Origin of the sequence: Metallumcola ferriviriculae, assembly GCF_035573695.1 — a bacterium.
Taxonomy (GTDB): domain Bacteria; phylum Bacillota; class JADQBR01; order JADQBR01; family JADQBR01; genus Metallumcola; species Metallumcola ferriviriculae.
On the sequence record NZ_CP121694.1, the window covers coordinates 1,719,630 to 2,642,375 of the forward strand.

Below are 922,746 nucleotides of genomic sequence, written 5' to 3' on the forward strand. Positions count from 1 at the left end.
CAGATACCCTTTCACAAACAGATCAGGTAGAAATTGCCTTCCCGCCCATAACTTCACTTATGCTATAATGTACTAGTGTGACTAGAGAGGATGATAGCAATGGATCCCATTACTCATGCGATTGCCGGTTTGGCGGTGGCCACATTAAGCGGTGACCCGCTAACATTGACCGGCCCTGTTTATTTAAGTTCTATGTTGGGCGCTATGGCACCGGATCTAGATATAGTTTTTCAATTTAAGGGAGACATGGCCTATCTCAAACAACATCGGGGCAGCAGCCACGGGTTGTTGGGACTGGCTTTTTTCAGTGTGGGGATAGCCATTCTATTGCATTTGCTATTTCCTGCAGCTGCTTTTGCTCAATTGTTATTATGGAGTTTCCTGGGAGGGGTTTCGCATACACTTTTGGATGTGTTAAATTCGTACGGAGCGCGCTTTCTAGAGCCATTTTCTAAGGGCAACTTTTCTCTAAATTTGTTAACAATATTTGATCCGATAGTAGTACTCTTGTTGGGAGCGATAGTTTTCGGCATCGGCCTTCCGGGCTGGTTGGGTATTTTTGTCTACTTGCTGCTGCGCCTGGCGTCAAAGAAGCTTGTTCACGCCTATTTACAAAAAGAGTTTCCTACTAATGACCATATTATAATTATGCCGGCTATGACTCGGAATTTTGCTTGGAGTTTTCTGGTGGATACTGGCGATTTGATGTTTACCGGGGAGATCCCCTTTTTCCAGTCTGAATATACTATTCGCCGGCAGTTGAAGAAACATCGTGATAGTCAACTGATTAAGTTAGCGTTACAAACGCCTCTTGGTAGATTGTTTAGTAGTTTTACGCCCTATTTTTATGTAGATCTTCAGTATCATCAAGGGAATCATGTTGTTCGTTTTTTCGATTTGCGTTACTATACTAGGAAAAAGTTCTTACATTCTGCTACCGCTGTGTTTGACCAAAACATGCAGCTATTAGACTCGGTTTTCCAACCGTACAATGAGAAACGGCGTATTTCCGTAGGTTAATCTATGGTTTAATGCAATCATACAGGGGAGGCATCAAATATGAAGGGTAACAGGAGAGTTCTCTGGGCAGCGATTTTTCTATTTGCAATTGTAATATTTATTTCCGGCGGGCTGACGCTGACAAAAAAAGCCCTGGCTATGAACGAAAAGGCAGTAGACTGGAAGCGGCAGGTCAGCGAATTAGAGCAGCAACTTGCAGATAAGACTGATGAAATTAGCAGGATAAATGCTGATTTAAGTGAGCTTCGTGGGGAAATAACCTCTTCGGTTGATGCCAAACTGGACCTTGATGAAAAGATCTACAATTGGAAGGATAAGGCCTCTGAGTATCAGCGACAGCTTTCTGTCTGGAAGGGGAAAGCCCAAGAGTATGCCAATCAGATTGAGGAGTGGCAGCAGCAATCAGACAAGCTGCAGCAGGAGGCCGCCAATGGTGAGGAAAGTGTCGGTAGATTACAGGCAGAGCTTGCCGAATGGCAGCGGTTAGCTCAACAGTATCTTGATGATTTGGAAAATTGGAAGGATAAAGCTAATCGGTATTTGGAAGAGGCAAACCAATGGGAGGATAAAGCCGTGGCTGCGCAAAAACAGGTAGACCATTATAAGCAAGAAGCTTCTGATTGGGAGCATAAAGCGCAGCAGTATCAACAGGAAGCAGAATACTGGAAAAGCAAAGCTTCCCAACAACCCAGCGGTACCCAGCCCTAGAAGTAATGCAGACTTTCAAAAAACCATTTTTCAAAACGTACCCAGCCGTCTTCGGTTGGGTACGTTTTGCTTTTGCCCACCATGCCTGCCGGGCCGATGGGGATGTCTGTCTTTGCGCAGCGGGATTTGGCGGCAGCCATCCCTCTTACGCCTGTAAAAAATGGAAGATACTCTCGTGGAACATCGTAAGAGCATTAGCGTCTAACAGAGTAAACAAGCCCAAAGGAGGTAGCAGATTTGAAAAAAACATTTGTACTTATGTTGACGGTAATGTTTCTTGTAGCAGCGTTTAGTGGCAGCGCTTTGGCCATGGCGGAGGTAGCACCGCTGCCCGAGGGGGATGGTGCAGATGCATATACTTCCGGTTTTGCACCGGAGCCGCAGACGGAATTTGAACATGAAAAAGAATATCATCAAAGGGCGGTTGAGTTCCTGGCGGAAAAATATCAAATGGCGCCGGAAGACATTCAATTGTTACCGGGGAGAGTAGAAAAGTTAGAACATATGGGACGTAGTTTCTGGGGAACAAACTTCCATTTTGGCACCAAGGATAAAAGTGAATTTGGCGGTGTTTACATTGACCTGGATAGTGAGAAAATCTACCTAAGAGATGAAGTGGATAGTTTATTTAAGCAGGAACAGGAGAAAATCAGGGAAGAATATGAACAGCTGCAGAAAGAAGCTGGCAAAATAGAAGTTGAACTTTATCGCCAGATGCAAAAGATGCCTGATGATGAAAAACTTTTAACCAGTACTATCCCCACTTACCAGCCCGATGAAGAACTATTGGCAGAGATAGAGCAGCTGCAGCAGGAATACGCGGATGTGGCGGAACTTGTGGATGATGAAAATAACGTCATTGCTTCCAACCGCAAGGATGATGTGCCGTTTGACCAGGAAAGAATGCGGCAGTATTTAGAGAAACTGATTGAACTGAAGCAAAAAGGCTATCAGCAGGCATTAGAAAATGTTAGCCAGTTCATGGAAGATAACGCTATTGAATACGAGGCCAAGGAAGGTTACCGTGAACCGCGGGTAGAGGCTAAGCTGGGCAAAGGTGAGATTGAAGCATTGGCGGACAAGGACTTCGTCGGCTCCATTCGCCGGGAAGTGATTTATACAATCATGGAGACCGGTGCAGCGGCGGATAGCGCCGCCGGTGGTGTGGATGTGGCACAGGGCCAGCCGGAAATTGATAAGAGTACCGCGACGGAGAATGATGCAGGTCAAACCACTGCCAGGGAGGACGAAAGTGCAGACGCTGACAGCAGTGATAACCAAGATGCTTCCAAGGGCAGCGGTAGCATGCCGTTTATCGCCGGCGGTGTAGTATTGTTGGGTGGACTTGCCTTCTTTTTGAAAAAGAAATAAATTGAAAAACCCATCGATAATCTATGCGCTTAGTATCAAGTATGCTTCCATCCATGTACGGAACGGTTAAATGGCGTATGTTGGATGCAACGTGTAGATAAGAAGTAGAAAAAGAAAAGCCTTAGAAATAGGGTAAATTGCCACCTGCTACAGAACTGTGAGCGGGTGGTTTTTTGTTTTTTTGAGCGAGTCAAGTACGTTGTAAAGTGACATGGGGGGAGGAGTCAAGCAGATTAGTATTAAGGGAAAAAGGTATTTTTACTTTGAGGAAACAGGGCTACTGTACGAAATATAGAAGTGCCAAAGTTTCTTTTTCCTCAAATTAGTGCATAATATAGAGTGTATTGAATTTGCTAAACGGAGGTGGTACAATATGGGTAAGGGAGAAAAGGCTTGCAAAAATAAGGGGGAGAAAAATATGCAAGCATTAGCAAAAAAAACGAGAGATTCTTTTACAGATTTTCTAGCTAAAAACAGAGCCAAAATAATTCGTACAACTGAAGCAAATTCAGCTAAAACTAAAAAGGGTATCATCACTCTGTCTAAAGAAGACTCTTGGAGAAATGAGAATGAATGGGACGAGATTTATAAAGATTCTCGTAAATAAATTATGATAATTGCTCCAGGTGAAGTATGGTTCGCAAAATTTCCTCTTGAAGAAGATACTACGCAATTTCTTCCTAGACCAGTAGTTGTATTAGATGTTGAAACCTTAGAGGTTCTCTCAGTAAAGGTGACTAAAGCTGACCCAAGGGATAACGATGATTACGATACCCCCATAGTTTTTTGGCAACAAGCCCATCTTCGATATAAATCTACAGCAAGGGTGTCAAAAACCATGCTGCTAGACAAAACTCAATTTGACTTTAAAATAGGAAGCTTACATCCTGACGATTTCGTTGAAATACAGAATAAGTTCATGAAATTCATTAGTGATACAGAATAATGATGTGCTCCTTAGATGAAGGAGCTAAAGTTTATAGAAAAATTTATGAGAGCAAAGGAAATCGGAGAGTTTTGAACCAGAATTCCTTAACGGCCTTTTTAAACCTAATTTAATAAACAACTTTTAATTTTCCAAGCGCCCTTCTATTTAAAAAATGCAGAAGATCGTAATAGACCAGTGCACCCTGTTTAGGGTGCTTCATTATTTTCATGTATATTAAAAGTTTAGTATTGACATACTAAAAATAAAGAAAGTATAATTAAACTGTCCAATAAGTACAGGAAGGGGGCCTAAAATGTACAAGAATATTGATCTAGCTTTAAATGTCCTATATCAAAGGCAGCTATCTTCCAGAGAGCAGTTACTGAAAGAAATGCTTCGTGTAAAAATGACGTTGCTGGAGCTTGAAAAAGAATCGAAAATTATGGGCGACAAAGACAAGCTTTTTCAGCTCATGAAGAAAACTACCGAAGATGAATTAGGCTTCTTCCCGGCAGATAGAGATGATTTTTGGGTTATCTTTGAAGCGTTAAAAGACATAGATCTCGTTGATTTTACCCTTGAGATTTATAGGAATGACCGAATGGGTACAGTCATTTCACCAATATACTTAAGCTCATATATTACTGATAGAATAGAGAGCCTGCAGCCGAAGAAAATTCTTATAACCGAAGCAGAAAAACATTTATCTGGTCTTAAAGAAATGATCAGGCGCTTGCAAGATTCCGAGATATCATTAACAACTCAGCTAAAACCAATGCACATCTTGCTGCAGTTGGCTTTTGGTAAGTATAAGAATGTCAAAATCCGATTTGAGTCTATCTATACAGGATCTCTGAAGGATGAAAAATATGATTATATATACTCGCTGCCGACCTTTGGACATAAACCGGATGAGGTAGGCAAAACGTTTTTGACAAGGGAAAGCGATGGTATCGCTGTAGAAAATATGCTGGGACACCTTGATGATAAAGCCACCCTGGATATCATCCTTCCAGCCAAAATCACCTTTGCCGGTTTGGGCTATGAGAAACTAAGGTCATATATCACAGAACACTTTCAAGTGGAGAGTATTTATATTTTACCTGATGTAACATTTAGACCGGCAACGGCTATTAAAACCTATTTGTTCGCAATTACAGCAAAAAGCAAGGCAAATATTGAAATCGGAACATTGAAACTTAATAAAAAAGATTTTGAGATAAGAGATAAAAGGGAAATATCTACAAAAGAGTTTCTGTCTTATAAGGATTGGCGTATTGAGCTATTATTGGCAGATGACGATGAGAACATTCAAAGGTTCAAAAGTTCTAATGTCCAAAAAGTGAAGCTGAAAGATGTGGCCGAGGTGTTCAGAGGAAAGTCCATCCTGAAAAAGGACACTTCTCTTGGCAGCATATCTATCCTCAATATCTCCAATATCGAGGAGGGTGAGATTAACTATTCAGGCATGGACACCATTGATGAAGAAGAGCGAAAAGTTAAGCGGTATGAGCTGTATACCGGCGATGTGGTCCTCTCATGCAGAGGAACTGCCATAAAATCTGCCGTATTTGAAGCCCGGGATAAAACGATCATTGTATCGGCAAATCTGATTGTGATCCGGCCAAAGGAAAAGGTCAAAGGGGAGTATATCAAGATCTTTTTTGAAAGTCCCATAGGAGTGGCCATCATTAAAAGCTTGCAGAGGGGCACCACCATTATGAATATCAACCACGCTGATATCATGGAAATGGAGATTCCATTACTACCTATTAGCAAACAGCAGGAAATGATGGATAGATATCACGAAGAACTAAGTATATACAAAGATACCATCAAAACAGCAGAAAAACGATGGATGCAAATAAAGGACAGTATTTATAAAGATCTAATATAGGGGGGGCATAACTATGGCTATAAATTTAGAGTTTGAAAACAAATTATGGGAAATGGCAGATAAATTGAGAGGTAACATTCAGCCTTCGGATTATAAGGACGTGGTCCTTGGTCTCATTTTTTTAAAATATATCTCCGACAGCTTTGAAGAAAAATACAACGAATTGGTGGCAGAGGGCGATGGTTTTGAAGAAGACAGAGATGCTTATGTAGAGGATAATGTTTTCTTTGTGCCACCTAGTGCCAGATGGGACTTTATCAAAAAAAGCGCCAAACAAAATACCATCGGACAAATTATCGATGAAGCGATGATTGTCATTGAGCGAGAGAATAAAAGCTTAAAAGGGGTACTGCCCAAAAATTATGCCAGACCGGAACTGGATAAAACGAAACTCGGTGAACTTATTGATTTATTCTCATTTAACCTTGGCAATAAAGAGGCTAAGGCACAGGATATTTTGGGCAGGGTTTACGAATACTTTTTGGGTAAGTTTGGTTCCAGTGAAGGGGAATTCTATACCCCGCCTACTATCGTTAAGCTCCTGGTCGGCATGATTGAGCCTTATAAAGGCAGAGTATACGACCCCTGCTGCGGATCCGGCGGCATGTTTGTACAGTCAGCAAGATTTGTTGAAGAACACCAAGGAAGGAAAGACGATATTTATATCTACGGTCAGGAATATACTTCTAACACTTGGAGACTTTGCAAAATGAATCTTGCCATTCGGGGGATTGACGGAAACCTGGGTGGAAGAGATGCGGATACCTTTGGTAACGACCTACATAAAAACCTTAGGGCCGATTATATTTTAGCCAATCCACCGTTTAACGTGAGTGATTATACTTTGATACAAGACGACTCCCGTTGGAAGTACGGAATACCACCAAAAAATAATGCCAACTACGCTTGGATAGAGCATATTATCAGTAAGCTTTCACCTAAGGGTGTAGCAGGTTTTGTACTGGCCAATGGTTCCATGAGTACAGCCACCAAGGCGGAAGCTGAGATTAGAAAAAACATTATCGAAGCAGGGCTGGTGGACTGTATTATCACCATGCCGCCTAATCTTTTTTATAATGTAACCATTCCCGTTTGCCTTTGGTTTATTTCTAAAAATAGAGATAACAGAAAAGATAAAATCCTCTTTATTGATGCCCGTAAAATGGGAACCATGGTAACCCGTAAACACCGAGAGCTTTCCGATGAGGAAATTAAGCAAATTTATGATACATACCATAATTGGAGAGATATGAATTCTGTAAACAGTCAACTATTAGCTGCTGAAAAAGCGGATTTGTATGAAGTGAAAAAGTCAAAGGAGAAAAAAATTAGTGATTATAAAGATATCCAAGGTTTTTGTAAATCTGCAAGTATTGAAGAAGCCAGAGGCCATGACTACATCCTAACCCCTGGTAGATATGTAGGAATAGAAGAAGCGGAAGACGACGGTGAGCCCTTTGATAAAAAGATGATAAGGCTGACAGAAGAGCTTTCTGAAATGTTTGCCAAATCCCATAAGCTGGAGGAAGAAATCAAGCAGCGATTGGGGGCGATTGGCTATGAGATCTGAAAACAAATCTGAAATCTTGATGTATCAAACGGAAGATGGGTCGACTAAAATTAGCGTAACCATAGAACAAGAAACGGTTTGGCTATCATTAAATGATATGGCTGAACTTTTTCAGAGAGATAAGTCCGGTATTTCACGTCATATAAAAAACATCTATGATGAAGGTGAGCTGCAAGAGAAAGGAACTATTGCATATTTTGCAACAGTTCAAAATGAAGGTAGTAGAAGCGTCGAAAGGAATGTCGCTTATTATAATCTGGATGTTATTATCTCTGTCGGTTATCGAGTGAAGTCTCATAGAGGTACTCAGTTTAGGATTTGGGCTCTGCAGATATTAAAGGAATACATTATTAAAGGTTTTGCAATGAATGATGACCTGCTAAAAAAAGCAGGCGGCGGCAATTATTTCAAAGAATTGCTGGAACGTATTAGAGATATTCGTTCCAGTGAAAAAGTATTTTACAGACAAGTGCTAGATATTTATGCCACAAGTATAGATTATGATCCAAATGATGAAAGTTCAAAACTTTTCTTTAAAACTGTACAGAATAAGATGCATTATGCAGCCCATGGACATACAGCAGCAGAAATAATCTATCTGAGAGCAACTGCTGAGGAGACTTTCATGGGTATGACTGCATTTGAGGGGGAAAAGCCGAAGAAATCAGATGCATCTATCGCCAAAAATTATTTAAAAGAAGAGGAAATTAATATTTTAAACAGGCTTGTTACAGCCTATCTAGAATTCGCAGAGCTGCAGGCAATCCGACAAAAACCCATGTATATGAAAGACTGGATTACAAGGTTAGATGATTTTATCAGAATGAGTGGCAGCGAATTATTACAAAATGCGGGTAGAATCAGTCATGAACAGGCTAAAATAAAAGCCGAACTGGAATATGAAAAATATTGGGAGCAAACCAAAGATGAGCTGTCAAAAGTAGAAAAAGATTTCCTCAAAGGTATAAAAGAAGCTCAGAAAAAGCTGGAAAAAAAGCGGTGAGGGGTATGGTTAATAGAGAGTGTTCCGAGATGTTTGCCAAATCCCAAAAACTAGAGGAGGAAATCACGCGGAGATGGGGGGCGATTGGGTATGAGGTCTAGTGAATGGAGAGAGGTTAAGCTCGGAGAAGCAGCAATTGAAATAATAGATGGTGATAGAGGAAAAAATTATCCAAATGGTTCTGATTTTAGTAATAAAGGATATTGTCTTTTTCTAAACGCTAAAAATGTAACATCAGCTGGATTTGCTTTTGATGAAACACAGTTTATCACAAAAGAAAAAGATGAACTGTTGCGAAAAGGTAAGTTAATAAGAAAAGATATAGTTATGACAACAAGGGGCACGGTCGGGAATGTTGCTTATTATAAACATGATATTCCTTATGAATACATGCGAATTAATTCCGGAATGGTTATATTGAGATGTGATGAAAGTAAGATTTATCCAAAGTATGGATATTGGTTACTTAAATCACCAATTATCCAAGATCAGATTTTGGCAATTAGAACAGGAAGTGCACAACCCCAATTACCAATATCTATTATGCGTAATTTGGAGTTTTTGCTTCCTTCAATTAAGGAACAAAAAGCCATCGCAGACACCCTCTCCTGCCTTGACGACAAAATTGAACTCAACAATAAGATTAACAAAACCCTTGAGGAAGTGGCACAGGCGATATTCAAAAGCTGGTTTGTGGATTTTGAGCCGTTTAAGGATGGAGAGTTTGAAGATAGTGAGTTAGGCAGGATTCCTAAGGGGTGGAGAGTCGGAACTTTGGGTGATATTGCAAGTATCACAATGGGACAATCCCCAAAGGGTAGCAGTTATAATGAAAACAATGATGGTACAGTATTTTATCAAGGTAGGACAGATTTTGGTAAAAGGTTTCCAACAATTCGGTTGTATACAACAGAAGCGAAAAGAATGGCTCACAGAGGGGATATTTTATTAAGTGTAAGAGCTCCTGTTGGAGATATTAATGTTGCAATCGAGGATTGTTGTATAGGTCGTGGCTTGGCATCATTAAGAAGCAAGAACGAATGCAACTCCTATTTGTTGTATCAATTAATAAATCTAAAGGATGGCTTTAATGTCTATAATGGTGAAGGAACAGTATTTGGTTCGATTAATAAGGATACTTTGAATGATATTCGAGTAATAATTCCACCAAATGATATTATCCAAAAATTTCAAAATAGCTATGGAAGATTTGATGTTATGTTTGAGAATAATTCAATACAGATAAGAACACTTACTGCAATCCGTGATTCTCTATTGCCAGAACTCATGTCCGGTAAAATCCGAGTTCCAATTGAGGAGGTGGAGTGAGTGCCTAAGGATAAAATTTTCAAGGCCACTATTAATGCGAAAGGCAAGGAAATTGCTATTTTCTCAACAGGTAATGATGATGATTATATCAGCCTGACTGATATAGCAAAATATAAGAGTAATGAGCCTAATGATGTTATTCGCAACTGGATTAGGAGTAAGGATACTATTGAATTTTTAGGTTTATGGGAGCAAATAAATAATCCAAATTTTAAACCCATCGAATTCGACGGGTTTAAAAATGAAGCAGGTAGAAACTCCTTTGTCTTGTCTCCGCAAAAATGGATAGAAACAACAAATGCCAGTGGTATAATCTCAAAATCAGGTCGTTATGGTGGTACTTATGCCCATAAAGATATAGCTTTTGAATTTGCATCATGGGTATCTCCGGAATTTAAGCTATATATCATTAAAGACTACCAACGTTTAAAGACTGATGAAAATAGTAAATTATCCCTTGAATGGAATGTTAATCGGGTCCTTGCCAAGATTAATTATAAAATACATACCGATGCTATAAAGGAAACTTTAGTTTCAAATAATTTGACAGCTCAACAGATAGGAATAACCTATGCTAGTGAAGCAGATGTTTTAAATGTTGCTTTGTTTGGAAAGACAGCTAAAGAATGGCGAGATGAAAATTCAGAATTGAAAGGCAATATCAGAGATTATGCCACAATAGAACAGCTAATTGTAATGGTCAATTTAGAAAATATGAATGCTAATTTTATTCGACAAGGTTTAGCACAACATGAGAGGTTACTTGAACTTAATAAAATAGCAAGAACACAGCTAAAGTCATTGTTAAATAATAAGACTGTTAAAAAACTAGGCGATTTAAAACCTAAAATTACAGGTGGTGCAATAAATGGCAAGGAGTAATTTTTATGAATCCCACTTAGAAGAAGCGACCTTGGAGTGGTTTGAAGAACTGGGCTATGAAGTGGTTTTTGCCCCGGATCTTGCACCGGATGGAGAGTATCCGGAGCGTGAAGACTACGGAGATGTTATCTTGGCTGAGCGCCTAAAAGAAGCCCTTGCCCGGATCAACCCAAAGTTTCCAATCGATGCAATAGAAGATGCCTTCAGGCAGATTATGATCCCTCAAAGTCCGAGCCTTATCATGAACAATAAAGCATTTCAAAAGATGATCACCGATGGAATTGATGTTCAGGTGAAACAGGCCGATGGTGGCTATCGCACAGAAAAGGCCTATGTATTCGACTTTGAAAAACCGCTGAACAATGAATTTATGGTAGCCAACCAGTTTACAATTGTTGAGCATGGCGTGGAAAAGCGCCCGGATGTGGTGGCCTTTGTTAATGGGATTCCTTTGGTGGTCATTGAACTGAAAAGTGCCAGTGATGAAAATGTTGATATAACCGATGCCTATAATCAGCTTCAAACTTACAAAATGACTATTCCTTCCCTATTTACTTATAACTCCTTTATGGTCACCAGTGATGGTATCAATGCCAGAGCGGGCACCCTGACCTCCGATGAAGATCGCTTTATGGCTTGGCGTAGCATTGATGGAGATGATGTAGCTTCCGTGTCTATTCCGCAACTTGAAGTGCTGATTAAGGGAATGTTTCAGCGCGACCGCTTGCTGGATATTATTAAACATTTTCTTCTCTTCCAAAGTGATGGCAAGGATACGATAAAAATACTGGCAGGATATCATCAATATAATGCAGTTAATAAAGCAGTAGAAAGCACTGAACGGGCCACCATGGAACATGGTGACAGGCGGATTGGTGTGATTTGGCATACCCAAGGCAGTGGGAAGAGCCTGTCCATGGTATTCTATGCCGGCAAACTGGTCATAAGTGAAGAACTGGAGAATCCAACCATTGTCGTCATTACAGACAGAAACGATCTGGACGACCAGCTTTTTAGTACTTTTCTTAAAAGCAAGGATTTATTAAGAAGCACACCGGTACAGTCAGAAGACAGAGCGCATTTGAGAGAGCTGCTGAATAACCGTACCAGTGGCGGTATTATCTTTACAACAATTCATAAGTTTGCTCCTTTTACCAATGAAATTAAAGAAGGCAATCCGTCTTATAAAAGTTTGGAGCAGGCAGCTGAAAGCTATGCTGATTATGCAGGCGACATGGTCCTCACGGACAGAAAAAATGTCATTGTCATTGCAGACGAAGCTCACCGCAGCCAGTACGGTTTTGGAGCGGACGTTGTGAAGGGTAAAAATGAAGTAGATGTGAAATATGGCTATGCCAAGTATATGCGTGATAGCCTTCCCAATGCATCTTACATAGGCTTTACAGGAACGCCGGTTGAACTTACTGATAAAAATACAAGAGCAGTATTTGGTGATTATATCGATGTTTATGATATGACTAGAGCTGTGGAAGACGGCACAACCGTGAAGATTTTTTATGAAAGCAGAATTGCTAAGCTTGAGCTGCCGGAAGAAATGAAACCAAAGGTCGATACCGAGTATAATGAAATCACCGAGCACCAGGAATATAGTCAAAAAGAAAAACTTAAGAGCAAATGGGCCAGACTTGAAGCCATAGTGGGTGCCAAGCAGAGAGTAGTACAAATTGCCAAAGATATTGTAGCACATTTTGAAAAGCGTGAGCAGGCGCAGGAGAACGAAGGCGGTAAGGCCATGATCGTCGCCATGAGCCGGAGGATTGCCATCGATATTTACAGGGAAATTGTTGTACTTCGACCGGAATGGCACAGTGACGAATTAATGGCTGGAAAGATTAAGGTTGTTATGACCGGCAGCTCATCTGATCCGGCAGACTGGCAGCCGTTTATCGGGACCAAGGCCAACCGGGAAACACTGGCTAAACGAATGAAAGATAGAAATGATGAACTGAAGATTGTGATTGTGCGTGATATGTGGCTTACCGGATTTGATGTGCCAAGTATGCATACAATGTATATCGATAAGCCAATGAGCGGCCATAACTTGATGCAGGCTATTGCAAGGGTTAATCGAGTATTTAAAGATAAGCAAGGCGGACTTGTTGTTGACTATATCGGTATCGCGGAAAACCTGAAAGAAGCCTTAGCGAAATACACAGAGAGTGACAAGAAGACTACCGGTGTAGACACCGAAGTGGCATCCCAGGTTCTCTTAGAAAAGTATGACCTGATTAAAGAACTGCTTCATGGCCATGACTATAGTAAATTCTTTACTGGCAAGCCAAGCGAGAAAATGCAGGCCATTGTAGAAACCATGGATTATATTATCGGACTTCGTGAGGAAAGAAAGAACGATTATATTAAGCTGGTAACCGAATTGGCTCGGGCTTATTCCCTGTGTGCGACAACCGATATTGCTGAAAGCCTCAATATAGAAGTGGGCTTTCATAAGGCAGTCAAAGCAAGCCTTGTTAAAATGATCAGCGATGAAAATAAAAAGAAGACTACATCCCAGCTTGACAGTGAGCTCAACCAATTACTTTCCAAAGCCATATCCTCCAATGAAGTGGTAGATATTTTAGATTCCGTAGGTCTTTCCAAACCGAATATTGCAATTCTCTCAGATGAATTTCTTGAAGAAGTGAGAGGTATGAAGCAGAAAAACTTAGCTGTTGAGCTGTTAAACCGATTGCTCAAAGGGAATATCAAGACATTCTCAAGGCGTAACTTAGTTCAGTCGAAGAAGTTTTCCGAGCTTTTGGAGGCCTCCATCAGGAAGTATCAGAATAGAGCCATTGAAACCACTCAGGTTATTATGGAACTGATAGAGCTTGCCAAACAGATCAGTGAGGCGGAAAAACGCGGTGAAAGTACAGGATTAACAGCGGATGAATTAGCTTTTTACGACGCTATGGCTGAAAATGAATCAGCCAGGGAAGTGATGGGTGATGAAATCTTGGTGCAGATTGCAAAAGACCTGACGACATCTATTAAGAACAATATCAGCGTAGACTGGGCAATCCGTGAAAGTGTTCAGGCCAAAATGAAAATGACCATAAAAAGGCTGCTAAAGAAATACGGTTACCCACCAGATAAGACGGCTAAAGCAGTGGATATTGTAATGGAGCAGACAAAGCTGATGTGCCAGAATGAGAGTAGGTAGGTTTACTGATATAAACCTAATTCTTAGCTAATGGTGCTGCATGCTGTAAAATCAGACAGTTATCCGACCATGTGCCGGTGACTGTCAATACCGGGTGGGATTGACCAAAAATCAGCTGGCCGAATCGCTGGTACTGTCTTTCGAACATAGTTACATCTAGCAGGCCGAATTCATCCTCCAAAGAGAAGAACACCGTGATTTTCCCGCTTCTAGTCGGGGGCCGGTGGGGATTTATCACTTTGCCGGCCACGGTCAGCGATGCCTGAGGGGAGTCTTTTGCTGCTGCGGTGGACATAATTCTTTTTTTACTGAGCATAGTCCGGCGGAGTGACAAGGGGACGGGGTTATTGACACAAACCACCCCTAAGCTATAATTTTCCAGAGGGTGGTTTTCGTGCCTAGAGCAGCAAGGATAAAAAGTGAAAGTGAAATATAGTATATCGTCATGAGAGGAATAAATCGTTAAACTCTGTTTGACGATGAGGAAGATATGCGGCAGCTATGTTTTATGGTATAACAAAAAATATGACAGGGTAGGGTATTTGTTTCAGGATCGGTTTAAAAGCGACCTGTAGACAGATTAAAAGATTAACAGGAATTAGTGAACTGCCGGTGCCTGACACCAACTTATTATTTGTTTAAAACAAACTGAGACAAAAGCCTTGATGCAATTGACCCGCTGCCCGCAGGGATAAAAAATGACAGGGAAGCGGCAGCAGAGACTATTGAAATAATGTCAGAAGATTAATTACTAATGAGACTCCTACTATGATAATTTAGAACAAGATGAAAGTCTGGTGCTTTCAATCGATGAAGAAAAGTTGGAAGAGATTTTTGAAACGTGAAGAATCAAGGTGAATATTAGAATGAATAGTATAATGATAAGCAATATAGCTATTGAGGTAATCAGGAAAAAAATAAAAAATATTAATCTTTCAGTCCATCCACCTGATGGTCGAGTTAGGCTGGCAGTGCCTGAAAAAATGGACGAAGAAGCAATAAAGCTTTTTGCTATATCTAAACTGTCATGGATCAAAAAACAAAGAGGAAAGTTTGATTTGCAGGATAGGCAATCTATCAGAAAATTTTTATCCGGGGAAAGCCATTACTTTTTTGGGACCAGGTATTTGTTAAATGTCGTGGAGACTTCCGGCAAGCAACACGTGGAGTTAAGAAATAAAAAGTACATCGATTTATATATAAGGCCAAACAGTACAAAAGAAAAACGCGAAAAAGTGATGACAGCATGGTACCGGGAACAGCTTAAAAGCATAATTCCGGAATACATAATTAAATGGGAAGAAGTCATTGGCGTATCTGTTAAAGATTGGGGCGTTAAGCTGATGAAGACCAGATGGGGCACATGCAATACAAGGGCTCAAAGGATTTGGTTAAACTTAGAACTCGCTAAGAAGAATCCTCGGTGCCTAGAGTTTATTATGGTTCATGAAATGGTCCATTTATTAGAAAGAAGTCATAATGATCGGTTCAAAGCGTATATGGATAAATTTCTTCCAAATTGGAGGAGCATTCGAGATGAGCTGAATGGTTTGATATATGAAAACAGTAAGTGGTCTTAGTAAATTTGAGTAAGGAGACGATTTTAATGGCAGCAGTTAAATACGAAATCAAAGAGACGCTTGGTATCTTATCAGAGTCGTCTAAAGGTTGGTCAAAGGAATTGAACCTAATCAGCTGGAATGACCGGGATCCCAAGTACGACCTGCGTGACTGGGCACCGGAACATGCCAAAATGGGTAAAGGGGTTACCCTGTCAGTGGAAGAGCTGAAGAAACTGCGGGAGCTGCTGAATGAGATTGATTTATAATAACTGCATCGGTGTTGATATGTAGTGATCCGATGCGGCTATCGATGCTTGATAATGAATAAATAGCTTGGTAATAAAGAGAAAAGTCAAACCTATCACCCAACTACAAAGAGGTGCTTCACCAATGACTAAGATACCCTTCAAAGGAATATTAAAATCAGTCCAACCGAGAATTAGGCTGCTTCGGTCATTTGATGAGCGGTCGCATAATTACCTTGGTTATTCGCTTTTTATAATAGGTACGATTGATGACGTTGAGCGGGAGTTCTCTGTTGGTATCGGTAAAGCCGCCCAGGCAAAACATCAGTTTAGGGTTGGCGATGAGATTGCTGGCGAGTGTCTTCCTGTTGCAGATGATAGGCTGGAGCCGGTTGAATTTTATAAAGCTTCTAAGCTGAAGAAGACTGGTCAAGTTGACAAATCTAATATTCCTCCACCGTGGGAAGATATACTGCCGGAACTTGAAGTTTACCGGGCAAGAGGACATCGGCGGTTAGCTACCAGGACTTATGACAGTAAATGTACCACCTGCATATGGGGCTGTCGGATGCCTGTAGAGATTACTATTGACCACTGGAATCCGGGCAGGAAAAAGTACCGGTTTGAGACTTTTTGCTATGGGCCATTACGTTGTAAATTTTATAAGTCAGGGCCGACACGGAAAGTTCCGGGCAGAAACGGCATGGTATATGAAGAAGAAGACTGGGTGGATGAGGAAGAGACTGGGCACAGGGAGATGGATGAGTGAAAAAGGATGAAAAATTGGCCGCTTTTGAAGGAATTGAAACAGATATTAATAATTAATTGATGAAGAAAAAGGAGAAAGGTGATGGGATAAGATAAATGATAATGAGAGTTGATGTCACTAGGGAAGCCTGTTGATCTAAGAGAAACCTTCTAATGCAAGAAGAATATGAAAATAAGATTAACCAACTCTCAAAAGGAAAGATTATTACAAAGAAAATAGGCAACCATGAATATTATTACTTAAAATACCGGGATGGGGAAAAGACTGTTACCGATTATATTGGGCGAGATGAGAAGAAAATTGAAGAGGTGAAGAATGAGGTTAATAAGAGAAAGCATTTTGAAAAGATGCTTGCCGAATTGAAGAAAGAAAGTAAATTGATAAAGAAAGTGGCAGGAGGAAACTTATGATTGTCTACCATGGAAGTGATGTGATTGTCGAAAAACCCGTTTTACTAGCACCAAAACGTACATTGGACTTTGGTGCAGGCTTTTATACAACAACAAATAAAAAACAGGCAGTTGGTTTTGCGCATAAGGTGATGCTAAGAAATGACAGCCAAACTAGAGCTGTCAGTGTGTATGAAGTAGATTTTTACAAGATAGAAAATTCTCTAGAAGTGTTAAAATTCGATGCGCCGGATGCAGGATGGCTGGATTTTGTTTTTGCCAACAGGCAGGGAATTTATAAAAGAAAACAGTATGATGTCGTTATTGGAGCAGTTGCTGATGATACTATATATCGGGTTATCAGTTTATATGAAGCTGGTATTTTAACCCTGGATTCCCGCCAAACTCATAACGAGGGCTAACAAAAAAACACTGCAAACCATTGAAAAACCTGGGCTTAATGCCATTTTTTACTTGTAGCCAACCTCGTATGTGTTATAATATACATAACGAGGAGGTGCAACTGAATGGCAGCCATCGTCTATCAGACAGATAAGCGATCAGGGATTACATACGCCTATGAATCCGTTTCTTACTGGGATAAGGACAAGCAGCAATCCCGGGCAAAAAGGACGCTCATCGGCCGGGTAGACAATGAAACCAAAGAGATAGTCCCGACAGACGGCAGAGGCCGGAAAAAGAAAGAAGTGCCTGCGCCTCTCCAAAGAGGCCCTGTCCCATCTATTCAAACATCAAGGTCCTTCTACGGAGCAACGTATCTGCTGGACGCTATTGGTGAAAAGCTCAGCATTACCGAGGATTTGAAACACTGTTTTCCAAGTATTTATTGGCAAATTCTTTCGATTGTGTATTACCTGATTCTTGAGGATAAAAACCCCCTCTATCGTTTTGAAAAATGGAGCAGCTTACATAAGCATCCTTACGGTAAGAACATAACCTCCCAGCGAAGCAGCGAACTCTTCACATCCATCACCGAAGAAGCAAAGAACAAATTCTTTCAGCTGCAAGGGAAACGGCGGACAGAAAAGGAGTTCTGGGCATATGACATTACTTCCATCTCCAGCTATTCTGAACATCTACGCCAAGTGCAATACGGCAAGAATAAAGAGAGCGATCCACTGGCTCAACTGAACCTGGCGTTAGTGTTCGGTGAAAGGTCCAACCTTCCTTTTTATTACCGCAAACTGGCTGGAAACATTCCTGATTCCAAAACAATTAAGAATTTACTTGCTGATTTGGATGTCCTTGGTTTTTCCAAAGTGAAGCTGGTTATGGACAGAGGCTTCTATAGTCAAGATAATATCAATGCCCTCTTTAAAGAACACTTGAAATTCCTGATCTCCGTAAAAATATCCCTCGCTTTTATCAGGAAAGAATTGGACCTCATCTACGATAAGTTTCGTATATTTGAACACTATAGCGAGAAATACGAGCTGTATTGCCATACAGTACAGACTAATTGGCTTTATACACAGTACCGTCCGTATAAAGGGGACACCCTCTCAGAACCCAGGCGCATCTACATTCACTATTATTACAACATTGATAAAGCAGCTGAAGACGAAAAAGCCTTTGACCGAAAGTTAATCGCACTGCGCCATGAACTGGAGTCAGGTAAGAGGGTTCCTGAACATGAAAACCTCTATAAAAAGTATTTCGAGACGAAAACTACGCCAAAACGAGGGACAAAGGTCACCGCCAATGAACATGCCGTTACTAAAGCAAAACGGTATTATGGATTCTTTGCCCTTTTGACTAATGAAAAAATGGATGCCATTACCGCGCTGGAGCTCTACCGCAATAAGGATGTGGTTGAAAAAGCATTTGGCAACCTTAAGGAACGACTGAACATGCGCCGCACATTGGTTTCCTCGGAGCAAAGCCTTGACGGTAAACTTTTTGTAGAGTTTGTGGCTCTCATCTATCTTTCTTACATCAAAAAGCAGATGCAGGAGACGGATTTATTCAAAAGTTATACCTTGCAGAGTGCCCTAGATAAACTTGACGTCATCGAATGTTTTGAAGCGCCAGGGCAAAAACTGCGTGTTGGTGAGCTTCTTGAGAAACAGAAGGAGATCTATATAGGCTTGGGCGTTGCTCCACCCTCCTCGTTATGAGTAGGCGGGAATCCAGGTTTAACACGGGAAGAAACGATAAAGAGGTTAAAGATTCGTAAATTATATAATCAAGTGACTTTTTGCACCGAAAAAGCATTATCCTATTTACGTTATATTGGTCAGTTAGATATTGAGAAGGAGGATGTTATTTGATGAGTGAAACGAAAGAATTTCAAGCCGTTTTACAGGTGATTGTTTCCCGCCTAGCACAACTGATAGCTAAAGAGATAAATATATCTCATAAAGATGCATTAGAACGCCTTTATTCATCTAAACTATATGAAAAGTTGGAGCAAGAGGAAACGAAGGTTTGGCATTTAAGTGTACCGACTCTTTATAGTTTGTATGTTGAAGAACAAGAGACAGGGAAAATTAAATTTCCGGAGGAGGCATAATGATGGAGGGCAAATTAGATTTTTTGGTATATTGCATTGAAAGCTATAAAAATGCCCAAGGTCTTAAAGGCAAAGAAGCTATAGAGCTTTTTAAAAAATACCGTGTTTTTGATTATATTAATGCTAGTTATGAGGCTCTCCATACCACTGGAAAAGAATATATTATAGAAGATCTTAATATTTATATCAAGGCGAGAGAGAAAGTTGACTCAGGAGTTGTGCAATAATTACTAAGAAAGTCGAAAAAAAGAATACGGATTAAGGAAAAGAAGGAGAAATTAGAAAAGTAATGAATTTATTAAAGTTGTGGCAGATAATTACTAGATAGACATTGGTGCCATTATATGATTGGCAGGTAGAAGGAGCACTTAACTTTACAATAACTTTGAAATGAAAGAGGAATTTACAAATGGCAAAGTGTGTATTTTGTAGTAAAAAAGCAAAGAGATCATGCCCTGCATTACAGCAGGAAATTTGCCCGTTTTGTTGCGGAAGCAAGAGAGGTAATGAAATTGAATGCACTTTAGATTGCAGCATATACAAGAAAGGTATACTAAAAGATAATGAGAAAGCAGTAATGAAGCGTGCTAGGGCATCATTTAATAATGAATATGATGATTTGTTCAAACGACAAGGGATTCCAGAAACGGCAGGACCGTTAGAAGAATTTATATTCATAAACTATTACCGGGATTTTAGAGTCGATGATAATGATATTCTCAATTGCTATATAAAGATATACTATATACTGCAAGGACAAGATCATCTTTATACCCTTGATGATTATGAAGTGGATATTTTTAAAAAGTTTCTTGATGTAGCTAGAGAAAATGATATATCTCCTAAATTGCAGAAAGTAATGATCCTTAGATTAATAAAATCAATTGAGCAGGTATCAGGTGGGAGATTTGGCCGTCGTAATTACTTGGAAATGTTAAGAGGAATGTTAACACAAACTGGTAGAATGGGAGAACTTTTTAAAGATTGAAGGGGATTATTGCCAAGAAGTGCCGCGCCTAACACCAACTTATCAACCACCATGACTGGTGACACAAAGGGGAATGAATTCCCATGGTAGATAGGGAAGTGATTTATACAATCATGGAGACCGGTGCAGCGGCGGATAGCGCTGCCGGTGGTGTGGCGGTGGCACAGGGCCAACCGGGAATTGATAAGAGTACCGCGACGGAGAATGATGCAGGTCAAACCACTGCCAGGGAGGACGAAAGTGCAGACGCTGACAGCAGTGATAACCAAGATGCTTCCAAGGGCAGCGGCAGCATGCCGTTTATCGCCGGCGGTGTAGTATTGTTGGGTGGACTTGCCTTCTTTTTGAAAAAGAAATAAATTGAAAAACCCATCGATAATCTATGCGCTTAGTATCAAGTATGCTTCCATCCATGTACGGAACGTTAAATGGCGTATGTTGGATGCAACGTGTAGATAAGAAGTAGAAAAAGGAAAGCATTAGAAATAGGGTAAATTGCCACCTGCTACAGAACTGTGAGCGGGTGGTTTTTTGTTTTTTTGAGCGAGTCAAGTACGTTGTAAAGTGACATGGGGGGAGGAGTCAAGCAGATTAGTATTTAGGAAAAATGGGTATTTTTTCTTTGAGGAAACAGGGCTACTGTACGAAATATAGAAGTGCACAATTAGTAGATAAATATGAAGGAAATTATCTACTGATTAAAGTAAATTAAAAAAGCTCAAGCGAGTAATGGAAGCATAATAATCTTTTGCTTAAGAATTAATCGCAAATATCTATATTTTTTTGCTAGAATATGGGAATTGTTGTGATATACTATTTTATGAGTAATCCTATCTAAATAATCGAGGTGTTCCCGATGAATGTATCCTATAACAAGTTATTTAAACTGCTTATTGACAAAGGTATGAAGAAAACTGAATTGCGCAAGGTTACTGGGATTAGTCCTAACACCTTGACTAAGCTGTCGAATAACGAGTACGTGTCTATGGAAGTGCTGGTGAAGATTTGCCGGGCTCTAAATTGTAATGTTGGAGATATTGTTGAAGTCATTCACAGTCCTGATAATGGGACCGTTAATACTATAAAATAGAATTGGAAGATTATAAGATTTATAGGAGGAAAAAACAGATATGAAACGCAAAGAATATAGCGCAGGAATGGTCAAGCTTTCGTTCTGGTTTTCCGAATTCCGCAAGGTAATTCAGCTGCTGAACAATGGAAAGACCTTACCTGAACTCAAGAAGATGAATTTAGAAGAAAATATCTTTTCTGCACCAACGAAGGCAAGGGCAATCCAGATTTTCAATACGGTATCTACTCGTGTGAAGTGCTTGGATCACTCTTTTTTTATATTGTTTGAACAAAGCGATATCCTAAATCAGAAAATAATCGCACTCGCTGCAGTGATGGAAAGCGACAGTTTGTTCTTTGATTTTGTTTATGAAGTTTATCGCGAAAAGCTGATCATCGGAGTTGATGAATTGGCAGATAGTGATTTTGGTATCTTCTTTAAAAATAAGCAATTGCAAAGTGAAAAAGTTGCGAAATGGACTGATTACACATTGAAGCGATTGGGTAACTGCTATAAGACGATGCTTATGGAAGCCGGTGTGTTGGAGAGAGCGACTGGAACCCGAAAGATCTTAAAACCAATTTTAGATAAAACTCTGGAAGATTGTCTTAAGGCAAACGGTATGGAAATAACACTCAATGCGTTGACGGGGGTGAGATAGATGGACAGTTTGGAAGAACGGCTCGATACTGCGGAGCGCATGATAAAAGCCGAAAGTTTCAGGCAGAATAAAGGGCTTGGAAATGAAGTCGGGTATTATGTCTTTGATTACCCAGCGGAGAAAGAACTGGTCGTTCGAGAACGCATTGAATATATGAAGGGCAAAAACTCTAGAGGTACCGATGGGTTTGAACTTGTTGTCTTTGATCTGTACGATATCATTATTGATATTTTGGAAGAGGAAGATTTTATGGATCAGTGCTTCAAGTTCGAAAAGAAAAACGGCATGGAACGGATCATCAAGGCCGTTGGAAACCTCCTGCAAATCAATGATGAAGGCAGTATGATTGTAAAATATGTTCAAGAACGTACACCAATAGATGCAGTTGTGTTTCTGGTGGGTATCGGCAAATGTTATCCAATACTCCGCTCCCATAAGGTTTTAAATAATATGCATCAAGTCATTGACAGCGTTCCTGTGGTGCTGTTTTATCCCGGAAAGTATGATGGTCAGGAATTGGTGCTGTTTTCAACAATAAAAGACGACAATTATTACAGAGCATTCAAGCTCGTAGATTAAGGGGGGGAGATATGTTAATTAAAGGTATGTTTGCAAAGCCGATTGACAGAGATATTAAAGGTGTCATCAAAGTTGGCCAGGCAGATGATGAAAACATTCGACAGGAACTGGAAGAATATGTTGTGACACGAGAATTGCAAAAACACTTTGCAGATTTTTTTGGAAGTTATAAAAAAGGGATTAACGGTCGTACTGATAAAATGGGCGTTTGGATTTCAGGCTTCTTTGGAAGTGGTAAATCGCATTTCTTAAAGATCCTGTCTTATCTACTGGAGAACAAAGAGGTGAATGGCAAGAAGGCCATTGATTATTTTGTGGATGATCAAAAAATTGCCGATCCGATGGTTCTTGCAGACATGAAATTGGCTGCCAGTATTCCAACAGATGTGATCCTGTTTAACATTGATTCAAAGAGCGAAATGTCTGGCAAACAATCCAAAGACGCAATTGTTTCCGTTTTTCTGAAAGTCTTTAATGAAATGCAAGGATTCTGTGGCTCCATACCTTTTCTTGCTGATTTGGAAAGACAGCTAACTGAACGAGGGCGATATGAAGAATTCAAAAAGTTGTTTGAAGAAGAATTCGGTAAAACTTGGGTAGAATCCAGAAATAAGTTTGACTTTATTCAGGATACCATCGTTGATGTGCTTGAAAAAATGAGATTTATGAGTGAAACAGCAGCGAGGAATTGGTGCGAGAAAGCAACCGAAACCTATAACATCAGCATCGAAAACTTCGCCAAGCTTGTGAAGGAGTATATTGACCGCAAAGGCGGCAACCATCATGTGGTTTTCTTAGTCGATGAAATTGGCCAGTACATAGGCGATGACTCAAAACTGATGCTGAATCTTCAAACTGTGACGGAGGACTTAGGGACTGCCTGTCATGGCAAGGCTTGGGTGGTCGTGACGAGTCAGCAAGATATTGATGCAATCGCAAAGGATATGGGACTTCGCAGCAACGATTTTTCCAAGATCCAAGGACGTTTTGATACTAGGCTTTCGTTGTCATCAGCTAATGTGGATGAAGTTATTAAGAAAAGAATTTTAGCTAAAACAACCACTGCAGAGCAAACACTGAGACTGCTCTATGAGCAAAAATTAACCATCATCAAGAACTTGATTGTTTTCAACGATGGCGTTGAAAAAAAACTTTATGCAAATGATCAGGATTTTGCTTTGGTTTATCCTTTTGTGCCTTATCAGTTCAACCTACTTGCTAGTGTACTAACTTCCATAAGAACCCATGGAGCATCCGGAAAGCATTTATCTGAAGGGGAGCGTTCCATGCTTGCCTTGTTCAAAGAATCTGCCATGAAACTGATGGATAAAGAGCATGGGGCAATGATACCTTTCAATGTATTTTACGATGCTCTTCACCAGTTCTTAGATCATAGCCACAAGGGGGTTATTACAAGAGCTGCAGATAATAGCCACATCAATCCTGATCACGAAGAGGATTGTTTTAATGTCAATGTCTTAAAAACCCTCTTTATGATCAAATACGTCAAAGAGATTACAGCTAACATTGATAATATCACCAGCCTGATGATCTCTGATATTGACACCGATCGGATTGCCTTGAAAAAGCAGGTTGAAGGAGCTCTTGAAGTTCTTGTCAATCAGAGACTGGTCCAGAAGAATGGTGACATTTATGTCTTCCTAACTGATGAAGAGCAGGAAATTAATCGCGAAATTGAAAGTCAGAATGTTGAAATGGCTGAGGTTATAAGCAAGGTTTCCGAGCTAATTTTTGAAGACATTTTCAGAGATAAAAAATACCGCTATCCTGCCTTTAATGGACGCTACAGTTGTGCCTTTAACCAGCTAGTAGACGATAGACCATATAAGGCCAACCAGAACAATGATATTGGTGTGCGTATACTTACGCCAAGCTCTGATTACGGCGAGGATGAGATCACTCTTCGTATGATGTCGGGACAGGGCAAGGAAGTTCTTGTTGTACTGCCCAATGACTCGGCGTTTTTGAGCGAGCTTAGGAGCGCATTGAAAATAGAAAAATACTTGCGACTTACCACTTCGAATAAACTGGCAAAGTTTGAGCAAATCAAAGAATCAAAGAAGGTAGAAATGCGGGAAAGAAACGGAAATGCCAAGCTTTTTCTTGCGGAGTCCATGAAGAATGCGGATATCTATGTGAATGGCGATAAAGCGCAGATTGGTTCAAAGGAAGTGTCGTCACGCATTAACGATGCTCTCGGACGATTAGTATCCACTGTTTATCATAAACTTGCCTATATTGATACTGCGATGGATGAAGCTAATATTCGGGCATTGTTTAAGACTTCAAACCAGCAGTCATTAACCCTTGAAGGTGGAAAAGAAGCTAATGTTCATGCTCTGCATGACGTACTTAGCTATATTGCCAGTAATTCATCCATGCATACGAAGACTTCCATGAAAAGCATTATGGATCGCTTCATGAAAGCACCTTATGGTTTTGTTGAAGATGACGTGGAATGGATGGTTGCTAAGCTATTTAAAAATGGCGATATTTCTTTTACCATTAATGGTGGCAGCGTTACATTACTCAATAAGACCGAAGAAGAAATCATTCGTTATATTACAAAAAAAGAATACGTTGAAAAGCTCCTTACTGAACGTCGGGTAAGTGCAGATCCTATACAGAAAAAGTCTGTTCGAGAAGTAATGAAAGAATTATTTGGTGTGTCCAGTGTGAATGACGACGATGATTCCATGATGCAATCCTTCCAGAGTTACAGCAAGAATATCATCAATGAGCTGGAGAAATTTGAAATTATCTATAACAGTCAGATGCTGCCGGGCAAGAAAACAGTGGCAACGGGTAAGGGGTTACTACGGGCTATTGTTCAGATTCAATCACCTACTGAATTCTTCAAGAAAATTCACTCTGATCAGGATGATTTTCTTGATTTTGCCGAAGATTATGAGCCTGTAAAAGCTTTCTTTGCCGGTGAACAGAAAAAGATCTTTGAACGTGCTTTAAGGTTGGTAAAAATCTACGATGAAAGTAAGACCTTTATTGTTGATGAAAAGGTTGAAGAGTATGTTGGTGCGGTGAAGGCCATTCTTAAAAAGGATGCCCCATACAGCGATATCCCAAAACTTCCTGAGCTGTTGGATCAATTCTCCGATGCCTATATGCATGTTTTATCAACTATGGAGGTTCCGATACTTGAAGCCATAGCTGATGCTAAAAAGAGAGTGTTTGAAGTCCTTGACACCAAGTCCTATAAGGCAGAGTTCGGTGAACGTTATATCAAGCTGTTTAAGGAGATTCATGACAAAGCTACTCATTGCAACAATGTGGCAACGCTGCAGAACATTAAAGTAGAAGCGGATGCATTAAAAGTTAGGTTGCTCAACGAAATGACCAAAATGGATGAGAAAGTAGCTGAAGAACAAACCCCATACGGCGGTGGTACTCCGGGCTCCAAACCTCAGCCTAAGCCAAAGAAGAGAAAGAGCATTAGCATTAAGACCGTCAGCCTCACTTCAACCTGGCAGATAGAGACAGCACAAGATGTAGATAAGTATATGGCTGTATTAAAAGACCAGATATTAAAAGAGCTGGATGAGGATACCGTTATAAATATTGAGTTCTAAAGGAGAAGCTGACAATGAATAAAACAGCGATAAAAAGTTTTGCCATATGGGCAAGAAATAAGCTCATTGCAGATATAACTTATAAAGCTGGTCTGCTTGGAATTACAGAGAAAGAAATTAAGAATTCTCTCCCACAGTCCACTGAAACAGTCCAGTTTTTTGATATTGGAACAAAGGAGCCCTACTCTATTTCAGGTGTAGAAATAGAGCAGCGCAAAAAGCTGATTGAGGAAGTTCAACGTAAAGCCAATCAATCCGATTATAAGACAGCCTATAAAAGCGTGGTTGAAGAAGTGGCCTACACTTGGTTTAATCGGTTGATTGCTATACGCTTTATGGAAGTGAATAATTACCTTCCCACGCGTATGCGTGTATTGTCTTCAGAAAGCAGCAACAAAGCTGAACCGGATTTGGTTACCCATCCAATGGATGTAGATTTCGATTATACTCCTTATGAGAAAGACCGCATTATGCAGTTGAAACATGATAACAAGTTGGATGAGCTTTTTCGTATGCTATTCATCAAGCAGTGCAATGCTCTAAATGCCATTTTGCCGGAACTTTTTGAGAAAACCAGTGACTATACCGAGCTGCTATTAAATGTTTCTTTTACAGATCAGGATGGAGTGGTTTATCATTTGGTTAATGACATTCTGGAGGATGATTTCAATGTGTCAAAAAAAGGTCAGGTTGAGATTATTGGCTGGATGTATCAGTATTACAATACTGAACCAAAGGATGAGACCTTTGCCTTATTAAAAAAGAATGTAAAGATTACGAAGGAACGTATTCCTGCTGCTACCCAGCTATTTACTCCAGACTGGATTGTCCGCTATATGGTTGAGAATAGCCTAGGCCGTTTATGGCTGGAAGGCCATCCAAATGACACTTTGAAATCGGAATGGAAGTATTATCTGGATGAGGCAGAACAGGAAGCTGATGTTCAAAAACAGCTGGATGAGATTCGAGAAGAATATAAAAAAATTAAGCCAGAGGATATCACGGTCATTGATCCCTGCATGGGTAGTGGACATATTTTGGTATATGCATTTGATGTATTGATAAAGATTTATGAAAGTTATGGGTATAGCCAACGAGACGCTGCTAAGAGTATTATAGAAAACAACTTATTTGGTTTGGATATCGATAATCGAGCATATCAACTTGCCTATTTTGCTGTGATGATGAAGGCAAGGCAGTATAACCGTCGTATTTTAAACGGTAAAACTACCTGTTACGTTTATTCCATACAGGAGAGCAATAGTATTAACCGTAGCCAGTTGAATTACTTTGGATCTGGTATAAGCGAGATGAAAAAAAATACAGCCATGCTTCAGATGCATGGTTTGCTGGATAATTTTATTGATGCCAAGGAATATGGATCCATTCTCAACGTGGATAACTACGATTGGCAGCTGCTTCATCAGTTTATTGAAAATATAGATGCGAGCGGGCAGATGACAATGGATAACATTGGTATAGATATTACCAAGGAACGATTACGGCTCTTAGTTGAAATTGGTGAAGTAATGGATCAGAAATATGATGTGGTTGTGACGAATCCGCCATACATGGGAAGCAAGGGATTGAATGGTAAACTTACTTCTTATATTCAGGATCATTTTGCGGTGGGAAAAGGCGACATTTATGCAGCTTTTTTGCTTAAATGCATTAAATGGGCAAAACCAGCCGCCTTGCTTGCATTTATAACGCCGTATGTATGGCTTTATTTATCAAGTTTCATGGGTTTGAGACGTAATTTGATTTCAGATTCGAGTCTAATGTCTTTAGTCCAATTGGAGTACAATGCTTTTGAAGTTGCTTGTGTTCCAGTTTGCACTTTTACAATGCGTAAGACTAAATTAGATTATACCGGCAGATATATTCAGCTTGCACAGTTTAAAGGTTGGGAAAATCAAGAAATTCAAACACTAAAAGCTATTAATGATTTTTCCCTAGATTACTGTTATGAGACACGTCAATCAAATTTTGAAAAAATAGCGGGATCTCCGATTGCATATTGGCTCAGTAAAAGCATGTATGCTGTTTTCGAGAATGCGAGACCACTAAAGGATTTTGGATATCCACGTCAAGGCATGGCAACAGCTGATAATGGTCGTTTTATGCGTAAATGGTATGAAGTTGCTGTAACGAACATTGATTTTAATTGCAGAGGAAATGAGTATACCTATAAAAAATGGTATCCTCATAGTAAAGGAGGCTCAGTAAGGCGTTGGTATGGTAACAATGAATATATTATAAATTGGAAGAATAATGGTATGGAGATTAGAGATTATAGAAAAGCAGTGGTTAGAAACCCAGATTATTATTTTCGTCAAGGAATAACATGGTCAGATTTAACGATTAGTTGGTTTAGTGCAAGGTATGTACCAGATGGATTTACCTTTGATAGCGCTGGGCCTACGTTTTTTCCTCATTTTGAAGAAGATATAAAATACATTTGTGGATACTTTAACAGTTGGGTTTTTCAAGAGTTTTTAAATATTAGTTGCCAAGGTATGCATTACAGCAATGGTATTATAGCTGAACTTCCTATTATTGTCTGTGATAATAACTATGATAAACAGCAAATTGAAACCATAGTTGATAAATGTATTGAAATATCAAAAAAAGATTGGGATGAAGATGAAAAAAGTTGGGACTTTAAAAAAGATGTATTGATTAGTAACGACAGAGATAATAATGTGTTTATTTCCAAATTACTTTTGAAATATAAAAAAGAAAAATTAAAGCTTATCCATGTAATTTCAGCTAACGAAAATAAAATTAATGAGCTATTTGCTGGTATCTTCAAGATGGATGATATAACACCATCCAAAGGAATTTGTTCAACAGCAATTCAATTGAAAAATGAAAAAAGCCTTATAGTTAATCTTATTTCCTATGCAGTAGGCTGTATGTTTGGTCGGTACAGCCTTGATGTCGATGGTTTAATCTATGCTGGCGGCAAATGGGACGGTAGCAAATACAACACCTTTATCCCGGACAAGGACAATATTATACCTATCACCGATGAGGAATACTTCGAGGATGATGTGGTGGGTTTATTCTGTGCTTTCTTGAAGAAGACTTTTGGTACAGATACACTAGAAGAAAATCTAGATTTCATCGCAAAAGCTCTGGGTAATAAAGGCAATAGTTCACGCGAAATCATCCGGAATTACTTTTTGAAGGGCTTTTTCAAAGACCATTGCAAAATTTATCAGAAAAGACCTATTTATTGGATGTTTGACAGCGGAAAAGCAGACGGCTTTAAGGCGCTTGTCTATATGCACCGATATAATGAAAACACCATTGGTAATCTACGTATCGACTACTTACACCGGATGCAGCGCAGCTATGATAACGAAATCTCCAGAATGCAGGAGACCATAGAAAACAGCAAAGATGCCCGTGAAGCTACCGCTGCTTCAAAACGAAAAGAAAAGCTTTTAAAGCAGCTTAAGGAAACTAAGGAATATGATGAGAAAATTGCTCATCTTGCACTTGCCCGTATTGCCATTGATTTGGATGATGGCGTGAAGGTTAACTATGAAAAAGTTCAGACTGATACGGATGGCAAGAAACTAGAAGTTCTGGCGAAGATCTAGGGGGAATTCTTAATGGAATACGATGTGAAATTTCCTGATATGGCAAATTACGATATTAAAAAACCTGGTGAAATGGCTCTCTACCATGCGCATTGTGATTTTATGCCTTTTAGAAGTGTTATTGAAACAACACAGGTGTCATTATCTGCAATGAGGGAGTATTATCATGAACATACCGAAAAAGCACGAGAAGTGGGCGACTATGTCACCGAAGAATGGGCTATGACAAGTGGGATGTTGTATACTGCTCGAGCGATCCCGCTATCATATTATTCTCTTGTGCTTGTTATGGTTTCGCTACTTGAAGAAGCATTTAATACCTTATGTCGTGCGTATTGCATAATTAATAAATATCAAATTGTGCAAAAAGATATGGCGGGACAAGGTTTAGAAAGGGCAGTAAACTATCTTGAAAAGGTTGCCAGTGTAAGAGGAATTAAATCAGATACGCAATGGGAGTATGTCAAAACCATTAGGGATGCTCGTAATATGGTTGTTCATAATGGCGGTCGTGTTACTGGAAAAAAAGATGCGTACAAAAAGTTCGGTTTCTATTTGCATGAAGAAGATAGTCGGCTTGACTTTGAACATGATGATATTGTTCGCATGTATGAAGCAATTATGGAGTTTATTGATCGGGTTTTTAGAATGGAACCTTCCAATGAAATGATAGGAGCAATATCGGAGTAGCGGTTAGTACAAGAGAGGGGAAATTATGGCTGAATTAAACCTCAAACAAATAACAGATAAGCTAAATGCCGAATATACAGGAGAATCCAGAAAACTCGTGTTCTGGTATGATGACAAAGCAGAGTTTGGTGAAGATATTGATACACTGGAACTGGCAAATGCCAAGGTACATCACTTGGAGAAGGATAACCAGTTCTATACAAAATGCCTTCTGGAGCGGAAAGATAAAACAACAAATTATTTGATTTATGCACCATTCCCACGTCCGCATGTAAGGGATAACCATCTGGAGGATACGTTGCTTTATTCCAAGCAATTTTTTGCAGATCGCGCATCCTTGCTTGCGGTGGACCTTGGAATTGATTCTAAGTACAAACCGGTCATTCAGAAATATATTAAGTTCTTTAGAGCCAAAGATCGTACCCAGAGATTCTACGATTTGGAGCTTGAGAATTTCACCAGAGAAAGCATTGAAGTGGCCCTGATGAGTGTTCTTTGTAAAACTAGGACAGCCTTTTTTGATGAGGTTGTTCGCGTTGTCTTAACAGATGATGGCCTTGAAGAGAATAAGTTCCTTGCTGAGTTTGAAAAATACGATCTGCTATCTGCCTTTTGGAGACTATGTGAGGAGCAATTTGGGTATGCAGACGTGAAGCCGACCCTTGAGAAGCTTGTAGTTACTATGTTTGTGACTTACACAGAACGATATGTTCATGGTGAGCTGCCTCAGGCATGGAAAAGTTTTGTATCTTATAAGTCAGGCAACATTATTGCATTTCTTGATAACCTCATGAACAATGTTTTGTATCGGGGGAAATATGATAAACTCTCAGCCTACGTAGCTAATGGGCTAAATGCTGACTCTGCTTTTGAAAATTATAGCCCGGAAGATTTGATAGCCTGTGATACTTTTGAGATTATAGATAAGTTTATTATCAGCTGGGTGAATGAAAGACTTTTGAATGAGGATATTGGTGCGAAACTGAATGACCTCTCAATACCTGCTGTTTGTCAGGAACGTTGCAAAAAGCATTTTGGAGAAAGCTTTAAAGTTCAGTATCTGTTATTGGAAAATGCCTATTATGTGATTTTGGCAGCTAAGTATCATGGTAGAGAAAGCTTAAAAGAAACCGTAAATCAGTACCTTGCTTCCGACTGCATGATCGATAGCCAGTATCGAAATTTCTATTACAACTATGATCAGTTAAACGAAAACTTATCTTTTGAAAAACTTCGAGAACTGGTTGAGAATATCTATTCCAATGAATATCTGTCCAAGATGATTTACAATTGGAATGCTTCTATGGAGGCAGGAAATATGCTTTCGGTTCTTCCATTACAGAGAAACTTCTATAATAAATTTATTCGTTCAAGCAAAGATCGGGTCGTTGTCATTATATCTGATGCCATGCGATACGAAGTGGGGCGAGCACTTTATATGAAATTGCAGAACGATGAAAAATGCACCGCTAAGCTGGATGCTATGATGGGAGTGCTACCTTCTTATACTAGGCTTGGAATGGGGGCTTTGCTCCCTCATAAGACATTGGAATTAACAGATGACAACAAGGTTATGGTTGACGGAATGCCTTGTGACTCTTTGAAGCAGCGTGAAACAATTCTTAATACTTATGAATCTAACAGCCGTTGCATTCAATTTGATGATGTAAAAACCATGAAAAAAGCCGCACTGAGGGAAATCTTTACCGGTATGGATATTGTCTACATTTATCACAACCAAATCGATGCCCGTGGAGATAAACTTAATACGGAAAATGAAATATTCATTGCCTGCCAAGAGGCCATTGAAGAAATATTTGCATTGGTCAAGCGTCTTGCTGTTAGCGCAAATACCTATCATTTTATCGTAACAGCAGACCATGGCTTTATCTATAAGCGCGACAAATTGCAAGAAAGCGATAAGATTATCAATGCAGCGGATAAGGATGCCTATGTTAATCGACGCTTCGTTGTTTCGGGAAATGCACTTCAGGGAGCTGGAATTGTCTCTATCCCTATGGGTAAAATTCTCGATAACTCTGACCATAAAGTGGTTTCAGTCCCTGTTAGCTCAAACGTGTTCAAGGTAGCAGGAGGCGGCCAGAATTTTGTTCATGGCGGTTCTTCACCACAGGAACTGATTCTACCGGTGATAGATGTGAAGATTGAAAAAGGCCATATGGATACCCGTCCAGCCCAAATCATGCTGGTAAGCATGGTGCAGAAAATTACGAACCTGATTTCATCTTTGGATTTCATTCAATCAGAACCTATCAGCGATGTGGTCAAGGAGACCAGCTATAAAGTTTTCTTTATCTCTGAAAACAATGAGAAAATATCCAATGAGTGTATCTATGTTGCAGACAAAAAGGATGTTGATCCCGCAAAGAGAATCTTTAGGTTGAAATTTAACTTTAAGAATAAGCCGTATGATAAGGCCAAAAGATACTATCTCGTGGCTTACGATGAAAAAAATGATTTTGAGATCCTTCGCCATGACATAGTAATGGATATTGCTTTTGCCGATGATTTTGGATTCGGTATAAGGAGGGGTGGATAGATGGATGAAAGGGAAATTAACGATAAAGAAATTGAAATAGAAGAATTTCAGGATGACTTCGATGAAATAGAGTTTAGTGACGAGACGTCTGTAGAATCAATACTGTCGGACAATTATCTTAATGATAAGCTGAATGAAGTATTTGCTGGGAAGATTGTGCGAAAAGATCTGACAAAGAAGATCAAAGAAGGGGCTAATGTACCTGTATATGTTCTTGAGTATCTTCTGGGAATGTACTGCGCAACAACGGATGAAGAATCAATTGCTGACGGTGTAAAAACCGTAAAAAGTATTCTAACCGAGAATTTTGTGCGCCCGGATGAAGCACAAAAAATTATATCCAAGCTGAGGGAAAGAGGGAGCTATACTGTCATCGATAAAGTAGCGGTAAAGCTTAATTTCAAGCAGGATATTTATGAGGCTGAGTTCTCCAATTTGGGGATAAAGAATGTGCCGATTTCGGAAAAATACGCCTCGGACTTTGAACGATTGCTCTGTGGAGGCATATGGTGCATTGTTCAATTGGAATATTTCTATGATGAGGCTGATAAAAATAGATGCCCTTTTATTATAAGAAAGCTCACCCCTGTTCAAATGCCCAATCTCGACTTAAGTGAAGTCTTAAAGGGTCGAGAGCAGTTTACAAAAGATGAGTGGATTGATGTAATCCTTCGCTCTGTGGGGATGGAGCCATCAAAGTTTTCAAAGAGAGTGAAATTGCTACTCCTTGCTAGAATGATCCCTCTTGTAGAAAATAACTTCAATTTATGTGAGCTTGGCCCTCGAGGTACTGGAAAGTCACATGTTTATAAAGAAATTTCCCCAAACAGCATTTTGGTTTCAGGCGGGCAGACAACGGTAGCGAATTTATTTTATAACATGTCCAACAAGACAGTGGGACTTGTTGGCATGTGGGATTGTGTAGCTTTTGATGAAGTTGCAGGTATTACCTTCAAGGATAAAGACGGCATTCAAATCATGAAGGACTATATGGCTTCAGGTTCTTTTTCAAGAGGGAAAGAAGAAAAAAATGCGTCTGCATCTATGGTGTTTGTCGGAAATATAAACCAAAATGTGGATGTTCTTTTGAAAACATCACATTTGTTTGATCCGTTCCCTGAAGCAATGGCCTATGACAGCGCATTTTTTGATAGAATGCATTGTTATATACCAGGCTGGGAAGTGCCAAAATATAGGCCTGAATTTTTTACGAATGATTATGGGTTTATAACCGACTACCTATCGGAATTCTTACGTGAACTGAGGAAGTCGTCTTATGCTGATGCTTTTGATAGGTTCTTTAAGCTTGGTAACAATTTAAACCAGCGTGATGTCATCGCAGTAAGAAAAATGGTTTCCGGCCTCATTAAATTGATTTATCCAAATGGCAAATATGAAAAGGCTGAGGTTGAAGAAATCCTTAGGTTTTCACTAGAAAGCCGAAGGCGAGTTAAAGAGCAGCTTAAAAAAATTGGTGGAATGGAATTCTACGACGTTAACTTCTCATACATAGATAATGAGAGCTTTGGGGAAGAGTTCGTGCCAGTTCCTGAGCAAGGAGGTGGGAAACTGATCCCTGAAGGACTACACAAGCCTGGTCAAGTCTATACAGTAAGTCGAGGCAAGTCGGGTATGATAGGCGTATTCAAGTTGGAAATAGAAATGGTAACAGGCTCAGGGAAATTTGAGCGTACCGGGATTGGTTCTGATAGAGAAGCGAAAGAGTCTATTGATACTGCTTATAGATATCTGAAAGCGAACAGTAAAAATATAAGCGGTACAATCAGTACAGCAACAAAAGATTATTTAATGCATTTTCAGGATCTGAACGGCATTGGTATTACAAATCAATTGGCCTTGTCTGCCTTAGTGGCTTTATGTTCGGCTGCTTTGCACAAACCAGTCATAAGCAGCCTGGCGATTATTGGAAGTATAAGCATTGGTGGTTCGATTATCAAAGTTGAAGAACTGGCTAATGTATTGCAAGTTTGTCTAGATAGCGGAGCAAAAAAAGTACTACTGCCAATTACATCTACTGTGGACATGATTACTGTGCCACCTGAGCTGATGGGAAAATTCAGCCTTATATTCTATCAGTCCCCGGAAGATGCAGTATTTAAGGCATTGGGCGTGGAGTAAAAGAGCAATTTTGCGAGTATTAAAAATTAAAAAGCTTATCGTGGATAATGAGAATTTACTAAGTGGCTAGTTAGTATCTAGTTACTTAGTATTTTTTATGTTGGAGCGTAATTGTTCATTTGAATGAATACCGAATGAAAATAACGATAAATGGAATATAAATAACGAATAGTGGCATAATCATAACAAAAAATGCAATATATATAACAAAACATTGACATAAATAACATATTAGGATAAGATATTAGTGTCTGGAGGAATGATGAAATGTACACAGAAATCGTTAAGATAATAGAAGGCGGAATAATTGGAGATAAGGAGAAGGTTTATAACTACGCGCAAGTTTTAGCGGACAATCTGGAAAACTCGGGGGATGTTTCCTTATCAAAAAAAATACGGTCCCTGTTGGTGAATAAAAAAACAAGAATGGCTTCTTTAGATGAGTTTTCTACCAAGCCCGTAGATACGGAAAGTCGTATGGATATAGTGGACATATTTATTCCAGATAAAACATTTGAGGAACCCATCTTGAAACAATATATTCATGATGAGATTGAAGAGTTTATCCATAGCTATGAACAAAGAGATGAAATTTTAAGAGCTGGGATTGAAATGGTCAGCTCGCTTCTTTTATATGGCCCCCCAGGCTGCGGAAAAACAACAGTTGCAAAGTTTGTTTCCTATAAAACGGGGTTGCCCCTTGTAACGGTGAGGTTAGATGGACTAGTTTCATCACTTCTCGGAAGTACGGCAAAGAATATTAGGAAGATATTTGATTATGCTTCCAAGAGAGATTGTATTTTATTTTTAGATGAATTTGATGTAGTTGCAAAGCTTAGAGATGATAAACATGAGCTGGGAGAATTGAAGAGAGTGGTAAATAGCCTGCTACAAAACATCGATGATTTCAGTCAGAATAGCATTCTAATAGCTGCAACAAATCATCATGAACTGTTGGATCCGGCTGTGTGGCGAAGATTCTCCAAAATAATAACTTTAGAGAAGCCAAATAAAGATGAAATCATGCTGCTGGTAAAATCTTTTATTAAAAACTCTAATAGTAATGTCATAGAAAACGAGAAAAAACTAGGTCTGCTAGCATCGGCTTTTGACGGTATTAGCCATGCGGATGTGAAGACTGTTGTTAACAATGCCATTAAGAAAGCGATTATCAATAAAAAAATAGTGACCCACAATTGGGATTTGCTCAATGAAGTATATTTATATAGGAATCATAAAATCATAAGTGACAGCGACTTCATAAAGTTTTTACTACAGTATGGCGTGACACAAAAGGAAGCAAGTGATAACTTTAATTACTCAATAAGAAAGGTGCGAGATGTAGCAAAATTAACTGATTGAATATGAGGGGTGGTGTGTTAAATGGCAAATGAAAGATTACCGATTAAGTTTTTTGCAAAAAGAGAAGTTGATAATATGCGAGTGGAGGCCGGTGGCGGCGGTGAGCCTCCAAAGTTTATTCTTGGCGAAGAAGACCTCTATATAAAAGCAAGGGCTTTCGTGAGCGTTGTTGAAACATTCAAGGAAGAAGTCGCTAAGAAAGAAAGATCTAATTCTTTGATTCCTGTTGTCTTTAAGACAAAAATCATCGATGATGCAGCAGCTAAAACACATAGGCGCGAAGTAAGTAATTTATTTAGAGTTGGAGCAGATAACAATATTCTAGGTTTGGCTGAAGCGGATGAAATCATTATTAAGCTAGACGACTCAAGAGAAACAGAGAAGATCATTGATAGGCTTAAAAACACACAGAGATACGCTCACGCACTTTCATGCATTGATAGCATTTCAGACTTTAAGCCGATTGTTTATAAGAGTGAAAGCCAAGAACCCGTGGATTACAAAGTCATACTGATCAACTTTCAAAACTATGAGCAAAATACTGCCATTAGAAATTACTTCGAAAGATCTATGGTTCAATTGGGACTTGATGTGAAAAAGACAAATTACACCGCTGATCATGTGATTTATAACATTCAATCAGTCAAGTTAGATGAATTTCAAACAATCATGAGAAACGAAGCTTTTGAAGCAATTTTTTCTATACAACCAATGCCAAAGTATACAGTATCTTTAGATATGGAAGATGATGAAGCTACGATTAATATCACCGCTCCAAAAGAGGGGAAAAAGTATACGACTGTTGGTATTTTGGATAACGGCATAGCAGATATTCCACACCTGAAACCTTGGTTGGCAGAAGAGCGATATACGGCATATCCGGAACCGTATGTAAAGAAAAATCATGGTACATTTGTATCGGGTGTTGTCGTTTACGGTGATCATCTTGAAGATGAAGAGTGGGTTGGTACAGAGGGTGTTAAAATTCTAGATGCTTGTGTTTATCCAGATACAGATAAAGAGGGCATTGAAGAGGATGAGCTGATTAGAAACATTCAGGAAGCGGTCAAAGCCCACCATGAAGAGGTTAAAGTTTGGAATTTATCAATAAGCATTGTTGCTGAGGTTGATGAATTTAGCTTTTCTGATTTTGCTATTGCATTGGATGCTTTACAGGACGAATATGGCGTTTTGATTTGTAAGTCAGCAGGAAATTGTAAAAATTTTAAGACAGGCCATCCAAAGGGCAAGGTTCATCAAGGGGCAGATAGTGTAAGATCAATTGTCGTTGGTTCTATCGCTCATAAGAAAGCAGCTACAGATATCGCTGATGTAGATAACCCGTCTCCATTTACCCGTGTAGGAAGAGGGCCATCTTATATTATAAAACCAGAGATTGTACATTATGGCGGAAATGCTGGTGTAGATTCTCATGGGAATATATTGACAACGGGAATAAAATCCTTTGGTTTGGATGGTGCAATATGTCAATCCGCTGGGACAAGCTATTCAACACCTCGTGTGGCAGCACTTGCTGCAGGTCTATATCAAGAAATGGAAGAAGAATTTGATCCACTTCTCTTAAAAGCTTTAATGGTTCATTCTGCCAGCTATTCCGAGAACTTGAGTGTCCCAATTACTGAAAGAGTTAATCAGGTAGGTTTTGGAAAACCTCAAACTGTAAGGGAGATTCTATTTAATTCACCGAATGAAGTGACACTTATACTTCGAGATGAGATAGCCAAGGGGGAGTATATCGATATGATGGATTTCCCTATGCCTGACTGCCTTGTGGATGGAGATTACTTTACTGGACAGATTGTTGTAACACTTGTATATAATCCAATTTTAGATTCAACTCAAAGAGCTGAGTATTGTCAGTCTAACGTGGATATTAAGATGGGTACTTTTGATGCCAAAAAGGATCGTGATACGACAAAAAGAAATATCCTCAATCCGGTGGGGAGAGACGGTTCTCAGAATGTACTTCTTGAAGATTATTACAGTAAACGGAAAATGAGAAGCAACACTGATGAGTTTGCGCTGAAAGAGAGACTCCTGATAAAATATGGGGACAAGTATTATCCGGTCAAAAAATATGCTGTGAATTTATCTGAAATGACTGATTCCAACCAATTGAAGTATCTAACCAAAGATAAGAATTGGTATTTGTATATCAAAGGGTTATTCAGAGACCATATTGAAATCAAATCACAGCAAGAAGGGACAACTCCGAGCCAAGAGTTTTGCTTGATAGTAACCATAAAAGATCCAACAGGAACTAAACCTGTATATGATGAAGTAAATCAAAAGCTAAATGAATATAACTTCTGGCATAATAATATTAAACTTCATACAGATGTTACAGTTCGCATCTAATGTAAAAAATCCATCAAAAGTAAAAATAGCTTGATGTTTTTTGTCTCCATAGGCATATATAAAGGGATAACTGCTTTGGCGGCAGCACTGCAACAAATGCTGCGGTGGAAATTGATGCGGGTCAAACCACTGTAGGGAGGACAAAAGTGCCGCTGCTGACGTAATGTGCACAAATTCAGATAAACCTGTTGCGTTTTGTAGCTTGGATGATCATATGCCACAAGTATAGATTATGATCCAAATACTGAAACCTCAACACTATTCTTTAAAACTGTACAGAATAAGATGCATTATCCAGCCCATGGACATACAGCAGCAGAAATAATCTATCGTAGAGCAAATGCTGAGGAGACTTTCATGGGCATGACTGCATTTGAGGGGAAAAAGCCGAAAAAAATCAGATGCCTCTATCGTCAAGAATTATTTAAAAGAAGAGGCCCAGACAAAGCTGATGTGCCAGAATGAGAGTAGGTAGGTTTACTGATATAAACCTAATTCTTAGCTAATGGTGCTGCATGCTGTAAAATCAGACAGTTATCCGACCAGGTGCCGGTGACTGTCAATACCGGGTGGGATTGACCAAAAATCAGCTGGCCGAATCGTTGGTACTGTCTTTCGAACATAGTTACATCCAGCAGGCCGAATTCATCTTCCAAAGAGAAGAACACCGTAATTCTCCCACTTCTAGTCGGGGGCCGGTGGGGATTTATCACTTTGCCGGCCACGGTCAACGATGCCTGAGGGGAGTCTTTTGCTGCTGCGGTGGACATAATTCTTTTTTTATTGAGCATTGTCCGAAAACGTGCCATGTAATGCTGCCTGACATCCATGCCCAAGATATCTCTTTCCCAATCCAATTTTTCTGTAAAGCTAAAATCAGGGATGTTCTGATCAAACTGAGTAGCAGTAAATAAGCCGTCTTGTCGGACCAATTCTGCCAACTGCCAGAGGAGCTGCCGGCGGTTGGGGTAGAGAGCGTCAAAGGCGCCGCAGAGTATTAGATTTTCCGTCACCGGCCGGGACGCTTTTGCTCGGTGGCAGAAATCTGCCGGCGAAGAAAAGGCTTTTTCCTGACGGGCGGTGAGGATGTTAGCAAGGCTCTTTTTATCCATTTGATGTACCTTTGCCAATGAGATACGGATGCTGGTATCTTCCACGGTAAATTTATCCGTACTGATGTTTATATCCGGCAGCTTCAAGCCGATGCCTCGCCGACGGACTTCTTGGGCAATAGTGTCCGGGCTATAATAGCCCATAGGATAGTTGCTTAATACGGCGGCAAAAAATTCTGCCGGGTGGTGTCGTGTGAGGTAGGCAGTCTTATAAGCGGTGTTGGCAAAAGCTGCCGCATGAGCTTCGCAAAAACCGTAGCTTGCATAACCCATGATGTAGGAATAGATTGTTTCTGCCGTAGTACGGTCAATACCTTTGTCAACTGCTTTATCAATAAATTCTTGGCCTATTGCTGCCATTTCCTCATGGGAGCGGGCATGGCTCATAACTCTTCTGAGACGGTCTGCGTCACCGGGAGTAAAGCCGGCAATAGCGGTAGCAATTTCTATTACCTGCTCCTGGAAGAGTACTACACCATAAGTTTTTTCCAGAATTGGTTTTAGCTTTGGATGGAGATAAGATACTGACTCCTGCCCCAAACGTCGGCGGATAAAAGGGTCCACCATATTACCTTTGATGGGTCCTGGGCGAATTAGCGCTAAACTGGCTACGATATCCTCCATATTTTCAGCCCCTAATTTTCGCTGTAGGGAACGTTGGGCCGGGCTTTCCAATTGGAATATACCGATAGTGTTACCGGAATTCAACAGGGAAAATGTTTCCTTGTCGTTTAATGGGATAGTTTCGTAATCAAAATGCTGATTTTTTTGACGGATATTTACTGCTGCGTCTTCCACGGCAGACATGGTTCTTAAAGAAAGTAAATCAAGCTTAAGTAGCCCCAGGCTCTCAACACCATCTTTATCAAATTGGGTAATAATCGCACCCTTGGCGGACTGCTGCAGGGGGGTAATGTTAGTTAATGGCTCGCTGCTCACCACCAGGCCGCCTAGATGGGTACCCGGAAAACGGGGAAAGCCTGCTGCTTCGCCGCAGTAGTGCAGTAATTGCCGGTATGGTCTAGGGTCTAATTCGCGTAATTCCGGCAGGTTCTGCCATACTGAGTTGATTTGGTCAGCGTGAACGTGTGGTAATCTTTTGGCTAAAGTGTCAATCATTGTTTCGGGTATCTCCAATGCTTTACCCAAATCCCTGACCGCCGAGCGAGCATGATAGGTATTAAAGGTACAAACACTGGCAACATTGTCCTCGCCGTAAGTATCAAATACATAAGCAGCCACCTTATCTCGGTAGCGGGCATCAATGTCCAGGTCAATGTCCGGTTGTTCTGCTCGTTCCATACTTAAAAATCGTTCGAATAGGAGATTACGGTTAAAAGCGTCTACTTCTGTCAGCCCTAGGCAGTAAGCAACCACGGAATCTGCTGCCGAGCCACGCCCCGCAAAACGAATATTTTCCTTCCGGGCATAGCGAGTCACATCCCATACCAGCAGGAAGTACTCGCAAAAGCCGAGAGCGGAAATTATCTTTAACTCATGGTTTAGCCGCTGAATTAATTTTTGGCTGACTTGGCCATAACGCCGCTGCGCACCGGAGAAAGTCAACTGCCGTAAAGTCTTAATAGGACTGCTTCCTGCTAAAGAGGGGACCTGGGGGATTTTTGCTTTTTGCCCGCTAAAAACCGGCTGGCAGCGGTGGGCGATTTCCACCGTGTTAGCTGCGGCTTGGGGGTAGTCATGAAAAAGTTCAACCATGGCAGTAGCATTTTTTAAATAATACTCACCATGAAGGTGCCGCTCAGGGTGAACTGAGTTAAGGGTAGTCAGGGTGCGCACACAGGTTAATAGGTCCTGGAGTTGAAAACGCTGCTTTCTGTGGTAGTGCACATTATTGCTGGCCGTCATTTTAATGTCTAATTCTGCTGCCAGTTGGGCTAAATGCCGGTTTAATGATATGCTGCCCGGTAGCAGCGGGGCCTCTAATTCCAGATAAAAACTGTCCCGGCCAAAGATACGGCAGTAGCGTTGGGCAGCTAGCTTTGCTTCCTGAAAGCGTCCTTTGAGAATAAACTTAGGGATTTCCCCCTGACGGCAAGCGGAAAGGGCAATAACATCATTACATTCAGTTAAACTATCCCAAGAAGCGATGGGGTTACCCCGGGGCGAATTTAGATAAGCCTTGGTAAGCAGTGCACAAAGATTGGCATAGCCATTGGGGTTTTTGGCCAGTAATACCAGGTGGTATCCACCGGGGGTGCTGATTTCTACTCCCTGGATAGGCTTAATACCGGCAGCGCGCGCCTCCTTAAAGAAAAAGGCCGCTGCCGACACATTGTTATGGTCTGTAATGGCCAGAGCGGGCATATCGAAAGAAGCAGCAGTACTTACAAGTTCCTTAATACTGCTGGCGCCGTCCAAGAATGAAAAGTTACTGTGGCAATGCAAATGGATAAAAGACATGGTACCCTCCGTTAATCATAAATTTTATAAAGCATCCACTTGTCCTTTTGCTGGTAAAGCTCTACGACGCTGTTATCACTGGTGGCGGCCCTAATAAAAAACTTTTCCGGTTCATTCTGCCACCAACGGCCCGTATCCCACCATTGGTCCGTTATTTCGATAATATTGTATCGGTGCCCCCGCCAGAAAAAAACCATTGGCATGTGGTCGTCTTCTATAATTACCGGCAAGTCCAGCAGCTTAGACATTTCATTTTTCTCCCCTTTCTTTAACACGTAAAGGGTCCCAGAAAGACAGTAATTGTTCGCGGCGAGTGGGCAGCAGGTCTTTCCCCAAGTTTACTGAGGTGGTATTATATTTGACAGCTAGGTGCTCACAGACTTCTTGTAAGCGCTGCTGTTTTTCAGCCGGTTGCAAACTATAATTTATGGTATTAAAAAGATTCAGCTGCTCCCACTGGGGCGGCAGTAAATCACTGGCTGCCAGGGTCAGCAATTCTGCTTTGACAATGGCAGGTTTTAATTTTTCTAACAGGACAGCTGCCGCTAAAGCTACGCTTTGCCTGCTTTGAGTTGGTCGATTAAACTGCCGCGAAACAGTGTATGGCTTTCCCGGGGTTAAAGCCCTTAGTGATAACTTTCTGCATGAGAAGCCATGGATTTCCAGTAAATCGGTTAGCTTTAGTGCACCAGTCTTGATTAATTCCGGCAGCTTTTGCTGCGGTATGTCCTGTATTCCTTGTTCCCAAATCAAATAGGGCGGGGGGTATAAAGTCTGTATCTTTTCTCGGTCCTGCCCTCTGATGCATTGGTACAGGAGGTGGCCTAAGTAACCAAATTTTGCAATAAGGGTATCCAGGGAAAGAGCCGCTGTCTCTCCCAAAGTATGAATGCCTAACATCTGTAGTCTATCCATAACAACAGGGGGGAGGGTCCAAAGAACCGATACCGGTAAAGGAGCGGCAGCGGTTTGCTCAAGGCCTTTTGGGATAAAAAGGGCCAAGGGTGAAGTATGTAGTTTTTTTACTGGTGACGATTGGCTAAGATTATGGGGGGCAAGGCAAAGGGCTTTAGCGAGAAATTTGCTTTGGGATATTCCGAGACATTGTATTGATTGGCCGAATTTCAGACAAATAGCTGCTATACTAGCAAAAGGTTTCTCCACACCCAAATCCAAAAAAAATTCCGTCTCTCCCAATGGCTGTACAATAGGGGTAAGGGAATAGCAAAAAGCGGAAAAATTAGTAATTCTTTTTTTATTTTTTATGTAGCAGCACCAAGACATGATCCTACCCCTCCAAACAAGTGTTCGATATAAATTATACTTGTCGCTGATGAGTAAGTCAAGGGGCTAACCCAGGCAAAAAAAGGAAAGTGTACAGATCTTTAAGTTATTGACGATAAATGCCATATGCTGTCTTGAAGCAGTATGTTATAATTTATGTTAAGCATTTTATTCGGGGAGGTCAGCAATGCTGGGGCTAAAGAAGACTCTTAATATATTACTTTTAATCGGAATAATAATATTTCAACTAATGCCACCTGCTTGGGGAGCGGAAATTGATATTAATGGGAAGACCGCGATCTTGATTGACCAAGAGACGGGTAGAGTTTTATATGAAAAAGATGCTCACTTAAAGCGGGAACCGGCCAGCACGACCAAGATTTTAACTGCACTTATTGCTTTGGAAAAAGGAAATTTGAGTGATATGGTTAGCGTTTCGGAGAAGGCTACAAAGGCGGAGGGCACTGAAGTTTGGCTGGTGGAAGGTGAAGAACATACGCTGGAGGACTTTATCTATGCGATGATGCTTAATTCTGCTAACGATGCTGCCGTAGCTGTGGCTGAACATGTGGGCGGTTCGGTTGAAGGGTTCGCACGTTTGATGAATGAAAGAGCAGCCCAACTGGGGTTGAAGGGGTCTCATTTTACTAACCCCCACGGTCTAACTGCACCGGATCATTATACCACCGTTTATGATATGGCAATAATTGCTCGGGAAGCAATGAAGATACCAAAATTTAGGGATATTATAATTACCCAGACCAGGCCTTGGCATGGCGAAGATTGGGACAGTAAATTACGCAACATAAACCCGATGCTTAGTTATTATCCTGGTAGTACCGGCATTAAGACCGGTTATACATCTCAGGCAGGTTACTGCATAGTGGCATCTGCCACACGAAACGGTAAAAGCTTTATCGCGGTGGTTTATGGCAGCGACAATAAAGCTATCTGGCGGGATGCCCAAAAACTATTGGACTACGGCTTTAACAATTATGATCATGTTTCGTTGGTTAAAAAGGGTGAAGAAATTGCCACGCTGGATTTGGCTGTAGGGGATAAAGGAGAGACAAAGGGACTAAAGTTGATATCCCAGGAAGGTTTTTCCTACCTAGTTGGTGGCGACGAAAATCTGCTTCCCGAACGCAAGCTGTTTCTGGAGAATTTACAGCTGCCTATCGAAAAGGACGGCAGTATGGGGCATATTTCTTTTATGTTGGATGGCAAGGAAGTAGCTAGAGTGCCGGTGGTAGCAGGGGGAAGTATCAAAAAGCCTGTTACCTGGATGGAATGGTGGGTCAGAATCAGCTGGGTATTGGTGGGCTTTTTATTTCTCCGCATCTTTATCCGTTACATGCAGAAAAGACGTAAACGCAGAAAAATATATACCAGTTACAGGAGGCGGGGCAGCCGCCGCGTCGGCAGGTATTAAATAGGAAATGAAAGTGTGTAAGAGCTTCTGGTTTTTAGAAGCTCTTACTTTTTGCTTATGGTTGGAACAATTAGGATATTAAGTCGTCTAAATAAAAGTAAAAACTATTAAAGGAGGGCTTTTTTTGCGAAAAATTTTTCTGTTAGTTCTAGTGTTTGGGCTGCTGCTAAGCAGTATGCCGGTAATGGGGGCGTCAGTACCTTCGACCATTATTACCAAGGAAGAAGCAGTGAACACTGTCAGGCAGCAACTGGATGTTAGTGATGATTATAAGTTGGAAAATGTTTCCTTTGAAGAACGTCAAGAAATGGAAGAGCAAGTATGGTATCTCTATTTTCGTAAAGATGATGCCGAGAATTTCGGCAGTGTTTCTGTAAGGATTGATGCGGTCAGTGAGGAAATTTTAAGCTTTGACCGGTATGAAAGGCAGGAGGGGGAAGGTCCGGCGATTATCACCCGCGATGAAGCCCAGCAATTGGCTGAAACTGTGATTAAAAATTATCAGCCGGATAAATTTAAATCGCTCAAACTTATGGAGAATGAACGGGATAATAGTAATACCGGCTCTACCCGTATCAGTTTCCAATTTAATCGGATGATTGACGGTTATCTTTTTCCGGCGAACGGTTTCAGTGTCACAGTAGATACCAGCCAAAAAGAAGTAACCGCATATCGCTATCAATGGAGCAAAGATTTGGTTTATGCGGATGAATCTTCAATAATTACTAAAGAAGAAGCGGTAAATAAATTTAAAGACGTGGATAAGACCAGGCTGATTTATATCATGACCCGGGATAAGGATAATAAAGAACAGGGATTGAAACTGGTATATACTTCGGAGCTTCCGAATTCGGGATTAATTGATGCCATTACCGGAGAATTGGTACCTAGGGAAAAAATATATCAGCCTTATATTTATCAGCAAAAAGTAGATGGTGCAGGTATGAAAGAGCTTGCCAATGATGAAAGCGGCAGAGCAGCCCCTCAAACCATTCCGGATGAGGGTGTCATCAGCAAAGAAAAAGCAGCGGCCATTGCTGCCAAGACGTTGGCGCCAATTGCTGATTTTAAAGAAATGGAACTGAGTTCCGCATCATATTACCAGTATACCAATACCGATAAAAAGGAATGGCAGCTCAACTGGCGTACTCCATTTGTGGAAGAAGAAAAGCCCGGCAGGACTCAGAATGTGCGAGCCGTACTGAATGCAGAGGATGGCAGCATTACTAGAATCAGTTACTATAAATCGCCAGCACTTCAGTCCTCGGATGAGAAAGCCAAAGGATTTAGTTTTAAAGAGCTGAAAGGTCTGGCCGGTGCAGTGGTAAATAAGGTATTTCCCGAAAAAATAACTCAAATACAATTTGTCGAACAAGAAGATGGGTATGGATTACCGCGGCCGGTTTTACAGGCGGAAAAGCTGACCACCGCCATTAATGCTGAGCGGCTAATCAACGATATCCCCTTTCCGGAAAATAATATTAGTTTCCGGTTTGACCCGGAAACCAGTGAATTACTTAGTTTTAACTATCAATGGCAGGGAATAGAAGTACCTGCCGGAGCGGAAACGATTTCGCTTGAAGGTGCCGAAGATATCTATTATCAGCAGGCAGGCTTGAAGATCCAGTACGTACGATTACAGGAAGATGCTAAACCGTTAAAGGATGTTTTGTTAACATACGGTGTAAAACAACATGATTTTAGCTATCTTGATGCAGTCAGCGGCGAGCTATTGGACTACCGTGGCAGTAAGATGCCGGAAGAGAAAAATGCAGCTCCCCTGACAGATATCAGCGGGCATTGGGCTGAGCGAGAATTAAATATTATGTTTGATCAGGGTATCATTGAAAGCAGCGACGGCCATTTTTACCCTGAACGGCAAATCAAACGCCAAGAGGCAGTAAAAATGCTTGTGCTGGCCCGTGGACGTACAGGCGAGTATGATACGGTGACATTTAAAGATGTTCCCAAAGACCACCCTTATCACAAATATGTGGAAGCGGCAGTGCGGATGGGTATTATTGAAAAGGGTGATGGTTACTTTCATCCTGAAAACAATATTAGTCGACAGGACTTTGCCGTGGCTTTGGTCCGGTTTGCCGGTTTTGATAAGGTAGCCGAACTGGAGGGTATTTTTAAAGTCCCATTTAAGGATGCAGGCCAAATTGCCCCAGAAAAAGTTGGCTATGTAGCTTTGACCAATGGCTTTAAAATAATGAACGGTGCCGGTGGCTATTTTAGGCCGCAGAAATTAATTACCCGGGCAGAAACAGCAATATCGCTTTACCGAGCCATTGGCATTGGCAAATAAATCATTTTTAAAATGCTAAACAACTTAGTTTAGGGAAGCCGGATGGCTTCCCTTTTTTGAACCCATGAAAAGTATTATTTTTTAAAGTTTGATGAAAATGAGATATGTTTATTCGCAGGAAATTATACTACATGGCAAGTTGGCCTTGACTGCTTGAGAAAATTTGAAAAATTGTTTCTTCATGGCCGGTAACTGCATTTATATAAATGTAGAATGTATCTTGATGAAATTTACCGCGAAATTCCCAAGCCAGCACCTCTTTGCTTGAAGCCGAAGGTATTAAAGCCAGTCTGCTTCCCGTAACTTCAAAGCTGTTCATCAGCTTTGAACGGGCCCCTTCTTTGGAAATTAATGCTTTAGGGAAGTTGCGGCGGTGATGAGCCATCAGATAACCTAATGCGTCATATCCCGTGACTTGACCATTATCTAGTGCTATCTCCAGTTTAATTTGGTCTGGGTAGATGAGAATGTCCTGTTCTATTGGAACTAAAACGACAGTTGCCGTATCTCTAGAAAGTTTCATGAAGGATGTGGTAAGTTTATTAAAACCTCGTTCTTTCATGAAAGAGAGTGCAGCTTTTTTTACTTGTTCTGGTGTTAGGGTGGGTTTGGCAAAACTTCTTGATACGGTCATCCAGATTACATGACCGCCTGTCTTGGAAATATCAGCCGCTGCATTTATATTTCCGTTGGTTAAGGCGAATGAATAGGCAGGAATTTTCCCGCCGGGGTTGGATCTTGTTTTAATTCTCCATCCGTCATTATTTACAGGTAAATCGGTAAAACTTGTCAGCACTTGTTTTGCTTCGCTTACGCTGATATTTTTGCCTGTTAAGCCTTTGGGTTGGGTCATTTCCAAATGATCGGAAAAAGGCCCGTCATATATTAGTACTGGCTGGTTTTGCATTATCTCTTGATTTATAGTGCGGAAACTTTCTTCACCGGGAGGAGTTTCACCTTCAGGTAGTTTTTCTTGGGCTTCTTTTTTTAGATTTTGCCAGGTCACATTACCTTCGGCAAGGGAACGGTGCATTTTTTGCAATTCTAGCGATAGATTGCCCATATTGTTGTGAAATGCCGTTAATGTATCCAATTGTTCCGGGGTTAATGGATTGCCTAAGGTGACGCGGCCAAGCAAAGTTTGGCTGTATGCACCCACCTGGGTCAGGAATTTTGCCGTTTGATCCATAAACGGTTGGGATACAGGCAGCTGTCCCAGGCTGGACTGGGCGGAATTTGATTCATACCAAATATCGCTTAACAGTGTCACCTGATTATCTGGTGAATTGGTAAGTAGGTTTTTGGCTAACAGTACTTGACTTTGCTCTACATGTTCCAAGAGATTAAAAAAGGCTTGTTGGTATTTTGCATTAAGTACTTGCTCAATTTGGCGACGGCTTCGATATTGGTGTAAGCCCCACCCCAACAGACTGATTACCAAGACTGAGGTTAAAACAAGGGAAAGTTTTTTATACATTTGATTTGCACTCCTAACGGGCAAAGACATGCTTACCAATAGTAGTTACCGGCGTTCTGCTCCAAATCCACCGGCTGGTGGCAGTATTAGGGTTCCAAAAATAAAGGGCACCGTAAGTGGGGTCCCAACCATTTAGGGCTAATTGGGCCGCCCGCACTGATTCTTGTACTGGAGAGCGATAGATGGTTCCGTTACTTACCGGCTCAAATGCCAGGGGTTGGAAAACCACACCTGCCAGTGTATTAGGAAAAGCGGCACTTTGGATCCGGTTTAAAATAACAGCACCAACCGCAACTTGTCCTTCTAACGGTTCTGCCCGAGCTTCGGCACTGATTAGCTGGGACAGCAGGTAAATGTCGTCATTTTGTGAAATGCCACTGGTTTTTGTATAAATCACCGGTTTTACTGCTTCGCCCAATGCCTGCCAGGTGCTTTCACCTACCACTCCATCAATGCGCAGCCCGTTTTTTTGTTGGAATAAACGCACCGCTTCATATGTACTACCGCCATAATACCCATCAATCGGTCCGTCATAATAACCCCAATCGCGTAATTTCTGCTGAACTAAAGAGACGTCCTCCCCGGTTGAGCCGTAATAAAGGCTGGGTCTATATTGGGCTTGGGCATATATCGTATAAAAACAAAGGCTTGCGAAAATAATAAATATAACCAAAAGAAATTGGCGGCGCATAGGTTCAACCTCCTTTTTTACTAGTTTTTGCAAAAGGGAAAGTATTTATTACAGAAAAAGTTCCGGAGAGTGAACCCCGGAACTCAAATAAAGTGTGTAGCGTTTATTGGTTCGAATTTTGGATCATGGCCTGTTCCGCTTTTTGAATGGCCAGCTTCACTAAGTTACCGCATTGACGTGACGGTACGCCTCCCCACCCCTCAGTAGCGACGATATCGTTCACGCCAAGTTCCTTAGCTAGTTCCCATTTCAATGCGTCTGACATCAGGCTTTGTTTGTTAGCCATTATTAGAACCTCCTTTTACAGTTCAAAGAGAAATAATCACTACACACTATTTGTAGTATTTGCTTAGGGTCGAAAAGAATGTTATTTAATCAGTGTTAATAAAGCAAGATCTTAACAATAATTTACCAAGGAGTGGTAATTAAAATGCGTTCAATGTGGAAAGGTGCTGTTTCGTTCGGTTTAGTGAATATACCTGTTAAGATGTATACGGCCACAGAAATCAAGAATATTAAATTCAACCTTTTGCATAAAGAATGTAAAACCCCCATCCAATACCATAAGGTTTGTCCAGTTTGTGAAAAGGAACTAAGCCAGGATGAAATAGTAAAAGGATTTGAATATGAAAAGGGCAAGTATGTGATTCTTGAAGACGAAGACTTTGAAAATTTGCCCCTTAATACGCTTAAGAGCATCGATATTTTGGACTTTGTTAATCTCAATGAAATTGACCCGGTTTATTTTATGAAATCGTACTTTCTTGCGCCGGGGGATTACGGTGAGAAAGCGTATCAACTGCTTTACACTGCCTTGGAAAAAACTGATAAAATTGCAGTGGCCAAAGTTTTTCTGCGATCCAAAGAAAGTTTGGCTGCGCTGAGAATCTACCAGGAAGCTATTATGCTTCATACCATGTTTTTTCCAAAAGAAATAAGGAGTGTAGAAAGTCTCACGGAACTCCAGCAAAATATAGAAGTGCACGAAAATGAGATAAAAATGGCAGTAAATTTAGTTAATAATTTGTCTGCTTCATTTAATCCGGAGAAATATACCAGTGACTATAGAGAAGCTATGATGGAATTAATCAGGTCCAAAATCGATAAAGAAGAAATCGCCACTCCTGCCCGTCCCCAGGCTCCTCAGGTTGTTGACTTGATGCAAGCCTTAAAGCAAAGTGTCAAGGCAGCTAAGGAAGAAAATAAAAAGCAGGTAAAGACAAAACAAAAGAAACGCGCCTGAATGTCCGTCATACAAGGATTTTAATGATTAAAAATCGAATATAGTTCTGGGGATATTTTGGAGGCGGTAAGTAGTGAAACAAGAATACGATATTATTAGAATTCATGGCGAGGAAAAGAAGAATGTAGCGGATCAAGTGGCAGTTGAAGCACCGATCACTATATTTTTGAACGGTAGAGAAGTGGTTACTTTTTTGTGTACACCACAATTTCTAGCAGATTTAGCTGTCGGTTTTCTTATCGGCGAAGGTCTTATTAAGGATACTGCCGATATAATCCGGATTGGGGTAAAAAAAGATCAAGGATTGGTAGAGGTTGAAGCTAAAAAGGAAAATATGATAGCTGGTAAAACCTTTGGCAAGCGTTACTTGACCAGCGGTTGTGGTAAAGGGACCAGTTTCTACGGTTTAATGGACAGCAGACAAGTACATCCCATAACGGTAAAGAATCAATTTAAGTTAGAACAAATCCGACGAGGTATTAGGGTTTTACAGACGGATACGGCTTTATTTAAAGATACGGGTGGAGTTCATGCTTGTGCGCTTATGGGTGAAGACGGGCTGTTAGTACTGCGAGAAGATATTGGTCGTCATAATGCTGCTGATAAGGTTTTGGGCTGGTTGTATCATCAAAAGTTAGATATAGAAAAGGTTTTTTTTATAACCACCGGTCGAATTTCTTCTGAGATATTGTTAAAAGTTGCCAAAACAGGTATTTCCCTGTTGGTTTCTCGTTCTGCACCTACTTCCTTAGCTGTAGAGATATCCAGAGAGATAAATATGAGCATGATTGGATTTATGAGAGGGACAAGGGCTAATATTTATGTCGGTGAGGAAAGAGTAATACTATGATTAACCTTTTAATATTATAAAGCAGCCAGGGAAAATCCCCCTGGCTGCTTTTTTAGTGAACTTTGATGTTTTCGCCTTTAAACTGACGCAGCAAGTTAACTGCTTCGTCTTTCTTACGGTCGTTCGCTTCTACGGCGACCAAAGTTTTACCTTGGCGAACATCTTCTTCCAATTGTTGACCTTCTTCTTCAGGAATTCCCCAATCCACCAGGCCGCCGGCTACGCCGCCGGTAGCGGCTCCGGAAAGCAGACCGGCAATGGGACCTGCTGCGATTAGTGGGCCAAGACCGGGGATTACCAGTGCACCGGCACCAACTGCTAGTCCGGTCAGTCCGCCTAATACACCTCCGGTAGTAACACCGTCACCAACAGCACCGCTGTCCATACCCATAGCAGTGTCGTTATTTTCGTTTTTGTTACCCTGTTGGTTTTCGTCTTTGCTCAGCACTGAGATTTCTCGGTCAAACCCGGCGTTTCGCAAAGCTTTTACCGCCTCGTTTGCAGAACCTTGATCTTTGAAAACAGCTAAAACTTTTGGCATTTAGTCAATTACCTCCTTTCTCTAATTATTATTAGGTATTTTCGCATAATTTATTAAAGTTAAAGGTTTTCAAAGAAGACACTTTTTGCATGCATTGGCACCAATTATATAGTGTAAGTTGAATCTTTGAGGGAAAATTAAAAATAACACAAAAAAAATAACCAGCTTCCTAAGGAAGCTTTTAAAATAGATGGGGCCCATAAGGGCCCCAATTTGTGTTTATGTATAAGTGTCACTTATTGGTGCCTGACACTTATTGGTGCCTGACACCAATAAGTGACAATAACTTGACAAAATGGTGCCTGGCACCATTTTGTCTTTATCAGGCAAGATTAATAGTTAATTTGTTTTTAATAAACTGCTTCAAGAGGTTATTATACTGTTCTCCACCATATACGATTTCCACTAACATTTTAGCCAGCTCGCGATCTCTTTTAAGCAAGCTATGAACTGTACCGGGGATGGTATAGATAAGACGCGCTACTTTTTTTGCTTGCATTAATTCCGGAAGAATGCAGCGGCTTACCTTATCCGAGTAAGAAGCCGGGTTTTCCTCAAGCAGGCTTTCACTCGCTAATATTGCACTGCGCAGCGCATAATAGATGCCTTCCCCGGACAGTGGGTCGGCAAGAGCGGCCGCGTCGCCGATTAAGAGCGAATTATTTTTACCCAAGGTTATTTTTTTGTGTGTTGGGGTAGGAATTAAGTGTCCCTTAATCAAATTAATCTTTGGGTTTAATTCCAAGGCTTCTAAAAAGTTATCTAAGATACGACGATAATTTTTTGTTTTTTGTGAAAAAGAACCTATGCCTACTGATAGATGTGCTTGTTTTTTGGGAAAAACCCAGCCATAACCGTCATCGATGTGACCGTGGTCCAGTTGTACTTTTCCTTGGTAGTGTGGGAAACATTTGTCTTCTAATTCGCACTCCACGGCAAATCCCAAACGTGCTTTGACCTTGTAATTAAGACGTTTACTTACAAGACTATTCGCTCCGTCTGCACCAATCAGGTAGCGGGTGTTAAAGGTACCATTGGAAGTTTTCACCAGCATTTTCCCATGCTGCTGCTCCATGTCCAGGACCTTGCATGGGGTAAAAACCTCGGCACCTGATTGAACCGCTTGCTGCATCAGCAGGTGGTCCAGTTCTTCGCGCATGACCATGTCGATAATGGCATCGTCAAATTTAACTTCTATCGGGTCTTGGCACCGATTAGTAAAAACTACAGTGTTAACCCGGTCTTGAATTAAATGACTATAATCTGCCCCGTTGTCTAAAAGCAATTTTCTTGCCTTTGCAGAGACGCCGCCGCCGCAGGGTTTATACCTAGGAAACTGACGCTTATCCAATAGGGCCACTGGCCTGTTTTCCTGTGCTAATAATCTAGCCAGAAAAGAACCAGCAGGGCCGGCACCAGCAATGACCGCAAAATAATTTTTTTCCATTTAACTCCACCTCGCTTCTATAGCTTAATTAAACGAACTTTGTCTGTCAATAGGAGGAAGTTTACTTAAAAAGGAAGCAAATAACCGGGTGAAGGGAAGGGCGGCCACAGAGCAGATGACATTATAAAGGGTATGACCAGCTGCGATTTGTTTACCTGGGTCCGACGTAAGCGTGGTCAACAACGGATAAAGCGCTGGCAGTAAGGGTAAAAATGCAAAAATACCCAGCAAATTTAGCAGCAGGTGGCTGTAAAAGATTTTCCTTGACCCGGGGCTGCCGCCAATGCTGGCCAATCCGGCAGTGACGCATGTGCCTAAATTACTTCCTAGTATTAACGGAAAGGCTTGCTCTAACCCTATCACCCCATTAACGCCTAAAGCTATTATCATGACCATGAAAGCACTGCTGCTTTGGATAATAGCGGTAATTACCAGTCCCCATAAAACTCCCTCTAAGATGCTGATTGACTGATTTAGACGCCAAAGATGCTGCAGGTATTGTACCGACCAAGTCATGATACTCATACTTCCTAAGACAATACCTAAGCCGATTAGAGGAAAGCCATAGCTCTTCCAAGAATACTTAAGCGAAATTAAAAGACCGGACAAAGATATCAGCCACCAATAACTTTCTAGGTGTATGGATAAAAACTGGGCCGTGGTGCAAGTGCCGATATTGGTACCGAGAATAATCCCAAGTCCTGAGGCCCAGGGAAGTAGTTTACCATCAATCATCCCCATGGTTATTACAGTTACGGCACTGCTGGATTGCATCACTGCCGTGGCCCCTGCACCTAATAGCAGGCCCCGTAATGGGGTCGCCGTGACGCGGTACAAAAAATGTTTAATAGATTGTTCCCAAATTGATGAAAGGCCCTGACGCATTAAATACATGCCGATAAAGAATACGAGCAGACCAAAAGGAAACAATACCAGTCGCATTATTAACTCCTCCTTATTGTTACCATACAGTATGGATTTATCAATGCTTTTAGTACGAAAAGAGTATTAATTAGGAAACTCGGTCATTTGATGGACGCCAAATACATAAATAACATGTGGGGGGTTGTTTACCGTACTGGAAATGTTAGACTTTTCTGCCGGGGATTGATAAGAATTTCTAAAGAATTTTGCAGGATTTTTACGCCCTACCGCGAATTACACTCGTAATATGGGTTTATGGGCCTATTTGGGTATGACTTTGTGCCAAATAGTGCATTTTATTTTTGTTTTTAAGAGGGGGGATAGTATGGAACGGATAAATCTTAGTACCACTGCGGCAGAAAGCCGTACGCTCAGGGAACAAATCAAAGCTCACAGCGGGGTTGATGTAAAGGATTGCTATCAATGCGGCAAGTGTACTGCAGGGTGCCCGGTAGCATTTGCCATGGATTATACTCCGCGGCAGGTTATTAGATTGGTGCAGCTAGGCTTAAAAGATGAGGCATTGAAGTGTCACAGTATTTGGCTATGCGCTTGTTGCGAGACATGTTATGCCCGGTGCCCGCGTCAAGTAGACTTGGCTAAATTAATGGAAGCGCTGCGAATTGAAGCAAAAGGGATGGGATATATTCCTGAAAAGAATGTTGACCTTTTCAATGATCTTTTCCTTAAGTCCGTTGAAAAAAACGGCAGAGTACATGAAATGGGCCTGATCTTGCAATACAATCTTCAAAGCAGACAGTTTCTCAAGGATGCTACTTTAGCTCCCAAACTGTTTACAGACGGTAAAATCCATATCGCTGCAGAAAAAATTGCGGATAACGGTGCAGTGAAAAGAATCTTTGATAAGGTAAGAAATATGGGAGAGGAGGTTAAATAAATGAAGTATGCTTATTATCCTGGCTGCTCCCTTAATTCCACAGGCATAGAGTATAATGTTTCTGCAAAGGCGGTGGCCAAGCACCTGGGTCTGGAGCTGTGGGAGATTCCCGAATGGAACTGCTGCGGTGCTTCCGCGGCACATAATACAGACCATCTGCTTTCACTGGCTCTTCCGGCACGGAATCTGGCCATAGCAGAAAAAGAGGGGCTTGATGTGGCGGTGCCATGTGCAGCTTGTTTCAATCGGCTTAAAGCTACGCAGCAGGCAGTAAGGCAATCTTCGGCCACCAAAGAGACTATCAACAGTGTTATTGAGATGGAATACCAGGGGACAAACGATGTGCTGGCTTTATCTGAAGCTTTGGTCAGAGCTTTTAGTTTGGAAAGCATTAAAGAAAAAGTTGTTCGCCCGTTAACGGATTTAAAGGCGGCGGTTTATTATGGTTGTTTATTGGTTAGGCCGCCTGAACTGACACAGTTTGACGATGCAGAGGACCCACAAAGCGTGGATAATATCATCACTGCTTTGGGAGCCGACCCTGTCAACTGGGCCTTCAAGGTAGAGTGTTGTGGCGCGGGCCATTCCACCACCAGACCCGATGTAGGACTGCCTATGATAGATAAGATTCTGGCAGATGCCAAGGCTAATGGTGCTGATTGTGTGGTAACCGCATGCCCGCTTTGTTTCTTGAATTTAGATATGCGTCAGAAGGAAATTGAGCAGAAATATGACCGCTCTTATCAATTACCAATTTTCTACTTTACTGAATTGATGGGATTAGCTTTTGGCTATTCAACCAAGGATATGGGGGTCAACAAGCACTTTGTTAACCCTATGCCTTTATTAGAAGGAAAAGATCTATTGAGACATCCGGCCACAAGGAGGGATGAAGCATGAATAGAATTGGAGTTTTTGTTTGCCATTGCGGTACTAATATTGCCGCTACAGTTGACGTAGCACATGTAGCAGAAGCTGCACGTACCATGCCCAATGTGGTGTTTGCCACAGATTACAAGTATATGTGTTCTGAGCCCGGGCAGGAGGAAATCCGCAAGGCGATCAAGGAGCATAACCTCAATAGGGTAGTGGTAGCCAGTTGCACACCGCGGCTGCATGAAACAACTTTCCGTAAGACTTTAGAAAATTCTGGGTTAAACCCCTATCTGTTAGAGATATCCAATATCCGTGAACAGTGTGCCTGGGTACATTCCAAGGAAAAAGATGCGGCCACTACAAAAGCCGTCGAATTGGTAAGAATGGCCGTGGCTAAATCTTCTAAAAATGAGGAATTGCATAGCACGAACATTCCAGTTACGAAAAAGGCATTGGTAATCGGTGCCGGGATTGCCGGTATGCAGACCGCGATAGATATAGCTGATGCCGGCCATCAAGTAGTACTAGTAGAGAGGGAGACCACCATTGGCGGTAAAATGGCCATGTTGGATAAGACTTTCCCCACTCTGGATTGCTCCGCCTGAATAAGCACACCGAAAATGGTTGCTGCGGCGCAGCACCCTAATATTACTTTGTTAACTTATTCAGAGGTAGAAAAAGTAGATGGCTATATCGGTAACTTCGATGTTACCATTCGTAAAAAGGCAAAATATGTAGATTATGATAAGTGTAATGGTTGTGGGCTCTGTACAACCAAGTGTCCCAAAAAGAAAATACCCAGCGAGTACAATCTGGGTTTAGGTACACGTACTGCTATTTATTTACCGTTTCCCCAAGCGGTGCCCGCTAAGCCAACTATCGATGCTGAGAACTGCCGCAAGCTTAATGAAGATAAATGCGGGGTTTGTGCAAAGGTTTGCCCGGTGGGGGCGATTAATTTTGAAGATCAGGATGAACTGGTTACCGATAGATTTGGTGCTATCATTATGGCTACCGGTTTTGACCTGTTCGAATGGGATAAGGCATATGGCGAGTATGGTTATGGTAAATACCCGGATGTTATTACCGGCTTGCAGTTTGAAAGGATGTCAAATGCCGCGGGCCCTACTGACGGAAAGATTTTACGACCTTCTGACGGTAAGGAGCCCAAAAATGTAGTGTTTATTAAATGCGTTGGTTCCAGAGATGATGCCAAGGGTAAAAGCTATTGCTCAAGGGCCTGCTGTATGTATACAGCTAAACACGCCCATCAAGTATTGGAAAAAATCCCGGATTCAAACGCTTACGTATTCTATATGGATGTACGTACAGCGGGTAAAGCTTACGAAGAGTTTTATCAGAAGACTTTGGATGACGGAGCAGTTTATTTACGGGGCAGAGTATCAAAGATTTATCAGCGTGGCGATAAACTGATTGTTCTTGGTGAAGACTCCCTAATCGGCAAGCAGGTAGAAGTTGAAGCTGATATGGTGGTATTAGCTACGGCAATGGTACCCAGCATTGGGTCAGGAAAAATGGCCAATATTGTTGGTTTCCAGGTTGATAAAGACGGTCTCTATCAAGAAGCGCATCCAAAATTGCGTCCTGTGGAAACACATACCGGTGGAGTATTCTTAGCCGGTGCCTGTCAGGGACCCAAAGATATTCCGGACACGGTAGCCCAAGCCAGTGCGGCTGCGGTTAAAATTGCGGCGCTATTTTCTAAGGACGAAATGGCTACCGATCCCATGATTAGCAATGTCAATGAAAATATCTGCTCCGGGTGTGCACTTTGTAATCCCGTTTGCCCTTACGGAGCAATAGAAATGAAGATAATTGAAGAAAGAGTCCCCGGCGGAACTGTGGAGCGTCAGGTTGCTTCGGTTAATAAAGGACTTTGTCAAGGTTGTGGCGCCTGTACGGTAGCCTGTCGTTCCGGGGCAATTAATTTAAAAGGATTTACTAATGAACAAATCCTAGCGGAGGTGGATGCAGTATGTCTGTAGAACAAGCAGCTCAAGCCACCCAGCAGGAGTGGGCGCCTAAAGTTGTGGCGTTTTGCTGCAACTGGTGTGCGTATGCTGGAGCGGATTTAGCCGGTCTTAATCGCCTGCAGTATCCCCCGAATGTACGGGTGATACGAGTACCGTGCTCCGGGCGGGTAAACCCGCAGTTTGTTATTCGTGCATTTCAACGTGGAGCTGACGCTGTTTTGGTAGCTGGTTGACACCCTGGTGACTGCCACTATGTTAGTGGCAATTATTTCACCCGGCGGCGCTATCTTTTAATGCAGCGTATGTTGGAATTTATCGGAATTGACCCCCAGCGGTTTCAGGCACGCTGGATTTCCGGTTCTGAAGCGGTAAAGTTTGCTGATACTATCGCCAAACTGACAGAACAAATAAAACCCTTGGGACCAAATAGGAAGTTGAGGGATGAAGTATGATTAACGTTCAGCAGTTACGCGACAGAGCGAAGGAATTGTTGGAGAGCGGGGAAGTAAAGTACGTATTCGGGTGGAGAAAGGGTACTTTCTGGTACCAATCCCCTCCGGTAATCATCAGTAAAGCTGAAGATGCCGATAAGTTGATATGGGACGAGTTTTGTCTTAATAATCTCAGTAAATACCTGCTTGATTACAAAAATTTGGATGGTAAAATAGCCATATTTGTAAAAGGATGTGATTCCCGGGGGGTTAACCGTTTAATTCAGGATCAGCAGGTTAAGCGTGAAAGTGTCGTCTTAATAGGTTTGCCCTGCCCCGGCATGAAGGATCCACAGCTAGCTAGGGAAATGGGAGAGAGCAAACTCAATGAAGTTCCTAAAATAGAAAAGTGTGCCCAGTGCTTGACCCCTAATCCCGTAGAGTATGATGAACTAATGGGCGATGAAGTAGCTGCGGGACTAGCTGTGGAAGAACGTTTTGTGAGAGTGCAAGATTTGGAAAGCAAATCTGCTGATGAAAAATATGAATTTTGGCAGCAACAGTATGATAAGTGCATTCGTTGTTTTGCCTGTCGTAATGTTTGTCCCGCCTGCAACTGCCGTGAATGCTGCTTTGACCAGAGTGAACCCGAATGGTTGGGTAAACGTGTGGTCACGGCAGAAAACCAATTTTTTGCTTTGACCCGGGCGATGCATGTTGCCGGTCGCTGCATTGAATGTGGTGAATGTGAACGGGTGTGTCCCATGGATATTCCTATCATGAGTTTAAATAAAAAGATTATCAAGGATATCAATGGGCTTTTTGGTGAGTATGATGCGGGTGTAAATGTGGAGGATAAGCCTCCTCTTGGTCGCTTTGACGAGAATGACCCTGAAGAGTTCATGTAGGGAGAAAGGAGGAGGTGTGAAAAATGAAGATTATCAAGAGAGATAAGTTAAAAGACCTGTTGAACAGTTTTGCCAAGAATGCGCAAACCCTTGCTCCCGTTAAAGAAAACGATACAATAAAATTTCTTCCCTGGAAAGGGCAAGGAGAGATAGATTTAAGTCAAAACGCACTGCTGCCTCCCAAGGACTTGCTTTTTCCACAAACTGAGGTAATGTATCGCTATACAGACGGTGGTGTGCAGGGAGAAATTACCGATGTGGCTGCAGCTGCGGAAAGACAGGTGATATTTGGTATTCGCCCTTGCGACGTCCGGAGTCTGACCATGATGGATGATGTGTTTATGACTAAAGGATACGAAGATGACTATTATAAAAGTAAGCGGGAAAATACTATTTTGATATCGCTTGGCTGTAATGAGCCCCAACCTACCTGCTTTTGTACTTCTATGGGCATTGACATGATGGAAGCTGACGGCGCGGATATTGTGATGTACGATTTAGGTGAAAAATTGGCTTTAGAACCTAAAACTGACGCCGGCGAACAACTGCTAAACGATGTCGATGTATTGGAAGACGGTGCTGCCGAAAAGCCTGTGGCAAAGGAATGTCAACTGAAAGCAGACGCTGAAGGGTTGGCTGAGAAGCTGGCGCAAATGTTCCACCATTCCTATTGGGAGGATCTTAGTCGTACTTGCATTGGCTGTGGTACCTGCACTTATCTTTGTCCTACATGTCATTGCTTTGATATTAGAAGAAAAAATATAGGTGAAGAAGGCTTCCAATTTCGCTGTTGGGACTCCTGCATGTTTTCCGAATACACACGGATGGCAGGTGGTCATAATCCCAGGCCCTCAAAAAAAGAGCGGGTACGCAACAGATTTTTACACAAACTGCAGTATTTCCCTGAGCGTTACGGCAAAGTGGCCTGCGTGGGCTGTGGCAGATGTGTCGGTAAGTGTCCGGTAAATATTGACATTACCCGTATCATTGGGGAACTGAGGGAGGTGTCTGTCGATGAGTAATAGTGTCGCAAAGCAATTAGAAGAACACCCATTGGTTCCTATGGTGGGAGAAGTTAGCAAAATTGTTGACGAGACTCCCGATGTAAAGACGTTCCATATCTATTATGAACAGGGAAAACCGTTTACGCCAATGCCTGGGCAGGTTGCGATGCTGTCTTTATTATCAGTTGGAGAAGCAATGTTTTCCGTCAGAGGTGTGGATGAAAATCATTTGGAATTCAGTCTTAAGAAAACCGGTATTCTCACTGATGCCCTGCACGAAATCGAAGAAGGTCAAAAGGTGGGCGTTCGCGGTCCTTATGGGAATGGTTTCCCGATAGATTTTTGTAAAGGTAAGGATATGCTCTTCATTGGTATGGGTATCGGCCTTGCTCCGGTGCGTACAATGATTTATCATTGTATAAATAACCGAGAAGACTATGGCAAAATGCAGATTATTTACGGTGCACGTTCACCACAGGATTTAGTGTTTAAGGAAGATTTGTTTGAAAACTGGCATAAGGTTCCCAATTGTGGTGTAGATGTTACGGTGGATAGAGGCGATGATGACTGGGACGGGAACGTTGGTTTTGTTCCCCCATTTGTTGAAGGACTGGCGCCAAACCCGGAAAATACTGTGGCAATCATTTGTGGACCGCCAATAGGTATCAAATTCACACTGCCTGTATTAGAAAAATTAGGTTTTACTAATGACCAGATTATTACGACGTTGGAAATGCGGATGAAATGCGGTATAGGTAAATGCGGCCGTTGTAACATAGGCAGCTGCTATGTCTGCCTGGATGGCCCGGTATTTAGCTTAGAACAGCTCAAGGTAATGCCTGATGAATATTAAAGTATTTTTTTGCACCCCGGCTAAGCCGGGGATTTTTCTTTAACAGTTGTATTAAAGGAGCCACGATTTGTCCTCACATTCGAAAGAATAAAATCTTTTGCGAATGATACAATAATGACGTAACCAAAAAGCGGGGTGTAAAATATGCTGGAAATTGGATTGCTCCTTCTCAGTTTAGGGATAATTTTGCTTGGTGCAGAAGTCTTCACCAATGGTGTAGAATGGCTAGGAAAAAAATTAAACCTCTCTGAGGGCGCGGTGGGAAGTATCCTAGCTGCTGTGGGCACGGCGCTTCCAGAGACGATGATTCCGGTGATCGCCATATTGTTTGGACCGGGAGAAGAGGGGCATGACATTGGTATTGGTGCCATCCTTGGTGCTCCTTTTATGCTTGGAACACTGGCTTTTTTCCTAGTAGGTGTTGCCGCAATAGTCTTCAAAGGACGACGCAAGAATACCGATTTCATGAAGGTGGATATCTCCACCATGTCTAGAGATCTAAGCTTTTTCTTAATCGTCTACAGTTTAGCAGTGCTAGCGGCCTTCCTACCCACGCACAATATGAAGCTTCTGGTGATTATTTTTCTGGTCGGTGCTTACGGTTTCTATGTTTGGCAGACGCTTACCAGGGAAGATGATTTGGGTGAAGATCATGACTTAAGTCCACTGTTTTTTAGCAGGAAAAGTCCGGACCCTTCGCTGAACAAAGTGTTGCTTCAGGTATTCACGGCCTTAGTTCTAATAATTATCGGTGCTAAAGTGTTTGTTGGCAGCATTGAACATCTGGCAGGAATTATCGGTATACCTCAATTTGTATTAGCATTAATTATTGCCCCGGTTGCCACAGAGTTACCGGAAAAGTTTAACAGTATTATCTGGGTTAGCAAAGGAAAAGATACGTTAGCATTGGGTAATATTACCGGAGCGATGGTTTTTCAAAGCTCGTTAATTCCGGCATTGGGTATTGCCCTAACTGATTGGAATTTAACTTTTGCTGCCATTATGAGCGTAATTTTGGCATTGGCTTCAGCACTGGTTGTTTATCTACAGTTAAAAATAAGGAAAGTAATTACGCCTTATTCTCTAATGACCGGCGGTGTTTTTTATTTAATATTTGTTGTGCTGGTCGTGACAGGCGTAATACAGTAAAAAGAGCACTTTAATATGCTTATAATTTTTAAACACTTGCCTTCAGGTAAGTGTTTTTCTTTTACTTAAGGAATTTTGTTACATAAACATCCCGACAAAAAATCATACTACTAAATAAGGAAGGAGGCGATTTATGATAATCATCGATCCTTACAAGGCGGGGATGTTTGAAAAAAACCCTTATGCAAAAAAACGCGACATTCTTGGTTCGCTGATAGTGGTATTGGATGGAAGACTTGATGAGCGGGGTTTACAGCTGATTGCGCCAATATCGAGAGCGCTGTTAGCAGGCGAAATCCATGAACTGATTTTAACTGACGAAGAGGGCGCGGGGCCCAACAAAAAGGTAAATAAAATCGCTTATCTAGGTTTTTTCGAAGTCAGCCAAAGCGGAGTAATGGTTACCGGTGATGATATATATGTTGCCCGTCAAAAAATTGGCCGGGTGGCCGGTTTTGATATTACGCACATGCCTAACCATCTGAACATTGTGATATACAGCGATGAGAGAACCAGCGGCCTGGAAAAAGGCCTTGAGCTGGGAACAGAATTTAAATGCAGTAAACCGAACTCTTAGTTCGGTTCTGATAACACTAAGCAGTAAAATTGAAAGGAGGATGAGTCAAGTGTCATATGAAGAGAAAATCAAAGAATTGGGACTGACAATTCCCGAGGCGCCTAAACCGGTGGCCGCTTACGTACCCGCGGTTAAGGTGGATAGCTATGTCTATACTTCAGGACAGATTCCTTTTGTGAATGGCGAATTGAAATTCAAAGGCAAAGTAGGAAGAGACATTAAGCTTGAACAGGGCTATGAGGCCGCCAAAACCTGCGCCTTAAATTGTTTGGCAGTGATTAAAGGGCAGATTGGTTCTTTAGACAATATCGACCGTATTGTGAAGGTGACTGGATTTGTCAATAGTGCCCCTAACTTCACCGACCAACCAAAGGTGATAAACGGTGCCTCCGAGCTGCTGGGAGATATTTTCGGTGATAAAGGGCAGCATGCTCGGGCTGCAGTGGGAGTAAATGAATTGCCGGTGGATGCAGCAGTAGAAGTAGAAATGGTGGTCAAAATTAAATAAACTATATTAGGAGGTAATACAAATGGCGCACAAATATAAATTTCAACTGTATAAAGATTTACTTGCAAACGTTGCTAACATTTACGGGGATGCAAAAAAGGCTGCTGATGAAATCGGTATTCCGAAAGAGATTAGAGGGAAATTCGGTATGACTGGGGCTATATCCGGATGTCCTGCCCCCTTACGTAAGGACATTTTGGAAGCCAGCGAAAAAGGAGCCAAGGAAGTCATTCCCTTAGCGAAGTTGATGGAAGAAATTCGTGAACTTGTGAAAGATGTTTACGGAGATGAATATGATGCGGCAGCTGTAAGCACCTGCGAGGCTGGAATTTGGGCCAGCTTTGACACATTATTCACGCCGCCGATGCAGGGGCGAGGTGATAACTATCGGGCTCGTTACATTGCACCGTATGAGAAGCACTTGCACCACCAAGGCAGTTATGGCCGCCCATTTCCTGGACGCTTTAAAGATATTTTTGCCGACAGAGGCTCAACGCCGGGTGAACTCGGATTTTACGGTAAAAGGCAGAATAACACAGATACGGTAATTGTACCGTTGGAAGGCGCTGATTACAGCGTTCACGGTATCAAATACCATCCGGTACCACTATTAACAGGAGTGGACCCGGAAGCATCGATAGAAAAATTGGCACTCCATGCAGAAATACATGAAAATATGCTCACCGGCTTTACTTCTCTTGGCTATGAAACACCGGGTTATGGTTACGGAGCCAAGGATGAAGACGGTACTCCGCTTCTGCAAAAATATATAGCCGATTTGGCTCACTCCTATGATATTCCTTATGTGGTAGATAACGCTTGGGGACTACCTTTCGTCGGGCATGACCCCAGAAAAAGCGGTGCTGATGTGGTTATTTACAGCATGGATAAAGCAACAGGAGCTGCAACGAGCGGTTTGATAATTGGTAAAGAAGAATATATGGTACCAATTAGGCGCGCGTTGGGATTGCATGGCGATCGCTGGGGTACTACCGCTTCTTACGGTAAGGCAGCATATGTAGCCTTTGACGCGGGTAAAGAGGCTCTACTTACCCAGGTCCAAGCCCTTAAGGTTCTCAAAGACAATCCGGAAGTGCTGACTAAACCCGTGGACGACCTTGAACGCATCGTGAAAGAAGAATTCGATAAGATAAACCCCAAACTTAGAGATGGTATCTTAATTTCTAAGTCCTATAATTCTACGGCGGTGGAGGTAAATTACGAGGGTACATGGAAGAATGGTCAAATGGGAATTCCCATTTTCTCTATAGAAGATATGTACTCAGGTACTAACCTGATGCAAACAGGTATGGGTCAGTTGGGCGTTATTCCCACTGTGGCGTACGATGGTAACATCTATATTTCCACAGGCCTCGGTACTACTGACGAAGATGGTAATCTGATTGAAGATGTAGCCCGCTATGGCGTCAAGGCCCAGGTAAAGCTGATAGAAATTATTTGCCATTACGCTGGATTACTGTAGGAAAATAGTAAAGGGGGACTTAAACGAAATGAGCAAAATTATAATAGTTGGGGGTGGATGGGCCGGCTCTGCTGCCGGCCTGGCCGCCCAAAAAGCTGGTGCTCAGGATGTAACCGTTTTAGAACGGACAGATATGCTGCTGGGAACCGGTTTAGTAGGCGGCATAATGAGAAACAACGGTCGCTTTACGGCCACTGAAGAGATGCTGGAAATGGATGGCGGAGACCTGTTTCAAGTTACTGATGAGAATTCTCGTCATAAAAACATTGATTTTCCGGGTCATAAACATGCAAACCTATATGATGTGGCCAAGATTGAACCGGCGGTTAAAAAACGGCTGGAAAAGGCTGGCATAAATGTGAAAACCAACACCCGTATTAAAGGGGTAGAGACCGACGGCAAGAAAATTGTCGCGGTTGTTGCGGAAAATGGTGACAGATATGAAGCGGATGTCTTCGTGGAAGCTACCGGAACCTCGGGCCCCCCCGGAAACTGCTCAAAATATGGTAATGGCTGCGCCATGTGTATCTATCGCTGTCCTACCTTCGGGCCGCGTATCAGTGTTGCGGCGAAAGCCGGGGCAGAAGAATTTATGGGTAAAAAAGCAGACGGATCTATTGGTGCCATGAGCGGTTCTTGCAAACTTCATAAAGAATCCCTCAGCGAGGATATTGTCCATCAATTGAATGAAACAGGAGTGGCGGTAATTCCAATTCCAAAGGAGTTACAAAAAGGAGAAGGTATGCTGGCTACAAAGGCCTGCCAGCAGTATGCATTGAAAGAATTTGCGGAAAACATCATCCTCTTGGATACCGGACACGCTAAATTAATGTCTCCATTCTATCCACTTGATATGCTGCGCAGGATACCCGGATTTGAAAATGCAAGGTACGAAGATCCATATGCAGGTGGTATCGGTAATTCCATGCGCTACCTAGCAATTTCTTATAGGGACAATGCACTGAAAGTGGAAGGACTGGATAATCTGTTTTGCGGCGGGGAAAAGGCTGGTCTGTTAGTAGGACATACAGAGGCTATCGTCACCGGAACTTTGGCGGGCCATAATGCTGTGCGCCACGCTGTTGGTAAAGAGCTGCTTTCTCTTCCTGACAGCTTAGCTGTTGGTGACGCAATTAATTATGTAGGCCGGCAGATGCGCTCCGAAGAGGGTATAACTAAAAAGTATACTTTTTCCGGTGCAGTCTACTTTAATCGCATGAAAGAACAAAATCTTTACACTACCGATAAGGCCGAGATTAAGAAAAGAGTTAGTGACGCCGGAATGACCAACGTGTTCAGCCAAAAGGTGATGTAATTTTAAAGGAGGTTTCTGAATGCCTCAATTAGGTATTCTTCACTGGATATATGTATTTGTAGTACTAGTAGTATTGGTGGTAATGGTAATGCGCCGGGACACGGTACTTCCTTGCCTGCTGGGACTATTTTTGTTCGGCTGGGTTGCCAAAGGCGGTCTGGTAGGTGCAATATCCACGGTGTTTAATGCATTGATTGCTTCAGGCGGTCAATTTTGGAGCATTATTGTGGTTATTTCCTTGGTTGTAGCTATGTCCAAAGCCCTTTCGGATGTGGGTTCGGATTATCTGATCATGCAGCCTGCGGCCAAATTAATGGTCAATGCCGATGTAGCTTTTTGGGTATTGGGAGTGGGAATGCTGGTGGTTTCCTGGTTTGTTTGGCCAACCCCGGCGGTGGCGCTCATTGGTGCCATTATTTTGCCGGTGGCCATTCGGGCCGGTTTGCCCAGTATAGGGGCAGCTATTTCCATGAATATTTTCGGGCATGGGTTAGCCCTGTCCACGGATTATATTATCCAAGGTGCACCAGGATTAACTGCTGCCTCAGCCGGTTTTCCCAGTGATGTAGGTGCTTTGGGAGTAATAAGACCCAGTATTCCGCTTTTCATCACCATGGCTTTGGTTACCACCACGTTAGCTTACCTAACCACCAAAAAGAGCATTCGGGAGGAACACGAAAAGCATGAGGAAGAACGGCAGCGCTTTGCCGAAGAAGAGGCAAAAAAAGAGAGTCAGACTTTTACCTTATCCGCTTACCTGACGGCGATACTGGTTCCTATTGCTTTCGGTCTGGATGTAGTCGCCTTACTTGTGTTTGATTTAAAAGGCGGCGATGCTACTGCCTTGGTTGGCGGTACAGCAGCACTTGTGATGACTGTCGGTGCTATGTCCCAGTTTGGGGTGGATTCCTTAGAAAAGATAACTGATTATATCCGGGATGGATTTATGTTTGGTATCAAAATTTTTGCCCCGGTTATAGTCATTGGTGGTTTCTTTTTCCTGGGGTCTGAAGAGATTGCCCCACAAATTTTAGGTGTGGAGAAGTTTCCAGGATTACTTACGGATTTGGGTAATGCTCTAGCTAGTGTGGTTCCTTTATCAAAAATACCTATTGCTTTTATTCAATTGACCATTGGCGCCATTACGGGTCTGGATGGTTCCGGTTTTTCGGGACTGCCATTGGTGGGATCGCTGTCGCAGACTTTTAGTACTGCGGCAGGGGTGGATAAAGGTACTTTAGCGGCCTTAGGTCAATTTTCCTCAGTTTGGATTGGCGGTGGTACCGTAGTACCTTGGGGCTTGATACCTGTAGCTGCTATTTGTGGAGTCGAACCCATGGAATTGGCTCGGAAAAATTTCTGGCCGGTAATAATAGGTTTGATAGTCACAACCATCGTAGCGATAGTTATCATGTAATAAAGAATGGTCCGTCCAACCAATTTGGACGGACCATTCTTTTAATATATTTTTTAATATGTTCTTGTTCAAATAAATAAATTATTGTTTAAAAGAGAAATTTTTAAAGATGGGTGAAGTTTGATGCTTTTTATACGTTTTTTCTGTCTATGATAGTTTTCCAGAATTATCAACTGATTATAGGAAGTAAGTGTGGTGTTATTTCTGGGGACTGTTTCCAGCTGTTTGTCGAGCAATGGAGGTAGAGTATCCTCTACCTGGATGGCAGCATGTTTAAAATTAGAAACAAGTGCTTTAATCAATAATGTACCGTAACCTGAAGCGATAATGAGTGTAGAATCCTGATAACTTAATCTGTCCAGCCCCAGTATAGCTGGCTGGCTGGAATAACTGATCTGCATGGATGGATAATTCTGCAGGTAATATTTCTCCCGTATTGATGTGACATTAAGTGCTACTGTAATTAAATTAAGCTCTTTGTTTATATTCACAATCACACCGGGTATTTTTAAATATACCGGTGGGTCCTGATGTATCACGTGTACTGAAGAAAATAAGCTTAGATCTGCTATTGTTTCCGAGTGTGTGAACGCAAAATAAAGCACACCGTTTGCCGGTAAATAAAAATTTTGGGCGTGCTGCAGATAACCTTTAGCAACTATCGGTGCTTCTATGGGATCACGTTTTTCCAAAAAGATGCACCTTCCCGGCCAATGACAGTCACAGGTGTCCACTTCCCCTAATTGACCGCAAAGCGGACATTGAGAAACTTCCGTAAGAATGCACGGGCAATAGGTTTTATAATGCGGGCAAAGGTCAGAAGGTGATATATTTTCAATTTGCATAAAATGGATCCTCCCTATTGTTTTTTATCAATTTATGCACTTAATAAACAGGATGTGAAACTTAACGCATAATTGACCTGTCTCAATTTCATAATAAAAATGCGATAACAGAAAGGAGAGAGCTTAATTTGGAAATTCTTGACCATGTAATGGATGCATTAGATGTAGAAACCTTTCTAATTTGTGATTCTGAAGAAGAAGGCAGGGCTTTAGCATTAGAGCTGATAAAGGAAATGGGGTTTAAGGATTTTGATATAGTAAATTTGGATTATCAGGGCGTTGGTGCCCGGGTGCGAGTACGGGCTTATATTCATAGGTCCGGTGATAAATATGGCTGGCTGCAGCTGCCGAAAGAGGTGAACTGAAATGTCTAAAAAAAAGCAAGTACTGTTGGCACCGCTGGACCCTGTTCATGATATAGGTCTAAAAATGATTCGCCGCGGTTTGGAACACGGCGGGCATAAGACCCATCTGTTACCGCCTGATTTACCTGCGGAAGAAATTATTCAAGAAATCATTAATCGTGATGCGGAGACCGTCTTGATTAGCCGTACCCTGGGATATGGCGTTGCGGAATTGTTAGCTCGTTTTGTAGATTTGGTAGATGCCGCAGGCCTTCGAGATAAAGTAACTTTGGGTATCGGCGGCATGGCAATCCGCCCGGAACTAGCTGCCGAATTAGGGTTTGATGCAGGTTTTGGACCCGGAACTACGGTAGAAGAGGCAGTTGCTTTTGTAGAAGGCAAAGAATTTAAGGCAGCGAAGCAAGGCGTTGAAAAGAAAAAAGTGGATATAACCAGCGGTTATTCCTATCAATTCATTAATGAGGGACTTGGCCGAAAAATCGAACAAGTAGCGGAACTCATTATACAATGGGCGGAAAATAAAACTAGCCCCGGGGTGCGCCGAGCGGTTGTTAGAGATGAACTGTGGGACGTAGAGCGGTGGCGGAATCGTCAGGGTAACTCTGAATTTGATAAAGAATACCCGCAACTGTGTGGTGAACAACCTAGGAATTATTATTTTAAAGGCGAGCTGCATCCTAAAACCAGGAGATTTACCAGGGAAGAAGTTATTGCTTTGGAAAAATTTATACACGAAACGAAGCCTCGTGTTATGCTCAACCGCTTGCAGCATACTAAGTCGCGTCCTGTAGTTTTTAATCAGTATGGTACTGGTTGCCCATTTATGGATATTGGCCATATTAAGGTTAGCGAGGCATGGGGTGCCGACGGGGTGGTTCACTTTGATCCTTCGTGGGGGGCAAGAACAGAGGGATTTTTTGATGGTTTTTTAACCCACCAAGAGGATGGCACGGTAATTACCCCGGCCAATTTAAACCGAATACATGGAGGGTTAGAACCATCGACGCTTTGGCAGGTGAGGGCACATCGGGGGTTAAATACCCCGGAAACCGTTGTGCTGGGCGCAAAAATCGGTGCGGATTTAACCAAGATTAATATTTGTTATGGTTCTTTGGGGGCCGGGACAGACCCGGAACGTTTGACAGTGGATGGCTATCATGCCATTCGTTACGCAGCCAAATATAAAATGCCTTTTGATGTGGTTACCAACGAAGAACTGGCTGGTGTACCGGCACACAAGGCCTTTGCCGGCATGTTAATTGTAAGTGCTTTGGCGGTTAAACTGGGAGGCAGGCCTATGCTTCAGCCCCTCTTTGCTTATTCGCCGGAAGCAATGATTAGTGAACAGATGGAGGATAACTATGTAGATTTTAATGCGGCAAAGATTTACGCTTTAAAGAGCATAATTGATGCGCCTATTTGGCCGGGTGCGCCTATCGGGTTTTTAACTCAAACAGAAGATAGGGTACAATCGTCCACTACTACAGCCCTGCACGCTTGTTTGGCCTCTTCCTTAGGGGTAGATGCCATCTCTATCGCTTCTTCGGATGAAGCGTATTCAGGTGGGCCCATTGCAGTGCCATCCCGAACCGATACACTAAAAGCGGTTGGTGAAGGGTTTAGGTTTTTTGGCGGTACCGGAATCAGCCCTTCGGAAAGGGCGAAAATCTGGGCGGAGGAATTGACAGAGAGTATCGAAGCGGTAGTGGACCAAGTAATTGATACAGGTGATTTTGTAGAGGCGCTCTATCAAGGGGTTTTGGGCAATCGGGAAGAGGGGGCTTATCCTGGTCGTGCCGGCAAAGGCACAGTCCGGCAAGTGGAGAGTTAGAATGTCCTTTTCATCCAGAGTCATAGGTATTGCAGGGACCGCAAAAAACACGGGTAAAACTACTGCCACTAACTTTATTTTAAAAGAAATGCATAAAAGAAAACTAACCCCTGCTTTGACAAGTATTGGCTATGACGGGGAACGGCTGGATAATGTGACCGGACTTCCTAAACCCAGGGTACCCGTTGTGCCGGGAACCCTGGTAGCGGTTGCCCATCGTTGCCTGCCTGTCAGTACGGCCCAGGTAGAAGTGATAGAAGAGACTGGGATTAGTACTCCGCTGGGTCCGGTGGTTTTGGGTATTATAAAGAAAGCCGGACAGATGGTCGTGGCGGGACCCAATAAAAGCAGCAGCTTACGAGTTATTTTGGATAAACTGACCGTATATAAGCCCCATCTGATATTGGTGGATGGGGCATTAAATCGAATAGCGCCCATGGTAGAGACCCAGGGATTTATTTTGGCAACTGGGGCATCGCGCAGTTCAGACATTACCCGCCTGGCTTATGAGGCGCACAGTCTAGACTACTTGTTTCGATTGCCGCTTTATCAAGGTGATTGGTATAATTACATTACCTTGGTAGGTGGTGATCAGATAAGTTTTGATTTTAGTTCAGTGTTTACTCGCAGTCAGGTAGATAGAATCATTGCAAAATTCAGCCCTGCCGTAGAGAAAATTATTATTCCGGGTGTTGTCAGGGAGGAATTATGGAAGGAACTAGCTGGTGTTATATCTGCCCAAGGAGCCGGCGTTACAATTGCCGTGGCTGACCCGATAAAACTGGCCTTAGGGGGGAGTGTGGGAAACCTTCATCGTCTTTTTGAGGGATTGGGGGAGCGGGGAGTAGCAATTAAAGTTAAACGCCCATTGCCATTGTTGGCGATTTCCGTGAACCCATTTTATCCTAAGTATCGTTTTGAGGCTAATGACTATCATCCTGCGTACGTTGATGCAGAGCGGTTACATAAAGCGGTGGCGCGGGCGGTAACGGTGCCCGTAGCCGATGTGATGAGAAATGGCGGGTTGTTGTTAGAAGCCTTGGGGATAAAGGAATAGGCAGTATTAAGAAAAGCCCGGTGTTTTAACGCACCGGGTAATAAATAGTGTTTAAAATAATTTATCAAAATCTTTTTTATTGACATGGGGGTCATCATCAGGAGGCTCATCTTGCTCTTTCTCATCTTTAATTTCAAATTGTGATAATTCTTCTTTGCTGGCATCTAAAGGCGTGGCAAACTCATAGCTGGGGTCAAAAGATTCATTTCTAATCCAGGGAATTTTTTCAGCCAACTTTAATTCCTCCCTATCTCCATAATTATTTATATTTTGTACCCTTCAGAAAAAATTATGTAAATGCGCTTCGTGGGTGACGCCTAGTTTTCTTGCAGGACTTTTATTGGTAAACTAGAATGTCATGATAATGACTCTACCTAAAGGGGCGTTGGCTATTGTCTCTATCAGCTATTTTAATTGCGGCATTTTTCGTAGGTCTTTCCGGCGCAATGGTACCTGGACCGCTTCTTACTGTAGCCATTGTTCAATCAGCGCAAAAGGGATGGATTGCCGGCCCGCTGTTAATGATTGGTCATAGTTTACTTGAGCTGCTGGTGATTGCAGGTCTTTTTCTTGGTTTAGACCAATTGGTTTCGGGCAGGATATTTGGGTCTGTTCTCAGTTTGGCCGGTGGCGGGGTACTGTTTTGGATGGGATATGTCATTATTAAAGATGCTATGGCCGGTAAGTTTTCATTAAGGGTAGACAATGTTTCACCGGTGATACGACAGCGGGGCTCCGGAGCATTGATTACTTTAGGAATTGTTGTCACTGCCGCCAATCCCTACTGGATGTTGTGGTGGGTAACATTTGGCGCTAGTTTCCTACAGAAGTCATTGATTCATGGCAATGCCGGGGTCCTCGCCTTTTTTTCTGGGCATATTTTGGCTGATTTCGGGTGGTACACGCTGGTTTCTGTCATGGTTGTTATGGGGCAAAAATTCTTGGATAGTAAGGTATATCAATACATATTAATTTTGTCAGGCGTCTTTTTGATATTCATGGCATTGTACTTTATTTATAGTGGCATATATAATATGAATTGGTAAGGGGGACTTAAGATGGATTCTTATGATAAAGCGCAGCAACTGGCCAAGGCACTAGCCAATAGTGAGGAGTATCAACAATTTACTAGGGCTAAAGAGAAGGTGGAGGAAGACGAAAGTAATATGTCCTTACTGCAGGAATTCCGCCGGCGGCAGTTAGAATTGCAAATGTCTCAGATCACCGGTGAGGAAGTGGACGAGGAACAAGTGGAACAAGTGGAGCAGATGTACCAAATGCTTTCACTAAATAAAAACATTAATGAATACCTAAATGCCGAGTATAGGTTATCTAGATTGATGTCTGATATTCAAAAGATTATTGGTGATGCAGTGAAGGACTGGTTTGAATTTGGGGAACGAGAAAGTAGTCTAAATTAATTAATTTGCCTTTACCCTAACGGTTCGTTATAATAATGGTAATAGTTATTAATAAGGAGCAATAATTATGGCAAGGCTGACAAAGCAGCGTATGACTAAACAAAAAAAATTAATATTGGATATCGTTAAAGGCACAACATCACATCCTACTGCAGATTGGGTCTACCAGAAGGCTAGAGAAGTGATGCCTAATATTAGTTTGGGAACAGTTTATCGCAACCTGCGGTTTTTAGTAGAAATGGGAGAAATAATGGAGTTAAATTATACTAATTCTTACAGCCGATTTGATGGCAATCCAAGTAATCATTATCATTTTGTCTGCCAAACTTGTGGCGAAGTTTCTGATTTGGAATTAACTTCTCACCCGGATATAGATGTTCTTATAAAGGATAAAGATTTGGTGGTGTTTTCGCATCGTTTGGAATTCTACGGATTATGCAGCAAATGTCAGTCTGACTGAACCGGGGGCTTCCTCGGTTTTTCTGTTAACGGGTATCAGTTAGGGATAATAATGAACTTAGAGGAGATATGTTAGATGCAGGTGTTACATAGGAAACCTTTGGTTAGTGGTGAAATAGCAAAAGATTATTATTACAATTACAATCACCTGGCTTCCCGCTTTGAGGTTGCTCCTGATGATTATATGCAATATGCAAAAAGAGTTACTAACAATTTGCCACACCGAAGGGAATTATCGGAATGCTTACAGGTTTACAATGAAAAATTAGGAGCGGGTAAAAAATCAATTGCCAATGCCGGTAATTTGGCAAGGGAAGATTGTCTAGTGGTAGTGGCAGGACAGCAGACTGGATTTCTAACAGGACCGGCTTTAACGATATATAAGGCGATGACAGCCGTACGCATGGCCGACAAATTAAGCTCACAGCTTCAGCGGCCGGTAGTGCCCATATTTTGGATGGCAGGGGAGGATCATGACTACGCTGAAGTTAATCGCCTACAGATTATAGATGTTAAAAATCGCAGAAAGCTGATAGAGTCACGAACAAAACCTTTGGGGCGGCCTTCAGCCGGCAGTACTACGATCTTTAAAGAAGATGAGTTTTTTCATCGATTGGCTGCAGCTTTGCCGGACACGGACTGGGGTCAAAAATTAGTGACAGAAATTAAACAGGCAGCAGAAGAAGCCACTGACCTGAATCATTGGTTTGGTTTTCTAATGCTTAAATTAATGGGGAAATATGGTTTAGTAATGATGAACCCGATGCTGCCGGAAATTCGGAAAATTTCTCAGCCTATTTTTCAGCGCGCTATTATTGAAAGTGCTGAATTACAGCATCAACTTTTAACAGGAGAACGCGCCTTGAGAGAATTGGGCTATACCCCGGAAATTACCAAAAAGCCTGGTCACATGAATCTCTTTTATTATGACGACGATGGTAATAGAATGCCGCTGTACCTGCACCAGGACCAGGTATGTACCAGGGGAGAGTTAGCTGACTGGCAAATGCCATTGGCAGATTTAATAGCTATCTGTCAGTCCGACCCGGCTAAGTTTAGTCCCGGCGTTGCGTTAAGACCGGTTTTGCAGGATTATTTACTGCCCACCGCTTTGTTTGTTGCAGGTCCCGGTGAAATTAATTATCTCGCTCAGCTTAAAGAAGTTTACCGTGGTTTTGGTATCTCTATGCCGCCCATATATCCTAGGGCCCAAATTACGGTAGTTGGTTTAAAGGAAAATAATATTCTTAGAGAGCTGGCAGTAGGAGACGACTGGTTGGAGACAGGATTCAAACAGTACATTGAAAAATATCTGGCTAAAAGGGACCCGGTAAATATTTCGGAAACGATTAATGAAAAGAAGAGAATTATAAAAGAACAGCACCAGCAGTTGGTGGAGCAGTTTGAGCAGTTGGACAATAAGTTCTCAACAATAGGTGAGGAAAATTGGCAAAAAATTGACGGCCATCTAAGTTACATGGCGAAAAAAGCTGTTCAGAGTCTTCGCAAGAAACACCGTGAATTCTTAAAAAGGGTCGATACAGTGGAGGACGTGCTTTCACCCGGTGGTAATTGTCAGGAAAATATCTATAGTTTTTATTCACTGTTAATATATTTCGGCGAAACCTTACTGCCAATCTTAGACCAGGTGGATTTTACTGATGTATGGCATCATCAGTTGGTTTATTTATCTAAACAAATACATGAGGTGGAGTAAGTACTTTTATGAATGGAGGTAAGCTTATGTCTCTTGATGAACCCATGGGGGTAGACTTAATGTTCTTTGGTGCCCACCCGGATGATATCGAAATTGGTGCCGGAGGCCTAGTTGCACAGCAGACTGCTAAAGGAAGAAAGGTGGTGCTGGTTGATTTAACGGCGGGGGAGATGGCTTCAAACGGTACTGTAGAGCAAAGGGCAGAAGAAGCCCAAAAAGCTGCAGAAATACTTGGTGTTTATCAGCGGGTAAATCTAGGATTGCCTGATAGCAGGCTCGCGGTAACTGAGGAATATCTGGAGGCAGTCGTGCGGGTTTTGCGTCGATTTAAACCCCAATTGGTATTCGCGCCATACCGGGAGGACCGTCATCCTGACCATATTGCCGCTGCTAACCTGGTTACCCAAGCGCTATTTTTGGCAGGACTTTGGAAAAAGTTCCCTGATCAACAACCGCATCGAACTATGAAATTGTTTCATTATTTTCTACACTATACGGAAAAGCCCTCGTTTATTGTGGATATTACTAAGGTTTATAATCAAAAGCTGGAATCGATAATGGCGCATACTTCCCAATTTGGCGTAAACCTCGAAGAGAAACCCACGGAACTGCCTCGATTGTTTAAAAGGCTTGAAGCGAGAAACACATTTTTTGGCAGTCTGGCTGCAGTGCAGTATGGTGAGGGTTTCTACGCTGCGGAACCAATCAGGGTTGATGATGTGATGCGGCTTTCCGGCAGCTGAAAGGGGGAAAGTTAGTGTCGCAGTACCTGTGGCCTAATGAACTGGTTAGGGCTAGATTTCTTGAAAGACGTAATCGTTTTGTTGCCTGCGTAGACATAAATGAACGCAAGGAATTAGCACATGTACCTAACTCTGGTCGTATGAAGGAACTATTGGTTCCCGGAAATGAAGTGTTTTTGCTGCCTACCCCTGGCGAGAACAGGGTGACCCAATATCAATTATGCCTAGCTCGTTATGGGCAAGAACTGGTGTCTTTAAATTCTCTGCTACCAAACAAGTTATTGGAAAGGAAGCTGCAGGAAAATGCTTTCCCATGGCTTTTCGGGACAGGATGTCAACGGGAAGTTACTTATAAGAATAGCAGATTCGATTTTTTTGTGAGTACTGAAGGGGTCGGCGGTTGTTATGTGGAGGCCAAGTCAGTGACCTTGGTTGAATCTGATACCGCTTTTTTTCCTGACGCACCTACTGCCAGAGGTAAAAAGCATTTAGAGCACCTAATTGATGCCAGGTCTCAAGGGTACAGCGGTGCAGTGGTTTTTGTGGTACAGCGGTGTGATGCTAAGTCATTTCGTCCCAATGAGGCTAGGGATCCGGAATTTGCCAGGACTTTATTGGCCGCAGTGCAGCGGGGAATCACCATCAAAGCCTATAATTGTAGGGTAAACCATCAAGGTATCTACTGGCAAAGAGAAATACTGGTGCAATTATAACTTAGTTTGCTGCGGTTTATCCCAACCAACACCGCGGATATTAAAATCCTGCGAGGCTTAACCCTCGTACCGGTTCGATTTCGGTCCCCGGCACCACTTGAAATGTAACGAGGTATATCGCCTCGTTTCATTGATTCTTCCAGGCCCTTTGAATAGAACACAATATTAAGTTTCTTAGTTTCTGGATAAATTCGATCCTGCGAATGAAAGTTCTAAGCATCATGCGCTTTTGTTCGTTGCTTCCAGTTTCAAATAATTCGCGGAAGTGAGAAATTAAATGATAGGCTTGACCAACATCAATCTCACTGCTTGAGGTTGGCGTTTTTTAATATCTTCTAGTTTTTGGTGAAGCTCATCTTTTTGTTCCTTAAGTTTAGATAAACGTTCTTTGGGGTATGTAAATAACTTTGTGTAAACGGAAAAGTTAATCTAAGTTCGGTTTATGTAGGTTTCATGCATTATCCTTCCAAAACTTGGAGATAATATACATGGCTCTTATCTATCAGGAGGATAGGGCATATTCCGACTTTTGATATATTCCGATGATTTTTCAAAACATGCTGGGAACGTAAGACAACTCATTACGTCCCCAGCAATTATCGGAATATTATTTTAACCCAATCCAAGCAGACGACTAATCATTACCTCGTTGCCTACCCAAGTAGCTTTTTCAACTTCCGGACTAACTGATCCGGTCACAGCCGATGCATTTTCAATGGCTTTGCGTTTCATCTCTTTGTCTGCGCGAGCATAAATTAATGTGGTCGTTGGATCATTATGCCCCAGAAATTGAGCGAGTAATTCTAGTGGCATTCCTGCCTGATACAGAAGCATAGCACGCGTTTTCCTGATTAGGTGAGGGTGGACACGGTCAGGGACTTCTAAGCACTCAGTTTTTGCAGAATTTCCGTATTTGCTGACAAATCTGGCCACGTTGTCGTCAGACATCTGCCCCTTGTTGCCATGCCGAATCGTATAAAACATGGGAACAAATCCGTCTTTTTGGGGATGAAAGATTTTCGCATATATGTGAAAATGCTGAATGGTATCATCGCTAATCGGAACACTTCTCGGCTTGTTCCCTTTCCCTAACAAATAGACAACTTTTCCTACCGGGTCAAAATCACAAAAACGCATGGATAGCATTTCGCAGTCACGGGCAGCTGAGTCATACATTAACACCAGAAAGAACAAATCGCGAATCCCCATTTTCTTGGATGGGTCAGGTTGGCGAAGAACAGTAGTTATTGCATCCTTGGACATATACTCCAGCATGAAGGACTTGTTCACATCTTTTTGCATCGGAATACCTCGCAGATCTTCCAGATAAAAAACAAGCGTCGGTTCTATGCTAGCTACATAACGAAAAAATGCGCGGATGCGTGCCAACCTGTGATTTCGTGTAGACGGGGTCCATCCTTTTGTTTGCTGCATTTTATCCAGAAAGTTTATCACGTTTTCGCGGGAAAGATCCGCAAAGGTGAGGCTCTCAACACGCTTACCGGTTGCGTCACACACGAAGGAAAGCAGCATATTCCACACCTGTTTTGTGGCTAGGATTGTATGCGGGCTGCGCTGAGCCTGCTTAGTTAAGAAGATGGTAAAAAACTCTCGCAGATGTGAGAACAGGTTATCTTTAATCTTCTTCATAATCATAAGCCTCCGGTATGATACCATTTGAGCGAGTGAAGTCCATAAGAGCTAACCGCTCTGGCAGTAAATGAATGTAGTAGTATGTGGCAGAAAAGCTTTCGTGCCCCATATATGCACTGAGGTATGGGATCATCGCGTCTAAATCCCTTCCCTCTTCAATCCAGCGCATGAGTATTTGTGTAGCGAAATTGTGTCGGAGAGCATAGGGAGTACAGGAACCACGACTGGTTACATTCCCGCTCATCTCCCAACATATACGGAAAGCATCGCAGAGCCAGTCGGTTGTGTAGGCCTTTCCCAATTGAGTTTGAAAGAAATATGTTCTTTGGGGGGTAATTTTTTCCGCTATTTGGTTGTACCTCTTGCACATCTCCATAACGTCTGCGTTAGTAGGCAAGCACCGATCCTTGTGGCGCTTTCCATCGGCGATATAAATAGTATTATCAGTGAAGTTGAAATCCGTACACCGTAGACACCGCACCTCTTGTGGACGCATTCCGCATGCATACTGTAAACGGAAAATGACTGGCACTGTAAAATCATGCAGAACGTTTCTTTCACCGCTGGGGTAGCAATCCGTAGCCTCAAAAAAGTTCGTTAGTTCAACATGATTCATGATGATAGGTTGCTTGGCCTTTGGCATAGGAAAGAAAGATGATGGCATGACATATGCTTCTTTGCCTGCAAGGGAGATATAGCGAGCAAATCCGCGAAGCGCACTTGCTCTATTAAAGGCACCTTTACCATTGCCTTTGGCATCGTTGCACCAAGCGAACGCAATTTCTTTCGTAAGAATGGTTTCGTTTGGGAAATGATTCATACAAAACCGATCAAAGTTCGCAAAGAGCTTATTGTAATTTTTCACAGAATATCTCATTGTAGCTCTATGTTCCAGCATTTCTTGGATTTGCCCGGCAAATCCGCTTTTAAATTCATATGTCATAATAGACCAACTTTCTTGGTTCTGAACATGGATATGTCTAGACAGCATATGCGAAGGCCTTCTGTGTCTAAGGCAACATAACGTTTGGCGGAGTTTGGATTCGCATGCCCAAGCATCTCACCAACGGATCGAATGGGCACTCCAGCCCGAACCAGTCTTGTGCCAAAAGTTCTCCTTAATGCGTGGAATGACTTGCCATCCCAAGCTTCATGAGAAATGCCTGCTTTGCAAAGAGATCTAACCATAATGTCCCTACCTGCGGTATCACTTAACCTATCATAAGGCCTTCTATGACGGACAAATATGTATGGAGAATCCGTTTCGGGGCGACCGTTTAGAATATAGTCTGCTATAGCGTTGCCTACTCCCGACGATAATTCCGTTTGAATACCCACAACGGTTTTGCCTTGGACCACATCAATGACCTTGCGATTCCAATCGATGTCCGATCTCTTTAGGTCTAAAACGTCCACGCCTCGAAGCCCTGTCCAAAGTGCGAGCATTATGATAGCATAATCTCGTTTCCCGATAGGAGTAGTCCTGTCCACACTGTCAAGAATAGCATCCGCCTCTTTGTCGGAAAAGCAAGGTAGCAATTTTCGATACCTGGGTGCCGGGTTGATAAGATTCCATTCAGCGTTGATAGATGCAAGCCCGGTATCAGCTAGGTGTGAAAGAAATTTTCTTGTTGCACCCGTGAACTTTGACATACTGGCTTTGTTGTTTGGAGCTGCGTTCGCAATAAAATCCTTCACATTATTGGACCTTAATTTGTTGAAATTCTGCATGCCGTTTTGCTCAATGAAAACAAGAAACTGCCGTATAATGCCTATGTGCGTCCGAATAGTTCTAGGAGCTAAGGATTGAGAGAGGTGGGTGGAATAGTCAGCCAGAATCTCTTCAAAGTACTCGCACAGCTTTTGCTGTTTGAAATTCTTGTGCTCCCATACAAGCTCCCTGCCTTGCATGCAGTCTGTCAGTAGTGCAGCCGCTTTCCTGCGGTGTATCGCAGTAGATTTGCTAAACTCACCGTTCTTAGCCTTTGACATCTGTTCCTCTGCATAGGCATGCATTTCGTCATCAGAAAAGATTCTAATACAGTTGACCTCGCAGTAAGGAACAATGTTACTTAACAAATAAATCTTATACTGCCTAATGCTGCTACTACTGAGGGGGATATTTCTGAGAAATGCCAAAACACACTCAATTGCTTCCATGATCTTTTGCATAAAAAAACCTCCTTATTAGATTAGTCTTGGCTGATCGCCAGACATCTCTATTATAGAGGTGTAAACAAAAACAGTAGAATATAATATTCCGATTCTTTCAGCCAATAGGATAGTGACGGTGTTGCATATACAAAATACTAAGCATGTTTTGAAAAATCATCGGAATATATCAAAAGTCGGAATATGCCCTAAAATTCCGATATCGGAATCTTAGGGCAACGCTGGAGAGCGACCCGAGCGCCTGGTTTGGCTTCTGCCGAGGACACGAGGGGTAGCGATAACCCCTCCTTTTTTGTGTCCTTGGGAGAATTTAAAGCGATAAACTCAAACTACAGAGCCAGCTCGTCCTCAAGTCTTTCAAATATATCCCAAATTGCGAGATACAGTTCCTCCAGCTTCTCACCGGCTGCGTCCACTTTCTGGATAGATCCATTGTTGCCAGATAAATTATCTTGGTTAAAGCATCGTCATTCGGATATGCAGTTTTGGTCTTGGTTACTTTCCGCAGCTGGCGGTGGTAACCTTCGATGATGTTCGTGGTGTAAATCATCTTTCTGATTTCCTGGGGATAGTTGAAATAGGCGGTAAGCTCGACCCAATTATTCTCCCAAGACCTGATGATTAACGGGTGTTTTTTGCCCCATATTTCCTTAAATTCCTCGAAAGCAAGTTCTGCTTCTTCAATGGTCAAAGCTTGGTAAACTTTCTTTAAATCTACCATTACTTTTTTCTTCTCTTTATGCGGCACATATTTCATTGAATTCCTAATTTGGTGTATGATACATGTTGATGGCTTCAGAGAAGCCAGAAAGCCCGCCCTTACAGGCGATAAGGATGTCTTCAAGGCCTCGGTTTTTGAGGTCATTACATACTCCAAGCCAGAACTTTGCACTTTCATTTTCACCTATCCAAATACCGAGAATATCTTTATGTCCTTCTAGGTTGATACCTAAAACGCTATAGGCAGCCTTATTAACTATCTTGCCTTCCTTACGCACTTTGAAGTGAATGGCATCTAGAAAAACTATGGGGTAAACTCTTTCCAATGGTCGGGACTGCCATTCTGTTATCATGGGCATAATTTTGTCGGTAATTTTACTGACCATGGTGGGCGACACATCAATGTCGTAGATATCCTGCATATGATCTTCAATATCACGGGTAGACATTCCCTTGGCATACATGGTGACAACTAGGTCCTCAAGCTGGTTTGCAGTTCTACCCCATTTAGGAACGACCTTCGGTTCAAATTCACTGTTTCGGTCTCTAGGGATATCTAATTCGGTTTCCCCAAACTGGTTTTAACAGTTTTCTGACTGTAGCCATTGCGGCTGTTTCCAGAACCATTACCTGATGGAGAATGTTTTTCATAGCCTAAATGTTCGTCCATTTCTGCTTCAAACATTTCTTGCATTAGGTCTCCGAACAATTCTTTCATCTTCTCCTGAGCATCTTCAATGCTGCGGCAGCCCTTTGCTAACTCTTTAGCAAAGCTTCTTTGGTTTTGCATAAACGGTCAACTCCTTTATATTGGTAAGTTTAACCATTTACACAAGTTATCTAAGATATGCTTAACTACTTAGATGGATATCCGCTTGAATTGCCATGCAGATATGCTAATAAAATAGCTTGCTTTACCAAAGTTTACATTATCTCTAATATTGATCTGTCAGAACAGTATCGAACTGTTTAAGAGGAACACCCAGAGACTTGGAATGCTTTCTTACGTCGGATAAAAACAGTAAAAATATATGATAAGAAATCCAACGTTCCAAAGGAGTATAATCTTACCAAACTCAGTTATCAGCTTATTTGGAATATATTTATGAATTGATAGCATATAATATCACTAAAGAGGGAATGATATCATATACTATCAATAAAGGTTGCGTAAAGCGAAGTTTTTAGCTATAATGGAGGTGATAAAAGGTTAAGGAGTTGAAAAATTTGCCTTACCAATACGTCGAAGACTTTTTGGATGAGTGTGGCAAACTAATCGATGCTCGACAGGTGGACCCATTTACAAATAACCCAGAGACAAAAGCAACATTAAATATATTAGGCTATAATCCGCGAGTCATGCTTCAAGAGATCAAAGAATTAGAGCCAGATACTTTGTATAAAGGTCCGGTTCCTGACATTGACTCTAAATACCTTGGTAATGTATGGATATTTAAGAAAGATATTCAGGGTTACGTTATTTACATAAAGCTTAAAATAAGGATATATAGGCATTATAGAGAGTTGTTCGTAATGTCCTTTCATATTGATAGACCTAGAAAAAATTAGAAAGAGAAAAGGGGGAGAATATGGTTGCAGGTAAAATTTTATTTTGCCCGGCATGTGACGAGCCGCGTAGTTATGAAAAAAGAGAGACAACTGTTATTCATTCAATTAAAGGTGAAGATATTCAAGTCAAGGCAAAAATTCCTTTTTGCACAGAATGTGGGGCTCAGCTTTCAGACTTAGACGTTGAAGAGAAACATTTTAATTCTGCCCTGCAAGAATATTGCGAAAGACATAACTTGTTATTGCCATATCAAATTAAGAAGATTAGAAAACAGTATGGATTATCACAAAGAGCCTTCGCAAGAGCACTGGGTTTTGCTGAGTCTACTATCAATAGATATGAGCTTGGTGCTTTGCCTGATGCTGTTCATAACGCTATAATTAGTCTAGTTATGCAGCCAGAAAATATGATCAGGATGGCAGAGCAAAATCGTGATAACATTAGTGACAAAGAGTTTGGAGCAATTAAGGATAAAGTGTCAGAGTCCCAAAAAAGTTCTAGCCAAATTACTGTAAGCAAAAGCTCCATTTCTACATTGATTGAAAGGGTAGAGGAGTTGAGTAAAAAGATAGATAAGATGGAAAGGGAAATAGAAAAAATGTCTTCAATAGATTTTTATTCTGAAGCAGATACTTATTCTCACTATATTAATAAAAAAACATGTTTTCCTCCTATAGCTATTAAACAGGGGTGGGGTTTGTATGAAAACTAACGGTTTGGAAAATGTTGTAGAATGGTTTTACAACCTCAGCGAGAATAAACGGGATGATATCTTAGATGTATTGAACCATGGATCAATAATATCTTTGGATAGTGAAACACAAAAGATGCTTAAGAAATTAAGGGATAAGGTTATTCATCAAATAAGGGAGCTGGAAGAGAAGAAAAAGGTTCTAAAATACTTAACGGGTTCAGGCGTAAAGAAGGACGAGGCCAAAGTAATTTATAAATATTGTCGGTCGGTAAAACCTCAATTAGAAGATTCCATAGCCATCAAGAAAATGAATTCTGATGCATTTTACGATGTAGTAGAATTTATTATTAATAAAGTGTTTGTATATAAGGAATATAAATACTATCCATTTAATGAATTAGTACGCTTGGGAGATTTTCAAAAGACCGATGAAGCTGGGCAAAGTTTAAGGTTTCTTTTTAATATGATTTCTTTAGTGTGCAAAAGGGAAGTAAGACCTTCAACTCTTGAACAAATACTTATAAAAGACTTTGATCTTTCTCAAGAACTTGCGGATATTGTTACTGAAAGCGTACAGGTTAATTTGGATGAAATTCAAAAGACCTATTTAGTATCTACAATTGATGAACTTAATCAAAAGGTAGAGTGTATAGAAAGTATGTTAGATGATCTAGACGACAGAGTGGACGATATTGAAGACTCTGTTTCTGATTTAGAGAGTTTGATGGACGATATCGATGATAAGATTGATGACATAGATGACAAGATTGACGATATACAGAACTGAACATTGGGACGGGATTGGTATAAGCTCTTTAGTTTTGTGGTAGAGGGCTTTAAGATTTTATAATTGGATTGTTAACTGTTGAGGGAAATACAAATGTACATTTCAGACCAATCCCGGTACCCGGCACCAATACTTTGCACTAAGTTATCAGGGTAAAATCCTACCCTGATTTCTTCATTTTCGGGGATTAATTCAATGTGGCGGATGAAGGTCCCACATTAGTTCGCGTTTTCCCTTAATTGTGGCATTTTCATAAGCAGTCTTGAAGTTGGTGAAGAAAATACGAAGCGCATCAGCATCTATTTTGGTTTAATGGGCATAGGCTTTTCTAAAGAGGCAATTTGGTCTTCCAGATGGTCTCTTTTTTCTTTAAGCTGTTTATCTCATCATAAATGAGGGAAGGGTCTATACCTGATTTGACAGCATCTAGGCGTCTAATTTCGATATCAGTAGTTTTAATTTGTTTCCTATGTTGATTGATGGCAGCATCCAATTCTTGGTTCTTGGTTGAAGCCATAGAAGAAATATCGCTAACTAATTTATCCGCCACATCGGGGGTATTATACGTTTTTCAATTTCCTTAACTAAAGCTTGCTCTAGCCATTTCTGGTCAATCATCCACTTGCTGTTGCAGGCCACCAGTCCTCTCATGCGGTTAACACCACAAATATATTTGTGCCAATTATGGCTCGAATTACCTAGCCAATAACATTATCTCCGCAATTAGCATAAGTAAACATGGTGAGTTGCGAAGAAGGGTAAAGGCGCTAGAAGAAAGGAGTAAAGGCCAGTAGCAACCGGCGAAGCAGGTGTACCTTTACATGGAGATGGGCTAGTGTGCTAGCCTGGTTACCAAGGCAGCACCCAAGAGCGAAACGTAGGGGCATGTCGGCAAGTTGCCTTACAGCACACGCCCAAAGGCTCCATGTCAAGGTTTGCGGATGGCCTTCTTTACATTATGGGAGTAATTTGACCGCATAAAAAAGGAAGGATTGTAAAACTCAGGAGGAAAATTATGTTATTTTGGAGAAGTAATTTTGAAAAAGTATATTTTTGTAAAAAGGATAAGCTTTGTTAGAGTTTTAGATGTTGTAGGTGAAGTGTTTAGGGGGGGATTTGGACGTGATAAGTGATACTGATATTGAGAGCTTGCATTTTGATACAAGAAAGTATAACCATATAGTATGGAAAAACGAAAAGGATTTTTATAGAAGTTAAGGAAAAGGATTGAAGCAAGAGGTAGTAGATAAAAAAGGAAAGATATTTATTAGAAGAAATTTTGAAGATGGAGTTTTATTAAAGGATTATTCTTTGATAAATGAGACGGAAGATATTTTGATAAATCATAAAACCATTGCATTAGTCAAAGCAATGGTGAAAAGGTTACCTAATATTTTGTATTTCGATGATTTTAGCGATAGGGTTCCTGAATTAGTTACCTTTCCAGCTAATTATGTAAGTGAGAGGAAGTATAGCCGTGGAAAGGACCGCGAATGGCAAGAAATCATTGTTGAAATTTTTTCAAGGGCGTTACATGAGGAATTTTCACTTACAAAATTTCTACAGCTTGAGGATGAAGATGACCAAGACAACTATTTAAGCGATGTTACAAAAACACTTAACAATGAAATAATCGATGAGTGGCGAAAGCTAAAAAGCGCTTTTTCTGCGATATCCGATGAAGGGGATAAGTTAGAATTAGAAATTAAACATTCATTGGTTGAAGATAAACCTACATTTAAATTTAAAGTAATTGATAGTGAAAGCAGTGGAAATGATCGTAAATTTGATATTGGGCAAAGAAGCAAAGGCTTTCAGTGGTTCTTTAATTTTATAATGAAGTTAAAGTTCAATCCGAAATACAAATTGAATCCTGAAAATGCAATTTATCTGTTGGATGAACCTGGGTCGTATTTACACTCATCTGCGCAAACTGAATTACTTAGAAAGCTTTGTGATATTGGCCAAAACAACACGATAATATATTGTACACATTCTCAGTATTTGCTTGATCCGGACATAATTAATATTGCAGGGATAAAAATAGTGTCAAAATCTGAAGGTGATATTGAACTGGTGGATTATGGTAACAGCAGCCATGTAAAAACTCTTGGTGCATTTTCAGCATTAAATGATGCATTGCATTTAAAATTTGGTTTTCATGAAAGCATGCTTAAGCGTTGCGTTTTGACCGAAGGAATAGTGGATTACTACTTTTATAATATGTTTTTCGATTTTGACGGAATTAATATAATACCTGGGGCGGGCTGCGGACATTTACGTGAATTAATATCGATCATGATTTCTTGCAGCGAACAATTCGTGTTAGTGTTGGATTATGATGAGGAGGGTAGGACTAATTATAGTCGTTATTCTCATTACTTTGGAGATAGTTTTACAAGTAGAACGTATCAATACGAAGGAGTATGCAAAGGTAAAGATTTTATGCTGGAGAATATATTATCATTGGAAGACGTAGAAAGGATCAAAGTAGCTATGGAATGCGACGACATTAAGAAAGCAATTGTAGCATTATATTTTAAGGATGAAGTGACTAAGGTGGATATAGTTAACGGAATTAACAAGGAGACAAGGCAAAACATTGATATTATTCAAATGAGGATTAAATCAATTTTTAATATCTGAAATTGTTGTGTACTAGCGTTAAAGTGGGGCCATTATAAGTGCAAACTATACAATCCCGGCACCATCACATTTTATAAAAGTTTCTGTGTTAATACATTGTTTCCTTAGGTTCAGAACCTACATTATTAAAGCAGGTGTTATTGCGGTTCACCCCTAAACAAACACCGTTGGGACGTTGATTTTGTTATTTCGACGGGACTTCGTTTACCAAAGCATTGACTTTATAGTAAAATTGAGTTGATAATATACGAGGTAGGTGTTTTTCGTGTTGGATGGGGTTGGAACTGCTCAAAAAAGTGCTCAATCGGACAGCTTTTCTGTGGATGAGGTGCATCGTTGGGTGGATTACTTGCGCTGGCTTGGTGTCAAGGTAGAAGAACCGACAACAGAAAAATTCGAAGAATAGGCCTCTGGAAAGGGGCTTTTTTTTTGCCTATTTCCTTTTTCCCGTGACTATTTTGCTATAACAATGTGAGGTGTAACACACTCTTTCGGTGAAAACTGGGTTATAATTGTAATAGCAAAAGAGGAAGAGGAGGGAGAGAGATGAATTTAAGCAATTTGGTAATATTTGAAGCATGTAGGGCGAGTAAGGGATGCCCCAATGCTTGCTTATCGGTCGAAGAATCAGTTGCTGCATTGGAGAAGTTAGCGGTGGATGAAATGCTTAACAAAAGGTTGAGAGACCGAGTTGTTGGGCCGGTATTATACCATCATACTTTTCGCATTGCACTGTCTGGATGTCCTAATAGTTGTTCTCAGCCTCAAATAAAGGATATCTCTATCCAAGGGCAAATTATTCCTCAAATTGATGAAGATAACTGTAACGGTTGTGGTAGTTGCAGCGAGGTATGTCCGGATAAAGCCATAGATGTTTCAACAGGAACAGCAGTTATTGACAGAAAGAATTGTCTTAACTGCGGTCTTTGTATCAAAGAATGCCAGGTCAATGGGATGACAGCGGGTGAAGTCGGATTTAAGGTATCTATTGGGGGAAAGCTAGGCAGGAGGCCTCAGTTTGCCCAAGAATTTGATCCTCTGGTGGATAAGAATGAAATAGTAACCACAGTGGCGAATATTATCACTAAGTACCTGGATCGAGCAGGTGCTGAGGAAAGAATGGCAGATTTGGTAAACCGCATCGATGCTAAACAATTATTCATTCCAGGAGGGAATTCGAACTGATGGTTGAGAAAGAGACACTTTGGAAGCACTTTACTGAAGAAGGGTATATTTGTGACCGACGGTTGATAACTACTGTTTATCTTGCTTTACGATTGGAGAAGCCATTGTTAATTACCGGGGCACCGGGGGTTGGTAAGACGGAAATCGCTAAGGTGCTCAGTCAAGTGTTTGACACAGAACTAATACGGCTACAGTGCTATGAGGGGCTGGACGAAACAAAAGCACTTTACGAGTGGAATTACCAAAAACAGCTGCTACGCATCCAACTCAGCAAAGCAGATGGGAGTGATAAACTGGCGGAAGACCAACTTTTTTCCGCTGAGTACCTGCTGGAGAGGCCTTTGCTTAAGGCTATTCGCATGGAGACTAAACCGGTGTTACTAATAGATGAGATTGATAAAACAGATGAAGAGTTTGAGGCCTTTTTGTTCGAAATGCTGTCAGATTTCCAGGTCTCAATTCCTGAAATGGGTACTATAACCGCGAGACAGATACCGATGGTGGTCTTGACCAGTAATGCGGCTCGGGAACTTTCCGATGCGTTAAAACGACGCTGCATTTTTTTATACATCGATTATCCGTCTGTGGAAAAGGAATTACAAATTATCAATAGCCGTGTGCCTGATGTACCAAAGAAGCTGGCGGAAGAAGTGGCCATGGCTATTTCCTTTATTCGCAGAGAACTTGAGTTGAAAAAACCGCCCGCTATAGCGGAGACATTGGATTGGGTACGGTCATTAATGGCTTTAGATGCGGATCGCCTCTCTCCTGAATTAATTGAAGATACACAGACGGTAATATTTAAGAACCAAGAGGATGTCCTTAACTTTGAGAAACATACCGGGACGGAGGCGCTATATCGTTATGTGCGCCAGTCTTAACACCAACATGGAGCACTCTGAAAATTTAATTGAGGTCAGTCTGCTGAGATTTATCAACCTTTTACGTCTTAGAGGCATTCGTATCAGCTCTGCAGAGACGCTGGATGCTCTTTCCGCGCTTACTCATGTCGATATCAGGGACCGTGATGAGGTTAAGGCAGGTTTGTCGGGCACTCTGGTCAAAGATGCTGACCAGATGGAAGTTTTTGAACTAGCGTTTAATAATTTTTTTATACCTCAGTCAGAAAGAAAAGAGCTGACAGAGAAACACCAGCAGCAAGTGGAACAGCAGGCTGAACAAATAGAGAAAGCCCAAACGGACTTGCAATTTCAAGATGAAGGGTTGGAACTGAACAAAGAAGACAACTTGGCCTACAATGAAATGTCTTCGGAGGAGCAGGCACGATTACAGGAGTTTTTGAAGCAGACGAGTCAAGGGAAAAAAGTAGATAATAAATTTAAGCCCATTGTGGAATCGTTGGTAAAAGGACATATTGAGAGATGGAAAAACAACAGCGGATTTAAATCAATAGAGATAGAAACCAGCGGAGACCAATATTTGGATGCGTTGATGTCTGAACTGATGGAGAAGCACCCACCCGAAGCCAGTTTGATTCACCAGGACATGGGAAACATTAAAGATGAAGACCTCCCTCAGATGAACCAGGTTATTCGTCGGTTATCTAAAAAATTGGCCACCAAAATTTCCCGACGTTATGAAAGTGCTAAGCGCTCTCGGCATGTAGATATTCGCAAAACAATTCGGGCAAACCTACGCTATGGCGGTATACCGATTGATTTGAAATATCGCCAGAAAAAAATTAAGAAACCGGAATTATTGCTGCTTTGTGATGTGTCCGGATCCATGGCTAGATATTCTACTTTTTCCATACTGTTTATTGCCGGGCTATGGTCGGTGGTTAGAAGGGTACAGCTCTTTTTATTTTCTGAGGATTTGGAAAGGGTGGACTTGACTCATACGGCAGAGGGAATGGAAAAATTTGCACAACAGTTGCAGCAGGGGAGTATGGTTTGGGGGAAAGGAACGAATTTAAATCGTGCTTTGAGCCAGCTGAATAACAAATTTCCTACGGCTGTCGGAGGTAACACTGTGGTAATAATTATTAGTGATACCAGGACCTTACAACCAGGCAGCGCTGCCAATAAACTAAAAAAAATTAGCCAGCAGGTCAAAGAGGTAATATGGCTAAATCCGCTGCCCGGCGAACAATGGCCAAAAAATAAAACCGTTAGTTTATTCAAGAGGCACAGCCAAATGCATCTTTGCAATACTCTTGCCCAACTAGAAGCAGTATTTAAAAATAAACTTTTTTCATAACGGGTAGGCGAAGGATACATGACATAATGGCCATGTTCTAGCAGTACCACAGGCAATACTAGCAGCCCCCAATAATATTGACAAGCTTGTGCTTTTGTTGTAACATGATACCGTATATACACCCTATGGGTATAATTGGAGGGGTAGGCAGCATGGTTATTCTAGGTGAGAAAATTCGTGAACTACGAGAAGAACGCGACTATACACTAAGTGACTTGGCTGAACGGGCAGGTTTATCTATTTCTTATTTGAGCGAAATAGAACGAGGGGCTAAGCGACCTTCCTTAAAAACTCTTGACAAGATAGCTGCCGCATTGAATGTATCGCGTAATGTTTTGGTGGATATAGGCGGGGAAAAGCTAAAGATTTCTATGGGCGATAAAATTCGTATGCTTAGAGAAGAAGATAAGCTCACATTAGGTGATTTGGCGAAGAATGTTGGAATTTCTCCTAGCTATCTGAGCGAAATCGAAAGGGAAAGCGTTCACCCATCGGTATCCACTATCAAGTCCATTAGCAGGGCATTAGAAGTTCCTATTACCACCATTATGCACAGCCATGAAAGTACCATTGGGTTAAAACTGCGTGCGAGCCGAGAAGAGCAGGGAATGACCCAGGCTGATTTAGCGGATAAAGCCGGAGTATCTGCCGGCCTTATCGGTCAGATTGAAAATGGTCGTGTCCAACCGTCCCTAAAGACGTTGGAAAACGTTGCAGATGTTTTAGGGGTTTCACCCTGTTATTTTGTTTTGGATAACGACAGCATTGAGCAAATGCTGCCGAGTTTTTCGCCAGAATTGCGAAAAATGTTGGCTGATGATAATGTTCAAGCAGTCCTTAGGTTAATTTGTAATTTAAGTGAGGATGAGTTAAAGTTTATCCTGAACTTTATTCAGCTCTTTAAAAAATCAAAAATTACCAACTTTTAGGATCAAAGAGGATGGTTGCCGCCATCCTCTTTCAAGATGTATAGGAAATTATGGGTTGTGGATAATTTTCTATACATGGGGGTTGTTAAGGGGGCAAGGCCCCCTTATGTTGATTCAGGAGGGTCATAGCGAAGCGACCTAGGGAACCAGGGGTTCCCTGGGTAAGAACAAAAGCATACCTTAAATGCCGAATGGCATGAAATGCTTTTGTTCTTAGCGAGGAGGGTGGATAATTATGGCTGTAAGAATTCTATTTGCAGATGATGAAGAGAAGATGCGTAATCTGGTACGAATGTTTTTAGAAAAAGAAGGATATCAAGTTGAAGTGACAACTGATGGTAATCAGGCAGTGCGCCGAGCAGCAGAAGGCAAATTCAACCTGATAATTTTGGATGTAATGATGCCCGGCCAGGACGGATTGAGCGTATGCCGGGAAATACGTAAATTTTCTTCAGTGCCTATTATCATGCTCACTGCTCGCGGCGATGAAATAGACCGAGTGTTGGGATTTGAACTCGGAGCAGATGACTATGTGGTAAAGCCTTTCAGTCCTAGAGAATTGGTGGCACGAGTAAAGGCCCTACTCCGGCGTGCCGGAACATATAGTAATGATGAGTCAAAAGAAGTCCTGATAGAATTTGACGGACTGTCTATAGATGTGGGTGCACGCAAGATAATGAGCGGTGACCATGAAATAACACTGACACCCAAGGAATTTGACCTACTTTTATTTTTGGCTGAAAACCCCAGTAAGGTTTTTACCCGCGAAAATATTTTGGCGCGAGTTTGGGGTTATGATTATTTTGGTGATTTGCGAACGGTGGATACTCATATTAAGAAGCTGCGGGAAAAACTTAGCCAATCCGGAAACAAATTTGTTCACACTGTATGGGGTGTGGGTTATAAATTTGAGGTGAGCAGGGAATGAACCTTAGACGCAGTATGGTGGGTAAGATGTGGCTGGGGACCGTAATATTGGTGATCGTAATTCTATTGCTCTTGGGAGTTCTGCTGACGCATCTGCTGGAAAACTTTTATTATGATCAGAAAGAGGCGGAACTGGTGCGGCAGGGCTCTTTGCTTGCCCACTCCCTGGCAGAGGGAGACGAAACCACTATGAATAACCTGGATTCCCTTGAAGAGTATCTCAATGCTACTGTGATGGTGGTCAACCGTTCCGGTTTAGTGCGGGCCTGTGGCGGCATGATGGGTATGCGTCCTGGTATGCGGATGCAAAGTGGAGAAGTGGACAGGGTTTTAAGCGGGGAGATTATTACCAACAGAGGGTTTGATCCTCGTTTTGATAGGGCAGTTTTGTCCGCGGCAGTACCCATCGAAAAAGGCGATAAGGTGATCGGTGCAGCAATGCTCTATACACCTGTAGAGCCGATTAGTGAGACCATTGCGCATATGCGCCGAATAGTCTTGTTAAGCGGTGCAGTAGCAATACTTTTAGTAACTGTGCTGGGTTTTTTTATGACCAGGAAGTTATCGTTACCGTTGCTTCAGATGAAGGAACAGGCACATCGTATGGCCAGTGGTGACTTTAAGGGTAGAGTACCGGCGGAAAGTGACGATGAGATTGGTCTATTGGGTAGATCATTTAATTACATGGCAGAGCAGTTAAACAGTTCAGTGATGGCCCTGTCTCAGGAAAAAGAGAAACTGTCAAACATTGTGACCAGCATGTCTGACGGCGTTGTTACCTTTTCTTCTTCTGGTGAAATTATGTTTCTCAATCAGCAGGCAAAAGCATTGCTGAAAGCTGCCGGTTTTGCCGGGGAAGAAGAAATAGTTAATTTGTTTTCCCAGTGGATTAAGCAGGTTTTGATTTCCGGAAACCAATTAAATGAAGAAATGCCGGCCCGAGAAAGTATTTTGGCCGTACGCATATCTCCGTTGTGGGAGGATAAAAGTCCTGCGGGGGTGGTTGTCCTCCTACAGGACGTGACCAAGGAAAGGGAGCTTGAGAGACTGCGCCGAGAATTTCTGGCCAGCGTTTCCCACGAGCTGCGTACACCACTCACTTACCTTCAGGGATATGCTGAAGCGATGCAGGACGGACTGGCAGAAAGCCCGGGCGAAAGAGAGCAGATAATTAATATTTTTCTGGAGGAAACTCTTCGCCTCCGCCGCTTGGTAAACGATTTACTTGACCTTAACCAACTGGAAAACGGACAGTTGGTAATGAACTTCGGTGTAGTAGATTTAAACATGTTGGTAAAACGGGTAACTGATAAGATGCAGCCCCTCGCTCAAGGACATGAAATTAGCTTGGACAAGCAGCTGTATCCTGAAAAAGTTGCTGTTCGGGGAGACTTTGATAGACTTCAGCAGGTGTTGGTAAACTTGTTGGATAATGCACTCCAGCATACTCCTGCTCATGGCCGTATTGTAGTGTCGGTAGATAAAGTTGAAAGTGGAATAATCAGGGTGAAAGATTCCGGTGCAGGTATTCATGAAGCTGAGGTCGACCATATTTGGGAACGATTTTATAAAGTTGATAAGGCACGAACCAGAACTCAAGCGGGCACTGGGTTAGGATTGGCAATAGTTAAAAATATTATTAAAGCCCATAGCGGAGAAGTAGCCGTGATTAGTAAACCTGGTATAGGAGCGGAATTCTCTGTTGCCATTCCTTTGAGTGAACCATCTGAAGAGAAAAAAGCAGTACAGAATGCGTAAAACAAAACTTTAAACGGCCATCCCCATTGACAGCGAAAATAAGGAAAAGTATAATAAAGCTAGCTTTTGTTGGGGGGAGCGAGTGGATTGAAAGAAAAATTAGCTAGTATCGGAGCAGTAATCGCAGCATTTTTTTCATGTCTTACCTGACTAGGCCCATTGGTATTTGCGGCGCTCGGTCTGAGCGGCGTCAGTATGGGAGCTATGGCGGTTTCCTTTAGTAGATATAAAAATGTATTTTTGCTGTTTACAGCAGCCATGTTAGCATTATCATACTACCTGGTTTATCATAAATCCAACGGCAGCAGGCTAAATAAGGTGATTTTTTGGTTTTCTGCAACATTGGTAGCAGCCATGTTGATATACACTAACCGTTTTCTTTTGATGCCGTGGCTATTGTTATAGTCCTTTAATTTTGGGGAGGTTTTTATTGTGCGAAATTTAAAAAAGAATGTTATTTTATTAACAGTAATTGTCTTAACATTGTTTACTCTTACGGCATGTACAGCTAATGGCTATCGCAATGTCAGCGCAGAAGAGGCCAAACAATTAATCGATGCGGGTGGAATAACGGTAGTTGACGTTCGCACGCCGCATGAGTTTAACCAGGGCCATATCAAGAACTCACAGTTGGTGTCAATTGAACAAGTGGCGGAAACAGCTAAACAGTGGCCAAAAGACACCAAGCTTCTTATGGTATGTGCCTCTGGTTCACGAAGCGGTGCTGCAGCAGAGATGCTGGCGGAGAAGGGATATACTGAAGTTTACAATTTGGCCGGCGGTGTTTACCAATGGCCATATGGTTTAGTGAACTAACGGGAGGTGAAGCTGATGCCAAATTATGACTTCAAATGCAAAGAGTGTGGAGAACTTTTTAGTAAGAGGGTACCGATGAATGATAGAGGAAAAGTTATCTGCCCAAAGTGTTCTGGTAAAACGGAGCAGCGTCTTACGGGCTTTGGTCTAGTTAAAGGCGGCAGCAGTAGTAGCAGTGCAGGAAGTTGCGGTCCAAGCGGCAGCCGTTTTACTTGAGGGTAAAAATGAGGGAAGCAGTTTGCTTTCCTGATATGCGCAATAAATCAATTTTGATGTTTTCAGATATAAAAACATGGGTGTGGTGGCGTAAGCCACCTTGTTTTTTGCATTCGTTTCCAGAATAAACAAGGGTGACTGCTGTTGACATTTCGGGTCAACTTGTACTATTATTTACTTTGTGAGATGATGTACAATTTGTTGACAGGCTTATTAAGTTTTGCCGAAAAGAGAGGGGAATCCGCAATGCTTAAATTTTTTAGGAAAAACAACAAAATCATTTTTATAATACTTACACCGTTGCTGGCTGTAGGTTTGGTTTTGTCCTTTACCATCTGGTCTGCACCATCCATTACCAATTCCAATGGAAATCACCAGGTGAAACAAGGTGGGCCCCCTGTTCAACAGGATGATGCCTTGGTAGAAGAGCTGACTAATATTCGTCGTTACGAACAAGCATTGAAAGCTAATCCCGATAACCATACCATGCTGATAGACCTTGGTAACGCCGCCTATGATGTTGGGCTTAAATATTTTGAGACTCAGCAGGTGGAAAATGGCATTAAATATTTTAATAAAGCGGTGGAGGCGTATCAGAATTCCTTAGAGATTGGCGAAGCCGACCCAAATGTGATGACTGATCTTGCAACCGCGGCTATGTACAGCGGACAGGATCAGGTTGCTGAAGAATACTTCAAAAAAGCGATTGAAATGGATGATAGTCATATTTATGCAAAGATGAACTATGGTGTGTTTTTGGCAAATGTTAAGCAGGACTATGCCAAGGCAGTTGAGCAGTGGCAAAAAGTAGTGGCCGAGAGTACTGACCCTGACTTGAAGAGTAGGGCGCAAACTCTAATCAGCAATGCCCAAGCAAATAGCGGGCAATAATCCTGTTCAAAATTAAGCCCGCATTAGGGCTTAATTTTTTTGTGCACGGCAGGGATTTAATTATGTATAGCGAAATATAATAATATTAGACGTTAACATAGGAAGGGGTGTGGGGGATGAATAAGTTTACTACTTTGATGCTGATTTTGATGATGTCTCTTGGTTTATTGGTGCCAGTTGCTTTTGCAGCAGAGATAGATGCCCAGGCAATGATAAGTTGTTTTATGGCACCTGATTTTTGTGGCAAGACGCTTTCCGCTTGTGAGGGTGGTATATCTGAGAATATGCGGCAGGAAGTCGCGGCTATGGTGGATTCGGGTAAAACTAAGGACGAAATCATACAGCACTATGTAGGGATATACGGTATGCAAATACTGTCCGCCCCTCCCAAAGAGGGCTTTTATTTGACCGCTTGGTTTATGCCGGTTATTGGTCTGGCAGCGGGTGTGGCAATTATGTTTGGCTATATGCAGCGCACTAAAATCAAAGGTTCCAAACAGAGTAATGCCAACTCACAAGCCGATAACGGTGCCTACGATGAAGAAGTTGAAGAGGAATTAAAGAAATACATTTAGAACTTATTGTTTTCAAAAAACCGCAGTTTAACTCTAACTGCGGTTTTAAAACATCCATTGACAGCGAAATAAAATATAAGTATAATAGTAAATAACAAATAGGGTATAGCGGAGGTGAGAGAGTGAATCTAGAAGAAAAAATCAAGTCCGTTACTGACCAGCTTAATGATTTAATAAAACGCCTTCCGGCTCATTCTCTTAAACCTAGCATGTGGGCTCAGGTTGAGGAGTTAGAAGAAGAACTGCAGCACCTTAAGAAATTGGCAGCCGAAAAGGAGGATGGCTAGTGCCGGGATCACGCGCAATAATTGATGGGGATAAGTGCCGGCAGGAGGCAGATTGCCCGCCTATGGAAAATTGCCCTGCCAATGCGATAATTAACGACGAAGGATTTCGTTATGTAGATAACAGCTGCCGCGGTTGTAAAAAATGTGTTATTCTTTGCCCTTATCGGGCTATAATTATGGTGAAATAAAGATAAATATTTAACTAGGGGGTAAAAAAATGTCTAAAATTAAACAGCTCAACGACAAGAACTTTAACGAAGAAGTGAAGCAGGGGAAGGTTTTAGTTGATTTTTGGGCACCTTGGTGCGGACCGTGCAAGATGATGGCACCGGTATTGGAAGAGGTTTCCCAAGAGGTGGAACAGGTCACCATTGCCAAAGTAAATGTGGATGAGAACCCCACAGTTGCGGCCCGTTTTGGTGTGATGAGCATTCCCACATTGGCGCTGCTTGCAGATGGCGAAGAAATTGATAGAATTGTCGGGTTTGTGGACAAAGCAACTTTAAAGGCAAAACTCTAAAAGTTATTTTCCATGTAATGTATCCAGGAATTGCTCATAGCAGCTTTGACACATGGGCAGCTGGTACCAGCCAAAGTTTCGCAGGGATTTTTTACTGATTGGCTGTTGGCAGTAACAACAGAGTTGCATTTTGATTAATTGTCCCATAATATCACCCTAAAGTTGGTTTTATTTTAATGCTTGTTCGTATGGTCTCCCTCAAGACCACCTATTATAGCTCCGGGTAATTATTTCCGGAGCTATATTTTTTGCGCTGTTTTCTATTTATTATTTTGTATCAGCAGTGGCGTTAATATCCCATCGGTTTTTTTGATAGAATAAAGATATAGAATAAATATGGCGGTGATTTAATTGGGGATTATAGCGGCTATTGATTTGGGCGGTACTGCGATTAAGGGAGCTTTATTTGATGGGACAGGTCCGTTGACAAAAAAGAACCACCCAACAGAGGCGAAAAAAGGTTATGGACATGTACTGCAAAACATTGATCAATTAATCCAGCGAATGGCCGATAACAAGGGGATAAAGGTCGACGAGATAAGGTCGGTGGGCGTGGGGGTACCGGCCTTTATGGCCGAGCAAGGAAGACGTGTGGTATTGGCGCCAAACTTGGGCTGGAGTGACGTTGATTTTGCCAGCGACCTAGCTGAACAGATGCAAAAACCGGTATTCTGCAACAATGATGCTAATTTAGCTGCTTTGGGTGAACACTGGCAGGGAAACGGTAAGGACATCGAGAATTTGTTAATGGTTACCATTGGCACGGGCATTGGGTCGGGATTAATACTGAACGGAGAATTGTATCAGGGTAAAAGCGGTATGGCTGTGGAAGTGGGTCACATGGTGATAATGGCTGAAGGGAGCCACCGGTGCAGCTGCGGTCGCCAGGGCTGTGTTGAGGCGCTGACCGCTGCACCTGCAATTGTGCGTGAAGCAAAAAAATTAATGGACGTACCTACTGATTGCTTGCCCGATGTGAATATTACTGAAGCCAAGCAGGTTTATCAGGCGGCAGCCAGTGGGGATAAGCGGGCCCTTCAGGTAGTGGAAAAAGCGGCTTATTTTCTAGGAGTAGCTTTAGCTAATATACTGAACTTTTACGAATTAGATGTAATTATCATCGGCGGCGGGGTTGCCCAGGCTGGCGATATTCTGTTAAACCCATTAAGGCGGACAGTCGCACGGGAGACGGTGTTTTTCCAGCGGAGACCGACAGAAATACTGCCGGGAATGCTTGGTAATGATGCCGGGGTTTTTGGTGCCGCGCGGTGGGCTGCGCTGGGTGAGGCGAAAAAAAGAGGGTGACACCATGGAAGTAACCATAAAACTATTTGCCAATTTACGGGAAAAGGCACCGGAATGTGCCCGTAATGGGCAGTGGGTAATGGAAATTGGTGGTCAGGACAGGGTCGTGGATATACTGCAAAAGTATGATTTGGTGTTAGCTACCGATAAGATGCTGGTTACGGTTAACGGTCAGGTGCTAAAGGAAAACTATCAACTGCAGGAGGGTGACGAAATCTGCGTCTTTCCTCCGTTGATAGGCGGCTAGGGGGATAATTATGCTTAAGATATTTCAGCAGCTTGGTAGAGATTTGTTTATTTCAGGTTTGATTTCTTCCCATGGTGGTAATATGAGTATTATTGACGGAGAGAGGGTACATATTACCCGGTCAGGATCAATGCTGGGTCGGCTTATTGATGGCGATGTAGTGGTTACCGGATTGAATGTTGATGATGGTGATTTTAAGCTTGCTTCTTCTGAATTAGTGGTTCATCGGGCTGTTTATCGGCACACTGATGCCCGGGCGATACTTCATGCCCATCCCCCCTACGCAGTGGCGCTATCGCTGCTGACCGATGAAGACATTGTACCGGTGGATTCTGAGGGCGCTTATTTGTTGAAAAGAGTACCAGTGATATCAGCCAAAGAAACCATCGGCTCACAGGAAGTAGCCGAAAAATTGCCTCAGGCTTTATCACGAGCGCCAATCAGTGTATTGAAGGGGCATGGCAGCTTTGCAGTGGGCAGTACTTTGGCAGAGGCACTTCAGTATACTACTGCGTTAGAATTGGCGGCTAAAATAATTTGGTTGAGCAGCAGGCATGGCGGTCGGAGGTAAAGTTTAGATAAATAATGGTTGCTGCCCATTGCATAAAATACTATTGATGGGGATTAACTATGGATAGTCGGTTAACGGCTAAGTTCTTAAGGAGATGGTAACAGTGTTTGATATGATCGTATTGGGCGGTGGTCCCGGCGGATATACGGCTGCTATCAGGGCGGCGCACCAAGGGGGTAAGGTGGCGCTCATTGAAAGAGATGCTTTGGGAGGTACATGTCTTAATTGGGGCTGCATTCCCACTAAGGCTCTTGTGAAATCCGCTGAGGTTTATCGGTCTGTTCGTGATGCTGAGCAGTTTGGCGTGAATGTAGAAAACTCCAACCTGAATTTTAGTGGGGTTACCATGCATAAAACAAAAGTCGTCAACGATCTTCGTAAAGGGTTGGACCAGTTGATGAAGGCCAATAAGATTGAGGTATTTAGCGGCAGTGGCGAGGTGCAGGATTTGCACACCATTTTAGTTGACCAAGGTAATGGGGAAAAGACTGCCGTAAAAGGCAAAAATATAGTGATTGCAACTGGTTCGGTTCCCATACGCATACCAATACCGGGTGCTGATGCCGAAGGTGTAATAACTTCAGACCAGGCTTTGTCACTAACTTCACTGCCAGACAGTATGGTGGTAATTGGCGGCGGTGTAGTGGGATTGGAGTTAGCAAGTGTCTTTAACAGTTTTGGCTGTAAAATAACGGTGGTAGAAATGGCACCGTTTATTTTACCGCCCATGGATCAGGAAATATCGAGGCGTTTGACCCCGATGTTAAAAAAACAGGGCATGAACATTTTTACCGGTACAGTAGTAAAAGAGATAAAAAGGCAGGATAAACTAGTGGTCACTTTGGAAGGGAAACAGGACCGGCAGATAACTGCGGATATGGTATTATTGGCTACTGGCAGGGTACCCAATTTAGCGGGGGTTTCAATAGATAAATTAGGGATACATCATCAAGGCCAAAGAATAGCCGCCAACGAACGCATGGAGACAAATCTCCCTGGTATCTATGCTGTGGGCGATGTTACCGGTGGCACAATGCTGGCGCATGTAGCGGCTGCTGAGGGGATGGTGGCAGCGGATAACTGTATGGGCCAACAAAGGGAGTTTGATTTTCGTGCAGTACCGGCATGTATATTTACTTATCCGGAAGTAGCTGCAGTGGGTATGACTGAACAGCAGGCAAAGGACGCATACACAAATATTACAGTCAGTAAATTTCCCTTTTCGGCAAGCGGTAAGGCATTGACTTTAGGAGAAGGCGCGGGTATCACTAAAATGATTGCCCATGCCGAAACCGGGCAGATACTTGGCGTACATATTTTGGGTGCCCAAGCAACAGAACTGATTGCCGAGGCGGCACTCGCAATTGATGCCCGTCTTACCGCCCAGGAAGTAGCAGATACCATTCACGCTCATCCCACCTTAGCAGAGACTATTGCGGAAGCTGCGCACGGCATAGTGGGAAAATCTATTCATACTGTTCGCTAAGATAGAACATCTTTTGATAACTGTTTCAGAGGGAACGTGAAAGTAAATCGATTTGTTTTGGGAGGGGGAAAGATATGAAATTACAGTCGTACAGTGCCATGGCCATAGGCAGTTTGCCCTTCAAGGAACCTGAGAAGGCCCTGGACCTCATATGGAAGTATATTCCGGATTACCCGCACTGGCCGCAGCTGCCCCAGCGCGGTCCAAGAGAACATTTCGTATATCAGTATTTATACCCGCTGGTTCAGCTGGGTATTTTAGAGGAGCAGTCTAACGGTAAAATGCGAGTGGCGGGGAACTCTGATGGGTGGGAAGAAAAGCTAACCACCTTTTACACCTGGTTTTTAGATGGCAGCGAAAAGGGCAATTTAAATAACTTTAGGGCTACCCGGGAATCGGCTGCTGGGTTTTATAGCTTCCTAGAAGATATAGAGCTTTTTGGCACTAGAAGAGCAAAGGCCCTCAAAGGTCAGATAAGTGGCCCACTGAGTGTATCCTTATATCTATACGATCAAGAAGGTAAATCTGCTTATTATAATGCGGAAGTAAGGGATGTCCTTATTAAGGCACTGAGCTTACAAGCGCGCTGGCAGGCTAAGGAAATGGCTAAGCATGGGCTGCCGGCAATAATTTTTATTGATGATCCTGCGGTTGCCGCGGTGGGTTCCTCGACCTTTGTTTCCATCCAGAGAGAGGCAGTGGTGGAGATATTCAAAGAAATGCTGGCAGAAATCAGGAAGGATGCGGCTCTCATCGGGGTGCACTCTTGTGCCGGGGTTGATTGGTCTATTTTTGTGGATGCCGGAATTGACATAATTAGTTTTGATGCCGACCAATATTTTGAGTCTTTACTGGTGTACTCCAAAAGTATTAAAGAATTTCTTGCAAGGGGCGGCACATTGGCATGGGGAGGTATTCCCACCACCGAAGCCATATTTAATACCGATAAGAAAGGCCTGGTTACAGCGTGGAAAAGGCAGCGGGAACGTTTGGTAAAGGCAGGCATAGCCGAGCAGCTGCTCAACCAGATGGTCATTACCCCTAGCTGCGGGGCGGGAACTCTAACGTCCCAAGCGGCTGAAAAAATATATTCCTTAAACTATGATTTTGCTTCATATCTGCAGGAAATAGGCTAACGGGGGGCTGACAATTGTCTGAGCTTATTATTGAAGGTGTACGGGGGATACCTCTAGAATGGCAGGTCTTTTTACTGTCCATGCTGCCGGTGACAGAACTGAGGGCGGCAATACCAATCGGTTTGGCCAGAGGCCTTAATATTTCCCAGGCGTTGTTTTTTGGTATAATGGGAAATTTAATTCCGGTAGTGCCCTTGCTGCTGCTGCTGGACCCCGTCAGTACCTTTTTGAGTCGTTTCCCGTTCTTTCAACGAATTTTTAATTGGATATTTGAACGGACTAGAACAAAAAGTGACAAAGTAGAAAAGCTAGGCGCCTGGGGTTTACTTTTGTTTGTAGGAATTCCGGCACCTGGAACTGGAGTGTGGACCGGGAGTCTGATAGCATTTTTACTGGGGATAAAGTTCTGGCGTGCATTATGGCCAATCTGCATCGGTACAGTGCTTGCTGGTATCCTGGTTTCTATGGCCACTCTGGGGGTTTTGAAGTTATTCACTGGTGAATTGGGCTTATTACTGTTATTGGTTATTATCGTACTGGTGTTTTGGAAGTACCGAAGAAGTTAGGTGGTGGCAACTTTGTCAGTTTATGAATATACAGGTAATCTGCATGTGCACTCCACTTATTCAGATGGGTCCGGGGATATTCCCGAAATAGCTGCAGCGGCTGGGAAAGCCGGAATAGATTTTGTCGGAATCAACGACCATCACACTTTGGCAGGTATGAAAGACGGACTGGAGGGCTGGCGCGACGGCGTCTTAATATTGGTGGGCATGGAAAATAACCATAATAACCATCATTATTTATCCTACGGCGCCTCAACGGAAGTCCCGGATAATACCGATAATCCTCAGAAGGTAATTGATGCTGTCAATGCTCAGCATGGCATTGGTTTTATCGCTCACCCCTTTGAAAAAGGGAGTCGAATGGTATTTGGAGGACACGCATACACGTGGGATGATTGGTCTGTTAAAGGATATACGGGTATTTCAATTTGGAATTACAGTTCACAATGGCGTGACGGAGCTACCGGTTTGGTGCAGGCATTGTATAATCTTTACCTGAAACCACACCGCCCTATTACCGGACCATGTTCGGAGGCATTGGCAAAATTGGATGAGGTTGCCCAGCAGCGAAGAATTACTGCCATAGGCGGGTCCGATGCTCATGCTGTGAAGATAAAGTATGGGCCCTTGTCGCCCTGCATTTTCCCGTATCAGTTTTTGTTTCGCACGGTAAATACCCATGTTTTATTAGACAGCCCATTAACAGGGGACGTAGAAATCGATAAGGTTAAAATTTACCGTGCGTTAGCAGAAGGTAAGTGTTTTGTCGCCTTTGATTTTTATAAACCGACCAAGGGTTTTCGTTATTGGGCGGTCAACGGGGAGAGACTTCTGAGTATGGGTCAGGCGGTAGACTTTTCCGGTGGGTGGGAAATGAAGGCAGAGTTACCGGATAAGGGCGATATCAGCATTATTAGAAACGGGCATGTAGTAATACAGGAGACCGGTCGGAGTGTAAAGATGTTAGTAGAAAAACCCGGAGCATATCGACTGGCTGTTCGGCAGCGTCGAGGTTTAGGGAGTTTACCGTGGATATATAGCAATTATCTATATTTTCGCTAGTTCTTAAGAAGATGGTATAGTTAGTGGATCAGTGTTCCAACAAGAAAGAAATTGTTTCCCCCTGGGCATACTAATGCCAAAGGGGGTGAATGGATGCTTAATCAGCGTGCGGTAAAAATTAATCGACGCGAACCCGGTGGTGATAAAATTTCCCGGGTGGCACAAAGCAAGAAGGCCAATATGGAAATGGCCCATGCCATAACAACTGACCTGCGTAAAGTAAATCGCCCGGACTTCCACTTTGATGAAAGTGGTGGTGCAGATTATTTTGGCGGCGTATAAGAAAATTAGTCTTTTTCATGAACCTTGCAATAAGGTTCATTTTCTTTTGCCCTTCTTTCTTTTTCCCTTTCACTACTATTTGATACTTCTGTCAGTATTTCCGCTTCAGTTTCGTCTCTGGCGTCAAACATGTTTGGCTTTGTGGCTTTGGGGTTCTTGGCCCAAAAATACAAACCGCCTAAAAAGATAAAAGCCAATGTACCGACTACCCACAGCAGTATCTCGGATATTGGATTCATGGAAATGCCTCCTTTAATGGTTTAATCCTAGAATGGTGTTTTTCCGGATATTTATCCCTTGAAAAAAAATTTTAAAAAATTTTCCAGCTAAGCAGGAAAATAAAGGGGGTAGAGAGAATAGAAAGTGGTAGTAAGTGGAGGAAAGTGGTAGATTATACCCACAAAGTGGAGTGACGCCTATGTTTATGGGGGAATATTTTCATACAGTTGACGGTAAAGGGCGTCTGATTATCCCGGCCAAGTTTAGAGAAGGCCTGGAAGATACTTTCGTGGTTACTAAAGGGTTAGATAATTGCCTTTTCGTTTATCCGCCGGATGAATGGAAGACATTGGAGCAAAAACTAAAAGCACTTCCTTTTACTAAAAAGGATGCGAGAGCCTTCGTTCGGTTTTTCTTTTCCGGGGCCACGGAATGTGAACTGGACAAACAGGGAAGGATTTTATTGCCGGCCAGCTTGCGAAATTATGGTCAATTGGAAAAAGATGTAGTAATTATCGGTGTTTCATCCAGGGTTGAGATTTGGAGTAGGGAGAGTTGGGAAAAATACAGTACTGAAGCAGAAATGGATTATGAGGAGATTGCGGAGAAGATTGTTGACTTTGATATCGACTTGTAACGTTCGGTTAAATGTAAATAAAGGAGTAGTGGCCCGATGGAATTTTATCACCGATCGGTGATGCTGCAGGAATGTATGGAATTATTAAAAATAAAGCCGAATGGCATCTATTTTGACTGCACCTTGGGCGGTGGCGGACACGGTGAAGCCATAGCCGAAAAACTCAATGATCAGGGCTTATTGGTTGGCCTTGACCAAGATGAAGACGCTTTAGAGGCTGCAGAAGGAAGATTGCAGCAGTATTCTGATAAAGTTAAGATTGTGCGTAGTAATTTCCGTTACCTAGGTCAAGTAGCTGCTGATCTTGGCATAACACAAATAGATGGCTTCTTGTTTGATTTGGGCATATCGTCTTATCAGGTTGACCAAGCAGATAGAGGATTTAGTTACCAGCAGGAAGCGCCGTTAGATATGCGTATGGATAAGCAGCAGGTAACTAATGCCGGCACGCTGGTGAATGAATTAAGTGAAGCGCACTTAGCAGAAATTATTAAAAACTATGGCGAAGAGCGTTGGGCTGCCCGAATTGCCAGCTTTATTGTCAATTTTAGGGCAAACCAACATATAGAAACCACCACTCAGTTGGTGGATATAATTAAAAAGGCAATACCCGCTGGGGCAAGGAAAGCCGGTCCCCATCCCGCCAAACGGACTTTCCAAGCCCTGCGGATTGCTGTAAACAGTGAATTGGATGTTATATCTGAAGCATTAAAGCAGGGAGTCGGCCTTTTGTCACCCCGCGGTAGAATAGTAGTTATTTCCTTCCATTCGTTGGAGGATAGAATTGTGAAGCAAACTTTTCGGGACATGGCCCAAAGTTGTAAATGCCCACCCGGGTTTCCTGTTTGCACATGCGGTGTCCAGAAACAGGTACGTATAGTTACCTCTAAGCCAGTCATTCCGTCTGAAGAAGAAGTAAATGCTAATCCCCGGGCGCGCAGCGCCAAGGTAAGGGCGGCGGAAAAGCTGTAAAGTTCTAAAGCTGAAAGAGGGTGAATAAGCTTGTTATTAGCACAAAAACAGGAAGATTATAATAATTACTATGATACAGTACCAACCATCAAACCGAAGCCGGCACCACAAGCCAAGACTTGGCCAAAGCCATTGATGGTGGCCATTGTACTGGTTGCATTTCTTTCGGGCTTATTCATGATTTCAAAATATGTCCAGCTTTCTATGTTAGGCACCGAAATAAATCAGGTAAAAAAACAAATTGATACTTTAAAAAATGATAATGAAAGATTACAATTAGAAATTGCCAAGCTTAATTCACCGGAGCGGGTAGCGGTTATTGCCAGTACAAGATTAGGAATGCGTGAACCCAATCTAAAACAGTTCAAACTGGTTACACCTTTGCCGGAACAACCCACCGCTGCTATCAAACTGGTCAATCAACCGACGCCGGAGGGTAGTGAGAATTTAAGTGAGGAAATGGGTTTTGTTCGGGCTATCACCCACTGGGTCTCCCATTGGGTTGGTGGTGTTTCTGAAGTTGAGGCGTCTCCGTTATAAGAGGGTTAAATGACAATCGCCTCCGGTTAGCTAAAAAATATTTTATTTCCTGAGGTGAGATTATGAACACAAGGTTAGTAATTCGAAAGCGCACAACGTGGCTTTTTGTTGCCTTTACCTGTGTTCTTTTTTTGTTGGTAGGCAGACTTATTTGGGTTCAATTTGTACGTGGGGATGAATACCAGCAGATAGCGTTGGAGGCCCGACTGCGGGAAGTGCCGGTGGAGGCAAAGCGCGGCACGATTTTTGATCGTAATGGTAATAAATTGGCTATCAGTGTATCTGCTGATTCAGTTTACGCTCTACCCGCCGAGGTGCGGCGCTCAGAAAAATCGCAGGAAATAGCAGCAACATTAGCTGACATCCTTGAGTTATCGGCAAAGGATGTTCATGAGAAAATTACCAAAGATAGTTCATTTATGTGGATAAAACGGAAGGTGTCTATTGAACAGGCAGCCCAAATCAAGAAGGCTAACCTTGCTGGGATAAAAATTGTGGAAGAAAGTCAACGTTTTTACCCTAAAGCAACCTTGGCATCCCATTTGTTGGGGTTTGCCGGGGTGGATAACCAAGGCCTTGAAGGGTTGGAAGTTATGTATGATAAAACGCTGCGGGGAAGTCCCGGTAGAATAGTAATTGAATATGATGCAGGAGGGAGACAGATTCCTCAAGCTCTGCATCAGTATTACCCGCCCGAGGACGGTATGAATATACGTTTGACTATAGACCAGACCATTCAGTACATAGCCGAACGGGAATTAGATGCATTGGTGGCCAGCCCTACAAATCCAAAAAGTGCTACTATTATTGTAATGGAACCTAAAACCGGTCGTATTTTAGCGCTGGCCAGCAGGCCCAATTATGATCCAAATACATTTCGGGAATTTTCGCCGAAAGTATGGAGAAACATTGCCGTTTCCAATGCATACGAGCCAGGGTCCACTTTTAAAATTATTACTACGGCTACGGCGCTGGAGGAGGGTGTAGTAAAGCCCGATGAGCGCTTATATTCGCCGGGTTACATCAAAGTGGGGTCAGAGCGGATTAAATGCTGGCGGTCTTATAATCCCCATGGCAGTCAAAGTTTTGTCGAAGGGGTGCAAAATTCCTGCAATCCAATTTTTGTGGAAGTAGGGTTGCGTGTTGAAGAAAAACAGAAAGGTTTATTCTACCAATACATTAAAGGATTCGGTTTTGGCACCCAGACGGGGATAGACCTACCCGGTGAAGCAAAGGGTATTATGATTCCCGAGGATAAATTAAAAAAGATTAATACCGCTACTATCTCCATCGGGCAATCTATCGCTGTGACGCCGATTCAGTTAATTACGGCAGTATCGGCAGTTGCCAACGGCGGGAATTTGATGAAACCGCAGTTGGTTGAAGCGGTGCTGGATAAGGATGGAAATATAGTACAAGAATTTGGGCCGCAAAAAGTAAGAACGGTAATATCCCAAGAAACTTCGCGGGAAGTGGCTATGATATTGGAAAGTGTTGTTAGTGAAGGTACCGGTTTGAATGCATATATCGATGGATACAGGGTGGCAGGTAAGACAGGTACTGCGCAAAAGGCAGGACCAGGCGGTTACCAAGACGGAAAGTATGTGGCTTCCTTTATTGGCTTTGCACCGGCGAATGACCCTCGTTTGGCGATTTTGGTAGTAGCGGATGAACCTCAAGGATACCCTTATTATGGTGGTACCGTGGCGGCACCAATATTAAAGCGAGTAATGGAAGACGGTTTGCGCTATTTGGGAGTCCCCCGGCAATTTTCAGAGAAGGAAGGAAGCAAGACCGAGGACGAGAAGAAGAAAGAGGTACTGGTGCCGGATGTGATTTCCTTACCTCTTGATAAGGCCAGCCATGCTATTCGAGCGGTTGGGTTAACCCCGAAGGTGGCAGGTGAAGGGCATACTGTGATTGAACAAATTCCGGCTGCGGATACAAGGATTATTACGGGCAGCCAGGTACTATTGAAGTTAAGTGAAGGAATTAGTAATGATTCGGAAGTGACTGTTCCCGACGTTACTGGAAAAAGGGTGCCTAGGGCTGCCACACTATTGGAAGCGATGGGCTTGGTTCTGAAGCCTCAGGGCGCGGGTACAGCGGTGGAACAAAGACCCGTCCCGGGAACTAAGGTTAGCCCAGGTACTGAAATTTATGTGATATTCAAGGAAGTTCCTGAGCAAACCACCACGGCTCCGTGATGGATGCTGAATATATTTTCCAATACAGGAAATAATATCTGGATAGGTTAAGGAGGGGGTCCTGTGCATTTTGTCAATTTGGTTGGGGGCCTGAAAGCAGAAATAGTCGGTAAGACTAACATAGATATCAGTGGAATTGCCTACGATTCCCGGCAGGTTAATCCAGGAGATTTGTTTGTAGCCATCCCGGGATTTAAAACGGACGGGCATCAATTCATTAATCAGGCAGTAAGCAGCGGTGCTGCTGCTTTGGTGGTAACTGACAGAAACGTTCGCGCCGATGTGCCTGTCGTTTATGTCGATAACAGCCGTAAGGCGCTGGCGTTTTTGGCGGCGAATTTTTATGGACACCCTTCCCATGCATTAAAGGTTTTTGGTGTTACCGGCACCAATGGTAAGACCACAACTTGCCATCTGCTTCGAGAAGTTTTTAGTCAGCAGGGTTACAAGGTGGGAGTAATGGGTACAATCGGGAACTGGCTTGGTACACAACGGATGAATACGGCCAGGACCACCCCGGAATCATTGGAAATTCAGAAAATGTTTCGTGATATGGTTGACAGCGGCGTCAGCCACGTGGTTATGGAGGTATCATCCCATGCCCTTGAACTGCACCGGGTGGACCAGGTAAACTTTCGCAGTGCGGTCTTCACTAATTTAAGTCAGGATCATTTGGATTTTCATGAAAATTTAGAGGAGTACCTTCAGGCGAAAGGAAAACTCTTCAAAGGATTAACCGGCGATGCACTAGCCATCATCAACATGGACGATATGGGTAGCTTTCGACACTTACAGGAGGTAACCCAGGTTCCTATTATTACTTATGGCAGACACAAAGATGCTATATTTAAAGCAGAAAACATCGTTTTAAGCAGGGATGGCGTTACATTTGATATTTCTTACCGGGAGCAAAAGTTACCTGTGGCCTTACATACGCCCGGTTTATTTAGTGTTTATAATGCTTTGGCAGCGGCAACTGTTGCTTTAGAGGAAGGTGTAGAACCTGGTGCGGTAAGTAGTGCACTAGCCGATGTGCTTGGCGTATCCGGGCGGTTTCAGCGGGTTGATTGTGGTCAAGAGTTCACTGTAATAGTTGACTATGCGCATACTCCGGATAGCTTGAAAAATATTTTGGTTACAGCAGAAGAGTTCGTTTCCGGGCGGTTAATTACTGTATTCGGTTGCGGTGGCGACAGGGACAAAGCTAAAAGACCACTCATGGGTGAAGTTGCCGCTAAGAATAGTGACCTCACTGTCGTGACATCAGATAACCCACGCAGTGAGGAACCTGAAGATATCATTTCGGATATACTTCCCGGGGTAAAGGCATATACGGAGAATTATCGTGTAATTGAAGATAGAAGGCAGGCCATCCACTATGCTGTCAGCCAGGCGAAAGCCGGAGACATGGTAGTTATTGCTGGAAAGGGCCATGAAACATATCAAGAAATAAAAGGACAGGTTTTTCCTTTTGATGACCGAGAAGTGGTTAAAGATGTGCTGCGGGGGCAAATATCATGTTAAGCACTCTTGGTTCTATTTCCAACGCAGTCCACGGGCAATTGCAAGGTGACGGAAACCAAACAGTAACCGGAATTTCCATTGATACCCGTACCTTGGAAAGCGGTGAGTTATTTTTTGCTCTCAGAGGGGAAAGAGATGGTCACCAATTTTTAGAGGCTGCCCAGTATAGGGGTGCCGCTGGAGCAGTGGTCAATATATACCAGGAGAATTTATCGCTGCCTCAAATTGTTGTCAAAGACAGTCTGCAAGCACTGCAGAGTCTTGCCCAAAAGAAATTGGCAATGCTTAAGGTACATGTGGTGGCGGTCACCGGCAGCAACGGTAAAACTACAACCAAGGATATTATTGCTTCGGTGCTGGGCACCAAATATCGTACATTAAAGACGCAGGGTAACTTTAACAACGAAATTGGGCTGCCTCTTACATTACTTCAACTGGATGAAAGATACCAGGCAGCAGTTGTTGAAATGGCTATGCGTGGTCGAGACCAAATAAGGCGATTGACAGAAATCGCCCCGCCCAATGTTGGTGTGATTACAAATATCAGCAGTACCCACATGGAACTTCTGGGATCCATGAAGAATATTGCCGCAGCCAAGGGGGAACTGCTTGAAGGCCTTGCCTCAGGCGGAACTGCAATATTAAACGGTGATGACCACCGGTGCCGTGACTTGGGCAGGAATTTCAAGGGCAAGAAAATTTATTTCGGTTTAAACGAGGGTAATGAGCTTAGGGCAGTGAATATTAAGCAGCAGGGGTGGCGCACATATTTTTCCGTGCCGGCATTGGGGGCAGGGGAATTTCACCTGCCATTGCCAGGGCTTCATAATATTCGTAATGCGATGTCTGCGTTAGCAGTTGCCAGCTCAATGAATATACCCGTACCGCTGATGCAGGAGGGCTTAGAGAATGTGTCTCTTTCCTCTATGCGCCTCGAAACACTAAGAGGTGTTGATAGCAGCTTAATTATCAACGACGCTTATAATGCCAATCCTGCATCTACCATGGCTTCACTTCAGATATTGAAGGAATTTGCTAGGAAAAGAAGCATTGCGGTGCTAGGTGATATGTTTGAGCTGGGGGAATATTCAGAGGAGGGGCATAGAGAAGTCGGGCGAAAGACGGTAGAATTAGGAATTGATTATTTATTTACTGTAGGCAACATGGCTGAATCTATCGGTAAGGAAGCTATTAAACAGGGTATGGAGACTGACCGCGTCTATCATTTCCCCAAGAGAGAAGAGGCCCTTACGGCAGTACAAAGTATTATCCGGAAAGGCGATACTGTCTTGGTAAAAGGATCGCGGGGAATGCAGATGGAATCCATTGCTCAGGGATTGACGGCGAGGGATTAAAATGTACAATTTTTCTTGGGCTATCGGTATGGCATTTGTTATGACAGTTATTTCCGGGCCAATACTGATACCTTTTCTCAAAAAATTAAAGTTTGGACAGTATATCAGGCAGGATGGACCTGCCGCTCATTTTCGCAAAGCAGGCACTCCAACCATGGGCGGTATAATGTTTTTAATCGGCATTGTTGTTGCACTATTCTTTGCCGTTGAGTCAAAGTTGTCCGCAACATCTGTCACGTTGCTGGTAGTCACTCTTGGTCACGGTATCATTGGGTTTGCAGACGACTTTATTAAGATTGTTCGGGGCCGCTCGCTGGGGCTGCGGGCTAGGGACAAAATTCTGGCTCAGCTATTATTAGGTATTTTTTTAGCATTTATGGCCACAAATTATATTGGCTTGGGTACATTTGTAAAGATTCCCTTAATTCACGTAACTTGGGAAATGGGCTTCTGGTATTACCCCTTTGTGCTGCTTGTGTTGATAGGCACTACAAATGCTGTTAATTTAACCGATGGGCTGGATGGTTTAGCGGCAGGGTCAATGTTATTCGCCAGTCTTGGTTATGCATTAATTGCTTTGATGACGGAAGCACCGGAAATTGCGTTATTTGGTTTGGCAGTGGCAGGTGGATGTGCCGGCTTTTTGGTATATAATAAACACCCGGCCAGGATATTTATGGGGGATACCGGGTCGTTGGCCTTGGGAGCGGCACTGGCTAGTATGGCTGTGTTTTCTAAGACGGAGCTAATTTTACCATTGGTGGGCGGAATATTTGTGATTGAAACCCTGTCTGTTATTATCCAGGTAATTTCTTTTAGGCTTACCGGTAGAAGGGTGTTTAGAATGAGCCCGCTGCACCATCATTTTGAACTTGCCGGTTGGTCCGAGCGCCGGGTTGTAAGAGTGTTCTGGCTGGTGTCATTTGTATTTTCATTAGTAGGAATAGCAGCACTATATAATTTTGCCTGAAAGCACATCTAAAGAGGTGATAATTTATGGAGCTAAAAAAAAGTAAGGTATTAGTGGTAGGTATGGCGCGAAGTGGTGTGGCTGCCGCGACGATGTTGGCCCGAGAAGCAGCGATAGTAACAATTTGTGATATTAAACAGGCGGATGCGTTGCAAGAGCCGATTAACAACTTAAGTAGAGCGGATATCGAAATTGTTACCGGAGGGTATCCACCGGTAGAGGGGAACTTTGACCTGGTAATTGCCAGTCCCGGAGTTCCTGCAGATGTTCAGCCATTTATCCAGGCGGCGAATGTGGGTATCCCTGTTTGGAGCGAGCTAGAATTGGCTGCCCTGTTTATCCAGGGTCCGATAGTGGCGGTAACCGGGACAAATGGTAAAACAACCACTACGGCACTGATTGGTGAAATGTTTATTCAAGCCGGTGTACCAACGGTGGTGGGCGGCAACATAGGTACGCCGCTGGTCGGGGAAGTGCAGAAAACCACAGATAAGCATGTAACTGTAGCAGAGGTGAGTAGTTTCCAACTTGAATGGGTAGAAAAATTTCACCCTCGGGTTGCAGTGATTTTGAATATTACTCCGGACCACCTAGACCGTCATGGTACCATGGAAAATTATATTGCAACCAAAGCTAGAATTTTTAAGGCGCAGAATTTGGCCGACTATACAGTTCTTAATTATGATGATCCAAAAGTAAGAAAATTAGCGGCAGAAGCATCGGGACAGGTGATATTTTTCAGCAGCAAACATACCTTAAAAACAGGAGTTTCTGTGGACAATGGTTTTATTACTATTAAACAGGAAGAAGACTTACAAGTAATCTCTGTGGAGGAAGTTGGCATCAAGGGTGCCCATAATATCGACAATGCTTTGGCTGCCGTTGCTGCCGGATGGGCATTGGGACTGACTGCAGCACAGTTAAAAGAGACGCTTGCGGCATTTCCTGGGGTAGAACATCGTTTGGAATTTGTCCGTGAGATTAATCAAGTGAGATACATAAATGATTCCAAAGGCACTAATCCTGATGCGTCAATTAAGGCATTAGAGGCTTTTCCAAATCCGATTATACTTATTGCAGGCGGCAAGAATAAAGGCAGTGATTTTAGTGAGTTTGCTCAGTTAATCAAAGCCCGGGCCAAGGATGTAATCCTGCTAGGCGAGGCCGCGGATGAAATTCAGCACGCATTAAGTAACATTGGCTTCACCAGGGTTCATCAGGTGTCTGATTATCAGCGTGCAGTTCCTTTGGCTGAGGAATTGGCTGAACCAGGAGATATTGTACTTTTATCTCCTGCCTGTGCCAGTTGGGATATGTTTGGCAGCTATGAGGAACGGGGAAAATTGTTTAAAGAGTTGGTAAATAGCTTGAGGGGGTAGAGCTTTGCCAGGTAAGCGCAAATCTCCGGATTTTTTAATATTTTTTGTCACCCTGCTTCTACTGAGCGTGGGAATTGTAATGGTGTTCAGTGCCAGCGCCTATTCGTCGTATATGACGTATGGGGATGCTTATTATTACTTAAAAAAGCAGCTTTTGTGGGCGTTGTTGGGTGTGGCAGCCATGGTTTTTACCATGAATATTGACTACCGCCAGGTTAAAAAATATGTACGGCCCATATTTACTGTTTCCGTTGTTCTCTTAATAACAGTTCTGGCAGTGGGAGTGGCTAAAAACGGTTCCACCCGTTGGTTGGGGATTGGTCCCATTGGTTTTCAACCTTCTGAAATAATGAAACTGGCTATGGTCATGTATATGGCCAAACGCTTGTCTGAGCGCGGCGAGCGTCTCACGGAATTTAGCAAGGGATTAATGCCGCATCTAGGTATCTTAAGCGGAGTTTGTCTATTGATACTTGCCCAGCCGGATTTGGGCACTGCAGTGGCCATTGCCGGTACGACATATTTACTATTTTTGATAGCCGGTGCAAAAAAGAGTCATTTAAGTTTTTTAGCTGTTGCAGGTGTGGGCTTGGTTATCCTGGCAATTATTCTCGAGCCTTATCGCATGGAAAGGTTTGTGGCCTTTTGGGATCCTTGGAAAAATCCCAGCGATACCGGTTGGCAAACCATTCAGTCATTGCTGGCCCTGGGCTCGGGCGGGTTCTTTGGCGTGGGTCTGGGTCAGAGCAAGCAGAAACTTTTTTATCTCCCTGAGCGACATACGGACTTTATTTACGCAATTTTAGGTGAAGAACTGGGATTTATCGGTGCTGTTATCGTCCTAATCTTATTTTTCATCTTTATCTGGCGTGGCTTTCGCGTTGCGGTGACCATCAGAGACAATTATGGCAGTCTCCTTGCTGCGGGGATAACCTTAATGGTGACCATTCAGGCATTAATTAATATTGCTGTGGTGACAGGGTCCATGCCCGTTACTGGAATAACCCTGCCCTTTATCAGTTATGGTGGTTCTTCCTTGACTCTTAGTTTGGTAGGGGTAGGAATGCTGCTGAACATATCACGGTATACCTAAATTCAGCAGCTACATTTTTTCAATGTATAGGAAATTATGGGTTGTGGATAATTTCCTATACATGGGGGTTGTTAAGGGGGCTTGCCCCCTTATGTTAAATGCAGGAGGGTCACAGCGAAGCGACCTAGGGAACCAGGGGTTCCCTGGGTAAGAACAAAAGCATTACCTTTAAGTGCCGGAAGGCATGAAATGCTTTTGTTCTTTAAACGGGACAAGTTGTAACAAAGTGTGGTGATTTTATGCGAGTCTTATTTTCCGGTGGGGGAACCGGGGGGCACATTTACCCAGCACTAGCGGTTAGTGGTGCGCTGACAAAGGATTATCCCGGGGTTGAGTTACTTTATGTTGGTACGCCTTACGGGTTAGAGTCAAAATTAGTTCCCAGGGAGGGTATTCGCTTCAAGACTGTCAACGTTAGCGGTTTGAAGCGCAAGCTTTCGCTGGATACTATTGTTTGGGCGGGGCAAACCACCGGGGCAGCAGCTCAGGCGGTAAAACTGTTAAAAGAATTTAGGCCTGACGTTGTGGTGGGGACCGGTGGATATGTCTGTGCCCCGGTTATTTTGGCGGCGGCCGTGCTGCGTGTACCCAGTATACTACATGAACAAAATGCCTTTCCGGGAAAAACCAATCGATGGTTAGCTCCTTTTGCACAGAAGATTTTAGTCAATTTTGCTGAATCGAAACAGTATTTTGGTCGCCAACGCGGAAAGGTGATTACTACCGGTCTGCCTGTGCGTCGGGAAATTATTGATATTTCCCGGAAAAAGGGGGCAGAAATACTTGGTGTTTCGCCGGACAGGCTCACCTTGATGGTGGTGGGCGGCAGTCAGGGAGCAAAAAGCATTAACCAGGCGGTTTTGCCGTTGGCAGCAAAAGTTGCGGCCAACCCCAGGCTCCAGTTGATTTGGGCCACCGGCGAAAGCCAATATGATTGGGTTATTGAACGGCTGCAGCAGGATGGAATAAAATCGGGCCAGGTGGGCAATATTACCATAAAACCCTATTTGCACCAGGTTGCGGCAGCATTGGCGACAGCGGATTTGATTATTTCCCGGGCAGGCGCTACGTTTCTGGCCGAAATTACTGCGCGGGGTATTGCTTCAATCTTGGTACCATACCCTTATGCTACGGATAACCATCAGGAATATAACGCTAGGTCATTGGTTAAAAAGGGTGCAGCACTAATGGTGGCTGACGAAGAGCTATCTAAAGGTATATTAGTGGACAAGGTAGAAGACCTGCTATCAAAGAGAAAAGTACTTGAAACAATGTCCCAATCGTCCCAAAAGTGTGGTAAACCCGAGGCGCTTGAACAAATTGTCAAAGAGATTGTTAGTTGTATCTCAGTCTAGTCACACCACGAAGATAACTGCATAATATGAGTGTATCAATAACAATGTCATAAATGGATGGCCGAAAGTCCGCCGTAGGCATAGGAGACTTGTCAGCGTGCTGGCTTAGTCGTACTTGTGCTCTTGAGTATAAAAAAGACTTTTCAACTTGGTGTTTAAGGCACAATTGGGAAACCGCTGAAAGAGGCGAGGATTTTCGAATATGTCATAAATGGAGTGAGGTGGCAGCTATGTCAGCAGAATTTGGTCTAACACATTTCATTGGGATAGGTGGAGCAGGGATGAGTGCTATTGCTACTGTTTTGCTCCAATCTGGTTGCCCGGTATCCGGTTCTGATTTAAATGATTCACCCGTTGTTTCACGGCTTAGAGAAATGGGTGCTCAAATATTAATCGGTCACAATGCAAGTAATTTGCCTGCTAACGCGGAAAGAGTAGTATTTTCTACGGCTATATCCCTGGAAAACTCGGAGGTTCAGGCGGCAAAACAGCGTGGGATACCGATCATACATCGGGCGGATATGCTTAGTAAGATGATGAACAAACAGAAAGGCATTGCCATTTCTGGAGCCCATGGGAAAACTACCACCAGTGCAATGATAGGAATGATATTATTGGAAAATGGTCTTGACCCCACGGTGGTTGTCGGGGGGTATGTTACGGCGTTTAACGGTAATTCTCGCCGGGGAAAAGGGGACTATTTAGTAGCAGAGGCCGATGAAAGTGACGGTTCTTTTTTAAAGCTTTATCCTCATGTGGCAATTGTTACCAATGTTGAAGATGACCATATGGACTATTACCAATCTTTAGAAAATATTCAAACTGCCTTTAAGCAATTTGTGAGTAAGGTTCCTGAAGATGGGTTAGTAGTTCTATGTACGGATGACCTGTTTTTAAGAAGGATGGCTAGAGAGGTAAAGGTACCTTTACTAACCTACGGTACTAATGAATATGCTGATTTTACCGCCCGTAACATTGAGGTGAATGGTGGTACAACTGCTGATATCTGGTATGGAGATAGCTGTCTCGGAAAATTAAACCTCGCAGTACCCGGAAGACACAATCTACTAAATGCTCTTGCCGGTATTGCCGTAGCTTTTCAATTGGGTCTTTCTTTTGAACAAATAGCAAATTCCTTGAGTAATTTCAAGGGGGTGGGGCGGCGCTTTCAGACCATTGGCCGGGGAGGCGGTATTTGGGTAGTGGACGATTATGCACATCACCCTACGGAAATAAAAGCTACCGTTAATGCGGCAAAGGATACCGATGTGCAAAGAATAATAGCAGTATTTCAACCGCATCGATACACGCGCACCAAGCAGTTATACCGTGAATTTGGGCAGGCTTTTCAACAAGCGGATTTGGTAATCTTAGATGATGTATATAGTGCGGGAGAAGGGCCCGTAGAAGGAGTGTCCAGTAAGTTAATCTATCAGGAACTAAGCCACCGGCAGCAAGCAGAAATGGTATCGGGAAAAGAAAACATTGTTTCACTTCTGGAAAAGACTGTTCGCCCGGGTGACCTGATACTTACTCTAGGTGCCGGGGATGTCTGGAAGGTGGCGGAGATGATAGTAGAGCGCCTGGGAATTAATGGGGGGGCAAAATGAGTGCGGATCTGTTTCGACAATTGAAATTCGGTCTTTCCGGCAAGTGCCTGCAAAATGAACCGCTAGCAAAATATACTACTTGGCGGGTTGGAGGGGCCGCAGATTTTTATGCAGAAGCTGAAAATGAAGACGATGTTTTATTCTGTTTGGACTTTGTAGAAAGGCATCATCTGCCCCTGACCCTGATAGGAAATGGGTCAAATTTACTGGTATTGGACGGCGGTGTTCGCGGGGTAGTGATGCGTCTTGGCGGAGAATTTAACAAGGTGTCTATTCAAGGTACTGAAGTTATAGCGGGTGCTGCGACAATCTTACCTAGATTGAGTCGGGAAGCGGCTTCTCATCAGCTCAGCGGTCTGGAGTTTGCGGTTGGAATACCGGCCAGTTTGGGGGGCGCGGTGGTGATGAATGCGGGTATCCCCGGCAATGCTTTAGAGGATATAATCAAAGCCGTTAGAGTGATTAACAAAGATGGGCAAAAGACATCTCTTTCTAGGGAAGAATTAGGATTTGGCTATCGGTCTTCTAAGTTATATTCCCCGTATAATATTGTTCTTCAGGCAACATTACAGCTCAAACGGGGGCGGGGACTTGATATTTGGCAGAAGATGGAACGGTTATTGGAACAACGAAAAGACCGCCAACCGATTAGCAGCCCAAACGCCGGCAGTGTGTTTAAAAATCCGCCAGACTATACAGCGGGCTATCTTATTGAAAAAGCGGGGTTAAAGGAGGCAGAGTGTGGCGATGCAAAGGTTTCCTTAAAGCATGCCAATTTTATCGTGAATGAAGGAAAAGCATCGGCACAGGAAATCTTGTCTTTAATTAAAACCATACAAGAGGAGGTTGAACAGAAATTTAACATTTGTTTGGAACCGGAAGTCCACGTAATCGGCGATGAGAAATGACGCAGCGGGAGGTGGAGCTTCATGGAGAAGTTAATTATCATGGGGGGAACAAAGCTTAAGGGAACTGTGAAAGTAAGCGGTTCGAAGAATGCAGTTTTGCCGATTATGGCTGCATCGCTATTATGTGATGGTCAGACTGTAATACACAATGTCCCTAGGTTAAGGGATGTACTGGTTATGGAACAAGTATTACAATTTCTCGGTGCTAAGACGAGCAAAGAGGGTTCCGCGTTAACAATAGATACCCGGGGCGTAAACCCTCAAAGAATTACTGAAGTTTTAATGAGAAAGCTGCGCGCCTCAAATCTAGTTATGGGCCCATTAATTGCTCGCTATGGCGAAGTGCAGGCGGCCTATCCGGGAGGATGTGCCATAGGATCACGGCCGATGGATTTGCATACCAAGGGTTTTCAGAATTTAGGCGTACAGGTATCAGAAAAGTTTGGCTATATTTACGCCAAGGGGAATAAATTGGCCGGTGCCGATATTCACCTAGATGTTCCCAGCGTTGGCGCCACTGAGAACATAATGATGGCTGCCAGTTTGATACATGGTGAAACTATATTGCATAACGCGGCTAGAGAACCGGAGATTGTGGATCTTCAGAACTTTTTGAATTTGATGGGGGCAAAGGTTACCGGTGCGGGTATGGATGTTATTCGCATTCTAGGGGTAAACAGATTAAGGCCTGTTGAACATGAAGTAATTCCTGATAGAATAGAAGCTGGCACCCATATGTTGGCAGCAGCGGTTACCGGCGGTAAGATGAAACTAATTGATGTTATTCCTGAACACGTAGAGCCAGTCATCGCTAAATTGAGGGAGGCGGGTATTGAAGTACAGGAAAAGGATAACAGTATTGAAATCATATCAAGGCAAAGGCCGGGTCCAATTGACATCAAGACTATGCCTTACCCGGGATTTCCCACTGATATGCAGCCGCAGATGATGGTGCTGATGAGTATCTCCCAAGGAACAGGTATTGTGTCCGAAAGCATTTTCGAAAATCGCTTCAGGCATGTAGACGAATTGAGACGAATGGGGGCGCACATAAAATTAGAAGGAAACCTCGGCATTATTAAGGGGGTACCGAAGCTCAGTGGCGCTTTGGTGGAGGCGCCGGATCTGCGAGCAGGGGCAGCATTGGTGCTGGCGGGAATGGCTGCTAATGATATCACTGTTGTTGAAAATGTACATCATATCGACCGGGGTTATGAAAATTTAGAACAAAAATATACGGATTTAGGCGCACGAATAGTTCGCGTCAACAATGGGTTTCGCAGCTGACAGAGGAGCTGCTTTTTTTAATGTTTTTTTGGACAGGTTTTACCAGCGCTGGTATAATAAAACTGGAGGGGTGAATATGACAAGGGTTGTAACTAGAAAAGAAAATGAAAGCCATAAGCGGTCGAAACTGCTCCAGGCATTACTGTTTGTCATGTTGCTATTGGTGGCAGTTTATTTTTTTCTTAATTCAGCGTTTTTTACAGTAGATCAAATAATAGTAAACGGCATTGACCAAATGGCACCGCAAACGGTGCTTGATTTATCCGGCATTACCAAAGGAATGAATCCCTTTAAAATAGACATCAACCAGGTTGAAAAGAAGATAGAATTAAGTGCTATGGTGGCCAAGGTTGAGGTCAGATTGATGTAAAAAGTGCGTACTTTTTTTATTTTTTTGTGTCTTTAAAAATTGTTTTCATATTTTGTGTAGAAACAATCTGATAATCAGTTCGGAATCCAAAAGCTTCATGTAAGGCATCGGTAAAATTAGTTCTAGTGTAGGTTGGAACATAGCCCTCGCCTTTAATTTCAAAGAATTCCATATCCCTTAGCCCAGAGACAATCTCACTACAGGTGAATTCCTCGTTAAGTCGCTTTTCAAGTAGCCTATAAATAATTAACGATATAAAGCATGTGATGAAATGTGCTTCAATTCTGTCGTCTTTTTTTAAGAATACAGGTCTTGCTTTGAATTCACTTTTCATAATCCTAAAACATTCCTCAATCTCCCATCTCCTATGATTTACCTTAATGATTTCAGATACATCATCCTCAAGGTTTGTACAAACACCATAAAAACCATCAAAGGCTTCCTCTTTCTCGATGAGAGTAGAATCAATGCTGTAGATCTCTTTTTCTGCGACTTCTCCATCAGGAGTACAGCTTGTTTTGTTAATAAACCTTTTGTAATCGTTAGCATTGCATTTCTTGATTTTTGTCGGATTGTTTTCTATTAACTTTTGAGCCCTTTCTATTTGGGAATTGCGGATTTTACGCTGGTAATCCCGGTATTTGATTGAATAGGTTACAATAAGCCGTTGTTCAAAGTCGTTTTCTTTAATCCAACGCTCCTTGTAAAATACTTTTGATATGATTTTTGCTTTTTCTTCAGGAGTAGCTTTATCCATCATTTCATCAAGCTTAGAAATGTCATAGGTTTTATCACTACCCGAAAGTTTCCAGCCTTCAGCATCAAGAGCCCATTTTTTTAGGTGCGCTTTTAATTTTTTTATTGACTGTGTTGTAATAAAAGCTCGACCATCTTTGTCGTTAAACTTTCGATTATCTTCAGAAGCCAGCCCTGCATCAGTGCAGACGATGAATTTAGAAAGCTCAAAATCAGAAATAATTTTCTTTTCCAATGGCTTTAACGTGAGCTGCTCATTCATATTTCCTCTGTTGATGCTGAAAGCAAGCGGAATACCGTCTCCGTCCATAAAAAGGCCCATTTGAACTATTGGATTTGGCTTGTGGTCTTTTGATGGACCATATTGTTTATTGCCATCTTCCTGTTCAATTTCGAAAAAGTAATTGGTGCAATCATAGTAAAGAACGCCGGTATTTCTTTTAGAAACCTTCAAGCTGTTTTCGTACAAGGAAGACTGGATAAAACCTGTTTCCTTAGCGAGAACTTCGAGGGCTCTGTATATTTGATGTAAATCAAAATTAGGTTGCTCTATAAGTTTTTTAGAAAGCTCATATGTAGCAAGTTTTGAGGAAGGGAAGATCACTCTACCATAAATCAATCTTGATAGAATGGAATTCAAGTCAAAATCAAATTTATACTTTTGGGAAATATCCTTACAAATTTTATCCAGCTTAAGCTCATGATATATTTTTTGAAGGAATAGGTACCCACCGTTAAAAGAACGTTTTTCACCTTTATCAATAAGCTTTGACTGTTTAAACGGTACAAGTATTTCCCGTGTTTGTTCCTTTTCTTTTTCATTAAGCTTTTTAATATATTCTTTAGCCCATTTATATGGATCTGCCCCATTAAGTTTTTCACGGAGTTCAATTTCTGTTCCGAGCTTTTCAACGATCTTAGAGGAATTTGATTGAGTTTTACTGTTGTAAACGGATTTTATTACATATAGTGAAGCTGCATTTTTGGATTTGGTCACCTTAAGTCTCATTTATTAACATCGCCTCCTTACCCTTATATTATAACACAGTGCGATAAAGTGCGATATACTTAAATGATAAATTTGACAAAAAAATAAGCCTATATCAAGGCTTTCGAGGATTTTTTCTCTATTTAACTGTCAAAGATCCGGATTTAGGCGCACGAATAGTTCGCGTCAACAATGGGTTTCGCAGCTGACAGAGGAGCTGCTTTTTTTAATGTTTTTTTGGACAGGTTTTACCAGCGCTGGTATAATAAAACTGGAGGGGTGAATATGACAAGGGTTGTAACTAGAAAAGAAAATGAAAGCCATAAGCGGTCGAAACTGCTCCAGGCATTACTGTTTGTCATGTTGCTATTGGTGGCAGTTTATTTTTTTCTTAATTCAGCGTTTTTTACAGTAGATCAAATAATAGTAAACGGCATTGACCAAATGGCACCGCAAACGGTGCTTGATTTATCCGGCATTACCAAAGGAATGAATCCCTTTAAAATAGACATCAACCAGGTTGAAAAGAAGATAGAATTAAGTGCTATGGTGGCCAAGGTTGAGGTCAGGGTGAAATTTCCGGACAGCGTGACCATTAATGTTAAGGAGAGGAAACCTGCAGCGTTATTAAGTTCACGTGGTGGTTTCATGCTGTTGGATAATGAAGGTTATTACATAAGTCTTGCAGAGAAAATTACTGATTATTCTTTTCCCTTGATAAGTGGTGTTGAGGTACCGCCTTCATTGGCGCCGGGTGAAAAATTATCAGGGAAGGGAGTGTCCGAGGCATTGGCGGTTGTGGGCAGTTTAGCCGGGGATGACAATGCTTTATTTTCAGAAATTGTTGTCACATCTGGGTATTCCATAATTATGTACACAATAGATGGAGTCAAAGTAGTAATGGGGGAGGGTTCAGATGTGGGAAGGAAACTGCAATGGTTCAAGCAGATTCGCCAACAAGCAATAAATGACGGTAAAACTTTAAAGTATGTGGATGTTAGTTTTCAAGGTAACCCTGTGGTGAAATATAACTGAGACTGAAAGAATAAGCATCCAAAACTGCTTACAAAATTGGAGAATATACGTGAAAAAATGCTTAAAAAAAAGCGATTTAAAAAAAGGAAATCCTTGGAGTCTTGTTGAATTCCATGAGGTGTAAGAATTATCCACTGAAAGAAACGGACGTCCCGTCTGGAGGTGCGTTACTTGGCTCGGGAGAACGTGGTGGTAGGCCTTGATATAGGAACATCAAAAGTGGTAATAACGGTCAGTGAAGTTGATGAGTATGGAAAAATTAATTTAGTGGGTATGGGAGAAACAAAGGCCACCGGCTTGCGAAAAGGTACTATCGTGGATATTGACAGTACTGTGCGCGACATAAGAAAAGCCGTGGAGACAGCTGAACGAATGAGTGGTGTTCAGATTTCCGGCGTATGTGTTGGTATTGGTGGTCAGCATATCAAGTCTCTTAACAGTAAAGGTGTCATAGCCATATCAAATCCGGACAGGGAAGTTTCCGTAGAGGATGTGGACAGGGTACTTCAAGCGGCTAAAGTGGTCACATTACCTTCGGACCAACGGATAATTCACTGTCTAGCCCGGCAGTATATTGTCGATGGTAATGATGGGATAGTTGACCCGGTGGGTATGTCTGGTGAACGGCTAGAGGTAGAAACCCAAATTGTTACCGGAATTGCCACCGCTATTCAAAATATCCTTAAAAGTGTAACAAGGGCAGGTTTACAAGTGGTGGACTTGGTACTAAACCCGTTGGCTTCCGCTCATGCTGTTTTGATGCCCGCTGAAAAGGATTTAGGCTGTGTGTTAGTGGATATTGGTGGCGGAACTACCGAAATGGCTATTTTTGAACAAGGAAGCCTATGGTGGTCTGGTATTATTCCAGTGGGCGGTGACCATGTAACAAGTGATTTAGCTGTGGGGTTACGGGCACCAATTGACGTGGCAGAGAAGGTAAAGATTGAACACGGGTGCGTGTTGACCCAGCTTATGCCTGATGATGAATATATTGCAGTAACTAGTGTGGGTAGCATAGAAACTCGGCAGGTATCCAAGAAGTTTTTGGCATCAATAATAGAACCAAGAATAACTGAAATTTTGACAATGGTAAAAGACAAGCTCAATCGCTCAGGTTATCAGGGAATGCTGCCCGGCGGTATGATCATTACAGGCGGTGTAGCTGGGCTTGAGGGATTGGTGCAGCTTGCTGCTGAAGAACTGGATTTACCTGTTCGTATTGGTAGCCCAGAAGGTGTAGGGGGGCTTTCTGATATAGCAAGCAGCCCAACCTATGCTACTGCTATTGGATTGGTGAAATACGGAGCTTATAGGCTTGCCTATGTTGATGCCGCTGCAGGGGATGAAGAATTTTTCAGCGGTTTATGGGGCAAGTTTTCAGCTTGGTTTAAAGAATTTTTTGGATTTTAGGCGACTGAGAAGGAGGTTCTGCCATGCTTGAATTTGAAGAGGTGGAAAACACTCAACTGGCAAAAATTAAAGTTATTGGTGTGGGTGGCGGTGGTAATAATGCAGTAAACCGGATGATATTAGCCGGTTTGCAGGGTGTGGAGTTTATTAGTCTGAATACGGATTTTCAGGCTTTAAAGCTATCTAAAGCCGACCATAAGATGCAGATTGGTACAAAGCTTACCAAAGGGTTAGGTGCCGGCGCGGACCCGGAAGTTGGCAAAAAAGCTGCAGAAGAAAGCAAGGACGAAATTACTAAGAGTGTGGAAGGGGCAGATATGGTATTTGTCACTGCCGGTATGGGCGGTGGAACAGGAACCGGTGCTGCTCCGGTTGTTGCTGAAGTAGCGCGGCAGGCCGGCGCTTTGACAGTGGGTGTGGTCACCAGGCCGTTTACCTTTGAAGGCCGCAAAAGGCATAAGCAGGCGGATTCAGGTATTGAAGACCTACGTAATCAGGTGGATACCTTGATTACCATTCCCAATGACAAATTGCTTCAGGTTGTGGATAAGAAGACATCCATTAGTGAGGCATTTCGTATTGCAGATGATGTTCTCCGTCAGGGTGTTCAAGGTATCTCTGACTTGATTGCCGTACCCGGTTTGATAAACTTAGACTTTGCAGATGTTAAAACTATTATGGTGGGTACCGGGTCAGCTTTGATGGGTATCGGCCGTGCCGCAGGGGACAAAAGAGCGGTTGAGGCAGCGAAAATGGCCATCTCTAGTCCATTATTAGAGACATCAATCGAAGGAGCTAAGGGAGTGCTGCTTAACATTACGGGCGGCAGTAATTTAGGTCTCTTTGAGGTGAATGAAGCGGCGGAGATTATTGCCAATGCTGCAGATCCCGAGGCAAATATCATCTTTGGTGCCGTGATTGACGAGTCTTTGGAAGATGAAATTCATATTACGGTAATAGCCACTGGTTTTCAAGCGGATTCAAACGCTGAAACGGTGAAGGTAGATGACCTGACAACAGTTAAGCCATTCAGTGACGACGATTTGGAAATACCGGCATTTTTACGGCGTCGATAATTTTTTATAATTGCAGCATAATGTTCATGAATTATAATAATATATAAAGAGTAATTTAAGGTAATGTGTCCTGAGACGGTAGTCCGGAGGCCAAGCAATTTGCTTGGCCTCTTTTAATTTTTATTTACTTCGTGGAAATAATTATGCTGATACCATTGGAGGGAGGGTTTCTATGACCTGGCTAGTCGGTATTGGTTTAGTTTTGGTTCTTACCTTTAGCGTTAGTATTAGCCTTTACTTGGTTAATTACAAGTTGCCCTTGGGAAATATTGTGACCAAAACCCTGGCGTTTCTCCTTATCGGCGCGTTAACTTTTAGTGTTGTCTGCTCGTTGTTAATCTTTATGGTTTGGCCGCCACATATATGGGATATATTTTCATTCTAAATGATTCGGGCATTTTGCCCGTTTTTTTTATGTCCTTGTAGGTTGTTTCTACAAAAACGGGTGTTTTATAGCCTGATTTAAGACTTTTAGACCAATAGACTTAAACTTCAACAAAGATAGACAGTAATTTACAAGGATATTCTTCATTAACATTAGAATGTAATTTTTACTTAAATTTTTAATTTTTAGGGAGGCCGGTTTGTGATTAGCAGAAATAACATTTCAAAAGAATTTGAAGATAAAGGTAGTAGTGCCTTCAAGTACTCAACGGCTGAGGTAGAAAGGGCACTGCAGGAAAGCGAAACCAAATTCAAGGAGATTTTTAATAAAGCAAATGACGCTATCAGTCTTTGGGAGCTCCCGGAAAGCGGAACACCGATATGTACTGCTGTCAATGACAGCGGATGTGCTACCTACGGATACAGTCGAGAAGAGTTTGCTAAAATATTGCCGGCTGATATGGTATCTGATAAAGACATTGGTATAATGCACGACGCTTTATATGAATTGAAAGCCCATGGTGACTCAAGTTGTGAAGTGAACTGTATTAGCAAAAGCGGTAAGCTGTTTCCTGTAGAAATCAATAGCCATTTGTTCAAAATGAATAATAAAAACATGATAGTGTCGGTGGCTCGTGACCTTAGTGAGCGGAAGGATAAGGAAAAAGCAGTCAACAGGGCTTATACTGAGTTAAATCAGATATTTGAATGCGCTGCTGACGGTATGCGGGTAATTGATATGGAAGGTAATATTATCAGGGTAAATAAAAGGTTCTTGGATTTGTTAGATTTAGATAAAAATGAAGTATTGGGCAACAAGTGCTACGATGTTTTCCCCGGGCGCGCTTGCCGTACTGACTACTGTACGCTGCGGCAAATAGCCGCTGGCACAGAAACGGTAGAATGTGAAACTGAAAAAATGTTAAATGATGGGACCAAATTATCTTTTTTAATTACTGCAGCACCGTTACGAGGGAGCGATGGTGAACTACTTGGTATTGTGGAAAACTTTAAGGATATTGTCGCGCGTAAACAAATTGAGGAAGCTTTGCGCGAAAATGAAGAGCGCTATCGGCAGCTTGTTGAGCTATCCCCTGATGCCATTGTAGTGCATCAGGACGGTGGAGTAGTGTTTGCCAATACCGCGGCAGCAGCTTTATTTGGTGTACACCATACAGAGGAAATAATCGGGAAAACAGTTATCGACTACATTCACCCCGACCATAGGGCAATTGCCGGTAAGCGTATTGCAAAAGTTCTTCAGGGTAAAACAGTTCCGTTTAACAGTTACAAGGCCATTAAAGATGACGGCAGTTTACTGGATGTTGAAGTTAAGGCGGTACCTTTTATTTATCGGGGTGAGCAAGCTGTTCAGACAGTTATCAGAGATATTTCGATGCGTAAAAGGTTAGAGGAAGAGAGGCTGAGGGCTGGAAAGCTTGAATCATTGGGATTTCTTGCTGGTGGCATTGCCCACGATTTCAATAATATATTAACAGTTATGCTGGGTAACCTATCTTTGGCTAGGGCAGAAGTTGATGACAAAAGTGATTTGCTTGAGCGCCTGATAGAAGCGGAAAAAGCAGCATTACAGGCAAAGGACCTGACTCAACAACTGCTTACTTTCGCTAAGGGCGGCAGCCCGTTAAAAAGTACAGTATCAGTTGGCAAATTAATTGAGGAAAGTATTTCGTTGGCTCTATCAGGAGCCAGAGTACGCCCTGACTACCATATTTCCGCTGATCTTTGGCCTGTAGAGATTGATGCAGGACAGACTACTCGAGTTATTAATAACATAGTCATCAACGCTGTTCAAGCAATGCCCGAAGGGGGGGGAATAGAGGTCACTGCGGAAAATGTGGAACTTGGCCAAGACCAAGATAATATCCTGCCTGTTAAAGCCGGGAAATATATTAAAATTTCCATTAGCGACCAGGGGGTAGGAATACCGGATTCCCATATTTGTAAGGTGTTTGACCCTTATTTTACTACAAAGCAAACCGGGAGTGGATTGGGACTGGCTACCTGTTATTCCATTATTAAGAATCATGGAGGATATATTACCCTAGAATCTCAGATAGGGGCTGGCACTACCGTCTATGTTTACCTGCCTGCGTCATTAAAAGTAATGTCAGAGATGGAGCCGAAGCGCGAACAACTTAAAGAAGGGCAGGGCAAAATCCTTGTGATGGATGATGAGGTATCTGTTCGTAATGTAGTTCAGGATATGTTGACTTTTCTTGGCTATCAAGTTATTCATGCCACGGAAGGGAAGGAAGCAGTAGCGCTTTACGAGCAGGCCATGGCTGTGGGTGAGACTTTTGAGGTGGTGCTGCTAGATCTAACTATTGCCGGCGGCATGGGCGGGAGACAGACTGTTGAAAATTTGCGGGTCATCGACCCATTGGTTAAGGCAATTGTGTCCAGCGGCTATTCCAATGACCCCGTAATGGCTGATTATCAAAAATATGGCTTCAGTGGAATAGTCACGAAGCCATACAAAGTTGAAGAACTAAGTGACGTAATCAACCAAGTTATCAGTAAGCCTGTTAATTTATAGGGATGTAGGGCGGCATAGTTGATTTAAAGTTATGGCCGGAAATAGTTTATTAATATTCAAATACCCGTGAAATGCGGGTTTTTCTTTATTGGGTACACAAAATGACAAGTTTTTGGAAGAGCAAGAGCTATAATTATGTTTGTAACTTGTCATCACAAAGAAGGTTGTTTCATATAATTTTTAAGAGGAACTAGGACAATGGCGACAAGATGGGAGGGAACCAGGTGGTCCAGGGAGATGTTGTTTATCTAGACATAGTTTTTATGATTAATCTCGTGATGGATTATGTAATCCTGTGGACTACTGCAAAATTTGCCCATGTACGATCTTCTGCTGCCAGATTGTTTGCCGGCGCGGTAATTGGCGCTCTAGCGTCACTTCTGCTTTTTTATTTGCTTTATATGGTCCCCGGAGTGGTAGTGAGTACCTTTAAACTATTTTTGCTAAAAATGCTTATTTCTCTAGTGATGGCAGCAACAGCTTTTCCTTTTCGGGATATGAGAAAATTCTTCGGTGTGATTTTAAATCTATACTTAGTGGCATTTGCCATGGGTGGTGCCATGATCGGTTCTATTTACTTGTTTCAAAATAATCCCGCGGCATATAGTACTATGAACGGGTTAATTGTCTTTCTTGTAAATGTGCATTTTAGCTGGCTGGCCGCTGCGATAGCCGTGGCCATCTTATTAGCAAGATGGGGAAGGAATTTTGTTAGAAAAAATCTCCTTCGGGCTATGCTCCAGGTTCCGGTAGTGGTGCGGTTTGGTGATAAACGTCTGGCATTGAAGGCTTTAGTGGATACGGGCAACAGTTTGAAAGATCCTTTGACTCAAAAGCCTGTTATGATAGCGGAATATGGTGCTCTAAAGGAATTACTTCCGGAAAGTTTTAAAGTGGCATTTGAAAAAGGCCCGGAAAACTTGGAGGAAATGATAAAGGGACTGCAAACTGATGTGAATTGGGGTTTCCGTGTCAGGATGATTCCCTTCTCCTCTATTGGTCAACAAAAGGGCATGCTCTTAGGCCTGCGACCGGATGATTTGGTGATAGTCACTGATGATAGTTACATTAAGGTTAGAGATGTAGTGGTGGCGGTTTATCGTCACCGGTTATCTTCCAAGGGAGAGTACCGGGCATTATTACACCCGGACTTGTTGGATGCTGCATAAAATTTATTATCAAACGGGGTGGTAATGTGTTAGTAAACCTAAAGAAAATGAAGGTCGGGCTGATGATTATCAAGCGGAAAATAATTCTGCTGGTTAGAAGGCCTGAAAGTATTCATTATGTTGGCAGCAGTGAAGCTCTGCCACCGCCACTTTCCGTTGATGAGGAAAAAATTTTATTGGAGAAGCTGGAAAAAGGGGATAACGCGGTAAAAAGTATCTTAATCGAACGGAATCTTCGGTTGGTAGTCTACATTGCTCGGAAATTTGAAAACACCGGTGTGGGTATTGAGGATCTGGTATCCATTGGTTCTATTGGCTTAATTAAGGCGGTAAATACATTTGACCCTCAAAAGAAAATAAAATTAGCCACTTATGCAAGCCGCTGTATTGAAAACGAAATTCTAATGCATTTGCGACGGAATAGTAAAACTCGGATAGAAGTCTCGTTTGATGAGCCTTTGAATGTTGATTGGGACGGAAATGAATTACTACTTTCCGATGTGTTAGGAACAGAGAACGATATTATTTACAAAGAAATTGAAGAGGAAGTAGATAAGAAGTTACTGCGAAGCGCGATTAAGAAACTAAATGTTCGCGAAAAAAGGATTATGGAGTCCCGCTTTGGTCTAAGTAAAGGGGGAACAGAAAAAACCCAAAAAGAAGTTGCTGACCTTTTGGGGATATCTCAGTCCTACATTTCCCGTCTGGAGAAAAGAATCATTAAGCGTTTACGTAAAGAAATTAGTAGAATGGAATAATAATTATTATACAAAAAAATATTTGGTTAATTATAACTAACCCTTGCTAAGTCCAGGGGTTAGTTTTTTTTGACGAAGTTTTTTTCATATCTTAAGTACTCAGTATAAAAGCCCCTGTGCTTGGTAATACTTTGAAATGAAATAAAGAGCCTTTTAACCAAAAGGAGGGTCTCTTCATTGATGACCAACAAGGTGGAAATATGCGGTGTTAATACTTCTAAGCTGCCCGTGTTGAAGAATGAAGAAATGCGCAAACTGTTTAGGCAGATGCATCAGGGGGAAGAAAAGGCTCGAGAGAAATTGGTTAACGGCAATCTGCGTCTGGTACTCAGTGTAATTCAGCGATTTACCAATAGAGGGGAATACGTGGACGATTTGTTTCAGGTGGGTTGTATCGGCCTTTTAAAGGCAATTGATAATTTTGATTTGGAACAAAACGTTAAATTCTCGACATATGCTGTTCCCATGATTATCGGCGAAATACGTCGCTACCTGCGGGATAATAATCCCATTCGCGTTAGCCGTTCTTTAAGAGACATTGCTTACAAAGCCTTACAGGTAAGGGATTCGCTGGTCAATAAGCATTCGCGGGAACCGGCCATATCAGAAATTGCCAATGTATTGAAAATTCCTCAGGAGGATATAATCTTTGCCCTAGATGCAATCCAAGAACCCATATCTTTGTTTGAGCCCATTTATCACGATGGTGGTGACCCCATTTTTGTGATGGACCAGATAGGCGATGATAAACATGTTGATACTAGTTGGCTGGAGGATATTTCCGTTAGGGAAGCTCTGCGCAGGTTAAACTATCGTGAGAAGTTAATTTTAACGCTGCGCTTTTTCGAAGGAAAAACTCAGATGGAGGTGGCTGATGAGATAGGCATATCTCAAGCCCAAGTCTCTCGCTTAGAAAAGGCGGCGTTAGTACATATGCAAAAGTATGTTTAAAGTAACGGGGAGGATTGTATTAAATGGGACGGAGAATATTACTATTATTGGGGATAGCAGCTTTAACCAGCCTGCTGGTGTTGGCTTTACAGCCGGAAAATGTTACTGCAACTCATGACCAATTAGTCAGGTTTCACGTCATTGCCAACAGTGATACTGAGGCAGACCAGCAGTTAAAAAGGGATGTCCGGGATGAAATTTTGAAAAGATTTGGCGGTCTGTTATCAGAAGCAATAAGTGTGGAACAGGTCCAGTCCTTAATTCTGAATAACTTAAGTGAGATTGAGAGTGTGGCTCAGCAGGAAGTTAGGCGTCAAGGTTATTCTTACTCTGTTGAAGCACTATTAGGAGAATTTGATTTTCCTGTCAAATCTTACGGGTCCATTACTTTGCCAGCGGGACGATATCAAGCGCTAAGGGTAGTAATTGGTGAGGGTTCAGGGGAAAACTGGTGGTGTATTCTTTTTCCGCCCCTATGTTTTGTGGACATATCCAATAGTCTGGCTAAAGATGTTTCGCAGGATGTATTACCTGCCTTTACCGGAGGAAAAAATCAAAAGAATATTAAGGTCAGATTCAAAGTGCTGGAATTATTAAAAGGAAATGGGCAGCATCGTCTGAGCAGGAAAGAAGTGAAAACGAAATAGGAAGATTGAATAGGCATGGCGGAAGCCATGTTTTTTTTATGCACTATTTTTACTTTTTTGCATATAAATATAATTAAAGGACATGGGGGTGACTACTAGTATGGTGAAAATTTCCGAATTACGCAGCCGCACAGTCATCAATGTGGCAGATGGTCGCAGTTTAGGTTATATCAAGGATATAGAATTAGATTTGGATGCGGGTAGAATAAAATCATTAATCTTGCCGGGGGAAAATCGGTTTCTATCGTTTTTGCGAAGAAATGAAGACATTGCTATTGAGTGGAAGCACATTTTTAAAGTTGGGGTGGATGTAATATTAGTAGAAATGCAAAATTTCGTAGACCCCAAACATGACCGGGAGGAATAATGGAGCAGATAAAAAATCTAAGCACCTAAAAGGTGCTATTTTTGTTTTTGATAATTTTTCAGGCATCTTGACACCCTATATTTAGTGGAATATAATAGATTACAACACAATATTTTGTATTGCAAGGATGATTTCCCATTTAGTCTATTGTTGTCAACAATAAAATAGCTTCGCGGCGTGGGATTAATATCCTTTTTTTATTGGCTCATGTTTGTCGTATTTCAAGTTATTTAAGGGAGGTTTGGCGATGCAGTGTCCTTTTTGTGGTTTTGCAGACTCTAAAGTTGTTGACTCTCGTCCAGCTGAAGAGGGATGTGCCATACGCAGACGCAGGGAATGCCTGGAATGTGAGAGACGTTTTACTACCTACGAACGGGTGGAAGCGGTTCCGTTGGTTGTGGTAAAAAAGGACGGGCGCAGAGAAATGTTTGACCGGAGTAAACTTCTGGGGGGAATTATAAAGGCTTGCGAAAAGCGGGCCATTCCAACCAAACAGTTGGAAAAGGCAGTAGACGAAATCGATCGGGAGTTGCTTAATTCCATGGAGCGAGAAGTATCCAGCGAAGTTGTGGGTGAATTAGTAATGGACAGACTTAAGCAATTGGATGAAGTTGCCTATGTGCGATTTGCTTCGGTTTATCGGCAGTTTAAAGATTTAAATACGTTTAGGCAGGAATTGGAAGCTTTATTAAAAAACGATAAATAATTTTCCAGGGAGGGGCTATTAATGTTTGAAAGGGTTATGAAAAGAGATGGCAGAGTGGTAGATTTTAATGAAGCGAAGATTACTAACGCCATCTTTTCCGCTGCTGAAGCACAAGGGGGCGAGGACCGGCAAACTGCTATGGAGATAACTATAGAGGTACTGAAGCATTTAAAATCTAGTTTTAACGGGGACATATTTTCGGTTGAGGATGTACAGGATGCTGTGGAGAAGATTTTAATTGAAGAGGGACATGCCCGTACCGCCAAAGCATATATACTATATCGGGACAAGCGTACCCGTATTCGTGATGCCAGAACAGATTTAATGGATGCAGTGGAATCCATCTTAGTGGAAACAAACCGTGAAAATGCCAATGTCAGCAATTCACCTTCGGCTAAGATGCTGCAGATTGCCAGTGCTGCCAGTAAATCTTATTATCTCTCTCGTTTAATACCGGAAGAGTTTTCACGTGCCCACAGTACGGGTGATATACATATGCATGACTTAGATTTTTATGGAAAGACCCTCACATGTGTCCAAATTCCCTTGGGGGAATTACTGAGCAAAGGGTTTAATAACGGCCATGGTTTTATCCGCCCTCCCAAAAGGGCTGCATCTGCAACAGCTTTGGCAGCCATAATACTTCAGAGCTCCCAGAATGATATGCACGGCGGACAATCTTTCCCCTTTTTCGATCGGGATATTGCACCTTTTGTAGCCGATGCAACGGATGAAGAGATCTATCAGGCCATGGAGGCATTAATATATAATTTAAACTCGATGCATAGCAGGGCGGGAGCCCAAGTGCCTTTTAGTAGTCTTAATGTTGGCACTGACCAAACTGAAGCAGGCAGAAAGGTAACCCGAAGCTTGCTGCTTGCTTATGAAAAAGGTCTTGGGCATGGGGAGAACCCAATATTTCCCAATATAATTTTTCGGTTAAAAAAGGGTATAAACTTTGAAAAGGGAGACCCCAACTTTGATTTGTTTCAATTAGCGATAAGGGTGGCGGCAAAACGGATGAATCCAACATTTAGCTTTATGGATTCTTCATTCAACAGTACTTATGGTGATCAAGTAAGCTATATGGGCTGTCGTACCCGGGTGATGTCCAACAAAGTGGGATCGGAAATAACGGAGAAAAGAGGAAATCTTTCCTTCACTACTATCAACCTGCCCAGACTGGCCATCAAAGCCAAAGGTAATTTAGACAAGTTTTACGAGAGTCTAGATAAAGCCATTGATCTGGTTGCACGTCAGCTTTATCATCGTTACCGCATCCAGGCAAATTTGAAGGTGAAAGATATGCCATTTTTAATGGGGCAGCACCTTTACCTGGATTCGGATAAATTAAAGATGGAGGACAGGATAGAAGAGGCTATCAAACACGGTACTCTTTCGATTGGCTTTATCGGCCTTGCGGAAACCTTGATCGGTCTCATTGGGGAACACCACGGTCAGTCCAATCAAGCCCAGGAACTGGGGTTGGAAATTGTTGCCCACATGAGTCAAAAGGTAGATGCTGCTGCTGATGCTTATGGCTTGAATTACAGCCTGCTGGCAACACCGGCAGAGGGTCTTTCAGGACGCTTTGTGGACATTGACCGGGAACAGTTTGGTATTATAGAGGGAATTACTGACAAAGAATACTATACTAACTCCTTCCATGTACCGGTATCTTATGCTATCAACATGTTTGATAAGGTGGCCAAGGAGGGACCTTATCATAAGTTCACCAGCGCGGGGCATATAAGCTATGTTGAGTTAGAGGCACCGCCGGTGCATAACCCTGAATCTATTGAGACCATCATCAGACATATGGCTGCCAATGATATGGGTTATGCGGGTATTAATTTCCCCATTGACTTTTGTCTTAGCTGCAGCCACTTGGGAGTAATTGACCAAGATGAGTGTCCGGTTTGCGGTTCCCAGGCAATCAAAAGGGTCAGGCGCATCACGGGTTATTTTAGCACGGTTGATAGATTTAATGATGCCAAACGAGCTGAACTTGAAGACCGCGTTTCTCATTTGTAGGCGGCCGATGATACAGCATTCCACATAAAGCAAGGGAGCGTTTTTAATGCGAATTAGAGTGGCCGGGGTTGTGCGGGAAAGTGTAGTGGATGGGCCTGGTATACGCCTGGTTATTTTTTCCCAAGGCTGCCCACATGGATGCCCTGAATGTCATAATCCCGATACCCATGACCCCAACGGGGGTAAGGTGGAGACGGTTGAAAACTTAATAAAAATGGTTAAAGCAGCACCGTTGATACGAGGAGTAACCTTTTCTGGTGGGGAGCCTTTTTATCAGGCAGGGGCATTGGCCGAACTGGGGGAACAACTAAAAAATTTAGGAAAAGGTCATGATATCTTTACTTATACTGGCTTTCTTTTTGAGGAATTGGTTGCTCTAAGTAAAATTAACGATGATTACCGACGGCTGCTGGCTGTAAGTGATTTTTTGGTGGACGGCCCTTACCTTAAAGACCAAAAAGATCTGGGTTTGCCCTTTCGTGGCTCAAGAAACCAACGGATAATTGAAGTTAAACATTCGTTAGAGTTAGGTGAAGCGGTACTTGTTTCGTGAGTACCGCTTTTTGCTGCCTTTTCTTGCACCGTGGCGAATGAGTTAACCATTAAAGGTGTCAACAGTCCCTGTAATTTGGGACATTTGTCCTGTTTAATTATTCTGAATACTTTCGTATAATTATATCAAGGAACCTTCCCAAAGGCACAGCCTAAAAGGCGGCAGCCCTGGAGAGGGAGCTTGAGGACTTAAACCCATTAGAGGTAGATCCCAAAGCCATTAATCCTGTGGTAGCCTAGAGGTGGAGTCCTGAGAGACCCAAGGAGGTGTATAAAATGGACGTTCTAGCAATCATGTTTGGAATGGCCGCCGGCGCAGAGAAATTTGGGGAGAAAACAGTAGGGTACTTTGGATTAGCAGTGGCTTCTCTATTTTATCTGGCCGTAATAACAACCTTTGCTACCGCAATGATTTTCTATTGGTAACTAATCCTTCATTTGCTTGGCGAAAAGTGCCGCTTCAGCACGATTTTTAAGATTTAACTTACGAAAGATATTGCTGACGTAATTGCGTACGGTTTTTTCACTTAAATACAATGAATGGGCTATTTCACGATTGGTTTTGGCTTCCGCTAAAAGAGCTAAAACCTTTTTTTCTTGTTTAGTCAGTTGGGCAATTGTTTCTTCATTTGCTTCATCGTTATTTGCTGCCATATTTTTAAACTGCTGCAGTACTCGGGCAGTCACTTGCGGGTCCAATAAGGATTCCCCCCCTGCCACTTTGCGCACCGCATCTACCAGTTGTCCGCTCCAAATCTTCTTAAGAACATACCCTTCAGCCCCCGCCATAATGGAGCCAAACAATGCTTCGTCATCGGCAAAAGATGTAAGCATGATTACTTTGGCTTCAGGGTTAGCTTGACGAATTTCTCTACACGCATCAACTCCTGTTCCATCCGGCAGTCGCACATCCATAATGATTACATCGGGATTAATCTGCGCAGCCTTTATTATCGCCTCCATTACTGAACTTGCTTCACCCACAACCTGCATATCTACGCAGGCCTCGAAAAGAGACTTCAATCCCAGACGAACTACTTGATGGTCGTCAACCAGTAGTAGCCTGATTTTGTGCATATTGTTTACCCTCCCAAGGAACTATTATTGTTAAAGTGGTACCTTGATTATTTTTGCTGGATAAAGCTATATTTCCACCTAAAAGGGACGCTCTTTCCTGAATATTCCTCAGACCCCGTTGAGATGCCGTGAGCTTTCGGTGGGATAAGCCCACCCCGTTGTCAAAGAGTGAAATGGTCAGATGCTTGTGGTCCGTGCTAAAGTCTAACTTCAGGGTAGTGGCTTTAGCATGTTTTGCTGCATTGTATAATGCCTCTTGAACAATGTGAAAGATATGATTCACTTGGCTAGTAGTTAGTTGATACTCGCTGCCTCCCGCCCAATTAACCTGGATTTGCAGGTTAGTCTGTTGGGATAATTCGCGGGTCAAGGCACTGACTGCTTCCTGAAGAGTGAAGGTATGCTTTTCCACCGGGCTTAGCCCTTGAATATATTGACGAATTGATTGCGTAGTTTCATCCAGCTTATCTAATATATATTTTAATTGACCGGCGGCCTCGGTATTTGACGGATCTGTCTTGTTAAAAATTAACTCCAGACTAAGTCCTACCCCATAAAGAGATTGAATGACTCCATCGTGTAAATCCCTGCTGATACGGTCGCGTTCTTCGAGAATAGCTTGTGAGATATTTGCCAACTCCAACTTCTTACTTCCCTCTAGATTAAAGGTACGCATAATTTTTAAGATGAAATAGGCCATGCCTATCCCGCACACTGCGCGTAATAACTGCATATACGGGCTGGGCTCCGGAAAGATGGTCATTGCGGTCTTGGCTGTCATGAAAAAACTCTGCCAACGGGGGAAAACTGCTCCGGTAGAGACAGCGTATAATGTGAAAGAAACAGTGGCACCGTAGACAGCATTGGAAAGTTTCGGGATGTTTAACCTGGTGAAATCTTTGATCTGGGTTATTAAAGCTAAAGAGACTAGTATCGCCCCGGGAAAAGCTAACAAGAAATAGGACCAGGCGGTACTTTGCTTTAACCAAACTGGGTTTTCCTGATGGTAAGAAACTAGAAAGATTGATGCCCATAGAAAGGTGGCAATCAACGCAGTAAATCTAAGATAATGAAAACGTTTAAAGGTATGCACCAAAAGCTCAACGCCAAATAAATAAAGGAATATAAAGGATAAAGCTGTGATAACGACGGTAATGGTTTGCCATGTATGAAAACTGTTGGCGGTAATATCAAAAAAGATGAAGGTTAAAAAGAAATTAAGCCATTTTGCCAAGCCGTGCAGCAAGCCAAAGACAGCTAGCAGCCAGACAGTACTGATAAGCTTTAAGTTGCTTCGCTTATTATATTGAAAGAATTGCAGCAAAATAACAAACCCCATCAGGAAGAAAACTAAGCCGGTGAGGAAATCAGAAAGGGCCAGATTGTGTGTCCATAAGTTATCAGGCATAAGTCATCACCTTAAATAAGGAAAGGTAAAAGTGCTTGGTACCTAACCAGATTTACGAACGTACTCTGACCCTCCGGCTTGAAGACCTTGTGGGGTGCTGGTATTTTTAGTTATTTTGCTTTAATATTATATTGTAGTGAAAAATTCGTCAAGGTTTACCAGAAAGGAATGGTGTAAATTTGTTAGGGCACATGCTCTGTGAAACTGATGGTATTCAATACATAAAGTATACCGGCATAAATAATATTCTTACTTGCTTTTCTTGTCGTACCGGCGGAGTAAGCCAGCCGCCTTATCAGAGTTTGAATTTAGGTTTGCACACCGGTGACGATACCTATAATGTGGTGAGAAATAGAGAGCAACTTGGCCGGGCGGTTAATATGCCTCTTAGCAAATGGGTAACAGCCCAGCAAACTCATGGCAGCAATCTGGTGGACGTGGGAAAATGCCACGCCGGCCAAGGCAGTGATGACTACAGTTACGCGTTAACGGATACCGACGGTATGTTGACTCGGGAAGTTGGGCTACCCCTTGTTACATTTTATGCTGATTGTGTCCCAATCTTTCTGCTGGATGAGACTAATGGCATTGTGGGCGTAGTCCATGCGGGTTGGAAAGGTACGGTGCTAAAGATTGCCGCGGCGGCAGTCAATCGGATGCGGCAAGCATACAATTGCCAGTTAAAGAATATAAGAGCAATTATCGGACCCTCCATCGGACCGTGTTGTTATCAGGTTGACCAACCGGTGGTGAAAGCTTTTCATAGGGCATTTTCCGAAGTTGATGATATCTTTAAGACCGAGGACGAGGAGCATTCTCTGCTCAACTTGTGGTCTGCCAATAGCAAAGTTTTGCAGGAAGTTGGCCTATCAAAGGATAATATTTACATTACGGGATTATGTACTTCCTGCCGGGAAGAATTATTCTTTTCTTATCGACGGGATAAAGGAAAAACGGGACGCATGGCAGCTATGATCATGCGTGAAAGATAATTTTACTTTGGTATTGCCGCTAATGTGTTGTAGAGAGTCAAGCAAAGAGAAAATACACACTTATAAAAACCGGGAGAGACATAGATGAAAAGAGGAAAAAGAAACCAAGAACAAAAGCGCAGAAGAAAATTCGCTTGGGCAGTGATTTTTATTGTTATAGCGGTATTCACTCTGTTTCATGCCACAGAAATAGTTGAGCGTTATATGATTGACCTGAAACCCGTGCAAAATGGAGCGCTGGAAGAAAGTATTCAAGTGGAGGCACTGGTATTTGCCGAAGGAGAAAACCTTCCCAGCCCTGCATCGGGACAAGTTAATTACTTGGTCAAGGACGGGATGCGGATACCGGTTGGAACAGCAGTAGCTGAAGTACAGGCGGCAGGTTTTGATGTCAATGGTATGAGCAAAGTTTTTACAGTGAAAACGCCCATCGCTGGTGTTATAAACCTTTCTACCGATATATCCGCCGTCCCTGCAAACACCAAACTAATAAATCAGATGGACTTAGAAAAATTAATGACACTGCGTACTGCAGGAACAAGAGATAACGATAGAGTAAGCCGCGGTGAGGTAATTGCCAGGGTTGTAAATAACCTGCGCCCCGTGTTTTTGGCTATTGAATTAACATCGGGATTTTACCCAACACTAAAGGTAGGGGATAGTTTAGCCGTTAAAGGTACGGGCTTAGTGCAAAGTGCGGTGATAAAGCGCTTGGAAAATAGCAATGGGCGCCGACTTGCTCTGTTGGAAGCTCCTGCCGGTGTTGCTGACGGTAAAACTCGTTTGAATGTAATAGTTCAAGGAAGGAAATATACCGGTATCATTCTGCCGGAAGCGGCTTTAGTTATTAAGGGTGGCAAGACCGGCGTTTTTCAAGCAAGGGACGGAAACTTACAATGGGTCCCGGTAGAAGTGATTGGACGATTAAATGAACAGGTTGCAGTCAAAGGTCTTCAACCCAATATGCGCGTAGCTTCAAATGCGGGAAAAATCCTGCAGAAGAAATAGCAGGAAATATTTTCATTGTAGAGAACCTTTAATGTAGGAGGCCGGAGTATGTCATCAATGGAAGAAGCGTTAAATGGCGTAAAGGGAAATATTGCCTGGGCTGTGACCAGTTCAGGCCGCCGTTCTCAGGATGTAGAACTAATCGCCGTTACCAAGACACTGCCCGTGGAAACCATAAATGAGGCAGTTGGCTTAGGTATGAGGCATTTCGGAGAAAATAAGGTGCAGGAAATCAGGGAAAAATATGAACGGGTTTCCACGCCGGTATCATGGCACATGATAGGCCATCTGCAATCCAATAAGGTGAAGTACATAATTGACAAGGTCTGCTTAATACATTCTTTGGACAGGATGTCCTTGGCAAAGGAGTTGGAGAAAAGGGCTGCTGCGCAAAAATTATGCATTTCCGTGTTAATTCAAGTTAATGTAGCTCAAGAAGAGAGTAAACATGGAATGGCGGTTGAAGAAGTATTGCCTTTTATACGGCGGGTTCAGAAGTTTAAGCAGATACATGTGCGGGGCTTGATGACTATGGCTCCCCATAATGATGATGCCGAAGCAGCGCGCCCGATATTTCGACGCCTAAGCGAGCTCAAGGAAGAGATTTCCCAACTAGAACTTGCGGGTGTTGATATGGATATATTGTCAATGGGAATGAGTAACGATTACATGGTAGCTATAGAGGAAGGAGCTACCATGGTACGTGTTGGTAGTGCCATATTTGGCAGTCGTACAGATACATAAGGAGGGGGCCATATGGGTAATAAAGTACTTGACAAGGTTTTGTCCTTTATAGGTTTTGAGAAGGATGACGTGGATGACTACTATGACAGCGAACCGGAAGAACACACTTCGGATTGGCAGGAAATGAAGCGGAATCGTAAAGCTAATGTAGTGAGCTTACAAAGTGCTCAGCAGCCAGTGAAGATGGTGTTTCTTAAGCCGCGAACTTTTGACGAGGTGCAAGATATTGCTAATAATTTGAAAAACCGTAGGCCGGTAATATTGAATTTAGAAAGCACCGATAAAGAAGTGGCGCAGCGGATAGTAGATTTCCTTAGCGGTTCTACCTATGCATTGGGAGGGAGTATGCAAAAATTGTCAGCAGCTATATTCTTGTTTATGCCACAGAATATAGATATCAGTGGACATTTTGATGAAGAAACAAGTGAAAAGAATATTTTTTCATTTATGAATAATTTTTCTGGATAAGGAGGTTAGCTCGTGGATTATTCCATCGGTTTTATCGGTGGCGGTAAAATGGCGGAAGCCATTATCAGCGGTATCGTGACAAGTAATCTGATTTCCCAGCAAAATGTGTTTGTTGGAGAAATAAATGAAGCTAGACAGAAGTATTTACAGGAAGTTTACGGGGTAAATGTTTCCTCTGATAATAAGTGGGTAATTTCTCAAGCAGACTTGGTAATCCTAGCAGTAAAACCTCAATTGATGCAGCGGGTAGTAGGCCCTCTGCGGGAGATCTTTTCTCATCGGTTGGTGGTTTCTATTGCGGCAGGTATTACAATTAATAAGTTATCTGAAATGCTGCCCGACAAACAACCTATTATTCGCGTTATGCCAAATACACCGTGCCTTATTGGCCAGGGTATTTCCGCAATGGCACCAGGCGAAACCGTAACGGAAGAGCACTCAGCCAAAGCCAAAACTATTTTGTCGTCGGTGGGACAGGTCGTTATTACTGAAGAAAAGTATCTAAATGCGGTAACTGGATTAAGTGGCAGCGGCCCTGCGTATGTTTATTTAATAATAGAAGCATTAGCGGACGCCGGTGTCTTGGCCGGGTTGGATAGGCACATGGCCCTACAACTTGCCACACAGACTGTAATTGGCTCTGCCGCTATGGTCAAAGAAACCGGGAGTCATCCGGCACAGTTGAAAGATGCAGTGACCTCACCGGGCGGTACTACCATTTCAGCATTGTATTCGTTGGAAAAAAATGGTGTGCGCGCGGCACTGATTGAAGCTGTCATCACAGCCATGAACCGAGCAGCCGAATTAAATGGGGAGTGAAGCAAATGCCTTTTGATTTAAGATTAATTATTGACATAGCTTTTGAAGTGGTGTACTGGCTGATAATAGCGAGGGTGTTTCTTTCTTTTATTCGTCCCGATCCTTATCATCCGGTAGTCCGTTTTATTAACGAAACTACTGAACCAATTTTAGCGCCCTTCAGGCGGCTCATGCCTAGAGGTACTTTGCCAGTGGATTTTTCTCCGTTTATTGCGATTATGGTGCTATATTTTGTTAGGTATTTATTACTAAGGTTATTTTAAGAAATGACAAAAGTTTGAGGTGTTGAAACGAATGTTGGACAGGCAACAGCTTTTATCACATATTAACGATAGAGAAGCACGCGAAACATTGATACGCTTACTTGACCTGGTGGATAATGCTATTGAGCGAAATAAGGAGCAGATTTCAAACTTTCTTGACCCCTATCACGCTGAGTTGGCTGTAGGGGTTTTAAAAAATATTGCGGATATTAGTTTTGACTTTTTGGGGGGCTATGCTGCTGCAGAACGTAAGCGACTGGTGGTAGCACCTCAATTTATTGCTAAGGAGCAGCTATCTTCTAATATAGTCTGCCTGTGGATAGAAGGGAATTTTAGTTTTATTCACGTCAGCCATCGGGATTTCTTAGGGGCGATATTATCCATGGGGATCAAGCGGGAAATGGTGGGAGACCTGCTTGTGATGTCACAAGGGTGTCAAGTATTGATGGATAGGGAGGTTGCTCAGTACGCGGATATAAATTTGACAAGTATTCATCAGGTGCCGGTGACTACAGAAATTCGCAGCGTTAATAATCTGGAATTTGCTGAGACCAAAAGTAAAACTATCACGGCGACTGTAGCATCTATGAGGCTAGATACTGTAGCGGCAGCGGGATTTGGAGTTTCTCGCAGCAAAATGAGTAGCGAAATCAAGGCGCAGCGAGTGCGATTGAATTGGAAACCTGAGACTAACTCAGCGGCGGATGTTGAAGTGGGGGATCTTATATCCTGTCGCAACAGAGGCAGGGTAATGGTGAAAGAAATAAAAGGAAAGAGTAAGAAAGGTCGCCAGCACTTGGTGCTGGAACGCTGGATTTAGTTATTTTAGGTTGAACCAGAATACCATAAGCAGGTATCGGGGGTTTGACTGTCGAAAATAGAGGGGAAAAAGGGAGGGAACCACGATGCTTACTCCATTGGACATTGGTGAAAAGGAATTCCGCCGCTCCATTCGCGGTTATAATGAAGAGGAAGTTGATAACTTCTTGGATAAAGTACTTAAGGATTATGAGCAGCTATATAAGGAAAACCTTAGACTCAAACAGGAATTTGCTGAAATGGAGGAGAGTCTCTCTCATTACCGTGATCTTGAAGGGACACTTAATAAGACTTTGGTATTAGCTCAAGAAACTGCCGACGAATTGCGCAAAAATGCCGAAAAGGAAGCGGAAATGCTCTATAATGAGGCAAGATTTAAGGGAGAAAAAATTGTATCAGCGGCAGAAGCACAAACGGCAAAAATAAATGAAGAGCAGCGAAGGTTAATACAGCAGACCAAAGTGTTTAAAGCTCAATTCAAAGCGGCGCTGCTCAGTCAAATTGAGCTGTTGGAGGAAGCTGCCTCGGGTCAAAGCCTTAGTGTGGAGGAATAGACCGTGCTTAATATTGAGCATACTGACGATGTGGTACGCTTTAGGATTAGGGTTCAGCCCAGAGCATCGAAGAACGAAGTTTCTGGTGTCTACCAGGATATGTTAAAGCTAAGACTTACTGCGCCGCCGGTGGACGGTGAGGCGAATAAAGCCTGTGTGGAATTTTTCGCGAATAGGCTTTCTGTACCGAAGAAGAACGTTAAATTGGTGGCTGGATTTAAGGGAAGAACAAAAACCTTGGAGATTAAGGGTGTGTCTGCTGCAGATATACGTGGTTTAACTGAGTGAATTTGACTTATGTTTTTCTTATCGGTATAATAATAGCTAATTTTATAGACAAAAGTGATGAAGGAGACTAGTTGTCAAATACCTCTGTTTGCAGCGAACTCGGAAAGGTGGAAGCCGGGTACATGCATTGGACAATATCACTCCTGAACTAAAACCCCGAAAAGATTTAACAAGTAGGGTTTTTCGGTGTGCGCCGTTAATGCATGGTAAGAGACAGGTTAGCTAATACCTGTAATTAAGGTGGTACCGCGGGTTACCTCTCGTCCTTAAAGGATGAGGGGTTTTATTTATTTAATAAAAAACAAACGAAAGTCTGAAGAGGTGACGAAAAATGGAATACAATGAGACACTAAATTTACCTAAGACCGACTTCCCCATGCGGGCTAAATTACCCCAGCGTGAACCAGAGGTTCTGGCAATGTGGGAAAGGGAAGATATCTACCAGAAGGTGCAGGAGCAATCACAGGGAAAACCCAAATTCATTCTTCATGATGGCCCCCCTTATGCGAACGGCAACATACATTTGGGTCATACGTTAAATAAGGTCCTTAAGGATATGGTGGTAAAGTACCGTTCTATGGCCGGTTATGATGCACCATATGTTCCGGGATGGGATACCCACGGCCTGCCAATTGAGCAGCAGGCGATTAAGAACTTAGGGTTAGATAGGGACAAGACCAGCATTGTAGAGTTTAGGAATGAGTGCACGGAATATGCATTGAAATTTGTTGAAATTCAAAAAGAACAATTTAAGCGCTTAGGAATACGTGGTGACTGGGACAGGCCTTACATTACTTTAGCTCCGGAATTTGAAGCGGCCCAAATTGGTGTTTTTGGCGAGATGGCCAAAAAAGGATTTATTTATAAAGGGTTAAAACCGGTTTACTGGTGCGCAGATTGCCAGACTGCACTAGCAGAGGCAGAAATTGACTATCAAGACAAAAAATCTCCGTCTATTTTTGTTAAGTTTGCGGTTAAGGACGGACTAGACGTTCTCCCTGAAGATAATACTTTTGTAGTTATCTGGACGACCACGCCCTGGACTATCCCTGCTAATTTGGCGATAGCTGTTCAACCACAGTTTGAATATGTGTTGTTGGAAACACCCCAAGGAAAGCTTTTGGTAGCCAAGGAATTGTCTCAGCAGGTGATGGAACAGTGCGGCATTGAAGATTATTCTGTTGTAGGCAATTTCCAGGGGTCTGATCTGGAACGAATCGTATGTCGACATCCCCTCTTTGAACGGGATTCCTTGGTTATTCTCGGTGACCATGTTACCCTTGAACAAGGGACCGGCTGCGTACACACTGCTCCCGGCCATGGTCTTGAGGATTATGAAGTAGGTAAAGCATATAACCTGCAAATATTATCTCCAATTGATGATAATGGCCGATTTACCGATGAAGTCGGACAATTCAGCGGACTTAAATATGATGAAGGCAATAAGGCTGTTACTGAAGCGTTGGATCAGGCAGGAGCTTTATTAAACCTGTCTTTTATCAAGCACCAATATCCCCATTGTTGGCGCTGCAAACATCCGGTCATATTTCGGGCAACCGAACAGTGGTTTGCCTCAATTGACGGTTTTCGTCAAAATGCGTTAGATGAAATTGACCAGGTACAATGGATACCTGCATGGGGTAAAGACCGTATTCATAATATGGTTGCAGAACGCGGTGATTGGTGTATTTCTCGTCAACGCACTTGGGGCGTGCCCATTCCTATTTTCTATTGTGATAAATGTAATAAGGAAATTATCAATGATGAGACCATCAATCATGTTCAGGATTTGTTCCGCGAACACGGTTCTAATATTTGGTTTGCCAAGGAAGCCAACGAATTGGTACCCGAAGGGTTAAAGTGTGATAAATGCGGCCACGGCGAATTCCATAAGGAAACAGACATTATGGACGTATGGTTTGATTCTGGTTCCAGCCATGCAGCGGTACTAGAGCAGCGTCCTGAGTTGGCATGGCCGGCTGACCTTTATCTAGAAGGAAGTGACCAACATCGGGGCTGGTTTAACTCTTCCTTATCAACAGCAGTAGCCACTCGGGGTAAGGCGCCATATAAGGCAGTTTTAACCCATGGTTTTTTGGTGGATGAGAAGGGTAGAAAAATGTCTAAATCGCTGGGGAATGGTATTGACCCCATGGAAGTAAGCGACAAAATGGGCGCCGACATCTTGAGGCTTTGGGTAAGTTCTGCTGATTACAAGCGGGATGTGGCTGCATCACCCAATATCATGAAGCAGATGACAGAAGCATACCGCAAAATCAGAAATACCTCCCGATTTATCATAAGTAATCTTTATGACTTCGACCCGAGTAAAGATATGGTATCCGATGATAAACTGTCGGAGTTGGACCGTTGGGCACTGATGCGTCTTAACAAGCTGGTAGCTAAAGTAACTAATGCTTATGAAACTTATGAGTTTCATGTGGTTTATCATGCCGTGCACAATTTTTGTGTGGTGGATATGAGTTCATTTTACCTCGATATTATCAAAGATAGGTTATATTGTTCAGAACCGGACAGTGATATGCGAAGAGCGATACAAACCACTATTTACAAAATTATTGATACTTTGGTACGTCTTCTGGCACCGGTGTTGGCTTTTACCAGTGAGGAAATCTGGCAGCATCTGCCAAAAGAAGAAGATTTGTTTAGTGTTCAACTGGCAGCATGGCCCCAAGTCGAAGAAAAGTATTTTGACGTCCAATTGGAAGAAAAATGGGCTAAGATTATCAGTATTAGGGAAGAAGTTGCCAAGGTATTGGAAAAAGCCCGGCAACAGAAAGTTATTGGCCATTCGTTGAATGCGCAGGTAAATCTTTATGCCGGCGGCAAATTATACGAATTCCTGGAGCCGCTCCGTGATCGGCTTTCCGAAATTTTTATTGTCTCCGATGTAAGGCTCTTACAACTGGATAAGGCACCGGCTGATGCAGTTACCAGCCAGGAAGTTCCTGATTTAACTATTCAGGCAGGACAGGCGCCGGGCGAAAAGTGCGAACGTTGTTGGCAGTTCAGTGATTATGTGGGTCAGGACCCCGACCACACGACTGTTTGCAAACGCTGCGCTACGGTTGTAAAAAATTTATAAGGGAACTTCGGCAAAACTTTAGCAACTCCGTCCTCTTTTGGATGGAGTTTTTTTTGTGTACCTTTATGCATAAAATATAAAAAAGATTAGGTTGAGTTGTTGTCCAAAAAATTGTTTAAAATATGGCTTTACAGGCAAAATAATAAAAAATCCAGTTTTGTATAAGTTACTATCAAGGTAGGGGATGATGCTAAGTGACTAAATTAAAAAGAACCCCACTTTATCAAAGACATATGGCATTAGGCGCAAAGATGGTGCCCTTTGGCGGATGGGAAATGCCGGTGCAGTACAGTGGCATTATTGAGGAACATCGCCAAGTAAGGGAAAACGCCGGGCTTTTTGACGTATCCCATATGGGGGAAATAGTTGTTGAAGGCCAGACTGCTCTGGACACAGTGCAGCAAATTATTACCAACAATGCCGAAAGACTATCGCCGGGAGAAATACTTTATTCACCTATGTGTCAGGAGGATGGAGGCATTATCGATGATTTGTTGGTATATCGTCTGGAGCCTGATAAATTTTTATTAGTAGTCAATGCAGGCAATAAGGATAAAGATTATCAATGGATAAAAGATAATGCAGTGATTGACACTAACGTGATAGAGCGGTCTGATACATATGCTTTATTGGCTTTGCAAGGTCCTAAAGCAGTGGAAGTAATGGAGCAGGTTAGCGGTGACACTGCAGTACGATTAAAACCATTTACATTCGCTAGGATGAGTATCAAGAGTGTTGATTGCCTTGTTTCAAGAACCGGCTATACCGGTGAGGATGGTTTTGAAATTTACTGTCCTCCCGATGGGAGTGGCGAGTTATGGGACGAAATTTTAAGGAGCGATATGGTAAAACCATGTGGTCTTGGGGCCAGGGATACGCTGCGTCTGGAAGCATCCTTGCCGCTTTATGGACATGAGTTAACTGAAAAGACTACACCTCTTGAAGCACGACTAAAATGGACAGTCAGCTGGGATAAGCAATTTATTGGCAAGGAAATCTTGGAGAAACAACGGCGGAATGGATTGGAACGAAAATTGGTGGGTTTGATGATGGAAGAGAGGGGAATACCACGAGAGGGGTATGAAATTCTAGTCGGTGAAGAAAGAGTTGGAGAAGTTACATCCGGTTCTTTAGCCCCTTACCTGGATAAATACGTAGCCATGGGCTATGTAGACAAAAGCAATGCAGTTGAGGGTCGCCCGCTGGCAGTCAGCATCCGCGGTCGTCAAAAGAAGGCCATTCTGGTGAAATTACCATTTTATAAAAGGGAGGAATAAAAAAATGTATCCTCAAGAGTTAAAGTATTCAAAGGAACATGAATGGGCTAAAATCGAGGATAACCAAGTAACGTTAGGGATAACATATTTTGCTCAGCACCAGTTAGGGGATGTGGTGTTTGTGGAACTGCCTATGGAAGGAGACAGCTTTAAGAAGGGGGAAGGATTCGGCGTGGTGGAATCTGTCAAAGCGGTCTCTGACTTGTATGCGCCGGTTAGCGGCGAAGTGGTGAAGGTTAATGAGAAGCTGTTGGAGGCTCCGGAGTTGGTTAATGAAGACCCCTACGGTGATGGGTGGATGATAGTACTTAAGGTTAATGATACTGGTGAATTAGATGCTATGATGGATGCAGCCGCTTATGAGACATTTGTCAAGGAGGAGGAATAAATGCACTTTCTCCCGCATACTGATGCCGACCGCAGTGAAATGTTTGCGGCGTTGGGTATAGAAGATTGGGATGGACTTTTTCAGGACATACCGGCAGCTTTACGTATCAAGGGCAAATTAAATCTTCCTGGTCCGATGTGGGAGGGTGAACTAAAAGCACATTTAGTATCACTGGCTGAAATGAACCAGACGATAGAGCAGTACACATCATTTCTTGGCGGGGGTACATATCGCCACGCTATTCCGTCGGTCGTTCCCGCACTACTGCAGCGTTCAGAATTTTACACGGCATATACGCCTTATCAACCAGAAATAAGTCAGGGTACGCTCCAGGCCATCTTTGAGTTTCAGACCATGATATGTCAATTGACTGGTCTGGATGCTGCTAATGCGTCTATGTATGATGGCGCCACTGCTTTGGCTGAAGCAGTAATAATGTCCCTGCAGGTTAATCGTGCTAAACGAATTCTAGTGTCCGGGGCCTTACATCCCGAATATCGGCAGGTGCTGGATACCTATTTACAGGGTCTTGGTGTCAAGGTGGAGGAAGTACCCCTTTTTGACGGCCGAACACAACCAGAAAAGTTACAGGAAATGTTGGATGATGATGTGGCAGCGGTGGTTGTGCAAAACCCTAACTTTTTTGGTACCGTGGAATCCGGTGGAGAGATCGGTAAAATTGTCAAGAACAGCAAAGCTCTGCTAATTGTAGCGGTTACTGACCCATCATCTCTTGCACTGTTATCAGCGCCGGGAGACTATGGGGCCGATATTGTGGTTGGTGAAGGCCAGGCATTTGGCAACCCTTTAAATTTCGGCGGCCCTTTACTAGGTTTTTTTGCTGTTGGTAATAAATTTATCCGGCGCATGCCCGGTAGAATTGTCGGCCAAACCGAAGATGAAAGTGGTAAACGCGGATTCGTACTAACCCTTCAGGCGCGGGAGCAGCATATAAGAAGAGAAAAAGCATCATCGAATATTTGTACCAACGAGGCATCTTGTGCGCTTGCTGCTACGATTTATTTAAGCTATATGGGCAAGCACGGAATGGCAGGGTTAGCCCGACTACTTTATCAAAGGGCGCATTATTTCCAGACAAAGATTACCCAAATTAACGGTGTAGAAGCAGCATTTAACAGTCCTTATTACCGGGAATTTGTGGTTAAGGTTCCCGATTTGGAGGATGTTCTTGACAGATTGGCACACCAGGGAGTGTTAGCTGGAATCAATCTAGAAAAGTTCCATTCTCCATTAAAAGACCATTTGTTGGTTTGTGTTGATGAGTTGACGACTCCTGAGCAGTTGGACCAGGCAATATCACGATGGGAGGGTCTAGCATGACAGAACCGGTAATTTTTGAACTCAGTCGCCCGGAGCGGAAGGCTTATTCATTGCCGGATGTTGGTGTGCCCGATCAAGCGGTACAGCTACCGGATGGGATGCTGCGGGAAAGTGCGGCGGTGTTACCGGAAATTAGTAAGCAGGAGCTTGTGAGGCACTTTAACCACTTGTCCCGGTTGAATTACGGTGTAGATACCGGATTCTATCCGCTGGGTTCCTGTACTATGAAATATAATCCCAAGGTTAACGAATGGGGTGCTGCTTTGTCCGGTTTCACACAAGTGCATCCGTATCAGCGAGAAGAAGACTGTCAGGGAGCTTTAGCACTGCTTCATTTCATGGAAAATTATTTGGCCGAGATTGGTGGAATGGATAGAGTGACGCTGCAGCCGGCCGCAGGTGCCCAAGGTGAACTCACCGGTATGAAGATTATCAGTGCTTACCACCATCACCGGGGTGAAGGAAAGCGCCGACAGGTGATTGTACCGGATTCCGCTCATGGTACAAACCCGGCTACTGCAGCAATGTGCGGCTTTACAACGGTGGAAGTGGCTTCAAATGATCGGGGTGAAGTGGACTTGCATGGATTGGAAAAACTTTTGAGCGACGAAACAGCGGCATTAATGTTAACTAACCCCAATACATTAGGATTGTTTGAAACCCAAATTGAAAAAATTTCTGAGATGGTTCATGATGCCGGCGGCCTCTTATATTATGACGGTGCTAATATGAATGCAATTATGGGCATCTGTAAACCCGGGGATATGGGTTTCGATGTAGTCCATTTTAATCTGCATAAGACTTTTAGTGCTCCTCACGGCGGCGGCGGTCCGGGTTCTGGCCCGGTGGGTGTAAAACATTTTTTAGCTCCATTTTTGCCAGTTCCTACCGTAGAATATGAAGAAGAAGGCAGTACTTTTTATTGGGACTATGCCCGGGATTTAAGTATTGGCAAAATAAAATCATTCTATGGAAACTTCAATGTAATTGTTAAAGCATACACATATATTCGAGCGCTGGGTGCCGATGGTCTGACAGATGTGAGCAGACACGCAGTACTAAATGCAAACTATTTAAAACAATTACTGCATGAACGATATGGGATTCCCTTCGACCGGGTATGTAAGCACGAGTTTATCATGCAGCCTAAACAAAAAGATGTGCATACTTTGGACATTGCCAAGCGATTAATAGATTACGGTTATCATCCGCCAACAATCTATTTTCCGTTGGTCGTCTCAGAAGCGATGATGGTTGAACCCACTGAAACCGAAAGCAAAGAAACATTGGAAAAGTTTGCTGAAGTAATGAAACTAATCATTACAGAAGCAGTTAAAGATCCCAAGCTTTTAACTGAAGCACCCCATCACGCACCAGTTGGTCGTTTGGACGAAGTAGCCGCAGCGCGCAAACCGAAATTAAAATGGCTGTAAGTATAAATTCTAGTCCTACAGGAGGAATAGTTATGCCCGAATTAGGCCCTCAGCATATGGAAAGTATCGGAACTAAAGAACATCATTTTGTTGATTTACCGATTCCGGTAGGAGTTTCCAATCGCCATATACATTTAACAAAAGAAGATTTGGAAATGTTGTTTGGCGTAGGCTATGGGTTAAATAAATTAAAAGAACTTGGGCAGCCAGGGGAATATGCTTCTAAAGAGGTGCTAACGGTGGTTGGGCCTAGAGGAGTTATTGAGGGAGTACGCATTCTTGGCCCACCGCGGAAATTTACCCAAATAGAGATATCAATGACTGATGCCTACCGCTTGGGGTTAAAACCACCAGTGAGGGATTCGGGACATGTGCAAGGTACTCCTGGTGTCGCAGTGGTTGGACCACAGGGTGTTGTGGCTTTGGATCAAGGAGTAATTTTGGCTGCCCGCCATATCCACATGCACCCAGATGATGCAGCAGAAATTGGGGTTAAGGACCAAAGCAAAGTCAAGGTACATGTTCCGGGTGAAAGGGCACAGGTAATGGAAAATGTACTGGTAAGGGTCAGTCAAGAATACAAGTTAGAGATGCATGTAGATACAGATGAGGCTAACGCCGCTCTACTTCAAACGGGCAATGAGGTCAAGATAATTCATTAGTACATTTTAAGTATGTTTAAATTCCATAATATTGTTGCTGTAAGAGCTCATAAACCTTGTGAGCTCATTTATTTTAGCCAAATGTTGATTCTACGGTATAAAGGATATTGAGGATAGGGTAGGAGCAAAATATTTTTACTAACAAATTGTTTGATTAATCCGAATTTAATTTCCAGGCAGGATTTACTGACTTCTTTACGAATACTACTACAAATATTTAGCTTCATAAGCACCTGCGCAAAGGAGAGATAGCTATGGGTAAAGATAATAGAATTATTGTGACTGTAGTCGGGACAGATAGAACCGGTATCATAGCCGGAGTAACCACTGTACTGGCCGAGGCAAATGCAAATATTCTAGATATTAGCCAAACGGTTCTGCAGGAATTTCTAACGATGATACTAGTAGTGGACCTTGATAACTGCAATCTTGATTTCGAGGAACTTAAGCAAAAACTCACTGAAGTCGGTGACCGTATCGGAGTTCAGATTACAGCCCAGCATGAATCGGTATTTAAATATATGCATCGGATTTAGGAGGAGAATGTATGCCAATTACTATTCATCCCAATGAAATATTGGAAACTATTCGTATGGTTCAGGCGGAAAATCTAGATATTCGTACCATTACTATGGGAATCAGTTTGCGCAATTGTGCCGCGGAAAGCGGAAAAAGAGTGGCTGATAAGGTCTATGAGAGGATTGTTTCAAAGGCCGAAAGGCTGGTTGCGGTCGGGGAGGAAATTCAACAGCAGTTTGGTGTTCCCATTATAAATAAGCGCATTTCGGTCACACCAGTATCTCTGGTTGGCGGGATAAATACCCATAAGGATTTCCTGTTGGTTGCTCGTGCCATGGATAAAGCAGCGGCGGAAGTTGGGGTCAATTTTATTGGCGGTTTTTCTGCACTGGTACATAAGGGGGCTACTCCTGAAGAAGAAGTTCTAATGCGGTCTATCCCTGAAGCATTAGCGGAAACAGAGAGGGTATGTTCTTCGGTAAACATCGCAAGCACCAAGGCAGGAATTAATATGGATGCGGTAGCCTTCATGGGTAAAGTCATTAAGGATGCGGCTTATATGACCCGGGACAGAGACAGCATCGGCTGTGCCAAGTTGGTGGTATTTTGCAATGTCCCTGAAGATAATCCTTTTATGGCTGGTGCCTTTCACGGGGTGGGTGAACCGGATGTAGTCATAAATGTAGGCGTAAGCGGCCCGGGGGTGGTACTGCGGGCGGTGGAAAAATTACCGAATGTGGATTTTGGCACGTTAGCGGAAACTGTTAAAAAGACTGCTTTCAAAATAACCAGAATGGGTGAACTGGTAGGGAGAACAGCTTCGGAAAAACTAAATGTTCCCTTCGGCATTGTAGACTTATCCCTGGCACCCACCCCGGCACCGGGAGATAGCGTGGCACAAATATTAGAAGCATTTGGCCTGGAACGGTGCGGTACCCATGGCACTACGGCAGCATTGGCTATGCTGAACGATGCTGTAAAAAAAGGCGGTTCAATGGCTTCGTCTTATGTAGGTGGGTTGAGTGGGGCTTTTATTCCGGTTAGTGAGGATGCAGGAATGATCCGGTCTGTGGAAGATGGTGCTTTGAGTATCGATAAGCTTGAAGCGATGACCTGCGTCTGCTCGGTAGGTTTGGATATGATTGCGGTTCCCGGCGATACTCCCGTGGAGACCCTAAGTGCAATCATAGCCGACGAAGCGGCCATTGGGATGATAAATGGCAAAACCACAGCGGTAAGGGTAATACCTGCTTGGGGTAAAACCACCGGTGACCATGTTAATTTTGGTGGCCTTCTGGGCAGTGCGCCGGTAATGAAACTAAATCAATACGGGAGCACCGCTTTTGTTAAGCGTGGCGGCCGAATTCCGGCGCCGATTCAAGCTTTAACTAATTAAAAACGGCATCAAGCGGCCAGACGGTGAATAGCACTTCAGATGGAAGTGCTATTTTACTAATAACTTGACAAAATGGTGCCTGGCACCATTTTGTCAAGTTATTGATAAGCCCCAAAAATTTGGGCAGATTAAATAATGCCATGGGAGGAAGAAAAAATGTCCGAAAAAGACGAATTGCTTGCTGAGCAGCTTGAAAAACTGGTATTGTATTTCGAAAAGATGCGTTTGGCTCAATATGTGGAGCTGCTGCAAAATCCATGGCGGCTAGCTTATGTGAATTTCTTGGCGGGCTTGGCTAGAGGATTGGGATATGGTTTGGGTATTACGGTATTACTTGGTCTGGTAGTCTTCCTTCTTAGGCAGGTAGTAATGTTGAATCTGCCCATTATCAGTGATTTTATTGCCCAAATTGTTCGGATGGTTATCCAACGTTATTAAACGAAATCTAATCATTTTCATTATTCAGCATGGTATCTAAGGTATCATCCGCCTTTTCGTAAGAGAAAACTATAGTGGTTTCATCCTCAGTTAAATCCCGGTCAAAATCGCCGCAATGTGTATCAACACCCCGCTGGGTGATGGTGATTTCATCAAGTTCACAGATTCCGTCATCATTGTGAGTACAGTTGTACGCCTCACAGTTTACTACTTCCATAACGTTCAACCCCTTTTAAAGGTAAGTAATTTACTAAACAAATACATAATGGTATGATAGTGGAGGCACTTACATCATATTTATTCCCCTACTGGAGGTAAAAAATGCAACTTCTTGTAATTGTACTGCTAGTGTTGGCGTTGGATCAGGGAACCAAATATTTGGTTGTATCTATCTTTACGCAAGGCCAGTCCATCCCCCTGATAACGAATATATTTCACCTTACATATGTTAAAAACCCTGGAGCAGCTTTTGGTTTATTGGCTCATAAAACATCATTTTTCATCGGCATTACAGTATTGGTAACCTTAGTAATTCTTTTTATTTATCGGAAAGTTTCACCGGAGCAAAAGCTGCTGCGTTACGGCTTGGCCCTGCAGCTGGGCGGGGCATTAGGTAATTTGATTGACCGGGTGCGCACAGGATTGGTAGTTGATTTTTTCGATTTTAGGATATGGCCGGTATTTAATTTTGCCGATGTGGCCATTGTGGTGGGAGTAGCGCTTTTAGCATTCGAACTGCTAATAGATTCTGAGGATGGAAAGGAAGTTTAGTGTGACGGAGCATCTGGAAAGATTTACGGTCAGGGATAAAAACGTTGGTGAAAGGTTAGATGTATTTTTAAATGCTCGTGTCGACGCGTTATCGCGTAGTCGTGTTCAGGGGCTGATTAAGGAAGGGTCCGTCAAGGTTAACGGCAGCGTCAGCAAAGCAAACTACCGTTTACAGGCGGATGATGAAATTCAATTAATGGTCCCGCCGCCAACAATGTTATCTGTAAAGCCGGAAAATATCCCACTTGATATTGTCTATGAAGACCAGCACCTGCTGGTGGTGAATAAACCTCAAGGCATGGTAGTGCATCCCGCCGCCGGAAATTTCAGTGGTACTATGGTAAACGCACTATTATATCATTGTCAGGACCTTTCAGGAATAAATGGTGTACTTCGGCCGGGGATAGTACACCGCATTGATAAGGATACGTCTGGGTTGTTGCTGGTGGCTAAGAATGATACTGCTCATCGAGGCTTGGCGGCTCAAATTAAAGAACATACTGTCAAAAGGGCATACTTGGCATTGCTTCATGGCAATATGCCCGAACCTAGAGGAATAGTAAAAGCAGCCATTGGCAGGGACCCTGGCCATCGAAAACGTATGGCGGTTGTGGCTGCAGGGAAAAGTGCCGTTACTCATTATCAGGTAATAGAACGGTTTAGTCAATTTACATTGGTTGAGGCTCGGTTAGAGACAGGACGTACTCACCAAATACGGGTACACATGGCGTACCTCAACCATCCTGTGGTAGGTGACCCAAAGTACGGTCCGCAGCGCAACCCTTTTGGCTTAAAAGGGCAGGCTCTCCATGCAGTATTGTTGGGCTTTGAACATCCGGTTACCAAGAATTATTTAGAATTTAAAGCGCCTTTACCAAACTATTTCGAGGAAATTCTTCACCAATTATGAAGAGATAAAGGAGAAGTTGAAGATGTCTGTAAAAGACGGCCAAATTAAGTGGAAAAAATTATGCCGCGTAGCCGACATCATGGAGAGGGAAATCATCCTTGGTATACTACGCAGCGAAGGAATTAAATTCAGACAGCAGGGAGAGGCACTGGGACAGGTCTACGGCTTAAACGCCGGTCCTTTGGCTCAGGTCACGGTATTTGTACCGGAGGATCGCTGGGAGGAAGCCAGGGAGATCCTCAACTCCGCGCTAGAACTTAACGAGGGGGAATAATGTTTTGGAAATTCAGGTAGGCGTTTCAGCAAGACACATCCATTTGAGTGAGGAACATTTGCAAAAACTATTTGGAGCAGGTTATCAATTAACCCCTGAGCGTTATTTATCTATAGCGACCCAATATATTTCTAAAGAAAGGCTGACTGTACGCGGCCCCAAGGGTGAATTAAGCAAAGTTGCCATCATTGGTCCGGCTCGCCCTAAAACTCAAGTCGAGATATCGAAAACTGATGGCTTTACTATTGGAATCAATGTACCAGTACGCCTATCCGGTGATCTTGAGGGTTCGGAAAGCGTAACCCTAGTTGGCCCTGCCGGGGAATTGCTAATTTCCGAAGGGCTAATAGTTGCTATGCGCCACATACATATGACCGTTGATGATGCTGAAGAATTTGGTTTTCAGCATAAGGATTTTGCCATGGTTGTAGTAAAAGGTGCTCGAAGCTTGGTTTTTGATTTTGTGGTGGTAAGAGTGGCCGCAGAGAATACACATACGGAAATACATCTTGATACCGACGAAGCAAATACTTCTAATCTTCGTACCGGCGACGGTGCTGAATTACTTCATGTTAATGATAAAAAACTACGTTTAGAACAAATTATTAATATGTTTGACGAAAGACAGTTAAGAATATTAGAGCAATCGGTAGACGAAATTCTAGTAGATGAAAAAAAACGTCTAGCCATGATGGAAGATATACTGTCCAATTTGCGCAGGAAGTAGTCGGATAGCATAAGTAATTGGAGTGATAATTATGAGTAATAACGATTACATTATTCGGGCTACTGCAGCAGGGCAAGTAAGAGCCTTTGCCGCAGTAACCACAGACACCGTACAGGAAGCCCAGCGGCGGCACGAAACATTGCCCACCGCTACGGCAGCCATGGGCAGAGTAATTACTGCGGCGGTAATGATGGGTAACACCCTAAAAGGTCATGAGACAGTAACCTTACGTGTCTTGGGGGACGGTCCGCTTGGAGCAGTGGTGGCCGTAGCCGATGCCCAAGGAGCCGTGCGCGGTTATGTCCAACAGCCACAGGTTCACTTACCCATTCGTCAGCCGGACCATAAATTGGATGTTGGTAGAGCAGTGGGACCAAATGGCATGCTCCATGTGACGAAGAATCTTGCTATGAGAGAACCTTATACGGGCAGTGTACCGCTGGTAAGCGGTGAAATCGGTGAGGATTTGGCTAAGTACTATCTTGATTCAGAACAAACCCCATCGGCGGTATCTTTGGGAGTTCTGGTGGATACCGATAATACCGTTAGGGCCGCGGGTGGTTATATTGTCCAGCTTTTGCCCGATGCCGCTGAAGGAGTGGTAGCCAAGTTAGAACAAAACATAGATAACATGGGGGCAGTCAGCAGGTCCATTGACGGGGGCATGAGTGCGGTAGAAATGCTGGAAAAAGTATTGGCCGGGTTCGACCTAAAGATAAATGAACCGCAGCCGGTGGAATTTGCCTGTGCATGCTCAAAAGGAAAGCTGGAAGGCATTCTAATATCACTAGGCGCAAGTGAAATAGAAGAGATGATTAAAGAAGAAAAGGGTGCTGAAGTTCGCTGTCATTTTTGTAACGAACAATATTACTTCACAGATAGGGAATTAGAAAGCCTACTGCAGCAATCTAGAGAAGAATAAGACTCTACTGTTTATTATCTTTATGCGCTTCCATGCGTAAACGAGTATACATGCCGCTGACGGAGAATAGGATTACTACGACAAAATCACCGCTTAACTGTATTGTGGAAGGAATGGGTGCGCCCAAACCGATGCTCAATAAGTAGGTGACCAGGTTAAAGGATAGGGTAGCTGCCAAAACCGTGGCAATCAGATGTTGGCGGCTTTTTAGTATTGTTGTAATGACCCAACCGCCAATGAAAAAAGTTAAAAAATTCATTAAAAGATTGGCTGCCACGCCTTGAGCACCGCCAACCAGATAAATACTGACGGCAAAAAGGCCAAATAATAATGCTTGAATTACTAAGAATTGACTTACCGGCATGGTAAAACTCCTTTCGTATCAAACTAACAATTATTGTAGCGCATCGGCTGACCGTTGTCCAACGGGAATATTGCCAACCTGCATTTGGTAGGATATAATACTTGGCGTACGACATTAGGAAAGGGTGACAAAGAATGGCTTTATCTTGTGGACTGATTGGTATGCCTGCGGTGGGTAAGTCTACTTTTTTCAAACTACTTACCGGGGCTGACATTAGCATAGGCACCTATGCCGACCATGCCAATATTAAAATCGCTAATATTCCTGATAAAAGGATAGATTGGCTGACCAAACTCTTTGAGCCAAAGAAAACTACTTTTGCTCAATTGGAGATTATAGATATTCCCGGTCTCCAAGGGTCGGGTAATAGCAGAGAATTTTTATCCCGGGTAGATCAGGTCGATGCCTTGGTTCATGTGGTACGCGCTTTTCGTGAAGACCAGGTCTTTCATATTGACGGTAGTGTCAACCCTATGCGAGATTTGGATACCGTGAATTCGGAGCTTTTATTGGCCGACCTGCAGTTAGTAGAGACCAGGATAGAGCGTATCAATGCTGCAAAAAAACGTACTGCCGAACAGGAAAAAGAATTAAAAGTAATGGAAAGACTTCAGGAAACTCTGGAAAATGAGCAGCGGGTGGCCACTGTGGAATTGAACGCAGATGAACAGGAACTGCTGCAGCATGTGCATTTTCTTACTGATAAACCAATGATAGTAGTGATTAATTTAGACGAGGAGCAGCTGTCTCAGGGTTATGCTAAGGAAACAGAAATAAAAAAATACTGTGGTGACATGGGACTGCGAGTGTTAGAAATATGTGCGAAAGTAGAAATGGAAATCAACGAACTGCCTGCAGAAGAGAGAGTCGAATTCTTGCAGGATATGGGAATTGAAGAGACGGGCATTGTCCGGTTGGCAGAGGTTATTTATGATACGTTAGGTTTAATTTCTTTTCTTACCGTTGGTACGGATGAAGTAAGGGCATGGCCCATTGATAAAGGATTAACAGCCAGACAGGCTGCCGGGAAAATTCATTCAGACATTGCTCGGGGATTTATCCGAGCTGAGGTGGTTAGTTTTCAGGATTTCCATCAAGCGGGATCTATGGATGCAGTAAAGGAAAAAGGTCAATTCCGATTGGAAGATAAAGATTATATTGTTCATGACGGTGATATTGTTAGCTTTAGATTCAATATTTAGCCGGCCCATACAATTGAAAATTTCGTTGACTTAACCCTGAACGATGTCGGGGTTATTTTTTTATAAGCAGCTGCACGTTTGACAGAACGATTAGTTTTGGCAGGATAAAGGGGCGGTTTTGAAGAATAGTACAGCCGAGAGATAAGAGGCATAATACAGCTAAGAAAGTTTTTCCAGAGGTGAATTGAAAGTGCAGGAAATTTTATGGGCATTGAGTAAAACGAGAAACCTTGCTGATATGATGAATTTAGAGGTGTTCCTGGTAGGCGGGTTTGTCAGGGACATTTTCTTGGGTGAACAAAATAAGGATGTTGATTTATTGGTTAACGGGCCATGTCTCGAGTTTGCCCAAAAGTTGGCCGGGGAAGTTGATGGAAGTTTTATTTCACTATCGACAGAACACGAAATTTATCGGGTGGTCATTAAACGCCTGCGACTGCAGTTGGACATTACCCGCCCTGCCGGTGGTCAATTTCTTAAAGATTTGTGCCGTAGGGATTTTACTTGTAATGCAATTGCTTTAAATGTAAAGGATTACTTGGAAAACAATTCATGGTGGGAAAAAGCAGTGGACCCGACATTTGGCTTGGAGGATTTGGCACGGCGGCAATTAAGGCCTGTGGGTACGGACAGTTTTAGCAACGACCCGGTGCGGATCATTCGTGGACTGAGGTTGGCCGTGGTTCTGGGACTTCAATTGGACAAAAAGTACCATGATTATGCATACCAGGCAGCGCCGCTGCTAAGTAAAGTTGCCGGCGAAAGAATTAAACAGGAGTTGTGGCTGCTGTTGGGTCAGTTTAAAGCCTATCAGCACCTTCAAATATTGGATAGTTGGCAGGTTTTAGAAACGATTTTCCCTCAAGTTGTTCAGTTAAAGAAAACCGAGCAAAATTGCCACCACGCTGAAAATGCATGGGCGCACTCGCTGCGAACGCTGAAGGCCCTGGAAGAGGCAAGGACTTATTACCTGCCCGAACCATTTAAAACGATAGCATCAGATTATTTGGCAGAACAGCTTACCGTAGGGGGTACGCGGCTGCAGTTATTGAAACTGGCAACACTGTTTCACGACGTGGGAAAGATTGATACTGCTGTACGGAGACCCGATGGCAGGATTACCTTTCATAATCACCAAAGGTTGGGGGTAAAGTACATAGAGCAATTTGCTGATAGACTGGCCTTGGGTAAGAGAGAACGGCAGTGTTGGAGTAAAGTTACTGCACTACATATGCGGCCGCTGTCATTGTTTGTGCAGTCAAAAGTGACGGATAAGGCCTATTTGCGCTTTTTTCAGGAAGCAGGGGCGGACACGGCAATGGTACTGTTGTTATCTTATGCGGATGTGAAAGCAACCAGGCAAGCCAAAGCATTAGATATTGAGCCGGAATTTGAAAAATTTATCCTGGAAATGTGGGAGAAGTATCTACGCTTTCATCGGCTGGCTGAAGAAAACTTGGTCACTGGTATGGAATTGAAAGAATGCCTTAAACTTGACCAAGGTACTTTGGTGGGCAAACTACAGGAGGAAATCAAGCAGGCTAGGTGGGAAGGAAAGATTAGTAATAAGCAGGAGGCGTTAACTTACGCCAGCAGGTTATTGGAAGGGGAGAGAGGAACTTGGAAAGATTAAGGCCGTTTAGTTTAGAACGCTGGTTCGCCCAATACGAATTTACTGTAGATATTAATCTATGTGCCAGTTGCGCCAGCACGATTAATACCGGATATCTACTGAATTTTGGTGGCGATAAGGCCAAAGAGGCGTATCTATCGTTATCATTAGATTATATCGAGAGTAATGGCGGGGAAGAATTACGGTGCGACATTGCATCCCAGTACTGCAGTGTTGCATCGGAAGACGTATTTGTGACCACTGGCGCTTCAGAAGCTATTACCATTTTAATGCTCTCGGAGGTAAACAGCGGCGAAGAAATTGTGGTACAGTGGCCGATATATCAGTCGCTCTACGCCATTGCTGAATCTCTAGGAGCAAATATAAAGAGATGGTGTCCCAGCAGCCAGTGGCAGTGGGATCTAAAGGAATTGGAAAGAGTACTGTCGGCGAAAGTATCTATGCTGATAATAAATTCACCGCACAGTCCTACAGGCCATTGTTTTATGCCGGAAGAAATGCAGGAAATTGCTAATTTAGCAGCAAAGTATAATACCAGGCTGGTTATTGACGAAGTATATCGAGGGATAAGCTATGATACTGATAACAATAAACCCGGTGCAGACTTATCTCCAGGTACTGTAAGCATTGGTGACCTGACAAAGCCCTATGGTTTAGGGGGGCTGCGGGTAGGCTGGATTGCGTCTACCGAACGTGATTTGCTGCGAAGATGTGCCCAAATACGTGATTATACTACTATGTGCTGCGCGGCCCCTAGCGAATTTTTAGCGGGCATTGCATTGCGCAACCGAGAAAGAATTCTTTTTGAAAAAATCATGGTTTCAAAAAGAAACATTCAAGCTTTTGCTGAGATGGTGGAACGTCATTCGGATATAATTACCTGGAAAAGGCCTCTGGGTGGTTTTACTGCCTTTCCTTTTCTTAAGATTGATATGGATTCCGAAGATTTTTGTCGCTTATTAGTGGAGCGAGAAGATGTGTTACTTTTACCCGGTAATGTTTTTGGTTACCCCAAGAACTTTCGGATAGGGTTTGGCATGGACGAAGAGACATTTAATGAAGGGTTAAAGCGGCTGGAAGTTTTCCTCAGTTTTATACGGGAGGGTCAGATTTGAAAAAAGAAACGACAAAAGAAAAGCGCTGTGCCAATTGTTTTGTTTGTGTAGCGAACACTGAACTCTGCCCTTTAAATGATAACTATCGAGAATTGTCATTGGATGAGTGGTTAAAACGACTGGAAGGCATAAAAAAGAAAGATAAGGAGTAGGGCCTGCCATTCATTCAGCATTGAGTTAAGGTAAATGTAATTCTTTCTTCACCTTAGCTAACCTTCGGCGGTGGTTCTCCTTGGTAATAGGGTGTCCATGCAGGTAGCAGTCCACGATATCACTATCCTTGACTATTTCTTCGACTGCGGTGCCCACTTCCTCTTTGCTGCTATGATTCTTACTTGCCCGGGCGATTATTTCAATTTCTTTTTCATTGAAGATACCGGTTTGATGCAGCCATTCTTTTAGGGGAATATATCCAGCTTCAGCATGGTTTTCTTGTATGCCGGTTACAACTCGACCAAAGTCATGAACAGCAGTGGCAATGGCAGCCAGCTCCGGGTCGGACCCTCTTTTTTCCGCTAGGAGTTGAGCAAATTGGGGCGCACTGGCTATATGTACGATTTCCCAACTAAGCGGGTATGACCTCTCTATACCGCTTTCTGTTTGCTCATAAATATATTTTAGAAGTAAATCCTGAATTTTAGACAATCTATTCATATTAAATTACCTCCTCCTTATTTAACTATATCGCGGCACTTTTACATTGTCAAATCCTTGATACAGCAGAAAAATGCTATGGTTTTCATTAATCATATCCGAACCCTAACGTATAGTGCTATGAAAAGTGTATCGTAATGTATACACCATATTTGGTTGTACAGATCTATTTACATTATTAATATCTAAAAGCAGGAATTTTAGCAAATTGGCCGAATTCTGACTAGTAGGACTTTTGCAAAAATAATATTTAGGATAGTGAAATTTTTAACATTTAAGGATAAAACTTCTTCCTTATGTTTTTCAACTCGCCCATTTATGCAGCAGTCCATTAATTTATTGGCATGGTTCTTAGGAGTTGTCCAGAGATGGCATTAAAATTGCATTAATTTTATTTTGGCCAGAGCAAGGGTTGTTGGCAAGAATTTGATGCAATTGAATATCAATTGAATAGGTCCGTAGAAGCCCAGAGTTTTAAAACAGTGGTAAACTGGAGAGGTGGAGCTATGAATAAACCAACCAATCGAACCAGCAGACAAGAGGCTAAAGCATTTGTTAAATGGCCCCGACCCCTATCAGCACAGTCAGCCAGTGAGTCCTATCGTAAGAAGTTAGTTTCTCCAGAAGAGGCCGTTACAGTGATCAAATCGGCTGATCGAGTTGCCTTAGCTATGGGTTGTGGAGAACCGCCGGCTTTGCTAACCGCTTTGTACCAGCGGCATAATCAAGTTGAAGATGTCATACTTGACCAAATGCTGCCATTTAGAAAGGCCGAGTATTTGAATGCGGAATGTGCACCACATATACGGCATAATTCTTGGTTCACCAGCGGTCATAACCGACAAGGGATTAATGAAGGTTGGTCGGACTATACACCTGGCTATTTTCATGAGTATCCTAAGTACTTCGAAAAATATGTCGCCGTAGATGTTTTTATGGGTACAGTATCACCTATGGATGATCAAGGTTATTTCAGCTTTGGGGTATCGGTGGATTATACCAGTACTGCAGCTGCCGAGGCAAAAATTGTTATTCTTGAAGTAAATGAGACAATGCCTCGGACCCACGGCAACAGTCTTATTCACATTTCGGAAGTGGACTTTGTTATTGAACATAATTACCCTATTCCGGAATTGCCCAATGCGCCTCTAACGGAAAAAGATATTAAAATAGGCCAGCTCGTTGCTGAAAGAATTGAGGATGCTTCCACTATTCAGTTGGGTATTGGTGCCATGCCCAATGCAGTGGGTAAGGCATTGGTAGTGAAAAAGAATTTGGGTATTCATTCAGAGATGCTAACGGATGGAATGGTGTATCTGGTGGAAAGCGGGGCGGTTACTAACCGCAAGAAAACTATTCATCAGGGTAAAATCATCGGCACCTTTGCTGGAGGGTCTAGGCGACTTTACGATTTTCTTGACCATAACCCTGATGTAGAAATGCATCCGGTATCCTATGTTAATGACCCCTATGTTATCGGTCAAAATTATAAGATGGTATCTATTAATGCAACCATCGAGGTGGACTTATTTGGTCAATGTGCATCAGAAAGCATCGGTACTTACCACTTTAGCGGTACCGGTGGACAGACGGACTTTGCCAGGGGTTGTGTCCGCTCGCCGGGAGGCAAGGGATTTATCGTTTTGCATTCAACCGCTAAAGGCGGAGCTGTTTCCAAGATTGTCTCCACATTAAAACCGGGAGCTATTGTCACTACTACTAAGAATGATGTGGACCATGTGGTAACTGAATATGGGGTAGCCGCACTTCGGGGCAAATCGGCCCAGCAGCGTGCTGTGGCCTTGATAAACATTGCTCATCCCGATTATCGCGAAGAATTAACATTTCAAGCTAAGAAAATAAATTTAATATAAAATACTAAATAACCAAAGGAGGTCAAAACAATGAACATCATAGTGTGTCTTAAGCAAACCTTCGACACCGAAGCAAAGATCGAACTAAAAGACGGTGAAATCGCAACCCAGGGGATCAAGCATATCATCAATCCCTACGACGAATTTGCCGTGGAAGAAGCCCTAAAGATCAAGGAAGCCCAGGGAGGAGAAGTAACAGTAATCAGCGTAGGAGATGACCAAGCCCAGGAAGCGCTGCGTCAAGCATTAGCGATGGGTGCAGACAAAGCCGTGCTGGTGAAAAACCCCCAGGGAGACGAATACGCCGTAGCGAAAGTACTGGCCGAAGCAGTGGCAGGGATGGAATACGACCTAATATTAGGCGGTCATGTAGCCATCGATGACGGTTCAGGCCAGGTAGCAACCCGACTGGCACAGGAATTAGACCTGCCCCAGGTAAACGTAGTAACCAAATTAGAGCTAAAAGACGGTCAAGCCGAATGTACTCGAGAAATCGAAGGAGGCAGTGAAATAGTAGAAACACCACTGCCCGCAGTAGTCACCTGTCAAAAAGGATTAAACGAACCCCGCTACCCCAGCCTGAAAGGCATTATGCAGGCCAAGAAAAAAGAACTAAAGCAGGTAACACCCGAAGAGCTGGGAGTCGAAGTAGAAAAGCAAGTAGAAATATTAGAAATATTCCTGCCGCCCAAGAAAGAAGCAGGGAAAATCATCGAAGGCGAAGCCGAAGAAGCCGGGAAAGAATTAGTGCGGCTGTTAAAAGAAGAAGCCAAAGTAATCTAAGATAAAGAAAGATAAAAAAAGCAACAGAAGACCAAATCAAAACAAAAGTGGAGGGAGAAACATGGCTATATGGGTAATCGCCGAGCAGCGTGACGGCGAATTAAAGAAAGTAAGCTTAGAAATGTTGAGTAAGGGACAAGAATTAGCCGAAGAATTGGGAACAGAATTAGAAGCAGTACTGATAGGTGACGAAATAGAAGGACTGGCAGATAGCCTGGCAGCCTACGGAGCAGCAAAAGTATACGTAGCAGAAGACGAAGAGCTAGGCACCTATTCAAGCGAGGGATACAGTCAAGTAATCAGTGAGCTGATAGAAGAAAATGAACCCGATGCAGTATTTTTTGGGCACACCGCATTTGGTAAAGACCTAGCACCGCGGGTAGCCCAAAAAGCAGGAGCCGGCATGGTCAGCGACATAACCGCCGTAGAAGTAGAAGCGGACCAGTTAGTATTTACCCGCCCCATTTACGCCGGCAAAGCATTCACTAAGAGCAAAGTATTATCCAAACCGGTAGTAGCAACCTTCCGGCCCAACGTCCAAGACCTCGGCGAAGCAGCTGAAACAAGCGCCAACATAGAAACAGTAGATGTGGACCTAGCAGACATCCGCGCCAAAGTAAAAGAAGTAAAGCAGCAAAGCGGCGGCAGAGTACTGCTGACCGAGGCAGACATCATCGTCAGCGGCGGTCGGGGCATGAAAGGACCGGAGAACTTTGATATTTTGGAACAGATGGCAGACGTACTCGGAGCAGCAGTAGGTGCATCCCGGGCAGCAGTAGACGCCGGATGGCGTGAGCATCAGTATCAGGTGGGACAGACAGGAAAGACCGTATCACCAACACTTTATATTGCCTGCGGTATCAGCGGTGCTATCCAGCACCTAGCAGGCATGAGTTCTTCAAAATACATTGCCGCCATTAACAAGGATGAAGAAGCAAACATCTTTAATATGGCAGATTACGGCATTGTAAATGATTTGTTTAAGGTTGTACCGGTACTTACCGAGGAGTTTAAAAAGGTTGTTTAATCAATGTGGGTGCGGATATTTTTATCCGTACCCTTGGTTGATTTTTATACATTGACTTATCTATGGTTCTTAAATCCTAGATGTATAATGATGAAATAGCTTTTCTTGTTGGCACGAGATTTAGCTTTAATTACGGAATATTTTTGTTAGAGGGGGAGGAACAGTAATGACTGCTAGTCGTCAGCTTTACTGGAATATCCATGGACACGGTTTTATGTATCTCTTATTTTTGGTGGCACTGGTAATATTCGGATATGGTATTTACCGTCAATACAAGCTTTGGCGGAGGGGACTTCCGGAAAATAGAACAGATGATATACCGACACGCATTTATAATGTCTTGGTTCATACTTTCAGTCATCGGCGTATTTTACGGGAGGGTTATGCCGGCAGCATGCATGGCATGATTTTTTACGGCTTTATTTTATTCGTTCTGGGTACCACTGTCGTAGCTCTGCAGGCAGACTTTGGTTTAGAAATCTATCACGGCAGCTTATATTTATGGCTTTCCTTATTATTGGATTTGGGAGGCCTAGCTGCAATTGTCGGTATTTTGTTAGCATATTACCGCCGCTATGTGCTAAAACCGGACCGTTTGGACAACAAACCGGATGATGGTTATAGCTTGCATTTGCTGTTACTAATAATTGTCACCGGCTTTATCCTAGAAGGGTTCCGTATTACGGCAACTCAAGACCCATGGGCCGCTTGGTCACCGGTGGGAATGGTAATCGGAAAGGTATTTGGTGTTATGTCAGCCGGCGCTTTAAGTGGGGCTCATGTGTTCTTTTGGTGGTTGCACCTTCTTTTGGCTTTCGGCTTTATTGCATACCTGCCTTATTCCAAATTGCTGCATATTGTTACAACCCCATTAAATCAATTTTTCAGTACATTGAGGCCCAAAGGGGCATTAGCTGGTATTGATTTTGAGAATGAAGACCTGGAAAACTATGGTGTTTCTCAGCTTGAGCACTTTACGTGGAAACAGCTTTTTGATACCGCAGCCTGTACTCGCTGCGGCAGATGCCAGGATAACTGTCCCGCTTACCTGACAAAGAAGCCGTTGTCTCCAAAAGAAATGACTCAAGATTTGAAGGCTTATCTAGAAGATTGCGGCAGTGCTAAGCAGTCGATAGGTACCGGTGAAGAAGTGACTGCGGAAACGGCGGCAGCCGAAGAAAAATCTTTGGTCGGAGATGTGTTCAGCGAAGACACAATTTGGAGCTGTACCACTTGTCGAGCTTGTCAGGAGCAATGCCCGTCTTTGGTTGAGCATATAGATAAAACTATTGGTATGCGGCGGCATTTAGTATTGGAAGAAAGCAACTTCCCGGCAGAAGTTCAAACTGTATTCCGCAATTTAGAGAATAACTCTAATCCGTGGGGTGTGGGCTTTGCCGAGCGAGCAAAGTGGGCTGAGGGATTAGATGTGAAAATCCTAGAAGAAGACAGCGATGTGGATATACTTTACTGGCCCGGTTGCGCAGGTGCTTTTGATGACCGTAATAAAAAGGTTGCTGCTGCAGTGGTAAAAGTGCTGCAGGCCGCTGGAATTAATTTCGGGATTCTGGGCACGGAAGAAAAATGCTGCGGCGATTCTGCAAGACGCATTGGTAATGAATATTTGTTCCAGATGACTGCAGAAGAAAACATCGAAACCATTAAGTCATACGGCATCAAAAAGATAGTTACCCACTGCCCGCATTGCTTTAATACCTTAAAAAATGAATACCCAGAGTTTGGCGCTGATTTCGAAGTGGTCCACCATACTCAATATATTCGTGAACTTATTGACACCGGTGCACTGCCGCTTTGCAAATCTACGGATCTTGAAGTTACCTACCACGATTCCTGTTACTTGGGTCGCTACAATGACGAATATCAAGCACCGCGTCAGGTCATTGACCGGTTAGGCGGCACTATCAAGGAGATGGAAAAGAACAATAATCAAAGCTTCTGCTGCGGCGCAGGCGGTGGACGCATGTGGATGGAAGAAACATTGGGCAGCAGAATTAATGAGGAAAGAACGAAACAGGCTGTGGCGACCGGTGCCGGTACTGTAGTGACCAACTGTCCCTTCTGTCTCACCATGATTGAGGATGGTTTGAAGAACTATGAAGACACGGAAATGAACACTTTTGACATTGCTGAATTGGTAGAAAAAGCATTACATTAGTTTAATTGGGTTTATATACCTGAGGAAGGAGTGAAAGTTCTTGAAGGAAGTAGTGATAGTTAGTGCCGTCCGTACAGCAGTGGGTAGTTTCGGCAAGTCATTGAATAACTCCCCTGCCGTAGACTTAGGTGCTCTTGTTATTAAAGAAGCGCTAAAGCGAGTTAATCTAGACCCGGCGGAAGTTGATGAAGTTATTTTCGGAAATGTTCTCCAAGCGGGTTTAGGGCAAAACCCAGCCCGACAGGCATCTGTCAAAGCGGGGGTCCCGGTAGAAGTGCCGGCGTACACTTTAAACATCGTGTGTGGTTCAGGATTGAAGACAGTAGGGGAGGCAGCTCAGGCGATTAAGGCCGGTGAAGCAGATGTAGTGATGGCCGGGGGTATGGAAAGTATGAGTATGGCCCCTTATCTGTTGGAACAGTCTCGTTGGGGTCAACGTATGGGTGATGGTAAAGTTGCTGACGAGATGATTAAAGACGGCCTTTGGTGCGCATTTAATGATATTCATATGGGAATTACCGCAGAAAATGTTGCGGAAAAGTTTAATGTATCTCGGGAAGAACAGGATGCCTTCGCGTTTGAAAGTCAGCAGAGGGCAATTAAAGCGATTTCAGAGGGTAAGTTTAAGGATGAGATCGTACCTGTTTCAATACCGCAGCGCAAAGGCGAGCCCGTTATATTTGACACTGACGAGCATCCCCGGGCTACTACTTTGGAGAAATTGGCATCACTTAGGCCGGCATTTAAAAAAGGCGGTACTGTTACCGCAGGTAATGCATCAGGTATTAACGATGGTGCGGCAGCAGTATTGGTTATGTCCAAGGACAAAGCAGATAGTTTGGGTTTGAAGCCAATGGCCTACATTAGAAGTTCAGCAACAGCAGGTGTGGACCCGGCAATTATGGGAGTGGGACCTATTCCCGCATCCCAAAAGGCTTTAAAGCGTGCGGGTATAACTGTCAAGGATTTGGACTTGGTGGAAGCCAACGAAGCTTTTGCTTCTCAGGCTATTGCTGTTTGTCGCGAACTGGAACTGAAACAAGAAATAGTCAATGTTAATGGCGGTGCCATTGCCATTGGTCATCCTATCGGTGCAAGTGGCGCCAGAATTATGATTACTCTGCTTTATGAGATGATAAAGCGAGAAAGCGGATTGGGTCTGGCTACTCTGTGTATTGGCGGTGGCCAAGGCGCGGCGCTGGTCCTGGAGCGGAAATAGAAATTATCGGGAGATACTCTTTTGGGTATCTCTTTTTTCTATGTATAGGAAATTATGGGTTGTGGATAATTTCCTATACATGGGGGTTGTTAAGGGGGCATGCCCCCTTATGTTAAATGCAGGAGGGTCACAGCGAAGCGACCTAGGGCGAGTGGCGTCACGAATAAGTGACGCCAAGGTACGAGCGCCGCCGAGTCGGTGAGGCGGCCGGGTGCGCAGCACCCAGGGGTTCCCTGGGTAAGAATATAGAGAGACTTGGCAACTTGTTGCCTAGTCGATCTTAATGCCCTTGGGTGCAAAAGCATTACCTTTTGAGGCCGAAGGCATGAAATGCTTTTGTTCTGCCAGAAAGGTTTTTGCTATTCCAGTTGTCATTACTTGTTTAATTTAGGGAAATGCTGGGCATAGGAATGGTGAGGGGAAATAAAAAAAGGAATTTAATCTCCATTGTCGAAATCTATGTGAGATTACAGTGATTGTACTTAATGTCACAAACTGCCCGGTAGGGGCATGAAGGAGGAAGAATATGAAAAACGATCTTTTTTTACGGGCCTGTAGGCGAGAAAAGGTGGAATACACGCCGGTATGGTTGATGCGTCAGGCTGGCAGGTACATGGAAGAATACATGAAAATCCGCAGAAAACATACTTTCCTAGAGATGTGTAAAACCCCTGAACTGGCTGCGGAAGTAACATTGCAGCCTGTTAACCGCATCGGTGTGGATGCCGCGATACTTTTTGCAGACATTCTACTGCCTTTGGAAGGTATGGGCATGGATTTGGAGTTTGCCAAAGGGGAGGGACCGGTGTTACACAATCCCGTACGCAATGAACAGGATGTAAATAATCTAAGACTGATCGAACCAGAAGAAGATGTGCCCTATGTTTTGGAGGCCATTAAATTAGTGCGCAAAGAATTGGATGGAAGGGTTCCACTAATCGGCTTTTCTGGTGCACCCTTTACTCTGGCCAGTTATATGATTGAAGGCGGCGGGTCAAAAACGTATTTAAACTGCAAAAGTTTGATGTGGCAGGCACCGAATGTTTGGCACGAACTAATGGATAAGATTGCTAAAGTAGTGGTTAGCTATTTGAAGGCTCAAGTAGAGGCCGGTGCTCAAGCGGTACAAGTTTTTGATTCTTGGGTGGGTACTCTTTCGCCTAAGGATTATCAGGAATATGTGATGCCCCATTCCCGTTTTGTCATGGAGCAGTTAAAGGAAACCAGCGTGCCGGTTATCCATTTTGCCAATAATGCTTCTACCATGCTGGAGAAAGTTACCGAAGCAGGCGGGGATGTAATCGGTGTTGATTGGCGGATAAACTTGGACCAAGCATGGCAGCGGATTGGCTATGATAAGGCCATACAAGGGAATTTAGACCCTGTTACTTTAATGGCACCGCCAAAGGTAATTGAACAGAAGGTAAAGGATATTCTTGAACAGGCGGATAACCGTCCGGGGCATATTTTTAATCTCGGTCATGGCATTAATAAGGAAACGCCGGTAGAGAATGTGATTGCTATGGTGGAAGCGGTACAGAAGCACAGTAAACGTAGTTAACTTTTGGCGTTGCTGAAACGGTAGTCAAGGAGGTTGCTAGATGCAGAACAAATTTGGCGTACTGCTGATGGCTTTTGGCGGGCCGGATAAACCGGAAGCAATAGAACCTTTCGTTTCTAGCTTGCTTGGAGGTAAAAAACTTCCCCCTGCGGCAATGGAGAAAATTAAAGAAAGATATCGTTTAATCGGTGGTAGTTCACCGTTGGTGAAAATAACTAAAAACCAGGCGCAGGTATTACAAAAGGTATTGAATATTCCTGTGGAAGTGGGTTTATGTTACGCTCGACCCGATATTAAAAAGGGAATTTCCGCCCTGATTGATTTGGGTGTGGAAAAAATTATTGCAGTCAGTCTCTCGCCTCATTATTCTCGGGTAAGCACCGGCGCTTACCGTAATGAAGTTCAGCGTGTGATGGAAGAAATGAAACCGCCGGCAGAGGTTGTTTTTGCCCGGGGATGGTATGACCACCCGGAAGCAATAAAAGCATATTACGAAAGAATTAAGCAAGCATTGCTGCAATTTCCGAAAAAAGACCGCAACGATGTAGAAATAATTTTCAGTGCCCATAGTTTGCCTACTGCGTACATGGCAGAGGGTGAACCATATGTAGATGAGTTAGATGCTACAGTAAGGTCTTTGGTGCAGTTACTGCCGGGACATCAGTGGCACCTTGCCTACCAGAGCAAGGGCGGCGGTAAAGGTGACTGGCTGGGTCCGGAAGTTGAGACAGTTTTGGATAGTTTGGTGCAAAGTGGTCAAGCCAACGTGTTATTGGTGCCGCTAAGTTTTGCCTCTGACCATGTTGAAACTCTCTACGATATTGATATTATAATAAAAAATCATGCAAAAGAACTGGGCCTAAATATGCAGCGTTCAGAAGCGTTAAATGATGAGCCCCAGTTTATTACTGCCTTGGCAGACATTGTTCAAGATATTATTCAGGGCTAGTTAGAGGTGTTATAAATGAAAAAGGTAACCGTGATTGGCGGTGGCATATCAGGTTTGGCCGCTGCCTATACACTGGAGCAGAAAGGCCGGGATAATTACTCGGTAACACTGGTTGAAGCAGGGTCTGAATTGGGCGGAAAGATGCAAAGTGTAACTGTAGATGGTTTTACGGTAGAGGGTGGGCCGGACTGTTTTTTGGCGCAAAAACCTGCGGTGGATAGATTAAGCAGGGAAATTGGTGCGGATGGTGATATCATTGGCACAAGTGAAGAAAATAAAGGAACATTTATTCTTTCTGGCAGCAAGCTGCACGTACTGCCGGAAGGACTGATGTTGATGGTACCTACAAAAATTATACCCTTCGCGCTGAGCCCGTTGATTTCTTGGCCGGGTAAGATTAGGATGGGGATGGATATGTTTCTTCCCAGGCGAAAAGGAAACGGTGACGAAAGCTTGGGTTCTTTTGTAACTCGCCGGCTAGGACGCGAAGCGCTGGATAAGATTGCTGAACCCCTCATTGGTGGCATTCATGCCGGTGATCCGGAAAACATGAGTCTTAAAGCCAGTTTTCCCCGGTTCTTGGAGATGGAGCGTAAGCACCGTAGTTTAATCAAGGCGATGTTAGCGTCAAAACGTCAGGCACCACCTCAAAAGGATAAAAAGGCAACGTATTTCATGTCTTTTAAACATGGAATGGGCGAACTGCCTCAAGCTGTAGCTGAAAAACTTGAAAACGTAGATATTAAACTAAATACTAAAGTTAAAGATTTGCAGTATGACGGTAAATTTACTGTAACTACCAGCAAGGGAGAACAGTGGCAGACTGATGCAGTGGTTCTTGCAGTTCCGGCGTATGCCGGTGCTGACATCATTGAAGGACTTGAACCACAACTCGCCCAAACTTTAAGAGGAATTAATTTCGTAAATTCCGCTACCGTATCGCTGGCATTTCGAAAGAAAGACCTGGGACGAACATTACCAGGGTTTGGCTTTGTTATTCCTTCGGGTGAAAAACGGGATATTATGGCGGTAACCTATAGTTCGCAAAAATTTAAGCACCGTTCGCCTGATGAGGATCATCTGCTTGTCCGCTGTTTTGTGGGCGGCCCGAAAAATCAAGAACTAGTACTCCTAAATGACAGTGAAATGTTAGCTAAGGTTCAGGCGGAACTTAAAAGTATTTTAGAAATTACAGCCGAACCCGTTATGACTAAGATTTTTCGTTGGAATCAGGGAATGCCCCAGTATTCCATGGGGCATTTGGAGAGAGTGGCCAGTATTGAACAACGTTTGAGCAAGTTTCCCGGGTTGACCATAGCAGGAAATTCTTATCGCGGCATCGGGGTACCAGATTGCATTGAATCAGGTATCAGAGCAGCAAAAAATGTTATGGGAGAAAAAGAGGAACATTAAATAAAAAAACGGTACCTTCGAGTACCGTTTTCATCTGTCTGGGTTTTTCATAGCCTAGTTACAGCAATGCGGGACATCCATCCCCAATGGTGTCTGGCACAGCTCTTAAGATGTAGGATAGGAACTACATAGCCGACAAATATTTTGTAATTATTCGCCCAAAAGTTTTTTTAGCCGCTTTATTCGGTCTGTCACACCGGCAAGCTGTTGCTCATACTTGGCCCGGGTGTTACCGGGTAGGTGACAGGACGAATGTTTCAGGACAAAATCCATTTCCTCCTCGATCTCTTCGCACAGCTCCTGATGCTCCTTTAGGAGTGCCACTAATTCTTCTTTAGTCAAATCATCCCATGGTTTGGCCGGTTTCATTACCCCACCTCCAAAAAAAAATATGACATTGGCTTACCGTTTTACGCCAATACATGGGTATTATATCACAGGTAATTTTATTGGCGAAAGAGGATTTTCGAAAAACCAGGCAGATTCCCGTACAACTCCACAATTTGGTGGTGATATGTTACAATTTATTTTATATAATTATCCTAGAAGATTTGAAGCAGGAGGAGGAATTCGGTGAAGATTGGTGTGGATATAGACGGTGTTATCAATGACATTCTAACTATCTGTGTCGAAAAACTTAATCAGCATCTGGACAAAGAATTAAGCGTTCATGATATAAGTGATTATGATCTTTCCAAGTGCTACCAAGTGACTTATCAGGAAATGCAGGATTTTTTTGTGAAGGAGGAAGAGAGCATCTTGGAAAGTGTGGTTCCCCAACCTACAGCGGCTGCCATACTTAAAGAGTTGATTGATTGCCACAGAGTAACATTAATCACTGCACGTCCAGCCAGTCAGCGGCAGGTTACAGCAGGATGGTTGAAAAAGCATGGTATACCCTATGATAAACTGATAACCATTGGGTCCCATGACAAACGTGAAGCTTGTCTTGAGGAGCAGGTAGATATTTTTATAGAGGACCGATTGGAAAACGCGTTGATGATTAACGGAATGGGCATTCCGGTACTGCTAATGGATGCGCCCCATAACAAAGGGAAACTGCCTGACGGTATTAAAAGGGTATTTAGTTGGCAAGATATTCGTGCAGAGCTTTCTGCTGATACGATAGGAAAATTTAAGTTAGGGAAAAATATCGCAAAAATTGCCGAAAAGGATTGACATGCTGACACCGTTTGGGTAAACTGTCCATAGTATAAAAATTCCTTTAAGATTGGTCCGTGAGGCTAGCAAGGAAGTTAGATTCTCTTACGATACAGGGAGTTGTGTAACTGCTTGCCGGACCAAACGGTAAAGCAGTTTTTTATTGGGAAAGGCGGGGTTAAAATGCAGTTGAAAGAAAAAGTACAGCTGATGGATGAAGAAAAGATAAGGCGTACGCTAACCCGAATTGCCCATGAAATAATCGAAAAGAATAAAGGAACAGACGATTTGGTCTTAGTTGGTATTCGCCGTAGGGGAGTGCCGCTGGCTGAAAGATTGGCTGATAATATCAAGGAAATTGAAGGAAAAGCAGTAAGTATCGGTGTACTGGACATCACTCTTTATCGCGATGACTTATCTACACTGGCTCAGCAGCCGGTAGTACACAAAACTGAAATTCCTTTTTCGGTTCAAGGAAAAAGGTTGGTGCTGGTGGATGATGTTTTATTCACCGGTCGGACAGTGCGGGCCGCCTTAGATGCCATTATTGATTTAGGCAGACCTGCTTCCATTCAACTGGCGGTACTGGTTGACCGGGGACATCGAGAACTTCCCATTAGGGCGGACTACGTGGGCAAGAATGTTCCCACTTCCCGTAAAGAAGTTGTTTCAGTACAATTGAAAGAGTTTGACTCAGAAGATGGAGTAGTAATACATGAGTTTGTAGACTGACCGGATGGTCCTTTAAATTGGTCCCGTGAGGCTGATAAGGACGGTAACAGGCAGTTTATTTTTATGCTGTCTAGTGACCTCCAGCCTTAAAGGGCTTGGAGGTTTTTTTAGTTTTGAAGCAAACCGACAGCGTTAGTTAAGCTTTATGCCCAATAAAAGTTCTTGAAAGGAGTGAACCGGGGGGAAGTTTCAAAATTAGGGATTTTTGGCGGGTATTTTTGAAATTATATCACTGAGGGGGAATAATTCATGCGTAATTTTATCCTAGCTTTTCAACACGTTTTAGCCATGTTTGGGGCCACGGTACTGGTGCCGCTGCTAACAGGGTTAAACCCTGGGGTAGCATTATTTACTGCCGGGGTAGGCACTTTGATATTTCACCTGATTACTGGTGGTAAGGTGCCGGTATTCTTAGGTTCATCCTTCGCATTCATCGCAGGAATATTGGCCGTCAAGGCTATCCCGGGCTTAGGAATAGCTCATGCTACCGGTGCTTTCATGGGCGTAGGTGTTGTGTACATCCTTATGGCAGCGTTAGTTTATTTTGTCGGTCCCGATAAGGTAAAGAAAGTCTTTCCGCCTATTGTTACCGGACCAATTATTATTGTAATCGGCTTAATCCTGGCCCCGGTTGCCGTGGGTATGGCAGCGGATCATTGGGCAGTGGCAATTATTACCATGGCAGCAGTTATTCTTACCGGTATTGTGGCTAAGGGTTTCTTCCGTTTCATTCCCATTATCACTGGTGTGATTGTTGGCTATCTAGCAGCTATGGCTTTTGGCTTGGTTGATATGACGCTGGTAGCTGAAGCAGCTTGGCTGCGACTGCCGGAATTTATGGCTCCAAAATTTTCCCTGCAGGCTTTTAGCATTATCGTTCCCATTGCTTTGGTAACCATGATTGAGCACATTGGCGATATAACTACCAATGGTGCCGTAGTGGGTAAAAATTTCTTCGATGAACCTGGCTTACACCGTACTTTGTTGGGTGACGGTATAGCTACCGCTTTTGCCGGTATTCTCGGTGGTCCCGCTAACACTACCTATGGTGAAAACACCGGTGTTTTGGCTGTGACCAAAAACTACAATCCACATATTTTGGAATTGGCGGCAGTCATCGCCTTACTATTAAGTTTTGTCGGTAAGTTTGGTGCCCTCATTCAGACCATTCCCCCTGCAGTTATGGGTGGCGTTAGTTTTATCCTTTTTGGTATGATCGCCAGTATCGGCGTCAAGACATTGGTAGATAGCGGCCCGGATTTGTCTAACCTGCGTAATTCTAGCGTGGTATTTATTATCTTGATTACTGGTATCATGGGTATTCTTGGAGAAAATAATCCGCTAATAATTAATATTACTACCCAGGCAAGCTTTTCTGGATTAAGTCTGGCTGCGGCCTTGGGGATTGTCCTAAACTTGGTTATAGGTTTACTTCCCATCCGGGAAGCGGAAGCTGATCCGATACATGAAACAGCGGGAACGCAGGTTCCCGTACCAGCCAAGAAAATTAATGAAAATTAAGCTCCTTCTTTGACCAGTGCGGCAAAAAAGGAGCGGGGTAAAAAAACCTCCCTGGTCCTGTAGGGAGGTTTTTTTAAAAAATTATCTAAAATCGTTTTGAAGCTGGAGGGATGAAACGTGAGATGGCAGCGTAAAGACCTGTTGGCATTAGAGCCATTAACTAGAGATGAGATTAATCTTATTCTCGACACCGCCGTACCGATGAAGGATATCATCCGGCGAGATATTAAGAAGGTGCCAACATTGCGTGGGCGTACTGTTATCAATCTATTTTACGAACCTAGCACCAGAACACGTACATCTTTTGAATTGGCAGGAAAATATATGGGGGCTGATACCGTCAACATTGCCGCTTCAGGCAGCAGCGTTGTCAAGGGAGAAACTCTTAAGGACACTGCCAAAACTATCCAAGTGATGGGTGCCGATGTGGTAATTCTTCGTCATGGTATGGCCGGAGCCCCGAAAATCTTGGCAGAAACAGTAACCAGCCGAGTCATTAATGCCGGGGATGGTACCCATGAACATCCAACCCAAGCCTTATTAGATTTGTTTACCATTCGGGAGAGTAAAGGAAGTATCGCGGGATTAACAGTGACAATTGTGGGAGATATCCTGCATAGCAGAGTTGCCCGCTCAAATATATGGGGTCTTACTAAACTGGGTGCAAAAGTTCGACTGGTAGCTCCGCCGACCTTGATGCCTCCCGGTATAGAACAATTGGGTGCGGAAGTTTTTTACCGCCCGGAGGAGGCCTTGGCAGGCAGCGATGTGGTGATGGCCCTGCGTATTCAGAAAGAGCGGCAACAAAAGGGCTTGTTTCCAAGTCTACGAGAATATGCCAAGATTTATGGTATTAATCAAGAACGATTGGCACTGGCGAAAGATGGTTGTCTCCTTTTGCATCCCGGACCTATTAACAGGGGTATTGAATTAAGTAATACGGTGGCGGATTCAATTCAGTCCCGCATCAATGAGCAAGTCACTAATGGTGTCGCTGTTCGTATGGCCATACTGTTTTTGTTAATGGGAGGTGGAAAAGGTGAAACTATTAATTAGGGGCGGTAGGATTATAGACCCTGCCCAAGCGATGGATAAAGTGACCGATATATTAGTTATAAACGGTAAAGTGGAGACAGTGGCCAATAACATTGAAGCGCGTGAAGGCATGAAAGAGATTGATGCTGAGGGATTGATTGTTTGTCCCGGCTTAATCGATGTCCATACTCACCTACGTGAACCGGGCCAAGAGCATAAAGAAACAGTATTTACCGGCGCTGCCGCCGCTGCTGCAGGAGGGTATACAGCTGTTTGCGCCATGCCTAACACTGACCCGGTAGCCGATAATCAGACAGTGGTATCCTTTGTGAAGCAAAGGGGAATTAATGCGCAATTGTCAAGGGTTTATCCCATTGCAGCCATTACCAAAGGCTCCCAGGGGCAGGAATTGACAGAGGTGGGTGACCTGGTTGGTGCCGGCGCAGTTGCTTTGTCTGATGATGGACAACCGGTGATGAACGCTGCGGTGATGCGGAGGGCACTTGAATATACTAAATTATTTAGTCTGCCTATTGTTTCCCATGCAGAAGACAAGACGTTATCTGCGGGTGGTGTGATGCATGAGGGAGAAGTTTCCACCCGGTTGGGGTTATCAGGCATTCCGGCGTTAGCTGAAGAAGTGGCAGTAATGCGTGACATCCTCTTAGCCGAGGCTACCGGCGGGCAGCTGCACTTGGCGCATATTAGTACTGTCGGTGCGGTAAATTTGGTGCGTCAAGCCAAACTTAGGGGGGCGAATATTACTGCCGAAGCGGCACCGCATCATTTCTCGCTTACTCACCAAGCAGTAGACGGGTATCATACCGATACTAAGGTCAATCCGCCGCTGCGTACCGAAGCGGATGTGGAAGCAGTTATTAAGGGATTGAGTGAAGGAACTTTGGATGTTATTGCCACGGACCATGCACCGCATTCAATGGAAGAAAAAGATGTAGAATTCGACTTGGCACCTTTTGGCCTGGTGGGCTTGGAAACCGCTTTGGCATTAGTGGTCTCTAAGTTGATTAGACCCGGTCACTTGAATTGGACTCAGGCAGTAACCCTCTTGAGCACTAATCCGGCGCGAATTTTCAAACTGCCGGGAGGGACACTAACGCCTGGCAGTGAGGCGGATATAACCATTATTAATCCTGATTTGGAACGCACCGTCACTAAGGAGCTGTTTAAATCTAAGGGGCGTAATACACCTTTTGACGGTTGGAAACTTCAGGGTTGGGCCGAATATACCATTGTCAGCGGCAAAATTATCTTTCAACGAAACTCAAAGGAGGGCTAATATGGACGCATATTTGGTGCTGGAAGACGGTGCCGTTTTTAAGGGTCGGGGATTTGGTGCTGCAGGTAAACGACATGGTGAAGTAGTTTTTAACACCAGCATGACCGGATACCAGGAAATTCTTACCGACCCATCTTATTGTGGGCAGATTGTTACCATGACTTACCCGCTAATTGGCAATTATGGTTTAAATGAAGAAGACTTTGAGTCAGTACGTCCCTATGTGACAGGGTACGTCGTCAGGGAACGTTGTCAGGTGCCCAGCAATTGGCGTTCGCTCGAAAACTTGGACGAGTTTCTAAAAAAGCACCAAATTGGTGGTATTGAGGGGATTGATACTCGAGCGCTGACCAGACGCCTGCGTACCAACGGCACAATGCGCGGGGTATTGGCAGTTGGCGATTGGGATGTGGCGGAATTGCTTAAAAGTGCCGGCCAACATGCACAATTGTCCGGCGAGAAGTTGGTGCCTCATGTGACAACTGATAAACCATATATCATCAAAGGGGATAAATTTAATGTTGTTTTGGTGGATTTTGGTGTCAAGCATAACATTATTCGCTGGTTGAGCCGAATCGGCTGTTCGGTGCAGGTGGTGCCTGCCACCACTTCGACCGCAGAGATTTTAGCTTTAGCACCGGACGGCGTAATGCTTTCAAACGGCCCCGGCGACCCGAAAGATGTGCCATATGGCGTGGAAACGGTAAAAGGGCTGTTGGGACACGTGCCGATATTCGGCATTTGTTTAGGTCATCAACTGTTAGGCATGGCCTTAGGAGCAACTACCTTCAAGCTGCCCTTTGGGCACCGCGGGGCCAACCATCCGGTAAAGGAATTTGCTTCCGGCAGGGTTTATATAACTTCTCAGAACCATGGCTATGCTATTGACCCTGACAGCGTCAAAGCAGAACGGGCTGAAGTAACTCATATCAATTTAAATGATAATACTGTTGAAGGGCTAAAGGCAGTGGGCCTGTCTGCCTTTAGCGTACAGTATCACCCCGAATCTTCCCCGGGGCCTACGGATAGTGAATACTTGTTTTATCAATTTTTCGATATGATTGAGCGGTTTCGCGGGAAGGGGGAACAATATGAAGCTTAAAGGATTACGAAAAGTTTTGGTTATTGGTTCCGGCCCAATAATAATCGGGCAGGCGGCAGAATTTGACTATGCCGGCACTCAGGCCTGCCATGCCTTGAGGGAAGAAGGTCTTGAGGTGGTGCTGGTAAACTCTAACCCTGCCACCATCATGACTGATAATAATGTGGCAGACCGGGTCTATATTGAACCCCTGACTCCGGAATTTGTTGCTAAGATAATTAAAAAAGAAAAACCTCAAGGGCTGCTGCCCACGTTAGGCGGTCAGGTGGGTTTGAATATCGCCCTGGAGTTAGCGCGTATGGGTGTTTTGGAAGAGGCAGGAGTTAAGCTTTTAGGTACTCCTTTAGAAGCTATAGAGAAGGCAGAGGATAGGGAAAAGTTTAAGAACATGATGCAGGAGATTGATGAACCCATCGCTGAAAGCAGCATTGTATCGTCAGTAGCTGACGCAGTTTCTTTCGCAGAGGAAATCGGTTACCCGGTAATCGTACGACCGGCGTATACCCTAGGCGGTACCGGCGGCGGGGTTGCCCAGAGCCGCAGCGAGTTAGAGGAAATTGCAGGACGAGGACTGAAGCACAGTCCAATTAAACAAATTCTAGTAGAGTTCTCTGTCGCCGGTTGGAAGGAGATAGAATACGAGGTAGTCAGAGATGCCAACAATAACTGTATTACCGTCTGCAACATGGAAAATATTGACCCGGTTGGTATTCATACGGGTGATAGTATTGTAGTTGCGCCGTCCCAGACTCTAGCGGACAGAGAATATCAACTGCTGCGGCGGGCATCGCTGAAGATTATTCGTGCCTTGGGTATTGAAGGTGGATGTAATATTCAATTCGCCTTAGATCCCTGTAGTTTTCAATACTATGTAATTGAAGTAAACCCTAGGGTAAGCCGATCCAGTGCCTTGGCGTCTAAGGCCACTGGTTATCCCATTGCCAAGGTTGCGGCAAAAATTGCCGCTGGTTTGACTTTGGACGAAATTCGTAATGCAGTGACAGGTAAAACCTATGCTTGTTTTGAGCCGGCATTGGATTATGTTGTGGTCAAAATCCCCCGTTTTCCCTTTGATAAATTTGCTTTTGCTGACCGCATTCTTAATACCCAGATGAAAGCGACCGGTGAAGTGATGGCCATTGACCGAACAATTGAGGGAGCGCTGCTTAAGGCGGTGCGCTCTTTAGAAATAGATACTACCGGATTTTGGAATGAGGGGTTGACCCAGGTAGGTGATGAAGAACTCAGGCTAGCATTGGCTAAGCAGGACGACCAACGGTTGTTTGTAGTGGCTGAGGCATTGCGCCGGGGTATAGACTCAGAAGAAATACATGGGGTTACCGGCATTGATATATTTTTCTTGGAAAAAATCAGGCACGTCATGTCAGAAGTTACTGCAGTTCAGGGGCTAAATATGGATCAATTAAGCCCCGACCAGTGGCGCAGTTTAAAACGATTAGGCGTGGCTGATGAGGATTTGGCAGTTTTTTTTAACACAACAGAGGAGTTAATTAGAAATCAACGTCTGGAAATGGGAATAAAGCCTGTCTATAAGATGGTAGATACTTGTGCGGCCGAATTTGAAGCAGAAACACCATATTTTTATTCTTGCTATGACAGCGAAGACGAAGCACTGCCGGAACAGCGTCAGAAAATTGTGGTGTTGGGGTCGGGACCGATTCGGATCGGTCAGGGGATTGAGTTTGATTATTGTTCTGTTCACTCGGTTTGGGCACTGCGTGATGCAGGAGTGCAGACCATAATTATCAATAATAATCCGGAAACTGTCAGTACGGATTTTGATACGGCGGACCGACTATATTTTGAGCCGCTGCGGCCGGAAGAAGTGTTGAATATTCTTGAACACGAACGACCGGATGGAGTTATTGTGCAGTTCGGCGGGCAAACTGCCATTAATTTGGCGGAACCTTTGGCCCGAGCGGGGTGGCAGATTTTAGGTACATCCTTGGAAGACATTGACCGAGCTGAGGACCGGGATAAATTTGAGCAGTTGTTAAACCGTTTAGAAATTCCCCGACCTTCGGGTAAAACCGCTATTTCCGTGTCTCAGGCGCAGACCATCGCGCAGGATATTGGTTTTCCGGTTCTGGTCCGCCCATCCTACGTACTGGGAGGGCGCGCTATGGAAATAGTTTATAATGAGGAAGAATTACTGCAGTATATGCATCACGCGGTGGAAGTATCGCCCCGTCACCCGGTGCTGGTAGACCAGTACCTTATGGGTACGGAAATGGAGGTAGATGCCGTTTCTGATGGTGATGAAGTATTAATACCCGGAATTATGGAGCATGTGGAGCGTGCGGGTGTTCATTCGGGAGATAGTATCGCCGTTTATCCGGCGCATAATATCAAGGACATTGTTCGGGAGCAGATCTTGGATTATACCCAAAAGCTGGCTAGAGGCCTTAGAATAAAAGGGTTATTAAACATTCAATATGTCGTTGACGAAGATAATAAGGTATTCGTCTTGGAAGTAAATCCCCGTTCCAGTCGTACTGTACCGTACTTAAGTAAGGTAACCGGTATTCCTATGATGAAGTTGGCAACGAAGGTGATATTAGGGGAAAATGTAAAAGAGCAGGGCTATGGCACAGGATTACTCAAACCACCAGAGCATGTAGCGGTAAAGGTGCCGGTATTTTCTTTTGCCAAGCTGTTGCAGGTGGACACTACTTTAGGACCGGAGATGAAGTCAACCGGGGAAGTAATGGGGATTGATTCCACCTTTGCCCGAGCCTTATATAAAGGATTGGTGGCAGCGGGCTGTGAGGTGCCGCAGCAGGGCAGCATCTTAGCTACAGTAGCTGATAAGGATAAGCAGGAAGCTCTGCCCCTTCTTGAAATTCTTGCTTCCATGGGTTACGAACTGGTAGCCACCAAAGGAACAGCGGAATTCCTGGCTGAGCAGGGGTTGAATGTGCAGACAGTAAATAAAATCCATCAGGGGTCGCCTAACATTGTAGATCTGATTAGGCGAGGGGATATCCATTTTGTGATTAACACCTTGACTAAGGGTAAGAAACCGGAAAGAGATGGGTTTAAAATTCGCCGGGCTGCAGTAGAGCATGGAATTCCTTGCCTGACTTCTTTAGATACGGTAAAAGTACTGCTGCATGTTCTCACTGCTATGCAGCGGGGTGAGGACTTAACGGTACAAGCAATGCAAGATTATATTCCATGGGAGGGAAATCACTGTGGAGTGTAATAAGGTAGAAATCTTGGCTGTGAAAGCGGTTTCTCAGCATTATTATCTGCTGACATTAATGGCCCCCCGCTTAGCCCGGTCAGTGAGGCCGGGGCAATTTGTGCAGGTGCGGGTGGCAGACGGGCTAGACCCACTGCTGAGAAGACCTTTTAGTGTTCATGATTGGGATGCTAAGCAGGGGACGGTAGCGCTGCTGGTGCAAGTCAGGGGCAAAGGTTCCAAAATGCTGGCAGATAAGCGACCCGGGGAACGATTGGATGTATTAGGGCCGTTGGGGCGAGGGTTTGAAATCAGTGAAACCAAGGGCAGGGCGTTGTTGGTGGGGGGAGGCATCGGTGCTGCACCATTATGGTCATTGGCGCGGCAATTAAAAGATAAAACTTGGGACTTGACAGTGCTGCTGGGAGCGTCAGCAGACAGTTTGCTGGTAAAGGCCGTCGATTTTTCCCACCTAGCTAATACGATAATCGCCACTGACGATGGTTCCGCCGGCATTAAGGGTAAAATAACGAAGCTGCTGCCGTTGGCGGCATCTGATTATAATCAGGTCTATGCCTGCGGACCAAAACCGATGCTCGCTGCATTAGCTGTCTGGACGAAAGCGGCAGGATTTCCGCTCCAAGTATCTTTAGACGAAGTAATGGCCTGCGGCATGGGGGTTTGTCTCGGCTGTGCACAGCCGGTAAAGCACAATAAATCTGTCAATTATGCAAAGGTATGCACCCAAGGGCCGGTGTTTGATGCAGATGAGGTGGTGTGGAATGAATAGTATTAACCTGACAACAAAGCTGGGAGCGCTGACACTGAAAAATCCGGTGGTTACGGCTTCCGGTACCTTTGGTTTTGGGTTAGAATACGCTCAACTTTTTGATATCGGTATGTTGGGCGGGGTAGTGGTAAAAGGATTGACCCTCAATCCGCGCCCGGGTAATCCACCGCCCCGTATAGTAGAAACGCCTGCAGGTTTATTAAATGCAATTGGTCTTGAAAACCCGGGGTTAGAGTCATTTTTGAGAGATACATTACCCTGTTTGAAGGAATATAACGTACCGGTAATAGTGAATATATCCGGCAATACCATTGATGAATACGCAGCCATGGCGGCGGGATTAAACGAAAGTGGTGTGCAGGCTGTGGAAGTGAATATCTCTTGTCCTAACGTTAAACAGGGCGGCATGGTATTTGGTACCAGTCCTGAGCAGGCTGCCCAGGTAACTGCTGCGGTACGGGCAAATACCGCCCTGCCTTTGATAGTGAAGCTGTCCCCAAATGTAACTGATATTGTAACCATTGCCCAGGGTGTTGCTGCAGCTGGCGCAGATGCAATTTCGCTGATCAACACTCTGCTGGGCATGGCAATCGATGTGCAGCGGAAACGGCCGGCGCTGGGGAATGTTTTTGGCGGATTGTCCGGGCCCGCTGTTAAGCCTGTGGCTTTAAGAATGGTATGGCAGGTGTCTCAGGCGGTTGAGCTGCCGATAATTGGTATGGGTGGTATTGCTTCAAGCCAAGATGCCTTGGAATTTATCTTAGCCGGCGCGAGTGCGGTGTCAGTAGGTACTGGAAACTTTATCAATCCCAAACTCACGGTGGAGATTATCGAAGGTTTGGCAGAATACTGTCGCGAAGAAGGTATTAACGATATCAGCGACCTGATAGGCGCAGCATGGAGGAGGCAGTGATGAAAAGAAAAGAGAGAAAACTGATACTGGCATTGGATACGGGCGATAGGCAGCGAGTAAATGACTTGGTTAAGCTGCTATATCCTAGGGTAGATTACTTCAAAGTGGGGCTTGAATTATTCACATCCTTCGGGCCGGAAATTGTCAGCCAGTTAAAACATCAAGGATGTAAAGTTTTTGTAGACTTAAAACTGCATGACATTCCAAATACAGTGGGTAGAGCGGCGGTCTCTTTAGCTAAAATGGGCGTTGATATGCTTAATATTCATTTATCAGGGGGAATAGGGATGAGCAGGGCTGCAGTAGAGGAAGTCCGGCATTATGCGGCGGAACAAGGGGTAGCAGCGCCTTTAATAATCGGTGTTACGGTACTTACCAGCACCGGAATGACGGACTACTCCTCTATGGGCTATACCGATACGCTGGAACGGCGGGTGGTTCGCCTAGCCCAGATGGGCAAGGAAGCTGGTTTGGATGGGGTTGTAGCCTCACCCCGCGAAGCACAATCGATTAGGGCAGCCTGCGGCCCCGATTTTGTTCTTGTTACACCAGGCATCAGACCACTATGGGCAGCAAAGAATGATCAGCAAAGAATTACGACACCGAAGGAAGCTCTAGATTTAGGTGCTGACTATCTAGTGGTGGGGAGGCCCATTACAGCGGCTCAAGACCCGCTCTCGGCGGCGGAAAAGATTTTGGCGGAAATGGAGGGAGAATAATGGAACGGATGTTGGATATTTTTAGACAGAGTGAGGCTTTGCTTGAAGGACACTTTATTTTGACTTCCGGTAAGCATTCTAACCGATATATTCAATGTGCCAAAGTACTTCAGTATCCTCATTATGCAGAAATTCTCGCGACAGAGTTAGCAGAACAGGTAAGAGGATATAATGCTTCGGTAGTAATCGGACCAGCCATGGGCGGCGTGGTATTAGCCCAAGAAGTGGGTGGGCAGTTAGGGGTACGCGCTATTTTTAGCGAGCGGGAGCAGGGTAATATGACCTTGCGCCGGGGTTTTGTAATTAATCCCGGTGAAAGAGTTTTAGTGGTGGAAGATGTAATAACCACCGGCGGTTCAGTAAAGGAAGTTGTCCAACTGGTTAAGGATGCCGGCGGTATTCCGGTAGCAGTGGCAGTATTGGTTAATAGAAGCGGAGGTAAGGGGAACTTTGGTATTCCATTACATCAGTTGATAAGCCTGGAGGCAGTTGCATACATGCCTGAACAATGTCCTCTTTGCGAAGGGGGCACTCCGGCGGTAAAACCGGGCAGCAGGAACATTGGTTCTTAATTGAGAGATACTTCCAAACTGTTGCCGAAAAACCCAAACATGTATAGAATGGTAATAGGTGATTTAAATGGAAAAGAAAGTGGTTTTATGTGTAATAGATTCCTTTAACCCTATAGTTTTGGAGGATTGTTTTCGCCGGGATTGGGTACCGGCGTTACAATTTTTGCGTAATAATGGTTTCTATCATAAGGACTGTGTGTCAGTTTTTCCTACCATGACGCCTACAGCGGCGGCATCCATTGCCACCGGGCACCACCCCGACCGTCATGGTATTGGCGGCTTTATTTGGTATCATCCCACTGAGAAACGGATTGTTAACTATGGTGCCACCCCGATGGCGATAAAGCAAATCGGCGCAAAACAGGTAATCAAAGAGTTAATATATAATCTCAATACCAGACATTTAAGTCCATCAATACCTACACTCTACGAAGCTTTGAATTCACAGGGTGTCTCCTCAGGCTGTATTAACTTCTTTGTGAACAGGGGTTATCACTCTTATGACGCCGTGATTCCTTTCAGCCTTCGTCTGCTGACGCGTTTTCAATTAAAGACCCAATCCATAAAGGGGCCGGATGAACTGATATTAGGAAAGGTAGTATGTCCTAAGTGGCTTAACCCGAAAGGTGCGCCGGCTGCACCATGGAATAAGTTTGGGGTTAATGACCTTTTTTCCGGATATGCTTTGAAAGAAATGATCAAAAAAGACAGACTTCCTTCGTTTACCTTAGCATATTTTCCTGATACTGACGCAATGGCTCACGACCATGGTCCGATGCGCACCCATAAGAGTATTCGGCGGGTGGATAGACAGCTGGCCGGGGTGCTTAATTTATTCGGCAGCTGGGATAAGGCATTGGAGGAGATTGCTTTTATAGTGGTGGGCGACCATTCCCAGACGCTAATTGGTAAAAGTCGGCGCCATTTGATTGATTTGGTTGAGAAGTTTGATAAGCTTGACCAATTGCGGTTGGGCAGCCGGCATCAAAATGAAACTCTGGCAATCAGTCCGAACGAACGTATGGCTATCGTAAATTTTCCCACGGGAGATACGGTCATTCGGGAAACGGTGATTAGAATTCTTGCCCGGGATTATCGTATTAGTCAGGTAATGTGGAAACAGGGTGACGAATATCGGGTGGTTCAGGGAGGAAGTGGTCGAAAATTAGCTTTCAAACCTGGCGGGAACTATTGGGATCGTTATAATCAGGATTGGTCCTGGCATGGGGACCTGAAGGTACTTGATATGAGGTTACAAGATTGTCAGCTGGTGGATGGAGATTACCCCAATGCATTTTATCGTGTCAAAGCGGCTTTGGAAAGCAGCCCCGGAGCGGTATTTTTATCGGCGTTACCCGGCTATGAGTTTAAAGGTGAACATGCTCCCCTTCATCCTGGCGGCGGTAGTCATGGTTCTCTGCATAAGGAGGATTCGTTAGTGCCCCTTATTATTGCCGGCTTGGAAAAGGATATTTCCAATCCCAGGATTACTTCCTTTATGTCCTATCTGACTGACCATTTTGCAGTAAAGCTTGAGCATCCGCAGAAACTAAAAACGGTAACATAACGCCCGACCGGGTTTTAGGGTCGGGTTTTGTTTTTTATCTTATTTATGAGATAGTGATTGAACCAAGGATAGGTCCGGCGTGGCATAAACTGTTTTTTGGTGGTCGTAGATGACCATACCCGGCTTAGCTCCCCGGGGTTTGCGTACATGTTTTACCAGTGTATAATCTACAGGCACATTGGCAGAGTCCTGTGCTTTGCTAAAATATGCCGCTAATAAAGCAGCCTCTTCCAAGGTGCTTTGGGGTACATCGTCTGATAAAACAATAACATGAGAGCCTGGTATATCTTTCACATGCAGCCATAAATGTTCCGGTTTAGCGGTTTTCAAAGTGATTAAATCGTTTTGCCGGTTGTTTTTACCCACCATAATGGGTATTTCGTCACTGGACAGGTATTGGCGAGGTTGAGAGTAAGGAATGTCGGCTTTTTTCTTTTGTTTCTTATTTTTAGTGTTTTTCTCTTCTATCAAAGCTAATTCAAGTAATTCCTGATAGATTTCCCTCAGGTCCGCTAAACTGTCGCTGGTGCTAATGGCCTGGTGGATGCTGCCCAGATAATCCAATTCGTTAGTTGCTTTTTTCAGGAAGTTGGCCGCAATTTTTCCACCTTGTTTAGCCTTGGCATATCGCTTAAAATACCGTTGGGCGTTTTCTGAAGGACTGAAATTAACCTTTAACGGTACTGTAACAGATTCCCCGGTATAAAAGTTTTCTGCCGTAAGCTCTTGTTGGCCCCGATGCATTTGGTAAATATTAGCGGTGATAATCTCGCCGAATAGACGCATTTGTTCTGCATCTGAAGCATCTTGCAACTTTTGCTTATTAATAGCAATTTTTTTGGAAGTATGAGACATTGCTTTTTCCGTTTGAACTTGAAGCAAATGCCTTAATTCTTTGAATTGCTGTTCCTGGCGTTTGGCTTGGAAATACCTGTCCAAAGCCTGGTTAGCGGAGGGCAGTTGTTCCTTTTCTCCGTTAAGGTGCTGCAGATTGAAGATGCTGTACGCCGTATAACCGTCTTTATTCCTTATCAAGGTCGGCTGATATGAATTGTTTTTGGCTTCCTGCAGCAATTCTTGGAGTGACTGCCACAGGCGGCTGAATTCATATTGGCCGCATTGATCAACTGTTATCGTTGAAGATAGATCTGCCCGGTCAACTGCCTCTTTACAACTTTGAGGGCTGAAACCGGCCAAAATAATCAGCAGGGCGCGGTGAAGCTGTTTGTCCAGGCCCACTCGGAATAACATCTCGACCATCATATCCTCAGTGAGACTGAAGGGGTCAAGTTTTTCCTGGGCCGGCGGCGGGATATAGGGAAGCCCGGGAAGCACCTCGCGATAATGGTTAGTAGCACCGGAAAAACGTTTCGCAGAATCCATTATCTGCATAGTTTCATTCAGAAGCAGGATGTTGCTATGTTTACCCATCAGCTCACATTGAAGTATGCGGGTGGTGGGTTCGCCGAACTCGTCAAAGGCAGCAATTTTCAAGCTAACCATTCGTTCTAAGCCATGTTGTTCAAAGTTTACTATTCTACCGCCTTCTAAATGTTTACGGAGCAGCATACAAAACGCCGGCGGCTGCAGTGGATTAGTAAAATGATCTTCTGTGATGTGCAGACGTGCTCCGTCCGACGCAGCTGATATCAATAAACGGCGGTTTTCCCGCCCAGAGCGGATGTGCATGAGCAGCATTTGTTTGGTGGGTTGATAGATTTTATCTATCCGACCGTTAACAAGTTCCTTATTTAGTTCCTTTGTTACCACATGAAGCATTAAACCATCAAATGCCATTATCTTACCTCGCAGTATCTATTGGTCTCTTTGTCAGTATATCTTGTTTAATGAAACAGTGCAATTCAACCAGTTGCTAAGAAAATCTCAAAAATGAGAGTTTTTAATTGGGGATCCAATCGTGGAATTTTAGCAAAAAACAAAAAAATTGTTATTTGTAAAGGAAAGTGGTATCTTTTAAAGAACTAATAAATTATATATGTCTATTATCAAAGTTTGTTATGCTGTATGCAGAAACCGGGCTGTGGGGCACTGCGGCCTGAGTATACTGATAAAACCTATAGAAAAAGAAAAGGGAGTGATGCTAAGTGGGAAAAACTATTAAGACGATGGATGGTAATACTGCTGCTGCTCATGTGGCGTATGCCTTTACTGATGTAGCAAGTATTTACCCAATCACACCGTCTTCGCCTATGGCTGAGGTGATTGACGAGTGGAGCGCCCACGGAAGAAAGAATATTTTCGGCCAAGAAGTCAGTGTGGTGGAACTGCAATCTGAGGCTGGAGCAGCCGGGGCGGTACATGGCTCATTAAGTGCCGGAGCATTGACCACAACCTTCACAGCTTCTCAGGGGTTATTGTTGATGGTGCCAAACATGTATAAGATTGCGGGTGAAATGCTTCCAGGGGTATTTCATGTAAGTGCTCGCGCTTTGGCTTCTCACGCTCTGTCCATCTTTGGCGACCATTCTGATGTAATGGCCTGCCGGCAGACCGGTTTTGCCATGCTGGCCTCAGGCAGCGTTCAGGAAGTTGCGGACCTTGCTGGAGTAGCACATTTGGCCTCCATCAAGTCAAGACTACCATTTATGCACTTTTTTGATGGTTTCCGTACCTCTCATGAGGTACAAAAGGTTGAAGTGCTTGATTACGAAGATCTTGCCAAATTGACGGATATGGACGCCGTCAAGCGGTTTAGACAAGATGCTTTAAACCCTGCACACCCGGTTACCAAGGGTACGGCTCAAAACCCGGATATTTTCTTCCAGGCCAGAGAAGCATCTAATAAGTTTTATGATGAACTGCCTGACATAGTCAATGAATACTTACAGGAAATCAGCAAGTTGACCGGTCGGGAGTATCGACCGTTTAACTACTATGGTGCTCCTGACGCGGACCGAGTGATTATCGCTATGGGCTCTGTTTGTGATACCATCGAAGAAACTGTTGACTACCTGTTGGCTAAAGGAGAAAAAATTGGTGTAATTAAAATCCATTTATACCGGCCCTTCTCCGAGAAATACCTGCTGCAGGTAATGCCTGAAACGGTAGAAAAAATCGCGGTGATGGACAGGACTAAAGAACCGGGTGCCGGTGGAGAACCTCTTTATCAAGATATCCGGTCACTGTTCTATCGAAAGGAAAAGGCACCATTAGTAGTGGGGGGGCGTTATGGTCTTGGTTCAAAGGATACCACTCCTGCCCAAATCAAAGCAGTATTTGACAATTTAAAACAGGATCAGCCTAAGGACGACTTTACAGTAGGCATTGTCGATGATGTAACGTATACATCTTTGCCGGTGGGTGAAAAGATTAATACTATCCCCGCGGGAACAATCAGCTGCAAATTTTGGGGTTTAGGTTCTGATGGTACTGTTGGTGCTAATAAAGAAGCGATCAAAATCATCGGTGATAATACTGACATGTATGCTCAAGGATATTTTGCCTATGACTCGAAAAAGTCCGGCGGTGTGACAATCTCCCACTTGAGATTTGGCAAAAATGCCATCAAATCCACTTATTTGATAGAGCAGGCGGACTTCGTGGCTTGTCATAATCAATCCTATGTTTACAAATATGATGTGGTGGACGGACTGAAGTCCGGCGGCACATTCCTTTTGAACTGCCAGTGGACTGCTGATGAGCTAGAAGAAAATCTTCCCGCATCCTTAAAAAAATACTTGGCGGAAAACGATATCAACTTTTACATTATTAATGCCGTAGACATTGCTAGGAATGTTGGCCTTGGTGGTCGAATCAACATGATCATGCAGTCTTCATTTTTTAAGTTGACTGAAGTAATTCCTTTGGATGATGCAGCGAAGTATTTGAAGGATGCAATTAAAAAAGCCTATGGTAAAAAGGGTGACCAAATTGTCCAAATGAATTGGCAGGCGGTTGACCAAGGCATCGAGGCAGCACAAAAGATTGATATTCCTCAATCCTGGGCGGACGCTGAGGACGCGGCTGCGGCCACGGCTGAAGAAGAAGTGCCTGAGTTTGTTAAAAATGTTATGGTACCTATGAACCGCTTAGAGGGGGACAAACTTGCGGTAAGCACCTTTGTCGGTCGGGAAGACGGTTCTTTCCCTCAAGGTACAGCAGCATACGAGAAACGAGGCATTGCAGTACAAGTACCCCGGTGGACTGGAGAAGGATGCATCCAGTGTAACGATTGCTCATTGGTATGTCCTCATGCGGCGATCAGACCGGTACTGTTAACGAAGGAAGAGGCGGACAAAGCACCGGCAGGTTTTGACACAGCAGATGCTATCGGTAAGAAGTTTGCCGCTCATCAGTTCCGGGTGCAGGTAAGTCCTTTAGATTGTTCCGGTTGTGAAAACTGCGTAAATGCTTGCCCGGTAGAGAATGCTTTAGAACTAGAAGATCTAAATAGTGCAGCGGCAGCACAGAATAGCAATTGGAAATTTGCTCAGACTGTCAGCAGTAAGGCTGACTTAGCCGGAAATAATACCACTAAGGGAACTCAATTTTCCCAACCGCTCTTGGAATTTTCCGGTGCTTGTGCCGGTTGTGGGGAGACTCCTTATGCCAAACTATTAACGCAGCTCTTCGGTGACCGGATGATGATCGCTAATGCTACCGGTTGTTCCTCCATCTGGGGAGGTTCGGCTCCGGCAACGCCATATTGCACTAATGCAGAAGGGAAAGGTCCAGCTTGGGCTAATTCACTCTTTGAGGATAACGCGGAATACGGCTTTGGTATGTTCCTTGGTGCCAAGCAAATTAGGCACAGACTGACTGACTTAGTAAAACAGGCCGTAGAGCAAGATATTTCTTCTGAATTAAAGACTGGTTTTCAAGAGTGGCTTGAGGGCAAAGATAATGCCGATGCATCTAAAGCTGCGGCTAAAAAGATTGTTTCCCAGTTGAAAGCTGACAGCGACAGTGCCGTATTGGCAGAAATATTTGAGAAGCAAGATTATCTGATTAAACAATCTCAATGGATTTTTGGTGGTGACGGCTGGGCTTACGATATTGGCTACGGCGGTTTAGACCATGTATTGGCATCCGGTGAAAATGTAAATGTATTCGTATTTGATACCGAGGTTTATTCTAATACCGGTGGTCAGGCGTCCAAAGCATCACCTACTGCAGCAGTGGCTAAATTTGCTGCAGCCGGTAAGAGAACAAAGAAAAAGGATTTAGGTATGATGGCCATGAGTTACGGTTATGTCTACGTTGCTCAGGTAGCTATGGGCAGCAGCAAGTCGCAACTGTTAAAAGCAGTTAAAGAAGCTGAAAGCTATGACGGGCCTTCTTTGATTATCGCCTATGCACCATGTATTAATCACGGTATTAAGGGTGGTTTGACCAATACCCAGCTGCAGGAGAAAAAAGCTGTGGAAGCCGGCTATTGGCATTTATATCGCTTCAACCCGTTATTGAAAGAAGAAGGTAAAAATCCCTTTAGTCTGGACTCTAAGGAGCCCAAGGGTTCCTTCCGTGACTTCCTGCTTAGCGAAGTACGCTATTCCTCGCTGGTAAAGACCTTCCCCGAAGCTGCGGAAGCCTTATTTGAAAAAGCAGAGCGGGATGCGAAAGAGCGTTACAAAAACTATAAGCAGTTAGATGCTTAAGACTAGGCAGTAGGACACATTAGTTTCAAAACAACCGCCCTTTTCTCTAGAGAAAAGGGCGGTTCTTTCTACGAGGAGGTTTAAAATGAAATACCAGGAGGCAGGTATCGGCCGTACATTTGTATTGCGTTTAGAACACGAAGATCGACTGCCGGACACGTTGGAGCTCTTTGCACAAAAGAAAGGAATTCAATCGGGATTGGTCTTTTTCTTGGGCGGGGCCGCAGGAGATAGTAAGGTGGTAGTTGGTCCTGAAGATGGCTTAGCCGACCGAATTGTACCTATGATTACCTCACTTGCCGGCACCAGTGAGGCGCTGGGAGTGGGCACGATTTTTCAAAATACAGCAGGAACAGCTAAGCTGCATCTGCATTCCGCCTTTGGGCGGGGAGAAGAGACGGTTACCGGTTGCACCAGGGAAGGGGTAGACATCTGGCATATTGGCGAAGTGGTAATCCTGGAACTAGTGGGAATTAACGCTGAGAGACAAATTGACCGGGAAACCGGCTTTGAACTGTTGGAATTAAAGGAATAAAACATGCCTGTCATTTTTTCGCTAAGCCCCGAATATCAATGATTAAAGACTAGCTATTTGTGACGGGGGGAAAGGTATGGGAGAAAATTGGTACAATCTTGAAGTGGAAGAAAGTATGAAGAAGTTGAAGACCTCAGCAAAAGGACTAAAAGAAAAGGAAGCGAAAAAACGGCTGGAACAGTATGGGCCTAATCGGATAAAGGAACAAAAGGGCAAGTCGCCGGTATTGATGTTTTTAGGTCAGTTTACTGACTTTATGGTACTGGTGTTAATTGCTGCCACTGTGATTTCGGTAATGCTGGGTGAGATAGCCGATGCAGTGACCATCTTGGCAATCATTATTTTAAATGCCGTATTGGGTTTCATCCAGGAGTTCAGAGCGGAAAAATCCATGGAAGCGTTGAAACAACTTACTGCACCCGAGGCTAAGGTGATGCGAAACGGCGAGGAAACAAAAATACCGGCCGCCAAATTAGTCCCCGGCGATATTATAATACTGGACACCGGTGATAGAATTCCGGCGGACTGCCGTCTTTTAGAAGGAAGTAACCTTCAGTTGGAGGAATCTGCTCTCACAGGCGAATCAGTACCGGTGAAAAAAGTCAACAGTGTCATCACCGACAATCGGGTGGCATTAGGTGACCAGGAGAATATGCTATTTATGGGTACCAGTATAACTCGGGGCAGGGGGCACGCCCTGGTAGTGGGAACGGGAATGAATACAGAGATGGGTAATATCGCAGGCATGATGCAGGAAGTGGGAGACAGCGAAACCCCGCTGCAGCGCAGGTTAGCGGGGTTGGGCCGATGGCTGGTATTTTTCTGTATTTTGGTGTGCGTGGTGGTGGTAGTAACCGGTATACTCCGCGGAGAGCCTGTTTATCGTATGTTTCTGGCCGGGGTAAGTCTGGCAGTGGCAGCTATTCCTGAAGGGCTTCCCGCCATAGTTACCGTAGCACTGGCTATCGGTGTACAAAAGATGATTCGCCGCAATGCAGTTGTTCGGCGGCTGCCGGCGGTAGAGACTCTGGGTTGTGCTACTGTAATATGTTCCGATAAAACTGGCACGCTGACCCAAAACCAGATGACGGTACGCCGCTTATGGCTGGGCAAAGAACATGAAGTCAGCGGTGACGGATACGAACCCAAGGGTGAATTTTCTATCTTGGGGAAGAGGGTAAAGCCTAAAGGACAGTTGGAAACAGCATTAAAAATTGCTGCGGTATGTAATAATTCTAATTTAACTAAAAACGGGATTAAGGTTGGCGGCTTGTTTCGTAAAAAAGAGTCCACTTGGCATATTAACGGTGACCCTACTGAAGGAGCACTATTGGTAATGGCAGCCAAAGGAGGAATTTGGAGGGAAAGTGTAGAAAAGAAAGAACAGCGTATTTATGAATTGCCCTTTGATTCCGACAGAAAACGTATGACTGTTGTTATGGAAGATGGCAAAGGAAATAGGACTGCTTATACCAAAGGCGCTCCGGATGTGATATTAAAGCGATGCAGCCATTTCCTGCAAGATGGAGAAGTTCGGGTAATGGACAGCAAAATGCGAGATGTTATTAGCGATGAGAACACGCTGCTGGCAGGCCAGGCACTCCGTGTGCTTGCTCTAGCCTATCGACCTGCTGACCGGTTGGACGAAGAGGAACTTGAGTCGGAAATGGTCTTTGTGGGGCTCGCAGGAATGATAGACCCACCTAGGCCCGCGGCGGTAAAAGCAATCGACACCTGTAAACAGGCCGGGATTATGCCGGTGATGATTACAGGTGACCATCAAGCCACTGCTTGGGCCATTGCTCGGGAGATGGGTCTGCTTACCGGGGATAAAAAGGTACTTACCGGCAACCAGCTGGACCTTTTATCTGACCAGGACTTAGCCGGAGAAGTAGAACAGGTGGCGGTATATGCCAGGGTATCGCCTCAGCATAAACTACGAATTGTGCGGGCATTAAAGGACAAGGGTCATGTAGTAGCTATGACTGGTGACGGTGTTAATGATGCGCCAGCGGTGAAGGAAGCAGACATCGGTGTCGCCATGGGTAAGACAGGTACCGACGTTACCCGGGAAGCATCAGACATGGTGCTCACCGATGATAATTTTGCTACTATTGTGGCGGCCATTGAAGAAGGCCGCGCCATTTATGATAATATCCGCAAGTTTATCCGTTACCTCCTATCATGTAATGTAGGTGAAGTACTGACCATGTTTTTTGCAGCTTTGGCGGGACTGCCCCTTCCACTGCTGCCCATTCAGATATTATGGGTGAATCTGGTCACTGACGGATTACCTGCTATGGCGTTAGGGGTAGATAATGCGGATAAGGATGTTATGCTGAGGTCGCCTAGACATCCTAAGGAAAGTATTTTTTCCCGGGGTTTGGCTTCGAAGATTATGTCTAGAGGTTTTCAGATTGGGTTAGGCACACTGTTGGTGTTTACCCTGGGCGTGTGGTTGGGTGACGGTGAACTGGCTGCTGCAAGAACCATGGCTTTTGCCACCCTGGTTTTCTCTCAGCTGTTTCATGTCTTCGATTGCAAGTCGGAACGGTACTCGCTTTTTCAGGTAGGTGTTTTTTCCAATTCCTTTTTGGTAATTGCAGTGACCTGTTCTGTGATAATGCAGCTAAGTGTAATTTATCTGCCATTTTTCCAGCCAATCTTTAAGACTGTGCCCTTAAATTTGTTTCATTGGTGCGTAATTTTACTGGCTGCAGGATGGCGTACCTTTGGGTTGGCCATATACCATTATGCTTGGCGCCCGCTGGCTCGAAGGTTGGTATTTTTAAAGGCATAAAATTACCTGTGGCGGTAATAATGACAATGACCGATATGTTTCGGGAGGTAAGCAATGATGGACTTTATCAAAATGCACGGTTTGGGAAATGACTTTATCATGGTAAATGATATGGACGAAAATATTGCGGAAGGGCGTTTGCCGGAGCTAGCGACAAAATTATGTGATCGTAAGTTCGGTATCGGTGCTGACGGTTTGGTGTTGATGCTGCCGTCCACGCAGGCGGATGTACGCATGCGAATTTTTAATCCAGATGGCTCAGAGCCGGAAATGTGCGGCAATGCCATTCGTTGTTTCGCCAAACTGGCCTGGGAAGAAGGAACGGTAAAAAAAGAGGCTCTAACCGTAGAAACTTTAGCCGGTATTATTAAACCCCGACTGCTGCTAAAGGGTAGTGACATAGAAGCAGTACGTGTGGATATGGGAGAGCCCCGCCTAGAGCGCGGGGAAATCCCCATGTCCGGGACCGGGACAAGTCCTGTAGCAGGAGAAACCATCAATCTGGCTGATGGTAAGAATTTCCAGTTTACTGCTGTATCAATGGGCAATCCCCACTGTATAATTTTTGTGGACGATATGAATACAGTACAGTTAAAAAATTGGGGAGCCGAACTGGAAAAACACCCGCTCTTTCCTAAAAAGACAAATGTGGAATTTGTGGAGGTTGTCAACGATAGTCATGTTAAAATGCGGGTCTGGGAGCGGGGTGCAGGCGAGACACTAGCCTGTGGTACCGGCGCCTGTGCCACAGGTGTGGCAGCGGCACTGAATAAACACACCGGCCGCAAGGTAACTGTCTCCTTAACAGGAGGAGATTTAGTAATTGAATGGGATGACAAGACTAACCACGTGTACATGACCGGGCCGGCAGCCAAAGTATTTACCGGCCGGGTAGAAATAAAGGAGGAGATTTAAATCAACATGAAAGAAGCCAAGAGATTGCAAAAATTGCCACCCTATCTTTTTGCCAGAATTGAAAAGAAGATTCAAGAAAAAAAGGCCCAAGGGGTAGATATCATCAGTTTGGGAATTGGTGATCCGGACCGTCCGACACCGGAACACGTCATCGACAAATTAGTGGAACAAGCACATAATCCCGAAAACCATGGTTACCCCAGTTCGGTAGGGATGCTTGAATACCGGGAGGCAGTTGCTGATTGGTATAAGAAGCGATTTGATGTGGAATTAGACCCAAAAGAAGAAATAGTTAGCTTAATTGGTTCTAAGGAAGGTATCGGGCACATTTCTTTCTGTTATGTAGATCCGGGCGATATCAATTTGGTACCTGACCCGGGCTATCCTGTTTACGGCATAGGGACCCTGCTTGCGGGGGGCGAGCCATATTATCTGCCACTCAAAGAAGAAAACGGTTTCCTGCCGGACTTAGCTGCGGTACCCGGTGATGTGGCGGACAAGGCAAAGATTCTTTTTATCAATTACCCAAATAATCCAACCGGTGCTTTAGCTGACCTGGATTTTTACAATAAAGTGGTGGCTTTTGCTAAAAAGCACGATTTGATTATCTGCCATGATGCTGCCTACAGCGAAATTGCTTTTGATGGCTACGAGCCGCCAAGTTTTCTTCAAGCGGAAGGTGCCAAAGATGTAGGTATAGAATTTAACTCTCTATCCAAGCCCTATAATATGACCGGTTGGCGGATAGGCTGGGCTGCCGGAAACAAAGAGGTTGTAGAAGCTTTGGGACGAATTAAATCAAATCTTGATTCCGGAGCCTTCCAAGCGATTCAGCATGCTGCTATTGCTGGACTGTCGGGGTCCCAGGACCCGGTAAAGGAAATGCAAAAGGTTTATCAAGAACGCCGGGATGCCGCAATAGATGGTTTAAATAAAATGGGCTGGACTATGGATAAACCCCAAGCTACCTTTTATGTATGGGCCCCGGTACCGAAAAAATACAACTCCAGTGAATTTGCAGAACTAGTACTTGAAAAAGCCGGTGTCATTATTACGCCCGGAATTGGCTACGGTGAAAATGGTGAAGGATATTTCCGTATTGCCCTTACCGTGGAGAAAAATCGTATCGAAGAAGCTTTGCAGCGTATGCAGGAAGCTATCGGTAAGGTGGAATTTTAGGAATAATTAGCTGAATATTGAAAGCAAGAGCATCTATCGTGGTGTATCTTGCTTTTTTCTCTGTTTTTCTTAAAGTTAGGAAGGATTTTACCCAAATAGGTAGAAGTTATTTTTGTTGTCGAAGATGTCAATAATATAAGCAAATGGTTCCTTAAGAGGGTATTTTGAAAGACGATGGAGGAAATCGAATGATTAAGAGTATGACAGGCTATGGACAGGGTGCAGCTATCGGTGGCGGCAAAGCGATAGCCGTAGAGATGAAATCGGTCAATCATCGGTTTTTGGATGTTTCCGTACGTATGCCCCGGCAGTATTCGCTGCTGGAGGAGCGTTTCCGCGGTGTCATCAAGGATAGACTGAACCGTGGAAGGGTAGACATATATGTGAAGATTGAAAATGTTGCCGAAGCGGAGCGAACACTGACCGTTGACAAGGCATTGGCGCAGGCATATTATAATTCAATAATGGAACTAAACCAACTGCTTGGTGTAGATGCCAGTGTATCAGCTTACGATATAGCTCAACTGCCCGATGTTATTCAGCTGGAGAATGACGATGACCTAGATAAGATATGGCCGCCGATGGAGGACGCCTTAAGGCAGGCTCTTGAGCAGATGGTAACTATGCGTGAAAGTGAAGGTGAAAAGCTGCAGGATGATCTGAATGAAAAAAAGGCAACCATTGAAAAATTATTGCAGGATGTGGAACAACGGGCGGGCACTGTAGTAGAAGACTATCGGGGAAGGTTGAAACAGCGCATAAGTGAATTAATGGCAGAAACCCCGGTAAATGAAGAACGTTTGGCTGCAGAAGTGGCTATAATGGCAGATAAGAGTAATGTCAATGAAGAGATTGTCCGCTTAAAAAGTCATTTGGAACAATTGCAACAAACTTTAGAGATAGTTAAACCGGTAGGTCGCAAACTGGACTTTTTGGTACAGGAAATGCACAGGGAAATCAACACCATCGGCTCCAAGAATTACGATCTTAGTCTAGGACGCCTGGTAATTGACATAAAAAGCGAAATAGAAAAAATTCGTGAACAGGTGCAAAACATCGAGTAGGGGGTGCAAAACCTCCTAATTTCATAGATGAGTTTGCTAATTATAGGTGTAATTTTCATTAAAGTTAATAATTAGGTTGGGAGGAAGGGACTATGAGTATTAAATTAATCAATATTGGCTTTGGAAACATTGTTTCCGCTAACCGCATTGTGGCTATCGTCAGCCCAGAATCAGCACCCATTAAGAGAATTATCCAAGAAACCAGGGACAAGGGTATGTTGATTGATGCTACATACGGAAGGCGAACTCGGGCCGTTATCATTACCGACAGTGACCATATCATTCTTTCCGCCGTTCAGCCGGAAACTGTGGCACATCGTCTAACCAGCAAGGAAGCGGCTCAACAAGGTGAAGATAAAGACGAGTAACTTGGGGGAGAAGAAACTTGGCAGAGCAAGGTTTGTTAATTGTTATATCCGGCCCCTCGGGTGCCGGAAAAGGAACTATTTGTTCGAGGATGATGGAAAGTGAACCCGAACTTCGTTATTCCATTTCCGCAACTACCAGACCGCCGCGAAAAGGAGAAGTAGACGGAGAGAATTACTTTTTTCTGGAGCGGGAAGAGTTTGTATCCATGCGTGAAACGGGAGGATTTTTAGAGTGGGCCGAAGTTTACGGTAATTTTTACGGCACACCTCGAAAAAATGTGGAATTAATGCTTAATCAGGGTTATGATATAATTCTTGAGATAGATATCCAAGGAGCCCTGCAAATTAAAGAAAAATTTCCTGAAGGAGTATTTATCTTTATAGAGCCGCCCTCTTTAAAAGAATTAGAAACCAGAATTACCAAAAGAGGTACCGATAGTAAGGATGTAATTGCTCGGCGGATGCAAGAAGCCTCCAAGGAACTTAAATATGTTACCGAGTATGATTATGTCGTAGTGAATGACTGCTTAGAGGTAGCCGTAACTCGTGTTAAATCAATTATTGTTGCGGAGAAGTGCCGCCCTCAGCGAAAAAGATTAACATTGACTAATGAGGTGATGGGAAAATGAATCAACCGCCAATTGATATTCTGCTTAAACGGGTGGACAGTAAATACGCCTTGGTGGTGATGGCCGCTAAACGGGCCAGAATCCTTACAGATGAAAATTTACTGGAACAAGAAAAAACAGTAAAACCCGTAACCCGTGCTCTGCATGAGATTGGGGAAGGAAAATTTACATATGTTCGAACAAAAGACGGTATCAAATAACCAGGTGCTGAGTGGCAAAAGCGCAGTGGTCGCGGTAACCGGCGGTATAGCCGCATATAAAGCGGCGGATATGGTAAGCAAACTTAAAAAACTGGGCGCAAGGGTGCAGGTGATCATGACCGCAGCCTCAAAAGAGTTTATCACCGCGACAACTTTAAGTACCCTATCCGGTAATCCCGTGCTGGATGATTTATTCGGCAGCCCGGGAGAGGTCAGTCACATAGATGTGGCTACCACTGCCGATATAGTGGTGATTGCGCCCGCTACTGCAAATATTATCGGTAAACTTGCCCATGGTATTGCTGACGATTTTGTCAGCACAGTAATGCTTGCGGTACAATGTCCGGTAATAATTGCTCCGGCTATGAACAATGCGATGTTTTTAAACCCGGTTGTTCAGGATAACCTTGATGCCCTACAGACAAGAGGCTATCAGGTGGTACAGCCTGATAGCGGCAGGCTTGCCTGTGGTACTGACGGGCCCGGCCGTCTTGCGCCGGTGGAAACGATTTTGGAATTAGTGCAGAAGAATTTCGCACAGCGGCGGGATTTAACAGGAAAGAAGATACTGGTTACCGCAGGGGGTACGCAGGAACCTATCGACCCGGTGCGATATGTAGGTAACCGCAGTTCAGGAAAGATGGGTTTTGCCGTAGCCGCTGCCGCTGCTTTAAGGGGCGCTGAAGTGGTGCTGATTCATGCAAATACCCACCTCCCCATACCTACGGGGGTTACCGCCGTGGCGGTAAGCACTGCTGATGAGATGCTCCGGGCAGTTTTAGATTATTGTTCCCATAGCGACGTGGTTATTAAGGCGGCAGCGGTGGCCGATTACAAGCCGGCACGGCAGGCAGATTCAAAGATGAAAAAGGAAATTAACAATTTGGCGTTAACGTTGGTGCCGACGACTGACATTTTGGCGGAATTGGGAAAAAGAAAAGGCAAGCAGATATTAGTGGGCTTTGCCGCTGAAACTGATGACCTTTTGGCAAATGCCAAGAAGAAAATACAGCGGAAAAATCTTGATTTGATTGTGGCTAATGATGTAAGTCGTACAGATATTGGTTTTGCAACTAACGAAAACCAGGTAACTTTTCTTTACGCCGATGGCAGGCAGGAAACATTGGCCAAAATGAATAAGAATTTGGTGGCCCAGGAAATTATGGACCGCGTTATTGATATTATCGCAGCAAGATACCCAGCGGGGAAAGAGGAGTGATTAATGGTGAGAAAATTATTCACATCAGAGTCCGTAACCGAAGGGCATCCGGATAAAATTGCTGATCAAATATCCGATGCCGTATTAGATGCAATTTACGCCCAGGATCCAATGGCCAGAGTTGCCTGTGAGACGGCAATCACCACTGGTCTGGTACTAGTCACCGGTGAGATTACTACTAATTGTTATGTTGATATTCCCAAAGTGGTTCGGGAAACCATCAGAGAAATCGGCTACACCCGAGCAAAATTTGGCTTCGACTGCGATACCTGTGCTGTACTGACAGCAATAGATGAGCAGTCAACGGATATTGCCATGGGCGTGGACCGGGCGTTGGAAGAGAAAGAAGGCAGCCTGTCTGAAAAAGAAATTGGTGCCATTGGCGCCGGTGACCAGGGTATGATGTTTGGTTATGCCAGCAATGAAACGCCGGAATTGATGCCGCTGCCCATTTCATTGGCCCATCAACTGACGCGCAAACTTGCAGAAGTACGTAAAAGTAGAGTAATTCCTTATCTTCGCCCTGATGCAAAATCCCAGGTAACAGTGGAATACGAGGGTGATTTACCGTCAAGAGTGGATACAGTGGTAATATCCTCCCAGCATCGTCCCGATTTGGCGATGGAAACCTTAAAAGAAGATATTATGAAATACGTTATAAAACCGGTTGTGCCCGAGGAATTATTGGATGAAGACACTAAATTTTTTATTAATCCTACCGGTCGTTTTGTTATTGGTGGTCCCCAGGGTGATTCAGGTCTTACCGGCAGAAAGATTATTGTAGATACCTATGGCGGTATGGCCCGGCACGGCGGCGGCGCCTTCAGCGGCAAGGATCCCACAAAGGTAGACCGTTCCGCAACGTATGCTGCGCGGTATGTGGCTAAGAATATTGTGGCTGCCAGGCTGGCTGACCGCTGCGAAGTACAGCTGGCCTATGCCATCGGCGTCGCTAAACCCGTCTCAGTCCGGGTAGATACTTTTGGCACAGGTAAGGTAGATGATGAAACTTTAGTTAAATTAGTAGAGAAACACTTTGACCTGCGTCCTGCAGGTATTATCAAAGAACTGGATTTGAGAAGACCTATCTATAAACAGACTGCTGCGTACGGACATTTTGGTCGTAATGACCTGGATCTGCCTTGGGAACGCACTGATAAGGCAGAAATACTTAGTCGAGAAGCAGGTTTGTAAGACATTCGGGCGCCTGAAAGCAGGTGCCCGTTATTTTTTCTGATTAATTGCCGGTCAGTGCGATAATTTACAATCTTTTGGAATAAAATTTTGGCAAGGAGGGAGAAAGAATGACTAAAGTTACCATAGATACTGCCTTGGAGCAGCATCACCTGCAAAAACTAATAAAGCAATTTCCTCAGGCTGAGTTTTGCCTATGTGAGGAACTAGCAGAGGAAAAGGAGCTTTTACTTGAAACTGAAGTGTTGGTTACATACGGTTGGAAGTTAACAGCAGAACTGGTGCGGCGGATGCCGAAATTAAAGTGGATTCAGGCACTCCGGGCTGGAGTTGATAACTTTCCTGATGGAGAAATAACTAAGCAGGGAATTGTGGTTACCACGGTCAGGGGAATTCACGGTATACCGATGGCAGAGCATGCTTTTGGCATGATGTTGTCCTTTAGCAGAGAGTTATTGGCTTTTAGGGGTGCCCAAAGCCAGAAGCAATGGAGACGGGATATGTCGCCGAACGAAATATACGGGATGACCTTAGGGGTGGTGGGTACGGGAAGTATCGGTCGGGAAGTAGCTAGGCGAGGCACAGCATTCGGTATGATGGTTTTAGGGGTTAATACCAGCGGAAATCCGGTTGATGGAATTGAAAAGATGTTTAGCGCGAAGAAGCTGGAAGTGCTTCTTAAACAATGCGATTACGTAGTAGTAACTCTGCCGCTAACCGACGCGACATACCATATGTTTGGCGAACAAGAGTTTAGCCAGATGAAATCAACCGCCTACTTTATAAACCTGGCCCGGGGACAGGTAGTGGAGGAGCCTGCTATGGTAAAGGCATTGCAGGAAAAAGAAATTGCCGGGGCAGGCCTGGATGTCTTTGAAGAGGAACCACTTTCACCTAACAGCCCTTTATGGGAAATGGAGAATGTCCTAATAACTCCCCACCTGGCTGCTTTATCTCCGCGCTATACCACTCGGGCAGTGGATGTATTTGCGACAAATTTAGCTGCATATCTAGCAGCCGAATCCCTGCATAATGTAATGAACTGGAAAAGGGGATATTGAAGCCAAATCTAGAGCATGCAACTTGACAGCGAAAATGCAATATAGTAGAATTGAAAGTGACAATTTTACTTGAGGAGGCATTTCAAAATGGATAAGAAGGTACAGATTCAGGTGTTTGGTTCACGTTCTTGGGACGCATGCAATAGCGGCGGTTGAGGCCCCAAACAGACTCAGGAAGAACTCACCGGTCTGGTGAGAAAGATGGTAATGGACCAATATGGTGACACTGTGGAAATGACTTACATTGATGTTAGCGATGACGCAGTAAATGATTATCCCGAGGTTAAGCCTCATTTGGATCATCCCGGGACACCACTGCCAATTGTTGCTTTAGACGGTGAACCTAAATGGGCAGGAGCAATTTCCTACCACCATATCGTTAAAGAACTGCAAAGCCTAGGAGTTGCATAACAGGAACAGGTCTTTTTTAAGGCCTGTTTTTTTTGTCAGTACAAGAAAAGGTATTTTTTAATGCACCGAAGGGATGAAAACGTTTCCTTGTTGAAGGTTAAAAAGCAAGTTTTGTCGAAATATAACAGTGAAAGTTAATAAAGATAAAAACAAAAGAAAGGTCTGAAGCCAGTTGGTAGAAGCGATTATCGAGATGCAGGGAGTTTCCTGGATACGGGACGGTATAAAAATTCTAAAAGGCATTGAGTGGCAGGTACGCCCAGGGGAGAACTGGGCAGTGATGGGTCTAAATGGTTCAGGGAAGACAACTTTGTTGGATATTATTAATGGCTATATATACCCATCCCTTGGCCGGGTTACTGTCTTGGGTCATACATTCGGTGCCAGTGATTTGCGGGAAATGCGCAAATCTATCGGATTGGTCAGTTCATCACTGCAGGAAAAGCTTTACCTCAATGAGACGGCAGCAGAAATAATCTTATCAGGATGTTTTGCCACCATCGGCCTTTATCAGCTTCCTGGAGACAAGGAAAAACATCGAGCCGAAGAAATCATGGCAGAACTCGAGTGCAGTCATTTTGCCCATCGTCGTTACAAGACCCTGTCTCAAGGGGAAAGGCAAAAGGTAATGATTGGACGGGCGCTGGCTTCTTCACCAGATCTACTGATACTGGATGAACCCTGCTCCGGCTTGGATTTATTTGCGCGGGAGCAGCTGCTGGATACCGTGGAGCGCATTTCAAGGATTGAGAACCCGCCCACCTTAATTTATGTCACTCATCACGCTGAAGAAATTTTACCGGCCTTCAGTCATACATTATTGATGCGTCGGGGTGAAACATTCGCAGCCGGTGAGACCGGTGCGATACTGACCGGGGATAGCCTTTCTGAATTTTTCGAACGTCCGGTTGCCGTTAAGTGGCGGGATGGCAGGGCATGGATTGATATTGACAGGTGTTAATTTTTTTAAAGGGGAAAGTTTGTATGTTACAGAAAGGCTTGATGAAAAAAATTAAGGTATTGGCTCTGCTTGCCGTGTTAGGTGTGGTGGGGGTTCTCTCTATAAATTTTATGATTAAATTTGGTGGGGAGAAGCATATCTTTCCCGCGCAGCGAATTGAGCCGGTGCAGGCAGCTATTGTCCTTGGCGCCAGGGTCTATTCGGATGGAAGGGTGTCCCCGATGCTGGCGGACCGATTGAACAAGGCAATTGACTTATATCAATCCGGAAAGGCAGAAAAACTACTTCTTAGCGGTGATCATGGGCAAAAATCATACGATGAAGTAAATACCATGCGCCAATTTGTCTTAGAAAAAGGGGTGCCCTCGGAGGATATCTTTATGGATCATGCCGGTTTTAGTACTTATGATTCCATGTATAGAGCTAGGGATATTTTTAATATAGACAGAGCAGCGGTAATAACCCAGGAATTTCATCTGCCCAGAGCAGTATTTACAGCCCGAAGCTTAGGCATTGATGCAGTGGGACTTAAGGCTGACCAGCATACTTATTACGCCGAGAATTATTACGAATTCCGAGAGATTTTAGCACGCAACAAGGCATTTCTACAGTTATTTATCCTGCATTCAACCCCCAAATACCTGGGTGATGCAATACCCATTACCGGCGATGGCAGAGTTACTTGGGATAAATTGTAATGTCATATGCATCTTAGTTGATCATCTAGTTGTCCTCCTCTATGGTCAATGCCTGATCTAGGTCATTGATAAGATCTCCCACGTGCTCGATACCCACCGATAATCTAAGCAGGCAATCTGTGATACCGAGCTCATCGCGTATTTCTTTTGGAATATCGGCATGGGTCTGCTGGCAGGGAAATGTAATTAAGCTTTCTACTCCGCCTAAGCTTTCAGCAAAGGAAATCAGCTTTAACCGGTTTAAAACCGTCCCAATAAGTGCTGGCTGGGCTACCTCAAAAGAAATCATAGCACCAAAACCTGTACAGTTTTTTGTCATGATTTGATAGCCGGGATGTTCCTTTAAGCCCGGGTAATACACACTTTTTACTTGAGGATGTTTCTTTAACCAATGTACCAGTTCAAAGGCATTTTTCTGGCTTTGCTCTAACCGTACTGCCAGTGTTTTAAGCCCTCGAAGCAGCAGCCAAGAATCCTGTGGTCCCAAAATTGAACCGATGGAATTCTGAATGAAGCCCAGCTTTTCTCCTAAGCCCGGGTCTTTTACTGCAATTAAGCCGGCGACAAGGTCGTTATGACCACCCAGGTACTTACTCGCACTGTGAATCACAATATCTGCTCCCAGAGACAGTGGCTGCTGCCAGTAAGGAGTCATAAAGGTATTATCTACGGCTAACAATAAACCGTGGCGCCGGGCAAAATCAGCAATTAAACTGATATCAGCAATTTTCATCATCGGGTTAGACGGGCTTTCAATTAAAATGCCTTTGGTTATGCCCTTAACAGCCTTTTCCATTTGAGCCAAATCACTGGTATTGACGTAGGTCACTTTTAAACCAAGGGAGGCATAGATTTGCTCCAATAGGCGGTAAGTACCCCCATAAAGGTCATTGGACACAATGATATGATCACCGCTTTTAAAAAGGTGGATAAAAGCAGAGATTGCTGCCATGCCTGAAGAAAAGGCCAGCCCGCGGGTTCCCGATTCCAATTCAGCGATACTTTTCTCTACGGCTTCTCGGGTGGGGTTACCAGTTCGGGAATAGTCGTAACCGGTGCTTTCTGTAAGGCCTGGATGTTTAAATGTAGCAGTCTGGTAAATGGGCATGCTGATGCTTCCGGTCTTCTCATTTTTTGACACCCCGGCCCAGACACATTTGGTTTCAATCTTCAATTTGGTTACCTCCTTATGTAGGCAAATAAACCCAACAAAAAAACTCCTCAGATGAGGAGTTTACCGATTCTCATCTGGCAGGAATTGGCACCTTGCAGTCAGCAGGTTGCCGTGGCGTCATGGGGCCTGTCCCTCAACCACTCTTGATAAGAGTTTATTTACATTTGGTGATGTGCATACAATTGTAATATGTAATTCCAAGCATGTCAAATATGAGCAGTACCTAATACCTCCCAGCCTTTTACATCAGAAAAGAGTCTTATCAAATTCGAAGACTTGACTATCAGGGTTTAGAAGAGTAAAATATTTAATGCTGATAAAAAAATATATATTATGTTATGCTGATGTGGCTCAGAGGTAGAGCAGCGCACTCGTAATGCGCAGGTCGTCGGTTCAAATCCGACCATCAGCTCCAGAAAAACGTCGGCCCCGCAAGGGTTTCAGGGTTTGGTGGATATTGGTTCGGGTGAGGCAAAAGTGCTTTATCAAACCGATATCAAACCAAACCCTATTTTTTAGCTTCTTGCAGGTATATCAGTAATGCTAGCAGCTTCTTGTTGTAGTGATGGTGCGACGTGGGAATATATGTTGATTGTAACATCAATTGATGAATGACCTAAACGCTCTTGGACAACTTTTGGATGTACATTATTCAGCAAAAGAGAAGTCGCATGCGAATGCCGCAAATTATGAGGTGTAAGGCCAGGAATCCCTAGTTTCGCAACCATTTTGCGCATGTGTTTTGAGCTTCACGTTTTGAGTATACAGTGCGTGAGATATTTGCCCTTCTGCCAGTTTTAAGGTCAGTATAAGACACCATTACATCATAAACAGTTCCTCTTGTCTTCGTCTCTCGCTCTTCAATATGTCCTCTTGACATCACTCGAACCTCCTTTGGCTTTACCCAGAGGACATCTATTGTATATCACTATTTACTTGAATTTGCAACCACTTCTTTAATGAAACCAAAGGTACACGGATGTGTTTGCCAAGCCGTATAGAAGGTATAATATCGTCGCGTACTAACTCGTAGGCTTTTGTTCTTCCTATTCTTAAGATCTTAGCAACTTCAGGAACTGTAAGTAATACTTTATCTTCAAATAAAGCAAGCAAGGTTTCGTTAGAATTCTTTTCCTCAGTGGATGTAATTTTCCTGTCAGCAATCACCAGTTACTCACCTCCTCGTATACAGACATTAAACAATAGGCGTTTGCAAAACGCCGCAACCCTTGCAAATTCTATCTTTTTTCTTGCTTAGTTATATAGAACTCCTCACTTGTCTTGTGTAAAATATAGTTAACAGGCAATATCTACATTCAACAAGAAAGGAGATCTATTCTGTGAAATTTAAACAATTATCCCTATCTGATATTTATGACGGTTGTCTTGATTTCGTTGATAAGGATAAACCTCGGTTTCTAGCGCTTCTTGAAGAGCATATTCAACTTTCAGAGTATATTTCGCTGAGTTTCTATCAGGCTTTTTACAAGCACTTTGGTCGCAAACGAAAATTTAAGCTTGAGTCTTTTCTTTATGCACTCATCATTCAGAGAATCTTTTCTATTCCTACAGATGCGCTTCTGATTATTTTTTTGAATTTTTCCAAGGAAATCCGTGAATTCTGTGGTTTTTCTAAAGTACCTGATGCATCAAAATTTACACGATTTAAGCAAGATTTTTCTAAACATCTTCAAACACTTTTTGATAACCTTGTTGATCAAACTGAACCTATTTGTGAGCAAATTAACTCAGAACTTGCTTCATATCTCGTCTTTGATACCTCTGGCGTTGAAGCTTACGTTACTGAGAATAATCCTAAGTTTATCAATCGCTTAATCAAGCAGCTTAAGTCTCAATACAAAGGCAACTCTTCTGTTGACCCATACAAAATGGCATACGGCATTATGCCTTCCTGCGCATCATCAAATCCAAATGTCAAACAGCTTTACATCAATGGCCATTTTTGCTATGTCTATAAATTTGGTATGCTCACAAATGGCCTTGGTATAGTCAGAAATATTTCCTTTTTTGATGAAGACTTTATAAATGCACACCCTGAAATCCCAATAGAGAAAAAGTCTGATTCCCCTGATGAAGATAAATCCTTATCCGATTCTAAAGCACTTAAACCTGTTCTGCGCGACTTTTTTAAAACACATACTCATTTTAAACCCAGCACGTTTATTGGCGATGCTGCTTTTGATACAAACGATTCCTATAACTTTTTATTGAAGGATTGTCACTTTTTAAAAACAGTCATTCCTCTGAACGAACGAGGTTCTAAGAACCTCCCTGAACCCGGGTTCAACGAATCTGGACAACCTCTGTGTCCGTTAGATTCTTCTTTACCCATGAAATATGAAGGTAAAGCGCCCTTAAGGAGTGGCGTTGTTAGAGATAAATGGGTTTGCCCAAAAATGAAGTGGAAAGGTTCTAAACGCATTACTTTATGTGAACATCCTTGCTCCGACTCTCCTTCTGGTAGAATGTTTTATACCTATCCTGAAAAAGACTTAAGACTTTATCCTGGCATTATTAGAGACACCCCTGAATGGATTGATATCTACAAAAATCGTTGCGTTATTGAGCAAACCATTCAACACTTTAAATCCAATTTTGGCGTCGCCAACAGAAAAACTACAAATGCTTTAACCATTAAGGCTGACTTACTCCTTGCAGGAATTACTCAACTGCTTACCGTTATTCTTGCAGACAAACTCCATAAACACGAACTCATCAGAAGCCTTAAACCTCTTTTGGCTTAGCAAATCCTTTATACTTGCTCTTTCAACCCGCAAAATACTTGCGGTTATTTGTGCCGAATTTTTTCTGTCCAACCTCTGCTTAAAATTTTCTGTCCTCTTTATTAAACTTTCTGATTAGCTGCCTACGTTAAATTTTGAATTTCGCAATTACCTAAGACATTAAACAATCTATCCTGATGTTCTGCATTCTGGTTCCTTACTACATAAAGGACCAGTTGGTAATTTTAGTATAAGTGTAAAAAGGTAGATACAAATTTGCCAGTAAACGGTTCGTTCGCTCGTGCGTCCTTTTCCTGCCCATCAGGGGGTAGATAATACCTGCGGTGCCTGCGTTAAAACCAGGGGCCGCAGGGCCCCAAAAAGTGCAGGCGGAGAAAATAAGTAACCAACTTAAACAGACTATCGGCTCCTTAAAGAAAACCCTGTTAGGCTCTAATGAAATATCTGCTGGCCAAGTCAACAGGGCGCTTGATGAAGGGAAGTACGTTGTGGAGAACTTTGTCCAGTATCAGCAGACGCTGGGTACAGATCTCGATGATATGAGAGAGCTGACATCCCTTCTTAAAAGGCAGATGCGAAAATTTTAGTCGAAAAAGAATAATCCTGGCGCTGACGGGGGAAAGAGGGGTTTTGTTAGTACCTTTTCTCTCGGTAATACTCCGATTTCCGGAATGCATTCCCAGGAAGACAATTAGCGGCAAAGTAGATGTAAACAGACTGTTAGCATGTACTACGCCTTATTCTAAAATCCCCGACTGCAAAAGAAACTGTTGTAGTCGGGGTTTCTTAATTTTCTAAAGACGGAAGGAGAGGTGCCTTATGGCGCAACAAAAATTCAAGGACATTCAGACCAATTAGTTCAGGCGGCAACGTTGTTTGACAGCCAAGCTACAGACGCTATATTTTCAGTCTAAAAACAAATTGAACCCCCTGTGCTAAAGGGGTTTAATTTTAGAGTTGAAAATATGTTTTCATAGTAAGCGTCCCAAAAAGGTCGTATATCACATCACACAAGAAAGGCCCTCAATCAGTATGGTTGAGGGCCTTACAAATTGATAGGGTAAAGCACTGTAGTTATGTCTCTCTCAGTTTAAATAACGGCGCAAACCACTTTCCTCAGAAATGTCGTTTAAATAACAAAGAGCGCATTAACTCAAGTTAGCTTTCCGTTTGTTTCAGCGAAACAAACAGTTTAAAATACGCTTGCGAAAATTTTTCTTGGTTCTACACATTGCTTAGCTAATAGCTGCAAAATTGTTCTATTTGAATATAGGAATGGAAAAGGAAAAATAAAAGAGCGCCTAAAATTATAACCCCTGCGAATCCTAGTACCAATAACTGAGGCGGCCCCAGTTTATTTAGAATAGTGCTCATTAAAAATCCTTCGATTGCTATTTATGTGTGGTTGAGATCTCTATTTAAGCATTGCCCGGATTTTCCTGGACAGATTTCCTTATCCCTAATACTTTAGCCAAAAGGAACGCTATAAGCCCGGCACCGGCACTAAAAAGCGCCCCCATCTTTGCCGCGCCTTGCACATCAGCACGTACAAAGGCTGCGCCCGCCATAAACAAAGCTACGGTTAGACCCGTTGCTGCTACAACAGCGGCTACCAAAAGTTCTTTTTGCCCCATACCATCAGGTAGTGGAAACCCAATCAGCCTAGCAATGTTAGCCAGAAGAGAAACCCCAATGGTTTTGCCCAGCAGCAGCCCGGCGAAGACAAGCCACGTTGCCGTACCGATGCTAGAAAACTGCACACCGGCATTTGTTAAGCCAAAGAAGAAAAGGCCAAAGTCCACTATTATCTTCCAATCGTGTTCGAAATGCGCCAAAGTGGAAATTTCGTCTTCACATTCATCGGAATCGAAAAGATGGCCGACCGGCCTCACCGGGTGCGGCAAAAACGGGATAACGAATATTAATGCTAAAGCCGGATGCAGGTGGGCGTTATGCAGTCCTGTCCAGCTTAGTACCCCCGGAATTAATAGATAGGGCCAATAGTTTCTGACATTGATTTTTCTCAATGTATATGCCACGAGCATAGCAGCTAAAGTCAACAGTAACCAAATCGGTTCTGTGGGATGCAGCGGATCCGGGTAAAACACCGCAATAATGATTAGACCAATTGCATCGTCTGCTATAGCCAGCAGCAGCAGAAACTTTACTGCGGGATGGCTTGCACCGAAGACAAATCGCGCTATTAGCCAAGCCAGGGCAATGTCTGTAGCCGTGGGAACGCCCCAACCCCTGATTAAATTTGGAGAACCAATTACAGAGTTTAAAATTAAGTACACTGCCACCGGTCCCAAAACTCCGCCCAAAGTGGCAAACAGAGGATTGATGGCTTTTTTTATGGGGTTCAAATCCCCGCCGGGCATGAGACTTTGGACAATTTCGACGCCGGCGATGGCAAAGAAAAAGACCATAAACACGTCGTTAATAAGAAAGTGAAAGTTTACCCCGGAGAATAATTCTTTTTCCATTAGCTCGTGATAACCGTCAGGGGCGATGTTTGCCCAAATTAAGGCTACTATTACACCCGCGATTAAGGGGATGGAAAATTCCCGGAGAAGTTCTACGGTTTTATTTTTCATATTTTCAGATCCTCTCTAGATTACAAAAGTTCCGATCTTTTGTATTTTTTCTTATGGTTATAAAGCAATTCTTAAAAATAAAAATGGTTGAAAAACAAAAAATCATGGAGAAGAACCATGATTCATAAAGATCATCTCCTTTTCCAACGCCTACGAGGTTAGCTGTCGGGTTCGGGTTGGGAAAAGTAACCCTACCTCTACATAGAGGACTCACCCCAGAAAATTGGGTCCCCCGTTCCTAAAGGATTCGGCGATTGCGTTATTAACTTTAGTTTCTACATTAATTCTACGCTTATGATTTATGTAGTCAAATTAATTTAAACTTTAAATAGCGCCAAAATGGTCTATGGTAATATCTGTACCAGCGACGTCTTGACAGATTCCTTGTTTCTTTCTAATTAGACACATTATGCTAAGGAATGCTCGTTAATTTATAATGCTAATGTGAGATAGAAATGTTGCCTCAGAACTTGTAGAGGCAACATTTCTTGATAATCTTTACAATTTTAGAACTTGGCTCACAGTATTTCAACTTCTCAGCGATTGCCAACAATCCTTAACTAGTTTACTGATTGCTACTATTATAGCGGTGAACTCCAATCTACCCAGCCACATACCCAGTATCTCCGCCACTTTTGCCGCTGCCGGCATGTCTGGCCCGGTTATACCCACTGAAAGTCCGACTGTACCCAATGAAGAAGCAAATTCAAATAATGAATCTCTTAAACTGAAGCCGCTAAACATGAGCACCAACACACCTGCCAAGTAAGTCATGAGGTAAATAAAGATATAAAAGGCAACCTCTAGCAAGTGTTCATGGCTGATAACCACCTCTTCACCCTGCTTATTGAGGGTGTGGCGTATTATGGCGGTTCTGGGGAATAATTTACTTTTTATTGACCAGTACACAGTTTTAAAAGCAAGGGAGATCCGATAGAGCTTTAGACCCCCGGCGGTAGCTCCCGTACCCCCGCCGATAATCATTAAAATGATAATTAATAATACTGCTGTTTCGGTCCAATGGGTAAAAGGAACTGTTTGAAAACCCGTTGTGGAGAGGGCTGAAATCGCCTGAAACAAAGCAATTCGAAATGTATGCCCCACGCCCTGGTATACTGTATTTACAAGGGCATACAGGATCAAAGGTACGGTAATCCCCATCAGTACAAAAAATGCGACCACTTCATTATCCATTAGCGTCTTAATGCGTCTTTGTGTTAATAATACATAATGGGTGGAAAAGTTGGTGGTACCTAGAATCATTAACACTAAAGTTACCGTCTCTACGGAAATGCTGTTCCAATAGCCTATACTTTCCCCTCGGGTGGAAAAGCCTCCCGTGGATAAAACAGCCATTGAATGGTTGATGGCATCAAACCATGTCATTCCGGACAGCATATATAAAACAGCACCCACTCCAAAATACGTCAAATAAAGTTTTAGCAATATCCGACTGGTATCAATAACATTGGGTACAAATCTATCACTGCGTGCCTCTGCTTCATAAAGACCGTTGGCTTCCGGGCCGACTACTGCCGAAAGCATCAAGACAGCTAATCCGGCCCCGCCCACAAATTGCATTAGACTGCGCCAAAACAAAAATACCGGGGAAGTTTGGGACACATCAACCATGGATAAACCGGTTGTTGTCCAGCCGCTCATGGCTTCAAAGATAGCATCCAGCCATGTTAACTGGCCGGTAACTACAAAAGGTATCGCACCTAATATAACGGCAACGACCCAGGTGAGAGTTACCACCACTGCCCCGGATTTCATGGAAAAAGCAGTTGCTCCGTTTATAGTATACTTTACTATTGCATAGCCCCCTATGATAGCTAAGGCTGCCGGTGCAATAAAGGCGATGAAATCTAAGAAGGTACTTGTTTGGAACATCAGCATAGGAATAGGAATTAACTGTACCACGCCGATGCCGATAATTAGTTTTCCGAAATAATATGCGATTGTCCGGTATTCCCTTAAAATTTTTTCTCGATAGGTCAACAAAAATCACACCCTTCTTTTCGCTGCCCCCATTAGGACGATTTCCAGGGCATCTTGATTATCCAAGGTAGTTACGGCTATTAAGGCATCCCCCTTGCGAAGCACTGTATCTCCCCGGGGAAATATCACTTGATGTTCCCGCAGAACCGTGACCAGCACGCAATTCTGAGGCAGTTTTGAAGCTATCTGCAGTACACTTTTATCAACTACGGGGGAATCCGCCCTAATAGTTGCTTCAACTATGGTCATGGAGCCCCTTTCAAATGTCAGTAAGGTCTTAATTTCATCGGTAACCGCCTCTTTTTCAATTAACCCGGCAATTGTGCCGGTACTGCTCACGGTGGTTTCAATTCCCAAACGCTGGAAAACTTCTTCGTTCTTAGGATTATTTACCCGTACAATTATCCGGGGAATGGAGAAGTTCTCGCTGGCCACCTGAACAGCAATCAAATTATCTTCATCTTTACCGGTAACCACTACCAAAACTTTAGCCAAATCAACTTCCGCTTCCTTCAGGGTATTTAAGTCCGAGCCATCACCCTTTATTACTAAAACCCCAAGTTCGTCGGCAATTTTTTGAGCCCGGTCCGGATCCTTTTCTATCAAAGTCACCTTATGCTTGTGGTCCAACAACGTCTTCACCAGGTAATAACCGACCTTACCGCCGCCAATTACGGTGATTCTCATGATATTACCTCCATTATCTGCCGTATTTGCAGCGTCACAGGATAAATTATTTCAATATTATGCCGTGCTGATATCATTTGCGCATGTGTGCCGCTGGCACGGGCTGTTACTTGCCTAACAGAAAAAATCTTTTTGGCCATTTGGGCAGCCATTAAATTGGCATTATCATTTTGGGTCACGGCAATAAACACGTCGGCTTTGTCCATGCCGGCTTTCCTCTGTACCTCCAGGTCAATGGTATTGCCCTGCACTGTCCTGCCGTTAAACCCCGGTTCCAGTTTTTCAAAAGACTTGTTATCCTCATCAATAACTACGATATTATGCATGGCCTTGGCCAGGGTATTGGCCAGTTGTGACCCAACTGCACCGCAGCCCGCAATTATCACATACACTGGAAATCACCCCTTTTTCAACTTCAGTTTTATGGTTATGGTCAATAAAACAATTTGGTACGCCGGCGAAAACCGGACTGGTTTCACCTATTTCGTAATTATCAACTCCCTGCCAGTCTTTGGCAGGTAAAAGGGCATCGTTTATTCCATCAAAACCAGGAGCAAAGAACTTACGCCCCAGGGCAAAGTGCCTGTCTAAAGAAGGGTCTAATTTTAGCCACCTGTCGGCCAGCCACATACTGGTGATACCATGCCATTTTTCAGTTGCTTGTTTTGAACTGGTTAATACTTTGTGGTCTTTAAGCAATTGAAAACTAATTCCCGCAGGAATTCCCTCTGCTCTACATAACGCAGCGAGCAGACATGCTTTACCCAGCGCACTACCCTTGCCAAATACTAGAACCGCTGAAGCCCGTACGGGGATTTCTTCTTCAACCGGGTCAAAAGGTATCCGGTCCCTGACAAAATAGAAAAACCTTTTTACTACACCGGAAGGGTCAGTTTCAGATTTGGCCAACTTTTGTGCTTTATCAATGATCCTGGTATCAAGAGAATTGATATATTCGCTTTGCTTCAAGAACTCTTTCAGAGTTTGCATAATGGTCATCCTTTCATATAGTATAGTGGTAAAAAGACAAAGACCAGCCATTTTCCCTAAGGGATAACAGCTGGTCTATCACCGGCAAAACCAAACATGGCCCTGCGGTCATTTCCCAGAAACTATTCGGTTATTCTTTGTCAATTTAATTTCTCTTCTAAATTTTCTCCCAACATAAATACTTCAAGCCTTTCACCGGTTTTAGTGCTGATATCTCCGTGTACGCTAATAACTTTAACTCCTGTAATATCGTAAATTATTTTTTCCATCTGCGGCCTAGTCATATGCTCAAGGTGAAATCGCAGATCTTTTATCAATCTGCACCCCTCACTGTCATGGGTTAACTTGCTTTCAGCGGGCGTCAGCACACCCCTTAAGCGAACGGCAATCATATCTTGAATTATATAACTTTTACCTGATGTGGCTCCCCTTCCGGTTTGTTCTTTCTGAATCTTTATCATAGCATTAGTTACTTTCTCTTCCATAAGACCTTTTTTGCTCATATTCGACCATCCTTTGAAGAAGTATTTAGAACACCGCATTCTTCGAGGTCGGCAATCGGCTGATTTTAAAACCCTCCGAAATACATCCCCAAACTTACTGGGAAAAGCAAAAAAATCATGGAGAAGAACCATGATTCATAAGATATCATCTCCTTTTCCAACGCCTACGAGGTTAGCTGTCGGGTTCGGGTTGGGAAAAGTAACCCTACTTCTGTAAAGCAGAAGATTCACCCCAAAAAATTGGGTCCCCCGTTCCTAAAAGGATTCGGCGATTACGCTATTAACTTTGTTCTTGACTACTATTTTACGCTTCTTGTTGACATATTCAACTGGGAAAAAGCCTTGCATTTCATCGAAATCGGCCAAAAATAACTTCTACAATGCATTGACCTTGGAAAAGAGTATTATTTCAAGGAAGGACAAACTATTTACTGGACCGTGCTATGTTTTACTTAAGTCACTATAATGAACCAAACTCTTTCTGTTGTTCTTAGGGAGAACGACAAACATCTACCATCACGTGCTTTGTCAGTCCGAGGATGACCTTGTATTCTTAGACAAAAATGCCCTATTGGGCAGGCGTTGGAAGAAATGAAAAGTGTTATGGATATTCAGCAGTTCCTTTATAGTGGGAAGTTGAAGAAATTACAAATAAAGCCTTTGCTTAGTAAAATATTTTACAGATTTATTGAACAGTCAAGGTTTATAATTAACTAAAATCATAGAAAGGAGGGTTTTATTTTGGTTATTACAAATGACGTTAAAGCGGTCATTGAACAAGCACCCTTTGTTCCCATTACCACAGTGTCTGCCGATGGTCAGCCACATCTTATAGTGGTGGGCAAAGTAAAAGAAGTAAGGGATGACGATATTCTGGTCTTTGGCATCTACAAGATGGAGACTACGCAGCAGAATATAACGGATAACGGCCTGATGCAGGTTGGTATTGCCGCTACCGATGATGGTCCCAAAGGCTTCCGTCTATCCGGAAAAGCTTGCGTAGAAGGAAAAGAAGTTTTGTTTAAAACGGAAAAAGTTGAAAGCTTGCTGTAATGAAGTGTATGAAGGTCAAATAAACCCATATTGCCATTTTTTCGGCCCTCTACGGGCCGTTTTTGGCATGTGAGAATTTGCATCTGTAAAACCTGGGAGGGAGATTTTTATTATACTGGGAATTAGTGCCAGTGGGAGAAAAAACGGTAGAACTAGTCACGCAGTCAAAGCTTTAGAAGCCAGCAATTAGGAGGTGAAGTTTTTTATACTGCAGTGGTTGCCGCAAGGGGTCTTTGGTGTTATGATTTAGAAAATACCTTTTAGCCAAGGAGAATTTACAATGTCTAAATGTATCCTCTGTCTGCGCAGTCTGCCTATTTTTGACGGGCTGGCCATGGAAGATTTTAAAAATGTCTGCCTAAATGCATCAAAAATAACACTTAAAAAAGGTGATTTCCTATTTTGCCGAGAACAAGCTGCGGATACAATCTATCTAATTAAAGAAGGCATAATCAAACTCGCTCAGTGCACAGAAGAAGGAAAAGAAATAATACTGGACATCGTGGGTAGAGGCAATGTTTTGGGGGAAATGGCTCTGTTTAAAAAACAGAAACATCTGAGTGATGCGGTAGCCTTAGAAGAAGTACATGTCTGTGCGTTTTCCTTATCACAATTCGAAACATTAATCAAAAATAAACCCAATATTGCACTAAGTGTTATTGCCAATCTGGGGCAAAAGCTTTATTCAGCGATGCAGCAGTTGAGTGACACCGCCAATTACTCGGTAGAGGATAAACTGTTAGCATTGTTTTTCCGACTCGCTAAGGAATACGGCAAAGAAACATCCTCGGGGCAGTTAATTGAGCTGAACCTTACTCAGCAGGACATGGCCAACATGATTGGGGCTTCTCGAGTGATGGTAGCCCAGGTGATTAAAAAGTTCAAAGAAGCTGGTTTCCTGACTAAACAAGGTCGATATTATGTACTAAAAGACCAATGTTTAAATACTAAATTTATAAACACCGAAGCCCTGTAGGTCAATAACCCGCAGGGCGTTAGTGTAGGATTGGTTAAGCACCCTTTCCAGAAAGAAACGCTGCTATATTTTCACCTAACTTCCTGGCATGCTCTGTTACTTCATTCTGTTCGCAGATGGATGAATATTTATCTTTACTGGGGTGAGCTCCTTCGCCAAAAATATGCGGTAATGTACTCATGTCGCAATCATCACTTTCATGCATGAGAGACAGGTGGTATTTCCCGTGCCGCTAATGCCAACAACAATTTTTCCCATAGTTACCTCCTATTTTTTCTGTCGGAAAGCATTTGCAGTAAATTCTGTTTGAAAAACTGTAGCGACAAAGCAACACGTTCTATCGGCACCTGGCAATAATCGTAAAATCCCAGAATTTCTAGGTCATCTATTGGCCGTACGTCAGTATCCAACAGCACCATCCGGTCATAAAACCCTAAATTCTGCCTGGCATCAATGCTATCCCAGCCTAATCCATGTTTAAATATTTCATCGGCGTGTTCAAGCCAACCAGGAGTAAGGTAGAAATCATTACTGCCTTGGCTGATTTCCTGAAGAAATTCTTTGCCGGCAAGCACCTGAGCACAATCCACCCCTTGGGGCAATAAGCAGTTAGCCTCCCGGCAAATTTCCTTCAATTCCGGGTGGCAGTTACAACCATAAAGCAGTGCCGGTTGTGGCTCTATTTCCAGGCGACTTGTTACTTCCTTTTCTAATGCTGCCAAACTAACATGTAGTGCCGGAGTGAGAAATTCGGTTTCTATGCCGGCAAATATATCAGGGGCCTCGGATTGTACCTTTTCCAATTCTCTTTTAAAGATGCCGCATGCAATTAGTTTCATATTTATACTCCTTTACAGGCCGGCGCGGCCAACAATGGTTACCGCTACGTGTTCCGCACTGGTGAAGGGGAAATCCTGCGTAGTTAACAGTTTGCCTGCTTCACCGGCAGTTACTTTGATATCGCCGGCTTCGCAAGTGGTATCAGTTCCCTGGGGAAAGGCCTGCAGCAATTCCTCGGGACTGTTAATAGGGAATTTTGCAGCGGCTAGAGCGCCGACAATTTGTTTCTTAATAATTTCCGCAGTATTCATTGTATCACCTCCTGAAATAATGGTAACACTTTTTGGAATCTAAAGCTGTAAACCACTTTACAAAAAATTCGGGAGAATTACTTTCTTGACTAGGCACTCTCTAGTGAAATAAAATCAATGTATATGGGGGTGAGCAATGAAAAAGAAAAAGATGAGATCGGTAAATTTTCAAAGGAATTGAGAAAATTCATTTTTGAGCTAAAATTCACTAGCGTTGCATAAACAATAACCAGATTTGTCAACCATTAACAACGGCAGAAAAACTGCAGAAAATCACCGAAAAAGCCTGATTTAACAAGAAAAACCCCTTATAATAGAGATACAGGGTAGTCCTTGCCCAAATCTCTAAATAAGAGAGACAAAAATGCAAGGCAAGGATACCAAAAAATCCACATTTTATCAACTGTTCAAACCCATCTTAAATGGGCAGTTTTTCAAGCAAATAAAAGATTTAGGGGTTGATAAATACGTAAAAAAGCTTTTTACGCCACAATTCATCATTTTTATGATTTATGCTCAACTTGAACAACTAAAGGGTTTACGAGCTATCAGTAACAGTCTTAATAATCAAGATTTCAGCCAGGAAATTAACCTTAAATCCATCAGCTTTTCGCAAATATCACGGCGGCTAAACAATTTGCCCACAGAGGTTTTCCAAACGCTTTTTAAAGACCTAACCTTTAAGGTTTTGAAAGAGGCCGGCGACGACAACCGGACCATGAAGCAATCTACCAAGAAATACTAAGGCAGGTGATAACAGACAAAGCAGATCACTTGAGTGATCTGGACTATGACCCGGTAATTCCGTAAAAGTATATTCTCTGTCAAAATGTGGATGAGGAATACCCTTAGGTGGTTGCTCCTCTTTCACCAAACCAAAGAAACCCATTGTAAATATTATACATATATGCAAAATACAGTAATGCTGCGGCTTTTGAAATTTCCGCTTGCTATTTGTCAAAAGTTTTTATGCAACGCTAGTGATTCTTTCTAAAAAGTTGATAGCTCGCATCTTTTTCCGTTTAAGCTTCTTAAATTTACCCTTAGTCCAAAGGACCAGATGTAAGTTGATGTACTCTAGGACTTTCCGTAATATTTTGCGACCGTTTTTCCCATAATAATTCAACCACCCTTGAATAATGGGATTGTATTCTTTTGCAATTTCCTCTAGTCCAATGTGGTGTAATTTCAATTTCCACTTCCTTATTTCTTGTCTAATACGTTTTTGCGCCTCTTGGCTAATTGCTGGCAGAAAACTTGTGAATTCTGCTCCCTTCCACCCTTTGGCTTTTCTGGGATGAAAGGTATAACCTAGAAAAGTGAAGTTTGTCACATCTTCTTTCTCTTTTCTGTTACTGTCCTTACAGTACACCACTTTTGTTTTCGTAGGATGTAATTCTAGGCCACAGGACTCAAATCGCCTACTTAGTGCTTGCCGCTTCTGCCTTACTTTTACAATGCACAATACCATCATCAGCGAATCGACAGATGGGGTTGTTTGGGAAATGTGACGCCATCCACTTGTCAAATGCATAGGCATGAAGAGATTCTATAGTACAGGACTTATTACGCCAGCATGGCTTTTCCTCCTCCGAGTCTTTATATTAACTATACTTTACTCGGAGCCCTACGACAACTATCCTAACATAGGGGGGGGGATACTAGGGACCCTTAATATAAAGCTGGGATTTAACAATGGTGATCTTCTACTTTATTTTCTCTTGCCATAATTGTATTTTAGGTTAAAATAAAACTGTAGTTTAATTCTGACGGTCCGCATTAGGCGAGCAGCCAAGAGGTGCACGAGTGAAACTTGCTAGCGTTCACGTCTCGCCACAATAGGTGAGCAGACGAAGCACGCACGAGCATGGACAATTTAGGCCATGTAAAATAACAAAATACTAAAAATGTTACCACCCCTTTCTATTTCTAGAAGGGGGTTTCTACGATTATTAACCGTCTTATCCCGAGGCACTTTCGGGATAGGGCGGTTTTTTTATAAGCTCTTCTAGGCGGCGCTCTGTTTCTTTGACGATAGACTCTCGAGTGAGACGTTGTTTTTTATTCTTTGGGGTGTTTGACGACAGCATAACGTTTTCTGGCTTCGCAATCATAATTGATGAACCGACTAGTGTGGAACCGCTTGCATGATGGAGTAGGAGGGTCGCGGATAATCACCGCCCATTATCTCTGATTTTCTTAGGAAGAGAGATAGCCGATGCGCTAATGAGGCCCAATAAAATTGTAGACATGTGGAACTAAAGAAAATTATAATCCAGATGTCGTAATAATTTAATATACCGAAACTATAAATAAAAATATCTCTAGTTATTTTATTTATTAATATTTTACGTTATATATACAAATACTTGCTTGACATTCTCATATATAATCGCTAGAGTTATTATATAGGAACATAGCTAGAGTGAAATATGGGATAAACCAATGAACGCACATCATTTTCATTACTATTTGTGCCGCTGGTGGTAGCGGCGGAATGGAGGTTATTATGACTGATTCATCATTGAAGAAAAAACTCATGACTGCGGACGAAGTCGTCAAGCTGATACCTGACGGTGCTACCGTGCGGATTTCTGGCGCAGCCTTGGTGTGCTCGTCCGCTATAATCTTTAAAAACATTAGGCAATCGTTCCTAAAGACCGGGCATCCGAGAGATCTTTGCATCGTCTCGGAGGGTTCTCCTGGGAGCAATGTGCCGGGCTACAATTACTTTGAGTACCTAGCCCACAAGGGCCTTGTCAGGCGGGTGGTTGGCGGACATATGGGATTTCATCACGCGCTATTTCCATTGATCAGGAACAACGAGATAGAGGCATACAATATCTCTCAGGGTGTGCTGTCGATCTTAACGAGCGAAAGGGCCGCTGGTAAGAATGGCTACCTGACAAAGGTCGGACTGGGCACTCAGCAGGATCCCCGCCATGAGGGCTGTAAACTCAACGAGGGACTAGAGATGGAAGACTTGGTTGAACTCAGGGAAGTGGATGGAGAACAATACCTCTGGTTTAAAGCAATAAGGGAGGACATCGCCGTACTGAAGTCAAGCTATGCCGACCTAAACGGCAATATCACCCTCAAAGCCGAGCCATCCAACAATGATGCCCTCGGGGTAGCCATGGCGGTCAAAAACGAGGGGGGCAAGGTCTTCGTATATGTCAAGGAACTGAAGGAAGAGTATTTCAACCCGCGTCTCGTGCACATTCCGCACTTCCTGGTGGACGGGATCATCCTCGATCCCAGTATAGTACAGGCGGCTCCGCACCTTGAATATAGCCCGTACTTCTCCAATGAAGAGCGGTGCAGTGAGGAACAAATACATAAGATCATAGAAGAAGATACCAACAACAGTGCCCGGAAAAGAAAGATCAAGCACAAAGTCATAGCCAGAAGGGCGGCAATGGAGCTGTACCCAGAGGTTGTCGTGAATATCGGGTTCGGCATCCCGCAGATGATTAGCGGCGAGGCCATAGATCTCGGAATCGATATGGATTCCGTCGTGATGACCACCGAGACTGGCGTCAGCGGCGGGGTACAGTTGTCCTCGGTATTCAGCGTATCCATGAATACCGACGCCATCTATGACCAAGCGTCCCAATTTAGATTTTACGAGGGCGGCGGGCTCGATATCGGTTTTCTAGGCGCTCTGGAGATAGACCAAAAGGGCAACGTCAACGTCTGCAAAAAGGGGACACGCCTCGCGGGTGTAGGTGGTTTTAATTACATCGTTCACTCTTCTGACAAACTGGTGTACTGCTTTACCTTCATGCAGGGATCGGGCTACGATATCGAAAACGGAGAGTTAGTCCCGCGCGACGGGAAAGATAAGAAAATCGTGGCGGATGTGGAGAGCATCTCTATGAACGCGGGGCTTGAGTTCGCCAACAATAAGACGGTTCTATATATCACCGAACGATGCGTATTAAAGCTGAAAGAAGACGGGCTCGAGATCATCGAGATCGCCCCAGGACTCGACCTTAAAAAAGATATCCTTGATCATCTGGATTTTACTCCGTCGATTGCGGTAGACCTCAAGGAAATGCCCAAACTCTGTTTTGAGACGAAGGGAGCGGATTATGTCCGATAGTATTCTAGAAACCAAGAAGCCTCCTGGGTTACAGATGAGGAAATTTTGTTTGCCGGTGGATACAGAACAGGTAATTGAGAGAAAGGGGAAGTTTATTGAAAGTGGAATTAAAGATAAAAGTTCAAAAAAATAAATATATTTCGGTAACATTGCAATTAAAGTATACTTTTCTCAAAGTCCGCAATATTTGCTTATTTACCCGGTGAGATACACTTAAATTGCTTGACATTTGTTTTTTCGAGTGTTAAAATATCTAACAAAGGGAAATGAAGGACAGGGGAAGCGTAATTAAAGGAATCTAATGAATTATTAGAAAATTCATCATTGACTGAAAAAAGGGTGACCAATGTTCATATTTTGTTGTTATGGGAATAGGGAGTGAAGCTATGTGAAGCTATGATTGTAAACAACGCAGGGAAAATAACGGCGGATTCTCGGTTGGCTAATATGACAGAAGAGTAATATCTCAGTTCGGTGTTATTCAAAATTGCGCGGTTTTGAATTTGGCATTTTTGAAAGATGTCCATAACGGCATGAATGTTATGATTGCTAGCATTTATCCGATATGATAAAAAATGAAATGGGGGAATGAATAATGATGAGGAAAAATCAGCCTGTCATCGCAATATTCGTTATAGTTTTAATGATGACGTTAGTACTGGCTGGATGCACTTCCAAAACGACGGACAATACTGCAGATGAGGCGGGCGGCGAAGTATTACTCGGATATGTCGGTCCAATGACCGGTCCGTCGGCTACGATGGGACTAGCCACTAAGCAGGGCGCCGAACTCGCTATTGAAGAAATTAACAATGCAGGCGGAATTATGGGAAAAACCATTAAATTTGTATCGCGTGACGATGAAGCAGACCCGACAAAATCAAAAACTGCTGTTCAAGAACTGATTGATAAAGAGAAAGTTCAGATGATGATTGGCCAGCCGAACTCAACAAGCGTTGCCGCTTCTGAAGCTTATGTCAATGAAAACAAAATTATTCAGATACTTAACATTGCAACCAACACCCAGCTTACTAATGTTGAAAAATATCCTTATACCTTCAGAACATTCTTCCCAAGTCCGGTACAGGCTGAAGCCCTTGTAAATATCGCAAAAGAAGCCGATTTTCAAAGGGCTGTGCTGCTCGGCGACACGACCGCCCTGGGGAATGATGGAATAGCCGCTTTGCAAGCAGCCAGCAAAGCAGCCGGAATAAAGCCGGTAGAAGCAATTCAATATAAATCCGGAGATGTAGATATGACGCCTGTTGCAGAGAAGATTAAGGATGCTGGCGCAGACGTGGTACTCGCCTGGACCCTTGGTGCAGATGGTGCGAGAATAGTCTCCGCACTTTCAAGAATCGATTATATGGACAACGTGATTTTTCTTGGATACACAGGACTCTCTTTGCCGAATTTCCGAGAGCTTGCCGGAGATGGCATTAGCAGGAGCTATATGCTTGGCGGCTACTGGTCGGTAGAAAAAGGTGAAACTCAGCTGGATGAAGCACGTCAGAAACTCTATGATAAGATAGTCGAGAAATACGATAAATACGGACCCGGCGGTAGAAGCACCTCCCCTATGATGGTGGCATCCGGCTATGATGCGGTTTATCTTTATAAATGGGCAGTCGAAACAGCGAGTTCTTTCGATCCCGACTTAGTAAAAAATACCCTAGAGACAAAAATTTCCGAGTATCCTTTGAAGATTGGTGTTGCAAACACGTATAGGTTCTCGCCAACAAATCATGAAGCTATTTCCGGAAAAGATCTTTTGCCTGTTCTGTTAGACCCAATGGTATCATCGGATAAAATCTTCGGAGACGTTTCTATCAGAGGATCCTTTACAAAGTAAGAGTAAAACGTACACTAAAATCAGAATGTGGTGTGTCGATATTGGTTCACAAATAACCGATATTCGACACACCGTTTGTTAGAAAAAAATAATGATGTATGGATGCTTATATTGAGGTAGTTGATTGACGTTTGAAATCAGCTGACCAAGTGAGTGTGACTTGCTCTACTTGTTAGCTGCTGGGTGGCCGGTTTATCCAGGCCTAATAGTTGTTCCCCTGACAAATTAAGCAATTGGCCATTTTCTTCGCCGGTTGTTCGAAGCTTGACCTCAGATGAACTGGCATATTCGCTTCCGATGCTGTGTTGTTGCAAAGATGGCCTTTGCTTTTTTGGTAAGGTTAACGATTCTTCCAGATTTGCTACGCGAGGTAGCTGTTTTTAGCTCAGCCTATCCTCTTGTATGACTCTTTGCTTTTTAAGCAGCCGTTAGACCCCACACAAGAGTATTTTATCTCACTATTGTCTGTCCAACAAATCGTGATGGGTCATCCTGAGGCAAGTACATTATAATGAGAAAACGATTAAAACACTGGCCGGAACAGTTACAGGCAGTACAAAGAAAGGAGAATGAGAGGGTGCAGCAATTAATATTTGGGTTGGCGAACGGCAGCATATACGCACTAATGGCGCTTGCAATCGGAATTGTTAGCTCTACGACAGGCATCATTAATTTTGGATACGCATCTATTGTAATGATGGGCGCAATGGTGAGCTGGTGGCTGATCGTAATATACGGATTTAGCTATATACCTGCTCTATTATTTGCAATAGCCGTCAGCATAGTGCTGAGCATAGTAATGTATGAGACGTGCGTTAAGAAACTTGGGGACTTGCAGGATAATGTAGGGTGGATTATCACATTGTTCGGCGCGGCTATCATATTGGATAATATTGCGCGAATGGTGTTTGGTACCGAGCCGCAGGCGTTTCCGTATTTATTCGATGGCAAAATCGTAAAATTTCTTGGGGCAAACATCATGCTTCATGAGTTGATGATGATAACGATAACCCTCGTTATCGGAGTTATATACCATGTGATAATAAAGAAGACCCAGTTTGGTAGGGCTGTACGCGCTGTTGCATTCAGGCCGACAACTTCGGAGCTGATGGGCATCAATAGCGAAAAGATAATATTGTCCTGCTTTGCAATGGCCGGGATCGTGTCGGCGGTAGCCGGTGTATTAATCGCTCCTATTACGTTTGCGAGTTACACCATGACGAGTTCAATCGGCCTGAAAGGATTTGCAGCCGCTGTGTTGGGCGGATTTGAAGACACAAAAGGAGCATTTGTCGGAGGCTTCGTATTGGGGCTCGTCGAAATCTTCATAAGTATGTTTGTCCCCGCCGGGATAAAGGATTCGATCAGCTTCTTTATAATGATTATTGTGATAATATTTTTACCGGGGGGGATAATGAGTGCCAAAATTTTTAATAAAAACTGGTCCGCTACGGAAAAAGTATAGCTTGTGGTTTAACATACTAAAGCTGGCATTGCTATTCACCTGCTTGGCATTTCCGTTCATGGCCGGTAATTATTTTTTGCGATTTGCTATAATTTTATTTATTTACATCATTTTGTCGATCGGTTATGATATTTCCTCAGGGTATTGTGGTATGCTGACCCTCTCCGCCGCGGCTATTTTTGGCGTCGGTGCATATGCGTCGGCAATAACGATTACCACCCTTAAAATGCCGTTCCTGGTCGGTATGCTTGTAGCAATGGTTGCCACTGGACTGATAAGCCTTCTGATATCCTTGCCGGCACATAAGGTGAAAGGCCACTATCTTGCCATGATAAGCCTTGGCATTTTAGAGGTCGTGCAGAGGATACTCAACGAGTGGAGTTCTTTAACGCAAGGCGCGGCGGGATTTTTCCTTCCCAAATGGTCCATATTCGGTATGGAGCTCAGTAATTATGCAAAATACTATGTAATTTTTTTCTTCCTGATTCTCATCATGTTATTTGAATGGGGCTTGATCAAAAGCCATTGGGGCCGTGATTTTATTGCGGTCAAGGATGACGAGGTAGCGGCGTCGGGAGTAGGCATAAACAATAGGAATTTCAAGATTATTGCACTGCTCATAAGCTCAATGGTAATAGGAGTCGCCGGTTCCCTATATGCAAGCTACAGTGAGTTTATCAGTCCTGACACTTTTGGATTCTACCTGACAATATTTATCCTTTTGACAGTCGTTATAGGCGGAACGGGCACATTGAGCGGCCCAGCTATCGGCGTTACCGTCGTAATGATAATACCGGAATTTTTCAATGCATCACCGGACCTTAAGCAGATAGTCTTCGGTGGGCTTCTTATCATACTGACGCAGGTAATGCCCGACGGTATTGTAGGAAAAATAAAGAAACATTTCGGGGCAATCGAAGATAACAGACATATAGAAAATTTAAGCGACAGGATGCCGATAAGCTTTGAAAAATACAAAGTTTCTGCGGATGGTCCTGAAAATATCCTGGAAGTAAAAAATCTCACAAGGAGATTCGGTGGACTTACGGCTGTAGGGAATCTAGACTTTGAGATTAAGAGAGGTACGGTACATTCCTTAATCGGACCGAACGGAGCTGGAAAGACGACTACGGTTAATATGATAACGGGTATCGACAAACCGAGCGAAGGCAGCGCTATATTCATCGGCGAGGATATAACGGGAATGGAACCCTTCGTTTCGGTGAAGCGCGGAATAGCCCGGACATATCAGCATGTCCGGTTGTTCAAAGACTTGCGTGTAATAGATAACGTGGCGATGGGGGGAAGAATATACTACACATATAGTATGGCGGGCGCAATCTTCCATTCGCGCAAGAAAAGACAAGAAGAAAAAGAAGCATATCTGGAAGCTTACGACTGCCTGAGACTGATGGGACTGGACAGTAAGTCGAATTTTGCCCCCGGAAGCCTTTCAGCGGGACAGCAGAAACTGTTGGAGATTGCCCGTGCCCTATGCGAAAGGCCAAAACTCATGGTACTGGATGAGCCTTGCGCCGGTCTTAATGAAACGGAAGTAGCAGAGCTTTCCGAGATAATTAAGAAAATAAGAGATGTCGGGATAACGGTACTTATGATCGAACACCATATGAGCATAGTAATGGGTATTTCTGATTACATAACGGTTATAGATTATGGAAAGAAGATTGCGGAAGGTACTCCGGCGGAAGTGAGCGTAGACCCGCTAGTAAGGAAAGCATATCTGGGAGAAGAGGTGACGGCATGCTGAAGGTTGAGAATTTAACTATCGCTTACGGTAAGACAGAAGTCGTTCACCACGTATCGTTTGATGTAAAGAAAGGCTCAGTTGTTACGATAGCGGGAGCGAACGGAGCGGGAAAGAGTACGATACTAAATACCATTGTGGGTCTCCACCGGTCAAAGGAAGGGAATATCGTATATAATGGCGAGGATATAACCAGGAAAGCTCCGGATAAGCTTGTCAGAAAAGGAATAAGGCTTGTCCCAGAAGGCAGGCAGATATTTGCGGAGCATACTGTTGAAGAGAACATCCTTCTCGGAGCGTATGTGGAAAAGGACGCAAAAAAGATACGTGACCGAATGGATGAAATGTTTGACCGATTTCCAAGGCTTAAGGAAAGACGCAAGCAAATCGGAGGCACATTATCGGGTGGAGAGCAGCAGATGCTTGCAATTGTAAGAGCCTTAATAACGGGACCCGATCTTCTTATTCTTGACGAACCATCGCTCGGTCTTGCTCCGATAATAGTAAAGGATGTTTTCAAATTGCTGACGGAGATAAAGCAGATGGGTGTAACAATAATACTGGTTGAGCAGATGGTCGAAAACGCGCTTAGCATTTCGGACTATGCGTATATTCTTGAGACCGGAAATATAGTATTTTCGGGTACCAAGGACGAAGTGAAGAACAGTGATGATATTGTAAAGGCATATTTAGGTAATGTCTGATAAAAATTAAAGGTTAAGTGGAATCAAAGTAACAAAAACGGCTTCATTTGGCCTTTGAACAGGCACGGTTCCAACAAGGGATTGATGCTGGTCATGGCCATTGGGATGGCGATGCAGCGGTACGCGAAGGTGGGCTTCTCAGACAGCGGCAGGAAACTGTCGGAGGCCCCGGCTTTCATTGGAATCGAGGATATGGTATCGTAGACAAAAATGAATACAATGGAGTTGATTTTATGCAGCAGGAAATCAAGATATTGATAGCGGTGCTATCCAAGCTGAATATGGGCGAAACCTATGAGCCCCATGAACATCCTTATTATCAGCTTAATCATGTCGTCCGGGGCGAATATGAAATCACGGTCGAGGGTAATACCTTCGCGGTGGGGTTGGGGGATACGATTTTGATCCCGGCGAACAGCGTTCATTCCATCATAAATACCAGCAATGAGCCGAGCTACTATTTCGAGGTAAAGTTTTCGTCGTTTTCCAAGGGCGTTAAGGAGATGTGCTCCGATATCGGTTTTCTGATTCGGGATGACGATTTCTCGGGGAAGCTCATGAAAGAAATCTTCGACGAGAGCAATAACTCCACGCCGGAGTCCGAGGAGATCATAGTTACGTATCTATACGCCATGCTCTTCAAACTATCCGCGGAGAAACGGCGGAAGAAAGACACGCTTTCGAAATATATAGAGGTATCGGCTTATTCCGAGCCGGTACGGGAGACCATCCGGTTTCTGGAGGACAACTACAAGAAACAGTTGTCCCTGGATGATATTGTTGAGCAAGCGCCACTGCAAAAAAGTTATCTCTGCAGCCTGTTCAAGAAAGAAACCACGGTCACTATTTTTGAGTGCCTGATGATTATCCGGATCCGGAAGGCGGTGGAGTTGCTCACCTATACCAATATGCCGCTTTCCAAGGTCAGTAAAGAGACGGGGTTTGTCAATATCACCCATTTCAACCGGGTGTTTACAAAGCACGTGATGATTCCCCCCGGTCGGTACAGAAAGCATCTGAGGTCCCAGGACGTCTATTGGAAGGACGCGATGGCCAATCCGATCACTGCTGCCACCGTTGGAGTAAAGAAGATAGATTTCCCAATGCTAAAAGGTATTACCGGGTAAAACCAAAATCCGGTACATACAGGAGAGCTATTTGAAGAACGGGCTTATCGCATTCTGCTGCGGCGGCCAGGGTTTCTCATGCCCGGTGTAGCGTGACTGCGAGTTTTAAATAAAAATGGAGGGAAACTTAAAATGAGTAAACTGAATGGAAAATACGCAGTGGTGACGGGCGGCAGCAGGGGAATCGGCGCGGCCATAGTACAGCGGTTTTTAGATGACGGGGTGGCGGGGGTCGCCATATTGGAGTGGGATTTTAACTCCTCCAAGGATCTGGCTAAAAAGCTCGATTCCACCGGGGACAAGGTTTTGCCCATTAACTGTGATGTATCCAAGGAAGAGCAGGTCGTGGAAGCGATCAAGACGACACTTGACAAATTCGGTACTATCGATATTCTGGTCAACAACGCGGGTATCACCCGGGACGACATGTTCCATAAAATGTCCAAGGAGGCTTGGAACGCCGTCATCAATGTTAACCTCTACGGCACATACCATACATGCAAATACGTCGTGCCTATCATGCGGGAAAAACGCTACGGGCGGATCGTAAATATCTCATCCGTATCGGCGTTTGGCAATGTGGGGCAGGCGAACTACGTCGCGACAAAGGGTGCCATCATAAGCTTTACAACGGCATTGGCTTTGGAAGGTGGCCCCAAGAATATCACGGCCAACTGCATCGCTCCGGGATTTATCAATACTGATATGTACCAGGCAGTGCCGGAGGCGATCATCGCTGAACACAAAAAGATGATACCCCTGAAAAGGCTCGGGGAACCGGAAGAGGTGGCCGGTGCGGTATCCTTTCTGGCCAGTGATGATGCAAGTTTCATCTCATCACAGTGCCTGATCGTAAGCGGCGGCAGGAACTCGATCTGATGGGGGATCAAAACAAAATACTACTCAAATCCGGCTCTTAAAAAGAGTTGGACAAGTTATCCTTTCCCAAAATGGAAGGTCATATCATATGAAACTGAAAGATAAAGTGGCGGTCATCACCGGAAGCGCTCGGGGATTGGGCAGGGCCATCGCTCAACAGTTCCTCGAGGAAGGGGCGACCGTAATCATCACCGACATCAATGAGCAAAGAGTCCGCAAGACAGCGGAGGAATTGAGCACAACTAGTTCAACGCGGGAGTCACCGCCGACGCCCAGCTTACAAAGATGACCGAAGAGCAGTTTGACCAAGTCATCGCGGTTAACCTGAAGGGCGTATTCTGCTGCACCAAAGCGGTGGTGGGCAGTATGATCGAGAACGGGTACGGCAGGATCATCAATATCTCTTCGGTGACCGCCCACAACGGCAATATTGGGAAGACCAATTACTTCTCGACCAAGGCGGCCGTCATATCCGTGGCCCAGACTTGGGCCATGGGGCTTGGCAAAAAGGGCATCACGGCCAATGCCGTTGCTCCGGGTTATACGGCGACGGAGATGGTGCAGAAGGTGCCTGAAAAGATACTTGACACCATCAAGGGTAGAACGCCAGTAAAAAGGCTCGGAAAGCCGGAAAAGATAGCCGTTGCATGAATATATCTCGCTTCGGACGAAGCGGCATTCGCAAACGGCGCAGTGCTGAAGATAGACGGCGGGCTTGTGCTGTAATGATAGAACGGGAGGTGTCAATATGAGTGGGATAGTGGTAGCTGGCATGACGAGGATTCCGAACGGCGCGGGATTACAAGGATAAAATGGCAATAGTGTTAGCGGGGAGGAATTAACTACTGACAGTTCAAAGGACGGGCTACACATTTGGTAGGTAACTTAGAGCCAAGAAGAAAGACATTCTTGAGTTATATACCAGCAATAGATTTGGAAATGCCCAGGATATTAAAGGGTCAGTAGTCTACTAGCTTCAGATGCTTCCAACTATGTTTATGGTTACATTCTAAATGTCGATGGTGGTTGGACAATTCAAATAAAGGAGGAAATTTCTTTGCATGAACGTGACGTGGTAATAGTAAGTGCCTGTAGAACTCCTTTTGGCAAGTATGGGGGAAGTCTGAAAGATTTTGATCCAGTTAAATTGGGCGCAATTACTATGAAAGAGGTTTTAGGCAGAGTAGATTATAAAGATGAAGTTGATGAAATTTATTGGGGAGTAGGTGATACCGCTTCTTTTAAAGATGTTTATACTCCGGTAATAGCAAGACAGACTTTGCTTGAAGCTGGTCTGGCACCTGAAACTCCATCTTGTTCCCTGGATAAAGCATGTGTTTCTGCAATGTCGGCTGTACAACTGGGACAGAGAGCTATAGCATCAAATGAAGCTGAAATTGTTATAGCTGGAGGTGTAACAACTTTTAGTCAAATGCCACTTGTAGTTAGAGGACTTAGATTTAAAGGAAATCGTCTCGGCCCTGTTCCTATGGAAGATCCGTTGTTTGAAATAGGATATAAAGACTATAATCCTGTGGCAGTTGATGCTGGCGAAGTTGCTTTGGAACATGGGATCAGTCGTGAAGAGCAGGATGAATGGGCATTAAGAAGTCATGAGCTTTATGGTAAGTGTTATCAACAAGGTAAAATGAATGAAGAAATGATTAATATGACTATTCCACAGAAAAAAAAGGAACCTTTAGAGTTTAAAAAAGATGAACAATATAGGGAAAACATGTCCATGGAAAAACTGTCTAAACTTCCAACTATATACGGTAGTCCTACCTGCACAGCAGGTAATTCTCCCGGGCTAAACGACGGTGCAACAGCCATGCTCTTAATGACCCGGAAGAAAGCTGAAGAGTTAAGTCTAGAAGTTTTAGGAACTCTAGTTAGCACAGTTAGTATAGCTAAAAAACCAAGGTTATTGGCTGAAACCCCTGCCAAAGCTATAGAAACAGCTCTGAAAAAATCAAGTTTGGTATTGGAAGATATGAACTTGATTGAAATAAATGAGGCATTTGCGGCAGTTACGCTGGTAAGTAGTAAAATGTTAGCTGACGGAGACACTAATAAAACAACAAGTATTAGGGAACGAACAAACGTTAACGGAGGTGCTATTGCGATCGGGCACCCGAATACTGCAAGTGGTGCAAGGATAATCATGACTATGCTTTATGAACTGCGCCGCAGGGGCGGTGGGTATGGAATAGCTGCAATTTGTGGTGGTTTGGCACAAGGTGATGCAGCTATAATTAAAGTGGAATAAAAATTCAGCTAAACATGTTTCCGATGTGCCCTGAACATGAGGTAGATAAGCGTATAGCTGAAACATGGATGTATATAAAAAGCGCCAACGACTCGCAGAACATCCATTTGGAACGCCTAAAAGGAACTCCGGGTTTTCTTATTTATTTTCTTACCAGAGGAACGGAAGGTGCTAGAATGGAGTCGTTCCTACATTTTCTAATATACAATATGAAGCGTGTGATCAATATAATGGGAACTGACAGGCTGATTAGGTTGTTGCAGAGATAGATGGCTCTGCAGCTATTATTTTTTTAGCCGATTTTATTGGTAAAGCAAATGGGAAAAAGGATTTTTTAAGTGGTAGGCACAGTTGGTTTTCATGATGAAATTGACAAAAGTCAAATTATGTTTTTGTTTGTTGGTAATACTACAGACATAGAATAGAAAAAACGGGGTAGCGCAACCCCGAGCTAGGCATGTACCCAACTCTATGCCAACGAGTCATTTGCGCTAAGAAGGTTTAACCTGGTCAGAGGTTAGCCTTCTTATTTTATGCGCTTATTCCAGCTTTGGAGCCAACCCTGTGCGAAAACAACTAACAGTTGCCCCACTACAGTTCCGGACACCGTTGCCAGAAATGTTGCTAAAAAAACAACATCGCCCATAGGCATCACCTCCTATATACGTATTAACCAAGCAGCAAGACCCCTAACTCGGTGAGCTGCACTACCCCGCAGCGTATATAGGAGGGCGAGGCTGGATAGGTCATAGCCTGTCAATCACATATCAGAAAAACCGCATTGACGAACCAACTATTATGTGTTACTATATAGTGGTAGTAAGTAATACTGAATATAAGTCATACAGAATAGAAAGGAGTGATTGTGCTGGTAAACCTAACAGAAATGCTCAAAGGCGTGCTTGAGGGCTGCGTCCTTGAAATTATAAGCCGCAAAGAAACCTATGGCTACGAAATAACTAGGCAGCTGAATGATCTCGGCTTTACGGATGTTGTGGATGGCACAGTTTATACCATCTTGGTGCGCCTTGAGAAAAACAAGTTGGTGGAGATTACGAAAAAGCCATCTGATAAAGGACCGCCGCGCAAGTTTTTCGTGCTCAACGATGCGGGGCGCAAGGAACTACGGAAGTTCTGGGAAAAATGGGAGTTCGTATCATCAAAAATTAACGAGTTAAAGGAGAAGAAATAATGAATTATTGGGAAAAAATTACCGGAAGCGACATGACTAAAGAATTGAAAACTTTTGAATCGCGAGCCAAAAAGCTACCGGCTGATTATCAAGCGGCATGGGAAGAAATTAATGCCAACATTTGGGTGTACTCAGATTTTACTGGTCGCAACCTGATGCCAATTCTTGGCGGTGTGCTTGGTCTGCTCGAAGAAACGGCGGCGGAGGGGCAAAGTATTCAAGAGGTTTTAGGTGGGGATATCAAAGGCTTCTGTTCAGCGCTGGTCGGCGAAGAAGGAGCAAAATCTTTTCGCGAAAAGTGGCGCCAGCAGCTCAACAATAATATCGCTAAAAAATTAGGTAAATAGGAGGACAAAATGAAAATACAAGATATCAAAATGAGAATACAAGATATTATCGAAGGCAAAAAAGAGTGGCGGGCGCACGCGGCACGTGTCAAAGCGCTCCCGCAAGATTATCAGATTGTTTATAAAGAGGTTCAGAAATATTTCTTTAAGGTGGGCCCTGTTGAGCTAACCGACGGGATGGGTTTGCTCTCGGGGATTATCGATCTTTTTGAAGAGGGCGCGGCTTTGGGGAAAGGCGTGCTCGAAGTGACGGGCAGTGACGTAGCGGCTTTCTGCGACGATTTAATCAAAGATTCAAAAACTTACGCTGACATCTATCAAGAATCTGCTGGCCAAGAAGTTAGCAAGGCCATGAAAAAGTTACGAATTAAACAAAGTAAAAAGGGGATATCGGGATGGAAAAAGCAATTGAAGTGAAAGGTAAAAGACAGTTTATGCGGATAAGATACGAGTTCAACGTTTTCGGATAATGCAGCTAAATTTTATTTTTCATTTACTAAAGTCCTTGCAATTGCCTGTCAATCGTTTATTGCAATAATTTACCATTATGTTATAATTAACCTAATTAATAATTCTTCAAGCACCTACGGTCCACAAAGTGAGCACCAAGGGGTGTACGTTTGTGAAGCTTTCAGTGCCTACGCCCGTGTATCCTGCACAGCAGGCTAGAGGCGCATGAGCATGGCGTATCGGCCATGTAAAACCGTATTTTACAAAAAATCACCACTATGTCCTTTTTCAAAAGGCTATAGTGGGTTTTTATATACAAAAATCAATTTCAGGAGGTGACTTCTGACCGGGGGTAATAAACCAACTGCCCCCGGCAGGGGGCACCCCTGCAGGCAGGGGAAAAGTGTAAGCCTTGCAGCTACCAACGGTCATAAGCTAAGTGTAGCAGAAAACGTCTTTGAAGCTACCGAATCGTCCAGGTTAGTGGCAAACAGGGTGACGCTATCCTTGCTTTCATCGGTTTTAACCAGAAACGAGGACAGAATCGGCATGGTACCCTTCCCGTCCACCACTTTACCTACAAGGGTCATGCTTTCCTTTAGTTTCTTTGCATCAATAATAATCTGCATTTTAAGTGCGACCAGATGTCCGGCAAAGTTCTCTTGTTCCCAGTTGGAGAGATGCCATCCGTGATGCGCTATCTGAATTGGGAAGGCAGGCAAGTCTAAAAAATCTCTATGAGAAAGTTTCCGAGCTTTACCCAATTAAGGCCAAAAAGAATTCTAACTGGCAGGCAAAAATACGAGAACGCCTGCAAACATGCCCGGAATTCTTCAGCACTGAACGCGGAGTATGGGAAGTGGTATAGGGGTGTCAAGATGCAGCTGCGTCTTAGAAACTGTTTTGGGAACAGTTAATAGTTGTTACTTTATGAAATGCGTTTGCAGTAGGCCCTTCGTGTCAACATGATAAGGATAATTATCAACGGCAGGCATTGTAAAGAAGAATGGCAATTGTATAGCTAAATATTTACAAAGGGTAGTAAGTTGTTAGTATATATTTTTCATGGTATAATTTTACAAAGTCCATGGCTTTGGTAACTAGAAAAGTAATAACCGGGAATAAAGGTGGAGGGCTTGATTTTTATGTCAACTGGAATTGAAAAAAAGCAAAAAGATTTCATTAGACTGCGTGCAAATACCCTCTTGGCCCAGCGAGAAGAATGGCGTCCGTGGAAAAAGAAAGGTTACAGGGTTGCTGAAAGTGACGGGAAAACTATCCTTCATGAAAAGGAAGCCATTCGTAGGACGGTAATGAAAATATTCAGCAATATTGACGCAGACATTTTTCTCTTCGGTTCCCAGGTTAAGGGAGACGTTACTATTGGCTCTGATTACGATGTTGGGTTTTATGCTGGAAAACCTATTTCCGGTTCAACTCTTACTCTCTTAAAGGGAGAATTGGAGGAACTACCTATTCCGGGGAGGGTGGACTTGGTCGACTTTAATAGTGTAGATCAGGGATTTACTAAACATGCCCTAAAAGAGGTGGAAATATGGAAGAAAAAAAAGAGCAGCTCGCTCTTAGATTAAAAACACTTGAGAAAGCACTTTCAAGTCTTGAGGAAGCTTTAAGTCAACCTTATTCCGTTTTTATCAGGGATGCCACCATTCAACGTTTCGAATACACCTTTGAGCTATCATGGAAGCTGCTTCGAAGGGTAGCAAAAATCGAGGGCCGCGAGGCTAATTCTCCCAGGCAAGCTATACGTGTTACTTATGAAACAGGAATCATCAAAGACATTGATCTCTGGTTTGAAATGTTAGAAGATCGTAACAAGAACATCACATGCCTATAGCCAAGAAATAGCTGAGTTAGTATACGCTAGTGCTCAACGGTTTCCGGATTTGTTAAAACTGACTTTGCAGGAAATAAGGGAACTTTATCTAAGATGAATACAACCAATATCACATTCTGCTCATAATATCTATGCTTCGGAATATCATTACACAATTGACAAGGGTGATTTATCCGCAGCCATCACGGAATTCACCACTCCTTTTGAGCCCGCTTTTGATGCCTATGTGCTGGAAACTCAATCGGTCGGACGCACGCTGGTTGCTTCCTTCAAGGACCAGGCCCATGCTGATAATTATGGCGTTGCTGTCCTGGTAAAGGGATTCAACCAAAGATACCGGCTTATCCGCACCCAAATCAAGGATTCTGATTATGCCTCGGTTGTGCAGTTCTTCCCACTGGAAATTAGGAACGAACACAAGGGATAAAAGCTATCCTTGATGATTGACCGTATTCAAGGGCAGGCTGAGCAGAAAATAGATTCAAACATACCATGAAATGGCCTTACCATATTTTTCCCAGTTGCAGGGATTAACAGCAATCATCTTTAATAAAAAAAAGAGGTGGAACGACCCGAGAGAAGGCGTTATGATGCTTGATTTTAAAAAAGTATACTTAGAAGCTAAGCCTAAGGTATTTCGCTACCTCTACTATCAGTGCGGAAATAAATCGTTAGCGGAAGAATTAACACAAGAAACCTTCTATCAAGTTTTTCTCTCTAGAAAAAGCTTTAAAGGTAATAGTAATGAAATTACCTGGGTGATGGCTGTAGCCCGGAATGTCTATCTTAAAGATTATAACAGGAATAGGCTTCTTTCTGACCATGAAGTTAACGTAGATAGGCTTACTGCCTCCAGCAAAGAAGAACCCGATAGTATATTGCTAACAAAAGAAGCTGGCGAAGAAATTCTTGCTATTTTGCAAGAACTACCGGAAAATTATCGCTCAGTTATTATCTGGAGGGAAATAGAAGGTCTGGCATTTGAGGATATTGGCAAATTACTCCACAAGTCTCCCTCCACAGTGAGGGTATTATTATTTAGGGCAAAGAAAAGATTTAGAGAACTTTACTTTAAAAAATACACTTGAAATGCAAAAAGGTCAAATTTTTTTCCTTCTTAAGTGTAATAAAACGGCTCTTGACGGTACTAAATATATAGACCCAAGACATTAAAGGCTATAAGGCTGAAAACCAGACAGGAATCAGTAGGTAGCAGTTTATGATACAAAAACTGAAAACAGTAAAGTGGTGTTAAAGCGATATGGCAGCATACAAAGCAAAGGAGATGGATTTTATTGAGTAACATTTCGGACAGAATTACTAAGAAAATTTTCTTATCAAAAACAATCAGAGGTATTGCTATCATAGTTTTTGTATTTTATGCTCTTGTCATGTTAAGTGAGTTATTTTTGGGCGGTCATAGATGGTATTCAAGTGAATTTAGATATAATTTGGTACCATTTAAAACTATCTCCCGATACATTGTTGATTATCATAGATATAATTTTAATACTTGGTTTATCAATTTATTTGGCAACGTTTTGGCTTTTATGCCGCTGGGATTTTTAGCACCTATAATCTTTCACAAAAAACTCCCTACCATTAAAAATGTTTTTGGTCTTTCTTTGACCATACCTTTTTTAATTGAAATTATTCAGTTGGTATTAAGAGTTGGGTCATTTGATATTGATGACATAATTTTAAATTCAATTGGTGTTATGTTAGGATACTTAATCTTAATTATTGTTTTGAAAACTATTAAAAAAATGTTAAAAAGTGAATACTTGCACGGTTACAGCGTCTTGTAGTGGAAAGCAGTCTGATTTTAATGGAGATGTAAAGATGATGAAGAAAAGATTTAATAATATCCTGCGGTCGCTGTCGCAAAGAAAAGGGCTTTTGACGGTGAATCCCCTGGCTTTTGGCGAGAGAAATGTGAAAAGGCCTGCCTTTGGGCTCATCCTTATCGCTATTGTTGTGGTAGTATCTGCGTCGCTTATATTTTCGGCTAATCCAAAAGAGGCCTTTGACCTGAAAAAAACAAAGGCGAAGGCTACGGTCTTTTCTACCCGGGAGACCGATTTGCTGAAGATTGGAGAAGCAGCCTTTAATCACTACTATGCTTCTTTTATGGGAGAGGATATCCCGGAAGAGTACAGGATTACAAGCTATCAACTTAACGACATTTCATTGTTTGCGGGCGATAAAAAGGAATTCTGTGTGCATATTAATTCAAACTATTCCACCACCGGGCTCTACTTCATGAGCGCCAACGGCAGTTTCAAGTCCACGGATACGGGCTATGAGGCTGAAGGCGACAATAGCGAATTCCGCATCAAAAGTTTGGGAAATAATGAATATCAAATCGTAAGCAAAGGCACGGGCGGGGGCCACCAGGGATTGTTGCCGGCTGATCCGGCTGACCAAAAAACATTTGTGGAAGACAACATTAATACGATTATGTCCTCCCCCAAGGAATCCTCCAATCCCCAGGATTATATTGACGCCCATCAAACAGAGTATAATGCCATTCTTGCATTGGATGTTAATGCGTTGCCTTATTTGTTTACTGAGTTTAAAAAGGGCGGACAAACCGGACTCAAGGGCCATATCATGGTCAGTCTATGCAGGGACATCCTTTCTGAGGAGGACATCAAATACGATGCGACCGGCCCCCAGGACTGGTATGACACCTATGAAGCACATGTGCTTCATATCCGTGATCTTAATTCAACCGAGTTTATTAAAGACAACTACCCCAAGTCTTATATCCTGCTCTGGGCGACCGGCACTGTGTACGATGCTCTCCCGGTTAAAATCACCTGGCGGAAAGACAACGAAGGCCATAAACTGGAGGATTATCACATCCTGCCCAGTGTATGGAACGGTGCAATCTATGATCGGGCCAGCTATCGGCAGGTGTTTTATAAGGAGTTTGCTGAGGCGGATGGCTCGCCGCAAGTCGTTCCGGAGGGAGCGAAAATTGTTGTCAGCTTTTTTCAGAACGCGCCTGATGAAGTTTCTGTTACACGCGACCCTTTTACTTTCGACCGGTTTCCGCTTCACGCTTCCCGTCCCTATGTAGACCTCAATATGACATTTGATACCACAGCAGACGGAGACGCTGCCCTCTACACTCTTCCCATTGAATATGATGACAATGCAGTTCTTTACTACGTTCTCACCTGCCGATGGGAAAATGGCAACGAACTAGAGTTGGCTTTCGCCGTGCAGGGATAATAATAATCTGGGGGGTGGACGATGGGGATCCAACAGTACCACCCAGATTCACTTGTGAGGGTTTGGGAGGAGAAATGCGACCAACCACTTATAAAGGAATTCACGGGTAGAAATATGAACTAAACAATAGCAAAGACTAAAGCGCGCCGATAGGCACTTTTTTTATTTATTGGTGTAACAAAATAGGTGTTACCGGTACTAAGTGTATAGGACGGAATTTGCGAGGTGAGTTTTGTGGATGAAATAGATAGAGAACAGTGCGAAGTTATCCAGGACTTACTGCCAATTTATGCGGATGATGAGCTAAGTGCAGCCGGCACTAAGATGGTGGAAGAACATTTGGCCGGCTGCAGAAATTGTAAAGAGGCGCTCCTAGTTTATAAGGAGCAGCTATTCGAACATGATGAGATTGTGGTTGAAGAAAACCGGCGGAAGTTTGTCCTTTTACCCTGGGTATCCGGAAAAAGACTGGCTTGGGTGCTGGTATTAATCCTCTTTATTGGGGCAGGCGGGCTCTCTTGGGCATATCAAGCCGGGAAAGTTACGGCATTAAGAGACCCGGAATACCGCCGTGCATTTAAAGAAAATCTTTTTACCCCGGTACATCAAACAAAGAAGATTGGGCCATATGAGGTTACCGTAGAAAGAATGCTCATTGATGCAGCCCAAACAGTGGTCTTTTATGAAATAGAGCCGGAAATCCAGGAAGGAGAGCGGCTGGAATTAGTTATCAGTGATCAGGATGGCAGAGTTTACGAGCCTATGTCCGGCTTTAGTTACAGCGGTGAGGAGCATGTTTTGGAATTAAAACCGGTCAGCCCTAAGGCATCACAGCTTTCTTTGGCATTTCGGCTGGAAGGTGCTCCGGCAGAAGGTGAGTTTATTGTGGCGGTAGAACCGGCGGCAGTTCAGGCCAGCACCAGTGAATGGTGGCCTGGTATCAAAAGGGAAGCCGGGCCGGTGGAGTTTGGTTTGGAACACGTTATCTTAGGCTTAACCAAAAGCCAGGTTAATTTAAGAGCATTTTGGCCGCTTGATCAGGATATTAGGGGTGTGGGCTTCGGGTTGTTCCCGCCTGTAGGACCGAAGATGCGAGAAGACGGAAGTGCCGGCAGCGCTTCAGGTTCTTTTTATAATGTGCGCCCAGGGATGGCAGCACTGCCCTGGTATGCCGAACTTGTAGACATGGAAAACCGCAGAAAAGCCGAACTTGAACAACTTGGGCTAAAGACTGACTCTCTATCCGGCGGAATTACTGCAAGCTTTAACTTTCAGCCGCTGCCGGAGACAACAAGTGAAGTGCAATTTACGTTACCCAATACTTATCTCTATCGGTATGTAAATGATAAAGAGCACCAAGAGATCAGCATAGAGCTAAATGACGGGCAGGAAGAAAAGCTAGATAAAACGGTTAGTGGTAACGGAAAACAAATCAGACTTACATCAGCAAAAAGAGAGCGGTCGGCTTTGATACTGCAATTTGAATTAATAGAGGCAGGAAGTGCATCACTGCCCAGTTATGTTCCTGAATTTATAGTTGTCCATCCTAAAGGGTTCGAAACCCCAGGGCGAAGTCTAGAGTTTAGTTCAGAAAATGGAACAGGAACAGTAATGCTGTATTCAGATGAATGGCCGACCACCGTTCGTTTGAAAAGTATCGGGGAACAGTTAGACCTGGAACATGAATTTAACCTTCCCGTTCCAACTGCAAACTTTTGAGGTGTCTAACTTGAGTAACGAAATATTTATACGCCAACTTTATACTCTTTGCTATCGACTTACCGGCGACGTGCAGTTAACCCAAGACCTTTGCCTTCGCACTGTGGAAAAACTTCAACGGGATAAGCTGTTTAGCTCGGCTGAAGGAATATTTGTTAGGGCGGCAGAGGCAGCAGTAGAGCTGCTGCTGGAGCAAAGGTGCAGCAATTTATCACGGGCTATAGCTCCCGATGACTCAATCCCTGAAATTCAACAGGCGCTTAACGGGCTGCCGGTAAAAGAACGTGCCGTCATTGTGCTTAAAGATATATACAGGCTGACATACCCTGAGATAGAGAGGATTGTTCAAGGCGAAGAGGTAAGCTATCTGGCACATCAGGGTCGGCAAAAGCTTACCCGTATTATAATAGACGCACCCTAATGGGCGGAATCTGTACCATGTAATCAAGACCAGAAAGGATGGTTTTCCTAATGAAGTTATGTAGAACGATTGTGCTTACACTTATCTTTTTGCTGTTAGGAACGACTGCTGTGTGGGCAGGAGATGTTCCGAAAAAACCCCTTAGTGAAGCCTTTTATAATGCAGTGGTGCTGCCCCTTGATTATCACGATAAAGCCTTTGTCAATGGCCGAAAAACGGATGTTCGCGGTGACTATAAACTGTACCTGAGGAACGACCGTATTCTTGTACCTATTCGTTTGATGGGATATTTAGCCACAGAAGTGGACCGTAATAACCAATCCGGCGTGGTTACATGGGCCTATTGGGAAGTAGTATGGGATGCACAAAAGCCCAAGGAAGTGCTTCTATCTAATCATAAACTACATAAGACTGTTAAACTGACGGTTAATAGCAAAACCATGTTCGTTAATGATGAGCCGCAGACTTTAGATGTTCCGCCTCAAAATATCAACGGGCGCATTGTCCTGCCTTTAAGAGCTGCAGCAGAGGCATTGGGAAAAAACGTCGAATGGTTCGACGGCTTGGTAATTATCAGCAATGACATGGTTGATTTACATAGCCCGCAGGCTGAAATAATCAAGAATCAGATGAAGGTGAAATTGGATGATACACGAGAACCTGTCGGCTACCAAGAACAGGTGACTCCCCTGGCAAAATATCAGGATGAGATCTTCTACGTAAAAACAAACTACGAAGACAGCAACAACATCCAAGAACTTTATAAGCAAACACCTGGCAGCTCAGGACAAAAGGTAAGACTGCCTGGTTTAAATAATTTTAGCAGGAGTCAGGTAATTAATGATGAACTCTACTATACCACCACTATCAACGGCAAAATAGAACTCCGTGTGTTTAACCTGGCAGCCGGTCAATCGAGGAAATTATGTGATTTGGACCAAGATTATTCTTGGCTGGGAACTATGAAGTATATCGATGATGACTTTTATTTTGTGCTCCATTACGGCGATTTGACCATGGGTTCGGAAACCTTATACAAGTTGGTGAACGGTCAGGCTCACGAAGTTGCCAGTGCCAAAACCTTTATCAGCTTTGAAATTACCGGCGATTATCTTTACTATACGGAATTTTATCCACCTGCTTTTACTAATAACTTATATAGAGTTAACTTAGAAACCGGTGCAAAGGAAAATTTCGGTGAGCAGGGTTTTACGTATGGAGTAAACCGTACAATCAGGGAAGGTGGTGGCGTGAGTTACTCAGGTAATCCTACCCTTTACTTCAAAGACGGCTATCTTTATATCTTAGGATATCAAGAAACTGACCAGGAGGATAAGAGTTCCGTTTTTCGAATTAATTTGGAGGATTTGACGCAAGAAAGAATATCATCCCCAGCAAGAAATTTCTGGCTTATCGCCCAGCAGATATATTATGTTGATTCGGGAACTGGGGATTTAGTGAAGATGGATTTAGATGGGAACAGTAAAATTACAATTTCTGACCAACAGGTTATTGATCTTCAAGCCTATGAAGGGAACATCTACTATACTGCTGCAAAAAATGATACTGCAGCTCATAAATTCTATCAATATAACATCAAAAGCGGGCAGCAGACATTGCTGACAAATCAATCAGTGCAAAATTTCTTTGTTGGCAAAACCGGCATCTATTACCAAACAGATGGTTATGAATTAGGACTCTATAAAGTCGGTGCTGATGACAATACTACCTTGTTGGTGAATGATACCATCGATTCCGCCCTTATAACGGATATGGGGATGGTTTATACCCTCCGTTATCAAGCTGGAATCTATACGGTACAATAGAGAGCTATAATGAGTAACTAGGGAGAACCTCAAGGGAAGGAGAGTAACAAGAAAATGACTACGGTTTTAAAAATCCTAAGGCTTTGGTCCCCTAAAGAATCGCTTGAACGGTCATTAAAAGAAATGCAGTTAATTCGGCAAGGTAAACTTAAGAAACGTTTTTGGAAGGATCTAAAAAAGGATCTTAAAACAAACGACGATGTTAGAAATAATATTTCGTATAAGTAGTAGTTAACTATATAAATTCACAATGAAGTAGCTGCACTTTCCGTGTGGCTGCTTTTTTCTTGCTCCGAACAAAACACTTGAAGGAATTGCCAGACCTTCCTATCCGCTTTATTATTTTCAAATATCAGAGGATTTAGTAATAAGGGCACGACACGGCAGGATGTTAGTACATTTGGCATATAAATAGAGTATAATATAACGATAATTTGCCGATAATAAAAAACTAATGAAATAACACCGTTGATTCTCCATGGGAACTGTTGTAAAATTAATCCAAAGGAGGGGAACGGTATGTCAGTTCTATTAAAAGATATGGAAGCTAAATTGGGGGCGTGCAGTATGCAAAAGGAGCCTTCTGTAGAAGAAATGAAAGCTAAATTAGGTTTAGATCAGTGTAGGCCGATTGAAGCTTCTCCTTCTGATGCTTTAGATATGCAGGAGAAAGGAGACGTTTTCAAAGAGTGGTATGAACAAGAAATTAAACGACTATACAAAGAAGCTACAAAAGGATAGAGACGAAGCGAAACAGGGAGAATTTTTCTTTGCAGCATTCCATAGTGAACATATATTGAGAACTTCTCCTGTGCTTGTAGTAGGGAATAGTGAGGCTCATGATGACAGGGATATTATCGTCTGTAAATGTAGTACTAAGCCAGCAAGGACTAAGTTTGACAAACCTGTTCAACTCAAAGAAGAAAGTATAATAAGAACGAACAAATTATATACAATCGGTCGAGATCAGCTAGAGTTTAAAATACCCCAGGGAATTGAAGAAGAATTGAATGAAGTTTTAAATTGTGTGAAATCTTGCTTTTAACTAGCCCTGTTAATATACTGACAGAGCTTTTTTACATTTCTCTGAAATAGCTATCAAATACAGATATAAACATACATTTCAGACCAATCCCGGTCCCCGGCACTAAAATTTTTTCCCCCATCAATACGGTTAAAGAAATAATTGAGCGCAAACTTGAAAGTATCAAACAATAAAACCGAAAAACATGAGAAAATGAAGACGAAATTATAACTGGTACAGAGATAAAGTACTAAAATTTTATCAAACCATTTATCAAACCAATCAAACGAAAAAGTGCTGAAAGAACTGAAATCAATTAAAACTAATTTACACGAAATAAGATGTCCTCTGGGTAAAAGCCTTGATATTATGGGATTTTTTCAGACTAACTAACATCAACAGAAACGAACGAAAACCAAGTAAAATACTGGATTCAGTCCTCGTAATGCGCAGGTCGTCGGTTCAAATCCGACCATCAGCTCCAGTGAAACATTTGGGGTCAGGCTTGAAACCTGGATTCCCGTTAAACTCATAACGAGGCGATAACAAAAAACACTACAAACCATTGAAAAACCTGGACTTAATGCCATTTTTTACTTGCAGCCAACATCGTCATGTGTTATAATATACATAACGAGGAGGTGCAATCGAATGGCAGCCATCGTATATCAGACAGATAAGCGATCAGGGATTACATACGCCTATGAGTCCGTTTCTTACTGGGATAAGGACAAGCAGCAATCCCGGGCAAAAAGGACGCTCATCGGCCGGGTGGACAGTGAAACCAAAGAGATAGTCCCGACAGACGGTAGGGGCCGAAAAAAGAAAGAAGTGCCTGCGCCTCCCCAAAGAGGCCCTATTCCATCTGTTCAAACCTCAAGGTCTTTCTACGGAGCAACGTATCTGCTGGACGCTATTGGTGAAAAGCTCAGCATTACCGAGGATTTGAAACACTGTTTTCCAAGTATTTATTGGCAAATTCTTTCGATTGTGTATTACCTGATTCTTGAGGATAAAAACCCCCTCTATCGTTTTGAAAAATGGAGCAGCTTACATAAGCATCCTTACGGTAAGAACATAACCTCCCAGCGAAGCAGCGAACTCTTCACATCCATCACCGAAGAAGCAAAGAACAAATTCTTTCAGCTGCAAGGGAAACGGCGGACAGAAAAGGAGTTCTGGGCATATGACATTACTTCCATCTCCAGCTATTCTGAACATCTACGCCAAGTGCAATACGGCAAGAATAAAGAGAGCGATCCACTGGCTCAACTGAACCTGGCGTTAGTGTTCGGTGAAAGGTCCAACCTTCCTTTTTATTACCGCAAACTGGCTGGAAACATTCCTGATTCCAAAACAATTAAGAATTTACTTGCTGATTTGGATGTCCTTGGTTTTTCCAAAGTGAAGCTGGTTATGGACAGAGGCTTCTATAGTCAAGATAATATCAATGCCCTCTTTAAAGAACACTTGAAATTCCTGATCTCCGTAAAAATATCCCTCGCTTTTATCAGGAAAGAATTGGACCTCATCTACGATAAGTTTCGTATATTTGAACACTATAGCGAGAAATACGAGCTGTATTGCCATACAGTACAGACTAATTGGCTTTATACACAGTACCGTCCGTATAAAGGGGACACCCTCTCAGAACCCAGGCGCATCTACATTCACTATTATTACAACATTGATAAAGCAGCTGAAGACGAAAAAGCCTTTGACCGAAAGTTAATCGCACTGCGCCATGAACTGGAGTCAGGTAAGAGGGTTCCTGAACATGAAAACCTCTATAAAAAGTATTTCGAGACGAAAACTACGCCAAAACGAGGGACAAAGGTCACCGTCAATGAAGAGGCCGTTACTAAAGCAAAACGGTATTATGGATTCTTTGCCCTTTTGACTAATGAAAAGATGGATGCCATTACCGCACTGGAGTTTTATCGCAACAAAGATGTGGTTGAAAAAGCATTTGGCAACCTTAAGGAACGTCTGAATATGCGCCGCACATTGGTTTCCTCGGAGCAAAGCCTTGACGGTAAACTATTTGTAGAGTTTGTGGCTCTCATCTATCTTTCTTACATCAAAAAGCAGATGCAGGAGACGCATTTATTCAAAAATTATACCTTGCAGAGCGCTCTCGATAAACTTGACGTCATTGAATGTTTTGAAGCGCCCGGCCAGAAACTGCGTGTTGGTGAGCTTCTTGAGAAACAGAAGGAAATCTATATAGGCTTGGGCGTTGTTCCGCCCTCCTCGTTATGAGTAGGCGGGAATCCAGGTTGAAATATTCCCTTACTATCAGGGGGATGTTTAAGCCTGCCCCTAAATTCTTTCCTACAACAATCCAATCTGATACATTTACCCAACAGGCCATGTAGTGACTGAGTGGGATAGGGCAAATCTGGATGAAGATGCAATAGCCTCGGCCTTTTACGCCTGTGATTCTAAAGGGTACTGATGATATCCAGGGGGCGGGTAAAGCTACATTTGTTATTACTTACCGCTAAAGCTGGGCGCCCTTTTTGCTAGAAATGAAATTAGTCCTTCTTTTATGTCCTCTGTCTGACCAATAGAGATCATCGCCTGGCGTTCCTTTTCCAAATGTGTTTCCAACATTGGCATGATCGATTGATTTAACAGTTCTTTTGCAGTTGCATGCGCTATGGTGGCCCCTTTTGCCAGATTTGTCGCCACCTCTTCAACTTTTTGATTAAATTCACTTGAAGGTACCATTAGATTGACCAAGCCCAGCTCGTAAGCTCTTTGGGCATCTATTACCTCATCCAATAACAGTAATTCACTGGCTTTGGAATAACCCAGCATGGCCGGTGCAAAAAGACTCCAGCCGCCGTCAGGAACCAGACCACCGCTGGTATATGCTTGTTTGAATTTAGCCTTATCTGAGGCGATTCGCAAGTCGCACGCTAAAGCAAGGCTCATTCCGCCGCCTGCTGCGGCACCGTTGACTGCAGCTATTACCGGTTTTGGCAACAATCGAATATCGGTTATCAGCCTGTGAAACAATTGGGTAAGGCCTGCCAACGCTTGCGAAATTGAGTCCTGTGAATTAAGGTAGGAAAGATCCCCGCCGGAACAAAATGCTTTCCCGATACCCCTTATGACAACCGCCCGCGACTTGTCTTCAAAACACTTACTTATTGCTTCTGACAGTTTTTCAGCCATTTCCGGGTTCAGCGCATTATAGTTATTGGGTTGGTTTAATGATATGTAAGTGACTGAATTAGATCGTTCTATCAATACAATACTCTCCATTATATTGCCTCCTTAGGTATGTTCAGTACCTTTAATTGCCTAGCCGGCTCTAGTCCATGTCAACCACCAACAGCGTTACAGTGGCTTTGGCGGCCAACTTTTTAATTCCTTCATTAACGGTAAATACTTCAGATTCAGACACGTAAATTCTTTTCCCAGGCTTTAACACTTTGGCGCGGCATAATATCATCTCCCCCACGGCGGGGCGCAGCAAATTGATTTTAAATTCTACGGTCAATACCTCTTCCTTCTCTGACATCAGCGAATATGCGGCAAAGCCGCTGCTGAGGTCGGCCATGGACGCCAGGGCACCGGCATGTACATAATTGTGGTGCTGGAGAATTTGCTGACTGGGAATCATTTTGGTGTGAAACCAGCCGGGGCCAAAATCTTCAACTTCAATGCCAAGAGTATGTGCTAAACCTTGATGATTAAATGATTGCAGGACCTTTTCCTTATAATCGGCAAATTGCGCTTTCAAGTTATTTCACCCCCTTTGGGCAACGCCACTGGCAATAGTTATAATTTTCAAACTAATTATATCAATTTGCTATATATTAGACAAATTATTAGTTATAATATTGTTAATTAGATACACTTATAAGGGGGATATTTATGCGGTGGCAACAAATGGTGGGTTTTTATCATGTGGCAAAGACGGGTAAATTTACAAAAGCTGCGGAAAAAACGTATCGCACTCAATCAGCTTTGACACAGCAAGTCAAGAAACTGGAGGAGGAAATGGGCTGTCAACTTCTGGAACGGGTGGGAAAGAAAAAGCTTTTGCTTACGCCTGCCGGCCGGAAGTGTTTTGCTTTTGTAGAAACAGTTTTGAATAATTATGATTATTTAGTGGAGGAAATCAGTGTTTTAAACGGTCAAAAGAGAGGAAAGTTAAAGATAGCAGCACCCTATACCACACTTAATCAACTGCTGCCGAAAGTTGTGGAACAATATATGGTCCAATTTCCCTGGGTTGAACTATCCCTGCTGGATCGGCCGCAGCGAGCTGTAATTGAACTAGTAAAAAGTGGGGAGGTAGACCTGGGTTTTGCCATAGAGTCAATTATTCCCGGTAACTTGGATAAGAAACATTGGAAAATAATCGAGTCCGTGTTGGCAGTTCCGAGAGAGCATCCGCTTGCCAAGGAAAAGACCGTTATGTTGGAGCAAATAGCGCGGTACCCCCTGATTTTACCACCTGAGGGAGGGGCTTATAATAACCGTAAAAAGTTGGAAGAATTGTTCCGGCAAAATAGTCTCAACTACCGTGTAATAATGGAGTCTTCAAATGTGGAGCTTAGCGCAGTTTATGTGGAAATGGGTCTGGGTATATCCTTTGCAACAGTTGTGAGAGACTTGCCGTTATTAGAGCGGAAAAACTTCGTGTTTATATCTTTGAACCATTACTTCAAACCGCAGTACTTAGATGTCATTACACGAAAGGATAAGCCCATCCCCCCTTATATGGATGCTTTTTTAAGTCTTTTACACCCCTAACTCCCTTACAGCAGAAAGTATCTTTAAGTTTTACAGACGACCCCGCCCTGTTTAGCCATTCCAGAACTAGCGGAAAAAGAACAAGAGGTTTCTTTAACTAACCTTCCCCGACGAAAGGGTTTCCAGTTTATTTTTGTCCAATATGATAAGAGAATTAATTCCTTTAAAAACTGGTGAAGAAAGGAACAAAGCAAAAATGCTTACGTCTAATTTATTAAAATTGGAGGTGAGATTCAATGAAAAGACTGACATTTGTAGCAATGGTTTTACTATTTTTATTGGTGGCTGTTTCTTTTTCCTTTGCCAATACGTCGGAGATAGAATTATATCTGAACGATGAGAAGGTTTCATTCAACGATCAACCGCAGCTAAGTAACGACAGAGTATACGTGCCGCTAAGAGGTATTTTTGAGGCATTCGAGGCTCAGGTGGAATGGAATGACGCTACCCAAACCGTTACCGCTGTTAAAGGCGATACTGAAATTAAGGTGACAATTGGCAGTAAATCGGCAAAAAAGAACGGTACTAACATAATGCTTGAAGCGGTTCCTTATCTCAGCCAAAAAAGAACGTATGTACCGCTCCGTTTCGTTGGTGAGGCGTTTGGCGCGCATGTAAACTGGGATGGGAATACAAAAGCGATTTCCATCGTGACTGCCGGTGATTTACCCGTTGTAGGTTCTTTTGAGACCCTTAAAAAGCTGCTTAAAGAAAATGCAGACATGAGACAATCTTATCTTTATAACGGTATAAATGAAGCAGTTAGCGACGCCGCTGTTAAGTCAGTTGACAGAGTAGAGCTGAAAAGTGAGGCGGCTTCAAGCCCTGAACACTCGGAAACCAATGTGCAGGTTCAAGGTGTGGATGAGGCGGATATTGTTAAGACTGATGGTGAATATCTGTACCAGGTATCAAATCAGCAAATAGTTATATCCAGGATTTTCCCCGCGGATGAACTAGAGGTACGTAACGTTATCGGTTTTGAACCGAGGGGGGATACCTCCGGTTTCATGCCGGCAGAACTTTACATTGATGACGATTATTTGATTGTTATCGGTACTGCCTATTATCGGCATGAAGATATTACAGTTGATAAGCCTAGTATGGCCCGGCCGGAAGTTTACCCACCGGTTAACATTAATAACAGTATTAAAATTATTGTCTTTGACCGTACGGACCGGGAAAATCCGAATCAAGTTCGAGAAATTGAAGTGGAAGGGAATTACTTATCGTCAAGAAAAGTAGGGTCTTCTTTGTATCTGGTTTCAAACAAATATTTTGGCGGCTATCAAATTATGGGGACAGAAACGGAATACGTTCCTGCCTTGCGTTACAGAGATAACGAGAGCAGCTTTACCGAAATGCCGTACTCTAAAATACACTACTTTCCTAAGGCCATTAGCCCCAATTATTTGACGGTGGTAGCAGTTAATCTTGATAAACCAAATGAGAAAGCAAACATTTCGACTTTCTTAGGTGCAGGCGAAAATATATATGCATCACCGGAGCACCTATATGTGGCATTGACCGAATATGAAGCGGCAGAAACAAAACCTGCTGTACTTCCGCTTGAGCAGCAAAAGATGATTGCGCCGCCGGTGCCCTTACAAAATAACGAAACCACTGCCATCCATAAGTTTGCATTACTGAATGGAAACATGGTTTATCAAGGGAAAGGCAAAGTGTCGGGGCATATATTAAATCAGTTTTCCATGGATGAATATAACGGCCATTTCCGGATTGCCACTACAAGCGGAAGCCTTTTTGGTCAGGGACAAAATCAGTCAAGTAATAATATTTATGTGTTAGATGGCAAGATGAATACTGTTGGAAAAATTGAAGATATTGCCCCGGGTGAAAGAATTTACTCTGCTCGATTTATGGGTGAGAGGGGTTATCTGGTAACCTTCAAAAAGGTTGACCCGCTGTTTGTCCTAGATTTGAAAGACCCTGACAGTCCTAAAATATTAGGAAAGCTAAAAATTCCTGGGTACAGCGATTATTTACATCCATATGGTGAGAACTATATCATTGGCTTTGGCAAGGATGCCATGGAAACAGCTGATGAAAGATTTGGCGATGGGGTATCAATGGCATTCTATCAAGGTATGAAAATAGCCCTCTTTGACATCACTGATGTTAATAATCCTATTGAGCTTCATAAAGAAATCATTGGTGATAGGGGGACGGATTCGGAATTGCTTCACAATCATAAAGCGTTATTGTTTGATAAGGAGCGGAATCTGTTGGCGTTTCCGGTAACGGTAATGGAAATTAATAAGCAGCAGGAGAATACCGGCAGCTGGCCCCAATATGGAGAGTTTTCCTTTCAGGGTGCTTATGTATATAATCTTGATATAGAAAACGGATTTAATTTACAAGGCCGCATTACCCACTTAAATAGTCAAGACTTTCAGAAAACCGGATATTACTATAACAACAATAAGAATGTGAAACGAATCTTCTTTGTAGAGGATAATCTTTACACCGTATCCGACGGGATGGTTAAAGCAAATCGGATAAGTAATTTGGAAGAAATAGACTCGCTAAATATTTAATCAAAAGGCTTTATTACACGAAGTGAATCTGAAGATGGGATTGAGACTTGTTTTGGACGGTTGTGATCACCCGTCCAAAACAAGTATTTTTGAATGGGTATATAATAATTAAATCACAGTTAAGCCCTGGGCTCCTAGAGTAGGTACTTCTTCAGAATCTATCACTTGTAATCTAATGAGTTGCCCAACGGAGTTTATTTGAAATACAGAAATTGACCCCTGGTTTCCATTTAAAACGTAGAAATTGCGCTGATCTCTACTTACCCCGCTATCAATAGGTGCGCCCATGGGTGATCCCTCTGGTGTGCTTGGTATATTCTCTACAAGCTCCAAAGTCCCATCGGTATTGATGCTATAGAAACTGATGGTACCACTGCCAGTATTGGACGTATAGGCAAAACGCTCATTTCGAGTTGCCACTACCCAACAGGTTGCCATCTGACCGCTTTCAACAGAACCGCTGATAACATTTAGTATTCCATCTGGAGAAACGGTATAAGAGGATAGGGCATTTGTACCAGCTTCCGAATTTAACAGTAACCCGGACGGAAGAAAATATGATCCAAATGGCCCTGCCCCACTGGATCTGTTAACGGTACGTCGTGATACTGTACCATCGGGTTTGACGTCAAACACGCTGAGGTGGTTTGTGGTTAATTCAGATACAACAAGTTGACTGCCGTCAGGGGTGAATACAACGCTGGCTGGATGGGCGTTTGGGGTACTTAAAGAGCTTTCTGAGTTGGGTACCCTGTTGAGTTCCCCCCTGGCGCCTATGCGAAAGCCAGTAATATTAGAATCAGAACCGTTAGTATCACTTCCGGCATTAGAAACATATAGTAGTTTTTCATGTACAGCTAAGCTGTTAGGCTGTAACCCGCCCGAAGGTACCTTATCTACTAGAATTAGCTCGCCGGTAACATTTCTACGAAAGCTTGAGATATTATTGCTGCCAGCGTTGACAGCAAAGAGAAAACGCTTATCGTCAGAAAGGGCAATAGATCCCTGTGATGCCAGTGGGTCGACAGCGCCACCTGGTGTTTCAGGGGAAACCCTTCTTGTGCCAGTACCATGGCCACCTGTTTTGTATGCATCTATTAGCGATAATGTTCCGTCAGGTCCCCGGCGAAAGGCGACTACCTCATTATTAATACGTGAATTTGTCATGACATAAACTGTCCCTAAAGTCGTGGACATTTAGTAATTCCTCCTTGGTAATTTTTATTAACTATGCTATATTGTATGTCCATGATTAATAATGGTGAATGATATGTAGGTACATAGGTAAAGTCACAATTTGGGCAGCTTTTGGTCAATAGTTGGAACCGATGCGGTACTAATCACGTCTATAAAACTAGAAAACATTTTTAAAAGGGGCTGCAATATGAAGAAAATAGTATTCTCTATACTCATTTTATTGGTAAGTGTTTCTTTGGTTGGGTGTACAAATGGGGCGAGCGGTAATCAGGAGAAACCTAAAATCGGTGGAAATGATGAAGCGGCGGTTATCAGTTTGGTTGAAAATTTCGGCGGGCAGCTTCAAAAGGTATCGCTTTTAGCCCCCAAGGATAAAGTGGAAGAAAGTATGCAGGAGAATTATGGTGAGTTGGTGTCCCTGGATCTCCTGCAAGAGTGGGTAAGTGATCCTCAGGATGCTCCCGGGAGAATGACTTCAAGTCCATGGCCGGACCGCATAGAAAACATGACCGTAGAAAAAATGTCCGAACAAGCATACGAAGTTAAAGGAGACATAATTGAGATAACGAGTACCGAGAAAGTTAAAGGCGGAATTGCTGCAAAACGGCCAATTACACTCACGGTATACAAGACCGGGAAGCGCTGGAAGATTGACGCCGTCAGCCTAGGTTCCTACCAAGAAGCTAATAATGTTGTTTACAGGAATAACAAGTATGGCTTTAGTTTTACCTTGCCGAAGAGTTGGAAAGATTATTCGATAATAACAGGTAACTGGGAGGGTATGGCTGTTGGAGGTCCAAAAGCCGGTGAGATTGTGGAAACCGGTCCGATGATTTTCATCAGACACCCTCAATGGACTTCTGAAAATCTAAGACAAGACATTCCCATAATGGTCTTCACCCTTAGACAGTGGGACGCACTGCAGCAGGATGAATTTCATATTGGTCCGGCACCTATCGGACCAAGCGAACTGGGGCGCAACACCACTTACGTTTTTGCGCTTCCTGCACGTTACAACTATGCATTCCCCTCAGGATACGAAGAAGTTGAAAAGATTTTAGAAAGTAACCCTCTTCAAACAGAAGAATCGATGGGTTCCACTTCTAACCCAAAGCAAACTGGGAGCAGTCAGAACGATTATAGTAAAGAAAAACTGCAGGACCTATTAGCTTCAAAGAATGAAATATCCAAAATAACCTGGTCCCCGGACGATACACAGGTCGTTTATGTTGAAGAAGGCAACCTTGATAATGGATTAAATAAAGCATATCTTTGGAAAGTTGGCGAAGCAAATAGCAGGTTCGTACGGGACGTTTCCCCGACAACTTACGGTTTTACCTGGGCACCAGACAATGAACATTTTTTAATTAGTGAAAAGCTTGGAGAAGGAGCCGTAAGTAGTATTGTAGGCGTCGAAACTTTAACTGAAGAGGAATATAAAATAAAAAGTATTTCCATTCCAGTGTGGAGTCCGGACGGTTTGGCTTTGGCATCTGCTTATGAGCAGCACAACTACGGGGAAAGTTGGGGATCTTTAGAAGTTTATACATTGGGAGAGAAGAAAGGTGAATACATCTGGAAAGCCAAAGATGTCTTATATAAAGTTTCATACTGGGATAAAGAAGGGAATATAGGCTATACGGAAATTTATGAAGGTAAAGAAACTAAAAAGACAACTAAAAATATTAGACCCAGCATCGTGGGTGTCCATTTGGGGGATACCAAAGACCAAGTTAGAGAAGTATTAGGAAATGGTTACGAAGAAACTCCTCCCTCCGGAGAAATGGGACATTTTCCGGAGCAAGTTTACAGGTGGACTTATGATGAGGGTTATCAGATTTTCATAGGTGAAGAATCTGGAAAAGTGCTAGAGATAATGGCTACTTCTCCTAAAGCTGAAACCAACTTAGGGGTAAGAATAGGTGATACGGCAGCGAAGGTTTTTAAGACATATAGATCAAGATATATAGAACCGGAGAGTATTCATGGGGGTAAACTTTATGGGATTTTTAAGGTAGAAGGTGCCGCCGCCTTATACTTCAAGTTTGACATGCCGGAAGGACAATCACAGTTTTCGGCGGATATCGACCCTGACACGAAAGTTCAAACAATGATGCTAACCTACCCTGAACAAATGGATGATTCTTTTTAATTATTTGTGTTGATTGCCCTTAATTTTGGCCGTTTTTTACTTAAAAGCATTAAATAGTTGCTTAGGGGTTTGCTCTAAGGCAATAATTATAGATCTTTTTGAAATATAAAATGCAGTTTAACTATTCAGCGGCTGAAATTGATGTTCATCAATATGAGTATTATTTCAATTCTAGCAGCACTATCATGATCAATTTGCTGTAATGAGTGGACGCCAAATAACACGGGAACAAATCACCTTCATATTATGTACTAAAGGCATTGTGCGTACTTAAATTGGAGGGTGATTTTATTATGTTTCGACAGATAGAACCGCGTGTTCCTTCGTCGTGTCCGTTGGGATTTCAGGCTAGGTATACGGTAGTCAGAGGAGACACTATGTTTCTCATTTCCCAACGGTTTCGGGTCACGCTTGTTTCATTGATAACGGCTAATCCCCACATCAGTAATCTTAATCTTATTGTTCCGGGAGATGTACTTTGCGTTCCTGAAGGTCTGGCTGCTCCATGCTGCGTGGTGCTAACGCTGCAGGAACAGTTACAGCCGGGTGCTGATGCTGCTGCGGCTGCCTTTGTCCATTCGGCGGCATCTACCGGGTTACAGGAAGTGAGTGTTGTAGCAGTTCTGCCACCGCCGGAAGTGTTGGGGGAATTTAACGGTTGGCTGGCACAGGTTTTGATACCGGAAGTTAACGGATTTGGCAATCAACTGTTTGCCACGCCGGTGACTCCCCCTACATGGGCTACCACGTTTGCTCTACCCAGAGGAATTTCAGTATCGGCCGGCAGCAGGGTAGAAGTACGCCCGTTTAATACCGACAGTGGGGTATCAGGGCCTGTGGTTTTACAGGGGTCTCTGAGAAACTGCACCTAGCAAAGAATGGGGCATCATCCCGGTTTCGGGCTGCGCCTACATTCCTCCTTTTGGGTTTTTTATGGGGGTATTTATTATGTTTTGTGTATTTGGTTGGATCTCCGGCACCGGTTTTTTTCATGGCAGGGATATCACTACCGTATGGATAAATGCAAAGAATATAGGTATCAATTATTGGTTTTGGGCCATTATTTCAATGTTGTTATCTCCCGTTGGCTTGGTAGGTTATTTACTTTAACGCCATCTAAAGATATCCGGGAGAGTTAAATTAGGAATGAGGTGTTGTTATGAGATTTAAACTTTTTATAATCTTATTTTTCACTGTATTTTTAGTAATATTTGGTGCCGGGTGCAAAGATCAGTCCAGGGATGTATCCGTTCGTGATCCAGAAAACACCCTGCCGGCCGCAATTCAAGACGGCGGCGCTAAAATCGATACAGCGGAGGTAAACCAGAAAGAAGGCGACGCTGCCGACGCCCAGGAGACAAACTTGAAATACGGCGTCATCACCGATCCGACAGAATTGGAGAAACTTTGGCAGGAATACCTTTATGATGCAATCGCCACCATAGGGAACTCACATGAGTTTAATTCAGCTGCAGAAATAGATCCTGTACATATTGCCCAATACAGCTGGTTTAAGTATATTGCAGAACATGGCAGAGAAAGTCTGGAACTGGCAAATGAGAACAGCCGCAGGCGGGTATTCCCCGTCGAGGCAGTGCTTGAGTACGCCCAGCGTTATTTCAATTTGACGACCCTTAATGTGACTGCATTTGATGATAGAGACTACGACCCGGAAAGACGTGCCTTTATCTTTAATCTCGGCAGCGAAGGTGACCGCCCCCGCTACAATGAGGGTAACCCTTGGGGGATAAAACTCGGTGAAGTCACACGAAACAGCGACGGTACTATTACTGCGGTTTTAAAACATTACGATTCAAGTGTGACTCGTCGCGTGGAGCGGACCAGGACATTCACACTAAAACCGCGTGAGGACGGCAGTCTATACTTTATAAGCGGACGCGAAGAGTGGGTAAATAATAATTTAGTGAGCTTGACCGGTGATTTTCAGCGCTTTGACAAAATCAATGGTTTTGATGACAATATGCAAACCCTTGCCATGTTAGGCGAATACAATGATAAGGTGATTATTGCCTATGGACCATACGATAAAAAGAAAAACGGATCTCTCATGTTGCTTAATCCCGAAAACATGGAAGTGGAGAAGGAACTTAACTTAGGGGAGAACTTTACCTCAACTGATGTCACGTTGACGGGAGAAAGAATCGTTGTGCGCCTTAAAGACAGAATTATTATTGTTAAGAAAAACCTGGAGCAGTTGGAGGAGCTATCCCTGCCGAAAGTGATTAAGGACAAAATAACACGCGAGCTGCAGCAGGGGACCTACTTTGGCGGTTACGACATTTCCACCGACCTTACGAGGATTATCTATTCTGATGAGGAAGGGGTCAAGTTGTTCGATTTAGCTGACAGCAGTGAAAAGCTGCTCGCTTCAACGAAGCCTGTAACGGGCACTGACTTAGTAAAAAAATCTTACCACTCTAGTCCCAGATTTGTGGCTAATGACCAAAAGGTAATAACCACCATGACCGGCTATGAATCTGCCATGGGGTACACTCTATATGATTTACAGGAAAATACTTCTAAGACTTACAATATCACCGGGGAGGCATCTTCATCTAGATTTATCCGTTATGATACCGGTGTGTTGGAGGTGAAGGGTGTCCGTATAAAAGATAAAGAGACCAGTGAATTAACCCTGCAATATTTAGATTTTAAGACGGGCCATGTTAAGGAAATCGAACTGGGTGACCTTGGCGATGGCGGCTATATTCGCTTTCCTGATCTTACCTACGTCGGCGAGAATGATGCCGCTTTTATAACTTCCCGGCAGGGCCTTGATTACAGCCAGGGCATGTCCTATTTGCACCGCCTTGATTTAGATACCCTAACGGTGGAAACTAATATTATTACTGTAAAGGCAGCACAAACATATATTCTAGGAGTACTTTCCGATGGGCGTGTACTGTTTTGGTATGATTTTAATCCCAGCGAAAATGGGGTATGTTTAACAAAATACAAGAAGTGAGCGGTGTCTGTGCACTTGTTAAACGGGGCATAGTCTTGAGTTTTTTTGTTGGCAAACCCCAGTTCCCGTGTCAATTTTTTCCTTAACTATTATGGGAATATTTTGAATTTAAAAAAGGAATCTATCATCAAAATATAGAATTGTACAAAAAAGTTAATGTTAAGAATATTGAATATGGGAGGATGCAGAACGTGGCTTTTGAAACTATTGCTTTGGAGAAGAAAGATGGGACGGCAGTATTGACTTTAAATCGACCTGAAAAATTAAATGCTGTCAATATGACCATGAGAGCGGAAATTTTATCGGTCCTTGCTGACCTGGAACAGGACGAGGAAGTTAAAGTCTTAATTATCACCGGCGCTGGGCGGGGATTCTGTGCCGGGGCTGACATTAATGAATTTGCTGCTGGTTCCGATGATGCAGATTTACAGAAGGAAATTAACAAAAAGCTATTGGAAATGGCCCGGGCGTTTTTTAAATTTGAGAAACCGGTGCTGGGAGCAATCAATGGTGCGGCGGCTGGAGACGGTGCCCAGTGGGCGCTGGCGTTTGACTTAAATGTTGCTTCCGAAAAGGCGAAATTTGCCTGGCCGGCGACGTACCTAGGCATCTTGTGACCGTACGGTATTATCCGACTTCCGGGAGAAGTCGGGCGTTTCCGAGCTAAAGAGGTGCTAATGACCAGAAAGTTTGTCACTGCCGAGGAAGCAGTCCAATGGGGTTTTGTTACAAAAGTGGTTCCCCATGACCAGCTGATGGCAGAAACTATGAAGCTTGCTGACGAAATCAAAAAAATGCCGCCGCTGTCTATCAAGGCGGTTAAAAAGGCTGTCAACAGGGGATTTGAGGGTTACGAGTATGCAGAAAGCGTCCTGGCTAAGCTGCAGCAGACGGAAGATGCTGCAGAGGGGGCAAAGGCTTTTCTGGAAAAGAGAGAGCCGAACTTTAAAGGTGTGTAGTTCGGGCAATATGTCGACGATTCGAATCCGACCATCAGCTCCTTAATATCAACGCCTCCGGTTTTTTCTCCCGGAGGCGTTTTTGAGATTTTTTTAGCTGCTATATTCATATAAATTACCTCCCTTAATTAAAACAAATGCTCAGCCAGAGCCTTCTAAGATAATTAAATAGCTTACGAAATTATACCAAAGGGACCATAGGGTGACAAGCTTGTTTAAAAAAGGGAGAAAGGCTAACTTTACAAAATAATATTTTTATGTTAATATGAAATATTCTCTTAAATCATATCTTTAAAAACGTACAAGCTGTATCATGTCCTTCCAGAGAAATTAAAATATTTATTTACGCTTTACTTTCCCCCATTTGCTACCGGTTTTCTAAAAATAGTTCCTTCGAAGGGTAGGAGATTAATATATATTCGCCGACAATACGCAGAATGCCGTTTAAATATGACAGTCAACAAGAGTTTTCAATAAAATTGGCCGAGTGGATTGGCAATATATTTTATGATATCCTGCCTAAGCACGGGTATGAAATTCGTGAAGAGCAAATATATACAGCTTATCAAATGGCTGATGCTTTCTGCAAGCGACAGGTGCATTTTGCGGAAGCGGGGCTTGGTGTGGGTAAGACTTTTGCATATTTAGTTAGCGCGGTTGCCTATGCTAGATTAAAGGGAAAGCCAGTGATAATTGCTTGTGCTTCAAGCGCTCTTCAAGAGCAGCTTGCCGGACCCCAAGGGGATATTAATACGCTTTCGCATCTTCTTGACTTGGATATTGATGCTCGAATGGCTAAGGAATCAAGCCAGTATCTTTGTGATTTAAAGGTTAGACGTTTTACACAGCCATTCGGGGCGCAAACAAGCAGCGCATTAGGTAAGGCTATTCGTTGGGCGGAGGAAACTAAACGGGGTGAACGTTCGGAGATTCCCCATATATCAGACCACATATGGACGCAGTTGGCTTGGGACGAGGCGATGCCTTGCGATGGGTGTTCATCCCGGGGCTTCTGTAAGTTGGCCAAGGCAAGAGATTTTTATCGACCGGCAAAAGATTTAATCGTGTGCGACCATGGGGTTTTCTTTGACGATCTATGGTCGCGAGCAGAACGAAAGATGGAAGGAAAACTGCCTCTTCTGCCTGATTACGCGGCAGTTATTTTTGACGAAGGGCATAAGGTGCTGCTTCCCGCAGCAAAAAGGGCAGGTAGGTATATTGTTCGGGGAGAGATTGACGGTATGACTTCCTTAATAGAACAGCTTCAGGGAGCTAGAACTTCCTTGCTGGCTAGTGCTGTAGCTGTATCTTTAGCTAGTGCTAAATTTTTTAAGGTTCTTCGTAAATCGGTTATTAAAGAAGAAAGAAATAACCGGCAAGTTATCCAGGTAAATGATGAACTATTTGCTATAGCGGAAACCTTAAAACGGGCTTTTGACAGCTTGGATGTGGAGTTGCAAAATGAACAAGAGCTGCATAGCCAAACGTTGCCCGCAAATCGTTTGCTGACCTATGAATTAAGGGTGGAGCATTCATTGGAAGCTCTAAATAGTTTTTGTAACAATAGGGGGAGAGATGCTCTTTTTTGGTTGGATCGGTTGGATGATAGTTTCTGGGTTATTCCGCGACAGCTCAACGCACTTTTAAGGGAGCATCTATTTTCCAAAGAGATTCCCGTATTGTTTTCGTCAGCAACCCTTAGTATCGGAGGAGATTTTAATTACTTGGCAACCTCGCTTGGGGTAACGGAACCATCTGGCTCGTCAGTTGAAGGTTCTTTTGATTACGAAAAGCAAACGGTCGTTTACTTGATGGAGCGTTTTCAAAGTGAAGATCAGATTCCCTGGCGGCCTCGTGCTGTACAGCATCTGGTGTCGTTGCTAGAACGTTCTCAAGGGCGGGCGCTGGTGCTCACTAACTCTTTTTCTGAAACAAAGAAACTTCGTGCACATCTTAAACAATATCAGTTTCCTTTTAAGATACTTTGGGAAGATAAAGCTGAACGGGGCTATTTGCTGGGAAGGTTTCGAGAGGACGTATCTTCTGTGCTTGTTGGCAGTGAATTTTGGGAAGGAATAGATATACCCGGTGAAGCATTGTCGCTGCTTATTATCTGGCAATTGCCTTTTCCGCCCAAGGACCCGTTAATTGAAGCTCAGCGTTCTGAAGTAAAGGAGCGGGGGCTTGACCCGGTAACTGAGGTAGATTATCCTGAAATGGGGTTGAGATTGAAACAGGGCTGTGGTAGGTTGATCCGCAGGAAAGAAGACCATGGTATCATTGCTATTCTTGAACCGGTATTTGGTATGCCTTGGCAGGAAGTGGTCCTGAAAGGCCTGCCAAAAGGGGCAAAGGTGTTAACGTTAGATGTTTAAACGTTAAAGCTTCCAACCCTTGCCGCTGGTGGGGAATACATAGGAGCGTTTGCCCTTTAAAATACTGGGTGGGTACGGTTATTGTGGCGTCCGTACAGCTAACTTCTGATATAGTGTGACTGAACCTGATTATTCTACGGTTCAAGAAGAATTGTTTTATTTTTGTACTATGCTCAAGTAAAATAAAGATAGACAGAATATGTTTTGAGGGAAATTAAATGAGTATTATCAAGGATATTATTTCCAGGTACAATCACATACTTGACTTTTCTTTCGATGAGTTTGTTATAAGCGATGGTGAGGGTGTCTTGCTTTATGCCAACGCAGCTTGTGAAAGGCATTACGGAGTTAAGGTTGAGTACTTAATTGGCAAACATACTTCTGAGCTTGAAAGAGAAGGAATTTATCATCCGGCAGTAATTCCTTTGGCACTGAAGGAAAGAAGAAAAGTTACCATTATCCAGGATACTCAGATTGGCCGAAAAACAATTGTCACCGCTAATCCGGTATTTGATGATACTGGCAACATTGAGCTAGTTGTGGTTAACGCTAGAGATATTTCTGAAGTATCGGACTTAAAAGAAAAATTAGAACAGACTCAGCAATTAGTGAAACGTTATTCCGAAGAACTCAATGTTCTTCGTAGAGAGCAAATTGAGGTTGAAGGAATAATAGCGAAGAGCAAACAAATGCAGGAAATTATGGATTTGATCAGAAAAGTGGCGCCAACCAGTTCAACGGTGATGTTATTAGGGGAGACCGGGGTTGGTAAAGATGTTCTTGCTAGAGGGATACACAAAGTTAGCAAGAAAAAACAAGGGCCTTTTATACGCATCAATTGCGGTGCCATTCCCGGGCCATTATTAGAATCAGAGTTGTTTGGGTATGAAGCTGGCGCTTTTAGTGGCGCAAAGAAAACGGGCAAAATTGGTTTAGTTGAATTAGCTAATGGTGGAACCCTTTTCCTAGATGAAGTTGCGGATTTGCCTATTGACTTACAGGTAAAATTACTCCAGGTTATTCAAGAAAGAGAAATGATGCGAGTGGGTGGCACAAAGCATATAAAAGTAGACGCTCGTATAATCTCAGCTACTAATAAAGATATTGAAACAATGGTTCATGATAATTTGTTCAGAGAGGATTTATTTTATCGACTGCATGTAATACCGATAAGAATTCCACCCCTGCGACAGCGTCCAGAAGATGTTTTTGCATTTATTCAACATTTTGGTCATCGCCTAAATACGTTTTATAATATCAATAAGCAGCTTCATCCTCAGACAATTGACGTTTTAGTGAATCATGATTGGCCGGGAAATGTGAGGGAGTTGGAAAACTTTTTAGAAAGGCTCCTGCTTACTGTTGATCGGGAAATGATAACTCCTGAGGAGTTACCTGATAATGTCTTTCGAAAGAAGGTTAACGTGCCTGTTGGCCAGCGGACGTTAAATGAAATACTAAGTGAAGTGGAAAGAGAAGTTGTTTTAAGAGTATATAAAAGATTCGGCTCCAGCTATAAGGTTGCAAGAGAACTAGGCATTAGTCAGCGGACTGCCTTGAGAAAAATTAATAAATATATGGAAGAACCATAAGCCATTAAGGGCTGATAATGAGCCATTGGTGGCTTAGTCCAATTTTGGCACCATACTACTGCTATTATGGTATTTATTCCTCGGGGCAAGTCACTACTGACTTACACCGGGGAATGTCTGTTTTTAGTAAAAGCATTGTGGTGTAAGGGTTTTAAGCATTGGTACAGGACTTGCTAATATATATAGAAGATTCAGAACATTTTAACAATAAACGTAATGGGTCAAAGTGGCAGTTACGGGGGGAGGTGTTATTTTGTTCGGTATGCCTGTAGTAACGTTTTTCTTGATGCTTGCAATACCGGTAATGGGCATTGTCAGTGGAGTGGCTTACATGTGGTACTACGAAAAGTATGAACAGTGAATGAAAGGAGGAGAGCATTATGCTTATAACGGTAGTTGCTATTTATCTATTGATAGTTTTGGGCATTGGTCTTTGGTCAGCAAAGGGTAAGGAGAGTATGCGAGACTTTTATATCGCTGGGGCTGGGATTGGTTTTATTCCGGTAGCTTTCTCCGCTTCGGCCTCTACAATGAGCGGCTGGGGTTTCGTAGGTGGTCCGGGTGCACTTTATGCTTATGGGTTCAGTCCTATATTAATTATTGAGTTGTTTGCAGTTATTGGTACTGCAGTAGCGTATTTCTTATTGGCAGCACCTATTCGAAAGATGGTTGATTCCCACGGGGTACTGACTATTCCAGATATTATAGACGCTAAGTTTGGTGGCAAATTGGCTGGGACGCTATCGGGGATAGCCATCCTGGTGGGCTGCGTTGCCTACCTTTTGGCACAGTATATAGCTTTAGGAGCCATTGGTGAAGCTATCTTTGGTATTCCCTTTGCAACTTTCGTGATCATAGGCGCTGTGCTAATGATAATCTACTCTGTTGCAGGTGGAATTGCGGCTTCCATTTATACGGACACATTTCAAGCAGTAGTTATGATAATTAGCGCAATTGTTATACTATTTACCGGACTTAAGGTTGGCGGTGGTTTCACCAACATATTTTCTACCTTGTCGCAGCAGCCCCACTACATGGATGCAGTTAAACCGGTTGTAGAAGGTGGATCAAGTATTTGGGGCTTAATATCCTGGTTTTTGTTAATGGGTATCGGGCTTGGTGGTTTACCACACGTGGTGACCAGGTTTTACACTTTAAACAAAATCCAATTTCTGAAATACGCCTGTCTGGTAGGTACATTTTCTTACGCCATTATGGTTATGGGGGAATTTTCCGGCTTTTGGATGAAGTACTTGGAGATTACCGGGGCGGTAAAACCTTTGGCTAATCCCGATATGGCGGGACCGACATTTATTAAGCTCTATTTTGGGCCGGTGGCTGGCGGGGTAATGACTGCTGCAATTTTAGCTGCAATTATGTCTACAGCAGATTCCTTTTTGGTGACTGCGAGTTCAGTTGTCAGCAGAGATTTCTATCAAAAATATTCAAAACGCGAGCTAACGCCAAAACAGGAATTGAAAGTTGCCAGGTGGTCAGTAGTTGTTATTGGTTTGATTCCCATATTATTTGCCCTTAACCCTCCGAATTTAATTATTTGGATTGGTTCGGCTGCATGGGGTATCTTTTCAGCAAGTATTTTTATTCCTTTGGTAATGGGATTGCGATGGGAAAAAGCTACCCGAAATGGCGCCAGTGCTTCCATAATTATTGGACTGGTTTTCAGCTTGGGGTTATTCCTGTTGAGACAGATTTATGGTTTTGAAACTTATTTGGAGCCGGGTGCCTGGGGTATGATTTTTGCTTTTGCGGCCATCGTTGTTGTGTCACTGGCTGAGAGCAAAAAAATTGTAAAAGAAAAGGAAATTGCTTCCTAGGGAGGTCGCTTGATGAGCTGGAAAAAATATTGGGATGAAGAATTGGAGACTATGTCGCCATCTAAGTTAGAGGTGTTGGAGGAGAAGAAGCTGCGTCAGCAAATTGAATACTGTTTTGCGACAAGCAGTTTTTATAGAGATAAGATGCAGTTGGCCGGTATTAAACTGGAAGACATACAATGCAAGCAGGATTTAAGTAAGTTTCCCTTTACTACAAAAGATGAAATCCGAGAAAATCAGGAAACAGAGTCGCCGTATGGGGGTTACTTAAGCTCATCCCCTGAAAAACTTAAACGTGTGCATGGGACTTCTGGTACCACCGGGCGCTTTATTTTAACTTGTTTTACTCAAAACGATGTGCGTGTAGCTGCTGAATGCGGAGCAAGGAGTTTGTGGACAGCCGGCATGAGGCCTGATGATACAGTGTTTCATGTGTTTAATTACAGCATCTACGTTGGCGGGTTGACTGACCACCTTTCGGCAGAATATCTGGGAGCGACCGTGGTTCCCATAGGGGTGGGGCAGTCCCAGGCATTTATTAGCCTTGCAAAGGATATCCAACCTACAGTTATCACCAGTACTCCTTCCTACCCTGTCTATTTGGCAAAAAAACTGAGGGATGAATATGGTATGGAACCGAAAGAACTTGGGCTGAAGAAAGGTTTATTCGGTGGTGAACCGGGAGCGGGTATTCCAGCCACTCGTAAGCGTTTGGAAGAAATGTGGGGCTTTGAAGCTAGGGATGCCAACTATGGTCTTGGCGAAGTGTTGGCCATATTTGCTTCGGAATGTGAAGCTGAAGACGGACTTCATTTCTGCGGTCAAGGTGCTTTGATTGTTGAACTAATTGACCCAGATACAGCTGACGTAAAAAAGATAGAAGCTGGAGCGGAAGGTGAATTGGTTCTCACAACTTTAGAAAGAGAGGCCACCCCGTTAATCCGCTACCGTACAAGGGACTTTGTCAGGGTTGTTACCACGGAACCTTGTTCATGCGGCAGGACTAGTTTTCGCTTTAAAGTTATTGGTCGGAGTGATGATATGCTATGGGTTCGTGGTGTTAACGTTTTCCCTAAGGCAATTGAAGAGACAGTGATGAAGCTGCGGCCTCAGGTTACCGGTGAGCATCAAATAATCCTTGATCGTGAAGGGGCAATAGATATCTTACCTTTAAAAATCGAATACGCAGAACATATTGAATTAAACCATTTAGATAAATTAAGGAAGTTTATTGAGGATAGATTTTCTGATGAACTGAGGGTTACAACAAAAGTCGAACTAGTGCCTTCAGGATCCTTGCCAACCTTTGAGAAAAAGGCCAAACGTATTAAGAAAGTTTTCAAGGGAGAATAAAGTAATACCATTAGACGGAGGTAGATAGGATGATTGTAGATTTTAGAGTACGTGTCCCATTACGTGATACGGAAGATGACCCTATGGTCCCGGCGCCCCCATTTATGGGTCGCTATAATAAGTTACTCAACTACGAGGAAAGAGTAAATAAGCCTTTAGACAAGTTAATAGAGGAAATGGATGAAGCGCGGATAAATAGGGCGGTACTGCAGGCTGAGTATGAGTATGGTGATTACGCTAAGATATTAAATAGGAGAGCCGGGGAAATAGTGGCGCGTTACCCTAACCGCTTTGTTGGATTTGCTACTGTTGATCCACGAGAGGGAATGGAAGCTGTCAGGGAGTTAGAAACAGCGGTGAAGGATTTTGGCTTAAGGGGTCTAAATCTGCAGCCATGTTTTTTAAGAATGGAACCGACCCATCGCTTATTTTACCCTTTATATGCTAAGTGTGTGGAGTTGGGGATACCTGTAACCCTTCATACAGGAGTAAACTATTCCGAGGTCCATCCGATGAAATACGATCACCCGCTTCATATTGACGAAGTAGCTTGTGATTTCCCTGAGCTTAATATTATTGCCTGCCATACTGGTTGGCCCTGGATATCTGATATTGTTGCTGTTGCTAGAAAACATCCAAAGGTGTATATGGACCTTGGAGGTATTTCTCCTAAGTATATCGCAAAACAGGGCAGTGGCTGGGAGGTATTCTTTCACTTTGCCAATTCGTTGCTGCAGGAGCAGGTTCTATTTGCCACTGACTGGCCGGTTTTTCCTTTTCAAAGGGCTATTGAGGAGTTGAAGGGTTTGGCGTTTAAAGAGGAAGTTAAAGAAAAAATACTCTTTAGAAATGCAGAAAAGTTACTAGAAGAAATAAGTTAATATTTAGAGGGAATGATTATAACCTTCGCTCTTTAGTAAAAGAGCGAAGGTTATTGTTTGGGATGTGCCTTAGCCGTGATGGGTAACAAGCTTAGCTAACAAAACACCGGTAAATGCTTGTAACTTTTTTCACAACTTTAGTCAATTTTTCCTAACCTAAGAATAAATATAAGATTGAGAAGAATTTTACCCTTATCGCCTCAGCGATGAGCCTGACTTTATCATGTCAAGGCCATGTGACCGGTTTCCGGTACGCATGGCTTTTCGTATTTTTACGGTGCTGCTAATTGTGGTTTTTACCTAGGCAAAATAGGCAGCACTACCGATGCCTGCCTTAGCCCTCCCGTGGTTTAATAAACCTAGGGTGGATTCAACCTAAAAACTTTAGGAGGTTTTACTTATGGGAGCGAGAGCGTATTTGTTGGTCAATGTAATGGATGGGGTTAAACACAGGGAATTCATTAAAATTCTACAGGAACTGGAAAACACTTTGGAAGTAGACTTTGTTGACCCGGTAGTAGGGGATTACGACTTAGTTATCATGATTGAAGCGCCGGTTACTGTCCAATGCGTAGCGCAAAAAATTGCTGAACAGCCGTGGGTTGCTAATCTCTCTGTATTGAAAATGACCAGCTTGCTAGAGCGGCATAAGCCCATCAAATCTTTATCGATAAGTGTAACCGAGGGACAATAATTATGAAGGACGACAGCCGAAAAACTACCTTAGACCCGTCTACCAGATCTATCATCGATAAGATTGTACAGGAGAATAACTTGAATAAAGGTGCTGGAATAACAATTTTGCAGCAAGTGCAAGCCTCCTTGGGGTACGTTTCACCGCCAATGATTAGACGCATCTCTAAATTAACAGGAATAACCGCCAGCGCTTTATACAGCATCGCTACCTTTTATGCTCAGTTCCGTTTGGAGCCCATTGGCAAACATCTTGTGCAAGTGTGTCACGGCACTGCCTGTCACCTGGCAGGAGCTGAAAAAATAACTGAAACCATAACGATGGAAACAGGTGCTGCCGAAGGCCATACCAGTCCGGACGGGAAGTTTACGGTGGAAAAGGTAGCCTGCCTCGGGTGTTGCAGCCTTGGGCCGGTAATGACCATTAATGAAACGACCCATATTCGGCTAACACCGGAGGCGGCACGGAAGTTGGCAAAAAGTAAGAAAAAAGGTTGTAAATGTGAGAAAAGTTCGCATGCTGATCAGCAGCCGGGGGTGACGCCGGATGAGTGAGAAGAAATATGCTGCTAAGATAACTGTCGGCATGGCTAGCTGTGGTATTGCAGCAGGTGCGCGGGAAGTTTTCAATACGCTGAAAGCCGCTGTAAAAGAGCTGCCGCTGGCATTGGATTTTAGCGGCTGCATGGGCATGTGCTACAATGAACCCTTGATGGAAATGACCATGTCAGATGGTAGCCGCTATCTATATTGTCAGGTTACTCCGGACAAAGCGAAAGAAATTGTAAATAAATACATGGAAAGTGGAAAACCAGTCAGCGAATGGCTCGCTTATGCTGAGGATAGGGATACCGCAGATAAAAGCTTTTTAGTACAGCAGCAGCGCATCCTCTTGAAAAACTGCGGTATTATTAATCCGGAAAGCCTCCAAAGTTATTTGGCAGTTGATGGTTACGCAGCAATAAAAAAAGCTCTTCGCATGCATCCAGAACAGGTAATTCGAGAAATAATTGACTCTGGCCTGCGGGGAAGAGGCGGGGGAGGATTTCCTACCGGTACTAAGTGGGCCCTGGCCAGAAAAACCTTAAGTCAGGATAAGTACCTTATTTGTAACGCCGATGAAGGTGATCCAGGCGCCTTTATGGATCGAAGCGTGCTGGAAAGTAACCCCCATGCCTTGTTGGAAGGAATGTTAATTGGCGGCTACGCCATTGGCGCACAGCAGGGTTATGTATATATTCGAGCAGAATACCCTCTAGCCATTAAGCGGTTATCCCTTGCTATTGCGCAGGCCCGTGAAGAAGGATATCTTGGTCGAAACATCTTGGGGCATGGTTTTGATTTTGACATTAACATCAGGGAAGGCGCGGGCGCATTTGTCTGTGGAGAGGAAACCGCGCTGATTATGTCCATTGAGGGGAAACGGGGCATGCCCCGAATTCGCCCTCCCTACCCGGCTGAATCGGGTCTTTGGGGAGAGGCTACCTCCATCAATAACGTAGAAACTTTAGCCAACGTACCGTGGATAATGCTAAATGGAGTGGCCAGCTTCAATCAATACGGCACCGAAAAAAGTAAAGGCACCAAGGTTTTTGCCCTAGCAGGAAATATCGCCCGTGGCGGTCTGATTGAAGTACCCATGGGTATGACCATCAACCAGATAGTATTTGACATTGGCGGCGGGTTGGCTTCGGGTAAAGCACTAAAGGCAGTACAAACCGGCGGACCTTCCGGCGGTTGTATCCCGGCTAAGCTGGCGGATACGCCCATCGATTATGAATCTCTAAAAAAGATAGGCGCTATTATGGGTTCAGGCGGCTTGCTGATTATGGATGATACCACCTGTATGGTGGATGTGGCAAAGTTCTTCTTAAACTTTACCCAAGAGGAATCATGCGGTAAGTGTACTTTCTGTAGAGTGGGTACACGGCGCATGCTGGAGATATTAGAGCGTATCACTCAAGGAGAAGGAAAAGAAGGCGATCTTGAACTGCTGGAAGAGCTGGGCCAAAGCATCATCGCCGGATCACTCTGCGGCCTGGGACAATCAGCACCAAATCCGGTACTTACCACCATCAAGTACTTCCGTGAAGAATACGAAGCCCATATCTACCATAAATTATGTCCGGCCAAAAAGTGTAAGGCACTAATCAGAATGGAAGTAGTGGAGGAACGGTGTAAAGGCTGCGGACGCTGCAGTAAAGAATGCCCAACTGACGCTATTTCAGGGGAGAAAAAGCAGCCGTTTACCATAGAACAGGAGAAATGTATCCGCTGCGGGCTTTGTGTTAGTGCCTGTAAGTCCAATGCCATTTTGATATATCCGGGGGCAAGGGGGGAAGAATACAATGGCTAAAATTAAAATAATCATCGACGGTCAGGAATACCTCGAAGAATCCGGAAGTATCCTCTTGGAAGCAGCTCGAAAAAACGGCATTCCTATTCCCTCCCTCTGCCATGACCCGCGCTTAGAGCCCTTCGGTGCCTGCCGCCAATGCTTGGTGGAAGTAGAAGGGGCCAAGGGTCCGGTACAGGCCTGCGGTCTAAGGATTACTGAGGGTATGGTGATTAGAACAAATACCGAAAAAGTGAAGCGGCTGCGAAAGCTATGCTTAGAGATGATGCTCTCAGAACATTACGGCGATTGCATCGCTCCCTGTCAGTTAGCCTGCCCCGCCGGCATTGACATCCAGGGGTTTGTCGCCCATATTGCCAATGGCAATCCGGAGGAGGCTGCTGCATTAATCAAGGAAAAGCTTCCCCTTCCTGCATCCGTCGGCAGGGTTTGCCCTCGGTTTTGCGAAGAAGAGTGTCGTAGAAACCTGGTGGACCAACCGGTAGCTATATGCACCTTAAAACGCTATGCCGGTGACTGCGAACTTGGAAAAGATGCTGCAATAACCTCCCCTGCCTTAGCACCCGACACCGGGAAAAGAGTGGCTGTGGTAGGCGGTGGCCCCGCGGGATTATCTGCAGCCTATTACTTGGCACTAAAAGGTCACCGGATAAGCATTTTCGATGCATCTACCCAATTAGGAGGCATGATGCGTTATGGTATCCCTGAATACCGCCTGCCCAAGGCAGCCTTGGACTACGAGATTGAGGCGATAACCTGTCTTTGCGAAAAAGTTTTTAACAATAAAAAATTGGGCCGCGATTTCACCGTTGGCCAATTAAAACAGATGGGCTTTGACGCCGTCTTTGTAAGCATCGGTTCCTGGTCAAACCAAGAATTAGGTTTAGAAAATGAAGCATTGACGGGAATTTACTCAGGGATTGACTTTCTCCGTCAAGTAGGAGCTCGGATGGATACCCATATTGGTGATCAAGTAGTGGTAATAGGCGGCGGTAACACTGCCATGGATGCCGCCAGGACCGCATTGCGCCTAGGAGCAGCAAAGGTAACTGTGGTCTATCGCCGTTCGCGGGAAGAAATGCCCGCCAGCGCCCATGAAATTTCCCAGGCAGAAGAAGAGGGAGTTAAATTTTCTTTGCTGACAGGTCCGGTAGCATTTACCGGCGACCAAGGCAGCATCGAGACAGTGAGCTGTATTAAAATGCGGCTGGCAGAACCGGACAGTTCAGGTAGACGGCGCCCGGTACCTATCAAGGGAAGCGAATATGATATTCCCGTGGATACGTTGATTGCCGCCACCGGTCAAAAACTAAATGTCTCGGATGTAACCACCAGTAATGAAATAATACTCAGCAGCCGCGGCCGCATTAAGGCCAATTCTAATACCATGCAGACTGATACCCAGTGGCTGTTTGCCGGTGGAGATTGTGTCACCGGGCCAGCGACAGTGGTTGAGGCCGTATCAGCCGGGCGTAAGGCCGCCCTCGGCATCAATCAATACCTTGCCGGTGAAATAATTCGCCCCGAGGCAGAACCTTTTAACTGCTCTCGCGGTAATTTAGCAGACATTGATACCGCTGAATTTGAACAGCACCCGAGAATACCCCGTACCGCGATGCCTACTTGCGTGCCTAAGGAAAGGAAAAGAAATTTTAAGGAGTTTGAATTAGGCTATAGTAAAGAAATGGCAGAAAGGGAGGCTGGGCGCTGCCTATCTTGTGGCTGCTTAGATACTTTCTCCTGTCGACTGCGTCAGTATGCTGCGGAGCAAAGAGTAGATATCAAAAAGTTGGGCTTTGGCAAGAGGGCGTACCCCGTTTACCTGGATCACCCATTTATCATACGTGATCCAAACAAATGCATTCTTTGTGGCAATTGTGTGCGTATTTGCGAGGAAGTACAGGAGGTGGGTGCCCTCGGTTTTGTGGGCAGAGGTTCAGAAACCGTAGTATTGCCCGCTTTAAAAAACCCTCTGATGGAAACCCTTTGCCAATCCTGCGGCCAGTGTCTTAACGTTTGCCCCACCGGGGCCTTAACCGGAAAGAGCATACTGCCAAAACCGGGGCCCTGGAATTACAGGAAAGCTGCATCGGTCTGTAATTACTGTAATATCGGCTGCCGCTTGGAGGTCAGAACCGCCGGTAACCGGATCATAGGAGTAACATCACCTGTGGCTGCTGACACCCCTAATGAAGGAAATCTTTGTATGAATGGAACTTTTGGTTATACCGATATAAAGATGTCGGATAGAATGACCCAGCCGCTAATTATTAACGGTATACCTAAAGAGGTTAATTGGGAAACAGCACTAGCAGCAGCAGCCAGCCTGTTGAATGATGTTTGGGGTAAAGAAGGGCTGGACAGCATTGGTGTTGCGGTTTCTCCTAAGCTAACCAATGAGGAGCTTTATCTGGCATATAAGCTGGGGCGCATGGGTCTAGGTACCCAGAGAATTTTTAGCACAGTTCCTGTTATTTCGCCGTTAATGGATGCTAATATCCATTGCCCATCATTCCAAAATCTGTCGGACAGTGACCTAATCGTGCTGGTAAACGGGGAAATATTTACTAAGTATCCCGTCGTTGGTCATAAAATTAAGAAGGCAGTGGCTAATGGCAGTAAACTGGTAATCATCAGCCCCTACGCCACCAATTTTGACATTATTGCCTGCCTTACTTTAAAAAGCAGTAGTCGCAATACCAGCGATTTACTAAAAGTAATTATTCATTATCTGAGAAGCAGTCAAGGAAACTCACAGCAATGCCTGGAAAATGAATTTGACAGTAGTAGCAATAGTAATGTGCATACCACTAGGCACCGATTACAGGAATTGACACGGCTGCTAACCGAAGCTGTTAAGCCGGTGATAATAGCGGACGGTGACACTGTATCTCCAGAAACGATGGCCCTGCTTCAGCGTCTATTTTCTCTGTCAGGAAGCGGCACTAAGAGCTATAACGGTTTAATGCCCCTCTACCCGCAGGGTAATATAGCCGGCCAATGGAAAATAGGCATCAATACACATCCGGGGGATTACCGTCAACAGCTAGCCGATTTAAAAGTGGGTCGAATAAAAGGGCTCTTGGTGATTAATGATGGAGCCGAATTGAATCCTGAGCTATTTCAACCGAACGTGAAAACAGTGCTGATAACTCCAGCCAAACCCCGAAACCTACAAGTGGATGTAGTACTTCCCGGAACATTAATCATGGAAACCACGGGCAGCATCACTAACGTAGAAGGCAAGATTCAGCTCGTGTCGCCGGCGGTTTCCCCCAAGGGAGGCAAAGAAACCCGGCAAGTGATAGCGGAATTGGCCCGTGGCCTAGGTACATCTATAGGGAGTGTGGACCCTGCAGCCGTCCATAAGGAGATATTAGACAGATTTTTAAAATAGGTTGAGAAAGGGGGGAGGGATGTTGGAACCTCTAAACGACGAACATCTGAGCTTTTATGTACGACAGATTACCAGGGCTCAGGAAGAAGAACGCTTGCGAATTGCCAGAGACCTACATGACAGTACCATTCAATCGTTAGTGGCCATCAGCCATGACTTGGAGCGGTTCCTGGCAGAGACCGGACAATGTGACATGCCCACAGTAAGGTTTTTATTAAAATTAGATGACCAAATCAAAACAGTATTAAAAGAAGTACGTAACTTTAGCCAAAATCTGCGTCCTTCAATAATCGATCATTTGGGACTGCTGCCTTCCATTGAATACTTGGTGGCAGAATTACGAAAGAAATATCAAATAGCAGGAACGATTTGCATTATAGGTAACCCCTGCCGCTTTCAACCTGAAGTGGAGATTAACTTGTTTCGTATAGCTCAGGAAGCATTACAAAACATTGTACGGCATTCTCATGCCACAACCGCCAAAGTGTTAATGGAATTTGCTTCGGAAAAAATTTCTATTACTATTGTAGATGACGGAATTGGCATGCCTGACCTCCCCCAATCGTCCACCGGCTTTTTGAAACAAGGAAAACTAGGCCTGGCCGGTATGGCAGAACGGGTCAGGCTGCTGCAGGGGAGCATTAGGATGACCTCGGAAGCTGGTAAAGGAACTACCATCACCATCATCTTAAATAAGGCAGGCCATGTAGTCTGACAGAATACCTGCAGCCTTTTACCAGGCTGCAGGGGTCTTTGCCGCGTAACCCTTAAAAAATCACTAAACGCATGGACTATTTTTTCACCGAGTTTGTGAAATATAGTGCGATTAATTAGAAGGAGTGTCCTTTATGACTAAGGTCCCCATTATGCTGGCTGAAGACCATGTGGTAGTGCGAGAAAGTATTCGCAAGTTCCTGGAAAGTGAAGATGATTTATTGGTAGTTGGAGAAGCTGGAGATGGTGAAAGGGCTGTGGAAATGGCCAAAGAGCTTCACCCAAAAGTTATTATAATGGACATCGACATGCCCAAACTGAACGGGATTGAGGCCACTAGAAAAATAAGGGAACTATGCCCCGGCACCGCTGTTTTAATTTTAACTGCATATGACTACGACCAATATGTCATAGCCTTATTAGAAGCTGGGGCAGCAGGCTACCTGCTTAAGGACGTAAGCGGGCGAGAATTAATTAAAGCTACCAAAGCGGTTTCCCAAGGGGAGACCGTCTTGCACCCAAGCATTGCGGGAAAAGTAACCAAGCATCTTCGCAGCCACAAAAGTAATAATGGGGAGACAGTGGAGTCATTGACACAGAGAGAAATGGAAGTACTACATCTGGCAGCCGCTGGGTTAAAAAATAAAGAAATAGCCAGTCAGTTATTTGTCAGTATCCGCACGGTAGAGGCGCATCTGGGAAAGATATTTTCCAAATTAGGTGTTACCTCCCGAACTGAAGCTATTTTGACAGCTTTAAATTTTGGGTTACTATCTTTAGACCAAATACTTAAAGAGGATGTTCAAAAAGTCCATCGCAGGTGAGCGGCGAATTTCTGCGTTGCTCAGTCTTTGAGACTGCTCACGTACGCCACCAGTACGCTCCGCGTCTGAAAGCCTTCGCGCCTTGAACTTCTTGCTCCTGCTACAATGGACTTTTTGAACACGTACTTAAACAGAATCATCAAAACTAGTTTCGTTTGTAAAACGAAGGTTGGCAGGAAATAACCGCGACACCCTTAGTAACGAATGTAAAATGATACCAAAGTTAAATTTGGCATCATTTTATTATTTGTCCTACTGTGGAAGAAGGAGTGGCTTCAATTTATAGAGAATTTATGGAAAGAAGGTTAACTACCTCCAGTAATGTTTCTGAAATGTTTAACTAAGCTATTTGCTGAGAGGGAATTTATATCAACGCCAAACCAGCTTTTCGGCCTAGGCGGTTGGACCGTAGCCGGTCTAAATCTAAGTAACTGTTTTGGCAAGACCTCCACTTGGTGGAGCAATGCACCAAGGAGGTGCATCTATGCAACCGAATCAAGCGGATTTTTTTGAAACACCCAATTGATACCTACATCTTGTCCTTGGCATCAAGATTGCAATAAATAAACTAAACAATAATAAAATTTGCTTAGAATATTTATAAATCATCAGGATTAAAATCTCTCTATGTTTCTGAAAAATCTGACAAGGAACTCATGAACACATTGTGAAACTTTAAGGAAAGGAAATGCCATTATTGTTTAGTGTTACTTCTACCGGTGGAGCCCGGAATACAAGACATTTTATAGGCGGTGGTTGTTATGAAGACTATTAGAAGACTGGGTGTGGTTGGAGCAGGATTTATGGGCAGCGGAATTGTTGAAACTGCTCTGGAGGCGGACATGGCGGTGGTTATGGTGGAAGCCAGTCTTCAACGTGCCGAAGAGGCTTTTATAGCCGTAAAGAATCGGTTAGAAAAAAAGTGTACAAGTGGTAAACTTGATGCAGATATTGGTCAGTTGATTAACAATTTATCATACACTGACCGAATTGAAGACATTTCGGAAGTGGATATGGTGGTGGAGGCGGTTTCAGAACAGATTGAATTAAAAAAAGAAGTTTTCAGAAAATTGGACCAAGTATGTCTAGAAAGCACGATTTTGGCTTCTAATACTTCGTCCATTTCCCTTACTAAATTAGGAGCATACACTAGCAGACCTGAAAAGGTTGTAGGAACCCACTTTTTCTGTCCGGTACCGCAAATGCCTCTTGTCGAATTGGTACCCGGTTTGGAAACGAGTGATGAAACTATGAACATAGCGAAGGATTTTGCTGAACAGATGGGAAAACAATGGATTATTGCAAAACCGTATCCGGCATTCACCATAAACAGGGTATTGGGTGCGCTGCTTAATGAAGCATTTTATTTGGTTTATGAAGGGAATGCTCCGCAGGATGTAGATAAGGGCATGAAATTGGCGATGGATTGGAAAATCGGTCCTTTGGAATTAGCGGATTTTATCGGTCTTGATGTCTGCTTGGATGTACAGCAGTCTGTATATAGTGGCTTTCAGGATAATAAATACCGTCCATGTCCACTGCTAAAAGAATATGTCAGTGCCGGTCGACTAGGGCGGAAAACCGGTAAAGGTTTTTACGAATACGGAAAGCAAGAAGTTTAAGAAGTTATTGTTTGACCTGATAAATGGTAGGAAAACAAAATAATAAGGGGGCGAGCACAACTTCAAACCGAAAGGATTGAAAATATTTTTAAGAGTAAGAATATTTAGAAAAAAAGGAGGATTATGTAATGAAATTAATCAAAGGTACTATAGTGACGTTACTAGTATTAGGATTACTTATTTTTGCTGTTGCTTGCGGCAGTACGGATACGCCGGATAACAGCTCACAGGCGCCGGATGATACCAAAGCAGAGGTTAATGAAACACCTAAAAATGAACCACCTAAAGAGGTTGTTATCGGATTTAGTGGACCATTAAGTGGACCGGCAGCTCAATATGGTAAGGACAATGTCAATGGCCTTGAAATGGGTATCGACAATATTAATGAAAATGGTGGTATCACCATTGGCGATCAAAAATATACTTTTAAGCTGGAAGCTATGGATGATCAGGCAGACCCAACACAGGCAGTTAATAATGCTCGGAGAATGCGTGATCAATTTGATGTACCGGCAATTTTTAACCCGGTATTCACCACAATTGCTCCGCTGATGGGAATTAACCAGGAACCGGGTAACGAATTCTTGATGATGGCCTACAGCAGTACGCCGGCGATTCTTCAGATGGACAATGACTTGGTAGTTCGCATACCACCCTCATTTTTAGTATATGTGAATGGATTTGCCGAAATTGCTTGGGAAAATGGTTGGCGTAAGGGCGGTATGGTTGTGACTCTTGGCGGATATGGTGACGAATGGCGTGAAGCATTCCGCGAGAAGTGGGAGAGCATGGGCGGCGAAATTACCGTTGACCAACCGGCAAATTATTATACTGAGACTGATTTTTCCACTCAGTTAAGTGCAGTTCTTGCATCTAATCCCGATTTTATCTTGATTGGTGGTCCGACTGAATCCACGGCATTGGTAATTGAGCAGGCGAGAAACCTTGGTTATGAAGGTCCGCTAATGCTGGTAGACCAAGCTAAAATGGATCATGTTGAGCAGATTCTAGGCGGCACCGATTTGATGCATGGAGTAATGGGAGTACCGGCAACCAAGGACGCTGGTACAGCAGTGGCTGAAGAGTTCAAGAAAGCTTATGAAAGTAAATATGGTACTATTAATACTTGGGAATCTGTCTGGAATTACATGGCTATCCATGCTTTGGTTGCCGCTATGGAAGAAGCGGGCACAGTGGATGACCCAGTGGCGATAAGAGCAGCTTTCCCCAAAGTATTCCCGCTGAGTGGAGAAAAATACCCGGCTGAGATGTATGATATTGGCGAACGGGGCGCTATACACGGTCTAGGTGGTGTTCAAATTATTGATGACAACGGCAACTATACTACTCCCACAAACTATGTATGGTGGAGTGATTCTGAAGAGGTTCTAAATGATGTTAAGGAATTCTCGCAGTTAGATAATATTAAGATCACTGAAATTGAAGAATAAATAATATCGCCCCCACCTCCTGCGGGGTGGGGGTATTATTTTTACCCGAGTTAGAGAAATATGACTGCAAAGGGTGTGATCAACAGATGGAACTTTTTTTTCAACAAGTATTCAATGGTGTCATGCTTGGAAGTACTTATGCTATGGTTGCTTTAGGGCTGACTTTGGTCTTCGGAATATTGCATGTACCGAACTTTGCCCACGGTAATTTATACATGCTAGGGGCCTATGTTACTTTTTTTCTCATAACTTATGTTGGCTTTGGATTTTGGGTGGCACTATTATTTTCCATGATTTTATTAGGGTTAACCGGGATGTTAGTGGAGCGTTTGGTTTTTCGACCTTTGGAAAAACAGCCGGATATTAATATGTTTATTTCGGCTATTGGCTTATTACTTTTTCTAGAAAACTTCGTGATAGTTTTTTGGGGGGCTAGTGGCAAGCGTATTGAAAATCCCTATCCAGATGCGGTTCAATTTTTAGGTGTCACCACAAGCGAGCAGCGCCTGATTGTTATTTTGGCAGCCATAATATTTATTGTTTTGTTGCAGCTCTTCATTAAGAAGACCGTTCATGGCATTACCATTGAAGCGGTAGCTCAGGACCGAGAAGGAGCACAATTGATGGGAATAAATGTAAATTGGGTATCTTCTATGACATTTGGCATTTCATCGGCTTTGGCAGCTGCAGCTGCATCCCTGGTGGCACCGATTTTTATGATAACACCCACTATGGGCGCATTCTTAGTAATGAAGGCATTTGTTATTATTATTTTGGGCGGATTGGGTAGCATGAAGGGTGCTATTATGGGCGGGTATATTCTTGGACTCATTGAAGCTCTCGGCGGCGGTTATATATCCGCGGCTTATAAGGATGTTTTTGCTTTCGGCGCATTGGTATTAATCTTAGCAATTAAGCCAACAGGCTTGTTTGGAAAGGAGTCAGCCTAATGCCCAAAAAAGCTTTTTTCAAACAAAACTGGCCTTATTTCATATTCCTTATGATTGCCTTATTATTCCCTTTGGTAGTTTCCAATAGGTATTATATCCAGATAATGACAACAGGTGGCATCTGGGCAATGGCTACTCTAAGTTTAAATTTAATTCTTGGCTACACCGGGCAGGCTTCTCTGGCACATGCAGGTTTTTTTGGCATTGGAGCATATGGGGTAGCTATGATAACGAAGGCGGGCTATTCTTTTTGGCTGGCGCTACCTATAGCTGCTTTAATTTCCGCTTTTATCGGATTGTTGATAGGTATGTTGACTCTGCGCACCCGAGGACATTATTTTGCCATCAGTACTCTCTGCTTTGGGGTAATCGTCTTCGTTGTTTCCGGCAGTTGGATTGATTTTACCGGTGGATATACCGGACTGTTAGGCATACCTCGTCCAACTCCTATTCCGGTTCCTTTTCTTGGCGATATAACTTTTGTAAGCCAAGTTTCTCAATATTACCTGGTGATAGGCTTTTTACTACTAACTTTATTTGTTAAGTATAGAATAGTTTATTCTTCCCAGGGACTTAGCTTTATGGCCGTCAGAAATAACGAGGTATTGGCCGAGGCAGTGGGCATTAATACTTTTGCGACTAAGTTGCTTTCATTTATAACGGCAGATTTTATGGTTGCAGTGGCCGGGGGAATTTACGCTGCGTTGATGGGCAGCATTAGTCCTACATCTGCCAGCTTTAACCTTACATTCTTCTGGTTAGCCTATTTAATTATTGGCGGAATTGCTACTCTTGCCGGTCCTATTATTGGTGCCTTTGCAGTTTCATTTCTGGTGGAGTATATGTATGCACTAGGTGAATACCGCTTGATGCTATTTGGTCTGGTATTAATATTGGCGATTATCTTTTTTCCACGCGGCATTATGGGTATTGTTGAAGGTATACGGGTCAAGATCCAGGATTACTATTCTCGAAGAGGGGTAGGTGTAGAAGATGTTGCTGAAAATAGAAAAATTGACGAAACACTTTGAGGGTCTAGTGGCCAATAATAATGTAGAGTTTGGTTTGGCCCGCGGAGAAATTTTAGCCATTATTGGGCCCAACGGAGCCGGAAAATCAACCCTCTTTAATTTAATCAGCGGAATGCTGCGACCCACTTCGGGAAAGGTCTACCTGGAGGGTGCGGATATCACCGGACTTAAGTCACACACCATTGCTGAAAAGGGTATTGCTCGTACTTTTCAAACAACTACCCTTTTTGATGAACTGCGGGTAGTGGATAATTTGGCTATCGGTCATAAAGTGCGCACTAAATCGGGTTTTTGGGATACTCTATTTCATACTTCTCGCTACCAACGGGAAAGGGAAGAAACTCAGGCTAAAGTTATGGATGTTTTAGAGTTTATAGGTCTTAAGCATAATGCATTTGACTTTGTATCTACGCTGCCCCAAGAAGCCCAGAAGCGTTTGTCTATAGGGGTAGCGCTGGTGAGTGAACCTAAGATTATTTTATTAGATGAACCTACAGCTGGGATTATCCAGGATGAGACAGATGCCATTACTGACCTGATATTTAAGATAAAAGCAAAAGGAATTACTGTATGTTTAATTGAACATAAAATGCGTATGGTTATGGATCTGGTAGACAGGATAGTGGTTTTAAACTATGGAAGCAAGATAGCGGAGGGTACTCCCGAGGAAATTAGTAATAACCCTAAAGTCATTGAAGCTTATTTGGGTGGTGAGCACATTGCTTAAGCTAACTAACGTATCAACTAGTATTGGCAACTCACAGGTAATTAGGGGTGTGTCTCTTGAAATAAAAAAAGGTGATTTTGTTTCGCTGTTGGGGAGTAATGGTGCCGGTAAAACTACTCTATTTAAAACCGTAGCCGGTGTGTTAAAACCAACACAGGGTACCATCGAATTTAAAGGAAAGCTGACTAACCGCCTTTCTGCTGATAAAATGGTACGGCGCGGGTTGTCTTTATGTCCTGAGGGACGGCGGCTTTTCCCACATCTTACGGTGTACAAAAATTTATTAATGGGGGCTTATACCAGGAGAAAGAGTCCAAAGAAGGTACAAAGAAACATAGGCATGGTGGAGGAGATGTTTCCTATTCTCAGAGAACGGCGGGAGCAGATGGCCGGCACTTTAAGCGGTGGAGAACAGCAGATGCTGGCCATAGCCCGGGCATTAATGGCTGAGCCGGAGCTGTTGCTTTTGGATGAACCATCCATCGGGCTGGCTCCTTTAATCGTCAAGCAGATCGCTGATACTATTAAAAATATTAACCAAATGGGGACGACAATATTTCTCTCTGAGCAAAATGCCAATATGGCATTAAAGATTACCCACCGCGGCTATGTGCTGGAAAACGGTGTTTTAATCATGGAGGGTTCCAGCGAAAAACTGATCAAAGATGATTCGGTAAAGAGGGCATATTTAGGAGCTTAAATAAGTAGGATTGAGTCGGATAATTTTTAACAGGAGGGATTGAGCTGGTTATGCATGAAACAGACACAATTTTTAAGGCCGGTGTAGCAGCTTTGGCCGGCATGATAAAGAGGAAAGAACTGTCACCGGTTGAAGTGGTAGATGTCTTTCTTCAAAGAATTTGGCAGCATAATGACAAGATTAATGCCTTTTGTACTGTTGCCGCCGAAGAAGCTGGCAAAAGGGCTAAGGAAATTGAGAAAGCAGTGATGCTGGATGAGGACCTACCTCTTGGAGGCATACCAATAGCTATTAAGGACCTCACACCTACCAAAGGAATTCGAACCTCCTTTGGTTCAAAAATTTTTGCTGAAAATGTCCCGAGCTATGATGCCACTTTTGTCACTAGGGTTAAGCAAGCAGGGGCTATAGTTATTGGCAAGACCAACACTCCTGAATTTGGTTATACTGGGACAACGGATAACCTGATTTTTGGGAAAACCAGTAATCCTTGGGATATTAGCAGGACCTCCGGCGGTTCAAGTGGTGGTTCGGCAGCGGCGGTGGCGGCACGGTTGATACCAGTTGCCGAGGGAAGTGACGGCGGGGGATCTGTGCGTATACCAGCCAGTGCCTGCGGCATTTACGGCTTCAAACCTACTTACGGACGCATACCGTTCGATTCTGCTCCTTCAAAGTTTTCCTCCAATAGTCCTTTTCTGCATCATGGTACGCTAACATTTAATGTAGATGATGCGGCATATATGTTGGACATTCTTCAGGGGCCCGATAGTCGGGATCCGTATTCTCTTCCCAAGGCCCAAGAAGCATTTTTCCCCATTATGCCTATGGATCTAAAAGGGCTGAAGGTTGCTTACAGCCCCAACCTAGATTACTTTGAAATAGATTCCGAGGTAAGGGAAATCGTGGAAAAGGCAATACATTCCCTAACTGGCTTAGGGTGTAAAGTGGAAGAAGTTACCCCGGGTTTTGAAGCTGGTAGAGAGTTGGTAACGGAAACATTTATTTCACTGTGGGCGGTCTATTATGCGGCATTTTATGAAAATTTTTTGCCTCGATGGGAAACGGAGATGTCCAAAGGATTTGTGGCCACAATTAAGTCCGGGCAAAAGATTTCGGCTGTGACCTATAAGCGATTGGAGAGGGCACGGTCAAAGGTATATAACAAAATTGAAAAGATTTTTTCTCAATATGATTTATTAATTACGCCAACATTGGCTGTGCCGGCCTTTCCCCATGGTCCTGGACCAATGCAAATTAATGGCAGGCAGGTAGACCCTTATGCAGATTGGATGTTAACTTCGGTATTTAATTTAACCGGCCATCCTGCTGCCAGCATTAATTGCGGTTACACTAAGGAAGGTCTGCCGGTAGGGCTGCAAATAGCTGCTCCCCGCTTTGACGAAGGCATGATATTTCGTCTATCGAAGGCTTTTGAGATTGCTAATGCAGATATCTTTAAGATTCCGCCCGAATTTGACAATAGCTGATGGTAGTGTCGCCTTAATAAAATGTGGTGTGGTATGAAATTTTACAGTTGTTATGGAAAGGGAGAGCTAAAATGTTCCAGCAAATCTTACCGAATATCTATAGGGTCGAAGTGCCACTTCCCAAAAACCCACTTAAATCGCTTAATTCTTATGTGTTAAAAGGACCGGAAAGAAACTTAATTATTGACACCGGGATGAACAGGGCAGAGTGCAAAGCAGTCATTCTTCCCGCACTGGATAAATTGGAAATAGATGCGGAAAAAACGGACTTCTTTATTACGCACATGCATGCAGACCATTCAGGGTTGGTCACCTCTCTAGCAGCTAGCAGCTCTACAATATATTTCAGTGAGCCCGATGGCGATGTAATTAAGTACGGCGATCCTTGGCATAAGATGCGGGAGTTCGCCGGTACCAACGGGTTTCCCGAACACGAACTGCAGCAGGCTATCGATAACCATCCCGGGAATAAATACAGTTCCAGCGGACAACTGGATTATACTGAGGTTAAAGATGGTCAGATCCTAGTGATTGGTGAATATAAATTTCGGTGTATCCTCACCCCGGGCCATACTAAAGGCCATATGTGCCTCTATGAGCCGGTTAATAAAATACTTATCTCCGGTGACCACATTCTCAAAGATATCACCCCTAATATTTCTCTCGCGCTTCCTGAGCAGGGAAATCCACTGAAGGAATACATGGAAAGCCTGGACAAGGTTTATCAACTGGAAGTTAAATTGGTGCTGCCAGGGCACAGGAGCATGTTTGAAAATCATAGAGAGAGAATTGATGAACTGAAACAGCACCACCAGCTTAGAGTAAATGAAGTATTGTCCATTTTAAAAAGCAGCAGTCAGACTGCCTACGATACCGCATCAGCGATGAGCTGGGATATAAAATGTGAATCGTGGGATGAATTTCCCATTCCACAAAAGTGGTTTGCTACCGGCGAGGCCGCAGCGCATCTGAAGTATTTAGAAGGGCAGGGGCAGGTACGTCAGGAAAGCAAAAACGGGCTTAATGTGTATTCATTAACAGAGTAGTGGCACGAAAGTTGCAATATAATTTAATGATCACTACGGCAATTATCTAATTTATAAGGAAAAGCCGCAGGGCAAGGGAATAGTACCAATCTAGTCTGGTGCGATTCTGCATAAAATAAGGGGAGGGTGTTATTTTTATGGCTTCTAATTTTGTTTATGATAACAGAGAACAAAAATTTATTATTAAGGAATGGCTGGATGGCGAGAAACTTTTCGGGTTTGATGCTTTTAAAGATTTCTGCAGCATTGATGATGTGGATATGATTCTTGATCAAGCATTGAAGGTCTCTAAAGAAGTTATCGCACCAACCAATGATGATGGGGAAAACTATCCTATGCGCTTAGAGAATGGCAAGGTTGAGGTGCCGGATTCATTTCGATCCGCTTATGCGTTCTTGAACGAAAATGGTTGGGGTCCCAGTCATGCTAATCCTGAGGAAGTAGCAATGCCTAATCTGCTGCTCCATATGTGCGAGGAATTTATGGGTGCTGCTAACTATCCGTTAATGCAATATATTGGGCTGACCAGCGGTTCAGCAGGGTTAATCCAAGCATTTGGTGACCAGGCGGTAAAAGAAATGTTTTTGCCGAAAATGTTCAGTGGTGACTGGGCCGGTACCATGTGTCTTACAGAGACCGGCGGCGGCTCCGATGTTGGTGATCTGTTAACTAAGGCCTATCCTACCGATGACCCGAGGGTTTATAAGATTCGAGGAACAAAATGTTTTATTTCTCAGGGAGATCATGAGCTTACGGAAAACATCGTTCACTTGGTCTTAGCGCGGGTGGATGGTGCTGCTCCGGGAACCAAGGGAATTTCCCTTTTCGTTGTACCTAAGTATACGGTTAACGAGGGCGGCAGCGTTGGAGAATCAAATGATGTGACCACTGTAGCTATAGAACACAAATTAGGCATGAATGGGTCAGCAACTGCAATGCTTAATTTTGGCGACAATGATAATTGTTACGGTATATTACTAGGCAATGCGCCGGATGAAAATGGTCGTGGAGAAGGTATGGCTCAGATGTTTCAGATGGTCAACGGGGCTAGGATGGGAACCGGTCATACGGCTCTTTCCTTAGCAGCGGTTGCCTATAACAATGCCGTGGAGTATGCCAAGGAAAGAGTACAGGGCCGTCCATTTGGCCAGGGCAAAAAGGCCTCGCGAGTGCGTATTATTGAGCACGAAGATGTCAGAAGGATGCTAATGGTGCAAAAAGCCACCATAGAAGCGATGCGAGCCTTAATCTATCAGACTTATTACTATATTGATATTGCGGCGCATAGTAATGATGCGGATGAGAAACGAAGAGCCCAAAGACGTATGGAAGTTAATACTCCCCTTGTTAAGGCCTATTGCTCTGATACTGCTTGGCAGCTTACTGCAGAGGCAATTCAGGTTTATGGCGGTTACGGTTACTCCGAAGAATATCCCGCAGCCCGGTGTGCCCGGGATGTAAAGATATTAACAATCTGGGAAGGAACCAACTTTATCCAGTCTCTGGACCTATTAGGGCGGAAGTGGAGCATGGAAAAAGGCACTGTATTTGCAGAATGGCTGGCGGATATTGACAAATTTATTACACAACATCAGGATAATCAAGAATTCTCTAGAGAAATCAATATTTTGTCCACGGCTTGCCAATCCTACCAGGAAATGCGTAACTTCATCCTCAAGTCTTTACAGCAAAAGCCACAGTTGATGCCGCTGTATTCTACGCGAATTCTTCACAGTACGGCCATGGTTTACTGTGGAATGATCTTAATGGAGCAGGCACTTTTAGCGGCCAAGCAGCTTGAACAGTTGGATGCAGGTAACAGCGAGTATAATTTCTACAAGGGTAAAGTGGAAACCGCTAAGTTTTATCTGCGCAATATTGTACCAAAAGTAATGATGACCAGGGATGTTGTCTTGGATGCTGACACTTCTGCAATTGAAATACCCGAAGAAGCATTCTAATACAAGTCAAACCCAAAAGACGGGTAATGTATATGCTCGTTTGCTGGATGGCGACGGACGCCATCTGATAGAAGTTGGTGAGTCAGGAGCAAGTTCTCGGTACAGCTATGATGACGGGGTCTTAACTTTAGCGGAATAATGATGTATATTAAAAATATGATGCATGAGAAACAATCAAGAGGCGCATAAAAATGCGCCTCTAATATTTATGTCTTTGTAACGAAAAATGTCTGCCGGTGATTACATCGCATTTCCTGTCTGAAGGGACTCAAAGTGGTCATTAAAAGTTCAGGATTAGTTCTCATTATAGTAGGGACATACTGCGGCCTCTTAAGAAATAACTATTAGTATAAGATATATTTGACATGGAGGACTCAATGGTTAGTTCCCGCTTTAAGAATGGTTATGAGTTTAGAGGAAAACATTTAGTCGCGGCAGCATGGATACTGGTATTGGTTATTTATTTTGCCTATCAACCACCTGTTGTTCGAAACTCATTTAGTCATGCAGATGCTATTCACTTTAATGCTGCAGTGGTGGATGCGCACAGTGATACCTTAATGAAAATACTTGATCAGCGGGGGTTCCCTGTGGTTGATCTGGGTAATGATACTGCTTTTGATATCGATATTCCCAAATTGATGCGTGGCGGTGTGGACGTCCAGCTTTTTGCCATTTGGGCAACGGATAAACAGTTTCCCGGCCGCAGTCGTCACTGGACTTTGGCCGGAATAAACGCTTTATACTATACGGTGGTAAAAAACTCAGCAAATATTGCCATCGCTAAATCGCCGGGTGAGCTTGAGCAGCTCATAAATGATGGGAGAATAGTTGCTGTGGCCGCTCTGGAGGGTGCTGATTCCCTTAAGCCTCCGCATGGCATAAACTTGTTAAGGCAGTATTATGACCTTGGCGTAAGGATTGTGGCTCTCACCTGGAATTATTCCAATTTCTTGGCCGTGGGGTATAATGATGTAGTTCGCCAAGGGCCGGGACGTGGACTTTTTCAATATGGCCGCTCCGTGGTAAAGGAGTTAGACCGTCTGGGGATAGTAATTGATGTCAGTCATCTGGCGGAGCCGGCTTTTTGGGATGTAATGGAGCTCACGACCAACCCGGTGATAGCGAGTCATTCAGGGGTTTATTCCTTGCGAAACCATTACCGTAATCTAACTGACCAACAAATTCGAGCGATAGCTAAGTCCGGCGGTGTGGTTCAAGTAGTATTTCACTCTCATTTTCTGAAAAAGCTGGGGTCGAATGTTACTTCAAAGACTGTAGCGGACCATATAGACTACGTCGTGAAACTGGTAGGAATAGATCATGTCGGTATTGGCTCTGATTTTGACGGGTTGGGACAGATGCCCGGGGATTTACGTGACGCTGCCATGCTGCCTAATCTAACAAAGGAGCTATTAGGGCGAGGATATTCAAAAGATGATATTGATAAAATTATGGGTGGTAATACTCTACGAATAATGGAGAAGGTGTGGGGTGACACAATTAGTGATGAAAAAGCAGCGGCAGTTAAACTTCGCCCGATAAAGCCAGGTCAAATCGGGCAGTGTATTAGTGAAAGAAAACCTATTCTTGCGGCTAAGGTAATTGGTGATATAGCTCAGAAAAAAATTCGGTTTAAAGTGCTAGTTGATGGAAAAGAATATCAAAACAACTATGATATAGAATCAAAGTTGGTCAGTGTACCCATCGTTAAACCGTTGGATAAGGGATTCCATGTGGTAACCTTTATCTTTTTGCATGAAGGTAAAAGTGTTCAAGAAACATTAATATTTTATGCTTCGTAAAAACACAAGAAGTCTCCGGGTCGGTATGGAGGCTTCTTGTATGGGTTTAATCTATTTGCTTTTCCAACAAGGTCTCAAATTCTTCCAGTCGCTGCTCAAACACTGCTAAAGCCTCATCCACCGGTTTTCCTGTTGATAGGTCTACCCCGGCTTTTTTCAGAATTTCCAAAGGATAATCACAAGCGCCGCTGCGTAAAAATTGTAGATAATGACCTTTTGCAGTTTGATCTTTTTGAGCCAGCTTTTCAGACAGGGCTACAGCAGATGAAAAACCGGTAGCATATTTGTATACATAAAAAGCAGAGTAAAAGTGAGGTATTCTAGCCCACTCTCCGCGGATATAATCATCAACAACCAGAGCGCTGCCGTAGTATTTTTCCAATAGATGGCCGTAGATTTCGTTTAATTTATCCGGTGTTACTGGCGTACCTGCTTCGGCGAGTTCGTGTACTTTCTTTTCGAATTCTGCGAAAAGAACCTGACGAAATACGGTGGCACGGAATTGTTCCAGATTTTTCTCTAAAAGTGATGCTTTTTCTTCAGCTTCGGCATTATTAAGCAGATGCTTAAAAAGTAAGGCTTCATTGACGGTGGAAGCTACTTCAGCCAGAAAAATAGGATAGTGGCTGTAAACATAGGGCTGGTTTTCGTTGGTGTAATAACTATGTAGGGCATGACCCATTTCGTGGGCAATGGTGAAGACATTTTCTAGATTGTGCTGATAGTTTAATAAGACGAAGGGATGTACCCCATATGCTCCCCAGGAGTAGGCACCACTTCTTTTGCCCTTGGTTTCGTATACATCCAGCCAACGTTCTTTAAATCCTTTTTTTAGTCGTTCGATATATTCCTCACCCATCACCGAAAGACCCTGAATCACCGTACTTTGCGCTTCTTCCACGGAGGGTTTTCTCTTGCTATCGCCGGTTACCGGTACATATAAATCGTAGGGTTTAAGCTCATTAAGGCCCAGGACTTTCTTTTTTAGCTCCATATAACGGTGCAGCGCCGGCAGGTGGTCATGTATGCTTGACAGTAAATTATCATAAAGAGACAGGGGGATTTTATCGGGGTCTAAGGCAGCCTCCAAAGCCGAATTATAACGCCGTACTCGGGCTTGAAACATATCACCTTTAATACTACTTCCGTATGTGGCCCCCAGCGTATTAGCATACCCAGTATATGTCTGGAAAAGCGCATCATAGGCCGCACGGCGGGTTTCGCGGTTGGTGCTTTGTAAAAACCCAACAAAATTCCCCTGGGTGAGTTGTTTTTTCTCCCCTGCTACATCTATTTGAGGAAATTCCATATCTGCGTTTGTCAATAGGCTAAATATCGTCCTCGGCGCTTGGGCTATTTCCCCGGCTTGGGCGACAATTTCTTCTTCCTCCGGGGAAAGAAAATGCTGTTTTTGACGGAGTGCATCATCTAAAAAGTGGCGGTACAGTTCAAGCTCGTCCTTTGACTCTATGTACGACTGAAGTTTTGCTAGCTCTAGCGAGATAATTTCCGGCATAATAAAAGAAAGCCTGCTTTCTACCTGGACGCTTAGCGCAGTTACTCTGTCCGCCAGACCTTGAAAATGCTGATTACCGGTATTTTCATCTCGGTGCAGCATAGCATAAGTTGTTACTTTTTCAAGAAGCATTAAGATTTCATCTTTCAGAACTAAGGTCTGATATAGGTTTTCTGCTGATTTTAACACCTGTCCCCGGTAATGCTTAAGCTCATTCAATAACTTCGAAACCGCTTGAAAGTCTTTTTCCCATGCTTCTTCAGAGATATAAATGTCTTCCAAATTCCAGCAGTATTGCTCTGGGACATCTTCGCGCTTCTGATAGGATTGTTGGGTTTCTGTCATTTATGCTCCCTCCCGATTACGGTTTGTAATAAGAGTATTTCCCTAAGAAAGAATTTTTTTACTAAATGCGATAATTTTTTTTTGCTAACTGGTTACCAGCCGGTAGATAAATGTATATATGATTGCCGCTATTAACCACCGGGAGTATTTAACTTTGCCTTTACCAAAAAGGTAATCGAGAAGAACGGTGACGGTAAAAAAAACAAAGCCTATAGTGAACAGTTTTTGCATTTGACCTACCTCCAAGTACTTAGCTATACAAATCTTAGTTACAGGTTAATCTTACCAGAATTGTATTGCCATTAATAGATGTAAGTCTAAACCTTAAAAAGGCATATGTTTATAGTACTTTCGGAGTGGCTTCTAGTAAAATTCTATTTATTAATATGGGCATAATAGCCATAAGTGATTAAAACCGGAGGTTAAAGGATGAAAATTAACTTTGGTTTTGTAGCAATGTCTTTAGCATTAGAGGATGCTTCTCCATCCAAAAGTACTACTCTTAAAGTGTTGGAGAAGTTGGATAAGCCTGTGTTAGAATCTAAGCTCACAAAAATAACCAGGGAAAATCTGACGAATACACTGCGAGTACTGCGCCACGCCAACGCCCATCAGATAAAGTTTTACCGGTTTACTTCTAAGTTAGTTCCTTTTGCTACCCATAGTGTTGTTGATGATTGGGATTACATCAAAAGCTGTGAAGAAGAATTTAGCAAGGTGGGGGCATTTATTAAGGACAATCTTATTCGTACCGGTGCGCATCCGGATCATTTCACCGTTTTGAATTCCCCTAAAGCAGAGGTGGTGGAAAGCGCAGTTAAAGATTTAGAATATCATGATAAAATTTTTGCGGCGATGGGTTTAGATAACAGGGTAAAGCTAGTACTGCATGTGGGTGGAAAATACGGCAGTAAGGGTAATTCCCTGGCGCGCTTCAAGGATAATTTTCGGCAGCTGCCTGAAAACATAAAGCAGCGAATAATTATAGAGAATGATGATAAAATCTTTAATATTGCTGATACACTCGCACTGTGCCGTGACCTTAAAATTCCAATGGTACTGGATTTTCATCATCATCGCTGTAATGACGGCGGGTTTTTGCTTAAGGATTATCTACCTAAAATTATTGAGACATGGCCTTCCGGTCTTAAGCCTAAAATGCACATTTCCAGTGCCAAAAATGAAAAACAATTTCGTAGTCACGCTGCTGACATCGGTTGGGAGGATTTTCTGTGGGTAGCGGAAGAATTAAAAGACTGTGACTCTGACATCGATCTGATGGTGGAGGCAAAAAATAAGGACCAGGCAGTACTCAATCTGGCAGAAAAAATTAGACGTGACGGCAGATGGAAACTGCAAGGGGATGGCACAGTAATAATGGGGTCAGGCTTGAATTATTCACTAATTAAATCTTATTAAGGCATTGGTCGTTTAAATCCGTCATTTATAACAGTCAATAAAAATCCCCCGGGAAAGGGGGATTTTATTGAATCAACATCATTCTACCAGTTTTGGAATGGTATTTCCGCCGTATGGGATAATGACTGTTTTTTGGTCGTGACGGGAAATTTCTGCCAATTCCATTGCTTCTGTGAGAGAATTAGTGGCAGTTATACCCATCGGTTTAACTGACTCCGGGTCAATCGAAGAATAAAGAATTACTTTTGCCCGTTTGGCTACTTCTACGGCTGCGTAAAAGATGTAACCCGCTATGGTAAAATTACTTCGCAATGCACTATCTAAATTTCCAGCTATCAAGGGTTTACTCCATCCGAAAAAGGAATCAGCACCTGCACCCTCACGGCATTCTGCCAGCATCAGTATGGTGCCACCGGGTTTAACTGCTAGGTTTGCATTAAACATGGTTTTGGTACCTTGGTAGAGTGATATATCCTTGGGGAAGCCGCCGCAGCTGGTTATTACCAAGTCCGCATCTTCTGCCAACGTGACCCCAAAGGTTTCGTCAGCCCACTTACATCCTTGTTCCCAAGCACTAAGCCAGTGGCCGCAAAATATTTTGGCGATATTACCGTCTGGGTCCATCACGGCATTAATTAAAAAATCAGGGTTGACCAGGCGGGTACACTCCACCATATCCTCATTTATTGGATTGCCGGCTGTCACGCCTACGCCGATTAATGGGTTAGAGCGTTCGTTTTCCGGGTCTAGAGCATGGTTATGATTCTGGCGGACAGTTTTTCTGCTTGCTACGCCGGGTACGATAGATTTTCGACCGCCGCCAAAACCGGCCATTAGATGATGGACAATACTGCCAGTGAGGATGGTTTTACGTTCCGCTACTAATCGGTTTATTTCTACTTCCGTACCGAATTTAGTTTTACCCATATAAGTAACCGCTCCGTCACAGTCATGGTCAATGACCTCTAGACGGTTATACATTTCCTCACCGACAATTTGTTTTCTTTCTTCATCGGTCTGGTGGCGATGGGTACCTAGAGCTATGATTACTATGATATTCTCATCGGGGATACCTAACCGATTAAGTCGGTCAACAATGTGGGGCAAGAACAGATTTAGTCGCACTACTCGGGTTACATCACTGGCAATAATAACAACTTTATCCCCTTGGCAAAAAATTTCGTTAAAGGGTTTTGTGCCGATAGGGCCATCCAGGACCTGATTGAGTTCTTGCTCCAAGTCCTGAATAGGAGAAACTTTCTTTGGCATAAGTTCAGTAAAATTGCCGTCGGGTAGTGGTATTGCTACCTTCCCGGAACCGTACTTAAAATCAATGTTTGTAGTCATTTTATCCCCCCGTTTTGGCTTATTAACTTAACTTATTCGTACAAAGGAGTGAAATTCCTTTTTTATTTGTCCACCTGGAGGGCAAAAACCCCGCGTGTGCGGGGCATCAGTCTATTCTTGGTTTTGCCATGCTAAGATACGTCTTTCCCCTTGGAGCGTGCGCAGGTCAGTTAAGTCCTGAGACACTTCGACTACACCCCGGTATTTGCCATTCTGGTCACGAACAGCGAAATAGCGTATATGAATAAACCGGTCGTTTAGTGTCAGCCAAAACTCTGCAGTGTCTTTACTGCCATCTTTAAACGCTGCCACAATTTTCCCCACAACATGGACACTTTCAGCTGGGTGACAGTTTTGCACATCGCGTCCAATTATTCCCGGGCTGCGGGGGAAGATTCGCTCCTTGCCCTGTGAGTAGTAGCGCACTTTATCATTTTCGTCGACAAAAGTTACATCTACCGGCAAATGGGTCAACATTAAGTTTATTTGTTCCGCTGTCATTTCTCCTACGCTTAAGGAAATACCATCGTTTTTGGCTGCAGTATCGGAAATATTTCGTTGTAGTTGTTTAGGTGGCTGCCATTGGCTGCCCGGTTCGACAAGTGTATAGCCAATTTCTTCCTCGCCATAACGCACATCGCCCCATTCGGCTTCTGAAAGGGTCTTTAGTGCGGTGGGGAAGAGGATATTTTCTTCTTTGTAGATGGTTTCCTCAATGGTTTTAAGTAGTTCTTCGCCGGTATCCAGCAAGGTATTGCTATCTTTTTTTACTAATGAACCCTTGACCTTTTTCAGCATTACTCTGGCATCATCATGGAATTTCCACATTACTTTAGTAGGACCGGTGATGTTATGTTTTTCCAGGAAAGGAAAGAGTTGATTTTCTTTGCGAAGATAGTGTTTTTCTACTTCGCCAAGTAGGTCTAACTGGCTTTTAATGGCACCGGCCATCTCATCCAGTTTGCCATTACTGCGTAATTGGTCAAACATTTCGCGGATGGAAGTTACCACTTTTTGAATTTGTTCATTCTCTGCTATAAATGTATGTAGTGGATGCCCGGGTTCTAATTCTGGCTGTTCAGGTTGGGCATTAAGCGCTTCTCGGAATACCGCAACGTGTACGTCACAGAGCCGCTTAATTTCGGATTCGGGCATACCTTCCGCAATCAGCCGGTCTTCCAATTGAGAGATTTCTGTGGGGCTTACATGGCGGAGTAGTTGAGCGAATTTTTCTTTGACTTCTTCTATCCCTTTGCCTGCGTGCAGGTCGGCAATAATCCCTTTAAGCATTTCTTGCCGCTGTTTTTGGCTGTCCAGCAATTCGGACATAAAAAACATCCCCTTTAATTATACTTAGTGCTTACTACTATTATGATTTTTCCCCGACTAGTTTATCAGTATTCAAATGGCTTTAGGTAAACAATAGCTCTAATTGGTGTTTGTTTTACTTGAGGGACTTGACAGGTTCCTGACAATATGATTAGCTTTTCTTTATGATATAAATGCTAGTGGAGGATGAAATGGACAAAATGGACAATCAGCTATGGATTAAACTACGCAGTATAGGAATATTTATTTTGGCTATCAGTTATTTAACTTCTGTATTTGTACAATCGGTATGGTTGAATGAATTTATCGATGTTGTATTGATAATGGTGGTGGTGTTGAGCGCTGCAGCGGCACGAGGAACATCAAGGCTAATTGGCTATGCTTTATTTGCTTTGGGGGGCGTTTTGCTTTGGCTGTATGATGCTCCTTTAGGAGTTTGGGAGCAGGCATTAAATAGGAACTTGTTTTTGCTTGTGATGTTTACTTTAGTGCCGCTATTAGGGATACCCATCCGCCGAGGAGGATATATGATAGTCCTCCAGGGCTTTTTCAAACGTTTTGTTCGGCGGGATCATCAGTTTTATCTGCTGGTCAAAATAATTACATTTTTGGTGGCTATTTTGATTAATGTGGCAGTTATTCCGCTAATGTACCAACTTAGCTTGGCTAGCGAAAAGAGCAAAAATGGGCGATTATTGAGCACAGCAATTATTCGTGGATTCGCGGCATCTATCATCTGGGCACCCAGCTACGCCGCGGTAGCTTTGATTATCGAATTAACCGGGGCCAATTGGTTGGAATTTTTCCCTTACGGATTATTTATGGGTACAGCAGCACTTCTAATTGGTTGGTTGTTGACTGTCTGGCAAGAGAAATCAATAGACTCTGATAAAACCTCAGCTGGTGATGTTAAGGTTGACGATATAATAATATCTTGGCAGAAAATTATTGAACTAACTGCATTCGGTGTCGTAATGCTTGGCAGTATTGTGGTGCTTTCCATCATTACCGACATCAAAACTGTGATTATAGTGGCCTTAATTTCATTGGTTTACCCTTTAATCTGGCTGGCTTTAATTGGAAGAATAAGAGTATTCCCTGAGGAATTTAGGGGGCAGTACTTTGCAGTCAATTTACCTAAGCTTAAAAACGAAGTCGTTTTGTTTCTTGGTGCGGGTTTTTTTTCCACTGCAGTAAACTACTCTCAATTAGGGAGTATGGTGCCAAGGTTGTTAAATGGGGTAGTAGGGTCAAATACTGTACTTCTTTCTATAGCGGTAGTTAGCGTGACCGTTATTTTCTCCATGGCAGGCATACACCCTATTATCACGGTTACTATTTTTGGCAGTACGTTGCAGCCGGAGGTTTACCATATTTCCCATAACCTATTGGCGCTTATGTTAACAGTCAGTTGGTCATTAGGGGTAACTGTATCACCTTCATCAGGGATAAACGTAGCTATGTCCGGTCAGATTGATCGATCTCCAATGGAAATCGGGCCTCGTTGGAATGCGGGTTATACGTTTATCATAATGGTAATTCTCTTATTAATGCTGAATTTGTTTAATAGTTTTTCTTTACTTTAAATATAATCATAAAATTATGACCAATAGATTGCCTATTTGGATAAAACTCAATTGGACACGTTAATGCGAGGGAGCTCGAAACTTCTTCGTTTTTTCTTTTTTGCAAAATAAAAGGGAAAATCATTTGTCATGTTTTGTCGAAACAATTGTGCTTGTGACATATTTTGCTTACAATTAATAGGAAAAAAATAGACGTGGAGGTTAATCTAGTGAAAGCAGAAAAAATATCGAATCGTCATATGAGTGATTTGGCTAAAATTAATATATATGAAGTAATCTTTAGTAGCAGCCATTCAGGGATTATTACCTATGATTGTAATGGTAGGATTATTGACTGCAACGATTCTTCGACTAAAATTTTCGAAATGCCTAAAGACAAGATCATCGGTTTTCATGCTGCCAAGGAATTAGAAAACACCGCAATGAGAAATGCGCTGCTAAAAGCTTTAAAAGGGGAAAGAGGTTATTACCAAGGTGAACACCAAGCTACCATGTCAATTACCAGGTTTACCTCTGTTAGTGGAGAACGAGATAATTACCGATACAGCCAGTACTGCGGAAAAAGCTAATTCTACGGGAAAGGGTAGAATTCTTGTTATGGATGATGATAAAATGCTCCGGCAGGTACTTTCCGAAATGTTAAAGTACATCGGCTATGAAGTAGTTTGTGCCTGTGACGGGGAAAAGTCCATAGAATTGTATCAAGAGGCTAAAATGATGAACAAACCTTTTGATGTAGTAATCATGGACTTGACTATCCCAGGGGGTTTGGGAGGGAAGGAAACGATTAAAGAACTTCTTAAAATAGATGCCAACGTCAAAGCCATTGTATCCAGCGGTTATTCTAACGATCCGGTTATGGCGCATTATGATAAATATGGATTCAAAGGTTTAGTTGCCAAACCTTTTAGTATCGAGGAAATAGCCCAAGTATTAATAGAAGTGATTTAATAACCAGCTAACGGTTTTAGTGCAACATGGCTGATATTGTCTTGCCTTTTCAGCCCTAATCATCTTTTTCGATACTTATGGAAAAAAACTAGGGTACAAAAATGTACCCTAGTTAAATATCTGACATATCCACTAAGAGATAAGTTCGGGAATATCTTGATAATATTCTAATGCTTCGGGATTTGCTAAGGCGTCCTGATTTTTTACCGGCTGATTATGGATCATTTTTCTGACTGCCAACTCCACTTTTTTGCCGCTAATGGTGTACGGGATATCCGGCACGGCAATTATTTTTGCAGGCACATGTCTTGGGGTGGTGTTCGCTCTGATGTCCGATTTTATTCTTTTAATTAATTCTTCAGTAAACTTTACTCCATCCCTAAGTTTGACGAACAAAATTACCCTGACATCATTATCCCATTCTTGACCGATTACCACACTATCCAATATCTCATCCATAGCCTCAACTTGGCGATAAATTTCCGCTGTACCAATACGTACACCACCGGGGTTAAGGGTGGCATCTGACCGGCCATAGATTATGATACCACCGGTATCGGTAACTTCAATGTAATCTCCGTGATGCCAAATGCCTGGATATTCTTCAAAATAAGCGCTTTTATACTTCTTTTGCTCGGGGTCATTCCAAAATTTTACCGGCTGAGAGGGAAAGGGTGCTGTACAAACTAATTCGCCCTTTTGTTTTATTACCGGCTGACCACACTCATCGTAAGCTTCTACTTTCATACCCAATCCCCGACACTGCAGTTCACCGGGATAGACCGGCGCTACCGGATTACCTAAAGCAAAACAGGACACAATATCGGTACCCCCGGAAATTGAAGAAAGGCATAAATCTTCCTTAATATCACGGTAGACGTAGTGGAAGCTTTCTACGGATAACGGTGAGCCCGTAGATAAAATTGCCTGGAGTTTAGAAAGGTCATATTCCTTACCTGGTTTCACGCCTGCTTTTTCTAAAGCTGCCAGGTATTTGGCACTGGTACCGAATATTGTGATACCCGCATCTTGTGCGTATTTAAATAGGACGCCTGGTTCAGGGTAAAATGGCGAACCATCGAATAAAACAAGAGTGGCACCTACTGCCAGGGAACTCACCAACCAGTTCCACATCATCCAACCGCAGGTGGTAAAATAAAAGATAGAATCATCTCTGCCTAAATTGGTATGAAGCACCAATTCCTTCAAATGTTGAATAAGTGTGCCGCCTGCACCATGCACAATACATTTAGGGACGCCTGTGGTTCCGGAAGAATACATAATATAAAGTGGATGGTCAAAGGGAAGCTGTTCGAAGGTTAATTCCGGAATATTTTTACGGCTGGTAAAGTCTTCATAATGTACGGCTTTTGGTATACTGCTGATATCCGGACGACTTTCAGTATACGAAACTATTACAACTTTTTCGATGCTATCTATATCTTGCTGTACTTTTGTAACCCGTTCCAGGGAATTATGGGTCTTACCGTTATAAAAATAGCCATTGGCAGCAACTAATACCTTGGGTTCAATCTGGCCAAAACGATCCATAACGCCATTAAAACCAAAATCCGGAGAACATGATGACCAGATGGCGCCAATACTGGTAGTGGCTAGCATCGCTATGATGGTCTCAGGCATGTTAGGCATAAAACCGGCAACACGGTCACCAACAGTTACTCCTGCATCACGAAATGCGGCAGCAAGCAGCGCAACCTTATCATATAGCTCCGCATAGGTAATGGAAATGGGCTCATTTCCTTCGGCTTTGAAGATTATTGCTTCTTGCTTGTCCCGGTATTTCAGCAAATTTTCAGCAAAGTTTAGTCTAGCACCTTGAAACCATTTGCATTCCATCATATCTGAACCGGTAGCAATTGTATCAGGGCTTTTTGAGGATATCACATTGTTGAAATCCCATATTGCTGACCAGAACTGCTCCCTGTTGTCAATGGACCATTGGTACAACTGATCGTAGTTGACTAAGGTCTGATCGTACCTCTTGTTGATAAATTCTCTGAATTCAGTCATATTGGCATTTTTTACGCGTTCTTCACTTGGTTGCCATAATGGTTGTGTCATTTTTAAAAATCTCCTTTCAAACTCGATTTAAATCTTATCTGTTGATTCTTATTCATTATTGATGCAAAATCAATACCAAGAGCAAAATGATGCGGAAGAACAGTTGATATGTACCATTATAATAATATTTAAAATTTTCAATTATTATGCGTAGTATCAGTTACTGTAAATATTTTTTCACATTTGCTATTTTAACGCTGTGAACATATGTGAATATTATTGCGCACATAGTTTTTCCTGTAAAGAAATAATTTTTTGCATCGGCGAGCGGCTGACATTTTATTATTAATAAAGGTCAGCACTGCTGGTTTTGATTTTTTTTCAATAAGGGTTTTTATTTATTGCTGGGATATAGGAAAGGGGTGGTTTGGCAAAAAAAATACCGGGAAAAATCTTAAAATCCCGGGGACTGTTTATACTATAAGGGAGAGCCAGCTAAATTATTGGCATTCAGTTATGGTATTACCACACTGGTCGCATTGATATTCAGGTTGTTCGTTGTATCCTACCTCTTTAAACTTGGCGCAGTCATCATTTCCGCATACATCACATACTAAATCTTTGCCGCAAGACAAAACTATCACTCCTAGTTTATATATTGTTGGCTCTCCCGCCATTAATATAATGGTCCTTGGGGGGAATAAAAATTCCTAAAGCTTTCCGGTAAATCTTTCCTATATCGCAGAGATAGGTTAAAAATTTAGTGGCAAAAGTATATTGTTGAGCTTTAAAGGTGAATTCTATGCGTACCACCTTTTTTAGTAGTATTTTTTTTGATATAATTTACCTGGACAGGTTTGTTCGGGAGGGCTTTGATTGGAGAAATTGTTTGCAGAAGTGTATGTGGAATTAAAGCATAGAAGATTGGATCGTATTTTTCATTATGGGATTCCCCCTGGCTTGACTGACAGAATTAAGGTAGGTGCCAGGGTGGTGGTACCTTTTGGCAATAAATTGCACCAGGGCTATGTAGTTAATCTGGTAAAAAGGGCTGATGTGGAAAAAATTAAAAATATAAAAGAGCTTTTGGATGAACGACCATTATTTACCCCGCAGGACATAGAATTAGCCCGTTGGATGGCTGATTATTATTTGTGCCCATTTGTGGCGGCACTAGAATGTATACTTCCTGCGGGGTTAAAATATGAGAATAGTACTGTTATTGCGCTATTGGGCAGTGATGAAGAGGCTATGTCCCTGCTTAACAGTCTAAAGTTTATGGATACTGAAGCGGCGGAAGTTTTACAATTCGTGCTAGATAAAAGCAGCATTACTAGAGCCAATTTAGAAAAAAAATTTTCGGGTAAGAATGTGGCTAGAGCCATTGAAACACTTGTCGATTACGGGGTCATATCAATGAAGCAGCAATTTCGTATGACCGGCTTTCGCAGGGAGATGTCCGCCATATTGGTTCGTGATGAGGAAATTTCAAGTGACACCCAGGCGTTGGCCAATAGGGCGCCAAAGCAGGGCCAGTTGCTCTCCACCTTGATGGATAAGAAAAGGCTGCCGGTTTCACTGCTGTTAAAGCAAACCGGCGCCCCCAAAAGCTCTCTAAATGCGCTAGTGGCCAAAGGTCTGGTACGACTTGAGGAAGACACGGTGGCGGGTAAGGTTATTCGACAAAGTGATAGACCTGAGGTAATACACGAACTAACCGATAAACAGGAACAAGTATTTCGCCGGGTTTCTTCTGCCATTCGTGACGGGAAATATGCACCGTTTTTACTCCACGGAGTCACTGGCAGCGGTAAAACGGAAGTTTATTTGAGGGCCGTGCAGCGTGCATTGGAAGAGGGTAAAAGCGCAGTAGTGCTGGTGCCAGAAATCGCTTTGGCATCGCAGATGGTAAGCAGGTTCAGTCAGCGTTTTGGTGAGGGTATTGCCGTAATACATAGCGGTTTATCCCGTGCGGAACGGCTGCAGGAATGGATGCGGGTGCATCGTGGTCAGGCTAAGGTGGTATTGGGTGCCCGTTCGGCTGTTTTCGCTCCTGTTAAAGATATTGGTATTATTATAATTGATGAAGAACATGAATCTAGTTATAAACAAGATCAGGTGCCGAAATATCATGCGCGAGAGGTGGCTAAAGCCAGAGCTCGGCAGCATGAAGCGGCATTGGTGTTGGGTAGTGCCACCCCGGCCCTGGAGAGTTATTTGGAAACTCAGAAACGTAATTACGGTTTGCTGACAATAGACCAACGGGTGACAACCAGGCCGCTCCCTGTAGTTGCAGTGGTGGATATGCGTCAGGAAAGACGCCAGGGAAATTCGGGAATATTCAGTACGGCATTGTTTCAATCGTTAGAAAACTGTCTTGGAAACGGGGAACAGGCAATTCTTTTTCTCAACCGGCGTGGTTTTGCCAGTTTTCTTATTTGCGATAAGTGCGGTTTTAGCATTCGATGTCCCCATTGTGATATAGCTCTCACCCACCATACTAAAGGAAATAAGTTGATGTGCCATTATTGCGGCTATCAGCAGCAGGTAGTCACTCAGTGCCCACGCTGCGGCAGTCCCGGTATTGGCGGAGTCGGCTGTGGCACACAGCAGGTAGAAGAGGAGATGTACCGCAGATTTCCTGATTTATCTGTCATACGTATGGACGTTGATAACACGCGCAAACAGGGGGCACATCAGCGGCTATTAGACAAATTTGGCAGTGGTGAAGGCAGTGTCTTAATAGGTACACAAATGGTTGCCAAGGGGTTAGATTTTCCGAATGTTACATTGGTCGGCGTTATTTCGGCGGATACTGGGATTAATCTCCCTGATTTTCGGGCGTGGGAAAGGACCTTTCAACTGCTGACGCAGGTAGCAGGACGAGCAGGACGGGGTCAGCGCCCGGGTAGAGTGGTGGTACAGACTTATCAGCCGGATAATCCGGCTGTGGGCAGGGCAAGAACCCATGATTATTTGGGTTTTTACCGTTCTGAACTGGCCCGGAGAAGGCAGTTTGGTTATCCACCATTTTGCCGGTTAATTAGGGTGTTGATTACTGGTCAAGACGAAGTTAAGGTCAAGACTGGAGCGGAGGCATTGTCAAAAGTGATAAAAAAGAACTTTTTATTACATTCAGCGGCCGGTGAAATTCTTGGACCTGCTCCGGCGCCGTTGGCAAAAATTAAGGGGAAGCATCGTTGGCATCTGGTGGCGAAAAGTCCGGATGCTGAGGAACTTAAAGGAGTGGTGTCCGCTTCACTACGGCAGTACAGTTTGGAATTTGACCAACAGGGTACTAACCTGGCTGTTGATGTGGATCCGTCGGGTATGATTTGATACGGAGGCGAGAGGAGGATTTTGATGGCTGTTTACCAGATAATAAAGAAGGGTGATCCGATACTGCGGGAAAAAGCGCGTCCGGTACCCAAAATTACGCCTAACATTGAGAAGTTGTTGGACAACTTGGCAGATACTATGTATGCTGCCGAAGGTGCCGGCTTGGCAGCTCCGCAAATCGGTATTTCCAAAAAGGTTATTGTCGTGGATATTGGTGAAGGAATTTTTGAGTTGATTAACCCGGAGATCATTTCTGCTTCAGGCAATGAAGAGGATACTGAGGGGTGTTTAAGCATTCCCGGGCTTCAAGGCCGGGTGCATCGGGCAACGGAAGTTACGGTAATCGGGTTAGACCGACAGGGTCAAGAAATCAAAATTACGGCTCACGGACTTTTTGCCAGAGCCTTACAGCATGAAATAGACCATCTTGATGGAATTCTTTTTATTGACAAAGTAACTGAATTTATCGATTAGTGAGGTGACAATGGTGCAAATTGTTTTTATGGGCACACCGGATTTTGCTGTACCTACACTGGAAAAGTTAATAGAAACCGGTGAAAAAATTTCTACAGTGGTCACACAACCGGACCGTCGGCAGGGCAGGGGAAAAAAGCTAAAGCCGAGCCCGGTTAAACGGTTTGCTCAAAAGAATAATTTTCCCGTGATGCAGCCGGAAGAACTTAATGCTGATGCTATTTCACAATTGGAGGCACTGGCTCCGGATGTGATAGTAGTGGTGGCATATGGGCAGCTATTACCGGAAAAGGTTTTAAATATACCGACATACGGATGCCTAAATGTCCATGCCTCGCTGCTGCCAAAATATCGGGGAGCAGCGCCTATTCACAGAGCGATTATAAATGGAGAAAAGGAAAGTGGTGTTTCCATTATGAGAATGGAACGCGGTATGGACACTGGGCCGATACTGGCCCAAAGAAAGGTAACGATAACGGAAACAATGACCACAGGAGAATTACACGATAGTTTAGCAGAAATTGGAGCCCAATTACTGGCTGAGACGCTGGCAAAGATTGCTGAGGTCAGCCCGGTTACACAGCAGGACAGCGAAGCAACTTATGCTGACAAAATATCCAAAGCGGATGAGAAATTAAACTGGAACAGATCTGCAGCTGATATCGTTAATTTGGTCCGCGGCATGAATCCCTGGCCGGGGACATATACTACTCTTGAGGACAAGCGGTTAAAGATATTTGATGCGGAATTGTTCCCATATCGTCCAATGGTGAAGGAAAAAAGCAACAAATGTCGGCCGGAACCGGGTATGATATTAGAAATCGTGCCAACAGGTATTGTGGTAGCAACGGGTGATGATAATGCGGTCTTGGTTACAAGAGTACAACCTCCCGGCAAGCAAAAAATGCCGACAGCCGATTTTCTCAGGGGTTACCGAATTATGTCTGGCCACCGGTTTGGCGATGGTGATAGCGATGCCTAGTCAAAAGCGAATCTATATTGCTTTATTGGGAATTACCGTAGCTATCCTGGGAGCTGTTGTTTTCTTGGCCTGGTATCTGTTCTTAAATAATGGGAGTTTATTTAATCAGATCGTATTGGTATTGATGGGAAGTTTAATTCTTATGGGTTTAGGAGTAGTGGGTTTTGGTGTTGTGGTACTAGTAATTACATTATGGAGCCATAAATCCTTTCCTTCGCTGCAGAATTTGATTTATACTGCCACAAATTTATTGTTTCCAGTAGCGTTGCAGCTGGGGAAAATGGTAGGTATTGATGCAGACAAGATAAAAAGCTCATTTATTGCCGTGAATAACCAACTAGTTGACAATCGCGATATTCAGGTCGTTGCGTCTCAAGTGATGATTTTAGCGCCGCATTGCTTGCAGAATGCGGACTGCCCTCATAAGATTACTATCGATGTTAATAACTGCCGCCGCTGTGGTAAATGTCCTATTGATGATTTACATGATATTAAAGAGCGCTACGGCGTACATTTTGTGGTTGCTACCGGTGGCACGTTGGCGAGGAGATTTGTAAAAGAAATAAGGCCCCGGGCGGTGGTGGCAATCGCGTGTGAGCGGGATCTGACCAGTGGTGTTCAGGATGTGAATCCGCTTCCGGTAATTGGTGTATTGAATATTAGGCCCCAGGGTCCTTGCTACAATACCAGGGTGAATTTGGACCAGGTTGAAGATGCTATTAGACAATTTACCAATAGACGGAGGTCGGTTTTTACAAATAATCAACAACTAACAGAAACCTAGGAGGTGTAATAATGTTTTCGTTTGGCTTCTTTCCCTTTCTATTTGGCGACTGGACTTTTATCATTCTCATACCGGGTATTATTTTGGCAGGGTATGCTCAGACAAAGGTGCAAAGAACATTTAATAAATATTTGAAGGTGAGATCGGAAAAAGGTTTCACTGGGGCACAAGTGGCCAAGGCTTTGCTTGACCGTGCCGGTCTTGACGATGTACGGGTGGAAATGATAAATGGTAAGCTTTCTGACCACTATGACCCGCGTCAAAAGGTGCTTCGGCTGTCCCCACAAGTATATCAAAGCAACTCTTTGGCTAGTATTGGGGTGGCCGCCCACGAAACCGGCCATGCGCTACAACACGACCATGGCTATTTACCATTGCAATTAAGAGCCAACTTGGTGCCGTTTGCCCAGTTCGGTTCTTCCTTATCATTTCCGCTGTTGTTAATCGGAATATTCATGAGTGTGCCGTTGTTAATCCAGGCGGGTATTGTACTCTTTTCTGCAGCAGTATTATTTCAAATAGTCACTTTGCCGGTGGAGTTTAATGCCAGCAGCAGGGCAATAGCTCAATTGGAAAGCAACGGCTTTATTTCACAAGCAGAAGTTGGTCCCACAAAAAAGGTGCTTGATGCAGCTGCTTTAACTTACTTGGCAGCGGCACTGATGGCTGTACTCAATTTAGTACGACTAATACTTTTAGCGCGCATGTATGGCGATGATTAGATTGGAGTTTTGCTATGGCTAAGGAGAAATCACCCAGGGAGATAGCATTTGAGGTACTTAAGAGAATTGAGCATGAGGGAGCTTATGCCAATTTAGCTGTAAATCAAGCTGTTAAGGGCGCGGTGACTAAATTGGACCGCGCCTTTATCACAGAAATAGTTTATGGTACTGTGCGCCGCCGCTTAACGTTACAATGGCATTTGGAGCACTATTTGTCAAAACCATGGAAAAAATTAGACCCGGATGTGCGACTGATACTGTTGCAAGGAGCATACCAACTTATTTATATGAACAAGGTTCCTGCAAGTGCAGCGTGCAATGAGATGGTTAATCTGACTAAGAAATTAAGATATCGCAGTGCCGCCGGCTTTGTAAACGGGGTGCTGCGAAATGTGGCAAGGGGTAAGAAAAATCTTAAGTGGCCGGACAAGTCCTTAGATCCTATTGAATACATTGCAGTTGTTCATTCTCATCCCCGTTGGCTGGTTAAAAGATGGATAGAAAATTTTGGTGTGGAAGAGACGGAAAAGCTTTGTACCTACAATAACCAACCATCCCCAGTTACAGCTAGGGTAAATACGCTTAAGACTGATTACGATGGATTGAGCACAGCTCTAAAAAGTGAAAGTGTTCAGGTCTTGTCCTCGAGGATGATACCGGAGGCTTTAGCTATAGTTTCAGGACCGCCGTTAGATAAGCTTCGTGCCTTTAAAGAAGGCCTCTTTACCCTGCAGGATGAGTCTTCCATGTTACCTGCCAGTGTACTGGCCCCTGCTCCGGGAACCATGGTGATAGACGGCTGTGCTGCCCCTGGTGGAAAAACTACTCACTTGGCAGAATTAATGGAAAACAGGGGTCGTATTTTAGCCTGCGACGTACATAACCATAAATTAAAGTTGATTGAAGCCAATAAAAACCGCTTGGGAATTAGCATAGTGACGGAAGAACTGCTTGATGCCAGAGAACTAGGGGAAAAATATGCTGGCCAGGCAGACTTTTTGCTTTTGGACGTACCTTGTTCGGGACTAGGAGTGTTATCCCGGCGTGCTGATGCTCGTTGGCGTAAGCTGCCGGGGGACATTGTCAAGATGGCATCACTTCAATGGGAAATTATCACCGGAGCGTGTCGGGCCTTGAAACCCGGTGGAATAATGGTATATAGCACTTGTACTATTACCAAAGAAGAAAATCAATGGTTGATTGACAAATTTGTCAGTGAGTTTCCGGAATTCGAGACGGAGGACATTACTAATCTTCTACCTTTTACAATAAAAACAGAAGATGTGGAGGATGCTCGGTTGGGGCGTTTGCAGCTCTTACCCCAAAGACATGGCGTTGATGGTTTTTTTGTGGCCCGCCTGAGACGGAAGAGGTGATACGGTGAAACTTGATTTAAGAAGTCTTAATCTTGAAGAAATGGTAATAATGTTGGATAACTGGGGATTTCCTCGTTTCCGAGCTAAACAATTGTTTCACTGGGTTCACCAAAAAGGTGTATTACGTATAGAGGATATGCACAACTTACCAGCTCACCTACAAAAAATATTGGTGGAAAGCTGTGCCATTAATTTGCCTCGTGTAATTACCCAACGGCAATCTCAAAGCGGAGATACCGTTAAAATGCTGTTGAAGCTGGATGATGATGAAACTATTGAAGCTGTATTAATGAAGTATCATGATCGGGATTTTCAGCGCACTAGAGCTACAATTTGTATTTCCTCTCAGGTTGGCTGTGTCATGGGCTGTGCTTTTTGTGCCACAGGACTAAGTGGATTTAAGCGGAATCTGACTGTCGGCGAAATAATTAGTCAAATATTCGCTACGCAGCAATTACTAGGGATAAAAATCACCAATGTAGTATTTATGGGCATGGGGGAACCGCTGCTGAATTTTGATAATGTGGTTAAGGCTATTAGATTAATGAATTTTGAGGATGGTTTAAACATTGGGTGGCGGCGTATCACTATTTCAACTTGTGGTTTAGTTCCGGAAATTTATCGATTAGCGGAAGAAGATATGCCTATAGTACTGGCTATTTCTCTACATGGCGCTACTGATGCCGTTAGAAGCAGCCTTATGCCTGTGAATGATAAATATTCGCTAAAAAAATTAATGTCTGCATGTAAGGATTATACAGCTAAAATTGGACGAAGGGTTACATTTGAATACGCACTGATAAAAGATGTTAATGATTCAGAAAACGACGCAATGATGTTAGGACAGTTGTTAACGGGATTGAAATGTAATGTCAACTTAATACCTGTCAACCCTGTTAGCGAGACCGGTCTAACACGTCCAGTCACAAAAAGAATACAGCGCTTTGCGGCGATACTGTCAAAGATGAGTATTGACGTAGTGGTTAGGGAAGAGAAGGGTACTGACATTGATGCGGCCTGCGGACAGCTTCGCCGCAAAAATGTCAATGTTAAAAGTAAGGTTAAAAGAGGAAAAATGTAATTGGAAAGCGAATGGATTAAGAAAATAAGCAAGCTCTAGTTGGTGATTGAGGGGTGAACTTATGCTAGCAGAAGCTATTTCCCATACCGGGTTGGTCAGAAGGAACAATGAGGATGCTTACCTAATAATTTCTGATTTAAAAATATTTGCTGTTGCTGATGGGATGGGTGGTCACGCAGCAGGTGAGATAGCCAGTAAGCTTGCAGTGAATACATTGGCAGAGTATATCAATAAGCATATCCACGACCATCCGCCGGCTCGGGTATTGGCTGACGCTGTGGCTGCTGCAAATGAGGAAATTTATTTTCAAGCAGTGAACCACCCGTCTCATTCCGGGATGGGCACCACTTTGTCTGCAGTTTGGGTAGTGGAGGATATCGCCTATTTGGCCCATATTGGGGACAGTAGGATATATCTTTTTCGTGACGAAAAACTGGATTTGGTAACTTGCGACCATTCGTTTGTATCAGAGATGGTTCGTAACGGAAATCTAACTGCGCAGGAAGCGGAGAAACACCCTCAGCGAAACTTGTTAACCCGTGCGTTAGGCACTGAAAGCAATGTCGAGGTGGATATGAAGGAATTAACCTTGCAAAAAGATGATATACTTCTCTGCTGTACCGACGGACTAAGTGCTTTTGTGTCGGCGGACGAACTTGAACAAATGATTCGGTCCAACAAAGATACAAACAGCAAACTTCAACAGATGTTGCAGTTAGCTTTGAACCGAGGCGGCCATGATAATATTACTGCGATGCTAGTGTACAACATTAAGAGGCGAAGCCTGTGATAGGTAAAGTGCTAGGCGGGCGTTATGAAATAATTGAAAAATTGGGCGGCGGCGGTATGTCCGTTGTTTATAAGGGCCGGGATACCTTATTAAACCGGGTGGTTACTATTAAGGTTCTACGCGAACAGTTTGCCAGTGACCAGGATTTCGTGCGCCGTTTTGAAAGGGAAGCCCAGGCGGTGGCAAGCCTGTCACACCCTAACATTGTCAGTATTTATGACGTGGGCCAGCAGGATGATGCCCACTATTTGGTGATTGAATATGTCAAAGGTGCTACTTTGAAAGATTATATTCGGGAACATGCGCCTCTGGGCATTAATGATGTTGTAGGTATTGCTATTCAAATATGTGATGCCTTAGAACATGCCCATGAAAACGGTATTATTCATAGGGATATAAAACCACAGAACATACTCTTGACCCCTTCCGGTCGGGTGAAGGTGACGGATTTCGGTATCGCAAGGGCTTCAACTGCAGCCACGGTTACCTATACCGGCAGCATTGTTGGTTCCGTACATTACCTGTCACCGGAACAGGCCAAGGGCGAAACTGCTGACGAAAAGTCAGATATCTATGCTGCAGGGGTTGTACTTTATGAAATGACAACCGGCCAATTGCCGTACAGCGGGGAGACGCCGATTACTATTGCTTTGAAGCATATTCAAGATACACCGCCGCCACCCCATGAGGTACGAGGCGATCGAGGTGATACCATTCCACCGGCGTTGGAAGAAGTAATTCTCCGCGCCATGGAAAAAGATTATCAATTGCGATACGAGACAGCCGTGGAAATGCGTACGGATTTGGTTAAAATCAAAAATATGCTTCAATCGGACGATGACCCTACTGAAGTGTTTTCGCCTGTAAACGGCAGAAGCAAAAAAACTGGGCGGACACAAAAAAGGCGTTTGCGTCCTGTTGCCTATTTCACTTTATTATTACTGCTTATAGCAGCTGGCTACGCCGGATATTACACTTTGGAGTCCTATTTTAATGTTGCGGAGATAGAGGTTCCCAATGTAGTGGGAGATGATCTTGCTGAGGCCCAAAAGACCCTGAACAATTCCGGCTTACATACCAGTGTGGCCACCCGCCGATATGATAAGGATGTGCCTGAGGGTGCCGTGATTGAACAAGACCCTAAAGCGGGTGAAAAGGTCAAACGAGGACGTACACTAGAATTGGATGTCAGTTTGGGTGCCAAACTGACGGCAGTTCCTGACGTTAAGGGACAGGCAGAGCGGGAGGCAAGGATTTCTTTGGCCAACGCTGGGTTTAAAGTGGCACCTGACCCTCAAAGAATTTATGATGACGAGGTGGAGGCAGATAAAGTCATAAGTCAGGATCCGCTGCCCAATACAAAACACCCTGAGGGTACAGAGGTCATTTTGGTTATCAGCCGCGGTCCCCAACCTGAATATATCTCTATGCCCGATTTAGCTGGCTTAACATTGGAACAGGCCAGGGAGAAATTAAAGGACGTAAGGTTGGATTTGGGTCAATTCACCTTCCAAAACAGTAAAGACTATTTTTCCGGACAGATAATAAGTCAGGATGTCGCTTCCGGTGACCGAATCTTACAGGGCCACACTGTTAATCTGGTTATTAGCAGCGGCCCAGGTCCCACGCCGCAGCAGGCGTTAGTTAGTGTATTGGTGCCCAACGATGATAAGCAACACCAGGTTCGAATTGTGGTAGTAGATGTCAAGGGTACCCACGAAGAATATAACAAACTGCATGAGAGTGGTGATTATGTACAAGAATGGGTGCCCTTCTATAAGAGAGGTAAAATTCAGGTATTCATGGATGATGAACTAGCGAAAGAACATAGTGTACCATAAAGGAGAGGTTAGGTCGATTGATAGATGGGATTATTCTTAAGGGTTTTAGTGGTTTTTATTATGTCAGGACCCAAGCTCATGGTGAGGTGGAGTGTTCCTTGCGCGGTAGATTCCGCCAAGAAAGACTAACATTCCTACCTGGTGACTATGTCAAAATTTCGTTAACGAATGAGAGACAGGGTGTTATCGAAGAATTGCTGCCCAGAGAGACTGAATTGTTGCGTCCACCGGTAGCCAATGTGGACCAAGCGATTTTAGTGCTGGCATTAGCTGACCCACCACCGGATTTAGTGTTGTTGGACAGACTGTTAGTCTATTTGGAACAGACACCGGTAATGCCGGTGATTTGTTTTAATAAGCGCGATATAGCCGGTGATTCTGAGGCGGAAGAGATTATTGGTATTTATAAAGACATCGGCTATGACCTGGTGTTGACCAGTGTTAAAACCAAGACTGGGTTTGATGAACTAAAAAATTTCTTACAAAATCACATATCTGTCTTTGCCGGTCCCTCTGGTGTAGGAAAATCGAGCTTGCTGAATGTCCTGGAGCCAGGTTTTAAACTTGAGACAGGAAGCGTAAGCGATAAGGCGCGCCGGGGAAAGCATACGACGAGACATACTAAACTATTATCTCTTTATGGTGGTTATGTTGCCGATACTCCGGGGTTTAGTAGGATAGAACTGCCAAATGTTTCGAGAGAAGAACTGAGTTTCTTGTTTCCAGAAATGGATGGTTATCGGCAGGATTGTCGGTTTAACACCTGTTTACATTATAAAGAACCCCAATGTGCGGTGAAGCAGGCCTTGGAAAGAGGTGCAATCAGCCAAAGCCGATATAAGAATTACCTGCGTTTTTTGGAAGAAATTACCGCCCGAGAGAGGAGTTACTAATGTGTCTATAATTGTGGCACCGTCACTGTTATCTGCTGACTTTGCAACTTTGAAGCAACAAGTGGCCGCTGTGGAAAAAGCCGGTGCAGATTATCTGCATTTAGATATCATGGATGGTCATTTTGTACCTAATATAACCTTTGGTGCGCAACTGGTGCGGGATCTACGCCCTCATTCCAAACTGATTTTCGATGTTCATTTAATGGTAGAACATCCGGATGAATACTTTGCAGACTTCTGTCGCGCTGGTGCCGATATAATAACTGTACATGTAGAGGCATGTAATCATCTACATCGTACTGTACAAAATATAAAGCAGCTAGGCATAAAAGCTGGTGTGGCTCTGAACCCTGCTACACCACTAAGCGGTATACATTATGTTTTGGATGAAGTAGATATGGTGCTGTTGATGACAGTCAACCCGGGCTTTGGTGGTCAGAAATTCATTGACGCCGTTATGCCAAAGGTGGAAAGATTAAAACAACTCACTGCGAATTTGGAAAGAAATGTGGATATACAAGTTGATGGGGGTATTAATGAAAATACTGCTCCTGGGGCGGTTGCTGCCGGGGCTAATATTCTTGTAGCAGGTTCTTTTGTATTTGGTGCAGAAGAGGTAAGCAAACCAATTGAAATTCTTCGGCAATTGTAAAAACACAGAAGTTATAAAAAAATAAAAAGACTGGAATAAATCCAGTCTTTTTAGATAGCACGTTCAACTTTTCCCGACCGCAGACAACGAGTACAAACATGAACTTTCTTTGGAGAACCATCAACCATTGCTTTAACTCTTTGCAGGTTCGGAGACCAAGTACGCTTTGTCTTAATATTGGAATGACTAACCTTATTACCAGTGGCAATTCCTTTACCACATACTTCGCATTTCGCCATTGTTTCCTGCACCTCCTTAGTACGTCTCTTAACACATCTTCAATAATTCTATCAAAAATATAATATTTTGGCAAGCTGAAAAACGCTTTATTAATAAAAGAAAAAAAGTGAGTTATGGGGAGGGATTACTGTGAGCGAGAAGAAAGGCGAAACTATTACTGGGAGTTGGCCAATATTTCGGGTGCTGCAAATTTATCCTGAGGCGAGAGAGGTATTCCAAAACCATGGAATGCCCTGCAGTGACTGTATGGCGTCGGTTAACGAATCGATAGCTCAGGGCGCTCGTATGCATGGATTGGATTTAACAAAGTTGTTGGTGGATCTTAATAACCTTTGGGAAGGTGAATAAGTAAGGAAGGTAATTTCGGACTAATGTATAATGTAATTGCTTGGTCATTTGTTTTAGATGGGAGGATATGGTCATGGGAAATAGTCAGCAAGTACAAAATAATCTAGGGAAGATTAATATCAGTAATGAGGTAATAGCTTCTGTAGCCGGTTTAGCGGCTATGGAATGCTACGGTTTGGTGGGAATGGCATCCCGAAAGATAAAAGATGGGATTGTGGAACTACTGCGCGGCGAGGCACTGAATAAAGGTGTTGAAGTTATTAACTATGAAGATGGCGTAGATATAGATTTGTATATTGTAGTAAGTTATGGTACTAAAATTTCTGAGGTGGCACACAACATTATGGATAAGGTCCGTTATACGGTGGAAAAAAGTCTTGGCATCCCTGTAAAGCAGGTGAATATTAAGGTACAAGGGGTTAGAGTAAAAGAATAACGGACGAGGGGTTGACGACATTGAATGCTGAACAATTGACAAAGTTTTTTTTCGGTGGAAACCAGTATTTGCAAAAGAATAAAATGGCTGTAGACGCGCTCAATGTTTTTCCGGTTCCTGACGGCGATACTGGGACAAATATGTCACTGACCATGCAGGCGGCGGTCAAAGAAATCACGCCCGATGAACAAGACATTGGACAGGTGGCTCAGGCAGTGGCCAGAGGGTCATTAATGGGAGCGCGGGGAAATTCGGGAGTGATCCTGTCTCAGCTTTTTCGCGGCTTGGCCCAAGGAACATCAGGGGCAGAGATAAACGCGAAGCAGTTGGCTACGGCGTTACAAAAAGCGGTAGATATGGCATACAAAGCAGTGATGAGACCCGTCGAGGGTACTATATTAACGGTTGCCAAGGCATGCGCAGCAGGTGCAGCAGAGGCGGCAAAAGCAGGTGCGAACAGCTTGGAGGTAATGGAAGCTGCTTTGAATTACGGTGAAAAGGCCCTAGCCAAAACCCCGGAACAACTTCCCGTGCTAAAGGAAGCTGGGGTAGTAGACGCCGGCGGTAAGGGGCTGCTAGTTATTTTTAACGGTGGCATTAGGGCGATAAAGGGTGAAGACTTGGATGAAGAGTATCTGCCGCAGCCAGAAGTGCCCCAGGACTTCTCCGACAGGGAAGACGAACCGCTGAACCTGACATACCAGTATTGCACAGAATTCATTCTTAAAGGAAATGCCTTAGATGGAGGGCAACTGCGGCTCGTCCTTGAACCTTTGGGGGATAGTCTGTTGGTGGTGGGAACAGAAACATTACTTAAAGTACATATACATACTAATAACCCGGGCAAAGTCTTAGAATTTGTCGTGGACCAAGGAACAATCCATGATTTTAAAATGGATAATATGGAAGATCAACATCGCAGCAAGCTGCTAACTGAAGTTACGCCTCAGGAAAAAAAACCCTTAAGTGTGGTGGCGGTTGCTGTAGGTGAAGGTCTTACCGAACTTTTAGAAAACTTAGGCGTGGATAAAATTATTTCCGGCGGACAAAGCATGAATCCCAGTACCGAGGACTTAGTTGCTGCCGTTAACGAAGCTTCGGGAGACAAGGTATTGATATTGCCTAACAACAGCAATATTATCCTGGCCGCTCAGCAGGCGGCTCAATTAGCGGAAAAGGATGTAGTAGTTGTACCCAGTAAAACTTTTCCCCAGGGAATAACGGCGATGCTGAGTTTTGATGGCGAGAAAAGCATTGATAACAATCGAAGGATGATGACTGAGGCGATGGGGTTGGTTACTTCTGGTGAAATTACTTATGCGGTGCGGGATTCCAGTGTAAACGGCAGTAAAATTAAAGCAGGTGACATTCTTGGTATCAAGGAAGGCAAAATAGAAATAGTAAGTGATGAAGTTGCCGAAGTTTTGGTGGGACTTCTCATAAAGATGGTGGATGAGGATGCAGAATTATTAACCTTATATTACGGACAGCACGTCAAGCAGGAAGATGCTGAAGAATTAGCTCAGATAGTAACCGATAGATTTCCTGACTTGGAAATAGAAATTCATTTCGGCGGACAGCCGCTCTATTATTACATTATTTCTGTAGAATAACCGGGGTGATTTGAATTGTTGGACACTGTTCTCAAGGAAATGAAACAGGCGCTAATCAGAGAAAAAAAAGGTGCTTACAGCGACGCCGGTGTTTTTGGTGGATTTGCCATGTTTTTAAAGGAACAGTGCATTTTGCTGCGCAACGAGGCAAATTGGTCGGAAACGGAAAAAGCAATTCTTGATGAATTAGTAAATTTGTCAGATGTCTATTATCGGAGTGATCATCAAACCCGTGCGGAGGTATTGGCACGGGTTTCTACTCTATTAAATAAAATAACTTTACCCCCTGAAACCGTTGAAAGACCCGTTATAGGTCATTGGGGGCAGGGGAATTTTATATGGCAGGAAGTGGCTGTAATAAAAGGCGTCGGTACCAAACGCCGACAACAACTTCAGCGCTTGGGCATTAAAAAAGTATTTGATTTAATTTATCACGTGCCGCGGCGCTATTTAGACAGATCAACCATGAAAAGATTCCGACAATTGAATGTTGGCGTTGAAGAAACTCTTAGGGTAAAAGTGCGCTCTGTAGAATTGCTGCAGCCGCGTAAGAGGCTTAATATACTTAAAGCGCTGGTCTATGACGGGGAAAACTATGGTGTCGCCGTTTGGTTTAACCAGAGCTATTTACGGGCCAAACTTCGACCGGGTCTCGAACTAATTATTACTGGTAAAGTACAGCTAAGCAGTGGGCGGTGGGAAGTTATCGTAACTGACTATGAAATACTAAATGCAGCTGAGGATGAACCGGTTCATACAGCCAGGATTGTGCCAGTTTATGGGGTTACTGAGGGGATTAGCCAGCGCATTATGCGTCAACTGATTTTTCAAACGTTGAATTTGATTCCCTACTACAAGGATTTTCTTCCCGAAGAGCTGCGCACTAAATATAATTTAATTGATTGGCGCCAGGCCCTATGGCAGATACATTTTCCTGATGATTGGTCATCTTTGAAACGAGCGAGGCAGCGATTAGTTTATGAGGAACTATTTTTAATGCAAATGGCTGTATCACAGCGCTATATACGCAGTGAGCGCCGCAGTGGAATTGCCCATACTAATGAAGGACAATTATGGCATGACTTTGTTCAATCTTTACCATTCACCTTCACTCGTGCTCAACGTAGAGTACTTAATGAAATTCGTAAGGACATGGGTCAGGCACAGCCTATGACACGTTTACTGCAGGGTGATGTGGGGTCAGGCAAAACAATTGTTGCGACAGCTGCAGCAGTTAAGGCGGTGGCCAATGATTATCAGGTTGCGGTGATGGCACCTACCGAGATTTTAGCCAGACAACACTGTGAATCTCTTAACGCCTTATTTGAAGATTTGAATATTAGGGTAAGCTTGGTTAGCGGTAGTTTGTCTGCTAAAGAGAAGGCTAAAATTTATCGGGATATCCAGCGGGGTGAGATAGATGTTGTTGTAGGAACACATGCACTTATTCAAGAAACCGTTCAGTTTCATCGCCTTGGGCTGGCAGTAGTTGATGAGCAGCATCGTTTCGGGGTGATGCAGCGGGATGAATTGCTTAATAAAGGGGATAATGCCGACCTTTTGGTTATGACAGCGACGCCTATTCCTCGAACATTGTCATTGACCCTTTATGGAGACTTGCAGGTGTCCGTAATTGACGAGTTGCCACCGGGCCGGCAGAAAGTAATTACCCGGTGGGTAGGTGAAGAAAGGCGGGAAAAAGTACTGAGCTTTATTGGTCAAGAAATGAACGCGGATAGACAGGTTTATGTTGTCTGTCCTTTGGTAAGCGAATCAGAGAAACTGGATTTAGCGGCTGCAGAAGAAACCGCGCATTTGTTAATGGACCGCTTTAAAGATTTTAACGTTGGTTTAGTACACGGTAAAATGAAATCTACGGAAAAAGAGATGTATATGCAGGGGTTCTACCGGGGAGAAATTAACCTGTTGGTTTCAACAACGGTAATTGAAGTAGGGGTGGATGTGCCTAACGCGACTGTAATGATGGTGGAAGGAGCAGAACGATTTGGTTTAGCCCAACTCCACCAACTACGTGGTCGTATAGGGCGCGGAGAACATCGTTCATACTGTATCCTGATGGGTGATCCCAAAACCGAAGTAGCACGAGAACGTTTGCAAGTTATGGAAAAGAGTGATGATGGTTTTGTAATTGCGGAAGAGGATTTACGACTTCGCGGACCCGGCGAAATATTCGGTACCCGCCAACACGGTTTGCCGGAGTTTAAGGTGGCGGACTTAATACGCGATGCAGAAGTAGTTCAACAAACATTCGACGATGCTCGGAAGCTTGTGCAAAACAAATCTAACTACCAACTGGGGATTTTTTCAGAGCTGATAGCATTGCGTTTCGGGAATGCAAAAATTTCGTAACATCAATAACATTACAAAAAAAGGCTTAACCAATTTGGTTAGGCCTTTTTCAATGTTACGTGATAATGTTTCCAGCATAGATTATTTTTATACGAGCACAATAATAAATGAGGTGACGATTTAAGATGAATAAGAAAGAGGAGAAAAGTATTGATGGCCAATTAGAAAAGTTTAAGCACGAAGTCGCTCAGGAAATGGGCATTCAACAACGCAACAACAAAAGGAAACCTAGTACCAATAAAAGATAGTCCTGTCAGTTCATACAAATACTTCTAGCAACAACAAAGTATAAAAACATGTCTGCGAGCAATACTAAGATTACAAAGCCGCAAAGGAGGTGAGCACAATGGCAGCAGGACAAAAAACTAATCAATTAGTAGTTCCTCAAGCACAAAAAGCAATGGATCAATTTAAGTATGAGACTGCAGCTGAAGTTGGATTGAATTGGACAGGCGGATATGGTGGCGACATCCCCTCCAGACAATGGGGTGCAGTCGGTGGTCATATGGTTAAAAAGATGATTCAAGCATACGAACAAAATCTAGCTGGTACAACCCAGCAATAACCCTTAAATAAAATTAAATTTTTTCAAGGAGGTGAATTAGCAAATGGCAGCTGGACAAAAAACAAACCAATTAGTCATTCCTCAGGCTCAACAAGCTATGGAAAAATTTAAGCAGGAAACTGCTGCTGAAATTGGTATCCAGAATTATTCAGGTTACCTAGGCGATGTTCCTGCAAGATTGAATGGTGCAGTAGGCGGCCACATGGTTAAGAAAATGGTTCAAGCCTATGAACAACAATTTGCCAACCAAAGTGGCCAACCTAATACACTACAGTAATCTTTTGAACAAGCGGGTCAAATGTGGCCCGCTTTTGCTTTACTTCTTATCTTCATTTTGCGCTTTTTCGAACTTTATTATTCAGTTTATCAGCTAAAAAAACAGCAAAAAAGTATTTCTAGAATGAAATTTGCCGTTTTTAGAAAAAATAATACTGAAAGGAGGGTGAGCATGGTAAAAGATTACAAAATGCCTGTCCCAAAAAGACAGGTAACTAAAAAAGCAGATTTGGAATTTGCTGCTGAACTTTTGAACCAAAAGACGGACAATCAGTTAATGGAATTTGCCCAAGAATATGAGGGAGATGTAAGACCAAAATTTGAAATTTATCCAGGAGAGTAAAAAAAAGTAAAATAAAAAAATGGCCCCAAAACGAAAAGAAGGAGGCCATTTTTTTGTTTTATTGAAGAAGAGTCAACGCTTCTTCTTGTCCGACACCGGAATGAAGACCTTGATTAAGCCCTAACGCGATAGTTTTAGAAATTCTGTCAATGAGGTCATCAATCTCTTTTGGCGTCACTGTTAAATTACCTTCGAAGGGAGCAAGAACTTCGTTTACACTTTCTTGAACTGATTCCTGGTTAATCGTTCCTTGGAGGGAAGGGTTTTTTTCCAAAGCTTTGTTAAATGCTTCAAAAGCAAAAACTGCTGCATGGACGACTGTGGGAACCCCTATTGCAATAACCGGCACTCCCATGGACTCAAAATTAATCCCTTTGCGTTGGTTACCTATGCCAGAACCAGGGTTAATCCCAGTATCGGCAACTTGAATAGTAGAGCTGATTCTTTCTACTGCACGGGCTGCTAAGGCATCAACAGCAATGATCAAAGCCGGTTTAGTCTTTTCTACCACACCTTTTATAATTTCTGCGGTTTCGATCCCGGTAATACCTAACACACCCGGGGCGAGTGCTTCAACCGGACGGAGCCCTCCCTGCACAGCATCTGGAGCATATTTGTACAGATGACGGGTAACCATACTTTGATTGATTACTCGTGGGCCCAGTGCATCAGGCGTAGCGTCCCAATTGCCCAATCCAACCAAGAGTATTAATGCATCTTCGTTGAGCTTAAAATTTTCTATCATCATTTCTAATTTTTCTGCCAAGACTTGACTTACTTCCTGTTGAACTCTTGAGTCATTATGTCTGATGTCTGGGGCATCAATGGTAATATAGTTTCCTTGTGGTTTGCCAATCATTTGTGCGCCTTGGGCATTTAAGATGCTTACTGTTGTTACTGAGCAGAACTCATGATCTTCTTTGCTTTCTTTCACTCCTTGAATTTCCTTTTGGGCGTCTCCTCTCAACAGCTCATGAGCTTCAACTGCCAGATCCAAATTTACGCCCATTGTTTTTAAATAAGCTTTAGCTTCCAATTTTCATAACCTCCTTTTAGATGTTGGTTTTAGTATAAGAAGGACAGTCTTTTTCTATACTCCGCAATCAGTACATGGATGCATGGCAGGAAAAGGCAGCAGTGTCGTAGAAATAATATTTAAAAAGCTGTGGGGAGGATAAAAAGTTGGAAGTTAGATGCGCTATCTGTAGTAAAAAAGAAGAAATTACTAAAATCCATAAGGACTTTCAAAGGATTAGGCAAGAACCCAAACTGGTATATATTTGTAGCCAATGTAGTAAAAAAGTAAAATATCAAGCCCGGGAGGAACAAAAGCCTAAAAAACCACTTTAAAATATTGAACTTTTAGCAGTAAATAAATAGAAAGGCGACTGAAGTCGCCTTTCTTGGGAGAGGAGAAACCGGAGGAAGAGCTCATGGGGGAGGGTTATTTTAGGAAAAAAATAACCTCTAAGCCCTTCTTGGTTCATTCATATTATGGACTCCGAGTTGAGAAAATATACGGTAACCATAGAAAAAATAAAAAATACTTTGTAAAAATGTTAGCTTTTTAAGAGGTAATGAACTGTTATTCCGGAAAGTACAGACAAATTATATTCGTTGCGATTTTTAATGGTCGAATTAAGGGTAAAATATCTAATAATATATCGAGTATGAATGCCAAATTATGTTATAATTACATGTGGTTAGAGGTGAGGGCAGTTGCGTGTTATTGCCGGCAATGCTAAAGGCAGACGATTGAAGGTGCCCAAAGGACTTAAGACCCGTCCCACTGGCGACCGTGTAAAAGAGGCAATATTTAATATCATAGCGCCGGACGTTGCCGGGTCTCGTTTTCTAGACCTATTCGCCGGTAGTGGTGCGATGGGTATTGAAGCTTTAAGTAGAGGAGCAGTTGAGGCAGTTTTTGTGGAAAATGACCGTGCAGCTGTTAACAGCATCAAAGCCAACCTTGCTGTCACTGGCTTTGTAGACCATGCTAATATTATCACTGCTGATGTATTTCCCGCATTGACAGGACTGTGCAGCGTCTTTGATTTGGTATATATTGATCCGCCATATGCTAAACAGTGGGGTAAAAAAACGATAGAGGTCTTGATAGCGAATCAACTAGCGGCACCAACTGCTACTATTATGCTAGAAATAAGATCCGGGGATGTTATACCGGACAAATGCGGTAATTTTAATCTGTTGTCCCTAAGAAAATATGGGGATACATCAGTTGGCTTTTATAGAAATAGTTAAATGGGGGAGGTCTTTTCATGGATCAGTTGGAAGGAGCTTTACAACTGCTAGATCAAATGGAAGAATTGTTGGCTAATTCAACCCGAGTACCAATTACCGGGAAAGTGGTCGTGGACCAAGATCTGATATTGGATATATTGGACAAGGTGCGGGCAAAACTGCCTGTGGAGTTTCGAGAAGCTCAACAGGTGAACAAGGAAAGACAAAGGGTAATGAAGGACGCGAAACAAGAAGCTGAAAGAATTTTGGAAGAGGCCCGTTCTCGTATCAACCGGATGATTTCTGAAGAAGAGATTATGAAAAAAGCACAGGTGCAGGCGGAAGAAATGGTCATTCAAGCGAAAAAAACTGCACAGCAAATTCGAGAAGGGTCAACAGTTTATGCTGATGATGTTATGTCTAATTTAGAGTCTAACCTGGAAAAGACTCTTTCCGTGGTACGCAAGGGGCGGCAGGAACTAAAGAGCAGTAAGGCAAGGTCTGCTAGCTAGCGTACTCGAAAGCCAAATGTATTTTGCCAGATGGCAAGCAGTAAAGACAATACGGCGGCGCCAAACATTATCGTTATAAATGTGGCTAGCTGGATTAATATTGTTATCCAAAGGGGATTTTGCGCAGCGATATAATCTATTTGGCCCACCTGGTTAAACACCGGAGTAGCAGGGCCAAAAAATATAACAAAATATATGGTTGCGAGCAGGCCTTGGCCAAAACGGCTTAGTACAAATGGCCAGAGTCGCAGGTCAGTATCCGAAATGATGCTGGCCACTTGGGCATGTACCGAAAGACCGCTCCAGCCCATCACCATACTGACTGCTATCAATTGTTGGTAAAGAGGCACATGGATTTCGCTGGCTAATTTAGAGCCCAGAGTAACCTCGAAAAGTCCGGCGGAAAGTGATGTCGATAGTTGGGCATCTAATCCGAGGCTTGTAAGCACTTTGGCTAAGAGAATTGATATTAACGGGATAACTCCCAATTGTATCAGTACCTGTAGTATAACGGAAAACAAGATTATAAAGCCGCCAATGGAGCTGAGGGTAGCCATAGATTTTTTAATGGCAGTTCCCAATAGTTCACCCAATGGCTTTTCGTTTTTTTGTTGTACCGCTAACATTGCTTGAATGCTGCGTCTCACTATCTTCTTTGTGGAAATGTTCCGATCTAGCTTTTCCGGATCATTATAGCCATAAAATCTTAGCAATAGGCCAATACTTAAGTTTGCGCAATAGTGAGCCGAAGCGAGAATTATTCCTAAGCGGGGATTATTAAACATACCAATCGACACAGCTCCAAACATGAAAAGAGGACTGGCATTGTTTGTAAACGAGATTAACCTTTCTCCTTCTATTCGGGTGCAGAGGTTATTTTTTCTTAAATCTACAGTTAGTAGTGAGCCAATTGGAAAACCGGACGTATAACCCATGGCCATAACAAACGCACCATTACCAGGGACATTGAAAATAGGTTTCATTAAAGGTTCTAATAATACTCCAAGAAAATGAACGATACCAAAAGACATCATTAGGTGAGATACTATGAAAAATGGTAATAATGCAGGAAAGACAATATTCCACCAAGCGTCCAGGCCGCGTTGGGATGCTTCAAAAACCTCTTGGGGGTAAGCAATCATTGATACTGCAAAGATAATAACGCATAGGGCATATATAACTCCTTTTAAAGGTTTTTTCCGGGGCATGGTGTATCACCTAAATTTCTTTTAATTCAAAGGTTATTGGTTAAGTTATAAGTTTTGGGGATTAAATAAAACTTGTAACTAATATATTGATATTAGGATGGGAATAGACCAGTGTATTTCCCTAGGTTTTAGGGTAAGAATAACGGTGAGGTGGAAGAATGTCATTGAATAAACCACGAGTTGGTTTGGCACTTGGAGCGGGCGCGGCGCGAGGGTTGGCCCATATTGGCGTATTACAGGTGTTGCAGGAGGAAAACGTACCTATTGATTTAATTGCCGGCAGCAGCATAGGTAGTGTTTTTGGCGCAATGTTAGCCTGCAGGCAGGATTTTCACCGTTTGGAGAGATTAATACTTGAAATTCGTCAAAAACAATTCATAGATATTTCAGTTCCTCGTATGGGTTTGTTAAAGGGAAATAAAGTCGAAGAGATGCTTCGTCTACTAACGCATAACAAGAATTTCGACCAACTGGACCTACCGCTATTTGTGGTTGCTGTAGATCTGGTTAAAGGGGAAAAGGTAATAATAAATGAGGGAAATGTGGCAGAAGCTGTACGAGCCAGTATTGCCATCCCCGGAATATTTAAACCGGTATTGGCAGGTGGACGTGTCTTAGTGGACGGGGCTGTGATGGATAGGGTGCCTATCGCTGTTACCCGAGAGCAGGGTGCAGAGATTGTAATAGCGGTGGATGTTAAATTTGGTGGCTCTGAAAGAAAAACCCAGCAGGTAAACAATATTTTCGATGTGATATTATTGAGCTTGGACTTATTGGACAGAGAATTGGCTAGTCGTTTTATCATAGAAGCAGATGTATTAATTCAACCAGATCTTAGCGATATTAATCCCAATAACTTTGATGATGCTCATAACGGCATCATCAGGGGTAGGGCTGCGGCAAAAGAGATGCTTCCCAGCATTAAACAATTAATATCAGAACCAAGACCGGTCCGAAACAATAATAAATAATATATTTAAAGGTTGTTTAAAAAGTCCAGTGCATAGAAGACTTGCCAGCTTTGCTGGTTTAGTCGCGCTTGTGCTCTTGAGTGCATAGAAGACTTGCCAGCTTTGCTGGTTTAGTCGCACTTGTGCCCAGGGGGTGCTTGAACTTCTTGCTCCTGCTACGATGGACTTTTTTAACACGAACTTTAAGAACTTGGAAAGAGAGGTATACGATGAAAGTTTTAGTAATTAACTGTGGCAGTTCTTCTTTGAAGTATCAGTTGTTTGACATCGCAGATGAAAATGTGCTAGCTAAAGGATTGGTTGAGCGGATCGGTTCAGATGCTTCTCAACTTACTCATCAACCCAAAGGAAAAGGAAAATATGTTCGTGAAACTGCGATAGGTGAGCATCAAGCGGCTATTAAAATGGTTATGGACTTACTTACTGATGCTCAGTACGGTGTTTTGACCGACATTAGAGAAATTGAAGCAGTGGGGCATAGGGTTGCTCACGGCGGCAATGTGTTTTCACGCTCCGCACTCATTGATGATGAAGTTAAGCAGGGGATCAGGAAATTAGCGGAACTTGCACCCTTACATAATCCACCTAACCTTCTGGGCATTGAGGCAGCGGAAAAAATACTGCCGGGTGTTCCTCAAGTGGCAGTATTTGATACTGCTTTCCACCAAACCATTGAGCCGGAAGCATACATGTACAGTTTGCCGTATGAATTATATGAGAAATATGCGATTAGAAAATATGGTTTTCATGGAACCTCCCATAAATTTGTTGCCCAAAGAGCCGCAGAACTGATGGGTAAGGAACTGTCTCAGATAAAGGTAATAACCTGTCATTTGGGCAATGGAGCCAGTGTGACAGCAATTGATGGTGGTGTTTCTAAGGATACCAGTATGGGATTTACACCGTTGGAGGGCCTTACCATGGGCACGCGTTGTGGTGATTTGGACCCGGCCATTGTTCCTTTTCTAATGGAAAAGGAAGGCTTAGATACTACCGGTATAAGTACTTTACTTAATAAAAAGAGCGGTGTGTTGGGCCTGTCTGGAGTTAGCAGTGATTTCAGGGATATAGAGCAGGCCGCTTCCCGGGGAAATGAACGCGCTCAATTAGCTATTGATGTGTTTGTTCACGATGTCAAAAAATATATCGGTGCTTATGCAGCCATACTTAATGGAATTGATGCTTTAGTGTTTACTGCTGGTTTAGGTGAAAACTCTCCAGAAGTTCGTGATGCTGTTTGTATAGATATGGATTATCTCGGTATTGGATTGGATAAAGAGAAAAATGGTATCAGGGGCAAAGAGATGGAGGTTTCCGCAGCAGACTCAACGGTAAGGGTTTTCGTCATTCCTACCAACGAGGAACTTATGATTGCCAGGGATACCAAGAGGCTAGGACTTGACACTTAATAAAATTGTTCTGTATAATACTCACTGTGCTATATATGGATGCAAATTTATTGTTTATACTAGTTTAGGGACTTTTTGGTCAGGTTTGTCGCCTCTTTATTTAGGAAATGAGGTGTTAATTGGTGAAACTTGAAATTAAGGAATTGTTAAAATTCCCAGGTAGCGAGGAAGTATTTGAATTTAACGAAAACTGGGATTACCTGGAAACGGGGCAAGGGATAGTTAAATTCGCTTCTTCAGTATCTTTTTCGGGGAAGGTTACGAATATTGGTAATAGCGTGCTTGCCAAGGGTGATGTAACGACCCGGGTTACGCTAAAGTGTAACAGGTGCTTGAAGTTGTTTGAGCACGATGTTGCCGTAGATTATTTGGAGGAATTTTGTACTCCGGATGAGGAAGAAAATGAAGACTGTATTGCTTACGACGGTGAGGTAATAGATTTTCGCCCATCGGTTGCGGAAAACTTGATACTGGTTTTGCCCATGAAGTGGCTATGTAATGTAGAATGCCATGGTATTTGTTCTCAATGCGGGCAGGACTTAAACGAAATCAGGTGTGACTGTCGGGAGGAAAAGGTTGACCCCCGTATGCAAGCGCTTCAGAAATTTTTCGAAGAGAAGGAGTAGGAAGGAGGGAGAAACTTTGGCTGTACCAAAGCGAAGACAATCCAAATCCAGGACGAATAAGAGAAGAAGTCAATGGATGAAAACTGGAAGTCCCCAATTGGTTGAATGTCCCCAGTGTCATGAGTTAAAGTTACCCCACCGGGTTTGTCCCGAGTGTGGTTACTACAAGGGAAAAGAGGTTGTAGCACAGCACGCCAAATAAATGTTGCTGAAAGCAAGGGTCTTTTAGGCCTTTGCTTTTTTTTGTCTGAAAAGATTCTTCTCCTTTGATTTGCTGAGGTTTTCTATCTATATGGATTGAAATCCCAAATGAAATAAAGTATACTATAAATTGTTAGTAGGTTATAATACCTGGTACTACATAAAAGGTGGGATTTCGACATGCGAGGTAAATCCATGTCACGCCGAGAAAGGCAGGAACGTTTAGGTATATACTTGAAGCATAATCCGTTTGCCACCGATGAAGAATTGGCCCAGAGGTTTAAGGTGAGTATTCCGACTATTCGCTTAGATAGGAGTGCGCTGGGTATTCCCGAATTGAGGCAACGGGTCAAACATGTGGCAGAGGAAGCTTATACCGAAATTCGTTCTATGCATGAGACGGAATTAGTAGGAGAACTGGTGGATATAGAATTGAATAATAGAGCAATTTCTATTATGGAAGTTACAGAAGAGATGGTCTTGGAAAAAACTAAAATATTGCGGGGACATCATTTATTTGCTCAGGCCAACTCTTTGGCTGCAGCAATTATTGATGCCAATGTGGTACTTACAGGCAGTTGTAGATTAAGGTTTCTGAAACCGGTTAGCTTAAATGATAAAGTTATTGCTAAAGCAATTGTTAAAGTGAAAAAGACTAATTCGGCATTAGTTTCGGTATACTCTAGAGTAGATAAAGAAATGGTATTTCGGGCACAGTTAATTCTGTTAATGCAGTGCTAAGCGGAGGTGAGGGTAACATGCGAATAGCAGTAGACGCCATGGGCGGCGATAACGCACCGGAGGAGATTGTCGCCGGAGCGTTATTGGCGAGAAATGAACTTGGTTACGATATTACGCTGGTTGGCGATGAACAAAGGATGAGAGAGCTGCTTCCCTCGGATACAGACATAGAAATACGCCACGCAACTGAAATAATACATATGGATGAAGCACCTGCGGTAGCGGTTCGTCGTAAAAAAGATGCATCTATTGTGGTTGCAACGAAGTTAGTTAAGGATGGATACGCCGAGGCAATAGTATCTGCAGGAAGCACAGGAGCACAAATGACTGCGGCCCTCTTTGATCTTGGTAGAATAAAAGGTATTAAACGTCCGGCTATTTCTACTCTGTTTCCAACGGCTAAAGGACCCAAGGTCTTGTTAGATAGTGGTGCTAATGCTGACTCTAAGCCGGAAAACCTGGTGCAGTTTGCCCATATGGGCTGCATTTACGCGGAAAAGGTTTTAGGAATGGAAAACCCTACTGTTGGACTGTTAAACATCGGTTCTGAAGAAGGCAAGGGAAATGAGTTAACTGTCGAAACCTATCAGCTTCTAAAGAACGAGTCATTAAATTTTATCGGTAACGTTGAACCGAGGGACATTACTATAGGGAACGTTGATGTGATGGTATGTGACGGTTTTGTGGGAAACATCGTCTTGAAACTGGCTGAAGGGCTGGGAACCTTTTTGATGAACGCAATAAAAGACCAATTGACATCTACATATCGATATAAAATTGGTGCCGCTATGGTTGCACCCGGAATTAGAAACATTAAAAAGCTGATGGATTATAGCGAATATGGTGGTGCGCCGTTGCTGGGGGTTGATGGTGTTAGTATTATTAGCCACGGAAGTTCTGATGCCAAGGCTATCAAAAACGCTATTAAAGCTGCTGGGGTTTGCGTAAACAACGGTTTTGTAGCGTCAACAAAATCAAGATTGCGAGGAGAAGATAAATAGTGTTTTCAAGAGGTGTAGGAATTTTAGGTACTGGTTCTTATCTGCCGGAAGAGGTAATTACCAATGAAGATTTGGAGAAAATAGTTGAAACCAGTGATGCTTGGATAACTTCTAGGACGGGTATAAAGGAACGCCGACGGGTGGCTGCTCATCAAGCTACATCTGATTTATGCTATCAGGCCGCATTAAGAGCATTGGATAGTTCCGGCGTATCCGCGGATGAATTGGACTTGATAATTGTTGGCACGGCTAGCCCTGATATGCTTTTCCCATCAACTGCTTGTCTGCTACAGAATATGTTGGGAGCCAAAAAAGCCGCAGCATTTGATTTGGAGGCCGCCTGTACAGGATTTATTTATGGCTTGGCGGTAGGTAGTCAATTTATCGCGACAGGAATGTATGATAAAGTGTTAGTAGTAGGAGCTGATACACTTAGCCGTCTGCTAGATTGGGAAGACCGTAACACATGCGTTTTGTTTGGCGATGGCGCAGGGGCATGTGTTCTGGGTCAGGTAGAACAAGGACAGGGCATCTTATCCTTATATCTTGGCGCTGACGGTGGCGGCGGCGATTTGTTGAAGCTGCCTGCCGGAGGGTCGCGCCTCCCGGCAAGTGAGCAAACTGTTGCTGCGAGAGAACATTTCATCAAAATGAGTGGAACCGAAGTTTTTAAGTTTGCAGTAAGGGTAATGGATGAGGCTGCCAAGAAAGCCCTAGAACAGGCAGGGATAACTAAAAAAGATATAGATTTTTTAGTACCGCACCAGGCAAATATTCGGATTGTTGATGCAGCAGTTAGGAGATTAGATCTTTCACCTGAGCGGGTATATGTTAACCTTGATAAATACGGTAATATGTCCGGAGGCTCTGTTCCGGTGGCTTTGGACGAAGCAGTAAATGAAGGAAAAATTAAGAACGGCGATGTAGTTTTGCTTGTTGGTTTTGGCGCCGGCCTTACCTGGGGGTCAGTAGTAATGACCTGGACCGGGAGCACCGTGAGGGGGGGAAAATAATGAAAACAGCGTTATGCGATTTATTGGACATTCAGTACCCCATCATTCAAGGAGGAATGGCGTGGGTTGCTACGGCAGAACTTGCAGCTGCGGTTTCCGAAGCGGGCGGCTTGGGTATTATTGGTGCAGGTAATGCACCGCCCGAGGTTGTTAAGGAACAAATCAGAAAGGTCCGCGAAAAAACTAAAAAACCGTTTGGGGTAAATGTTTATTATATGTCGCCTTATCTTGAGGATATTATGGATCTTATTGTTGAAGAACAAGTTCAGGTAATTACCACTGGTGCGGGAAACCCTGGTAAACATATCGGCAGACTTAAGGAAGCCAATATAAAAGTGTTTCCTGTGGTTGCGTCGGTAGCGCTGGCAAAAAGATTGGCCAGAGCCGGGGTGGATGGTTTGATTGCTGAGGGAATGGAATGCGGGGGGCATATTGGTGAGATTACCACCATGGCACTTGTACCTCAAGTTGTGGACGCTGTCGACCTGCCTGTGATAGCAGCCGGTGGTGTTGCAGACGGAAGAGGACTCGTGGCAGCTTTGTCGCTAGGAGCAGTAGGAGTACAGGTAGGCACCCGATTCGTGTGTGCTGAGGAATGTATAGCTCACGAGAATTATAAAAAGGCTCTTCTTAAGGCGAAAGACAGGGATACCGTTACTACCGGTCCTGAAGGGCATCAGGTTAGAGTGTTGAAAAATAAACTTACTAGAGAGTTCGCTAAATTGCGGGCTGATGGTGCGTCTTTTGAAGTTTTTGAAGAATTAGGTGCTGGGAAACTTAGAGCTGCGGTGGTTGAGGGCGATATTGAATACGGTTCGCTGATGGCGGGTCAATCTGCAGCTATGGTTAAGAATGTGCAGCCTGCGAGGAAAATCATTACAGATATGATTTCTGAAGCTGAAAAAGTTGCTTCAGATTTGGCAGGTATGCTAAGAGGTGATACTTTATAATGGGTAAATTGGCTTTCTTGTTTCCCGGACAGGGCTCCCAATATGTGGGTATGGGTGGCGAGTTGGCCTCATCCTATCGGGAAGCGTTGGATGTGTTCAAGAAAGCAGACGAAAAATTGGGACATTCCTTGTCAACATTATGTTTTTCTGGGCCCGAGGAAAGGCTGATTCTGACAACAAATACGCAACCAGCAGTGCTGACCACAAGTATTGCTGCACTTGCTGTAGTCCGACACCATGGTCTGCCTGAGCCCGATTTTGTTGCTGGCCACAGTCTTGGTGAATATACCGCATTGGTTGCAGCAGGAGTGATTCCCTTTGAAGAAGCTGTAACATTGGTGCGACAACGTGGATATTTCATGGAAGAAGCAGTTGTTTCCGGCGAAGGAACTATGGCTGCGGTTCTCGGATTACCTGAGGATGTAGTGTTGAACATATGTAATCAAGCCCGCCCATATGGTGTTGTGGAACCTGCCAATTATAATTGTCCGGGGCAGGTAGTTATTGCTGGTGAAACCACCGCTGTTAGAAAAGCGGGGGAGATTGCTATGAATGAGGGCGCTAAGCGAGTGGTACAGCTATCGGTAAGCGGTCCCTTTCATTCAAGTCTTATGGGTGGTGCAGCAGGAAAGCTTGCCGACGAGCTAGCTACAATTGAATTTAAAGACCCTAGTATACCGGTGATCAGTAATGTCAATGCTCAAGCAGTCTCCATGGGGCAAGAAGCCAGATCAATGCTGGTTGCTCAAGTTGACCATCCGGTGCAGTGGCATGAATCCGTGGAGATGCTGTTAGCGAACGATGTTGACACCTTTTTGGAAATTGGTCCTGGCAGGGTACTAGGTGGTTTGGTTAAAAAAATCGATAAAAAGGCAACCGTTCTAAATGTTGGGGATTTATGCAGTCTCGAAAAGACAATAGCTTATTTTAAAGAGGTGAAACAATGAGTGTGGCGGGTAAGGTAGCTTTGGTAACAGGGGCGTCTAGGGGTATTGGCCGGGCTACAGCAATTAAATTAGCTGAGGCAGGGGCTAAGGTGGCCGTTAATTACACAGCCAATGAAGCAGCTGCAGAAGAAGTGGTCAAGGTAATTAGGGACGCAGGGGGAGAAGCGTTTAGTGTGCAGGCTGATGTCAGTTCTGCCCAAGATGTAGTGGGAATGATAGCCAAGATAAAAGAAATGTTGGGTGACGTAGATATTCTGGTCAATAATGCTGGTGTAACGGCCGACGGATTACTGCTTCGCATGAAAGAGTCTGATTGGGATAAAGTGGTGAATACTAGCCTAAAAGGAACCTACCTTTGTTCCAAAGCTGTTTTAAAATCTATGATGCGCAGTAGATGGGGCAGGATTATCAATTTGACATCAGTGGTTGCTTTGACGGGCAATGCCGGTCAGGCGAACTACTCAGCAGCTAAAGCGGGTATAATTGGTTTTACCAAATCAATGGCCAAGGAAGTGGCTTCCCGCAACATTTTAGTTAATTGCGTAGCGCCTGGCTATATTGAAACGGACATGACCGCTGAGTTGGGTGATGAGGCAGCAGGTGAACTAAAAAATCAAATTCCATTGGGCCGTGCAGGCAGCCCTGATGATGTTGCAGGGGTGGTAATATTCTTAGCATCTTCAGCGGCGGGGTACATTACCGGTCAAGTAGTTCCAGTGGACGGGGGTATGGTATAAACATACATTATCGTCTACACCGATACAACATATAGCTATTAGATTTCATGAGGGGAGGTGACACTGATGGATGTCTTTGGTAAGATTAAGGAAATTGTAGTAGACCAGTTAGGTGTTGAAGCCGACGAGGTGAGCATGACTACCTCTTTCGAAGATTTGGAGATGGATTCTTTAGACATTGTAGAATTAATCATGGCTATGGAAGAAGAATTTGGCTTGGAAATTTCCGATGAGGAAGCTGAAAAACTTACTACTGTTGGTGCAGCTGTAGAATATATTCAACAAAGAAAGTAAAGTAAAGTAAGTGCTAAAATCCCGTAGCATGCTGCGGGATTTTCTAAAATAGGGGAGGTGATGGTATGAAGCATAGAGTTGTGGTAACAGGAATGGGACCGATCACCCCGGTAGGTTCGGGAAAAGATAATTTTTGGAACAATTTGCTGGTGGGACAAAGCGGCGTGGATCATATTACGCGGTTTGATGCCAGTGATCTACCAACCCGTATTGCTGGCGAAGTGAAGGACTTTGACCCAAAAGACTACTTTGACCGCAAGGAAGCCCGAAGAATGGACCGTTTCACTCAGTTTGCGGTAGCCGGTACCAGAATGGCTGTCAAAGATTCAGGAATTGACTTGGACAGCGAGGATATGGACCAGGTTGGAGTAATTTTTGGCAGCGGTATCGGCGGTATGCAGACTTTTGAAGAACAGACCAAAGTTTTAATCGAGAAGGGGGCACACCGGGTCAGCCCATTCTTTGTCCCTATGATGATTGGCAACATGGCAGCAGGGCAAATATCAATTGATACTGGGGCTCGCGGTCCGAACCTTACAGTAGTCAATGCATGCGCTACCGGGACAAATGCAATCGGTGAGGCATACAAACTATTGCAGCGTGGCGCTGCTCAGGTGGTTATCACCGGCGGAAGCGAGGCATCGGTGACTCCACTGGCATTTGCAGGGTTTTGTGCCATGAGGGCAATGACTACTGATAACGATGACCCACAGCGAGCCAGCCGTCCCTTTGATAAAACCCGAAACGGTTTTGTACTTAGTGAGGGTACCGGTGTTTTAATTCTTGAAACACTGGAGCACGCGCAACAACGTGAAGCAAATATATACGCAGAGGTGGTAGGGTACGGTTGTACGGCCGATGCACATCATATTACAGCCCCCGCCCCGGAAGGAACCGGAGCGGCTAAGGCCATGAATATGGCCCTAAAGGATGCAAATTTATTTCCGGAAGATGTGGATTACATTAATGCTCACGGAACATCTACTGAACTTAATGATAAGTTTGAAAGTATGGCTATTAAGAAAGTATTTGGGGATAACGCAAAGAAGTTAGCAATAAGTTCTACTAAATCGATGACCGGGCATTTACTCGGGGCGGCAGGTGCTATAGAGGCAATAATTCTTGCTATGGCTATTACTAATAGCAAAGTGCCTCCGACAATCAATTATCATAACCCAGACCCGGAATGTGATTTGGATTATGTAGCCAATGAGTGTCGGGAGCTAGATGTTTCAGTGGCATTGTCAAATTCTTTGGGTTTTGGTGGTCATAATGCCACAATTATTTTTAAGAAGTTTAGAAGGTGAAAACATGGAGCAAAACAGGGCACGGCAGCTTCAAGAATTAATAACTCGCTCTCAACTTGTCGTGGAATCAGCTGATTTGATAAATCAGGCATTGGTTCACCCAACCTATGTCTTTGAAAATCCTAACATAGGTTTGGCCCATAATCAGCGATTAGAGTTCTTGGGTGATGCGGTGTTAGATTTGGTGGTTGCTCGATATCTTTACGACCTTTTTCCGGACAAACCTGAAGGTGAACTGACTAAAATTCGTGCAGCTGTAGTTTGTGAAGCGGCCCTGGCCAGGGCCGCCCAGCAAATTGACTTGGGAAAATACCTTCTTTTGGGGCGGGGAGAAGAAATGACTGGTGGTAGACAGCGTCCGTCTATTCTTGCCGACGCGTTTGAAGCACTAATTGCTGCCATTTATCTAGATGCGGAGATGGAACAAGCCGCTAAATTTATCCACGGTATTTTGGATAAAGAAATTGAACAAGCCTCCAGTTGTGGAAATTATGGCGATTACAAGACAGTTCTACAAGAAAGAATTCAAAAACAGTATACTAATAACGCACAATATACTATTTTAGAGGAATTTGGGCCTGATCATGATAAGCGGTTTATAGCGGGAGTAATTCTGAAAGATAAGCTGCTGGCTCAAGGCCAGGGAAGAAGCAAGAAAGAGGCGGAACAGCAAGCTGCTAAAGCGGCCCTAGAAATGTTTGATGAGAGAAAATGATGAATAAGAAACATTACATTATACCAATATTTGTTCCCCATTTAGCATGTCCGCATCGCTGTTCGTTCTGTGATCAACATGCTATTTCCGGTGCTGCATCCCAGCCGGAACCAGCTGCTGTAAAAGAAATTGTCAATACATATCTGCAAACTATTCCATCTGAGGCAATAAAAGAGATTGCCTTTTTCGGTGGCAGTTTTACCGGTTTACCTAAAGCCCGGCAGCAGCAGTTTCTGCAGGAGGCAAATGTGTACTTGCGGACAGGTGCTATTAATGGAATTCGTATCTCCACCAGACCTGATTATATTGACGAGGACATAATACAAGTGCTAAAAGATTATGCTGTAGGAACGGTGGAACTGGGAGTACAATCCTTTGATAGCCAGGTTTTAACATTATCCGGCCGGGGACATACGTCTCAGCATTCCATGGAGGCATTCAGGATGCTGCGTGACAATGGTTTTCAGGTAGGTATTCAACTGATGCCAGGATTGCCAGGCAGTACAGAGAGCTCTGATTTCACTTCCGTGTCGAAAACAGTCCTGATTCACCCGGATTTTTGTCGCTTGTATCCAACAGTTGTTTTAAAAAATACGACTTTGGCTTCAATGCAAGCCGATATCGGCTATCGCCCTTTAACCTTGGAAACCGCTATAAACTTCAGCAAGCGGGCGGTGGTGTTATTGAAGGCTAACGATATTCCCGTTATTCGTGTGGGGCTTCACCCGTCGCCGGGGTTGGAGGCAGAAGTGGTTGCGGGCCCGTATCACCAAGCATTGGGGCATTTGGTAGAAACGCGTATTTATTATGATATGGCCAAAATGCTATTAAAGAGACAAAATCTTTGTCAGGGAGATATGGTTAGGCTTTTAGTATCTACTCAAGCTTTATCAGCAATGATTGGATATCGAAGAATTAACCAAATCCGCCTAGAACATGAGTATTCCGGTATAGGACTTGAGATTAAACCGGATAGAGATTCTAGTGGTGATGGAGTCAGCATTTTAGTCAATGGCACTAATAAAGGTGAGTTAGATATGAAGACACTGTTAATAGAGGAATATGGTTTATCTCTGCCGTAATCGATAATGGGTTACGGCTATTTTTTTTGATGTATAGGAAATTATGGGTTGTGGATAATTTCCTATACATCCTGCATTCCCGCGGATCTTACAAATATATAACGAGGCAATCCCTTGAGGCTCTGTAATAACAACACTTTTAGGAATTCGAGCATTTTCGACACATCGTTACACATATGAAATGTGTAACGAGCTTAAGGTTACTGTTTCCAATGCTTCTAGACATCATCGTTATACTTTTCGGGAATCCAGGATACATAGAAACTGCTAGTTACTGGTAAGGGATTACCCGCTATGGTAAAATAATGGAAGTAATAGTCAACTTTGGGGGAGGGAACAAGTTGTACTTAAAACAACTACAGATAAAAGGATTCAAGTCCTTTGCCAATAAAACAATAATGGAGTTTAGCCCGGGCATTACAGCTGTGGTGGGACCAAATGGTTCTGGTAAATCTAATATCGCTGATGCGGTGCGGTGGGTACTGGGGGAACAAAGCGCCAGGTCACTTCGGGGTAATAAAATGGAAGATGTAATCTTCGCCGGCAGTAAAGAACGAAAACCTGTAGGCATGGCTCAGGTTTCTTTGGTATTAAACAATGAAGATGGGAATTTACCTCTTGATTTCAATGAAGTGGATATTACTCGGCGCGTATTTCGTTCAGGAGAAAGCGAGTTTTTAATTAATAAAACGCCCTGCCGTTTAAAGGATATTCATGAGTTATTTATGGATAGTGGCGTGGGTAAAGAGTCTTTTTCTATAATTGGGCAAGGAAAAGTAGAAGAAATTCTAAATTCTAAGCCCGAAGATAGGCGCTCTCTGTTGGAAGAAGCAGCAGGCATTAGTAAGTACCGATATCGTCAACAACAAGCTGCCAAAAAATTAGATAGGACGGAACAGAGCATCGAGCGCCTCCAGGATTTGGTTCAGGAAATTGAATCTCAATTAGGACCGCTGGGTGAACAAGCGTCAAGAGCTGAACAATACCAGTCTCTGAAGTCTAAACACGATAAACTTGAAATCAAGGGTGCCGTGGTGGAAATCGGCAAACTACAGGAGAAGCTGGACCAAACCGGACAGCAACGGGAGCAATTACTGCTTGAAGTGAAAGAGGGAGAAGCTCAGAATAATCTGATGGAAGCAGACCTTGAGCAAAACAAACTCAACTTAAAGCAGCTAGAGGAAAAGATTAGTGAAATACAGCAGCGCCTTTACCGTCAAGAACAAGAACTTCAGCATTTGGAAGCTTCTATGGGTATAGAGAAGGAAAAACGTCAGAACGGCAGCCAAAGAATAGACCAATTATCTCAAGAAAAGGAACGCCTGCAGGAAAAGAAAGGCCGGTTAGAGGAACTAATAGCTGGCATCAGGGAGAAGCAGCAAGGCATAGCCGATCAACTTAAGAAAGTGTTTAGTGAGGTTACTGAGACAGAAAACAACTATCAGCAGCTGATTGATCAGTTTTCTACAGGTGCCGTAAACGCAGAGAATTTGAAAAACGAGATTTTTGATATGCTGCACAAAGAAAGCAGTGTAAAAAACGAGTTGGCCAGACAAGACCAAAACAGGCGTAACTATGGTGTACAAGAGCAGCGGTTTCTCAAACAGAGAAGTGAGTTGCAAAACAAACTAACTGAAAAAAAGAAAGCATTGGCTGATATAGAAGAACGAATGGCATCAGAGGGGAAGAAGGTTGATAACTTCCGCCAGAAGCTGATGGATCTGGATGAAATAATTGTAACGTTAGGACGGGAATTAGAGCAGCAGGAACTGCAAAGACGTCAGGTGGAAATTGAAATAAGTAAAAAGGCTAATAGGCTAGAAGCACTACAAGGTCTTAGTAAGGGTTATGACGGGTTTTACCGTGGTGTAAGAAAGGTTCTTCAGGCTCATGAGAAACAACAGCAGGGCTTGACCGGTATTTGTGGTGCCGTAGCCCAACTCTTTGTGGTACCGGAAAGGTATGAATTGGCGATAGAAACAGCGCTGGGAGCCGCTGCCCAAAATATTGTGGTGAATAATGATACTGATGCGCAAAGCGCCATCCAGTTTTTAAAAAGCAACAACAGTGGTAGAGCTACTTTTCTTCCTCTTGATACGGTACGACCTCGACTATTATCCGGTAAATTAAGCGGCATTGTATCCATGGCCGGAATTATTGGTGTGGCGAAGGATTTGGCTAATGCTCCAGAACGATATCAACCGATATTGGACCACCTGCTTGGCAGTGTGATTATTGCCGAAGACATGAGAAGTGCTGTGACGGCGGCGAGAAAATACGGCTTTAAAATGAAGATTGTTACTTTAGAGGGAGAAGTGGTCAATGCCGGTGGAGCGATGACCGGAGGGAGCAGCAGTCCTAAGGAGAGTGGCCTGATTCGTCGTGAAGGTGAAATAAATCGTCTGCAAAAATCGCTTGGGAAATTGCAAGGTCAATTCAAGCAGATTAATGACCAAATGATAAGAGAACAGCAAAAACTAGCTGGCTTTAATGGTCAAGAAACAGAACTTAAGGAATTGATTGAAGAGAGACTTAAGGAACAAGATATTTTGGAAAGATCGGCAGTGACTTTAACTAAGGAGATAGATAATTTAGTGGAAGTATCAACTGGTCTCGAATGGGAAGAAGCCCAGTTGTCAGAAGATTTATCTTCCATTGAAGCTCAAGAAACTGAACTTAAAGAGAAGCTATCCCGCTTAGAGCAACAGCGCACCAGCAAGGAGCAGGACCTCGCAAGCCTAACTGAGGCAAACCGAAATTTGGAGTCCCGGAAAAGTACTATTTCAGAAATTATAACTGGTAAAAAGGTAAAAATGGCCGCTTTAGAACAACAAGAGCAGTCAGTTAATAACGATATTAATCAGCAGGAACGGCTATTAAATGATGTAATTGTGGATATGGCAGCGAAAAACTCTGAATCAGAAAGGCTGGTTCAACAAAATCAACTAATAAATCAAAAATTAGAAAATTTCAGTAAAGAAAGCAAGGAACTAGCACTGTTGCTGGAAAAGCTGCATGAGGCTGAGTTGGGACTTAAAGAACAAAAAAATGAATGCAAAATCAACATTGAACAGTTAGAAGAGACAATCAAATTCAATAATAAAAGTTTGCAGCAGCAGCAAATAGAATTAAATCAAAAAGAAATTAAACTTGCCAAATGGGAAACAGAAAAAGAAAATTATTGTGCACGATTATGGGAAAACCATCAAATGAGCTACGAGCAGGCGCTGTTAGACCAAGATGACGAATTGGAGGTTAGAGGCTTAACCACTAGGCTGCGCAGCTTACGTCAAGAGATGCAGGCATTGGGGACTGTTAATATTGGCGCCATTGAGGAATATCAGCGGGTGAGTGAAAGGTACGAATTTCTTACCAAACAGCTTTCTGATCTGCGTGAGGCAAAGAATTCTTTGAACAAAGTAATTTTTGAAATGCAATCTATCATGAAAGCAAGGTTTGGTAAAACGTTTAATCGGGTAAATCAATATTTTACTGAAATGTTCTCAACAATGTTTGGCGGCGGAACCGCTGAACTTCGTCTTACTGAAGCAGAAGATGTATTAGAAGCCGGAATTGATATTATTGCCCAACCTCCGGGAAAAAAGCTAAGTCATCTTTCCCTATTATCTGGTGGAGAAAAAGCACTTACGGCAATTGCACTGCTTTTTGCCATATTGAAGTATAGGCCTAGTCCCTTTTGTTTGTTGGATGAAATTGATGCATCTTTGGACGAAACTAATGTGGACCGCTTTACTGATGTTTTAAAGGGTTTTGCTGTCAACACTCAGTTTATCGTAATTTCTCATCGCCAGGGAACTATGGAAGGTGCTGACGATCTTTACGGAGTAACGATGGAGAATACCGGCACATCAAAACTTGTATCGGTAAAATTGGAACGCAGCGGTCGGGTCAGCTAACCATTTGATTCTTGCATAGTTCCCTTCGCCCCGGGAAAAATAAATATGTATGGGTGCACAAAAAATTATTTTTCGGGGAGGCTTGGGAATGGAAATAAAAGCTGTTTCGCAGGAAATAGTAGACATGCTAGTGCAGCGAACGACAGAGTTAAGTCAGGGTAGAAACGCGGGTTGTCTAGGTTTTATTGACGACACCGGCTTTGTTTCTTCCAGCACAAAAGTAATTGATGGTGGTTTAAATGGCATTCCGTTAAGAATAATGCTGAGCCATATAACGAACATGGAAGGTAAATCGTTAATAGAGGGAATGTCGTCGGTCCCAGATAATGCTGTGCTTATAATGACACGCCCCGGAAAAACCGGTTTAATTACCGACGTTTCCGGTGTAGATTTTTTTAACTTGCCTATCATAAGCATTGGTGTTAAAAATAATGGATTAGCCGGCATTGGATTAATCATGCCAAAGGAAGAATATTTTGATTTGGCCACGGAATCAGAAATGTTAAATTTGGCGACATTAGGGTCGGTAACTATGGATGACGAAAAGGAAGTTCTGAAAAAAAGTAATTTACTTAGTCTTAAATATTTGGAATTGACAACTGAACTGGGTGTCAGTAATAAAAACGGCAGTGACGAATACACCAGTCAACACGAGCATACTATCGATATTCCCCGCATTAAGATCAATGCCATTGACAAAGGGCTGGCCAGAGATTTGGTGGACAGGTCTATGGAGGTTGGTCAGGGGCGGGAAGTTGCCATGATGGGTAGAATTGAAGACGGCCGGGTGGTTTCTCAGGGCCAGATAGTTGAAGGAGGCATTGGTTTTGTCCCTTCACGACTATTAGCTTCCAGCGCCGTAGATATTTCACAAAAATCATTACGCAAAATTTATAGTGAGCTTGTTCCGGAAGATGCTGTAATAGTACATACACACCCGGGCGGTACCGGCGTGATGCATATTGGCGATGCCAATGCTGGCCCGGGTACTTGGGGAAGAGCGATTGTCGCAATCGGTCATGATGCCAAGGGCAAGATACGTGGTGCCACGGTAGTGGAAAGCGGTGACAAACTGTATCAATTGGCAGATGAAGATGAACAGCTTGGTCTGCAATTTTTTCAGGCAGAAACGCCTGAGCGGGAAGCTGAAATACGTAACAGAAAGTTCGGCATTGCCCAGGAATACACGGGTTTATGTAAACCTATTCAAATTAATTGATGATTCCGGTTAAGGTCTCGACCTTAACCGTTTTTCAATTTATACCTTAATGCTCGGAAGGTAATGGAAAGGAAAAGAGCCTGCTGGTGGAGAAGTATTTTACAAAGTCGCTGTGGACTTTGAAAGAATGGAGGGACGATTGTGGCAGGGTTATTTAATAAATTCAAACAGGGATTAAGCAAAACCAGGGAAGGATTCGTTGGTAAAATATCTCAATTAGTTGCAGGCAAAAGGGAATTTGACGACGATTTTTTTGAGGAACTAGAAGAAATCCTCATTCAAGGTGATGTAGGTGTTGAAAGCACAATGCAGTTGGTGGAAAGGTTGAGGGAAGAAGTCAAGTCCCGCCAAATAAAGGAAACTGAAGAATTGCACTTGGTATTGGAAGAGTTAGTTTTGGAGCTGTTAGGAGAAGGGGCTGCTCTTAATTTAGCTGATGCTCCTACCGTGATTATGGTAGTAGGAGTCAATGGTGCAGGAAAAACTACAACCATTGGAAAACTAGCATATCAGCTAAGAGGCGAGGGCAAAAAGGTACTGATAGCAGCCGGTGATACATTTAGAGCGGCTGCTATTGAGCAATTGGAAGTTTGGGCAAACCGTGTTGAATGCCCAGTGATTAAACATCAGGCCGGCTCAGACCCGGCGGCGGTGGCATACGATGCTGTTCATGCCGCGCGGTCCAGAGGTTATGACGTGGTTATTGTGGACACTGCCGGGCGTTTACAGAATAAAACCAACCTAATGAACGAACTGCAAAAAGTTTATCGTGTGATAGCCAAAGACTTAGCGGATGCGCCTCAGGAGGTGCTGCTGGTTTTGGATGCAACTACCGGTCAAAATGCCATATCCCAAGCAAAAATATTTAAAGAAGCTGTCGGTGTGACCGGAATTGCTCTCACAAAACTAGATGGGACGGCAAAAGGTGGGGTTGTTTTAAGCGTAGCTAATGAATTAGGTATTCCTGTAAAATTGGTGGGTATCGGGGAAGGAATGGAGGATTTAAGACCTTTCCAACCGGAGTTATTTGCCAAGGCACTGTTCGGTCGTGAGGAGGTTCGTGAATGAAGATAGGGATTATTGGTGGCACAGGATTATATGATGCAGGACTGTTCCAAGATGCTGAGGAACAAAGAGTCTTGACGAAATATGGAGAAGTAAAATTGATGGCTGGCTATGCCGAGGGTAATCAGGTGGTCTTTTTGAATCGCCACGGTGCAGGACATAAGCTGCCGCCCCATTTAATAAACTATCGTGCTAATATCGCCGCGCTTAAAGAAACCAGGGTGGATATGATAATCGCTACCGCAGCCGTAGGTTCGCTGCGTGAAGATATCGCTCCCGGGCAGCTTGTCATACTGGATCAATTCATCGATTTTACTTCTGGTCGAAAACATACTTTTTTTAATGGTGGTGCAGATGCTGTGGTGCATGTAGATATGACCCAACCATATTGCCAGGAGGTTAGGGGTACGCTTATTGAGGCTGCTCATTCAGAAAACCTGCCGTTAGTTGAAAAAGGCACATACATATGCACCCAAGGACCAAGGTTTGAAACTCCGGCAGAGGTTGCTATGTTTGCCCGGTTAGGCGGTGATGTGGTTGGAATGACAAATGTTCCCGAAGTGGTATTAGCACGAGAAGCGGAAATTTGTTATGGTGCCGTAGCAGTAGTCACAAATTCTGCCGCAGGGATTTCTGACACTGAATTAACCCATCAAGAGGTTTTGGATACAATGGCAGCAAATCAGGCCAAACTCAAGCGTTTACTGGCCAAAAGTACGCAAATGGCGGAAAAGAAACAGTGTAGTTGTACTGATGCAGTATCAAGCCAAAGAAAATTACAGGGGTGAAGTAACTTGGTGGAAACGATGTCTTGGCAGGGAGACCGATTACTATTGCTGGATCAGCAAAAGCTGCCAAGTGAAATTAAACAAATTAATTGCTTTGATTATCTTGCTGTTGCGGATGCTATCCGGACTATGAAAGTAAGGGGGGCACCGGCTATCGGGGCTGCTGCGGCCTTCGGAATGGTATTAGGGGCGATGGAATTTAGCGGTGGCAATGTTTCGGCTTTGAAAAAGCACCTAGAGAAAGTGGCGGAGGTCCTTCTCAATACGCGGCCAACCGCCGTAAACCTCTTTTGGGCAGTGAAGCGAATGCAGCAGTCAATGTCGGTGCATTTGGATGAAACTCCGGCAGCAGTGATAAAAGTACTGGAAAAAGAGGCGGAGGAGATATTTCGGGAGGATGTGGAGTTAAACAAAAAGATCGGCTATTTTGGCAGCAAACTAATCCCGCAAAACGCTGCAATTTTGACACATTGCAATGCAGGCAGTCTGGCTACGGCAGGATATGGAACAGCAATAGGGGTTATTCGTACCGCACATTCTGATGGTAAGCAGGTAACGGTTTTTGCAGACGAGACCCGTCCACTGCTTCAGGGTGCCAGATTGACAGCCTGGGAATTGCAGGAGGATCGAATACCGGTAACGTTAATTACCGATAGTATGGCAGGTTATTTAATGCAGTTGGGGAAAATTGATTTAGTGATAGTTGGAGCGGACCGGATTGCTGCCAATGGAGATGTGGCCAATAAAATAGGCACGTACTCTTTGGCTGTGCTGGCCAAAGCACATGCTATTCCTTTTTATGTTGCGGCACCGTACTCGACCATTGATATGGCTCTTACTGACGGTAGTCAGATCGTCATTGAAGAAAGGGATCATGAGGAAGTGCGTAGGATTGGCGGAATTATGACGGCTCCTGTGGGGATTCCGGTATTTAATCCGGCATTTGATGTGACGACGGCACGGTTGATTAGTGCCATTATAACTGATAAGGGTGTTGTTAGCGCGCCTTATCAGGAGGAGTTAAAGAAAATTACCGGGGGTGGCAGCCAATGAGTAAAATATTAATAAAAAACGGTATTTTACTTCCTATGGAAAAAAGTTTAGCTGATGCAGGGGACTTATACTATCAAGGAGGTCTTTTTATAGATGGTAATAAAATTCGGGCTGTAGGAGATATTCCGGCAGATTGGCGGCCGGATACGGTTATTGACGCTGCGGGAAAAGTGGTTATGCCCGGGTTTGTCAACTGCCATACCCACGCTGCCATGACTTTGCTGCGGAGTTTCGCTGACGATCTGCCATTGATGCAGTGGCTGGAAGAAAAGATTTGGCCGTTGGAAGCAAATTTGACCGGAGATGATGTTTACTGGGGTACAATGCTTGCCGCCAGAGAAATGATCGCCGGTGGCACAACAACTTTTGCTGACATGTATTTCTTTATGGACGATGCTGCCAAGGCAGTTAGGGACAGCGGTATCAGGGCGTCGCTTTCCCGGGGTATGGTTGGTATGGCTCCCAACGGAACACATGCATTGAATGAAAGCAGGGAGTTGGTAGAGAATTGGCAAGGGCAGGCTAACGGCCGAATAACCACTATGCTGGGTCCTCATGCACCTTATACCTGCCCGCCGGAATACTTGCAAAAGGTAATGAAATTGGCGGAGGAACTTGGCACCGGCATTCATATTCACGTGGCAGAGACGAAACAAGAAGTTGAAGAGATTACCAAAAATTATGGTAAAACCCCGGTAAAACACTTGGCGGCTCAAGGTTTATTTAATTTTCCGGTGCTGGCGGCTCACTGCGTTCATGTAGACAGTGAAGAAATATCTATTCTAGCTAATAATGATGTAAAAGTAGTTCATAATCCGGAAAGTAATATGAAATTAGCCAGTGGCATTGCTCCGGTGCCGGAAATGCTATCGGCCGGAATTAATGTAGCGCTGGGGACAGACGGTGCATCTAGTAACAACAATTTAGACATGATGGAAGAAATGCGGTCTGCCGCTTTGCTCCATAAGGTAAATAAGGAAGACCCAACAGTGATTTGTTCTTACCAAGCTTTGGAAATGGCCACCAAATTCGGTGGCCAGGCTTTAGGATTGCCAGTGGGAGTCTTAGCACCTGGAATGAAGGCGGATGTGATACTTCTGGACTTTCAAAAACCGCATCTCTATCCGTTACATGATGTTCCAGCTCATGTTGTCTACGCTGCCCAAGCGGGGGATGTAGACACCGTGGTGATTAATGGTAAAATCGTAATGGAACAAGGCAAAGTTGCGGCTATTGATGATGAAAAACTTTTCAGGGAAATAAGGGACAGGGCTGTAAGACTCACACGACCATCTCAATAAAAATGACCATAATAGACAGTGGAGGATTCGCCAGGCTTGACTTTTTGAAGAATATTTTGTATTATAGGTTGGTGTCAAGCAAAATTACTTTACACAAGGTGATTATATGCTGGTAAAAACAACCCGGATGGCTAGACTTTTTGATTTTTATGGCGAGCTGCTTACAGAAAAACAGCAATTAATGATCGAGCTTTATTATCATCACGACTTGTCGCTGGGGGAAATTTCCGACCAATTAGCAGTAAGCCGTCAGGCAGTACATGATAACCTGCGACGTACTGAAAAAATTCTACAAGAATACGAAAATAAGATAAAGCTGATAAGTCGATATGAAAATATTACATTGGAAATTATCGGCTTGCAAAATTTGTTAGATGAGGCAGTCCAGGATCCCCATTTAAAGCAGCGCGGGAAAAAGATGTTGGATGCTGTTAAAGAGAAGTTAATTCCCTAAGGAGGAAGTTAAATGGCTGTTTTTTCCGGATTAGCGGAAAAATTACAGAACACCTTTTCAAAACTTAAAGGAAAAGGGAAATTATCTGAGGCGGATGTAAAGACAGCATTGCGGGAAGTACGACTGGCTTTACTAGAAGCAGATGTTAATTATAAGGTTGTTAAAGAATTTGTAGCGAAAATTCAAGAACGTGCGGTTGGGGAAGAGGTTTTTCACAGCTTGACCCCAGGGCAACAGGTTATAAAAATAGTCAATGAAGAGCTGACCACCCTAATGGGTGGCTCTCAAACGGGCCTAAACATGAGTTCTAAACCACCGACTGTGATGATGATGGTAGGACTTCAAGGTGCCGGTAAAACCACAACCAGCGGCAAACTTGCCAATCAATTACGTAAAAAAGGCAGGAGACCGCTGCTGGCGGCGGCGGACGTCTATCGCCCGGCGGCAATCAAGCAATTGCAGGTGCTTGGCGAACAATTGGAGATACCTGTTTATTCTCTCGGGGATAAGAATAGCCCCGTGCATATTGCTAAAGGTGCGGTTGAACACGCGAAGATTCATGGCAACGATACGGTAATTATTGATACGGCGGGCCGACTACACATCAATGCTGATTTGATGAATGAATTACGAGATATCAAAGAAACTGTTCAACCCCACGAAATTCTCTTGGTGGTTGACTCCATGACCGGGCAAGATGCCGTTAATGTCAGTAAAGAATTTAATGAACAATTAGGGGTTACTGGTGTAGTTCTCACTAAGCTTGATGGTGACACTCGTGGTGGTGCGGCGCTTTCTGTAAAAGCTGTTACCGGTTGTCCGATCAAATATGCGGGCGTTGGCGAAAAACTCGATGCATTAGAGCCTTTTCACCCGGATAGAATGGCCGGGAGAATTCTTGGTATGGGTGATATGCTGAGTTTGATTGAAAAAGCGGAAGAAACATTCGACCAGGAGAAAGCAAAACAATTGGAACAAAAACTTCGTCAGCAGCAGTTTACATTGGAGGACTTTTTGGACCAGTTGGAACAAATGAAATCAATGGGGCCGCTGGAGGATATAATTTCCATGCTTCCGGGCATGGGAAATGTCAAGCAGTTGGAAAACCTGCAAGTTGATGAAAAGGAACTGGTTCGTACTGAAGCAATTATTCAATCAATGACCGCCGAAGAACGACGAAAACCTGAAATTATTAATGGGAGCCGCAAAAAGCGGATTGCAGCGGGAAGTGGCGCAAGGGTACAGGATGTAAATAAATTGTTAAAGCAATTTTCACAATCCAAAAAGTTGATGCAGCAATATGCCGGTGCTGGACAGGGGAAAATGGCCAAAAAAATGGCTAAAAAGGCTAAAAAATCCGGTATGGGTTTGCCCTTTTTCAAATAATTGGTGTTTTTCAGTAATACCAATCATGAAAAACCGTGATAATGGCAAAGTAAGTTTACTCAGGGGTATAAAATAATAATCTTCTGGTAATTTATTTAAGGAGGTGAAACATCAGGTGGCAACTAAAATTAGACTAAAAAGAATGGGTGCTAAAAAAGACCCTTTCTATCGATTGGTAGTGGCGGATTCCCGCTCTCCCAGAGATGGTCGTTTTATTGAGGAGATTGGTTATTACAATCCCGTAAAATCTCCCGAGGAATTGTTAGTTAAAGAGGATCGGGCACTGCATTGGTTAGGCACAGGTGCTCAACCATCCGATACCGTCAAGGCACTGTTCCGCAAAGCGGGAGTGTGGGAGAAATTCCAGAACAGATAGAGTGTTTAAAGGGGGGTTCAATGTGCGGGAATTAGTTGTACTATTGGCCAAAGCTCTTGTAGATAACCCGGAAGCGGTAGAGGTAAATGAAATTGAAGGTGAAAAATCCGTAATTCTTGAATTGAAAGTAGCTCCTGATGATATGGGCAAAGTTATTGGTAAACAGGGAAGAATTGCAAAGGCAATCAGAACTGTAGCAAAGGCAGCGGCAGCTAAAGAAGGAAAACGGGTAGTTGTAGAAATTCTGCAATAATGCTCAGGGGCTATTTTAGCCCCTTACTTTGTATAAGAGGATGTTCAAAAAGTCCATCGCAGGTGAGCGGCGAATTTCTGCGTTGCTCAGTCTTTGAGACTGCTCACGTACGCCACCAGTACGCTCCGCGTCTGAAAGCCTTCGCGCCTTGAACTTCTTGCTCCTGCTACAATGGACTTTTTGAACACGCACTATAACTGTTTTTCGGTGATTTTTCGGAAGGAGGTTTTTGCTTGCAGAACGGTGAAAGGTCAGGGGACAAAATAATCATAGGTAAAGTTACCACCACCCATGGTCACCGGGGCGAGTTAAAGATTTTACCGTTGACGGAATTTCCCGAGAGATTTAAAGAAATGAGCTCAGTGGAAGTGGAAACAAACGGACGTTGTCAGATACTGCATATTGACACGGTACGAAAACACAAAAAATTTTTAATAATAAAGTTTCAAGAAATACACGATATGGATGAAGCCGTACTTTATCGAGATGCTGACGTAGTAGTTTCTAAATCAGAGGTGAAAGCACTGTCGGAGGGTTCATATTACCACTTTCAGCTTATTGGTCTTGACGTATATGACGAAGATGGTAACTATTTGGGCCAAATTGATAAAATACTAGAACCCGGTGGACATGACATTTTTGCTGTGATAGACAGGAATAGCGGCAAAGAACTCTTGATTCCGGTTGTGAAAGAATGGGTATCACAGATTGATTTAATAGAAAAACGGGTAACCGTAAAATTGTTACCAGGGTTAACGTAGGTGGAATTATGCGGGTAGATATTTTAACCATTTTTCCGGAAATGTTTAAACCATTGGAAGAAAGTATCATTAAACGGGCTCGAGATAAAGGGTTGCTTTCTGTCAATGTAATAGACATTCGAGAATACACTCAGGACAAGCACCGCAAGGTGGATGATTATCCTTTTGGTGGCGGCGCGGGAATGGTGATGAAGCCGGAGCCCTTGTTTCGCGCAGTCGAAAATGCTTGTGACGGAGAGAATATTCCTGTAGTGCTTCTGACACCCCAAGGCGAGACATTTACCCAGGAACACGCTCAACAACTCAGCAGGCAAGAAAGATTGATATTGGTTTGTGGACACTATGAAGGGGTGGACGAGCGGTTTCGCGAACGTATAGTTTCTCAAGAAATTTCTATAGGTGACTATGTCTTAACCGGGGGGGAATTGCCGGCGATGGTGCTGGTGGATGCGGTAACTAGATTACTCCCGGGCGCATTGGGGGATGATAGCTCTTCCCAGGAAGATTCCTTTGCTGAAGGATTGTTGGAATATCCTCAATACACCCGTCCGCGCTCTTTCCGGGACATGGAGGTGCCGCAGGTGCTTTTATCCGGAAATCACGAGGCCATTAGGTATTGGCGGCGAAAAATGTCTTTGGCGCGTACCGATAAAAGAAGGCCTGATTTGCTCGAAAAGAAGATTCTATCCCCTGAGGATAGAAAACTCTTAATGGAGATAAAGGATACCCCGCCTAATTTTGGAAATAATAATGAGGGATAATCATGGTAACCACACGAAAAGGTAGGCTGTACGCAGCATTGCTGCACTACCCCGTGTATAATAAAAGAATGGATGTTATCAATACTTCGGTAACTAACCTGGACATTCATGATATTGCCCGCTCAGCTGCCACCTACGATTTGAATGGTTATTTTTTGATCCAACCTCTGGCAGAGCAGCGAGAAATGGTGAATCGGATTATCAGCTATTGGCATTCAGAGCGAGGTGCCCAATTTAATCCTGATAGGCAAAAGGCTTTTGAACGGGTGGATGTATTTGATAGTTTGGAGCTAATGATAGAAGAGGTGGTCCAAAAGGATGGAAAGAGACCCATTCTTATTGGTACTGACGCTCGTGTGTTTCCACAAACGGTAGGATACGGGATGGTTCGCCGGATGCTGCATGAAGATAAAAGCTTTATCTTATTGTTTGGCACCGGTTGGGGCATTAAACGGGAATTGATGGAACAAGTAGACTTAGTACTAGAGCCAATCTACGGTGCAGGAGATTACAATCATTTGTCTGTCCGCAGTGCAGCTGCAATTATCTTAGATCGGCTCTGTGGAGAAAAATGGTGGTAGAATATTGTCAAGGCTTAACTGCTTGTGTTATAATACTCTATGTGTAAAAATGGGCCTTAAATTAAAGGAACAACTTAGTGAAGGGGGGGCTACATACAGTGGACCTGATCAAAACGATTGAACAAAGTCAACTTAAGCAGGTGCCTGGTTTTCAGCCTGGCGATACAATGCGTGTTCATGTAAAGGTTGTGGAAGGTACTCGAGAAAGAATTCAGGTGTTTGAAGGTACTGTAATCAAGCGGCGAGGTGAAGGGTTACGCGAAACCTTTACTGTTAGACGGGTATCTTATGGTGTAGGCGTTGAAAGGACCTTCCCGGTTCATTCACCGCGTATTGCCAAGTTAGAGATAGTTCGTAGAGGTAGAGTGCGGCGTGCGAAGTTATATTATCTCCGCGACAGAGTAGGGAAATCAGCAAGAATTAAGGAAAAGAGGAAGTAAAGACTGGTTAATACCAGTCTTTTTTCTCTAAAGATATGACTCCACTGTAAAATTGATGATGAAGGTGGTTGCTTTGGTTAAAAAGTTCATAGCGGAGACAGTTCAGTCATTAGCTATTGCACTGGTGTTGGCATTTGTAATACGCCTGCTAATCTTCCAACCATTCTATATTCCATCCCGATCAATGGTACCCGCTTTGAAACCAGGGGACCGAATAATTGTAAGCAAGTTTGATTATTGGTTTAAACAGCCCCACCGTGGAGAAGTCATTGTTTTTAAATATCCGGTGAATCCTGATACCGATTTTGTAAAAAGAATAATTGGTCTCGGAGGGGACACCTTGGCAATTCGCGATAATAATTTATACATTGACGGGAAGAAGTTAGAAGAACCCTATCTGAGTCAGAACCTGGTTATGCAGGATTTTGGTCCGGTAACAGTACCTAAAGGTACATTGTTTATGATGGGAGATAACAGGAATGATAGTAAAGATAGTCGGTTTTGGGGTCCACTGGATAAAGATTTGATTATTGGTAGGGCTATCATCCGTTTTTGGCCGTTAAATAGGATGGGATTGATTAAGTAAAATGATACCACTAAAATTTCTTTTAACGTGGAGGTTATTATGAGTATCCACTGGTATCCGGGACATATGGCAAAGGCCGAAAGAAAAATCAAAGAAGCTTTGACACTTGTCGACTTGGTTGTGGAGTTACGGGATGCTCGGGCCCCCTTGGCTTCGTCTAATCCGCGCTTAGACGAGCTTGCTGGAATAAAACCGCGCTTAGTGATTTTAAATAAGCAAGACTTAGCTGAAGGGGGAATTACCGAAGAATGGGCTAAATATCTTTCGGCTGAAGGGCAGTTGGCTGTACCTTTTAATTCTTTGACTGGGAACAGGAGGCTGATTATTGATAAGATTAAGTTGTTGGGTCAGCCTATCTTAGACAAAAGAAGCCAAAAGGGTTTAAGACCACGAGCTATTCGCAGCATGGCAATTGGCGTGCCTAACATTGGCAAATCTTCTTTTATTAACCGAGTGGTGAAGAAGGCAGCGATGAAGACAGGTCAGAAACCTGGGGTAACCAGAGGTCAGCAGTGGTTCAAATTAGGTAAGGAAGTAGAGATGTTGGATACGCCGGGGGTACTATGGCCAAAGTTTGAAAGCCCGGATATTGGATTAAGGTTAGCATGGATAGGATGTATCAGTGATAGTGTATTTGATGTTTTTGAAGCGTTACTGTCATTAATTAAATGGTTATCCGACAACCATCCGCAATCCTTGGCGCATCGTTATGATTTATCGCTACCATTGGGCGAACCCTTGGAAGTATTGAAAGTAATCGGAACTAAGCGGGGTTGCCTTTTATCCGGCGGCAAGGTGGATTATGAAAAAACGGCTGAGCTGGTGCTTCGGGAATTTCGTTCGGGTAAGTTGGGAAATTTCAGCATGGAGGTCCCGCCTAATTAAATTGGGCGGGATTATTTAATGCCTAATGGTTGATGAATAGAAAAATTTGAATTATGGCAAAATTAGGAATGAGGCGGTGTTTTTTGGGTTTCCTCTAAAATCGACAAATTCCTATAAAAGTATATCTTCCAAAAGAAGCGTTTATGCAGGGATTTCCTAATCTACAAAGAATGTTTAGCCGTGGAGGAAGATAAATGTTAAGAGATAAATCCATTAAGGATATAGAAAAGATATTGTTGCAGGGTTTGCTTAGCCCCGGTATGGTTCGAGCGTTGAGGAATGACCCTCGCAAAGGGGTAAACAAACTATACCAGCGGTGGTGCCAAAAGCAACAGCAGGATAAAGAGGAACAAGAGCGGTTGGCGAAGTTGCTGGCTTTTGATGCAGGATATCTACCTGCAAACGGCTTCTTGGCCGGAGTAGATGAAGCTGGTCGCGGGCCATTGGCCGGACCGGTGGTAGCTGCAGCGGTGATATTACCAACGGGTGTGACGCTGCCATTGGGAACAGATGATTCTAAAAGATTAAATGCACCCAAAAGGGAATACATCGCCAAACAAATAAAGCATCTTGCATTTTGGGCAGTGGGGGTAATTCCACCGCAGATTATCGATGAAATTAACATACACCAGGCTACTCTCCGCGCTATGGAGACAGCACTTTCGACACTATGTGAGGTACCGGAAATTATATTGATTGATGGGATACATACATGCAGATTTCCTTCGGCCCAGATTAAGGTGGTAAAAGGTGATCAAAAGAGTGCAGCAATTGCATGTGCAAGTATTATTGCTAAAGTAGAACGGGACAGCATCATGCGTAAATATTCACAAATCTACCCGCAATATGGATTTGACAGACATTTTGGCTATCCTACAGAAGAACATAGAAAGGCGGTTATTAAATATGGCGTCAGTTCGATACACCGGTGTTCCTTTAGTGGTGTCAAAGAATGCCTGTAAATAATCATAAGAAATTCTGGCATGGAATATATTGCTAAGGGTGCTTTCATGAACAATCGTGGGCGGGAGTTACAGCAAAAAAGTTAACTGTTTTTGAAGGGATTTATTTTAATATGGCGAATAACAATATTGTTTAGGGCAAGGGTGTTGCTTTTATTATTCTTCAAGGCAAACATTTTTGAAAGGGGGGGAATGGATGTTACAAGATTATTCGGGGATTGGTGTATTTTTTATCGTTGGCTTAGTTTTCCCAATCATTCTTTTGGGGACAGCGTGGCTGGTGAGACCTAAGCGTCCGAGTCCGGAGAAGCTTTCCACTTATGAGTGTGGATTAGAGACTCAAGGTCCTACATGGGTGCAGTTTAAGATTAGTTATTTTCTTTACGCATTAATTTTTGTTGTTTTTGACGTTGAAACAGTGTTTCTTTATCCCTGGGCAGTACAATTCAGATCTTTGGGATGGTTTGCCTTTGTGGAGATGATTATTTTCATTGCCATCCTCGTGATTGGCCTGTGGTATGCTTGGAAGGAAGGAGCATTGGAATGGATGTAGTTAAAGGAAACCAGGTTGAACAAATTGAAGAATTGTCTAAGAACAATATTATTGTTACTTCAGTTGATAAGGTGCTAAATTACGCACGGGCCCATTCATTTTGGCCGGTCACTTTTGGTCTCGCATGTTGTGCAATCGAGATGATGGCGGCAGGTGGTGCGAGGTTCGATATTTCCCGATTTGGTTATGAGGTGTTTCGACCCTCGCCCCGGCAGTCAGACTTAATGATTGTTGCCGGAACCATTACAAAGAAGATGGCTCCTTTAGTTCAGCGGGTTTATGACCAAATGGCTGAACCCCGGTATGTGGTAGCTATGGGTAGCTGTGCTATAAGCGGCGGTCCTTTTGTTGATTCCTATAATGTTGTGCCTGGCGCGGACACTTTCTTACCTGTAGATGTGTATGTTCCTGGTTGTCCACCAAGACCGGAAGCACTAATTTACGGGTTGCTGCAGCTGCGTCAGAAGGTAATTAATCCTAATGTAGTAAGGATGAGAGAGCATGGATAAGCAAATCAAATTGGTGGAGAAGCTTGCCAAGAAGTTCAAGGATAAAGTAGCCGTCTTAGAGGAGGAACCCGGTACACTTTATGTCAATAAAGACGATGTGCTGGATGTAATGGGTACTATTAAGGATAAGTACCATTTCAATATGCTGTTGGACTCAACGGCGGTGGATTATGAGGAAAAGATGGTGGCGGTATATCACTTGATGTCCCTGCCTGAATGTGATCAGCTTAAGGTAAAAGTAAATCTAGAGAGAGAGGACCCCCGGCTATCTTCGGTGGTTTCTTTATGGGCTGCGGCTAATTTGATGGAAAGAGAAACTTACGATCTATTGGGTATAATTTATGAGGGCCATCCGGATCTCAAACGAGTATTATGTTCGGACGATTTTGAAGGGCATCCGTTACGCAAGGATTATAAAGTAGAGGCGAGGAGATAGTCTCCTTAGCAAAGGGATAGTAGAGGTGTCGTTTCATGGCAAAAGCGCAAGATAAAATTCTTAAAACTCAAGAGATTACCCTGAATATGGGCCCACAGCATCCTAGTACACACGGTGTATATCGTTGTATCTTGACTCTTGACGGTGAGTATGTTACTGACCTTGAGAACGTTATGGGGTACCTGCATCGGGGTATGGAAAAACTTGCGGAAGATCGCACTTACACTCAATTTATCCCCTACACTGACCGGTTGGATTATTTGGCAGCCATCCTAAATAATGTCGGCTATGTTCAGGCTGTTGAAAAGCTGTTAGATATTGAACTGCCGGAACGTGTTGAATATATTAGGGTGATAGTATCAGAACTTCAACGTATAGCCAGCCACATGGTTTATATTGGCAGCTACGCGTTAGACCTTAATGGTTTTACCGGTTGGATGTATACTTTCCGTGATCGGGAGAGAATTCTTGACCTGTTCGAGATGATTACCGGTTCACGGTTAACCCTGAATTACCCCAGGATTGGCGGGGTATCTCATGACTTGACCGATGAGTTCATGAAAGGGTTACAAGAACTGGTGGATGATCTTCCCGCGTGTTTCGAAGAATACGATGGTTTAATTACCGGTAACGAAATTTTTCAATCCAGGACCAAGGGTGTAGGTAAATTGGATGCTGAAACTGCAATCAATTATGGTATTACCGGTCCGAATCTTCGTGCTTCCGGTTACTGTTTCGATTTAAGAAAGAATCAACCTTACGGCATTTACGACCGCTTTGACTTTGATATTCCTACTGGTGAAAACGGTGATTCATATGACCGGTTTATCGTTCGGATGGAAGAAATGCGGCAGAGCTTGCGGATTATCAAGCAGGCCATGAAGGATATTCCTGAAGGCGAAATAATGGCTAAAGTTCCTAAAGTGATTAAACCCAAGGCCGGTGAGGCTTACCATCAGATTGAGGGCGCTAAAGGATGGCTGGGCTATTATTTGGTTAGTGATGGCACTACCAAACCTTATAGGAACCACATTCACAGTCCTTCATTTGTAAACTTAGGAGTTTATCCCGAGATTGCCAGAGGCGGTAATATCCAGGATGCAGTTGTCATCTTAGCTTCAATCGACATTGTTCTTGGAGAGGTTGACCGCTAGTGTGTCATAAAGGGGAGAAGAGTTTATGGAAAAACTGTTTTTAAATCTTGGTGATGTGATTAGAAATTGGTTATTTACCATGGGAATGGGAGATAGCCTGGTTAATTTGATAATGGTGGTCATTTATGTTGCCGCAATTCTTAGTTTTGTTCTATTAAACGTGCTGTACTTGGTATATCTTGAAAGAAAACTCAGTGCTTATTTTCAACAGCGCTTGGGCCCCAATAGAATGGGCCCGCGAGGATTGCTTCAGACTACCATGGATGTAATTAAGCTTATAAGTAAAGAGGACATCGTGCCCCAAGCGGCGGACCGTTGGGTTTTTCGTTTGGCGGCGATCATAGTATTCATACCGGCAGTGATGCTTTATGCTGTAATTCCTTTTGGTAGTGGTATGATTGCTGTGGATTTAAATCTTGGTGTTTTCTATTTCATTGCGATTTCTTCCAGTACAACCATTGCATTCTTGATGGCTGGCTGGGGTTCGAACAACAAGTATTCATTGATAGGCGGTATGCGTACAGTAGCTCAAATGGTAAGTTATGAAATTCCGTTTGTATTTTCCATTTTAGGAGTGGTAATGCTTACCGGTTCACTGAAAATGTCTGATATCGTGGCTGCCCAGTCTGATGTATGGTACATCGTATTACAGCCGGTTGCTTTCCTGATATTCTTTATTGCCGGCACAGCAGAATTAAATCGGGCGCCTTTTGATTTGCCGGAAGGCGAACAAGAACTGATTGCCGGGGCAACTACCGAGTACAGCGGCATGCGGTGGGCACTCTTTTTCCTTGCTGAATATTCTAATCTGGTAGCTATGTCAGCGTTAGCGGTGACGTTGTTCCTGGGTGGTCCTGCTGGTCCCCTGGCACCGTCATGGATATGGTTCGTAATTAAGGTTTATATCATGATTTACGTGTTCATGTGGGTGCGTTGGACTTATCCACGAATTCGTGTAGATCACCTGATGAATTTGAACTGGAAGTTTCTCCTGCCGCTATCTTTGGTGAACATTTTGGTGACTGGTATTGGCATAAAAATATTTGAATGGTTCAGACCATAGGGTGGTGAGAAGATGTACGGTCAAGGCTTGTTAAAAGGATTGGGAATTACGTTAAAGCATTTCTTTGGTAAGGCCATTACCGAGCAATACCCGGAGGAAATGCCTAATTTGTCTCCGATTTTCCATGGCTCATTTGCGTTGGATGTGGAAAAATGTATTGCCTGTGGGATTTGTGCTAAAACCTGCCCCAATAATGTAATTAATATTGAAAGCAGCAAGGGTGAAGACAAAAAGAGAAAGCTGGATGGCTATCAGATGGACATCGGCTTATGCTTATTCTGCGGTTTGTGCGTGGAAAGCTGTCCAACTGACGCTATCAACTTTACTCAGGAATTTGAATTGTCATGCTATACCCGGGAAGATGCTGTACTCAATCTTCACCAATCTGGCGGCAGCACAGAAACCCAATCCGGCGAAGCGATGGAGGGGTGAGATAGGTGACTAATCCAATTATTTTTTGGCTGATTACCATATTAGTGGTTGGTTCAGCATTGGCAGTTGTTTTGTTGCGTAATATTGTACACAGTGCACTGTTCCTCATTGTCACTTTTGTGGGCGTGTCGGGACTATACATTCTGTTACAGGCAGATTTTTTAGCCGCGGTTCAACTTTTGGTGTATGCCGGGGCAGTAGCTATACTCATTGTTTTTGGTGTGATGCTTACTGTTCGCGGTGATATCAAAAATAGTAACATGTTTAACAGTTATAAGTTGAGCGGTGGAATTGTGGCATTAGTATTCTTTCTCATTGTAGAAAGAATTATTTTGAAGACTGACTGGGTATTGAGTACAGCAGCTATGCCTGAAAGTACCGTTGGCCCCATTGCCGACTCTTTATTAGGGAATTTCGTAATACCTTTTGAAGTAGCAGCGGTATTACTGTTAGTGGCAATGGTAGGCGCTATCCTGTTGGCTAGGGGGGAGGGTAAGCCCCAATGATTACGTTATACCACTTTCTTATTTTAGGGGCACTGGTATTTTCCATCGGTTTATATGGTGCATTGGCGAAACGCAGTGCTGTGGCGGTGCTAATGGGCGTCGAATTAATGCTAAATGCGGTAAATATCAACTTATTGGCTTTTGACAGGTATTTAAACCCTGGCAGTTTGTCCGGAAACATATTCGCCATATTTGTTATCGTTGTTGCAGCCTCCGAAGTGGCTGTAGGGTTGGCCTTGATTATTAATATTTACCGTGACCGCTTAACCACAAATGTTGATGAGTTCGACTGGTTGAAGTGGTAGTAATTGCTACTAAAAAGGTGGTGGAAAAAGTTCAATGGCAGATTTTACCTGGATTAAGTTAGCCTGGTTAATACCTTTATTTCCCGTAATATCCTTTGTGCTGATTGCCTTTGTTACCAAAAAGCTTAGGATGTTGAGTGCCTTGACGGCACTGGCGGGTATTTTGTCATCACTGGTGGTTTCTGTAGGTGTATTATTTGAGGTTATTACAGGACATATAACCATGGAAGCGCCAGTAGAGTATTTTGTATCCTGGTTGGAAGTGCCTGGTGTAAAGATTACAGCCGGGGTGTTGGTAGACCCATTAACTGCCGTCATGCTGGTAGTGGTAACCATTGTTGCAACATTGGTTGAACTTTACTCTATCGGCTATATGCACGATGATGAAGGGTTTTCAAGATTTTTCGCTTTCCTATCCCTATTTACCTTTTCAATGTTGGGATTGGTTGTAGCTAATAACTATTTCCAGATGTTTTTCTTCTGGGAATTGGTGGGCCTTTGTTCTTACTTGTTGATCGGTTTTTACTTCTACAAGAATTCGGCAGCTAATGCTAATAAAAAGGCCTTTATCACCAACAGGGTGGCCGATTTCGGCTTCATGCTAGGCATATTTTTCCTGTGGTTGGTATTCGGGACCTTTAATTTTGGTGAATTAGCAGGAGCGATAGAGCACTTTGATAATACTGCGTTTTTGACTATGGTAGCCATACTGGTGTTTATCGGTCCAGTAGGTAAGTCGGCACAGTTTCCGTTACACGTGTGGCTGCCTGATGCAATGGAAGGCCCGACTCCTGTCAGTGCGTTAATTCACGCAGCGACAATGGTTGCTGCCGGTGTTTATTTATTGGCTAGAGGGTTTGTTCTTTTCCACGCTGCTCCTGCTGCACTGTTAGTAATAGCATATCTCGGCGGTTTCACATCAATATTTGCCGCTTCAATTGCTATTGTTCAAGACGACATTAAGCGTATTCTGGCGTTTTCTACTCTCAGTCAGTTAGGGTACATGGTTATGGCTATCGGCGTTGGCAGCATTACGGCCGGTATGTTTCATCTGACCACTCATGCTTTCTTTAAGGCGTTATTATTCTTGGGTGCAGGAAGTGCGATACATGCCGTTCACTCTAACAGCATCTTTGACATGGGTGGATTATATAAGAAGATGAAAATTACCACATGGACGTTTGTTGTTGGTTCTTTAGCCCTAGCTGGTATTTTCCCGTTAGCTGGTTTTTGGAGTAAGGACGAAATTTTGTTAGTGACTAAAGATGGTGGCTTTACCGGTCTTTATATCATCGGTTCCATAGTTGCATTTCTAACAGCGTTCTATATGTTCCGGTTAATTTTTGTGGCGTTTTTTGGTGAGAAACATTCTGACCACCATGCGCACGAGTCACCTTGGACAATGACATTACCACTCTTAATCTTAGCTGTATTTTCAGTGTTTGCAGGTTTCATTGGTGCGCCCTTTGTGGAGCATGGTTTTTCCTCTTTAGTTTATTTCGGAGAACCGCACCATGCTGAACCGGATTATATGTTGATGGTAACATCCACTTTGATTGCTTTGTCCGGAATTGTCGTAGCTTGGTTTATGTACTATAAGAAAGCAGTGGATACTGAGGCATTGAAACAGCGTTTTCTGCCTGTTTGGAACCTGCTTTATAACAAGTACTACATTGATGAAGTGTATCAATGGTTCTTTGATAATATTGTGTTAAATATCTCCGCAGCCTTTAACTGGAGCGACCGTAAGGTTGTGGACGGTATCGCAGATGGTTTTGCCGATTTTATTCGGGCCACCGGTGCCCGACTGCGTTTTGTTCAAACCGGAAGTCTTCAAAACTATGCGTTAGTAATTTTCGCAGCGGTTATCCTGATTGTGTTATGGATAGCTGTACCGGCGTTAGGAGGGATATAACATGTTTCCAATTTTAACTGCTATAGTCTTAGCGCCGCTGCTGGGAGCATTGATCATCATCTTAATCCCAGAGAAGGAAGACCTGACAATCAAGATTACTGCTGCGGTAGCCACTTTTGTTGCCCTGGCGCTGTCCATCTACGCATTTATAGCGTATGACCGATCGTTGGGCGGGTTGCAGTTTACTCAAAGTATTCCATGGGTGGATAGCTTCGGTATTGCTTATTCCGTTGGAGTTGATGGCATCAGTCTACCATTGGTTTTATTAACTTCTTTGGTAATCTTTACAGGGGTTTTTGCATCTTGGGATATGCATAACAGGGTAAAAGAGTTTTTTGTATTCCTGTTAACCCTGGTTGCGGGTGTCTTCGGCGTGTTTGTTACCAGAGACTTGTTTTTCTTTTATTTGTTCTTTGAAGTTGCGGTAATTCCCATGTATATATTAATTGGCGTCTGGGGGAGCACCCGCAAAGAGTACGCAGCCATGAAGCTGACTTTATATTTGTTGGTGGGTAGTGCATTTGCTCTGATTGGTATTATTGCCCTGTTCTTATATGCAGCACAGCCAGAGCATTTGGGTTTTCGTACCTTTGACATTGTCCAGTTGGCGTCAGTTAATTACGATGTCGGTTTCCAGAAGTTTATATTCTTCTTGTTCATGGTAGGTTTTGGATTCCTGGTTCCCATGTGGCCGCTGCATACTTGGTCTCCCGATGGTCACGTTGCGGCACCTACGGCAGTAAGTATGCTTCATGCTGGCGTATTGATGAAATTGGGTGGTTACGGTCTTATCCGTGCCGGCATCTTTTTCTTCCCGCAAGGAGCTCAGTTCTGGGCACCATTAATTGCCGTGTTATGTATCATTAACGTGGTTTATGGGGCTATGGTAGCCATGAAACAAAAGGATTTAAAGTTCGTTATCGGTTATTCCAGTGTTAGTCACATGGGTTATGTGCTGCTGGGTATAGCATCACTCAATACTTTGAGCATTGACGGTGCTGTAGCTCAGATGTTTGCCCATGGTATTATGACAGCGTTATTCTTCTCGCTGGTTGGTAATGTCTATCATAAAGCCCATACTCGGATGATTGCAGATTTTGGCGGCTTGGCTCATCAGATGCCGCGTATCGCTGTGGGCTTCATTATTGGTGGCCTTGCATCGCTGGGCTTACCTGGCTTAAATAACTTTGTTGCGGAATTTCTGATATTTGTTGGATCGTTTTCTGTAGATAAAGTTTTGTTTGGTTGGCTACACTTCCGAGTACTGTCCATTTTGGCAATTCTGGGTGTAGTTATTACCGCTGTTTACGTGCTGAGAGTTGTGCAATTCGTCTTCTTCGGACCGCGTAATGCTAAATGGGACCATTTAGAAGATGCAAAAGGTATCGAGTTAGTGCCGTATGTGATATTGATTGGCACACTGCTGCTATTTGGTTTCTTCCCCCAACCTCTGATCAGTTTGATCAACAATGGGGTTGCACCACTTGCAGCTAAGCTCAGTGCGGCTGCCAAGGTAGGGGGGATATTCTAATGAACATTACACTGCTGAGTATTGAAATTCTAACTACCGTCTTGGCAATCGGCTTGTTAGTAATTGGTTTATTGGTACCAAAGGGACAGTGGCGAGGCATCAGTTATTTGACCACTATTGGTCTGACTGGCATTCTGATTTCCACTTTGGCTTTTTCAGGTGTGAATGAAACCTTGTTCAACGGAATGTACGTGATTGACCCGCTGTCTACTTTCTTCAAGCAGATATTCCTGCTGGCGGCAGTTTTGGTCAGCCTTGCTTCATATGACTATATCCTTCGCTTGGGATATAACCAGGCAGAGTTTTTTAGCTTGCTGGTTTTTGCTACACTGGGGATGATGGTGTTGGCATCTTCCGGCGACTTGATTTCCCTTTATGTGGGCCTGGAACTGATGACAATCACATTCATCATTTTGACAGCTTATCGTAAAAAAGATGCCAAGGCATCTGAGGCTGGTATCAAGTATTTAATTCTAGGGGCTATGTCTTCCGCTGTTTTACTATATGGTCTCAGTTTTGTTTATGGCGCGGCCGGTTCCACTGTGTTTTCCGAGATTGCAGCAGCAATGCAAGGCGGTATACAACCGTTGATGGTGTTGGGCACCATCTTTGTAATAGCTGGTTTTGCATTTAAGATATCTGCAGTGCCTTTTCACATGTGGTCCCCGGACATTTACGAGGGTGCACCTACACCGGTTACTGCGTTCTTGGCGGTAGCTTCCAAGGCTGCCGGTTTTGCGGCAATGATACGGATACTGGTAATCGCCTTGCCCGCGCTGGCATCAGATGTTTGGCTGGTTATCGTAATTGTACTGGCTGCCTTAACTGTCTTATTTGGTAACTTTGTTGCTATTCCCCAGACTAACATTAAGCGGTTACTGGCCTTTTCCAGTATTGCTCAGGCGGGTTACCTGTTGTTTGGTTTGGTTGCTTTTTCCGCTTTAGGAATTGCGGCAATATTATTCCATTCAATCCTATATGTCTTTGCTAACATGGGTGCTTTTATTGTGGCTATTTCCTTTTATAACCACACCGGAAGTGATGAAATCAAAGACTATACCGGCTTGGCCCAACGTTCACCGTTTATGGCTGCCGTAATGCTGTTATCCTTGCTGTCACTGGCAGGTATTCCGCCGTTAGCGGGATTTGTCAGTAAGTTTTACCTATTTACCGCAATTATTGAGAAAGGCTACCTTTGGTTGGCCTTCCTGGGTATAGGTATGAGCATGGTATCAGTGTACTACTACCTCATGGTAGTCAAGGTGATGTACTTGGGAGAACCAGTAGAAGGGGCAGATAAGATTAAGCTTCCATTCAGTGTTCAAGCAGCATTGTTAATATGTATGATTGTAAGTGTATTCTTTGGGATTTATCCCGAGCCGCTTACTAATGTTGCTTTAAACGTAGCTCATGTGTTCTTCCCGTTTTAATCAAACACCATAAGCAGGGAGTTTCTTCCCTGCTTTTCTTTTTATACCGGTATTTTATACCAGTCAAAATTAAAACTTTTGCTGGTTAAAATTAGCTAAGATTTCCACCCCTAAAAGGGGGGCCGTGCGACTAGACCAGCAAGCTGGTAAGTCTTCTATGGCATAAGGCATTTTTTCATATTTATGAAAAGTAAATTTTGATAATTGAGGTGAAATCCATGCCGACAAAGGGGAGGGTAGATAAGGGCAAAAGAGGAGAAGATGCAGCCGTTCTCCATCTAAAGAAATTTGGCTATCAAATTGTTGCCCGTAATTTCCGTTGTAGGTATGGGGAGATTGACATCATTGCCCGAGATGGCGATACATTGGTCTTTGTGGAGGTCAAAAGTCGGACATCTGCTCGTTTTGGTTCGCCTTTTGAAAGTGTAGATATAAGAAAGCAAAAAAAATTACGGCAATTAGCAGTGATCTACCTGCAGTCCGTAGAAGAATATGTGGGAAATGTGCGCTTTGATGTAGTAGGTGTGTATTTAACCCCAGCGGGTGAAGTCACAGAAATTAATGTGATAAAGCATGCCTTTTAATTTTAAAAGGTATTAGCTGCAAGTAAAGTTGCAATACATTGAAGAAGCCCTCTTTTTAAAAAGAGGGCTTCTTCTGATTGAGTTATTTACTGCCCAACGGGTTAATAACCAAACCGGTGATTAATTTGGGATAAAAGTATGTTGACTTTTGGGGCATTTTGTCTCCGGCACCTGCAACATCAGTAACTTGTTCAACTTGAGTTGGCCGCATAAGTACTGAAAAGCAGAAGTCTCCATTCTTTACTTTATCAATGGTGTCCTTCCCGTTACGAGTATAAGTGATAAAATCACCTGATGCTCTTTCCGCACTACCAAGTCCCAAAACATTTTCTAACAACATGCTATGGAGAATGGCAACATCTAGTTTGCGCCAATGTAAGCTCTTATCCAAACCATATAAGGTTTCCGGGTAGCAATCCGGCCTTAAGGTAAGGAAATACGCTTGATCGCCGCCCGCATATATGGCAAAGGCCGATTTACTTGTCTCATTTAACCTATCTTCAAGGGCACCAGCATCAGCAGCTACTTTTTCGATGATAAAGTATTTATTACTTTCGGCGAGCAGCCGAGTTAAGTCTTCCGCAGAAGTGTTTTTTATCATTCTGTGAGTGGGCAAGATAATCAGTCCATCGTCGTGAAGATTAACCAAAGTAATCATAATGTGACCATACCCGTCATGACCTTTTGCTTTCATTTCTTCAGCATGCTTCAACGCAGTTTCATAGCGATGATGACCATCCGCTATATAAATGGTTTTAGCGAATAAGTTCTTTTGTACTTTGTTGATGACATCAATGTCTGTCACAGCCCAAAGCCTATGAATTACGCCGGTGCTGTCAGAAACCGTGCAATCAGGTTCCTTGGATTGACATACCTTTAAAAGCAATTTCTGAGATGATTTCTCCTCTTCGTCGTAAAGACCAAAAATCGGGCTAAAATTCGCCTGACAGGATTCTAATAGGAGTTTGCGGTCGGTCTTAGCTTTTGGAAGGGTTTCCTCATGCGGAAGAACTTCGCCGCGTCCGTAATCCACACATTTTAGACCGGTAATGAAACCGGTACGATTATAGGTATTTCCATTGATTGAAAACTCCTGGCGGTAAAGGTATAAACTGGGAGTGCTGTCTTGAACCAAAATGCCATCACGCTGCCATTGCTTAAAAATCTCTGATGCTCGAGTATAACGGTTATTATCAGTATCGTCATCGGGGTAAGTCTTTCCTAACTCTAAACGAATTATATTGTAGGGATGCTGTTCATAGAAACGATTCTGTGCTTCAGGTCCTATTACATCGTATGGTGGGGTGGTTACTTCCTCTAAGTGTGCTACCATTTTAGGATTGTAACGTAGACCTTTAATTGGGACTATTTCCGCCATTTTTTTCCTCCTTCTTATGTTTGCAGTTATTTTATTATATCTTGACATTAAATTCAACTCAATGAATTAAGCATTAAATTCCTGAAATAATTAGCTAGCTACTAAATTAGGGATAAAAGGCATTTGTGAGAAGGTTAATGGAAAATTTTGTAGAAAAATACCACTAAGAATCTAATGCGATAAAGGTGTGGGTGTTTTCATATGTTAGCGATAGTTGAAAGCTGTTCGTTAATTGGTATTTCCGCTTGCTTAATAAAGGTGGAAGTGGATGTATCATTGGGGTTGCCTGGCTTTGAAATAGTCGGTTTGCCCGACGCTGCAGTTAGGGAGGCAAGAGACAGGGTTAAAGCTGCCATCCGTAACAGCGGTTTTCGTTTCCCTGATCAGAAAGTTACTGTAAATCTGGCACCGGCTGATATAAAAAAAGTTGGTCCTTTTTTTGACCTGCCCATTGCCTTAGCTATATTGGCTGCTAACGGACAGCTAAATTTAGACGCTCTTTGCGGCAAGGTATTTGTAGGGGAGCTGTCTTTAGAGGGAACCGTTCGAGCAGTTTCCGGTATATTACCCATGTCATTAGCATTATCACAGCTTGGTAAAGATTGCTTTTTTGTGCCAAAAGTTAATGCTTGGGAAGGTGCACTAGCTAATAACATACGGGTTTACCCGGCAGAAAGCCTACGGCAATTGGCGATGGACTTTAATGAGGGCTTAGCTCTTACACCTGCTGAGCCTAAGCGGCTTGATGATTGTAACAAAGAATTGGATCCGGATTTGGCTGATGTAATAGGGCAAAGCGGTGCGAAACGCGCAATGGAAATTGCAGCAGCTGGTGGTCATAATCTTTTAATGGTGGGACCGCCAGGCTCCGGTAAAACTATGTTGGCTAAAAGATTACCTTCAATTTTACCGTCATTGACCAGGCAGCAGTGTATTGAAATCACCCAGGTGTATAGTGCTGCTGGGCAATTAAATCCTGTTTTCCCGTTGATTACTCGGCCGCCTTTTCGTGCACCACACCATACTGCATCTTCCGCAAGTATTATCGGTGGTGGCCGTATACCTAAGCCAGGTGAGATTAGTTTGGCTCATAACGGGGTACTGTTTTTAGATGAGCTGCCGGAATATCGTAAGGATGTGATAGAATCCTTAAGGCAGCCATTGGAAAATGGTAATGTGGCAATATCCAGGATCTCAGCAACTGTTGATTACCCAGCTGAAATTATGTTGATTGCAGCAATGAACCCCTGTAAATGCGGCTTCTTCGGAGACCCTTCCAGACAATGTACCTGCAGTGACTATGAGGTCGGACGTTATCGAAGTCGTGTTTCCGGTCCTGTACTAGATCGGATAGACATTCAAATAGAGGTGCCCAGAATGGCCTTTGATGAAACTAGAGTTGTAAAGACATCGGAATCTTCTTCACAAATTAGGTCACGGGTTATCAAGGCAAGGGAAGTACAAACCTGGCGATATAAAGGTTTAGGATTTTATACAAACAGTCAATTAGATGTCAAGGCCCTTAAAAAATGGTGTAAAGTGGATAAAGAAGGAGAAAACTTACTGAGAATTTCATATGACCGCTTGGGCTTAAGTATGCGCGCCCATCATCGAATTTTGAAAGTCGCAAGAACTATTGCAGACCTTGCTGGGCAAGAAGAGATATCAAGCAGTCATTTGGCGGAAGCAATTCAATATAGAAGTCTTGACAGAAGTAACTTGCAATAAATAATTCGAAGTTTTTTACCAAGAAAAATGATTTAAAGTGCGTGTTCAAAAAGTCCATTGTAGCAGGAGCAAGAAGTTCAAGGCGCGAAGGCTTTCAGACGCGGAGCGTACTGGTGGCGTACGTGAGCAGTCTCAAAGACTGAGCAACGCAGAAATTCGCCGCTCACCTGCGATGGACTTTTTGAACATCCTCTTAAAGAAACTTTGGCAACCATAAACAATTATGCCTTTAATTATTCACCATAATTTTTCGCCTCCGGGAAAAACTAATACCAATTAAAGGAGGTGATAATGATGGCTCAAGGACAACAAGGGAAGAAACATGTAGTGCCCCAGGCTCACAAGGCTTTAGATAATATGAAGTATGAAATTGCCGGTGAACTTGGCATTCCTGTTTATCAAGGTTCAGAAGATTATTGGGGCGAAATTTCGTCCAGGGACTGCGGTTCAGTTGGTGGACACATGGTAAGAAAAATGATCCAGATGGCGGAACAACAGCTGTCAACCACGACAAAATAATTAATTTTACTAACTCTAACCGGGTCATCTCCCGGTCTTTATTTTTGTTGTGTTAAAAAATTGATTTAACAGAAATAATATATTTAACATGAATAAAATAATATTATAACTAATAAAACGGTGGGGGTGAAGCCGTGACTAATGGAATGAGAATTGTCGCTGCACTGGTTACTGGAGTTGCTCAGTTATTTGTTTTTTACTTAGTTTTGTTTAAAGTTGGTGAAAAAATTAAGAAAATAAATTAATCGGAGTGGAAATAATTGAAGGAATTTATTTATAATACAGACGATGTAAATGTTACGCTTAAAAACTTAGAGAAAAAGTTCTGGCCTAATGATAATTTTAGTAAAGGCGATCTGCTTAACTATTACGACAAAGCAGGTCCTTTTCTTCTGCCCTACATTAAAAAGCGACCTTTTACCATGAAACGATATCCCGATGGCATAGACGGGAAGCATTTTTTTCAGAAGGACTGCCCGGATTATGCACCAGACTGGTTGGGAAGAGTTGCGATGGGTAAACGTGAGAAGGTCATTGATTATATTATCATAAATAAAGTGGCGGACATTCTTTGGGTGGTAAATCAGGGGTGTATCGATATGCATACCTGGCTCGCATCTTATACAAACCCGACGAAGCCCGATATAGCGGTTTTTGATTTGGATCCAGCTGAGGGGTCAACTTGGCAAGATGTCTTGAGCATGGCAAAAATCATCAGAGAAGCCTTAGAAAGCATTCGATTGATGGGTTATCCTAAGACCAGCGGATCAAAAGGGTTACACATTTATATTCCTATCCAACCGCTGTACAGCTACTCTCAGGTTCAAAATTTTATTAGGGGATTGGCAGAAATGATTGCCTCGGCCTATCCGGAAAAGGCTACAACTGCTCGCAATATTAAAGACCGTAAAAATAAGGTATATATTGATTATCTTCAAAATGGGGCCGGTAGAACAATGGCTTCAGTGTTCAGCGTACGCCCGGTACCGGGCGCGACCGTTTCAATGCCGATCTCCTGGGAGGAAGTAGAGCAGCGCAGTATTCATCCATATCAATTTACTATGACTAATGTTTTGGACCAGATAAGAGAAAGGGACACGCTTTTTCAGGGTGTACTCACCAAAAGACAGAAACTGCCGCCGATTCATTAGCATGAATTTTTTTCAATAAGAAGGAAATTGCCCTTCTACCCCGAAAGCATTGAAAAAAGGTTTTCGGGATGGGGAGCGTTTATGAAGGATATTTGTTGGCTGGGTTTAAGTCAAGTACCGGGTTTTGGTCCGAGGTCATTAAAGCAGCTTCTGCAGGAATTCAGCAGTGTTGAAGAGTTATGGACATGTTCTGCTGAACTGTTGCGCCAAACAGCAATATCTCAGGCGCAGATTGAAACCTTTTTGCAGTTCCGAAAGAATTTTGACCCGCACAGGGAGACTGCACTGCTTTTAGAAAACGGAATTTATTTTATCCATCTTGATCATCCCGATTACCCGGAAAGGCTGACATGGCTTTACGACCCACCACTGGTGCTTTACTACCGTGGGGATATTACTATATTAAAGGATGAGACAATCGGGGTGGTTGGTTCCCGCAGGGCCACTGCGTATGGTGCAAAGGTGGCCTATAACTTAGCGTCTGACCTAGCATCCAGTGGGTTAGTTATTGTCAGTGGAATGGCTCGTGGCATTGATACAGCAGCTCATAAGGGCGCTCTAGGTGCCCAGGGCAAGACTGTAGCGGTTTTGGGTTCAGGCGTGGATATTTGCTATCCTAAACAAAATAAAGAGATTTATCAGGAAATTTGCACCAAAGGTTTGGTAATATCGGAATTTCCTCCTAATACTCCTCCCGAAGCGAGGAATTTTCCTATTCGGAACCGAGTTATTAGTGGTTTGAGTTCTGGAGTAGTAGTGGTAGAGGCTGCAGAAAAAAGTGGTAGTTTGATTACGGCTGATCTGGCCTTGGAACAGGGGAAAGACGTCTTTGCGGTACCTGGTCCGGTTAACAGTGCCAATAGTGTTGGCACTAACAGATTATTAAAGCAAGGGGCACTTCTAGTCGAAGACGCTGATGATGTACTAAATCAATTGGGTTTCAGCAGCGGCCTGTGGAAGAATAATGCTCCGGGTAAAAAAGGAGTTCTACTTACCGCTGAGGAAGAAGAAATAATATCTTTGCTTTGCGGCGGACCAATACATCTTGAACAACTGGCGGGAGATATAGGCCATTCTATGGAACGTCTACAGTCGTTACTATTGTTTCTTGAAGTAAAGGGATTGGTTAAGAAGTTGCCAGGCAGTTATTATCAGGCGATTTAATAATTTTTAACAAATAGTTATAATTAACCTTATCCATGTTTATAATGATTAACGACATTTAATCGTAAGAATTTGAGGTGAAGATTTTTGGCAAAGACACTTATAATTGTGGAATCGCCGGCGAAGGCAAAAACAATTTCCAAGTTTCTAGGAAGAAATTATACAGTAAAGTCCTCCATGGGGCATGTTAGAGATCTACCGCGCAGTCAATTTGGTGTAGACGTTGAACAAAGGTTTGAACCTAAGTATATCACCATTCGCGGTAAGGGCGAGTTATTAAAAGAACTTCGTCAAGCTGCAGAGAAAAGCGACAATATTTTGCTGGCTCCTGACCCGGACAGAGAGGGAGAGGCAATTGCCTGGCATTTGGCCCATGCGTTAAAGATGGAAATAGATCAAAACTGTCGCATCCAATTTAATGAGATTACAAAAGGTGCCGTAACTAATGCAGTGAAACATCCTCGAAAAATTAATTTTGATTTGGTGGATGCTCAACAAGCTCGAAGAATTCTGGACCGGTTGGTTGGCTACAATCTTAGTCCTTTGCTGTGGAGAAAAGTCAAAAAAGGATTAAGTGCTGGTAGGGTGCAATCAGTGACAGTTAGATTAATATGTGACCGTGAAGAAGAAATTAACGAATTCGAACCAGAAGAATATTGGACACTAGATGGCGTTTTTCAAGTTAAGACAGAAAAGCTAGAAGCTAAGTTAGCAAAGCTTGAAGGTAAAAATATTGAAATAAAATCCAGGCAGGATATGGAGCGAGTGCTTGCCGAATTGCAGGATTGTACCTATATTGTTGACGATATTAAGAAGCGGGATAAAAAGCGTAATCCTGTTCCACCTTATACCACCAGTAGCTTACAACAGGATGCTTACCGGAAATTGAATTATACTGCCAGAAAAACAATGCGTATTGCTCAACAATTGTATGAAGGTATTAATATTGGCAAAGAAGGTGCTGTGGGTCTTGTTACTTACATTCGTACGGATTCTACGCGCATTGCAGAGTCTGCTCAACAAGAGGTCCGGGACTATATCAAGGAAAGGTATGGAAGTAGATATATTCCGGAACAACCGCGCCAATTTGGTAACAAAAAATCTGCTCAAAACGCTCACGAGGCTATCAGACCAACAGATATAGGGCGTGTTCCGAAAGAAATCAAAGAATATTTGTCTCGGGATCAATATCGTTTGTACACTTTGATTTGGAAAAGATTTTTAGCCAGCCAAATGAGCTCTGCTCTGCTAGAAAGCACTACTGTACTGATTTCCGGCGGAAAATATCTATTTAAGGCAACGGGGTCAATTATCAAATTTGCCGGCTTTATGGAAATCTACATTGACGATGATGAAAGCATTCAAGAAAAATATGACTTGCTGCCCGAGGTTAACATAGGGGCCAAGCTCGAATTAGACCAATTAATTGATAAACAGCATTTTACTCAACCGCCGCCGCGCTATAGTGAGGCATCTCTGGTTAAAACTCTTGAAGAATTGGGTATTGGTAGGCCAAGTACCTATGCACCTACTATAGAGACCATTATATCTCGGGGTTATGTGGCACGTGAGGAAAAGCAGTTTCACCCCACTGAACTTGGCCTAGTGGTAGTACAGCTTTTAAAGGAATACTTTCCCGATATAGTGGATGCTGAGTTCACGGCTAGTTTAGAAACAGAATTGGATGAGGTTGAGGAAGGTCATAGGGACTGGCGTGACGTGATGGAATATTTTTATGGCCCATTCAAAGAGTTGCTTGATAAGGCAGAAGAAGAAATGGGTCAGGTGGAAATAGAAGATGAGGTATCTGATGTTCTATGCGAGAAATGTGGCCGCAATATGGTAATAAAATTTGGTCGTTACGGCAAATTTTTGGCTTGTCCCGGGTTTCCCGATTGTCGAAACACAAAACCACTTTTGGAAGAAATCGGTGTCAAATGCCCCCTTTGCGAGGGTAAGATTGTGGGACGACGCAGTAAAAAAGGACGTAAATTCTTTGGCTGCAGTAATTACCCTGACTGCAATTTTATTTCCTGGGCAAAGCCGGTGGAAGAGCGCTGCCCGGAATGTAATACATATATGGTGGAAAAGCAATCAAAGAAACATGGAACAAGGGTAGAGTGTGGAAATAAAGAGTGTACTTATCGCCGTCAAGTCAAAAAACAGGCCGAACAGTAGGAGTTGGAATTTTATGCAAATTACCGTAGTAGGCGCTGGACTAGCAGGAAGCGAAGCGGCTTGGCAAATAGCGAAGAAACAAATTCATGTAAAATTAGTTGAAATGAGGCCGAAGAAAATGACTCCGGCTCATAAAACAGACTTTTTTGGAGAATTGGTTTGCAGCAATTCTTTAAGAGGTACGAGTTTAACCAATGCAGTAGGCTTACTAAAAGAAGAACTGCGGGAAATGGACTCTTTAATCATGGCATGTGCGGACAAACACAGGGTTCCCGCTGGTGGAGCGTTGGCTGTGGACCGGGAAGCCTTTGCTAAGGAAATAACTGATAGAATTTGGGGCAACCCGTTTATAGATGTAGACTTAAGTGAAGAAATGGAAGTGCCGAAAGGGCCGGTTATTATCGCCACCGGGCCCTTAACATCAGAAAAGATGGCGTCGGCAATAAGTGTGTTGACCGGCGAAGAATATTTATACTTTTATGACGCAGCAGCCCCGATTGTCGCGGCTGAGAGCATTGATTACCAAAAAGCATTCCGAGCATCACGGTATGATAAGGGCGATGCAGATTACATTAATTGTCCCCTTGATCAAGACGAATATGCTCAATTCCATCAAGAGTTAATCAGTGCTGAACTGGCGCCAGTTAAAGAGTTTGAAAAGGAACGCTTTTTTGAAGGGTGTATGCCGGTGGAGCAGCTAGCTAAACGAGGATATCAGACACTTTTATTTGGCCCGATGAAGCCGGTGGGGTTAGTTGACCCGAAGAGGGGTAAGGAACCTTTTGCAGTGGTACAACTGCGGCAGGACGATCGGGCGGCTACATTGTATAATATAGTTGGATTTCAAACACATCTTAAATGGCCCGACCAAAAACGGATTTTCCGCCTGATACCGGGACTTGAACAAGCAGAATTTGTTAGATACGGGGTAATGCACCGCAATACATTTGTCAATTCACCACGGTTACTTAAAGAAACCATGCAGATGAGCGAAAAAGAAGAAATTTTTTTTGCTGGGCAGATTACTGGTGTTGAAGGCTATGTGGAGTCCACGGCAAGTGGTTTAGTAGCAGGACTGAACGCGTCATTGTTTGTCAGTGGCAAATCATTGTTATCTTTTCCTCAGGATACCGCTATTGGTGCTTTATGTGCTTATGCATCGGAGGCCAACGCTAATAAATTTCAACCTATGAATATTAACTTTGGTTTATTACCGCCTTTAGGGGAAAAAATAAAACCAAAGTCACGTAAAAACGAAATGCTGGCAGAAAGAGCATTAGCCAGTCTGGCGCAATTTAAGGCAGCTAAAGCTTTAACCTTTTAGTCACTGTTATAATGCTTGTCAGAAGCTTGTGAATATGTTAACATAATAATGTTTAGCTGGAGGATTATAGGGATGACTAGCATGGAGGAGGCATTAGATGCCTTCCAAATTTATTTAAAGGTACATAAAAATTGTTCGCCACTGACTAATATTGCCTACCAAAAAGACATTTTTCAGTTCAATCTTTTTACGGCAGATATTCTTAATAAAGAGCCTTCCCAAGTCAGGCCCTCCGAAATTGATTATCGTATTATCAGGCAGTTTCTATCTTGGTTAATACGAGGCGGTTGCAAGAAGACTACAGCGGCAAGGAAATTGGCCGCATTACGTTCATTCTTCCGCTATTTGAATCAGGAACAAGTGGTTGAAACGAATCCGGTTTTAATGATAAAGACTCCGAAACAGGACAAAAAGCTGCCATCCTTTTTATATTATGAAGAGGTCATTGAACTTTTGAAAGCGCCGGATGAAAGAAATGCTCTCGGCATTAGGGACAAAGCCCTACTAGAATTCATCTATTCATCCGGAGCTAGGGTAAGTGAAGTGGCATTACTAAAGTTAGACTCCGTAGACGTTTCTTTGGGGTATGTTAGGGTTATGGGGAAAGGGGCTAAGGAGCGTTTAGTCCCTTTCGGCAGCAAAGCTGCAGATGCTATTTCTACTTATTTAAAAGAAGCCAGGCCTAAATTAACCCTTTCAAGGTCCGGAGCCCTATTCGTTAACTATCGAGGAGATGCGCTAACTGTCAGGGGTATGCATTACATCGTGGACAAGTACGTAAAACAATTGGCGTTAGCCAAAAAAGTTTCGCCACACACATTACGTCACTCATTTGCTACGCACATGCTGGATCAAGGGGCGGATTTACGTGTGGTTCAGGAACTGCTAGGACATATTAGTTTATCTACTACACAAATTTATACTCATGTGACCAAAAAACGGTTAAAAGAAGTATATCAAAACACTCATCCACGAGCGTAAGGGGGGGAATTATGTTTCACGCCACAACAATTGTTGCAGTTAAAAAAAATGGCATAGTGGCCATGGCCGGCGACGGTCAGGTAACCTTTGGTGATAAGACGGTCATGAAACATGGTGCAAAGAAACTTCGCCGTTTATACAATGGTCAAGTAATTGCCGGATTCGCAGGATCTGTAGCCGATGCGTTATCATTGTTTGATATGTTTGAGAAAAAGCTTGAAGAGTACTATGGAGATTTAATTAGAGCGGCAGTAGAAATGGCCAAAGAGTGGCGCACCGATAGGGTTCTTCGTAAGCTTGAGGCATTATTGTTGGTGTCAAATAAAGACAATCTTTTAATAATTTCCGGCACCGGTGAGATTATTGAACCTGACGATGATATTGCTGCTATTGGATCTGGCGGTGCATATGCATTGGCTGCTGCTAGGGCACTGGTTAACAATACCAATTTACCTGCTGATATTGTAGTGAAAGAAGCGTTATTGACAGCGGCGTCTATATGTGTGTTTACTAATGATAACATTACTGTGGAGCAGCTAAAGGGGGGACGCTAATGGAAAATTTGACGCCTCGGGAAATAGTTCGGGAATTGGACAGGTTTATAGTGGGGCAGTCGGAAGCTAAGCGATGTGTAGCGGTAGCTTTAAGAAACCGATATCGGCGTAAAAGATTGCCCGAAGATATGCAAGACGAAGTATTACCAAAAAATATCATAATGATTGGGCCTACCGGTGTAGGCAAGACGGAAATTGCTAGGCGGTTGGCCAAACTGGTAGGAGCACCTTTCATCAAAGTTGAGGCTAGTAAGTTTACCGAGGTAGGTTATGTTGGGCGAGATGTGGAATCCATGGTCCGCGACTTGGTGGACACAGCAATAAGGATGGTAAGAAATGAAAAAATTGGCAGTGTTCTATTTGAAGCAGAAAAGCTTGCTGAAGACCGCATCTTAGATATTATGGCCCCCATGCCGCAAAACGATAAGCAGGAGAGTAATCCGTTGGAATTTTTCTTTCCCAACAAAAACAAACAGGAAAGTCAAGGGGATGAACTATACCAGCAGAGACTAAAAAGGGCTGAAGAAAAAAGAGATATCCTGAAAGAAAAGTTGAAACGATGCGAAATGGAGGATGAAACCATTGAGGTGGAGGTAAGCGATACTCGCCCACAGATGCTGGAGGTTTTCTCCGGATCAGGCATGGAAGAGCTAGGTATTAATCTTCAGGACATTTTAGGTGGGATGATGCCTAAGAACAAAAAAAGACGTCGAGTTAAGGTTAGAGAAGCCAGACAGATTTTATCTCAGGAAGAGGCTCAGAAATTGATAGATGTTGAAGAAGTCAATAATGAGGCAATTCATAGAGTTGAGCAAGAAGGAATTGTGTTTCTGGATGAAATTGATAAAATTGCTGGAAAAGATAGTTCCCAGGGGCCCGATGTGTCTCGGGAGGGGGTACAGAGGGACATTTTGCCAATAGTGGAAGGGTCAACGATAATGACTAAGTACGGTGCGGTGAAGACTGACCATATTCTTTTCATTGCCGCTGGAGCTTTTCATGTTTCCAAACCTACCGATTTAATTCCAGAACTACAGGGACGTTTTCCCATTAGAGTGGAGCTGGAAAGCCTCGATCAGGAGGATTTTTGCAGAATTCTGACTGAACCGCATAACTCTTTAATCAAACAATACATAGCACTTCTGGAAGTAGAAGGAATAAAAATTAACTTTAAAGAAGATGCTATTGCTAGTATTGCTAGTATTGCTTTTCAAGTAAATACACGTATGGAAAATATCGGTGCGAGGCGCTTACATACAATTTTAGAAAAATTGTTGGAGGAAATTTCTTTTAATGCTCCGGAATTTGGTACCAAAGAAGTTGTTATTGACAGTGCATATGTGGAAAACAAACTTGCTGGTATCGTAAAGGATCAGGATTTAGCTAGATATATCTTATAGATTTTTTAGGGGGATAGATAAAAAAATGAAAACACTGTTAGAAAAAACACGAAACATTAATAAGTTGCTGCAAAAAGCAGCGGGGAACCCTGTTGATTTTGAGGAAATGGCGACGGTACTATCGGAAAACATTAATGCAAATTGTTATATCGTAGGGCGGCACGGAAAAATATTAGGATATACTTTTATGGAAGGGTTTTCTTGTGCCATTATGGAAGATATAGTTACCAAATCCGAACGTTTTCCGGAAGAATATAATGAAGAATTATTGAGAACGCATGAGACAAAAGCCAACTTCAACCAGATTGCCAATGCATGTATTTTTGAAGAAGACCAATGCCTTTTTAATAATAAGTTGGTCACCATTGTTCCAATTAACGGAGGCGGACAAAGGTTAGGCACATTGGTACTAGCAAAATTCAATGTCCAGTTTACTAATGAAGATTTAATCCTAGCTGAATATGGGGCAACGGTTGTAGGCATGGAAATATTAAGGTCAAAGGCGGAGAGAGTGGAAGAAGAAGCAAGGAAAAAGGCGGCAGTGCACATTGCCTTGGGAACACTTTCATATTCAGAGATGGAAGCCGTGGACCATATTTTTGAGGAACTTGATGGTAGCGAAGGGGTATTAGTTGCCAGTAAAATTGCCGACCGGGCGGGCATTACCCGTTCTGTAATTGTGAATGCTTTACGCAAGTTTGAAAGTGCCGGGGTGATTGAATCGAAATCATTGGGCATGAAGGGCACCTATATTAGGGTTTTGAATGATAATTTATTAAATGAAATCAAAAAATTGAAGCATTAAATTCTAACTCGACATTTTCAACAAACTTTTCAAACATTAGCTTGTGGCCGGCAGAAAATTTTGCTATACTTATACATGGTGTCTAAAACACACGCTTTCGGGATTTCTTCGGGGGTGCCTACAAAAGGTTCCGAAGAAAGACGAACGAAGCGGAGGAAGAAAACCAAGGGAGGAGGTGTAACCGTGGGTGTGATTTCCATGAAACAATTATTAGAATCCGGGGTTCACTTTGGTCATCAGACCAGGCGCTGGAATCCTAAAATGGCTAAGTATATTTTTACTGAGCGTAATGGGATTTACATTATTGATTTGCAGAAAACCGTCCGCATGATTGAAGATGCGTACAATTTTGTTCGCGAAATAGTTGCAGATGGACAAAGTGTTCTCTTTGTCGGAACTAAAAAGCAGGCACAAGAGTCCATTCGTGATGAATCCGAACGTTGTGGCATGTATTTTGTAAACCAGCGTTGGTTGGGTGGCATGCTCACTAATTTTAAGACTATTCGTCTGCGGGTTGATAGACTGCATGAATTAGAGCGCATGGAAGCTGAAGGCATGTGGGATGTACTGCCTAAAAAAGAAGTTTCTCATTTGAATGGAGAAAAAGAAAAACTGGAGCGGTTTCTCGGTGGTATTAAGGACATGAAAAAACTACCTGGAGCACTGTTCATTGTTGATCCACGCAAAGAAAAAATTGCGGTAGCTGAGGCTCGTCGTATCGGTATTCCAATAATTGCTATTGTTGATACCAACTGCGATCCCGATGAGATCGATTACGTTATTCCTGGAAATGACGATGCTATCAGAGCAGTAAAACTGTTAACCAGTAAAATGGCTGATGCCGTTATTGAAGGGTCCAACAGTGTTGAGACTGAAGAGAAAGCTGAAGCAGATAATGCGGCTAAGGCGGTAGCAGAATAATTACAGCCCCTCCTTAGGAGGGGCACTATTTTAATGTAGAGAAATGAATAATTTCCTCGGACAAGATAAGCGATTACCTCAATGCGCCTAAGGCGATGAAATCGATTTTCTTGCTAATCGGAAGGGAGGATACAAATGATATCTGCAAAACTTGTTAAGGAATTGCGCGAAAGTACCGGTGCTGGGATGATGGATTGCAAAAAGGCACTGCAAGAAACTAATGGTGACTTGGACAAGGCCGCTGAATTCTTGCGCGAAAAGGGTTTGGCTGCTGCTGCTAAAAAGGCTGGGCGCGTTGCTTCTGAAGGTGTTGTAGAGTCTTACATACATGGCAACGGTCGTATTGGCGTATTAGTAGAAATTAATTGCGAAACTGATTTCGTGGCTAAAACCGACGATTTTAAAGAAATGGCCAGGAACATTGCCATGCAAGTTGCGGCAGCTAATCCTATGTATGTCAAAAGAGAGGACGTACCTAAGGAGCAGGTTGACAAAGAACGATCAATATTGAAAAGTCAGGCCTTAAACGAAGGAAAACCTGAAAAAATTGTTGAAAAAATGGTGGAAGGGCGCTTGGACAAGTTTTTTAAGGAAATATGCTTGTTAGAGCAGGAGTATATCAGAGACCCAGACAAAACAGTAGGGGATCTGATTACTGAGAAAATTGCTACCATTGGTGAAAATATAAGTATTCGCCGTTTCTCCCGATTTGAGCTTGGGGAGGGCATGGAGAAAAAAGAAGATGATTTCGCTGCCGAAGTGCAAGCTATGACGCAGCAAAAAGGCTAAGAGCACACTCGTTTGTGCTCTTTTTTAAAAAAAATAATGGCCGAATGAAAGGATTTTACTTGTTCGTGTAGAAAGAATTATTGTCATAAATGGAGGTAGGCCATTGATGAATGAGCCGAAGTATAAGCGTGTGGTGTTGAAACTTAGCGGTGAGGCATTGGCTGGAGGTAACGAATACGGCATCAGTCAAGAGACCTTAAATTCCATTGCTAAGCAGGTTGAACAGGTGAAAGATGCTGGTGTTGATGTAGCAATTGTTGTTGGCGGTGGAAACATTTGGCGTGGGGTTGCCGGCAGCGCTAAGGGGATGGATAGGGCTACAGCAGACTATATGGGTATGCTTGCCACGGTGATTAATTCCTTAGCACTGCAAGATGCTCTTGAAAACCATGGTGTAGATACGCGGGTACAAACCGCCATCGAGATGAGACAGATAGCAGAACCGTATATACGTCGAAAGTCAATTAGACACATTGAAAAAGGTAGAGTCGTGATTTTTGCGGCGGGTACTGGTAATCCGTATTTCTCTACTGATACTACTGCCGCTTTGCGGGCTGCAGAAGTTGAGGCCGAAGTAATTTTGATGGCTAAAAAGGTAGACGGTGTATTTGATTCAGATCCGGTCCAAAACCCTGGTGCGAAAATGTATAAAGAGCTAAGTTATATTGAGGTTTTAAATAAGGGTCTAGGGGTTATGGATTCAACAGCTGCTTCGCTGTGTATGGATAATAAAATTCCGCTGATAGTTTTTAATCTCAACCAAGAAGGTAATATTTTGAAAGCTGTTATGGGTAAGGCCATAGGAACTTATGTAGGGAGGTAATCCTGGTGGTTGAAAAAATCGTAAATGATGCCAAAAACAGGATGGATGGTGCTATTGAGGTTTTAAAGGGCGAACTGTCAACTCTGCGTGCCGGAAGGGCTAACCCAGCTCTGTTGGACAAGATTCAAGTGGAATATTATGGAGTACCTACACCGTTAAATCAAGTAGGTAATATCTCTGCACCAGAACCCCGCTTGTTGTTGGTACAGCCGTGGGATAAAAGTATCATAGGGGAAATTGAAAAAGCTATCTTAAAATCTGACCTCGGTCTTAATCCAAACAACGATGGTAACGTAATTCGTATTGCTATTCCCCAGCTAACTCAAGAAAGACGGCAAGAACTAGTGAAATTTGTTAAGAAAAAGGGAGAAGAAGCTAAGGTTAGTGTGCGAAACGTTCGTCGAGATGCAAACGAGCAGCTGAAAAAGGAAGAAAAAAACGGTGACATTTCTGAAGATGACTTGCGTGGAACATTAGATGACGTACAGGAGACAACTAATAAACATATAGAAATGATTGACCAGGTTGTTGAACATAAAGAAGCAGAAGTGATGGAAGTTTAGCTATGGTGCATATCTCCACAGTCGTGGCAATGACTCTTGATGAAGCAGAAAAAATATTATACAATGAAGATGTGCGTGTCAAGATTGTCCGGGCTGAACCGAAAAAGAAGTCATCCGGTGAGGGTGAACTGCGTGTAATTCGGCAGAGAGAAATCGGTGACAATCTTCACGAACTTATAGTCTCATATGAAAGTTATTCTCACAATTGAATTGAAAGGAGGTGGCAGCAGATGGCTATTAAGATTACCGAAGAATGCTTAGCATGCGGTACTTGTGCCGATGAGTGTCCTGTAGGTGCTATTATGGAAGGAGATGACATCTTCTCCATTAACGGTGATGAGTGCACTGAGTGTGCCACTTGTTTAGAGTCCTGCCCAACTGGCGCAATTATTGAAGAATAATATCTCGAACCCCCTCTAAATGAGGGGGTTTCATTAAATATATGGAGTTGTCTGTTAATGGTAATCGCCTCTACCCAGAGGTTGTTTGAGGGGTGCTCCTTATGGTTAAATCCCTTTTATCAGAATGGATATGCTATATTAAAGATTAGGATGGCGTAATGGCTGATGGCACAAGGAGGAACTATTGTGTTGTTTTTTAAAAAAGACAAGGAATCGGCTACCCAAATCGGCCCTGAAAATTTGGACAGCAGTTTACTGCCTAGACATGTAGCAATTATTATGGATGGTAATGGTCGATGGGCCCACGAAAAAGGACTGCCCAGAGCAGCTGGTCACCGGGCAGGGGTTGAATCCCTACGAGTTGCAGTAGAAACTTGCCGTGAATTAGGGATTTCCTATCTTACAGTTTATGCGTTTTCTACGGAGAACTGGAAGAGGCCAAAAGAAGAAGTCAGTGTGCTGATGAATCTATTAGTGGAATATTTACGTAAAGAGTTGCAGGAACTTCACAAAAACGGTATTAAAATCAACCCTATTGGTAAACTGGATGCTTTGCCGAAGGAGGCCCGTCGCGAACTGGAAATTGCTAGAAAAAAAACCTACAGAAACGATAGATTAGTGCTTAATGTCGCTCTAAACTATGGAGGACGATTAGAAATTGTAGAAGCTGTTCAGGCTTTGGCGGCAGACGTGGTTAATAATAAAATTGACCTAAAGTCCATAGATGAAAATGTGTTCGAAAGTTATTTATACACCCGCAACATGCCGGACCCAGAGTTATTGATTCGTCCTTCCGGTGAGCTTAGAGTTTCAAATTTTTTGTTATGGCAATTGGCTTATACAGAATTTTGGATTACCGATATTTATTGGCCAGATTTTCGCAAACCCCATTTTTATAAGGCGCTGTTCGAGTTTCAAAACCGGGACCGCCGTTTTGGAGGTATTAAAGACCGGAGTGATGCGTAATGCTTATTAACAGAATAATTACAGCATTAATAGGAATTCCCTTAGTTATTGCTACAGTCTTCAGCGGTGAATTATTCGCGTTGGCCCTATTGGTTGTAGCTATTCTAGCCTTGAATGAGTGGCTAATATTGACTAAGAATATTTACCGAAGCTATCCATTGGCTGCCTTTACTAGCATGTTGGGTATTATCTTGTCGGCTTATTATGGTAATTTTGGTGCCATGTTCACTGCTTTGATTTTATCCTTATTTTTTACGTTAATAGTTATGCTTCGTTATTACCCTGATGTCGACATTGGCGGCTTAATGCTTAGTTACTTTGGTGCAGTCTACAGCGGTATCGCCATATCATCTGTTTATTTACTTCGTCAGCAATGGGGTGTTTGGGCGGTCGTAGGTTTGTTAACGTTGATTTGGGTTACTGATAGCGGCGCATATTTCATTGGCAGGACTTGGGGAAATAGGAAACTTGCGCCTCAAATAAGCCCCAAGAAAACCTGGGGCGGTTTTTTTGGTGGTTTAGGTAGCGCGTTGGCGGTAGGAATGGTGTTTACATCTCTTTGGCAAATTTCCTTATTACATATGTTTTTCTTGAGCTTGTTAATTTCACTGGCAGGACAATTAGGTGATTTGATAGAATCAGCTTTAAAAAGGAGTGCCGGGGTTAAGGATTCCGGTAATCTTTTGCCAGGTCATGGCGGTATGCTGGACCGGATTGACAGTTTGTTAATGGCTGCTCCTATTGCATATATTTTCCTTTACTGGTTAATAATAGATTAAGGTTTAAGGTGGTCTCAAAGTGAAATCCTCTGATGGGTTAAAAAAATGGTTGAACCGGATGGCATTACTAACACTGGTGTTGTCTGCGTTATTTCTACTGTATTATTATATCGGCCCTGCAATGCTTGGAACCATTCATTATTTAGTTCCAGTCTTTCTGCCTTTTATTATAGCGTTTCTTTTGGCTACTATTATTGACCCGATAGTGAAATATCTGCAAAAACACGGTAAAATGAGCAGGCCAATTGCGGTAATTGGTACTATGATGTTTTTTCTTACCATTATAGCTACGATCACTATCGGCATTATTTCACGATTGATTGTGGAGTTAGAAAAATTATCCAAGACGCTTCCTCAGTACTCGGTTATTTTTAATGCAGAAGTTAAACTCTTACAGCAGAGGTTGCAGAATTGGTATGTTGATATTGAGCTGCCTCAGCAGGTAATCACACGACTTCAGGGTACTGTAGATAATTTAATCGAGCTGCTTTCTGTGATAGCCTCAAATACCATCGATTTACTGCTTGCTATGTTAGCAGGACTGCCAAGCGGTTTGTTAATAACATTAGTAGCTCTACTGTCCACATATTTCTTCAGCAGAGATAAAGAATTAATTGTCGCAACTTTATTCAAGGTTTTACCTGATCGGTGGGAAGAAAAATTCGCTTCTGTGTTGGAGGAATTGGAAAGCGCTATAGTAGGTTTTTTGCGAGCCCAGATTTTCTTGATTGTCGTTACTGCAGGCCAAACCATAGTATTTTTAAGTATTATGGGTGTTGATTATGCATTGACGATGGGTGTTGTGGTAGGACTGGTAGATATACTACCCGTACTTGGCCCCGGTGCAGTGTTTGTTCCTTGGATTATTATTGAGTTTGTTTTAGGGAAAAAGAAACTTGCCTTATTTTTACTGCTTCTTTACGGCTCTGTTGTGGTGGTACGACAGCTGCTTCAGCCAAAGGTTATTGGGACTCAGGTGGGCATTCACCCATTAAGTGCCCTGATGGCTATGTATATTGGCTTAAAAGTGATGGGAGTGGTGGGAATTGTTCTGGGGCCAATGATTTTAGTATTATTTAAAGCATTAGCCAGAGCAGGTTTGTTTTCACGATGGTTTTAGTGAGGGAGAGGGTATTTTGAAGATCGCAGTACTTGGTTCAAGTGGTTCCATTGGGCGACAGACTTTGGCAGTCGCTGACAAACATAAAAAAATAGAAATAGTAGCCCTAGCGGTTAACCGTAATATTCAGCTTTTAGAGCGTCAAGTGAGGCAGCTAAGACCTGCATATGCAGTGGTATATGATCATGGGGCTGCAGTAGAATTTAAAAAGCGGGTTTCTGATTTAAAGACCAATGTTCTTGAAGGAATGAATGGTTTAGAGGAAGTGGCATCATTACCCGAAGTAGATGTCGTAGTTACTGCTGTAAGTGGTGCGATCGGTCTAAAACCAACCGTGGCGGCCATAAAAATGGGCAAAACCATTGCCTTGGCAAATAAAGAGACGTTGGTTACTGCAGGTAGTATCGTGATGAACTTGGCTCAAGACTATCAGGCTAAAATCATCCCTGTGGATAGCGAACATTCAGCTATCTTTCAATGCCTTCAAGGTGAAAAACAGGCTTTGGATAAGATTATCTTAACGGCATCAGGAGGGCCGTTTCGAGGGTGGACCAAAGAAAGATTAAAGGGCGTTTCACCCACTCAGGCATTGAAACATCCTAATTGGAATATGGGAAGAAAAATAAGTATTGATTCGGCCACATTGATGAATAAAGGATTAGAAGTGATTGAGGCCCATTGGCTTTTTAACGTGTCTTACGACAGCATCCAGGTAGTTGTCCATCCTCAAAGCATTATCCACTCTGCAGTCAGTTTTGTGGACGGTTCTATTTTGGCACATATGGGCGTGACTGATATGCGGATTCCTATTCAATACGCTCTCAGTTATCCGCACCGATGGGTAGGTTTACTGAAACCGCTGGATTTAGCTGAAGTAGGTGAACTCACTTTTGAAAAACCGGATTTAGAAGGCTTTCCGACCTTAAAATTGGCTTTTACTGCAGGAAGAATTGGCGGTACCATGCCGGCGGTGCTTAATGCTGCCAATGAGGTAGCTGTAGAGGCATTTTTAAAAAACGAAATAGGTTTCTTGGATATTGCTGCGGTAGTTGAAAGGGCAATGGAGAAACATCAGGTTAATAATAACCCTAATCTGGACGACATATTTCAAGTGGATGCTGACACCAGAGAATCGGTATCCCATATGATTGAAGCAAAAGGACGGTGATATAATGACTTTACTGGCAACCGTAATAATTTTTGGTCTGTTAATTTTTATCCATGAGTTGGGGCATTTTATTGTGGCCAAAAGGGCTGGCGTCTATGTGGAGGAGTTCAGCTTAGGTATGGGCCCAAAAATTGTAAGCAGGCAAAAGGGAGAGACTCTTTATTCACTGCGTGCATTACCCATTGGCGGTTTCGTACGTATGGGAGGAATGGAATCCGACCTAGAGGTACCTGAAGGACAGGGCTTTAATGATAAAACTGTTTTGGCCAGGATGAGTGTTATTTTTGCCGGCCCTTTGATGAACTTTATCTTAGCAGTAATTTTGTTTGTAGTAGTTTTCATGGTGTTAGGAGTACCCTCCGATGCCAATGTAGTGGGAAGGGTTCTACCTGACAAACCGGCTGCCGAGGCAGGTCTGATGGCAGGGGATAGAATTACTGCCGTGGATGGGCAGAAGGTAACTAATTGGATGGATTTGGTTAGAATAATTCATAATAAAGCGGATCAAGAAATTTCTTTAAGTATTGTCCGTAATGGAGATGAACGCGAGTTTACTGCGGTGCCCCAGCTGGATCCTGAATATAATGTCGGTCTCATCGGCATAGAACAATCTTGGGAAAGACATGGTTTGTTTGGTGCTATTTGGCTGGGATTGGAGCAAAGTTACGAAATCACCAAACTGATTTTAGTGGGCTTTATCCAAACATTTACCGGTCAAATAGAGGCGGAAGTTTCCGGACCAGTAGGTATATATAGTTTGGTCGGGCAGGCAATGAAGTTTGGCTTCGGTACGTTGTTGAATTTTACCGCTCTTCTGAGTTTGAACTTAGGATTGATTAATTTATTTCCCATTCCGGCCCTTGATGGCAGTAGATTGGTATTCCTGGGTTTTGAAGGATTGAGAGGCCGGCCGCTGGACCCTGATAAGGAAAACATGATACATTTGATTGGGTTTGCGCTGTTAATGATGCTGATTATAGTAATTACCTACAATGATATTGCTAAGCTGTTGGGCTAGATAGGGGATGGGGAATGTTTACACGAAGACAAACGAGAGTAATTCATCTGGGCAATGTAGCAATCGGCGGTAACCATCCAGTATCGGTTCAATCCATGACCAACACTGACACTCGGGACATTTCTGCGACAATTGATCAAATTCAAAAGCTGCACGATGCGGGATGTCAGATTGTAAGAGTTGCGGTTCCGGACAAAGAGGCGGCGGATGCACTTGGCCCAATAGTAAAAGCTGTGGAATTACCCATTATTGCCGATATTCATTTCAATTATCGATTAGCAATAGAAGCGATTAACCAGGGAGTTGACGGACTTCGGTTAAACCCGGGGAATATTGGTGGTGCTTTAAGAGTACGCCAGGTAATGGAGCGAGCCAGTGCTGCGGGGACCCCGATTCGCATCGGTGTTAATGCCGGCTCCTTGCAAAAAGAACATCTTAAGCAGTATGGTGGAGTAACGGCTCAAGCAATGGTTGACAGTGCCATAGAGCATATCAGACTGTTGGAACAGGAAAGATTTCATGATATCAAGATTTCATTGAAAGCGTCTAACATACCGTTAATGGTAGAAGCTTATCAGCTTCTTTCAAAACAGGTTGATTATCCTTTCCATATCGGTGTTACTGAGGCAGGTCTGCCTGGAAGGGGCGCTGTTAAATCGGCGGTAGGTATTGGTGTTTTATTATCCCAGGGATTAGGTGATACAGTTCGGGTATCACTTACCGGTGATCCTGTGGAAGAAGTAAAAGTAGCATTAGACATTCTGCAGGCATTGGGTCTGGCCAAGCATGGGGCAGAATTAATATCTTGTCCAACCTGTGGGCGATGTCAGCTCGATCTGCTAGCGGTAGCGCGTGAGGTTGAAGAAAGAATCAAAAATATAAAGAAACCCATTACTGTTGCAGTAATGGGCTGTGCTGTTAATGGGCCGGGGGAAGCTCGCCAGGCGGACGTGGGTATTGCCGGTGGTAAAGATGGGGGTTTAATTTTTCGCCACGGTAAGGTTGTAAAAAGGGTGCGCCAGGAGGATTTGGTTTCCCAATTGGTGAAAGAAATAGATAAGATTATAAGCGAGGAGGATAACAATGAGAGTCAGCAAACTATTGATGCCGACGCTGCGGGAAAACCCATCTGAAGCTGAAGTAATCAGCCATCAGCTTTTGGTTAGGGCCGGCTTAATGCGTAAAGCTGCTTCCGGCATTTATACATATCTGCCTTTAGGGATGAGGGTACTTGAAAAAATTAAAGCAATTGTAAAAGAGGAAATGGACCGGTTTGGCGGGCAGGAAGTTATGCTTCCAATTATCCAGCCGGCAGAACTTTGGCAGGAATCGGGACGATGGGAAGTTTATGGGCAGGAGATGTTCCGCTTAAAAGACCGTCATGAACGGGAATTTTGTTTGGGACCTACCCATGAAGAAATTATAACGTCTTTGGTGCGAAATGAAGTAAACTCATACAAGCAGCTGCCGATTTTACTTTATCAAATTCAGAATAAGTATCGTGATGAAAAACGACCTCGTTTTGGTCTCATGCGGGGGCGAGAATTCATTATGAAGGATTTATACTCCTTTGACCAAGACCAAACGGGATTAGAGGAAAGTTATGAGAAGATGTACAAGGCCTATACTAACGTCTTTTTGCGCTGTGGGCTTCAATTTCGTGTGGTAGAAGCAGATTCCGGTGCAATTGGCGGCAGTACCACCCATGAGTTTATGGTATTAGCGGAAGCTGGCGAAGCCCAAGTGGTCTATTGCCAAAAATGTGATTATGCAGCTAATGTGGAAAAAGCAGAAGCCGTACCGGATAAAATTGTAGTGGGAACCGAAAGTGAAATCCAATTAGTGCATACGCCTAATGTTCGTACCATTGAAGAGGTGGCCGGTCATTTAGGTGTAGCTAAAAAGCAGCTTATTAAGACATTGTTTTATAAGGCAGATGACCAAATGGTAGCAGTGTTGGTTAGGGGTGACCGAGAGGTTAATGATATTAAAGTGCAAAACCATCTCAGGTGTGTTCAGCTGGAATTAGCCCAACCGGAGGATGTAGAGCGTATGGCAGGGTGCTCTGTGGGGTTTGTAGGACCTGTGGGTTTAGAAATAAAAATATTGGCGGACCAAGAAGTAGCATTCATTAAAAGTGCGGTAACAGGAGCCAATAAGAACGACTATCATTATACTGGAGTTAGCCTAAACCGGGACTTTAAGGTTGATGATTTTACGGACCTGCGTATGGTACAATCCGGTGAACCATGCCCACAGTGTGACAGCAGTCTAGAAAGTGCCAGGGGCATTGAGGTTGGCCAAATATTTCAGTTAGGTGAAAAATACAGCCAATCATTAAATGCAAAGTATACCGATGAGAATGGTGATGAAAAGTTTTTTGTGATGGGTTGTTATGGAATTGGAGTCAGCCGCACTATAGCTGCAGCAATTGAACAGAACTACGATCAAAATGGTATTATCTGGCCTATTACCCTAGCACCGGCACATGTGGTGATTATACCTGTATCCACCAAAGAAGATGAACAGGTTAAGGAGGCAGAGGCACTCTATCGGCAGTGCTTAGAAGCAGGTATTGAAGCCGTTTTGGATGACCGAAATGAAAGGGCCGGAGTTAAGTTCAAAGATGCTGATCTGGTCGGGTATCCTATACGGGTTACGGTAGGTAAAAAGACCATTCAGGATAATTCCGTCGACATTAAATTGCGCCATTCAGGTGCTGAAGAGGCTGTGAATAAAAATCTTGCAGTGACAAAAATCACGGAGGTCGTTCGTGATCTAATCAAAAGTTGTCAGCCTAAGTATCTGGGTAATTCATAATAATGCTCCGGCGGCATAGTATGTAAGGGTTGTCTTGCGAGGGGTGAAAGTATGAAAGTTTCTGTAGTGATACCAGCGTATAATGAAGAGAAAACTATTGGGGATGTGGTCAGTAGTGCAGTTTTGATTCCCTTAGTTACTGAAGTGATTGTCGTCGACGATGGGTCTGAAGATAATACTGCTATCGAGGCAACCAATGCCGGCGCCAGGGTAATTTCACTATCTAATAACCTTGGCAAAGGCGGCGCTATGATGGTGGGAGTAAAGCATTCTCTCAATAGTATTCTATTATTTTTAGATGCAGATTTGATAGGCCTAACTCAAAAGCATGTCACCGACCTTATTCTTCCTGTTTGTCGGGGCGCTATGGATATGACAGTTGGAGTTTTTGGGCATGGCCGCTTTGCTACAGACTTGGCGCAGTTTTTTGCGCCATTTTTATCCGGCCAGAGGGCAGTAAGACGTGAGATAATTGAAAAGATTAGCGATCTGGAAGTAACACGCTTTGGTGTGGAGATCGCACTTACCAGATACGCTTCGGAAAACAACCTCCGGGTGCAGGAAGTGGAACTTAAAGACTTGACCCATGTCATGAAAGAAGAAAAATTAGGAATGGTAAAGGGTCTTCTAGCTCGGCTAAAAATGTATTGGGAAATCGCCCAATATGTTAAAAAGGGGTCCTAAACAAAGATACCGGCCGGAATTTGTCTCAAAGGAGGAAGAGTTGTGGGAGTCGAATTGCAAGCTTCTTCGGACCGGTCCTGGGTCAGCAAGCTTCAAGAGATGTTGGCCCTGCCTGATCATTTATTACAAGTGTTATATCAAGGGAAATTATCCGAAGTAACAGTAAACAAAAAAAGATGTTTATGGCGGATTGCTCTCCAGTTCGATGAATTGGTTTCTCAGCAGGCGATTAACAGTCTAACTGAACTAATGAAGGACAGCTTGGGTTTTCAGGTTTCCATTAGCGTCGATTACCAGTTAGATGATATCTCTTTATCCCAGTTGTGTGACCGCTGGGATTTACTAATGGAGACAGTATGCCATCAGTTTCCCATGGTGAACAGTTGGTCAAAGGAGTTCCGTCCTGAAGTCAAAGGAAATACGCTTTATTTAGGGCTGGACAAGACCATCGGTATTGAATACCTGCTGCAAAAAGATTTTCCTGCTATGTTAGGGGAATGGCTGAAGGGGCTGCTTAAGACTGATGTCAGTGTGGAACTTATTCAAACTGACACAGAAGCGGTAGATACCAATAAATTAAAAGAAACTTACCTTTCAAAAGTAGAGGTTACTGTTCCTCCTCCCACCGGTAATAACGGAAAGGCGGGTCATAAGAGGCAGAAAAACAGTACTGCACCTGGGGTGATCAAAGGCAAAAGCATCAGCGAAGGAAAGAAAGCAATTACCATTAACCAGATAAAAGATGAGGAAAAAGAAGTGGTGGTTTCTGGCAGAATATTTTCAGCTGATATTCGGCAATTGAAGAGTGAACGCCAACTAATAATGTTTAATATTACTGATGGCACGGACTCTATTACTGTTAAAGCATTCGCGGAAAAAGATGAACAATGGTGTGAAAGTATTAAAAAGGATACGTGGGTAAAAGTCCGCGGTTCTGTTCAATATGACAAATATACCCAAGAACTAACACTGTTTTGCTACGACATTAATGTTGCTGAAGCTATAGTTCGGGAAGACAATGCTGATAAGAAAAGAGTGGAACTTCATCTACATACCAAAATGAGTTCCTTGGATGCGGTGACCGACATTGACGCAGTTATAGCTAGAGCCGCCAAATGGGGTCACCCCGCCGTGGCAATTACTGACCACGGGGTAGTACAAGCATTTCCTGAAGCTTTTGATTCAGGGAAAAAGCATGGTATAAAAATTATCTATGGTGTTGAGGGTTACCTGGTTAATGATGATTGGCGTAAAGACAATAATTCGCCACGATATCATATAATTATTTTGGTTAAAACCAAGCAGGGTCTAGAAAACCTGTATAAAATAGTGTCGCATTCGCATCTATATCATTTTTATCGAAAGCCGTTATTACGACGTAGTTTAGTGAATGAGCATCGTCAAGGTCTCCTTTTAGGTACCGCGTGCGAAGCGGGGGAATTAATACAAGGCTATCTAAATGGAGCAGAAGAGAATGAATTGTTAGAAATTGCCCGATGGTACGATTATATTGAAATTCAGCCAGACGGAAACAATTTATTCTTAATCCGTCTGGGTAAAGTGTCCGATCAGGAAGACCTGCATCGGCTGAATCAATCTCTGGTGCGCATTGGCAGGGAATTAGATAAACCGGTAGTTGCCACCGGGGATGTTCATTTCCTTGACCCTGGACATAATATTTATCGAAAAATACTAATGAGCGGTCAAGGCTATGACGATTCAGAACAACCGCCGCTTTACTTTCATACCACGGAAGAAATGTTGAATGAGTTCGGTTATCTAGGAGAAGAAGTCGCTCATCAAGTGGTAATTGATACACCACGGGCTATTGCAGAGAGCATAAAGGAATTACGCCCCATCCCTGAAAACCTTCACCCACCTGAAATACCTGGGGCTGACAAAGAAATTGTAGGTATGGCTACAAGCCAAGCTTTAAAAATTTACGGAGATCCTTTACCGGACTTGGTTAAAGCTAGGTTAGATAAGGAACTAAACGCCATCATCAGCAATGAATTTGCCGTATTATATCTAATTGCACATAAGTTAGTCAAGAAATCAAATGAGGATGGTTATCTTGTCGGTTCTCGGGGGTCAGTAGGTTCTTCATTTGTTGCTACCATGACCGGTATAACAGAGGTGAATCCGTTACCACCCTATTACTTATGCCAACACTGCGGTTACACAGAGTTTATCGAGGATGGTTCAGTCAATTCGGGTGTGGACCTGCCGGACAAAGATTGCCCAAAATGTGATTCGACCCTGAGCAAAGATGGTCACGACATTCCTTTTGAAGTATTTTTGGGCTTCAAGGGCGACAAAGTGCCTGATATTGATTTGAATTTTTCCGGTGAATATCAGCCAAGAGCCCATCGATTTACTGAAGAACTTTTTGGCAAGGATTTTGTATTCCGTGCGGGTACCATTGCCACAGTTGCTGAAAGAACAGCTTTTGGTTTCGTAAAGAATTACTTTAATGAAAGAGAACAAATGGCAAAAACGGCAGAGATTAATAGACTGGTGCAGGGGATTACCGGAGTTAAGCGTACTACCGGCCAGCACCCCGGCGGTTTAATGGTGGTACCACAGAATTTGGATATTCATAAGTTCAGCCCCATTCAACGCCCGGCAAATGATACTTCGTCGCAAATTGTAACGACACATTTCGATTATCATGCCATCAGCAGCAGATTGGTGAAGCTGGATATTTTAGGTCACGATGACCCTACTGCCATTAAAATGCTTGAGGATTTAACCGGGGTAGATGCCAAGAAAGTTCCATTGGACGAGCATAAAACAATGTCTTTGTTTTCCGGTGTTTCAGCATTAAATGTTACACCGACCGAGATCCGTTCTGACGTTGGGACATATGGGATTCCCGAGTTTGGCACTCGCTTCGTTCGGCAGATGTTATTGGATACTAAACCGAAGAAGTTCTCCGATTTGGTTCGAATTAGCGGACTCTCTCACGGTACAGATGTGTGGTTAAATAATGCACAAGAAATAATCCGGGGGGGGAAGGCCACTATTTCTCAGGTAATTTCAACCCGTGACGACATTATGGTTTTTCTTATTTACAAAGGAATGCCCTCGGATTTAAGTTTTAAGATAATGGAGGATGTCCGTAAAGGACGGGGTCTCAAGGCTGAATACGTGGAAAAGATGAGGGAGTGTAATGTCCCCAGCTGGTACATAGATTCCTGCAACAAGATTAAATACATGTTTCCCAAAGCACATGCAGTGGCTTACGTAACCATGGCTTATAGAATTGCTTATTTTAAGGTGTATTATCCGCAGGCATTTTATGCGACATTTTTTACGGTGAGAGCTGATCAATTTGATGCTCAGCTCATTGTTCAAGGTCGGGAAAGAGTTGTTAAAGAGATTGAAGCACTAGAAGCTAAAGGTAATACTTTATCCCAAAAGGAGAAAGGCTTACTGACTATCCTAGAAGTTGCCTTGGAAATGTTTAGCCGTGGGATCCGTTTGCTGCATGTTAACCTAGAAAAGTCATCTGCTGAAGAGTTTCTCATTGATACAGAAGGTATTCTACCACCATTTGCCGCCTTACAGGGAGTGGGTGGGCAAGTGGCTGCTAATATAGTCAATGCTCGCCAACAGCGCCATTTTACTTCTGTGGAGGATTTACGTTTTAGAGGTAAGGTCTCCACAGCTGTGATAGAAATTCTCAGCCAACACGAAGTAGTTAAACATCTGCCGGCGTCGGACCAGATAGCCTTATTCTAGTAAGTTGAGAAGGATTACACTGTACTTGTAACCGTTTGGTTTGTATGGTATACTTAGCCATATGAGACTTTTGCCGAAAGAGTGGGTATTCCCACTCTTTCATTTATACTGTTGTCATTTAATGGAACAATTACTTATGATTTACCACAAGCTTGGATAAAATATTTGCAACGTTAGAATCAAACATACAGAAATTTATCACATATGATATTACTAAACACCGACAATGTTGGGAGGATTAAGTAATGGCAGGTAAAGTGGAGAAACAAGTTGAAGATGTTGTAGAAAGAGTTATTAAAGGGACTGATTATGAGTTAGTTGAGGTGGAATACCAAAAGGAAGGCGCTGATTGGTATTTGCGAGTTTACATAGACCACCCTGAGGGAATTGTGTTGGACCAATGTGAGAAACTTAGCAGGGAAATAAGTACTATTTTGGATAAAGAGGATCCGATACCCAATAGTTATATTTTAGAGGTATCTTCCCCGGGTATTGAACGGCCTTTAAAAAAGGATGAGGATTTCCATAGGTTCGCGGGATACAGGGTCTCTGCAAGTACATATACTCCGATAGAAGGAAAAAAGTCTTTTCAGGGAACGCTTTTAGGTTTAGAAGCTAATGTGGTAGCTATTCAGGATGGCGGCGATAAGTGGATGATTCCCAGGGAAAAGATTTCTATGATACATTTATCTGTAGATTTGTAAGGAGGTTTAAAAAATGAATACGGACTTTATTGATGCGATTCATGAGTTGGAAAAATCTAAAGGGGTGTCCTCAGAAGTGCTGTTTGATGCAATAGAAGCGGCACTTATTTCTGCTTACAACAAAAACTTTGGCTCTAAAAGAAATGTACGTACGGTCATTGACCGTGAAACCGGAGAGATAACGGTATATAGTTGTAAGACTGTAGTTGAGCAGGTTGAGGATGACAGGACTGATATTTCGTTCGAAGCGGCACAAAAAGCTAACCCCAACTATGAGTTGGGCGACATAGTAGAAGAAGAAGTTACCCCCCGTGATTTTGGAAGAATTGCCGCCCAGACTGCAAAGCAGGTAGTTGTGCAACGTATCAGGGAAGCTGAGCGGGGGGTTATCTTTGACGAATATGTTAGCCGGGAAGATGAAATTGTCACTGGTTTAGTACAGAGAATTGAAGGTAAAACCGTCTATGTCGATTTAGGTAAGACGGAAGCGGTACTGCCGCCCACGGAGCAGATTGCCAATGAAGCATATAAACATGGTAACCGAATAAAAAGTTACATCTTAGAGGTAAAGAAGACAACTAAAGGACCTCAAATTATCGTGTCCAGAACGCACCCTGGTCTTTTAAAAAGGTTGTTTGAATTAGAGGTGCCGGAAATTCATGATGGTGTAGTGGAGGTTAAGTCTATTTCCCGGGAGGCGGGCAGCCGTTCCAAATTAGCTGTCTCTTCGGTAGATGATAATGTAGACCCGGTAGGAGCCTGTGTAGGCCCAAAAGGTATGCGCGTACAAAGCATTGTCAATGAACTGAATGGAGAGAAAATTGACATAGTTCGATGGAGTGATGATCCGGCGGTTTTTGTAGCTAACGCACTTAGCCCGTCCAAGGTTGTTTCTGTTAACGTGGATGAAGGAACAAAAATTGCCCAAGTGGTTGTTCCGGATTACCAACTTTCCTTAGCTATTGGTAAGGAAGGTCAAAATGCCCGCCTAGCTGCTAAGCTGACTGCTTGGAAGATTGATATAAAGAGTGAAAGCCAAGTTAAACCGCAAGAACCTGACAAATCAAAGTTAGATGCTGAAGAAGGTGTTTTACAGGAAGCAGTTAACGTGGATACTGCCGGAACGGCAGAACCTAAGGAGGACTAATGATGGGTGGTGCCAAAAAAAAAGTACCCCTACGCATGTGTCTTGGTTGTCGGGAACGTAAGGACAAGCGAGAATTGGTACGGGTGGTTCGCTCGCCGGAAGGAGAAATTCATATCGATCCAAGTGGGAAACGACCAGGTCGAGGGGCATATGTATGCCCGGATAAAGCATGCCTTGCGAAAGCGATTAAAACCAAAGCCCTGGAAAGATCACTGGCTGGAGCCATCTCTGAAGAGGTCAGGCAGAAACTGTTAGAGGAAGTTTTAGGATGAGTAATCAGGTATTTGCGTTAATCGGTTTTGCGCAGAAAGCCGGTAAGGTGATATCCGGCGACCAGGTTTTACAAGATAAGTTAAAGAATGGCCGGGTGAAATTAATAATTATTGCTATTGATACGGCAGAGAACACTAAAGATAAGCTGTTGAACAACGCTGAAAGATTAGGCGTGCCATGGTGCGTTACCGGCACTAAAGTTCAGTTGGGTTTATCTATTGGAAAATCTCCCCGTTCGGCTTTGGGGATTTTAGACCCCGGATTGGCTAGAAAAGTTTATCAATTAATGAATTAGGTTGGGAGTTGGTAGTGGAAACCATGGTCTAATATTAAGGGGGTAAGGATAAATGACCAAAAAGAGAGTTTACGAGTTTGCTAAAGAATTAAAACTTGGCAGTAAACAGCTTATGAAATTGCTTAACGATTTGGATATAGATTACAAATCACATATGAGTTCTTTAAGCGACGAAGCAGTAAATAAAGTGAAGGATCATCTGAAAAAATTGGAACAGCCTCAAGATAAACAAAAAGAAGCAAATAGCAACAAAGTTAAAAGTGATGAGGAAAAGAAAAAGAAACTGCAGAAGAAGAATAAATCAAAAGACCAACGAAAAGGAAAAACTAAGGGAACCCAGCAGAATAACGCAGGGCCAAGGTCTCGGAAAAATGAAATAGTAAAAGCCAAAGTGGAAGAAATTGAAATCGGTGAGAGTATTTCTGTGCAGGAATATGCAAAACTTCTCGGTATTGAGGCTACAGATGTAATAAAAAAATTGATTGGCCTAGGTGTTATGGCGACACTGAATAATGAAATCGATGCAGAGACAGCCCAAATTTTGGGTGCGGAATATGGTGTTGAGACCAAAATAAAAGAACCAGAGAAACCAGAAGAACTTGAGGATATTGAGGACAAACCTGAAGAGTTGATAGAACGCCCACCGGTGGTAACGGTAATGGGACACGTCGACCACGGTAAAACCTCATTGCTAGATGCAATCCGTGAAGAGAATGTCACAGCTACGGAAGCGGGAGGCATTACACAGCACATTGGTGCTTACCAGGCGCAAATTAATGGAAGGAAGATTACTTTTTTGGATACGCCGGGTCATGAAGCGTTTACGGCAATGCGTGCCCGGGGTGCTCAAGCTACAGATATTGCCATATTAGTTGTGGCTGCAGATGATGGTGTCATGCCTCAAACAGTGGAAGCAATTAACCATGCCAAAGCAGCAGGAGTACCGGTTATTGTGGCAATTAATAAGATTGACAAACCGGATTCAAATCCGGATCGGGTGAAACAGGAGTTAACTGAACACGGCTTAGTATCCGAAGACTGGGGTGGAGAGACTATCTGTGTGCCGGTCTCTGCAATACGTAAAGAAGGACTGGATACCTTGCTGGAGATGGTTCTTCTGGTGGCTGAAATGCAGGAAATCAAGGCTAACCCTGACCGGCCGGCCCGCGGTATTGTTATCGAAGCGGAATTGGATAAAGGTCGGGGCCCTGTTGCAACCATGCTTGTATTAAAAGGGACACTTAAGGTAGGTCAACCCCTTGTTGCGGGGTCAATTTTTGGTAAAGTCAGGGCGATGATGGATTACAAAGGACGAAGAATAAAAAGTGCAGGCCCTTCGGTTCCTGTAGAAGTGTTGGGGTTGTCTGATGTTCCCAATGCGGGTGATGTTTTTCAGGTTATGGATGAAAAGAAGGCTCGGGCAGTGGCGGGTGAAATACAAACGGTTAAGCGGGAAGAAGAGCTGCGGCGCTCCGGAAAAATCAGCCTTGATGAATTATTTAACAGTATGCAGGCTGGTGAAATCAAGGAATTAAACATCGTCATTAAAGGTGATGTTCAGGGTTCAGTTGAAGCTTTGGGACAATCATTGGAAAGACTGTCTACTGACGAAGTAAAAGTTAACATTATTCACAGTGGCGTAGGAGGCATCAGCGAAACTGACGTGATGTTAGCTACGGCATCAAATGGTATTATTATCGGTTTTAACGTACGACCCGATAATAATGCCAGAAAAGCTGCGGAAAAAGAAGAAATCGATATTCATGTCTACCGTGTCATTTATGAGGCGCTGGATGATGTGAAAGCGGCAATGACCGGTCTTCTTGACCCGGAGTTCAAAGAAGTGGTTTTGGGTCAAGCCAAAGTTCGCGCCACATTCAAGGTTCCTAAAGCTGGCACTATTGCCGGATGTTATGTTACTGACGGTAAAGTTACCAACAGTGCAAAAGTAAGGGTTATCAGAAATGGCGTTGTTGTGCACGAAGGCGCCATTGATTCCCTAAGGCGCTTTAAAGATGATGCCAAGGAAGTTATGCAGGGATATGAATGTGGTGTAGGTCTTGAAAATTATAATGATATAAAAGATGAGGACATTCTGGAGTTTTATACCTTTGTGGAAGTACAAAGAGAACTGTAGAACCTTAGGGGGGTAGACTATGTCTTCTCTGAGAGCAAACAGAGTAGCTGAACAAATGAAAAAGGAAATTGCTCAAATAATCAGAGATGAAGTAAAGGACCCGCGTATCGGATTTGTTACCGTCACGGGTGTGGAACTTTCCAAAGATTTACGGCATTCAAAAATATTTATCAGTATCCTAGAAACTGATAAAAACCGAGAAGATTCTTTAGCAGGATTGGAAAAAGCGACCAGTTTCATTCGCAGGGAATTAGGACAGCGCCTACAATTGCGTTACACACCTGAACTTGAATTTCGCTTTGACCATTCTATCGAATACGGTGCCCATATTTCAAAATTGCTGTCGGAAGTAAAGAAACCCGAGGATGAAGATGCTTAATAAGATTGTTGCTGTGCTTAAGAAACATCAGAATATTTTAATCACCTCGCACGTAATTCCCGACGGCGATAGTATAGGTTCTACCCTGGCGTTAGGATTAGCTTTGAAGTCGATGGGGAAAAATGTAATAATGGTTAATAATGACCCGGTGCCAGAAATGTATGGGTTTCTTTTTGGCAGTGATGAAATTAAGCAGTCATCGGAAATAGTGGACGTTCCCGCTTTATGTGTAGCTGTTGACTGCACCGGTTTGGAAAGAATTGGTGATGAACTTCAACAAATTATAATCAGACGCCAACCACAAGTTATTAACATTGACCATCATATAAGCAATACCAATTTTGGCAGCTATAACGTTATTGACCCTGAGGCAGCGGCAGCTGGTGAAATGATCTACGATTTAATTGCTGCGATGGGAGTAGAGCTAAACATTCATATGGCCAATGCTTTATATGTAGCGCTAGCCACTGACACCGGGTCCTTCCAATATGGCAATACAAAGCAAAAAACTTTGGAAATCGCTTCGCTTTTGCTAGGTAAGGGCGTTAAGTCCGGTATTATAAATCAGACATTACATGAAAACCGATCTCTGACCAGTATTCGGCTGCTTGCAGCCGTTTTGCCGTCTCTTAACGTGAGTGAAGATGGTCAATTGGCTTATATGTGGGTTGATATAGAGACAATGCAGCGCTTGGGCGCTGATAGTGAACACTGTGAAGGTTTTGTTAATTACCCTAAGTCCATTAAAGGCGTAAAGATTGCTTTGTTTTTTCGTCAGATGGATAAACATACGGTTAAAGTTGCTTTGCGTTCCAAGGACGATTATGATGTAAACCGCATTGCCAGAGTCTTTGGTGGTGGAGGTCATGCAAAGGCAGCCGGGTGTTCGGTCAATGCTTCTTTGGATGAGGCTATTAGGCAAGTGGTGGGTTTTGTGAACAAAAAAATCAATTAGACTGCGGGTGGTTAGTTTGGATGGGTTTATTAACGTATTAAAGCCGCCGGGCATGTCTTCCCATGACGTAGTTGCCTGGGCCAGAAAAACTTTTCAACAGAAAAAAGTCGGGCATACAGGGACATTAGACCCAGGCGCTGCAGGGGTTTTGGTGTTGGCTATGGGTAAAGCCACCCGGTTAAGTGAATACGTTCTAAACCTGCAAAAGAGCTACCGCTGCTTGCTAAGATTAGGAGTGACCACTGATAGCGGAGACAGCTATGGTAACGTTATCTCTACAAGTCTAGTGAGGGATGTTAGTAATAAAGAAATTTCGCTGGTATTATCGCATTTTACGGGTGAGATTGAACAAATTCCACCTATGACATCCGCGATTAAGATTAATGGAAAAAAATTATATGAACTTGCCAGAAAAGGGGAAACCGTTGCCCGAAAAAAAAGAAAAATAACTATTTTTAGTCTGGATTTTGTTCGCAGATCTACGGATGGGGAAAAGAAAGATTTTTTTCTTGACGTAACTTGTTCAAAGGGCACATACATTCGTACACTTTGTGCTGATATTGGCTCAGCACTAGGGTGTGGTGGAATGATGCAGTTTTTGGTAAGGACAGCAGTCGGACCTTTTCTTTTAAAGGAAGCATTCTCATTAGATGAACTATCTAATATATCTTCGCATCCGACACAATTCTTATATCCCATGGATACTGCATTAAGGGACCTGCCCAAGGTAAGATTACCAGAAGAAAGAATAACCGTGAAGCTGCAAAACGGGGGAACTGCCCGTGTTTGCAGGGAATTTGAAGCAGGGGCAGGAACAGAAGTAGCTGTTTACGACCACTGCGACCAGTTTATTGCCATCGCAATTATAGAGGAAAGCAGTTCCGGGTCCACTATATTGAGGCCTAGGAAAGTATTATATCTTTGATGATGTTTGTTAAGGAGAGGGCTATAGGTGGATTTAATCAAGATAAACCAAGAAACCTATTTGACGCATCGTTCGGTTTTGGCCATCGGTAATTTCGATGGCGTACATTTGGGGCATAAGCAATTAATTTCTGAGGCAGTTAGCAAAGCCAGGCAAAAGGGAATTACTTCGGCTGTGCTAACTTTTCGTCCTCATCCCCGGCAGGTTTTAGTACCTGATGATTCTCCGGCGTTATTAACGGATGACGATCTTAAACGCGCACTGATAAGTAGGCTGGAACCAGATATGCTGTTAGAGATACCCTTTACTAGTCAGTTTTCTAAGGTGTCGCCGGAACGGTTTGTTGAAGAATATTTGGTTTCCCGTTTCAAAGTAGCAGCAGTTTTTATCGGTTATAACTATTCATTTGGTGCCATGGGAAAAGGTACCTCTAAGATGCTTGAACAACTTGGGCAATATTATGGTTTTTCTGTTTTCACGATTCCACCAGTTAAAGTGGACGGCCACGTGGTAAGCAGTTCGCTGGTTCGTGACCAGCTTATTAATGGAGATGTACAACAAGCTAATGAATATTTGGGACATCCCTATATAATTAAAGGCATTGTTAAGGATGGAGAAAAAATGGGGCGGAAAATCGGTTTTCCGACTGCCAACATTGACACTGACCGCATGCAAGTTATTATACCATCAGGCGTTTACATGGTAAGAGCGTACTGCTCTGATATTATTCGGACCGGGGTAATGAACATAGGTAATTGCCCTACTTTTGACCGTGATAAAGTTAGTGTAGAAGTTCACTTGCTTGATTTTGAGGGAGATTTATACGGGCAGATAATGGAAGTAGAAGTGCTTCAACGACTGCGAGGAGAACGTGCTTTCTCAGGTGTGGACCAGTTAGTGAGGCAAATCGGCAAAGATATTAGTCAGGTACGGCAAGTAATTAAAGATAACGTGACACTTTTAGACAATGGTTGCTAATTAACAAATTTTCTTTTATAATAGGTTTTGAACCATTAACTAGGTTAATTGATTCCTCCGTCGATATACTTGGTTTATGGCGATTATAAAAAAGGAGGTGAACTACCATGTCAATTCCGCAGGATGGCAAACAACAAATCATTACCAAGTACAAGCTGCACGATAATGATACTGGTTCTCCTGAAGTACAAATCGCTATTCTTACTGAAAGAATTAACCATTTGACAGAACACTTGAAACAGCATAAAAAGGACCATCATTCTCGGCGTGGTTTATTGAAAATGGTAGGTAATCGTAGAGGTTTGCTCAATTATCTTAAGGATAATGATTTTGACCGCTACCGTAAGCTAATTGAATCTCTTGGACTGAGAAGGTAGAGCGGATAAACCGCTCTTTTTTTTTTTAGTAATCTGGTAAAACGCTTTGATAAGTGTGACGATGGGCTGCTTGAATTGAATGGATTCAGCATTATTTGGTATTTTTTTCTGTATGGGAAGGAAATAATATAAAGGATGTGGAACTTGTCAAGGTTGACATTCGCTACAATAAGATGCTTTAAGGAGGTTTAAGTGTTTGATGCAGGTAAATAACGAAGGATTAGTAAAAGCCCTAACTGTTGGTGGCCGTGAACTGACTATTGAAACTGGCCGCGTGGCCCAACAAGCTAGTGGTTCAGTAATTGTACGTTACGGTGACACAGTGGTTTTGGTAACTGCTACGGGCTCTCAGGCACCCCGACAAGGTATGAGCTTTTTCCCACTGACAGTGGATTATGAGGAAAGAATGTATTCGGTAGGGAAGATACCGGGAGGTTTTATTAAGAGAGAGGGCCGCCCCAGTGAAAAGGCAACTTTAACTGCTAGGTTAATTGACCGCCCTATTAGACCGCTGTTTCCCAAGCACTATCGTAATGATGTACAAGTAGTTGCAACGGTAATGTCCGTTGACCAAGACAATGCACCAGATATTGCAGCAATGGTTGGGGCGTCGGCAGCACTTACTCTCTCGCACATACCATTCGAAGGACCTATAGCTGCGGTGGAAGTAGGTTTGGTTGACGGTGAGCTAGTGGTCAACCCTAACCTTAAAGAAGGTGAGGTTAGCAAGCTGCGGTTGGTAGTAGCCGGTACAGAGCATGGAGTCATGATGGTGGAAGCAAGGGCTAAAGAGGTAAGCGAAGAAACAGTGCTGGCAGCAATTGAGCGCGGGCATGAAGAAATCAAAAAGATAGTCCGGTTTATCAGTGAATTCCGTGAAGAAGCTTTAACACAAGGAATTGCAAAGGAAAAGCAGGTTTTTGAATACGAAGGTTTACCAGAACATTTGAGCGAAGAAATAGCAAGTAAATGTAGTGCTCCCTTAAATGATATGATTGAGGCCTGTTTTAGCTTAAAGAAACATAAGCGAGAGGAAAAAATGGCTGAAGTTAAAGGCAGCCTTAAAGAAAAATTGCTGGAAGAATATGCTGAAGCAATGGAAGAATTCTCGGATTTTGAAAGCAAACTATCAGACATAATAGGTTCAAAGGAAAAACATCTTCTCCGCGAAACCGGTATTAAAGAAGGAAAAAGAATTGACGGGAGAAGTTTGGATGAAGTACGACCTATTTGGTGTGAAGTGGGCGTATTACCTCGTACCCACGGTTCCGGGTTGTTTACTCGGGGCGAGACCCAGGTAATAAATATTGCCACACTAGGCGCCATCAGTGACGAACAAATGATTGATGGACTCGGGGTAGAAGAATCCAAGAGATATATGCACCACTATAATTTTCCACCCTACAGTGTGGGTGAAGCAAGACCCATGCGGGGACCAGGCCGAAGGGAAATCGGACATGGAGCCCTTGCAGAGAAGGCGCTGGAAGCAGTACTGCCCAGTGAAGAAGAGTTTCCATATACAATTCGACTAGTGTCGGAAGTTGTTTCCTCTAACGGGTCTACTTCTATGGCCAGTGTTTGTAGCAGTACGTTATCTCTGATGGATTCAGGCGTACCTATTAAGGCGCCTGTTGCCGGTGTAGCTATGGGTCTGATGAAAGAAGAGGACCAAGTTGCGGTACTTACTGATATACAAGGTATTGAGGATGCATTGGGAGACATGGATTTCAAGGTAGCCGGTACTCGTGATGGAATTACGGCCCTACAAATGGATATTAAGGTTGCCGGTATTAACATACCCATTTTAAAACAAGCACTTGCCCAGGCCAAAGATGGCCGCATGTTTATACTGAATAAAATGGTTGAGACAATTGCTGCTCCCAGAGAACAATTGTCCCCGTATGCCCCGAGCATTATTCGCATGCATATCCATCCTGATAAGATTAGAGATGTAATTGGTCCGGGCGGCAAAACCATTAAAAAGATTGTTGAAGAAACAGATGTCAAAATTGACATTGAAGATGATGGTTCAGTGTTTATTGCTGCGATTGACCGTGAAGCAGGGGCAAACGCGACAAAAATTATTGAAGCTATTACTCAAGAAGTTGAAGTTGGTAAAATATATCTAGGTAAAGTTACTAAGGTGATGGATTTTGGTGCTTTTGTTGAAGTTCTCCCAGGTGTGCTGGGGATGCCTGGTAAAGAAGGTATGGTACACATTTCTCAATTAGCACCGGAACGAGTGGAAAAGGTGGAAGACATTGTTTCCGAAGGTGAAACGATTACCGTCAAGGCCATTAGTTTTGATCATCAAGGTAGATTAAAGTTATCCCGCAAAGAGGCATTGCCGGGTTACGAGGGCAAAAATAGCGGTGACCAGGGGAACCGTCGACGGAATGACCGTGGACGTAACAACCGAAATAATTAAGAAAAGGACCATAAACGCAGGTGTTTATGGTCTTTTTTTTAATTAGTCATGCTGCTGGAGGCATTAGTAGAGAAAGATGAAAATACAATTTCAGAGGAGTAGAAAGAATAGCAATTTTTGACAACGTGGGTTGTTAACGAGTCATGGATTAGCGGTCAAGACTTGCAAGCTGTCAATGGTAGATAACTGATTGTAAAGGTGAATTGACAGTATCCAACCGTTTACAGGCGGTTAAATACCATTCGCTATGTGTTTTATACCTCTCGCCAAATGGGTGTATGCTTTTTGTAAACGGTCCTATATAATATTAAATGAAATATTGGCTTGAAAATTCGTTCTATTCTGCGAGGTGTTTGCATGGCATTAATCAAGGATGATGTGGTTAAATCTTTGGATATAAAGAATGACCTAGTACTGGATTCTATGCATAATGGTGTGGTTGCGGTGGACGCCAACGGAATTATTGTGGTTTTCAATAAAACCCTTCAACGGATTTATGGTTATTGCGAAAGAAGGGTATTGGGCAGGCACATTGAAGAAATTATTCCATATACGGGTCTATTAAAAGTTTTGGAAACTGGCAAATCTCATATTGGCCGGAAATTTACTATTGGTGATGCTGTTTATTTAACCAATAGGACGCCAATTATTTCAAGAGGCAAAGTCATTGGTGTTATTGGAGTAATTCAAGAGATTACTGAACTGCAAAGTATTGTGGAAGAGTTGCAGATGGTAAAAGACTTAAAAGGAACAATGGAAACAATTATTGAAACGGCATACGACGGCCTCATTGTAGTTAACCGTGAAGGTATTGTTACAATGGTAAATAATGCTTTTGCCAGTTTATTGGGGCGTTCCGCGCAGAGTGTCATGGGTAAACATATTACTGAAATTATGGAAAATACCCGTATGCATCTGGTGGTTAAGAATGGTCGTGCAGAAATTGGTGATTTGCAGCGAATCAACGGACAAGATGTGGTGGTGATGCGTTTTCCTATTAAAAAGGACGGGCGTACCATCGGTGCGGTTGGGAAAATTATGTTTAAAGATGTTCATGACCTCAACGCATTGGCCCAAAAAATCAATTCTTTGCGTAGCGAGTTGGCTTATTATAAGGGTGAATTGCAGCGCTATCGGGGCGCTAAATATGGTCTAGAAAATATTATCGGTGATTCTCGAGAAGTTAGTCGGCTTAAAGAAACGTTGGCAAAAGTAGCCCAAAGTACATCCACAGTCCTCATCACTGGCGAGACAGGTACTGGCAAGGAGTTATTTGCTCACGCATTGCATTTAGAGAGTAATAGGCGATACGGTCCGTTTATTAAAGTTAACTGTGCTGCAATCCCTGAACAACTGTTAGAATCCGAACTATTTGGTTATATTGAAGGAGCATTCACGGGAGCTCGTAAGGATGGGCAGGTGGGCAAGTTTGAATTGGCTGACAAAGGGAGCATTTTCCTAGATGAAATTGGTGATATGTCTCTGCCGTTGCAGGCAAAACTGCTGCGGGTGCTGCAAGACAAGGAGATAGAACGATTAGGTGATGCCCGTACTCGTATGGTAGATGTAAGGGTTGTTGCCGCTACAAATAAAAATGTCGAAGAATTGATTAGAAAAGGAAAATTCCGCGAAGATCTATACTATCGTCTTAATGTAATCAGCTTAACCATACCACCTTTGAGAGAACGGCATGACGATTTAAAGATACTGGTAAAACACTTCATTGATAAGTTTAATTTTGAATTTTCCATCCAGGTTAAGGGACTAACTGAACAATGTTGGAAGGTCTTCCTACATCATCACTGGCCGGGTAACGTAAGGGAACTGGAAAATGTGTTGGAAAGAGCATTTAATGTAGTGGAAGGCGAAAACATTAAGGCGAAAGATTTACCGATGTACTTACAGAAAGCTGGTCAATCCGGAAAAGTTATTGGTCAACATCAGTCCTTACAGGTACTGCTGGAGCAGACGGAAAAAGTTGCCATTAAAGAAGCGTTAGACTTAACCGCTGGTAACAAAGTGCAGGCGGCTAGTTTATTGGGAATATCCAGGGCTTGGCTTTATCAAAAAATCCAAAAGTATAGCTTATAGCGAACTGTAAACACTCAGAGACATGTATGCGAACATCTACACATTTTCACTTTTGCCCATAGAGTCGAAATTATTTTAAAAAACGGGAAAAGACCTGGTGTTAACATAGTCGGGGCTGTCAACTCAAACTAAGTCCAAGTTGGTATTTAACTTGCATAAATATGGGCGGGTGGCGGTTTTGCTAGCGCAATAGTTCGAACATTTAGTATATTGAGAGTATTTAGGGGGTGGTGTATCAAGGAATAGGGTGGGGCGTAGGAATTAATCCATATTAAAAGGAGGGGGTAAACCATGACCTATAACATGGAGAACTATGACCAAACATACCAGGATTTTAAACTTGAAGTACCAGAGTACTTTAATTTCGCCCGTGATATCGTGGACAAGTGGGCAGATGAAGAAGACAAACTAGCAATGTGGTGGGTTGGCGATGAGGGGAGTGAAATTAAAAAAACTTTTGCTGACTTTAAGGTTGGTTCGTCTAAATTAGCTAATGTATTAAAAGACCTGGGCATTAAAAAGGGAGACCGCGTCTTTTTGTTGCTGCCGAAGGTTCCGCAGTGGTGGGAAACTATGCTGGCGCTGATGCGCTTAGGTGCCATAATTATGCCGGGTACATCACAGTTAATGCCTAAAGATATTAAATATCGATTTGAGGCTTCTGATGGTGTTGCTATTATTACGGATGAAGAAAATGCGCCAAAGGTAGACGAAGTAGCTGATCAAATTCCCCAGTTGAAGGTTAAGATCGTTGTTGGTCAGCGCGAAGGATGGACCAATTATCAAGAGGCTGTGGACGCGGCATCATCCGATTTTACCGTTGAAAATACTAAGAGTGATGATCCTGCTATACTTTATTTTACTTCGGGAACCACAGGATATCCTAAAATGACGGTACACACCAACGCTTCCTATGGAATCGGACATATTATTACCGGTAAATTTTGGCTTGATCTAAAGCCGGGAGATTTACACTGGAATTTATCTGATACCGGTTGGGCGAAAGCGGCATGGAGCAGCATCTTTGGTCCTTGGAATATGGGTGCCGCAGTGTTTGTACAGCATAGCGTAGGCAAATTTGGTCCCAAAGAGACGCTGAAGTTACTGGAAAAGTACCCTATAACAACACTATGTGGCCCACCTACCGCATATCGACTGTTCGTGTTGGACGATTTGAAAAAATATAATTTCGCCAGCCTTCGTCACTGTGTAGCAGCTGGGGAACCGCTAAATCCGGAGGTTATTGAAGTTTGGAAGAAAGCCACCGGTACGACTATTCGTGACGGTTATGGTCAGACAGAAAGTGTACTAATGGTGGCAACATTCCCATGCTTGGATGTTAAGTTTGGTTCTATGGGCAAACCGTCCCCTGGCTTTTATGTCTCTGTCATTGACGAAGACGCAAACGAAGTGGAAGCTAATCAGGAAGGGGATATTGCCGTACGCATCAAACCTGAACGCCCTGTCGGGTTATTTAAAGAGTACTATAATGACCCCGAACGTACCCAAGCAAGTATTCGAGGCGACTGGTATCTAACCGGCGACAGAGCTTATAAAGATGAAGATGATTATTTTTGGTTTGTAGGTAGAGCTGACGATGTAATCATTAGTTCCGGCTATCGGATTGGTCCATTTGAGGTCGAAAGTGCTTTAGTGGAACATCCGGCTGTAGCTGAGTCCGCAGTAGTAGCCAGCCCCCATGAAATGCGCGGGGAAGTTGTGAAGGCATTTATTATTCTGGCACCGGGGTATCAAGGGTCTGACGATTTAGTTAAGGATATTCAGAACTATGTCAAGAGCAATACTGCCCCATATAAGTATCCTAGAGAAATTGAATTTGTGGAAGAATTACCTAAGACCATCAGTGGTAAAATTCGCAGAGTGGAACTTAGGGATCAGGAAAAGAAAAATAAACTTGCCAAGATGGCTAAAGGCGAGGCCGCAGCTGACAAAGAATAAATTGTTTATTTTAAAAGGCCGATCGGTACTACTTCTGATCGGCCCAATAAAAAAAGCAAGGTGCTTTCTCCCTGGAATGGCGGCAACCATAGGTGAGAGAAAAAACCCCTTGCTTTACAGACAAGTATACCAAACGAATGTTTAGAAATCAATTTGTGGAAGCGAGGTAATCATTGTGACTGCCTATAAAAAAGAAGTATATTTGACTATAGCTCTAACCATTCTGTTTTTGGCTTCTGGTCATATTGGGCTGTTTTTTGCTATATTTGCCCCTAATGGAGTAGAGGGTACATTTTTAGGGTTTCCTATTCATTATATTGTACCAGTAATAGTTGGTTGGTTTGGAGTTCTATTTTTAACTGTGGTAGCCGGTTATATCGGCAACTATCTTGATGAAGAAATAGCTAAAGAAAGTGACGCCCAGGAAAAAGCTAACGTTAACGACGGCAGCAAGCCGATTTCGATGGGTTAAGGGAGGCGTAAATAATGGAACAAAATTGGCAATTAACGAATACAACAATAGGTATTGTTTTCTTGTTAATCAGTTTTATTGCTTTTTATTTTATTGGTTGGTACTCTAACCGAGCCAGTAAGACCACCAGTGACCTTTATATTGCTGGGGGAACTATTGGGCCGCTGGCAAATGGGTTAGGCATGGCATCGACTTATATGAGTTTGGCCACATTCTTGGGAGTAACAGCATTGATCTTAAAACTCCAAGTACCATTTGTTTTTATGTGGATACAATTCATTCTGGCAATTCCATTGATCACGATTTTATTTGGTACCAGTTTGAGAAGAATGGGTGCCTTTACTCCGGCGCATTTTGTTAAAGAACGTTATGGTGGCAGTGCTGCCGTAGTTGCTGCGCTTTGGATGATTTTGGTAATGTTGATGTATTCTCTGGGGCAAATGATTGGTATAGCAAAGACTTTCGAAACATTGCTAGGTATTCCGTATATCTATGGATTGACAATAGGCGGTTTGATTATTGTTGGCTATATTACCATTGGTGGAATGTACGGTGCTTCATATAATGCGGCATTGCAGATGGTTATTATGGGAATTGTCTTTGTTATTCCCCTTGGTGCAATTATGAAGGCCCTTGGCAGCAGTGGTTGGTGGTTCCCGCCGTTGGGCTACGGCGATATGGTGTCCTCTATGCTAGATGTGGCACCGGATTTCTTTGATCTTAAGTATAGTGCCAAATGGTATTTTGCACTCATACCAAGCTTAACGTTGGGTGGGGTGGGGCTGCCTCATCTGGCTATGCGCGTATTTACCGCTTCGAGCCTACGAAGCGCTAGAACGGCAATGGTTTGGTACGCTGCGATACTGGGATTGGTCTTTTCTGCTACCTATACTATGGGTTTTGCCGGGGTGTATTTTTCTCAAACTACCGGTACAGTAATTAGTCCCACTGATGCAGATAAAATTACAATAATCCTCAACCTAGTTTATAATGCAGAATGGGTATCGGCACTGGTTATCGCTGGTGCAATAGCCGCAGGTCTTTCCACACTTAATGGAAACCTTTTGGGCATAGGCGCCTTAGTGGCCCAGGATATTATCGCAACATTTAAGCCTAATTTGCAGGAAGAAACAAAAATGCGCATAGGATATGGAGCTATTGCTGCCGGTGGTATTGTAAGTATTCTCTTGGCCATCCAGCCACCTGCATTTTTAGTGGTCAGTATTTTATGGGCTTTTGGTCTAGCTGGAACAGTAAGCGCACCTTTGGTAATTATGGGAGTATGGTGGAAGGAAGCAAATCGATATGGGGCCATCGCTGCAGCCACAGTGGCAGGACTGACTTACTTATTCGTTTCCCCATATATCGTTCCTGGTCTTACGCTTAGTGGCGATGCTTTGACAGATAGTCTTGGGCTTTCGGGAGCCCTGCTGTCTGCCCCGCTTAGCTTTGTGATATTGATTGTCGTTTCTTATATTACTAATCGCGTTCCATCCTTGGCCAATCGTATACCCCGAGATGAGAACAACGGCTTGGTGGAGCGAATTCACGGTTGGAATACGGTTAGTGACAGTCGGTACGCCAGTAATGGCGGTGCGTTGATTATTGCGAGCATCTGCAGTGTATTGGTAATATGGGCGGTTATGCCTTGGTAACAAGATAGCCCTTCGTCAGAAGGAAATATATAAGGGTGTGGGTTGCCCAAGCAGAGGGCAATCCTGCTCTTCTCTTTGTAGCAGTAAGGAGGTAACAACATGACCGGATTTACCACAATCGATAAACTGATACCAATTAATGTGGCACAGATAAAGAGCAGTAAATTGGTGGCTGAAGTTGCCGTAACAATTGCAGGGATTGTGTACGGGGTCGCGAATTATATTAATAATCAAATTCAAGCTCCGCTTAACTTTGAATCGTCTTGGTTGGCCACGGTGTTTGTACCGCTGCTTTTTATTGTAGGCGGGGTTGCAATGGCTTTTATCACACGCCTGGGCATTGTGGGCGTATATTGGGCTATGGCCCGAATGTTAGGAGGCCCAGGGCGAGTGGGGCGCTTATACCACACAACCGGAACCGGCTTTTTGTTTTTCTGGCCATGGGGCTTACTGCTGTTAACCGGAACATTATTACCGATAGTTGCGTATCTTTTAGTCGCTGCGGTTGTTGTATGTAGTGCGCTTGGCATTGGCTATCTCACCCGAGAGCTTGGCCAAACCCAGCAATTCTCTACATTTAGAAGTATTATAGCTATAATTTTGACAGTGGTATTTATGGTTAGTGTCTATTATCTAATACTGCCTCAAGGATAAAACAGATGATGTCCAGGAAGGTTTACATGTAAACGAATGTATACACGTAAACTGCAATAGGATTTACTTTTATTGCCAGCTGTATCTGCCGGAATGCCCATGGTTTCCAAGGTAATGGACCCAAGGGGGTGTCCCGATTCAGCTGGCATAATTTTTGCAATATTTAAATTATTACGGTTAAATTGTGTTTAACCAAACCACTTTGTAAAGGAGGTTAGTTTAATGAGTCAGCATGAAGGAAGTGTTATCGTTGCTGCAGCCCGAACGCCTTTTGGTAAGTTCGGCGGTGCTCTTAGTTCATTATCGGCGGTTGAACTTGGAGCAATTACTATTCGTGAAGTATTAAACCGTGCTAACCTTGCAGGCTCAAACGACGTGGATAACGTCATTATGGGTATGGTCTTACAAGGGGGTGCAGGGCAGATACCATCTCGACAGGCTTCTATAAAAGCAGGGTTGCCGCAGGAGGTGCCGTCAGACACAATTAACAAAGTTTGTATTTCATCTTTGCGTGCAATTTCCATGGCAGATATGTCTATTAGGTCTGATGAGGCTGATATTGTGGTTGCCGGCGGGATGGAAAGCATGAGTAATGCCCCATACTTCCTACCTAAGGCCCGCTGGGGTCAGAGAATGGGGGATGGAAAGCTAAAGGACCTTATGATTCACGACGGCCTTTTCTGCGCTTTTCACGATGTGCATATGGCTGTTCACGGCAGTACGGTGGCTAAAGAATGTAATATTTCTAGAGAAGAGCAGGATCAATGGGCACTGCGCAGCCAACAAAGGGCTATAGCTGCAATGGATGCGGGTAAGTTTGCTGAAGAAGTAGTGTCGGTTGAGGTACCACAAAAGAAAGCTGAGTCGTTGATTGTCAGCAGGGATGAATCACCACGGCGTGATACCAGCCTTGACAAATTAGCACAATTGCCGCCGGTTTTTGATCCTAACGGTACAGTAACCGCAGGCAATGCGCCTGGAGTTAATGATGGCGCTGCTAGTACCGTGGTGATGTCCACAGCTAAGGCGCAAGAATTAGGATTAAAACCTTTAGCCAGAATTATCGGTCATACCACTGTCGCCGAGGAACCCACCTACATTGCGAAGGTTCCTGGTTTAGCCAGCAATAAGCTACTAAATAGGTTAGGAATGACAATTAAGGACGTAGATTTAATTGAAGCTAATGAAGCATTTGCTGCAGTTGCCCTGACCAGTGGTCAGATTACCAATTGGGATCCTGAGTTAGTCAACGTTAACGGTGGTGCTATTGCTTTTGGTCACCCGATCGGTGCCAGTGGGGCGAGGATTGTTATGACATTAATATATGAATTAAAACGGCGCGGCGGCGGTATTGGTTTAGCTGCAATATGCGGCGGCGGTGCCCAAGGTGACGCTATGTTATTAGAAGTGTATTAGGGGGGATGGGACAATGACAAAATATAATAGCATTATGGTGTTAGGTGCCGGTCAAATGGGAGCGGGAATAGCTCAAGTAGCGGCCCAGGCGGGGATAAAGGTTAAGCTTAATGACTTAAAGGAAGAGTTTGTTAACAAAGGATTGGCAACAATTAAAAGCAATCTTCAACGAAGCGTATCCAAAGGCAGAATGGATAGTTCAGAAGCCGAAGAGGTTCTGAGCAGAGTAAGACCCTCGATGGCTTTGGATGATGCAGCGGACGTCGATTTGGTGATTGAAGCAATTGTGGAAAACCTTGATATCAAGGCAAATGTGTTTCAGCAGCTGGATCAAATATGTCCACCGAAAGTGGTCTTTGCCAGCAATACCTCTTCGCTGCCTATTACACAATTAGCAGGGTTTACTAATCGCCCTGATAAATTTATCGGCATGCACTTTATGAATCCGGTTCCAGTAATGAAATTGGTGGAGGTTATTCGTGGGTTAGCCACCAGCGATGCAGTTGCGGAAAGCATTGTAGAATTGAGTAAAGTGATGGGAAAAGTTCCAGTTACTGTTAACGATTATCCTGGTTTTGTGGCCAATCGTGTCTTAATGCCGATGATAAATGAAGCTATTTATGCCGTATTTGAGGGTGTGGGCACTCCGGAAGCTGTGGATGAGATTATGCGTTTAGGGGCAAATCACCCGATGGGTCCATTGGCATTAGCGGATTTAATCGGCTTAGATACTTGTTTGGCCATTATGAATGTTCTTCATGATGGCTTCGGCGATTCAAAATATCGCCCATGCCCGCTGCTAAAGCAATATGTTCAGGCAGGTTGGATGGGGAAAAAGACCAAAAAAGGCTTTTATAATTACGAATAATTAATGAAAGGGTGTAATGTTTGAAACTACAACTTAACGAAGAACAGCGGATGATGCGCGATATGGTACGTAATTTTGCGGAGAAGGAGATTGCACCCTGGAGTCAGGAACATGACCATGAAGGGCAATTTCCTACGCAACTTATATCTAAATTAGCGGAATTGGATTTGATGGGCATTCCTATTCCCAGTGAATATGGCGGCGCAGCTATGGACTTTTTATCCTATGTTTTGGCGATAGAGGAAATATCGCGAGCCAGTGCTTCTTTGGGTGTTATTTTGGCGGTACACACTTCTGTAGGTACTTTTCCCATCCTGAATTTTGGTTCGGCAGAGCAAAAACAAAAGTATATTCCTAGGTTAGCCAGTGGAGAGATTATCGGTGCTTTTGCGTTAACTGAGCCTAATGCTGGTTCTGATGCCGCGAAAATTAAAACGACAGCAAAACTTGAAGGAGATCATTACCGGTTGAATGGTTCAAAGATTTTTATAACCAATGCAGGCCATGCCGGTGTTTATACCGTGCTGGCAGTTACGGATAAAAATATGGGGGTAAAAGGAATTTCTGCCTTTATTGTGGAAAAAGATACTGTGGGATTAAAAATTGGTCCGCCTGAAAAAAAACTAGGTTTGCATTCTTCAAGCACCTGCCAAATATTTTTCGAGGATGCTTTAGTGCCCAAGGGAAATTTGCTTGGAAAAGAGGGGCAGGGTTTTCAAATAGCAATGTCATTACTGGATGGAGGACGAATTGGTATTGGTGCCCAGGCGGTAGGTATTGCCAGGGCTGCGTGCGATGCCGCAAAGAATTATGCTGGTGAGCGCGAACAATTCGGGCAAACGATCTCTGACTTTCAAGCCATTCAGTTTATGCTGGCCGATATGGCAACCAATATTGAAGCAGCCAAAATGCTTGTATATCAAGCGGCATACTTAAAAGAAATCAATATGCCTCATAGTAAACAAGCATCCATGGCGAAAATGTTTGCTGCAGATACTGCTATGAAGGTGGCGGTAGATGCGGTGCAGGTTTTTGGGGGCTACGGATACATGCAGGAATATCCGGTAGAACGTTTCCTAAGGGATGCAAAAGCGACACAGATATACGAGGGCACTAATCAAATACAGCGCATTGTTATTGCCAGACAGTTGTTGAAGCAATAATTCAATGACTTTTCAAAGACGATTTCAAGGAGGTATCAACGAATGAAATTTGAACTAACTGACGAACAACAAATGTTACGAGACATGGTAAGAGATTTTGCAGAAAACGAAGTTGCTCCCGGTGCCGCCGAACGAGATGAAAATGAAGAGTTCGACCGCAGCTTATTTGATAAGATGGCGGAGCTGGGCCTTTCAGGTATTCCCTTTCCTGAAGAGTATGGTGGTGCAGATGCCGACAATATTAGTTATGCGATTGCTGTGGAAGAGCTCTCTAGGGTATGTGCCTCCACTGGTGTTACCCTTTCCGCCCATGTTTCATTGTGCAGTTGGCCAATCTTCGCCTATGGTACAGAGGAACAAAAGAGAAAATATTTGATGCCCCTGGCAACTGGTGATAAACTTGGTGCCTTTGGCTTGACGGAACCTGCGGCAGGTTCCGATGCCAGCTCTACCAAGACAACTGCTGTATTGGACGGGGACAGTTGGGTACTGAACGGTTCTAAGATATTTATTACCAACGGGGGCGAGGCAGAAATTTACGTAGTCACAGCAATGACGGATAAAGCGAAAGGTCATCGAGGCATCAGCGCTTTTATAGTTGAAAAAGGAACCCCAGGCTTTAGCTTTGGCAAAAAGGAAAAAAAACTTGGTATTCGAGCTTCAACCACCATGGAACTGGTTTTCGAAGATTGCAGGGTACCAAAAGAGAACTTGCTTGGTGAGATTGGTCAAGGGTTTAAGATTGCGTTGGCTACATTGGATGGTGGACGAATTGGTATTGCGGCGCAGGCAGTGGGTATCGCTCAAGGAGCATTAGAACAGGCAGTAAACTATAGTAAGGAACGAGTGCAGTTTAACCAACCGATTAGCAAATTTCAGGCGATACAATTTATACTTTCGGATATGGCTACGAATATCGAAGCAGCTCGATTGTTGGTTTATAATGCAGCTTACATGAAAGATAATGGTCAGCCTTACAGCACCGCCGCAGCTATGGCGAAACTGTTCGCTTCTGAGACAGCCATGGAAGTGACTACAAAAGCGGTTCAAGTATTTGGAGGTTATGGTTACACAAGAGAATATCCTGTAGAACGAATGATGCGGGACGCTAAAATTACCGAAATTTATGAAGGTACCAGTGAAGTTCAAAGAGTTGTTATTGCTGCAAATATATTAAAGTAGGTGCTAGGAGATGCAAAAAGGTTTACTGATGGTTTATACCGGAAACGGAAAAGGAAAAACTACAGCTGCTTTGGGTCAAGCAATAAGGTCATTGGGACATGGTAAAAGAGTTTTTATGCTTCAATTTATGAAGGGAAGCCCCAATTACGGGGAAGTAATTATGTCAAAAAAACTTACCGGTTTTACTATGGAACAGTGGGGCAGAGATGAATTTGTTCATCCAAAACAACCTGAGCAGATAGATATTGATTGGGCCCAACGGGGGCTTTTGAGAGCTAATGAAGTAATTCAGTCAGGTGAGTATCAATTAATTATATTGGACGAACTAAATGTCGCATTAGGTTTTGGATTGGTATTCTGGGAACAGGTCGAAGAACTGTTAAATACTAAACCTAAGATACTTGACTTAATCATTACTGGGCGTTATGCGCCGCCAGCACTGCTTAAACGGGCTGATTTGGTAAGCGTCATTGATGAGCATAGGCATCATTATCAAAGTGGTGTAGAAGCCCGCGAGGGCATTGAATATTAACAGGGGGGACAGAGGAAATGGCGAATAAAAAGATACAGCAGGAATATGACCGCTGGTATAAAGAGAAATACTCTCAATCAAAGGAACGTTCGGCTGAGTTTGTAACAGTGTCAGAGCAGCCGATTAAAGAGTTATATACCCCTGCAGATGTAGAAAATCTTGATTACGAAAGAGATTTGGGCTTTCCAGGAGAATACCCATATACTAGAGGTGTGCAGTCAAACATGCACAGGGGTCGTTTATGGACTATGCGGCAATTTGCTGGTTTTGGCAGTGCCCAAGAATCTAACCAGCGTTACAAATTTCTTTTATCGAAAGGCCAAACAGGTCTAAGTGTTGCTTTCGACATGCCAACTTTGATGGGCTATGATTCCGATCACCCATATTCTGAAGGGGAAGTTGGCCGGTGTGGAGTGGCCATTGATTCCTTGGCGGATATGGAAGTGCTTTTTGATGGTATTCCTTTGGATAAAGTCAGTACATCGATGACGATTAATGGACCTGCAGCTATCTTATGGGCGATGTATATTGCCACTGCGGAGAAACAAGGTGTTAGTTCGGAAAAATTGAGAGGGACGATTCAAAATGATATTTTAAAAGAATACATCGCCCAAAATTCTTGGATATTTCCGCCGCACCCTTCCATGCGGATCATCACAGATATCTTTGAATATGCCTGCAACAATGTTCCACAATGGAACACCGTTAGTATCAGTGGTTATCACATTAGGGAGGCAGGTTCGACGGCAGCTCAGGAATTGGCCTTCACCTTGGCTGACGGTTTTGCCTATGTGGAAGCTGGTATTGAAGCAGGGTTAAATGTAGATGACTTTGCACCGCGACTATCCTTTTTCTTTAATTCTCATATGGATTTCTTTGAGGAAATAGCCAAATATCGTGCGGCTAGAAGAATATGGGCCCGGCGGATGAAGGAAAAGTATGGAGCAAAAGACTCTCGGTCGTGGCTGCTACGCTTTCACACTCAAACTGCTGGTTGTTCACTAACCGGCCAACAACCAGAAAATAATATAGTACGGACGGCTTTTGAAGGTTTGGCAGCGGTATTGGGGGGCACTCAGTCTCTGCATACCAACTCTATGGATGAAGTGTTAGCATTGCCCACTGAAAAATCTGTTCAGATTGCATTACGTACTCAACAAATAATGGCTCATGAAACCGGTGTTAGCAATACTATTGATCCATTAGCGGGGTCATATTTTGTCGAAAGTCTGACCAATGAGATGGAGGCGCAGGCAGAAAAATACTTCGAAGAAATTGAAGAACACGGTGGAGTATTGAGGGCGATTGATAAAGGATTTTTCCAGCAAGAAATTGCCGACGCTGCTTTTGCTTACCAGAAAGCCATTGAACGTAAAGAACGCATTTTTGTAGGTGTTAATGAATTTGTAGACCCGGATGAAGTGATTGAAATTGAGATATTAAAAATTGATCCGGCTGTAGAATCTAGACAGCAGCAAAAATTGGCTGAGTTGCGCAAGACAAGAAATAATGACTTGGTGGATAATAGCTTAAAAGCTATTGAAAGGGCTGCTTCTTCACGCGAAAACCTAATTCCGTTAATTGTTGACGCTGTTAAGGCTTATGCTACCTTAGGCGAAATAGTCCAGGTGCTTAAAACCGTCTTTGGCGAATATAAAGAACAGCCTAGATTCTAGGAGGGGAAAAAGATGACCAGAAAAATTAGGGTACTAATGGCGAAGCCCGGGCTGGATGGCCATGATCGAGGTGTGAAAGTGGTTGCAAGAGCTCTGAGGGATGGAGGCATGGAAGTAATTTATACCGGCTTGCATCAAACGGCTGAAAAGGTTGTAGCTGCAGCCATTCAGGAGGATGTTGACGTGGTGGGTCTTAGTATTTTATCCGGGGCCCATATGACGATGTTTCCTAAAATTCGTAAGTTGTTAAATGAGAATGATTGTGGCAATATCAAGATTGTCGGTGGGGGAACTATTCCCGAGGACGATTTAAAACAATTATTAGCAGCTAAAGATGCGGATGCATTATTCACTCCAGGAACATCTACTGATGATATTGTTGCCTGGATTAAGGAAAATGTTGAGATATAATTAATACCGTTCCAGCACTTATGTGTTTCTAACATGTAAGTGCTTTTTTTTATACCCAGGAGAAAGTATAAGTTCTGGGGAGGTGCAAATTCAACTAAGCTTACTGAGCTGCAGCGCGCCGTTCGAGGTGCAATTTCTTTTCATTACCAATAAATGGGATTTTTCTGGACAACAGAGGCCACGAAATATAGTGTGAAAGCAAAGGAGTTGAAGTGAGTGGCAAGAAGGTTTCTGGGCAATCGCCCCATATTGTTTGCCGTACTGGGGCTGTCCTTAATAGCATCATTGTTTTGGTACCAACGAGCGATGCAGGCTTATGACGCAGTGGTGGTGTGGCCCAGATCAAGGATGAGGCCGCATTTCAGGTTGCGCTGGAGAAATATCGAGATTTGGTCAGTAAATAGGTGGGTTACCCCGTGCAGGAGTTGGAACGGGTGGACCTTCAGCAGTCACGGCTGGATAAAAATATGTTTGAAAAGAACGTCAACAAGGTTGTGCTGAAAGAAATACATCTATGTTGTTGAGGCCTACCGGTTTGTTGCCGATGGAGAGACCATATTTGCCGGTTAACAGCGAGGATAAGGACAGGCTGCATGCGATAATATCCGAGTACAAGCTGCAGTATCTGGCGGGTATTGATGAAAGTGCCGAAATTAAGTAGGTGGACTTTAAGCAGGATGTAAAGGCGGAGCAGGCACTGATGGCGCCGTCTCAGTTGATAGACATCGCCGAGGCAAGTGAGATAATCTTTGAAAAGGACAGGGAAGCTGAGGTTATCGAGGGAGAAAAGGGAGACAACCTGTGGGTGATCGCCCAACGTTACGATTTGATTGTTTAAGAAATTGAAATGCTGAATCCTGAATTAAACCCGGAAGGGATTTTCCCCGGTGATAGGCTGGTGGTTAAGCATTTTGATCCCAGGTTTGACATAGTGATATTAATGGAAAACACCGTTGTTGAACCAGTACCTTTTGAGACGGAGTCGCTGAGAGATGATAATCTTTATAGCCGGCAGAAGATAGTTGGTTAAACCCGGTTAGAATGGGGGAAAGCGCGTCATTTATGGTAGTGCCTTGCTTTAACGGCCTGGAAGATGCAATCGCTGTAGTCAATGAAAAGGTTATGAGGAGTCGGGTACCTGTTGTCCGGGTGGGAACTAAGCAGACAGTTTCCTGGGGTGGGCAGCGTAACTACGGGGTAGTACAGGGCAGCCGCGTATCCAGCAGTTACGGCTGGAGTACTCATCCCATTAGGGTATGCTAAAGGTTGTATTTGTTTAATTTTTCATAGAAACTTCTTCTCGAAATTCCCAGCAGACTCATTGCTTTGGTTCTGTTATTTCCCGTAATCTGAAGGGCCGTAATAATGGCCTTTTTTTCTACGTCTTGAATCAGATTTGAAAGGTTAAGGTTTTTCTCAGATAAGTTATAATTTGAAGTTTTTGCATCCTTAACGTACTTGGGCAAATCTTCAAGTTGAATGATGTTGTTGGTGGAAATAATGTTGGTGTGTTCGATAGCATTCTGAAGCTCCCGGATGTTGCCCGGCCAACTGTAAGACATCATCTGTTCTAATGCCTCGGCGGAAAGAGTTTTATCACTATTTAACTGTTTTAGAAACATGGTAATTAATGAGGGGATGTCACCACGACGTTTCCGCAACGGTGGCAGGTCGAGGGAAATAACATTAATGCGAAAATACAAATCCTCCCGGAAGGTGCCTGCTTCCATCATTTTTTCCAGGTTTCGATTGGTGGCGGTAATGATGCGGATATCGGAAAATCTAGAATTGTTCCCACCAACTCTTTCAAATTTTTTAAACTGGATTGCTCTCAGCACTTTTGCCTGCATGGACGGGCTCATATCACCGATTTCGTCCAGGAAAAGGGTGCCGCCGTCTGCCAGTTCAAATTTCCCTTTTTTGCCGCCTTTTTTGGCGCCTGTAAACGCCCCTTCCTCATAACCAAATAATTCACTTTCCAGTAATTCGGTGGGGATGGCGGCGCAATTAACCTTAATGACGGGCTTTTCCGACCGCTTGCTGGCATCGTGTATTGCTTGCGCCAGTACCTCTTTGCCAACACCGCTTTCGCCTCTGATTAATATATTAGCATTGGTCTTTGCCGATTTATTGGCAATTATCAAGATTTCCTGCAGGCATTTGCTGTTGCCGATAATTTTGTTGAATGGGTCTTCTAATTCACTGGCAAATGGTTGTTTTTGCAGTGAACGAGTCAGTTCCTGGAGGTTAAATATTTCTTCATTAAGTTTTTTGATTTCTGTCACGTTGCGGAAGATAGCTACCGCTCCAATCAAACTATCATCATAATACAATGGGGTCATGTTGGCGACTACATCCAGTTTTAGTGATTTAATGTGGGAAGGGTCATTGATAATTGGTTCTCCCGTGCGAATAACATCAATAATTCTTGCTGCTGGCTCAATTTCTTTCAGGCTGCGCCCGATTACCCTGTTGCGAGGCACCTTAAGGATTTTGGCATAGGCCGGGTTTACGTAAACGATTTTTAAGTTACAATTAATAATCAAGACACACTCTTCTATGCTGTCCAATATGCCCACCATAATCTTAGCATCATGATTCATTTCATTTTGTTTAAACACGTCTAATAACAAAGAAACCACCTCGATTCTCACCTCAATTTATAGAGCAGTTTTTCGGCAGTCTTTAGGTAATAGTTTCTCTATCGCTAATAATTATCCTTGTTTTAGTTTAAAATTTCAGAGATAACACGCATGAAATTAGTCAGAAAATTAAGAAACAGTGTATGTATACAAATTGCACATGTTGCGATAAGTATACAGGGCCAAAAGCTTTAACTAGAGTGTGACGAGAGAAAAAACGCTGGTGTAATATTTACAATATTCATAAGATTATTACATATTACTAGCCTTTTGCAGAACAGAGGGGGTGAAAGTGGTTATGCTCGGTTATCTGAATTACAAAGCATAGAATAAACGACTGATTGGCATTTGAACCTATTGTGTTAATTAAGGAGGTGATCGAACTATATGAGGGACCATGTGCGACTACAAATAGAAGGTACAGTAGCTAAAATGCATATAACAAATTCGGAAAGAAAGAACGCGATAAGTGCTTCGATGTGGATAGATATCGTTAATAATTGTGAAAAGTTATTTAGTTTGAATAAAATTAGGGTCGTAACAATTAAAGGAGAAGGGGGTAATTTTTCGTCGGGGGCAGACGTGTGTGACTCGCGCCCTGAAAACATTATTGCGCTGCATAATATAGTGGAGAAGGCTGTAATGGCTATTGAAAAAATTACTATTCCAGTAGTTGCAGTGTTAGAAGGATATGTGTTAGGGGGACGGCTAGAGTTAGCTCTTGCTTGTGACCTTAGAATAGCATCCGATGACTGCCGTTTAGTCATTCCGGCTGCAAAAAGAGGCATTGGCATTACTCAAAATAATAGTTAGCGTTTGGTACGTCTTCTGGGTCCGGCTCGGGCAATGCAAATACTTTTTACTGGAGAAACGCTAACTGCTGATACGGCGTTGCAATGGGGGCTGGTAAATCAGGTAGTTGCCCAGTCAGACCTGCCGATTAAAGCTGCCAATTTAATAACTATTTTGGACCAAAATGCACCTCTTTCTTTAAAAGCTGCCAAAAAAAATGTCCAAAGCACTTGGTCTATCTTGGATGATGAAGAAGACCTAGCGCAGCAATGCTGTTTTAGTGATGATTATCAAGAGGGAATTAGGGCTTTTTTAGAAAAAAGAAAGCCAAACTTTAAAGAGAGGTAAGACTATGGGAAAGGTCTTTGAACCGATACAAATTGGTAAGGTGACATTAAAAAATCGAATTGTAGCTTTGCCGGTGGTGCAGAACTTTGCAACTGATGAGGGAAAAGTTACACCTCAAATGGTTTCTTGTTATCGCCGAAGGGCTGAGGGCGGAGCAGGATTGGTCACAGTTGAAGCCACATATATCAGGCCAGATGGAAATGCTTTTTGGGGGATGCACGCGCATGGTCTGATAAGCACATTATAGGATTGAATCTGCTAGCTGAGGCTATTCACGAAGGGGGAGCCAAGGCCAGCATTCAATTAATGCATGGTGGACGCCAAGGCAAATTCTTGGGTCACAGGTACTACACCCATAGCGCCAAGTACTTCCGCACAAGGAGTTTTTGAGGGTTATACTGATGATGGAGCTGCTGCTGTCAAGGAATTAAGCACTAAGGAATGTGAAGAACTTGTCCAAGACTATGCTGACGCAGTTTGGAGAGCTTATGAGGCAGGTTTTGATATTGTGGAGCTGCATGCAGCCCATGGGTTTCTATTACAGCAGTTTCTATCACCTTACACCAACCACCGTTCCACAAGTACGGTCAGCGGTTTACATTCATAAAAGAACTAATAGAATTAAGTCGGGCAAGATGTGGTAGTGATTATCCGTTAATTGTAAGGCTATCTGTTGATGAGTATGTCGGCGATAAGGGCATAACTTTACCAATGGGTAAACAAATCGCTAAGGGGCTTGAAGATCTAGGAATAAATGCTATTAGTGTGAGTTTCTCGGTTGCCGAAACAGTGACCCATAATGTGGAGCCTATTTATTGGTCGGGGGCGGGCGCATACCCATTACCCGGGAGATTACGGAAATTTTGGATATTCCAGTGATAGGACGTGGTCGGATTAATGATCCTATTCTGGCTGAAAAAGTGGTTGCGGACGGAAGTGTAGACCTAGTTGGTCTAGCACGGGCCATAATTGCAGACCCTGATTTCCCACGTAAGATGCAAGAAGGCCGCCGGGGCGATATTCGTAAATGTATTGGTTGTGATGTGGGTTGTGCCGATAGGCTTTTCGCTCAAAGAAAAATTCGCTGTGCTGTTAACTTTGATTACGGTCGAGAAGACGAGGCGTGGGCTGGTTTAATGTCTACCAAAGATCCAAAGGATATAGCGGTGATTGGAGGAGGACCCGCTGGCATGGAGAGTGCCCGGGGTCTAGCGTACCGAGGGCATAATGTCACATTGTACGAGAAAAGCGACTCGTTAGGAGGTTTAGTTTTAACGGCGTCAGCCATACCATATTTGAATACCAGAGATCTTCGTAATGCTTTACCCTGGCAGAAACAAGAACTTGATAGGGCAGGGGTTACCGTAATCATGAACAAAGAGATTTCCCCTGAAGATGTAGAAACTATGAATGTTGATGCAGTGATTCTTGCCACTGATTCCGAGCCGGCCTATCCCGCTATTCCCGGAGTACAGCTTCCTAATGTGGTACATGTTTATGATTATATTAATAAGCAGGGGGCACTGGGTAAAAAAGTAGTGGTTATTGGTGGTGCAGAGGGTGCGGAGGCGGCAGTGTCTATTGCGAGAGAAGGCCATGCGGTCACGGTAATCGAGGAAAATTTGGAAGCGGGCGCCGCAGATTATATTTATCCAATAAGGCGCAGTGAACTGCAAGAGTATCTAGGTGATGAAAAAGTAGAGGTTCTTCTTAATACCTCAGCAGTTAGGATGGAAGATGACGGGGTCGCTGTTACTGATTCCCAGGGTGATGAAAAGACTATTGAGGCGGATACTGTTGTTATTGCTTACGCCAGAAAATCTAATGGTAATGCTCTAGTGGAAGCTTTGCGCAAAAAAGGTATCCCAAATTATAGCATTGGAGATTGCAATGAGCTGTTGTGGTGCCAAAGCCGGGACATTCTACCGACGAAAACGAAATTATCGGGTTCTGTAGAGGTAAAATTGCTGGTTATAAACGGCCGCGTAAAGTAGAATTTCTTAATTCTTTACCTCGCAATCCTTCGGGGAAGGTGTTAAAAAATAATTTACGTCAGACATTCGGGAGTGTAAATAACAATGCCTAGGACTGCAGTTAATCGACTTTTTATTTTAGACGGAGGTTCAATAGAAATCGACCAGAACCGTGTTCCAGTTAGTGCTCGCAGGGCCGAGCGATGGTTAAGTACCCCGGTACCAATATTTTTAATTCAGACTGATAGTATAATATCCTTTTCGACAGTGGTTGTGATCCGCGGGTTGCAACAAATGACCCGCAAGCCATATGGGGCTCTTTAGCAAAAGTTTTTGTTCCAAAAATTTCGGAAGAAAATCATCCTGAACAAATGTTGGCTCGAGTAGGAATTAAGCCTAAAGAGATAACTCATGTGGTTCTCTCGCATCTTCACTTTGATCACGCCGGAGGAATAAGATTTTTCCCGCAGGCAAGAATTTTAGTGCAGAAAGCTGAATACCGATATGCATACTATCCTGTTCGCAGCCAACCTAAATGTCGGATGCCTAGCCAGCGGCACTGACGTGGCAGCGTAAGTACGGTCACCCACACTGCCACTGGCATTACCGGTTTGCCACTTTTGTTGTCAGTAATATCAGAGTTCATTTATCACTCGATTAACATGAGCCTCGCCCACAATTTTTTCACCCTGAATATAGGCATCTAAAAGGGCCTGACTAGCCAGGGTATTGATTTTACGGGGAACCCCTTGGGTATAGTTGTAGATGGCCTGGATAGCTTCCCCGGAGAAGATATCACTTGGCGTTTCAGATATCTTTTCTTGATGCCTGATAAACTCCTCCGTCTCCTTTTCACTTAAAGCTCCCATCTGGAATCTAACCTGTATCCGCTGATCAATAGCCTCTAAATGCCGCACTTTGAGCTGGTTTCTTAGTGTTGTCTGGCCTATCAAAACCAGTGCCAATGGAGACATAGAATCTTCTTTAAAGTTTAGTAGAAATCGAATTTCTTCAAGCATGGTTTCTGAAAAACGATGCGCTTCATCTAGGACAATTACTGGAACTTTCTTGTCCTGTTCATACATATCAAGCATCAAAGTCCGGTACTGACGCTTCATTTCTGTAGGCCTCGTGGAACAAGGTACCCCGAAACGCTCTAAAATTTCTCTGTAAAATAGCTTTGGTGTCAGCGACGAGTCACAGATGTATTCATAGCGGTAATGCATGGTGTCAAGCTTATGCAAAAGGGAACGGACAATGGTGGTTTTCCCCATACCCGGCTCTCCAGTTAAAAGAAACACCAGCCGGTTCTTCACTGTATACTCCAGGCGGGCTTTTGCTTCCTTGTGGCTTAGAGAAACGAAGCATTGGTTAGTATCAATTTCCCGGGTGAAAGGGACTGTCTTCATACCAAAAAAGTCTAACATGGTGTCTCACCCCAGGTCTTATCTTCAAGCTTTACGAAGCTGGTGGTGCCAAGCTCTTTTCGCTGTTTTTCTTCCTGCTCTTTTTTGAGGTTTTCTAAATAACTAGAGATAAAACCCGGCGATTGCTCCTCTAATTCATCGGGCATCTTTGGGTGACGCTTGTTGTTAATTACAGCTGCCTTAGCATCGTCATAGCGCGTGCCGTCTTTGTAGACACGGATCAGGGATAAATCAAAAGGGTTATAGCGTATCTGAATTCTTTTGCCGCGTAGGAACGAATCTACCTCATAAAGGTTACCTTCTACCTCAATCACCGAGGTTTTACGTACTGTCCGTTCTCCCTCCCAGAGAAAGATTTCTTAAGTTCGTTCGGTGTCAGATGACGGATATGGGAGGTATTTTCTTCATACCTTTGTTTTGGTGTCTGTTTGGTGCTGCGGTGGACTCGGTTATCGTAAGTTTCAAGCCAGGAGCGAAGATAGGTATTAAGCTGTTTTAAATCGAAAAGCTTTCCGTGATTAATCAACAGATTGGCCTCGTTGGTGAAGCTTGAATCAACGTATCTGAAGAATTTTTCTACCTTGCCTTTTGACTCTGGACTGTAGGGCCTTGCGTGCAAAAGTTTTGTGCCCATATGGGCACAGATTACCTGGAACTGCTTAGCACTGTAAACCGAACCATTATCGACACTATTCCGAATTCGGAATAGTGTCGACTATACCGAAGAAAAAACTATGCCGAAAAAACCCGGGAATACGCTCCATATCTGCGTTTCCAGCTGAAATTTCGGCATAGTTTGGCTATAGTTTGTAAAGTCTCTCTGAATACTCTTTGCTTTTCCATGATTTTTCCATGTCAGAAGGGTTCGCCCTTTCCAACGACTTCGAAAGCGTCTCCAGCGTAGCGAAAGCATAAAAACCTGACGTCGTGGAGAGAACCTCATGTCCTAAAAGCTGCTGTATATGGGTCAGTGGGACACCTTCCTGGTACAGATGCATGGCTCTGGTTTTTCTGATCATATGGCAGTGAACGTTTCCCGGCATTGACAGGCATGTATCCGACAACTTTTTTGCATATCTTTTTATCATTTTTTCAGGGGTGTCAATGGATAGCCCATGCGCTTTCCCGTGCGTCTTAGCATAAAATAATGGCGCGTCAGTGCTTTCATACTCTGATCCATGAAACTCTCGAAGATAGCGCTTTAGATGTGCCAGCGTGCTATCCATCAGAGGGACATTCCTGTATTTCCGGCCTTTACCAAAGAATGTCACATGGGGTATGGACGCATCCATGTGCAGGTCGCACAACCTTACCTTTAGTGCTTCCGAAACCCGCGCTGCGGTGTCGTACAAAAAAATGAGCAGCATCTGGTTTCTACGTTCTAGCTTTTTATGTGTGTCCGGTGCTGCCATCAAAGCAGACATGGCTTCACGTTCGAAGAATTCAATGGGCGCCTGCGTCAGCCTTATCCCTTTGATCGTGCCTGAACTTATGCAGATAGGCATGATATCTATACATTCCTGTGATGCGTATTCCAAAAGGGAGCGCAATGCCGTCAGCCTAAGGTTGCAGGTTTTTGGGGCTAGTTGCGCGGTTTTGTGCATCCACAACATGTATCCCTTGATGTTTTCCCTATCAAGCATCTTAAAGCTGATGTCTTTGCGCTTGGCGCCCTTCTCTGACTCAAGGTAATCAATATAACGGTTTAGGCAATTCCTGTAGGATGCTACAGTGTTGGCACTTGCCCTCCTGATGTCTGGTAGATAGTTGTTAAGAAACTCAGCCGCAATGCTCCAAAAGAAAGCGTTGTCTTCAGCTCTGTTCTTCATGTGGCACCTCCGGCACAAGGGATTCCAAAGCTCGCGCTTTTTGCGAGAAGGCACCAAAATATTCGGGCACAAAATGGAAATAGTACAGTGTACTCTGAATATGGGCGTGCCCCATATACCTCATCAAGAACGCCAACATTACATTGACGTCTTTGCCTTGCTCAGCCCAGCGGTTCAGGTTTGCATATGCGAAGTGATGTCGAAAATCAAATGCGCGAGGCTTGATTGGCGAGCGAAAATGTGGGAGTGCCCCCCTCCAAATTCTGTTGAAATTTGCAGAGATAAAGCTTTCTTTGTATGGTTCGCGCTGATTTCGTGGAAAGAAATATGCCCGGTCAGGAATAATGCAGGACATTCGCTTGTCATATCTATATAAAACCTCGGTCAGCTCGTCGCTGATGAAAATGCGCCTGCTGCGGCCTTTGGATGCTTTGATATCAATGTACTTGTCGTCAAGACATACGTCACTGTGCAGAAGCATACGCGCTTCCCTGCACCGGAGACCGCAACAATATAACAGACGGAATACCGCCGGGATGACCAATTCTCTCCCAGGCCATTCCTTTCTTTTTTGGATTTTGTCGCAACAGTTAAAAAATGCCCTGATCTCGGTCGCTGTGAAAAAATGGGGCAAATGAGGTTCCAGCTTCCCACCCCGCTTGGGCGGAAGGATATACGCGTTGTCGTATCCGTTCATGCCAAGGTACTTACCAAACTCCCTAATAACGGCTGCCATGTTGTACAGGCAGCCGGGGTTGTCCACCGCCCTGGCATACCAGCCGGATACAAGCTCCCTGTCAGGGACTTGGATAGTTGGATTATTCGATTTAGCATACGTCAAAAAGTTTCTTAGATAATATTCACCTGTTTCGTACTTAACCCCCAATGCCCTTTTGTACGTGAGGAATTGCTCAGCCAAACGGTCCATGGATGCAGATATGTCATTCATTGCTCACGCCCCCTTCCACAAAAGGAACTGGGAGGCAGCACTGGGCCATCATATGCTCGTCAGTAGCTAAATACACATCCACGCTGTTAGGGTTACAATGGCCGAGTGCGGTCGATATGTCGTAAAGAGGGACGCCGCTTTTTAACATATGAGACGCCGCGTTATGGCGGGTGAACCTTGTACCACATATTCTGCCCTGTTTAAGAATACCAGCGTTGCGAAATGCGTTCGACAGGATTGCCCGGTATCCGGTGTGGCTGGAGAGAGGTCTGAACGGAGCCTGCGTGGAAAGAAAGAGTTGTGTTGAGTTTGACGATGGGCGCTCGTGCAGCAGGTAATCCGCTATTGCGTTGCCGTATGTGGCCCGCAACGGGAGTTCCAACGGCTTCGATGTCTTTTGTTGCGTGACATGTATTCTATCGTTTGCCCAGTCGATATCGGTGATTTTTAAATTGTATATGTCCACGGAGCGCATTCCGGTTTCAAACGCGAGCCAGCAGATAGCTCTGTCCCTTGCTGAAAGGCTAGCTGTTTTCAGATACTCTGTAAATGCCTCATGCTCGCATTTTCCCAGCACGGGTATGATTTCCCTTTTCCGTTTTGGTGCCTTGGGGAAGGTCGCCAGGAGTTGGCGTGTTGACTCGCTCACTTCAAAAAATAGCTTTTAGCCCGGAAGATGAGCGCCTATGCTCGTGGGTTGATAGCGATCCCTGCACAGCACTTCCAAAAAGGATGGGACGTCCCCGCTTTGTATTTCCCCTGTTGTGCGGCACCTGTTCTCTTCACAGTAGAGAAGAAAGTGATGAACGAAGCGTTTGTATCCGTCGATCGTATTCTTATTTAGCCCAATTTCTTCCCTCATGTGGTGGATGAATGAAGTATAGGCCTCAATGAGCTGCGGTGCGGTCAACTCGTCAAGAACTGGCGCACGGGGGAGCGAAGGCCAATCCGATATGCCTGTGTCACGATATGTTTTTAAAATGTGTATACATCGACTGTGCCTCTTGAATCTGGATTTGCTGTACGCACCTGTTCTGAAATGCGACGAATCGTCGATAAACGCTTGCGAAAGCTCATCGTCAAGCGTGTCTTTGCCCATCCTGTCAGCCATATTTTCCAATAGTGTGCAGGTGCTTCTAACTTGTTGGATATACTTGTCGCAATAATGGGCTTTTTCCATTTCGGTCAGTACCGCGATGGTCAGTTCTTTTAGGTTATTCGTCCTGATTTTGTGCATTACTACACCTCCTGAAAAGTTTGATTACAGGATGATGTTAACACAAAATAGCAGTACCAAACTATGCCGAAGTTTCAGCTGGAAACGCAGATATGGAGCGTATTCCCGGGTTTTTTCGGCATAGTTTTTTCTTCGGTATAGTCGACATAAAGAATTCGCGGTACTCCAAACTTTAACACCGCTTTTTGAACGCAACGTTCAAGCCGGGGATAGCGTTCTTCAAAGAAGAATTCAGCGTGCATAATGCGCCGACTATGATCATCTATGATGGCTATCAAGTACGCTTTTTTACGTTTGTCAGGATCTTTAGGGTCGGGTAGATACAGAGTATGTTGGGTATCTGCCTGCCAGCAATCGTTGGGTTCATCATGCTCAAAGTGTCGAAATGCTTTGGCTACCTTACCTTCTAAATCTTTCTTCCCCCAGCCCTGTTCTTGAAAGTACCGAGACAAGGTTCTTGCTTTGATAATACCGGGGGCCACATGACCTTCTAATTCTAAAAGCCGGATGATGGTATCTACACTCCGGCTAGGGAGTTCTTTCCTAAAGTCTAAAGCCTTTTTTAATATCTTAGGGTCAAGATTTTTAAGACTGCCCTTTTTGTCTCGTTTTTGAGGCTTTAATGCTTCAAATCCTCCACTTTCGTAAGCTTGAAGATACCTTTCTAAAGACCGAATACTAATGGTAGTCTTATCGCTGTAGGGAATGGTGTAACTTTTCTGTGCAATGTCCCGTAACAGGGCATACCTCTCCCCGGGGTGGAGGTTTCGCTGTACTACCGGGGCAATTAGGCCAAACCGGAAGGCAGCGATCTCATTTCGCTTGCTTTCATCCATCGTTTATCTTCCTTTCCGCGCATAAATTTAGTAACTATCTCATGATGACATAGAAAAGGGCGATGGATAAAGTTGGAGCGATATAGGCTAGCCGGACACGTAAAAGCGTTCGTTTTCTCTCTTATTCACAAGATTACTGGCCAGTTCATTTTTAATGTGATCTAGGCTGCTGGGAAGCGTAGGCTTTCATAGTATTGCTGCTCAAATTGAAGCGGAGACAGGTCATCTAAATGACTATGAATTCGTTTGGAGTTATACCATGAAATCATGTATTCAATAATAACTAGACTTGCTTGAGATCGAGTCTTAAAATGCCTCCTGTGTACAAGTTCTTTTTTCAGCGTAGCGAAAAAGGATTCAGCACATGCATTGTCATAACAGTCGCCTTTGGCACTCATACTCTGTCGAATACCGTGAGCACGCAAGAGGTCTTGGTAGTCATATGAAGCATACTGTGAGCCCCTGTCAGAATGGAATATGAGCTCATCCGAAGGACTTTCATGCTGTATAGCTTGATTGATAGCATCGATAACCAATTTCTTCGTCATCCGCGCACCCAGAGCCCAGCCAACAACTTTGCGAGAGAATAGATCAACCACTGTGGCTAAATAGAGCCAGCCTTCATCTGTGCGAACGTAGGTAATGTCTCCGACCCACTTCTGGCAAGGAGCATCAGCCATAAAGTTCTGATTAAGAAGATTAGGCGCCACCGGAAAGGAATGCTTAGAATTGGTTGTAGCCTTGAATTTCTGCTTCTGAATCGGAATTAAGTTGAGCTCTTTCATAAGCCGTCGGATTCGATCGTTACTGCATTTAATTCTTTTTTTCCGCAAATGTTTCTTGATGCGGCGATGGCCATAGGTGCTCTCCGATTCCTCAAAAATTTCTTTAATTTCTTTCGAAAGAAGCAAGTCTTGTTCCTCTCGCTCAGTGCGATGACGCTTGAACCAATCGTAAAATGCGCTCCGGCCAACATTAAGCACTTCGCACATCTTCTTGATGGAAAATTCGGAGCGATGGTTCTTAATGAATAAGTACCTTATCTTCCGTCTTTGGCGAAGATGCCCATAGCCTTTTTTAGAATAGCATTTTCCTCTTCAAGGTCTTTATTACGTTTCTTGAGCTTACGCATTTCCTCATCTTCAGAATGGAGTTTACCTTTACCGGGAAAGGCAGCGCTTCCATGTGTTCCATACTGCTGTACCCAGCGCCGCACAGATTGGGCCGTAACACCTATATCCTTGGCTACTTTCACAGGTGATTTTCCCAGTTCTTCGACGAGGCGAACTATTTCTTTTTTATACTCAGGATCGAACCTCTTATGATATTTACTTTCAGACATTTGCTGGACACGTCCTTTCAAGATTAATTATAGAATTTTTCTTCGTGTCCGGCAAACCCGGTACCGTCTAAGTAGACATTTTATGTTGAGGGAACCGCTTGCATTTTTACCTGAAACTACCAGTGCCGTGGCATCTGTTTTGGCTTTGCTACCAGAAATCTTGTGGCGGAAGATTGAGATTAAGAGCTGTAAGCAGCTTGCCTGGTTGTGGGATAGCTTTCGCTTTCCCTAAAAGTTAACAAAAGAATTTTAAGTTCTTCTCTTGCAGTAAGGCCTTTACGGTACTGTAGTAGGATACTATCTGCTGTGGCATCATCATTTGCGATTTTTCGGCGCTGTCGAATGAGTTGCCGATTAAGTTGCTTATGGAATTTTTGCTTCCACCGCTGCAGTGTCCGGCGGCTAATGCCGCTTTTTGAAAGACTGGCTGTTATTCTATTAAGTGACCTGCCGGTTAAATGCCACCTGCCGGCAATCTCTCTAAAATGATTGGCAAATCTTTGCCAAGGTTTTAGAAAACTTGGTAGTAGAGATATGGTTATGTTACAGGGTTTACAGCGTCGGCGAAGTATTACTATGGTATGTGTTTCATTCTTAGAGATTACTTCCCGTTCATATTTGGTATGCCTTCGTGTCAATGTATTGCACAAAGGGCACTTAATATCTCCGTCATACTTTTGCCAATTCTTTAAATATTGCTTGATAGATACGCTGGTTTCGAGTAAAATTATCATAGGTTTTGGGAGAGCCATTTGCCTGTAGCTGGCGAGCTAACAAGGGGGCAATGGCTCTTTCCTTTCTTTAAAGTCGATTTATCTACATCGAGGAGCATTCCTGTAATCAAAAAAAATGATCTTTGAAAAAAGAAGTACCTCCTGCTAATATACTAGGTGTCACCGGTCGATGACCCTTAATTCGCAAAGGAGGTACTCCAAAATGAAGTATAACCAAAATTTCAAGATTTCGCAAGTGACCGAAAACACCTTAGTGATTGGAGTGGACATTGCAAAGAGCAAGCACTATGCCAGAGCATTTGATTGGCGAGGGATAGAGCTGAGCAAAGTCATTAGTTTTCGAGCAGACAGAAGAGGGTTTAGGCAGTTTAGAGAGTGGGCAGAAAAGATTGCCAGGGATGAGGGCAAAAACAAAATTATCGTGGGTATGGAGCCCACAGGACATTACTGGTTCACCTTTGCAGCCGATGCAGATAGCAATCAGATGATGGTAGTGCAAGTAAACCCGTATCACGTTAAGCAGTCAAAAGAAATGGATGATAACACGCCCAGTAAAAACGACCGCAAAGACCCAAGAACCATAGCGATGCTGGTGAAAGATGGGAGATATCTGATACCATACTTTCCCAAAGGTCATTATGCAGAAATGAGAAAAGCCTATGAAATTAGGGAAAACCAATTGCAAAAGAAGTGGGCCATAAAGAACCGCGTACAAAGATGGCTTGACATTTACTTTCCCGAGTTTACCCAAGTATTTAAGAGTTGGGAAGGCAAGGCTGCATTGATGACACTAGAGAAATTCCCCACACCAACAGAGATAGTAGAACTTGGCGCAGAAAAGATACTAGCGGCCTGGAGAGAGAAAGTGAAACGCGCAGTAGGTATTAAAAAAGCAGAAGCACTTGTAAAGATGGCAGAAGAAACAGTAGGAATACAAGCTGGGCTAGAGATGGCAAAATACGAACTTGAGTGCATGCTTCAGGAATATCAGGCAATACGCAACATGTTGGAGATGACAGAACAGAAATTAGAGACATTAGCGTCCCTGATCCCTGGAATGGATAAAGTTTTGCAGATAAAAGGTGTAGGGGTCATAACCGCAGCCGGTTTCATTGCGGAGGCTGGTGATTTATCCCGTTTTAACCACCCAAAGCAAATCATAAAGCTTGCAGGACTTAACGTACGAGAAAACAGCTCCGGCAAGCATAAAGGCCAAAGTACAATTAGTAAGCGAGGCAGGAAGCGATTAAGGTCATTACTCTTCAGGGCAATACTGCCATTGGTCGCAAAGAATAAAGAGTTCAAAGAGATTCATAAGTACTACACAACAAGGCCCGTAAATCCACTGAGAAAGAAACAATCACTCATAGTATTATGCGGGAAATTGATTAGAGTAATCTATGCTTTGCTGACCCAAGGCGTAGAATACAGTCCCGAAAAACTACTTTCGGACATTAAAAGACCAAAAGTAATGACACAAGCAGCATAAAAGACTGCACCGCCAAGGAGAGTGTACCGCAGCCAAGAAAGCTTATCAAGGGCAAGGACTACGTCTCCGCTACGCGGACCCTTGACAACCTTTCATGGCAGCTGGTTAGGGTAGTTAAGCGGTGCGATGGATAAGTATAAACTATTCGTTTTCAATCTTATGATTAGGAAAGACATTGATAAAAGTGAGCCGGATAAGTCAGCAGAAATAATATCCATAGGGCATAGACCCAGCAAAGGAGCATGGCTGACGTCCACCTCATGGGCAGGCTGAACGAAGGAATTTAGGCTACGAGCCAGCGAGACATGGGAGGGTGCGCCCCCGTGAGAAACGTGGATTCCGATGGCCAAAATATGGAAAACAAGGACGTAGTGTAATAAGTGGCAACCCTTATATTCCATATATTTGAATATCTGTAATTTAGAGGCCTGCTTTGCGGAACAAGCTCATTTTTGAAAGAATGAATTTCTAAGAATGAGGGAGAAAAACGAAGAAATTTAAAGATTATAGAGGGAGGCTATGTATAGTGCCGCCATGTGGACAACCCTCCGCTACGCTCCAGGTTGACGCACAAGGCTTGGACAACGAAAACCGTGTTGCCCACACTCTCCACAGCCTCGGCGACTGTAATTTGATCACTACGATGATGAAAACCTTTTAATCACTAAAGCCGACAGGTAACTTGACGACTCTTTTAAGTCAATTACACCGTCGGCTTTCTTTTTCCTTTTTATCCGTCATGGAATCTGGCGATAATTTATGTAATTTCGTCATTTAACTAGGCTGCGGACACTATCCTGATGCCTACTCAGGTGGTTATCTCAGAGATGACTTTGATTATCCTGAGCTACAATGGGATTTAATAGAAGGTGATAAAGTCCTGGTGCCTGGTGTTACAATTGTTCTCACCGACGGACATAGTCCTGGGCATCAGTCATTAGTGGTAGATTTACCATCAGGGAAAACTGTAATATTAGCAGCTGACTCACTTTATCTTTAAGAGAATATTGACCGTGAGTTGGTTGCGCTTGGTTCCTGGAATTCTTCTCTGGCTTATCGCTCAATAAAAAGGCTAAAAGTAATAGCGGAACGTGACGAAGGGCTACTGCTGCCGGGGCATGACGTTAGTGTTTTTGAAAACTTAACAAAAGCGCCTGGTTATTACGAATAAACCTGCATATTACAAAACAAAGGATCTAAGTAATTGATTACTTAGATCCTTTGGACTTTAACAAGTTTTTCGGTTAGGGCTTAAAGCAGTTCCACCAGTGTAGCCATTGCAGGACCTCCGCCTACACATAGTGAAGCGATTCCATGACGGTCTTGGCGCCGCTGCATTTCGTAGATTAGAGAGGCGATAAGCCGGATGCCGGTGGCACCTACTGGGTGTCCCAGTGCTACTCCTGAACCATTGACATTTAAGCGGTCCATATTAATCTTTAATTCCCGGTTGCAGGCCAATACTTGAGCGGCAAAGGCTTCGTTAATTTCGAAATAGTCAATATCGCTCATGCTCATTCCTGCAAATTTCAGCACTTTGGGAATGGCATAAGCGGGTCCGATACCCATCACTTTAGGCTCAACTCCGTAAGAGGCTGTGGCAACCAACCGCGCCAAGGGCTTTATTCCTCTTTCTTTTGCTGTTTCTTCTGCCATTAGAATAATTGCTGATGCCCCGTCATTGATCCCGGAAGCGTTTCCTGCGGTAACGGTGCCTCCTTTTTTGAAGGCGGGCGGAAGTTTAGCGAGCTTTTCCATGCTGATATCTTTTCTGGGATGTTCATCTGTATCAAAGATTACCGTGCCTTTTTTGGTTTTTACCTCCACCGGCACTATCTCATTTGCGAATTTTCCTTCTTCGATTGCCTTGAGAGCGCGGGCATGACTTGATAAGGCTAATTCATCCTGTTCTTCCCTGGATATATTGTACTGTTCAGCAAGGTTTTCGGCTGTAATGCCTACGTGATATCCTTCAAAGGCATCGACAAGGGCATCATAGAGCAGGCCGTCTTCTAATTTACCAGGACCCATCCGGTAACCGCCCCGGGCATTCAAGAGTAGATAAGGCACATTTGACATGCTTTCAATACCCACTACCAGACCGGTATCAATTTTGTTGAGCATGATTTGTTGTGAAATTATTTCGAACGCTCTCATGCTGGAACCGCACTGCTGATCGATGGTAGCAGCAGCGCTTTCGACCGGTATGCCGCAGTTTATCTGCACCTGCCGAGCGGGATTACCCTTAACTCCTTCCTTATATACCATTCCCGCAACCACATCCTGGATGACATCGGGTTTTAAGTTTGCTTGCTGCAAGGCAGCTTTAGTCACCGTGGTGCCCAGGTCGACGGCCGAAACGGACTTGAGCGAGCCCAGAAAATCCCCGATTGGCGTCCTTTTGGCGGCAACAATTACTACATTACGCATAGTCTAACCTCCTCGTATAATATTGTACTTGATAATAGGCGTTTGCAAAACGCCGCAACCCTTGCAAATTCTATCTTTTTTCTTGCTTAGTTATATAGAACTCCTCACTTGTCTTGTGTAAAATATAGTTAACAGGCAATATCTACATTCAACAAGAAAGGAGATCTATTCTGTGAAATTTAAACAATTATCCCTATCTGATATTTATGACGGTTGTCTTGATTTCGTTGATAAGGATAAACCTCGGTTTCTAGCGCTTCTTGAAGAGCATATTCAACTTTCAGAGTATATTTCGCTGAGTTTCTATCAGGCTTTTTACAAGCACTTTGGTCGCAAACGAAAATTTAAGCTTGAGTCTTTTCTTTATGCACTCATCATTCAGAGAATCTTTTCTATTCCTACAGATGCGCTTCTGATTATTTTTTTGAATTTTTCCAAGGAAATCCGTGAATTCTGTGGTTTTTCTAAAGTACCTGATGCATCAAAATTTACACGATTTAAGCAAGATTTTTCTAAACATCTTCAAACACTTTTTGATAACCTTGTTGATCAAACTGAACCTATTTGTGAGCAAATTAACTCAGAACTTGCTTCATATCTCGTCTTTGATACCTCTGGCGTTGAAGCTTACGTTACTGAGAATAATCCTAAGTTTATCAATCGCTTAATCAAGCAGCTTAAGTCTCAATACAAAGGCAACTCTTCTGTTGACCCATACAAAATGGCATACGGCATTATGCCTTCCTGCGCATCATCAAATCCAAATGTCAAACAGCTTTACATCAATGGCCATTTTTGCTATGTCTATAAATTTGGTATGCTCACAAATGGCCTTGGTATAGTCAGAAATATTTCCTTTTTTGATGAAGACTTTATAAATGCACACCCTGAAATCCCAATAGAGAAAAAGTCTGATTCCCCTGATGAAGATAAATCCTTATCCGATTCTAAAGCACTTAAACCTGTTCTGCGCGACTTTTTTAAAACACATACTCATTTTAAACCCAGCACGTTTATTGGCGATGCTGCTTTTGATACAAACGATTCCTATAACTTTTTATTGAAGGATTGTCACTTTTTAAAAACAGTCATTCCTCTGAACGAACGAGGTTCTAAGAACCTCCCTGAACCCGGGTTCAACGAATCTGGACAACCTCTGTGTCCGTTAGATTCTTCTTTACCCATGAAATATGAAGGTAAAGCGCCCTTAAGGAGTGGCGTTGTTAGAGATAAATGGGTTTGCCCAAAAATGAAGTGGAAAGGTTCTAAACGCATTACTTTATGTGAACATCCTTGCTCCGACTCTCCTTCTGGTAGAATGTTTTATACCTATCCTGAAAAAGACTTAAGACTTTATCCTGGCATTATTAGAGACACCCCTGAATGGATTGATATCTACAAAAATCGTTGCGTTATTGAGCAAACCATTCAACACTTTAAATCCAATTTTGGCGTCGCCAACAGAAAAACTACAAATGCTTTAACCATTAAGGCTGACTTACTCCTTGCAGGAATTACTCAACTGCTTACCGTTATTCTTGCAGACAAACTCCATAAACACGAACTCATCAGAAGCCTTAAACCTCTTTTGGCTTAGCAAATCCTTTATACTTGCTCTTTCAACCCGCAAAATACTTGCGGTTATTTGTGCCGAATTTTTTCTGTCCAACCTCTGCTTAAAATTTTCTGTCCTCTTTATTAAACTTTCTGATTAGCTGCCTACGTTAAATTTTGAATTTCGCAATTACCTATATTGTACTTGATAATACTACTGCAAGTTATCTGCCAACCCATAAAGCCGTCAAATTGGTTCTATTTTTAGAAAATTAAGAAAACTGTATGTATACGAATTGCACTTGTTACGAAAAGTATACAGCCAAGACGCTGCAATAACGTGTGAAAACAATTGGCACAATATTTGCAATTTTAATACAACTGAGTTTACGAAAAAGGGGGATAAAGAATGCAGTCATTAGAAACAGTCTTTGTGGTTGGGGCGGGAGCTATGGGTCACGGTATTGCCCAGGTTTTTGCCGAAGCCGGCATGAAGACATTTATGCGGGATCTGAATGAAGACCTGGTGCAGAAAGGCATGGCAAAGATTAAGAAGAACCTGAGCAAGAAAGTAGCTAAAGGGAGGATGAGTGAGGAGCGGCAGAACGAAGTACTGGCCAAGTTGCATCCGGTAACAACATTGGAGGAGGTAGCGCAGGCTGATTTGGTTGTTGAGGCTGCGACAGAAAATGTCAGTATAAAGGAGAGTATCTTAAAGGAGTTAGACAGACTACTGAAAGCGGATGCAATCCTGGCGACCAATACTTCTTCCATTTCCATAACTAAACTTGCGGCCGTTACTTCGAGGCCTGAAGTATTTATCGGCACTCATTTTTTTAATCCGGTACAAACCATGCGGATAGTAGAGATAATTCCAGGTATTCAGACTTCAGAAGATACTCTCAACGCCGCTAAAAGAATTGTTGATGTGATTGGCAAGGAAACGGTAGTGGCCAAGGATTTCCCGGCATTTCTTTTGAATAGAATGCTGCTTCCGCTACTTAATGAAGCTTTTTATTGTTATATGGAGGGGCAAGGAACAGCTGAAGATATCGATAAGGGCATGAAAATGGCCATGGGCCATCCCATGGGCCCCTTGGAGTTATCAGATTTTATCGGGTTGGATACGTTGTTGTCCGTGTTTGAGGTGATGTATGAAGGTTATGGGGATCCTAAATATTTCCCATGCCCTATTCTTACCAAACTGGTTGAGGCGGGTCACTACGGGGTCAAGTCGGGCAAAGGGTTCTATGATCATACTAAATAAATAGAGGTGGGATAATCCGTGACATGTGTAAGTTTTGTTAAAGAAGGAAATCTAGGTATCATTGAAATTGACTATCCCAAGACCTTAAATAGTCTCTGCACCGAGGTGAGAGAGAGCCTCAAACTGGAGTTAACTGCAGCAGCGCAGTCTGACGTCAGGGTGATTGTCATAAAAGGAAACCAGCGTGCTTTTTCTACCGGTGGAGACTTGGGGGAACTTTCAAAGATTGGCGATCCGGTGGCAGCAAAGGAATATGTGGCGGATGTCCATACCTTAATAAGAAAAATCCACCAATCATCAAAGGTGACCATAGCTTTGGTGGAAGGCTATGCTGTTGGAGCGGGTCTTAGCTTGGCGGCTGCATGCGACATGATTTACGCCGCAGAAGGTGCAAAATTTGCGATTCCCTTTTTGAATGTTGGCTTGGTGCCCGATTGCGGGGCAAGTTACCTGGTGTCCAGGCTGATTGGCATTCAAAAAGCAAAAGAGCTGACTTTCTCGGGAGAAACCTTTGATTCTGCAGAAGCTTATAAGCTGGGGCTGGTGGCCAGGGTGCTTGCGAATGACACCGCGCTCGAGGAAGCAAAGCAGCTTGCCACCAAGATTGCAGCCAGGCCGGCAAAGGCACTGGCGCTGACAAAAGCTAATTTCGAATTAGCCGTTCAGGTGGGGCTAGAAGCTACACTGGATTTGGAGGAAGCCGGCCAGGCGGTATGTATTTTCGGCGCAGAACACGCTGAGGGTAGGACTGCATTTTTTGAAAAAAGAAAACCAAAATTTTAAGGAGGAATAAAAGATGAGTATCAGGACACCAGAGGAGTACCGCGATAGTCTGCGGCAGTTAAATACCGAGATTTGGGCGTTTGGCGAAAAAATTAGCGATGTTGTGGATCATCCGCTTTTTGTACCCCATGTCAATGCGGTAGCTGCCACCTATGAGTTTTCTTTAGACCCTACTACCGAAGATTTGATGCTGGCAGAATCTCACCTAACCAGCAAGAAGATTAGTCGTTTCAATCATATCCATCAAAGTGTCGAGGACTTACTGAAAAAAGTGAAGATGCTGCGCATGATAAATCAAAAGACTGCCTGCTGCATCCAGCGCTGTGCAGGAATGGATTCGCTGAATACTGGCCACATTGTCACCTATGATATTGACCAGAAGTACGGCACCAATTATCATGAGCGCTTTAACAAATATATACAAAAGGTTCAGGATGAGAACATTGTAGTTATCGGTGCGATGACCGATGTAAAGGGAAACCGGGCGCTTAAGCCCAGCAAACAAAAAGACCCGGACCTTTATCTGCATGTGGTAGAGGAAAGAGAAGACGGGATTGTAGTTAAAGGTGCCAAGGCTCACCTCACCGGGGTCACCGGGGCCCATGAAGTACTGGTATTCCCTACTGCAGCCCTTAAGGACGATGAAAAAGATTATGCGGTAGTTTTCTCAATGCCCGTGGATACTCCAGGGGTGACTTACATCTTTGGCAGACAGAGTAACGATACCAGAAAGACCGAGCAGGGTGAAATAGACAAAGGAAATGCTCAGTTTGCTACGGTTGGCGGCGAATGTATAGCTGTTTTTGATAATGTCTTCGTACCCTGGGAAAGTGTCTACATGCACGGAGAAACTGATTTCGCCGGCAAATTCGTGGAGATTTTTGCCGCATCCCACCGGCAAAACTATGGTGCCTGCAAGGGCGGCATTGCTGACGTGTTGATTGGCGCTACGTACTTGACCGCCAAATATAACGGTGTTGAAACTGCGTCCCACATCAAAGATAAATTAGTGGAAATGATCCACCTAGTGGAAACGCTGTATTCCGGTTCCATCGCCTGTTCTTCCGAAGGACACAAAACTGCGTCCGGCGCCTACTTGACCAATATTTTACTTGCCAACGTTACCAAACAAAATACTACCAGGCTTGTATACGAAATAGGCAGAATCGCTCAGGACATCGGCGGCGGCATCCTGGCTACCCAACCGGCGGAGGAGGACTTTAGACATCCGGAAATCGGCGGACTGATTGACAAGTATCTGGTCGGAGTGGATGGGGTTCCCACGGAAGCGCGCCTCAGGGTTCACCGGTTGATTGAATGTCTATCCAGTGGTACGGCGCTGGTAGAAGCGATGCACGGTGCGGGTTCGCCCCAGGCTCAGCGGGTATTTATGTTAAGACAGGGTAACCTGGGCTACAAGGAAAAATTGGCAACTAAGATTGCAGGTATTGATAGTTTGAAAAACTAATTTAATTGGGTGAGGGAGGATAGTCAATGGGTTTAGATGTGCAGATTGTCAGGGAAAGCCACTTTGAGAGAGAGGTATTAGTTTTCAAAGACCGCCCGCGTACTTTGTGGGAGACACTGGTGAACACTGAAAACAATTTTGCTCATAAAGAAGCTATCGTTTTTGGCAAGACCAGATTGACTTACAAAGGATTTACTCAGTTATGCAGAAATACGGCGGCGTTTTTGAGTCAAGAATGGGATGTTGAGCATGGGGATCGGATTGCATTATTTACCAATAATTGCATTGAGTTTTGCATTGGCGTCTATGCAGCGGCCAAATTAGGTGCGGTAGTGGTACCGGTTAATGCCAGATTTGGGTCGGCGGAAGTCAAATATGTACTTAGTAATTCGGAGACCAGCGTGTTGATTGCGGAACCGGAACTGTTGAAGGAAGTTGTCGAACCAATCATGCCGGAGTTACCGCTGTTGAAGCATGTGGTAGTTACATCGGATACTCGCGTCAATAATGCGGTGCCGTTTAAGCTGATGTCAAATTATTTGAATTTCGAGGAATCTGAAGTTAATGTTAATGAAGACGACGCTGCTTTTATCATGTATACTTCCGGGACAACGGGAATTCCTAAAGGGGCTGTGGGAACACATCTAAACATGATCCACAGCATGATGAACTATAACAATATCATGGAAACAACCCATGAAGAGCGAACTTTAATCTGTGTGCCGCTGTTCCACGTGACCGGTTTTATCGCCCAACTGCTGCATATAATCTATGCCGGCGGTACGGTGGTACTGATGACCAGGTACAAGACCGATTTATTTACTAAATTGATGGATGACGAAAGAATTAGTTATATCATAGTTGTCCCGACCATCTATGTGTTTCTGGTAAATTATATGAGAGCAAATCCAGAATATAAATTGCCAAAGTTCAAGATTGCTGCTTATGGTGGGGCGCCCATGGCTCCGGCTACCATCAAGGAACTGTCGGCACTACTTCCGGGAATTAGGTTGTTTAATGCTTATGGAGCAACGGAAACGTCGTCGGGACCAACCACATTGTTAACGCCGGATGTTGCTCTCAACATGAGCGAATCAGTGGGCAAACCGGTACCCGTTGCAGAGTGCAAAGTAGTGGATGAAACAGGTGAGGAAGTGCCTAGAGGTACTGCGGGTGAATTATGGATTAAGGGGCCCATCGTTATACCCGGATATTGGAAAAATAACGATGCGAATATTCAGAATTTTACGAATGGATATTGGCACTCTGGTGACATTGCCAAAATGGATGATGAATGCTATATCTACATCATGGACAGGAAGAAAGACATGATTAACAGAGGAGGTGAAAAGATATTCTCAGTGGAAGTTGAGGAAGTCCTGTACAGACATCCGAAAGTTCTCGAAGTCGCTATTGTAGGTGTTCCTGATGAGGTCTTCGGGGAGGAGGTAAAAGCGGTAATAGTTCCGAAACCGGACCAACAAGTGGATGATGAAGAAATTAGGGCATTCGTAGCGTCGAATTTAGCCGAATACAAAGTGCCGAAGTTCGTTGAGATACTTGCAGAGTTGCCTCGTAATCCTGGGGGAAAGGTTCTGAAAAGCCAACTAAGATACAAACCGTAAAGCACGTTTGATTGTAAATAAATTTTGGGAGGTATGTATAAGTGAAGAAAAAGTTATCTTGGGGCATTTTAATCCTGATGTTTATACTGGCCTTGGTAGCGGTAAGTGGTTGTGGCGGATCCTCGGATAAGCAGGTGAATACTGGTAAGCAAGAGACTACAGGTTCAACTGATGAAGGGCAGCCTGCTGAAGTGGAACCAATTGAGTTGCGGCTTTCGTCTGGATTGGGACAGGTTCACTTCTGGGTTGGCAACTATATGGACAATTTTGCTGATGAGATAGAAAAAGAAACGAATATTGAGTTTGACCGTTATTATGCAGGCGAATTGGTAAAGGTCGGCCGGGAATTGGACGCATTAAAGGGCGGCACTATTGATGTGGCTGCACCATTCCTTGCTCCTTACCATGAGGGATTATTCCCCTTAAGCGATGTGACGCAGCTGCCGCTTTTGAACAGTGATTCTACGATGGTGACTAAGGCTTTCCAAAAACTGATGGACAGCGATGTGGATTTGAAGGACGGCCAAAGTTTTTATGATTATGAATTTACCTCAAAAGGTCTTGTTGCCTGGCCGTTAGGAGCAACAGAGAAATATGCACTTTCTACCGCTGGTAAAGAGTTCAATACTATTAATGATTTCTCGGGAGTACCGATCCGGGCGGGCTCGACACTGGCAATGATGGCTGTGGAAAATCTAGGGCTCACCCCTGTGTACATGCCTTCCGCAGATGCTTATGAGGCAATAAGCAAAGGAACTCTGGATGGTCTGATTTCCTCCATTGGAGATTGGCAGTCATACGGTTTTCAAGAGCTGGTGGAATATACCATTGTCGGTATTAACATGGGACACTGGGAAAGTTACCTGACGCTGACCAAGGAAACTTGGGATGCGCTGCCTGCAGACGTTCAAGAAACGTGGGACAGGGTGGCAAGGGAGCAGGCGCTGAAGAACGCTAAGTACATTACCTCTTTGGATGTAGCGCAAATAGAAGAATCAAAGGCAAAGGGCGCGGTGTTCGAGGATATATCCGACCTTGACCCGGCTGTTCAGGGACATTTCACTCAAGCAGCTACCAAGACTTGGGAAAGATGGATAGCTGCGGTTGAAAAAGAAGGTCATCCCGCAGAAGCAGCTGCTAAGCTATGGGCGCAACTTATCTTGGAAGAGGGAGGCACCCTGCCGGACGGTGTAAGTGAGCTGCTGGGCTTATAAGAAGATAAACTTCTTAAGTGGCGGGGGCTGACATTTGGCCCCCGCACTTCCCTAATGTGCCGTATATTTGTCGTTGCCCATATAAATATAGATTCGGGGACGCAAATACTTAAGAACCAGAGTAAATTTCTAAAAAAGGGTGATAGCGCTTGAATGAAACCATTATTATTTCCATCTTCTTTATTTGGTTTGCTGCTTTTTTAACATTTGGGCAGAATGTAGCATCAGCACTTTTTGGGGCAGGACTCGTCGGCGTACTTCTATGGGAAGGCCCGCATATGTTCAAAGGAATTATTGGGCCGGATGTATTTTATACAGTATCTACTTATTCCCTATCTATCATTCCCCTTTATTTGCTCATGGCACAGTTTCTGATGCGGGGAAAAGTGGTAGAAGACCTGTTTTTAGTAGCGCACAAGTTGAGCGGAGGTAGTCGTTTTCTGTTAGGCTCCGGTACATTAGTGCTGGGCGGTGTTTTAGGTGCTGTGACAGGCTCCGGTGCTGCCGCAGCGGCAGCACTAGCTACACTGGCTTCCCCCGAACTGGAAAAGTACGGGTATAAGAAAGATTTTTCCATCGCGTTGACTGCGGTGGCAGGATCGTTATCGGCTATTATACCGCCAAGTATTATTATGATTATTTATGGTTCTTTAACCAACGTACCAATAGGTAATTTGTTTATGGGCGCGTTTATTCCCGGTGCTATTACTATCGCAGTGTTCATTATCTGTCTTTACGTATACAGCGAGTACTCCGGTAAAGTGCTGGTGCAAAGTGACGGGGCAGTTGAGCAGGAGACAGCCGCTACAGTTGAGACAGAAATTGGGGCGCAAAGTTTTTATGCGTTTATTTTTGTAATTATCTTGATGATAGCCATTTTCGGGGGTATTTATGGCGGGATAGTGACTGCGGGAGAAGCAGGTTCTCTCGGTGCTTTTGTTAGTCTGATAGGAATGCTGGTAATGCGCAGAATAGGTTTTGAAGATATCAAAGCTTCACTTACCGATGCAGTGAAGATTACAGCGATGATTATGGTGATAGTAATGGGAGCGCAAATCTTTGGCAGGTTTTTATCATTTTCCATGTTCCCCCGCCACTTACTTTCTTTTGTGGAGCCACTAATGGGTAATCCAACCCTGGTGTTAGGAATTATCCTGTTTGTCTTCTATCTTTTTGGCATGTTCCTTGAATCAGCTGCAGTAATGGTACTAATCATACCGGTTATTCTGCCGATATTAAAGGCGATGGAAACTGATTTCCTCTGGTTTGGTGTGATGGCGTCCTTTGTAATCTCTATTGGCTTGTTAACTCCGCCGGTAGGATTATCTGCTTATTCAGCAGCAGCAGCTACCAATTACCCGGTCGAAAGAATATTCCGCTATGCCATAGTTTTTGCATCAGTTGCTGCCGTTGTGGTGGTCACCTTAATGATTGCTTTTCCGGGTCTGATTACCTACTTGCCCAGTAAAATTAATTAGGAGGACTGTAAATGCGTAAAATCTCTCTTAATAAAATTGAAGAAAATATGGCTGCGTTTGGAAGTGGAATATGTTTAATGTTTATTATGATTTTTACCGTTATTTCGGTTTACGGGCGCTATGTTATGGGAGCGGATTTGATACCGGGCACCTATAACATGATTGAACGAATTTTCTTTCCTTTGCTAGTTTTGTGGGCTATTCCCATTGCCCATAAACAAGGAACGTTCCCTAGGCTGGACTTTGTTACGGAACGTTTTCCCGGCACTATACGCAGGCCGATAAATATCATTATATTTGGTGTAGAACTGCTCATATATGTAGTTGTCACCTGGTTTACTTTTAAGTATGCGATAGAAGCTTTTCGTATTGGACAGAAAATGAACATTGGCACTGTGCGATGGCCGGTTTACCCTATCCTGGCAATGGTGCCTTTGGCGATGGGCATGATGTCCTTCGAAATAGCTCTACTATTTGTTAAAAATTTTAAGAAGATTACAAGCTAATAACAATGCCCCCTTATTGTTAATCTAGCTTACAGACTTGCGAGGGAGGAATTGGTGATGAAAACAAAACTGACAGAACTATTAGCTATTAAATATCCAATTATTCAGGGTGCAATGGCATGGGTTTCAGAATCCGTCTTAACAAGCGCAGTGTCCAATGCCGGAGGGGCCGGAGTAATTGCAACGGGTGGCCGAGAGGTAAGCTGGGTGGGGGAAGAAATTAAAAAGACTAAAGAATTAACAAACCGGCCTTTTGGTGTCAACATGATGCTTAAAGATAAGCATATAGACGAATTAATTGAGGTAATTTGTGAAGAAAAAGTTGCTTTTGTCACCATGGGTGCCGGTAACCCCATACCCTATTTTGACCGTTTAAAAAGTGCAGGGATAAAGGTAATTCCGGTTATTCCCAATGTCAAATTAGCGAAAAGGGTGGAGGAAAACGGGGCAGATGCCATTGTCATCGAAGGCATGGAGGCCGGCGGGCATATTGGCGTATTGACAACCATGGCTCTAATGACCAATATCATTCCCCGGGTGAAAATTCCGGTAATTGCAGCGGGCGGTATTTCTGATGGGCGTGGAGTTGCTGCAGCCTTGGTGATGGGTGCAGCAGGAGTGCAGATGGGTTCGAGGTTCTTGCTCACTACCGAATGCCAGGCTCACCAGAAGATGAAGGATAGCATTATTAAAGCAACGGATACCGATTCGGAGGTCACCGGGTTTTCCAGAGGGCATGCGGTGCGGGGCCTGAGAAATAAGTTTACGCAAGAGTACCTGGAGCAGGAGCGTTCCGGTGCTGTGCAGGAAATTCTAGACAAATTGGCGACGGGAACCAACAGGCTTGGCGCATTGGTAGGCGATATCGAGAATGGTTCTGTCCAAGTTGGTCAGAGTTTAAATGTTCTTAATGAAATAAAAAGTGTTTCAGAGGTAGTTGAAGAGTTAATAGAGCAGACCAAAACAGCTCTGAACACAGCCAGTGTGCTGCTGGTTGAATAGTCTGCTTTAGTTGTACGAGTGCTGGGTTTTCGTCAAATCAAGCGGGGAGGGAAATAGCTAATGGAGGTAAAACTGAAGGAATTTGCCAAAAGCCAAGGAGTAGATATTGTCGGAATAGCGGAGCCCAGTGCCATTCCTGATTATTTTCCTGAGCGAAAATTGGAAGTGGTGCTACCCAATGTAAAGGCCGTTGTTGTTTTCGGGATCAGGATGCTGTGGGGCTCAATTAGTAATTCAAACTACCAGGTTGCCACGTCCCACACTAATGCAACCTACGAAGAGTTGCATGGTATAACCTACCGTATTGGGAGGTACATGGAGACTCTTGGCTATGATGCGGCCTCTATAGCGCCACACATCCCTGTTGAGATGTCTAAGGAGACAAAGGGGCTTTCGGGGGAAATATCGTTACGCCACGCTGCCGTAGGGGCGGGCCTGGGGGTGTTGGGTAAGAGCAGGCTATTGATAACTAAAGAGTTAGGCCCTCGGGTCAGGTTGGGCGCTGTGGTGACCAACGCTCCTTTGAAGGGAGACAAAGTGCTGTATTATAACCCGTGTGGACATTGTAAAGCCTGTATCAACAATTGTCCTTCCGGCGCTTTATCAGACAAAGGAACCAATGTGACCAAGTGCTTTTTACACCTGCAGCCGCATGGTTTGGGCAACTATGGTAAGTGGCTGAGAGAACTGGATGCAAGTGATTCGGAAAAGTGGGATAAAGCATTTAGCAGTACGGACTTTTGGAATTATTATCAAGCGCAAAGCCTAGGTATGTATTATAACTGTTTTAAATGCCTTACCAGCTGCCCGGTGGCTAGGCCGCGAGTATCGCAGTAATAAGGTTGCAACCGAGTTTTTTGGAGGAATTTTACTTTTTGTAAGGAGAAAGTTTGGTAGAGGAGGAAAAAATGATTAGGACCAGAGTTACGGACTTATTAGATATTCAATATCCCATTATTCAGGGTGGCATGCAGTGGCTGGCATGTGCTGAATTCGCCGCAGCGGTCTCTAATGCCGGCGGGTTAGGTGTTATTTCTGCTGCGATGCATCCTTCAAAAGAAGACTTATTAGAAGAGATAAGGAAAACTCGTGAGCTTACAAGCATGCCTTTTGGAGTAAATATTTCTATGCTGCCTACTGTAGGGCCTGGGGATATGACCCCGAAGTATGTTGAAGCAGTTATTGAAGCTAAAGTCCCGGTAGTGGAAACGGCGGGAAGAAGTCCTAAGGATTTTATTGGTGACTTAAAACAGGCAGGCGTAAAAATTATTCACAAAGTTCCTTCTGTCCGCTTTGCTAAAAAGGCGGCTGAAATCGGTGTTGATATGGTAACTGTAGTCGGTTTTGAGTGCGGCGGTCATCCCGGCTTGGATGATGTGCCTACGGCCTTGATTGTCAATAAAGCCTCTCGGGCTGTGGATATCCCGGTGTTAGCAGGGGGTGGGATAGTTGACGGCAGGGGTTTGTTGTCTGCACTTAGCCTTGGCGCTGAAGGCGTAGTCTTGGGTACAAGGTTTGTGGCGACCCAGGAGTGCACCGCGCATCCGGCTTTTAAGGAATGGGTGGTAAATGCCCAAGAAACTGATACCATAATCATTGAGCGATCCATTCGCAATCCGATGCGAGCGATGAAAAACCGTGCTGCTTATCAAGTGCTGGGTATGGAAACCCACGGAGCAACTCTGAAACAGTTATTAGCCATTATTAGCGGTAAAGTAGGAAAGAAGGCTTTGTTTGAGGGTGACATTGAGAATTCTACTTTTGCTATCGGCCAGGCAGTAGGTTTAATTAACGAGATTGAAACAGTAGAGGATGTAGTGAAGGGAATTATCAGTGAGGCGGAGGATTTATACCGCTACCGGTTGGCAGCAGTATTTGGCTAGCATTGGCCTTATATTCTAACCAAATATCATAGAAAGGAATGTTTTTAATGGGGAAATTAGTAAAACTTGTTATTAAGGACAAAATTGCGGAAGTAACTATTGATAATCCGCCGGTTAACGCTCTAAATGCGCAGGTCATTCAAGAATTAGATGAAACTGTGGAGGTAATTAAGGGGGAAGAGGTCGGAGCAGTCATTATTACAGGAGCAGGCGAGAAAGCTTTTGTGGCCGGGGCGGATATTTCTCAATTTCCCTCGCTCAACTCCGACACAGGTAAAAAGATGGTACAGACGGGGCAAAGAGTGTTTGACAAGATTGCCGCCCTGCCGATTCCGGTAATAGGGGCCATCGACGGTTTTGCCCTTGGGGGAGGCTGCGAACTCGCACTAGTATGTGATATTCGTATTGCCTCCGAAAAGGCGCGGCTGGGCCTGCCGGAAGTGAACTTAGCCATCATTCCCGGATATGGCGGCACCCAACGGTTGGCCCGGTTGATTGGTGAGGGTAAAGCGAAAGAACTTATTTTCACTGCGGATGCGGTCATGGCCCAGGAGGCACTGCAAATAGGCCTGGTAGAACGCGTCGTTCCAGCAGGTGAGACTGTAAATGCCGCCCGTGAAATGGCCCAAAAGATATTATCCAAAGGCCCCTTAGCAATTAGAAAGGCCAAGCAGGCTATTGACGAAGGCTTAAAAGGTTCATTGCGTGATGGCTTGGATATAGAAGCCGATCTGGTCGGAGAGCTGTTTGCGACAGAAGACTTAAAAGAGGGCGCTACTGCCTTCCTCAAAAAAAGAAAACCCAACTACAAGGGCCTGTAGCACAGGGACGGTTCGAGACCAGTGAAAAACCAACGTTTTTTTTCCGTGTTTTTTATGAATTGGTTAAATATCTCATTCGACTTTCAATAATCATATATTTGTTTAAAAATCCAGTAAATGAAGAGGATACTTTTGCTGATATCCTCTTTATATTTACTGCGATGGCTGCTAGTTTTGATTGTTTGGAAACACTTAATAGACCATATCCCCTAGCTCGAGACAGGCCATGAAATCTTTTAAGCTCCGTATTTTTTTCTTCAATGGATGCTCTTTTTTTATATTTTTCCTTGAACTCATCTGTTTTCTGGTATTGAGATATTTCATAGAATTCTGAAGTGTTCAATCCTACGCTAATGATTCTTCTCGCACTTTTTTGGCACAGTCATCATGTAAAGGACAGGTCTTACACGTTCGAAATAGTATTTGTAGCCTTCACGTACTCCTCCTTCTTTCCTTTTGTTTCTAAAATACTTCTTTCGGTCGGTCGTGTTCCCTTGGCTACATTGCCATTCATCAGAATCTTTATTATAGGTAAATTCACTTTCATCTAGTCTATAAACAGTGGAACCCACGGGTATGTATGCACTTGCTTTGGTTTCTTTGATATCATCTAGTATTGATTTTCTAAAATAGGCTTTATCTCCATAGACTTCCCGAAGCTTTATTCCACACTTCGTTGTTTCAGTTAACATTTCTTTGAGAGCATGCTTTTTCGCCTATGATTATATCACGTGCAAAGAAAGATATATTCTATTTATTATAAAGCCAGATCTCCACCTACCCTTCTAATTTTTGGTTTAGACATAACTACCAAAATAATCAGGAGGTCTTTCCATCGAATCAATGTCCGGAATACTAAAAATAGAGCATCTACCAATGGCCCGAATTCGGGGATAACTTCCCAGTGATTGTTTTGCATTAAGTTTGACGCACTGGTCCTTTCCTAATATAGGATCATAGATTTTTCTAAATAATACCGTGTTACGTTTGGCTTTTGCAACCCAGTCAAAATTTTTTTCCATAAGCCATTTCAAGAACTTAAAGAATACCGTTCCGGCACTTATGTGTTTATAACATGTAAGTGCTTTTTTTATTTTATACCGACTAGAAAGTATAAGTTCTGAGGAGGTACAAATTCAACTAAGCTTACTGACCTGTAGCGCGCCGTTGGACATAGGTTGACAGCCAGCAGATAAAAGATCTGAATAAGCTAAAGCTAATCAGATAAACTAAGTTGGTTTTGATTGTTCTAGCAAAGCGTAAAATGAATAAATCTATTACAGCAGATTTAATTGAGGTGGCAAAGTTGAGGATATCAATATTGATGTCTAAAAACTGGAAGATACTTATGGGAGTTATGCTGATGTTGCTCTTGGCCGGTATTGGGGGTTGCCTAGCGCAAAGAGTTATCTATGGAGTGAAGCCAGGCGTTACTGTCGAGGGTCTCAATGTGGGGGGCTATCTGCCCCCCGAAGTAACACGTTTAGTAACTCACTTAGCGATAGAAAAAAATCGACCGCCAAAAAATGCTGTTATGATGGACAATGGCGAAATTGTCAAGGAAGTACAGGGTGTGGAGGTAGACATAGAGCAGTCTAAGAGAAAAATCATGTCAGCTAAACGGAGAGAACAGATAACCTTAGTGGTAAGACAGGTGCAACCGGAAATAACTGTAGATTTAATAAAACGATTGGATGAAACTCTGGGAACATATACAACATTTGTATCGGGCACCACAAATAGACTCACCAATATTACCTTGGCTGCGAAAAAATTAAATTTTACTATCGTTCCAGCGCAAAGTCTTTTCTCCTTTAACGCATCTATAGGGCCGCGCACCGTTGAAAAAGGTTACAAGGCTGCACCTATAATAATTGGCGAAGGCCACGGTATGGATGCCGGGGGAGGTGTTTGTCAAGTATCCAGTACTTTATATAATGCTACAATGGCAGCTAAATTAAAAATCGTGGAAAGACATCCCCACAGTAAAAAGGTTTATTATGTACCGGTAGGTCGGGATGCGGCCATTAGTTTCCCGGGACTCGACTTTAAATTTTATAATAAATTCCAAGAGCCAGTAATTATTAGGTCCCGAATCGAGGGTAGAGTATTAACTATATGGATTTCAGGCACATCAGAGCTTAAAAAACAAATTCAGGGGAGTGAGTAATGAATGCAGGTAATTTTTTTACCAAAGCGTAAAATCTTAATCTGGGGGTTAATTACTGCAACTTTAATTTTATTAATTTTGTGGCTAAGTTTATGGCAGCAAATTACGTCAGTGCCTACTATTACTGAACCCATTTATCAAGGTATGGATACAGAGAAACAAATATCGCTTACCTTTAATGTTGATTGGGGACAGGAATTTCTATCGGAAATGTTGGATGCACTAGAGAAGAATGAAGCAAAGGCTACATTTTATCTTACCGGAAGATGGGCCGAAAAATTTCCAAATGATGCGATGGATATTTCCCGGGCCGGCCACGAAATCGGAAACCATGGTTTGAAACACAATAGCCCTAATGCCATGAGTCTAGAACAAAACCGGCAGGATATAAAGGAAGCAGAAAAAATAATTGAGCAAGTAACCGGGAAGAAAACTACCCTTTTTGCACCGGCCTCAGGTGAACGAAATGATCATGTTTTGAAGGCGGCAGAAAGTCTTGGGTATACCACCATACTTTGGAGTATTGATACGGTAGATTGGCGAAGGGATAAAAGCCCTGACCAAATTGTTAGCAAAGTAGTAGACAAGGCGCATAATGGGGCCATAGTTTTGATGCATCCCACTGAAGCCACAGCTAAGGCGCTTCCTGGTATGATAAACGAATTGAAGAATGAGGGCTATAAGATAGTACCGGTAAGTAAAATTTTATCAGACAATAATTAAAAAATGTTTTCATTAAATAACTAACCAACCGCCAAGGCATAATAAAATGCTGAAAGGGCGGTGTTTTTATGTTAAGAAAAGTAATTTTTAGTTTTTTGTTGAGCTGCGTATTATTGGCTAATCCCCAGCCGTTGTGGGGTAAACCATCAATAACTGCTACTAATGCAGTACTAATTGAAGCGGAAAGCGGTAAGATACTTTATAATAAAGATGCTTTTCAGCCTAAACCACCCGCTAGCACTACAAAAATCTTAACGGCTTTGTTAGCTTTAGAATTAACAAACGCAGAAGATATAGTAACAGTTAGTGAAAACGCCGCATCCACAGGTGAAGCGTCAATTCATCTTATCGCGGGCGAGAAGTTAACAGTCGAACAACTGACAAAAGGGGCTATGATTAAATCCGGCAACGACGCGGCGGTTGCTCTTGCAGAGCATGTTGCTGGTAATGTAGAACTATTCTCTTTATTGATGAATCAAAAGGCAAGATTATTAGGGGCCAGTCACAGTAACTTTGTGAACCCTAATGGACTTCCAGACGAAAGGCACCTATCCACTGCATATGATTTAGCTGTTATAGCCAAATACGCGCTCAGCAAGAAAATGTTTGCTGATGTAGTGGATGAAAAGCATGAAACAATTCCATTCAATGGACAAGGAAAAAGGTACTTGCGAAATACCAATCAATTACTGTGGAAATATGCTGGTGCAAACGGTGTAAAGACCGGTACAACCAGAGCTGCGGGCAGTTGTTTGGTTGCTTCAGCAAAGCGAAATAATCTCCAACTGGTTTCGGTCGTTCTAAAAAGCGGCGATCGGTATGGTGATAGCATACGATTGTTGGATTACGGTTTTGAAAATTTCGCTGTCCAATATATACCAAAACATACTGTTTGGGGGCAGGTTTCTATTGTTGATAATGAAGGCACTAAAACTATTCCGGCTAAAACCGCAAAACCTTTGGTCTTAGTCTACCCCAGCAGTCAAAGTAATCTGGTGGAACGTCGATTAGAATTAGATAGAACTGCGTCCCCGTTTGACCAATACCTTCAGGTCGGGAAACTATCCCTTTATATCGACAAAGAGAAAAAAGCATCCGTTCCTTTAATGATTTCCCTGCCCGCAAGTTAAGTAAATTAATCAACGAAGTAATGAAACTACTGGACTGTCTGGGAAATTTTAGTTACGGATAATTTCCCATAAATAAGGGGTTAACTAGGTCAATTCCTAGTTACTTTTTTTATCCTTGGAAAGTATATAAATTTTCGATGGTATTATTACTACTAAAGGCCATAGCGATAGGTGTAAAGTCATTGGAACTAAAACAGCAAAATTCCTTGTTACACGCCGGCGCCGTTGGGCACTTTGCACAATTAGAATGAACAAGAACTTAAGCCGGGAGTTTACATTATGAAACTATAACTATGTTTTTAATCAAGTTTTCTTTTAGAATTTTAAAGGAAATCACACTGATATTCCCGAATTTTTATTAATATTGTAAAGGAGGTACAACATGTATCGAAAGCAGGAACTGGCCAATGGAGTTAGGGTGGTCACTGAGGAGATACCTTCAGTTCACTCGGCAGCTGTAGGCATTTGGATAGGTTGTGGTTCACGGGATGAGAGCGAGCAGCAGTTAGGGTTGTCTCACTTCTTGGAACATATGTTTTTTAAAGGGACCAAAAATAGAACCGCTAAACAAATTGCTGAACAACTAGACGCTGTTGGCGGTCACCTCAATGCATTTACTACCAAAGAGTATACTTGTCTTTATGCAAAGGTAGTAGCCGAACACTTAGGACTTGCTATTGAGGTTCTTAGTGATATGTATTTTAACAGTCTATTTGCTGAGCTGGATTTGGCCAAAGAAAAAAAGGTGGTTTTGGAAGAAATCAAAATGTATGAGGACTCTCCGGACGAATTGGTTCACGACCTTTTTTCGGAAACGGTTTGGCAGGATCATCCTCTAGGAAGACCGATATTAGGCTCAGCAGAATCGGTCTCAAGTTTGGGCAAAGATCAGGTAATTGAGTATTTGTATAAGCAATATGTTCCAGAAAACACGGTTTTAGCGGTGGCCGGAAATATAAAACATCATGAAGTGGTTAATCGGTTAGATGATGTATTTGGACAGTTTAGGCGTAATGGTGGTAAACGCCTAATGAGTCCTGCGGTTTTCCAGGCCCGCAGCAGGAACTTTGCTAAAGACACTGAGCAGTTGCAAATTTGTCTGGGCGTACCTGGTTTATCCCAAGATGATAAGGACATTTACGCTCTTTATGCGCTGAACAATATGTTGGGCGGCGGACTAAGCTCGCGCTTATTTCAGGAAATAAGAGAGGAACGTGGTTTAGCATACTCCATTTATTCTTACCACACCAGTTACAGTGACACAGGTTTATTTACCATATATGCTGGGACAAGTCCGGAGAACTATCAGGAATTAATAGAGGTTATCCTTAAGGAAATCTACTCATTTAAGAATAAGGGTGTAACTGAAGTGGAATTGCAGAGAACCAAGGACCAAATTAAAGGCAACCTACTTTTGGGTATGGAAAATGTTTCCAGTCGCATGAGCCGGCTGGGAAAAACCGAATTGTCTTTTGATAGAGTCGTGACAGCAGAAGAAATTGTAAAAGAGATTAATACGGTTACTAGACAGGATATCCACATGGTAGCAGAACGATTGTTTAATAGGGCGTCATTTTCCTCTACTACTATTGGACAGACCAATAATGAACTATTATGGCCTCAGTTATTAGCGAATTCTGGATTATAGGAGGAAGAGATCGATGGATTTTTTATTTAAGGAAAACAGTCTTCATGATTTATTGGTTAAAGTAAATGCCGGACAACGCTTAACCAGGCAGGACGGTATCCGTTTAATGCAAAGTAATGATTTGTTAACTTTAGGCTATATGGCCAACATGGTGAGAGAAAAAATTAATGGCGATAATGCTTACTTTATTGTTAACCGACATATCAATCATACCAATATATGCGTCAATTTATGTCCGCTTTGTGCGTTCGGTGTTGAAGCGGATAAGCCGAATGCATATCTTATGGATATGGAAGAAATCCGAAGAAAATCTTTGGAAGTCAAAGACTCCGGGGTAACTGAAATCCATTTGGTTGGCGGGCTTCACCCCGACATGCCTTATCAATATTATTTGGATATGATAAAAACTGTGCGAAAGTGTTTACCTGACGTTCATATTCAGGCGTTTACAGCAGTGGAAATAGATTATCTCTGCCAACTGTCCGAGAAATCAGTGTCGGAAGTTTTTGACGATTTAAAAGAAGTTGGTTTGGGTTCGATGCCAGGTGGCGGAGCCGAAATATTTGCTAAAAGGGTCCGAGAAAAAATTTGCGACAAGAAAATCAGCGGCGAACGGTGGCTGAATGTGATGAAGGCCGCACATGATGCAGGCTTAAAATCTAACGCAACAATGCTTTATGGACATGTTGAAACATACGAGGAACGTATTGACCATATGATTCAGCTGCGAGAATTACAGGATCAAACCGGTGGCTTTCAATCATTTATTCCGCTTGCTTTTCATCCCGCACATACTCGGTTAGAACAGCCTATCAAAAGTAGAACTACTGGATTTGAAGACTTAAAAGTTCTTGCTGTCTCGCGTCTAATGTTGGACAACTTTGACCATATAAAAGCATTTTGGATCATGGTTGGTGCAAAACTGGCACAGATATCTCTATCTTTTGGTGTGGATGACATCGATGGTACAGTCGTCGAAGAAAAGATTACCCAGGCAGCCGGAGGAGAAGCAGGACAGGCCCTTACTAAAAAAGAACTGGTAAATATGATAAAAGCTGCTGGGAGACGGCCTGTTGAGCGCGATACCCTTTATAATGTAGTCAGGGAGAGTTTCTAATGGATGCAAGAATTCGGCTGGGAAGAATAAATTACCTCAACTGTCTTCCTGTTTATTACGGGATTGAAAAAGGAATAGTGCCAATTAATGTCGATTTATTCCACGGACCGCCGACAAAATTGAACAAAATGTTTATTGACGGCAAGTTAGATATTACTCCTATATCATCTATTGAATATGCGCGTAACTCCGAAAAAAGCCTAATTCTTCCCAATATGTCTATCAGTGCTGACGGGCGGGTGACGAGTATCTTACTTATCAGTAAGTTACCAGCGGAAAAGTTAGACGGAAAGACTCTTACTATGACGAAATCTTCAGCTACTTCGGTGGTATTATTAAAAATTCTTTTGGCAAAATATTGGCGCGTGAAGCCTCGGTTGTTAACACGAGAACCTGATTTATCGTCAATGCTTACCCAGGGGGATGCAGCATTATTAATAGGAGATGATGCTTTAAGAGAATCTCGGAATGTAAAGGAATTTTACGTTTATGATTTGGGTGAGGTCTGGAAAAATTATACCGGTCTGCCAATGGTTTTTGCTTTATGGGTAATACGTAATTCTTATAGTGCTGACCCTCAGGGTTTGGCAAATGTTGCGGGTGCCTTCTTAAAGTCTAAAGCTTGGGGCGTAGAAAACATGGAGACACTAATTAATGAAGCTGAGCAAACTCATCATTTACCCAGAGACTTAATTTCGGAGCATTTTGCACATATAAAACACCAATTGAATGATTACTACCAAACAGCATTGCTGCGCTATTATAAAGAGGCTGCAGATATTGATTTGTTAAAGCATGTACCCGAACTAAAAATTTGGGGTGATAATCTTGTCGGTTGAAGCTATTTTTAAAAAAGCCGTATCGGGTGAGAGGGTTTCTGAGTCTGAGGCTGTGAAATTGTTTAATAAGGCAGAGTTACTACCACTAGGTAAGGTAGCTTTGGAGATAAGAAACAAAATCAAACCGGAGCCCATTGTTTCTTTTGTGATTGATAGAAATATTAACTACACCAACATTTGTTTAGTTGGATGTCGGTTTTGTGCATTTTATCGGGGTGAAAATCATAACGAGGGTTATGTAATTACTGAACAGCAATTATTTGAAAAGATTCAGGAAACCATTGACCATGGAGGAACTCAAATTTTAATGCAGGGCGGTCTCAATCCTCATCTCAAGTTCAATGATATTTTGCAAATGCTTCAGAATATCAAAAACAATTTTGATATACACATTCACTCATTCTCGCCGCCGGAAGTTGTACATTTTTCACAACAAGCTGGGTTAACTATAAAAGAAACTCTAGAAAGATTACGCTCAGCTGGATTAGATTCGCTTCCAGGTGGTGGAGCAGAGATATTGGTGGACCGGGTTAGGAAATATATTAGTCCCAGAAAGATATCATGGAAACAGTGGATGAATGTAATGGATGAAGCTCATCAGTTAGGTATGAAGACAACAGCGACCATGATGTTTGGCAGCGTAGAAACTATAGAAGAAAGAGTAAAGCACATGATTCATGTACGGGACCAGCAGGATAAGACTGGCGGCTTTACCGCGTTTATTCCTTGGAGTTTTCAGCCAAGCAATACCGCATTAGGTGGATTATCTGCCACTGGACATGATTATCTTAAGACGCTGGCTATCGCCAGGATAGTATTGGACAATGTACCGAATATTCAGGCCTCCTGGGTTACTCAGGGAGCTAAAATGGCACAGGTCTCGCTTTTTTTTGGAGCCAACGATTTCGGCGGCACTATGTTTGAAGAAAACGTAGTGCGGGCAGCGGGTGTATCTCATCGGGTGCCTCTGGATGAAATAATTCATTGTATTAAAGATGCGGGATATAATGCTGTGCAGAGACGCACTGATTATAGTTTCATTAAAGCTTACTAATGTGAATACGTTTAGTTTTGCTAAAATTCGGGGTTTTAAGACATATCCTCGCTTATAGAAGTGGGGTCCTTAAAATCAGATAATAGGAGATGTTTTACTAATGTCTATTACTCTGCCTGTTTACCGATTGTCGCATGGACAGGGGTTACCGCTGCCGGAGTATATGACCGCTGATTCGGCGGGAATGGATATTCACGCGGCCTGCGACGATAAAATCACTATTAATCCCCAAGATATCATCTTAATGCCCACCGGTATTGTCATTATGCTTCCCCATGGATATGAGGCCCAAGTGCGTCCTCGTAGCGGCTTGGCCCTAAAGAAGGGTATAACCCTTGTTAATTCACCGGGTACCATCGATGCGGACTATCGAGGAGAAGTGAAATTAATTATGACAAACTTAAGTAAAACACCGGCGGTAATTAAAAGGGGCCAGAGAGTGGCCCAGTTAGTAGTTTGCCCCATTACAAAAGTAAAACCGGTGGAAGTATCGTCAGTTGACTGCGACACAAAAAGAGGGAATGGTGGTTTTGGGCATACAGGTGTTTAAGCGGTGATTCTGCACTTATAAATAGCTAAAATAGAAACATATAAATAATCCCTGTGCAAAGTTTGGTATACCTTGACCCGTCCAATCATAATAATAGATTGGGAGGAGATAGATTTGCTAGCGGGGATTATTTTTTTATCCATTTTATCGATTTTAACTCTTCTTGCTGCAAGGGAAAAGCAGCGATTGCGTAATTTAATTAGTCGCAATCTATCGGATGATACCATAGATTCCCCTTTTTCCAAAGCTTTAACTGATTTGGTAGGCATTGCCGGGGGGATTTATTTATCTTTAATTATGCTGATTACGTTTCTAGGCATACATATTCCTGAAAAGGTCGCACTATTTGGCATTGATATTGATCCTATTGCTGTAGTTGCAGTACTAATGACACTGCTTCAACCATTAGCATTACGTTTATGGTATTACCAAAAGCTATCGGGAAAGTGAGGGGTTACTATGCTTTTAAGTGAATTGGTGGGTAAGGAGATTGTAAACATTTATAATGGTGTCAGGCTGGGGGTAGTAGGTGAATCGGATCTGGTAATAGATGACCACAGTGGCGAAATTGAATCGATCATTCTTCCCAGCAAAGGTAATATGATTAATTTTTGGACAGAAAAATCTCAGCTGATCATTCCCTGGCATGCTGTAAAGAAAATTGGCAGTCAGGTAATCATTGTGGAGTTAGATGACTCTCATGGAGTAATGCATCGCTATTCTGTTTAATTGACAATAATTACTTATTATGTTAACATATAAAAAATTCTATATATGTACCTCATCTCTTTCGGGGTGAGGTAGAGGAGCGGTGAGTCATCAGTAATCCAGGTTAGCGGAGGGTTACCATGAACTTGGATGAAAGGGGCCATCGCCGAAGTCTCTATTGGGTGACCCCCCAATGGGGCTGGGGTTATGCCGAACAGGTATAACACTGTCACCAACGGATATCCCGACCGGTGGTGGAGAACTATCTCGCGAAGGGGAAGAGAGGGGTGAAACTATGTAGTTTTACTGCTGGGGATTCCTTCAGCAGTTTTTTTGTATCTGTCAGACGCCATGCCGCCGGGCACTGAAAATTTATAATTTCGGGGTAGAAATCACTTGTACACGTATGAGTAAAAATTAAGTTCTTTTATATTTTGTTCTGGCAGGATCGATGGTTTTCTATGAGAGAGAGATTGAGAAAGGGGGTAATGAAAATTACTAAAGTTGTACTCACTGGGGCTAACGGCCAAATGGGGCAGGCAATGCTAAAGGTATTGGATAATGAATCTGACATCGAGGTTGTGGGCGCAGTGGACGTTAACGGCGGAATGCCTCTTAATAAAGTATTAGGTAATGATAATCCCTTAAAAGTTGAAGTTAGCTTAGCTGAGGTCCTAGCAAATACCCAGCCCGATGTTTTAGTGGATTTCACTAACGCAAGGGCGGCAGTGGAAAATGCATCTGAGGCTCTGAAAAGGGGTGTGCGCCCTGTAATTGGGTCGACTGGTTTAAATACAGAGCAGGTGTCTCTATTACATAGCTTATGCGAAGAAAATCGCTGCGGCGCACTTGTGGCACCAAATTTTGCTTTAGGAGCTATTTTAATGATGCGCTTTGCTGTAGAATGCAGTAAGTATTTTCCTGACTGTGAAATAGTTGAACTTCATCATGATAAAAAAATAGATGCTCCATCGGGTACTGCAGCAGCAACGGCTAGAATGATAAGTGAATCCCGTACTGCAGCCAACTCACCGGTTGAGCATCGTGAGAAAACATTAGGTGTGCGTGGTGGAGAAATATTTGGTGTTCCAGTTCATAGCATCCGGCTGCCCGGCTTAGTTGCTCACCAAGAAGTGATTTTCGGCGGAGAAGGTGAGACGCTGACCATTAGACACGATTCGCTGAACAGAAGTTCGTTTGGCGCGGGCCTAGTGTTAGCGGTAAGGAAAGTTTTAAATCTTGATAGGATGGTGATTGGACTAGAAAATTTATTATAACACCTCACAATCAAATAAGTGACAAGCACCAAAGCCATGGCAAGACATATAGTGATACTACATTACCAATGGAACAATGGGAGGGAAGATAGTGTCTCACATTCTTGCGGGCAAATCCATCGTAGTATTAGGTGGAGACCGGCGTCAGCTGTTTCTGATGGAGAATTTGGTTCGAAAAGGAATAATGGTTACAGCTGTAGGTTTTTCCAAGGAATTGTTGCCGAAGGGGGTAGACTTTTCAACGGAAATAAACTCTGTCTTGGAACACGCCTCCGCTATCATACTACCGATGCCGGGAATTGATAATCATGGTCAGATCAAAGTAGCCTTCAGCGAGAAACCACTTCGTTTAACTCATGAAAATCTTCGAAACATCCCAAAGAATGTTCCTGTCTTAGTGGGAGCAGCTAACGAGCAGCTAAAACAATGGTCAAAGGATTATGGATTTAAGCTGATTGAAATTGCTAATGATGATCAGTTGGCAATATTAAATTCTATTCCAACTGCTGAAGGTGCCCTAGCATTGGCTATGAACGAATCGCCGATAACTTTGCATGGCAGTTTCGTAATAATATTTGGGTTTGGCAGGGTTGGTGTTACTTTGGCTCGGTTGTCAAAGTCAATGGGAGCAGATACATGGGTAGCGGCGCGAAAACCATCGGCTTTGGCAAGAGCTAGCGAAATGGGTTGCGGCCAAATTCTAATGGCGGAGATGGACACTATTCTTTCTCGGGCAGATTTTATATTTAACACGGTTCCTCAGTTAGTGTTAGGGCAAAAGGCAATAGACTATTTGCCACCTTCCGCCGTAATAATTGATTTAGCCAGTGCTCCTGGTGGCGTCGATTTTCAATATGCCCAGGAGGTAGGAATCAAAGCTCTTCTTGTACCTGGCCTGCCTGGTAAGGTTGCTCCCAAGACTGCTGGTGAAATGCTGGCTCGTGTTATCCCCAGAATTCTTTCCGAAACTCTCCCATAAACTTTGGAGGTGCTTGTCACATGACCTTAAAAGGGAAAAACGTAGGTTTTGCATTTACAGGTTCACACTGTACCATGGATAAAGTTATGCCATATTTGAAAGGCATTGTAATTGAAGGCGCTGAGGTATTTCCAATATTTTCAACAGCGGTTTGTCAAACTGATACCCGTTTTGGTGATGCAAAGAAATGGCTTGCTCAAGTCGAGTCAATCACCGGCAGAACGCCGATTAGTACTATAGTGGAGGCCGAACCCATCGGTCCGCAAGGGTTTTTAGACGTGATGGTAATTGCTCCCTGCACCGGTAATACTTTGGCTAAATTAACCAACGGCATTACTGACGGAGCTGTATTGATGGCTGCCAAAGCGCACTTGAGAAATAAAAAGCCATTGGTTCTGGCAATCTCAACTAATGACGGGTTAGGTTTTAATGCTAAAAATATAGGTATCGCTATCAATACGGCCCATATCTATTTAGTTCCTTTTGGTCAGGATAACCCTGAGGAAAAAAGCAATTCCCTAGTAGCCATGATGCAGCATTTGCCCGAAACTATCGAACAGGCTTTATCAGGGAAACAAATTCAACCTATGCTAATTCAGTATAAATAATTGGAACGAACTTGCGGTAACTGTAAACGACGGTTCTTGTTCCATATCATGTAATAGGGTACACTTTAATTAATAATATCCTAGAACTGTAAAGGGGGATGTAACATTGAAACAATACAATGTCGCAATCGTTGGTACAGGTGCTGTCGGCCAGGCATTGATGGATGTCTTATCAGAACGGCGTTTTCCTATTGGTAAACTGAAACTGCTGGCTACCAGTCGTTCTGCTGGTAAGCAAGTGAAATTTAATAATGAAATTCTAACAATTGAGGAAACAAAGCCTGATTCTTTCCAAGGAGTAGATATTGCGCTTTTTGCCGGCGGATCGGCAAGTAAGGAATTTGCTCAGGATGCTGTTAAGGCCGGTGCTATAGTAATAGATAACAGTAATAATTTCCGGATGGACCCTAGCGTTCCGCTGGTAGTGCCGGAAGTTAACCCGGAAGATGTCAAATGGCATAATGGTATCATTGCTAATCCCAATTGTTCCACCATCCAAATGGCGGTCGTTTTGAAGCCTTTACACGACGCGGCCGGAATTAGTAGAGTTGTTGTATCTACCTATCAGGCGGTTTCAGGAGCAGGGGCCGAAGCGATCGAAGAATTGAGGGAACAATCTCGTGATATATTGGCGGGGAAGGAAGCGAATCCCCAGGTGTTTCCGCATCAGATCGCCTTTAATGTAATCCCTCATTTGGATGTGTTTTTAGAGAACGATTATACAAAAGAAGAAATGAAGATGGTGAACGAGACTAAGAAAATTCTTGGAGATGACACTGTTGCTGTTACTGCAACTACAGTCAGAGCCCCGGTGGTAAATGGTCATTCGGAAGCGATTAATGTTCAATTAAAAAATGAACTTCTTCCTGATGATGCCCGGAAATTACTTGCTAAGTCACCGGGAATCTTAGTTATAGATACACCAAAAAACAACGAATACCCGCTGCCTGTAGCTGCTAACGGCAGGGATGAAGTTTTTGTTGGTAGAATTCGGCGGGATGAAACAGTGGAATTTGGTTTAAATTTGTGGGTTGTGGCTGATAATTTGCGTAAAGGCGCGGCTACAAATGCGGTACAAATAGCGGAGCTATTAACTAAAGGGATGTTATGATTGATGATCTTTTTTATGAGGTGAGTTATGAAAGTTATTGTACAGAAGTTCGGGGGCACATCTATGGCTACCGGAGACTCACGGCGAGAAGTTATCAAAAAGATTAGTCAGGTGAAAAAAGATGGCTGCCAAGTGGTTGTGGTGGTTTCTGCTATGGGAAGAACTGGCGACCCTTACGCCACAGATACTTTAGTTGATCTCGTGAGAAAGACAAATAGCGGCCTGAATAAAAGAGATTTGGATTTAATCATGTCTTGTGGTGAAATCATTTCCGGCGTGGTATTGGTGGCAGAATTGGAACGGGCGGGGTTTCCTGCAGTCTGTCTCACAGGCCCTCAGGCGGGAATAGTTACCGATGGTAATCATGGAAATGCACGTGTTTTGGAAGTAGACCCTCATGAGGTACAAAAGTTTTTGCAAGAGGGGCGTATCGTGGTGGTAACCGGCTTTCAGGGGAAAGATGCAGATGGTTTGGTGACCACCTTGGGTCGTGGCGGTAGCGATACTACGGCCGCTGCTTTGGGAGTTTCGCTTGGGGCAGAGGTGGTAGAGATTTATACTGATGTTGACGGGGTAAAAACTGCTGACCCGCGTATGGTTGGGGACGCCCGTACACTTGAGCGGGTAACCTATAATGAATTATGTCAATTGGCCCACGAAGGGGCCAAGGTGATTCACCCGCGAGCGGTGGAAATTGCCATGCAGAAGGGAATTCCCCTAAGGGTTAGAAATACCTTTACCGACAATCCAGGTACATTGGTTGCCGCAGGCGATACCAATTATGAAAATTCGACGAAAATTCGGGATAATTTGATTACCGGTATTACTTATATTTCAAATATTAGCCAAATTAGGGTGCCATTAGTTAAAGAAGAAGATATGGCTTTGAGTGTATTCACTGTGATGGCCAAAGAAGGGATTAGCGTGGATTTTATTTATGTATCACCCAAGGAAGTAATTTTTACCGTCAGCGATGATGCTGTCGATATGGCTGTTGATACGTTAGAAGCCATTGGCTTAAAACCTGTACTGAGGAAAGATTGTGCTAAAGTGGCCGCGGTTGGTGCGGCCATGACTGGTGTACCAGGAGTAATGGCGAAAATTGTGACCGCGTTAACTGAAAGTGGCATTCAAATTATTCAATCATCAGATTCATACACCAGCATTTGGTGCTTAGTGGATAGAACTGACCTCCAAGAGGCGGTAAGGGCACTGCATAGGCAATTTAACCTTCATGAGGGTGTTCATCGGGAGGCAGGATAAGGAGAGGAGCGGTATAGTGTCAACGATTTTTGGTAAATTACTAACAGCAATGGTAACTCCTTTTGATAAGGATAACAACATAGATTGGGAAAAGGTAAAGGAATTAGCTAATTATCTTGTAAATAACGGCAGTGACAGCATAGTTGTTTGTGGCACAACGGGGGAATCCCCCACTTTATCCCATGATGAAAAACTGGAAATGTTTCGTATAGTAGTGGAAACAGTGGGAGGACGCGCTCAGGTAGTTGCCGGCACTGGGAGTAATAACACGGCGGATACTGTGAAGTTGTCTCTGGAAGCGAAGAACATGGGAGTAGACGGTATAATGTTAGTAGTGCCTTATTACAATAAGCCGTCCCAAGACGCCCTATACCAACACTTTAGCCATATTGCACAAAAAGCGGATTTGCCTATTTTATTATATAATGTACCCTCTCGTACAGGGATAAACATGCTGCCTGATACGGTTGCCCGGCTGGCTTTATTAAACAATATCGTCGCTGTTAAGGAAGCTGCCGGTGATATGGATCAAGTTTCTGAATTGAAAGTAAAGCTTCCGGAAAACTTTGCCGTTTATAGTGGAGATGACTCAATTACACTACCAATGTTAGCATTGGGCTGTCAGGGAGTGGTCAGTGTTGCCAGTCATTTGGTAGGAAACGACATCAAAGAGATGATTGATGCTTTTGACCAAGGTGATAATTTTCGAGCGAATCAAATACATTCAAACCTGTTTCCTCTTTTTAAAGCTCTGTTTATAACGTCAAATCCCGTGCCTTTAAAAGCTGCCTTAAAACTTAAGGGTATCAATGTAGGCGCTTTGCGCCCACCTTTAATTGAGGCCACTGCGTCGGAACTAGGTGTTGTTAAAGAAACAATGAAGAAGATAGGCCTATTGGATTAAGTCTTACTCCCGGGGATAAATAGAACCCCGGGAGTATTTTTTAGCTCAATTATAGCAATAATAGAGATAACGACTTTTAAAAATGCTTGTATTTATTATTAACTACAGTATAATATACAATAGGTATTTTGTTCGGGTTAAGCGCTAGAACTTTAGCGCTTGTTTAGTGTCAAGGTGTCGGTACTATAAATTATTGGGCGGAGTATCGGCAGATATTTTTTGAAAATGGAGGTGCGTAAATGGCGGACGAAGGAAAACTGCAGCTTATTCCTTTAGGTGGTTTGGGGGAAATAGGCAAAAATATGACGGCAGTTAAATATGGGAATAACATTCTGGTTATTGATGCGGGACTTACTTTCCCTGAGGACGAACTGCTGGGGATAGATGTGGTAATTCCGGATATCACTTATTTGTTGGAAAATAAAAAGCTGATCAAAGGTATTGTTTTAACCCATGGTCACGAAGACCACATTGGTGCATTGCCCTATGTTTTAAAGGACTTGAATGTACCCGTTTATGGGACAAGGTTAACTTTAGGGCTGCTGAGGCAGAAACTGAAGGAAAGCACTATCTCTGCAGACAAAATCAAACTGAACTGTATTAAACCAAGGGATACCATTAAAGTCGGTACGTTTAAAGTGGATTTCTTTAGGGTTAGCCACAGTATTGCCGATGCCGTAGGAATTGCGGTGCATACACCTATTGGTACTATCGTGCACAGTGGGGACTTTAAATTTGACCAGACACCAGTTGACGGCGATGTTACTGACTTTGCCAAACTTAGTGAATTGGGTGAAAATGGAGTACTTGTGCTAATGTCCGACAGTACCAATGTGGAACGCCCGGGTTATACAATGTCTGAACGAAATGTTGGAAATACCTTTGACGAAATTTTTCGCCAGGCAAAAGAAAGAATTGTTGTCGCAAGCTTTGCTTCAAACATTCCTCGTATTCAACAGGTAATTACTACCGCCCATAATTACAAACGAAAGGTTGCTATTGTCGGTCGAAGTATGTTAAATGTTGTTAGCGTAGCATCTGAATTAGGTTACTTGGATGTTCCTGACGGTACTATCGTAGAATTAGATGAAATCAATCGTTTACCCAAACAAAATACTGTTATCATTAGTACTGGAAGTCAGGGAGAACCGATGTCAGCCCTTACACGAATGGCCAGATCTGAACATAAGGGGGTTGAAATTATGTCCGGAGACACAGTGGTGATTTCTGCGACCCCAATTCCCGGTAATGAAAAAATGGTAGCCCGGACAGTGGATCAACTATTTAAACTAGGTGCCGACGTCATCCATGAAGCTGTATCAGGTATCCATGTTTCCGGACATGCCAGCCAAGAAGAATTAAAACTGATGTTAAATTTGGTAAAGCCTAAATTTTTTGTCCCTGTCCACGGTGAATACAGAATGTTGGTCAAGCATTCAAACTTAGCTCAAGATTTGGGAATACCGTCAGAAAACATTTTTGTTGGTGAAAATGGATTGATCTTAGAGTTTTCAAAGAAACGAGGTCGTATCGCCGGTAGAGTCGCTTCAGGTAGAGTATTGGTTGATGGACTCGGGGTAGGCGATGTCGGTAATATCGTTTTACGCGACAGGAAACAGTTATCCCAAGATGGTATTTTAATCGTAGTTTTGACGCTGGATAAAAATAAGGGCGCAGTCGTTGCCGGGCCAGACATAGTTTCTAGGGGATTCGTCTATGTCAGAGAATCTGAGGAGCTATTAGAAGAAGCTAAAGAGCGGGTTTCTCAGGCACTGGAGAAGTGTTGCAGCAAAAATAATGCTGCTGACTGGTCAGCTATTAAGTACAGTGTAAGAGATACCTTAGGGAAATTTTTATTTGAAAAGACTCATCGTCGCCCGATGATTTTACCTATTATTATGGAAGTTTAGTATTTGGAAAAGCCTATTAAAGGCCGCCGGATATTATAAGTGACTAGTTCACTTACTATATCAAGGCGGTCTATTTTTTTTGCATTACCTAATCATGTTCTCTGTGTATTATTTTATTGACAGTATCGCATACTATAAGTGCGTGTTCGAAGATCTCGTCCGGTTAACATGTAGCAAGAAGTTCCTGGCGCGACGGATTTGGGACTAAGAAGATTTCATAGATTGGAGTGATATAAATGAATGATAATGCGCAGCCACCTGGAATACCTGTGACAACACCAACAGCACCGATGCCGCAAACACCCATGCAGCCTTCTCCCAGACGCAAGCCAAAAAAATTAAAGGGGACGCCTAAAACTGCCAATATAAAAGAACTTGGCACTGTGGATGTTCCGGAGAATACCAGCAGCATACACTGTTTGACCATTATCGGGCAGGTAGAGGGCCATCTGGTAATGCCAGCTCAGAATAAAACCACCAAATATGAGCATGTTATTCCACAATTAATCGCTATCGAACAAAATGATAATATCGAAGGGGTTATAGTGATACTAAACACCGTAGGCGGTGATGTGGAGGCAGGTTTAGCAATTTCTGAAATGTTGGTAAGTTTATCTAAACCTACCGTATCTCTTGTCTTAGGTGGCGGGCACAGTATCGGGGTGCCAATCGCTACAGCTTCCGATTATTCGTTTATAGCAGAAACAGCTACAATGACTATTCATCCCATTCGGCTGACGGGGTTAGTTATCGGTGTACCCCAAACATATGAATATCTGGATAAAATGCAAGATAGGGTGGTTAGGTTTGTTACTGAACATTCAACGATTGGTGAAGAAAAGTTTCGGGAGTTAATGTTTACCACCGGGGAGTTAGCACGGGACATTGGTACTGTCTTAGTTGGCGAAGATGCTGTTAAATATGGCCTAATCAATGAAGTAGGTGGTTTAGCGGCATCAGTTAGTAAATTGAAGCAGCTAATTGAAGAGAAAAAGAACGGGAGGCACTAAGACATGAGCGTGTTGTATACTACAATGCCCTTGGAGTTGATGTTTCCTTCCGAAGAATCAACAAATCGGCAGTATGTTAAAAGGCAGGGCCGCTTGATGGAAGTGGAATTGGTAGATTATAATCAGGCGAAACTGGTAAGATTGTTTAGCACAGATCCTAACGATTACTTAAACGAACAGCTCCAACCGGGAGTTTTCGTCTAAAAACATCGGAATAACCGATGTTTTTTTCTTTGTTAAAAAGATAGTCAACTAATGGCGAAAGTGATATAATTTATAACGGCAATCATTAGAGACAACTTTGGAGGAGCGATGGCTTTTGCAATTAGTTTTTGGTTTGTTAGGCGGCTTGGCATTATTTATTTATGGTATGCAGAACATGGGAGAAGGCCTACAAAAATCAGCCGGCGATAAGATGCGGCGTATTTTGGAGATCCTTACTGGAGTTCCGATAATTGGTGTCATGGTTGGTGCATTGGTAACCGCAATCATTCAATCCAGCAGTGCAACTTCCGTGATGGTGGTAGGTTTTGTTAATGCCGGATTAATGACTTTAAAGCAGGCTGTTGGGGTTGTTATGGGAGCCAATATTGGCACAACCATTACTGCTCAGTTAATTGCATTTAAGTTAACTCATTACATTATGCCCATTATTGCCTTGGGCTTTGCTCTTAATTTCTTTGCAAAGAAGCGTGGCCTCAAGTACTTGGGACAAGTAATATTGGGCTTTGGTATTTTGCTGTTGGGCATGGATTTAATGAAAACGGCTATGTTGCCTTTGCGGGAGTTTCAGGGTTTTAGGGATTTTATGGCTAATTTTTCTCAGTACCCTTTGCTTGGGCTTGGGGTAGGCATATTTATGACTGTAGCTATTCAAAGCTCCAGTGCTACAATTGGTATTTTAATCGCCATGGCCAGTCAGGGACTGCTTCCATTGGATGCTGCTTTGCCTATTCTTTTGGGAGATAATATCGGGACTACCATTACGGCGTTGCTTGCTAGTATCGGTACTAATCTGACCGCTAAACGAGCCGCATTAGCACACATAATGTTTAATTTGGTGGGTAGTTTAATTTTTCTTTTAGGCATGGGCTTTTTTAAAGAATGGGTTTTGTCCATTTCGTCCAGTGATATTTCACATCAAATTGCCAATGCTCATACTTCTTTTAATATCATAAATACGTTATTATTCTTGCCTTTTGTTAATATATATGTAAAGTTTATCGAAAAAATCTTGCCTGGCGAGGTGGAGACAGAACAATTCGGCCCAGTTTTTTTAGACGAAAGAATGTTAAAAACGCCGGCTATTGCATTATCTTTGGCCAATAAAGAAATCGCCCGTATGGCTGAATTGGCTCAGCGCAATGTGACCGATGCCATGCAAGGCTTTTTTAAACAGGATGAGAGAATACTTAAGGATGTATTTGAAAGGGAAGATATCATTGATAATCTGGAAGAATCGATAACTACATATTTGGCCCAAATTGCCCAAAAAGGTATGGACCCGGCACTATCAAACCGCCATACAGGCCTGTTACACGCAATAAATGATATTGAAAGGGTTGGCGACCATGCCGAAAATATAGCACAAATGGCTATGGGACGTATAGAAGATACATTGCCGTTCACAGCACAAGCAACTGAGGAATTGCAGGAAATGAGCGCAATGGTACTGGAAACGTTTGCCAAGGCCATTGAGTCCTTAAAGAACGAAGATCAAGATGTTGCCCAAGAGGTAGTGCAGCTGGAGCGGAGCGTGGATGTAAGAGAAAAGCAGCTCCGGCGCAGCCATATTTCCAGGTTAAATCATGGGCAATGTTTTACTACTTCAGGAATAGTATTTTTAGACATTATCAGCAATTTGGAGCGCATTGGTGACCACTCCCATAATTTGGCTAACATTGTGTTGGGAGAAATTTAAAGTGGGAGAGATATAATAATGACTATCGTTGAGGCGTTCATATTAGGTGTTTTTCAAGGGATTACCGAGTTCCTTCCCATCAGTAGTTCCGGACACCTCGTCGTTATACAAGAATTTCTTAAAATTAATACGCCTGGGGTTACTTTTGAAGTATTACTTCACTTTGGCTCCCTGGTATCGGTGATAATATTTTTTCGCAAGGATATTTTTCATCTTATTACCCATCCCACGGACCGTTTTTTTTGGTTGATTGTGGTAGGTATAATTCCCACGGGAATTATAGGCGTGCTTTTTGAGGACCTTTTTGAAAGACTTTTTGGGTCGATAACTGTGGTTGCAATAATGCTGTTGGTAACAGGTTTAATACTATGGATAGCAGAAACTCTTGCTTCCGGAAAAAAAGATTCTGAGACAATGACCATTAAAGATGCTTTGATAATTGGTTTCGCTCAAGGTTTGGCCATTACGCCTGGGCTATCTCGATCAGGAAGCACCATCGCTGCTGCGCTCATTGTAGGGCTTGATAGAGACACCGCTGCACGGTATTCTTTTTTGGTAGTAATTCCCGTAATCTTTGGAGCGACCATGTTGAAGGTTGGAGATATGTTTTCAACGACATCGGTGGATTTCTTTCCAATCCAATACCTTGTAGGGACAATTACGGCTGGAATTACAGGGTATTTTGCAATCGCGGTGCTGTTAAAAGTATTAAATACCGGTCGTTTAAAGTTATTTAGTATTTATTGTTGGACTGTCGGTGGATTAATTCTCCTGACAAACCTTTTTTAAAACAGCGGAAACCCTGCCGAGGCGGGGTTTTTTAATGTATAGGAAAGTATGATTGTGACAATTTCCTTACATTAGGGTTGGTGAGAGGGTACGCCCGCTACGTTGCGGGGCGCCCTGTCCCACCAGATGTCGATGAAATCGCTTTTCTTGGTTATGGCCCTTTCGAATAATTAGAGTTTCACAAAGGAAAACAGCGGTTCATAGAGAACTTATCATTTGAGGTGAAAACCTATGGCTAGTTTATTTTCTCAAATCAAAGAAGAAATTAGATACGAAATTACTGGAATTATAATGGTTGGATTTGCAGTCCTTTCTGGTGTCAGTCTTTACACATCCGCAAACGGAGGATTTTATTCTGCCCATGCAGCAGGGGCAGTTGGTGAATTTTTAGTTAGAGTGTTAAAGGGCCTAGGCGGTGACGGTAAGGCGATACTTCCCATTTTTCTTGGCTTTCTCGGTTTGAAACTAATGATTGACCGTAAGATGTCAGCCGTGCCCCAAAAATTAATTGGAGTTATAATACTCTATATATCATTATTGGCTTTTTTTCATCAACCGTTTATTATTGAAGGAGAATATTTGTTGGCTTTAAAGCAGGGGTTGTCCGGTTTGGGTGGTGGAATTATCGGTGCATTACTTTCCGTTGCTTTATATGTCATGTTTGGTTCAGTTGGTTCCGATATTATTTTAGTAACGCTGCTGATTGTGGCATTGCTGTTGATAACCGATATGTCACTGGTAAGCATTGGTAAGAAGATCCTTTTGGTGCTCTCGCACAATTACGCGTTACTTCGTGAAAAACTTGTCGGATTTATTTTTACCGTAGTGGAGGAAGATGAGGAAAAGGTCCAATCACCAGAAAGTAATGGGCCGCGAACGCGATCAGTTAATACGAATCAACAACCAAAAATTGTCGACCATCGCGAAGATAGTGGGATGGAAGGTGAATTACCAGGGGAAATTGACTCCGTGGATCTAGGCGAGGCCGTGGTTAAACCTACTAAGGGAAAAGAAACTGACTTTAGAGAAGATAATTCTCACAGCTCAGCTGGTAATGCTGAGCCAGATGGGGATATAGAGGGGTTTGCTTTACCACCAATTTCCTTATTGCAAAGACCTATGCGGTTAAAAAATCCTCGTATGAACAAGGATATATCCGATAAAATAAAATTATTGGAAGAGACTCTTGAGAGTTTTGGTGTTAAGGTTAAAGTTACTCAGGTTAGCAGAGGGCCTGCTATTACTCGTTATGAAATGCAGCCGGCTCCCGGTGTTAAAGTGAGTAAGATTGTAAACCTTGCAGATGATATTGCTTTGAGTTTGGCGGCATCTGATGTGAGGATTGAAGCACCCATTCCCGGTAAAGCTGCCATCGGCATAGAGGTTCCCAATAAGGAGGTTGCTGCGGTTCATTTTCGCGAAGTGTTAGAGACCCAGGATTTCTCACAATCAGTTTCTAAACTGACTGTTGCCTTAGGTAAAGATATTGCAGGAAACCCAATCATCGCAGATTTGGGCAGAATGCCTCACTTATTGATAGCCGGGGCCACAGGCTCCGGGAAAAGCGTCTGTATGAATTCATTAATTGCCAGTTTGCTGTATAAATGTAAGCCAAACGAGTTAAAATTTTTAATGATAGACCCCAAAATGGTTGAGTTGACTGATTATAATGGTATCCCTCATTTATTGGCCCCAGTGGTTACTGATGCTAAAAGGTCAGCGACAGCATTACGATGGATAGTTAACGAAATGGAAAATCGTTATGAATTATTTGCCGGTGCGGGGGTAAAGGATATTGATAGATATAACCACCTTAAAGCAAAAGAAAGCCCGGATGAGACCGGACCCGCGCTGCCGTATATAGTTGTCTTAATTGACGAACTAGCGGACCTCATGATGGTAGCGCCAGCAGATGTGGAAGATGCGATCTGCCGTTTGGCTCAGATGGCTCGAGCTGCAGGTATTCATTTGGTGGTAGCGACTCAGAGACCTTCAGTAGATGTAATTACAGGTGTTATCAAAGCCAATATTCCTTCTAGGATTGCCTTTGCTGTTTCATCCCAGACAGATTCCCGAACCATTTTAGATATGGGTGGGGCCGAAAAACTTATGGGTAGGGGCGATATGTTGTTCTTTCCTACAGGGGCGCCCAAACCAGTACGAGTCCAAGGAGTATTCGTATCGGATAAAGAAATTAATTCAGTCGTCCAATATTTAAAAAAGCAGGGCACACCCCAATATCAGGAAAACTTATTTCAGCATGAGACGGAAAAAAAAGTTGTAGAAGAGGTGGAAGATGAGCTGCTGCCTGAAGCTGCGAAGCTGCTTATCGAAAGCGGTCAGGCTTCAATCTCCATGCTGCAGCGCCGGTTACGCATTGGTTATACTAGAGCAGCTAGATTAATAGATATTATGGAGGAAAAGGGTATAGTTGGAGGGTACGAGGGCAGTAAGCCTCGGTCAGTCTTAATGACATTGGATGAGTATTACCGCACATTTAAGCAGGAATAAATGCTTCAAAAATCAAATCTCCGGTACGAAAATATCAACTTAACTCCGTGCCGGGTTTTCTTTTACCAGTCATAAGGCATAAGTCTTTTGGGGGGCATAAGTTCTACTAAGACTTCCGCACCCGTAAAGGATATGCCGTTCGACTAAGCAAAACTACCAAGTCTCTCGCTGCCTACGTCTAAAGGTTCGGCGGGAGCCAAGTTTAATTTACCTTAAAGAGGATGTTCAAAAAGTCCATCGCAGGTGAGCGGCGAATTTCTGCGTTGCTCAGTCTTTGAGACTGCTCACGTACGCCACCAGTACGCTCCGCGTCTGAAAGCCTTCGCGCCTTGAACTTCTTGCTCCTGCTACAATGGACTTTTTGAACACGCACTTAAAAGCTAAATCACTGATATAATTAATTAAGTAGAAAGAGGTTGACAAATGAAGGAAATTACTGTGGAAGACGCGCTCGAATCTCATCACATATACGTGGACCTGCGTTCGCCTTCTGAATATGCTGAGGACCATCTGCCTGGTGCTGTTAATCTGCCGCTATTCAACGATGAAGAGCGCGCGAAGGTAGGAACCGTCTATAAGCAAGAAGGGTCGCTACAGGCAAAAAGGCTAGGGCTTGAATTTGTTTCGCTTAAATTGCCTCGGCTAATCAAGGAAATAAGTGACCAGACAAAAGGTGGGCCTGTGGTTATTTATTGTTGGCGGGGTGGGCTTCGTAGTAAGTCCGTCAGTAATGTCTTAGAGATTATGGGTGTCCCAACGCGTCGTTTACAAGGGGGATATAAAGCATTTCGTCGGCATGTAAACAATTACTTCCAAGAAACCATACCCTACAAAATGGTAGTTATTCATGGTTTTACTGGTACGGGAAAAACGGATATAATCAAAATTCTGCAATCGATGGATTATCCTGCAATCGATTTAGAAGGTTTAGCAAATAACAGGGGCTCGGTATTTGGTGAAGTGGGTTTGGGTGAACAACCTGCTCAGAAGCATTTCGAGACGAGGATATTTTCCCAATTGACTGAAATACCCGTTGGCAGCACTATCGTTGTGGAAGGGGAAAGTAAAAGAATAGGTAAAAACTTCATTCCGGAGTCCTTTTTTAATGCCATGAAAAAAGGAAAAAAAATAATGGTTCAAGACGACATCAACAACAGGGTGAAGAGAATAATTTCCGAGTATAGTAAAGACACGCAGGAAAATCGTGATGCTTTAATCCATTCACTATCGTTTTTAACTAAACGAATTGGAAAATCGAAAGTGGAACAACTTACCGAAATGGTAATAGCAGGAAATTATGCTCCGGTTGTAGAATATTTATTAAATAATTATTATGACCCGCTTTATGCACATCCGTTTAATAAATCAGACGAATTTGACATTATTATTAACGGCGCTAATCCTGTGTTTGCTGCAAATGATGTGTTGCGGTATTTAAACTATCAATAGGGGGTATCCCTAATGGCCCAGATAGGGGAATTGTTGACACGAATTAGGACCAAGAAAGATTTGTCCCTGCGAGATGTGGAACAGGCAACAAAAATCCGCATTAAATATCTGCGTGCATTAGAGGCAGAAGAATTTGAGCAAATTCCCGGTGAGGTCTATGTCATAGGTTTCTTACGTACCTATTGCCGTTACTTGGGTCTTGATGCCGATCTAATTGTTAATGAATATAGAGACCAGACAAAGATGTATAATGACCATGATGATGAAACGGATGCCGCCGAAAAAAGTACCTCCGAATCTTTAATGCAGTGGAAAAGGAACATTAAGGTTGTGGCTGCAGTGTGTATAGGCATACTAATATTAGCGGGATCTGTTGGTATGCTACTCTATTCAAGTGATGACAATGGATCAAAACCTGCGGTATCAGAAAGCAGTACACCTGATTTATCTCCTAATAACGATGTTTCAAAGGACGGGTCGGGGTCAGAGCATGCTGGGAACGTGTCCAACGAAAAAAATGAAGACAAAGAAAGAGATGAAACTGTACTGGAGAAAACAACAACGGCACCCGGAATTAACGCTGAAATCACCGTCGAGGCAGAAAAACGCTGTTGGGTAAAGTTTACTGTGGACGGTAACAATACGTACACAGGTACAATCGTTGGTCCGCTTAGTAAAACTATTAATGCAGAAGATAATTTTGCAGCAGTTTTTGGAAATGCCGGTGCGGTTTCAATAAAGGTGAACGGCAAACAGATAACTGATATTGGCGGCGATGGTGCCGTTAGCCATATGCAGATGGAAATAACTAACTCCGAGACGTTAATAGTACGGATTAATGGAAAGGAAAAAATGGAAATTAAGATTTCTACTGAGAAAGTCAGTAATCAATGAAGAAATAGGGAGGCAATAAACCATTAATGACTAGTGTAAAAATTGAAACACTTGGTTGCTCTAAAAACCTTGTAGACAGTGAAATAATTTTAGGGTCATTGGTACATGCAGGTATGCATTTAGTGGATGATTGTACAAACGCAGAAATTATTATTGTAAATACGTGCGGGTTTATTGCCCCGGCAAAGGAAGAGTCTATAAATACAATTCTTGAAATGGCAATGTATAAGGAGAACGGGAAGTGCAAGAAACTGGTGGTAACCGGGTGTATGGTAGGGAAATATGGCGTGGAATTGGCCAAGGAAATTCCCGAAATTGACCTGCTGGCTGAAAGCAGCGATGTTACTAAAATCGTTGATGCCCTGGGTTTAAGAGAAACTAGTGCAAACAACGCTCTATTACGAACAGAGACCACAAATATGCAGCATACCCGTTATTTGAAGATTTCTGAAGGGTGTAATAATAATTGCACATACTGTACGATTCCCCAGTTAAAGGGTAATTACAAAAGCAGGTCTATGGAGGAAATAGTGAAAGAAGCTGAATTTCTTGTTCAATCTGGGGCAAAGGAAATTGTTTTAGTGGCTCAGGATACGACTAGGTACGGTGTTGATTTATCTGGTAAAAGAATGCTAGCAAAGTTAGTCAAAGCATTAGTAAAGATTGAAGGACTGGAATGGCTCAGAATGTTGTACTGCTATCCCAGTGAGTTTACGCCAGAGTTGATTAACATTATCGCGAATGAAGAAAAGGTATGTAATTATTTGGATATCCCGCTTCAGCATGTATCTGATGATATATTGAAGCGTATGGGCAGGCGTAGTGATAAAAAGCAGATAGTAAGTCTGCTAGAAACTCTCCGAAAAGAAATCCCCGACATTACAATCAGATCTACTTTTATCGTCGGATTTCCCGGTGAAACGGAGGGTGAATTTAACGAACTTTTAAGTTTTCTTAAATCTGCTAAATTAGATTGGGTTGGCGCGTTTACTTATTGGCCGGAAGCAGATACTGCTGCGGCAGAATTTCAGGACCAAGTTTCCCAGCGGGAAAAAGAAAAGCGGTTGGATATTTTAATGGAAATGCAGCGCCATATTACTGCGGACAAAAATAGCCAACTGATTGGCAAAAAAATTGATGTCATCATAGAAGGAATTTCCTCAGATTACCCCGAATATAAAGTGGGTAGATCTCAACGTCAGGCTCCGGAAGTAGATGGGATTGTCTACGTTACTACTTCAGTCGAGCCGGGAGAAATCATCTCGGTACGCATTACCGGTGTTTGGGGTGATTATGATTTGCTAGGAGAGGATGCGGGTGAATTTAGCTAATAAGCTGACCTTGGCACGGATATTTTTAGTACCGGTTTTTATGATAATTTTACTGGTACACTTAAGATACGGCGAATATATAGCTGCAGGCATATTTATACTGGCCGCCAGTACCGATGGCTTGGACGGATATATTGCCAGGTCTCGCAAACAAATTACCAGGTTGGGAAAATTGCTAGACCCATTGGCTGATAAGCTGCTTGTGACAGCAGCGCTGATATCTCTCGTGGAGTTAGACAAAATACCGGCCTGGATTGCTGTTTTGATAATAGGCAGAGAGTTTGCGGTAACAGGGTTGCGTACCATTGCTGCCGGCGAGGGAGTGATTATTGCAGCCAGCCGATGGGGTAAATTGAAAACTATTTCCCAAATAGTGGCTATTGTTGCCATCTTAATTCATGATTTTCCTTTCAATTACATTAACATACCTATTGGAGTAATTTCCCTTTATGTAGCAGTAATATTTACACTATGGTCAGGTTTTGACTACTTCCATAAGGCAAGAAAGCTGCTACGAGGGTCACTCAAATAAGAACCTTTTAATTTAACTTTTGGAAGCAGGCATGGTCTGCTTCTTTTTTAATTTATCAAAAAGTATAAGTACGTTCTGATAAATGGGGATTGTTAAGGGGGGGTATGCTCCCGTATAATTGTGGTGCTTACTCCTAGAACGTATACTGCACATTAGGTTTCCAAGGATTACATAAGCATTATAGCGTTCCGTTATGCTATACTATATTAGTATTAAGTATTTATCGGAGTGATATACCTTGAAATTTAATGGCTTGAATCTTACAAAAATTGTGGTTGTATTATTGCTTTGTCTGGCTCTATTATTTGGCGGGCAGTATATTTACCGACATATTGTCCTTGATAAACCAATGGGAGAGGAGCTTACTGCGGTTGAAGGGGTAAAGGACTACCGGGTGGTTTCTGCGGGCGGCGAAAAGGAAATTGTCTTAATAATGTCACCGTTGAACAATCTTCAAGAAAGTTTTTTGAAGGCCCAGGAAATTGTCTACAAAGTTTATTCGGACCAGACCCGTGTTAAAGTTAGTGATAATACTAATGACATTCTTCAAGAAGTATGGTATCAAAGTCAATTTACAGTCTACGAGGGTATTTATTCTGGACACTTTGTAGATATGAAACATCAGCTAAATGATATTGCAGCACAGTATTCCAAAGTACAAATAAGAGCATATGTGGATAATGAAAGAGTATATTTTCAAGCGGTAGTTGGAGAGCACTTTCTATACCGTGTAATAAATCGGGAATATGGAGGTGATCCTGTTGCTTAAAGAAGTGCTGATTGGGACTAGTATAGCATTCTTGGTATTTCTCGCCGCGGCAGGATATGATATTGTCCCATTACTACTTCTGGCAGGTGTGGCAATGATGTTTTTTATTGTTGCGGATAAGAAGGGGCTGGGTCAGGGTCGTCGATTTGAAGATTATTCGGCCAAAACTACCATTGGTTTTGATCAAATAGGCGGCCAGCAGGCTGCGAAACAGGAGTTAACAGAAGCATTGGATTTTATTATTAATCCGCAAAAGGTTGAAGAATTAGGGATAAGACCGTTAAAGGGAATTATATTATTAGGTCCACCCGGCACAGGGAAGACTTTGTTGGCAAAAGCTGCAGCAAATTATACCGATGCAGTTTTCCTAGCCGCGTCAGGCAGTGAATTTGTGGAGATGTATGCAGGCGTAGGGGCTCAACGGGTAAGAAAGCTGTTCCAACAAGCTCGGGAGATGGCAGTGAAAGGAAAAAAAGACCGGGCAATACTCTTTGTTGACGAAATTGAAGTATTAGGTGGAAAAAGAGGTAGTCATGGCAGTCATTTGGAATATGACCAGACACTAAACCAACTTTTGGTAGAGATGGATGGATTAAAAGCTAATGACGACGTGAGGGTTTTGCTGATTGCTGCTACCAACCGTGCTGACATGCTTGACGAAGCATTGATGAGACCAGGAAGGTTCGACAGACAGGTGAAAGTACCTTTACCTGATAAGGATGGCAGAAAAGAAATTCTTAAAATACATTGCACGAACAAGCCGATTGTGACGGATGTTGATTTAGACCAGGTGGCGAAAGATAGTTATGGTTTTTCCGGGGCACACCTTGAAAGTGTGGTTAATGAGGCAGCCATTATGGCTTTTAGAAATAATATGCAAGCCATTATTCCGGAACATTTTCGCGAGGCAATCGACAAGGTTATGTTAGGGGAAAAATTAGATAGAAAGCCCACCAGTGAAGAGGTGGAGAGGATTGCGGTCCATGAGACAGGGCACGCACTAATAAGTGAAATATTACGGCCGAATTCAGTTTCCCATCTGACGATTACTTCTCGGGGCAACGCCTTGGGCTATATGCGTCAAACGCCCCAGGATGACCAATACCTTTATACGAGAAAACAATTGGTTGACCAAATTAAAGTATGTGTCGCCGGTGCCGAGGCAGAAAAACTAATCCTGAACGGCAGCAGTACCGGTGCTGGAAACGACTATCAACAGGCTGTAAATTTAGTCTACAAAATTATCAGTGTTGGTTTATCTTCCCTCGGCATAGTAGATATGGAGAATGCTGATAAGGGTTCTATTACCAGCGAAATGAACAGCATTCTTAATGAGCAAAATCATGCAGTTAAAGAGATGTTAAATCAATATCACCGACCATTGGTTGCTATATCTCGTCGACTTATGACAGATGAGCATATTTCCGGTCAACAACTACGACAGTATTTGCAGGCAGACCAGGCAAATGCATCTATTTAGGCCATTCAACCAGTAGAAGCCCAACTAGGGCTTCTACTTTTAATCCATCCAATAGCAGTTATTTTTGATTTTTAGCTATTAGGTTATATATTTAATGGTTTTTTTGTGATTGATTAACCTCAAAAGTGTTAAGTTCGATTAATATGCATAGTAAGAACGAATAATGGGTTTTTCACTGGGTGCATACTAATCGTAGATTGAGGTGACGATATTGCAAAGATTGCGATTGATGCATAAAAACCAATGGGCAAATCTGTTTATGGCTTTAGTCGGGGCTATTTTAATAGTTAGTATTTTCGGTCATATGCAGTTTCAGGTGGAGGCTTTACAGTTTAACCTCTCCATGCAAATATTTGACCACGGAGTAACTGAGATAATAATTCCGCCAGTTGGTACAATTAGTGCCAAAACCCACGCCACCCCGTTGCGCTTTACTATCCGATTAGTTAACATTGATATGGGATTATTGCGTCAATTGCTGGATAAATCTCCGGGACAAGAAAAACTTATAGCCAAATTAGAAACAGAATTACTACGTACATTAAGGATATTTATCTTAAGGATATTACTTTTAGCTGCCCTGGGCGGGATGTTTGGAGTTTTTTTACTACGCCGAAAAAGGGCAGCTACATATATCCGTGGCGCTATTACTGGAGTAATACTGATGGGGTTATTGCTGTTTGGCAGTTATAATACATATAATACTGACAGCTTTTTGACACCAAAGTATGAAGGAATATTAAGCGCAGCACCGTGGATGGTAGGGCTGGCTGAGAAGGCATTGGGTAAAATTGATAAACTAGGCGAACAAATGCAAGTAATGGCAAGTAACCTTTATGATTTATTTGAAAAAGTAGATACACTGCAGCCGGTAGGAAGTCAAACAGATACCTTGCGTTTACTGCATATTTCTGACATGCACAATAATCCGGCCGGGTATGATTTTGTTCAACAAATAGTGCGGGACTTTAAGATAGATGCGATTCTTGATACCGGGGACTTATCGGATTTTGGCAGCCCTTTGGAAGCAAAACTGGTTTCGCGATTAGAAGATTTAGATGTTCCGTACATGTTTGTCTCGGGTAATCATGATTCGCCGGCGATTGTTGAAGCTATGAAAAACTTAAAAAATGTTGTTGTTCTAGAAGGAACAACTTACCAGCTGAAAGGTTTGAAAATTTTTGGCTTCGGTGACCCTGCAGCAGTTTCTACCAGCATCACTCCTCCCAATCCTAAACTCGTTGATGAATATGTAGATTCTATCCAGACAAAATTTGAAAAAAATATACCAGTTGATTTAATAATGATACATAATCCCGGTATTGCACGAGAGTTTGCCGGCACGGTACCTGTAATCCTCCACGGGCATGACCACAAATTAAAATTACGGGACATTGACGGAACCCATATAATCGATGCCGGTACCAGTGGTGCCGCCGGTATCAGGGGCTTACAAACCAATAAGGAAGTACCATATTCAGTAGTGCTGCTGCATTTTAAAAAAACTAAAGACGGATATCGACTTATAGCAGCTGATAGTATTAAAGTATTTAATCTACGCAGTGGTTTCCAATTAGAACGCACCCTTTTTAGTGATGTGAACGTGATCGTAAAATAGAAAGCAATAAATTGTGTGTTGTTGCTTAGTAAAGGGTATATTATTTTGGTTAACTAAAGGGGATTGTCCAAGGGGACTAGAATTAATTATTAATAAGAAGAAGCTAATTGCGGGTACCTTTTTGGTCGCTAAATGTCGTGTATAGGTTTGAAATAGAATAAACTTGGATAAATAAGAAATTTAAATTGACAGTGTTTACCAAATGATTTATAATTATAGCGAACAAATGTTCCTTTAGGGAGTGATTATTAAAATGAGTGAGAAACAAAGGGCTTTAGAAATGGCGTTGGGTCAAATCGAAAAACAATTTGGCAAAGGATCAATAATGAAGTTAGGGCAATCCACGGCAAAACTCAACATTGATGTAATTTCGACAGGCTGTTTAGCAATGGATATGGCTTTGGGGGTTGGAGGTGTTCCTAGAGGCAGAATCGTAGAAGTCTATGGGCCTGAATCTTCGGGTAAAACCACTGTGGCGTTACACATAATTGCTGAGGCCCAAAAAAATGGAGGAACCGCGGCATTTATTGATGCAGAGCATGCTCTGGACCCTCTGTATGCAAGAAATTTGGGCGTTGATATTGATAACTTACTAGTATCCCAACCTGATACGGGTGAGCAAGCTTTAGAAATAGCCGAGGCCCTGGTGCGCAGCGGCGCAATTGATGTAATTGTCATTGATTCGGTTGCTGCCCTTGTGCCGCGAGCGGAAATAGAAGGCGAAATGGGCGATGCACATGTGGGATTACAAGCCCGGTTGATGTCTCAGGCTTTGCGAAAGTTGTCCGGTGCCATCAGTAAATCTCATACAACAGCAATTTTTATTAATCAAATTCGTGAAAAAGTAGGGGTAATGTTTGGTAGTCCTGAGACCACTCCAGGTGGCAGGGCATTAAAATTTTATGCCTCGGTAAGACTGGATGTGCGCCGTATTGAAACCCTAAAACAGGGTCAGGAAATGGTTGGCAATCGCACCCGGGCAAAAGTGGTTAAAAATAAAGTAGCCCCTCCCTTTAAACAAGCGGAATTCGATATAATGTATGGTCAAGGCATTTCTCAAGAAGGATGTATTGTGGATATTGGGGTAGAAATGGGCGTTATACAGAAAAGCGGAGCATGGTATTCCTATGGAGACGATCGATTAGGACAAGGCAGGGAAAATGTACGTGAATTCTTAAAAGATAATAAGGACCTTAAAGAGGAATTGGAATCAAAGGTTAGAAAGGCAATTAGTGAAAAATTGGGTTTGCCTGTTGCAGAAGAAAAGGTAGAACAAGCAGAGGCTAACTAAGGGTGTGCCTATGTCCGACAAAGTGATGGCAGCAGCACTGAGGTTACTTAATTTTCGTTGGTATACAGAGTCGGAATTGATTGACAGGCTTAATCGAAAGGGTTTTGAAAGTGACGAGATTAATAATGTAATGACTGAACTTAAGTCTTTGGGTTACGTAGACGACAAACGATTTGTAGATCAATGGGTTTCCCAAAGAAAAAGGTTAAAACCAATGGGGAAGATTCGTATAAAACATGAATTGCAAGCTAAAGGTGTTCAGCGGGAGGTAGTAGATAAAGTGCTTGAAGAAATGCTTCCCCAGATTGAAGAACATGACATTGCACTGTCACTAGCGGACAAGAAACTAAAGAAGAACCCACGAATAGAGTGGCGCAAACTGGCGGCATTTTTAACAAGAAGGGGATTTTCCTGGGAAATAGTATCCCGCGTTGGCAGAGAGCTTGACATAAACAACCAAAAATAATACAATGATTTTGGGAGAAACTAGGTTTAGCCGACTGCCTTAGTGCGGGTTATATATAGATTAAAGTAAACTGGTTTATTGATAGGTGTTTTGTCTATAATTAGTGTTTCAATACTTTAATCTGAATAAGTATGCTTATTTGCATGCATACCCGTTATATGGTATTGGTATGGCCGAGTTTCTAACTCGGCCTTTTTTGTTGGTAAGACTGACTCCCAACGTATTACATGTCTATGTTAATGCATTAGTTATTAAAAATTTTTTGAGAATAGGAGGTGAATGCTATGGATTTAATTCCCATATTGATAGCGATTATACTTGGTCTTATCGGATTCGCAATAGGGTACTTTCTTAGAAAATATTTAGCCGAGGCTAAAATTGCTTCTGCGGAACAGGCAGCAGAAAAAATTATTGGTGAGGCCCAAAAGGAAGCTGAGGCTAAAAAACGGGAGTCCTTACTTGAGGCTAAAGAGGAAGTACACAAACTACGCAGCGAAGTAGAAAAGGAAAACCGTGAACGACGCAGCGAGCTTCAACGCCTGGATCGGCGCCTGGTACAAAAGGAAGAGGCGTTGGATAAAAAGAGTGATAGTCTTGAAAAGAAAGATGAAGGGTTACAGAAAAAACTTGAAGATGCTGATAACCTAAAAATCGAATTAGAGAGTCTTCACCATAAACAGGTAACAGAATTAGAACGGTTATCCGGATTGACTTCCCAAGAGGCAAAAGATATTTTGCTGACGAACGTCCAAGAAGAAATTAAACATGAAAGTGCAATAATGATTAAAGAAATGGAAGATCAGGCCAAGGCAGAAGCGGATAAACGATCTAAAGAAATTGTAACAATGGCTATCCAACGTTGCGCAGCAGACCATGTGGCAGAAACAACTGTATCAGTAGTTACTTTGCCTAACGATGAAATGAAAGGCCGAATCATCGGGCGTGAGGGACGCAATATTAGAACATTGGAGACTCTTACTGGCATAGATTTGATTATTGATGATACTCCGGAAGCTGTTATCCTTTCTGGTTTCGATCCAATTCGCCGCGAGGTTGCTAGAATCGCGCTTGAGAAACTAATATTAGACGGCAGAATTCATCCTGCGCGTATTGAGGAAATGGTTGAAAAAGCGCAAAAAGAAGTTGAACAGCACATTCGCGAAGAAGGTGAACAAGCTACATTTGAAACCGGTATTCACGGTCTTCATCCAGAATTGGTTCGGCTGCTGGGAAGACTTAAGTACCGTACCAGCTATGGACAGAATGTGTTAAAGCATTCCATTGAGGTTGCTCATTTGGCATATATGATGGCCGAAGAGCTGGGTATGGATTCGCAATTGGCTAAGAGAGCAGGTTTGCTTCATGACATTGGTAAAGCTGTTGACCATGAAGTTGAAGGTCCACATGTTAAAATCGGGGCAGATTTGGCGAAGAAATATCGTGAAAGCAGCGATGTGGTGCATATTGTTGGCGCGCACCATGGAGATATTGAAGCTGAAAGTATGGAGGCAGTACTGGTTCAGGCTGCTGACGCTATTTCAGCTGCAAGACCCGGAGCCCGAAGAGAAACTCTTGAATCTTATATTAAGCGACTGGAGACATTAGAAGAGATTGCTAACTCCTTCGAAGGTGTTGAAAAATCTTTTGCTATTCAAGCAGGTCGGGAAATTCGTATTATGGTTAAACCTGAACGGGTGGATGACGCTTCATCGCCACAGGTGGCTAGGGATATCGTAAAACGAATCGAGCAGGATCTTGAGTATCCTGGACAGATTAAAGTAGTGGTAATCCGAGAGACCCGCTCGGTAGATTATGCAAAATAGAGTGAATTTGAATACAACGGTCCTTCGGGACCGTTTTCCATTTCTGCGATAAATATCAGTGGAAAGTTTCATCACCCGATGCAGGAAAAGCGACTATAACTAAAGAACATTACTTAAACAGTATTTGATAGGGCAGGTGAAATTAATGGGGCTGCAGTTTCGTAATGGTGAGGAAGTTTCAGATAGTATAGGCCTTCTTATATCAATCTTAGTACGTTACCCGGAAGTAGGTACTATAAATTTTGACCCAAAACACAATGTATTAAAGTTTACGTTTATTCTTTCCCATAGAGTTACCGAGGACCAGATAGAAGTTTTTTCAAAAGAATTTAAAGAATGCGTCGAAACTTTCAGCCATATTGCTGATACCGTTTTACGGGACAATAGGTTAATCTGCTGGGAACATGATGAGGTTATGCTTATAGAAGTCTATCGTGATGTGGAAAGCCTCAGTCAAGACGAAATCGCCATGCTGATCTCCTTGCTTTACAAACACTTCTTAGGAATATTAGTTGCTGATGAAAATGATTCCTTTTTTGAATATGATTTAGATTATCAGGAAGAGTTAATTAGTAATATTTTGGAAAGTATAGAAATGGGTACGGAACTCCCCGAAGGAAAATTAATTGCGTTTCGTGACGACGGTAAAGTAATGGTATTCAATAAGTAGCCACTATATTGCATGAACACAGGAGGATGTAGTTTTGAATATAATGATGATTGGTGATATTGTTGGGCGCCCTGGAAGGAATATTGTTCGTCAAATTCTTCCTGAACTACGGCGGGATTACGCAATAGACTTGGTAATAGCGAATGGTGAAAATATTGCCGGTGGTATTGGTGTCACCCGAGAGACGGTCGCCGAACTTTACAACTCTGGAGTAGATGTGATTACAACGGGTAATCATGTTTGGGATAAGAAAGATGTATTTAATTTCATCGACCAGGACCAGTACATTGTTAGACCTGCCAATTACCCACCAGAAACGCCCGGAAAAGGTTATACAATTATAACCATTGACAATGTAAACGTCGCTGTAGTCAGCCTGGCCGGCAGGGTTTTCATGGAGCCGTTAGACTGTCCTTTTCGTACAGCAAAAGACAAACTTGATAGTATTCATAATAAGGCAGATGTTTTTATCGTTGATTTTCATGCCGAAGCAACATCAGAAAAACAGGCCTTAGCTTGGTTTTTAGATGGGCGGGTTTCTGCTGTTTGCGGCACCCATACACATGTTCAGACTAATGACGCCCGCATTCTGCCGGGAGGCACAGCCTTTATAAGTGATGTCGGCATGACCGGTCCCTATAATTCGGTATTAGGCGTGGACAAGGATTTGGTAATAAAGAAGTTTACTGGACAGCTCCCAGTAAGGTTTGAGGTTGCCAACGGACCCTGCCAGTTTAATGCGGTAATTGTTGAGGTTGATATTTGTCTTGGTAGAGCAAAAGAGATAGAAACGGTTAATTTTGTCCGATAAAAAATTTTTTGTTTATATTATGAGAATATTTAAAAAAATCTTAATATAAAAAAGGAATTTTTTAGTGTGTGCTAGAATATACAGATAATAGGGGTAATATATCATTGAAACAATCAAGGAGGTCTAATCTATGGAAGTGTTGAAGGTTTCAGCAAAATCGAGTCCAAATTCTGTTGCAGGCGCTTTAGCTGGTGTTTTAAGGGAACACGGCGGCGCTGAATTGCAAGCTATTGGTGCCGGTGCGCTTAATCAAGCAGTTAAAGCGGTAGCTATTGCCCGAGGTTTCGTTGCTCCTAGTGGTGTTGATCTGGTTTGTATCCCCGCATTTACAGATATAATGATTGATGGTGAAGAGAGAACTGCAATTAAATTAATTGTGGGGCCTCGCTAAGTAAAAGTTTTTAAAAGACCTGTTTGTTTACAAAAGACAAGCAGGTCTTTTGTTTTGCTATTTTTTCAGTTTTATGGTTTACTTTTTGCTATGTGCTTGTAATAATACTGTTAAGAAGGTGATATTTTGAATGCATTTATCGTGGATACTCATTGTGATTCTGTCAAATGGCTTGCGCAAGGTGTCAGTTTGAGAAACCATCCAGGTCATTTGGATTTAACCCGCCTTAATTCCGCTGTAAAGCTCCAATTTTTCGCAATGTTTGTTGAAAGCAGTTACAAACCTCAGCGCGCGATGGAGCGCACATTAGAATTAATTGACTTATCTTTGCAGTCAATGGAGCAAAATAAAGATGTCCTTACTATGGTGAATACCCGGGAAGATTTGCAGCAATTGACCACGGCTAAAACCTGCGGTGCCCTGCTGGCAATTGAAGGCGGTGAGGCTATCATAGATACCTATATGGTGCGTCACCTTTTTCGCCTTGGAGTTAGAAGTATCGGTTTGACTTGGAATCAGCGCAACCGACTGGCAGACGGTGTATTAGGCGGTTCCGGCGGCTTGACTCAATTAGGTAAGAAGGTGGTAAAAGAAATGAATGCTTTAGGTATACTGGTAGATGCGGCCCATATGTCACCTAAATCATTCTGGGATGTGTTGCGTACCTCCAGCCAGCCAATAATAGTATCTCATGCCAATTGCCGCGCACTGTGTGATCATGTTCGCAATCTTACAGATCTACAGATAAAGACTTTGGCAGCTCAAGATGGAGTTTTTTGTTTGACATTTGCCCCTGATTTCCTCAAAGAAAATGGCAGTACAATTGACGATCTCCTTGACCATATAGCGTATGCCGCGGATTTAATAGGTCCTGAACATATAGGTATCGGATCTGATTTTGATGGTGTAGATAGCTTACCTGAAGGTCTTAAAGGTGTAGAAGACTATTATAAAATATACCAGGGGTTAGAGCAACGCGGCTTTTCTGAAAGTGAATGCCAAGCAATTTCAGGCGGGAATGTAAGAAAATTACTGATGCGGATACTACCGAAAGAGGTGGGTAAAAGCTGATGGTAGTGGATTTGCATACCCATACTACTGCATCCGATGGTGCAGTTAGCCCTGAAGAGTTAGTCAAACTAGCATTGACAGCCGGGCTGCATGCTATTGCAGTTACTGACCATGATACCGTAGGAGGTTTAGCAGCGGCGGAAGAAGCGGCTGCTAAATTGCCTATTAAAGTCATTCCGGGGATCGAAATTAGTACTGACTGGCAAGATGAGGAAATCCATGCATTAGGGTACTTCATAGATTATAATTGCCAAAAACTGCAGAAAGTGTTGGATATCTTGGCAGAGGAGCGTTTCCAGCGGGGTAAAAAGATGGTGTCAAAGCTGAGACGGATAGGAATATTGATATCCTGGGCAAGGGTTCAACATCTGGCCAAAGAAGGTGTTGTGGGGCGGCCCCACGTTGCTCAGGCTATGTTGGAAGAAGGCTATGTGGGAAATATCTCTGAGGCTTTTAGGAAGTATCTGTCTAAGGGTCAGGTCGGTTATGTATGCCGAATGAAGCTTACGCCGGCTGAGGCTGTAAAGTTGATTAGAGACGCGGGGGGAGTCCCGGTACTGGCTCATCCTGGTTTGTTACGTAACCACCATAAACTAGGAGAAATTATTTCCAAGGGATTTCAGGGGATTGAAGTATATTATCCCCAGCATGATTCAGAACAGGTTCGCCTTTATTTGACCCTGGCGCAACAGTACGGCTTGGTGGTTACAGGCGGTTCTGATTTCCATGGTGCCTCCAGGGCGAAGAATAAATTGGCTGCATCGACAGTTGCTAATAAAGTCGTGAGCGACTTAGTAAAGATACGAGAGGAGACCAAGCATGGAAATTGCAAATAGGCTGCGCGGACAGGATTCAGCTATCTTTTCTGAAATGGACAGATTGCGTGTAGTTGAAGAAGATAAAGGAAGGGATATCATTAATTTAAGCATCGGGAGTCCGGACCTTCCGCCCCCACCCCATGTGGTAGAAGCTCTAAGCAGTGCGGTAAATGATTATAATAATTATGGATACGCCCTTACACAAGGAATGAAGGAATTGAGACAGGCCGTGGCTGATATGTATCTGAAACGGTTCAATGTGAAGTTAGACCCGGCAACAGAGATATTGTCGTTAATGGGATCCCAAGATGGATTGGCCCATATTTATTTAGCATTCATTAACCCAGGTGATTGGGGGCTAATTCCTGACCCGGGTTATCCGATATACAGTTTTGGCCTATTTCTTGCCGGGGGCAGGAAATACCCCATGCCATTGGTGAAAGATAACGACTTTTTACCGGATTTATCTGCCATTCCAGAGGAAATAGCGGATAAAGCTAAGATTATGGTTTTGAACTATCCGAACAATCCTAACGCTGCGGTAGCGGACAAGGCATTCTTTGAGGAAATCGTTAAATTTGCCAGGAAGCATCATATTATTGTTTGTCATGATGTTGCATATTCTGAACTCGCTTACGATGGATTTTCCCCTGACAGTTTTTTATCCGTTCCTGGCGCGAAAGAAGTGGGAGTTGAATTTTATTCAGTTTCCAAGACATATAATATGGCTGGATGCAGACTAGGTTTTGTAGTGGGCAACAGTAAAGTTATTAACGCATTGGAAAAGATAAAATCAAACATTGATTATGGAGTATTTAAGCCGATTCAGCAGGCTGGGATTGCAGCGCTTACCGGTTCACAAGAATGGGTAAGGGATTTGGCAAGTACCTATGCCAAACGCAGAGACGTTTTAGTTGATGGACTAGTTGAACTTGGTTGGCAGGTGGATAAGCCTAAAGCGTCCATGTTTGTATGGCTACCAGTTCCAAAACCTTTTCAACATTCCATTGAATTTGCAATGGATTTATTGAAAAGAGCCGGGGTCGTAGTGGTTCCAGGTATTGCGTTTGGGGATATGGGAGACAAATATGTACGATTGGCTTTGGTTTGTTCTAAAGAACGGCTTCAGGAGGTCGTAGATAGAATTTCCGCCCATTATTAGTTACCTTAAGACTATATTTTGTCATTACCGAATATACTATTGTTAAAATGAGTAAAGTGGCTTAACTTTGAGGTGATGGGATATGGTCGAAGATAGGAAACTATCGCGTAAAATTGAGGAACTGGAAGAAAAAATACATCATTTGCGGGTAAGTCGCAGGGTGTTAATGAATTTGTTGGAAAAAGTGGAGAGAGAGCGAAAACAAGATTTAGAACGTTTGGAAAAAGAAAACCGTAAACTTCAGCAGGCTAATTCCAAATATGCTAAAGACTTAATATCGAAAAATCGAAAGCTTATCGAGTTAGAGCAGGGGACAAACTAGATAAAGGACATTGGCACAAATTGCCACTGGACTTTTAACCAATTTAAAAATATTTTAAGGTTTTTTCTGACAAACTACCACTAAATACCTGTTCAAGGAGGTTATGTTTGGTGGTAGATTTTAAATCCAGAATGCCGCATTGTCCCGAAGTATCTTTAAAGGAAAAAGCGCGGGAAGAAAATGTAGATTATAACAATTTTTTAGACCACTTATCCGCCCAAAAAAGTGATGAGGAAATGGCCGATGAGTTGGGGATTTCACTGAGGACCGTAGAGCATTTACGAGAACAGTTTGAAAAGGTAGGTGTGCATAGCATTATAGGGCAGGAATAAAATTTCCTGCCTTTTAATTTACTTTCCCTCCCTATTTGCATATATTGTGAACAAAGGGAGGGATTATTATGGATGTTACAAGAGAACTATGGGTCAAGGTATTGGAATATCCGCTGGTACAATATATTCCTTTGAATCGGAGGAATCTAATAAAAATTAACGCAGGACTTCCCATGTCTCTTAGAGGGAAACCCAATATACGGCTCATCACGAATAAGGCGGATTTAATCACTAGCTATTTTCCTGCTTCAATTGATAAAAGTGAAATTATTAATCAGGTAGATTTTCATGAAAAGTTACTAATTATGGCTCTAAACTATGATGTTGAAGGTCTTATGTATCGTACCATCACCATCAGTGCAGTAGGAAAACCCACCACCGGAATGTATTATCTGTTTAATGTGGATCGGCATTTTTTTTACAGGCGCAAAGTATTCTTTCAGTGTTTTGATATGGGTGGAAAAGAAATTCCCATGCCACACACAGTCTTTAAAGTGCCATTGGTTTCCAAACGTTTGAAGTTTGACCACAGCTGACCATAATGGTAAAATTTATCTATACACGCACACAATCGGTGTAACTTCATTCCAAGGATTTGATGGTTATGTTTTTTCGCCTGTTAATGGTTTTTATCCTAGTCCCGTCCATAGAACTGATTCTATTGATTAAGCTAGGGCAGGTAATTGGTATTTTGTGGACTTTTACTATTATCGTGTTTACTGGGCTGCTGGGTGTATCACTGGCCAAGCAGCAGGGATTGATGGTACTTCAAGAGATAAGAGCTCAGTTAAATGCGGGGGTGATGCCATCAGATGCGGTAATTGAGGGATTACTGATTTTGGGAGGTTCCTTATTCCTGCTTACCCCTGGTTTATTAACTGACCTGACCGGCTTTTCTACATTGATCCCTGCTACCAGGGCGGCATGGCGACAATTGATTAAGAACAGGATTCAATTCTATATCCAGACCGGCCGCTGGCGATTTTATTAAGTTTTTGTAGCCATCGCTAATTTATTATGCTATAATGTTGGGAAATTGACGAAAGGGGCTTTGATATGGACAAGTTTTCCAGAGAAGGACTCACATTTGATGATGTACTATTGGTGCCCGCGGCTTCGTCCGTATTGCCCAACGAGGTTGATATCAGTACCAGGTTCACAAAAAATATTAAACTAAACATTCCGATTGTTAGTGCAGGAATGGATACTGTTACTGAAGCAAAGTTAGCTATTGCTATGGCCCGTGAAGGCGGTATCGGAGTAATTCATAAAAATATGTCTATTGAGAGGCAAGCGTTGGAAGTGGATAAGGTAAAACGGTCAGAACATGGTGTAATAACCGACCCATTTTTTTTAAACCCTTACCATAAGATTTCTGCAGCATTGGAATTAATGGAACGTTATCACATATCGGGCGTACCGATTACTGAAGGCAGCAGATTGGTAGGGATACTTACCAATAGGGATTTACGCTTCGAAAAGAATTTTGACCAGCCGATAGGTAATGTTATGACTCAAAAAAATTTGATCACTGCTCCGGAAGGAACAGATTTAGAGACCGCAAAAGAAATATTGCAACAACATAAGGTTGAAAAGCTGCCAATTGTTGATAATGACTTTAATTTGAAGGGCCTAATAACCATCAAGGATATTGAAAAAGCTCGGAAATATCCTAATTCCGCTAAGGACCAAAGAGGACGGCTTAGAGTAGCGGCAGCAGTGGGTGTCAGTAAAGACACAATGGAAAGAGCCGAGGCATTAAATGCAGCTGGAGTCGATGCTTTGGTTGTAGATACAGCCCATGGACATTCCCGGGGTGTGTTGGATACAGTTCAGAAGTTAAGACAAGAATTCGCCCAACTGGACATTATTGCCGGAAACGTGGCCACTGCAGCAGCGACGGAGGACTTAATAAAAGCCGGCGTAGATGCTGTGAAAATAGGGGTTGGGCCAGGGTCTATTTGTACTACTCGAGTAGTTGCTGGTATCGGTATACCCCAAATAACAGCAATCTATGATTGTTCTCAGATAGCTTCTAAATATGATGTACCAATTATTGCAGACGGTGGAATTAAATTTTCTGGTGACATACCTAAAGCGATTGCTGCAGGGGCGGATGTTGTTATGATCGGCAGCCTCTTAGCAGGTACAGAAGAAAGCCCTGGTGACATTGAAATATATCAAGGGCGAAGCTATAAAGTATACCGTGGAATGGGTTCGTTGGGTGCCATGAAAGAAGGCAGCAGGGATAGGTATTTTCAAGAAGATAACAGCAAACTCGTTCCTGAAGGGGTTGAAGGACGAGTTCCCTTTAAAGGATCTTTGGCCGAGACTGTGTATCAGTTAAATGGTGGGTTGCGTGCCGGGATGGGTTATTGTGGAACGGCGGATATTGTCGAGTTAAAAGCCAAAGGTAAATTTATTCGCATCAGTAATGCCGGATTGAAAGAAAGTCACCCCCACGATGTTACAATTACTAATGAAGCCCCTAATTACCGTATTTAATCTTTGACAGAAAAGAGGCGACTAAGCATCGCCTCTTTAACCTTTTAGCGCTCAGCGAATGCCGCCTTTGGGGTTAAAATTGCCTGATTATTATGATAAACTTATAAATAGAGAGAAATTTAAGAGGAGGTAGATTAATGACAAATCAGAATTCAGGTATGGATGATAAGAGAAATCTTGCTGAACAAAGGGCAGTGGAATTAAAAAGTAAGATTCAGCCTTACCTTGATGCGCGGGAAGGTATACCCACCGGTATGAAACTAGCCGACCAGTATAAAATTCAAAAGCAAAAGATTTTAAAATTATTAGGTGGAACCGAAGAAGATTGGAATGATTGGCACTGGCAGGTTAAAAACCGCTTTGGTGATGTGGAGCAATTAAGCAAGATACTCAACTTATCAGAAGAGGAAAAGCAGCAAATTGCCGCCGTAGGGGAACGATTTCGGTGGGCTGCATCCCCTTACTATGTTAGTTTGATGGACCCTGATGATAAGGATTGCCCTGTTCGCCGTCAAGCAATACCTTCTGTTCATGAACTTCAAGATCACATGGGTAAGGATGACCCCATGGGAGAAGAATTTACTTCACCGGTTCCATCTATTACGCGGCGTTATCCTGATCGGTTGATTATCAAGGTTACAAACCAGTGTGCCATGTATTGCCGCCATTGCCAGCGCAGAAGAAATATTGGCGAAATTGATAAAGGAACGCCCAAAGAACAATTAGAAGGTGCATTGGAATACGTGCGGAATCACCCTGAAATTCGGGATGTATTGCTTACTGGTGGCGATGCTTTCATGCTCAACGAAGAGGTGCTGGACTGGTTATTGGGCGAATTGAATAAAATTGAACATGTCGAAGTTAAACGTCTAGGCACCAGAACATTAGTTACCATGCCCCAAAGGGTGACGCCGGAGTTGTGTAATATCCTTGAAAAACACCATCCGGTTTACGTCAACACCCATTTTAATAACCCCAAGGAAATTACGCAAGAAGTAGCAGAAGCATGTGATAAACTTACTAAGGCCGGTGTACCGATAGGTAATCAGGCAGTATTATTGAAGGGTATTAATAACGACCCTCATGTCATGAAAAAATTAAATCATGAACTGCTAAAAGTTAGGATCAGGCCATACTATATTTTCCACGCTAAACCAGTTACAGGCACTGCTCATTTTATCACGAGGGTTGAGGAAGGAATTGCCATTATGGAAGCATTACGGGGGCAAACCTCAGGACTGGCAATTCCCACGTACATCATCAATGCTCCCAACGGTTATGGAAAAACGCCAATGCTTCCTGAATATCTGATTTCTTCTGGAAAAGATTATATTACTATCAGAACCTGGGAAGGGCGTGTAATGCAGTATCCTAATTTAGAGAATATATAATTATAATAAAGGCCGCTTTAAAGCGGCCTTTATCTTTACCCATTTGTGGTATACTAAAAAGGAATTTTACCGATCGGCCGCGAATTAGCCATTAGGGTTCAAAAAGCAGGATGTGATGCTAAGGTTATGATAAGCAACATAAAACTGGGTACACAACGAATTGATGGCGAACTTAGAGAGACCATATCAGCATCATTATTAAAGTTGCTGACAGAAGATTGGGGCGGTCCCAAGAACCCCATGGCTCAAAATTATTATCGTCAAGTCGTGATACCGGAGCTACTTAACTGTTTGGAAATCAATTTACACACCCTGCTTAGTCCAGTTTTTTCAGATATTCTTGCCAAGAAACTGAATACACAATTTGGCTTTCCACCTACTTTCGCTACGGGCCTTGCAGGAGATATAATAGCATCAGTCGGAGAAGATACATCCTCATTACCACAGGCTGACCTTTACGAACCGTGGGAACGTTTGTTTAGAATGCTTTCAATCGGTGAGGCGCCGGTAACTATCGCAGAGCGTACCGCATTTGCGCAGGAATATGTGGAACTAATTCGTAAAAACTATCGCCAATTTATTAAACTAATCACGGAACACGGACAAAAAAGCTTCGAATCTTTCGCTCAAACAGAATTTATTGAATGCGATGAGCAATTACTTCATTTTATGTATAAGTTTTGGCAGCGGTTTGAAGACCCTCATTATTTAGAACGGTTGAAGGCTGAAGACATTGCCTATCAGATGGGCTTAAATATGGAGCCGACAGAAATTTTGGCGTCATTAGTAGTTATTCATGATTTTGAAGGTCAGGTGGACAAAAACCAACTCTTGGAACTGCTAAAATATGGAAATTCACGGCAGGGAAAAAAATTAGAACTGCTTACGGGTTGTTTACCGTTGCAAGACTACTCTTACCAAGATGTTGAATATTTTGTAGAACGGATGCTCTCGGGTGGGTATATTAATATAGACTATAGCGGCAAAATCACCTTAGCTACTAAATCTGCACAGCTTGTGGGAGCGATGTTAGCGCCCAGATTAGTGTCCAGTGTCTTGGAAAATATTATGCCCGGGAACAAAAACATTAATGAAGCATATAGCATACTTCAAGATTTAAACGCACATGTCGTAGAAAAAGTAATCGAACGTCTTGCCCGAACCGGATCGCCGGAAGTAATAGAAGTACTGCAAATGCTTCCCCAAAAACAAAATAAGCGAATATATTTAAAAATTATATGGGCATGCGGTGAGATAGGGGCCGCTACTGCATTAGATTTCATTATCGACGCCATGCAGCACAGAGACGCGATGATTCGCGCACGGGCCTGTTTTGCCATGGGCAGTATCGGCGATGCCTCGGGTTATTTCGCACTAATGCGCCGTTTAGATGACGACGTACCCGCTGTTAAGGAACAGGCATTGATAGGCATTGGTAAGCTTTGTGTTCGTAGTGCCCTAAAAAAGATCGAATCTATTGCGAATGATTTGAATGAAGATATCCATGTGCGCCATATTGCCAGGGAGGTACTGGAGCAAATAAAATCAACGGAAAGTAAGGATTAGCTTTGGTTTTATTTCAGTACAGAATAGTTGTTACAAAGTGAAGGAGGAATAGATAATATGGCTTCAGAAGTATTTTTTACTAACATGCGGGCAAAAAGAGGTGCGAGCTTGCTGGAAAAGCTGGAACTACTTTGCCGGCGCGCTAAAGTATTAGACGTCATTAGCGAAAAGGATTTGGTTGCATTAAAAATTCATTTTGGTGAAAAGGGAAACACTGCATACATCCGCCCTACATATGCCAGAAGGCTCATTGATCTTATTAAGGAAAAGGGCGGCAAACCTTTTTTCACTGACGCTAATACACTATACGTGGGTAGTAGGGCCAACGCGGTAGACCACCTAAATACCGCGGTGGAAAATGGTTTTGCCTATTCGGTTGTAGGTGCACCACTGGTAATAGCAGACGGTCTCAATGGTAAAGACTTCATAAAGGTACCCATCGAGGGCAAGCATTTTAATGAAGTGAATATTGGTAGTGCCGCAGTTAATGCGGATGTACTCATTACTTTGACTCACTTTAAAGGACACGAAGCTACCGGTTTTGGTGGAGCACTGAAGAATGTTGGGATGGGTTTGGGAAGTCGTAGTGGCAAACAGCAGATGCATTCAGACATTTTACCATCAGTTAAACTGGAAAAATGTATTGCGTGTCAAAAGTGCGTCTCGTGGTGTCCGGCCCAAGCCATTACCGTGGAAAAGCAAGCTACTATTGACCAAGAAAAATGTATTGGCTGCGGTGAGTGTACTGTAACCTGCAATGAAGGGGCTATTGGGATTAGCTGGAAGAGTGAGGCAAATATTATCCAGCAAAAAATTGCTGAGTATACTTTAGGGGCATTAAAAAATAAACAGGGGAAAAGCTTTTTTATAAATTTCGTCATGAATGTTACTCCTGATTGTGACTGTGTCAGTTGGAGCGACGCACCTATTGTCGGAGATATCGGCATACTAGCGTCTAAAGACCCAGTGGCTATAGACCAAGCATCGTTAGATTTGGTAAATAAGTCCCAAGGATTACCCGGAACCCGATTGGAGCATGTTGGTGCAGCGGATAAGTTTGCCGCGATTCATGGTATAGACGGAACAGTTCAATTGGACCATGCAGAAGAGATTGGTTTAGGGAAACGAGAATATCAACTAATAGAGGTATAAAACCCTAATAAAAGGTAAACCCTGTAGCATAACTACAGGGTTTAGCATTATTTTGCTTTTGATAAATTGTTCAAGTCTTCCATTAGTTTGTCCAAGTCAACACCATGCATTCGAGCACCCTGCTCGATAGATTCAAATAATGCGCCGCCTCAACCAAGGCAATGTAAGCCATGCTTGTCGAAAATGGTTATGGCTTCAGGGTACTTCTGAACCACCTGTTGAATGACAGTTTGTGGAGTTATCAATAGTATCACCTCGTTGTTAAATATTTTTTGTTAAGAGAACTAAACTTATGCATCCTTATTATGGGCAAAGTTTAATATATCATATCAGAAAATGCCGACGATAATCAAGTGAATTCTGACAATATTGCGACATAGAATAGTATAATATTTTAGAATGTTATTTTGAAGTTTGCTCATTGGGAAGGAATAATATCCAGGCCGTCGAACTATTTATTTAGAGATGGAAGATAAGGAACTCTCAAAAACCTGATGGAGGTGTGTTGATGCTTTTTAGACAATGTGCCGGTGGTATTGTGTTTCATGGCGAAAAGGTCTTTTTGTTGCAGAACGATAAGAAAGAATGGGTTTTACCTAAAGGAATTATCCGCGATAGTGGCTACGCCAGTGAAGTTGCAGTCACCCGCGTGAAAGACGAAACCGGTATTGACGGAAAAATTCTCGGAGCGGCAGGGGAAACTAGTTACGAATTTTATTCTTTTTCTCGTCAGCGTCCTGTATGTAATCAAATTGTTTGGTTTATCATGGAAGCTGAGCATGACGAAGTGAAAGTCAGTGAACAAGAAGGGTTTAGTGACGGTCGCTTCTTCCCTGTAGAAGAAGCAATTAAAAAAATCACCTATAGTCAGGACAAATCATTGGTACGGGTTTCGTACGAAAAAAGGAAAAAGTTCAACCAAAAAGGGGCTTAAGGCCTCTTTTTTTTGCCATGATATCCAGTTGTAATGGACTAAATTTTATGGTACGGTTATAATTAAAACCTGGGAGGGATTGGTATATGGAATTTTATGACGGAAGAATTTTCAGACCACCTAGTGAATCAAGGAGTCTTATTCTTCAAGTAACGGTGGGATGTTCTCATAACCAATGCACTTTTTGTTATATGTATAAAGAGAAAAAATACCGTGAACGCGCTTGGAAGGAAATCGAAGAGATTATAGCTCACGCTGCCCAGCAATACCCGTCGGAAACAGTTCAGAAAATTTTTTTGGCGGACGGTGATGCACTTGCTATGGAACATGACAAATTAATGTCTCTCTTAACATTGCTGTATCATACTTTTCCGTATCTGCAAAGGGTAGGCATCTACGCCGGCCCCAAGTCTATCATAAGAAAAACTTCTACCGAGCTTCTAGAGCTAAGAAAAGCAGGTTTAAGTATAGCTTATCTTGGATTGGAAAGCGGTTGCCCCGATATTTTGAAGCAAGTCAGGAAAGGGGTCACTGATGAAGAAATGGTAGAAGCTGGGCGACAATTGAAAGCGGCCGGAATCAAGTTGTCGCTGATGGTGCTAGGTGGATTAGGAGGGAAAGACCAATCCCATCAGCACGCAAAAGCGTCAGCCGCGGTAGTTAACCAGATCGGTCCCGACTTTTTGGCGGTTTTAACCTTGCGGTTTTACAAGGGTACTCCCTTAGCTAAACAAGTAGAAGAAGGGAGTTTTAAACCCGTTGAGCCGATGGAACTAATCCAAGAATTGCGGTGGTTTGTGGAAGACTTAGAACTCCAAGGCTGCATATTTAGAACCAATCATGCTTCTAATCGTCTTATTTTGAGTGGAACTTTAAACGAGAATAAGGATAAGATATTGAAGCAAATTGACCGGGTTTTGAAAGATAAAGGCGGAAACGCCTTGCGCCCAGAGCATCTTTTGGGTCTTTAGGGTAAATAATATGTTAGGTTTATTATTTCCTCTAGATGAGGAAAGTCGCCCGTTCAAAGCCAGCATTAATGATCAGAAACCAATACTAAGAGGTAAGCATCAATTTATCGAAGGAACCTACCATGGGACCTTGTTGGCCGCAGCCATAACCGGTATGGGTAAGGTCAGTGCGGCTATGCGCGCCCAAGCGCTGATAGACTATTATTCTCCACGACTGCTGCTTTTGGCGGGCGTGGCCGGGTGCTTGACTGATGAGATGATGCCGGGAGATATTTTTATTGCGTCAGAAATCTGTCAACATGACGTCTATGCACCGTCTAAAGGTACCAAGTGGAGGGATTACCGTCATCATGGGCAAGGTATATTCCTGGGGGATGAAGGATTACATTCAACGGCGCTTGCTTTGGATTGGGACAAAAGCAACGTGTTCACAGGTAGATTATTGACGGGTGATAAAGCAGTTGCTACTAAAGATTATACAAAAAAGCTGATTGATAAACTTAAGGGTAAAGCAGTAGACATGGAAAGTGCTGCTGTTGCGCAAGTTGCAGCATACAACGACATACCACTTTTAGTGGTAAGAGTAATTTCTGATAATGCTAATGAGAACGCAATGAAAGATTTCCAAGCGAATTTTTCTAATGCATGCCAGTTATTAGGTGAGTATCTGGAGCTGTTGTTAGGGAAACTAATTGAGAAAGAATTATAATCTTTCAATGCACAAGTAACGGGCCGACATCGGCTGATGGGATAATAGTCTTAGCCCGCGTAGCAGTTTATAGATGAATTTCAAACCACCGAAATGGCTAGATGGGTGGGGCGAGTGATTGAAGAGGTGATTAGTTTTGAAATACATGATTGAAACATGGGGCTGTCAGATGAATGCACACGATTCAGAGGTGCTGGCAGGACTTTTAGAGCAAATGGGTTATTTGGCTACAGAAAATGAAAATGATGCGGATGTCGTGCTGCTGAATACCTGTTGCATTCGCGAAAAAGCAGAAAACAAGGTTTTTGGCCGCCTTGGTAATTTAAAAAAATTGAAAGCAAACAACCCTGAGCTTATCCTGGGTGTGTGTGGCTGCATGGTCCAGCGACCGGAAATGGCAGATAAAATAAAAAAACGTATGCCCCATATGGATTTGATTTTCGGGACGCATAATATACACCAACTGCCTGATCTTATTACTGAAGCAAAGCAAAATAGCACAGCCCGGGTGAAGGTATGGGACCGGGAGGGTAAAATTGTCGAAGATTTACCCATGAGGCGCGCAGCGGGGATAAAGGCTTTTGTAAATATTATGTATGGTTGTAATAATTTTTGCACTTATTGTATAGTGCCTCATGTACGCGGTAGGGAACGCAGTCGTCATGTCGCCGATATTATCACCGAAATTGAACACTTGGTACAACAGGGTTACGTTGAAGTAATGTTATTGGGGCAGAATGTCAATTCCTATGGTAAGGATTTAGATAATAACATAGATTTTGCTGGCCTGCTAAAGAAAGTTAATGATATTCTAGGGCTGCAGCGTATTCGCTTTATGACCTCACACCCTAGAGATTTTACCGATAAGCTAATTGACTCCCTGGCCAACTGCGGCAAAGTCTGTGAGCATTACCATCTTCCTATTCAGGCCGGAAGCACAGCGATACTAAAGCGCATGAATAGAGGGTATACAAAGGGGGAGTATCTTGATTTAGTCAAACAAATTCGCCAAAAGGTACCTAATGCCAGCATCACTACCGATATTATAGTAGGATTCCCTGGCGAAACGGATGCTGACTTTGAAGACACCATGGATATTTTGCAGCGCGTGCAATTTGATGGTGCATATACTTTTATTTATTCACCAAGGCCTGGAACTCCGGCTGCCGATATGGCGGAGCAGGTACCGCCTGATCAGAAGAAAGAACGGTTTCAACGATTACTGAAGCTGCAAAACAGTATTACTGAAGAAAAACACCTGCAGCTTTTGAGAAGCACCCAAGAAGTTTTATTCGAGGGTACCAGTAAGAATGACGAGCATATTATGTCAGGGCGTACCCGTTCAAATAAACTCGTACATGTTCCAGCAGATAAATCTGTGATAGGAAAGTTTTACCTAGTAAACATTACCAAGGCGCAGATGTTCAGTGTATCAGGGGAATTGTTGGAGGAAATTTAAAACTTTTCCCGAAGTAGTAATAAAATTCGGAGGTGATAGTTATGACAAGTATCATGGAAAAGGCACATACGTTGGCAAACGCAATACAGGAAAGTGAAGAGTTGATTAATATGAGGAATACTGAAGCGGCTATGGCAGGAGATGCGGAAGCCCAGAAAATTCTTCAGGAATATCAAGAAGCACGTCAAAAAATAGAATATAAGCAGGCAAGTGGTGCGGAGTTAACAGAAGCAGAACAAAGTGGCATGGAAGAAATAGAGAAAAAAATGAATAAAAATGCAACGATTAGCGCTTACCTTGAAGCACAGCGCGAAGTTAATGAAATTTTACAAGGTGTAAACTTTATTCTGACCAAAGCACTAAGTGGTGAAGATTCTGATTCTTGCGGTCCCGGATGTGGGGGCAACTGCTGTTAATTAATTGGCCGGGCTATCCGGTCATTTTTTTTGGTTCGATATTACTAGCAGACAGTGTGCACCGGCGGGGGGGAGATTCACCATGACGACACCTATGATGCAACAGTATCAGCAAATTAAACAACAATACCAAGACGCTATTTTATTTTTCCGGTTGGGCGATTTTTATGAAATGTTTGGCGAGGATGCCAGGGAGGCATCTAGAATACTGGAAATAACTCTGACCACCCGAGATAAAGACAAAGAAGCTCCAATTCCCATGTGTGGCATTCCTTATCATGCTGTTAATACCTACTTAGGAAAGCTGTTGAACAGAGGATACAAAGTAGCGATCTGTGAGCAGGTGGAAGACCCTGAAAAGAGTAAGGGAATTGTACGCCGTGAAGTAGTCAGAGTAATTACTCCGGGAACGATTATCGATAAGGAACTGCTAGCCGAAGCCCAAAACAATTTTTTGGCAGCAATTTGTCAAGTCGATGATATTTGGGGGTTGGCGTTTGTCGACGTATCGACAGGTGAGTTTTATGTTACTGAATTGAATGCCGGTAATACCTCATCAGTTGTGGACGAAATTACCAGATATAATGTAAGTGAATGCCTTGTTGCTCCCGATGACCCTGGAGCAATAAGAACGTTGCTAGAGCCAGTTTGCGTAGTAACGTCTTACCCCCCTAAGCACTGGTCTGTCAAGCGCACCCAGTTAAAGATGGAAGAACAGTTTAGCCGGTCAGGTTTGGAAGCGGCCGGTATAATAGGTTGTGAAGCCGCAGTTGCCGCCGGTGGTATTTTAATAGCATACCTTAGCGATACTCAAAAACAGACATTAGGTCATATTAATCGAGTGCAGCTGTATTCACCCAAACATTTCATGCTCATTGATGGGGCCACCAGACGTAATCTCGAACTGCACACTACTATGCGAACTCGGGAAAAAAAGGGGTCCCTTCTCTGGGTGCTTGATAAAACCGTTACCGCGTTGGGCGGCAGACTGCTGAAAAAATTCATTTCCCAGCCACTTTTAGATCGGAATGAAATCTTGTCAAGGCAGCAGGCAGTTACTGAATTTGTTAATAATATGTTTTTACGGGAAAAGCTGCGAGAGTACCTGAAAAAGGTCTATGATTTAGAACGATTAGTCAGCAGACTGGTGTTTCAAACAGCAAATGGCAGGGATCTGCTGGCATTAGGTCAATCATTGCAATATTTGCCTCTTATCAAGGAAAGGTTGGAACATGCTAAAACGACTCCACTATTGCATGATTGCTGGCATTCATTAGACACGTTGACAGACATATCCCAATTAATTATGGAATCAATAAAAGATAATCCGCCGGTAAGTGTTACCGATGGTTCACTGATTAAAGATGGCTACAGCGAAGAAGTTGATAAATTGCGCCAAGCAGCCGCATCAGGTAAAAAATGGCTGGCACAACTAGAGCAAGAAGAAAGAAACAAAACAGGAATTAAATCCCTTAAGGTAAAGTATAACAAAGTATTTGGTTATTATATTGAAATTACGAAAGCCAATCTCGACCATGTTCCTACGTACTTTCAGCGCAAACAAACTTTGGCCAATGCAGAGCGTTACATTACACCGAAATTGAAGGAATTGGAAGATACCATCCTGGGAGCGGAAGATAAACTTGTTAAATTAGAATACCGCATTTTCTCTGATATAAGACAAACCCTAGCGGTGGAAACCAAACGTATTCAGGAAACTGCCAGAGTGATAGCCTTACTTGATGTTCTGTTGTCGCTTGCGACCACAGCGGTAGAAAACGGGTATGTTGCACCCAAAATTCTCCCCAGCGAGGATACAATGGAAATTAAAGCGGGCAGGCACCCAGTGATAGAACAATTGACTACGGCTGGCGCTTTTGTTCCCAATGATACAAATGTAGGCGACAAAAAGCAACTTATTGTTATTACAGGTCCAAATATGGCCGGTAAGTCAACTTACATGCGGCAAGTGGCCTTAATTACGTTGATGAGTCAAATCGGCAGCTGGGTACCAGCACAGGAAGCTTTCATCCCATTGGTAGATAGAATTTTCACTCGGGTGGGAGCGGCAGACGACCTTTCTACAGGTCAAAGCACATTTATGGTTGAAATGAATGAAGTTGCTAATATCCTTCATAATGCCACAGGTCGAAGCTTAATAATTCTCGATGAAATTGGTAGAGGTACCAGTACTTATGATGGGATAGCCATCGCATGGGCTGTTATTGAGTTTTTACTGCAAGAGAAAAAAGGCGCTAAAACCTTTTTTGCCACCCATTATCACCAGCTTACGGCTTTAGACAATATCTATCAGCAGGTTGCCAATCATCAAGTTGCTGTCCAGGAAAAGGGAAAAGAAATTGTCTTCTTAAGAAAAATTATTTCCGGGGGAACGGACAAAAGCTATGGAATTCAAGTAGCTAGATTGGCAGGCCTCCCCAATCAGGTAATTAAACGGGCACAATTCTTACTGACTGAAATGGAAAATCAGGGAAATAGTGCAGCATCAATAGAGGCTGCCGCTGCCAAAGAAGACCATTTAGTTTTTTTTGAAGCATTGAATTCAAGTTATGAAACTGTATTAGAAAAGCTAAGACATTTAGACGTGATGAACACTACGCCAATCGAGGCCTTAAATATGCTTTCTGAATTAAAGCAACTGGTAGATGAGGGGGATAATAGTGAGCAGAATTAGGTTGTTGGATCCATTAACAGCCAATCAAATTGCAGCCGGGGAAGTAGTAGAGCGCCCAGCTTCAGTTATCAAGGAACTGCTGGAAAATTCCCTAGATGCCGGAGCGCAGTCCGTCTATCTCAAGATAGAAAATGGCGGTAAAGACAAAATTATAGTTACTGATGACGGCTTTGGTATGAATGCAGATGATATGTGTCTGGCTTTTCAAAGGCATGCAACCAGTAAGATAACCACTGCCGAAGACTTAAGTCAAATAACGACTCTAGGCTTTCGCGGAGAGGCATTGGCAAGCATAGCTGCGGTGTCCAGGGTCCACGCTTCTTCGAGACAAAGAGAAGATGCTGCTGGTACCGAATTAAAAATTGAAGCAGGCTCTGTTTTAAGTACTAAGCCTTCAGGTTGCAGCGAAGGTACATCTATAGAAATTTCGGATTTATTTTTTAATGCTCCCGCTCGAAGAAAATTTCTTTTTAATGCCTCCAGGGAGACGGCGGCCATTTCTGAAATAGTTAATAGGTTAGCCCTGTCGCACCCTTCGGTGAGGTTCACTTACTATAGTGGCCCGCGCCTATTACTTCAGACACCGGGAAAGGGAAGATTGAGGGAAGTGGTTGCTTCAGTGTATGGACTTGACTTGGCGGAAAAGCTTCTGGAAATTAATTATCTAAAACATGATGTAGAACTATCGGGATTTTTGTCGCCGCCGCAAATACATAAAGCAACAACCAGTAATATTGTATTTTTTATCAATGGTAGGTATATTAAAGACAGTATTCTGCTTAATACTATTAAAGAAGTCTATAATTCCAAAATACCAGGTGGCCGGTTTCCGGTTGCGATATTGAACATTAGTATTAAACCGGGAAGTGTGGATGTAAATGTGCACCCACAAAAACTTACCGTCAAATTTGATCGTCCCGAGTATATAAACAGCGTAATATTAGCGGCTGTAGAAGATTGTTTGAGCCGCCCTGATACCGATACATGGTTTATTCCTCAAATAGGAAATGACGGGGCAAAACAGTTTTTGCCAAACGTAGAGTATCACGAACCCCAACATCAAGTAGCTTGGAGAGAGGTAGTACAGGAAAGGTCAATGGATGCGCCCGTAGAAGACCCATCCATTGATGTACCAAAGCCTGAAGAAGCACCAGCCAACGATTTACCTATGCCTTTGGAAGAATCTCCAGCAATTAAAAATGACATTCCGGCAGCGAAGACAACAAATATTAATGCTTCACGTTCAGGTGCCGGTATCCCAATAATGCGAATAGTGGGTCAGTTTAAAGCTGGTTATATACTTGCCGAAGCAGAAGACGGGCTTTATATAATTGACCAACATGGTGCGCACGAACGTATCTTGTATGATAAGTACTCACAGGGTACACAATTAGGCCATTCTCAACTAACAGTGCCCCAAACTGTGGACTTTAGTGCTGATGAAGCTGAATACCTCGTTGAATACATTTTTTTACTCCAGGAGTTCGGCTTTATTTTGGAGCATTTTGGTGGCAATTCATTCATATTGCGAGGTATGCCAAGGTTCTTAAATACATCTGACGGGGTTAATCTTTTGCAAGATATAGTACAGCTTCTAGCTTCAGGGACTAAAGTAAACCAACAGGATTTAGAAAAAGAATTGCTGCTCCAATTAAGCTGTAAAGGGGCTATCAAAGAAGGACAGTACCTTGATAAGGCTGAAATGGAAATTTTGATTAGACAGTTAGCCAAGACTTCATACCCATTATCGTGTCCTCACGGCAGACCCATAGTCATCAAGCTTAGTATAGCGGATTTAAAAAAGTTATTTTTACGTCAGGAGTAGATTTTTGATGAGATTACCACTAGCCGCAATTGTAGGGCCTACTGCAGTGGGTAAATCTGCCGTGGCAGTAGAGGTTGCTGACCGCCTGAATGGGGAAATTGTTTCTGCTGATTCTATGCAGGTCTATCGTCAGATGGATATAGGTACGGCAAAAATTTCCGCCGATGAAATGATTGCCACAGGCGGCAGACTAATACCTCATCATTTGATTAACGTGGTATCGCCTGACGAAGATTATAGCGTCGCCCGTTATCAACAAGACGCGCGCACTCTAATCAGGGAAGTTAACAGCCGAAACGAGTTGCCAATATTAGTGGGAGGTACTGGACTGTACGTTCAAAGTGTTATTGACCCTTATCACTTCGGCAAGGAGCCCGGTGACAAAAATATCCGAAATAAAATCAGGACCAAGATTAAGATTGAAGGGTTGGACAAAATCCACCAAGAACTTAGGGAGGTTGACCCTCAGGCCGGAGAAAAAATTCATCCTAATGATGAAAAAAGAATAATTAGGGCCTTAGAATACTATTATAGTAGAGGGGAACGAATTTCTGATAACTATTACAAGAAAAAAATATCTCTTTACAATCTTGCAATGGTAGGATTGACCATGGACCGGCAGCTATTATACCAACGTATTAACAAACGGGTCGATAAAATGATTGAAGCGGGCCTTTTGGATGAGGTTAGAATGTTATTAAACCAAGGATATCCACGGAATCTTCCTGCCATGCAAGGGCTTGGTTATAAGCAGATGGCTGCTTTCTGTGTCGGGGATTTAAGTTGGGATGAAGCTATTCGTGTACTTAAGCGAGATACCAGAAGATTTGCTAAAAGGCAATTAACATGGTTTCGTCGGGATGAGAGAATTGTTTGGATAGACGTTTCCCACATGGCTGAGGATGATATCATCTGTAAAATAACGGAATATATTTGCAGGACTCTGTAAAAGGTTGTAGAATAGGTTAACAAGAAAAATTTGGAGGGCTGTTCAAGATGAGTAAAACCCAGATTAACTTGCAGGACACTTTTCTTAATCAAGTGCGGAAAGAAAACATTTCTGTAACTGTATTTTTGGTCAATGGTTTTCAAATCAAGGGTAATGTCAAGGGGTTTGATAACTTTACTGTTGTTTTGGATGTCGACGGAAAACAACAGATGGTTTATAAGCACGCAATTTCTACTATTGTTCCATACAAGCCTGTAAGTTTGATGAACGAGTAGAAGCAAAATAGATCAATAAAACTCCCGGTATTATAGCGGGAGTTTTTCTCTTTTTGCAGGAATTCAATGATGGATGGCGAAAACTTATCGGGTTATACCACGTACTGGAGGGATTGTAATGAAAAAGTTTTTTTTATTGTTGATAGTTTCCCTGATTTTAACAACCGGCTGTGGCAGCGGCGGAGCTAATGAAGAGCAGCCTTTACGTATTGGAGTGTTACCCATTGAAGATAGTTTACCGTTGTTTGTAGCTGAAGCGGAGAACATTTTCGTTGAAAATGGTGTAGATGTCGAATTAGTTTCCTTTAATAGTGCCAGGGATAGGGATATGGCACTTCAAGCCGGAGAGATAGACGGTGAAGTAGCTGACATTCTCGCTGCAGCCTTGTTGGAGAAAAGTGAAGTGGATGTATCTATTATTTCTCTTACCTTAGGTACTATTCCCCAGGAGGGAAGGTTTGCTCTCTTAACCAGTCCAAATTCAGGATTAGACAGCCTGGCGAAGGTAGATAGTCTCTCTGTGGCCATTTCTGAGAACACAATTATTGAATATGTCTTGGACCAACTGATCGAAGTAGGGAGTATTAACAAAGAAAAAGTTGATAAAGTGTCTATCCCTCGCATACCTGAGCGTTTGCAGCTACTGCTGGCTGATAAAATTGATGCGGCAGTATTGCCCGACCCATTAGCATCCCTTGCTGAAGCTAAAGGTGCTCATGTGATTTTAGATGACACTAAAATAAATGATAATATTAGTCAGGTGGTCGTGCTGTTTACAAAGGATACAGTACAAGAAAACGCTGGCGCGGTGACAAAGATGATTGATGCATATGATCAGGCGGTGGAGATTTTCAACGCTAACCCTGATAGTTATCGCCAATTGTTTATTGAAAAGGCTAGAGTACCACAAGACATTCAGAATAGTTACCAGGCACCAAAATTCTCGCCTGCACAAGTACCGGCGCAGGCGGATGTTGACCGACTATTGAACTGGGCAAAAGCAAAAAATTTGATACCTGGTGGAATTTCCTATGAACAATTGATAGACAACTCCTTTGTAAAGGAATGATGTGATTGATAGCTGTAGATAATGTTTCCCTTTCTTATGGGGGGCATCAGCATCATCAAGCATTGGCTAATATTAGTATGGACGTTAAATCAGGCGAATCTATGGCATTAATCGGGCCATCGGGATGCGGCAAGAGCTCCCTTCTTTTTCTTATAGCAGGATTGGTTTTTCCCCAAAGAGGGAAAATTTTAGTGGCAGATGAAAATGTTGCCGGACCGCGACAAGATGTGGCTCTTATTATTCAGAACTATGGCCTATTTCCGTGGAAAACAGTATGGGATAATGTAATCCTTGGTCTCAAATTACGAAAGCTGGATCATGCCAAACAGAAACAAAAAGTCAGCCAGCTGTTAAATGTTTTGGGATTGGCAGACTATCAGGATAAATATCCAAACCAGCTCAGTGGAGGTCAGCAGCAGCGGGTAGCAGTAGCCAGAGCACTGGCATTGGAACCGATGCTGCTGTTGATGGACGAGCCATTTTCTGCACTGGATGCATTAACCAGGGAAAGTTTACAGGAAATGGTTCTTGATATTTGGTTGGAAAACAAAATGACTTTGGTTTTTGTTACCCATAGCATTGAAGAAGCAGTTTTTCTAGGGCAAAAGATTGCCATCTTTACTCCGGGACCGGGAAGGATTACCACCATTGTAGAAAATTCGGGCATGGGTGCAAAAGAATTTCGTGCTACCAAGCAATTTTATCAACAGTGCAGTAAGGTCAGGAAACTACTGGAGGACGGTCAACATGAGTCAGCATAAAGTACGATGGTGGCAGTATGTCTTGTCCCTGGCAGGATTGCTGACTGTTTGGCAGATTGCGGCTATGCTAGTCGATAGTCCGGTCTTTCCTGAGCCGATAAATGCTATTATAGCATTTGCCCTGGAATTTCGTGGTGAAATGATACATCATTTCGTTGTAAGCACCTACCGAGTAGTAATAAGTTTGTTTTTGGCTATGCTAGCTGCAATTCCTCTTGGACTGCTGCTGGGCCGTAACCCTAAAATTGACCGTTTTGTGGCTCCGGCTGTTTATATGGTGTATCCAATACCAAAAATAGTTTTTTTTCCTTTGATTATGATTCTGTTGGGCATTGGTAATGTTTCGAAAATCTTTATTATTACACTAATAGTATCATTTCAGATTTTAGTTTCCACTAGGGATGCAGCCAAGGGAGTCCCTCAAGCATCAGTATATTCTGCCCGATCACTAGGGGCTAAAGGGTGGCAGGTATATCGTCATGTTATTGTACCCGCCTGCTTGCCAGAAATGATAACTGCTTTAAGAATTAGTTTGGGTACTGCGGTTGCCGTGCTGTTTCTCGCAGAAACCGTGGCTGGTTCCAGCGGACTAGGCTACTTCATTCTTTCAGCAATGTATCGAGCGGAATATAGCGCCATGTTTGCCGGCATTATGGCAATGGGTCTATTGGGATTGATGCTCTATTATTTTGTTGATCTCTTCGAGAAGATGTTTTGCAGTTGGCAGCATTTATAACGGGGCAGAAAGCCTCGTTATTTTATTTGCCCGGCGTATCTGTGGGGCGATAGGTTGAAAGAAACCTTGCAACAAGAAATTATTATGGCGTTACCTTATTCGATTTTACGCAAAATATTGCCATGCATGCGTATAATTAAGTAGTACAAATGAGGTGAGCTGCTGTGGATATAAAACTGCGCTACGGAAATGGTGGAGGATCCAAGAATAAATATAGAGGCAATCTATCTGAGAAGGGAAAGATTTCTAGCTTAGTGGAGCAGGGTGAAATTAGCCCGGCTAAGGCCCTGCGCATGTTAAAATCAGGTAATGGCAAGGCCGATACCGGCGGCAACGATAGCTCTGCGTCCCGAAAGACCAACGGAGTTAATAAAGGGCAAGTACAAGAGAGCAGTGTGGAAGATGTGCTCGCTGAACTAAACCAACTGGTAGGTTTAGAGGCAGTAAAACACTTAGTAAAGGAATTAAGAGCGTTTATCGATATTCAGCAGCAAAGGCAGCAAATGCACCTGCGCACTGAACCCCTAGTGATGCACATGATTTTTCGCGGCAACCCCGGTACTGGTAAAACTACAGTAGCTCGCATTATCGGTCAATTATTTAAGGAAATGAATGTTCTTCCTAAAGGGCACTCGATAGAAGTAGAACGAGCTGATTTGGTAGGTGAATACATTGGACACACCGCACAAAGGACCAAAGAACAGGTTAAGAAAGCCCTGGGAGGGATATTGTTTATCGATGAAGCATACTCGTTAGCTAGGGGCGGGGAAAAAGATTTTGGTAAAGAAGCAATTGATGTGTTGGTCAAGGCGATGGAGGACCATAAAGATGACTTTATTTTAATTTTGGCAGGTTATAGAGACGAGATGGATTGGTTTTTACTTACTAACCCCGGCCTGCGTTCACGGTTCCCAATACATATAGACTTTCCAGACTATACTGTTGATGAGTTACTTGGCATCAGCGATTTAATGTTGGAAAAAAGAGAATACAGTTTAACTCCCGGCGCGAAAGTTGAACTACGAAAATTAGTCAACAATAAACTAATTTATGGTCATGAGCATAGTGGGAATGCCCGGTTGGTACGAAACATTATTGAAAAGGCAATTCGGCGTCAGGCAGTTAGGTTGGTAAATCACCATAATTTAGGCAGAAAGGAGCTAATGAGAATTACTCCGGAAGACCTAAGGGAGGCTGTGAAAAATGACAGCTAAGAAAATTTTACTTGCTGGGAGAACCAATGTAGGGAAAAGTCTTTTAGCCTTAACTTTAACCAGATTTTTAGGTATTAACACATTGCCAATTACTTGGCACAATTATCCTAATAAAAACCAAACATATAGATTTAACTTCGCTATAGCCAAACAAAAATTGGTCAATGCTGCTGAGTATCATACACAGGGGCTTTATGACATCAACATTGAATTGTCTAAACTGACTAAATTGCAGTTGGTGGATACTACTGCGTTAACTGACGAAGTTCATCCAAAGAAACAGTTGCGGCAATACATGGCTATGACAATAGAAGCAATTCAAGATTGTGATTGTTTAATACATATTTATGATGCCGAGTATTATACCGACCACCCGATTGCCGATATCGATCGCAGTTTGATGGAATTAGAAACAAAAGGTAAGTATATATCTGTTGTAAACAAAATCGACACCTTAAAAGCTAATGTAGGCGTGCAAAGAATTCAATCCCTTGCAGGGGAGAATTCTTTTCTGTGTTCATGTACCACCGGCCAAGGCATAGTAGCCTTGAGGCAGGAATTATTAAAGCTTTTAAAAGTTTAATTCGAACCCGGCTAGCAGCTTTTTTGTTTTTGGGATAGTGACCCATTTATGGCTAAACATATCATTTATTGACAAACTAATAATCAACTAATAATATTGGATTAGAAAGATGGAACAGGGGGGAAAATGTTGGACTTTACTGACGAGCAGATAAAACGCTATTCTAGACATATTATTCTTAAAGAAATTGGTGGTAAAGGACAGAAGAAGTTGCTAAATTCAAAAGTGTTGGTGGTAGGCGCAGGGGGGTTAGGCTCACCAGCCAGTCTTTATCTAGCTGCCGCCGGTGTTGGCACTTTGGGGATTATTGACTATGATATTGTCGAACTGTCCAACCTGCAGCGGCAGGTGCTGCATGGAACTGAAGACGTGGGCAAGGCTAAAGTAGAATCTGCGAAAGAAACATTAAACAGATTAAATCCTGATGTACATGTGATACCACACTTTAAAAAACTGGATAAGGAAAATATTTCCGAACTAATAGATGACTATGATTTAATCGTAGACGGAGTAGATAATTTTGCTGCTAGGTACTTACTAAATGATGCTTGTATTATGCGGGGCAAGCCCTTGGTGGAAGCAGGAATATTACGCTGGGATGGTATGATTATGACTATTGAGCCTAATGCAGGTCCATGCTACCGATGCGTATTCCCTTCGCCGCCGCCGCCCGGAAGCGTACCTTCGTGTCAGGAGGCTGGTGTGTTGGGAGCAATTGCCGGAGTAATGGGCGTACTTCAGGCAACCGAAGCGGTAAAATACTTACTTGGCGTAGGGGATAACCTGATTGGCAGAATGCTTCTTTTCAATGCCTTAGAAAGCCAATTTAGAGAAGTCGAAATATCTAGAGAAGATAAATGCCCAGTATGTGGTAACAACCCATCTATTACTTCATTGGAGGAATATGAGCTTCAGTGCTCAGTCCATAATAAATAAAAGTGACGTCTAGCGGCTATACACCATCGAAAAACCCACGAGTATAGCGCTATAAAGAAGTAAATTAGACTTCAATAAAGGAGCGTTTTTATGAGCAGTAACCACATTTTATTAAAGGCACAAGCGCTTTATCCTAAGTTAATTCAAATTTATGAACAATTGCACAAAATTCCTGAATTAGCCTTTGAAGAGTTCAAGACAGCGGAATTACTATCGCAAATATTGGTTAACGAAGGATTTTCTAAGGTCCGTACAGCTATCGCCGGTACAGGATTGGAAGTTAGCATTGGTAACGGTAGTCCCATAGTTGCACTTCGGGCCGACATGGATGCACTGCCCATTCAGGAGGAAACCGGTTTTGCTTTTTCTTCCGTGCATGATGGGCAAATGCACGCTTGCGGCCATGATGCCCATATGACGACCTTAATTGGTGCCGGAATGCTTTTAAAGGATGCGCTTAAAGAAAAACAGGCGGGTGTTAAATTAATATTTCAACCAGCGGAGGAATCGCCCCCAGGAGGCGCCAAAGGCATGGTAGAGGCAGGAGTATTAAATCAGGAATTAAAGGCTATCTTCGCGCTCCACTGCCAACCGCAATATCCTGCTGAAGTTATTTGTCTAAAGGATGGGCCCATTATGGCGGCAGCCGATATGTTTACCATAGAAATTAATGGACAGGGCGGCCATGGAGCGATGCCTCACCAAACCATGGATGCAGTAGTAATTGGCAGTCAAATAGTTCAAGAACTGCAGACCATTGTCAGTCGGAGGGTAGACCCGTTGGAACCGGCTGTGGTCACCGTAGGCAGTTTCCACGCCGGGTCAAAAAACAATATTATCCCCGGTAAGGCCAAGCTAGAAGGGACTGTTCGCACACTAAATTCTCAAATAAGAAATGATATGCCTGCTTTAATGGAAAAGATCATTAGTAATGTATGCGCCAGCTATGATGCTGATTATCTTTTTAATTATCAATGGGGTTATCCACCAGTAGTCAATGATAGCAATTTGCTAAAAGTTGTGGAAAGAGCCGCACATAAAATAGTTGGGCATAATCAAACCCTTTACGCAGACCGGCCCTCCATGGGTGGAGAAGACTTTAGCTACTACCTTGAAAAAGTGCCTGGGGTTTTCTTTTATTTAGGTGTAGGCCACGAAAATGCCAATCTCAGGCATCCTTGGCATCATCCGTGCTTTCAAATAGACACCGCTGCTCTTCCTATAGGAGCAGCTACTTTAGCCCAAGCAGCGTTAGAAGTTATCGGAGGATAGAATGGAACAGTATTTGAGACAGTATGTAGATGAAGCCCGGAAGCAAATGGGGATAGAGGAAACATATTTAAGAGAGGCGGTGGGAATTAACCATCGGCGAGTCTTAGACGCCTTTCGCCAAGAACGGGTTACTGATTTTCATTTTAATTCCAGCACCGGCTATGGATATGGAGACCAGGGAAGGGAAGTTCTGGAATCTGTCTTCGCCCGGGTATTTGGCGCCGAGGCGGCTTTGGTGCGTGGTCAGATTGTAAGTGGCACCCATGCCATCTATCTCGGATTAAAAGCTATGGTTAGTAAAAATGAAAAACTTATATACTTGGGTAACCCTTACGATACCTTAAAGACAGCATTAGGTTTGAACGAAGATAAACCGAGACCGCACGAATTTAACACCGAAATATTTCCGCTGGATGATAGTGGGTGTGTAAACTTCGGGGAACTTTCAAAAACACTAAACGGCGCACCTGACTGCGTTCTGGCCATTCAACGGTCTTGTGGCTATGACCCCAACAGACGATCATTTTCAATGGAATACATAAAACGTATTGTAGACTTTGTCAGGCAAAATTATCCTAAGGTTAGACTATTCGTTGATAATTGTTATGGAGAATTTGTAGAGGATAAAGAACCACCAATGCTAGGGGTGGATCTTACTGCCGGGTCATTGATAAAAAACCCCGGTGGTGGAATTGCGCCGGGCGGTGGTTACTTAGTGGGCAAAGAAGAACTAATTGAAATTGCAGCGGAACTTCTTACCGCGCCGGGGTTAGGAAAAGATGTCGGTGCCAGCTTGTGGGACAAGCGATTGGTATTTCAGGGACTATTTCTTGCACCGTTGATTGTACTTGAAGCTTTGTGTGGGATGATTTTCTCAAGTAATTTGCTCTCTACCCTAGGGTTTGGCGTCAGTCCTGCCCCTCGGGAACAGCGAACAGATATCATTCAAAGAATCGACTTCGGCAGCCGGGAACTTTTACTGGCATTTTGTCGTGGTATTCAAAAATATTCCCCGATAGATTCTCAAGTGATTCCTCAGCCTGGACCTTTGCCTGGCTATGCTCACCCTGTCATCATGGCTGCCGGTACTTTCGTTCAGGGAGGATCCTTGGAATTAAGTTCTGACGCGCCTATACATGAACCGTTTAGTGCTTTCCTTCAGGGAGGCCTATCCAGAGAATATACCATTGAAACCGTGGTTAAGAGCATTGAAATTATTCGTGATTAGTTGCTAATTAACTGCGGCAAAGTTGGTAAATTTTAATTGTTAGGAGTAGCCATGGATACCCTGATGCTGACAGTTATTTTTATATTTATGATTATCGGGATAGCAGGAACCCTTATTCCCCTTGTACCGGGGCTTCCCCTTATCGCAGCTATGGTTTTAATATACGCTGTTTTAGATGGATTTCAAACAATTTCCCTTACCGTGTTAGCTATTTTCCTGTTACTCACCGGTGTAGGTATGGCGGCAGATTTTCTTTCTGCTACTATTGGCGCTAAAAAATATGGCGCCGATCGTTTGGGAGTATATGGAAGCATTGTGGGGATGGTTATCGGGCTTTTAACAATGGGACCGCTTGGCCTAGTTCTTGGACCGCTGGCAGGTGCGATTATCGGGGAAACTCTATCCGGTAAGGACTTCCAGTCGGCTCTAAAAACCGGATTGGGAAGTCTGATTGGCTTTTTAGGAGGCGCATTGATTCAGTTTCTCATCGCTCTTTTAATGGTCGGATACTTTATTTATTTGGTATTAATTTAATGTTTTCAAGGAAACATCTGCCTTCATTTCAAAGCATTGCCAAAGCTGAAGCTATATGCTAAGATATTTACTGATGAGTAAAAGGGGGTATATTGGTATGGAAAATTTAACAAAGGAAGATGTCCTTAAGTTAGCACGGGATAACGATGTGCAGTTTGTGCGCTTACAATTTACCGATATTTTCGGCGTATTAAAGAATGTTGCTATTACAGTCAAGCAGTTAGAAAAAGCATTGGATGGGGAACTAATGTTTGACGGTTCGTCTATAGAAGGTTTTGTACGCATTGAAGAATCTGACATGTATCTCAAGCCTGACCCTTCAACATTTGTTATTTTCCCATGGAGACCCCAAGAAGGTGCCGTGGCAAGGTTGATTTGTGACGTTTATAACCCTGACGGTACCCCTTTCAGTGGTTGTCCCCGTTGCACCTTAAAGCGTGTCGTAGCTGAAGCAGAAGAGCTGGGCTATTCGGTAAATGTAGGTCCTGAAGCAGAGTTCTTCCTCTTCATGGTTGATGAAAGAGGATTGCCCACAACAATTACCCATGATAAAGCTGGTTACTTTGATTTAACGCCGGTGGATTTAGGGGAGAATGCCCGACGCGATATGGTAATCGCGTTACAAGATATAGGATTTGAGGTAGAGGCATCCCATCACGAGGTTGCCCCGGGGCAGCATGAGATTGATTTTAAATATGATGATGCACTAACTACTGCAGATAAGATTGCTACCTTTAAGTTTGTAGTCCGCACAATCGCTCAAAGACATGGCTTGCATGCTACCTTTATGCCCAAACCGATATTCGGTATTCCTGGTTCCGGTATGCATACGCATGTTTCCTTATTCCAGGGAAACGAAAACGTATTTTTTGATGCTAATGACAAAAGGGAGTTAAGTGAAACGGCATATCATTTTATCGGCGGTTTGCTGAAGCACGCACGCTCTTTTTGTGCAATTACTAATCCCACGATAAACTCGTACAAACGACTAGTCTCGGGATTTGAAGCGCCAGTTTATGTCGCCTGGTCTGAAAAAAATCGTAGTCCATTGTTGAGAATTCCGGCCAGAAGGGGAGTCGGTACTAGGGTGGAAGTTAGGAACCCGGATCCTGCTGCTAATCCGTATTTAGCATTGGCTGTAATAATTAAGGCGGGAATAGACGGTATTAAGAACAAAATAATGCCGCCGGAACCCACAGATAAGAATATTTATGACTTGGATGCTAAGGAGCGAAATGAACTGGGGATCGATAATCTCCCCGCTGACTTAATAGAAGCAGTTCAAGAACTGCAAGGCAGCAAAGTTGTTCGCGAAGCATTAGGAGAACACTTGTATAAGCGTTTTGTCGATGCTAAGATAATGGAATGGGATAAATACCGTAGCCAAGTCCATGATTGGGAACTGCAGGAATACTTAACTAAGTTTTAGTAATTTAAGCCAGATATTTTATTAGCCCCCACAAACGTCGGTTTGTTAATCGACAAAGACTAAGCGATAGCTATAGATACGGGCCTGGACCGGGATGCAGGGCGAAAAATAAAACGGGCCTTAAATGAAAAGGGACTGGGGTTGGCAGCGATCATCAATACTCATGCCCATGCAGATCATTTCGAATGTATTTAATAACGCAGGACTTTAGTTGTCCTGCGTTATTTTAGAATATAACCCGATATAGGCCGATCACTTTGCCTATTATCTGGACATCCCTAGATATAATCGGTGCTAGACTGTCATTTTCCGGTTGTAATCTTATTGCAGAAGCCTCTTTGTAGAATGTCTTTACTGTTGCCTCTTCACCCAGCAACGCCACTACAATCTCTCCGTCACTGGCAGTCGATTGCGAACGCACAAGAATCTGGTCACCATCAAGAATTCCCGCATTAATCATACTGTCACCCCGCACCTTCAGCATGAATATATCCTCCCCTGGGTTTCCAATTAAATCCAGGGGAAGGGGATACCTGTCTTCTACGTTCTCAGAAGCAAGGATGGGTTCACCGGCCGTGATCTGACCGACAAGAGGGACTGTGGTCATTTCTTTTTTGGGCTGAAATTCATTATCCAACAGTTCAATAGCCCGGGGTTTTGAAGGATCCCGGCGAATATAGCCTGTTTGTTGTAGATAGGCAAGATGACTGTGTACTGTAGAGCTGGAGCTTAGACCAACTGCCGCACCAATTTCGCGAACAGAAGGGGGATATCCCTTGGTAGAAATTTGCTGATAAATATAATCCAGGATAGAAGCCTGTCTATTAGATAAGTTAGGGTACTTGCTCAATTATCACACCTCCGAGGATAAATATGGAATTTATTTTAGTATAGCAAACAATTGCAAATATCGCAAACAAATGTTCGAATTATTTTCCAAAATCTATTGACCGGAACGCATGTTCGTGATAATATTTGTATGAAAGAACACATGTTTGCATAGGAGGTTATAAACGAATGACGCAACCCTATCTTGTAATTGGTGATAAAAAGAGGAAGGCAGGCAGAATTCGATTTATTTTACTAATATTATGTGTCACTATAGTAATGTGGTTACTTGGTGCAAGTTTTTTCGACCAGAATGCGGTTGGCAGTGATCAAGAAATGGTGCAAATAGTGGTAGAGGAAGGGGATAGTCTGTGGTCCATCTGTAAAGAATTACAAATGGAAGGCGATATCCGACGAATGATCTATCAGATAAAAATTATTAATAATTTGGAACAAAGTACTATTTACCCTGGACAGGTTTTATTGGTGCCAGTCCATTAGATTAATAGAAACGCCACACTCTCTGATATTATGTTAACTATCAGGGAGTTTTCTTATGTCTATTTCTACTTTCTATTAACTATTCACCAATATTACGATTTATCCATTACACTATGGTATTGAATAACAGCAATGCAAACATAGCCTTAGTTCCAACAAGATTCAGGAAATATTAAATAACAATGTAACGGAAGGGATATATCAGTTAGGCAGTAAGAAATTTTTCAAATTAGAAACTTTACGCAATAGCAGCGAATTGACATAAAATCAAATAATAGTTGTTTGAATAGATTTACTGCTTCCTATAATATTAATTATGTAAACTAGAAAAGGAAAATTTTAGATAGAAGTCTTAATAGCGAACAAATCAACAGCAAACCGGTCAACCCGCCAATTCTCCTTGGTTGATTCAACATCTCTAATCATTACTTGCCAACTCCTCAAAATCGTCGTCAAGTTTCTTAATGCCCACACCTTCCAAGACCGACTTTACCAGGGCAACTTTCCTCGGACCCCAGTTGGTTAACACTACAGCCAGATCATTTTATTTCCCATGAAATCCGCTTTTTTACGAAGCCGCAGAATCTGTTTTAAGGCCCCTTAAATTTCGCCCAGGGGTGTTTGTACGTATGCAATATAGTCCCAAAACTCTCAGCGCCGTTTGGGGCCTTTGGGAAACTTTGTATTAGTGACTAAACCTGTTAAAACTAGGTTTAACTTTGTATTTACCGTAATTATATGACCATTAAAGTTGGACGGTAACCCAAATAAAAAATCTTTAGAACTAATTCAGAAATGAGTGATTATGTCTTGGTACCAGCAAGTCAAAAGGGCGACCCAATTTTTAGTTGCACAAATCTTAAAATGTCAGCGAAAATTTATTTCGCTGTTTCATTACGAAACAGAGCCCTATTTTTCTCTTGAATAAAGTGAAATATTTCACATATTGTTTGTGAATGGCCAATGGTTACTTGCTTTTTCATGGAGGTTAATAGTCTGTTTCTAATCACATTCCACAATCGCTTTAAAGAAACTCAAACATTCCTCCCCTCCCCTTTAACTTGAACTAGGTTATATGCAGGTCTAGTTTTGTGGATATGGGAAATGCTAGAATTTGCCTTGTAACGCTAGAACCAGTTACTCTTTATTCTCATTAAAAAGCCAACCCGGAACTTCTACATGAGGATTGAGAAGCTGAGCAATTTCATATTCTTCGCCTTCAATCAAGTTTATAATTCTTTCTATTAGGCCTGAATCAATTTTATAAACAGACAGGGCTGTATAGCAAAGTTTGTAACCAAGTTCTCTCTTTCCTTGCTGGACAAAATAGCACCCACAAGCAAAAAGATCCCCAATGGCAACAGGCAATGGTCCATACTCCGTTTTCCCTGGTCGGTGACAGGGGGACGGGATTATCGTCACACTATGATCTTTGGATTATCCACCCCTGGGGTACTTTGTACTATAGGGGTCCTGTGTGTCAACATCCCCGTCCCTCTGTCATCTGCATGTCTTATATATGGTGGTTTAAAACCAATCCTTCCTGGATTCCATTTGGATAAAGATAAATACGTCGACGCCTATCAAACATAGGATTTGCATTGTGGATAATACTATGGTGATTCGGGCAGGTAATAAGCTGATTATCAGAATCATTATTCAGGCTATGTATAAAATAATCGATGTGATGTGCCTCTACTACATTCGAGTCATACTTCTTACCAACATCTGTTCCACAAATTTGACACCGGTAGTCATAAAGTAATTTAAGATTATCGCCTATCTTTCGATTAAGCTTGCGAATCTTAACTAAACGTTCCGTTTCAAAGATAGCGGGCTCGCCATCAATCACATCATAATTAAAGTTCGCTTCTAATACTCGCTCCTGCTTATTTTTAATGATCTCTTTTAAAATAGAAATATCCTCTGCGACAATTGCTTCAAGCAGATATGTATCCTGATATTCTGTGGTATAAATAGCTATATATTCTTTACAATCCTCCGGCAAACGGATCATGGTTCTGTCACCCTTTTCCCGGAGTTTTCTTTTATCAGAAATGTATTTAAAACTATTTATGAAATAAGTCTTCAATGCATTTGACAGTTCTCCATTCGGAGAATACCTTATTTGCAATGTATCTTTTTTTCGGTTATGTCTTTCAGCAAAATTGACATTTGTTATCTTAGCTTGGTAACTCCTTCCATCTAGAATCATCGTGATACTTTTCGATTCGCCTCTGGACAAAAATTGGCCCATATTACGACCAAACACAACCTGATTGTTAAGTGGCAAAGTAAGACCTTCATTTAAAAGTGACCAATCAACTTCTTTTTTATATACATAATTTTCTTCTGTTTCCACTCATCTTCACCTCTTGCATCGTACATCACAGTTTAATTAGCTTTAAGGTCGATTACTCAACGATATTTTAATATGGAATCTGTACGTTTGCTAATTGAGTGTAAGCCGTCTCCCCGACACCACTGCATAATTACAATAGCCCTACATACGGTTGTCCGAACAGTCCGAGCTAGGAAGAAAAGGTAAAACTTATGCTATTTTGGGCCCCTTTTAAAGTTCGCATATTTACAATTTCGACTTCCTTCCACATTTTCCTTTTTTTGCCTGAATACTGCACATTACCAAATTAGACAGCGAAAAACAAAGCCTCGTTATTGTTCCCAACATACAAAGAAACAGCTTAGCAGCCATATGGCAACCACGCTGTTCCTGCTAGTCCATGTTACATAGTTACATAACTATCGCTCATTTTGTCCTATTACTACATAGTTCCTGCATGTCCTCTTTCAATATAACTGCATACTATGATGAATTGCTTCGCACTATCTGTCGCTAGCTTCAGTAGTAATTACACTCTTTTAAGATTTCAACATACCTTTATTTACTGCTTCCCACAAGTAAAGAGAAGCTACTGTTCTATACGGCTTCCATACCTCGCCCATTTCTTGCATTGTTTCTTTACTGGGCTGCTCCGGGAGATCGTAGAGCCATTGAGCCGCTCTTTTAAGACCAACGTCATCTGCTGAGAAAATATCATGAACATTTCTGCTGACCATCTGCCTATCCCCTTAATCTTTGTCAACAACTCCAATACTTCTTTATCGGACAGGTCGTGCATGCTCTCTAAATTTAATTTATCACTTAGAACAGTATCTGATAGGTACTTTGCATACGAAATCTTTTGCCTGGATAACCCCATTGACCTTAATTTATCGTCTGGTGCAGCTATAATCTGCTCCGGTGAAACTTCATCTAGATCCCTTTCAATTCGCCTCCAAATAGTTGTGGCAGCTTTAATTGATAGCTGCTGGCCAATAATAATTCGTATTAGGGACTGGAACAAATCTGTTCTTAAGTTCAAAGTACAATTTCCAATTCTGTCTATTAAGTATGCCATTTTGTGTTCTGAATCTTTAATATGATTTAATTCAATGCCGTTGTCTGTAAATACCTGGGTACCCATGACTTACACCTCTTTAATACAACAAAAGTATAATTTCATTATACCTGCTACTACAGATTTCTAAAGAGGTATTTATTTCATTTCCGCTTTTAGAATCCAAAGTGATAGCTGCCCAACCAGTGCACCTCTCCCCCTGCTTTGTAAATTGTGGCAAGTAGCAGTATCGAAAATGCCCACGGAAATATTCCTAATAAAGTTAACACCGCGTACCGTACCGGGTTTACTTTACTCATTCCTGCAACATAGGAAATATAATTACCAATGCCAAAAGGGCGGCTCAAACAAATGCTGAGCTCCCCATAGCGTACAAACCATAGCTGCACCTTGCGTATTTTTGAAAACATGTAATCCGGGATTTTAGCTTGGAATTTTAAACCTACTAGATAGGGAATAAAACTTGCCGCACAGTACGCCAAGCTCATACCCAAAGCTACGGCTAATAACTGTAATAAGCCGTCATCCAGGAAGTTGCCAAGAGTCAGCACTACAGCTAACCCCGGAAAAGGAATTGAGGAACCTTCAAGGAGCATTGACATATAGAGTCCAAAAATACCATAATCATTCAGGGTCTCGATTATTTGCACCATTACTTATCACCTTTACTAACTTACAGTTGAACTTCTTTCCGTTGCTTCCCTTCCCATTTACATCAGCCTATTATAGAATCATACAGATTTCAAGCAAGACAAAAGAAACGTCCCCGCGTCTTCCGGCCAAAACTGAGTAAACCCAAAAAACGTACACTGGCTTCGGCAGATGAAGAGTACCGCAATTTGCTGATCCAGATGAATTTTAAAAGAAATTGATTTTGCAATCCATAAAGTTGGCAAAGACAAGGAGCACCAAAGGAGCATAGGAGAGGACTGTCTGTTTCCGCCATGGGACGGCTGGTTTTCCTGTATCCAAATATCGATGAAAGGAAGTCCTCATTCTTCCCTCAAAGACCAACAGGCAAGAAGGCCGCAACATCATGATCATTATCCATATTTTTTTAAAAATTCGTTTTCAGATTATGGAATTATATGGGTTCGTGAATTCGCCGTGAACCATGAACCATGGGGTACAAGCCGATTTATCTGTTCGTTACTGGCACTCTATAGAAGCTGCATGTTACATTTTCATAAATACACTCGTTATCCGGCACTCAAATGTTTAATGTCAATGGCAAGTTTGCTAATATTGTTGTCTGGCAACATGAGCCACTGTGTGCCGCTGTGTCGCGTTTTAGCTGCCGCCATAGGGTAGTTTTACCTTCCACGAAGGTGAGGAGGAATTTGACGGCTTTGTGCCGGAAATCACCAGATAAATCATCCGGCAGTAAATAGTCCCTAACCATCCCATTTACAGGCTGAACCATGGGGTCACAGAGCTTCCCCGCTCCAACTCACACCGCCCCGCAAAGCGGGTCGTGGAACGATTCTCTTCGGGGTCGGATTTCCGCTGCTGGGGTCGGAATAGGGGTTACGAACTGGGGAATTCAGCATTTGTCAAGGAGCATGCAGGAGTCATGTTTGATCCCTATAGATTTTTATGCTTTTCTTTAATAATCTTAAGCAAGTATTCACTTTTCTTAGCCATTGTTTTCTCATCATAGAGATATTCTCCACCACTAGGTCTATATGAAGCAAAGTAAGTTGCATAATCTTGAATCTCATCATTATCCGAAAATAGTCTGTCAAGTGCGACTTCTATTTCTCCAGCAATAGTCAAAGTACGGTCTTTTCCAGAAATAAAATCTTCGAGTTTGTTTACAAGAATTTCAATCTCATTATTATCCAAAAGTATCATCCTCCTGTTATTTCGGATTTATTATAGTTATTATACGTTTTCCTGTGGCAGTATCTACAACAACTTCTTTAATACTTGAACTAGCATTCCTAAGTGTTATAGTATCTCCTAAAGGATGTTGGCTAATTTTTCTGATATCAGTAACAGTATCAAGAAAATTATCTATATCAGTCATTGATGTCGGTACACGGCCTTTAGGAGGATTAACCATTCTTTCCGCAGCGTGTGCAGTTATCGTCCTGCCTCCAGGTGTGATATTTGTTGGACTATTAAGTATCTGTCTTGCTGCAAAGTCCCCATCATATAATGCTGGAAGATTTTTATTAATAGTACTCCCCGCACCCTTACCAAACATCCTGCCAACAGTCTCGGTAACATCATCATATAATCTTCCGCCAATTTTCTTTACTCCAGATAATAGTTTACTTCCGACATTTGTCGTTAATTTCTTTGCTACAAACCCGCCTGCAAGAGGTAATCCAACTGGGCCGGTGCTTTGTATTAATGCTAATTCACCATCTGTAGGCTTAATCCATTTATCATAGAAATCAGCAACGCCCTGATAAAGGCCTCTCCTATTCTCCTCTGCTTCTTTTGCGGTTATCCCAGATAAGTATTGGCCTGTGCTTTGATAGCTGGAAATTGAAATTTGGCGGCTTGAAACTGCTTGGATCTGGGGCTGTGCCGGTGCCTCGCTGTTAAACCCCTGATGCTCCTCTTCCGGTGTCGGTGGAGGCGGGCTGTAATCATCATCGTCGCTGCTTCCTCCGCTACCTCCTCCAGAGTCATCGTCATCATAGTTATGCTCCTCATCTATGTTAACATCACTATCGTCATATTCATCATGTACTTCATCTACATCATCTTCCCACTCGTCCGCTTCTTCCTCATCATCATAAACAATTGTTACGTCGTCGCCGTCTACTATTACATCGAAATGTCCGGTGGGGTCTATCCGGTTTATCGGGTTATTACCTACATAGGCGTAGGTATGTTGTGTCCTTGGCTTTGCTATGTTTCCTTTATAGGTATCGGGTTGGATAAACCGGCCTAATGTTAACTCTGTCCGAAACGGATTGCAAGTTGTTTCTGCGGTATATTTTTATGGCGAGGTGAAGCACCACATGCAGAAAAAGAAAACGAGGGATTTTTCCGGGAAAATTTCTTACCCCCTTAACCCCCACTCTGGCACAAGTTTTACCACAGAACAGATTTCCTGTAAATCCATGGTTCATGAACCATGGGGTAAAAGCCAATTTATATGTTCGTTATCGGCAATCTACAGAAGCTGTGCGTTTCATATATGCCCTCATTATCTGGCACACAAATGTTAATGCCAATGGCAAGTTTGCTAATATTATTGTCTGGCAATGTGAGCCACCGTGTGCCCCTGTGTAGCGTTTTAGTAAACGCCAGAAGGTGTTTGCCCCCTCGACAAAAATGAAACCGGATTTGGCGACTTTCTGCGAAAGAACCTTTTCCTTAAAAATGCAGCCCCAAAATACGCCTTCATCACCTCAATCACGGGGTGAACCATGGGGTCGAAAACTGTGCAGGTTAAAGGCGGGTGCACCTTAAGGCGCACCCGCGGTCCACAGCAGTCGGCAATGCCGACCGCGCAGGCTTTAGTAACCAACAGCCATTTCTATTTAGGTAGCTTTAAATTAGTGGGATAAACCTTTTAGGTGGCTGTAAGTGCACAACCACAGCCAATGCTGACGTTTTATAAAGTGTCTATAAAAAACCTGCATTTGTCAAGGAACATAGCGGGGTATTGATGACCCCTATATCTCTTAATTGAACTGTGTAAAAACAGAATGTCTCAACTCCTTGCATTATTTTCGCAGTTTTTTGCCTCTAACTCGTTTAATGTTTCATCTATGTATCTTAGATAGAATCTAGGGAACACCTTCCCACTATCTATCTTATGCCCTAGTTCAAGAATCTGTGGTTTAAGCTCCACGAGCCCAAGATTTTTCGCAATCCTTACTGCAAGCATTGTACGCGGCTCTGATTGTGTTTCAATCCAATCCATCAATGCTTCAATTAGCCCTTGTCTATCATTTTGCAAAACGTCTACTGCATGACTGAGCGCGTGCTCTTCCAAGTATTCTCCAGATTTGTATGAACCCGGATTAAAAATGTCACTCTCTAAAATTGCTAGAACATCTTCCTTACTCATTTTATATTCCCCCTAACTACTTGATTAATTTTATTGCTTCCGAAGGAATAGCATGCGGAAATACTACCTCAGTCCCTCCTCCTGGCATATTAAACATTCTTGTAACTTGTTTTCCTTGTGGAATTTCTATCCCCATGTTTCTTAACGTTGGTACATCAATTTCCAGTAAGTTTTTGGGTAATCCTCTATTGGGTGGCAAAGCTAAATCTATTTGGGCTTGCAATGGGCTAAGGTTTTTAGAAGGGGTCGTGAATACTTTTCCTGACGAACCAGACTGGAGCCCATTTTTCAGTATGCTTTCTGGGTTGGCAGATGTATAGTGGTAGAAGTTTCCACCATTACCCGCGCCCTTACCAAGCATCCTGCCAACAGTCTCGATAACATCATCATATATTCTTCCGCCAATTTTCTTTACTCCGGATAATAGTTTACTTCCGACATTTGCCGTTAATTTCTTTACTACAAACCCGCCTGCAAGAGGTAATCCAACTGGGCCGGTGCTTTGTATTAATGCTAATTCACCATCTGTAGGCTTAATCCATTTATCATAGAAATCAGCAACGCCCTGATAAAGGCCTCTCCTATTCTCCTCTGCTTCTTTTGCGGTTATCCCAGATAAGTATTGGCCTGTGCTTTGATAGCTGGAAATTGAAATTTGGCGGCTTGAAACTGCTTGGATCTGGGGCTGTGCCGGTGCCTCGCTGTTAAACCCCTGATGCTCCTCTTCCGGTGTCGGTGGAGGCGGGCTGTAATCATCATCGTCGCTGCTTCCTCCGCTACCTCCTCCAGAGTCATCGTCATCATAGTTATGCTCCTCATCTATGTTAACATCACTATCGTCATATTCATCATGTACTTCATCTACATCATCTTCCCACTCGTCCGCTTCTTCCTCATCATCATAAACAATTGTTACGTCGTCGCCGTCTACTATTACATCGAAATGTCCGGTGGGGTCTATCCGGTTTATCGGGTTATTACCTACATAGGCGTAGGTATGTTGTGTCCTTGGCTTTGCTATGTTTCCTTTATAGGTATCGGGTTGGATAAACCGGCCTGTTTCTGTATCATACCAGCGGGCGCCATAGTCCATCAGGCCGCTTTTGGGGTCGTACTCCTTACCCGTCAGCCCGGTAAAGTTATACGGTGCTAAAGTGCCGGCAAACATGCCGCCGAAGGCGTCAAAGCGAAATTTGCTAATGACATCACCGGTCCTGTCGGTTAAGTCGGTGACGTTGCCTATGGCATCATTACTGTAGTACAGCAGTCCGCCGCGGGTCTGCAGGGTGGGTTTACCCTGTTCTTTGCGCCCCTTATAGCCAAACATTTTCCGGGACACTGCACCCTTTGGTCCTATTTGGTATTCGGCAAGAGGGCTGCCATTTCCTGTATATTCCTTCGCTACTTTCTTACCGTCATAGAGGTAGGCGGTTGATTCAGTACGCAGTTTGGCGTTGTTACCCTGGGATTTCTGCTTACCTTTGCCTTTACTTTTTTCTTTCCCTTTCCCCTTCTTCTCCTTGACCTGCCAGTAGGTTTCCTCCCGGGACACTTTCCTCCCGTAGCCGTCGTAGGCATACTGCAGGTCGGTACCGTCCTCGAAGTAGACGGCATCCAGGCGGTTGGCCGCATTGTACTGATATTCGGTACGGGTACCGTCTTGTTTTACCTTAAAGACCAGGTTGCCGTTGGCATCGTAATCGTACCCGGTGCCGCCGGCACGAAGCAGCCTGTTGGCCGCGTCATAAGTATACTTTGTTTCCTCGCCGTCTTTGGTCATGGAGATGCGGTTTCCTGCTGCATCATAGCTGTAGCTGACGTTTTCTACCGGCTCAACCAGGTATGCCGGGTAGGTGCCGGTGCTTAAAAGTTCCCCTTCCTGGTTAAAGAAGGACTCCATATTACGCCACCGGCCGCCTTTACCCCAGCCTTTACCTTTTTTACCTTTCTCCTTACCCTTGGCCTTACCTTTACCTGGGTGGTCTTTGTTTTTTCGTTTCTCTTTACCTGAATTGCTGCCTTTACCCGAATCCTTCCCTGAACTGCCGCTTTTGGAAGAGCCTTTTTCTTTACCAGAACTTTTACCTGAGTCACCGCTCTTTTTGGAACCGCCACCGCCGGAGGAACCTTTACCCTTTCCTTTTCCTCCTTTGGCCAGAAGCACTCCGGTGTTATCGGTAAAACCTGTCTCCAGGTCATAGCTTAAGCTGAGCAGACTGCCGGACTTCTTTCCGCCTTTTCCTTTACCTTTACCGCTGTTTCCCTTTTCCTTACCGGTTGTCTTTTCCCTGCTGCCGCCTCCCGGCAGAATCTCCTGTGCCGGAATTTTGACTTGGGGCTGTTCCAGGATATATGCTGTCCTCAATTTTTCTATCTTCTCTACGGGATAGTTTACCTCCGAAAGGCGGTTAAGCTCATCATATTGGTAGGTGGTTTCGGCACCGTCTTCTTCAACCTGGCTGGTGCGGTTTCCTGCTGCATCGTATTGATAGGCAAAGCTTGAGATAAGCCCCTTTGGGCCGGTGTTTTCAATACCGGTGACACGTCCTGCAGCATCATAGGTATAGCCGCTATCCACCCCGTTGGGGCGGCTGATGCCGCTCACCCGGCCCAGGTCGTCATAACCAAAAATGGTAACGTTTCCGTCCGGGTCGGTCAACTGAACCATCCGGCTGCTGCCGTCATACCGGTAGCTAGTGGTGCGGTCCTCGGCATCGGTGGTGGAAATCCGGTTGCCCACGGCATCATACTGAAACTTAAGCGCCTTGTCCCGGGTTAAATCTTCTATTTTCTCCAGGTGCCCCATGTCGTCGTAATAGTATTCTTCATGCAGGGCCGGGCTGACCATACTGCCCACACTGCCCTCACCGTTATAGCGGAAGCTGGCAAATTCCTCGCCGTTAAAGTTGACACCCGTGAGGCGGTTATTCTTATCATAGTCATACTCGGTAACCTGTCCCAGCGGGTCGGCTTTTTCTGTCAGGTTTCCGGCGTCATCATAGCCGTAGCTTGTCTTTTGCTTTAAGGGATTGATTTCTGCCACCAGCCGGTTTAAGTTATCGTACTTGAGACTGGTGGTGCTGCCCCCGGCATCCTCCACCGACAGCAGGTTTCCCACCCGGTCATAGTGGTAATTGGTGCTGTTACCCAGGGCATCGGTTACCTTAGTCAGGTTATTCCTGAAATCATAGCTGTATTGAGTGGTGTTACCCAGGGGGTTTGTCACTCCCGCTACATTTCCGGCAGCATCATAATCGTATTCGGTCACTGCTCCCAAGGCGTTGACGCTTTTTACAACTTGACCCAAGGCATCATACTGCAGCTTACTGACATTACCCAGGGCATCCTCCACCCTGACGGGATTTCCCAGTAAATCGTAGCTGTATTTGGTAATAGCGCTTTCCGGACCGGTCTCCCGGGTGACATTACCCATGAAATCATAGCGGTAGCTGCGGCTGTATCCCCGGGGGTCGGTCTCTTTAATGAGGCGGCCCAGGGGGTCATACTGAAAACTCGTTACATTGCCCACGGGGTCTACCTGCCCGGTCACTTCTCCCAGCTCGTTGTAGCGAAACTGTGTCGTCCTGTTGGCCGGCTCGGTAACAGTGACCAGCCTGTTGGCCAAATCGTAGCTGTAGGTGGTATTGTTTCCTTCGGGGTCCATTACCCGGATCAGGTTACCCCGGGAATCATAGTAGTAATGGGTGGTGCTGCCGTTTCTATCAGTGAGGCGGGTTATCTCTCCCCGGGAATTGTAGCGAAATGTTATGCTGCTGCCACTGGCGTCAGTCACTTCAGTGAGCATTCCTGTCTTATCATAGCTGTAGGTGGTGGTGTTTCCCTTGGCATCAGTTATCTGGGAAATGTCGCCTCTGAAGTTATAGCGGTAGATGGTGACATTCCCCTCCGGGTCGGTTATTTCAGATGTCCTGTTGGCATAGTCGTAGTTTATGCTGGTTACGTAACCCCGTCGGTCACTTTCACCATGTTTCCTAAGGCATCATATTCGTAAGTTATTTCTCCCCCGGCAGGGTCTATCTTTTTCACCAGGCGGCCGGCGGCATCATACTGGTAGGTGGTAGTATTTCCGAGGGCGTCGGTTACTTTAGTCAGGTTCCCCATAGCATCGTAGCGGTAATGGATTTTATTCCCCTTGGGATTGGTGACGGTGGTTAGCCGGTCAAACTGGTCATATTCAAAGGAGACCACACCGCCGTCGGGATTGATTACTTGGCTGCGGTTACCGTCGGCAGTATACTCCACTTTAGTAACGTGGCCGCCGGGCTCGGTGGTTTCTATTACCCGGCCCCGCTTGTCATACTTGAAGCTAAATGCGCTGCCTGAGCTGTCCATTACTGTCTCTACCAGCCCGCCCTGATTATAGCTGTAGGTCTTAGTGCCGCCGTCGGGGGCTGTCACCCGTTCCAGGCGCCCCAGGGCATTGTACTTGAAGCTGTAGCTGTTACCTTTGGCATCGATAATGGATGTCACCTTACCGGCGGCATTGTAGGTGTAGGTAGTGGTATTGCCCAGCACGTCGGTAACTGACTTAATGCGTCCCATTTCATCATACAGAAAAGAAGTCGTTTCGCCTCCGGGGTCAGTGCGAGATGTCATCCGGCCCATGCTGTCGTAGCTGAAGTTGGTCACCTCTCCTTTGGCATTGGTAACCGATATCAGGTTTCCGGCATCATCGTATGTATAACGGGTGGTGTTCCCCCTGGCATCGTTTGCCGTCAGCCGGTTACCGCCACTGTCGTAAGTATAGGTAACGGTATTGCCCAGGGCATCGGTTCTGGAGGTAAGGTTTCCGGCATCATCATAGGTAAACGTTACCTGGGAACCGTCGGGGTTAATCACCCTAGTGAGCTTATCAAATTTGTCCTCATAGAAATACCGGCTTGTCTTGCCGTCGGAATAGATTATCTTAGTTTTTCTGTACTTATCGTCATATTCGTACCGGGTGGTATTGCCGTCCTGGTCGGTGACAGCAGTGCGTTCTCCCTGCTCATTGTAGGTATAGGTCTTTATCCGGCCCAGGTTGTCTTTTTCCTTGATAATCTTTTTATCGGCATTCCAGTAGACTTTTTTCTCCAGGCCCCTGGCATCGGTGATTAAGGCATAGCTGAGGTCGCCTTCGGTGCCGTAGCTGAAGCTTTTTACAAGACTATTATCTGCTCTTTTGATGTGGCTAACTTTTCCCTGGCTGTTATACTGGTATTTAAAAGTCCTGCCCGCTTTGTCGGTAAAGGAGGTCAACCGGTGGCTTGAGTCGTAACTAAAGCTCTTACTGCTGCCGTCGGGGTAGGTAACTTTTTTCAGGTTCTGGGAACTATCATACTGGTATTTAGCCCGCCGGCCTGCAGGGTCGGTAATGCTTTTTACTAGGCCGCCTTGGGCCTCTACGTCCAGTACCCTGCCGGCGGTGTCGGTGATAGTATCAAGGGCCCCGTTTTGGTCATACTCAAAGCTCATGGCATGTCCCTGGGGACCGGTGAGGGACAGGAGCCTTCCGGCATCGGCCGCCTGGCTGCGCCAGGAGGCTTGATAGCCGTTGTATAGGTAGCTAAAGCCGTTTTTATCCTCAACCGTATATGTACCGTCTGCATTCCTGGTCAGGGTGGAGCCGCTGCCGCCCTTTTGGGTATATGTACCCTGATCCAGGGGATAGTAAATCAGCGGGTCCCCGTCATAGGAATCGACGATTAAGTCGGGATCGTCCTTGGTAAACTCGTAGCTGCGGTGCTGCCCGTCACCACGAAACTCCATGATGACAAAGTTCTGGTACATGCCCAGGTGCTGGTCAAAGGCGAGGTTCCAGCCGTAACCCAGCATTCCCTTGATCCCTTCCTGGCGCATATATGTACGGCTTATCCGCGGCGAAAAGCCTGAAGACGGGTAAGCGATATCGCTTTCACTGAGGGTGAGTATCCCGGTCACCGGGTCCACGTAGCCAAAGTCGGCATCACTTTTATTTACCGTGCCTAAATTCAAAGACGAAAAGCTTGGTGCTACGGAGGCCGGGTCTGGAAGTCCCTTTCCCGGGGGAGAAAGCATTTCCTCCCACCCTGCCAGACCCGTGAGTTCGTAGGGGTCAAACACAGGTGGTATTGAGCTTTGCTCTCTAATTGATGCTGGAATACTGCCTGCAGCCAGTGCCGGTGTAACCGTACCGGTAAACAGGATGGTTACTGCCAGAATTACAGAAAGGTATCGAACAAATTTTTTACTCTTTAGTCTCATTGACATCCCCTCCAAAAAAATACCGTGCCAAGGGATTACCTTGGCACGGTAAGAATAGACGCTGCCTTGGCAACCCGGCGATCGTAGCCTGATTCGGCCTTAGACCCGTAGTTTTGCGTCCCCCGCTTTCACGGGGTTTGCCTTTTTCTGGTATTTTATTCGATTGTTCTACTACGCTTCGATATATTTCCTTTTTTTTCCTGCTTTTTACAAATATTTTTTTGAATATTTTAGTAATTTAGTCTCCGTCCCAGCATATACCTCCTCCTAATGGCATAAAAAAACGGACTAGTAAAACCAGTCCAGGGCTTTTATTTAGGATACTAAAAAAATATCCAATCGCCCAAGTGAAAATATCATGAACATTTCTGCTGACCATCTGCCTAACCCCTTAATCTTTGTCAACAACTCCAACACTTCTTTATCGGACAGATCGTGCATGCTCTTAAAGTTTTATTTACCACTTAGAACAGTGTCTGATAGGTACTTTGTATACGAAATCTTTTGCCTGGATAGCCACATTGACCTTAATTTATCGTCTTGAATTACACCTCTTTACTAAACAAAAAGTATAATTCCATTATACCTGCTACTACAATTTCTAAAGAGGTAGCTGGTATGCAGGTTTAATTAATCCTGCTGGCTTAGAAACTTTTCTCACTAAACTTGAGTTGCTTTTTATCAAGTTTCCCCACGGGTGTATAAGGCATATCATCAACGAATGCTATGTCTTTTGGCATTTGAAACCTTGCAACTCTGGGGCCTAACCACTGGAAAAGTTCCTCTTTTGTTACGGTAGCATTTGCTGCGGGAAGCACGAATGCTTTTAACCTCTGCCCAAACTTTTCATCACTAACCCCAATAACTGCAGCTTCTTCTACTTCAGGGTGGTTTAAAAGTATTTGTTCAAGTTCAATTGGGTAAACATTTTCACCGGCTGAAACAACCATATCATCCACTCTTCCACAAAGATAATAATGGCCACGACTATCTTTATAACCTAAATCACCTGTTTCCAACCAACAGTTATTTTGGTTACTCATCGACCACCTATTTTTGATGCAGAATTGGCCTACCTCACCTGCTTCTACTTCATTTTTGTGCTGGTCCAATACTTTTAACCGAACCCCGTCTATTTTTTTACCAATTGTCTCAGCTGAATAGGATAGATCTTGTGGTGTTGCTATCACATTTAGTCCAGCTTCCGAAGTGCCATAGAGATTGTATAAGACACTACCCAATTTGTTCATAGTCTCACCTACAAGTCTCGGATTCAGTTGTGCACCTCCTGAGGCTATACAGGCAAGGGAATTTAAGTCTTCGACGTTATTATTTAACATCTTGTCTATCATTAGTGGCACTACGGTTACAACTTCAACATTGTGTTCCCGAATCAGTGAACATGCTCTTTGGGCATCAAATCCATTACTGATGACAATTTTTCTTCCCAAAGCAATAAGTACAAATAATATACCTACACCGTAGCCGTGATAAATAGGAGTGGCAATATAAGCGGTGCGATAATTTAGCAGCTTCAGCCTGGTTATTAGGGCTAAGAATGGATTTAGGAAGTTTAGAAGAGACGGTTTATATGGGGCTGCTTTGGGATCTCCCGTGGTCCCGCCCGTTAGTATTACAAGTTTACCGGGTGAAGAACGTTTGATTTCTTGTTGTTCACTTACTGAATTAAGCAAATTGCTTATTGCCGGCAGGTCGGTATGGTAACTTAAAACTACCCCGTTAGCATAGTCTGACTGCTTAACTAAGGAGTCCAATTGGAAATCATATATAAGCAAGTTAAAATCATATCGCTTTATTAAGTTGTTAAACTGGTGCTTACTAATTTCTGCGTTAAGTAAGTATACATCTACTCCCAGCAAAGATAACGCAAATATGGCTTTAATCAACGAAGCATGGTTTTTACACATAATGCCTACTTTATTACCGCTGCTAAGCTGATATCTTTCATTAAATATAGCGGAAAGCTTTTTCGACTGCAATAATAACTGCTGATAATTTAAGGTTTCATGGTCATCCACCACTGCAACCTTATCAGAGTATACCCTTTCTGCAAAAGACAGCAGGGGCATTAAGTTTATCCCGTATTTGTGAATGGCAGCTATTAAGCTATACAACCCCAATGGAGAAAATAATTTAACTCTGAATAAAACATATATAAGTTTAAATACCTGCAATATCACTTCCCCCTTTTTCTTAGAATAGTGGGAATGGATAATTCCCATACCCCTCTAAGAAACACTGAGGCAATACGGCCAAAAATTAACCACCATGGCATATACCTCTTCCGTTGAGTATACATTGCTTTGCCAATGATTTTGGCCACATGGTTCGGACACATGACAGGCATCTTTTGGTAAGCCGCTGTCGGCTTAATCATGGGTGTATTTACTAGCGGAAGGTAGATAGATGTGGTTGATATTCCAGCAGCGTTCAATTCAGGCCCAGCAGATTGATACCACGTATCAAACGCCGCCTTGGAAGCCTGGTAAGCAGCCCAATAGGGGAAGGGTATTAGCAATACATTAATAGTAGATATATTGATGATCTGGCCTTGATTTTTTCTAAGCATCGGAATTATAGACAATAGCAGTTGAACAGGTGCAAAATAATTGATAGCCATAGTTCGAGTGAAGTCGTGAAACCGGTCCAGCGAGTCGTTAATTGATCGCCGGATAGATATGCCTGCATTGTTTACTACTATGTCTATACCGTTAGGCATCTGGTGAATAAATTTTAGCAAGCCCTCCATCTCTTCCATGTTTCTTAGGTCAGCCCTATAAATACTCACTCTGGCAGTTTTCTTTTCTATCTCATTTTTAATTGTTAAAAGTTTTTCCTCTGTTCTAGCAACTAAGAGTAAACGGGTATTGGTGTCTGCCAGAAGATAAGCTAATTTCTCCCCTATACCGGAGCTTGCACCTGTGATTAAAACAGTCTTCTCGTCTAAACTGTTCCTAAGTTTCTTTTGGTTCAAATACGTAGGCGGAAACAATATGTTTTCTAGAATGTTATTTTTTTGCATAGTAGCCCCTTTACATGTGCGCTTTTCTTAAGAACTATTTCAGGACGAGCCCCTACCTCGCCCTGATAAATAACGGATTCTTTTTATATGCTTTCCAAAGATTATTCCTCCCTTAGCGTCGCATTATGGACAAGTCCTTCCCAACACTATTAATGATTAATAGGCATTGACTTTACTACCATCTTCTCAGCAGCTAGACGGATAGTATCAAGCTTATAATCCCTATTTTTACGGGTTATTCCTATTAAGTCAAATCTCTCAGACCGCATATGTCCGAACAACCTTTCCATGGATGAAAGACATGTAAGAGTGCCGTTACCAGTACCACCGGCAGCTGCTACGGCAATATACGGTTTATTTGCTGTTTTATTGTTCCCTTCTCTATTACTTGCCTCGCACCGTCGTAAACGGTCTGTAAACATCTTAGCGGATTCACTCATTTCTCCCCAGTATACAGGTGTAACCATTACGTAGCCATCCGCTTCATCTACAAATTTATGCAAATCCTGAAAATCGTCTTGTACTTTGCATCGATGCTCTTTGAGGCAGTTTCCCCAGCCGTTACCACAGGCCTGGCATTGAGAAATTTCCAGGTCATTTAACCGTACCATTCTGACATTTCCGCCGGCCGCCTCCACTCCCTGCTTAGCTGCTTCGGCACAGGCGGCAGTCAGACCATTCTTATTGGGACTAGCAGTGATAATCAGTACTTTCATGTATATATTTCCCCCTTACTTTTTGTGATCTATATTTACTTCAAAGGATGTGTACTCTTTACCTGTCTTTCTCTTATCTTTATAGTTCTCTATCGCCGGTATAATTTCGCCCGGAGGTCGTATTTTTAAAGGAACAATATGGGAAACATTATGCTTCATCAAAAGAATCTTGGTGTGCAGCCCTCAGCATGCATCTAAAAAAAATTTTGTGATAAAGTAAAGGTCTGTGAGTTTGCCACAAACCTTTCCAAAATACATTCACATTTTCTGAAAACTATATTTTACGCAAATCCATTCCTTGAGTAGCGTAGAGAACAGCACGCTCCAGTGCTTCCTGACGATGAACATGAGCTCTTTTATATTCCTCACTCCTGATCATATTCAGAAAATCTTTCCGCGATGGATACTCCACAAGCAAAACGGAATCCCACCGATCTTCGCCGGTCAATAATTCATGTGTTTGCCCTGCAAAAATAATTCGCCCACCCAAATCGGTGATCATTTTGGTCACAACTGCGGCATACCTCGCGTATGCTTCTTCGCCGCCGTCATCCTTAAATTTCAGTAAATTAAGCATCACCACCGGTTCTTCGTTCGGGTTATCTTTAAATTCCTTGTAATCTTTGTCATTGATATCCAGCTTACCCACTAATTTCTACCCCCTTTTTAGTAATGGCTGTTAAGCGAATGCCAAGGCCGTTTCTACTTCTTCCATTATTGTTTTATTAGATTCACTAACAAAACTACGCAAAGCCTTTTTAGCCTCATGACCACCGATGCGGCCTAAAGCCCATGCACACATCCCCTGCACCCTTTCATCGTTATTTTCTGAATAAGCCTTAACTAGTTGCGGTATATAGCTTGGGTCGCGGCTATTGCCTAATGCCCGAGCCGCATTCATTTTCCAGCGCCAGATTTCTTTTGGTGGCACGTAAAACATATGCGGCCATATCTTAGTTTTAAAATAATTCATATCCATATGAAGCAGTTTTATGAGATCAAAGTCATCTTTCATGGCTGCCACTTTTTCGTTAACCGGAAGCTTTTCCGCTAACCACGGCTGATTACGGGGACATATGTTTTGGCATCTATCGCAACCATAAATCCACATGCCCATGGGCTCCCTAAATTCCAACGGCGTTATTTCTTCCCCATAATAAGTTAAAAAAGATATGCACCTGCGTGGGTCCAATTTCCTTGGAGCAAGGAGTGCCTGGGTAGGACAAGCGACTATACAAGCATTTCTACACCAATCCGGACAACCTATGGTTATTGTGGGATTATCCGGCTCAAATTCTTGATTTGTAATTATTGCAATGGGTAAAGTCCAAGAGCTTTGCTTGGCGGCCTTACGCGAATAAAACAAACAATTCTTGCCAAAGGTACCTAAACCCGCTCGGGCCGCTGCCAATCTGTGGGGTATGTTAAATGGCACTTTAGACTCAACCCCGTGATCACGTAAAAACCCTCTAAAAGCTTTTATTCGCAGGAAAAGACCATCCTTAGTAACCCGGTCATCATCCAAATAGCAACGGCCAAAAGTATTCTCCATGGCTTTTGGGAACGATTTGTTAAAGTAGTTCTCCATCAATACGACAATCGATTTACCCTCAGGGTACACCCTTTTGGGGTCTACACCGTTTATTAAATCCAAACCTTTTACAGCGGTCCAATCATATAATGCTTTACGCGAGGCCAACACTTCTACTTGGGATTTAAATATTGCCGCAGTGGTAAATCCCACATCTTCAAACCCCAATTCAAAGACCTTGTTAATAATGTCTGATTTTTTTACAACTTTAAACACTCCCTTACAGAAAATGACTGTGATGCAAACACAAGACGGTTAGGTTGACTGGTTCTAAACTTTGAATTTACCAATAGTCTGTGTTAGCTTATCTGACAGTCCGACCAATTCGTCGGCATTGACAATCAATCCGTTTATTGAAGTATTTTGGTGTTCCGTGGACGACGCCACCTCGTGACTGGCTTCTGCAGCCTGTACACTACCTTGACGAACTTCTTTCATAACCATTTCAATGTTGGTTATTTCCCCGGAAGCTATTTCCGCTGCTTTGTGGACCGCATTGACTGCTTGCACCATATCGCTAATTACCTGGTTTATCCCCTCAAACTGGGCACCCGCTCGCTCCACAACCTCTCCGCCTTGTTTTACCTGTTCCATACTACCGTACATCACGTCAACGACTTTCCCTGTACCACTTTGGATATTAGTTACCAATGAGGAAATTTCGTGTGCAGCTTTCGCCGATTGCTCCGCCAATTTGCGTACTTCCTCAGCAACAACCGCAAATCCACGCCCTTGGTTTCCGGCCCGAGCGGCTTCAATTGCAGCATTCAACGCCAGTAAGTTGGTCTGTTCTGCAATATCACCAATAGTGGAAATAATCTTTCCTATTTCTATGGAATACTGATTCAACTCCTGAAGGCCTTTTGATGTTTCAGAAGTGGATTGATAAATAGCATGCATTTGATGCCGCATATCTATTACGCTTTCATTGCCTAATTTTGTAGAATCTCTCGCCTGGTCGGCAAGGGTCACCGTATCGGTAATTTTAGTGACAACCTCACCCATTGCAGTCGTTATTTCCAAAACAACCGTTTCTGATTGTTCTACCTGATTCTGTTGCTCTTCAGCACCCGCTGAAAGTTCTTCGGCGGAGGCAGCCACCTGTTGAATAGCACTTCCTAGGGCAGTGCTTGTTCCCGAAAGCTGGCTCCCTGATTGTACTAAATGGGTTGAAGCTGTAGAAACATCTAAGATTACCTTCTTTAAACTCTGAGTCATAATTTTAAAAGCTCTTGTAAGTTGGCCAATCTCGTCGCTACCAATCACCTGTAGATTTTCTTCGGCAGTAAGGTTACCCTGACTAATCTCATTGGCAACCGCGGTTAGGCTTTTCAAAGGAGTAGAAATGGAGCGAGCTTGAATCAAAGCAATGACGATAACAGCCAACACCGACACCACTAGGGAGCTAACCAAAGCATAAACAGTAGCTTGGATAACTTTGTCACTTTCTGCTTCCGCTTCCGCAATATTCTTTTCCAACAGGGCTGTCAGTTTTTTAGAAAGCTCGCTAATCCTATCTTTTAATGACCCCAAGGTCATACTAAATATCCGGTTTTGCATATTAACATTATTGCTGTTACGCCAGGCAGGCAGCATTTGTTCTTCCAATGCTTTATTAAAATCAGAATCATACTGCAATATTCTGTTAAGCAAATAATTCTCATTTTCTCCCAAGCTTTGGTGCGTCATTTGCTCTGTAATTACAAGTAATCTCTTCTCAACAGGTTCAATTTTATCAAGTGACTTTTCGTTATTGGTAATCAGCAGGTCTGCTGCAAGTATGTATTTCTCATTGACTAGAGATACCATCTCCTCAACTGATGCCAGATTACGATACTGGGCATCCTTGTGCTCTTGGCTTTGTTGTAACCTATCCAAATTACTCCAGGTGTAATACACTGCCCCGGCAAAAACAACAACTACTAACAAATAGCCCAAAACCAATTTTGTGGCTATTTTTGTTTTTTTATTATTTAAATTCTTATCTTCGGTCTCGGCCTTGCCTAGTTTCCGATTCTTTTTTTCATTTACATTTTTATTTTTTGATTTGTCCTTTTTTAACAGAATCACGTCACTATCCCCTTTTAGACCTTTTAATCCCTTTTGTTATTAATGGGTAACCGAACTTCAATTTTTTCAACTTTCTGAAATATTGGGTAACTTTTGCAGTAACAAAAGATGATCGCCAATTTATGGCTGCTTCCTTTCCTAAGAGATTATCTATCAGAAAATATTTTTCTTTCATATATGTAATATACATATGCAATATTCTTGCCAATACTGCCGGAATAATATTAGCCAATTCAAATTTGGCTCAGCATAGCAGCAAATTAAGTCCATATTGTATATATTCTACTGAAACTGCCCAAAGCTTTTTCCCCCATTAAACAGCTTGTCGCACCCACTGACAGGTAGTGGGCGGCTGAATAGATATCCCTGCATTATCTCACAACCGCGATTTTTTAAGAAAGACGCCTGCGCGTCGGTTTCCACTCCCTCTGCCACCAACCCAATGCCTAAGTTATGTGCTAAAGAGATAATTGCGGTGGTGATTACTTCGGCATTTGGGTCCACTGGAATGTCTACCACAAAAGACTGGTCAATTTTCAGGCGGTCCACGGGCAGGCGCTTTAAATAACTTAATGAAGAATAGCCTGCTCCGAAATCGTCAATGGAGACTTTAATGCCGTTTCTTTTTAGTTCATGCAGTATGGAGATAATATTGTCGACATTTTGCATAATAATGCTTTCCGTGATTTCTAGTTCTAGCCAATGCCCATTTAAGTTATGCCTGTCTAGTGCCTGCTTGACCACAGTGACAATATCCTGGTTTCTAAATTGGTTGGGGGAGAGATTAACGGATATCTTTATATCGGAATAACCCTTTTGTTGCCAAAGCTTATACTGCCTGCAAGCCTCGTCAATCACCCACCCCCCAATGGGAATTATTAAGCCCGTTTCTTCTGCCAAAGGGATAAATTTATTAGGGTAGAGCAGGCCCTGTTCCGGATGATTCCAGCGAATTAATGCTTCCATCGACGTAATCTTACCGGTATTAATATTAACCTGTGGTTGATAATGGAGTACAAACTCTCTTTTCTCTAGGGCTTTGTATAAAGTTTGTTCCAATTGCAACCGTTTGAAAAACTGTGTATGAACAGCTGGAGAATATACCTGGTAACTTTTTTGTCCTTCTTTTGCGCGATACATGGCAAAATCAGCATTTTTCAGCAGGGTTTCCACGTCAGTACCATCGGAAGGATAAAAAGCAATGCCGATGCTGACATCCAAAGATAATTCCTGCTCCTTAATAAAAAAAGGTGTACGGAAACTTTCTAGAATTTTTTCTGTTACTTTAAAAACATCCGCGGCACCATTAATGTGCGGTACTAAAACAGCAAATTCATCGCCGCTTAATCTAGCAATCATATCATCCGTTCGCAGCACTGTTTGCAGACGGGTAGCAACATCCTTTAATAAATGGTCACCGGTAAGGTGACCAAAGGAGTCGTTTACATTCTTAAATTTATCCAAATCCAGAAATAACAAGGCAAAACGCTGTTTCAAATCCTTTGGATTAGCGATTGCCTCAGATAATGACTGTAAAAAAAGTGACCTATTGGGAAGACCGGTTAAGGTATCATAGTAGGCCAATTTTTTTATATCAGCCTCGTAGCGTTTTCGCTCAGTTATTTCATTAAAAATGGTTTGAACTATACGCTGACCGTTATAATCAAAAGACATAGTGGCTATTTCTACATCAATAGGCTTACCATCCAGACGAACATATTTTCCTTCGACCTTTTCCTGGTTATTACCTATTTCCGCATCGGCAATACGGTGCAGCGCTCGTTTCACATAATCATGATGGACAAAATCAAGTGGATTACGCCCAATTATTTGATCTGGTGAGGCGATACCAATAATGCTCATCGCCATAGAATTGACATAAGTGACTTTGCCCTGCTGATAGGTGGTGATCCCCACCGGAGCCAGTTCTACTAACTGGCGGTAGCGTTCCTCGCTTGATTTCAGTTCTCTTTCTGCCTGCTTTTGTTCCGTGATATCCCGGGCGATGCCGAAAACACCTTCAGCTTTACCGTTGATAACGATGGGTAGGTGGGTTATATGAAGGTCAATTAGGCTCCCGTCTTTATGAATAGCCTTTACTTCAAAACTTTGGGCTTCCCCTTGAAATGCTTCATGAATTTTATCGCTGATAAGCTGACGGTCTTTTTTGACAATTAGATCATCAATAGTACATTGCTCTAATTCTTGCATGGAATAACCAAGTTTCCCGGCACATGCAGGGTTAGCTGTGGTAAATTCTTCCTCATTATCCAAAGAGTAGACCATGTCCGGATGATGATAAAATAAAGACTTATAACGCTGCCGAGATTCTTCCAGCGAATGATTGAGACTTTTCATTTCCTCCATAATTGTTTTCATCTATAAACCTCCAGCATTCTAGCTTCAGAAAGTATTATCTTTATTAAAGAATAGACATTTTCCTTAATAATTCTACAATCCATTTGAATTTTCCTTTTCAATAGACGGAAAATTGCGTCATATTACCCACGTCTATGGTACTAGACCAAAAATAGATCTACTTTCCTTAAAAATTATGAGATAGATTAATATTAGCAATCAATGATGAGAAGGATATATCTATCGCATAAATAAAATGAATAGGGGCTAATAATGAACGGATTTCTGGAACTTAACAATATAAAGGATGCTCTCTTAGTGGCCAAGCGAGATGAGGCAGTCGGCATAAAAATAGTTAGGTTAACAGGTAATGACACATTTGCCTTCTATGCTGCTGAAATTGACGGTTATAAGCCGGTGGGGGCACACTATCATACGAATGGAATAGAAATCTATCAAATAGTCGAAGGTCAAGGAGAAATGTATATCGGTTCTCCGGAGGCGGATGCTCACGTGGCTTGGCGTAACCCAATAGTAGTAACGACAGGGGACTGCTTTACAGTTAAAGCAAATCAAGCCCATCAGTTGGTTAATAGTAGACCTGAGCGATTAATAATTCTGTTTGCCTGCCCTTACTCTCACATAAGTACTGACAGAATTATAGTTACCGGAGCAAATGGGTGACTTTCAAAATCATAAATTTAAGTATGTCCTGTCCAGCATGAGGGGAGATTAATATTCCGGTAAATTTTCAGCCGGTATGGCCAACCCTTTTTTCTGTTCCTGACTATCTCCGGTAGTTGCAAAGACTATGGCGACAACCTGCCCCTTTTCGTTAAAAACCGGGCTTCCGCTGCTTCCCGACTGAATTGGGGCATCTATTATAATTACCGGAGCAGCCAATTGGCTTACGCGGCCGAGACCGGTTATCTCCCCTTCCATCACTACCCATGGAAATCCTAACGGGTTACCTATTACCAGCACCTTTTCCCCTTTACCCGGCAGTAACCTGCTAATCTCAATATTTGGTAAGTTCTGGCCATCCAAGTAAACGAGCGCTAAATCAAGCGATGGATACTCATTCACCTGTATATCACGAAAGGTCTTACCACCTGAGAAAGAAACACTAACAGCTGCAGCATTTTGGATAACATGATAATTAGTAACAATGACCCCCGTCGGACTGATGTTAAATCCGGTACCGGATCGCCGTTCGGGTAATACTAATCCTTCTCCCTTACTCATTACTTCCACCCGAACTACTGCCTCTTTAAGTTCCTGGACCTTCGCACTTTGGCTCAGTTCCCTTGAGCGGGATATAAATCCCAGGGAAAAATAGGAAAATATCTTACCGAGACCGTTAAAGGAAAAAACCGTAATAAAAATTACTACTACTAAAAATGCGACCAGTTTCCATCCAACGGATGTGCCACGCCTCACTATTGGCCGGCGATAATCCTCTTCCTCAAACTGTTCATTCAACTCCATCGTTTCTTCTTCGCCAGGAAATTCTTGTTTAGCATAGGGGTTGTCAGTCATTTATGCCTCTACTCCTCTAGAAAATCTTGAAGCAAGCATTCCACTTCTTCTAAATCCTCCACTTTCACCATTATTTGCATGGGTCCGTCTAAATAGTTAAACGGCATGTTGCGCACTCTTTCACCTTTAACAAAACTCCAAATGCCAGCGCCTTCCAAAATGGATCTGGCTATGGTCATCTTTACTTGATCAAATGTACTATATACCGCTACCGGAGACTTCTTATCACTCATAGCTTGAAACCGCCTTTGTAAAAAATGTCACAATATTGCCCAGTGGGTGCTTCATCTATTTCAATCTTCTCGAATTCTTTTCGAAGGCTATTATTGCAGCCCCTAGAGCACCGTTAATCTGTGTGTAAGGAGGAACTGTAAGTTTACATTCTAACTTCTCTTCCAAGGCATTGACCACGCCTTTGTTCTGAGCAACGCCCCCAGTCATCACTACTGTTTCTTCTATCCCCACTCGTCTGACAAGTCCGGCAATTCGTCGTGCGATGGAGTCATGGATTCCCGCTACTACATCCTCTACTTTCTTTTTAGCTGTTAAGTGGGAAATTACCTCAGATTCAGCAAATACCGTACAAGTGCTGCTAATTATCACTTTTTCCGTTGACCTTTTACCCAAGATTCCCAATTCAGCTACTGGGTATCCTAAAGCTTGAGCCATCACATCTAAAAATCTTCCAGTACCGGCGGCGCATTTTTCATTCATTTCAAACTTTAGCACTTTTCCATTTGCTGCGAGTTTTATGGCCTTGGCATCCTGACCACCAATATCGATTACCGTCCGTGCATTTTCAACCTGAAAGGCGGCACCTTTAGCGTGACAGGCAATTTCACTAATCTCTTCATCAGCATCCGCATAAATTACCCTGCCATATCCTGTCGCCACCACGTAAGTAAGGTCTTCTCGATTTAAACCAGCTTCGTTTAGGGTTTTACTAACCGCCCGTTCAGGCCCGTCACTGCCAGTCCCCGCCTTTATTACAGCATGCGCCACAATTTCTTGACCATTCTTTAGGATTGCGCATTTAGAAGTGATTGATCCGATGTCAACTCCCATGGTATAGGTCATGCTACTTCCCCCTATGCTAGCATTTCTGTAAAGGCTTGAAGCCTAGTTCTGATTTGGCCAAAAGATGCCATCTGCTGCTCTACTTCAATAAATAATAGTGGTATCCCTGCCTGTTCCAATTCCTGTTTGAGTATCGGATAATCGAATTCTTCTGCTTCACAAAATTTCATGTTAATGAATACTACACCGTTGGCCTTTGTTTTCTCTACCAGCTCTTTAATATGGCTCCCCCTTTTCTTACCTGGGTCAAACAAAGTGGAACAGGGGCCAAGACTCAAGTGTCTCTGGACAAGGGCGTCTATGGGCTCAGTTTGGGTGGTGACTTGTACTCCATGCAATCTGGACCCGAGGGCCAAATCGTCAGCTACCACGGCACAACCAAGGTCTTCGATGACATCCAGCAATTCTTCGGGCTCGGCCATAATACCGGTTAGTAACAGCCGTTTATGGGGCACCTCTTTTATATCTCGAACTTCCAGCCAAGGCAGCAGACCTTCGAGCTCCTGGTTATACTGCTCCTTTGGCATAAATAAAGAGGCCTTTACCAGCCCTGCCATCTCCCGATGGGTCAGACTTTGCGGTTGTTCCGCACGAAGCTGCCTCAGTTTTTCCATCAGCTCGCGATGATGATTATAAACACTGATACTCCGTTGCAAATCGCCATTATTAATACTAGAGCCGACCAATTCTTCCAGCCAAGAAATAAATTCCCGATAAAGGTCCGCCAAATAAAGCGTTGCAGCATTGCTGGACCTGTTGGCTGGGTACACTAAATCAAATTTTACTTTGTCTGGAAAAGTCTTTGCCCATATATCAGAGCTATTTTGAACATGGTCACAAGTGGACGGAAAAACAAATCCATCTACCATGTCATATGTCCCTTTTAAAGCGTACTCTAAAACGCCTCTAACAATAGAACAGGAAAAACCCTGCAGGTGTGCATTGGCCCTTTCAATTTCCGTAGTGCCGCCCCACAACCCAACAGGCAAGGCCCCTGCTGCATGAATTATTTCTTCAGGAACATAGATTGGCAGACACCCGATCACTTTGCCGCCGGTAACTTCTTTCCAACCGGTAATAGCGCGTTGGGGATTCTCTGCAATTTCCAAAAGCTCGCGTAATTTTTCTTCCATTAGATAGCCCTCCTTAATATACTGCCATTTCTAATGTTTCCATGAATGATTGAAACCTGCTTTCAAACTGTGCCCAGGAAAAGTTGCGAGCATCTGTTTGATCCCCATCAAAAATAAAATCAGGTATTGGATGGTTACCGTTTTGGGTCATCCTGCTCAAATCATAAAGTCCAAAACAATAAGGTTTACAACTCCTATTCGAGTGATGTATGACACCGTCTAAGTTATAATCCTCTGCCAATTGATCTGCATCGTTGAATTTAGCATCCAAGTTTTGATTGATTAGGACAGCGGTATATACTTCAGCCATGCTGCGCATCAGGTTAGTGGTATCAAATTCCAATATCCAAGCATTTGTGTAAGTCGAACAAACTAAGTTGGCATTATACTTGGCAAAAAGTTGAGCCATCGGACGCAAGGCATACCATACGGGAATACCATTCCATAAAAACCTATGTCTCTCATCGGGAACTGCCCCTTTTCCTTCCTTGACCTTTTCCTGTAATTCAGCCTTTAGCACACGATAGTACTCCAATGCCTCGGGAGTCCCCCTCATTGTCACTATTGGTGCCATAAAATTAAAGGCTTCAAAAGCAGTAAACGGGGCCGGCTTATTTTTATTTAATTGCAATATCTCACGCCACAGTTGAGATGTCTTTGTAGAGATTTCGGACACCTGCTTAAAACGCTCCATGTCAAAATTTTGCCCGGTCACTTGCTCCAACCAAGGAATAAATTCCTCAAATTGCCCTTGAACATACCTGATGCTGCTTTCGGAAATTGCCGCTCCATGATTAAAGGGTGTATCAATAAGAAATAACGGTACGTTAAAATGGCGGGCAAGATTTTCATACCATTTGACAACGGTATTGCAGATATTATTACAGCAGACCAGAAAATCCGGCCTGGCTAGTCCATTTACCGGGCTCTTGCCTGTCAATATCTGTCCAATATCTGCACGGGCATAAGAACATATGTCCGTGGAATAGCCAACCGCTTCTGCAGCCTCAGCCAATTCCACCCCCATCTTTCTCGCGCCAATCATAGCGCCATGGTTTTCGGGAAACAGCGGAAGAACATCCATTACCTGTAAGAACTCCACCGGCGCAATTGAACTGCACCAAGCAACCGGATGTTTCTTGCGATCCATTTTTTTTGGTGCGCCATAATGCACCATGGTCATTTGTCTTAACATTTCTTCTGCCCTGCTAGTTTCTTTCATCGTTATCCCCCTGTCCTCAAACAAATTTTTCGCATCATATACTCCACTCCCTCTCAAATAATTATTTGCAATTATCATGCCACAGGGCTAATCAGCCCTGAAATATTCTGACTTTGTCTGGCTTTTATAAGAAATAAAAAAAGGACGGTTGATGGCAATTAGCCACCCACCGTCCCTGGTGTAAAATATCTATTAATTTACTGCCGTAAACTGGCTATTATATAATTCCGCATAGAAACCGTTCTTTTCTAAAAGTCCTTGATGAGTACCATTTTCTACGATATTGCCGTCGTTCATTACCAAGATTAAATCTGCGCCACGAATGGTAGATAAGCGATGGGCAATGACAAAGCTGGTTTTTCCTTTCATCAGATTATTCATCGCCTTTTGGATATAAACCTCCGTTCTAGTATCAACGCTGCTGGTCGCTTCATCGAGGATCAGGATAATTGGGTCAGCAAGAATGGCTCTGGCAATAGTTAAGAGCTGCCTTTGTCCCTGGGATAAATTTGACGCATCTTCGTTTAACACGGTAGCATAACCATCGGGAAGTGTTCTGATAAAGTGATCCGCATGAGCTGCTTTGGCGGCCGCCACGATTTCTTCATCCGAAGCATTTTCACGTCCATAGGCTATGTTATCCTTGATACTGCCATTAAAAAGCCAGGTGTCCTGCAGCACCATGCCAAAGATGCTGCGCAAATATCCTCGTTTCATCTCTTTAATATCAACCCCGTCAATTAATATCTGCCCCCCATTAAGTTCATAGAAGCGCATTAATAAATTTACCAATGTAGTCTTCCCTGCACCGGTAGGGCCTACTATGGCCACAGTCTGACCGGGTTTTATCCCGAAAGTCATATTTTCGATAAGAGTTTCATTATCCTTATAACCAAACTTAACATTTTCGAACTTGACCTCTCCCTTGGGAAACTCCAATATTTTAGCATTTACACTTTCAGGTACTTCTTCATTTTCGTCTAAAAGTTCAAAAACACGCTCGGCCGACGCCACAGTAGACTGAATAATATTAGCAATATTTGCCGTTTGCGTTATCGGTTGGGTCAGTTGTCTTGAATATTGAATAAATGCTTGTACGTCCCCGATTGTAATCGCCTGATTGGTAACAAAAATTGCACCGACAACGGAAACTAATACATACCCAATGTTGCCAATAAACTGCATCAGCGGCATGATGATGCCGGAAATATACTGTGCCTTCCAACCTACATCGTGAAGTTCATCGTTAATTGCATTAAATTCTTCAATAGCCTTATCCTCGTGTCCAAAGGCCTTAATTATTTTGTGACCGGTGTACATTTCCTCAATATGACCGTTCAACTGTCCCAGCGCTTTCTGCTGCCCAGCAAAGTACTTTTGTGAACGAGATGCCACATATTTTGTTACTACCGCATACAACGGCAGAGTCAAAATAGTAATTAATGTTATCAAAGGACTAATTGATAACATCATGATGATGACGCCGACAAGGGTAACTAAAGCGGTAATGAGCTGCATGATACTCTGTTGCAAGGTGTTGCTTATATTTTCAATATCATTCGTCACACGGCTTAATATTTCTCCATGGGGATGCGAATCGAAATATTTCAAAGGTAAGCGAGCTAATTTGCTGTTAACATCCTCGCGCATATCATAGACCGTCTTCTGGGCGATGCTCACCATGATATATTGCTGAATATAATTAAAAACGGCACTAGTAACATAAAGAATACTTAGAATGAACAAAATGTGCTGAATATAATTGAAGTCAATTGTTGCCCCTGGTACCCCATTAATTTTCATCATCATACCTTCGAATATCTTAGTGATTGCTTTGCCAAGAATTTTGGGGCTTACAATAATAAACAATGTGCTTAAAATAGCAATAAAAAACACTTGAATAATCTGGTATTTTCTTGGTGCAAAGTAAAGCAGCAATCTTTTTAAAGTACCTTTGAAATTCTTAGCTTTTTCTACCGGCATGCTCATGTGCGGACCGCTGCCAAATCCCCTGCCGCGACCGGTCGTTTTATAATCTCGGCGCTCTGTCATGCTAATTCCTCCTCTGACAGCTGTGAAACTACTATTTCTCGGTATACCTTACATTTTTCTAATAAATCTTTATGACAGCCAATTCCCGCTATCCGACCTTGATCCAACACTATAATACGGTCCGCATCCACTACAGTACTGACCCTTTGTGCCACAATAATTATCGTGGAATTTAATATTTCTTTTTTAAGGGCGGCCCGCAGGTTAGCCTCCGTTTTTAAATCAAGCGCAGAGAAACTGTCGTCGAACACATAAATCTCCGGTTTTCGCACCAGGGCCCGGGCAATGGAAATCCGCTGCTTTTGCCCTCCTGAGATATTAATACCACCCTGAGCAATGAGAGATTGAAAGCCGTCTTTCATAGTGGATATAAATTCAGTGGCTTGGGCTATTTCTGCTGCCCGCTTGACCTCTTCATCAGTGGCCGTCTCTTTTCCGTATCTAATATTTTCTGCAGTTGTACCAGTAAACAAAACTGCTTCTTGCGGTATAAAACCTATCTTCGCTCTAAGTTCTTTTTGAGTCATATCTCGAACATCTACTCCATCTATCTTAACACTGCCACTTTCCACATCGAAAAATCGCGGGATCAAGTTTATTAAGGTTGATTTCCCCGAGCCGGTACCCCCGATGACAGCAGTAACTTCCCCGGGAAACGTAGTAAATGTTATATCATTTACTACCGGTTCTTCTGCCCCCGGATACCTAAAGGTTACATCTTTGAATTGGACAACCCCTCTTTTTCCTTCGGAACCTTGCGAACACTGAGGGTCCTTAATATCTGCTTCCATATTTAAGATTTCGTTAATTCTCAGCGCCGACGCCGATGCCCGTGGTACCATGACAAACATCACTGAAATCATAATCAACGAAAACATAATCTGGGTGACATACTGGATAAAAGCCATTAAATCCCCTACCTGCATACTTCCATTATTAATACGAATACTGCCAAACCAAACCACTGCGATAGTTGTTAAATTAAATAAAAACATCATCACAGGCATCATAGAGACCATAATATGATTGACATTAATGGCGGTGCCTGTCAGGTCTCCATTGGCACGATTGAAACGAACACTTTCGTATTCTGATCGGTTAAAAGCTCGTATTACCCTGATGCCGGTCAGACTTTCTCTTAAGACACGGTTTAGTTTATCTAGCTTTACCTGCAATGCCTTAAACAATGGTAGCCCTTTCCGGGCAATAACAAAAATAGCGACGGAAAGCAGCGGAATGACAACCAGGATAATTATTGATAACTGCGCATCTTTGGATACAGCCATGATGACGCCACCAATAATCATCATCGGTGCGCTGATGACCATCCGCAGCATCAGCATCGTTACCTGTTGAACTTGCGTAATGTCATTTGTAGTTCTAGTAATGAGAGAAGCAGTTCCTATCTTGTTAAATCCCTGCAGTGAAAAACTTTCAATGTGGGTAAAGACCTTATTTCTTAAAATTTTACCAAACCCGGTAGCGCTTTTCGCGGAAAGATAACTGGCGGCAATTGTGGCGACAGTCCCCCCTGCAGCTATAAACAGCATTACTACGCCAACCTTAAAAATGTAGCGGGTATCGCCTTGCACTATGCCAATATCAACGATATCAGACATCAAGGTAGGCAGGTACAATTGAGATAGTGATTGGATAAATAGTAATATAAAGACCGCAGTAATCGACAACGTGTATGGCTTCAGATACCTCGTTAATTTAAGCATCTTTTCTAATCATCTCCAGTCAAATCTGCTGTAATAGGTTTATTCAATCTGATTATCGCGGTCGTTGGCTTTTTCTAATGCACTTTGAAGCTGCTTTAAGCCCGTCATCAATTCTTTAACGCTGACCTCAGGCATTTGGGACATGATAGCCGCTATCCGCTCGTGAACAATAGACTTTACATGACCAATCTGATGTTCCGCATCACCCTTGAGATACAGCCTTATATTATACCCATTATATTTCTCATTTACAATAGCAATAACAGGAAAAAAACCGAGGTGAAATGCTCAATAGTTTGACCAATTGTTATATTTTGCAAAAATCAAGCATGTCAGCCACTAAATAACCAATATAGGTGCATCTACGAAATGCTCGGTGCGTTAACACACCGGGTTCACTGAGCAAAATTTTTTCTTCCATGGCATTACTGAGTTAATTATAATATAGCAATTCCCGTGCCTGTCATTCCTAAATCCGTGTATTAAATAGGGCCCGTTTCGAAAAATGGCATGAAACTTGCTACATTATTAACAGATTAATGTTTCATGTTGTAAATCAAATTTTATAAGGAGGTAAATATGGTGAAGTATGAAAAGCTTATAGTGGAAAAACAGCCAGGTTTTGTTGTGGCAGTTATCAACAACCCCCCGGCCAACGCTTTAGGGCAGCCAGTTTTGCGGGACTTAAACAGCCTGTTAGACCAATGTTTTAGCGATGAGGAGGTCAGAGCCATCGTAATCACCGGCGCGGGAGAGAAACTGTTTTCAGCCGGAGCTGACATTAGCGAATTTTCTGCCATTCAGGATGGTAGTACGCCAAAAATCAGTGGCCATGATTTATTTTTGAAAATTGAAAACTATCCTAAACCTATTATTGCTGCTCTTCAAGGCAGCGCCTTCGGCGGCGGTAACGAATTGGCCATGAGCTGTCACCTACGAATTTTATCCGAAACGGCAAAAATCGGCCTGCCAGAAGTGAAGTTAGGCATTATACCTGGTTGGGGCGGTACCCAGCGATTACCCAGATTGATTGGTAAAACCAAGGCCTTAGAAGTAATGATCACCGGAGACCCCTTAAGCGCTGGAGAGGCACTGAGCTATGGCTTGGTAAATATAGTTGTTGCTGCTGATAAAGTACTAGACGAAGCGAAAACTTTGGCGGGAAAGCTGGCCAAAGGGGCTCCTATCGCCATTAGGGAAATATTAAAGGCCGTCACCCAAGGACTCAACACCACTATTGAGGAAGGCATCAAACTAGAACAGGGCGGTTCTGCCGTAGTATTTGCCAGTGAAGATGCCAAGGAAGGCGGTATGGCTTTCTTCCAGAAGAGGGCTCCCCAGTTTAAGGGTAAATAAATTTGCTGAAGTCTAAGGAAATTACTTGGCACTAGCTTAAGTTAAATTAAAATGAAATGAGGTATCACTATAAAATGAAGGAATGTGTAATAATAGACGGTGTCCGAACAGCCAATGGACGGGCGCATAAAGATAAAGGGTGGTTTAGAAACAAACGTCCGGATGAGCTATTGACCTCAGTATATAGCGGGTTGTTTGAAAGAAATAAACAAATCAGTCCCGAAGAGGTAGAAGCCGTATTTATCGGCTCTGCTGCCCAGGTGGGCATGCAAAACGATATTGGCCGGCTTGCCTGGCTTGCTGGCGGTTTCCCGGAAAATGTAGCGGCAAATACTATCTGCCAGCAATGTCCTTCAGGAATGTCTGCCATTGAACATGCTGCAAGAGCTATTATGGCAGGTGAGGGTGACATCTATATCGCCGGTGGCGTAGAAGATATGCTTCATGTTCCTATGGGTATGGCTTTGGACCTCCCGCCCAGACTGGCACAGCGTTATAACCCTAACGATATTCCTATGGGTCCTACTGCGGAAAAGGTCGCGGAACAATGGAATGTATCCAGTGAAGACATGATGCAGATGGCTTATTACAGTCACAAAAATTCGGCCGCGGCTCGGGATGCAGGTAAGTTTGGTAACGAAATTATCCCAGTGGAAGGTGAAAAAGAAGACGGAACGAAATTCATGGTTGAGCATGACCAATGGATTCGCGATAATATCTCTATAGACGGAATGGCCGGTATGAAGTCGCCCTTTAAGCCGGATGGTGTGGTTACTGCTGCACTTTCATCGCCTCTTACTGCCGGAGCATGCGCCCTTATCTTAATGAGCAGAGAAAAAGCCGATGAGCTAGGATTGGCTTATCATCTGAAATATAAAGCCGGCGCTATGGCTGGTTGTGACCCTACCATAATGGGAATTGGGCCTATATACGCAGTAAAGAAACTTTTTGAAAGAACAGGACTAACTGCGGATGATATCGATGTGGTAGAGATTAACGAAGCATTTGCTAGCCAATCCTTGGCTTCACTGCGGGAGCTTGGTATTGAGGAAAATGCTCCCTTTAAAAGAACCAATCTTTGGGGAGGCGCCCTGGCATTGGGTCATCCTTTGGGTGAATCCGGGGCCAGGATCGTAATCACGTTAAACAATATTATGAAAACCGATATGCCTGAAGCAAAATACGGCTTGGCAACACTATGCGGCGGCTTTGGCAACGCCAATGCCACCCTTTGGGAGAAAGTATAATTACCCTAAAGTGCGGACTTTTAAAACTAAAGGTGAAGCAGATAAGAAAAACCCGACAGGTTTGCCCCGTCGGGTTTTATTTATGGGGTTATGCTTTCTTTTCCTGCTCCAACTTTGCCTTCTCTTCTTCAATCAGCTTGCGGCGCAGCAGCTTGCCTACTGTGGTTTTAGGTAGTTCGTCCCTAAATTCCACTTTTTTCGGTACTTTATATGGTGCCAGCCGCTCTTTGCAGAAATCAATCAATTCCTCTCCTGTACAGGTTTCTCCCTGTTTTAAAACAACAAAGGCCTTTACCGTTTCCCCGCGGTAAGTGTCAGGAACTCCCGCTACTACAACTTCTTGAACTTTGGGGTGTTCAAAGAGTACTTCTTCAATTTCCCTAGGATAAATATTGTAGCCACTGGCAATGATCATATCTTTTTTTCGGTCAACAATATAAAAATAGCCATCTTCGTCCATTTTACCCATATCGCCAGTAAATAAGAACCCATTACGCAGTGTTTTCTCTGTTTGTTCCGGCATATTCCAGTAGCCCTTCATCACCTGGGGACCCTTTATAACTAGTTCACCCACTTCCCCTATTGGCAGGAAGTCACCACTTTCCGAGTTCACAATGGCTGCATCCGTACCCGGGAAGGGAATACCAATACTGCCAGGTTTACCGTCACCAAATATTGGGTTGCAATGCGTAGTGGGTGACGATTCCGACAAGCCGTATCCTTCACCTATCTCCGATTCAGTTCCTTCTAATAACTTTTCGAATTTAAGCAGTACATCAACCGGCATTGGCGCCCCGCCCGAGTTGTACACCATTACATTGGTCGCGTCTTTAAAATCAGGATGATTTAACAAGGCGATGAACATGGTAGGAACACCAGGGAAAAAAGTCGGTTTGTAATCCTTGATAATTTTAGCTATCTCAGCAGGGTCGAACCGAGGAACTAGAATCAAAGTAGTTCCCGCTGCCATGGCTAAGTTCATACAGGATGACATGCCGTAGACATGAAAGAAAGGCAAAACTGCAAGAGTAAGCTGTTTCTTTTCATCGCCAATAAAGAAATGGTCGGTCTGTTGAGAATTAGCGTAGAGATTAAAGTGGGTTAACATGGCACCCTTAGAAACCCCGGTAGTACCCCCAGTATATTGTAAAACAGCTAAATCTTCTTCGGGGTTGATATCAATTTTAGGGGGTTCCGGTCGGTCTTTAGCATAGAAATCTGGAAACCAAAGAGTATCATCAGGCATAGTTTCCGGCTTACCCGCAAATCCAGTGAGAATGACCTTCTCCAACGCTGTATTATCTCGAATATTCTTAACCCGGAAATAAAGGTCATTTAGAGTAATTATCATATTAGACCCTGAGTCGTTTACCTGATGTTCAATTTCTCTTTCAACATACATCGGGTTAGTATTGACAACAATACCACCTAAACTGAGAATGGCGTAATACGCGATAACAAAGTCAGGACAGTTAGGCAGCATTACAGCAATCCGGTCACCCTTACATACCCCGATATCGTAAAATACTGATGCTGCTCTTTTGACACATGCCGCCAGTTGTGCATAGGACACCTCATGACCATAAAAAATCAATGCAGTTTTGTGAGGGTTTTTTTGACTGGAGCGAAATAATAAACTTGGCAATGCTGTGGGTTCAAGCTTGATGTCCCAATTTACTCCCGCTTGCTCATACTCTTTTAGATAGGGTTTTTGAAAACTCATTGAAGCACCTCCATTTTTAAACAAATAAACACAACCATCGACATTAGTATTTCAATTGTGACTATTCTAATAATTGGTGCTGCATCCCTCCCCTTACTCAGGCCTTTAAATCCCGTGTATATCCAATGATGATATTCCATTTATGAATAAACGTCGTCGACACACAGCAAAAATGTTTTTTTATAATTCTGAATATTAGAGATCTATGCAAATATCATTTGCTTTTATTTCAAATGAATATGCAAATGAATATGAAATTGTAAGAAGCTTCTCTCCTCTTGGAGAGGAGCTTCTTGATTATTGTCTGTTACACTTTAAACAATTCCAAATCAAATCCGTCCTCGGGCTTATAGCGGTTAAATAGATAGTGACGATATTTGACATATTCATTGTAATCGCAGGCAATTCCTTCTTCATTCATTGCCTTTTCAAACTCTTCTAAATCTGGCGGGCACCCTTTGATGGCGATTGCTTTATTTATATTGGGGTTGTCTTTGTTCAAGGAATAGGGGCACTTACCGAAAAGAACCGTCTTATCAAAGCCAGGTGACGCTTCCTGTACCTTGCCACTAAGCACTTCAACGTTAGGGAATGGCTCACCCTTATACGCTGACATGAACATGATCAGCAGCGGATTAAACAACATCGAACATCCCGTGCACATGGTACTGTCATATTTACGTAGTGCCAGGCCCGTAATGCCGCGTTTCTCGAAACCTGCCGGCCCAGTGTTAGCTTCAGTCCACTCCCAATCGAAATCGAGGAAAGTGCTGTTTTCTTCTACCTTCTCTCCCCTCACGTCAATGTCATTGATGTCTAAGCTGCCACCATTGCGACTGCTGAAGTAAACCAGGTGCTCTACTTCTTTTGCTGGATAACCCAGTAATGCCGCACCTACCACATCTGCTGCAAATGTATCACGAGATGCCACCAAGAGATTTAACCTTTCGGCCTTTCCAGTTGGTCCTGGTCCCTTCGCCATCCCAAATACCCCGTCAATAATGGTCAGAGCCACCGGCAGTTTTTCGATAATGTGGGGGAAAATGTTACTTAGGTCAGTATCCTTATTATGACAGAACATCTTAGATTTTCGATTAATTACACCCTTGAAGTTTTTTATCCCCAATGAAACCTTCGTCTGATTATGTGTCTTCAACACTGGGACATTGATAATTTTGTCGGCTTGCAGTACTTTCTCAGCGATGGAAAGTTCGTATCCGTCACAGTCAATTTTACTGAACTTTTCCTCGTTAAAGTCAACTAATTTGACACCATACTTTTCGGCTAGAACATCATATCCTAATTCTTTATACATGGCCTGTCCGATAGTCTTAGGAACCATTAATGGTGCTTCACCAATAGTTAGGTCATTAAATCCTTCTTCTGACAAGATTTTAACCAGCGCTGACATAATAGCAGATGTTGCTACTACACCATAAGGAGGAAACGGCAGGTCAAAATCCCACGATACCAAATTAGGCTTAATTAATATTTTATCTCTCTTCCTCAGTCCCTCTAGCCCACAGCTTAAGTCTAATGCCTGGCGTAAAGATCGGTATGCATCTTCAAATTTAACCACAGAAACAATAGGTTTTGTCATTGTAGTACGACACCTCCACTATTAATTATTCTTATAAAATCAAATATACCAATGCTATGTGAACAATTCGAAACCCCCAGCAGACTACTTAATTTCTTTAAGCATTTGAATATCAACAGGTTCCGCCAATAATTCTTTAAATTTTCCAGCGGCTAGTTTATAATGTGCACTTTGGCTGTGGTTATTTAAAGCATCGCGGTCCGTATACTTTTCAACCAGAATAATTTCTGTCGGGTCTTTAATTGAAACATGCGGCAAATACATTATGCACCCTTCCTCTTTCTGCTTCACCTCTTCTGCAAGTAGAGAACAAGCCTCTGCTAATAGGGTTTCTTTCCCGGGCTGTGCCTTTAATTTAGCGACCAATGTTATCATAGAATCAATCCTTTCTTTTTTAAAATTAAGACTGGAAGACCTTTGGTACAGGTCTAGTAATTGCTTTGGTCACTCGGGCTTCGGCGATCAAATTTACATCATAATCTGTAACCTCCACATTTATGAACGCAAGCCTCCGAGTGCGCTTAGCGACCTTGGCTTTATATAAAATAGGGCCATTGCGGGTTCCTTTATATATGCTGCAATGAATATCAATAGTTACTGCGAATTCATCCTCGCAAAGAATTGAACCAATAGCTGAAAAGGCAGCAACATCTGCTGCCAAGTAAACCACTCCCCCATGCAGACTTCCTGCCGGGTTCAATGTGCTGCCCTGAACTGGCATTGATAGTAGCGCTTCACCATTTTCAATTTTTTCAATATTAAGCCCCAAAAACTTATGCAAAGATGCTTCTTCGATGTTTTTCTTGTAGGTGTATGCTCTGTCAGCGTCCAAAAATAAAACCCCTCCTGTAAATTGGATGAATTAAAATAACCGTCTGGCGATGGTCATTTTTTCTGCTTCTTTGGCCCCCTCATAGATTTCCAATATTTTAGCATCGCGGTAAAACCTTTGTACATCATATTCATCGATATAGCCATAACCACCGTGCAGCTGGAGGGCTTTATCCACCACCCACACAGCAGTCTCTCCAGAATAATACTTAGCCATTGCGTTTAAGGAAGGATCCAACGCCCCATTATCCGCAGTCCAGGCTGCCTTATAAGTAATGGTTCGGGCCAACTCCACCCGGGTAGCCATTTCTGCTAATTGAAACTGAATGCCTTGATTGGCAGCCAGCGGCTGCCCAAAAGTCTTTCTTTCCTGAACATATTGAACGGTTTTATCCAACGCCCCTTGAGCTAGTCCCACTCCCTGTGAAGCTACCATAATCCGGGTCATGTCAAAGAAATGCATTAACTGATAAAAACCTCGGCCTTCTTTACCAATCAGGTTTTCCTGAGGAACACGGACATCTTCGAAAACAATTTCTGCGGTGTCAGAAGCACGAATGCCCATTTTCCCCTTAATCTTAATTCTCTTAATTCCCGCGCTGTTTGCATCTACAATGATGAGACTGTGACGTTGGGTCCTCTTCTCTGCTTCGGGATTGGTAACGCATAATACTGCCATGTAATCAGACACCGTGCCGTTAGTAATAAACATCTTACTACCGTTGATAATATAATCATTCCCGTCTTTGTCAGCTCGAGTGCTGGTGCCGGCAACATCTGTTCCGGCATTAGGTTCAGTATATGCACCGGCAAAAATAATCTCACCATTGACCAGGGCCGGTAAATACCGCTGTTTCTGTTCCTCTGAACCGTACAGAAGAATGTTTTCTGCACCAAATGTTGCAGCGGTTACCACCAGTCCTAAGCCCATATCAATTCGTGACAACTGTTCCGTAATTATGGCGGTTTCGATCCATCCTCCGCCCACACCGCCATACCTTTCCGGTACAATAACGCCAACCAAGCCCACCTCACATGCTTTCGCCCATACTTCTCTGGGATACTTCTCTTCCCTGTCACACTCCTGCGCTATGGGCTCAAACTCATTCTTTGCAAATTTATACGCCATGTCTTGAAGTGCTGTTTGTTCTTCACTAAATTCAAAATTCATGGTTCTCCCCTCCAAAAGAAATTTCCTTGTAATTTCTTTGCCTCTAAAATTACGGCCTTATTTACCTTCAAATTTTGGTGCTCTTTTTTCCAGAAAGCTTGCCGTACCTTCTTTAAAATCATCGGTATCCACAGCAACCGCCTGAAGATAAGTTTCCAATTCCAAGAGATCGGAAAAGGACGTTTCCATGCTTTTATTCAATGCTTGTTTGGCCATTCCCAAAGCCTTGGTCGGGCCTGCAGCCAACCTCTTAGCTACAGCCAGCCCTTCGTCAATTAGGTTCTCACGCTTTACAACACTATTAATGAGCCCCATTTCTAATGCTTCGTTAGCAGAAATATATTTAGCAGTAAGAACTAATTCTTTTGCCTTAGCCATACCGACAAGCCTTGGCAGGAAATAGAGGGCACCCAAGTCGGGTACCAAGCCAATTTTTGCAAAAGCGGTACTAAACTGAGTATCATCGGAAGCGATAATTAAATCAGCCATCATTGCCATACTCATGCCTGCTCCCACTGCATACCCATGCACTGCCGCAACGACTGGTTTCTCTAATGCGGCCAACTTCTTTACCCACTGGTGGGCTTGAGACATTTGTTCTTTTCTGTTTATAACTGCAGCTTCCTTCATACCAGAAAGCATGCTTTTGATATCACCACCCGCACAAAATGCCCTTCCGTTTCCGGACAGGAGAACGGCTCTGACAGTTTCATCTTCCCTCAAGTCGTCCACTATGACAGCCAGGTCATCCTGAATAGATCGATCCAAAGCATTTAAATGATCAGGCCTGTTCAGCGTCACATTAGCGACACCGTCTTCTTTGGAATATATTACTGCGGTTAAATCCATGCTCTTTCCCCTTTCTAACATTTATTTGCGAAGCACTTTTCCAATTCACCGGGCATTAACACGTTCAACAACCACCCCTTTCTGACTTATTAAAATGTTCAGATAACTGATTATTAAAAAAACATTGAATTGGATTTGACGTCTCCCCAAATAAGCATTCACGGTGCAAATCCCCACCACCCTTGAGCATAAGTGCACCAAATGTATTTTATATGTCTGACCCTATTTAATAGCATTTATTTGGTTACTTCCATTACTGTATTTATATTACCTGCAAGAATCTGCTAACACCTGCAAAACGTTAATTGTGTAACTTATCCCTTGAGCGTCCAACCAACTGGTTATAGATACCTTCTACCTATTAACAAGCAATATCCGTGCCATTCTTCTCTCACATTCAGTCAAACACTTCTTGGTAATACCACCACTAATTTAAAGATTAAAAAAAAAAAACAGCCTCAAGGAAATTGCCTCGGACTGCTAAATCTTGTTAGCAAAACAGGTTATTATAAAATTTTATTCAATACCACATTGGAGCTGCGGCCAATGCACAACCGATTTTGTTCACCTTATGTTCCACTACCGATACTTTAGTCTCCATCAGCGTCATTCCTCGCATTTCGAATGACTCACCTACCATTTGGCGAATTCTCTCTTCTGCTTCATGTTTAGTAAACTTACCCACTAATTCCATAATCACCCCAAAAGAGTCCTGGGAAAGACCCACTGCAATTGCCGCAGATATGATCGTTCCGGGTTCTGTACTAATAATGCTGCCATAGGCGGTAGGTACCAGCGCTCCGGCCGGCAGTTCCATGCCCGGTGTGAACTCGGCATGGGGCGGAAGGATACTGCTCACTTTGATAAGATTAATATTCCCAATGCCGGCATTCAAAAGTGCACCATCAAAGGCTGTTAATTCAGATCTTCCTTCTGCACACCCTGCTGTTAAAAAAAACCTTTTCGGGGTTGGGAGCATTTCACTACATCTCCTTCATATTTTATCGTGGTAAATTTCTGCCATAAAATATCTCTAACATTTCTTTCTTAATCCGTTTTTTAATCTTCTTACGTTCGCCTGGTTTTAATTCTTTTTTCTTTATACCAAACAAATAATGGTCCATGTCAAACTCCTTAAGCAGCATTTTTGTATGAAAGATATTCTCTTGATAAACATTTACATCAATCATTTGATACTGTTCCCTGGTCTTACCGCTCATATAATTTTGGATGGAATTAATCTTATGATCAATAAAATATTTTTTGCCGTTAACATTTCGGGTAAAGCCCCTCACTCGGTAATCAATATAGGCTATGTCCGGTTCAAAACTGGTTATCAGGTAATTGAGCGCTTTTAATGGTGAAATATGACCGCAGGTAGAAACATCAATGTCAGCACGGAAGGTACTAATTCCGTTGACCGGGTGACTTTCCGGATATGTGTGCACGGTAATATGGCTTTTATCCAAATGTCCCACAACATCTTCAGCATGTGGGCCCGGTGCTTCATTTTCCATCAGATCAATTGTATCTTCCTCACAACAAATTTTGTTCTCGGCCACCAGCATGGTCACACTTGCCCCTTGCGGGTCGTAATCTTGGTTGGCTACATTTAAAATGTTTGCGCCAATGATTTCCGCTACATCATGCAGAATGTTAGACAATCTCTGGGCATTATATTCTTCATCTATGTATTCAATGTATTCTTTAGTGTGTTCGCGGTTTATTGTATAACAAATGTCATAGAGGTTAAAACTTAAGGTCTTTGTTAAATTGTTAAAACCATAAAGCTTCATCTTGCTGTCTAGCGGTTTTATTTGCATCGTTTCACCATCCACAAAAACAAATTATCAAAATGCCAATCTCGTTAATTAGTGTATGGGTAATCAGAAACTATCATACCTGCCAAACTACACCTCCAACTACATAAAAACATAACTTTTGTACTGATGATCACCTGTTTTCCAAAACTGATCTTACCAAATGCTCAGAGTCCCATTCCCTTATGGAAAAGTAGGTTAACAATTGCTTGTTCGGAAATAACTTATTGGCAATAGCCCGTGATGGCCAGCCGCGGTCAGACAGTTCAATGATTTTTCCCATCAGGTTTTCTAAATAATCAATTTTACGATTAACCATTTCCCTTCCGTTTTTAACAGGTCCTGCATGAGCGCAATACAAGTCTTGATAATCCAGTCCATTTAAAGTTTTCAACGATGCTATTATCTTTGGAATGCTCTCAAACCGGAATATCCCCTTAGGTCTGGGGGTAACGACCAAATCACCGGTAAATACCGCACCTCTGTTTCGGTTTAGCAACACTACATGGTCAGAAGCATGTCCCGGAGCGGCCACCGCTTCCCAATCACAGTTATTTTCACTGAATTGTCCGGCCAAAGCAATGGCTCTAAAACCCTGGCGCTTCCCCCAAAAAAGATATCTATAAAAAGGAAGTAACGCCCTGCGCTGCAGTAAATCATGGGCACTTTCATGAGCATATACGGGGATACCAATATCAGTAAGCAGTTTGGCATTGCCGCTGTGGTCTTCATGATGGTGAGTTATCACCGCTCTGCTAATAGTACGTGATTTAAAAAAGTCTAAATATTCTCGACTGAACCTTCCGGGACCGGTGTCCACAAGTACACCGTCTGCTAAGTAAGTGAAAACATTCAATCGAAACGTAAACAGCTTAACCGTTGCTTTTGCATATACTATTCCGTTATGTCGAGCGACAACAATGGTCAAAGGCCCATCCTCCTATGCGATTATTTATCCGATTGCTTTAATTATAACGCTATTACCACATATTTCAATGTTTACAGTTACCTTAGCCCGCCACTTGTCCATTCCGGGTGGTTGAGTTAAACTGAGATAGGCGAGGTGATAATTAGATGATTTTGCTGCAATGTTCACATACATCCAAGAGTTTTGGTTCAGAAGTTATCTTGCACGATGTCAGCTTATCCGTTCAAACAAAAGAACGTGTAGGTTTAGTTGGCGCTAATGGTGCAGGCAAAACCACGTTATTAAAGATAATTGGCGGGCAAATGGAATCTGACCACGGTCAGGTATCTTTTGCTAAAGATGTCCAAATTGGGTATCTGTCTCAAAATAGTACTCCTAATTCTTCCAGAACTGTCTGGGAGGAAATGCTCAGCGCATACACCGTATTATTGGAACAAGAAAATGAGTTGCGCAGTTTGGAAGACCGCATTGGGGACCCTCAGGTTCTTGCAGATAGGGCGCTCTATCGTAAAGTTTCTGACCGCTATGCCCTTCTTTCGGAACAATTTCGCATTACTGGCGGTTATACCTTTCGTGCTGACACCCGCGCAGTGCTACATGGCTTAAAGTTCCTTAACAATGACTTCGACAGACCGATATCAAGCCTCAGCGGCGGCCAAAAAACCCGCCTCGCTTTGGCGCGCCTTCTAGCTAGAAAACCTGATCTTCTGATATTAGACGAACCCACTAATTATTTGGATATGGAAAGTTCCGTCTGGTTGGAAAAATACCTGCAATCATATCCCGGCGCAATATTAATTGTTTCTCATGACCGCCTTTTTTTGGATAATGTAGTGGGTACTATCTATGAACTGGAAAGAGGTAAAACCACCAGATATACAGGAAACTATACCTCTTTTTTAAAACAAAAAGAGCAGTTATTCGGCCAACAGATGGAGGAATATAAAAAACAATCTCACAAACAAAACCAACTTGCCGAATTCGTACAAAAAAACATGGCCCGGGCTTCTACATCCGGGCGGGCTAAAGCAAAATTAAAACAGCTTAATAAAATGCAGTCGGTGGAAAAACCTAAGTCATCAGTTGGAAAGACACGATTTAGCCTTGATGCAGGGTTGGCCAGCGGCAGCGATGTATTAAACCTTCAAGATATTGCCGTCGGTTACAATGGTACAGTGATAGCAAATAATATTAATTTTGATTTGTCTCGGGGTGAAAGAGTGGCCTTGCTGGGTCCTAACGGTTGTGGCAAAACCACATTACTAAAGACTATCGCCGGTGACCTAATTCCTATCCATGGAGACATCCGCACCGGATTTAATGTTGAAATTGCTGTATACCGCCAGGAGCAGGATTTTTCAGGTACTACTACGGTGCTGGACCAGTTGTGGAATCAATATCCTGATATGGATGAACAGGATGTACGTGGTGTGTTGGGTAGGTTCCTTTTTCACGGAGAGGATGTCTTTAAGCCAACCTGCGATTTAAGCGGGGGTGAAAAAGCCCGCTTGGCTCTAGCCGCTTTACTATGCAAGAAGGCCAACTTTCTCATTCTTGACGAACCGACTAACCATCTTGATTATCAGGGACGGGAAGCACTAGAGGATGCTCTATTAGATTATCCGGGCACTTTGTTACTGATTTCTCATGACCGTTATTTCTTAAAAAAACTGGCCCAAAGGGTACTGGAGCTAACCGCTAATGGTACTATTGACTACCCCGGTGGATATGACTACTATCAGGATAAAAGGCAAGACTTCCAACAAAAGCAAGCTGTGGAAACTGCATCAAAAGAGGATATCAAAATAGGTTCAGCTAAATCATTTTATCTGGAAACCAAGGAAAGAGAAAAGAACGAGCGCAAACGCCGTCGGCGTATCAATCAACTGGAAACATTAGTTCATGATACCCAAAGTGAAATCGACCTATTGGAACAGGAATTAAGCCAACCCGATAGCAGCAGTGAATATCACATTTACCAGGAAAAAGGAGCCCGCTTACAAGACCTGCAGCGGCTTTTGGATCAATATCTTGAAGATTGGGTCTCCTTAGAAGAGGAAATTGACTAAAACCAATTCATTACCCCAGATTTTGGTGGATTTTGTCTACCTCCCATCACGCATTTCACCATATTATGCAGATAAACTGTTGTAATATGTAAGAGAGTGGTTGGGAGGTTATTTTTGTTGAATAAAACCTTGTTTATATTATTGGTTGTCATAGGAATTACAGTTACTGTCACTTCTATCGCAGATGGTGCTGACGGCTCGAATATACCAGCAATACAGGTAATAGCAGGGTCAACACCGCAAAATACTGTTTATCTAGATCAGCATCCGGTGCCGGAAATAATCGATGGAAGCGTTTTCGTCCCCGTACGGCAGTTAAGCGATGCATTAACTTTGACTTTATCATGGAATGAAGAAAAACAAACCATCTCACTCAATAAAAGCGAGACGGTTTTAACCTTCGCATTGACTGATAAGGAAGCGACAGTTAATTCAGGTATAGTTAATATTGGTAACCCGCCTGTGAACAAAGACGGATACACTTATGTACCGCTTCGTTTTGTGGCTGAGGTATTTCATTTTTATATTCACTTTGAAAAGGACTTTCAAGGTCAACCCACTGTTTGGATTACTCCTTATTCATTGATTACTGCAAAAGATTATACTGATCTGACCGATTCTTATTCGAAGACCAGGGATATTACCTTAGATTATGGTTGGCAATCCGACTTATACATATTAAATGAAAAAGAACAAACCTTCCGCGGGATTGGCCTTGGAGACACTTTTAACCAAGTATTACAGTCCTACGGTGTGCCGTTCCAGCAAGACCTCCAAGAGAATAAAAGCGGTACCATAATGTACCCTTATTTACCCATCCCCTTTTCTGAACCTTCAGCCGGCATGCTATTTACTTTTGACCGTGGTACACTTGTTCAAGTATTGATTTTCTGATGAGTGGCTATAAATTAAGTGCCAATTAACATAACCGATGTGAAGTGCCGGCAAAATACAATCACCTATTGTTTCTCGTTTTTTCTTGACCATCTTTCAGCAAACCAATTAAAAAAGCGGCGGCCGATACCCACCTGATGAATCCAGTAAACCATTCCTATCATGGCCACGATTAACAGTGCCCCAACCCAACTGTACCGGTCAACCAAGGTCAAAGCATAGCGCCAATTACTGCCTAAAACGTATCCCAGGACCACCATATAAATTACCCAGGGAGTTACCCCAAGCCATGTATAGAAATAAAAACGCTGCGGGGCCATCTGATTCAGGCCGGCAAAATAAGAAACATAATTACGAAAGAATAACAAGCGGCCGAAAGCTACTATCGGCACCCCAAATTTGGAAAACCATTGCTCAGTTTCTTCAAAACGCTTCTGGGAAAAACCGATGTACCTGCCATAATGCAGCAGTACCGGTCTACCCCCTACCCTTCCAAGCCAATAAGGAAAAGTACAAGCAATTGTATACCCAAGTGATGCACTTGAAATAGCTAAAAGTAGCGATGTCTTCCCCTGGGAAGCTAAAAAACCGTAAAACAAGAGAAAAGTTCCTCCGGGAAACGGTATGGTTAACCCTTCAATAAATAATGCTGCCGCCGCCCCCCAATAACCCAACTGAGCCGCAAAGTCAAATAGTTGTGAAAAGTCTATACCCCAGATATGCAAACTGCTACACCCCTAACACCCAATATAAGTGCCCAATCCAATATTAAATAAAATGTTAAATTTTAAAGCCCTAACAGTAGATAGGGCTTTAAAAAATTATAACATATTTCAACTTCAATTGTAACGCGTTCTATGACGTAAAAACATATACAACGCTGACGCTGATACCACTAGTGCTGCACCAGTCGCTAAGGGATATTCCCGCAGTAGAAATAACAGGTTTAAATCCAATCGTTTCACCCCAGAAAACTATTAATCCAACTTAATTAATAGTGTCCCCTTTTTAGGGGTAATTAGTATTTGGGGCTTTTACATATAAATTTATTTATTACGAAACTTAGAAAGGTTTTCTTTGATTTGTTGCCGATTTTCCATGAACCTGTCTTTAGTAACAAATATCCACTCTGCCAAGTGACGTTTACGATGATCCGGGGTCCAAAAACTTTCTTGATTTTCCTTCACTTCTAACCTGTCTTCCTTAATGCTTGACTCAGTGAGACAAAATGCACACTGGGCATTATCCTTGTCAGAAATACGCACACAGCGGCTAAAACACACGGGGCACTGATACCCATCCGGCTGCCGGCGTTTCGCTTCCGGGTCTAGTAATTTAACCCCAAGTTGTTCCGCTGACACCATGCTGTCGTCGTTAAGAGTCACTTCTCCGGGTCCCGGTGCATAAGCTTCCAGGTAATCAATAACACTAAAGCCAAAAGCAAAACAAAATTGATTTAGAAATTCAACGCCTAGGGGGTTCCATAATTTATTTCCAGCCACAGTAATGGATACGGCCGGCCTACTTATGTCTACTTCATCTAAGTATGACGACATCATCAAGGCACGGTCTATCATGGTTTTGATTATGCCGCTTGGACTAAACAGATATGTAGGCGCAGCAATAACAAGACCATCTGCCTTAAGCATTTTCGAAATCAACTCAGTCATATCGTCTTTTTGCACACAGGCACCTTTAAAGGCACAGGCTAAACAGCCTCGGCAAATTCGGATGTCCAGTTCATCCAAATAGATAATTTCTACTTCTGCTTCCATGTCAGCACATTTTGACAGCACCGTACGTACCAATACATCGGAATTTCCTAAGCGTCTTTTGGAACCAACAAAGCCTAATATTTTCTTTGCCATAATTATTTAGCCCCTTCCCCTTGAAGAAACTTTGTTATTGCCTGGTTGACGGCCTCAGGCCGTTCTATCATTACCATATGACCGGCCTCAGGAATTAATTCTAGATGCGCCATTGGTATTCCTCTACGTAATTCTTCACTTAAGGAAACTGGCGTAAGCATATCATCAACACCGCAGATGACCAAAGTTGGTACATTAATACCGCCCAAATTCTTTATGACGTTATAACCTTGGCAGGCCGCAAAGTCATTATATGCAAGTTTTGCATCTTGAAGCATCAGCTCATTTTTTGCTTGCTCAACAAACTGCCGGTCTGTAGCTCGCGAATAAGCATAATCAAGAAATTTTGCATCAAAGTGGCCGTCCTTCAAACTTGCTAAAAGAGTATCAGAAACCGGAAGCCGAGCACCGCTTCCCACTAATACCAAGCGGTCCACCATTTCAGCATGGTTAATAGTTAGAGTTAGGGAGACGGCACCGCCCATTGAGTGTCCCACCAATATAATCGGCGGTTTGACATTAGCCCGAAGCCATTGATATAAGCTGTCCGCAAAAGAAGCGACGGTTTCTGCCGGCAGCTCATTGGAGCGCCCATGCCCGGGTAAGTCCACAGCAATGCAGTTAATGTGTTGACGGAAGTAATTGACCTGATCCAGCCATTGACGATGAACGCCTATGGCGCCATGCACAAACACCATGGTTTCAGCACTCCCATCATTACCACGTTGAATATGATACACTGATAATTCCCTCTTTCTAAAGTAATGTTATAATAGTTAATGACAAACCATAGGAGGCATAAAAGATGGAAAAACTGGCTGCCGTTTTCCGCGGCGTTTTAGAAGAAAGCAGTCACTTCGGTCACCTAGTTATAGCTGACACCCATGGGAAAGTGGTAAGCTCATTGGGTGATGCTAACCATATAACTTACATCCGTTCCGCGGCAAAACCCCTACAGGTAGTTCCATTGCTGCTAGATGGATTGGACCAAGAATTTTCCTTCACTAATCAAGAGTTAGCCGTAATGTGTGGCTCCCATGGTGGAGAAGAAATTCATCAAAAAGCCGTGGGAAGCATCTTAACAAAAATTGGTTTGGACCCGTCGTATCTCCTTTGTGGCATCCATCGCCCCTTCTCTTCCACTGAAAACAAACGCCTGCGGGACCGAAATGAAAAACCGAGTACTTTACATAACAATTGTTCCGGTAAACATGCCGCGATGTTAGCACTCTGTATTAAGCATAATTATGACCTGTCAAGTTATTTAGAATTGACTCATCCTGTACAACAAACTATGTTAGCCACCGTCGCGTTATTTGCTCAGTTAAACCAAAGCTCAATTGTTACCGGGGTTGACGGCTGCGGTGTACCAGTTTTTGGCCTCTCTCTTTCACGCATGGCCATGTCCTATGCGCGGCTTACCAACACAACATCTCTCGCTCCTGAATACGCATCAGCCTGTGACAAAGTGGTCCAGGCAATGTCCCAGCACCCGGAAATGGTAAGTGCCACCGATGGCCTGGATTGCAGAGTGATTTCGGCTGTGCCGGGCCCGATAGTTGCTAAAGTGGGTGCAGAAGCTGTTTACTGCATTGGACTGCCTGGCACAGGTCTTGGTATCGCCTTAAAAATTATTGATGGTAACCAAAGAGCCCTACCTCCGGTCGTAATCAGCTTGCTTTCCCAACTAAGGTTGCTCAACCAGGCAGCCAAAGGGGACTTGGCTGAGTTTCACCACCCGCCAATAAAAAATAATCGCGGCGAAATTATCGGTCACCTGGAAGCGACATTCAAATTACCAACGTTTTAGTTCATGCCGCTTACTCAACAACTTCCCGCAGAATAATAATTCTTTACCGAAGTACCCATTCCTGCCTATTATTAAGAATATTATGTTATTTCCCTGCTTTTGCGTTGTTACTAGCAGGAAAACTATGGGACTGAGAAGAATACCTTCCACATAAACTATATTTTGGAGGTGGTTTTTTGTGTTTGTAAGAGATCATATGACATCAAACCCAATTACTATTGCTAAGGATATGTCCGTGCTGGATGCACTTGAATTGATGCGTCAGCACAATATTCGCCGTCTACCGGTTACTAACGGAGGTAAATTGTTAGGGCTGGTTACAGAACAGGATTTACAAAAGGTCTCCCCGTCACCAGCGTCTACCCTAAGTGTTTTTGAAATGAATTACCTCATATCAAAAATGGCGGTAAAAGACGTCATGAATAAACAGCCCGCCACGGTAGATCCTGATACCCCCATTGAAGAAGCGGCGCGTATAATGCGGGACGAGAAAAAAAATGAATTGTTAGTTGTGACTGAAAACCAATTACTTGGAATTATTTCTCAGACAGACCTATTTGAAGCATTGATTAGAATGTTTGGCTTCCGCCGACCCGGTATCAGAATTACCCTAGAAGTAGAGGACCAAGTCGGCGTTCTGGCTAATGTAACTAAAATTGTTAAAGATGCTCAGATTAATATTATTAGTATCGCTAACCGCCAAGCTGAAGCCGGTCAGATCGAAGTAGTTCTTAGATTAAGCACTTCCGATAGTGCTGCAATCACCCAAAAATTTGAAGCAGCGGGTTACGTTATTCGTCACATTGATTAATAAGTTATCAAAAAAATCAACGGTGCAGTCGCAAAAGACTGTACCGTTTGTTTTTGTTGACTTATTCTATTGAAGTTTTTCCAAGGTTTCCATATATTTTATGGCATCTTCCGCCTGCCTATCGCTTGACTCGCAAATTATGGTGGGAGATAGATTTCTTTCCTTAATTATTTCTGCTAACGGGGAAAAATCAGGGCCGAACCCCTCATCCTCAAGATTACGGTGCCGTTTTTCGCCTCCCGCAGTGTACTCTATCGGACTGAAGTGCACATGTAAGTTTTTAAGAACCTTCATTCCTAACACTGCCTCTACCCTGTCCACTATTTCTTCGAAATGTTCTCGTGCCGTTAATCCTCCGCCACTTACCGCATGTAAATGGGCAAAATCAACAGTTGGCACAATGTTGTCTGCTACCTGACACAATGCCAACACCTCTTCAACTGTGCCTAATTGATTCCTTTTACCCATGGTTTCTGGTGCTAATTTGATTTGGGAAAGTCCTTTCTGCTGGATCAAGTTAACAGTTTCTTCAAGGTTTTTTTGTGCTAGCAACAGCGCTTCCTTTCTATCCATCTTTCCAACCCCGCCAGGGTGAAATACTACTGTCGAGGCACCCATCCAACTGGCTGCGTATAATGATTTCATAATATGATTTTGACTCTTCCCCAATGCTTCACGGTCCTCTTTTACTAAGTTGATATAGTATGGGGCATGGATACTGACAGCTATATCATATTTTCTAGCCGCATCACCAATTTCCTTAGCAGTCTGCTCCTTAATTCGCACCCCACGACCGCATTGATATTCGTATGCGTTCAAACCGATACTTTTTAACCATGCCGGCACTTCCGCAGATGTTTTGCCACCGGATTGATAAAACAGCGGTGAATTTCCTGCAGGACCAAATTTTGTCATATCAAGCATTCCTTTCTTTATTGAGCACAAAATATATTGCACCTGCCCCGCATAACAGGAAAACGCGGTATACTATGATGCCTAGACAATATCTAGCTCTTCTAAGCATTTAAAGACCTGGAATAAGAGTGGCGTGACTTAGCACTGAGTTTTTCCGCTGCGAACAAGGCAGCAACACAAGTAATAAAAGCCAAAATAATTTGAACCATCCATATCAGTGGTGACAATTTGATACCGGCAAAACCGGACAAAAAAGTAACCAACAGAAAAAATGTACTGCTAACCATAATCCCTGACAGAAAATGCTTTCCCTTTCGGATGCCGACTAAAGTGCCCCAAAACATCGCAAGGTAAAGTGCAATACCGCCACCAATACCGCCGGCAGGATCAGTGCCGTAAAAAAAATCCAAGGTTCCAAACACAATAGCCGCCAAAATACAGGCATTTATTGTAGACTTAAGGCCTTTTTTATATCCTATCCAAATAAAAGCCAGGACTAGTCTCCGCATTTTCTCCTCCTTAGGAATAATCGTCAATGGTAGATTTAATTGCCGGATAAAGTGCCATCTATCCGGCAATTATTGAACTAGTTTCCCTGTGCAGGGTTATTTGATATCTGTTCCAATTGGTTTAAGATTGTATCTAATTCGTTAATTGCGTCACCGTAGCCGTTCCAGTCACCTTGACGTAGTTTTTCCTGAGCCAGGTTAAATAATTGGTTAGCAGATTTAATTAGCTCATCGACATTCTGGTTATTCCCTGTGGGCAGCTCCGGCTGCGGATTCGGCTCCGGCTGCGGTGCTGGCACGGGCACTTCATCTTTAAATAAGGTTTCTAGTGCTTGTTCAAATGTTTTTGCCATAACGATATTGTCTTTGTATGCCACAATTACCCGACGCAGCTCCGGCAGACGACTTTGTTCTCCTTGGAGGAAAAGCGGCTCAACATATAGGATTGAATCCTTGATGGGAATTACCAATAAATTGCCTCTGATGATTTCTGAGCCACGTTGGTTCCAGAGTGTCAGCTGGCTTGATATTTCGGAATCTTGGTCTATTCTTGCTTCAATCTGCATCGGTCCAAAAACTAAACTGTCCCTGGGGAAACGGAAGTCAATCATACCACCATATTCCTTAGGCGAATTACGCACAGCTAGCCAAGAAGTCATATTTAGTTTCTTTGCCGGTGTAAAAGGCAGCATTAAAAGATACTCATTCTTTTCTTCATCAGGAAGCCGCATCACTGTATAGTACGGCTCCATCGGTACTTTCTTATCACCTACTATTTCCATGGGCAAATTCCATTGGCCTTCCTTATTATAAAAATCCCTGGGATCTGTCATGTGATAGGTTGAATATTGCTGCGCCTGAAGCATAAACAAATCCACAGGATAACGAACATGGCTGCGAAGAGCCGACGGCATCTTTTCTAGCGGTAAAAATGTGCCGGGGAAAATGGCAGCGTAACTTCGGATTATCGGATCATTAGGCTCCGCAAGATAAAATCTTACTGAGCCGTCATAGGCATTCACGACAATTTTTACTGAATTACGAATGTAATTGACTCCACCCATCGTTTCTGAATATGGGAATTTATTGGTGGTGGTATACGCATCTTGCATCCAGAATAGCTCACCGTCAGCCAACACCAGATAAGGGTCGCGGTCATATTCTAAGAAAGGCGCAATTTTTCTCATGCGCTGTCCGATAGTTCTGTTTAACAGTAACCTGCTGTCAGCGTTCAAATCACCGGCAAGGAGGATCTTTATATCTTGAAGGTATGCCGCCAAAGCCAGACGTTTAAAAATTGAGCCTAGCTTGATACCATTGTCTGCTTGGTATACTGTGTCATGGTTCTCGCCCGACGCGGCAGGATAGTCAAATTCCGTTGTGCCTGTCTTTACAAAAACATAACTGTCAGTTTGTTCGCCATAATATATTTGCGGCTTTTTCACATTAACGTCAGAAACCGAGGCCTTAGACGGTATGTCTTTTAAATAAAATGCCGGCAACCCTTCTTCAGTAACTGCGCTGGCCGGGCTCATCACCAATCCGTACCCATGGGTATATCTTAACTTTTGATTGATCCACGTTTTGGCCTGCTCGGGTAGTTGTCCTTGATTTAATTCCCTGGCAGAAAGCATTACCTGCCGTAATTGACCGTCAATTTGATATCTGTCAACATCCACACTACCGAAATTATAATAAAGCTGAATTTCTTGAAGTTGAGAATATGTCTGTATCAGTGGGCGCCAATCCCAAATACGTACATTATCGAGGGTCCCTTGGTTAGCCTTAATGTCCTCCCCGGCAAATTGATTAGTAACCGAAAAAAACTGATTATCGATGCCATCCAAATCAAATGCTTGACGGGTAAAGTCAATATTGTGTTCCAAATACGGTTCTTCCTTTCGGAATTCATCCGGTTCTACGATGAATTTTTGCATTAATCCAGGAAAAACGCTTCCCAGCACTACCGAGGAAATAACAAGCAATATAATACTAGTCAGCACCCAGCGGAATTTTTTCAAAAAGACATTTACCAGGACTGCAGCGGCGGCTACAAGTGCCAAAACAAACATGATTTTTAGCGCAGGCAATTGGGCATGTACATCGGTATAACTGGCACCAAAAGCCACTCCTCGCGGGGAAAGCAGCAGATCATACATAGCTAATCGGTAGCCAACCGCTTTTAACATTAATATCAGGCTTACCAACACGGAAAGATGAATTTTGCCTCTGGTGAACGCCTTATTTAAAGAAAATTGGCTGGGGTCAGTCAAGAAATGCACAGCTGCAACCAACAATGTGCTGACAACTAAACCAGTCATCAAAATTGTATAGATAAGATTAAAAAATGGCAGTTGAAAAACATAAAATCCTGCATCCAAGTTAAATAATGGTTCAGTAATATTGAAGGGCTGCCTATGAAGAAATTTCAGAACCGTTAACCACTGACCGCTTGCAACTACGGAAAGTAATGCAGCCAAAAGAATACTGACAACGGTATAGATTGCTACCAGCCGTTTGCCTGTTAAAAAATCCGATAAATAATAGTTTTTTAAGGGAATAACATTCTCTGTTTCTGGTAAAGAGATTCTCTGCAGTACATGTTTCCTAGTCAACAATAAGTTAACCAGCAATAAAATGAATAATGATAACAGTACTACTAATCTCACAAGCCAATCGTAATATACCGTCTTCAAAAATATCTGACTATAGTCTACCGAATTAAACCAAAGCCAATCTACATAAAGGTTAAGCCCTAACTTAGAGAAAAATACCAGTGCCATTACTGCTAATATTACTGTGCCTAATAAATAGCGTCTAAAACGCATCTTTTTGCCCCCTTTACCAATCTATCCCTATTGTACGCATAATTACAAAAAAAATAAACCCCGTTGGGGCTAATAAGGTCTAAACTCGTCAACTGCCAGTCCATAATGGGGCTTAACTTTACAGTGTGCTATGGTACTATCCCAAACCACAACTAAATCTTTCACTCTGTTAGAGGTATAAACTGCTTGGTTACCTTCCACAACCACATCATACCAAATATTAATTACAGCACTACTACCGAAGATCTCCGCATCTGCCTTTCGTATGCCCGGCATCTGCGATATTTCAAACTCTAAACGCTGCACGGTATTGATAGGCGCATTATTACTATTAGACCTAAAGTATTCTCCCGTGGAACTTTGATTAGCTACTACGCCTAAAGACAATAATAATCCTAACACTACAATCAATAAATCCAATTTAATAAAATACGAGCGTTTATCCATGCCTAATCCCCTTTCTATCTCTTAGTTTGCTGCGCTTGGGAAGGATTATACATGATTTGATTAAGTGCTATAATATTAGTAAGATTCGATAAGGTCAAGGGGGAGATTATAATTATCCTTATATCAGCGTGCTTAGCAGGTCGAAACTGCCGTTACGACAGTGGTACTCACGGCACTGATTATCTGAAAATAATGGAAAAATATGTGCTCATGCCCGTTTGCCCGGAACAATTGGGCAATTTATCCACCCCGAGACAACCGGCGGAAATACTTGGTGGTACCGGGTTAGATGTAATAAAAGGTAACGCTAAGGTAATGACAGAGGAAGGTGGTGATGTTACGCGTAACTTTATACAGGGCGCAGCGGAAGTATTGGACATCGCTTTAAAAAACTATGTTCAATGCGCCGTGTTTAAGGAGAGAAGCCCTTCATGCGGCTGCAGATATCTGTATGACGGTACATTTAGCGGAAAGTTAATTCGCGGTGGAGGTGTAACTACTGCCCTGCTGAAACAAAATCAAATACCGGTATTTTCTGAAGAAGATTTAACAGCAGCTTGCCTGATTAAACGCATACTAAAGCCCTGATATTTTCGCAAGAAAAACTTTCTTTAGCCACAGTACCGCTACTTTCCCCTACCTATTTTGCCGGCCAGAAGGCGAAAAGGATATCGAATTAGGCCCAGTGTAAAAAACACTGCAATTGCCCGATAAGTTAGTTCGCCGGTTGATAATGCCCGCAAAGCGCCGTGCACCCAAGATCCGTCTTCGGTATCCGTCTCCGACCTTGCGGCGGCAATAAAATATCGGGAAAACCACTTTTGGTTTTGCAATCTTTTATTAATATTAAATAAGTGTCTGCCGAATAAATTGTCCTTTGGAAAGTGCTTTAAACGCTTGTGATACCCCTTCTTCAAGGAACGTTTATCTGAACCATAATAAATCAACGTTTCTGCCGCTAACCTGGCACCCAGAAAAGCAGCAAAATAACCATCCTTTAAAATACGACCGTATCCCGTCAAATCGCCGATAATCAACCAATCGTCGCCATAGAAATTTACTGACGCACCGGTGTACACCTGAGCACTACAAAGAGTGTGACAGCGCAAAGAATTTGCTGCATCCGGCAGGTCAATATATTTTTTCACCTCAGGATGCTGGAAGAGCTCTGTAATATCCTGTTTTTCCAATTTCCGGTTTAATACGGTTAACGTCAGCCATTTTGGTCCTTTGGGCACAAAAGCCACTACGCAGTCCTTAATAATACCGTCTAAGATAAACATACGGTTGTCTATCTTATTATATATTGCGCCACTGGTATCAACTTCCGTCACTGAAGCAGGAATGGTTTGAGGCGGCTTATAACCTGTTAAGTGTTGAAAGTTTTCCAACATGGGACGTTTTAAAGCTCTGAATCCACAGGCAATTACCACAACATCAGTATCAATAACCATATTGGTATTATCCGAATTTCTTTTACTGAGAATGACCCGCCATTTATGCTTACCGTCGTTATTTTTTTCCACCTTTTTAGCTAAAGTAGGTTCAATTATTTCAATATTAGCTGCTGTCTCTGCTGACAAACCATCAGTGATACGTTCCTTGATAGAATCATCAAATCCCGGCAGCCCAAAACGGCTGGTTCGAAGCGTAGCAGTAAGTGGGTGAGGCAGATGAACGGTAACACTGCCTTCCTGATTAATATAAATACATTCATCAACTTGTTTGAGCACTAAGTTATCGGGTACTTCTAATTTGTACATTTGAGATAATGTATCGAGGGCTACATTTGTGATTAAACCACCACAATAATTGCAATTGGTGCTGTTTACCATAGAAATTTTAATGGACTTATCATGTTCTTGTGCTAAAGAGGCCAACTGGCGCGCAAAAGCACTGCCGGCAATGCCGCCACCGATAACCGTCACATGACTTCCATCCTTCAGACCATTTGGCAAGGTATCCTTAAGCGGACGGTAATGATCAGCCAATCCTTTACTTAAATATTTTTCTAATCCGGCCACCAGTGTCTTAGTCATAATGTCCCTCCTCGTATCCTCAATGAGCGTAACCTATTAATGGCAGCTGCAACCTCGTATAACCTTGGCAGGGCGTAATCTCCCGGATGCTGCCCATAAAAGGGAGAAATAATATCCAATCCATACCTTTCAATATCTTGATAAACCCTTTCCAACGCCTTTGCTAACGTGGTACCGTTTAGATAATTCTTTGACATGTAGACAATAATATCCCCTATGGCCTGGGTTTGACTTATATCCACTAACTGTTCCACCTGGCTCAAATCTATCGTATAAACACCAAATTGCAGGCTAGTTACCCCACGAGCAGATATCTTCCTTTTCTTGCCTTTCTGAGGATTAATGCTTTTAGCATCGACAATTCTACTGGGAATGCTGCCAAAAACCGTACCCCCTTCGTCATTTCTTCCAGTTTTTATCCGGGCCGCAATATCCTTGGCAGTTCGGGTAACATCCAAAGGGTAGTACTCATCCATCATTATTACCGTATCCGCTACATCAAGATAATCACCGGACCCGCCGACCACCAGAACCGTAGACACTTCCAACTGATTTACCAATAGTCTAACCTTATCAATAAAAGGAGTGATGGGCTCCTTATTTTTTGTAACCAATTGCTGCATTCTTACATCACGAATCATAAAATTTGTAGCACTGGTATCTTCATCCAGAAGCAGTAGCTCAGATTGAATTTCTAAGGCCTCCATGATGTTTGCCGCTTGTGAAGTACTACCGCTGGCATCTTCAGAAGAAAAGTTCTTGGTGTTCAGACCATAAGGCAAATTATTGATAAAAGGACTGATGTCCACTCTCTCTACTCTTCTTCCATCTTCCGCCCTTATCTTGACCGCTGAAGGCAGGCTAACTACCTTTTCCCGGCCATCGCCGGGAATATGATTATATATCCCTTTTTGTATGGCCTGCAGCAGCGTTGATTTGCCATGATACCCACCGCCGGTAATCAACGTTACTCCGTTAGTAAAGCCCATACCAGTTACTTTACCCGCATGTGGTAATTCAAGTGTAATTTCCAACAAAGCAGGGGATTTGAAAGAAACAGCTTTATCAATACTAAGTGGTCGGTCACTGACACCGCTTTTCCGCGGTAAAATCGAGCCGTTGCCCACAAACGCTACCAACCCTTTGTCTGCTAAACTTGCCCTGAGGTGTTCCTGGTCTTCTACAGAGTATATGTGCTCCCATAAGCTATGTTGAGGCAAAGAGTTGTACAATAAGCAGTTATCTATTATCTGAGGCAGTTCATCCAAAAACATGGCAGCTGCCTGTTTCCCCAATACTCTTCTCCCTCTAGCCGGAAGACCGATGCTGGCCCTAAGCTCCACAAAGTCATTATTAATTGCCACTGCTGTTCTGCTTAGTATCTGTTGACCCGGCTTGTCAACGGCAATCATTCCGCTTTTCCCTGTTCCACGTGATCCCTTAGCCGATTTTTCGATGGCCTTAACGGCTTGGCGGTTGAGAAAGTCTGTCAGTGCAGTATTCCTAATTCTCGTACTGTATGAATCCACAGGAAATAATGCAGTTTGTTGAGCTACGCACAGTCTCACCCTGGATGGCGATGCAAATGGGTCCCCTTGAACATAATCAATATATAACTTAAAATTCTCCCCTTGGTATTGACCGGCAATATTTTTATAGGCCTTATACCCCTTACCATCAATGTTAAATAACTTTTCTCGTAATTGTTGCAGTGTTAACAAGTTATCCCTCCTACCATGTTTAATTTTCTCCTTAATGATCTAATTATCCTCCTCTAAAAGCAAAAAGAGACTGCCCCAAGAAGGTTCGAGGCAGTCTCTTGATATATCTGTTATATTCTTCCATCTTTACGTGCCTGTTTATGACACGATGCACAACTAGAGGCATCATGACAGTCGTAACATTGGGCGTCTCCGTCCTGATGAACTTTATTTTTATGGTTCGGTTCCCAATCTGCCGGGTGTAAGCTAAAATGGCATTGCTCGCAATATACTTGGGTTGTAGGAGCAGATACCACCTGCTCCTCTTTATCTTTATTATGACAAGCCAAGCAGCCTTCCGGGAAAGCCCTGGCCTTCTCGGGATGATCCACCGAATATACCTTGGTGTGACTTTGCGGACGATCAATGTGGCAGTTATAGCAGAAGGCATTAGTTCTGGCTACCTTGCGCACGTTAATCAATGTGTCGTCCTCTGACTGAAACTCACCTTTTTTCGCAACATCGTATTCATGGCAAGCATTACAACCATCAACATTTTTAAAGGCCTCTATCCCATGTCTTATCGCCCATGTCTCATTACCATGATTAGTTGGTGCTGTCTTATCATTATGACATGCATTGCAATCTCTAGTGGCCATGGCACCGTTATGGCATTCCATACATTTATCCATTGGAATCCTGTTACCCATTGTGGCAACTTTGGCCGCATCATCAATAGTAAACGTATTCGGGTCTATCCCCGCAGCGATCACCTTTTCTGAAACATTGGCGTGGGTAACATTATCGTGACAGTCAATACAGTCAATTCCTTTTTCCAAATGCAAATAGTGGGGAATAACCAAATCGCCCGGGGGTGTCACGATTCTTTTAGGGTTATGACAGCCCAAACAGGTTTCATCCTCCACCAGCACATCAGTTGTCAGCGGCAGTTTGTACCTTTCAGTCATTTGCCTAAATGCAAACGTTGGCAGAGATACATTCTTATGACACGCATCGCATTTAATATTGTTATGCGCCGTAACCTGCCATGTTTTTACCTGGGGTTTCATAGCATGACACCCACTGCATGCGTTAGGATTGCTGCTATATTTTAGGTAGGATCCTAAACCGAACCCGACCACAGCAATTACAAGATAGATAATAAGCAGCCTTCCTTTGCCTTTCTTAGGGCGCCTTTCGGTGTAAAGTTTCTTTGAACCCATATTTCGCCCTCCTCTACACAAACAGTAGTGGAATAAATGTTACCATAAGTAGAATAACTACCGTAACATAGACCACCAGTTCGAAAATGATTAACTTGCGACTCTTAGCAAAACGACTATGATGTTCATGCTTAACCACCGGAACCCCATCCTTGCGGTATTGTTCTAAGAGCTTTTCATACTCCAACAAGTGTTCTTCTTCCATATGCTCTCTGGATATGCTGCCGTTAATCCAAACTTTACTGCTGGGAAATACATGGGGATTGAAGTGTACTGAAAAAAAGTGCCCCAATACTACTGCCAGCATGGCCACAAACGCTTCATTGGTGTGGGCAATACGCGTAATGTGTAAGCCGGTAGTTGTCAGCCAGCCGAACATACCGGGAAACCACAGTATCAAACCGCTTCCGCCCATCACGATAATTCCCCAAAAAACTGCTAGGTACTCAAATTTTTCCAAGTAGGTGTATCTATCATATCGAGGCGGCTCTTTGGTTATGCCAAGTAAGAACTTTGCATGGTGAACTGCGTCTTTAACATCCTTAAAGGTAGGAACCATGGCCCAACTGGGGCCCTTTCTGGCAAAATACCCTACCATCCAAATAAGATGATACACACCGCTGATAAGCATGATAACCCCGAATGTTAAGTGCGTCATAAACATATTATGGAAGCTACCAAATAGGTCCACGACCACCTGGGACCAGCCCCAACTTCCATATTTGATTGGGAAGCCGGTTATTACCAACATAATTACACTTAAGGCTAGCAATAAATGTTGGTAGCGCTGGTGTCTGTTCCATCTTTTGATCTTCTTCGGAATTACAATTTCTTTAGTACTCATTAGCTCACCCCCCTAAGCATTTAGACCCGTATCTTTGGATTTTGTATGTTTCTTAACTTCGTTCACACCGCGCAGCTGACGTATCAATTCAAAGATAACTATGCTTCCGTCCTTGGCAAAATCAAAGATTATCAAAACGATAAATATCTTCCAAACTATATATAAAGGAAGTGCCGCTTTTTTGTCTTGTGGCGTAACGTGCTCCATGCCTTTTGCAAACCCGTCTCTGGCAAAAAAATGGCATTGAGCACATGTTTCCGGTCTATTCTGGGCTGATACCATTGACTGTGGGTCCTCAGCTGCCAATATAGTGTGGTTTCCATGACAATCCGCGCATGTAGCCGCCTTGGTGTAGCCAAAATTAACTGCAGTACCGTGGAAGCTATATTTGTATGTGTCCATCACTTTACCGTCATGACAATTAGCACAAGTGTCTGAGATATTCAACCGGTAGTAAATAGCTTCCGGATTTTCCTTCTTTAAGACGTTATGGGAACCATGACAATCGCCGCAGTACGCGGTTTCTTTGCCCGCGGAGGCCAATTTGCCGTGCACGCTGGTACGATAGTCTTTGGTAACCTTATCATGACATGCCTCACATTCCTGTAAGACTTTCTGCTGCAATGCCTGTCCGTATACTGCCGATTTATGCGGCATATCCTTCTCCATTCCCGGGTGACAAGTGGTGCAGGCGTTTGTACCATGTACGGATTCTTTATAGGTCGCTTCCGAGACAAACAGGGAAATATTTTTCCCATCTCGCTGCACCGTAAAACCTTTTTCACCATGACATTGCAAACATTGTTGATTTATTAATTCCGCTGCCTGAGAACTATCCACTGCAAAAGCAGTCCTAGCAAAGAGGAAGAAACCAAAAAACATTCCTGATACTATTACCACTAGAAAGATTGTTACGAATAAGCCAGATAATACGTATGCACAGATGTTTCCCAACTTATTTTTCCACATACGAACTCACTCCTCTCGTTAGCCTTTAACGGCTGTGGCTTGAATTTCCTCAAGCTTATTCTCTAGGCTGCGGGGCCTTCGGAGTGAGTCTTTGGGTTACCCTAGATAAATAATCTCATACTACTGCATGGTATAACATCGTGAGCAGGAAAAGTACGCCGGACAATGTTATCAAAGCAAAGGCGACAACAAACCATGCTGTTAAAAAGTACGTGAAAAAGTTACCTAGTGCGATACGCATCATTATGGCTCACCTCTTTCTTATTGATTTGGGCTATACGCCTTAAAAAACTTACTTATCACATTCATCAAACTCAATGATTTGGGGTTCTCCTTTGCCAGTGTCCGCAGTAAGTTTGAACTGGATACTGTTGATACCCTTTGTATTAATGTGTACATAACGCTTACAATGACGGCATTTGATGATAATGGTATCCTCTACAACTTGGCAAACTATCTTTTTACACTGGCAGCGGAAAAAATCATTCATGGCTCTTACCTCCCTCAGGTGTATTTAAAAACACAAAAGACTAACCCCGTGATAACGGTGCTAGTCTTTCTGGCTTGTAAACGCCTAACAGACCTCGACCTGCTGTATATGCACTTTTAATGCGTGTTCGAACATCCTCTAAAACAAATAGACTGGTACCCATATGAAAAAACACATGGTCACCAGTCTATCGGACTTTAAAGTCTACCAGACTACGGACTGTAAAGGTATTAACTTTTTTCACGTCCAAATTAATCTAGCCGATGTTTAGGTGCTTAACAGCGTCGTCCACTTTAAACTCAACGTCAATTAATCCTTTGGTATGAATATGAATGTAACGCTTGCAATGACGGCATTTGATGATTACCACATCGCCCTCTATTTGACAAACAATCTTCTTACAGGTACACCGGAAGTCTTTCATTAGGATTCCCCCTTGAATAATAGCAAAAGCCAGCATCCACCCCCGATGCTAGCCTTTTGACTCTTAGTCTATAGACTACTTATCTTTTTATAGTCCATATTTACTTTTTTGTCATTCACCGAGGTCTCCACCGTCACATCGCCATGGGTTCGAATAATGATAAATCTTTTGCAATGACGGCATTTAATTACAATTGCGCCCTCGTCTACTTGACATATAATCTTATTGCACACACATCTTATGTCCTGCATAAAATCCCCACCCAACCCTTAAAATGATCAAGTATTAGAATTAGCTTTTTTCTTATATCCCTCCTCTCAGTTTCCTAACAACCATCTTCCAGATACTATCTAACTGGTATAAAAAATGGCCATCCCCAAAATAGGTAGGCCATACTTAAAAATCTCACGGACTCATCCTATCGGTTAGGGGTCTTATAGAGTTGCATTTTTAGTTTTAATTGTACTCTAATTCACAAACTTTCTTACATCCTCTCGTCTCTTTGATACATTATATTCTTCACCGATAGAAAAATTCCTTCAACAATTCAAAAAAAGTTTAGAAATTTTTAACAAAAAATTAACAGTTACGGCAGGTACCGTAACTGTCATTATTATCTGAGAAAACTATTTTCTTTTCGAGTGACACGAAGCGCAGCTTGTAGCGGCATGACAAGAATAACAAGTCGCGTCTCCATCTGCCCTCACCTTTTCAGGGTGTTTTATTTGCCAGTTGGACGGATGCAGAGTAAAGTGACACTGTTCGCAATACACATTAGTGGTTGGCGGCGCTACCTCGGTTTCAGGTTCCTTCTCTTTATTATGACAAGCCAGGCAACCTTTCGCAAATTCACGTGCCTTATCCGGATGATCCACTGAATAAACCTTAGTATGGGTCACCGGTCTCTGAATGTGACAATTATAACAAAAACCATTTGTACGCGCTTCACGCTGCACATTAATTAACGGGTCAGCGCTAGCATCATACGCTTGTTTCTTAGCAAGATTATATTCATGACACTCATTACAGCTATTGATGTTTTTAAAAGCCTCACGACCGTGCCCGGTACCCCATTGGAGCTCATCATGAGATGGCGGCGACTGTTTATCAGTATGGCAGACATTACAATCTCTCGGGGCCTTAGCACCATTATGACATTGCATACATTTATCCATTGGGATTCTATTACCGTGCTCGGTCAATTCCTGCGCCATTTCCAAAGTAAAGTCTCCCGGGTCTAATCCTTCGGTCATCACCTCTTTATTAACATTTGCATGGACCACCGCTTCATGACAATCAATGCAATCCACGCCCTTTTCCATATGCAGAGTATGTGGAATTACCAGGTCCCCCGGCGGAGTAACAATCCGCTTTGGGTTATGACATTGGAGACATACATCGTCTTCCATGAACTTAGTATTTTCAATCGGCAAACGATAGCGCCCGGTTCCCTCTCTAAACTTAAAGGTGGCCATAGACAAATCCTCATGACAGGTAACGCAATCTATATTATTATGGGCTGTAACCTGCCAGGTTTTCACCTGGGGCTGCATTGCATGACAGCCGCCACAGGCCTCCGGGTTTTTATCATATTTCAAAAAAGAACCAAGCCCGTAGCCAACAATGGCTATTACTGCATAGATCAACAGTAGTTTAAGTAAACGCCGACGCTTTTTCGGTGGCGCATCGTTGTACGGTGATGAACTCATAAGCTACCTCCCTTCTCCGGTTACATAAGACCTACCGGCAGAAACGATTTAAGAAACCACAAAAGTATTAAAGCGTATATCGCCATTTCACTAATAATGAGGATTCTATTACCGTTGTACTTGTTACTACTCATCTTATCTTCCCCCTCATATATTTAATCTGGAGGTATCATCTTCTGGAACCTTCGGATCCTTTTTCTCATTGGCACCTTGCTCTTTTTCCAAGATTTTATTCAGCTCCGCAGGATGCTCATGCTCCATTAACTCATGGGACATCTTGCCATGGAACCAGACAAAGTTCATTGGGAAAAAGTCGGGACTGAAATGGACGTTGTAAAAGTGCCAAATAAAGATAGCCAAGATGGCCAACATCGCCTCATCACTATGGGCAATACGCGTGCTCTCAATCAACCATCTGGGGAATAGGCCGGCAGAAAAACTTGGAAACCACATCATTAGGCCTGAACCACCCATGATGAAAATTCCCCAGAATACAGCCCAGTAGTCAAATTTCTCCTTGTAGGAATAGCGATCGAAGCGGGCCTTTTCTTTTGTCAAACCCAAAAGGTAGCGCATATGCTGATTGATATCTCTAACATCTTTTAGTGCGGGTACTGTTGCGATACTTATTTGTTTCTTGATAATAGGATAAATAATTAGGTAAAACAGGTGATATGCAGAAGATGCCAGCATAATGGCAGCACCGATAAGGTGAACGGTAAACATAGTGTCAAAGCCGCCAAACAGCGCAGTAACTTTTGGTGCCCACCAACTGTGATTATATTTGATCGGCAAGCCGGTAAAAGTGCACATAAAGAAACTGACGAACATCATAATATGTTGAATTCTTTGATGGATGTTAAACCGCTCAAACTTTCGGGTGCGTTTACCATAGGCACTAGAAAACATATCTTCCCCCCCCTTCTTAATGTTGGTTATCCTGACCCTCTTTGGCCTCCTTGTATTTTCGAACCAATTCTAACTCAATATGAATAACCAATAATGTAACAGTCATTATAGTCAACCAAGTGAAAAACTTTAACGTCCAGTACATGGGTGCCCCGGGCCCAGTTGGCTCAAAAGTCCAATGCTCAATGCCTTTCGCATAATTAGGTTGTGCCTTAAAATGGCACTTCGCACAGGTTTCGGGAAGGTTTTCTTTGCTTACTGTAGATTTAGGGTCTTCCGGCCCTAATATTTTATGACCGGTGTGGCAGCTGACACAAGTAGCTGCGTTACTGCTTCCTAGGTTCACCGCCTTACCATGAAAACTTTCGGCATAACTTTCTTTTACCTCTTCGTCATGACACTTAGTACATGTATTGGTAATATTATTGCGGTGAATTAATGATTCGGGATCCTCTTTTTTCCTAATCCCGTGGGTCCCGTGACAATCGGCACAAAGCGCCGTACTTTCCCCTTTGGCTTCTAACTGCCCATGAACGCTGGAACGATATTCAGCATTTACATCGCCATGACATGTTTCACACTCTTCGGCAATTTCCGCGGCCAACTTTTCATCGTACACTACATTTTTATGGGGAATACTGTCAATATTGGCATGACAGGATGTACATAAATTAGTCCCATGTGTTGACTGCTGAAATTTTTCAATATCTACATATAATGGAATGGTTTTGCCCTCTCGCTCTACACTAAAGTTTTTGGCTCCGTGGCATTGAAGACATGTTTCGTTACTGAAATCATTGTCCTCTGCAGCCAGCGCCACAGCCGTGGTAATCAGCATAAGCATCATACACAGCAGCACCGAAAATAAAATTCTTTTGTATGCCACGTGGGATTCACCCCTTTCCAAGAAAATAGTGACCGGCAGATTTTAACCGGCCTCTGGATATATCTCTGGACTCTTACTTGTATTCAACTTTTCTTTCCCCTCCGCCAGTGGTTTCAAACCCCTTGGTATTGATGATAATAAAGCGTTTGCAGTGGCGGCATTTAATTACCACGACTTGTTCCTTTAGCTGGCAGACAATTTTGCCGCATTGGCACCTTAAATTTTCTAATTCGCCCATCACATCCTTTGCCATACTATCCCCCCTTCATTACTTTCAATTATGCGGTCAATTTCCGGCCTGCTTTTCGTGTGCTAGTCACTACCTCTTGATGATTAAATTACATCGGTAAAAAAGGCGGCCAGACAACGACCAAAGCCACTGCGAAAGTTACTACGCTAATCGCCGTGCCGAAAACAAAAGTGGAAGCAATAGATAAAGCACCCTCAGTCCATCCCATTACATACCTGCTCAAATATAAACCACTGGAAAAACCAAAAGTTACAGCCAACAGCGCACCAGCTACCAGGATCAAAAACAATGTCATTTAAATTTCCTCCTTTCAATCATAAAAGGCCAGCGCAAATTTGCGCTGGCCTCTGGACTTAAAGTCTCCGGACTCATGAAACTATTTTTCATTGTACTTCCCAATTTACCTGATAGACGCCTTTCCTTCCCACCCGATTTTTGTCAGATTTGCATGCCCTTTCCCCATTCACCCCCCTGGCTAGAGTTCCATCATTGACAGGAAAAGGCCAGCGTGAAAAAATTTCTGCTGGCCTCTGGACTTAAAGTCTCCGGACTTCAAATTGCAATTTTCTCTTTAATTTTCTTGCTCTTTTCACTAACTTCATTTATTCCTTTGACTTTTATTACCACATTCCTTTTACAGTGACGGCATTTTATTATGACCTCATTACCTTCCAACTGACAAATAATCTTATTACATTCACAGCGAATGTCTTTCATTGTATTCCCCCCACCCTTTACTAAGCGTTCCGTCCGACGACCTTAAAGCGGCCAAAAAGCTTATCCCCCCCAACAAATAGAAAAAAATGCTAGCATTAAAATACAAAAAGCCAGCATTCTCTGCTGGCCTCTGGACTTAAAGTCTCCGGACTTTTGTAATATTAAGTTGTAAGTTAGATATTTCACAACCAAGCCTAAACTTTTAGATTACTCTTAGATTACTCTATAAAATGTTATTCGGCGTCAAAAGAAAAATCCCTTTATTTATTTAAAATAAATTTAAACTTTTTTAAGTGCGTGTTCAAAAAGTCCATTGTAGCAGGAGCAAGAAGTTCAAGGCGCGAAGGCTTTCAGACGCGGAGCGTACTGGTGGCGTACGTGAGCAGTCTCAAAGACTGAGCAACGCAGAAATTCGCCGCTCACCTGCAATGGACTTTTTGAACATCCTCTTTAACAAAGTTATTCTTACTATATAGATATGATGGTAGAAGCAAAACTTGCCTGTCCTATCAAAAAAACACAGAAATTAAATAAGTCGTTACGATTAATCAACCCTAAGAATTAGTAAAAGGGGCTTATATGCCCAAATATAGATACAATTTTCGGCTACTTAAATCTTAATACCTTAAAAATTACCCCACGGTTAACTATAACTGCGGGGCTCGAGGTTAGCTTATTATATTCAGACGTTACAACTCACAGCGGTGTTGTTATTCCATCGCTAAACGAACCAATTCTGCTACCAGTTCAGGGAAGGACCTTCCGGCAGCTCTGGCAGCATCAGGGAAAAGGCTGGTTTCTGTCATTCCGGGGATGGTGTTCACTTCCAATACGAAGGGGTCACCCTCTTCTGTCACCATGAAATCCACCCGTGCCAGCCCTTTACATCCTAGAGCACGGTATGTCTCCACTGAAAGCTTTTCAACTACTTTTGTAGCATCCTGGGTGATACGCGCCGGAATAACATGGTCACTTAACCCTTTTGTGTATTTAGCTTTATAATCATATACGCCGGTATGCGAAACGATTTCTATCAACGGTAGAACTTCAGGTTTATCATTGCCAATCACTGAAGCTGTCACTTCAATACCCGATATAAATCGCTCAATTAAAATTTTCTTATCATATTTTAACGCTTCTTTTATTGCATTTTCCAGATTGTCTTGGGGTTCCACAAAGTAAATACCAATACTAGATCCCTGATTAGGTGCTTTAACCACCAATTTGCCGGAAATGTTTTTGCGGATGACCTTTGAGTTTTCTTCAAGGTTATCTTTACCACTGTCAAAAACAGCATAGGCGGCGGTAGCTATACCTGTAACATCTAAAATCCTTTTGGTGACAATCTTATCCATAGCCATTGCACTGGCCAGCACTCCACTGCCGGTATAAGGAATACCGATAGTTTCCAATAATCCTTGGATTGCGCCATCCTCGCCGCCAGGGCCATGCAGGGCGATAAAAGCTACATCAGGTGAAATCGTCTGCAGTTCGGCAGCGACATTTCGGCTCACATCAATTAAACCTGCTGTAAAACCGGCATCCATGAGTGCCTGGTAAACAGCTTTACCAGTATTTAAAGAGACCTCTCGCTCCGCCGACTGCCCACCGTATAACACGGCTACTTTAATCACAGCTGTTCCTCCCTTATTTATAAGCTTACATTCTATTTCCGAAAGCATATATAAGTTACTATCTTAAATTTTAGCGGAAGATAGCAAAAACTGCAACTTGCAAAGTAACATAAAACCTGTTAAAATATATATTGCTGAAGGGGAGTGGCTCAACTGGTAGAGTAGCGGATTCCAAATCCGTTGGTTGCGGGTTCGATTCCTGTCTCCCCTGCCACTAGTCGTATCAATGGATACGGCTTTTTTCTATTTATAGCAGGGGTTTATCGGCCTCTGCTATCTTTATTATATGCGTTATAGGATCTAGATATTTGCCGCATACCGGTTCCTCTGGTATAATTTAGTTGATTTGCTAGGGTTTAAAGGATCCACTGAATGGGGGTCCATAATTTGATTTTGAATCAATAAAAAAGGTGGCGATGATATGCCAAAAAAACATTTGACGACCAAAAGATACATCCATGGGCATGATTGGCGCGGCAACAACGCTGCTTTTACCTGTCCGGTATGTCGCAAGGTATTTATAGTCAGTCAGTTTTTTGATAAAAACGGCAGGAAATGCCCGGAATGTAAAAAGTCTACCGCTTACTGCACCGGAGGACCGGGAAAGGGGCAGGCATTTATTGAATGGGAATAAGAATCTCGGTTTTTTAACTTCCTATATTAAAACAGACGGAACCGCCCTTATTGGCGGTTCCGTCTGTTTTTCTACCATTTCAGGTAAAAAGAACTATTCCCCTTCTGCTTTGGATTCTTCTATTATCTTCTGGGCAATGTTCTCAGGCACCTGCTCATAGTGATCAAATTCCATATGAAAAGTACCTCGGCCCTGGGTAATAGACTTCAAATCGATGGGATACCTATGCAGTTCACCCAACGGTGCTTGAGCCTTAATCACCTGATATTTGCCCTTGGGCTCCATACCCATAATCTTACCCCTTTTACCGTTCAAGTCGCCCATAATATCACCCATGTAAGACGACGGCACAGTAACTTCTAAATTCATTACAGGTTCCAGCAGTATTGGTGATGCCTGCTGCATAGCCTTTCTGAAAGCAAGAGCACCAGCAATTTTGAAGGCCATTTCTGATGAATCAACTGCATGGTATGACCCATCCACCAACACAACTTTGAGGTTGGTTACCGGATAACCGGCAATGCTGCCTTCCACCATCGCCTCTTGAATACCTTTTTCAACTGCCGGGAAATACTGTTTGGGTACTGAACCTCCAAAAATTGTCTGTTCGAAGATAAAATCCTCATCTGCCGGTACCATATCAACGTATACATGCCCGTATTGACCGTGACCGCCGGATTGTTTCTTATGCTTGCCTTCCACCTTTTGGACGGCTTTACGAATTGTCTCCCGGTAAGGAATTCTGGGTGGAAAACTTTCCACCTCTACATTAAATCGATTTTGTAGTCTTTCTACAATGATGTCTAAATGAAGTTCTCCCATACCGGTTAACAAAGTCTGCTTGGTCTCAATATTTTTTTCTAATTTGATGGACGGGTCTTCCTCCATGATTTTGGCGAGAGCACTACCCACTTTTTCTTCGTCTCCCTTAGATTTAGGCGAAATCGCAACCGTTAGGTGCGCAACCGGGAAATCAAGTCCTTCCAAGAGCTGCGGATCTTGCTTAATGGTCAATGTGTCCCCGGTAGTAGTATACTGAAGTTTGGTAACCGCACCGATATCGCCCGGGTTTATCTCCGGCACAGAGTGCTGTGTCTTGCCCTGCATTACAAATACCTGACTAATTTTTTCATCTTCTTCCTTATTGGCATTATAAACAGATGTATCTGCCTTGAATACCCCTGAAAAAACCCTAAATAAGGTCAGCCTGCCGACATATGGATCTGCAATTGTTTTGAATGCCTGCGCTGCTAACGGCTTTTCATGTAAATTATCCCCTTCCATTACATCTAATGGGGACGGTGCATGACTTGATAAGAAGTCTAGAAGCATGTCAACTCCCATGTTATTTATTGCCGACCCACACAAAACCGGAGTAACTTTACCACTTTTAATTCCCGCCTTCAAACCCTTTTTGATTTCATCCTCAGTTAGTTCTTCACCATCTAAATACTTCATCAAAAGTTCGTCATCGGCTTCAGCAGCTGCTTCAATCAAAGCTTCACGGTAAATCTTAGCATTGTCTGTAAGTTCCGGCGGGATGTCGCCTTTGCTGGCTTTCCCATCTGCATAAACATATGCCTGCATTTCTAACAGGTTAACGACTCCTTTAAAACTGTCCTGCTCGCCAATAGGCAGTTGTATCGGAACGATGCTGCTCCCTTCCAATATTTCCTTCATATTGTTCACTACACGGTAGAAGTTTGCATTCTCACGATCTATTTTGTTAATAAAAGCTATCTTAGGTTTTTGTTTACCCTGAGCATATTCCCAAATAATTTCCGTCTGCACTTCCACGCCGGAAACGGCACAGAGAGTAAATAGGAGACTGTCCACAACTCGCATGGCCCCTTTTACTTCTCCAATAAAGTCGGAGTAACCAGGAGTATCCAAGAGATTAACCTTTACATTTTTCCAGACACAGGGTGCCAAGGCGGTGTTTATTGTAACCTTACGATTAATTTCTTCCGGCAAGTAATCTGTAGTCGTATTTCCTTCATCCACTTTACCCAAACGTGACAGGACTCCCGTATTGTAAAGCATAGCTTCTACCAGAGAAGTCTTACCTGCTCCGCCGTGGGACACAACACCAACATTTCTAATTTTGTCGGACTGAAATACTTGCATCTTTCTCCTCCTTTAACTATTTGCCGTATTGATTAAGCTAAAGCTGCCTAAATCGCCTCTTAAATATACTTATTTCCCACAAATAGTAAAAAACCCTTTTTTCCTTAGTCAAAATTTAGTTGTAATATTCTGCTTATTGTATTATTGGATGTATCTTGGCATTTGATAATTATAACCTGTATTTCTTAATATGTTACCCATGGAAATTTATACCTATTCCTACACGTCTATTGTTTCTAATCATCTTTTTTCCAGCATATAAATTTAACAGTGGACAGGAGGTGAATTATGACAAAACAGACTTTCTTAAAAGGTGCCATCATACTTGTTACGGCTAGTTTCTATAACCGTTTACTAGGATTCATCTATAAAATCTTGGTCATACGGTTGATAGGAACAGAAGGAATTGGTCTCTATGAAATGGTTTTTCCCTTTTACATTCTGGTATTAGTAATTACCACAGCTGGCGTTCCCCTGGCCATTTCCAAATTAGTGGCAGAAGAAATGGCAAAGGATAATCTCTCTGGTGCATATCGAATTTTTCGCATTGCTCTATCATTCCTTACCGTTGCCGGTGCCACGGTAACGCTTATTCTTTACAAGACCCTTCCCTTTATAATAGACCATTTCTACAGCGACCCGCGGGTATATTGGAGTTTCTGGGTAATGATACCGGCAATATTTATTATTTCAGTGTGTTCGGCTTTTAGGGGGTTTTTTCAAGGGTTGCAGCAAATGACGCCCACCGCAGTAAGTCAGGTAGTAGAACAGACTATCAGATTTTTCGTGGGTTTATGGTTTGCTAATTATTTTCTTCCATATGGTGTGGAATTCGCGGCTATGGGTATGGCCATCGGCATGGCTGCAGGAGAATTTATCGGACTGCTGCTGATGATTGGAATTTTCCTTTTCAAGAGACCGCGGCTGCAGCCGCATGAGCGTTCGAGGACTAGAAGTTTACGCGCGTTATCTGTTATTAAGGGGATATTTTATCTGGCATTTCCTATTACACTGACAAGGATTGTTTACAGCACTTCCATGACCATTCAGGCTTCTCTGGTACCCCAACGACTTCAAGCCACCGGCTTGTCCATCAGGGAAGCAACAGAAATGTTCGGACAATATTCCGGTATCGCCGTTACTCTACTACACCTGCCCACCATGGTTACGGTATCACTAGCCATCACACTGGTTCCGGCAATATCCGAAGCAATCACGGCTGGGAACAGTCATCAAATTATGCAGCGAATTAATCAAGCTTTGCGGATTACCTTAATACTGGGATTACCCAGTGTAGTTATTTTTCTTCTCTTTCCCTACCGTTTGAGTGAACTGCTTTTTGCCACTTCCAGTGCCGGCGTACCCTTAAAGGTATTAGCTTGGGGCGCACTCTTTCTTTATCTACAGCAGACCACAACCGGTATTCTCCAGGGTTTGGGGAAAGTAGGTACTTCACTATTCAACGCCGCCTGCGGAGCAGCTATTACCCTGACCGGCATTTACTATCTTACCGCACTACCTGACCTGGGTATAAGGGGGACTGCCATTGCGGCAAATATGGGTTTCTTCATTGTTGCTACCCTAAACCTATTAACCATTTGGCAGACAGTGGGTTTTAGAATTAATTTTATTAAAACTTTTCTCACGCCAGCCGGTGCTGCTTTAATCATGGCATTTACGGCATATTATATGGATAATTACCTGCAAACATATAATCCATGGTTGATACTGCCCATACTGGGATTCAGCGGCGGACTCTACTTGCTAATTTTAGTACTGACTAAATCTATCAGCATCAACCAATTTCAAAGGTTTATTAAATGAAACTTGGCTTGGGCCAAGTCTAAGTCTTTTTTAGACGCAGGCGGAAGCCCTAGTTGAATTAATGCCTCCCCAGAGCTATGCTTTCTGACTGGTATTAAATGAAACTTGGCTTGGGCCAAGTCTAAGTCTTTTTTAGACGCAGGCGGAAGCCCTAGTTGAATTAATGCCTCCCCAGAACTATGCTTTCTAACTGGTATTAAATGAAACTTGGCTTGGGCCAAGTCTAAGTCTTTTTTAGACGCAGGCGGAAGCCCTAGTTGAATTAATGCCTCCCCAGAGCTATGCTTTCTGACTGGTATTAAATGAAACTTGGCTTGGGCCAAGTCTAAGTCTTTTTTAGACGCAGGCGGAAGCCCTAGTTGAATTAATGCCTCCCCAGAGCTATGCTTTCTAACTGGTATTAAATGAAACTTGGCTTGGGCCATAGAAGACTTAGCAGTTTGATATTAAATAAAGTTCCCCGGTACCTGGGAACTTTAAATTTCTAACTGCCACGATCTAATTTGCTCTAATATACGATAGTTGGTCAGGTCAAAATGTACCGGAGTCAATGAGACAAACTGTTCATTGACTGCAGCGATATCCGTATCGTCTCCGGCACTTATATCTTCAACCCTTCCAGCTAACCAATAATAACTTTTACCTCGGGGGTCCTTCCGTTCCTGCACCGCATCCACATAACGCCTCAGACCGAGCGTTGTAATCTTAATACCTTTCAACTGCTGATATTGTACGGCAGGAACATTAATATTGAGCAGCGTTTCCGGAGGTACTTCATTCAGATGTACCCTCCTGCATAATTTTGCCGTAACCTCTGCCGCTGAATTGAAATCACTATCCCCATCATGTGAAACCAACGAGACCGCAAAAGATGGTATCCCCGCCATAATTCCTTCCACGGCTGCTGAGACAGTACCTGAATAGAGTACGTCCGTACCTAGGTTAGGCCCTAGATTTATGCCGGAAATAATTAAGTCCGGCGGCGCGGGCATCAAGGCTTCCAAAGCCAGTTTCACACAGTCTGCCGGTGTACCGGAAACAGCGTATTGCCTTTTCTCTCTTTCATCTGCCCGCAGTGGTTTATGTACGGTAATACCATGCCCGGATGCGCTGCGCTCCCTTTCTGGAGCTACGATATAAGTCTCGCCAAGTTCTTTAATATGCTGGTAAAGGACATTAATGCCTTTAGCATTTATTCCATCATCGTTGGTCAGTAATATTCGCATACATTCTAATCCTCCAGTTATTAATGTAGCATAGCAAAATGTTTTAGTGGCCAATAACGCAAAAATGCTTTTCCTTTTATTCTATCCAGGGTCAGCCAAGCACCCCAGGCATGACTATCATAACTCTCATTTCTATTATCACCCAAAACAAAAATTGCATTATCCGGCACCCTTACCGGCCCAAAATTATAATCGGGACGGTCATGCTGGTATGATTCTTTTAAAGCTACCCCATTAATAAAGACTTCACCACTTTTGACCTCTACCACTTCTCCAGGCAGCCCAATAACCCTCTTTAAATAATCGTTTTCCGAACTTAATACTTCAGGAGGCGCAAATACTATAATCTCACCCCTCTCCGGAGTGGTGAAATCATAAATAAACTTATTTACCAACAAGCGGTCGTTAATTTGAATTGTTGGCAGCATTGACCCTGTTGGAACCACCCTTGCTTCAACAACATAAGTACGTAGTACCAGTGATAGTGCCAATGCCACCAGCAGTGTTATTACCGTTTCCTTTATTAACATCCACAGCCTTTTCATAATTTTACTCCTTAATGGACCAGTTCAGCGGCCAATTTTAATAGTACCGTCGGCAAAGCAAGTATGCATTGTCCGGCAACGGGGGCAGCGAATAACTAACATATTCGGTAGCGAAAAAACCAATTCCCAATCCTTTCCGGACAGGGTCAAATAACATTTCAAGCAGTAATCCAATACCTCCATCATGCTGCTCCTTCCAACATCCTTTACTGCATCTTATGATAAAGGAGCTGACATTGACAAATTAGACACGATAAATACTTATAGTCATCGTGCCTGCCTCGGTATCTTTGGTTAGGCCGAACATCACATTATCCTCTTTTAAACTCTTATTCAAAAAGTCAACCATTTGAAAGAGCTTGTCGTCCGCCGGCAGCGTTTTGGTAGCAAATGGTATCAATTTCTCAGCCACCAGTTCCCCCCCTAACTATTTTCACGTATTAAGCTGAACGCTTCCGCTCTAGTTGCTTCATTTGCCCTAAATATCCCTCGGACAGCAGATGTAAGGGTCTTAGACCCTGGTTTTTTAACACCTCGCATAGTCATACACATGTGTTCTGCTTCCACAACCACTATTACTCCTCTAGGATTTAGCGATTCCATTATTGAATCAGCAATCTGAGAAGTCAGCCTTTCCTGGAGTTGAGGCCGCTTTGCATATCCTTCTACTACCCGGGCCAGTTTACTTAACCCGGTTATTTTACCCTTTCGTGGAATATACGCAACATGCGCCTTGCCGTAAAAAGGAAGCAGGTGATGTTCGCACATGGAATAAAGAGGAATATCCTTCACCAAAACCATCTCCTCATGATCTTCGGTGAACAGTACCTGCAAGTACTCCTTGGGGTCTTGTTCCAGACCGCAGAAAATCTCTTTGTACATACGCGCGACCCTAGCAGGAGTATCCTGTAACCCTTCTCGTCCGGGGTCCTCTCCGATAGCCTCCAAGATCATTTTGACGCCTTCTTCAACTCGTTTTAAATCCATTTTATTAACCTCCAAGCCTGTTTAACGTACTCCCATCAACTTATGCAGCTGGGGTAAAATCCTTACTTCAGTCAGCATATCAGCCAACTCCCATTGGTAGTAATCCAACATCTCGTGCCAGTAGATATCCCCGTTTTCAGAAGTCACTGGCTGTAAAATCACGGGAATGGAGCAGTCTACCGCTGCCACCATATTCGCTATATCCTTAAGCAGTCCCAGAGTTACTTCGGGGGTTATCACCATTTTAACATAAACAGAGGAACATGCCTCTGCTGCCGTAGCTAAAAATTCCTGCTGTGTCCTCCAAACTGTTGCCGAAACTGCCGGTGGCAATTTTATATCCATACTGACAATGTCTATCGCATGGGAAACTTTCCTAAAAGCATCCAGCAGGGTTCCATTGGTTTCCAGTAACACCCTGCCGCCATTATCCTGCCAATGTTCTGCCGCCTCCATTACAGCCATTGGCTGCATAAGCGGCTCGCCACCGGTAATACTCAAACTGTGATGCCTTTCCGGCTTCATTGCAGCCAGTATTTGAAACAACTTTTCTTTGGTGAAAGGATTTGCCACCATTTCCGGGTCAGAGCTGCCGGGATAAGATACAGACGCTTTTGCCGGGGGGTAAAAACTCACTCGGGTGTCGCAATACATACAGCGTAAGTTGCACCCGGATAAGCGTAAAAAGAGATGGCGGCAGCCGCTGAAAAGACCCTCACCCTGCACTGAAGAGAAAATTTCATGCACGTTTATTGCCATTAAAAGACCCCTCTCACTTTACACCTTGCCCGATCGATTGATTGAACCTCAGCCACATACGCATCCAATATTTTCCGAGCCAGATCGCTGACATCACTAATAGCCAAATCCTCCAAAGAAGCAGTTTTCACGGGAGTCCCCTCATTTGTAATATTAAGCGCCAAATGAATAAGTCCGGATACCGGACTCAATGTGGCAATTGATACCGATAATTTTCCATCGAAAAATAAGTCGTCGCCCTGTCGCACAATTTTTTCTTTACTCACTGTTTCGAGCACTTCCTTGACTATCAACACCAAAAGCCGCTGTCGTGTCACCATTAATGACATATCGTTAATGAAATGTTCCACAATGAAATGCAGCATCATATCGGAACTGATAGGAGCATTATCCAGCACATCCTCCACGTCCACCATTTCACTTAATTGAACGCGGCAAGGACCTTGAAAAGCAATAATGGAATCTCCTAACAGTTGGAATCTTTTGTATGCAAACAATGAACTTAGTTGGGTTCCATCGTAGGTAAGCGCTTTATCTATCCATAAGCTTTGCATAATTAACACCTGCCCCTTTAAACGCTCGTAACAATCGTAAGCAGCTTTCACACTGGCCGCATAAACTGTCCCCACCGGTATAACAACTCCACATATAGTGCCATGGAACCCCCAATCTAATTCCTTCTCGTACTATATCGGTCTTGTCCATATGCTGTGTTGGTGCCCATATCGCCACATCGGACAATGTTGATAATTCCAAGTAATCATTGACCCGCTTCACAAATTGCTCACTATTATCAGGAAAAGTTACCGCTTCTTCATGATTAAAACCAGCAATTATATATTCCATGCCAAGACTTTCAGCAAAGCACGCAGCTATACTTGTGAAAAGCCCATTGCGGTTGGGAACCCATACCGCTGCCGCTGCTTTTCCAGCAGCATCAGGATTATCAATATCTTTATCATTCATCTGAGGTAAATTGCCGGTCATTTGTAATGCCGATTTATCAATTTCCTTTAACCAAGGTAATTGTACCACCTGATGTGCCAAGCTATAATAGTTACATATACCTACTGCCGCAGCAATTTCTTTTTTCGCAGCCTGCTGCCCGTAATCAAATGTCAGAGCAAAAGATACCTGCAGCTTTTCCCGAGCCAATGCCAAACTGACCAAAGAATCCAAACCACCTGACAATAAAACCAAGGCCCCGCTCAATTACTTATCCTCCTTATAAACAGCGGAAGCATCAGGGGATTCCCACACGGTGACACAGTCCACTGACACATGTTTTGGCAAAAATTCTTTAACCTTATCAAAAATTATCCGTGCCATGTTTTCAGCAGTGGGATTAACCTCATGAAAATCTGGTAGTTCATTAAGGTAACGATGGTCATAATCCCCTACCAGTTTTTCCAGTTGGCCCTTTAGATAACCAAAATCCAGCAGCATCCCTTTATCATCCAATTCACTTCCAAAAACATTTATTTCCACCAACCAGGTATGTCCGTGCAGGTTGGCACATTTACCCTGGTAATTATTAAGTAAATGAGCAGCGCTAAACCGTTTTTTTACTGTCAAAACATACATCTGCTTTCCCCCGTCAATTTTTCGACATATCTATGTAAAATTCTTGCTATAACTTAATTTTCCCTGCTCAGCCGAATAAAATAGCTTAAAATTTAAAAATCCCCTGCATTAGTTTCACACAGGGGATTGCAATTAAGTTTACTTAAAGCTATGAATATAGCTCATTTTCCAATCTTCATGGCTATGATTATGAAGCATGGTATCAGTAGCCGCAAAAGCTTCTTGAAAACGGGAAATACGTTTTTGAGCTAGACTATCCGTAAAAATTTTAAACATGTCCTCTCCTCCTTCAGAAGAAATTATTTCTAGTAGTGCGTGTTCAAAAAGGCCATCGTAGCAGGAGCAAGAAGTTCAAGGCGCGAAGGCTTTCAGACGCGGAGCGTACTAGTGGCGTACGTGAGCAGTCTCAAAGACTGAGCAACGCAGAAATTCGCCGCTCACCTGCGATGGACTTTTTGAACATCCTCTAGTAGCATCCACTGCAATAGCCGTAAAACTTCACCTTATGATCAATAATTTTAAAATCTATTTTTGCCGTGATCTGTTCTTCTAACGCTTCCAATAGGTCATCGCCAAATTCTAACACTTTGCCACAGTTAAGACATATCAGGTGATGATGATGATGTATTTCACTATCATTTAACTCATAACGGTTTTTTCCATCATCAAAACTGAGTTTTTGCAACACATCTAATTCAGCAAACAAGTCAAGAGTTCTATATACAGTTGCCAGCCCGATTTCCGGATGCGATTCTTGTAACACCCGATAAACCTCTTCCGCGCTCAGATGTTCTCCGTCCTTCTTTAAAAACAACGTAAGTATTTCTTTACGCTGAGGCGTCACCTTATAATCTTTTTGTTTCAACATTTCAAAAACCTTATTAGCGCGTTCATGTTGCATTAATGTTTCCCACCCCATTGATAACTTTTATCAATTACATTTTACTACCAAAGTTCCTTCTTGTCAACTTTAACAAAGCAACCAACCCGTCACATTTTAATGATCCAGATGTTCCCATTTGCCGCAGCGGCTCCCCCACCGCGCCAATAAGGAATCATTTTGGTGAATATTGATAATCTCACAGTTATTTGCACAGCCTTTACACTCAAAGCTTTTAGCAATAAATTCATAGTCCGCGGTAACTAGACCCTTAAACTTAGTTATGCCCGTTTCCCGATAGTTACGAAGCGCTAGGTAAGCCACGCCTAGGGCTCCCATTACATCATAATATTTTGGAACAGTTACCTTCTGCCCCAAAATTTCTTCAAAGGCCTTGGCAATACCGCCGTTGGCAGCAACTCCGCCCTGAAAAACTATTGGAGCAAGTATTTCTTTACCCTTACCAACATTATTAAGGTAATTTCTTACTAGAGCCTCGCAAAGGCCGGCGATAATCTCCTCTAAATTATACCCAAGTTGCTGCTTATGTATCATATCAGATTCGGCAAATACGCCGCAGCGCCCAGCGATACGCACCGGGTTCCTGGCTGCCAGGGCCATTTTCCCGAAATCTTCTATGGGAATGCTCAACCGACTGGCCTGCTGATCTAAAAACGAGCCTGTACCTGCTGCACAGACAGTATTCATGGCAAAATCAGTAACAATACCATTACGGAGAATAATTATTTTAGAATCCTGCCCGCCTATCTCAAAAATAGTCTGCGCATCCGGAATAATTCGCGATACTGCCACAGCGTGGGCAGTAATTTCATTTTTGATTATATCAGCACCGACCATTATACCGGAAAGATTTCTCGCACTCCCGGTAGCTCCTGCAGCAATTATTTCCATCTTTCCTTTCAAGATATTACGTACATGCTGTAATCCTGCTTTGATGGTTTTAATAGGCTGTCCTTTGGTTCTAATATATAAGGTTTCTATTACCCGGGCGTCTTCGGCCAGTATCACGAAATTGGTGCTCACAGACCCTACGTCAATTCCCAAAAATCCCTGTTGCATCCAAATCCCCCTTGTTCCTTCGCTTTTGTAATAATAAATCTGTAAACGCTTCCAGTCGGGTTTGAGCACCGGCTGTTCCCGTTTGTTCATCCAAAAACAAGGTCAATACCGGTATGTTTAAGTCACGGCTGACCCTATTAAGAATGCTCTTAGCAACAATTTCCGGGATACAGGTAAACGGTGCCAACTGAATAACACCATCGAAGCCGTTGCTGGCATAGAGTACTGTTTCACCGACAGAATTTATACCATGACCTCCTATCAATTGATTTAGATAGGGCTTAGCAGCATTCTTAATGTCCTTTTCTCCGTCAAACACCGTATTATCCCTGGTCCAGTCCGTTAGATAAATGGACCGATGGGTTTCCACGCCCATTTCCCCCAAAGTTTTTTCTATATCTAGGTTTATGAAAGGTTCTAACACCACGTATATTTCCCCGATTAGCCCTATACGCAGCGGTTTTCTGGACCGGTCTTGGGTAACATCCCTTAGCAGCATCTCTGCCGCCTGTCCTGCACTGTCAAGTTCTTGTCTGGTTTCGGCCTTATCAATTAAAGTAAGCGCTTCTTTAAAAGCTCTGGTGGTTTCCCCTCGAATCACTTCATAAGGACGGATCTGATGGGACAAAATTTCCGTCTCATCAAGGATAATTAACTTCTGCCAGGAAGTCTTGAACACTTTTATGAATGTTGGCCAACTTACTCTAGTAGGTCTGATAACCCTGCCAATTTTTTTGATGAAGTCCAATAAACCCCGTAGCGGCGGCTCGAAAATTAACATTTCAAAATCGTAACCTAAATCCTTAAGAATTTCTTCATGCAGCAATCCATAAATTCCCGCGCGGCACGGTCCTACCCCTCCTGAAGAGATTATCATTTCTGCACCGTTTTCCAGCGCTTCTATGTAACTACCCAACAGTATCTTAAACGGGATACATGCAAATTCCGGTGCATGCCGGACCCCTAAAGATAAAGTTCGCTTACTTGGGGCAGGCGGAACAATCGCTTCATGACCTAAGTTGTTTATCAAATGTTTAAAGGCAATATGAGAGGTCCCCATATGGGGGAAAGTAACCCTCATGAGCTCTCACGCCGAAAGCGCACCATATCCACAAACGCTTCCAATCGTGTCACCACTCCTGCCTCACCGGTATGTTCATCCAACGTCAGCGTCATGAAAGGAATATCATGTTTCTTCGCCTCTAGCTGCATTAATTTATCCAGCATGGCATCCGGACCGCAGCCGAAGGCAGACACATGGATTATACCGTCTATTTTTTTTTCCAAGTAGTGATACGTAGCCCAGAGCACCCGATTGGAATACTGCCAAAAAAGGTTTTTCGATAACCGGTGACGATATCCACCAAGTACTTTGTTGGACAGCATTTCCACCGTTCGCACTGCGACACCCATTTCATTCAATTTTTGCAGCAGATTTACACTGATATAACTATCGTAAATTTCGTAAGGATATCCCAAAACGGCTATCCTAATTTCGGTCTCAATACTATTTAAACCCCTGCCGGTCTCTTTTGAAGGCAAAATCTTGTTTGGGAAAATTCCTCGATTAAGATTGTCTTGATACTGTCTATGGACCCACTGAGCCACCAAATAAGCATAAAACACCCTGGCAGGGTTTTGCTTCAGGAAATTGCCTATTTTGTAACAAGTTGATAATAAACCTCGAGCACCTTTCTTTAAATCAATACGCTCATCAATTAACCGAGGTAGATCAGGTATTGACCATCGAACCATATCGGGTAAACCCAAGAACTTAGGGCAAAATGTTGTTTTGCCGTCTACGCTGACCATCCTGGGAACAAACAAATAATCCACCCTATCCTTCAGTGACATCACATGACCATGAAAAAGTTTTATGGGAATACATGCATCATTCACCGTCTCTTTAACACCCCAGTCGATTATCTGCTTTGAGGAAGCTGGTGAAATGACAACGGAAAACCCTAACGTTGTAAAAAAAGCATTCCAAAAAGGGTAGTAAGAATAATAGCTTAACGCAGTCGGGTAACCAATCGTCTCCTTCATGTAAACACCCCTATCTAAACCCTATAAGAACTTTATTGCGTAGGTTACAAAAACATGCCTGAGTACGTTCGACGGAAAGTTTTCTGTAAGGTTCTTCCACATCAGGAAACAAAATTCCTGTTTATTTTGCTCTTAGCAGCCAAATAATTCCTGGCAAAGTCAATGCAATTGACACCAAAGCATATTTTCGCTTCAATAGCATATTGTTTATAAAAAGTATTGGAGGTGACCCTAAACAAATGAAAACAACTGTATCGACGTATCCTAGCACATTGAACTCCGTCTTTAAAGGCGTTGTTACCTCACTGGTATTAACTCTTATTTTTACATTTATCGCTGCTTTAGCAGTGTATATATCACCACTGTCAGAAAAATTTCTTTCACTGACGTCTTTAATCATTCTCTTAGTAAGTGTCTTTGTCGGCGGAAATATTGCGGCAAGAAGAGCCGGCGGAAAAGGATTGATCGTTGGGTTTTTGGTAGGCCTGGGTTTCTTTTTTCTCCTAATATTAATTGGACTCGTTTTTACGCCTCAGACCCTTACACTAACAACTCTATCTGTTAAGTTAGTATACACCCTGCTTGCCGGCATATTAGGCGGGATTTCCGCCGTGGCGGCGATGTGATTTAAAGGTAATAATCAAAAGATACAGCTAAAGAAGGTGCGACCACGGTCGCACCTTCTTTGGTTAATTTATAAGCTTAGTATCACTAATACAATTCCAGTTAAGATGAAAAATGCAGCCACAACCATCCTAAAAGTAAGAACGCCGGACTTTTTCATAATCTCCGTCTCCTCAAGCACTATTTCTCTGCTGCGGTGCCAACAATATCAGTAATACGCCATTCCCTGCCATCATGCTTTTTAAGGTGTACATTTACTTCTTGAATTATTGCGTCATCTGGTTGACCTGTAACCAATTGTCCTTTCACCCATGCCTCCCCGTCAACAACAGCAAAGTCCTCAGGCAAGTACCGCATTATGCCTTTAAACTGTTGTCTCGACATCACACTCAAGACAGCTGCTTCTCCAGCTAAATCACCTGCTGCATCCCAATTTTGTTGGGAAACCGCCGCGAAAAACTGACCGACCTGGTCAACAACGGGATAAAAGATAATATCGTCTATCAGCCAATTATTTTTGGATTTTTTAAGGATAACTTTTTGTGTGGTGTCGGGGATTACATCTTTAGCAGAAACCCATACAGCACGCCCAAGCACCCAAGTAGTATCACTATCTGCTTCTCCCCAACGCATCACTACGAAAGAGACATAATCAATACTACTATCTTTGGCAAGCTGCAACTGCCAATACTTTAAAAATCCGCTTTTATTTAACTTATCCCAAGCCTGCTGCGATATCTTTCGCTCAAGCCGGTGCCAGTCCCCCTGCTCTACCGAACGATACATACTGCTTACCGCCGCAAGCGGGTGACTGATCGTGCTGGTAGCATTGCCGGACCGTGCCGGTAAGGGGTTCCCATGAATATATAGCGTACTGAATATTGCAATACTAAATAATATCATTCCGGGTACCCACATTAACCTTTTGTCCACCACCTGACACCTGCCCATCCGCGAATACGTTCAAAATACAAAATCCCTTTTTACATATTACAGGGACCGCAGATGTTTTATGCCAAGAAAACTGAGAGAGCGTGGGGCTCTCTCATTGCCCTAAAACTTGTCGCAGAATGTTCTTTAGAAAGTTGGGCAGTGGAATAAAAATTACACGCACCGTTTATCACCTCTTTAAATCAGTTTACGCTATCATTATATGAGTTGGCGGCGAAATGGTGCTTAGTTAATCAAGATTTAAAATGTAATCCAAGATATACCCAAAGAGATACAGCCAAGTACCCCGCTGTGAGAAAAACTAAATAGTTCGGCTCCCGAGACAGATAAAGTATAGTCATTAACAGAGCAGCTGCCGCAACTTGGGCTAAATAAAGATTGCGGCTTAATATCAGTAGTGACAGCCACAATGCCAAAAATATCTTCAGCATAGCAGGAGCAACCACCAATAACCCGCCGCAAAATAATGGTAAACCCTTCTGACGAAATTTCTGATGAGTTATCTGCTCAACCAAAATGGCGCTTAAGATGCCCCAAGCAGCCATCCATTGCCAGTCGGTCCAAAAATTCAATGCCAACACCGCAACAAGCAAACCTTTTATCAATTCCAATACAGTAATCAATGCTATCATTTCAAATCCGATATGGGTAATTAAGTCTTTTACAGTCAGTCTTCCCTCGTTTTGTTTCAATAGAGGGGTATTCTTAATCTGTAGGAAAAGGTATTTCACGGGCAGGGCACCAATCAATGCCGCAAACGCACTAAAAAGAAAAAATTCCGGCATTTAAATCCCTCCAAATGGTTATTTAACAAACCATATGTTTGTCCAACAGGGAATATGCCAGAATTGCCTATAAAGCCTAATTCCTATTCAGTAACAATTAATACTTCGGTACTTTTATGTTACTAATCATCAAAAATCCTAATGAAATCAACAAAACCGATACCCAAAGCAAACTACTTTCACGGGCGAATAAACCAAAGACAGCCACTAATCCGCCTGCCAAAGGAATTGGAATGCCAAGGAAATACTCGCTGATATTCAATGTATTAAACCGTGCCAATCTAATCGCACCGCACAGTGCAAAAAAAGCGGGAAATAAAAAGTACCAAAAAATTGTTTGTACCTGGTAGAACTGTGCATACATTAGAATTGCCGGCGCTACGCCGAAAGACACCATGTCGGACAGTGAGTCAAGTTCCTTACCGAAAAAAGATGTACTGTTCATCCGCCGGGCAACTTTTCCGTCCAGACCGTCAAAAACCCCGGCCAGCAGAATCATCAATGATGCCGCCTGGAAATCGTTGCGTAACACTAATACCAGAGCCGTAATACCCAACATTAAATTGCCTAAGGTGAAACAGTTGGAAATATGTTTCTTCACATTTTTAACCTCCCAAGAACGGTTTCCCCGCCCTTCACTGTTTCCCCTTTGCTAACAAGAACCTCAACATCCGCAGGTACATAGACCTCAGTGCAGGACCCAAATTTAATTAAGCCAAAGATTTGGCCTCGTTTGAGCTGTCTACCCTTATCCACATCACAAACCACTCGCCGTGCCACCAGGCCGGCAATTTGGGTAACCAATACCTTGCATTCCCCATCGATGGCTACGTAATTACGTTCATTTACCCTACTTGCTTCTTCGTTAAACGCAGGGAGATGCTTTCCCGGAAAGTAGCGCACCCATCCTATCTCTCCAGCGATAGGCATTCTGTTTATGTGCACGTTAAAGATGTTTAGGAAGATGCTGATTTTTAGTGCCGGTCCATTAAGAAATTGGTCTTCGGTCACTTTTGCCACTTCAATAACCTTGCCGTCTGCCGGAGAAACAATAAGTCCGGGCTGCTGTGGGACCACTCTCCTCGGATTACGGAAAAAGAAAATAACCCCTGCTATTGCCAGCAAAATTACAATAAAACCGGGGATAAAAAACAAATAAGCTGCAACCGCCGGCAGCATTAATATAGCTACATAGGTCCAAGCTTCCCTTGCAACAGGAAATTTACGCAACTAGTTTCCTCCTCAATTCTTCTCCACAGCACATCTTCCCAGCAATCAGTTAAGTCAGAACCAGTCCAATTTTCTGACAGGTGCGGCCTTTATCCAATTTAAACAATGCCATAAATCGTTCCTTTCGCAAATCAGTTAAGAGGTGCTGATTGCGCAGCACTATTAAAACGGTCCCATGCTCCACAGGAAGCACTTCCCGAACCGCTTGTAAAAACAGTCGGAAGTAGTAATGGTTTTTGGGAACTGGAATGTTTAATAGGCTTTCACATGGCGCCTTCTTCAACAACTGGCCAACTATCTCTAATGCTACCAATTGGTAGAAATTACGGTCATCCAAACAATTGAGTTTAGACGCGTCGATGGTTATATGACATATTTGTGCATTACTAACAGACAATCTGTACACCTCACCATTTGCGAAAAATTGCCTTATATTAATTCTCCCGGAAACGTCCCGAATCCTGCCCAAAACCATTATTTTTTCTGATTAAAAAAAATTTCCATTTCAGCTACTAGATTTTTTGAGTCCAATAATTTTACACCGGTGCCCGGTAGAGAACTAAAAAAGTAGCTGCCATAACGTTTGCTGATAATCCGACTGTCTAATATTACTGCTACACCCCGATCCCTTTTGCTGCGAATTAATCTACCGATACCCTGCTTAAAACGAAGAATAGCCAGCGGCAAACTCAAATGATAAAATGAGTTCTTTTGCTGTTCCTCCAACTGCTCTAGCCGAGCAGCCACAGAAGGGTCAGTCGGTGGTAGGAATGGCAGGCGCATCATAATCACACAGCGCAGGTTATCTCCTTGAATATCCACGCCTTCCCAAAAGCTTTGGGCCCCGAGTATGACAGCATTTGAATTATTTTTAAGCTCTTCTACCAACTGCCATCGGTCACCGTCAATACCCTGCCCCAATATCTTAATACCAGTTCCCTTAAAAGAGCTCCTTAATGGATAATAGCAATCACGGAGCATCTTGTGGGAGGTAAACAACACCAGTGTTGATCCTCCGACAGATGAAATAATTTGTTCGATTAATGGTACGGATTTTTCTAAAAACTTTTCACTGTTTGCAGGCGGTAAATCTTTGGGAACACATATAACCGATTGAACCCGATGATCAAAAGGCGATGCTACCTGTTTGTACTCCGCGGGCCAATCCGTTAAAGCAAGACTGTTTGCAAAAAACTTGAATCGATTGGCAATAGTCAAGGTAGCAGATGTAAATACCAGACTATCATACTCCGCATAGAAGTCTTGTAATAAGGGCCCAACATTAATTGGGCGCCGGTTCCAAATAACTGCTTTTGCCCCAGTTAACTCAAACCAAGTAACGAAATCTCTATCATTCACCAAAAATATCTCTTGGAAATAGGTAATAATATTTCCCACCTTGTTTTCCAATCCCTGCAATTCCTTGACCCACGCTTCTGTCTGCAAATCCATCCGATCGATCTCATCCTCTAATTCTTGCAGCAATTCAAAAATATATTTAAACTTATCCTGCACTATCTGGGCCATTTTATGCCACTGCTGCCAAAAAGGAGATGCTGCCACAACCGGGGTAATCCTTAAACTTTTTTCACTGCATTGCTCTAAGTATTCAGTAGTAATAGCAGCCAATTGTCTGATGTCCTCAGCTAACTCTTTGGCATTTTCATGCAGTTTAACAAGGTTTCCTTGGGGAAAGACTGCAGCGAATTGAATAGGAGCTTTTTGAGCGGCAATATCTTGTACCAGTCCTATTAATTGTTGATGCTGAATTGTTCGTCCTAACTGTCTGGCTACTGTTTCTTCAAAATGGTGGGCTTCATCGATGATCAACCTGCTATATTCAGGCAGCACTTTTACTTCAGAGAATGCATCCGCTAAAACCAACGCATGGTTGGCTACAATAATATTCGCTCCAGCCGCTTTACGTTTCACTCGGGTAACATAACAGGACTTAAACCATGTGCAAGAACTACCCCAGCAGGTTTCTCCCTCCGCGGCCATTTTTTGCCATAATTCATACTGTCTTTGCTTTATGTTTAGTTCAGCTTTATCTCCTGTCCCGGTACGGGTTTGCCATATTAACACAGTGATTAAGAATTCACGCATTTGTTCAGGCAGGGCTTCACCTTGGGCCAACCAATAATTCCATTTTCTCAGGCATAAATAATTAGTCCTCCCCTTAATCAAGGCCGCCTGAAAATCGGCAGGCAGTATCCGTTTTAATAACGGTATATCCTTTTCCCACAGCTGCTGCTGCAAGCTTAAAGTATTAGTGCTTATCATCACCCTCTGCCCGCTGTTTAAAGACCATACGGCACTTGGCACCAAATACGCCAATGTCTTGCCGGTCCCAGTTTCTGCTTCCACCACTAAAAAACCATCCTCAGCCAATGAATGGTAAACAAATTCAGTCATATCCAACTGCTGGGACCTTTGTTCGTAATGCTCAAAAACGGAGGCCATGCCTTCAGAGCCGATAAATATTTCTCGGACAGCTTCCTTTGTAAATGGAAGTTCAGAGTTAACCGCAGGTTTATCCTTATCTTTGTCCCGCTCCTTTTTCTCAACACTATCAACATCCCAAGCCATATTTTCCAAGGCTAAGGTAAAAGCCAACTTACCTTCCCAGTTTGAAGCCACATTAATCACTCTGTGCACTGTATTAACATCAAGATTATATATCTTCTCAAAGAATAGCTGCAGCAGTAAAGCAGTGCTTTCAGCGTCTCCCAAAGCACGATGTCGGACTCCGGTATGGGACAATAGTCTCTTTTGCAGGTAATCCAGGGAATGGGATGAAAAAAGTGGGAAAAATACCCTTGCCAGCGTCAAGGTATCGATTATACCGGCCGACGTCGTAAATCCTGCGGCAGAAAGAAAGCCCACGTCAAAGGCGATATTATGACCGGCAACCACCGAACTACCGCAGAACTTCCCCAGGTCACCATGAACTTCACCCCATGAAGGGGCATCCTTTAATTCAGCAGAGGAAATACCGGTGAGTTGACTGATAGGCGTACTTAAATCCCCATCAAAAAAAATCAGAGAATGGTATCTGTCCACAATCTCACCCTGCTGGAGTTTCACAGCTCCAACCTCAATAATGCAGTCCCCTTTAGGATCAAGGCCGCTGGTTTCCACATCTAGCACCACAACCGCCGGGTATTTTACCATAGTCCGTCCCTCCATTCTCTCCTTTGTTATTGTACTAAAAATGACAGGCGCTGTGTAGTACAAAAAAGAAAACCCCTTTCGGGGTTTAGACCGTAGACAAATTCAGGGGAGGTCAGGATTATTACCTTGAGTGAACAATCAGGGCGCAAAGTTCAAGGAGCGAACACACAGGAAGAAAAGCAGTGTCATCCTGTCTGAAGGCCCGCAGGGTCTGAGTTGCACCCGCGGGTACAAGTGCGACTAAGCCAGCAAAGCTGGCAAGTCTTCTATGTGACACTGCCTGGAGGTGTGTGAGCTCATTCCTTCGCGATCCCGTTCACGCAAGGTATTAATCCTGACCGGACCGTCTAGATACGTGTCCTAAACCCCTTTCGGGGTTCGGACGTTATTAAATTACTACTTAGCACCAGCTAATCTTCTGGTTTTCTCCGCAATTTCTTCGGGGTCAACCTTTAACTGCGCAACACCGCTTTTTATGGCTGCTGCGGCAACTGCTTTAGCCACCGCAGGCGCAACCCTGGGGTCAAAGGCACGGGGAATGACATTATCTTCGTCAAGTTCCTCCGCCGAAATCAAGCCGGCGATTGCATAGGCCGCGGCAACCTTCATATCTTCATTAATATCAGTAGCACGAGTATCAAGAGCACCGCGGAAAATCCCCGGAAAAGCCAGTACATTATTCACCTGATTAGGAAAATCAGACCGCCCGGTGCATACCACTTTTGCTCCCGCTTCTTTAGCCAAGTCAGGCATAATTTCTGGTACAGGATTAGCCATAGCCATAATTATGGCACCTTCTGCCATGTCACTCACCATAGCCGGGCTGACCAATTCTGGTCCGGATACACCGATAAATGCATCAGCGCCCGCAAGAGCATCCGCCAGACTACCACTTCTTTTCTTACGGTTAGTAACCTCAGCTATTTCTTCTTTAGCGGGGTTCATCCCCTCGGTACGACCTTCGTAAATCATGCCCCTGCGGTCACACATGATAACATCACGCACACCCATACTGAGCAGCAGCTTGATAATAGCAATGCCTGCAGCCCCGGCGCCATTGGTTACCACCCGAATGTCTTCAAGCTTCTTATTGACGATCTTTAAAGCATTGATCATCCCGGCCATGACTACAATGGCGGTACCATGTTGATCGTCATGAAATATCGGAATCTTAGTTTCCTTCTTCAGGCGTTTTTCAATTTCAAAGCATGCAGGCGCGGCAATGTCCTCTAAATTAACACCACCGAAAGTGGGCTCTAAAAGCTTGACCAGTTCTACGATTTTAGCGACATCCGTGGTGCCCACACAGATTGGAAAAGCATCCACACCTGCAAAAGCTTTAAACAATACTGCCTTGCCTTCCATTACCGGCATGGATGCCTCGGCACCAATATCGCCCAGTCCCAAAACGGCAGTACCATCACTAACTACAGCAACAAAATTACCCTTGTTGGTGTAATCATATACTTTATTCACATCAGCGTGTATCTCTTTACAGGGTGCTGCTACACCCGGAGTATAAGCAATGCTTAAATCGTGGCTGTCTTTGACCGGAACCTTGCTGGTTACCTCAATTTTACCCTGTTTTTCCTGATGCATCTTTATTGCTTCAGCGTTATAATCCATAATCCCACTCCTTACTTTTGGTATTTTTTGACCCCGTCCTGATAAAGGTCGCCGCCGTGGCAATCATTAATTACCACAGCCGGAAACTCTTCAACACGCAGTTTTCTGATAGCTTCCGGTCCTAACTCGGGATAAGCCACCACTTCAGCTTCCTTAATAGATTTGGCTATCAAAGCTGCGGCACCGCCAACAGCCGCCAAATAACAGCCCTTATATTGCGCCATAGCATCTTTGACCGTTTGAGAACGAGAGCCTTTACCAATCATTGCTTTTAAACCCATTTCTAACAGTTTTGGTGCATATGGATCCATACGATAGCTTGTGGTAGGCCCCGCAGAGCCGATAACCTGCCCGGGCTTTGCCGGGGTCGGCCCGACATAATAAATTATCTGCCCCTGCAACTCGATGGGTAATTCTTTCCCTTCCGCCAACAAATCTACCAACCTTTTATGTGCCGCGTCCCTTGCTGTATAAATAGTCCCGGAAATAAGCACCTGGTCGCCAATTTCCAACTCCTCGACATCCTTATCCGTTAGCGGCGAAGTCAAATATTTTTTAGCCATTAATGCACCTCCTAAAGAACTACAGACTTATGCCTAGTGGCATGACAGTTTATATTGACGGCTACCGGCAAACTGGCAATGTGGCAGGGATGCGTCTTAATATGAACTGCTAATGCGGTTACCCTGCCCCCCATCCCCTGAGGCCCGATGCCAAGATTATTAATCTTTTCCAACAATTCTTTTTCCATCTTTGCTATATCCTCGTCCTTGTTTAATTCACCGATAGGACGAATCAAAGCCTCCTTGGCCAGCATAGCACTTTTTTCAAAATTACCACCAATGCCAACACCCACCACAATGGGGGGACAGGGATTAGGACCGGCCTTTCGTACCGTGTCGATGATAAAATCTTTAACTCCTTCTTCACCGGCTGCGGGTGCCATCATGTTTATGGCACTCATATTTTCACTGCCGCCTCCTTTAGGTGCTACGAGAATTTTTAATTTGTCACCAGCTACCAAGTTAGTATGAATAATGGCCGGCGTATTATCCCCGGTGTTATTGCGTTTAAAAGGATTTTCGACCATTGATTTCCGTAGGTATCCGGTTTGATATCCTTCCCGTACGCCCTCTTCAACAGCATCGTAGAGCAGGCCGCCTTCCACATATACGTCCTGGCCCAGTTCCAGAAAAACTACTGCAACACCGGTATCCTGGCACATGGGAACTTCTTCGTTGCAAGCAATATCGGCATTTTCAATTAGTTGTTCCAATACACCTTTACCGGTTGGGGATTCTTCTTGTTTCAAACCAGTTTCGAAAGCGTTAATGACATCTTCACCAAGATAGTAATTGGCATCACGGCACAATTTAGCAACAGCGTTGACAACATCAATGTAATTAATTTTACGCACATCCATCCTCCTTTTACTTATACTCTAGCACACAGTATACAAGACCAGAGAAAAAAATAATTTACCACACCATATCCAGGGACTACCCACCAATTCCTAGATATACTATTAAGTGCAAGTAATGTACCAAAATATTGGTAGAAACCTTGCACTTATTATGTCCAAAAAAAATCGGGGAAAAAGGTTATTTTCTTATATATTCCCTCTTCCCCAAAACATTCCTGCCTCAATATTTAATTTTTAGAACAATTCTATAAGTTATAATTTCTAAAATTTGTTTCTATAAGTTAGAATTTTATTGTAGAATAGAGATTAATACACCTGCTGCAACTGCCGAACCAATAACCCCTGCGACATTAGGTCCCATGGCATGCATCAATAAAAAGCTTTTAGGATTGGCTTCCCTGCCTAGTTTTTGCGATAAACGTGCCGCTTCTGGAACTGCGGACACACCAGCCGCGCCAATAATGGGGTTAACCCTACCGCCAGTCATTTTATACATAACCTTACCAAAGATCAACCCGCTTGCCGTACCGATGACAAATGCCGCTAAACCTAAAGCCAAAATCCCAATAAATTCTAAGGTAAAGAACCTCTCAGCTGTAGCACTGGCACCCACCGTAACCATCAGAAAAATTGTCACGATGTTCATAAGTTCGTTGGCGGCGGTTTTTGACAGCCGATCAGTCAGACCGGTTTCCTTCAGCAGATTACCCAACATCAACATACCAACTAGAGGCATGGCATTAGGTACCAATAAGCCAACAAGAACTACCACAATTATCGGGAAGATCATTTTCTGAGCTTTAGAAACCGGACGCAGCTGATGCATCATTATCGCCCGTTCCTCTTTGCTGGTCATCGCTTTAATAACCGGGGGCTGAATCATGGGTACCAAAGCAATATATGAATACGCCGCCACAGCAATTGGGGCTGCTATCTCCGGTGCCAGCAGCGCGCTGGTATAGATGGCGGTCGGGCCGTCAGCTCCACCAATAATTCCAATGGCACCCGCTTGAGCCGGTGTAAAACCTAGCAAAATAGCACCAAGAAAACTGGTGAAAATACCAAACTGAGCCGCAGCACCCAGCAGCAGGGTTACCGGATTAGCTATCAAGGGTGCAAAGTCGGTCATTGCGCCTATGCCGAGAAATATCAGCGGTGGATAAATTCCTAACCAAGTCCCCAAACCCAGGTAATGCAGCAGTCCACCAAATAATGCAGCGGAAGGTTCCCGCAGCAAGCCGGTGTTGGGAATATTAGATAAGAGAATACCAAATGAAATGGGTACCAATAACAATGGCTCGAAATGCTTTGAAATTGACAGATACAGAAGCAGCATTGCTATTAGGATCATACCTATTTGGCCAATTTCTATGTTGTAAAATCCTGTCCAGTTAACAATAAAATTACTTAGCTTTTCCAGGAGCAAGCATGACTCCCTCCTTTCCTAATGGACCAATTTATCAACCGATAACTACTAACGTATCGCCTGAACCAACGGTAGCACCTTTTTCTGCAAGAATTTCTTTGACTTCACCGCTTGTACTGGCGGTAACCTCGTTTTCCATCTTCATCGCTTCAAGAATAATCAGCACATCACCTTCGTTAACCTGCTGCCCGACGCTTACCTTGATATCCAGCACAGTACCCGGCAGTGGTGCGGCAACTTGCTCACCAGCTGCCGTTGGTGCCGCAGGCTTAGGTGCTGCCGGTTTTGGCGCCGGTGCCGCTTTTGCCGGTGCAGCAGCGGGCTTAGGAGCGCTGACCGGGGCTTTAGCTGTTTGCCTAACAGTCTGAGAAGTACCACCCATTTCCTCTACTTCTACTTCATATAATTCACCGTTAACGGTAACGCGAAACTTTTTCACACTCATTACCTCCCTTTTCTTTCAAAATACCGCTGTCTGGTATTAATAATTTCATTACGTCCGGCCTGAGACCAGGCCACACCGCTTCCCACTGTGGTACCGACACGCCTGACACCGGTAACCTGTACATCTGGGGAATCCTCCCCCAGTATGGCGGCCAGCGCTGCAGTGATGGCTGCCACCACCGACCCGGGGATAGCTTCAATAGCGGGCTCTGCCGGTAGTCGCGCTGCAGTACTAGGTACCACAGGCTGTTCTTGTTTTACAGGTTTGCTCACCTGTACCTCCTGCTGAGGGGCTGATTCTTCCTTACTGAATCTGTCCCACACTTTATTCATGGTGGCCAAAATTAGACTCAAAAGAATTAATACCAGAAAGGTTATCCCCATACCCATAATGGTTACTGTAATGGCAAAATTTATACTTTCCAAAATATCAACTCCCTTTTAAACGGGTACGTTACCATGTTTCTTACCCGGCCTGCTTTCCCGTTTAGTAACCAAAGTTTCCAATGCTTTAATAAGATTAGGCCGCGTCTCTTTTGGTTCCAACACGACATCTACAAGGCCCCGAGATGCTGCAACATAAGGATTGGCAAACCGCTCCCGATATTCGTCTATCTTTTCCTGACGTACTTCAGGCGGGTTTTCTGCATCGGCTATTTCTTTTCGGAAAATAATATTTGCAGCCCCTTCAGGTCCCATTACTGCTATTTCCGCTGTGGGCCAAGCAAATACCTGATCGGCTCCTAATGAGCGTGAGCACATTGCCAGATAAGCTCCGCCATACGCTTTACGTAAAATCAGCGTAATTTTGGGGACCGTAGCTTCTGAATAAGCATATAACAGCTTAGCGCCGTGACGAATGATACCACCAAATTCCTGTTGAGTTCCTGGCAAATATCCGGGTGTATCTACCATTGTTAAAATAGGAATATTAAATGAGTCACAGAAACGAATAAACCTTGAAGCTTTGTCCGAAGCATTTATGTCCAAACAACCTGCCAGCATTCTCGCCTGATTAGCAATAATGCCGACAGAACGACCATTCAACCTGGCAAACCCAACTACCATATTGGTAGCGTACATTTCTTGAACTTCGAAAAAGTCTCCATTATCTACTATATTGCTAATTACCTGCCTGACATCGTAGGGCTTGTTGGGATCAGAAGGTACTATCTCATTTAATACCTCTTCAAGGCGACCGATTTCATCATTGTTTTCTAAAATTGGAGCTTCTTCCAGGTTATTACCCGGTATAAAGCTCAGCAGTCTTTTAATCTGCTCAATGCATTCGTCCTCGGTTGGTGCCCGAAAATGAGCAACGCCGCTGGTCTGATTATGCGTTTTGGAACCTCCCAAATCTTCCGATGATACTTCTTCACCGGTTACAGTCTTAATCACTTGAGGTCCGGTAATAAACATTTGGCTCGTATTATCCACCATAAAAATATAATCAGTCAGTGCTGGTGAATAAACTGCACCGCCGGCACAGGGCCCCATTATCACAGATATTTGAGGAATAACACCTGAAGCTAATGTATTACGCTTGAAAATTTCCCCATAACCATTAAGAGCATCTACACCTTCTTGAATTCTTGCTCCACCGGAATCATTAAGCCCAATTACCGGAGCACCCATTTTTACTGCTAAGTCCAACACTTTACAAATCTTGGCCGCATGCATTTCGCCTAAAGTTCCACCAATTACAGTGAAATCTTGAGCATAAACATAGACTAAACGACCGTTTACGGTACCATAACCGGTAACTACACCTTCTCCTGGTGCCTCCACATTCTCCATCCCCAGTTGGTTGCACCTATGGGTAACAAACTGGTCAATTTCTACAAAGCTTCCTTCATCCAAAAGATGATTTAATCGTTCCCTGGCAGTCATTTTACCCTTCTCATGCTGTTTGGCAATACGTTTTTCACCGCCGCCGGCCAATACTTTGTCTTGCTGCTCCTTCAAATCCTTTAATTTTTCATCAAAAGACATGTAAGCTCACCTCCTAATCTTCACGTTCGCAAATTTCTACCAAAGTACCAAAAGATGCCTTAGGGTGAATAAAGGCAATCTTAGCGCCCCCGGCACCTTTACGTGGTTTTTCATCAATAAGTCGAACACCTTTTTCTTTTAAGTCTGCCAGAGCTACTTCTATATTATCCACGCGAAAAGCAATATGTTGAATCGCCTCACCCTTAACAGCAATATATTTGGCAATAGGTCCATCAGGGTCTGTAGATTCAAGGAGCTCCACCTCGCTGTCCCCTGTGGGCATGAAAGCCACTTTTACCTTCTGATCGGCCACTTCTTCAATTTCGGCTACCTTCATTCCTAATACATCTTGGTAAAAGGCCTTTGCTTCCTCAATGCTCTTCACCGCAACACCCACATGATCAATTTTTTTTATCAAACTGTCTCCCTCCTTCACCACTTGATAAAAAGCATCCTTGGGCTACAACGTTCTCACTTTTCCTAAAATTCAACATGCTCCATGATAAACTTTACTATTTCTTTTGTTGATGCCCCAGGAGTAAAAATCTCTGCAATACCCGCTTCTTTAAGGTACGGAATATCATCTTCCGGTATAACACCCCCGCCAACAACTAGAATATCATTGGCACCTTTTTCCCGCAGCAGTTCTACTACCGGTGGAAATAAGTGCATATGGGCACCAGAAAGGCTGCTGATACCCACGACCTGAACATCCTCCTGAATAGCGGCTTCAGCAATCTTTTCGGGAGTCTGCCGCAAGCCGGTATAAATTATTTCCATGCCCGCATCCCTAAGAGTCTGGGCTATTACCTTGGCGCCTCGGTCATGCCCATCCAGGCCGGCTTTGGCAATAAGCACACGAATTGGTTTATCCACACTAATCCCTCCCTAAATTACTACCTGCTGCTGGTATTCGCCAAATACTTCCCGCAGTACGCCGCATATCTCACCTAGGGTGGCATATGCCTTAACCGCAGCAATAATATACGGCATTAGGTTATTATCTGATTGAGCAGCGTTGCGTAGAGCTTTCAAGGTCTCAGCAACTTCCTGCTGGCTACGTTCCTGCCTTACCTGTTCGATTTTATCGCACTGTCTCTGGGCCACTGCCGGGTCTACCTTGAGCAGGTCGGTGGGGGTATCTTTTCTCATCTTAAACTTATTTACCCCAACTACAACTTTGTCGTTGCTTTCTATCTCTTGCATGTATTTATAAGCACTTTCTTGGATTTCCTTTTGCATATATCCTTTTTCTATCGCTTTAGCTGCTCCACCCAATTTATCGATCTTCTCAATATAATCCAAGACCATATCTTCGATATCATTGGTCAGTTTTTCTACGAAAAATGAACCGCCCAAGGGATCAGCCGTCTCGGTGACACCTATTTCATGGGCGATAACCTGTTGGGTTCTTAAAGCTATTAATACCGCATCTTCACTTGGTAAAGCCAATGCCTCATCCTTAGAGTTGGTGTGCAGAGATTGGGTACCTCCTAATACCGCACTGAGCGCTTGAAAAGCAACCCGCATGATATTGACATCCGGCTGCTGAGCAGTTAATGTCACACCGGCAGTTTGGGTATGGAAGCGCAGCATCAGAGATTTTTTGTTTTGAGCACCAAAACGCTCTTTCATAATTTTGGCCCAAACCCTCCGAGCTGCCCGAAACTTGGCTATTTCCTCGAAGAAATTGAGATGAGCATTAAAAAAGAACGATAAACGCGGTGCAAATTCATCCACATCTAACCCGGCATCAATAGCGGCTTGTACATAAGCAATACCGTCGGCTAAAGTAAAGGCTATTTCCTGAGCAGCTGTTGCACCGGCCTCACGAATATGGTAACCACTGATACTAATGGTATTCCAGTTGGGAACATCCTTAGCGCAGTACTCAAAAATATCAGTAATTAATCTCATTGATGGCTCAGGGGGAAAAATGTATGTACCGCGAGCCACATATTCCTTAAGAATATCATTCTGAATGGTGCCTGATAGTTGTTCCGGCGTAACCCCTTGTTTTTCAGCCACGGCAATATACATGGCCAAAATAACTGCTGCCGGTGAATTGATGGTCATAGAGGTGCTCACCTTTTCCAAGGGAATACCATCATAAAGAATTTCCATGTCCTTTAGGGAGTCAATAGCTACTCCTACTTTACCCACTTCACCTCGAGCCAAAGAATGGTCGGAGTCATAGCCAATTTGAGTTGGCAGGTCAAAGGCAACGCTTAAGCCGGTCTGCCCTTGTTCAAGAAGATACTTAAAACGCTGATTGGTCTCCTCGGCAGTACCAAATCCGGCGTATTGGCGCATGGTCCAGAACCGACCTCTATACATGGTAGGTTGGACCCCGCGAGTATAAGGGTAATGACCGGGCATACCCAGGTCTCTTTGATAATCAGCATCTTCCAAAAGGTCCGGCGAATACAATCGTTCAATGGGAATGCCTGAGTCAGTCTCAAAGTTTTCCTTTCGTTCGGGAAAACGGCTGACAGTCTTTTGCACAGTGGTCTCATCCCACTGTTCCTTAGCTTGTTTCACTTTATCTAAACCTTTCTTATCATACATGTTTTCCACCTCCGATGTACAGTATCAGATGAAAAGTATACAATGTTCTTAATACTCTCCATCCAATGGTTATAGCACCTAATGACTTTACTTACCAGTAAATTAAAGTATTTCCGATAATATTTGTGGAACTTGAAATGGCAGTTCGGCGACTTTAACACCGGCAGCAGACAGGGCTTTAACCTTTCCTTCAAAAGTACCTCTGCCTCTTTCAATGATAGCCCCTGCATGACCCATGCGTTTCCCCGCAGGAGCACTTTTACCGGCCAAGTAGGCAACTACGGGCTTAGAAATATTACCTTTAATGTATTCAGCTGCGTTCTCTTCCGCACTACCGCCGATTTCACCAACCATCACCACTGCCTTGGTTTCGGTATCTTGTTCGAACTTTTTCAATACATCAATAAAGTTCAGCCCTACCACCCGGTCGCCCCCCAGGCCAACCACCGTACTGGTGCCCATTTTAGCGGCGGTCAAGTTTCCGACTATTTCGTAACTGAGGGTCCCACTGCGGGCGACAACGCCTACATTACCGGGAATAAAGAATTGGTTGGGCATAATGCCTATTTTGCATTTACCTGAAGATACGAGACCGAATGTATTGGGACCGACTACAGTTGCGTCCATTTCTTTCGCGAATGCCATGATTTCCATGGCATCATGTACGGGAATATGTTCGGTAATACATACCACCACTTTTATACCGGCATCCAGTGCCTCTAAGGCGGCATCCTTGGCAAAAGGAGCAGGAATAAAAAGAATAGATGCGTCAATTTGGTGATTGGTCACCGCACTGCGAACAGTATTGTACACGGGCTTTCCTTCTACTGTTTGACCGCCTTTACCCGGCGATACCCCTGCCACTAGGTCTGTACCGTACGCTAACATCTGTTGGGAATGAAATGTACCTTGATTGCCTGTCATTCCCTGTACAAGGACTTTGGTATTGTCATCAATATAAATCGCCACTCTGATCCCTCCTTATTGGGTTGCTAGCTGAACTGCCGCTTTTGCAGCCTCATCCATTGTTCCAAATGCTTCAATGCCATTATCTTTTAATATCTGCACCCCTTTGTCCTCGTTGGTACCAACTAGCCTGATAACCACCGGGACTGGTATTTTCCGCTGCTTCTTCACTGTAATGAATGCGGTGGCCACATCATCACAGCGAGTTATGCCGCCGAAAATATTGATAAGTATAGCTTTGGGGTTGGTAGATAGTAATATCTCCAATGCTTTCGCTGTGGCCTCAACGCCCGCTCCACCACCAGCATCTAAGAAGTTTGCTGGTGCGCCGCCATAATGTTGGATGATATCCAAAGTTGCCATGGTGATTCCAGCCCCGTTAGCCATGATGGCGATGTTACCGTCAAGCTCTACATAGGATAAACCTAAAGCGTAGGCCTTTTTCTCCGCATCGGTGCGTTCTTCGACCTTTGGCAGGTCTTTATGGCGATAAAGAGCATCATCATCAATGGTCACCTTGGCATCTGCCGCTATCAGCTTATCTGCTGCCAGCACCAATGGGTTGATTTCCATTAATTCTGCATCCAATTCCTTAAATGCTTGATAGAGGTTAGCCAAAATCTTGGCAAATTGTTTTGCCTGGTTACCGCTGAACCCCAGTCTGTCAGCTATATCTTTTCCCAGATATGGCTGCACACCAAGATTGGTGTTGATTGGATGACGAACCATTTTTTCTTCCGGCACATCCTCAATATCCATTCCACCTTCAACGGAAGCCAAGATAATGGGTTTTTTTAAAGTGCCGTCAAGAGTAATAGCCAAGTAGAATTCCTTCTCAATGGGAAGTTTTTCCTCTACGAGGACCTTCTCTACCTTTAATCCTTTCAGCTCCATTCCCAGCAGTTCATCTGCAGCTTGCCGGGCATGTTCCTTACCGGACACAAATTTGATGCCTCCGGCTTTACCCCTTTTCCCGGATAAAATTTGTGATTTAACAACCGCCTCTTCCAAGTTCTCAGCTTGCTTTGCTGCTTCCTCCGGGGTGCCAGCCACGCCCCCTTTAGGAACAGGAATATTATATTTGTCAAACAATTCTTTTCCCATATATTCGAACAATTTCAAGTATATCCCTCCTTAGATTTAGTAACCAAAACCCACTATTGCCTAATTGTCTAATTTACGCCCCCTTTCCCCAATTTTGAATTTAAAAATGTTTCTAATAATTAAAACCTGACGAAAGCACAAAAAAACAACATATATTAGCCCAGATTTGCTCGATATTTTTTTAGTTTATTATATAGCGTAGCCAAAGAAATATTTAGCGCTTGGGCAGCTTTCTTTTTTCCTTCCAGCGTTTCACCGTAGCGTGCCATTGCGGCTCTTAACATTATCTGTTCCATTTTATCTAAGGGCATCACCTCGGCAAACTTATTGCTGCTTAACGAGTCAAACTGACCAATATATTGAGATAGTTGATGGTGAGTCAGTACATTCTCCTCCACCACTACCATGGCACGTTCCAAGACATTTTCCAGTTCCCGAACATTGCCCGGCCAGTCATAACTTACCAAAAGCTGAAGTGCTTCAGGAGACACGCCTTTAACTTTCTTTCCCAACTTACGATTAAACTTAATAATCAAATACTCGGTTAATACCGGTATGTCATCCTTACGCTCCCGAAGCGGCGGGACGGACAATTCCACAACATTCAATCGATAGTAAAGGTCCTCCCGAAAAGTGCCTTTCCTGACCATGGATTTTAACTTCCGATTAGTAGCAGCAATAAAACGCACATTGACTTTGATTGTTTGGGTCCCACCTACCCTTTCAAATTCCCTATCTTGAATGACACGCAATAGTTTTGCCTGTAAAAATAGGTTCATATCACCTATTTCATCTAGGAACAAAGTACCGCCATTTGCCAGTTCCACTTTGCCCAGTTTGGTGCGAACCGCCCCAGTAAAAGCGCCTTTCTCGTGGCCAAAGAATTCACTTTCCAAGAGACTTTCCGGGATAGCGGCACAGTTCACTTTGATAAAGGGCTTATCCCGCCTCTGGCTGGCTTGGTGTACAGCATGAGCATAAAGCTCTTTCCCGGTACCGCTTTCACCGGTAATCAGTACTGTGGAATCACTTCGAGCGGATTTCTTAGCCATCTCCATCGTTGCTTTGAATGTTTTACTGCGACCGATAAGATCATCGAAATTATATTTGCTACCGGTAATCTGACCAATTCGTGCATATAAATTTTCGATGATAGTGTTTGACTTTTGCAGTTCTTCCATTAACTTTATAATATCCGTAATTGGCTGAAATACTACAACTGCGCCCTCAATCTTCCCATCAACTAAAATTGGCGCAGAATTAGAAATTACTTCGACTCCGGAACCGCCCACTTTAGTGCGATGCCCATGTACCGGTTTTTGCGAGACCAAGCTTTGAGCCAATGCACCGTGAGGAGAAACCTTGAAAATATTTTTATTAATACGCTGAGTTTCCAAAACACCTGTCACCCTGGTAAATGCAGGATTGACATACTTGATGATGCCTGTATTATCTGCGACTTCGATTGCTTCCTGAACTGAGTTGAGAATCGTTTCCAATTCTCCCTTTAACCTTTTAAACTCTAGCAATTCCTCCTTTTCCTCCAGCAACGAAACAAACAATTTAGCTGCTTGAGCTTCAATCACGGCCGTGCCTGGTGCTTTAAGCTGGTCTATTTGTTGTTGGACCTCACTGTTGTTTGTCGCTTCAAACAATACATCCATATTTTCCCAGGCTAATAATTTTTTCAAGTCAGTAGTGACAAAAATGCCTTCTTTTTTTGCCATGGCAATAGTAGGTGCATTGGGATTAGTATCACACACGCCTACAATCTTAACCTTTCTTACTTCTTTCAGCATTTTAAATATGGCGCTGCCGCCCTTCCCAGCACCAACAAGTCCCACGCGAAAAAGCTGCATAATCTATCCTCTCCCCGGAGTTAAAGAAATTTAGGTCTTTTTGTTCTTTGCGGTGATTAAGTTTATGCATGTATTTATTAGAACTTTCGTAATAATTAGAAGAATTCCTGCTTTCCACAGTGATATTTTTCTTGTATACATGTATACAAGGTCCATTAGCAAAAAAAGTTGCACCGAACCTATTTGTCCGGTACAACCTATATGGAGTGTATTAAAGCTCCCAGCTATCAAGGTATTTCTTTTGTTCTTCAGTAAGTTGATCAATTTCATATCCCAGGGCTTGCAGCCGAAGCTGCGCGACACCTTTATCAATCACTTCAGGCACCTTATGCACTCCGGCTTTTAATTGATCGCCACTTTCCAAAATATATTGAAGTGATTTTGCCTGCAGGGCAAAACTCATATCCATAATCTCAGCTGGATGACCGTCCCCCGCGGCCAAATTAACCAATCTTCCTTCTGCCAGCAAATTTAAAGCCCTGCCATCACTAAACCTATACTGCTGTACATTAGGCCGCACCACCACCATCTCTTGGGACATTTCTTCTAAGGCAACTTTATCAATCTCTACGTCAAAATGCCCGGCATTTGCTAAAATGGCCTGGTCCTTCATAACCTGGAAATGTGCCCGATGAATTACAGATTTGTTTCCTGTAACGGTAACAAAATAATCACCCAACGGCGATGCTTCAATTAGCGGCATAACTTGAAATCCATCCATCAACGCTTCGTTTGCCTTAATTGGATCAATTTCACAGACTAATACCCTAGCACCCATCCCCTTGGCACGCATGGCCACACCCTTGCCACACCATCCATAGCCTATTATTACCACGTTTTTCCCTGCGACCACTAGGTTTGTAGTGCGATTAATCCCATCCCATACGGACTGTCCGGTGCCGTAGCGATTGTCAAACAAATACTTTGATAGGGCATCATTCACCGCCATCATCGGGAATGATAACGTTCCTTCTTTTTCCATGGCCTTAAGCCTTAAAATCCCTGTAGTGGTTTCTTCACTGCCCCCGACTACACCAGGCAGAACATCGCGCCGCTTACCATGGAGTAAGGATACCAGGTCACCACCGTCATCAACTATCAAGTCCGGCTCAAAGTCCAGCGCTTTGTTAAGATGCAGACGATATTCATCTCCGGTCGCTCCATACCAGGCATACGCAGTGATACCCTGCTTGACCAAAGCGGCCACCACATCATCCTGGGTGGATAGCGGATTTGAAGCAACTACCGCTACTTTAGCACCACCTCGTTGCAAAGTCATCGCCAAATAGCCCGTTTTTGCCTCTAAATGTAAACAAATAACTACTTTCTTTCCCGCAAAGGGTTTTATTTGCTCCAATTCATCGCCCATATTGGAAAGAACCGGCATGTGACTGGCAGCCCAAGAAATCTTTTTCAATCCCTGCGGAGCTAAGTTAATATCCTTAATCATAAATTCAGCCAATTTTGTACCCTCCTTCATGCTTAACCCAAACTGTGTGTAGCAAATTTTAGAGCAATCTGATTTACCTGTTGTTCGCTTAATTGGTCATTCAGATGATCATCATTAATAAAGTCTAAAAGTTTATCCTTCTTTATTACCGTTAACCGAGGGTCTTCTCCTTCAATGATGCTTTTAGGATGCGCCATTACCACCGCAGATATCAAAGGTATTTTCCAACCGGTGAAGTTTTCCCGAAAGAACTCTCTTAGCACCCTTTCGTGGCGTTGGACTTGATGATGGGGACTTTCCATGCCTTCACGCAGAACACTGTTGTGTACCGCCTTAATGGTAGACCAATCGCCATTGGGTGAAATTACCACCATACCGTTGATTGTCTTCGTTTCAAGGTGAAAGACACCCTTAGGTCCAATCACCAGATGGTCCATTTGTTGAGCTTGATACTTCTTACTGGGTAACTGAATGTTATTGATCACCACGAAAGACTTGGGCAGCCAACTAAGGTGATGCGCCACCGCTTGTTCGCCTCGCATACCAGCTTCCAGCATATTCTTTTTCCGGCGCAAGGATTTGATGTTATGTACTAGCTGGCGACGTATTTCATCTTTGTTGGGCTGATATAGTACCAAGTAGGCGCAGGTGATGAGTAAGGAGAAAAACAAAGCACCGGTAATTCCTGAAGTGAAATCTAATAGTCCGTTGGATATTATCACTAGAATAATGAAAACAATAGTGGTCGGAATGGCCACCACGATATAGACAAAGGGAAAGTTTTTCTGATTATCTAGTTTTTCAATTTCATGCTGATAGTAGGTTATCTTCTCTTCAATCTCGCCTACCTGTTCATTTAGATGCTGTGACATTAACCGGCTCCCCCTGCTGGACTAATAAATAAAATTAAGCATTGTAAGGAGGGTAACCCCCTATTAATACCCATTTTTATCAACGACACATAATTCATTAATTTAAATCAAACTATCGCTCAGCTTCGGCCAATGATTTTAACTTAGATACCGTCAAACCGGCTAAAAAAGCAAAATCTTCAGTTGGTAAGTAACCCGACGCGGAACGGTTAAAAAGAATATTAGCGGAAGCGTCAAACTCTTCATCCCCTTCCCAAAGAACCACGGTCACCGGCACCCGCGGTAAAGCAGCAAATGTAAAACTCACATCACCTAAAGTCTCAGGTTTGCCGCCAAGGTTTGTTGCGGCACCACGAAATTCTTCAGGGCTGCTGCCAAATAACTGTAAAAACGGACGGATAGACCGATTAGTAAAGGGAGTATTATAAATTTCTCCGCCGGGCAGCTCTTTAAAGGAGATATAATCCTTTTCTATTGGGTTTCCCGACGCCGCAACCAAGTAATGCAAAATGAGAATTCTCTCAATCAAAGGAAGTTCAGTATTAATAAATTTGCCGTCAGGATAAGAAATATCTATGCCGCTGTTAAAGTATTTTAAACGAAACAGCCCTTGCTCCGCTAAAAATTCAACCCCGGCCCTGTCCGAAACATCTTTGGGACTGGCCTTTCTAAGTTGGGTAAGCGCTTCTGTTAAAGTAACATCCAAATTTGATCCAGTCATTGATATTACCCTCCAGTATTTTCTAAAATTACATAACCATTTAAAAGTATATCATAAATGAAAAAAAATTTCCTTGATAGGAAATTAGCTAGGTAAAGAGAATCCAAAAGGGCCCAAAAGGGCCCTTTTGGATTCTCTCTCACCCTCCGGGTATAAGTGCGAAGCCAGCAAAACTGGCGAGTCTTCTTTAAGAAACGCAAAGCGTATTGGTGACGTACGCCAGCAGTCCCAAGTTCGCGAAAAAGAATGGTTGTGATCGGAAACACTTACAATTCAGCGCAGAAAATTCGCCAATCAACTGCGGTGGACTGTTTGGATACCCTCTTTAAGATAACGGTTTTTGACTAAGTACCTTCACCCATAGGTTCATATCTTCAAATTTACCACATATGTGACAGTTTTTAATAAACTGACCTTTAAAATCATATCCTAGTTTGCGAAACACCATATTCATCCCTGTTGAGCGGGCCCTTGCCAAGCTGTAAATTACCTGTAGTCCCTTTTTCTGCATATCTTCGCCTAACCTGTCCAATATGAAGCGCATTAATCCCCTGCCCCTGTAATCGGGAGAGGTGGCGCAATCAGTCATCTCTGCATTGTTATAATTGAAATTCCTTTCCGCAGAAGCACTGCTGATTATCTTGCCCTCATCCAACACTAGTAAAAATTCTACATGGTTATCCATTATCTGCTTTACATATTCCGGATCATTCAATGGTGTAGGGTAAGTTTTAAAAGTACCGTCGTAAAACTCAGCTAATTCCGGTGCGTACTCTTCGCTGCCCGTTACCACATCCCACTGAGACGTATATTTATCTTCGCTATCGTTAAAGTTAGGGGCTTCCGCCAATACCTTATCTAGAATTGACTTTTCCTCTTCCACAAAGGGGCTACGCCTTCGTTCTTCGGAAAGAAAATATGAGAGGCAGTGTGCAGTCTCTCCATTAAAATACCCGGGGATTTCTCCTTCCTTAATAAACCCTCTTGCACTAAATTCCTGCCAATTTGCGGAAACGTTAAACAAAATTTTACTAACCTGATTTTTTCTTCCTAGGGCCATCAGTCGCTGAGACACGGCATCAGCATCACCGTCATAATCCAATACCTTTAATCTTTCATTGGGAAAATCCAAATACACATTGAGACTGCAGCGGTCATCTTCGGCGGTCCATGAAAACCCATAAGCGTCGCCAAAGAAAGACACTTGTTCCTTATCGTTTATAAATACCGTTTGATTATTCATTATCTCACCCTTTATAATTTTAACAGTAAGTTTTGCGTCTTTTTTCCCTCAAGTTACCCTTAGGTGTCAGGCTAAGTCTCTTCTCCGCAAAAAGCTTTGCCAGACCAACCGGGTCCTTATGAGACAGCCATTTACATGTCTCACAGTCTTCACAGGCACCACCATTATCACCTTCCCCCGGTTGTCCATAAGCGCAAATCACACCTTCATAATTCCTTAGAATTACTTTATCATCGGACTGAGAAATCATGTACTGAGGGCTAACGGGAATTTTACCGCCACCGCCGGGAGCATCTACTACAAAGGTTGGTACTGCCAAACCAGATGTATGTCCCCGGAGCATTTCCATAATTTCAATGCCTTTGGATACCGAGGTACGGAAGTGCTCAATGCCCGGTGACAGGTCGCATTGGTAGAGATAGTACGGTTTCACTCTGTTAAGAAGCAACTGATGATTTAAGTCCTTAATAATATATGGGCAGTCATTGATACCTTTCAAAAGTACCGTTTGGTTACCCAGCGGCACCCCGGCATCTGCCAGTTTGGCACATGCCTCCCTCGCCTCGGGAGTAATCTCATGGGGATGGTTAAAGTGCGTATTAATATAAATTGGGTGGTACTTTTTTATCACCCGGCAGAGCTCGTCGGTAATCCGCATAGGCATAACCACGGGGGTACGGGTTCCCAATCTGATAATTTCTACATGCTCAATCTGCCTCAGTCGGCTTAGCAGGTAATCTAACCGTTCGTCAGAAATCAGCAAACTATCACCGCCTGAAAGCAGTACATCGCGAATAACCGGGGTTCTTTTGATATAATCCAATGCCGTTTCCAATTGTTCTTCCGGCATCATTGTATCGGTGGTCCCGGCCAGACGCCGTCGCGTACAATGTCGGCAGTACATGGAGCACTGGTCAGTAACCAAAAAGAGTACCCTGTCAGGATATCGATGAGTAATCCCTGGAACAGGAGAGTCTACATCTTCATGGAGAGGGTCTTCCAAATCATAATCGGTTTCCTTAAGTTCCCAAGCTACAGGTACCGCTTGCTTCCTCACTGGACATTCCGGATCATCTCTTTCCATTAAACTGGCATAATACGGCGTAATAGCCATCCGAAGGGATTCCAATGCCTTGTTGATGTCGTTTTCCTCTTCTTTGGGAATATTAATAACCTTTTTCAAATCCTCCAAGTTGTCAATTCGGTTTCTTACCTGCCAGTGCCAATCCAGCCATTGCTGGTCAGGGACATCTTGCCAGATTTGTGCTTTCTTGAGTTCATGCATCATTCTCTCGCCTCCAAATATTCATGAAAAAAAGACTTAAAACCCTGGCACATTTTTAGTATTTCCTGTACCGTAATTTTAAGTCTTTCAGTTACTTACCAAAATTATTTTACCAATAAAAGCATCAATTTACAAAGCCGCTCTCTCATCCTAAGATGGCTCAGTAACCTATATCAGTGGATTAACAAGCTTAAGGTTTACCATACTTAGTATTATGTAAACTTAATACCTGAAACACTGCCATATTTTCACTTTGACTTTTACTTATCGGTGCGATATAATATTTCTTGCTGGCGCCCGTAGCTCAGTCGGATAGAGTGACGGATTCCGATTCCGGAGGTCGCAGGTTCGAATCCTGCCGGGCGCGCCAAGTTCTACATACTAGTATATAATAATGGCAAGGGTGCCCACCCTTGCCGTCTTAATTTTCTAGACTTCTCGCTTTCCAGTCTTCTCGCTATTTTCCAGTCTTCTCACTTTGAGTTACTAAATGATTTGTTTTATTCTTTGCTACCCTTTCTTTTTCCGGTCGCACTTAACCATACCCTGATAGCATTCTTGACAGAGAAAATCCTCACATTCAGGACAGAGACGCATGTCCGGCGGATGTGCATCCAAGCAGTCATAGCAGTAGCTGGTATCACAGTGCCGGCAAATCACACCGGATACATCTTTGGTTTTGCAGCGGTCACAAACCGGTATGCGCATATTTTACACTCCAAACCATTTGATATATCAATCTTATTCGTTCCTATTCGTTATTTTTACCATTATTTCCTGCATCAAGCATCAAGGTAAAAGAGGCAGGTTCTTCTAGCTATATGCCACGGGGACAGTTCCATCGTCTTCCCTCCGGCCCTTCGCTACGCTACGGGGACGCTCGAACCGTCCCCATGGCTCCGCTTATCCAAAAATATGCCGAGGACTCCCGGTTTTAGCATAGCTTCAGAGGGATGCTCACCCTACTAAATCCAGCGCATCCTGGGTTCTGCCTAAAATTTTCACCTGGTCACCTGTAGCAAGCATCGATGCGTTGGCTTCGTCAGTATCAATATGCATTTCCAAACGAAAATCGGGATGAACCCGCACTATTACACTGTGGAAGCAAAGTTCTCTTTCCCCTTCCACCAATACGCTTACCCGGTCACAGTCCTTATAACCTAGTTGTTTAGCTTCTTTTGGCGACATGTGAATATGACGCACAGCAATAATCACGCCTTCCGACAAACTGACTGTCCCTGCCGGACCCACCAACATGCAACCCGGGGTACCTGCCAAATCGCCCGACTCTTTTACCGGAGCCTTGATACCCAGCCTAAAGGAGTCTGTACGGGAAATTTCAACCTGAGTACTTTTCCTAATGGGGCCAAGCACTCTAACCCCTTCCACAATACCTTTCGGGCCAACCAGCGAGACGGTTTCCTGAGCGGCAAATTGTCCCGGTTGTCCCAGATCCTTCACTTCAGCTAAAGAGTAATCTTTACCAAACAACATCTCCAAATGTTTCGGGCTCAGATGAACATGGCGATTTGATACGCCAATAGATACTGTAGCTGTTCTCATTAGCTTCCCCCCCCAATTACCGTTCAACCATTCACCATCTATTTTCTACCATTCAAGGACAACTAGCTACCATTTGCCCTTATTATACTACCGTTGGCGACAGGCTTCAAGAGAAGGGAAATATGTTCTAAAATAGAAAATTTTCAGCTTTGACGCACAATTTGAATAGTGTGTCTATTCAAATTGTGCCCATTTAACTTCCGCCACCAGCATAGTAGGTGGGCGAATCTTCACTGACACAACATACTTTGTAAATCCGAAAGTACCCCGCCGATACTCTCCCTAAAGATTACTGCAGCAGACTCATCATAACTGGTGGGAGTATTGTTAACGATAATCAGTTGGCGTGCCAGCTGCGGCAGCGAGGCCACGGGGTAAACCTGTAGGCTGGTTCCAGCGACCAGCAAAAGGTCACAACCGGATAAAACCTTAGTCGCCCGAAAGAAATCATGAGACATCGGGTCCTCAAACAATACCACATCGGGGCGCAAAATGCCCGAACAGTGACATCTTGGCGGATTAATTCCATTGTCCAGTTGTTCGGTAACTTTTGAAAAGTCCACCCTATCGCCGCATTCCAGGCAATGGCCAGTGCGCATATGACCATGAACCTCTAACACGCTTTTGGAACCGGCTGCATAATGCAGTCCATCAATGTTTTGCGTAACTATGCCTAAGAGGAGACCCCCATCTTCCATTTCTTTAAGCGCACGATGCCCCCTGTTAGGCTGGGCATCAGCAAATGTCCGCCAGTGGGAAATGGTGTCTTGATAAAATTTTTTTGGATTATGACGCAGCGCACTGGCTGAAGCGGTTTTTAAGGGATTGACTTTTTCCCAAAGTCCTTTACCCGGGCTGCGGTAATCCGGAATACCGCTTTCCGTACTAATTCCTGCACCCGTCAACGCAAAGGCCCTACTGGCTTGTATCATCAAATCCGCAGTTTTTTTCAACCTCTCTTGATACTCCATGGCACCCTCCCCATTCTTTTGTTCTACATTCGCCAACAGCGGCTATTTCCCTCCCATATGCTTATCCTCATTCCCGCTTAATACATGTTTCTTAATCTTTGCAGCCAATCTAACAAGCCATTTTGTTTTTTACCCTGTCCCGGGTTTCTTTTTTGTTCTTTGTCACTACTAGAATTATTCCAGTTCCGGCTCGGGTCATGGGTATTATCAAATTGCTTCGGCTCCGTCCCTTTAATAAAACTCATGGTTTTAACCCTGGGGCAGTACTGAGTGGCTCGTAGACCTGAATCCAGACAAATATCAATCTTGACAATATTATTCGGCACGGAAAATGCTTTCACTGGTTGGTTTTCCATCGCTTTCGCCATAAATTTAGCCCAAATTGGGCCGGCCACCCGCCCACCTGGCAGCCAAATGGATCGACTCTGATCATCAAAGCCCACATAAACCGCTGTTGATAATTGCGGCGTAAAGCCGGCAAACCAAGCATCTCTATATTTGTCTGTTGTTCCTGTCTTACCTGCCGCGGGCCGGGTAAGATATTGTCGTAAATTAGACGCCGTCCCTCCTGGTTCGAGCACACTTTCCATCATATTTGTAACCAAATATGCCGTGCTTTTTGACAAGGCCACAGCTCTTTTAGGCTTATGTTCTAGTATTACATCATCTTCTTCGCCGACTACCTTCTTGATAAATATGGGGTCCGTTTTGATTCCCCCTGCCGCTAAAGTGGCATATCCCCGGGCTAATTCCAACGGCGTCAACCCAATTGAGCCTAAGGCCAATGAAAGGTATGGCTGTAACGGCGTGGTAATTCCCATATTTTTAGCTTCCTGTACCAAAGCTTCAGGACCCATTAGATAGTTTAACCTCACTGCCACCACATTGTCGGAATGCTGCAGCGCCTCCAGTAAAGTAAATTCCCGGTAGTGATACGGCTCATCTCCATAATCCTCAGGTTTATAGACCTCTCCGCTGGGCAGGGGATACTCCACCGGTTCACAACGAATTGTCGTCGCCTGAGTATATCCTCTGTCAATGGCAGCAGCATATAAAAACGGCTTCATAGAAGACCCCGGCTGCCTGCGTGCCTGGGTGGCCCTGTTAAATTGACTTTCCTCAAAGTTCCGCCCACCCACTAATGCCTTGACATAGCCGGTAGCTGGATCTATTGCTGCCAGCGCTGCCTGCAGTTGAGGGTCCTGCTCGGCAAGAACTTCCTTGACCGCCTGCTGCGCCGATTCCTGCATCCTCAGATCAAGAGTAGTATATACTTTCAGCCCGCCTCGGTAGATAGATTCTTCTGGTAATTTTTGCGATAATTGACCGATTACTTCCTGGACAAAGTACGGCGCTTTGTCTTCCACTTCCAATGATGCCAATTTTAAAGGTTTCTCTTTCGTCGCATCCGCCTGTTCAGCGGAAATAAAATTCAGTTCAACCATTTTATTGAGAACAAAATTGCGTCTTGTTTTAACTTTCTCCGGTCTTTTGAAAGGATCGTAATAACTTGGTGCTCGGGGCAGTGCCGCTAAGGTGGCCGCTTCCTCCAAAGTCAAGTCCTCTGCATTTTTGCCGAAATAACGGCGAGAAGCTACTTCTATGCCATATGCACCCCGCCCGAAATAAACCAAATTAAGATACATATTGAGAATTTCTGTTTTGGTATAAGTACGTTCTAATTCCACTGTCAGAAGTGCTTCTTTAACTTTTCTAGTGAAGGTACGCTCATGAGTCAAGTATAAGTTTTTAGCCAACTGCTGGGTAAGGGTGCTCCCTCCCTCTACCACATCCCAAGCCCTGACATTACGGTATATTGCCCGGGCAATACCATTTAAATCAAAACCATGATGCTGATAAAATCTTTCATCCTCCACAGCCACCAGTGCCTGGCGCATCAAAGCGGGTATTTTATCATCGCTAATAACGATTCGGTTTTCCTCAAACAATGTATCGATAACATTACCCGCGCTGTCTAAGATTACCGTTGTCTCCGGTATTTCCGGTTTCGGTAGAGGTCGTGCCAGTCCGCAGCCAACAATAGTAAGAGCAGTAAGCAGAAACAATAGTGACAGGTTTATTATATGCTTATATCCCAATTGCCTCACCGGTGCATTCCTCCCGTCTCTGACGGTCCTTTACTAAGCAAGTATTATTCCCGATGAAGCTATTCTTTACTCAAAAAGGATATAAAGGAAAAACCCGCGTTGTCAGGGGGCAGTATGGCCGGCAGAATGTAATGAAGCCTGGGACAAAATCCCAGGAAGTTGGGAAATCTCCTCTATTTCCGGTACGGGTAGGAGTGGCGTTTCATGCTCAAAATCCCATGTTGGCGCTTTTAGCAGCACCGCATTCAGCCCCGCACGCAGTGCCGGATTGATATCCGATTTGATACTATTACCCACAGACCACACCTTATCTAATGGGAATGCGTTAGATTGAGCCAGCTCAGTAAAGAGATAGGGATCCTTTTTTCCAACCACCAACACACTTTGAAAGTAGTGCTCCAGCCCACTTTCCTTTAGTTTTTCTATTTGGTGAGCTTTTTCACCTTTAGTAACCAATATCATGTGATAATCTTCCCTTAGCAATGTCAGAGTTTCCCGAGACCCCTCTTTCACTATCGGAGCTTGGCGAAAAACCCACCACCCGACTTGCTCAACTTCCTTTTCCATTGACTCACAAATACCTGCTCGTTTATTTTTGCTGCAATATCGGTAAACCTGCACCAGTGCTTTAGGAAAACATTCATTAACAAAGCCGTACTTGGTAACCATATCAATATCAAAACGGTTGACTACATCAAGCAGATTGGGCATATCCAGACCTTGAGAAACCATCAACTGCTTGAAGCGGACCTTTGCCTCATCAAATACCGCATTAGTGGCTACCAAAGTATCATCAAAATCAAAGATTATTGCACCATCAGCCAATGTTCTCTCCCCTCTCTTACCAACAGTTTACAGTACAAATTTCTACCGGGCAATAAATTGTTAACATTGAGCATAAATGAACCGCTGCCTAAATTTGCAAGCAGCGGTTACTCAAACGATTTCCTTAATGCGCCCTAGCGATAAAATTGCTTTTATTGTTTAGCTATTTCTTTAGCAGGCACTTACCGCATCCAGTACAATCTCCACCGTGAAGCAGCAAATGATTACAACGCGGACAACGTTGGTACTTATCAGCATCGACATCAGCCCCGCATTGAGGGCAGGTTACTATCTTACCCTTAGCCACCAAAATGACCTCCTTACCAACATTTACATCAGGACTTGAGATACCAATCCACCGACAAAGAAAGCGATCATCAAGATTGTCACCCAGATTATTACAGCTTCTTTACGTCCACGTTCTTTAAAGATAACCATGGCTGATGCAATACAAGGCACAAAAATTGTAATAGTTATTAATGAAACTACTGTTTGCAGCGGTGTCAAGTTTAAGCCATATAATCCAGCTGCTCCAAAATCACGACGGACAAAGCCCATAATAAATGCCGTCGATGTTTCTTTAGGCAGCTGCAGCCAACCAACCGTCAAAGGAGCCACCGCATCCTGTATTACAGCAAGCACACCGGTAATCTGCATGACACCAATGATCAATGCGCCAAGAGCAAAGAGCGGCGTCGCTTCTTTTAAAAACATGGTAGTCTTGGTAACAGTCTTCTTCACCACATTTTCCAAACGCGGTATGCGAAGAGGCGGCAGGTCAATTAATAAATCAGTAGACTCACCGGGAATAATCCGGTTGAGGACTGTTCCCACAACCACCAACACGATAAAGATTACCGCCACATAGAGAGCGATATAACTGGGCCCAAGACCGGCAAGCATACCAACAATCACTGCCAGCTGCGCCGAACATGGGATAGCGAGGGCCAAGAGAAAGATAGCAATACGTCTTTCCCTGTCTGAACCTAAAAGTCTGGTGGTGATTGTGGCCATGGTCACGCAGCCAAAGCCCAAAATCATGGGGATTACCGCACGGCCATTAAGGCCAATCCCGGTGAGCAGCCGGTCCACCAAAGCAGCGAGGCGCGGTAGATAACCCGAATCTTCCATAGCGGAAAGCGCGAAATAAAATCCCACCACCAAAGGCAGCAACAATCCAAGAATATAAGTTGCGGTCATAGTCAGGACACCAAATTCGCCAATAAGCAGCTTGGCAATAATACCTTCCTGCCCGATTAATGGCACCAACAAATTCCTTATAAACGGTTCATACATACCCTGCATAATGGTTTCTTCGGTGATACCTACTACTGTCTGAGCGATAAACACACCGATTATTTCATACATCGCCCATAATACAGCTGCCAAAATAGGTATACCTGTCCACGGGTAGATCATCCACCGACCTAAGCGGGTGGAAAATGAAGCACCTTGATTGGTATCACGAACAACATGTCCGACAATATCGTTGACTCGATGCCGGCGCTGTACATAAATGCTATCCTGCATCGTGCCCGGCTCTAAACCGTGTCGCTGGGCGACATGAGCATCACCCTCCAATATCAGCAGTGCATCCCCCTGATTACCTACCCTATCCACCAATTTAGTTAATTTCCTTTTTAGGTGATGATCAATTAAGCCCGGCCGGGCACTGCCAATTGACTGACGCAGTTGATCAAAACCCTCTTTTCGCACGGCTACCGTAGGAATAACCAGTACACCTAACAGGTCACTGAGTAAATCGACATCTATCTTGATACCATTCTTTTCAGCTTCATCCACCATGTTCAATGCCACTATCATGGGAATACCGGTATCGATAATTTGCTGGGTCAAAAATAGGTCGCGCTCCAAATGCACGGCATCCACAACATTAATCACCATATCGGCGCCTAAAATCACATCCCGGGCCACCACTTCCTCATCATTAAAAGAAGAAATGCCATAAACACCAGGCGTGTCTATGATTACATCTTTGTTAAACATCCCATGGGAGATATCCAATGTGGTACCGGGGAAATTAGATACATCCACATATAACCCGGTTATAGCATTGAAAATAACTGACTTACCCACATTTGGGTTTCCAGCCAGCACAATCTTTCTTGCATCTTTAGGTAGATTTAAGTGATCTGCCAGATCGTGACAATGCATGGTCTTTCACCTCCTGCGCTACCGGTTCCACAGTGATTTTCTTTGCCAGGGCCCGCCCAACGGCGATTTCCTGTCGATTTTTATTTACAATTATCGGTCCCAGCGGAATAACTTCACCACAGGTAATAATTTCTCCTTGAGAAAGGCCGAAACGAATTGCCTGAGCCTGCACTTTTCCCGTGGGAATCGATTTAATTTGATAAGCTGCTCCTTTACGAGCTTGATCTAGTGTCAATTTTGGCACCTCCGATGATAACTGTTATCAATGAATGGTTATAAAAAAACCAATTAATCCTACTATTATTCTATGATAATAATTCTCACTTTTCAAGCTATTTTTCTGACATTTACTAAAAATAAAATTTATTGCTTATCTAACATAGATAATTATTTTATACTGCGACTGACCTCGCCACTGCTAGTTTCTTAATTAAGCCCACATTGTCTATCAATTATTTCAAGCGCCTCTGTTCACCCTTGCCAAGTTAGGCAGTATTCTATCCCAGTTGTTGGTACATCCGCCGCAGTACCACCGCCAACTGAGCCCTGGTTATCGGTTGGTCCGGCGCAAATTGGCTATCAGATATTCCTACGAGCAGACCCTGTTTCACCGCCCAAAGGATGCTGTCTTTTGCCCAATGCCCCTGAATATCAACAAAACGGCTGCCTGGTTCGGTATATGGCTTACCTAACTGCTGGAGCATACCTTTTGCCAGCGCCGTGGCCAATTTTTGCCTTACTGCATCTTTTTGCAGCTGCTTCGCGGCTTCCGAATTAGAAATAAATCCTAATTCCACCAGTACTGCCGGAGCCTTTGTCTCGCGAAGCATGTAAAAGTTGCTCGCCTGGACACCGCCATCAGGCCAAGCCATTTCCTTTACCAAAGCGTTCTGCAGCTTACCCGCCAGCTGCTCTGCCTGTCCCCCCTTGGCAATAATGTGGCTGCTAAGATAGTTAGGTTCGGAAGATGTGGAACTGTTGATATGAACGCTGATAATATAATCAACTGCAGCTTTATTAAGCATTGTCGCCCGCTCTTGCAGGGTTAAATACACATCCTCTTCCCGAGTTAACAGCGTTTCTAGGTTATTATACTGAAGAAAATCCTTAAGCCATAGGGAAATAGCCAAAGTGACTTGTTTTTCCTGAAGGTTGAGTACATTATTGGTTGCACCGGGGTCCTTTCCCCCATGTCCGGGGTCTATCCCAATTAACATAAAAATACCTCCCTGTTTAAAATGAAAATGGCCGATAAACCAACGCGCATTCCATCTTATGTTGAAGGAGGAAAATAGTTTACTTCCCTTACTTCCAATAACATCGGTTGTCAGAAAGTTAACAAACCAAGGTAACTGCCCTGCCCGGGCCGCCAAGTTAGATGGACACCTCAGGTTGTCGACAGCACTCTCTCTCTATTAATCTTCCTTAGTTAATTCTAAAACTGTCCTTATCGCTACTGCCACGCCTCTTTCTCCCATCCGGTCGCTCCAATCGGAACCATTGATAATTTCACGAATGGCAGTTTCCTCTTTAGCGGAAAGCTCGTCCAGTTTTGTTTCATAATCCGCAAGCAAATTCAAAACGGCGGGCACCTCATCTCCCGTTAACTGCTCAAGACAGGAAAAAAAATAATCCAGCTCTCTTTTAGAAATAATACCTTGTTCTTCTTTTCTTAACAAGATATTGGGAAGGGCCACCAATAACCCCTGCCAACGCTGTCTGAGAAACATCTGAGTCTGCTGTTCTTTCAATGGCCTCCGCCGCCCTTTGCGATGGGGTCAGACATAATCATAGTCTTCTTATCAAAAAGAATAGGGATATCTATTCCACCCGGGCCGTCTCTATTTTTATCAATCCTAATCCAGTAGTTTGCCGCCACATCTTGTAGTTCCTGGTTTTCGTTGGCCTCTTCATAGGTAATAGGCTCCAGTTTAAGCATTAAATCCGCTTCGTTTTTCATTCGCTTAGCACCCTGTAAGCTTCCGTCATCATTAAGCTGTACCAAAGCGACAACTGCAATATCCAATGTTTGGCCAAGGGTTTTCAATGTACGCATAATCATTTCCAACATCTGGAATTCCTTCATATTGTCAGACAATTTCTCCATCCGCCCGACATAATCTACAATAATCATTTTAATACCCTTTTGTACCTTATACTTTCGTGCTATCGAAACACATTTCTCCGGCGTAAGTTTTGGCACCGCCTGAGAGTAGAATCGGCTGTTATAAAGCTGATTATAACCGTTAGAAATATTCAAAAATTCTTTATCAGAAATATTACCGAAGCGGATACGCTGCTGTTCCACGGTACTGAGCAGCGATGCCCAACGCAGTGCAATCTGCTGCTTGCTCATTTCAGTATTGAGATAGAGGATTGGTTCGGTTTCCTTGGCCAATACTGACACAGTCGCAGCCAAGTTCATACTCCAAGCCGTCTTGCCGTGACCGGTACGGGCACCAAGAATAACTAAATCCCCGGGCTTGTATCCCATACAACACTGGTTGAGAAGTTTATAGCCAGTGTCCAATCCGTCCAAAGGGTATTCGCCCCTGGCATTAAACTCCAAAAAACGTTTCCTTCTCTTCTCGATTTCTTCCAACCCATAATTGGCCAGATCCTGTGGCATATCACCCGTTTCGTCTATCTCTAAGGCCACTAAGTTAGTCAGGTCATCCTCGGCCTTCATTAATAAATCACTGGTCTCTTCCCGGCCTTTTTGCACCATTTCTAGATTTTTAGTCAAAAATCGGTAGAAATTACGCAGCCGATAGCGATCCTTTATGACACCGATCCAATACTTGATATTACCTTCACCGATGAAAAACTCAGCAATTTCCTTTAATTCTTCAAATTCAGCGGTATTTTTGAATAAAGAATGTTTCTTAACTTCTTTTAATAATTCAAAGTAACTGGGATTAATGCTTTTTCTATATAAAGAAGTGATCATATCGAAGATCAACTTATGCTTAGGAAGATAGAAATGCTCTGCAGTCAAAGTGTTAATTGCCTCTATCAAACACTCCTCGGAGTTCATCATAGCTGCCAGCATCCGTTTTTCCGCTTCAGCATCATAGAGTTTGTTTTCCATCACCTCTTGCGGGACGCTCACCTTTTTCACCATCCTCCGTGCTTACTCCATCTTATCTATTTCCTCAAACAGTTAAGTAATTACCATATGTGGGCTTAACCGCCTGCACATCTAACTTGCCCCAAGATTGCCGTCAAACAGTTAAGTAATTACCATACCTGTTTCCGGGTCAATCTTTGGTATGTTTCTTTTTACACTAAGCTTGTCCGCCTGCTTGTCACGTCGTTTCGACTTTTTCGCCTGATGGGCTTCTTCTTCGGAATTTACATGCTCAGGGTCTGAAATACCCTTCTCCCGCCAACTTTTTAAAATAGTTTCAATATAATTAAAACTGGGTTGGGATGCAGCCAGGCAGCCCTTTTCCAGCGCCAAAGCGATCATTTCATCAGAAAATCCCCATTCAGATGACCAACGCCTCAAAGCACTTTTTTCCGGATTACTTTTTATTGGCCGACCCAATACTTGGGCAAATTTGTTAATCCAATAATAATCCTGGTCATAGGTGAGAAACCAATCCCTAACCTCTGATACCGACTTAAAACCCGCATTATATAAACTTTCCATCACGGCCTTTATCCGCCAGTCCTTCTGCCACACACCACTTCTTTCACAGCATTCAATCAAGACATATTCTACCAGTTCCAACGCAAACTCATATTCGTAAAGCCATTGAATAATCATCCGTTCGTGTTTGGGCGCTACGGGCAGACCAACCACCTGGCTAAAAAGCTTCGCCAAACGGTCAAATTCTTCCTCCCGTCCAACATTATCCTCTTTTCTATTAAACAAGCTCTGAAGTCGCTCATAAAGCCCGTCCAACATGTAAACTTTAGACCACCGCCCCTGGTCATCCTGAATTGACATCAGTCGGATAATCCCCTTCTCCTCCAAATGAGATAGTATTTCTTTCATTTCGGATTCGGCGATAGTGGAGCATTGAGTGAGCACTTTAAGCAGCGGTCGCCGCTGATTTTGAGATTGTCTAAACCTGAGTAGTTGAATAATTACCATTACATCACGCTCATCCAAACCCAAGCGGGTGTAATTTTCTATTAAAATATTGGGCACAAATGTTGCCCCCTGCTCCATCAATAAGCTGAGGGGTGATGTGGATTCCATAAAATAGGGTCCCTCCATCCCGAAAAACTGTAATGACATTATACCATGAATAACCAGTTCATTAAACGACAGACTAAACACTAGGAAGTTTAATTTGCCGTAAATCCTTCGCAGTTTTAACTTCTTGCTTCTGCTACAATAAATCTTTCCAACACTCATTTGAAAAGAAAGCACTTAGGAATGGACCCGCAGACTTGCATAAATTTTATTTAAGGGAGCGTTGAAACGTGGAGCAACTTGAAACTCTTTTTGATAGAATTTTTTTAACCCAGCAGCCGTCAGCAGACCGATTTTCCGTCTACCGCTTTTATCAATTGTTGGACCAAGAACCGATAAACACTCTGGAAGTCCTCTTTTTTAATTATCATTGGCGTCAAGAAAAAATCAATTACAGCGTTATGAAAGGTTTTTTTCTACGGCATTCGCCGCATATCTATCATGCGCTGACAAAATTTGCCGTGCCTCTCGAAAGAAACTACCTCTATGCTTGCCTAGAGAAAGACTTTTTTAGCAAACAAGTTTCTTTTCTCGCCACCCTAAGAAACTTAATTAAGGACACTTTGAAGTGCATTACTGATAATACCACTGTAAACTCTAAAGATGCCGCGCGTACCTTAAGAAACATGAAGCATACCGATAACATCGCCCTACAGGTGAAAGAGAACCTGCGCATACCGTTTGACTCCATTACAGTCTTAGATGATGTGGAAACTTTTGCAAACGGCGCGGAAGTTTTGGCAGACCTGTCGCAAATGCGCTGTGCTTATTTCTCCCCAGCTGCGGTGGTAAGTTTTCCACCCACCGATGAAAATATAGGAGCCACTCCCTTTCTCAGTCGCCATCTGCAGCAATTGCTTACACCGAAAAAAAAGGAACAAATATGCCAGGTATTGAAAAGCATAATTGAAAACCATCCTCTCCCCGACCTGGTAAAGCAAGCTTTAGCCCTTTACATGACTCTAATGGGGGATGATATTCCCTGGCAGAAGCACCCTTTTATTTTACGTCTCTACTACAATAGCTATTGGCACTGGAAAGTACAACAGATACGTGATAAAGCCACGGAAGGCGTAAAAACATAACGAAATTTCCTACCCTGATTTTCCTCCGGCGTTATTTTGTATTATAATAAACTGAAGCAGGATTAACTGCCATTACCGGGATTGAGGGGAAGATTTGATTATGTACATATTAGCGCTGGTCGGGTCCAGCGGAACCGGCAAAAGCCATCGGGCTATTGCCGTTGCCCATGACCACAAAATTGACGCCATCATTGATGATGGCTTATTGATTAAAGGTAGTGAAATTGTAGCGGGTAAATCCGCCAAACGCCAAGCAACAAAAATCGGTGCCATCAGGACTGCACTATTTAGCGACAGTGAACATTCCGATGAAGTGAATAAGGCCATCTCGCAGCATAATCTTGAGCGGCTGCTCATTCTCGGCACTTCCCGCGCCATGACCAATCGTATCGCCGAAAATCTTGGTATGGATCGCCCGCAGCATTATTTAGAAATCACGGACATCGCAACTGCGGATGAAATACAGGAGGCACTGAATACCCGTAAATATCAAGGGAAGCATATTGTCCCGGCGCCTACGGTGCAGGTAAAGCCCCGATTATCCGGCACAATCATCGAGCCGGTTAAAACTTTGTTCCAGCGCAGGCACCAGACCCACCCCCAGCTGGATAAAATGTGGGTGGAGCAGTCAGTGGTCAAACCCACTTTCAATTCCCTGGGACGCTTCTACATCGCCAATCCGGTCTTAACCCAAATTATCACTTATGTCACTAACTCCTTGGAAAATGTAGACAAAGTGTTAAAAATTCAGGTGGATACTTCCGAAAACGGCGTAATTTTTAATATAGACATCGCCGTATACCTAGGGCCATATCTTCCCGGTTTAGCCGAAGAAATACAGCGGGTTGTTGTTAAAGAAGCAGAACACATTACGGCCCTGCATGTAATAGCGGTAAACGTCTCGATTAAAAAGGCCCGCATCGGACAATCATTCCTTATTTAAAGCTCTACCAGTATATCTGTTGCTGGCATTCCATAATATCCATTCTTCCAAACCGGCATCATAAGTGGCCTTAATTTGGGCCCGCACTTCCTTTGCACCATATGAATAACCATAGCTGAAATCCTGCAGCCAGGGACGGATTATATTATCCGTATCCCTGGTTTTATATACTGCATCGGTAAGACTCTTATAAACTGTTTTATAAGGAGATGCATTGGGATTCTTAATACCATAACTCCCCGGAGCATAGTGAGACGGATATACCATCGGTGAGACATAGTCGGCGCTGCCGGCTATCAACTCTATCTTCTGTCCGATGCCCAAGTCGTCCTCTGCCGAACAAGTTAAGCCGAACACGTCTGCCGAAACAAATGCTCCTGCTTTATGGATTTTTTCTCCGGCATAAGCTAGAAACGCTTCAATGGTATCTGCCCTATTTTTATTATCCTTCCCAGGATATACTGCTTCCTTCAGCGGCCCGTCGGAGGGGAAGCGTACATAATCGAACTGTATTTCCTCAAAGCCCGCACGGATAGCTGCCAACGCGATATCTACATTGTAATCCCACACCTCTTTTTTGTATGGGTTAGTCCATGCTTTCCCCTTGTAATCCCGCCAAATACCGCCGGATTTTCTCTGGACAGCTAATTCCGGGTACCTGTCTGCCACCAACGGATCCTTAAAGACCACAACCCTGGCAATGGTATAAATGCCTCGCTCCTTTAAATCAGTCACCAACGCGGGTAAATCTTTAATTTTATATGTAACGGCACTGACGGAGAGTTCGGGGTCTGTCTCCAGCGGAGTGGTCAGATAACCAGTGGCGTCCTTGATATCCACTACCAAAGCGTTTAATTCCGTCTTGTCTATCAAATCAATTAAGCGCTCAATATTTTTAGAACCGGCAGTAAACCCGGTGGCATAAATCCCCTTGACTGCCACCCGCGCAGGCAGTGCTTTTTCGGCTTTAATTTCGCCAGTTCTCGTGTCGGATGTTTCCGACGTTCCCGTTTCAGTGATTTCAGTTTCACCATTGCTTGACGTAGTTTCATCTTTCGGATCATCTTCTTTTAATCCTTCATCATCCGCCGCAGGTTTCTCTTGTTTCTCTACTTTTTCCGCATCGGCAACCGCCGGCTTAACCTGGTTATCGTCCATCGGTTTACCGCTGGTACTAAGCAGCTGGCCTACGGCCAAACTGAGAAGAATAACCGCCGCAACAGCCAGCATCATTGATTTCTTCATCAACTAGTGCACCATCCCTTATTGTATGTTAGTGCACTATATTCGACATATTTCCGGTGTTTTCCTCTACAGGGCATTAAACTTATCACTGACATATTTAACCAGCAGACAAAATGGGTCAAGTTATTGTCACTTATTTTGTCACTTATTGGTGTCAGGCACCAATAAGTGACACCAATAAGTGACACGGCCGACTCGGCGGCGCCACTCGCCATAGGTCGCTTCGCTATACCCTCCTACATTTAACATAAGGGGGCAAGCCCCCTTAACAACCCCAAGTATAGGAAATTATCCACAACCCATAATTTTCTGTCCTGAAAATACCTATTTTCATTCCTATGATGGTGCCGCGCTACCAGCACAGGAGTCTATCCATTAAAAAAACGGAAGCCGTAATGCTCGACTCCCGTTCTATCTACTATTGCAATTTTACTTTAATTCCTGCAGCAATGTCGCCAGCTGAGCGGCAGCATTTTCTCGTTGTGCTTGAGGCAGGTGGGTGATTTTCTCCCTGAGAGCATTTAACTCATCCAGCACCACCTCAGGCTCAAGCTGTTTATCTACAGGAATATCGCTGCCCATCTGGGAAATGTCAACCCGTTCAAGCCAGTTGGGCACATAAGTGCGCACCCCGTATTTCTGAACCAAGAGCCGCGACAAAGTCTTAGCGGAATCAATTTCTCCATGGGTAATAAATATCGTACCCGGCATTTTTTTGAATTTACCTACCCAGTTGATGAGATTTTCTTGATCTGCATGGGCAGAAAAACCGTCTATTTCCACAATGTTGGCCCGGACAGCAACTTCCTCACCGTGAATGCGTACCTTATCCGCACCGTCCAGTATGCGCCTGCCCAGCGTTCCTTGGGCCTGATAGCCCACGAACAACAGAGTGCTTTCCGGTCGCCAGAGATTATGCTTCAGATGGTGTTTGATACGTCCGGCATCGCACATACCGCTGGCGGAAATGATAATTGCACCGCCTTTGATAGTATTTAGCTGTTTTGATTGCTCGGCACTCATAGACATCTGCAATCTCGGCAAATAGAAGGGACATGCTCCGCCCATTTTTTCCTGCAGCTCTTGAGTTTCTTGGTCAAAATATTCCGGGTGACTGCAGAATATATCAGTAGCATTGATGGCCAAAGGGCTATCCACATATATGTCCCTGGACTGCACCTCGCCCTGTTCAATCAATTTCGCCAAATAGTACAGCAAATCTTGAGTTCTTTCTACAGCAAAAGCGGGGATAATCAGATTTCCGCCGCGAGCGAAGGTATCTTTGACGGTCTGCTGTAACATCTCCAATCTTTTATCCTTATCCTGATGGATGCGACTGCCGTATGTGGACTCCATCAGCAAGACATCAGCATCCTCGATAATTGTCGGGTCATTAATTATCGGCTGCTGAAAATTACCGATATCGCCGCTAAATACCACTTTAGTTTCTTTATTGCCTTCTTTTACCCATATTTCAATCATTGCTGAGCCCAAAATATGTCCAGCGTCTCTAAACTTCGCCCGAATATTCGGAGTTAGCTGGATTATTTCACCATAATCTACACCACGAAAGTATTTCATGCATTGCTGGGCTTCCTCTGCGGTATAAATGGGCTCCAGCAGGGACTTACCGGCCCGGAGAAGCTTCCGGTTTTTACGCTCTACTTCCATCTCCTGGATATGACCGCTATCCGGCAGCATCACCTGCAGCAGGTCAGCCGTTCCTCTGGTACAATAAGTGTTGCCGCTGAAACCATGCTTATAAAGCTTAGGCAGTAGACCTGAATGGTCAATGTGGGCGTGAGTGAGCAACACCGCGTCCACTTCATTGGCAGGCAACGGTAGTTCGCCATAGTTTCTTTCCTTGATGGCCTTCGAACCCTGGAACATACCACAATCAACTAGAATCTGGCTCTCGCCTGTATCAAGCAGATAGCATGAACCAGTCACCGTTTGGGCCGCGCCTAAAAACTGTATCTTCACCGAATCTCCTCCTTCGTTCCGGGCGAATAATTTCACCCGGGGTGGTTTCATTTCTTGCCATTTTCACTATATATTTCAATTCATGATACTTTGACTATATTATCATTACTTCTTCTCATTTCGACACCGCTCAATGTTATACCTTCCCTAAGTGGACTCGATTCCATACTAGCCAATTCGCCGGGCCACAAACCGTTCCATTCTATCCATTGCCTCTTCAATTTGTTGAATGGAAGAAGCATAGGATATGCGAATATGCCCTTCACCGCCCCTGCCAAATGCTGAACCAGGCACCACAGCTACCGATTCCTCTTTCAGCAGTTCCTCGCAAAAGTCATCTTCATTCAGACCCGTGTTTTTAATTGAAGGAAAGGCATAAAACGCCCCCCGAGGCTCGAAGCACTCAAGACCCATATCCCGCAGGCGCTTTAATATCAGTCTGCGCCGTTGGTTATATTGCTCCACCATATACTCTACCTGCCCCATACCGTTGTTTAAGGCCTCTAGGGCGGCCATCTGCGCGGTCACCGGTGCACAGAGAATGGTATACTGGTGAATTTTAACCATGGCCGCGATAATATCCCGATGCCCCGCTGCAAAGCCAACCCGCCAGCCAGTCATGGCGAAGGATTTGGAGAAGCCGTTAATCAATATGGTCCTATCCTTCATCCCCGGTAGAGAGGGGAAACTGGTGTGTTCACCACTGTAACTTAATTCACTATATATCTCATCAGCAATCACCAATAGGTTATTTTCTTCCACCACCTTGGCTATCTCCGATAATTCCTCTCGAGTCATTACTGCCCCCGTGGGATTGTTTGGATAACAAAGTATCAACACCTTAGACCTAGGTGTAATTACCTGCCGCAGCTGCTCAGCGGTAAGCTTGAAGTCATTTTCCGCTTTGGTGGCAATAGAAACAGCTTCACCGCCGGCCATCACAGCACATGGCTTATAGGAAACATAACAAGGTTCGGGTATAATCACCTGGTCACCAGAATTAATTACCGACCGTAACGCCAAATCCACCGCTTCACTGGCTCCCACCGTCACCAGAACCTGATTATCCGGCGAATATTCCAGCTGATAGCGCTCCGCTAAATATCTGACGATACCCTTTCTCAACTCCGGGGTACCGAAATTCGAGGTATACATGGTATATCCTTTTTCCAGAGAGTAAACACATGCTTCCCGCACGTGCCAGGGAGTGACAAAGTCCGGCTCCCCCACCCCCAAGGAAATTACTCCTTTAGTATTGGCCACCAAGTCGAAAAACTTTCTGATTCCAGAAGGCGGCAGTTCCTTTAATCGCTGGACAACAAAATCACCGGCCTGAAAAGTCATGGACTTATCACCTGCCGCCGATCTTCCTCTCCATCATCAAAGATCACGCCGGCATCCTTATACTGCTTCAGGACAAAGTGGGTCATGGTGCTTTGGACATGTTCAATGGTGGCTAATTTCTCCGCCACAAACAAAGCAACCTCCTTCATACCCTTACCTTCCACCACCACCGACAGATCATAACCTCCGGACATTAAAGCCACAGAAAGCACTTCGGGAAAACGATAAATACGCTCCGCCACTTCATCAAATCCCACATCACGCTGTGGAATTACCTTCACATCAATTTGTGCACTAACCCGATTGGCAGCGGTTTTATCCCAGTTAATTAAAGTATTGTACTTAATGATTACCTTTTCTTCTTCCATGGCCTTAATTTCACTGGTAAGCTCATCTTCCGGCACTCCCAACATAACGGCAATTTGCCCGTGAGAGATTCTGGCGTTACAACGCAACAGTTCAAGAATTTTTTCTCTCATTATACCTCTCCCCCTACAGATTAATAAAGAAATACGGTCAGACGCCTACCTCACAATAAAAAAAGACCCTCATCCCAAAGGGACGAAAGTCTTGTTTCCGCGGTACCACCCTTGTAGATTTAAAAAGATAATTCATTTTAAACCCACTCTAATCAGTTAACGCCTGACTTCGGACCGATTCATCACCGATCAGCTCCAGGGCGGCCTAAGCAGCATCTCTTTACCGGGCTCTCACCATTTTCCCGACTCGCTTTAAAGTACCTGCCGCTAATCTTCCCGTTCACAGCTTATTTTTATAAATTTCTAACATTGTATCACTACGCCCCGACTTCTGTCAATAAAAAAATAACAGATAAAGCTGTCGACAAGCAATAACTTGACAAAAAGGTGCCTGGCACCATTTAAAAATAAGTGACACCCTTTGGTGTCAGGCACCAAGGGGTGTCACTTATTGTTTCTTATTTAATTTAGGATACTTTCGGTCTGGGGTAAAGGCCGGCTTTTTCAACAATGGTGGGAATAATTTCTTCCCAGGCCACTGCCATAATGTGCACGCCGGCGATACCTTCCATCTTCTGCAGGTGTTGAATCTGCTCTACGCAGATTTGGACACCTTCTGCTTTGGGGTCTTCTGCCTTTTCCATCCGCTCAATAATCGAATCAGGCACTATCATCCCGGATACATTCTTATTCATGTAGCGGGCTGCCTTATGGGATTTAAGCGGCATCAGGCCTGCTACAATCTTGGCTTTCTTATGCAAACCACGTTCCCGAACCATATCCATCCACCGTTCAAAGCGTTCCATGTCGAAAATACATTGGGTCTGAATGAAGTCTGCACCAGCATTAATTTTCTTCTCCAGGCGCATTACCCTGTATTCAAAAGGGTCACCAAAGGGGTTAGCCACCGCACCAATAAGGAATTGGGGCTCACTTTCCTTCATTTCCTCACCACAGACAAATTGCTTGTCATCACGCATCTGCTTCAGTGCTGCTACCAGTTGGATAGAATCCAAGTCATGTACATTTTTACTGGTAGGGTGGTTACCGAAAGACTGATGGTCCCCGGAAAGACAGAGCACATTTTTCACACCCAGACTGGCGGCACCCAAAAGGTCACTCTGGATACCAATGCGGTTACGATCTCGCACGGTCATCTGGATAATGGGCTCTAATTCCTCACCTAAGACATGCACTGCCGATGCAATACTGGAAATACGGACAATGGCAGTCTGATTATCCGTCAGGTTAGCCGCATCCACATATTCCTTCAGCATTTTGGCGTGCTCTTTAATTATTGCCGGATTCGAATGCTTCGGAGGACCAATTTCACCACTGACAACAAATTCACCTTGTTCAAAAAGTTTTTCTAATCTGCTGCCGCTCTTCACGGTATCATCACGTCCTCTCTCACGACCTTACGCGGGCCACCATCTCTGGATTTTGACCAATCTTTCGCAGGTTCAATTTCCATAAGCTTATCAAGCTGACCCAATTTCTTCATCCGGTCATAGATTAACTGCCAAGCGCATTCAACATCCTGATTAATTTCACACTTACCATCCTGGGAACCGCCGCAGGGGCCGTTCAGGATAGATTTGGAGCAGCGAATAATCGGACAAATGCCGCCTGTTTTATGCAGCACACATTCACCACAAAGCCCGCAGCGCTCGCCCCAAACACCGTGCTCCATCGCACCACCGGCAAACTTGGTATTAAGTGCAGGAACTACCCACTTGTCAAAACGCTCGGCAATAAACTGAACGCCGACACCACAAGCCATGGATACCACGCAATCGATGTCATCGGTGATATACTTTTCCAACATATCCATATACTCTGGGTCACACTGACGGCTTAAGGTTACCTCTACTGTTTCCAGAGGCTTGTTTTCCTTTTGCCGCAGCATGCGCAAAGCAGAAGCCAGAACTCCTACTTCTTTTTCCCCACCGGCAAGGCAGACTGTTACACAACCACCACATCCTACTACCAGCACCTTGTTCGCATCTTCGATAAGTTTAGCAACTTCAGCGATAGATTTTCCCTGAGCAACAATCATCTAGCATGTCACCCACTTTCTTATAGTTTGAGATTTATTCATTGCCATCAGCTTCTTTCCCGGCTGCAGCTTCCTGCCCGCTCTTGTAAGCAGGGTTGAGCGGACTGGGACCCAGCTTCCTTATTCTTTCAGTCATCTCCTGAGCGACCTCGGCAAAACGCGGTCCCATAGAACCTGAGAGGTTGAACATCTCCAACCGTTCTCCGTCAATGCCGATTTCGTCAAGAAGCTTCTTAGCTTCCTTAATCCGCCGCTTAGCCATGATATTGCCCTTCAAAAAGTGGCAGTCCCCTTCCAGGCAGCCGGCCACGTATACCCCGTCAGCTCCCTTTTCAAAGGCCTCCAGAACTACCCGTACATCAGTTTTGCCTGAACAGGGCAATTCCACAATACGAATGTTGGCCGGATATTGGAGCCGCATGGAACCGGCCAAGTCTGCAGCGGAGTACGCACAATAATAGCAACAAAAGGCAACTAATTTGGGTTCAAAGTCGCTCATTTATAGCACCTCCGCCAGCAAGCCGTGTACTTTCTTAATGACTTGCCCATCTTTATAATGCTGCAGTTCAATTGCCTTAGCCGGACATTCGGAAACGCATGTTCCGCAGCCCTGGCACTGTACCTCATTAATTTCCGCAACAAAGTCGTCGTTAATCTTGGGTACATTATAGGGGCAGGCACGCACACAGGTAAGACATGCTGCACACTTATCCTGATCAATTTTAGCCACTACGCCGCCTACCATCAAATTATCCTTAGATAAGATGGTACACGCTCGGGCCACCGCACCCTGAGCCTGGTAAATAGCTTCACTGACAAACTTGGGTGAATGAGCAGCGCCGCAGAGGAACAATCCTGCAGACGGGAAATCAATCGGTCCAAGTTTGGCGTGGGTCTCTACAAAGAACCTGTCTTCATTTAAAGTAGTCTTAAACATTGTACCAAGCTTTGCGATATCCTCCGGTGCCACAGTGGCTGTCGCCAGTACCACCTGGTCAGGATGCAGCACGATGTTTTCCCGGGAAGACGGGTCAAATACCTCCATCTTCAATAGCGGGTTCTCTTTATTGACCGTTTCTAAGCTGGGCTTGTTCTCCGGGTCGTACTGGATAAAGACAACACCCAGTTCCCTGGCCTGCTTGTAATACTCCTCGTAGAAACCGTAAGTCCTGATATCGCGATAAAGTACATACGCTTCGTTTTCAGGATGTTCCGTCTTGATCTTAATCGCGTTTTTGAGAGACTGGGCACAACAGGTACGACTGCAGTACTTTCTCTCATCGTCTCTGGAGCCGACGCACTGAATAAACACTACCTGCTTATTCTTTTTCGCATCCCATTTTCCTTCAAATAACTGCTGCTCCATTTGGACGTTGGTACAAACGCGGTCATCCTTACCAATCAGGTACTCATCAGGCACATACTCTTTCGCACCGGTAGCCACAATTACCACACCATGCTCAACCTTATGGGTATCTCGCACATGGTCCTTACCCGATTCTGCTTGGGAAATAGTAGTGGTAAAATGACCCTGGTGACCGCCGTAATCTTCAACACGGCTGTTAGTAAATACCTGAATTAAATCATTATTTTCTACTTTTTTAATTGTTTCCTCTAGAAAACCTTTTAAATCTTTTCCTTCAATAGTAGCACGCAGATTGCGAGCAAATCCGCCCAACTCGGGCTCTCTTTCCACTATGAAGGACTCATATCCCTGGCTTGACATGGATAGAGCCGCCGACATACCGGCAATACCGCCGCCCACAATCAATGCCTTGGGAACTACTGCCACCGGATGTTGATGCAGCGGTTCGTGAGTCTGTACCTTTTCAATGGCACCTCTTACCAAATCCTTTGCCTTCAGAGTAGCCGCAGGATGGTCATCCCGATGTACCCATGAACACTGGTCTCGAATATTGGCCATTTCAAACAGGTACTGGTTTAAACCGGCTTCGCGGCATACCTCTCTAAACAACGGTTGGTGGGTGCGAATGGTACAAGAAGCTACCACTACACGGTTAAGATTATGCTCCTCCACCAGCTCTCGCATTTTCTTGGTAGTATCCTCTGAACAGGTGTAGAGGTTATCCTCGGCATACACCACTCCGGGTATAGTCTTAGCGTAGTCAACGACGCTGGGCACATCCACCACCGAGCCAATATTAATACCACAGTGGCAGATAAATACACCTACCCGGGGTTCTTCCTGACTGACGTCCTTCTCCTCAGGATAATCTTTTCCTCTCACCAGCGTACCCCGAGCCGCAGCCAACGCACCACCGGCCGTGGCTGCCGCCGCACTGGCATTCATCACTGTCTCCGGAATATCACGGGGACCCTGGAATGCACCGGCTACATAAATACCCGCTCTGCTGGTTTGAGTGGGATTAAGTGTCTCTGTCTCAGCAAAACCAAACTTATTCAGCTTAAAGTCAGCAATTTCTGCCAAATCGGCTGCTGACTTAGGCGGCTGGACACCCACTGCCAATACCACCATATCAAATTCCTCGGTTACCATTTCCCCGTCCTGAAGATAACTAATATACAAATTTTTGGTAATGGGGTCTTCCTTGACACTGGAAATCATGGTCCGAGTGTACTTAACACCCGCCTCTTTGGCAGAATCTACATACTTATCAAAGTTTTTACCATAGGAACGCATATCCAGATAAAAAATAGTCGGTTCGATATTCTTATCGTGTTCCTTAGCGATAATTGCTTCCTTGGTAGAGTACATACAGCAGATAGATGAGCAGTACTCACCACCGTCTCGAGCGCAATCCCTGGAGCCGACACATTGGATAAAGGCGGTTTTTCCCGGTGCTTTACCGTCCGCCGGCCGTTCCACATGGCCCTTGGAAGGACCGGTAGAACTTAACAAACGCTCAAATTCCAAGCTGGTAATTACATTGTCATAGACGCCATAACCATATTCACCGGTCTTTTCCGCATCAAAGAGGTCATAACCGGGTACCAAAATCATGGAGCCCACATCTAATTCTACAGTTTCCTCTTCCTGCCAGTGCTGCACAGCATTCTTTTTACACACTGCTTCACACTGGAGACATTCAGAGCAAATACCGCAATTCAAGCACCGTTTTGCTTCTTCTACGGCCTGTTCCTCACTAAAGCCCTGATACACCTCACCGAAATCACTGCCTCTATTGGCCGCATCAGCCATACCCTGTTGTAAACGGGCACTGCCTCTAACCGGCGTTTTCAAGGGCGGGCCAAGCTTTTCTTCACGCTTAACACCTCTGCCCTGGCTCAAATCTTCACCATTGATAAAACGATCAATGGAAACAGCTGCTTCATGGGCACCTGCTACAGCATCCACTACCGATTTAGGTCCGGTGACAATATCGCCACAAGCAAAGACACCTTCCGCTCCGGTAATTAAGCTGACCGAATCAGCTACGATGGTACCTGCCCGGGTGGTTTCAATACCGCTATTATCAGGAAGGAATGTAATGTCAGATGCCTGGCCGATAGCTACAATCACCATATCAGCATCAAAATCTTTCTTCACACCATCCTCAAATTGAGGGTTGAATCTTCCCTCTTCATCAAATACCGAAGCGCATTTTTTCATGGCTGCACCGGAAACCTTACCGTTACCAAGGAATTTCTCCGGTCCCCAGGAGGGATTAATGATGACACCCTCTTCAATGGCTTCTTCAATTTCCCATTCGTGAGCAGGCATTTCGTGTCTTGCTTCCAGACAAGTCAGATTAACTTCTTCAGCACCCAGACGCAATGCAGTTCGGGATACATCAATAGCTACATTACCACCGCCAATAACCAGTACTTTCTTACCCACCGGCGGTTTTTCGCCCAGCGCAGCCTTTCTTAATAAATCAACGCCGCCCACAATGCCTTCCTGGTCTGCACCTTCCAGTTTCAGCATGCGAGAATCCTGTGTGCCTACGGCAATCAATACCGCATTATAATCTTTTTGTAACTGTTCTAAGCTGATATCTTTGCCTATTCTGGTATTCGGCTTAAATTCAATGTCGCCGGTACCCAGCATCCACTCAGCTTCTTTCTTCACCGATTCTTCCGGCAGCCGATAGCGGGGAATACCGCCGCGCAACATGCCGCCGGCTTCCGGCAAAGCATCAAATATAGTAACTTTATAGCCTTTTAGCGCCAAATCTTGGGCCGCAGTCAAACCGCCCGGACCGGCACCGATGACAGCAATTCGTTCTTCTCTAGCTTCCACTTCCACCTGAGGAGATAGAGCCGCTTCATCTACCCAGCCATAATCTGCAGCTGCGCGCTTCAGATAAGCAATGGCGATAGGGTCATCATATTCGGCCCGGTTACATTCACCCTCACAGGGATGATGACAGATACGACCGCAGATACCGGCAAAGGGCATCCTACGCCGCACCACTTCCAAAGCTTCTTTGAATTTACCCTGGGATATCAGTGCCACATAACCTTGGGCATTAGTGCCCGCGGGGCATGTGCTCCGACAGGGAGGCGTGCCCTTCTTTTCAATGAGAAATTTATTAGGCACAGCCTGTGGAAAACGCTTGTAAACCGCTTTCCGCGAATCCATATTTTCATTAAATTCATTGGGGACTTCTACGGGACAGGCCTGCTCACAGTCGCCGCAGGCGGTACATTCGTTGATATCAATGTAACGCGGCTGCTGCTTAACCTTAACCTTGAAATTTCCCTCCTCGCCATCTACTTGAGTGATGGTTGAGCAGGTATAAATGTCAATGTTAGGGTGACCGAGAGTATCTGTCATCTTCGGACCCAATAAACACATAGCACATTCGTTGGTAGGGAAGGTCTTATCCAGTTGGGTCATTTTGCCGCCAACTGACGGTTCATCCGTGACCATATGCACTAGATAACCGGCATTGGCCAAATCCTGAGCGGACTGCATTCCTGCAATACCACTACCCAACACCAAAACCGACCCCACAACTGAATTGTTTTTCTCATTTTTCATGCATCTCACTACCTTTTCAAGTAAGATTTGCTCCCTAAACAGTGCACTTCACGATACGGTATTTCACTACCGTGGAGTTCTCCTTTAAGATGCAGCCAACAAATTCAGTGAGCGCAGTAATGGAACAGGGTCTATTAAGTGTTTCTTCAGCCAATCACCGCTCCTGCCGGCACCAATTGCTAATCCTATCAACTCAGTAATATAAAAGACAGGGACCTTAGTGCCCGGACCGCCTCCGGCTTCATGCTGACGTGTGTCAAGATTGGCCTGGCACAAGGGGCAGGCCGTAACGATGGCATCAGCACCCGCGTATTGCGCGGCGTCCACCAATTTTTTAGTTAGTGTCAGCACCAAATCCGGCTGAGAAATTGAAAAACTGCCGCCGCAGCATTCAGTTTTATGAGACCAGCGAATATTCTCGGCGCCTAAGACACCCAACAATCTGTCCAATGTCTGAGGCTGCTCCGCATTATCTTCAAAAGACACGACCTTTGCCGGTCTGGTCAAGAGACAACCGTAATAAGGAACTACTTTTAATCCGGCCAACGGCTTTGCCAAGAGGCCGGCGATTTTAGCGCTAATTTCTTCCTGGGCAAACACATCCACCACATGCCGTACTGCAATGTTTCCTTGATACTGAGCACCCATGATTTCCTGCATATCCAGATTAAGCTCTTCACTGCCTTCACCGCCGCAGCGCATATGGTGCTCAGCGGTTTTTAATAAGTTATAACATGCGGCACAAGGAACTAAAACATCATTATCCTGCTTCTCCGCCAACACCAGGTTACGCAAAGGAAGCGCATGCGCCAAGTAATCACTAGTGGAGTGAGCAGAAGTAGCGCCACAGCAATTCCAGTCCTTCAGTTCTTCAAGCTGGATACCCAGCTTTTCCAGAACCTGTTTGCTTGAAGCATTGTACTCTTCAGCAGTGGAGTGCAGTGAACACCCGGGATAGTAAGTGTACTTCATCGGCTCCCCTCCTTTGCTTTGGCCTTTTCAAAAATCTGCTTAATTTCTTTCACCTGGCTAATTTTTTCCGGCAGAAACTTGAGTTTGCCTTTTTTCACAAATTCAATGCCCAAACCCATATCCTGAGTGTAAGCTTTGGTCTTTAATTTAAAACCCAACAACATACCTGCTTCATAAATTCGACCATGGCGCTGGATGGAAGCCAAGAAAGACTCATGAAAAGCCGGAACCATGGTATCGCCCAGAGCAACATTTTGTTCGGCAGCCATATCTTTTAACGCATCATTGACAGCCGAAATATCAATGCCGTTTGGGCAGCGGTCTGCACAGGTTTTACAGCAGGCACACACCCAAATGGTACGGCTTTTCAGCAATCTTTCCTGCTGACCAAGCTGCACCAATCTGACCACCTGATTGGGATTAAAGTCCATGGCAAAACTCATCGGACAACCGCCGGTACATTTCTTACACTGATAGCAGCGGCTGACGGGTTGGCCGGATTTATCCTCCAATTGCTTTAAAAAAGAAAAGGAAGGCGCTATACTTTTACCAGTACTAACCAAAAGATTCCCCTCCTAAATACCCCTGTAGGCGAGCAATATCTGCCCGCCCTGAGGTATAAACATCTAACTGTTCAAATAATTATCTTGTCTTATACATTTTCACATAAGAATCACAGTAAATGTTCTGATTTAAGACAATCTCTCCGGCTGCAGCCACTTCTACCAAATCATCATCATTGGCATCGGCAATGGCAGCATCCAAACCACAAGCCATGGCCATAGCCATGTAGGTACGGTTGATTAATGAGCGGTCATTACAGTTTTGAGATACATTACTCAAACCGAGCACTGTCTTCGGTGCCGGGTTAGCAAGCATCTTAATTTGACGCAGGGTTTCCAGAACCTCAGGACCATGATCCTGACCAACATTGGCCGGCAGGATCAATGGGTCAATGTACAAATCTTCCATAGGCAGACCAAATTCGTCTGCAGCAGCTACCAATTCCATGGCGAATGCCAGACGAGCATCGGAATCCTTAGGAATACCCTTTTTGTCCATAGTTAAGCCAATCAGGCCGGCACCGTACTTAACCGCCAAGCCAAAAGCTGCTTCAACCTTATCTCTTTCTGCCGTGGTGGAGTTAATGATTGCAGGTTTTTTACAAACCTTCAATCCTTCTTCAATAGCGTTGAAGTCAGTGGAATCGAGACAGAGAGTCAAATCGCTTACTTCCTGGGTAACTTCCACCAGCCACTTCATAGCCGCAGCGCGATCAGCAACACCGGGGCCCACATTAATATCTAATACCCGAGCGCCGCCCTCTTCTTGTTTGCGCGCCCATTCCTGCACCGGCTTGGGATCGTTATCAATCAACGCCTGCTTGATATCTGTAAACATCCCATTAATCCGTTCACCAATAATTAACATGCAAATCCCTCCCTTTAACTATTACGGCATGGTCAGGTGCCAAATGACACCTGACCCGCCCAAGAAAATTCTAATAACTGTTATCTACCATCAGCTGGTCGATTGCCTTCTTGACAATATCAACTGCCTTGGGATGACGCATCAGCAATATGCTGCCGCCTGCCTGCATTAGCGCACTAGCTGTAGATGCCTCCCATAGGATACCACGATCTTCTTCAACACCCCAACCGGGATATTCTTCTTCGGAAGCACTGGCTTCTTTTGCCCGCCATGCTTCTTTACCAACAGTGCAAAGTATAGGCATGGATAGCATCTTGTCACCCTGCAGGGCGCCAAGACGAGCACGTTCCATGATGGAATACGCATACTCAATACCATATCCCAGACCACCGATGGACGGATCAATAATAATCCGGTCAGTGGCTAAGTTCATCTCGGAAATCAAGATGTTTAACTGCTTGCAGATGTTAATGTCCAACGGAGAACGGGCAATAACATTATGCTTATGCACCATGCAGGCAGCAGTAATAGACTTGTAGTTCTCCTGCTCGGCAAAACCAATTAAGAGGTTTTCACCGGCAAATGCTTCAGCAACAGCTGTCAGCACTTCATTATCCTTATCTTCAATCTCACAACCGGTAATAATCAAAGGAACACCTACGGCTCCTAAAACTTCTTTGACAGCTGCAACACAGTCTTCAGGAGACTTATTGTCACCGTCGGGGTGAGCTCCTTCAAGTCTTACGTAAATAACGTCAGCGCCATACTCATCAACGCATTTTTTCGCCCATTCGCCCGGCTTATCCAAAACACCTTCAAAATGTTTGGTAATGGTTTCGGGCCAACTGGGAACAATGTCCTGAACTTCCATGGCCACGATAGGCCTATTTACTATTTCACCTTCAAAGTGATGGAAAGGCAGTGCGGCATCGCCGCCCACGGTATAGGTAACCGTACGGGAGCCACCTTCTTCTTTGGTAGCACCCAATGTTACTTGGCCCACCTTGCTGAGGGTTTTTTCCTTAACAATATTTACAGCCATAACTACTCTCCTTTCTTTCCTCCGAATATAGGAACTTCACTAACTAACTTACAGTTTGACCTGACTGAGGATATCCTGCACAGCTTTTACTGCAGCAGAGTCAGCAGGCAAATCGAATAACGGCTTACCTTCAATGTCAAACTGGCTGACCAAGGGATCCATGGGTATGGTGCCGATTAATTCCAGGCCGGTCTTTTTGATTTCCGGCATCAGCGGCTCAATACCCTGCTCCTGGGTCTTGGTTATAATCAGGTAAAGATTATTTACCGGCGCCTTAAGCGAATCCACAAGTTCTTTTACCCGTCCGGCAGAGCGGACACTGCGCGCCGATGCATCACTGATGACAAATAAATGCTCCACTTTTGGAATAGTTCGCCTGCTGATATGCTCAAGGCCGGCTTCGTTATCCGCCACCAGATAATCATAGTTTTCACTTAATGATTCCAGGTGTTTTTTCAATAAATCATTTGGATAACAATAACACCCGGGCCCCTGTGGATTACCCATCACCAGCAGGTCCAAATTCTTAGTAGTCTCTACAATGGCGTGAGACATTTTAAAGTCAATAAACATATCTTTAGTCATTCCCGAAGGAACGGCCTTAGGGTCTTTGGTTTCAGTAAGAATGTCGGAAATCATGGTGTCCACCTCAAGACCCAATGCCTCATTCAAATTGGCATTTGCATCTGCATCCAGGGCCAGAATTGACCCCTTCTTTTTCTCAATGAGGTAACGAATTAATAGGGCTGAAAAAGTGGTCTTACCTGTGCCACCCTTTCCTGCTACGGCAATTGACATAGTCATTTATTTCACTTCCTTTCCCTGTTCATCCTTATTTAACGACGGAAACAAGGTCAAGTCGGTATGAGGGATAAATGTTGCGGATACAAATTCATCCATGAAGGTGGTACCGGCAGAAAGCTCCAGATAGGTCATCAAATGACCCAGTTCCTTGCATTCCTTATAGGCATCTTGAGACAACAACGCCAATTTGGCCCCTTTCACGGAAGTATTGCCCATAAATTCGTATCTGTCACGGTCCACGTCGGGCAATAAGCCGATCTGCACCGCATCATCCACATTGAGATAGTTACCAAAGCCACCGGCAATAATTATTTTCTCAATCATATTCACATCTAACTGCATCGATTTTAAGAGACTTTGGATACCGGCAAATACAGCACCCTTTGAACGAAGAAGATTTTTAATGTCTGCTTCGGTAATAACCACATCTTTATCAACACCGCTCTCTTCCGCCCAGGCCAGGACATACTCCCAACCGTCCTCGCTTTTTCGTAAGCGCGGTGTATCCTTATCACGGAAAAACTGACCTGTGCGGTCAATCAGACCTACTCGGTGCAGTTTCGCCATGCAGTCAATTAACCCTGACCCGCAAATACCGATAGGTTTTTCATTACCGATAATCATTAAACTTACATCAAAGGTTTCTGGGTCAATTGAAACCCTTTCTATTGCTCCGCCCATGGCTCGCATACCAAAGGTGATGCCGCCGCCTTCAAAGGCCGGTCCGGCGGAACAGGCACAGGAAATTAAAAATTCATTATTTCCCAATACTATTTCGCCATTAGTACCGATGTCTATGAACAGCGTCATCATTTCCACCTTGGCCATCTTCGCAGCCAATACACCGGCAACGATATCGCCGCCCACATAACTGGCTACTGCCGGGAAACTCAACACCCAGGCTTCGGGATTAATATTGATTCCCAGCAGCCTCGCTTTAACCGGCGGTAGTTCTGTTGCCGTAGGGATATATGGTTCCAAGCGAATATACTTAGGCGGTAATCCCAATAACAGGTGCGCCATAGTGGTGTTACCTGCCGTCACCGCCACATGTACATCGTCAGGCGAAATGTTATTTTTCTCCAACAGTTTATCGATTAATTCGTTGATGGAGCCGATAACTGCCTTCCGCAGATCATCCAGACCATTTTTTTCTCCGGCATGAATCATGCGAGAAATTACATCATCACCGTATCGAGCCTGCTTGTTATAGGTACCTCTACTGTCTACCAAATCACCGGTAGCCAAGTCCACTACATAAACCACCACAGTGGTGGTACCTATATCAACCGCTAAGCCATAGCCGTCATTTTGCACATGGCCCGGCTCAACCTGCACGATTTCCGTGATACCGTTCATGCAAGCCAAAGTTGCCGTCACTTTCCAATCTTCCTGGCGCAGGGCTTCCGCCAACTGCTGCAGCACCGGTAATTCCACCATCAGTTCCTTGCATGCGGTCTTCTGCCTTAATTCCGCCTGAAGTCTAGTAAGGTCGCTGGCATTTTCCGTCAGTGTCGGCGGTTCCAAAGTAAGCTGCACTTTACGGCACAGGGGTTTGAATTCATACCCTGACAATAAGTCAAGCTCAGACTCCGCCAGCACCTTATGGTTTTCATTTTCCAGCACTACCTGATGTTCCTCCAGACGAGAATCCTTGGGAACCTCTATCACCACATCTCCTTCGATAAAAGTCTGACAGGCAAGGTTTAACCCCTGCTCTTTCATCTTTTTGGAGCGATTGCCTCCCTCAAGACGCACCTGGCCCTGCTGAACTTTAATAGCACACCTTCCGCAACTCCCCTTGCCGCCGCAGACACTTTTTATCTCTATTCCTGCGATGGATGCAGCCCGGAGAACATTGGTACCTGTCTCTACGGTTAGTGAAATGTCGTCGGGAAGAAACTTTACCAGATGCTTACTCATTTAATCACTCCTAGGAAAAATGACTTTTAGCGAATGCTACGATGCCGGAAGCTTCACGAGGACCAACTGCTACATTCCAGCCGCTGGCTTCCTCAAGCTTTCCTTTCAATACTGCTACGTAACCCGGAATTATCAGGTCACGATGTTTAACCTTATCATCCAAACCGACCTTCTTCATAACTTCTGCAATCTTTTCTGCTTCGTATTTACCGGCAGCATATGCTGTCAAAACAGATGTGCCGTCAGTGTCCACAGAAAGAATATAGCTTGGTATCTTAGTGGATTCTATTTCACCCTGTACTGAGTAGTACGTCAGCGAGAAATTGGTTGTGATGTAAACCGGTGAGTTCTCGTCAACTTCGCCAACCTCATGCAGCTTTTGTTCCACCTGGATGGGAACCTGCGGATCAGTGTAGAGGTTCTGTCTCCAGGAGAGCAGCGGCAGTACATGGGCCTTCTTAGTGGTATTAAGAATAATCACACCCGCATATTTACTTACATAAGTGATCGCCTGGCTGATTTCCGCCAGTGGATCTTCTTCGTTAGTAAAGACAATTGACGGATAACCGAAAGGACGAAACTTCTTCTTAATAGCCTGACGGCGCATTTGCACCAAATCAGCAACAGTCTTAGAAGTTTGAGTCTGACCGCTATCGAGGATAAGCTGCTTATGACCGGCAGTCACAACCTTTTCAACCAATTCAGCCAGAGCTTCCAAACCCTCAGCTTTTACAACCAAAGGACATTCCTTACCCTTAGCTAATTCCACCATTTTCTCGTAATTGTCCCCTGTAGCAGCGCAAATGACGGGCTTCTTATCGCCGACAACTTCCAGCGCTGCTTCAATAGCGGCAGCATCTTCGGACACCAACATCGGGGTAACTGCGGTATTTGCAGCTACCTTAGCCACGGCATCCTTAAATTTACCGGCATCGCCGGATTCGTTGACCACTGCAACGAACTGTACTTTGTACTGCATACCAACCCTTTCAAAGGTTAGGTCTTCAATTTCTTTAGCCTTTGCTTCGATATCAGCAGCACTCAACGCATCACTGACCTTAAATCCTACGGAAGTCTCATGATAGTATTTCTTGTCATGACGGAACAATTCTGTCTCGTCACCCATTTCCACCACATTATCACCAACACCTGCTTTAACCAAGGCAATCGGCGGCGCCGATGCAGACTCAAGGTTAGCCCGTGCTTCGTCAGAAACATAAGGGCAGGTATCCAATTGTGCTTTACCGTTAGCCAAAGCCATTGCAAACGCGAGACAAGTCGGCGGTCCGCATTCTCCGCAATTTTTCTTTGGCAGCTGTTTGTAAATTTCAAGACCTGTTAAACCCATACACCTAACTCCCCTTCCTTGTATATTTTCTCGGCTAGTGAAGCCCGAGTGTAAACGAATGTTCGTACAAATAAATATACAAACATACATTTAGATGGCAGAGGACAACCGGCCATTTTGGGCCGGTGTCCTCTACCTAAAATAACCTCACTTAAAATTACTTCTCTTACATCATGGGATCCATGGTCAGTGCCGGATGTCCCTTCTCTTCCAGGAATGACAAAATTTCTTCAGGCCCGGTACCTACGTTCTCATCGGCAATCTTGTCGATAAAGTCTTCACCCAGACCTTCTTCTTTACTGCGCTCAATAAAGTCTTCACGCAAGTATTCCTTTAGCTCTTTCGGCATCCAAATAATCCGTGCAATGCCACCATCTGCAGGGATAAACTTCTTACTGTTGATATAGGTACGGCCGATACCCATGAAACCGGGTGTCTGCAAGCCGCCGCCTACAGTACCTGCCAAAGTAGAGAAGGTCATACCGCAAGGAGTCATGCCGCCGTGCTCACGAGTGGTAATCATAATACCATTAGCCTCGGGAACGATGGCCATGATAGCCTCGAAGCAGCCGCAGGATGTCATTGGTCTATCCATCATGGAATAGATATTAACTTCATCCAAATTACGGTTAGACTCTTTATAAACATATTGGTTGACACTATTCCACATACCCTTTACGTCATCAAGAGCCGTACCTTTGTCGATGGGTTGGTTAGGCCCGGTACTGTCAATCTCGTAAGATGCCCGCGCATCCAACCAGCTTACGGCACCGCAAAGGCCTACCCGCTCAGGTGTAACCACACAAACGTGGTTCGGAGCAAAGGACTTACAGAGAATACAGCTGTAGAATGTCTCGACATTCTCGTCAGTAAGACCTCTGAGACGCTCGTCACGCTGAGTGTAAACATCCCGGGCAATCTTGATATTTTCATCAACCTGAGCCTCATCAGTGATGATTTTAACCTGGACACGGTCGATAATAGCCGGGAATTCTTCCTTCATTTTAGCGATTAAGAGTTCACCGTAATGCTCGAACTTGAAGCCCTTGGCTACAGCATCTTTGCTGATACGCAGCCAGTTGATGGCCCGTTGCCCTGTATGCCAGAGACCTTCACCGTAGTTGATAAAGTCGTGGATACGACGCTCCAACACGCCTTCAAAGTCATCCTGCATCTTACGGCCGTAAACTTCTACCATAATGCCCAAAGGCAGTCTGGCACCTTCTTCAATGTCATCGATGCTGGGACCGACAACTTCAATCTTACCGTCTTCAATATCGTCAGCGCTGACGGAGCGCACCAATTCAAATGCAGTAGTGCGGCTGCCGCCCATTTCCACATACATATCACCTTTACGGATAGTCTCGCCTTCAAAGGCCGGACCAACAGTAATGGGAATATCAATATCAATACTGGTAATCTTAATGCCGCGAACTTCCAATGCGGTTTGTACCATCTTGTCATAGTCCGGTTCGGAAATGAACCAGTCCTTAATCTGCTCATCTTCACTAAGTTCCTGGTCGGTAATAACCGGGAAGCCTAAGAAGATACCACCCATGGCGGCAGCAGTTTTAACCATATCATGCTCGCCCAAATAAAGGATGAAAGCTAGCACACGGCTCTGCTGATAAGCCCGGTGCGCTTCCCGCTCACCCGGTGCAATACCGGCAAACATCAGACCGGCGCGAAGAGCATAGTTACCGGCGTGAACAACCTGAGTGAAGTTACCCAGCGGGAAAGCGATATAATCCACACCCAGCTTAAATCCTTCATCTAACAGCTGTTCAATAACCTCATCGGACAGGAACAGCATCATCCCTTTGCTCATCAAGTCTTGGACAATCTTAGCCAGTTTCTTGCTGTCCTTGGCCCGACCTAGAATTACGGCCTCACCGGGAATAGTCCAGTCAACCATCTTAATACCGTACTTACGCACAACCGGGTCACCGATAAATCCGGTCCAGGGCTGCGGCATTAATGGTCCCTCAGTTTCATAGTTGAGATAGCGTATAGCTTCAATAATTTCTGCAGCGTACCAAGTGGATTCACCCCATAGCCGCGCATTTTCAAAGGTTTTCTTTTCATTAATCTGGGCACGCATCCGGTTTAAAATCGGCGGCAGGTCGCCCAGTTTGGTAACTTCTTCACCGCTCAGGCAGCGGATAACAGGTAAATAGTATGCAGTATCAGGGTAGGCAACCGGATGGTCTTCACCAAATCTGCTTATCGCCTGATTTAGCAGAATTTCCGCATAGCTGGTAGCAGTAATGGCGCCTTCGTAAGCCTGTTTAAAAAGTTTTTTCGGCTCACTGCCCGGCTCGATTGCACCCTCGTAAATGGCATCAAATTTCTTTGCCTCTTGAGTCATTCTATTTCCTCCTTTCGGGATTCAACTTCAATTAATCAACGAATGGGAGTGCTGAAAACATTCTAGAAGTTCTGACAGAGGTCAGTCTCTAACTTCTCAGCAATATTCTTATGAACACCCATTTTCCAAGTACGATATTCAAGCGCACCCAACATTTTCTTGGCAGCCTCAGCAGCGTCCATTTCTAAAATGAAGTGCCCGCCGTAAACGTCACCGGCAATCTGAGTAACGATACTGTACATTAAGTCGCTGCCTTCCAGAGGCGGCATAGTACCGACGTGGACAGGAACACCCATGGTGAGGAACCAAGTGCCGATAGCTGCTGCCTTACCACTCATTGCTTCCGGCGCAGAAGCGACAAAGGGAACCTTAGGCGTATCTACACCCATGGCGTCAGCCATATCCATCAGCAGATCTGAGGCACGAGTATTATCAACACAAGAGCCCATATGGAAGATAGGCGGAACAGGTGCAGCCAGATCAGCGTTTTCGGTGATCCTAGCCAGGAACTTCTTCAGACCGTCACCGGCGTACTTTTCAACTGCATCAGGGTCCATCAAGCCGAGCTTGGCATAGGCCTGAGCAGAACAACCGGTAGCCACTACAAACACGTCATTTTTTAACATTTCTTTAGCAATTTCAACGTGGTTTTGGTCCTGGAAACCTTTCAAATTGTTACAGCCGGCAAAGAGAACTACACCCTTTAATTCACCGGCGTCAATTGCATCAGTAAGAACTTTAACGGGGTTATCCGGGTTTACAGTGCTAAACATGTCATAAAGAGCTTCCAAACTCCAACCGGCAACCACACGATTTTTAACCTGAGGTATATTAACCTGCTTCTCATCCCGATTTTTATAAGATTCTATAGCAATGCGAATTACTTTCTTAGCATCTTCAAGAGCATTTTCCACCTTGAAATTCACGTGTTGCGTACCAGGAATCTTCACGATAGGCGAAGTCGTTATCAATTGGGTATGGAAACATTCAGCAACAGTTGCCAAACTGGGCATAATGCACTGAACATCCACTACCATAGCATCAACAGCACCGGTGACAATTGCCAGTTCCGAAGAAGCATAGGAAGTCACCAACGGCACACCGCGGCGCATCAATACTTCATTACCGGTACAGCAGATGCCCACCAGGTTGATGCCTTCGGCACCGACAGCCTTTGCTTCTGCTTCTAAATCTTGAGCCGCGTCAACAATCTTTTCACTTAACAGCGGATTATGACCGTGAACGGCGATATTTACCTTTTTGGCGTTTAAAGTACCCATGTTGGCTTCAGTCTGAACAGGCTCGGGAGTACCGAAAATAACGTCGGATAAATCAGTGGCAATGTGCATCCCGGTGTAGTCGCAAAGTGCAGTTCTGACCGCACTAAATGTGAGGTTAACCGGGTCATTGTCATTACCTACGTGAGCCTGAGCCAACAAGTCGGAAATGTTGCCGTGGATACCCGAAACAAATACGTTACAAGCACGGAACTTTTCCTTACGTCCCTCGGTAACAGTGTTCATCAACCAGGCTGCTTCACCGTGTCCGGGGATACGGCTGTAGTCTTCAAGCGCCTTGATTGCTACCTCGTTAGCTAACTGGTTATCATCTTTACCCTCAACCTCAATGCCAACACGCTTGGCAACCTTCTTAAGCTTTTCAATATCTACCAACTTATAGTCCGGAGCTTTACCTTCAGTCAGTTGAAGCACAGTATCGGCAATATGCCGTGCGTGCTCAGAGTGAGACGCAGCACCGGTCAGAATTAATGTACCAACACTTCTTGCAACAATGGTCCATGCAGATGCACCGCAGGCACCTCTTGAAGCAGGACCCTCGTCATCCTTGATACGGCAGGGACCCATCATGCAAAAACGGCAGCAAATGCCTTTATAACCAAATTGACACTGGGGCTGCTGAGCCATAAAGCGGTCAAATGCTGTAATAACATTCTTTTCCTTTGCTACATCCAGCATTTCCAAAGCAGCAGGGTCTACGGTACGCTCGCGGGTTTTCTTATCCTGAACCCGTGGCGCGTCAGATGGCCTGCTAGTGTGGTTAGTATCTCTAAATCTTGGCATACTCTTTTACCTCCTTAATTAGAATTAAAGATGAAACATTCACTTCGCCAAGGAATGATTCCAATTATTCACCTACCTCTCGTAATATTTGTTGGCCCAATACTTCAATGTTCTTGGATAAATTCTGAGGCTCTTGAACTTCAAGTCCCATGGCCTGGTCCAAGACGGCCTCGTCAAAATCTATCATTCCAATTACATCCCCAGAGGGGAAACTGGCATAAACAAAGTCTTTTTCCTTCTGATTACGAATTTTATTACCGACGATTTTTATCTTCTCGATACCCAGTTCACCAGCCAGTTTTTTAACCACCTTCGCAGTTTGGACACTGACCTTACTAGGTTCTGTCACTATAAGCATCAAATCCACATCTTTGGCGGTACCCCTTGTCAGATGCTCTATTCCCGCACCCATATCCAAAAGTACCGCTTCCTTTTTGCGCAGCAACAATGAGCCCACCAATGCATTTAACACCGAATTTTCCCGGCAGTAGCAAGATGAACCACCCTGTTTCACTGCACCCATCTTTAAAAAGTTGATATTACCTTGTCTCACCGTATAAGAATCGAGTATATCCCCCACATCAGGATTAAGACTGAAAAAAGCACCGGACCCGCCGGTCTTTTCTGCAATAATCTCCCGCATATCCACTACGGGCAGCTGTTTGGCTAATTCTTCTTCAGGCAGTCCCAGCACCATACCCAAACTGGTATCGGGGTCCGCATCCACCGCAAAGACCTGGTAATTCTCACTTGCCAGAAACTTGATCAAATTTGCAGAAACGGTGGTTTTGCCCACACCGCCTTTCCCGGAAACGGAAATCTTCAATGACAGCACCTCTTTTTGCGAATTTTTACACCGACTTTACATCATCAGTTGCTGAAGCTGCTGTTAACTAATTTCGCCGAAACTTTAAAAAAACTTTACTCTGCTTGAAATGGTAAAATTCCAATAAACACTAACTTGCATAAAATTATTCTTTCTCAGTTTATATAAATTCTACAACTGCGGCAATTATCCTGCCAAACGCACGAAATTTCCAAATATTTAAACCATTCACCGTTACTATTATACCATCTGCCGTCAATATCCTGCGAGCCGGCAAAAAAAGGCCCGTCCTTCAACCGTTCACCTAGGACATAATACGTTTCGCCGCAGCAAGATATTACTTGTGCAAATTTGCACAAAAAAGAAAACCTCTCCATTGGAGAGGTTAATTGTTTTGCTGAGCCTGACCATGAACAGCGTCGTTAGGCATTTGCGTTTCATCGCTGCTACCGCCGCCGTGAACCGCATCATCCGGGGCCTGACCGGCGCCGTTGGCACTATCTGGTTGCTGACCGCCGTGTACTGCGTCATTCGGTGCCTGCCCTCCATTATGAACACCATCATTGGGCATTCCCTCTTCCGGCGTGGGAGCATTCATCATTTCCAGTGCCTGACTGTGGGACTGAAGCATGGGCATCAATTGCGACAACAGTTGGTTGGCGTCAATATTACCCTGATATTTTCCGTCCATCATCAGGTTTGCTGCTGCTTTTTCAGCGTCTACCGCGAGCTGGAGAATGGTCTTCACTTTGTCCATACTAAAATCGCTGCCGCCCAGCACCATCTTCCAATCGCCGCCCTCATTTGTTAAAAGGGCGATCTGTAATTGAGATTGACCTCCACCATTTGCCAGCACAAAAGGAATTACCGCAAATTTCCCTGTAGAACTAGCACTAAAGACATCAGCCAGCAAGATGCCGCCGCCGTTAAGCGCTTCGACATGCTTCTTTATTTCTTCTTCAGTAACTGCTGCCTGGGTGCTGTCATCCAAGAGATCATACATAGCCATATAATCTCCGCCAACAGCCAGTTTGTAATAATTCTGCAGCACAGTCTCCGGAGCACCCTGCGGTTTGGCTACCGCCTGTTCAATCGGCGGCGCAAAATAGTACATCCACCCGCCAATTACCAGTATTTGCACAAAAAATACTGCCCCAATCAGTTTTTTCAAATTAGCCACCACATTTCTTCGAAAATTATTATAAAAAGACAACAGTCTACAAATTCGATATGTTTCGTCAAAGTCCTTTATTTTTATGAATTAATCCTTAACTACAAACAATTAAAATTATTTACTTATAACACCGCTGCTTAAGGGTTATATACATTATCATAGACACTGGATGCCTCATCATGATCAGTATTATGGCAGTTAAGCACGCAATAACCGCCCTCTGATTGCAGTTGATAAAGCGGACCATCTCCGGAAGAACTGTAAACACTATACACCACACCGCTTACCGTATCCGAAAAACTGATTAAATATGCTTCAGATGAGTTCTCCGCGGGGTCAGCGCCATGTGCATCGTGACAATCCCTGCACTGAGCATTGTTATTGGTAACATGCGTATCATGAAGGTAGGTACCGGAAACAGCCGTAACTGCATCATAAAAATCGCCGCCGTCAAGGATGCTATTTTCATCATGGCAGGTATAGCAAAAGTCATTATCTTCATTAAGAGTAGCCTGGGCTGCACCGTAAGGCTGCAGTTTAAGCAGCCAATCCAGACTGGACCCGTGCGGTTCGTGGCAGCCGCTACAGACTATATTAGTATCCGGCGGCGTCAGCGAAGAACTGTCATGGGCACTCCCTGTCTGATACTCTGCCTGTAATACGTCATGACAGGTAAAGCAGTAATCGCTCCCGCCGCCGCGGTGATAGACTGAGCCGTAAACGCTTTCATTCACCGAATACAATAGGGCCGGATCGGCAGCAGGGTCAAAATGGGCATCGTGACAGCTGCTGCACTGCTGCTCTCCATCTAACCCCAAGTGATTTGACCCCGGTTTAGAAAACTCACTTTCAATATCATGAGCTGTACCGGCCACTAACGGCGTTGACCCACTATGACACCGGTAACAGGTCTCATTGACCGTGGGCCCCATCACCAACTGCTCACTGTCAGCAGTATGCGCCTGATGGCAGTCCCCGCATGCTTCCGGATTATCTGCATAATGCCCATGGGGCATTTTACCAAACGGTCCAGCAGAAACCACATCAGAAATTCGGCTGCCATTATCATCAACAGCGCGGATAATGTAATAATAAGTTGTGCCCGCTTGGACATTATTATCACGATAATTGTTGACAAAAGAGGTAGAACCACCGTAAACCTGTTTAAGCACGCTTTTTCCGTAAACCACCTCTACCAAGGTGCTGCCTGTATCAACTGATGAAGCGGTATCACGGTAAATTTCGTATTGATTAGCCTCGACACCATCTTCCCAGCTTAAATCCACATATGTAGACCCGGCGGTGGCGGTGACAGTCAGTGTTGCGGCATAACTTAACGCGGCACCTATTAACAGGAGCAGGATACCAAACAGCGCTGCCGGCAGATATGATTTCTTACTTAGGGTGATTTTTTTCATGCCGCGCCTCCCTATTTGTCATGACAATCCTGACACACTGACCAGTAGTCTTTTCGCAGCAGATGATTAACTGCGATGGTTTGTCCGTCTTCATCACCAACGGCAGATTGGGCGGTATTCTTGGTACTACCGTGGGCATAGTGACAAGTAAGACAAAACATCTTTTTACTACTGCCGGTACCTTCAAGGGGTAAAGTAGTGGTCATCCCAACATCATCCGGTGCTACACCCACTGGGTGCCGGTATTTACCGTCAGTCTGGTAGGTTCCTGAAGCAGGGGTACTGCCCGCACCTATCGGTGCATTATAGTCTGCATGACAGCCGTCACACAAGCTGTTCATTCCCCATTTATAATTAACCCGCTCAACACCATAAACTTTATCAGTGACAGCGTAAGCCCCCACATGAATATCAGGGTCTTCCGGTGTGGACGGCACTATTAGCCGATAATTCACCGTCGCTCTAGTGGGAGTGTTATGGGCGGTGTGACAGCTGACACAGCTCAATTCACGCCCAGCATAATTAGGATTACCGCCGGGGGCCTCAGTGGGCATTACACCCAATGAATGTTTGGATTCGGAAATCACAGCCGTACCCGAGGTGGAACTTGAGGAATGTCCGTTGCTTTCACCAAATGCCCCTCCTGGTGCCTGCAATGGGGTAGTAAATGCACCATCAGTATCAACCATACCACTGAGAACATCATACTTACTCATACTGCCGTCGTGACAGGTCAAGCACAGGTCATCAACTTCTTCTTGATTCAATAATTTATCACTTAGGCTGGTATGGGTATTGTGACAATCGGCACATAAGTTGTCATCATCAGTCCAAAGATAGTGCTTTAGTTCGTGAGGTGGATAGGCCGGTCCTACATATGTAGAATTTGTCACTGTTGCATCATTGTTAGGATCAGTTACAGTCCCCGCGGTGCTGACCAGGAAATAATAATTTACATAAGGTTCAATGCCGCTTTCCACCCGGTAGTACTCTTGATAGTCGCCGGTGGTATAAATATTATCCCATACTGAGCCATCGGTGCTCTGCCAAATATCATAGGATTCCCCGGGATTTCCCTGCCAAAGAATATCAATAATATTACTACTCCTGGGAATTACTCTGATTTTTTGCGGAGCGGAAAGAGCTAGACCGGGCATAATGCCTAATAATATAAGGATTATAATTGCAAAAGAAAATTTTTTCCGCATAATCGTAAAAGCCCTCCTACCCTTCGTTGTCCGGCAGTGCATAGACCAATACCCGACCGTGCTCACGGTCAGTGACATACATACGGTTATCTATGATTTCCACATCATTGGGGAAATTCATCTTATCACCGCTTAAACCGTTCTTACCCAACTCCATCTCAATCTGATAATATTCATTCAGCACCAGTACTCTGTGCCCCAAAGTATCCGCTAAATAAATCTTACCTCGCTTATCCACCGCGATTCCCCTAGGTACGGATACAGGCAGGTCCTGCCGGGAAACTACGCGCAGCACCTCACCGTTTACGTCAAATACCTGGAGTCTACCATTGCCACTATCGCTGACGTAAATACTATCACCCCAAACAGCTATGCCATTGGGATAAGACAACAGTCCTTTAAGATTGCCCGGCGCACCAAATTTATATTGCAGCTTGCCCTTGGTATCCAGCACCAGTATTTCACCGGTTCGATTGGCTACATAAATTCTCTCGCCCGCATAATCAAGTGCCAACGGGCTTAATGGGCTGCCAATTTTTTTACCACTCCAGACATCTACCAAGATACCCTTACCATCAAAGACTTTAATATTATTACTGCGAAACTCTCCTACATATAGCCTGCCCTCATTATCCACGGCAAGGGCGTTGGGGTAATTGAAGCTGCCCTCAATATAACGCAGGAAATTACCTTCAATAGTATACACATTAACCCTGTTGCGTCCCGTGTCGGTAACATAAATAAACTCATTATCCCTGTCAACTGCCATAGCCAAGGGGTGAGACAGTAAGCTGCCTGTGCCGTCGTCGTCAATAGCGCCCAAGTACTGAACCGTATTAATCAAATTAGGAGCAGGTTCATCGAATACCGACCTCTGCCAGTCGGCAAATCCGGCCCCTGCTGCTATTAAAAATATTCCTATTAGTAATGCGGCAGTTCCCATTAAAACAGGGTATCTATTAGACAATTCTTATTCCCCCGAACCCAAGTGAAATTAATAACTTATGGTACCAATTATAATTTTTGTGTCTTTTCACTGTGTATTCTAATTTTGACAAATGTTATAGATATCCTGCTTAAAAGCAGGGTATATTTCTTCCAAATAGGTTAATAATTTATGAACAAGACAACAAATTAGCCCACGGATGTGTTATCTGCTAATTTCTTTTATGTCCTACGTGTGGTACAGTGCGACCCCCGCTTTCAGCCTAACGGCTGTTACTAGCTTCACTGTTCGGGACTGTCACCCTATCGAAACCACCGATCTCAAGTAACATTAATAAAAAACACCGGAGAAATTCTCCGGTGTTTTTCATCCTAACTGTTACTGCCCTAAATTAATTATTGCAATTAGTTAGTAGGAACTAACTCAGAACCGTTTGAAGCTTGAATGGCTTGAGTATCAGCACTATAGTATCCTTCGTCATGCAAGAATGTGCCATTATGGTTATCAATGTGACACTTCCAGCATACTGCCATGTTCACATAACGCTTAAGCGCGGAGGACGGGTTAACGTCGGCAGCCAATGCTTTAGTATCATCAGCGTTACGCATAATCTGCTGAGAAGTACCGTGAGCATAGTGACAGGAGAGACAGGTCAAAGTATCGCCGGGATTACCGTGAGAATAGCCGGATTCCCAGACGAACTGCTGGCTAGCAGGATCGCTACCTAATGCACCACGGTTAATAGTGTGGCGATATGCAGTGGTGTAACGGCCTTCTAAAGCAGCGCCGGTGTTTTCGGGATCTTCAAACTTGTCTGCATAGTAGTCAGTGTGACAACCTGCGCAGAACCAAGTAATACCGGTCAGGTCGTAGTCAGACTTAGGATTGGTAATAGCCTGCTGAGAACCAGTCCACTTGGTAATCTGTCCGTCAAGACCTTGAATATAACCTTCGCCATTATGATCGCCGAGGGAAGTTACAGTGCCGTCAGCAATAGTAAGATTATTATTTGAAATATCGCCATCAGCTACGAATTCACCTTCCAGAACTTTAGCTACTACAGCCGGAACGATAGCAATCTTATACGGACCAGCAGCAGTTTCGGTGGACTTAAGCTGACCGTAGGCGTCAATGTAGTTTACGGCAAATTCATGAGCCTGATAGTCATCAGCAAGCAAGCTGATGGTTTGGCCATAGACAAAGTCTTTCGTATCAGGATCGCTAGGTGCCTGACCGTCGAGCATTGCCTGGACGTCGGCTGCATAGATAGCTTTGAATACCACTGTCTGGGTTTCGCCGTGTCTATAAGCTTCGCCGCGAGCCCAAGGACCAGTTAATACTGTATCACTAGCATCTACTCCGTCACCGGTTACATCATAAACTGCGTTCCAAACGCCATCACTATCAGAGTCAGCCCAGTCGTAAATTTGAACATCTAAACGACCGATATTAGCCGGGTTGTTGGTCAGTAGACGGTCACTAGCAGAACCGTGCGGCTGGTGACAGGAAGCGCAAGTGAATTCAGCAGTCCAGGAAGCTGTATCCACAACATTACCTAACAAGTCAGTACCTTGCGCCTGACGATTACCACCAGGAGCGGCAGCTACTTCTAAAGCACCGGTAGGCATATGCATGGAAGCATTTTCAGCAGCATTGAATGCGCCGCCAAAGGAACCGCCGCCGATGTTATCCCAACCTAATACATTAGTAACATCAAAGTCAGCGTCGCCCGGCATATCAAATACGCTCAGCTTACCTAAAGTACCATCATGGCAAGCAGTACAGGTATTATAAATACCGTTTTGGATTAACAACTTGTCGCCTGCTGCGGTGTGTGTCATGTGGCAGGATGCACAAGCGTTAGTAGCTTTTTTGAACTGGCCATGAATGTACAGGTCGTCGTTAACGCCGTCACTCTTAGCACGATTGATTACATCTTCACTTTGACCGTAAGTACCTGCAGTAACAGTGTTACTCTGGTGAGCGTTAGTACCGGTATAAGTACCATCAGCATCAGCCGGAGTTACTTCTCCTGTTTCGAGATTTGTGCCAATTGCAGAGACAGCGTCTGCTGGGCTTTGACCAGCCGGGTAATCAGTAGCATCATCATAGTTACCAGGTGCTGCCATGGCTACTGCAATACCTACTGTCAATGACAGTACCATTGCAAGTACGAGAAGCATAGTAAACTTCTTCATGATTGGTTTCTCCTCCTCTTTCTCTTGCTTAATTATTTTTCTTGGTTTGTCACCTTGCAGTTTTAACATCTTTCCACACCTCCTTTCCACCGCGGCTTGGTGACTCTATGGTCAAACGGTAAACGTACCGTTTGCCTGCGGAGGAATATATTGGTATCTAAAGTTTGGCTTACTGCCAAACAGCTACCCTTAAATTAGCGGTATCAGTGATATAAATACGGCCGTTATCATCGATAAACAAACCGTTAGGCAGGATAAACTGATTATCCATACTGCCCATTTCACCAAAGCTTTCATCCAATCGCTCACCGTCTAAACTAAATGTATATACTATATGCGTCAGGTTGCTGACCACATACAATTTATCACCGCGGATACCAATACCCCGAGGATTTACCATCACCGAGGGCTGTCCCTGAGGTGCACCGTTAAATGCTTTGACCAATTTTCCTTGGGCATCAAAGATTTCAACTCTACCGTTGCCGGTATCAACTACATACATATTCCCTTGGTCGTCCACGGTTATACCATTCGGTGCCAACAACTGCCCGGGACTCCGTCCGGATTCGCCGACTTCCAATAGCTTCTTACCATCAAGATCAAATACAAACACTTGAGATTTATTAATATCAGTCACATAAAGCTTATTATCCTTTATCACCAAATCTCCGGGACCGTCTAAAACCCCGCCGTCATCAAAGTACTTTAAGAAGTTGCCGTCCCGGTCAAAGATGGATATATTGCCGCGGTACAAGTCAGCCACATAAAGCTGTCCGTTACCATCACCGACAATACCGTACGGAAATTGAAGCTCTCCCTCGCCGTAACCCTGGGTACCAAAACGCTTAATAAAGTTACCGTCGTAATCAAAAACCTGAATACGATGGTTGTTGCTGTCGCTGACATAAATCCGCTCGTTCATCACCGTTACATCCAACGGCTTTTTAAACTGTCCCTCACCGAAGGTACCGTAAATCATAAACTGGGGTCTGGACCCTTGATCGACAGCACCGGTCAAAGGGGTTAAAAGTGATTCCGGTGACTTAAGAAATAAATATGAAAAAAGAAATAATGCCGTTCCCAACAAAAATATTAAAATCATAATCAAATGAACTAACCATCGCGGCACCCCGCGTACCTGCTGCACTGATGCATTTGCCATTTACCTGCGACCTCCTCGGGTTATCTGAATTATTCTAAAGCTGCCAACGCTTCCTTTGCTTCCTGATAACTAGCATCATACTTTATCGCATTTTGATATGCTTTTTTCGCACTTGCCGGGTCGTTCATAGCTTCGAACACTTTACCGGCCCAGAAATGAATTTCCGCCGCGCCTTCATTCAATATTTGGGCTTGGGAAATAGAACCTATCGCCTGGTCGTACATTTCCAGATGGTAAAAAGCTATCCCTTGATTCAGATGAGCCCTATAATCGGTTGGGTTTAATTTTACACACTGCTGGAATGCTTCCAGAGCTGCATCATACTGCTTTGTTTCAACCATGAGGTATCCCTTGTTTAAATAAGCGGGATAAAAGTTAGGGTCAATTTCGATAGCTGCATTATAACTTTTAAGAGCATCATCGTACTGCCTTAATTGATAATACGTAAAGCCCAGGTTTACTCGCTGTTGGGGATCATTAGGATTTTCCATAACCATTTTCTCATAGTACTGCGCCTGCTCCTGAAAACGCGCAACATCTAAGCCGCTGGTCCAGAAAAATTTATAGCCAATGCCGATGCCGGCACCGAATACCACTATAAAAGTTACCAGTACCATCGCGAAAGCAACCAGCCATGAATACTTCTTCTTGACCGTTCCAACCGCCGGGGCAGTAGACACCTCACTCTGCTGTACAACATTATTGGTTTCCAAAGAACTCGCTCCTCTCTGATGAATAAAATAAGATTGCAAAATTATTTTAATATAGCCGCTGTATGACAAGCCACGCAGTTTCTTTCGGAATGGCAAGACAAACATGTTTTGTTCGGGCCAGTAGTTACTTCTATCGGGTGGGGCCGCCGCCAACCCTCGCGATGTTTCATATAATGACAGCGATTACAGTTTGTCTTAGCCGCAGCCGGCGCCCCTTTCAACGGAGTATTGTCATGGCAAACAAAACAGCCATCCAGTTCCTTATCTCTTCCATGAACCACTATCCATTCCTCTTTCATATGCGATGGTGGTTTAGATCCATGACAAGAGCGGCAAAATGGGTTGAAGCGGGCGTACTCCACCGCATTGCTTCTGGCTTTTTGGGGAATTACCGAAATCGGTTCATACCCGTGACAACTGTCGCATTCAGTAATATCTTTTCTGGCAATTTTGCCGTGTACCTGCAAAAAGTCATCCTGCCCGTGACTATCAGGCTTTACCGAATATTTATGGCAGGTTTCACACTCCTTGGAAATCTTGCGCCGTTCATGACAGTTCATACAAGTCCCCATATTGGGTTTGGTTGCATTGGGTGTCATTAACATTTCTACGGGCAGCTGACCAATATCGTTTTCTTTTTGAGAAACAGACCTGCCGGATACCGCACCATGCGCGACACCTTTATGGCAGGACACGCACCAGATCTTTTTATCCACATGCTTTTGATGGGGTACAATCAAGCCCCCGGCCGTTACCTGACGCGTCAAGCTATGACACTTCAAGCAAACTTCATCCTTTACAGGGGCTACTTTTTCATCTAATAAACTGGCTCCTTTATCAAAATCAAAGGCCAGAGCAAGCTGAACATCGCGTTGCTGAAGTTCCTGCTCAATTTTGTCAATCACTACTTTTGACCCAGCTGTAAATCCCACCTTGGCCGCACTGCCCAATGTCGCATACAAACCGTAATCCTCGTGACAAACTGCACAATCAAAACGATTATGAGATGATGCATCCCAGGTCTTTACTTCTGGTTCTACTACGTGACAACTATTACAGGTGTCAGCGCTTGAGAAGGATTTCACACCATACGGCGTAGCAAACCAGATTAACAATAATATCACAGCAGCCGTCAGTGCCATAAAAAATAATTTTATCCTGCTCATGTGAACGATCCTGGTAAAGATGCTCACTCTCTTTTTCTTTGGCTTATTCGGCTCTACGCTGCCTTCCGAAGTACTTGATGTCGTCTGGTCGTGCTGCGTCATCTATGTTTCCTCCCAAGATAACTCTATGTAAGAGGCCGTCCACTGACCATATATATTCAGCCCCACATAGACATATACAACAAATTCGCAGCAATTCCTCCTGTCAAATTATTAATAAATTGTAACCTTTAAAAAGTGCAGCACCCTAATATTCTGTTGAGAAAGAATTTGTCCATTATTTCACATAGGATTGTATTCAACAAAGCGGAGTAAATTCCTTTTAATTTAGTGAAAAAAGATTATCTTTTTAAAGTAAAAAATCCCCATTAAATGGGGATTTTCACCTGGGTAAGGCATTTCTTCTATTAATACCTGCCGCTGCGATAAATGGTAAATATCAACCACAGGCCCATCAGTACCGCAATCACGAAACCCACTTCCACCACCGGATAGCGCATCAGCGCGGAGCTGACGGTATTCTGGGCCATTAGAGACGAGCCCACAATGATACTGGCGATGATAATGCTGATGGAAATACGATTGCTGATAAGGTTTAGGATGTTAATGAATGTGCGGAAATTTTGCACATCTATCTGAGCCTTCAATCGTCCGCCTTCCAACATGGACAGGACGTTTTCCAACCTTGAAGGTAAATCAGTGAGCAGCCCGCCTAGTTCCAGCAGCTGCTCACTCGCCGCGCTGCCCAGCCTACGAGGGGAGAGGCGCTTTCGCAGTAGTTTTTTGCCGTAAGGTTCCGCTATATCTACGATGCTTAAATCCGGATCAAGCACTTGTACCAGTGCCTCCAGGGTGACCATTGACTTTATCAGCAGCGTTACCTCAGGCGGTATCCGTACCTGGTATGTATAAGTAAGCTCCAGCAGTTCCGTAAGCGTATCACCCAGCTTGATTTGGCTCATAGGTACACCGTAATATTTTCGCTGCAGCCGGGATACATCTTTCTTTAAGCCCTGTAGATTGATCCCCTTATGCACCACGCCGATTTTTAGTAAACTGCGCACAATCAAGTTGACATCCTGTCTTACCAGAGCCAAAATCAAATCAGAAAAGCGCTCTTGCAGCCAGCTGTCCACCCTTCCTACCTGACCGAAGTCCATAAATAATACCTTGCCTTCAGGCAGTACCGCCAAATTGCCCGGATGAGGGTCACCGTGAAAAAAGCCATCTTCAAACACCTGCTGCAGCATGGCATTGACCACAGTGGCAGCGATTTCCTTGCGGTTATAGCCTTCTCGGTCCAATTGCTCCAAGTTGGAAATTTTAATTCCCTGCATAAACTCAAGCACCAACACTCTTTTGCTGCTATGCTGCCAATGCACCCCGGGGATGACTACCCCATCATTGGTTTGGAAATTCTTTTTAAAGCGCTCGGCGTTACGGCCTTCCGCCAAATAATCCAATTCATTGCGGATGGATTGGGTAAACTCTTCGACTATATCTACCGGCTGGTACAACTGCCCCCAGCCGGTGCGCCGCTCGGCAATTCGGGCAATATTAAATAATATTTCCAGATCCGTCTCAATCTTTCGAGCAATATTGGGGCGTTGTACCTTTACCACCACTGCTTCACCGCTATGCAGCACCGCTTTATGGACCTGTCCAATCGATGCCGAAGCCAAAGGAGTTTGGTCAAAAACGGCGAATAATTCCGCTGCCGGCTTGTTAAATTCATCCATAATTACCGGTTCTATCTCTTCAAAGGGCAGCGGCGGTACATCATCCTGTAATTTACTCAGCTGTTTAATATAAGGCTCAGGCAAAAGATCTGCCCTAGTACTCATGATCTGCCCCAGCTTTACAAATGTCGGGCCCAATTCCTCCAACACATGAAGCAGCCGCTCAGGCGCCCCTAATTTATCTTTATCCGCGGTCAGCCGCGTTCGCTTAGGCAGAAAATCTATCAAGCCGGTTTGATCGAGAATGTAGCCAAAACCGTGCTTGGCCAGCACATTGGCGATTTCCCGATAGCGCCGGAAATGCCGCTGCCCTCTTCTAAACGGTGCCACACCTATCACCTCATATACCAAATAACCTGTGGTTGGGCCACAGGTTAAGGTAACTTATTCCTTTAACTTTTCCTCAATATTCTGTACTCTGCGTTCCAGTTGCTCAAACTCTTCCCGGCTTACAAACCGGAAGTCTTTACGAAGTTGGTCTAGTTCCTGTCGCACCGTCTCCCGCAGGTTTTTCCGTTCTTCTTCGCCGCGCTTGACCAGTTGGTCTGCTAACCCTTTAGCCTCCTCGGTGCTTATCTCACCCTTTTTGACCAGCTCCTGCACCAGCTGCTCAGCCTTTTCCCTGGTGACGGATACGGCACCAATTCCCAGGTACAAACCTCTTTTAAGAAGCTCCAGCACATCTATCACCTCCAATTTAAAGAGTTTAAGGTTTTACCTTCTATGGCAGACTGCAGAATGCCAGACCCATAGTTCCCGGTCCAACATGAGAACCTACAACCGGGCCGATATCGGCATATTCAAATTCCAAATGCGGATACTTAGCCTTTATCTGTTCGCCAAACTTTACTGCCTCATCTTGACAATCCACTAACAGGACAGCCACCCTAGCCTTATTAATATCGCAAGTTTTTAAGAATTCATCCAGCTCTTCCACGACACGCCCCAAGGCCTTTTGACGGGTGCGCACTTTTTGAAATACATCAATTTTCCCCCGGATATAAAGAATGGGCTTAATCTTTAACAGTGTCCCGACCAACGCTTGGGCGCCGCCGATTCGCCCGCCCCTTTTTAAATATTCGAAGGTATCCACCATAAACAGTGTGGACAGTGTGTCTCTCATGTGTTCAACGGTTGTGATAATCTCTTCTTTACCCTTTCCTTCCCGAGCCATGCTTGCCGCTTCCAGCACCATGAACGCCAAGCCCCCGGCAGTGGAATAAGAGTCAATAACAGTAACATCCGTCCCTTCCGCCAGTCCCGCACCGGTCTGAGCTGCCTGGACGGTTCCGCTGATACCCGAAGATATCAGAATGGCTACCACACTCTCCGCCTCTTTACTCAAAGTCTCATAGGCCTCTTTGAACTCTCCGGCAGCAGGCTGAGATGTGGTTGGGAATAGTTCTTTACTCTCCCGTAATTTATCGAAAAACTGGTGGTTGGTATATTTTTCTCCTTCTTTAAAGTTTTCATTCCCCAAGTTCACTGCCAGGGGAACCATAGTAATATCATATGCCGCCAATTGCTCTTTAGTCAGGTACGCAGTACTATCAGTGATAATTTTTACTTTCTGCATTTCTCTTTCCCCCACTTAAGTTATTTTCTTTATCATAAGTTAGCCTGGATATTATTGTCAACCTTTAAACAATATCTCGCGTCATTTAGAAAAATTATCGCAATTTCTTCCTAATAATAGGGATTGGTCAAAGGTTTTATATTGCTTATCTTTTTGACTTTATAATTTTTGTGTATTAAAATATTTTAATAGAGCAACTTTAATTTAACAGGGTTTGTAAAACCTCTGTTTTTCCCCAAGGCAGGGGTTTTACAAATTGCTGTATAAAAATCCATCTTAAGGAGATGAAACATTGATGGGAGACAGCAAAGATAAAGCACAAGAACAAAACCCTTCAACTGACAGTTTCAATGAAACTGTAGTGGAGACCTCCCAAAACCTTTGGCATGCTTTCCAAACAAAGCATCCCTTGGTCGAAACCTATACCATTGTCCTTTTTGCCATATTAATCGGTATCATCGGCGGACTTGGTGCCATTGTGTTTCGGTATTTAATTGATTTTTTCAGGACTTTGTTTGGGCAAGGGTTAGGCAGCAGTTTTACCATCTTTGGCGCTTACGGCACTTATTTAAAGGCTCTTTTGCCCGCCATAGGCCTTGTATTGGTAGGAATTATCTCAAATTATTTTGCCAAAGAAGTAAAAGGGCATGGTGTACCGCAGATTTTGGAAGCATTGGCCTTACGCGGTGGAAAGATTAAACCCAAAGTATCTTTCTTCGGCATTCTTGCTCCGGCAATTACCATCGGTTCCGGCGGTTCTGTGGGCCAAGAGGGTCCCATTGCGCTGATTGGTGCATCTTTTGGTTCCGTAATGGGGCAGGTATTAAAGCTCCCCGAAAAATATATCAGCCTGTTTCTAGCCTGTGGGGCTTCAGCGGGTATTGCAGCAACCTTTAACGCTCCCATCGCGGGTGCTTTTTTTGGTCTTGAAGTAGTATTGGGTACTTATTCATTAGGTTCTATCGTTCCCATCTTTATTGCATCAGTAACCGGTACGGTAATATTTCGTCAATTTATGGGCAGCGCCCCGGTGCTTGCTACTCCGGGATATACTGTCACTCACCCTACTGAAATACTGCTGATGATTCTTTTGGGTATTATTGCCGGTTTTGTCGGTCTGGCATATACCAGGGGGCTGACATTTTCAGAAGATCTCTTTGATGACTGGGAGGTGCCATTTTGGCTTAAAGCAATAGTCGGCGGAATCGGCGTCGGTATCCTGGGTCTTTTGTTCCCGCAAGTTTTGGGTGTTGGCTATTCGACTATGGAAACAGCGGTGCTTGGTAATATTCCGCTTTTGAGCCTAATATTATTTTTCATCTTTAAATTCCTGGCAACAATGCTCACTATCGGTGCCGGCGGTTCCGGCGGCGTATTTGCCCCATCTCTTTATCTGGGTATCATGCTCGGTGGAATATATGGCATCGCAGTAAGTAACTTATTTCCAAATTTAGTTTCTACTCCGTGGATATACACAGTAATCGGTATGGGGGCTATTTTTGCTGCTTCAGCTCAGGCGCCACTGACTGCAAGTACCATCATCCTGGAGATCACCGGCGATTTTCATATTGCGGTAGGAGTAATGGCAGCGACAGCACTCAGTTATCTAATTCATGGTTCTACGATTCGTGATTCCATGTATACAGTTAAACTTACTAAAAGAGGGATTGATATTTTACGTGGTACTGACGTCAGACCTACTGAACGTATCCCGGTTAAGCTGGCCATGCGTCCGTTAGAGTACGCAGTTTATGCAGATGACAGTATTCATAAAGCTACGCGAGTATTACTACAGTATGAGGCGGATTTACTTGTGGTTTTAAACCGCAAAGAAGAATTGGTGGGTATTCTTACCCAGTCTAACGTGCGGGGAGCGACTGAGCTTCAAGATCAAAACATCACTATTCGTGACATTGTCCAGGTTAACGTTAAAAGTATTGTTGCCAATGACAATTTGGAAGAAGCCATGCGGCTGTTCAGTTTCTTCCATGTCAAAACCCTGCCGGTAGTGGATCAAGACAATCATCGCAAGGTGGTGGGCATTCTCAAACATGCTGACGTAATAAATGCCTACAGTACGCGTATCCTACACAGCATGGAAGCTACAGCCAAAGTCACCAACTATACTGAGAACCGTGATGCTCAACAAAAAGGCGGCTTTAGAAGTTTCATCGTCTGCGAGTCATCACCGCTGGCCGATAAATGTTTATGTGACATTACACTCCCCGAGGAAGTAGTAATTGTTTCCATAATGCGTAAGGGAGAGGTTATCATTCCCCATGGCTATACCATTATAAAACCTTATGATACAGTACTTGTCTTTGCTGTACCGGCCAGAAAGCTGGCTGGATTGCATAAATTATTTGCTACGTAGCAGTCATTATCTAACCTCCACAATTGTGGAGGTTATTTTTAATGTATAGGAAATTATGGGTTGTGGATAATTTCCTATACATGGGGGTTGTTAAGGGGGCATGCCCCCTTATGTTAAATGCAGGAGGGTCACAGCGAAGCGACCTAGGGCGAGTGGCGTCACGGATAAGTGACGCCAAGGTACGAGCGCCGCCGAGTCGGTGAGGCGGCCGGGTGCGTAGCACCCAGGGGTTCCCTGGGTAAGAATATAGAGAGACTTGGCAACTTGTTGCCTAGTCGATCTTAATGCCCTTGGGTGCAAAAGCATTACCTTTTGAGGCCGAAGGCATGAAATGCTTTTGTTCTTGCAGATTATTGAATACTTAGTTGACTAAGGAGAAATAATTCGTTATAATAGCATTTGTGACAATATCACGGGGCGTAGCGCAGTTTGGTAGCGCACATGGTTTGGGACCATGGGGTCGAAGGTTCGAATCCTTTCGCCCCGACCATTTTGTCACTTTTTTAATGCCGATTTTTAACAGTTATAAATCGGCGCAATTTCTCAAAAGATAATAGTGTCCAATCAATGGGGCGTAGCCAAGCGGTAAGGCAGCGGACTTTGACTCCGCCATGCGTAGGTTCAAATCCTGCCGCCCCAGCCAAAGCTCCCGGCACTTTAAAGTGCCGGGAGCTTTTCCTTGTATATAGTACTCGAATTTTGACAATAATAGCAAATGAATTAAAAATGGAGGTGCTGCTCTCTAATGTCAGATGAAAACAAAAAAGACTGTCAAGTAAAGTCAGTAACGGAAGTCGAGGAACCCGATTATAGCCAATGTGAAGACTGCGTTGAGGAGCAATGCCCGTTAATGGATGGGCTTTGCTAGCTGGATAACAACCACGGAAGGAGGCTTATTAATTTATGGGCAGAACTTCAATGACCGGTGACCCTATTTCTCGGGTCAAATGTGTCGTGAACGGTTGCGAATATTGGGGTAATGGCGATATGTGCAAAGCCAGCTCCATTGAAATTCAAACACCTAAGGCCAGCAACACCGAAGAAACTGATTGTGCCACCTTTGCACCAAAAGGATAAATAATTCCACAAAAATACGGGCCACGTGGCCCGTATTTTTTATTTTACGTATTCATCGCCTTAATACTTTCTTCCCTGATCAATTCTACTGCCCGGCGCTTATATTCTAAGAACATATCATCGGTTTTAATATGGTAATCCCTGGGCCGGGGCAAATCAACATTGATTACTTCTTTCACCCTGCCGGGCCGGGAGGTCATCACCACTACCCTATCCGCCATAAAAATCGCCTCTTCTACGTCGTGGGTGACAAAAATAATGGTTTTCGGCGATTTTTCCCAGACATTCATTAATAGTTCCTGCATCAAACTGCGCGTCTGCGTGTCTAACGCACCGAAAGGCTCATCTAGTAATAAAAATTCCGGGTCGTTGGCCAAAGCCCGGGCGATAGCCACCCGTTGTTTCATGCCCCCGGACAACGCTTTGGGGAAACTGTTTTCGAAACCCATTAAGCCTACCAAATCAATATATTTGGCAGCGGTTTCCTTTCGCTGTTCTGCAGGAACCCCTTTTTCCTTTAAGCCGAATTCTATGTTTTTCTCCACGGTAAGCCAGGGAAACAAGGTATAGGACTGGAAGACCATACCCCGGTCTGCCCCGGGTTCTTTAATTTCCCTGCCGCCCGCCATCACGGCACCGCTTGAGGGCTCCACCAAGCCGCCAATAATTCTCAGCAGCGTTGACTTGCCGCAGCCCGAAGGGCCTAGTATCGCCAGAAATTCTCGTTCACCCACAGAAAGATTGATTTCTTCTAAAGCACGTACCGCGTTATTATCCTGACCATATGTTTTTGTTACCCCTGATACCTGGAGACTGGTTTTTGTTAGTGCCATCCGCTTCACCCATCCCATTACTTTTACAAAAGATTTTGCTACCTCAATATATCATCAATAAGTTACTCCGTCCAAGGAAAAAACACTCGATGCGCCCATTTAAAGCAGTAGTCAGATATCAATCCCAAAATGCCGATGGTCAAAATACCTACTAAAATATTCGCTGTACGCAGCATCCGAGAGGATTGTAAAATCGTATGCCCGATACCCGCCGATGCCCCAATCAACTCTGCCACAATTACATAGGTCCAGGCCCACCCCAATATCAATCTCAGCGAATCCATGATCGCCGGTAAGCTGGCCGGCAGCAGCACCCGCCACAGTACCGCCGAACGGGAAGTACCAAGAGTATAGGATACCTCCAACAGCTCTTGTTTGACGCTTTTTGTAGCCACTGCTACCATCAGTACCAATTGAAAGAAACTGCCAAACCATATTACCGCAATTTTTTCTGCCTCATTGACGCCAATCCAGAGGATAAAAAGGGGAATAAAGGCAGAAGCGGGCATATAGCGGATAAAGGCCATTAATGGTTCCACCATCGCCTCTACCGGTTTATATGTGCCCACAAGAATTCCCAGCGGTATGCCAATAATCGCCGCCGCAGCAAATCCTACCATTACCCGCATAAAGGTCATCCAGACATCATGGAGAAAATTTAATTCAAATGTCAGCTTCATAGCAGACTCCATAATGGCAATGGGTGTCGGTAAAAATAATGGATCGATAAAGCCGGTGTATGTGAGTGCCGACCAGGCCAAAAACAAAGTTACAAAAGTGGATACTGATAGAAATAGATAGTTACTCCGAGTAATATTACGACGGGGTTGGAATGCCGCTTGATATTTTCTAAATTTGGGGTCTAGCATCGGTCCTGCCATAACCGTTTCCCTCCTAAAAACCTTTTGTAGGCGGAAGCACTAATCAGCCCCGCCTACGTCTACTAGACTTTATATTCTATTTAACAAAGCTGCCGTCAATAATTTTAATCATTTCCGGCTTGTTATCGATCAGACCTTCAGCTAACCAGAAGTCCGCTGCTTTTTCACTGACTTCCCACAACAAACCCGGGTCGTCCGGGGTTCCGAAATATTCTTGGTTCTCTGTCTGATCATAGAATTTCACATCAGGCAGTGTGGCCTCAAATTCTTCGACTGTCTGGTCCATGGCCAGAGCCATAATTTGATTGGCTTCCCCGGGGTTTTCCGCGGCAAAGGCTAACGCATCAAACCATGCATCCACTATCCCTTGAACTGCTTCGGGGTTATCCTTGACAAAGTCTTCCCTTAAAGCCAAGGAATCCACGATTACACCAGGTGTTTCATCACTGGAAATCAAAACATGACCAAAATCCGTTTCCTCTGCTTTAGTTAACCAAGGCTGCCAGGTAATCGCTGCGTCTACTTTACCAGCGACAAAAGCGTCTCCGGCATCACCGGCACTCATATCTAGCACATTTAAGTCGGAAAGCTTCATCCCTTCCCGGTCAAGCAGATACTGAGTCCAAAAGTAACTGGCGCCGCCGCCGGTATGAAGAGCCACCTTTTTCCCTTTTAAGTCCTGAATACTTTTGATATCTTCAGTGGCTACTATTCCGTCACCGCCAAAGGAAGTATCAAGTCCTAATATTTGTACCACCGGAATGCCGGCAGCAGCAGTCATCACATGAGTATCAACAGTAGAAGCAAAACCCTGAATCCTATCAGCTGCTAATGCTGTTCTGCGGTCTGAAACACTTTCAATGACCTGCAGGTCCACATTAACGCCGTTCTCTTCAAAAAATCCTTTTTCAGCCGCAATATGTAACGGTGCATAGCCGATCCATGAAGAAACAGCTAAAGTTACCTCAGTGGGCTGCGGAGTGTTATTCTCATCAGCCGGCTGTTCCGCTTCCTGCTGATTTTCCCCACCCTCTGATGATTGTCCACCGCACCCAGCTACGGCAAAACTTACCACCAACATTACTACAAGCAACAACGATAATTTTTTCATTTCACCCTACCTCCTCTTTAACCACTTAACCCTTTAATTAGTTAATGTGGTCAAGCACTAGTATAAATTAATTTATATTAGTGTGCAATGGATAGGATTTCCAGCTAAAGGATGCAAAAGGTGACCCGGGAGATTTTCCAGGTACCCTTACCAGCCCAAATGGCCTATACTCTACCTTATGTAACTAATAAACTGAAAAAAAGAGTCCTATTGGTATTAAAACCAACTAGACTCTTTTAGCCTTGCTATTAAAAATCTGGTGCGGCAAAAAGGACTTGAACCTTCACGAGCATTGCGCCCACAAGAACCTGAATCTTGCGCGTCTGCCAATTCCGCCACTGCCGCACGTGTTTGGTTGACGAATTATATCTTAACAAAAAGCGGAGATAAAATCAAGTCCACTTGCCATGTTTATTGAAATATTTCACGGTATTTTTTGCATTAACGGGAAGCAATTGGATTATGTCTTTATGCAGTACCTGTCTGCTTATTGATTCTTTTTATCCTTATCTGTATTGGTTTCGGGACTGGGCTTACCGCCATTTTCCGTTTCCGGATGGCCTTCCGGCATTTGCGGCGTTAATGCTTGATACAACTCATTGTAGTCTTTGGTCACAAAAAAGGACTGTGCTAACCAATCAAAGCCTTGGTCGTAGCGATAGTACGTTTCTTTATCTGCTGTAAATGCTAAATAATAGCGGATACCGGGATAGATATCAAAAATAAATACCTTAGTACCCAAGCGAATACCTAAAGAATCGGTACTTTCAAAAATTAATTTATAGGAGCTTTCAGTAATAGCAGTTTGCTCTTCTGAAATAACGTCTATATCCGTAAAGTTTTTGTTGTCTTCAAAAACCTTTATAACTTCGTCAGCCAGAGATTCCACGTTGTAAAAGCTCAACCCTCCAAATTCAGCCCGGGCATTAAAACCAATCCCAAGCTCAGAGTCCACGAAGCTTACTGCTTGTTCCGATTCATAAACCTTCTCCCATGTTGAGGGCAGCTGCACGGCAAACCCTGCGTCGGGATGGCGGTACATTTCCCGCTCCGGAAACTGGGCAGTCTCACTGCTGCATCCACTTACTAGAAAGATAACTACGATTATTGCTAATACCAGTTTTTTATGCATCTAAAAACCCCTTTTTTACTGCAGCAATGTGTAATGTACTGCAGGGCCTCGTTTACCAGTGTAAGTGACAGTTTCGCCATAAAATCATAAATTCCTGTGACCGGCTCCGGTCAATTTTAAAAACCGACCGCTGCCCTACTCGTTGACCGGTTTTTGCGGTTCTGCTATAATTTATGGGTAATTGAGAGGGGAAATCAACTATGGCTCGCAATCGATTTTTAGCAGGGGTCAAAGCCGCATTACCGATAGTAATGGGCTATATGCCGTTGGGATTTGCCTATGGTGTTCTGGCCCGTGAAGCAGGTCTATCGCTTTTTCAAACCACTATGATGTCCGTACTGGTCTATGCCGGCTCCGGGCAGTTTATTGCGGTGGGTTTGATGGGAGCAGCAGTGTCCGCGGCAGCGGTAATATTTACCGTCTTTTTAGTAAACCTGCGCCATCTCTTGATGAGCGCTTCTCTTATCCCACACCTGAAGCACTACCCTGTGCCCCTGCTGGGCTTTGTGTCATATCAAATTACCGACGAAACATACGCAGTTGCCATATCCCACTTTCAAGAGGAAAAAGCCACAGAATCGTTTCATATGGGCCTCAATCTTACCGCCCACAGCGCCTGGGTCTTGGCCAGTTTCTTAGGAGGAGCTTTTGGTAATCTGATTAGAAATCCGGCCCAGTACGGCCTGAATTTCGCCCTGCCTGCCATGTTTATCGCCCTATTGATTATGCAGGTTAAGGATAAGGCCGCCATACTAGTGGGCTTGGCCGCAGCAATCATCTCTATCGCTATCAAGTACTATTCTGCCGGCAGTTGGAATATCATCCTGGCTACAATTGCCGCCGCCACATTGGGAGTGATTTTTGAATGGATTACATCTGGGCAATAATTATCGGTGCCGCTATAGTTACTTATATTCCTCGGGCATTACCGCTGGTTACCTTCAGCAAGAAAAACTTACCGCCTCTGGTGATACAGTGGCTGCGATTCATTCCCCCGGCTGTATTAGCTGCCCTGTTGGCTCCGGAATTATTTCTTAATCAGCGGCACTTTGATTTCTCGTTGCAAAATATTGGCTTATTAACGGCCATTCCTTGCTTTATTATCGCCGTTAAATCACGTAGTATGGTTGTTACCGTGGTATCAGGAATGATAATCTATATACTGCTTAATACTCTGCTTTAAACATCTCACACGCTTCTAATCCTGCCTGGTGATTTTTTCCGCCAGGCATTCTCACCGTCCAGCTGACATCGTTCCACCCTTTCTTCTTCTAACATTCGGCTCAATACGCCGCCTACCAACATTAAAGGACTCATGTAAGTACTGCAGGTTGAAAAGTCATGCTGTTCCCGATAATCTTCCAATGCATCATTAAATTCCTCCGGGTACTCCATCTTTAACTCTTCTGAAATATGGTGTGTAGTTTTAAAATTGCCGTCTAAAACCTTCATTAACAATTTCTCCAAATCCGTTACCCCCCGGGATTAGTCTCATAAGTATAATTTTACCTGGGCTGGGACAGTTCCTGCAATAATAAGACAAAAAAATACCGGGAAACCTGTCTAAACGGGTTCCCGGCTTTCAAGGAGGTCTATGAAGAAGTGAGTGTGTATTCCTATTATTGCCGTGATTCTTAAAATTAAACATTATTTAATAAAATTTACATGGAATTTTCCTCAGAATTCTGACAGTAAGAAAACCGCTTCTTCTGAAACGGCGGTTTTCTTAACTGCAAACATTTTTCTATGCGATTTCTGAGAAAGCCTTTTTAGCAGCAGCCACTGTCTTTTCAATATCTTCGTCAGTATGGGCAATTGACATGAAGCCCGCTTCATACTGCGACGGGGCCAAATAAATTCCTTCCTTGAGCATAATTTGGAAGAATTTCGTGAACTTATCCAAATCCGACGACGAAGCAGTATCAAAATCAACCACTTCTTTGCTCGTGAAAAATACTGACTGCATGGTACCCACCCGGTTAAATGCTGCGGTCAAACCGGTCTCCTTGGCTGCCTGCTGCAGTCCTTCAGAGAGCTTAGCCGCCTTGTTCTCAATTTCTGCAAAGACACCGGGAGCACTAAGTACCTTCAAAGTAGCAAGCCCTGCCGTCATGGCCAAGGGGTTACCCGACAAAGTGCCGGCCTGATAGACGGGCCCGGCAGGAGCTATTTGCTCCATAATCTTTTTCTTACCGCCATACGCACCAACCGGTAAGCCGCCGCCGATGACCTTACCTAAGCAGGTAAGATCCGGGTCAATGTTATACACTCCCTGGGCGCCGTGTAGACCGGCCCGGAAACCGGACATTACTTCGTCAAAAATAAGCAGGCTGCCGTATTGACTGGTAACTTCCCGTAATCCTTCCAAGAACCCTGGCCTGGGCGGTATACAGCCCATATTACCGGCCACCGGTTCTAAAATGACGGCGGCAATATTTTTCCCTTCCATTTCAAATATCTTTTTCACGGTGTCTAGGTCGTTATAGGGCGCAGTAATAGTATTTTGCGCAATACTCTGAGGTACACCGGGACTGGTAGGAACACCCAATGTCAACGCGCCGGAGCCCGCATCAATCAGTAGGTGATCGGCATGACCGTGATAGTTCCCTTTAAATTTGACTATCTTATCCCTCTCAGTATAACCGCGGGCCAAACGCAAGGCACTCATGGTAGCCTCTGTTCCGGAGTTTACCATCCGTACCATTTCCATGGAGGGTATCAAATCAATGGTCAGCTTAGCCAGTTCCGTTTCCAATGCCGTTGGTGCACCAAAGCTGGTACCTATCTCCAGGCACTCCTGCAGCGCTTCAACCACCTGAGGATGTCTATGCCCTAAAATTAAAGGCCCCCAAGATTGTACATAATCAATATATACATTACCATCCTCGTCATAAAGTTTAGACCCATCACCCCGTACTATGAAAGGCGGATTCATACCCACTGATGAATAAGCACGTACAGGACTGTTTACCCCGCCGGGTATATACTGCTTCGCTTCCTCGAATAACTTCTCCGATTTCGATAAACCCTTAAACACAATATCACTCCTTATGTAACACCGCCGGTGTCAGGCACCATGGGTGTCACTTATTTGTCACTTATGGTGTCAGGCACCATAAGTGACTTTGTCGAATTTCCCCAATAACTTGACAAAAAGGTGCCTGGCACGATTTTGTCAAGTTATTTGCCTTCGCCGCCTTTGCGGCCGTGGTAGAGGCACCAGGGTTCTTCGGCCATGTAGTCGCCATCGTTGTAGAATGCTGCTCTGGCTCGGCAGCCGCCGCAAATCTTCTTGTATCCGCAAACTCCGCAGCCGCCTTTATATTCCATGGTACGCAGTTCCTTGAATGTGGGGCTGTCTGCCCACAGCTCGCTGAACTTTTCTTCTTTTACGTTGCCAATATGGATATCCATGTAGGCACAGGGCTGTACATCACCGCGGGGGCCGATGATGCAGTAGCTGGTACCTGCCAGGCAGCCGCGACCGAAACGCATATTCATGCCCATCTGTTTGGCAATACGCATAAACTGGGGCGCGCAGGTGGGTTTCAATTCGATGTCCACTTCCTGCTGTTTTTTAAGGATACGCTCCAGCAGTTCTTCATACTGTTCTGCGCGGAGGGATTCTTCTTCAATACTGACAGCACGGCCGGTAGGAACCAGGAAGAAGATGTGATGCGCTACGGCGCCCATATCCACGGCAAAATCAGTCATATCGGTAACTTCATGGTCATTCCAGTCCATTACAGTAGTATGAATCTGGAAGGGCAAGCCCACTTCGCGGGAGTTCTTCATACCGCGCACCGCCTCGTCCCACGCACCTTTATATTTACGCAATTTATCGTGCTTTGCTTTGTCTAAGCTATCTAAACTGATACCGACACCCATAACACCCAAGTCTTTCAATTTTTGGGCCACCTCTTTAGTAATCAAGGTGCCGTTGGTACCAAAGACCACCCTCAGACCGCCTTTAATGCCGTGTTCTACCAACTCAAAGATATCATCCCGCATAAAGGGTTCGCCGCCGGAAAAAATCATAATTTTAAAACCCGCTTTGATGATCTCGTCCAACAGTTGTTTGCCCTGCTCAGTACTCAGTTCCTCGTCAGATCTGGCCCCTGCGTCACGATAGCAGTGATCACAGTACATATTACATTGGTTGGTGGTATTCCAAGAAATTATCATGACTCCTACCTCCGTTTCTCTCCTTAGTTAGCACTATCTATCCTTTAACCATTTGGCGGCATCCTTAGCAAAATAAGTAAGGATCAAATCTGCACCGGCTCTTTTCATACCGGTGAGCATTTCCATTACCACTGCTTGTTCGTCTATCCATCCTTTTTCCGCCGCAGCTTTAATCATGGAATATTCACCGCTGACATTATAAGCTGCCACGGGATAAGTAAATTCGTCCTTCAATCGACGAATAATATCCATATAGGCAAGTGCCGGCTTAACCATCACAATATCCGCACCTTCTTCGATGTCAAGCAGAGTTTCCTTAATCGCTTCATCGCTATTGGGCGGGTCCATCTGGTAGCTGCGCCGATCGCCAAATTGCGGTGCAGATTCTGCCGCCTCGCGGAATGGTCCGTAAAAAGCGGACGAATATTTGGCAGAATAGGCCATGATGGGAATTTTGCTATAGCCATTATCATCAAGCTTTTCCCTGATTGCCCTCACTCGCCCGTCCATCATATCCGACGGCGCCACCATATCTGCACCCGCTTCAACATGAGACAGTGCGGTACGAGCTAGAAACTCCAGCGTAGGATCATTTAGTACGTCACCTTCGTGAACGATACCACAGTGTCCGTGACTGGTAAATTCACAGAGGCAAACATCGGTAATCACCAACAGGTCCGGATATTCTTTCTTAATAGCTCGAATGGCCTCCTGGACAATTCCATCGGCAGCATAGGCACCGGAACCCTTTTCATCCTTCACATCGGGTATACCAAAGAGAATAATGGCCGGAATACCCAGTTCAACCACTTCTCCCACCGCCGGCAGCAGCTTGTCTACCGAATATTGGCAAACTCCGGGCATTGATGAAATCGGATTAGCTACTTCTTCACCGTAGATGACAAACATAGGATAAATCAAATCGTCAACAGTTAATAAATTCTCTCGCACCATCCGGCGCAGCGTCTCACTGCCGCGCAAGCGGCGAGGACGCAGGGTTGGAAAATACAAATTCTCCACCTCCATCAAATATATTGTAAAATTGCAGCCAATAAACCGTCAATGGTATATTCTTCTGCCTCAATATGCACCGTCAGCCCCATTTTCCGGGCCGTTTCAGCGGTTATCGGTCCGATACAGGCGATAATCACATCTTTCAACAGCTCATCAGCGCGCTGTCGGGGCAATTTGCTCAGAAAGTTTCTTACTGTAGAAGAACTGGTGAAAGTGACAACATGGAGCTTCCCTTGGGATAGGAGTTGCAGCAGTTTATCCGGGTCGCCGCTGCCGGTTACCGTCTCGTAGGCGGTAACTTCCTCTACCAGCGCACCCATCTCCATCAGTTTTTCCGGCAGTACCTGCCGGGCAATATCTGCCCGGGGCAGCAGCACCTTCATACCCTTCAAACCATAGTCCTTCATTCCCTCAATGACAGCTTCCGCCACATATTCCTCCGGCATATAATCCACCAGTAATCCTTTTTTCTCCACCGCTGCCGCAGTCTTGGGACCGATTGCACAGATCTTCGCTTCGGCTAGGCAGCGTATGTCCTTCTTTTTCTCCCACATAGCCCGGAAAAAGTGGTTGACACCATTTACGCTGGTAAATACCACCCAGTCGAACTGCTCCACTTTATCAATGGCGTTATCCAGTGGTGAGCTATCCGAGGGCTTCACAATATCTATTACAGGAAAAATATAGGGTTCTCCGCCCAGCGTTTCTATCATCTCGGCAAAACCCGCCGCCTGATGTACCGGGCGGGAAATAAGGATGCGTTTACCGAAAAGGGGCTTATCCTCTACCCAGCGCAGCTGTTCTCGCAAATTAGCAGTGTGGCCGATGACCGTCACCGCCGGATGCTTGATACCTGCCTGTCTCACCATTCCTGTTATGGATGCTAAAGTGCCGCTAACAGTTTTTTGTTCAGGGGTTGTCCCCTCTTGCACTACGGCAACCGGAGTTTCCGGGTCTTTGCCTGCACTAATCAACCGCAGGGTGATCTTCTCCAGGTTTTTTAGACCCATCATAAATACTAAAGTATTAATGTCAACCAGCTGTTCCCAGGGAATTTTGGATTTTTCCATATAGGGATCTTCTTCTCCGGTAATTATAGTCACCGAAGAATTTATCGTGCCATCAGTTAACGGTATACCGGCATAGGCCGGTGCTGCCGCTGCTGCGGTGACACCGGGCACCACTTCACATGGTATCCCTTCCTCGGCCAATGCCAGTGCTTCTTCACTGCCCCGGCCAAAAGCGAAAGGATCGCCCGCATTCAGGCGGGTCACCGTTTTTCCCGCTTTGGCATAATGTACCAAATTTGCATTAATATCGAATGCGTTCATGGCATCTTTCCCCGGGGCCTGACCCGCAGGTACCATCAAACAGTCAGCAGCGGCGTAATCCAGTAACCGAGGACTGACCGATTGGTGGTAAATAAGTACATCGGCGTCCTTGATACATCTCAATCCTTTAATTGTAATAAGGCCGGGATCCCCCGGCCCGGCACCTACAAGATAAACTTTTCCAATCATACTTTAAGCTTCCTCCGTCTCTCGCCTTACGGCTTCGAGAATTTTTTTCGCACCTCGGGCAAGCAGCTTATCTGCCAACTGAATTCCCAATTGCTCCGCCTGATCGGCATCGCCGGCCACTTGATCCCGCAGCAGCTCTGTACCGTCTAGGCTCGCTACAAGGCCTTCCAGAGTAACAGTATCTCCCTCAACCAAAGCTAAGGCACCAATAGGTATCTGACAGCCGCCTTCGAGTTTTCTCAGCATCGCCCGTTCCGCCAAGATAGCCAACTGAGACTGCCGGTGGTTGATTGCAACAACTATCTGCTTCAATTCCACATCATTCCGGCGTAGTTCTATGCCAATAGAGCCCTGTCCTACCGCGGGAAGAATAATATCATAAGCGATTTTTTCTTCAATTCTCTCCGCCCAACCCATTCGTTCTACTCCGGCGGCGGCTAGAATAAGAGCATCAAAATCCTGTTCTTCAAGCTTACGCATGCGTGTATTCAAATTTCCCCGAACATCCTCAATAGTCAAATCCGGCCGGTATTTCAAAAGTTGTGCCCGGCGGCGGAGACTGCTGGTAGCAACTCTGGCTCCTTCTGGTAAATCGGCCAATTGATACCCTTTATGTGACACCACAACGTCCCGCGGATCAAACCGTTCACAAATGGCACCGATAGCCAATCCCTCGGGCAAAGCAGTGGGCAGGTCCTTCATACTGTGTACAGCCATATCAATCTCGCCGGCTAGCATGGCCACTTCAAGCTCTTTAGTAAAAAGACCCTTGTCACCGATTTTTGCCAGCGCTACATCCAGGATTTTGTCTCCCTGGGTTTTAACACTTTTGACACTAATTTTATAATCCGGGTAAAGACGCTGCAATTTATCCTTTACCCAATTTGTCTGCCATAACGCTAAGGCACTGTCTCTTGTCCCGATGATAATTTCTCGTGTCATTGTTGTCCCCCAAACTTTATTTTTTACTGGAATGTATCGTTACCGGTTTCTGGCCAATGTCCTTTTTTTTCATCTTTTGCCCTTCTACTTCCAGGCCAAAAAGATTTTGTAATATTTCCGCATAGAGATGTCCCTGATGAGTGGTGGCATATTCCTTTAAATTAATAATCGGGTCATGCAGCAGTTGATTGGTAATGGAATTGGCTAGGGAACCAATAACCTTTTTCTCCCGCTCGCTAAGGGAACCAAGACGGTTAATGGCTCGTTCCAGTTCATTCTCTTTGATATTTTCTGCTTTTTGCCGCAGTGCCTTGATGGTAGGCACCACGAAAAGACTGCTCAGCCATTTGAAAAAACTAGCTATTTCCTCTTCAATAATCACTTCAGCATCTGCAGCTAACTTTTTTCTTTCCGCCAAATTTTTATCCACCACATACTGCAGTTCATCGATATCCTTTAATTGCACACCATCTATCTCAGCAATTTCAGGGTCAATATCCCGGGGCACGGCAATATCAATCATAAACAACGGCTTATGATAATCCCGTCTTACAGCAGCTGTCTTCTCCGCCGTAATTATGTAGCTACTGGCTGCGGTGCAGCTGATAATTACATCTGCTTGATTAAAATAGTCAAATAAGTTTTCAAAACGAATGGCCCGGCCGCCGAATTCCTCCGCCATAGCCACTGCCTTATCATAAGAACGGTTGGCCACCAGTACGGAATTCACTCCGTGAGAAACCAAATGCTTTGCCGTGAGGCCGCTCATTTTTCCAGCCCCGATAATTAACACCGATTTGCCTGTCAAATCATTAAATGTCTGCTTGGCCAATTCTACCGCCGCGTAGCTGATGGAAACAGCGTTTTGGTCAATCTTTGTCTCGGTACGCACCCGCTTACCCACGGTAATAGCTTGTTGGAATAAGGTATTCAGCACGCCGTTGGTGGCACCTTGGTCTCTGGAAATTTCATAAGCTTCCCGAACTTGGCCCAGGACTTGCGTTTCACCCAGTATCATTGAATCCAATCCTGACGCAACACGGAAAATATGACGAACTGCATCGTACAAAGTATGCACATAGATAAAGTCCCTAATATCAGCCGTGGTGAGACCGCAGCTTTCTGCCAAAAATGCTTTGATACCCGCAAGTCCTGTATCAACATCGGTAACAGCGGCATAAACCTCGGTGCGATTACAAGTTGAAAGGATGGTACAACCGTGGACATGCTTTTTTTCTTTTAAGCGTGGAAAAGCCTCCTCGAGTTTTTCATAAGGAAAAGATAACTTTTCCCTAACCTCTACCGGTGCTGTTTTGTGATTAAGGCCTACTGTGAGGATATACATTGGTTGATCCGCTCCTTCACTTTTCTCTCGTCCCCAACTCGCACCAAATCCAGCAAGTCAGATTTACCAACGAAGTACAAATAGACTGGTGTTATTCGGGGTCGGTATTTTTTAAATTATTTCATTGCGGTTACCCCAAGAGAAGCAAATAATCTTGATATTCAGTACAAACTCCTGCTCAAACTGCCGGCAAAGCTTAGCCGCAAATGTAGGACTGGTATCGTTAGTAAGCTGTAATGGTCAAATCACCTTGACGCATTTTCCACAGTAACTTCTTATTATTATACTATTCCCGTGTGAGTTTGAGAAATAATTAACAAACACATTAAACATTTCGTGATAAAGAGAATATTTCCTGCTAAAACATATGGTTTCCTAAAAAAATTAGTTAAACACATTTACGCGACTCATTAAGCAATGCCTATTGTTTCCAAAAGTAGGCATTTACAAGTTTAACTTATTCGAGTGCTACTCTAAAGCCTTAACCGCTTTAGTGCCGCTTCGGCAGGAAGATAACCAGGTTTCTTTTCCAGGGCTTTTCGATAGTTTCTTACAGCTCGGTCTATTTGTCCCATTCGCTCAAATGCAACCCCCGCCAGATAATATGCATTAGGTATACTAGAGTCAATTTCAATCGCACCGATTATTTCGTGTACGGCATCTTGATATCTTCCCTTTTCTATCATTAATTCTGCAATGGTCAGCATAATTGCCGTATGTTTATGACATTGATTGCAATAGGCCTTTGCCGGAGCCGTAATCAAAGTTTTTGAAGTTGGCTTGCTAACATTGTGGCAAGCTAAGCATGGCTCAAAATCTTTAATTATCGCAAATGCATGACCAAAGGCCCATTCACCTTCGATGTGGCTAGACGGACGCTGCCCGTGGCAGTTAGCACAGAAAGAATTACGTTTGGCGTATTCCGCTGCCTTAGTCACATTTCCTAAAGAGGGATCTTTAAGATTTAAATCGACGTTACCATAGGAATGGCATTTGATGCATCCATCCAAACTAGCAATGGCCTGCTTACCATGAATTTGTTTCCAATTATCCGCTTTATGAGATTCCGGATCAATAACATCAGTATGACATGTCTCGCACTCCATCGGTGCCTTGCGTGCTTTATGGCAGGTCATACAGGTCTTCATTTTGGGCTCTATGTTTGCCTGAATCATTTGCGTTTTACCCGTTATGTAGGTCCAGCTGGCATAATTGTCATTGGCAGTAAGACCACGTTCCATAATACTACCGTGGGAAATTCCATCATGGCACCGGGTACATTCCACAGCCAGTTCATCCACATGCATAGCATGAGGCACTCTGATGTCTGCGGATGGAGTCACCACTCGCTGCACAGTATGGCATTTAAGGCAGATATTATTATCCAATTCCCCTTTCATGACAATGGGAGTATTATAGTTATCGGTAAAATGGGAATATACTTCATCCATTGCGTTGAATTTTCCCTTGATAAAATTACCAAGGCCGGTGCCTTCGTGGCACCTGACACATTGCACCTTGCTGTGGGGGGATGCCTTCCATGTGACATATTCAGGCTGTAGTTCGTGGCAGGAGCTACAAAACCTGGGGTCAGATGTAACCCGGGAACCAACGACCAGTCCGGTCAAAGCAAATAATGATAGACATGTAATGGCTATCACTAACTTCAATCGGCCTAATTTAGTATCCCAAAATATCTTTTTGAACCATACAAATGGTTTGCCAAGCATACATTTCCCTCCCGGGCGGGAGAAAGACCCCTCCAAAAAATTAACACAAAATTTACAACTGACAAGGTGTAAAAAGGCCGGGCAGTAACCGGTACTGCCCGGCCGATATTTACCTTTATCAAGAGATTCTTAGATACGGCTACCAAATAACGCCCCGGATATTCTGCCCTCGATACTGAGCGCTATATCTGCTTATTCTCCGGGAACCAATGGCATAGGTTGCAATAAGTGTTGGTAACATTCTCTTCAGCTGCCGATTTATTAACATCATGGCAGACAAAACAATTATCTTTCCCTTTAGTCACAGCCGTCTTTCCGTGTTCCGGCCGCCAATTTTTATTTTCGTGATTTGCCGGCTTGGTCAGGTGACAGCTATAGCAGAAATCAGTCTGTCTAGCTATTTTCACTACAGTATCAGTCGAATTAGCCGGTAGATAGCTGTCTGAAGCATGGCACTGCATGCATTCGACATACCCTTCACTCCTAGCAGTTAAGCCGTGGGTACTCTTCCACTGACCCTGCTGGTGACTATCAGGAAGTCGAATTACTTTATGGCATGCGGCACACTCCGTAGTAACACCTCGTTCCTCATGACAGGCCATACAGGTGCCCATAGGCGGGCGCACATATTTGGACTTTGTCTGTTCCTGAGCAACTGCCGGCGTCCAATCATCATAAGGAATTTCCTTTGTTAATTCACGCTCGGCAAGCACCCCGTGGGCCACCCCTTTGTGACATGTGACGCACTCTATCTCTTGTTCTAAATGTCGATTGTGCGGTATTACTATGTCTCCTGACGCATTGACCAAGCGGTTTTGAGAGTGACATTGTTCACAAACATAATTCTCAATAGGATGCGGCATCTCTATCGGATTAGGCACCTGGTCAGTCACATGTTGATAAAGCTGCTTCATTGCAGAAATCTTATGTTTTACCAGACTGTCTAACCCGGGCGGAATATGACACTTGACGCAATCAATTTGGTTGTGTGATGTAGCCTGCCAGGTAACAAATTCCGGCTGCATCTCGTGGCATGACGAACAAAACTGCGGCGTAGAAGTAACCTTAAGCATCCCCACCGAAGCAACACCGATAAAGATTAACAGCCCATTCGCCAGGATAAACAGCTTTAATTTATCTTCCGGCTTTGACAAATCAAATTTAGGTATAATCTTTAAAAGAAACTTAAATATCTTTCTCACTTTTGCCCCTCCTTGTCGGAATGGCCGGGAACATTGTGAGTTTAGAATTATGTCTACCTTCCCAACCCCATCAGAAGGGAAGCCAAACTACTCTAATCTCTCTAATATCTTCTTATGTTTATAAAGTCCGCTATTTTCCCCAGAGTTTTTTTGGTACCTACGTTAGGCAGCAGGGCCAACTGACCTTTGGCCTTTTCCAAATATTTGCGGGAGATGGAAAAGGCATAATCAATACCGCCGCTTTCCTTCACGAGCTCTATGGCTTCTAGCACCTCCCCCTCACCTTTATCCTGATGCGAAATTATCTTAATCAGCACATCCCGGTGTTCGCTGTTTTTCTCAGCATATATCACCGGCAGTGTGATAATCCCCTGTCTTAAGTCACTACCCACGGGCTTACCCAGCACCCTTTCATCAGCCACCAAATCAAGGATATCATCGGTTACTTGAAAAGCCATACCGAGATAATAGCCGTACAATGTCAGCGCCCTGATAACGTGGTCCGGTGCCCCGGACACCACGCCGCCAAGCTGGCAGCTGGCAGAAATGAGCAGTGCCGTCTTTCTTTTGATGCGATAAAAATAATCCCTGATATCTTGATGCGGCTGAAAAGCAGTGGCAATCTGCTGAATTTCTCCCTGGCACATCTGTACACTTACCCGGGACAAAACTTGCGCCACCCGAGGATCTTGATAGTGAGAAATTAAAATCAAAGATTTCGCGAACAGATAATCCCCCGTATGGATACTTACCCGATTGCCCCACTGAGCCCTCACTGTGGGTCTTCCCCGCCGGGTTAATGAAGCATCCACCACATCATCGTGTACTAAGCTGGCCATATGAATCAGCTCTAAGGCAACGGCTAAAGGCATCAGCTCATCCAGTGAATAGTCATGGAATTTTCCAGCTAACAAAGCAAAAGCAGGCCGCAATCTTTTACCCCCTGCTTGTAATAAATGTGCTGAAGTTTCCGCCAACATTTCATTTGGCGCTTCTACATACTTGTTTAGCTCCTTTTCCACCTGCTTTAAATCTTTCCTTATTTCCCGAAAAAGTGTATGTTCAAACATTGATTTCGCTCCTTAAATGCCGCAATTCGGGTCAATATATGTATATTCGTGGCGCCCATTTAAATTCCTGCCACGCTTGTAAAAATATGCACATGCTTTATTCAAAAAGATTTTAAAAAAAATACCAATAACTTGACAAAATGGTGTCAGGCACCTTTTTGTCAAGTTATTGGCTGGTGTTTTTAAAACCTTACTTGTTCAAGAAGCGTTTTATACCGTGAATAGTGGTATCTTTATTCAGATCAGCAATCGAAGTGGTCAGAGGAATGTCTTTTGGGCAGACCTGGACACAGTTCTGCGAGTTGCCGCAGTCGGTAATACCGCCTACGCCCATGATGGAGTCCAGACGCTTTTCCTTATCCATACTACCCAACCCGTGGACATTAAACAACCGGACCTGATTCAAAGCTGCCGGCCCAATAAAGGGTGACTTGCTGCTGACATTGGGGCAGGCTTCCATACAGCAGCCGCAGGTCATACAGCGGGAAAGATGATAGGCCCAAACCCGAGTCTTTTCTGCAAAACGCGGCCCCCGGCCGAGGTCCCAGCTGCCGTCTACATTGACCCAAGCCATTACCTTACGCAAATTATCAAACATTATCTGACGGTCAATCATCAAGTCCCTGATTACCGGAAATTTGGATAAGGGTTCAAGCATTATGGGACTCTGGTCTATCTTGTCTATCAGTGCGGAGCAGGCCTGACGCGGCTTGCCGTTGACGCGCATTGAGCAGGCGCCGCATACTTCCTCGAGACAGTTGCACTCCCATACTACCGGACTAACCTTTTGACCATTGGCATTAACAGGATTTTTCCTTACTTCCATTAATACGGAGACTACGTTCATATTGGGCTTGTAAGGAATCTTGAATTCTTCCCAATAGGATTGGGAATTAGCATCATCCTGGCGTTTGACTTTTAAATGAATAAATTCCCTACTCATCTTTCTTTGTCGCCTCCTTATCAACGTCATACTTCCGTGGACGAGGCTTGATTAATGAAGTATCTATATCTTCATATTCAAACACCGGCCCATCAGGGCTAAACTTGGCCTTAGTGGTCTTCATCCAATTTGCATCATCGCGGTCCGGAAAATCGGGCTTAAAGTGCGCACCGCGGCTTTCATTACGGTTATAAGCACCGAGAGTAATTACCCGGGCCAACTGCATCATATTCCACAACTGCTTAGTGAACATGACACCCTGGTTGCCCCACTTGGCTGCATCTTCAATGTTAATATTCTGCCAGCGCTGCTGCAGTTTCTGAAGCTCTTCGTCGGTATCCTTCAATTTATCGTTATATCTAACTACGGTAACGTTGGTAGTCATCACGTCACCCATTTCTTCATGTAGTTTGTAGGGATTTTCCGTGCCCTTCATCTGATAAATATTTTTGTCCCAATCCTGCTGCCGCTTCAGCTCCCGGTCAAAGACGCCGGAGTTAACGTCAAGCGTGGATTTACCCAGACCGTTGATATATTCCACCATCGCCGGTCCGGAGACGGTACCACTGTAAAGCGCGGACAGTAAAGAGTTGGCTCCAAGACGGTTGGCACCGTGATACATATAATCGCATTCGCCCGAAGCAAATAATCCGGGAATTGCAGTTTGGTGTTTCCAGTCTACATGTATCCCGCCCATGAAATAATGAACAGATGGGAAAATCTTCATCGGTACCTTCTTGGGGTCGTCGCCATGGAACTTTTGATAGATTTCCATAATCCCGCCCAGACGTAATTCAAGGAAGTCTGGATCTTTATGAGACAAATCCAGATAAACTTGATTTTTTCCATCCACACCAAGGCCCATTTCGTTACAAACCTTAAAGATGGCGCGAGCGGCGATATCCCTGGGGACAAGGTTACCATAGGCAGGGTACCACTCTTCTAGGAAGTACCAGGGCTTACCGTCTTTATATGTCCATACCCGGCCGCCTTCACCTCTGGCAGATTCGGACATCAGTCGATTCTTATCGTCACCTGGCATAGCCGTGGGGTGAATCTGGACAAACTCACCATTAGCATAGTATACACCCTGCTGGTACACTGCTCCGGCAGCACTACCTGTATTAATCACCGAGTTGGTGCTTCTGCCATAAATCATTCCGGCACCGCCGGTAGCTAAAAGTACCGCATCCGCTTTGAAGGCATGGATTTCCATGGTGGACAGGTTCTGAGCAATCATGCCGCGGCAAACTCCGTCATCATCAATAACCGCAGACAGGAACTCCCATCCTTCAAACTTTTTCACCATGCCTTTATCTTCCCACTTACGTACCTGCTCATCACAAGCATATAAAAGCTGCTGCCCGGTGGTTGCTCCGGCAAAAGCGGTACGCGGCTTCTTAACACCGCCAAAAAAGCGCAGGTCTAACAATCCTTCAGGAGTACGACTAAACATTACTCCCATGCGGTCCATGGTATGGATCAGTCCCGGCGCCGCGTCACACATGTCCTTCACCGGCGGTTGGTTGGCCAAAAAGTCACCACCGTACACAGTATCATCAAGATGCTCCCAAGTATTATCATCATAGCCCTTTGTATCCAGTGCAGCGTTAATACCGCCCTGGGCGCAGCAGGAATGAGATCGTTTAACCGGGCACAGGGAGAACAAATCAACTTTGACACCCTGTTCTGCAGCTTTCATGGTGGCCATTAAGCCGGACAAACCACCACCTACAACAATAATCCTTTTCTCAGCCATTTATCCTGGTCCCTCCTTTATGCAACAAATGCAAACAAAGCTTGTAATCCCATCACAGTAAGCACCACGAAAATAAACGCGGAAACATAGGCACTGATGCGCTGAGCTTTGGGTCCGATGGTGATGCCCCAACTAACCAGAAATGCCCATAATCCATTGGCAAAGTGATAAGTTGCCGCGGTCAAACCAATTACGTAAAAAGCAAACATTAGCGGATTAGCCAAGTGCTGGGTCATTACCGCAAAGGTGACTTCGTGACCGGTTAAAAATGCGGATATTCTTAATACCCACAAATGGTAAACCACAAAAACCAGTGTGATCAGCGCGCTGATTCTCTGGAGATAAAATGCCCAGTTGCGATAATAAGTGTACTTCAATATATTATTCTTTGCCACGTAGACAATATATAATCCATATAACGCGTGAAATAAGATCGGTAATAAGATAAGGAATAGCTCAATGTACAGTACGTAACTAAGACTTTGTAAAAATTCCACCTTGGAGTTAAATGCTTCAGCTCCCTGGGTTGCAAATGAGTTGGTGTAAAGGTGTTCCAGCAGGAAAAGCCCGATGGGAATCACACCAAACAATGAGTGCAGTTTACGGACAAGAAAATGGTTTTTCTCCAAAACGCTCATATCTTAACCCCTTTCTGTAAGCAAAATCGGTGTCCAAGTTCTTACGGCTGCTTCAATGCTGACGGTGACTTGACCAAAACCCCTGTTCTAGCCGCTGCCATGATTAAACCTTAATGCTTTACCTCCCTCCTCTGGCAATAAAAATTCTACCGCATGAAACTGCCTGCGGTAAAGAACAAAAGCATTTCATGCCTTCGGCCTTAAAAGGTAATGCTTTTGTTCTTACCCAGGGAACCCCTGGTTCCCTAGGTCGCTTCGCTGTGACCCTCCTGCATTTAACATAAGGGGGCATGCCCCCTTAACAACCCCCATGTATAGGAAATTATCCACAACCCATAATTTCCTATACATAAATAAACAAAATAATTCTACAACTTATGATGCAATTTACATGCCAGACCTCAAAAGTCATTTGCCGCAGGACCCATGCCCCGCCAACACCTTTTTCAGAAAACAAGCCAACACCGCACAAGCCCTCTATTCAAGGACTTATGCATCTGTTACCTGCCGATAAGTTTATCCTTTTCCGCAAGATAGAAAAATACCCATTTAATCTTAGCGGCTTACCCCTGCAGCATAATTCTACATTTTAGAAGCTCGTTAAATGACTAGGAGGCCGCGTAAACTACTGCCACAAACAGCATTCGGCCTCCTTTTTCCGTGTTGCAGTCTTTCTTTTAAAAATTATAACATTTCTAAATACTATAATCAATAACAGTTCTATCTACTGCTAAATTACCATTTTTAAATTTAATCGTTTAAATCTTGTCTTTTGCCGGTAACCATGTAGATCACCCTTTCACCAATGTTGGTGGCATGGTCGGCTATTCGTTCCAGATAACGGCTGACAAAAGTCAGATGCGTAGCCTGATGAATGGTTTTCGGATCTTCCATCATATAGGTCAACAGTTCCCGCAGCACTTGAGAGTGCAGGCTGTCTACCTCATCGTCAGCTGCCGCCAATGACTCTGCCAATTGTACATCTTCATTGACGTAACTGTCAAGACTGTCCTTCACCATCTTTTGCGTCAATTTGGCCATTCGCGGAATGTCTATCAACGGCTTAATCAGAGGTTCTTTACTAATCTTGATTGTCGACTTGGCTATATCCGAAGCATAATCTGCCATCCGCTCCAAATCGGTGATAATTTTAAAGGCCACACTGATTTTTCGCAAATCCTTGGCCATGGGCTGCTGAGTGGCAATCAACTTGACGCAGCGGTCTTCGATTTCCAGTTCCATATCATCAATTGCCTCATCACCCGCTCTTACCTGCAGGGCCAATTGGGCATCTTGATTTTTCAGAGAGGTTACGGCCCTGTCAATGGCCTCCTCCACCATACTGCCCATTCTTAATATTTCCTGCTGTAGTCCCTTCAACTCACCGTGAAAAGTTCTAATATCATCGCTCACCTTTAACCCTCCCGCAATTACTTTTTAACCAAAGCGTCCGGTAATGTAATCTTCGGTACGCTGATCAGTTGGATTGGTAAACATCGTATCGGTGTTGTTAAATTCTATCACTTCACCATTAAGAAAAAAAGCGGTTTTGTCACTAATTCGTGCTGCCTGCTGCATATTATGAGTTACTATAACTATAGTATACCTTTCTTTTAAATCCTGCACCAATTCTTCAATTTTCATAGTGGATACCGGGTCCAATGCCGAGGTAGGTTCGTCCATCAGCAACACCTCAGGTCCAACTGCCAAAAGCCGAGCGATAGATAATCGCTGCTGCTGTCCGCCGGATAATCCCAGCGCAGCTCTCTGCAGCCGGTCCTTCACTTCCTCCCACAGAGCAGCCTGTCTGAGACTTTTTTCTACAAGTTGGTCAATCTTTTTCCTGTCCCTCATCCCGTGAATACGCGGTCCATAGGCCACATTATCATAAATAGACTTCGGAAAGGGGTTGGGCTTTTGGAACACCATACCTACCCGTTTACGCAGATTAACTACATCCACCTTGGCGCTATAAATGTCATCGCCGTCAATATAGACTGTTCCTTCCACACGAGTATTAATGATTAATTCATTCATTCGATTCAGAACTCGCAGAAAAGTTGATTTACCGCAACCCGATGGGCCGATCAAGGCGGTAATTTCTTTTTCCTTTATGGATAGATTGATATCTTGTAGTGCCTGAATGTCTCCGTAGTACATGGAAAGGTGCTTCGTAAATATTTTTTCCGCTTTATTCAAATATATCACCTCTTAACCTATCGCACCGCTTTACGGCGGTAGTATGATCGAAGCATAACAGCAATCATGTTCATTGAGAATACTAATGCAATTAGAACCAGCGCAGTACCATAAGCCAACGGTCTAACCTGCTGGACTGATTGGTGCTGAGTAGCCATAATATATAGGTGATAAGGGAGAGCCATAAACTGACTAAACCAAGAGTTAGGTAAAAATGGTAAATAGAACGCAACACCGGTAAAAAGTATTGGTGCCGTTTCTCCGGCAGCCCTGGCCAATCCTAAGATAACCCCAGTCAAAATACCGGGCACTGCTGCCGGCAGCACATTAGTCTTAATTGCCTGCCAACGTGTCGCACCCAAAGCCAGCGCACCTTCGCGGTAAGAATTGGGCACTGTTTTTAAAGCCTCCTCACTGGCAGTAATAATAACCGGCAGGGTCAAAAGCCCCAATGTCATTCCCGCGGCCAAGAGGGACGCTCCGAAGCCGAACAGACGGACAAAAAGAGCCACGCCAAACAAACCAAAAACGACGGACGGGACTCCTGCCAAATTACGAATGGACAAACGAATGAGCCGGGTTATTTTCGTTTTCTTGGCATATTCATTTAAATATATGGCCGCAAATATCCCCAAAGGAACCGCCAGAACAGCAGTAATCACCGTCACAAAAAAAGTACCGATAATTGCCGGCAGGATGCCGCCTTCAGTCATACCATTTTTTGGAGGCTGGGTAAGGAATTCCCAGGAAATGGAGCCTGCCCCCTTGATAATTATGTCTCCTAGAATAATTACCAAAATAGCTAGCACTACCACAGCTGCCGTTCTCAACAGGGCAAATCCCATCTTTTCGTGTCTCTGCTTATCTGTCATCGTTCCACCTCCTGATACCGTTCCAATATCAAATCAGAAGCCAGATTAATCAAGAAAGTCATGATAAACAATACTAGTCCCACGGCAAAGAGCACAAAATAATGGGTAGTATTATGGGGAACTTCACCCAATTCGATGGCGATGGTGGCAGTCATGGTACGTACAGAACTAAGGATAGAATCCGGCATGGCCGGAGCATTGCCGGTAGCCATCAGCACTGTCATGGTTTCACCGATAGCCCTGCCCATGCCCAGCATGATGGCAGCAATAATCCCAGATAAGGCAGCCGGCAGAACCACTCTGATTAAGGTTTCCCAGCGGCTGGCACCCAAAGCCAAGGATGCCTGACGGTAATCATCGGGAACTGCAGTGATGGCATCCTCTGCTAGTGAGGTAATGGTGGGCAAAGCCATGACGCCCAAAAGAATAGAGCCGTTTACCGCATTTAGCCCATTAGATAAGTGAAATATCCTGGCAATGATGGGCCCCAATACCACGATGCCAAAAAAACCCACCACCACCGAGGGAATCCCCGCAAGTATCTCCACCACCGGTTTGATAATTTCCCTTTCCTTGGGCGTTGCTATTTCGGCAATGTATAAGGCAGTGAGCACTCCCAGCGGCACCGCAAACAGCATCGAACCCACTGTCACAACCACGGTGCTCACCAATAGAGGGACGATGCCAAAGGAATCATTTTCAAACCCGGCCGGGTTCCACTGCAACCCGGTAAAAAATTCAGTGAGACTGATCTTTAAAAATGCCGGATAACTGTTAAATACCAATAGCAGTAATATGCCCAGCAGTACGGCAATTACCGTAAAAGCGTTGGCAAAGAAGAAATATTCGTAGAGGGTCTCCTTCCGATTATGCATGTCAACCTCCTTAACACAACAAATAAAAACGAGCGTAAGGGGTACCAAATGGTTTAGCCCATTTCGTCCCCTTAAATTAACTATTTAATTTAACTGTTTTATTTAGTCGCCCAGGTTGGCATTATTCTGCTGCTGCAGATTTTGCGGAACCGGGAAAAAACCTTCCTTGGTGGCGATATTTTGACCGGTTTCGCTAAGCTCAAACTTAATAAAGTTTAACAAGGAGCCTTCGGGCTTACCGTTTGTATATTGATACAGCGGGCGCGCTACCGGGTAGTTACCGTTTAATACCTCTTCACGGTTGAGCGGACTTATATAAGGAGAATTTTCGTCTTTCGCCACTTTCAGTACCTTGAGACCGCCAACCTGATTGCCATTTTCATCAACCACATAACCAATACCAACATAACCTATTCCAGCCGTGTCTGCCTTAACCCCCTCCACAATCTGGGCATTACCGTTCATGCGCTTCATATCCGCACTGTAATCACCCTGTAACACATGTTCACGAAAGAAGACGAATGTTCCGGAATTATTCTGCCTGCCATAGAGAGATATGGCCTGGTCATTTCCGCCAACTTCCTGCCAGTTGGTTATTTCACCGCGATAAATGGCACCTATTTGGTCCATTGTCAGCTGTTCCACAGGGTTATCAGCGTTGACAATTACCGAAACCCCATCCATAGCAACTACAAATTCCATCGGATTTACGTTATTATCTTGCGCCTGGGAGATTTCTTTATCCTCCATGGGCCGGGATGCGTTAGCCATATCAATCTCACCATTGATTAATGATGCTATACCAGTCCCGGACCCGCCGCCGGTAACCGCAATCTTGGCTTGGTTATTTTCCATAAATTTTTCGCTTAATTTTTGTACCAAACTCAGTTCTGTATCCGAACCTCTTACCTGCAGCACAGCATTACTGCCACCGCCGCCTCCTTTGGCGCAGCCTGCAAAAACTAACGCAGCAAACATCAGTACAAATACAATTCCAAAACTTGTCCGTCTCATTCTGATTCCCCTTTCCGAATATTTATCTGTGTTCTACAGTGCAATTATAGTATTTGTGTATTAAGTTATCTTTAGGCAAATATTAAGTAATTGTTAAGAAATTAAAAACCAATAACTTGACAAAATGGTGCCAGGCACCATTTTGTCAAGTTATTGGTCAAGGGCAATCTCAATAGTATTACACATTCCAATACCTCAATAAAAGCGGCTCCTCTTTCCCGCCGGGGAATGAAGTCGTTTTGGTCATGCTTTATTAAATTTCAAACTAAAAACTGTCCCGACGCCCGGTGTACTATCCACTTTAATACGCGCCTGATGGTTTTCCATAATATGCTTGACTATGGCTAATCCTAAGCCCGTGCCGCCAAGCTTTCGGGAACGGGCCTTATCCACCCGATAGAACCTCTCAAAAATCCGCTCCACTTCTTCTAGCGGGATGCCAACGCCTGTATCACGAAAATCTATTATCACATCACCGAACGTGGTGTGGCCATGAACATCAATACTGCCGCCCGCAGGGGTATATTTTATGGCATTGTCCAACAGGTTTATCGCCACCTGTGCTAAACCACTGACACTTCCTTGAACATCAAGGCCCTCTGTTAGGGAAAGATTTAGCGATAGTCCTTTTTCTTCTGCTCGAGGCCGCATTTCTTCCGTTACCTCCCGAAGGATTTCACCTAAATCCACTGTGTCTTGCTCATTATAGACTCTACCCGACTCAATCCTGGATAATTCCAGTAGATCTTCAATTAAGGTATCTAACCGTGATGTTTCTTTGGCCATTATCCGCAAAAACTTTTCCCGCGTCTTCACATCCATCTCCGTTTCGTCCAACATGGTCTCAACAAAACCGCTGATGGAAGTAAGCGGAGTCTTCAACTCATGGGATACATTAGCGACAAAATCTTTACGCATCTGTTCCAGCTGCCGCAGCTGGGTAATATCATGGAAGACAGCTATAATCCCATCAGTATGCTCTGCTGCAGAAATCACCGCCAGGTGGACCAGAAAAACCTTCTTTCTGCCGTGAAGCAGGTTCATTTCAAAACTACTTACCTGCCCCGAATGAAGTACCTGTTTTATCTGATCATTTAATTTATGATTTCGAATTACTTCTAAGTTATGGCGCCCTAATATGGGCTGCTCTAATTCTAGCTCCTTTTGGGCTGCCAGATTAATTATCTCGATTTCACCTTTACCGTTAAGAACAGTTACGCCGCTGACCATATTATCCAATACTGCCGCTAGGCGTGACCGGTGACGCTCAATTTCATTCACCTTACCTTCCAATATCTCTGCCATAGAATTTATCGTCTTACCCAGTACGGCAATCTCATCATCCGTGCGCGGCGAAAATCTTTCCCGAAATCTACCTTCAGCAATTTTTCCCGCAACCTGGGTAATTTCTTCCACCGGTTGAGTAAGGGTAGCAGACAGTTTAAAGCTGACCAGCAAACCCACGAGGGCTGCAGCCAGTATGGCTAAACCAAGTATCTCCTTGATTTGGTCAAATATCGCTGACACATCGGACACAGGAATGGCGATTCTTGATACACCGATGATTTCGCCCTGCCTTGTTACTGGCAGGGCCACATATTTCAGGCGGCGGTTTGTGGTGGTGCTGAAGCGCGTAGCTCGGCCTGTCCCGCCTGCCAGGGCCGTGGCAATTTCTGGCCGGTGCCGGTGGTTTTCCATCTTCGCGGGGTCTTCATCAGAATCAGCAAACACTGCCCCCCCGGCATCCACCACGGTGATACGCAGAGCGATATCCTCCGCCCATTTATCCACCTGCTGCTGCAGGTCAGCATTTAATTCCGGGGAATTTAACACTAACTGCCGCACTAACTGCGCCTGAGAAGTCAAATTACGTTCGAAAAAAGTGAGGTAGTACTGCTGCATAGGAAAAATAAAGGCCAAAGTGAGCACCACTATGGTCAAACTCAACAGTAATAAATATGTTGCGGTCAATTTCCAGCGAATGCTTTTAAACATAATTAGTTCTCCCCAAATTTATAGCCAACGCCCCAAACCGTCACTATTGACTTCGGTCGGGAAGGGTCACTTTCAACCTTCTGACGCAGGTGCCTGATATGCACATCAATAGTACGATAATCACCGAAATATTCTTCGCCCCATAGCATTTGCAACAGCTTCTCCCTGCTAAAGACCCGGCCGGGACTGCGCATAAGTAATTCCAATAGGTCAAACTCCCTGCTGGTAAGTTCTACGGTTTCCCCCGCAACGGTTACCAGCCTTTTATCCAAATCCAGACTGATATCATTTAGCATCAAGGCATGCCCCTGCCTTGCCGCAGACTTTTTGGTACGGCGAAGGATTGCCTTTACTCTGGCTACCAATTCCCTGGGGCTAAATGGCTTGACGAGGTAATCATCCGCGCCCATTTCCAATCCCAGTATCCGGTCAATTTCATCTTTTTTAGCCGTCAGCATTAGGATAGGTACATCCTCATCCACCCGACGTACATTACGGCACACTTCAAGTCCGTCTCTGCCGGGCAGCATTACATCAAGTACTATCAAGTCCGGATGCTCCGCTAAAGCCTTCTTTTCCCCAGCTAACCCATCAGCAGCAGTAATAACTTCATATCCTGCATTTTTTAAATTGTAGGATACCAGTTCAATAATTGAGTCCTCATCATCAACCACTAAAATTCTGGCCAAACTGCATCACTCCCATCAGCGTTAATACATATTTTTTATCCGCCACAGGCAAGCTATCCTTAAAAAGGGGGTGACAATATGTCCATTAAATGCCAAGTGGAAGAATGCCACTTTAATGACAAGTCGCAGCAGTTGTGTCAAGCAGATGCCATTCAAGTTCGCTCCAGCGGCACCATGAGCGTCGCAGATTCCGAAAATACTGCTTGCGACACGTTTAAACCGAAAAATAAATAATTTAAAGAGAGTGCAGGAACTGCACTCTCTTTCTAGTCTTGCCTACATCAATGACAACATACCGCCTAGATACTGACCTAAAACGGCAATACCAATGGTAACCGGTATCCAAGCAATGGGCACACCGGTTCTTATCCTTAAATAAATAATCAACGGCACGGACAAATGTACCGCTAAAAACCACCAAAAAGAAAACTTTTTCACTTTGCAACGCCATACACCCAGCGGAATGTTGACAAATAGTGCAATTGCAGTTACCAAACCTATTTTTAATACGTGCGGCATTGTCCCACCACCTATGTTTTATCGCAATTTAATGCTACCATTGAACAGGAAAACTGTCCAGTACATTTATGAGCCACACAAAAAGACATATTTGTACTATAATAATCGCTGGTATGCCCCACGTAAAAAGCCGCCGTCGGGTCTTATGCCGAAAAAAATACATGGCAGCAGATATTCCCACTGCTCCTCCGGCGAGCGCAGTTATCAAGAGCTTTGTTTCGGCAACTCTCCACCTTCCCTTCACCGCACAGCGTTTGTCCCAGCCCATCAGCATAAAGCTATAAATATTGACTAATATTAAAAAATATAATATTAAACGAAGAATTATTGACAAAAGATACCACATCTTTTTGTTTCAATAACTTGACAAAATGGTGTCAGGCACCATTTTGTCAAGTTATTGTTTTTTGAACACCCGTTTTTACTAACGATGAATATAAGATTCTCCATATATATTCTGTTTCCTCTCCATAATCAGCTATTATCCACCAAGTCTTTCAGGAAGCACTACAGTAAACACCGTGCCCAAGCCGGGTCGGGACGTTACCTCCATATATCCGTTCATCTGATTTATAAGGTTCTTGGTTAATGTAAGACCCAGGCCGGTACCGCCTTCTTTGGTGGTGAAAAAGGGCCGACCGATAGTTTCCAGGGTCTCACTGTCCATACCCGTACCGTTGTCCGCCACTTCTATTTTTACGCTGCCCTTAGTAGTACTCCCTTGTAACTTAAGGGACAAATCCCCCCCATCCGGCATAGCCTCAAATGCATTGCGCATAAGATTAAGTAATATTTGCTTGACCTTCTTTTCATCCCAGCATACGGTTACCTCTGCCAAATCCGTGCTAATACTAACATTTTTACTTTTGGCTTCACCGGTCAACAGGGAGACCATCTCATTAACTAAATAATCCGCCCTTAATTCATAATATGTCAAGCTTTCACTGCGATTAAGGTCGCGAAACTGATTTACCAATTCTAAAGTACGATCCAGTTCTTTAACCAGTAGGTTATAATGCGCCTCGGGAAGCTGCTCGCCGTCCACCGCAGCCATTTGCAGGAACCCCCTGACAGTGGTAAGGGGATTTTTAATTTCATGGGCCAGCCCCGCAGCTACTTCACGCATCATATTACCCATATCGGTATTGCCCTCCAATTCGGCCAATTTCTTTCTGGCGTTGATATCCTTCAGAGTACAAAGAACACCAATATTACGGCCGTTCCAGTTGACCAGCATACGGGTATTACAAAGATAATTTTTACTTTCTTCATCTCTGGGAATATTAATTTCTATATCTGTAAATTCCGTGCCCGTTTGCAGCGTTGTTAATAACAAAGAGCGGCTCTCATCGACACTAATAACATTTCGGAAAAAGTCCCGGTAATCGCTGCCTATCAACTGCTGCCTATGCGCCCTAAATATTTTTTCCGCCTCTTTGTTGCAGGATGTTATCAAGCCTTCGCGGTCAGTGGTTATAACTCCCGTATCTACCGTTTCCAAAGCTACTTGGGTAAGAGAACGGTTGTTGGCCAGATTGATGGCCAGTTTTTGCAGTTCCTTAAGAATTTCGCCTATTTTTCCGCCGGCTTTAGGAATTACTACCCCGGGATTGTGATTTAATTGGCGAATAGCACTAAGAATCTGTCCACTAAACCTGTCTAATGAGAAAATTAGATATACTCCGCTGCCTAATGCCAGCAGCAGACTAATTGCCAATATCAGAACGAGGTAACTTCTAAGGTACTGAAGATAGCCATTTTCAAGGAACTCTATGGACTGCATCGCGTTAACCACACCTGCTACCTCATTGTCAATCCTGATAGGATAACTATATATTGCGTAAGTGCCGCGTCGAATATCTATTATCTTAAATACCGGTTGGCCGGTTTCCATCGCTTGTTTTGCCGGCGAGTCAGAAGAAATTATTGGTGCCCCCACCCATTGACCCGCAACTGCTTCAGGGCAATTCACCACCAAGGCACCTAATTCTAGCCAATAGATGCTCAGCCCATGATCAGAGTTTGGGTCTGAAAACCTTTTACCAACCTCAATTAGCGTGTTGTTGAGAAGTTTAATCTTCGCTTGCCGCTCGGACCGGCGCTCCAGAACGGCCAGAACATCGGTGGCCTCCATTTTTTGTTCTACATTATCCGCAGCCGCATGGGCTATAAAAAGCAGCTTTTCCTTTTGTTGCGAAAGAATTAAACGGCTGGAGTGAGCATATAACATATAGCCAAATAACAGACTGGGAACAATGCCGATGAATAATAAAATAAGAAAAATTTTTAACCTGATGTCCACCTCATCAGTTCTCCCCAACGTTGCCGCCCTCCCTTGTCTAGACTCTTGCCCATACACCTTCAATTTCCCTATAGTTAAGTTTTTTCCTGCAATAAGACCGAAAAATTTCCAAATCATGCCTGCATAACTCCCTAGTTTATGGTTAATACTAGGAAAAAATGTAAAGGAGGAAATAATCAATGCCAGATAAAATCAAGTGCACAGTTTCTAACTGTTCTTATTGGGAAAGCCAGCTTTGTAAGGCTTCAGCCATTGAAGTAAATGTTGACGGCGGTGGAAATTCCGCACCGGACCCACAGAAAACCCAATGCCATACTTTTCAAGAAAAATAATCGCAGACCAAAGGAAAAGCGATTCATTGCCGTCGGCCATGGATCACTGTTTCTACTCCTGATAAAGAAGCAGCGTCTTTGTGAACATACAAATGCATAAAATAGAAATCCCGGCCAGCCGGGATTTCTATTTTCTTTTTTATTTTTAGCAACTTGTACAATATCTCTATCATTATTTGTCTCGGCAAACATATATTTTGAATGAATGGTTTTGGCATTTTGTAGCCATTTTTTGAGAAAGGACGGTGACCGCCGTGACAAAAACAACCGGAAGCGGCATTATTCTTCTAACTATTTTCCTTCTGGCGGCCTTAGTAGTGGCATTAAACCTGCCCCAGCTGCCGCAGGCACTATCTCAAATCAAGATATCCTACGATGGTTTAGATTCTGAGAAAGTAATTTCTAACTCCGAACAACTAAAAATATTTACTGATCTCCTTAATGACAAATTTAAAGATTCCCCCTATTATTGGTATGGCCGGCGTCAAGTGACCTTTATGCTGGGAGCAAAGGAAACGAGCTACCTGTTTGACGGATCATATCTCTATGATAACGACAATAAGGCCCGGCTGAAACTTGAAGACCGGGCTCTAACCATTCTCGAAAACAACTTTAACTCCTTGAGCAGTGAAACCTTCGCACCCCTGACTCCTTGGTCCAAAGCAGAAAAGATTTTCAGCCGTAAGGCAAAAGCCAAAATTACCGACCTCGAAACCGGCCTATCATTCTGGGTGCAGCGCCGGGGCGGCACTTACCATGCCGATGTACAGCCCCTCACTAAAGAAGATACCATCATTATGAAAAATATCTTTCATAGCCGTTGGACTTGGAAAAGGCGGGCAATTATCGTAGAAGCAGGCAGCCAAAAAATGGCCGCTTCCATGAACGGTATGCCTCATGGCCAAGGGGCAATTAATCAGAATAATTTCCCCGGCCATTTTTGCATTCATTTTTACAATAGTCTCACCCATGGCAGCCGCAGCCGTGACCCTGCCCATCATGTAATGATGCTGAAGGCAGCCGGAAAAATCGAAGAACATCTACGCAGCGCCACACCTGCTGAAACAGCTAATGTTTTCTGGCTGGCGGTGGAACAGCAGGACCAATATCTTTTGAAACTAACTGCCAAAATTACCGACAAAGTACAATTAAAGCTGATAGAACGCTTGGACGACTGGGATGATATCAATTTCACCCTGCCGGAAAGCGAATATGATGCAAAAACTGATAACTTTTTCCTGATACCTACTGAATTATCACTGCTGCCACCTAAAGGCGACAGAAGAATCCCCCGACAAACAGGATTAGTATTGTCGAGGGAACACTTCCGTGCACCGTGGCAGGTAAATTTAGACCTATTCAATTATTAAAAATGATTTAGGTAATCACTCATCGGAATCAATTTGGCAAACTCCTGTAAACTAATGGAAGTGTGCCAGTGGCCGCTAACCTTGGCCCAAAAAATAATGCCGAAAAACACTGCCATCAGTGCCACAGCATAATACCTGCCGGATATAACTCGGGGGCCCGCCTTAATGGTGAGGGCCTCTTTTTTCGGGCAGGCATCCACACAGTTCATGCAGCCAACACATTCTGGTGAATATACTCGATTCATTTGGGAAACACGAAGGTCACTGGGACACACTTTATCGCATTTTTTACAATCAATACAGTGACTTTCTTCCCTTTTTACCGCTACCGGGCTTAGCAGTCCGAGAATACCCATCAATGCACCGTATGGACACAAGTAACGACACCAAAAATGACGAAAAACCACTGACAGTCCCGCCAACACCAGCAGCACAATCACGGCGATAGAGCTGAGGTTTAAGAAAAAATTCAGCATCTTTACATCTGCCACTTTGTTGTAATCGTTAACCAAGAAGTACTGGACAGCCACCACCGGCATATCAATAAAAATTACTTTAGCAAAGAAACCCAGCACAAGATACTTAAGGGATTTTAATAGTATATCCAGCACCTTGGGCATCCTCACTTGTATTCCCCATCGTTTACCCAATAGGCCCAAGGCCTCTGACAGCGAACCCACCGGACAGAGCCAACCGCAAAAGCCCTTACGCAGCAACAAGGCCGTAGCTAAAATGGCCAAAAAAATGGCCAAGCCCGCTGGATGTACTTTGTCAAAAACTCCCGTGGTAAGCCATACCCGAAAAGACATCAATGCGCTGATGGGCAGGAAACTCTCTACGGCAGGTGGGCGCGGCACCGGACTCCCCCCCTGTCCCCCGCTAAAAAATAAGACAAACTGATAAAACCGCCAGCCCAAATAAAGTAAAAATACCGCCAAGCCAATTTGAATTCCATGGCGGATATTTTTTAATGTCAGCTTCTCCACACACACCCACTCCTTCTTTTCGTTATCTGTTTTTAAAATTATAGCATTGTGCCGGCCGGAGATGTTGTGATAGTTATCACATATTCACTGTGGAATTTTTTTCTACATATTTTTTGGTAGAATCAGCCCATTTTTACAAGGATTTTCCCTGCTCTTGTCGAATATCTTCCAATAGTAAGATAAGAGAGGGGTACATAAATTATGTCGTCGAAACACCTGCGCTTACTTTTATCCACTTTGTTGATTACTGTCTTTGTTATTATTTCTTTTCTTCCAGCAAGCGCGTCCCAACTTGATAATCTGCAGGATAAACAAAAGCAGCTTGGTGAGGACATGAAAAAACAGCAGCAGGCACTAGACGAGAAAAAGCGTCAGGAACAATCCACTCTGGGAGAATTAGAAACTCTTGCCGGGCAACTGGAAAACCTAGACCGGGAAATTACTCGCTTGGAAAATGAGTTAGCTCAGGCAGAGGAGAATGTTGCTGAGGCACAGAAAGCACTGGATGAAAAGATTGCTCAACAGGAAGAAAGACAAGGAATCTTCCGCCAGCGGGTGGTAAGCATATACGAGAACGGCGCAGTGGATTATACCGAGGTGCTGCTTAATGCCACCAGTCTGACAGATTTCCTTACTCGTTTGGAGTATCTCAAGACCATTGCAGCCAACGATGTTCGACTGCTGGATGAAATTGAAGCCGAAAGAATAGACATCGAAAAACAAAAGGCCCAACTAGAACTGAGACGTGACCAAATTGCTGCGTTAAAGGGCAAACGTGAACAGCGCCAACAGGAATTAAACCGCCAAAGGGCACAGGAACAAACCTTATTGTCCGCCATTAAGACACAGAAAAAAGAATTTATCCGGATGCTGGACAAGATGGATGAAGAGTCAAACCGAGTAGCTGCCGAAATTCGCCGCCTGCAGGAGGCACAGCGTAACCGTACTCTTTCGCGAGGCGGCAAGATGCTCTGGCCTACTCCCGGCTATTCACGGATAACATCAGATTACGGCATGCGTGTTCATCCAATTCTTAAAACAAAGCGGATGCATACCGGTATAGATATTGCCGCCCCCATGGGAGCCAAAGTGGTGGCAGCATTGGACGGCGGGGTAATCTACGTGGGCTGGAACGGCGCTTACGGCAGGACAGTAATAGTCGATCACGGCAGCGGCATTTCCACCATGTACCCGCACCTTTCCAAAAGTCTGGTAAAAGTTGGCCAAGAAGTTCGTGCGGGTCAAAAGATTGCCGAAGTGGGCAGCACAGGCTGGAGCACCGGCCCCCACATTCACTTTGAAGTAAGAAAGAATGGTGACCCGATCAATCCTTGGCCCTATCTTAAATAACACCAAAAAGCCCTCCGGGGGCGCGCTCCCGGAGGGCTTTTTGGTGTTATTTCGAATAACTTGACAAAATGGTGTCAGGCACCATTTTGTCAAGTTATTAATTATTATTGATTATTCAATCCACAGCTTACACTATTTACATTCTGACTTTTCTATTCTAAATTTTGAAATCCTTAACTAACTTATTTAGACCTTCGGCCAAAGTTGCTAGTTCTTCACTGGTGCCGCTTAGTTGCTGCATGGTGGCATTTTGTTGTTCTGTGCTGGAGGCGATATTACCCGTGCTAGAGGCAGCGTCGTTGGTAGTCCTAGTTATATCGTCTATTGCCGCGGCTACCTGTGTCACGGCGCCTGACTGCTGTTGGGCAGCAGCCGCTATGTTAGCCATAATCTCATCCACTTTACTAACTGCCCTTTCTATGGTACCAAGATTTCCTTTCACCTCTTCCGAGAGCTTGGTACCCTGTTTGACTTTCGCCGCACCGGACTGCATCTTATCCACCGCTTGAGCCGTCCCTTCACTGATATTTTTCACCAGCAGGTTTATTTCATCTACGGCACTGCTGCTTTCTTCCGCAAGTTTTCGTACCTCATCAGCCACTACTGCAAACCCACGACCGTGCTCACCTGCGCGGGCCGCCTCAATAGCAGCATTTAACGCCAAGAGGTTTGTCTGTTCCGCAATACTATCAATTGTTTCAGTAATAATGCCTATCTTTTCAGAAGCAGCCTTAAGATTCTCGATGGCTTCGGCCACTTCATGGGTACTTATTTCTATACCCTTCATGGCCTCCAAATTCCTTGCCATATTCCTGCCGCCCTCTGCAGACAATTCTCGCGCCGACTTACTTTCCCGGGCCCCTTGTTCGGCCTGCTTTGCCACATCCTTGGCACTTTCTGCTACTTCGCTCACCGAAGCACTTGTTTCCTCTGTACTTGCAGCATTCTGCTCCATCCCCGCCGAAATCTGCTGTACAGAAGAACTGACCTCTTCCATACCCGCACTGGTCTCCTCAACTGAAGCGGAAAGTTCTTCTGAGGACGCGGACACATCTTCAGCAGATGCCAACACATTCTTAATTATCTTCCGCTGCTCGCTCATCATTATATTAAAGGTATTTCCCAATACCGAAATCTCATCTTTGCCCTTAGTCGCAACCTTAGCGGTCAAATCCCCACCGGCGCCCTTTTCCATTTCAGTAACTAGAGCAGAGACGGGTTTCACTATCTGATTACTAACCAGAAGAGCTATTAATAACGCAAGTAATAACCCACCCAAAGTAATACTTAAGGTAATATTTCGAATTTTTACTGCCGCTGCCAAAAACTCTTTATGAGGCAAGGTAATTCCGACGGCCCATTGGCCTGCCGGGCCGTAGGCCAACATCTTCTTCACACCCTCATAAGTATACTCATCCAACCCCGACTTACCCTGCACCATCTGCTGGATAATCGCTTTTAACTCATCGCTGCCCGTTTGCAATAAATTCTCTTTCATAATTTTATCCTTAACCGGATGAGATAAAATTAGACCTTCGGCATTAATCAGGTACGCATACCCGGTTTTGCCAATTGTCACTTCATCCACAATCTTGGCAAACAAATCAAATTTAACCACCGATGCCAGCACGGCTGAAACATTACCCTGCTTGTCCTTTACCGGGGACGCAAATATCAAGGCGGGTTTGCCGGTGAGTTTTGATGTGAGGACATCACTCCAGGCTTCATTGCCTTTCAGCGACTGTTGAAAGTAATCCCTGTCGGAGAGGTCCATACCCGCATAAGCGCCGTAACTGCCGTCAATCACTACTTTTCCTTCTTTAGATACAAGCAAAAAGTCCTCCACCATATCGTCCAAAGCATTTCTGCTGTTGCTTAAAATACCCAGGGCCTTAGCAAAATGTTCCGGTGATTCTTGTGCTTCGGTAACATCCTCCAATTGGGTAAGCAATCTGGTATTAGTCTCGATTTCCGTTTTTTCCACTGTTATGTCGTGTTCCAAGCCCTTTAAGGCCGCATTTAATTGATTAGTCGCCTGTACCCTAATCTCAGAAGCAGCATTAGAATAAGCGGAATAACCCAATGCCACCATAGGAATTGTGATTAAAATCACAAAAGCAGTAATTAATTTAGCTTTTAGTTTCATCCCCACACCCTCTTCTTAATTGTTGTAGACCACCAAAAATTACAAAAACAAACTACACCACAAATGCAATCATACGGCCTATTCATATGGCCGCATATAGTATACACCTAATATCTACTATTGCATATTTGACAAATGTCATATTTTTTTACTAAATGTAACAAATTTCACCCTTTTCCCCAATTAACCACCAAAAATGCCAAATTTTAGCCAGCCCAAAATAATAAAAAACGATAACCAATCCCCCATTGCCCCACAAGGGATTAGGTATCGCTTTCAAGGCAAGAATTTACTATTCCATCCACATTTTTAACTTTTCCATATTCTTAATTAAGATGCACTGCCGGTTAAAATCTATCACATTACTTTTTTTCAAATCGTTGAGACTACGGCTGACCGTTTCCCTTGAAGCACCGATCATATTAGCCAGTTCCTGCTGACTGAGAGAAATATCAATCAACAAACCCTCTTCCGTTTCCTTACCGTACTCGCCAGCTAACTTGACCAGCGTACTCATCAATCGGCCAAATGTGTCCTTCAAAGCCAGGTCGCGAATTTGCATTTGAGCTTTTCGTAGCCGCCGGCTCATCACCTTCAGAATTTTCAAACTGGTATCAGGATGGGTTCGTAAAAATATATCCAAATCCTTATTGCGGATAATGCCAATTGTGGCATCAGTCATCACTTCCGCCGTAGCAGGATAAGGGCCATCATCAAATAACAATACCTCAGCAAAAATCTGACCCTCGCCAACAAAGTGAAGGATATGCTCCCTACCGTCTGCCAACGTTTTGGATAATTTTATACGTCCCTGCTGGACAAAAAATAAAGCGTCCCCCGGTTCACTTTCCATAAAAATAAACATTCCTTTACGATAAGGCCGAAATAATACGATTGCGGCAAGTTGGTCCAATTCCTCATCGTTAAGGCCGGCGAATACATGTATTTGCCTAAGTACCTGCTTGAAATCCTTCATCAGATAATCCCCCCTAGGTGTGAAATACCCTCACTATGCAATAATATTCTATCACCCACCTTCCGATTTGGAAAGCTGAGGACCAAAAAATCCGATTATTTTACTGTGTTTTAAAGCATAAATAGTCGCAGCAGCTCGGCTTTTTAACCCCAATTTATGGAGAATGTTTGAAACATAGTTACGCACGGTACCGGAGCCTAAATACAGTTGCGCTGCTATTTCTTTATTTGTCAAACCTTGCCCTAACAGTATTAATATATTTAGTTCTTGTTGGGTAAGATCTTCCAACCTTTCTTCATTTATATCCCTATCTTTTTGTTTTTCGTGAAATCCCAGTAGTATCTCAGCTACAAATGGGTCAACAAATCGTCCACCCTGAATAATTTTCGTAATTATGTAGTGTAATTCGTTAATATCTGTGTTTTCTTTGGATAGATATCCATCAACCCTGGCCTGATTGAAATAACGCATTACAAATTCCGGGTCATCTCTGGTAGAAAAGATGATTACTTTGGTATCCGGGAAGTTCTCTTTTAATTGCTGACAAAGAGCCATCCCCTCATCCACAGTTATTGAAGAATTCATTATTACGATATCAGGCCCTTTATTTCTAACTTGATTGATACAATTCCTTCCTTCAGATACCTCCCCGATAACTTCAATCTCATCAAATTGTTCTAAAGCAGTGCGGACGCTTTTCCTGGCAATGATAAAATTATCCGCCAGCAAAACTCTGACATTCCTGCGCTGTTCTGGCTTCATCTCCCCACCCATTACTTTCACCCCCATCAAAATCCATGTTCCCCAATGTACACCAATGTTAATTATTGCTAATTGTTGTTAGCTCGTTTACTCTTCGATGATTTTATTCTAAAATCCTTCTTAATATTTCTGAAACCTACAATTATTGACAAAAACTATCAATCAGGATACCATGATTTCGAGATGTAGATTTTGACACTCTTTATTTGGAGTTGATAAAGATTGAAACCTTTACTCACCGTTCAGGAAGTATCCGAATTATTTAAGGTGCATTCCATGACTGTTTACCGTTGGATTAAGAACGGCAAACTAAGTGCTGTCAAGATCGGACGCGAATACCGTGTTGCTCAGGAAGTAGTTGAAAAACACTTTCATGCTGGGCCTGAATATAAAGAAACTGTTAACATCAACAAGCCTTTTACCCTATCTGCTGTTCTAAAAAAATCAGAACATATTATGGCTCTGGTTACAGACAGCGAATCCTTGCTCCAGTTGGAATTAGATTTCATGGATACCGGGCTAGCAAAAGGAGCGCGGCTGTTTAAAAGCTGTTGGTGGCAGGATCCCGACGATTTTCGGTCCCTGGCATCGGCCCAATGGACAGATTTAGAGGCTTTAGAAGCAAAAGGCCAATTAGTGATCAAGGATTTGCGGCGTCTTTACCAAGAACGCGGCATCGCCGCGGCGGCACTCAGCTGGACTAAGGAACTATCCAACGCTTTTGATTTAGGGTTTTCACAATTGTGGGGAAGTGGTTCGCCTAACGCTTCTTGTTTTACAAATGGACTACCGGAATTGTTGGCATTCGAAAGTTATCTGAACAGCATATTGGCAGGGCAGCCGATTGTTGCCATCTGCCCCTATCTAGGTACGCTTTCTCGCGCAGAAGAACTGGAATTATCACGCCACCATACCGGGATATTGGTTTTTTCCGACCAAAAAAATAAGGCACTCTTTCGGTGCCAAAGTAGAATTGGTTAAGCTTACATTTAGTCTTACTGCTGTTAACGGCTATAGGCCTTTATTAAAACTGTCTCGAAGGTTATTTTCGTTTTATCATCAATATCAACCGGATACTGTTGCAGGGTACGAATATCAAACTTTGTGAAATACCTTTTGAGCAGGCCTTCCCATTCTTTAATTGTAAGGCACCCGCCCACGCACCATGACCAAGCATCAGCGTCTTCTCGCAATTCCCGCGGCACCGGCTTTTTGCTGGTAACATCAGCAGCCACGAAATACCCGTTAGTCGTAAGCACTCTAGCAATCTCAGCCAGCACCCGTTCCTTATTAGACACCAAGCTAAGACCACAATTTATGGTAACCACATCCACGGAGCCGTTTTCCATCGGTATTTGTTCCATATCCCCATGCAGAAACTGCACATTTTTGATGTCTAATTGTCTGCGAAATTCAATTGCTTTACCTAACATTTCTTTGGTTAACTCTAACCCATAAACTTTGCCATCATTTCCCACCGTGCCCGAGGCGATAAAACAATCCAGCCCAGCACCAGAGGCTAAGTCTAATAAAGTGTCACCTGGCAGCAGGTCAGCATTTGCCATGGTATTGCCGCATGGGTGGGAAATTTTCAGCAGTTCTTTAGGCATGCCTCTTAATTGACGTTCAGTATAAATCTCGCCGGGTAAGGTGACTGAACCCGTTGAGCTTTTGCCTCCCGCAACGGCAGCATAGTTTTCCTGTATCGCCTTTTTTAGTACATCTGTTTTTATGATAAGGTCCTCCCTCTGTCAAATGGTTTGAGCTGAATGCTGTTCATTATTTGTTTTTCTTCGTTGGCACCGCCGGCAGTAGCCAAAAACTTCAAATCGATGTTCCGTTGGTAAAAAACCCGCCCAAGTTTCCAACTGCATCTGGTCTAAGGGGCATCTGTCTATTAGTTGGGTTGCGCCGCATCCTTTACAAATCAAATGATGACCGTGATTGTAGTCCTTTACCAAAACATAAGCACGACCGCCTTCCATCGGTATCACAGACAAAATACCCAGGTCCGCTAGCAATTCAAGATTACGATAAATGGTGGAAAAGTTGGTCCCGGGGCAAATATCTTTGGCCCGTTGATGAATGCCACGGGCAGTTAAGGCCGTATGCGTATCACTGCTGACTACGTCTAAAATGGCCCTGCGCTGTTTGGTCATCTTATAACCCCGAGATTGTAATTCTTCCTTGATATTTTGGTTAGCCAACTTCATCCCTCCCAACCGCCCCGGTAGTTAGTTTAGCCCGGCCGCTTTTAAATAGAAGTACAATAATCAACATCAACACAGCTGTCATAATAACAGTACCACCTGGTGCAGCTGCCAGGTAGTAAGACGCGGTTAGACCCACCGCCATGGCGACTTCCCCAAATACCACCGCCAATATAACCGCCTGTCGAAAACTTTTGGCCACCTGAACGCTGGCCGCCGCCGGAATAACCATCAGTGACGATATTAATAAGACTCCTACCACCCGCATAGTAATAGTCACAGTAGCGGCAGTGACCGCCATAAATATGAAATTTACTGCATTGGCGGGTATCCCGGCCAATTTGGCACCTTGTTCATCATATGTAAGAAAAAACAATTCTTTATATAAAAGCACAACCAATATGATCACTACCAGTCCTAATAATGCAATCATCTTAACATCCATGAGTGTAATAGCGACAATGCTGCCAAACAAATAAGCAGTCAGCTGGCTGAGATCGCCGCTGCCAAATCCTATCAATATCACTGCCAAGCTTACTCCGGCGGAAAGCATGATAGCAATAGCCAGTTCTGCATAACGCTGGTACATTCGCCGTAAATATTCAATACTCATCGCTGCCGCCACCGTAAAGAACAGCGCACCAAGCATGGCATTAAATCCTGTCAGCAGACCCGCAGCCACACCGGCCATAGATACATGCGCCAATGTATCTCCTACCAACGACAACCGCTTCAACACCAGAAATAGCCCAATCATCGGACACACCAACGCTACTATCCCGCCGGCAGCAAATGCTCTCTGCATAAAGTCATACTGCAGCATCCCCATTACATCACCTCCGATGAGCTAAAGCTAGCTCCCTCTGATTCTACCGGCGGTAGTTTTAGCTTTCCCCCGGATAAGGAGTAAACTTGGTTCACCAATCCTGCCACATCTGCTAAATGATGCGTGATGATAACCACCGCGGCATTTTGTTCCTGGTTTAGTTTTAATAACAGCTCCAACAACACCCGGCTGTTATCTTCATCAAGACCAGTGGTGGGTTCGTCAAGAATTAGTAATTGAGGCGATGTAACCAACATCCGGGCAATCAGCACGCGCTGCCTTTCTCCGCCGGAAAGATTACCCAGCAGCGACCGGGCCTTAGTTGAGAGCCCTACCTGTGCCAATACCGCTGATACCGCCCGTCTCTGGTCAGCATTGGGACCACGAAAAAGTCCTGTGGCTGCACAAAGTTGGCTGCTGACCACTTCCGTTACGGTAGCGGGAAAGCCGAAATTAATCGCTTCACTATTTTGAGCTAGATAGCCGATTTGGTCCCACTTCTTAAAGCGATGGAGAAGTTGGCCAAACAAACGTACTTCGCCCCGGGAAAGGGGCAATAAACCCAAAGCTGCTTTTACTAAGGTGCTTTTGCCGGCACCGTTAGCGCCAATCAAGGCCGTGAAATCCCCAGGGAAGACCTGCCAATTAATACCTTTAAGGATTTCCCTGCCTCCCTGTGTTACTGAAAGTTCACTGGTTTGCAGCACCGGTTGCATTTTTTTCACCTCAAGTTTTTCTGACATTTAGCGGGACATACCCTGTTCCAACTGCTCTAAATTGAAGCGCATACGGCTAAAATAGTCTTCTCCTTCTATATCGTGTTCAATAGGATCCAAAGCCATCATATTTTTGCCTATCTCTTCAGCCAATGTCTCGGCAACCCGGCTGGATTCCCCACGGGCATAGTAAATTGTAGTAACACCCTTACTGCGGCAAAAGTCTACTAAATCCGCCATTTTAGCTGGATTCGGCATTTCATCAGCATTAGTGCCCAATACTGAAACTTGGGTCAAGTTATACCGGGCAGCGAGATGAGCAAAGGCGCCATGTGAAACTACCAAATAGCGCTGGCCCAATTCTCGGGTAATTCTTTGGTAGTCCCCATCAAGCTGCTGCAGGCGGGCAATTAATGATTCTTCATTTTGCCTATAGGCGGCAGCGTTGGCTTTATCCGCCTCTGCCAGCGCTCGGGCTATATTTCGCACCATCGCCTCAGCCAGGATCGGGTCAAGCCAGATATGCGGATCTTCATTCCCCGTCACCGTCATACCTTTGCCGGCAAAAATATAACTGGGCCCGTCAACACTGCTCTTGATTTTATCCAACCACGGTTCCATATTAAGGCCGTTGTAGATGAAAATTTCTGCTTTGGTCAAATCAGCCATATCCCTTGGAGATGGTTCCCAATGATGGGCATCTGCACCTGAGGGCACCAATGAATGTACCGTCACCAAATCCCCACCCAAAGATGCGGTAAATTCCGCCAGAGTCGCAAAACTTACAAATACCTGCATTTTACCATCATTATTTCCCACCTGAGCCGTATCCCGTTGGCTGCAGCCTGATGCAACAAGGGACAGCAATAGCATCGGTATCAAAATCATAAGGACCCTCCGCCTTGCTTTATTTATCCTCACATTCATGATTATACTCCTTTTGCAAATCGTTTGCATTTAGTATAGTTCTTTATAACCAATAATATTCCTGCCTGGGGATACATTTTTTCAGCTCAGTTAGTTTTTCCCTCCTTAGGAAGCACTGTGCAGTATACTGACGTATTTAAAGTGTATATTAAGTTATTCTACAGGTATTTTCCTTTCACAGTAAATAATCGTGCTATATAGTAACTTTTGCTTAATATCGACAAAATTTCTGTTGTCTATTTTACTTAGATGACGTAAAATATATCTTGCTAATTAATTTTTTTCAAAGGAGAATAGTCAATGAACGAAATACTTTTTCTTTATAACTGGGTCCCATTAACACAAAAAAGAGGGGCTTATGCCGAATGTGCCGGCACCAACACGGTGAATGACATTAAAAAGGCACTGCATGCTTTAGGTCACTATGTAATTTGCGTTAATTTATTAAACCAAGAGCAATTAGAGCGATTGGTCAATTATCATCATATCGGTCGGGCATTTGTTATTGCCGAAGGATACCTGGATTTTCCCGAGAGTTTGTACGACGGCAGCGGCGCCGCCTCTATTCGTCGGGTTTTGCAAAGTATGGGCGTGGTCAGCACCCATTCGGCAGCGGAAGTTATGGAACTGTGCCGTAACAAAGACTTGACCTATAAAGTCTTGCAGGAAGCCGAACTGCCCATACCACGTCATGTATGCTTTAACTTGGCAGACAATAATATCGCCGAACAAATTGCCACCGCCCAGTGGCAGGTCAATTATCCAATGTTCGTCAAGCCTACCGGCGGCGGTAACAGTATCGGTATTGATGAGAAATCGGTAATAAATAATGCGCAAGAACTCCGCACTGTGCTGGAAAGACTGGTTAACAGCTATGGCATTACCCATGCACTGGCAGAAAGTTATCTGCCCGGGCAGGAATTTACCGTAGGCGTCATGGGCCATCAGGAAAAGTATGTCCTGCCAATTTTGGGTTTTCCTGCTAACTTCCCGGTGCGCAGCAATGCTGTAAAGAAGATTGAAGCTGAACAGCGAGATAAGTTTCAAATCCTTTACCCCACTGATAGCCGTTATGCTCGGCTGCAGCATTTGGCGTTAAAAACATTTGAAGCGTTGGGAGCCAAGGGAGTTATCCGTATCGATATGAAGGAAGACATCGATGGTAACCCTTATATCATTGATGTTAACGGTACACCATCCCTCTCTGCCAAAGGCTCTTTGGCCTTTATGTCGGAGCATAACGGAATGACCTTCCGTGATTTGATAGGCAGTGTGCTTAAGGAACAGCCCCTTTATCAGGGTGTAGTGGAAGAGGACGTGCTGATAGTTTGATGGCGGTCACAATCGCCGCCTAAAATCTTTTGATAAGAAATCGCCTGGTGCCTAGAAGACTTGCGATGCTGACATGAAAAAACCTCAAGGTAAGTTATGAACTGTACCTTGAGGTTTTTATAATTGTCGTATATTCATTTACAGATAGTTCCACGGGTTTCGTGTACTGCCGTTTTGACGCACTTCAAAGTGAAGATGTGATCCGGTACTGTTACCGGTAGAACCTACCGCCCCAATTTTCTCCCCTGTATCAACCCGTTCCCCAACTCGAACATTAATTTTAGACAGATGAGCATAACGAGTCTGAAGGCCATTACCGTGATCAATATAAATAACCCTACCATAACCACCGCCCCAGCCGGCAAAGGTTACCTTCCCTTCAGCGTAGGCAAAGGCGCCTGTACCATACCTTGCGGCAATATCTAAACCATCATGAAAACTCCGCCGGCCGGTAATAGGATGAGTCCGCCAACCGTAACCGCTGGACACGCGTCGGCCCTGAACTACCCCGTAATTACGCTGACCGCCCCGGGAAACGGTCTGCTTAGTGCCTACCCGGACAATCCTGGTTACCGGTTCCTCTAAAACCTGCGTGTTCACTACATTCATTGTTGATTCCAAGCCGTTTAGCATGGCGATATCATAAGTCACGTTTTGCTTACCCTCGACACCGGGTTTTACCACTATCTTTTGACGCCGGTAAAGACTGTCGTCTTTACGATATTCGGTCTCAAAAGGTACTGGTTCTGAAATCGTATTTTCCAGGGTAACCACCACATCAAACTTGGGGTCAAACGGTTTCACCACCAATTTATCACCGGGAAATACCTTCTCAGGGTCAATATCCGGGTTCAGCATTTCGAGCTCGTCCAAACCCATGTCATAACGCCTGGCGATTAACCAAAGGTTGTCTCCCTTGTCCACCTCGACAATGCGCGCTTCCCGTTCTTTCTCATAAATCAATTCTTTAATGCGGTCCCACTGCCAAATTTCAGCCGGTCTTACCAGTGCTTCTTCTATTTCCACCTTCTGCTTAAAATCAGTTGACTTGATTTCTGCATTTTCGTCAATTCCCGTCAGGTATTGGCTTTTATATTCCTCCAGCAGCTGCTCCATCTTTTCCTTATCACGAACTGCAAAGAGACTTTTCCCATCAACCTTAAACCGATATCCCGGGGTTCCCAATTTTACAGATTTGACGATTACCTTATTGATATCATTTTCCAAGCGCTGCTTGTCCAACTTTGATTCGCGAACTTCGATTTTACCTATTTCTTTTACCGGATAGCCGGATTGTTTGCTTAGCTGCTCTTTATATTCTTCCAAAGCAGTTAAAAATTCCTCTCGTTCTTTCACCTGGGCCACAGGTTTGCCGTCAACAACAATTTCGTAGGCCTGCACTGCACTTTGATACCAAAAAAATGTGATTACCATCACCAACATAGATGCTACTGCCATCAGTCGGCGATTGCGGTATTTTCTGCCCATCACTTCAGCTCCTTTATGCCACCAAAAAAATTATATGCTCATACATTTTAACCCAAAAACAGCTAATTTTCCAGAAAAAATATCATTTTGAGGAATATTTACCCGTTCTTTTCTTATTCAACCAACGCATAAAACGGCGTGTAGTAAAACTCAGCCCCACTGCTCCAATGATAATCAATAAAATAGTTCCATACGGCTCAGGTACCCAATAGATGATGGCAAATATGTTGACGTGTAGTATTAATAGACCGACAAGGTATTTTATTTTCACCACCTCCAGGAAGTTTTCCAATCTCCGGAATTTTCTCTCACCTGCTGGGTACTCTTTTAAGATAGTAAGCGGCACTAAATTATGGTAACATGGTAGTAAGTTTACGGACAAGGAGTTGTGTTATGAAAAGAATAGCAAAGTATTTTATTAACGGCCTGATTACCCTGCTGCCTATCTTTCTCACCGTTTTTATAGTCGCCAAGGTATTTTCCTTCAGTGACAACCTGGTGGGTCAATTTCTGCGGCAGTATGGCGTAAACATGCCAGGATTAGGTCTACTAATTGCTCTGGCTGTGATTACCCTAGTAGGGTTTTTGGCTACCAGCTGGTTCAGCAATAAAATATTCAGCTGGATCGACAGTATCTTTAGTAGAACACCACTGGTAAAAACCATTTACACTATCTTAAAGGACACCATCTCGTCCTTCACCGGCGAAAAGAAAAGTTTTTCCAAGATGGCCATGATTAATCTAGGTAATGATTTAAAAGTATTGGGTTTTGTCACAGCCGAAGATTTAGAGCTATTTGGCCTTTCGGATCACGTGGCCATTTATGTACAGCAGTCCATGCAGTGGGCAGGTAATCTGGTATTGGTACCAAAAGACCGGGTTACTCTGTTGGACATACCCGTAGAAGACGGCATGAAATTTTTAGTGTCTGCCGGTATCGCAGGTAATGGTAATAATAAAGTCAGTAATAAAGTTAAAGCCCGACAGTGATAAATGTGTTTCCTAACAGATTTATTCTACATTAATCCTTTATATCCTACTATAATAAATTGCTAACTGTTTCCACCAGAAACCCATAATTTCCTATACATTAAAAAAAGCGACCTACAGCCCTACAGCAGGTCGCTTTTCGCATTAAACTTTTTATATCGTTATTCGCCGGAAATAGCGCCAGTAGGGCACTCATCCACACAACTTTCACAATCAGTGCACTCATCGGCATCAACTGCTGCCACATCATCATCCTTCACTACAATTGCGCCGGTCGGACATACCTCTTCACACGAACCACAACCCGTACATTCATCACGATCAACTACAACAGCCATTAGTAAAACCCCTCCCTTTGGTGTATTTAATTTCCATACAATGTATTCTGGCTTTGCCCAATTTATCCCTGCCAAATGAAGCAAAAATTCCCACATAAATGTCTGTATTAATCAAGAATTGTCGGCAAAACTAAAACAAGGAAAAATTTGAATCCCCGAGCAAGGAGGTGTAACCATGGCCAATCTTAATCAAATGGAATTACAAAGTCTACGCCACTTAGTTAGCGATGAACAGCTCTGTGCCACTAAGTGCCAGACCTATGCCCAGCAGTCACAAGACCCCCAATTGCAGAAATATTTCAATACCGCGGCCAAGCAGGCGCAGCAAAACGTCCAAACACTGCAGCAGTTTTTACAATAATCTATTATACAAGGAGGTAATTAATTATGCTTCAAGATAAAGACATGGCCAGCGATGCTCTGGAAATGACCAAAGTACATGCTGGTGAGTTAACCAAAGCAGCCAGTGAATGCTCCAACAAACAGTTAAAACAGTCTTTTATCCAAATGCGTAACCAGATGGAGCAAAACCAGGAGCAGATCAGCCAGATAGCCACCCAAAAAGGCTGGTACATGCCCGCCGCCCCCGCAGACCAACAGGAAATCACCCGGGTAAAGACTTTCTTACAGCAGGGCACTGCTCCCCAACAACAAACAAATATGGGCCAAAGCAAAACCACAGTCTAAACATCAATAACTTGACAAAATGGTGCCAGGCACCATTTTGTCAAGTTATTTTCATTTCAAACATATTTTCTTCTGAAGCCCTAAGCCTCTCTTTTTATCTGATGTTTTAAAATTTTTCCTGAAGCATTTCTTGGAATAGCTTGGTCAAAGCGGAAAAATTTCGGTATCTTGAAATCCGCCAAATTTTTCTCACAAAAATGCTGTAATTCGCTGGGTTTTGGTGCCTCGCCTTTAGGTACTATCACAGCCATGACAGTTTCTCCCCACTGGTCATGCGGTACCCCGACAACCGCCGCATCTGCTACCTGAGGGTGCTGCGCCAAAACGTCCTCAATCTCCTTGGGATAGACATTTACCCCGCCGGAAATAATAACGTCTTTTTTACGTCCCATTACCCAAATATAACCATCCTGGTCAATCTTTGCTACATCACCAGTCTTTATCCAGCCGTCAGTCAACACTTCCTCGGTGGCTTCGGGTTTGTTATGATATTTAAGCATTACTGACGGCGATTTTAAGTAAATCTCACCTTCTTCACCGGCTTGAGCTGTTAAGCCGCTTTCGGCAACCACTTTTACTTCACAGTTTACCGCGCCGCGCCGCCCAATACTTCCACCGTGCTCATCATGTTCATCAGGAAATAACGCCACCCCGTTAGGTCCACTTTCTGTTAATCCATAAACACTCATGAACTTGCCGGGAAACTTGCTTCTTACCAACTCTAAAGCCTCTTTACCCATGGGTGCCCCACCGTAGATCCAGCACTTAGCACTAGATAAGTCATACTCTGCAAATCCTTTCGCCTGCATAGCCAATAAGTATGCCACTGGCGCACCGAAAAAGTGAGTAGTCTTGGCTTGCTGGCAGGTATCTAGGATTGCCTGGGGGGTAAAGTTGCCCACCACACATACAGCCCCGGCGTACAAAGCACCAATCATAAAAAGGTTAAGCGGTGCTGAATGGGTCAGCGGCATTAATAACATCATTCTGTCTTGGTAACGAATATCTGCTTCATAAGCCATCATCGTCCCCACTTCGTATGCGCAGTTATGGGTAAGCACCACTCCCTTAGGCTTACCGGTGGTTCCGGATGTATAAATAATCTCCGCTACATCATCAACCGAAATATTTAGCGAGGGACTTAAGGCTTCACTATTAGTCAGTTCGCTCAGTTCCCAAACGTTGGTCAACGCGACACAATCTTCTGAAATTTCTTTGCCGATGACATCCAGCCCACCATCATAAATTAGCATCTTAGCCTGACAGTCATTGACAATATACTCAATTTCCGGTTTGACTAGGCGTACATTCACAGGTACAACCACGCCGCCGGCCTTCAGAATGCCAAAGAAAGCGGCCAGAAATTCCGGTCGGTTGGGGATTACTAACGCCACCCGCTCACCAGGCTCGAGCCCCGCACGCATCAGCGCAGCGGCCACACCGTTGGCCCGGCTGTTCAATTCGGCCCATGTCCACTCCTCACCATAATCCAGACTCATCACACCACATTCATCACTGTACTTACGCGCATTTCTTTCCAAAAGCTTATGCAATACCTCTCCCATGCTTTCCTCTCCTCCTTTTAATATTTGGTGTCAGGCACCTTTTTGTCAAGTTATTGGTTTTACTCTTATTCCCTTTTACCTTTCACCCATATACCTTTTACTTGTTTTGCCCTTTACTCGTATACCTTTTCCTCTACGGCGTCAGCATTAACGGCGTCGGCTTCCACATCACGGGTAGCGGGGCCGGCAGCGCCCATTTCTTTATAGTACTCACTCTGGATGATTAGATCCATAATTTCGTTAGTACCGGTCCAAATCATGATTAGACGGATATCACGAAGCAAGCGCTCAATGGGGTATACATTGGTATAGCCGATGCCCCCCATGATTTGCATTGCGTGATTGACAATTTCCCAGGCGCTGTCTGTCGCGAACTTTTTCGCCTCAGATACCATTCGGCGGGCCACACCGGCGGGAGCACCATTATCTACGGCCTGGGCAGCGGCATGGACGATTGCTCGAGCTGCATCAAGTTTGGTAATACTGTCCGCAACTTTAAAGCTCACCGCTTCATACTTTCTAATCTTTTGCCCAAAAGCCTTACGACGATCACTGTACTTGGCCGCCACTTCCAGCGCAGCCCTAGCCATTCCTAGTGCCCCGGCGGCACTAGTCAGTCGCTCGGGAATCATCATTTGGTAAAAAATTCCCGCGGCACCATCTTTTTGACCTACCAGGTTTTCTGCCGGTACCTTAACGTCATCAAAAATCACCCGGCCGGCACCTCCTCCTCTGGTACCCATCAGACCATATAGATATTCCACCTTTACATCAGGTCCTCTTTCCACTAGAAACGTGCTGATACCCTTGTGGGCTGGAACTTCTTCGTTTGTCCTCGCATAAATTAGAAATAAATCCGCGCCTTCCGCTCCCACTACAAATCGCTTCTGCCCGCGAATGATGTAATGATCACCCTCCCTGCGCGCCTTAGTAGTGGTACCAAAAAAGTCAGAGCCGCCTCGTGGTTCGGTAAGACCCTCGGCCACTGTTATTTCGCCGGAAATGATGCGTTTTAAGTACTTTTCCTGCTGTTCAGAGGTGCCAAACTTATCGATGGCTTCACCGATAATGCTGGGAAGAGAAAAGAGGCATCCCAATGAAGTACCTAATATCCCTACTTCCTCCAAGGCAATAATTTCTTCAGTCCAACTCAACCCTCTGCCTCCCAATTGTTTGGGAAAACGCAGGCCAATTAAATTCCTTTCTGCCAAACTTTCAATATATTCTCTGGGGTACTGAATCTTTTCTTCATCCATATCCATTAGCAGCTGCTTAGGCACTTGTCGGACAAAATCCCGTACCTCCTGCCTTAGTAGTTTCTGGTCCCCGGATAGCATAAAATCAAACACATAAACCTCTCCTTTCACTTTACTTCTCCATAATTGCCTGATAAAGAATTTCCGTACACAAATCAAGGTCAATATTATCTTCATCAACTATTGACTGGATGCCTAGACCGAGACTAACACCTATCAAAATCGCTGATACTGCATCGGTCTCCTTTTTCCCCACCTCCCTGTCGTTTTCATGAAAGACCCGTTCTAACGTATTGCTGCTGTAACTGCGCATGTTTTTAAAAAAGCGCCTCATCGCCATTTGCATCTTATCGTTATACAACACTTGGCCTAAATAGTTCATGGTAACAATATAAGTCAATCGGTCGCGCCGCACCAATTTTCCTACAAACTCCAGATAGGTTCCGAGTATTTCGTCGGGTTGAAGCTTTTCACCCACTGAATCGCGCACCGCTCCATCAGTACGAGAGAAAACTTCCTTGAGTACCTCCTGCATGATGTCATCTTTACTTTTAAAATAATGATATAGAATTCCTGTACTCACCCCCGCCTCTTCAGCAATATCCTTTACAGAAAAGTTTGCATAACCTCTTTCAACCAGACAGCAAATTGCAGCATCAATTACCTGTTTGCGACGATGGTCAGCGGACATATTCTTTGTCATTACTTACCTCCATTTGTACTTATATTGAACGCTCGTTATATTTGAGTATAATTATATGCCTGCTATTGCTATATGTCAAATATTTCTGATAATTCCACATAAAAAAACGCCTTTATCAATATAGGCGATTATACTTTCTGCTCCCCTTACCAAACCCCGGCGTATAGACTTCTTGTGCCTAAGGCGGAATAAAATTAGTATTCTATGGCAGAAATTAACCATAACCCATAATGTCCTAACAAAAAAATAACTTGACAAAAAGGTGCCTGGCACCATTTTGTCAAGTTATTTGACGCGTTTTAGAAATAATGATGGTATTAAGCCGATAAGGCAGAATAATGCTGTCATTATAAACAGTTCATCTATACCCCGGACGAAGGCCTTTTGGGCTATTATTCCTTGGAGGGAGCCCATCAATAATTGTTTGGTAGCACCTACTGCTTCACCGGCAGAGCCGAACTTTGCCATCAGCTGCTGCACGGCCTCAGACCATGGGTTTATTTCCGCACTGTACACGGTTCGATGAAAGGCCACCCGGCCGGTAAGATATGTGGTCAGCAGCGTTAGACCAAAGGAACTGCTCACCCGCTGAATGACGTTACTAATAGCGGATGCCTGGCCCACGTAGCGCTGGGGTATCACGGCCATTCCTGCTGTTTGCGCCGGCATCATCACCAGCCCCATGCCTATGCCCCGCAGCACCACCCATTTGATAATGGTGGTAGAAGCGGTGCCCACTGCCAAATTACTCAACAGAAAAGTGGTATAGCTGAGGACGATAATACCTGCTACAGTTAGTGGCAGCGCCCCTATCTTATCGTAAATACGCCCGCTGATTGGCATCATCAAACCGGTGACCAGGGCACCGGGCATAAGCAGCAGCCCCGTCTCCATCGCACCAAGGCCGCGGATATTTTGTAGAAATAACGGCAGGTAAAATATCCCCACATACATGCTGACCATGGTAACCATCCCTACTACCTTACTGGCAGTAAACATGCCGTATTTAAAAATGCGCAGCTCCAACATTGGATGCTCGATGGTCAGTTCGTTATAGACGAAAATCCCTAAGCTTATTATGCTGGTATAGAATAAAAGCACCGTCGGCTGCGCGGTCCAACCCCATGCCTCTCCTTTGGAAAATGCCAGCAGCAGGGTAAATAGCCCTACCGATGAAGTTAGGAAACCGATAAAGTCAAAGGGTTGAGGATCCGGTGAATCAAATTCGGGTAAGACGATTAAACAAAGGAAGAAACCTAAAATACCGATAGGAACATTAATATAGAAAATCAATCGCCAGTTAAGGTATTCCACCAGATAACCGCCCAATGTAGGCCCAAGAGCAGGTGCCACCAACAGCGCCATCCCCCAGAAGCCCATAGCGGTGCCCAGGCGGTTTTTCGGTACAATACGAAAGATAATGGACATAGTGGTGGGCATAATCATGCCCCCGCCCAAAGCTTGAATTACCCGGGCCGCTATCATCACATTTAAATTCCAGGCTAAGCCGCACAGTATCGACCCTATGGTAAAAGTAACCAGTGAAAGAATATAAAGCTTTTTGTAGCCCCATTTATCTCCCAACCAGCCGCTGGTAGGCACCACCACCCCTAGGGTGAGCATATAAATAGTTACCACCCATTGAACCTCTTCGGTGCTAACTTCAAAAACGTGCATCAGCGTCGGGATAGCAATATTGATAATACTTGAATCAAGAATTGCCATAAAAGCACCTACTATAATAACGAGCATGGAAATTACCCAATGCTGCTCCACATTATTAGTTAAAGTTCTTGCCTGCGCTGTCATAATTCACCTTCTTCCGTTAGTAAACCTCGGCTCCAAATTAGAGATGCACCTTCACTTTGGCATTCATGCCCGGAAGCACGCTCACGCCAGAATCGTCCGGCAAATTTATCCGTACAGGAATGACCCGAGTAACCTTGGTGAAGCTGCCGCCGCTGTTAGTATCCGGAAGCAAAGAAAATATAGAAGTAGCAGCAAGGCCAATGGACTGTACCTCCCCGTTCAAAACTACTCCGTCAGCTGCATCGAAGGTAACTTCTACCAGCTGACCCTTCGCTACTTCATTAATAAAAGTTTCCTTAATATTCGCTTCCACATAAAGATCATTCATATCCGTAAGCACCGCCAGCACCTGACCCGGTGCCACCGGTTTACCGACAGTGGCATCAGTCTTAATTACCGTGCCATCGGCCGGAGCCCGAAGGAGTTGAGTAACACTACTCCCCCCAGCGGTTACTTCGATACTGCCAATCACCTGGTTTTCCGTCACCTTTGAGCCGGTCTGCACCAGCCACTCATTAATCACGCCGGACCCGCCGGGAGCAATGTTTATCAATTCGCCGGTTACGTTGGCATTTTCCGTAACAATATAATGGCTGTTTTGGTAACTGTAATACCAAGCGATCCCTGCACCTCCCACTACTGCCAGCGCCAGGATAATACCGATAACCATCATCCTTTTGCCATTTCCCTTGCCCTTAATTTCCTGCGTCTTTTCCATCACTGTCTCAGCCATTGCTCTCACCTCTTGGGTTGAAGTTTTTGCGTAATAAATTCGAGATTTGCTGTTATTTCCTTTAATTTATCCGGTGATATATCACCAAACACCAAGCTCAGTTCCCGAGCTAAAACCGTTTCAAATTCCTTTTTGACTTCGGCTGCTCCATCTTCCAACTGTACCAGTACGGCTCTCCGGTCATCAACGTGCCGCACCCTGCGAACCACGCCCTTAGCTTCCAGCCGATCTAAAATGCTGGTCATAGTGCTAGGGGGGATGCCCAACTTATCGCTGATGTAGCTGGCCCTTGGCGATCCTTCTTCCTTCACCAATCGCACTACCATCATTTCCGTAACCGTAAGACTACCTTGTTGTTCCAGCCGAGGCTGTACCAAGCAGTGTAACCCCCGGTGAGCACGGCTAATCAACCTTGCCATTTGCAACAATTGCTCCTGATTAGTAGCCAAAAACGTCCCTCCTAAAGTTCCATCTCGAATATTTCCATATCGAAATATTACTTTATCTATATTACCACTTGGTGTTCCTTGCGTCAACGAACAAAAAATAAGCAAAAATAAACACCTGCAGTGTGCCATACACACCCAGATGTTAACTTATTGCATTTTTAAGTCCTATATCATTTATTTGCGACATTTCCAGCAAACTCTCTACTCTTATAAAAGCCTCCACGACCCCGGGGTCGAATTGGCTGCCGGCGTTGTGCCTAATTTCTGCCACAGCTTCGCGCCGGTCTTTCCGCCTCCGGTAAGCACGGTCTGAGGTCATGGCCTCGTAAGCATCAGCTACCGCAATGATACGGCCTGCCAAAGTTATATTTGCCCCGGCGATACCTGCGGGATAGCCCGTTCCGTCGAATTTTTCATGATGCTGTCCCACCCAAACCGCTTCCTCTTCAAGGCCGCTTACCCTCTTAATCAGTTCCTCACCCACAACCGGATGGGCCTTAATTAAGTTAAATTCTTCATCGTCTAGTTTGCCCGGCTTGTTGAGTACTGCATCGGCTATACCTACTTTACCGACATCATGCAATAGACTTGCTGTTTCGAGCTTCACCAATGCCTCTTTTTCAAACCCCAGTGCTTCACCTATCATCACCGCAATATTAGCCACCCGCTGAGAATGCTGATGGGTATAACGGTCTTTTAAATCTACCATTTTAGCAGCCATATGAACAATTTCATCATTTTTTATCTCTAGCTTTGAAATATTATCAAGATTCTTCAGATAAACTGCCAATGCATGCCGTAATATCGCCAGCATCTCCATCTCTTCAGTACCAAAAGCATGGTGATGGTTACAATTGGCCACTACTATTAGGCCGTATATTTCGTCCCCATGAAGAATGGGGGAATACATGCAGCTTTTAAAATCTCCAATAAATTCCCTTAGGATAGGAATTTTCTCCGATACGACATACCATTTGTTAAAAAGGGGATTATCTCTGGTACTGCTGAGGCTTTCAACCCTGTCTGAAAGAAGCGCTTGATGCTGCAGAATAACCTCTCGACTAATGGCAAAACGCTTGGATACTGTCCTTTTAGTTTGGTCCTTTAAGTAGACAGCATAATCACCATCTTGACCAGGCAGCGCAAAGACAACTTTCTCCGCATGGCCGATATACTTTAGATAGGAATCCATCAGCATCGATACCTCTTCTACATCTTTAAGGCCTGACATAGCCGAAGCCAATCTGCTTAAAGACTCCATGGCTTTACGGTTTTTCCTCAGTCTGCCCGCTTGTATTTCCGGCATCAATTCCATTGACCTTTCCTGCTGGACTTTTGCCCTATGCCGGGCAATAAAGCCCACCAATATCGCGGTAGCGAAAGTGATACCAATCTGAAGCAGCGCCTTTAACAAATGTGGTCCGATATACGATGCATAATAAAAACCTGCCGCAGCCAGCAACCCCGCTATAACCGTCTGAATCCGGCCATAAAAGTAACCCATTAAAATAAATTCCACTATGTAAAGAGGATGAAAGACGCTGCCTACCCCCCCGCTAACTTTGACTAAGGCGGAGATAAGAAAGATATCCGCGAACATCGCCGGATAGGGTTCAAAATTTATTATAAACTTATTATCATAAGATTTCAGTGTTACGATAAGCATAAATGCAAAAAAACCCAACATCACGCTGGTGATAAGAATCATCCTAGCCCGAGGTTCAAGGAAAAATGATGCAATCAATGCTATGGAAAGTAAAATCATACGATAGGTCTGCAGCCACTTGTGAACCCGACTAAGCTTTTTGATATAATCACTCCCCCCGACAACAATTCGCGTACAGGGAAATTATATCGCAGTTATACTGTACTCACAAGGGCCCTTAGTCATAACTAACTTTTTAAGCTAATCAGCCAAACGGATCATGGTGTAGTTAGTGACCACCACCCCATACGATATGAAGGCCACCAATGTAGAAATTACACTTAATGTTCCCTCATCCATCACCGGTGCTATCAAGGTTGAAGCACTGGCGATGGGCAGCACGACCACCCAAAGTGCCAGCCCGTACATGATACCAACGGACCACGGCCCCCACTGCTGCAGCCATTCAAAAAACTGAACCAAATAATACATTAGATATCCCAGCATCTGTCCGAATAACAGCACCAAAATCAGCCTTCCCGGCGTCATGGCCACTTCCAGCCGAGAAAAACCGGCAATCTCAGTCAAGGTAATAACCGCTAATGCTGTCAGTGTAGCAAAGAAATAGCCCACATGAATACTGCGGTTCAATCATATCATCCCCCGTCGGTTTGATGAAACTGTACCGCTAGTGTTTCCAGATTTATTTAATTTAATGACCGAAGTGATTGTTTAACTGTGGACTGTTTCAAATTTCTCAATAATAACAGAGCGGCTATCATTATCGCTGCGCCTGTGACGGCAAAAGATAGACCCATCCCTATCCAGTCCGCAGCAACACCGAAAATAAAGGAGCCAATACCAAAAAAACAGTCGATGGTACTTTCCTGTACCGCCAGCACCGTGCCCCGCATTCTTTTGTCCGCCAGATCCACCAACCAGGCAATAGAGGTCAGAAGGGCACCGCCAAAGCCAAATCCTGCGAGGATACTGCTGACTATCAGTATCATTGCGGACAACGGGAGAAAAAAGAGTATCGCCGTACCAAGGCCCATTAATACCAGCTCCGGCAGCAGCACAGCAGCCCTGCCAAAGCGGTCGGAAAGAAAACCCACGGCCAGGTTAGCCGCGATTGCGGCCACGCCAAAGTAGGTAAAATAAAAGCCTGGATTGACTACCTGGGTCACCCGAGAAATATAAAGAGAAGTGAAGGTAAGCAGCACACCATAACTAATCGAAATTAAAGCGATACTGAAAAAAGCGGGGCGCAGGTTAATATTGGTAAGAACGGCTTTGAAGGAGGTCAAAGAACCGGAATGTTCCCACTTATCCACCGGCGGCGTCTTGATCACTGTCATCAAGATGACCGCCACGGCACCAGCTGCAAAAGCTACTTTAAACCATAAATCATAGCCGCTGTGATTAATTATTGCCATAGCAAGCGGCGGGCCACTTAATAGGGCCAAGGTGTTTACCAGCCGATAGGCACCGATATAGCGCCCCATTTTTTCAGCCGGTGCCATATCCGCCACAAAGGAACTACCGCTGGATAAAAAAGCAGCCAAGCCGATGGCCTGATAAATCCTGGCTAGTCCCAGCATCCATAAATTATCACTGATTAGGAAGAAAAACGGAGCAGTACCAAAGGCAATGGCACCGACCAATAAAGGTGCTTTTCTTCCCAGTCTGTCAGTCATCGGGCCAAAGTAAAAACGCATAACGATGGCCGCTAAGTAGAAAAGCACTGATTGAATCCCCGCAGTCATTTCCGAGCCGCCTAAAAACAATGTATACATGGGTAAGATAGTTATAGCCGTATAGAAGTTAAGAAACACCACATAGGCTACGCCAAAAAAAGCCAACAAATGTATCGAATTACCTGAAACCTTATTCTTTGTAACCTCTAACATGGCTATCACTCCAAACCATCATAAATAATAACTTGGCCCACGCCGAGTTATCTCTGTCCCCTGGGGCTGCCACCCCTTCGGTGTCACTACGGAACTACCGACCCCGTAACGGTAAGGGATAATCTGCAGTAAAAGCTGCATCCTTAAGCAGCATAGCAATACCAAAATTCGAAAACAGAGGCAACCCAATAGGTGTTACCTCTGCTTGATATCTTATTAAGAATATCTTATTTTAATTGTGTATTATACTCAATCTGCCAACAATTTACCACTTCCCGATCAATCTTTATAACATACTGTTTGGCAGGAAGAGGGCAATTTGCGGGAAGAGCACTAACAAAACGTTTACAAAAAGAAGAATTAGAATAAACGGCAGCGCATGCCCAATTACCTCTAGATAGGGCCGTCGAAACACCAGTTGGGCGGTAAAAATATCACAACCAAATGGTGGCGTCGCCGAACCGATCGCTGCCTGAAGTGTGACAATGGTTCCCAATAAAACCGGATTGATTCCGGTGTGCAGTACGTATGGAGCAAAAACGGGGCTTAAAACATAAATTGCTACGATCGGATCTACAAACATACAGGCAATAAAGTAGGCAATTGCAACCAAAACTATAACGCGTAATTGCGATGGGTCTGCTCCTATTATCCCCGGCAGTACCTCTTGAGGCAGCCTCAAAAAGCTAATCAACCAGGAAAATACTTGGCCTGCACCCACTAAAATAAAAACCACCCCGGTAATAAGTCCAGTTGCCAAAAATGCGTTGACGAGAGTTTCTTTAGTAAGGCTGCGGTACATCACACCTTCAAGAAATATGGCATAAGCTACTCCCATTGCCGCCGCTTCAGTTGGGGTAAAAAATCCACCATAAATACCGCCGACAATAATAGCGGGAAATCCAAGCACTAAAGCACCATCTTTAATCGCATCTTTACGCTCACTCCAGCTGGCTTTTTCAGCGTTTCCTATCCCCTTTATCTTGGAGTAAGCATAGCAGTATAATGAGAATAAGAAGGCGATTAACAAGCCGGGGCCAATACCGGCAAGGAACAGCTTGCCAATTGAGGTTCCGGTCACTACTCCATAGACAATAAAGCCAATGCTGGGCGGGATCAGAAAGGCTATATCACTGGAATTAATAATCAGTCCCAGCGTAAATGAACTCGGATACCCAGCCTTAAGCAGCATCGGCCGCATAGCCCCGCCAATTGCAGACACCGTAGCCTGAGTCGACCCGGAGACAGCGCCAAAAAGAGTGCAGCTTAAGTTCGTTGTAATTGGCAGACCACCGGGTATATGGCCTACAAATGACCTGATCATTCGAATAAGCTTTTGCGAGGACTTTCCGGAGGTGATGATTTCTGCCGCTAAGATAAACATAGGTACTGCCACCAAAGCCGGCGGACTTACCCCCGATATAATCTGCTGAACAACCACGTTCATATTGAAACCGGGCAAATAAATAAAGAAATATAATAATGTTGATCCCAACAAAGTTACCATAAATGGAAAACCCAGCAGTAACAGAATGATCATAGTTAAGAATACTAGTAGCATACTATACTTCACCCTTTACATTTTCGATTTCATACTCGCTTTTTTGCTGGGGCGATAGCCAAACATCTTTTTCAACAATGTTTTTAATTATTGTTCGAATATATTGGATTCCTGCCAAGAAAAAACCGATAGGAAGAACTGCCCAAAAAGTCCAGTAAGGCAGCCGTAATGCCGGTGTGGTGTGAGACATTGTCATACTTTCCATTGTATATCCAAAAGAATATTTAAACATTAAAAACATCAGCACCATGCTTACACCGGAAATAATAAAAATTAGTACTTTCTGCAAGCGAGGACCCATCGCGTCAAAAATAGCGCCCATACGAATATGCCGCGCCCTGCGAACTGCGTAGCTCAAACCGGTGAAGGTTATTAATAACACTAAGAACTGGGAAACCTCTTCAACAAAATATATACTGGTAAAAAAAGTACGAGCAATGACATTAACGATCCATAATGTGGTTAGTGCAAAAACCCCCGCGCTCAACGTCCAGTATTCAAGCCACTCAACAATATTCGCTATTTGCTTGAAAAAGGACCATACAGTTTTTAGCGCGCCGCCACTTTTCTTTTCCACCAAGATACCCCCTTTCGGAAACCCCGGCGGCGGGATATTTCCCGCCGCGAAGTATCCCTGCTTCCGTCTGTTTGTGCCTTGTTGTTTTACTCTATACCCAGGGCTTCTTTAGCGTCTTTGATATCTTTTTGCAGTACCTGAAGGATCTCTTCTGCACCGTCGCCGCCAACTTCTAGGAATTTAGGATAAACTGTTTCTGCCTTTTCTTCCCACCTGGCAACTTCCTCATCACTAAGTTTGATTACCTTGAGCTCAGGCTTTTCTTCCAGCATTTTTTCTAAATCTGATTGGTTGCGATCTTCAATCCACTCAGCAGCCGGAATAACGGCATCCGCCCACCATTGCTTCATCTCTTCTTGCTTTTCCTTGGAGAGGGAGTCAAAGAACTTCTGATTAACCGTGGGAATCCCCAGGAAAGGTTCAGCATAGGTCTGGGTTAAAGATTCTTGTACTTCAAAGAAATTCATACTCTTAATGGCAAAGAGCGGGTTAATTTGACCCTCAATAGTGCCCATCTGCAGCCCACTGTATACTTCGCCATAGGACATGGGTGTCGGCACCATACCATAGGCCTTATAGTCTTCAACCAAAAGCTTAGAACCCATAATCCGAGCTTTAAAACCGTTCATGTCTTCTAAGGTTTCGATAGGCTCATTCGAGGAGATCCACTGCCATCCTTCAAACATTACACTTAAAGGTACCAGGCCGTTTTTCCGGAAAGCTTTTTCCAGGACGTCCATGAATTCACCGTTCTTAACAACCTAATCCAATACTTCCGGCGTATTCTCTTTGGGCCACATGTAGTGAAGCGCCAACACTTGAGCTTCGGGCACAAAGGAACTGATCCAAGCAAAATCGGAGAAGACATATTCCACTACACCAAGCTGAGCTAATTCATTAATGTCACGAGTATCGCCCAATGTTCCATAGGGATAAACCTCAATATCCAAATTGCCTTCTGAGGTCTCACGCATATCATCGGCAAATTTTTCTGCCCACACCGTCATAAAGTCGCCTTCAATTTCTTCAGAAACAAATTTCGCCTCAATTTTCTCCGCCGGTTCTGTGCTTTCCTTACCAGATTCTGTGCTTTCCTTAGCAGGCTCTTGCTTACCCGCTTCCTTGTCACCTTCTGTTCCTGAAGAACCACAGCCGATTGCCAAAAGCCCAACCAACAAAATCACCGTAATAAGCATTAATTTCTTTTTCATGGTAATATATGACCTCCTTTAGCACTCTTATTTTCTCTCCTGTTACATCCCAGTGCCAAGCCTTATTTTCTTGCCGGACCCCACCTCCTTGCCGAATGTTATTTATTTAATGAATAGCTTCCGGGGGAAATTTGCCAATGTTTCCGCACCCTTTTCAGTTACTACAAAAGCCTCACTAATTTCCACGCCGAAGTTATCAAACCACATACCCGGGATACAGTGAAATGCCATGTTTGGCTTTAAGACGGTTTTGTCACCAGGCCTAATACTGGCAGTGTGCTCGCCCCAATCTGGCGGGTAGTTAAGGCCGCAGGCATAGCCGATACGGGATTCCTTCTCTAGGCCGTACTTTTTCAGCACGCCTCTCCATGCCGCTTCAACTTCTTCACAGGTTACACCGTTCTGGACATGGGAGAGTGATAACGCTGATAGCAGCCGGCAATCTCAATAATCACCGCTTCGTCCTCTTTGTATTTCTGGTCGGTCCAAGTGAGATGCGGCGCCCCTGTTTGGTCGCCGGACGGCATCAGCGGAACAATTGCCGGATAGTCCCCGCCGAACTCCTTAGTGCCGCTAATTTGAGCTTGATAAATGGCAGCTGCGGCGTCGCATTGTCTCACGCCAACATCGACACTATCAATCGCCACCTGCATTGACTTTTCTACTATTCTTGCTGCTCGCTTCATAAAAGCAAGTTCATTATCTGATTTAATAATACGTACCCAATTTACGACGTTAGTCCCATCCTGAAATTTGGCGTCGGGAAGGCCGTATTGTAATCTTTCGTAGGCTTTAGCGGAAAAATAGTACGCATCCATTTCCACACCAAATGTCTTTTTACCGGCGCCTTTCTTCTTCATAATGTCAGCTAAACGGTCCATAGGATGCTTAATAGTGCTCTGAACGTAATCATCGCTGTAGGACAGAATGTTTTCGTCCTTAATCCAGGTAGTTACCTTGGCTCCTACCAGTGCGTCTTGATAACGGCCAAACCAAATGGGTTCCTCTTCATCAGCCATTACCACCACCATTTGATGTACATAAAACGACCAAGAATTGTAACCAGTCAAATAACACATATTAGCGGGGTCAGCTACCAACAGAACATCGATTCCCTTTTGACTCATGCTTTCCTTTACTTTCCGGAGTCTGTCCAGGTATTCCGTCTTTTCAAAGGACAACATTTTTTCCAAACCTCCCTGTTAAAGTATATTTGAATTACTTAAATTATAAATAAAGGCCATGCCCTTATTTACCCCTCAAAAAATGCCAATGCTGTTCTCAAATGCATCTCCAATCCAGTGGCTAAAGTGTCTTCATCTATGTTGAAACACGGGTGATGGTGCGGATAATTCGTTCCTTTTTCCTTATTGCCCGTACCTACAAAATAGAATGCACTGGGTATCCGTCTGCTGAACTCCGCAAAATCATCCCCGGCCATCACCAGTTCGGATACGACACTGCCGGGCGAGCCAAGGGTCTCTTCAGCAGCAGCAGCAACAATCTTCGCCATACCGACGTCATTAATAATGGCGGGATTGCTGGGAATGTAGGTCAGCTTGTATTGCGCACCCATAGTAGTACAAACACTGCTTACTATTTCTTCGAATTTATTCTGAAGCCACCTCTTACCTTCATCCTCGTTTTCATACAAGAACCTGATGGTACCGCCCATTTGCACCTGCTCCGGGATAATATTTCGTCCGGTTCCACCGTTTATCTTGCCAAACATTATGGTAGTCGGCTGCCGGGCATCCACCAACCTGGTTTGAATTACCTGCATGTTTTGCACAATTTGGCAGGCAGCCATGATCGGGTCTACAGCCGTTTGCGGGGTGGAGGTGTGACCACCCTTACCAATAATGGTCAGTTCAAATTCTTCACAAGCCGCCATCACCGGCCCCGGAACCACGCCAATTTTCCCACTGTCAATCGGCGCCCACAGATGCAGGCCCAAAGCAGCATCTACAGCCGGGTTTGTCAGGACACCTTCGTTAATCATAGCCATTGCTCCGGCCGTTTCTTCACAAGGTTCAAAGATAAACTTAATGTTACCCTTGATTAGCTCCTTGTGTTTCGCTAAAATTTTCGCTGCCACCAGCAGAATGGCAGTATGACCATCATGCCCGCAAGCATGTGATGCTCCTTGATAGACAGACTTGAAGGGCAATTCCGTCATTTCCTGAACCGCCAGCGCATCAATATCAGCGCGAAGCATCAACGTTCGTCCCGAAGCACTACCTTTAAGTAATCCAACCACCCCTGTTTTAGCCACCTTTGCGGCCTCTATACCCAAGTCCTTAAGATACTGCACAATAATGTCAGAAGTCCGATATTCCTCAAACCCCAATTCAGGATGTTTGTGAAAATCTCTTCGTAATGCTACCAATTCATCAAAATGGCTTGTTACCTCCCGACTTATATCCACGGTTCTTCCCCCTAAAATCTTTAGCATTACAATTCCGTTCTGCTTAAAGTAGTTTTATTAAAGATTAGACAGGACTATTTTTTCTAGACAAATTTCGCTTGATAATACATCGGCTGCTACATAAAGCCGGTAAATGGCCGCTTAATCAAAGCAGTGTATACATAGTTAATCATCGTAACATAATCAAAAACCGGAAGATTGACTGCCTTTTGCACTGCTGCACCATAAGGTGGCAGCATGCTGCATTCCAGCAAGATTGCCTTAACCTTAGGGTCTTGAGCCGTTAATTCTCGAGACGCTGATACAACTTCCTGCTCAATTTTTTCCGCATCCAGCGTTCCTGTTTCTATAATTGCAGCCTGGTGGAAGTTTTTCTTATCCTCCAGCCCTTTAATGCTAATGGGAATATCCTCAGTGACACCAACAGCATTAAGTAGGGTGCTGTTAAATGAGCCCGAATTTGCTACGATTATGCCTACCTTTTCATCCCTTTTAAGCATGCGGGAAATAAAAGGCACCTGCAGTAAGCTTGACAAAAACACCGGCACCTCAAGCTCGTTAGCCAACTGTTGTTGATAAAGAGCCATGTAACCGCAATCACCGGTTACGGCTTTTACCCCTTCATTTACCAATTCCCTGCCGGCTTCCATTAATGAATCAAGCACCGTCAAGTCATGATTAAAAATCCTCTCAGCAGTAAACCCCTTGACCACCTTATAACGAACAGGAAAAGAATAAGTAGACGCATTACCCACATCTCCGGGAATAAAGGGTGCGAAGGTATCGAGAAGCAGTACCCCGATTGCCTCCCCGTAACTTACCTGGCCTGGTCTTGCTTCATAAATCATCAGTTTCTCCTCCATTTTGCTGCTGTGGCTCACAACCCATTTTATTTGGAGCGATGTGTCATTATAGGTACGGCTGGGTTGCGTCAATAAATGCTTCAGCATCAACGTTTCTTCCCGAGATAATCAACGCCGCCCTACTGCCGGGGGATATCACTTTCTTCTCCCTCAGCGCGGCTACACAGGTAGCGGATGCGCCCTCTGCCACTAGGCGGTGCCATTTAAAAAGGTGTGCCATGCCGTCTGCAATAGCGCTTTCGGAGACAAGCACGGTATCATCTACATACTGCCGAACCATCGGGAAGCTATATTGATTATTTGCACCGATACCGCCTAGCAGACTGTCAGCCAGCGTATCCACTTCATCCAGCACCACCGGTTTACCCTGCCGAATGCTGTGATACATTACTGCCCCCTCCTGCATGGAAACGCCAATGGTACGAATGTTTGCATCAGTGGCTTTAAGCGCCAAAGCCACCCCCGCTATTAATCCTCCGCCCGACAGCGGCACAACTACCGTATCCAAACCGGGGCAATCCTCAATTAATTCCAAGCCAATGGTTCCTTGTCCGGCAATTACATGCGGGTCATCAAAAGGTTCTATCACGCTAAGACCCTTTGCCGCAGCTAATTTATAACAGTACTCTCCGGCTTCATCCTGACTAATACCACTTATTTTTAAAATAGCCCCCATGCTCATCAGCGCCTTGACCTTGGCTTGAGGTACCCGGTTAGAAATAAATACGTAAGCCGGGATGCCCAGTTGTTTGGCAATATACGATACCGCCAGGCCGTGGTTGCCGGTGGAATATGTCGCTACCCCCCGCCGCTGCTGATCTATGGTCAGACTCAAAATTTTATTGGCAGCTCCACGAATTTTGAAAGCTCCGATTGGTTGATAGAGCTCTAATTTCAGATAAATTTCTGCATCAAATTCCTCTGATAACTCCGGGCACCGAACTAACGGTGTGCGTACCACACTGCCGCTGATTCTGCTGCGCGCAGCCCATACATCACGAATACCCGGAAGTTTCCCCATTGAATTCTCGCCGTTTGTCATATCCATCCTCCCTCCGCAGTGGCTTACACTACCTGTTGTCCAACAAGCCTAAGCAGAGAATAGAAGCAATTTAAACATGCATATCAGTTTCAACATTCTACAATTTATCTAGCATGGCAATTACATCAATTTCCACAAGAGAACCGCCGGGAATACCACTTTCTACCGTAGTTCTGGCCGGAGCTGGAATGTTAAAGTACTGCTTATAAACTTCGTTATAACCGTCAAAATCATTAATGTCCGCCAAGTGAGCACCAACCTTAACCACATCATCCATAGTGCAGTGCGCTGCGGCCAGGATGTTCTTGATATTTTCCATCACCTGTTTGGTCTGTACTTTTATATCGCCTTCCACCAACTCATCAGTACCGGGCTTTTCCGGGGTTTGGCCGCTGACAAATACAAACTGACCACATTTGACAGCCGGGCTGTATGCACCCGCCGGCACCGGCGCGTTTTCGGGATAAATACGTGTTTTATCTACCATTTCTTTCTCAACTCCTTTGATGAAATCTTCGCTGCCCTTTTACCTATTCAATACGGGCAGCTGCAGTTTCCCCGCTGGCACGTTCATGACCTAAATGAGCGGAAATCTTTTTAGTAACTTCTCGCAAATCATCTTTTATTTCCATGATTTTAGAAAAGCTCATCCGAAAGGAAGGACCAGTAACACTTATCGCCGCTACAATTTGACCGTTATAATTGCGGATTGGCATGGAAATACAGGATAGGCCAAAACAAAATTCCTCATTATCAATTGCGTACCCCTGTTCCCGCACTTTTTCCAATTCCTTAATGAACGCATCCGGTGAAGTAATTGTCTGGTTGGTATGGGCCTGCATTTCGCTTCCGAGAAGCGCTCTGACCTGCTGCTCATCCATCTCCGAAGTAAGCACTTTCCCTAAAGCCGTAGGATGTATCGGTTCTCGGGTACCTACCTCCAAGCTTGCTCTCAAAGCAGTTTCCGGGTTAACCTTAGAAATAATTACTACCCCGTCACCCACTCTTACTCCCACATTCACTGTCTCCCCGTGCTTATCACACAAACCCTGCAAATCAGCAGCATCAATATTATTGAGACTACGCTGATGCGGGACGGATGCTCCCAATTCAAATAAACGCCAGCTGAGCCGGTATTTATTTGCGGGGGTTTTTTCAACATAGCGGTATCCTGCCAGCGTATCCAAAATTCTGTGGATAGTGCTCTTACCTATGCCCAGCCTTTTACTCAGTTCAGTAACTCCAAGCCCCTCTCCACCGTCAACTTTTGATAATATTTCTACGATATCCAGGGCCTTTTCTAAAGTCTGTACCGGGTATTTGGGGCTATGGGAATTTGAAGGCATTTTTTTCACCTACCATTCTTGTTCTGTTATACAGAACTGTATTGTACTATTTATGACAATATTTCGACAAATGCATAGCAAACCCTTTTAATTGTTGAAAAGATTCAAAATACTTTTTTTGAGGGGGAGCCGGTTTTAGACCCAGCCCCTCATTTTTACTGCCGCACTGATCTTACGCAGAGCATTAATCCAGGCAGCGACACGTAAAGGTACATCAAATTCCTTAGCTGCAGCGATGGTTTCCCGATAAGCAGTCAGCATTCTTCCGTTTAATTTCTCTTTTACCTTATCCATGCTCCAATAATCATCAGTCAACCCTTGGATGCGCTCAAAGTGACAGGCAATCGCGCCGCCTACATTGGTAACAACGTCCGGAACAATCATAATTCCTTTTTCCAAGAGAATTTTTTCCGCTGCAGTAGTCACCGGTCCGTTGGCACATTCTGCTATTAACTTCGCTTTAATACGGTCAGCATTTTCATCGTTAATGACACTCTGTACCGCGGCGGGAGCCAAGAGGTCCACGTCCATTTCCAGCAGTTCCTCATTGGAAATAGGCTTGGTACCGGCAAAGTCCACCACATAACCAGTTTCCTCTACGTGCTGCTCCAATGCGGCAATATCGATACCCTCGGCATTATAGACAGCACCCTTAATATCGCTGACAGCTACCACTTTGAAACCCGCATCAAAGAGCAGTCTTGCGGCAGTGGCACCAACCTGGCCAAATCCCTGTACAGCTACGGTGCATCCTACTTCCAACCCCGCATCTCTAACCGCTTCCATCATCACATAGAAGGCGCCCAGACCGGTAGCTTCGTGGCTGCCGACGGTACCATTTACTTCCGCCGGCTTATCATTAATAGCCGCTGGGCTATGGAAACCCATTATTTCCTCGTACTCATCCAGCATCCATGCTTGAGTCTGCGCACTGGTACCGATATCCGCACCGGGCACATCCACCCAAGCACCCTTCAAAGGCAGCTTGCGCATATAGGCTCTGGTAAGTCTTTCTAATTCCCATTTGCTCATCGCGGACGGGTCACAGATGATGCCGCCCTTGCCGCCGCCGGCAGGAATACCTCCTACGGCGTGCTTGATAGTCATCCAAAGAGCCAGGGCTTTTACTTCGTCTATAGTAAGGTTAGGCATAAAGCGGGTGCCGTCTTTTACCGGACCTAAAGCATCGTTACAGTGCACCCGGTAGGCAGTAAAAATTTCCACTTCGCCGTTATCCATACGCATGGGAATGGTGAATTCCATAATCCGCTTGGGCTTGCTTAGCAGTTCAATCACCTTGGGGTCGATGCCGCCTTTTTCGCCGGCACTGCGCAGTGTGTTTAAGGCAGTTTCAAAAGGATTTCTACTCATTGTTTCTTCCCTCCATTTTGTATATTTATCTTCATTATTACAAGCAGTTTAAGGATACAAGAGAGGAGCCACGAATTGCGACTCCTTCAACTGTGCCCGTCTATTACGGCCGCGGTATGGACAGATCATCTTTGTAGTCATTCATCACGATATCCTGACCACTGCGTTCAACCCATTCTAAGATAATCTGCGCTAATTTAATTCTAGTTCTGGCCAAATTCGGCCCGTATTCGGGGTTCTGAGCATCAACGTAAGTATTGTAAAGGTCAGCTTCAGATTTACCCGGTTCAATCTTGAAGTATACCGGCGCAGCAATACGAGCAATTTCTGCAGCTTCATGGTATCTCTGGAAGCCGCCCATGGATTCCACTAAGCTCATGTATACATCCAAGGGAACGTCCACGCCGCCCTGGCGGATGGAAGCAAGCATGGGCAATGTTAGGTCCGCCAATGGGTTAAAGCTGTCAGCACCAAGATTCTGCAGCAGCTTTCCGCCGGCAGCCGTACCGTGACCAGCAAATACAGATACCTTAAACTTAACATCCTTAGGAATGATTCCGTCTTCCCTTAAGCCGTTGAGAATTGTCAAAGCTCCCTCGTCTGTTACCAGAAAGCCGCGAACACCACATTCGATACATCTTTCAATCTCTCTCAAGTAGTTGTTGAGCATGTCATGTCCCCGCAGTCTCATACCGGAAACATAGCCTTCAGGTGTTGAAAACTGTCTGCCGTTGTCCCAACCCCTGCTCACTACCGGATTAACTAACAGCTCCAAGTTATTGTCAGCACCGATTTGGGCAAAATATTTCAGTTCTTGATTATCCAGCAGAGTAGCACCTTTTACCAGTGAAATAACACGGTGTACAGTAATGTTTCTTTTTTCTGCTTCGTCAACCATTGCTTCTAAGCTGGCAGGGTTTTCAATACCGGAAATTTCAATTCTGGCATGCGCTCCGCCTTCAAAACGCTTGTCTGAAGATGGCAGGTCATACTTGTCCCGCACCGGAAACCCAGTTTTTTCGTTAAGATACTTTTCCCATTTTTCAAAAGACATTTTAAATATTCCTCCATTCGTTTTATGTTGGGGTGTCAGGCACCAATAAGTGACAAATAAGTGACAAACGGTGTCAGGCACCCATAAGTGACACTTTTATAGCAAATATTACCCGTTACTTACTCAAATTCTTTGAACAGGCTCTCGAAATCTTCGCCTTCTTTGACGTGGTAAACGTAATCGTCGTTGGGGAATTCTCCCTTTCTTACATCTTCAATATATTCTTTAAAGGCTTCAACGGCGATTTCCGCGATATTGGCATATTTCTTCACAAATTTTGGCGTGAACGCTTGGAACATACCCAGCATGTCGCCACAGATCAACAGTTGTCCATCGCACGGTTCACCGGCACCGATGGAATAAACAGGAATGTCCAGTTTTTTGGCTAGGAATTCAGTCAGTTCCGGCGGAATAGCTTCCACCAGGATCGCATAAGCTCCTGCTTCCTGAACCGCCAAGGCATCGTTAATCAAGTTCCTGGCTGTAACTACATCCCGGCCTGTTGCTCGGAAGCCGCCCAATTGACCGGAACTCTGCGGCGTCAGGCCGATGTGGCCGATAACCAGCATGCCGGCATCAACAATTGCCCGGATACGACTGGCAACACGTTGGCCGCCCTCCAGCTTGACACAGTCCACATCTGCTTCCTTATGAAAACGAACAGCATTCTCTACCGCGCCCTCATCGGAAATCTGATAAGAACCAAAAGGCATATCGCCTACTATCCATGTATTGGGTGCGCCGCGGCGTACTGCCTGGCAGTGAGAAATACAATCCTCCATGGTTACCGGAACGGTGCCATTATAACCAAGCACTACCATCCCCAGAGAATCACCTACTAAAATCATGTCCATCCCTGCCTGTTCGGCAAAAGATGCCATAGGAAAATCATAGGCGGTAACCCATGTTGCCTTTTCCCCCTCCTTCTTCATCCGGATAAAGTCCAAGACGTTTTTCTTTTTTACCATTTGTATCCGCTCCTTCCTCTAACTTGAAAAATAATAGAACGTTTTTTCATTATTAGGAACCTCCGGTCCCTTCCAATAAAAATACTTTCTCCAGCTTGCCACCTTCAACAAAATTTAGCAACGTATTTCTTGTCCTTGTTTATCATTTGGCGTTGCAATGTCGAAGTTTGTAGCCTTGTTGGCTTATTTATGCTCATTGTGAGCTTTCTACGTCTAATTATAATTTCCTGCTGGAATCTAATAATTTTTCTATATTTTATTATGATGTATCACCTTTTAGAACAACTAACTATAATTCATGCATAAAATTGGTAGTTTCGGCTGTATTAGTGGCCCAAATGAAAAAATTTGCAAATTCGTTCTAGTATTTAGAACATAAGAAAGGCAAATTTCATCAAAAAAACGCACAACGGGCACCTCCCGGCATGCGTTAATTGTACTGAAATAACTTAATACTTTCTGACCTGCGGTACGATACTCAATCTCTGCTGTGCTGCACCAGCGGCATAGCGTCTGCTAACCGGCCGCACAATTTAAAACGGCCGGCTTACACCGACCGTATTTCCTGACCGCCTGCTATTTTGAATCCAAATCGAAGTCATCCCCGGGCTTCATTACACGGCATTCCACATCCAATTCTTTCTCTACCTGCGCTTTAAATTTCTCTGCATCCTGCTTAATAACCGGAAAAGTATCATAATGCATCGGCACCACAATATCCGGATTTACCCAGCGAACCGCAGTAAAGGCATCCTCCGGACCCATCACAAAATTATCACCAATGGGTACCAGCATGACATCAATTTTGCGGCCATGCAGCATGGTATCAGAAAGAATCCCCATATCACTGAAGAGCCCCGTATCGCCTGCATGGTAAATTACCTGGTCACCCATTTCAATCAAAAAGCCGCAAGGATTACCTAGGTAGGTGATGGTACCATCGTCATTGGGAAGACCTGAGCCGTGCAGCGCCTGAGTCAGCTTTACCCAGCCAAATTCAAATTGATATGCCCCGCCAATATGCATAGGATGTACCTTTGCACCCTGATTGCCGCAGTATGTAGCCAACTCAAATGGAGCTATGATAGTAGCGTCGCATTGTTTTGCTATCTCCACCGCATCTCCCAGGTGGTCAGAATGACCGTGAGTGACCAGCACCGCATCAATTCCTTCCACCTCTTCCACAGTCATGTTTGCCGTCGGATTACCGGTAAGCCACGGATCGATGATTACCCGATATCTTTCACAACTGATACAAAAACACGAATGGCCATGAAAAGCAACTTTAATCATCAAAATACCTCCCTAAATCGTAAATTTAAGTTCCTCCAAGTATGACTATGCATGTATCCGAAAAAAATCCATCGTAAAGCCGCAAGAATTTTAAGACCAAGGCAACCCTTAAGGCACGGTGCACTAAACCGCCAAGTTGGGCATTTTATTATAATTTTCCCTAACGGGCACATTTAAAGACTATTTTTAGCAGGCTAACTCAGGTCAACCGGTACCCAAGGATAAGCAAATCCCGAATCAATAATCTCCCAGGCACCTTCCTTTTCACCCACTTCTAGATAAATAACATCGCCCTCCCGAACCAACCGGGCCGCTTCCAAGGGTATAGTTATCGGACCTATATCATAGTTATCAGTAAGGGTGCGCAGGCAAATGTCCGTACCTTCGCCCAGGTCAACCACCTTCATGTAGTCGGCGATTATGTCTTCATAATCACCGATGGCCCCCATCCTCTTAGCCCCTTCCTCGCCATAAGAGGCCACCGCATAGCGCAAATATTCCTGGCTCTTTATTGGACTGATCGCTGACTGGAGCGTCAGAACTCGCGGCAGTGCCTCCTTCAGTTCGTCCAATACCGGGCGGTATATGGGTAAAAGGTTGACATCATAACGCCGCAGGACAAAATTGCAGAAATCCTCCATCACCATCAATAAATGCCGTGCCATGGCGGGAGTAGGGCGGCATTTTCGAATGTACCACCAACCGAAGAATTCCTGAAAATGCATGGCACTAATCTGGGTCACTTTAGCCACCGGCACCGCCGTCCAGTCATTCAAATAGTCCTGAAAAACCTTCATTCCGCGTTCAATGTCCGGGAACTCCGCCCTTTGCTCCCCTTCTTTCTCTGCCAAATACACGGCTATCACCTGAGTCAACTGCATATTACGTCCCCCTTGATTTACTCTATTGCATAGTATTTCTTGATCCGCCCCTTCTATTCCTTCATGCAATAACTTGACAAAATGGTGCCTGACACCATTTTGTCAAGTTATTGCAGTAAAATGCTGTCCACCCACTGACACCAAAAAGGCCGTTGAATTAATTCAACGGCCTTTAAGCGGTACTTATATTTGATTTAATTTCTTTAGGCCAAACTTTGGTACTTGTTTCTTAACTGAAATTTTTTCACTTTGCCGGACGGAGTACGGGGCAGCTCGTCGACAAATACAACATGCCGGGGCTTTTTAAATCCGGCCATATGCTGCTTGCAATAGTCCACAATATCTTCTTCCGTCACTTCGACGTCATCCTTGGGCACAATCACTGCGCAGACAGTTTCCAGAAATGTTGGGTGTGGTAGGCCGATGATGGCAACGTTTTTTACCTTTGGATGGCGGTTTATCACATCTTCTAATTCAGACGGGTAGATGTTCTCACCGCCGCTTCTGATCATATCCTTCTTCCGGCCGGCAATGGCCAAGAAGCCGTCTTCATCAACGCGGCCCAAATCGCCGGTACGGCACCAACCGTCAACAAATGTCTCTGCGGTAGCTTCCGGCCTGTTCCAATATTCACTTGACACCGAAGGACTCTTAATCCAAATTTCTTCCACCTCACCAACCCCCACAGGTATACCATCCTCACCAGCTACCTTAACTTCGGCAAATGGCAAAGGCTTGCCCACCGTATGACCTTTTTCCTTGGGGTCTTCAGGGTTAAGACAGGTACCGATAGGCGTACCCTCTGTCAGGCCGTAAATTTGAATCAGCCCTACATTGGGCAGTACTTCATTTAGCTTTTCTATTGCCCAGGGTAGTACCGGGTCACCGCCGGATATAATAGCCTGCAGCGAGCTCAAGTCATATTGCTCCAGATCCGGCTGACTTAACATATCGTAGAGCATATAGGGAAACAGCAGCACGTGAGTCACTTTTTCCTGCTCCATTACCTTAAGTATCCGTCTGATGTCAAAGCTGCCGCTTTTGGTAACTATAGATCTTCCGCCTACTAATAATGTGGGCAGCAGCAGATCTTCCAAGGCCCCTACATGATAGAGCGGCCCGGTGGTCATGGAGACACATTTATTAGTCATCTGCCACTTAATGGCCTGCATCGCTGCAAACCATAATGTATTATCGTGAGTCCACAATGCCCCCTTAGGGCGGCCGGTGGTACCCGACGTATACATCAGCATCATCGAGTCGCTGCCGTCAATTTGGGTTTCGGAAACAAAGGAAGAAGAACCTTCTCCCAGCACAGCCCACGGTTTCACCCATACGGGCATCTCACTATCATCATCCTGTAAGCATAACCACTGACTAACAGGTACTTTATCACGCACCTGTTCTAAACGCTCCAAAAACGATGAATGAAAGCAAAGAACCTTAGCACCAGAATCGTTCAAAGCGTACTCAAGTTCCTCCGGCACCAAACGGAAATTCAATCGTACCGCTATGGCACCGATTTTGGCTGCGGCAAAATATGCCGCCCAATATTCTAGGCAGTTATACATTAAAATGCCTATGCGATCCCCCTTCATTACCCCTAAGCTGGAAAATATATCTGCATACTGATTGGAAATATTGTCAAACGCATCAAAGGTCCAGCTTTCATCGCTTTCCAATTGAAGTGCAATCTGACGCGGGTCGATATCTTTAGCTAATCCCTTGCTTCGGCGCAAAAAATATGCAGCATCCAAGTTTAATCCCTCCTTCACCTGCTTGAAAGTAATGTTGCTTAGTCTAAAAATTCCAATTGGTATCAACTGCTGGTTAAATCATCAGTTCATTAAACTGGGCAGCCAGAGAGCGATTTGCGGAAAAGCGGCAAGCAGTAATACCCCGACAATTTGCAAGAGAATAAAGGGTATCACACCGCGGTAGATATCGCCGGTGGTTACCTCAGGAGGCGCAATTCCTTTTAGGTAAAATATCGCATAAGCAAAAGGCGGCGTCAGGAAAGATGTCTGCATCACCACGATAAACATCATCGCAAACCAGATAGGGTCATAACCCATAGCTGCAGCAATGGGTGTAAACAGCGGTACACCAATCATCAGCGTGCCAATCCAGTCGATAAATGCGCCCAGAATAAATATTATAGTAAACATCACAAGCAGGATTCCCCAGTTTGGCAGGGGCAGCCCCAGTACAATGTTTTCCACTACTTTTCCGCCACCTAAGTTAAGAAATACAGCGGTAAAGAATCCCGCAGCAATCAATACGAGATAAATCATAGCACTGTAGGTCATGCTGCTATAAATGGCTTCTTTTAAATTCTTCCAGGTTAACTGCTTATAGCAGGCTGCCAAAATAAGTGACGCAAAAGCACCCACCCCTGCAGCTTCGGTTGGTGCGGCAACACCAAAAAAGATGGAACCTAATACGGCTAATATCAATACCCCTACCGGTAAAATAGATGTAGCAAAGAGGTAAAATTTCCTGCCAATGGACACATTAAAATCTGGATGGTCCGACGGCATAGACGGTGCAATATCCGGCTGTAAAAAGGAGCGAATCAAGACATAGCCTACATACAGCGAGGCCAACAATAAGCCCGGCATAAATGCTGCCATAAATAATCTACCCACAGATAACCCGGCCAACGGCCCATAGATTAATATTAAAACGCTTGGGGGAATAAGAATTCCCAGCGTACCGCCGGCACATATTACGCCGGTAGCCAGTGGTTTGTCGTAGTTATACCGTATCATCGAGGGCAGAGCCATTAAACCCATTGTTACCACAGATGCACCGATAACGCCGGTAGCCGCAGCAAAAATTGTACACGTAATCAAAGTAGCTATGGCCAAGCCACCACGCAGCCTACCTAAAATAACATACGCTGCATCGTAAAGCCGGGCTGCCAGCCCTGACTTTTCAATAACAACTCCCATAAATACAAAGAGCGGGATCGCCAGCAGGATGTAATCGCCCATTACGCCAAACAGCCTGAGCATAAACAAGTTACTTACCTCTGGACCGATGAAGATAAAGCCGAAAATGGACGCTAAGCCACCGAGGACAAAGGCCACCGGATAACCGAGAATAATTATACCAATTAACGAAGACAGCATTAGAAAGGTAATTAAAACTGGACTCATGGCCGCTCACCTCCAATTAGTTCGACGATATCCCGGATGAATTCGGCAGTTCCCTGTAAAACCAGCATTATCGTACCAACGGTAACCCAGGTTTTAAACGGGTAAACGATGGGCTGCCAGGTGCCGACCCAACTACTCTCGTGTTTGGCCCATGAAAAAAGGGTATGCGGAATCATTACTTTCACCATCAACGCCCACAACGGGAAAAAGAGAACGATAGTAAAGATAATATACATGATTAACTGTACCCGCCGAGAAAAGCGATTATAAATAAGGTCAATAGTTACATGGCCGCCTATCCTTAAGGTATAGGCCATGCCAAAAATCAAAACCATACTCCCCAACATATAGCTGACGTCATAACTCCAGATGGTAGGTTTATTGAAGCCATACCGTGAAACTACCTCGTAGGTCATGGTCAGTGTCAATAGCAGCATGGCCCAAGCAAAGATTTTAGCCATTTTTTCGTTAAACTTGTCAATATTATTTAAGACCGATTTTAGTACGTTCACCTACTCCTACTCTCCTTTCCGAACAACCAAACAGGGAGGTATTGGGGGGCAAAAGAACCTGTGTGACTGCCCCCCCATATCAACCTTTAAACAACCTGTTCTATTTATGAACTCTAATCGGCATCATAAATTCTTCGTAGTCGACAAACTCTTCACGATAGGTCTTCATGGAATCCCAAATTTCAGCGAAGATGCCGCCTTCTTCTTTTGCCTTGTCGTCTAGGTATTTAACAGTAATATCATACAGCTCTTCCTGCACCTCAGTATCCGCGTACACTGTTTCCATGCCTTCATCTTCCATCTCTTTAAGAGCCTTCATACTCTTATTCAAATCATCCATCCAACCCCACAGGGTTACCGATCTGGCTGTGGACGTTACTAACTCTTGCAGATCCGGGGGCAGCTCGTTCCAGCTGTCCTTATTAATTCCCATGGACAATAAAGTAGCTGGTTGGTGCATACCGGGACCGCTGAGATATTTAGTAACTTCGTCAAATCCCAACACCTTGTTGTTATAAGGGGTACTAAATTCAGCAGCGTCAATTACTCCACGCTCCAAGGAAGGATAAACTTCAGCACCAGGGAGACTAGTTACTGCCACGCCAAATTCACGTAAAATGTCACCCCACCAGCCAACAGTACGATACTTCAGGCCCTGCCAATCTTCAAAAGTTTTCATCGGCTTATTCGACTGAGCCAAGATCTCGGGGTGAGTAATGCCCAGCGGGAATACCTTAACATTGTAGCCTGACTCATCATAAAGCTTCTGCCACAGTTCTAAACCGCCGCCCTCATAAATCCATGATAGGTACATATCAGGCGAATCCATGAACATGGGTACATTAGCGAAGAAAGGTGCTGCCGGCATCTTACCAATCCAGTAACCGGTGTAATCATGATAACCATCAATGGTACCAGAACTAGCTGCATCCAGCACTTCAGCAGCTCCCATCAAGGCACCAGAAGGATAAACCTCTACCTTCATGCGGCCGCCGCTGGCGGCGTTAATTATTTCACCAAACTTTTGCGGCATTTGATGCAATGTAATTGATTCCGGCCAAGTAGTAGCTATCTTTAGCGTATACACCTTGTCCGGTTTAGCCGCAACAGCTTTTGACCCATCATTATCTCCCGCTGTATCAGATGTAGTACCACAGCCGACTACCAAACCACCAATCAAAGCGACAATCATAGCCAATATCACAAAACGTAATTTCTTATTGTTAACCAATATTCTCTCCTCCTTCAAATTAAAGCTCTGATAAAGTATAAGCAGCAGCTAATATTTGCGGCCTCACCTCCCACAGATTAATCCCGTGCCCTTACATGCCAGCCAAAATTAGTTTAATTGGTTTACTGTGCATTGCTAAACACTTTATTCACCTGCAGTCTGAGCCATCTGCGCATCAAACCCCAGTAATTCCTCTTCAAATATCCTGCCGTCCATAAGTTTGATATCATTAGATACCATTGGTTGAAAACCGATCTGAGAAAAGATATCCCTTTCCATATCCACACCCGGCGCAACTTCAATTAATGTTAAGCCCTCCGATTTAAGCTCAAAGACAGCCCGTTCGGTTATATATAGAACTTTTTGGTCCTTCTCCAGCGAATAATCGCCACTAAAAGTTATCTGATCCACTTCCTGAACAAATTTTTGCTGCGCCCCTTCTTTGTTGATGAATAACTTCCCTTGAGATACCGCAACCTGCAGTCCGGATGCAGTAAAGGTACCGCAGTAAACCACCTTTTTGGCGGTCTGGGTAATATTAATAAATCCGCCGGCCCCGGCTATACGCGGCCCGAAACGACTGACATTCACATTACCCTTTGCGTCCACCTGAGCCATCCCTAAAAAAGCGATATCCAACCCGCCGCCATCATAAAAATCAAACTGATTTGGCTGGTCAATGATACAATCCGGGTTATAAGCAGCACCAAAGTTCAAGCCTCCGGCCGGTATACCGCCAATGGGACCCGCTTCGACGGTCAGAATCATCCGATCAGAAAAGCCCTCCTCCGCCGCTACCGATGCCACACCTTCGGGCATGCCAATCCCCAGGTTAACCACCGCATTGGGAGTGAGCTCCATTGCCGCACGCCTGCCGATAATCTTTCGTTCATTTAAGGGCAGCGGCTGGATAGAATCCAGCGGTACGCGTATTTCACCGCTAAATGACGGATTATACTGTTCTGCAAAAGACTGCATATGGTTAGCCGGCTGACCCACTACCACGGCATCCACCAGCATGCCTGGAATTTTTACCAGTTTCGGGTCTACTGTACCGTGACGTCGCAAACGTTCAACCTGAATGATAACTATACCGCCGCAGTTTCTCACCGCCTGGGCGATGGACAGGCCCTCTAAGGTCAACGCCTCTTTTTCCATAGAAATGTTGCCATATTCATCCGCGCTGGTACCCCTTATCAAGGCGACATTCACCGGAAAACCTTTATAAAGCAGATATTCCTTATTGTGAATAGTAATCAGCTCTACTAAATCTTCAGTGGTGATACTGTTGAGCTTACCGCCCTCCCAGCGAGGATCAACAAAAGTCTTCAGTCCAATATGAGTGATAGTACCGGGCTTTCCTGCAGCAATATCACGAAACAAATGAGTGACCACACCTTGAGGAAAATTGTAGGCCTCGATTTCATTGGCCATTGCCATATCCCCCAACTTAGGCGCTAAATTCCAATGCCCGCCTATTACTCGTTTAACCAGGCCCCGATGTGCAAGATGATTCATGCCTTTAGTTTGTCCGTCGCCCTGGCCGGCGGCATAGACTATGGTGAGATCCCGGGGGGTACCGTTTTCTAGAAATCTCTCTTCCAAAGCGATGGTTAGTTCTTCCGGATGCCCGTGCCCCACAAAGCCATCCACAACTACCGTACTTCCATCCTTAATCATTTCTACTGCTTGGTTTGGAGTTAGGAATTTGGGTTTCAACATAGCCCTCCTTTCGATAAGTGTCTGTTTTTTTATAATTTTCTGAAACTTGACTATATTTAGAGCAATAACTGTGCCACCCGTCTAATTGCTTGTCCGATAGAACCAGTAAAGAAAGAAAAACCGACACCACTACTACGTTGGCACAGATTTTTCTTTTTATATTTTTCATATTTTATGCGACATAATAAAATCTTTATCTGTCGCAATTAAGCGACGACAAATATTGTCCCAGCGCCATTCGTTGCACACTTAGAACCCAAATGCATTCTTTCGCATTTGCGCGACATGTATCACTACTGCTACGCATCCAGTTGGTACTTTTCTAATTTACGATAAAGAGTGGCACGATGAATGTTTAAAATTTTAGCGGCCTTAATTTTGTTACCTTCAGCATGCTTTAAAGCACGTTTGATGGCCCGCTTTTCAGCCAATTCCAACTCTTTTTCTAAAGTATCCGCCGCCGCTTGAGGACTGCCGGTCAGTTCATAGTCCTGAAGATAAATAGGCAGGTCCTTTAATTCAATTACAGAGCCCTCTATTACATTCATTGCCCGTTCCAAGACATTTTCCAGTTCACGGACATTACCGGGCCAATGGTAGCTTAATAATAATGTCTCCACCTCAGGGCTAACCCCGGTAACGGCAGTACCCAAATCAATGTTCAACTTGTCAATTAACTCCCCTGCCAATATCGGGATGTCTTGGGGATGCTCCCGTAACGGCGGCATAAAGATATTGACTACATTTAAGCGGTAATACAAATCCTTACGGTACTCACCTTCCACCACCATCTGCTGCAGGTCTTTATTAGTGGCAGCGATAACACGAATGTCCACTTTCTCGATTTCATTGCCGCCCAGTTTTTCTACTTCTCTTTCCTGCAGTACCCGCAGCAGTTTCATCTGCATTTCTATCGGCATATCGCCAACTTCATCAAGAAAAATGGTCCCCTTATGCGCCAGTTTTATTTTGCCCAGTTTGCCGCCCTTTTTAGCGCCGGTGAATGCCCCTTCGACATAACCAAAAAGCTCCGCTTCCAATAAATCTTTAGGAATTGCGGCACAATTAACCCGAATAAAAGCCTGGTCCTTTCTCGGACTGGCCCCATGAATGGCGTGGGCAATCAATTCCTTTCCCGTACCGCTTTCACCCTGAATCAATACCGTAGAAGGGCTTTTAGATACCCGTCGAGCCAATTCTTTTGCCAATGCCAGCTGTGGGCTCTCCCCCGCTATGTTTGAGAAATTGTACCTGGACTGCTGCCATCTTTTATATTCCTGCTGGTAGTATTCAAGCTTGGTCTCCGCCAGATGGAGACGCTGAGCCAGCTTTTTTAAGTCCGAAATATCTTGAAACATTACCTGACCAATGCCGCCAATGACCTCACCATTGTTTTTAATGGGGATGCGCATCACCACAGTGTCCCTGCCCTTAATGCGTTGTATCTCCCCAATCTCCGCCTTACCCGTATTCAGTACAATATGCATGCGAGTGTTTTCAATTACTTGGGTTATGTGCCTGCCCATAACTTCATCATGATCCAAGCCAAGGAAACGGGCATAAGCATCCGTCATCATCGTGATACAGCCGTTCTTATCAACCATCACAATCCCGTCAGAGACGTGCTCCAAACCCGTCTCCAGCATCGCCAGCATATCACGGGTAGTGTGTAATTCCTGCAGTGCTTTCTGCAGTTCAGTGATATCCTGAAATACCGCCACCGCACCCACTATTTTCCCATCTCGCAAAATTGGCGTGCGATTAGTAATAACATAACGCTCGCCGATGGTAAGCCGATTATGCAGTCGAGGCCTACCGTCTACCACCACTTGGTCCAATTGAGTGTTAGGTACCACGTCTTTGATATGCTTGCCCAACATAGTCTCAGCAGAAACATTAATAATTTCACCCGCCGCTTGGTTGGAGAAAATAACCTTGCAATCTTCATTAATAACTATAATAGCATTGTAGGTAGCATTAAGAGCCGCCTCAAATTGAAACGAACGAGTCCCCGGCATACGACACCTCCAAAGTGCTGACTTGACGCAATTTATATGAAAATCATATGACATAATATATCAACCGTCAACTCAATAACTTGACAAAATGGTGTCAGGCACCTTTTTGTCAAGTTATTGAACCCGACCGGCGATGCCCGCAAACGCGCAGATGCCACCGCGTCATACGAGTCGCGTGGCGCCAAAAAAAGGCGTCACATTTTCCCATGTGGCCGCCTTACTAAACTACTTACAGTAATGATGTTTTTTGTGCATTTCCACAAACCTTTCATGCATAGCCTTGAAATGATTATGAGGACCCTGCATCCCAGCTGCGGATGCTTTTTTCTTGAATTCCACAAACGCCAGCAGTGCTTCCAGCTGCTTCTTTAATTCTTCCTTATCGCCTTTAAACTCCAGTGCATAGCCGGCTTCGGTTTCCTTTAGTTCAACTTTAGAATCCATAAAAATCTGTTTGAAACCAAACATTTACATACCCCCCTTCTAATTTATGGATGAAATTTTGGTTTTTCAATTCCAGGCAGCGCGCTTTTACCCTCTCCCCTGCGCCTATGCCTACGCCTATCAATCCTGCGGGAGCGTGATTTGCTGTTAGCTTTACTGCCCATAAGGCTAATAAACAAGACGCCGCCAAAAACCACAGTTACTGCCCAACCTATTTCGGCACCGGGTTTGTCGTTGGTATACAGCACTACTGCGATAAGTCCACTGCCTGCAGTGAGCACGGCCCAAAGCATACTATATAGCAGTCCCTGTAAACGAACCATTTGTTCCTTTTGATGCTGTCCAAGACGTTTAATTTCTAGCGCTAATCCATCTAACCGTTTTGGAGTATCGTATAGTTTCTTAAGACGTGATAGGATTTCGGACAACCCGCGCTGCAAATTGCTAAATCCAAAGCTGCTTTTTTCACCGCCGTCAATTCCCAAACCCTTAGTAACCTGATTCATGAAATCAAACCCATTATCAAGCCCGTAGCACACGCCCATCAAAGTGGAGAATGTTTTACCTAAGAAAAGTATATTTGCCGGCAGTTGAAAGGGTTGGCTGTATAAAAATTGCCGTACTTCTTCAGTAATCTCCTGGCCATTACCCATATCCTTAGCAGCAGCCAGCATAAATTCCATCGCCTGCTCCAACTGTTCTCTGGCTACTTCCCGGCGAACAAAACCAAGCTGATCAATATAGAATGAACACTTGGCACCATCACCTGCCATCAGCGCCGTCATCAATTCAAACAGCTGCTGTTTTTGCTGGGACCCAATATTACCGACCATACCAAAATCCAGCAATATTAACTGACCACCTTGGTTAACAAAAATATTACCGGGATGGGGGTCAGCATGAAAGAAACCAGTTTCCATCACCTGGTACCAAAATACCTGGAAAAGCTGTCCACTCAAATCCCGTTCCTTTACGTCCCATGCTGTCAAAATAGATTTATCCGTTATTTTGACTCCATCCATAAATTCCATAGTCAATACACGATTAGATGAATAATCCCAGTAGATTTTCGGCACCAGAACATTATCAAAGCCGCTTATGTCACGGCCAATCCGTTCTGCACTTAGCCCTTCCTGATGCAGGTCCAATTCCCGCTTGGTGGTTTCCTCAAATTCCCGATAAATTGACACTAGATCATAGTCTTTTCCCCAAGCAGTAAAACGCCGAGCCGCGGCAGTCACCCACCGCAAAGCCAACAGGTCAGTAACAATTAACCGATCTATATCAGGTTTAAGCACCTTCACCGCCACAACATCCCCATCAGGCAATAATGCTTTATGCACTTGACCAAGCGAAGCAGAAGCCAGAGGCGTTTTCTCCAATACCCAATCCTTATTTCCCAGCTCCATCTCGATAATGCGGCTGATATCACTGAATTCAGCTGCAGCAGCTGCATCCTGGAGATTAGCCAGCTCTTTAGTATATTCCTCGGGAAGTACATCCACGTGGACACTGATAAACTGTCCCAATTTTATTAAAAGCCCGCCCAAATCATTAGCTTTCTGACGAAAGCGCCGTGCCTGGGAAGCGTAAATTACCCGATAATCATTATCGTCTATTAGCCCCAGGTGCAGCTTCCTTTTTAGGCGCAAAACAGTAAAATCTTTAAAAAAGCCACCGAACATGGCCAAAACAATTAAAAAGCGCTTAATCAGGACTAATCTATTGACCATCGCAGTAATCACATCTCTTCTGAGGTAAATTATCAATGATATAATCAAGGTCAAAATCAGTTTCTCGTGATTCGGAACAATAAGTGTAATCAACCTCACCTTGTCTGCCGATAGCTATAACTGCATCACATACTTTTGGACTGTAATCCGTGTCCCCTTCTAAGCGTAACCCCAGTTCATCGGACAGCTTTAGACTGTAATCACTAATTAACGGAAAATCGATATCCAATGACAGTGCCAAAAAATTCAAAGCAAAGATGTTCTCAGGACATACACCAATCGGCAGGTAATCCCACTCTCTCAAATCCTCCAACCGTGCCTGCAGTTGAGTGAGATTGACCACACTATTGGGCTCAAATGCAAAAGGAAAGAAGATCAACAATACATGATGCTGAGAAAGCTGGTCCCTTAGTATCAGATTACCGCCAACAGTACTGGGTATTTTTTTTGATAGTATTTGTCTGGCAAGTTTCATTAAATACCTCCCCTTATTGCAATATCCAGCTAGCGATAGTATAGTAATAGTAAACATATTTTAGTGTAATTAACATTATCATACCATAATTATTAATAACATCAATATTTTTTCAGTAATTGCAAACTAATTAGGCGGAGGTAAATAATGACAGTTGGACAAAGAATTAAAACCAGACGAAAAGAAATGAATTTTACCATCCCAAAACTTTGCGAATTAACCGGTCTTTCCCAGGGGTTCATTAGTCAAGTAGAGAATGATAAAGCATCGCTGTCGTTGGATAGTCTGCAAAAGATCTGCTTAGCGTTGGAAACACCTGCGAAAATACTGTTGGGTGATGATGGCTTTGCCCCAGAGCTAATAAAAAAAGATGCACGCCCCAAGATCAGAATAGGTAATCAACCGGACCTTGAAATCCTTTCTACCCCATTTGGCCGCAATCTTCAAGTGATGCAGGCCCTGCTTCCCGCCGGCTACCAGGCAGGCAACTGCGCTCACACCCATGAAGGAGAAGAGTGGATTTTAGTACTTGAGGGCCAGGTAAAAGTCACCCAGGGCGATTTCGAAGCGATATTATCTGAAGGCGACAGCATTCATCTCGACGGTACCAAACCCCACCTCTGTCAAAACGCATCTGATGACCCCGCTACAATCATCGTTGCTGTAACCCCACCAGCAATGCTGCCCTTATCAAAAATAACTTGACAAAATGGTGTCAGGCACCTTTTTGTCAAGTTATTGAAAACCACCAGCATTGCCATCGAATAGCGTAGATGCGGTCGGCCCATCAAGGTTTCACGCAAACTACCGAAATAAATAACTGTTTGGTTAAGAGTAATTATGTCTCCTTAATAATTGCCAATATGTCTGGGGCGCGGGAATAATGGGCAGCAACGCAGCACCATAGTTCTCCCATGCATACACAATAGCGCGCAAAAAACAAAAACCCGGTTGACCTTTATCAACCGGGCATATTACTAACTATTATTAAGCTCTTATCCCACCCACTACCAACTGCCGCAGGATACTTATCCCTTTCAGGGAAATATGAATTCCCTCGGGAGCCGTTTTTACATTTTTGGGCAGGTACACCGCAATGTCTTCGGCGGAAAACCGTGTATATGATGTATTTTTCCCTTTATCTGGAGCGCCTACAATCACGGTAGGCTCATAAGAAACACCACATCAACCACCACCAATTCTTACCAATCCGATGGTAATCGCGCCTCCCTTTTTCTGGATATAATCCTTGGCCTTAGCCGTGAATTTCACTTCAGACATATAATCCACCCTTTCGCTATAGATCATTCTAATAAAAATTATGATGTATTATATGTGAAATGTCAACCGTTTACTAGTACTGTTTTTATCCGTTTTTGTAATAACTTGACAAAAAGGTGCCTGGCACGATTTTGTCAAGTTATTGGAGACTGCGGCCGATTACTTCTTTCATGATTTCGTTGGAGCCGGCGTAAATGGTAGCTACGCGAATATCACGATACCAGCGGGCAATCTTATACTCCTCCATGTAGCCGTAACCGCCGTGAAGCTGCAGGCAGTCATAAGCCACTCTGTTGGCCATATCGGAGACCCACCACTTGGCCATGGCGCCTTCCACGGTAATATCCTCACCCTGAATAACTCTGTCGATGAGGCGGTCGACAAACACCCGACCAAGTTCTATTTCGGTGGCGATTTCCGCCAATTTGAAGCGGGTATGTTGGAATTCTTGGATAGGTTTACCGAAGGCACTGCGTACCCGGGTGAATTCCAGGGTTTCTTTGAGCATTTCTTCCGCCGCCGCCTGGCAGCCCACAGCCACCACCAATCGTTCGTGAGGCAGCTTCTTCATCATATATTTAAAGCCTTCTCCCTCAGTGCCTACCAGGTTAGCGGCAGGTACGCGGCACTCTTCAAAGAACAGCTCCGCGGTATCCTGACTATGCATGCCTATTTTGTCTAGTTGACGCCCGCGGATGAAGCCGGGGGTATCCCGTTCCACCATAATCAGACTAATACCGCGGTAGCCCGGCTGAGCTTTAGGGTCCGTCTTGCAAGCTACCAGTACCAAATCAGCGGATATGCCGTTGGAGATGAATGTTTTCTGGCCATTAAGCACGTAGGAATCGCCGTCTTTAATAGCAGTGGTTTTAATTGACTGCAGATCACTACCGGCCCCTGGTTCCGTCATGGCGATAGCAAGGATTGCTTTCCCAGACGCACATTTGGGCAGCCATTGCCGTTTTTGTGCTTCATTACAGTACATTTGCAAGTAAGGCGCAATAATATCGTTATGCAGGGGTACGCCCAAAGTGCCCATGGCAACCTTCGCCAGTTCTTCATTGATGATGATATTGTACCGAAAATCTGCACCCATACCGCCGTACTTCTCCTCTAACTGTGGACAAAGGTAGCCCTGGGACCCCATTTGAAGCCAAAACTCCCGGGGCACGATACGCTTTTCTTCCCATTTATCATAATGGGGTAAAACATCCTTTTTAATGAAGCTCTGAAAAGCACTGCGAAAAATACGATGTTCTTCTTGGAAAATATTCCGATCCAAGCTAACACCCCCCAGGGGATAACTCATTGCCAACAATAGAGATAAAGCAAACGCACTGCCAGGGAAAGCCGCCCAAATTATGAGTCAAGGCAAGCTTAGCGTCCGGGAGCTGCCGTTGGCCTGCCCGGCCCTGGAGTTGGAGGTGCGCCTCATACAGCATCCTAAGGCCGCTGGCACCGATTGGGTGGCCAAATGATTTAAGGCCGCCATCGGGATTAACCGGTAGTTCTCCTTCCAAATCAAAGACACCGTTGAGTACATCTTGCCAGCCCTTACCCCGGGCACTAAAGCCCAAGTCTTCGTAAATTACCAATTCCGTCGGCGTAAAACAATCATGCACCTCTGCCATACTCAATTCCTTCCGGGGATCGGTAATCCCGGCCTGGGAATAGGCATCCTTAGCAGCGGCACAATTTTCCGGAATGGAAGTAAAATCAAATTCCGGATAAAGGATACCGGTGCCGGGACCGCTGGATACTGCCAGTGCTTTAACGTAGGTAGGATTTTTGACATACTTTTTCGCATCCTCAGCCCGAACAATTATAGCTGCCGCCGCACCATCCGCTACGCCGGAACAGTCCAACACGCCTAAGGGCGATGCCACCATAGGCGAGGCACAGATTTTTTCCAGCGGTATTTCCGCTCGATATTGGGCCTTAGGGTTAAGGGCACCGTTTTTATGATTTTTCCAGGCAATTCTCCCCAATACTTCTTTACCTTTTTCCTGCTCCAGCCCATATCTATTAAAATATGCCGGGGCCAGCAGCGAAAAAGCCGCAGGTGCCGTGATGTCCGGTCTGGTACCGTCGTCAGCGGGTTCCGTCAGCGTCAACCCGCTGTAGCCTGAATCCTTTAGTTTTTCCACACCCACCGCCATCACCACGTCATATGCCCCGCTGGCTACCGCATAACAAGCATTTCGAAAAGCCTCCGAACCAGTCGCACACATATTCTCAACCCTGGTTACCGGCTTGTATTGCGACTTGAGCGGCCCGGAAAGGAAGAAGCCCGCCAGGCCTGATTGCATAGTGCCGAGCCAGTATGCATCCACCTGGTCCGGCTGAATACCGGCATCATTATATGCCTCGTATGCGGCATCAACCATCAGATCAGCGGCACTTTTATCCCAGTGCTCACCAAATTGGGTGCAACCCATACCGATAACGGCTACCTGATCTTTAATTCCCTTACTCATTGACCTCACCTCGCTTTGGCACTGCCTTCCAGAAGTAATTGCTGACGCCGCCAACGCTGTAAAGACGCCGGAAAGTAAACTGCACCCGCTCACCAATTTTCACCTGCTGCTCGGGACAGTCAGTCACCTCCGCTAACATCCTGCCGCCGCCATCAAAGTCTACCACAGCAAAAATGCTTGGCGGCGCCGGAGACGCAGCCAGGTAGTCCGCCGTAAAGGTCACTACCTTACCGTCCTTACCACGAAATGAATATTCCTCCATCTCATCCTTAGCCCGACAATGTACACAAACCCGTTGTTTCGGGAATTGGGCCGTGCCGCAGTTGGTACAGCGGCAGCCCTCGAAGCCAAGATTTTGCTGATTGTTTCGATAGAGCGCTGGCTGCGACGGCACCTGTGTTTCCGGCCGCCGTGGCGGCTCAGTATCTATCAGACCCCGCCATTTGAGATAGGCGGTATACTGCAGTTGGTCATCCTTTTGAGCCAACTGTTCTGCCAAAGTATGACGCGGGTCATATTTAGCGATATTGTCCGTTACTTTCATTGTGACAATATCACACCCCTCGCCAAAGGCCACAACTAAGATACGATCGCCGCTTTTTGCTTCACTTAAGCCCTTGGCCAGCATCATGGACGCAGCTGCAGCACCGGTGTGCCCAACCATTTCCAAAATACCGCTTACAAGCTGCTCCCTATCCAATCCCAGCATCTTAGCCACTGTCAGCTGCAGTTTAGGTGTCGGGGCATCGATAATCACCTTTTGAAAATCCCCGACACTAATGCTATGCTCAGTGGCAAACTGACCCAGTGCCGATACTACTATTTTTGCATATTTGCTGCCGGAAAAGCGGTCCTCGGCAGTTTGTAAAAATTTATCCTCATTCCCCCGCCAGTAGCCCTGCAGTTCCTGATTGAAGCTTTCGCAGTGCTCAATTTCGGCGATTACATCTTTATCATCCAACAAAAACGCACAGCCGCCATCGCCAAGCACCTGTTCATAAGCACTCTGAGGCGCAGCCAGACGGCAGTCCGCTGATGTAACCAATACCCTTTTACCACCCGCAGCCAAATCAAAACCAGTGATTAAAGCCGCTATGCCTGACCGAAGACTTCCGCCCATTTCAATAGTACGAACATCCTGCCGTAGCCCCAACGCGGCCGCCATGGTACCACCCGATCCCTTTTCCCGATACGGCGCCGTGGTGGTGGCAAAGAACAGCGCGTCAATATCTCTAGCATCATTACCGGGCAGACAATTCATGCCTGCGTTTACCGCCATGGAGACACTATCCTCATCGAAATTCGCTACCGCTCTTTCACCTCTACCCGTGGGCATCCCCCAGGCACCGCTGATGTTTTCCCTTTTCATCCGGAAATAAGGAACCCATGTTCCATATCCACTAATACCGGTCATTCCTACCTTCCCCCCCTTTTATTTAGTTCTGAAAGCTTATTTCTATTACTAATGCGAGTTATCCATACGTTATCCATACGTTATCCATATGTTATCCAAAGGTTATCCACACGTTATTCACAAACCATTTAGAATAAAGTTAATAAGTCAAAAATCAGAACAGCTTTGTTGAATCGACTGAATAATGAATAACTTGACAAAAAGGTGCCTGACACCATTTTGTCAAGTTATTGCTTAAGCGTAGAAACCGCCGTCTACTTTTAGCACTTCACCGTTGACGTAATCGGAAAAGGGTGAGGCCAGGTAGAAGATGCCGGAGGCGGCCTCTTCGACGCTGCCGGGGCGGCGCTGAGGGACCATCTTCAGCATCATGGAACGTATCTGGTCTGGGATGCCGACTGCTTTGCCGTCTACGGTCTCGCCCTGTTCTTTAGGACGCGTGAGACGAGTATCCACGATACCGAAGGCTACGGCATTGCAGTTAATGTTAAATGCGCCCCATTCCTTAGCTACGGTCTTGGTAAGTCCGACTAGTCCAGCCTTGGCTGCTGAGTAATTGGCCTGACCCACGTTACCCATTAGGCCGGCAACTGAAGTGACATTGACTATCTTGCGCTGGACTGTTTCCCCCCGGGCGATCTCTTCCCGGGCCTGGTCACGCATGTAGGGTGCTGCCGCTCTGATCAGACGAAAGGGTGCCAAAAGATGTATATCCAACATGGCCTGAAACTGTTGGTCATCCATTTTGTGCACCATACCGTCCCAGGTATAACCGGCATTATTAACTAAAATATCCAGTCGGCCAAAAGAAGAAATGGCAGTCTCCACTAATTTGGCTGGAAAGTCCGGTTGGGTGATGTCGCCGGCCAATACCGCTGCCTCAGCGCCCGCCGCTTTTGCTGCAGCCGCTGCTTCGTTTGCTGGCTCTTGGTCCTTATCGGCAATTACTACCCTAGCCCCTTCCCGGGCAAACATTTCCGCCACCGCTCGGCCGATACCTCGTCCGGACCCGGTGACTATTGCGACTTTATTATCTAAATATCCCATCTGTATAACCTCCTTGAAACTCAATGTTACTTTCATTCATTACATATAGCGTTAATTCTGCACCAACGCCTCGAAATAACCGCCGATCTTCACCTTACCCGCTTGGTCTGCCGCAGTGACCTCACATTTAAGGTATACGCCTGTTTCTCTTTGATCTACCCCTACTATTTTACTGCTGATGGTTATCACATCGCCGGGATAGGTCATACCCTTAAAACGGACGGATAATTTCTTTAAAGACTTTCTGGGCACCCAGCGGTTTACAGCTTCTCCCACCATACCCATCACCAGCATTCCGTGAGCAATAACGCCGCCGGTACCGGCCTTTTTACCAATACTGTCATCGTAATGCAGGGGATTAAAATCTCCGGATGCACCGGCAAACCGGACCAATTGTTCCCGAGTAATGGGGGGTTTTTCTAACGGTGGAAAGGACTCCCCCGTTTTATATTCAATAGCCATACCTGTCACCTCCTAAAAACGTTCGATAATTTTGGTCCGGCTGACCATCACCGGTTGGTCGTGCTGATTATGATACATAGTTTCCAATTGGATAATATTCATGCCGCCGGACGATCCCTTTTTCGTACGAATATCCACCACCTGACAGCTGCCGGTGATTTCGTCCCCCGGATAAACATCTCCCAAATACTCGTATTCCTGCTCACCGTGCAGTATCATTACCGGATTAATCTCCAATTGCTCACATTGGGTCATAAAATCCGGTCCGGACCACATATCCGCTACCTGCATAAAGGTGGGCGGTATGGTGGTATCTTGAAATCCCGCCTCTTCGGCCGCCTGCACATTGGTATATATGGGGGAATCATCACCTACGGCCCTGATAAACTCCCGAATTTTCCCCCGCTCTATGGTCATAGTGAATTCGGGGAACTTAAAGCCCTTTTTCTCCTGTAAACCCATCGTCATTCCTCCTCTGTCTATTGGTTCGTAACCAAGGCCCCTTATTTCGCTTTCGGCCCGAAATACGTTTCACCTCCGGCTTTATATTTCTTATACTTACGCCTATAGTGCAAATACGATGCCAACAATCGCACACCCACTGTAGCGGCAGATAAATTTAAAGGGCTGTACGGTATCCCGCACAGCCCCTTCTATTTAATGTCTGTCTCCTGTACAACTGCCAAAAGAAAAGCCCCAGCGAAATGCCGCGGCCCTTCGTACCTAACTAAATATCAGCAGCTAATATCAAACTTTCTTATTTTCTCATAGAGCGTGGAGCGGCTCATGCCTAACAGCTTAGCAGCACGAGATTTATTGCCCTCAGCATTTTCCAGCGCTTCGATGATTATCTCCCGTTCCTTACGCTCCACCACCGCCATCATATTGACCACAGCACCGGGGCCCCGATTTGGCACAGACTGCAATTTGTCAGGCAGGTCTGTTTGCGTTATTTTACCAGACTCAGCAAAAATCATCGCCCGCTCCATAATATTTCTCAGCTCACGAATATTACCCGGCAAACGATAGCCCATCAGAATCCCCAGAGCATCGTCGCTAATGCCTGTCACCCCTGTATTGAGTGTTTGATTCAATTCCTTGATAAAATAGTCAATTAGGCTGGGAATATCCTCCCGCCGGTCCCTTAACGGGGGCATGGTAAAGTTAACCACATTGAGGCGGTAAAACAAGTCCTCCCGAAATTTTTTCTGAGCCACCAGAGTTTCTAACGGCTGGTTCGTAGCGGCAATTACCCGCACATCTACAAAGACCTTTTCCGTGCCGCCCACCCGGTAAAATTCTTTCTCCTGCAGCACCCTCAGTATCTTTGACTGCAGTGAGGGCGACATATCGCCGATTTCATCCAAGAAGAGCGTGCCGCCGTGAGCCATGTCCAGCTTACCGAACTTACCCTTTTTACTGGCACCGGTAAATGCACCCTCATCATAGCCAAAAAACTCAGATTCCAACAAATGCTCCGGTATTGCGGCGCAATTGACCGTAATAAAAGGTCCGCCAGCCCTTTGGCTGGCCTTATGCAGGGCATGGGCAAACCACTCCTTGCCAGTACCGCTTTCCCCCTGAATCAAGATAGTAGAACTCTGACGCGCTGCCTTTTGGGCCATGGTTACCATCCGAGAAACCGAAGGTGTGCTGTCCAATAATTCTCGAAACGAGTACTTAGAATGCTGCTTCAATTTCACCCGGCGAAGTTCTTCCTGAGTCGCCTCTAAAGCCGCCTCTAAGCGTTTCTTAAGCTTAAAAGACTCGCCCATTAAGTACTGGATTAAACCTTCCTTCGTTACCACACCGGAAAGATATTCCCCACTCTTATCTGTAACAATGACCGTGCTGATTTTCCCGAAGTTAGTGTTACGCTTGGTGCCTAAAAATTCACCGAAGAGCTTCTCCACATCGTAAAACTCATCCTCAGGCACCGTCACCACCTGACGATAAAAATGCGGCTTAATTTCCGTATCCAGCGGCTTTCTTTCCCTTACCAAGTTAAGCAGCATGGAACGAGTAAAAATCCCCAGCAAACGTCCCCCGGCATCAGTTACCGGCAGAATATTTAAGCGGCATTTGCTCATCGCTTTAATAGCTGTATCCAGAGTGCTGTCTGGGTGTATAGTGGCCTGGAACGGTTCCATAATATCCTTGGGTTTCATAGCACACCTCCTTCGTTGAGAATATTCAGTATAATATTTGTATTCTCCTTTTCCAAGATTTTTCCTGCCTGAAAATCGGACAATTGTCAGGAATTGGTGTTATTTTCGCCCCAGCCCGGCGGCAGCGTATCCTCGGTCTCCGGTGCACCGGGAAATTTGATCGGATTGGCCGTTACTTTTACCTGCCCAGCCTTCGGGTGAGGCATATTCTTGAGCAGACCCCGATGGGCCACCTGGGGATGCGCGGCCACCTCGTTAATATCAAGCACCGGTTCACAACAGACATCCTGACCAGCGAACACTTCTGACCATTCTGCACGAGTCCTGCCGACAAAAATGGCTGCCACCTCAGCCCTGGCGGAAGGATCAGCATCAAACTGCCGCGGTATCAAATCCTCCCGGCCCACAGTCCCGCAAAATACCCGCCAAAATTTCTCTTCCAAAGCACCCAAGCTCATATATTTATCATCCTTGGTCTTATAGACATTGTAGCAGGGCATACCACCGTTAAGCATGGAGGCACCCCGAGCCAGCGTCGGGTCGCCGGCAGCATGCTGCATCATCAGCATCGCCATCCAGGACACCACCCCATCCATCATGGAAATATCTATGTAACGTCCTTCACCGGTATTAAGCTTTTCCACATATGCCGCCAATATCCCCACCGCCGCCATCAGACCGCCGCCGCCTATATCCGCCACCTGCACCGCCGGCACCACCGGCGGGCCGTCCTGGTGACCGCTTAGTCCCAGCGCCCCGGCGATGGCATTATAATTAATGTCATGCCCGGCCCGTTCCCGATAGGGCCCGTCCTGGCCATAACCGCTAATGGCGCACATTATTATGCCCGAGTTAACCTCCTTAAGCTTATCGTAGCCAAGACCCAATTTATCCATCACCCCAGGCCGAAAGCCCTCCAGCACCACGTCATATTGTCGCACCAGCTCGAGAAACTTGCTCTTCCCGGCGTCACTTTTTAAATCAAGCTTGATGCTTTCTTTATTTCGGTTTAATCCCCAAAACAGCGCACTGTCCTTCGTCCCCGGAAAGTGCGGCTTCATCCAGCGCATATAATCCCCCTGCACCGTATCCTCCACCTTCAGCACCTCAGCACCCATATCAGCTAACAACTGCGTCGCATACGGCCCCGGCAGCAGCCGCGTCAGATCCAAAATACGCAAACCCTTCAACACTTGATACAACTACGCCACCTCCAAATTTAGAAAAGTCACACAATTACTTATTTCTGCGCACCGCCGCTCTTTCCCTTTTGGTGTCAGGCACCTTTTTGTCAAGTTATTGCAGCCAACTCTTGCGACCAACTCTTCCAGCCACTATTCCAGCGAACTATTCAGGCTAACTTTTCCAGCCACTACTCAAGCCACTATTCAAGCGAACTTCAAATCAACTATTCAAGTCAACTATTTTTATTATAGCGAGTTTTCATTAACTGACGCTCGCACCAAATCAAAATTTTAGTGTACGCCCGGTCACACACCGTCCGACAAACCGACGACCAATTACCAACTACCTTTTTCGTTTAACAGCTAAGGACAAGACTGAGCATCCACTCACTTACTCCTTTACCCCTTTAAAGCATGAAATTTATCCTTTTGGCTGTGTTTAGATCTTTCAGGTGCATTATTTGCATTTATAATAGAAAAGTTTATTAGGAGGAATGTCTTTATGATGAAATTTGATCTTACCCTACGCGTTTTGCTGGAAAGAGCCAACCAACTGTTCCCCAAGAAGGAGATTATTACCCGGGACTATTCTGGAACATTTCGGTATACCTACGCCGATTTCTACAAAAGGGTAAACCGCCTGGCCAATACCCTTAAAGAATTAGGCGTAAAGCCTGGCGACCGGGTAGGCACCCTGGCTTGGAATCATCACCGGCATCTGGAGCTTTATTTCGGCGTTCCCTGCAGCGGTGCAGTGCTGCACACCTTGAATCTGCGTCTCTCACCGGATCAGCTGGCCTATGTCATCAACCACGGCGAGGATAAAGTAATCTTTGTAGACAAGGACCTTGTTCCCTTAGCTGAAGCAGTAAAAGAGAAGCTCACCACTGTGAAACATTTTGTGGTAATGTCAGACACCGAAGAACTGCCTGCAAGCCACTTATCACCTGCTGCTTCTTATGAGGCGCTGCTTTCTAAAGCCAGCGACCAGTATGATTTCCCTGACATAGATGAATGGTCCACTGCTGCCATGTGCTACACCACTGCCACCACCGGCAACCCCAAAGGCGTCGAATACACCCACCGCGGGCTGGTTCTGCACAGCTATACCGCGGCTCTACCCGATGCCTTAAATATCTCTGAAAGTGACAGGATTATGCCCTTCGTACCCATGTTTCACGCTAATGCGTGGGGCCTGCCTTTTGTCTGCACCTTTCTGGGCACCACCCAGGTATTTCCCGGACCACGGCCGACACCCGAAGACATTTGTGCAGTAATTGACGAACATAAGGTTACCCTAGCTGCCGGGGTACCCACCATCTGGATGGGCACTTTAAATGTCTGGGAGACAGGCCGCTATGACCATACTAGTCTCAGGGCCTTAATCTGTGGCGGCTCAGCCGTACCTAGAGCCCTGCACAAGGCATATCTGGATAAGCTAGGCCTTCCCATCATCCATGCCTACGGCATGACCGAGACCACCCCGGTAGTGTTAGTGTGTAATCCCAAAAGCTATATGCAGGATATGAATGAAGATGATAAGTTAGACCTGGCGTCCAAACAGGGGATTTTGGTACCGGGTTTGGAAATGAAAGTAGTAAATGAAGATGGCAATGAGGTCCCCTGGGACGGGCGCAGCATGGGGGAACTCTTGGTACGCGGGCCTTGGATTGCCAAAGAATACTATAAAGAACCGGAAAGAAGCAAACCCGCTTTCGCGGACGGTTGGCTCCATACCGGCGATATCGTTAATGTTGACCCGGAAGGATACTGCTTTATCGTAGATCGAGCCAAAGATTTGATTAAAAGCGGCGGTGAATGGATCTCCTCCATTGACCTTGAAAATACCATCATGGCCCATCCGGCTGTACTAGAGGCAGCAGTTATCGCCATGCCGCATGATAAATGGGTAGAACGCCCTCTGGCCTGTGTTGTGCTAAAGGAGGACCACCGCGGCAGTACTACCGCCGATGAGATTATCCATTTTCTCACTGACCAGGTGCCGAAGATCTGGCTCCCGGATAGGGTTGAATTTATTGAGGAAATTCCCAAGACCAGCGTCGGGAAGTTTGATAAGAAGGAATTAAGACAAATATATGCCGATGTAGCAGCCGTTGAGGCATAAAAATACACGCCATGTTTCACGTCACGGCGCCAACTTTATGAGAAAGTAAATTTCCTCCATTGACATAGTTAAAGGTGATGGTATTTGATACCATCACCTTTGACTTATTATGCGGGCACGAAAATTATCTGCCCTGGGAATATCACATTTGGGTTGGTGATCTGCGGATTTGCGTTTAATATTGCCTGAACGGTCGTATTGAACCGCTGCGCAATCAAAAACAGCGTATCTCCGCGCTGCACCACATACCGTATAAATCCGGGAGGCGGTGTAGGCGTCGGTGTTGGTGTTGGTGTTGGTGTGGGTGTAGGTGTAGGTGTTGGAGTTGGAGTTGGTGTGGGCGTTGGACCGACAGGTATTACGATTATCTGCCCTGGGAAAATCAGATTAGGGTTGGTGATCTGAGGGTTTACTGCAAGTATTGCCTGCACCGTGGTATTAAATTGTCTGGCAATAATCGTCAATGTATCGCTCCGCTGCACCACATATGTCACCTGACCCGGCGGTGGCGGCGGTGGTGCTGTTGGCCCCGGCGGGCTGACCGGAATCGTGATTACCTGCCCCACAAAAATGAGGTTAGCGTTAGTAATGCGCGGGTTTGCCGCAAGTATTGCCGCAACCGTGGTTCCAAACCTTTGGGCAATAAGGAAAAGAGTATCGCCACGTTGAATAACGTACTGCACAGTTACTACCTCCTTTCATCAATCTTCAAGTTAACTTCCTGACGCAGGAATGCGTAAGACTAAACCCGGAATTAAATAGTGTTCTTGGCCTTTTAAATTACTGGCTCGGAGAATGGCATCCTTACTTACCCCAAAATCGGATGCAATTTTATCCAAGGTATCCCTTTTTTGAAAAATGTATTCAACCACTTTCCCGTCCCCCTTTAACAACTACTTTCCTATATTCTATGCTCCGTGCAGAAAAGGGTGTCCATAATCAGGAGGAAAGGTCTTCTATCCCAGCGTAAAGAGTGTTCCATTTTCCACATCTGAAGGAAAATCTGACGGGTGGCGAACGGCGGGTTTGACTGGTGGAAGGTTCTGGTACTGGGTCACGGGAAAGTTCGTTAAAAAGCAATAACTTGACAAAATGGTGTCAGGCACCTTTTTGTCAAGTTATTGCATCAAAAAAAGACGGTACTTATGATGAAGTACCGTCCATTCGTTTATGCTACTGATTCGTTTATGCTACTAATCTGTGAGGCTTTCTTTTATTTTTGCGGCCAGGCCGGGCATTTGTGCGGTGGGTATAGAGCATACCGCTAGGCGTATGCCTTTATTAAGCGGTACGGCGAAGATTTTCTCTTGCTGGAGGCGCTCTACCACCGCTTCAGGGTTATCGCAGGGGATGGCGATGAAAAAGCCTGCATAATAAGGGCAAATTTCCAGTCCCGACTCCCGGGCCTCTGTTAAAAATAACTGACCCCTTTGCTCCACTAATTTACGAAACCCTTCTCTTTCGCTGTATACATCAGCTAACATACTTTCATTGTTATAAAGCTCTACCAACAGTTCCTGGGGCAAATGGTTGACGTTAGACCAGTTAGCCCGGGAAGAATAAGCTGATACATCTACAAACTCATCAACAACCTCTTTACTCGAACTGAGGCCAATCAGGGCACCACAACGCATGCCGTAGGCCAAGAATGATTTAGACATGCTTGATGCTACTGTCACCAGGATATTTTCGGGCAGACCGCCAAAGAGGGTAAAGAATTTCCTCACTTCTTCAAATTCCCCAGCATAATCTATGTAAGCTATATCCAGCAGTGTGATAATATTTTTACTCTTATCCTCAGCCGCCTCCCGCAGAATAGTGAGGATACCTTCCCATTCAGCCGTAGAAATAGTGAAGCCGGTGGGGTTGTGGGCAGGTGTATTAAATATAATCACCAGGTTATCCTGCTGCTTGAGGTTTGCGGTCACTTTTTTCTTAAATTCTACCAGGTTAAACTTGAAATCCTCGGTAAAAATGCTGTACATGTCTATTTTACGGCCAAATTCTTTGGCTATTACTTTATATGGTCCCCAATGCCAATCAGGTATCAGGACATTGCTATTGTCATCAGCATAATTGTAAATAACCTGGCGTATTGCTCCGGTACCTCCCGGCGTAGCAATAGCCGCTAGATGACCCTCGGGCCTTGAGCTGCCAAAGGTAAAATTTAGCGCCGCCTCTTCAAAACCAGCTATACCCTTAATGGGTGCATAACTCATTATCCTTTCCGGAGCAAAGCTTCTCACCAATTCCGTTACTTTGTCCAGAGTGGCCAGATGGCCATCATCATCCTGGATGCTGCCGATGGTGGCGTTGACCACCTTTTCCTCCCCATACTCGGCCGCTGCCTCTTTAGCTTTCGCCAAGATAGAAAAAACAGGGTCCACCAGTTTCTTACCGCGGGATTGTCTGGATGCCATTGAAGTCTTGTCTTGCATAATAAACCTCCTCTTACCACTTTTCTATAATAGGCGTTTGCAAAACGCCGCAACCCTTGCAAATTCTATCTTTTTTCTTGCTTAGTTATATAGAACTCCTCACTTGTCTTGTGTAAAATATAGTTAACAGGCAATATCTACATTCAACAAGAAAGGAGATCTATTCTGTGAAATTTAAACAATTATCCCTATCTGATATTTATGACGGTTGTCTTGATTTCGTTGATAAGGATAAACCTCGGTTTCTAGCGCTTCTTGAAGAGCATATTCAACTTTCAGAGTATATTTCGCTGAGTTTCTATCAGGCTTTTTACAAGCACTTTGGTCGCAAACGAAAATTTAAGCTTGAGTCTTTTCTTTATGCACTCATCATTCAGAGAATCTTTTCTATTCCTACAGATGCGCTTCTGATTATTTTTTTGAATTTTTCCAAGGAAATCCGTGAATTCTGTGGTTTTTCTAAAGTACCTGATGCATCAAAATTTACACGATTTAAGCAAGATTTTTCTAAACATCTTCAAACACTTTTTGATAACCTTGTTGATCAAACTGAACCTATTTGTGAGCAAATTAACTCAGAACTTGCTTCATATCTCGTCTTTGATACCTCTGGCGTTGAAGCTTACGTTACTGAGAATAATCCTAAGTTTATCAATCGCTTAATCAAGCAGCTTAAGTCTCAATACAAAGGCAACTCTTCTGTTGACCCATACAAAATGGCATACGGCATTATGCCTTCCTGCGCATCATCAAATCCAAATGTCAAACAGCTTTACATCAATGGCCATTTTTGCTATGTCTATAAATTTGGTATGCTCACAAATGGCCTTGGTATAGTCAGAAATATTTCCTTTTTTGATGAAGACTTTATAAATGCACACCCTGAAATCCCAATAGAGAAAAAGTCTGATTCCCCTGATGAAGATAAATCCTTATCCGATTCTAAAGCACTTAAACCTGTTCTGCGCGACTTTTTTAAAACACATACTCATTTTAAACCCAGCACGTTTATTGGCGATGCTGCTTTTGATACAAACGATTCCTATAACTTTTTATTGAAGGATTGTCACTTTTTAAAAACAGTCATTCCTCTGAACGAACGAGGTTCTAAGAACCTCCCTGAACCCGGGTTCAACGAATCTGGACAACCTCTGTGTCCGTTAGATTCTTCTTTACCCATGAAATATGAAGGTAAAGCGCCCTTAAGGAGTGGCGTTGTTAGAGATAAATGGGTTTGCCCAAAAATGAAGTGGAAAGGTTCTAAACGCATTACTTTATGTGAACATCCTTGCTCCGACTCTCCTTCTGGTAGAATGTTTTATACCTATCCTGAAAAAGACTTAAGACTTTATCCTGGCATTATTAGAGACACCCCTGAATGGATTGATATCTACAAAAATCGTTGCGTTATTGAGCAAACCATTCAACACTTTAAATCCAATTTTGGCGTCGCCAACAGAAAAACTACAAATGCTTTAACCATTAAGGCTGACTTACTCCTTGCAGGAATTACTCAACTGCTTACCGTTATTCTTGCAGACAAACTCCATAAACACGAACTCATCAGAAGCCTTAAACCTCTTTTGGCTTAGCAAATCCTTTATACTTGCTCTTTCAACCCGCAAAATACTTGCGGTTATTTGTGCCGAATTTTTTCTGTCCAACCTCTGCTTAAAATTTTCTGTCCTCTTTATTAAACTTTCTGATTAGCTGCCTACGTTAAATTTTGAATTTCGCAATTACCTACTTTTCTATAATATTACCCATATCCAGCCATTTATCGTATATTTCGTCGGTAATTATACCACAACCTTTTGCGAAACTCATTCCGTCGTTGCAAGTATACATAATTCATTTACCCTTTTTTTCTCCGAGTTTCCCCGGGCAGTGCCTGTTCCAAAAATTCCTTCGTTGCTGGAGCAAGAGGTTCAAGACGCAAATGCTTTCAACCAAGGGCATCAATCTCGACTAAGACAATAAGCGGGCAAGTCTTTTTTGGTTCTGAAGCCAGCGTTCTCTTGGAGGCACAAGTGCGACTAAGCCACAAAACAGCCAAGTCTTCTATGCACTCAAGAGCACAAGTGCGACTAAGCCACAAAACAGGCAAGTCTTCTATGCCTACCGGTGGACTTTTTAAACATCCTTACCTTAACAGAAAACAGTTAACACCGAGGTGTAGTTACAATAACCTACACTAACTTACAATAACTTGACAAAAAGGTGCCTGACACCATATAAAACAAGCCGGTTCCTAAGAAATAATCCTTAGAAATCCGGCTTTTAGCTGCTGCCAACCATTCAAAGAGATAAATTGTTTCCTACACGTGTGTTTCTAAGCTCTGTTTGACCGCCTTTAAAAATTCTTCGGTATTAACAATATTTTTATCCGCCAGCTCGGATAACTGGGCCAAATCCTTGGTCATAGTCCCCTGCTCAATAGTCTTAATGGAGGCTTGTTCCAGTTTATCGGCAAATTCAATCAGTTCGTCAATGCCATCTATTTCGCCCCGCTTTTTTAATGCCCCGGTCCAGGCAAAAAGCGTAGCCATGGAATTTGTCGAGGTCTCTTCGCCCTTAAGGTGCCTGTAATAGTGCCGGGTTACCGTCCCATGGGCTGCCTCAAACTCATAATAGCCCTCAGGGGAAGCCAAGACCGATGTCATCATTGCCAAACTGCCAAATGCAGTGGCCACCATGTCAGACATAACATCACCGTCATAATTCTTACATGCCCAAACCATGCCGCCTTCGGAGCGTATCACCCGGGCCACGGCATCATCGATAAGTGTGTAGAAGTACTCTATCTCTGCTTCTTGGAACTTTTGCTCGTATTCCGCCTCATATATTTCCTGGAAGATATCTTTAAAGGCGTGGTCATACTGTTTGGATATGGTATCTTTAGTGGAAAACCACAAGTCTTGTTTTTCATCCAGGGCATAGTTGAAGCAGGCGCGGGCAAAGCTTTCTATCGAACGATCAAGATTATGCATCCCAAGCATTACACCTTTGCCTTGGAAATCTAAAATGGTCTGCCGATTTTCTTCCCCGTCCGCTGAAGTAAAAACCATTTCAGCCTTGCCGGGGCCCTCCACACGGTATTCCACATCCTTATAAACATCTCCATAAGCATGCCGGGCTATGGTAATTGGTTTCTTCCAGGTGCGTACAAAGGGATTAATGCCCTCAACTATAATAGGCGAGCGAAAAACCGTACCGTCCAAGATGGCCCTGATAGTGCCATTAGGGCTTTTCCACATTTCTTTTAAATCATACTCCTCCATCCGTTGACCGTTTGGAGTGATGGTGGCACACTTGACTGCCACCCCATATTTTTTAGTAGCTTCGGCAGCATCTACCGTGATTTGGTCGTCGGTTTCGTCCCGATTTTTTAGACCCAGGTCATAGTACTCCGTCTTAAGGTCAATGTATGGTTCAAGCAGCATCTCTTTAATCATCTTCCAAATTACCCTGGTCATCTCGTCCCCATCCATTTCTACCACAGGGACATTCATTTGAATTTTCGCCAACGCAAACATTCTCCCTTCTGCTTATTAACATTTTGTCCTAGTTAGCCCTAGCATTTTGTTTCTTCATCCAGCTCAAACATTCCTCCTACAGCGAGGATGCTTCTCTGCGAGGTTAAACTTCAGCATCCCACCTTGAAGTTTACCGTTAACTCCTATGTTATTTCATCCTGTTTAAATTTATCCTGGACCTCATGACACCTTTTTCCCGATACATCCTGTCCTCAGCTATTTTAAGCACTTCATGGATATCCTGATTACTACTCTCTTTCACTGCAGATCCTAACGCAATTGATAGCGGCACCGGCTTATTCCCTGCCTCTTTGCAGGCCTGCCTTATCCTGCTGCAGATTACGTCAGCACCCTTTTGCGGTGTCTGGGGCAGGAGTATCACAAACTCATCACCGCCCCAACGAGCAATAATGTCTTCCTTGCGGCAGGATTTCTGTAATGCCTTAACGATTTGAACCAGTAACTTATCCCCTTCATAATGACCGTACGTGTCATTCACCAGTTTAAGGTCGTTGGCATCTCCCATGATGATGCTGATGGGAAGCTGTCTTTCCGTATCGAGCCTGGCCAGTTCTTCTTCAAAATAGGTACGGTTATAAAGTCCTGTCAGCTGATCATGAAAGCTTAAGAAGGTCAGCTTTTCCTCCAAAGCCTTTTGTTTGGTAATATCCACATACATTGCATAACCGCCGGACAAGTCTCCGTCAATGATGATAGGTATGCCCCTAATCAAGCATTCCACCGGATTTCCTGATTTATCATAGCGGGTACCTTCCGTTTCCACACTATTTCCTGCTAAAATCCTTTCGGTTGCCTGCCTGTCTGCAGTATTTGGTTTTCCTCTATCCAATACCTCGTCAATATGCTGGCCCTTTATTTCTTCGATTTTGTATTTAAAAATCTTCTCCGCCTGTTTATTCATATCTACCACAGAAAAAGTTTTCCCGAAAAGAAATATCGGTTCAGTGGCATTTTCAAATAAAGCTTTCAGCCATTTATTATGCTCCTGAAGCGTCTCTTTTACCCTTTTAAGCTCGAGATGAGTCTCTATCCTGGCCATAACTTCCTGCTCCTGAAAGGGTTTGGTAATATAGTCCACCCCGCCACACTCAAAGGCCATTACCTTATTTTCAACCTTCTGCAGCGCACTGATAAAGATAACGGGGATCTCCTTGGTACTATCCTTCTTTTTCAACCTTCCGCATACTTCAAAACCATCCATCCCCGGCATCATTATGTCCAACAGTATTAAATCGGGGCGCCGCTTTTCCGCCAGCGCCAGCGCCTCTTCACCACTGTGTACCGCTACAACCTGGTAGTTATGCTTTTTTAACATATCACCTAAAACCATGATATTAAGTTTCGTATCATCAATTATTAAGATCAACGGGGCTTTTCTCATCTTCCATCCTCCCCCTCCTGCCAGAAAAACTTTACCAGGCGACTTAATTAATAATTAGCTAAATCTTTGCTGTTATCCTTTTTTTTAACTCTTCTTCCTTTAAAAACCACCTTAAAATTTCTTTTAGCAATGATTTTACAAAATAACTTGACAAAATGGTGTCAGGCACCTTTTTGTCAAGTTATTTTAATGCCATCACTCTTTTTGGTTATCTAAGATTCACTTCTTCCGGCTGAGACCCTCGTATGTTTTCAGGAGGTACTTCTGCTTTTCAACTCTCAGTTATTTTCTTAACAGAAACGCTTTTTAGTGGTTCCGGAGCTGCTTTCTTAGAGCGCGACGAATAATATACTCCCGCTAAAATCAAGGCCCCGCCTACTAGTTGAAAAGGGTATACTTTCTCTCCCAGAAATATAACTGCCATAATGATTCCGAAAAAAGGTATCAAATTATAATAATTAGCGGCACGAGCGCCGCCAAGCTTGTCAATTCCGTAGAACCAAAAATATAAGGCCACGAAAGATGAAAAAATGCCTAAATACAAGACCGTAATGATTGTCTCCCAACCAAGGTCGATGCTGGAAGTGAAGTGAAGCTCCACTATAGAAACAGGAATTAAAAAGATTACGCCGGTGAAAAGAGCAAGGGCGGCCGCCTCCATCGCCGGTATCTTTTGCATCACCAGTTTGGCCAAGTTTGAGTAATATGCCCAGAAAAAAGCCGCTATCAAAATGAAGACATCTCCCGGATTAAATTGGATATTGACAATATTATTGAGCTTACCGTGGGACTCAATCCAAAGTATACCACTGACGGAAATAATCAGCCCGATTATCTGCCGGTGGGTGATCTTATCCTTAAGCCAGACCACGCTGAGTAAAGCCACTAAGACCGGATTTAAGGAATTAATCAGCGTAGCATTGATTGCACTGGTGTGTCGGAGCCCCATATATAAGAAGCTGTTAAAGAGAAACACCCCGAAAAAACCCAAAAGAACCAGTCTTACCAACAGCTGTCTATCCTTCAGTGCAGAAAAGGATCCCTTTTTCAACATCCAGGGCAGTAAAACAATTAAAGCAGTTGAAAACCTCCCCAGACTTAAAGTAAAAGGCGGAAGAGATTCAATGATGTTCTTCGAAAACACGATAGTACCAGCCCAAAATACGGCGGACAGGGTCAAAAGTAGATGAGGCGAATCGGGCTTAAAGGACAATTAGTGCAACCCCTTTACAAGAAATGATTATTTGACATTTTGACATAGCAGCATCTAATCCGGGGAATATGCCCAATAAAGGTCCCTTACCCTCGAATTTTTTTACTTTTACCTATAATATCATATTTTACGGTAGCTGCATTAAAATATTATTAAACGTCCAGCTAAAGCGCAATATGTGACAAAATAAGTGACACCCCACTCGGTGTCAGGCACCAATAGGGTGTCACTTATCAGCAGAAACAATATACTATTCTATAACAACTTGCCAAATAGGTCTGTCCTTCTGTCTTTGATTACATCGTTGTGTGTTGTTATCAATTTGTCGTCCGCCAAAGCCGGGTCTATTTCTACTATTTCCAGCCCCTCGCTTACTTCACCCATTGTCAGCATGACCTCACCTTTAGGATTAATCACTTGGCTCATACCTGTGAAATCAAGCTCTTCCTCCTTGCGTTTTTCTATGCCGACTCGGTTACAAGTGATTGAAAAACACCTATTTTCAATGGATCGGCTAATCATAGTGCTTTGGCAGTAAGGCAATACCAAATTTGCCGGTTGACAGATGATCTGGGCACCCTTTAAGGCCAAAATCCTGCTCACCTCCGGAAACACCCAGTCAAAACAAATCATCAAGCCAATCTTCGCTTTACCGATATCAAACACAGGAAACTCTATATCCCCCGGCGTAAACCAGAACTTTTCCTCGTAAAAGAGGTGGGCTTTTCGATACCTGCCCACAAATCCCTTCGGGCCGATTAAGACAGCGGAGTTGTAGTAATTCTCCCCGCCCTTTTCAGCCATACCTGCAACGATGAATATATTCTTTTCCCGGGCCGCCTCACTAAGCTTTTCGCAGGTGAAACCGTTGGGCACTTCTTCCGCCAGTTCCATGACCTCTTCTTTGTTAACAAACTGATAGCCGGTACTAAACAGCTCCGGAAGCACCAGCAAATCAGCATCGGCCTTGTCCATCAACCCTAATGCCTTTTCCACATTGACCTTGACGTCACCAAATACCGGTGCCATCTGTACCACTCCGACTTTCATACTCACTCACCGCCCTAAAAATAGTTTGCAATAACTTGACAAAAAGGTGCCTGACACCATTTTGTCAAGTTATTATTTTTCCACTATTGTCACCAAAAATGAAAACCATAGCTTGGGCAACGCCATGGTTTTCATATCAAGGCTAGTTCCCTTTATTGCTTCAATCTGCCTATTTGGTGCGAAATTGCAAGTATCGGTGTGCGTCTGCACCGGCCTGATGCTTACCTTGGGTAGCTGCGTCCTCGCTAGAACCTATTTCTTTTTCCTCGGTGTCATTCCAGCTAAATCTCTGACGATATCCTTTTTGGATTCTATATCGTATTGCGTAGTGATGGCTATCTGCTCCATAATTGGGGAACCGCCGCCGTGGTACGCACCATAAAGCATAGAGCCGGCAGAACCGGAGAGACCGAAGTCGATAAAGTTTAACCAGAACTTGATTTGGTCTTCGATAGCGATATTGGGGTTGCGGGTAATGTATTTCTCCAGCAGCGCCCTGGTTTCGGGGTTTTTCAAATCATTCTCGTAAGGGAAGGTCGCCGGTAAACCGCCCGCGATATTACACAGGATTTCCTGCTCGTGGAATACGGCCTCACCACTTAAGCACCTGCCCACGTTGCAATAGATGGAATTCGGAATATAGCTGCCGGGGCCATAGGGCACAAATCCCATTCCGGGCATATAAACTTCTGCCTTGCCCAAATCCGATGCCGTATATCCTGCTGCGTACCCCAACTCACCGGTCATAATCAGCTCGGATAGCATCTCCCGTACATGAGGAGTCTTTTCGATGCCGTTGATCTCAGCAGCCATACCTGCCAAGCCAATTACGTAATCAAGCATAGCGGGCTTACAGCCGGAGTAGGAGTGACGATGGAACAGGGCAAACAGCAGCGCCGCAACACCACCGTGCTGGGTTTCCCCACATAGGAATACGCGTTCCCATGGAATGAAGCAATCATCAAAGATTACATAAGAGTCACTATAACCGAAATTTTTTCCATTATCAAAGTGGTCACGTTTACGAGTATTATGGTAATGGACCACCTGTTTTACACCTTCATAATCCGAGGGAACTGCGAAACAAAGTGCATACTCTTCTTCACCCTTTTTGAGAGCACGGTTCGGTACTACCAGTATCTCGTCAGAAATGGATGCTTCAGAGATGTGGACCTTTGAACCACGGACGACGATACCGTCACTCCGCTCTTCCACTACGTGAACATACATATCCGGGTCAGTCTGCTGTGCCGGACGCTTCAATCTTTCACCTTTGACGTCTGTTTGTGCACAGCTCGCTACCAAATCCTCCTTCTGAAAACGTTCCAGCCACTTCAACCAGTTCTCATGATAAGCTGTCTTGGCCTTAGGGGACTTCTGAGCTTCATAGGAAACCGCGTGGACTGCGTTAGCAGCATCAATACCCATGCACCGCTGGATGCACTGGCCGACCTTGTTGCATAATGTCCGAGTCATGTCCTGCTTCTTGTGCAAATCCTCAGCACTCTGATGGATGTGGTTAAAACGGTTAATGGTTTCTCCGGTAATATGCGATGTGGCCGTGCAGATGTCCTTGGTTTCCGGGTCCCACACTGCGTCAAAAGTCAGACCCATTACGTTAATAGCACCTTCTTGGCGCTCATCAAGCCTGCCGATCTTCTCACCGTTTGTGTAAAGGTTATGTCTCATTTTGCCTAGTCTTTCCATATACTGCGCTTTTGTTCTCATGTTTAATCTCCTTTCGTTTTTAAATAAAGATTATTAAAAAAAAGTGAATTTCCCCTCCTCTACTGCCGTTTGTTTTTTAGCAACAAGTCTTAGTAATCTCCCGAAAAATAAAATGTTTAAATTTTCAATATACTTATATTACAATTTGCAAGTTTTATGCCATCGAATAAATCAAATAAGTGACACCCTCGGTGTCAGGCACCGAAAGGTGTCACTTATTTGTTTACCATTCTTACCTAGCACAGTGACAATCTAACGAAATATTTCGTCTAACCCTTTCACCTCATAATTAACGTAAAGATTTAACTGCGCTTTAGTAGACTCTATATGCTCCTCCATCTTCTTGACAGCTGTATCTGTATCCTTTTCTGCCAAAGCATATAAGATATCTCTATGCTGACCGGGAGTACGATACTTTTTGTTTAGTTCCGGATCATTTAATACATAAAAAATATTGTAAACATCTGTTTTGATAATAATCTCATTAATATAGTTAATCAGGCAATCATTTTCAGTAATTTTAGAAATCAAAATATGAAAATTTGCTCCATCTTCATACGCTTCTGCCCTTTCCCTAGCTTCATATGCCTGCTTTTCCCTAGCCAGGATATTTTCCATTTGCCTAATATTGTCATCAGTTATTTTTTCTGCAGCCAGGCGTACTGAAAGTTTTTCCAGTTCTACTCTGACAGTAAATGCATTCTTAATTTGATTAAAAGATCGCCTGGTAACACAGGCACCTTTATTGGGAACTATTGCAATCAAACCGTCACGTTCTAACAGCTTTAAAGCTGTATGGACCGGCGTGCGGCTGACATTCAATATTTTCGCTATCTCACTTTCAACCAACTGATAATTAGGAGGCAAATTATTTCTAAGAATTCCATTTTTCAATTTTTCGTAAACAATGTCATCAAGTGCCTTCTTTTTCTTTTCTATGTACACCATTCAGCCCTCCACCGAAATTAGTCATAAACATGGCAAGCCACCCAATGCCCATTGGTCAGCATTCTAAGCTGAGGAACAATATTATTGCAAATATCCATTGCCTGTGGACATCGAGTATGAAAAGTACAACCTTCAGGCGGATTCAATGGATTAGGTATTTCTCCTTCTAATACAATATGCTCTTTTCGCATCCGTGGATTAGGGTCAGGCACCGATGACAAGAGAGCTTTTGTATATGGATGAAATGGCTCCTTATAAATCCGATTACAATCCCCCATTTCTACAATCTTACCCAAATACATAACACCTACTCTATCACTAACGTATTTTACCACACTTAGGTCATGAGAAATAAATATATAAGTCAAACCGAAATCCTTTTGCAGCTGCTTGAGGAGGTTTAATATCTGTGCTTGAACCGAAACATCAAGAGCAGAAACTGCCTCATCACAAATTACAAGCTTAGGGTTCAGCGTTAAAGCACGGGCAATCCCAATCCTCTGTCGCTGCCCGCCGCTAAATTCATGGGGAAAACGACCGTAATGCGCCTTACTCAATCCTACAATTTCCAGAAGTTCCTCTACCCGCTTTTTCTTTTCCTGATCCGTGGATACTAGATTATATACAATCAGCGGTTCGCCAATGATGTTTCCTATCTTCATTTTGGGATTTAATGATGCATATGGATCCTGAAAAATGATTTGGAAATAACGTCTGAAATCCCTCATCTTTTTTGAATTCAACTGATAGATATTAGTTCCTTCAAAAAAAGTTTCACCGGCGGTAGGTGTAATCAGGCGTAATAACAAGCGGCCTAAAGTACTTTTGCCGCATCCGCTTTCCCCGACCAGCCCAAAAGTTTCTCCGGATTGTACCTTAATTGAGACACCATCTACTGCCTTAACATACCCGCGAACTTTGGAAAAAACACCTGCACGCATAGGAAAGTATTTTTTTAGCTCCGTCGCTTCCAGAATGGTCTGGGTCATTAGTTGTCACCTCGATTACCATGTTTAAATGCGTACAGACACCTAACTCGATGATTAGGCGCAACTTCGACGAGTACCGGCTCCATATTATTGCACTTAGCATCAGAAATTGTACAGCGTGGGGAGAACTTGCATCCAACAGGTAAATTAAACGGATCCGGCGGATTTCCTTTTATTGATTCCAATACTTTGTCGTCGCCTTCCAAAGTAGGAATTGAGTTCAGCAAAGCCTTTGTATACGGGTGCCTGGGCCGTTCGAAAATCGTCAGTACGTCCGCCTCTTCCATTATCCTTCCCGCATACATTACACAAACCCGATGACACATATCCGCCACTACACCAAGGTCGTGAGTAATGAGCAGTATGGAGGTATTAGATTCTTCATTAATGTCCCGCATGAGCCTTAGAATTTGCGCCTGAATAGTAACATCCAGCGCTGTAGTGGGTTCATCCGCAATTAAAAGTTCTGGTTTACACGCCAGTGCAATGGCAATCATTACCCGCTGCCGCATACCGCCGGAAAATTGATGCGGATAATCATTGACCCTTTTAGCTGCCGAAGGAATACCAACCACATCAAGCATTTCCAATACCGCTTGATTGTTGTCCGCAACTTTTTTGTTAGAATGGGAAGTATATGCCTCCGCAATTTGATTACCAATAGTATAAACCGGATTTAGAGAAGTCATAGGTTCCTGAAATATCATTGATATTTCATTGCCTCTGATATGCCTCATATTCTCTTTTGATTTATCAAGAAGGTCTTCACCTTTGAACAATACCTGCCCATTACTGATTTTTCCTGGAGGATTCGGTATTAGACGCATTATGGATAAAGAAGAGACACTTTTACCACTACCGCTCTCCCCCACCAAGCCCAACACTTCTCCCTTATTGATGGAAAACGACACCTTATCCACCGCCTTAATTCTACCGCGGTCAGTGTTAAATTCAGTAATTAAGTTTTTAACTTCCAGTAATGGATTATCCATACTAATACCCACTCCCACATCTAATCCTTAGCATCAAATCTGATCCTCGGGTCCAAGTACGAGTATAGTAGGTCCGTAAATAAGTTAACCGCAACGAAAGTAATGGCCAAAATTACAACAACTGTTTGAACGACAGTAAAATCTCTTTGGTTAATTGCCGCAATTGCAAGCTTACCCACCCCGGGCCATTCAAAAACCATCTCGGTCACAATAGCTCCACCCAGCAGTTTACCAAATTGCAAGCCGATCACCGTAACCAGAGGAATCAAACTGTTTTTCAATCCATGTTTTATAATTACAAGAGATTCCTTTACTCCCTTAGCCCTTGCAGTCCGGATATAATCTTCTTCCAGAATTTCCAGCAATCCGGCCCGGGTCAGGCGGCTGATCATTGCTAAATAGAAAGTACCCAACGTGATGGTCGGTAGTACTAATTGCTGCCACGTGCCCCTGCCTGAAGTGGGAAATACATGGAATTTTACGGAAAATAACATTACCAGCATAATTCCAAGCCAGAAAGTAGGGATGGACTGACCTCCCAAAGTAAACAGCATTGTCAGGTAATCGTACCAACTGTTTCTTTTAAGCGCAGAAATTACCCCCGTAGGTATGGCAATAATCACCGCAAATAGCATGGCCGCCACCGATAATTCCAAAGTAGCCGGAAGCCTCTCAGTGACCAGCTGAAATGCCGATTTGCGATGAACCATAGACATCCCGAAATCTCCCCTAACTGCGCCTTTTAGAAAATCTAAATATTGAATGTAGACAGGCCTGTCATATCCCAAAGCATGACTGAATGCTTGTATCTCCGCTTCAGTAGCTTCCGGCGGCAGTAGTAACTGGGCAGGGTTACCGGACAAATGCATGACAAAAAATGAGATAAATGACACGCCTAATATAACTATTATCGTTTGTGGAATTTTCTTTATAAAGTATCCCAGCATTACTTACACTCCTAAGCTCTCGCCCGTTTTTTCAAAACCCTTAAAAAGTTACGGTTAGGGGCTAAGCCCCTAACCTCTATTAAGGAACTACTATTACTTAACTACTCATCTTTCTCTGCATTGTACATAAACATTATCCCATCCACAGGTGCCTCATAATCTACATTAGCGCGGATGCCATAATATGCTTCCTGGTTATAGAGAAAACCCCAAGGTGCATCCTCATAAAGAAGTTTGTGCACTTCATTATAGACGTCTTCCCGAGCTTCTTGGTCCATAGTGGAGCGCCCCTCATCCAGAAGTGCATCTACCTGCTCGTTCTTATAGTAATACCCCCGAGCTTGAGAATGGAACAGAGAGTACAAATATCTATCCGGCTCAACTTGTGTATCCCAGGTAAAGAGATACGCCTGGAACTCCTTGTTCTTATATCTCTCAAATTGTGTAGCTGGGTCAGTAATATCTAAAGTCACCTTAATTCCCACCTCACCCAACTGAGCGCCAATAGCCTGGGCAACTTCCATAGTATTGGTTGTTCCTTCCACACCCTGAGGAGGCGTAGACAGTTTCAACTCAAAACCATTCTCATAGCCCGCTTCCTTAAGAAGCTGTTTGGCTTTTTCTATGTCATGGGGATAAGGTTTGATATCCTCGTTAAATCCTTTAGTTGCCCTAAACGCGGGACCGGCCATGGGTCGAGCTGTTCCTAAAAGAATGCTATCAGTAATCGCCTGAACATCCAAAGCATAGTTAACAGCCTGTCTCACCTTGACATTATCAAGCGGCGGATTAAAAGTATCCAACCCCATGTAAAGCATGATCCCAGTTTTGGCGGACGTGTTAACATCCTGGTTTTTCTTCAAATCGTCCAACCTGTTGGGTGGGACAGAACCGATAATATCAACTTCCCCTGTTTCCAGAGCTGCCACCCGTGTAGAAGCTTCAGAAATAGGTCTGAATACTAGCTTGTCAATTTTCGGAGCACCTTTCCAATAGTTTTCATTGGCCAGTAGGACAACTTCCTCACCAGAGACAAATTTTTCAAATACAAAAGGTCCTGACCCAATGGGATTTTGTGCAAAATTTTCATTGCCCATTTCTTCTACAGCACCAGGCGGTACCACAAACATCAATGTCATTATGTTAATTAATGCCGCATATGGCTCCTTGGTCTTGACCACCACAGTATTGGCATCCGGAGTTTCAACTTTGTCCACTAGTTTAAGTCGCCACGCCTGCGGGGACTTAACTTCCGGATCCATAATTCTCTCCAGCGAGTATTTCACAGCCTCCGCATTAACAGGCTCCCCATTTGTAAACTCGATACCATCACGCAGATGGAAAATCCAGGTGTTCGGGTCCGGATTATCCCAGGATTTGGCCAACCAGGGTACGTAATTATAGTTTTCATCAAGTCTGACCAGCGTGTCAAAAATATTGCTGGACATGTTCAAAGTCTCCGTCTGGGCGGCCAATGCATAATCAAGTGATGTAACATCCCTCGTTTGGGCAACCACCAGTACAACTTCCTTATCCGTCTCTTCCTCCGGACTGCTTTTTACATCAGGCTTTTCAGCAGTCTCTTTCTGGTCTTCCTTTGGCTCGGGATTGGACGAACACCCAATAGCAAACAAGGCAACAGCCATGCTCATTACCAATAACAAAATAACAATCTTTTTCAAATTTAACTCCTCCTTAGTAAAGATTTTTTCGGGCAACGGATTATCTACATCATGACACTTCACCCTCCCCACCTTTTCGATCATTCTATCTTTTCGGTTGACAGTTTTGGATCGTAGGCATCTCTTAGACCATCGCCAAATAAATTTACTCCAAGCACCGTCAGCATAATTGCAAGCCCGGGAAATGTAGCCACCCACCAACCGTCATAAAGATATTGCCTTCCTTCACTGAGCATTCCGCCCCAGGTGGGTTTCGGCGGGGGAACACCAAGGCCGAGGAAACTTAAAGAAGATTCTGAAATAATAATGCCTGCCAAAGAAAGTGTGGCTATCACAATGATGGGCGCGCAGATATTTGGGAAGATATGATATATGATTATCCGACTATCACTGCACCCGGCTGCTCTGGATCCCTCTACATACTCTTTTTCCTTTACTGACAATACAGCACCGCGGGCTACTCTAGCATAGACCACCCAATTAGCAATGCCAAACACGATAATAAGATTGAGGGTGCTAGCACCCAGCACCGCTATCACCGCAATTGAGAGCAATATTAAAGGAAATGCCAGTTGAATATCTCCCAACCTTGTAATCACCGTATCCAGCGTTCCGCCATAATAACCAGAAATTAGGCCCAAAATCACTCCCAAAACGCACGAAATAACAGTAGCCAAAAAACTAACCAAAATGGATTTTTGCGAACCAAAAATAATCCTGCTCAGTACATCCCTCCCCAAGCTGTCGGTTCCTAAAGGATAATTTAAAGACCCATTCTCCAGCCAAAATGGTGGTTTTAATCTTAGAGCCAATTCAACCTTTTCCGGATCATGCGGAGCAACATACGGAGCAAATATGGCCATTAATATTACAGCGACGGTAATCAGCAAACCAACCACTGCGGTTTTTCGTTTAAATAATTTTTTCATTGCATTAATCCCCCATTGGTTTAACCTTGCTGGAACAGCTACTGTTGATTATTTATGAAATACGGGATACTAGCCCTGACCAGCGTCCGTTCATAGTCATTATCACTGTCCAGCGAAAGCTGAAAACCCTTTCGCAGTAATACATCCAAGTGCGGCCTTAATTGGTCCTCATACTTTTTCATGACAGCCTCAGGAAATACACCAGGCCATGCATTGCAGCTGATGCTGACCCGCCTTTGATCCTTCTTTACCCCTGTCGGGATCATGTCATATTCATCATCATCAACCTCAAAAACATATTTATCCAGAGTGCCATAAGGTATTCCTTCAATAGCCTTAACCTGGATTGGGTCACAGGACACGTCGTAGGGGTCTGCAGTTAGATCCAATATCACAGCATCTTCCTTCAAACAGCCGATCAAATCATTGGCTACAATTGACTTGGTAAAATCCCGACGCTTGCTGGCATCAATAAGAAGGTCTGTATTGGCAAAAATCCTTCTGAGATTATCTGTTAAATGTGTGGTATCCTTTTCCACATAAACAACCACCACTCCGGGGATTGATTCATTTAGAAATCTTGAAGCAATTTTTTCATCCCCATATCGGAAGCATGCCCGGCCTGCTGCTATTCCCAAGTTACCCATCCCGATAATTGTTACCTGATATGGGCTCCTGTTTCTATTAAAAAAGTCATGGCACCTTTTCGCCATTTCTTGAAAGGCAACCCGCACACCCGCTCCCGCAGTCCCTTCATATGTAACGATCACCCGTTCCCCATTGTCATTCACCATGGAATCAAGAGAAAATACGTTAATCTTTTGCTCAATTAACCTTTTAGTTAGTTCAGGCTTACTGTCATAGTGCAGCATTGATATTAACCCTGCAGATTTTTTCATATGATCAATCTCAACATCACTTGGCGCCCTTAACACTAATACCATATCCTGCTGATATACCTCCACAGAGTCTGTAAAAACAACCCTCTTGTTTTCCGAAAGGTAATCCTCTTTTGAGAAGCCAAGCTTTTCACCGTACCCATTTTCTAGATAAACGTCAACATCATACTTAGACAAGAACGCCGCCAAGCTAGGCAAAAATGCCCTTCTTTCCCCTGCCTCCCTATTCATAACCGGCAGCCCGATGCTCTTAACCACTGTCACATTACTCCCCCCGTATACATAATAGAATGTACCATTGCATGCAATAGTGTATTTAAGACTATATTCAACCAAACCACAACTATTCCTGCTTAATTTCATAATTGTTTGAAAAATAGCAAAATAAAAATAACAGCCGTATTTTGGCATCACGACTGCTCCTTAATTGTCTCACTGTGCCAGGCACTACCTTAGTTCTTTAAAATACTGAAATACGAAAGCGTCCCCCACAACCCTTATGCAATAACTTGACAAAAAGGTGCCTGGCACCACAAAAAACAACACCCCCGGTAGTACCGAAGGTGTTGGCTAATAACCTAATATTTACCCCATATCGCAATAAGGTAATACCAGTTAATTGAGATACCACTGATAGATCTGGTTGATAATTAAATAGATCGTTAGCAGCCGTATCAAATGGAAGTAAGTAACTTTTATCAAATCAGCTTTTATATCAGCGGCGACCAGTATCATCTGAGAAATTCCTGCCGGGGCAGAACATACCATGCAGGTAGCCAAATCCCAATTGGTCAACCTCTTTATCGAAAAGGCTAGGAGTACACCGCTTATTACCATTAATAAGGAAAAAATCAAACTAGGAACCATCAGCTGCCCAAAGGCGGTAAGCGTATCATGTCGAAACCGCATACCTATAATCAGTCCTATTCCCATCTGGGCAATACGTACTCCAAAGACTGGTACATTTACCCTGCTATTTAAGATAATGCTTGTTGCCCCAACTCCGATAGAGCCGCCGATAATGCCACCGGCAGGCAGGCCGAAGTAGGTAAAAGCACCGCCAACGATCAAACCACTGCCAATGATTATATACGTTTTGGCTTTATCTTTGGTTTGTTCCGGCTGCTGTTCATCTTGTGCAGCGGCCGCCTCATCTTTGGCCACGCTCCGAAATCTTACGGCAATCATGGGAATTATGGTAATTACCATAATCAATCGTAAGAATTGCAGCAAGCTGACAATGGCCACGTCCGCTCCGTAATTCATGGAAACTATGCTCATCTCGGCAATTCCGCCGGGCGTTGCACCAAATAATATTGTGGCTATATCGAGGTTAGTCAACCGTATCAGCACCGCTGAGGAAATTATCGCCGACAGAATGGTCCAGAATACTACCATTAAAGTTGGGACAGCCATGCCGCTTTTCAAGAACTCCACTTTCTCCCGGTCGATTTTAACCCCGACAAAAATACCCAGTATTATTTGCAAAATACTTGTTACCAGCGGCGGAAACGGTGTCAGACCTATTCCTGCTATATTAGCTATCCCTACAAAAAGCATTGGTCCTAATAAGGCTGCTGCCGGCAGCTTAATGATTTGCATAGCCTTCCAGCCGGCAATTGCTAGTATTAATGAGATGATGTAACCCATGATTGTTCCTTTCTAAATGCAATTTATTTAACTTAAGTTCTGAGTATCGGGCTTCAATTATTTCCCCTAGAAATACGCAGATTCAACAGACCGAATTTTCCATCCCACTGAGGACGATACCTCCAGGCCTAAGTCCCTGCGTCTGACTTTTTAAGATTTAACATATCCCGTGCTTCTGCAGGGCTGGCGATTCCTCTCCCCAAAACCCGCGAAATATTTACAATTCTCTCCACCAGTTCCAAGTTAGCAGCCAACCTGCCCTTACTGTAATAAATATTATCTTCAATACCAACCCTCACATTGCCACCCATAGCCAAAGCAATAGTTGACAATGGCACATGCTGCGATCCTATGATAGAGACAGTCCATTGAGAATCTCTAGGAATGCTATCTATCAAGTGTAATAAGTTTTTCGGCGTAGCTGGTAGTGCTCCTTTAATACCCAAGACAAAATTAAATTGCAGCGGCTTTTTGATTAAACCTCGTTCAGCTAATAAAAATGCATTATTAATCATAGCAGTGTCAAAAACCTCAATTTCGGGTTTTATCCCTTTCCGCATCATAGAACCCGCTAAAAACTCGATTAGTTCCGGCGAGTTAGCATATGTCATATTTGGAAAATTAGTGGAGCCGGTAGTTAAACTGGCCATTTCAGGATTTAAAGTTAAATTCTCGCTGCGCTCATTTAATGATTTCCCATGGCGCCCACCGGTAGATAATTGCCGAATAATCGGGCACTGCGCATCATCTAAACATTTCAGGATAGCTGCAAACGAGTCTTTTCGATGGGTTGGCCTTTGTTTCTCATCCCGCGCATGAATATGAGCAACAGATGCGCCGGCATTATAACACTCAACAATATCCTTAGCAATTTCCTCTGGCGTAACTGGTACATGAGGGGTCATATCTCTAGTTGGTACATTACCCGTAGGTGCTATAGTAATTATTACCTTATCCAATATCCAAAACTCCTTTTAAATCGTTATTCAGCATAGTAGATTAAGAGTACGAAGCTTGAAGTGCGCATATGCCAAATAATTTATTATCTTAGTTAATCAGCGCAGCGTCCACCATCGACCATTAACAAATGACCGGTAACGAAGTTTGAAGCATTTGAAGCCAAGTAAACAGCCGCACCTACTATATCCTCAGGTTCACCTAATCTTCCCATCGGGATAGTATTACTAATTTGCTGATAGTTGTCCCCTTCAGCAAGGTGATCAGCCGTTAACGATGTACGCACATAGGCAGGAGCAATAGCATTAACATTGATACCACGTTTTGCCCATTCAACAGCCATCACTTTTGTCAGTAATGCTACTCCTCCTTTGCTGGCGGCATAGGGCGCATGATGTGGGTGTCCCAAGACAGAAGACACCGAAGCCAAATTGATAATTTTTCCTTTTCCTTGGGCAAGCATTATTTCCCCAACCGCTTGTGAGCATAAAAACGTACCCTTGAGATTTACGTCAACAATATTGTCCCACTCCTGCTCCGTGTAATCCTCTAGCTTTTTCCTGTTGTTAATCCCGGCACTGTTGACTAATACATCAATTTTACCGAACTCTTTATGCACCTTTTCTACCATTAGCCTGACATCGTCCTTATCGGTAATATCCACTTTAAACGCAGCAGCCTTTCTACCCAAACCGTGGATTTGTGCCAATATATCATTGGTATTCTCAGGCTTTAAATCTGCCAAAGCTATATCCGCACCGTATTCCGCCAGTCCAATGGCCATTGCCTGTCCCAGTCCTCCTGCAGCACCAGTAATTAATACCACTTTGTCGCTTAGGTTAAATAAATTCTGATAGCTCATAATTCACCTCCATTTACAAAAGTTAAATAAATAAACGCCCTAGTGCCGGGCACCGTAAGCGCTTACTTATTTATGAGTATGCTATTCTAGATTTATAAGGAGCAATCCTGTCTAAACATCTCCACCATGCCGCCATAGGCAATTATTTGCCTCAAAAATTCTGAATAAGCTTCTGCGTTTACCCTCTGGCCTGTAGTAATGTTAATAACTTCCCCCGTTTCAATTCTAACCTCAGCTGTTTCACCATCGTTAAAAATATCCGTTACTCCCGGGCTGATGATTATGGGAAAGCCCATGGCGATGGAATTGCGGAAAAAGATAGCGGAACAGGACTCAGCCACTACGCTCCCGACACCAAGTTCCATCAGGTTTCTGCTGGCCGGTCGACTGGAACCGCAGCCGAAGTTCTTACCAGCAATTATAATATCCCCGGATTTAACTTCTCTTGCGAACTCCGGTTTGGTAGTTTTTAAACAATAGCCCTTTATCTCTTCCCGGGGAACTTTTCCGTACATGGATATGGCAGGCATCAGCAAGTCAGTACTGATGTTATCCCCCAGTTTCCAGACCCTTCCTTTAAATTGCTTCATACTATACCCCCGTTAATGATATTTACATACCTTTACTTATAAGTATTCTCTGGGATCAGTAATAACACCATTAAGAGCACTGGCTGCCACCGTAGCCGGAGATCCCAAATAAACTTCAGCCTGATCACTACCCATTCTTCCCTTAAAGTTCCGGTTTTGTGTCCCGATACAAACTTCTCCAGGGCCAATCACGCCTAAGTGTAAACCGGCACAAGCTCCACAGGTTGCATTGGTAACTACCGCATCAGCATCCATAAAAACTTTAATAATGCCGCCCTCTAATGCCTGTTTATAAACTTCTTGGGAAGCTGGTGTCACGACTAAGCGAACATCGGGATGGATCTTTTTACCCCGAATGATATCCGCTGCTATTTTTAAATCATCATAGCGCCCGTTAGTACATGTACCCAAAAACGCTTGGTCAATTTTTGTGTCCGCCACCTTGCTAACATCTTTGGTGTTCGCCAAGTCATGGGGGCAAGCTACCTGAGGCTCAAGGTCAGATACATTTAGTTCGATGACCTTGTCATATTCTGCATCATGGTCACTGACAACTGACTCATAGCCTCCTATTCCCAACCCGCTTAGAAATTTTTCAAGTTTTTTATCACATTCGAACAAAGCAAATTTAGCACCCATTTCCACTCCCATGTTGGCCATGGTCATTCTGCTGCTGACATCTAAGGCTGAAATCGTATCCCCTGCAAATTCCACGGATTTATACAAAGCAATTTCCGTACCATAAAGTGCCATAATTTTTAAGATAATATCCTTACTACAAACACCTTTACCCAGTTCCCCATTAACTACTATCTTAATAGTCTCCGGCACCCGAAACCATGTTGCTCCTGTTTTTAGGACATAAGGTAATTCGTAGTTAATTCCGCGTGCCGCCGTGTTAAATGCTCCATAAGTACACGTATGGGAATCAGAGCCCACCACCAATTCCCCCGGTCGGGCAAAACCCTTTTCCGAAAATACCTGGTGACAAATACCACCTCTCCCAATGTCAAAGAAGTTTTTAATTCCCAGTTTCTTAACTCCCGCACGCGCCGCGTGATAGAGCTGGGCCAAGTGTACATTATCCGGCGGAATTACATGCTCGCTGATTACTACAATCCTATCCGGGTCAGAAACACTTTCTAACTTGATATCTTTGGGCCACCGGGAGTTGATATCTGTCGCTGTTAGTTCACCAATTCTTTCGCCTAGCACCATAATCCTGTCCGGTTTAGCTACGACGTAGTCACCGGGCAGCACTTTACGTTTCCCGCTGGCCCTAGCCAGTATCTTTTCTGCTATAGTCATTCCCACTGTCTTTATCCTCCCCCAGTTGTATTGTCACTTAAAAAGACGACCGCACGTTGAGGCTAAGGCTTAAATCCCACGGAATTTTCGTATTTTTGGGCCTCTTTTTCAGGTAGGTACTTCTCTTCCAATTTCCGTATTTCCGGGAAGCCTGTAAACTTATGAAAATCTCCCAATGGATGATTAGCAACAAAATCGTCTTGCCATTCAGCTTCAAATAAAAGACCCTTATCTTTAAGCTGCGTAAAATAATCATACACCGCCCTGGCTGTAACCCGCATGGCTGCACCGGGAATTATTGCCACCGACACTCCCATTTCCCCTAACTGTTCAAGGGAAAAGCGCGGGGACACACCAGTAGCATTGTAAAAAATTGGGGCGTTTATCTCCTGACAAAATCTTCTTACCTCTTCCTCCGAGGTAGGACCTTCTACGAACACTATATCGGCGCCGGCCTCCCGATAAGCATTTCCCCGACGAATAGCTTCTTCTATCCCACCGGCGGCAGCTCCTCTGGCATCAGTACGGGCAATCAACAGGAAATCTGGGTCCAATTCATTACGCATATCATGAGCAGCCCTGATTTTACCCACAGCTTCCTCAAAGGGCAGCAATACTTTACCCGCCACATGGCCGCACCTTTTAAACATTACCTGGTCTTCTATGTGTATTCCGGCAATACCTGCCTGAATAAATTCCTGGACAGTTCGTCTTACATTAATGGCATTACCAAAACCTGTATCCGCATCTGCTATAGCAGGCAGAGACACGGCATTACTTATATATCTCGCATTCATCACCATTTCCGGCAAAGTTGCCAGACCCACATCAGTCATACCCAATAAACAGGCCGATGTACCATATCCAGGCACGTAAACTGCGTCAAAACCTATCATCTCAAGTATTTGGGCTGTCATGGCATTATAAGCACCAGGAATAAACAATGGTTTCTTTTGCTTTAAGAGTTCTCTCAGTTTCTTACTCTTGCTCACAGTTATTACCTCCAGAATTTTATGTGTTTAGGCCGGTTTACTATTCGATATATTCTTACCGATAAACCTTTTCACCACAGGCCAAAGAAAAACTGAACTTGTAATAACAAGCAGAGTCAAAAAAATTGGCCTATGAAATAATCCGGAAATATCGTTGGAATAAAGCATGTACGTTTTGACCATTTCCTTATCCATCAATTCACCTAAAATGAAGCCAAGGATAAATCCCATTATGGGATAGTCAAGTTTCTTAAGAATATAACCAAATACGGCAAAGAGAATTAGAATTACCACATCTATACTGAGTTTTCGCAAGGACAGCGCCCCCAATACTGAAAAGACCAGCACCATGGGCACTATTACGCCGATTGGTAGATAAACTAATTTGCTGAAATAATATATAAACACGACACCGACAAGCACCAGCATTATTGCTATAATAAATTGAGTGAGCACTACCGCATATGCAAAATCCAGATGCTCGCGAATCAAATATGGACCGGGAGACATCCCCTGAATCATAAATGCCGCCATGAGCAGAGCCGTGGTAGCACTACCTGGTACCCCGAAACAAAGCATGGTAGCCACTGCTCCACCTTCAGAGCCATTGTTGGCTGCTTCAGCTGCAATCACGCCCTCCGGGTCACCCTTCCCAAAATTATCAGGCTGCTTGGATCGCCGCATGGCTGCCCCATAGCTAAGCATACTGGCCACAGTTGATCCTGCGGCAGGCAATAAACCAATGCCTATACCTATTAGCGAAGATTTCACCAGTGTGCCTTTATACTTAAAAGTGCTAAAGAGACCCTTTATAATATCCTTCATACTGTGGCTAGGTTCAGCATCTTTGGCAATAATTGTTTCCTTTTCCACCAAGACAAACAATTCTGATACCGCCAGCATTCCCAACAGTGCCGGTATCAGCGGTATTCCTTCATAAAGAGCCATCTGTCCAAATATACCCCGAACATGACCCATAGGTGATGCCCCGATGGTACCGACAAGTATGCCAAACATCCCGGTCATTAGAGAGGGTAAGATTTGGCCCTTCACCAAGCCGACTGAGGAAATTGCAATCAAAACAACCATCAGCATTTCAGGAGGACCAAATTTCATAACCAGTTTGCCAATGGGCAGTAAAAAGACCAATACAAAGAGATAAGACACGAATAGTCCAAACGCAGAACTCATTAAGCCTAAGCCTAATGCCTCATTATGTCGCCCGGACTGCGTCATGGGAAAACCGTCAAAGCCGGTTGCGATAGCGGCCGGCGTACCAGGAATGTTTAGTAACACGGCGGTGATTCCGCCCCCATAAACAGAGCCGGTATAAATCGCAGTCAAAAAGACAATGGCCTGAAGTGATGGCATATAGTAGCTGGGTACTAACATTAGGGTAATAGCCGTAACCCCTGATACCCCCGGCAATGCTCCTAATGCGATGCCGATTATCAATCCGACGAAAATATAAAGAATTAGATCCCAGGCCATGAGCATTTGCGCCGCAGTCGAAAGTTGTGCAACAAATTCCATGCTATCCCACCTTTAAAATAGTTTAGAAGAACATCCCCTTAGGCAAGGAAATTTTAAGCAGTTGGGCAAACAATACATAAACCATCACAACTACGCCTAAGCCTGAAAATACCATGGTCGGAATCTTTCTGGTTCCCAAAATAAAACTAAAGTAGCAAAACATTATATAGGAACTTATAAAGAAACCCAATACCGGAATGATGTATGTGTATATGGCTAGCCCCAGCAGCATCAAGAAGCGCCGGTCTTTTAAATATACTTTCGCCTTTTCACTACCACCAATTGAAACGACCGGTCCGGTCTCCCTGAGATTCCTAATTACTGCCACTGTTTTTATAAGTTCCGTTATTGCCATAGCACTGAATACCCAAAAAGCTACCATAATAACCAGTTTCTCGGATAATTGAGGCAGTCTCATCACTTCTAGATAATAAATCAATGCGTAAATCCACGTTACGGCCAAAAAAATCAGCCTTCCAATTTGTACCGACATCCAGCGACCCCCTCTCGAACATTGGGTAAAGGGCCCCTAGTCGGGGCCCGCCAGCCCTAGTTTTCCCAGAATCTCTTGAACTTCTGGCAAGTTTGGTCCGAATCCTTAACTGCCTTAGTGGCAAAGTCAGGACCCTTCCAGTAAACACTAAGTTTTTGCTTCTCCACAAAATCCTGCATTTCCGGATTTTCAAATGCTTTGTTAAGAGCACCTTCCAATTTGTCCCATCTATCCGGGTATTTCTCCTTAAATCCTTTTTTCACCATTAAGAAACGGAAGTTCGACATGATAGGCATCTTAGGAAGCCCCATCTCTTGCAAAATATCATTAGCTAAAGGAATACCAGGAAAGTCTTTGGACTCTTCTTCATCAAAGAGAGCCAACGTGCGTATATCTTCACCAACACTGGACATAGTACCATGGAGCTCAGTAATAGTGTAATCCACCTCACCACTCACTACAGCCATACGTTGTGGCCCACCGCCGTCATAGGGGACACCCGTTGCCTCCTGCCCAGCCAATTCATCCAGTTGAGCAGAAGCCACCTGTGACCAGGAGCTCGGAATGTAGGAGTACTTCACTTTAGACGCATCTTCTTGAAGCGCTTTAACCAGGTCTTCAAAAGTTTTGTAGGGAGAGTCCTTTTGTACAAAGATAGCCTGGGGCGACCAATAGGTAACACCAAGATAATCGAAATCATTAAGACCAAAGTCGCTGCCGCGGATAATCTGCCCGCTTAAGTATGGTTGTAATGTATAGACAAGATAAGAGCCGTCGTCGGAATCATTTAGAAAATGTGCTTGGGTTCCCACCAGTCCGCCACCGCCGGAGCGATTTTCTATGACAACCGGCACACCCAGTTCTTTCTGTAGAAAAGGAGCAATGGCTCTGGCCAATCTGTCAGTAGTACCGCCAGTGCTATAAGGGACAACAATATTTATCGGATCTTTGGGCCATTCGTCAGCCTTTGCTTCTTGCTGACCTTGTTCTTCAGACTTAGGTTGTTCTTTTTCTGCAGTGGGCTGCTGTCCACACCCCGCAACCAGAACAACTGCTAACATCAGACAAATCACTAACAAAAACCATTTTTTACTTACTTTCATTGTAACCCTCCTTAGAATGTTATGTTACTTACACTGAAACGGGATTTCTTAGAACGAACCAATTACTTCATGGCGTGTTTCACTCCTTTCCATTAGGTTCTCAAACAAATCTTAACTCCTTAGCTCAGTCACTCTTTATTTTCCTTTCCAACCCATCTGGAAAGAGACTTCCTTAGCGCATTCCATAGTATCCTTTATCAATTCCGTCACCCGTTCAGGAGTGAAACGTACCGAAGGCCCAGAAATACTTATCCCAGCCACTACTTCCCCGTCATAATCCCTAACAGGTGCCGAAATAGATGCAGAGTTTAGCACTCTCTCACCCGTCGTACAAGCACATCCCTGCCTTCTAATATTCTCTATCTCTTCGGCCAACACTGAAGGATTAATGTGTTGGCCGTCAGCCTGATTATGCTTAAGTACGTTATTGATTATTTGGTCCTTTTCTTTTTCCGGCAGATAAGCCAGCAACAATTTGCCAGAGGCCCCGGTATATAGGGGATTATGAAGCCCAATCTGAACAAAGTTACGGATATCCTCTGAGCTTTCTACCTTCTCAATACATACACGGCTATAGTTTCGGACAATATTAAGTGTCACAGTTTCTCTTGTTTTTTCGCTTAAATGCCTCATAAAAGGTAAAGCAGCATCACGTATTTCAATTTGAGATATGGCCATATTGCCTAGATCCAAAAGCTTTAGGCCTAATCGGTATTTTTGGTTATCCGGGTTTTGCATTATCATCCCGCGATATTCCAGAGTCTTTAATAATCTAAATACCGTACTTTTATTTAAACCAATTTTTTGACTTAACTCGCTAATTCCCAACTCAGGTTTTTCCGCAGTAAAGGCAAACAAAACATCGATACTACGGTCTACCGAATTGATGATGTGCTGTTGATTAATGACTTTTGACATAAGAACCACCTTTGCAAATTAGATTAATTGTAAATCTGTTTCACCTGATGAAACGCCGTTTTGTATGTTAAAACAAGTTAGCCATAGTTTACTGTATATTCTTAAAATATTAAATTGTTTTTCTGCCAATGGAAGAATTTCGGGGGTGAATGGAGGAATTTAGTGAAGCCCCAATCAAAAAACCTGATTGAAGCTTCATTTCTAAATAATATGCGATTCTATATCAACCTCACAACAGGGACATATTTATTAGCTGACAGCAAAAAACTGCGGGAAAGAAAAACACCGCAGCTTTTTAAGACACCCCCGGTGCCTGACACCGAGGGTATCCCTATAGCCTTAAGAAGTAAGCCGATAAAATAATAAGTGACACCCCCGGTCATAATGGTGTCAGGCACCGAGAGTGTCCGGGGTGTCACTTATTTGTCGGTCGTGCACCTGCTGATCCTACCCTTCTACAACTGCCTTAGCCTGTTCTGAAAGTTTACGCCGCAGGATTTTTCCTACTGCGGTCTTGGGCAGTTCACCCATAAACTGTACTTTACGCGGCGCCTTGTAAGAAGCCATTTTATCCCTGCAGAACTTGATAATTTCTTGCTCCGTCAAGTTGGATCCCTCTTTGGTTACCACAAAGGCCCACACCGTTTCCCCTCGGTATTGATCAGGAACACCGGCCACAGCGGCCTCCACAACACCGGGACATTCGTAGAGTACTTCCTCAACCTCCCGGGGATAAATATTATAACCGCCGGCAATAATCATTTCCTTCTTGCGATCCACAATGGAGAAATAACCGTCTTCATCTACTATTGCAATATCACCGGTATAGAGCCAGCCATCCTTTAACGATGCTGCGTTTTCCTCCGGCATATTCCAATAACCCTTCATCACTTGGGGACCTTTGATGATCAGTTCACCCCGCTCACCCACGGGTACTTCCTCCCCTGTAGCAAGATCCACAACTTTACAGTCCGTATCGGGAAATGGAATGCCAATGGTTCCCACCCTATTATTATCTAACGGATTAGCGTGCGTCACCGGCGATGCCTCAGACAAACCATATCCTTCGAAGAGAGATGCACCGGTGGCATTAACAAAGTTTTTATGCACTTCTATCGGCAGTGCCGCCCCGCCACTGTTACATAAACGAATGGAAGAAGTATCAAAATCCTTAAAATTCGGCTGCTGCAGCAGCGCAGCGTACATAGTGGGTACGCCGTGAAACATAGTTGGCTTGTATCCTTGAATCAGTTTCAGAATTTCCTGAGGCTCAAAACGCGGGACCAATATTCCCGTAGCCGCCAGTAACACTCCTGCATTCATAACGCAGGTCATACCGTAAGAATGGAATAATGGCAGTACTGCCAAGCCGCGATCTGTAGCCATTTGCATATCCGGGTCCCAACATTTAATCATATGTGCATTATACAAGATGTTTTGGTGAGTAAGCATAGCCCCTTTGGCAGTACCTGTAGTGCCGCCGGTATATTGCAAAACAGCCACATCTTCCGCCAAGTTAATATCCACCTGAGGCGGGTCATTGGGTGATGCGACTATCAAGGTGTCGAAGCGGTGAACATCTTCCCCTTCAATCGTCTTTTCTTCTCCCAAAGAAAAGACGATAATATTATTTAATGAAGATTGTGGCTTTGCCGCTGCCACCGTGGGAAACAAAGCATCATAGACAATCATTGTTTCCGCCCCGGAATCTTTAAGCTGGTGGCTCACTTCTCGTTCAGTATACATCGGATTAGTTTGAACAACTATAGCGCCGAGTTTCAAAACAGCGTAATAACTGATCATATAATAGGGAGAATTAGGGGCCATGATGGCTACCCGATCCCCTTTGTTCACTCCCAAGCGGGAAAGCGCAGTGGCAAACCGCCCTACCTGTTCATTATATTCCTTGTATGTCGTTTTTTTACCGTAAAAGATATACGCATCCACATCACCATATTGCGCTGAAATCTCTTCCAACATTCCCGGCAGAGCTTTCTTGGGATAATCCAGAGACGGGCTAACCCCCTCAGAATAAAACCTATGCCACGGGCGATTAAAGTTTTTGGACACACTGTTTCCCCCTCGTATATTATTTAGCACCCTTTTATCCGAGGGCGCCGGTCGGACACGGCTTGGCCGCACGGAGCAGCAACCAGAGTCAAACAGATCAATGTCGTAAATATTTAGGACTTTTCGATAAATATGTGATCACACGACCTTAAGACTACTTGGGCGTACCACCCCCAGTTAGACAGAATCCCCAAAATGATCGTCGTTTTTTCAATATTCAGTCAATTTTTCTTAATCTAGCTACCGTTCTTCGCTCATCCTACGGTCCCTGCATTATTACCCCACTGATATATAATATGATTATACCATTTATTGGATATCAGCGTCAATTTTATCCGCGGCTTACAGGGGAGGTTTCTCCAGCGCGAGCCGGCTTGGTATGTTCTAAAATAACCCTGCATAACAAACAATAACCCAATAACTTGACAAAAAGGTGCCTGACACCATTTTGTCAAGTTATTGCCTGCTTAGCTTCTTGAAATAAACGTCACACCCGCTAATATAAAAAGCAACCCAGTCACACGAAAGAGAGAAATATGTTCCTTAAATAACCACGCGGAGAGCAGTAAGATAAAAACATAATTCAAACTGACAAGGGGATAGGCGTAGCTCAGTTCGGTTTTGGACAGGACCGCTAGCCAGAGGACAGCGCTGATGCCAAAACATATAAACCCCAGGGGAATTTCTGGTATTAGGAACACCTGGAGCAGTTTAGCCCAGATGTCAACGGCGGAAATGGAGCCGAATTTTTTCATGCCCATTTTGATTAACACTTGCCCGACTGAACCGAAAACAACTGATAATAGAATAACCAGCAAATTAGCCACTGAACCTGCCCCTTTCTTTTGCTAATACTAAATCCATATGATCTAACAGCAATCGGAAGTAACCGCCAATAGTCCTAAAAATTTTCATTTTGCTGGCTCCTTCTTTAAGGTCGTACCGCAGTACCAAACCAACCTCAGATATTTTGGGAGAAAACGGGGCTAACTGGGCGAGAATTTGTGCCATACATGTGAAGCCGGTTTCGGTGATAAACTTGTCCTGGTAAAACTCAAACGCCCGTTGAATAATATGGGCAGAATAAAGTCGAAAACCACAGGTATAGTCTTTTACCCCCTTAATGCGTAAGCAGCAGGTCAACATGATACTGGCACATCGACTGAGCAATCTTCTATGCAGCGAAAGCCCCACCTCTTTTCCTCCTAAGGCGTATCTTGATGCGATTACGATATCACTTCCGGCCCGCGCCTCCTCCACCATATCCACCATCAGTTGAGGACTGTGAGTGTTGTCCGCATCAAGAGTGACTATAAAATCACCTTTATCGGCCGTATCGGCGATGTATCTCAAACCGGTACGTATTCCGGCGCCCAGCCCCTTGTTTACCCCATGCTGCAACAAGGTAATGGGCATCCTTCCAGCATACTGCCTGGTAATTACTGCAGTAGCATCGGTGCTGCCATCATCCACCACAACAATTGAATAAGACTCATCCCCGGCCGAAAAACTATCTAAAATAGCTTCAAATAATTTCGGCAAAGCTTTTTCTTCATTTAAGGCAACCAGCAATACGTAAATCATGTTTACCACACCCCTCTTTCACGATTGCAGACGTCGCCTCTGCACCACCCGTCTATGCCGAGCTCTTATTTCTACCCAGCACTCTGAAAACAAATTTACCTAGGCCGCGCAGTGCCCGCCGCGTCTGGGCCACCGGGTTCTCCGCATTCCACTGGGCGGGTTCGGTGATAGCATGTATCATGGCCGCGACACGAAACCAAAACACAATGAAGCGGAAAACGGGCATAAAGATAATCACCCAGCAGTGCTCCCGAAGATACGCCCGGTACTCTTTGTCGAGATAGAAATAGGCTACCAGCAGGTAATTGGCATCAATGAACAAATACATCAGATAGACAAAGAAGTTAGCCAAAAGAATTAGCTCTAAAGGGTAACCGACAAATACCAAGAGCGGCGTCAGCACCGTCCACACTATTCTGGGAAACATCAAGGTATGGTCGATAAAGAGCATTCTGGAGGCAAAGGAGCGGATTAATTTTAGGACGCTGCCCTTGTAAAGTTCCGTATAAGAACTTATTACTTCCAGTTCTCCTCTCTGCCAGCGCACCCTTTGAGAATAAAGCTTAGCCCAAGAAGAAATCGGCTCCAAGTATATCTTTGCTTTATCCATAAAAATAAGTTTCTGCTGGTCGTTGCGCATGCGCAGCTCAAAAGTCATCTTTGTATCCTCAGAAATTGAGTTAGAATCATATAAATGAGTGTTAAGCAGCGACCTCCTGTTAAAACAAGAAAACGCGCCGGCCAAGGTAAACAATCTATTTCTGTGAGATTGGTATTTCCTGCCCACAAAAAAGGCTTCCAAGTATTCAAGCAGTTCACAATGCTGCAGCAGCCTCAGCCCAAGCGACTTCTTATTAATCTGCTTATGATCTATCAGGATAGCTCCGGTAGCACCGGCGACTTGATCATTAAGAAACATCGCATGAACAGTTTCCAGCACCACATTAGGGCCGATCTGAGCATCGGAATCCAAATTGATGATGATTTCGCTGTTACCCAAAAAAACACCGGAGTTGAGCGCTTTTGCTTTTCCTGCCTCCTCGATCCTCACCCAGCGCAGGCAGAGACCACCATGTGCGTTGGAAAACCGGTTAAAAACGCGAAAACTATCGTCACTGCTGCCATTATCTATCAAAAACACCTCGATTCGCTCACGAGGGTAATTTTGTGCAAAAATTGATGTCAGGCAGGCATGCAGTGTTCCTTCAGAATTATGCACCGGCACTACTATCGACACCCGGGGATAGTAACTAATGCTCAAATCTTTATCCTCACGCTGCTCCTTTCTCAACATGCGCCAGGAAAAAATAATATGTTTGGCGGCTATCACCCCATCCAGCATCATGGGAATGAGCAGCCAAATACCCCAAAAAATGATGAAATTCCATAAAAATTCTTTAGTCATTGGTAACCCTAATTTCCTTGTTTATTTAAAAAGAACATTGTCCTTTTGGTAAAGAAAAACCAATACAGCATCAGCATCAACAAGAAAAATACACCCCGGCCTAAAATGGTATGGGCAATAAAGATGGCATTCCTACCCCAGTAATAAACAGCCGCTATTATCAGCTCTACCCGAACAATGTTGATGATAAAAATTAAAGCGCTGCCCACAACCAGAGCATATACCTTCTTCTGCCTGCGGAGCACCGGATAAAAAACTGCCAATCCCAGATAAACGCTGATTTCCAACAGCCCCGAACACTCAGTACCCACTTCAAGCGAAGTATAGCCGCTGATTTGCGTGCCGGTCATCAGGATAGTACCCGCCGCTTGAAAAGGTACCACAGGAATACCCAACATCTGATTGATACTGGTCAAGATACCAATCGCCAATTGACTGAGGCGGTATTCCACCGTGGTGTTTTGCAACATAAAAGCCATAATCAGCGCCAAACCTACTGAACCCCAGATAAAGTAAAACACCCTTATCCTATAGATATAAAAGAAAAGCAGTATAGCCAGCCAGACAACGATTATGGGCAAGAAAAGAGTTAATTTTTCCATGAAACCGGCTTCTTTTTCTGAATAGTGATTATCCCACCTGCGACAGCTACCACCACAAACACCAGTAACAAGAAATATCCCAGCGCCGGAACAGGTGTTATCTGAATATCGCGTATTTCACCGCCGGCGCCCCGGTTGGGTATAATGTCAAAGTCGTGCTTATATAAGTAAAAATCGTCAAAATTGGGGTCCAGTACCCATTCATCATTTTGCTTGGGAACATCATTTTTAATAAAGGACGTCATGGCATAAAAGCGAATAGGCTGGTTAGCTATGATACCCAGTTCATCAAAAGGAAAATAAAATTCAAACTGTAGGCCTTTCCCCTTCTCACCCCAGTTGCCGATATCTTTCCAAAGCGGTGCATCGCTGAGCGGCTCATTTCGGTAAAGGCGCACCCTCACCTTGCCGGAGTTGGGGTTATACTGAAAATAACCTACTTTGTCCGCATCGTCCATATAGCTACCATTATTATTAATATCAAAGATAATCTTGCCGGACATCTTTAGATTCTGGTCCTGCTTTACCGTGGAAGGATATCGCTTAAAGCTAAAGTAAAGCTTCGACTCCCCGTCATTGGTGCCCCAATATACACGCCTGGTATCCCCGGCAGTATAGGACATCTGGGAAACATTGCGCACATCGCCCTCAGGGTCGTCCACATGAGGCATATTAAGCCAATCATCAAATTCCCCGTCCAGGTTGATAGCATCCGCGGCCAGGGCAGACTGAGGAACCAGCACCAGTACCATCAACAGCAACAACACTGTCAGCCCGGTGGTACGTTTCACAGCCTTAACCAAAAAAGGAATCCGCCTGCCTGATAAAAGCATCGCCAAGAGCATCACACCCAGCAGCGACATCAGTCCCCCGGCCTTAGTTGCCTGCGGCCAATGGTTAATAATCTCCATCCGGTAATCCCCTGCCTTCCCCTTAAATTCAATCAAGTTATGCAGCCTGCCAACTTCAACATCCGCCGGGCTGTTAGATTTAATTTCCATGCTGTCCAGATATGCCATCGGAATGACCATCCAGTCGTTGCTCAATTCAGCGGGCAAATTAAAACTCAAATGCACCCCGCCGCTGTTCGGCTCAAAGATATCCAGCGGTACAATGTCCCGCACCACCGTGCGCCCCGGTTCCGCATGCAATATGCTGCCCAGCATATTCAGCACTTCCGGGTCCTCAGTAAGAAAGGCATAGTAGGGCAGGTTTAACCCCATAAAATAGATGTTGGTATCTTGATACATTTTATATCCTTCTATTGGCCGCTGTTGGTTATAATAGGTTACCAGGGATGATACCTTATCCATCCCCTCCAACACAAAGGTCTTCCACGGTAAGTGCTCCGGCGGCAGGCTGCGCAATCTTACCGCTCTGTCACTAACACTGATCAACGGCTGCTCACGCATAATTACCGGCTCGGCCACCACACCCAAAAAAGAAGTTCGTTTAGAAAATACATCTTTCGGTGCACCGGTCAAATCTACTAACACTCTACCGCCACTGTTGGCATAATCAAGTATCAGCTCCTCGGCAGCTTTTTTTGATAACCAGTCAAAACCCGACAGCAGCAAGGTTTTATACTGCTTTAGCTCCGCCAAACTATATTTATCCACCTCAGCAAAAGCGCCGAGCTTAATCTGCGGAAATATCATCGCCAGATTAGGTGCAAACCGCCCAATGCCAAGAATCTGATAATCAGCAGACACTAGATATGGCGTCCCATCTTTGACATAGCCAGACAACCCATCAAATTCCTCCACGAAGCGAAAACCAAAATCTGCTGCTTTCGCCCGAAAAAGATCCCGGTCTGTCAATAATTCTTCCTTTACAATCAAGCTGGTAGCACCCATTTCAATCAAACGATCAAAAAGATAGTCATACCAACCGTGCTGCAGCGCAGTATTTAATAAGACGATATTTTGCCCGGTCTCAGCTCCCTGCCAAGCCCAGCCAAATATCTGCCCCCGCTGATGTTTTTCCGATATCAGGTACGAAGGCATTGACCCTTCCCCGCTTAGGTCAAGCATGGCCACCTTGAAGCCGGCATTCGCATCCACCGCCGCTGTCAACGCCCGGTCTAGGCTGCTAGGAATACTTTCTCTCGCAGTGATTAACCTGGTGGACATGTAGCCATCAGCAAATAAGAGCATCACAACAAGGATGGGAATGAGCGCCCGCTTCAGCTGTCTCCTATCGATAAGGCTGCTTATATCCGGCACTTCCACAATACCTAGCAGTAATAAGGCAATTCCCGCCGATGTTGCCCGATCAGGCCACAGCAAATGATGAAACGGCAGTTGGTTATATATTGGCCGAAAATAAGTGGTAGAAGCGGCAAAAACCAATAACCCCAGCACCAGGGCTGCCTTTTGATAAACTTTTTTCCTGGACCACTGAAACAACGCAGCAAGGGCTAAAACAAAATAACTGATGCCAAAGTAAAAGGCATCGTAATTATGTAAACGCTCCCAAGGATTTAGCCGAACCACCGGGGAAAAGTACCGCATGGTGTCAGTGGCGGCCTCGGCATTTACCCCGGTAATACCACCAACTAAGCTAGGTACAAGCCACCAGCAAGTCAGTAAAATACCGACAACAAAGACACCAACCGTGCGTATGAAATCCTTAAAGGATGTACCACCAAACAGCATAATAAGAAATAAATATAAGGTAAGAGTAATCAGGAATAAAGCACCCATCATCGCGTGGGACAGAATAATAAGGCTGACCGTAGCAGCCAATGCAACTATCTTTATGCCCCTTTTTTCAGAGTTTTGGATAGCAAGAACGAGATATATTAAGAGAGGCAAAAACATGAGAGCCAACATACGCGGAACATTACCTTCAGAAAAACCTACCCGCAGGTTTTCAGGTACCACCACCCAAATCAGAGCTAGTGCAACTGAATGAACCAGCGTCAACCTGTTACGAAAAAGCAGCCAGCTGCCGCTGCCCACAAAACTAACGATAAACAAAAATAAATTCACCGCCCTGACCATATCCCCGGTAAAAAATCTTACCAGCGCAAGCACATAATAAGGAAGCGGCGCCCAGTAACGAAACGGATCAATACCGTTATACCAATCTGCCAAATAACGCGGAAACCAATCACCCTGCATGATAGCTTGGTATAAATACTCCGCCTTAAATACGTGCCCCATAGAGTCTGAGCCCCACGGCAGCTGAGCCTTGGTGAATAATACCGGATAATATATCAGGAGATTAACGCAAAATATAACTAATAAAGCCCAAAATACCCGCCAAACAGTTTTTCCTTCTTCTACAGCCGCAGACTCCAGATTATCACCCTGCTGCGTATCTTCTTCCTCATCTTCCATTTTTTCTTCATCAGTAGCAGCTGCCTCTTGTGCCGCATCCTCAAGTACATCTTCGCCGGATACTACTACTGCTGCGCTTCCCGCCGGCTCCGTATCCACCGGGCCCTGATGCTGTTGGTAAAATTCATCAGGCAATGCACCACCGATGAAGCCCGCATCTTCTTGGAGTCCCGTTACCACAAAGCCTCGGGTGGGGGATTCGCTGATGGCTAATTCCATCAGAACAAAACCGTGCTCAGCAAGCTTCCCCTTGATACCTTGAGAAAAATACAAGCCAAGATTCTCTGTGGAAGGGCTAAACCGGTCAAATGGCTTTAATAAATTGAGGGTTTTTCCTTCATAATAGGAAAGATACTTCCTGACCACAGATTCTACTTCTGTAAATCCAGTTCCCAGGTCAGTACCATTAAAACTCTCACTGGCAATTTTCGCACTGATTTCCCATATGTGAGTATGCGGTTGTCCTTTTTTGCCGTCAATCACTATCCAATGTTCCGCAGATAGGAAAAACGATATATTAAGGTACATCTGCATTATAATTACCCCTGACTGATCTCATTTAGCTAGTACTGGTTATATAAGTTAATTCGACATTTCCCGATAAATTCCTTGTTAAATTGTGACAAAATGGGGTCAGGCACCAGGGGGGTGTCTCAAGGCACCAGGGGGGTGTCTCAAAAAAAATAAGTGACACCCTTTTGGTGTCAGGCACCGGGGGGTGTCACTTATTTTAGACACCCTTTTGGTGTCAGGCACCGGGGGGTGTCACTTATTTTAAGTTATTCCATTTCGGATATTATCTTAATTCCCGCACTAGCGCCGATGCGGGTGGCGCCGGCGTTAATCATGGTCGTTGCATCCTGATAGGTACGCACGCCGCCGGATGCTTTTACGCCCATTTCTGGTCCCACGGTATCACGCATCAGCTTGATATCTGCTTCGGTGGCGCCACCGGTGCCAAAACCGGTACTGGTCTTAACAAAGTCTGCGCCGGCCTGTTTGGCGGCTTTGCAGGCAGCCACTTTTTCTTCATCGGTTAAGTAACAAGTTTCGATAATTACTTTGACAAGAACATCGGCCCCTGCTGCCTTAACTACCGCTTTAATTTCCTGCTCCACCAGCTCAACCATGCCGCTTTTTAGCGCGCCGACATTTATCACCATATCTACTTCTGCCGCACCGTCTGTCACCGCCTGTTTCGCTTCGAATGCTTTGGCCTGCCAGGTAGTCGCTCCCAGTGGAAAGCCAATTACCGTACAGACATCGACATCACTTTCTGCCAACTCTAGTGACGCTAATTTCACATATGAGGGGTTAATACACACAGAAGCGAAGTTATTACCCGCCGCTTCTTGACATAATTTCTTAACTGCATCTGCTGCTGCTTCAGCTTTTAATAAGGTATGGTCAATCATTTTTGCCATCTCATTTTTTGTCATCATTTACCCCCCCTTCTTATGTAACATCCTGCCAATTATTGGCAGGATGTCTATGGTATGATATACTTTTAAGTTAAGGGTGTCCTCAACTGATGTTAAAGAAGTGCTGCCTACAGTTCTTTAATTTTGGGGATGCCCTTACTGCTTACTTGCAAATACTAAATCAGGATTGATATAGTCTGCTGCATTATCAGGTGTAATTAAAGAAGTACCTGCATCTACGAATTCAGGATATTCCTCTCCGTCTAATACTCCCAGTGCAGTTTCTACAGCCACTTCACCCAAGTAACCGGGGTCATTTAAGACAGTACCATGATAGTTGCCGGTCTCCATTTTTTGGATAGCTTCCATCAAACCATCAACACCGATAATTTTAACATCACCAAGCATATCATTCTGCTCAAGAACCTGGTACGCACCTAAAGCCATGTCGTCATTATGAGCATAAACTAAGTTTACATCAGGATTCGCTTGCAGTAAATCCTGGAATGCAGTCACTGCGTTAGCACGAACGTAATCAGCGTAAGGACTTTGAACAATTTCAACACCGGCTTCCTGCTCAAGCGGCTCATGGAAACCGTCACGACGATCCATCATAACCTGACCACCGGCAGCGCCTTGGATTTCAATAACCTTACCTTCAGCTGCGCCTACGCCGCCTAACAAATCAACGGCCAGCTCACCAGCTAATTTACCCATAGCTTTATTGTCACGGCCCACGAAAGTAGCTACTTCACCTTGTGCCGGACGGTCAACTGCAATTACCGGAATGCCTGCTTCCTCCGCAGCCTTGATTGCCGGAGCAACACCTGAGGGGTTAACTGCATTTAACAACAGGATGTCGATCCCACGGGTAATCAAGTCCTGCACGTCCTTGTTCTGTTTTGCGATATCATTTTGCGCGTCTACATATACCAGCTTGGCACCCATTTCATCAGCCTTTGCTTCTGCAGCTTCCATCAATGCTACATAGAAAGGAGAATCCAAAGTTACCTGGGAAAAACCAATAACAAGCTGTTCCTCTGCGCCATTGTCTGCAACATCTCCTTCAGGTGCCTTGTCACCAGAGCAACCCGCCACTAACGTCATTGCTAGTAAAGTTACCATCAGTAGAATAATCAATTTCTTATTAAACATTATCACTGACCTCCCAATTTTTCTTTTTCCATGCTAAATTTAAGACACTTTTATTTCAGCTTTCCTGGCACGCACCACCTCCATACACTAGTCTCTATTTGCAACAAACTGATTTAATATCAGGGCCGCTACAATAATCAGACCCATAAAAATCATCTGATAATATGAAGATAAACCTAATAAGTTAAAAATATTAGTAATGATGGCCATCAACCAGACCCCGCCGAAAGTACCCAGCACACCGCCGCTGCCGCCAAATAAATTAGTTCCGCCGAGAACAACTGCTGCAATTGCATCCAGTTCCAGCCCCTTTGCTGCGGTAGGCTGTCCAACTGTCAGCCATGAAGCCAATACCACACCGGCCAATGCTGACAGCATCCCGGAAATGGCAAAGACAATAATAATATTTCTTTCCACCCTAATACCCGACAGCCTGGCTGACTCCGCATTTCCGCCGATAGCATAAAGACTTCTGCCAAACGTTGTGTACGTCAGTACCAATACGGCAATCAAAGTAATCAACAACCACAGCAGCCCACTGACTGGAAAGGGCCCAATAAACCCAGCGCCCAGCCAATTAAACGCCGCCGGCAAATTGAAAACCGGCCTGCCATCGGTGACTAACAGCGCCAAACCTCTGGCCGCAACCATCATGGCCAGCGTCACGATAAATGCCGGCACCTTGGCTTTTGTGGTAAGAAAACCATTGATAGAACCCAGGGCCATGCCCGCCAATAAGGCGACGCCAATGGAGATAACCAAACCATGTCCCCCGGCAAGCAGAACAGCCGCTATCATCCCCGCAAATGCCACAACAGAGCCCACGCCCAGATCAATGCCGGCGACAATAATTACAAAAGTCATACCGATACTGACTATACCGATTACCGAAGACTGCTGCAGCAGGTTTAAAAAGTTTTGCACCGTTAGGAATTTAGGCGATAATGATGCTGCTAGTGCGACAAACAAAAGTATCAATATTAATAGATTATAGCGTTTGAATACATCCCAGAATTTACTGCTTTGTTTTACCTCAGATTGTTTACTGTCAACTGCTGGCTGCATAATGTTCACTCCCTCCGGTAATCGCCGCGTGCAGGATGCTTTCTTTACTAAAATCCTGACGGGTAAACTCTCCCACAATCTTTCCTTCATAAAGCACCAATATCCGATGGCACAGGTCCAAAAGTTCCTGCAGTTCAGAGGAGGCCACCACAGTACACACCCCGTCTTTATTTCCCAGGGCTGAGATTATACTGTAAACCTCTTCCTTGGCGCCCACGTCTATACCCTGCGTAGGCTCGTCAAACAGCAAGATATTGGACTGCTTGATCAGCCACTTGGCTATTACCACCTTCTGCTGATTTCCACCACTGAGATTTTTCACCTTAGCGGTCACTGACGGCGTCTTGATATTGAGGCTCTTAACCTGCTCCTCCACGATACCGAAAATTTTACCATAGCTGAGCACACCCAGATTCCCTACATCCTTTAATGAGGGCAGCACCGCATTTTCCCAGACCGGAAGCTCAGTAACCAACCCTTGGGTTTTCCTCTGTTCAGGGATTAATCCAATACCCAGCTTCATCGCTTCCACCGGCGAATTAATCTTTACTTCCCGGTTGTCTATCTTAATCCGTCCCTGGTCTATCGGATCTGCACCGAAAATCGCCCGCAGTATTTCCGTGCGACCGGAACCAACTAACCCGTAGAGACCGACTATTTCACCATGTTTCACCTGTAAATTAATATTTTTTAGTGTCCCGGTAGTCAACTCTTGCACCGCCAGCAGCACCTTGCCTTTTGGGGCTATAACATCTGCTGCAGTGCCGTCAGTTAGCGAATGACCAATCATCTTCTCCACCAAATTATCACGAGTCAAATCATTAATGTTCGAGGTATCTACAAGCATGCCATCCTTCAGCACAGTCACCCTGTCACCAACAACAAACAGCTCTTCCAACCGATGAGAAATATAGATGATAGTAATGCCTTTGTCCTTCAAATCCTTAATTACTCTTACCAAAGTGTCAAACTCTTCCTGAGACAAAGTTGCCGACGGTTCATCCATCACAATAATCTTAGCATCCGAGGCCATCGCCTTTGCCAGTTCAGTTATCTGCTTATGACCAATACTGATAGCCCCTACTTTTTGGCTGACATCGATCCTGATACCCAGACCGTCGATAATGCCCTGGGCCTGTTCCCGCATCCGCCGCCAATCAATCAAACCGTTTTTTCTGGGATACTTGCCAAGAAAGATGTTTTCCGCGACACTTAATGTATCAATCAAGGACAGTTCTTGATAGATAACTGAAATTCCCAGTTCCTGCCCAACCAACGGACTGGATACATGCTGCTTCTCTCCGTTAAGGAAAATTTCACCGCTATCCGCTTGATATGCACCGGCCAGAATCTTCATCAGCGTAGATTTTCCAGCGCCATTAGCACCGATCAGGCAATGAACTTCGCCTAACCTGACGTTGAAGTCAACATTATCCAGAGCCTTTACTCCCGGGAAACTCTTGGATATCTTTTTCATGTCCAAAATAACGCTGCCGCTACTCATCTTGTATCATCCCTTTGCCGTTTGCCATAGTGTGCATCAAAGGTGCCAATGCCTCATACGTCTTTTGGTATTTATCAAAATAGAAGTCATAAAGTTCCTTATTTTCCGCATTGGGCTGCACTACTCGATCACGAATAACCATTTGATTAGCAGCCTCGGTAAAATCTTTATAATACCCGCTGCCCACACTGGCAGCAACCGCCGAACCCAGAATGCCCGCTTCACTAAACTGAGTGACAGTAATGGGAATTTGACAAATATCCACAATAATCTGCAGCCACATCGCATTTTTAGTCACTCCGCCGCAGGCAGCCATTTCCTTCACCGGATGCCCATGGTCGGCAAATACCTGTAGAATATTTCGCGTCCCATAGCCTACCGCTTCCAATATCGCTCGGTAGATATGCCCGCGACTATGGTGCAGGTTTAAGCCCCAGACCGCGCCGCTAAGAGAGGGATCCCGATAAGGCGTCCTGTTTCCCTGCCAAAAGTCCAACACTACCAACCCGTCCGCACCGGGAGGAACGCCTGCTGCTTCCTCAGCCAGCTTAGCATAGACATTATCCTCATCTAAAGCCAAGTCCTTAGCGAAATTATCCTGAAACCATTTGGTGATTGAACCGGCGGATATCTGACCACCTTCGATCAACCATCTATCGGCAGTGATTACATTAGGATAAGGCCCCCACAGCCCCGGCGCATAAAGTGGTTTCTCAGTAAGCGCCAGATGTACAAAAGATGTTCCCATGATAACCGCCAAGGAACCGGGTTCCGTTACTCCAAGACCCAGCATACCGGTATGTGCATCTATTCCGCCCTGCACTACCTTTACGCCTTGAGGCAAAGCTAACTGTATAGCTGCAGCATCAGTCAGCTCACCAACCACTTCCCCCATAGCCAGCACCTTGTCAGGCCACTTTTCCTCGGCATCAGCCAAACCTATTTGTTCAAAAAACTGAGCGTTCCAACCACCTTTGGTGTCCACATAATTCCATTTGCAGCCGGCGTTGCATTTAGAAGCAGCCCAATTGCCTGTAAGTTTAAAATTCACCCAATCCAATGCTTCAACCACTTTAGCAGCTTTGGCATAGATATCCTGCCTATTTCTTTTCAGCCACAGCAGCTTGGGCACCATCCATTCCACCGATACCCCGCCACCGCTATATTGAAGCACTTCATGTCCCGTATTATTAATAATCTCCTGCTCTTCTTTCGCCCTGCTATCCATCCAAAGAATAGCATTACCCAGCGGCTCACCGGCAGCATCCACCGCCACCACGGTGGAGGATGTGGCGCAGACCGTTAAAGCAGTAATATCTTCTTTATTATTAATTTGGGCTGTAACCTGACGGCTGCAGTTAGTAAGAGCTTGCCACCAATCTTGAGGCTGCTGCTCTGCCCAGCCCACTTCCGGATAGCTAGTACGGTAATGTTCGCTGGCCATGGCCAAACAGTCGCCCTCAAGTGTAAAAATACCTACCCTCACGCCCTGCGTACCTAAGTCAATCCCCATAAACAAAGGCTTGCTAGACTTAACCATACTACCCCTCCTGCGGTAAGAACATTATCTTACTAAAGTAAAATGACTTATCGTTTAATTTATTAAATATATCCGGACCTTCATTCAGTGTCAGGCGATGACTGATAAATGACTGGTCCCAGAATTTACCTTCCTGCATATATTTAATACTTAATCTCCACTCATCACCGGGAAAGGGCTGAGAGAATGAATTCCAAGAACCATGAATCATTAACTCCCGACGCAGAATATTATTAACCGCTTCCTTGCTAAGCTCCAGCTTGTCATGGGAAATACCGACAAAACCGATCCGCCCATGCTTGGCAGCTGACAGCACCGCTTGATTCTGCGCAATCTTGGAGCCTGAAGTATCCAGGACCACCTGCACCCCGGCGCCAAATAACTCTCTGACTGCTTTCACCGGATCTTCTTTGATGCCGTTAATCACCACATCGGCGCCGGCCTTTTGGGCCAGCTCCAGTTTCTCATCCATGATATCTATCCCGACAACCTTAGCGGCGCCGCAGATTTTCGCATACTGTACTGCAAACAAACCAATAGGGCCCATTCCATAGATGGCAACGGTATCACCCTGGTTAATTTTTGCCTTCCAAGCTCCATGAATTGCATTAGCCGCCGGGTCCACCATGGCACCGGCTTCAAATGGCACATCTTCGGGCAGTTCCAGTAGGTTATCCGTTGGTACCGCTACATATTCAGCCATAGCTCCGTCACAGCGAGACCCCAGATAATTATAATCTTCGCAGAGAGAATAATGTCCCTTTTGGCACCATTCGCATTGAAAACAGGGAATCAATGGTGCAGCGACCACCCGTTGTCCTGCCTGCCATTTGCCACTTGTATCCCTCGATTCGGCAATGACACCGCTGAATTCATGGCCTACAGTTAGACCTTTACGATATGCGCCGTAGTGCAGCACCCGCGGAATATCCGAACCGCAGACACCACAAGCCATTACTTTAACCAGCACCTCATCCTCCTTGATAGCCGGAAGATCAGTCTCATCCACACGAATATCCCCCGGGTCGTATAGTTTTAACGCTTTCATAATCACAAACCCCTCCTAGAATTTAGTCAGCAGCTGCTAGTATTTTTCTTGCTGCATTTTCATCGGTAAAGAGACAGTTAATATATCCTCCACTAAGAGCACCGATAATGGACGGTGCCTTATGCTCTCCCACAGCTACGCCAATACTATGTTCTTTAGATGCAAGATCAGACAGCGCTATCCCTATTGTTCGGTTATTAAGCTGATTATCGACAATATTTCCGTCTATATCAAAATATCTCGAACAAATATCGCCAACAGCACCCTTATCAATCAGTTCCTGATACTGATCCTCGGTAAAATATCCTGCTTTAGCCAGCACAGAATCTTTGGAGGCAAAGCCAATACCCACTACCCCTATTTCCGCCTGCTTCACCAGGTCTAAAGCAGCCTCAATTCCAGTATCACTGATTAAGGCATCAGCAACCTTATTCGTATCCACAATGGTAGGTACCGCCATCAGATAAGGTTTGCCATTGAACGCTTTAGCACATTCCTCCACAATGGTAATGGACCCCGTCGAAATATATGTGCTGGTTAATCCTCCATTGAGCTGCACCACTTTAACTTCCTTAAGCAGCTTTTCCTGCAGCTGCTGCGAGACGTAGGGAAGTGTCGTCCCCCAAGACACACCCACTGTATGCCCATCCTCCACTACTTCGCCCAAATATTGGGCAACCGCCTTACCCACGTCCCGCTTTAATGCTTTTTCCTCATCCACGATAACCGGCGCCACAAAGGCCTTTTTAAGGCCAAATTTTTCACGCAAGGCCTGTTCCAGCTCCGTCACCGATTCCACCGGATAAGCAATCTTAATCTGCACAATGCCTTCTTTTAAGGCCTTATCCAGCAGCCGGCTGATTTTGGCTCTGGACACGCCCTCCATATCAGCAATCCGCTGCTGATTATATCCCATTTCGTAATAAAACCTAGCTATTCTCACCAACTGATGAATATCCATGTTTTAGCTCCTTCTAACGAATTATGAGTTCAAGGTGAAATTTTGTTCACGCCGTTGCAATTATGTTCATCTTTAATGATAAGTTCTCCACACTTTTTCAAATTCCTGCAAAAGTCTCACAATTTAATTATAAAAAAATAACTTGACAAAATGGTGCCAGGCACCATTTTGTCAAGTTATTGTCACTTATTTTGTCACTTATTGGTGTCAGGCACCAATAAGTGACACTAGTTAACTAGCGGTCTGAGCTGCTCTGAAAATATTTAAACAGTTCACTTTCAATGCCCAAAAGCATTGTGGTGTCCTCGGGCAGAACCTTTTTGTACGTCTCTAAGCTGCGCAAAAAGGCGTAAAATTCCGCATCTTGCTCAAAAGCTCCGGCATAGATGGCTGTGGCATCGGCATCCCCCTGGCCGCGTAATACTTCACTCTTTCGGTTGGCTTCTGCCAAGATTATTTCACGCTCACGGTCAGCATTTGCCCGGATTTCCAGGGCTTTCTCTTCTCCTTCAGCCCGGTAGCGCGAGGCAATTCTGTTTCTTTCTGCCTCCATCCGCGCAAACACACTTTCCTGCACTTCGCCAGGCAAATCAACTCGTTTAATACGAACATCTACTACTTCTATCCCCAAACTATTGGCACTTTCCATCGCTTCTTCTGTAACCGTTTTTATGATAGTTTCTCTTTCTTCCCGGATCAATTCAACGAAATTATGCTTAGCGACTTCTTGGCGTAAGCGGCCGAAGATAATATCGTCCAGACGTGATCTGGCCTGCGTCTCAGCACGAACCGTACGATAAAACACGTAGGGATCAATTATCTTCCAGCGCGTTACATGATCCATGCTAATTCTCTTTTTATCCCTTGTTAGATATTCGGCGGCTTGTGCATCAGACGCCAAAACCCTTTTATCCAACTTGTGGATTACCTGGATAAATGGTATTTTAAAGTTCAGACCGGGTTCATCTACAGTTCGAATATAATCACCGAATTGAGTAATAATGGCCTGATCCGTTTCGTTAATAACAAATACTGATTGCGAAGATATAACAATGGCCAGCACTAAAAGCACCAGCACGGGAATGGATTTATTCTTCATTGCTGACTTTCACCCCTTCCGTACTACCTAAAGGCAGCAGCTGCAGTAAATTACCGCCCCCGTCCCCTTGACCTTCGATGATGTATTTCTTCACATTCGGCATTACTTCCTCAACCATCTCTAGGTACAACCGCTGACGAGTAACTACTTTTGCTTTGGAATACTCCTCCAATACCTCGGTAAATCTTTCAGCATCACCCTGGGCTTCCAGTGTGCGGCGCTCCTTGTAAGCTTCGGCTTGTTGGATGATTTCCAAGGCTCTCCCCCTGGCACGAGGGATGAGGTTTTCGCGGTAACCTTCCGCTTCCTGGACCAGCCTTTCTTTATCTTCATAGGCCCTTACTACTTCATGAAAGGCATCTTTTACAGCCTCAGGCGGATCGACAACCAACAGTTTTGCTTGTGTTACCAGTATCCCCGTCTCGTAAAGGTCCAGCAGTGACTGCAGAGTAGCTTGTACTTCCTGTTCTACCAGTACCCGTCCTTCGGTCATGGTCTGGTCAATGGTAGTTTTTCCCACAGCCCCCCGCAGAGCCACTTCTGATGCAACTCTAAGGGTTTGCTCAGGATCCTTGACCTTAAAGAGAAAGTCTGAAGGATTTTGCACTACATATTGCACAACCAATTGAGCTTCGACAATATTTTCATCTCCGGTCAGCATTAATGCTTCTTCTGGGATTCGCTCAGTAATGCCCGGTGAACCTGCATCACCATTTCGAAACCCAATCTCTGCCCTGCGAACTTTGGCAATATTAACTTTATCATGGGTTTGAATAGGATATGGCAAGCGATATCTTAACCCCGGTTCAGTGATACCTACTTCTTTTCCAAACATCCGCACAACTGCCTGCTCCCCCGGTTGAACCATATAGATGCCGCTGGCGGCCCATAATAGCACGGCTACGATCGGAATAATAAAGAGCATTGGTCCGGAGCCCTTTTGCTTCAAACGGTTGAATACTTCCTGCAGCTGCTGAACCAGTTCTTCAGGTTCCATTCTTCGTTCGTCCATTTTACATCCCTCTCCTTCTAGTTGGCAGTATAAATACCTTTTGCAATAGTAAAGTCTTTAATCTCTCACAGCACATACCTATTTTATGTGCACGTTATTAGCTTTTTCTGAGCCAATATACCCCCCGCATGTAGTGTAACATGCCCTAAAGCAAAAAGGTGGAAAATTCGCAAATATATAAAAAAGCAGAACCAATGGTCCCGCTTAATCATTGCAATATTCCACAGCCAATTTTGATAATTTCACCTGCCGAGAGGACGTTTCGTTTGCCCGCCAAGCGGAAGTTTCGTTTGCCTTTCCAAGCGGACATCTCGTTTGCCTGCCAAGCAGAAGTTTCGTTTGCCTTTCCAAGGACAAACTCAGCCTAACCAATATTATGAAGACTGCTGAATTTCCAGCCGCCCCGCCACCATAGTTGGGCTCTTTATAGTATCCATCACGGGACAGTGTTCTTCCACGGCCGTCACCAGCTGTCGAATTTTTTCTTCCGGCTCAGGGCTGGTAATTCTAGTAACATAGCTGATCCCGCTAAATCCCGGTTTAACGTCGTCAATACTGAGCATCCCCCGCAAATCGATATCGCCTTCAACATCCACTTCTACTTTATCAAGCTTTAAACCCATCACTGCCGCGTAGGCTGCGTAAGTAATCTCCTGACATGTGCCCAAAGCCACCAGAAATGTATCCAGCGGGTTAGGCCCGGCATCTGTGCCGCCAAGTTCTTGGGGTTCATCGATGACCAGGGTATGACTGCCTGCCCGGGACTCAGTCTTTAAATTTTCCACCAATCTTGATTTAATTGAATAGACGGATTTAGCCATCTCGGGCTTTCTGGAAAAAACCTTAATCACTTGATTAAATACAGCATGCAAATCTTTACTCATTTAAAACGCCCCCCTTTTTATTATCAACAACCATATTAATTAAGGCTTCTACCCGCATGGACAGCTGATTGTCACTATCTCCGTAATCAGTTTGTACCTCTAACATGGGGATTCCCTCGGCATCCAATGCCTTCTTTACCTTGCCCGCCTCGCTGTTATAAGGATGACAGAACTGCAGGGCATAATGAATAACTGCATCCGCCTTATATTCCTTGGCTAACCTTACAACATCCTCAACACGTTCGTCATTAGGAGTGAAGCAAGCGCAATTAATGCCTAGGTGGCGGCCTGCCAGGGCCTCAACCAGATGCCGAACGGTGCTCCCCTTGGGTTCGCAGAGCTTGGAGAATAGTCTGGTGCCAATGCAGGACTCCTCACAGACAACAATCGCCCCGGCTTTTTCTATGAGGTTATGCAGACGCCAGTTAGGCAAAGACATGGGACTGCCCGCAATTAAAATCCTGGGTGCCCCTTTGGCAGTAACTCCGATACCTTGGGATATCCGCTCCTCCAGTTCATCACAAAGCCTGTTGACCTGCTTGGCAAAGCGGTTTACTTCATCCTGCATCCCCAGCTGCACAATGGTTAGAGCATCCAAACCGCTGATTGGGGATGGGTCCGCCTGCCGACATCTAAATAATCGCTGCAGCGCCCGGAATTTACTTTCTACTTGATCAATTCCCTGCCGCAGTCTTTCTGCGGTTACCTCGTTACCACTTAACTTTTCCAGATAGCGTTTAAACTCCAATAGCTCTTCGGTAAAAAATTCGCGTGTCCGCTTGTTTTTCTTTTGGGGAACCTCAATAAGATAGGTCGGATGATGGTTAGCCAGTTCCTCAAACATTTTTTTCTTACCATCACAGGTGGTTTCACCGACAATCACACTGCTAACCTGGGTATATGGGCAGCTGTAGCTGACTTTGAAGCCAAAAGAAGCTTTAATAAGCGGGCAGGTGTTGCGAGGAAGATACATATCAGCATCTTCTTCTGCAAAATTAGTTCCTGCACACAGACCCACATGCAGCCCACCGACCGCCAGAACCAGGTCCTCAGGAATAAAAACACAGTAACTACCTACTACAATGCCGCCTTGTTCGCGGTGCTCTGCCATTTCTTTAACTCGATGCCCGTGGGGATCATTAAGTATATCATCAAAATAATCCATTGCTTTTGGACGATGCTTCTGCTTACGATGAAGTCTTCTCACCAAAACAGACAGCCCCCGCAGCAATCTGTCGTGCTTTTTTAAGTCTACCCCCAAATCAGCCCAAATGTTTTCATATTGACTCATAAGATTCTCCTATCCAACATTATTACGTCAAAACTTTCCAACCGTTTATAGCTTAAGTTTAACTGGCAGCATAAGCCGTGTCCAATAGGGATTTTTTATTGGTTAACCCTTGATTATTAGAGTTCCTTATGTGGAAAGGACCATAAATAAGTGACACCCCCTTTTGGGTGTCAGTAGTTTCTCGGAAAGTCTCAAGTCAGTTATACCGGGTTACAACAAGCTGGTAATAACTGGTTCACCCCCACTCAACCCAACAACTTCACATAGCAAAAATAAGCGGCATAGCAAGATATGATGAGGTATTGTGACACAATTATCTGTATTTCTAAAAAAACAGTCTAAATGCTACTTGACAAACGTAATTTCGTCCCACAATCGAGATAGAGGTAATTTTTTCCTCTAATCGACTAATGTTGGAGGCGATTTTTTGTTAGGTTATTGGCGTACACATGTCGAGTACCAGGATTGGCTGAAATCTGAACTTGTTTCTTTAACGGTGACGCATGAAGCTAATATTCGTTTTTATGCTCCGCTCATTGAGAAGGTCTATATATTTAACCTTGACCCGGTTAAAAAGGTCATTGCTAAGCTTTATTCTCCTCTGGGAAGACCAGCTAAAAATCAACCTGAACTTCTTAGGGCTTTGGTGGTAATGCTTCATTGCCAGATTCATGACCCTACTAAGTTTGTTGATAAGTTGAGGGCTTCTCCTGTTCTTAGGGCCATTTGCGGGTTTGAAAAGGGCGAAACCCCTGGTGTTGGTACTTTTTATGACTTGTTGGAACGTTTATGGCTTCTAGATAATCCGCAAAAGGCTATCCGAAAACCAAAATCCAAAGGGAGAAAACGTCCTAAGTCTGGGAAAAAGTTACCTGCTAAGCATCCTGGTATTGTTAAAAGATTAGTTGATAGGGCTCTTAAAGGGCAGGTCATTGAGAAAAGGCCAGAAAGTATCTTGCAGAAAATTTTAAAAGAGTGTGCCGTTTTACCATCATCCAAGTTAGGTCTTCTTGGTAATCCCAACAAACTGGCTATTGCCGGTGACGGAGCCCCACTCCTTACCGGTGCCACTCCCTACGGTAAAAGAATCTGTGATTGCCCCTCTAAAGGCATTTACCGCTGCAAGTGCAAACGTGTCTTTACTGACCCGGATGCTAATTGGGGTTGGGATAGTTACCATGACCAATGGTTTTACGGTCACACCCTGTACTCTATTACTTCAGCGGATAGTAAAAATGACCTGCCGCTTTATCTGCGTTTGGTACAGGGGTCTAGAAATGATAGTGTTACTTTTGTTGTTTCTTGGGCTGAATTGCTTCACCTCTATCCTGATTTTAAGTTTTCTAAAGCCCTTTTGGATGCTGCTCATGATGTTTATGATATTTACCGTCTGCTGCATGCTAATGAAACCGAACCTTTTATTGACCTTAACAATAGGGCTAAAGGAAACAATACATTTCCTGGGCCTATTAACGTTGATGAAAATGGTGTCCCTATCTGCCTTGAAGGTTTACCGATGCTTAACTGGGGTTTTAGCAACGATAGATGCCGCATTAAGTGGCGCTGCCCTCATCACAAGGATAGTAGCAAGTGTTCTAAAAAACATGAATGTTCTCCTAGTGCGTACGGCCGGGTGGTTTACACTAAACCCATTTGGGATTTGCGTCTTTTTACGCCAACTCCTCGTAACTCTAAGGCATGGAAACATGTTTATGCTAGACGAACTACCGTAGAGCGCACCTTTAAACGTATACTTGTCGATTACAAAATTGAGTTGGCTAATGCCCGGACTAAAAAACGTTGGTTTTGGCAGGCAACTTTGGCGGCCATTAATCAACACTTGGATGCTCAAGTTGCTGTTGTTAAACCAAATATTTTAGAAAAGATTGGCTTAGAAACCTTCTCTAAATCGGCTTAAACCTACACTCTTAATTTCATCCTACCCTAGTTATTGGCTGGTCTATTAACTCTAAGGACACCGGCTTAGTTTTCTATTGCCTTTTTTCCACCAAGCTAACCTTCTTTGCTTACCTTTGCTATGTGAAGTTGTCAAAGAGCTATCTTCTTGGGAAAACCTTTTCTTGTTCCCGATTTATTTACCTAGTTTCCGAGATGCTACGTGTCAGGCACCAAAGGGGGTGTCACTTATTGCAGGTCGCTCTAAGGTCGCTCTAAAACTTCTTCGTTTGAACATTATCAATATGAGCCTTTTTAACCGTTTCATCAGCACGCGCATATCTCTGCAATTTTAGATATAATTGGTCCACTTCTTCTATTGTCATCAAATTAGAGGAACTTTCAATATCCTTCTTTATCGTTTTAATTAGCGCATTTCTTTTAATTACTTTTACACTTGGAGAAGTAACTTTGATATTCTTTAGTGTACAACGCTCACTAAATATGATGTAGGATTTGTAAAGGCTATCATTATCTAATTCTATCGCAGATTTCAAAGCACTGATATGTCCTTTATTCTGCCATACAGGGCTAAAAAATTGATTCTTTTGTTTGTTCTCAAGTATCTGCATCCAGTTCTTACTGCTCTCGTCACCAAAAATCCATCCGCCATAATTCTTTGATTCGAAAACATAGATGCCGGTTTGGGAAAGCATAATTAAATCAATCTCTGTTGTCGACCCATCTTTCTTTGGTATGTATAAATTTGTCATCAGCCTATGATGACCATCCAATTTCTCAAGGTAAGCAAAAGTCAGGAATTCACCATAATTCCCTTTATCAAATATAGTTTTCAAAAAACCATTTCCACTAGCAATCACATAATTTGATTTGAGCCTGAGTACCTAATATATTTAGGGACAATACTAACTCCAATTATTAGTAAAAAAAATAATATCAATACCAAAATTACCAAACCACTGTCACCCCCTGAACCAAATATCTAACCACCAAATATCCAAGACACCACAAGCCCGACACTGGCCCCGGCAGTTTAATAGATATAACCTTCATATATCCTCCACTCCCGGACCATCGGTAACCACTTCTACAATCTTACTTAATTTCCTCTATCTGCCAACGCTTGTTTTAATCAGTTGTTGCATATATGGAAAATATATTCGGATTCATGTGACAAGGCTACATGTCAGAAAACACCTTTATTATAAGATAAGTCGATCTCACACACCGCCGCTCAATAACTTGACAAAAAGGTGCCTGGCACCACCCTAAAAATAAGTGACACCCCCTTCGGTGTCAGGCACCAAAGGGGGTGTCACTTATTGTATTGTCGCTTATTGCATTAGCTCTTCTTGGATCTTATCAAGTGCTCCGGGCTCAAACCAATGACAGGTGTTACAGGTAGTTGATGTCGCATTTTCATCCTGTCTTACCTCGTTGAGGTTATGACAGGTGAGACAGTTTTTGATGCCGCGTTCGCTGACGAAGCGCTGATGGTCGGGGAGCACGTCGTCTTCATGGAATTGGGGGCGCTGCGTATGGCAGCTGTAACAGAAATTCTGTGCCCGGGCGAAATCGGTGGCTGCGTCACCGGTAGAATGCTGCGTAAACTTGGGCTTATCGGGAGTAACATGGCATTTGGTGCAGCTGTCTATATCCATGCGAGCACTTAATCCGTGGGCCCTCTTCCATCTGTCTTGTTCGTGGGATGGCAGCCCCGGTATTTCATCATGGCATGCCGCGCAAGCGGTAGTTATCTTGAGGCTTTTATGGCAGCTGATACAGGTCCACATACTAGGATCGCGGTAATAAAGTGTCCCTACTTTTTGTGCCGCCTGTTCATCCCAGTTATCATAGGTAGTCAGCTCATCCTCAAATACCTCTCTGTCCGCAATTCTTGCATGGGCAATACCGTTATGACACTGGACGCACTGGACACCCTGCTCCTCATGCAGATCATGGGGTATGATCAAATCACCCGATGGTGAATACACCCGATTGGATGAATGACAATTCTTACAGCTGCTGTTTGGTATGGGCTGATTTATTTTTACCTGTTCGGTATATTCCTGCCTGTCCTCAAATTTCATAGTGTCTGAACCGTGACATGCAGTGCAGGCAACTTCACTATGGGACGACATCTTCCAGGTCATCACCTCCGGCTTCATCACGTGGCAGCCTTGACAGTTGTCCTTTTCTTCCCCGTCCACCTTTAATTCGGTGGCACTAGCAACATTTGCTTTATACAACATACCTTGACCCGGTGCCCCCTGGTCGATGCTATATGCACTGGCTATAAAAAAGGCAGCACCAAGCATCACAATAATAGTAGCTGCCAGTACCCAATTTTTCCCTCTACCCAGCATAATCGGTCACCTCCGAAACTTTCCTCAGTTAGACTATCTTATAAAAAAAGTGCTCTATTCCCAGTGGTGGCACTGATTGCAATAAGTACCTACTGATCCATCACTGGTACTAGGTTTATTAATATCATGACAAACGAAGCAATAATCCTGACCCCTATTTAATGCTATTTGGCCATGCCGCAGCTGCCAGTCTTTATTGTGTACAGGCGGCCGCTGCTGGTGACAATCCACGCAAAATTTAATATTACGAGCGGCAAGCACTACTGGCATACTCCCCCCTATCACTGCCTTTTCAGTTTGTTCAGTGTGACAAGTCAGGCACGGCTCAACCTGCTGATAGGCACTAACACCATGTATCACCCCCCAATCCGCCCGCTTGTGCTGCTGCGGTAATTCCAGTCTGGTATGGCAGGCATTACACTCAGTTGTTACCCTTTTTCTTTCATGACACCGCAGGCAGACGTACATTTTGGGCTTGACTTGTACCAAAAGCTCGTTGTCTACTATTACCTGGTAATTTTGATTTTTGGCTGTAACCGGCTGCTCCTGACGGTGGACAAGACCTACATGGCAGGTAATGCAGGCCACTTCTTCATCTAAATGCCGGTCATGAGGAATTATTAAATCACCCGAAGGTGTTACTTTCGCTAGAGAATGACACTTGAGACAAGTTTCATTAACGATGGTACCTTTCAGTTCGATACTGCCTTTCCCATAAAGGCCGCTATAATGCTTTAAGGTCCAGACTGTCTGCTTTAACTTAAAGTTGGCAAGACCGTTCCAATCGGACTGCATATGGCAGTTAATGCAGTCAACTTTGCTATGAGTGGAAATTTGCCAAGTGCTATATTCCCGGTTCATTTCGTGACACCCGGCACACGCCCGGGAGTCCGTGGAAAGTACCGGTATAATGTCCACCAAAGCCAACATAACTAGAAGGAAAAATAATGTCAGCACCGCGTAGACAATATATTTTCTACCGTCACCAGGGGAACCATCATCGGCGTTTATTTTTTCCGGTGAAAATACCAGCATGTTATCACCCGCTTTTCCTGGTATCCAATATTTTTTAGAAAGACACAAGTAAATTCTTTACTCAGCGGAAACACCCGATTTTTTCCGTTTGTCCCGCACCATTACCAGTAAAGACAGCCAGATACCCACTTCATATAAAATAAATATCGGCACCGCCAGCAGTATCTGGGAAATAACATCAGGGGGCGTAATTAACGCAGCCGCGCCAAAAGTAATCAACAAGGCATATTTCCTTTTCGCCGCCAAAAATTTGTAATCCACCAGCCCCAGGCGAGTGAGGCAGATAACAGTGAGAGGCAGCTGAAAAACCAAGCCAAAGGGAAGCAGAAAAGAGGTAAGAAAAGAAACGTACTTACTGACGGAAATCATCGGCTTTAGGTATTCCCCAGCGGCTTCCAGCAGGAAAAACTTCATCGCAAAAGGCAGTACTGCGAAATAGGCAAAAAATACACCGCCGGCAAAAAGAATAGAAGCCACCGGGACTACCACCAGCGCATACCTCTTTTCCCGGACAGTGAGAGCCGGAAAAATAAAACCTACTACCCGCCAGGCAATTACCGGGAAAGCTAAGATAGTCCCGGTGAGAAAACTAAGTCTTATCTTGGTCAGAAAAGCCTCCGTCACAACAATATAAGCTAAGGCAATGTCCAGATTTCGAATTGGCGCGAACCAAATCAAGGTCATTTGTTCCTGGAGAAACAAATAAGAACTAAGAGCGGCTAGTGTCACAGCCCCAAAAGCGACCACTAAATCCCTGCGTAAATCATCTAAGTGCCGGGAGATGGTTTTAATGTCACTGCTCACCTTTATCCCTCCTGCTTCGAGGCCTGTTCCTCTTGCACCTCACTAGTCAGCATTTCCTTAGCTTCATGGGAAGCCTTGTTAAACTCTTTGATGCTTTTGCCTAAAGCTTTGCCAACATCCGGTAGTTTACCAGGACCAAATATAATCAATGCTAAGACCAGTACCAAGACCAACTCAGCAAAACCAATATTGGGTAAAAAACCAAACATATTTTCACCTCCTAAAGTAATCTCAGCTCTAACCCCGCTTTTTTTAAACTACTTCCCCTTTATTATCGTTCTGCTCGTCACGCAGTTTCTTAGGATCGATAAAGGTATAAACCTGCCCGACCACCACGAAACCCACCAGCAGCAAAACCGCGTTGCTCCGGGGCGGCCAAAGAAGTATAAAAGATGCTATGGCACACACCACCGCCGATACAGAGCCGCCTACTACCCCGCCCAGCCAGCGCCATTTCAATTCCAGCTTTGTTTCATATAAAAAATAGTAGATGACGAGGGAAAAGCCAAATACCCCAGCCAGAATCATCAATATTACCGGTAACATCCACATTACCCTAGACCTCCTCTTTTTTATGCGTGGCTCTCCAATAAGTCCTTAGTACACATGAAGTCAAAAGCCTAATGGTCACCGGTCATGGCAGCCTCTCCTTCCAACCATGGCGGCAGTATTCGAATCAATACCACCAAGATTATTAATGGCAGCACCAGGATCCCAACAGTGGGTATAATGCCTTCGTCCGCTACCAAATGCGCTTGAAAACTTGTCAGACCAACATTGCTTTTCGATATCATCTGTCCGCCGATCACTACGTTAAACCGCATTGCAAAGACACCAATTACTACCATTGCACTAGACATTATAGTCAACAGCCGTTGAGCAGCATTACTTACCCTGTCCCATCTGGCGATTATCAGCAGGACTATGGGGATGAAAGCGCCGATCCAAATCTGAGTGAAATGGGTTAGAGGTATCGCTTCTTCGAATAAAGTGTGAATAGCCGGCCACGCTTCCCGGGCCTCGTAGGCCTTTTGCAGTAAATCCAATTCTTCCAGCAGCACATCCACAATCAGAAATGCCCAAAGAAACTTATTTAAAGTTTTCAAGCAGGCCATGTCAATCCTTCGCTTCCTGAATTTACAGGCAGCAGCGTAGATTAAAATCTGCAAAGCAATGCCGGATACTACGGCAGACATTAGGAATATCACCGGCTGCAAAGGCGTGGACCAAAGAGCATTCGCTTTTATAGCACCAAAGATAAAACCCACATACCCGTGGAGGAACGCTGCCGACGGAATGCCTATCATCGCTAAAACCGTCACTATTTTATGGTCCATGGCCAAAGTTGGCGGGGATATATCCCTCGCTCCCAGCGTAAGCATCCGGTAGCCAAAGCGGGTAACACCCGTGGAATTATCAGCGTAGTGCACCAAATCTTCGCGAAAGATAAACCATACTTCAAGCAATACTACTATCATGTAAAATGAATAAATATAGCCAAATCCGGCCATTGCGGAGTTGGGGTTGGGCGTCCAGAGAATATTAAATGCCCTCAAAGGCTGCCCCAGGTGTAGTAACAGCGGCAGCGGCGCAACCATCAAGTAAGCAAGGGCACTGACTAGCGAAAGCCTGGAGACGGGTTTCAAATCCTCTTTGCCAAATACATGATAAAGAGAAGACACTATAAAAGCGCCCGCTACCAACCCAGTTATATACGGATACAAAACTATAAACAGGCCCCAGTTCACTTCAATCTCGTTCGGGTAGACATATCCGGTCATTATACCACCACCTTATCTAAGCCCATATAATAAACCATTGGCTCAGTTCCCAGCGCGGGTTTTAAGACATCCACTCTCTTTGTCTCAAGAAGCCGCGAAACAGGATTACCGGGTGTTTGGAGGTTGGCAAAGATCCTGGCCCCTGTAGGACAGACCTGAACACAGGCAGGCAGCAGTCCTTTCGTTATGCGATGATAGCACCAAGTACATTTGTCCGCTGTTTTTTTCTGCGGATGAAGGAATCTCGCCCCGTAGGGACAGGCCTGGATGCAGTAACGGCAGCCGATACAACGCTCGCCGTCCACTAGCACTACGCCGTCACCGGTCTTATAGGTCGCGCCCACCGGACATACTTTAGTACAGGGCGGATTGTCACATTGATTACAAAGCTTGGGTACAAAAAAGCTTTTCTTGGCGTTGTCTATCGTGATAGCATTAAAGTCTAAACCGCCGTTAGGAGAGTCAATGTGCGTCTGGCCTCCGGCAGCCATTACATACCGCTCCACCCAGGTGCGGAAAACCTCTTCATCCATGGGCACGCCATTTTCCTCCTTGCATGCTTTGACACACATGCCACAGCCAATGCATTTCTCTGTATCTACCACAAAGCCCCAAGTCTGTTTTGCCCAAGTTTGTTGCCACTTTGAATTAACTATATCCCCATCGGCACTACCCGCCACCCGTGGTATAACCATCGAAACCGCCGAGAAAAAGATACCACCGGCTAGTATTTGGCCGCCTGCCTTTAAAAAATCCCTTCGCGTTATCTGTTTCCCCATCTGCTACCAACTCCTTACGTTAACTAGTGGTTCATGGGCATCATGGCATTTTGTACAGGTAATGCTGTTATAATGCCATCCCAGTGAAACCTGCTTAATGTCTGCGCTTTCCCTGCCTGCCAGCTTATTGTGGCACCTGCCGCAGAACTCTCTATCCGCCTCAATTACCGGCTTTACCACCTCTGGGTTTAAAGTGTGCTGCCCGGCAGCACCATGGCAGGTCTGACAGGAAAACTGCCCATGCTGGGCTTCACCGATTTCCTTGACCCTGTCAGTATGACAGGCTGCACATTGATTCTCGTCCGCGTAACTCGCGGCCTTCACCACCCATTCGTCCACATTGTCGCCCCGGTAGTAGCCATACTGCCCAAATGTCCCAGGAACGAACAACTGCCTCACTATGATAAAGGTCACCAGAATAATCACTAGTACTACTCCTACTCTAAAAGCAGGCTGCCGGGAAATGCTTAGCTTTTCCTCCTGCGTTTGCCAGTTTTCTTTCATCAGTCACTCCTCCAATCGCTGAGATGATTTCTAAATTTTCTGAATATTGATATTACTCATGTACCCTTTGCCAGTGCTTTTATTAATATTATACAGGGGCGTGAGACGTGAAGTCAGGTGTCAGACCACCCTAATGTCACGCTTATTGTCAGGTTGCATCTGCACTGTATCTCCGATAAAACCAGGGTCCAATGTCCCTAATGCTAGATGTCAAACGACAGCTTAGCCCATTTATCACAAAAGGCCAAAAAGGCGTAAAAGAACGGCTGGATTTAGATCCAACCGTTCTCAGATATACTTTAAGTTTTAAACTGCCTATCTACTCCGAGTCCCGCTATGCTTTCTATGGCGGCAAATCCATCAGTAACCTTTAGTTTAATTCTTTTGCGGTAAATTTCTTCTAGCAGCATAGGCTGCCGCTTCGGTCCTATTGGCCAGGTTTAATTTAGACAGGATGCTGCTGACATAATTACGTACAGTCTTTTCACTGAGAAATATCTTCTTTGCTATTTCTCGGTTTGTTTTACCTTGCGCTAAAAAAGCGAGAACCTTCATTTCTTTGTCTGTCAGCTGTTCCAGCGCGTCTTGGTTGTTTTTTGCGGATTTACGCACGCGATTGAGCAGCCGGGACGTGACCACCGTATCCAAAAGAGACTCCCCTTTGTACGCAGCCCTGACCGCCCGAACAATTTCTTCATTACCAACATCCTTGAGGACATAGCCTTTTGCTCCGGCCAAAATAGCTTCCAGTACCAGATCTTCCTCACCGTATGATGTCAAAATTATTACCTTGGTATCAGGATGAGTGGCACTTATCTTACGGCAAGCTTCTATTCCATCTTCCTCTTTTAAACGAATATCCATAATCACCACATCCGGCCGCATTTCCTCTATTTTGATCATCGCTTCAGATGCACTGTCTACACAGGCGGTGACGTCCAAATTGTCGTACTGTTTAAAGAGATGCGCCAGTCCCAAACGTACAATTTCATGGTCATCCACGATCATCAGCTTAATAGACAAAAACACACCCCCAAACAGTATTCGAAATTTTCTGACTTTATTTTAGCATGGAACGGTACTAATTACCACTGCCAAGTGACCCCCCTTTGACAGTGACATCCGTACTATTATTTACATTATTTTGCAGCGGGATGGTAACCGCAACAGTGGTACCTTTACCGGCGGACGATTTAACCATAAAACTGCCCTGCAGCAATTCCGTACGTGCCCGCATATTATAGAGACCTCTTTTATGCGTATTCGCGGCAGGATTCTTAGCTAAATTTTGGTATTCCTCCTTAGATATCCCCCTGCCGTCATCGCTAATGGTAACCTTCAAGCAATCTCCAAAGTAAATAAGACTAACCTCTGCCCTGCTTGCACGGGCGTGCCGCACCACATTATGCAACGCTTCCCGCACTATTTGCTGTACCTGTTTTTCCCACCGCACCACCTGAAAGGCCGGTTGTATTCTTTCCGGTAACTTATCAAAATCATATTTTATTTCAATGCCGGGAGAACTACTGCCTATTTCCTTAATCGCCTGGGACAATAACTCTACCAGATTATATTCCTCTTTATACTCTAGTTGGTGAATATATCGCCTTAGGTTAGCAATAACTAGGTTTAATTTTTGAATGGACTCGTTTAACTGGTCGAAAGCCTTCCGTTCATTCTTCGCTATCATTTGGGAAATAATCTGCAGATTAATGCCAATACCGTAAATCACTTGAATGACATCATCATGAAGATCCCGAGCAAATCTTTCCCTCTCTTTCAACACCGCCTGAACCTTGTGGCTTTCGTCCAACTGACGCTGTTTCTCAAGTTCGAAAACACTAAGCATGGAAGTGATACACCAGGCAATCATAAATGCCGTTCCCGTCCGAAAAAATTCCACCGGCAGCCCCACTCCTGCCTTAAACGTGGCCGCATTGAGGACGCGGCTAAGTCCGCCCACATTCTGGGGAATGACAAGCCCGCTAAAAAAAGCAAAAAACAATAAAGCGGCTATAGCACCGAACAGATTGGTCAAAACAGACCTATCGCCGATCTTTTTCACATCGTGCACCTGGAGAGCCAAACCGTACGCAGCCAATATTCCTCCCGGAAAAGCCAATATGTACCGCGACCAGCTTTCACTGACAACCAGCCAATCAATAAGGTTTTTGGGAGAACCCATATAGGAAACAAAGCGGATAAATTGAAGCAGCCAGATAACCATGGCAATGAAAGGAAGGAAATATAACCAACGTCTTTTGGTGTTGGTATCAGATATTAGCTTAATACCAAAAAGGAACAAAAAGAAATGAGAAACTGCCTGAAGCAGGCGCTGGATGACAATTAATTTCCAGGTAGGCAAACTACCGAAGTTCGGCACCTGAAAGGGGACAAAGACACTACCCCATTCGCTGAGCCCATGAAACAAGCCAAATGCTGCCAACAGGCTAAGGCTAGAAGCCAGGCGAAAGCTGCTGTAACTCCGATACTGCAGCGCAATAGCTAAGCCCATAGTATAAAAAGATAAGCCATAAAGAAAATATAACCCCAACAAATTGACTTCAAAGATCGTATTCATGGGCTCTAGGCCTCCTCAATGGGTGGTGTATAAGAAATTCTCGCCAAACAAGCCGGTTCCTCCTACCTGATAGAATTTTCTGATAATTTCCCTTTTAAAATAAGTGACACCTTGGTGTCAGGCACCACCATTTCCCAAATAAGTGACACCTTGGTGTCAGGCACCACGATGTCCCAAGGTGTCACTTATTTTATCATTTATGCAAAAGAGCTTGATTATATATAATAATCAAGCTCTTTCTTCACTGTTAGCTCAAATTCATTAAAAATCCTGTCTCTAATTTTAATAAAGTCATAGTCAGTCCTATCTCGCGGCCGCCCCATGGGTACAGGCAAAATGGTCTTTATGCGGCCGGGATATGGGGACATGATAACTATCCGGTCAGCTAGAAAAACAGCTTCGTCAATATCATGAGTGACAAAAACAATGGTCTGTTTGTTTTCCTGCCAAATACGCGTAATCTCATCCTGCATCCGAAATCGCGTCAGTGCGTCCAACGCGCCAAAAGGTTCATCCATAAAAAGCACCTCTGGTTCTACCGCTAAAGCCCGGGCAATGGCTACCCGCTGTTGCATACCGCCGGAAAGCTGATGCGGATGACTATTACGAAACTTTTCCAGTCCCACCATTTCAATATAACCGGCCGCTTTGGCCCGTCTTTCCTCCAAAGATACCCCCTTAACCTCTAACCCGTATTCGACATTTTCCTCAACGGTACGCCAAGGAAAGAGACCATAATTTTGGAAGATGGTTTGGTATTGAGGGTGAGGCTTAAGCACCGGTTTATCGTCAATGAAAATAGTTCCACTGGACACGGACTCAAAACCAGCCATTAAATTTAATAAGGTGGTTTTGCCGCACCCGCTTGCTCCCAGTAGACAAATAAACTCATTGTCATACACAGCAAGGTCCACGCTGGCTAACGCTTGCTGATGTTCGCCGGCGTTATTGGCAAAGACTTTGGTCACATCTTCAATTTTAATTTTCACTTTAGCTGTCATAGCCAGTTCCCCCGCTGATTTGATTAGGCGCTAAAACCCCAGCGCTTTTTCACCCGCTGCTCCAAATAGCCAATTGATCTATCTAAAGTTAATCCTAGTACGCCAATAATAACCATACCGGTGAGCACCAATTCTGTGCGCATACTATTACGAGCGTCAACTATCAAAAATCCCAAACCTGAGCGCACACCCATCATTTCCCCGGCCACTAAAAATACCCATGCCGTGCCCAAAGCAATATGCATTCCCATCATAATGTAAGGGAACACGGCGGGAACCACCACTTTTCTAAGGATGTCTTTTTCGCTGGTACCGAAGTTTTGGGCTACCTTTAGGTAGACCGGGTCCACATTCTTAACCGCGGCCACTGTAGATAGCAGCATCGGGTAAAAGGCGGCCAAAAAGATTATCACTATGGCAGGCAAGTTACCAATGCCAAACCAAAGCGCAATCAACGGCATCCAAGCAATGGGCGAAATGGGCCGCAGTACCTGCACAAGCGGGTCAATAGCAACCCACAAATTACGGTACCAACCCGCAATTAGGCCAAGAGGCACAGCAACTGCTGCCGCAATTAAATAGCCGGTAAAAAAACGGAACAAACTGATGCCGATGTGCTGCCAAAGCACGCCGTTAAGGGCTGTCTCCAAAATCCCCCCAGCTACCGCCAGTGGCGAGGGAAAAAGATAATCCTCCCAAATGCCTAAAGAAGCGGCTGCCTGCCAGGCAATCAGCACCAAGGTAAACGTTATCAACGGCAGGACATACCTTTCCTTCCCCTTCACCTATTTCACCTTCCCGTAGGCCTTCTTAGCATAGTCCTCATTAATCAATTCGCTTAAATCAATCTCTTTTTTCAGTAAGGTGTTTGACTGCCCATCCCATGGCAACTCTAGCAACAAGCTCTGCATCTGCGCAAAATCTTCCTGTCGAGGCTGCAAGTCAGCGTAAGATATCCATTCTAAAGACTTAGACCATAATTCTTTTTTAATTTGCATATATTCAGCCGCAATTTCCACAGCCTCGTCTTGGTTACTTTCAATATAAGTACCCGCCGATGCCAGTTTATCCACCAGTTCCTGCAGAACCACCTGGTCATTAAAGTATTTCGGATTTATAACCAAGCCGCAGCATATCCAATCCGGCCATATGTCTTGAGCCCGCATCAATACTTTGCCGGTGCCTGCTACCACAGTCTGCGCGCCAAAAGGTTCCGCTACAACATAACCATTAATTTCGCCTCGTGCCAGAGCCGCGGGCATATCCGGGGGAGCCATTTCCACCTTTCTTACATCTTGGTAATCAAGCCCCGCATCTTTTAAAGCTTTGTACAGCAGCAGATTGTGCCCGGAAAGGCGGTGAGGAATGGCTACTAATTTACCCTGTAAATCCTGCACCTTTTCAATCTCATCGGAAACGGTTAACACGTCGCCATTACGATGGGACAGCATTACCACTTCCTGAGGGATACCCATCTCTTTACCTGCCATGGCGATTTCAAACATGGTCATGCCGCCTTGGATAGTGCCTGAATTTAGAGCATCCGTTAATTCAGGCCAGGAACTAAAGCGCACTAATTCTAAATCAAAATTCTCAAATTTACCCTGATTAAGTTTATCAGCCACCACCAGGGGTAAAGAATGGGTGATAGGCAGATAGCCAATTTTAACCACCGGTTTTTCACTGCCGGAACCGCTATTATCCTGCCCGGCGCCGCAGCCGGAAAGCACCAACGCCCCGGCAAATACCAGCAGTAAACCGATGATGACAACTCTTCTATTTTTCATTTTCCTACCCCCTCCAGCCTAATCCCAGCCGTTTTCGCTTAATATGCATGCGAACGGTTTGGGCCGCCAATTTTGGATACGGCTCTGTATATACTCTTGCTCCTACTTTCTCATATAGACCGTCGCCGGCAAAAAAGTCTGCAACATCATTACTGCCCCGGTCCATCTCATCATTGGACTGAGCCCCTTCCTTAGCAGTGGGCAGCGGCACCGGAATTGGAGCGGGAAAACCTACCAGATTGCTAACACCATGCGCAAGGAAGGTAACCCCTTGACCGACAGTCTTCTCGTTACCGGGTTCCGGGCCAATAAACATAAATGGCATATCTTTTACATGCTTTCCTGCCTGTTGCGCCAAGTCAATAAACAGCCGCAGCGAGCGGGCATTATCCACGCAGCCGCCCACCGCCAGCACCGGGGGGATACCTAATTGCCGGCATAGATCCTTAAGCCCCGCGCTGGCCTGTTCTGCCGCCTCCGGGGCGCATAAACCGGCATTTAATAATGCATGAGAACAACATCCGGTGGTGGTCACCAAAATTCCATTTTCAATCAATTTCTTTACAATGGTTACATGGTTATGTTCATAGGGCACCTTAGGGTTGTTACAACCAACTACGGTAGCAATCCCTTTGATAGTCCCGTCTTTAAGGTGCTGGGCTAATTTTTCCAAACCGCCAAAGGCGTCCACTACTGCCTCACAGCTCCATCCGCCCATGGCACGGGAACGGTGCTGAGGAATGTGAATGTGAGAACGGTCGCGGTTTTTAAAGGCGGCCAACGCCAGCTGCACTATCCGCTCAGCGTCCTGCTCTAAAGTATCCGGACGCTCCGGGTCAAAAGGAATATGATGCGCGCCGGGGATGCGATTGGAATCACAGGTTGTGATAACTTCGGTACCAAAACAGTCCGCCGCCGTCTTCAAGCCCGGAATGACACACTGCATATCAACAACTACCGCATCCACAGCACCGGTGCCGATAGCCAGTTCCTGGCCCATAATGTTGGTTACAGAAGGAACGCCGTGACGGCATAATAACTCATCGCCGGTGCAACACATACCACCCACCACAATTCCTTTGGCGCCATAATCTTTAGCCTGCTGTTGGATTTCTGCTGAATAAATCTTTTCAAGAACTTTTTCCGCCATCACCGGCGAATGTCCATGCATCAGAATGTTCACGTGATCCTCTTTCAAAATGCCGTAGTTCACTTCTGTTATTTTTGGCTGAGGAATGCCAAACAATATTTCCGTAGCCATCGATGAACCGTAAAGCGTGCTGTAACAATAGGCAAGCGCCATGCGCAGCTCCTGCGCCGCCAGGGCGGTCCAATCTGAACAGCCGCCCAGCGTGGTCATATGCAGGGTTTCCATCATTTCGTAGCTGCCGGAGCGAGGCAGGACGCCAAGTTCTTGCCACAATTGCTTTCGTTCCGGGGGCGCGTAGGCCTCTAACATGTACATCGGATCAGCGGTCATACGACCCAAATCTTCCAGCAGGAATTGCGCCACTTCTTTAGCCGTTTGCGCTAAATCCTTGTCCTCAATTTGGATAGAAAACTTCTCCGCCAGTTCCCATACCCTTTCTTCGCCCAGCAATGGAAAATCCAACTTGCCTTCAGCTGCGGCAATGATGGTCATATACACCTCATGAGCGTGCCGGCCGTGTGCCGCCAACCCCGCCGCCAGCGCGCGAACAATGTTGCCCATCACCATCAGATTTAAATCTTTGCCACAAATACCTTTAGGTGATTTCGGCCCGATGCGACATGGACCCCATTGACAATTACGGCAGCATAACCCTCTTAGGCCGAAACCACATTGGGGCTGCTGAGCTTCATATCTATCCAACCATGTTTCGATATTTTTATCCTCCATCCGCTGCAACAACTCTCTAGACGCGGGGTTTGGAGTTAGTTTTTTTACATCTTCTCTACCAGGCATTTCTGCGTTTAAAGACGGATAGTTGTATTTCATCGGTTCTCCTCCCAAATACTGCGATTATTTAAATAACGGTGTGGACAGATAACGTTCGCCGGTATCCGGCAGCACCACTACAATACGCTTTCCCACATTCTCTTCACGTTTGGCCAATTCCAATGCCGCGTACGCCGCTGCGCCAGAGGATATCCCTACCAGCAACCCTTCCTCAGCAGCGAGCCTCTGTCCCGTCTTTATGGCCTGATCATCAGTCACCTGGTATATTTCATCCACAACATCAATGTCAAATATCTCCGGAATAAATCCGGCGCCGATTCCCTGAATTTTATGCGGCCCCGGCATACACCCGGAAAGAACAGCAGAGTCCGTCGGCTCCACCGCCACCACTTCAATGTTAGCGTTTTTTTCTTTCAACGCTCCACCAACACCGGTGACGGTACCTCCTGTGCCCACACCACCCACAAAGATGTCTATTTCTCCGTCAACAGCTGTCCAAATTTCCTCTGCTGTAGTGCGGCGGTGGACTTCCGGGTTTGCCGGGTTAGAAAATTGCTGGGGAATAAACGAATTAGGGTTACCTGCTGCTAGTTGTTCTGCTTTACGAATTGCCCCTTTCATACCCTCTCCCCCGGGGGTAAGCACCAACTCCGCCCCAAGAGCTGCTAACAAGTTCCGCCGTTCAATACTCATAGTATCCGGCATAGTTAGCACTAGCTTGTATCCTTTAGCCGCAGATACTATAGCTAAGCCAATACCGGTATTGCCGCTGGTGGGCTCAATAATAAGAGTATCCTTATTAATCACCCCTGCCTGCTCTCCCGCTTCAATCATGCTCAATGCGATGCGGTCCTTAATACTACCGCCGGGGTTAAAAGACTCCAGCTTAACAACTACTTCTGCGCCGCCTTCATTTAATTTGTTGATGCGCACCAATGGTGTCCGTCCAATTAATTCGGTTACATTATTATAAACCGTCATTTTAAAAAACCTCCTCCTTGGAAATTAAATAATCCCTATCGATTTACCGGGTTTTCTTTTCCTAGTATTCTATCCGGTTTAATGGGTTTTGTCAATAAGAAAATAACCGAAACCCTTTCACCTAGAAGATAAGTGACACCCTGGTGTCAGGCACCACGGTGTCACAAGGTGTCACTTATTAGGTGTCAGGCACCATTTTGTCACTTATTCTAATCTCCTTGAATTCCTTCCATCAAATAATACTTCAAACTTTCGCCTAATTCCCAAGGAGTATCCGCAACATAAGAGCCAGCGGCTTTTAGCACATTCTTCTTATATTCGGCTCCCTCATTTTCCGCAGACGCAATAGCCCCAATATGGCCCATCCTCTTGCCCTTGGGTGCGGAAATTCCGACGATAAAGGAGAATACCTTAGTAGACATCTCCTTAATGTAATCCGCAGCCTCCAGTTCCTTACTGCCGCCTATTTCCCCCAGCATCACTACTGCCCGGGTATCAGGATCATCTTCGAATAATTTCAGGTAGTCAATAGGATTTTTACCAATAACCTTATCCCCACCGATACCAATGCCGGTGGACAGCCCAATACCGCAGTCCCCTAGAATCTGCACAAATTCTATGGCCATTGTACCGCTGCGTGAAATGAGCCCCACATTACCGGGAAAGGTAAATGAAGGTGCCAAAGACCCCAGCAAAGTTTTCCCAGGACTAATCATACCGATGGAATTGGGGCCAACAATCCAGGTGCCATATTTTTCGGCAATGTGCCGGAAATATAGTGTGTCGTGGATAGGGACTCCTTCTGTGGCAATAACTATAAGTTCAACACCATTTTCAACCGCCTCCAACACTGCATCCTTAGTGAATGGTGGTGGCACGTAGATAATAGAGGCATCGAAATCATGGTATTCACCTGCTTGTTTCACCGTATTATAGACTGGTACCCCGAATGTTTCCGTCCCGGCCCGGCCCGGCGCCACGCCCACGACAATATTTGTCCCATACTCTTTCATCGCTGCTGATTGATTGCGCCCATACGCTCCCGTAATACCTTGAATAAGCACTTTAGTGTCTTCGTTAACTAAAATGGACATAACCCGCACTCCCCCATTTCATTCCGTTTTTAATAACTGGGAACAATATGCAAACATCTCTTTGAGCTGGGGAAAATTTTTAATCCCAACCTCAGCAAATTCTATCTCTGCAGTGTCCAAATCCATTTCTCTTAAAGAGGCATCCGTAGCATGGATTACCGCCAAGATGGGCACAGAGCACCCTCTCTTTTCGATACCCCTCACTATGCCATTTACCAAGCTTTTAAGTTGAGTGGCCGAAAGAGAGATAGTTATCAGCATACATCTTATCTTGGGGTCCTGTTCTATCTTTTTCAAGACTATTTCCGTCATCTTTTCGATGGTTTCCGGCTTTGCTCCACCTTTGGTATCAATAAAATTAGCAGGTTCTCCCCCGGACAATTTAATCATATCCAGCAAGGTCATATTTAAACCCGCACCGATACTTAAAGCAGCCACATTACCGCCAAGCTCAACAAAATGAATATCGTTTTGTTTGGCTTCCTCTTCCAGCGGCGTACCCTTACTGCCCACTTGAACAATAGACTGCAGCACCCCCTGTTGTCGAAAAAGAGCATCATCATTAATTACCATCTTTGCATCCGCTGCAAATATCTGCCCTTCAGTGGTAATTACCAACGGATTGATCTCTACCAGTTCACAATCATAGTCTTGAAAGACCTGGTATAATCGTAACATTAGGGCTGCAGCCTGAGTGAGCTCTTTACCCTCTAACCCCATAGCTATACCCATATCAAGAGCATGATAAATGCGAAATTCCTCGCTGGGCAAAAGATTGCGGCGGCAGACTTGATCCGTTTCACCTTTAAAATGTTCTTCGACATCCATCCCACCGGCCGCCGAAGCAATAAATAAGGGCATTCTACTATCTAAGTCAATAGTTATACCTAAATATAATTCCTTTTTAATATCTAACGGTTCTTCCAAAAGGAAACCCTGATTAGATTCGCCGTTGATCTCCAATCCCTTAAGCTCATTCCAAATCTCCCGTATGTTACTTTTATCCACAAACTTTATACCCCCGGCCTTACCCCTGCCGCCCGTAAGAACCTGGGTCTTTAAAACAGCCTTACCCCCAAGCTCTTTAAGGTACTCAATCCCTTCGGCCAACTCATCTCTTTGAAAGAAATTAAATTTGGGAACAGGAATGGTCTGCCGTAGGAAAATACTTTTAGCCTCATACTCCAATAACTTCATTTACCTACCCCTCCCTGCCTAATTTTTTGGGGGAGAATAAACCACCACAAACTTTGCATATTCTCCGTTATTCCATACCTCATGTACTGCACCTTTGGGTATAGAAATAGCCGTCCCCGCAGCCATTAAAGCTTCTTCATCAGCGATCCTCACTCTCAGTTCACCTTCAATAATATACATCGCCTGCTCAGCAGCTTGATGAGCGTGGGCAGAAGCATACCCCTGAGGGCCCATCTCACCAATAACCAGCTCAAAGCTTTTGATACCTGCTTTACCATCAACTAAGCGTCGGTTCCGGGTGTCGTCATGCCCATTAGGTTCATATACTGTTACATCTCCTTCATATATCCAAAAACTCATAATGCACCTCCTAACTCATTAGCTGCGGCAGCCATGTAGCGATCTTCGGAAATAACAGCAGCAAAAGCAAGACAATAAATTCTACAATCAAAAGCCTGCCCGTGCCTTTAAAAGCAGTCTCGATGGGTACGTCTGCAGAACTTGAGACAACATAAATATTTAGGCCCAACGGCGGCGTGACAAGCCCTATCTCAGCGGTCTTGGTGATAATAATGCCAAACCAGATAGGATCAAAACCCAATGACATTGCCAAAGGAAAAGTGAGCGGAACAGTGAGAAAGAGAATGGCCAACTGATCCATAAACATGCCCAGCAGCAGGTAAATTGCTATAATAATACAAAGAATAACCCAGTTACTGACATTGAGGCCGCCAACAAAACCGATTAAATTTTGGGTCACCTGAGTATACGTAAGAAAATAGCCAAAGACCATTGCCCCAATAATAATGGTAAAGATCATCGCGGTAGTCGTTGCCGTGTGGCTTAATACTTTCTCCAGCCATTTTTCCCCCTTATTGCGAGCAGTTAAAGTAATAAGAAAGGCAATAAAGGAACCAAAAGCACCCGCTTCAGTGGGGGTAATGGCCCCGGAATAAATTCCGACTAACACCGCAGTAATCAGTACCAACATAGGCCATACTTTTTTTAGCGCATCCATCCGTTCCCTACGAGAAAAGGGTTCTATGGTTGGGGCAATATCCGGTTTCTTTCTTACCCAGAAATAGATGGAAATAAAGTAACCGACGGCAGTGACAATCCCCGGTATTATACCAGCAATCAACAGATCCCCGATTGACACCTCCGTCATAATACCGTAGAGAATGAGTATTATACTTGGTGGTATCATAATTGCCAGGGTACCCGCAACACCCACCACTCCCGCTGATAAAGCATCGTCGTAGTTATACTTTCTCATTTCCGGGATAGCTGCTTTAGCCATGGTAGCAGCAGATGCCGTACTTGAGCCGGAAACTGCAGCCATGCCCGCACTTGCAAGAACACAGGCAATCGCCAGTCCACCCTTAATATGACCTAAAAATCTGTAGGCGGCCACAAAAGCGTCCCTGGTCATACCGCTCACCGTAGCATACTCAGCCATCAATACAAACATTGGCACTGCAGTAAGGACAAAACTGGCCGCACTTGAATGAGGGGTTGTCTGTAAAATACCGGACACCAGTTCCAAACCATTAATCATCCAAAGCCCGATAGAACCTGAAACCCCCAGAGCAAAACCCACGGGCATACCAATAATTAAGAAGGCTAATAATGATCCTACTGTAACTATTATTGCACTAGTCAACTGCTACCCCTCCCCTCATCCTGGGAATTTACACCCTGCCTTAAGCAATCAATATCCATAATCACCTGCTCAGCTACCGTAAATCCAATCCTTAGCACCAATATACCTACTCCAACAGGAATCCAAATATAAGATAAATATGTGGGCCATGACACCACACCGATGGTAAACTCATTTCCTACCCAAGCTTCCCAAGTTTTTACCCAGCCTTCCCGGGCAATGATAAAAAAGAAGACCAGAGGCAGTAGGTTATTGATGTAAAAAAACACCCGTTTAAGTCTTTCAGGAAACTTTCTGGCAAACAGCTCCAACCGTATATGGCTGTCGGTCTTATAGGTGTAACTCATACTCAAAAAAACCACAGCAACCATTAAATAATCTTGAACAAATTCAAAAGCACCATCAATGGGGTCGCGCAGGAAGTATCTTCCTGCCGCATCCAGAGTAATGAGCAGCATCATCACGAAAATCCCCCACAGCCCCAGACGATAGAGAAATTTATCAATTTTATCGAAACCTAGCTTAATCGGACGCAACACCTCACCCCCCATTTTTCTTAAATGAGGCCGCGCCATAAGGCGCGGCTCCTATTTTACTTAACATCTTCCACTGCCTTTTCAAAGGCATCCAATACCTCAGTACCGGCTAATCCTTTGTCGTCAAGTTGTTTAGCCCAGTTTGCCATTACGGGAGCCAGCTTCGCATTAAGCGTGTCTAAAGTATCCGAATCTACTTCATAGATGTCAATTCCGGCGTCCTTAAATTCCGCACCTAACTCACTGATATTTGCGTCTTGGTATTCCGACATATGGTCAATTGTTTCTTCACCAGCTTGCAGCATTGCTTGCTGCACATCCTCAGGTAAAGACTGCCATACATCTTCATTGATAGCATAAGTGACTGCAAAAGTACCCATGTTAACGTTTGAAGTGGAATACTGCACAATTTTTTCAACTTGATACGGCTTAAAACTGGTAAACGGCAATAACGTACCGTCTAGAGTTTTCCTTTGCATACCGGTATAAATTTCCGTGGCCGGCATGGACACCGGTGCACCACCAGCAGCCTCCACCAACAAGGACTGGACACCACCGGTCCGAATCTTCAGTCCCTTCAAGTCATCTAGGCTATTAAATTTCTTATCCATTGTTACTATCTGGTATGGAGGAAGTACCGCAGCAAATACCGGCCTGATTTTATTTGGTAAGAACTCTTTCTCAATCAACGTATCTTTAATTACTTTCCAATACGCCCTGCTGCCCTCTTTCGACGTATTGTAGTTTCCGGGAAGCTGCCCGACAGTGCTCAAGGGAAGCTTATCAGAATAATATCCAACTCCGACATAAGCCACCGCGGCGACTTTGTTTTTTACCACGTCGAGAAGCTTATTAGCTTTACCCAACTGCTCAGCAGGATAATACTCAAAGTCTACCTTCCCATTAGTCAGTTCTTTAACCCGCTCAGCCCACCAAATACCGCCTTCCTTTGCCAGGTAATGAGATTCAGGAAAAGAATGGGCGAGTTTAAGGACGATCTTCTCCTCCTTAACAGGGCTCGGCTCTTTTGCCGTATTTTCCTCTACTTTCTTTTCCGGTTCAGCATTTTTCTGGACTTCCTCCTGCTGACCACACCCTGTAACGCTAACAGCAAACAGCATTACCAGGACAACAATCAAAATTACCATACGTTTCTTAAATACCGTCATTTTACGCACCTCCAAATTTTTTTAAATCAGCGCCCGTTTGCACAACTAGCTAGTCGCAAACCTCCTTTCAAGTTTCACAATGCGAAACGTGTTTCATTTTTGGAACATTAGGAAACGGCATTATAGCCAAGCATCGCTGAAATTTTCGCGACGGTCTGCAGTAGTTCCGTGCCAAACCAGTCTTCTTTTTCCTCGGTTAGCCTAGCGGTTGGCCCGCAGACTGCCAATGCAGCAGATATATTTCCAGTATGGTCAAAGATTGGTGCAGCAATGGAATAAGCCTCTGTAAAATTCTCTTCAATTGAAGTAAAGTAGCCCAATTCCAGCCCCTGTTCCAGTTCCTTATTAAAACGTTCTATCTCTTGGTCACTATACTCTTTGCTTTCTAACAGCCCCTTAACATATCCAGGGCTTTTGTTCATTAGAAATACCTTTCCCGGAGCCCCTTTATGCAGCGGGTATTGATGACCTACCACCATAAAATTCCTAATAACGTGATTACTGTCAATTCTCTCAAGGCAGGTACGTCCTCTTCCATCTGATATAAAGAGAATAATGGTCTCGTCACAACGCCTGCTTAAATCGCGCATGGGGCCGATAGCCGCTTTCCGCAAGTCCATTTGATTCATAACAATCGAACCCAAATTAAAAAATTTAAAGCCCAGGGAGTATTTCTGCGTATTTTCGTCCTGGGAAATATAACCCTTTGTCTTAAGCGTTTGTAGAAGTCTATAAGTTGTAGTTTTATTTAGTTGAGTCTTCTGGCATATCTCTGATAAACTTAATTCCGGTTCGGCCAAGGAGAATGTTTCCATGATTTCTACCATTTTTAAGACAGATTTTACGATATTAGATCCCCCCCTAGGTTTATTGATGTTTGTAACTTTCTCTAATATTAAAACTATTTTCAGAATGTTTCAACTATTTTGTCGTGAAAAGTCGTATTTTGGATGTGAGCGGCTGCTTTTTTGCTTTAAGAGGGGGTGGGCCTCGTTTAGCTATTTCTAGCAGCAAGATTAACTAGTATGAACCAAATGACACCCCAGATTAGAAAAATACGGGAAAGAGTTGAACGATTCATAATACTGCAATAGCCATGCCAGGCCCGTAAACATAGTTAAAACCTTACTATAACTACAATAGCAAGGCTTAGTGATACGTAATTGTTTTTATGTTTTTGGCTCTGTTTACTGCGGTACCATCTCCGGAGCAATATCTAGAATAAAATCTTGAATTGCTTTTGCGCCCTGTAATGCCTGCTGCATATCCTGTTCTTCCAGCATCAATTCCGTTGGATACCTTGAATGAACACCATACGCAGTTAGGTCGGAGCAATGATCGGCTATATTTTTAAAGGTGTCAGATAGTTTCGTGCAAAGCTTGCACAATTCATCTAGGTCATGTATTTTAGGCGGATTTTTGCCGCATAAAATAAGATTTCCTTTGAGATACTTTTCAGCAGATTGCTGGCAGTGATAACAAACAATTTCAATTGGAACAGGACGCATTTTTAGAAGATATTCGGCACTATCTAAGTCCATCGCAGCAAACCTCTGCCATTCCTGCGCTTGTGTTACATTATCCATACAGCACAATCCCCTCCCTCACGATTTGACGTTCGATACCAGGGATGGATTTGAGCTTATTAAACTTATCTTTTTTACCTACCATCACATCTACCGGCATCGTCTTTTTATTCCGAATCGCTTTCCGAATTAGTCTCATGGCATCAATTTCCCTGATATTAACATTATCTGACATTATAACATAGAGGTCTAAGTCCGAATCGGCATGCGGAATACCGTTTGCATAGGAACCAAACAGGAATATTTGTTCTACAGGTATAGTTTCTACTATGATATCTTTTAAGATATTCAACTCATCCCGTATTCGTTGTTCCATATTGACACCTCCATCCAACTATATCTTTCAGCCTATGCCCTACCTTGTTCCAGTGTTTTTAACTTTATATCCTATTTCTTGAATTATTACCTGGATTTAATGAGGCTCTTCCCCTAACTCCCCTGATCCCTTTGTTACCATCAAATCGACCTTTGAGGTTCCGCCTTTGCCATTAAAAAACATAGTATACAACATTCCGTTGTTCCGTCATTAGTTACCACTCAGCCTAATACTCGGCATCCTTTAACCTTATTTTACCATCTGAAGCGGTAATGTCAAAAAGATACATGCCGCTTCCGGTGTCAGCAGGCAACATTGACGGATTAACATTTGCCTGCAATAACTTGACAAAATGGTGCCTGGCACCAGGGGGTGTCACTTATTGTCGGCCTTGTCGGCCATAAAGAACATGCAACTAACAATAGAATCTTTTTGCATATTGGTCTATATGGTCCTTTAATGGCTTATGCTTTAACGCGTCGTAATGGACAATGTCAAAATAATAAGGTAAGGGTAATTCTTCGTTTAATTGTACACTCAAATGGTCAATTATCTGCTGTGTTACCTGAGAACCATAGACAACTAAGTCAACATCAGATCCATTTTTGTAATTCCCTATGGCGCGGCTGCCAAAAATAGATGCTTTTTCAATCTCCGGCCAGCGTGATAAGACTTCAACAATAAAATTCATACTTTTTCCCGGTATCCCAAATTTCATTTTCTTGCCCCTAAGTCACGATATACCTGCGTGATAGCTGCGTAATAACTTTCCTTAACCTTGTTCACCGCCGACCGCAAACGCTCCTCGTCGTAAGTATGGGCCAATAAATTTCGTTTTTCCAACATATCCATCCATGTTTCACCATCCTGAATAAGACCATAGTGAAATGAAGACTTTATTACTTCCCTGGGAAAGCTTGCTAACACTTCTTGAGATTCTAAATAATCCTTAAGTGTTTTCCATGCCAATTCAAATGTATACTCAAACCTTTGAATTAAACCTTCTTTCTCCAGCACACTAAGCTTGTCAAAATCTTGTATGGCTGAGTCAAATTGACGATAGGCTTTGTCAAAGTTTTCAAATCGTTGTTGCCACCGATCTTCCTTTGAGTTCATTATTATCATACCCCTATTCCCATAATTGTTCCACTAACTTACCCTTAATCTATTATAGCATATTATCCATAACTTGGAAAAATAATTGGCGCACATGCTCTATGTATGCTGTTGACCCGCCGCCGTTAACGTCCCAAAGTGCTAGTTAAATAAATTTATCTGTTCAACATCTTCAGCTTTAAATACAACTTTCTCTAACCGTTCGTCGGTTTTAAGAATTATATCTTCTTTAATCTGTTGCTCTAATCGGATGTATTCATTGGTGCCAAAGACGTTTTGTCTGATTTTGATCATGTAGATTAAGTTAAAACAATTTAGTATTGAATTTTGTTTCAAATCGGTCAGACAGATCAACTGAGTATTGTATTTTTCGGCAATCCTAAACAACGGCTTTAATAAATGTTCCGAAGAGATTGGGCCGAACGGATTATCCATAATTAAAACCTTTGTATCTTTGTTTCTTTGATAATCATCTTCAAACTTCATACTGGTCCTGGTATATGAAATAAGTGCAACCAGCACGGCAAAAAATGAAACAAACCTTTCCCCGCCGGAATTCTCCTTCATAACCTGCTCCCAGGATTTATATCGATTATTTTTGACATTAATGTCTATTTTATATGCGGAAATATTCATTTTCCCAAGATCGGAAAGTACATTTAGCAGTTCCTTAGTGGACATATATTTGCCAATTTTTTTACGAATTTCTTCAATTTTCTTTTCCTCTTTCATATCTCTTTTAATAATACCAACAGAGTTTTCGATATAGCCTTTCATCTTTGTACTATTCTCTTCCTCGGTTTCACTCAAAGGTTCCATATCTATTTTCAGCATCGGTATCGGGCGGGTTTTCCCCTCCAGTTTAATTGAAGAATTCTCTGCTATTTTTTGCACCTCGTCATAAACCTGCTTTGCATGCAGGTAGCTATGTTGAATCATATCCCTCTTATTCTTTTCTACATTAGCCAATCTCTGTTCACAAGCTTTAATTAGTTTTGTCAAAGACTCATTACTAATCAACATTCTCTCGCCTAAATAGAAATATTTATCTTTGTCGCCTTGTGCAGCTTCAATCAACGGTTCCAGCCCTGCCAAAATGTTCTCTATATGCTTATTTTTACCTTCATACCTGGCTTTTACCTTATTGTAGCGCGTCATGGCGTTTTGCTCATGTGCCCTGTTCTCAGCCTTGCAATGCTTTAGTTCTTTGATGCATTTTACAAAATCCGTTTGTATCCCCTGTTTTATTCGATATTCAGTATTTACTTCATACCTTTCCACTTCAACTTGTCCGGCAATTTTATTGGCAACCGTGTCATATTCTTTAGATACCTTATCAAGCTCAGTTATTATACTTTTTGCTCCAATAATGTCTTCCTTTTTCTGCTTTCGTCTAGCAGCAAAATTTGATTTTACCAGCGCCGGCTCTAGTGGCAATTCCGCCAATTTTTTGACCTCAGTTTCTGCGGAAGCAAATTTGCCTTTTGCTTCCCGCAGATCACCTTCCACGTCCCTGCATTTTTTAACTAATTTCTTATGTTCCGCCTTCAGGTTACTAACTTTAGTGTTTAGTTCCTTTAACTGCTTCGGATCATAAACTATCTGGCTATATTGACTTTCTTCCAACTGATATGATGCTAATTGCCCCTCTTTCTCTTGCAGTTCATCTTTCTTGTTCTTAAAATCCCGCTCCAACCGCTCCAAATCAGAAGTTATTTTACGCTTTAATGCCTGCAGTTCCGCCTCCATAATGTCTATATCCTGATCCAGTTGTTCACCTGCTTCAGCATCCTCATACCGCCTCAGCCTATCCTCTTTGTCTTCAATTTCTTGGCCGACCTTAACCTCTTCCCCTACCAGCGCTTCCTTCTCTTCGCTAAAGGTCTGCTTATCTTTGGCAGCCACTGTCTTTTTTCTATGAATTATTTCTATGGACTCAGCATACTCGCCGCTTAATCTTCGATTTTTCAGATATTCTTCGTTTTCGCCAATGAATTGATTTAACTTTTCCTTTTTAGCGATTTCCTCAGCCCGCTGCCTGTCAATTTCATCTATTCTGCGTCTCTTATTATTTATGCTTTCCGAGATTTCCTTTAGTCTAGTTTCCAGGTCTTCGATTTTACTTCTTACCGAACTAACCTGATTTTCTAATTTACTTTTTTCCCTTTCCAGGTCATAAAGATGATTTTTATCAAAATCAAACTGCCTTAGTACCTGCAGGGCATCCCTGGCAGATGTCAGTTCCTTCCGATAATGAGTCAGTTGCTCGGTTACTTTCTCCATTTCACCGTGCAATTCTTGCAAATATGCGTCTAAACTATCCGCATCAATCATCCTGTTGTCATAGAGACAGATGAACTGTAATTGCTTTCCTAAGTAAACGGCATTACCGTCAACGGCATAAGTTTTGTTAATATCACTATACGACAAAATGGGAACCATCTGATTGATCTTTAGCGCCATCTCCATACTCTTCAGTTTTTCTATGTCATCATCGTACAATAGGAAAGCAAACGGCAGTACTGGGTTTTGTTCAACTAAGCCGTTTCTAATATCGAGCTTCTTTTTCCTTAGATAATTCTCTCCAGTTTCAAAGTCAATGTCGTGATTGATTAGCCATTGTCTAAATTCTTTAGAGACATGCAGTGTCCCGTTTTCTAAAGATGCAATAGTCTCCCTAATCGTCATGGCACTTAAGTCCAGTTCCCTTTCTCTTTTCTGCAATTCACTAATTATTTTCTTAACGAAAATGTGGTTTTCCCGGTGATTGAACCTTTTGCTGAAATCAAGATCATATCTAGTAAAGATGGGCTTTATAGCCGCTTCAACATCGTTGTAAGCCGATATTTTGTCCACCAATCTCGCAGCATCAACCTTCCGTTGCTCCATGCTTTCTCTTAGAAGATTCAACTGCCCTCTTGCTTCAGCAGTTTTTTTCAGCAAATCAGTTATTTTTTGCTCTGTATTGCTTCTTTCCGCATCTAAAGCCGCCATCTGCTCTTTTAGCGTAAGGATATATTGATCGAAATAGTCCTTTTCAATCTCTCCCAGCAAGTTTCTTTCATATATTAGTGCCAATTCATCACGTTTTTTCTGTTCGTCCTTCTCAAACTGCTCTATTTTACTGTCCATTCGCCCCTTTTTATTCTGGAGCTCGCTGCTTTCTCGGTCAAGCTGGTCTATTTCTTTATCAGCTTCCTTAATTTTATCCGCCTTTTGCCCTTTACCGGCTACGATAGCTATAGCATTTTTCTTTAACTGTTCCAACACACTCGCATAAGCAATCTTAAGTGAGTATTCTAGATTTCTTATTTTCGTTTTGCTTTCTGCGCTGTGTTTAATCATATCAATTTCAGCTTTGATGCCGGCTAACGTTTGTTTTAATTCCTTTATTTTGCCGTAGTCCCGGGCCGCCAGCTGCACCACAATTTCCTTTTCATTCAAGTCAATTTTTTCCTGTAATGACGCTAACGCTGCTTTTGCCTCCTCCAATGACTTGGCAAAGCCATTGACATTGTCTAATTGGTCATAATATTCCTTAGACCTTTCTTCCAAATCAATCCTCTTTAATCCTTTTTCGCAGTCGGCAATTTTGTTATTTTCAACCCGGAGCTTATCATCCATCTTATTTATTTCGTTTTTCAAAAAATAGTACATGCTGGCAATATTGCCTTCCATTTCTGCCTCGCTGTCCAGAGACTTTATCAAATCGTTAAGCTGATCCAAGTACTCCTCTGTTTCACTTAGAAACCCTTGATACAGTTCCTTTTCATGGATAAACTGCTCGTTACTGATCATTTCTTCCACCAGATTTTCCAACATCAGTTCCAGTTTCTTCTGGTCCCTTTCTTCCTTGTTGACTACCTTCTCGATAGTTTTCAAAATCCAATTATTCATCAATTGTTGAGAAGTCTTACATTTTTCAAAGATTTCAATTACTCCGCCTTCAGATTCATTGATTTTTAAAATAATAGACTTCCACTCATCCGGAAATATGTTGTAACTTTCCAGTTCACCTCGATAATCCATACCCTCTTCGTCAGTAAATAATCTAACCCGACATTCTCTATCCTTTGCTTTTTCCGAAATCAGTTTTCTAGCATTTTTAAAATCTTCTATATATATTCTTTCATTTAACTTTTTAATCAGCGCTATGTTTTCTATATCAAAAAGGTTTGATTCACGGTAATATGACGTGAATGTAAAATATTTGACGCTATTATTTACTTCTTCATCCTGCTCTCTAACCTGGTGTTCCCTGTTGGTTAAACCGACACCCGTTAGCAAATATCCACCCTGTTCCTCCAGTTTCCACTCAATTAGCACATACGTCGGCGTCTTCCTGCCTTTAAAGAAATCTTCCATTCTCCTGCCCATCAGTTTGGTCTTAGGTATTATCGGTTGAAGCAGTAATTGAACCAATACGCTTTTACCACCACCGTTTTTTAGGCTGAGCAGAGCATTCTCCCCCTGATAGAAAATAAAAATCTCATCGATAATATTTCTGTTATTGTTATTATAGGAAAAGTTGATTATTCTGACTCTATTTATTTGAGGCATTGTTACCCTCCTCAGTAAATATACTGTTGATTTCATCAATTCTGCTGTCGTTCAGAAAATAATAGGTCATCAAGTCATCTAATTTTTTTGTAGTCCTTATTTCCTGCTTATCTTCCATTAATCGAATCAGCTTTTCCTGCTCCAGCAAAGTGCATATTCTCAGTACGGTACCATGCTTTGTTGTTCTCTTATTCTCCTCATAAACGATCTTTTGGTTCCAAACTTCAGCAATTCTGATAAGGTTTATATTTAGGTCCTCTTCCGTTTCTATAACGTCCTCTTGATTGTTAGTAAGAATTGCTTCAAACCTTTGGTCCAGTTCGTCAATCAAAGCCATTACTCTGATAAATTCTCTCTGCTTCGGGTTTTTGTTCTTCCCACTATAGAATTTATATAAGATGAACATAGTAATATAATACGATAGGTACACGTCACTCAAACGGGCATTTGAACCGATCCATTCCCTAAAGTTCTTGTTTTTAAATCCCAATAAGCTGTTATCGTGATTAGGGAGAAGGTAGATGGTATTATTTATTTTGATGATCCTGCATTCCATTTCCTCTTCAAATTCGCTGAGCACTTCCTGCACTTCCGAGTTTAAACATTCAATAAATAAATCGCTGTGAGCATCTCTGTCCAGCTGCCCATGCTCCAGTAACACTTTAAATATCTCGATTGCGGTCCTAACGCTGCTCATCTTGTACTTCCACCCTTATCATAAAATTAGATACCTCTATTTTTTCGAGCACATGTAAATCTTCCTGAATACTTCTACTGATCTCTATTTCTATTAAATCATATATAATGTACCCATGAATTCAGACAAAATTTTCGACAAACTAAGTGAACCTGATATAATAAACGGCAGGAAAACTGTCAGAAAGAAGGTTCATACAAAATGGGAAGACGAAAATTTACAGCCGAATTCAAAACTAAAATCGTACTGGAGCTACTCAAAGAAGAAAAACAGATCGGCGAACTAGCAGCCGAACATGAGTTAAGCCCCAATCAACTGCGCAACTGGAAAAAAGATTTTTTAGAGAATGCACCACAGGTGTTCTCACAAAGCAAGCAAGAAAAAGAGCTTCGTGCCCAAGAAAAAGCTTTGGACGAAGAAAGAACCGAATTAATGGCAAAAGTCGGTCAACTCACTATTGAGAATGACTGGCTCAAAAAAAAATCTAAAGAAGTTCTTGGGGTCGACTGGGAGAATAAGTCTGGTTTCAAAAAATAACAAACTGCCGGTTAATCGGCAATGCCAGTTACTTGAGATCAATAGAACCAGTTTTTATTACACACCTAAAGAACCTGACAGAGAGCGCGAAAATATGATTAAAAACAGGCTTGATTACTGGCATACCAAGATGCCATATCTAGGGGTTAGGAAGCTTCGCAAAAAGCTACAGAATGAAGACCACATTAAGGTTGGCCGTAAGTTAATTAAACGCTATATGGACGAAATGGGAATATATGCGGTCTATCCTAAACCCAACCTGTCAAAGCGTAATAAGCAGCACAAAATCTATCCTTACCTGTTAAGAAACCTAGATATTAATCGGGCAAACCAGGTTTGGGCCATTGACATTACCTACATTAAGATGGGCAGAAGTCATATGTATCTAACAGCCGTCATCGACTGGTATAGTCGTTACATAGTAGGCTGGGAACTATCAGATACTTTGGACACCGCACCGGTGTTAGCAGCAGTTAAAGAAGCTATCAACAGATACGGCACGCCGGAAATTATCAACAGCGATCAGGGGTCTCAGTTCACAAGCGCTGATTACACAGAATATTTAAAGAGCGTGAACATCAGACAAAGCATGGACGGCAAGGCCCGTTGGATTGATAATGTTATCATAGAGCGATGGTTTAGAAGTCTAAAAACCGAACAAATCTACACACATGAATATCTAACACCTAGAGACCTAAGGATCGGTATTAGAGAATATATCCAAGAATATAATATAGAACGGCCACATCAAACCCATGACTACCTAACTCCTCAAGAAGTCTATCTGGGGATAAGCAAGGCAGCTTAATAATAGCAAGACATATCGTATATCAAAGTCAAGTAGGCTGATGGATAGTGCCGCCATGTGGACAACCCTCCGCTACGCTCCAGGTTGACGCACAAGGCTTGGACAACAAAAACCGTGTTGTCCACACTCTCCACAGCCTCGGCGACTGGTCTAAAGTTTACGACGACGATAAAATCATTTCAAAAGAGGCAACTAATAGCATCGTTATTGCTGCTACTAAATGGGAATATCTGGTTCACTTAGAAAATTAAAATTTCTGTCTTGACAAGGGGGACACTTTAATCAGTGTCTTTAAGTATTTCGAATTTGTCGACACTTCGGACATAATCATATTTATCCATCAATTGATACAAGCAATACTCCAGATTAAATTCTTCAGACAAGTTCATAACAACCTTGTCCCCCTGATTTCTCCATTCAGCCAGATTAACCACACCGATATCATAAAGTTTCAGTAATGTGGTAAATATCATCCGTTCTTCAGTCAACCTATGAAAAAGATCCTGATCGTCCTCCAGCAAGCAGATAATATCCTCTAACCGGCAAGCGCCATTATTTTTTAGGGCTTGTCTTAATAGGTAATCCAAAATTTCCACGTATATGACGTTCACTCTTTCAATTTTTTCCTGTTCATAATCCTCTGACAAATCTTCATCCTTAATGAAATCTTGTTTTTCCTCTTCCTCTAGCTTGATCATACCTTGCGGCTCATAGATACTTCTGATGTTTATGTTTTTATAAACATTGGGCAAAAATAGCGGATTTACTAACTGCCAAAATCGCTCAACCTGCTCCACATTCTGCTCCATCTGTTTTAAGATAAATTCCTCTAGATCGTACCTGTTTTCCATCCCATAGGCCAAAGAGTCTCCTATTGTATCAATGTAGAATTTTGATAAGCTTTGACGATTCAATATCAAATCCCTTTGCTCACTGAGAGTTGCTCTAATATTATAATTAATTTGCATTATTTCCGCCTGTGCCTTTTTGATACTTGCATCAAGATTTAGACTGGACTCATAGTCCAACCGCAGTTTTTCCTCAGATTTACGTGACATATCCATAACTTCACTTAACAAATCATACTCCTCATTTAATAAATCGTACGTACTGTTAATCAGTTTTTCGTACTGGCCAATGTCAGCCTCATGAATATTTTCTTTGATCTTCATCATAAATAATTGAATTTCTTTTTTCTTCTGACGTACCATTTGAATAAGATTTCGACTTTGATCATGCGCTTTTTTGAAGTTTTTCCGTTTAATCAATTCCTTTAACTTTAATTCCTCTATTGTCATTTGAATTTCTTGATCTACTTCTTTTGTTCGAAACAAGAAATCATAACCTTGATCAGTAAGGGCATAGGTAATCTTATAGCCGCCGTTTACTTCGTGCACATGATCCGCAATTAACCTGATGGTAATATTTTTTCTGACATCATGCTCATAATCCACAGCTTGGAAGTGGTAGGCAATGCCTTCGTTTTGAAGAACGTTCTTGATGATATAATCAGTCAACTGATGCAATTGATTATTGTCTAACTGCACGCCATAATATTTGGGAAGCATAGCCTCCAAAAATTTTAATATGTGTTCGCTATCGCAGTCGACGTCCTCTGATAGAGTTTTCTCCATAATATATAATAGCACTGAAAATACCAGATTAAGAAAATCATTATCGTCAAATAAGCGCTCCAGTTCCATGTTGCGATTCTTACGGTTAACGATGGACTCAACAATGCCCACTATTTCCATCCTTTTTTCGAATCCACCTAAAAAACTAAACATCTACCGCTTCAGTCCTTCCATCATTTTGCCTTTCAACAATGGATAATTTAAAATTTCTTGGGGAATGTAAAGTCCATTGTCCAGAATAGCCTTTATCTCTTCGCTCTCCTGAACGGTAAAACTCTTTACAAACGCATTAATATCTACCTTTTTCTGGCCTAATTTTGTTCTAGGTAAACTATACTCTTTGGCTTCTACCAGCATCCATGAATAAAGCGCGGCGCAGAGATTTATATCAAGTTCCTTATTGTTCTCTAACACTGTTTGATAAATCTCTATGCCTTCATAGTCCAAATCACCAAAATAGTAATACCTATTAATACTTCCTGTCAATAAATTGTCATATTCTTTCAATCTGTTGCGGCTGGTAATTTTCTTGCCTTCACCGTACAATAATACCTGGTAATTCCTAAACAACTGATTGAGTTTATTCTCCCGCATGATCTTGCGCAAACTAAACCATGTATCCTTATTCTCAACAATTAAGATATTCATTTCATTTTCATTAGAAAAGATATATTCGAAAAATGGTTCCGGGGTTTCATAAAAATTCAATAATGACAAATGCCAGTCATTATAATTGAAAATGCTTTTGATTATCGACTTATCCTTTAATAGCTTTTCCATCCCCCAAATCTGGAAAGATCTCTCATTCATAGACATCGGCTCTTTCAAACGGTCCGCATTTTCCCATAGAAAATTGCTTATCAGGTCAATTTCCCTTTTATATCTAACATACATTTCCGGGTGCTTGGCGTATTTAGAATGATCAAACCAGGGATGAAGCAGTTTTATTTCCTCCAAAGCAGTTGAATAATCACTTTCGGGCTTAACTATCCAATATTTATTATAAAGTGACGGCCTTCTCCCATTCTTTCCGGCAGACTTGACCGGTGCTAAAATATTTTCTTCCACATATTGATAAACCAGCGCTGCGAAATCCTCATATTCCATCGGTCCCGCCAGCTGCATCATCCCATCAACTGTAATTCTTTTATGTTTTAGAGAAAAAAGCCTTTCTTTCATTATCTCTCACACCTACTTAGTAAGTTAGCATATCTTCTGTTTCAATAGCCAATCTTTCACTTCAACCGAAAACATCTTAGCTTTTAGAAGCATTCATTTGAGAGCCGTCCCTAAATTTATAGATTCTAGAAGTACCCTGTAAACCCTTTTACTGTAAAATTTCAACCAATATTTCCGTTTCAAGAATATCTTTAGAAAATCCTCAATATCCGAATCTTTTTTGCACATAAAAATAGAAATAAGGTCCTGGGCTTTAGCCTCATCACTTATTTCTATTTTAGCTTCTTTAGCGAGATAACATTTTCTTCAATTTCAATTTACCTCGCCTCTCTATCTGAGAATATCATTATCTAGCGATGACTTTAACCCGGATAGGATAGTACTTTAGAAATAAGTGACACCCTGGTGTCAGGCACCAAGGTGTCACTTATTTTATCATTTGAGAACGTCAGGCTTCCCCTAACTCCCCTGATCCCTTTGTTACCATCAATGCAGTTTCTGGACATAATCGTATACAAATTCGAGATATTGTTTATACAGCTTAAGTGTTTCGGCTATGCTGCTATAACTACACCGTCATCAATCTGTTCGTATTCATGAACAATTATATTTCTTTCTCCTGTGGAAGGCGCAATTTTGTTTGCAAAATCCAAAGAAAACATATTTAGCTTTGCCCCTTGGATAAAAGAGTCATAACTGTCCTGCGGCGGCGGATTACCAGCGTCGACCACAGTGTGAGCGTTGATATCAATAGCCACGTCAACAATTAGCTGTATTAACCTTTCTACCGTACGCCGGTTCTGAAAGTTATTAACATATTCTTCGAAAGACAAGTCTGCAAAGGTCGCTAATTCCCCCAGGTATTGCTTCATCTTTTGCAGCTTTCGCTGAATAACCTTTTTATCAACCAACTAACTCACCACCAATTTCCCTTAATTTAATTCGCTTTGTAAATACCTACTTTCCAATTGGTAAAACAACCTAGCATCCTCGTGTTGGCGCAAGGCCAATGAAGCAAATTGTACAAATTCAGCGGCACTTTTCGCAAAGACAGGCTTCCCGGTCCGGGCTACCTGAAACCGCATAAAAGGCGCAGCGCGATTCAGAAAAACCAAATCGACCTTTGAGGTTCCTAGAAAGGAATATAATTTCCTTGCAATTTCCCGCTTTAACTTTCCAGCATCCAACGTGCTTTTGGGATAACAGGCAGTTTCAAGGAGGATTGCCAGATCAATATCACTATCTTCCCGTGCAGCCCCCCGTACTTGGGAGCCAAAGAGTATTGCTAGCGTTATTTTGTTTTCAGCGCAAAAGGCGGCAAATTCTTCGCTGCCCAATTGATTTATAATACGACTAATAAGAGTTTGCACTTTTCCACTTATCTCCTTTGCCATTAAAAAAACATAGTATACAACATTCCGTTAATCCGTCATTAGTTACCACTCAGCCTAATACTCAGCATCCTTTAACCTTATTTTACCATCTGAACCGGTAATGTCAAAAAAATAAATGCACCCTCGCTCCCTGATAATTATCCCTTTTAAAATAAGTGACACCCTGGTGTCAGGCACCGAGGTGTCACAAAGGTGTCACTTATTTTACCATTTAGAACCAAAGGAAGCAGGAGAACCGTCAACCGTCCCCTTGCTTCCCGTATATTTCAATCCCATCACGTTCAATTTTTTGTCTAAGCTTTTCATTATTCAGCTGCTCCATAATAATCAAATCTGTTTTATAAATCCCTGCAGCCTCATCTAATTCATGCAAAAGTCCTGTTACCGATTCTCCATTTGTGTAAACAGCAATATCAATGTCAGAATTATACTTGAAGTCGCCTTTTGCTCTTGAACCGAAAATCATGGCTTTATGAACTGTTTTATACCTACTTAATACAGAATTGATTTTTTTAATTATTTTGTCTTCCAAACCAAATCTCATACTTCAAGCTCCCTGCCGATAGACTCTTTAAGTTTATTTAATATTCCATAGTACTTACATTTAACTTTCTCATAAATTACCCGTGCCTGAGCTTCCTCATAAGTATGGGATGTACGATTTCTATCATCCAGCATGTCAATCCACACATCACCCTCATCTAGCAAACCAACGGCAAAGGCTTCTTTAAAAGCCTCTCTAGGTGTCCGCACTTCAGCTAAACCATTATATGACAAATAGACCTTAAGCAGCTTCCATGAAAGCTCATAGGTAAACTCAAACCGTTGGATTACTGCATCTAGAACAATGTCATCGGACTCGTCTCTCTCCAATGACTCTTTTAGTCTGCTTAAAGCTTTTGAATAATTAAGAAACTTGTCCTCCAGTTTTTCTATATCCATAACTATCTATCACCTCTATAGTTAGTTGACTCAGAACTTTTCCCTTGTCTACTTGAATTACCCTTACTTCTATACTTCTGCATTTTACATTAATTCCCTCTATCTCCCAAGAGTTTCGGCTCTTCTCCAAGCCATCATCCAAAGAACCTCAGATTACAGTACTTGCAATTTGGTTTTGGCCTGCTACCTTACTGTCTACGAGTTACATTTTTTATAAATTTATTATATCACATTTCTCCATATTATGGAAAACATCCAAGTGACACCCTAGGGTCAGGCACCGGGGTGCGGTTCTTCCTGAATATAAAAAAAGCAAAACCAGATGGTCCCGCTTAATCAACGCCATTCTCTCTGTCCGCGCATCGTTCTTCAACCCACTTAATACCCTCACCTATAATAGGAAACCGCCCATTAAAGTATGCTCCGTTAACAACATACCAGGCAGCCATCACCCCTACAGTATCCTTAACAAGATCAATGACAGCAGCTGACCGGGACGGCACAAAGTATTGATGCGTTTCATCAATAAACCCATAAGCGATGGCAATCACCACCGCCAATATATTTCTCTTCCGGTCAAACTTCCCGCTTACCAGAAAGAAAAGTACCCATAAGATATATACACCGGCAAACTCCACCAGATGCAGGCTCTCTTTCAGCATAGCTTCAAAGGGAAGCCCGAGATGAATGACAGCATCACTGGGGTAGCTTGATAGGTACCAAATGAAAGCCATGTATAAAATGGGTAAAGATTTAAGTATTAGCTTCATAATATATCCACCAACTTCTATCGCAAACATTTCCTGCAATAACTTGACAATTTCTCGAACTGCTAGCTGCGCGGAAGCACCGCCCACGATTGTTCAACCGGGAAAAATAAGCCGCGAAAAAAACACTTCAACAAAGTTCGCCTTTTCACGAGCATATTCCTGCCTAGATACAGTAAAATGACCCCCTAAGTAAATAAGTGACACCCCGTTGGTGTCAGGCACCAGGGGGTGTCACTGTTGTTGGGAAAGTAAGGTTAGCTATAACTGAATTTGCGCTGTCCCCAACAGTATAGCCGATTTCCAAAGCTTGAGTATCCTGAGCCACTGCTTCCGCTTCTGTCTGGGGATGCTTAATTACTGTTATACTGAACGTATCCCTCGGGGTCAGGCTTGAATAATTCACTTATTTCATTCTCCAAGGCCCGGTTGACTGACCACCTGGCAAACAAAACGTCCCTGTGGCATCCCAGGTAAATAAAAGACCGGAGTTACTTCGGCGGTTGCCTTTCCAGTATCGTAAACCGTGGCCGTCACCGTAGGCACTTCCGTGGTACCTACAGGCAGCTCTATATCGCAGCTCGCAATGTCGGGGTCAAAACCGTCCACCGTGGTACCGTCCACGGCTAAGTCACTTAATGTAGCATTGGAATTCGGTGATTCATCTCCACTATAAACCTTCACATCATCATAATAAATAATATTGCTACCTGAGCCATTTCCCGAGCTCACAACCAAACTATCGGGATCGTTCCCGCTGCTCATTGCAACACCACTGGCCTTATTCACGCCGTCAATGTATATGTCATATGTTCTGGTATTTAAATCATGAGCTATCTTAATATGATACCATGTATCAACTGTATAGCTTTGTAAATTTACTAAATCATCATCATCATGGCCAGTTTCGCTATAAGAAATCTGTTCACTTCTAAAAACTACCCTTGCCAAGTATTCCCCCCATGTTCCCCCTTCCCTATTAAAAAGTGATATGCTTCCTGATTCACCGGTAGAAACAGGCCGCATATATGCTTCTATAGTAATGACATTAGGGATATCATTAATTTGTTTATTAAAAATTAGCAGACCATGACGTTCCACCATCTAGTTTAAAGGAATTACTGCCGGTTTTACTTACTTCATCCACAACTCCTTGTTTACTCCCACCATCTCCATCATATTTCATAATCCACCCCTCAGGGATCTCTCCCGGGGTATCCGACTCAAAGTCATCATTAATAAAACTTGTGCCAGCAACCGCAGCTTCCATACCCTCTCCAGCCAAGGTCATAACAAGCATGACTGCAAATAGGGAAACTACCACTGCAACTTTAAGCGCTAATAAAGAAACCTTTTTAAACATACTCCATTCCTCCAAACAATAGATTTTCTGCCAAATTCGTGACCAGTGCAGTAAATATCCCCTCCATATTTGTCTGTTCGACAAAAGCCCTAGGAAAATACCACAAGGTTAACAACTATTATAGCGAAAATTTAGAGGACGCTTTGTCACCCAACTGGGTGATTTATTTTCTGACCTTTTAAGCAATAAAAAATGGCTACAATGCATTTTGCATCATAGCCATTTTTATTGCTCCGGAACCCTAAGACAACACTCCTAGACATTTAGTACACCTGGCTTTCAATCCGCTTATTAGTTTCTGGTTCTTAAAAATAAGTAAAAAGTTAATAAGTTAAGTGCCTTCCACCTGGCCTTCTATGTTAATTGGCCTGTCCTCTCGCCCCTTCTACGAACCGTCGTAAATTGCCACCTTATATCTTGGCAAATAAGACTATATTTCGTACTAAATAACGTAAGAAAAAGAAAGCTATGGGCGGCGCGGCTAAAGCTCCTAGCAAAGAAAAAGTAGTTAAACCGTAGAAAAAACTCATTGCCAGGAATCCCGGTAAAGTGGTGATGAAAATGAATTTTTCGGCTGCAGTGTGTTTTAGTTCCTGTTTCCATGGGAATAGCTGCATAAAATCTGAATAGAATTCCTCCACCCAGTGTAGCCGCACCAAACTTGCCAAGATAAATGCTAAAACTGCCAGTACCATCCAGCGCCATTGGGCAGGCAATGATAACATGAATAGGGTGCCGAATAAAATAACCTGCAGATAAATTAAAACAGCCCCTTTATTGCGTAGAAACGATTTCAACCCAAACTCTATAAGAATGTTGGAACCGCTGCGTATCCTAAAAATGTTGCCGGAATTTCTAAATAACCAAGGGCGTTTCCTTCTTGCCCCCGGTCTTTTTACCTTTTGTCCACTCACACTGAGAATAAATCCGACGTACTTAAGTTTCTCTTCCACGGCCTGGGCCCAATCTTCCAGAAACATTCCCCTCATGCTAATTCTTTTAACAGCCAATGTCACAGCAATAGCAAGAACCCCACCAATGACTGCCATCGCGTAAGCCTCACTGCTAATGACCAAAGGCGCCAAGTAGCGAAATACTATACCCCATAGGATAAAAAAAATTATTTGCACCAGTTTGCCTTTAAAGCCGTGAAATTTCCTAATCAGCAACTGGCGAAAAATCCCGAAAATAAATTTGGCCAATACTGCAATAACGTAAAACCGGACAATTTGACCCCACGTAAATGAATATATTTGAAAAAATATTGGTGCAAGAACGGCAAATAAAGCAGCAGAGATAACAACACTTTTTACCAAGTAATAAAATATGCTCATCTTTAAAAGGCCCCCGTACCAGTGGTCGTTTTGGTTGAGAAAAAGCTGGTCGGCTTGTTCCAGAAAAAGTCTTATTCTGCCTCTCCATGTAATAAGGAAAACAATACCCACATATAGTTCCAATGGCATCAGCTTGAACTGCGGGGGAACATTATGCAGCAAGAGCAGATACTGTCTCACAATGATAATTATTGTGGGTACAACTACATAGAGTATAATAGTCCAATCGAAGACTGTTTTCCAAACGCCATACTGGAACTTCCATTCGTTGGCCAGACGGTTCAAAAAGAGCTTTCCCGGCGTGTTCATGATTTTTCCTCCAAAATTTTGTTGAAACAATCAAACAGCGAGCCACACGGCAAATCGCATTGGCTTTGAATCTCCGCCAAGGTTCCATTTGCAGCAATATGGCCGTCCGATATCAACAACAAAGATCGGCAAATACGCTCGGCTACATCCAGTTGATGGGTCGAAACTAATATCCCGGCACCCCGCTCTCTTTCTTTCTCTAACAGTTGAAGAAATTCTTTAATTGCCCGCGGGTCCAGACCCATAAATGGCTCGTCCACAATGTAAACATCAGGCTTAATTAAAAAACCAATGACCAACATAACCTTTTGCTGCATGCCCTTTGAAAAGTTTGCCGGCATATGATTCTTTTCCTTACTTAAATGAAAAAGTTCCAGCAAATCTTCCGCGGTATTTTCAAATTCCCTTTTTTCCAAGCAATAAGCGGCCGCAACCAATTCCAAGTGCTCCCACAAAGTCAGCCTATCATACAGCACCGGCTGCTCCGGTACGTAAGCATAGTTTTTATTCAGCCCAACAAACTCTATATCGCAACGACCGGGCAGCAGACCCATTATAGTCTTCAAAATAGTGCTCTTTCCTGCTCCGTTTGGACCAATTAGCCCCAACATTTCACCGGAAAACAAGGAGAACCTGACGTCTTCCACTATTTTTTCTCTCCCCGGGTATCCGGCCTCTTTAATATCTACTCTTAAAAGTTCCATCGTTTTTCTCCTAACTAAAAACGCACTTATTAAATCATTCCTCATAATCAATTCTTTTTATTAGATGTTAATCCTCCTTAAAGCGACACATTACCTATACTGGCTTCCCGCCCCCATGCTCTCTACAAACAAAATAACTTGACAAAAAGGTGCCTGACACCATTTTGTCAAGTTATTGGTCACCACCGGTGCCACTTTTTCTACCACGTGTCCACAAACGGAGGAATTTCCTTGCCGTTAAAATTAGGCGGCACTGACTTCAAGCCGCGCATGACCCATTTACGGGTATCTGCAGGGTCAATGACAGAATCGATTTCAAGATAAGATGCCATATTGGTTGCTTTCCCCATCTCGTAAGCTTGATCAAGCAAACGTTTATAAGCAGACTCCCGCTTGGCGGGATCTTCAATGGCTTCAAGTTCTTTTCTGTAGCCGTGCTTGACGGCTCCTTCAAGGCCCATGCCGCCAAATTCTCCTTTGCTCCCGAGACACAGATGCAGGACTTTCGGCATTTTCTTCTATGAACCTGGTGTGAAAGTGATTTTCTCTAACTTCTGCTCTAGCTAAGAGGTTTAACAAAAAGGAATATTGGTTTTAACGCCTTTGATGCGAAACTCTTTAAGAGTCCGGTAAGCTTTGGCAACCACATCCTTATACTCTGAAGTTCGTAAAGTGACAATTAATTTTGCCAGCAGCGAATCGAAGGCCGGGTTTATCTCGTAGCCGCCATAGCCGTACCCGGCAGCAACGGTACATCCTGCTGTCGCGGCAGGGTACGGGCCTCTATTTTGTTACCAAACAGCTGAAGGATATCCGGACGCGGGCCGATGAAGGTCAAACCTACTTCCGTACAGCGCTTGGCAAAAGTTACATTCTCACTTAAAAACCCATAGCCGGGATGAATGGCATCACAACCCAACTCCTTTGCCGCGAAGATAATCTGCTCCGCATCAAGGTAGGCAGTTACTCCTTTTCCCTTTAACATAAAGGCCTCATCAGCAGAAACGACATGCAGTGATTTAGCATCGTCAGCGGGGTAGACAGCCACCGTCTGGATACCCAGATCCGCAGCCGCACGACTAATTCGGATTGCTATCTCACCCCTGTTGGCAATAAGCATTTTCTTCACTGTTCTATCGACCTCTTTCGTTATCTTTTAGTTTTAAAGAGTATTCGCTGTTTCAGCTTACAGTAGTTCGTATCTCATACAAAGTTGGCCGCTATTGAGCTTCTTTTAACAGCCTGCGAAGCACTTTGCCGGTGCCGGTCGCAGGCAGACTATCACGGAATTCTACAAAGCGAGGATATTTGTAAGCGGCCTTCTTTTCTTTAGACCAAGTAATAATGTCTTCAGCTGACACCTTGCCTTCCGCAAGGGCCGAATTTTATTTTTTCCGGGGGCATGATGGTATCACAAGTATGTGTTTCGCTAAGCCCATAAGATGCTTCATATAAATAACAGCCATTGGTAAGCTGTTTCCAGGCGTCTGACAATTCTTGATAATGAATAGGTCAGCTTGGTGGACACACCTTCCGGCCAATTTTGCAGCCAAAGCTTATCCAATTTTATTCCCCCCAATAAATCATTTGCATGAAAATTTGCACAATTACAATTATACAATTATATTTATTGCAAGCCTTATGCCAAATACCGAAGCCGACATAGCTCAATAAATAGCGAACCATCCGCCCATTCGGTGCAATATTCCCACCGCTCGGTGCGGCGAAACACCCAGCATAGCTTCAAAGGGAAGCCCGAGATGAATGACAGCAACTTTACCCACCAACTTCTATCGCAACCATTTCCTGCAATAACTTGACAAAATGGTGCCTGACACCATTTTGTCAAGTTATTTTAGCAAGTTATTTTAGTATTGGCAGGTCTTTGACGTACTGGTACTGCTGCATAATTTGCGGATTTAGCTTCCCTGCTTGGTCCAGATACTTCTTAGCCTGTCCTGTATTACCCTCTTGTTCTGCAATTAGGGAGAGCCACATATATGCTTCGCCATTTGTTTTCTTACTCTTTGTGGCCACAGTCAGCATTTCCTTAGCCTTTTCCCAGTTACCCAAGAAGTAATCACCGATACCTTCCTGGAGGCGGTTATAGTGGGTAGGCTGCAGCCGAGGATTGATACGCGTACCCCACAGTTTCTTTTCGGTCTCCGTCAGTGCCGCATATTTCTCGCTCATCTCATCCGGCATATCAGCCGCCTTTAGAAACACCTGATATGCTTGGGTCTGGTCACCTTTAGCGACCAGGTTTACCCCGGCAACCACGTAAAGGTGCTGTAGGTTATCCCAATTACCCTTCATCCACGGCCCGTTTTCTACCGACTGCTCAGCCAAATCAAGCGCCTCAAATAGAAATCCTTCTCGCCAGGCAATATACGACGCTTCCTGGTAATTCCTTGGGTCGTGAGGGGATAGACTGACAGCTTTTTTTACTTCTTTAAGGCCCTCTTCTTTCTTACCGGTCATCATATTAAGCTTAGCCATATCAAGATGATAGCTGGGCTGCCACGGGTTAAACGTGGCGGCCTTATCAAAGTTGACCAAAGCAGTGTTATAGTTTTTCGCCTTAAAAGCATCTGATCCTCTCACTGCGTAGCTATTACCCAATAAAAGCATGGCAGACAGAGTAAAAGTAAAGAGGATAAACACAGCAAATACCGCCACATAGCGCATCTTCACTTGGGCAAACTTCTTCGCCGAAATGGGCAGAGGCTCGCCCACACGAAGTTTAGCCAAAGCCCGGGTAAAACCAAACATACTAAAAAGGACGATAGCAACGGCCGATAAAGCTAAATCAAAGTCAATCAGGGCATGAACACCAAGCATTACCGCAGCAGCCACTATCGTCCACTGCAGCAGTTGGGTCTCAGTATCACCCTGACGATAATTCTTCCACACCGTAAAGAAGAAGTAAAACCAAATGCCGATTAAGATTAATATTCCCACTGTACCAATTTCCGTCCACATCTGCAGCCAGTGATTGTGCACCTGAGTGGACGAATACCCATAGCTTTGAATGCGTCGATATGAAGATTCCCAAGCGCCGCCGCCCCAACCAAAAATGGGCCGCTCCTTTATCAGCTTAAAGCTATCCTTCATCCAATATATCCGGCTTAAAGTGGAATTATCCCCGGAGTTAATACTCTGAATACGCGTAAGAAATTTTTCCGGCATTACTTTCACCAAGATACTGTCTTCAGAAATTTCGCCCTGGTCAGCATTAACGACAATACTAGCTGCCATAAAAAGCCCAACCAGCGCAGCTATCATAACTGCTACACTGACGAAAGCAACAAATTTATCTCGATCGGTAAACTTCCCGGCTATATCCAAGATAATCTGCCCGACCAAAGCTACCGCGAGACCCATAAAGAGCCAGCCCCAAGCACCGCCAAAGTCTTTTGCAAGTATCGAAGGAATAAGCTTAAAATTAGCCACAAAGGCGCCCAACATGACAAAACCCCAGTGATAGATGGTCCACCAGCGCTTTCTAAACCCTAAGAAAAATATCAGCACCGCAGGGATATATACCAAGAAACCGCCCCGGGAGTTGGTCGTTAATAAAACTATCAGTAAAAAATAATTACCGGCGGTAAAAAGGTACTTCTGCCAAGTATTACCCTTATACCAGAGATATAATCCCAAGAAACTTACCGCCGCCAAGAGACTAGCGGTAGCATTAGCATACTGCAATGTAGAAAATACCCGTCCGCTTACAAAGCCGTCTTTAATATTTATTGTCCCAACAGCAGTTAGAAACCCGGCTAATGCCACCCCTACTGCGCTGGTGTAAATCACCATCATGAGATAGCGAATTTTCTCTTTATCTTTACCCAAATTAGCCGCGAGCCAAAATATATATACATATAGCGCCATCTTGACAATTTCTTGAACTGCCAGCTGGGCGGAAGCAGCACCAAAAGAAGCAATTATATAGGCCGCCAACAGGCCAAGGATATGATAGTCAAGCATGTTACGCATCAGAGAATAATCACGTTGACTGAGTTTCCATAAGTAAGTCAGCACCGCAATAATAGTGGCGCCCAGCAGTGCCCACGATTGTTCAACCGGGAAAAATAAGCCGCGAAAATATGATGGTAATAAAAGCAGAAAGCTGAAAAGCACAAAAGCGAACCAGTAATAACCGTTTTCCTTTATATGCGCCATATATCGATGTCCCCTTTGCTAAATAAAGTACTTCAACAAAGTTCGCCTTTTCACGAGCATATTCCTGCATAAATGCAGTAAAATGACTCCAGGATAAGTTAAGTGCCTGGTACCCGCTCTTGGTTATTAATTGTTTGAATAAAATATAACATTAACCGTTCATACTAGAGAATATATGGAATATATTAGCTTATATAATATTTCCCACGGTTAGGCGTTGCATATTATGAATGAAGTACAATATATATTTGAGCAGGATATAAAAGATAAGAAACGCATTGGAACCGGCGTATTTAGTAAGACCGGTAAAAAGGGTTATGTGGGTAAAATGAGGACTCCATATGACCTGATGAGCGCGCAAGAGAAAAGGCAATTAAATACCAATAAGGTGGTGACTTATTCTGTGTATGATACAATCATGTCGTATGATGATTTCAAAACACTTGATGAGTTAGAACGTACTAGAATACTGGCGGAGTACTTAAAACGTTTTTCCCGTAAGAAAATATCAGAAGAATGGGGAGTAAAGCCTTATTCGGTCAATAACTGGGTTTCCCAACTGGGTTTGAGTCAGCCAAGGCAGACACCAAAAACAAATAGCCACCGGAAAGAGGATGAACCGGCAGCCGGAAATGAAGGTTTTAGTATTAAGCTGGTTGGGTCTTTTAACGGCAAAGAAATCCAGGACAGACTAATGGCTTTGGCTCAAATATTAATTGACGACAGGGCTTACAGCATTACCTTTGTTATTAATGAAAACGACAATAACTAGGCAAGGGGACTTTAATAAGTTAAGTGCCATAAGTCAAGTGCCAGGCACCGCCTCTTCCTAAGTTGGCCGTTATTGAGCTTCTTTTAACAGCCGGCGAAGCACTTTGCCGGTGCCGGTCGCAGGCAGACTATCACGGAATTCTACAAAGCGAGGATATTTGTAAGCGGCCATCTTTTCTTTAGACCAAGTAATAATGTCTTCAGCTGACACCTTGCCTTTAAAATCCTGCTTCAGCACGATAAATGCTTTGACACTTTCACCACGTCTTGAATCGGGCACGCCAATAACACCCGCTTGCAGAACAGCCGGGTGCTTTATTAACATCGCCTCCACATCTTCAGGAAAAACGCTGTACCCAGAGCATTTAATCATTTCTTTGACCCTGCCAATGAAGTAGAGATAACCATCTTGATCAATCATGCCAATATCACCGGTGTAAACCCAGCCATCTTTAAGCGTTTCATCAGTGGCTTGGGGACGATTAAAATATCCTTTAAATACCCCGGGATTTTTAATCACTATTTCTCCCTGTTCACCTGGCGGCAGCGGGTCTCCGGTCTCCGGGTCCAAAATCTTAACTTCAGTATCGAAGGTAGGGATTCCGCAAGAGCCGAATTTTATTTTTTCCGGGGGCATGATGGTATCACAAGTATGTGTTTCGCTAAGCCCATAAGATGCTTCATATAAATAACAGCTATTGGTAAGCTGTTTCCAGGCGTCTGACAATTCTTGATTTACCGGAAAGCCAAAACTTGTACACAAATTCAATTTAAGACTGCTCAAGTCACGTTTTTCAATGCCAGGATAACCCAATAGTTCCCCATTCATGGGTGCTATACTATACCAAAAGTCACATTGATACTTTTCGATGGCCGTTACTACTGCCTGAGCATCGTAACGGGTTAACATCACAGTAGTCATGCCGCTGTAAACAGGAATATTTACCCCCATCACCATACCCGCGATATGAAATATGGGCATTACAGTAAGACCCATTTTGAGTTTTTCCGATTGGTTTCCATGAAAAGCAGCTGCAGTCTTAAAAAGAGCATTACCATAAGTGAGCATGGCTCCTTTGGGTCTGCCGGTGGTGCCGGAGGTATAAACGAATAAAGCTACGTCATCCCAAAGATTGATTTCATCGCTCTGAAGCTGTGCGCTATGCTCTTTGACAGCTTGCAACAGGTCTGTTGTATCGTCAAATAGTTTCTTTTCAAGTATTATTTCTTCAGGCACCGGCAGGGTGGGTTCTTCGGGAATAAAGTCTGCGTAATTGGTAGTTACAACTAATTCAAGAGTAGGCATCTTATCCCTTACGTTGGCAACAATGGGGTAAAGGTCCTGGGCCGCCACCACTGCTTTCGCTCCCATATCGTTTATTTCGTATTCCAATTCCCATTCTTTAAACATGGGGCTGATGGGGCCGACAATTGCTCCCAGCTTTTGCACTGCATAATGAGCAATGATGTATTGAGGACAGTTTTGCATAAACAGTCCTACCCGGTCACCCTTAACAATCCCCTTGCTTTTTAGAAAATTGGCAAACCTATTTACATAATGCTCCAGTTCTTTCCAAGAAATTTCTGTACCATAATAGATATACGCAATGGTTTCCGGTTTATCCAGAGCGTTTTGGGTTAGATACTGGTGTAAAGGCTTTTCTCCTAATCGATAGGTCAGCTTGGTGGACACACCTTCCGGCCAATTTTGTAGCCAAAGCTTATCCAATTTTATTCCCCCCAATAAATTATTGCATGAAAATTTGCACAATTGCAATTACAACTATACAACTATATTTATTGCAAGCCTTATGCCAAATACCGAAGCCGACATAGCTCAATAAATAGTGAACCATCCGCCCAATGGGTGCAATATTCCACCGTTTGGTGCGGCGAAACACCTATGTACCATCATGAAAGCATATAAATAAAAAAATGACACCTCTTGGTGCCAGGCTAATTTCATACTTTTTCCCGGTATTCCAAACCTCATTTTTTTTGCCCCTAGATCCTGATATACCTGCGTTATCGCTGCGTAATAACTGTCCTTAATCTTAGTTACCTGATTGAAAACGCTCTTCGTCATAAGTATGAGCCAATAAATTCGGCTTTTCCAACATAAGTAAGTTACGTGCCTGGCTTCGCTTTAGTTTACCGCTTTAGTTTGCGCTACGCTTTTTTCGTATAAAACTTCAGGATCAATATCCGCTTGATTACACCACTCAATACTATCAAAACTTACTCTAACCGATTCAAATTTCTTCTCATCCTTTAGTTCTTTAAAAATACCTTTATCCAAATAAGGTTTCATATCAAACTTTTTCTTTTCACCGTTTTCAAAAGTTAAAAGTAGTTGGTAATCACTCAAAGGTTTTACATTTATAACAGCTAAGTACATAAATCTGCACCTCCCTATTTCAACGGATCGATTTTAAAAGGAAGTTCACTATTCATTGCTAAGGTCCAGTTTGCTAATAATTCTTCTTGTCTCAATTCAGCCCATGCCAGAACTAGCTTAAGCTGTTTCTTAGGTAGATTACCTTCTTTTAATTCGCAAGTCTTTATATCAATTATTGCCTTATTTTCTCCGTAATAAGCATGGAAGTGTGGTGCGGCGGAACACCCATGTACCATCATGAAAGCATGTAAATATCGAGTAGCTAGAAGTCGGGAATAATTTCCCGGCTTCTTTGCTCTCACAGAACCGGACTTACGTTTGCCGTATCCGACTCCTGCAGGCACCGTCCTCTGTTTATGTTCCCCAACCCAACTAGGTCCTCCCGAATCTTCCACCAGACATAGTATGAATTAAACCGCTTAGTTCCATCATTGAAAGAATTTCGATTAATTTAAGTTGATCTATTCCAATATCTACACCAATTTGTTCAATGGTTTTAGGAGCTGAAGAAATGCTGGAGAGAATTTTCCTTTCAGTGTCTGTTAGAGCAGTCCCGTCTCTATAGGAATGCTTTTCGGTTCTGCCTTTAGTGCCTGTTAGAATTTTACCTGCTAATTTGGTTTCCTTCTTAACCGCATCATAATCCGTCAGTAATTGTGAAGGGTGTAAATAGATATTGACCCCATCCGCAATCAATTGATTTGCTCCCCTTCCACTTGGATTATAGATTTCATGGGGCAAAGCATAGACTTCCTTTCCCTGTTCCTTGGCAAAAGCAGCAGTAATCAGTGCTCCGCTCTTTTCTGCCGCTTCTATCACCAACACTTTTTCACCCCAACTGCTGATCAAAGCATTTCTTTGAGGAAAATACTCAGGCCACGGTTTAGTATTGGGAGGATATTGGGAAATGACGGCTCCGTTTTCAATTATAGCGTCCATTAATGCTTGATGCTCCTTGGGATAACAAATATCGACTCCGTTTCCCAGAAAAGCAATCGTATACCCTCCTGCTTTTAAACAGCCGGTGTGAGCATAACCGTCTATCCCTTTAGCCATGCCGCTGATCACGGGAATATTATTTTCAGCTAAAAAACCGGAAGCCTCTACTGCTGCCCTCTTTCCATATGCTGTACATCTACGGGAACCTACTATCACTACCCCTGTACTGTTCTTTCGAAGCTGTCCTTTATAATATAAAAGTGTCGGGGCATCGCGATATTCTTTAGCTAAAACTGGATATAACGGGTCATGATAGGTCAATAACTTCATATCATTTTTAAGTGCCTTTTCTAATATGGACTCTGCCTGGTCTAGGGATCGATTCTGGCGTATGACTTTTGCTAACGCGGCTCCTATTCCTGCAACCAACATCAATTCTTCTGCATTTGCCTCATAAATTGACTTAGGGGACTTACAACGGTCTAATAATCTTTTTTCCAAGACTGTTCCGATACCGCTCAATTGTCTTAACCATATCCAGTACTCCATGCTGTTTTCCTCCTAAAGCACCATCATGCTTGCCCCTTCCTTTTCTAAGTCTCTGGCCATTAGGGCCGCCGCCACATCCTTTTTCCTGATCTTAGCAGAACCCGCCATGTCAGCAAAGGTCCTTGCAACCTTTAAATACTTGTGAAAGGTTCTGGCGCTATATGCGAACCGGTCATAGGCCAACTGCAGCAGCCTTTGTCCCTCTTCCTCCAATTGGCAGTATTCTTTAATGAGGGCATGTCCCATTTGACCGTTATTATTTACACCTGTTATCTTCTTAAATCTATTTTTCTGAATACTTCTGGCAGATTCAACCCTCTCTCGCAGCTCCTGAGAGCTTTTTCCCGAGAAGTCGCTTGATAGATCAATGAAATTAACGGGCTGAACATATTTTTGAATATCCATCCTGTCTAATATCGGGCCTGATAATCGCTGTCTGTATTTTATGACCTCATAATCAGTACATCGACATTTGCTTTTACCGTAATAACCACAGGGACAAGGATTCATAGCAGCCACCAGCATAAAACTTGCAGGGTAAGTATTGTTGTATTTTACCCTGGAGATGGTAACCTGTTGATCTTCCATCGGCTGTCTTAATGCGTCCAGTGTTTTCTTGCTGAACTCAGCAATTTCATCTAAGAATAATACCCCATTATGAGCCAAGGATATTTCGCCTGGGTTGGCATCGTTTCCTCCCCCGATTAAAGCATTGGTAGATGCATTATGGTGGGGAGCACGAAATGGGCGATCCATAATTAAATGTCCCTTGCCCTTCAAAAGTCCAGCCACACTATAGATTTTTGTTGTTTCCAACGCCTCTTCCTCTGTCATGCTAGGTAGGATAGTGGGAATACGTTTGGCAATCATAGACTTTCCACAGCCTGGAGTGCCAATCATCAGCAAATTATGTCCCCCAGCTGCTGCCACAACGATATATTCAATCATCGCCTCTTGCCCTTGGACTTCTTTAAAATCCACCGGATAGATGCTTTCTTCAGGTGCAGTAAAATTTGCTTCAGGCTGAATATTATAGTCTCCTTCACCCTCTAAAAATTCGACCACTTCTCTTAAGGTATTAAAACCAACCACATTGATTCCCTTAACCAAGGAAGCCTCATGTATACTTTCTCTGGGTACGATGATATTTTTAATCCCTGCTTTTTTAGCAGCGATAACCATCGGCAGTACCCCGGTGCAGTTCCGGAGCCGTGCATTCAAGGATAACTCGCCAATACACCCAAAATCTTTCCATCTCTTTATATCAAGCTGCTCCGTTTCCAATAAAAGTCCTAATGCAATGGGTAAATCAAAATGAGAGCCGCTTTTTTTTAAATCACTGGGAGCCAAGTTGATTACGATCTTCATCTCGGGAAAGTTAAATTGTCCGTCACGCAGGGCAGCTTCTACCCTTTCCCTTGCTTCTTTTACGGCCGTATCTCCCAGCCCGACAATAACAATCAGGGGCATCCCTTCTATGGTTTTTGTCTCTACATCTACTAAATAGCCGTCTACACCTGAGATAGCAAAGCTTTTTACAATAGAAGCCATACGATGCCCCCCCTATTCACACTGCTTTTTACCTAATATATCCTATTTTATCAATTACTTGAATATTTTACTAGTGTTTTAGCTTCTCATACATCTTATAAACAGCTGCTTCGCTAATAGATATGTTTTCTCCAATTTCTTTCATAGTATAATTGGCAGCTAAGGATTTATTGATATATGCTTGTTTATAATGGGTAAGATGTCTTTTCCGTGAGGCATTTTTTATCTCTTTGAAAATAGCGTTGTCCTGTGTCACTTCAAACAGTATTTCATCTAGACTTTTTCTTTGAATTTCCGCAAGAGGTTTATTAATTATAGTTTTTTGGTTTCCACCTATAAACAGGCCTTCTTCAAAGATACTGCCTTCCTCCATCTCATCCATATCCATAAATTTTTCATAAGCTTTAATGGCCTCTTGCCGATTTTCAGAAAATATGTTCAAGATAAAATCTATGTCTACGATGTCTCCGCGCTTATTTCTTCTATAATATGGGTCGCTACTCCAGCGATAGTCTTTTGCTTTCTTACACATCTTCGCCCTCACCGGATTTTGATGGATATACCGCAGCAAAGATAAAAGATATTTATTATCTTTCACTAAAATTCCTTTATATCTATTTTCAAAAACATGTCCCGTTCTTCCATTTATGTAGTTATAGAATTTACTGTATTTATTGTTTATCCGGTGCATGATATCCTGCAATGGTGCCTCCAATGTCTTCAGCACAAAATGGTAGTGATTATCCATTAGGACGAACCCATAAAACTCAAAATTCATGATTAGTTTATATTCCTTTACCAGTTCCAGCAAATATACTTTATAATCTCTATTCTCAAATATGTACTCTCGGTTATTCCCTCTTTGAATAATGTGATATACCCCACCCTTATACTCTATCCTCGGTTTCCGTCCCAATGAAAAACCACCTCCCAGTATCATCTTACCAGAAAGTGGTATCAGTTACAATAAGTTAATAAGTTAAGTGCCTGGCACCGCTTTTCGCTCGCTTTTCGCTCACCGCTTTTCGCTCACCGCTTTTCGCTTAAACAATTTTGTAAAAACCGAGAGTTATGATGTCCCCGCAAGTGGTCTCACCCTTCATGTATTTTCTAATGACAGATTAGGTTGGAATTAACACCAACCTGCTATCACACCTTAAGCAAAGCTGTACTGACTCTCCATCTATTTCCTCTTCATAACTACACTCACTGCAGTAGTTCATCATACATTTTGGACAGTCATAAATTGCATCTAGCTGTTCTCCTGTCCTTTCACTTATTTCTCCTACAGATGCACCACAAAACATGCACTGCGGCTTAAATTCCTTTTCCATTATAAATCACTCACCTTTCTACGGGCTCTAAACCAATACTCCAAAGCCATTCTCTTACTTCCTGTTTTTCTATTTCTGTTTTGTACTTATACCACTGCTTTTCTATTTCCGGGTACCTGCTAATCACATTTTCAAATCTGCGAAATGCACCCTTGCCATCAAGAGCATCAAACAGTTTTTCCGAAACTTTCAGATCATCAAGCCTTTTCGTAAATTCAACCATAGTATCATAAGCTTCATAACTGGCTCTTTCTGGTATAACTTCATACCTTCCCTCTTCATTCTCATATACTTTCTTAACTTTTTCTACCATTTCCCTTTCCCATTGGGGTAGGCCAGCAACATATTCCTCATCATATACATTATCCTCATCCAGTTCAATAGGTATATGTATTATCTCACCTATCTCAGTATCAAGATACGCATGATTTTCCCACCTGTCAGTGTCCATAATAATACTGATATCTACCAGATCCACCTTAAGTTGCTTAAGCTCATCATAATATCTGTACTTTTCCCTTTGCACTTCTATAAGATCATAAAATGCTATAACATCTTTCGGCCTATCTTTACTCTCAGCTACAATTTTACCATCTTCATTTTCCAGGGCAATTGTTACTTTTGTTGTCTCACCTTCATACAATGTAACTCCACTCATATCTCGCCATTTTGTATAGACTTGATTTAATGGTGGCAGTCCCTTAATAAGCAAACCCTTTTCATAGATGATAAAATTCCCATTTATTAATATAGCATCCTGGCTGGGGTGTGAACCATCAAAATTAAATGCCCTCAACTTTTTTCCATATTCTTTATGTATATCTGACATCTTGATCCCATCCTAACATTCAAACTTTCCACGTTTCTAAAAAAATGGACGCTAAAATAACCAAAACAGCCGGATTGAACAGTAGAATCTGCCTGCACTGCACAGCTCAAAGCCAATCGCTCCTGCCCCTCCTATAACAAGTACCCTTTTCCCTTAGAGATATGCGGAAATTTGTTGCACTTCAACTTAACAGAGAAGTAACACAAAACCTTCGTCCCCTTATGTCCCCTCACTCACAAACCTCATAATCCTCGGAATCATCGCTTTCTCCTGTAATACAAGTAAAACAGCCATCAAATCCAACAATAGCACTTCCGGCTGCCCATATCGGTTCACCGCAATTGTTGCAAACAGCCCCAGCATTTTTTCTCTTTAAGGCTGTCTTGAGGTTTGATTTTACTTTGTCAAATTTCTCTTCAGAGTTATTCTTAACATACATCTTAGCAAATTCTTTAACTGTTATTTCAACCATTCTTTTTCTCCTCTACTTCATTCATAAGTTCTTGGCATGCTCTCCTATTCATCAACTTCTATTATCATTCTTTTTAAGTCAATTATAACTCCAGCATCCCTCAATATATCTAATCCGATAAGACCATTAATATCATACTCGTCATGAAAAGCACCAAAATCAATAATATAGTTATTAAGCTTTGTTGAGCCAAACTCAACTATGTCAATATACTTTTGAAATGAATTGTCAGGGCCTCCAATGCCATAAACCGTTGTAATATAGTCCCCATCTTCAAAAACAATATTTATCTCTTCAACTGCATCTACAGATATAAATGATTTTGCAGCTCCTGTATCCACAACAAGTTTATCAACCACCATGCTATTACCTTTATATATGAGCTTTAAAGATGCATAAATAAGCTGCCCGTCAAAATACACATCTACTTCCATGCTACAGCTCCTCTAAAGCCAACTCTTTTTCTCATCAAGATTTCTATCTTTTCCTTGGAAGTATGATACACAAGAATGCCGGGTTTCGCACTTACAAGCTCACGTGTTGCTTCTTTAGGATCCTGAATAGTTCTTATGATTGCAACATCATCAACATATTTCTTATCACCATCAACATGGCTTTCTAAAACTTGAAGTAACACATATCTTTCAGGATATATTTTTCTTACTTCTTCCCATTTCATGCAAATCACCTACCTGTGCACATTTTACCATAGTTAAGCTAGCTTATGAAACAACCCAAATAAAATATATTTTATTTTTTAAATAAGTTAATAAGTAAAGTGCCTGGCACCGTTCTCTTTGTCACCGTTCTCTTTGTTATAATGTCTTCAGCTGACACCTTGCCTTTAAAATCCTGCTTCAGCACGATAAATGCTTTGACACTTTCACCACGTCTTGCATCGGGCACGCCAATAACACCCGCTTGCAGAACAGCCGGGTGCTTTATTAACATCGCCTCCACATCTTCAGGAAAAACGCTGTACCCAGAGCATTTAATCATTTCTTTGACCCTGCCAATGAAGTAGAGATAACCATCTTGATCAATCATGCCAATATCACCGGTGTAAACCCAGCCATCTTTAAGCGTTTCATCAGTGGCTTGGGGACGATTAAAATATCCTTTAAATACCCCGGGATTTTTAATCACTATTTCTCCCTGTTCACCTGGCGGCAGCGGGTCTCCGGTCTCCGGGTCCAAAATCTTAACTTCAGTATCGAAGGTAGGGATTCCGCAAGAGCCGAATTTTATTTTTTCCGGGGGCATGATGGTATCACAAGTATGTGTTTCGCTAAGCCCATAAGATGCTTCATATAAATAACAGCTATTGGTAAGCTGTTTCCAGGCGTCTGACAATTCTTGATTTACCGGAAAGCCAAAACTTGTACACAAATTCAATTTAAGACTGCTCAAGTCACGTTTTTCAATGCCAGGATAACCCAATAGTTCCCCATTCATGGGTGCTATACTATACCAAAAGTCACATTGATACTTTTCGATGGCCGTTACTACTGCCTGAGCATCGTAACGGGTTAACATCACAGTAGTCATGCCGCTGTAAACAGGAATATTTACCCCCATCACCATACCCGCGATATGAAATATGGGCATTACAGTAAGACCCATTTTGAGTTTTTCCGATTGGTTTCCATGAAAAGCAGCTGCAGTCTTAAAAAGAGCATTACCATAAGTGAGCATGGCTCCTTTAGGTCTGCCGGTGGTGCCGGAGGTATAAACGAATAAAGCTACGTCATCCCAAAGATTGATTTCATCGCTCTGAAGCTGTGCGCTATGCTCTTTGACAGCTTGCAACAGGTCTGTTGTATCGTCAAATAGTTTCTTTTCAAGTATTATTTCTTCAGGCACCGGCAGGGTGGGTTCTTCGGGAATAAAGTCTGCGTAATTGGTAGTTACAACTAATTCAAGAGTAGGCATCTTATCCCTTACGTGCTGTTTTGCTCTGTTTTGCTCTGTTTTACACCGTCCTCTGTTTTACACCTGAGATAGCAAAGCTTTTTACAATAGAAGCCACACGATGCCCCCCTATTCCCACTGCTTTTTACCTAATATATCCTATTTTATCAATTACTTGAATATTTTACTAGTGTTTTAGCTTCTCATACATCTTATAAACAGCTGCTTCGCTAATAGATATGTTTTCTCCAATTTCTTTCATAGTATAATTGGCAGCTAAGGATTTATTGATATATGCTTGTTTATAATGGGTAAGATGTCTTTTCCGTGAGGCATTTTTTATCTCTTTGAAAATAGCGTTGTCCTGTGTCACTTCAAACAGTATTTCATCTAGACTTTTTCTTTGAATTTCCGCAAGAGGTTTATTAATTATAGTTTTTTGGTTTCCACCTATAAACAGGCCTTCTTCAAAGATACTGCCTTCCTCCATCTCATCCATATCCATAAATTTTTCATAAGCTTTAATGGCCTCTTGCCGATTTTCAGAAAATATGTTCAAGATAAAATCTATGTCTACGATGTCTCCGCGCTTATTTCTTCTATAATATGGGTCGCTACTCCAGCGATAGTCTTTTGCTTTCTTACACATCTTCGCCCTCACCGGATTTTGATGGATATACCGCAGCAAAGATAAAAGATATTTATTATCTTTCACTAAAATTCCTTTATATCTATTTTCAAAAACATGTCCCGTTCTTCCATTTATGTAGTTATAGAATTTACTGTATTTATTGTTTATCCGGTGCATGATATCCTGCAATGGTGCCTCCAATGTCTTCAGCACAAAATGGTAGTGATTATCCATTAGGACGAACCCATAAAACTCAAAATTCATGATTAGTTTATATTCCTTTACCAGTTCCAGCAAATATACTTTATAATCTCTATTCTCAAATATGTACTCTCGGTTATTCCCTCTTTGAATAATGTGATATACCCCACCCTTATACTCTATCCTCGGTTTCCGTCCCAATGAAAAACCACCTCCCAGTATCATCTTACCAGAAAGTGGCATCAGTTACAATAAGTTAATAAGTTAAGTGCCTGGCACCGCCTCTTCCCGCCTCTTCCCACCGCCTCTTCCCAATCGCCTCTTCCAATCACCGCCTCTTCCAATCAAAACAGGCTCCCCGGCAAAAAAGTCCCCTACCTTCTTCAAACCCCCGGCAGTGCCTAATAGTTCTTCTTACCGACTCTTACACCCTTATATAGACCTAAGCAAATGCTCCCATTTTTCTGGGAAGCCCATCAGTTCTACATCTACTTTTTCATATTGGTCGATTAAAGCACGTAAATTAGTTACAAAAGTGCCCCATTCAATGTTATCTTTTATGAGTTTTCCCATGATCAATATAAGTGAGAACACTGTATCATTTTTTATATCTTTTGCTAAATCTTTTTTATGAAGCATTGGTTTGATGGTTAAGGTTCGATTGTAAATCCTTCCAAAATGAGCACAAATGTTCCTAAATGTAGACAACGCATGAAGCCAGCTTCTAATATACTTATATGGAATTTTACAATATGTAATGGCAATTTCCAATTTATCTTCATTCTTTAGATTTGAATAAATTTTAGAAAGTAAACCAAAAGACACTACTTCTATAGCCACCCAAACTGGGAAAACACCTTTATATTTACTCTTATGATGCTTAATAAAAAGCTCATCGCTTCTATCTATTTCAAGATAAAGCTTGTCCATCAACTCTACATGAATCTTTTTAGTGATAAAATTTTCTGGGTTCATGTAGCCAGTTGCCCCATATTTATGAGCAATTAAATATGCAATATGAGTTCGGAAGGTGACCTCTATGGTTTCCAGCAATCCCATAATCAAATTACGTAACTTTTTATCAAACTCGTAAAGATTATAGATATCACTAAAAGAAACCCCATCTTGAAATTTATTATCGGCCTTATAAGTAAGCATGTAAGCACTTAGCCGGTAATAATTAATTCTGCCAAGGATTTCTCTTGCCTGCTGTTCATCCTCTATCTGCAGGTTTCTTTCTTTTAATATATCTACCTGTTCTTGAAAGGTTGTAGGTTCCTTAATTCTATCACCATTATCCATATTGTTTTATTTCTCCATAAATTAAATGACCCACCGTGGTACGCATTGTTAAGAGGCGTGATGGGTACTGTTAATGTAATAATACATCCACCGCCATTATTTGTCAATGCTTTTCAATCAAATCAATCTAACGCTTTAAAAAGCAGTAAGGTCTAACCCTTTGTAACCTTTATTTCCAAATTCATCATTAGATCTAACAAAGACAAGGTATCCTGATGTGCCGTTATGCAGTCTCCGTTGTTTTACACCAACTACATATAAAAAACCGCTCTGAAGCCCGAGAAGTCGGGCTTTTCTTTTGTCAATCTTTATGCATTTATATGTTGTATATCGTCGTGTATTGTGATATTATGGGATTAGAGGTGAATTTATGTATGTAAAGAAAAGTATCAGTAATGGTAAGGTCTATTTGTCTTTTGTCCAAGGTTATAGACAGAATGGAAAGGTAAAACAAAAAACAGTTGAGAAACTTGGCTATCTTGAAGATCTGGAAAAGGAATATCCTGATCCTATTGCACATTTCAAGCGGGTTGCAAAGGAACGTACCAAGAACGAAGTTCCGCAAAAAAAACTAGAACTTGACCTGTTAGCTAAGCTTCCGGATCAAGCAGCATTGCGCAAAAATCTTGGTTATACTGTGCCAAAATCAGTATACTCTCTACTTGGTCTTAGAGAATATTTCCAGAACAAGCAAAGGCATTTAATCGTAGATTATAACCTAAACAGCATATTCAGTCTGCTCATTTTCAACCGCTTTTTATTTCCTTCATCAAAAAGACACGCCTTTGAAACCAAGGATTATTTCTTTGAATCCTTTGACTTTTCACTGGCTGACATTTACCGTGCTCTGGATTACTTTGCCGGATATTCAAATGAGATCCAACGGCATCTCCATAGTAGAATATCGGAACTTATAGCAAGAGATAACCAGCTTGGATATTATGATGTCACCAACTACTACTTCGAGATCCCTTATGAGGATGAAGATGAATACGATGAAGACGGGAATATGATTAAAAAGGGTCAAAAAAAACGTGGCCCATCTAAAGAGCACCGTAAAGATCCCATCATTCAAATGGGACTCCTGATGGATACTAATGGAATCCCCATGGCCTTCAATACTTTTTCTGGTGGCGAAAGTGAAAAACTCTCTCTACTTCCAACAATTCGCCGTGTAAAGAGAGATTTCGCCTTGGAACGTATTATCGTTGTAGCAGACAGGGGGCTTAACACTAGTGATAATACCACTTTTCTTTCGGGAAAGAACCATGATGACATGGCAGGTAATGACGGCTATGTTTATGGACAGAGTGTTCTCGGTGCTGACAAAGAATTTAAAGAATGGGTATTAAATCAGGAAGATTATTTAATAGACAAAGAAGAAGATAAGGATGGAAATACCGTCTTTTTTAAGCACAAATTCCGCATTCATGCAAAGAAAATACAGTTAAAGGGAACAGATGGCAAGCGTGCCCAAAAGATGGAAATATTTCAGAAACAGATGGTCTACTATTCCGATAAATACGCCAAAAAACAGAAAAAAGACAGAGATAAGGCTATTGCGAAGGCAAAGGAACTGATTGCCAAACCCGGAAAATATACAAGAGCTACCAGCATTGGAGCTGCCGGCTATGTAAGCAATATCAAATTCTTAAAACAAACAGGTGAAATACCTGACGGGCTTGTTCTTTCCCTGAATGAAGCAAGAATTCAGAAGGAAGAAAAATATGATGGATACTATTCCATTGTTACCAGTGAAAAGCATTTATCAGATAGAGAAATTCGTGATATTTACAAGGGACTTTGGGAAATCGAAGAATCCTTTAAAGTAATCAAGAGTGAATTCAAGGCGAGACCTGTATATGTAAAAAAAGATGCACATGTAGAAGCACATTTTCTGGTATGTTTTGTAGCACTCGTAATCATGCGGGTTCTTGAACAGATGCTAGAGAAAAAACATACTGTGAAGCAGATTCGCAATTCTTTGATTAGCTATTCCTGCTCCTATTTGGAACAAAACTATTACCTGTTTGATTATCGAGATGATGTAATAGAATCCATTGAGTCTGTCTTTGGCTTTGACTTAAGTAAAAAGATTATGTCTCAGGCAGCGATCAAAAAAATTTTGCAATACAAAAAATAAGTGTCAATACACTACAAGTTTTTGACAAAATACAAAACCCGCTAGCCCTTGGTAATACTGGGGCAACGGGTTTTTTTAATCGTTTTTGCTGTAAAACTCAGGTAATACATCCACCGCCATTATTTGTCAATGCTTTTCAATCAAATCAATCTAACGCTTTAAAAAGCAGTAAGGTCTAACCCTTTGTAACCTTTATTTCCAAATTCATCATTAGATCTAACAAAGACAAGGTATCCTGATGTGCCGTTATGCAGTCTGGACGCCGCCGAAATATGCAGCCTGGCACCGCCCTGTCTCCAACAAACCCGCCAAGCTCAAATTTCATTATCGCTTTATATTCCTTAATCAATTCCAACAAATATGCTTTATCATCTTTATTCCCAAATATATACTCCCGGTTATTTCCTCTTTGTCTTTATGCATATACTCATAATGCTCTATCCTCGGTTTCCGCCCCAATGAAAAACCACCTTCCGGTTCCATTCTACCAGAAAGTGGTATTATTCGCAATAAGTTAATAAGTTAAGTGCCTGGCACCGTCTCTTGGCACCGTCTCTATTGCAGCCGTATTGCAGCCGCACCGTCTCTATTATATTCCTTTCGATGCGGAGGGGTCACAGCTATTGTTCCAGGTAATTGCAGACTGTTATGAAAAGCGTAGTCTAATCATTACTACCAACATTGAGTTTAGCAAATGGAATGGCATATTCTATGATGACCAGCTTACGGCTGCTCTCATAGACCGTCTAGTCCATCACAGCCATCTAGTTGTTTTTGGTCAAGATAGCTGGAGATTAAAGCACTCACTAATGAATCAATCTAAAAACTAAAAGGCAATATGGGGTGTTACATTTTTGCATTGCATTTTGTTACAGAAAAGGCTTGCAAAACACACATAAGTCCTTTTATTGCCATAAAAAATCCCCTCTAGGTTGTTAAATATACAGTGTTTCTTTGCACTGCCTACCTAAAGGAGATAATACCACCAATTTGTTACCCCTTTTCCGTTAACCGATACAAAAACTGTCTAAGTCTATCTGATTTAGGATTGTTAAATACTTCTTCGGGAGAGCCGGTTTCCATGATATAGCCATCATCCATAAAAACTATACGATCACCCACACCTTTAGCAAAGTCCATTTCATGCGTAACAATGACCATTGTCATTCCTTCATCTGCCAATCTTTTTATTACGGTAAGCACTTCCCCTACCAATTCCGGGTCAAGCGCTGACGTTGGCTCGTCAAATAATATTACTTTTGGTTCCATTGCTAAAGCACGGGCGATAGCGACTCTTTGTTGTTGTCCACCGGAAAGCTCATTGGGATAACTGTATTCCTTTTCAGACAATCCAACTTTACTCAAAAATGAACGACCTATCTCTGTTGCTCTTTCTTTTTCGTATTTACGTACATTAACAGGGCCTGCTATCACATTATTTAAGACTGTCATATGGGGAAACAAATTAAAATTTTGAAAAACCATTCCCGTTTCAGTACGGACGTTACAAATTTCAGCATCATTTCTACGTTTCTTGGACTTTTTATCAAAATGTATCTGATTATTGTCTATAAATATATCACCTTCGTCAGGAATTTCTAAAAAGTTCATCGTCCGCAGCAAAGTACTCTTCCCGCTTCCACTGGGTCCTATGATTACTACTACCTCACCTTTATTAATATGGAGAGTAATGCCTTTCAACACTTCATTTTTATGAAAGCTTTTTTTAATGCCTGTTACTCGAATCACTTTTCATCTTCCTCTCCAAGTAATCTGCAATAACTGCTAAAGGATAGTGCAACAACCAATACATAACAGCCACCAGTGTGAATATCTCTAAATTTCTAAACGTTGAAGTGGCAAGCAGTTCACCGGTATGCATCAGCTCATTTACTGCAATTACAGCTGCAAGCGATGAATTCTTTAGGAGTAATATAGCGGAGTTTCCTATCGGCGGAAGAACATTTTTTATTGCCTGTGGCAAAATAATTATTCGCATGGCAGTTGAATGATTCATACCAATAGCATAAGCCGCTTCGAATTGTCCCTTACCAATTGATTGAATTCCTGCACGAAAAATTTCAGCGAGGTAGGCTCCTTCGTATAGTGACAATCCAATAATAGCGGAAACGGAAGGAGTAAGTCTTAAACCGAATTCTGGTAAGACAAAATATACATACATTAACTGCACAAGCAGAGGAGTACCGCGAATTAAGCTAATGTAGAACCCTGCCGTTTTTCTCAGGATAACGCTGTTTGAGATACGAAGTAAAGCAGTGACCATCCCAATGATCAATGCCAAAACCAACGAAAGACCGGTAATTTCAACAGTGATTAAAGCACCTTCGAGTAAAATCGGTATAAAATCTAGTGTACTAAGCATTTTTCACCCCGTCTCCTTAACTCTAATATTGGTTAAACAAAAACACTGGCATGATAAATATTATTTTTTATGTCATTAACTACAAAGAAGGTCTCATCAAGCCAGTGTTTTTGTGGGTGTTAGATTAACTTAACAGCTTATTTTAACCCCCATTTTTCCAGCAACTTATCTAACTCCCCATTTTCCTGAAGTTTCTGAATTATTGCGTTGACCGTATCTTGGAATTCATCAGTTCCCTTAGGAAAACCCATACCTATTTTCACTACTTCTTTAGGCTTGTACTCTCTAACAAGTTTGACATCCTTCTTAAAATCCGGATTTTCTGCCAACATACGCGCTACTATAGGATAATCACCAATCAACGCATCCAGTCGACCGAACTTTAACTCTTTTACCATATCAGCTATGGATTTATAAGTCTGCGTTTCGATTTCCGGATAATCCTTCATATAGTTCGCATAAACGGTCCCTTCCTGTACGCCGATTTTTTTACCACTAAAATCTTCAAACTGCTTTATCTCATTATTATCCTTTGCTACCACCAGTCCACCACCATATGAATAAACCGGTATTGAAAAGTCTATTACTTTTGCCCTATCCTCTGTAATTGCCATTCCGGCAGACACCAGGTCAATTTTTTCTGATTGAACAGACGGAATCAAAGAAGAGAATTGAATAGCATTTATTTCTACTTTTAAACCAAGTTCATCACCGACTAGACTGGCGATGTCAACCATTAGGCCTTCAATTTCATTAGACTTAGGATTTAAAAATGTAAAGGGCGGCCCTGTCGGAGTTGATCCAACTCGTATAACTCCTGTTTCTTTCAGTTCATCGAGAAAAGTTGGTTCAGCTTGTACCTCTACCTTTGCCTTTCCTTTATCATCTTTTGCATCTGACTCTTGGTTACCTGCTGAGCACGCAGTTAGTAAGCCAACACTAATCAAACTTATTACCAATACACAAAGAATTAATTTAACCCTTTTATTCATCGGGTTTCTCCCCCTCAATCTATTTTTTTTGCCTAAAATACAGGTTTAAAGACATTTGACATGTCAGTACTGGTTTCTTTTCCCTTTTGATAAACTAAAAGGTCCTTCACCCTGGTTAAGTGACTTAAGCAGGCTTCCTGTGCTTCTTTTTCCCTTTTTTGCCGAATTAGTCTTATAATTTGCCGATGTTCTTCCGGCCCTTTAGGGTCTTTGCTGGGGTTGTCGTAAAAAGCCAGGTAAATACTTGTCAAATCAATAAGTTCCTTGCAGAATCTAGATAGCAATTCCACACCACTTAAGCGAACTATTCCAAGATGTATCTCATTTATTATCGGTAGAACTTTACCATAATCATCTTCCCTGTAAAGAGCATCTTCCTTATGTGTGAGCATTTCCAAGTTTTCTAACTGTTCTTTTGTTGCTTTTTGGCAGGCTAACCTAACAGCTTCAACTTCTAGGAGACCTCTTAATTGAAAGATTTCCTCAATTTCTTTTAACGTAGGTTCGTAAATGAACGCCCCTCTGTTAGGCATAATCTCAACGAATTTTTCAAATTGAAGTCTTTGCAGGACCTGTCGAACCGGGGTGCGGCTTACATTAAATACCTCTGCTAATTGTTTTTCGCTTAAATGAGTTCTGGGGCCAATCTTTCTATTTATAATAGCGGACTTAATCTCATTGTAAATGTGATCTTCTTTTGAAATTGTTTCGTTATTTCTCATTACTAACACACCCCTAAAGAATTATTTCAGTACCATTAGCTTACGTACTCAATTAAACCATTACAGTCCATGTCAGCCAAACCTAATTTTTCTAAAGTCAGTCCTTCTAACCAGTAATCCTTCTCTATTAAAGAACCACCCAACATTATGATAGAGTCAATTATGGGAGTAGCAATCCCCAGGGCTTTTCCCAAACTTGACCATAAGACCAACCCCATAGAAATATCCTCCACGAAGTAACGAGAAGTTAGGCTAAGAGGTCCTTTGATTGGGCCAAAAACCTCACTACGCCTGTACTGCTCATGTAGTTTTTCCAATGGCTCACAATATCCTATCTCCGCCAGGCGTTTCTCTGTTGGAATATACTTAACGCTTAGAGCATCACACAAGGCCTTCCGTTCCTTAGATATCGCTTTAATAACCCTACTGACACCCTCAGTTATCCCTTCGCGATATAAGTAAAACTCTCCACCGGAATATTCAATCCTTCCTGCATTTAAAAGACAAGGCCCCGGGTGTGTTTCCGGATTACCGTTATTTAACGTTGTCTCCCAAATATTTGATGCAGGAACTAATGAGTTATATAGACATTTACATTTCTCTAATACCTCTGGTGTATTCCTGCTGGGAAAAGCCGAAAAAAGAAGTTTTTTTGCTGACAAGTATAACTCAACCTCAGAACCATTAATTACTCTTGTACCATAAGTAAGAGAAGACGATTCACCAATTTTGATATCGGTATCTATACCCATTGAACGAATCACGTTAATAAATCGCGCACTGGACATTGCACCTGCACTGTTAATAAATACAATTTGGTTATCTTTTAAATATGGTGCACATACTTTGGCGAACTCCTCAACTGCCAAAGCTGGAATAGTTAGCATTATAACCTCAGCACCATCTATAGCCTTTTGAATGTCAGAGGTCACCAGATGTGGTTTGACAAAATCTTCTTTGTTCTTATTTTTTAATAAAATTCCTCCTCTTTTGATCACAGGATCTAGATTTTGCGAAAAGCGCGGTAGTTCATAAAGACGTACTTCAAAACCACGATGCCCAAGGTCTGCAGCAGCAGTAATGCCTCCATTCCCCGCTCCTAATATAGCAACTTTTTCTACTTGTCGTTCTTCTTTCATAATACGCCACCTTCTTCATTGATTGTTTTTGAAAGTATCAGCTATTTAGAACCCCTGACGTCCTGCACAAAATATATTCTTCTATAAAATCCCCCCTATTTAGTTACTTTTCGAAGAACCGTTTATATGCATTCTGAATTTTAATTTTGTATCCAATTATTGTATTCAAAGATTGTATGCAATTATTGAATACAATTTTAATCTAGGGTTGTAAAAAAGTCAATAATTATTTATTAAATTTTCAAAAAATTTTAAATAATTTTTCTCGGTTCCAATTAATCACCATTTAGAAGCATTTTAAGGACAAAAAAAAAGACTATTAAATACTTAGTCTCAAAAAAATCATAATTATTATTTTTGTCAAGCACCAGCGGGAAACAAAAACGCCAGGCATCTACACGCCTGACTAGCAATAAGTTAATAAGTTAAGTGCCTGGCACGCAGCTTCTCTGCTACACGCAGCTTCTCTGCTAAACCTTGCTCAGTGGGAATCCCACCCACTATATGATATGCCCTTATCTTGACGCACTGCCTGGCACCGTCTCTACGTTTCACGCTCTTCTTTCAAAATTGATAAGTTAGTGCCTGGCACCAGCTCTCCAACTCTTTTTGCGGAAACTCAAGATTGCATTGTATTGCGTTTGTGCATACATCGTGATACAATGAATATACTATTAATGGAGGTGATTCAGATGGCTAAAACAGCTAATCTCAATATACGAATTGACCCTAAAACCAAGGAAGAAGCAGAAAAACTGTTTTCTAATTTTGGCATCACAGTCACAGATGCAGTCAACTTATTTTTGCATCAGTCTTTATTATCAGGAGGTTTGCCTTTTTCGGTGAAACTCCCGGAACCTAATACAGCCACATTAGCCGCAATGAAAGAAATAGAAGAAATGATTGCTAAGAAATCTTCAACCTCTTCCCAAGGCGTCGATGACTTTTTCAAGGATATGGATTTAGATGCGAACCGTTAGGTATTCCAGCCAATTTAAGAAGGATGTTAAACTCGCCACCAAACGTGGATACAAAATGACCCGATTATATGAGGTCATGAAAGCACTCGAGAACGAAGAGGTCTTGGATGCAAAATTCAAAGAACATCCTTTAGTTGGCAACTACAAAGGTTATTTAGAATGTCACATTGAACCTGATTGGATCCTGATATTCAAGATAGATGGTCAAGATTTGTATTTTGCCAGAACGGGAACGCATTCTGATTTGTTTAATTAAAAGATACTTGCTTTACCTATTCTACCATTTTTAATAAGTTGATAAGTTGGTACCGCATGGGCATGGTTCATTTCTGCTGATTTTCTTGCTCTTGGCCTGTCCACCGGGAATACTTCTTAAGTATGGAACTCCATCACTAGGAAGAGGTCGTAAATTAGACTTTTCCACCTTACTATGTAGCTCATCAGGCGTGTGTCCGTTGTTCTCCCACAGCCTCGTATTGTTGGCAAGCTCCAAACAAATCAGGAAATTCCTCTTCATTATTCACCACATGCCTTAGAATTGCCTTCCCTCCACGGGAGTTACCCCGCTTCCTCGGTACTATGCAGTCATCCGACTCCCTGCTGCATTGGACTGCCTTACTTTGTTATCGCTTGGTTAGTCCTACTTCCTCTGGGTGAAGAGCGAACAGGGTCTCTCAAGTTGACTGTATCATATCAATGTGTAGCATGCCAAGGTCACCGACCCCGGGGAAGCCTGCATATTCTCGCTTAGCGAATATGCAGGTGTTGTTTTCTACTCAGGCAACAGTATCAACCTTCCCGATGGGTATTTCGGGGCTCAATCCCTTCAGCATTTGCGAATCGCTTTCGGCCTGCTACCTCACTGTCTACGCTTAACATCATAAGTTACCCGATGATGTCCAAGACTCGCTATGAGTGGTTTGCTAAACCTTGCTCAGTGGGAATCCCACCCACTATATGATATACCCTTATCTTGACGCACTGCCTGGCACCGCCTCTGTTCTCTGAACTCCCGGTTATTTCCTCTTTGAATAACGTGATAAACCCCACCCTTGTACTCTATCCTCGGTTTCCGTCCCAATGAAAAACCACCTCCGGTTCCATTCTACCAGAAAGTGGTATCATGGTATCATTCGCAATAAGTTAATAAGTTAAGTGCCTGGCACCGCCTTTCACCTGGTTCACCTGGTTCACTTAGAAAATTAAAATTTCTGTCTTGACAAGGGGGACACTTTACACAGAATAGGCATCATTGACGCAACCAAATAAAGGGGACCCACTTTGATAATAGTTTATACCAACAATAAGTGCAGCTCTTATTCCTTCACCCCCATCACCTTATAGACTATCAATGAAACTTGTAATATTAGCCCAAGTCCAAACTTTTGTATTTACACCTTCAATATTAGTTCTGTGGTCTTTATATGCCCAAACACCTAATATTTTTTTCTTCTCTTCTCTAGCACACTTTATTTCCCATTTTTGCCCACTGGAAATAAGAGAATTTTTGCTCGCCAATACTATAATGCCATCTGATCTTTTAATCCTGGTTCTCACCTTATCTTTCCAATCTGTTGCGTAAGGTTCTTTTACAGACATATCTACATATTCAAATGTAGAATTTGTATTTAATGATTGTCCTTTTAGAAAATCTCTTTGTCGTTCATCCTCTATTGCAAATGCAATAAAAACCACACTTTTTTAGTTCCCATTTTATACCCCCTAATTTGATTTACTTTCCTTGCAGCTTCACTTATTGTTCCTCTCAAATTTCCATGCATCCCTGACCATATCCTCAATAGTCAAATCAGCTTTCCAGTTTAATTCTTTCTCAGCTTTACTAGCATCCGCATAGCAGGTCGCAATATCCCCCGGACGTCTTCCTACTATTTCAAATGGAACATCAATGTCATTAACCTTCATAAAAGCATTCACAAGTTCTAAAACAGAAGTTCCTCTGCCGGTTCCTAGGTTATAGATGTTAACACCATCATTAAGGTTCTCAATAGCCCTCACATGGCCTTTCGCAAGGTCAACCACATGAATATAATCACGAACGCCGGTACCATCTATTGTATCATAGTCATTTCCAAATACACTTAACTTCTCCAATTGTCCTTTAGCTACCTTTGATACAAAAGGCATCAAATTATTTGGAATGCCATTAGGATCCTCACCGATCAAGCCACTCTCATGAGCACCTACTGGATTAAAGTATCTTAATAAACTAACCGCAAAACCATCATTAGCGTTAGCCGTATCCGTAAGGATCCGCTCGCTCATTGCTTTAGTTTCGCCATAAGGATTGGTAATTTTCTTAAGATTCATATCTTCTTTTAACGGAGATGGCTGAGCACCATACACAGTTGCAGATGAGCTGAAAACGAACTTATTCACACCATGCTTCACACACATCTTACTAAGTATCATTGTACTTACCAAATTATTATAATAATACTCAAGTGGTTTAGAAACGGACTCTCCTACCGCTTTAAGACCTGCGAAGTGAATCACACCATCGATTTTATGATTAACAAAAATATCTTCTAACTTTGCTTTATCCGTTACATCAATCTGATAAAAAGTAGGTTTGATGCCAGTTATGGAAGATAGATTATCCAGCACTTCAATCTTTGAGTTGATAAGATTATCAGCGATGATTACAGTATGGTTATTTTTAATTAGTTCTACTACCGTGTGGCTGCCGATAAAGCCCAGGCCTCCAGTTACTAATATGTTCATTGGTTGTGGTCACCTCATTATTAAAATTCATTTACTTCTTCTAACTTCTAATTTTAGCTATAGGTATAAATATTTTGAAATAATCACAGCATAAAATCACTACTAGATGTATTGTATAGATTTTTGTGAGCTATAACATCTCTCAAAGGTATGTTGTTGAATATTTGAAATTAATAACTGGTCCTGTACTGTTGCCTTCTAAAACTATATCTTTTCTACGTTAATTGCCATGGTTGATAACACTCATCAGTAATGATTAGCAATTTACAATGTTGATATGCCCATAGTGCAGCAAATCAAATGTTCCGTAGGTTATTACTTTTCTCAATTATTTCTCCCCCTTAAAACCTTTGTTTCTAATTTGATTGTTCTGTCAAATTTCCAGGCATCTCTGACCATCTCTTCAATTCTTAATTCCAATCTTCATAAACAGTAGCAGATGAGCTGAAGACAAACTTCCCAATTCCGTGTTGCACACACATCTTGCTAAGGACCATAGTATTTATCAGATTATTACAATAATACTCAAGTGATTTTGAAACAGACTCACCAACTACCTTAAGTCCAGCGAAATGAATCACAACATCAATATTATGATTAGCAAAGATCTCCTCAACCCTCGCTTCATCTGTCACATCAATCTGATAGAAAGTTGGTCTGACACCTGTTATTTGATGAAGCTTGTCCAACACTTCGATCTTTGAGTTGATAAGATTATCAGCAATGATCACTCAATGTTCATTTTTTATAAAGCTCCCACGACAGTATGACTACCGATAAAACCTAGGCCACCGGTTACTAGTATGTTCATATTATCACACTTTCTTCTTGGCATTAAAGTGTCCCCCTTGTCAAGACAGAAATTTTAATTTTCTAAGTGAACCAGATATTCCCATTTAGTAGCAGCAATAACGATGCTATTAGTTGCCTCTTTTGAAATGATTTTATCGTCGTCGTAAACTTTAGACCAGTCGCCGAGGCTGTGGAGAGTGTGGACAACACGGTTTTTGTTGTCCAAGCCTTGTGCGTCAACCTGGAGCGTAGCGGAGGGTTGTCCACATGGCGGCACTATCCATCAGCCTACTTGACTTTGATATACGATATGTCTTGCTATTATTAAGCTGCCTTGCTTATCCCCAGATAGACTTCTTGAGGAGTTAGGTAGTCATGGGTTTGATGTGGCCGTTCTATATTATATTCTTGGATATATTCTCTAATACCGATCCTTAGGTCTCTAGGTGTTAGATATTCATGTGTGTAGATTTGTTCGGTTTTTAGACTTCTAAACCATCGCTCTATGATAACATTATCAATCCAACGGGCCTTGCCGTCCATGCTTTGTCTGATGTTCACGCTCTTTAAATATTCTGTGTAATCAGCGCTTGTGAACTGAGACCCCTGATCGCTGTTGATAATTTCCGGCGTGCCGTATCTGTTGATAGCTTCTTTAACTGCTGCTAACACCGGTGCGGTGTCCAAAGTATCTGATAGTTCCCAGCCTACTATGTAACGACTATACCAGTCGATGACGGCTGTTAGATACATATGACTTCTGCCCATCTTAATGTAGGTAATGTCAATGGCCCAAACCTGGTTTGCCCGATTAATATCTAGGTTTCTTAACAGGTAAGGATAGATTTTGTGCTGCTTATTACGCTTTGACAGGTTGGGTTTAGGATAGACCGCATATATTCCCATTTCGTCCATATAGCGTTTAATTAACTTACGGCCAACCTTAATGTGGTCTTCATTCTGTAGCTTTTTGCGAAGCTTCCTAACCCCTAGATATGGCATCTTGGTATGCCAGTAATCAAGCCTGTTTTTAATCATATTTTCGCGCTCTCTGTCAGGTTCTTTAGGTGTGTAATAAAAACTGGTTCTATTGATCTCAAGTAACTGGCATTGCCGATTAACCGGCAGTTTGTTATTTTTTGAAACCAGACTTATTCTCCCAGTCGACCCCAAGAACTTCTTTAGATTTTTTTTTGAGCCAGTCATTCTCAATAGTGAGTTGACCGACTTTTGCCATTAATTCGGTTCTTTCTTCGTCCAAAGCTTTTTCTTGGGCACGAAGCTCTTTTTCTTGCTTGCTTTGTGAGAACACCTGTGGTGCATTCTCTAAAAAATCTTTTTTCCAGTTGCGCAGTTGATTGGGGCTTAACTCATGTTCGGCTGCTAGTTCGCCGATCTGTTTTTCTTCTTTGAGTAGCTCCAGTACGATTTTAGTTTTGAATTCGGCTGTAAATTTTCGTCTTCCCATTTTGTATGAACCTTCTTTCTGACAGTTTTCCTGCCGTTTATTATATCAGGTTCACTTAGTTTGTCGAAAATTTTGTCTGAATTCATGGGTACATTATACATATTGTAAGTTATTTACACGATGTATATATTATTACTTATTATTTATGTTATGATTCCCCTGCTGAAAGGGAGTGATTACCCCCTATTAACCCCTTGGGAGAATTTAAAATAAGCTCATTTTTTGTTTAGTTACCTCAAAGCCGGATTTTTTCAGGTATATGATGTACATATACATCAATAAATCCTTGTTTTCACTGTGTTTTGCTCTACATTGGACACACCACTTCCCTGCCTTTTGGTTTAGGCTTATTCATTGCTCGGGAAAATTGTTTGAAGTTATGACCAATTACCTTGAGGCCAATTTGTAACTGACATTTGATCAGGCCTCTTACTCTAAGTTTGTTAGCACCTTGGCCCCTTTTAATTGCAGAGTTGGTACCCTCTATGGCAGCCCTTTTACTGGTGTTTTCACGTCGTATTTCCTTTTTTGAAATTTCTTGGCGGGTGTTGGCTGCTAGTATTGCTTTTTTACTGGCTCTCAGTACCATTGATTTTTTCTGCGGCTTTACGGGACAATGCTCTCTTATGGGGCAATAAAGGCATTCTGACTTCTCAAAATGGGTCGTTGTACTTTTAGATTTCTTACTATAGTCGCTTCGAAGTGGTATTTTACCTGCAGGACATTTTTCCACCTCATGTTCTTCATTGAAGTTGAAGTTTGTCAGAGGTAATTTGTTACTGGTACTTTTCCTGCCGGTCATGTCTGTAAAATGCAGTTTGACTTCTGCTTCATCAGCTTTGTTAATTGTTTCTTCGCCGTAATAGCCGCCATCTACGTAGAGGTCAGTAACATCAGTATTTTTCTTGATAGTATCTACACGTTTTCGTGCCAGTTCTGTATCGCTTTTTATATTGACATCCAGATCGTAATCTGTAATTAGCTGCACCGGATTATCTTTCGAACATGTTTCAGCTAGATTAACAACATAGCCTTGGTTCGTCTTACCGTTTTTATTTCTAAAGGTAGCGTCCGTATCATGGGCAGACTGCATGGATGCGGAAGAAATTTCTTTATTATCTTCGGGCACCCAGACTTTCTTTTCTGTATCATAATGTGCTTGTTCATTGAGAAAACGAGCTAACAGTTTGATTTCCTCTTTTGAAGTTAGTTGTTTTGCTTTAGCGAGGTCATAAATTTCTGTACAAAGTATGAGTACTGTCTCAAGCTTGGCATTTATCTTACTGGCCTTGGTTTTAAACAGCAGTTTGGTCTTGAAGGAAGGCTCCAGTACTTCTTTTAGTGAGTTGCTTAAATGTTTTTGAGGTATTGCTTTCACGGCTTTTTCTAAAAAATCATAAGCAAGGGATAACCTTCCAGCTCTTTTAATATTAGGGGTAACATAGGTTGAGTCCATTCTTTGTTCGTCTGTTTTAATATTGGCTTTATCGATGAAATGCCGAGTTAAGATTTCAAACTGCTTAAACATGATTTCTTCTTCATCGGGGTGTTCCTTAACGTAGTTGACGAGGCGTTCTCTAAATTCATACAGGGTGCGTTCAGCAAAGTATATTTCGCCAATATTTTTGATACCTAAAGCGTAGATTACCTGATAATTGAAATAGAATTGTTCTAAGATTTCTTCATCTGTGTAGTCGAACATATTCTTTATTAATTCCAATGATAAAAGGATATTTACCGGGAAATTAGGCCTGCCGTTATCAAAACAGTAAAGTGGAGCAAACACTTCTTCATCTATTTTACAAAAGACATGCTCATAAAAAATCGGTGCCCAGGTATCTTTCAGCATTTTAGCTATTTTAGGGTTCATGGTTTGATAGTGACTGAACAATTCTTCCTGCAAATGACCATCGTTTTTTCTAAACATTCTTTGCACGCCCCTTCGCCTCAAGTGTAGACCTACCAATGGTTTCTACCATTATTACTTCGACGCGAAGGGGGTAAAATCTTCCTTTTTAAGACCTTTTTTTAGGGGTTTTTGCAGGGGAATCATGTTATACTTTTTAATAATTTTACATATTTATCTAATGTTTCCTCATATATATAAGATTCAAAGTTAAAATGTTTGTTTCTTTCTAATACTTCTTTTATCTCTAGAAATTTATCACTTGGAGTATCTTCTAAGACATTAATATATCTATCTCCATAAAAATTTGTTGTATCAAACAACTTGATAAATGCGCTGATTTTTCCATTTTTTTTATCTGTATAATCTAATATATAGTTATTACCATTTAATAATGTTTGAAAAACAACAGAATGATACCTCATACCTATGCAAGCTTCAGCTTCAGAGTAAATATCAAATAATTGATATAAATTCATAGGCTTATGCACAACTTCAATATTCTCTGACTTTGTTTCATTTTGTAGCTTAGTTAAATAATATCTATCGTCTCCGCCTATACCATATGTATGCATTGGAATTAATTTTACCATGCCGTACTTCTTTGAAACATCTTCTAATAATTCAATAATCTTAGTCTCAGAAACATACTTATCGGCCCTGAATCCGATATTCTGAAATTGGCGAACATTAACAGCTATGTAATTTTTAAGCGTCCCTCTAGTTTCTTGCTTGTGTAATTTATACTGATAACCAGCAAGTATTGCAGGATCATGAGAATAATTAAATTGAATCATAGGGTCTTTTAATAGTTCTTTTGATGACTCTACAGATTTTTTATCTCTAAAAATAACTAGATTAGAATGCTTTAATATTTCTTTAGCCGTATTCTTAAACTGTTTTCTATATAGCGGTCCTAAACCACATCCAAGAATCGCCGTGGGTTTTCGGTTTTTATTCGCTTTGATGAAAATATATTTTATTACTTCTAATTCCATAAGGTCCATTATCGGACCACCACCAAATACTACTAAGTCTGTTGCATTGATTTCACGATCTAAAACACCTAAATTATTTACATCAAAATAAGTCAAGTTTAATCCAGGTGCTATACTTACATATATGTTTCTATCTTCAATTAGGGTTCGTTTAGTTAAAAAAGGATACAAACTAGCAATTTTAACATTAACATCACCTTTTTGAAAAGTATTCCCTAAAATTTTTAATATGCCTGCTAAAATCGCTCTATCGCCTAATGTTTCAGTTCCATACCAACCACAAATTAATATATTCACTAAACCAACCTCCCTCTATAATCTTTAAATTTCTTCGTTTTTCTCCCTCATTCTTAGAAATTCATTCTTTCAAAAATGAGCTTGTTCCGCAAAGCAGGCCTCTAAATTACAGATATTCAAATATATGGAATATAAGGGTTGCCACTTATTATATAATGTACCCATGAATTCAGACAAAATTTTCGACAAACTAAGTGAACCTGATATAATAAACGGCAGGAAAACTGTCAGAAAGAAGGTTCATACAAAATGGGAAGACGAAAATTTACAGCCGAATTCAAAACTAAAATCGTACTGGAGCTACTCAAAGAAGAAAAACAGATCGGCGAACTAGCAGCCGAACATGAGTTAAGCCCCAATCAACTGCGCAACTGGAAAAAAGATTTTTTAGAGAATGCACCACAGGTGTTCTCACAAAGCAAGCAAGAAAAAGAGCTTCGTGCCCAAGAAAAAGCTTTGGACGAAGAAAGAACCGAATTAATGGCAAAAGTCGGTCAACTCACTATTGAGAATGACTGGCTCAAAAAAAAATCTAAAGAAGTTCTTGGGGTCGACTGGGAGAATAAGTCTGGTTTCAAAAAATAACAAACTGCCGGTTAATCGGCAATGCCAGTTACTTGAGATCAATAGAACCAGTTTTTATTACACACCTAAAGAACCTGACAGAGAGCGCGAAAATATGATTAAAAACAGGCTTGATTACTGGCATACCAAGATGCCATATCTAGGGGTTAGGAAGCTTCGCAAAAAGCTACAGAATGAAGACCACATTAAGGTTGGCCGTAAGTTAATTAAACGCTATATGGACGAAATGGGAATATATGCGGTCTATCCTAAACCCAACCTGTCAAAGCGTAATAAGCAGCACAAAATCTATCCTTACCTGTTAAGAAACCTAGATATTAATCGGGCAAACCAGGTTTGGGCCATTGACATTACCTACATTAAGATGGGCAGAAGTCATATGTATCTAACAGCCGTCATCGACTGGTATAGTCGTTACATAGTAGGCTGGGAACTATCAGATACTTTGGACACCGCACCGGTGTTAGCAGCAGTTAAAGAAGCTATCAACAGATACGGCACGCCGGAAATTATCAACAGCGATCAGGGGTCTCAGTTCACAAGCGCTGATTACACAGAATATTTAAAGAGCGTGAACATCAGACAAAGCATGGACGGCAAGGCCCGTTGGATTGATAATGTTATCATAGAGCGATGGTTTAGAAGTCTAAAAACCGAACAAATCTACACACATGAATATCTAACACCTAGAGACCTAAGGATCGGTATTAGAGAATATATCCAAGAATATAATATAGAACGGCCACATCAAACCCATGACTACCTAACTCCTCAAGAAGTCTATCTGGGGATAAGCAAGGCAGCTTAATAATAGCAAGACATATCGTATATCAAAGTCAAGTAGGCTGATGGATAGTGCCGCCATGTGGACAACCCTCCGCTACGCTCCAGGTTGACGCACAAGGCTTGGACAACAAAAACCGTGTTGTCCACACTCTCCACAGCCTCGGCGACTGGTCTAAAGTTTACGACGACGATAAAATCATTTCAAAAGAGGCAACTAATAGCATCGTTATTGCTGCTACTAAATGGGAATATCTGGTTCACTTAGAAAATTAAAATTTCTGTCTTGACAAGGGGGACACTTTATTACGGTCACTTGCGAAATCTTGAAATTTTGGTTATACTTCATCTTGGAGTACCTCCTTTGCGAATTAAGGGTCATCGACCGGTGACACCTAGTATATTAGCAGGAGGTACTTCTTTTTTCAAAGATCATTTTTTTTGATTACAGGAATGCTCCTAGTTTGTATTACAATATCATTGTTATATTCGATATTTGAAAGGCTTCCTAATTATATCATCAACGTACTCCTTATAGTATTCAACAGCTACAGATCCAGAGTAGTGGGAACAATTATTACACTCTTTGGAAACTAATCGGTTCCTATAATCCAAATTGCTTTCAAAAATTATATCGGCAGGTTTATTAATCGAATTTCCAATTACTTTACTCTGAGTTGCACAATATGAAATATCTCCATTCGGCATAAGCGTTATTCCATCAACTTGATAATCACATTTTGCTATTCGTTTTCCATCAAGTAGGTATCTATAAATCGAATAATATTTTTCTGAATTGGTTCTCCTAAATTTATAATAAAACCATTCTGTAGCCAGAGTTTTAAAATGTTCATCTGTTAGCACGGAGAAATGATTAAATCTATCCTCATTAAATAATCTCTTGTGAATTGTAGCTATGTTATATGAGATATCAATCTTATTTTTTTCCGCCCAATAATCCACTTCATTAATCTTTTCAATATTCACTTTTGTAATCGTACATAATACACCAAAATTATCGCAGTATTTCCCGGGTGCATTCGATATTGAAATACATGTGTTCTCAATACTATTAAAAATATTTTTCCTGCCTCTCATTTTATCTTGCATTGTTCCTATTCCATCTACCGATATCGAGACTGTTAATTTAATATTATTCATTTCACATTCTTTTTTTATAATTTCTAACTTGTTTAATATTCTTTCAGTTAAGTATCCATTAGTTATAATAAAGATATTTCTTAGTTTAGGAAGTCTATTAATTATCGTTTTTATATAGTTTTCAATGTCCTTTACAACAAATGGCTCTCCTCCATTTGTACCAATCGATCTTACATTACTAAATAGATTGTTCGATAATATTTTATCAACATCTTCAATATCCATATCTCTTTGTTGAGACATCTTTTGCATTCCGCACATTACACAATCAAAATTACACTTATAAGTTATGGGAAATTGAAGAACTCTTGGTTTATTGGATTGCAATTTTCTAATAACTCTCTTTATTTTTTCTTTAATTATTTTGGTCAAGTACTTTGTGTTGTATTTAATGGATTGACTAGCATATAACAAAAATCTAGCGATGTACGGATAATCATGCAGTAAAGTTCTAGCAATTTTCTTCATATAATTCACCTCATATTATTTATGTTTTCTTCTCTCGTTTAATAAAATTTTTAATAAAGAAGATTATTGTTGTTAAGAAACGTTTATTTAAGAATATTATCCCTAACATTATTAAAACACTTAAATTACTTATCAAATTATCTGATCTAGAAATTATGAAAACCTGAATTTGTAACAAAAGCCAACTAATTATATTCTTTGAACTAAATTCAAAGAACTTTCTGCTTGATTTAAACTTTTTTGTGTCAATTATTCTATATATCACTACTACTAAGTAACTGGCATAAGTGGAAAATCCAGCACCAACAAGCCCGTATTTCGGTATGAGCATAATATTTAATCCAATATTTAAAATCGCACCACTTAATGTGGAAAGCATATTACCAAGGTTTTTTTTCGCAACAATGTAGTTATTACCGATAAAGGCCGCTAAAACACTAAATCCTGCCGATAGTAGTAATAGTGATCCGCTTTCCCAAGCTGAATAATAGCTATCTGCCACATATATTTTTACAATAATCTTAAGAACCACTATGAGTACTGTAATTAATATAAATAAAAAACTAATTACATTCTCAAATATCACCTCATAATATCTTTCTTTATCTGGTGAGTTTTGCTCCTTAACTGCACTAAGTAACCACGCTTGTATAAAAACTCCAGATATTGTAGTAATAATTGCAGGAACTTTATTTGCCACTGCATAAATAGCATTAGCATCTGCCCCCATATTCCAGAGAATTATATATCTATCTGAAGCATTAGTTATCCACCAAAATAGGGCATTTGGTATTAAAAACATACTATATCTTAACATCTCAAAAATATATATTGAGTTTTCTTTTTTGAAAATTTTATAAGTTAGAAAAGTAAACGCTTTAATTCTTATTGAAAAATATAGTATTGCAGATAAATATCCTGTACAAAGTGATATTAAATATCCTTCTATTCCCAAATTTAGAACTGCAATTGTATAAATACTGAGAGCTGTTGATATAAATACATACAATATATTCCCAAAAATGAAATCTTTTATCTTTTCCATGCCTCTGGTAAATTCACTTAATAAAACATATATAATATTTGCTGTGAATAATAACAGGAGCAATTTTTGATATGCTTCAATAAATTTAACTACTGTAAAAAATCTTGATGCTACGAAAAACAATGCCAGATTTATACATATTATAAAAAAAGCATACGAAAATATTAGTTCTCTATCTTTATTTTTTTCTAGAGTGAATCTTAATACAGCTTGATGAATAGATAATGTTATGATTGGCAATAACAAGTTCATACTTGTAGTAAAGATATCAATCATACCATAGTCTTCTTTCGTTAATACATACGTATAAAATGGTACCATCAAAAATGATATCAATTTTGTGCTAATCATTGATATACTATATAAATATGTGTTTTTCATCAAATATTTTGTGTTACTATTCATAGAAATCCTTCTTTAACATAGATTTATATCCAAAATCACTAGCGTTGCATAAATAAAAACCAAATTTGTCAACCCTGAAAAACAGTTGAAAACTGAAAGAAAAACGTCGAAAAACCCTGATTTAACAAGAAAAATCCCTTATAATAGAGATATAGGGTAGTCCTTGCCCAAATCTCTAAAATAAGGGAGATCCATATATGGGATAAGGATACCAAAATAGCCACATTTTTCAACTGTTTGAACCCATCTTAAATGGACAATATGTTGCGATTATCCTCCGAGATACATTACCTACCATGTTCTCATCTGCTGCTTTATCTTTTGGTTTTGCGGCCCTAGCCGGGATAAGGGTTGTCCCATAGTGCCGTGCCATCTCCTGATAACTTTTGTTTAATACAGGGTCAACAAGATCCGGCTTAGTAACTGCAGTCTTGGTATTGTCAGGAATGGTGACTTTCGGAACGCCTTTAAAGAATTCAAATGCTCTAACATGTGCATCAATCCAACTTGGTGCTTTCATATCCCCGAAGGCATATACAAAAGGATAGCTGCTTGCCGGAAGCACAGCGACAAATATGTACGCACATCTTTTTTCTCCTGTAGATGTCTCTACATAGGACATTGTCTGACCCGCCCAATCGACTTCAATTTCCTCACCGGCTTTATGTTCTTTACGCATTGAGAGGTTATTATTCTTTTTGAATTTCCTGTATCGCTCACAAAATTGGGTGTACATGACCCCATCCCGATGTTTTTCTTTATACTCCTCCCAAAGAAGCATCAGCGTAACGCCTTTTTTCTTCATTTCACGAAAGGTATAATCCATATCGGGTTCAGGGGGAGAGGTCATTTTTTCCGTTGGAGGGTATAATGCTGACATCAATTGTTTGTCACTAAGCTCAACCGGCCAAGTGATCCCAGCTTTTTTGGCCCTCCCGAGTAGCTCTGAAACTGTGGTCTTGCCGCAGTTATTTGCTTTGCCTATTTCTCTTAAAGATAGTCCGGTTTCGTACTTCAGTCTTAAAATTTCTCTTACTTTTAGCATCTCCAGTCTCCTCATCGTCTGGCCCCCCCTTAATCTATCTGATTAAAAGAGTACCAGTTTTTTTATTTAATCGACAAGGTGTCCGGATGTGCCGTTATGCTGTCCGGATGTTTCCGGAATGGGTGTCCGGATACGGCCGAAATACGCATAAAAAGTTTATCACAAGCTGAGCTATCAATATTATTCCATGTCAAAAGGTTTCCAATAGCTTCTCGACTTTCCCATATCATATGTCCTTCAAATGAAAATAATGGATGCAATTCTTCGCCTAGAACATTATAGCGCCCACACATTGCTATTTGGGAACTGTTTTCTTTACAAGCTTCAAGGAGTTTTTCATACATATCAGATTCAATAAAATCATCACTATCAACAAAACCAATATACTCTCCTTGCGCAACCTCTAACCCAGCATTTCTTGCATCTGATAATCCACCATTTTTTTTATGAATTACTTTAATACGACTATCTATTAAGGCATACTCGTCACATATTTTCCCACTTTGATCAGGAGAGCCATCATCAACCAAAATTAACTCAAACTCTTTAAAGGTTTGAGCCAAAATACTATCTATGCATCTATGAATATACTCTTCTACATTATAAACTGGTACAATTACACTTATTATTGGCATCATTTCTCTCCCTTCAACTTCTTTTAGAAACTATTTCTTCATATATTTCAAGTAATTTTCTATTATTATATTCTCTATCATGAGTTCTTAACGCACGTGCTCTGGAATTATTAGATAGCTTTATAGCTAAATCTTCATTTTCAAAAATCTCGCAAACATAATAAGCTAACATATATGGAGCATCGTGCTGATATAAAAACCCCTCTTCTTTGTCTACTAACATGTCTGGAATGCCTCCAACTAATGAGGCTACACTTGGAACACCTAGTATCATCGCTTCTCCTAATGAATTAGGGCTATTCTCGATTGAAGAAGGACAAACAAATACATGAGACTTTAAATATCTATGACACATACTTATCTCATCTAGCGGTCCAGTAAAAATAGTATTTTTTTCTAATGCTAGTTTTTTTATCATCTTCTTTATATACTTACCATAATAAGTCATCAATAACTGATCTTTTATGGTGTCTGATTTTGTTATATCTTTTCCACTTATATATACTTTCGCATTAGGATACTTTTTCAATATCAATGGCATTGCTTCTAACATATAGTGTAACCCCTTAATTGGGTATTGTCCTTGACTTAAAAAGATCGAGTGTTTTTCACAATCGTTGAGATTCCATTGGTGCTTATAAAATTGTTCTCTAAGCGTTTCATTACAAAAATGATACTTAGCTTCTGGATTTATTTGGTTTATACAGGCTTTATCCCATGTTGTTCGGCCAATAATATGATTTGTCTTTTTTAAAGCCTCGATCTCATTTTTCCCTCTATTTTTGAAAAGTCTTTTTAATCCACTCACATTATCTTTTCTTAAAATATTTCTAAATGTTTTACCATAAACAGCATGTACAGGCAAGTTAGAATACATATGTTTTTCTATTATTGATACTAATCCTTGAATGGATATTACTGTTTTTGTATTTAATTCATTACAGGTATTAACCATAGATAGAGTATGTGGTATCTCAGTTCCATAGATATGGACAATATCTGGCTTTAATTTATTTAATAATGTTTCGAATGATTCATTATATTCAATAACTTTATTGTCGGTTTCTTTAACTGGGATAAACGGGTAGTAGTTTATCTTTTCTCCTTTTAGTTCTTTGAATTTACTATCCTTATTACTTGGAAATGCTATAGATAGTTCTATACCTTCCTTATTTGCTAAATCTTTTGATGCATTTATTAACCAACCACCAAATGGCGATGGTTTCTCCCCCATTAATTGACTTGCTTCTGGTAATGGTATATTAATTGACCATAAGATATTCATCATGCCTCACCTACAATATTATTATTTTAAAAATTAAACTCTCCTATCTCATTTTTGTTGAAAGAAAAATAAAACGGTGTAACAAGTGGAAAGAACCATATATTTTGACTACTTAAGGTAATTACTAGGATGATAAATAATACTTTCTGATTTTTGATTAATCTAAGTAACTGAAAAATTATAAATATAAACAATGGATATCCATACCTAATAAAAATCTGTCCAAACGAATCCCACGGAGGCGTAGTTACGTTTCTATAATAAATGTCAAAACCACTATTACCCATTCCCATGAAATAGTTCTTTCCTTCATTAAAGGCATGTAATAGAGGTTGCAACCTAATCTCAAATGCAAAACTTCCAAATAGCTTATACCTAAATTGGTATATAAGCTCCTCTAAAATTAATCCTCCGAAGATTAGCACTGATGATAATATCAAAACCCTAGCTTTCTTATCTTCTATAAATAACTTAAACGTTACTGCCATGAAAATTAAAATTCCAGCCGTAGATCTAGTTGTTATTATAGCCAAAGCATAAATTCCAATCCTAAATAAGCTAATTTTTTTATTAGTCTTTAAATATGCATAAATTCCTAGATTTGCAATGAACTGAAATGCACCTGGTTCCCATGCTATACCTGCATTCCTTTTTAAAATGCCATTTGGCCCATTCGTTAATACATTGAAAATATAAGCGGTTCTATGTGTTGTATGATAGTAGTTATATGAAGGCAAATAAGTTACTAAATTAGGAATAAAAGTATATATTAATACACCTATTAAAGAAAACACGGCTAAAACAATTATTATTTTGTCCAAAAGATAATAGAATCTAGTTAATGTATACTTTTCACTGATAACATAACCTAAAAGTATACACATAGGAAAATATAGATTTAATATGTTCATTTGCGATATTGAAGATATATTTCTTAAATCCAAAGCTAAGCTTAAGGTAAAAATTGCGATAAATATTCCTAGTGTAATGATTTTATTTTTTCTAAATTTTAGCAGATATTTAAAATTTACTACTAAAAGCATCAATACTAATGCTGCTTTAATAGGTTGTGATAACAGCGGAGAGAAACTCGCTAGAATTAAAATTGTGATTTCTATATATGCATTTCTGTTATTCATTGTTAATCTCCCCATTATAAATATATAGTCAAAATTTTACTTTTCCCAAACAACTCTATTCACATAATCTGTGTAAGATAAAATAATTCTCAACACTTTATCAGACACATTAGCCATACTATAATCTGCAACCAACCTCAATGTGTCTTTCTCTTGTGTTTCAAGTATTTTTAGCCCTTGAAAAATTCTCTCCTTTTTAAGTCCTACCATCATCACTGATGCCTCTTCCATCGCTTCAGGTCGCTCATGAGCTTGTCTAATATTCAGTGCTTTAAATCCAACAATTGAAGACTCTTCACTGATTGTTCCACTGTCACTCAAAACAGCTTTAGCATACTTCTGAAGTTTCACATAATCATTGAATCCAAGAGGTTTCATTGTCTTAACTAATGGATTGAACTCAATGCCTTTAGCTTCAATCATTTTTCTTGTTCTTGGGTGTGTGCTTACAATCAACGGCATCTGATATTTTTCGGCTATCGTGTTTAAACTCTCTACAAGATCTATAAAGTTTTGCTTAGAACTTATGTTTTCTTCTCGATGAGCAGACACAACAAAATATTTACCCTCTTCTAATCCTAATCTTTCAAGAACATCTGACTTCTCGATATCTTCTTTTCTAGAATTAAGAACCTCAAACATCGGGCTACCAGTCTTAATTACTCTATCTGCAGAAAGGCCTTCTCTTAAGAGATAATCTCTAGCAATATCGCTATAAGTTAAATTGATATCTGCAATGTGGTCGACAATCTTTCTATTGGTTTCTTCTGGTACTCTTTGGTCAAAACATCTATTTCCTGCTTCCATATGGAATATCGGTATATGTCTTCTTTTTGCTGCTATCGTACATAAACAACTATTGGTATCTCCAAGGACCAAGAAGACATCTGGTTTTACCTCTTCCATAATCGGGTCTATTTTAATAAGGATATTCCCTATAGTTTCCACTGCTGTTCCGGTAGCTGCATTAAGGAAATAATCCGGTTTTTTCAAATTGAAGTCTTTAAAGAACACTTCATTTAATTCGTAATCATAATTCTGCCCTGTGTGTACAAGGATGTGTTCTATTGCTTCTGATTCTTCTAATTTATTGATAGTAGCTGACAGTCTAATAATCTCTGGCCTGGTTCCAACGACTGTCATCACTTTTAGTTTCTTCATCTATTAAACCTCCAAGTAATAAGTGTCCGGCTTTTCCGGGTCAAACGGTTCATTGGCCCACATGATGGTAACCATGTCGGTATTTCCAAGATTCTCAATGTTGTGTGTGTAGCCAGTTGGTATATCAACAACTTCCATCTTGTCACCACTTACGAAATACTCTAGTACTTCATCTGAATCAATCTTCCTAAATCGAATGACACCTTTACCACTTACAACTAGGAACTTCTCATTCTTGGTATGGTGCCAATGGTTACCTTTTGTAATTCCGGGCTTTGAGATATTAATCGAAACTTGTCCACGGTCAGGCGTTTTGATGACCTCGGTGAAAGACCCTCTCTGATCCACATTCATCTTTAAGTCATAACTAAACTCGTCTTCTGGTAAATAGCTTAGAAATGTGCTATAGAGCTTTTTTGTAAACGCATCAGACATATTTGGAACTGACCTATCTTCTCTACTTTTCCTAAACGAATAAATTAATTCTACTATTTCACCAAGTGTTATAGTATGTACCACAGAAACTTCACAGAATGAATCTACTTTGTTTTCATTTCCTTCTAATGCATTAATCAATTCATTAACTACATCATCTATATAAACAAGATTCATCACTACACTCGGATCATTCACTTTAATAGGTAAGTCATGAGCAATATTATGACAGAACGTCGCCACTGCACTGTTATAGTTTGGTCTGCACCACTTCCCGAAAACATTAGGAAATCTATACACAAGCACTTTTGCACCAGTTTCTTTACCATATGCAGACAAAAGATCTTCCCCTGCTTTCTTACTTTCACCATAAGGATTATCTAACTCAGCTTGAATAGAAGACGAAATCATCACCGGGCGGGTGTTATTATGTTTCTTAAGAGAATCTAATAGATCGGAGGTAAAACCAAAGTTGCCTTCCATAAACTCAGATTGTTCTTTTGGACGGTTAACTCCCGCGAGATGAAACACAAAGTCAGCCTCTTTACAATACTCATCAAGTAGAGAAGAATCTGTATCTCGATCATATTCAAAAATCTCAGTGTATTTTCTATTTCTGAGCTCTGCTATTAAGTTTTTTCCTATGAAGCCCTTTGCCCCAGTGACTAAAATCTTCATTATCTATCCCAACTTTCCAATTGTTCTCTTACATAATCAAGCTGAAGTAGCTTTTCTTTAATCTGCTCTATGTTAAGCCTTTCTGTATTATGAGAATTGTACTCATCTTCAGAGGATAGCTTTTGATCTCCTTCAACGAAGTATTTGTCATAGTTTAGATCCCTCTTATCAGCAGGTACTTTATAGAACCCCCCCATGTCCTTAGATACAACATGTTCTTCCTTTGTAAGGAGCGTTTCATAAAGCTTCTCTCCATGACGAGTACCGATTACTTTGATTTCATTGTCTGCATTAAATATTTCTTTAACTGCTTTAGCTAAATCTCCGATAGTTGATGCTGGGGATTTCTGAACCATAATATCTCCGGCTTCAGCATTTTGAAATGCAAACACAACAAGTTCAACCGCTTCTTCTAAACTCATCAAGAATCTTGTCATATTAGTATCTGTAACTGTCAAAGCTTGTCCACTCTTAATCTGATCAATAAACAACGGAATTACTGAACCTCTTGAAGCCATTACATTACCATATCTCGTACCACAGATAAGTGTTCTTTCTGAATCAACTGTCTTAGATTTTGCAACAAATACTTTCTCCATCATAGCTTTCGAGATTCCCATAGCGTTAATAGGATAAGCTGCCTTGTCAGTTGAAAGACAGATAACTTTTTTGACTCCCATCTCGATTGCACCTGTAAGTACATTATCTGTGCCAAGCACATTGGTCTTCACTGCTTCAAGTGGAAAGAACTCACAAGAAGGTACTTGCTTAAGAGCAGCTGCATGAAAAATATAATCTACTCCATGCATAGCATTTTTAACGCTTGAAAGATCTCTAACATCTCCAATATAAAACTTCAATTTATCATTCTTATAAATCTTTCTCATATCATCTTGTTTCTTCTCATCACGAGAAAAAATTCGGACTTCTTTGATATCTGTATCAAGGAATCTTTTCATAACTGCATTCCCAAAAGATCCTGTTCCACCTGTAATTAATAAAGTTTTATCTTTAAACATTCTCTATCTACTCCTACTCTCTTGAATCATCTCAATTATTTTTTGGCTTGCTGAAATGTTATTTTTCTCATTCAGCACATAAGTTCTAGCTCTATCTCCAAATTCACTTCTGCTATCTTCATCCATTAACAAAATTTCTTCAATTTTTTTAGTAAAGCTATCTATCGAATCATCTTCAACATAGTGAAAATACTTATCATATTCATCAGGTATTCCATCTAGTTTATATGCAATTACAGGTCTGCCTGTTAATAGATACTCCATATTCTTTGATGGGAATGAATACTTAGTAAATTCTTCATTATTCTGTCTAGGGTTTACTAGTACAGTTGCTCTTTTTTGGAGCTTAACTGCTTCTGTATTTGGTAATTGGCCTAAAAAAATAACCCTTTCATCTTTAGCGGCATAACTCTTAATAATTTCTTCTGAGTCTCCTCTACCACATATTTTGAGATGAGCATTTTTGATATTTATATTGTGGAAGGCCTCAACTAAGCTTACTACACCGAATTTCTTGTTTAGTGTGCCTGTATAAACCACAGTCATACTATCTGTACTTTTGATATCATCAGTTGGTTCTTCATTATTGCTGCTCTCTATATTTACAACTCCCTCAACAACAACATAGGGTCTCTCTCCTACGTTTAACATTTTTTTCATTGGATCAGTCAGTAAGACAAAGGAGTCTACAAATTTCGAATTCTTTTCAAAAATATCTATATCGATTTTCTTTAATCTATCGTAAATTAAAGTTCGTTTGTCATTCAGATTCATAAATTGAGGTAAGTCTGGAACAACTAGACATATGTGTATAGTTGGATCAATTTTTTTTGCATAAACTGCTGCTTGTAAAAACGGAGTGTGAGGAGAATAAATAAAAATCACCTTATTATCAACTCTATTAGTAGCAAAACTTTTAATGCCTTTAATTAAATTGCTTTTCCTAGAGATACTCCTATATCCCCATATATTATTAAAACCAACATAATTACTCTCAACTACATTTTTATAAATAGATTTCTGTCCTTTATATTGAATATCTTCATACTCTTTAGGGAAAGTGCCGATAAAAGGTGCTGACAATATCTCAAGATTCAAGTTATTTATCGCAAGTAATCCATCAATAAGATTCCACTGAAGCTTATTAGCAGCATAATGTACTGTCCCTTTTGATTTTTTAAGAATCTCATTTTCTATTGTGTTATCAAAAACTCCACCTAAAAACAAAACATTCATTAGCTACACTCCAAATCTCATTCAAATAATAAAACTTCTTAAACCTCAAAATATTCTCTCTATCATTAGTCTAAAACTTCTATAACAACCTCTTCTTCGTAGCATTAAACATGTATCCTATCTGACAATTTATACTCTTCATCAATGACAATTTCTGTTTTTTTCTTAAGCACCAAAAATATCTCTTTGCATTCTTAAATTTATTACTAGACACTGAATTTTCTGCGACTCTATACATTGCTAAGTTCTCATCTAACCCATAGGCAATATGACCTTCTCTTAAATATTTCATCCAAGTTAATACATCTTCTAAATATCCTACTTCTACTCTTATATCACCGAGTATTTCTTTATCCATAACAACTGTTAAGTTGCCAATAATTGTGTTTTTAAGATATTTATTATAGTTAATCTTCTCTGGCACTTTAAAAATTTTCTTTTTATCTAAAGGTTTATCACTCATAATTTCATACGAAGTAAAAGTAAACCCATATTTGTTTTCAAGCATAAATTCAAGCTGTCTTTCTAACTTATTTGGCTTCCAAGTATCATCAGAATCCAAAAAAGCAACAAATCTACCTTGCGATAATTCTAACGCTTTATTTCTTGCAGCTGCAGCTCCTGCATTCTTTTCTTGGTTAAACAATTTGATTCTAGGATCTTTCTTTGCATAAGACTCTACAATAAATTGTGTGTTATCAGTTGATTTGTCATTAACGATAATCATTTCCCAGTTCTGATATGTCTGATTTAAGACACTTCCTATACATTCTTCTATGTACTCTGCACAATTGTATGCAGGAGTAATTACAGATACTAAATGATTGGATTTATTGGTCGTCTCCCTCATTTCAATTTACCTACCCTTCCTAATTATTTCTCCGTCAACTCAATAGATTCTCTAAATGATCTAATTCGGTAATTCGCCTTATCATAGTCACTCATTGACTTCTCATAAACCAAATTGCCGAATACCTTATTAACTACTCCTATACCAAACATCATTCTAATGAGCCAATTCATCCAACTGATCATCCAAATCTTCTTCCCATGAACCTCAGCAATCGTACTAACCAGTTCACTGGTCTTCACATAGTCCTTGTTCTGAGGGAAATACAACCCGCTTTCCTCATGTTCTATCATGACTTTTATGAACTCACAAAGATTATCTATATGAAGCATACTGCGCTCATTATCGAAGTCAGGAAATACCGCTATCTTCTTAGCCATGTTTGCGAGTCTAGGATAGTTCCCTTTAGACCCTTTCCCATAAATCATAGGCGGTCTAAGCACCACAGTCTTGAAGTCATCGGACTCTAAATGCTTGATTCCTTCCTCAGCCTGCAGCTTACTATTTCCATAGAAGTTACTCGGTGTTGGAACTGTATTTTTATCAATGATTCTCTTGCTGCTGCTATCACCATAGACTATAATGCTGCTCATAAAAATGAACTGCTTTACACCTTCTGCCTTGGCCTTCTCAGCAGTTTCAATCGTAAGGTCTCTATTCACTTTATAGTAGAGGTCTTCCATCTTTGGATCAGATGAAACATGAGCTATCCCGGCTACATGAAACACAACATCATATTGACTAAAGTCCTTCTCTTTCCATGATCCATCTTTCATATCAACAGTATCTACTTTATATTTATCAGGTTCTCTCATGAGCCAATTCTCAAAAGATGTACCTATGTAACTGTTCTTTCCGGTAATTAGTACTCGCTTCATTACTTCACCTCGTATAAGTTGGAAAGTTGGTATGTTGGAAGGGAAAAGATTAAAAACTCTTCCCCTTGTCTTTACTTGCTGTGCCTCCTTCTAATACTCCATCGCTTTTGAATACTGCAATGATTGTCCCAAAGAAGCACTTAACGTCCATCATAAGGCTCATTCTCTGAACATACTCTCCATCCAACTTAGCTTTAATTTCTATAGGTAACTCATCTCTACCATTAATCTGCGCCCAACCTGTAAGACCAACCGGCACGTCATTTGCACAGTATTTGTCTCTTTCTTCAATCAGGTCATACTGATTCCAAAGCGCAGGTCTTGGGCCGATGATACTCATTTCACCTTTAAAGATGTTAATGATCTGCGGTAACTCGTCTAGGCTTGTCTTTCTTAAGAACTTACCAACGTTTGTAATCCACTGATCTGGATTC

The 922,746-nt window shown here is 43.4% G+C and carries 877 protein-coding genes, 6 tRNA genes, 15 pseudogenes, 5 riboswitches and 2 other annotated features (2 of these 905 running past the window's edge); of the genes and pseudogenes, 484 read left to right on the forward strand and 414 right to left on the reverse strand.

The window, feature by feature from the left end:
- From MFMK1_RS08650 to MFMK1_RS08660, 3 genes are all read left to right on the forward strand, one after another.
- Positions 1-30 carry the final stretch of a class I SAM-dependent methyltransferase gene (locus MFMK1_RS08650; protein WP_366924711.1) on the forward strand. Its footprint begins 1,104 nt before the window's first position, so 30 of the gene's 1,134 nt are visible here — the last part of the coding sequence; its start codon lies off the left edge, out of view; it ends in the stop codon at positions 28-30.
- Between the two features lie 69 nt (positions 31-99).
- Positions 100-1,020: a metal-dependent hydrolase gene (locus tag MFMK1_RS08655; protein WP_366924712.1), complete on the forward strand. Its 921-nt coding sequence runs from the start codon at positions 100-102 to the stop codon at positions 1,018-1,020.
- Positions 1,021-1,059: 39 nt separating this feature from the next.
- Positions 1,060-1,728: a hypothetical protein gene (locus tag MFMK1_RS08660; protein WP_366924713.1), complete on the forward strand. Its 669-nt coding sequence runs from the start codon at positions 1,060-1,062 to the stop codon at positions 1,726-1,728.
- Here MFMK1_RS08660 and MFMK1_RS08665 read toward each other — a convergent pair.
- Complete coding sequence (locus MFMK1_RS08665; RefSeq protein WP_366924714.1) at positions 1,725-1,868, reverse strand: hypothetical protein; 144 nt, start codon at positions 1,866-1,868, stop codon at positions 1,725-1,727. The genes MFMK1_RS08660 and MFMK1_RS08665 overlap by 4 nt on opposite strands.
- Before the next feature lie 97 nt (positions 1,869-1,965).
- On the opposite strand from MFMK1_RS08665, the gene MFMK1_RS08670 reads away from it, so the two are divergent.
- The 9 genes from MFMK1_RS08670 to MFMK1_RS08710 all read left to right on the forward strand — a co-directional run bounded on the left by MFMK1_RS08670 (position 1,966) and on the right by MFMK1_RS08710 (position 13,889).
- Positions 1,966-3,099, forward strand: coding sequence for a hypothetical protein (locus tag MFMK1_RS08670; protein WP_366924715.1), 1,134 nt, complete (start codon positions 1,966-1,968; stop codon positions 3,097-3,099).
- 373 nt (positions 3,100-3,472) lie between these two features.
- Positions 3,473-3,706, forward strand: a complete 234-nt coding sequence (locus MFMK1_RS08675; RefSeq protein ID WP_366924716.1) for a hypothetical protein — start codon at positions 3,473-3,475, stop codon at positions 3,704-3,706.
- A 3-nt stretch (positions 3,707-3,709) separates the two neighbouring features.
- Positions 3,710-4,045, forward strand: a complete 336-nt coding sequence (locus tag MFMK1_RS08680; protein ID WP_366924717.1) for a type II toxin-antitoxin system PemK/MazF family toxin — start codon at positions 3,710-3,712, stop codon at positions 4,043-4,045.
- Positions 4,046-4,340: 295 nt separating this feature from the next.
- Positions 4,341-5,924 (forward strand): restriction endonuclease subunit S, encoded by a 1,584-nt coding sequence (locus MFMK1_RS08685; protein ID WP_366924718.1) that lies wholly within the window; start codon positions 4,341-4,343, stop codon positions 5,922-5,924.
- A gap of 13 nt (positions 5,925-5,937) precedes the next feature.
- The gene (locus tag MFMK1_RS08690) at positions 5,938-7,494 is read left to right on the forward strand and encodes a type I restriction-modification system subunit M (protein ID WP_366924719.1); all 1,557 of its coding nucleotides are present in this window, start codon (positions 5,938-5,940) and stop codon (positions 7,492-7,494) included.
- On the forward strand, positions 7,484-8,497 hold the full coding sequence (locus MFMK1_RS08695; RefSeq protein ID WP_366924720.1) for a virulence RhuM family protein: 1,014 nt from the start codon (positions 7,484-7,486) through the stop codon (positions 8,495-8,497). The genes MFMK1_RS08690 and MFMK1_RS08695 overlap by 11 nt, the downstream gene beginning before the upstream one ends.
- Positions 8,498-8,587: 90 nt before the next feature.
- The gene (locus MFMK1_RS08700; protein ID WP_366924721.1) at positions 8,588-9,826 is read left to right on the forward strand and encodes a restriction endonuclease subunit S; all 1,239 of its coding nucleotides are present in this window, start codon (positions 8,588-8,590) and stop codon (positions 9,824-9,826) included.
- A complete protein-coding gene (locus tag MFMK1_RS08705) occupies positions 9,827-10,708 on the forward strand; it encodes a KilA-N domain-containing protein (protein ID WP_366924722.1) in 882 nt (293 codons plus the stop codon).
- A complete protein-coding gene (locus MFMK1_RS08710; RefSeq protein WP_366924723.1) occupies positions 10,695-13,889 on the forward strand; it encodes a type I restriction endonuclease subunit R in 3,195 nt (1,064 codons plus the stop codon). The genes MFMK1_RS08705 and MFMK1_RS08710 overlap by 14 nt, the downstream gene beginning before the upstream one ends.
- Positions 13,890-13,905: 16 nt before the next feature.
- Here the strand turns inward: MFMK1_RS08710 and MFMK1_RS08715 are convergent, their stop codons facing one another.
- Positions 13,906-14,205, reverse strand: coding sequence for a hypothetical protein (locus MFMK1_RS08715; RefSeq protein ID WP_366924724.1), 300 nt, complete (start codon positions 14,203-14,205; stop codon positions 13,906-13,908).
- Between the two features lie 550 nt (positions 14,206-14,755).
- On the opposite strand from MFMK1_RS08715, the gene MFMK1_RS08720 reads away from it, so the two are divergent.
- The 21 genes and pseudogenes from MFMK1_RS08720 to rhuM all read left to right on the forward strand — a co-directional run.
- Positions 14,756-15,469, forward strand: a complete 714-nt coding sequence (locus tag MFMK1_RS08720; RefSeq protein ID WP_366924725.1) for a M48 family metallopeptidase — start codon at positions 14,756-14,758, stop codon at positions 15,467-15,469.
- Positions 15,470-15,495: 26 nt separating this feature from the next.
- Positions 15,496-15,717, forward strand: coding sequence for a YdbC family protein (locus MFMK1_RS08725; RefSeq protein WP_366924726.1), 222 nt, complete (start codon positions 15,496-15,498; stop codon positions 15,715-15,717).
- A gap of 124 nt (positions 15,718-15,841) precedes the next feature.
- Positions 15,842-16,465, forward strand: coding sequence for a hypothetical protein (locus MFMK1_RS08730; RefSeq protein ID WP_366924727.1), 624 nt, complete (start codon positions 15,842-15,844; stop codon positions 16,463-16,465).
- A 152-nt stretch (positions 16,466-16,617) separates the two neighbouring features.
- Positions 16,618-16,875, forward strand: coding sequence for a DUF6788 family protein (locus MFMK1_RS08735; protein ID WP_366924728.1), 258 nt, complete (start codon positions 16,618-16,620; stop codon positions 16,873-16,875).
- Positions 16,872-17,276 carry a DUF3990 domain-containing protein gene (locus tag MFMK1_RS08740; RefSeq protein ID WP_366924729.1) on the forward strand — a complete coding sequence of 135 codons (405 nt, stop codon included), beginning with the start codon at positions 16,872-16,874 and terminating at the stop codon, positions 17,274-17,276. Before MFMK1_RS08735 ends, MFMK1_RS08740 begins: the two co-directional genes overlap by 4 nt.
- 105 nt (positions 17,277-17,381) lie before the next feature.
- Positions 17,382-18,992: an IS1634 family transposase gene (locus MFMK1_RS08745; protein WP_366924185.1), complete on the forward strand. Its 1,611-nt coding sequence runs from the start codon at positions 17,382-17,384 to the stop codon at positions 18,990-18,992.
- A gap of 152 nt (positions 18,993-19,144) precedes the next feature.
- Complete coding sequence (locus tag MFMK1_RS08750; protein WP_366924730.1) at positions 19,145-19,387, forward strand: hypothetical protein; 243 nt, start codon at positions 19,145-19,147, stop codon at positions 19,385-19,387.
- Positions 19,387-19,614, forward strand: coding sequence for a DUF3791 domain-containing protein (locus MFMK1_RS08755; protein ID WP_366924731.1), 228 nt, complete (start codon positions 19,387-19,389; stop codon positions 19,612-19,614). Before MFMK1_RS08750 ends, MFMK1_RS08755 begins: the two co-directional genes overlap by 1 nt.
- A 182-nt stretch (positions 19,615-19,796) precedes the next feature.
- Complete coding sequence (locus MFMK1_RS08760; protein WP_366924732.1) at positions 19,797-20,375, forward strand: hypothetical protein; 579 nt, start codon at positions 19,797-19,799, stop codon at positions 20,373-20,375.
- An 83-nt stretch (positions 20,376-20,458) separates the two neighbouring features.
- Entirely contained in the window at positions 20,459-20,734 is a 276-nt protein-coding gene (locus tag MFMK1_RS08765; protein WP_366924733.1) for a hypothetical protein, read from the forward strand.
- 497 nt (positions 20,735-21,231) lie between these two features.
- The gene (locus tag MFMK1_RS08770; RefSeq protein ID WP_366924734.1) at positions 21,232-21,465 is read left to right on the forward strand and encodes a helix-turn-helix domain-containing protein; all 234 of its coding nucleotides are present in this window, start codon (positions 21,232-21,234) and stop codon (positions 21,463-21,465) included.
- Between the two features lie 40 nt (positions 21,466-21,505).
- Complete coding sequence (locus tag MFMK1_RS08775; protein WP_366924735.1) at positions 21,506-22,108, forward strand: DUF1819 family protein; 603 nt, start codon at positions 21,506-21,508, stop codon at positions 22,106-22,108.
- Positions 22,109-22,687, forward strand: coding sequence for a DUF1788 domain-containing protein (locus MFMK1_RS08780; RefSeq protein ID WP_366924736.1), 579 nt, complete (start codon positions 22,109-22,111; stop codon positions 22,685-22,687). It begins immediately after the preceding gene.
- Between the two features lie 11 nt (positions 22,688-22,698).
- Positions 22,699-26,295, forward strand: coding sequence for a BREX system P-loop protein BrxC (brxC, locus tag MFMK1_RS08785; protein WP_366924737.1), 3,597 nt, complete (start codon positions 22,699-22,701; stop codon positions 26,293-26,295).
- Positions 26,296-26,309: 14 nt separating this feature from the next.
- Entirely contained in the window at positions 26,310-29,906 is a 3,597-nt protein-coding gene (gene pglX, locus MFMK1_RS08790; RefSeq protein WP_366924738.1) for a BREX-1 system adenine-specific DNA-methyltransferase PglX, read from the forward strand.
- A gap of 12 nt (positions 29,907-29,918) precedes the next feature.
- Complete coding sequence (locus MFMK1_RS08795) at positions 29,919-30,596, forward strand: hypothetical protein (protein ID WP_366924739.1); 678 nt, start codon at positions 29,919-29,921, stop codon at positions 30,594-30,596.
- Between the two features lie 25 nt (positions 30,597-30,621).
- Entirely contained in the window at positions 30,622-33,156 is a 2,535-nt protein-coding gene (gene pglZ / locus MFMK1_RS08800; RefSeq protein ID WP_366924740.1) for a BREX-1 system phosphatase PglZ type A, read from the forward strand.
- A complete protein-coding gene (gene brxL / locus MFMK1_RS08805) occupies positions 33,157-35,295 on the forward strand; it encodes a protease Lon-related BREX system protein BrxL (protein WP_366924741.1) in 2,139 nt (712 codons plus the stop codon). It abuts the gene before it with no gap.
- 267 nt (positions 35,296-35,562) lie between these two features.
- On the forward strand, positions 35,563-36,657 hold the full coding sequence (locus MFMK1_RS08810) for an AAA family ATPase (RefSeq protein ID WP_366924742.1): 1,095 nt from the start codon (positions 35,563-35,565) through the stop codon (positions 36,655-36,657).
- Positions 36,658-36,678: 21 nt separating this feature from the next.
- Positions 36,679-39,036 (forward strand): S8 family peptidase, encoded by a 2,358-nt coding sequence (locus MFMK1_RS08815; RefSeq protein ID WP_366924743.1) that lies wholly within the window; start codon positions 36,679-36,681, stop codon positions 39,034-39,036.
- Between the two features lie 213 nt (positions 39,037-39,249).
- Positions 39,250-39,472, forward strand: a pseudogene (gene rhuM / locus MFMK1_RS08820) (RhuM family protein); the annotation flags it as partial.
- Between the two features lie 55 nt (positions 39,473-39,527).
- Here rhuM and MFMK1_RS08825 read toward each other — a convergent pair.
- Genes MFMK1_RS08825 through MFMK1_RS08835 form a run of 3 tightly spaced genes read right to left on the reverse strand, consistent with a single transcriptional unit; the run spans position 39,528 to position 43,853 of the window.
- The gene (locus MFMK1_RS08825) at positions 39,528-42,569 is read right to left on the reverse strand and encodes a DNA polymerase III subunit alpha (protein WP_366924744.1); all 3,042 of its coding nucleotides are present in this window, start codon (positions 42,567-42,569) and stop codon (positions 39,528-39,530) included.
- An 11-nt stretch (positions 42,570-42,580) separates the two neighbouring features.
- The gene (locus tag MFMK1_RS08830) at positions 42,581-42,817 is read right to left on the reverse strand and encodes a DUF6504 family protein (RefSeq protein ID WP_366924745.1); all 237 of its coding nucleotides are present in this window, start codon (positions 42,815-42,817) and stop codon (positions 42,581-42,583) included.
- Position 42,818: 1 nt separating this feature from the next.
- Entirely contained in the window at positions 42,819-43,853 is a 1,035-nt protein-coding gene (locus MFMK1_RS08835) for a DinB/UmuC family translesion DNA polymerase (protein ID WP_366924746.1), read from the reverse strand.
- 187 nt (positions 43,854-44,040) lie between these two features.
- Between MFMK1_RS08835 and MFMK1_RS08840 the strand changes: the two genes are divergently transcribed.
- On the forward strand, positions 44,041-45,285 hold the full coding sequence (locus tag MFMK1_RS08840; protein ID WP_366924747.1) for a D-alanyl-D-alanine carboxypeptidase family protein: 1,245 nt from the start codon (positions 44,041-44,043) through the stop codon (positions 45,283-45,285).
- Between the two features lie 124 nt (positions 45,286-45,409).
- Positions 45,410-47,596, forward strand: coding sequence for an S-layer homology domain-containing protein (locus tag MFMK1_RS08845; RefSeq protein WP_366924748.1), 2,187 nt, complete (start codon positions 45,410-45,412; stop codon positions 47,594-47,596).
- 127 nt (positions 47,597-47,723) lie between these two features.
- On the opposite strand, the gene ypeB is transcribed toward MFMK1_RS08845, so the two are convergent.
- The 3 genes from ypeB to MFMK1_RS08860 all read right to left on the reverse strand — a co-directional run bounded on the left by ypeB (position 47,724) and on the right by MFMK1_RS08860 (position 50,050).
- Positions 47,724-49,073 carry a germination protein YpeB gene (gene ypeB / locus MFMK1_RS08850; protein WP_366924749.1) on the reverse strand — a complete coding sequence of 450 codons (1,350 nt, stop codon included), beginning with the start codon at positions 49,071-49,073 and terminating at the stop codon, positions 47,724-47,726.
- Positions 49,074-49,086: 13 nt separating this feature from the next.
- On the reverse strand, positions 49,087-49,764 hold the full coding sequence (gene sleB, locus MFMK1_RS08855; protein WP_366924750.1) for a spore cortex-lytic enzyme: 678 nt from the start codon (positions 49,762-49,764) through the stop codon (positions 49,087-49,089).
- Between the two features lie 103 nt (positions 49,765-49,867).
- Positions 49,868-50,050 carry a small, acid-soluble spore protein, alpha/beta type gene (locus MFMK1_RS08860; protein WP_366924751.1) on the reverse strand — a complete coding sequence of 61 codons (183 nt, stop codon included), beginning with the start codon at positions 50,048-50,050 and terminating at the stop codon, positions 49,868-49,870.
- Between the two features lie 144 nt (positions 50,051-50,194).
- Here MFMK1_RS08860 and ku point away from each other — a divergent pair, with 144 nt between their 5' ends.
- Both ku and fdhD read left to right on the forward strand, forming a co-directional pair.
- On the forward strand, positions 50,195-51,007 hold the full coding sequence (ku, locus tag MFMK1_RS08865; protein WP_366924752.1) for a non-homologous end joining protein Ku: 813 nt from the start codon (positions 50,195-50,197) through the stop codon (positions 51,005-51,007).
- Positions 51,008-51,080: 73 nt separating this feature from the next.
- On the forward strand, positions 51,081-51,857 hold the full coding sequence (gene fdhD / locus MFMK1_RS08870) for a formate dehydrogenase accessory sulfurtransferase FdhD (protein WP_366924753.1): 777 nt from the start codon (positions 51,081-51,083) through the stop codon (positions 51,855-51,857).
- A 52-nt stretch (positions 51,858-51,909) separates the two neighbouring features.
- Here the strand turns inward: fdhD and MFMK1_RS08875 are convergent, their stop codons facing one another.
- The 3 genes from MFMK1_RS08875 to MFMK1_RS08885 form a co-directional block, all read right to left on the reverse strand.
- Positions 51,910-52,398, reverse strand: coding sequence for a DUF1269 domain-containing protein (locus tag MFMK1_RS08875; protein ID WP_366924754.1), 489 nt, complete (start codon positions 52,396-52,398; stop codon positions 51,910-51,912).
- 322 nt (positions 52,399-52,720) lie between these two features.
- Positions 52,721-53,845, reverse strand: a complete 1,125-nt coding sequence (locus MFMK1_RS08880) for a geranylgeranyl reductase family protein (RefSeq protein WP_366924755.1) — start codon at positions 53,843-53,845, stop codon at positions 52,721-52,723.
- 24 nt (positions 53,846-53,869) lie between these two features.
- Positions 53,870-54,787, reverse strand: a complete 918-nt coding sequence (locus MFMK1_RS08885) for a Na/Pi cotransporter family protein (protein WP_366924756.1) — start codon at positions 54,785-54,787, stop codon at positions 53,870-53,872.
- Between the two features lie 307 nt (positions 54,788-55,094).
- On the opposite strand from MFMK1_RS08885, the gene MFMK1_RS08890 reads away from it, so the two are divergent.
- From MFMK1_RS08890 to MFMK1_RS08950, 13 genes are all read left to right on the forward strand, one after another.
- On the forward strand, positions 55,095-55,667 hold the full coding sequence (locus MFMK1_RS08890; RefSeq protein ID WP_366924757.1) for a 4Fe-4S dicluster domain-containing protein: 573 nt from the start codon (positions 55,095-55,097) through the stop codon (positions 55,665-55,667).
- Positions 55,668-56,567 (forward strand): CoB--CoM heterodisulfide reductase iron-sulfur subunit B family protein, encoded by a 900-nt coding sequence (locus MFMK1_RS08895; RefSeq protein ID WP_366924758.1) that lies wholly within the window; start codon positions 55,668-55,670, stop codon positions 56,565-56,567.
- On the forward strand, positions 56,564-58,549 hold the full coding sequence (locus tag MFMK1_RS08900; RefSeq protein ID WP_366924759.1) for a 4Fe-4S binding protein: 1,986 nt from the start codon (positions 56,564-56,566) through the stop codon (positions 58,547-58,549). Before MFMK1_RS08895 ends, MFMK1_RS08900 begins: the two co-directional genes overlap by 4 nt.
- Complete coding sequence (locus tag MFMK1_RS08905; protein ID WP_366924760.1) at positions 58,540-58,989, forward strand: hydrogenase iron-sulfur subunit; 450 nt, start codon at positions 58,540-58,542, stop codon at positions 58,987-58,989. The genes MFMK1_RS08900 and MFMK1_RS08905 overlap by 10 nt, the downstream gene beginning before the upstream one ends.
- Complete coding sequence (locus MFMK1_RS08910) at positions 58,986-59,876, forward strand: 4Fe-4S dicluster domain-containing protein (protein ID WP_366924761.1); 891 nt, start codon at positions 58,986-58,988, stop codon at positions 59,874-59,876. The genes MFMK1_RS08905 and MFMK1_RS08910 overlap by 4 nt, the downstream gene beginning before the upstream one ends.
- Before the next feature lie 23 nt (positions 59,877-59,899).
- Complete coding sequence (locus MFMK1_RS08915; RefSeq protein ID WP_366924762.1) at positions 59,900-60,898, forward strand: 4Fe-4S dicluster domain-containing protein; 999 nt, start codon at positions 59,900-59,902, stop codon at positions 60,896-60,898.
- Entirely contained in the window at positions 60,891-61,733 is an 843-nt protein-coding gene (locus MFMK1_RS08920) for an FAD/NAD(P)-binding protein (RefSeq protein ID WP_366924763.1), read from the forward strand. Before MFMK1_RS08915 ends, MFMK1_RS08920 begins: the two co-directional genes overlap by 8 nt.
- A 144-nt stretch (positions 61,734-61,877) precedes the next feature.
- Positions 61,878-62,882, forward strand: a complete 1,005-nt coding sequence (locus MFMK1_RS08925; RefSeq protein ID WP_366924764.1) for a sodium:calcium antiporter — start codon at positions 61,878-61,880, stop codon at positions 62,880-62,882.
- 133 nt (positions 62,883-63,015) lie between these two features.
- Positions 63,016-63,459, forward strand: a complete 444-nt coding sequence (locus MFMK1_RS08930) for a DUF6917 domain-containing protein (RefSeq protein WP_366924765.1) — start codon at positions 63,016-63,018, stop codon at positions 63,457-63,459.
- Positions 63,460-63,508: 49 nt separating this feature from the next.
- The gene (locus MFMK1_RS08935) at positions 63,509-63,967 is read left to right on the forward strand and encodes a RidA family protein (RefSeq protein ID WP_366924766.1); all 459 of its coding nucleotides are present in this window, start codon (positions 63,509-63,511) and stop codon (positions 63,965-63,967) included.
- A gap of 22 nt (positions 63,968-63,989) precedes the next feature.
- Positions 63,990-65,450, forward strand: a complete 1,461-nt coding sequence (locus tag MFMK1_RS08940) for a PLP-dependent aminotransferase family protein (RefSeq protein ID WP_366924767.1) — start codon at positions 63,990-63,992, stop codon at positions 65,448-65,450.
- A gap of 28 nt (positions 65,451-65,478) precedes the next feature.
- Positions 65,479-66,765 carry an FAD-dependent oxidoreductase gene (locus MFMK1_RS08945; RefSeq protein WP_366924768.1) on the forward strand — a complete coding sequence of 429 codons (1,287 nt, stop codon included), beginning with the start codon at positions 65,479-65,481 and terminating at the stop codon, positions 66,763-66,765.
- Between the two features lie 19 nt (positions 66,766-66,784).
- On the forward strand, positions 66,785-68,182 hold the full coding sequence (locus MFMK1_RS08950; protein WP_366924769.1) for a hypothetical protein: 1,398 nt from the start codon (positions 66,785-66,787) through the stop codon (positions 68,180-68,182).
- Between the two features lie 68 nt (positions 68,183-68,250).
- Here the strand turns inward: MFMK1_RS08950 and MFMK1_RS08955 are convergent, their stop codons facing one another.
- Positions 68,251-69,027 carry a hypothetical protein gene (locus tag MFMK1_RS08955; RefSeq protein ID WP_366924770.1) on the reverse strand — a complete coding sequence of 259 codons (777 nt, stop codon included), beginning with the start codon at positions 69,025-69,027 and terminating at the stop codon, positions 68,251-68,253.
- A gap of 128 nt (positions 69,028-69,155) precedes the next feature.
- Here MFMK1_RS08955 and MFMK1_RS08960 point away from each other — a divergent pair, with 128 nt between their 5' ends.
- Genes MFMK1_RS08960 through MFMK1_RS08970 form a run of 3 tightly spaced genes read left to right on the forward strand, consistent with a single transcriptional unit; the run spans position 69,156 to position 72,280 of the window.
- On the forward strand, positions 69,156-69,392 hold the full coding sequence (locus MFMK1_RS08960; protein WP_366924771.1) for a hypothetical protein: 237 nt from the start codon (positions 69,156-69,158) through the stop codon (positions 69,390-69,392).
- Position 69,393: 1 nt separating this feature from the next.
- The gene (locus MFMK1_RS08965) at positions 69,394-71,223 is read left to right on the forward strand and encodes a cobalamin B12-binding domain-containing protein (RefSeq protein ID WP_366924772.1); all 1,830 of its coding nucleotides are present in this window, start codon (positions 69,394-69,396) and stop codon (positions 71,221-71,223) included.
- A 1-nt stretch (position 71,224) separates the two neighbouring features.
- Positions 71,225-72,280, forward strand: coding sequence for a hypothetical protein (locus tag MFMK1_RS08970; RefSeq protein WP_366924773.1), 1,056 nt, complete (start codon positions 71,225-71,227; stop codon positions 72,278-72,280).
- Positions 72,281-72,331: 51 nt separating this feature from the next.
- On the opposite strand, the gene MFMK1_RS08975 is transcribed toward MFMK1_RS08970, so the two are convergent.
- Positions 72,332-72,514 (reverse strand): hypothetical protein, encoded by a 183-nt coding sequence (locus MFMK1_RS08975; protein WP_366924774.1) that lies wholly within the window; start codon positions 72,512-72,514, stop codon positions 72,332-72,334.
- A 158-nt stretch (positions 72,515-72,672) separates the two neighbouring features.
- Between MFMK1_RS08975 and MFMK1_RS08980 the strand changes: the two genes are divergently transcribed.
- The 6 genes from MFMK1_RS08980 (at position 72,673) to sfsA (ending at position 77,333) form a co-directional block, all read left to right on the forward strand.
- Positions 72,673-73,326 (forward strand): LysE family transporter, encoded by a 654-nt coding sequence (locus MFMK1_RS08980; RefSeq protein WP_366924775.1) that lies wholly within the window; start codon positions 72,673-72,675, stop codon positions 73,324-73,326.
- Positions 73,327-73,338: 12 nt separating this feature from the next.
- Complete coding sequence (locus MFMK1_RS08985; RefSeq protein WP_366924776.1) at positions 73,339-73,701, forward strand: YlbF/YmcA family competence regulator; 363 nt, start codon at positions 73,339-73,341, stop codon at positions 73,699-73,701.
- 67 nt (positions 73,702-73,768) lie between these two features.
- The gene (locus MFMK1_RS08990; RefSeq protein ID WP_366924777.1) at positions 73,769-74,161 is read left to right on the forward strand and encodes a Fur family transcriptional regulator; all 393 of its coding nucleotides are present in this window, start codon (positions 73,769-73,771) and stop codon (positions 74,159-74,161) included.
- Positions 74,162-74,236: 75 nt separating this feature from the next.
- Positions 74,237-75,877 carry a bacillithiol biosynthesis cysteine-adding enzyme BshC gene (bshC, locus tag MFMK1_RS08995; RefSeq protein WP_366924778.1) on the forward strand — a complete coding sequence of 547 codons (1,641 nt, stop codon included), beginning with the start codon at positions 74,237-74,239 and terminating at the stop codon, positions 75,875-75,877.
- 26 nt (positions 75,878-75,903) lie between these two features.
- Positions 75,904-76,620, forward strand: coding sequence for a bacillithiol biosynthesis deacetylase BshB1 (bshB1, locus tag MFMK1_RS09000; protein ID WP_366924779.1), 717 nt, complete (start codon positions 75,904-75,906; stop codon positions 76,618-76,620).
- Positions 76,621-76,634: 14 nt separating this feature from the next.
- Complete coding sequence (sfsA, locus tag MFMK1_RS09005) at positions 76,635-77,333, forward strand: DNA/RNA nuclease SfsA (protein WP_366924780.1); 699 nt, start codon at positions 76,635-76,637, stop codon at positions 77,331-77,333.
- Between the two features lie 612 nt (positions 77,334-77,945).
- Here sfsA and MFMK1_RS09010 read toward each other — a convergent pair.
- The 4 genes and pseudogenes from MFMK1_RS09010 to MFMK1_RS09025 all read right to left on the reverse strand — a co-directional run bounded on the left by MFMK1_RS09010 (position 77,946) and on the right by MFMK1_RS09025 (position 82,668).
- Positions 77,946-78,983, reverse strand: coding sequence for a tyrosine-type recombinase/integrase (locus MFMK1_RS09010; protein WP_366924781.1), 1,038 nt, complete (start codon positions 78,981-78,983; stop codon positions 77,946-77,948).
- Complete coding sequence (locus MFMK1_RS09015; protein ID WP_366923748.1) at positions 78,970-79,929, reverse strand: tyrosine-type recombinase/integrase; 960 nt, start codon at positions 79,927-79,929, stop codon at positions 78,970-78,972. The genes MFMK1_RS09010 and MFMK1_RS09015 overlap by 14 nt, the downstream gene beginning before the upstream one ends.
- Entirely contained in the window at positions 79,926-81,158 is a 1,233-nt protein-coding gene (locus MFMK1_RS09020) for a site-specific integrase (RefSeq protein ID WP_366923749.1), read from the reverse strand. Before MFMK1_RS09020 ends, MFMK1_RS09015 begins: the two co-directional genes overlap by 4 nt.
- A 310-nt stretch (positions 81,159-81,468) precedes the next feature.
- A pseudogene (locus MFMK1_RS09025) lies at positions 81,469-82,668 on the reverse strand (IS256 family transposase).
- A gap of 437 nt (positions 82,669-83,105) precedes the next feature.
- Here MFMK1_RS09025 and MFMK1_RS09030 point away from each other — a divergent pair.
- Genes MFMK1_RS09030 through MFMK1_RS09040 form a run of 3 tightly spaced genes read left to right on the forward strand, consistent with a single transcriptional unit; the run spans position 83,106 to position 84,929 of the window.
- On the forward strand, positions 83,106-83,447 hold the full coding sequence (locus tag MFMK1_RS09030) for a hypothetical protein (RefSeq protein WP_366924782.1): 342 nt from the start codon (positions 83,106-83,108) through the stop codon (positions 83,445-83,447).
- 20 nt (positions 83,448-83,467) lie between these two features.
- Positions 83,468-84,160, forward strand: coding sequence for a type II TA system antitoxin MqsA family protein (locus MFMK1_RS09035; protein WP_366924783.1), 693 nt, complete (start codon positions 83,468-83,470; stop codon positions 84,158-84,160).
- The gene (locus MFMK1_RS09040) at positions 84,150-84,929 is read left to right on the forward strand and encodes a hypothetical protein (RefSeq protein ID WP_366924784.1); all 780 of its coding nucleotides are present in this window, start codon (positions 84,150-84,152) and stop codon (positions 84,927-84,929) included. Before MFMK1_RS09035 ends, MFMK1_RS09040 begins: the two co-directional genes overlap by 11 nt.
- A 328-nt stretch (positions 84,930-85,257) precedes the next feature.
- On the opposite strand, the gene MFMK1_RS09045 is transcribed toward MFMK1_RS09040, so the two are convergent.
- On the reverse strand, positions 85,258-85,446 hold the full coding sequence (locus tag MFMK1_RS09045) for a hypothetical protein (protein WP_366924785.1): 189 nt from the start codon (positions 85,444-85,446) through the stop codon (positions 85,258-85,260).
- Between the two features lie 710 nt (positions 85,447-86,156).
- Between MFMK1_RS09045 and MFMK1_RS09050 the strand changes: the two genes are divergently transcribed.
- From MFMK1_RS09050 to MFMK1_RS09165, 24 genes are all read left to right on the forward strand, one after another.
- Entirely contained in the window at positions 86,157-87,575 is a 1,419-nt protein-coding gene (locus tag MFMK1_RS09050; protein ID WP_366924786.1) for an ATP-dependent nuclease, read from the forward strand.
- Between the two features lie 265 nt (positions 87,576-87,840).
- Complete coding sequence (locus MFMK1_RS09055; protein ID WP_366924787.1) at positions 87,841-87,981, forward strand: hypothetical protein; 141 nt, start codon at positions 87,841-87,843, stop codon at positions 87,979-87,981.
- 140 nt (positions 87,982-88,121) lie between these two features.
- Positions 88,122-88,760 carry a 4Fe-4S binding protein gene (locus MFMK1_RS09060; protein WP_366924788.1) on the forward strand — a complete coding sequence of 213 codons (639 nt, stop codon included), beginning with the start codon at positions 88,122-88,124 and terminating at the stop codon, positions 88,758-88,760.
- Positions 88,760-89,641: an AAA family ATPase gene (locus MFMK1_RS09065; RefSeq protein WP_366924789.1), complete on the forward strand. Its 882-nt coding sequence runs from the start codon at positions 88,760-88,762 to the stop codon at positions 89,639-89,641. Before MFMK1_RS09060 ends, MFMK1_RS09065 begins: the two co-directional genes overlap by 1 nt.
- Entirely contained in the window at positions 89,625-90,980 is a 1,356-nt protein-coding gene (locus MFMK1_RS09070; protein WP_366924790.1) for a vWA domain-containing protein, read from the forward strand. The genes MFMK1_RS09065 and MFMK1_RS09070 overlap by 17 nt, the downstream gene beginning before the upstream one ends.
- 152 nt (positions 90,981-91,132) lie before the next feature.
- Entirely contained in the window at positions 91,133-91,909 is a 777-nt protein-coding gene (locus tag MFMK1_RS09075) for a helix-turn-helix domain-containing protein (RefSeq protein ID WP_366924791.1), read from the forward strand.
- 235 nt (positions 91,910-92,144) lie between these two features.
- The gene (locus MFMK1_RS09080) at positions 92,145-92,837 is read left to right on the forward strand and encodes a response regulator transcription factor (protein WP_366924792.1); all 693 of its coding nucleotides are present in this window, start codon (positions 92,145-92,147) and stop codon (positions 92,835-92,837) included.
- Positions 92,834-94,594: a HAMP domain-containing sensor histidine kinase gene (locus MFMK1_RS09085; protein WP_366924793.1), complete on the forward strand. Its 1,761-nt coding sequence runs from the start codon at positions 92,834-92,836 to the stop codon at positions 94,592-94,594. Before MFMK1_RS09080 ends, MFMK1_RS09085 begins: the two co-directional genes overlap by 4 nt.
- Before the next feature lie 195 nt (positions 94,595-94,789).
- A complete protein-coding gene (locus MFMK1_RS09090) occupies positions 94,790-94,999 on the forward strand; it encodes a hypothetical protein (RefSeq protein WP_366924794.1) in 210 nt (69 codons plus the stop codon).
- 27 nt (positions 95,000-95,026) lie between these two features.
- Positions 95,027-95,410 carry a rhodanese-like domain-containing protein gene (locus tag MFMK1_RS09095; protein ID WP_366924795.1) on the forward strand — a complete coding sequence of 128 codons (384 nt, stop codon included), beginning with the start codon at positions 95,027-95,029 and terminating at the stop codon, positions 95,408-95,410.
- Positions 95,411-95,425: 15 nt separating this feature from the next.
- On the forward strand, positions 95,426-95,626 hold the full coding sequence (locus MFMK1_RS09100; RefSeq protein WP_366924796.1) for an FmdB family zinc ribbon protein: 201 nt from the start codon (positions 95,426-95,428) through the stop codon (positions 95,624-95,626).
- 246 nt (positions 95,627-95,872) lie between these two features.
- Entirely contained in the window at positions 95,873-96,517 is a 645-nt protein-coding gene (locus tag MFMK1_RS09105; RefSeq protein ID WP_366924797.1) for a tetratricopeptide repeat protein, read from the forward strand.
- A gap of 116 nt (positions 96,518-96,633) precedes the next feature.
- Positions 96,634-97,092 carry a cytochrome c-type biogenesis protein gene (locus MFMK1_RS09110; protein ID WP_366924798.1) on the forward strand — a complete coding sequence of 153 codons (459 nt, stop codon included), beginning with the start codon at positions 96,634-96,636 and terminating at the stop codon, positions 97,090-97,092.
- A gap of 122 nt (positions 97,093-97,214) precedes the next feature.
- Positions 97,215-97,379 (forward strand): histidine kinase, encoded by a 165-nt coding sequence (locus MFMK1_RS09115; RefSeq protein WP_366924799.1) that lies wholly within the window; start codon positions 97,215-97,217, stop codon positions 97,377-97,379.
- Positions 97,379-97,567: a 4Fe-4S binding protein gene (locus tag MFMK1_RS09120; protein ID WP_366924800.1), complete on the forward strand. Its 189-nt coding sequence runs from the start codon at positions 97,379-97,381 to the stop codon at positions 97,565-97,567. Before MFMK1_RS09115 ends, MFMK1_RS09120 begins: the two co-directional genes overlap by 1 nt.
- 29 nt (positions 97,568-97,596) lie before the next feature.
- A complete protein-coding gene (trxA, locus tag MFMK1_RS09125; protein ID WP_366924801.1) occupies positions 97,597-97,899 on the forward strand; it encodes a thioredoxin in 303 nt (100 codons plus the stop codon).
- A 351-nt stretch (positions 97,900-98,250) separates the two neighbouring features.
- Positions 98,251-99,204, forward strand: a complete 954-nt coding sequence (locus MFMK1_RS09130) for an ROK family protein (RefSeq protein ID WP_366924802.1) — start codon at positions 98,251-98,253, stop codon at positions 99,202-99,204.
- 4 nt (positions 99,205-99,208) lie between these two features.
- Positions 99,209-99,451 (forward strand): MoaD/ThiS family protein, encoded by a 243-nt coding sequence (locus tag MFMK1_RS09135; RefSeq protein WP_366924803.1) that lies wholly within the window; start codon positions 99,209-99,211, stop codon positions 99,449-99,451.
- A 10-nt stretch (positions 99,452-99,461) separates the two neighbouring features.
- Complete coding sequence (locus tag MFMK1_RS09140; RefSeq protein WP_366924804.1) at positions 99,462-100,022, forward strand: aldolase; 561 nt, start codon at positions 99,462-99,464, stop codon at positions 100,020-100,022.
- Between the two features lie 112 nt (positions 100,023-100,134).
- Entirely contained in the window at positions 100,135-101,508 is a 1,374-nt protein-coding gene (lpdA, locus tag MFMK1_RS09145) for a dihydrolipoyl dehydrogenase (RefSeq protein ID WP_366924910.1), read from the forward strand.
- Between the two features lie 74 nt (positions 101,509-101,582).
- A complete protein-coding gene (locus MFMK1_RS09150; protein ID WP_366924805.1) occupies positions 101,583-102,644 on the forward strand; it encodes a uroporphyrinogen decarboxylase/cobalamine-independent methonine synthase family protein in 1,062 nt (353 codons plus the stop codon).
- A 14-nt stretch (positions 102,645-102,658) separates the two neighbouring features.
- Entirely contained in the window at positions 102,659-103,210 is a 552-nt protein-coding gene (locus MFMK1_RS09155) for a COG2426 family protein (protein WP_366924806.1), read from the forward strand.
- A 12-nt stretch (positions 103,211-103,222) separates the two neighbouring features.
- Complete coding sequence (locus MFMK1_RS09160; protein WP_366924807.1) at positions 103,223-104,272, forward strand: PHP domain-containing protein; 1,050 nt, start codon at positions 103,223-103,225, stop codon at positions 104,270-104,272.
- A gap of 93 nt (positions 104,273-104,365) precedes the next feature.
- Entirely contained in the window at positions 104,366-104,554 is a 189-nt protein-coding gene (locus MFMK1_RS09165) for a hypothetical protein (protein ID WP_366924808.1), read from the forward strand.
- 5 nt (positions 104,555-104,559) lie between these two features.
- Here the strand turns inward: MFMK1_RS09165 and MFMK1_RS09170 are convergent, their stop codons facing one another.
- Positions 104,560-104,793, reverse strand: a complete 234-nt coding sequence (locus MFMK1_RS09170) for a hypothetical protein (RefSeq protein WP_366924809.1) — start codon at positions 104,791-104,793, stop codon at positions 104,560-104,562.
- A gap of 179 nt (positions 104,794-104,972) precedes the next feature.
- Here MFMK1_RS09170 and mraZ point away from each other — a divergent pair, with 179 nt between their 5' ends.
- The 14 genes from mraZ (at position 104,973) to MFMK1_RS09240 (ending at position 120,980) form a co-directional block, all read left to right on the forward strand.
- A complete protein-coding gene (gene mraZ / locus MFMK1_RS09175; RefSeq protein ID WP_366924810.1) occupies positions 104,973-105,410 on the forward strand; it encodes a division/cell wall cluster transcriptional repressor MraZ in 438 nt (145 codons plus the stop codon).
- Positions 105,411-105,446: 36 nt separating this feature from the next.
- Positions 105,447-106,382 carry a 16S rRNA (cytosine(1402)-N(4))-methyltransferase RsmH gene (rsmH, locus tag MFMK1_RS09180; RefSeq protein WP_366924811.1) on the forward strand — a complete coding sequence of 312 codons (936 nt, stop codon included), beginning with the start codon at positions 105,447-105,449 and terminating at the stop codon, positions 106,380-106,382.
- A 30-nt stretch (positions 106,383-106,412) separates the two neighbouring features.
- Positions 106,413-106,922, forward strand: a complete 510-nt coding sequence (gene ftsL, locus MFMK1_RS09185; protein ID WP_366924812.1) for a cell division protein FtsL — start codon at positions 106,413-106,415, stop codon at positions 106,920-106,922.
- A gap of 62 nt (positions 106,923-106,984) precedes the next feature.
- The gene (locus tag MFMK1_RS09190) at positions 106,985-109,129 is read left to right on the forward strand and encodes a stage V sporulation protein D (RefSeq protein ID WP_366924813.1); all 2,145 of its coding nucleotides are present in this window, start codon (positions 106,985-106,987) and stop codon (positions 109,127-109,129) included.
- 63 nt (positions 109,130-109,192) lie between these two features.
- Entirely contained in the window at positions 109,193-110,653 is a 1,461-nt protein-coding gene (locus MFMK1_RS09195; protein WP_366924814.1) for a UDP-N-acetylmuramoyl-L-alanyl-D-glutamate--2,6-diaminopimelate ligase, read from the forward strand.
- Positions 110,647-112,008, forward strand: a complete 1,362-nt coding sequence (locus MFMK1_RS09200; RefSeq protein ID WP_366924815.1) for a UDP-N-acetylmuramoyl-tripeptide--D-alanyl-D-alanine ligase — start codon at positions 110,647-110,649, stop codon at positions 112,006-112,008. The genes MFMK1_RS09195 and MFMK1_RS09200 overlap by 7 nt, the downstream gene beginning before the upstream one ends.
- Position 112,009: 1 nt before the next feature.
- Positions 112,010-112,978, forward strand: a complete 969-nt coding sequence (mraY, locus tag MFMK1_RS09205; RefSeq protein WP_366924816.1) for a phospho-N-acetylmuramoyl-pentapeptide-transferase — start codon at positions 112,010-112,012, stop codon at positions 112,976-112,978.
- Positions 112,979-113,004: 26 nt separating this feature from the next.
- Entirely contained in the window at positions 113,005-114,357 is a 1,353-nt protein-coding gene (murD, locus tag MFMK1_RS09210) for a UDP-N-acetylmuramoyl-L-alanine--D-glutamate ligase (protein WP_366924817.1), read from the forward strand.
- 4 nt (positions 114,358-114,361) lie between these two features.
- Positions 114,362-115,450, forward strand: coding sequence for a stage V sporulation protein E (spoVE, locus tag MFMK1_RS09215; protein WP_366924818.1), 1,089 nt, complete (start codon positions 114,362-114,364; stop codon positions 115,448-115,450).
- A 239-nt stretch (positions 115,451-115,689) separates the two neighbouring features.
- Complete coding sequence (gene murG / locus MFMK1_RS09220; protein ID WP_366924819.1) at positions 115,690-116,805, forward strand: undecaprenyldiphospho-muramoylpentapeptide beta-N-acetylglucosaminyltransferase; 1,116 nt, start codon at positions 115,690-115,692, stop codon at positions 116,803-116,805.
- 230 nt (positions 116,806-117,035) lie between these two features.
- Entirely contained in the window at positions 117,036-118,415 is a 1,380-nt protein-coding gene (gene murC, locus MFMK1_RS09225) for a UDP-N-acetylmuramate--L-alanine ligase (RefSeq protein WP_366924820.1), read from the forward strand.
- Complete coding sequence (murB, locus tag MFMK1_RS09230; protein WP_366924821.1) at positions 118,412-119,323, forward strand: UDP-N-acetylmuramate dehydrogenase; 912 nt, start codon at positions 118,412-118,414, stop codon at positions 119,321-119,323. The genes murC and murB overlap by 4 nt, the downstream gene beginning before the upstream one ends.
- Before the next feature lie 21 nt (positions 119,324-119,344).
- The gene (gene murA, locus MFMK1_RS09235) at positions 119,345-120,610 is read left to right on the forward strand and encodes a UDP-N-acetylglucosamine 1-carboxyvinyltransferase (protein ID WP_366924822.1); all 1,266 of its coding nucleotides are present in this window, start codon (positions 119,345-119,347) and stop codon (positions 120,608-120,610) included.
- A gap of 76 nt (positions 120,611-120,686) precedes the next feature.
- Entirely contained in the window at positions 120,687-120,980 is a 294-nt protein-coding gene (locus tag MFMK1_RS09240) for a cell division protein FtsQ/DivIB (RefSeq protein WP_366924823.1), read from the forward strand.
- A 16-nt stretch (positions 120,981-120,996) separates the two neighbouring features.
- Here the strand turns inward: MFMK1_RS09240 and MFMK1_RS09245 are convergent, their stop codons facing one another.
- The gene (locus MFMK1_RS09245) at positions 120,997-122,745 is read right to left on the reverse strand and encodes an IS1634 family transposase (protein WP_366924824.1); all 1,749 of its coding nucleotides are present in this window, start codon (positions 122,743-122,745) and stop codon (positions 120,997-120,999) included.
- Positions 122,746-123,009: 264 nt separating this feature from the next.
- Here MFMK1_RS09245 and MFMK1_RS09250 point away from each other — a divergent pair, with 264 nt between their 5' ends.
- The 13 genes from MFMK1_RS09250 to MFMK1_RS09310 all read left to right on the forward strand — a co-directional run bounded on the left by MFMK1_RS09250 (position 123,010) and on the right by MFMK1_RS09310 (position 136,799).
- Complete coding sequence (locus MFMK1_RS09250) at positions 123,010-123,759, forward strand: cell division protein FtsQ/DivIB (protein ID WP_366924825.1); 750 nt, start codon at positions 123,010-123,012, stop codon at positions 123,757-123,759.
- Positions 123,760-123,921: 162 nt separating this feature from the next.
- Positions 123,922-125,169, forward strand: a complete 1,248-nt coding sequence (ftsA, locus tag MFMK1_RS09255) for a cell division protein FtsA (RefSeq protein WP_428846295.1) — start codon at positions 123,922-123,924, stop codon at positions 125,167-125,169.
- 23 nt (positions 125,170-125,192) lie between these two features.
- Positions 125,193-126,245, forward strand: a complete 1,053-nt coding sequence (ftsZ, locus tag MFMK1_RS09260) for a cell division protein FtsZ (RefSeq protein WP_366924827.1) — start codon at positions 125,193-125,195, stop codon at positions 126,243-126,245.
- Between the two features lie 586 nt (positions 126,246-126,831).
- A complete protein-coding gene (locus tag MFMK1_RS09265) occupies positions 126,832-129,189 on the forward strand; it encodes a hybrid sensor histidine kinase/response regulator (protein WP_366924828.1) in 2,358 nt (785 codons plus the stop codon).
- A gap of 224 nt (positions 129,190-129,413) precedes the next feature.
- Positions 129,414-130,358: a sigma-E processing peptidase SpoIIGA gene (gene spoIIGA / locus MFMK1_RS09270; RefSeq protein WP_366924829.1), complete on the forward strand. Its 945-nt coding sequence runs from the start codon at positions 129,414-129,416 to the stop codon at positions 130,356-130,358.
- A 62-nt stretch (positions 130,359-130,420) separates the two neighbouring features.
- The gene (sigE, locus tag MFMK1_RS09275; protein ID WP_366924911.1) at positions 130,421-131,116 is read left to right on the forward strand and encodes an RNA polymerase sporulation sigma factor SigE; all 696 of its coding nucleotides are present in this window, start codon (positions 130,421-130,423) and stop codon (positions 131,114-131,116) included.
- Positions 131,117-131,293: 177 nt separating this feature from the next.
- The gene (sigG, locus tag MFMK1_RS09280; RefSeq protein ID WP_366924830.1) at positions 131,294-132,067 is read left to right on the forward strand and encodes an RNA polymerase sporulation sigma factor SigG; all 774 of its coding nucleotides are present in this window, start codon (positions 131,294-131,296) and stop codon (positions 132,065-132,067) included.
- Between the two features lie 23 nt (positions 132,068-132,090).
- On the forward strand, positions 132,091-132,714 hold the full coding sequence (gene spoIIR, locus MFMK1_RS09285) for a stage II sporulation protein R (RefSeq protein ID WP_366924831.1): 624 nt from the start codon (positions 132,091-132,093) through the stop codon (positions 132,712-132,714).
- A gap of 100 nt (positions 132,715-132,814) precedes the next feature.
- Complete coding sequence (locus MFMK1_RS09290; RefSeq protein WP_366924832.1) at positions 132,815-133,081, forward strand: YlmC/YmxH family sporulation protein; 267 nt, start codon at positions 132,815-132,817, stop codon at positions 133,079-133,081.
- Between the two features lie 247 nt (positions 133,082-133,328).
- Positions 133,329-133,787, forward strand: a complete 459-nt coding sequence (gene nrdR / locus MFMK1_RS09295; RefSeq protein ID WP_366924833.1) for a transcriptional regulator NrdR — start codon at positions 133,329-133,331, stop codon at positions 133,785-133,787.
- Positions 133,788-133,808: 21 nt separating this feature from the next.
- Positions 133,809-135,821, forward strand: coding sequence for an anaerobic ribonucleoside-triphosphate reductase (nrdD, locus tag MFMK1_RS09300; RefSeq protein ID WP_366924834.1), 2,013 nt, complete (start codon positions 133,809-133,811; stop codon positions 135,819-135,821).
- Positions 135,822-135,867: 46 nt separating this feature from the next.
- Positions 135,868-136,374, forward strand: coding sequence for an anaerobic ribonucleoside-triphosphate reductase activating protein (nrdG, locus tag MFMK1_RS09305; RefSeq protein WP_366924835.1), 507 nt, complete (start codon positions 135,868-135,870; stop codon positions 136,372-136,374).
- A 275-nt stretch (positions 136,375-136,649) separates the two neighbouring features.
- The gene (locus MFMK1_RS09310; RefSeq protein ID WP_366924836.1) at positions 136,650-136,799 is read left to right on the forward strand and encodes a hypothetical protein; all 150 of its coding nucleotides are present in this window, start codon (positions 136,650-136,652) and stop codon (positions 136,797-136,799) included.
- On the opposite strand, the gene MFMK1_RS09315 is transcribed toward MFMK1_RS09310, so the two are convergent.
- Positions 136,800-137,450 carry a response regulator gene (locus MFMK1_RS09315; protein ID WP_366924837.1) on the reverse strand — a complete coding sequence of 217 codons (651 nt, stop codon included), beginning with the start codon at positions 137,448-137,450 and terminating at the stop codon, positions 136,800-136,802. It lies immediately after the preceding gene.
- The gene (locus MFMK1_RS09320; protein WP_366924838.1) at positions 137,422-138,858 is read right to left on the reverse strand and encodes a sensor histidine kinase; all 1,437 of its coding nucleotides are present in this window, start codon (positions 138,856-138,858) and stop codon (positions 137,422-137,424) included. The genes MFMK1_RS09315 and MFMK1_RS09320 overlap by 29 nt, the downstream gene beginning before the upstream one ends.
- Before the next feature lie 179 nt (positions 138,859-139,037).
- On the opposite strand from MFMK1_RS09320, the gene pgeF reads away from it, so the two are divergent.
- The 18 genes from pgeF (at position 139,038) to MFMK1_RS09410 (ending at position 155,373) form a co-directional block, all read left to right on the forward strand.
- Positions 139,038-139,850, forward strand: coding sequence for a peptidoglycan editing factor PgeF (gene pgeF, locus MFMK1_RS09325; protein ID WP_366924839.1), 813 nt, complete (start codon positions 139,038-139,040; stop codon positions 139,848-139,850).
- Between the two features lie 84 nt (positions 139,851-139,934).
- A complete protein-coding gene (locus MFMK1_RS09330; protein WP_366924840.1) occupies positions 139,935-140,858 on the forward strand; it encodes a biotin/lipoyl attachment domain-containing protein in 924 nt (307 codons plus the stop codon).
- 48 nt (positions 140,859-140,906) lie between these two features.
- Positions 140,907-141,602 (forward strand): YggS family pyridoxal phosphate-dependent enzyme, encoded by a 696-nt coding sequence (locus tag MFMK1_RS09335; protein WP_366921444.1) that lies wholly within the window; start codon positions 140,907-140,909, stop codon positions 141,600-141,602.
- A gap of 12 nt (positions 141,603-141,614) precedes the next feature.
- On the forward strand, positions 141,615-142,070 hold the full coding sequence (locus MFMK1_RS09340) for a cell division protein SepF (protein WP_366921445.1): 456 nt from the start codon (positions 141,615-141,617) through the stop codon (positions 142,068-142,070).
- A gap of 48 nt (positions 142,071-142,118) precedes the next feature.
- Positions 142,119-142,889 (forward strand): pyrroline-5-carboxylate reductase, encoded by a 771-nt coding sequence (gene proC / locus MFMK1_RS09345; RefSeq protein WP_428846303.1) that lies wholly within the window; start codon positions 142,119-142,121, stop codon positions 142,887-142,889.
- A 5-nt stretch (positions 142,890-142,894) separates the two neighbouring features.
- Entirely contained in the window at positions 142,895-143,152 is a 258-nt protein-coding gene (locus MFMK1_RS09350) for a YggT family protein (RefSeq protein ID WP_366921447.1), read from the forward strand.
- 31 nt (positions 143,153-143,183) lie between these two features.
- Positions 143,184-143,972 (forward strand): photosystem II electron transport protein, Sll1252 family, encoded by a 789-nt coding sequence (locus tag MFMK1_RS09355; RefSeq protein ID WP_366921448.1) that lies wholly within the window; start codon positions 143,184-143,186, stop codon positions 143,970-143,972.
- Positions 143,973-144,057: 85 nt separating this feature from the next.
- On the forward strand, positions 144,058-144,525 hold the full coding sequence (locus MFMK1_RS09360) for a DivIVA domain-containing protein (protein ID WP_366921449.1): 468 nt from the start codon (positions 144,058-144,060) through the stop codon (positions 144,523-144,525).
- Positions 144,526-144,528: 3 nt separating this feature from the next.
- Positions 144,529-144,813 carry a DUF167 domain-containing protein gene (locus MFMK1_RS09365; RefSeq protein ID WP_366921450.1) on the forward strand — a complete coding sequence of 95 codons (285 nt, stop codon included), beginning with the start codon at positions 144,529-144,531 and terminating at the stop codon, positions 144,811-144,813.
- Between the two features lie 48 nt (positions 144,814-144,861).
- Positions 144,862-145,084: a binding site (T-box leader), on the forward strand.
- 60 nt (positions 145,085-145,144) lie between these two features.
- Positions 145,145-147,919, forward strand: coding sequence for an isoleucine--tRNA ligase (ileS, locus tag MFMK1_RS09370; protein ID WP_366921451.1), 2,775 nt, complete (start codon positions 145,145-145,147; stop codon positions 147,917-147,919).
- Between the two features lie 194 nt (positions 147,920-148,113).
- Positions 148,114-149,196, forward strand: a complete 1,083-nt coding sequence (gene gcvT, locus MFMK1_RS09375; protein WP_366921452.1) for a glycine cleavage system aminomethyltransferase GcvT — start codon at positions 148,114-148,116, stop codon at positions 149,194-149,196.
- A 4-nt stretch (positions 149,197-149,200) separates the two neighbouring features.
- Complete coding sequence (gene gcvH, locus MFMK1_RS09380; protein WP_366921453.1) at positions 149,201-149,584, forward strand: glycine cleavage system protein GcvH; 384 nt, start codon at positions 149,201-149,203, stop codon at positions 149,582-149,584.
- On the forward strand, positions 149,585-150,925 hold the full coding sequence (gene gcvPA / locus MFMK1_RS09385) for an aminomethyl-transferring glycine dehydrogenase subunit GcvPA (protein ID WP_366921454.1): 1,341 nt from the start codon (positions 149,585-149,587) through the stop codon (positions 150,923-150,925).
- Entirely contained in the window at positions 150,922-152,358 is a 1,437-nt protein-coding gene (gene gcvPB / locus MFMK1_RS09390; protein ID WP_366921455.1) for an aminomethyl-transferring glycine dehydrogenase subunit GcvPB, read from the forward strand. Before gcvPA ends, gcvPB begins: the two co-directional genes overlap by 4 nt.
- Positions 152,359-152,414: 56 nt before the next feature.
- Positions 152,415-153,020, forward strand: coding sequence for a phosphate propanoyltransferase (gene pduL, locus MFMK1_RS09395; protein WP_366924912.1), 606 nt, complete (start codon positions 152,415-152,417; stop codon positions 153,018-153,020).
- Positions 153,021-153,274: 254 nt separating this feature from the next.
- Positions 153,275-153,556 carry an ACT domain-containing protein gene (locus MFMK1_RS09400; protein WP_366921456.1) on the forward strand — a complete coding sequence of 94 codons (282 nt, stop codon included), beginning with the start codon at positions 153,275-153,277 and terminating at the stop codon, positions 153,554-153,556.
- Positions 153,557-153,567: 11 nt separating this feature from the next.
- A complete protein-coding gene (locus MFMK1_RS09405; RefSeq protein ID WP_366921457.1) occupies positions 153,568-154,935 on the forward strand; it encodes a PFL family protein in 1,368 nt (455 codons plus the stop codon).
- A gap of 156 nt (positions 154,936-155,091) precedes the next feature.
- The gene (locus MFMK1_RS09410; protein WP_366921458.1) at positions 155,092-155,373 is read left to right on the forward strand and encodes a DUF5665 domain-containing protein; all 282 of its coding nucleotides are present in this window, start codon (positions 155,092-155,094) and stop codon (positions 155,371-155,373) included.
- A 7-nt stretch (positions 155,374-155,380) separates the two neighbouring features.
- Here the strand turns inward: MFMK1_RS09410 and MFMK1_RS09415 are convergent, their stop codons facing one another.
- Positions 155,381-155,590, reverse strand: coding sequence for a DUF1540 domain-containing protein (locus MFMK1_RS09415; protein ID WP_366921459.1), 210 nt, complete (start codon positions 155,588-155,590; stop codon positions 155,381-155,383).
- A gap of 104 nt (positions 155,591-155,694) precedes the next feature.
- On the opposite strand from MFMK1_RS09415, the gene lspA reads away from it, so the two are divergent.
- The 5 genes from lspA to hslO are packed head-to-tail and all read left to right on the forward strand — an operon-like array spanning position 155,695 to position 158,977.
- Complete coding sequence (gene lspA, locus MFMK1_RS09420) at positions 155,695-156,144, forward strand: signal peptidase II (protein WP_366921460.1); 450 nt, start codon at positions 155,695-155,697, stop codon at positions 156,142-156,144.
- Position 156,145: 1 nt separating this feature from the next.
- Positions 156,146-157,054 carry an RluA family pseudouridine synthase gene (locus MFMK1_RS09425; RefSeq protein WP_366921461.1) on the forward strand — a complete coding sequence of 303 codons (909 nt, stop codon included), beginning with the start codon at positions 156,146-156,148 and terminating at the stop codon, positions 157,052-157,054.
- Positions 157,055-157,076: 22 nt separating this feature from the next.
- Positions 157,077-157,328 (forward strand): putative signal transducing protein, encoded by a 252-nt coding sequence (locus MFMK1_RS09430; protein WP_366921462.1) that lies wholly within the window; start codon positions 157,077-157,079, stop codon positions 157,326-157,328.
- A gap of 4 nt (positions 157,329-157,332) precedes the next feature.
- The gene (pduL, locus tag MFMK1_RS09435) at positions 157,333-158,055 is read left to right on the forward strand and encodes a phosphate propanoyltransferase (protein WP_366921463.1); all 723 of its coding nucleotides are present in this window, start codon (positions 157,333-157,335) and stop codon (positions 158,053-158,055) included.
- A 31-nt stretch (positions 158,056-158,086) separates the two neighbouring features.
- Complete coding sequence (gene hslO / locus MFMK1_RS09440) at positions 158,087-158,977, forward strand: Hsp33 family molecular chaperone HslO (RefSeq protein ID WP_366921464.1); 891 nt, start codon at positions 158,087-158,089, stop codon at positions 158,975-158,977.
- A 4-nt stretch (positions 158,978-158,981) separates the two neighbouring features.
- On the opposite strand, the gene MFMK1_RS09445 is transcribed toward hslO, so the two are convergent.
- A complete protein-coding gene (locus MFMK1_RS09445; protein WP_366921465.1) occupies positions 158,982-159,341 on the reverse strand; it encodes a hypothetical protein in 360 nt (119 codons plus the stop codon).
- A 134-nt stretch (positions 159,342-159,475) separates the two neighbouring features.
- On the opposite strand from MFMK1_RS09445, the gene ychF reads away from it, so the two are divergent.
- The 4 genes from ychF (at position 159,476) to MFMK1_RS09465 (ending at position 163,443) form a co-directional block, all read left to right on the forward strand.
- Positions 159,476-160,543, forward strand: coding sequence for a redox-regulated ATPase YchF (gene ychF / locus MFMK1_RS09450; protein WP_366921466.1), 1,068 nt, complete (start codon positions 159,476-159,478; stop codon positions 160,541-160,543).
- A 190-nt stretch (positions 160,544-160,733) separates the two neighbouring features.
- Positions 160,734-162,176, forward strand: coding sequence for an HDIG domain-containing metalloprotein (locus tag MFMK1_RS09455; RefSeq protein WP_366921467.1), 1,443 nt, complete (start codon positions 160,734-160,736; stop codon positions 162,174-162,176).
- Positions 162,164-163,291, forward strand: a complete 1,128-nt coding sequence (locus tag MFMK1_RS09460; RefSeq protein ID WP_366921468.1) for an aminotransferase class I/II-fold pyridoxal phosphate-dependent enzyme — start codon at positions 162,164-162,166, stop codon at positions 163,289-163,291. Before MFMK1_RS09455 ends, MFMK1_RS09460 begins: the two co-directional genes overlap by 13 nt.
- A complete protein-coding gene (locus MFMK1_RS09465) occupies positions 163,288-163,443 on the forward strand; it encodes a hypothetical protein (RefSeq protein ID WP_366921469.1) in 156 nt (51 codons plus the stop codon). The genes MFMK1_RS09460 and MFMK1_RS09465 overlap by 4 nt, the downstream gene beginning before the upstream one ends.
- Positions 163,444-163,468: 25 nt before the next feature.
- On the opposite strand, the gene MFMK1_RS09470 is transcribed toward MFMK1_RS09465, so the two are convergent.
- Positions 163,469-163,945, reverse strand: a complete 477-nt coding sequence (locus tag MFMK1_RS09470; RefSeq protein WP_366921470.1) for an HD domain-containing protein — start codon at positions 163,943-163,945, stop codon at positions 163,469-163,471.
- Between the two features lie 506 nt (positions 163,946-164,451).
- On the opposite strand from MFMK1_RS09470, the gene MFMK1_RS09475 reads away from it, so the two are divergent.
- The 8 genes from MFMK1_RS09475 (at position 164,452) to hemG (ending at position 174,947) form a co-directional block, all read left to right on the forward strand.
- On the forward strand, positions 164,452-165,819 hold the full coding sequence (locus MFMK1_RS09475) for an acetyl-CoA hydrolase/transferase family protein (protein ID WP_366921471.1): 1,368 nt from the start codon (positions 164,452-164,454) through the stop codon (positions 165,817-165,819).
- A gap of 30 nt (positions 165,820-165,849) precedes the next feature.
- Positions 165,850-166,602, forward strand: coding sequence for an electron transfer flavoprotein subunit beta/FixA family protein (locus MFMK1_RS09480; protein WP_366921472.1), 753 nt, complete (start codon positions 165,850-165,852; stop codon positions 166,600-166,602).
- 61 nt (positions 166,603-166,663) lie between these two features.
- On the forward strand, positions 166,664-167,629 hold the full coding sequence (locus MFMK1_RS09485; RefSeq protein WP_366921473.1) for an electron transfer flavoprotein subunit alpha/FixB family protein: 966 nt from the start codon (positions 166,664-166,666) through the stop codon (positions 167,627-167,629).
- A gap of 166 nt (positions 167,630-167,795) precedes the next feature.
- On the forward strand, positions 167,796-169,805 hold the full coding sequence (locus MFMK1_RS09490; RefSeq protein ID WP_366921474.1) for a heterodisulfide reductase-related iron-sulfur binding cluster: 2,010 nt from the start codon (positions 167,796-167,798) through the stop codon (positions 169,803-169,805).
- A 40-nt stretch (positions 169,806-169,845) separates the two neighbouring features.
- Positions 169,846-171,024, forward strand: a complete 1,179-nt coding sequence (locus MFMK1_RS09495; RefSeq protein ID WP_366921475.1) for an acetyl-CoA C-acetyltransferase — start codon at positions 169,846-169,848, stop codon at positions 171,022-171,024.
- A 526-nt stretch (positions 171,025-171,550) separates the two neighbouring features.
- Entirely contained in the window at positions 171,551-172,585 is a 1,035-nt protein-coding gene (gene hemE / locus MFMK1_RS09500) for a uroporphyrinogen decarboxylase (protein ID WP_366921476.1), read from the forward strand.
- 40 nt (positions 172,586-172,625) lie between these two features.
- On the forward strand, positions 172,626-173,534 hold the full coding sequence (gene hemH / locus MFMK1_RS09505; protein WP_366921477.1) for a ferrochelatase: 909 nt from the start codon (positions 172,626-172,628) through the stop codon (positions 173,532-173,534).
- Positions 173,535-173,549: 15 nt separating this feature from the next.
- Positions 173,550-174,947, forward strand: coding sequence for a protoporphyrinogen oxidase (gene hemG / locus MFMK1_RS09510; protein WP_366921478.1), 1,398 nt, complete (start codon positions 173,550-173,552; stop codon positions 174,945-174,947).
- 150 nt (positions 174,948-175,097) lie between these two features.
- Here the strand turns inward: hemG and MFMK1_RS09515 are convergent, their stop codons facing one another.
- Positions 175,098-175,316 carry a hypothetical protein gene (locus tag MFMK1_RS09515; RefSeq protein WP_366921479.1) on the reverse strand — a complete coding sequence of 73 codons (219 nt, stop codon included), beginning with the start codon at positions 175,314-175,316 and terminating at the stop codon, positions 175,098-175,100.
- A gap of 204 nt (positions 175,317-175,520) precedes the next feature.
- On the opposite strand from MFMK1_RS09515, the gene MFMK1_RS09520 reads away from it, so the two are divergent.
- The 12 genes from MFMK1_RS09520 to MFMK1_RS09575 all read left to right on the forward strand — a co-directional run bounded on the left by MFMK1_RS09520 (position 175,521) and on the right by MFMK1_RS09575 (position 189,561).
- On the forward strand, positions 175,521-176,126 hold the full coding sequence (locus MFMK1_RS09520; RefSeq protein ID WP_366921480.1) for a 5' nucleotidase, NT5C type: 606 nt from the start codon (positions 175,521-175,523) through the stop codon (positions 176,124-176,126).
- A 165-nt stretch (positions 176,127-176,291) separates the two neighbouring features.
- Complete coding sequence (gene pyrR / locus MFMK1_RS09525) at positions 176,292-176,840, forward strand: bifunctional pyr operon transcriptional regulator/uracil phosphoribosyltransferase PyrR (RefSeq protein WP_366921481.1); 549 nt, start codon at positions 176,292-176,294, stop codon at positions 176,838-176,840.
- A gap of 249 nt (positions 176,841-177,089) precedes the next feature.
- On the forward strand, positions 177,090-178,361 hold the full coding sequence (locus tag MFMK1_RS09530; RefSeq protein ID WP_366921482.1) for a uracil-xanthine permease family protein: 1,272 nt from the start codon (positions 177,090-177,092) through the stop codon (positions 178,359-178,361).
- A 117-nt stretch (positions 178,362-178,478) separates the two neighbouring features.
- Entirely contained in the window at positions 178,479-179,417 is a 939-nt protein-coding gene (locus MFMK1_RS09535) for an aspartate carbamoyltransferase catalytic subunit (protein WP_366921483.1), read from the forward strand.
- The gene (locus MFMK1_RS09540; RefSeq protein ID WP_366921484.1) at positions 179,401-180,693 is read left to right on the forward strand and encodes a dihydroorotase; all 1,293 of its coding nucleotides are present in this window, start codon (positions 179,401-179,403) and stop codon (positions 180,691-180,693) included. Before MFMK1_RS09535 ends, MFMK1_RS09540 begins: the two co-directional genes overlap by 17 nt.
- A gap of 1 nt (position 180,694) precedes the next feature.
- A complete protein-coding gene (gene carA / locus MFMK1_RS09545) occupies positions 180,695-181,795 on the forward strand; it encodes a glutamine-hydrolyzing carbamoyl-phosphate synthase small subunit (protein WP_366921485.1) in 1,101 nt (366 codons plus the stop codon).
- Complete coding sequence (gene carB, locus MFMK1_RS09550; RefSeq protein ID WP_366921486.1) at positions 181,785-185,021, forward strand: carbamoyl-phosphate synthase large subunit; 3,237 nt, start codon at positions 181,785-181,787, stop codon at positions 185,019-185,021. Before carA ends, carB begins: the two co-directional genes overlap by 11 nt.
- Positions 185,011-185,790, forward strand: a complete 780-nt coding sequence (locus tag MFMK1_RS09555; RefSeq protein WP_366921487.1) for a dihydroorotate dehydrogenase electron transfer subunit — start codon at positions 185,011-185,013, stop codon at positions 185,788-185,790. Before carB ends, MFMK1_RS09555 begins: the two co-directional genes overlap by 11 nt.
- Positions 185,783-186,703 (forward strand): dihydroorotate dehydrogenase, encoded by a 921-nt coding sequence (locus MFMK1_RS09560; protein WP_366921488.1) that lies wholly within the window; start codon positions 185,783-185,785, stop codon positions 186,701-186,703. Before MFMK1_RS09555 ends, MFMK1_RS09560 begins: the two co-directional genes overlap by 8 nt.
- A complete protein-coding gene (gene pyrF, locus MFMK1_RS09565) occupies positions 186,703-187,422 on the forward strand; it encodes an orotidine-5'-phosphate decarboxylase (RefSeq protein WP_366921489.1) in 720 nt (239 codons plus the stop codon). The genes MFMK1_RS09560 and pyrF overlap by 1 nt, the downstream gene beginning before the upstream one ends.
- On the forward strand, positions 187,422-187,994 hold the full coding sequence (gene pyrE, locus MFMK1_RS09570; protein WP_366921490.1) for an orotate phosphoribosyltransferase: 573 nt from the start codon (positions 187,422-187,424) through the stop codon (positions 187,992-187,994). Before pyrF ends, pyrE begins: the two co-directional genes overlap by 1 nt.
- Before the next feature lie 67 nt (positions 187,995-188,061).
- Positions 188,062-189,561 carry an alkaline phosphatase family protein gene (locus MFMK1_RS09575; RefSeq protein WP_366921491.1) on the forward strand — a complete coding sequence of 500 codons (1,500 nt, stop codon included), beginning with the start codon at positions 188,062-188,064 and terminating at the stop codon, positions 189,559-189,561.
- Between the two features lie 39 nt (positions 189,562-189,600).
- Here MFMK1_RS09575 and MFMK1_RS09580 read toward each other — a convergent pair whose 3' ends face one another.
- Entirely contained in the window at positions 189,601-191,358 is a 1,758-nt protein-coding gene (locus tag MFMK1_RS09580) for an Rqc2 family fibronectin-binding protein (protein ID WP_366921492.1), read from the reverse strand.
- 308 nt (positions 191,359-191,666) lie between these two features.
- Between MFMK1_RS09580 and nifJ the strand changes: the two genes are divergently transcribed.
- From nifJ to MFMK1_RS09655, 15 genes are all read left to right on the forward strand, one after another.
- Positions 191,667-195,179 (forward strand): pyruvate:ferredoxin (flavodoxin) oxidoreductase, encoded by a 3,513-nt coding sequence (gene nifJ / locus MFMK1_RS09585; RefSeq protein ID WP_366921493.1) that lies wholly within the window; start codon positions 191,667-191,669, stop codon positions 195,177-195,179.
- An 85-nt stretch (positions 195,180-195,264) separates the two neighbouring features.
- Complete coding sequence (locus tag MFMK1_RS09590) at positions 195,265-195,714, forward strand: PPC domain-containing DNA-binding protein (RefSeq protein ID WP_366921494.1); 450 nt, start codon at positions 195,265-195,267, stop codon at positions 195,712-195,714.
- 76 nt (positions 195,715-195,790) lie between these two features.
- Complete coding sequence (locus tag MFMK1_RS09595; protein WP_428846263.1) at positions 195,791-198,514, forward strand: calcium-transporting P-type ATPase, PMR1-type; 2,724 nt, start codon at positions 195,791-195,793, stop codon at positions 198,512-198,514.
- Between the two features lie 57 nt (positions 198,515-198,571).
- Complete coding sequence (gene dapF / locus MFMK1_RS09600; RefSeq protein WP_366924914.1) at positions 198,572-199,429, forward strand: diaminopimelate epimerase; 858 nt, start codon at positions 198,572-198,574, stop codon at positions 199,427-199,429.
- Positions 199,430-199,435: 6 nt separating this feature from the next.
- A complete protein-coding gene (locus MFMK1_RS09605; RefSeq protein WP_366921495.1) occupies positions 199,436-200,608 on the forward strand; it encodes an LL-diaminopimelate aminotransferase in 1,173 nt (390 codons plus the stop codon).
- 188 nt (positions 200,609-200,796) lie between these two features.
- Positions 200,797-201,672 carry a YicC/YloC family endoribonuclease gene (locus tag MFMK1_RS09610; RefSeq protein ID WP_366921496.1) on the forward strand — a complete coding sequence of 292 codons (876 nt, stop codon included), beginning with the start codon at positions 200,797-200,799 and terminating at the stop codon, positions 201,670-201,672.
- 92 nt (positions 201,673-201,764) lie between these two features.
- Positions 201,765-202,040, forward strand: a complete 276-nt coding sequence (gene remA / locus MFMK1_RS09615) for an extracellular matrix/biofilm regulator RemA (protein WP_366921497.1) — start codon at positions 201,765-201,767, stop codon at positions 202,038-202,040.
- A 17-nt stretch (positions 202,041-202,057) separates the two neighbouring features.
- Entirely contained in the window at positions 202,058-202,669 is a 612-nt protein-coding gene (gene gmk / locus MFMK1_RS09620; RefSeq protein WP_366921498.1) for a guanylate kinase, read from the forward strand.
- The gene (gene rpoZ, locus MFMK1_RS09625; RefSeq protein ID WP_366921499.1) at positions 202,666-202,869 is read left to right on the forward strand and encodes a DNA-directed RNA polymerase subunit omega; all 204 of its coding nucleotides are present in this window, start codon (positions 202,666-202,668) and stop codon (positions 202,867-202,869) included. Before gmk ends, rpoZ begins: the two co-directional genes overlap by 4 nt.
- Positions 202,870-202,873: 4 nt before the next feature.
- Positions 202,874-204,088, forward strand: coding sequence for a bifunctional phosphopantothenoylcysteine decarboxylase/phosphopantothenate--cysteine ligase CoaBC (gene coaBC, locus MFMK1_RS09630; RefSeq protein WP_366924915.1), 1,215 nt, complete (start codon positions 202,874-202,876; stop codon positions 204,086-204,088).
- A 3-nt stretch (positions 204,089-204,091) separates the two neighbouring features.
- Positions 204,092-205,282, forward strand: a complete 1,191-nt coding sequence (metK, locus tag MFMK1_RS09635; protein WP_366921500.1) for a methionine adenosyltransferase — start codon at positions 204,092-204,094, stop codon at positions 205,280-205,282.
- A gap of 110 nt (positions 205,283-205,392) precedes the next feature.
- The gene (locus MFMK1_RS09640; protein WP_366921501.1) at positions 205,393-206,343 is read left to right on the forward strand and encodes a D-2-hydroxyacid dehydrogenase; all 951 of its coding nucleotides are present in this window, start codon (positions 205,393-205,395) and stop codon (positions 206,341-206,343) included.
- Positions 206,344-206,535: 192 nt separating this feature from the next.
- Positions 206,536-206,754 (forward strand): hypothetical protein, encoded by a 219-nt coding sequence (locus MFMK1_RS09645; RefSeq protein ID WP_366921502.1) that lies wholly within the window; start codon positions 206,536-206,538, stop codon positions 206,752-206,754.
- A 193-nt stretch (positions 206,755-206,947) separates the two neighbouring features.
- Positions 206,948-207,715: an ABC transporter ATP-binding protein gene (locus tag MFMK1_RS09650; protein ID WP_366924916.1), complete on the forward strand. Its 768-nt coding sequence runs from the start codon at positions 206,948-206,950 to the stop codon at positions 207,713-207,715.
- Positions 207,716-207,738: 23 nt separating this feature from the next.
- The gene (locus MFMK1_RS09655; RefSeq protein ID WP_366921503.1) at positions 207,739-208,413 is read left to right on the forward strand and encodes a SanA/YdcF family protein; all 675 of its coding nucleotides are present in this window, start codon (positions 207,739-207,741) and stop codon (positions 208,411-208,413) included.
- Between the two features lie 25 nt (positions 208,414-208,438).
- On the opposite strand, the gene MFMK1_RS09660 is transcribed toward MFMK1_RS09655, so the two are convergent.
- Positions 208,439-209,587: a trans-sulfuration enzyme family protein gene (locus MFMK1_RS09660; RefSeq protein ID WP_366921504.1), complete on the reverse strand. Its 1,149-nt coding sequence runs from the start codon at positions 209,585-209,587 to the stop codon at positions 208,439-208,441.
- Positions 209,588-209,654: 67 nt separating this feature from the next.
- Positions 209,655-209,740: riboswitch (SAM riboswitch) on the reverse strand.
- 187 nt (positions 209,741-209,927) lie between these two features.
- Between MFMK1_RS09660 and MFMK1_RS09665 the strand changes: the two genes are divergently transcribed.
- Positions 209,928-210,002: transfer RNA gene (locus MFMK1_RS09665), tRNA-Thr, on the forward strand.
- 100 nt (positions 210,003-210,102) lie between these two features.
- On the opposite strand, the gene MFMK1_RS09670 is transcribed toward MFMK1_RS09665, so the two are convergent.
- Positions 210,103-210,324, reverse strand: coding sequence for a tyrosine-type recombinase/integrase (locus MFMK1_RS09670; protein WP_366921505.1), 222 nt, complete (start codon positions 210,322-210,324; stop codon positions 210,103-210,105).
- Positions 210,325-210,502: 178 nt separating this feature from the next.
- Positions 210,503-210,754, reverse strand: coding sequence for a helix-turn-helix domain-containing protein (locus MFMK1_RS09675; RefSeq protein ID WP_366921506.1), 252 nt, complete (start codon positions 210,752-210,754; stop codon positions 210,503-210,505).
- 164 nt (positions 210,755-210,918) lie between these two features.
- Between MFMK1_RS09675 and MFMK1_RS09680 the strand changes: the two genes are divergently transcribed.
- Entirely contained in the window at positions 210,919-212,352 is a 1,434-nt protein-coding gene (locus tag MFMK1_RS09680; protein WP_428846297.1) for a transposase, read from the forward strand.
- A gap of 323 nt (positions 212,353-212,675) precedes the next feature.
- Positions 212,676-212,939 carry a hypothetical protein gene (locus tag MFMK1_RS09685; protein ID WP_366921508.1) on the forward strand — a complete coding sequence of 88 codons (264 nt, stop codon included), beginning with the start codon at positions 212,676-212,678 and terminating at the stop codon, positions 212,937-212,939.
- A gap of 831 nt (positions 212,940-213,770) precedes the next feature.
- On the opposite strand, the gene MFMK1_RS09690 is transcribed toward MFMK1_RS09685, so the two are convergent.
- The 6 genes from MFMK1_RS09690 to MFMK1_RS09715 form a co-directional block, all read right to left on the reverse strand.
- Positions 213,771-214,949 (reverse strand): Na+/H+ antiporter NhaA, encoded by a 1,179-nt coding sequence (locus MFMK1_RS09690; RefSeq protein WP_366921509.1) that lies wholly within the window; start codon positions 214,947-214,949, stop codon positions 213,771-213,773.
- Between the two features lie 132 nt (positions 214,950-215,081).
- A riboswitch (cyclic di-AMP (ydaO/yuaA leader) is annotated at positions 215,082-215,212 on the reverse strand.
- Between the two features lie 265 nt (positions 215,213-215,477).
- A complete protein-coding gene (locus MFMK1_RS09695) occupies positions 215,478-216,950 on the reverse strand; it encodes a TrkH family potassium uptake protein (protein ID WP_366921510.1) in 1,473 nt (490 codons plus the stop codon).
- Between the two features lie 6 nt (positions 216,951-216,956).
- A complete protein-coding gene (locus MFMK1_RS09700; protein WP_366921511.1) occupies positions 216,957-217,637 on the reverse strand; it encodes a potassium channel family protein in 681 nt (226 codons plus the stop codon).
- Positions 217,634-218,029, reverse strand: a complete 396-nt coding sequence (locus MFMK1_RS09705; RefSeq protein WP_366921512.1) for an NAD-binding protein — start codon at positions 218,027-218,029, stop codon at positions 217,634-217,636. The genes MFMK1_RS09700 and MFMK1_RS09705 overlap by 4 nt, the downstream gene beginning before the upstream one ends.
- A complete protein-coding gene (locus MFMK1_RS09710; protein ID WP_366921513.1) occupies positions 217,956-218,627 on the reverse strand; it encodes a transglutaminase-like domain-containing protein in 672 nt (223 codons plus the stop codon). Before MFMK1_RS09710 ends, MFMK1_RS09705 begins: the two co-directional genes overlap by 74 nt.
- Before the next feature lie 140 nt (positions 218,628-218,767).
- Positions 218,768-219,130, reverse strand: a complete 363-nt coding sequence (locus tag MFMK1_RS09715; RefSeq protein WP_366921514.1) for a Na-translocating system protein MpsC family protein — start codon at positions 219,128-219,130, stop codon at positions 218,768-218,770.
- Positions 219,131-219,276: 146 nt separating this feature from the next.
- Positions 219,277-219,411, reverse strand: a riboswitch (cyclic di-AMP (ydaO/yuaA leader).
- A 460-nt stretch (positions 219,412-219,871) separates the two neighbouring features.
- On the opposite strand from MFMK1_RS09715, the gene MFMK1_RS09720 reads away from it, so the two are divergent.
- Both MFMK1_RS09720 and MFMK1_RS09725 read left to right on the forward strand, forming a co-directional pair.
- Positions 219,872-220,183 carry a pyridoxamine 5'-phosphate oxidase family protein gene (locus MFMK1_RS09720; RefSeq protein WP_366921515.1) on the forward strand — a complete coding sequence of 104 codons (312 nt, stop codon included), beginning with the start codon at positions 219,872-219,874 and terminating at the stop codon, positions 220,181-220,183.
- A gap of 280 nt (positions 220,184-220,463) precedes the next feature.
- Positions 220,464-221,159: a Crp/Fnr family transcriptional regulator gene (locus MFMK1_RS09725; RefSeq protein ID WP_366921516.1), complete on the forward strand. Its 696-nt coding sequence runs from the start codon at positions 220,464-220,466 to the stop codon at positions 221,157-221,159.
- 34 nt (positions 221,160-221,193) lie between these two features.
- Here MFMK1_RS09725 and MFMK1_RS09730 read toward each other — a convergent pair whose 3' ends face one another.
- The 3 genes from MFMK1_RS09730 to MFMK1_RS09740 all read right to left on the reverse strand — a co-directional run bounded on the left by MFMK1_RS09730 (position 221,194) and on the right by MFMK1_RS09740 (position 222,250).
- Positions 221,194-221,340: a hypothetical protein gene (locus MFMK1_RS09730; RefSeq protein ID WP_366921517.1), complete on the reverse strand. Its 147-nt coding sequence runs from the start codon at positions 221,338-221,340 to the stop codon at positions 221,194-221,196.
- Between the two features lie 79 nt (positions 221,341-221,419).
- Entirely contained in the window at positions 221,420-221,998 is a 579-nt protein-coding gene (locus MFMK1_RS09735) for a DUF1638 domain-containing protein (protein ID WP_366921518.1), read from the reverse strand.
- A 12-nt stretch (positions 221,999-222,010) separates the two neighbouring features.
- Positions 222,011-222,250 (reverse strand): MTH865 family protein, encoded by a 240-nt coding sequence (locus tag MFMK1_RS09740; protein WP_366921519.1) that lies wholly within the window; start codon positions 222,248-222,250, stop codon positions 222,011-222,013.
- A gap of 364 nt (positions 222,251-222,614) precedes the next feature.
- On the opposite strand from MFMK1_RS09740, the gene MFMK1_RS09745 reads away from it, so the two are divergent.
- Positions 222,615-222,995 carry a DUF4372 domain-containing protein gene (locus MFMK1_RS09745; RefSeq protein WP_366921520.1) on the forward strand — a complete coding sequence of 127 codons (381 nt, stop codon included), beginning with the start codon at positions 222,615-222,617 and terminating at the stop codon, positions 222,993-222,995.
- Positions 222,996-223,217: 222 nt separating this feature from the next.
- Here the strand turns inward: MFMK1_RS09745 and MFMK1_RS09750 are convergent, their stop codons facing one another.
- Positions 223,218-223,790: a group II intron maturase-specific domain-containing protein gene (locus MFMK1_RS09750; RefSeq protein WP_366921521.1), complete on the reverse strand. Its 573-nt coding sequence runs from the start codon at positions 223,788-223,790 to the stop codon at positions 223,218-223,220.
- Between the two features lie 969 nt (positions 223,791-224,759).
- On the opposite strand from MFMK1_RS09750, the gene MFMK1_RS09755 reads away from it, so the two are divergent.
- The 14 genes from MFMK1_RS09755 (at position 224,760) to MFMK1_RS09820 (ending at position 238,372) form a co-directional block, all read left to right on the forward strand.
- Positions 224,760-226,355, forward strand: a complete 1,596-nt coding sequence (locus MFMK1_RS09755) for a CoA-transferase (protein WP_366921522.1) — start codon at positions 224,760-224,762, stop codon at positions 226,353-226,355.
- Positions 226,345-226,488 (forward strand): hypothetical protein, encoded by a 144-nt coding sequence (locus MFMK1_RS09760; RefSeq protein WP_366921523.1) that lies wholly within the window; start codon positions 226,345-226,347, stop codon positions 226,486-226,488. The genes MFMK1_RS09755 and MFMK1_RS09760 overlap by 11 nt, the downstream gene beginning before the upstream one ends.
- Positions 226,489-226,950: 462 nt before the next feature.
- Entirely contained in the window at positions 226,951-228,207 is a 1,257-nt protein-coding gene (locus MFMK1_RS09765; protein ID WP_366921524.1) for an ABC transporter substrate-binding protein, read from the forward strand.
- Positions 228,208-228,718: 511 nt separating this feature from the next.
- On the forward strand, positions 228,719-229,672 hold the full coding sequence (locus MFMK1_RS09770; protein WP_366921525.1) for a branched-chain amino acid ABC transporter permease: 954 nt from the start codon (positions 228,719-228,721) through the stop codon (positions 229,670-229,672).
- Positions 229,626-231,440, forward strand: coding sequence for a branched-chain amino acid ABC transporter ATP-binding protein/permease (locus MFMK1_RS09775; protein ID WP_366921526.1), 1,815 nt, complete (start codon positions 229,626-229,628; stop codon positions 231,438-231,440). The genes MFMK1_RS09770 and MFMK1_RS09775 overlap by 47 nt, the downstream gene beginning before the upstream one ends.
- On the forward strand, positions 231,434-232,141 hold the full coding sequence (locus MFMK1_RS09780) for an ABC transporter ATP-binding protein (RefSeq protein ID WP_366921527.1): 708 nt from the start codon (positions 231,434-231,436) through the stop codon (positions 232,139-232,141). Before MFMK1_RS09775 ends, MFMK1_RS09780 begins: the two co-directional genes overlap by 7 nt.
- A gap of 47 nt (positions 232,142-232,188) precedes the next feature.
- Positions 232,189-233,268: an AraC family transcriptional regulator gene (locus MFMK1_RS09785; RefSeq protein WP_366921528.1), complete on the forward strand. Its 1,080-nt coding sequence runs from the start codon at positions 232,189-232,191 to the stop codon at positions 233,266-233,268.
- A gap of 132 nt (positions 233,269-233,400) precedes the next feature.
- The gene (locus MFMK1_RS09790; protein ID WP_366921529.1) at positions 233,401-234,147 is read left to right on the forward strand and encodes an SDR family oxidoreductase; all 747 of its coding nucleotides are present in this window, start codon (positions 233,401-233,403) and stop codon (positions 234,145-234,147) included.
- Positions 234,148-234,235: 88 nt separating this feature from the next.
- A complete protein-coding gene (locus MFMK1_RS09795; RefSeq protein ID WP_366921530.1) occupies positions 234,236-234,436 on the forward strand; it encodes an SDR family NAD(P)-dependent oxidoreductase in 201 nt (66 codons plus the stop codon).
- Positions 234,433-234,798, forward strand: a complete 366-nt coding sequence (locus tag MFMK1_RS09800) for an SDR family oxidoreductase (protein WP_366921531.1) — start codon at positions 234,433-234,435, stop codon at positions 234,796-234,798. Before MFMK1_RS09795 ends, MFMK1_RS09800 begins: the two co-directional genes overlap by 4 nt.
- A 406-nt stretch (positions 234,799-235,204) precedes the next feature.
- Complete coding sequence (locus MFMK1_RS09805; protein ID WP_366921532.1) at positions 235,205-236,416, forward strand: thiolase family protein; 1,212 nt, start codon at positions 235,205-235,207, stop codon at positions 236,414-236,416.
- Between the two features lie 865 nt (positions 236,417-237,281).
- Positions 237,282-237,608, forward strand: a complete 327-nt coding sequence (locus MFMK1_RS09810) for a PadR family transcriptional regulator (protein WP_366921533.1) — start codon at positions 237,282-237,284, stop codon at positions 237,606-237,608.
- On the forward strand, positions 237,608-237,955 hold the full coding sequence (locus MFMK1_RS09815; protein ID WP_366921534.1) for a DUF1048 domain-containing protein: 348 nt from the start codon (positions 237,608-237,610) through the stop codon (positions 237,953-237,955). The genes MFMK1_RS09810 and MFMK1_RS09815 overlap by 1 nt, the downstream gene beginning before the upstream one ends.
- 30 nt (positions 237,956-237,985) lie before the next feature.
- Entirely contained in the window at positions 237,986-238,372 is a 387-nt protein-coding gene (locus MFMK1_RS09820) for a DUF1048 domain-containing protein (protein WP_366924917.1), read from the forward strand.
- Positions 238,373-238,833: 461 nt separating this feature from the next.
- Here the strand turns inward: MFMK1_RS09820 and MFMK1_RS09825 are convergent, their stop codons facing one another.
- The gene (locus MFMK1_RS09825; protein ID WP_366921535.1) at positions 238,834-239,127 is read right to left on the reverse strand and encodes a hypothetical protein; all 294 of its coding nucleotides are present in this window, start codon (positions 239,125-239,127) and stop codon (positions 238,834-238,836) included.
- Positions 239,128-239,550: 423 nt separating this feature from the next.
- Here MFMK1_RS09825 and MFMK1_RS09830 point away from each other — a divergent pair, with 423 nt between their 5' ends.
- Together MFMK1_RS09830 and MFMK1_RS09835 are read left to right on the forward strand one after the other, a co-directional pair.
- Positions 239,551-239,997, forward strand: coding sequence for a nucleotidyltransferase domain-containing protein (locus MFMK1_RS09830; protein WP_366921536.1), 447 nt, complete (start codon positions 239,551-239,553; stop codon positions 239,995-239,997).
- Positions 239,961-240,263: an HI0074 family nucleotidyltransferase substrate-binding subunit gene (locus MFMK1_RS09835; RefSeq protein ID WP_366921537.1), complete on the forward strand. Its 303-nt coding sequence runs from the start codon at positions 239,961-239,963 to the stop codon at positions 240,261-240,263. The genes MFMK1_RS09830 and MFMK1_RS09835 overlap by 37 nt, the downstream gene beginning before the upstream one ends.
- A gap of 169 nt (positions 240,264-240,432) precedes the next feature.
- On the opposite strand, the gene MFMK1_RS09840 is transcribed toward MFMK1_RS09835, so the two are convergent.
- Positions 240,433-240,681, reverse strand: a complete 249-nt coding sequence (locus MFMK1_RS09840) for a hypothetical protein (RefSeq protein WP_366921538.1) — start codon at positions 240,679-240,681, stop codon at positions 240,433-240,435.
- Positions 240,682-240,850: 169 nt separating this feature from the next.
- On the opposite strand from MFMK1_RS09840, the gene MFMK1_RS09845 reads away from it, so the two are divergent.
- From MFMK1_RS09845 to MFMK1_RS09885, 9 genes are all read left to right on the forward strand, one after another.
- Positions 240,851-241,351, forward strand: coding sequence for an RNA polymerase sigma factor (locus MFMK1_RS09845; RefSeq protein ID WP_366921539.1), 501 nt, complete (start codon positions 240,851-240,853; stop codon positions 241,349-241,351).
- 207 nt (positions 241,352-241,558) lie between these two features.
- On the forward strand, positions 241,559-242,071 hold the full coding sequence (locus MFMK1_RS09850) for a VanZ family protein (RefSeq protein ID WP_366921540.1): 513 nt from the start codon (positions 241,559-241,561) through the stop codon (positions 242,069-242,071).
- Between the two features lie 34 nt (positions 242,072-242,105).
- The gene (locus MFMK1_RS09855) at positions 242,106-243,503 is read left to right on the forward strand and encodes a hypothetical protein (protein ID WP_366921541.1); all 1,398 of its coding nucleotides are present in this window, start codon (positions 242,106-242,108) and stop codon (positions 243,501-243,503) included.
- A gap of 234 nt (positions 243,504-243,737) precedes the next feature.
- Positions 243,738-245,222 (forward strand): zf-HC2 domain-containing protein, encoded by a 1,485-nt coding sequence (locus MFMK1_RS09860; RefSeq protein ID WP_366921542.1) that lies wholly within the window; start codon positions 243,738-243,740, stop codon positions 245,220-245,222.
- A gap of 10 nt (positions 245,223-245,232) precedes the next feature.
- Positions 245,233-245,643, forward strand: a complete 411-nt coding sequence (locus MFMK1_RS09865; RefSeq protein WP_366921543.1) for an RNA polymerase sigma factor — start codon at positions 245,233-245,235, stop codon at positions 245,641-245,643.
- Positions 245,644-245,693: 50 nt separating this feature from the next.
- Positions 245,694-247,469: a stalk domain-containing protein gene (locus MFMK1_RS09870; protein ID WP_366921544.1), complete on the forward strand. Its 1,776-nt coding sequence runs from the start codon at positions 245,694-245,696 to the stop codon at positions 247,467-247,469.
- A gap of 519 nt (positions 247,470-247,988) precedes the next feature.
- Entirely contained in the window at positions 247,989-248,210 is a 222-nt protein-coding gene (locus MFMK1_RS09875; protein ID WP_366921545.1) for a hypothetical protein, read from the forward strand.
- On the forward strand, positions 248,164-248,514 hold the full coding sequence (locus tag MFMK1_RS09880; protein WP_366921546.1) for a type II toxin-antitoxin system PemK/MazF family toxin: 351 nt from the start codon (positions 248,164-248,166) through the stop codon (positions 248,512-248,514). Before MFMK1_RS09875 ends, MFMK1_RS09880 begins: the two co-directional genes overlap by 47 nt.
- A gap of 630 nt (positions 248,515-249,144) precedes the next feature.
- Positions 249,145-250,755, forward strand: coding sequence for an IS1634 family transposase (locus MFMK1_RS09885; RefSeq protein ID WP_366921547.1), 1,611 nt, complete (start codon positions 249,145-249,147; stop codon positions 250,753-250,755).
- Between the two features lie 231 nt (positions 250,756-250,986).
- Here the strand turns inward: MFMK1_RS09885 and MFMK1_RS09890 are convergent, their stop codons facing one another.
- Both MFMK1_RS09890 and MFMK1_RS09895 read right to left on the reverse strand, forming a co-directional pair.
- Positions 250,987-251,766 (reverse strand): enoyl-CoA hydratase/isomerase family protein, encoded by a 780-nt coding sequence (locus MFMK1_RS09890; protein ID WP_366921548.1) that lies wholly within the window; start codon positions 251,764-251,766, stop codon positions 250,987-250,989.
- Between the two features lie 49 nt (positions 251,767-251,815).
- Positions 251,816-252,247: a PaaI family thioesterase gene (locus tag MFMK1_RS09895; RefSeq protein ID WP_366921549.1), complete on the reverse strand. Its 432-nt coding sequence runs from the start codon at positions 252,245-252,247 to the stop codon at positions 251,816-251,818.
- 134 nt (positions 252,248-252,381) lie between these two features.
- Between MFMK1_RS09895 and MFMK1_RS09900 the strand changes: the two genes are divergently transcribed.
- Positions 252,382-253,266, forward strand: a complete 885-nt coding sequence (locus tag MFMK1_RS09900; RefSeq protein WP_366921550.1) for a LysR family transcriptional regulator — start codon at positions 252,382-252,384, stop codon at positions 253,264-253,266.
- A 236-nt stretch (positions 253,267-253,502) separates the two neighbouring features.
- Entirely contained in the window at positions 253,503-255,824 is a 2,322-nt protein-coding gene (locus tag MFMK1_RS09905) for a beta-propeller domain-containing protein (protein WP_366921551.1), read from the forward strand.
- A 108-nt stretch (positions 255,825-255,932) separates the two neighbouring features.
- On the opposite strand, the gene MFMK1_RS09910 is transcribed toward MFMK1_RS09905, so the two are convergent.
- Positions 255,933-257,021, reverse strand: coding sequence for a lactonase family protein (locus MFMK1_RS09910; RefSeq protein WP_366921552.1), 1,089 nt, complete (start codon positions 257,019-257,021; stop codon positions 255,933-255,935).
- 187 nt (positions 257,022-257,208) lie between these two features.
- Between MFMK1_RS09910 and MFMK1_RS09915 the strand changes: the two genes are divergently transcribed.
- From MFMK1_RS09915 to MFMK1_RS10045, 27 genes and pseudogenes are all read left to right on the forward strand, one after another.
- A complete protein-coding gene (locus tag MFMK1_RS09915; RefSeq protein ID WP_366921553.1) occupies positions 257,209-259,173 on the forward strand; it encodes a hypothetical protein in 1,965 nt (654 codons plus the stop codon).
- A 293-nt stretch (positions 259,174-259,466) separates the two neighbouring features.
- Positions 259,467-260,045 (forward strand): LysM peptidoglycan-binding domain-containing protein, encoded by a 579-nt coding sequence (locus tag MFMK1_RS09920; RefSeq protein WP_366921554.1) that lies wholly within the window; start codon positions 259,467-259,469, stop codon positions 260,043-260,045.
- 76 nt (positions 260,046-260,121) lie between these two features.
- Positions 260,122-260,283, forward strand: a complete 162-nt coding sequence (locus MFMK1_RS09925) for a hypothetical protein (protein ID WP_366921555.1) — start codon at positions 260,122-260,124, stop codon at positions 260,281-260,283.
- Between the two features lie 49 nt (positions 260,284-260,332).
- Positions 260,333-262,159, forward strand: coding sequence for a hypothetical protein (locus MFMK1_RS09930; protein WP_366921556.1), 1,827 nt, complete (start codon positions 260,333-260,335; stop codon positions 262,157-262,159).
- A gap of 191 nt (positions 262,160-262,350) precedes the next feature.
- A pseudogene (locus MFMK1_RS09935) lies at positions 262,351-263,118 on the forward strand (enoyl-CoA hydratase/isomerase family protein).
- A 479-nt stretch (positions 263,119-263,597) separates the two neighbouring features.
- Positions 263,598-265,493 carry an ATP-dependent DNA helicase gene (locus MFMK1_RS09940; protein WP_366921557.1) on the forward strand — a complete coding sequence of 632 codons (1,896 nt, stop codon included), beginning with the start codon at positions 263,598-263,600 and terminating at the stop codon, positions 265,491-265,493.
- Between the two features lie 218 nt (positions 265,494-265,711).
- Entirely contained in the window at positions 265,712-267,085 is a 1,374-nt protein-coding gene (locus MFMK1_RS09945; protein WP_366921558.1) for a sigma-54 interaction domain-containing protein, read from the forward strand.
- 380 nt (positions 267,086-267,465) lie between these two features.
- The gene (locus tag MFMK1_RS09950; RefSeq protein WP_366921559.1) at positions 267,466-268,920 is read left to right on the forward strand and encodes a sodium/proline symporter; all 1,455 of its coding nucleotides are present in this window, start codon (positions 267,466-267,468) and stop codon (positions 268,918-268,920) included.
- Positions 268,921-268,932: 12 nt separating this feature from the next.
- On the forward strand, positions 268,933-270,273 hold the full coding sequence (locus MFMK1_RS09955; protein ID WP_366921560.1) for a phenylacetate--CoA ligase family protein: 1,341 nt from the start codon (positions 268,933-268,935) through the stop codon (positions 270,271-270,273).
- A 29-nt stretch (positions 270,274-270,302) separates the two neighbouring features.
- Positions 270,303-271,154: an amidohydrolase family protein gene (locus tag MFMK1_RS09960; protein WP_366921561.1), complete on the forward strand. Its 852-nt coding sequence runs from the start codon at positions 270,303-270,305 to the stop codon at positions 271,152-271,154.
- Between the two features lie 400 nt (positions 271,155-271,554).
- Entirely contained in the window at positions 271,555-271,848 is a 294-nt protein-coding gene (locus MFMK1_RS09965) for a hypothetical protein (protein ID WP_366921562.1), read from the forward strand.
- A gap of 2 nt (positions 271,849-271,850) precedes the next feature.
- Positions 271,851-272,402, forward strand: a complete 552-nt coding sequence (nuoE, locus tag MFMK1_RS09970) for an NADH-quinone oxidoreductase subunit NuoE (protein ID WP_366921563.1) — start codon at positions 271,851-271,853, stop codon at positions 272,400-272,402.
- The gene (locus MFMK1_RS09975; RefSeq protein ID WP_366921564.1) at positions 272,395-274,203 is read left to right on the forward strand and encodes an NADH-ubiquinone oxidoreductase-F iron-sulfur binding region domain-containing protein; all 1,809 of its coding nucleotides are present in this window, start codon (positions 272,395-272,397) and stop codon (positions 274,201-274,203) included. Before nuoE ends, MFMK1_RS09975 begins: the two co-directional genes overlap by 8 nt.
- Entirely contained in the window at positions 274,196-277,600 is a 3,405-nt protein-coding gene (locus MFMK1_RS09980; protein WP_366921565.1) for an FAD-dependent oxidoreductase, read from the forward strand. Before MFMK1_RS09975 ends, MFMK1_RS09980 begins: the two co-directional genes overlap by 8 nt.
- Before the next feature lie 19 nt (positions 277,601-277,619).
- Positions 277,620-278,315, forward strand: a complete 696-nt coding sequence (locus MFMK1_RS09985) for a sensor histidine kinase (protein WP_366921566.1) — start codon at positions 277,620-277,622, stop codon at positions 278,313-278,315.
- A gap of 133 nt (positions 278,316-278,448) precedes the next feature.
- Entirely contained in the window at positions 278,449-279,138 is a 690-nt protein-coding gene (locus MFMK1_RS09990; protein WP_366921567.1) for a response regulator, read from the forward strand.
- Positions 279,139-279,899: 761 nt separating this feature from the next.
- Positions 279,900-280,760, forward strand: coding sequence for a 3-hydroxyacyl-CoA dehydrogenase family protein (locus tag MFMK1_RS09995; protein ID WP_366921568.1), 861 nt, complete (start codon positions 279,900-279,902; stop codon positions 280,758-280,760).
- A gap of 128 nt (positions 280,761-280,888) precedes the next feature.
- Complete coding sequence (locus MFMK1_RS10000) at positions 280,889-282,211, forward strand: ABC transporter substrate-binding protein (protein WP_366921569.1); 1,323 nt, start codon at positions 280,889-280,891, stop codon at positions 282,209-282,211.
- An 86-nt stretch (positions 282,212-282,297) separates the two neighbouring features.
- Positions 282,298-283,161: a branched-chain amino acid ABC transporter permease gene (locus MFMK1_RS10005; RefSeq protein WP_366921570.1), complete on the forward strand. Its 864-nt coding sequence runs from the start codon at positions 282,298-282,300 to the stop codon at positions 283,159-283,161.
- A gap of 128 nt (positions 283,162-283,289) precedes the next feature.
- Positions 283,290-284,192, forward strand: a complete 903-nt coding sequence (locus MFMK1_RS10010; RefSeq protein WP_366921571.1) for a branched-chain amino acid ABC transporter permease — start codon at positions 283,290-283,292, stop codon at positions 284,190-284,192.
- Positions 284,155-284,919: an ABC transporter ATP-binding protein gene (locus MFMK1_RS10015; protein WP_366921572.1), complete on the forward strand. Its 765-nt coding sequence runs from the start codon at positions 284,155-284,157 to the stop codon at positions 284,917-284,919. The genes MFMK1_RS10010 and MFMK1_RS10015 overlap by 38 nt, the downstream gene beginning before the upstream one ends.
- A complete protein-coding gene (locus MFMK1_RS10020) occupies positions 284,912-285,619 on the forward strand; it encodes an ABC transporter ATP-binding protein (protein ID WP_366921573.1) in 708 nt (235 codons plus the stop codon). The genes MFMK1_RS10015 and MFMK1_RS10020 overlap by 8 nt, the downstream gene beginning before the upstream one ends.
- 50 nt (positions 285,620-285,669) lie before the next feature.
- Entirely contained in the window at positions 285,670-287,109 is a 1,440-nt protein-coding gene (locus MFMK1_RS10025; RefSeq protein ID WP_366921574.1) for an amidase, read from the forward strand.
- 71 nt (positions 287,110-287,180) lie between these two features.
- Positions 287,181-288,155 (forward strand): MBL fold metallo-hydrolase, encoded by a 975-nt coding sequence (locus tag MFMK1_RS10030; RefSeq protein ID WP_366921575.1) that lies wholly within the window; start codon positions 287,181-287,183, stop codon positions 288,153-288,155.
- Positions 288,156-288,292: 137 nt separating this feature from the next.
- Complete coding sequence (locus MFMK1_RS10035; RefSeq protein WP_366921576.1) at positions 288,293-290,116, forward strand: acyl-CoA dehydrogenase family protein; 1,824 nt, start codon at positions 288,293-288,295, stop codon at positions 290,114-290,116.
- Positions 290,073-290,255 (forward strand): hypothetical protein, encoded by a 183-nt coding sequence (locus tag MFMK1_RS10040; protein WP_366921577.1) that lies wholly within the window; start codon positions 290,073-290,075, stop codon positions 290,253-290,255. The genes MFMK1_RS10035 and MFMK1_RS10040 overlap by 44 nt, the downstream gene beginning before the upstream one ends.
- A 238-nt stretch (positions 290,256-290,493) precedes the next feature.
- Entirely contained in the window at positions 290,494-291,921 is a 1,428-nt protein-coding gene (locus tag MFMK1_RS10045) for a dipeptidase (protein ID WP_366921578.1), read from the forward strand.
- Between the two features lie 46 nt (positions 291,922-291,967).
- On the opposite strand, the gene pepF is transcribed toward MFMK1_RS10045, so the two are convergent.
- Together pepF and MFMK1_RS10055 are read right to left on the reverse strand one after the other, a co-directional pair.
- Positions 291,968-293,782 (reverse strand): oligoendopeptidase F, encoded by a 1,815-nt coding sequence (pepF, locus tag MFMK1_RS10050; protein WP_366921579.1) that lies wholly within the window; start codon positions 293,780-293,782, stop codon positions 291,968-291,970.
- An 84-nt stretch (positions 293,783-293,866) separates the two neighbouring features.
- The gene (locus MFMK1_RS10055) at positions 293,867-294,013 is read right to left on the reverse strand and encodes a hypothetical protein (RefSeq protein ID WP_366921580.1); all 147 of its coding nucleotides are present in this window, start codon (positions 294,011-294,013) and stop codon (positions 293,867-293,869) included.
- Between the two features lie 198 nt (positions 294,014-294,211).
- Here MFMK1_RS10055 and uvsE point away from each other — a divergent pair, with 198 nt between their 5' ends.
- The gene (gene uvsE, locus MFMK1_RS10060) at positions 294,212-295,201 is read left to right on the forward strand and encodes a UV DNA damage repair endonuclease UvsE (protein ID WP_366921581.1); all 990 of its coding nucleotides are present in this window, start codon (positions 294,212-294,214) and stop codon (positions 295,199-295,201) included.
- A 78-nt stretch (positions 295,202-295,279) separates the two neighbouring features.
- On the opposite strand, the gene larAH10 is transcribed toward uvsE, so the two are convergent.
- The gene (larAH10, locus tag MFMK1_RS10065) at positions 295,280-296,548 is read right to left on the reverse strand and encodes an NPN-dependent 2-hydroxyacid racemase, LarAH10 family (RefSeq protein ID WP_366921582.1); all 1,269 of its coding nucleotides are present in this window, start codon (positions 296,546-296,548) and stop codon (positions 295,280-295,282) included.
- A gap of 111 nt (positions 296,549-296,659) precedes the next feature.
- Complete coding sequence (locus MFMK1_RS10070; RefSeq protein WP_366921583.1) at positions 296,660-297,877, reverse strand: DUF438 domain-containing protein; 1,218 nt, start codon at positions 297,875-297,877, stop codon at positions 296,660-296,662.
- A 191-nt stretch (positions 297,878-298,068) separates the two neighbouring features.
- On the opposite strand from MFMK1_RS10070, the gene MFMK1_RS10075 reads away from it, so the two are divergent.
- From MFMK1_RS10075 to MFMK1_RS10085, 3 genes are all read left to right on the forward strand, one after another.
- Entirely contained in the window at positions 298,069-299,463 is a 1,395-nt protein-coding gene (locus tag MFMK1_RS10075; RefSeq protein ID WP_366921584.1) for a C4-dicarboxylate ABC transporter, read from the forward strand.
- Between the two features lie 209 nt (positions 299,464-299,672).
- Positions 299,673-300,032 carry a PAS domain S-box protein gene (locus tag MFMK1_RS10080; protein ID WP_366921585.1) on the forward strand — a complete coding sequence of 120 codons (360 nt, stop codon included), beginning with the start codon at positions 299,673-299,675 and terminating at the stop codon, positions 300,030-300,032.
- The gene (locus tag MFMK1_RS10085) at positions 299,983-300,414 is read left to right on the forward strand and encodes a response regulator (protein WP_366921586.1); all 432 of its coding nucleotides are present in this window, start codon (positions 299,983-299,985) and stop codon (positions 300,412-300,414) included. The genes MFMK1_RS10080 and MFMK1_RS10085 overlap by 50 nt, the downstream gene beginning before the upstream one ends.
- A gap of 132 nt (positions 300,415-300,546) precedes the next feature.
- On the opposite strand, the gene MFMK1_RS10090 is transcribed toward MFMK1_RS10085, so the two are convergent.
- Positions 300,547-302,496, reverse strand: coding sequence for an acetoacetate--CoA ligase (locus tag MFMK1_RS10090; protein ID WP_366921587.1), 1,950 nt, complete (start codon positions 302,494-302,496; stop codon positions 300,547-300,549).
- A 440-nt stretch (positions 302,497-302,936) separates the two neighbouring features.
- The gene (locus MFMK1_RS10095; protein WP_366921588.1) at positions 302,937-303,071 is read right to left on the reverse strand and encodes a hypothetical protein; all 135 of its coding nucleotides are present in this window, start codon (positions 303,069-303,071) and stop codon (positions 302,937-302,939) included.
- Positions 303,072-303,312: 241 nt separating this feature from the next.
- Here MFMK1_RS10095 and priA point away from each other — a divergent pair, with 241 nt between their 5' ends.
- The 11 genes from priA (at position 303,313) to rpe (ending at position 315,370) form a co-directional block, all read left to right on the forward strand.
- Positions 303,313-305,775, forward strand: a complete 2,463-nt coding sequence (gene priA / locus MFMK1_RS10100; RefSeq protein ID WP_366921589.1) for a primosomal protein N' — start codon at positions 303,313-303,315, stop codon at positions 305,773-305,775.
- 24 nt (positions 305,776-305,799) lie between these two features.
- Positions 305,800-306,249 carry a peptide deformylase gene (def, locus tag MFMK1_RS10105; protein ID WP_366921590.1) on the forward strand — a complete coding sequence of 150 codons (450 nt, stop codon included), beginning with the start codon at positions 305,800-305,802 and terminating at the stop codon, positions 306,247-306,249.
- 10 nt (positions 306,250-306,259) lie between these two features.
- Positions 306,260-307,231, forward strand: coding sequence for a methionyl-tRNA formyltransferase (fmt, locus tag MFMK1_RS10110; protein WP_366921591.1), 972 nt, complete (start codon positions 306,260-306,262; stop codon positions 307,229-307,231).
- The gene (locus MFMK1_RS10115) at positions 307,224-308,015 is read left to right on the forward strand and encodes a DUF116 domain-containing protein (protein WP_366921592.1); all 792 of its coding nucleotides are present in this window, start codon (positions 307,224-307,226) and stop codon (positions 308,013-308,015) included. The genes fmt and MFMK1_RS10115 overlap by 8 nt, the downstream gene beginning before the upstream one ends.
- 11 nt (positions 308,016-308,026) lie before the next feature.
- Positions 308,027-308,737: a zinc metallopeptidase gene (locus tag MFMK1_RS10120; protein WP_366921593.1), complete on the forward strand. Its 711-nt coding sequence runs from the start codon at positions 308,027-308,029 to the stop codon at positions 308,735-308,737.
- A gap of 14 nt (positions 308,738-308,751) precedes the next feature.
- Positions 308,752-310,113: a 16S rRNA (cytosine(967)-C(5))-methyltransferase RsmB gene (rsmB, locus tag MFMK1_RS10125; protein WP_366921594.1), complete on the forward strand. Its 1,362-nt coding sequence runs from the start codon at positions 308,752-308,754 to the stop codon at positions 310,111-310,113.
- Positions 310,114-310,117: 4 nt separating this feature from the next.
- Positions 310,118-311,194, forward strand: a complete 1,077-nt coding sequence (gene rlmN, locus MFMK1_RS10130) for a dual-specificity RNA methyltransferase RlmN (RefSeq protein ID WP_366921595.1) — start codon at positions 310,118-310,120, stop codon at positions 311,192-311,194.
- A 61-nt stretch (positions 311,195-311,255) separates the two neighbouring features.
- Entirely contained in the window at positions 311,256-311,984 is a 729-nt protein-coding gene (locus MFMK1_RS10135; RefSeq protein ID WP_366921596.1) for a Stp1/IreP family PP2C-type Ser/Thr phosphatase, read from the forward strand.
- Positions 311,981-313,825, forward strand: coding sequence for a Stk1 family PASTA domain-containing Ser/Thr kinase (gene pknB / locus MFMK1_RS10140; RefSeq protein ID WP_366921597.1), 1,845 nt, complete (start codon positions 311,981-311,983; stop codon positions 313,823-313,825). The genes MFMK1_RS10135 and pknB overlap by 4 nt, the downstream gene beginning before the upstream one ends.
- A 17-nt stretch (positions 313,826-313,842) precedes the next feature.
- Positions 313,843-314,718: a ribosome small subunit-dependent GTPase A gene (rsgA, locus tag MFMK1_RS10145; RefSeq protein ID WP_366921598.1), complete on the forward strand. Its 876-nt coding sequence runs from the start codon at positions 313,843-313,845 to the stop codon at positions 314,716-314,718.
- A gap of 1 nt (position 314,719) precedes the next feature.
- Entirely contained in the window at positions 314,720-315,370 is a 651-nt protein-coding gene (gene rpe, locus MFMK1_RS10150) for a ribulose-phosphate 3-epimerase (RefSeq protein WP_428846264.1), read from the forward strand.
- A 50-nt stretch (positions 315,371-315,420) separates the two neighbouring features.
- Here rpe and rpmB read toward each other — a convergent pair whose 3' ends face one another.
- On the reverse strand, positions 315,421-315,609 hold the full coding sequence (gene rpmB, locus MFMK1_RS10155; protein ID WP_366921599.1) for a 50S ribosomal protein L28: 189 nt from the start codon (positions 315,607-315,609) through the stop codon (positions 315,421-315,423).
- 130 nt (positions 315,610-315,739) lie between these two features.
- On the opposite strand from rpmB, the gene MFMK1_RS10160 reads away from it, so the two are divergent.
- The 8 genes from MFMK1_RS10160 to MFMK1_RS10195 all read left to right on the forward strand — a co-directional run bounded on the left by MFMK1_RS10160 (position 315,740) and on the right by MFMK1_RS10195 (position 321,561).
- Positions 315,740-315,958: a DUF1858 domain-containing protein gene (locus tag MFMK1_RS10160; RefSeq protein WP_366921600.1), complete on the forward strand. Its 219-nt coding sequence runs from the start codon at positions 315,740-315,742 to the stop codon at positions 315,956-315,958.
- Between the two features lie 73 nt (positions 315,959-316,031).
- A complete protein-coding gene (locus MFMK1_RS10165; RefSeq protein ID WP_366921601.1) occupies positions 316,032-316,394 on the forward strand; it encodes an Asp23/Gls24 family envelope stress response protein in 363 nt (120 codons plus the stop codon).
- A 20-nt stretch (positions 316,395-316,414) separates the two neighbouring features.
- Positions 316,415-318,007, forward strand: coding sequence for a DAK2 domain-containing protein (locus MFMK1_RS10170; protein WP_366921602.1), 1,593 nt, complete (start codon positions 316,415-316,417; stop codon positions 318,005-318,007).
- 15 nt (positions 318,008-318,022) lie between these two features.
- Positions 318,023-320,377: an ATP-dependent DNA helicase RecG gene (gene recG / locus MFMK1_RS10175; RefSeq protein WP_366921603.1), complete on the forward strand. Its 2,355-nt coding sequence runs from the start codon at positions 318,023-318,025 to the stop codon at positions 320,375-320,377.
- 125 nt (positions 320,378-320,502) lie between these two features.
- On the forward strand, positions 320,503-320,625 hold the full coding sequence (locus MFMK1_RS10180; protein WP_366921604.1) for a small, acid-soluble spore protein, alpha/beta type: 123 nt from the start codon (positions 320,503-320,505) through the stop codon (positions 320,623-320,625).
- Between the two features lie 98 nt (positions 320,626-320,723).
- Positions 320,724-320,942 (forward strand): alpha/beta-type small acid-soluble spore protein, encoded by a 219-nt coding sequence (locus MFMK1_RS10185; protein ID WP_366921605.1) that lies wholly within the window; start codon positions 320,724-320,726, stop codon positions 320,940-320,942.
- Positions 320,943-320,985: 43 nt separating this feature from the next.
- Complete coding sequence (locus MFMK1_RS10190) at positions 320,986-321,219, forward strand: alpha/beta-type small acid-soluble spore protein (protein ID WP_366921606.1); 234 nt, start codon at positions 320,986-320,988, stop codon at positions 321,217-321,219.
- A gap of 171 nt (positions 321,220-321,390) precedes the next feature.
- Positions 321,391-321,561 carry a hypothetical protein gene (locus tag MFMK1_RS10195; RefSeq protein WP_366921607.1) on the forward strand — a complete coding sequence of 57 codons (171 nt, stop codon included), beginning with the start codon at positions 321,391-321,393 and terminating at the stop codon, positions 321,559-321,561.
- A 58-nt stretch (positions 321,562-321,619) separates the two neighbouring features.
- Here MFMK1_RS10195 and gpr read toward each other — a convergent pair whose 3' ends face one another.
- Positions 321,620-322,597, reverse strand: a complete 978-nt coding sequence (gpr, locus tag MFMK1_RS10200; protein ID WP_366921608.1) for a GPR endopeptidase — start codon at positions 322,595-322,597, stop codon at positions 321,620-321,622.
- Positions 322,598-322,743: 146 nt separating this feature from the next.
- On the opposite strand from gpr, the gene MFMK1_RS10205 reads away from it, so the two are divergent.
- The 3 genes from MFMK1_RS10205 (at position 322,744) to MFMK1_RS10215 (ending at position 324,314) form a co-directional block, all read left to right on the forward strand.
- Complete coding sequence (locus MFMK1_RS10205; RefSeq protein WP_366921609.1) at positions 322,744-322,911, forward strand: DUF2197 domain-containing protein; 168 nt, start codon at positions 322,744-322,746, stop codon at positions 322,909-322,911.
- A 369-nt stretch (positions 322,912-323,280) separates the two neighbouring features.
- Entirely contained in the window at positions 323,281-323,823 is a 543-nt protein-coding gene (gene rsmD, locus MFMK1_RS10210) for a 16S rRNA (guanine(966)-N(2))-methyltransferase RsmD (protein WP_366921610.1), read from the forward strand.
- 17 nt (positions 323,824-323,840) lie between these two features.
- Positions 323,841-324,314 (forward strand): ATP synthase subunit B family protein, encoded by a 474-nt coding sequence (locus MFMK1_RS10215; RefSeq protein ID WP_366921611.1) that lies wholly within the window; start codon positions 323,841-323,843, stop codon positions 324,312-324,314.
- Here MFMK1_RS10215 and ylbJ read toward each other — a convergent pair.
- Positions 324,311-325,522 carry a sporulation integral membrane protein YlbJ gene (gene ylbJ, locus MFMK1_RS10220; protein WP_366921612.1) on the reverse strand — a complete coding sequence of 404 codons (1,212 nt, stop codon included), beginning with the start codon at positions 325,520-325,522 and terminating at the stop codon, positions 324,311-324,313. The genes MFMK1_RS10215 and ylbJ overlap by 4 nt on opposite strands.
- Before the next feature lie 158 nt (positions 325,523-325,680).
- On the opposite strand from ylbJ, the gene MFMK1_RS10225 reads away from it, so the two are divergent.
- The 43 genes from MFMK1_RS10225 (at position 325,681) to MFMK1_RS10435 (ending at position 364,722) form a co-directional block, all read left to right on the forward strand.
- A complete protein-coding gene (locus MFMK1_RS10225) occupies positions 325,681-326,493 on the forward strand; it encodes a patatin-like phospholipase family protein (RefSeq protein WP_366921613.1) in 813 nt (270 codons plus the stop codon).
- 209 nt (positions 326,494-326,702) lie between these two features.
- Positions 326,703-327,902: an acetate/propionate family kinase gene (locus tag MFMK1_RS10230; RefSeq protein WP_366921614.1), complete on the forward strand. Its 1,200-nt coding sequence runs from the start codon at positions 326,703-326,705 to the stop codon at positions 327,900-327,902.
- A 122-nt stretch (positions 327,903-328,024) separates the two neighbouring features.
- Complete coding sequence (locus MFMK1_RS10235) at positions 328,025-328,528, forward strand: YceD family protein (RefSeq protein WP_366921615.1); 504 nt, start codon at positions 328,025-328,027, stop codon at positions 328,526-328,528.
- Positions 328,529-328,544: 16 nt separating this feature from the next.
- Positions 328,545-328,730: a 50S ribosomal protein L32 gene (gene rpmF / locus MFMK1_RS10240; protein ID WP_366921616.1), complete on the forward strand. Its 186-nt coding sequence runs from the start codon at positions 328,545-328,547 to the stop codon at positions 328,728-328,730.
- A gap of 179 nt (positions 328,731-328,909) precedes the next feature.
- Positions 328,910-329,470: a transcription factor FapR gene (fapR, locus tag MFMK1_RS10245; RefSeq protein ID WP_366921617.1), complete on the forward strand. Its 561-nt coding sequence runs from the start codon at positions 328,910-328,912 to the stop codon at positions 329,468-329,470.
- A 17-nt stretch (positions 329,471-329,487) separates the two neighbouring features.
- Positions 329,488-330,471: a phosphate acyltransferase PlsX gene (plsX, locus tag MFMK1_RS10250; RefSeq protein WP_366921618.1), complete on the forward strand. Its 984-nt coding sequence runs from the start codon at positions 329,488-329,490 to the stop codon at positions 330,469-330,471.
- Complete coding sequence (locus tag MFMK1_RS10255) at positions 330,468-331,484, forward strand: beta-ketoacyl-ACP synthase III (RefSeq protein WP_366924919.1); 1,017 nt, start codon at positions 330,468-330,470, stop codon at positions 331,482-331,484. Before plsX ends, MFMK1_RS10255 begins: the two co-directional genes overlap by 4 nt.
- The gene (gene fabK / locus MFMK1_RS10260; RefSeq protein ID WP_428846265.1) at positions 331,484-332,434 is read left to right on the forward strand and encodes an enoyl-[acyl-carrier-protein] reductase FabK; all 951 of its coding nucleotides are present in this window, start codon (positions 331,484-331,486) and stop codon (positions 332,432-332,434) included. Before MFMK1_RS10255 ends, fabK begins: the two co-directional genes overlap by 1 nt.
- A complete protein-coding gene (gene fabD, locus MFMK1_RS10265) occupies positions 332,434-333,381 on the forward strand; it encodes an ACP S-malonyltransferase (RefSeq protein WP_366921619.1) in 948 nt (315 codons plus the stop codon). The genes fabK and fabD overlap by 1 nt, the downstream gene beginning before the upstream one ends.
- A complete protein-coding gene (gene fabG / locus MFMK1_RS10270) occupies positions 333,378-334,118 on the forward strand; it encodes a 3-oxoacyl-[acyl-carrier-protein] reductase (RefSeq protein WP_366921620.1) in 741 nt (246 codons plus the stop codon). Before fabD ends, fabG begins: the two co-directional genes overlap by 4 nt.
- 66 nt (positions 334,119-334,184) lie before the next feature.
- The gene (gene acpP / locus MFMK1_RS10275) at positions 334,185-334,412 is read left to right on the forward strand and encodes an acyl carrier protein (protein ID WP_366921621.1); all 228 of its coding nucleotides are present in this window, start codon (positions 334,185-334,187) and stop codon (positions 334,410-334,412) included.
- 65 nt (positions 334,413-334,477) lie between these two features.
- Entirely contained in the window at positions 334,478-335,719 is a 1,242-nt protein-coding gene (gene fabF, locus MFMK1_RS10280) for a beta-ketoacyl-ACP synthase II (RefSeq protein ID WP_366921622.1), read from the forward strand.
- 4 nt (positions 335,720-335,723) lie between these two features.
- A complete protein-coding gene (gene rnc, locus MFMK1_RS10285) occupies positions 335,724-336,434 on the forward strand; it encodes a ribonuclease III (protein WP_366921623.1) in 711 nt (236 codons plus the stop codon).
- Positions 336,434-337,516: an elongator complex protein 3 gene (locus MFMK1_RS10290; protein ID WP_366921624.1), complete on the forward strand. Its 1,083-nt coding sequence runs from the start codon at positions 336,434-336,436 to the stop codon at positions 337,514-337,516. Before rnc ends, MFMK1_RS10290 begins: the two co-directional genes overlap by 1 nt.
- A gap of 341 nt (positions 337,517-337,857) precedes the next feature.
- Positions 337,858-341,433 (forward strand): chromosome segregation protein SMC, encoded by a 3,576-nt coding sequence (smc, locus tag MFMK1_RS10295; protein WP_366921625.1) that lies wholly within the window; start codon positions 337,858-337,860, stop codon positions 341,431-341,433.
- Between the two features lie 88 nt (positions 341,434-341,521).
- Complete coding sequence (locus MFMK1_RS10300; RefSeq protein WP_366921626.1) at positions 341,522-342,652, forward strand: peptidase S7; 1,131 nt, start codon at positions 341,522-341,524, stop codon at positions 342,650-342,652.
- A gap of 141 nt (positions 342,653-342,793) precedes the next feature.
- Positions 342,794-343,720, forward strand: a complete 927-nt coding sequence (gene ftsY / locus MFMK1_RS10305) for a signal recognition particle-docking protein FtsY (RefSeq protein ID WP_366921627.1) — start codon at positions 342,794-342,796, stop codon at positions 343,718-343,720.
- A complete protein-coding gene (mtnP, locus tag MFMK1_RS10310) occupies positions 343,717-344,505 on the forward strand; it encodes an S-methyl-5'-thioadenosine phosphorylase (RefSeq protein ID WP_366921628.1) in 789 nt (262 codons plus the stop codon). Before ftsY ends, mtnP begins: the two co-directional genes overlap by 4 nt.
- 9 nt (positions 344,506-344,514) lie before the next feature.
- Positions 344,515-345,558, forward strand: coding sequence for an S-methyl-5-thioribose-1-phosphate isomerase (mtnA, locus tag MFMK1_RS10315; protein WP_366924921.1), 1,044 nt, complete (start codon positions 344,515-344,517; stop codon positions 345,556-345,558).
- Positions 345,555-346,859 (forward strand): amidohydrolase, encoded by a 1,305-nt coding sequence (locus tag MFMK1_RS10320; RefSeq protein WP_366921629.1) that lies wholly within the window; start codon positions 345,555-345,557, stop codon positions 346,857-346,859. The genes mtnA and MFMK1_RS10320 overlap by 4 nt, the downstream gene beginning before the upstream one ends.
- A 106-nt stretch (positions 346,860-346,965) precedes the next feature.
- Positions 346,966-347,313 carry a YlxM family DNA-binding protein gene (gene ylxM, locus MFMK1_RS10325; RefSeq protein WP_366921630.1) on the forward strand — a complete coding sequence of 116 codons (348 nt, stop codon included), beginning with the start codon at positions 346,966-346,968 and terminating at the stop codon, positions 347,311-347,313.
- 12 nt (positions 347,314-347,325) lie between these two features.
- Entirely contained in the window at positions 347,326-348,699 is a 1,374-nt protein-coding gene (gene ffh / locus MFMK1_RS10330) for a signal recognition particle protein (protein WP_366921631.1), read from the forward strand.
- Positions 348,700-348,814: 115 nt separating this feature from the next.
- Positions 348,815-349,075 (forward strand): 30S ribosomal protein S16, encoded by a 261-nt coding sequence (rpsP, locus tag MFMK1_RS10335; protein ID WP_366921632.1) that lies wholly within the window; start codon positions 348,815-348,817, stop codon positions 349,073-349,075.
- 22 nt (positions 349,076-349,097) lie between these two features.
- Entirely contained in the window at positions 349,098-349,328 is a 231-nt protein-coding gene (locus tag MFMK1_RS10340) for a KH domain-containing protein (RefSeq protein WP_366921633.1), read from the forward strand.
- A gap of 233 nt (positions 349,329-349,561) precedes the next feature.
- On the forward strand, positions 349,562-350,089 hold the full coding sequence (gene rimM, locus MFMK1_RS10345; RefSeq protein WP_366921634.1) for a ribosome maturation factor RimM: 528 nt from the start codon (positions 349,562-349,564) through the stop codon (positions 350,087-350,089).
- 5 nt (positions 350,090-350,094) lie between these two features.
- Complete coding sequence (trmD, locus tag MFMK1_RS10350) at positions 350,095-350,850, forward strand: tRNA (guanosine(37)-N1)-methyltransferase TrmD (protein WP_366924922.1); 756 nt, start codon at positions 350,095-350,097, stop codon at positions 350,848-350,850.
- 2 nt (positions 350,851-350,852) lie between these two features.
- The gene (locus MFMK1_RS10355) at positions 350,853-351,431 is read left to right on the forward strand and encodes an RNA methyltransferase (protein WP_366921635.1); all 579 of its coding nucleotides are present in this window, start codon (positions 350,853-350,855) and stop codon (positions 351,429-351,431) included.
- 98 nt (positions 351,432-351,529) lie between these two features.
- Positions 351,530-351,871: a 50S ribosomal protein L19 gene (gene rplS / locus MFMK1_RS10360; RefSeq protein ID WP_366921636.1), complete on the forward strand. Its 342-nt coding sequence runs from the start codon at positions 351,530-351,532 to the stop codon at positions 351,869-351,871.
- Positions 351,872-351,944: 73 nt separating this feature from the next.
- Positions 351,945-352,457, forward strand: coding sequence for a signal peptidase I (gene lepB / locus MFMK1_RS10365; RefSeq protein WP_366921637.1), 513 nt, complete (start codon positions 351,945-351,947; stop codon positions 352,455-352,457).
- Positions 352,458-352,496: 39 nt separating this feature from the next.
- The gene (ylqF, locus tag MFMK1_RS10370; protein ID WP_366921638.1) at positions 352,497-353,342 is read left to right on the forward strand and encodes a ribosome biogenesis GTPase YlqF; all 846 of its coding nucleotides are present in this window, start codon (positions 352,497-352,499) and stop codon (positions 353,340-353,342) included.
- A 194-nt stretch (positions 353,343-353,536) separates the two neighbouring features.
- A complete protein-coding gene (gene rnhB / locus MFMK1_RS10375) occupies positions 353,537-354,304 on the forward strand; it encodes a ribonuclease HII (RefSeq protein ID WP_366921639.1) in 768 nt (255 codons plus the stop codon).
- A 196-nt stretch (positions 354,305-354,500) separates the two neighbouring features.
- On the forward strand, positions 354,501-354,857 hold the full coding sequence (locus tag MFMK1_RS10380; RefSeq protein ID WP_366921640.1) for an NADH-quinone oxidoreductase subunit A: 357 nt from the start codon (positions 354,501-354,503) through the stop codon (positions 354,855-354,857).
- Complete coding sequence (locus tag MFMK1_RS10385) at positions 354,848-355,366, forward strand: NADH-quinone oxidoreductase subunit B (RefSeq protein WP_366921641.1); 519 nt, start codon at positions 354,848-354,850, stop codon at positions 355,364-355,366. The genes MFMK1_RS10380 and MFMK1_RS10385 overlap by 10 nt, the downstream gene beginning before the upstream one ends.
- Positions 355,359-355,802: an NADH-quinone oxidoreductase subunit C gene (locus MFMK1_RS10390; protein ID WP_366921642.1), complete on the forward strand. Its 444-nt coding sequence runs from the start codon at positions 355,359-355,361 to the stop codon at positions 355,800-355,802. Before MFMK1_RS10385 ends, MFMK1_RS10390 begins: the two co-directional genes overlap by 8 nt.
- 35 nt (positions 355,803-355,837) lie before the next feature.
- Positions 355,838-356,956 (forward strand): NADH-quinone oxidoreductase subunit D, encoded by a 1,119-nt coding sequence (locus tag MFMK1_RS10395; protein ID WP_366921643.1) that lies wholly within the window; start codon positions 355,838-355,840, stop codon positions 356,954-356,956.
- Between the two features lie 25 nt (positions 356,957-356,981).
- Positions 356,982-358,019, forward strand: a complete 1,038-nt coding sequence (nuoH, locus tag MFMK1_RS10400) for an NADH-quinone oxidoreductase subunit NuoH (RefSeq protein WP_366921644.1) — start codon at positions 356,982-356,984, stop codon at positions 358,017-358,019.
- A 12-nt stretch (positions 358,020-358,031) separates the two neighbouring features.
- On the forward strand, positions 358,032-358,451 hold the full coding sequence (locus MFMK1_RS10405; protein ID WP_366921645.1) for a NuoI/complex I 23 kDa subunit family protein: 420 nt from the start codon (positions 358,032-358,034) through the stop codon (positions 358,449-358,451).
- Positions 358,452-358,456: 5 nt separating this feature from the next.
- Entirely contained in the window at positions 358,457-358,957 is a 501-nt protein-coding gene (locus tag MFMK1_RS10410; protein ID WP_366921646.1) for an NADH-quinone oxidoreductase subunit J family protein, read from the forward strand.
- A complete protein-coding gene (gene nuoK / locus MFMK1_RS10415) occupies positions 358,954-359,262 on the forward strand; it encodes an NADH-quinone oxidoreductase subunit NuoK (RefSeq protein ID WP_366921647.1) in 309 nt (102 codons plus the stop codon). The genes MFMK1_RS10410 and nuoK overlap by 4 nt, the downstream gene beginning before the upstream one ends.
- 34 nt (positions 359,263-359,296) lie before the next feature.
- A complete protein-coding gene (gene nuoL / locus MFMK1_RS10420) occupies positions 359,297-361,177 on the forward strand; it encodes an NADH-quinone oxidoreductase subunit L (protein ID WP_366921648.1) in 1,881 nt (626 codons plus the stop codon).
- Position 361,178: 1 nt separating this feature from the next.
- Positions 361,179-362,708, forward strand: a complete 1,530-nt coding sequence (locus MFMK1_RS10425; RefSeq protein ID WP_366921649.1) for a complex I subunit 4 family protein — start codon at positions 361,179-361,181, stop codon at positions 362,706-362,708.
- On the forward strand, positions 362,708-364,138 hold the full coding sequence (locus MFMK1_RS10430; protein WP_366921650.1) for an NADH-quinone oxidoreductase subunit N: 1,431 nt from the start codon (positions 362,708-362,710) through the stop codon (positions 364,136-364,138). The genes MFMK1_RS10425 and MFMK1_RS10430 overlap by 1 nt, the downstream gene beginning before the upstream one ends.
- A 218-nt stretch (positions 364,139-364,356) precedes the next feature.
- The gene (locus MFMK1_RS10435) at positions 364,357-364,722 is read left to right on the forward strand and encodes a YraN family protein (protein ID WP_366921651.1); all 366 of its coding nucleotides are present in this window, start codon (positions 364,357-364,359) and stop codon (positions 364,720-364,722) included.
- An 82-nt stretch (positions 364,723-364,804) separates the two neighbouring features.
- Here MFMK1_RS10435 and MFMK1_RS10440 read toward each other — a convergent pair whose 3' ends face one another.
- Positions 364,805-366,100, reverse strand: coding sequence for a DUF1015 domain-containing protein (locus MFMK1_RS10440; RefSeq protein WP_366921652.1), 1,296 nt, complete (start codon positions 366,098-366,100; stop codon positions 364,805-364,807).
- A 201-nt stretch (positions 366,101-366,301) separates the two neighbouring features.
- Between MFMK1_RS10440 and MFMK1_RS10445 the strand changes: the two genes are divergently transcribed.
- From MFMK1_RS10445 to MFMK1_RS10695, 51 genes are all read left to right on the forward strand, one after another.
- Positions 366,302-367,828, forward strand: a complete 1,527-nt coding sequence (locus MFMK1_RS10445; RefSeq protein ID WP_366921653.1) for a YifB family Mg chelatase-like AAA ATPase — start codon at positions 366,302-366,304, stop codon at positions 367,826-367,828.
- 294 nt (positions 367,829-368,122) lie between these two features.
- Positions 368,123-368,347 carry an alpha/beta-type small acid-soluble spore protein gene (locus MFMK1_RS10450; protein ID WP_366921654.1) on the forward strand — a complete coding sequence of 75 codons (225 nt, stop codon included), beginning with the start codon at positions 368,123-368,125 and terminating at the stop codon, positions 368,345-368,347.
- Positions 368,348-368,607: 260 nt separating this feature from the next.
- Positions 368,608-369,498: a non-homologous end-joining DNA ligase gene (ligD, locus tag MFMK1_RS10455; protein WP_366921655.1), complete on the forward strand. Its 891-nt coding sequence runs from the start codon at positions 368,608-368,610 to the stop codon at positions 369,496-369,498.
- A gap of 81 nt (positions 369,499-369,579) precedes the next feature.
- Positions 369,580-370,662 (forward strand): DNA-processing protein DprA, encoded by a 1,083-nt coding sequence (gene dprA, locus MFMK1_RS10460; protein WP_366921656.1) that lies wholly within the window; start codon positions 369,580-369,582, stop codon positions 370,660-370,662.
- Positions 370,663-370,749: 87 nt separating this feature from the next.
- Positions 370,750-372,840 carry a type I DNA topoisomerase gene (topA, locus tag MFMK1_RS10465; RefSeq protein WP_366921657.1) on the forward strand — a complete coding sequence of 697 codons (2,091 nt, stop codon included), beginning with the start codon at positions 370,750-370,752 and terminating at the stop codon, positions 372,838-372,840.
- A gap of 13 nt (positions 372,841-372,853) precedes the next feature.
- Complete coding sequence (gene trmFO, locus MFMK1_RS10470; protein WP_366921658.1) at positions 372,854-374,164, forward strand: methylenetetrahydrofolate--tRNA-(uracil(54)-C(5))-methyltransferase (FADH(2)-oxidizing) TrmFO; 1,311 nt, start codon at positions 372,854-372,856, stop codon at positions 374,162-374,164.
- Between the two features lie 72 nt (positions 374,165-374,236).
- Complete coding sequence (xerC, locus tag MFMK1_RS10475) at positions 374,237-375,145, forward strand: tyrosine recombinase XerC (RefSeq protein WP_366921659.1); 909 nt, start codon at positions 374,237-374,239, stop codon at positions 375,143-375,145.
- An 11-nt stretch (positions 375,146-375,156) separates the two neighbouring features.
- The gene (gene hslV, locus MFMK1_RS10480) at positions 375,157-375,699 is read left to right on the forward strand and encodes an ATP-dependent protease subunit HslV (protein WP_366921660.1); all 543 of its coding nucleotides are present in this window, start codon (positions 375,157-375,159) and stop codon (positions 375,697-375,699) included.
- The gene (gene hslU / locus MFMK1_RS10485; protein ID WP_366921661.1) at positions 375,699-377,099 is read left to right on the forward strand and encodes an ATP-dependent protease ATPase subunit HslU; all 1,401 of its coding nucleotides are present in this window, start codon (positions 375,699-375,701) and stop codon (positions 377,097-377,099) included. Before hslV ends, hslU begins: the two co-directional genes overlap by 1 nt.
- 25 nt (positions 377,100-377,124) lie before the next feature.
- Positions 377,125-377,904, forward strand: a complete 780-nt coding sequence (codY, locus tag MFMK1_RS10490) for a GTP-sensing pleiotropic transcriptional regulator CodY (RefSeq protein ID WP_366921662.1) — start codon at positions 377,125-377,127, stop codon at positions 377,902-377,904.
- A 183-nt stretch (positions 377,905-378,087) separates the two neighbouring features.
- Positions 378,088-378,825 carry a 30S ribosomal protein S2 gene (rpsB, locus tag MFMK1_RS10495; RefSeq protein WP_366924923.1) on the forward strand — a complete coding sequence of 246 codons (738 nt, stop codon included), beginning with the start codon at positions 378,088-378,090 and terminating at the stop codon, positions 378,823-378,825.
- A 135-nt stretch (positions 378,826-378,960) separates the two neighbouring features.
- Positions 378,961-379,614, forward strand: a complete 654-nt coding sequence (tsf, locus tag MFMK1_RS10500; RefSeq protein ID WP_366921663.1) for a translation elongation factor Ts — start codon at positions 378,961-378,963, stop codon at positions 379,612-379,614.
- A 106-nt stretch (positions 379,615-379,720) separates the two neighbouring features.
- Positions 379,721-380,437 carry a UMP kinase gene (pyrH, locus tag MFMK1_RS10505; protein ID WP_366921664.1) on the forward strand — a complete coding sequence of 239 codons (717 nt, stop codon included), beginning with the start codon at positions 379,721-379,723 and terminating at the stop codon, positions 380,435-380,437.
- Between the two features lie 5 nt (positions 380,438-380,442).
- Complete coding sequence (gene frr, locus MFMK1_RS10510) at positions 380,443-381,000, forward strand: ribosome recycling factor (RefSeq protein WP_366921665.1); 558 nt, start codon at positions 380,443-380,445, stop codon at positions 380,998-381,000.
- A 2-nt stretch (positions 381,001-381,002) separates the two neighbouring features.
- Positions 381,003-381,209 (forward strand): hypothetical protein, encoded by a 207-nt coding sequence (locus MFMK1_RS10515; protein ID WP_366921666.1) that lies wholly within the window; start codon positions 381,003-381,005, stop codon positions 381,207-381,209.
- A gap of 21 nt (positions 381,210-381,230) precedes the next feature.
- A complete protein-coding gene (locus MFMK1_RS10520; RefSeq protein WP_366921667.1) occupies positions 381,231-381,401 on the forward strand; it encodes a DUF362 domain-containing protein in 171 nt (56 codons plus the stop codon).
- A gap of 186 nt (positions 381,402-381,587) precedes the next feature.
- Complete coding sequence (uppS, locus tag MFMK1_RS10525; RefSeq protein ID WP_428846266.1) at positions 381,588-382,367, forward strand: undecaprenyl pyrophosphate synthase; 780 nt, start codon at positions 381,588-381,590, stop codon at positions 382,365-382,367.
- Positions 382,367-383,146, forward strand: a complete 780-nt coding sequence (locus MFMK1_RS10530) for a phosphatidate cytidylyltransferase (RefSeq protein WP_366921668.1) — start codon at positions 382,367-382,369, stop codon at positions 383,144-383,146. Before uppS ends, MFMK1_RS10530 begins: the two co-directional genes overlap by 1 nt.
- A 19-nt stretch (positions 383,147-383,165) precedes the next feature.
- The gene (gene ytvI, locus MFMK1_RS10535) at positions 383,166-384,266 is read left to right on the forward strand and encodes a sporulation integral membrane protein YtvI (RefSeq protein ID WP_366921669.1); all 1,101 of its coding nucleotides are present in this window, start codon (positions 383,166-383,168) and stop codon (positions 384,264-384,266) included.
- Between the two features lie 13 nt (positions 384,267-384,279).
- Complete coding sequence (locus MFMK1_RS10540) at positions 384,280-385,434, forward strand: 1-deoxy-D-xylulose-5-phosphate reductoisomerase (RefSeq protein ID WP_428846304.1); 1,155 nt, start codon at positions 384,280-384,282, stop codon at positions 385,432-385,434.
- Between the two features lie 4 nt (positions 385,435-385,438).
- A complete protein-coding gene (gene rseP / locus MFMK1_RS10545; protein WP_366921671.1) occupies positions 385,439-386,452 on the forward strand; it encodes an RIP metalloprotease RseP in 1,014 nt (337 codons plus the stop codon).
- Between the two features lie 14 nt (positions 386,453-386,466).
- Positions 386,467-387,585 carry a flavodoxin-dependent (E)-4-hydroxy-3-methylbut-2-enyl-diphosphate synthase gene (gene ispG / locus MFMK1_RS10550; RefSeq protein ID WP_366921672.1) on the forward strand — a complete coding sequence of 373 codons (1,119 nt, stop codon included), beginning with the start codon at positions 386,467-386,469 and terminating at the stop codon, positions 387,583-387,585.
- Entirely contained in the window at positions 387,536-389,272 is a 1,737-nt protein-coding gene (locus MFMK1_RS10555; RefSeq protein WP_366921673.1) for a proline--tRNA ligase, read from the forward strand. The genes ispG and MFMK1_RS10555 overlap by 50 nt, the downstream gene beginning before the upstream one ends.
- 51 nt (positions 389,273-389,323) lie before the next feature.
- Positions 389,324-389,956: a glycosyltransferase family 2 protein gene (locus tag MFMK1_RS10560; RefSeq protein WP_366921674.1), complete on the forward strand. Its 633-nt coding sequence runs from the start codon at positions 389,324-389,326 to the stop codon at positions 389,954-389,956.
- Positions 389,957-389,998: 42 nt separating this feature from the next.
- Complete coding sequence (locus MFMK1_RS10565) at positions 389,999-393,700, forward strand: PolC-type DNA polymerase III (protein WP_366921675.1); 3,702 nt, start codon at positions 389,999-390,001, stop codon at positions 393,698-393,700.
- A 245-nt stretch (positions 393,701-393,945) separates the two neighbouring features.
- Positions 393,946-394,404, forward strand: coding sequence for a ribosome maturation factor RimP (locus tag MFMK1_RS10570; RefSeq protein ID WP_366921676.1), 459 nt, complete (start codon positions 393,946-393,948; stop codon positions 394,402-394,404).
- A gap of 13 nt (positions 394,405-394,417) precedes the next feature.
- Entirely contained in the window at positions 394,418-395,551 is a 1,134-nt protein-coding gene (nusA, locus tag MFMK1_RS10575; RefSeq protein ID WP_366921677.1) for a transcription termination factor NusA, read from the forward strand.
- 2 nt (positions 395,552-395,553) lie between these two features.
- A complete protein-coding gene (gene rnpM, locus MFMK1_RS10580; RefSeq protein WP_366921678.1) occupies positions 395,554-395,823 on the forward strand; it encodes an RNase P modulator RnpM in 270 nt (89 codons plus the stop codon).
- Positions 395,820-396,119, forward strand: a complete 300-nt coding sequence (locus tag MFMK1_RS10585) for a L7Ae/L30e/S12e/Gadd45 family ribosomal protein (RefSeq protein WP_366921679.1) — start codon at positions 395,820-395,822, stop codon at positions 396,117-396,119. The genes rnpM and MFMK1_RS10585 overlap by 4 nt, the downstream gene beginning before the upstream one ends.
- A 52-nt stretch (positions 396,120-396,171) precedes the next feature.
- Positions 396,172-398,256, forward strand: a complete 2,085-nt coding sequence (gene infB / locus MFMK1_RS10590; protein ID WP_366921680.1) for a translation initiation factor IF-2 — start codon at positions 396,172-396,174, stop codon at positions 398,254-398,256.
- A gap of 19 nt (positions 398,257-398,275) precedes the next feature.
- Entirely contained in the window at positions 398,276-398,635 is a 360-nt protein-coding gene (gene rbfA, locus MFMK1_RS10595) for a 30S ribosome-binding factor RbfA (RefSeq protein ID WP_366921681.1), read from the forward strand.
- On the forward strand, positions 398,628-399,590 hold the full coding sequence (locus MFMK1_RS10600) for a DHH family phosphoesterase (protein ID WP_366921682.1): 963 nt from the start codon (positions 398,628-398,630) through the stop codon (positions 399,588-399,590). The genes rbfA and MFMK1_RS10600 overlap by 8 nt, the downstream gene beginning before the upstream one ends.
- 16 nt (positions 399,591-399,606) lie before the next feature.
- The gene (gene truB / locus MFMK1_RS10605) at positions 399,607-400,515 is read left to right on the forward strand and encodes a tRNA pseudouridine(55) synthase TruB (RefSeq protein ID WP_366921683.1); all 909 of its coding nucleotides are present in this window, start codon (positions 399,607-399,609) and stop codon (positions 400,513-400,515) included.
- Positions 400,516-400,542: 27 nt separating this feature from the next.
- Positions 400,543-401,493, forward strand: coding sequence for a bifunctional riboflavin kinase/FAD synthetase (locus MFMK1_RS10610; protein ID WP_366921684.1), 951 nt, complete (start codon positions 400,543-400,545; stop codon positions 401,491-401,493).
- Positions 401,494-401,600: 107 nt separating this feature from the next.
- Positions 401,601-401,870 carry a 30S ribosomal protein S15 gene (gene rpsO / locus MFMK1_RS10615; protein WP_366921685.1) on the forward strand — a complete coding sequence of 90 codons (270 nt, stop codon included), beginning with the start codon at positions 401,601-401,603 and terminating at the stop codon, positions 401,868-401,870.
- A gap of 199 nt (positions 401,871-402,069) precedes the next feature.
- Positions 402,070-404,298 carry a polyribonucleotide nucleotidyltransferase gene (gene pnp / locus MFMK1_RS10620; RefSeq protein ID WP_366924925.1) on the forward strand — a complete coding sequence of 743 codons (2,229 nt, stop codon included), beginning with the start codon at positions 402,070-402,072 and terminating at the stop codon, positions 404,296-404,298.
- A gap of 357 nt (positions 404,299-404,655) precedes the next feature.
- A complete protein-coding gene (locus MFMK1_RS10625) occupies positions 404,656-406,389 on the forward strand; it encodes a sigma 54-interacting transcriptional regulator (RefSeq protein WP_366921686.1) in 1,734 nt (577 codons plus the stop codon).
- A gap of 291 nt (positions 406,390-406,680) precedes the next feature.
- Positions 406,681-408,348, forward strand: a complete 1,668-nt coding sequence (locus tag MFMK1_RS10630) for an AMP-binding protein (protein WP_366921687.1) — start codon at positions 406,681-406,683, stop codon at positions 408,346-408,348.
- 175 nt (positions 408,349-408,523) lie between these two features.
- Positions 408,524-408,820 carry a hypothetical protein gene (locus MFMK1_RS10635; RefSeq protein ID WP_366921688.1) on the forward strand — a complete coding sequence of 99 codons (297 nt, stop codon included), beginning with the start codon at positions 408,524-408,526 and terminating at the stop codon, positions 408,818-408,820.
- A gap of 14 nt (positions 408,821-408,834) precedes the next feature.
- The gene (locus MFMK1_RS10640) at positions 408,835-410,475 is read left to right on the forward strand and encodes a sodium:solute symporter family transporter (protein ID WP_366921689.1); all 1,641 of its coding nucleotides are present in this window, start codon (positions 408,835-408,837) and stop codon (positions 410,473-410,475) included.
- A gap of 99 nt (positions 410,476-410,574) precedes the next feature.
- Positions 410,575-411,129, forward strand: a complete 555-nt coding sequence (locus tag MFMK1_RS10645) for a hypothetical protein (protein ID WP_366921690.1) — start codon at positions 410,575-410,577, stop codon at positions 411,127-411,129.
- Positions 411,130-411,351: 222 nt separating this feature from the next.
- Positions 411,352-412,545, forward strand: coding sequence for an acetyl-CoA C-acetyltransferase (locus MFMK1_RS10650; protein ID WP_366921691.1), 1,194 nt, complete (start codon positions 411,352-411,354; stop codon positions 412,543-412,545).
- A gap of 13 nt (positions 412,546-412,558) precedes the next feature.
- Complete coding sequence (locus MFMK1_RS10655) at positions 412,559-413,413, forward strand: 3-hydroxybutyryl-CoA dehydrogenase (protein WP_366921692.1); 855 nt, start codon at positions 412,559-412,561, stop codon at positions 413,411-413,413.
- Between the two features lie 20 nt (positions 413,414-413,433).
- Positions 413,434-414,576: an acyl-CoA dehydrogenase gene (locus tag MFMK1_RS10660; protein ID WP_366921693.1), complete on the forward strand. Its 1,143-nt coding sequence runs from the start codon at positions 413,434-413,436 to the stop codon at positions 414,574-414,576.
- Between the two features lie 42 nt (positions 414,577-414,618).
- Positions 414,619-415,758 (forward strand): acyl-CoA dehydrogenase, encoded by a 1,140-nt coding sequence (locus MFMK1_RS10665; RefSeq protein ID WP_366921694.1) that lies wholly within the window; start codon positions 414,619-414,621, stop codon positions 415,756-415,758.
- A 10-nt stretch (positions 415,759-415,768) separates the two neighbouring features.
- Positions 415,769-416,290 carry a cob(I)yrinic acid a,c-diamide adenosyltransferase gene (locus tag MFMK1_RS10670; RefSeq protein ID WP_366921695.1) on the forward strand — a complete coding sequence of 174 codons (522 nt, stop codon included), beginning with the start codon at positions 415,769-415,771 and terminating at the stop codon, positions 416,288-416,290.
- Between the two features lie 17 nt (positions 416,291-416,307).
- Complete coding sequence (locus tag MFMK1_RS10675; protein WP_366921696.1) at positions 416,308-417,966, forward strand: acyl-CoA mutase large subunit family protein; 1,659 nt, start codon at positions 416,308-416,310, stop codon at positions 417,964-417,966.
- A 12-nt stretch (positions 417,967-417,978) separates the two neighbouring features.
- On the forward strand, positions 417,979-418,377 hold the full coding sequence (locus tag MFMK1_RS10680) for a cobalamin B12-binding domain-containing protein (RefSeq protein ID WP_366921697.1): 399 nt from the start codon (positions 417,979-417,981) through the stop codon (positions 418,375-418,377).
- Positions 418,378-419,038: 661 nt separating this feature from the next.
- Positions 419,039-419,215, forward strand: coding sequence for a hypothetical protein (locus MFMK1_RS10685; protein ID WP_366921698.1), 177 nt, complete (start codon positions 419,039-419,041; stop codon positions 419,213-419,215).
- Positions 419,216-419,224: 9 nt separating this feature from the next.
- Positions 419,225-419,407: a hypothetical protein gene (locus tag MFMK1_RS10690; RefSeq protein WP_366921699.1), complete on the forward strand. Its 183-nt coding sequence runs from the start codon at positions 419,225-419,227 to the stop codon at positions 419,405-419,407.
- Positions 419,408-419,439: 32 nt separating this feature from the next.
- Positions 419,440-419,640, forward strand: coding sequence for a hypothetical protein (locus tag MFMK1_RS10695; RefSeq protein WP_366921700.1), 201 nt, complete (start codon positions 419,440-419,442; stop codon positions 419,638-419,640).
- On the opposite strand, the gene MFMK1_RS10700 is transcribed toward MFMK1_RS10695, so the two are convergent.
- On the reverse strand, positions 419,637-421,019 hold the full coding sequence (locus MFMK1_RS10700) for a sigma-54 interaction domain-containing protein (protein WP_366921701.1): 1,383 nt from the start codon (positions 421,017-421,019) through the stop codon (positions 419,637-419,639). The two genes, MFMK1_RS10695 and MFMK1_RS10700, sit on opposite strands and share 4 nt — an antisense overlap.
- 432 nt (positions 421,020-421,451) lie before the next feature.
- On the opposite strand from MFMK1_RS10700, the pseudogene MFMK1_RS10705 reads away from it, so the two are divergent.
- The 6 genes and pseudogenes from MFMK1_RS10705 (at position 421,452) to MFMK1_RS10730 (ending at position 424,695) form a co-directional block, all read left to right on the forward strand.
- A pseudogene (locus tag MFMK1_RS10705) lies at positions 421,452-422,159 on the forward strand (enoyl-CoA hydratase/isomerase family protein).
- 4 nt (positions 422,160-422,163) lie between these two features.
- Positions 422,164-422,549 (forward strand): annotated as a pseudogene (locus MFMK1_RS10710) (oxidoreductase).
- Positions 422,470-422,766: an oxidoreductase gene (locus MFMK1_RS10715; RefSeq protein WP_366921702.1), complete on the forward strand. Its 297-nt coding sequence runs from the start codon at positions 422,470-422,472 to the stop codon at positions 422,764-422,766. Before MFMK1_RS10710 ends, MFMK1_RS10715 begins: the two are co-directional and overlap by 80 nt.
- Positions 422,767-422,974: 208 nt before the next feature.
- Complete coding sequence (locus tag MFMK1_RS10720; RefSeq protein WP_366921703.1) at positions 422,975-424,153, forward strand: FAD-dependent oxidoreductase; 1,179 nt, start codon at positions 422,975-422,977, stop codon at positions 424,151-424,153.
- Complete coding sequence (locus tag MFMK1_RS10725; RefSeq protein WP_366924926.1) at positions 424,102-424,245, forward strand: hypothetical protein; 144 nt, start codon at positions 424,102-424,104, stop codon at positions 424,243-424,245. The genes MFMK1_RS10720 and MFMK1_RS10725 overlap by 52 nt, the downstream gene beginning before the upstream one ends.
- Before the next feature lie 195 nt (positions 424,246-424,440).
- Positions 424,441-424,695 (forward strand): MBL fold metallo-hydrolase, encoded by a 255-nt coding sequence (locus MFMK1_RS10730; RefSeq protein WP_366924927.1) that lies wholly within the window; start codon positions 424,441-424,443, stop codon positions 424,693-424,695.
- Between the two features lie 72 nt (positions 424,696-424,767).
- On the opposite strand, the gene MFMK1_RS10735 is transcribed toward MFMK1_RS10730, so the two are convergent.
- From MFMK1_RS10735 to MFMK1_RS10775, 9 genes and pseudogenes are all read right to left on the reverse strand, one after another.
- Positions 424,768-425,559, reverse strand: coding sequence for an ExeA family protein (locus tag MFMK1_RS10735; protein ID WP_366921704.1), 792 nt, complete (start codon positions 425,557-425,559; stop codon positions 424,768-424,770).
- Positions 425,553-425,873 carry a Mu transposase C-terminal domain-containing protein gene (locus MFMK1_RS10740; protein WP_366921705.1) on the reverse strand — a complete coding sequence of 107 codons (321 nt, stop codon included), beginning with the start codon at positions 425,871-425,873 and terminating at the stop codon, positions 425,553-425,555. Before MFMK1_RS10740 ends, MFMK1_RS10735 begins: the two co-directional genes overlap by 7 nt.
- 486 nt (positions 425,874-426,359) lie before the next feature.
- Positions 426,360-427,388 carry a tyrosine-type recombinase/integrase gene (locus MFMK1_RS10745; protein ID WP_366921706.1) on the reverse strand — a complete coding sequence of 343 codons (1,029 nt, stop codon included), beginning with the start codon at positions 427,386-427,388 and terminating at the stop codon, positions 426,360-426,362.
- Complete coding sequence (locus MFMK1_RS10750) at positions 427,372-428,337, reverse strand: tyrosine-type recombinase/integrase (RefSeq protein ID WP_366921707.1); 966 nt, start codon at positions 428,335-428,337, stop codon at positions 427,372-427,374. Before MFMK1_RS10750 ends, MFMK1_RS10745 begins: the two co-directional genes overlap by 17 nt.
- Positions 428,330-428,986: a tyrosine-type recombinase/integrase gene (locus tag MFMK1_RS10755; protein WP_366921708.1), complete on the reverse strand. Its 657-nt coding sequence runs from the start codon at positions 428,984-428,986 to the stop codon at positions 428,330-428,332. The genes MFMK1_RS10750 and MFMK1_RS10755 overlap by 8 nt, the downstream gene beginning before the upstream one ends.
- A gap of 15 nt (positions 428,987-429,001) precedes the next feature.
- A complete protein-coding gene (locus tag MFMK1_RS10760) occupies positions 429,002-429,574 on the reverse strand; it encodes a hypothetical protein (RefSeq protein ID WP_366921709.1) in 573 nt (190 codons plus the stop codon).
- Positions 429,575-429,714: 140 nt separating this feature from the next.
- Positions 429,715-430,410: pseudogene (locus MFMK1_RS10765) on the reverse strand (transposase family protein); the annotation flags it as partial.
- A 161-nt stretch (positions 430,411-430,571) separates the two neighbouring features.
- A protein-coding gene (locus tag MFMK1_RS10770; RefSeq protein ID WP_366921711.1) for an IS3 family transposase occupies positions 430,572-431,752 on the reverse strand; the annotation gives its coding sequence in 2 pieces (ribosomal slippage) (positions 430,572-431,479 and positions 431,479-431,752; 1,182 coding nt in all).
- A gap of 179 nt (positions 431,753-431,931) precedes the next feature.
- Positions 431,932-432,402, reverse strand: a complete 471-nt coding sequence (locus MFMK1_RS10775; RefSeq protein ID WP_366921712.1) for a DUF6431 domain-containing protein — start codon at positions 432,400-432,402, stop codon at positions 431,932-431,934.
- Between the two features lie 286 nt (positions 432,403-432,688).
- Here MFMK1_RS10775 and MFMK1_RS10780 point away from each other — a divergent pair, with 286 nt between their 5' ends.
- Entirely contained in the window at positions 432,689-433,975 is a 1,287-nt protein-coding gene (locus tag MFMK1_RS10780; protein ID WP_366921713.1) for an IS110 family RNA-guided transposase, read from the forward strand.
- 1,251 nt (positions 433,976-435,226) lie between these two features.
- Here MFMK1_RS10780 and MFMK1_RS10785 read toward each other — a convergent pair.
- Positions 435,227-436,405, reverse strand: a complete 1,179-nt coding sequence (locus MFMK1_RS10785) for a thiolase family protein (protein WP_366921714.1) — start codon at positions 436,403-436,405, stop codon at positions 435,227-435,229.
- A 163-nt stretch (positions 436,406-436,568) separates the two neighbouring features.
- Here MFMK1_RS10785 and MFMK1_RS10790 point away from each other — a divergent pair, with 163 nt between their 5' ends.
- From MFMK1_RS10790 to MFMK1_RS10845, 12 genes are all read left to right on the forward strand, one after another.
- Positions 436,569-438,002 carry a transposase gene (locus tag MFMK1_RS10790; protein ID WP_428846297.1) on the forward strand — a complete coding sequence of 478 codons (1,434 nt, stop codon included), beginning with the start codon at positions 436,569-436,571 and terminating at the stop codon, positions 438,000-438,002.
- A gap of 366 nt (positions 438,003-438,368) precedes the next feature.
- Positions 438,369-439,226: a 3-hydroxyacyl-CoA dehydrogenase family protein gene (locus MFMK1_RS10795; RefSeq protein ID WP_366921715.1), complete on the forward strand. Its 858-nt coding sequence runs from the start codon at positions 438,369-438,371 to the stop codon at positions 439,224-439,226.
- An 18-nt stretch (positions 439,227-439,244) separates the two neighbouring features.
- The gene (locus MFMK1_RS10800; protein ID WP_366921716.1) at positions 439,245-440,009 is read left to right on the forward strand and encodes an enoyl-CoA hydratase/isomerase family protein; all 765 of its coding nucleotides are present in this window, start codon (positions 439,245-439,247) and stop codon (positions 440,007-440,009) included.
- Between the two features lie 13 nt (positions 440,010-440,022).
- Complete coding sequence (locus MFMK1_RS10805; protein WP_366921717.1) at positions 440,023-441,477, forward strand: 4-hydroxyphenylacetate 3-hydroxylase family protein; 1,455 nt, start codon at positions 440,023-440,025, stop codon at positions 441,475-441,477.
- Positions 441,478-441,503: 26 nt separating this feature from the next.
- Positions 441,504-443,102 carry a class I adenylate-forming enzyme family protein gene (locus MFMK1_RS10810; protein ID WP_366921718.1) on the forward strand — a complete coding sequence of 533 codons (1,599 nt, stop codon included), beginning with the start codon at positions 441,504-441,506 and terminating at the stop codon, positions 443,100-443,102.
- A 41-nt stretch (positions 443,103-443,143) separates the two neighbouring features.
- Positions 443,144-444,316: a TRAP transporter substrate-binding protein gene (locus MFMK1_RS10815; RefSeq protein WP_366921719.1), complete on the forward strand. Its 1,173-nt coding sequence runs from the start codon at positions 443,144-443,146 to the stop codon at positions 444,314-444,316.
- A 149-nt stretch (positions 444,317-444,465) separates the two neighbouring features.
- Positions 444,466-445,794, forward strand: coding sequence for a TRAP transporter large permease subunit (locus tag MFMK1_RS10820; protein WP_366921720.1), 1,329 nt, complete (start codon positions 444,466-444,468; stop codon positions 445,792-445,794).
- Positions 445,795-445,805: 11 nt separating this feature from the next.
- Positions 445,806-446,300 carry a TRAP transporter small permease gene (locus tag MFMK1_RS10825; RefSeq protein ID WP_366921721.1) on the forward strand — a complete coding sequence of 165 codons (495 nt, stop codon included), beginning with the start codon at positions 445,806-445,808 and terminating at the stop codon, positions 446,298-446,300.
- 57 nt (positions 446,301-446,357) lie between these two features.
- Positions 446,358-447,302: a DUF561 domain-containing protein gene (locus MFMK1_RS10830; RefSeq protein WP_366921722.1), complete on the forward strand. Its 945-nt coding sequence runs from the start codon at positions 446,358-446,360 to the stop codon at positions 447,300-447,302.
- A gap of 60 nt (positions 447,303-447,362) precedes the next feature.
- Positions 447,363-448,139: a hypothetical protein gene (locus tag MFMK1_RS10835; protein WP_366921723.1), complete on the forward strand. Its 777-nt coding sequence runs from the start codon at positions 447,363-447,365 to the stop codon at positions 448,137-448,139.
- Between the two features lie 71 nt (positions 448,140-448,210).
- Complete coding sequence (locus MFMK1_RS10840) at positions 448,211-449,185, forward strand: NAD(P)H-dependent flavin oxidoreductase (protein WP_366921724.1); 975 nt, start codon at positions 448,211-448,213, stop codon at positions 449,183-449,185.
- Positions 449,186-449,232: 47 nt separating this feature from the next.
- A complete protein-coding gene (locus MFMK1_RS10845) occupies positions 449,233-450,006 on the forward strand; it encodes an enoyl-CoA hydratase/isomerase family protein (RefSeq protein WP_366921725.1) in 774 nt (257 codons plus the stop codon).
- Between the two features lie 52 nt (positions 450,007-450,058).
- Here MFMK1_RS10845 and MFMK1_RS10850 read toward each other — a convergent pair.
- Positions 450,059-450,707: pseudogene (locus MFMK1_RS10850) on the reverse strand (transposase); the annotation flags it as partial.
- A gap of 623 nt (positions 450,708-451,330) precedes the next feature.
- On the opposite strand from MFMK1_RS10850, the gene MFMK1_RS10855 reads away from it, so the two are divergent.
- The 46 genes from MFMK1_RS10855 to MFMK1_RS11080 all read left to right on the forward strand — a co-directional run bounded on the left by MFMK1_RS10855 (position 451,331) and on the right by MFMK1_RS11080 (position 498,072).
- Entirely contained in the window at positions 451,331-452,176 is an 846-nt protein-coding gene (locus MFMK1_RS10855) for a VanW family protein (RefSeq protein WP_366921726.1), read from the forward strand.
- Between the two features lie 3 nt (positions 452,177-452,179).
- On the forward strand, positions 452,180-452,899 hold the full coding sequence (locus MFMK1_RS10860) for a polysaccharide deacetylase family protein (RefSeq protein WP_366921727.1): 720 nt from the start codon (positions 452,180-452,182) through the stop codon (positions 452,897-452,899).
- A gap of 68 nt (positions 452,900-452,967) precedes the next feature.
- Positions 452,968-454,029, forward strand: a complete 1,062-nt coding sequence (locus MFMK1_RS10865) for a D-alanyl-D-alanine carboxypeptidase family protein (protein WP_366921728.1) — start codon at positions 452,968-452,970, stop codon at positions 454,027-454,029.
- A 382-nt stretch (positions 454,030-454,411) separates the two neighbouring features.
- On the forward strand, positions 454,412-455,677 hold the full coding sequence (locus MFMK1_RS10870) for a M16 family metallopeptidase (RefSeq protein ID WP_366921729.1): 1,266 nt from the start codon (positions 454,412-454,414) through the stop codon (positions 455,675-455,677).
- Between the two features lie 13 nt (positions 455,678-455,690).
- Positions 455,691-456,794 (forward strand): aminofutalosine synthase MqnE, encoded by a 1,104-nt coding sequence (gene mqnE / locus MFMK1_RS10875; RefSeq protein ID WP_366921730.1) that lies wholly within the window; start codon positions 455,691-455,693, stop codon positions 456,792-456,794.
- Positions 456,794-457,633 carry a menaquinone biosynthetic enzyme MqnA/MqnD family protein gene (locus tag MFMK1_RS10880; RefSeq protein ID WP_366921731.1) on the forward strand — a complete coding sequence of 280 codons (840 nt, stop codon included), beginning with the start codon at positions 456,794-456,796 and terminating at the stop codon, positions 457,631-457,633. The genes mqnE and MFMK1_RS10880 overlap by 1 nt, the downstream gene beginning before the upstream one ends.
- Positions 457,620-458,687, forward strand: a complete 1,068-nt coding sequence (mqnC, locus tag MFMK1_RS10885) for a cyclic dehypoxanthinyl futalosine synthase (protein ID WP_366924928.1) — start codon at positions 457,620-457,622, stop codon at positions 458,685-458,687. Before MFMK1_RS10880 ends, mqnC begins: the two co-directional genes overlap by 14 nt.
- Before the next feature lie 100 nt (positions 458,688-458,787).
- A complete protein-coding gene (gene dut / locus MFMK1_RS10890; RefSeq protein ID WP_366921732.1) occupies positions 458,788-459,237 on the forward strand; it encodes a dUTP diphosphatase in 450 nt (149 codons plus the stop codon).
- Between the two features lie 114 nt (positions 459,238-459,351).
- The gene (locus tag MFMK1_RS10895; RefSeq protein ID WP_366921733.1) at positions 459,352-459,687 is read left to right on the forward strand and encodes a hypothetical protein; all 336 of its coding nucleotides are present in this window, start codon (positions 459,352-459,354) and stop codon (positions 459,685-459,687) included.
- A gap of 9 nt (positions 459,688-459,696) precedes the next feature.
- Entirely contained in the window at positions 459,697-459,966 is a 270-nt protein-coding gene (locus tag MFMK1_RS10900; protein ID WP_366921734.1) for a YlmC/YmxH family sporulation protein, read from the forward strand.
- 64 nt (positions 459,967-460,030) lie between these two features.
- Positions 460,031-460,218, forward strand: a riboswitch (Lysine riboswitch).
- Positions 460,219-460,433: 215 nt separating this feature from the next.
- Positions 460,434-461,222, forward strand: a complete 789-nt coding sequence (dapB, locus tag MFMK1_RS10905) for a 4-hydroxy-tetrahydrodipicolinate reductase (protein WP_366921735.1) — start codon at positions 460,434-460,436, stop codon at positions 461,220-461,222.
- Positions 461,223-461,313: 91 nt separating this feature from the next.
- Positions 461,314-462,201 (forward strand): dipicolinate synthase subunit DpsA, encoded by an 888-nt coding sequence (gene dpsA / locus MFMK1_RS10910; RefSeq protein WP_366921736.1) that lies wholly within the window; start codon positions 461,314-461,316, stop codon positions 462,199-462,201.
- 20 nt (positions 462,202-462,221) lie between these two features.
- A complete protein-coding gene (locus MFMK1_RS10915) occupies positions 462,222-462,809 on the forward strand; it encodes a dipicolinate synthase subunit B (protein ID WP_366921737.1) in 588 nt (195 codons plus the stop codon).
- A 106-nt stretch (positions 462,810-462,915) separates the two neighbouring features.
- Positions 462,916-463,920 (forward strand): aspartate-semialdehyde dehydrogenase, encoded by a 1,005-nt coding sequence (locus tag MFMK1_RS10920; RefSeq protein WP_366921738.1) that lies wholly within the window; start codon positions 462,916-462,918, stop codon positions 463,918-463,920.
- A gap of 27 nt (positions 463,921-463,947) precedes the next feature.
- Entirely contained in the window at positions 463,948-465,183 is a 1,236-nt protein-coding gene (gene dapG, locus MFMK1_RS10925; protein ID WP_366921739.1) for an aspartate kinase, read from the forward strand.
- A gap of 16 nt (positions 465,184-465,199) precedes the next feature.
- A complete protein-coding gene (gene dapA / locus MFMK1_RS10930) occupies positions 465,200-466,087 on the forward strand; it encodes a 4-hydroxy-tetrahydrodipicolinate synthase (protein WP_366921740.1) in 888 nt (295 codons plus the stop codon).
- Positions 466,088-466,326: 239 nt separating this feature from the next.
- A complete protein-coding gene (locus MFMK1_RS10935) occupies positions 466,327-467,997 on the forward strand; it encodes a ribonuclease J (RefSeq protein WP_366921741.1) in 1,671 nt (556 codons plus the stop codon).
- A 236-nt stretch (positions 467,998-468,233) separates the two neighbouring features.
- Positions 468,234-469,007: a ClpP family protease gene (locus MFMK1_RS10940; RefSeq protein ID WP_428846267.1), complete on the forward strand. Its 774-nt coding sequence runs from the start codon at positions 468,234-468,236 to the stop codon at positions 469,005-469,007.
- 3 nt (positions 469,008-469,010) lie between these two features.
- Positions 469,011-469,211, forward strand: coding sequence for a YlzJ-like family protein (locus MFMK1_RS10945; RefSeq protein ID WP_366921742.1), 201 nt, complete (start codon positions 469,011-469,013; stop codon positions 469,209-469,211).
- A gap of 115 nt (positions 469,212-469,326) precedes the next feature.
- The gene (locus MFMK1_RS10950) at positions 469,327-470,928 is read left to right on the forward strand and encodes a Na/Pi cotransporter family protein (RefSeq protein ID WP_366921743.1); all 1,602 of its coding nucleotides are present in this window, start codon (positions 469,327-469,329) and stop codon (positions 470,926-470,928) included.
- An 18-nt stretch (positions 470,929-470,946) separates the two neighbouring features.
- Complete coding sequence (uppP, locus tag MFMK1_RS10955; protein ID WP_366921744.1) at positions 470,947-471,717, forward strand: undecaprenyl-diphosphatase UppP; 771 nt, start codon at positions 470,947-470,949, stop codon at positions 471,715-471,717.
- 231 nt (positions 471,718-471,948) lie between these two features.
- The gene (locus MFMK1_RS10960) at positions 471,949-474,228 is read left to right on the forward strand and encodes an FtsK/SpoIIIE family DNA translocase (RefSeq protein WP_366921745.1); all 2,280 of its coding nucleotides are present in this window, start codon (positions 471,949-471,951) and stop codon (positions 474,226-474,228) included.
- 423 nt (positions 474,229-474,651) lie between these two features.
- A complete protein-coding gene (mnmH, locus tag MFMK1_RS10965; protein ID WP_366921746.1) occupies positions 474,652-475,677 on the forward strand; it encodes a tRNA 2-selenouridine(34) synthase MnmH in 1,026 nt (341 codons plus the stop codon).
- 12 nt (positions 475,678-475,689) lie between these two features.
- Entirely contained in the window at positions 475,690-476,571 is an 882-nt protein-coding gene (locus MFMK1_RS10970; protein WP_366921747.1) for a helix-turn-helix domain-containing protein, read from the forward strand.
- Positions 476,572-476,597: 26 nt separating this feature from the next.
- On the forward strand, positions 476,598-477,902 hold the full coding sequence (gene rimO, locus MFMK1_RS10975) for a 30S ribosomal protein S12 methylthiotransferase RimO (RefSeq protein WP_366921748.1): 1,305 nt from the start codon (positions 476,598-476,600) through the stop codon (positions 477,900-477,902).
- Positions 477,889-478,434 carry a CDP-diacylglycerol--glycerol-3-phosphate 3-phosphatidyltransferase gene (gene pgsA / locus MFMK1_RS10980; RefSeq protein ID WP_366921749.1) on the forward strand — a complete coding sequence of 182 codons (546 nt, stop codon included), beginning with the start codon at positions 477,889-477,891 and terminating at the stop codon, positions 478,432-478,434. Before rimO ends, pgsA begins: the two co-directional genes overlap by 14 nt.
- Positions 478,435-478,672: 238 nt before the next feature.
- Positions 478,673-479,203 (forward strand): hypothetical protein, encoded by a 531-nt coding sequence (locus MFMK1_RS10985; RefSeq protein WP_366921750.1) that lies wholly within the window; start codon positions 478,673-478,675, stop codon positions 479,201-479,203.
- The gene (locus MFMK1_RS10990) at positions 479,196-480,683 is read left to right on the forward strand and encodes an AAA family ATPase (protein WP_428846268.1); all 1,488 of its coding nucleotides are present in this window, start codon (positions 479,196-479,198) and stop codon (positions 480,681-480,683) included. The genes MFMK1_RS10985 and MFMK1_RS10990 overlap by 8 nt, the downstream gene beginning before the upstream one ends.
- 211 nt (positions 480,684-480,894) lie before the next feature.
- The gene (locus MFMK1_RS10995; protein ID WP_366921752.1) at positions 480,895-482,301 is read left to right on the forward strand and encodes a metallophosphoesterase family protein; all 1,407 of its coding nucleotides are present in this window, start codon (positions 480,895-480,897) and stop codon (positions 482,299-482,301) included.
- A gap of 253 nt (positions 482,302-482,554) precedes the next feature.
- Entirely contained in the window at positions 482,555-483,592 is a 1,038-nt protein-coding gene (recA, locus tag MFMK1_RS11000; protein WP_366921753.1) for a recombinase RecA, read from the forward strand.
- 10 nt (positions 483,593-483,602) lie between these two features.
- Positions 483,603-484,058 (forward strand): regulatory protein RecX, encoded by a 456-nt coding sequence (locus MFMK1_RS11005; RefSeq protein ID WP_366921754.1) that lies wholly within the window; start codon positions 483,603-483,605, stop codon positions 484,056-484,058.
- A 284-nt stretch (positions 484,059-484,342) separates the two neighbouring features.
- Positions 484,343-485,881, forward strand: a complete 1,539-nt coding sequence (gene rny, locus MFMK1_RS11010) for a ribonuclease Y (protein ID WP_366921755.1) — start codon at positions 484,343-484,345, stop codon at positions 485,879-485,881.
- A 145-nt stretch (positions 485,882-486,026) separates the two neighbouring features.
- The gene (locus MFMK1_RS11015; protein ID WP_366921756.1) at positions 486,027-486,551 is read left to right on the forward strand and encodes a hypothetical protein; all 525 of its coding nucleotides are present in this window, start codon (positions 486,027-486,029) and stop codon (positions 486,549-486,551) included.
- 34 nt (positions 486,552-486,585) lie between these two features.
- Positions 486,586-487,362 (forward strand): TIGR00282 family metallophosphoesterase, encoded by a 777-nt coding sequence (locus MFMK1_RS11020; RefSeq protein ID WP_366921757.1) that lies wholly within the window; start codon positions 486,586-486,588, stop codon positions 487,360-487,362.
- Positions 487,363-487,492: 130 nt separating this feature from the next.
- Positions 487,493-487,753 carry a stage V sporulation protein S gene (locus MFMK1_RS11025; RefSeq protein WP_366921758.1) on the forward strand — a complete coding sequence of 87 codons (261 nt, stop codon included), beginning with the start codon at positions 487,493-487,495 and terminating at the stop codon, positions 487,751-487,753.
- Positions 487,754-487,879: 126 nt separating this feature from the next.
- A complete protein-coding gene (locus tag MFMK1_RS11030) occupies positions 487,880-488,824 on the forward strand; it encodes a dipeptidase (protein ID WP_366921759.1) in 945 nt (314 codons plus the stop codon).
- A complete protein-coding gene (locus MFMK1_RS11035; RefSeq protein WP_366921760.1) occupies positions 488,824-489,660 on the forward strand; it encodes a PHP domain-containing protein in 837 nt (278 codons plus the stop codon). Before MFMK1_RS11030 ends, MFMK1_RS11035 begins: the two co-directional genes overlap by 1 nt.
- Positions 489,644-490,804, forward strand: a complete 1,161-nt coding sequence (locus tag MFMK1_RS11040; RefSeq protein ID WP_366921761.1) for an LL-diaminopimelate aminotransferase — start codon at positions 489,644-489,646, stop codon at positions 490,802-490,804. Before MFMK1_RS11035 ends, MFMK1_RS11040 begins: the two co-directional genes overlap by 17 nt.
- 82 nt (positions 490,805-490,886) lie before the next feature.
- Positions 490,887-491,126, forward strand: a complete 240-nt coding sequence (locus MFMK1_RS11045) for a translation initiation factor 2 (protein WP_366921762.1) — start codon at positions 490,887-490,889, stop codon at positions 491,124-491,126.
- Positions 491,127-491,236: 110 nt separating this feature from the next.
- Positions 491,237-491,458 (forward strand): helix-turn-helix domain-containing protein, encoded by a 222-nt coding sequence (locus MFMK1_RS11050; RefSeq protein WP_366921763.1) that lies wholly within the window; start codon positions 491,237-491,239, stop codon positions 491,456-491,458.
- 68 nt (positions 491,459-491,526) lie between these two features.
- Positions 491,527-491,994 carry a hypothetical protein gene (locus MFMK1_RS11055; RefSeq protein WP_366921764.1) on the forward strand — a complete coding sequence of 156 codons (468 nt, stop codon included), beginning with the start codon at positions 491,527-491,529 and terminating at the stop codon, positions 491,992-491,994.
- 68 nt (positions 491,995-492,062) lie between these two features.
- Positions 492,063-492,449 carry an FxsA family protein gene (locus tag MFMK1_RS11060; protein WP_366921765.1) on the forward strand — a complete coding sequence of 129 codons (387 nt, stop codon included), beginning with the start codon at positions 492,063-492,065 and terminating at the stop codon, positions 492,447-492,449.
- 65 nt (positions 492,450-492,514) lie between these two features.
- Positions 492,515-493,963, forward strand: coding sequence for an IMP dehydrogenase (gene guaB, locus MFMK1_RS11065; protein ID WP_366921766.1), 1,449 nt, complete (start codon positions 492,515-492,517; stop codon positions 493,961-493,963).
- 137 nt (positions 493,964-494,100) lie between these two features.
- Positions 494,101-495,354 carry a glutamate 2,3-aminomutase gene (gene eam, locus MFMK1_RS11070; RefSeq protein WP_366921767.1) on the forward strand — a complete coding sequence of 418 codons (1,254 nt, stop codon included), beginning with the start codon at positions 494,101-494,103 and terminating at the stop codon, positions 495,352-495,354.
- Between the two features lie 126 nt (positions 495,355-495,480).
- Positions 495,481-496,920, forward strand: coding sequence for a HEAT repeat domain-containing protein (locus tag MFMK1_RS11075; RefSeq protein WP_366921768.1), 1,440 nt, complete (start codon positions 495,481-495,483; stop codon positions 496,918-496,920).
- Positions 496,921-496,977: 57 nt separating this feature from the next.
- Positions 496,978-498,072 (forward strand): DUF362 domain-containing protein, encoded by a 1,095-nt coding sequence (locus MFMK1_RS11080; RefSeq protein ID WP_366921769.1) that lies wholly within the window; start codon positions 496,978-496,980, stop codon positions 498,070-498,072.
- Between the two features lie 149 nt (positions 498,073-498,221).
- Here MFMK1_RS11080 and MFMK1_RS18475 read toward each other — a convergent pair whose 3' ends face one another.
- Positions 498,222-498,326, reverse strand: coding sequence for a DUF1858 domain-containing protein (locus tag MFMK1_RS18475; protein ID WP_428846269.1), 105 nt, complete (start codon positions 498,324-498,326; stop codon positions 498,222-498,224).
- Positions 498,327-498,580: 254 nt separating this feature from the next.
- On the opposite strand from MFMK1_RS18475, the gene MFMK1_RS11090 reads away from it, so the two are divergent.
- The 20 genes from MFMK1_RS11090 (at position 498,581) to MFMK1_RS11185 (ending at position 518,262) form a co-directional block, all read left to right on the forward strand.
- Positions 498,581-499,006: an NUDIX domain-containing protein gene (locus tag MFMK1_RS11090; protein ID WP_366921771.1), complete on the forward strand. Its 426-nt coding sequence runs from the start codon at positions 498,581-498,583 to the stop codon at positions 499,004-499,006.
- Positions 499,007-499,092: 86 nt separating this feature from the next.
- Positions 499,093-499,977 (forward strand): radical SAM protein, encoded by an 885-nt coding sequence (locus tag MFMK1_RS11095; RefSeq protein ID WP_366921772.1) that lies wholly within the window; start codon positions 499,093-499,095, stop codon positions 499,975-499,977.
- A gap of 10 nt (positions 499,978-499,987) precedes the next feature.
- Positions 499,988-500,686, forward strand: a complete 699-nt coding sequence (mtnN, locus tag MFMK1_RS11100; RefSeq protein ID WP_366921773.1) for a 5'-methylthioadenosine/S-adenosylhomocysteine nucleosidase — start codon at positions 499,988-499,990, stop codon at positions 500,684-500,686.
- A gap of 145 nt (positions 500,687-500,831) precedes the next feature.
- Positions 500,832-502,145 (forward strand): tRNA (N6-isopentenyl adenosine(37)-C2)-methylthiotransferase MiaB, encoded by a 1,314-nt coding sequence (gene miaB, locus MFMK1_RS11105; RefSeq protein WP_366924930.1) that lies wholly within the window; start codon positions 500,832-500,834, stop codon positions 502,143-502,145.
- Positions 502,146-502,186: 41 nt separating this feature from the next.
- The gene (locus MFMK1_RS11110) at positions 502,187-502,561 is read left to right on the forward strand and encodes a YlbF/YmcA family competence regulator (protein ID WP_366921774.1); all 375 of its coding nucleotides are present in this window, start codon (positions 502,187-502,189) and stop codon (positions 502,559-502,561) included.
- 82 nt (positions 502,562-502,643) lie between these two features.
- Complete coding sequence (mutS, locus tag MFMK1_RS11115) at positions 502,644-505,256, forward strand: DNA mismatch repair protein MutS (protein WP_366921775.1); 2,613 nt, start codon at positions 502,644-502,646, stop codon at positions 505,254-505,256.
- Positions 505,243-507,081, forward strand: coding sequence for a DNA mismatch repair endonuclease MutL (mutL, locus tag MFMK1_RS11120; RefSeq protein WP_366921776.1), 1,839 nt, complete (start codon positions 505,243-505,245; stop codon positions 507,079-507,081). The genes mutS and mutL overlap by 14 nt, the downstream gene beginning before the upstream one ends.
- Before the next feature lie 7 nt (positions 507,082-507,088).
- On the forward strand, positions 507,089-508,030 hold the full coding sequence (miaA, locus tag MFMK1_RS11125; RefSeq protein ID WP_366921777.1) for a tRNA (adenosine(37)-N6)-dimethylallyltransferase MiaA: 942 nt from the start codon (positions 507,089-507,091) through the stop codon (positions 508,028-508,030).
- 47 nt (positions 508,031-508,077) lie between these two features.
- Positions 508,078-508,305 carry an RNA chaperone Hfq gene (gene hfq / locus MFMK1_RS11130; RefSeq protein ID WP_366921778.1) on the forward strand — a complete coding sequence of 76 codons (228 nt, stop codon included), beginning with the start codon at positions 508,078-508,080 and terminating at the stop codon, positions 508,303-508,305.
- 118 nt (positions 508,306-508,423) lie between these two features.
- Positions 508,424-509,374, forward strand: coding sequence for an ABC transporter substrate-binding protein (locus MFMK1_RS11135; RefSeq protein WP_366921779.1), 951 nt, complete (start codon positions 508,424-508,426; stop codon positions 509,372-509,374).
- Between the two features lie 5 nt (positions 509,375-509,379).
- A complete protein-coding gene (locus MFMK1_RS11140; RefSeq protein ID WP_366921780.1) occupies positions 509,380-510,135 on the forward strand; it encodes an ABC transporter ATP-binding protein in 756 nt (251 codons plus the stop codon).
- Positions 510,122-510,871, forward strand: a complete 750-nt coding sequence (locus MFMK1_RS11145; protein WP_366921781.1) for an ABC transporter permease — start codon at positions 510,122-510,124, stop codon at positions 510,869-510,871. The genes MFMK1_RS11140 and MFMK1_RS11145 overlap by 14 nt, the downstream gene beginning before the upstream one ends.
- Before the next feature lie 293 nt (positions 510,872-511,164).
- Positions 511,165-512,085 (forward strand): AAA family ATPase, encoded by a 921-nt coding sequence (locus MFMK1_RS11150; protein WP_428846305.1) that lies wholly within the window; start codon positions 511,165-511,167, stop codon positions 512,083-512,085.
- Entirely contained in the window at positions 512,075-512,668 is a 594-nt protein-coding gene (locus MFMK1_RS11155) for a GTPase (RefSeq protein ID WP_366921783.1), read from the forward strand. Before MFMK1_RS11150 ends, MFMK1_RS11155 begins: the two co-directional genes overlap by 11 nt.
- 126 nt (positions 512,669-512,794) lie before the next feature.
- Positions 512,795-513,604, forward strand: coding sequence for a HesA/MoeB/ThiF family protein (locus MFMK1_RS11160; protein ID WP_366921784.1), 810 nt, complete (start codon positions 512,795-512,797; stop codon positions 513,602-513,604).
- Positions 513,605-513,694: 90 nt separating this feature from the next.
- Positions 513,695-514,876, forward strand: a complete 1,182-nt coding sequence (locus MFMK1_RS11165; RefSeq protein ID WP_366921785.1) for a M20 metallopeptidase family protein — start codon at positions 513,695-513,697, stop codon at positions 514,874-514,876.
- Position 514,877: 1 nt separating this feature from the next.
- Entirely contained in the window at positions 514,878-516,104 is a 1,227-nt protein-coding gene (locus MFMK1_RS11170; protein ID WP_366921786.1) for a methionine gamma-lyase family protein, read from the forward strand.
- A gap of 36 nt (positions 516,105-516,140) precedes the next feature.
- Positions 516,141-516,638, forward strand: a complete 498-nt coding sequence (locus MFMK1_RS11175) for a DUF456 domain-containing protein (RefSeq protein WP_366921787.1) — start codon at positions 516,141-516,143, stop codon at positions 516,636-516,638.
- 97 nt (positions 516,639-516,735) lie between these two features.
- Positions 516,736-518,067, forward strand: coding sequence for a type I glutamate--ammonia ligase (gene glnA / locus MFMK1_RS11180; RefSeq protein ID WP_366921788.1), 1,332 nt, complete (start codon positions 516,736-516,738; stop codon positions 518,065-518,067).
- Between the two features lie 108 nt (positions 518,068-518,175).
- Positions 518,176-518,262, forward strand: coding sequence for a hypothetical protein (locus tag MFMK1_RS11185; protein ID WP_366924931.1), 87 nt, complete (start codon positions 518,176-518,178; stop codon positions 518,260-518,262).
- A gap of 31 nt (positions 518,263-518,293) precedes the next feature.
- On the opposite strand, the gene lexA is transcribed toward MFMK1_RS11185, so the two are convergent.
- The gene (lexA, locus tag MFMK1_RS11190; RefSeq protein ID WP_366921789.1) at positions 518,294-518,917 is read right to left on the reverse strand and encodes a transcriptional repressor LexA; all 624 of its coding nucleotides are present in this window, start codon (positions 518,915-518,917) and stop codon (positions 518,294-518,296) included.
- A gap of 167 nt (positions 518,918-519,084) precedes the next feature.
- Between lexA and yneA the strand changes: the two genes are divergently transcribed.
- The gene (gene yneA / locus MFMK1_RS11195) at positions 519,085-519,396 is read left to right on the forward strand and encodes a cell division suppressor protein YneA (protein ID WP_366921790.1); all 312 of its coding nucleotides are present in this window, start codon (positions 519,085-519,087) and stop codon (positions 519,394-519,396) included.
- Between the two features lie 1,137 nt (positions 519,397-520,533).
- Here the strand turns inward: yneA and MFMK1_RS11200 are convergent.
- From MFMK1_RS11200 to MFMK1_RS11290, 18 genes and pseudogenes are all read right to left on the reverse strand, one after another.
- A complete protein-coding gene (locus tag MFMK1_RS11200; protein WP_366921791.1) occupies positions 520,534-520,764 on the reverse strand; it encodes a hypothetical protein in 231 nt (76 codons plus the stop codon).
- 145 nt (positions 520,765-520,909) lie between these two features.
- Positions 520,910-521,758, reverse strand: a complete 849-nt coding sequence (locus MFMK1_RS11205) for an HNH endonuclease (RefSeq protein ID WP_366921792.1) — start codon at positions 521,756-521,758, stop codon at positions 520,910-520,912.
- A 568-nt stretch (positions 521,759-522,326) separates the two neighbouring features.
- Positions 522,327-522,881 (reverse strand): DNA-3-methyladenine glycosylase family protein, encoded by a 555-nt coding sequence (locus tag MFMK1_RS11210; RefSeq protein WP_366921793.1) that lies wholly within the window; start codon positions 522,879-522,881, stop codon positions 522,327-522,329.
- 89 nt (positions 522,882-522,970) lie between these two features.
- Positions 522,971-523,468 carry a DedA family protein gene (locus tag MFMK1_RS11215; RefSeq protein WP_366921794.1) on the reverse strand — a complete coding sequence of 166 codons (498 nt, stop codon included), beginning with the start codon at positions 523,466-523,468 and terminating at the stop codon, positions 522,971-522,973.
- 931 nt (positions 523,469-524,399) lie between these two features.
- Positions 524,400-524,660 (reverse strand): hypothetical protein, encoded by a 261-nt coding sequence (locus MFMK1_RS11220; RefSeq protein ID WP_366921795.1) that lies wholly within the window; start codon positions 524,658-524,660, stop codon positions 524,400-524,402.
- 16 nt (positions 524,661-524,676) lie between these two features.
- Positions 524,677-525,024, reverse strand: coding sequence for a hypothetical protein (locus MFMK1_RS11225; RefSeq protein WP_366921796.1), 348 nt, complete (start codon positions 525,022-525,024; stop codon positions 524,677-524,679).
- Positions 525,025-525,269: 245 nt separating this feature from the next.
- Positions 525,270-525,467: a hypothetical protein gene (locus MFMK1_RS11230; protein WP_366921797.1), complete on the reverse strand. Its 198-nt coding sequence runs from the start codon at positions 525,465-525,467 to the stop codon at positions 525,270-525,272.
- 190 nt (positions 525,468-525,657) lie between these two features.
- Positions 525,658-525,711 (reverse strand): annotated as a pseudogene (locus MFMK1_RS11235) (hypothetical protein); the annotation flags it as partial.
- 780 nt (positions 525,712-526,491) lie between these two features.
- Complete coding sequence (locus MFMK1_RS11240) at positions 526,492-526,851, reverse strand: hypothetical protein (RefSeq protein ID WP_366921798.1); 360 nt, start codon at positions 526,849-526,851, stop codon at positions 526,492-526,494.
- Positions 526,852-526,867: 16 nt separating this feature from the next.
- The gene (locus MFMK1_RS11245; RefSeq protein WP_487250592.1) at positions 526,868-530,803 is read right to left on the reverse strand and encodes an RHS repeat-associated core domain-containing protein; all 3,936 of its coding nucleotides are present in this window, start codon (positions 530,801-530,803) and stop codon (positions 526,868-526,870) included.
- A 5-nt stretch (positions 530,804-530,808) separates the two neighbouring features.
- Positions 530,809-533,094, reverse strand: a complete 2,286-nt coding sequence (locus tag MFMK1_RS11255; protein ID WP_366921800.1) for a DUF6531 domain-containing protein — start codon at positions 533,092-533,094, stop codon at positions 530,809-530,811.
- A gap of 65 nt (positions 533,095-533,159) precedes the next feature.
- Positions 533,160-533,246: riboswitch (cyclic di-GMP riboswitch) on the reverse strand.
- A 492-nt stretch (positions 533,247-533,738) separates the two neighbouring features.
- Positions 533,739-535,337 (reverse strand): AMP-binding protein, encoded by a 1,599-nt coding sequence (locus MFMK1_RS11260; RefSeq protein WP_366921801.1) that lies wholly within the window; start codon positions 535,335-535,337, stop codon positions 533,739-533,741.
- On the reverse strand, positions 535,292-536,137 hold the full coding sequence (locus MFMK1_RS11265; protein ID WP_366921802.1) for an SDR family NAD(P)-dependent oxidoreductase: 846 nt from the start codon (positions 536,135-536,137) through the stop codon (positions 535,292-535,294). Before MFMK1_RS11265 ends, MFMK1_RS11260 begins: the two co-directional genes overlap by 46 nt.
- Before the next feature lie 149 nt (positions 536,138-536,286).
- Complete coding sequence (locus MFMK1_RS11270; protein WP_366921803.1) at positions 536,287-536,853, reverse strand: flavodoxin family protein; 567 nt, start codon at positions 536,851-536,853, stop codon at positions 536,287-536,289.
- A gap of 274 nt (positions 536,854-537,127) precedes the next feature.
- Positions 537,128-537,502 carry a DUF1330 domain-containing protein gene (locus MFMK1_RS11275; RefSeq protein ID WP_366921804.1) on the reverse strand — a complete coding sequence of 125 codons (375 nt, stop codon included), beginning with the start codon at positions 537,500-537,502 and terminating at the stop codon, positions 537,128-537,130.
- Between the two features lie 30 nt (positions 537,503-537,532).
- Complete coding sequence (locus MFMK1_RS11280; RefSeq protein ID WP_366921805.1) at positions 537,533-538,597, reverse strand: epoxyqueuosine reductase; 1,065 nt, start codon at positions 538,595-538,597, stop codon at positions 537,533-537,535.
- Positions 538,598-538,714: 117 nt separating this feature from the next.
- Positions 538,715-540,514, reverse strand: a complete 1,800-nt coding sequence (locus MFMK1_RS11285) for a methyl-accepting chemotaxis protein (RefSeq protein WP_366921806.1) — start codon at positions 540,512-540,514, stop codon at positions 538,715-538,717.
- A 282-nt stretch (positions 540,515-540,796) separates the two neighbouring features.
- Positions 540,797-542,893 carry a sensor domain-containing protein gene (locus tag MFMK1_RS11290; protein ID WP_366921807.1) on the reverse strand — a complete coding sequence of 699 codons (2,097 nt, stop codon included), beginning with the start codon at positions 542,891-542,893 and terminating at the stop codon, positions 540,797-540,799.
- A gap of 252 nt (positions 542,894-543,145) precedes the next feature.
- Here MFMK1_RS11290 and MFMK1_RS11295 point away from each other — a divergent pair, with 252 nt between their 5' ends.
- Positions 543,146-543,556 carry a cupin domain-containing protein gene (locus MFMK1_RS11295; RefSeq protein WP_366921808.1) on the forward strand — a complete coding sequence of 137 codons (411 nt, stop codon included), beginning with the start codon at positions 543,146-543,148 and terminating at the stop codon, positions 543,554-543,556.
- Between the two features lie 48 nt (positions 543,557-543,604).
- Here MFMK1_RS11295 and MFMK1_RS11300 read toward each other — a convergent pair whose 3' ends face one another.
- The 7 genes from MFMK1_RS11300 to MFMK1_RS11330 form a co-directional block, all read right to left on the reverse strand.
- Positions 543,605-544,411 carry a S1C family serine protease gene (locus MFMK1_RS11300; RefSeq protein WP_366921809.1) on the reverse strand — a complete coding sequence of 269 codons (807 nt, stop codon included), beginning with the start codon at positions 544,409-544,411 and terminating at the stop codon, positions 543,605-543,607.
- 8 nt (positions 544,412-544,419) lie between these two features.
- Complete coding sequence (locus MFMK1_RS11305; RefSeq protein WP_366921810.1) at positions 544,420-544,644, reverse strand: putative signal transducing protein; 225 nt, start codon at positions 544,642-544,644, stop codon at positions 544,420-544,422.
- Between the two features lie 55 nt (positions 544,645-544,699).
- Positions 544,700-545,488: an acyl-CoA dehydratase activase gene (locus MFMK1_RS11310; protein ID WP_366921811.1), complete on the reverse strand. Its 789-nt coding sequence runs from the start codon at positions 545,486-545,488 to the stop codon at positions 544,700-544,702.
- 11 nt (positions 545,489-545,499) lie between these two features.
- Complete coding sequence (locus tag MFMK1_RS11315) at positions 545,500-546,621, reverse strand: 2-hydroxyacyl-CoA dehydratase subunit D (protein ID WP_366921812.1); 1,122 nt, start codon at positions 546,619-546,621, stop codon at positions 545,500-545,502.
- A gap of 13 nt (positions 546,622-546,634) precedes the next feature.
- Positions 546,635-547,843, reverse strand: a complete 1,209-nt coding sequence (locus MFMK1_RS11320; protein ID WP_366921813.1) for a 2-hydroxyacyl-CoA dehydratase subunit D — start codon at positions 547,841-547,843, stop codon at positions 546,635-546,637.
- 192 nt (positions 547,844-548,035) lie between these two features.
- Positions 548,036-549,895: an ABC transporter ATP-binding protein gene (locus tag MFMK1_RS11325; protein ID WP_366921814.1), complete on the reverse strand. Its 1,860-nt coding sequence runs from the start codon at positions 549,893-549,895 to the stop codon at positions 548,036-548,038.
- Positions 549,892-551,619: an ABC transporter ATP-binding protein gene (locus MFMK1_RS11330; protein ID WP_366921815.1), complete on the reverse strand. Its 1,728-nt coding sequence runs from the start codon at positions 551,617-551,619 to the stop codon at positions 549,892-549,894. Before MFMK1_RS11330 ends, MFMK1_RS11325 begins: the two co-directional genes overlap by 4 nt.
- A gap of 579 nt (positions 551,620-552,198) precedes the next feature.
- Here MFMK1_RS11330 and MFMK1_RS11335 point away from each other — a divergent pair.
- Entirely contained in the window at positions 552,199-552,975 is a 777-nt protein-coding gene (locus tag MFMK1_RS11335) for an enoyl-CoA hydratase-related protein (RefSeq protein WP_366921816.1), read from the forward strand.
- Positions 552,976-553,049: 74 nt separating this feature from the next.
- Complete coding sequence (locus MFMK1_RS11340; protein ID WP_366921817.1) at positions 553,050-554,222, forward strand: thiolase family protein; 1,173 nt, start codon at positions 553,050-553,052, stop codon at positions 554,220-554,222.
- An 88-nt stretch (positions 554,223-554,310) separates the two neighbouring features.
- Here MFMK1_RS11340 and MFMK1_RS11345 read toward each other — a convergent pair whose 3' ends face one another.
- The 9 genes from MFMK1_RS11345 to MFMK1_RS11385 form a co-directional block, all read right to left on the reverse strand.
- Positions 554,311-555,945, reverse strand: a complete 1,635-nt coding sequence (locus MFMK1_RS11345) for a long-chain-fatty-acid--CoA ligase (RefSeq protein ID WP_366921818.1) — start codon at positions 555,943-555,945, stop codon at positions 554,311-554,313.
- Positions 555,946-556,252: 307 nt separating this feature from the next.
- Positions 556,253-557,545 carry a DUF362 domain-containing protein gene (locus tag MFMK1_RS11350; RefSeq protein ID WP_366921819.1) on the reverse strand — a complete coding sequence of 431 codons (1,293 nt, stop codon included), beginning with the start codon at positions 557,543-557,545 and terminating at the stop codon, positions 556,253-556,255.
- Positions 557,546-557,629: 84 nt separating this feature from the next.
- A complete protein-coding gene (locus MFMK1_RS11355; protein WP_366921820.1) occupies positions 557,630-557,920 on the reverse strand; it encodes a putative quinol monooxygenase in 291 nt (96 codons plus the stop codon).
- 25 nt (positions 557,921-557,945) lie between these two features.
- Positions 557,946-558,377, reverse strand: coding sequence for a PaaI family thioesterase (locus MFMK1_RS11360; protein WP_366921821.1), 432 nt, complete (start codon positions 558,375-558,377; stop codon positions 557,946-557,948).
- 30 nt (positions 558,378-558,407) lie between these two features.
- The gene (locus MFMK1_RS11365) at positions 558,408-559,547 is read right to left on the reverse strand and encodes an acyl-CoA dehydrogenase family protein (RefSeq protein WP_366921822.1); all 1,140 of its coding nucleotides are present in this window, start codon (positions 559,545-559,547) and stop codon (positions 558,408-558,410) included.
- A 57-nt stretch (positions 559,548-559,604) separates the two neighbouring features.
- Positions 559,605-560,396 carry an enoyl-CoA hydratase/isomerase family protein gene (locus tag MFMK1_RS11370; RefSeq protein WP_366921823.1) on the reverse strand — a complete coding sequence of 264 codons (792 nt, stop codon included), beginning with the start codon at positions 560,394-560,396 and terminating at the stop codon, positions 559,605-559,607.
- A gap of 520 nt (positions 560,397-560,916) precedes the next feature.
- A complete protein-coding gene (locus tag MFMK1_RS11375; RefSeq protein WP_366921824.1) occupies positions 560,917-561,375 on the reverse strand; it encodes a pyruvoyl-dependent arginine decarboxylase in 459 nt (152 codons plus the stop codon).
- Positions 561,376-561,397: 22 nt separating this feature from the next.
- Positions 561,398-562,219, reverse strand: a complete 822-nt coding sequence (gene speD, locus MFMK1_RS11380; protein ID WP_366921825.1) for an adenosylmethionine decarboxylase — start codon at positions 562,217-562,219, stop codon at positions 561,398-561,400.
- A 130-nt stretch (positions 562,220-562,349) separates the two neighbouring features.
- Positions 562,350-563,144: an MBL fold metallo-hydrolase gene (locus MFMK1_RS11385; protein WP_366921826.1), complete on the reverse strand. Its 795-nt coding sequence runs from the start codon at positions 563,142-563,144 to the stop codon at positions 562,350-562,352.
- Between the two features lie 146 nt (positions 563,145-563,290).
- Between MFMK1_RS11385 and MFMK1_RS11390 the strand changes: the two genes are divergently transcribed.
- Together MFMK1_RS11390 and MFMK1_RS11395 are read left to right on the forward strand one after the other, a co-directional pair.
- Positions 563,291-565,213: an ABC-F family ATP-binding cassette domain-containing protein gene (locus tag MFMK1_RS11390; protein ID WP_366921827.1), complete on the forward strand. Its 1,923-nt coding sequence runs from the start codon at positions 563,291-563,293 to the stop codon at positions 565,211-565,213.
- Between the two features lie 117 nt (positions 565,214-565,330).
- A complete protein-coding gene (locus MFMK1_RS11395) occupies positions 565,331-566,107 on the forward strand; it encodes a copper amine oxidase N-terminal domain-containing protein (protein WP_366921828.1) in 777 nt (258 codons plus the stop codon).
- A gap of 65 nt (positions 566,108-566,172) precedes the next feature.
- Here the strand turns inward: MFMK1_RS11395 and MFMK1_RS11400 are convergent, their stop codons facing one another.
- From MFMK1_RS11400 to MFMK1_RS11410, 3 genes are all read right to left on the reverse strand, one after another.
- Entirely contained in the window at positions 566,173-566,832 is a 660-nt protein-coding gene (locus MFMK1_RS11400; RefSeq protein ID WP_366921829.1) for a DedA family protein, read from the reverse strand.
- Between the two features lie 321 nt (positions 566,833-567,153).
- On the reverse strand, positions 567,154-567,975 hold the full coding sequence (locus MFMK1_RS11405; RefSeq protein ID WP_366921830.1) for a flavodoxin family protein: 822 nt from the start codon (positions 567,973-567,975) through the stop codon (positions 567,154-567,156).
- Positions 567,976-567,977: 2 nt separating this feature from the next.
- Positions 567,978-568,715 carry an alpha/beta fold hydrolase gene (locus tag MFMK1_RS11410; protein WP_366921831.1) on the reverse strand — a complete coding sequence of 246 codons (738 nt, stop codon included), beginning with the start codon at positions 568,713-568,715 and terminating at the stop codon, positions 567,978-567,980.
- Between the two features lie 65 nt (positions 568,716-568,780).
- On the opposite strand from MFMK1_RS11410, the gene MFMK1_RS11415 reads away from it, so the two are divergent.
- Positions 568,781-569,785: an asparaginase gene (locus MFMK1_RS11415; protein WP_366921832.1), complete on the forward strand. Its 1,005-nt coding sequence runs from the start codon at positions 568,781-568,783 to the stop codon at positions 569,783-569,785.
- A gap of 178 nt (positions 569,786-569,963) precedes the next feature.
- Positions 569,964-570,596, forward strand: a complete 633-nt coding sequence (locus MFMK1_RS11420) for a CBS and ACT domain-containing protein (protein WP_366921833.1) — start codon at positions 569,964-569,966, stop codon at positions 570,594-570,596.
- Positions 570,597-570,662: 66 nt separating this feature from the next.
- Here MFMK1_RS11420 and MFMK1_RS11425 read toward each other — a convergent pair whose 3' ends face one another.
- The 4 genes from MFMK1_RS11425 to MFMK1_RS11440 form a co-directional block, all read right to left on the reverse strand.
- The gene (locus MFMK1_RS11425; protein WP_366921834.1) at positions 570,663-571,511 is read right to left on the reverse strand and encodes a TIM barrel protein; all 849 of its coding nucleotides are present in this window, start codon (positions 571,509-571,511) and stop codon (positions 570,663-570,665) included.
- Positions 571,512-571,612: 101 nt separating this feature from the next.
- Positions 571,613-572,020: a hypothetical protein gene (locus MFMK1_RS11430; RefSeq protein WP_366921835.1), complete on the reverse strand. Its 408-nt coding sequence runs from the start codon at positions 572,018-572,020 to the stop codon at positions 571,613-571,615.
- 77 nt (positions 572,021-572,097) lie between these two features.
- On the reverse strand, positions 572,098-574,848 hold the full coding sequence (locus MFMK1_RS11435; RefSeq protein WP_366921836.1) for a UPF0182 family membrane protein: 2,751 nt from the start codon (positions 574,846-574,848) through the stop codon (positions 572,098-572,100).
- 69 nt (positions 574,849-574,917) lie between these two features.
- Positions 574,918-575,295, reverse strand: a complete 378-nt coding sequence (locus MFMK1_RS11440; protein WP_366921837.1) for a hypothetical protein — start codon at positions 575,293-575,295, stop codon at positions 574,918-574,920.
- Positions 575,296-575,406: 111 nt separating this feature from the next.
- On the opposite strand from MFMK1_RS11440, the gene MFMK1_RS11445 reads away from it, so the two are divergent.
- The gene (locus MFMK1_RS11445; RefSeq protein ID WP_428846306.1) at positions 575,407-575,883 is read left to right on the forward strand and encodes a 2-thiouracil desulfurase family protein; all 477 of its coding nucleotides are present in this window, start codon (positions 575,407-575,409) and stop codon (positions 575,881-575,883) included.
- A gap of 38 nt (positions 575,884-575,921) precedes the next feature.
- Here the strand turns inward: MFMK1_RS11445 and MFMK1_RS11450 are convergent, their stop codons facing one another.
- The 15 genes from MFMK1_RS11450 to MFMK1_RS11520 all read right to left on the reverse strand — a co-directional run bounded on the left by MFMK1_RS11450 (position 575,922) and on the right by MFMK1_RS11520 (position 589,089).
- Entirely contained in the window at positions 575,922-577,334 is a 1,413-nt protein-coding gene (locus tag MFMK1_RS11450; protein ID WP_366921838.1) for a geranylgeranyl reductase family protein, read from the reverse strand.
- The gene (locus MFMK1_RS11455; protein WP_366921839.1) at positions 577,331-579,055 is read right to left on the reverse strand and encodes an ABC-ATPase domain-containing protein; all 1,725 of its coding nucleotides are present in this window, start codon (positions 579,053-579,055) and stop codon (positions 577,331-577,333) included. The genes MFMK1_RS11450 and MFMK1_RS11455 overlap by 4 nt, the downstream gene beginning before the upstream one ends.
- A gap of 110 nt (positions 579,056-579,165) precedes the next feature.
- Positions 579,166-580,257 (reverse strand): cytochrome c3 family protein, encoded by a 1,092-nt coding sequence (locus MFMK1_RS11460; protein ID WP_366921840.1) that lies wholly within the window; start codon positions 580,255-580,257, stop codon positions 579,166-579,168.
- A gap of 13 nt (positions 580,258-580,270) precedes the next feature.
- The gene (locus tag MFMK1_RS11465) at positions 580,271-581,101 is read right to left on the reverse strand and encodes a formate dehydrogenase subunit gamma (protein ID WP_366921841.1); all 831 of its coding nucleotides are present in this window, start codon (positions 581,099-581,101) and stop codon (positions 580,271-580,273) included.
- Between the two features lie 12 nt (positions 581,102-581,113).
- A complete protein-coding gene (locus tag MFMK1_RS11470; protein WP_366921842.1) occupies positions 581,114-582,070 on the reverse strand; it encodes a hypothetical protein in 957 nt (318 codons plus the stop codon).
- Positions 582,071-582,362: 292 nt separating this feature from the next.
- Positions 582,363-582,560 (reverse strand): hypothetical protein, encoded by a 198-nt coding sequence (locus MFMK1_RS11475; protein WP_366921843.1) that lies wholly within the window; start codon positions 582,558-582,560, stop codon positions 582,363-582,365.
- Between the two features lie 256 nt (positions 582,561-582,816).
- A complete protein-coding gene (locus MFMK1_RS11480) occupies positions 582,817-582,984 on the reverse strand; it encodes a hypothetical protein (RefSeq protein WP_366921844.1) in 168 nt (55 codons plus the stop codon).
- A 68-nt stretch (positions 582,985-583,052) separates the two neighbouring features.
- A complete protein-coding gene (locus MFMK1_RS11485) occupies positions 583,053-583,235 on the reverse strand; it encodes a hypothetical protein (protein ID WP_366921845.1) in 183 nt (60 codons plus the stop codon).
- Between the two features lie 375 nt (positions 583,236-583,610).
- Positions 583,611-584,693 (reverse strand): cytochrome c3 family protein, encoded by a 1,083-nt coding sequence (locus tag MFMK1_RS11490; RefSeq protein ID WP_366921846.1) that lies wholly within the window; start codon positions 584,691-584,693, stop codon positions 583,611-583,613.
- A 147-nt stretch (positions 584,694-584,840) separates the two neighbouring features.
- Positions 584,841-585,602 (reverse strand): formate dehydrogenase subunit gamma, encoded by a 762-nt coding sequence (locus MFMK1_RS11495; RefSeq protein WP_366921847.1) that lies wholly within the window; start codon positions 585,600-585,602, stop codon positions 584,841-584,843.
- Positions 585,603-585,618: 16 nt separating this feature from the next.
- Positions 585,619-586,488, reverse strand: a complete 870-nt coding sequence (locus tag MFMK1_RS11500) for a hypothetical protein (RefSeq protein WP_366921848.1) — start codon at positions 586,486-586,488, stop codon at positions 585,619-585,621.
- 73 nt (positions 586,489-586,561) lie between these two features.
- Positions 586,562-586,741 carry a hypothetical protein gene (locus MFMK1_RS11505; RefSeq protein WP_366921849.1) on the reverse strand — a complete coding sequence of 60 codons (180 nt, stop codon included), beginning with the start codon at positions 586,739-586,741 and terminating at the stop codon, positions 586,562-586,564.
- Between the two features lie 85 nt (positions 586,742-586,826).
- Positions 586,827-587,033, reverse strand: coding sequence for a hypothetical protein (locus MFMK1_RS11510; RefSeq protein ID WP_366921850.1), 207 nt, complete (start codon positions 587,031-587,033; stop codon positions 586,827-586,829).
- A gap of 257 nt (positions 587,034-587,290) precedes the next feature.
- Positions 587,291-587,455 carry a hypothetical protein gene (locus MFMK1_RS11515; protein WP_366921851.1) on the reverse strand — a complete coding sequence of 55 codons (165 nt, stop codon included), beginning with the start codon at positions 587,453-587,455 and terminating at the stop codon, positions 587,291-587,293.
- A 710-nt stretch (positions 587,456-588,165) separates the two neighbouring features.
- On the reverse strand, positions 588,166-589,089 hold the full coding sequence (locus MFMK1_RS11520; RefSeq protein ID WP_366921852.1) for a D-alanine--D-alanine ligase: 924 nt from the start codon (positions 589,087-589,089) through the stop codon (positions 588,166-588,168).
- 138 nt (positions 589,090-589,227) lie between these two features.
- Here MFMK1_RS11520 and MFMK1_RS11525 point away from each other — a divergent pair.
- Together MFMK1_RS11525 and MFMK1_RS11530 are read left to right on the forward strand one after the other, a co-directional pair.
- A tRNA-Trp gene (locus MFMK1_RS11525) sits at positions 589,228-589,303 on the forward strand.
- 207 nt (positions 589,304-589,510) lie between these two features.
- Positions 589,511-589,723, forward strand: a complete 213-nt coding sequence (locus tag MFMK1_RS11530) for a hypothetical protein (protein WP_366921853.1) — start codon at positions 589,511-589,513, stop codon at positions 589,721-589,723.
- A 93-nt stretch (positions 589,724-589,816) separates the two neighbouring features.
- On the opposite strand, the gene fusA is transcribed toward MFMK1_RS11530, so the two are convergent.
- Positions 589,817-591,850, reverse strand: coding sequence for an elongation factor G (gene fusA / locus MFMK1_RS11535; RefSeq protein WP_366921854.1), 2,034 nt, complete (start codon positions 591,848-591,850; stop codon positions 589,817-589,819).
- A gap of 288 nt (positions 591,851-592,138) precedes the next feature.
- Between fusA and spoVB the strand changes: the two genes are divergently transcribed.
- Positions 592,139-593,674, forward strand: a complete 1,536-nt coding sequence (spoVB, locus tag MFMK1_RS11540; RefSeq protein ID WP_366921855.1) for a stage V sporulation protein B — start codon at positions 592,139-592,141, stop codon at positions 593,672-593,674.
- On the opposite strand, the gene MFMK1_RS11545 is transcribed toward spoVB, so the two are convergent.
- The 14 genes from MFMK1_RS11545 to MFMK1_RS11610 form a co-directional block, all read right to left on the reverse strand.
- Complete coding sequence (locus tag MFMK1_RS11545; protein ID WP_366921856.1) at positions 593,656-594,099, reverse strand: hypothetical protein; 444 nt, start codon at positions 594,097-594,099, stop codon at positions 593,656-593,658. The genes spoVB and MFMK1_RS11545 overlap by 19 nt on opposite strands.
- A 51-nt stretch (positions 594,100-594,150) precedes the next feature.
- Positions 594,151-594,900 carry a 5'/3'-nucleotidase SurE gene (surE, locus tag MFMK1_RS11550; protein ID WP_366921857.1) on the reverse strand — a complete coding sequence of 250 codons (750 nt, stop codon included), beginning with the start codon at positions 594,898-594,900 and terminating at the stop codon, positions 594,151-594,153.
- 20 nt (positions 594,901-594,920) lie between these two features.
- Positions 594,921-595,445 (reverse strand): signal peptidase I, encoded by a 525-nt coding sequence (gene lepB, locus MFMK1_RS11555; protein WP_366921858.1) that lies wholly within the window; start codon positions 595,443-595,445, stop codon positions 594,921-594,923.
- Positions 595,446-595,689: 244 nt separating this feature from the next.
- On the reverse strand, positions 595,690-595,857 hold the full coding sequence (locus tag MFMK1_RS11560) for a YpmA family protein (RefSeq protein ID WP_366921859.1): 168 nt from the start codon (positions 595,855-595,857) through the stop codon (positions 595,690-595,692).
- Positions 595,858-595,868: 11 nt separating this feature from the next.
- The gene (folE, locus tag MFMK1_RS11565; protein WP_366921860.1) at positions 595,869-596,432 is read right to left on the reverse strand and encodes a GTP cyclohydrolase I FolE; all 564 of its coding nucleotides are present in this window, start codon (positions 596,430-596,432) and stop codon (positions 595,869-595,871) included.
- Positions 596,433-596,453: 21 nt separating this feature from the next.
- Positions 596,454-597,191, reverse strand: a complete 738-nt coding sequence (locus tag MFMK1_RS11570; RefSeq protein WP_366921861.1) for a 7-carboxy-7-deazaguanine synthase QueE — start codon at positions 597,189-597,191, stop codon at positions 596,454-596,456.
- Complete coding sequence (locus tag MFMK1_RS11575) at positions 597,191-597,745, reverse strand: DUF366 family protein (RefSeq protein ID WP_366921862.1); 555 nt, start codon at positions 597,743-597,745, stop codon at positions 597,191-597,193. Before MFMK1_RS11575 ends, MFMK1_RS11570 begins: the two co-directional genes overlap by 1 nt.
- Complete coding sequence (gene queC / locus MFMK1_RS11580) at positions 597,723-598,403, reverse strand: 7-cyano-7-deazaguanine synthase QueC (protein ID WP_366921863.1); 681 nt, start codon at positions 598,401-598,403, stop codon at positions 597,723-597,725. The genes MFMK1_RS11575 and queC overlap by 23 nt, the downstream gene beginning before the upstream one ends.
- Positions 598,404-598,775: a 6-carboxytetrahydropterin synthase QueD gene (gene queD / locus MFMK1_RS11585; RefSeq protein ID WP_366921864.1), complete on the reverse strand. Its 372-nt coding sequence runs from the start codon at positions 598,773-598,775 to the stop codon at positions 598,404-598,406. It lies immediately after the preceding gene.
- A 138-nt stretch (positions 598,776-598,913) separates the two neighbouring features.
- Positions 598,914-599,051, reverse strand: coding sequence for a hypothetical protein (locus MFMK1_RS11590; RefSeq protein WP_366921865.1), 138 nt, complete (start codon positions 599,049-599,051; stop codon positions 598,914-598,916).
- A gap of 190 nt (positions 599,052-599,241) precedes the next feature.
- Positions 599,242-599,676 (reverse strand): Fur family transcriptional regulator, encoded by a 435-nt coding sequence (locus tag MFMK1_RS11595; protein WP_366921866.1) that lies wholly within the window; start codon positions 599,674-599,676, stop codon positions 599,242-599,244.
- Positions 599,677-599,772: 96 nt separating this feature from the next.
- Entirely contained in the window at positions 599,773-600,735 is a 963-nt protein-coding gene (locus MFMK1_RS11600) for an acyl-CoA dehydratase activase (protein ID WP_366921867.1), read from the reverse strand.
- Entirely contained in the window at positions 600,710-601,816 is a 1,107-nt protein-coding gene (locus tag MFMK1_RS11605) for a CoA protein activase (RefSeq protein ID WP_366921868.1), read from the reverse strand. The genes MFMK1_RS11600 and MFMK1_RS11605 overlap by 26 nt, the downstream gene beginning before the upstream one ends.
- Positions 601,813-602,781 (reverse strand): acyl-CoA dehydratase activase-related protein, encoded by a 969-nt coding sequence (locus MFMK1_RS11610; RefSeq protein ID WP_366921869.1) that lies wholly within the window; start codon positions 602,779-602,781, stop codon positions 601,813-601,815. Before MFMK1_RS11610 ends, MFMK1_RS11605 begins: the two co-directional genes overlap by 4 nt.
- A 239-nt stretch (positions 602,782-603,020) precedes the next feature.
- Here MFMK1_RS11610 and MFMK1_RS11615 point away from each other — a divergent pair, with 239 nt between their 5' ends.
- The gene (locus MFMK1_RS11615) at positions 603,021-603,407 is read left to right on the forward strand and encodes a TIGR04086 family membrane protein (RefSeq protein ID WP_366921870.1); all 387 of its coding nucleotides are present in this window, start codon (positions 603,021-603,023) and stop codon (positions 603,405-603,407) included.
- A gap of 178 nt (positions 603,408-603,585) precedes the next feature.
- On the opposite strand, the gene MFMK1_RS11620 is transcribed toward MFMK1_RS11615, so the two are convergent.
- The 24 genes from MFMK1_RS11620 to kamA all read right to left on the reverse strand — a co-directional run bounded on the left by MFMK1_RS11620 (position 603,586) and on the right by kamA (position 628,527).
- The gene (locus tag MFMK1_RS11620) at positions 603,586-604,338 is read right to left on the reverse strand and encodes a hypothetical protein (protein WP_366921871.1); all 753 of its coding nucleotides are present in this window, start codon (positions 604,336-604,338) and stop codon (positions 603,586-603,588) included.
- A 251-nt stretch (positions 604,339-604,589) separates the two neighbouring features.
- A complete protein-coding gene (locus MFMK1_RS11625; protein WP_366921872.1) occupies positions 604,590-605,141 on the reverse strand; it encodes a glycerol-3-phosphate acyltransferase in 552 nt (183 codons plus the stop codon).
- A gap of 97 nt (positions 605,142-605,238) precedes the next feature.
- On the reverse strand, positions 605,239-605,742 hold the full coding sequence (pssA, locus tag MFMK1_RS11630; protein ID WP_366921873.1) for a CDP-diacylglycerol--serine O-phosphatidyltransferase: 504 nt from the start codon (positions 605,740-605,742) through the stop codon (positions 605,239-605,241).
- Positions 605,739-606,371, reverse strand: a complete 633-nt coding sequence (locus MFMK1_RS11635; RefSeq protein WP_366921874.1) for a phosphatidylserine decarboxylase family protein — start codon at positions 606,369-606,371, stop codon at positions 605,739-605,741. Before MFMK1_RS11635 ends, pssA begins: the two co-directional genes overlap by 4 nt.
- 49 nt (positions 606,372-606,420) lie before the next feature.
- The gene (locus MFMK1_RS11640) at positions 606,421-606,768 is read right to left on the reverse strand and encodes a hypothetical protein (RefSeq protein WP_366921875.1); all 348 of its coding nucleotides are present in this window, start codon (positions 606,766-606,768) and stop codon (positions 606,421-606,423) included.
- 77 nt (positions 606,769-606,845) lie between these two features.
- Entirely contained in the window at positions 606,846-609,545 is a 2,700-nt protein-coding gene (locus MFMK1_RS11645) for a helicase C-terminal domain-containing protein (RefSeq protein WP_366921876.1), read from the reverse strand.
- 396 nt (positions 609,546-609,941) lie between these two features.
- A complete protein-coding gene (locus tag MFMK1_RS11650; RefSeq protein ID WP_366921877.1) occupies positions 609,942-611,171 on the reverse strand; it encodes an NAD(P)-dependent malic enzyme in 1,230 nt (409 codons plus the stop codon).
- Positions 611,172-611,182: 11 nt separating this feature from the next.
- Positions 611,183-611,734: a Fe-S-containing hydro-lyase gene (locus MFMK1_RS11655; protein ID WP_366921878.1), complete on the reverse strand. Its 552-nt coding sequence runs from the start codon at positions 611,732-611,734 to the stop codon at positions 611,183-611,185.
- An 11-nt stretch (positions 611,735-611,745) separates the two neighbouring features.
- Complete coding sequence (locus tag MFMK1_RS11660) at positions 611,746-612,594, reverse strand: fumarate hydratase (protein ID WP_366921879.1); 849 nt, start codon at positions 612,592-612,594, stop codon at positions 611,746-611,748.
- A gap of 289 nt (positions 612,595-612,883) precedes the next feature.
- Entirely contained in the window at positions 612,884-614,020 is a 1,137-nt protein-coding gene (locus MFMK1_RS11665) for a sodium ion-translocating decarboxylase subunit beta (protein ID WP_366921880.1), read from the reverse strand.
- Between the two features lie 34 nt (positions 614,021-614,054).
- Positions 614,055-614,459, reverse strand: a complete 405-nt coding sequence (locus MFMK1_RS11670; RefSeq protein WP_428846270.1) for a biotin/lipoyl-containing protein — start codon at positions 614,457-614,459, stop codon at positions 614,055-614,057.
- Positions 614,460-614,464: 5 nt separating this feature from the next.
- The gene (locus tag MFMK1_RS11675; protein ID WP_366921882.1) at positions 614,465-614,890 is read right to left on the reverse strand and encodes an OadG family transporter subunit; all 426 of its coding nucleotides are present in this window, start codon (positions 614,888-614,890) and stop codon (positions 614,465-614,467) included.
- Positions 614,891-614,905: 15 nt separating this feature from the next.
- Complete coding sequence (locus MFMK1_RS11680; protein ID WP_366921883.1) at positions 614,906-616,456, reverse strand: acyl-CoA carboxylase subunit beta; 1,551 nt, start codon at positions 616,454-616,456, stop codon at positions 614,906-614,908.
- 13 nt (positions 616,457-616,469) lie between these two features.
- Positions 616,470-616,874 carry a methylmalonyl-CoA epimerase gene (mce, locus tag MFMK1_RS11685; RefSeq protein ID WP_366921884.1) on the reverse strand — a complete coding sequence of 135 codons (405 nt, stop codon included), beginning with the start codon at positions 616,872-616,874 and terminating at the stop codon, positions 616,470-616,472.
- 62 nt (positions 616,875-616,936) lie between these two features.
- Positions 616,937-617,332 carry a cobalamin B12-binding domain-containing protein gene (locus tag MFMK1_RS11690; RefSeq protein ID WP_366921885.1) on the reverse strand — a complete coding sequence of 132 codons (396 nt, stop codon included), beginning with the start codon at positions 617,330-617,332 and terminating at the stop codon, positions 616,937-616,939.
- A gap of 12 nt (positions 617,333-617,344) precedes the next feature.
- Positions 617,345-619,024, reverse strand: a complete 1,680-nt coding sequence (locus tag MFMK1_RS11695; RefSeq protein ID WP_366921886.1) for an acyl-CoA mutase large subunit family protein — start codon at positions 619,022-619,024, stop codon at positions 617,345-617,347.
- 102 nt (positions 619,025-619,126) lie between these two features.
- Positions 619,127-619,993, reverse strand: coding sequence for a succinate--CoA ligase subunit alpha (gene sucD, locus MFMK1_RS11700; RefSeq protein ID WP_366921887.1), 867 nt, complete (start codon positions 619,991-619,993; stop codon positions 619,127-619,129).
- A 12-nt stretch (positions 619,994-620,005) separates the two neighbouring features.
- Positions 620,006-621,112, reverse strand: a complete 1,107-nt coding sequence (gene sucC / locus MFMK1_RS11705) for an ADP-forming succinate--CoA ligase subunit beta (RefSeq protein WP_366921888.1) — start codon at positions 621,110-621,112, stop codon at positions 620,006-620,008.
- A gap of 137 nt (positions 621,113-621,249) precedes the next feature.
- The gene (locus tag MFMK1_RS11710) at positions 621,250-622,953 is read right to left on the reverse strand and encodes a sigma 54-interacting transcriptional regulator (protein ID WP_366921889.1); all 1,704 of its coding nucleotides are present in this window, start codon (positions 622,951-622,953) and stop codon (positions 621,250-621,252) included.
- A gap of 211 nt (positions 622,954-623,164) precedes the next feature.
- Complete coding sequence (locus MFMK1_RS11715) at positions 623,165-624,433, reverse strand: adenosylhomocysteinase (protein ID WP_366921890.1); 1,269 nt, start codon at positions 624,431-624,433, stop codon at positions 623,165-623,167.
- 2 nt (positions 624,434-624,435) lie between these two features.
- Positions 624,436-625,275, reverse strand: a complete 840-nt coding sequence (locus MFMK1_RS11720) for a nuclease-related domain-containing protein (protein ID WP_366921891.1) — start codon at positions 625,273-625,275, stop codon at positions 624,436-624,438.
- Positions 625,276-625,387: 112 nt separating this feature from the next.
- Positions 625,388-625,996, reverse strand: coding sequence for a DUF3786 domain-containing protein (locus tag MFMK1_RS11725; protein WP_366921892.1), 609 nt, complete (start codon positions 625,994-625,996; stop codon positions 625,388-625,390).
- 325 nt (positions 625,997-626,321) lie between these two features.
- Positions 626,322-627,239, reverse strand: a complete 918-nt coding sequence (ablB, locus tag MFMK1_RS11730; protein WP_366921893.1) for a putative beta-lysine N-acetyltransferase — start codon at positions 627,237-627,239, stop codon at positions 626,322-626,324.
- A 19-nt stretch (positions 627,240-627,258) separates the two neighbouring features.
- Complete coding sequence (gene kamA, locus MFMK1_RS11735; RefSeq protein WP_428846271.1) at positions 627,259-628,527, reverse strand: lysine 2,3-aminomutase; 1,269 nt, start codon at positions 628,525-628,527, stop codon at positions 627,259-627,261.
- Between the two features lie 290 nt (positions 628,528-628,817).
- Here kamA and MFMK1_RS11740 point away from each other — a divergent pair.
- A tRNA-Arg gene (locus MFMK1_RS11740) sits at positions 628,818-628,894 on the forward strand.
- Between the two features lie 140 nt (positions 628,895-629,034).
- On the opposite strand, the gene MFMK1_RS11745 is transcribed toward MFMK1_RS11740, so the two are convergent.
- The 12 genes from MFMK1_RS11745 to MFMK1_RS11800 form a co-directional block, all read right to left on the reverse strand.
- Complete coding sequence (locus MFMK1_RS11745; protein WP_366921894.1) at positions 629,035-629,232, reverse strand: hypothetical protein; 198 nt, start codon at positions 629,230-629,232, stop codon at positions 629,035-629,037.
- A gap of 249 nt (positions 629,233-629,481) precedes the next feature.
- Entirely contained in the window at positions 629,482-630,087 is a 606-nt protein-coding gene (gene pduL, locus MFMK1_RS11750) for a phosphate propanoyltransferase (RefSeq protein WP_366921895.1), read from the reverse strand.
- 230 nt (positions 630,088-630,317) lie between these two features.
- Entirely contained in the window at positions 630,318-631,094 is a 777-nt protein-coding gene (locus tag MFMK1_RS11755; protein WP_366921896.1) for an SIR2 family NAD-dependent protein deacylase, read from the reverse strand.
- Positions 631,095-631,135: 41 nt separating this feature from the next.
- Positions 631,136-633,166, reverse strand: a complete 2,031-nt coding sequence (locus MFMK1_RS11760; protein ID WP_366921897.1) for a transglycosylase domain-containing protein — start codon at positions 633,164-633,166, stop codon at positions 631,136-631,138.
- Positions 633,167-633,268: 102 nt separating this feature from the next.
- On the reverse strand, positions 633,269-633,991 hold the full coding sequence (locus tag MFMK1_RS11765) for an HAD family hydrolase (protein ID WP_366921898.1): 723 nt from the start codon (positions 633,989-633,991) through the stop codon (positions 633,269-633,271).
- Positions 633,992-634,154: 163 nt separating this feature from the next.
- Complete coding sequence (locus MFMK1_RS11770) at positions 634,155-634,298, reverse strand: DUF7577 domain-containing protein (protein ID WP_366921899.1); 144 nt, start codon at positions 634,296-634,298, stop codon at positions 634,155-634,157.
- Between the two features lie 23 nt (positions 634,299-634,321).
- Positions 634,322-636,166 carry a ferrous iron transport protein B gene (gene feoB / locus MFMK1_RS11775; RefSeq protein WP_366921900.1) on the reverse strand — a complete coding sequence of 615 codons (1,845 nt, stop codon included), beginning with the start codon at positions 636,164-636,166 and terminating at the stop codon, positions 634,322-634,324.
- Positions 636,126-636,401: a FeoA family protein gene (locus MFMK1_RS11780; protein ID WP_366921901.1), complete on the reverse strand. Its 276-nt coding sequence runs from the start codon at positions 636,399-636,401 to the stop codon at positions 636,126-636,128. The genes feoB and MFMK1_RS11780 overlap by 41 nt, the downstream gene beginning before the upstream one ends.
- Positions 636,402-636,663: 262 nt before the next feature.
- On the reverse strand, positions 636,664-637,383 hold the full coding sequence (locus tag MFMK1_RS11785; RefSeq protein ID WP_366921902.1) for an N-acetylmuramoyl-L-alanine amidase: 720 nt from the start codon (positions 637,381-637,383) through the stop codon (positions 636,664-636,666).
- Between the two features lie 198 nt (positions 637,384-637,581).
- Positions 637,582-637,917 (reverse strand): hypothetical protein, encoded by a 336-nt coding sequence (locus MFMK1_RS11790; RefSeq protein ID WP_366921903.1) that lies wholly within the window; start codon positions 637,915-637,917, stop codon positions 637,582-637,584.
- A complete protein-coding gene (locus tag MFMK1_RS11795) occupies positions 637,914-639,278 on the reverse strand; it encodes a replicative DNA helicase (RefSeq protein ID WP_366921904.1) in 1,365 nt (454 codons plus the stop codon). The genes MFMK1_RS11790 and MFMK1_RS11795 overlap by 4 nt, the downstream gene beginning before the upstream one ends.
- A gap of 120 nt (positions 639,279-639,398) precedes the next feature.
- Positions 639,399-640,376: a DnaD domain protein gene (locus tag MFMK1_RS11800; protein ID WP_366921905.1), complete on the reverse strand. Its 978-nt coding sequence runs from the start codon at positions 640,374-640,376 to the stop codon at positions 639,399-639,401.
- 227 nt (positions 640,377-640,603) lie between these two features.
- Between MFMK1_RS11800 and MFMK1_RS11805 the strand changes: the two genes are divergently transcribed.
- Both MFMK1_RS11805 and MFMK1_RS11810 read left to right on the forward strand, forming a co-directional pair.
- Positions 640,604-641,458 carry a hypothetical protein gene (locus MFMK1_RS11805; protein WP_366921906.1) on the forward strand — a complete coding sequence of 285 codons (855 nt, stop codon included), beginning with the start codon at positions 640,604-640,606 and terminating at the stop codon, positions 641,456-641,458.
- Between the two features lie 94 nt (positions 641,459-641,552).
- Positions 641,553-642,401: an Asp23/Gls24 family envelope stress response protein gene (locus MFMK1_RS11810; RefSeq protein WP_428846272.1), complete on the forward strand. Its 849-nt coding sequence runs from the start codon at positions 641,553-641,555 to the stop codon at positions 642,399-642,401.
- On the opposite strand, the gene MFMK1_RS11815 is transcribed toward MFMK1_RS11810, so the two are convergent.
- The 30 genes from MFMK1_RS11815 to MFMK1_RS11960 all read right to left on the reverse strand — a co-directional run bounded on the left by MFMK1_RS11815 (position 642,387) and on the right by MFMK1_RS11960 (position 680,572).
- Positions 642,387-643,646, reverse strand: a complete 1,260-nt coding sequence (locus MFMK1_RS11815; RefSeq protein WP_366924935.1) for a putative glycoside hydrolase — start codon at positions 643,644-643,646, stop codon at positions 642,387-642,389. The two genes, MFMK1_RS11810 and MFMK1_RS11815, sit on opposite strands and share 15 nt — an antisense overlap.
- Positions 643,647-644,075: 429 nt before the next feature.
- Positions 644,076-645,629: an MBL fold metallo-hydrolase RNA specificity domain-containing protein gene (locus MFMK1_RS11820; RefSeq protein WP_366921907.1), complete on the reverse strand. Its 1,554-nt coding sequence runs from the start codon at positions 645,627-645,629 to the stop codon at positions 644,076-644,078.
- 168 nt (positions 645,630-645,797) lie between these two features.
- Positions 645,798-646,973 (reverse strand): aminotransferase class I/II-fold pyridoxal phosphate-dependent enzyme, encoded by a 1,176-nt coding sequence (locus tag MFMK1_RS11825; RefSeq protein WP_366921908.1) that lies wholly within the window; start codon positions 646,971-646,973, stop codon positions 645,798-645,800.
- Positions 646,970-647,452, reverse strand: a complete 483-nt coding sequence (locus MFMK1_RS11830) for an Lrp/AsnC family transcriptional regulator (protein ID WP_366921909.1) — start codon at positions 647,450-647,452, stop codon at positions 646,970-646,972. Before MFMK1_RS11830 ends, MFMK1_RS11825 begins: the two co-directional genes overlap by 4 nt.
- Before the next feature lie 75 nt (positions 647,453-647,527).
- Positions 647,528-647,745, reverse strand: a binding site (T-box leader).
- Between the two features lie 174 nt (positions 647,746-647,919).
- A complete protein-coding gene (locus MFMK1_RS11835) occupies positions 647,920-648,843 on the reverse strand; it encodes a methylenetetrahydrofolate reductase (RefSeq protein WP_366921910.1) in 924 nt (307 codons plus the stop codon).
- On the reverse strand, positions 648,840-649,511 hold the full coding sequence (locus MFMK1_RS11840) for a methylenetetrahydrofolate reductase C-terminal domain-containing protein (protein WP_366921911.1): 672 nt from the start codon (positions 649,509-649,511) through the stop codon (positions 648,840-648,842). The genes MFMK1_RS11835 and MFMK1_RS11840 overlap by 4 nt, the downstream gene beginning before the upstream one ends.
- A 34-nt stretch (positions 649,512-649,545) precedes the next feature.
- On the reverse strand, positions 649,546-650,010 hold the full coding sequence (locus MFMK1_RS11845) for a hydrogenase iron-sulfur subunit (RefSeq protein ID WP_366921912.1): 465 nt from the start codon (positions 650,008-650,010) through the stop codon (positions 649,546-649,548).
- The gene (locus MFMK1_RS11850; protein ID WP_366921913.1) at positions 650,011-654,477 is read right to left on the reverse strand and encodes an FAD-dependent oxidoreductase; all 4,467 of its coding nucleotides are present in this window, start codon (positions 654,475-654,477) and stop codon (positions 650,011-650,013) included.
- A gap of 84 nt (positions 654,478-654,561) precedes the next feature.
- Positions 654,562-655,449: a CoB--CoM heterodisulfide reductase iron-sulfur subunit B family protein gene (locus MFMK1_RS11855; protein ID WP_366921914.1), complete on the reverse strand. Its 888-nt coding sequence runs from the start codon at positions 655,447-655,449 to the stop codon at positions 654,562-654,564.
- Positions 655,446-656,012: a 4Fe-4S dicluster domain-containing protein gene (locus MFMK1_RS11860; protein ID WP_366921915.1), complete on the reverse strand. Its 567-nt coding sequence runs from the start codon at positions 656,010-656,012 to the stop codon at positions 655,446-655,448. Before MFMK1_RS11860 ends, MFMK1_RS11855 begins: the two co-directional genes overlap by 4 nt.
- A gap of 79 nt (positions 656,013-656,091) precedes the next feature.
- On the reverse strand, positions 656,092-656,880 hold the full coding sequence (locus MFMK1_RS11865; RefSeq protein WP_366921916.1) for a methyltetrahydrofolate cobalamin methyltransferase: 789 nt from the start codon (positions 656,878-656,880) through the stop codon (positions 656,092-656,094).
- A gap of 70 nt (positions 656,881-656,950) precedes the next feature.
- The gene (locus tag MFMK1_RS11870; RefSeq protein WP_366921917.1) at positions 656,951-657,922 is read right to left on the reverse strand and encodes an acetyl-CoA decarbonylase/synthase complex subunit delta; all 972 of its coding nucleotides are present in this window, start codon (positions 657,920-657,922) and stop codon (positions 656,951-656,953) included.
- Positions 657,923-657,970: 48 nt separating this feature from the next.
- Positions 657,971-658,726 (reverse strand): ATP-binding protein, encoded by a 756-nt coding sequence (locus MFMK1_RS11875; protein WP_366921918.1) that lies wholly within the window; start codon positions 658,724-658,726, stop codon positions 657,971-657,973.
- Positions 658,727-660,649, reverse strand: coding sequence for an ASKHA domain-containing protein (locus MFMK1_RS11880; protein ID WP_366921919.1), 1,923 nt, complete (start codon positions 660,647-660,649; stop codon positions 658,727-658,729).
- 10 nt (positions 660,650-660,659) lie between these two features.
- Positions 660,660-661,997: an acetyl-CoA decarbonylase/synthase complex subunit gamma gene (gene acsC, locus MFMK1_RS11885; RefSeq protein WP_366921920.1), complete on the reverse strand. Its 1,338-nt coding sequence runs from the start codon at positions 661,995-661,997 to the stop codon at positions 660,660-660,662.
- Between the two features lie 166 nt (positions 661,998-662,163).
- The gene (gene acsB, locus MFMK1_RS11890; protein WP_366921921.1) at positions 662,164-664,365 is read right to left on the reverse strand and encodes an acetyl-CoA decarbonylase/synthase complex subunit alpha/beta; all 2,202 of its coding nucleotides are present in this window, start codon (positions 664,363-664,365) and stop codon (positions 662,164-662,166) included.
- A gap of 62 nt (positions 664,366-664,427) precedes the next feature.
- Positions 664,428-666,446 carry an anaerobic carbon-monoxide dehydrogenase catalytic subunit gene (gene cooS, locus MFMK1_RS11895; RefSeq protein ID WP_366921922.1) on the reverse strand — a complete coding sequence of 673 codons (2,019 nt, stop codon included), beginning with the start codon at positions 666,444-666,446 and terminating at the stop codon, positions 664,428-664,430.
- Positions 666,447-666,510: 64 nt separating this feature from the next.
- Complete coding sequence (locus MFMK1_RS11900; protein ID WP_366921923.1) at positions 666,511-667,272, reverse strand: ATP-binding protein; 762 nt, start codon at positions 667,270-667,272, stop codon at positions 666,511-666,513.
- Between the two features lie 155 nt (positions 667,273-667,427).
- On the reverse strand, positions 667,428-667,631 hold the full coding sequence (locus tag MFMK1_RS11905; RefSeq protein WP_366921924.1) for a hypothetical protein: 204 nt from the start codon (positions 667,629-667,631) through the stop codon (positions 667,428-667,430).
- Between the two features lie 26 nt (positions 667,632-667,657).
- Positions 667,658-668,443 (reverse strand): hypothetical protein, encoded by a 786-nt coding sequence (locus MFMK1_RS11910; protein ID WP_366921925.1) that lies wholly within the window; start codon positions 668,441-668,443, stop codon positions 667,658-667,660.
- Positions 668,444-668,583: 140 nt separating this feature from the next.
- Positions 668,584-669,864, reverse strand: coding sequence for a cytochrome c3 family protein (locus MFMK1_RS11915; RefSeq protein ID WP_366921926.1), 1,281 nt, complete (start codon positions 669,862-669,864; stop codon positions 668,584-668,586).
- An 11-nt stretch (positions 669,865-669,875) separates the two neighbouring features.
- The gene (locus MFMK1_RS11920) at positions 669,876-671,072 is read right to left on the reverse strand and encodes a cytochrome c3 family protein (RefSeq protein ID WP_366921927.1); all 1,197 of its coding nucleotides are present in this window, start codon (positions 671,070-671,072) and stop codon (positions 669,876-669,878) included.
- Positions 671,073-671,088: 16 nt separating this feature from the next.
- A complete protein-coding gene (locus MFMK1_RS11925; RefSeq protein WP_366921928.1) occupies positions 671,089-672,039 on the reverse strand; it encodes an NHL repeat-containing protein in 951 nt (316 codons plus the stop codon).
- Positions 672,040-672,422: 383 nt separating this feature from the next.
- A complete protein-coding gene (locus MFMK1_RS11930) occupies positions 672,423-674,285 on the reverse strand; it encodes a cytochrome c3 family protein (protein ID WP_366921929.1) in 1,863 nt (620 codons plus the stop codon).
- A 100-nt stretch (positions 674,286-674,385) separates the two neighbouring features.
- The gene (locus MFMK1_RS11935) at positions 674,386-675,378 is read right to left on the reverse strand and encodes a 6-bladed beta-propeller (RefSeq protein WP_366921930.1); all 993 of its coding nucleotides are present in this window, start codon (positions 675,376-675,378) and stop codon (positions 674,386-674,388) included.
- A gap of 29 nt (positions 675,379-675,407) precedes the next feature.
- Positions 675,408-676,091, reverse strand: coding sequence for a tetratricopeptide repeat protein (locus MFMK1_RS11940; RefSeq protein ID WP_366921931.1), 684 nt, complete (start codon positions 676,089-676,091; stop codon positions 675,408-675,410).
- 41 nt (positions 676,092-676,132) lie between these two features.
- Entirely contained in the window at positions 676,133-677,359 is a 1,227-nt protein-coding gene (locus tag MFMK1_RS11945) for a NapC/NirT family cytochrome c (RefSeq protein ID WP_366921932.1), read from the reverse strand.
- Positions 677,360-677,664: 305 nt separating this feature from the next.
- The gene (locus MFMK1_RS11950) at positions 677,665-679,326 is read right to left on the reverse strand and encodes an ABC1 kinase family protein (protein ID WP_366921933.1); all 1,662 of its coding nucleotides are present in this window, start codon (positions 679,324-679,326) and stop codon (positions 677,665-677,667) included.
- Positions 679,327-679,380: 54 nt separating this feature from the next.
- Positions 679,381-679,677, reverse strand: coding sequence for a phasin family protein (locus MFMK1_RS11955; RefSeq protein WP_366921934.1), 297 nt, complete (start codon positions 679,675-679,677; stop codon positions 679,381-679,383).
- Positions 679,678-679,717: 40 nt separating this feature from the next.
- Entirely contained in the window at positions 679,718-680,572 is an 855-nt protein-coding gene (locus MFMK1_RS11960; RefSeq protein WP_366921935.1) for a DegV family protein, read from the reverse strand.
- 295 nt (positions 680,573-680,867) lie between these two features.
- Between MFMK1_RS11960 and MFMK1_RS11965 the strand changes: the two genes are divergently transcribed.
- The 5 genes from MFMK1_RS11965 to MFMK1_RS11985 all read left to right on the forward strand — a co-directional run bounded on the left by MFMK1_RS11965 (position 680,868) and on the right by MFMK1_RS11985 (position 684,023).
- Positions 680,868-682,946, forward strand: a complete 2,079-nt coding sequence (locus MFMK1_RS11965) for a chloride channel protein (RefSeq protein ID WP_366921936.1) — start codon at positions 680,868-680,870, stop codon at positions 682,944-682,946.
- 413 nt (positions 682,947-683,359) lie between these two features.
- Positions 683,360-683,436, forward strand: a tRNA-Pro gene (locus MFMK1_RS11970).
- Positions 683,437-683,514: 78 nt separating this feature from the next.
- Positions 683,515-683,589 (forward strand) — tRNA-Gln (locus MFMK1_RS11975).
- A 102-nt stretch (positions 683,590-683,691) separates the two neighbouring features.
- Entirely contained in the window at positions 683,692-683,814 is a 123-nt protein-coding gene (locus tag MFMK1_RS11980; RefSeq protein ID WP_366921937.1) for a hypothetical protein, read from the forward strand.
- 35 nt (positions 683,815-683,849) lie between these two features.
- The gene (locus tag MFMK1_RS11985; RefSeq protein WP_366921938.1) at positions 683,850-684,023 is read left to right on the forward strand and encodes a DUF1540 domain-containing protein; all 174 of its coding nucleotides are present in this window, start codon (positions 683,850-683,852) and stop codon (positions 684,021-684,023) included.
- 44 nt (positions 684,024-684,067) lie between these two features.
- Here the strand turns inward: MFMK1_RS11985 and MFMK1_RS11990 are convergent, their stop codons facing one another.
- From MFMK1_RS11990 to MFMK1_RS12010, 5 genes are all read right to left on the reverse strand, one after another.
- Positions 684,068-684,856, reverse strand: coding sequence for an ABC transporter ATP-binding protein (locus MFMK1_RS11990; protein WP_366921939.1), 789 nt, complete (start codon positions 684,854-684,856; stop codon positions 684,068-684,070).
- A 62-nt stretch (positions 684,857-684,918) separates the two neighbouring features.
- On the reverse strand, positions 684,919-685,737 hold the full coding sequence (locus MFMK1_RS11995) for an ABC transporter permease (protein WP_366921940.1): 819 nt from the start codon (positions 685,735-685,737) through the stop codon (positions 684,919-684,921).
- Positions 685,738-685,813: 76 nt separating this feature from the next.
- Positions 685,814-686,848, reverse strand: a complete 1,035-nt coding sequence (locus MFMK1_RS12000; RefSeq protein WP_366921941.1) for an ABC transporter substrate-binding protein — start codon at positions 686,846-686,848, stop codon at positions 685,814-685,816.
- A 257-nt stretch (positions 686,849-687,105) separates the two neighbouring features.
- A tRNA-Leu gene (locus tag MFMK1_RS12005) sits at positions 687,106-687,193 on the reverse strand.
- 142 nt (positions 687,194-687,335) lie between these two features.
- A complete protein-coding gene (locus tag MFMK1_RS12010; protein ID WP_366921942.1) occupies positions 687,336-687,980 on the reverse strand; it encodes a hypothetical protein in 645 nt (214 codons plus the stop codon).
- Between the two features lie 200 nt (positions 687,981-688,180).
- Here MFMK1_RS12010 and MFMK1_RS12015 point away from each other — a divergent pair, with 200 nt between their 5' ends.
- A complete protein-coding gene (locus tag MFMK1_RS12015) occupies positions 688,181-688,867 on the forward strand; it encodes an AzlC family ABC transporter permease (RefSeq protein WP_366921943.1) in 687 nt (228 codons plus the stop codon).
- The gene (locus MFMK1_RS12020; protein ID WP_366921944.1) at positions 688,846-689,163 is read left to right on the forward strand and encodes an AzlD domain-containing protein; all 318 of its coding nucleotides are present in this window, start codon (positions 688,846-688,848) and stop codon (positions 689,161-689,163) included. The genes MFMK1_RS12015 and MFMK1_RS12020 overlap by 22 nt, the downstream gene beginning before the upstream one ends.
- Positions 689,164-689,168: 5 nt before the next feature.
- Here the strand turns inward: MFMK1_RS12020 and MFMK1_RS12025 are convergent, their stop codons facing one another.
- From MFMK1_RS12025 to MFMK1_RS12120, 20 genes are all read right to left on the reverse strand, one after another.
- Positions 689,169-689,447, reverse strand: coding sequence for a hypothetical protein (locus MFMK1_RS12025; RefSeq protein ID WP_366921945.1), 279 nt, complete (start codon positions 689,445-689,447; stop codon positions 689,169-689,171).
- A gap of 277 nt (positions 689,448-689,724) precedes the next feature.
- Positions 689,725-691,017 carry a glutamate-1-semialdehyde 2,1-aminomutase gene (hemL, locus tag MFMK1_RS12030; RefSeq protein ID WP_366921946.1) on the reverse strand — a complete coding sequence of 431 codons (1,293 nt, stop codon included), beginning with the start codon at positions 691,015-691,017 and terminating at the stop codon, positions 689,725-689,727.
- Between the two features lie 143 nt (positions 691,018-691,160).
- Positions 691,161-692,165, reverse strand: a complete 1,005-nt coding sequence (gene nirJ2, locus MFMK1_RS12035; RefSeq protein WP_366921947.1) for a putative heme d1 biosynthesis radical SAM protein NirJ2 — start codon at positions 692,163-692,165, stop codon at positions 691,161-691,163.
- A gap of 33 nt (positions 692,166-692,198) precedes the next feature.
- On the reverse strand, positions 692,199-693,176 hold the full coding sequence (gene hemB, locus MFMK1_RS12040; protein WP_366921948.1) for a porphobilinogen synthase: 978 nt from the start codon (positions 693,174-693,176) through the stop codon (positions 692,199-692,201).
- A gap of 14 nt (positions 693,177-693,190) precedes the next feature.
- The gene (gene cobA / locus MFMK1_RS12045; RefSeq protein ID WP_366921949.1) at positions 693,191-694,699 is read right to left on the reverse strand and encodes a uroporphyrinogen-III C-methyltransferase; all 1,509 of its coding nucleotides are present in this window, start codon (positions 694,697-694,699) and stop codon (positions 693,191-693,193) included.
- Between the two features lie 3 nt (positions 694,700-694,702).
- Positions 694,703-695,641 carry a hydroxymethylbilane synthase gene (gene hemC, locus MFMK1_RS12050; protein WP_366921950.1) on the reverse strand — a complete coding sequence of 313 codons (939 nt, stop codon included), beginning with the start codon at positions 695,639-695,641 and terminating at the stop codon, positions 694,703-694,705.
- 16 nt (positions 695,642-695,657) lie between these two features.
- Positions 695,658-696,986 (reverse strand): glutamyl-tRNA reductase, encoded by a 1,329-nt coding sequence (hemA, locus tag MFMK1_RS12055; RefSeq protein ID WP_366921951.1) that lies wholly within the window; start codon positions 696,984-696,986, stop codon positions 695,658-695,660.
- 473 nt (positions 696,987-697,459) lie between these two features.
- On the reverse strand, positions 697,460-698,716 hold the full coding sequence (locus MFMK1_RS12060) for a NapC/NirT family cytochrome c (protein WP_366921952.1): 1,257 nt from the start codon (positions 698,714-698,716) through the stop codon (positions 697,460-697,462).
- 182 nt (positions 698,717-698,898) lie between these two features.
- A complete protein-coding gene (locus MFMK1_RS12065; RefSeq protein ID WP_366921953.1) occupies positions 698,899-699,918 on the reverse strand; it encodes a cytochrome c3 family protein in 1,020 nt (339 codons plus the stop codon).
- Between the two features lie 101 nt (positions 699,919-700,019).
- Positions 700,020-700,988 (reverse strand): polyprenyl synthetase family protein, encoded by a 969-nt coding sequence (locus MFMK1_RS12070; protein WP_366921954.1) that lies wholly within the window; start codon positions 700,986-700,988, stop codon positions 700,020-700,022.
- A 190-nt stretch (positions 700,989-701,178) separates the two neighbouring features.
- Positions 701,179-701,931, reverse strand: coding sequence for a succinate dehydrogenase iron-sulfur subunit (sdhB, locus tag MFMK1_RS12075; protein WP_366921955.1), 753 nt, complete (start codon positions 701,929-701,931; stop codon positions 701,179-701,181).
- Positions 701,924-703,690 (reverse strand): succinate dehydrogenase flavoprotein subunit, encoded by a 1,767-nt coding sequence (gene sdhA, locus MFMK1_RS12080; protein ID WP_366921956.1) that lies wholly within the window; start codon positions 703,688-703,690, stop codon positions 701,924-701,926. The genes sdhB and sdhA overlap by 8 nt, the downstream gene beginning before the upstream one ends.
- Before the next feature lie 17 nt (positions 703,691-703,707).
- Positions 703,708-704,328, reverse strand: coding sequence for a succinate dehydrogenase cytochrome b558 subunit (locus MFMK1_RS12085; protein ID WP_366921957.1), 621 nt, complete (start codon positions 704,326-704,328; stop codon positions 703,708-703,710).
- A 750-nt stretch (positions 704,329-705,078) separates the two neighbouring features.
- Positions 705,079-705,678 carry a phosphate signaling complex protein PhoU gene (gene phoU, locus MFMK1_RS12090; RefSeq protein WP_366924936.1) on the reverse strand — a complete coding sequence of 200 codons (600 nt, stop codon included), beginning with the start codon at positions 705,676-705,678 and terminating at the stop codon, positions 705,079-705,081.
- Positions 705,679-705,765: 87 nt separating this feature from the next.
- Positions 705,766-706,488, reverse strand: a complete 723-nt coding sequence (gene pstB / locus MFMK1_RS12095) for a phosphate ABC transporter ATP-binding protein PstB (RefSeq protein WP_366924937.1) — start codon at positions 706,486-706,488, stop codon at positions 705,766-705,768.
- Between the two features lie 56 nt (positions 706,489-706,544).
- The gene (gene pstA, locus MFMK1_RS12100; protein WP_366921958.1) at positions 706,545-707,399 is read right to left on the reverse strand and encodes a phosphate ABC transporter permease PstA; all 855 of its coding nucleotides are present in this window, start codon (positions 707,397-707,399) and stop codon (positions 706,545-706,547) included.
- Positions 707,396-708,274: a phosphate ABC transporter permease subunit PstC gene (pstC, locus tag MFMK1_RS12105; RefSeq protein ID WP_366921959.1), complete on the reverse strand. Its 879-nt coding sequence runs from the start codon at positions 708,272-708,274 to the stop codon at positions 707,396-707,398. The genes pstA and pstC overlap by 4 nt, the downstream gene beginning before the upstream one ends.
- Before the next feature lie 102 nt (positions 708,275-708,376).
- The gene (locus MFMK1_RS12110) at positions 708,377-709,288 is read right to left on the reverse strand and encodes a PstS family phosphate ABC transporter substrate-binding protein (protein WP_366921960.1); all 912 of its coding nucleotides are present in this window, start codon (positions 709,286-709,288) and stop codon (positions 708,377-708,379) included.
- Between the two features lie 243 nt (positions 709,289-709,531).
- A complete protein-coding gene (gene pnpS, locus MFMK1_RS12115) occupies positions 709,532-711,283 on the reverse strand; it encodes a two-component system histidine kinase PnpS (protein ID WP_366921961.1) in 1,752 nt (583 codons plus the stop codon).
- A 2-nt stretch (positions 711,284-711,285) separates the two neighbouring features.
- The gene (locus tag MFMK1_RS12120; protein ID WP_366921962.1) at positions 711,286-711,972 is read right to left on the reverse strand and encodes a response regulator transcription factor; all 687 of its coding nucleotides are present in this window, start codon (positions 711,970-711,972) and stop codon (positions 711,286-711,288) included.
- A 78-nt stretch (positions 711,973-712,050) separates the two neighbouring features.
- On the opposite strand from MFMK1_RS12120, the gene MFMK1_RS12125 reads away from it, so the two are divergent.
- Positions 712,051-712,206 (forward strand): DUF1540 domain-containing protein, encoded by a 156-nt coding sequence (locus tag MFMK1_RS12125; protein WP_366921963.1) that lies wholly within the window; start codon positions 712,051-712,053, stop codon positions 712,204-712,206.
- Between the two features lie 42 nt (positions 712,207-712,248).
- On the opposite strand, the gene MFMK1_RS12130 is transcribed toward MFMK1_RS12125, so the two are convergent.
- The 3 genes from MFMK1_RS12130 to MFMK1_RS12140 form a co-directional block, all read right to left on the reverse strand.
- Positions 712,249-712,491 carry a hypothetical protein gene (locus MFMK1_RS12130; RefSeq protein WP_366921964.1) on the reverse strand — a complete coding sequence of 81 codons (243 nt, stop codon included), beginning with the start codon at positions 712,489-712,491 and terminating at the stop codon, positions 712,249-712,251.
- Positions 712,492-712,525: 34 nt separating this feature from the next.
- Positions 712,526-712,837 carry a DUF1294 domain-containing protein gene (locus MFMK1_RS12135; RefSeq protein ID WP_366921965.1) on the reverse strand — a complete coding sequence of 104 codons (312 nt, stop codon included), beginning with the start codon at positions 712,835-712,837 and terminating at the stop codon, positions 712,526-712,528.
- Positions 712,838-712,972: 135 nt separating this feature from the next.
- Entirely contained in the window at positions 712,973-714,910 is a 1,938-nt protein-coding gene (locus MFMK1_RS12140) for an ATP-binding protein (protein WP_366921966.1), read from the reverse strand.
- Between the two features lie 62 nt (positions 714,911-714,972).
- On the opposite strand from MFMK1_RS12140, the gene MFMK1_RS12145 reads away from it, so the two are divergent.
- Both MFMK1_RS12145 and MFMK1_RS12150 read left to right on the forward strand, forming a co-directional pair.
- The gene (locus MFMK1_RS12145) at positions 714,973-715,125 is read left to right on the forward strand and encodes a DUF1540 domain-containing protein (protein WP_366921967.1); all 153 of its coding nucleotides are present in this window, start codon (positions 714,973-714,975) and stop codon (positions 715,123-715,125) included.
- Positions 715,126-715,379: 254 nt separating this feature from the next.
- Positions 715,380-716,495, forward strand: a complete 1,116-nt coding sequence (locus MFMK1_RS12150) for a hypothetical protein (protein WP_366921968.1) — start codon at positions 715,380-715,382, stop codon at positions 716,493-716,495.
- Here the strand turns inward: MFMK1_RS12150 and MFMK1_RS12155 are convergent.
- A complete protein-coding gene (locus MFMK1_RS12155; RefSeq protein WP_366921969.1) occupies positions 716,492-717,481 on the reverse strand; it encodes a 4Fe-4S binding protein in 990 nt (329 codons plus the stop codon). The two genes, MFMK1_RS12150 and MFMK1_RS12155, sit on opposite strands and share 4 nt — an antisense overlap.
- 201 nt (positions 717,482-717,682) lie before the next feature.
- Here MFMK1_RS12155 and MFMK1_RS12160 point away from each other — a divergent pair, with 201 nt between their 5' ends.
- On the forward strand, positions 717,683-718,831 hold the full coding sequence (locus tag MFMK1_RS12160; RefSeq protein WP_366921970.1) for a murein hydrolase activator EnvC family protein: 1,149 nt from the start codon (positions 717,683-717,685) through the stop codon (positions 718,829-718,831).
- A gap of 157 nt (positions 718,832-718,988) precedes the next feature.
- On the opposite strand, the gene MFMK1_RS12165 is transcribed toward MFMK1_RS12160, so the two are convergent.
- The 3 genes from MFMK1_RS12165 to MFMK1_RS12175 form a co-directional block, all read right to left on the reverse strand.
- Positions 718,989-720,977 carry a methyl-accepting chemotaxis protein gene (locus MFMK1_RS12165; protein ID WP_366921971.1) on the reverse strand — a complete coding sequence of 663 codons (1,989 nt, stop codon included), beginning with the start codon at positions 720,975-720,977 and terminating at the stop codon, positions 718,989-718,991.
- A 292-nt stretch (positions 720,978-721,269) separates the two neighbouring features.
- Entirely contained in the window at positions 721,270-721,953 is a 684-nt protein-coding gene (locus tag MFMK1_RS12170) for a Crp/Fnr family transcriptional regulator (protein WP_366921972.1), read from the reverse strand.
- Between the two features lie 51 nt (positions 721,954-722,004).
- Entirely contained in the window at positions 722,005-722,727 is a 723-nt protein-coding gene (locus tag MFMK1_RS12175; protein ID WP_366921973.1) for a response regulator, read from the reverse strand.
- A 210-nt stretch (positions 722,728-722,937) separates the two neighbouring features.
- Here MFMK1_RS12175 and MFMK1_RS12180 point away from each other — a divergent pair, with 210 nt between their 5' ends.
- On the forward strand, positions 722,938-723,696 hold the full coding sequence (locus tag MFMK1_RS12180; protein WP_366921974.1) for an MEDS domain-containing protein: 759 nt from the start codon (positions 722,938-722,940) through the stop codon (positions 723,694-723,696).
- A 23-nt stretch (positions 723,697-723,719) separates the two neighbouring features.
- Here MFMK1_RS12180 and MFMK1_RS12185 read toward each other — a convergent pair whose 3' ends face one another.
- The 5 genes from MFMK1_RS12185 to MFMK1_RS12205 form a co-directional block, all read right to left on the reverse strand.
- Positions 723,720-724,325, reverse strand: a complete 606-nt coding sequence (locus MFMK1_RS12185) for a methyltransferase domain-containing protein (protein WP_366921975.1) — start codon at positions 724,323-724,325, stop codon at positions 723,720-723,722.
- 141 nt (positions 724,326-724,466) lie between these two features.
- The gene (locus MFMK1_RS12190; protein ID WP_366921976.1) at positions 724,467-724,922 is read right to left on the reverse strand and encodes a Fur family transcriptional regulator; all 456 of its coding nucleotides are present in this window, start codon (positions 724,920-724,922) and stop codon (positions 724,467-724,469) included.
- The gene (locus MFMK1_RS12195) at positions 724,915-725,754 is read right to left on the reverse strand and encodes a metal ABC transporter permease (RefSeq protein WP_366921977.1); all 840 of its coding nucleotides are present in this window, start codon (positions 725,752-725,754) and stop codon (positions 724,915-724,917) included. Before MFMK1_RS12195 ends, MFMK1_RS12190 begins: the two co-directional genes overlap by 8 nt.
- Complete coding sequence (locus tag MFMK1_RS12200) at positions 725,754-726,467, reverse strand: metal ABC transporter ATP-binding protein (protein WP_366921978.1); 714 nt, start codon at positions 726,465-726,467, stop codon at positions 725,754-725,756. Before MFMK1_RS12200 ends, MFMK1_RS12195 begins: the two co-directional genes overlap by 1 nt.
- A 27-nt stretch (positions 726,468-726,494) precedes the next feature.
- Entirely contained in the window at positions 726,495-727,355 is an 861-nt protein-coding gene (locus tag MFMK1_RS12205) for a metal ABC transporter substrate-binding protein (RefSeq protein WP_366921979.1), read from the reverse strand.
- A 339-nt stretch (positions 727,356-727,694) separates the two neighbouring features.
- Here MFMK1_RS12205 and MFMK1_RS12210 point away from each other — a divergent pair, with 339 nt between their 5' ends.
- Positions 727,695-728,726, forward strand: a complete 1,032-nt coding sequence (locus tag MFMK1_RS12210) for a D-alanine--D-alanine ligase family protein (RefSeq protein ID WP_366921980.1) — start codon at positions 727,695-727,697, stop codon at positions 728,724-728,726.
- Between the two features lie 138 nt (positions 728,727-728,864).
- Here MFMK1_RS12210 and MFMK1_RS12215 read toward each other — a convergent pair whose 3' ends face one another.
- Positions 728,865-730,214, reverse strand: a complete 1,350-nt coding sequence (locus MFMK1_RS12215) for a peptidoglycan DD-metalloendopeptidase family protein (protein WP_366921981.1) — start codon at positions 730,212-730,214, stop codon at positions 728,865-728,867.
- 393 nt (positions 730,215-730,607) lie between these two features.
- Between MFMK1_RS12215 and MFMK1_RS12220 the strand changes: the two genes are divergently transcribed.
- A complete protein-coding gene (locus MFMK1_RS12220; protein ID WP_366921982.1) occupies positions 730,608-731,204 on the forward strand; it encodes a DUF502 domain-containing protein in 597 nt (198 codons plus the stop codon).
- A gap of 161 nt (positions 731,205-731,365) precedes the next feature.
- Here MFMK1_RS12220 and MFMK1_RS12225 read toward each other — a convergent pair whose 3' ends face one another.
- Positions 731,366-731,542 carry a 4Fe-4S binding protein gene (locus MFMK1_RS12225; protein ID WP_366921983.1) on the reverse strand — a complete coding sequence of 59 codons (177 nt, stop codon included), beginning with the start codon at positions 731,540-731,542 and terminating at the stop codon, positions 731,366-731,368.
- 175 nt (positions 731,543-731,717) lie between these two features.
- Between MFMK1_RS12225 and MFMK1_RS12230 the strand changes: the two genes are divergently transcribed.
- Both MFMK1_RS12230 and MFMK1_RS12235 read left to right on the forward strand, forming a co-directional pair.
- The gene (locus MFMK1_RS12230) at positions 731,718-731,903 is read left to right on the forward strand and encodes a hypothetical protein (RefSeq protein WP_366921984.1); all 186 of its coding nucleotides are present in this window, start codon (positions 731,718-731,720) and stop codon (positions 731,901-731,903) included.
- A 26-nt stretch (positions 731,904-731,929) separates the two neighbouring features.
- Positions 731,930-732,229 (forward strand): spore coat protein, encoded by a 300-nt coding sequence (locus tag MFMK1_RS12235; RefSeq protein WP_366921985.1) that lies wholly within the window; start codon positions 731,930-731,932, stop codon positions 732,227-732,229.
- A gap of 80 nt (positions 732,230-732,309) precedes the next feature.
- Here the strand turns inward: MFMK1_RS12235 and MFMK1_RS12240 are convergent, their stop codons facing one another.
- The 32 genes and pseudogenes from MFMK1_RS12240 to MFMK1_RS12395 form a co-directional block, all read right to left on the reverse strand.
- Positions 732,310-733,794 (reverse strand): class I adenylate-forming enzyme family protein, encoded by a 1,485-nt coding sequence (locus MFMK1_RS12240; protein WP_366921986.1) that lies wholly within the window; start codon positions 733,792-733,794, stop codon positions 732,310-732,312.
- Positions 733,795-733,907: 113 nt separating this feature from the next.
- Positions 733,908-735,143 carry an acyl-CoA dehydrogenase family protein gene (locus MFMK1_RS12245; protein WP_366921987.1) on the reverse strand — a complete coding sequence of 412 codons (1,236 nt, stop codon included), beginning with the start codon at positions 735,141-735,143 and terminating at the stop codon, positions 733,908-733,910.
- 19 nt (positions 735,144-735,162) lie between these two features.
- The gene (locus tag MFMK1_RS12250) at positions 735,163-735,753 is read right to left on the reverse strand and encodes a TetR/AcrR family transcriptional regulator (RefSeq protein ID WP_366921988.1); all 591 of its coding nucleotides are present in this window, start codon (positions 735,751-735,753) and stop codon (positions 735,163-735,165) included.
- Positions 735,754-736,038: 285 nt separating this feature from the next.
- Positions 736,039-737,562 (reverse strand): DHA2 family efflux MFS transporter permease subunit, encoded by a 1,524-nt coding sequence (locus MFMK1_RS12255; protein ID WP_366921989.1) that lies wholly within the window; start codon positions 737,560-737,562, stop codon positions 736,039-736,041.
- Positions 737,563-737,599: 37 nt separating this feature from the next.
- Positions 737,600-738,295 (reverse strand): biotin/lipoyl-containing protein, encoded by a 696-nt coding sequence (locus MFMK1_RS12260; RefSeq protein ID WP_366921990.1) that lies wholly within the window; start codon positions 738,293-738,295, stop codon positions 737,600-737,602.
- 5 nt (positions 738,296-738,300) lie between these two features.
- Positions 738,301-738,744 (reverse strand): MarR family winged helix-turn-helix transcriptional regulator, encoded by a 444-nt coding sequence (locus MFMK1_RS12265; protein WP_366921991.1) that lies wholly within the window; start codon positions 738,742-738,744, stop codon positions 738,301-738,303.
- Positions 738,745-738,886: 142 nt separating this feature from the next.
- Positions 738,887-740,509: an HD domain-containing phosphohydrolase gene (locus MFMK1_RS12270; RefSeq protein WP_366921992.1), complete on the reverse strand. Its 1,623-nt coding sequence runs from the start codon at positions 740,507-740,509 to the stop codon at positions 738,887-738,889.
- Positions 740,510-740,650: 141 nt separating this feature from the next.
- Complete coding sequence (locus MFMK1_RS12275; protein ID WP_366921993.1) at positions 740,651-741,040, reverse strand: hypothetical protein; 390 nt, start codon at positions 741,038-741,040, stop codon at positions 740,651-740,653.
- A gap of 56 nt (positions 741,041-741,096) precedes the next feature.
- Positions 741,097-742,299 (reverse strand): MFS transporter, encoded by a 1,203-nt coding sequence (locus MFMK1_RS12280; RefSeq protein WP_366921994.1) that lies wholly within the window; start codon positions 742,297-742,299, stop codon positions 741,097-741,099.
- A gap of 286 nt (positions 742,300-742,585) precedes the next feature.
- Positions 742,586-743,860, reverse strand: coding sequence for a TRAP transporter large permease (locus MFMK1_RS12285; protein WP_366921995.1), 1,275 nt, complete (start codon positions 743,858-743,860; stop codon positions 742,586-742,588).
- Position 743,861: 1 nt separating this feature from the next.
- Positions 743,862-744,437 (reverse strand): TRAP transporter small permease, encoded by a 576-nt coding sequence (locus MFMK1_RS12290; protein ID WP_366921996.1) that lies wholly within the window; start codon positions 744,435-744,437, stop codon positions 743,862-743,864.
- Positions 744,438-744,523: 86 nt separating this feature from the next.
- A pseudogene (gene dctP / locus MFMK1_RS12295) lies at positions 744,524-745,648 on the reverse strand (TRAP transporter substrate-binding protein DctP).
- 102 nt (positions 745,649-745,750) lie between these two features.
- A pseudogene (locus MFMK1_RS12300) lies at positions 745,751-746,832 on the reverse strand (M24 family metallopeptidase).
- Between the two features lie 68 nt (positions 746,833-746,900).
- Positions 746,901-748,076 (reverse strand): M20 metallopeptidase family protein, encoded by a 1,176-nt coding sequence (locus MFMK1_RS12305; protein ID WP_366921997.1) that lies wholly within the window; start codon positions 748,074-748,076, stop codon positions 746,901-746,903.
- 116 nt (positions 748,077-748,192) lie between these two features.
- Positions 748,193-748,924, reverse strand: coding sequence for an aspartate/glutamate racemase family protein (locus tag MFMK1_RS12310; protein WP_366921998.1), 732 nt, complete (start codon positions 748,922-748,924; stop codon positions 748,193-748,195).
- 61 nt (positions 748,925-748,985) lie between these two features.
- The gene (locus tag MFMK1_RS12315; RefSeq protein ID WP_366921999.1) at positions 748,986-749,981 is read right to left on the reverse strand and encodes a threonine/serine dehydratase; all 996 of its coding nucleotides are present in this window, start codon (positions 749,979-749,981) and stop codon (positions 748,986-748,988) included.
- Between the two features lie 97 nt (positions 749,982-750,078).
- The gene (locus MFMK1_RS12320; RefSeq protein WP_366922000.1) at positions 750,079-750,468 is read right to left on the reverse strand and encodes a Rid family detoxifying hydrolase; all 390 of its coding nucleotides are present in this window, start codon (positions 750,466-750,468) and stop codon (positions 750,079-750,081) included.
- 43 nt (positions 750,469-750,511) lie between these two features.
- Complete coding sequence (locus MFMK1_RS12325) at positions 750,512-751,327, reverse strand: IclR family transcriptional regulator (RefSeq protein ID WP_366922001.1); 816 nt, start codon at positions 751,325-751,327, stop codon at positions 750,512-750,514.
- Between the two features lie 135 nt (positions 751,328-751,462).
- Positions 751,463-752,698: a Glu/Leu/Phe/Val family dehydrogenase gene (locus MFMK1_RS12330; RefSeq protein WP_366922002.1), complete on the reverse strand. Its 1,236-nt coding sequence runs from the start codon at positions 752,696-752,698 to the stop codon at positions 751,463-751,465.
- Positions 752,699-752,801: 103 nt separating this feature from the next.
- The gene (locus tag MFMK1_RS12335; RefSeq protein WP_366922003.1) at positions 752,802-753,752 is read right to left on the reverse strand and encodes a hypothetical protein; all 951 of its coding nucleotides are present in this window, start codon (positions 753,750-753,752) and stop codon (positions 752,802-752,804) included.
- A gap of 119 nt (positions 753,753-753,871) precedes the next feature.
- Positions 753,872-754,720, reverse strand: coding sequence for a 3-methyl-2-oxobutanoate hydroxymethyltransferase (panB, locus tag MFMK1_RS12340; protein ID WP_366922004.1), 849 nt, complete (start codon positions 754,718-754,720; stop codon positions 753,872-753,874).
- A 576-nt stretch (positions 754,721-755,296) separates the two neighbouring features.
- Entirely contained in the window at positions 755,297-756,013 is a 717-nt protein-coding gene (locus MFMK1_RS12345; protein WP_366922005.1) for a metal-dependent hydrolase, read from the reverse strand.
- A 194-nt stretch (positions 756,014-756,207) separates the two neighbouring features.
- The gene (locus MFMK1_RS12350; RefSeq protein ID WP_366922006.1) at positions 756,208-756,894 is read right to left on the reverse strand and encodes a hypothetical protein; all 687 of its coding nucleotides are present in this window, start codon (positions 756,892-756,894) and stop codon (positions 756,208-756,210) included.
- Positions 756,895-757,097: 203 nt separating this feature from the next.
- Positions 757,098-758,651, reverse strand: a complete 1,554-nt coding sequence (locus MFMK1_RS12355; RefSeq protein ID WP_366922007.1) for a class I adenylate-forming enzyme family protein — start codon at positions 758,649-758,651, stop codon at positions 757,098-757,100.
- 81 nt (positions 758,652-758,732) lie between these two features.
- Positions 758,733-760,055, reverse strand: coding sequence for a TRAP transporter large permease (locus tag MFMK1_RS12360; RefSeq protein WP_366922008.1), 1,323 nt, complete (start codon positions 760,053-760,055; stop codon positions 758,733-758,735).
- On the reverse strand, positions 760,052-760,567 hold the full coding sequence (locus MFMK1_RS12365; RefSeq protein WP_366922009.1) for a TRAP transporter small permease subunit: 516 nt from the start codon (positions 760,565-760,567) through the stop codon (positions 760,052-760,054). The genes MFMK1_RS12360 and MFMK1_RS12365 overlap by 4 nt, the downstream gene beginning before the upstream one ends.
- Positions 760,568-760,667: 100 nt before the next feature.
- Positions 760,668-761,798 carry a TRAP transporter substrate-binding protein DctP gene (dctP, locus tag MFMK1_RS12370; protein ID WP_366922010.1) on the reverse strand — a complete coding sequence of 377 codons (1,131 nt, stop codon included), beginning with the start codon at positions 761,796-761,798 and terminating at the stop codon, positions 760,668-760,670.
- Between the two features lie 144 nt (positions 761,799-761,942).
- Positions 761,943-763,520 (reverse strand): acyl CoA:acetate/3-ketoacid CoA transferase, encoded by a 1,578-nt coding sequence (locus tag MFMK1_RS12375; protein WP_366922011.1) that lies wholly within the window; start codon positions 763,518-763,520, stop codon positions 761,943-761,945.
- A gap of 299 nt (positions 763,521-763,819) precedes the next feature.
- Positions 763,820-765,538, reverse strand: coding sequence for a sigma 54-interacting transcriptional regulator (locus tag MFMK1_RS12380; protein ID WP_366922012.1), 1,719 nt, complete (start codon positions 765,536-765,538; stop codon positions 763,820-763,822).
- A 225-nt stretch (positions 765,539-765,763) separates the two neighbouring features.
- Entirely contained in the window at positions 765,764-766,006 is a 243-nt protein-coding gene (locus tag MFMK1_RS12385) for a hypothetical protein (RefSeq protein WP_366922013.1), read from the reverse strand.
- A 20-nt stretch (positions 766,007-766,026) separates the two neighbouring features.
- Positions 766,027-767,769 carry an ABC1 kinase family protein gene (locus MFMK1_RS12390; RefSeq protein ID WP_366922014.1) on the reverse strand — a complete coding sequence of 581 codons (1,743 nt, stop codon included), beginning with the start codon at positions 767,767-767,769 and terminating at the stop codon, positions 766,027-766,029.
- Entirely contained in the window at positions 767,705-768,190 is a 486-nt protein-coding gene (locus tag MFMK1_RS12395; RefSeq protein WP_366922015.1) for a redoxin domain-containing protein, read from the reverse strand. Before MFMK1_RS12395 ends, MFMK1_RS12390 begins: the two co-directional genes overlap by 65 nt.
- A 147-nt stretch (positions 768,191-768,337) precedes the next feature.
- On the opposite strand from MFMK1_RS12395, the gene MFMK1_RS12400 reads away from it, so the two are divergent.
- Positions 768,338-768,895: a helix-turn-helix domain-containing protein gene (locus MFMK1_RS12400; RefSeq protein ID WP_366922016.1), complete on the forward strand. Its 558-nt coding sequence runs from the start codon at positions 768,338-768,340 to the stop codon at positions 768,893-768,895.
- A gap of 282 nt (positions 768,896-769,177) precedes the next feature.
- On the opposite strand, the gene MFMK1_RS12405 is transcribed toward MFMK1_RS12400, so the two are convergent.
- The 9 genes from MFMK1_RS12405 to MFMK1_RS12445 form a co-directional block, all read right to left on the reverse strand.
- The gene (locus MFMK1_RS12405; RefSeq protein WP_366922017.1) at positions 769,178-769,351 is read right to left on the reverse strand and encodes a hypothetical protein; all 174 of its coding nucleotides are present in this window, start codon (positions 769,349-769,351) and stop codon (positions 769,178-769,180) included.
- 259 nt (positions 769,352-769,610) lie between these two features.
- Positions 769,611-770,753 (reverse strand): acyl-CoA dehydrogenase family protein, encoded by a 1,143-nt coding sequence (locus tag MFMK1_RS12410; RefSeq protein ID WP_366922018.1) that lies wholly within the window; start codon positions 770,751-770,753, stop codon positions 769,611-769,613.
- A 1-nt stretch (position 770,754) separates the two neighbouring features.
- Positions 770,755-771,948, reverse strand: a complete 1,194-nt coding sequence (locus MFMK1_RS12415) for an acetyl-CoA acetyltransferase (protein ID WP_366922019.1) — start codon at positions 771,946-771,948, stop codon at positions 770,755-770,757.
- Positions 771,941-773,362 carry an OB-fold domain-containing protein gene (locus MFMK1_RS12420; protein WP_366922020.1) on the reverse strand — a complete coding sequence of 474 codons (1,422 nt, stop codon included), beginning with the start codon at positions 773,360-773,362 and terminating at the stop codon, positions 771,941-771,943. Before MFMK1_RS12420 ends, MFMK1_RS12415 begins: the two co-directional genes overlap by 8 nt.
- 234 nt (positions 773,363-773,596) lie before the next feature.
- Positions 773,597-774,409, reverse strand: a complete 813-nt coding sequence (locus MFMK1_RS12425) for an SDR family NAD(P)-dependent oxidoreductase (protein WP_366922021.1) — start codon at positions 774,407-774,409, stop codon at positions 773,597-773,599.
- A 51-nt stretch (positions 774,410-774,460) separates the two neighbouring features.
- Positions 774,461-774,871 carry a MaoC/PaaZ C-terminal domain-containing protein gene (locus tag MFMK1_RS12430; RefSeq protein WP_366922022.1) on the reverse strand — a complete coding sequence of 137 codons (411 nt, stop codon included), beginning with the start codon at positions 774,869-774,871 and terminating at the stop codon, positions 774,461-774,463.
- 12 nt (positions 774,872-774,883) lie between these two features.
- Positions 774,884-775,333, reverse strand: a complete 450-nt coding sequence (locus MFMK1_RS12435; protein ID WP_366922023.1) for a MaoC family dehydratase N-terminal domain-containing protein — start codon at positions 775,331-775,333, stop codon at positions 774,884-774,886.
- Between the two features lie 272 nt (positions 775,334-775,605).
- Positions 775,606-777,039, reverse strand: a complete 1,434-nt coding sequence (locus MFMK1_RS12440; RefSeq protein WP_366922024.1) for a sigma 54-interacting transcriptional regulator — start codon at positions 777,037-777,039, stop codon at positions 775,606-775,608.
- A gap of 86 nt (positions 777,040-777,125) precedes the next feature.
- Complete coding sequence (locus MFMK1_RS12445) at positions 777,126-778,232, reverse strand: CaiB/BaiF CoA transferase family protein (RefSeq protein WP_366924938.1); 1,107 nt, start codon at positions 778,230-778,232, stop codon at positions 777,126-777,128.
- Positions 778,233-778,725: 493 nt separating this feature from the next.
- Here MFMK1_RS12445 and MFMK1_RS12450 point away from each other — a divergent pair, with 493 nt between their 5' ends.
- Positions 778,726-780,348, forward strand: a complete 1,623-nt coding sequence (locus MFMK1_RS12450) for a long-chain fatty acid--CoA ligase (RefSeq protein ID WP_366922025.1) — start codon at positions 778,726-778,728, stop codon at positions 780,346-780,348.
- 107 nt (positions 780,349-780,455) lie between these two features.
- Here MFMK1_RS12450 and MFMK1_RS12455 read toward each other — a convergent pair whose 3' ends face one another.
- From MFMK1_RS12455 to MFMK1_RS12465, 3 genes are all read right to left on the reverse strand, one after another.
- Positions 780,456-781,031 (reverse strand): LysM peptidoglycan-binding domain-containing protein, encoded by a 576-nt coding sequence (locus MFMK1_RS12455; RefSeq protein ID WP_366922026.1) that lies wholly within the window; start codon positions 781,029-781,031, stop codon positions 780,456-780,458.
- Between the two features lie 30 nt (positions 781,032-781,061).
- The gene (locus MFMK1_RS12460; protein ID WP_366922027.1) at positions 781,062-781,220 is read right to left on the reverse strand and encodes a LysM peptidoglycan-binding domain-containing protein; all 159 of its coding nucleotides are present in this window, start codon (positions 781,218-781,220) and stop codon (positions 781,062-781,064) included.
- Positions 781,221-781,541: 321 nt separating this feature from the next.
- Positions 781,542-782,786 carry a pyridoxal phosphate-dependent aminotransferase gene (locus MFMK1_RS12465; protein WP_366922028.1) on the reverse strand — a complete coding sequence of 415 codons (1,245 nt, stop codon included), beginning with the start codon at positions 782,784-782,786 and terminating at the stop codon, positions 781,542-781,544.
- 158 nt (positions 782,787-782,944) lie between these two features.
- On the opposite strand from MFMK1_RS12465, the gene MFMK1_RS12470 reads away from it, so the two are divergent.
- A complete protein-coding gene (locus MFMK1_RS12470) occupies positions 782,945-784,378 on the forward strand; it encodes a transposase (protein ID WP_428846297.1) in 1,434 nt (477 codons plus the stop codon).
- Positions 784,379-785,104: 726 nt separating this feature from the next.
- Here MFMK1_RS12470 and MFMK1_RS12475 read toward each other — a convergent pair.
- The 22 genes from MFMK1_RS12475 to MFMK1_RS12580 form a co-directional block, all read right to left on the reverse strand.
- Positions 785,105-786,313 carry an NADP-dependent isocitrate dehydrogenase gene (locus MFMK1_RS12475; RefSeq protein ID WP_366922029.1) on the reverse strand — a complete coding sequence of 403 codons (1,209 nt, stop codon included), beginning with the start codon at positions 786,311-786,313 and terminating at the stop codon, positions 785,105-785,107.
- Between the two features lie 157 nt (positions 786,314-786,470).
- Positions 786,471-787,724: a diguanylate cyclase domain-containing protein gene (locus tag MFMK1_RS12480; RefSeq protein WP_366922030.1), complete on the reverse strand. Its 1,254-nt coding sequence runs from the start codon at positions 787,722-787,724 to the stop codon at positions 786,471-786,473.
- A 271-nt stretch (positions 787,725-787,995) separates the two neighbouring features.
- Positions 787,996-788,937 carry a DMT family transporter gene (locus MFMK1_RS12485; protein ID WP_366922031.1) on the reverse strand — a complete coding sequence of 314 codons (942 nt, stop codon included), beginning with the start codon at positions 788,935-788,937 and terminating at the stop codon, positions 787,996-787,998.
- 255 nt (positions 788,938-789,192) lie between these two features.
- On the reverse strand, positions 789,193-789,987 hold the full coding sequence (locus MFMK1_RS12490) for a nitrilase-related carbon-nitrogen hydrolase (RefSeq protein WP_366922032.1): 795 nt from the start codon (positions 789,985-789,987) through the stop codon (positions 789,193-789,195).
- Positions 789,988-790,239: 252 nt separating this feature from the next.
- Positions 790,240-791,715: a 4-hydroxyphenylacetate 3-hydroxylase family protein gene (locus MFMK1_RS12495; protein ID WP_366922033.1), complete on the reverse strand. Its 1,476-nt coding sequence runs from the start codon at positions 791,713-791,715 to the stop codon at positions 790,240-790,242.
- 252 nt (positions 791,716-791,967) lie between these two features.
- A complete protein-coding gene (locus tag MFMK1_RS12500; RefSeq protein WP_366922034.1) occupies positions 791,968-792,663 on the reverse strand; it encodes a GntR family transcriptional regulator in 696 nt (231 codons plus the stop codon).
- 17 nt (positions 792,664-792,680) lie between these two features.
- Positions 792,681-793,652: an ABC transporter ATP-binding protein gene (locus MFMK1_RS12505; protein WP_366922035.1), complete on the reverse strand. Its 972-nt coding sequence runs from the start codon at positions 793,650-793,652 to the stop codon at positions 792,681-792,683.
- Positions 793,652-794,644 carry an ABC transporter ATP-binding protein gene (locus MFMK1_RS12510; protein WP_366922036.1) on the reverse strand — a complete coding sequence of 331 codons (993 nt, stop codon included), beginning with the start codon at positions 794,642-794,644 and terminating at the stop codon, positions 793,652-793,654. The genes MFMK1_RS12505 and MFMK1_RS12510 overlap by 1 nt, the downstream gene beginning before the upstream one ends.
- Before the next feature lie 20 nt (positions 794,645-794,664).
- Positions 794,665-795,591 (reverse strand): ABC transporter permease, encoded by a 927-nt coding sequence (locus tag MFMK1_RS12515; protein ID WP_366922037.1) that lies wholly within the window; start codon positions 795,589-795,591, stop codon positions 794,665-794,667.
- A gap of 101 nt (positions 795,592-795,692) precedes the next feature.
- Positions 795,693-797,273, reverse strand: coding sequence for an ABC transporter substrate-binding protein (locus MFMK1_RS12520; RefSeq protein WP_366922038.1), 1,581 nt, complete (start codon positions 797,271-797,273; stop codon positions 795,693-795,695).
- A gap of 80 nt (positions 797,274-797,353) precedes the next feature.
- Positions 797,354-798,202 (reverse strand): ABC transporter permease, encoded by an 849-nt coding sequence (locus MFMK1_RS12525; protein ID WP_366922039.1) that lies wholly within the window; start codon positions 798,200-798,202, stop codon positions 797,354-797,356.
- 38 nt (positions 798,203-798,240) lie between these two features.
- On the reverse strand, positions 798,241-799,365 hold the full coding sequence (locus tag MFMK1_RS12530; protein WP_366922040.1) for a Rossmann-fold NAD(P)-binding domain-containing protein: 1,125 nt from the start codon (positions 799,363-799,365) through the stop codon (positions 798,241-798,243).
- A gap of 351 nt (positions 799,366-799,716) precedes the next feature.
- Entirely contained in the window at positions 799,717-800,751 is a 1,035-nt protein-coding gene (locus tag MFMK1_RS12535; protein ID WP_366922041.1) for an AbrB family transcriptional regulator, read from the reverse strand.
- Positions 800,752-800,879: 128 nt separating this feature from the next.
- Complete coding sequence (locus MFMK1_RS12540; RefSeq protein ID WP_366922042.1) at positions 800,880-801,710, reverse strand: beta-keto acid cleavage family enzyme; 831 nt, start codon at positions 801,708-801,710, stop codon at positions 800,880-800,882.
- 92 nt (positions 801,711-801,802) lie between these two features.
- Positions 801,803-802,570, reverse strand: a complete 768-nt coding sequence (locus MFMK1_RS12545; RefSeq protein WP_366922043.1) for an SDR family NAD(P)-dependent oxidoreductase — start codon at positions 802,568-802,570, stop codon at positions 801,803-801,805.
- A 92-nt stretch (positions 802,571-802,662) separates the two neighbouring features.
- The gene (locus MFMK1_RS12550) at positions 802,663-803,160 is read right to left on the reverse strand and encodes a LeuD/DmdB family oxidoreductase small subunit (protein WP_366922044.1); all 498 of its coding nucleotides are present in this window, start codon (positions 803,158-803,160) and stop codon (positions 802,663-802,665) included.
- Between the two features lie 36 nt (positions 803,161-803,196).
- Complete coding sequence (locus MFMK1_RS12555) at positions 803,197-804,468, reverse strand: 3-isopropylmalate dehydratase large subunit (RefSeq protein WP_366924939.1); 1,272 nt, start codon at positions 804,466-804,468, stop codon at positions 803,197-803,199.
- A gap of 62 nt (positions 804,469-804,530) precedes the next feature.
- Complete coding sequence (locus MFMK1_RS12560; protein ID WP_366922045.1) at positions 804,531-805,460, reverse strand: isocitrate lyase/PEP mutase family protein; 930 nt, start codon at positions 805,458-805,460, stop codon at positions 804,531-804,533.
- A gap of 27 nt (positions 805,461-805,487) precedes the next feature.
- Positions 805,488-806,993, reverse strand: a complete 1,506-nt coding sequence (locus MFMK1_RS12565) for a tripartite tricarboxylate transporter permease (RefSeq protein WP_366922046.1) — start codon at positions 806,991-806,993, stop codon at positions 805,488-805,490.
- Between the two features lie 22 nt (positions 806,994-807,015).
- The gene (locus tag MFMK1_RS12570; protein ID WP_366922047.1) at positions 807,016-807,486 is read right to left on the reverse strand and encodes a tripartite tricarboxylate transporter TctB family protein; all 471 of its coding nucleotides are present in this window, start codon (positions 807,484-807,486) and stop codon (positions 807,016-807,018) included.
- Between the two features lie 56 nt (positions 807,487-807,542).
- Positions 807,543-808,589 (reverse strand): Bug family tripartite tricarboxylate transporter substrate binding protein, encoded by a 1,047-nt coding sequence (locus MFMK1_RS12575; RefSeq protein WP_366922048.1) that lies wholly within the window; start codon positions 808,587-808,589, stop codon positions 807,543-807,545.
- A gap of 135 nt (positions 808,590-808,724) precedes the next feature.
- Positions 808,725-809,507 carry an IclR family transcriptional regulator gene (locus MFMK1_RS12580; RefSeq protein ID WP_366922049.1) on the reverse strand — a complete coding sequence of 261 codons (783 nt, stop codon included), beginning with the start codon at positions 809,505-809,507 and terminating at the stop codon, positions 808,725-808,727.
- A gap of 162 nt (positions 809,508-809,669) precedes the next feature.
- Here MFMK1_RS12580 and MFMK1_RS12585 point away from each other — a divergent pair, with 162 nt between their 5' ends.
- The gene (locus MFMK1_RS12585) at positions 809,670-809,870 is read left to right on the forward strand and encodes a hypothetical protein (protein WP_366922050.1); all 201 of its coding nucleotides are present in this window, start codon (positions 809,670-809,672) and stop codon (positions 809,868-809,870) included.
- 84 nt (positions 809,871-809,954) lie between these two features.
- Here MFMK1_RS12585 and MFMK1_RS12590 read toward each other — a convergent pair whose 3' ends face one another.
- The 17 genes from MFMK1_RS12590 to MFMK1_RS12670 all read right to left on the reverse strand — a co-directional run bounded on the left by MFMK1_RS12590 (position 809,955) and on the right by MFMK1_RS12670 (position 831,492).
- Positions 809,955-811,577 carry a long-chain-fatty-acid--CoA ligase gene (locus MFMK1_RS12590; protein ID WP_366922051.1) on the reverse strand — a complete coding sequence of 541 codons (1,623 nt, stop codon included), beginning with the start codon at positions 811,575-811,577 and terminating at the stop codon, positions 809,955-809,957.
- A gap of 467 nt (positions 811,578-812,044) precedes the next feature.
- Positions 812,045-812,404: an EamA family transporter gene (locus tag MFMK1_RS12595; protein WP_366922052.1), complete on the reverse strand. Its 360-nt coding sequence runs from the start codon at positions 812,402-812,404 to the stop codon at positions 812,045-812,047.
- Positions 812,397-813,161 (reverse strand): glycosyltransferase family 2 protein, encoded by a 765-nt coding sequence (locus MFMK1_RS12600; RefSeq protein ID WP_366922053.1) that lies wholly within the window; start codon positions 813,159-813,161, stop codon positions 812,397-812,399. Before MFMK1_RS12600 ends, MFMK1_RS12595 begins: the two co-directional genes overlap by 8 nt.
- Before the next feature lie 52 nt (positions 813,162-813,213).
- A complete protein-coding gene (locus MFMK1_RS12605; protein ID WP_366922054.1) occupies positions 813,214-814,566 on the reverse strand; it encodes a TIGR03111 family XrtG-associated glycosyltransferase in 1,353 nt (450 codons plus the stop codon).
- Between the two features lie 8 nt (positions 814,567-814,574).
- Positions 814,575-815,168, reverse strand: coding sequence for an exosortase family protein XrtG (xrtG, locus tag MFMK1_RS12610; protein WP_366922055.1), 594 nt, complete (start codon positions 815,166-815,168; stop codon positions 814,575-814,577).
- Positions 815,156-819,046, reverse strand: coding sequence for a 6-pyruvoyl-tetrahydropterin synthase-related protein (locus MFMK1_RS12615; RefSeq protein ID WP_366922056.1), 3,891 nt, complete (start codon positions 819,044-819,046; stop codon positions 815,156-815,158). The genes xrtG and MFMK1_RS12615 overlap by 13 nt, the downstream gene beginning before the upstream one ends.
- Before the next feature lie 245 nt (positions 819,047-819,291).
- Positions 819,292-819,951 (reverse strand): deoxyribose-phosphate aldolase, encoded by a 660-nt coding sequence (gene deoC / locus MFMK1_RS12620; protein ID WP_366924940.1) that lies wholly within the window; start codon positions 819,949-819,951, stop codon positions 819,292-819,294.
- Positions 819,952-820,089: 138 nt separating this feature from the next.
- The gene (locus MFMK1_RS12625; RefSeq protein WP_366922057.1) at positions 820,090-821,088 is read right to left on the reverse strand and encodes a substrate-binding domain-containing protein; all 999 of its coding nucleotides are present in this window, start codon (positions 821,086-821,088) and stop codon (positions 820,090-820,092) included.
- A gap of 87 nt (positions 821,089-821,175) precedes the next feature.
- On the reverse strand, positions 821,176-822,153 hold the full coding sequence (locus MFMK1_RS12630; RefSeq protein ID WP_366922058.1) for an ABC transporter permease: 978 nt from the start codon (positions 822,151-822,153) through the stop codon (positions 821,176-821,178).
- Positions 822,137-823,657, reverse strand: a complete 1,521-nt coding sequence (locus tag MFMK1_RS12635; protein ID WP_366922059.1) for a sugar ABC transporter ATP-binding protein — start codon at positions 823,655-823,657, stop codon at positions 822,137-822,139. Before MFMK1_RS12635 ends, MFMK1_RS12630 begins: the two co-directional genes overlap by 17 nt.
- Positions 823,650-825,197, reverse strand: coding sequence for an FGGY-family carbohydrate kinase (locus MFMK1_RS12640; protein WP_366922060.1), 1,548 nt, complete (start codon positions 825,195-825,197; stop codon positions 823,650-823,652). The genes MFMK1_RS12635 and MFMK1_RS12640 overlap by 8 nt, the downstream gene beginning before the upstream one ends.
- Before the next feature lies 1 nt (position 825,198).
- The gene (locus tag MFMK1_RS12645; protein WP_366922061.1) at positions 825,199-826,245 is read right to left on the reverse strand and encodes a galactitol-1-phosphate 5-dehydrogenase; all 1,047 of its coding nucleotides are present in this window, start codon (positions 826,243-826,245) and stop codon (positions 825,199-825,201) included.
- 22 nt (positions 826,246-826,267) lie between these two features.
- On the reverse strand, positions 826,268-827,206 hold the full coding sequence (locus MFMK1_RS12650; protein ID WP_366922062.1) for a sugar-binding transcriptional regulator: 939 nt from the start codon (positions 827,204-827,206) through the stop codon (positions 826,268-826,270).
- A 235-nt stretch (positions 827,207-827,441) separates the two neighbouring features.
- Positions 827,442-828,305, reverse strand: coding sequence for a protease modulator HflC (gene hflC / locus MFMK1_RS12655; protein ID WP_366922063.1), 864 nt, complete (start codon positions 828,303-828,305; stop codon positions 827,442-827,444).
- Entirely contained in the window at positions 828,295-829,317 is a 1,023-nt protein-coding gene (gene hflK, locus MFMK1_RS12660; protein ID WP_366922064.1) for an FtsH protease activity modulator HflK, read from the reverse strand. Before hflK ends, hflC begins: the two co-directional genes overlap by 11 nt.
- A 374-nt stretch (positions 829,318-829,691) precedes the next feature.
- The gene (locus tag MFMK1_RS12665; protein ID WP_366922065.1) at positions 829,692-830,201 is read right to left on the reverse strand and encodes an OsmC family protein; all 510 of its coding nucleotides are present in this window, start codon (positions 830,199-830,201) and stop codon (positions 829,692-829,694) included.
- Positions 830,194-831,492: a double-cubane-cluster-containing anaerobic reductase gene (locus tag MFMK1_RS12670; RefSeq protein ID WP_366922066.1), complete on the reverse strand. Its 1,299-nt coding sequence runs from the start codon at positions 831,490-831,492 to the stop codon at positions 830,194-830,196. Before MFMK1_RS12670 ends, MFMK1_RS12665 begins: the two co-directional genes overlap by 8 nt.
- Before the next feature lie 427 nt (positions 831,493-831,919).
- Here MFMK1_RS12670 and MFMK1_RS12675 point away from each other — a divergent pair, with 427 nt between their 5' ends.
- Entirely contained in the window at positions 831,920-833,410 is a 1,491-nt protein-coding gene (locus MFMK1_RS12675; RefSeq protein ID WP_366922067.1) for a transposase, read from the forward strand.
- A gap of 253 nt (positions 833,411-833,663) precedes the next feature.
- Here the strand turns inward: MFMK1_RS12675 and MFMK1_RS12680 are convergent, their stop codons facing one another.
- The 30 genes and pseudogenes from MFMK1_RS12680 to MFMK1_RS12825 form a co-directional block, all read right to left on the reverse strand.
- A complete protein-coding gene (locus MFMK1_RS12680) occupies positions 833,664-834,245 on the reverse strand; it encodes a nuclease-related domain-containing protein (protein ID WP_366922068.1) in 582 nt (193 codons plus the stop codon).
- A gap of 498 nt (positions 834,246-834,743) precedes the next feature.
- Positions 834,744-835,775 (reverse strand): cytochrome c3 family protein, encoded by a 1,032-nt coding sequence (locus MFMK1_RS12685; RefSeq protein ID WP_366922069.1) that lies wholly within the window; start codon positions 835,773-835,775, stop codon positions 834,744-834,746.
- 54 nt (positions 835,776-835,829) lie between these two features.
- Positions 835,830-836,810, reverse strand: a complete 981-nt coding sequence (locus tag MFMK1_RS12690) for a cytochrome c3 family protein (RefSeq protein WP_366922070.1) — start codon at positions 836,808-836,810, stop codon at positions 835,830-835,832.
- A 57-nt stretch (positions 836,811-836,867) separates the two neighbouring features.
- Positions 836,868-837,614, reverse strand: a complete 747-nt coding sequence (gene tatC / locus MFMK1_RS12695) for a twin-arginine translocase subunit TatC (RefSeq protein WP_366922071.1) — start codon at positions 837,612-837,614, stop codon at positions 836,868-836,870.
- Positions 837,615-837,616: 2 nt separating this feature from the next.
- Positions 837,617-837,823: a twin-arginine translocase TatA/TatE family subunit gene (gene tatA, locus MFMK1_RS12700; protein ID WP_366922072.1), complete on the reverse strand. Its 207-nt coding sequence runs from the start codon at positions 837,821-837,823 to the stop codon at positions 837,617-837,619.
- 43 nt (positions 837,824-837,866) lie between these two features.
- Positions 837,867-838,166, reverse strand: a complete 300-nt coding sequence (locus MFMK1_RS12705) for a hypothetical protein (RefSeq protein WP_366922073.1) — start codon at positions 838,164-838,166, stop codon at positions 837,867-837,869.
- Between the two features lie 68 nt (positions 838,167-838,234).
- A complete protein-coding gene (gene nrfD / locus MFMK1_RS12710; protein WP_366922074.1) occupies positions 838,235-839,395 on the reverse strand; it encodes an NrfD/PsrC family molybdoenzyme membrane anchor subunit in 1,161 nt (386 codons plus the stop codon).
- Positions 839,395-840,174, reverse strand: coding sequence for a 4Fe-4S dicluster domain-containing protein (locus MFMK1_RS12715; protein ID WP_366922075.1), 780 nt, complete (start codon positions 840,172-840,174; stop codon positions 839,395-839,397). Before MFMK1_RS12715 ends, nrfD begins: the two co-directional genes overlap by 1 nt.
- A 3-nt stretch (positions 840,175-840,177) precedes the next feature.
- Positions 840,178-840,678: a cytochrome c3 family protein gene (locus MFMK1_RS12720; protein ID WP_366922076.1), complete on the reverse strand. Its 501-nt coding sequence runs from the start codon at positions 840,676-840,678 to the stop codon at positions 840,178-840,180.
- A 375-nt stretch (positions 840,679-841,053) separates the two neighbouring features.
- The gene (locus MFMK1_RS12725) at positions 841,054-841,701 is read right to left on the reverse strand and encodes a response regulator transcription factor (protein ID WP_366922077.1); all 648 of its coding nucleotides are present in this window, start codon (positions 841,699-841,701) and stop codon (positions 841,054-841,056) included.
- Positions 841,702-841,759: 58 nt separating this feature from the next.
- The gene (locus MFMK1_RS12730; protein WP_366922078.1) at positions 841,760-843,259 is read right to left on the reverse strand and encodes a sensor histidine kinase; all 1,500 of its coding nucleotides are present in this window, start codon (positions 843,257-843,259) and stop codon (positions 841,760-841,762) included.
- A gap of 215 nt (positions 843,260-843,474) precedes the next feature.
- Complete coding sequence (locus MFMK1_RS12735) at positions 843,475-844,248, reverse strand: ABC transporter ATP-binding protein (protein ID WP_428846307.1); 774 nt, start codon at positions 844,246-844,248, stop codon at positions 843,475-843,477.
- Between the two features lie 35 nt (positions 844,249-844,283).
- Complete coding sequence (locus MFMK1_RS12740) at positions 844,284-845,045, reverse strand: ABC transporter permease (protein ID WP_366922080.1); 762 nt, start codon at positions 845,043-845,045, stop codon at positions 844,284-844,286.
- Entirely contained in the window at positions 845,046-846,047 is a 1,002-nt protein-coding gene (locus MFMK1_RS12745) for an ABC transporter substrate-binding protein (RefSeq protein WP_366922081.1), read from the reverse strand. It abuts the gene before it with no gap.
- Positions 846,048-846,051: 4 nt separating this feature from the next.
- Complete coding sequence (cooS, locus tag MFMK1_RS12750) at positions 846,052-848,025, reverse strand: anaerobic carbon-monoxide dehydrogenase catalytic subunit (RefSeq protein ID WP_366922082.1); 1,974 nt, start codon at positions 848,023-848,025, stop codon at positions 846,052-846,054.
- A gap of 24 nt (positions 848,026-848,049) precedes the next feature.
- Entirely contained in the window at positions 848,050-848,967 is a 918-nt protein-coding gene (cysK, locus tag MFMK1_RS12755) for a cysteine synthase A (RefSeq protein ID WP_366922083.1), read from the reverse strand.
- 209 nt (positions 848,968-849,176) lie between these two features.
- Positions 849,177-850,061 (reverse strand): succinate--CoA ligase subunit alpha, encoded by an 885-nt coding sequence (sucD, locus tag MFMK1_RS12760; protein ID WP_366922084.1) that lies wholly within the window; start codon positions 850,059-850,061, stop codon positions 849,177-849,179.
- Positions 850,062-850,079: 18 nt separating this feature from the next.
- Positions 850,080-851,258 carry an ATP-grasp domain-containing protein gene (locus MFMK1_RS12765; protein ID WP_366922085.1) on the reverse strand — a complete coding sequence of 393 codons (1,179 nt, stop codon included), beginning with the start codon at positions 851,256-851,258 and terminating at the stop codon, positions 850,080-850,082.
- An 18-nt stretch (positions 851,259-851,276) separates the two neighbouring features.
- Complete coding sequence (locus MFMK1_RS12770) at positions 851,277-851,618, reverse strand: cupin domain-containing protein (protein WP_366922086.1); 342 nt, start codon at positions 851,616-851,618, stop codon at positions 851,277-851,279.
- 10 nt (positions 851,619-851,628) lie between these two features.
- Complete coding sequence (locus MFMK1_RS12775; protein ID WP_366922087.1) at positions 851,629-852,921, reverse strand: TRAP transporter large permease; 1,293 nt, start codon at positions 852,919-852,921, stop codon at positions 851,629-851,631.
- The gene (locus MFMK1_RS12780) at positions 852,918-853,457 is read right to left on the reverse strand and encodes a TRAP transporter small permease (protein WP_366922088.1); all 540 of its coding nucleotides are present in this window, start codon (positions 853,455-853,457) and stop codon (positions 852,918-852,920) included. The genes MFMK1_RS12775 and MFMK1_RS12780 overlap by 4 nt, the downstream gene beginning before the upstream one ends.
- A gap of 56 nt (positions 853,458-853,513) precedes the next feature.
- On the reverse strand, positions 853,514-854,626 hold the full coding sequence (locus tag MFMK1_RS12785) for a TRAP transporter substrate-binding protein (protein WP_366922089.1): 1,113 nt from the start codon (positions 854,624-854,626) through the stop codon (positions 853,514-853,516).
- 107 nt (positions 854,627-854,733) lie between these two features.
- Positions 854,734-855,255, reverse strand: coding sequence for an IclR family transcriptional regulator (locus tag MFMK1_RS12790; RefSeq protein WP_366924941.1), 522 nt, complete (start codon positions 855,253-855,255; stop codon positions 854,734-854,736).
- Positions 855,256-855,369: 114 nt separating this feature from the next.
- Positions 855,370-855,453 (reverse strand): annotated as a pseudogene (locus tag MFMK1_RS12795) (hypothetical protein); the annotation flags it as partial.
- Between the two features lie 360 nt (positions 855,454-855,813).
- Entirely contained in the window at positions 855,814-856,212 is a 399-nt protein-coding gene (locus MFMK1_RS12800; protein ID WP_366922090.1) for a HEPN domain-containing protein, read from the reverse strand.
- On the reverse strand, positions 856,205-856,528 hold the full coding sequence (locus MFMK1_RS12805; protein WP_366922091.1) for a nucleotidyltransferase domain-containing protein: 324 nt from the start codon (positions 856,526-856,528) through the stop codon (positions 856,205-856,207). Before MFMK1_RS12805 ends, MFMK1_RS12800 begins: the two co-directional genes overlap by 8 nt.
- 415 nt (positions 856,529-856,943) lie before the next feature.
- Positions 856,944-857,246 (reverse strand): nucleotidyltransferase family protein, encoded by a 303-nt coding sequence (locus MFMK1_RS12810; RefSeq protein WP_366922092.1) that lies wholly within the window; start codon positions 857,244-857,246, stop codon positions 856,944-856,946.
- Positions 857,243-857,644, reverse strand: a complete 402-nt coding sequence (locus MFMK1_RS12815) for a nucleotidyltransferase substrate binding protein (protein ID WP_366922093.1) — start codon at positions 857,642-857,644, stop codon at positions 857,243-857,245. Before MFMK1_RS12815 ends, MFMK1_RS12810 begins: the two co-directional genes overlap by 4 nt.
- A gap of 141 nt (positions 857,645-857,785) precedes the next feature.
- Positions 857,786-862,204: a coiled-coil domain-containing protein gene (locus MFMK1_RS12820; protein ID WP_366922094.1), complete on the reverse strand. Its 4,419-nt coding sequence runs from the start codon at positions 862,202-862,204 to the stop codon at positions 857,786-857,788.
- Positions 862,188-862,901: a DUF6063 family protein gene (locus MFMK1_RS12825; protein WP_366922095.1), complete on the reverse strand. Its 714-nt coding sequence runs from the start codon at positions 862,899-862,901 to the stop codon at positions 862,188-862,190. Before MFMK1_RS12825 ends, MFMK1_RS12820 begins: the two co-directional genes overlap by 17 nt.
- A gap of 201 nt (positions 862,902-863,102) precedes the next feature.
- Here MFMK1_RS12825 and MFMK1_RS12830 point away from each other — a divergent pair.
- Positions 863,103-864,246, forward strand: a protein-coding gene (locus MFMK1_RS12830; protein ID WP_366922096.1) for an IS3 family transposase whose coding sequence is annotated in 2 segments (ribosomal slippage) — positions 863,103-863,377 and positions 863,376-864,246 — 1,146 coding nt in all. Because the reading frame shifts where the segments join, the coding sequence is not laid out codon by codon here.
- A gap of 278 nt (positions 864,247-864,524) precedes the next feature.
- Here the strand turns inward: MFMK1_RS12830 and MFMK1_RS12835 are convergent.
- The 17 genes and pseudogenes from MFMK1_RS12835 to MFMK1_RS12915 all read right to left on the reverse strand — a co-directional run bounded on the left by MFMK1_RS12835 (position 864,525) and on the right by MFMK1_RS12915 (position 878,054).
- Entirely contained in the window at positions 864,525-866,033 is a 1,509-nt protein-coding gene (locus MFMK1_RS12835) for a hypothetical protein (RefSeq protein WP_366922097.1), read from the reverse strand.
- Positions 866,034-867,059: a Wadjet anti-phage system protein JetD domain-containing protein gene (locus MFMK1_RS12840; protein ID WP_366922098.1), complete on the reverse strand. Its 1,026-nt coding sequence runs from the start codon at positions 867,057-867,059 to the stop codon at positions 866,034-866,036. It lies immediately after the preceding gene.
- A 554-nt stretch (positions 867,060-867,613) separates the two neighbouring features.
- A complete protein-coding gene (gene hepT, locus MFMK1_RS12845; RefSeq protein WP_366922099.1) occupies positions 867,614-867,970 on the reverse strand; it encodes a type VII toxin-antitoxin system HepT family RNase toxin in 357 nt (118 codons plus the stop codon).
- Between the two features lie 21 nt (positions 867,971-867,991).
- A complete protein-coding gene (mntA, locus tag MFMK1_RS12850; RefSeq protein ID WP_366922100.1) occupies positions 867,992-868,429 on the reverse strand; it encodes a type VII toxin-antitoxin system MntA family adenylyltransferase antitoxin in 438 nt (145 codons plus the stop codon).
- A gap of 262 nt (positions 868,430-868,691) precedes the next feature.
- Complete coding sequence (locus MFMK1_RS12855) at positions 868,692-868,997, reverse strand: nucleotidyltransferase family protein (RefSeq protein ID WP_366922101.1); 306 nt, start codon at positions 868,995-868,997, stop codon at positions 868,692-868,694.
- Positions 868,994-869,395 carry a nucleotidyltransferase substrate binding protein gene (locus MFMK1_RS12860; RefSeq protein WP_366922102.1) on the reverse strand — a complete coding sequence of 134 codons (402 nt, stop codon included), beginning with the start codon at positions 869,393-869,395 and terminating at the stop codon, positions 868,994-868,996. Before MFMK1_RS12860 ends, MFMK1_RS12855 begins: the two co-directional genes overlap by 4 nt.
- Before the next feature lie 332 nt (positions 869,396-869,727).
- Positions 869,728-870,252 carry a VanZ family protein gene (locus MFMK1_RS12865; protein ID WP_366922103.1) on the reverse strand — a complete coding sequence of 175 codons (525 nt, stop codon included), beginning with the start codon at positions 870,250-870,252 and terminating at the stop codon, positions 869,728-869,730.
- Positions 870,253-870,379: 127 nt separating this feature from the next.
- Positions 870,380-870,568: a hypothetical protein gene (locus MFMK1_RS12870; protein WP_366922104.1), complete on the reverse strand. Its 189-nt coding sequence runs from the start codon at positions 870,566-870,568 to the stop codon at positions 870,380-870,382.
- Between the two features lie 5 nt (positions 870,569-870,573).
- Positions 870,574-871,266: a LamG-like jellyroll fold domain-containing protein gene (locus tag MFMK1_RS12875; protein WP_366922105.1), complete on the reverse strand. Its 693-nt coding sequence runs from the start codon at positions 871,264-871,266 to the stop codon at positions 870,574-870,576.
- Complete coding sequence (locus MFMK1_RS12880; RefSeq protein ID WP_366922106.1) at positions 871,235-871,525, reverse strand: hypothetical protein; 291 nt, start codon at positions 871,523-871,525, stop codon at positions 871,235-871,237. Before MFMK1_RS12880 ends, MFMK1_RS12875 begins: the two co-directional genes overlap by 32 nt.
- Before the next feature lie 410 nt (positions 871,526-871,935).
- A complete protein-coding gene (locus MFMK1_RS12885) occupies positions 871,936-873,168 on the reverse strand; it encodes an ABC transporter permease (RefSeq protein ID WP_366922107.1) in 1,233 nt (410 codons plus the stop codon).
- The gene (locus MFMK1_RS12890; RefSeq protein WP_366922108.1) at positions 873,165-873,872 is read right to left on the reverse strand and encodes an ABC transporter ATP-binding protein; all 708 of its coding nucleotides are present in this window, start codon (positions 873,870-873,872) and stop codon (positions 873,165-873,167) included. Before MFMK1_RS12890 ends, MFMK1_RS12885 begins: the two co-directional genes overlap by 4 nt.
- A 200-nt stretch (positions 873,873-874,072) precedes the next feature.
- Positions 874,073-874,333 (reverse strand): hypothetical protein, encoded by a 261-nt coding sequence (locus tag MFMK1_RS12895; protein WP_428846273.1) that lies wholly within the window; start codon positions 874,331-874,333, stop codon positions 874,073-874,075.
- 111 nt (positions 874,334-874,444) lie between these two features.
- Positions 874,445-874,588, reverse strand: a complete 144-nt coding sequence (locus MFMK1_RS12900) for a hypothetical protein (RefSeq protein WP_366924942.1) — start codon at positions 874,586-874,588, stop codon at positions 874,445-874,447.
- 14 nt (positions 874,589-874,602) lie between these two features.
- Positions 874,603-874,992 (reverse strand): annotated as a pseudogene (locus MFMK1_RS12905) (biotin carboxylase N-terminal domain-containing protein); the annotation flags it as partial.
- A 100-nt stretch (positions 874,993-875,092) separates the two neighbouring features.
- Positions 875,093-875,372 (reverse strand): annotated as a pseudogene (locus MFMK1_RS18480) (hypothetical protein); the annotation flags it as partial.
- Positions 875,373-875,735: 363 nt separating this feature from the next.
- Positions 875,736-878,054, reverse strand: coding sequence for an O-antigen ligase family protein (locus MFMK1_RS12915; RefSeq protein WP_366922110.1), 2,319 nt, complete (start codon positions 878,052-878,054; stop codon positions 875,736-875,738).
- A 226-nt stretch (positions 878,055-878,280) separates the two neighbouring features.
- Here MFMK1_RS12915 and MFMK1_RS12920 point away from each other — a divergent pair, with 226 nt between their 5' ends.
- Entirely contained in the window at positions 878,281-878,826 is a 546-nt protein-coding gene (locus MFMK1_RS12920; protein ID WP_366922111.1) for a helix-turn-helix domain-containing protein, read from the forward strand.
- Between the two features lie 69 nt (positions 878,827-878,895).
- Here the strand turns inward: MFMK1_RS12920 and MFMK1_RS12925 are convergent, their stop codons facing one another.
- The 14 genes from MFMK1_RS12925 to MFMK1_RS12990 all read right to left on the reverse strand — a co-directional run bounded on the left by MFMK1_RS12925 (position 878,896) and on the right by MFMK1_RS12990 (position 890,942).
- Positions 878,896-880,554, reverse strand: coding sequence for an AMP-binding protein (locus MFMK1_RS12925; protein ID WP_366922112.1), 1,659 nt, complete (start codon positions 880,552-880,554; stop codon positions 878,896-878,898).
- A gap of 417 nt (positions 880,555-880,971) precedes the next feature.
- Positions 880,972-881,223, reverse strand: a complete 252-nt coding sequence (locus MFMK1_RS12930; RefSeq protein WP_366922113.1) for a DUF2442 domain-containing protein — start codon at positions 881,221-881,223, stop codon at positions 880,972-880,974.
- A gap of 14 nt (positions 881,224-881,237) precedes the next feature.
- On the reverse strand, positions 881,238-881,462 hold the full coding sequence (locus MFMK1_RS12935; protein ID WP_366924943.1) for a DUF4160 domain-containing protein: 225 nt from the start codon (positions 881,460-881,462) through the stop codon (positions 881,238-881,240).
- Positions 881,463-881,595: 133 nt separating this feature from the next.
- Positions 881,596-882,711 carry a DNA-processing protein DprA gene (dprA, locus tag MFMK1_RS12940; RefSeq protein ID WP_366922114.1) on the reverse strand — a complete coding sequence of 372 codons (1,116 nt, stop codon included), beginning with the start codon at positions 882,709-882,711 and terminating at the stop codon, positions 881,596-881,598.
- Positions 882,712-882,723: 12 nt separating this feature from the next.
- Positions 882,724-884,262, reverse strand: coding sequence for a YifB family Mg chelatase-like AAA ATPase (locus MFMK1_RS12945; RefSeq protein ID WP_366922115.1), 1,539 nt, complete (start codon positions 884,260-884,262; stop codon positions 882,724-882,726).
- 70 nt (positions 884,263-884,332) lie between these two features.
- On the reverse strand, positions 884,333-885,178 hold the full coding sequence (locus MFMK1_RS12950) for a transposase (RefSeq protein ID WP_366922116.1): 846 nt from the start codon (positions 885,176-885,178) through the stop codon (positions 884,333-884,335).
- 428 nt (positions 885,179-885,606) lie between these two features.
- On the reverse strand, positions 885,607-886,425 hold the full coding sequence (locus MFMK1_RS12955; protein ID WP_366922117.1) for a UPF0158 family protein: 819 nt from the start codon (positions 886,423-886,425) through the stop codon (positions 885,607-885,609).
- 229 nt (positions 886,426-886,654) lie between these two features.
- Positions 886,655-886,897, reverse strand: a complete 243-nt coding sequence (locus MFMK1_RS12960; RefSeq protein ID WP_366922118.1) for a hypothetical protein — start codon at positions 886,895-886,897, stop codon at positions 886,655-886,657.
- Between the two features lie 44 nt (positions 886,898-886,941).
- Entirely contained in the window at positions 886,942-887,331 is a 390-nt protein-coding gene (locus MFMK1_RS12965; RefSeq protein ID WP_366922119.1) for an aspartyl protease family protein, read from the reverse strand.
- Entirely contained in the window at positions 887,322-887,576 is a 255-nt protein-coding gene (locus tag MFMK1_RS12970) for a hypothetical protein (RefSeq protein ID WP_366922120.1), read from the reverse strand. Before MFMK1_RS12970 ends, MFMK1_RS12965 begins: the two co-directional genes overlap by 10 nt.
- A gap of 71 nt (positions 887,577-887,647) precedes the next feature.
- Entirely contained in the window at positions 887,648-888,829 is a 1,182-nt protein-coding gene (locus tag MFMK1_RS12975; RefSeq protein ID WP_366922121.1) for an AMP-binding protein, read from the reverse strand.
- Between the two features lie 166 nt (positions 888,830-888,995).
- Entirely contained in the window at positions 888,996-889,841 is an 846-nt protein-coding gene (locus MFMK1_RS12980; RefSeq protein WP_366922116.1) for a transposase, read from the reverse strand.
- A 63-nt stretch (positions 889,842-889,904) separates the two neighbouring features.
- The gene (locus tag MFMK1_RS12985; RefSeq protein ID WP_366922122.1) at positions 889,905-890,027 is read right to left on the reverse strand and encodes a hypothetical protein; all 123 of its coding nucleotides are present in this window, start codon (positions 890,025-890,027) and stop codon (positions 889,905-889,907) included.
- A 45-nt stretch (positions 890,028-890,072) separates the two neighbouring features.
- Positions 890,073-890,942, reverse strand: coding sequence for an Abi family protein (locus MFMK1_RS12990; protein ID WP_366922123.1), 870 nt, complete (start codon positions 890,940-890,942; stop codon positions 890,073-890,075).
- Between the two features lie 370 nt (positions 890,943-891,312).
- Between MFMK1_RS12990 and MFMK1_RS12995 the strand changes: the two genes are divergently transcribed.
- Positions 891,313-893,085 (forward strand): IS1634 family transposase, encoded by a 1,773-nt coding sequence (locus tag MFMK1_RS12995; protein ID WP_366922124.1) that lies wholly within the window; start codon positions 891,313-891,315, stop codon positions 893,083-893,085.
- 590 nt (positions 893,086-893,675) lie between these two features.
- Positions 893,676-893,915, forward strand: a pseudogene (locus MFMK1_RS13000) (ATP-binding protein); the annotation flags it as partial.
- Positions 893,916-894,078: 163 nt separating this feature from the next.
- Here the strand turns inward: MFMK1_RS13000 and MFMK1_RS13005 are convergent.
- The 5 genes from MFMK1_RS13005 to MFMK1_RS13025 form a co-directional block, all read right to left on the reverse strand.
- Positions 894,079-894,834: an amino acid ABC transporter ATP-binding protein gene (locus MFMK1_RS13005; RefSeq protein WP_366922125.1), complete on the reverse strand. Its 756-nt coding sequence runs from the start codon at positions 894,832-894,834 to the stop codon at positions 894,079-894,081.
- Positions 894,812-895,468, reverse strand: a complete 657-nt coding sequence (locus MFMK1_RS13010; protein WP_366922126.1) for an amino acid ABC transporter permease — start codon at positions 895,466-895,468, stop codon at positions 894,812-894,814. The genes MFMK1_RS13005 and MFMK1_RS13010 overlap by 23 nt, the downstream gene beginning before the upstream one ends.
- 137 nt (positions 895,469-895,605) lie before the next feature.
- Entirely contained in the window at positions 895,606-896,460 is an 855-nt protein-coding gene (locus tag MFMK1_RS13015) for an ABC transporter substrate-binding protein (protein ID WP_366922127.1), read from the reverse strand.
- 32 nt (positions 896,461-896,492) lie between these two features.
- Positions 896,493-897,182, reverse strand: a complete 690-nt coding sequence (locus tag MFMK1_RS13020; RefSeq protein ID WP_366922128.1) for a GntR family transcriptional regulator — start codon at positions 897,180-897,182, stop codon at positions 896,493-896,495.
- Positions 897,183-897,217: 35 nt separating this feature from the next.
- Positions 897,218-898,321, reverse strand: coding sequence for an NAD/NADP octopine/nopaline dehydrogenase family protein (locus tag MFMK1_RS13025; protein WP_366922129.1), 1,104 nt, complete (start codon positions 898,319-898,321; stop codon positions 897,218-897,220).
- Between the two features lie 692 nt (positions 898,322-899,013).
- On the opposite strand from MFMK1_RS13025, the gene MFMK1_RS13030 reads away from it, so the two are divergent.
- Positions 899,014-899,301 (forward strand): type II toxin-antitoxin system RelB/DinJ family antitoxin, encoded by a 288-nt coding sequence (locus MFMK1_RS13030; protein ID WP_366922130.1) that lies wholly within the window; start codon positions 899,014-899,016, stop codon positions 899,299-899,301.
- Positions 899,288-899,557: a type II toxin-antitoxin system YafQ family toxin gene (locus tag MFMK1_RS13035; protein ID WP_366922131.1), complete on the forward strand. Its 270-nt coding sequence runs from the start codon at positions 899,288-899,290 to the stop codon at positions 899,555-899,557. Before MFMK1_RS13030 ends, MFMK1_RS13035 begins: the two co-directional genes overlap by 14 nt.
- A gap of 1,082 nt (positions 899,558-900,639) precedes the next feature.
- Here the strand turns inward: MFMK1_RS13035 and MFMK1_RS13040 are convergent.
- The 7 genes from MFMK1_RS13040 to MFMK1_RS13070 form a co-directional block, all read right to left on the reverse strand.
- Positions 900,640-900,996, reverse strand: coding sequence for a TIR domain-containing protein (locus MFMK1_RS13040; RefSeq protein ID WP_366922132.1), 357 nt, complete (start codon positions 900,994-900,996; stop codon positions 900,640-900,642).
- A gap of 54 nt (positions 900,997-901,050) precedes the next feature.
- Positions 901,051-902,043: a UDP-glucose 4-epimerase GalE gene (gene galE, locus MFMK1_RS13045; RefSeq protein WP_366922133.1), complete on the reverse strand. Its 993-nt coding sequence runs from the start codon at positions 902,041-902,043 to the stop codon at positions 901,051-901,053.
- A 256-nt stretch (positions 902,044-902,299) separates the two neighbouring features.
- On the reverse strand, positions 902,300-902,371 hold the full coding sequence (locus MFMK1_RS13050; protein WP_366924944.1) for an adenylyltransferase/cytidyltransferase family protein: 72 nt from the start codon (positions 902,369-902,371) through the stop codon (positions 902,300-902,302).
- Between the two features lie 82 nt (positions 902,372-902,453).
- On the reverse strand, positions 902,454-902,774 hold the full coding sequence (locus MFMK1_RS13055) for an NAD-dependent epimerase/dehydratase family protein (protein ID WP_366922134.1): 321 nt from the start codon (positions 902,772-902,774) through the stop codon (positions 902,454-902,456).
- A 385-nt stretch (positions 902,775-903,159) separates the two neighbouring features.
- Positions 903,160-904,303 (reverse strand): IS3 family transposase gene (locus tag MFMK1_RS13060; protein ID WP_366922096.1). Its coding sequence is split into 2 segments (ribosomal slippage): positions 903,160-904,030 and positions 904,029-904,303, totalling 1,146 coding nucleotides; the frame shifts between segments, so codons are not numbered across the junction.
- Positions 904,304-904,610: 307 nt separating this feature from the next.
- The gene (locus MFMK1_RS13065; RefSeq protein ID WP_366922135.1) at positions 904,611-906,230 is read right to left on the reverse strand and encodes a transposase; all 1,620 of its coding nucleotides are present in this window, start codon (positions 906,228-906,230) and stop codon (positions 904,611-904,613) included.
- A 122-nt stretch (positions 906,231-906,352) separates the two neighbouring features.
- Positions 906,353-907,504 (reverse strand): polysaccharide pyruvyl transferase family protein, encoded by a 1,152-nt coding sequence (locus MFMK1_RS13070; RefSeq protein WP_366922136.1) that lies wholly within the window; start codon positions 907,502-907,504, stop codon positions 906,353-906,355.
- Between the two features lie 249 nt (positions 907,505-907,753).
- On the opposite strand from MFMK1_RS13070, the gene MFMK1_RS13075 reads away from it, so the two are divergent.
- Positions 907,754-908,897, forward strand: a protein-coding gene (locus MFMK1_RS13075) for an IS3 family transposase (protein ID WP_366922096.1) whose coding sequence is annotated in 2 segments (ribosomal slippage) — positions 907,754-908,028 and positions 908,027-908,897 — 1,146 coding nt in all. Because the reading frame shifts where the segments join, the coding sequence is not laid out codon by codon here.
- Positions 908,898-909,355: 458 nt separating this feature from the next.
- On the opposite strand, the gene MFMK1_RS13080 is transcribed toward MFMK1_RS13075, so the two are convergent.
- From MFMK1_RS13080 to MFMK1_RS13140, 13 genes and pseudogenes are all read right to left on the reverse strand, one after another.
- Positions 909,356-910,501: a radical SAM protein gene (locus MFMK1_RS13080; protein ID WP_366922137.1), complete on the reverse strand. Its 1,146-nt coding sequence runs from the start codon at positions 910,499-910,501 to the stop codon at positions 909,356-909,358.
- Positions 910,502-910,520: 19 nt separating this feature from the next.
- Entirely contained in the window at positions 910,521-911,951 is a 1,431-nt protein-coding gene (locus MFMK1_RS13085; RefSeq protein ID WP_366922138.1) for a lipopolysaccharide biosynthesis protein, read from the reverse strand.
- A gap of 229 nt (positions 911,952-912,180) precedes the next feature.
- Entirely contained in the window at positions 912,181-913,011 is an 831-nt protein-coding gene (gene istA / locus MFMK1_RS13090) for an IS21 family transposase (protein ID WP_366922139.1), read from the reverse strand.
- A gap of 245 nt (positions 913,012-913,256) precedes the next feature.
- A pseudogene (locus MFMK1_RS13095) lies at positions 913,257-913,634 on the reverse strand (glycosyltransferase family 2 protein); the annotation flags it as partial.
- Positions 913,635-913,644: 10 nt separating this feature from the next.
- Entirely contained in the window at positions 913,645-914,919 is a 1,275-nt protein-coding gene (locus tag MFMK1_RS13100; RefSeq protein ID WP_366922140.1) for a glycosyltransferase family 4 protein, read from the reverse strand.
- A 23-nt stretch (positions 914,920-914,942) separates the two neighbouring features.
- Positions 914,943-916,055 carry a hypothetical protein gene (locus MFMK1_RS13105; protein ID WP_366922141.1) on the reverse strand — a complete coding sequence of 371 codons (1,113 nt, stop codon included), beginning with the start codon at positions 916,053-916,055 and terminating at the stop codon, positions 914,943-914,945.
- Between the two features lie 36 nt (positions 916,056-916,091).
- Positions 916,092-917,216 carry a non-hydrolyzing UDP-N-acetylglucosamine 2-epimerase gene (wecB, locus tag MFMK1_RS13110; protein WP_366922142.1) on the reverse strand — a complete coding sequence of 375 codons (1,125 nt, stop codon included), beginning with the start codon at positions 917,214-917,216 and terminating at the stop codon, positions 916,092-916,094.
- 3 nt (positions 917,217-917,219) lie between these two features.
- Positions 917,220-918,329, reverse strand: coding sequence for a capsular polysaccharide biosynthesis protein CapF (locus tag MFMK1_RS13115; RefSeq protein ID WP_366922143.1), 1,110 nt, complete (start codon positions 918,327-918,329; stop codon positions 917,220-917,222).
- Entirely contained in the window at positions 918,329-919,348 is a 1,020-nt protein-coding gene (locus tag MFMK1_RS13120) for a polysaccharide biosynthesis protein (RefSeq protein WP_366922144.1), read from the reverse strand. The genes MFMK1_RS13115 and MFMK1_RS13120 overlap by 1 nt, the downstream gene beginning before the upstream one ends.
- 3 nt (positions 919,349-919,351) lie before the next feature.
- Positions 919,352-920,584, reverse strand: a complete 1,233-nt coding sequence (locus MFMK1_RS13125; RefSeq protein WP_366922145.1) for a glycosyltransferase — start codon at positions 920,582-920,584, stop codon at positions 919,352-919,354.
- Between the two features lie 79 nt (positions 920,585-920,663).
- Complete coding sequence (locus MFMK1_RS13130) at positions 920,664-921,434, reverse strand: glycosyltransferase family 2 protein (protein ID WP_366922146.1); 771 nt, start codon at positions 921,432-921,434, stop codon at positions 920,664-920,666.
- 23 nt (positions 921,435-921,457) lie between these two features.
- Positions 921,458-922,312: an NAD-dependent epimerase/dehydratase family protein gene (locus tag MFMK1_RS13135; protein ID WP_366922147.1), complete on the reverse strand. Its 855-nt coding sequence runs from the start codon at positions 922,310-922,312 to the stop codon at positions 921,458-921,460.
- A gap of 49 nt (positions 922,313-922,361) precedes the next feature.
- A protein-coding gene (locus MFMK1_RS13140) for a sugar transferase (protein WP_366922148.1) crosses the window boundary here: on the reverse strand, positions 922,362-922,746 show its 3' portion. It continues 227 nt past the right edge of the window; only the last 385 of its 612 coding nucleotides appear in the window; the start codon falls outside the window, past its right edge — the gene reads right to left on this strand; the stop codon is at positions 922,362-922,364.

Coding starts and splice junctions, on each gene's coding strand:
- MFMK1_RS13020 (WP_366922128.1), bottom strand. CDS start 897,182: ATGAGAAATAACGAAACAATTTCAAAAGAAGATCACATTTACAATGAG.
- tatA (WP_366922072.1), bottom strand. CDS start 837,823: ATGTTTGGTTTTTTACCCAATATTGGTTTTGCTGAGTTGGTCTTGGTA.
- brxC (WP_366924737.1), top strand. CDS start 22,699: ATGTTAATTAAAGGTATGTTTGCAAAGCCGATTGACAGAGATATTAAA.
- MFMK1_RS10940 (WP_428846267.1), top strand. CDS start 468,234: ATGAATGATAATGCGCAGCCACCTGGAATACCTGTGACAACACCAACA.
- MFMK1_RS09815 (WP_366921534.1), top strand. CDS start 237,608: ATGAATTATTGGGAAAAAATTACCGGAAGCGACATGACTAAAGAATTG.
- MFMK1_RS12145 (WP_366921967.1), top strand. CDS start 714,973: ATGCCAGATAAAATCAAGTGCACAGTTTCTAACTGTTCTTATTGGGAA.
- MFMK1_RS09795 (WP_366921530.1), top strand. CDS start 234,236: ATGAAACTGAAAGATAAAGTGGCGGTCATCACCGGAAGCGCTCGGGGA.
- MFMK1_RS09485 (WP_366921473.1), top strand. CDS start 166,664: ATGGCTATATGGGTAATCGCCGAGCAGCGTGACGGCGAATTAAAGAAA.
- MFMK1_RS08895 (WP_366924758.1), top strand. CDS start 55,668: ATGAAGTATGCTTATTATCCTGGCTGCTCCCTTAATTCCACAGGCATA.
- MFMK1_RS11650 (WP_366921877.1), bottom strand. CDS start 611,171: ATGGATTATAACGCTGAAGCAATAAAGATGCATCAGGAAAAACAGGGT.
- MFMK1_RS12945 (WP_366922115.1), bottom strand. CDS start 884,262: ATGGCTTCTATTGTAAAAAGCTTTGCTATCTCAGGTGTAGACGGCTAT.
- MFMK1_RS08660 (WP_366924713.1), top strand. CDS start 1,060: ATGAAGGGTAACAGGAGAGTTCTCTGGGCAGCGATTTTTCTATTTGCA.
- MFMK1_RS12670 (WP_366922066.1), bottom strand. CDS start 831,492: ATGAGTCAATATGAAAACATTTGGGCTGATTTGGGGGTAGACTTAAAA.
- MFMK1_RS08685 (WP_366924718.1), top strand. CDS start 4,341: ATGTACAAGAATATTGATCTAGCTTTAAATGTCCTATATCAAAGGCAG.
- MFMK1_RS10055 (WP_366921580.1), bottom strand. CDS start 294,013: ATGCAAAAACTGTTCACTATAGGCTTTGTTTTTTTTACCGTCACCGTT.
- MFMK1_RS09165 (WP_366924808.1), top strand. CDS start 104,366: ATGCTTAATCAGCGTGCGGTAAAAATTAATCGACGCGAACCCGGTGGT.
- MFMK1_RS09405 (WP_366921457.1), top strand. CDS start 153,568: ATGCCAATTACTATTCATCCCAATGAAATATTGGAAACTATTCGTATG.
- MFMK1_RS08955 (WP_366924770.1), bottom strand. CDS start 69,027: ATGCAAATTGAAAATATATCACCTTCTGACCTTTGCCCGCATTATAAA.
- dapB (WP_366921735.1), top strand. CDS start 460,434: ATGAAAATTACTAAAGTTGTACTCACTGGGGCTAACGGCCAAATGGGG.
- MFMK1_RS10005 (WP_366921570.1), top strand. CDS start 282,298: ATGGAACTTTTTTTTCAACAAGTATTCAATGGTGTCATGCTTGGAAGT.
- MFMK1_RS10625 (WP_366921686.1), top strand. CDS start 404,656: ATGGCATTAATCAAGGATGATGTGGTTAAATCTTTGGATATAAAGAAT.
- MFMK1_RS12600 (WP_366922053.1), bottom strand. CDS start 813,161: ATGATTTACGTATTGCTGGTTGCCTTAAATGAAGAAAAAGCTTTGCCG.
- MFMK1_RS12915 (WP_366922110.1), bottom strand. CDS start 878,054: ATGGCGCATATAAAGGAAAACGGTTATTACTGGTTCGCTTTTGTGCTT.
- MFMK1_RS08690 (WP_366924719.1), top strand. CDS start 5,938: ATGGCTATAAATTTAGAGTTTGAAAACAAATTATGGGAAATGGCAGAT.
- MFMK1_RS12855 (WP_366922101.1), bottom strand. CDS start 868,997: ATGAGATTTGGTTTGGAAGACAAAATAATTAAAAAAATCAATTCTGTA.
- MFMK1_RS09750 (WP_366921521.1), bottom strand. CDS start 223,790: ATGCCTATGCATTTGACAAGTGGATGGCGTCACATTTCCCAAACAACC.
- MFMK1_RS11095 (WP_366921772.1), top strand. CDS start 499,093: ATGGAATTTTATGACGGAAGAATTTTCAGACCACCTAGTGAATCAAGG.
- MFMK1_RS09480 (WP_366921472.1), top strand. CDS start 165,850: ATGAACATCATAGTGTGTCTTAAGCAAACCTTCGACACCGAAGCAAAG.
- infB (WP_366921680.1), top strand. CDS start 396,172: ATGACCAAAAAGAGAGTTTACGAGTTTGCTAAAGAATTAAAACTTGGC.
- MFMK1_RS12575 (WP_366922048.1), bottom strand. CDS start 808,589: ATGAAAGTAAGTAAAAAATGGTTTTTGTTAGTGATTTGTCTGATGTTA.
- rnc (WP_366921623.1), top strand. CDS start 335,724: ATGGAGCAAAACAGGGCACGGCAGCTTCAAGAATTAATAACTCGCTCT.
- MFMK1_RS11370 (WP_366921823.1), bottom strand. CDS start 560,396: ATGGATTTAACCGCAGTAATATATTCCAAAGAAGACGGTGTCGCTAAT.
- MFMK1_RS12805 (WP_366922091.1), bottom strand. CDS start 856,528: ATGGAACAACGAATACGGGATGAGTTGAATATCTTAAAAGATATCATA.
- MFMK1_RS12130 (WP_366921964.1), bottom strand. CDS start 712,491: ATGCCGCACGTATTAAAAATAGGTTTGGTAACTGCAATTGCACTATTT.
- MFMK1_RS09740 (WP_366921519.1), bottom strand. CDS start 222,250: ATGAATACTGCGGAAATTATTAAGAAACAAATTGTCGGCGCTCTAGCC.
- MFMK1_RS08970 (WP_366924773.1), top strand. CDS start 71,225: ATGTCCTTTTCATCCAGAGTCATAGGTATTGCAGGGACCGCAAAAAAC.
- feoB (WP_366921900.1), bottom strand. CDS start 636,166: ATGCATTGTCACGATCTGGCAGATCACTTAAATCTACCTAAAGATGCA.
- mraZ (WP_366924810.1), top strand. CDS start 104,973: ATGTTTATGGGGGAATATTTTCATACAGTTGACGGTAAAGGGCGTCTG.
- MFMK1_RS09490 (WP_366921474.1), top strand. CDS start 167,796: ATGACTGCTAGTCGTCAGCTTTACTGGAATATCCATGGACACGGTTTT.
- MFMK1_RS08715 (WP_366924724.1), bottom strand. CDS start 14,205: ATGCTCAGTAAAAAAAGAATTATGTCCACCGCAGCAGCAAAAGACTCC.
- ychF (WP_366921466.1), top strand. CDS start 159,476: ATGGCTTTATCTTGTGGACTGATTGGTATGCCTGCGGTGGGTAAGTCT.
- MFMK1_RS12800 (WP_366922090.1), bottom strand. CDS start 856,212: ATGGATAATGTAACACAAGCGCAGGAATGGCAGAGGTTTGCTGCGATG.
- MFMK1_RS11855 (WP_366921914.1), bottom strand. CDS start 655,449: ATGAAGTACACTTACTATCCCGGGTGTTCACTGCACTCCACTGCTGAA.
- MFMK1_RS08760 (WP_366924732.1), top strand. CDS start 19,797: ATGGCAAAGTGTGTATTTTGTAGTAAAAAAGCAAAGAGATCATGCCCT.
- MFMK1_RS10630 (WP_366921687.1), top strand. CDS start 406,681: ATGACCTATAACATGGAGAACTATGACCAAACATACCAGGATTTTAAA.
- folE (WP_366921860.1), bottom strand. CDS start 596,432: ATGGATTTAAAACGAGTTGAAGAAGGCGTCAAAATGATCTTGGAGGCT.
- MFMK1_RS11660 (WP_366921879.1), bottom strand. CDS start 612,594: ATGGATGTGCGTAAAATTAATTACATTGATGTTGTCAACGCTGTTGCT.
- MFMK1_RS11625 (WP_366921872.1), bottom strand. CDS start 605,141: ATGCCGGAATTTTTTCTTTTTAGTGCGTTTGCGGCATTGATTGGTGCC.
- MFMK1_RS13120 (WP_366922144.1), bottom strand. CDS start 919,348: ATGTTTAAAGATAAAACTTTATTAATTACAGGTGGAACAGGATCTTTT.
- MFMK1_RS11080 (WP_366921769.1), top strand. CDS start 496,978: ATGGCTTCAGAAGTATTTTTTACTAACATGCGGGCAAAAAGAGGTGCG.
- MFMK1_RS12770 (WP_366922086.1), bottom strand. CDS start 851,618: ATGAGTTTTTGGATATATGAAGGAGATGTAACAGTATATGAACCTAAT.
- MFMK1_RS09105 (WP_366924797.1), top strand. CDS start 95,873: ATGCTTAAATTTTTTAGGAAAAACAACAAAATCATTTTTATAATACTT.
- MFMK1_RS08815 (WP_366924743.1), top strand. CDS start 36,679: ATGGCAAATGAAAGATTACCGATTAAGTTTTTTGCAAAAAGAGAAGTT.
- MFMK1_RS10780 (WP_366921713.1), top strand. CDS start 432,689: ATGAAGTATAACCAAAATTTCAAGATTTCGCAAGTGACCGAAAACACC.
- MFMK1_RS10120 (WP_366921593.1), top strand. CDS start 308,027: ATGTTTTCGTTTGGCTTCTTTCCCTTTCTATTTGGCGACTGGACTTTT.
- MFMK1_RS12580 (WP_366922049.1), bottom strand. CDS start 809,507: ATGTCAAAAGTCATTAATCAACAGCACATCATCAATTCGGTAGACCGT.
- MFMK1_RS09920 (WP_366921554.1), top strand. CDS start 259,467: ATGTTTCGACAGATAGAACCGCGTGTTCCTTCGTCGTGTCCGTTGGGA.
- MFMK1_RS11305 (WP_366921810.1), bottom strand. CDS start 544,644: ATGAGTGATAAGAAGTCTCCGGTAGCGGTATATAGTACATTTGATCAA.
- MFMK1_RS09240 (WP_366924823.1), top strand. CDS start 120,687: ATGACAAGGGTTGTAACTAGAAAAGAAAATGAAAGCCATAAGCGGTCG.
- MFMK1_RS11145 (WP_366921781.1), top strand. CDS start 510,122: ATGAGTCAGCATAAAGTACGATGGTGGCAGTATGTCTTGTCCCTGGCA.
- MFMK1_RS12650 (WP_366922062.1), bottom strand. CDS start 827,206: ATGGATATTCATCAGTTGGTGAGAATAGCTAGGTTTTATTACGAAATG.
- ablB (WP_366921893.1), bottom strand. CDS start 627,239: ATGAATAATCAAACGGTATTTATAAACGATAAGGAACAAGTGTCTTTC.
- nrdG (WP_366924835.1), top strand. CDS start 135,868: ATGCGAATTAGAGTGGCCGGGGTTGTGCGGGAAAGTGTAGTGGATGGG.
- MFMK1_RS12110 (WP_366921960.1), bottom strand. CDS start 709,288: ATGAGACGGACAAGTTTTGGAATTGTATTTGTACTGATGTTTGCTGCG.
- MFMK1_RS12015 (WP_366921943.1), top strand. CDS start 688,181: ATGGCTCGCAATCGATTTTTAGCAGGGGTCAAAGCCGCATTACCGATA.
- MFMK1_RS09800 (WP_366921531.1), top strand. CDS start 234,433: ATGACCGAAGAGCAGTTTGACCAAGTCATCGCGGTTAACCTGAAGGGC.
- rpoZ (WP_366921499.1), top strand. CDS start 202,666: ATGAATCAACCGCCAATTGATATTCTGCTTAAACGGGTGGACAGTAAA.
- rpmB (WP_366921599.1), bottom strand. CDS start 315,609: ATGGCGAAATGCGAAGTATGTGGTAAAGGAATTGCCACTGGTAATAAG.
- MFMK1_RS10440 (WP_366921652.1), bottom strand. CDS start 366,100: ATGGCGGAAATAGTCCCAATTAAAGGTCTACGTTACAATCCTAAAATG.
- MFMK1_RS12505 (WP_366922035.1), bottom strand. CDS start 793,652: ATGACCCAGACCATTCTGGAAGCGACGGAGCTAAAAAAATACTTTCCT.
- MFMK1_RS09960 (WP_366921561.1), top strand. CDS start 270,303: ATGATTGTAGATTTTAGAGTACGTGTCCCATTACGTGATACGGAAGAT.
- MFMK1_RS12430 (WP_366922022.1), bottom strand. CDS start 774,871: ATGGCTATTGAATATAAAACGGGGGAGTCCTTTCCACCGTTAGAAAAA.
- MFMK1_RS09200 (WP_366924815.1), top strand. CDS start 110,647: ATGTTAAGCACTCTTGGTTCTATTTCCAACGCAGTCCACGGGCAATTG.
- MFMK1_RS09640 (WP_366921501.1), top strand. CDS start 205,393: ATGACTAAAGTTACCATAGATACTGCCTTGGAGCAGCATCACCTGCAA.
- mraY (WP_366924816.1), top strand. CDS start 112,010: ATGTACAATTTTTCTTGGGCTATCGGTATGGCATTTGTTATGACAGTT.
- MFMK1_RS11460 (WP_366921840.1), bottom strand. CDS start 580,257: ATGGGTTCAAAGAAACTTTACACCGAAAGGCGCCCTAAGAAAGGCAAA.
- acsB (WP_366921921.1), bottom strand. CDS start 664,365: ATGACTCAAGAGGCAAAGAAATTTGATGCCATTTACGAGGGTGCAATC.
- MFMK1_RS10445 (WP_366921653.1), top strand. CDS start 366,302: ATGTTAGCGATAGTTGAAAGCTGTTCGTTAATTGGTATTTCCGCTTGC.
- MFMK1_RS12230 (WP_366921984.1), top strand. CDS start 731,718: ATGGCCAATCTTAATCAAATGGAATTACAAAGTCTACGCCACTTAGTT.
- MFMK1_RS09880 (WP_366921546.1), top strand. CDS start 248,164: ATGAACAAGAAATTAAACGACTATACAAAGAAGCTACAAAAGGATAGA.
- MFMK1_RS11135 (WP_366921779.1), top strand. CDS start 508,424: ATGAAAAAGTTTTTTTTATTGTTGATAGTTTCCCTGATTTTAACAACC.
- pnp (WP_366924925.1), top strand. CDS start 402,070: ATGCAGGTAAATAACGAAGGATTAGTAAAAGCCCTAACTGTTGGTGGC.
- fabK (WP_428846265.1), top strand. CDS start 331,484: ATGAAAACAGCGTTATGCGATTTATTGGACATTCAGTACCCCATCATT.
- MFMK1_RS09150 (WP_366924805.1), top strand. CDS start 101,583: ATGAAATTACAGTCGTACAGTGCCATGGCCATAGGCAGTTTGCCCTTC.
- MFMK1_RS09360 (WP_366921449.1), top strand. CDS start 144,058: ATGCTTACTCCATTGGACATTGGTGAAAAGGAATTCCGCCGCTCCATT.
- MFMK1_RS12820 (WP_366922094.1), bottom strand. CDS start 862,204: ATGCCTCAAATAAATAGAGTCAGAATAATCAACTTTTCCTATAATAAC.
- MFMK1_RS09780 (WP_366921527.1), top strand. CDS start 231,434: ATGCTGAAGGTTGAGAATTTAACTATCGCTTACGGTAAGACAGAAGTC.
- MFMK1_RS09605 (WP_366921495.1), top strand. CDS start 199,436: ATGAAAGAAGCCAAGAGATTGCAAAAATTGCCACCCTATCTTTTTGCC.
- spoVB (WP_366921855.1), top strand. CDS start 592,139: ATGACAAAACAGACTTTCTTAAAAGGTGCCATCATACTTGTTACGGCT.
- MFMK1_RS11985 (WP_366921938.1), top strand. CDS start 683,850: ATGGGCAGAACTTCAATGACCGGTGACCCTATTTCTCGGGTCAAATGT.
- MFMK1_RS11430 (WP_366921835.1), bottom strand. CDS start 572,020: ATGCGGAGACTAGTCCTGGCTTTTATTTGGATAGGATATAAAAAAGGC.
- MFMK1_RS10000 (WP_366921569.1), top strand. CDS start 280,889: ATGAAATTAATCAAAGGTACTATAGTGACGTTACTAGTATTAGGATTA.
- MFMK1_RS09430 (WP_366921462.1), top strand. CDS start 157,077: ATGTCTGTAAAAGACGGCCAAATTAAGTGGAAAAAATTATGCCGCGTA.
- MFMK1_RS09650 (WP_366924916.1), top strand. CDS start 206,948: ATGCAGGGAGTTTCCTGGATACGGGACGGTATAAAAATTCTAAAAGGC.
- glnA (WP_366921788.1), top strand. CDS start 516,736: ATGGAAAATTTAACAAAGGAAGATGTCCTTAAGTTAGCACGGGATAAC.
- MFMK1_RS11605 (WP_366921868.1), bottom strand. CDS start 601,816: ATGAGGGTTACTTTCCCCCATATGGGGACCTCTCATATTGCCTTTAAA.
- murA (WP_366924822.1), top strand. CDS start 119,345: ATGGAGAAGTTAATTATCATGGGGGGAACAAAGCTTAAGGGAACTGTG.
- gcvPB (WP_366921455.1), top strand. CDS start 150,922: ATGACAGAACCGGTAATTTTTGAACTCAGTCGCCCGGAGCGGAAGGCT.
- MFMK1_RS09670 (WP_366921505.1), bottom strand. CDS start 210,324: ATGCGCAAAATGGTTGCGAAACTAGGGATTCCTGGCCTTACACCTCAT.
- hemE (WP_366921476.1), top strand. CDS start 171,551: ATGAAAAACGATCTTTTTTTACGGGCCTGTAGGCGAGAAAAGGTGGAA.
- MFMK1_RS12765 (WP_366922085.1), bottom strand. CDS start 851,258: ATGAAGTTATTGGAGTATGAGGCTAAAAGTATTTTCCTACGGCAGACC.
- MFMK1_RS09925 (WP_366921555.1), top strand. CDS start 260,122: ATGTTTTGTGTATTTGGTTGGATCTCCGGCACCGGTTTTTTTCATGGC.
- MFMK1_RS10750 (WP_366921707.1), bottom strand. CDS start 428,337: ATGAATGACATATCTGCATCCATGGACCGTTTGGCTGAGCAATTCCTC.
- MFMK1_RS12270 (WP_366921992.1), bottom strand. CDS start 740,509: ATGATTTTACTTTCCATAGCATTGATTGCATCATTTTTCCTTGAACCT.
- MFMK1_RS10430 (WP_366921650.1), top strand. CDS start 362,708: ATGAACATTACACTGCTGAGTATTGAAATTCTAACTACCGTCTTGGCA.
- plsX (WP_366921618.1), top strand. CDS start 329,488: ATGCGAATAGCAGTAGACGCCATGGGCGGCGATAACGCACCGGAGGAG.
- MFMK1_RS10070 (WP_366921583.1), bottom strand. CDS start 297,877: ATGTCCGAATTGCTGGACAGCCAAAAACAGCGGCAAGAAATGCTTAAA.
- MFMK1_RS11450 (WP_366921838.1), bottom strand. CDS start 577,334: ATGACTAAGACACTGGTGGCCGGATTAGAAAAATATTTAAGTAAAGGA.
- MFMK1_RS11005 (WP_366921754.1), top strand. CDS start 483,603: ATGTCCGACAAAGTGATGGCAGCAGCACTGAGGTTACTTAATTTTCGT.
- MFMK1_RS10380 (WP_366921640.1), top strand. CDS start 354,501: ATGTTACAAGATTATTCGGGGATTGGTGTATTTTTTATCGTTGGCTTA.
- MFMK1_RS12495 (WP_366922033.1), bottom strand. CDS start 791,715: ATGAGAACAAAAGCGCAGTATATGGAAAGACTAGGCAAAATGAGACAT.
- MFMK1_RS11610 (WP_366921869.1), bottom strand. CDS start 602,781: ATGAAGGAGACGATTGGTTACCCGACTGCGTTAAGCTATTATTCTTAC.
- MFMK1_RS09875 (WP_366921545.1), top strand. CDS start 247,989: ATGTCAGTTCTATTAAAAGATATGGAAGCTAAATTGGGGGCGTGCAGT.
- MFMK1_RS08830 (WP_366924745.1), bottom strand. CDS start 42,817: ATGTCTAAGCTGCTGGACTTGCCGGTAATTATAGAAGACGACCACATG.
- MFMK1_RS12195 (WP_366921977.1), bottom strand. CDS start 725,754: ATGGGGATGCTGCAGTATGACTTTATGCAGAGAGCATTTGCTGCCGGC.
- MFMK1_RS09310 (WP_366924836.1), top strand. CDS start 136,650: ATGGACGTTCTAGCAATCATGTTTGGAATGGCCGCCGGCGCAGAGAAA.
- hfq (WP_366921778.1), top strand. CDS start 508,078: ATGAGTAAAACCCAGATTAACTTGCAGGACACTTTTCTTAATCAAGTG.
- MFMK1_RS10355 (WP_366921635.1), top strand. CDS start 350,853: ATGGTAACCACACGAAAAGGTAGGCTGTACGCAGCATTGCTGCACTAC.
- MFMK1_RS12240 (WP_366921986.1), bottom strand. CDS start 733,794: ATGGGAGAGGTATTGCATAAGCTTTTGGAAAGAAATGCGCGTAAGTAC.
- MFMK1_RS09400 (WP_366921456.1), top strand. CDS start 153,275: ATGGGTAAAGATAATAGAATTATTGTGACTGTAGTCGGGACAGATAGA.
- MFMK1_RS12395 (WP_366922015.1), bottom strand. CDS start 768,190: ATGAAACTTGCCAGACAAATACTATCAAAAAAAATACCCAGTACTGTT.
- sleB (WP_366924750.1), bottom strand. CDS start 49,764: ATGCGCCGCCAATTTCTTTTGGTTATATTTATTATTTTCGCAAGCCTT.
- fusA (WP_366921854.1), bottom strand. CDS start 591,850: ATGCAAGTATTTCAGTCCGACAAAATTAGAAATGTTGGTGTTGTGTCC.
- MFMK1_RS12060 (WP_366921952.1), bottom strand. CDS start 698,716: ATGCTTGGCAAACCATTTGTATGGTTCAAAAAGATATTTTGGGATACT.
- MFMK1_RS12375 (WP_366922011.1), bottom strand. CDS start 763,520: ATGTTGAAACCCAAATTCCTAACTCCAAACCAAGCAGTAGAAATGATT.
- MFMK1_RS11325 (WP_366921814.1), bottom strand. CDS start 549,895: ATGACAGAGCGCCGAGATTATAAAACGACCGGTCGCGGCAGGGGATTT.
- pyrF (WP_366921489.1), top strand. CDS start 186,703: ATGAAAAGAAAAGAGAGAAAACTGATACTGGCATTGGATACGGGCGAT.
- MFMK1_RS08825 (WP_366924744.1), bottom strand. CDS start 42,569: ATGTCTTTTATCCATTTGCATTGCCACAGTAACTTTTCATTCTTGGAC.
- MFMK1_RS08770 (WP_366924734.1), top strand. CDS start 21,232: ATGAATGTATCCTATAACAAGTTATTTAAACTGCTTATTGACAAAGGT.
- MFMK1_RS11870 (WP_366921917.1), bottom strand. CDS start 657,922: ATGGCTGTAAATATTGTTAAGGAAAAAACCCTCAGCAAGGTGGGCCAA.
- MFMK1_RS09530 (WP_366921482.1), top strand. CDS start 177,090: ATGCGTAATTTTATCCTAGCTTTTCAACACGTTTTAGCCATGTTTGGG.
- MFMK1_RS12235 (WP_366921985.1), top strand. CDS start 731,930: ATGCTTCAAGATAAAGACATGGCCAGCGATGCTCTGGAAATGACCAAA.
- MFMK1_RS09730 (WP_366921517.1), bottom strand. CDS start 221,340: ATGAGTACATTACCGCATATTTTTGGCGAAGGAGCTCACCCCAGTAAA.
- MFMK1_RS09770 (WP_366921525.1), top strand. CDS start 228,719: ATGAGAAAACGATTAAAACACTGGCCGGAACAGTTACAGGCAGTACAA.
- MFMK1_RS10935 (WP_366921741.1), top strand. CDS start 466,327: ATGGCGGACGAAGGAAAACTGCAGCTTATTCCTTTAGGTGGTTTGGGG.
- MFMK1_RS10230 (WP_366921614.1), top strand. CDS start 326,703: ATGAAAGTTTTAGTAATTAACTGTGGCAGTTCTTCTTTGAAGTATCAG.
- MFMK1_RS09470 (WP_366921470.1), bottom strand. CDS start 163,945: ATGAATAGATTGTCTAAAATTCAGGATTTACTTCTAAAATATATTTAT.
- MFMK1_RS11350 (WP_366921819.1), bottom strand. CDS start 557,545: ATGACAAAACCTATTGTTTCTGTGGTTAAATTTGAAGATGCATACCGA.
- MFMK1_RS11330 (WP_366921815.1), bottom strand. CDS start 551,619: ATGCTTAAATTAACGAGGTATCTGAAGCCATACACGTTGTCGATTACT.
- rpsO (WP_366921685.1), top strand. CDS start 401,601: ATGTCAATTCCGCAGGATGGCAAACAACAAATCATTACCAAGTACAAG.
- MFMK1_RS09735 (WP_366921518.1), bottom strand. CDS start 221,998: ATGAAACTAATTGCATGCGGCATCTTTAAAAGAGAATTGGAAAAGGTA.
- MFMK1_RS12225 (WP_366921983.1), bottom strand. CDS start 731,542: ATGGCTGTTGTAGTTGATCGTGATGAATGTACGGGTTGTGGTTCGTGT.
- MFMK1_RS13105 (WP_366922141.1), bottom strand. CDS start 916,055: ATGAATAACAGAAATGCATATATAGAAATCACAATTTTAATTCTAGCG.
- MFMK1_RS10970 (WP_366921747.1), top strand. CDS start 475,690: ATGGCCCAGATAGGGGAATTGTTGACACGAATTAGGACCAAGAAAGAT.
- miaB (WP_366924930.1), top strand. CDS start 500,832: ATGATTGAAACATGGGGCTGTCAGATGAATGCACACGATTCAGAGGTG.
- remA (WP_366921497.1), top strand. CDS start 201,765: ATGAGTATTAAATTAATCAATATTGGCTTTGGAAACATTGTTTCCGCT.
- MFMK1_RS10435 (WP_366921651.1), top strand. CDS start 364,357: ATGCCGACAAAGGGGAGGGTAGATAAGGGCAAAAGAGGAGAAGATGCA.
- MFMK1_RS11335 (WP_366921816.1), top strand. CDS start 552,199: ATGGTGAAGTATGAAAAGCTTATAGTGGAAAAACAGCCAGGTTTTGTT.
- MFMK1_RS09945 (WP_366921558.1), top strand. CDS start 265,712: ATGAGTATTATCAAGGATATTATTTCCAGGTACAATCACATACTTGAC.
- MFMK1_RS12535 (WP_366922041.1), bottom strand. CDS start 800,751: ATGGGTTACATCATCTCATTAATACTAGCAATTGCCGGCTGGAAGGCT.
- ku (WP_366924752.1), top strand. CDS start 50,195: ATGCGTTCAATGTGGAAAGGTGCTGTTTCGTTCGGTTTAGTGAATATA.
- MFMK1_RS10900 (WP_366921734.1), top strand. CDS start 459,697: ATGCTTTTAAGTGAATTGGTGGGTAAGGAGATTGTAAACATTTATAAT.
- MFMK1_RS10300 (WP_366921626.1), top strand. CDS start 341,522: ATGGAAATAAAAGCTGTTTCGCAGGAAATAGTAGACATGCTAGTGCAG.
- nrdD (WP_366924834.1), top strand. CDS start 133,809: ATGTTTGAAAGGGTTATGAAAAGAGATGGCAGAGTGGTAGATTTTAAT.
- MFMK1_RS09725 (WP_366921516.1), top strand. CDS start 220,464: ATGTCTAAATGTATCCTCTGTCTGCGCAGTCTGCCTATTTTTGACGGG.
- nuoH (WP_366921644.1), top strand. CDS start 356,982: ATGGAAAAACTGTTTTTAAATCTTGGTGATGTGATTAGAAATTGGTTA.
- ylqF (WP_366921638.1), top strand. CDS start 352,497: ATGAGTATCCACTGGTATCCGGGACATATGGCAAAGGCCGAAAGAAAA.
- hslU (WP_366921661.1), top strand. CDS start 375,699: ATGGAAAATTTGACGCCTCGGGAAATAGTTCGGGAATTGGACAGGTTT.
- MFMK1_RS11355 (WP_366921820.1), bottom strand. CDS start 557,920: ATGATAACATTGGTCGCTAAATTAAAGGCACAGCCCGGGAAAGAAACC.
- MFMK1_RS10865 (WP_366921728.1), top strand. CDS start 452,968: ATGTTAAGAAAAGTAATTTTTAGTTTTTTGTTGAGCTGCGTATTATTG.
- MFMK1_RS12255 (WP_366921989.1), bottom strand. CDS start 737,562: ATGACAGCGCAGGCAAGAACTTTAACTAATAATGTGGAGCAGCATTGG.
- sigE (WP_366924911.1), top strand. CDS start 130,421: ATGATTATCAAGCGGAAAATAATTCTGCTGGTTAGAAGGCCTGAAAGT.
- rnpM (WP_366921678.1), top strand. CDS start 395,554: ATGGGTGGTGCCAAAAAAAAAGTACCCCTACGCATGTGTCTTGGTTGT.
- uvsE (WP_366921581.1), top strand. CDS start 294,212: ATGAAAATTAACTTTGGTTTTGTAGCAATGTCTTTAGCATTAGAGGAT.
- MFMK1_RS09340 (WP_366921445.1), top strand. CDS start 141,615: ATGGGTAATAAAGTACTTGACAAGGTTTTGTCCTTTATAGGTTTTGAG.
- MFMK1_RS11965 (WP_366921936.1), top strand. CDS start 680,868: ATGGGAGACAGCAAAGATAAAGCACAAGAACAAAACCCTTCAACTGAC.
- MFMK1_RS12315 (WP_366921999.1), bottom strand. CDS start 749,981: ATGACAAACGGCGAGAATTCAATGGGGAAACTTCCGGGTATTCGTGAT.
- MFMK1_RS09010 (WP_366924781.1), bottom strand. CDS start 78,983: ATGAAGAAGATTAAAGATAACCTGTTCTCACATCTGCGAGAGTTTTTT.
- MFMK1_RS10165 (WP_366921601.1), top strand. CDS start 316,032: ATGGGAAATAGTCAGCAAGTACAAAATAATCTAGGGAAGATTAATATC.
- MFMK1_RS09870 (WP_366921544.1), top strand. CDS start 245,694: ATGAAGTTATGTAGAACGATTGTGCTTACACTTATCTTTTTGCTGTTA.
- MFMK1_RS12020 (WP_366921944.1), top strand. CDS start 688,846: ATGGATTACATCTGGGCAATAATTATCGGTGCCGCTATAGTTACTTAT.
- MFMK1_RS08860 (WP_366924751.1), bottom strand. CDS start 50,050: ATGGCTAACAAACAAAGCCTGATGTCAGACGCATTGAAATGGGAACTA.
- MFMK1_RS11320 (WP_366921813.1), bottom strand. CDS start 547,843: ATGAAAGAAACTAGCAGGGCAGAAGAAATGTTAAGACAAATGACCATG.
- MFMK1_RS11215 (WP_366921794.1), bottom strand. CDS start 523,468: ATGGTGCAAATAATCGAGACCCTGAATGATTATGGTATTTTTGGACTC.
- MFMK1_RS12890 (WP_366922108.1), bottom strand. CDS start 873,872: ATGGAACTTTTAAGAGTAGATATTAAAGAGGCCGGATACCCGGGGAGA.
- MFMK1_RS10810 (WP_366921718.1), top strand. CDS start 441,504: ATGGGTTTAGATGTGCAGATTGTCAGGGAAAGCCACTTTGAGAGAGAG.
- MFMK1_RS11260 (WP_366921801.1), bottom strand. CDS start 535,337: ATGGGAATTATCCATTCCCACTATTCTAAGAAAAAGGGGGAAGTGATA.
- dut (WP_366921732.1), top strand. CDS start 458,788: ATGTCTATTACTCTGCCTGTTTACCGATTGTCGCATGGACAGGGGTTA.
- MFMK1_RS09700 (WP_366921511.1), bottom strand. CDS start 217,637: ATGAGAATCACCGTAATTGGCGGCGGTAAGGTCGGTTATTACCTGGTG.
- MFMK1_RS10015 (WP_366921572.1), top strand. CDS start 284,155: ATGTTGCTGAAAATAGAAAAATTGACGAAACACTTTGAGGGTCTAGTG.
- MFMK1_RS12165 (WP_366921971.1), bottom strand. CDS start 720,977: ATGAAACTAAAAGCTAAATTAATTACTGCTTTTGTGATTTTAATCACA.
- MFMK1_RS11510 (WP_366921850.1), bottom strand. CDS start 587,033: ATGACATTGTTTTTGATCCTGGTAGCTGGTGCGCTGTTGGCTGTAACT.
- mutS (WP_366921775.1), top strand. CDS start 502,644: ATGACGACACCTATGATGCAACAGTATCAGCAAATTAAACAACAATAC.
- MFMK1_RS10025 (WP_366921574.1), top strand. CDS start 285,670: ATGCATGAAACAGACACAATTTTTAAGGCCGGTGTAGCAGCTTTGGCC.
- MFMK1_RS10760 (WP_366921709.1), bottom strand. CDS start 429,574: ATGCACAAAATCAGGACGAATAACCTAAAAGAACTGACCATCGCGGTA.
- MFMK1_RS12175 (WP_366921973.1), bottom strand. CDS start 722,727: ATGGGTGGGGAGATGAAGCCAGAACAGCGCAGGAATGTCAGAGTTTTG.
- MFMK1_RS09975 (WP_366921564.1), top strand. CDS start 272,395: ATGAGTGAGAAGAAATATGCTGCTAAGATAACTGTCGGCATGGCTAGC.
- MFMK1_RS08695 (WP_366924720.1), top strand. CDS start 7,484: ATGAGATCTGAAAACAAATCTGAAATCTTGATGTATCAAACGGAAGAT.
- MFMK1_RS09580 (WP_366921492.1), bottom strand. CDS start 191,358: ATGGCATTTGATGGTTTAATGCTTCATGTGGTAACAAAGGAACTAAAT.
- lpdA (WP_366924910.1), top strand. CDS start 100,135: ATGATCGTATTGGGCGGTGGTCCCGGCGGATATACGGCTGCTATCAGG.
- MFMK1_RS12330 (WP_366922002.1), bottom strand. CDS start 752,698: ATGAGTAGAAATCCTTTTGAAACTGCCTTAAACACACTGCGCAGTGCC.
- nrdR (WP_366924833.1), top strand. CDS start 133,329: ATGCAGTGTCCTTTTTGTGGTTTTGCAGACTCTAAAGTTGTTGACTCT.
- MFMK1_RS08750 (WP_366924730.1), top strand. CDS start 19,145: ATGAGTGAAACGAAAGAATTTCAAGCCGTTTTACAGGTGATTGTTTCC.
- MFMK1_RS09060 (WP_366924788.1), top strand. CDS start 88,122: ATGAATTTAAGCAATTTGGTAATATTTGAAGCATGTAGGGCGAGTAAG.
- MFMK1_RS12010 (WP_366921942.1), bottom strand. CDS start 687,980: ATGCATAAAAAACTGGTATTAGCAATAATCGTAGTTATCTTTCTAGTA.
- MFMK1_RS11710 (WP_366921889.1), bottom strand. CDS start 622,953: ATGCAGCTTTTTCGCGTGGGACTTGTTGGTGCTGGGAAGGGCGGCAGC.
- MFMK1_RS11505 (WP_366921849.1), bottom strand. CDS start 586,741: ATGGCAAAGGATGTGATGGGCGAATTAGAAAATTTAAGGTGCCAATGC.
- rnhB (WP_366921639.1), top strand. CDS start 353,537: ATGTTAAGAGATAAATCCATTAAGGATATAGAAAAGATATTGTTGCAG.
- MFMK1_RS12420 (WP_366922020.1), bottom strand. CDS start 773,362: ATGACCGGTATTAGTGGATATGGAACATGGGTTCCTTATTTCCGGATG.
- MFMK1_RS10845 (WP_366921725.1), top strand. CDS start 449,233: ATGGGGAAATTAGTAAAACTTGTTATTAAGGACAAAATTGCGGAAGTA.
- MFMK1_RS12605 (WP_366922054.1), bottom strand. CDS start 814,566: ATGACTAAAGAATTTTTATGGAATTTCATCATTTTTTGGGGTATTTGG.
- MFMK1_RS12970 (WP_366922120.1), bottom strand. CDS start 887,576: ATGAAATGGGAAGAAGTAAGAAAAATATATCCTGAAAGATATGTGTTA.
- MFMK1_RS10785 (WP_366921714.1), bottom strand. CDS start 436,405: ATGCGTAATGTAGTAATTGTTGCCGCCAAAAGGACGCCAATCGGGGAT.
- MFMK1_RS12185 (WP_366921975.1), bottom strand. CDS start 724,325: ATGCCTAAAGAACTGCTGAAAATTTCCCACCCATGCGGCAATACCATG.
- MFMK1_RS09900 (WP_366921550.1), top strand. CDS start 252,382: ATGCGGTGGCAACAAATGGTGGGTTTTTATCATGTGGCAAAGACGGGT.
- nrfD (WP_366922074.1), bottom strand. CDS start 839,395: ATGACCGGATATGTCTACCCGAACGAGATTGAAGTGAACTGGGGCCTG.
- speD (WP_366921825.1), bottom strand. CDS start 562,219: ATGCAAATAAAACCGCTAGACAGCAAGATGAAGCTTTATGGTTTTAAC.
- recA (WP_366921753.1), top strand. CDS start 482,555: ATGAGTGAGAAACAAAGGGCTTTAGAAATGGCGTTGGGTCAAATCGAA.
- deoC (WP_366924940.1), bottom strand. CDS start 819,951: ATGACAAAAAATGAGATGGCAAAAATGATTGACCATACCTTATTAAAA.
- yneA (WP_366921790.1), top strand. CDS start 519,085: ATGACGCAACCCTATCTTGTAATTGGTGATAAAAAGAGGAAGGCAGGC.
- MFMK1_RS10115 (WP_366921592.1), top strand. CDS start 307,224: ATGCCTAGTCAAAAGCGAATCTATATTGCTTTATTGGGAATTACCGTA.
- MFMK1_RS12490 (WP_366922032.1), bottom strand. CDS start 789,987: ATGAAAGTCGGAGTGGTACAGATGGCACCGGTATTTGGTGACGTCAAG.
- MFMK1_RS11865 (WP_366921916.1), bottom strand. CDS start 656,880: ATGTTAATTATTGGTGAACGGATTAATGGGATGTTTACAGATATCAAG.
- MFMK1_RS12685 (WP_366922069.1), bottom strand. CDS start 835,775: ATGCTGGGTAGAGGGAAAAATTGGGTACTGGCAGCTACTATTATTGTG.
- MFMK1_RS11440 (WP_366921837.1), bottom strand. CDS start 575,295: ATGGATAAACGCTCGTATTTTATTAAATTGGATTTATTGATTGTAGTG.
- MFMK1_RS09965 (WP_366921562.1), top strand. CDS start 271,555: ATGGGAGCGAGAGCGTATTTGTTGGTCAATGTAATGGATGGGGTTAAA.
- MFMK1_RS13015 (WP_366922127.1), bottom strand. CDS start 896,460: ATGAATAAAAGGGTTAAATTAATTCTTTGTGTATTGGTAATAAGTTTG.
- MFMK1_RS08880 (WP_366924755.1), bottom strand. CDS start 53,845: ATGGAAAAAAATTATTTTGCGGTCATTGCTGGTGCCGGCCCTGCTGGT.
- bshB1 (WP_366924779.1), top strand. CDS start 75,904: ATGTCTCTTGATGAACCCATGGGGGTAGACTTAATGTTCTTTGGTGCC.
- gcvPA (WP_366921454.1), top strand. CDS start 149,585: ATGCACTTTCTCCCGCATACTGATGCCGACCGCAGTGAAATGTTTGCG.
- MFMK1_RS12415 (WP_366922019.1), bottom strand. CDS start 771,948: ATGAGTAAGGGAATTAAAGATCAGGTAGCCGTTATCGGTATGGGTTGC.
- ileS (WP_366921451.1), top strand. CDS start 145,145: ATGGAATACAATGAGACACTAAATTTACCTAAGACCGACTTCCCCATG.
- MFMK1_RS09245 (WP_366924824.1), bottom strand. CDS start 122,745: ATGAGACTTAAGGTGACCAAATCCAAAAATGCAGCTTCACTATATGTA.
- MFMK1_RS10520 (WP_366921667.1), top strand. CDS start 381,231: ATGGCTATTAAGATTACCGAAGAATGCTTAGCATGCGGTACTTGTGCC.
- ypeB (WP_366924749.1), bottom strand. CDS start 49,073: ATGTATAAAAAACTTTCCCTTGTTTTAACCTCAGTCTTGGTAATCAGT.
- MFMK1_RS08920 (WP_366924763.1), top strand. CDS start 60,891: ATGAGTAATAGTGTCGCAAAGCAATTAGAAGAACACCCATTGGTTCCT.
- MFMK1_RS09760 (WP_366921523.1), top strand. CDS start 226,345: ATGTCCGATAGTATTCTAGAAACCAAGAAGCCTCCTGGGTTACAGATG.
- pyrR (WP_366921481.1), top strand. CDS start 176,292: ATGCAGTTGAAAGAAAAAGTACAGCTGATGGATGAAGAAAAGATAAGG.
- uppP (WP_366921744.1), top strand. CDS start 470,947: ATGACTATCGTTGAGGCGTTCATATTAGGTGTTTTTCAAGGGATTACC.
- MFMK1_RS09170 (WP_366924809.1), bottom strand. CDS start 104,793: ATGAATCCAATATCCGAGATACTGCTGTGGGTAGTCGGTACATTGGCT.
- MFMK1_RS11150 (WP_428846305.1), top strand. CDS start 511,165: ATGTTAAAATCAGGTAATGGCAAGGCCGATACCGGCGGCAACGATAGC.
- pduL (WP_366924912.1), top strand. CDS start 152,415: ATGGAAAGTATCGGAACTAAAGAACATCATTTTGTTGATTTACCGATT.
- MFMK1_RS12975 (WP_366922121.1), bottom strand. CDS start 888,829: ATGCCTACTCTTGAATTAGTTGTAACTACCAATTACGCAGACTTTATT.
- gcvH (WP_366921453.1), top strand. CDS start 149,201: ATGTATCCTCAAGAGTTAAAGTATTCAAAGGAACATGAATGGGCTAAA.
- MFMK1_RS08680 (WP_366924717.1), top strand. CDS start 3,710: ATGATAATTGCTCCAGGTGAAGTATGGTTCGCAAAATTTCCTCTTGAA.
- MFMK1_RS10600 (WP_366921682.1), top strand. CDS start 398,628: ATGCTTAATAAGATTGTTGCTGTGCTTAAGAAACATCAGAATATTTTA.
- MFMK1_RS12210 (WP_366921980.1), top strand. CDS start 727,695: ATGAACGAAATACTTTTTCTTTATAACTGGGTCCCATTAACACAAAAA.
- MFMK1_RS11720 (WP_366921891.1), bottom strand. CDS start 625,275: ATGTCACAGCATCTAAATGAACAGGTAGGCGAGATTGAAGAGAAGATA.
- MFMK1_RS10825 (WP_366921721.1), top strand. CDS start 445,806: ATGCGTAAAATCTCTCTTAATAAAATTGAAGAAAATATGGCTGCGTTT.
- MFMK1_RS08915 (WP_366924762.1), top strand. CDS start 59,900: ATGAAGATTATCAAGAGAGATAAGTTAAAAGACCTGTTGAACAGTTTT.
- MFMK1_RS11725 (WP_366921892.1), bottom strand. CDS start 625,996: ATGACTGGATCAAATTTGGATGTTACTTTAACAGAAGCGCTTACCCAA.
- MFMK1_RS12525 (WP_366922039.1), bottom strand. CDS start 798,202: ATGAAAAAATTATTTAAACGAAAAACCGCAGTGGTTGGTTTGCTGATT.
- MFMK1_RS12860 (WP_366922102.1), bottom strand. CDS start 869,395: ATGGATATAGAAAAACTGGAGGACAAGTTTCTTAATTATTCAAAAGCT.
- MFMK1_RS11845 (WP_366921912.1), bottom strand. CDS start 650,010: ATGAGCGACTTTGAACCCAAATTAGTTGCCTTTTGTTGCTATTATTGT.
- MFMK1_RS12965 (WP_366922119.1), bottom strand. CDS start 887,331: ATGGAAGTAGATGTGTATTTTGACGGGCAGCTTATTTATGCATCTTTA.
- MFMK1_RS11990 (WP_366921939.1), bottom strand. CDS start 684,856: ATGGCACTAACAAAAACCAGTCTCCAGGTATCAGGGGTAACAAAAACA.
- MFMK1_RS11915 (WP_366921926.1), bottom strand. CDS start 669,864: ATGAAAAAAATCACCCTAAGTAAGAAATCATATCTGCCGGCAGCGCTG.
- MFMK1_RS10585 (WP_366921679.1), top strand. CDS start 395,820: ATGAGTAATCAGGTATTTGCGTTAATCGGTTTTGCGCAGAAAGCCGGT.
- MFMK1_RS10855 (WP_366921726.1), top strand. CDS start 451,331: ATGTCTAAAAACTGGAAGATACTTATGGGAGTTATGCTGATGTTGCTC.
- MFMK1_RS12665 (WP_366922065.1), bottom strand. CDS start 830,201: ATGAGTAAAGATTTGCATGCTGTATTTAATCAAGTGATTAAGGTTTTT.
- fabD (WP_366921619.1), top strand. CDS start 332,434: ATGGGTAAATTGGCTTTCTTGTTTCCCGGACAGGGCTCCCAATATGTG.
- hemA (WP_366921951.1), bottom strand. CDS start 696,986: ATGTATATCCTCACAGTAGGCCTTAATCACAAAACAGCACCGGTAGAG.
- MFMK1_RS11785 (WP_366921902.1), bottom strand. CDS start 637,383: ATGTTAATTGGGATAGACCCCGGACATGGGGGAAAGGACCCCGGTGCA.
- MFMK1_RS11090 (WP_366921771.1), top strand. CDS start 498,581: ATGCTTTTTAGACAATGTGCCGGTGGTATTGTGTTTCATGGCGAAAAG.
- MFMK1_RS10425 (WP_366921649.1), top strand. CDS start 361,179: ATGTTTCCAATTTTAACTGCTATAGTCTTAGCGCCGCTGCTGGGAGCA.
- MFMK1_RS11595 (WP_366921866.1), bottom strand. CDS start 599,676: ATGCAACATGAACGCGCTAATAAGGTTTTTGAAATGTTGAAACAAAAA.
- MFMK1_RS09100 (WP_366924796.1), top strand. CDS start 95,426: ATGCCAAATTATGACTTCAAATGCAAAGAGTGTGGAGAACTTTTTAGT.
- MFMK1_RS12435 (WP_366922023.1), bottom strand. CDS start 775,333: ATGGGTTTACAGGAGAAAAAGGGCTTTAAGTTCCCCGAATTCACTATG.
- MFMK1_RS12125 (WP_366921963.1), top strand. CDS start 712,051: ATGTCCATTAAATGCCAAGTGGAAGAATGCCACTTTAATGACAAGTCG.
- MFMK1_RS10215 (WP_366921611.1), top strand. CDS start 323,841: ATGGATCAGTTGGAAGGAGCTTTACAACTGCTAGATCAAATGGAAGAA.
- MFMK1_RS12400 (WP_366922016.1), top strand. CDS start 768,338: ATGACAGTTGGACAAAGAATTAAAACCAGACGAAAAGAAATGAATTTT.
- MFMK1_RS12790 (WP_366924941.1), bottom strand. CDS start 855,255: ATGAATCAAATGGACTTGCGGAAAGCGGCTATCGGCCCCATGCGCGAT.
- MFMK1_RS10515 (WP_366921666.1), top strand. CDS start 381,003: ATGGTGCATATCTCCACAGTCGTGGCAATGACTCTTGATGAAGCAGAA.
- MFMK1_RS12345 (WP_366922005.1), bottom strand. CDS start 756,013: ATGATTAAAGTTGCTTTTCATGGCCATTCGTGTTTTTGTATCAGTTGT.
- MFMK1_RS11945 (WP_366921932.1), bottom strand. CDS start 677,359: ATGACGCAGCACGACCAGACGACATCAAGTACTTCGGAAGGCAGCGTA.
- xrtG (WP_366922055.1), bottom strand. CDS start 815,168: ATGGAAAAATTAACTCTTTTCTTGCCCATAATCGTTGTCTGGCTGGCT.
- MFMK1_RS11515 (WP_366921851.1), bottom strand. CDS start 587,455: ATGAAAGACATTCGCTGTGAATGTAATAAGATTATTTGTCAGTTGGAA.
- MFMK1_RS08720 (WP_366924725.1), top strand. CDS start 14,756: ATGAATAGTATAATGATAAGCAATATAGCTATTGAGGTAATCAGGAAA.
- murG (WP_366924819.1), top strand. CDS start 115,690: ATGCGAGTCTTATTTTCCGGTGGGGGAACCGGGGGGCACATTTACCCA.
- fabF (WP_366921622.1), top strand. CDS start 334,478: ATGAAGCATAGAGTTGTGGTAACAGGAATGGGACCGATCACCCCGGTA.
- MFMK1_RS11590 (WP_366921865.1), bottom strand. CDS start 599,051: ATGTTTAAAATTTTTACGGATAGTCTAGCTCAAAAACGTATTTCCCGT.
- MFMK1_RS08885 (WP_366924756.1), bottom strand. CDS start 54,787: ATGCGACTGGTATTGTTTCCTTTTGGTCTGCTCGTATTCTTTATCGGC.
- fapR (WP_366921617.1), top strand. CDS start 328,910: ATGCGAGGTAAATCCATGTCACGCCGAGAAAGGCAGGAACGTTTAGGT.
- MFMK1_RS10035 (WP_366921576.1), top strand. CDS start 288,293: ATGGCTTCTAATTTTGTTTATGATAACAGAGAACAAAAATTTATTATT.
- MFMK1_RS10185 (WP_366921605.1), top strand. CDS start 320,724: ATGGCAGCAGGACAAAAAACTAATCAATTAGTAGTTCCTCAAGCACAA.
- MFMK1_RS10805 (WP_366921717.1), top strand. CDS start 440,023: ATGAGTATCAGGACACCAGAGGAGTACCGCGATAGTCTGCGGCAGTTA.
- pglZ (WP_366924740.1), top strand. CDS start 30,622: ATGGCTGAATTAAACCTCAAACAAATAACAGATAAGCTAAATGCCGAA.
- MFMK1_RS12205 (WP_366921979.1), bottom strand. CDS start 727,355: ATGATTTTGATACCGATGCTATTGCTGTCCCTTGTTGCATCAGGCTGC.
- guaB (WP_366921766.1), top strand. CDS start 492,515: ATGGACAAGTTTTCCAGAGAAGGACTCACATTTGATGATGTACTATTG.
- MFMK1_RS09590 (WP_366921494.1), top strand. CDS start 195,265: ATGAAATACCAGGAGGCAGGTATCGGCCGTACATTTGTATTGCGTTTA.
- MFMK1_RS11435 (WP_366921836.1), bottom strand. CDS start 574,848: ATGCGTTTTAGACGCTATTTATTAGGCACAGTAATATTAGCAGTAATG.
- MFMK1_RS12465 (WP_366922028.1), bottom strand. CDS start 782,786: ATGCAAGACAAGACTTCAATGGCATCCAGACAATCCCGCGGTAAGAAA.
- ftsZ (WP_366924827.1), top strand. CDS start 125,193: ATGCTTGAATTTGAAGAGGTGGAAAACACTCAACTGGCAAAAATTAAA.
- sdhB (WP_366921955.1), bottom strand. CDS start 701,931: ATGAGTAGGGAATTTATTCATTTAAAAGTCAAACGCCAGGATGATGCT.
- MFMK1_RS10395 (WP_366921643.1), top strand. CDS start 355,838: ATGGCAAAAGCGCAAGATAAAATTCTTAAAACTCAAGAGATTACCCTG.
- MFMK1_RS09830 (WP_366921536.1), top strand. CDS start 239,551: ATGTCAACTGGAATTGAAAAAAAGCAAAAAGATTTCATTAGACTGCGT.
- MFMK1_RS10530 (WP_366921668.1), top strand. CDS start 382,367: ATGCTTATTAACAGAATAATTACAGCATTAATAGGAATTCCCTTAGTT.
- eam (WP_366921767.1), top strand. CDS start 494,101: ATGACAAATCAGAATTCAGGTATGGATGATAAGAGAAATCTTGCTGAA.
- MFMK1_RS10090 (WP_366921587.1), bottom strand. CDS start 302,496: ATGACACAACCATTATGGCAACCAAGTGAAGAACGCGTAAAAAATGCC.
- MFMK1_RS09350 (WP_366921447.1), top strand. CDS start 142,895: ATGCCTTTTGATTTAAGATTAATTATTGACATAGCTTTTGAAGTGGTG.
- MFMK1_RS10405 (WP_366921645.1), top strand. CDS start 358,032: ATGTACGGTCAAGGCTTGTTAAAAGGATTGGGAATTACGTTAAAGCAT.
- MFMK1_RS12450 (WP_366922025.1), top strand. CDS start 778,726: ATGATGAAATTTGATCTTACCCTACGCGTTTTGCTGGAAAGAGCCAAC.
- miaA (WP_366921777.1), top strand. CDS start 507,089: ATGAGATTACCACTAGCCGCAATTGTAGGGCCTACTGCAGTGGGTAAA.
- MFMK1_RS08890 (WP_366924757.1), top strand. CDS start 55,095: ATGGAACGGATAAATCTTAGTACCACTGCGGCAGAAAGCCGTACGCTC.
- MFMK1_RS13130 (WP_366922146.1), bottom strand. CDS start 921,434: ATGAGGGAGACGACCAATAAATCCAATCATTTAGTATCTGTAATTACT.
- MFMK1_RS10450 (WP_366921654.1), top strand. CDS start 368,123: ATGGCTCAAGGACAACAAGGGAAGAAACATGTAGTGCCCCAGGCTCAC.
- MFMK1_RS09190 (WP_366924813.1), top strand. CDS start 106,985: ATGAACACAAGGTTAGTAATTCGAAAGCGCACAACGTGGCTTTTTGTT.
- MFMK1_RS09995 (WP_366921568.1), top strand. CDS start 279,900: ATGAAGACTATTAGAAGACTGGGTGTGGTTGGAGCAGGATTTATGGGC.
- MFMK1_RS09035 (WP_366924783.1), top strand. CDS start 83,468: ATGGTTGCAGGTAAAATTTTATTTTGCCCGGCATGTGACGAGCCGCGT.
- MFMK1_RS11800 (WP_366921905.1), bottom strand. CDS start 640,376: ATGGAATCCACATCACCCCTCAGCTTATTGATGGAGCAGGGGGCAACA.
- MFMK1_RS08675 (WP_366924716.1), top strand. CDS start 3,473: ATGGGTAAGGGAGAAAAGGCTTGCAAAAATAAGGGGGAGAAAAATATG.
- wecB (WP_366922142.1), bottom strand. CDS start 917,216: ATGAAGAAACTAAAAGTGATGACAGTCGTTGGAACCAGGCCAGAGATT.
- rsmH (WP_366924811.1), top strand. CDS start 105,447: ATGGAATTTTATCACCGATCGGTGATGCTGCAGGAATGTATGGAATTA.
- MFMK1_RS11880 (WP_366921919.1), bottom strand. CDS start 660,649: ATGAGTAAGCATCTGGTAAAGTTTCTTCCCGACGACATTTCACTAACC.
- sucD (WP_366922084.1), bottom strand. CDS start 850,061: ATGTCCATTTTAGTTAACGAAGACACTAAAGTGCTTATTCAAGGTATT.
- MFMK1_RS12895 (WP_428846273.1), bottom strand. CDS start 874,333: ATGGGCCTTGAAGGAGCCGTCAAGCACGGCTACAGAAAAGAACTTGAA.
- MFMK1_RS11270 (WP_366921803.1), bottom strand. CDS start 536,853: ATGAAAGTACTGATTATCACTGCTAGTCCCAATAAGAATGGTCTGACT.
- MFMK1_RS08940 (WP_366924767.1), top strand. CDS start 63,990: ATGGCGCACAAATATAAATTTCAACTGTATAAAGATTTACTTGCAAAC.
- pepF (WP_366921579.1), bottom strand. CDS start 293,782: ATGACAGAAACCCAACAATCCTATCAGAAGCGCGAAGATGTCCCAGAG.
- MFMK1_RS08840 (WP_366924747.1), top strand. CDS start 44,041: ATGCTGGGGCTAAAGAAGACTCTTAATATATTACTTTTAATCGGAATA.
- MFMK1_RS11160 (WP_366921784.1), top strand. CDS start 512,795: ATGTTGGACTTTACTGACGAGCAGATAAAACGCTATTCTAGACATATT.
- MFMK1_RS11600 (WP_366921867.1), bottom strand. CDS start 600,735: ATGCAACAGGGATTTTTGGGAATTGACGTAGGGTCTGTGAGCACCAAT.
- tsf (WP_366921663.1), top strand. CDS start 378,961: ATGATATCTGCAAAACTTGTTAAGGAATTGCGCGAAAGTACCGGTGCT.
- MFMK1_RS12990 (WP_366922123.1), bottom strand. CDS start 890,942: ATGGATAATGGTGATAGAATTAAGGAACCTACAACCTTTCAAGAACAG.
- MFMK1_RS11815 (WP_366924935.1), bottom strand. CDS start 643,646: ATGAAGAAATCAATGATGCTGGCTGTTGCGGCGGTTATTCTTCTCAGT.
- MFMK1_RS12440 (WP_366922024.1), bottom strand. CDS start 777,039: ATGAAACCCAAGGATATTATGGAACCGTTCCAGGCCACTATACACCCA.
- MFMK1_RS12885 (WP_366922107.1), bottom strand. CDS start 873,168: ATGAACACGCCGGGAAAGCTCTTTTTGAACCGTCTGGCCAACGAATGG.
- MFMK1_RS11165 (WP_366921785.1), top strand. CDS start 513,695: ATGAGCAGTAACCACATTTTATTAAAGGCACAAGCGCTTTATCCTAAG.
- MFMK1_RS11935 (WP_366921930.1), bottom strand. CDS start 675,378: ATGGCAAATGCATCAGTGCAGCAGGTACGCGGGGTGCCGCGATGGTTA.
- MFMK1_RS11695 (WP_366921886.1), bottom strand. CDS start 619,024: ATGTATGATAAGAAAGGTTTAGATAAAGTGAAACAAGCTAAGGAACAG.
- MFMK1_RS11265 (WP_366921802.1), bottom strand. CDS start 536,137: ATGCAAAAAAATAACATTCTAGAAAACATATTGTTTCCGCCTACGTAT.
- MFMK1_RS11075 (WP_366921768.1), top strand. CDS start 495,481: ATGATAAGCAACATAAAACTGGGTACACAACGAATTGATGGCGAACTT.
- MFMK1_RS10680 (WP_366921697.1), top strand. CDS start 417,979: ATGACCAGAAAAATTAGGGTACTAATGGCGAAGCCCGGGCTGGATGGC.
- MFMK1_RS12425 (WP_366922021.1), bottom strand. CDS start 774,409: ATGGGATATTTAGATAATAAAGTCGCAATAGTCACCGGGTCCGGACGA.
- MFMK1_RS12200 (WP_366921978.1), bottom strand. CDS start 726,467: ATGCAACCGGTGCTGCAAACCAGTGAACTTTCAGTAACACAGGGAGGC.
- cooS (WP_366922082.1), bottom strand. CDS start 848,025: ATGAAATACAACTATCCGTCTTTAAACGCAGAAATGCCTGGTAGAGAA.
- nuoK (WP_366921647.1), top strand. CDS start 358,954: ATGATTACGTTATACCACTTTCTTATTTTAGGGGCACTGGTATTTTCC.
- carA (WP_366921485.1), top strand. CDS start 180,695: ATGGACGCATATTTGGTGCTGGAAGACGGTGCCGTTTTTAAGGGTCGG.
- MFMK1_RS12000 (WP_366921941.1), bottom strand. CDS start 686,848: ATGAAAAAATTATCGTTGTTGCTTGTAGTAATGTTGGTGGTAAGTTTT.
- dapF (WP_366924914.1), top strand. CDS start 198,572: ATGGACTTTATCAAAATGCACGGTTTGGGAAATGACTTTATCATGGTA.
- MFMK1_RS12640 (WP_366922060.1), bottom strand. CDS start 825,197: ATGGTTAAGTCTAGCAAGCCTTTGTTTATGGGGATTGACTTAGGTACG.
- MFMK1_RS12960 (WP_366922118.1), bottom strand. CDS start 886,897: ATGGTTGAAATAACAGTTAAAGAATTTGCTAAGATGTATGTTAAGAAT.
- MFMK1_RS09020 (WP_366923749.1), bottom strand. CDS start 81,158: ATGCAAAAGATCATGGAAGCAATTGAGTGTGTTTTGGCATTTCTCAGA.
- MFMK1_RS12875 (WP_366922105.1), bottom strand. CDS start 871,266: ATGGTGGAACGTCATGGTCTGCTAATTTTTAATAAACAAATTAATGAT.
- MFMK1_RS12955 (WP_366922117.1), bottom strand. CDS start 886,425: ATGTCAGATATACATAAAGAATATGGAAAAAAGTTGAGGGCATTTAAT.
- MFMK1_RS12250 (WP_366921988.1), bottom strand. CDS start 735,753: ATGACAAAGAATATGTCCGCTGACCATCGTCGCAAACAGGTAATTGAT.
- MFMK1_RS08775 (WP_366924735.1), top strand. CDS start 21,506: ATGAAACGCAAAGAATATAGCGCAGGAATGGTCAAGCTTTCGTTCTGG.
- dprA (WP_366921656.1), top strand. CDS start 369,580: ATGAAGGATATTTGTTGGCTGGGTTTAAGTCAAGTACCGGGTTTTGGT.
- MFMK1_RS09290 (WP_366924832.1), top strand. CDS start 132,815: ATGGTGAAAATTTCCGAATTACGCAGCCGCACAGTCATCAATGTGGCA.
- MFMK1_RS10290 (WP_366921624.1), top strand. CDS start 336,434: ATGAATAAGAAACATTACATTATACCAATATTTGTTCCCCATTTAGCA.
- MFMK1_RS10225 (WP_366921613.1), top strand. CDS start 325,681: ATGTCATTGAATAAACCACGAGTTGGTTTGGCACTTGGAGCGGGCGCG.
- MFMK1_RS09655 (WP_366921503.1), top strand. CDS start 207,739: ATGTTACAGAAAGGCTTGATGAAAAAAATTAAGGTATTGGCTCTGCTT.
- proC (WP_428846303.1), top strand. CDS start 142,119: ATGGCGGAAGCCATTATCAGCGGTATCGTGACAAGTAATCTGATTTCC.
- MFMK1_RS10040 (WP_366921577.1), top strand. CDS start 290,073: ATGCTGACACTTCTGCAATTGAAATACCCGAAGAAGCATTCTAATACA.
- MFMK1_RS13030 (WP_366922130.1), top strand. CDS start 899,014: ATGGCTAAAACAGCTAATCTCAATATACGAATTGACCCTAAAACCAAG.
- nuoE (WP_366921563.1), top strand. CDS start 271,851: ATGAAGGACGACAGCCGAAAAACTACCTTAGACCCGTCTACCAGATCT.
- MFMK1_RS09040 (WP_366924784.1), top strand. CDS start 84,150: ATGAAAACTAACGGTTTGGAAAATGTTGTAGAATGGTTTTACAACCTC.
- MFMK1_RS12565 (WP_366922046.1), bottom strand. CDS start 806,993: ATGGAATTTGTTGCACAACTTTCGACTGCGGCGCAAATGCTCATGGCC.
- MFMK1_RS12480 (WP_366922030.1), bottom strand. CDS start 787,724: ATGAGAAAAGCCCCGTTGATCTTAATAATTGATGATACGAAACTTAAT.
- MFMK1_RS08925 (WP_366924764.1), top strand. CDS start 61,878: ATGCTGGAAATTGGATTGCTCCTTCTCAGTTTAGGGATAATTTTGCTT.
- MFMK1_RS11470 (WP_366921842.1), bottom strand. CDS start 582,070: ATGTGGAAAAATAAGTTGGGAAACATCTGTGCATACGTATTATCTGGC.
- MFMK1_RS10830 (WP_366921722.1), top strand. CDS start 446,358: ATGAAAACAAAACTGACAGAACTATTAGCTATTAAATATCCAATTATT.
- MFMK1_RS11495 (WP_366921847.1), bottom strand. CDS start 585,602: ATGTTTTCTAGTGCCTATGGTAAACGCACCCGAAAGTTTGAGCGGTTT.
- pduL (WP_366921895.1), bottom strand. CDS start 630,087: ATGAGAACAGCTACAGTATCTATTGGCGTATCAAATCGCCATGTTCAT.
- MFMK1_RS12615 (WP_366922056.1), bottom strand. CDS start 819,046: ATGCAGATGTACCTTAATATATCGTTTTTCCTATCTGCGGAACATTGG.
- MFMK1_RS12215 (WP_366921981.1), bottom strand. CDS start 730,214: ATGGGCAGAAAATACCGCAATCGCCGACTGATGGCAGTAGCATCTATG.
- acpP (WP_366921621.1), top strand. CDS start 334,185: ATGGATGTCTTTGGTAAGATTAAGGAAATTGTAGTAGACCAGTTAGGT.
- MFMK1_RS08985 (WP_366924776.1), top strand. CDS start 73,339: ATGGATTCTTATGATAAAGCGCAGCAACTGGCCAAGGCACTAGCCAAT.
- mqnE (WP_366921730.1), top strand. CDS start 455,691: ATGGATTTTTTATTTAAGGAAAACAGTCTTCATGATTTATTGGTTAAA.
- MFMK1_RS11290 (WP_366921807.1), bottom strand. CDS start 542,893: ATGAAAACAATTATGGAGGAAATGAAAAGTCTCAATCATTCGCTGGAA.
- MFMK1_RS12325 (WP_366922001.1), bottom strand. CDS start 751,327: ATGCCTTCAAATTCCCATAGCCCCAAATACCCGGTACAGACTTTAGAA.
- MFMK1_RS09110 (WP_366924798.1), top strand. CDS start 96,634: ATGAATAAGTTTACTACTTTGATGCTGATTTTGATGATGTCTCTTGGT.
- MFMK1_RS09755 (WP_366921522.1), top strand. CDS start 224,760: ATGACTGATTCATCATTGAAGAAAAAACTCATGACTGCGGACGAAGTC.
- MFMK1_RS10860 (WP_366921727.1), top strand. CDS start 452,180: ATGCAGGTAATTTTTTTACCAAAGCGTAAAATCTTAATCTGGGGGTTA.
- MFMK1_RS09065 (WP_366924789.1), top strand. CDS start 88,760: ATGGTTGAGAAAGAGACACTTTGGAAGCACTTTACTGAAGAAGGGTAT.
- MFMK1_RS10880 (WP_366921731.1), top strand. CDS start 456,794: ATGGATGCAAGAATTCGGCTGGGAAGAATAAATTACCTCAACTGTCTT.
- MFMK1_RS12310 (WP_366921998.1), bottom strand. CDS start 748,924: ATGATTTATGAAGCAAGACCAGGCCAGGTAAGTTACGGGGAGGCAATC.
- MFMK1_RS11715 (WP_366921890.1), bottom strand. CDS start 624,433: ATGAAGGAGGGTACAAAATTGGCTGAATTTATGATTAAGGATATTAAC.
- MFMK1_RS12285 (WP_366921995.1), bottom strand. CDS start 743,860: ATGCTACTAGTATTCTTAACTATGATCATTCTGTTACTGCTGGGTTTT.
- cobA (WP_366921949.1), bottom strand. CDS start 694,699: ATGATTGGAAAAGTTTATCTTGTAGGTGCCGGGCCGGGGGATCCCGGC.
- MFMK1_RS11615 (WP_366921870.1), top strand. CDS start 603,021: ATGAAAACAACTGTATCGACGTATCCTAGCACATTGAACTCCGTCTTT.
- MFMK1_RS11155 (WP_366921783.1), top strand. CDS start 512,075: ATGACAGCTAAGAAAATTTTACTTGCTGGGAGAACCAATGTAGGGAAA.
- MFMK1_RS08945 (WP_366924768.1), top strand. CDS start 65,479: ATGAGCAAAATTATAATAGTTGGGGGTGGATGGGCCGGCTCTGCTGCC.
- MFMK1_RS12515 (WP_366922037.1), bottom strand. CDS start 795,591: ATGCTGGGATACTTTATAAAGAAAATTCCACAAACGATAATAGTTATA.
- MFMK1_RS11055 (WP_366921764.1), top strand. CDS start 491,527: ATGGATGTTACAAGAGAACTATGGGTCAAGGTATTGGAATATCCGCTG.
- hslO (WP_366921464.1), top strand. CDS start 158,087: ATGAGTAATAACGATTACATTATTCGGGCTACTGCAGCAGGGCAAGTA.
- MFMK1_RS09610 (WP_366921496.1), top strand. CDS start 200,797: ATGATTAAGAGTATGACAGGCTATGGACAGGGTGCAGCTATCGGTGGC.
- MFMK1_RS08930 (WP_366924765.1), top strand. CDS start 63,016: ATGATAATCATCGATCCTTACAAGGCGGGGATGTTTGAAAAAAACCCT.
- mtnP (WP_366921628.1), top strand. CDS start 343,717: ATGAAGATAGGGATTATTGGTGGCACAGGATTATATGATGCAGGACTG.
- MFMK1_RS09515 (WP_366921479.1), bottom strand. CDS start 175,316: ATGAAACCGGCCAAACCATGGGATGATTTGACTAAAGAAGAATTAGTG.
- lspA (WP_366921460.1), top strand. CDS start 155,695: ATGCAACTTCTTGTAATTGTACTGCTAGTGTTGGCGTTGGATCAGGGA.
- MFMK1_RS11545 (WP_366921856.1), bottom strand. CDS start 594,099: ATGGCCCAAGCCAAGTTTCATTTAATACCAGTTAGAAAGCATAGCTCT.
- MFMK1_RS10570 (WP_366921676.1), top strand. CDS start 393,946: ATGGCAGGTAAAGTGGAGAAACAAGTTGAAGATGTTGTAGAAAGAGTT.
- ylbJ (WP_366921612.1), bottom strand. CDS start 325,522: ATGCCCCGGAAAAAACCTTTAAAAGGAGTTATATATGCCCTATGCGTT.
- MFMK1_RS10385 (WP_366921641.1), top strand. CDS start 354,848: ATGGATGTAGTTAAAGGAAACCAGGTTGAACAAATTGAAGAATTGTCT.
- MFMK1_RS10190 (WP_366921606.1), top strand. CDS start 320,986: ATGGCAGCTGGACAAAAAACAAACCAATTAGTCATTCCTCAGGCTCAA.
- MFMK1_RS10745 (WP_366921706.1), bottom strand. CDS start 427,388: ATGAAGAACAGAGCTGAAGACAACGCTTTCTTTTGGAGCATTGCGGCT.
- MFMK1_RS08950 (WP_366924769.1), top strand. CDS start 66,785: ATGCCTCAATTAGGTATTCTTCACTGGATATATGTATTTGTAGTACTA.
- queD (WP_366921864.1), bottom strand. CDS start 598,775: ATGTATGTTTTGACAGTAAAAAAACGGTTTAGCGCTGCTCATTTACTT.
- MFMK1_RS09955 (WP_366921560.1), top strand. CDS start 268,933: ATGAGCTGGAAAAAATATTGGGATGAAGAATTGGAGACTATGTCGCCA.
- MFMK1_RS09715 (WP_366921514.1), bottom strand. CDS start 219,130: ATGAGCAAAAAAGGTCTTATGGAAGAGAAAGTAACTAATGCTATGATA.
- MFMK1_RS11015 (WP_366921756.1), top strand. CDS start 486,027: ATGGGGCTGCAGTTTCGTAATGGTGAGGAAGTTTCAGATAGTATAGGC.
- MFMK1_RS11040 (WP_366921761.1), top strand. CDS start 489,644: ATGGAAATTGCAAATAGGCTGCGCGGACAGGATTCAGCTATCTTTTCT.
- MFMK1_RS11960 (WP_366921935.1), bottom strand. CDS start 680,572: ATGCAGAAAGTAAAAATTATCACTGATAGTACTGCGTACCTGACTAAA.
- MFMK1_RS12720 (WP_366922076.1), bottom strand. CDS start 840,678: ATGAAAGAAAACTGGCAAACGCAGGAGGAAAAGCTAAGCATTTCCCGG.
- MFMK1_RS10835 (WP_366921723.1), top strand. CDS start 447,363: ATGGAGGTAAAACTGAAGGAATTTGCCAAAAGCCAAGGAGTAGATATT.
- MFMK1_RS11210 (WP_366921793.1), bottom strand. CDS start 522,881: ATGGGTACCCAGGTATTTACAGACAACGGCATTGAATTAAATCATATT.
- ispG (WP_366921672.1), top strand. CDS start 386,467: ATGTTTACACGAAGACAAACGAGAGTAATTCATCTGGGCAATGTAGCA.
- MFMK1_RS12930 (WP_366922113.1), bottom strand. CDS start 881,223: ATGTACTTAGCTGTTATAAATGTAAAACCTTTGAGTGATTACCAACTA.
- MFMK1_RS12350 (WP_366922006.1), bottom strand. CDS start 756,894: ATGCAGTTGACTCAGGTGATAGCCGTGTATTTGGCAGAGAAAGAAGGG.
- MFMK1_RS12135 (WP_366921965.1), bottom strand. CDS start 712,837: ATGTGGTATCTTTTGTCAATAATTCTTCGTTTAATATTATATTTTTTA.
- MFMK1_RS11405 (WP_366921830.1), bottom strand. CDS start 567,975: ATGGCAAAGAAAATATTAGGCTTTGTTGGTTCCAAAAGACGCTTAGGA.
- MFMK1_RS11340 (WP_366921817.1), top strand. CDS start 553,050: ATGAAGGAATGTGTAATAATAGACGGTGTCCGAACAGCCAATGGACGG.
- fabG (WP_366921620.1), top strand. CDS start 333,378: ATGAGTGTGGCGGGTAAGGTAGCTTTGGTAACAGGGGCGTCTAGGGGT.
- MFMK1_RS11365 (WP_366921822.1), bottom strand. CDS start 559,547: ATGAATTTTGAATTTAGTGAAGAACAAACAGCACTTCAAGACATGGCG.
- lepB (WP_366921858.1), bottom strand. CDS start 595,445: ATGAAAAGGCTGTGGATGTTAATAAAGGAAACGGTAATAACACTGCTG.
- MFMK1_RS11060 (WP_366921765.1), top strand. CDS start 492,063: ATGTTTTTTCGCCTGTTAATGGTTTTTATCCTAGTCCCGTCCATAGAA.
- trxA (WP_366924801.1), top strand. CDS start 97,597: ATGTCTAAAATTAAACAGCTCAACGACAAGAACTTTAACGAAGAAGTG.
- MFMK1_RS11680 (WP_366921883.1), bottom strand. CDS start 616,456: ATGTCTTTTGATGAAAAATTAAAGGATTTGAAGGAGCAGCAAGACAAA.
- MFMK1_RS09075 (WP_366924791.1), top strand. CDS start 91,133: ATGGTTATTCTAGGTGAGAAAATTCGTGAACTACGAGAAGAACGCGAC.
- fmt (WP_366921591.1), top strand. CDS start 306,260: ATGGTGCAAATTGTTTTTATGGGCACACCGGATTTTGCTGTACCTACA.
- MFMK1_RS11825 (WP_366921908.1), bottom strand. CDS start 646,973: ATGACTTTTCAGGCCGGTGATTTTGTTGTCCAGCGATTAAAGGAACTG.
- MFMK1_RS09355 (WP_366921448.1), top strand. CDS start 143,184: ATGTTGGACAGGCAACAGCTTTTATCACATATTAACGATAGAGAAGCA.
- MFMK1_RS12260 (WP_366921990.1), bottom strand. CDS start 738,295: ATGGCTGAGACAGTGATGGAAAAGACGCAGGAAATTAAGGGCAAGGGA.
- MFMK1_RS08835 (WP_366924746.1), bottom strand. CDS start 43,853: ATGTCTTGGTGCTGCTACATAAAAAATAAAAAAAGAATTACTAATTTT.
- MFMK1_RS12070 (WP_366921954.1), bottom strand. CDS start 700,988: ATGTTTGAACATACACTTTTTCGGGAAATAAGGAAAGATTTAAAGCAG.
- MFMK1_RS13125 (WP_366922145.1), bottom strand. CDS start 920,584: ATGAATGTTTTGTTTTTAGGTGGAGTTTTTGATAACACAATAGAAAAT.
- MFMK1_RS12840 (WP_366922098.1), bottom strand. CDS start 867,059: ATGAAAGAAAGGCTTTTTTCTCTAAAACATAAAAGAATTACAGTTGAT.
- MFMK1_RS09140 (WP_366924804.1), top strand. CDS start 99,462: ATGCTTAAGATATTTCAGCAGCTTGGTAGAGATTTGTTTATTTCAGGT.
- MFMK1_RS10735 (WP_366921704.1), bottom strand. CDS start 425,559: ATGTTAGACTTTTTTGGTATGAAGACAGTCCCTTTCACCCGGGAAATT.
- MFMK1_RS10690 (WP_366921699.1), top strand. CDS start 419,225: ATGCTGAATCCTGAATTAAACCCGGAAGGGATTTTCCCCGGTGATAGG.
- MFMK1_RS11230 (WP_366921797.1), bottom strand. CDS start 525,467: ATGATGACGATGACTCTGGAGGAGGTAGCGGAGGAAGCAGCGACGATG.
- MFMK1_RS09885 (WP_366921547.1), top strand. CDS start 249,145: ATGGCAGCCATCGTATATCAGACAGATAAGCGATCAGGGATTACATAC.
- MFMK1_RS12510 (WP_366922036.1), bottom strand. CDS start 794,644: ATGGATAATCCATTACTGGAAGTTAAAAACTTAATTACTGAATTTAAC.
- MFMK1_RS11240 (WP_366921798.1), bottom strand. CDS start 526,851: ATGAGTAAGGAAGATGTTCTAGCAATTTTAGAGAGTGACATTTTTAAT.
- MFMK1_RS12360 (WP_366922008.1), bottom strand. CDS start 760,055: ATGAGTCCAGTTTTAATTACCTTTCTAATGCTGTCTTCGTTAATTGGT.
- MFMK1_RS10715 (WP_366921702.1), top strand. CDS start 422,470: ATGGTGGACGCCAAGGCAAATTCTTGGGTCACAGGTACTACACCCATA.
- MFMK1_RS12220 (WP_366921982.1), top strand. CDS start 730,608: ATGAAAAGAATAGCAAAGTATTTTATTAACGGCCTGATTACCCTGCTG.
- MFMK1_RS08910 (WP_366924761.1), top strand. CDS start 58,986: ATGATTAACGTTCAGCAGTTACGCGACAGAGCGAAGGAATTGTTGGAG.
- hemG (WP_366921478.1), top strand. CDS start 173,550: ATGAAAAAGGTAACCGTGATTGGCGGTGGCATATCAGGTTTGGCCGCT.
- MFMK1_RS11745 (WP_366921894.1), bottom strand. CDS start 629,232: ATGCGCATACCGGTTTGTGACCGCTGCAAAACCAAAGATGTATCCGGT.
- MFMK1_RS12835 (WP_366922097.1), bottom strand. CDS start 866,033: ATGTTTAGTTTTTTAGGTGGATTCGAAAAAAGGATGGAAATAGTGGGC.
- hemC (WP_366921950.1), bottom strand. CDS start 695,641: ATGACACGAGAAATTATCATCGGGACAAGAGACAGTGCCTTAGCGTTA.
- brxL (WP_366924741.1), top strand. CDS start 33,157: ATGGATGAAAGGGAAATTAACGATAAAGAAATTGAAATAGAAGAATTT.
- hflK (WP_366922064.1), bottom strand. CDS start 829,317: ATGGACGAACGAAGAATGGAACCTGAAGAACTGGTTCAGCAGCTGCAG.
- hflC (WP_366922063.1), bottom strand. CDS start 828,305: ATGAAGAATAAATCCATTCCCGTGCTGGTGCTTTTAGTGCTGGCCATT.
- MFMK1_RS11225 (WP_366921796.1), bottom strand. CDS start 525,024: ATGTTTGGTAAGGGTGCGGGGAGTACTATTAATAAAAATCTTCCAGCA.
- MFMK1_RS10045 (WP_366921578.1), top strand. CDS start 290,494: ATGGTTAGTTCCCGCTTTAAGAATGGTTATGAGTTTAGAGGAAAACAT.
- MFMK1_RS10075 (WP_366921584.1), top strand. CDS start 298,069: ATGGACAAAATGGACAATCAGCTATGGATTAAACTACGCAGTATAGGA.
- MFMK1_RS13035 (WP_366922131.1), top strand. CDS start 899,288: ATGCGAACCGTTAGGTATTCCAGCCAATTTAAGAAGGATGTTAAACTC.
- MFMK1_RS09915 (WP_366921553.1), top strand. CDS start 257,209: ATGAAGAAAATAGTATTCTCTATACTCATTTTATTGGTAAGTGTTTCT.
- MFMK1_RS09330 (WP_366924840.1), top strand. CDS start 139,935: ATGAAAAGAGGAAAAAGAAACCAAGAACAAAAGCGCAGAAGAAAATTC.
- MFMK1_RS11390 (WP_366921827.1), top strand. CDS start 563,291: ATGATTTTGCTGCAATGTTCACATACATCCAAGAGTTTTGGTTCAGAA.
- MFMK1_RS09475 (WP_366921471.1), top strand. CDS start 164,452: ATGAATAAACCAACCAATCGAACCAGCAGACAAGAGGCTAAAGCATTT.
- MFMK1_RS12635 (WP_366922059.1), bottom strand. CDS start 823,657: ATGAGTAGCGGCAGCGTTATTTTGGACATGAAAAAGATATCCAAGAGT.
- cooS (WP_366921922.1), bottom strand. CDS start 666,446: ATGCCAAGATTTAGAGATACTAACCACACTAGCAGGCCATCTGACGCG.
- MFMK1_RS11025 (WP_366921758.1), top strand. CDS start 487,493: ATGGAAGTGTTGAAGGTTTCAGCAAAATCGAGTCCAAATTCTGTTGCA.
- MFMK1_RS12630 (WP_366922058.1), bottom strand. CDS start 822,153: ATGCAGCCAGCAGTTGACAGTAAACAATCTGAGGTAAAACAAAGCAGT.
- MFMK1_RS11110 (WP_366921774.1), top strand. CDS start 502,187: ATGACAAGTATCATGGAAAAGGCACATACGTTGGCAAACGCAATACAG.
- MFMK1_RS09250 (WP_366924825.1), top strand. CDS start 123,010: ATGACAAGGGTTGTAACTAGAAAAGAAAATGAAAGCCATAAGCGGTCG.
- MFMK1_RS11530 (WP_366921853.1), top strand. CDS start 589,511: ATGCCAAAAAAACATTTGACGACCAAAAGATACATCCATGGGCATGAT.
- MFMK1_RS12705 (WP_366922073.1), bottom strand. CDS start 838,166: ATGTGGATGTTACCGGTAATATTGATGATTCTGGCTGGGGTATTTGGC.
- MFMK1_RS11830 (WP_366921909.1), bottom strand. CDS start 647,452: ATGAGAGAAAAAATTCTTGAACTGTTGCGTTGTAACGCCAGAATCTCT.
- MFMK1_RS10695 (WP_366921700.1), top strand. CDS start 419,440: ATGGTAGTGCCTTGCTTTAACGGCCTGGAAGATGCAATCGCTGTAGTC.
- MFMK1_RS09905 (WP_366921551.1), top strand. CDS start 253,503: ATGAAAAGACTGACATTTGTAGCAATGGTTTTACTATTTTTATTGGTG.
- dapG (WP_366921739.1), top strand. CDS start 463,948: ATGAAAGTTATTGTACAGAAGTTCGGGGGCACATCTATGGCTACCGGA.
- MFMK1_RS09910 (WP_366921552.1), bottom strand. CDS start 257,021: ATGTCCACGACTTTAGGGACAGTTTATGTCATGACAAATTCACGTATT.
- MFMK1_RS10320 (WP_366921629.1), top strand. CDS start 345,555: ATGAGTAAAATATTAATAAAAAACGGTATTTTACTTCCTATGGAAAAA.
- MFMK1_RS10915 (WP_366921737.1), top strand. CDS start 462,222: ATGACCTTAAAAGGGAAAAACGTAGGTTTTGCATTTACAGGTTCACAC.
- murD (WP_366924817.1), top strand. CDS start 113,005: ATGGAGCTAAAAAAAAGTAAGGTATTAGTGGTAGGTATGGCGCGAAGT.
- MFMK1_RS09445 (WP_366921465.1), bottom strand. CDS start 159,341: ATGCCGGTAAGTCAATTCTTAGTAATTCAAGCATTATTATTTGGCCTT.
- rimO (WP_366921748.1), top strand. CDS start 476,598: ATGACTAGTGTAAAAATTGAAACACTTGGTTGCTCTAAAAACCTTGTA.
- MFMK1_RS09985 (WP_366921566.1), top strand. CDS start 277,620: ATGTTGGAACCTCTAAACGACGAACATCTGAGCTTTTATGTACGACAG.
- MFMK1_RS12170 (WP_366921972.1), bottom strand. CDS start 721,953: ATGAAGGATTTCAAGCAGGTACTTAGGCAAATACATGTATTCGCCGGC.
- MFMK1_RS11255 (WP_366921800.1), bottom strand. CDS start 533,094: ATGAGACTAAAGAGTAAAAAATTTGTTCGATACCTTTCTGTAATTCTG.
- MFMK1_RS11490 (WP_366921846.1), bottom strand. CDS start 584,693: ATGAGTTCATCACCGTACAACGATGCGCCACCGAAAAAGCGTCGGCGT.
- MFMK1_RS11425 (WP_366921834.1), bottom strand. CDS start 571,511: ATGACAAAATTTGGTCCTGCAGGAAATTCACCGCTGTTTTATCAATCC.
- MFMK1_RS09090 (WP_366924794.1), top strand. CDS start 94,790: ATGGGAGCTATGGCGGTTTCCTTTAGTAGATATAAAAATGTATTTTTG.
- def (WP_366921590.1), top strand. CDS start 305,800: ATGGCTGTTTACCAGATAATAAAGAAGGGTGATCCGATACTGCGGGAA.
- MFMK1_RS08875 (WP_366924754.1), bottom strand. CDS start 52,398: ATGCCAAAAGTTTTAGCTGTTTTCAAAGATCAAGGTTCTGCAAACGAG.
- MFMK1_RS11475 (WP_366921843.1), bottom strand. CDS start 582,560: ATGAATGATTTTTTCCGCTGCCAGTGTAAAAAGATAGTTTGCCAAGTT.
- ffh (WP_366921631.1), top strand. CDS start 347,326: ATGGCTGTTTTTTCCGGATTAGCGGAAAAATTACAGAACACCTTTTCA.
- MFMK1_RS12625 (WP_366922057.1), bottom strand. CDS start 821,088: ATGTTTAATAAGAAATTGATTATTCTACTGATGGTAACTTTACTAGCA.
- phoU (WP_366924936.1), bottom strand. CDS start 705,678: ATGGGCAGTATGGTGGAGGAGGCCATTGACAGGGCCGTAACCTCTCTG.
- MFMK1_RS08725 (WP_366924726.1), top strand. CDS start 15,496: ATGGCAGCAGTTAAATACGAAATCAAAGAGACGCTTGGTATCTTATCA.
- MFMK1_RS11035 (WP_366921760.1), top strand. CDS start 488,824: ATGGTAGTGGATTTGCATACCCATACTACTGCATCCGATGGTGCAGTT.
- MFMK1_RS11045 (WP_366921762.1), top strand. CDS start 490,887: ATGGTCGAAGATAGGAAACTATCGCGTAAAATTGAGGAACTGGAAGAA.
- MFMK1_RS08755 (WP_366924731.1), top strand. CDS start 19,387: ATGATGGAGGGCAAATTAGATTTTTTGGTATATTGCATTGAAAGCTAT.
- MFMK1_RS09085 (WP_366924793.1), top strand. CDS start 92,834: ATGAACCTTAGACGCAGTATGGTGGGTAAGATGTGGCTGGGGACCGTA.
- MFMK1_RS09950 (WP_366921559.1), top strand. CDS start 267,466: ATGCTTATAACGGTAGTTGCTATTTATCTATTGATAGTTTTGGGCATT.
- MFMK1_RS12920 (WP_366922111.1), top strand. CDS start 878,281: ATGAATGAAGTACAATATATATTTGAGCAGGATATAAAAGATAAGAAA.
- murC (WP_366924820.1), top strand. CDS start 117,036: ATGTCAGCAGAATTTGGTCTAACACATTTCATTGGGATAGGTGGAGCA.
- MFMK1_RS12785 (WP_366922089.1), bottom strand. CDS start 854,626: ATGACGGTATTTAAGAAACGTATGGTAATTTTGATTGTTGTCCTGGTA.
- MFMK1_RS12550 (WP_366922044.1), bottom strand. CDS start 803,160: ATGAAGCAATTTAAAGGAAGGGTCTGGAAACTGGGGGATAACATCAGT.
- pstC (WP_366921959.1), bottom strand. CDS start 708,274: ATGCATAATCGGAAGGAGACCCTCTACGAATATTTCTTCTTTGCCAAC.
- MFMK1_RS09575 (WP_366921491.1), top strand. CDS start 188,062: ATGGAAAAGAAAGTGGTTTTATGTGTAATAGATTCCTTTAACCCTATA.
- MFMK1_RS11995 (WP_366921940.1), bottom strand. CDS start 685,737: ATGGCAGGACCGATGCTAGACCCCAAATTTAGAAAATATCAAGCGGCA.
- MFMK1_RS09890 (WP_366921548.1), bottom strand. CDS start 251,766: ATGGAGAGTATTGTATTGATAGAACGATCTAATTCAGTCACTTACATA.
- pstA (WP_366921958.1), bottom strand. CDS start 707,399: ATGACAGATAAGCAGAGACACGAAAAGATGGGATTTGCCCTGTTGAGA.
- MFMK1_RS11300 (WP_366921809.1), bottom strand. CDS start 544,411: ATGACTGACAACCCCTATGCTAAACAAGAATTTCCTGGCGAAGAAGAA.
- MFMK1_RS09710 (WP_366921513.1), bottom strand. CDS start 218,627: ATGCAAACTCTGAAAGAGTTCTTGAAGCAAAGCGAATATATCAATTCT.
- MFMK1_RS13135 (WP_366922147.1), bottom strand. CDS start 922,312: ATGAAGCGAGTACTAATTACCGGAAAGAACAGTTACATAGGTACATCT.
- MFMK1_RS10870 (WP_366921729.1), top strand. CDS start 454,412: ATGTATCGAAAGCAGGAACTGGCCAATGGAGTTAGGGTGGTCACTGAG.
- MFMK1_RS11850 (WP_366921913.1), bottom strand. CDS start 654,477: ATGAAAAATGAGAAAAACAATTCAGTTGTGGGGTCGGTTTTGGTGTTG.
- MFMK1_RS12570 (WP_366922047.1), bottom strand. CDS start 807,486: ATGTCGGTACAAATTGGAAGGCTGATTTTTTTGGCCGTAACGTGGATT.
- MFMK1_RS11480 (WP_366921844.1), bottom strand. CDS start 582,984: ATGAAAGACTTCCGGTGTACCTGTAAGAAGATTGTTTGTCAAATAGAG.
- murB (WP_366924821.1), top strand. CDS start 118,412: ATGAGTGCGGATCTGTTTCGACAATTGAAATTCGGTCTTTCCGGCAAG.
- MFMK1_RS12380 (WP_366922012.1), bottom strand. CDS start 765,538: ATGCCGGGGACTCGTTCGTTTCAATTTGAGGCGGCTCTTAATGCTACC.
- sdhA (WP_366921956.1), bottom strand. CDS start 703,690: ATGGCTGAGAAAAGGATTATTGTTGTAGGTGGTGGTTTGTCCGGCTTA.
- nirJ2 (WP_366921947.1), bottom strand. CDS start 692,165: ATGATAATTTCTTGGAATACCACCAACCAATGTAATATGTACTGTGAT.
- MFMK1_RS09315 (WP_366924837.1), bottom strand. CDS start 137,450: ATGCACAAAATCAGGCTACTACTGGTTGACGACCATCAAGTAGTTCGT.
- metK (WP_366921500.1), top strand. CDS start 204,092: ATGGTGAGAAAATTATTCACATCAGAGTCCGTAACCGAAGGGCATCCG.
- mtnN (WP_366921773.1), top strand. CDS start 499,988: ATGTTAGGTTTATTATTTCCTCTAGATGAGGAAAGTCGCCCGTTCAAA.
- MFMK1_RS08810 (WP_366924742.1), top strand. CDS start 35,563: ATGTACACAGAAATCGTTAAGATAATAGAAGGCGGAATAATTGGAGAT.
- MFMK1_RS09790 (WP_366921529.1), top strand. CDS start 233,401: ATGAGTAAACTGAATGGAAAATACGCAGTGGTGACGGGCGGCAGCAGG.
- MFMK1_RS13065 (WP_366922135.1), bottom strand. CDS start 906,230: ATGTTTAGAAAAAACGATGGTCATTTGCAGGAAGAATTGTTCAGTCAC.
- MFMK1_RS08965 (WP_366924772.1), top strand. CDS start 69,394: ATGTCTAAAAAAAAGCAAGTACTGTTGGCACCGCTGGACCCTGTTCAT.
- MFMK1_RS09845 (WP_366921539.1), top strand. CDS start 240,851: ATGATGCTTGATTTTAAAAAAGTATACTTAGAAGCTAAGCCTAAGGTA.
- surE (WP_366921857.1), bottom strand. CDS start 594,900: ATGCGAATATTACTGACCAACGATGATGGAATAAATGCTAAAGGCATT.
- MFMK1_RS10675 (WP_366921696.1), top strand. CDS start 416,308: ATGGCGAATAAAAAGATACAGCAGGAATATGACCGCTGGTATAAAGAG.
- MFMK1_RS10010 (WP_366921571.1), top strand. CDS start 283,290: ATGGCTACTCTAAGTTTAAATTTAATTCTTGGCTACACCGGGCAGGCT.
- MFMK1_RS11415 (WP_366921832.1), top strand. CDS start 568,781: ATGGAAAAACTGGCTGCCGTTTTCCGCGGCGTTTTAGAAGAAAGCAGT.
- MFMK1_RS09835 (WP_366921537.1), top strand. CDS start 239,961: ATGGAAGAAAAAAAAGAGCAGCTCGCTCTTAGATTAAAAACACTTGAG.
- MFMK1_RS08655 (WP_366924712.1), top strand. CDS start 100: ATGGATCCCATTACTCATGCGATTGCCGGTTTGGCGGTGGCCACATTA.
- MFMK1_RS10135 (WP_366921596.1), top strand. CDS start 311,256: ATGCTAGCAGAAGCTATTTCCCATACCGGGTTGGTCAGAAGGAACAAT.
- MFMK1_RS09135 (WP_366924803.1), top strand. CDS start 99,209: ATGGAAGTAACCATAAAACTATTTGCCAATTTACGGGAAAAGGCACCG.
- pnpS (WP_366921961.1), bottom strand. CDS start 711,283: ATGTTTAAAAGCATTCGCTGGAAATTGACCGCAACATATTTATTACTG.
- panB (WP_366922004.1), bottom strand. CDS start 754,720: ATGGTAAAAAAGAAAAACGTCTTGGACTTTATCCGGATGAAGAAGGAG.
- MFMK1_RS12085 (WP_366921957.1), bottom strand. CDS start 704,328: ATGAGCGTTTTGGAGAAAAACCATTTTCTTGTCCGTAAACTGCACTCA.
- MFMK1_RS08990 (WP_366924777.1), top strand. CDS start 73,769: ATGGCAAGGCTGACAAAGCAGCGTATGACTAAACAAAAAAAATTAATA.
- MFMK1_RS10390 (WP_366921642.1), top strand. CDS start 355,359: ATGGATAAGCAAATCAAATTGGTGGAGAAGCTTGCCAAGAAGTTCAAG.
- mnmH (WP_366921746.1), top strand. CDS start 474,652: ATGAAGGAAATTACTGTGGAAGACGCGCTCGAATCTCATCACATATAC.
- MFMK1_RS09820 (WP_366924917.1), top strand. CDS start 237,986: ATGAGAATACAAGATATTATCGAAGGCAAAAAAGAGTGGCGGGCGCAC.
- MFMK1_RS08730 (WP_366924727.1), top strand. CDS start 15,842: ATGACTAAGATACCCTTCAAAGGAATATTAAAATCAGTCCAACCGAGA.
- kamA (WP_428846271.1), bottom strand. CDS start 628,527: ATGATGCATGAACTCAAGAAAGCACAAATCTGGCAAGATGTCCCTGAC.
- acsC (WP_366921920.1), bottom strand. CDS start 661,997: ATGGGTTTAACAGGTCTTGAAATTTACAAACAGCTGCCAAAGAAAAAT.
- MFMK1_RS12815 (WP_366922093.1), bottom strand. CDS start 857,644: ATGAACTCAAAGGAAGATCGGTGGCAACAACGATTTGAAAACTTTGAC.
- MFMK1_RS11485 (WP_366921845.1), bottom strand. CDS start 583,235: ATGCAGGACATAAGATGTGTGTGCAATAAGATTATATGTCAAGTAGAC.
- MFMK1_RS08710 (WP_366924723.1), top strand. CDS start 10,695: ATGGCAAGGAGTAATTTTTATGAATCCCACTTAGAAGAAGCGACCTTG.
- MFMK1_RS11920 (WP_366921927.1), bottom strand. CDS start 671,072: ATGCGGAAAAAATTTTCTTTTGCAATTATAATCCTTATATTATTAGGC.
- MFMK1_RS11170 (WP_366921786.1), top strand. CDS start 514,878: ATGGAACAGTATTTGAGACAGTATGTAGATGAAGCCCGGAAGCAAATG.
- MFMK1_RS13085 (WP_366922138.1), bottom strand. CDS start 911,951: ATGAATAGTAACACAAAATATTTGATGAAAAACACATATTTATATAGT.
- MFMK1_RS11465 (WP_366921841.1), bottom strand. CDS start 581,101: ATGAGTACTAAAGAAATTGTAATTCCGAAGAAGATCAAAAGATGGAAC.
- MFMK1_RS12995 (WP_366922124.1), top strand. CDS start 891,313: ATGTATGTAAAGAAAAGTATCAGTAATGGTAAGGTCTATTTGTCTTTT.
- cysK (WP_366922083.1), bottom strand. CDS start 848,967: ATGACGGTTTATAATAATGTAACCGAATTAATTGGACGGACACCATTG.
- MFMK1_RS09855 (WP_366921541.1), top strand. CDS start 242,106: ATGATGAAGAAAAGATTTAATAATATCCTGCGGTCGCTGTCGCAAAGA.
- MFMK1_RS10555 (WP_366921673.1), top strand. CDS start 387,536: ATGAGAGTCAGCAAACTATTGATGCCGACGCTGCGGGAAAACCCATCT.
- MFMK1_RS08735 (WP_366924728.1), top strand. CDS start 16,618: ATGCAAGAAGAATATGAAAATAAGATTAACCAACTCTCAAAAGGAAAG.
- MFMK1_RS12555 (WP_366924939.1), bottom strand. CDS start 804,468: ATGACTATAGCAGAAAAGATACTGGCTAGGGCCAGCGGGAAACGTAAA.
- MFMK1_RS13100 (WP_366922140.1), bottom strand. CDS start 914,919: ATGATGAATATCTTATGGTCAATTAATATACCATTACCAGAAGCAAGT.
- MFMK1_RS08795 (WP_366924739.1), top strand. CDS start 29,919: ATGGAATACGATGTGAAATTTCCTGATATGGCAAATTACGATATTAAA.
- pyrE (WP_366921490.1), top strand. CDS start 187,422: ATGGAACGGATGTTGGATATTTTTAGACAGAGTGAGGCTTTGCTTGAA.
- MFMK1_RS12645 (WP_366922061.1), bottom strand. CDS start 826,245: ATGAAAGCGTTAAAACTATACGACCCGGGGGATATTCGTGTGGATGAG.
- MFMK1_RS12825 (WP_366922095.1), bottom strand. CDS start 862,901: ATGAGCAGCGTTAGGACCGCAATCGAGATATTTAAAGTGTTACTGGAG.
- larAH10 (WP_366921582.1), bottom strand. CDS start 296,548: ATGACTACAAACATTGATTTTAAGTACGGTTCCGGGAAGGTAGCAATA.
- MFMK1_RS09980 (WP_366921565.1), top strand. CDS start 274,196: ATGGCTAAAATTAAAATAATCATCGACGGTCAGGAATACCTCGAAGAA.
- MFMK1_RS11375 (WP_366921824.1), bottom strand. CDS start 561,375: ATGCTCCCAACCCCGAAAAGGTTTTTTTTAACAGCAGGGTGTGCAGAA.
- MFMK1_RS09990 (WP_366921567.1), top strand. CDS start 278,449: ATGACTAAGGTCCCCATTATGCTGGCTGAAGACCATGTGGTAGTGCGA.
- MFMK1_RS09070 (WP_366924790.1), top strand. CDS start 89,625: ATGTGCGCCAGTCTTAACACCAACATGGAGCACTCTGAAAATTTAATT.
- hslV (WP_366921660.1), top strand. CDS start 375,157: ATGTTTCACGCCACAACAATTGTTGCAGTTAAAAAAAATGGCATAGTG.
- MFMK1_RS11575 (WP_366921862.1), bottom strand. CDS start 597,745: ATGCAAAGCTTATGGATAGATAAAGCGCTTACCTACGATGGAACCCAA.
- bshC (WP_366924778.1), top strand. CDS start 74,237: ATGCAGGTGTTACATAGGAAACCTTTGGTTAGTGGTGAAATAGCAAAA.
- MFMK1_RS10195 (WP_366921607.1), top strand. CDS start 321,391: ATGGTAAAAGATTACAAAATGCCTGTCCCAAAAAGACAGGTAACTAAA.
- MFMK1_RS11655 (WP_366921878.1), bottom strand. CDS start 611,734: ATGGCTAAAAAATATTTGACTTCGCCGCTAACGGATAAGGATGTCGAG.
- MFMK1_RS09335 (WP_366921444.1), top strand. CDS start 140,907: ATGTCATCAATGGAAGAAGCGTTAAATGGCGTAAAGGGAAATATTGCC.
- MFMK1_RS11295 (WP_366921808.1), top strand. CDS start 543,146: ATGAACGGATTTCTGGAACTTAACAATATAAAGGATGCTCTCTTAGTG.
- MFMK1_RS10665 (WP_366921694.1), top strand. CDS start 414,619: ATGAAATTTGAACTAACTGACGAACAACAAATGTTACGAGACATGGTA.
- galE (WP_366922133.1), bottom strand. CDS start 902,043: ATGAACATATTAGTAACTGGAGGCCTGGGCTTTATCGGCAGCCACACG.
- MFMK1_RS11645 (WP_366921876.1), bottom strand. CDS start 609,545: ATGGTAAAATACCCGGCGGTTGTGGTGCTAGATGTGGAAACCAGCGGC.
- MFMK1_RS12280 (WP_366921994.1), bottom strand. CDS start 742,299: ATGTTAGAGGTTACAAAGAATAAGGTTTCAGGTAATTCGATACATTTG.
- MFMK1_RS10840 (WP_366921724.1), top strand. CDS start 448,211: ATGATTAGGACCAGAGTTACGGACTTATTAGATATTCAATATCCCATT.
- trmFO (WP_366921658.1), top strand. CDS start 372,854: ATGCAAATTACCGTAGTAGGCGCTGGACTAGCAGGAAGCGAAGCGGCT.
- MFMK1_RS12335 (WP_366922003.1), bottom strand. CDS start 753,752: ATGTCTTTTGAAAAATGGGAAAAGTATCTTAACGAAAAAACTGGGTTT.
- pstB (WP_366924937.1), bottom strand. CDS start 706,488: ATGTACTACGGAGACATTCAGGCACTACAAGATATCAATCTATCCATA.
- hemH (WP_366921477.1), top strand. CDS start 172,626: ATGCAGAACAAATTTGGCGTACTGCTGATGGCTTTTGGCGGGCCGGAT.
- MFMK1_RS13025 (WP_366922129.1), bottom strand. CDS start 898,321: ATGAAAGAAGAACGACAAGTAGAAAAAGTTGCTATATTAGGAGCGGGG.
- MFMK1_RS10560 (WP_366921674.1), top strand. CDS start 389,324: ATGAAAGTTTCTGTAGTGATACCAGCGTATAATGAAGAGAAAACTATT.
- spoIIR (WP_366924831.1), top strand. CDS start 132,091: ATGGGACGGAGAATATTACTATTATTGGGGATAGCAGCTTTAACCAGC.
- MFMK1_RS09595 (WP_428846263.1), top strand. CDS start 195,791: ATGGGAGAAAATTGGTACAATCTTGAAGTGGAAGAAAGTATGAAGAAG.
- MFMK1_RS10180 (WP_366921604.1), top strand. CDS start 320,503: ATGAATAAGAAAGAGGAGAAAAGTATTGATGGCCAATTAGAAAAGTTT.
- MFMK1_RS09745 (WP_366921520.1), top strand. CDS start 222,615: ATGCAAGGCAAGGATACCAAAAAATCCACATTTTATCAACTGTTCAAA.
- MFMK1_RS09765 (WP_366921524.1), top strand. CDS start 226,951: ATGATGAGGAAAAATCAGCCTGTCATCGCAATATTCGTTATAGTTTTA.
- pyrH (WP_366921664.1), top strand. CDS start 379,721: ATGAATGAGCCGAAGTATAAGCGTGTGGTGTTGAAACTTAGCGGTGAG.
- MFMK1_RS12385 (WP_366922013.1), bottom strand. CDS start 766,006: ATGTTTGGTTTCAAACAGATTTTTATGGATTCTAAAGTTGAACTAAAG.
- rseP (WP_366921671.1), top strand. CDS start 385,439: ATGACTTTACTGGCAACCGTAATAATTTTTGGTCTGTTAATTTTTATC.
- MFMK1_RS08665 (WP_366924714.1), bottom strand. CDS start 1,868: ATGGCTGCCGCCAAATCCCGCTGCGCAAAGACAGACATCCCCATCGGC.
- nusA (WP_366921677.1), top strand. CDS start 394,418: ATGAATACGGACTTTATTGATGCGATTCATGAGTTGGAAAAATCTAAA.
- istA (WP_366922139.1), bottom strand. CDS start 913,011: ATGAGGAGACTGGAGATGCTAAAAGTAAGAGAAATTTTAAGACTGAAG.
- MFMK1_RS08740 (WP_366924729.1), top strand. CDS start 16,872: ATGATTGTCTACCATGGAAGTGATGTGATTGTCGAAAAACCCGTTTTA.
- MFMK1_RS11875 (WP_366921918.1), bottom strand. CDS start 658,726: ATGACTATGTCAATTGCCGTAGCAGGAAAGGGTGGCACAGGTAAGACC.
- carB (WP_366921486.1), top strand. CDS start 181,785: ATGAAGCTTAAAGGATTACGAAAAGTTTTGGTTATTGGTTCCGGCCCA.
- MFMK1_RS10645 (WP_366921690.1), top strand. CDS start 410,575: ATGACCGGATTTACCACAATCGATAAACTGATACCAATTAATGTGGCA.
- codY (WP_366921662.1), top strand. CDS start 377,125: ATGAAAACACTGTTAGAAAAAACACGAAACATTAATAAGTTGCTGCAA.
- MFMK1_RS09045 (WP_366924785.1), bottom strand. CDS start 85,446: ATGGCTTCAACCAAGAACCAAGAATTGGATGCTGCCATCAATCAACAT.
- MFMK1_RS09930 (WP_366921556.1), top strand. CDS start 260,333: ATGAGATTTAAACTTTTTATAATCTTATTTTTCACTGTATTTTTAGTA.
- ylxM (WP_366921630.1), top strand. CDS start 346,966: ATGCTGGTAAAAACAACCCGGATGGCTAGACTTTTTGATTTTTATGGC.
- dprA (WP_366922114.1), bottom strand. CDS start 882,711: ATGGAGTACTGGATATGGTTAAGACAATTGAGCGGTATCGGAACAGTC.
- MFMK1_RS10945 (WP_366921742.1), top strand. CDS start 469,011: ATGAGCGTGTTGTATACTACAATGCCCTTGGAGTTGATGTTTCCTTCC.
- MFMK1_RS09080 (WP_366924792.1), top strand. CDS start 92,145: ATGGCTGTAAGAATTCTATTTGCAGATGATGAAGAGAAGATGCGTAAT.
- MFMK1_RS08780 (WP_366924736.1), top strand. CDS start 22,109: ATGGACAGTTTGGAAGAACGGCTCGATACTGCGGAGCGCATGATAAAA.
- MFMK1_RS09320 (WP_366924838.1), bottom strand. CDS start 138,858: ATGCCTGATAACTTATGGACACACAATCTGGCCCTTTCTGATTTCCTC.
- pglX (WP_366924738.1), top strand. CDS start 26,310: ATGAATAAAACAGCGATAAAAAGTTTTGCCATATGGGCAAGAAATAAG.
- MFMK1_RS11980 (WP_366921937.1), top strand. CDS start 683,692: ATGTCAGATGAAAACAAAAAAGACTGTCAAGTAAAGTCAGTAACGGAA.
- MFMK1_RS09415 (WP_366921459.1), bottom strand. CDS start 155,590: ATGGAAGTAGTAAACTGTGAGGCGTACAACTGTACTCACAATGATGAC.
- MFMK1_RS12730 (WP_366922078.1), bottom strand. CDS start 843,259: ATGAATACGATCTTTGAAGTCAATTTGTTGGGGTTATATTTTCTTTAT.
- MFMK1_RS09560 (WP_366921488.1), top strand. CDS start 185,783: ATGAATAGTATTAACCTGACAACAAAGCTGGGAGCGCTGACACTGAAA.
- MFMK1_RS12500 (WP_366922034.1), bottom strand. CDS start 792,663: ATGGTGTACATAGAAAAGAAAAAGAAGGCACTTGATGACATTGTTTAC.
- MFMK1_RS08765 (WP_366924733.1), top strand. CDS start 20,459: ATGGTAGATAGGGAAGTGATTTATACAATCATGGAGACCGGTGCAGCG.
- MFMK1_RS08745 (WP_366924185.1), top strand. CDS start 17,382: ATGGCAGCCATCGTCTATCAGACAGATAAGCGATCAGGGATTACATAC.
- MFMK1_RS10030 (WP_366921575.1), top strand. CDS start 287,181: ATGTTCCAGCAAATCTTACCGAATATCTATAGGGTCGAAGTGCCACTT.
- MFMK1_RS11930 (WP_366921929.1), bottom strand. CDS start 674,285: ATGTTAAAACTGCAAGGTGACAAACCAAGAAAAATAATTAAGCAAGAG.
- MFMK1_RS10650 (WP_366921691.1), top strand. CDS start 411,352: ATGAGTCAGCATGAAGGAAGTGTTATCGTTGCTGCAGCCCGAACGCCT.
- MFMK1_RS12810 (WP_366922092.1), bottom strand. CDS start 857,246: ATGAAATTTGGGATACCGGGAAAAAGTATGAATTTTATTGTTGAAGTC.
- rny (WP_366921755.1), top strand. CDS start 484,343: ATGGATTTAATTCCCATATTGATAGCGATTATACTTGGTCTTATCGGA.
- MFMK1_RS12880 (WP_366922106.1), bottom strand. CDS start 871,525: ATGTTTAAAAAGGTTTCTTTATTAGCGCTTAAAGTTGCAGTGGTAGTT.
- MFMK1_RS13080 (WP_366922137.1), bottom strand. CDS start 910,501: ATGAAGAAAATTGCTAGAACTTTACTGCATGATTATCCGTACATCGCT.
- MFMK1_RS12745 (WP_366922081.1), bottom strand. CDS start 846,047: ATGAAAAATAGAAGAGTTGTCATCATCGGTTTACTGCTGGTATTTGCC.
- MFMK1_RS12320 (WP_366922000.1), bottom strand. CDS start 750,468: ATGGTAGATAAAACACGTATTTATCCCGAAAACGCGCCGGTGCCGGCG.
- MFMK1_RS11840 (WP_366921911.1), bottom strand. CDS start 649,511: ATGATTGTTGCTCAGGGAAAATCTATCGCTGAAGTTGCTAAACTTATC.
- MFMK1_RS09690 (WP_366921509.1), bottom strand. CDS start 214,949: ATGAAAAATAAAACCGTAGAACTTCTCCGGGAATTTTCCATCCCCTTA.
- rbfA (WP_366921681.1), top strand. CDS start 398,276: ATGTCTTCTCTGAGAGCAAACAGAGTAGCTGAACAAATGAAAAAGGAA.
- MFMK1_RS12545 (WP_366922043.1), bottom strand. CDS start 802,570: ATGAGCTATCAGAATTTATTTAACCTAAGCGACAAAGTGGTATTAATT.
- MFMK1_RS12715 (WP_366922075.1), bottom strand. CDS start 840,174: ATGGGGAAACAGATAACGCGAAGGGATTTTTTAAAGGCAGGCGGCCAA.
- MFMK1_RS11570 (WP_366921861.1), bottom strand. CDS start 597,191: ATGGCAATAAACGTGCATGAAATTTTCTCTTCAGTGCAGGGTGAGGGT.
- MFMK1_RS09015 (WP_366923748.1), bottom strand. CDS start 79,929: ATGACATATGAATTTAAAAGCGGATTTGCCGGGCAAATCCAAGAAATG.
- xerC (WP_366921659.1), top strand. CDS start 374,237: ATGACTAGCATGGAGGAGGCATTAGATGCCTTCCAAATTTATTTAAAG.
- MFMK1_RS13010 (WP_366922126.1), bottom strand. CDS start 895,468: ATGCTTAGTACACTAGATTTTATACCGATTTTACTCGAAGGTGCTTTA.
- MFMK1_RS10960 (WP_366921745.1), top strand. CDS start 471,949: ATGGCTAGTTTATTTTCTCAAATCAAAGAAGAAATTAGATACGAAATT.
- nuoL (WP_366921648.1), top strand. CDS start 359,297: ATGGCAGATTTTACCTGGATTAAGTTAGCCTGGTTAATACCTTTATTT.
- MFMK1_RS10655 (WP_366921692.1), top strand. CDS start 412,559: ATGACAAAATATAATAGCATTATGGTGTTAGGTGCCGGTCAAATGGGA.
- MFMK1_RS11345 (WP_366921818.1), bottom strand. CDS start 555,945: ATGAGTTTTCAAAAACCCTATCTAAAAGAGTATGAGCAAGCGGGAGTA.
- MFMK1_RS11315 (WP_366921812.1), bottom strand. CDS start 546,621: ATGGAAGAAAAATTACGCGAGCTTTTGGAAATTGCAGAGAATCCCCAA.
- MFMK1_RS10640 (WP_366921689.1), top strand. CDS start 408,835: ATGGAACAAAATTGGCAATTAACGAATACAACAATAGGTATTGTTTTC.
- MFMK1_RS13115 (WP_366922143.1), bottom strand. CDS start 918,329: ATGAAGATTTTAGTCACTGGGGCAAAGGGCTTCATAGGAAAAAACTTA.
- MFMK1_RS10795 (WP_366921715.1), top strand. CDS start 438,369: ATGCAGTCATTAGAAACAGTCTTTGTGGTTGGGGCGGGAGCTATGGGT.
- MFMK1_RS09410 (WP_366921458.1), top strand. CDS start 155,092: ATGTCCGAAAAAGACGAATTGCTTGCTGAGCAGCTTGAAAAACTGGTA.
- rsmB (WP_366921594.1), top strand. CDS start 308,752: ATGGCTAAGGAGAAATCACCCAGGGAGATAGCATTTGAGGTACTTAAG.
- MFMK1_RS12690 (WP_366922070.1), bottom strand. CDS start 836,810: ATGCTGGTATTTTCACCGGAAAAAATAAACGCCGATGATGGTTCCCCT.
- MFMK1_RS10670 (WP_366921695.1), top strand. CDS start 415,769: ATGCAAAAAGGTTTACTGATGGTTTATACCGGAAACGGAAAAGGAAAA.
- MFMK1_RS08700 (WP_366924721.1), top strand. CDS start 8,588: ATGAGGTCTAGTGAATGGAGAGAGGTTAAGCTCGGAGAAGCAGCAATT.
- MFMK1_RS11310 (WP_366921811.1), bottom strand. CDS start 545,488: ATGACCTATACCATGGGAGTTGACATCGGATCAATCACTTCTAAATGC.
- MFMK1_RS12160 (WP_366921970.1), top strand. CDS start 717,683: ATGTCGTCGAAACACCTGCGCTTACTTTTATCCACTTTGTTGATTACT.
- MFMK1_RS12935 (WP_366924943.1), bottom strand. CDS start 881,462: ATGATGGTACATGGGTGTTCCGCCGCACCACACTTCCATGCTTATTAC.
- MFMK1_RS12140 (WP_366921966.1), bottom strand. CDS start 714,910: ATGATTTGGAAATTTTTCGGTCTTATTGCAGGAAAAAACTTAACTATA.